Origin of the sequence: Mediterraneibacter hominis (genome assembly GCF_014287475.1) — a bacterium.
Taxonomy (GTDB): Bacteria; Bacillota; Clostridia; order Lachnospirales; family Lachnospiraceae; genus Mediterraneibacter; species Mediterraneibacter hominis.
Genome location: NZ_JACOPF010000002.1, coordinates 1 through 715,254, shown reverse-complemented (window position 1 = coordinate 715,254; position 715,254 = coordinate 1). Strand labels below are relative to the sequence as shown.

Annotated in this window: 684 protein-coding genes, 9 tRNA genes, 2 other RNA genes, 3 pseudogenes and 1 riboswitch; of the genes and pseudogenes, 182 read left to right on the top strand and 516 right to left on the bottom strand. The window is 41.6% G+C overall.

What is annotated here, in order from left to right; genetic code table 11:
• The 25 genes and pseudogenes from H8S37_RS12940 to H8S37_RS12820 form a co-directional block, all read right to left on the bottom strand.
• Positions 1 to 848, bottom strand: a pseudogene (locus H8S37_RS12940) (hypothetical protein); the annotation flags it as partial.
• Between the two features lie 18 nt (positions 849 to 866).
• On the bottom strand, positions 867 to 2,876 hold the full coding sequence (locus H8S37_RS12935; RefSeq protein ID WP_186876468.1) for an HAD family hydrolase: 2,010 nt from the start codon (positions 2,874 to 2,876) through the stop codon (positions 867 to 869).
• 47 nt (positions 2,877 to 2,923) lie between these two features.
• Complete coding sequence (locus H8S37_RS12930; RefSeq protein WP_186876467.1) at positions 2,924 to 5,434, bottom strand: glycosyltransferase; 2,511 nt, start codon at positions 5,432 to 5,434, stop codon at positions 2,924 to 2,926.
• A gap of 104 nt (positions 5,435 to 5,538) precedes the next feature.
• Positions 5,539 to 6,489 (bottom strand): asparagine synthase C-terminal domain-containing protein, encoded by a 951-nt coding sequence (locus H8S37_RS12925; protein ID WP_186876466.1) that lies wholly within the window; start codon positions 6,487 to 6,489, stop codon positions 5,539 to 5,541.
• Positions 6,476 to 8,302 (bottom strand): aminotransferase class I/II-fold pyridoxal phosphate-dependent enzyme, encoded by a 1,827-nt coding sequence (locus tag H8S37_RS12920; RefSeq protein ID WP_186876465.1) that lies wholly within the window; start codon positions 8,300 to 8,302, stop codon positions 6,476 to 6,478. The genes H8S37_RS12925 and H8S37_RS12920 overlap by 14 nt, the downstream gene beginning before the upstream one ends.
• 30 nt (positions 8,303 to 8,332) lie before the next feature.
• Entirely contained in the window at positions 8,333 to 9,121 is a 789-nt protein-coding gene (locus tag H8S37_RS12915; protein WP_186876464.1) for a hypothetical protein, read from the bottom strand.
• A gap of 1 nt (position 9,122) precedes the next feature.
• Positions 9,123 to 10,541, bottom strand: a complete 1,419-nt coding sequence (locus tag H8S37_RS12910; RefSeq protein ID WP_186876463.1) for an AMP-binding protein — start codon at positions 10,539 to 10,541, stop codon at positions 9,123 to 9,125.
• A 15-nt stretch (positions 10,542 to 10,556) separates the two neighbouring features.
• Complete coding sequence (locus H8S37_RS17545) at positions 10,557 to 12,878, bottom strand: LuxE/PaaK family acyltransferase (RefSeq protein ID WP_186876462.1); 2,322 nt, start codon at positions 12,876 to 12,878, stop codon at positions 10,557 to 10,559.
• Positions 12,868 to 13,581 carry a thioesterase II family protein gene (locus H8S37_RS12900; protein ID WP_186876461.1) on the bottom strand — a complete coding sequence of 238 codons (714 nt, stop codon included), beginning with the start codon at positions 13,579 to 13,581 and terminating at the stop codon, positions 12,868 to 12,870. Before H8S37_RS12900 ends, H8S37_RS17545 begins: the two co-directional genes overlap by 11 nt.
• Before the next feature lie 4 nt (positions 13,582 to 13,585).
• The gene (locus H8S37_RS12895) at positions 13,586 to 14,344 is read right to left on the bottom strand and encodes an SDR family NAD(P)-dependent oxidoreductase (protein WP_186876460.1); all 759 of its coding nucleotides are present in this window, start codon (positions 14,342 to 14,344) and stop codon (positions 13,586 to 13,588) included.
• A 38-nt stretch (positions 14,345 to 14,382) separates the two neighbouring features.
• Positions 14,383 to 16,326: a hypothetical protein gene (locus tag H8S37_RS12890; protein WP_186876459.1), complete on the bottom strand. Its 1,944-nt coding sequence runs from the start codon at positions 16,324 to 16,326 to the stop codon at positions 14,383 to 14,385.
• 9 nt (positions 16,327 to 16,335) lie between these two features.
• A complete protein-coding gene (locus H8S37_RS12885) occupies positions 16,336 to 16,782 on the bottom strand; it encodes a hypothetical protein (RefSeq protein ID WP_186876458.1) in 447 nt (148 codons plus the stop codon).
• A 21-nt stretch (positions 16,783 to 16,803) separates the two neighbouring features.
• Positions 16,804 to 18,045 (bottom strand): hypothetical protein, encoded by a 1,242-nt coding sequence (locus tag H8S37_RS12880; RefSeq protein WP_186876457.1) that lies wholly within the window; start codon positions 18,043 to 18,045, stop codon positions 16,804 to 16,806.
• 24 nt (positions 18,046 to 18,069) lie between these two features.
• The gene (locus H8S37_RS12875) at positions 18,070 to 19,044 is read right to left on the bottom strand and encodes a transketolase family protein (RefSeq protein ID WP_207723946.1); all 975 of its coding nucleotides are present in this window, start codon (positions 19,042 to 19,044) and stop codon (positions 18,070 to 18,072) included.
• Positions 19,031 to 19,855, bottom strand: coding sequence for a transketolase (locus H8S37_RS12870; protein ID WP_186876456.1), 825 nt, complete (start codon positions 19,853 to 19,855; stop codon positions 19,031 to 19,033). The genes H8S37_RS12875 and H8S37_RS12870 overlap by 14 nt, the downstream gene beginning before the upstream one ends.
• A complete protein-coding gene (locus tag H8S37_RS12865) occupies positions 19,849 to 21,450 on the bottom strand; it encodes a LicD family protein (RefSeq protein ID WP_186876455.1) in 1,602 nt (533 codons plus the stop codon). Before H8S37_RS12865 ends, H8S37_RS12870 begins: the two co-directional genes overlap by 7 nt.
• 45 nt (positions 21,451 to 21,495) lie before the next feature.
• Positions 21,496 to 21,738, bottom strand: a complete 243-nt coding sequence (locus H8S37_RS12860; protein WP_186876454.1) for an acyl carrier protein — start codon at positions 21,736 to 21,738, stop codon at positions 21,496 to 21,498.
• Positions 21,739 to 21,827: 89 nt separating this feature from the next.
• Positions 21,828 to 22,916 carry an NAD-dependent epimerase/dehydratase family protein gene (locus H8S37_RS12855; protein WP_243207181.1) on the bottom strand — a complete coding sequence of 363 codons (1,089 nt, stop codon included), beginning with the start codon at positions 22,914 to 22,916 and terminating at the stop codon, positions 21,828 to 21,830.
• Positions 22,917 to 23,624 (bottom strand): IspD/TarI family cytidylyltransferase, encoded by a 708-nt coding sequence (locus H8S37_RS12850; protein ID WP_186876453.1) that lies wholly within the window; start codon positions 23,622 to 23,624, stop codon positions 22,917 to 22,919.
• A gap of 16 nt (positions 23,625 to 23,640) precedes the next feature.
• Positions 23,641 to 25,365, bottom strand: coding sequence for an ATP-binding cassette domain-containing protein (locus tag H8S37_RS17540; protein WP_186876452.1), 1,725 nt, complete (start codon positions 25,363 to 25,365; stop codon positions 23,641 to 23,643).
• A gap of 10 nt (positions 25,366 to 25,375) precedes the next feature.
• Positions 25,376 to 26,200 (bottom strand): ABC transporter permease, encoded by an 825-nt coding sequence (locus H8S37_RS12840; RefSeq protein ID WP_243207180.1) that lies wholly within the window; start codon positions 26,198 to 26,200, stop codon positions 25,376 to 25,378.
• Positions 26,172 to 27,587, bottom strand: coding sequence for a hypothetical protein (locus H8S37_RS12835; protein ID WP_186876451.1), 1,416 nt, complete (start codon positions 27,585 to 27,587; stop codon positions 26,172 to 26,174). Before H8S37_RS12835 ends, H8S37_RS12840 begins: the two co-directional genes overlap by 29 nt.
• Positions 27,541 to 28,380 (bottom strand): glycosyltransferase, encoded by an 840-nt coding sequence (locus tag H8S37_RS12830; protein WP_243207179.1) that lies wholly within the window; start codon positions 28,378 to 28,380, stop codon positions 27,541 to 27,543. Before H8S37_RS12830 ends, H8S37_RS12835 begins: the two co-directional genes overlap by 47 nt.
• Complete coding sequence (locus H8S37_RS12825) at positions 28,349 to 29,539, bottom strand: glycosyltransferase family 4 protein (RefSeq protein WP_186876450.1); 1,191 nt, start codon at positions 29,537 to 29,539, stop codon at positions 28,349 to 28,351. Before H8S37_RS12825 ends, H8S37_RS12830 begins: the two co-directional genes overlap by 32 nt.
• A 244-nt stretch (positions 29,540 to 29,783) precedes the next feature.
• On the bottom strand, positions 29,784 to 29,951 hold the full coding sequence (locus H8S37_RS12820; protein ID WP_186876449.1) for a hypothetical protein: 168 nt from the start codon (positions 29,949 to 29,951) through the stop codon (positions 29,784 to 29,786).
• A gap of 303 nt (positions 29,952 to 30,254) precedes the next feature.
• On the opposite strand from H8S37_RS12820, the gene H8S37_RS12815 reads away from it, so the two are divergent.
• Positions 30,255 to 30,575, top strand: a complete 321-nt coding sequence (locus H8S37_RS12815; RefSeq protein ID WP_186876448.1) for a nucleotidyltransferase domain-containing protein — start codon at positions 30,255 to 30,257, stop codon at positions 30,573 to 30,575.
• A gap of 20 nt (positions 30,576 to 30,595) precedes the next feature.
• The gene (locus H8S37_RS12810) at positions 30,596 to 30,859 is read left to right on the top strand and encodes a hypothetical protein (RefSeq protein WP_186876447.1); all 264 of its coding nucleotides are present in this window, start codon (positions 30,596 to 30,598) and stop codon (positions 30,857 to 30,859) included.
• 17 nt (positions 30,860 to 30,876) lie between these two features.
• On the opposite strand, the gene H8S37_RS12805 is transcribed toward H8S37_RS12810, so the two are convergent.
• The 56 genes from H8S37_RS12805 to H8S37_RS12540 form a co-directional block, all read right to left on the bottom strand.
• Positions 30,877 to 32,301 carry an ABC transporter permease gene (locus tag H8S37_RS12805; protein ID WP_186876446.1) on the bottom strand — a complete coding sequence of 475 codons (1,425 nt, stop codon included), beginning with the start codon at positions 32,299 to 32,301 and terminating at the stop codon, positions 30,877 to 30,879.
• Positions 32,258 to 33,784, bottom strand: coding sequence for a COG1361 S-layer family protein (locus H8S37_RS12800; RefSeq protein WP_186876445.1), 1,527 nt, complete (start codon positions 33,782 to 33,784; stop codon positions 32,258 to 32,260). Before H8S37_RS12800 ends, H8S37_RS12805 begins: the two co-directional genes overlap by 44 nt.
• Positions 33,771 to 34,481, bottom strand: a complete 711-nt coding sequence (locus H8S37_RS12795; protein WP_186876444.1) for an ABC transporter ATP-binding protein — start codon at positions 34,479 to 34,481, stop codon at positions 33,771 to 33,773. The genes H8S37_RS12800 and H8S37_RS12795 overlap by 14 nt, the downstream gene beginning before the upstream one ends.
• 260 nt (positions 34,482 to 34,741) lie before the next feature.
• The gene (locus H8S37_RS12790; RefSeq protein WP_186876443.1) at positions 34,742 to 35,659 is read right to left on the bottom strand and encodes a CHAP domain-containing protein; all 918 of its coding nucleotides are present in this window, start codon (positions 35,657 to 35,659) and stop codon (positions 34,742 to 34,744) included.
• A 39-nt stretch (positions 35,660 to 35,698) separates the two neighbouring features.
• The gene (locus tag H8S37_RS12785; protein ID WP_186876442.1) at positions 35,699 to 36,049 is read right to left on the bottom strand and encodes a ribonuclease; all 351 of its coding nucleotides are present in this window, start codon (positions 36,047 to 36,049) and stop codon (positions 35,699 to 35,701) included.
• A 1-nt stretch (position 36,050) separates the two neighbouring features.
• Positions 36,051 to 36,260, bottom strand: coding sequence for a hypothetical protein (locus tag H8S37_RS12780; RefSeq protein WP_186876441.1), 210 nt, complete (start codon positions 36,258 to 36,260; stop codon positions 36,051 to 36,053).
• 54 nt (positions 36,261 to 36,314) lie between these two features.
• Entirely contained in the window at positions 36,315 to 36,440 is a 126-nt protein-coding gene (locus tag H8S37_RS17170) for a CD1375 family protein (protein WP_330605003.1), read from the bottom strand.
• A 56-nt stretch (positions 36,441 to 36,496) separates the two neighbouring features.
• The gene (locus tag H8S37_RS17435) at positions 36,497 to 36,616 is read right to left on the bottom strand and encodes a CD1375 family protein (protein WP_279287374.1); all 120 of its coding nucleotides are present in this window, start codon (positions 36,614 to 36,616) and stop codon (positions 36,497 to 36,499) included.
• A 2-nt stretch (positions 36,617 to 36,618) separates the two neighbouring features.
• The gene (locus tag H8S37_RS12775) at positions 36,619 to 37,029 is read right to left on the bottom strand and encodes a hypothetical protein (RefSeq protein WP_186876440.1); all 411 of its coding nucleotides are present in this window, start codon (positions 37,027 to 37,029) and stop codon (positions 36,619 to 36,621) included.
• A gap of 840 nt (positions 37,030 to 37,869) precedes the next feature.
• On the bottom strand, positions 37,870 to 38,859 hold the full coding sequence (locus H8S37_RS12770; RefSeq protein WP_186876439.1) for a tyrosine-type recombinase/integrase: 990 nt from the start codon (positions 38,857 to 38,859) through the stop codon (positions 37,870 to 37,872).
• Between the two features lie 356 nt (positions 38,860 to 39,215).
• Positions 39,216 to 39,869, bottom strand: coding sequence for a collagen-like protein (locus H8S37_RS17295; RefSeq protein ID WP_243207178.1), 654 nt, complete (start codon positions 39,867 to 39,869; stop codon positions 39,216 to 39,218).
• A gap of 15 nt (positions 39,870 to 39,884) precedes the next feature.
• Positions 39,885 to 40,700: a collagen-like protein gene (locus H8S37_RS17165; protein WP_207723962.1), complete on the bottom strand. Its 816-nt coding sequence runs from the start codon at positions 40,698 to 40,700 to the stop codon at positions 39,885 to 39,887.
• A gap of 5 nt (positions 40,701 to 40,705) precedes the next feature.
• The gene (locus tag H8S37_RS12755) at positions 40,706 to 42,196 is read right to left on the bottom strand and encodes a phage tail spike protein (protein WP_186876438.1); all 1,491 of its coding nucleotides are present in this window, start codon (positions 42,194 to 42,196) and stop codon (positions 40,706 to 40,708) included.
• 12 nt (positions 42,197 to 42,208) lie between these two features.
• Positions 42,209 to 42,937, bottom strand: a complete 729-nt coding sequence (locus H8S37_RS12750) for a hypothetical protein (RefSeq protein ID WP_186876437.1) — start codon at positions 42,935 to 42,937, stop codon at positions 42,209 to 42,211.
• Between the two features lie 71 nt (positions 42,938 to 43,008).
• On the bottom strand, positions 43,009 to 43,536 hold the full coding sequence (locus H8S37_RS12745) for a hypothetical protein (protein WP_186876436.1): 528 nt from the start codon (positions 43,534 to 43,536) through the stop codon (positions 43,009 to 43,011).
• 58 nt (positions 43,537 to 43,594) lie between these two features.
• Positions 43,595 to 48,091, bottom strand: coding sequence for a phage tail tape measure protein (locus H8S37_RS12740; protein ID WP_186876435.1), 4,497 nt, complete (start codon positions 48,089 to 48,091; stop codon positions 43,595 to 43,597).
• 142 nt (positions 48,092 to 48,233) lie between these two features.
• The gene (locus H8S37_RS12735) at positions 48,234 to 48,683 is read right to left on the bottom strand and encodes an esterase (protein WP_186876434.1); all 450 of its coding nucleotides are present in this window, start codon (positions 48,681 to 48,683) and stop codon (positions 48,234 to 48,236) included.
• Positions 48,684 to 48,696: 13 nt separating this feature from the next.
• The gene (locus H8S37_RS12730; RefSeq protein WP_186876433.1) at positions 48,697 to 49,569 is read right to left on the bottom strand and encodes a hypothetical protein; all 873 of its coding nucleotides are present in this window, start codon (positions 49,567 to 49,569) and stop codon (positions 48,697 to 48,699) included.
• A gap of 18 nt (positions 49,570 to 49,587) precedes the next feature.
• Positions 49,588 to 49,941 carry a hypothetical protein gene (locus tag H8S37_RS12725; RefSeq protein WP_186876432.1) on the bottom strand — a complete coding sequence of 118 codons (354 nt, stop codon included), beginning with the start codon at positions 49,939 to 49,941 and terminating at the stop codon, positions 49,588 to 49,590.
• Positions 49,938 to 50,276, bottom strand: a complete 339-nt coding sequence (locus H8S37_RS12720; RefSeq protein ID WP_186876431.1) for a hypothetical protein — start codon at positions 50,274 to 50,276, stop codon at positions 49,938 to 49,940. Before H8S37_RS12720 ends, H8S37_RS12725 begins: the two co-directional genes overlap by 4 nt.
• Positions 50,276 to 50,623 (bottom strand): hypothetical protein, encoded by a 348-nt coding sequence (locus H8S37_RS12715; protein WP_186876430.1) that lies wholly within the window; start codon positions 50,621 to 50,623, stop codon positions 50,276 to 50,278. The genes H8S37_RS12720 and H8S37_RS12715 overlap by 1 nt, the downstream gene beginning before the upstream one ends.
• 4 nt (positions 50,624 to 50,627) lie before the next feature.
• Positions 50,628 to 50,900, bottom strand: a complete 273-nt coding sequence (locus tag H8S37_RS12710; RefSeq protein ID WP_186876429.1) for a hypothetical protein — start codon at positions 50,898 to 50,900, stop codon at positions 50,628 to 50,630.
• A 13-nt stretch (positions 50,901 to 50,913) separates the two neighbouring features.
• Complete coding sequence (locus H8S37_RS12705; RefSeq protein ID WP_186876428.1) at positions 50,914 to 52,215, bottom strand: major capsid protein; 1,302 nt, start codon at positions 52,213 to 52,215, stop codon at positions 50,914 to 50,916.
• Positions 52,216 to 52,228: 13 nt separating this feature from the next.
• Positions 52,229 to 52,819: a phage scaffolding protein gene (locus H8S37_RS12700; protein ID WP_186876427.1), complete on the bottom strand. Its 591-nt coding sequence runs from the start codon at positions 52,817 to 52,819 to the stop codon at positions 52,229 to 52,231.
• Positions 52,820 to 52,958: 139 nt separating this feature from the next.
• The gene (locus H8S37_RS12695) at positions 52,959 to 53,675 is read right to left on the bottom strand and encodes an ORF6N domain-containing protein (RefSeq protein ID WP_186876426.1); all 717 of its coding nucleotides are present in this window, start codon (positions 53,673 to 53,675) and stop codon (positions 52,959 to 52,961) included.
• An 8-nt stretch (positions 53,676 to 53,683) separates the two neighbouring features.
• On the bottom strand, positions 53,684 to 54,046 hold the full coding sequence (locus H8S37_RS12690) for a GIY-YIG nuclease family protein (RefSeq protein WP_186876425.1): 363 nt from the start codon (positions 54,044 to 54,046) through the stop codon (positions 53,684 to 53,686).
• A 110-nt stretch (positions 54,047 to 54,156) separates the two neighbouring features.
• Positions 54,157 to 54,327, bottom strand: coding sequence for a CopG family transcriptional regulator (locus H8S37_RS12685; RefSeq protein WP_186876424.1), 171 nt, complete (start codon positions 54,325 to 54,327; stop codon positions 54,157 to 54,159).
• A gap of 162 nt (positions 54,328 to 54,489) precedes the next feature.
• Positions 54,490 to 55,173: a Rha family transcriptional regulator gene (locus H8S37_RS12680; protein WP_186876423.1), complete on the bottom strand. Its 684-nt coding sequence runs from the start codon at positions 55,171 to 55,173 to the stop codon at positions 54,490 to 54,492.
• A 184-nt stretch (positions 55,174 to 55,357) separates the two neighbouring features.
• Positions 55,358 to 55,741: a YjcQ family protein gene (locus H8S37_RS12675; protein ID WP_186876422.1), complete on the bottom strand. Its 384-nt coding sequence runs from the start codon at positions 55,739 to 55,741 to the stop codon at positions 55,358 to 55,360.
• A gap of 306 nt (positions 55,742 to 56,047) precedes the next feature.
• Positions 56,048 to 56,290 (bottom strand): hypothetical protein, encoded by a 243-nt coding sequence (locus H8S37_RS12670; RefSeq protein WP_186876421.1) that lies wholly within the window; start codon positions 56,288 to 56,290, stop codon positions 56,048 to 56,050.
• Between the two features lie 18 nt (positions 56,291 to 56,308).
• The gene (locus tag H8S37_RS12665) at positions 56,309 to 56,536 is read right to left on the bottom strand and encodes a transposase (RefSeq protein ID WP_186876420.1); all 228 of its coding nucleotides are present in this window, start codon (positions 56,534 to 56,536) and stop codon (positions 56,309 to 56,311) included.
• Positions 56,526 to 57,785, bottom strand: coding sequence for a structural protein (locus H8S37_RS12660; RefSeq protein ID WP_186876419.1), 1,260 nt, complete (start codon positions 57,783 to 57,785; stop codon positions 56,526 to 56,528). Before H8S37_RS12660 ends, H8S37_RS12665 begins: the two co-directional genes overlap by 11 nt.
• Entirely contained in the window at positions 57,785 to 59,254 is a 1,470-nt protein-coding gene (locus H8S37_RS12655) for a phage portal protein (RefSeq protein WP_186876418.1), read from the bottom strand. The genes H8S37_RS12660 and H8S37_RS12655 overlap by 1 nt, the downstream gene beginning before the upstream one ends.
• Before the next feature lie 4 nt (positions 59,255 to 59,258).
• The gene (locus H8S37_RS12650) at positions 59,259 to 60,458 is read right to left on the bottom strand and encodes a PBSX family phage terminase large subunit (RefSeq protein WP_186876417.1); all 1,200 of its coding nucleotides are present in this window, start codon (positions 60,456 to 60,458) and stop codon (positions 59,259 to 59,261) included.
• Positions 60,445 to 60,909: a hypothetical protein gene (locus H8S37_RS12645; RefSeq protein WP_186876416.1), complete on the bottom strand. Its 465-nt coding sequence runs from the start codon at positions 60,907 to 60,909 to the stop codon at positions 60,445 to 60,447. The genes H8S37_RS12650 and H8S37_RS12645 overlap by 14 nt, the downstream gene beginning before the upstream one ends.
• Positions 60,910 to 60,957: 48 nt before the next feature.
• Positions 60,958 to 61,707 carry a DNA adenine methylase gene (locus H8S37_RS12640; RefSeq protein WP_186876415.1) on the bottom strand — a complete coding sequence of 250 codons (750 nt, stop codon included), beginning with the start codon at positions 61,705 to 61,707 and terminating at the stop codon, positions 60,958 to 60,960.
• Positions 61,708 to 61,904: 197 nt separating this feature from the next.
• A complete protein-coding gene (locus H8S37_RS12635; protein WP_186876414.1) occupies positions 61,905 to 62,324 on the bottom strand; it encodes an RNA polymerase subunit sigma-70 in 420 nt (139 codons plus the stop codon).
• Positions 62,305 to 62,475, bottom strand: coding sequence for a hypothetical protein (locus tag H8S37_RS12630; RefSeq protein WP_186876413.1), 171 nt, complete (start codon positions 62,473 to 62,475; stop codon positions 62,305 to 62,307). Before H8S37_RS12630 ends, H8S37_RS12635 begins: the two co-directional genes overlap by 20 nt.
• 11 nt (positions 62,476 to 62,486) lie before the next feature.
• A complete protein-coding gene (locus H8S37_RS12625; RefSeq protein ID WP_186876412.1) occupies positions 62,487 to 62,669 on the bottom strand; it encodes a hypothetical protein in 183 nt (60 codons plus the stop codon).
• Between the two features lies 1 nt (position 62,670).
• On the bottom strand, positions 62,671 to 62,916 hold the full coding sequence (locus tag H8S37_RS12620; protein WP_186876411.1) for a hypothetical protein: 246 nt from the start codon (positions 62,914 to 62,916) through the stop codon (positions 62,671 to 62,673).
• Positions 62,913 to 63,239 carry a hypothetical protein gene (locus H8S37_RS12615; RefSeq protein ID WP_186876410.1) on the bottom strand — a complete coding sequence of 109 codons (327 nt, stop codon included), beginning with the start codon at positions 63,237 to 63,239 and terminating at the stop codon, positions 62,913 to 62,915. Before H8S37_RS12615 ends, H8S37_RS12620 begins: the two co-directional genes overlap by 4 nt.
• Before the next feature lie 49 nt (positions 63,240 to 63,288).
• Entirely contained in the window at positions 63,289 to 64,014 is a 726-nt protein-coding gene (locus H8S37_RS12610; RefSeq protein WP_207723945.1) for a phosphoadenosine phosphosulfate reductase, read from the bottom strand.
• 26 nt (positions 64,015 to 64,040) lie between these two features.
• Entirely contained in the window at positions 64,041 to 64,718 is a 678-nt protein-coding gene (locus H8S37_RS12605; protein ID WP_186876409.1) for a hypothetical protein, read from the bottom strand.
• On the bottom strand, positions 64,702 to 64,920 hold the full coding sequence (locus tag H8S37_RS12600) for a hypothetical protein (RefSeq protein WP_186876408.1): 219 nt from the start codon (positions 64,918 to 64,920) through the stop codon (positions 64,702 to 64,704). The genes H8S37_RS12605 and H8S37_RS12600 overlap by 17 nt, the downstream gene beginning before the upstream one ends.
• Positions 64,917 to 66,314 carry a DEAD/DEAH box helicase gene (locus H8S37_RS12595; protein ID WP_186876407.1) on the bottom strand — a complete coding sequence of 466 codons (1,398 nt, stop codon included), beginning with the start codon at positions 66,312 to 66,314 and terminating at the stop codon, positions 64,917 to 64,919. Before H8S37_RS12595 ends, H8S37_RS12600 begins: the two co-directional genes overlap by 4 nt.
• Positions 66,304 to 66,591, bottom strand: coding sequence for a VRR-NUC domain-containing protein (locus H8S37_RS12590; RefSeq protein WP_186876406.1), 288 nt, complete (start codon positions 66,589 to 66,591; stop codon positions 66,304 to 66,306). The genes H8S37_RS12595 and H8S37_RS12590 overlap by 11 nt, the downstream gene beginning before the upstream one ends.
• The gene (locus H8S37_RS12585) at positions 66,592 to 66,795 is read right to left on the bottom strand and encodes a hypothetical protein (protein WP_186876405.1); all 204 of its coding nucleotides are present in this window, start codon (positions 66,793 to 66,795) and stop codon (positions 66,592 to 66,594) included.
• Positions 66,796 to 67,089: 294 nt separating this feature from the next.
• Complete coding sequence (locus H8S37_RS12580; protein ID WP_186876404.1) at positions 67,090 to 69,489, bottom strand: virulence-associated E family protein; 2,400 nt, start codon at positions 69,487 to 69,489, stop codon at positions 67,090 to 67,092.
• Positions 69,490 to 69,499: 10 nt separating this feature from the next.
• Positions 69,500 to 71,494, bottom strand: coding sequence for a DNA polymerase (locus H8S37_RS12575; protein WP_186876403.1), 1,995 nt, complete (start codon positions 71,492 to 71,494; stop codon positions 69,500 to 69,502).
• A gap of 45 nt (positions 71,495 to 71,539) precedes the next feature.
• Positions 71,540 to 72,220, bottom strand: a complete 681-nt coding sequence (locus H8S37_RS12570) for a DUF2815 family protein (protein ID WP_186876488.1) — start codon at positions 72,218 to 72,220, stop codon at positions 71,540 to 71,542.
• Positions 72,221 to 72,227: 7 nt separating this feature from the next.
• Positions 72,228 to 73,409 carry a DUF2800 domain-containing protein gene (locus H8S37_RS12565; protein WP_186876402.1) on the bottom strand — a complete coding sequence of 394 codons (1,182 nt, stop codon included), beginning with the start codon at positions 73,407 to 73,409 and terminating at the stop codon, positions 72,228 to 72,230.
• Position 73,410: 1 nt separating this feature from the next.
• Positions 73,411 to 73,827 (bottom strand): hypothetical protein, encoded by a 417-nt coding sequence (locus H8S37_RS12560; protein WP_186876401.1) that lies wholly within the window; start codon positions 73,825 to 73,827, stop codon positions 73,411 to 73,413.
• A gap of 1 nt (position 73,828) precedes the next feature.
• Positions 73,829 to 74,059 carry a PC4/YdbC family ssDNA-binding protein gene (locus H8S37_RS12555; RefSeq protein ID WP_186876400.1) on the bottom strand — a complete coding sequence of 77 codons (231 nt, stop codon included), beginning with the start codon at positions 74,057 to 74,059 and terminating at the stop codon, positions 73,829 to 73,831.
• Positions 74,056 to 74,211 (bottom strand): hypothetical protein, encoded by a 156-nt coding sequence (locus tag H8S37_RS12550; protein WP_186876399.1) that lies wholly within the window; start codon positions 74,209 to 74,211, stop codon positions 74,056 to 74,058. Before H8S37_RS12550 ends, H8S37_RS12555 begins: the two co-directional genes overlap by 4 nt.
• 74 nt (positions 74,212 to 74,285) lie before the next feature.
• Positions 74,286 to 74,471: a hypothetical protein gene (locus tag H8S37_RS12545; RefSeq protein WP_186876398.1), complete on the bottom strand. Its 186-nt coding sequence runs from the start codon at positions 74,469 to 74,471 to the stop codon at positions 74,286 to 74,288.
• 12 nt (positions 74,472 to 74,483) lie between these two features.
• The gene (locus H8S37_RS12540) at positions 74,484 to 74,654 is read right to left on the bottom strand and encodes a hypothetical protein (protein WP_186876397.1); all 171 of its coding nucleotides are present in this window, start codon (positions 74,652 to 74,654) and stop codon (positions 74,484 to 74,486) included.
• A gap of 349 nt (positions 74,655 to 75,003) precedes the next feature.
• Here H8S37_RS12540 and H8S37_RS12535 point away from each other — a divergent pair, with 349 nt between their 5' ends.
• Positions 75,004 to 75,243, top strand: coding sequence for a hypothetical protein (locus tag H8S37_RS12535; RefSeq protein WP_186876396.1), 240 nt, complete (start codon positions 75,004 to 75,006; stop codon positions 75,241 to 75,243).
• On the opposite strand, the gene H8S37_RS12530 is transcribed toward H8S37_RS12535, so the two are convergent.
• Both H8S37_RS12530 and H8S37_RS12525 read right to left on the bottom strand, forming a co-directional pair.
• A complete protein-coding gene (locus H8S37_RS12530; RefSeq protein WP_186876395.1) occupies positions 75,225 to 75,407 on the bottom strand; it encodes a hypothetical protein in 183 nt (60 codons plus the stop codon). The genes H8S37_RS12535 and H8S37_RS12530 overlap by 19 nt on opposite strands.
• A gap of 1 nt (position 75,408) precedes the next feature.
• Positions 75,409 to 75,657 (bottom strand): helix-turn-helix transcriptional regulator, encoded by a 249-nt coding sequence (locus H8S37_RS12525; RefSeq protein WP_334298556.1) that lies wholly within the window; start codon positions 75,655 to 75,657, stop codon positions 75,409 to 75,411.
• Between the two features lie 143 nt (positions 75,658 to 75,800).
• Between H8S37_RS12525 and H8S37_RS12520 the strand changes: the two genes are divergently transcribed.
• The 4 genes from H8S37_RS12520 (at position 75,801) to H8S37_RS12505 (ending at position 79,660) form a co-directional block, all read left to right on the top strand.
• Positions 75,801 to 76,658: a helix-turn-helix domain-containing protein gene (locus H8S37_RS12520; RefSeq protein ID WP_186876393.1), complete on the top strand. Its 858-nt coding sequence runs from the start codon at positions 75,801 to 75,803 to the stop codon at positions 76,656 to 76,658.
• A gap of 54 nt (positions 76,659 to 76,712) precedes the next feature.
• Entirely contained in the window at positions 76,713 to 77,174 is a 462-nt protein-coding gene (locus tag H8S37_RS12515) for an ImmA/IrrE family metallo-endopeptidase (RefSeq protein ID WP_186876392.1), read from the top strand.
• Between the two features lie 471 nt (positions 77,175 to 77,645).
• The gene (locus tag H8S37_RS12510) at positions 77,646 to 78,809 is read left to right on the top strand and encodes a tyrosine-type recombinase/integrase (protein ID WP_186876391.1); all 1,164 of its coding nucleotides are present in this window, start codon (positions 77,646 to 77,648) and stop codon (positions 78,807 to 78,809) included.
• A gap of 251 nt (positions 78,810 to 79,060) precedes the next feature.
• A complete protein-coding gene (locus H8S37_RS12505; protein ID WP_186876390.1) occupies positions 79,061 to 79,660 on the top strand; it encodes a GNAT family N-acetyltransferase in 600 nt (199 codons plus the stop codon).
• 142 nt (positions 79,661 to 79,802) lie between these two features.
• Here H8S37_RS12505 and H8S37_RS12500 read toward each other — a convergent pair.
• From H8S37_RS12500 to rbsK, 7 genes are all read right to left on the bottom strand, one after another.
• Positions 79,803 to 79,873, bottom strand: a tRNA-Gly gene (locus H8S37_RS12500).
• Positions 79,874 to 79,899: 26 nt separating this feature from the next.
• Positions 79,900 to 80,931, bottom strand: coding sequence for a LacI family DNA-binding transcriptional regulator (locus H8S37_RS12495; protein ID WP_186876389.1), 1,032 nt, complete (start codon positions 80,929 to 80,931; stop codon positions 79,900 to 79,902).
• Positions 80,932 to 81,202: 271 nt separating this feature from the next.
• Positions 81,203 to 82,177 (bottom strand): ABC transporter permease, encoded by a 975-nt coding sequence (locus tag H8S37_RS12490; protein ID WP_186876388.1) that lies wholly within the window; start codon positions 82,175 to 82,177, stop codon positions 81,203 to 81,205.
• Positions 82,178 to 82,187: 10 nt separating this feature from the next.
• Complete coding sequence (locus tag H8S37_RS12485; RefSeq protein WP_186876387.1) at positions 82,188 to 83,696, bottom strand: sugar ABC transporter ATP-binding protein; 1,509 nt, start codon at positions 83,694 to 83,696, stop codon at positions 82,188 to 82,190.
• A 104-nt stretch (positions 83,697 to 83,800) separates the two neighbouring features.
• Positions 83,801 to 84,865: a substrate-binding domain-containing protein gene (locus H8S37_RS12480; RefSeq protein ID WP_330605002.1), complete on the bottom strand. Its 1,065-nt coding sequence runs from the start codon at positions 84,863 to 84,865 to the stop codon at positions 83,801 to 83,803.
• 62 nt (positions 84,866 to 84,927) lie between these two features.
• Positions 84,928 to 85,371, bottom strand: coding sequence for an RbsD/FucU family protein (locus H8S37_RS12475; protein ID WP_186876386.1), 444 nt, complete (start codon positions 85,369 to 85,371; stop codon positions 84,928 to 84,930).
• 29 nt (positions 85,372 to 85,400) lie between these two features.
• Entirely contained in the window at positions 85,401 to 86,321 is a 921-nt protein-coding gene (rbsK, locus tag H8S37_RS12470) for a ribokinase (RefSeq protein WP_186876385.1), read from the bottom strand.
• Between the two features lie 330 nt (positions 86,322 to 86,651).
• Here rbsK and deoC point away from each other — a divergent pair, with 330 nt between their 5' ends.
• Positions 86,652 to 87,287 (top strand): deoxyribose-phosphate aldolase, encoded by a 636-nt coding sequence (gene deoC / locus H8S37_RS12465; protein ID WP_186876384.1) that lies wholly within the window; start codon positions 86,652 to 86,654, stop codon positions 87,285 to 87,287.
• 74 nt (positions 87,288 to 87,361) lie between these two features.
• Here deoC and H8S37_RS12460 read toward each other — a convergent pair whose 3' ends face one another.
• From H8S37_RS12460 to ssrA, 9 genes are all read right to left on the bottom strand, one after another.
• The gene (locus tag H8S37_RS12460) at positions 87,362 to 88,033 is read right to left on the bottom strand and encodes a uracil-DNA glycosylase (protein WP_186876383.1); all 672 of its coding nucleotides are present in this window, start codon (positions 88,031 to 88,033) and stop codon (positions 87,362 to 87,364) included.
• A gap of 82 nt (positions 88,034 to 88,115) precedes the next feature.
• Positions 88,116 to 88,877 (bottom strand): imidazole glycerol phosphate synthase subunit HisF, encoded by a 762-nt coding sequence (hisF, locus tag H8S37_RS12455; protein WP_186876382.1) that lies wholly within the window; start codon positions 88,875 to 88,877, stop codon positions 88,116 to 88,118.
• A gap of 15 nt (positions 88,878 to 88,892) precedes the next feature.
• On the bottom strand, positions 88,893 to 89,498 hold the full coding sequence (hisH, locus tag H8S37_RS12450; RefSeq protein ID WP_186876381.1) for an imidazole glycerol phosphate synthase subunit HisH: 606 nt from the start codon (positions 89,496 to 89,498) through the stop codon (positions 88,893 to 88,895).
• Between the two features lie 15 nt (positions 89,499 to 89,513).
• Complete coding sequence (locus H8S37_RS12445) at positions 89,514 to 91,106, bottom strand: sensor histidine kinase (RefSeq protein WP_186876380.1); 1,593 nt, start codon at positions 91,104 to 91,106, stop codon at positions 89,514 to 89,516.
• Entirely contained in the window at positions 91,103 to 91,783 is a 681-nt protein-coding gene (locus H8S37_RS12440) for a response regulator transcription factor (protein ID WP_186876379.1), read from the bottom strand. Before H8S37_RS12440 ends, H8S37_RS12445 begins: the two co-directional genes overlap by 4 nt.
• A gap of 21 nt (positions 91,784 to 91,804) precedes the next feature.
• Positions 91,805 to 95,179 (bottom strand): FtsX-like permease family protein, encoded by a 3,375-nt coding sequence (locus H8S37_RS12435; protein WP_186876378.1) that lies wholly within the window; start codon positions 95,177 to 95,179, stop codon positions 91,805 to 91,807.
• Positions 95,180 to 95,188: 9 nt separating this feature from the next.
• Positions 95,189 to 95,893, bottom strand: a complete 705-nt coding sequence (locus H8S37_RS12430; protein ID WP_186876377.1) for an ABC transporter ATP-binding protein — start codon at positions 95,891 to 95,893, stop codon at positions 95,189 to 95,191.
• A gap of 421 nt (positions 95,894 to 96,314) precedes the next feature.
• Positions 96,315 to 96,387 (bottom strand) — tRNA-Ala (locus H8S37_RS12425).
• Between the two features lie 2 nt (positions 96,388 to 96,389).
• Positions 96,390 to 96,734: a transfer-messenger RNA gene (gene ssrA / locus H8S37_RS12420) on the bottom strand.
• 203 nt (positions 96,735 to 96,937) lie between these two features.
• On the opposite strand from ssrA, the gene H8S37_RS12415 reads away from it, so the two are divergent.
• Entirely contained in the window at positions 96,938 to 97,759 is an 822-nt protein-coding gene (locus H8S37_RS12415; RefSeq protein ID WP_186876376.1) for a zinc dependent phospholipase C family protein, read from the top strand.
• Positions 97,760 to 97,795: 36 nt separating this feature from the next.
• Positions 97,796 to 99,046, top strand: a complete 1,251-nt coding sequence (locus H8S37_RS12410) for an MFS transporter (RefSeq protein WP_186876375.1) — start codon at positions 97,796 to 97,798, stop codon at positions 99,044 to 99,046.
• Positions 99,047 to 99,117: 71 nt separating this feature from the next.
• On the opposite strand, the gene H8S37_RS12405 is transcribed toward H8S37_RS12410, so the two are convergent.
• The 4 genes from H8S37_RS12405 to H8S37_RS12390 form a co-directional block, all read right to left on the bottom strand.
• The gene (locus H8S37_RS12405) at positions 99,118 to 99,897 is read right to left on the bottom strand and encodes a DUF3784 domain-containing protein (protein WP_186876374.1); all 780 of its coding nucleotides are present in this window, start codon (positions 99,895 to 99,897) and stop codon (positions 99,118 to 99,120) included.
• Positions 99,898 to 100,177: 280 nt separating this feature from the next.
• Entirely contained in the window at positions 100,178 to 101,422 is a 1,245-nt protein-coding gene (locus H8S37_RS12400; protein WP_186876373.1) for an MFS transporter, read from the bottom strand.
• Between the two features lie 110 nt (positions 101,423 to 101,532).
• Positions 101,533 to 102,195 carry a TetR/AcrR family transcriptional regulator gene (locus H8S37_RS12395; protein ID WP_186876372.1) on the bottom strand — a complete coding sequence of 221 codons (663 nt, stop codon included), beginning with the start codon at positions 102,193 to 102,195 and terminating at the stop codon, positions 101,533 to 101,535.
• Positions 102,196 to 102,266: 71 nt separating this feature from the next.
• On the bottom strand, positions 102,267 to 102,698 hold the full coding sequence (locus H8S37_RS12390; RefSeq protein ID WP_186876371.1) for a DUF5391 family protein: 432 nt from the start codon (positions 102,696 to 102,698) through the stop codon (positions 102,267 to 102,269).
• Between the two features lie 234 nt (positions 102,699 to 102,932).
• On the opposite strand from H8S37_RS12390, the gene H8S37_RS12385 reads away from it, so the two are divergent.
• Positions 102,933 to 103,160 carry a hypothetical protein gene (locus tag H8S37_RS12385; protein WP_186876370.1) on the top strand — a complete coding sequence of 76 codons (228 nt, stop codon included), beginning with the start codon at positions 102,933 to 102,935 and terminating at the stop codon, positions 103,158 to 103,160.
• 93 nt (positions 103,161 to 103,253) lie between these two features.
• Here the strand turns inward: H8S37_RS12385 and H8S37_RS12380 are convergent, their stop codons facing one another.
• From H8S37_RS12380 to H8S37_RS17655, 12 genes are all read right to left on the bottom strand, one after another.
• A complete protein-coding gene (locus tag H8S37_RS12380) occupies positions 103,254 to 103,913 on the bottom strand; it encodes a V-type ATP synthase subunit D (RefSeq protein ID WP_186876369.1) in 660 nt (219 codons plus the stop codon).
• Between the two features lie 39 nt (positions 103,914 to 103,952).
• Positions 103,953 to 105,326 carry a V-type ATP synthase subunit B gene (locus H8S37_RS12375; protein WP_186876368.1) on the bottom strand — a complete coding sequence of 458 codons (1,374 nt, stop codon included), beginning with the start codon at positions 105,324 to 105,326 and terminating at the stop codon, positions 103,953 to 103,955.
• Positions 105,327 to 107,093 carry a V-type ATP synthase subunit A gene (locus tag H8S37_RS12370; RefSeq protein WP_186876367.1) on the bottom strand — a complete coding sequence of 589 codons (1,767 nt, stop codon included), beginning with the start codon at positions 107,091 to 107,093 and terminating at the stop codon, positions 105,327 to 105,329.
• Between the two features lie 35 nt (positions 107,094 to 107,128).
• The gene (locus H8S37_RS12365; RefSeq protein WP_186876366.1) at positions 107,129 to 107,449 is read right to left on the bottom strand and encodes a V-type ATP synthase subunit F; all 321 of its coding nucleotides are present in this window, start codon (positions 107,447 to 107,449) and stop codon (positions 107,129 to 107,131) included.
• On the bottom strand, positions 107,442 to 108,413 hold the full coding sequence (locus tag H8S37_RS12360) for a V0D/AC39 family V-type ATPase subunit (RefSeq protein ID WP_186876365.1): 972 nt from the start codon (positions 108,411 to 108,413) through the stop codon (positions 107,442 to 107,444). Before H8S37_RS12360 ends, H8S37_RS12365 begins: the two co-directional genes overlap by 8 nt.
• A gap of 59 nt (positions 108,414 to 108,472) precedes the next feature.
• A complete protein-coding gene (locus H8S37_RS12355) occupies positions 108,473 to 109,066 on the bottom strand; it encodes a V-type ATP synthase subunit E (protein WP_186876364.1) in 594 nt (197 codons plus the stop codon).
• Positions 109,067 to 109,107: 41 nt separating this feature from the next.
• Positions 109,108 to 109,596 (bottom strand): V-type ATP synthase subunit K, encoded by a 489-nt coding sequence (locus tag H8S37_RS12350; RefSeq protein WP_186876363.1) that lies wholly within the window; start codon positions 109,594 to 109,596, stop codon positions 109,108 to 109,110.
• The gene (locus H8S37_RS12345; RefSeq protein ID WP_186876362.1) at positions 109,593 to 111,614 is read right to left on the bottom strand and encodes a V-type ATP synthase subunit I; all 2,022 of its coding nucleotides are present in this window, start codon (positions 111,612 to 111,614) and stop codon (positions 109,593 to 109,595) included. Before H8S37_RS12345 ends, H8S37_RS12350 begins: the two co-directional genes overlap by 4 nt.
• Before the next feature lie 21 nt (positions 111,615 to 111,635).
• The gene (locus tag H8S37_RS12340) at positions 111,636 to 111,950 is read right to left on the bottom strand and encodes an ATPase (RefSeq protein WP_186876361.1); all 315 of its coding nucleotides are present in this window, start codon (positions 111,948 to 111,950) and stop codon (positions 111,636 to 111,638) included.
• A 445-nt stretch (positions 111,951 to 112,395) separates the two neighbouring features.
• The gene (locus H8S37_RS12335) at positions 112,396 to 112,683 is read right to left on the bottom strand and encodes a hypothetical protein (protein ID WP_186876360.1); all 288 of its coding nucleotides are present in this window, start codon (positions 112,681 to 112,683) and stop codon (positions 112,396 to 112,398) included.
• Positions 112,661 to 113,725: a leucine-rich repeat domain-containing protein gene (locus tag H8S37_RS12330; protein ID WP_334298558.1), complete on the bottom strand. Its 1,065-nt coding sequence runs from the start codon at positions 113,723 to 113,725 to the stop codon at positions 112,661 to 112,663. The genes H8S37_RS12335 and H8S37_RS12330 overlap by 23 nt, the downstream gene beginning before the upstream one ends.
• Complete coding sequence (locus H8S37_RS17655) at positions 113,697 to 113,789, bottom strand: hypothetical protein (RefSeq protein WP_334298555.1); 93 nt, start codon at positions 113,787 to 113,789, stop codon at positions 113,697 to 113,699. The genes H8S37_RS12330 and H8S37_RS17655 overlap by 29 nt, the downstream gene beginning before the upstream one ends.
• Positions 113,790 to 114,234: 445 nt before the next feature.
• On the opposite strand from H8S37_RS17655, the gene H8S37_RS12320 reads away from it, so the two are divergent.
• The gene (locus tag H8S37_RS12320; protein ID WP_186876358.1) at positions 114,235 to 114,588 is read left to right on the top strand and encodes an MmcQ/YjbR family DNA-binding protein; all 354 of its coding nucleotides are present in this window, start codon (positions 114,235 to 114,237) and stop codon (positions 114,586 to 114,588) included.
• 39 nt (positions 114,589 to 114,627) lie between these two features.
• Here the strand turns inward: H8S37_RS12320 and H8S37_RS12315 are convergent, their stop codons facing one another.
• The 7 genes from H8S37_RS12315 to H8S37_RS12285 all read right to left on the bottom strand — a co-directional run bounded on the left by H8S37_RS12315 (position 114,628) and on the right by H8S37_RS12285 (position 121,927).
• Entirely contained in the window at positions 114,628 to 115,122 is a 495-nt protein-coding gene (locus H8S37_RS12315; RefSeq protein WP_186876357.1) for a tRNA (cytidine(34)-2'-O)-methyltransferase, read from the bottom strand.
• Positions 115,123 to 115,141: 19 nt separating this feature from the next.
• Positions 115,142 to 116,311 carry an aminotransferase class I/II-fold pyridoxal phosphate-dependent enzyme gene (locus H8S37_RS12310; RefSeq protein WP_186876356.1) on the bottom strand — a complete coding sequence of 390 codons (1,170 nt, stop codon included), beginning with the start codon at positions 116,309 to 116,311 and terminating at the stop codon, positions 115,142 to 115,144.
• The gene (locus H8S37_RS12305; protein ID WP_186876355.1) at positions 116,311 to 116,808 is read right to left on the bottom strand and encodes an Lrp/AsnC family transcriptional regulator; all 498 of its coding nucleotides are present in this window, start codon (positions 116,806 to 116,808) and stop codon (positions 116,311 to 116,313) included. Before H8S37_RS12305 ends, H8S37_RS12310 begins: the two co-directional genes overlap by 1 nt.
• A gap of 29 nt (positions 116,809 to 116,837) precedes the next feature.
• On the bottom strand, positions 116,838 to 117,866 hold the full coding sequence (locus H8S37_RS12300) for an AIR synthase related protein (protein ID WP_186876354.1): 1,029 nt from the start codon (positions 117,864 to 117,866) through the stop codon (positions 116,838 to 116,840).
• Between the two features lie 7 nt (positions 117,867 to 117,873).
• A complete protein-coding gene (locus H8S37_RS12295) occupies positions 117,874 to 119,391 on the bottom strand; it encodes a VanW family protein (RefSeq protein WP_186876353.1) in 1,518 nt (505 codons plus the stop codon).
• Between the two features lie 187 nt (positions 119,392 to 119,578).
• Positions 119,579 to 120,205 (bottom strand): endonuclease III, encoded by a 627-nt coding sequence (nth, locus tag H8S37_RS12290; RefSeq protein WP_186876352.1) that lies wholly within the window; start codon positions 120,203 to 120,205, stop codon positions 119,579 to 119,581.
• Between the two features lie 9 nt (positions 120,206 to 120,214).
• Positions 120,215 to 121,927, bottom strand: coding sequence for a B12-binding domain-containing radical SAM protein (locus H8S37_RS12285; RefSeq protein ID WP_186876351.1), 1,713 nt, complete (start codon positions 121,925 to 121,927; stop codon positions 120,215 to 120,217).
• 46 nt (positions 121,928 to 121,973) lie between these two features.
• Between H8S37_RS12285 and ffs the strand changes: the two genes are divergently transcribed.
• An RNA gene (gene ffs, locus H8S37_RS12280) (signal recognition particle sRNA large type) lies at positions 121,974 to 122,235 on the top strand.
• Positions 122,236 to 122,262: 27 nt separating this feature from the next.
• Here the strand turns inward: ffs and tadA are convergent.
• Positions 122,263 to 122,802 carry a tRNA adenosine(34) deaminase TadA gene (gene tadA / locus H8S37_RS12275; RefSeq protein WP_186876486.1) on the bottom strand — a complete coding sequence of 180 codons (540 nt, stop codon included), beginning with the start codon at positions 122,800 to 122,802 and terminating at the stop codon, positions 122,263 to 122,265.
• A gap of 101 nt (positions 122,803 to 122,903) precedes the next feature.
• Here tadA and H8S37_RS12270 point away from each other — a divergent pair, with 101 nt between their 5' ends.
• On the top strand, positions 122,904 to 123,917 hold the full coding sequence (locus H8S37_RS12270; protein ID WP_186876350.1) for a DUF6128 domain-containing protein: 1,014 nt from the start codon (positions 122,904 to 122,906) through the stop codon (positions 123,915 to 123,917).
• On the opposite strand, the gene H8S37_RS12265 is transcribed toward H8S37_RS12270, so the two are convergent.
• Positions 123,910 to 125,322, bottom strand: coding sequence for a deoxyguanosinetriphosphate triphosphohydrolase (locus H8S37_RS12265; protein WP_186876349.1), 1,413 nt, complete (start codon positions 125,320 to 125,322; stop codon positions 123,910 to 123,912). The genes H8S37_RS12270 and H8S37_RS12265 overlap by 8 nt on opposite strands.
• A 23-nt stretch (positions 125,323 to 125,345) precedes the next feature.
• Positions 125,346 to 126,146 carry a hypothetical protein gene (locus H8S37_RS12260; protein ID WP_186876348.1) on the bottom strand — a complete coding sequence of 267 codons (801 nt, stop codon included), beginning with the start codon at positions 126,144 to 126,146 and terminating at the stop codon, positions 125,346 to 125,348.
• Between the two features lie 230 nt (positions 126,147 to 126,376).
• Between H8S37_RS12260 and H8S37_RS12255 the strand changes: the two genes are divergently transcribed.
• Entirely contained in the window at positions 126,377 to 127,309 is a 933-nt protein-coding gene (locus H8S37_RS12255; protein ID WP_186876485.1) for an AAA family ATPase, read from the top strand.
• A gap of 3 nt (positions 127,310 to 127,312) precedes the next feature.
• Entirely contained in the window at positions 127,313 to 129,040 is a 1,728-nt protein-coding gene (locus H8S37_RS12250) for a vWA domain-containing protein (protein WP_186876347.1), read from the top strand.
• Positions 129,041 to 129,122: 82 nt separating this feature from the next.
• Here H8S37_RS12250 and H8S37_RS12245 read toward each other — a convergent pair whose 3' ends face one another.
• The 11 genes from H8S37_RS12245 to H8S37_RS12195 all read right to left on the bottom strand — a co-directional run bounded on the left by H8S37_RS12245 (position 129,123) and on the right by H8S37_RS12195 (position 139,080).
• Entirely contained in the window at positions 129,123 to 129,911 is a 789-nt protein-coding gene (locus H8S37_RS12245) for a M15 family metallopeptidase (RefSeq protein WP_186876346.1), read from the bottom strand.
• Positions 129,911 to 130,540: a 4'-phosphopantetheinyl transferase family protein gene (locus H8S37_RS12240; RefSeq protein ID WP_186876345.1), complete on the bottom strand. Its 630-nt coding sequence runs from the start codon at positions 130,538 to 130,540 to the stop codon at positions 129,911 to 129,913. The genes H8S37_RS12245 and H8S37_RS12240 overlap by 1 nt, the downstream gene beginning before the upstream one ends.
• A gap of 66 nt (positions 130,541 to 130,606) precedes the next feature.
• Complete coding sequence (locus H8S37_RS12235; RefSeq protein WP_186876344.1) at positions 130,607 to 132,229, bottom strand: bifunctional diguanylate cyclase/phosphodiesterase; 1,623 nt, start codon at positions 132,227 to 132,229, stop codon at positions 130,607 to 130,609.
• Between the two features lie 652 nt (positions 132,230 to 132,881).
• Positions 132,882 to 133,298 carry an ATP synthase F1 subunit epsilon gene (gene atpC / locus H8S37_RS12230; RefSeq protein WP_186876343.1) on the bottom strand — a complete coding sequence of 139 codons (417 nt, stop codon included), beginning with the start codon at positions 133,296 to 133,298 and terminating at the stop codon, positions 132,882 to 132,884.
• A gap of 12 nt (positions 133,299 to 133,310) precedes the next feature.
• Positions 133,311 to 134,699 (bottom strand): F0F1 ATP synthase subunit beta, encoded by a 1,389-nt coding sequence (atpD, locus tag H8S37_RS12225; protein ID WP_186876484.1) that lies wholly within the window; start codon positions 134,697 to 134,699, stop codon positions 133,311 to 133,313.
• A gap of 9 nt (positions 134,700 to 134,708) precedes the next feature.
• The gene (atpG, locus tag H8S37_RS12220; protein ID WP_186876342.1) at positions 134,709 to 135,602 is read right to left on the bottom strand and encodes an ATP synthase F1 subunit gamma; all 894 of its coding nucleotides are present in this window, start codon (positions 135,600 to 135,602) and stop codon (positions 134,709 to 134,711) included.
• Between the two features lies 1 nt (position 135,603).
• On the bottom strand, positions 135,604 to 137,121 hold the full coding sequence (gene atpA / locus H8S37_RS12215) for a F0F1 ATP synthase subunit alpha (protein WP_408631377.1): 1,518 nt from the start codon (positions 137,119 to 137,121) through the stop codon (positions 135,604 to 135,606).
• Positions 137,118 to 137,651, bottom strand: a complete 534-nt coding sequence (gene atpH / locus H8S37_RS12210; protein ID WP_186876340.1) for an ATP synthase F1 subunit delta — start codon at positions 137,649 to 137,651, stop codon at positions 137,118 to 137,120. The genes atpA and atpH overlap by 4 nt, the downstream gene beginning before the upstream one ends.
• Positions 137,632 to 138,135, bottom strand: a complete 504-nt coding sequence (gene atpF, locus H8S37_RS12205; protein WP_186876339.1) for a F0F1 ATP synthase subunit B — start codon at positions 138,133 to 138,135, stop codon at positions 137,632 to 137,634. Before atpF ends, atpH begins: the two co-directional genes overlap by 20 nt.
• 29 nt (positions 138,136 to 138,164) lie before the next feature.
• Positions 138,165 to 138,389, bottom strand: coding sequence for an ATP synthase F0 subunit C (atpE, locus tag H8S37_RS12200; protein WP_178058253.1), 225 nt, complete (start codon positions 138,387 to 138,389; stop codon positions 138,165 to 138,167).
• A gap of 31 nt (positions 138,390 to 138,420) precedes the next feature.
• Positions 138,421 to 139,080: a F0F1 ATP synthase subunit A gene (locus H8S37_RS12195; RefSeq protein ID WP_186876483.1), complete on the bottom strand. Its 660-nt coding sequence runs from the start codon at positions 139,078 to 139,080 to the stop codon at positions 138,421 to 138,423.
• Between the two features lie 488 nt (positions 139,081 to 139,568).
• On the opposite strand from H8S37_RS12195, the gene H8S37_RS12190 reads away from it, so the two are divergent.
• Positions 139,569 to 140,246 (top strand): TMEM164 family acyltransferase, encoded by a 678-nt coding sequence (locus tag H8S37_RS12190; protein ID WP_186876338.1) that lies wholly within the window; start codon positions 139,569 to 139,571, stop codon positions 140,244 to 140,246.
• Positions 140,247 to 140,288: 42 nt separating this feature from the next.
• Here H8S37_RS12190 and H8S37_RS12185 read toward each other — a convergent pair whose 3' ends face one another.
• The 5 genes from H8S37_RS12185 to H8S37_RS12165 form a co-directional block, all read right to left on the bottom strand.
• Positions 140,289 to 141,131, bottom strand: a complete 843-nt coding sequence (locus tag H8S37_RS12185; RefSeq protein WP_408631376.1) for a hypothetical protein — start codon at positions 141,129 to 141,131, stop codon at positions 140,289 to 140,291.
• A gap of 164 nt (positions 141,132 to 141,295) precedes the next feature.
• Positions 141,296 to 143,749, bottom strand: coding sequence for an ABC transporter permease (locus H8S37_RS12180; protein ID WP_186876336.1), 2,454 nt, complete (start codon positions 143,747 to 143,749; stop codon positions 141,296 to 141,298).
• Positions 143,746 to 144,426, bottom strand: a complete 681-nt coding sequence (locus H8S37_RS12175) for an ABC transporter ATP-binding protein (RefSeq protein WP_186876335.1) — start codon at positions 144,424 to 144,426, stop codon at positions 143,746 to 143,748. The genes H8S37_RS12180 and H8S37_RS12175 overlap by 4 nt, the downstream gene beginning before the upstream one ends.
• 171 nt (positions 144,427 to 144,597) lie before the next feature.
• Positions 144,598 to 145,524 carry a sensor histidine kinase gene (locus H8S37_RS12170; protein WP_186876334.1) on the bottom strand — a complete coding sequence of 309 codons (927 nt, stop codon included), beginning with the start codon at positions 145,522 to 145,524 and terminating at the stop codon, positions 144,598 to 144,600.
• Entirely contained in the window at positions 145,521 to 146,213 is a 693-nt protein-coding gene (locus H8S37_RS12165; protein ID WP_186876333.1) for a response regulator transcription factor, read from the bottom strand. The genes H8S37_RS12170 and H8S37_RS12165 overlap by 4 nt, the downstream gene beginning before the upstream one ends.
• A gap of 70 nt (positions 146,214 to 146,283) precedes the next feature.
• Between H8S37_RS12165 and H8S37_RS12160 the strand changes: the two genes are divergently transcribed.
• On the top strand, positions 146,284 to 146,838 hold the full coding sequence (locus H8S37_RS12160) for a M48 family metallopeptidase (protein ID WP_186876332.1): 555 nt from the start codon (positions 146,284 to 146,286) through the stop codon (positions 146,836 to 146,838).
• 24 nt (positions 146,839 to 146,862) lie between these two features.
• Here H8S37_RS12160 and H8S37_RS12155 read toward each other — a convergent pair whose 3' ends face one another.
• Both H8S37_RS12155 and H8S37_RS12150 read right to left on the bottom strand, forming a co-directional pair.
• Entirely contained in the window at positions 146,863 to 147,453 is a 591-nt protein-coding gene (locus tag H8S37_RS12155) for a Maf family protein (RefSeq protein ID WP_186876331.1), read from the bottom strand.
• A complete protein-coding gene (locus tag H8S37_RS12150; RefSeq protein ID WP_186876330.1) occupies positions 147,450 to 148,301 on the bottom strand; it encodes a CPBP family intramembrane glutamic endopeptidase in 852 nt (283 codons plus the stop codon). Before H8S37_RS12150 ends, H8S37_RS12155 begins: the two co-directional genes overlap by 4 nt.
• Before the next feature lie 205 nt (positions 148,302 to 148,506).
• Here H8S37_RS12150 and yaaA point away from each other — a divergent pair, with 205 nt between their 5' ends.
• Entirely contained in the window at positions 148,507 to 149,271 is a 765-nt protein-coding gene (gene yaaA, locus H8S37_RS12145) for a peroxide stress protein YaaA (protein ID WP_186876329.1), read from the top strand.
• Positions 149,272 to 149,280: 9 nt separating this feature from the next.
• Here the strand turns inward: yaaA and H8S37_RS12140 are convergent, their stop codons facing one another.
• A complete protein-coding gene (locus tag H8S37_RS12140; protein ID WP_186876328.1) occupies positions 149,281 to 150,174 on the bottom strand; it encodes a LysR family transcriptional regulator in 894 nt (297 codons plus the stop codon).
• A 250-nt stretch (positions 150,175 to 150,424) separates the two neighbouring features.
• On the opposite strand from H8S37_RS12140, the gene H8S37_RS12135 reads away from it, so the two are divergent.
• The 9 genes from H8S37_RS12135 to H8S37_RS12095 all read left to right on the top strand — a co-directional run bounded on the left by H8S37_RS12135 (position 150,425) and on the right by H8S37_RS12095 (position 159,431).
• Positions 150,425 to 152,215 carry an OPT/YSL family transporter gene (locus H8S37_RS12135; protein ID WP_186876327.1) on the top strand — a complete coding sequence of 597 codons (1,791 nt, stop codon included), beginning with the start codon at positions 150,425 to 150,427 and terminating at the stop codon, positions 152,213 to 152,215.
• A gap of 191 nt (positions 152,216 to 152,406) precedes the next feature.
• Positions 152,407 to 153,318, top strand: coding sequence for a 4-hydroxy-tetrahydrodipicolinate synthase (dapA, locus tag H8S37_RS12130; RefSeq protein ID WP_186876326.1), 912 nt, complete (start codon positions 152,407 to 152,409; stop codon positions 153,316 to 153,318).
• 32 nt (positions 153,319 to 153,350) lie between these two features.
• The gene (locus tag H8S37_RS12125) at positions 153,351 to 153,593 is read left to right on the top strand and encodes a DUF4318 domain-containing protein (protein ID WP_186876325.1); all 243 of its coding nucleotides are present in this window, start codon (positions 153,351 to 153,353) and stop codon (positions 153,591 to 153,593) included.
• Between the two features lie 273 nt (positions 153,594 to 153,866).
• Positions 153,867 to 155,531, top strand: a complete 1,665-nt coding sequence (locus H8S37_RS12120) for a propanediol/glycerol family dehydratase large subunit (RefSeq protein ID WP_186876324.1) — start codon at positions 153,867 to 153,869, stop codon at positions 155,529 to 155,531.
• A 14-nt stretch (positions 155,532 to 155,545) separates the two neighbouring features.
• On the top strand, positions 155,546 to 156,241 hold the full coding sequence (locus H8S37_RS12115; protein WP_186876323.1) for a propanediol/glycerol family dehydratase medium subunit: 696 nt from the start codon (positions 155,546 to 155,548) through the stop codon (positions 156,239 to 156,241).
• Positions 156,242 to 156,634 carry a diol dehydratase small subunit gene (locus H8S37_RS12110; RefSeq protein WP_186876322.1) on the top strand — a complete coding sequence of 131 codons (393 nt, stop codon included), beginning with the start codon at positions 156,242 to 156,244 and terminating at the stop codon, positions 156,632 to 156,634.
• Positions 156,631 to 158,448 carry a diol dehydratase reactivase subunit alpha gene (locus H8S37_RS12105; protein WP_186876321.1) on the top strand — a complete coding sequence of 606 codons (1,818 nt, stop codon included), beginning with the start codon at positions 156,631 to 156,633 and terminating at the stop codon, positions 158,446 to 158,448. The genes H8S37_RS12110 and H8S37_RS12105 overlap by 4 nt, the downstream gene beginning before the upstream one ends.
• A 23-nt stretch (positions 158,449 to 158,471) precedes the next feature.
• A complete protein-coding gene (locus H8S37_RS12100) occupies positions 158,472 to 158,801 on the top strand; it encodes a glycerol dehydratase reactivase beta/small subunit family protein (RefSeq protein WP_186876320.1) in 330 nt (109 codons plus the stop codon).
• Between the two features lie 69 nt (positions 158,802 to 158,870).
• Positions 158,871 to 159,431: a cob(I)yrinic acid a,c-diamide adenosyltransferase gene (locus H8S37_RS12095; protein ID WP_186876319.1), complete on the top strand. Its 561-nt coding sequence runs from the start codon at positions 158,871 to 158,873 to the stop codon at positions 159,429 to 159,431.
• A gap of 258 nt (positions 159,432 to 159,689) precedes the next feature.
• Here H8S37_RS12095 and H8S37_RS12090 read toward each other — a convergent pair whose 3' ends face one another.
• From H8S37_RS12090 to H8S37_RS12075, 4 genes are read right to left on the bottom strand one after another with little or no spacing between them, the layout of a single operon-like run.
• Positions 159,690 to 159,827, bottom strand: coding sequence for a hypothetical protein (locus tag H8S37_RS12090; protein WP_186876318.1), 138 nt, complete (start codon positions 159,825 to 159,827; stop codon positions 159,690 to 159,692).
• A 13-nt stretch (positions 159,828 to 159,840) separates the two neighbouring features.
• A complete protein-coding gene (locus H8S37_RS12085) occupies positions 159,841 to 161,199 on the bottom strand; it encodes a TRAP transporter large permease subunit (protein WP_186876317.1) in 1,359 nt (452 codons plus the stop codon).
• A 28-nt stretch (positions 161,200 to 161,227) separates the two neighbouring features.
• A complete protein-coding gene (locus H8S37_RS12080) occupies positions 161,228 to 163,222 on the bottom strand; it encodes an oxidoreductase (protein ID WP_186876316.1) in 1,995 nt (664 codons plus the stop codon).
• A 27-nt stretch (positions 163,223 to 163,249) separates the two neighbouring features.
• Positions 163,250 to 164,515 (bottom strand): MFS transporter, encoded by a 1,266-nt coding sequence (locus H8S37_RS12075; protein ID WP_186876315.1) that lies wholly within the window; start codon positions 164,513 to 164,515, stop codon positions 163,250 to 163,252.
• 180 nt (positions 164,516 to 164,695) lie between these two features.
• On the opposite strand from H8S37_RS12075, the gene H8S37_RS12070 reads away from it, so the two are divergent.
• From H8S37_RS12070 to H8S37_RS12060, 3 genes are all read left to right on the top strand, one after another.
• Entirely contained in the window at positions 164,696 to 165,877 is a 1,182-nt protein-coding gene (locus tag H8S37_RS12070; RefSeq protein WP_186876314.1) for an iron-containing alcohol dehydrogenase, read from the top strand.
• Positions 165,878 to 166,021: 144 nt separating this feature from the next.
• Positions 166,022 to 167,224 carry an iron-containing alcohol dehydrogenase gene (locus tag H8S37_RS12065; protein WP_186876313.1) on the top strand — a complete coding sequence of 401 codons (1,203 nt, stop codon included), beginning with the start codon at positions 166,022 to 166,024 and terminating at the stop codon, positions 167,222 to 167,224.
• 195 nt (positions 167,225 to 167,419) lie between these two features.
• Complete coding sequence (locus tag H8S37_RS12060; protein ID WP_186876312.1) at positions 167,420 to 168,334, top strand: LysR family transcriptional regulator; 915 nt, start codon at positions 167,420 to 167,422, stop codon at positions 168,332 to 168,334.
• Positions 168,335 to 168,691: 357 nt separating this feature from the next.
• On the opposite strand, the gene H8S37_RS12055 is transcribed toward H8S37_RS12060, so the two are convergent.
• The 13 genes from H8S37_RS12055 to H8S37_RS11995 form a co-directional block, all read right to left on the bottom strand.
• Positions 168,692 to 169,690 (bottom strand): SPFH domain-containing protein, encoded by a 999-nt coding sequence (locus tag H8S37_RS12055; RefSeq protein ID WP_186876311.1) that lies wholly within the window; start codon positions 169,688 to 169,690, stop codon positions 168,692 to 168,694.
• The gene (locus tag H8S37_RS12050) at positions 169,687 to 171,315 is read right to left on the bottom strand and encodes a MutS-related protein (RefSeq protein ID WP_186876310.1); all 1,629 of its coding nucleotides are present in this window, start codon (positions 171,313 to 171,315) and stop codon (positions 169,687 to 169,689) included. The genes H8S37_RS12055 and H8S37_RS12050 overlap by 4 nt, the downstream gene beginning before the upstream one ends.
• 363 nt (positions 171,316 to 171,678) lie before the next feature.
• A complete protein-coding gene (locus H8S37_RS12045) occupies positions 171,679 to 171,927 on the bottom strand; it encodes an HPr family phosphocarrier protein (protein ID WP_186876309.1) in 249 nt (82 codons plus the stop codon).
• A gap of 27 nt (positions 171,928 to 171,954) precedes the next feature.
• Positions 171,955 to 172,398, bottom strand: a complete 444-nt coding sequence (locus tag H8S37_RS12040; protein ID WP_186876308.1) for a DUF3284 domain-containing protein — start codon at positions 172,396 to 172,398, stop codon at positions 171,955 to 171,957.
• A gap of 39 nt (positions 172,399 to 172,437) precedes the next feature.
• The gene (locus tag H8S37_RS12035) at positions 172,438 to 173,391 is read right to left on the bottom strand and encodes a nuclear transport factor 2 family protein (RefSeq protein WP_186876307.1); all 954 of its coding nucleotides are present in this window, start codon (positions 173,389 to 173,391) and stop codon (positions 172,438 to 172,440) included.
• A 192-nt stretch (positions 173,392 to 173,583) separates the two neighbouring features.
• Entirely contained in the window at positions 173,584 to 175,011 is a 1,428-nt protein-coding gene (locus tag H8S37_RS12030; RefSeq protein ID WP_186876306.1) for a 6-phospho-beta-glucosidase, read from the bottom strand.
• A 17-nt stretch (positions 175,012 to 175,028) separates the two neighbouring features.
• On the bottom strand, positions 175,029 to 176,963 hold the full coding sequence (locus H8S37_RS12025) for an NAD(P)/FAD-dependent oxidoreductase (protein ID WP_186876305.1): 1,935 nt from the start codon (positions 176,961 to 176,963) through the stop codon (positions 175,029 to 175,031).
• A 2-nt stretch (positions 176,964 to 176,965) separates the two neighbouring features.
• A complete protein-coding gene (locus tag H8S37_RS12020; protein WP_186876304.1) occupies positions 176,966 to 178,147 on the bottom strand; it encodes an iron-containing alcohol dehydrogenase in 1,182 nt (393 codons plus the stop codon).
• A gap of 68 nt (positions 178,148 to 178,215) precedes the next feature.
• Positions 178,216 to 178,530: a PTS sugar transporter subunit IIB gene (locus H8S37_RS12015; RefSeq protein WP_186876303.1), complete on the bottom strand. Its 315-nt coding sequence runs from the start codon at positions 178,528 to 178,530 to the stop codon at positions 178,216 to 178,218.
• 39 nt (positions 178,531 to 178,569) lie between these two features.
• Positions 178,570 to 179,877 carry a PTS sugar transporter subunit IIC gene (locus tag H8S37_RS12010; RefSeq protein WP_186876302.1) on the bottom strand — a complete coding sequence of 436 codons (1,308 nt, stop codon included), beginning with the start codon at positions 179,875 to 179,877 and terminating at the stop codon, positions 178,570 to 178,572.
• A gap of 4 nt (positions 179,878 to 179,881) precedes the next feature.
• Positions 179,882 to 180,205 carry a PTS lactose/cellobiose transporter subunit IIA gene (locus tag H8S37_RS12005; protein WP_186876301.1) on the bottom strand — a complete coding sequence of 108 codons (324 nt, stop codon included), beginning with the start codon at positions 180,203 to 180,205 and terminating at the stop codon, positions 179,882 to 179,884.
• Positions 180,206 to 180,223: 18 nt separating this feature from the next.
• Positions 180,224 to 181,183 (bottom strand): nuclear transport factor 2 family protein, encoded by a 960-nt coding sequence (locus tag H8S37_RS12000; protein WP_186876300.1) that lies wholly within the window; start codon positions 181,181 to 181,183, stop codon positions 180,224 to 180,226.
• Between the two features lie 15 nt (positions 181,184 to 181,198).
• Positions 181,199 to 182,353, bottom strand: coding sequence for an iron-containing alcohol dehydrogenase (locus H8S37_RS11995; RefSeq protein WP_186876299.1), 1,155 nt, complete (start codon positions 182,351 to 182,353; stop codon positions 181,199 to 181,201).
• Between the two features lie 361 nt (positions 182,354 to 182,714).
• Here H8S37_RS11995 and H8S37_RS11990 point away from each other — a divergent pair, with 361 nt between their 5' ends.
• Positions 182,715 to 183,491, top strand: a complete 777-nt coding sequence (locus H8S37_RS11990; protein ID WP_186876298.1) for a DeoR/GlpR family DNA-binding transcription regulator — start codon at positions 182,715 to 182,717, stop codon at positions 183,489 to 183,491.
• A gap of 235 nt (positions 183,492 to 183,726) precedes the next feature.
• On the opposite strand, the gene H8S37_RS11985 is transcribed toward H8S37_RS11990, so the two are convergent.
• The 10 genes from H8S37_RS11985 to H8S37_RS11940 all read right to left on the bottom strand — a co-directional run bounded on the left by H8S37_RS11985 (position 183,727) and on the right by H8S37_RS11940 (position 196,737).
• Positions 183,727 to 186,252, bottom strand: coding sequence for a DUF7601 domain-containing protein (locus tag H8S37_RS11985; RefSeq protein ID WP_186876297.1), 2,526 nt, complete (start codon positions 186,250 to 186,252; stop codon positions 183,727 to 183,729).
• Positions 186,253 to 186,616: 364 nt separating this feature from the next.
• Positions 186,617 to 187,459 carry a tyrosine-type recombinase/integrase gene (locus H8S37_RS11980; protein WP_243207177.1) on the bottom strand — a complete coding sequence of 281 codons (843 nt, stop codon included), beginning with the start codon at positions 187,457 to 187,459 and terminating at the stop codon, positions 186,617 to 186,619.
• A gap of 394 nt (positions 187,460 to 187,853) precedes the next feature.
• Positions 187,854 to 189,257, bottom strand: a complete 1,404-nt coding sequence (gene gtfA, locus H8S37_RS11975) for a sucrose phosphorylase (protein WP_186876296.1) — start codon at positions 189,255 to 189,257, stop codon at positions 187,854 to 187,856.
• Positions 189,258 to 189,268: 11 nt separating this feature from the next.
• Positions 189,269 to 190,348 carry a Gfo/Idh/MocA family protein gene (locus H8S37_RS11970; protein ID WP_186876295.1) on the bottom strand — a complete coding sequence of 360 codons (1,080 nt, stop codon included), beginning with the start codon at positions 190,346 to 190,348 and terminating at the stop codon, positions 189,269 to 189,271.
• 91 nt (positions 190,349 to 190,439) lie between these two features.
• Positions 190,440 to 191,336: an aldo/keto reductase gene (locus H8S37_RS11965; RefSeq protein ID WP_186876294.1), complete on the bottom strand. Its 897-nt coding sequence runs from the start codon at positions 191,334 to 191,336 to the stop codon at positions 190,440 to 190,442.
• A 15-nt stretch (positions 191,337 to 191,351) separates the two neighbouring features.
• Positions 191,352 to 192,191: a carbohydrate ABC transporter permease gene (locus tag H8S37_RS11960; protein WP_207723942.1), complete on the bottom strand. Its 840-nt coding sequence runs from the start codon at positions 192,189 to 192,191 to the stop codon at positions 191,352 to 191,354.
• An 18-nt stretch (positions 192,192 to 192,209) separates the two neighbouring features.
• Positions 192,210 to 193,124, bottom strand: coding sequence for a carbohydrate ABC transporter permease (locus tag H8S37_RS11955; RefSeq protein ID WP_186876293.1), 915 nt, complete (start codon positions 193,122 to 193,124; stop codon positions 192,210 to 192,212).
• A 146-nt stretch (positions 193,125 to 193,270) separates the two neighbouring features.
• Positions 193,271 to 194,566 (bottom strand): ABC transporter substrate-binding protein, encoded by a 1,296-nt coding sequence (locus H8S37_RS11950; protein WP_186876292.1) that lies wholly within the window; start codon positions 194,564 to 194,566, stop codon positions 193,271 to 193,273.
• 244 nt (positions 194,567 to 194,810) lie between these two features.
• Positions 194,811 to 195,827: a LacI family DNA-binding transcriptional regulator gene (locus H8S37_RS11945; RefSeq protein ID WP_186876291.1), complete on the bottom strand. Its 1,017-nt coding sequence runs from the start codon at positions 195,825 to 195,827 to the stop codon at positions 194,811 to 194,813.
• 244 nt (positions 195,828 to 196,071) lie between these two features.
• Positions 196,072 to 196,737: an energy-coupled thiamine transporter ThiT gene (locus H8S37_RS11940; RefSeq protein WP_186876290.1), complete on the bottom strand. Its 666-nt coding sequence runs from the start codon at positions 196,735 to 196,737 to the stop codon at positions 196,072 to 196,074.
• A 42-nt stretch (positions 196,738 to 196,779) separates the two neighbouring features.
• Positions 196,780 to 196,885: riboswitch (TPP riboswitch) on the bottom strand.
• 307 nt (positions 196,886 to 197,192) lie between these two features.
• On the opposite strand from H8S37_RS11940, the gene H8S37_RS11935 reads away from it, so the two are divergent.
• From H8S37_RS11935 to H8S37_RS11920, 4 genes are all read left to right on the top strand, one after another.
• Positions 197,193 to 197,639, top strand: a complete 447-nt coding sequence (locus H8S37_RS11935; protein WP_186876289.1) for a GNAT family N-acetyltransferase — start codon at positions 197,193 to 197,195, stop codon at positions 197,637 to 197,639.
• Positions 197,640 to 197,765: 126 nt separating this feature from the next.
• Positions 197,766 to 197,906 (top strand): NUDIX hydrolase N-terminal domain-containing protein, encoded by a 141-nt coding sequence (locus H8S37_RS11930; protein WP_207723941.1) that lies wholly within the window; start codon positions 197,766 to 197,768, stop codon positions 197,904 to 197,906.
• 39 nt (positions 197,907 to 197,945) lie between these two features.
• The gene (locus tag H8S37_RS11925; protein WP_186876288.1) at positions 197,946 to 198,659 is read left to right on the top strand and encodes a 5'-methylthioadenosine/adenosylhomocysteine nucleosidase; all 714 of its coding nucleotides are present in this window, start codon (positions 197,946 to 197,948) and stop codon (positions 198,657 to 198,659) included.
• Between the two features lie 36 nt (positions 198,660 to 198,695).
• Positions 198,696 to 199,658 carry a carbohydrate kinase family protein gene (locus H8S37_RS11920; protein WP_186876287.1) on the top strand — a complete coding sequence of 321 codons (963 nt, stop codon included), beginning with the start codon at positions 198,696 to 198,698 and terminating at the stop codon, positions 199,656 to 199,658.
• Positions 199,659 to 199,684: 26 nt separating this feature from the next.
• Here the strand turns inward: H8S37_RS11920 and H8S37_RS11915 are convergent, their stop codons facing one another.
• From H8S37_RS11915 to trmB, 4 genes are all read right to left on the bottom strand, one after another.
• Entirely contained in the window at positions 199,685 to 200,449 is a 765-nt protein-coding gene (locus H8S37_RS11915; RefSeq protein ID WP_186876286.1) for an EFR1 family ferrodoxin, read from the bottom strand.
• Positions 200,450 to 200,677: 228 nt separating this feature from the next.
• Positions 200,678 to 200,750, bottom strand: a tRNA-Lys gene (locus tag H8S37_RS11910).
• A 379-nt stretch (positions 200,751 to 201,129) separates the two neighbouring features.
• Positions 201,130 to 201,486: a thioredoxin family protein gene (locus H8S37_RS11905; RefSeq protein ID WP_330604995.1), complete on the bottom strand. Its 357-nt coding sequence runs from the start codon at positions 201,484 to 201,486 to the stop codon at positions 201,130 to 201,132.
• Positions 201,487 to 201,782: 296 nt separating this feature from the next.
• Positions 201,783 to 202,433, bottom strand: a complete 651-nt coding sequence (trmB, locus tag H8S37_RS11900) for a tRNA (guanosine(46)-N7)-methyltransferase TrmB (protein WP_186876285.1) — start codon at positions 202,431 to 202,433, stop codon at positions 201,783 to 201,785.
• Between the two features lie 506 nt (positions 202,434 to 202,939).
• Between trmB and H8S37_RS11895 the strand changes: the two genes are divergently transcribed.
• From H8S37_RS11895 to H8S37_RS11855, 9 genes are all read left to right on the top strand, one after another.
• Positions 202,940 to 203,251, top strand: coding sequence for a hypothetical protein (locus H8S37_RS11895; RefSeq protein WP_186876284.1), 312 nt, complete (start codon positions 202,940 to 202,942; stop codon positions 203,249 to 203,251).
• 3 nt (positions 203,252 to 203,254) lie between these two features.
• Positions 203,255 to 204,301: a V0D/AC39 family V-type ATPase subunit gene (locus tag H8S37_RS11890; protein ID WP_186876283.1), complete on the top strand. Its 1,047-nt coding sequence runs from the start codon at positions 203,255 to 203,257 to the stop codon at positions 204,299 to 204,301.
• On the top strand, positions 204,298 to 206,235 hold the full coding sequence (locus H8S37_RS11885) for a V-type ATP synthase subunit I (protein WP_186876282.1): 1,938 nt from the start codon (positions 204,298 to 204,300) through the stop codon (positions 206,233 to 206,235). Before H8S37_RS11890 ends, H8S37_RS11885 begins: the two co-directional genes overlap by 4 nt.
• A 12-nt stretch (positions 206,236 to 206,247) precedes the next feature.
• The gene (locus tag H8S37_RS11880) at positions 206,248 to 206,679 is read left to right on the top strand and encodes an ATP synthase subunit C (RefSeq protein ID WP_186876281.1); all 432 of its coding nucleotides are present in this window, start codon (positions 206,248 to 206,250) and stop codon (positions 206,677 to 206,679) included.
• A 1-nt stretch (position 206,680) separates the two neighbouring features.
• Positions 206,681 to 206,989, top strand: a complete 309-nt coding sequence (locus H8S37_RS11875) for a V-type ATP synthase subunit F (RefSeq protein ID WP_059067527.1) — start codon at positions 206,681 to 206,683, stop codon at positions 206,987 to 206,989.
• A gap of 60 nt (positions 206,990 to 207,049) precedes the next feature.
• Positions 207,050 to 207,637: a V-type ATP synthase subunit E gene (locus tag H8S37_RS11870; protein WP_243207176.1), complete on the top strand. Its 588-nt coding sequence runs from the start codon at positions 207,050 to 207,052 to the stop codon at positions 207,635 to 207,637.
• Positions 207,630 to 209,396 carry a V-type ATP synthase subunit A gene (locus H8S37_RS11865; RefSeq protein WP_186876280.1) on the top strand — a complete coding sequence of 589 codons (1,767 nt, stop codon included), beginning with the start codon at positions 207,630 to 207,632 and terminating at the stop codon, positions 209,394 to 209,396. The genes H8S37_RS11870 and H8S37_RS11865 overlap by 8 nt, the downstream gene beginning before the upstream one ends.
• 19 nt (positions 209,397 to 209,415) lie before the next feature.
• The gene (locus tag H8S37_RS11860; protein ID WP_186876279.1) at positions 209,416 to 210,807 is read left to right on the top strand and encodes a V-type ATP synthase subunit B; all 1,392 of its coding nucleotides are present in this window, start codon (positions 209,416 to 209,418) and stop codon (positions 210,805 to 210,807) included.
• A 70-nt stretch (positions 210,808 to 210,877) separates the two neighbouring features.
• Positions 210,878 to 211,501, top strand: a complete 624-nt coding sequence (locus H8S37_RS11855) for a V-type ATP synthase subunit D (protein ID WP_186876278.1) — start codon at positions 210,878 to 210,880, stop codon at positions 211,499 to 211,501.
• Between the two features lie 50 nt (positions 211,502 to 211,551).
• On the opposite strand, the gene H8S37_RS11850 is transcribed toward H8S37_RS11855, so the two are convergent.
• The 26 genes from H8S37_RS11850 to H8S37_RS11725 all read right to left on the bottom strand — a co-directional run bounded on the left by H8S37_RS11850 (position 211,552) and on the right by H8S37_RS11725 (position 241,133).
• Positions 211,552 to 212,958: an APC family permease gene (locus H8S37_RS11850; protein ID WP_186876277.1), complete on the bottom strand. Its 1,407-nt coding sequence runs from the start codon at positions 212,956 to 212,958 to the stop codon at positions 211,552 to 211,554.
• Between the two features lie 3 nt (positions 212,959 to 212,961).
• Positions 212,962 to 214,137, bottom strand: a complete 1,176-nt coding sequence (locus H8S37_RS11845; protein ID WP_186876276.1) for a MalY/PatB family protein — start codon at positions 214,135 to 214,137, stop codon at positions 212,962 to 212,964.
• A gap of 19 nt (positions 214,138 to 214,156) precedes the next feature.
• Positions 214,157 to 215,368 (bottom strand): M24 family metallopeptidase, encoded by a 1,212-nt coding sequence (locus tag H8S37_RS11840; protein WP_186876275.1) that lies wholly within the window; start codon positions 215,366 to 215,368, stop codon positions 214,157 to 214,159.
• A gap of 434 nt (positions 215,369 to 215,802) precedes the next feature.
• Positions 215,803 to 216,285, bottom strand: coding sequence for a MarR family winged helix-turn-helix transcriptional regulator (locus tag H8S37_RS11835; protein WP_186876274.1), 483 nt, complete (start codon positions 216,283 to 216,285; stop codon positions 215,803 to 215,805).
• Between the two features lie 229 nt (positions 216,286 to 216,514).
• The gene (locus tag H8S37_RS11830) at positions 216,515 to 217,480 is read right to left on the bottom strand and encodes a D-2-hydroxyacid dehydrogenase (protein WP_186876273.1); all 966 of its coding nucleotides are present in this window, start codon (positions 217,478 to 217,480) and stop codon (positions 216,515 to 216,517) included.
• A gap of 2 nt (positions 217,481 to 217,482) precedes the next feature.
• Complete coding sequence (locus H8S37_RS11825; RefSeq protein WP_186876272.1) at positions 217,483 to 218,430, bottom strand: transketolase family protein; 948 nt, start codon at positions 218,428 to 218,430, stop codon at positions 217,483 to 217,485.
• 5 nt (positions 218,431 to 218,435) lie between these two features.
• Positions 218,436 to 219,260 (bottom strand): transketolase, encoded by an 825-nt coding sequence (locus tag H8S37_RS11820; RefSeq protein WP_186876271.1) that lies wholly within the window; start codon positions 219,258 to 219,260, stop codon positions 218,436 to 218,438.
• Positions 219,261 to 219,270: 10 nt separating this feature from the next.
• Positions 219,271 to 220,179 (bottom strand): hydroxymethylglutaryl-CoA lyase, encoded by a 909-nt coding sequence (locus H8S37_RS11815; RefSeq protein WP_186876270.1) that lies wholly within the window; start codon positions 220,177 to 220,179, stop codon positions 219,271 to 219,273.
• A gap of 16 nt (positions 220,180 to 220,195) precedes the next feature.
• Positions 220,196 to 221,389: a CaiB/BaiF CoA transferase family protein gene (locus H8S37_RS11810; protein ID WP_186876269.1), complete on the bottom strand. Its 1,194-nt coding sequence runs from the start codon at positions 221,387 to 221,389 to the stop codon at positions 220,196 to 220,198.
• A 150-nt stretch (positions 221,390 to 221,539) separates the two neighbouring features.
• Positions 221,540 to 223,471 (bottom strand): sigma 54-interacting transcriptional regulator, encoded by a 1,932-nt coding sequence (locus H8S37_RS11805; RefSeq protein WP_186876268.1) that lies wholly within the window; start codon positions 223,469 to 223,471, stop codon positions 221,540 to 221,542.
• Positions 223,472 to 223,593: 122 nt separating this feature from the next.
• Entirely contained in the window at positions 223,594 to 224,358 is a 765-nt protein-coding gene (locus tag H8S37_RS11800; protein WP_186876267.1) for an N-acyl homoserine lactonase family protein, read from the bottom strand.
• A 22-nt stretch (positions 224,359 to 224,380) separates the two neighbouring features.
• Positions 224,381 to 225,670 carry a TRAP transporter large permease gene (locus tag H8S37_RS11795; protein ID WP_186876266.1) on the bottom strand — a complete coding sequence of 430 codons (1,290 nt, stop codon included), beginning with the start codon at positions 225,668 to 225,670 and terminating at the stop codon, positions 224,381 to 224,383.
• A 1-nt stretch (position 225,671) separates the two neighbouring features.
• Positions 225,672 to 226,172: a TRAP transporter small permease gene (locus H8S37_RS11790; protein WP_186876265.1), complete on the bottom strand. Its 501-nt coding sequence runs from the start codon at positions 226,170 to 226,172 to the stop codon at positions 225,672 to 225,674.
• A 14-nt stretch (positions 226,173 to 226,186) separates the two neighbouring features.
• Positions 226,187 to 227,248, bottom strand: coding sequence for a DctP family TRAP transporter solute-binding subunit (locus H8S37_RS11785; RefSeq protein ID WP_186876264.1), 1,062 nt, complete (start codon positions 227,246 to 227,248; stop codon positions 226,187 to 226,189).
• 22 nt (positions 227,249 to 227,270) lie between these two features.
• On the bottom strand, positions 227,271 to 228,674 hold the full coding sequence (gene citF, locus H8S37_RS11780) for a citrate lyase subunit alpha (RefSeq protein ID WP_186876263.1): 1,404 nt from the start codon (positions 228,672 to 228,674) through the stop codon (positions 227,271 to 227,273).
• Positions 228,674 to 229,543 (bottom strand): HpcH/HpaI aldolase/citrate lyase family protein, encoded by an 870-nt coding sequence (locus H8S37_RS11775; RefSeq protein WP_186876262.1) that lies wholly within the window; start codon positions 229,541 to 229,543, stop codon positions 228,674 to 228,676. The genes citF and H8S37_RS11775 overlap by 1 nt, the downstream gene beginning before the upstream one ends.
• On the bottom strand, positions 229,540 to 229,815 hold the full coding sequence (citD, locus tag H8S37_RS11770; RefSeq protein WP_186876261.1) for a citrate lyase acyl carrier protein: 276 nt from the start codon (positions 229,813 to 229,815) through the stop codon (positions 229,540 to 229,542). Before citD ends, H8S37_RS11775 begins: the two co-directional genes overlap by 4 nt.
• 713 nt (positions 229,816 to 230,528) lie before the next feature.
• The gene (locus H8S37_RS11765; RefSeq protein ID WP_207723940.1) at positions 230,529 to 231,485 is read right to left on the bottom strand and encodes a Gfo/Idh/MocA family protein; all 957 of its coding nucleotides are present in this window, start codon (positions 231,483 to 231,485) and stop codon (positions 230,529 to 230,531) included.
• 23 nt (positions 231,486 to 231,508) lie between these two features.
• Positions 231,509 to 232,384, bottom strand: a complete 876-nt coding sequence (locus tag H8S37_RS11760) for an alpha/beta hydrolase (protein WP_186876260.1) — start codon at positions 232,382 to 232,384, stop codon at positions 231,509 to 231,511.
• Between the two features lie 45 nt (positions 232,385 to 232,429).
• Complete coding sequence (locus tag H8S37_RS11755; protein ID WP_186876259.1) at positions 232,430 to 233,047, bottom strand: YesL family protein; 618 nt, start codon at positions 233,045 to 233,047, stop codon at positions 232,430 to 232,432.
• Positions 233,048 to 233,075: 28 nt separating this feature from the next.
• Positions 233,076 to 233,957, bottom strand: coding sequence for a polysaccharide deacetylase family protein (locus H8S37_RS11750; RefSeq protein WP_186876258.1), 882 nt, complete (start codon positions 233,955 to 233,957; stop codon positions 233,076 to 233,078).
• Positions 233,958 to 233,989: 32 nt separating this feature from the next.
• A complete protein-coding gene (locus H8S37_RS11745; protein WP_186876257.1) occupies positions 233,990 to 235,459 on the bottom strand; it encodes an alpha/beta hydrolase family esterase in 1,470 nt (489 codons plus the stop codon).
• On the bottom strand, positions 235,456 to 236,829 hold the full coding sequence (locus H8S37_RS11740) for an MATE family efflux transporter (protein WP_186876256.1): 1,374 nt from the start codon (positions 236,827 to 236,829) through the stop codon (positions 235,456 to 235,458). Before H8S37_RS11740 ends, H8S37_RS11745 begins: the two co-directional genes overlap by 4 nt.
• Complete coding sequence (locus H8S37_RS11735) at positions 236,826 to 238,346, bottom strand: serine hydrolase domain-containing protein (RefSeq protein WP_186876255.1); 1,521 nt, start codon at positions 238,344 to 238,346, stop codon at positions 236,826 to 236,828. The genes H8S37_RS11740 and H8S37_RS11735 overlap by 4 nt, the downstream gene beginning before the upstream one ends.
• Positions 238,330 to 239,529: an MFS transporter gene (locus H8S37_RS11730; protein ID WP_186876254.1), complete on the bottom strand. Its 1,200-nt coding sequence runs from the start codon at positions 239,527 to 239,529 to the stop codon at positions 238,330 to 238,332. The genes H8S37_RS11735 and H8S37_RS11730 overlap by 17 nt, the downstream gene beginning before the upstream one ends.
• Before the next feature lie 95 nt (positions 239,530 to 239,624).
• A complete protein-coding gene (locus H8S37_RS11725) occupies positions 239,625 to 241,133 on the bottom strand; it encodes an ABC transporter substrate-binding protein (protein ID WP_186876253.1) in 1,509 nt (502 codons plus the stop codon).
• 294 nt (positions 241,134 to 241,427) lie between these two features.
• Here H8S37_RS11725 and H8S37_RS11720 point away from each other — a divergent pair, with 294 nt between their 5' ends.
• Genes H8S37_RS11720 through H8S37_RS11705 form a run of 4 tightly spaced genes read left to right on the top strand, consistent with a single transcriptional unit; the run spans position 241,428 to position 245,614 of the window.
• The gene (locus H8S37_RS11720; RefSeq protein ID WP_186876252.1) at positions 241,428 to 242,375 is read left to right on the top strand and encodes an ABC transporter permease; all 948 of its coding nucleotides are present in this window, start codon (positions 241,428 to 241,430) and stop codon (positions 242,373 to 242,375) included.
• A gap of 19 nt (positions 242,376 to 242,394) precedes the next feature.
• Positions 242,395 to 243,276, top strand: coding sequence for a carbohydrate ABC transporter permease (locus H8S37_RS11715; protein WP_186876251.1), 882 nt, complete (start codon positions 242,395 to 242,397; stop codon positions 243,274 to 243,276).
• Between the two features lie 13 nt (positions 243,277 to 243,289).
• A complete protein-coding gene (gene gtfA / locus H8S37_RS11710; protein WP_186876250.1) occupies positions 243,290 to 244,750 on the top strand; it encodes a sucrose phosphorylase in 1,461 nt (486 codons plus the stop codon).
• Between the two features lie 24 nt (positions 244,751 to 244,774).
• On the top strand, positions 244,775 to 245,614 hold the full coding sequence (locus H8S37_RS11705) for an alpha/beta hydrolase (protein WP_186876249.1): 840 nt from the start codon (positions 244,775 to 244,777) through the stop codon (positions 245,612 to 245,614).
• Positions 245,615 to 245,689: 75 nt separating this feature from the next.
• On the opposite strand, the gene H8S37_RS11700 is transcribed toward H8S37_RS11705, so the two are convergent.
• Genes H8S37_RS11700 through H8S37_RS11670 form a run of 7 tightly spaced genes read right to left on the bottom strand, consistent with a single transcriptional unit; the run spans position 245,690 to position 255,141 of the window.
• Complete coding sequence (locus H8S37_RS11700; RefSeq protein ID WP_186876248.1) at positions 245,690 to 247,873, bottom strand: serine hydrolase; 2,184 nt, start codon at positions 247,871 to 247,873, stop codon at positions 245,690 to 245,692.
• Between the two features lie 33 nt (positions 247,874 to 247,906).
• On the bottom strand, positions 247,907 to 249,013 hold the full coding sequence (locus H8S37_RS11695) for a carboxylesterase family protein (protein ID WP_186876247.1): 1,107 nt from the start codon (positions 249,011 to 249,013) through the stop codon (positions 247,907 to 247,909).
• The gene (locus tag H8S37_RS11690) at positions 249,010 to 250,485 is read right to left on the bottom strand and encodes an alpha/beta hydrolase family esterase (RefSeq protein ID WP_186876246.1); all 1,476 of its coding nucleotides are present in this window, start codon (positions 250,483 to 250,485) and stop codon (positions 249,010 to 249,012) included. The genes H8S37_RS11695 and H8S37_RS11690 overlap by 4 nt, the downstream gene beginning before the upstream one ends.
• A 20-nt stretch (positions 250,486 to 250,505) precedes the next feature.
• Positions 250,506 to 251,996, bottom strand: coding sequence for a hypothetical protein (locus H8S37_RS11685; protein WP_186876245.1), 1,491 nt, complete (start codon positions 251,994 to 251,996; stop codon positions 250,506 to 250,508).
• A 15-nt stretch (positions 251,997 to 252,011) separates the two neighbouring features.
• Positions 252,012 to 253,529, bottom strand: coding sequence for an alpha/beta hydrolase family esterase (locus tag H8S37_RS11680; protein WP_186876244.1), 1,518 nt, complete (start codon positions 253,527 to 253,529; stop codon positions 252,012 to 252,014).
• A gap of 15 nt (positions 253,530 to 253,544) precedes the next feature.
• Positions 253,545 to 254,354: an alpha/beta hydrolase gene (locus H8S37_RS11675; RefSeq protein ID WP_186876243.1), complete on the bottom strand. Its 810-nt coding sequence runs from the start codon at positions 254,352 to 254,354 to the stop codon at positions 253,545 to 253,547.
• 16 nt (positions 254,355 to 254,370) lie between these two features.
• The gene (locus H8S37_RS11670) at positions 254,371 to 255,141 is read right to left on the bottom strand and encodes an alpha/beta hydrolase (protein WP_186876242.1); all 771 of its coding nucleotides are present in this window, start codon (positions 255,139 to 255,141) and stop codon (positions 254,371 to 254,373) included.
• A 448-nt stretch (positions 255,142 to 255,589) separates the two neighbouring features.
• On the opposite strand from H8S37_RS11670, the gene H8S37_RS11665 reads away from it, so the two are divergent.
• The 3 genes from H8S37_RS11665 to H8S37_RS11655 are packed head-to-tail and all read left to right on the top strand — an operon-like array spanning position 255,590 to position 259,507.
• Positions 255,590 to 257,068 carry a sensor histidine kinase gene (locus tag H8S37_RS11665; RefSeq protein WP_207723939.1) on the top strand — a complete coding sequence of 493 codons (1,479 nt, stop codon included), beginning with the start codon at positions 255,590 to 255,592 and terminating at the stop codon, positions 257,066 to 257,068.
• Positions 257,065 to 258,630, top strand: coding sequence for a response regulator transcription factor (locus tag H8S37_RS11660; RefSeq protein WP_186876240.1), 1,566 nt, complete (start codon positions 257,065 to 257,067; stop codon positions 258,628 to 258,630). The genes H8S37_RS11665 and H8S37_RS11660 overlap by 4 nt, the downstream gene beginning before the upstream one ends.
• Positions 258,631 to 258,652: 22 nt before the next feature.
• A complete protein-coding gene (locus H8S37_RS11655; protein ID WP_186876239.1) occupies positions 258,653 to 259,507 on the top strand; it encodes an alpha/beta hydrolase in 855 nt (284 codons plus the stop codon).
• A gap of 53 nt (positions 259,508 to 259,560) precedes the next feature.
• On the opposite strand, the gene ydjG is transcribed toward H8S37_RS11655, so the two are convergent.
• The 15 genes from ydjG to H8S37_RS11580 form a co-directional block, all read right to left on the bottom strand.
• Positions 259,561 to 260,553 (bottom strand): NADH-dependent methylglyoxal reductase, encoded by a 993-nt coding sequence (gene ydjG / locus H8S37_RS11650; protein WP_186876238.1) that lies wholly within the window; start codon positions 260,551 to 260,553, stop codon positions 259,561 to 259,563.
• An 87-nt stretch (positions 260,554 to 260,640) separates the two neighbouring features.
• A complete protein-coding gene (locus H8S37_RS11645) occupies positions 260,641 to 260,901 on the bottom strand; it encodes an HPr family phosphocarrier protein (protein WP_186876237.1) in 261 nt (86 codons plus the stop codon).
• A 12-nt stretch (positions 260,902 to 260,913) separates the two neighbouring features.
• The gene (locus tag H8S37_RS11640; protein ID WP_186876236.1) at positions 260,914 to 261,777 is read right to left on the bottom strand and encodes a class II fructose-bisphosphate aldolase; all 864 of its coding nucleotides are present in this window, start codon (positions 261,775 to 261,777) and stop codon (positions 260,914 to 260,916) included.
• A gap of 110 nt (positions 261,778 to 261,887) precedes the next feature.
• A complete protein-coding gene (locus H8S37_RS11635) occupies positions 261,888 to 263,156 on the bottom strand; it encodes a PTS transporter subunit IIC (protein WP_186876235.1) in 1,269 nt (422 codons plus the stop codon).
• Positions 263,157 to 263,171: 15 nt separating this feature from the next.
• On the bottom strand, positions 263,172 to 263,486 hold the full coding sequence (locus H8S37_RS11630) for a PTS sugar transporter subunit IIB (protein ID WP_186876234.1): 315 nt from the start codon (positions 263,484 to 263,486) through the stop codon (positions 263,172 to 263,174).
• Between the two features lie 20 nt (positions 263,487 to 263,506).
• A complete protein-coding gene (locus tag H8S37_RS11625; RefSeq protein WP_186876233.1) occupies positions 263,507 to 264,148 on the bottom strand; it encodes a class II aldolase/adducin family protein in 642 nt (213 codons plus the stop codon).
• A gap of 91 nt (positions 264,149 to 264,239) precedes the next feature.
• Positions 264,240 to 265,469: a BglG family transcription antiterminator gene (locus H8S37_RS11620; protein ID WP_186876232.1), complete on the bottom strand. Its 1,230-nt coding sequence runs from the start codon at positions 265,467 to 265,469 to the stop codon at positions 264,240 to 264,242.
• Between the two features lie 14 nt (positions 265,470 to 265,483).
• On the bottom strand, positions 265,484 to 266,203 hold the full coding sequence (locus H8S37_RS11615; RefSeq protein WP_186876231.1) for an HTH domain-containing protein: 720 nt from the start codon (positions 266,201 to 266,203) through the stop codon (positions 265,484 to 265,486).
• Positions 266,204 to 266,219: 16 nt separating this feature from the next.
• Entirely contained in the window at positions 266,220 to 266,690 is a 471-nt protein-coding gene (locus tag H8S37_RS11610; protein WP_186876230.1) for a PTS sugar transporter subunit IIA, read from the bottom strand.
• A gap of 356 nt (positions 266,691 to 267,046) precedes the next feature.
• A complete protein-coding gene (locus H8S37_RS11605) occupies positions 267,047 to 268,240 on the bottom strand; it encodes an ATP-binding protein (protein WP_186876229.1) in 1,194 nt (397 codons plus the stop codon).
• Between the two features lie 295 nt (positions 268,241 to 268,535).
• Positions 268,536 to 269,501: a D-2-hydroxyacid dehydrogenase gene (locus H8S37_RS11600; RefSeq protein WP_186876228.1), complete on the bottom strand. Its 966-nt coding sequence runs from the start codon at positions 269,499 to 269,501 to the stop codon at positions 268,536 to 268,538.
• A gap of 20 nt (positions 269,502 to 269,521) precedes the next feature.
• Positions 269,522 to 270,466, bottom strand: a complete 945-nt coding sequence (locus H8S37_RS11595) for a 5-oxoprolinase subunit C family protein (RefSeq protein ID WP_186876227.1) — start codon at positions 270,464 to 270,466, stop codon at positions 269,522 to 269,524.
• A gap of 1 nt (position 270,467) precedes the next feature.
• Complete coding sequence (pxpB, locus tag H8S37_RS11590; protein WP_186876226.1) at positions 270,468 to 271,217, bottom strand: 5-oxoprolinase subunit PxpB; 750 nt, start codon at positions 271,215 to 271,217, stop codon at positions 270,468 to 270,470.
• Positions 271,218 to 271,313: 96 nt separating this feature from the next.
• The gene (locus H8S37_RS11585) at positions 271,314 to 272,585 is read right to left on the bottom strand and encodes a Glu/Leu/Phe/Val family dehydrogenase (RefSeq protein WP_186876225.1); all 1,272 of its coding nucleotides are present in this window, start codon (positions 272,583 to 272,585) and stop codon (positions 271,314 to 271,316) included.
• A gap of 82 nt (positions 272,586 to 272,667) precedes the next feature.
• Positions 272,668 to 273,348 carry an RraA family protein gene (locus H8S37_RS11580; protein WP_186876224.1) on the bottom strand — a complete coding sequence of 227 codons (681 nt, stop codon included), beginning with the start codon at positions 273,346 to 273,348 and terminating at the stop codon, positions 272,668 to 272,670.
• A gap of 121 nt (positions 273,349 to 273,469) precedes the next feature.
• On the opposite strand from H8S37_RS11580, the gene H8S37_RS11575 reads away from it, so the two are divergent.
• On the top strand, positions 273,470 to 274,399 hold the full coding sequence (locus H8S37_RS11575; RefSeq protein ID WP_186876223.1) for a LysR family transcriptional regulator: 930 nt from the start codon (positions 273,470 to 273,472) through the stop codon (positions 274,397 to 274,399).
• A gap of 62 nt (positions 274,400 to 274,461) precedes the next feature.
• On the opposite strand, the gene H8S37_RS11570 is transcribed toward H8S37_RS11575, so the two are convergent.
• The 16 genes from H8S37_RS11570 to H8S37_RS11495 all read right to left on the bottom strand — a co-directional run bounded on the left by H8S37_RS11570 (position 274,462) and on the right by H8S37_RS11495 (position 292,635).
• Positions 274,462 to 275,643: a pyridoxal phosphate-dependent aminotransferase gene (locus tag H8S37_RS11570; protein ID WP_186876222.1), complete on the bottom strand. Its 1,182-nt coding sequence runs from the start codon at positions 275,641 to 275,643 to the stop codon at positions 274,462 to 274,464.
• A gap of 64 nt (positions 275,644 to 275,707) precedes the next feature.
• Positions 275,708 to 277,060, bottom strand: coding sequence for a dicarboxylate/amino acid:cation symporter (locus tag H8S37_RS11565; protein WP_186876221.1), 1,353 nt, complete (start codon positions 277,058 to 277,060; stop codon positions 275,708 to 275,710).
• 90 nt (positions 277,061 to 277,150) lie between these two features.
• Complete coding sequence (locus tag H8S37_RS11560; protein WP_186876220.1) at positions 277,151 to 277,906, bottom strand: LamB/YcsF family protein; 756 nt, start codon at positions 277,904 to 277,906, stop codon at positions 277,151 to 277,153.
• Between the two features lie 645 nt (positions 277,907 to 278,551).
• Positions 278,552 to 279,964: an aldose epimerase family protein gene (locus H8S37_RS11555; protein ID WP_186876219.1), complete on the bottom strand. Its 1,413-nt coding sequence runs from the start codon at positions 279,962 to 279,964 to the stop codon at positions 278,552 to 278,554.
• Complete coding sequence (locus tag H8S37_RS11550) at positions 279,961 to 280,839, bottom strand: dihydrodipicolinate synthase family protein (protein WP_186876218.1); 879 nt, start codon at positions 280,837 to 280,839, stop codon at positions 279,961 to 279,963. Before H8S37_RS11550 ends, H8S37_RS11555 begins: the two co-directional genes overlap by 4 nt.
• Positions 280,840 to 280,848: 9 nt before the next feature.
• Entirely contained in the window at positions 280,849 to 282,285 is a 1,437-nt protein-coding gene (locus H8S37_RS11545) for an aldehyde dehydrogenase family protein (protein ID WP_186876217.1), read from the bottom strand.
• Positions 282,286 to 282,310: 25 nt separating this feature from the next.
• Positions 282,311 to 283,321, bottom strand: a complete 1,011-nt coding sequence (locus tag H8S37_RS11540; protein WP_243207175.1) for a 6-bladed beta-propeller — start codon at positions 283,319 to 283,321, stop codon at positions 282,311 to 282,313.
• A 4-nt stretch (positions 283,322 to 283,325) separates the two neighbouring features.
• On the bottom strand, positions 283,326 to 284,168 hold the full coding sequence (locus H8S37_RS11535) for an SDR family NAD(P)-dependent oxidoreductase (protein WP_186876216.1): 843 nt from the start codon (positions 284,166 to 284,168) through the stop codon (positions 283,326 to 283,328).
• A 15-nt stretch (positions 284,169 to 284,183) separates the two neighbouring features.
• Entirely contained in the window at positions 284,184 to 285,218 is a 1,035-nt protein-coding gene (locus H8S37_RS11530; RefSeq protein ID WP_186876215.1) for a lactonase family protein, read from the bottom strand.
• Positions 285,219 to 285,230: 12 nt separating this feature from the next.
• A complete protein-coding gene (locus H8S37_RS11525; RefSeq protein WP_186876214.1) occupies positions 285,231 to 286,184 on the bottom strand; it encodes an ABC transporter permease in 954 nt (317 codons plus the stop codon).
• Positions 286,181 to 287,692 carry a sugar ABC transporter ATP-binding protein gene (locus tag H8S37_RS11520; RefSeq protein ID WP_186876213.1) on the bottom strand — a complete coding sequence of 504 codons (1,512 nt, stop codon included), beginning with the start codon at positions 287,690 to 287,692 and terminating at the stop codon, positions 286,181 to 286,183. The genes H8S37_RS11525 and H8S37_RS11520 overlap by 4 nt, the downstream gene beginning before the upstream one ends.
• A 3-nt stretch (positions 287,693 to 287,695) precedes the next feature.
• Positions 287,696 to 288,679 carry an ABC transporter permease gene (locus H8S37_RS11515; protein WP_186876212.1) on the bottom strand — a complete coding sequence of 328 codons (984 nt, stop codon included), beginning with the start codon at positions 288,677 to 288,679 and terminating at the stop codon, positions 287,696 to 287,698.
• 47 nt (positions 288,680 to 288,726) lie between these two features.
• Positions 288,727 to 289,791 carry a sugar ABC transporter substrate-binding protein gene (locus H8S37_RS11510; RefSeq protein ID WP_186876211.1) on the bottom strand — a complete coding sequence of 355 codons (1,065 nt, stop codon included), beginning with the start codon at positions 289,789 to 289,791 and terminating at the stop codon, positions 288,727 to 288,729.
• Between the two features lie 101 nt (positions 289,792 to 289,892).
• Positions 289,893 to 290,540, bottom strand: a complete 648-nt coding sequence (gene dhaL / locus H8S37_RS11505) for a dihydroxyacetone kinase subunit DhaL (RefSeq protein WP_186876210.1) — start codon at positions 290,538 to 290,540, stop codon at positions 289,893 to 289,895.
• A gap of 15 nt (positions 290,541 to 290,555) precedes the next feature.
• Complete coding sequence (gene dhaK, locus H8S37_RS11500; RefSeq protein ID WP_186876209.1) at positions 290,556 to 291,545, bottom strand: dihydroxyacetone kinase subunit DhaK; 990 nt, start codon at positions 291,543 to 291,545, stop codon at positions 290,556 to 290,558.
• A gap of 79 nt (positions 291,546 to 291,624) precedes the next feature.
• Complete coding sequence (locus tag H8S37_RS11495) at positions 291,625 to 292,635, bottom strand: LacI family DNA-binding transcriptional regulator (RefSeq protein ID WP_186876208.1); 1,011 nt, start codon at positions 292,633 to 292,635, stop codon at positions 291,625 to 291,627.
• Between the two features lie 237 nt (positions 292,636 to 292,872).
• Between H8S37_RS11495 and H8S37_RS11490 the strand changes: the two genes are divergently transcribed.
• Positions 292,873 to 293,676 (top strand): SDR family NAD(P)-dependent oxidoreductase, encoded by an 804-nt coding sequence (locus H8S37_RS11490; protein ID WP_186876207.1) that lies wholly within the window; start codon positions 292,873 to 292,875, stop codon positions 293,674 to 293,676.
• Positions 293,677 to 293,809: 133 nt separating this feature from the next.
• Here the strand turns inward: H8S37_RS11490 and H8S37_RS11485 are convergent, their stop codons facing one another.
• The 3 genes from H8S37_RS11485 to cls form a co-directional block, all read right to left on the bottom strand.
• Positions 293,810 to 294,679: an aldose 1-epimerase family protein gene (locus H8S37_RS11485; protein ID WP_186876206.1), complete on the bottom strand. Its 870-nt coding sequence runs from the start codon at positions 294,677 to 294,679 to the stop codon at positions 293,810 to 293,812.
• A 56-nt stretch (positions 294,680 to 294,735) separates the two neighbouring features.
• Positions 294,736 to 295,818, bottom strand: a complete 1,083-nt coding sequence (gene tig / locus H8S37_RS11480; protein ID WP_186876205.1) for a trigger factor — start codon at positions 295,816 to 295,818, stop codon at positions 294,736 to 294,738.
• Positions 295,819 to 296,033: 215 nt separating this feature from the next.
• Positions 296,034 to 297,518, bottom strand: coding sequence for a cardiolipin synthase (cls, locus tag H8S37_RS11475; protein WP_186876204.1), 1,485 nt, complete (start codon positions 297,516 to 297,518; stop codon positions 296,034 to 296,036).
• A gap of 195 nt (positions 297,519 to 297,713) precedes the next feature.
• Here cls and H8S37_RS11470 point away from each other — a divergent pair, with 195 nt between their 5' ends.
• Positions 297,714 to 298,154, top strand: a complete 441-nt coding sequence (locus H8S37_RS11470; RefSeq protein ID WP_186876203.1) for a hypothetical protein — start codon at positions 297,714 to 297,716, stop codon at positions 298,152 to 298,154.
• Positions 298,155 to 298,226: 72 nt separating this feature from the next.
• On the opposite strand, the gene H8S37_RS11465 is transcribed toward H8S37_RS11470, so the two are convergent.
• On the bottom strand, positions 298,227 to 298,922 hold the full coding sequence (locus tag H8S37_RS11465) for a Crp/Fnr family transcriptional regulator (protein ID WP_186876202.1): 696 nt from the start codon (positions 298,920 to 298,922) through the stop codon (positions 298,227 to 298,229).
• A 165-nt stretch (positions 298,923 to 299,087) separates the two neighbouring features.
• On the opposite strand from H8S37_RS11465, the gene H8S37_RS11460 reads away from it, so the two are divergent.
• The 7 genes from H8S37_RS11460 to H8S37_RS11430 all read left to right on the top strand — a co-directional run bounded on the left by H8S37_RS11460 (position 299,088) and on the right by H8S37_RS11430 (position 305,457).
• On the top strand, positions 299,088 to 300,251 hold the full coding sequence (locus tag H8S37_RS11460) for an MFS transporter (RefSeq protein ID WP_186876201.1): 1,164 nt from the start codon (positions 299,088 to 299,090) through the stop codon (positions 300,249 to 300,251).
• A 57-nt stretch (positions 300,252 to 300,308) separates the two neighbouring features.
• Positions 300,309 to 301,256, top strand: coding sequence for a nucleoside hydrolase (locus H8S37_RS11455; protein WP_186876200.1), 948 nt, complete (start codon positions 300,309 to 300,311; stop codon positions 301,254 to 301,256).
• A 6-nt stretch (positions 301,257 to 301,262) separates the two neighbouring features.
• Positions 301,263 to 302,150: a ribokinase gene (locus H8S37_RS11450; protein ID WP_186876199.1), complete on the top strand. Its 888-nt coding sequence runs from the start codon at positions 301,263 to 301,265 to the stop codon at positions 302,148 to 302,150.
• A 179-nt stretch (positions 302,151 to 302,329) separates the two neighbouring features.
• The gene (locus H8S37_RS11445; protein ID WP_186876198.1) at positions 302,330 to 302,950 is read left to right on the top strand and encodes an ECF transporter S component; all 621 of its coding nucleotides are present in this window, start codon (positions 302,330 to 302,332) and stop codon (positions 302,948 to 302,950) included.
• A gap of 39 nt (positions 302,951 to 302,989) precedes the next feature.
• A complete protein-coding gene (locus H8S37_RS11440) occupies positions 302,990 to 303,799 on the top strand; it encodes an energy-coupling factor transporter transmembrane component T (protein ID WP_186876197.1) in 810 nt (269 codons plus the stop codon).
• The gene (locus H8S37_RS11435) at positions 303,784 to 304,641 is read left to right on the top strand and encodes an energy-coupling factor ABC transporter ATP-binding protein (RefSeq protein ID WP_186876196.1); all 858 of its coding nucleotides are present in this window, start codon (positions 303,784 to 303,786) and stop codon (positions 304,639 to 304,641) included. Before H8S37_RS11440 ends, H8S37_RS11435 begins: the two co-directional genes overlap by 16 nt.
• Before the next feature lie 3 nt (positions 304,642 to 304,644).
• On the top strand, positions 304,645 to 305,457 hold the full coding sequence (locus tag H8S37_RS11430; protein ID WP_186876195.1) for an energy-coupling factor ABC transporter ATP-binding protein: 813 nt from the start codon (positions 304,645 to 304,647) through the stop codon (positions 305,455 to 305,457).
• A gap of 451 nt (positions 305,458 to 305,908) precedes the next feature.
• On the opposite strand, the gene H8S37_RS11425 is transcribed toward H8S37_RS11430, so the two are convergent.
• The 31 genes from H8S37_RS11425 to H8S37_RS11280 form a co-directional block, all read right to left on the bottom strand.
• Positions 305,909 to 306,373, bottom strand: a complete 465-nt coding sequence (locus H8S37_RS11425; protein WP_186876194.1) for a DUF1934 domain-containing protein — start codon at positions 306,371 to 306,373, stop codon at positions 305,909 to 305,911.
• 3 nt (positions 306,374 to 306,376) lie between these two features.
• Positions 306,377 to 307,198 carry a glutamate racemase gene (gene murI / locus H8S37_RS11420; RefSeq protein WP_408631375.1) on the bottom strand — a complete coding sequence of 274 codons (822 nt, stop codon included), beginning with the start codon at positions 307,196 to 307,198 and terminating at the stop codon, positions 306,377 to 306,379.
• A gap of 21 nt (positions 307,199 to 307,219) precedes the next feature.
• Positions 307,220 to 308,251, bottom strand: coding sequence for a 6-phosphofructokinase (gene pfkA / locus H8S37_RS11415; protein ID WP_243207174.1), 1,032 nt, complete (start codon positions 308,249 to 308,251; stop codon positions 307,220 to 307,222).
• A gap of 126 nt (positions 308,252 to 308,377) precedes the next feature.
• A complete protein-coding gene (locus tag H8S37_RS11410) occupies positions 308,378 to 311,851 on the bottom strand; it encodes a DNA polymerase III subunit alpha (RefSeq protein ID WP_186876192.1) in 3,474 nt (1,157 codons plus the stop codon).
• Between the two features lie 97 nt (positions 311,852 to 311,948).
• Positions 311,949 to 312,188, bottom strand: coding sequence for a hypothetical protein (locus tag H8S37_RS11405; RefSeq protein ID WP_059066472.1), 240 nt, complete (start codon positions 312,186 to 312,188; stop codon positions 311,949 to 311,951).
• Between the two features lie 139 nt (positions 312,189 to 312,327).
• Positions 312,328 to 313,566 (bottom strand): ROK family transcriptional regulator, encoded by a 1,239-nt coding sequence (locus H8S37_RS11400; protein ID WP_186876191.1) that lies wholly within the window; start codon positions 313,564 to 313,566, stop codon positions 312,328 to 312,330.
• A 32-nt stretch (positions 313,567 to 313,598) separates the two neighbouring features.
• A complete protein-coding gene (rbsD, locus tag H8S37_RS11395) occupies positions 313,599 to 314,039 on the bottom strand; it encodes a D-ribose pyranase (RefSeq protein WP_186876190.1) in 441 nt (146 codons plus the stop codon).
• Between the two features lie 25 nt (positions 314,040 to 314,064).
• Positions 314,065 to 315,264 carry an MFS transporter gene (locus tag H8S37_RS11390; protein ID WP_186876189.1) on the bottom strand — a complete coding sequence of 400 codons (1,200 nt, stop codon included), beginning with the start codon at positions 315,262 to 315,264 and terminating at the stop codon, positions 314,065 to 314,067.
• Positions 315,265 to 315,274: 10 nt separating this feature from the next.
• A complete protein-coding gene (locus tag H8S37_RS11385; protein ID WP_186876188.1) occupies positions 315,275 to 316,036 on the bottom strand; it encodes an SDR family NAD(P)-dependent oxidoreductase in 762 nt (253 codons plus the stop codon).
• Between the two features lie 9 nt (positions 316,037 to 316,045).
• Positions 316,046 to 316,993, bottom strand: coding sequence for an aldo/keto reductase (locus H8S37_RS11380; RefSeq protein WP_186876187.1), 948 nt, complete (start codon positions 316,991 to 316,993; stop codon positions 316,046 to 316,048).
• Between the two features lie 31 nt (positions 316,994 to 317,024).
• A complete protein-coding gene (locus H8S37_RS11375) occupies positions 317,025 to 318,488 on the bottom strand; it encodes an FGGY-family carbohydrate kinase (RefSeq protein WP_186876186.1) in 1,464 nt (487 codons plus the stop codon).
• Positions 318,489 to 318,498: 10 nt separating this feature from the next.
• Positions 318,499 to 319,545, bottom strand: a complete 1,047-nt coding sequence (locus tag H8S37_RS11370; RefSeq protein WP_186876185.1) for a 2-hydroxyacid dehydrogenase — start codon at positions 319,543 to 319,545, stop codon at positions 318,499 to 318,501.
• Positions 319,546 to 319,566: 21 nt separating this feature from the next.
• Positions 319,567 to 320,745 carry a zinc-dependent alcohol dehydrogenase gene (locus H8S37_RS11365; RefSeq protein ID WP_186876184.1) on the bottom strand — a complete coding sequence of 393 codons (1,179 nt, stop codon included), beginning with the start codon at positions 320,743 to 320,745 and terminating at the stop codon, positions 319,567 to 319,569.
• 28 nt (positions 320,746 to 320,773) lie between these two features.
• A complete protein-coding gene (locus tag H8S37_RS11360; RefSeq protein ID WP_186876183.1) occupies positions 320,774 to 321,757 on the bottom strand; it encodes an ABC transporter permease in 984 nt (327 codons plus the stop codon).
• Positions 321,758 to 321,769: 12 nt separating this feature from the next.
• Complete coding sequence (locus H8S37_RS11355; RefSeq protein WP_186876182.1) at positions 321,770 to 322,765, bottom strand: ABC transporter permease; 996 nt, start codon at positions 322,763 to 322,765, stop codon at positions 321,770 to 321,772.
• On the bottom strand, positions 322,755 to 324,290 hold the full coding sequence (locus H8S37_RS11350; protein ID WP_330604962.1) for a sugar ABC transporter ATP-binding protein: 1,536 nt from the start codon (positions 324,288 to 324,290) through the stop codon (positions 322,755 to 322,757). Before H8S37_RS11350 ends, H8S37_RS11355 begins: the two co-directional genes overlap by 11 nt.
• A 98-nt stretch (positions 324,291 to 324,388) precedes the next feature.
• Positions 324,389 to 325,573, bottom strand: a complete 1,185-nt coding sequence (locus H8S37_RS11345; protein ID WP_186876181.1) for a sugar ABC transporter substrate-binding protein — start codon at positions 325,571 to 325,573, stop codon at positions 324,389 to 324,391.
• 29 nt (positions 325,574 to 325,602) lie between these two features.
• Positions 325,603 to 326,460 carry a class II fructose-bisphosphate aldolase gene (locus H8S37_RS11340; protein WP_186876180.1) on the bottom strand — a complete coding sequence of 286 codons (858 nt, stop codon included), beginning with the start codon at positions 326,458 to 326,460 and terminating at the stop codon, positions 325,603 to 325,605.
• 270 nt (positions 326,461 to 326,730) lie between these two features.
• The gene (locus H8S37_RS11335; protein WP_186876179.1) at positions 326,731 to 327,552 is read right to left on the bottom strand and encodes a CvfB family protein; all 822 of its coding nucleotides are present in this window, start codon (positions 327,550 to 327,552) and stop codon (positions 326,731 to 326,733) included.
• A 13-nt stretch (positions 327,553 to 327,565) separates the two neighbouring features.
• Positions 327,566 to 328,273, bottom strand: coding sequence for an acyl-[acyl-carrier-protein] thioesterase (locus H8S37_RS11330; RefSeq protein WP_186876178.1), 708 nt, complete (start codon positions 328,271 to 328,273; stop codon positions 327,566 to 327,568).
• Positions 328,274 to 328,318: 45 nt separating this feature from the next.
• Positions 328,319 to 329,497: a cation diffusion facilitator family transporter gene (locus tag H8S37_RS11325; RefSeq protein ID WP_186876177.1), complete on the bottom strand. Its 1,179-nt coding sequence runs from the start codon at positions 329,495 to 329,497 to the stop codon at positions 328,319 to 328,321.
• Positions 329,494 to 330,135, bottom strand: a complete 642-nt coding sequence (gene spoIIR, locus H8S37_RS11320; protein WP_186876176.1) for a stage II sporulation protein R — start codon at positions 330,133 to 330,135, stop codon at positions 329,494 to 329,496. Before spoIIR ends, H8S37_RS11325 begins: the two co-directional genes overlap by 4 nt.
• A 91-nt stretch (positions 330,136 to 330,226) precedes the next feature.
• A complete protein-coding gene (locus H8S37_RS11315; protein ID WP_186876175.1) occupies positions 330,227 to 330,898 on the bottom strand; it encodes a GntR family transcriptional regulator in 672 nt (223 codons plus the stop codon).
• Between the two features lies 1 nt (position 330,899).
• Positions 330,900 to 331,775, bottom strand: a complete 876-nt coding sequence (gene ispE / locus H8S37_RS11310) for a 4-(cytidine 5'-diphospho)-2-C-methyl-D-erythritol kinase (RefSeq protein WP_186876174.1) — start codon at positions 331,773 to 331,775, stop codon at positions 330,900 to 330,902.
• An 80-nt stretch (positions 331,776 to 331,855) separates the two neighbouring features.
• A complete protein-coding gene (locus H8S37_RS11305) occupies positions 331,856 to 333,415 on the bottom strand; it encodes a DUF3794 and LysM peptidoglycan-binding domain-containing protein (protein WP_186876173.1) in 1,560 nt (519 codons plus the stop codon).
• A gap of 10 nt (positions 333,416 to 333,425) precedes the next feature.
• Entirely contained in the window at positions 333,426 to 333,839 is a 414-nt protein-coding gene (locus H8S37_RS11300; RefSeq protein WP_186876172.1) for a protease complex subunit PrcB family protein, read from the bottom strand.
• A 318-nt stretch (positions 333,840 to 334,157) separates the two neighbouring features.
• The gene (locus H8S37_RS11295; RefSeq protein ID WP_186876171.1) at positions 334,158 to 334,388 is read right to left on the bottom strand and encodes a hypothetical protein; all 231 of its coding nucleotides are present in this window, start codon (positions 334,386 to 334,388) and stop codon (positions 334,158 to 334,160) included.
• A gap of 16 nt (positions 334,389 to 334,404) precedes the next feature.
• Positions 334,405 to 334,731: a DUF3990 domain-containing protein gene (locus H8S37_RS17430; RefSeq protein WP_330604957.1), complete on the bottom strand. Its 327-nt coding sequence runs from the start codon at positions 334,729 to 334,731 to the stop codon at positions 334,405 to 334,407.
• A complete protein-coding gene (locus H8S37_RS17425; protein WP_279287371.1) occupies positions 334,728 to 334,892 on the bottom strand; it encodes a DUF3990 domain-containing protein in 165 nt (54 codons plus the stop codon). The genes H8S37_RS17430 and H8S37_RS17425 overlap by 4 nt, the downstream gene beginning before the upstream one ends.
• On the bottom strand, positions 334,889 to 335,107 hold the full coding sequence (locus H8S37_RS11285; RefSeq protein ID WP_186876170.1) for a DUF3791 domain-containing protein: 219 nt from the start codon (positions 335,105 to 335,107) through the stop codon (positions 334,889 to 334,891). Before H8S37_RS11285 ends, H8S37_RS17425 begins: the two co-directional genes overlap by 4 nt.
• Before the next feature lie 470 nt (positions 335,108 to 335,577).
• The gene (locus H8S37_RS11280) at positions 335,578 to 336,477 is read right to left on the bottom strand and encodes an NAD(P)/FAD-dependent oxidoreductase (RefSeq protein WP_186876474.1); all 900 of its coding nucleotides are present in this window, start codon (positions 336,475 to 336,477) and stop codon (positions 335,578 to 335,580) included.
• A 279-nt stretch (positions 336,478 to 336,756) separates the two neighbouring features.
• Between H8S37_RS11280 and H8S37_RS11275 the strand changes: the two genes are divergently transcribed.
• The gene (locus H8S37_RS11275; protein ID WP_186876169.1) at positions 336,757 to 337,491 is read left to right on the top strand and encodes a lysophospholipid acyltransferase family protein; all 735 of its coding nucleotides are present in this window, start codon (positions 336,757 to 336,759) and stop codon (positions 337,489 to 337,491) included.
• Positions 337,492 to 337,579: 88 nt separating this feature from the next.
• On the opposite strand, the gene H8S37_RS11270 is transcribed toward H8S37_RS11275, so the two are convergent.
• The 6 genes and pseudogenes from H8S37_RS11270 to H8S37_RS11245 form a co-directional block, all read right to left on the bottom strand.
• On the bottom strand, positions 337,580 to 338,545 hold the full coding sequence (locus tag H8S37_RS11270) for a D-2-hydroxyacid dehydrogenase (protein ID WP_186876168.1): 966 nt from the start codon (positions 338,543 to 338,545) through the stop codon (positions 337,580 to 337,582).
• Positions 338,542 to 339,780 (bottom strand): amidohydrolase family protein, encoded by a 1,239-nt coding sequence (locus tag H8S37_RS11265; protein ID WP_186876167.1) that lies wholly within the window; start codon positions 339,778 to 339,780, stop codon positions 338,542 to 338,544. The genes H8S37_RS11270 and H8S37_RS11265 overlap by 4 nt, the downstream gene beginning before the upstream one ends.
• Before the next feature lie 29 nt (positions 339,781 to 339,809).
• The gene (locus H8S37_RS11260) at positions 339,810 to 340,781 is read right to left on the bottom strand and encodes a 2-keto-3-deoxygluconate permease (protein WP_186876166.1); all 972 of its coding nucleotides are present in this window, start codon (positions 340,779 to 340,781) and stop codon (positions 339,810 to 339,812) included.
• A 50-nt stretch (positions 340,782 to 340,831) separates the two neighbouring features.
• Positions 340,832 to 341,743 (bottom strand): NAD(P)-dependent oxidoreductase, encoded by a 912-nt coding sequence (locus tag H8S37_RS11255; RefSeq protein ID WP_186876165.1) that lies wholly within the window; start codon positions 341,741 to 341,743, stop codon positions 340,832 to 340,834.
• Between the two features lie 16 nt (positions 341,744 to 341,759).
• A complete protein-coding gene (locus tag H8S37_RS11250; RefSeq protein ID WP_186876164.1) occupies positions 341,760 to 342,689 on the bottom strand; it encodes a transketolase family protein in 930 nt (309 codons plus the stop codon).
• A pseudogene (locus H8S37_RS11245) lies at positions 342,686 to 343,525 on the bottom strand (transketolase); the annotation flags it as partial. The pseudogene H8S37_RS11245 and the gene H8S37_RS11250, both read right to left, overlap by 4 nt.
• A gap of 309 nt (positions 343,526 to 343,834) precedes the next feature.
• On the opposite strand from H8S37_RS11245, the gene H8S37_RS11240 reads away from it, so the two are divergent.
• From H8S37_RS11240 to H8S37_RS11220, 6 genes and pseudogenes are all read left to right on the top strand, one after another.
• Positions 343,835 to 344,560, top strand: a complete 726-nt coding sequence (locus tag H8S37_RS11240; protein ID WP_186876162.1) for a FadR/GntR family transcriptional regulator — start codon at positions 343,835 to 343,837, stop codon at positions 344,558 to 344,560.
• A 331-nt stretch (positions 344,561 to 344,891) separates the two neighbouring features.
• Positions 344,892 to 346,340, top strand: coding sequence for a nicotinate phosphoribosyltransferase (locus H8S37_RS11235; RefSeq protein ID WP_186876161.1), 1,449 nt, complete (start codon positions 344,892 to 344,894; stop codon positions 346,338 to 346,340).
• A gap of 62 nt (positions 346,341 to 346,402) precedes the next feature.
• The gene (locus H8S37_RS11230; RefSeq protein ID WP_186876160.1) at positions 346,403 to 347,464 is read left to right on the top strand and encodes a D-alanine--D-alanine ligase family protein; all 1,062 of its coding nucleotides are present in this window, start codon (positions 346,403 to 346,405) and stop codon (positions 347,462 to 347,464) included.
• A 125-nt stretch (positions 347,465 to 347,589) separates the two neighbouring features.
• Positions 347,590 to 347,883, top strand: a pseudogene (locus H8S37_RS17650) (DUF3784 domain-containing protein); the annotation flags it as partial.
• Positions 347,884 to 348,030: 147 nt separating this feature from the next.
• Positions 348,031 to 349,416 carry a UDP-N-acetylmuramoyl-tripeptide--D-alanyl-D-alanine ligase gene (locus H8S37_RS11225; protein ID WP_243207185.1) on the top strand — a complete coding sequence of 462 codons (1,386 nt, stop codon included), beginning with the start codon at positions 348,031 to 348,033 and terminating at the stop codon, positions 349,414 to 349,416.
• A gap of 5 nt (positions 349,417 to 349,421) precedes the next feature.
• Positions 349,422 to 350,231 (top strand): Cof-type HAD-IIB family hydrolase, encoded by an 810-nt coding sequence (locus tag H8S37_RS11220; protein ID WP_186876158.1) that lies wholly within the window; start codon positions 349,422 to 349,424, stop codon positions 350,229 to 350,231.
• A 50-nt stretch (positions 350,232 to 350,281) separates the two neighbouring features.
• Here H8S37_RS11220 and H8S37_RS11215 read toward each other — a convergent pair whose 3' ends face one another.
• Positions 350,282 to 351,184, bottom strand: coding sequence for a DMT family transporter (locus H8S37_RS11215; protein WP_186876157.1), 903 nt, complete (start codon positions 351,182 to 351,184; stop codon positions 350,282 to 350,284).
• Positions 351,185 to 351,608: 424 nt separating this feature from the next.
• Between H8S37_RS11215 and H8S37_RS11210 the strand changes: the two genes are divergently transcribed.
• Positions 351,609 to 352,760 (top strand): aldo/keto reductase, encoded by a 1,152-nt coding sequence (locus H8S37_RS11210; protein WP_186876156.1) that lies wholly within the window; start codon positions 351,609 to 351,611, stop codon positions 352,758 to 352,760.
• Between the two features lie 57 nt (positions 352,761 to 352,817).
• On the opposite strand, the gene H8S37_RS11205 is transcribed toward H8S37_RS11210, so the two are convergent.
• From H8S37_RS11205 to H8S37_RS11135, 15 genes are all read right to left on the bottom strand, one after another.
• Entirely contained in the window at positions 352,818 to 354,512 is a 1,695-nt protein-coding gene (locus H8S37_RS11205) for a phospho-sugar mutase (RefSeq protein ID WP_186876155.1), read from the bottom strand.
• Between the two features lie 38 nt (positions 354,513 to 354,550).
• Positions 354,551 to 355,375 carry a purine-nucleoside phosphorylase gene (locus H8S37_RS11200; RefSeq protein ID WP_186876154.1) on the bottom strand — a complete coding sequence of 275 codons (825 nt, stop codon included), beginning with the start codon at positions 355,373 to 355,375 and terminating at the stop codon, positions 354,551 to 354,553.
• A gap of 75 nt (positions 355,376 to 355,450) precedes the next feature.
• The gene (locus H8S37_RS11195) at positions 355,451 to 356,116 is read right to left on the bottom strand and encodes a Crp/Fnr family transcriptional regulator (RefSeq protein WP_186876153.1); all 666 of its coding nucleotides are present in this window, start codon (positions 356,114 to 356,116) and stop codon (positions 355,451 to 355,453) included.
• Positions 356,117 to 356,248: 132 nt separating this feature from the next.
• Positions 356,249 to 356,536, bottom strand: a complete 288-nt coding sequence (locus H8S37_RS11190; RefSeq protein ID WP_186876152.1) for a phage holin family protein — start codon at positions 356,534 to 356,536, stop codon at positions 356,249 to 356,251.
• Positions 356,537 to 356,651: 115 nt separating this feature from the next.
• Entirely contained in the window at positions 356,652 to 356,930 is a 279-nt protein-coding gene (locus H8S37_RS11185) for a hypothetical protein (protein ID WP_186876151.1), read from the bottom strand.
• Positions 356,931 to 356,949: 19 nt separating this feature from the next.
• Positions 356,950 to 357,819: a shikimate dehydrogenase gene (aroE, locus tag H8S37_RS11180; RefSeq protein ID WP_186876150.1), complete on the bottom strand. Its 870-nt coding sequence runs from the start codon at positions 357,817 to 357,819 to the stop codon at positions 356,950 to 356,952.
• The gene (locus tag H8S37_RS11175; protein WP_186876149.1) at positions 357,820 to 358,320 is read right to left on the bottom strand and encodes a heme-degrading domain-containing protein; all 501 of its coding nucleotides are present in this window, start codon (positions 358,318 to 358,320) and stop codon (positions 357,820 to 357,822) included.
• A 15-nt stretch (positions 358,321 to 358,335) separates the two neighbouring features.
• On the bottom strand, positions 358,336 to 359,436 hold the full coding sequence (locus tag H8S37_RS11170) for a M24 family metallopeptidase (protein WP_186876148.1): 1,101 nt from the start codon (positions 359,434 to 359,436) through the stop codon (positions 358,336 to 358,338).
• Between the two features lie 49 nt (positions 359,437 to 359,485).
• A complete protein-coding gene (locus H8S37_RS11165; RefSeq protein WP_186876147.1) occupies positions 359,486 to 360,961 on the bottom strand; it encodes a rhamnulokinase in 1,476 nt (491 codons plus the stop codon).
• Between the two features lie 25 nt (positions 360,962 to 360,986).
• Positions 360,987 to 361,775 (bottom strand): DeoR/GlpR family DNA-binding transcription regulator, encoded by a 789-nt coding sequence (locus tag H8S37_RS11160; protein WP_186876146.1) that lies wholly within the window; start codon positions 361,773 to 361,775, stop codon positions 360,987 to 360,989.
• A gap of 69 nt (positions 361,776 to 361,844) precedes the next feature.
• Positions 361,845 to 362,828, bottom strand: coding sequence for an ABC transporter permease (locus tag H8S37_RS11155; RefSeq protein ID WP_186876145.1), 984 nt, complete (start codon positions 362,826 to 362,828; stop codon positions 361,845 to 361,847).
• Positions 362,828 to 364,330 (bottom strand): sugar ABC transporter ATP-binding protein, encoded by a 1,503-nt coding sequence (locus H8S37_RS11150; RefSeq protein WP_186876144.1) that lies wholly within the window; start codon positions 364,328 to 364,330, stop codon positions 362,828 to 362,830. Before H8S37_RS11150 ends, H8S37_RS11155 begins: the two co-directional genes overlap by 1 nt.
• Positions 364,331 to 364,376: 46 nt before the next feature.
• Positions 364,377 to 365,342, bottom strand: coding sequence for an ABC transporter permease (locus tag H8S37_RS11145; RefSeq protein WP_186876143.1), 966 nt, complete (start codon positions 365,340 to 365,342; stop codon positions 364,377 to 364,379).
• A gap of 90 nt (positions 365,343 to 365,432) precedes the next feature.
• Positions 365,433 to 366,449 carry a sugar ABC transporter substrate-binding protein gene (locus H8S37_RS11140; RefSeq protein WP_186876142.1) on the bottom strand — a complete coding sequence of 339 codons (1,017 nt, stop codon included), beginning with the start codon at positions 366,447 to 366,449 and terminating at the stop codon, positions 365,433 to 365,435.
• A 79-nt stretch (positions 366,450 to 366,528) separates the two neighbouring features.
• The gene (locus H8S37_RS11135) at positions 366,529 to 367,461 is read right to left on the bottom strand and encodes a 1-phosphofructokinase family hexose kinase (protein ID WP_186876141.1); all 933 of its coding nucleotides are present in this window, start codon (positions 367,459 to 367,461) and stop codon (positions 366,529 to 366,531) included.
• A 264-nt stretch (positions 367,462 to 367,725) separates the two neighbouring features.
• Here H8S37_RS11135 and alsK point away from each other — a divergent pair, with 264 nt between their 5' ends.
• The 8 genes from alsK (at position 367,726) to H8S37_RS11095 (ending at position 374,385) form a co-directional block, all read left to right on the top strand.
• Positions 367,726 to 368,673 (top strand): allose kinase, encoded by a 948-nt coding sequence (alsK, locus tag H8S37_RS11130; protein ID WP_186876140.1) that lies wholly within the window; start codon positions 367,726 to 367,728, stop codon positions 368,671 to 368,673.
• Positions 368,670 to 369,329, top strand: coding sequence for a ribulose-phosphate 3-epimerase (gene rpe / locus H8S37_RS11125; RefSeq protein ID WP_186876139.1), 660 nt, complete (start codon positions 368,670 to 368,672; stop codon positions 369,327 to 369,329). Before alsK ends, rpe begins: the two co-directional genes overlap by 4 nt.
• Positions 369,330 to 369,359: 30 nt before the next feature.
• A complete protein-coding gene (locus tag H8S37_RS11120; protein ID WP_186876138.1) occupies positions 369,360 to 370,172 on the top strand; it encodes a glucose-6-phosphate isomerase family protein in 813 nt (270 codons plus the stop codon).
• A gap of 12 nt (positions 370,173 to 370,184) precedes the next feature.
• Complete coding sequence (locus H8S37_RS11115; protein WP_186876137.1) at positions 370,185 to 371,012, top strand: PHP domain-containing protein; 828 nt, start codon at positions 370,185 to 370,187, stop codon at positions 371,010 to 371,012.
• Between the two features lie 33 nt (positions 371,013 to 371,045).
• Positions 371,046 to 371,651, top strand: a complete 606-nt coding sequence (locus H8S37_RS11110; protein ID WP_186876136.1) for a class II aldolase/adducin family protein — start codon at positions 371,046 to 371,048, stop codon at positions 371,649 to 371,651.
• A 23-nt stretch (positions 371,652 to 371,674) separates the two neighbouring features.
• Positions 371,675 to 372,121 (top strand): ribose 5-phosphate isomerase B, encoded by a 447-nt coding sequence (rpiB, locus tag H8S37_RS11105; RefSeq protein WP_186876135.1) that lies wholly within the window; start codon positions 371,675 to 371,677, stop codon positions 372,119 to 372,121.
• Positions 372,122 to 372,140: 19 nt separating this feature from the next.
• A complete protein-coding gene (locus tag H8S37_RS11100; protein WP_186876134.1) occupies positions 372,141 to 372,704 on the top strand; it encodes an RpiB/LacA/LacB family sugar-phosphate isomerase in 564 nt (187 codons plus the stop codon).
• A 196-nt stretch (positions 372,705 to 372,900) separates the two neighbouring features.
• Complete coding sequence (locus H8S37_RS11095) at positions 372,901 to 374,385, top strand: rhamnulokinase (protein ID WP_186876133.1); 1,485 nt, start codon at positions 372,901 to 372,903, stop codon at positions 374,383 to 374,385.
• A gap of 77 nt (positions 374,386 to 374,462) precedes the next feature.
• On the opposite strand, the gene H8S37_RS11090 is transcribed toward H8S37_RS11095, so the two are convergent.
• From H8S37_RS11090 to H8S37_RS11065, 6 genes are all read right to left on the bottom strand, one after another.
• Complete coding sequence (locus H8S37_RS11090) at positions 374,463 to 375,260, bottom strand: ABC transporter permease subunit (RefSeq protein WP_186876132.1); 798 nt, start codon at positions 375,258 to 375,260, stop codon at positions 374,463 to 374,465.
• A complete protein-coding gene (locus H8S37_RS11085; protein WP_186876131.1) occupies positions 375,257 to 376,159 on the bottom strand; it encodes an ABC transporter ATP-binding protein in 903 nt (300 codons plus the stop codon). Before H8S37_RS11085 ends, H8S37_RS11090 begins: the two co-directional genes overlap by 4 nt.
• 11 nt (positions 376,160 to 376,170) lie before the next feature.
• Positions 376,171 to 376,788 (bottom strand): TetR/AcrR family transcriptional regulator, encoded by a 618-nt coding sequence (locus H8S37_RS11080; protein WP_186876130.1) that lies wholly within the window; start codon positions 376,786 to 376,788, stop codon positions 376,171 to 376,173.
• 111 nt (positions 376,789 to 376,899) lie between these two features.
• Positions 376,900 to 377,325 (bottom strand): MarR family winged helix-turn-helix transcriptional regulator, encoded by a 426-nt coding sequence (locus tag H8S37_RS11075; protein WP_186876129.1) that lies wholly within the window; start codon positions 377,323 to 377,325, stop codon positions 376,900 to 376,902.
• A 58-nt stretch (positions 377,326 to 377,383) separates the two neighbouring features.
• The gene (locus tag H8S37_RS11070) at positions 377,384 to 379,240 is read right to left on the bottom strand and encodes an ABC transporter ATP-binding protein (protein ID WP_186876128.1); all 1,857 of its coding nucleotides are present in this window, start codon (positions 379,238 to 379,240) and stop codon (positions 377,384 to 377,386) included.
• On the bottom strand, positions 379,240 to 380,967 hold the full coding sequence (locus H8S37_RS11065) for an ABC transporter ATP-binding protein (RefSeq protein WP_186876127.1): 1,728 nt from the start codon (positions 380,965 to 380,967) through the stop codon (positions 379,240 to 379,242). The genes H8S37_RS11070 and H8S37_RS11065 overlap by 1 nt, the downstream gene beginning before the upstream one ends.
• Positions 380,968 to 381,219: 252 nt before the next feature.
• Between H8S37_RS11065 and H8S37_RS11060 the strand changes: the two genes are divergently transcribed.
• Entirely contained in the window at positions 381,220 to 381,636 is a 417-nt protein-coding gene (locus H8S37_RS11060) for a DUF3788 domain-containing protein (protein ID WP_186876126.1), read from the top strand.
• An 89-nt stretch (positions 381,637 to 381,725) separates the two neighbouring features.
• Positions 381,726 to 381,947 carry a helix-turn-helix domain-containing protein gene (locus H8S37_RS11055; protein ID WP_186876125.1) on the top strand — a complete coding sequence of 74 codons (222 nt, stop codon included), beginning with the start codon at positions 381,726 to 381,728 and terminating at the stop codon, positions 381,945 to 381,947.
• Between the two features lie 81 nt (positions 381,948 to 382,028).
• Here H8S37_RS11055 and H8S37_RS11050 read toward each other — a convergent pair whose 3' ends face one another.
• From H8S37_RS11050 to H8S37_RS11030, 5 genes are all read right to left on the bottom strand, one after another.
• Positions 382,029 to 383,054 (bottom strand): DnaJ C-terminal domain-containing protein, encoded by a 1,026-nt coding sequence (locus H8S37_RS11050; protein ID WP_186876124.1) that lies wholly within the window; start codon positions 383,052 to 383,054, stop codon positions 382,029 to 382,031.
• A gap of 268 nt (positions 383,055 to 383,322) precedes the next feature.
• Positions 383,323 to 384,390 carry a pyridoxal phosphate-dependent aminotransferase gene (locus H8S37_RS11045; RefSeq protein WP_186876123.1) on the bottom strand — a complete coding sequence of 356 codons (1,068 nt, stop codon included), beginning with the start codon at positions 384,388 to 384,390 and terminating at the stop codon, positions 383,323 to 383,325.
• Between the two features lie 64 nt (positions 384,391 to 384,454).
• Entirely contained in the window at positions 384,455 to 385,885 is a 1,431-nt protein-coding gene (gene nhaC, locus H8S37_RS11040; RefSeq protein ID WP_186876122.1) for a Na+/H+ antiporter NhaC, read from the bottom strand.
• A gap of 39 nt (positions 385,886 to 385,924) precedes the next feature.
• Positions 385,925 to 387,460, bottom strand: coding sequence for an acyl-CoA carboxylase subunit beta (locus tag H8S37_RS11035; RefSeq protein ID WP_186876121.1), 1,536 nt, complete (start codon positions 387,458 to 387,460; stop codon positions 385,925 to 385,927).
• A gap of 36 nt (positions 387,461 to 387,496) precedes the next feature.
• Entirely contained in the window at positions 387,497 to 388,384 is an 888-nt protein-coding gene (locus tag H8S37_RS11030) for a DUF6282 family protein (RefSeq protein WP_186876120.1), read from the bottom strand.
• 287 nt (positions 388,385 to 388,671) lie between these two features.
• Between H8S37_RS11030 and H8S37_RS11025 the strand changes: the two genes are divergently transcribed.
• The 6 genes from H8S37_RS11025 to H8S37_RS11000 all read left to right on the top strand — a co-directional run bounded on the left by H8S37_RS11025 (position 388,672) and on the right by H8S37_RS11000 (position 395,821).
• Complete coding sequence (locus tag H8S37_RS11025; RefSeq protein ID WP_186876119.1) at positions 388,672 to 389,856, top strand: pyridoxal phosphate-dependent aminotransferase; 1,185 nt, start codon at positions 388,672 to 388,674, stop codon at positions 389,854 to 389,856.
• Positions 389,857 to 389,889: 33 nt separating this feature from the next.
• Entirely contained in the window at positions 389,890 to 390,936 is a 1,047-nt protein-coding gene (locus H8S37_RS11020; protein WP_186876118.1) for a fumarylacetoacetate hydrolase family protein, read from the top strand.
• 84 nt (positions 390,937 to 391,020) lie between these two features.
• Positions 391,021 to 392,019 (top strand): hydroxyacid dehydrogenase, encoded by a 999-nt coding sequence (locus H8S37_RS11015; RefSeq protein WP_186876117.1) that lies wholly within the window; start codon positions 391,021 to 391,023, stop codon positions 392,017 to 392,019.
• Positions 392,020 to 392,111: 92 nt separating this feature from the next.
• A complete protein-coding gene (locus H8S37_RS11010) occupies positions 392,112 to 393,383 on the top strand; it encodes a Glu/Leu/Phe/Val family dehydrogenase (protein WP_186876116.1) in 1,272 nt (423 codons plus the stop codon).
• A gap of 78 nt (positions 393,384 to 393,461) precedes the next feature.
• Positions 393,462 to 394,328 (top strand): FadR/GntR family transcriptional regulator, encoded by an 867-nt coding sequence (locus H8S37_RS11005; protein WP_186876115.1) that lies wholly within the window; start codon positions 393,462 to 393,464, stop codon positions 394,326 to 394,328.
• Positions 394,329 to 394,621: 293 nt separating this feature from the next.
• On the top strand, positions 394,622 to 395,821 hold the full coding sequence (locus tag H8S37_RS11000; protein ID WP_186876114.1) for a homocitrate synthase/isopropylmalate synthase family protein: 1,200 nt from the start codon (positions 394,622 to 394,624) through the stop codon (positions 395,819 to 395,821).
• 74 nt (positions 395,822 to 395,895) lie between these two features.
• Here the strand turns inward: H8S37_RS11000 and H8S37_RS10995 are convergent, their stop codons facing one another.
• The 7 genes from H8S37_RS10995 to H8S37_RS10965 all read right to left on the bottom strand — a co-directional run bounded on the left by H8S37_RS10995 (position 395,896) and on the right by H8S37_RS10965 (position 403,783).
• The gene (locus H8S37_RS10995) at positions 395,896 to 396,771 is read right to left on the bottom strand and encodes an aminoglycoside 6-adenylyltransferase (protein ID WP_186876113.1); all 876 of its coding nucleotides are present in this window, start codon (positions 396,769 to 396,771) and stop codon (positions 395,896 to 395,898) included.
• Positions 396,772 to 396,824: 53 nt separating this feature from the next.
• The gene (locus tag H8S37_RS10990; protein ID WP_186876112.1) at positions 396,825 to 397,397 is read right to left on the bottom strand and encodes a GNAT family N-acetyltransferase; all 573 of its coding nucleotides are present in this window, start codon (positions 397,395 to 397,397) and stop codon (positions 396,825 to 396,827) included.
• A 472-nt stretch (positions 397,398 to 397,869) separates the two neighbouring features.
• Positions 397,870 to 398,874 (bottom strand): virulence RhuM family protein, encoded by a 1,005-nt coding sequence (locus H8S37_RS10985; protein ID WP_186876111.1) that lies wholly within the window; start codon positions 398,872 to 398,874, stop codon positions 397,870 to 397,872.
• 17 nt (positions 398,875 to 398,891) lie between these two features.
• Complete coding sequence (locus H8S37_RS10980) at positions 398,892 to 399,833, bottom strand: RES family NAD+ phosphorylase (RefSeq protein ID WP_207723938.1); 942 nt, start codon at positions 399,831 to 399,833, stop codon at positions 398,892 to 398,894.
• Positions 399,834 to 399,994: 161 nt separating this feature from the next.
• Positions 399,995 to 401,455 (bottom strand): 23S rRNA (uracil(1939)-C(5))-methyltransferase RlmD, encoded by a 1,461-nt coding sequence (rlmD, locus tag H8S37_RS10975; protein WP_186876109.1) that lies wholly within the window; start codon positions 401,453 to 401,455, stop codon positions 399,995 to 399,997.
• Positions 401,456 to 401,470: 15 nt separating this feature from the next.
• Positions 401,471 to 402,412: a 3'-5' exoribonuclease YhaM family protein gene (locus tag H8S37_RS10970; RefSeq protein WP_186876108.1), complete on the bottom strand. Its 942-nt coding sequence runs from the start codon at positions 402,410 to 402,412 to the stop codon at positions 401,471 to 401,473.
• Positions 402,413 to 402,493: 81 nt separating this feature from the next.
• On the bottom strand, positions 402,494 to 403,783 hold the full coding sequence (locus H8S37_RS10965; protein WP_186876107.1) for a S1C family serine protease: 1,290 nt from the start codon (positions 403,781 to 403,783) through the stop codon (positions 402,494 to 402,496).
• Positions 403,784 to 403,933: 150 nt separating this feature from the next.
• Between H8S37_RS10965 and H8S37_RS10960 the strand changes: the two genes are divergently transcribed.
• The 3 genes from H8S37_RS10960 to H8S37_RS10950 are packed head-to-tail and all read left to right on the top strand — an operon-like array spanning position 403,934 to position 408,468.
• A complete protein-coding gene (locus H8S37_RS10960; protein WP_186876106.1) occupies positions 403,934 to 406,309 on the top strand; it encodes an endonuclease MutS2 in 2,376 nt (791 codons plus the stop codon).
• 29 nt (positions 406,310 to 406,338) lie between these two features.
• A complete protein-coding gene (locus H8S37_RS10955; RefSeq protein ID WP_186876105.1) occupies positions 406,339 to 407,040 on the top strand; it encodes a response regulator transcription factor in 702 nt (233 codons plus the stop codon).
• A gap of 24 nt (positions 407,041 to 407,064) precedes the next feature.
• Positions 407,065 to 408,468: a sensor histidine kinase gene (locus H8S37_RS10950; RefSeq protein WP_186876104.1), complete on the top strand. Its 1,404-nt coding sequence runs from the start codon at positions 407,065 to 407,067 to the stop codon at positions 408,466 to 408,468.
• An 89-nt stretch (positions 408,469 to 408,557) separates the two neighbouring features.
• On the opposite strand, the gene H8S37_RS10945 is transcribed toward H8S37_RS10950, so the two are convergent.
• The 8 genes from H8S37_RS10945 to H8S37_RS10910 all read right to left on the bottom strand — a co-directional run bounded on the left by H8S37_RS10945 (position 408,558) and on the right by H8S37_RS10910 (position 417,384).
• Positions 408,558 to 409,169, bottom strand: coding sequence for a DeoR/GlpR family DNA-binding transcription regulator (locus H8S37_RS10945; RefSeq protein WP_186876103.1), 612 nt, complete (start codon positions 409,167 to 409,169; stop codon positions 408,558 to 408,560).
• Between the two features lie 114 nt (positions 409,170 to 409,283).
• The gene (locus H8S37_RS10940; protein ID WP_186876102.1) at positions 409,284 to 409,928 is read right to left on the bottom strand and encodes a hypothetical protein; all 645 of its coding nucleotides are present in this window, start codon (positions 409,926 to 409,928) and stop codon (positions 409,284 to 409,286) included.
• 15 nt (positions 409,929 to 409,943) lie between these two features.
• A complete protein-coding gene (locus H8S37_RS10935) occupies positions 409,944 to 412,097 on the bottom strand; it encodes a hydantoinase/oxoprolinase family protein (RefSeq protein ID WP_186876101.1) in 2,154 nt (717 codons plus the stop codon).
• A gap of 27 nt (positions 412,098 to 412,124) precedes the next feature.
• A complete protein-coding gene (locus H8S37_RS10930; protein ID WP_186876100.1) occupies positions 412,125 to 413,435 on the bottom strand; it encodes a hypothetical protein in 1,311 nt (436 codons plus the stop codon).
• A gap of 43 nt (positions 413,436 to 413,478) precedes the next feature.
• Entirely contained in the window at positions 413,479 to 413,940 is a 462-nt protein-coding gene (locus H8S37_RS10925) for a MaoC family dehydratase (protein WP_186876099.1), read from the bottom strand.
• A gap of 5 nt (positions 413,941 to 413,945) precedes the next feature.
• On the bottom strand, positions 413,946 to 415,079 hold the full coding sequence (locus tag H8S37_RS10920) for a CaiB/BaiF CoA transferase family protein (RefSeq protein WP_186876098.1): 1,134 nt from the start codon (positions 415,077 to 415,079) through the stop codon (positions 413,946 to 413,948).
• Positions 415,076 to 416,236 (bottom strand): CaiB/BaiF CoA transferase family protein, encoded by a 1,161-nt coding sequence (locus tag H8S37_RS10915; protein WP_186876097.1) that lies wholly within the window; start codon positions 416,234 to 416,236, stop codon positions 415,076 to 415,078. The genes H8S37_RS10920 and H8S37_RS10915 overlap by 4 nt, the downstream gene beginning before the upstream one ends.
• Positions 416,233 to 417,384, bottom strand: a complete 1,152-nt coding sequence (locus tag H8S37_RS10910) for an extracellular solute-binding protein (protein ID WP_186876096.1) — start codon at positions 417,382 to 417,384, stop codon at positions 416,233 to 416,235. Before H8S37_RS10910 ends, H8S37_RS10915 begins: the two co-directional genes overlap by 4 nt.
• Before the next feature lie 353 nt (positions 417,385 to 417,737).
• Between H8S37_RS10910 and H8S37_RS10905 the strand changes: the two genes are divergently transcribed.
• Both H8S37_RS10905 and H8S37_RS10900 read left to right on the top strand, forming a co-directional pair.
• A complete protein-coding gene (locus H8S37_RS10905; protein ID WP_186876095.1) occupies positions 417,738 to 418,625 on the top strand; it encodes a dihydrodipicolinate synthase family protein in 888 nt (295 codons plus the stop codon).
• Positions 418,626 to 418,986: 361 nt separating this feature from the next.
• Positions 418,987 to 419,682, top strand: a complete 696-nt coding sequence (locus tag H8S37_RS10900; RefSeq protein WP_186876094.1) for a FadR/GntR family transcriptional regulator — start codon at positions 418,987 to 418,989, stop codon at positions 419,680 to 419,682.
• A 123-nt stretch (positions 419,683 to 419,805) separates the two neighbouring features.
• On the opposite strand, the gene H8S37_RS10895 is transcribed toward H8S37_RS10900, so the two are convergent.
• Complete coding sequence (locus H8S37_RS10895; protein WP_186876093.1) at positions 419,806 to 420,969, bottom strand: substrate-binding domain-containing protein; 1,164 nt, start codon at positions 420,967 to 420,969, stop codon at positions 419,806 to 419,808.
• 261 nt (positions 420,970 to 421,230) lie between these two features.
• Between H8S37_RS10895 and H8S37_RS10890 the strand changes: the two genes are divergently transcribed.
• Positions 421,231 to 421,401, top strand: coding sequence for a DUF362 domain-containing protein (locus tag H8S37_RS10890; protein ID WP_009244075.1), 171 nt, complete (start codon positions 421,231 to 421,233; stop codon positions 421,399 to 421,401).
• A gap of 63 nt (positions 421,402 to 421,464) precedes the next feature.
• Here the strand turns inward: H8S37_RS10890 and H8S37_RS10885 are convergent, their stop codons facing one another.
• Entirely contained in the window at positions 421,465 to 422,328 is an 864-nt protein-coding gene (locus H8S37_RS10885) for a coiled-coil domain-containing protein (protein ID WP_186876092.1), read from the bottom strand.
• A gap of 152 nt (positions 422,329 to 422,480) precedes the next feature.
• On the opposite strand from H8S37_RS10885, the gene H8S37_RS10880 reads away from it, so the two are divergent.
• Positions 422,481 to 423,419: a hypothetical protein gene (locus H8S37_RS10880; RefSeq protein WP_186876091.1), complete on the top strand. Its 939-nt coding sequence runs from the start codon at positions 422,481 to 422,483 to the stop codon at positions 423,417 to 423,419.
• A gap of 195 nt (positions 423,420 to 423,614) precedes the next feature.
• Positions 423,615 to 424,241, top strand: a complete 627-nt coding sequence (locus tag H8S37_RS10875; protein ID WP_186876090.1) for a helix-turn-helix domain-containing protein — start codon at positions 423,615 to 423,617, stop codon at positions 424,239 to 424,241.
• A gap of 69 nt (positions 424,242 to 424,310) precedes the next feature.
• Here the strand turns inward: H8S37_RS10875 and H8S37_RS10870 are convergent, their stop codons facing one another.
• The 3 genes from H8S37_RS10870 to H8S37_RS10860 all read right to left on the bottom strand — a co-directional run bounded on the left by H8S37_RS10870 (position 424,311) and on the right by H8S37_RS10860 (position 427,579).
• A complete protein-coding gene (locus H8S37_RS10870; protein WP_186876089.1) occupies positions 424,311 to 425,603 on the bottom strand; it encodes an L-cysteine desulfidase family protein in 1,293 nt (430 codons plus the stop codon).
• Positions 425,604 to 425,647: 44 nt separating this feature from the next.
• Positions 425,648 to 427,105: a Na+/H+ antiporter NhaC family protein gene (locus H8S37_RS10865; protein WP_186876088.1), complete on the bottom strand. Its 1,458-nt coding sequence runs from the start codon at positions 427,103 to 427,105 to the stop codon at positions 425,648 to 425,650.
• Positions 427,106 to 427,204: 99 nt separating this feature from the next.
• Positions 427,205 to 427,579 carry a RidA family protein gene (locus tag H8S37_RS10860; RefSeq protein ID WP_186876087.1) on the bottom strand — a complete coding sequence of 125 codons (375 nt, stop codon included), beginning with the start codon at positions 427,577 to 427,579 and terminating at the stop codon, positions 427,205 to 427,207.
• Between the two features lie 184 nt (positions 427,580 to 427,763).
• Here H8S37_RS10860 and H8S37_RS10855 point away from each other — a divergent pair, with 184 nt between their 5' ends.
• The 6 genes from H8S37_RS10855 (at position 427,764) to H8S37_RS10830 (ending at position 433,939) form a co-directional block, all read left to right on the top strand.
• On the top strand, positions 427,764 to 428,432 hold the full coding sequence (locus tag H8S37_RS10855) for a helix-turn-helix transcriptional regulator (RefSeq protein ID WP_186876086.1): 669 nt from the start codon (positions 427,764 to 427,766) through the stop codon (positions 428,430 to 428,432).
• 346 nt (positions 428,433 to 428,778) lie between these two features.
• A complete protein-coding gene (locus H8S37_RS10850) occupies positions 428,779 to 429,558 on the top strand; it encodes a metallophosphoesterase family protein (protein ID WP_186876085.1) in 780 nt (259 codons plus the stop codon).
• 86 nt (positions 429,559 to 429,644) lie between these two features.
• On the top strand, positions 429,645 to 430,928 hold the full coding sequence (locus H8S37_RS10845) for an ABC transporter substrate-binding protein (protein WP_186876084.1): 1,284 nt from the start codon (positions 429,645 to 429,647) through the stop codon (positions 430,926 to 430,928).
• 17 nt (positions 430,929 to 430,945) lie between these two features.
• Positions 430,946 to 431,878 (top strand): carbohydrate ABC transporter permease, encoded by a 933-nt coding sequence (locus tag H8S37_RS10840; protein ID WP_186876083.1) that lies wholly within the window; start codon positions 430,946 to 430,948, stop codon positions 431,876 to 431,878.
• Entirely contained in the window at positions 431,868 to 432,716 is an 849-nt protein-coding gene (locus H8S37_RS10835; protein ID WP_186876082.1) for a carbohydrate ABC transporter permease, read from the top strand. Before H8S37_RS10840 ends, H8S37_RS10835 begins: the two co-directional genes overlap by 11 nt.
• Before the next feature lie 26 nt (positions 432,717 to 432,742).
• The gene (locus tag H8S37_RS10830; RefSeq protein ID WP_186876081.1) at positions 432,743 to 433,939 is read left to right on the top strand and encodes an ABC transporter ATP-binding protein; all 1,197 of its coding nucleotides are present in this window, start codon (positions 432,743 to 432,745) and stop codon (positions 433,937 to 433,939) included.
• A 54-nt stretch (positions 433,940 to 433,993) separates the two neighbouring features.
• On the opposite strand, the gene dnaB is transcribed toward H8S37_RS10830, so the two are convergent.
• The 10 genes from dnaB to H8S37_RS10780 all read right to left on the bottom strand — a co-directional run bounded on the left by dnaB (position 433,994) and on the right by H8S37_RS10780 (position 446,494).
• Complete coding sequence (dnaB, locus tag H8S37_RS10825; RefSeq protein WP_330604930.1) at positions 433,994 to 435,340, bottom strand: replicative DNA helicase; 1,347 nt, start codon at positions 435,338 to 435,340, stop codon at positions 433,994 to 433,996.
• A gap of 37 nt (positions 435,341 to 435,377) precedes the next feature.
• Positions 435,378 to 435,827, bottom strand: coding sequence for a 50S ribosomal protein L9 (rplI, locus tag H8S37_RS10820; protein WP_186876079.1), 450 nt, complete (start codon positions 435,825 to 435,827; stop codon positions 435,378 to 435,380).
• Between the two features lies 1 nt (position 435,828).
• Positions 435,829 to 437,874, bottom strand: coding sequence for a DHH family phosphoesterase (locus tag H8S37_RS10815; RefSeq protein ID WP_186876078.1), 2,046 nt, complete (start codon positions 437,872 to 437,874; stop codon positions 435,829 to 435,831).
• Between the two features lie 274 nt (positions 437,875 to 438,148).
• Entirely contained in the window at positions 438,149 to 439,897 is a 1,749-nt protein-coding gene (gene ilvD, locus H8S37_RS10810) for a dihydroxy-acid dehydratase (RefSeq protein WP_186876077.1), read from the bottom strand.
• A 35-nt stretch (positions 439,898 to 439,932) separates the two neighbouring features.
• Positions 439,933 to 441,366 (bottom strand): GntP family permease, encoded by a 1,434-nt coding sequence (locus H8S37_RS10805; protein WP_186876076.1) that lies wholly within the window; start codon positions 441,364 to 441,366, stop codon positions 439,933 to 439,935.
• Positions 441,367 to 441,396: 30 nt separating this feature from the next.
• Complete coding sequence (locus H8S37_RS10800) at positions 441,397 to 442,266, bottom strand: sugar phosphate isomerase/epimerase family protein (protein WP_186876075.1); 870 nt, start codon at positions 442,264 to 442,266, stop codon at positions 441,397 to 441,399.
• Between the two features lie 17 nt (positions 442,267 to 442,283).
• Positions 442,284 to 443,363, bottom strand: a complete 1,080-nt coding sequence (locus H8S37_RS10795) for a Gfo/Idh/MocA family protein (RefSeq protein ID WP_186876074.1) — start codon at positions 443,361 to 443,363, stop codon at positions 442,284 to 442,286.
• Between the two features lie 288 nt (positions 443,364 to 443,651).
• Positions 443,652 to 444,380, bottom strand: a complete 729-nt coding sequence (locus H8S37_RS10790; RefSeq protein WP_408631374.1) for a FadR/GntR family transcriptional regulator — start codon at positions 444,378 to 444,380, stop codon at positions 443,652 to 443,654.
• 163 nt (positions 444,381 to 444,543) lie between these two features.
• The gene (locus H8S37_RS10785) at positions 444,544 to 445,578 is read right to left on the bottom strand and encodes an NAD(P)H-dependent amine dehydrogenase family protein (RefSeq protein WP_186876073.1); all 1,035 of its coding nucleotides are present in this window, start codon (positions 445,576 to 445,578) and stop codon (positions 444,544 to 444,546) included.
• Between the two features lie 82 nt (positions 445,579 to 445,660).
• Positions 445,661 to 446,494 (bottom strand): MerR family transcriptional regulator, encoded by an 834-nt coding sequence (locus H8S37_RS10780; protein WP_186876072.1) that lies wholly within the window; start codon positions 446,492 to 446,494, stop codon positions 445,661 to 445,663.
• A gap of 223 nt (positions 446,495 to 446,717) precedes the next feature.
• On the opposite strand from H8S37_RS10780, the gene H8S37_RS10775 reads away from it, so the two are divergent.
• Together H8S37_RS10775 and H8S37_RS10770 are read left to right on the top strand one after the other, a co-directional pair.
• Positions 446,718 to 447,431: a metallophosphoesterase gene (locus tag H8S37_RS10775; RefSeq protein WP_186876071.1), complete on the top strand. Its 714-nt coding sequence runs from the start codon at positions 446,718 to 446,720 to the stop codon at positions 447,429 to 447,431.
• A 40-nt stretch (positions 447,432 to 447,471) separates the two neighbouring features.
• Positions 447,472 to 448,011, top strand: a complete 540-nt coding sequence (locus tag H8S37_RS10770; protein WP_186876070.1) for a metallophosphoesterase family protein — start codon at positions 447,472 to 447,474, stop codon at positions 448,009 to 448,011.
• A gap of 54 nt (positions 448,012 to 448,065) precedes the next feature.
• Here H8S37_RS10770 and rpsR read toward each other — a convergent pair whose 3' ends face one another.
• From rpsR to H8S37_RS10710, 12 genes are all read right to left on the bottom strand, one after another.
• On the bottom strand, positions 448,066 to 448,332 hold the full coding sequence (gene rpsR / locus H8S37_RS10765) for a 30S ribosomal protein S18 (protein ID WP_022074687.1): 267 nt from the start codon (positions 448,330 to 448,332) through the stop codon (positions 448,066 to 448,068).
• 25 nt (positions 448,333 to 448,357) lie between these two features.
• A complete protein-coding gene (locus H8S37_RS10760) occupies positions 448,358 to 448,801 on the bottom strand; it encodes a single-stranded DNA-binding protein (protein ID WP_186876069.1) in 444 nt (147 codons plus the stop codon).
• A gap of 14 nt (positions 448,802 to 448,815) precedes the next feature.
• Entirely contained in the window at positions 448,816 to 449,103 is a 288-nt protein-coding gene (gene rpsF / locus H8S37_RS10755; protein ID WP_186876068.1) for a 30S ribosomal protein S6, read from the bottom strand.
• A gap of 122 nt (positions 449,104 to 449,225) precedes the next feature.
• Entirely contained in the window at positions 449,226 to 449,414 is a 189-nt protein-coding gene (locus tag H8S37_RS10750) for a DUF951 domain-containing protein (RefSeq protein WP_186876067.1), read from the bottom strand.
• A complete protein-coding gene (gene srtB, locus H8S37_RS10745) occupies positions 449,415 to 450,221 on the bottom strand; it encodes a class B sortase (RefSeq protein WP_186876066.1) in 807 nt (268 codons plus the stop codon).
• A 6-nt stretch (positions 450,222 to 450,227) separates the two neighbouring features.
• Positions 450,228 to 450,863: a lactate utilization protein gene (locus H8S37_RS10740; RefSeq protein ID WP_186876065.1), complete on the bottom strand. Its 636-nt coding sequence runs from the start codon at positions 450,861 to 450,863 to the stop codon at positions 450,228 to 450,230.
• Between the two features lie 85 nt (positions 450,864 to 450,948).
• A complete protein-coding gene (locus tag H8S37_RS10735) occupies positions 450,949 to 452,460 on the bottom strand; it encodes an ATP-binding protein (RefSeq protein ID WP_186876064.1) in 1,512 nt (503 codons plus the stop codon).
• Positions 452,429 to 453,793 carry a vWA domain-containing protein gene (locus H8S37_RS10730; RefSeq protein ID WP_186876063.1) on the bottom strand — a complete coding sequence of 455 codons (1,365 nt, stop codon included), beginning with the start codon at positions 453,791 to 453,793 and terminating at the stop codon, positions 452,429 to 452,431. The genes H8S37_RS10735 and H8S37_RS10730 overlap by 32 nt, the downstream gene beginning before the upstream one ends.
• Before the next feature lie 66 nt (positions 453,794 to 453,859).
• Entirely contained in the window at positions 453,860 to 454,816 is a 957-nt protein-coding gene (locus tag H8S37_RS10725) for a leucine-rich repeat domain-containing protein (RefSeq protein WP_186876062.1), read from the bottom strand.
• Positions 454,817 to 454,845: 29 nt separating this feature from the next.
• Positions 454,846 to 455,520, bottom strand: coding sequence for a metallophosphoesterase (locus H8S37_RS10720; protein WP_186876061.1), 675 nt, complete (start codon positions 455,518 to 455,520; stop codon positions 454,846 to 454,848).
• Between the two features lie 90 nt (positions 455,521 to 455,610).
• Positions 455,611 to 455,928, bottom strand: a complete 318-nt coding sequence (locus H8S37_RS10715; protein ID WP_186876060.1) for a hypothetical protein — start codon at positions 455,926 to 455,928, stop codon at positions 455,611 to 455,613.
• Positions 455,925 to 457,160 carry a Y-family DNA polymerase gene (locus H8S37_RS10710; RefSeq protein ID WP_186876059.1) on the bottom strand — a complete coding sequence of 412 codons (1,236 nt, stop codon included), beginning with the start codon at positions 457,158 to 457,160 and terminating at the stop codon, positions 455,925 to 455,927. The genes H8S37_RS10715 and H8S37_RS10710 overlap by 4 nt, the downstream gene beginning before the upstream one ends.
• Before the next feature lie 201 nt (positions 457,161 to 457,361).
• Between H8S37_RS10710 and H8S37_RS10705 the strand changes: the two genes are divergently transcribed.
• Positions 457,362 to 457,634, top strand: a complete 273-nt coding sequence (locus tag H8S37_RS10705) for a hypothetical protein (protein ID WP_186876058.1) — start codon at positions 457,362 to 457,364, stop codon at positions 457,632 to 457,634.
• Positions 457,635 to 457,720: 86 nt separating this feature from the next.
• Here H8S37_RS10705 and H8S37_RS10700 read toward each other — a convergent pair whose 3' ends face one another.
• On the bottom strand, positions 457,721 to 461,302 hold the full coding sequence (locus H8S37_RS10700) for an ABC transporter ATP-binding protein/permease (protein ID WP_186876057.1): 3,582 nt from the start codon (positions 461,300 to 461,302) through the stop codon (positions 457,721 to 457,723).
• 370 nt (positions 461,303 to 461,672) lie between these two features.
• Here H8S37_RS10700 and hydA point away from each other — a divergent pair, with 370 nt between their 5' ends.
• Positions 461,673 to 463,058 carry a dihydropyrimidinase gene (hydA, locus tag H8S37_RS10695; protein WP_186876056.1) on the top strand — a complete coding sequence of 462 codons (1,386 nt, stop codon included), beginning with the start codon at positions 461,673 to 461,675 and terminating at the stop codon, positions 463,056 to 463,058.
• A gap of 77 nt (positions 463,059 to 463,135) precedes the next feature.
• Here hydA and H8S37_RS10690 read toward each other — a convergent pair whose 3' ends face one another.
• Entirely contained in the window at positions 463,136 to 464,236 is a 1,101-nt protein-coding gene (locus H8S37_RS10690) for a universal stress protein (RefSeq protein WP_330604922.1), read from the bottom strand.
• Positions 464,237 to 464,482: 246 nt separating this feature from the next.
• Here H8S37_RS10690 and H8S37_RS10685 point away from each other — a divergent pair, with 246 nt between their 5' ends.
• The 3 genes from H8S37_RS10685 to H8S37_RS10675 are packed head-to-tail and all read left to right on the top strand — an operon-like array spanning position 464,483 to position 469,415.
• Positions 464,483 to 465,730, top strand: a complete 1,248-nt coding sequence (locus tag H8S37_RS10685; RefSeq protein WP_186876055.1) for an HD domain-containing phosphohydrolase — start codon at positions 464,483 to 464,485, stop codon at positions 465,728 to 465,730.
• Positions 465,731 to 465,733: 3 nt separating this feature from the next.
• On the top strand, positions 465,734 to 466,384 hold the full coding sequence (locus tag H8S37_RS10680; RefSeq protein WP_186876054.1) for a PilZ domain-containing protein: 651 nt from the start codon (positions 465,734 to 465,736) through the stop codon (positions 466,382 to 466,384).
• Between the two features lie 28 nt (positions 466,385 to 466,412).
• Positions 466,413 to 469,415: an EAL domain-containing protein gene (locus H8S37_RS10675; RefSeq protein ID WP_186876053.1), complete on the top strand. Its 3,003-nt coding sequence runs from the start codon at positions 466,413 to 466,415 to the stop codon at positions 469,413 to 469,415.
• Positions 469,416 to 469,566: 151 nt separating this feature from the next.
• Here the strand turns inward: H8S37_RS10675 and H8S37_RS10670 are convergent, their stop codons facing one another.
• The 50 genes from H8S37_RS10670 to flgB form a co-directional block, all read right to left on the bottom strand.
• Positions 469,567 to 471,090 (bottom strand): flagellin N-terminal helical domain-containing protein, encoded by a 1,524-nt coding sequence (locus H8S37_RS10670; protein ID WP_186876052.1) that lies wholly within the window; start codon positions 471,088 to 471,090, stop codon positions 469,567 to 469,569.
• Positions 471,091 to 471,321: 231 nt separating this feature from the next.
• Positions 471,322 to 472,434 carry a hypothetical protein gene (locus H8S37_RS10665; RefSeq protein ID WP_186876051.1) on the bottom strand — a complete coding sequence of 371 codons (1,113 nt, stop codon included), beginning with the start codon at positions 472,432 to 472,434 and terminating at the stop codon, positions 471,322 to 471,324.
• Positions 472,435 to 472,536: 102 nt separating this feature from the next.
• Positions 472,537 to 472,911 carry an NUMOD4 domain-containing protein gene (locus H8S37_RS10660; protein ID WP_186876050.1) on the bottom strand — a complete coding sequence of 125 codons (375 nt, stop codon included), beginning with the start codon at positions 472,909 to 472,911 and terminating at the stop codon, positions 472,537 to 472,539.
• A 12-nt stretch (positions 472,912 to 472,923) separates the two neighbouring features.
• On the bottom strand, positions 472,924 to 474,939 hold the full coding sequence (locus H8S37_RS10655; RefSeq protein WP_207723937.1) for a methyl-accepting chemotaxis protein: 2,016 nt from the start codon (positions 474,937 to 474,939) through the stop codon (positions 472,924 to 472,926).
• 111 nt (positions 474,940 to 475,050) lie between these two features.
• Positions 475,051 to 475,467, bottom strand: coding sequence for a bacteriohemerythrin (locus H8S37_RS10650; protein ID WP_186876048.1), 417 nt, complete (start codon positions 475,465 to 475,467; stop codon positions 475,051 to 475,053).
• A gap of 20 nt (positions 475,468 to 475,487) precedes the next feature.
• Complete coding sequence (locus H8S37_RS10645) at positions 475,488 to 475,715, bottom strand: carbon storage regulator (RefSeq protein WP_186876047.1); 228 nt, start codon at positions 475,713 to 475,715, stop codon at positions 475,488 to 475,490.
• Positions 475,709 to 476,158 (bottom strand): flagellar assembly protein FliW, encoded by a 450-nt coding sequence (locus tag H8S37_RS10640; protein WP_186876046.1) that lies wholly within the window; start codon positions 476,156 to 476,158, stop codon positions 475,709 to 475,711. The genes H8S37_RS10645 and H8S37_RS10640 overlap by 7 nt, the downstream gene beginning before the upstream one ends.
• A 17-nt stretch (positions 476,159 to 476,175) precedes the next feature.
• A complete protein-coding gene (locus tag H8S37_RS10635) occupies positions 476,176 to 476,796 on the bottom strand; it encodes a DUF6470 family protein (RefSeq protein ID WP_186876045.1) in 621 nt (206 codons plus the stop codon).
• A gap of 21 nt (positions 476,797 to 476,817) precedes the next feature.
• Positions 476,818 to 477,822 carry a flagellin N-terminal helical domain-containing protein gene (locus H8S37_RS10630; RefSeq protein WP_186876044.1) on the bottom strand — a complete coding sequence of 335 codons (1,005 nt, stop codon included), beginning with the start codon at positions 477,820 to 477,822 and terminating at the stop codon, positions 476,818 to 476,820.
• Between the two features lie 12 nt (positions 477,823 to 477,834).
• On the bottom strand, positions 477,835 to 479,373 hold the full coding sequence (gene flgK / locus H8S37_RS10625) for a flagellar hook-associated protein FlgK (RefSeq protein WP_186876043.1): 1,539 nt from the start codon (positions 479,371 to 479,373) through the stop codon (positions 477,835 to 477,837).
• A 21-nt stretch (positions 479,374 to 479,394) separates the two neighbouring features.
• Positions 479,395 to 479,844 (bottom strand): flagellar export chaperone FlgN, encoded by a 450-nt coding sequence (gene flgN / locus H8S37_RS10620; RefSeq protein ID WP_186876042.1) that lies wholly within the window; start codon positions 479,842 to 479,844, stop codon positions 479,395 to 479,397.
• The gene (locus tag H8S37_RS10615; protein WP_186876041.1) at positions 479,841 to 480,161 is read right to left on the bottom strand and encodes a flagellar biosynthesis anti-sigma factor FlgM; all 321 of its coding nucleotides are present in this window, start codon (positions 480,159 to 480,161) and stop codon (positions 479,841 to 479,843) included. The genes flgN and H8S37_RS10615 overlap by 4 nt, the downstream gene beginning before the upstream one ends.
• Positions 480,162 to 480,268: 107 nt before the next feature.
• Positions 480,269 to 481,420: a nucleotidyltransferase family protein gene (locus H8S37_RS10610; RefSeq protein ID WP_186876040.1), complete on the bottom strand. Its 1,152-nt coding sequence runs from the start codon at positions 481,418 to 481,420 to the stop codon at positions 480,269 to 480,271.
• Positions 481,398 to 482,141 (bottom strand): cell division ATP-binding protein FtsE, encoded by a 744-nt coding sequence (locus tag H8S37_RS10605; RefSeq protein ID WP_186876039.1) that lies wholly within the window; start codon positions 482,139 to 482,141, stop codon positions 481,398 to 481,400. Before H8S37_RS10605 ends, H8S37_RS10610 begins: the two co-directional genes overlap by 23 nt.
• An 80-nt stretch (positions 482,142 to 482,221) precedes the next feature.
• Positions 482,222 to 482,623 (bottom strand): hypothetical protein, encoded by a 402-nt coding sequence (locus H8S37_RS10600; protein ID WP_186876038.1) that lies wholly within the window; start codon positions 482,621 to 482,623, stop codon positions 482,222 to 482,224.
• Positions 482,620 to 482,991 carry a flagellar export chaperone FliS gene (gene fliS / locus H8S37_RS10595; RefSeq protein ID WP_186876037.1) on the bottom strand — a complete coding sequence of 124 codons (372 nt, stop codon included), beginning with the start codon at positions 482,989 to 482,991 and terminating at the stop codon, positions 482,620 to 482,622. Before fliS ends, H8S37_RS10600 begins: the two co-directional genes overlap by 4 nt.
• Before the next feature lie 20 nt (positions 482,992 to 483,011).
• Entirely contained in the window at positions 483,012 to 485,438 is a 2,427-nt protein-coding gene (fliD, locus tag H8S37_RS10590) for a flagellar filament capping protein FliD (RefSeq protein WP_186876036.1), read from the bottom strand.
• A gap of 94 nt (positions 485,439 to 485,532) precedes the next feature.
• The gene (locus H8S37_RS10585; protein ID WP_186876035.1) at positions 485,533 to 486,147 is read right to left on the bottom strand and encodes a late competence development ComFB family protein; all 615 of its coding nucleotides are present in this window, start codon (positions 486,145 to 486,147) and stop codon (positions 485,533 to 485,535) included.
• 15 nt (positions 486,148 to 486,162) lie between these two features.
• The gene (locus H8S37_RS10580) at positions 486,163 to 486,927 is read right to left on the bottom strand and encodes a ParA family protein (RefSeq protein WP_186876034.1); all 765 of its coding nucleotides are present in this window, start codon (positions 486,925 to 486,927) and stop codon (positions 486,163 to 486,165) included.
• 29 nt (positions 486,928 to 486,956) lie between these two features.
• Positions 486,957 to 488,264 carry an EAL and HDOD domain-containing protein gene (locus H8S37_RS10575; RefSeq protein WP_186876033.1) on the bottom strand — a complete coding sequence of 436 codons (1,308 nt, stop codon included), beginning with the start codon at positions 488,262 to 488,264 and terminating at the stop codon, positions 486,957 to 486,959.
• The gene (locus H8S37_RS10570) at positions 488,261 to 489,184 is read right to left on the bottom strand and encodes a chemotaxis protein (protein WP_186876032.1); all 924 of its coding nucleotides are present in this window, start codon (positions 489,182 to 489,184) and stop codon (positions 488,261 to 488,263) included. Before H8S37_RS10570 ends, H8S37_RS10575 begins: the two co-directional genes overlap by 4 nt.
• 27 nt (positions 489,185 to 489,211) lie before the next feature.
• A complete protein-coding gene (locus tag H8S37_RS10565) occupies positions 489,212 to 489,688 on the bottom strand; it encodes a chemotaxis protein CheD (protein ID WP_186876031.1) in 477 nt (158 codons plus the stop codon).
• Complete coding sequence (locus H8S37_RS10560; protein WP_186876030.1) at positions 489,672 to 490,307, bottom strand: chemotaxis protein CheC; 636 nt, start codon at positions 490,305 to 490,307, stop codon at positions 489,672 to 489,674. Before H8S37_RS10560 ends, H8S37_RS10565 begins: the two co-directional genes overlap by 17 nt.
• Positions 490,308 to 490,322: 15 nt before the next feature.
• Complete coding sequence (locus tag H8S37_RS10555) at positions 490,323 to 491,033, bottom strand: flagellar hook-basal body protein (RefSeq protein WP_186876029.1); 711 nt, start codon at positions 491,031 to 491,033, stop codon at positions 490,323 to 490,325.
• Between the two features lie 15 nt (positions 491,034 to 491,048).
• The gene (locus tag H8S37_RS10550; RefSeq protein ID WP_186876028.1) at positions 491,049 to 491,804 is read right to left on the bottom strand and encodes a flagellar hook-basal body protein; all 756 of its coding nucleotides are present in this window, start codon (positions 491,802 to 491,804) and stop codon (positions 491,049 to 491,051) included.
• Between the two features lie 17 nt (positions 491,805 to 491,821).
• Positions 491,822 to 492,607, bottom strand: a complete 786-nt coding sequence (locus H8S37_RS10545; RefSeq protein WP_186876027.1) for a sigma-70 family RNA polymerase sigma factor — start codon at positions 492,605 to 492,607, stop codon at positions 491,822 to 491,824.
• A gap of 23 nt (positions 492,608 to 492,630) precedes the next feature.
• The gene (flhA, locus tag H8S37_RS10540) at positions 492,631 to 494,697 is read right to left on the bottom strand and encodes a flagellar biosynthesis protein FlhA (RefSeq protein ID WP_186876026.1); all 2,067 of its coding nucleotides are present in this window, start codon (positions 494,695 to 494,697) and stop codon (positions 492,631 to 492,633) included.
• Positions 494,698 to 494,700: 3 nt separating this feature from the next.
• The gene (gene flhB / locus H8S37_RS10535) at positions 494,701 to 495,762 is read right to left on the bottom strand and encodes a flagellar biosynthesis protein FlhB (protein ID WP_186876025.1); all 1,062 of its coding nucleotides are present in this window, start codon (positions 495,760 to 495,762) and stop codon (positions 494,701 to 494,703) included.
• A 12-nt stretch (positions 495,763 to 495,774) separates the two neighbouring features.
• Positions 495,775 to 496,560: a flagellar biosynthetic protein FliR gene (locus tag H8S37_RS10530; protein ID WP_186876024.1), complete on the bottom strand. Its 786-nt coding sequence runs from the start codon at positions 496,558 to 496,560 to the stop codon at positions 495,775 to 495,777.
• Positions 496,561 to 496,570: 10 nt separating this feature from the next.
• On the bottom strand, positions 496,571 to 496,831 hold the full coding sequence (locus H8S37_RS10525) for a flagellar biosynthetic protein FliQ (RefSeq protein ID WP_279287375.1): 261 nt from the start codon (positions 496,829 to 496,831) through the stop codon (positions 496,571 to 496,573).
• 20 nt (positions 496,832 to 496,851) lie between these two features.
• Positions 496,852 to 497,514 carry a flagellar type III secretion system pore protein FliP gene (gene fliP / locus H8S37_RS10520; RefSeq protein ID WP_186876022.1) on the bottom strand — a complete coding sequence of 221 codons (663 nt, stop codon included), beginning with the start codon at positions 497,512 to 497,514 and terminating at the stop codon, positions 496,852 to 496,854.
• Positions 497,507 to 497,851, bottom strand: coding sequence for a flagellar biosynthetic protein FliO (fliO, locus tag H8S37_RS10515; RefSeq protein WP_186876021.1), 345 nt, complete (start codon positions 497,849 to 497,851; stop codon positions 497,507 to 497,509). Before fliO ends, fliP begins: the two co-directional genes overlap by 8 nt.
• Positions 497,852 to 497,862: 11 nt before the next feature.
• A complete protein-coding gene (gene fliN / locus H8S37_RS10510) occupies positions 497,863 to 499,092 on the bottom strand; it encodes a flagellar motor switch protein FliN (protein WP_186876020.1) in 1,230 nt (409 codons plus the stop codon).
• Positions 499,093 to 499,114: 22 nt separating this feature from the next.
• The gene (gene flgC, locus H8S37_RS10505; protein WP_186876019.1) at positions 499,115 to 499,561 is read right to left on the bottom strand and encodes a flagellar basal body rod protein FlgC; all 447 of its coding nucleotides are present in this window, start codon (positions 499,559 to 499,561) and stop codon (positions 499,115 to 499,117) included.
• A 19-nt stretch (positions 499,562 to 499,580) separates the two neighbouring features.
• Complete coding sequence (locus tag H8S37_RS10500) at positions 499,581 to 499,940, bottom strand: response regulator (protein WP_186876018.1); 360 nt, start codon at positions 499,938 to 499,940, stop codon at positions 499,581 to 499,583.
• A gap of 47 nt (positions 499,941 to 499,987) precedes the next feature.
• Positions 499,988 to 501,025 (bottom strand): flagellar motor switch protein FliM, encoded by a 1,038-nt coding sequence (locus H8S37_RS10495; RefSeq protein ID WP_186876017.1) that lies wholly within the window; start codon positions 501,023 to 501,025, stop codon positions 499,988 to 499,990.
• A 32-nt stretch (positions 501,026 to 501,057) separates the two neighbouring features.
• Complete coding sequence (locus tag H8S37_RS10490; protein WP_186876016.1) at positions 501,058 to 501,849, bottom strand: OmpA/MotB family protein; 792 nt, start codon at positions 501,847 to 501,849, stop codon at positions 501,058 to 501,060.
• 12 nt (positions 501,850 to 501,861) lie between these two features.
• Positions 501,862 to 502,677, bottom strand: a complete 816-nt coding sequence (locus H8S37_RS10485) for a motility protein A (protein WP_186876015.1) — start codon at positions 502,675 to 502,677, stop codon at positions 501,862 to 501,864.
• Between the two features lie 2 nt (positions 502,678 to 502,679).
• Positions 502,680 to 502,880 carry a flagellar FlbD family protein gene (locus tag H8S37_RS10480; RefSeq protein WP_186876014.1) on the bottom strand — a complete coding sequence of 67 codons (201 nt, stop codon included), beginning with the start codon at positions 502,878 to 502,880 and terminating at the stop codon, positions 502,680 to 502,682.
• A gap of 82 nt (positions 502,881 to 502,962) precedes the next feature.
• Positions 502,963 to 503,853 (bottom strand): flagellar hook-basal body complex protein, encoded by an 891-nt coding sequence (locus H8S37_RS10475; protein WP_186876013.1) that lies wholly within the window; start codon positions 503,851 to 503,853, stop codon positions 502,963 to 502,965.
• Positions 503,854 to 503,935: 82 nt separating this feature from the next.
• Entirely contained in the window at positions 503,936 to 504,313 is a 378-nt protein-coding gene (locus tag H8S37_RS10470) for a TIGR02530 family flagellar biosynthesis protein (RefSeq protein ID WP_186876012.1), read from the bottom strand.
• A 23-nt stretch (positions 504,314 to 504,336) separates the two neighbouring features.
• Entirely contained in the window at positions 504,337 to 504,852 is a 516-nt protein-coding gene (locus H8S37_RS10465) for a flagellar hook capping FlgD N-terminal domain-containing protein (RefSeq protein ID WP_186876011.1), read from the bottom strand.
• A gap of 19 nt (positions 504,853 to 504,871) precedes the next feature.
• On the bottom strand, positions 504,872 to 505,936 hold the full coding sequence (locus H8S37_RS10460; RefSeq protein WP_186876010.1) for a flagellar hook-length control protein FliK: 1,065 nt from the start codon (positions 505,934 to 505,936) through the stop codon (positions 504,872 to 504,874).
• Positions 505,937 to 505,998: 62 nt separating this feature from the next.
• Complete coding sequence (gene fliJ, locus H8S37_RS10455; RefSeq protein ID WP_186876009.1) at positions 505,999 to 506,451, bottom strand: flagellar export protein FliJ; 453 nt, start codon at positions 506,449 to 506,451, stop codon at positions 505,999 to 506,001.
• Between the two features lie 21 nt (positions 506,452 to 506,472).
• Complete coding sequence (gene fliI / locus H8S37_RS10450) at positions 506,473 to 507,774, bottom strand: flagellar protein export ATPase FliI (protein ID WP_186876008.1); 1,302 nt, start codon at positions 507,772 to 507,774, stop codon at positions 506,473 to 506,475.
• Between the two features lie 28 nt (positions 507,775 to 507,802).
• On the bottom strand, positions 507,803 to 508,555 hold the full coding sequence (locus H8S37_RS10445; RefSeq protein WP_186876007.1) for a FliH/SctL family protein: 753 nt from the start codon (positions 508,553 to 508,555) through the stop codon (positions 507,803 to 507,805).
• Positions 508,539 to 509,561, bottom strand: a complete 1,023-nt coding sequence (gene fliG, locus H8S37_RS10440) for a flagellar motor switch protein FliG (RefSeq protein ID WP_243207172.1) — start codon at positions 509,559 to 509,561, stop codon at positions 508,539 to 508,541. The genes H8S37_RS10445 and fliG overlap by 17 nt, the downstream gene beginning before the upstream one ends.
• Positions 509,548 to 511,149, bottom strand: a complete 1,602-nt coding sequence (gene fliF, locus H8S37_RS10435) for a flagellar basal-body MS-ring/collar protein FliF (RefSeq protein ID WP_243207171.1) — start codon at positions 511,147 to 511,149, stop codon at positions 509,548 to 509,550. Before fliF ends, fliG begins: the two co-directional genes overlap by 14 nt.
• A gap of 26 nt (positions 511,150 to 511,175) precedes the next feature.
• Entirely contained in the window at positions 511,176 to 511,487 is a 312-nt protein-coding gene (locus H8S37_RS10430; protein WP_186876005.1) for a flagellar hook-basal body complex protein FliE, read from the bottom strand.
• 44 nt (positions 511,488 to 511,531) lie between these two features.
• Positions 511,532 to 511,924, bottom strand: a complete 393-nt coding sequence (flgB, locus tag H8S37_RS10425) for a flagellar basal body rod protein FlgB (RefSeq protein WP_186876004.1) — start codon at positions 511,922 to 511,924, stop codon at positions 511,532 to 511,534.
• 262 nt (positions 511,925 to 512,186) lie between these two features.
• Here flgB and H8S37_RS10420 point away from each other — a divergent pair, with 262 nt between their 5' ends.
• Entirely contained in the window at positions 512,187 to 513,539 is a 1,353-nt protein-coding gene (locus tag H8S37_RS10420) for a methyl-accepting chemotaxis protein (RefSeq protein WP_186876003.1), read from the top strand.
• Between the two features lie 69 nt (positions 513,540 to 513,608).
• Here the strand turns inward: H8S37_RS10420 and H8S37_RS10415 are convergent, their stop codons facing one another.
• Together H8S37_RS10415 and H8S37_RS10410 are read right to left on the bottom strand one after the other, a co-directional pair.
• Complete coding sequence (locus H8S37_RS10415; RefSeq protein ID WP_186876002.1) at positions 513,609 to 513,941, bottom strand: EscU/YscU/HrcU family type III secretion system export apparatus switch protein; 333 nt, start codon at positions 513,939 to 513,941, stop codon at positions 513,609 to 513,611.
• Entirely contained in the window at positions 513,928 to 515,364 is a 1,437-nt protein-coding gene (locus H8S37_RS10410; RefSeq protein WP_186876001.1) for a hypothetical protein, read from the bottom strand. The genes H8S37_RS10415 and H8S37_RS10410 overlap by 14 nt, the downstream gene beginning before the upstream one ends.
• 134 nt (positions 515,365 to 515,498) lie before the next feature.
• Here H8S37_RS10410 and H8S37_RS10405 point away from each other — a divergent pair, with 134 nt between their 5' ends.
• Genes H8S37_RS10405 through H8S37_RS10390 form a run of 4 tightly spaced genes read left to right on the top strand, consistent with a single transcriptional unit; the run spans position 515,499 to position 520,095 of the window.
• Positions 515,499 to 517,553, top strand: a complete 2,055-nt coding sequence (locus H8S37_RS10405) for a chemotaxis protein CheA (RefSeq protein ID WP_186876000.1) — start codon at positions 515,499 to 515,501, stop codon at positions 517,551 to 517,553.
• A 24-nt stretch (positions 517,554 to 517,577) separates the two neighbouring features.
• Positions 517,578 to 518,078, top strand: coding sequence for a chemotaxis protein CheW (locus tag H8S37_RS10400; RefSeq protein WP_186875999.1), 501 nt, complete (start codon positions 517,578 to 517,580; stop codon positions 518,076 to 518,078).
• A gap of 21 nt (positions 518,079 to 518,099) precedes the next feature.
• Positions 518,100 to 518,915 carry a CheR family methyltransferase gene (locus tag H8S37_RS10395; RefSeq protein WP_186875998.1) on the top strand — a complete coding sequence of 272 codons (816 nt, stop codon included), beginning with the start codon at positions 518,100 to 518,102 and terminating at the stop codon, positions 518,913 to 518,915.
• A 37-nt stretch (positions 518,916 to 518,952) separates the two neighbouring features.
• Positions 518,953 to 520,095: a protein-glutamate methylesterase/protein-glutamine glutaminase gene (locus H8S37_RS10390; RefSeq protein ID WP_186875997.1), complete on the top strand. Its 1,143-nt coding sequence runs from the start codon at positions 518,953 to 518,955 to the stop codon at positions 520,093 to 520,095.
• A gap of 163 nt (positions 520,096 to 520,258) precedes the next feature.
• On the opposite strand, the gene H8S37_RS10385 is transcribed toward H8S37_RS10390, so the two are convergent.
• Together H8S37_RS10385 and H8S37_RS10380 are read right to left on the bottom strand one after the other, a co-directional pair.
• Complete coding sequence (locus H8S37_RS10385) at positions 520,259 to 521,773, bottom strand: flagellin N-terminal helical domain-containing protein (protein ID WP_186875996.1); 1,515 nt, start codon at positions 521,771 to 521,773, stop codon at positions 520,259 to 520,261.
• Between the two features lie 255 nt (positions 521,774 to 522,028).
• Positions 522,029 to 524,332, bottom strand: coding sequence for an FkbM family methyltransferase (locus H8S37_RS10380; protein ID WP_186875995.1), 2,304 nt, complete (start codon positions 524,330 to 524,332; stop codon positions 522,029 to 522,031).
• Positions 524,333 to 524,664: 332 nt separating this feature from the next.
• Here H8S37_RS10380 and H8S37_RS10375 point away from each other — a divergent pair, with 332 nt between their 5' ends.
• Both H8S37_RS10375 and H8S37_RS10370 read left to right on the top strand, forming a co-directional pair.
• Positions 524,665 to 525,249, top strand: coding sequence for a PepSY domain-containing protein (locus H8S37_RS10375; RefSeq protein ID WP_186875994.1), 585 nt, complete (start codon positions 524,665 to 524,667; stop codon positions 525,247 to 525,249).
• A gap of 64 nt (positions 525,250 to 525,313) precedes the next feature.
• A complete protein-coding gene (locus H8S37_RS10370; RefSeq protein ID WP_186875993.1) occupies positions 525,314 to 525,613 on the top strand; it encodes a hypothetical protein in 300 nt (99 codons plus the stop codon).
• Between the two features lie 82 nt (positions 525,614 to 525,695).
• Here H8S37_RS10370 and H8S37_RS10365 read toward each other — a convergent pair whose 3' ends face one another.
• From H8S37_RS10365 to H8S37_RS10305, 13 genes are all read right to left on the bottom strand, one after another.
• Positions 525,696 to 526,352, bottom strand: coding sequence for an orotidine 5'-phosphate decarboxylase / HUMPS family protein (locus H8S37_RS10365; RefSeq protein ID WP_186875992.1), 657 nt, complete (start codon positions 526,350 to 526,352; stop codon positions 525,696 to 525,698).
• Positions 526,353 to 526,367: 15 nt separating this feature from the next.
• Positions 526,368 to 526,856 carry a PTS system mannose/fructose/N-acetylgalactosamine-transporter subunit IIB gene (locus H8S37_RS10360; RefSeq protein ID WP_186875991.1) on the bottom strand — a complete coding sequence of 163 codons (489 nt, stop codon included), beginning with the start codon at positions 526,854 to 526,856 and terminating at the stop codon, positions 526,368 to 526,370.
• A 67-nt stretch (positions 526,857 to 526,923) separates the two neighbouring features.
• Entirely contained in the window at positions 526,924 to 527,778 is an 855-nt protein-coding gene (locus H8S37_RS10355; protein ID WP_186875990.1) for a PTS system mannose/fructose/sorbose family transporter subunit IID, read from the bottom strand.
• A gap of 16 nt (positions 527,779 to 527,794) precedes the next feature.
• Entirely contained in the window at positions 527,795 to 528,544 is a 750-nt protein-coding gene (locus H8S37_RS10350) for a PTS mannose/fructose/sorbose/N-acetylgalactosamine transporter subunit IIC (RefSeq protein WP_186875989.1), read from the bottom strand.
• Between the two features lie 24 nt (positions 528,545 to 528,568).
• Complete coding sequence (locus tag H8S37_RS10345; RefSeq protein WP_186875988.1) at positions 528,569 to 529,609, bottom strand: 2-hydroxyacid dehydrogenase; 1,041 nt, start codon at positions 529,607 to 529,609, stop codon at positions 528,569 to 528,571.
• 21 nt (positions 529,610 to 529,630) lie between these two features.
• Positions 529,631 to 530,503, bottom strand: a complete 873-nt coding sequence (locus H8S37_RS10340) for a class II fructose-bisphosphate aldolase (RefSeq protein ID WP_186875987.1) — start codon at positions 530,501 to 530,503, stop codon at positions 529,631 to 529,633.
• A 20-nt stretch (positions 530,504 to 530,523) separates the two neighbouring features.
• The gene (locus tag H8S37_RS10335) at positions 530,524 to 530,937 is read right to left on the bottom strand and encodes a PTS sugar transporter subunit IIA (protein ID WP_186875986.1); all 414 of its coding nucleotides are present in this window, start codon (positions 530,935 to 530,937) and stop codon (positions 530,524 to 530,526) included.
• Positions 530,938 to 530,982: 45 nt separating this feature from the next.
• Positions 530,983 to 531,606: a 3-isopropylmalate dehydratase small subunit gene (gene leuD, locus H8S37_RS10330; protein ID WP_186875985.1), complete on the bottom strand. Its 624-nt coding sequence runs from the start codon at positions 531,604 to 531,606 to the stop codon at positions 530,983 to 530,985.
• 12 nt (positions 531,607 to 531,618) lie between these two features.
• Positions 531,619 to 532,971: a 3-isopropylmalate dehydratase large subunit gene (locus H8S37_RS10325; RefSeq protein WP_186875984.1), complete on the bottom strand. Its 1,353-nt coding sequence runs from the start codon at positions 532,969 to 532,971 to the stop codon at positions 531,619 to 531,621.
• Positions 532,968 to 533,477, bottom strand: a complete 510-nt coding sequence (locus H8S37_RS10320; RefSeq protein ID WP_186875983.1) for a 3-isopropylmalate dehydratase small subunit — start codon at positions 533,475 to 533,477, stop codon at positions 532,968 to 532,970. Before H8S37_RS10320 ends, H8S37_RS10325 begins: the two co-directional genes overlap by 4 nt.
• 15 nt (positions 533,478 to 533,492) lie before the next feature.
• A complete protein-coding gene (locus tag H8S37_RS10315; RefSeq protein WP_186875982.1) occupies positions 533,493 to 534,743 on the bottom strand; it encodes a 3-isopropylmalate dehydratase large subunit in 1,251 nt (416 codons plus the stop codon).
• Between the two features lie 51 nt (positions 534,744 to 534,794).
• Complete coding sequence (locus H8S37_RS10310; RefSeq protein WP_186875981.1) at positions 534,795 to 535,676, bottom strand: cupin domain-containing protein; 882 nt, start codon at positions 535,674 to 535,676, stop codon at positions 534,795 to 534,797.
• Positions 535,677 to 535,724: 48 nt separating this feature from the next.
• Positions 535,725 to 537,116, bottom strand: a complete 1,392-nt coding sequence (locus H8S37_RS10305) for an MmgE/PrpD family protein (RefSeq protein WP_186875980.1) — start codon at positions 537,114 to 537,116, stop codon at positions 535,725 to 535,727.
• Positions 537,117 to 537,378: 262 nt separating this feature from the next.
• Between H8S37_RS10305 and H8S37_RS10300 the strand changes: the two genes are divergently transcribed.
• Positions 537,379 to 538,398, top strand: coding sequence for a LacI family DNA-binding transcriptional regulator (locus H8S37_RS10300; RefSeq protein WP_186875979.1), 1,020 nt, complete (start codon positions 537,379 to 537,381; stop codon positions 538,396 to 538,398).
• A 92-nt stretch (positions 538,399 to 538,490) separates the two neighbouring features.
• Here the strand turns inward: H8S37_RS10300 and H8S37_RS10295 are convergent, their stop codons facing one another.
• From H8S37_RS10295 to H8S37_RS10285, 3 genes are read right to left on the bottom strand one after another with little or no spacing between them, the layout of a single operon-like run.
• Entirely contained in the window at positions 538,491 to 538,796 is a 306-nt protein-coding gene (locus H8S37_RS10295) for a metal-sensing transcriptional repressor (protein ID WP_186876471.1), read from the bottom strand.
• A gap of 32 nt (positions 538,797 to 538,828) precedes the next feature.
• Positions 538,829 to 540,289 (bottom strand): dihydroorotase, encoded by a 1,461-nt coding sequence (locus H8S37_RS10290; RefSeq protein WP_186875978.1) that lies wholly within the window; start codon positions 540,287 to 540,289, stop codon positions 538,829 to 538,831.
• 11 nt (positions 540,290 to 540,300) lie between these two features.
• Positions 540,301 to 541,584, bottom strand: a complete 1,284-nt coding sequence (locus H8S37_RS10285) for a nickel-dependent lactate racemase family protein (protein ID WP_186875977.1) — start codon at positions 541,582 to 541,584, stop codon at positions 540,301 to 540,303.
• 233 nt (positions 541,585 to 541,817) lie between these two features.
• Here H8S37_RS10285 and H8S37_RS10280 point away from each other — a divergent pair, with 233 nt between their 5' ends.
• Together H8S37_RS10280 and H8S37_RS10275 are read left to right on the top strand one after the other, a co-directional pair.
• Positions 541,818 to 543,212, top strand: coding sequence for an amidase (locus H8S37_RS10280; RefSeq protein ID WP_186875976.1), 1,395 nt, complete (start codon positions 541,818 to 541,820; stop codon positions 543,210 to 543,212).
• 14 nt (positions 543,213 to 543,226) lie between these two features.
• Positions 543,227 to 543,841: a histidine phosphatase family protein gene (locus H8S37_RS10275; protein ID WP_186875975.1), complete on the top strand. Its 615-nt coding sequence runs from the start codon at positions 543,227 to 543,229 to the stop codon at positions 543,839 to 543,841.
• A gap of 172 nt (positions 543,842 to 544,013) precedes the next feature.
• Here the strand turns inward: H8S37_RS10275 and H8S37_RS10270 are convergent, their stop codons facing one another.
• The 7 genes from H8S37_RS10270 to H8S37_RS10240 form a co-directional block, all read right to left on the bottom strand.
• The gene (locus tag H8S37_RS10270) at positions 544,014 to 544,817 is read right to left on the bottom strand and encodes a Cof-type HAD-IIB family hydrolase (RefSeq protein ID WP_186875974.1); all 804 of its coding nucleotides are present in this window, start codon (positions 544,815 to 544,817) and stop codon (positions 544,014 to 544,016) included.
• Complete coding sequence (locus H8S37_RS10265) at positions 544,817 to 545,443, bottom strand: hypothetical protein (RefSeq protein ID WP_186875973.1); 627 nt, start codon at positions 545,441 to 545,443, stop codon at positions 544,817 to 544,819. Before H8S37_RS10265 ends, H8S37_RS10270 begins: the two co-directional genes overlap by 1 nt.
• On the bottom strand, positions 545,428 to 545,943 hold the full coding sequence (locus H8S37_RS10260) for an NAD(P)H-dependent oxidoreductase (RefSeq protein ID WP_186875972.1): 516 nt from the start codon (positions 545,941 to 545,943) through the stop codon (positions 545,428 to 545,430). Before H8S37_RS10260 ends, H8S37_RS10265 begins: the two co-directional genes overlap by 16 nt.
• 218 nt (positions 545,944 to 546,161) lie before the next feature.
• A tRNA-Cys gene (locus tag H8S37_RS10255) sits at positions 546,162 to 546,233 on the bottom strand.
• A 236-nt stretch (positions 546,234 to 546,469) separates the two neighbouring features.
• A complete protein-coding gene (locus H8S37_RS10250; RefSeq protein WP_186875971.1) occupies positions 546,470 to 547,084 on the bottom strand; it encodes a PepSY domain-containing protein in 615 nt (204 codons plus the stop codon).
• 71 nt (positions 547,085 to 547,155) lie between these two features.
• Positions 547,156 to 548,517, bottom strand: coding sequence for a sensor histidine kinase (locus H8S37_RS10245; protein WP_186875970.1), 1,362 nt, complete (start codon positions 548,515 to 548,517; stop codon positions 547,156 to 547,158).
• Positions 548,514 to 549,188: a response regulator transcription factor gene (locus tag H8S37_RS10240; RefSeq protein ID WP_186875969.1), complete on the bottom strand. Its 675-nt coding sequence runs from the start codon at positions 549,186 to 549,188 to the stop codon at positions 548,514 to 548,516. Before H8S37_RS10240 ends, H8S37_RS10245 begins: the two co-directional genes overlap by 4 nt.
• A 249-nt stretch (positions 549,189 to 549,437) precedes the next feature.
• Here H8S37_RS10240 and H8S37_RS10235 point away from each other — a divergent pair, with 249 nt between their 5' ends.
• From H8S37_RS10235 to H8S37_RS10220, 4 genes are all read left to right on the top strand, one after another.
• Complete coding sequence (locus H8S37_RS10235) at positions 549,438 to 550,769, top strand: MATE family efflux transporter (protein ID WP_186875968.1); 1,332 nt, start codon at positions 549,438 to 549,440, stop codon at positions 550,767 to 550,769.
• A gap of 92 nt (positions 550,770 to 550,861) precedes the next feature.
• Positions 550,862 to 552,130 (top strand): M18 family aminopeptidase, encoded by a 1,269-nt coding sequence (locus tag H8S37_RS10230; RefSeq protein WP_186875967.1) that lies wholly within the window; start codon positions 550,862 to 550,864, stop codon positions 552,128 to 552,130.
• A 202-nt stretch (positions 552,131 to 552,332) separates the two neighbouring features.
• Positions 552,333 to 553,106 (top strand): SDR family oxidoreductase, encoded by a 774-nt coding sequence (locus tag H8S37_RS10225; protein WP_186875966.1) that lies wholly within the window; start codon positions 552,333 to 552,335, stop codon positions 553,104 to 553,106.
• Positions 553,106 to 554,230 carry a CdaR family transcriptional regulator gene (locus H8S37_RS10220; protein ID WP_186875965.1) on the top strand — a complete coding sequence of 375 codons (1,125 nt, stop codon included), beginning with the start codon at positions 553,106 to 553,108 and terminating at the stop codon, positions 554,228 to 554,230. The genes H8S37_RS10225 and H8S37_RS10220 overlap by 1 nt, the downstream gene beginning before the upstream one ends.
• A gap of 62 nt (positions 554,231 to 554,292) precedes the next feature.
• On the opposite strand, the gene H8S37_RS10215 is transcribed toward H8S37_RS10220, so the two are convergent.
• From H8S37_RS10215 to H8S37_RS10140, 16 genes are all read right to left on the bottom strand, one after another.
• Positions 554,293 to 555,291 carry an aldo/keto reductase gene (locus tag H8S37_RS10215; protein WP_186875964.1) on the bottom strand — a complete coding sequence of 333 codons (999 nt, stop codon included), beginning with the start codon at positions 555,289 to 555,291 and terminating at the stop codon, positions 554,293 to 554,295.
• Positions 555,292 to 555,480: 189 nt separating this feature from the next.
• Entirely contained in the window at positions 555,481 to 555,882 is a 402-nt protein-coding gene (locus H8S37_RS10210) for a VOC family protein (protein WP_186875963.1), read from the bottom strand.
• A 3-nt stretch (positions 555,883 to 555,885) separates the two neighbouring features.
• Positions 555,886 to 557,481 (bottom strand): acyl CoA:acetate/3-ketoacid CoA transferase, encoded by a 1,596-nt coding sequence (locus tag H8S37_RS10205; RefSeq protein ID WP_186875962.1) that lies wholly within the window; start codon positions 557,479 to 557,481, stop codon positions 555,886 to 555,888.
• On the bottom strand, positions 557,478 to 559,064 hold the full coding sequence (locus tag H8S37_RS10200) for a class I adenylate-forming enzyme family protein (RefSeq protein WP_186875961.1): 1,587 nt from the start codon (positions 559,062 to 559,064) through the stop codon (positions 557,478 to 557,480). Before H8S37_RS10200 ends, H8S37_RS10205 begins: the two co-directional genes overlap by 4 nt.
• Positions 559,065 to 559,136: 72 nt before the next feature.
• Positions 559,137 to 560,321, bottom strand: a complete 1,185-nt coding sequence (locus tag H8S37_RS10195) for a thiolase family protein (RefSeq protein ID WP_186875960.1) — start codon at positions 560,319 to 560,321, stop codon at positions 559,137 to 559,139.
• Positions 560,322 to 560,374: 53 nt separating this feature from the next.
• Complete coding sequence (gene fabG / locus H8S37_RS10190) at positions 560,375 to 561,115, bottom strand: 3-oxoacyl-ACP reductase FabG (RefSeq protein ID WP_186875959.1); 741 nt, start codon at positions 561,113 to 561,115, stop codon at positions 560,375 to 560,377.
• A 46-nt stretch (positions 561,116 to 561,161) separates the two neighbouring features.
• Positions 561,162 to 562,430, bottom strand: a complete 1,269-nt coding sequence (locus H8S37_RS10185) for an ABC transporter substrate-binding protein (protein ID WP_186875958.1) — start codon at positions 562,428 to 562,430, stop codon at positions 561,162 to 561,164.
• A 93-nt stretch (positions 562,431 to 562,523) separates the two neighbouring features.
• Positions 562,524 to 563,243 carry an ABC transporter ATP-binding protein gene (locus H8S37_RS10180; RefSeq protein WP_186875957.1) on the bottom strand — a complete coding sequence of 240 codons (720 nt, stop codon included), beginning with the start codon at positions 563,241 to 563,243 and terminating at the stop codon, positions 562,524 to 562,526.
• Entirely contained in the window at positions 563,236 to 563,976 is a 741-nt protein-coding gene (locus tag H8S37_RS10175; RefSeq protein ID WP_186875956.1) for an ABC transporter ATP-binding protein, read from the bottom strand. Before H8S37_RS10175 ends, H8S37_RS10180 begins: the two co-directional genes overlap by 8 nt.
• A gap of 20 nt (positions 563,977 to 563,996) precedes the next feature.
• Entirely contained in the window at positions 563,997 to 565,004 is a 1,008-nt protein-coding gene (locus tag H8S37_RS10170) for a branched-chain amino acid ABC transporter permease (RefSeq protein WP_186875955.1), read from the bottom strand.
• Between the two features lie 6 nt (positions 565,005 to 565,010).
• The gene (locus tag H8S37_RS10165) at positions 565,011 to 565,880 is read right to left on the bottom strand and encodes a branched-chain amino acid ABC transporter permease (RefSeq protein WP_186875954.1); all 870 of its coding nucleotides are present in this window, start codon (positions 565,878 to 565,880) and stop codon (positions 565,011 to 565,013) included.
• Between the two features lie 265 nt (positions 565,881 to 566,145).
• A complete protein-coding gene (locus H8S37_RS10160; RefSeq protein WP_186875953.1) occupies positions 566,146 to 567,639 on the bottom strand; it encodes a sulfatase in 1,494 nt (497 codons plus the stop codon).
• Between the two features lie 15 nt (positions 567,640 to 567,654).
• The gene (locus H8S37_RS10155) at positions 567,655 to 568,239 is read right to left on the bottom strand and encodes an AAA family ATPase (RefSeq protein WP_186875952.1); all 585 of its coding nucleotides are present in this window, start codon (positions 568,237 to 568,239) and stop codon (positions 567,655 to 567,657) included.
• A 37-nt stretch (positions 568,240 to 568,276) separates the two neighbouring features.
• Positions 568,277 to 569,116, bottom strand: a complete 840-nt coding sequence (locus H8S37_RS10150; protein WP_186875951.1) for a carbohydrate ABC transporter permease — start codon at positions 569,114 to 569,116, stop codon at positions 568,277 to 568,279.
• A complete protein-coding gene (locus H8S37_RS10145; RefSeq protein WP_186875950.1) occupies positions 569,113 to 570,027 on the bottom strand; it encodes a carbohydrate ABC transporter permease in 915 nt (304 codons plus the stop codon). Before H8S37_RS10145 ends, H8S37_RS10150 begins: the two co-directional genes overlap by 4 nt.
• Positions 570,028 to 570,039: 12 nt before the next feature.
• Positions 570,040 to 571,371 carry an ABC transporter substrate-binding protein gene (locus H8S37_RS10140; RefSeq protein WP_186875949.1) on the bottom strand — a complete coding sequence of 444 codons (1,332 nt, stop codon included), beginning with the start codon at positions 571,369 to 571,371 and terminating at the stop codon, positions 570,040 to 570,042.
• A 188-nt stretch (positions 571,372 to 571,559) separates the two neighbouring features.
• Between H8S37_RS10140 and H8S37_RS10135 the strand changes: the two genes are divergently transcribed.
• Both H8S37_RS10135 and H8S37_RS10130 read left to right on the top strand, forming a co-directional pair.
• Positions 571,560 to 573,353 (top strand): cache domain-containing sensor histidine kinase, encoded by a 1,794-nt coding sequence (locus H8S37_RS10135; protein ID WP_186875948.1) that lies wholly within the window; start codon positions 571,560 to 571,562, stop codon positions 573,351 to 573,353.
• The gene (locus H8S37_RS10130; protein ID WP_186875947.1) at positions 573,325 to 574,941 is read left to right on the top strand and encodes a response regulator transcription factor; all 1,617 of its coding nucleotides are present in this window, start codon (positions 573,325 to 573,327) and stop codon (positions 574,939 to 574,941) included. The genes H8S37_RS10135 and H8S37_RS10130 overlap by 29 nt, the downstream gene beginning before the upstream one ends.
• Positions 574,942 to 575,012: 71 nt before the next feature.
• Here H8S37_RS10130 and H8S37_RS10125 read toward each other — a convergent pair whose 3' ends face one another.
• The 7 genes from H8S37_RS10125 to H8S37_RS10095 all read right to left on the bottom strand — a co-directional run bounded on the left by H8S37_RS10125 (position 575,013) and on the right by H8S37_RS10095 (position 582,111).
• Positions 575,013 to 576,695: a [FeFe] hydrogenase, group A gene (locus tag H8S37_RS10125; RefSeq protein ID WP_186875946.1), complete on the bottom strand. Its 1,683-nt coding sequence runs from the start codon at positions 576,693 to 576,695 to the stop codon at positions 575,013 to 575,015.
• Between the two features lie 12 nt (positions 576,696 to 576,707).
• On the bottom strand, positions 576,708 to 578,612 hold the full coding sequence (gene nuoF / locus H8S37_RS10120; protein ID WP_186875945.1) for an NADH-quinone oxidoreductase subunit NuoF: 1,905 nt from the start codon (positions 578,610 to 578,612) through the stop codon (positions 576,708 to 576,710).
• Between the two features lie 4 nt (positions 578,613 to 578,616).
• Positions 578,617 to 579,090: a complex I 24 kDa subunit family protein gene (locus H8S37_RS10115; protein ID WP_186875944.1), complete on the bottom strand. Its 474-nt coding sequence runs from the start codon at positions 579,088 to 579,090 to the stop codon at positions 578,617 to 578,619.
• Between the two features lie 101 nt (positions 579,091 to 579,191).
• The gene (locus H8S37_RS10110; RefSeq protein WP_186875943.1) at positions 579,192 to 580,448 is read right to left on the bottom strand and encodes a phthiocerol/phthiodiolone dimycocerosyl transferase family protein; all 1,257 of its coding nucleotides are present in this window, start codon (positions 580,446 to 580,448) and stop codon (positions 579,192 to 579,194) included.
• Between the two features lie 3 nt (positions 580,449 to 580,451).
• Positions 580,452 to 581,384 (bottom strand): alpha/beta hydrolase, encoded by a 933-nt coding sequence (locus tag H8S37_RS10105; RefSeq protein WP_186875942.1) that lies wholly within the window; start codon positions 581,382 to 581,384, stop codon positions 580,452 to 580,454.
• A 53-nt stretch (positions 581,385 to 581,437) separates the two neighbouring features.
• Entirely contained in the window at positions 581,438 to 581,929 is a 492-nt protein-coding gene (locus H8S37_RS10100) for a nitroreductase family protein (protein ID WP_186875941.1), read from the bottom strand.
• Positions 581,926 to 582,111 (bottom strand): hypothetical protein, encoded by a 186-nt coding sequence (locus tag H8S37_RS10095; RefSeq protein WP_186876494.1) that lies wholly within the window; start codon positions 582,109 to 582,111, stop codon positions 581,926 to 581,928. The genes H8S37_RS10100 and H8S37_RS10095 overlap by 4 nt, the downstream gene beginning before the upstream one ends.
• A gap of 953 nt (positions 582,112 to 583,064) precedes the next feature.
• Between H8S37_RS10095 and H8S37_RS17645 the strand changes: the two genes are divergently transcribed.
• Positions 583,065 to 583,361, top strand: coding sequence for a helix-turn-helix domain-containing protein (locus tag H8S37_RS17645; RefSeq protein WP_334298554.1), 297 nt, complete (start codon positions 583,065 to 583,067; stop codon positions 583,359 to 583,361).
• 14 nt (positions 583,362 to 583,375) lie between these two features.
• Here H8S37_RS17645 and H8S37_RS10085 read toward each other — a convergent pair whose 3' ends face one another.
• Positions 583,376 to 583,696, bottom strand: coding sequence for a hypothetical protein (locus H8S37_RS10085; protein ID WP_186875939.1), 321 nt, complete (start codon positions 583,694 to 583,696; stop codon positions 583,376 to 583,378).
• A gap of 82 nt (positions 583,697 to 583,778) precedes the next feature.
• On the opposite strand from H8S37_RS10085, the gene H8S37_RS10080 reads away from it, so the two are divergent.
• The 5 genes from H8S37_RS10080 to H8S37_RS10060 all read left to right on the top strand — a co-directional run bounded on the left by H8S37_RS10080 (position 583,779) and on the right by H8S37_RS10060 (position 588,434).
• Positions 583,779 to 584,009: a helix-turn-helix domain-containing protein gene (locus H8S37_RS10080; RefSeq protein ID WP_186875938.1), complete on the top strand. Its 231-nt coding sequence runs from the start codon at positions 583,779 to 583,781 to the stop codon at positions 584,007 to 584,009.
• 161 nt (positions 584,010 to 584,170) lie between these two features.
• Positions 584,171 to 585,043, top strand: coding sequence for a helix-turn-helix domain-containing protein (locus H8S37_RS10075; RefSeq protein WP_186875937.1), 873 nt, complete (start codon positions 584,171 to 584,173; stop codon positions 585,041 to 585,043).
• Positions 585,044 to 585,543: 500 nt separating this feature from the next.
• On the top strand, positions 585,544 to 585,876 hold the full coding sequence (locus H8S37_RS10070) for a hypothetical protein (RefSeq protein WP_186875936.1): 333 nt from the start codon (positions 585,544 to 585,546) through the stop codon (positions 585,874 to 585,876).
• Between the two features lie 108 nt (positions 585,877 to 585,984).
• Positions 585,985 to 587,079, top strand: a complete 1,095-nt coding sequence (locus H8S37_RS10065) for a replication initiation factor domain-containing protein (protein WP_334298557.1) — start codon at positions 585,985 to 585,987, stop codon at positions 587,077 to 587,079.
• Positions 587,080 to 587,195: 116 nt separating this feature from the next.
• A complete protein-coding gene (locus H8S37_RS10060; protein ID WP_186875934.1) occupies positions 587,196 to 588,434 on the top strand; it encodes a tyrosine-type recombinase/integrase in 1,239 nt (412 codons plus the stop codon).
• Positions 588,435 to 588,532: 98 nt separating this feature from the next.
• Here the strand turns inward: H8S37_RS10060 and H8S37_RS10055 are convergent.
• The 8 genes from H8S37_RS10055 to H8S37_RS10020 form a co-directional block, all read right to left on the bottom strand.
• Positions 588,533 to 588,604 (bottom strand) — tRNA-Cys (locus H8S37_RS10055).
• Between the two features lie 186 nt (positions 588,605 to 588,790).
• Positions 588,791 to 588,862, bottom strand: a tRNA-Glu gene (locus H8S37_RS10050).
• Positions 588,863 to 589,022: 160 nt separating this feature from the next.
• Complete coding sequence (locus H8S37_RS10045) at positions 589,023 to 590,408, bottom strand: DUF6612 family protein (protein WP_186875933.1); 1,386 nt, start codon at positions 590,406 to 590,408, stop codon at positions 589,023 to 589,025.
• A 180-nt stretch (positions 590,409 to 590,588) separates the two neighbouring features.
• Positions 590,589 to 591,770: a DUF3810 domain-containing protein gene (locus tag H8S37_RS10040; RefSeq protein WP_186875932.1), complete on the bottom strand. Its 1,182-nt coding sequence runs from the start codon at positions 591,768 to 591,770 to the stop codon at positions 590,589 to 590,591.
• A gap of 352 nt (positions 591,771 to 592,122) precedes the next feature.
• Positions 592,123 to 592,195 (bottom strand) — tRNA-Ala (locus H8S37_RS10035).
• A gap of 98 nt (positions 592,196 to 592,293) precedes the next feature.
• Positions 592,294 to 593,112 carry a CvpA family protein gene (locus H8S37_RS10030; RefSeq protein ID WP_186875931.1) on the bottom strand — a complete coding sequence of 273 codons (819 nt, stop codon included), beginning with the start codon at positions 593,110 to 593,112 and terminating at the stop codon, positions 592,294 to 592,296.
• Between the two features lie 8 nt (positions 593,113 to 593,120).
• Positions 593,121 to 594,314: a DUF5711 family protein gene (locus H8S37_RS10025; RefSeq protein ID WP_186875930.1), complete on the bottom strand. Its 1,194-nt coding sequence runs from the start codon at positions 594,312 to 594,314 to the stop codon at positions 593,121 to 593,123.
• Between the two features lie 54 nt (positions 594,315 to 594,368).
• Positions 594,369 to 595,502, bottom strand: coding sequence for a LysM peptidoglycan-binding domain-containing protein (locus tag H8S37_RS10020; protein ID WP_186875929.1), 1,134 nt, complete (start codon positions 595,500 to 595,502; stop codon positions 594,369 to 594,371).
• Positions 595,503 to 595,696: 194 nt separating this feature from the next.
• Between H8S37_RS10020 and H8S37_RS10015 the strand changes: the two genes are divergently transcribed.
• A complete protein-coding gene (locus tag H8S37_RS10015; RefSeq protein WP_186875928.1) occupies positions 595,697 to 596,212 on the top strand; it encodes an HD domain-containing protein in 516 nt (171 codons plus the stop codon).
• A gap of 61 nt (positions 596,213 to 596,273) precedes the next feature.
• Here the strand turns inward: H8S37_RS10015 and H8S37_RS10010 are convergent, their stop codons facing one another.
• The 13 genes from H8S37_RS10010 to ulaG form a co-directional block, all read right to left on the bottom strand.
• A complete protein-coding gene (locus tag H8S37_RS10010; protein WP_186875927.1) occupies positions 596,274 to 604,136 on the bottom strand; it encodes a Spy0128 family protein in 7,863 nt (2,620 codons plus the stop codon).
• 490 nt (positions 604,137 to 604,626) lie between these two features.
• Positions 604,627 to 605,490, bottom strand: a complete 864-nt coding sequence (locus H8S37_RS10005) for a tyrosine-type recombinase/integrase (protein WP_186875926.1) — start codon at positions 605,488 to 605,490, stop codon at positions 604,627 to 604,629.
• Positions 605,491 to 605,659: 169 nt separating this feature from the next.
• Positions 605,660 to 606,598, bottom strand: a complete 939-nt coding sequence (locus H8S37_RS10000) for a transketolase family protein (protein ID WP_186875925.1) — start codon at positions 606,596 to 606,598, stop codon at positions 605,660 to 605,662.
• Positions 606,586 to 607,422 (bottom strand): transketolase, encoded by an 837-nt coding sequence (locus tag H8S37_RS09995; RefSeq protein ID WP_186875924.1) that lies wholly within the window; start codon positions 607,420 to 607,422, stop codon positions 606,586 to 606,588. The genes H8S37_RS10000 and H8S37_RS09995 overlap by 13 nt, the downstream gene beginning before the upstream one ends.
• A gap of 18 nt (positions 607,423 to 607,440) precedes the next feature.
• The gene (fsa, locus tag H8S37_RS09990) at positions 607,441 to 608,094 is read right to left on the bottom strand and encodes a fructose-6-phosphate aldolase (RefSeq protein WP_186875923.1); all 654 of its coding nucleotides are present in this window, start codon (positions 608,092 to 608,094) and stop codon (positions 607,441 to 607,443) included.
• A 241-nt stretch (positions 608,095 to 608,335) separates the two neighbouring features.
• Positions 608,336 to 609,448 (bottom strand): LacI family DNA-binding transcriptional regulator, encoded by a 1,113-nt coding sequence (locus tag H8S37_RS09985; protein ID WP_186875922.1) that lies wholly within the window; start codon positions 609,446 to 609,448, stop codon positions 608,336 to 608,338.
• Positions 609,449 to 609,499: 51 nt separating this feature from the next.
• On the bottom strand, positions 609,500 to 610,096 hold the full coding sequence (recR, locus tag H8S37_RS09980) for a recombination mediator RecR (RefSeq protein WP_186875921.1): 597 nt from the start codon (positions 610,094 to 610,096) through the stop codon (positions 609,500 to 609,502).
• Between the two features lies 1 nt (position 610,097).
• The gene (locus H8S37_RS09975; protein ID WP_186875920.1) at positions 610,098 to 610,451 is read right to left on the bottom strand and encodes a YbaB/EbfC family nucleoid-associated protein; all 354 of its coding nucleotides are present in this window, start codon (positions 610,449 to 610,451) and stop codon (positions 610,098 to 610,100) included.
• Positions 610,452 to 610,453: 2 nt separating this feature from the next.
• Positions 610,454 to 612,034: a DNA polymerase III subunit gamma/tau gene (gene dnaX / locus H8S37_RS09970; protein ID WP_186875919.1), complete on the bottom strand. Its 1,581-nt coding sequence runs from the start codon at positions 612,032 to 612,034 to the stop codon at positions 610,454 to 610,456.
• 19 nt (positions 612,035 to 612,053) lie between these two features.
• Positions 612,054 to 613,130, bottom strand: a complete 1,077-nt coding sequence (locus H8S37_RS09965) for a 6-phosphofructokinase (protein WP_186875918.1) — start codon at positions 613,128 to 613,130, stop codon at positions 612,054 to 612,056.
• Positions 613,131 to 613,285: 155 nt separating this feature from the next.
• Entirely contained in the window at positions 613,286 to 614,338 is a 1,053-nt protein-coding gene (locus tag H8S37_RS09960) for a hypothetical protein (RefSeq protein WP_186875917.1), read from the bottom strand.
• Positions 614,325 to 615,122: a DeoR/GlpR family DNA-binding transcription regulator gene (locus H8S37_RS09955; RefSeq protein WP_186875916.1), complete on the bottom strand. Its 798-nt coding sequence runs from the start codon at positions 615,120 to 615,122 to the stop codon at positions 614,325 to 614,327. The genes H8S37_RS09960 and H8S37_RS09955 overlap by 14 nt, the downstream gene beginning before the upstream one ends.
• 122 nt (positions 615,123 to 615,244) lie before the next feature.
• A complete protein-coding gene (gene ulaG / locus H8S37_RS09950) occupies positions 615,245 to 616,348 on the bottom strand; it encodes an L-ascorbate 6-phosphate lactonase (RefSeq protein WP_186875915.1) in 1,104 nt (367 codons plus the stop codon).
• 315 nt (positions 616,349 to 616,663) lie between these two features.
• Between ulaG and H8S37_RS09945 the strand changes: the two genes are divergently transcribed.
• Together H8S37_RS09945 and H8S37_RS09940 are read left to right on the top strand one after the other, a co-directional pair.
• Positions 616,664 to 617,392: a LytR/AlgR family response regulator transcription factor gene (locus H8S37_RS09945; RefSeq protein ID WP_186875914.1), complete on the top strand. Its 729-nt coding sequence runs from the start codon at positions 616,664 to 616,666 to the stop codon at positions 617,390 to 617,392.
• A complete protein-coding gene (locus tag H8S37_RS09940) occupies positions 617,389 to 618,744 on the top strand; it encodes a sensor histidine kinase (protein WP_186875913.1) in 1,356 nt (451 codons plus the stop codon). The genes H8S37_RS09945 and H8S37_RS09940 overlap by 4 nt, the downstream gene beginning before the upstream one ends.
• Positions 618,745 to 618,823: 79 nt before the next feature.
• Here the strand turns inward: H8S37_RS09940 and H8S37_RS09935 are convergent, their stop codons facing one another.
• Both H8S37_RS09935 and H8S37_RS09930 read right to left on the bottom strand, forming a co-directional pair.
• On the bottom strand, positions 618,824 to 620,170 hold the full coding sequence (locus tag H8S37_RS09935) for a glucose-6-phosphate isomerase (protein WP_186875912.1): 1,347 nt from the start codon (positions 620,168 to 620,170) through the stop codon (positions 618,824 to 618,826).
• An 86-nt stretch (positions 620,171 to 620,256) separates the two neighbouring features.
• The gene (locus tag H8S37_RS09930; RefSeq protein WP_186875911.1) at positions 620,257 to 621,063 is read right to left on the bottom strand and encodes a hypothetical protein; all 807 of its coding nucleotides are present in this window, start codon (positions 621,061 to 621,063) and stop codon (positions 620,257 to 620,259) included.
• Positions 621,064 to 621,442: 379 nt separating this feature from the next.
• Between H8S37_RS09930 and H8S37_RS09925 the strand changes: the two genes are divergently transcribed.
• From H8S37_RS09925 to H8S37_RS09915, 3 genes are read left to right on the top strand one after another with little or no spacing between them, the layout of a single operon-like run.
• On the top strand, positions 621,443 to 622,558 hold the full coding sequence (locus H8S37_RS09925) for an anaerobic sulfatase maturase (protein ID WP_186875910.1): 1,116 nt from the start codon (positions 621,443 to 621,445) through the stop codon (positions 622,556 to 622,558).
• A gap of 2 nt (positions 622,559 to 622,560) precedes the next feature.
• The gene (locus H8S37_RS09920) at positions 622,561 to 623,358 is read left to right on the top strand and encodes a sulfite exporter TauE/SafE family protein (RefSeq protein WP_186875909.1); all 798 of its coding nucleotides are present in this window, start codon (positions 622,561 to 622,563) and stop codon (positions 623,356 to 623,358) included.
• A gap of 45 nt (positions 623,359 to 623,403) precedes the next feature.
• Entirely contained in the window at positions 623,404 to 623,646 is a 243-nt protein-coding gene (locus H8S37_RS09915; RefSeq protein WP_186875908.1) for a TIGR03905 family TSCPD domain-containing protein, read from the top strand.
• 17 nt (positions 623,647 to 623,663) lie between these two features.
• Here H8S37_RS09915 and H8S37_RS09910 read toward each other — a convergent pair whose 3' ends face one another.
• From H8S37_RS09910 to H8S37_RS09870, 9 genes are all read right to left on the bottom strand, one after another.
• Positions 623,664 to 625,181: a sulfatase-like hydrolase/transferase gene (locus tag H8S37_RS09910; protein ID WP_186875907.1), complete on the bottom strand. Its 1,518-nt coding sequence runs from the start codon at positions 625,179 to 625,181 to the stop codon at positions 623,664 to 623,666.
• A 5-nt stretch (positions 625,182 to 625,186) separates the two neighbouring features.
• Entirely contained in the window at positions 625,187 to 625,930 is a 744-nt protein-coding gene (locus H8S37_RS09905) for an ABC transporter ATP-binding protein (RefSeq protein ID WP_186875906.1), read from the bottom strand.
• 12 nt (positions 625,931 to 625,942) lie between these two features.
• Complete coding sequence (locus tag H8S37_RS09900) at positions 625,943 to 626,707, bottom strand: ABC transporter ATP-binding protein (protein WP_186875905.1); 765 nt, start codon at positions 626,705 to 626,707, stop codon at positions 625,943 to 625,945.
• A complete protein-coding gene (locus H8S37_RS09895; protein WP_186875904.1) occupies positions 626,686 to 627,474 on the bottom strand; it encodes an ABC transporter permease in 789 nt (262 codons plus the stop codon). Before H8S37_RS09895 ends, H8S37_RS09900 begins: the two co-directional genes overlap by 22 nt.
• The gene (locus H8S37_RS09890) at positions 627,471 to 628,304 is read right to left on the bottom strand and encodes an ABC transporter permease (protein ID WP_243207169.1); all 834 of its coding nucleotides are present in this window, start codon (positions 628,302 to 628,304) and stop codon (positions 627,471 to 627,473) included. Before H8S37_RS09890 ends, H8S37_RS09895 begins: the two co-directional genes overlap by 4 nt.
• Positions 628,305 to 628,356: 52 nt before the next feature.
• Complete coding sequence (locus tag H8S37_RS09885) at positions 628,357 to 629,436, bottom strand: ABC transporter substrate-binding protein (RefSeq protein ID WP_186875903.1); 1,080 nt, start codon at positions 629,434 to 629,436, stop codon at positions 628,357 to 628,359.
• An 81-nt stretch (positions 629,437 to 629,517) separates the two neighbouring features.
• The gene (locus tag H8S37_RS09880) at positions 629,518 to 630,552 is read right to left on the bottom strand and encodes a LacI family DNA-binding transcriptional regulator (protein ID WP_186875902.1); all 1,035 of its coding nucleotides are present in this window, start codon (positions 630,550 to 630,552) and stop codon (positions 629,518 to 629,520) included.
• A gap of 312 nt (positions 630,553 to 630,864) precedes the next feature.
• Entirely contained in the window at positions 630,865 to 631,365 is a 501-nt protein-coding gene (locus tag H8S37_RS09875; protein WP_186875901.1) for a DUF6147 family protein, read from the bottom strand.
• A gap of 78 nt (positions 631,366 to 631,443) precedes the next feature.
• A complete protein-coding gene (locus tag H8S37_RS09870) occupies positions 631,444 to 632,340 on the bottom strand; it encodes a DUF4367 domain-containing protein (RefSeq protein WP_186875900.1) in 897 nt (298 codons plus the stop codon).
• A 131-nt stretch (positions 632,341 to 632,471) separates the two neighbouring features.
• Between H8S37_RS09870 and H8S37_RS09865 the strand changes: the two genes are divergently transcribed.
• Complete coding sequence (locus tag H8S37_RS09865) at positions 632,472 to 633,542, top strand: undecaprenyldiphospho-muramoylpentapeptide beta-N-acetylglucosaminyltransferase (RefSeq protein ID WP_186875899.1); 1,071 nt, start codon at positions 632,472 to 632,474, stop codon at positions 633,540 to 633,542.
• A 66-nt stretch (positions 633,543 to 633,608) separates the two neighbouring features.
• On the opposite strand, the gene H8S37_RS09860 is transcribed toward H8S37_RS09865, so the two are convergent.
• Positions 633,609 to 634,154 (bottom strand): RNA polymerase sigma factor, encoded by a 546-nt coding sequence (locus tag H8S37_RS09860; protein ID WP_186875898.1) that lies wholly within the window; start codon positions 634,152 to 634,154, stop codon positions 633,609 to 633,611.
• Between the two features lie 13 nt (positions 634,155 to 634,167).
• A complete protein-coding gene (locus H8S37_RS09855) occupies positions 634,168 to 634,575 on the bottom strand; it encodes an HIT family protein (RefSeq protein ID WP_186875897.1) in 408 nt (135 codons plus the stop codon).
• A gap of 183 nt (positions 634,576 to 634,758) precedes the next feature.
• Between H8S37_RS09855 and H8S37_RS09850 the strand changes: the two genes are divergently transcribed.
• On the top strand, positions 634,759 to 635,490 hold the full coding sequence (locus H8S37_RS09850; protein WP_186875896.1) for a two-component system sensor histidine kinase NtrB: 732 nt from the start codon (positions 634,759 to 634,761) through the stop codon (positions 635,488 to 635,490).
• Here the strand turns inward: H8S37_RS09850 and H8S37_RS09845 are convergent.
• From H8S37_RS09845 to H8S37_RS09790, 12 genes are all read right to left on the bottom strand, one after another.
• Positions 635,483 to 636,085 carry a rhomboid family intramembrane serine protease gene (locus tag H8S37_RS09845; RefSeq protein ID WP_186876469.1) on the bottom strand — a complete coding sequence of 201 codons (603 nt, stop codon included), beginning with the start codon at positions 636,083 to 636,085 and terminating at the stop codon, positions 635,483 to 635,485. The two genes, H8S37_RS09850 and H8S37_RS09845, sit on opposite strands and share 8 nt — an antisense overlap.
• 72 nt (positions 636,086 to 636,157) lie before the next feature.
• Entirely contained in the window at positions 636,158 to 636,943 is a 786-nt protein-coding gene (locus H8S37_RS09840) for a DUF6382 domain-containing protein (RefSeq protein ID WP_186875895.1), read from the bottom strand.
• The gene (locus tag H8S37_RS09835) at positions 636,940 to 637,344 is read right to left on the bottom strand and encodes a TadE/TadG family type IV pilus assembly protein (protein ID WP_186875894.1); all 405 of its coding nucleotides are present in this window, start codon (positions 637,342 to 637,344) and stop codon (positions 636,940 to 636,942) included. The genes H8S37_RS09840 and H8S37_RS09835 overlap by 4 nt, the downstream gene beginning before the upstream one ends.
• On the bottom strand, positions 637,331 to 637,762 hold the full coding sequence (locus tag H8S37_RS09830; protein WP_186875893.1) for a prepilin peptidase: 432 nt from the start codon (positions 637,760 to 637,762) through the stop codon (positions 637,331 to 637,333). The genes H8S37_RS09835 and H8S37_RS09830 overlap by 14 nt, the downstream gene beginning before the upstream one ends.
• A complete protein-coding gene (locus tag H8S37_RS09825; protein ID WP_186875892.1) occupies positions 637,750 to 638,556 on the bottom strand; it encodes a pilus assembly protein in 807 nt (268 codons plus the stop codon). The genes H8S37_RS09830 and H8S37_RS09825 overlap by 13 nt, the downstream gene beginning before the upstream one ends.
• 95 nt (positions 638,557 to 638,651) lie before the next feature.
• Entirely contained in the window at positions 638,652 to 640,022 is a 1,371-nt protein-coding gene (locus tag H8S37_RS09820; protein ID WP_186875891.1) for a DUF5702 domain-containing protein, read from the bottom strand.
• 1 nt (position 640,023) lies between these two features.
• Positions 640,024 to 640,182, bottom strand: coding sequence for a Flp1 family type IVb pilin (locus H8S37_RS09815; protein WP_408631373.1), 159 nt, complete (start codon positions 640,180 to 640,182; stop codon positions 640,024 to 640,026).
• 52 nt (positions 640,183 to 640,234) lie between these two features.
• Positions 640,235 to 641,476 (bottom strand): type II secretion system F family protein, encoded by a 1,242-nt coding sequence (locus tag H8S37_RS09810; RefSeq protein ID WP_186875889.1) that lies wholly within the window; start codon positions 641,474 to 641,476, stop codon positions 640,235 to 640,237.
• 3 nt (positions 641,477 to 641,479) lie between these two features.
• On the bottom strand, positions 641,480 to 642,109 hold the full coding sequence (locus H8S37_RS09805) for a type II secretion system F family protein (RefSeq protein ID WP_186875888.1): 630 nt from the start codon (positions 642,107 to 642,109) through the stop codon (positions 641,480 to 641,482).
• 73 nt (positions 642,110 to 642,182) lie between these two features.
• The gene (locus H8S37_RS09800; RefSeq protein ID WP_186875887.1) at positions 642,183 to 643,397 is read right to left on the bottom strand and encodes a CpaF family protein; all 1,215 of its coding nucleotides are present in this window, start codon (positions 643,395 to 643,397) and stop codon (positions 642,183 to 642,185) included.
• 2 nt (positions 643,398 to 643,399) lie between these two features.
• Positions 643,400 to 644,377, bottom strand: a complete 978-nt coding sequence (locus H8S37_RS09795; protein WP_186875886.1) for a P-loop NTPase family protein — start codon at positions 644,375 to 644,377, stop codon at positions 643,400 to 643,402.
• Positions 644,378 to 644,619: 242 nt separating this feature from the next.
• Complete coding sequence (locus tag H8S37_RS09790; protein ID WP_186875885.1) at positions 644,620 to 644,829, bottom strand: pro-sigmaK processing inhibitor BofA family protein; 210 nt, start codon at positions 644,827 to 644,829, stop codon at positions 644,620 to 644,622.
• 271 nt (positions 644,830 to 645,100) lie between these two features.
• On the opposite strand from H8S37_RS09790, the gene H8S37_RS09785 reads away from it, so the two are divergent.
• The 3 genes from H8S37_RS09785 (at position 645,101) to H8S37_RS09775 (ending at position 647,464) form a co-directional block, all read left to right on the top strand.
• Complete coding sequence (locus H8S37_RS09785) at positions 645,101 to 645,373, top strand: type II toxin-antitoxin system prevent-host-death family antitoxin (RefSeq protein WP_186875884.1); 273 nt, start codon at positions 645,101 to 645,103, stop codon at positions 645,371 to 645,373.
• A complete protein-coding gene (locus tag H8S37_RS09780; protein WP_186875883.1) occupies positions 645,351 to 645,662 on the top strand; it encodes a type II toxin-antitoxin system RelE/ParE family toxin in 312 nt (103 codons plus the stop codon). The genes H8S37_RS09785 and H8S37_RS09780 overlap by 23 nt, the downstream gene beginning before the upstream one ends.
• A 326-nt stretch (positions 645,663 to 645,988) precedes the next feature.
• Positions 645,989 to 647,464: an FGGY-family carbohydrate kinase gene (locus H8S37_RS09775; RefSeq protein ID WP_186875882.1), complete on the top strand. Its 1,476-nt coding sequence runs from the start codon at positions 645,989 to 645,991 to the stop codon at positions 647,462 to 647,464.
• Positions 647,465 to 647,584: 120 nt separating this feature from the next.
• Here the strand turns inward: H8S37_RS09775 and gyrA are convergent, their stop codons facing one another.
• The 6 genes from gyrA to dnaA all read right to left on the bottom strand — a co-directional run bounded on the left by gyrA (position 647,585) and on the right by dnaA (position 656,470).
• Positions 647,585 to 650,077 carry a DNA gyrase subunit A gene (gene gyrA / locus H8S37_RS09770; RefSeq protein ID WP_186875881.1) on the bottom strand — a complete coding sequence of 831 codons (2,493 nt, stop codon included), beginning with the start codon at positions 650,075 to 650,077 and terminating at the stop codon, positions 647,585 to 647,587.
• Between the two features lie 281 nt (positions 650,078 to 650,358).
• Entirely contained in the window at positions 650,359 to 652,296 is a 1,938-nt protein-coding gene (gyrB, locus tag H8S37_RS09765; protein ID WP_186875880.1) for a DNA topoisomerase (ATP-hydrolyzing) subunit B, read from the bottom strand.
• Positions 652,297 to 652,308: 12 nt separating this feature from the next.
• Positions 652,309 to 653,394: a DNA replication/repair protein RecF gene (gene recF, locus H8S37_RS09760; RefSeq protein WP_186875879.1), complete on the bottom strand. Its 1,086-nt coding sequence runs from the start codon at positions 653,392 to 653,394 to the stop codon at positions 652,309 to 652,311.
• Between the two features lie 41 nt (positions 653,395 to 653,435).
• The gene (locus tag H8S37_RS09755) at positions 653,436 to 653,651 is read right to left on the bottom strand and encodes an RNA-binding S4 domain-containing protein (protein ID WP_186875878.1); all 216 of its coding nucleotides are present in this window, start codon (positions 653,649 to 653,651) and stop codon (positions 653,436 to 653,438) included.
• Between the two features lie 37 nt (positions 653,652 to 653,688).
• The gene (gene dnaN, locus H8S37_RS09750; RefSeq protein ID WP_186875877.1) at positions 653,689 to 654,798 is read right to left on the bottom strand and encodes a DNA polymerase III subunit beta; all 1,110 of its coding nucleotides are present in this window, start codon (positions 654,796 to 654,798) and stop codon (positions 653,689 to 653,691) included.
• Between the two features lie 301 nt (positions 654,799 to 655,099).
• Positions 655,100 to 656,470, bottom strand: a complete 1,371-nt coding sequence (dnaA, locus tag H8S37_RS09745; protein WP_186875876.1) for a chromosomal replication initiator protein DnaA — start codon at positions 656,468 to 656,470, stop codon at positions 655,100 to 655,102.
• Positions 656,471 to 656,820: 350 nt separating this feature from the next.
• On the opposite strand from dnaA, the gene rpmH reads away from it, so the two are divergent.
• From rpmH to rsmG, 8 genes are all read left to right on the top strand, one after another.
• A complete protein-coding gene (rpmH, locus tag H8S37_RS09740) occupies positions 656,821 to 656,955 on the top strand; it encodes a 50S ribosomal protein L34 (RefSeq protein WP_186875875.1) in 135 nt (44 codons plus the stop codon).
• A 66-nt stretch (positions 656,956 to 657,021) separates the two neighbouring features.
• Positions 657,022 to 657,357, top strand: coding sequence for a ribonuclease P protein component (gene rnpA, locus H8S37_RS09735; RefSeq protein ID WP_186875874.1), 336 nt, complete (start codon positions 657,022 to 657,024; stop codon positions 657,355 to 657,357).
• Positions 657,358 to 657,387: 30 nt separating this feature from the next.
• Complete coding sequence (yidD, locus tag H8S37_RS09730; protein ID WP_186875873.1) at positions 657,388 to 657,600, top strand: membrane protein insertion efficiency factor YidD; 213 nt, start codon at positions 657,388 to 657,390, stop codon at positions 657,598 to 657,600.
• A gap of 12 nt (positions 657,601 to 657,612) precedes the next feature.
• On the top strand, positions 657,613 to 658,917 hold the full coding sequence (locus tag H8S37_RS09725; protein WP_186875872.1) for a YidC/Oxa1 family membrane protein insertase: 1,305 nt from the start codon (positions 657,613 to 657,615) through the stop codon (positions 658,915 to 658,917).
• 21 nt (positions 658,918 to 658,938) lie between these two features.
• Positions 658,939 to 659,730, top strand: coding sequence for an RNA-binding cell elongation regulator Jag/EloR (gene jag, locus H8S37_RS09720; protein ID WP_186875871.1), 792 nt, complete (start codon positions 658,939 to 658,941; stop codon positions 659,728 to 659,730).
• Between the two features lie 110 nt (positions 659,731 to 659,840).
• The gene (gene mnmE, locus H8S37_RS09715) at positions 659,841 to 661,256 is read left to right on the top strand and encodes a tRNA uridine-5-carboxymethylaminomethyl(34) synthesis GTPase MnmE (RefSeq protein WP_186875870.1); all 1,416 of its coding nucleotides are present in this window, start codon (positions 659,841 to 659,843) and stop codon (positions 661,254 to 661,256) included.
• Positions 661,222 to 663,126, top strand: a complete 1,905-nt coding sequence (gene mnmG / locus H8S37_RS09710) for a tRNA uridine-5-carboxymethylaminomethyl(34) synthesis enzyme MnmG (protein WP_186875869.1) — start codon at positions 661,222 to 661,224, stop codon at positions 663,124 to 663,126. The genes mnmE and mnmG overlap by 35 nt, the downstream gene beginning before the upstream one ends.
• Positions 663,127 to 663,159: 33 nt before the next feature.
• A complete protein-coding gene (rsmG, locus tag H8S37_RS09705) occupies positions 663,160 to 663,870 on the top strand; it encodes a 16S rRNA (guanine(527)-N(7))-methyltransferase RsmG (RefSeq protein WP_186875868.1) in 711 nt (236 codons plus the stop codon).
• Between the two features lie 611 nt (positions 663,871 to 664,481).
• On the opposite strand, the gene H8S37_RS09700 is transcribed toward rsmG, so the two are convergent.
• A complete protein-coding gene (locus tag H8S37_RS09700; protein WP_186875867.1) occupies positions 664,482 to 665,444 on the bottom strand; it encodes an alpha/beta fold hydrolase in 963 nt (320 codons plus the stop codon).
• 251 nt (positions 665,445 to 665,695) lie between these two features.
• Between H8S37_RS09700 and H8S37_RS09695 the strand changes: the two genes are divergently transcribed.
• The 5 genes from H8S37_RS09695 (at position 665,696) to H8S37_RS09675 (ending at position 670,214) form a co-directional block, all read left to right on the top strand.
• Positions 665,696 to 666,463, top strand: coding sequence for a ParA family protein (locus H8S37_RS09695; protein WP_186875866.1), 768 nt, complete (start codon positions 665,696 to 665,698; stop codon positions 666,461 to 666,463).
• A gap of 2 nt (positions 666,464 to 666,465) precedes the next feature.
• Positions 666,466 to 667,374, top strand: a complete 909-nt coding sequence (locus tag H8S37_RS09690; RefSeq protein ID WP_186875865.1) for a ParB/RepB/Spo0J family partition protein — start codon at positions 666,466 to 666,468, stop codon at positions 667,372 to 667,374.
• Positions 667,375 to 667,469: 95 nt separating this feature from the next.
• Positions 667,470 to 668,003, top strand: a complete 534-nt coding sequence (locus H8S37_RS09685; protein WP_186875864.1) for a DUF4446 family protein — start codon at positions 667,470 to 667,472, stop codon at positions 668,001 to 668,003.
• A gap of 29 nt (positions 668,004 to 668,032) precedes the next feature.
• Complete coding sequence (gene serS / locus H8S37_RS09680; RefSeq protein ID WP_186875863.1) at positions 668,033 to 669,319, top strand: serine--tRNA ligase; 1,287 nt, start codon at positions 668,033 to 668,035, stop codon at positions 669,317 to 669,319.
• Positions 669,320 to 669,338: 19 nt separating this feature from the next.
• Entirely contained in the window at positions 669,339 to 670,214 is an 876-nt protein-coding gene (locus tag H8S37_RS09675; RefSeq protein ID WP_186875862.1) for a DUF3881 family protein, read from the top strand.
• Positions 670,215 to 670,256: 42 nt separating this feature from the next.
• Here H8S37_RS09675 and H8S37_RS09670 read toward each other — a convergent pair whose 3' ends face one another.
• Complete coding sequence (locus H8S37_RS09670; RefSeq protein ID WP_186875861.1) at positions 670,257 to 672,044, bottom strand: sensor histidine kinase; 1,788 nt, start codon at positions 672,042 to 672,044, stop codon at positions 670,257 to 670,259.
• Between the two features lie 20 nt (positions 672,045 to 672,064).
• Positions 672,065 to 672,811 carry a response regulator transcription factor gene (locus H8S37_RS09665; protein ID WP_186875860.1) on the bottom strand — a complete coding sequence of 249 codons (747 nt, stop codon included), beginning with the start codon at positions 672,809 to 672,811 and terminating at the stop codon, positions 672,065 to 672,067.
• Between the two features lie 162 nt (positions 672,812 to 672,973).
• Between H8S37_RS09665 and H8S37_RS09660 the strand changes: the two genes are divergently transcribed.
• The 16 genes from H8S37_RS09660 (at position 672,974) to H8S37_RS09585 (ending at position 693,865) form a co-directional block, all read left to right on the top strand.
• A complete protein-coding gene (locus H8S37_RS09660; protein WP_186875859.1) occupies positions 672,974 to 674,308 on the top strand; it encodes an ABC transporter substrate-binding protein in 1,335 nt (444 codons plus the stop codon).
• Positions 674,309 to 674,363: 55 nt separating this feature from the next.
• On the top strand, positions 674,364 to 675,242 hold the full coding sequence (locus tag H8S37_RS09655; RefSeq protein WP_186875858.1) for a carbohydrate ABC transporter permease: 879 nt from the start codon (positions 674,364 to 674,366) through the stop codon (positions 675,240 to 675,242).
• A 1-nt stretch (position 675,243) separates the two neighbouring features.
• Positions 675,244 to 676,083, top strand: coding sequence for a carbohydrate ABC transporter permease (locus H8S37_RS09650; protein ID WP_186875857.1), 840 nt, complete (start codon positions 675,244 to 675,246; stop codon positions 676,081 to 676,083).
• A gap of 51 nt (positions 676,084 to 676,134) precedes the next feature.
• A complete protein-coding gene (locus H8S37_RS09645) occupies positions 676,135 to 677,865 on the top strand; it encodes a hypothetical protein (protein ID WP_186875856.1) in 1,731 nt (576 codons plus the stop codon).
• Positions 677,846 to 679,786 carry an ADP-ribosylglycohydrolase family protein gene (locus H8S37_RS09640; RefSeq protein ID WP_186875855.1) on the top strand — a complete coding sequence of 647 codons (1,941 nt, stop codon included), beginning with the start codon at positions 677,846 to 677,848 and terminating at the stop codon, positions 679,784 to 679,786. The genes H8S37_RS09645 and H8S37_RS09640 overlap by 20 nt, the downstream gene beginning before the upstream one ends.
• Positions 679,787 to 679,789: 3 nt before the next feature.
• On the top strand, positions 679,790 to 680,560 hold the full coding sequence (locus H8S37_RS09635; RefSeq protein ID WP_186875854.1) for an SGNH/GDSL hydrolase family protein: 771 nt from the start codon (positions 679,790 to 679,792) through the stop codon (positions 680,558 to 680,560).
• Between the two features lie 138 nt (positions 680,561 to 680,698).
• Positions 680,699 to 680,775: transfer RNA gene (locus tag H8S37_RS09630), tRNA-Arg, on the top strand.
• Between the two features lie 166 nt (positions 680,776 to 680,941).
• Positions 680,942 to 682,366, top strand: a complete 1,425-nt coding sequence (locus tag H8S37_RS09625) for a D-alanyl-D-alanine carboxypeptidase family protein (protein WP_186875853.1) — start codon at positions 680,942 to 680,944, stop codon at positions 682,364 to 682,366.
• Positions 682,367 to 682,477: 111 nt separating this feature from the next.
• Complete coding sequence (locus tag H8S37_RS09620) at positions 682,478 to 683,866, top strand: glutamate synthase-related protein (protein WP_186875852.1); 1,389 nt, start codon at positions 682,478 to 682,480, stop codon at positions 683,864 to 683,866.
• Between the two features lie 660 nt (positions 683,867 to 684,526).
• Positions 684,527 to 687,682 carry an isoleucine--tRNA ligase gene (gene ileS / locus H8S37_RS09615; protein ID WP_186875851.1) on the top strand — a complete coding sequence of 1,052 codons (3,156 nt, stop codon included), beginning with the start codon at positions 684,527 to 684,529 and terminating at the stop codon, positions 687,680 to 687,682.
• A gap of 5 nt (positions 687,683 to 687,687) precedes the next feature.
• Complete coding sequence (locus tag H8S37_RS09610; protein WP_186875850.1) at positions 687,688 to 690,162, top strand: glycogen/starch/alpha-glucan phosphorylase; 2,475 nt, start codon at positions 687,688 to 687,690, stop codon at positions 690,160 to 690,162.
• Positions 690,163 to 690,195: 33 nt separating this feature from the next.
• Positions 690,196 to 690,969, top strand: a complete 774-nt coding sequence (locus H8S37_RS09605) for an RNA-binding protein (protein ID WP_186875849.1) — start codon at positions 690,196 to 690,198, stop codon at positions 690,967 to 690,969.
• A 59-nt stretch (positions 690,970 to 691,028) separates the two neighbouring features.
• On the top strand, positions 691,029 to 692,015 hold the full coding sequence (locus tag H8S37_RS09600; protein WP_186875848.1) for a SpoIID/LytB domain-containing protein: 987 nt from the start codon (positions 691,029 to 691,031) through the stop codon (positions 692,013 to 692,015).
• 42 nt (positions 692,016 to 692,057) lie between these two features.
• Positions 692,058 to 692,816, top strand: a complete 759-nt coding sequence (locus H8S37_RS09595; RefSeq protein ID WP_186875847.1) for a M23 family metallopeptidase — start codon at positions 692,058 to 692,060, stop codon at positions 692,814 to 692,816.
• A 333-nt stretch (positions 692,817 to 693,149) separates the two neighbouring features.
• The gene (locus H8S37_RS09590; protein WP_186875846.1) at positions 693,150 to 693,395 is read left to right on the top strand and encodes a GIY-YIG nuclease family protein; all 246 of its coding nucleotides are present in this window, start codon (positions 693,150 to 693,152) and stop codon (positions 693,393 to 693,395) included.
• A 23-nt stretch (positions 693,396 to 693,418) separates the two neighbouring features.
• Positions 693,419 to 693,865 (top strand): GNAT family N-acetyltransferase, encoded by a 447-nt coding sequence (locus H8S37_RS09585; protein ID WP_186875845.1) that lies wholly within the window; start codon positions 693,419 to 693,421, stop codon positions 693,863 to 693,865.
• A gap of 81 nt (positions 693,866 to 693,946) precedes the next feature.
• Here the strand turns inward: H8S37_RS09585 and H8S37_RS09580 are convergent, their stop codons facing one another.
• The 5 genes from H8S37_RS09580 to H8S37_RS09560 form a co-directional block, all read right to left on the bottom strand.
• Entirely contained in the window at positions 693,947 to 694,900 is a 954-nt protein-coding gene (locus H8S37_RS09580) for a sugar-binding transcriptional regulator (RefSeq protein WP_186875844.1), read from the bottom strand.
• 190 nt (positions 694,901 to 695,090) lie between these two features.
• Positions 695,091 to 695,942 (bottom strand): riboflavin kinase, encoded by an 852-nt coding sequence (locus H8S37_RS09575; RefSeq protein WP_186875843.1) that lies wholly within the window; start codon positions 695,940 to 695,942, stop codon positions 695,091 to 695,093.
• A 20-nt stretch (positions 695,943 to 695,962) separates the two neighbouring features.
• Positions 695,963 to 697,303: an APC family permease gene (locus tag H8S37_RS09570; RefSeq protein WP_186875842.1), complete on the bottom strand. Its 1,341-nt coding sequence runs from the start codon at positions 697,301 to 697,303 to the stop codon at positions 695,963 to 695,965.
• Between the two features lie 184 nt (positions 697,304 to 697,487).
• Positions 697,488 to 698,519 carry a zinc-dependent alcohol dehydrogenase gene (locus H8S37_RS09565; protein ID WP_186875841.1) on the bottom strand — a complete coding sequence of 344 codons (1,032 nt, stop codon included), beginning with the start codon at positions 698,517 to 698,519 and terminating at the stop codon, positions 697,488 to 697,490.
• Positions 698,520 to 698,552: 33 nt separating this feature from the next.
• The gene (locus H8S37_RS09560) at positions 698,553 to 699,356 is read right to left on the bottom strand and encodes a class I fructose-bisphosphate aldolase (RefSeq protein WP_186875840.1); all 804 of its coding nucleotides are present in this window, start codon (positions 699,354 to 699,356) and stop codon (positions 698,553 to 698,555) included.
• Between the two features lie 287 nt (positions 699,357 to 699,643).
• Between H8S37_RS09560 and H8S37_RS09555 the strand changes: the two genes are divergently transcribed.
• The gene (locus H8S37_RS09555; protein ID WP_186875839.1) at positions 699,644 to 700,810 is read left to right on the top strand and encodes an iron-containing alcohol dehydrogenase; all 1,167 of its coding nucleotides are present in this window, start codon (positions 699,644 to 699,646) and stop codon (positions 700,808 to 700,810) included.
• An 80-nt stretch (positions 700,811 to 700,890) separates the two neighbouring features.
• Here H8S37_RS09555 and rbr read toward each other — a convergent pair whose 3' ends face one another.
• The 3 genes from rbr to H8S37_RS09540 all read right to left on the bottom strand — a co-directional run bounded on the left by rbr (position 700,891) and on the right by H8S37_RS09540 (position 702,531).
• Positions 700,891 to 701,427 (bottom strand): rubrerythrin, encoded by a 537-nt coding sequence (gene rbr / locus H8S37_RS09550; protein ID WP_186875838.1) that lies wholly within the window; start codon positions 701,425 to 701,427, stop codon positions 700,891 to 700,893.
• A gap of 134 nt (positions 701,428 to 701,561) precedes the next feature.
• Positions 701,562 to 702,104: an NADH peroxidase gene (locus H8S37_RS09545; protein ID WP_070088086.1), complete on the bottom strand. Its 543-nt coding sequence runs from the start codon at positions 702,102 to 702,104 to the stop codon at positions 701,562 to 701,564.
• Positions 702,105 to 702,135: 31 nt separating this feature from the next.
• Positions 702,136 to 702,531, bottom strand: a complete 396-nt coding sequence (locus H8S37_RS09540; RefSeq protein ID WP_186875837.1) for a Fur family transcriptional regulator — start codon at positions 702,529 to 702,531, stop codon at positions 702,136 to 702,138.
• Between the two features lie 494 nt (positions 702,532 to 703,025).
• Between H8S37_RS09540 and H8S37_RS09535 the strand changes: the two genes are divergently transcribed.
• Together H8S37_RS09535 and H8S37_RS09530 are read left to right on the top strand one after the other, a co-directional pair.
• Entirely contained in the window at positions 703,026 to 704,123 is a 1,098-nt protein-coding gene (locus H8S37_RS09535) for a C40 family peptidase (RefSeq protein ID WP_186875836.1), read from the top strand.
• A 510-nt stretch (positions 704,124 to 704,633) separates the two neighbouring features.
• Positions 704,634 to 704,843, top strand: a complete 210-nt coding sequence (locus H8S37_RS09530) for a DUF1858 domain-containing protein (protein ID WP_186875835.1) — start codon at positions 704,634 to 704,636, stop codon at positions 704,841 to 704,843.
• Between the two features lie 92 nt (positions 704,844 to 704,935).
• Here the strand turns inward: H8S37_RS09530 and H8S37_RS09525 are convergent, their stop codons facing one another.
• Positions 704,936 to 705,658 carry an adaptor protein MecA gene (locus tag H8S37_RS09525; protein WP_186875834.1) on the bottom strand — a complete coding sequence of 241 codons (723 nt, stop codon included), beginning with the start codon at positions 705,656 to 705,658 and terminating at the stop codon, positions 704,936 to 704,938.
• 470 nt (positions 705,659 to 706,128) lie between these two features.
• Here H8S37_RS09525 and H8S37_RS09520 point away from each other — a divergent pair, with 470 nt between their 5' ends.
• The 10 genes from H8S37_RS09520 to H8S37_RS09475 all read left to right on the top strand — a co-directional run bounded on the left by H8S37_RS09520 (position 706,129) and on the right by H8S37_RS09475 (position 714,772).
• Complete coding sequence (locus H8S37_RS09520; RefSeq protein WP_186875833.1) at positions 706,129 to 706,350, top strand: hypothetical protein; 222 nt, start codon at positions 706,129 to 706,131, stop codon at positions 706,348 to 706,350.
• A gap of 184 nt (positions 706,351 to 706,534) precedes the next feature.
• Positions 706,535 to 708,475, top strand: coding sequence for a glycosyl hydrolase family 18 protein (locus H8S37_RS09515; protein ID WP_186875832.1), 1,941 nt, complete (start codon positions 706,535 to 706,537; stop codon positions 708,473 to 708,475).
• Positions 708,476 to 708,545: 70 nt separating this feature from the next.
• Positions 708,546 to 709,247 carry an N-acetylmuramoyl-L-alanine amidase family protein gene (locus H8S37_RS09510; protein WP_186875831.1) on the top strand — a complete coding sequence of 234 codons (702 nt, stop codon included), beginning with the start codon at positions 708,546 to 708,548 and terminating at the stop codon, positions 709,245 to 709,247.
• A 41-nt stretch (positions 709,248 to 709,288) separates the two neighbouring features.
• A complete protein-coding gene (locus H8S37_RS09505) occupies positions 709,289 to 710,815 on the top strand; it encodes an L-threonylcarbamoyladenylate synthase (protein ID WP_186875830.1) in 1,527 nt (508 codons plus the stop codon).
• Positions 710,815 to 711,444: a uracil phosphoribosyltransferase gene (upp, locus tag H8S37_RS09500; RefSeq protein ID WP_186875829.1), complete on the top strand. Its 630-nt coding sequence runs from the start codon at positions 710,815 to 710,817 to the stop codon at positions 711,442 to 711,444. Before H8S37_RS09505 ends, upp begins: the two co-directional genes overlap by 1 nt.
• Before the next feature lie 19 nt (positions 711,445 to 711,463).
• Positions 711,464 to 711,952 (top strand): deoxycytidylate deaminase, encoded by a 489-nt coding sequence (locus tag H8S37_RS09495; RefSeq protein ID WP_186875828.1) that lies wholly within the window; start codon positions 711,464 to 711,466, stop codon positions 711,950 to 711,952.
• Positions 711,953 to 711,990: 38 nt separating this feature from the next.
• Positions 711,991 to 712,836 carry a fumarate hydratase gene (locus H8S37_RS09490; RefSeq protein WP_186875827.1) on the top strand — a complete coding sequence of 282 codons (846 nt, stop codon included), beginning with the start codon at positions 711,991 to 711,993 and terminating at the stop codon, positions 712,834 to 712,836.
• Between the two features lie 229 nt (positions 712,837 to 713,065).
• Positions 713,066 to 713,620 carry a Fe-S-containing hydro-lyase gene (locus H8S37_RS09485; protein WP_186875826.1) on the top strand — a complete coding sequence of 185 codons (555 nt, stop codon included), beginning with the start codon at positions 713,066 to 713,068 and terminating at the stop codon, positions 713,618 to 713,620.
• 128 nt (positions 713,621 to 713,748) lie between these two features.
• Positions 713,749 to 714,474, top strand: coding sequence for a lysophospholipid acyltransferase family protein (locus H8S37_RS09480; protein WP_186875825.1), 726 nt, complete (start codon positions 713,749 to 713,751; stop codon positions 714,472 to 714,474).
• 210 nt (positions 714,475 to 714,684) lie between these two features.
• Positions 714,685 to 714,772, top strand: a tRNA-Ser gene (locus tag H8S37_RS09475).
• The last annotated feature ends 482 nt before the right edge of the window (positions 714,773 to 715,254 follow it).

The following is a 715,254-nucleotide window of genomic DNA, read 5'->3' as shown; positions in this document are numbered from 1 at the left end:
TTTGCTCCTCCCGTCACAGAATATTCCACATAATAGTCACGAGGCGTAGAGAGCAGCAGAACATTTTTTGTCTCTGTGTTTACCACAGCAAGGATATTCACATCACTTCTGGAGCGTGCTGACACTCCTCCGTAGGTATCAATCCCACTTAAATACATGATAAAGGTATCCGGTACATTGTCCGGCACTGCTGCTGTTTCTTCCTTTTCCACCTCATGCGCCACGTTCGTAATTTCCCGTAAGCCGGTTCCTGCCCATTCATAGCCTTCTACATCTGCAATAATTCCCAGATACGCGCTGTTTAAAATAATTGCTCCTGTCTTTCCTTCCTTCAAATCATCCGCCATGTCAAATACATTGTCATATTCCTGCGTATCCAGTGTATTTCCCAGGCTTTCCTCCAGCTCCTTAACCGTCTTGTCCGTATTCTCCCTGTCAATGGCCGTGCTGATTCCAAAAGAATAGTCCGCCGCATCTTCGATACTCTGTGCCGGGTCGTCCTCCATCACATACACAGACACTATGTCTGTCTGCTTGTCCGCAGTGGCAACCTCCTGAATGGTCGTATTCGTCTTATGGATATAGTAACACCCAAAAATACAGCCCGCCGCCAGCAGTACACACAGTATATCCGCCACGACTGACAGCGCAGGCTTCTCCTGCATAATCGTAAAAATTACGCCAAATATAGAGAATACTGTTCCCCCTATCAGCATATAGGTCGTCGGAAGCATATGTAAATCTGCACAGAAGGTAAGGAAGGCAATCGCACAGAGGGCATAGAGGGCTATGAAAGAATATCCGATCAACTTGTATAGAGGTCTTTTATTTCTTTGTCTTTTTCCCATTATACTGAGCTCCTTTCTCTACGTCAGATTTGCATCATCCATAACCTCACGCATACCTTTAAGCTTATTTTTGCTTTGCAATGCTATAAGCATAGGCGCATAGGCATCTCGTCCGGATATATTTTGAAATATTTCGTACTTTTCAAAATGCTTTTGATAATCCAATGCAAAATCCAAAATCCCTTGCTGAATTTCTTCTACTGTCTGTTGTTTTTGATATTCTTTAAACCGGCAATATGATTTTCCGTTCTCATTCAGATAAAACCCCCGTAAGCTTCCGTGTGGTGCGTCCAATAGCATTTCCCAGTATAGATTATGTTCTTTATCAGGATTATGAAACTTCCATAAATCACGGTTTTTTCTCTGTGAATAAAGATAGCTTACTAATTTTCCCGATTGTAATTGCGGCTCACTAGCGTTCATCTCCACATTATGGCAGGTATTTGACCCAGCTATAATACCGGTTATCCTGCAATTTAATTTCCATACATGATTGATAAGATAATCCAGGGTTACCGCGCCGCTGCCCGCCCACCCTATATCAACTGCCGCCGCTGTCTCTGCCTCATTCAATATTTCTTTCATATAGCTTCTTCCGGCAATCCTTTGTTCTTCATAATGTCGTGATATCTCATTCCAGTGGAGCAGCAGATAGCTTTTCACTTTCTCTATATTTTTATCTGTTAATTCTGTCCTTGCATTTATGTTTAATTCCTTACACAGGCTTTCTGTCATATCCTGCAATTCCATAGTATCCAAAATCTCTTCTATGGAATATTTCTGATTCATTTTGTGATACAAAAACCGTCTGAAATAATCGTATCTAAAATAATCTGATGCCATTTTAGTAGCAGCCAGCCGTGACCAATAGACATACTCTAACCGCTCTGACTCTTGCGGATATAAAAGCTCATACACTTTTTTCAGAATATACCCGTCTCTGGCAAGAAAAAGTATTTTTTCCAACTGCTTATGTTTCACCTGTCGATGGATAAACTGACAATACCCTACCACAAACAGCCCTCCGTAAATATATCCAAATTCATAGAGATTGCTGTATTCCTCCAGACCATTGTGGATACGGGCATTAACCATGCCTCGATAAGCGCCGCCGATTATAGCCGACATATCTTCCGCGCGATAGGGCATTCCTACCGCATTGACATTCACATAATGATAAGTAGAAAAACCATATTCCTTAGGTTTTGTTACATCGGAAATATAATTGTCCCCTACATGAATAAAATTTTTTTCTTCGCCCTCTCGCTTTTTTACTTCTTCAAAAAGCGTTCCTTCATTCTTAGATTTTTGAAATTCACAAGATACATAGACAGCATCAAATTTTTTATACCCACAGCTTTTCAATATCGCTTTGATTTGTTCTGTATCCAAATACATATCCGATGTAATAATAAGGCGCGTTTTCCTTTTTTGCAGTTCTTCCACTACACGCTGCATATAGGGATTTGCAAAGCAAAAGCTCTCTTCCAGAGCTGCTTCCCGTTCTTGGATATCTGCCGGTATTCCTGCCTCTTCTTCCAGCGTCGCGTAAATTTCCTTTAACGTTACTTCATAATGCTTCTCTTTTTTATATTTCTTCTGCCTGGTCTTCCACTCCATTTCCTTACGAATATTTTCAAAGTCCAAATATCCCAGTTCTTCTCCAAGAATGAAAAACAAGTCTGTGGGAGCAGAAAAAGGACGAAGCACCAAAGTATCAAAAACGTCAAAAGAAATCACATCGTATTTTGCCAGCTTTTCAGCGAGCGCTTCTGGCTTCTCCAGCTTAGATATAGAGGACTCACCTGCCTCTGTGTAAAGCTCTTTTTCCTCAAAATATGGATATTTTTCCACAGTCTCCAACTTCCGGTTACGGAAAGCATAATAAGAAATATTTAATCCCAGTAGATACATCCATACGCCTATCCGTCCGACTCCCCGGACGTGATTTCGCTTCTTTTTGTATCTCTGCTGAATTCCAGATATACGGTTAACTAATAAGTTATATATAGTAAGTTTTATGTTCATAGTTGTATTTTTCCAAATTCTGTTTTTAGCGTTAGATTTTGTTTGAATTATGAATGTATCATCATCTCATATATTTTATCCATTGACGGCGTATCCGTATGATAAAAATCAACTCTATAATCCATTCCTCTTCCGGCCGCAAAATATTGTTGTATATTTTCTATAATATCACCGGCAGATTTAGCCACATATCTATTATCTACCTTGTCCAAAAAGTCTATTTTTCTATATCCATTCATTCCACATCTGATCTCATCATAATCCGGAATAAATGAAAGTACGGGGATACTCAATTTAATAAAATCAAACATGTAAGATGAAAAATCTGTTATAAACAAGCTATATTCCGCTTCTCGAACATTTTCCACAATATGGATACGTCCATCTTTTTTATCCGAAATCAGAGGAACGACTTCTGAAAATATCGGATGTAGCTTGATATCCAATTCATACCCCCTTGCTCTTAGTATCTGTATAAGCTTTTCATCATATAGAAAGCTTTTTATGCCCTGGTAATATGAAGATGTTAAAAATTTATTTTTCAAAACTTCCCATTCTCCCACCTCATTCATCCTTGCTAAATATGCTCTCCAGGACGGAGCAAATAAAATCTTCTTCAATCTATCAGAAAATGGAGGTAACTTATCAAACCTTGGCATTCCTGTTTTCCATAGTGCAGTCTCTTTATATCCGTTCTTTTTGAACAGCTCTGCCTCATGCTTTGCAGACACAACAATTTTATCTGCCATCATTCTTTCTGAAGAATATTTCCAGGGCATATCAATATGAAGCACCCCATGTTGAAGGTAAATTGTTTCAAACTTAAATTTATTTGAATATTGTTCATATTCTTCCTCTTTAAAAGGCAAAATATTGTTCTCCTCTATAAAAGCGGTAATAACCTTCTCGGCCTGCACAATAAGATCTTTGTGTTCATTACTGCCAAAACGAATCCTATTGCCGTCTTTCGGAATATAATCTCTTTGTCTCTCATCAGATATTACATAATATCTCTCCACTCCATCATGCTTTTGATAATCATGTATAAATTGCAGTAATCCATTATCACAGGGTACGCCCGCACAATCATAATATAACCATATCCGTTTCTCCCACGAAGCCGGAACAGCGGCTATTGAAATTTCATTATTTCTGTTAATGTCTACAGATACTCCACGATTTTCATAATGATAAATACCAAGCTTATGAGACATTGGCACTAATGGCATAAAATAATATGTAACAGGAAATATTTTTCCATCCAGCTCTGTCTCAAAATGAAAATCATATGGAGTACTGCCCGCCGCGGTCTCAAATATACACGCCCAAAACTTTTGAGTCGGCTCATGCGACAAATAATAATTGTGTGTACTGGGAAATAATTCCAGCTCTGTCCGTTTCTCTTTATGCACTGCATAAAACCGGACACTTCCCTTATAAAACTGAAAAAAAACAGATTTTAAGAACCCTTGTATCTGTACGCGGCGCTCCTTTTTTATCGTTAATTTCGTTATCACCAATTCCATGTCCTTCTGTTCCAGAACAATATTTCCCTCACTGTACAGCCTTATATGTTTCAAGTCCACTTGCGGATACAGACAAGCTTCTCCCTTTAATTTCAGTAAATAAAATTTCTCAAAAAAGTCAATTTCAGGATGATCCAAAATCACACTGTTATAACATTTCTGAAGAAGGTTTTTCATCCGCAATATGCTTCTTTCAAACTCTTTCCCCTCATAATGATACGGAAACAACATATTACTCTCTAGCTTCCAATATAAATCATTTACATACAGTCCTTGAAAAGCCATCGGAACATACTCATATCGGCCAAATACAGTCTCAAACATTTTCATACATTGTTCATAAACAAAACAGGCACCTGACAGTCTTCCTGAACTGCTTTCGTCGCTTCTATGATAAATATATTTTCCAGAACTACAAAATCCTATTTTATGTGTTCGGTCAAGTATGTCGCAGCAATATTTCTGATCTTCCGAAAAGTTCATCGTTTCGTCGAATAAAACATTCTCTTTATATCTGTTTTTTACCATAATATTCATCGTACTCTGACCTATAAACGCATTTGTATCCAAATCATACACTCCGTCGTCCTTCAAAAACATATATCTAAAATGAGGCTTCAGCACTTTTCCTTTATACAGCGTTTGTATCGGAAATGTTACTAAATCAACCTGCTCATACACGCTATTGAAAAAGTCCACACAGTTTTTGATTGTATCAGGCATACATGCATCATCTGCGTCAAGAAAAAACAAATACCTGCCCCTTGCATTTTTGATTCCAACATTTCTCGCGGAGGATACACCGGTTTTTTGTTGATAAAAATATCTGATACGACGGTTTTTCTTTTTTATCTTTCGGACGACAGCCTCTGACGCGTCTGTCGAACCGTCGTTGATCAGTAGAATCTCATAAGATAGATTTTGTACCAGCTTCTTCACATTTTCCAGACACGCCGGAAGATATTCCGCCTGATTATAGAACGGTATGATGACAGACACACATAGCCTGTTCATAATTTTTTTTATTTTCATTTACATCCTCTTAATGACATTCCAACAAGTTTAAAAAACGTTCCAATACAAAAACCTGAAATCTCTGTTTTCCAGTCATGCCTTCTATGCAGCCCGGTTTAAATTCACTTCTGCACGGCCCCCCCCCACTCTGCCATCCATTGGTCTACAGCCCTGGGCATGGCAATTTTTTCAGGGACTTCTAAGTCGGGATACCTCTCTCTAAACAATTCTCTTATATGGTATTTGCTATCTCCTCTTCTGACTCTGGCAAGATCCAATGGTTTGCTCATCTTCATACATGCATAAGGATCCAGATATTCTAATCCGGCATTTCTAAAAGCATTAAAATATGCTCCGCTGGACGTAACAGCCATCTCGTTTTTTATACATCTGATAAAATCGACTTTGCCATTCGGCAGCCTGTATTTTTCAAAGACAAACTCCATCGGCACATACTCTTTCAATACTCTATCTGGCTTAAGATATGTAAATCTTTCGACCCATTCATGGTATTCCCAGTCTTTACAGCAGAGCTCATCGTATCCTCCAAACGCCGCGTCTGCATTATCCCCTATTATCACCAGATCACAGCCGTCTTCCTGAATACATTTAGCCAGCTTATAAACCTGCGGTTCATTTGAGCTTACAGGGCACCCATCATTCAACATCAGCTCATCAATACTGTCCAGATAATCCTGCCATGTAATATCTATAATATGATGTTCTAGTCCATATTCCTCACAATATCTCCTGGCCCTTTCTGTCTCGTCAATCGCTCCGCAAGCGTCACATCTTGCGGTATATGCTTTTGTGCCTTCCGGCATATAGGACGCTAAGATCGCCGAGTCCATTCCTCCACTTAGAAGAATCGCCGCATTTGAAAGTTCTTTCTCGGCCAGCTGGCTTTTAATCCGTTCTTCTATTTCTTTCGGAGAATCACACGCAATCTGTTTTTCTTCGTCCATTGGAGAAAAATCTATATGCTCTAATCCCTCTTTGAAAACTTTTTCTTTATCTACAATAAAGCGGAATGCAAGATAGGAACTCATGCAAAAGACTTTATCTGCTTCCATTTTCTAATACCTCCTTAAGCGCCTTCATCAGCTTATCGTTTTCTTCACGGTTTTTTATAGCAATCCGGACATACTGTCTGTCTGTGCCTTCTATTTTTTCTGACAAATCTTTAATCAGAATATTATGCTCCACTACTAAAATTTTCGTCAATTCACTCGATGTCATGCCGTTTGTAATCTCAGCCATAATATAATTTGCCTGCGATGGGAAACTCTTGATTCCCCCTATTTTTTTCAATTCAGAATAGTAATAGTCTCGTTCTTTTCTGAATTTTTCCAAAGAAATTTTGTAATCCTTATTATACTTTTCTGCTATCTGCATATAAAATTCAGCGAAGGAGTTTATATTCCAAATCGAAACGTCCTTTTTCATTCTGTCCACAGTGTCCACATCTCCCGATGCCATAATTCCGATCCGCAATCCCGGTACTCCATACGACTTGGAAATACTCTTCATAACATATAAATGTGGATTTTCATTTAACAGCCCGCTTTCAAACAACGTGTTATTTTCTTCCTCCGCAAAATCAGTAAAGGATTCGTCAATAACAAGCTTTATATTCTGCATTTTAGACCAGGAAATTAACCGCAGAAGCTCCTTTTTTTCTATATAATTTCCCGATGGATTGTCCGGGTTTATAAGGATTAAATTTTCAACCGGATTTTTTTCAAAAAACTGAATAATATCCTCTGTCCCATATCTGAATTCCTCATTGTCCGGCCAATAACAAACTATGTCAGTTTCTCTGTATCTGTGTGGGTATTCTTCAAAGGTAGGACGAATAATGCCGATCTTTCCTGTGAATCTTTCTAATAAAGCTTTAATCAGCTCTGCCGCGCCGTTGCCCACTATGATGTTTTCCTGGTGCACATTGAAGTTCTTTGCCGCCAGCAGCGCGTTGATCTTCATCCCGGACGGGTACTGTGTAAGTAAGGTTTCAAAACTGGCTTTCATTTCATCCCGCATTTTCTTCGGCGGAAAATACGGAGTAACTAAATATGAAAAATCCATAAGCTGTGGATATCTCCAATATCCTCCATAGCGTTCTTGAAGAAGGTTCGCTCTTTTCCCATCTTCTTTCGCGAACATGGATTCCGCAATATTCAGATCCTGTATATCATCAATTTCATACCACTTCTCACCATTTAACTGTTTTGCTTTTATTCCTGGATTATCGAGTATTGTAATCACTCGCAAAACCTGTTCATAATACTCGTTTAACCCCAAAGCCTCTTCATACGCGTTTAGAAACGGTACATAAAGTGTTTTTGAAAATTCTTGTCCGAATTTATAAATATTGACCGTTTTATAATAGGATTTTATATCTTCATATTTGAATTTACTTCCGGGGACAAACTCGTCTATTGAATCATCCTCGCCTAATTTGACGCATGTCCCGTCCATCCAGCTTTCATATTTATCGACCAGAGCCAACGTATCTCTTGGATCTTCTATCAGTGTCTTTATCACCGCGTCTTCAAAAATAAGATCAGATTCGAATAGTAAAGAATCCTCCTGGCATAAATAATCTTTTGCCAGAGAAAGTGAATAGATATTGTTTGTCTTATCATAAATCGGATTATTTACGTATGTAATTGGCGTACAGATATTTAAACTATTTATATAATCTATTAATTTTTTACCTTCATACCCTACGACAATTACAATCCGGGACAAACATAATTTTTCAAGCTGGTGCAGCATTCTGTCTATTAATGTCACTCCATTCACCCTGATCATACATTTCGTATTATTTTGCGTTAGCTCCTTCAATCTTTTTCCCATACCTGCTGCTAAAATAATCGCCTGCATATTTCATCCTTTCACATATACATTGTTTTATTACTTTTTTATTAGTTTTCCATACTCTGCCGCTACATGGTTTCCCATCGCTTCAAATAGCCGAATCCTCCTGTCATCTTCCATAAAAGCATAGATATTCCTGCCTGGTTTCTGTAATTCATTTAAAAGATACGAATCCATAAAAGCTCCGTATGGAAAATCACGTGCATTTTCTCTGACTATCGTATACGAAAGAACCATAAAACGATCTGTTCTCGCGGAAACACAGGAGTGCGCTACAATTTCATTGCCTTTTCTTATAATATAGTTTTCCCCTTTTCCTGCTTTCATCCGATCTGCAAACTGCGCTGTCAATTCGCCTGGTTTATAGGAAAGAGAAAGTTCTTCATCTGTTAACAGCAATTTTTCAATCTCACACAATTCTTCCACAGATGCTTCCTCCACAAAGCTTTCATAATTCATCTTTTTATACTTGCCCAGCTCCATGACTTTTCCAAAATATACATGATAGTTCTCACTTAATCCGTTCTGCAGTCTCTCTATGATTCCTTTTCTGGAAAATATTCTGCTTATCTGATACTCCTGTATAAGCTTCATCAGCCCCGTAAGATCACATTCATCGTAATGGGAATAAACCTGAAAGCAGTCATAATATTTTAAGACCAGCATCTCGAATTCTCCCGCAGCATTTTCTTCATACCACACTGTCACATTTGGATCGTGGATTCCATACTCTGTCAGATCAATATATAAATAAATGCAATTTGCCGTATCCTTTCCAGCGTACGCAACTGCCGCTTTTAGTTTTTCTTCTGTCAGCAGCCTCATTTTACTCCTCCTCTTCATAATACCTTTCTAACTCTTTATATAATGTCTTGCCGGCATCATTCTGTGGAATTTCATCTATTACCGTAATATGGAACGCCTTTGCATTTAGTTTTGTCTTCTTAACCACAAATTCTTTTATCCGTTCTGCTGCAGACATCTCTGTAATAAAAATATACATAGAATCATCCATACCTGCGCACGCGCAGTTTATATCTTCAAACGCACCTTTTATCATCCGTTCCATCTCATCCAGATTTACCCTGTTGCCATATATTTTCAGAAACCGCTTTTTACGGCCTACGATATAGAAATATCCATCGTCGTCGAACTGTGCCATATCTCCTGTGTGGAGAATCCCTCCGCGTTCATCCCCTTTCGCCAGATCTTCCCCGCACTCCGCGTATCCTAAAGTAACGTTAGGGCCTTTATATACCAGTTCTCCGGTTACATATGATTCGTCCACTTCCTCTCCTTTGGTATCTATAAGAGAGAATGTTCCTCCAGGAATGGCCACCCCCATAGAGCCTTTTTTCTCTATGGCTTTATCCGGCGGCAAATATCCCATTCTCGCGGTCGCTTCGCACTGCCCGTACATTACGACAAAATTCTTTTTGTTTTCAGCCGCAAACCTTGCGAACTCCTCATGTAATTTTTCTGTCAGCTTGCCGCCTGCCTGCGTCATAGTCCTTAATGACGGAAGCTCCATCTTCATAAACCGAAGACGTTTCAGCATCTCATACGTATAGGGAACTCCACCAAAGGAGGTTGCTCTGTTATCCTTAAAAAACTGCCAGAACTCTTTCTGCATGAGTGATTTGTCTGTAAGCAGCAGCGTCGCCCCTGCCATAAGATGCGTATTAATGATAGATAATCCATATGTATAATTCATCGGAAGTGTTGTAATAGCTCTTTCTGTATCATCCAGCTTCAAATATTCAACTATGGATCTTGTATTCTCCCTTATATTTGTATAGCTTTGCCGTACAAATTTAGGGCTTCCTGTAGAACCGGACGTTGTAAGCAAAAGCGCCAGCTCATCAAATAATGGAAACTGTACTTCATATGGAGTACGCAGTAAAGTATAATCAAAGCTGCTGTGAACTGTCTTCCAGGAGGAAAAATATTCTGTCTGTTCCGAGGGCAGCCAGAGATATTTAGGCTTGTAAGAATTCAGAAGCTCCTCCAGTAATTCTTTATCTAAGCTTTCATTGAGCATAACAGGAACAATTCCATGATTTATGAAGGTAACATAACCTATTACAGAGCCTATCGAATTCCTGCATAATGAAAACACCAGGCATCTCCCTCCTATAGACTCCATGAGTTCCTTCCCTTTTCTTTCCATATCGTCATAGGAGACCTTTGAACCATATTCATCTATAATTGCATCGTTATTTCTGAACTTAAGCAAATCCCACATAAACTCTCTCCTCCTTTATATAACCACAGTCCGCGTCAATCTCTCAGCCAGATTATATCCGTCCCAGTTTAAATCAAACTCCATAGTATGTCCCACTTTGACTACCCGGTCTACACCTTTGAGCCCCAGCTTCAGCAGCGGCATTACCATTTTTTTGTCTCCTATAATCCCTATCGTCTGACAATGTGTATCATTGCAGAAATCGGCTAACTCCAAAACATCCTCCATGTCGTACTCATAAAAGTATCCTGAATTTCCTTTATATTCCATAAGCTCGGAGGAAAGCCTTGTAACCCTTACCCTTACTAAAAGATTACTCTCATGTACCAGCAGTTTAACTTTCCCAAAGTCTTTCTCTGCGGTTGCTGCTAAAAAACTCTGCGACAATTTATCTACTCCCATGATTGGCTGGAATATATATTTCTTTTTCACTTCTGCATACAGCCTGTCCCAAAATATTTCTTTTGCTTTTTCTTTCTGTGCACCTGTCCAGACTACTACTTTAGGGCTGGTGCATGCGTTTTGGTCTGTCAGATATGTATCGTTATAAAAGTCTGTCGCTGTTTTATCCTTGTCCTCTATAAGCATATAAGCGTCTGAATCAATTACTGCCAGAGAATATCTGTCTGCAAACGTAACCTCTGAAGCCCGTACCGGCAATTTTGATTTCCGCAATTCTCCTACTGTCGCATCGCCTCCCCAGACAATTCTTACATCACACATATCCGATAACAAATTGTTTATATCGTAGTCGCGTTCATATCTTACCAGACAGATATAAGGCTTGATTTCGGGATGTGCTTCTAACACTTTTTTTATCGCAGTGTTGATAATCGTAACCTGCGCGAACTCTTTGGTTGGAACTCTGACAATATTTGCATTTCCGCATAATAACCCAGAAACTAACGAATACGCATAATTAACAGGCACGTTCGACGGCGCAATATGAAAAGCTATCCCCCTGCCCACATGGACATTTCCATCTTTAAATCCAAATCTTTGTTTTAGCTCCTTCATAGAAGAATTTCGAAGCCAGAATCCGAAAGATATCACATCCGGAAATACCTTTGCTTCCGGTGTTCTTATAAGCTCTCTCGATAAATCGCTCAAAAACTCCATTATGCCTTTATCAAAGGGCTCCTTTGCAGGGACCGTCTTCATCTTTTTGAGAAGATCTTCATTTCCTGTCAAATATGTAACCTTACTTAAAATCTTATGTTCACCTTCTGTATGAGAAGATTGATTTTTATCCCACCCGGCCGCATAGGTATCGCTGCACCCTCTTATTTCCGCATTCTTCAATCTTCCAAAGATTTTAAAATATTTTCCTTTTCTTCCGCATGGGCAGTCGTCCTCTCCCAGAATTATTCCCTCGTCCTCCGTAAGTAAAGAATGTCCCGGATAAGATTCTGGGATGGTTGATACAACCTGTATAATTCCTCTCTCTCCAATACCACATTCCGAAAAATCCTCCGGTCTGCGAATAATTACATCTGAAAACAGGCTGGCGTGCAGATGCCCGCACTCGCACTGCATATAGATACATCCCGTCTGCTCTACCATTCCATAATAATCATGGATAGAATCGAGTCCGCATACACACTTTAATTTGTCATGAAATACGTTCGGACTGACAGCCTCATTGATAAGCTTTTTCCAACCGCCTCCATGAATCAAAATCCCATTAGAGAAATCAAATGTAACACCCTTTTCTTTTAACCGGAGCAGCTCCTTATAAAAATACTGCCAGACCATAAAAGTAAATCCAAAAAGCAAAATTTTTTGATTCTGATATTGTTTCAGGAAATCTCTAAGTCCCTCTACATCCAGCTGCATGTCGTCGTTTAACGCATATATTTTTTTCGCCCCAAATATTGAAAAGCCTAATATGCCGGCTCCCCTTGCCGAAAACATATTTCTATTTTTGACTACAGACGGACAGTCCAATATCACCATCGGCATACGTCCGGATCCTGTATAGTCATTCACGATTTTCACCATCGCCTTCTGCTGGTTTCCAGACGTTTTTTTATCAAGATATATTTTTGATACCGCCTGACCGGACGTCCCGGAAGATGTCATGACCTTCACAATTTTCTCGTTTGAAATACTTTTTAATTCTCTCTCTTTAAAAAGACGTACCGGCAAAAAGGGAATATCTTTATATGACTTCACTTTCTGGGGATTATATGCAACAGCCTCTAAGATTTTTCTGTACTCTCTGCAATTCTCTCTATGCAGCTCTGTCAGTTCTGTCAATCTTTCTGTCATTATTGTTTCTTTTTCTTCCTTTGATAACGCATAAGGAGAAATCTCTAATAATTTTTCAAATTCCATTGCCTTGTCTTCCTTTTAAATTTTTCACTATAATTTCTGCTATTTCTTTACAATGCTTCTTTATAAAAAAATGATTTCCCTCAAATTGATAATATTCATTCCGGCTGACAAAGTACTCATTCCAGCCGCAGAGCTTATCTCTTGGCGTATCCTCTTCTGTATAAAAGATGGCAGCCGGAACATCTGTCTTTAGTTCTAACTTACTGAAATCATACTTCCAGATAAGTTGAAAATCCCCTTTATATAACGGTAAATAGGTTCTCCAGAAAACTTCATTTTTCAAAAGCTTTTCCGGAACTCCCCCGAATCTCATAACCAGATTCTTTATATACACGTCTGCTTCCTTGCTATCCGGATTCAATACTTCTTTCTTTGTTGCGGGCTCATGTGCGGCCAGAAAAATATGTACAGGCTGCTTCACCTTCTCCTTACATATAAGCTTCATCACCTCTGCCACTGCAATTGTTCCCATACTGTATCCCATGAGTGCATACTCTTCCTGATCATAGATTTCATTTATAACGGTTTTATAAAGGTCGCATGCTAAATCGTCAAAATTTTTATATAGTTCTTCAGACCGCCTGCTTCCATGACCGGCGTAATCAATCGCTCTTATTTCTATTCCAGATGGAAACAGTAATTCTTTTAATTCGTCATAGAAGGCTGCCGTTCCGCCTGCATAGGTAAAACAAAACAACTTCATATTCCTATTTCCTCCAACCGTTTACCCCCCCCCCATCAACTCTTATAATTTGCCCGGTCATATAGCTGGACAAATCGCTGGCCAAAAAAGCAATAACGTTTGCAACCTCTTGCGGACTCCCCTCTCGCTGCATAATGATATGTTTTAATACAGTCTCTTTTAATTCATCTTCAATCTGGTTTCCCATATCTGTAGCAATGATCCCCGGCGCAACAGTATTGACTCGTATCCCGTATTTCTGCATCTCCCACGCAAGCTGCCGCATTCCCCCGTTCACTGCGGCTTTACTGGCCGCGTACTCATACTGCGCCGGCGTACCTTCTATCGCTGCAATAGACGACACATTGACAATGCTGCCTCTATTGTTCCGAATCATAAGGCGGGATATATATTGTGTAAGCACTGTCATTCCCCAAAAGTTAATGTCAAAAATTCTTTTCATACTTTCAACGGAATTCATTGTAAAGCTCTTGCTAAAATCAGCAGTTCCCGCTATATTTGCTAAAATATCCACTTGTTTTTTCTGGCTTTTTATTGTTTTTACGGCTTCCTTAATCTGCCCCTCGTCTGTAATATCAAAATACACCGGAAGGATATCTGCATGATATTTCCTCGAAAGTTCCATCATATCTTTTTCAAAGCCTTCATCATATCTTCTGGCGCATGCCCAGACCGCCGCCCCATTTTTCGCGAACACTTCTACAGTCGCCCTTCCAATACCGCGCCTGGCCCCTGTCACAACCGCGTTTTTCCCTTTTAGCACAGCTCATATACCTCCTACTCTTAAATTGCATCTATCATTCACGTTATATCCTCCGTGGGCAATGGAATTGACTCATCCCAAATCCAGGAGGACCAAAAGCTGTTCTCCATAAACTTCATTCGTTCCGGCACCGGGGCCGTCATATACACGTTCCCATTCGGCGACAGTGTCGGTATCCCCAGAAAAGATGCCATCATGACATACCCGTTATCTGACGATGAAATAAATTTTTTACACCGAAGCAAGAGAGACATAGACGGAGCCTGTAACGGCAACTCTATAATTCCTTCCAGTTTTGCGTCGAACAAGGCGCCTGTTCCCGATATATTACATACGATCACAGGGCATTCTTTCTGCTTCGACAGTATACATCTGTTTCTGCAAAATTCTTTATTCTTTCCGTCATAAAAACACAGCGTAAAACTATCTGCGGAAAAAACTTTTTTAATAAAATAAGACTGCTCGGCCTTTTTCCCAAGATAGTAGTATGCTTCCCCTTTGATTTGGGATTCTGCCAGCAAATTCGAATCTCCCACCTTATCCTTCAGCCAGCCTGGCTCAAATAAAAAGGAAATGGTTCCCAACATCTCACTGTTAGATACAACATCTATATTTTCTGCCGGCGCATAATGATTCATCTGTTTCCAAAATCCGTTTGTACTGTCTGCAAGCAGAGCTCTGTCAAACTTTTGAACGCCGATAGTCCTTGTCCATTCCTGCCTGATACCATATGCGATTTCTTCATTTCTTTCTTCCGGAATCTTGCCGGTCACAATCATCTTCCACTGTTCTTCCGGAAACATAAGCGCTCCGGTGTGAACAAATATCGTAAGCTCCGGCGGCAGTTCTATAGCCCTGTTATAGAAATTCTTAAGATTATTTGTTCTGAATAAAACTTGTATTTCGCTTCCTTTCTCCTGCGCGTTCAGAACCCAGTATTGCATAAATTTTGTGTACTTTCCGATAAGCTCCCAGTCCATTGACAAGAGTATCTTTCTATGACAAGTATGATATGCTTTTTTCTCCTTTACATATAATTCATCAAATTCCTTTAATTTGGCGAGAGACTTTCTTTTATATTCTCTTTTATTCAAATCAGACAAAAATGCTTTCATTTCAGCCGCTATTTCCGATACCGTATATGCACATCTGACGGATTCTCCTAGATCGATTCCCGCGCGTCCTGTATAGAGCACACCCGGCATACCGCAGACGCAGGAAAGTTTAATCGCTTCTTTATTATTTGTGACCAATAGAGCCGTCGAAGATAATATTTCTGTCACATCCGCAGTATTGGGAATCAAATCCTCCTGTGAAAGAAGATGTCCCATTTTTTTCCCTTTCAGCCATATGGGAATCGGTACATAGTATTTTAGTTTTAATCCTTTTTCAGCGGCATATCCACGTACCGTTCTGTCGAAAGAGACCAAATTTGCCAAATTACCTTTGTACAGAAAGCTGTCCGCCGTAAAAAGAACCAGCACAGTATCTTTTTCCTTTTCTTCCATAAACGCACATAGTTTGTCCGCTGTAACAGCTTCCACATGCGACGCGCGATATCTGGACTGCAGCCCGAAAAACTCTTTTTTCCCCTTATATTTCTGTGCCTTCAGCGCGTCCGGATATTCATACAAAAAAACCTCTTGTTCTTCTCGCTTTATATAGTAATCCGGCAACTCTCCAAAGCCATATATTTCTTTCGCTGTCGCGTATGCCCGAACGCACTCCACCGACCCGTCTATCAGGAAGTACAGCTTATCCGCCTTCCGGGAGATATTGAGTCCCGTCTTAAATGCTTCTATATTCGCCGCTACAAGAAACACCTTGTTCCCGTCCTGCAGCTTTTTTTCCACGAGCCGCTTAAGCACCGAACCGGCTCCAAAAAACAATACATTCGTATTGATTACTATCTTGTCTCTCTCAATCGGCTCACTATAAAATTGATACTTTTTATATCCATATATCTCTGTGTTTCTGTCCATAATTGTCCTCTATAAGCCTGTCTCTATAAATTTCGTATAAATATCAGCTATATCGTTCTTTACAAATTCTCGTTTTTTATCGAAGTATAGATTTCCCAATGCAATAGACGGCAGCTCTATGCATTCTGCACATTGCTTTTCGTCTTCTTCCGTCAAAGAGATAAAATGTACCCGTTCCTCAATATTTAATGTTTCAATACTGTTTTTAATTGCTTTTTTAAATATCATTTTTTTATCAAGCAATATATGAAAATCCGCCCCATCGGAAATTCGTCTGGCAAAAGCAACTAAAATACGGCTGATTTCTGAAAAATCATTTATATACCCTTTACAGACGATACTTTTATCCCGTATTTCCTGCAGAAGCATATCCTCCGCTTTTATCAGATATCCCGTCTCCTCAATATGGGACGCCGCATATATAGTATTTTCTATGGTTATTGTTTCCTGCTTCATCTTTTTTCTTCTCTTTCTTCATTATGATTCCGTACAGAAGTCTTCTTTCTTTGAGTCGAGCCACCGGTTTGTTTCCTCGGTCCGGATCGGCTGTAAATGTTCTTTCCACACTTTACGTTCCAATTCCACCGCCAGAGCATCCCAGCGGTTTTCCTGAAGCCATGTCATATACATATACCAGATGTCAGGATCAAAGCATGGCACCATTGCACTGTTTTTATATTCGCCTACAGCTACTCTGTAATCCTCCAGTTCGAGCATAACCTCATCCTGCTTTCCTTCTTCCCATTTTCTAAGCAGTTCCTCCTTTACAGGCATATATTTTTTCCAACATTGAATCCTGGCCTCTGCCGCAAAAAGATACTTCCACCCTTCCTTTTCTTTCGCGTCATACTCCTTAAATTCATTCTTAAAAACACGCAGAAACCTCCGCCTGTCTTTATAAAATTTTCTATTCATCTTCTTTATGTATGCCTGTTCCATAAATTCCTTATATGGAACATATGGATTGGTTGAAACCATATAAGATTCTGCAGGCGGAGATAATTTTTTTGTTCTCCATCCTGCGCCGTATCTTCGTTCCATGTAGGCTTCCGGACTCTTAACAGTATGATAGAGGTGTCCGCTCAGCCATATTTTCTGTATTCCCTGGTTAAAATTTCCCGGCAGTACGGCTCCCCAGAGAATATCTGCAAGTATCGTGGGTTTCTGACCGTTTTCCCCTGTCCAGCAATTTTTTTCAAACAATTTATGCAGACCCTTTTGCCATACATGCGGCATTATTTTTTGAAGAGCCTTTATACCCGCATATACCGCTTTTTTCTTTTTGCTGTCCAGTACATTCCTGCTGCCGCCGATACGGATACATCTGTCTGCAAAAGAAAGGGCGCGGAAAAGTTTGCTCTCTTTTTGAATAATATGGATATTTACAGCGATCCCAAATTTTGTATATGCCTGTGCATAATCTAAATCCAGCAGCAATGTCCGGCTGTCTACATACCTGTAAAATAAGCCCGGCATCTTTCTATTATTCTCAAGCCCTTCGAATTCTCTTGCTCCCTTCTTATAATTCTGTATATATGCCCGAAACACAGAAAAGTCTTTCCATGACATCGCTACATCCGCAGAATACCCGCTTATTCCTTTTTGTAATAAAGCATTATGCAGCTGATGTTCTATAAGGTAATATTTAATTCCTGTTTCATCACATATTTCATCTATTTCATCCAGTAATGACAATACAACCCCCTGTTCTCTTGTCATCTTATACCTCCTGTCATTTGAAGCCTATAAATCATGATTCAGACATTGCAAAGCCCGTCTGCATATTTGCGGGGCGGTTAACCCACTTTTTTCTTTTAAGTATTCATAGCCGGCCGCATGCGGATACTGATCCTCTACTCCTACGATCAGATGTCTGGGTTTCTGTTCGGTCAGCGCTAAGGTTTCTGCTATTGCCGATCCCAATCCCCCGATTATACTGTGCTCTTCTATAGAAATGATAAGCTTATATTTCACACCCTCTAATATTGCTTCTTTATCAATCGGTTTAATCGTGTGCATGTCTAAAACCGTACATGTAAACTGCTTTTCTTCAAGCAGCTTTGCTGTCTTCAGCGCTTCATTGACCATGGCCCCTGTAGCGATAATCAGAATATCTTTCCCTTTTTGCAATGCTATCGCTTTGCCTGCTATAAACTCATAATCTTTGTCATAAATTACAGGGTTTCTCTGTCCTCCACCCATACGTATGTAAACCGGCAAATCCATCTTCTGTGCCTCATACAGGCACTTTACTGTCTCCGTACAATCTGCCGGCGAAAAGATTACCAAATTCGGAATTGTCCTCATAACAGCTATGTCTTCCACACTCATATGGGTCGCCCCCAGAATTCCGACTGAAAACCCGGAAGTCAGACCAATTAATTTTACCGGCAGTTTCATATACCCCATGGAGACCTTAACTTGATCAAGCGCGCGTAGGGCTGCAAAGGTCGCATATGTCGTTGCAAATACAGACATTCCCTCTTTTGCCATTCCCGCCGCCACATTGATCATGTTCTGTTCTGCTATCCCAACATTAATCAGTTTTTCGGGATATTTATTTTTCAGCTTATCCAATCCCGAAAAATAACATAAATCCGATGTAACTACAGCAAAATCCTCTTTCTCTCCCGCAATATCCAATGCCGCCATCCCTAATGCTCCGCTTGGGCCGGTCATAGCCCATGTTTTGATATTTCTTTCATTAAATTCCAGCAAATCCCAATTCCTCCATCGCCGCTTTTTCCTGGCTTTTCGTCATTTTTCTATGATGCCAAATCATCTCATTTTCCATAAATGAAATACCTTTTCCTTTCACTGTATCTGCAATGATCGCCAGTGGCTTCCTGCTCGCATATGTCAAAGCGCTGTAACAACGTTCCACATCATGTCCGTCAATGGAAATAACCTCCCAGCCAAAGCTTCTCCATTTTTCTTCCAGAGAACCCAGACCCATAATTTTCTCTGTGTCCCCGTCGTACTGTAATTTATTTCTGTCAACAATCGCCACAAGATTATTCAGTCCATACTGGTGCGCGGACATAGCCGCCTCCCATACGGCGCCTTCATCACATTCTCCGTCGCCTAATAATACATACACTTTTGCAGGATTCTTTTTTCTTTTTAATGCGATCGCACTCCCCACTCCAAGGGATAATCCCTGCCCTAAGCTTCCCGAAGAAAATTCTATTCCCAGGCTTTTATCCATACATGGATGTCCAGGCAGACGGGTTTCATCCTTTTTGAATGTGTCTAATTCCTCCGCTCCGATTACTCCTGCTTGTCTAAGAACCGCATATACTGCTGGGACTCCATGTCCTTTACTCAATATAAAACGTCCGCGCGTCTCTTTCTCTGTCTCATCCTTTGACCACCGCATCACCTCGAGGTATAATACACAGACAATTTCTATAATTGATAATGCACCCCCAAAATGCATTCCGGAATCACCGGCTGACCAGGACATCCGAAGAATATCCTTCCTCATTTCCCTACATATATGTTCTAATTCACTTTTTCCTCTCAGCATTTCTGGTTCTCCTCTATAAACGCATCTTTTGCTTTTAAATCTTTCAGTTCAATCCCATTTCTTAACAAATATTTTTCTCTTCTGTAGCACTGTCCTGCCTGTGCTTCCATTCCACAAAGTAAATATATGTCGCCCCTGTATTTTCCCAGTTCAGGATCCTCGGGAAAATCCAAAAAATGTTTTTCTAATTTTTCCCTTATATCGTTTACGTTCTCTCTGTTCGCTTCCAAAAGTAATAATTTTATCTGCGCCCTCGCAAAATAAATATTTTCCGGCATTTGTTCTATGTACTTTTCAACGATTTCTTTTGCCAGTACGTAATCTTTATCCGTATATATACTTTCCAGCAGACTCTCTGTGGCTTGCGCATACTCATACATCCTCTCCAGACGTGAACTCAACGGACGCTCTTTTCTGTACATGTCCATCAATTGTTTCGGCATGGAATACTCTCCCAGCATCACCTTTGGATAAACAGATGCATAGAGTAAACTTTCGGACATTGCAAGTAAAACATTCCAGTATTTTACATGACTTTGTTCCATGTATTTATAAATAGAATTGAACAGTAAATTAAGATCCTCATATTTCTTTGCTTTTATCCATGCATCCAGATCGATTTCATGGGCTTTAATAAAACATTCTGTCTCGTATATAAGCGGCATTCCTTTTATATAGTGTGTCAACGGGTTTACATGATTTCTCTGGTTTAATACACGAAACCATATATTTTTTCTTTCTAATACATCTTCCATGTGTTTCTTCGTGTCAAATCTTGTGATATATGATTTTTCATATACCGTATAGGGAAGCTCCTGGTCTTCTATGAAAATATGTTCTGATACTTTATTGATTTCCGGTACTTCAAACCAGTCTGCACCGTATGCCTCTCTAAGAAGCTTCTCCGCGTTTTCTGCCACAGGCAAAAAAGTATCCTCAAACGAGACATAGCGCGGAACACCAAAAATTTCTTTTTTGATTATAGATTGCGGGGCTTGAGGAGATCTGATATGGTAATGCCGGCTGGTATCCTCTGGATAGCTAAATAGCTTCTTCGACATCTTTCTGCATATAGCCTCCTTGTCCTTGTATTTACCCGGACGACAATATCTGTTGTACTTTTTAATTAATCCGCTGCTCCTCCGGGAATCCTGTATGAAAACTTCTGTAATCAGTTCAAGGTACAGGTTATAATCTTCTGTATATTTTTCCTGCTTCTGTATATCATCCGGAATAGAGTCCAGTATAAAGATATCCACAAATTGTCCCTGCGGAGTTGATGTTGTAAATGTACTTCTCAATATGGTTGTGGACCCTAACGCCATATATCTCGGATGTATTTGAGGATATTCCGGATATTCTTCCTTCGAGACAACCAGCCTGTTTTCTATTCTGTGGTTTACAATATTTTTAAACTTTTCATACGAGGAGCGAGTCATATGTATATCTGCGTCATCATCCCATGGGAGAAACCCACCGTGACGGATCGCTCCTATAAAGCTGCCTCCGGCAAGGTAAAAATTAATATCATTCTCTTTACATATGACGTTAATTTCTTTTAATAATTTCAAAAGCCCTTCTTGTTCCTCAGTCATATTTTTCTCCCTCACCTGCCTGTTTTTATCAATATAAAGTACTTTCTAAAACTCTACGTTATAATTATTTTTAAGTATTTCTATTCCTTTTGCATACGAACTCAAATCTATGATGTCATCGGTATCCATCATAATATCGAAGGCATCCTCCAACAGCGCAACCAGCGTCATATGGCCTACAGAATCCCATGCCTCTATTCCCATATATTCTAAAGCTTCCACCTCGTTTTCATCCTTAATGTCAAACGCCTCCATAAAGGTTTTTTTATACTTTTCCATGTTTGTCATACTATGTATCTCCTTTTCTTCTTTCTATTTTTATTAATTATTAAACCAATATCTTATCGGGCGAAGCCCGTCATCCCAAAGGGAATACGTTACGGTGTGCCCCTTGGATATCTCAATATTTTTATTGTCCTCTCAATTCCACTTTTAATGGGATAATGTGCATGATATCCAAGTTCTTTTAGTTTTGTTTCATCCAGCCTAGCCTTTGTTGCCCTGCTGTATCCTCTTATTTCTGTTTCGTCCGGCTTGTCAAATATTACTTGTGTTCCGCATATATCCGCTACCATAGCCGCCAGGTCTTTCAGCATTATATCTGAGTTCTTATCCGCAATATTGTAAGCAGCGCCCTTTTCCCCACACAGCAGTACAGTAAGCAACCCTGCCACTGCGTCCGCTACATAGGTGTAAGAATAGTACTGCGTGCCGGAGCTTTTTAATATAATATCTTCTTTTGCCAGTCCTCTCTTTATAAATTGGCTCAACGCTTTTGTATCCGTTTCCAGCATCGTTGCTCCATAGCTTCTCGTGAACCTTGGAATTACAGCATCTATTCCTTTTTGTGCAATATACGCCTGACACAAGGCTTCTCCACACCGCTTGCTCTCCGGGTATCCTGCTCTTAGAGTATTACAGTCTATATAGCCGCAATACTTTTCATCAAATGTTTCTGTGTCTCCTCTATTTTCCCCATATATTTCATTCGACGATGCGAAAATCATTCTTTTCGCCTGACAGTTTACTGTAAAATCCAACATGTTTTTCGTCCCCGTCACATTCGTCATAATTGTTTCAATCGGACGCAGCGCATATGCCACAGGATGTGTTGTACTTGCAAGATGAAGGACATAGTCTGCATAGACAAATTCAAGGTTTTCCATAGATTCATTCACGTCATGTTTTATAAATTTAAAATTCTTATCATACCGCCATTTATAAAATCTTCTTTTTGCCCGTTCCTGGTCACGTCCTATCGCATAAATTTTACAATTCAACCCAGATTTATTCTTTGTCATAATTGCGTCGATCAGAAAGCTTCCTATCATTCCCGCGGCTCCAGATATCAGCATTGATTGGTTTCGCAGCTTTTCCCACGGTATTTTCAATTTACATATAAATGTAAGATCTTCTAAATAAAGCTTATCTTCATAAAATTTCATATATACAATTCCCTTTTTCATCTAATCCTTCTTTTCTTTTTGCAGATATGCTTTAAACAGCTCAATGTCCTCTTTTGTAGTCAATTTTATATTTTTGTCAGAACCTGCCGCGAGATAGAGCTTCTCCTCCAAATCTACCATCATTGTATTTGTGTATGAGGAACCATATATACCGATTTTTTTCTCAAACGCCTTATGGTAGGCCCTGTCGATCTTCTTGAATTTATAAGCCTGAGGCGTCGCTACTTTTCTAAGTGTTTCTCTTGGAATATACTGGGATGTGGTCCTGTCGTCCTTTACGATAAATATCTGTTCATTATATGGCATAGACGTCACTGCATTTCCAAACTGCCGGCACTTAACAATCACATCTGTCAATACAGAAGTCTCTACAAGCGGCCTTATTCCATCATGAACAATTATGATATCGTCATCCTCACAGTAATTCTCTAAATGAAAGACTCCGTTTCTTATAGATTCCTGTACCGTATTTCCGCCTGAAATTATCCACTTTAATTTACTTATCCCTAATTGTTTCGCATATGCCCTCACTACATCATGCCATCCGTCAATACACACAACCTCTATAGCGTCGACAAGCGGATGTTTCTGAAAATTCTCAAGTGTATATATAAGAATAGGTTTGTCATAAACATGGATAAACTGCTTCGGAATATCTTGTTCCATTCTAGTGCCTGTCCCTCCAGCCAGAATTATTGCAATGTTCATATGTCCTCCTGTCTTTTTACATTTTCTGATATGCTTCACACACCATTTCCGGTTCTCCCACTGCTCTTAATTTTCCTTTCTCTATCCATACTGCCTTTGTACAATTACTTTTAATAACGGAAGTAGAATGGGATACAATTAACACAGTGGAACCTCCGTTCATCATCTCTTTAATTCTTGCCGTACTTTTCTTTTGGAAAAACATGTCCCCTACGCTTAACACTTCATCCAGAATCAGGATCTCCGGCGTATCCCGGATAGTTGCAATAGCAAATCCCAGCCTCGACACCATACCGGAGGAATAGTTTCTTACTTTCTCCTCCATAAATCCTTCCAGCTCCGCAAATTTTACGATCTCCTCGTATTTCTCATCTATAAACTCCTTCGTATAACCGATAATCGCCCCGTTCAGATATACATTCTCCCGCCCTGTCAGTTCAAAATCAAACCCTGTTCCCAGTGTCAGAAGCTGTATTTTGCTTCTGTCTACCACTGCCTTTCCTTTGGTTGGCGCAAGCACACCCGATATGATTTTTAACAAGGTACTTTTTCCGGAACCATTTGTCCCAATGATGCCCACCACTTCTCCTTTATGTACTGTAAAACTTACGTCATCCAGCGCTTTAAACATTTCATAGCTTCTCTGCTTCTTAATCGTCCGGATTAGAAGCTCCTTGATGCTGGTCGCCTCATCCTTTTCTCGTTTAAATTCCATTGTCACATGCTGTACGTCAATCTCTATATGTTCTTCTTGCTGTTCCTGTAAATTTTCTGTGACCTTTTGCTGCAAATCTTGCATTTTCTTATGATGCTGTCTTTTATTTACAGCTCTATATCTATACCTTCTCTTTTTCCTTAAAATGTGTATTAGAATAAGGAGTAACACAACAAGAATAAAAAACAATGCCAGCAAAATGAATAGAATCATTTTCTCCGCTGCTGTGCCGCTTTCGATGTCTTTCTCCTGAATTACTTCTGCTTTCGAAGCCGTACCTTTCTCCTCTTCTGCCATTTTCTGTTCCGGTGGGCTTTTTGCCGGCTCTGCCCGGTTTACTGTCAGTGTATAGAGCGCCTGACTCCCCTCTTCATTTGTCGTTGTAATCTGTATCGTATTGCTTCCCAAAGCAAGTTCTGTATCCGATACACTCACCGTAGTTGTATCTGCCTCCGGAGTTCCCGTCACTGTTATTCTCTCTGTGTCCGCACCTACGTCCAGAGTATAAGAAAATGTGTCCGGCCTGAACTCTTTCAGCGGCTCTCCGTCTATGGCCAGAGCGTTCAGCGCACACCCTTCCGCCAACGCAACTGTAACAGGTACAGACGCCGCGGCGGCGGAAGCTGTTTCTCCCGATTCGTACTGTACAGTGACACTCTCAATCGTAATCTCTGTCCTACCTGACCGCAGGGGAATAAAATAGAGCATCTGACTGACTTCTGTATTTCCTCCCCCTCCTGTTTCTACTCTTACCCGTCCTTCTGCTTCCAGACCGGCGCCGGAACTGTACTGCAGCATCTCCGGATCATACACTACGGTCATTTCTGCAAAATACACCGGATTATCCGAGGAAACATACACTCCGATTGGTGATTCCTCCCCTTGTACCCATTCATAGGACTCCGATCCGAAACTGGCGGTTTCTCCTGCCGCTTTTATTTCTTTTTCTCCGGTTAAAAAAACTACTGTCAGGCTTACTGCCGCTGTAAATAGGACTGCAAGCCATTTTTTCCCTTTTCTTTGCATACGGCTCCCTCTATATTTTCTGCATAACTTTATTTTTATTTTTCCGGAATATATAATATCCTGCTGCATATACAACCGCCGCCCATACCGCCATGCGGATAATTTCCCATACAGGCGGCATAACGCCGTACATCATAATGCTGCGCATCGCGTCTATATAGTTATAAATAGGATTAAATTCAATCACCGTTCTAATAACCCCCTCCAAATTTTCTATAGGATAAAAAATGGCTGAACAATACATCCACAACGTCAGCAAAACAGAATATAGGTGCTTCACATCTCCAAAAAATACATATGCTTCTGCTAAAACAAAAGAAATTCCCATTGTAAAAAACAATAAACATAAGACAATACAGGGAAAAAACAGCATCGTTATTTGGGGAGTCACCTGAAAAACAACAAGCATTACCATATAAGCCAGCCCTGAATAGCCTAAATTTGTCAGCGCCGTATATACACGCGCTATTACAAAAATTTCCATCGGAAGCCTTACTTTGATCAACATATTTTTATTATCAACCAATGTCGTCATCGCCGCATTTGTCGCTCCTGTAAACATCTGCCATAAAATATATCCTGTCAGATAATAGATCGGGAAGTTCTCGATGGAACGTTTAAACAATTGTGAAAAAATCAAAGATAGTACCGTCATCGACAGAAGTGGATTAAGTACACTCCACAATATCCCCAGGTAGGATCTGGAATATTTCCTTTTGATCTCCCTGGATGTGAGCTCCTGGATGACAAAAATATACTGTCTCCTTTTTTCATTTCTTTCTTTCTCTGTCATATTCTGTCTTTTTCTACGCTCCATTTTTCTCTTTCCTGCCATTTTTTCTTCTCCACATATATATTTGCCTTATATAAAGCAGGTATTTATACATACTGTACTGTATAAGGTGATACCCCGGATGCCTGGCACACCGCACCGCGCTTCCTTCATACCAAGCGCTTTCTTTTATACTTTTCTTCCGGATTCCCAGCAGAAATGCCAGCTTGCTGATCAGATGATTTTCTTTTAATTCTTTCCGGCTCATCTTAACCGCTAACGCTTCTTCGCCATACTCAAGCACGTCGTCGCAAAACTGTAGTCTTCCCCACTGTTCTGCTTCCTTTCTTGTTGGTTTTCCCATAAAAAGCCCCAGTGTTTTTTTCAGTCCTTTTCTATTTTCACAGTCTGTCTGCCTTATATCCTCTACTCGTTCTGCCGCCTGCTGTATATACTGCATCAAAACCTTTTCAAGTCTCTCCATATATCTTTTTCTTTCCAGACTTATCTCCCCATACACCGGCGCAAACCTCCCACCTCTTTGTTTATATCCCAAAGTCATGCCATGAGGTGCGCTGAAGAAGCTTTCAAATACATTGTTATTAAATCTCACCTTTTCACAGAGCTGTCCTTCCGGGCTAAAATAATAGCAATGATACCTCTGTCTTTTCACTCCCCACGGGAGCTCATATAAGCCGAAATAGTATCCCTCCAGTTCCTCTTTACGCCCCATATATGTTAGAACCTCTTGTAATGTTTTCTGCATGGAGCCTACCCACCCACTGTCTACTACGGCATCAGGAACACACTCCAGAAACCCTTCCTGTGCAAGATACCCACAGAGCGCCGGCATCGCTTCCAACGAACGCCTTCTCATGGCATTCATAAAAACCCCACAAGCAGACAGTTCTTTTTTTAGTTCTTTTAATTGTGCGTAGGAAACACTCTCTTTTCCTGTCCTGCCCAGTATAGTAAGTACCTCTTCTTTTTCTGTTTCCTTTAGCCCCGCACGGTTAAGAACTCTCTCCATATTCAGCCCTATGCTATCCCTGCATATATATGTCAGCGCTTCCCTTTCATTCAGATGAAACATAGGAAGCCGCAAAGCATAGCGGGAACAGGCCACATACCGGCAATCGATGTCAAGTCCTAACCGTTCCTTATAGACCAACGCGGCCCTATACATGAAATATCCGTCCCTGGCGAGAAAATAAAGCCGTTTTTTTCCGCTTTGCAGTGCCTGCCTAAGCACCCACAATACAAACGCGTTTAATACAGGCCCCATTACATAGTTTCCTATTTCCCAAACAGGGTCTTTCTCTCTGTCTGTTTTTTTTCCCCCCGGCTCTTTTTTTCCTGTATTTTCCGTTGGACAATACCTGTCTTCTTCTTTTAAATATTTTCTATATAATTCCAGTCTTGCCTTTTCCCGTTGTTCCTGGAACAGCATCCTTCTTCCTCCTCATCATACGCCGCGCTGTTTTTATACCGGGTACAGCCCCTGCTAAAGGCCTGCATACATATGGCAGTGTGGTGAATTTCAGAATACGCAGACGCTTAAACCCCTGCCACCGTATCTGCATTTCACAAAAGCGGTACGTGATTTTCCTTTTTCCATAACTATCCTTGCCCTCCCTATATAAAAACAGCTTCTCCTGTAAGTTATACCCCTGCATTCCTGCCGCGTGCAGCCGCATGAATAGTTCATAATCCTCGCATCTCCTTGTTGCCTTCGATATACAGTACCCTCCGCAATTCTCCAGTATTTCTCTTGAAAACATTACAGAAGGATGTATGTAGGGAGAATACTTTAGAAAATCCTTTGCCTCTGGAAGTTCTGGAAGCTTTTCTTCCCCCCATATTCCGGTGTCATCTATCAGCCCGGCATTTGTTCCTACCCATCCATACTCTGGGTTTTCCTCTAAAAACCGGCATTGCCGTTCTAACCGCAGGGGCAGTGAAATATCGTCGTCGTCCATCCTTGCAATATACTTTCCTTCCGCCCGCCTGATACACTGATTTAAGGCAAAGGCAAGTCCCTTGTTTTCCCTGCTGCGTATCCAGCGTATCCTTCTGTCCATCTGTGAAAACATATATATCTTCTCTGCGTATCTTTCATCTGAACCATCATCATATAAAAGCAGCTCCCAGTCCTTTAACGTCTGTTCCTGTATAGACTGTATAGACACCTTAAGTCTTTTTTCGTCTGGATTATATACCCCCATAATCACCGATATCTTCATCTTTCATTCTCCGGTATATTATTTCCATCTTTCTCTTTACTTGTTTTTTAGCAAAGCTTCCAACGGATTCCCTGCATCTTATCTGCATTGCTTTCCTTTGTTCCACAGACTGGTTTTTTATAAATTCTATACCTTGTATAAAACTGTTTTCGTCTCTGCCTTGACAGATATATCCATTCTCCTTATGCCTAAGGTATTCTCTCGTTCCTCTGTTATCTGCCCCTACTACCGGAATCCCCATAGACAGAGCCTCCAGCGCCGCCATTCCAAGCCCTTCTCTTATGGAAGGAAACACAAAACAGTCCGCACAGCCCACAATTCTTCTTACATCTGTCTGATATCCGTACAGGCTTACATTTTCACTTAATCCCATCTCCTCTATCTGCCTTCGTATTCTGTCATAAAAAAATCCGTCTCCACAAATTCCATACACAATCCCCGATATATCTCTTTTCTGAATTTTCATTCTGTGCAGCGCCTTTAAGATAATTTGTTGGTTTTTATTTTCGTTGAGTTCTCCTACTGTAACAAGAAAGAATCTGTCCGCATTTCCCATACTCTCCCTGTTCTTTTTCTTTTCTTCTCCCGACAGCGGATGAAAATATTCCATATCCAGACCAACTCCGGGAACCAGATACACTTTTCCCTTTTTCTTAAGACAAAATCTGCCGGCAGCACTATAATCTTCTTTATTGATAGTAATAAGTATATCCGTATATCTTGCCAGAAAACGTTCTACAAGATAGTACACTGTATTATTCAGCAGAGGAGCGCCTTTGTAGAAGTGAAAGCCATGAGCCGTATATATTACTATTATATTTTTCTTCTTAAAGTATCTTCCTGCAAGACGTCCCAGCACGCCTCCCACCGGCGTATGACAATGAATCATAGATATTTCGAATCTATCGATTATATCTAAAAGCTGATCAAATGCTTTTTTATTTTCCCGTACCATATAAGGAGAACGCTCGATATCAATATGGTGTGCTTCTACCCCTATTTCCTTTAGCTTTGTTTCCTCAAACAGATAATGCTGTTCTCTCATATTCGCCGCATAATGCACTCTATATCCCAGGCTTTGCAGGAGCTTTACATTCTCCGTTTCAAACTTCATAAGGAAGCCCCCTACTGTAGCCAGTATCAGTATGTTTTTTTTCATAGCTTCTAAAACCTCTTCGGGGGAAGGAAAACCGCCTCTTATGGTTCTACCCCCCCCCCCTAAAAATTTCTTATTTTCTGATATAAAAAATAACGTATCTATGTATATTATTAAGAATCTTTTCCATTTAACATTTCTTATAAAAACACAAAAATACCGCCACACCATTAAAAATGGCATGACGGTATACGCCCGCAAAAGATCATATTTCTATTTTTCTGTACGCAAAATAAAACAGGTCTTTCTACCTGCTTAGTGTCTGTCTGTCTGTCTGTCTGTCTGTCTGTCTGTCTGTCTGTCTGTCTGTCTGTCTGTCTGTCTGTCTGTCTGTCTGTCTGTCTGTCTGTCTGTCTGTCTGTCTGTCTGTCTGTCTGTCTGTCTGTCTGTCTGTCAAAATGTTATTCTTCAACATTTTCTCTGTCAACCCTTTTTCTTTTGTTTATATTCTTTCTGCATTATATATCATCATTTACAGATTGTCAAACCGAATACTGGCATTTATCCCCCTATATCCTTTCCATACTGTGGGTAGATGTCTCCTCTCGGACATCATGTCTGTATTTGCCAAATAATTTTTATAGCATCCAGAAAGAAAACGCCATACTATTTCGTCATACGCAAGAAATCTTTCCTTGAGCCTGTATATAAATTATGATAGAATGTCCACAGACAATACTGGAAATCCGATATTATTATAAGAAAGGAGCCGTCCGCCATGAAGCATCTTCCCAATACAGGAATTAAGCCGTCAGTACTTCACGAAATTTGTTTTCTCGCTCAGAAGCATCACTTAGAGAAAGTACTGCTGTTTGGCCCCAGAGCAGAAGGTACGTTCTCTGCCAAGAGCAGTATACAGCTTGCAGTCAGCGGACGGCATACCGCCGCATTTTCTCTTGATGTAAGAAAAACAGCGCCGACATTTCTTAAAATCGAAATCACTGTTCTGGAGAATCCCCTTTCAGAAGATCTTCTCCAGGAAATCAAAAATACAGGAATTCTCTTGTACGAAAAGAATTCACATTTTGACGCCGTATAGAATATAGAAAGGAAAGAACTATGTTTCGTTTATGGGGAAAAGAATTTAAAGACAATCGAATGCTTAGAGACACTGTAATCTGTGACGAAACAGATGACACACGCACGCATAAAATTTTCAATGCGCTGGATGCCATCTGTTACGAATTTGATTTAAGCAAGCCAATCTGGCTGGACTCAACTATTTCTGAATTTAAACGGCATGATAAAGCACGTTTTTACCAGGATAACTTTGTAGATTCTATTGATTTTGATTATCTGGAAATTCAAATTATAGAGGAATAGCTGTGTTCACTCTTTTATCATTCATTTCTTATCGCGGCAAGCGGACTTAGACGCATTGCTCTTTTCGCTGGGAAATAGCCTGCCGTCATCCCTACCAGTACAGCGAAAGCCAGGGCAGCCGCCATAAGCCACGGTGGTATATAAGATATATTGCCATCCAGCCCTATAGCGCTTCCGTTTCCAGTTAGGAAGTTAATCACAAAAGACATCAGAAAGCTTAGTACACTTCCGATCACGCCTCCTACAAATCCTATAAATGCCGCCTCCAGCAAAAACATCTGTTTGATATTTTTCAGGCTGCACCCAATCACCTTCATAACCCCTATTTCCTTTGTTCTTTCATAGATAGACATCATCATTGTATTTGCGATTCCTATCGCTGCCACGAGCAGGGATACCGCACCAATACCTCCCAGCACCGCCTGCACCATTGCAAACTGCTTTTTCATGCTTTCCATATACTCTGCATTTGTTGATACATTGTAGCCCATCTCCCGTATCTGTGCTGAAAGCGCATCTACTTCCTCCATGTCATCCGCCTGTACGGTTGCCGAAGAATACACAAACTTGCTGTAAGGTTTCCCTGACTTCGTACTTGGCTGTCCAGGAATCACACTTCCTCTGAATTCTTTTTTCAGCATCTCTTTTAATGTGTCCAAATCACAGTATACGTAATAATAGTTCGCGTTATATGCATTAATGTCTCCCTCTATTACTCCACTTGCCTTTACCACATATTTTTTGGCTGTTTTCTTTAGAGCAGAAGCTGCGCCACCATTCTGTACATTTTCCCCGTTTTCGCTACCGGTTCCCATATCTGTGTTCTCCTGAGACTGAAAATAGGTACTTTCATCCAGGATAAGAAACATCTGGTCTTTCATAAAATCAATATCCGGCAACTCGCCCGTATCCCAGTAGCCCTTGCCTGTAGATTCTTCATAGAAGGACTGGATAACCCCGTTTCCCACTACAAGATCTAAATTCTGGCTGTCCGGATCTGGGAGCGTTCCGCCCGGCGCCAGATCCATTTTCAACTGTTTTAATCCTTCCGGTGTCATTCCCCTTAATTCCAGGTAGCCGATATATTTTCCTTTCAGGGCGACTGCATTCAGACTGAGAACCGGCTCGGCGCTTTTTACATGTTCCATCTCCCTTAGCTGCGCAATCACTTCATCTGTAATATATTTATCTGACTCCTCCTCACTTCCCAAAGAAGAACTGTACATACCAGTATCAGTCTGCTTTCCTGTGACAGTCAAACTTGTCATCCCCCCAGACTGTTCGATTTCTCTGTACACAGATTCCTGCATGCCAAGTCCAAGGGAAATCATCACCACAATCGAGGCCGTTCCGATTACCACGCCGAGAATTGTCAGAAATGTACGAAGCTTCCGGCGCCTAAGGCTCGATATGCTCATCCTCAATAAATCGGTCCACCTCATCTAACAACTCCTCCTCTTCCATGACTGTCTTCTTTTTCTTTCTCACCTTAATGACTATCACCACTATAACTGCGATCACCAGAAGCAGAACAATCAAAAGGATAGGCAGGAGGGGAAATCCTTTTTCATCTTCCTGCGGCATCATTGCCGACATATCTGCCGGTTCTGCCTGTGCAGTCACTCCCAGGGAGAATTCTTTTTCTACTGTAGATGCTTTTCCTGCTTCGTCTTCATAACTTACCACCATTTTACATTTGGCATTTTCTGTTGTCTCAGAGGTGCCTGTCACAATCCCGTCAATTGTTCCTGTCGCTCCTGATTCCAGATTTCCTATAAAGATTTCATCGCCTTCGATCCCGTCTCCTTGAAATTTCGCCTTTACATTATATAATTTAATCCGCCCTGTATTATATAAGCTACAGGTGATATTCGCCTCTTCCCCCACTGCAATACTTTCGGGGGCAGCCTTAATCTCACTAAATTCGAACCTTGCCGCTTGTTTTACTGGTATTGCCAGACTGGAATTTCCCTCGTATTGCGTCTGGCTTCCATCCTCGTATTTCATCGACATTGCGATGCTGTACGGCTTCTGTACCAAGTCCGCCCTTGCATTCAAATCAATTTCAATATCCCTTGTCTCCCCTGCCGGAATATTCTCCAAATAAACAGAGCTAGACCCGGAAGATGGAAGAAAGGCAGGCGCTTCCGCCGCTGCTTCTGTACCAGAAGACGGAGCCTGGAAATCAAACAGCATGTTAGATACTCCTGTCCATGACGCTGTATTCTTTATATGCACCACCAGCTTGAAGTCACTTCCTGCATTCACTTCCCCTGGTTCTGTACTGAACCCGGTCACAATGACACGAGGTACGGATGCGTTCCCGGAACCGCCGCCCGATACTACAGGATCGCCGTTGACTATGCCGCCGTCGTCCGTTCCGTATGTCTGTATGCCGCTTCCTTCATCTCCTGTTCCCGACGGTTCACCTGCTCCGCCGTTTTGCGTTTCGCCCTGCTCCTCTGTCTGTTCTGCAACGGTTTTTACATAGACATACTTGTTCTCTTTAAATAAATTTGAGTCGTCTTCATATGTGATCGTAAAATTCAATGGGTAAGATTTGCTCTCTACATCTGAGCGCACCTGAAAGTCCCAGGATACGGTTTTTGGCTCTCCTCCTGCCGGTATTTCTTCCAACTCCCGTTCATAATTCATGCTGTCGATGTCAAACGGCCAGGACGCCGCATCTTCGAGGACAGGCGTTACCGTCACATTTTTCGCCGGCGCTTCCCCTTGATTTGATATGTTAAGTTCCAGTTTCACCTTCTCGCCCGCCTTATATGTAGGCGTACTCTGCCCTTTTCCCACAGAAAGTTTAATCTGCGGAATCGCTGTATCTCCCGCTCTGACTCCCGCCGGCGCAAATATTCCTGCCATCAATAAAGCCGCGCAGAGCAGGCTCACTGTCCTTTTAATCAGTTTCATGGTGTTTCCCTCCTAAGTTTTCTATCTTTACAATTTTCCCATCTATAATATGGAACACTCTGTCCGCGTATTCTGCGAGGTGATTGTCGTGTGTTACCATGACAAGCGTCCGTTTCTGTTCCTGCACAATTTTTTGCATCAGCCGCATGACTTCTTCCGAGGTATGCGAGTCCAGATTACCTGTAGGCTCGTCAGCAAATATAATTTTGGGATCTGTCACAAGTGCGCGCGCCACTCCCACTCTTTGCTGCTGTCCACCTGACATTTGATTTGGCATGTGCTTCTTATGCTTCTTAAGACTCATAAGATTCAACATCCTATCTGCTTTTTTCAAACGGATATCTCGTGCTTCCCCTCTGAAGCTTAACGGCAGAGCGACATTTTCCAATGCAGTCATCGTTCCGATTAAGTGAAAGGACTGAAAAATAAATCCCACATTTTCTCTTCTAAATTTAACTAATTCATCTTCTTTCAATCCCTCTATATGCTGTCCGTCTATCACGATCTCACCTTTCGTCGGCTTCTCCAGCCCCGCCAGCATATTCAAAAGTGTGGATTTCCCGGAACCGGAGGTTCCGACTATAGCGCAGAATTCTCCTTCGTATATCTCAAAGTTCACCCCGTCTAATGCCCGTACAGCAGAGTCCCCGACACGGTATAGCTTATATAGGTTTTTCACTTCTATGACTTTTTTCACACCGCCCCTCCTTCACCTTTTCTTTTTCCTAATTTTTTTGTTTCGGGTATTTACTCCTTTTCCAGTCTATAGAAAAGATTGAAATATTTGTATGGGAATTTATTTAAGAATTTCTTAAGTTTTTTAAACGATTTTACGCCATTTCCGGCATTTTTTGTTGTAAACGTGTTGTAAACCTATGTTATTTCATTTACCAAAATATCCTATTTCTTGAAGATGATACAATATTCTTCCCCTGGGATTGTCCCAGGGGATTTTTATTAGCCTATATACATCTGCAATCGGTCAACCGGCACTCCTACTTTTCCAGCGTAACCATCCATCAGCGCATTCTTGTCCATATCTCTTTGGTATGGGTAATAGTCTTGATTAACCGGCGACAAACGATAATAAATGTATTTATCCCCGTTTGGGCTGTACAGATATGCTTCCAGGGTTGCAATGGCGTGTTCTCCGTCTCCGGCATATCCGTTATAGTAATCTGAAAAATCGCATCCGTCTACAAATTCATGCAGTACGCCGTCCACAGTGCGTACCCGATATTTGATGTTTCCCTTTGTCACACGGATAGCAATACCGTATATTTCTCTTCCTCGTATTCCTGCGAAATCATCCCCGGAGCTATCCGGTTCCAGGTTTTTTATTTCCGGCAGGATTGTACCGTCCTCCAGCATGACGGAATAGTATATATCAATACCGCCGTTGTCTGCATCGACAGCATTATTGCTTCCAGTATATTGAGGACGACAAAACGCAGTAAAATAACTACTGTTATTATTATACACAGTCTCCTGGACACATCCTCCTCCACTGCCACCATTACCTTCAATAACTTTCATATATCCACTTGAATAATTAAATTCCGTTACAAGCGCAATATGATCCATCCAAGAGGTATCAGTTCGCCCATCCCAATTAAAACATACATAGTCCCCCGGCTGCACATCCTTGTCCGCAATCCTCGGAAGCTGGTTAAATATTCCACTAGCAGCTGCACTTTTGTCGTAACCTAATCCGCCCAATTCATTAGCAATATAGCTCTGAAACGCAGCGCACCACGGATATGTGCCTGCGTCATAACAGTGGAATCCCCAGTACCATGTATTGAATATATTATCCGTTCCTGATACCCCAATATACTTTTGGGCCTGTGCTATAACTTGTTGTACTGTTGCCATATTTCACCTTTCCCCTTCTGACATCAAAAAAGGACGCTATTACACGTCCTCTGAATCCTCGTTATACTCTGCTTCTTCCCAGCGCGTCCTCCGCCACATTTCCGCAACCTTTTCCCAGCCGGACGTTGCTACTATATATACAATAAATGAAGCTATTACCGCAGCTACTATGTAATACCACAATAGCTGTATTTCAAATATAATGCATAAAATAATTACTGCTAAAACCGTGATAATAATAGATATTACTAGCGCCACCGCGTTTGTCTGAATTTTTACCAGTCCCGGCATTTCCTTGATGACTTGCGTGATTAAACTGACTAAAAATGCCAAAATGCCAATTCCCATGACTGCATACATTACATACTGCATTAAAATTTCCATATTCATTTCATTCCTCCCTGTTTTCCAAATCATCTATCCTATGATTTGCCACTTTCATTTTTTCTTCAAGGATAGAGGTTCGTTCAATTACCTGATTATGCTTTTCTACCTTTTTCTCCAGCTGCTCTATCCTGTATTTAATCAACTGTGTTCCGCCGAAGCTGCCTGCAAGCGTACCTATCAATGATACAACAGCTACTATTACCGTATCCGGCATGTTTGTCCCTCCTTCTGTTTTTTTTGCAGGCGGGAAGTATCCCGCCCACTCTCCTTACTCTGCCAGCTCCGGTACTTCAAGGTCAATTAATACCTGCTTAACCTGCGCTTTGATTTTCTCCGGCACCTGGTCGATTGTCTTTTTCCCTTTGACAATCAGCGTTGCGTAAATAACTGCCATAATTTCCGCCTCCTTTCTGAATACTATGCTGAAAATAAAAAAGAACAGCTTTTTCATCACTGCTCTTTCTCCCCGATAAGTTCCTGTACTTCCTCTTTTAACAGTTCCGGTACATCCTCAATCGTCTTTTCTTTCTTACGGATTAAATCTGCGTATATTTTTGCAATGTAACTCATGTTTATCCCTCCATTCCTTCGTAAATTTCAACAACTGCAAGCTGCAGATCTGTTATCTGTGTTGCATTAATATCTGTAGCCTTTTTTGCCTCTTCTGCTTCCGTTTTAGCAGAAAGTGCATTTGCCTCCGCAGATGTCAAGCGCTGTTCTGTCACATCAATCGCTTTTGTTAAAATAACTGTTTTCGTTTCATTGTTCAGTAATACGCCGCCAAGCACGGACCACCCCGGTAACTCTCCGAATTTTTCCTCGCTGTCCGTTAGCAGTTCAATTGTCTCCAAATTCGCGGGTACTGAAAAAATCTCTTGCACTTCTTCTGCAGTTTTATCTATAAAATCAATTTCAAGTCTACTATTCACGATTTCCGCACGGGATACTGTGTAAATTGTTTTGTCTACTAATCTAATTTTCATCAAAATTCCTCCTTCTAGGGGAAGTTCTTACTTAAATGATAATTACATTGTCGAAGAAGGCGAAAATGACAACGATCATTATCGAAAGTGGAGTAACGGCACGCTTGAGATGTGGGGAAAATTGATATTAAATAATGTTAATATCAATAATCGTTCTAATACTTCAACAACTGTTTATAATTCAATACAATATAGAATCACATTTCCGTTTGCTTCATTATCAGAATGTATTATAACCTGTACGAATTATTCAAATACAGGTGCATGGGTATCCATGTCCACTGGAGGAGACAGAAAATCTAGCTTCATGTTTTGGTTATATGCTGCAGGTATAAGTAATGGAAATTCACATTATATTTGTTGGCGTGCAACGGGAACGTGGAAGTAATTATTTCCATGTTCCAATAACGTGCCAGTTATAGACTACACCAAGATCGCTAATAGATGTGTTAGCGACCATGCGGAAGCCTATTAATGATTTATTGCTGTATGCTGCACCTGTAGCCCATATAATTCCGGAGCTTTCTACATACACGTTAGGTATAACTGATGTTGTAGATTCAATAGGTAGTGTAATATCAATAACATTACTATAATACGGTGCGCTATTTCCATTTTGTATCCAGACTTCCGCCCGCTTACGTCCCCACATTTCGAGCGTTCCATCAACGTATTTTCGATAATATCCGTTGTCATTTTTACCAGATTCCGCAATTGAATTATCATTTAAGTAAGAACTTCCCTTTATATTTACTTTTTATAGTTACTTATAAAAGTACACAACAAAAACACCCGACCGGAAGCCGGATGCAAAAAAATATTCATTCTTTTATATTACTGCTATGCGCTTAAATATTTTCTGTGATGATACTGTACGCTGTCTTGTGACACTGTGCAATACCTCATTGTCGTCTGCAGATTTGCATGTCCCAAGAATTCGGCAACTTCTTGCACTGGCATACCTCTGTTAAGCGCGTTTGTTGCCGCTGTCCTACGGAATCTATGAGGATGCGCTTTTTCTACTTGTGCCCGTTTTCCAACTCTGCGTATTATATCTTCTATGCCTGCTTTCGTCAGCCTTTCATGCGGACTTTTTATAGATACAAACAGAGCTACTTCTGCGTCGGTTCTGCTCTGCAGGTATTCCCGCATGTACATATTTGTACGATCATTCAAATATACCCTCCTTTCCTTTGCTCCCTTGCCCCAAACTACTAAATCTTTACTACTGAAATGTATATCTTCTCTATTTAACCTAGCCAGTTCACTTACGCGGACAGCAGTAGAATATAAAAATTCCATCATTGCCTTGTCGCGGAGTGTTTTACAATTCCGCAATAATTTTTCCCTTTCTTCGTCGGAATAGGGTTTTTTCAATATTTTTTCTGTTTTTACTGATTCTACTAGTGCCATCGGATTTTTTCGTACTCGATCTCGATCCCGCATCCATCCAAAAAAGCTGCTGTATACTGCTCTGACGTTTTGCAACGTCTGATTACTGACATTCCTTAAATACTTATATGCACGCATATATTCAGATATATCCCCCGCTGTTACGTCTGCCACTGCTTTATTAATATACGATAACAGGCGCTTTAGTTCATATCTATACCGTTGCACTGTCTCTATTGATTTGCCTTCCAACGCCTTTGATACCAGAAAATCTTCCAGATCTGCTTCCCATGATTTATCAATTACCCTAACACTTGTTTCTTCAATGATTTCACATCCTGCGAAAACTATATTCAATACATTTTTTAGTTCTCGCATTTGATTCTCTTGCATCACTGACTGCATACGCCGTAGCACTTCCATTATTTTTTGTTCCATCTACTACACTCCTTTTTTATTTTTCAGTGTAGCAATTTCTATGTACTATGTATGCAAAAGATTATTGCATTCCTTAATTAAATGATAATATAGACGCTAAGGTCAAACATGTTTTATTACAAGCAACATCAAAAAACATTCCGCCAAATGGGTACAAAGGGTTTGATATAGCATATGAACCACCAGAGGGGTATATAATCGCATGTTACTGGGCTACAGCAGCATCTTATACAGCGCATGTTAATATGTATTACTACGAGACTGGAAAAATGTTTTCAGGTGCAGTGTGGAACGATACAGCTTCCGAAATAAAAATAGGATGCCGTATAGATATTTTGCTTCTAAAGTCTGAATAATTATTTCCATTTACCAAAGGCAAACCAGTCAACATCATGCGTCTCTGTTTTCTTCCCGTCAGCCTGCCGAGAATATAAATAAGCGCTTGTGAGGGATATTTTTTGTGCAGATAATAACTCATTTTGAAAACTACTGTTAATATATTTTCCTTGTGCGAATAGAAAGTATTCGCTTGTACTTTCCCCAGCGAAAGCGACAGGAAAAGTGATCGTTCCGTATCCGGCTGTATACGATATACCTAAGCGTCCCCACTGCTCCAATCTTCCGTTTCGATATTTTATGTAATTTTTTCCTATTTCTTCGATAGAATTATCATTTAATTGAGCAAGTGCTTCCGAGCAGGTTTTACCGTCCATGATAAAACCTTCTTCAGATATTTCCGTACTTTTTACAATTTTCTTCGCAAGCGCTCTGTCCGCATCCGCTAATATCCCCGTATCGCGCTCCCCAATATACCAGTTCCCATTTGAGCCTATGCTTGGAGCCTCTGCCATTTCCCCAGGTATTCCTTGCGGTCCTTGTTCTCCTCTTTCTCCTTTATCTCCTTTTGGTCCTTGCGGACCAGTCGCCCCCGTTGGACCTTGTGGTCCTGTTGGGCCCTGCGGCCCCTGTGGGCCTTGAACACTCCCTAAATCTATTTCTCGTACTGCCATTTTTCGCGCTCCTTTCTACTCGCCTATGATGTATTTCAGACGTCCGTCTACAACTTTCAGTGGCGGAACGGGGTCTGTGTCATTATGCGTTAAAATTAAATGTCCGTCTCTAACCGACATAGCAAATACACCAGGGTCAAGACTTGTTATCGCCGCAGTGCCGTCCTCGCCTTTTGGGCCTTGCGGCCCCTGTATTCCTTGAGGTCCCTGCGGACCAGTATCACCTTTTTCACCGTCAAACTCTCCGCTGTCACGCCGGTCAATCATATCCTGTACAGTAAAATTTACATTTTCCACTGCTGCATCAGTAATCCGTTCTCTTTCTGCTTCCTGCCTCTGCCTTACAATTTCATTTTTAATACGTTCTTCTTCTGCAGCTATTCTCTTTTTTTCTTCATCTATTGCCGGAGCAATCTGTGCCAGAGCGTCTACTAATGTCTGATATTCATTTGAGCTTGCTATTTTTATCATGCTGATGGCGTTCGGATATATCAAAACCTCTATTACCGCTGTGGATAATAGAGCATTTTCTCTGTACAGCTCTATTTCAAGTTGCCCCTGACCAGTAGCCGTGGACATCTGTGGAAGAATCTGTACTTTTAAAGAACCGTCTTCCAAACGTTCTATGTTTTCATCCGCGAGCACCTGTGTACCATCCGGCTTCTCCATTGCAATCTGTGGAGTCACATCCTCTCCTACCGTCACAGGAACGCCATTTTTCATTAAAGTTATTACTACATACCTGTCTGTAAAATCCCCCTGCTTCATTACCAATTTTTCAGATCCGGGATACCCATCCAAATCCGCCCTTATTTCTGCGATATATTCCATTATTCTCACCTCCCTGTAATGAAATAACTAATTTTGATTGATTTCGCCGTTGTCGGCGCTGATTCTATGATGTTATACATTTTGCAGTCTGATATTACTGTCAGTGTGTTTTCCTCCTGGTCATATTCCCAGCTGTTTTCTATAGATTGAACCACATCACTTTCTCCTACCGACTCAATGCTTTGAACTCCCAGCAGTATATCTATGTCCATGTCACTGAACAAAGACGGAAGCTGTACCACACCCCGACCGGTTTCAATATCTATATCAACTGTGCCGTTTAAAGTGAGTCCGTACTGATATGGGATTCCGCCTCTGCTGACACCGTTTTTCCCCATCACAGTTTCTGTGCCGTCACTATGCTGCACCCGAAGCACCTCCGGATTTCCATCTACCATATCAATCTTTACATGCCCGCCGTTTTTACCCGTCACTACGCTTATTGCCTCCAATACTGCGTCACTCGAAACCTGTTGCGCAACGGAAACCTTTTCATTTATTTCCGCGCGGATAGATTTCATAGAGCTTTCAATCTTTGGTGGTACAGCGCTTAATGTGATAGTATCGTTGTAATGCGCTTCCGGATATTCCTTAAATGCAATCACCCGGTGCTCCACTCTCGTTTTCCTTTTGCGGTCAATAAGAGTCACCACTTCATACATATACATATTTTCATCAAAGTTTCGGACATCACATTCATATGAGCGTACCGGATAGGATAGTTCATCTAACCTTTTCTTTGCTGCGGAAAGAAGGTTGGCTGGTACTGTGTAACGCTCATCAGACCAGCCAACCGAAACAATACGGTCACTGTACTGATGATTGTCAATGTATTCCTTACCTCCATTTACAGACGATATAGTAACTGGATTTCCGTCACTGTCCTTCTTGCCATAAGCATACAGCCTTGTTGCAAAATCAGATGAATTTCCCACAAATCCCACCGATTTCAGATTCAATTCATCTGTTACATAATCACCAGAAGGAACATACTTCGCAGGGTCAATAACCTTCACTTCCTTACCAGGAACATCAAAATTAAAAACGACCTCGTATACCTCCGCCGCTTTACTCAGCACGCTCTCTGCAGTGACATTCTCCAGCCCTTTTCCTTCACTGGCTTCGATTGTTGCCCGTTGAGTTATCCCTTCCGCACCAGTCAACACCCACCCTGACGGTTTTATTTTGTCGAACACCTGCTGTAATGTACTATTTGTTGTACGGAATGACCGCCAAAAACTTGCCCTCCAGTCATCTAAATCAAGAGCACACTCCACATTCACATATCCACCATGTTCGTCAATCTTTTTCACCGCGTATCGATTTGCCCCGTCCGTTATCCTGACCTCTTCCGCCAGATGTTTGTACGCTTCGTGTGTATCCGGAATCTCAAATTTCAGTATATCGTCGCCTTCATACTTATGCTCAATATACCAATCTGGCGCCCGCACATTCAGCGGATATACCGGCACTCCGTCTTCATATATTTTTAGCATTTCAATGCCCTCCTACGAAAAAACCGGATAAAAAGAAACCGTGACTGGAATTTCCTCCGACATCACTATTTCATTCTTTCTTGGCTGTATTTTAGGAAAATCTACCAGGTCTGTATGCGCAAAATAATTTACGCCGTTAGCTGTTACCCTCCCGACAATGCCGTCTATAACATACGTTGTTCCCGGATTCAAATCCTCTATTGTTATCCCTGCAACCGTAAAGGTTTCCAGTGCCTTTTCCGGAGATATAGAAATGCGCATACCAGATGATGTATTGCCTTCGTTGTAAATTACTGTTGTTTTTTCAAGCTTTTTTATAACAAGTGGTTTCCGCCGTATCACCGCAAATTTTAAGGACAGCAGATAATACGGCTCTACCTCCGTATTCTCACTGTCCCTGTCTATTAACACCGCAGCATACTCAAATATATCCCCTTCCTTACGGATAACACACTGTCTTGCCGCTGTGAGCATATTAGAAATATTAGTCTGTGTCGCTTCATAAGACGGACCGCCGACATAAAACTCTGCCACCAGTTCAGCCGGCTCTGCTTCTACATTAAACAGATTAAAATTGCTTCTGCCTGCCGCAGGTGAAAAATCCGGATCTATCGCTCCGGGAGTAACCTCGAAAGATTTCAGATCCGCATTAAAATCAATGTAGACGTCTTTTCCGTCAAAAAAACATCTCTCACCAACCTGTTTGTCCTCATTGTAATATTGAGGATTATAATCAAACAATTTAACCACATCCTTTACTTAAAAATTTGTACAAAAATACCACCCGCCGGAGCAGGTGGTAACATATTTATCTATTCTAACAATAACGTTGACATCCCAAAATACTGAGAGCCAACTGAAATGTCCGCTTCTCCATTAGACAGCACTACTGTTTCAAATAATTCATGTCCATCCATATCCACGACTTTAAAGGAATTATAGTATCCCTGCTCTGCACCTGATGTTTCATCTTCCATCAACATTTTTACAAGAGCCCCTTCTGTTATTAATTGGTCAAATATGGCCACAAACTTCTCTTCATTTACATCCGTGCTAACTTGTAGAACATATTGGTATCCTTGCCCATCTACAATTCCATAACCTACTTGATACCCTGTATCTTTTGACAGTGTTTCTGCAATAATGCTTGGAAAAACTTCTTTTTTCTTATTTTCAGATATTTCTTGTTGCAATTCAATAATTTCTTTTGTATTTTCAGCTTTTAATTCTTCTGCATCTTCAAGTTTTTTCTCCATTTCTTTATAATCTTTGTTACCACATCCCACTATTACTCCACAACACAAAATCGCCACAATAACCACTGATAAAATTTTTTTCATACGTTTTCCTCCCTCATTGGTATTTTCTTCATCATACCACACAAGGGAGGAAATTTCATCAAGTATTCTGTGATATTATCCTAGACACCACCGGAGCCTGCTTCCTGCCTACACGCTCATTGTCCAGATACACATCCCCATCTTTCATTTCTATAATCGGCTGTACAGGCGTATTTTTCATAACAACAGCCATTTTCTCTGCCACCTTATCTGCTAACATATCGTAATCGATACCGGGCGCAGTAAGGATAATGTCACCGCCTCTGTATCCACTTTCAACACGATAAGAAGCTGCGAAGCTTGATAACATTTCACGCCGTATTGCGGACTCCTGCGCTGTAACACCTAACAGTTCGCCGGTCTTTTCATACAACGCCAATGCCCGTGTACGTTTTTCCTGTGACAACGGGATAGCCATTTCAGGACCATCCTCACCAAAAATAGAAGGCTCTGTTGCTATTCCACCATAAGCGAACCCTGGTATCCCGTCTGTACTCCCCTTTTTAACGTTTACTGTAATACTCAACGGATTTTCGTCTAAAACGGTTTGCATTCCATTTCTCCCGGACAACGCTTCTGGATCCCAATTAGGGGTTTTCATATCTGGTGCGTCTAAGGTAGAAGATGTAACTGTTCTTTCCATCCCAGACACTCCTTTGTTTCCCATTGTATTCAATGCGTTTGTGAATCCTGGTGTGATATATGCTATTCTATTTCTCGTAGCTGCTCCCATTGAATCAATAGTCCCTGACGCTGCCGTCTGTACTGTTCCGCTGCTATTACTTACCCCCTGCGACAGGGTATCACCAAATTCAATCCCTAATCCACTCAACTCTGAAAGAATTCCATCTCTTTGTGTACCTTCTGCTGTTCTTAACTGGTTTAAAAGATTTACTGCCTGTAACTGTACTTCTGGGCTTTTTGTTGCCAGAGCTCCTGCCAGGCTGTCTCCTATACTAAAACCACACGCACTCATTACACTCTGTATTTGTGGTGCTGTAAGAGTTGTTCCGTTTTGCATTTGTGATAAGAGATTTATCGTCTGTGCCTGTACGTCCGGAGCCTTCGCTGCCAGCGCATTAATAACACCATCCGATACCTGTATTCCTGCCGCATTAAGCTGCGCCTTTACCCCATCTACCTGTTCTGTATTCGGTATTATTTCCTGGAACATTCCAGTAGCTGCATTGTACACAAGTCCATAGTTTTCCTTGAGAGTTGTTGACAATTCTTCCGGGATAGTCATTCCACTTTCTGCAGCTGCTTCCACTGCATTCTGCAATTCAGGAGATTGTGCAACCTGACCTGCTATCAGTTCCCACATATGATCTGTGTTCCCAGTCATAGCTTCCAGCTGATAATAATCCATCAATCCTTGATTTATATTTTCCGGGACAAGCTGTCCTGCTTCTTTATATGATTGAGCGATTTCTTCCAGTTGACTTACTTGGGGTTTCATAGTTTCCAAATAATTTTCCACATTACTCCGAGCAGCACCAGTCAATGTTTCAGAACCATTCCGCATGCCAGTTATTAAATCATTCCAAATTTGTGTCCAGTTTACTTCCATTCCCTGTCCGGCGGTTTCTAATCCCCTATTTATCTGTTCCGAAAAATCATTCATAGAGTCCCCGATTTTATCAGAATAATTGTCTTTGATAGTACCGATTTCTAGGTTTACATTATCAACAACTAATTCCCCAAATTGCTGATCAGCATAGTAATCTACTTCCTTTTTCTTTTCCTCAAATTCTTCCAGGCTTATTTCCCCATTATTGTACTGAATTTGATACTCAAGCAGAAGATTGCGTTTGCTTTCTTCTATCCGAGCGTCTTCCTCATCCAGTTTCTTGTTTAATTGTTCTTCTAAATTTTTAAAGCTATCTGCTGACAGACCGTCCTTTGTCGCATCTGCTTTCAGCGAATCCAGTTCCAAATCATATTGAGCCTGTGCGATTTCATCTAACTTTTTCTGTATTTCCGCCCGTTTCTCATCAATCAACTGCAGTTCTTCCTCGGATAGTACATCATCCTCCCATGCCTGATTAACCAGTTCCGCTAATTCTTCGCCCAGAGCAGTCAGTTCTCCATTCAAAGCATTGTAAAATTCACTGGAAGATTGTTGAAAATTAGAATTCATTGCGCTGCCAGGCTCAAAAATAGCGTCCACTGCCAGGCTCGCTGTATACTGCTGTTGTTCAATATAGGACTGTACTCCGGATACATAGTCCGTCACAGATTGCTTATATTCACCTTTTTCCTCTTCAGTCAGCTCCAGTCCTACTCCTATTTTCCATTCTGTTTTTTCCATTGTCTGGATAGTGCTCTCAATATTCGATTGCAGTTCCTCCAGTTTATCTTTAGCGTCAATGACAGCATCTACTCTCATAGTCCAGTCAGTAGTTGTTAAGCGTTCGGCAATATCCTCTACTTCTTCAGCGGATAACTCTATATCTCCAAAGTGTTTTTCCAGATCTGCTTCCTCTGCATCCTTTTTCGCTTTCTTTATAGCTGCACCAATCCCAATGATAGCAGTAGCGGCAATAGCCGCAATTCCAAACGGAGAACCGATTTTCGAAAGGATTCCTGAAAACCCGCCTAATTTTGATGTTGTGCTTACTGCCTGAGTACCTACATCTGCTACAGTTTCAGCTACGTCCCCTACTTTTTTCGCCTTTCCTGCTTTTTCTAGCAGTGTGCCGAATCCATCTGCCAGATTGCCTACTCCTTTTACGGCAGAGCCTGTCACTTTCGCCACTGGACCTAATGCTGCCGCTATTCCAGCCCCGTTTATAATGGTCTTCTGCATTTCCGGATCCAGATTGTTAAATTCTTCTGCCAGGTCGCCTACTACTCCCATTACCTCTGTTACAATCGGAAGTATCTGTGTGCCTGCCTCTATCCCGGCATTTTTCAGTTTATTCAACTCTTTCTGCATCTGTGCTGCAGAAGTAGCGTCCATTTTGTCAAACGCTTCCTGTGTAGCACCGGCAGAATTTTTCATCTGCTCCAGAACTTGATTGTATTCCGCACCGCCGTCTGACATAATAGAAAGAGCAGCTTTCCCACCTTCCATGCTTCCAAACATATCCGACAAGGACTGTCCGTTTTCCTCAGCTTTATCACTTAACATCTGTAAGATTTCCGTCAGCGGTGTTCCTTCCGCAATCAGCTGTGTAAATCCCTTTCCTGCAAGTTCACGAAGCGCTGTATCTGCAACAGTACCGCTTGCGCCCAGTTCATTTAACATAGAGTTGTAGTATGTCGTTGCTTCTGCCGTCTGGATGCCCCGCTTCGTCAGTATAGCCATTGATGTAGAAACATTGTCCATATCTACATTGAAAGCTTTTGCCGTCGGAATCACCCGTCCCAGAGAACTTGCCAATTCATCTACAGTTGTTTTTCCTATGTTCTGTGTAGTAATCAGCTTATCTGATATACTTGTCGCTTCATCTGCGCTTAACCCGTAAGCGTTCAGTACAGAGGTAACAACATCCACTGCTTTTGCCGTATCAGTAAAACCACCCTTTGCCAGTTTCACCATTTCTGTAGTAAAGCCGATTGCTTCCCCGGACTCTACGCCGGCGGAAATAGACTGATACAGTGCTTCGTTGAAATCTGTAATTGCAATTCCAGTCTCATTTGACGCAGAAGTTACCCCGGATTTCATCCTGTCATAAGAAAGAACTGTTTCATCTGCAATAGTAGACACTTTTGCGAAGCTGGTTTCCGCATCTGTCGCCATTTTTACAGAAGCGGTCCCTGCCGCTGCAAGCGGCGCTGTCACAGCCATAGACAGCGTATTTCCCCAGCCGTTTAATAAATTCCCTGCATTTTGCAGTTTTGTTCCTGTTTCCTGTAAATGCTGGCCCCACTGCACTGTCTTACTCTGCGCCTGTGCCAGTTCTGCACTCATACGGTTGATTGCCGCCTGCGTATTATTCAACTTTGTCTGAAATTCTGTTATCTTATTTCCTGACTGTTCTATTTCGATACCGTATGCTTCCCACTGGTTTTGACTCTGGGTCAAAGCGTTTTCATTTTCCCTGACCTTCTGTACTGTCCTTTCATAAGACTTTATCAGCTTTTCATGCTTTGCAGTAAGGTCCTGGACTTCCTGGCTGTTCTCTCCGTATTTCTTCGACGCTGCTCCAATCTCCTTGACTGCCGCCTTGTAAGCCGCGGAAAGAGACTTCTCCTTTTGTTCTGCCTTTTCTTTTTCCGCAGTAACCTTTTTAATGTTCTCTGCCTCTTCAGCCTGCTTTTTCTTGCTTTGCTCTATAACCGTATTCAGAGCTTTAATCTCTCTTTCGTACAGCCCGCACTGCTTTTGTGCATGTTCTATCTGTAAGGTAAGTTCTTTTGCCCGTGCCTGCGCCTGCTGAAATGCATTACCTGTCTCCTGGGACTGGGATTCCAGTTTGTTCAACTCGGATTCTGCCAAAGCACCTTTACGTTCCAGATCATCCAATGCCTTTACAGCACTTTTGACGTTGCTCTCCAGGCTCTCTGTATCCAGTTCTATATATCCCTTAGCCACTCCATAGTCTTCCATGTCTTACACCCCCAGGCCTTTGAAATATTCTGCCATACTGCTTACTTTCTTCCTTTTCTTTTCATATCGCGGCTCGTCGCCTTTCAGGACACGTTTTACGATATAATCACATGCTTCATCAAAGCAAAATGCCGTATATTCATCATCTATACCTATTACCTCGCTTGGCGTCCTTCCTTGTGCTTTTGCCAGGTTTAATATTCTGTTCAGGCCCCTGCTTCTCACGAAACCCATTCAACATCTGTACCCCCTTCTGTGTATACAGATAGATATGTATCAGCTGATCATCCGTCAATTCAATTCCTGCCGCTTCCAGTTCTTCAAAGGAAGGTTCCACAAGCGCTGCTTTTGCCAAAAAGAACGCGGCCTCTCCCATTTCTTTAAATGAGGCTCCATCTTTTCCGGGATTCATTCCGTCTGAAAACAGTTTCGCCGCAGCCCCTAAAAGCTGGTTTGGAATCTGCCCCTCTTTTGCCAGTCTTATAAGGGAAGGTCTCCTCAATTTTACGATAAAAGGCTCCCCCGGAATAAATCCCGGAAGAGCCACCTCATTCACCCCTGCATTTTTTATATTTTCGATATTCGTTACCATAGGTTGTCTCCTTTTATTCTGTCTTTGATGTCACAGTGCCAATTCCTGCTGCCCTTGCCTTTCCGTCAGACGTGGTTTCCACAATTAGAATCTTATGCCCTGTTGTAGCGGTAATTTCTGCCGTACCATCCCAATCCGTATATCCTGATGAACAGTCCTGATTATATGCCGGGAGATTAACGCTTGCGCCCGTCTTATACTTGTACGAATTTCCGCCTGCCTTTGCAGGCTTCACAGTTACTTTTGTTTTCCCTGTAGTTGTTCCTGCTGCTGTAGTTATTGTAAGTTCACCTAATGTTGGTACCATCTCGGCAGCATCCTCTACTTCTGGCAGTTCATCCACATATTCAATTTCATATGGGGCCTCCCCCTGTTTTGGAAGGGATAAAAGTACATACTGAGCAGAGCGCCACTCGTCGTCCTTAGCGTTGTATGCAAACGGCTGTCCTGTGCAGTGCTTATACGTTGTCTTTTCATACTTGACAATCTCTCCACTGCTGTCCATAACCGCCGAATATACATCCACCGTATATTTTGTCTGTGCCGTTTCTTCTTCCCCGACAACCGGAGGTGTATATTTTACAATCTTTCCTGCCTCATCGCGGAGAATGGTACCGCCCTGCACTGCTTTCGCTAAATCAAGGACAGTCATGTTATCTGTCAGCGTAATCTGGATGCCTGTCAGTGTCTGCTTTTCTTTCTTCTGCGCTTTCAGTACCCCTTTAATCAATAGTTTATTTGCGTCTGTAGTTTCCGTCTGTACTTCTGTCGCCACCTCGGTATTAGTAGTAATACCGATAGCGTCTTCTGAACCGTCTTCCGGAGTTAATACAATCAAAGAAGCATCAATCGTTGCCACTTCATCAGGTTTTCTAATTTTTCCCATGTTTCTTTTCTTCCTTTCTTAAATTCTGTTTACTTTGCTTATCCGGGAATTCCGGTATATCAAACTTGTCATATAGGCTCTCTTTTCACTGTCCGGGTAATGGGGCTGTTCATCTTCTACGAGACGCAACGCAGGATACAGCCTGTTCATGGATATTTTTACATTGCCAATGTAATCCGAGAACTCACTGTACCGGTTCATCGGATAGTACAGCAGCAGCTCATACTCCGGTACCTCTATACTCTGCCTGCGGGTCACGCCATTATCCCGTAGTACGATATACGGCTCCGTACATTCTCCTTCATGCTGTCCCAGGGAATAAACTGAAAATCCATCCCCTGACAAATGTTTGTGTATATCTTTCCACTTCATTTTCTGTTCACCGCCTTTATTGCCCCGGCAATAATCTCCGGTCCTTTCCTTCGGAGTGTGGGATAAATAATGGCATACCGTTTTTCATGTGCAAACTCAAGATATACTCCATAATCAACGCCATGCGCCAGATATATACGTATACCACTGTCCGTACGTACACAGTAGCCCTTAATCCTCTCCCGCGCATCATGTGTATGGTCTCGCCACGGTCGATTTTTTTGTGCTTCCCCTTGCAATAAAGCCGCAGATGTTTTTCCGTATTTTATCAGTTTCTCTTCCATTCTGGTCGGTATACACTCCAGATTCTCTTTCATTTCAGTCAAATCCAGCATTATATCACCTCCAGGGAAATATCCATAAATAGCCCTAAATTCCCCAAATCATCCAGTCCGGTCACGCGAAAACGGCGCCCTGCAATCTCCAGAATATCCTGCTTTTCTATATCTGCGGTATACGCCATTAAAAACATAGGCTGTTTTGCGGTATATATCTTTCCGGCTTCTACGATACTTACTCCTAAATAACCATTAGCCTCATGGAACAGTCCCCGAAAATCCCCTATAATCTGTGTGCCGACAGGCTCATGGAACTCATTTTCTACCTCTCGGTATATAGTAGCCTGCTGCCCGCGCGACTCAATCAGGCGTGATAAAGCATACGTCTGATGAACAAATCCCATATTCTCACCCGCCTTTCGCTGTCGTCGTACAGTTCGGACGGTACATGGCTGCAAGACGCAGCCAGTACGCCGAAGAGTCTGCTATAGAAAGCCCGGAGACACTCAAAGAGCACTCTTCCGCCTTAATGATTAAACAATTATAGGTCGCTAACTCTATATCTCCGCCAGCTCTGTCCAGCTGGCTTTGCAGCTCTTCATCTTCGAAAAACGGCACCTGCGTTTCCCGGAGATTTATTTTTAACTGTTTTAGTTGTTCATTACTTCCTTCTTCCGCCATGCCGTTTTCCTCCTTATGCTTTGACTGTCAGCTCTGCCATGCCTGCTGCCACTGCTTTGTTTGAAGAATCAACCTCTACCACAACAATCTTCTGTCCTGTTGTAGCCGTAATCTCATCAGTACCGTTCCAAGCTGTATATCCTGATGTGCAAGTCTGCCCATACGTTGGCAGTGTCGGACTGGAAGCTACTTTATATTTGTAAGAGTTGCTCCCGTCTTTCTCTGGGCTTACCGTAATTTTTGTCTTTCCAGAATCCGTCCCCTCTTCACTTGTTACTGTCAAAGTTCCCAATGTCGGAGATACCGGGACGGAAACAGAACCAGAAGCAATCTTATGCTTCAGGGCAACAATCGGAATATTTTTCAGGTCCTTCTTCAAAGTCCAGTTCGTCGGGGTGGACAGGTTATTGTTGGACGCGTACTTCTTGCCGTTGTCCATCTTCGCCGAAGGATTCCAGGAAAGCCCCAACGGATGCATGACCAGAGCTCTCCTGTTAATCAGGATATTCTCTGCCTTCCGCTTATTCCTATCGGTTTCAGTCCCTACAAGTCCCTGTGGCATGCCATCATCCCTTGCAAAAACACCCTTGCCCATAAAATAAGTCATGTACGTCTTGCCGGAATTGTCATACGGCATACCGTCATCTACAACTACCTGATAGCCTAGATAGTAGTCAATCTTAATTTTCAGGTCAGAATCATATTCTGTCTCAATTTTCTGCTGCTTCTGAAGCTGCGTATAGGTAGCTGAATGCATGAACACCATGCCTAGTTTGTCATAGGCGTCGCCCATCAGCTGCTTTGCATCCAGCGTATTGTCTACACCAATCACGCTGTCCGTTCCAGAAGCCCCCGATACATCCAACACATGTGCTTTCAGCGCACCTGCTATCGGATCCAGGATTCCTTTCAGTGTGGCCAGCATGATTGCCTGTTCTCTCTCATTCCACCAGTCAGATACCAGGTTTGCGATTGCTCCGATAGGGTCTGTTCCGCCAAATACCTTTGACAAGTCTGTATCTCCCCATGCTTTCTGTCTCACAAGAAGAGTAGCCACCTCATTATCCGTGGTGATTTTGTCAACTCCGATTTCCTCTTCACCGAATACCTCATCCTCTCCAGAAAGCGGATTGTAATACGGCATGGTAATTAAATTACCTCCCTTTGGCGTCCCGTTAATAATCTGGGACACTGTCGGGTCAGATGTCACAATTCCGCTTTTTACTAACATAGATTTTTCCGTTGTTCTCTCCAGTGTGTACTCTGTAAACTTAGTAGGTACAATCTGAAGATCTGCAATAGTTGTTACTGCCATAATTTAATTCCTCCTATTCTGCTGCTTTTGCTTCTTCTTTTAATTTCTTTGCTCTGTCTGGATCAGTCATTTCCAGCTTCATTTGTTCTGTAAGATTCCAGCCTTTCTGGGAATAAGGGTTCTTCTCCAGAGGCGTCCGGTCTTTGTGTGTCCTGCCGAAATTTCCGGCTGAACCCGTACCGCCTGCCATCCCTTCTTCAAACTGTCCCGCATACTTCTCTTTTGTGGCCTTGATGAAGTTCTCAGAATCCTTTACGGCTCCCTTATCATCAAACTCCACAGTGTCTCCCAGCTTATACAGAAGATAATCTACATCCTTGCAGCCTTCCTGCTGTAATAGAGACCGCAGGGTAAACTCTTTTTTGTCTTTTTCCCTTCCGTCTTTTTCATTTTGCAGCTGGGTTTTTAAATCTTCGACGTCGATTTTTTCGAGTTCTGCAATTCGACCATCTTTTTTAATCACGTCGTCACGTAACGCCTTGATGGTCGCATCCTTTGTCTGAATCTGGGTTTGATATCCGGTAATATCGGTGCCGTACTGCACCATAATTTTTTCAACATTATCCTTATCAATTCCCAGACCTTCCAAAAATTTTCTGTCCATAGTGCCTCCATTCCGGTATACGCTTGTTGTCGAGGTCGCGTCCCCGTGTACCCGCGCCGATTACGCCCGCGCCCAGGCGAATTTGTGTATAAAAAGAACACCCATCAAAGACAGGTGTTCTAATTACCGTTATGTAGTTTTACATTTGGCTCATTTTCACATTGAGTATTTTCATTATCATTTCCGCCGCTTTTGTCGCCTGTTCGTTGTAGTCTTTAGCCAGCGGACTCTTAACCAAGTCCCCGTCCCGATAATGAATAAACGCATGTGACAGTTCCCAAGCCAGTTCATAACAAGCCTTTTCCACTGTTACGCCAGTGCGGATTCCAATATGATTATTTTTTAATACGCTATCCAATGTATTAAGTGGAAAGGAACTAACCTTAATTCCTTTATCCTCTGCCACTTGCAAAAGCACTTTTAAAATCCGTATCGGATTATCAATCTGTGGAAGTTCGTCTTTCTCCGGCTTTTTAATTGGAACAGGTTTTGTCTCCACCGTAACAGGCACTTTCTTTTCTTCCTCTGCCCGAAAGTAGTAGTCCACCAGATAATCGTATACTTCCCATGCCTTGTCAGTATTTAGTGACTTTGCATGAAGAAGTGCGCCTTTCTCTGTCCAGAGATAGAGCGTATGAGCAGATTTCAAACTGTCTTGACCGTCAAGACGGCTTTTAAACTCCCTCAATTCCTCGCCCTCTAACTTAATGTAATGTTTACCCTCCACATATTTCTTTTTATTATACTGGAAATTATAAGAAATAATTTTTCTAGTTGTACCGTACAATTTTGCAATCTGCGGAGTTGTCAAAACTCTCATATTTTCTTTTTCTAATACTTGTAATTCTTCAAACATTTACACATTCACTCCTCATTTTCAAAATCTTCGGGATGAAAATATCTGGCAAAAAAGTCTACACCATACCCTTGAGGAGATTTATCTTCTAACTCTGCTATTTCAGAAAATGTTTTCTTCAAAGTAGAAACCATGTCATCAAAACTAACAGCAAACCATTCACCAAATAAGTTACGGCTTTCATATTGTTTAAGAACCTTTTTCTTTACCTCATAAGGATTGTAGCAGTCTTCCGTTTCATACATCCTTGTGATTTTATACCCCATCTGGCTTTCGATAGTCTTTTTTCTTTGTTCTGGATTTCCGCCAACACCTATTTTTACGTCCCCTTCTGGATTTTCTATGGTATACACTTTTCTATATTTGTGCATATTTTCACCTCTTTTCTTATTTGCAAGGAGCTTCCAACTATGATAGTATATTTCATAGAGGAAGTTCCTCGGTTGGAGTAACCTGTTCACTTTGGTCGGTGCGGTTACTCCTATTCTTTTTTCAAAACCTTTTCGATTCCCATTCTTACTACTTCGGTACGACTAACTTGATGTTCCTTACAGTACTTTACTAACATGGCATTTGTTTCTTCATCAATCCTAGCCTTTACCTCTATTGTTTTTGGTTTATCTACTTTTGGTCTTCCTGTACGTGGACTCATCTCCTCACCTCACTTTTTTTGTGCCACAATTAAAGTATAATTATTGAGCCACAAAAAGTCAAGAGGTAATTTCAAAAAGGACAAGTGAATTTTTACCCTAGTTTACAACTGGGTGAGAAATCTTCACCTGGTTTAACAACCAAGTAGAATTTTTCTACCCAGTTACGCCGCAATCTGCAACATGGTGTTGTTCTGCTGTATAAATTCCTTTATCTGGTCGTACCCCCAGCCACAGTCTACAAGTCCGCTGACAAGACACTCCATAGACTGTATAGCTTTCAACTCCTCTGCTGATAGATAATCACGCAGATTGTCCTTTTTACTGATTCCTAATTCTTCGCGCAACTGTTTTGCGTTCTTCCCAAACAGCACCTTATAAATACAATTTGTATATGTAGAATAGGCATGACCGTGCATACGCTCATTTTCAGCAGACTGTTGCAACGCCTTTGTGAGTGACTGCCTGACTGCAATTCCTTTTTCCCTCTCAATCAGTTTGCCCTGTAACGCTTTCTCCATTGCATTAAACTGTTTGATATAGGCTTCTTTAAATTTTATGGCTTTGGGGTCGGTAAATCCCATAACAAGCATTGTAAAGCCGTCTTTATCCATAAGTTCACATGGTTGCTTTTTCCCTCGAGAATCAATATATGTTGACGGTGAAAAATGTTCACCGCGAAATTCATCGCTACACTTCAGTTCTCGTATTGTTCTAAGCACAGCTTTGTGTTCTCTTATATACTCTCTTTGATTTTCTTCATCAAAATAAGTAAACGTTTCTGCCACATCCAAACTACTTACTACTGTCATTTCCATTTTACTGATTCTTTTAATTTCTACTAACATATTTCCAATCCTTTCTGTTGAATTTTAAGTATCAAAATAGGACGCAGCATTTCGCTACGCCCTACGGCTTTTGGGGAGGTCAGGAGCATACCCTGACAGGACTTCTCCCCGATATTCAATTAACTTCATGTGTTCTCCTTAAAAATAAGCATAAGAAAACCACTGCCCTCATTCCGAACAGTGGCTACCCTGCTATCCTTGATATAATTGCCTGCTGTAAAACCGTCAGTCCAAAAAGCCCCGCCTGTTTTGCCAAAGCCTTTATCTTCTCCGTCGCAGACATGTTTTCTTCTATTTCCGCCTGCTTCTCTACATACTCAACACCTCTGCGCGTCATAAAAAGATTGTCCTTTCTGAGCGCCCGTATTTTCTTAATAGACATTGTATCAGGCGGCGTCCAGATAACTCCTTGTATATACCCTTCATTTTGCAGCTTCATTAACGCCACAGTAAACACCTGACTATCCATTTCCAATAATCGGTATGTAATCTTTTCCATATCGGGAATATCTTTTTGATATTCCGCATAGATAGCAAACAAGACCTGGTGCTTTGTATCTGTTGTCATATCTATTCCTCCCAAATAAAAAAAATACCAGCCCCAAAAGGCTGATAATAACAAAAACGAAAGGTATTTGGCGGGTGTGCCCTTTCCCGCATTTCTTTTGACCCAAAGGGTGCGTAGCAGCACAATCTCTACTTCAAATACCTTACCGTTCATTGTACCTAAACTATAGAGCAATTTCATAAATCAGTAAAAAGAAGTCCTCGGCTGGAGCGTCACTCCCGGCATCTCTTTTGCCCATTGCCAAGGGCATGTGGCGTATGACGACGCACTTTTCACCTCGAAGACTTCTTCTATAACTCCATATCATCAATACCACATTAACAATTTGCTGTCTGGCAAAGGTTCATCAGTACCAATAAATTCCAACAGCGCGCTTTGTGCGTGTCTTATATGATTTTGACACCATTCATAATCTTTCGGAAGAGCATACTCATCTACTTCCTTTGTATCGAGATTGATTTTTAAATGGCCATATTCTTTGCTATCCTCTGGCCGAATATCACATTCAATAAAACGGCTATTCTTTTCGATATTTTTTAATTTTATCATAGATTCCTTTTATGTTTCCTATGCAATTTTATCAACGTCGAAGTCCAATCCTAATTCTTTAAGGTCTGCATCCCTTGCGTCCAACTCGCTTTTCAATATATCCAGCATTTCATAATAAGCAAGACGCCTGCCCTGATTAAACAAATCATTTCTGTCCCTATCGCTTTCTTCTACTGCCTCATTTGCATTTTCAACTAACCTAGCAATGATATACTTCAACGATTCTTCGCTTAATTTACTCATCATAATCACCTCGGCTTTTCAACTCGTCTATTCGCTCTTGAATAGACTGCTTAAAATTACGGATTTCTTTGTTCCAATGCCGTTTTAGCCCTTCTTGATACCGTATGTCATAGCTGTCCCACTCTGGGTAAAACTCACTAGGATTAGATATTTTAGCCTCGTGTTCACCAATCCGAAACTGATACTTTCTTATCGCACGTTTCAGCGATACAGATTCTTGATTCTTGATATCTTTTTCTGCAAAAAACTGCAAATCCATCTTTAGTATATTCCCTTTTTCTTTAATTATAACAGAATCAGTATGCTTTTCAACCAGTTTTTTATTTTTGATTGGGCGTGTATGTCTCCCTAACCATCTATCCAATTCAGGATTTCTCTTACCTGCTGCCCAGTCCGACAACTCTTCTCCAATCTCGTCCATGCTCTTTGGTATCACTGCGGTAATAATGCACATCCCGTTCGGGTGGTCTAAAGGAACGCGGTTTTTCGGGAACATTTTTCCATCCCTTTCCCTGCACAATTCGCAGGTCTTCCCGGCGTTGGAAGAGTGCCATTGATATTTTTCAATGAATGGGTTGTTTCTAGTAGAACGCTGGAAAGACAGCTGATATGCATGTGTCACGGAAGTACGCGCCAGCCTTTGCGCATTATAATCAACTACTCTGTTGCAGTTTGGATAGACCTTCCGCCATTCCCACGGTTTCTTTGCTTGCGGATCCACATACATCTCCAAGTCCTTCGCCAAGTCATAAGCCGATTTCTGTTCAATAATGCCTCGGTTGATAATATAGCCAATATCCCTATCGAATTTTCCCTTATAATTCCACAGCCTTTCTGACAACCCGGTAAAGTCCTTATATATTCCCCCATTCATCAGTTCGTCAACGCAGGTCTGTGGGATGGAAGAAAAGGCATCCCGAAAACGTTCCGATACCCCCGGCATAATACCGCCCCAAAATTGCTCTTCTGCCCTAGATACTGCTACCGCTGTATCAAATATCCCTGCACCTACAATTCCCTGCAAGTCTGCATATATCTGTTTACTCTGACCTTTCAATGATTTTGCATAGTCCTTTAGCCAGCGATAAGTCAGAGTCTTTTCGCTCTTCCGGGCAATCTCTTTTCCTAAATCTTTTGCAATATCTCTGTACAGCTTCGCAATCTGCTGTTGTTGCTTTTTAGTAATCTGAATCCTTTTCTTTTGTGCTTCCGCTATCAGTTCTCTGTACTGTTTAATGTGTCCATACGGCACTATTCATCACCGCCCGAATCTGGTGGGAATTCCGCCGCGAAGCTGTCCTCTAACATCTGTTTCTCTTTTGCAATCTGCTCAATCTCTGCTTCCGCTTCATCCTCCGGCATGCCGTTGTGGTCGACTCCTCCCCACTTCATCAGATAAGACTTAATGGATCTAGCCACACCTACTTCCTGCAAATCCAGTGTCCGTTCCTCTGCCTCATCTTCTGGAAGTGGATACCGCGCTTCCACGGTTATGATATGCTCTGCAGGACTGAAATCTCCATAAATCCCTTTCAGCTGCGGAAAAACATCGGCGGCATGCAAAATCAATTCTGCCATCCATTCCAGGGCTGGTTCCCAAGCATTCCATTTTGCTTCACACCGACAGATTAATGGCCAGTATAACATTTTCAATCCCTTTCCGGATGTCATCAGCCCCTGCGTCTTCTCTAATGACAAATCTGGAATTGCCAGACTATCATGCATATTTTCGCTGATATTACCCAGCGTATCTGCATATGTGTCCTTGTAACTGAATGAATTTTCTACAGTCCCTACATTTGGTACTGCACCACCCAGAACCGGATCGCCCTGTAAATCCCAGACAGTACCTGGAGCAAATTTCAGCTTATCGAATACCTTCGGAGACGCCCCAGCAATCCATGTAATCTGGTTCATAGTCTTGCGGATGGTATCCAGATTGGCAGACCGCATTTTGTTGTACCAGGAATCCTCATCTTCAATAGTCTCAACATCCGATTCTCCCTCCGTGCAGCCCGACAGCCCGTCGTTGATAATGACATAACAGGGAATCCGGTCTAGTCCCGTAGGCTCTATTTTTTCAGTGTCCGGGAACATATCCCCATAACCATCAAACAATGCCTCGGAAACGTAGCATTTCCCGTTTTCTATCCAGTAAATCTGCCTCCACCAACGCTGCTCTGTCTTCTCCTCACAATCTTCCATACAATAGAACAATACAACCTTTGTCAGCGTATCTACATCATCAGGTGCCGTCTCATAGACAAATCCGTCAGCCGGCACAAACATAATCCCTATCTTGTCCTTTTGTACGCTGACCTTCAGCAGTATCCTGCTGCCAATGAAACAATCCTTTGCACCTTTTAACATCTTATCTGCCCACTTGTTCTTTTTCAGAACTTTATTTAGGTATTCTTGCATAGCAGACTCATTTGGTTTGATATTCCCTTCATCTTTCTTTTCATCCGGACAGGATATCGTTATATCTGGGACTTTTCCCATCATAAACTCCGCCTGCTTTGAAATCAGACGCTTTATCTTTTTTGATTTCAGTTTTGTCTGCTGAAAATCCTCATCTGTTTGTTCCGTATCAAAATCCGCACCCCCATCATACACATGGTACCAGTGCCCTATCCGGCGCACCATATCCGTCACATCCGGCCCATAGGGACCAGACAGCTCCTGGACAATAAATAGAGGCAGTTCCCTCAATGCTGCCATCTTATCACCTCTCTCCGTAAATTTTATCTGAATAGACGCCATATCTCATAGCGTCCATAACGTCATCCATCTCTTTTTCCGGTTCGTCCGCATTCTCTTTCCATGCATATACACCGATTTCTTTCTTAAATCGTGACACGTTTTCCACTACAATAAACAGTTTCCGCTGTTTGAACAGGGACGCTACGTGTCCAATTCCTGCCACCACATCTTTGACAGCATTCATTGCACGCAGTCCTGCAATCTGCATTTCACGTATCCTGTCCGGTCTCGCAGAGTCGCAATAAAAAAGGATGTCGCCATGCTCGGCAACAATCCCTTTCCCAATCTTTATCCAGTCATCCATGCTCCTGTGCTTCGCGGACCATTCCCGAAGCAGATAGATATTCCCGTCTATACCTACTCCGAACAAAGTAAATACCCCATAGTGTTCCCAGCCGAAGTCAACACCTACAAAATGCCTTACCATTGGCGGCAGCTCATCTGTATGGATAAAGTGTACATTTTCATTAAAGTCGGGATACACAATCCCGCTGGCAGACACCCACGCCCCGTTTATGTCACGGTCTGTGAACATACCAGACGGAGTGGATTCTATGATACTCTGCTTATACCTGTCAGGTAAAAAGGTGTTGTCTGTCAACTTCCAATGAAATTCTGCAATGGTTTTTCCGTCTGCCTTATTGATATAGTCTTGCTTCAACCAGTGCAAAGGGTTATCCGGATTCGTGTCTATCAAAATCCTTGCCCCATCACCGGAGCACCTCGACTTAATTTCATTGAATACTTCCTGATTGGATACTGTCGCTTCGTTGATGTAGGCTCCGTACGCCGTCATGCCTCGTATTCTGCCCAGGTCATTGATTTTACTGTGTCCGAAGCAACATACTTGTACTCCGAACAGTTTAAATCGGTTGAATTTATCAAAATGATACTCCAACCCGTACTTATTCGTCAGCTCATTCAGTATATTCCTGTGAACAGCCCCCAAGTCCGAACCAGCGAGGATATACTGTGGAAGCGCCACACCTGTCCTGTCAGCAATCCGCCGTACCCGGCGCAATTCATAGAGAAATAAGTCATTATCGACAACAGTTTTTCCGGAACGCTTCGCACCGTGGTTTATCAGCATGAAGTAATCGGTATTCATGGCGAATCGCATGACTTCCTGCTGCTTTGGACTGTATAGATTATTTAGGCTCATCTTTCATAGCCTCCTCCAGTTTATCCAGATAGGACGCAATCTGCACTTCTGTACTGTCCACATCGTCCTGTTTTTTGACAGCTTCTTTTCTCGCCTGCTTTAGCTCTGTATCCGCTTCCTTATTGCGGATATCTTCATGCGGCTTGTCGCTCTGCCCAGCGTACTGCGCAACAAAATAAGCTGCTTTTGTGTTGCCTTTCATAGCTTCCTTAATTTGCGCCATCAAAAGAGCCGATTCCAGAGTACACTCTACACCAAGTGCCTCCAGAACCGGCTTCCATTCCTTGCTGTCTATTTCCGCAGTCAGCAGCATGTTCAACGTCTTCCGAAAATCCGCTTTACGGCGTCTTGTCTCGCCGCTTGCTTTACCGCCATTTGAAGCAATAATCCGTAGTTCCTCCGTTGTTCGTTTGTCAAATCCCTTGTCTTTTATGTTTTCATAACCTGCCACGTCACCACCTTCAATTCACACTCTCTGTTAATAATACCCACGTCATTTCTAATAGTTCTTTATGATTAATTCCCTGTAACGACGTGGGTTAGTTTTCGTTACAAGGTTGTCCTGCCGTTCTACTTCAATTATGCTGTATCCTGCATACAGATTCCGTATTTCTTCGCAGTCATTATAAGACAAGATAAATTTCCCTTTTATCTTTTTCAAGATATTCCGTAGCCGTTCATGGTCTTCCGGCTGGAATCGGTCGGGATAATATTTTTCTGCATCGTAATACGGCGGGTCACAATAAAACAATGCCGATTCCCTGTCATATGTCTTAATTAATTGACCGAAATCGACATTCTCAATCACTACTCTGTTTAATCGTTTTGACACTTCTTGCAGATAGGCGATTGTTTTCTGCATATCCCGCGACCGTACACCGAATGACCGCAGGTCTGCGCCAAAACTTAATTTGATTCTGCAATAAAATCTCGCAGCCTTTTGTATGTCTGTCATGCCTCGAGTGTTACTTTGAGACACACAGTCAAAGAACTGCTCTCTGGATATTAAAATCCAGTTCAGTTCATTTTGCAAGGCGTCCGGATGGTACTTTACACAACGGAACAAATTCACCAATTCCCCGTTCACGTCATTGTACACTTCCATGCTCGCATGCTTTTCCTTATCAAACAACACCCAGCCGGCACCGCCAAACACTTCAACATATCTGTCAAAGTTATCTGGGAACTGTTCGATGATTTTCTTTTTCAGCAGCTTCTTGCCGCCAATCCAACTTATAAAACTGTTCATTTTATCAACCCTCTCTCTTAATACATTCGTGGGTATTATTTCAAGAGGTGAAGTATGCTCCACACAAAAACGCCCCACTATTGCAGGACGTTTAAGGGAAAATACTTATAAGGAGTTTGGAGAAATGTACTTTACACTTCTTTCAGCATATACTATAGCATTTTAAAAAGTAACATGTGTAACAATCGTAACAAACATTAAATTTCTTTCATAAATCTTTGAAATTCCATCTTTACGCTTGCTGCCGTGCATTTTCTCCCCATTAGCGTCGCTGTTTCTTCCCACGACAGTCTATGAAAAAATTTATACTTGATAATCCGCTTCATACGGAAAGGTATGTTCTCCATCCACTCTTCAACACCGATTTTCAATTCTTCCGCCCGCCTTTTCTGTACCTCAAGGATATGTTCCTCGCTTTGAATCAGTTCCTTTTCGGCATATGTTTCCGTCGTCCCAGCAATACTAAAACTTCGGGGTTCATAGGGGAAGTCTGGATTACTCCCCCTCACTTTGTCTATTACTTTTCTTCGCTTCTTTTTCAGCCGTTTTATTTCTGCCTCGGTTTCTTTGATAAACTCACAGGCGTCTATGTAGTCCTCAAGTATGCTCTTGTCCATCCGCAACACTCCCCATCTTGCACTTCTCTGACAGGTACTCCTCAACCGTCTTGTGCTCTATCTGCGCCGCTTGTGCCTGTATCATTATTGTCACCGCCATTTTATCGTGATGCTCCTTGCCGTCTTGATGCGCTTCTTTTCTAGTTCTCAATCACAGTCCTCCTAACATCCTTGTATATACACGCCTTCAAAAGCTCCTGTATTTTCTTGGTCTTCTGATACTTCAAACGCGTTTGCTATTCCAATCCCGTCACTGAACGGATTATCATCACAGTGATAAAAATACACTGATTTACTTTTATCTTTTACATTCTTCAAAAATTCTTCCAGTTCTTTTACTGTCATGTTAGTCCTCCGTCATTTTCTCCATCATTTTCTTTAATGCCACATTTTTTAAGTGACTGCTTGCCTGTGAAACAATGCGGTCTGTAATCCGATCTTTATCCTTGTAAATTACCTGCCGCACGCATTCCGCTGTAACTCTATTTACATTATTTCTGTCCGATGAGTAATCCCTGTAATATTGCTGTGCTATTACATCTAACAGTCTATCCTTTATCTCTTCCTCTGGAATTTCAATTGTGATTTTCATTGTCCGTCCTCCCAAAAACCCATATATTCCATTACGTTTACACCTGTCTCCTTCTCCAGTTCATCATTCAGCAGCTTGAAATCATATTCATCATCTTCTGATACGTACTTCATCTGTTGTTTTACAAAATCTAAAAATCTCTTTATCCTTTTCGCTCTGTATTTTTCCTGCCTGTACAGGTAATCTACAGAAATGATACAGTATATCAAAAATACCCGCAGATTCTCTTCCTGCTCTCTTTTCTTGTATTCTGGGCTTTTCATAATTTCATCAATCTTCTTTTTCAGCTTCGCCCTTTTTAATTCTTTTTCTGCCCAGCCCATTTTCGCTCTCCCTTCGTTTGTTATTATATTTCGTTTTCCTAGCACCACATTAAATTTCATTCACAGCCAAATAGCACATAATTCCACAATCTTGCATTATTTCTTCATCTATTTTCCCCCTATTAGGGTCTAACTCATCCAGATATATGCCTTTTATACACGAATGCCCTATTTCTCTTTCCAATTTCGACATTCTATAAAACACTTCCGGGAAGTCTTTTCTGATTTTGTTCCAGTAACCCATGCCACCCTTTACACAGCCTATGCAGTTATTATTTTGATAACCCATATCGTACATGGCAGGTCTTTTAATTCCTAATCTTTCCAGAATCGCATGCGCGTCCTGCTTTGTCAAAGCATTTTCAATAAGTGGATATTCATGCTCAAATTCCGGCATTGATTCATTCAATCTTTCTGCACGCCTTTTTTCGTCCATGTCAAATCCCCAAACATAAGTAATATCGTAATCTTTATGTAAATCTTCCCATTCCTTTCTTACCCTCTTTTTAAGAATTTGCGTACACTTTGCCCCATACGCTCCATTTATGTATCGAAACTGCTTTATTACATTTTCAACGCTCCCATATGGAGATTTTAAAATTTGTACTGGTTTATTCAAAATTTTCTCACAATCCTTAATAAATCTCATACTATCTAAATGTTGATTTTCTATGTCTATATAGATATATTCATCTACATTTTGTGCCAAATACCCAGCTATGAAAGAAGATACGCCAGCAGATAACCAGCAAATTTTTATTTTTAATTTTTTCATCTTCTCTCTCCCTCCTTTTGTTCTGCTCAATTTACAATCTCTCGTTTAAGTTCGATGATCCGCACCGAGTTTACACACATCATTAACTCGTACATACCGTAAAACTCAGCATCAATATCATTCCCGAAGTCATCATAAAATTTTACGTGCATTCCACCACCATCGAACGAAAAACCTTTTTCATTTTCTTCTGCCCATTCTCTAACCGTATCTTCCAGGGATTCAAGAACTGAACTCAAGCCATATGTATACGGTCCATCCGTTTTTACTGTATCGTAGACATAACGCTTATACTCATCGTCCAACACAAAAAGAATCTCATATGTGTACTCATATTTGACATTGCTGCAGGTGTCAAGACAGTTATCCTTTACCGTTTCCTTGTCTGAACCATGCCCTACTACTCTGCGCATCATATAATGTTCTTCACAACTCCGTTCTTTTCCTGTCTCCCAGTTAATAAGCTGTCTATGTTTTGTACGTGTAATGCCCAGTTCTCGTAATGTATCAAACAATTCCGTAGTCCCGTTTTCGCTGTCAGCCGTAAAGAAAGACTTCACTTCGCCATCTTCGTACACCCTGCCTACGCAGTCCCCAAACGAATGCCCATACCATTCACCTTTTGTTGTTATCGTACCTCGTTTTCTGAGAGGTATATCCTCCGGCAGCTTCTCTATTAATTCTACTTCATAAGTTTTCTCCATCTCCATTTTCCTCCGTTTGTTTTGATTTATACCCAGTTCCCCACACGTTATCTATACAGGCCGTATGGAAAAGCACATCCGTTTTTCTCTTTGTTCTTACATACTCCACTTTGCTCAAATCTTCGTTTTCCTTGATCACTTCTCTGCATCCCGGACATATCACCGGACTCCACTGCCGGTGTATAATCTTTTTTGGCTTCATCGGTCAACACGATTCCCCTCCTTTATTGCTTTAATCCTTGCTTTCAGGCTCTTCATCACCCAGTTTTGTACATCGTCTTTTTTCTCCAAAGCCTGCATCACATCCTCATCTCTTGTATCCATGCACACAAGATGGTGTATGATTACCCTTTCTTTCTGCCCCTGCCTGTGCAGCCTCTTATTGGCCTGTGTATACAGCTCATAACCCCACGTAAGTCCGAACCAGATTACATGGTTTCCGCCCTCCTGCAGGTTCAGGCCGTATGCGCTGCTGGCAGGATGGGTAAGCAGCACATCAATCCGGCCTGCGTTCCAGTCATCTTCATCCTGTGTTGTCTTCAATTCCCGGATTCGCAGTTTAGTCCCCTCCAGCGCTTTCCATATCCTGTCTTTATCATGCTGGAAATTGTAAAACACTAATGCCGGCTTCCCCTGCAGCGATTCTATCAGCTCCATAAATGCCTCTATTTTGCATTTATGCACCTCATGGTAGTTTCCTTCTTCATCATAAATCGCGCCGTTTCCCAGCTGAAGCAGCTTATTGCTCAGAGCCGCTGCGCTTGCAACACTTATCTCTTCCGCGTCTCCGGGCAGTTCCAGAACCATCCTTCGCTCAAGTTCAGCGTATGCCCTCCGCCCCTTATCATCCAGGACAACCGGTACTTCGTGGATGACTATCTCCGGTAACTGCAGGTAATCCTCTGCTTTCATGGAAATACAGATGTCTGATATTTGCCCCAGTATGGTTTCTTCCGTTCCGGGCTTTGCCTCGTAGCTGTATACCATACCGTCTGCCCCGCGTTTGTCCGGCTGGAAATATCTTTCCCGAAACTGCGTATACCTCCTTCCCAGGCGTTCCCCGTTGTCGAGAAGAAAAATCTGTGCCCATAAATCTTCCAGGCCGTTAGGCGATGGCGTCCCGGTAAGCTCAACCATCCGTTTTATGTGAGGCCCTACGCTGGCCAGAGCCTTGAAACGTTTTGCGCGGTGGCTTTTAAAACTGCTGCTTTCATCCACAACGACCATGTCAAATGGCCAGCTGTTCCGGTAATAGTCTACCAGCCATGTCACATTTTCCCGGTTGGTGATGTAAATGTCCGCAGGCGCGTTCAGCGCCCGTATCCGTTTTGTCTGACTGCCAAGTACCTGGGACACCCGTAACATTTTCGTATGGGTCCATTTATCCTTTTCCCTTGTCCACGTTCCCTCCGCCACTTTTTTCGGCGCTATCACCAGTACCTTCCGTACCTCAAAACGGTTATATTTCAATTCTTTTACAGCGGTCAGCGTTGTAACCGTTTTGCCAAGCCCCATATCGAGAAACAGCCCTATTTTAGGAATATCCAGGATTTTTTGTATGCAGTACGCCTGATAAGCATGTGGCTTAAATTCCATCTTTTCCACACCTTTCAAGAAATTTCTCCACTCCCTCTCTCCCGTACAGGACTCTTACCTCCTGCCCCAATTCCTTTAGTCTGCCGATTTGTACTTTTTGCAGCTCTGTAAGTCTTCCCCTCTCGGATTTCAGCTCCGCAAATACCACGGGCATGCCCGGAAGGATCACGATCCGATCAGGTACTCCTGCATTTCCCGGGCTTACCCACTTATAAGCCCTGCCGCCGCGTTTTCTTACCTCCGACACAAGATACTTTTCGATTTCTTTTTCTCTCATTTACCGCACCTCCAAATACCAAAAGTGATTGCCTGTATCTCCGAGTTCATCAAACTGATGAAACGTTTTTACGTCTAACTTTTTTCTCGCTTGTTTTAGTTCCCCTCTTGAATATCCTGCCTTCTTTGCCGCCTGTCTGACCTCATCACATAAATGCAGCAGTCCGTCCGCAAGGTATTCCCTCAGCCAAGTCTTACAGTCCATCCCGCCTCTCCTTCCTGAAAACAAAAAGCCTTATCGCGTGTATATATACCTCTATTATGGCGTTTATGATGTACATATGGCGTATATATACGCTTTATTTATTATTTTTTCTTTTCTATATAAAGTTTGTTGACATTGTTGACATATATAAATAAATAGTTTATTTTCGGGCTTTATCCTGTCTACAATCCTGTTACAAACCTGTCAACTTGCCTACAAGGTGCATTTTTTTGCCGTTTGTTGACATTTTAGGGGGTTTTGTAGACATTTCCCATTTTGTAGACGCATTTTTCCCTATTTTGTTGACACTCTTTCAAACCCTCTTTGTGTTCCGTAGAACCCATACCTCTGTGAGGATTTATCCTGTTTCCACCCTTTTATATGGCGCAGGATATTATTGATTTCCATGCTGTCCTTCCGCCCCATATATTTTAAGTCGCTGCCAAAGCATTCCTGCCAGATTTCCGCCGCACAGACTCTTTCACGCTGTATAAGGCTTTCCCCTTCAGGCAGACGAAGATTCCCCTGTAAAAACTGTCTGCGCTGTACCAGGGTCATTGTTCCCCATCTCTCCGGCAGCTCCCTGTCTAAAAACTCCCGTATTACCCCTTCTTTCGCATAGCTTTCCCGGTGGCTTTCCTGCTGTTCTTCTGCCATTTTTTCAATTTCTGCTGATAAATACAACGGTTCTCCCAGCAGCCAATAACAGTATGCTTCTGCCCATATCTGATCCGCTTCTCCAGGCAGCTCCTGCCAGATTGATTTCTTCGCTTTACGCAGCCCTACATCCACCGGCCAGAATCTCCGGTTTCCTGTTGCATCCTTTAAAAATTCGCTGTCGTTGCTGGTTCCAAAAAATACACACCTCCGGGGATATTTATTTGTCTGTCTTCCGTATGCTGCTCTGTATATATCATGTGTCTTGCTTAAAAACTGTTTGACCGCGCTGGTTTCCTGCTTTGTCATAGCCGTCAGCTCCCCTACTTCATTGATCCAGGTTCCCTGTATCAGCTCTGCTGCTTCTTTCCCTTCAAATGTTGTCAGGGAATCGGAAAACCAGTTTCTGCCAAGTATGGATAGAAAAGTGCTCTTCCCAATCCCTTGCGGCCCTGTAAAAATAGGCATATAATCATACTTCACGCCTCCTACAATTGCGCGGGCCACCGCCGCGCACAAAGACTTCCTGATTACTGCCCGGGTATAGGGATTGTCCTCTGCACCTAAATAGTCCGTAAGAAGTGTATCCAGCCTCTTTTTTCCGTCCCATTTAAGCCCTGTCAGATATTCCCTCACCTCATTGATTTTATTCTGGCTGCTGACAATCAACAGCCCGTTGTCCAGCTTTTCCCTTCCGGTAAGGCCGTAAAACGTCTCCATATAGCGATAGTATCCAGCATAATCTACATCTGTCCATCTTCTCTTTTCTGTACGCCTGTCCCACGGTAAGCAACCCGTTACCATTCCGCAGCTGGCGAACTCGTCTGTTACAATTCTCCCCTTTAGCATCGGATCGTTTTCCAGCACCATAGTCATATTGCTGATTGTTTTTTCTATATGCCCGTTCCTGTCCCTGGTAAGGTTCAGTACCCAGTCTACGTCCGGTTCCTGTGTCTCTTTCATCCCAAACGCTTCTTTTGCCTGTTCAAATCTTTCCTTTACCATCAGGCCGGTTACATCTTTATCATTTTTTGCAAGCTGTGTCATAGCCGCATAGGAAGGCAGCTTTATACTGGGTGTTCCCTCCTTTGCTTCCCTGTCTTTGTCCCCATACATGTGAAGCCTTACCATGTCAAACGCATTTACAAGCTGTCCGGAGCATGGATCTGTGGCATGATGGGAATATAAAAACATATCTCCGTCATATACGACTGCTCCGCCTGTTGTAGAGCCTCCTGTGTAGGTATATCTCCCCGGGATTCCTGTTTCTTCATACATGCCCGGAATAAAATGCTCCATTGCCTGTGTAATAGTGTATGTACGGCAGAAAGCCCCTACAATTCCTCTTTTTTCCGTCGGGTTTTCCTGGCGCGCCAGACGGCGCTTTTCTGTAGCTTCGCTTCCGGGAACCTGTGGCCATTCTGCTATGTCGTGCCAGTCTCCATACATATTAAGCAGCCCTTTGAGACTGCAGAAAGGTCCGTCATACACCTCATATATATATTCCCCGTCACTGCAGCAGCTCGGCCAATACATCAGCCGGCTGGGATCGAAGGTTGTCGGATCGCAGAATTCTATCCCTATCAGAGAGGCTGCCTTCCTCGCAGCAGGTTCATACTCCTCTGCCTCTGCGGTTATGTCCAGAGGGATAATAACCCGTAATCTTGGCGCATATCCTGTGTGCTTCCTCGTACTGTATACTATAGCCGCACATTTTAGTCCGGAAACCCTTTTTAAAATTTCATCCGTTCCCCCTGGCGGAATCTGATCCATATCAAGGGTCAACAGATCCCTTCCCTCTACGTAAAAGCTCTTCCTGCGTTCATGTGCAAACGTACCCCCGACAAAGCCCCCAACATCTTTTAATTCGGATTGCTGCTGTTTAGGCAAGGCAAGATATTCTTCCAGGCTTTCCCTACTCCGGACAGGTGTTTTCAGGCGTTCCACAAATTCTGTCCACATAATTTCACTTTTGGGCCAGTACGTGGATTTTCTTGTCCCCGCCGTACTAATCCAGAGTTTTCTGTTGAATTTCATTCCCTTCCTCCTAGTCTTTCTTGTAATAGCTCCCCTCAAAACCCGCACCCTTCAGGTTCAGTCCCGGCGCCCAGGGGATAGGTTCCGCCATTAAAGCGCAAATCTGCTCCACTGTAGCTTCTATCGGCGCATCAATAACTACTTCATCATGCACATGGAATACCACCTGCAGGCCAAGCTGTTCGATCCGTTTCAATGTTTCCGCCAGACAGTCCCTCGCAATAGCCTGTACGATATTTTCCGTCATCTTTCCTCCGTAAGTGGAATCTACCTCCCACTTCTTTGTCTGCTGTCCTATGGCATAATAATGAATAGCCGCCCTGCCAAACCGGTTTTCCTGTAAAAATGGCTTTGGGTAAAACAGTTTCCTTCCACTTGGCAGCTGTACTGTCAGAAACGACTGCCCGTATACCAGGTCTCCTTCCAGACGGAAAATAAGCCCCGGGACAGCGTGCTCCCGTGCGGTCATCACCGTCTCTAGAGAAGCCTGTTCTACGGCATACCACAAATCCCTGATGCGCGGGTTTGCCTCTCTCCATCTTGTCACAATGTCCGGAAGTTCTTCTTCTGTCAGTCCCATTTTTAAGGCCCCCATTGAGATAAGTGCGGACGTTCCTCCCTGATAGCCCAGTGCAAGGGTGGCCACTTTCCCTTTTTGCCGCAGGCTGTATTCCGGATTTCCTTTTACAATTCTTTCTATCGGCACATGGAACATCTGGGAAGCAGTCGCCTCATAAATCCTGCCATGTGTGGCAAACACTTCATTTACCCACTGTTCCCCTGCCAGCCAGGCGATTACTCTTGCTTCAATCGCCGAAAAATCAGCGACAACAAATTTATGCCCGTCTGATGGAATAAATGCCGTCCGTATAAGTTGTGACAAAGTATCCGGCACATTTCCATACAGCATCTGTACGCCTTCATAATTGCGCGCCTTCACAAGGTTTCTGGCAACATCCAATGTCGTAAGATAATTACGCGGAAGATTCTGTACCTGCACAAGCCTTCCTGCCCATCTCCCTGTCCTGTTGGCTCCGTAATACTGTGATAATCCCCGGATACGGCCATCATCCCCTTTCGCGGATTTCATAGCGGTGTATTTTTTTACTGAGGTTTTCCCCATCTGCTGACGTATTTCTAAAATTCTCCTGACTTCCGCCGGAAGATTTTGTTTTCCTAAAAGTACCGCAACATCCTCTTTTCTAAGCCCCGGAAGCTCTACATCCGTCTCCGCCCAATTCGATAATTCTCTTTCAATCCACTGTTTTAACTGGCTTGTACTGTTTGGGTTTTCAAGTCCTGAAATCCGGACAGCTTCTTCGGTTAATTTCTGCGTACTGATGCTGTCAATCATCAATGCGCCGTCTATTAGTTTTTCATCTGCCCTGACGCCAAACTCGTTCATCCGGACATCCATCTGCCATAGCTTTTCTTCCTCCTCCGGCATCGGAAAGACCCTAAGCCGTTTCCATATTTCGTGTTCCGTCGTTACATCCTGTTTACAGTACTCTTTAAACAGCTCCCATTTATCCGGGGCATGCCGGGGAAGGTTCCATGCACGGCCCCCGTTTCCCTTTGTTGGTTTACAGGGCACACAGAAATAGCGGATAAGAGCCTTTCCTGTTGTCAGCTTTCTTTTATCCTGCGGCAGACCGATTGCCTTTCCCGTAGCCTCCAGCCCTGCTGTGTATCCGCAGTACAGCCCGTGCGCCATTGTACACCTCCACTGTTCTAACGGCGTCTGGTATCCTGCCTGATTGAGGCAATACCACTCAAAGGAAGCATTGTACGCATGCTTAATTACATCCGGATTCCACAGCATTGTCTGGATCCCTTCCGGGATTTTTTCCCCGGATGCCAGATCGATAACTTCAACCGGATCATCCATGTATTTATATGCGAACAGAAGAATTGCAAAATCCGGATCCTGTGCATATCTGTACAGTCCGGCTTTCCCGATATCTACACTGCTTTTTGTTTCTATATCAATACTTAAATGCTGCATTGTTCCATCTCCTGCTAAAGAAGAGGGGCTTAAATCCCCTCTGTTTTACATTGGCTGTCCCGTAATCGGATTGATGTTTCCACCTGCCGGATTCGGATTCCACGGCGGTGTCATGCCCGGGGCCGCTGCTGTCGGATTCGGATTCCACGGCGGTGTCATACCCGGGGCCGCTGCCGCCGGCTGTGGAGCGCCAAAAGCCTGGGCTGCAGTAGGCGCACTTCCTGCAAGCGCTTCTCCGTCACGTACTTTTTTTACCGGCCCCAGGCCGCAGCCGATCCCTTTCTTACCACCGAATGCATAGGGGTAAAACTCCACGTTTACCACGGCGTACACTCCGCTGTATATCTCCGACTGGTTGATGATGGGATTCATATTTGCGTCTACGACCTCCGGAGGATAGTCTGCCTTTGCGCTGGCAGTAAACACCCAGTGCCCTTTACACTCTGTACCAAACGGCATGCCGTCAGACGGGCGCGCGCCATCTCCGTCCCAAACAGGATCCGGAACAATGGGCGGGCACACACCGTTCCATTTCCCGGAAATCCCTTTCTGCTTTGCCGCTTCAATGGCCGCGTCAATCCTTGCTTTTGTAGCGGTATCTGATTTTGGCACAAGAACGGTGCAGCTAAACTTCTCCTCCTGCCCCGGCTGCTGTGCATATGGCTTGAACAGATGCACATACGACAATCTCGCTTCTCCTGTTGTTACATTTGTAATATCTCCAATACTCATGTTAATCTTCCTCCTTAAATACTTCTTCAGCTGTTACTTTGTTCGTGATAGCTTCTCTTTTATCCTCCTCATGTACGAGTGTGGGCTTGCCTGGTTTTTTGACAACGTATTCCCCCACTGCGTCCTGGAAGTTTTTCTTCCCTACTATTTTTTCCACCTGCGCCAGCGTAAGCGGTTTCTTTTCCCACAACATGGCTTCTTCTGCAATCCCTGCCTTCTCCAGCGTCTCAAACGCCTTGTCCATGTCTGTCCAAACCCGGGATGCTCTTCCTTCCACTGCTTTCCAGCCGGGCACTTCATTTCCCTTAAGGCACTCTTTCAGGGCGTACTCCTCCAGGTCAGACAGCCATTTCGCTACATCCTCTCCCTGCAGCAGGTATCTTCCTGCTTCCTCATTCGTAATCAACGGCGGCAGTTTCCCCTTATCCGGACTGAACGCCAGGCGGACATTTTCCTCCGCCCTTGCCCGGCACTGGCTCTTTGCCCGACAGAACCGGCACTGTTTTTCCCCGGGGCAAAAATCCCCTTTCCCCTCAAATGCAAGGGCCGCCCTTTCTTTGACGTAGTTCCCGAACGCAAGCAGCTCCTGGAGGGAGCATTCCCATTCCGAAATGTTGTCTATCCTGGGCTGTACAATAGAAAGTTTGATCTGCTTAATCGGATAAAGCATCCGATAGGCTTCATACGCTCCCAGCGCGTATAACATCATCTGTGGATTTTCTTCTGCCGATACAGGAACGCCTTTGCCATACTTAAAATCGATCACCTGCAGCAGCTCTCCTTGTATTAAAATCAAATCCGCGGTTCCAAACCCTTCCGGGACATAACTGTGAAAGTCAACCTCATGCTCAATACGAAAGGAGGGCATTGAGGGCAGTCCGATCGCCGTGTTTTTTATATAGTCAAGATAAGCATCCGTATGTACCATCATTTCATCCTGCCACAACGCGTTTTCTTTCAGTTTTTTAATTGCGGAATTCAATTTCCGCTTCGATATGTCCCCGGGGTTGACATAGTTCCGTGCTCTTATCTCCGCAAGTTCGTGCGCCAGGGTTCCTTCCTGCGCAGTTTCCGAATCCGTATCCGGAAACTGTTCCTCCAGTCTTGCGCTTGGGGTACATAAAAGCCACCTGTGCGCGCTGGATGCACTTAACAGCGCGTGCTTTCTCTTTTTATGGTTCATCTTATATCTGCGCCCCCATTCCTCTAAGCGCCGTTGCAAAGTTTCCATACTGTTCAGGCGGAAGTTCCACTAAGGACATGACCCCGTAGCTCTGGATAAGCTGCTGCAGCTGCCCCTGCATCCCTTTGTCCATCAGGGACATGCCCGCCCTTGACAAATCATCCAGGGTATACGCCGGGGCACTTGTCTGTACAGGCTGTGCCGGCTGCTGCGCGACTGGTGCGGACGCGGCTGTTTGCCCTGATGCGCTGTTTTGCGCTCCCGTATTCGCTTCCGGAAAATGGGGTGCAATCTCTCTTCCATACGGCATCCGGTTCTCTGTTGCCTCAGCCTCTCTCCTCCCTACAGTTTTCAGTAACTCTTCAGCCATTGTTACCATTTCCTCAAAATCTTTGTACACTACTGTAATCTGTGCCATCTTATTTACCTCCTAATTCTTTAAGCCCTGCGCGGGCAATCTTTATGAATTCATCCTCTGTGAGGCTGATTCCTTTTGTCATTTTTTCATGGTCGTCAGACCATCCCCGTATATCCAGTTTTTCTTCTTTCCCGTACCAGCTGATCAGATTTAATTCTTTATGGTATACATCTGTTTCTTTTTCTTTTGGCAGAGTTAGTAAGTTATGTTTAATTTCAAAACTAGGCTTCATTGTTTTCCCTCCCAATATCTCCCGCCACACCAGAAGAAATCTTCTGCCGACAGATAGTCCTCTAAAACAATCAGCGTGGGGTTCTTATGTTCCCCCTCCCCGATTGGTATGCATTTGCCGCATGTATTGCAGCATTTTTCTTGATTTGCCATTTTTTATCCTTTCTGCTACAATATAAGTGATTAATTTTCCGAGCGCCTACGCCTTGCCGGGCTTATGTAGGCGCTCAATCTTTTAGCTCCAATACTCTTTTTATCGCCGCTGCAACCTGTGAGCCGGTAAAAAGATTTGTTTCATCCAGCGCAAGCAGATCGGCTACATCGCCCTGTATTCCCAGTTCTCCAGTGAAAAACATTTCTTCTGCCCCTATGATTGTTCGCTCTAGATAGTCCTCAAACTCTAAATCGGTCACCTTTCTCACCTCCTATACTGGCCCTGCCTGCAATATGTAAATACAGCACATGAACAAAAATATGTTGAAACAAACAGACAGCACTGCTACAAGCCCTAAACCTGTAAGGCTTTTATCTCTGCGCTTCCTAGTTTCTTCAATTGTCTCCCTGCGCTTCTGCTCAATTACCTGCAACTCTGTCACTCTGCCAGCCTCCTTTCTGCCTCTTCCCGGCTTATGTCAATGTATTTTGCAACCTCGTTTATTGTTGCTTCGTACCTATACAGTTCGCCCCTCCTAGTCGGTCGTATAACCCGCCCAAACTGCCACTTTCCGGTACGCATTTTATGCCGAACCTCGCAAGGGTCGCACCGGATGACTTTTGCGATTTTAGTCGCTGTGTTTAAAATTTCTGACACCTTATTCACCTTCTTTCAAACAAAGTCCCTTTTATCAGACACCCTCTCTGCTACACTACTCAAAACTTCTTTTTGTGATATAATCTCCTTACAGGCACTGCCATGCCGAGTATTATGAAAGGAGAAGCTATTCTATGAAGAAAATTTATGCTTGTCTTATTGGTAATTGGGTTTGTCTTAATGATGACCCGTCGTGTACAATGGGAATTCATAACACTTCGCCAGATTTATGGTATGAAGAAAACGCTCCTATCTTTTCTCCGTTTAGACGTGATGCTGAACATACCTTTTATCAGATGGATTACGTTTACATCCACTACAAAGGCAAAGACTACAGAATCAATCCCATTTTCCTTCAAATAGTTGAACAATAACGTTTTATAAACGGTATTATCGTGTTTGGGTCCGCAAGTTGTATTTCATCAGTCTTTTTGATAGACTCAACACGATAATAATCGTCAATTCCTGCTTTTATTTTCCTCCATTCTGAGTATGAAGTTCCTTTAAGAGCCTCTAATATCCCATTAATTTTTTCCACCTTATACCACCTCCTTTTCTTTTAAACACGTTTCGTGCTCTTTGTGTACAAAAAAAATGAATTCTACAGAACAATTATAATAATGAGCTAAACGCACTTTTATATCATCTCTCGGTATTCTTGCACCCACCTCATACATTGCCAACGCAGAAACACTGATTCCACAAGCATTTGCTACCGTTTCTCTGCTTCTCTCACCTCTTAACTCTATAAGCCTTTTAGCAATAGCGGCATTATTCAATTCAATCACCTCCCTTTCAAAAACACGTTTTGTGCTTAATTCAAATATACACTACTCTATCTCACATGTCAAGCACAAATCGTGTATTTCATCCTTTACTTTTTAACACGTTTCGTGTATAATATGTAATGTAAAAAGAAAGGAAGGTTTATATGGCCAATTTTTCAAGTGTATTAAAATCATTACGCAGTCAAAAGAAAATGACTCAACAAGAACTTGCTAATTCGATAGGACTGTCAAAAAGCGCACTTAATATGTACGAACAGGGCGCACGACAACCCAATTTTGAGACTCTTGAACTTATCGCTGATTATTTCAATATAAGTATAGATTTTTTACTTGGTAAAAGTCCGGTTGTACATTGTCCAATCTGCTACAACACATATGACCCATTAAATAAATATGATTCAGCAGAACACGAAGCGTTTCACAAAAAATTCCTTGCAGCCGAAAGAAAATATGGAAAAATTCTTTTATACGGAGAAGCAGATAAACAACGAAGCTACTATATTTCTAAATTGAATAATCCTACTCTTTCTACTGATGAACGAATAGACGCTTTTGAACAGTATTTGAAGTATGATTTTATGCGTAGCATTTGGAATAGCCATTTCGACTTATCCCATGAGGATTTTGGAATGTTTTGTAAAAAAGAAATGGGATTAGCTTCTACCAAAGATGTATTAGACAATATCGGGGAAACTGTATATGAAACTCTTTGTGAAAAATACGGTGTTGCTGATGACACTGTTTACCATGAAGTCACTTCATTCCGTGAAACAGAAAATTCTTTAAATAGCTATGAAATATCGCTTATTGGCGAATCACGAAAGATGAATCAACATGGAAAAAATAAACTTCTTGATACAGCAAAGGAAATGAATTGCAATCCACTCTATAACTATGATTATCAAATTGAGCTGGCAGCTGCCCACGAACGTACTGATATTCCAGTCACGAACAAGATGAAAAAGCACGATGACGATATCATGGATGATGAAAACTTCTAGCAGTCCTTTTTATTGGACAGGTTATGAGATATACTAATCTTGGAGGTGTGGAAAATGAATTCGTATGAAGCACTTTTAAATGAAGCCTATAAAGAGGGGCTTACGGTTAAAGAAAAAGACCTCATAGCAAGCGATGGAAGAATTAAAGGAACCAGAATTGCTATTCGTAAAAACCTAAAAACAAACCTTCAGAAATCCTGCGTCCTCGCAGAAGAAATGGGACACCACTATACCTCTGTCGGAAATATACTTGATATGTCTGACACCCGTAACCGCAAGCAGGAACGGCAGGCAAGGCTTTGGGCTTACAATAGATTGATAGGATTACGCGGTATTATAAAAGCATATCAGTCTGGTTGTCAGGACAGTCACAATATGGCCGATTTATTAGGTGTGACGGAAGAGTTTTTACAGGAATGTATCGACTGCTACAGAGAGAAGTACGGAGTGTGTACTCAACTTGATAACTACACAATATTCTTTATCCCTAATCTGGCAGTCTTAGAAAAGGTATAGCCGCCCCGGCGCCGTCCGGGGCAATCCAAAATAATATATTTACCCAGGCAACTGGGAGGGCAGCTTCCACCTGTTCCGGAGGTCTTACGGAAGGGGTGGTAATTATGAGTACATATGAAGAACTGATGATTATCATAGCCGTTGCTGGCTTGATTGTCTCCATTTTGAATATGAAAAATAAAAAGTAGCCGCCCGTCTCTGGTAAAGATAGCGACTACTTTTTGTAACTAGATTTTTATCTTACCCGGAGCAGATGGGATGCAGCCATCTTTTCCAGTTGCCTTGTTAAGTATATTATAACAAATATACTTTAAATGTCAACTGCTCCGGTGTTGGCGCACCGAAGCAGTTCTAGCACAATCCGAAGATATGCAACTCTTTGACAGGAATATTGTATCATCTTCGGTGCAGCTGCACAATACAGAACATTTGTGCGCTGTTATTTTTATATTCAGAAAGAAGGTGATAACTATGCCACGACGAAAGAAACATGAAAAACTGCCAAACGGTTACGGCCAGATACGCTTTCTTGGTAAAAAACGCAGGAATCCCTATGGAGTTTATCCACCAGCAATTGAGGAATATGACAACGGAAAGAAAAAGACACCTCCAGCTTTATGCTATGTATCCGGCTGGGATGTCGGACTGGCAGTCTTAGTCTCATATCATGCCGGAACATACACGCCGGGAGATGAAGTAATGATTGAGCAAAATATGCGGCCAGATTCTGGTATCAATGATGTTTTTTTCAAAAAACTGGTATCAGATTACAACAAAAAAATGTTTAATAGTGAACCTGATACAGATAAGCCGAAATTCTCGGAAGTATTTGAGAAATCTTATAAGCGCAAATTCGGCAAAGAATACGGCTACAAAGGTAGAAAGTCTTCTTCAGAAGCACGTGTAATATCAGGGTATAAGAATGTAGAGACGCTGCATAATAGAATATTTGAGGAATTAAAAGCTGATGATTTACAGGAGGCCCTGGACGCAACTCTAAAAACACATAAAAAGGCAACTGCTGAATCCGTTAAACTATTGTATAACCAAATGTATAAATACGCAGTGCCAAATAATATTGTATCAATGAACTATGCCGAATACGTTTCTGTCAACGCAAAGAATGACAGAGAAAAAGGCGTACCATTTAGTACAGAAGAATTAAAAATACTTTGGAAGAATAAGAATAATGATATTGTGGAAATGCTACTTATTATGTGTTATTCTGGATTCCGCATTGAAGCATATCGGACGCTTGAAGTGAATCTGAAAGAAGGATATTTCAAAGGCGGGGTTAAAAATGACTGCAGCAAAAACCGAATAGTACCCATTCATTCAGGAATTATGCCGCTTGTGAAAAAGCGGATAAATCGGGAAGGGGCGCTGCTGCCTACAACAAAAGGCACGTTCAGGAAAAAAATGTATGAAACACTTGGCGTAATAGGAATTGAAAAGCATACTCCCCATGATTGCCGACATACATTCTCTAAATTATGCGAACGCTTTGAGGTAAAAGAGAACGACAGGAAAAGGATGCTAGGGCATGCGTTTTCAGATATGACAAACAAGGTATATGGACATCGGGAGCTGGAAGACTTGAGACATGAAATTGAAAAGATACAAATAGAACAGTGATTTGTTGTAAACGTGTTGTAAACGGATACCATTTATTATGACTTTTTTTAATGTCATTTATTTAGATAGCACTTCATTGAAACCCGCATAGTTGGCGCATTTTACCCGTATTTATGTCAACCACGCGCCTTGATGAATTTTAAGCAATTCTTTTGAATTTCTTAAGATCGAAAATACTTTTTCCCGCTTCCTGGATTTGCTATAATGTTGTCTGGAACTGTTCATAATTTACATAGAAAAGGAGCCTGCCTATGACTATCCGATTTGTCCGTTTATCTGATACAGAAGATTTGCTGAAAATTTACGCCCAGTATATTGATACTCCTATCACATTCGAAGAGACCCTTCCTTCCATAGAAGAATTCCAAGAACGTATCCGGACGTTTTCTGCATTTTACCCTTATCTTGTCTGTGAGGAAGATAAGAAAATCATAGGATACGCCTATGCACACCGCCAGATGGAACGTGCCGCCTATCAGTGGAACGCAGAATTATCTATTTATCTGGATAAAAGTTATACTTCCAGAGGTTTAGGGAGAAAATTGTACCGGCTTTTAATCGCGCTGCTCCAAGAGCAGGGGATACATACTGTTTACAGCGGAATCACTGTTCCCAATGAAAAAAGTGAACGCCTGCACACTACTCTGGGCTTTTCCTGCCTTGGAACCTATCATAATACAGGATATAAATGCGGAAAATGGCGAGATGTGTCATGGTATGAAAAGGCGCTCCTCCCTTATGAAGGAACGCCTGCACCTGTTCTATCTATACAGGAAATACCCAAAGAAAAAAGAAAGCAGCTTATCCAAACTTTTTCTGCCAGAGAAAGAGATAAACAGCCACCGCTTTAGCTTTATAGAACAAAGTTTCCTTATTGCGGCGTGCGCATCCCCCAGAGGGTTTTATTGTATAGGAAACAAAGTTTCCTATACAATAAAAAACCCTGCATGATTACAGTGCTAAACTGCTATATCATGCAAGGAATCTCCGTAAAGCAGATGACGGGAATCGAACCCGCCTCCCCAGCTTGGGAAGCTGGTGTTCTACCGATGAACTACATCTGCACGGAAAATATTATAATACTTTCACATTAAAATTGCAAGTACTTTTCCGAACCGCGTTTTACAAGGTACGGATTGACTATATGCCTTCTGATTATATATCTGTCCGACCCTCTCTTTTCTTTGTCTTCATATCGCTTTTCCAAAATATGCATCGCCTCATATCCCATCTCATAGATAGGTCTTGCTACAGAAGTCAGATGAATGTCCGTATATTCCAGTTCTTTTATTTCATCAAAACAAACCATCGAAATGTCCCGCGTCAGCTTCATCCCCTTTTCCTGCATATATCTCAAGCAGCCTAGTGTTGTCATATTATTACAAGAAAAAACTGCGGTCGGAGGTTCCTTTTGTTCCATGAGCGCTTTCATTGCCCGATAAGCGCCTTCCTCTTTAAAACCGCCTCTGACAATATAATTCTCATTTATTTCGATGTTATGCTTTTTCAGCGCTCTTTTATAGCCTGCACAGCGGTCATGTCCTGGTTTTGATGTCTCCGGTCCGGTTATAACGCCGATTTTTTTGTGTCCTTCCTCAATCAGACACTCCACCGCCTCACAGGCACTTTCCTCATCATTTGAAAAAACGCCGTCAAATTTGCAGCCACGAATATCTCTGTCTACCAGTACAATGGGAATTCCCTGCTGTTCAAACCGCTTCAACCATTCTACTGTATTTTCATCCCTCTCAGATACCGGAGTAATAATCAGTCCCATCATCATTTCCGGCTTTAGATTTTCCAAGATTTTATGCTCCCTCTCTGTATTTTCATCGGTTCCAAACATAAAAACATTATAGTCTTTCTCAATCGCACAGTCTGAAATTCCATGGAGTATCTTACTAAAAAAGGGATTTTCAATATCAGGAGCCAGAAATGCAATGTTGCGCGACACTCCCACACTCAAAGATCTGGCCAGCAGGTTGGGTTTGTATGCCTTACCTTCTATCACCTGAAGTACTTTCTCCCTGGTACCCTTTTTTACATTGTCTCTATTATTTAATACTCTGGAAACCGTCGACGGCGAAACTCCCGCTTCTTTTGCTATATCATAGATATTCATGAAAACACCTTTCCTTCGCCCTATTTGGCAATTATTTAGCTTTTTACAAGATAGCAACAATTTGAGAATATGTCAACTATCATAAAGCGGTATTTTATTACTACATAGCCTCTTTTTACAAAGACACACGCATTCTTGTAAAGAGAGGGCCACTGATTACAAAATACAGAAAGATTTCGTCGAAAAAAACAGGCTGTATACACCTTAAAGTTTAACTCTCCCCCGTCTTTCGGAATACCGAAAAACGAGGGGTTATTTTTTCTAAACTGTTCTATCCTTTTTTCCTTGCCTTAAGCATATCCATTGTTACAGCCAAAATAATCAATACACCACTTGTAATCGACAGCACATGCGTATTTAATCCAAACTGCACTCCTGCATTATTAATTAACGTCATCAATATGGTACCCAAAATTGTCCCCGCTACTGCACCTCTTCCTCCTGTCAGTGATGCACCTCCGATGACAGCCGCCGCGATGGCATTCATTTCGTATCCTTCTCCGCCTGTCGGCAGTGCACTCTGTACACGTGCTGCAAGCATAATTCCGGCAATACCATACAGCAGACCTGCAAAAGCATATACAGTGTAAAACATACCGCGTACTTTGATACCACATAGCTTTGCTACCTCTACTCCGCTGCCTATTACATACAAGTTCCGTCCGAAGATAGTAAATTTAAGAACAAGAAAGATGATCACTGATACAATCACCCAGAAAATGGCAAGAACAGGTAAAATACCGCCGATATTTGTATTTCCCATATCCAGAAGCCTCTGATCCAGGCCGCTGACTGTAAGGGCACCGCTTATAATCTTTACAGTACCATATATGATTGTCTGTGTACCTAAGGTGGCAATCATAGCCGGAACCTGGAATTCATATACGATAATTCCATTTACCAGACCACAAATGACGGATACGACTACCGCTATAATCAGTGTCAGGAAAAAGTTTACATCTGTATCTCTCTGCAAGAGTGCAAGAACCATACAGGATAACCCTGTAATCGCGCCACAGCTTATATCAATGCCGCCTGTAATAATAATCATTGTCTGCGCTACTGCCAGTACACCGATGATCGCACATTGTTTCATCAGGTTTGTAATATTATATACTGTACAGAAATTGTCTGTCCCTACTGTGGCAACTATAAACAGCACCACTATAATAATGCCAAGCGTAAATTCCGTCTTTTGGAACACGCTGGTCAAAGAACTGTTTTTTCCTTTTTTTGCATGATTCATAATGACCCTCCTAACCTTCAATAGATGCCCGTTTCAGAACATCTTCTTCTCTTAAGCCTGCCAGTTCTTCCCCTGCAAATTCACCTGTTATCTTTCCTTGCGCCATAACAATCAACCGGTCAGACAGCCCCATAACTTCCGGCAGGTAAGACGAAATCAGAATAATTGATTTTCCTTGTGCTGTCAGTCCTTCCATAATTTTATAAATTTCTTCCTTTGCCCCCACATCCACGCCGACTGTAGGCTCATCAAAAATCAGGACATCCGGATCGCAGCACAGCAGTTTTGCAATAACGACCTTCTGTTGATTTCCTCCTGACAGGTTACCCACAAGCTGCATTACACTCGGTGTCTTGACATTTACACGTTTTGAATAATCCTCTGCCCTGTTGTTTTCCTCCTTCAGAGAAATCACGCCGCCTTTGCTTATCATTTCGTAGGAATTCATATTGATATTCGTCTTAATTGGAAGTTGAAGCGCGAGCCCGTCTGTCCGCCTGTCCTCTGTCAGAAAGCTGATTCCGTATTTCATAGCGTCGCTTGGATTTTTTATGTTCACTTTCTTCCCTTTTACATATACATCACCAGACAGCCTTTTTTCCACTCCGCACAGCGCACGCATAATTTCACTCCGGCCTGCTCCAACCAATCCGACAAATCCTAGGATCTCGCCTTTCTTCAAGCTGAAATTAATGTTTTTAAAATGTTTGCTGTCTGTAAAATTCTCAATTTTTAAGATTTCTTCTCCTGGAACCTGATGTTTGATATTATAAATATCTGACATTTCACGTCCTACCATCATGGCAATCAGAGAATCCTTCGTCACCTCTGAAATTGGTTTTGTATCCACATATGTACCATCTTTCAAAACTGTAACTGTATCGCAGATATCCATAACCTCTTCCAGACGATGAGAAATATAGATAATACTGACTCCTCTTTCTTTCAGTTCTGCTATAAACTTGAAAAGAATATCTACTTTTTCATTTTCCAGAAGTGCTGTAGGTTCATCAAAAATTACTACCCTGATGTCATCATTTACCGATATTTTGCTGATCGTCACCATCGCCTGCATAGCAATCGGAAGGGTTTTTATTTTCTCATTCGGATTTACGTTCATCTCAAATTTATCGATAATCTTCTGGCTGTCTTCCTGCATTTTCCTCCAGTCCACCATTCCTAGTTTTGTCTTAGGCTGTCTGCCCAGGAAGTAATTTTCAGCAATGCTTAAATCCAAGGCAATATTGACATGCTGATAATTGGCGAATACACCGTGACTCTGCGCTTCCAGCGCGTTGGCATTGACTATCCATTCTCCGTTATAGTTCATCGAAACCTTTCCCTCATCTGGTTTCTCGACTCCCATAATGCATTTGATGAGTGTGGATTTTCCCGCACCGTTTTCACCGCATAGAGCGTGAACTTCACCTTTTTTAATCTCAAAACTCACATTGTTCAACGCTGTGACGCCAGGATAAAATTTGCTTATGTGGTCGATCTTCATAATTGTCTCGCTCATAATTCCATCCTTTCTGATAACAACGGGAGGCAGCGGCAAATCTCACCAATTTCCTACAGCCTCCCTAGATTCATCAAACTACTATTCTGTTTCAAACACCTTTCTTATTTCTGAAGTCGTGTCGGGTCAAGCAGATCCTGCATTTCCTCTTCATTCATATTATCCTTTGTGATAACTACCGGCGGGCAGTTTACCTGCTTTTCACTTTCCGGATTTTCTCCATTAATCAGCGTCAAAATCGCATTTTCCATACATTTATATCCCTGTGCGTAAGCATCCTGCACAATAATCGCATCCAGATAACCACCCTCCAAAGCTGCTATCTCTGTATCATCAGAATCTACCGCAACATTTACGATCTTATCTGCAATTCCAGAACCTTGTACAGCAAGGCACACGCCGTCGCCTGTAATATTATTTCCGGAGTACATACCCATCAGTTTGTCTCCATATGTAGATATGATATTTTCAGCATTAGACTGTGCTGTTTCTACTACGTTTCCATTATAATATGTATCTGTCATTTCCAATCCCGGTGCGTTCTCTTCGATATATGCACGGAAACTGTCAACTCTGTGGTTCAGCGCTTCGTTTTCAACATTTGTATTCATCCCAAGAACACCTTCTTCTGTTGAAATGCCTTTTTCTGCTGCAATATCAAGGAATGCCTCTGCTGCCATCTCTCCAATTGTATCATTAGAGCAATAATAGAACTCATTGTAGGCTTCTTCATGGGCTCCATCGTCTCCCACGCCAAGGCCACAGTTTACAAAATTCAGCACGATTCCTGCATTTGTAGCCTCCTGTGCTTTTGGAACTGTCGCGTCAATCGCCAGGGTCGCTGTCACGATCGCATCTGGCTGCTTTGCAATACACTGCTCAAATGCCGTTACATATTCTTCTGTCTGACTTTCCTCTGCTGGTCCTACTGTTGAGAAATCAATCTTTACGCCATGTTCTTCTTCCATATCTTTCATGGCATTTTCAATTCCAATTCCTACATAAGTCCAGAACTGGGAAGCCGTAGAAGGAGTCAAATATACGATTGTATAAGTTTCTCCGTCTCCTCCTCCAGAAGCTTTGCCGGAATCTCCCCCTTTGCTGCACGCCGCAAGAGAAAGCACCATCGTTCCTGCCAATACTGCTGCTACCAACTTTTTCATTTTCATAAGTTTTCCTCCTTTTTTCTTTACTTAAATTGTCACCCGACAATAAGCATTTGAATTTCTTTTTACAAAACACCTTTCTGCATAATAAAGCATCCATACGGCTGTCTCTCACTGGTGCATACAGTTACATAGGCTCTTCCCGCTTTTTCATAAAATTTCGTTCTCTCAATTTCTCCTACCTGTTCTGCACTATATCCGTTCTTTTCTACAGCGCCAATCGCGTCATCCCATACCTTCGGTCTTTCCATTGTGATGCCCGCATCCTTGTCCGGCACCATATACTCTACCGGATGTTCACAATACTCTACATCCAGCGGCATAAGCTGCAAAATAGCTTCAATCATCTCTGGCGCCGTATTTCCTTTCGCCTGAATACTGATCCCGCCAGGAGTTTTTGTAACCGGCGGATAAAAGTCGTCTGCAATTACAATCAAATCACCGTGTCCCATGTCTGCAAGCGCTTTCAGCAGGTCAGATCCAATTCTAGTTGGAATACCTTTTAACATTTTACTTCCTCCTTTTTATATATGAATCTTTAATGTGTTTTTAAAAATTTTTCAACCTCTTCTAGTTTCGGCATAGACGGGGTTGTTCCCATTTTTTGTACAGAGAGCGCGGCGAGCCCGTTTGCAAACCGCACCGCCTCCCATATGTCTTTTCCTTCGGAAAGTGCTGCAAGTAGTCCTCCGTTAAATGCGTCTCCCGCCCCGGTCGTATCTACTGCCTCTACTTTAAATGCAGGAACAATTTCTTCTCTTCCATCTGATGAAACAAATACTCCCCTTGAGCCAAGCGTAATAATCACTTTTTGTACACCTTTTTTATAGAAGTATTCCGCCGCTTCATGTGCCGATTCAAGACTGTCTACATGTACTCCTGTCAGCTCTTCTGCTTCTACTTCATTTGGCGTAACCATATAGGCTTTTGATAGAAACTCATCACTGATTTTTGCATACGGAGCTGTATTAACAATCACTTTACATCCATACCGGTTTGCCATATCTGCAACCAACTCATTTGCATCCTGGTTTACTTCTAACTGAAGCAGGACATATTCGCTTTCTTTTATAACGTTTTCAATTTTTGCAACTTCCTCCGGCGTAATCGTGTTGCATGCGCCAGGTACAATGATAATTTCATTCTGACTTGTGTTCTCATCCACCAAGATCAATGCAATTCCCGTTTCTACATCATCTGAATAAAAGAGACTCTCTTTCGTCATCCCCAGTTCATCCATTGTACCAAGCGCCACATCCGCGAAACTGTCTTTTCCCAGTTTTGTTATCATCACAACATCTGCTCCTGCTTTGTGAGCAGCTACACACTGATTGAAACCTTTTCCTCCCGGCCCCATTTTAAAGACGGAACCTTTTACCGTCTCCCCTGGAACTGGAAGATGAGGACTTCGTGCCATCAAATCCACTACAAAACTGCCAAATACAACGACCTTGCTCATTTTGCACCCTCCCGTTTTTTTAATTTCTGTTCTGTTTCTATGAAACATTTTTGAAACCGCTTTCATTTTTATTAAGTCAACCATACCATTTAAACCCAATATAGTCAATCTAAAACTCAATATTATTCATCAAAACGTCAATTTTCATATAATTTTATATTATTTTTTGTATATTTTTACTATACCCCCCCCCAACAAAAAATAAAAGCGGTTTCAGTTGTTTTTCTGTTTTGTCTATGGTATAATAATCATAAATTAGGGCATCTGTCAGTACAGAACCAAAATACGTACCATTATCTAAATTTATTTATGGAATACAGGAGGAGAATAATGAATATTGCAAAGAAAATCGATCACACTATGTTAAAAGCAGATTCTACGAAAGAAACGATCATCCGTTATTGCCAGGAAGCTAAAGAGCATGGATTTGCGTCTGTCTGCGTAAATACCTGCCATGCTACACTTGTCGCTTCAGAGCTAAAGGGAACAGATGTCAAAACCTGCTGTGTTGTCGGCTTCCCTCTGGGCGCTATGATGACATCCGCAAAAGCTTTTGAGGCCTCAGAAGCTGTAAAAGCAGGCGCTTCTGAAATCGATATGGTTATCAATATCGGCGCTGTGAAAGATAAAGACTGGGATTTTGTAAGAGATGATATTAAAGCGGTAGTAGACGCCTCCAAACCGGCGATCGTCAAAGTCATAATTGAGACCTGCCTTTTGACAGAGGAGGAGAAAAGAAAAGCATGCCAGCTTTCCGAGGAAGCGGGAGCAGCTTTTGTCAAGACTTCCACTGGCTTTTCCACAGGTGGAGCAACCATAGAAGATATAAAACTGATGAAAGAAACAGTTGGGGATCGTTTACAGGTAAAGGCAAGCGGCGGTATCCGCACCCGCGCATTTACAGAAGAATTAATCGCAGCAGGGGCTGACAGAATCGGCGCCGGCAATGGAGTGATTCTGCTATAAAAATGAAAGATGCCATATAAAAAACTCCTTTGAGAAGAAAACTTTCATGCTATCCTTCTTCTCAAAGGAGTTTTTTAATCTTCTATCTGCCAGTCAATCGGTTCTATACCATGTTCTTCTAGAAAACGGTTTGTCTGACTAAATGGCCGGCTGCCAAAAAAGCCTCTGAATGCAGAAAGTGGGCTTGGATGTGCAGCCTCTAATATCAAGTGTTTCGGATTGCGCAGCATCCGTTTCTTTCTCTGTGCCGGAGAGCCCCACAGAATAAACACCATCGGTCGCTCCTGCCTGTTCAGTGCGAGAATTGCCGCGTCTGTAAATTCTTCCCAGCCAATCCCGCGATGGGAATTTGCCTGGTGCGCCCTTACAGTCAGCACTGTATTGAGCATCAGCACCCCCTGCTGGGCCCACTTTGTCAGGCAGCCATGATGCGGAATTGTACATCCCAGGTCATCATGCAGCTCCTGATAAATATTTTCCAGCGAAGGAGGAATTGCTACTCCTTTCTGCACTGAAAAGCATAGTCCATGCGCCTGTCCATAGTTATGATATGGATCCTGTCCAAGGATCACAACTTTCACATCGTGAAGCGGTGTGAGATGGAATGCATTGAATATGTCCTTTGCCGGCGGAAAAATCCTCTTTGTTTTATATTCCTGATTTACTGTTTCAAATAGTTTTTTATAATAGGGCTTTTTGAATTCTTCTTTCAGCGCTTCATACCAGTCGCCATTTAATCCTGCCATGCCGTTCTTGTTCCTCCCTTATATATTTTTCTGTTGTATAGCCTTATGAGATGATTCTATATAGAAGCCTGTCTTTTTTGCACTATAGACGGACAGAAACCCCTTCTTTTCTCAAATACTCTTTTACCTCCCGTATTTCAAGCTCCTTATAATGAAACAGCGAGGCTGCCAGCGCCGCATCTGCTTTTCCTTCTGTCAGAGCTTCTTTAAAGTGTTTAAGCTGCCCCGCGCCTCCAGAAGCAATCACCGGGATCGACACATGCTCCGCAATTGTACGCGTCAATTCTAAATCATATCCCGCCTTTGTTCCATCACAGTCCATGCTTGTAAGAAGTATCTCACCTGCTCCTAACGCCTCCACTTTCTGCGCCCATTCTACCGCATCTATACCTACATCAATCCTTCCGCCGTTTTTGTAGATATTCCAGCCGCTTCCGTCTGCTCTTTTCTTCGCGTCAATCGCGACCACCACACACTGACTGCCAAATTTTTCCGCGGCATCCTGTATCAGTTCCGGGGTCTGAATCGCAGAAGAATTGATCGAAATCTTGTCTGCCCCTTCCCTTAACAGAACGCGAAAATCCTCCACCGTGCGGATTCCTCCGCCCACTGTAAATGGAATGAACACGCACTGCGCCACTTTTCTTACCATATCTGCCACCGTCTGCCGTGCGTCAGACGATGCTGTAATATCCAAAAACACAAGTTCATCTGCCCCTGCTGTATCATAGGCCCTGGCAATCTCCACTGGATCTCCAGCATCTTTTAAATCTACAAAGTTTACTCCTTTTACAACTCTTCCTGCATGGACATCCAGACAGGGGATAATTCTTTTTGTAAACATAGCCTCCGCCTCCTGTTAAAGCTCCACAAAATTTTTCAGTATCCTCAAGCCTGCTTCACTGCTTTTCTCCGGATGAAACTGACACGCAAACAGACTGCCCTGTTCTACAGATGCGTCAATAGACACGCCATACTGCGCAGAAGCCTTCACAATCTTCTCATTTGCCGCTTTCAGATAATAGGAATGTACAAAATACACAAACGCACCTTCCTCTACTCCCTTAAAAAGCCTCCCTTCGTTTTTTAGACAAAGGGAATTCCACCCCATATGTGGAATTTTCAAACCTTCTTTCTGCGGAATCCGTAAAATTTTTCCTTCCAGGATACCAAGTCCTTCTACTCCCGGTGCTTCTTCACTGCTCTCAAACAGAACCTGCAGCCCCAGGCAGATACCCAGGAAAAAAGTCCCCCTGTCAACGACTTCCCGGATCACCTTGTCCAGTCCGCTCTGCCTTAGATTCTTCATTGCGTCTCCAAACGCGCCCACGCCGGGGAGAATCACTTTGTCCGCCTTTTCAATCTGTTCCTTCTCTCCTGTTACGATTACTTCTTGCCCTAAATGGATAAGCGCTTTCTCCACGCTCTTTATATTTCCTGCATCATAATCAATTATCGCAATCATGTTCCTCACACCTCACTAAAGCTCTTCGTATTTTACCTCATTTCCCTTTTCATGTAAAGCTTGGCCTTCCACAGCTCCATCTTTCTTCTCCTGTCCGTAATGTTCATTTTTAACGCAGTCTTCGCTCTTTATGCTTACGTCTGGTTCCAATTCAAACCAGAATTCCACTCCATTGTCAAAATTTTGTACTCCATATGCCTGATGGAAAGATTCCATGATCGCCTTTACAATCGACAGACCAATTCCGTTCCCTCCATACTCTCTTGTATGCGCCTTGTCCACTTTGTAAAACTTGTCCCACAGCTTTGAGACATCCTCCTTAGGAATCTGCTTTCCGCTGTTAAATACAGTGATCCTGACTGTATCCCGTTTTGGAAGCACACGGATTTCTATCCGTTTCTCATTTTCCACGTGATGAATCGCATTCGTCAGATAATTACGCACTACCTGCTCTGTTTTAAACTCATCTGCCCAAACATAGACAGAGGAATCTGCTACAAAGGATACCGACGCCTCTGCCTGCTGAATCAGGATATCACAGCTTGCTATTACTCCGCGTATCAGTCCCACTATATCAAACCGTTCAAACTCCAATTCATCAGATCCGAACTCTAACTGATTCAGCGTCAGAAGATTTTTCACCATCTGGTTCATCTTCCCTGCCTCGTCCATAATTACATCACAATAAAATTCACGACTTTCCGGATCGTCATTTACCCCCTCTTTCAGCCCCTCTGCATAGCCTTGAATAAGCGCAATAGGCGTCTTTAGCTCATGGGAGACATTTCCCAGAAATTCATTGCGCATATCTTCGATTTTTTCCTTCTGTTCAATGTCCTTTAATAGCTTATTGTTTGCGCTCTTTAATTCTGATACCGTCTTTTCGAGACGTTTCGACATGATATTGAAGCTCTCTCCCAGAACTCCGATTTCGTTACTCCCTCCACTTGTATATTTTGCATTAAAGTCCAGATTTGCCATCTTCCTTGACAGTTCTGCGAGCTCTAAAACCGGCTTTGTAATCTTTTTAGAGAAAAACCAGACTAAAATTCCTCCCAGCACAATTCCTGTAAGTCCCATATAAATCAGAAATTTATTTGCCAGACTCGCGCTTTCCCGGATACTTTCCAGGGGACTACGCATCGTAAAAAAAGAACCGTCTGAAAAATATCCCCACATCTCCAGATAATCCGTCTTGTTTGCCGTATCTGTCGCTTTTAAAATCTGATATGCATCTGTACTTTCCAGCACAATCCCGTCCCCTTGATTTTTATCAAAGAAATAGCCCAGCATTCTGCCAAACAGCAGCCCTCTTTCGTCCTTGATAGTAGAAAAGATAATATTTCCTCCTGCTGTATCCATTATAGAAATATCAATATTTGTCTTCTCTGACTGATTCAATACCTTATCTTTTACACTTTCAGATGTAAATTTTCCATCTGAAAGAGCCCTGTCAATCACCTCATAGGTATCCACCAGGTCTTTTTCCTTGTGCGCTACGTAATACTGCCCTAGAAATCCAGAATTGATTACAAACATTCCTGCCAGAATCAATACAATCAGTCCAATAAAAATAGCAGTAATCTGGCTCCTGATTGACCATTTCATTCTTCTACCTCAAATTTATAGCCCATTCCCCAAATCGTTTTGATATACTCTCCCTTATCTTTTAACTTACTGCGCAGTTTTTTTACATGCGTATCAATCGTCCGTGCATCTCCAAAATAATCATAATTCCATACATTGTTTAAAATCTTCTCACGTGACAGCGCAATTCCTTGATTTTCCATAAAATATGCAAGCAGCTCAAACTCCTTAAAGCTCAGCTCTGTCACCTGTCCGTCGAGCTTTACAATATGTGCTGCTTTGTCCACCACGATACCGCCGGCTTCGAGCAGCTCTCCCGCGGCGCTTCCCATCGTGCGCCTTAAAATAGCTCCCACACGGGCCACCAGAATCTTCGGACTAAAGGGCTTGGATATATATTCATCCACCCCTAATTCGAATCCCTGTAATTCATCCCGTTCCTCTGAACGTGCCGTCAGCATAATAATCGGTACCTTTGATTCTTCCCGAATCTCCCTGCATACCTGCCAGCCGTCCATTTTAGGCATCATAACATCCAGAATCACCAGTGCAATGTCTTTCTCCTCATAGAAAATATCCATTGCTTCTACGCCATCTCCTGCCTCCAGCACAATATACCCTTCTCTGACGAGAAAATCTTTTACCAGCTTGCGCATCCTGCTCTCATCATCTACAACCAAAATTTTTGCTCTTTCCATAATCTCACCATCTTTCTTATGTCATTCTACACTTTTTAACGATTCCACCATGTCAATTCTTCTCAGTTTAAAATACATAACACCGTTTACAAAGAAAGAAAATGCAAGTGTTATCAGAAAACTATAGATAAAACTGCTAATATTAATATTTCTTCCAAACATGACAGATTCAATTTCTACCGTTACAATGATGAACTGATGTAAAATGTTCCCCAGTATCATTCCGAATATACCGCCTATCACCGTCAGAATGATATTTTCACGATACACATAGGCACTGACTTCTTTGTCATAAAATCCAAGCACCTTCAGCGTCGCCAGTTCCCTCTTACGTTCTGTAATGTTGATATTATTCAGATTATACAGTACAACAAAGGCAAGCATTCCGGCGGAAATTACAAGTACAACAATCACAATATCCAGGCTTCCCAGCATATCGTCCAACTGACTCTCTATATCTGTTGTATAGCTGACACTCAAAGCGCCTGGATTTTCCAGTATTTCTTCTCCGATTCCCTGTGCCTGTTTTGTTGTTCCATCTTGTGTCTTAAAATATACTGCGTTATACTCCGGTTCTTTTCCATATAGCTTGGCATACAACTCTGAAGTCATATATAGATAGTGCCCCATGTAATTCTCACAGATGCTTTCTACTTTTACCGGAATCTCCCCTTTGACGTCATCTTGTATCTCTATTGTTTCGCCTGCTTCTACATCCAGTGTCTTAGCCATTTTTTCTGTCAAAATCACGCCGTCATTGTCCAAGCTGTATCTTTCCTTTGTCACCCGGTTTTCAAAAACCATCAGCTCGGAAAAATCTTCTGTATTTTCCGGCACATTTAAGTACACCTCTCCTTTATTCTCTCCGTTGTGTACTTTTACCTGTGTCAGAAGATTCTCTGCTGTCCTGTCCGTCCGGCTGTCTGCCTGGAGCGAATCATATACCTCCTGCTTTTCCCCGGCGTCCGCCTCCTCATTTAATATTACATTTCCATCATATAATTGTATTTTCTCATATTGCAGCACTCCAATATTAAAAATTGAATCCTGAAGCCCAAATCCCACAAGCAGAAGCGCCATCGAACCTCCGATACCAAATACAGTCATAAAAAACCTCTTTTTATATCGTACGAGATTACGCACCGTTGCTTTCCATATAAAGCTTAATCTTTTCCAGATAAACGTCAGCCTCTCCAGCAAAACTCGTTTTCCCTGCTTCGGCGCCGGCGGACGCATCAGCTCCGCCGCCTGCTCTCTTAATTCTTTGAAACAGGAAAAGAACGCAGCCCCCATCGTGCAGACCAAAGCTGCTGCCGAAGCCGCCGCTGCATAAGAAAGATTATAAGGAACCAGAACAATGTCCATATGCGTATACATAATTCCATAGGCTGTAATGATAATATACGGCAGTATCTTCTCTCCGATCAGCACACCCGCCGTACAGCCTCCGACCGTAGCCAGAAACGCATAGCCCAGATATTTCCCCGCGATTGAATGACGCTCATATCCAAGCGCCTTCAGTGTACCAATCAATGTCCTCTGTTCCTCTACCATGCGAGTCATAGTCGTCAGACTGACTAGCGCTGCAACCAGAAAAAACAAAACAGGGAAGACTTCCCCGATTGCCCGCATCCTGTCCGCATTGTCCCCATAACCGGAATAGTCTGTTATCGCATCATTCCTGTCATTGACATACCATTTCGCATGTTCAATCTTTCCAATCTCATCTTCTGCCTCCTGTATCTTCTTTTCTCCTTCTGTGAGCTGTTCTTCTGCCTCTGTTTTTCCCTGCTCATACTCACTTAGGCCCTCGATAAGCTCCTGCTCTTTTTCTGCAATTTCTTCCTGTGCGGCTGCCAGCTGTGCTTTTGCCTGACTAATCTGTGCCCAGCCGCTGTCAAGCTGCTCCTGTCCGGAGACGAGCTGTGCCTGCGCCTGATCGATCTGACTCTGTCCGGTGTCTAGTTGAGAAAGATACCCATTTACCTGCTCCAATGCCTGCTGTCGGTACTGCTCATGAAACTGTTCGGGAAAAGCAGCATCTAACTCTTCCTTTGCCTGTTCCTTTACCGTACTTCTAAAGGCATCACTATTTATCTGCGCAAGGGCTGCCTCCTGCACTGCGAGCTGTGTTTTTAATTCTTCCAGCTTTTCACCAGTATCTCCTGCTTCTTCTAATGCCTGAATCTCTTCTTTCAACTGAGTGATGACGCTCTCAATCCTTGCCGCCTGTGTATTTAATTCTGCGTCTGCCGCTTCGTATGCCTGCAATAATGCCGTATTATACCCTTGTTGGTAGGCTGCCTGATAGGTCTCGTCTTTTGTAATGTTTCCTGCCTCTAACGCAGTTTTTTGTGTCTCTAATGCTGCTTTCGCCGCGTCCAGCTCCGACTGTCTGGAGACAAGTTCTGCCTTTGCACTGTCAATTTCCCCTTGCTTTGCCGTCAGCTCACTTTCCGAAGCTGCAAGCTGATTCAAAGAATTCTCTATCTCCGCCTTTGCACTATCTATCTGACTTTGCCCGTCCTCCAGCTCTTGCTCTGCCTCCGCAAGCTGTTCTTCTGCTTCGGACTGTGCCTCTTCCAACTCTTCCTTCGCCTCTTCCAGTTGGGAATTCGCCTCATCTATCACCTCTTGATACCGAGCAGCTTCACGTCCTTCTTTTATCTCCTCCACACGGCTTGTCACTTCTCCCACCCGGTCATCATATGCGGAAGTAAACGCAGTCAATGCCTTTGCCCCTTCTACCGATGCATACAGTTCTGTATATACATCCATATCAAAGCTGTCTGCCGGTACACTGACAAATCCATCTACACTCCCTGTGCCAATGGTCGTGCTGCCTCTCTGAAAGGAAATATAACATGGACTGCTGACTGCACCTACAATTGTAAAAGTATCTGTCTGCAATGTATCTGTAATCGCATCCTCCGTCCCCGAACGGAATGTAATCTTATCTCCAATTTTATATTCACCGGCTTCCAGAAAATCCACATCTACCGCACACTCATCTGCTGCTTTCGGAAGCCGTCCTTCCTCCACCTGCACCTTGTTCATTGTCGGCAGGATAGAAGAGATATGTACAACGCTTTCATTTTCATTCCCTGTACAGAGCGCATCTGCCGAATACCCGCCCTCTACTGCTTCGATTCCCTCTACCTTTTCCAGTGCATGGACGTCGTCCTCTGTAAGCCCCAGTGTACTGACAACCTGGATATCCATCAGATTTTTCTCATCAAAATAAGCGTCTCCTGACACCCGCATATCCGGCTCCGCTGAACGGATACCCGAAAAAAACGCAACGCCAATCGCCACAATGAAAAAGATAGACAGAAAACGGCCCAAGCTGCGTCTGACTTCCATATAAAAATCTTTTCTCAATGCTTTTCTGTTCATCAAAACAACCTACCATTCAATTTCATCTATTGACACCGGATTTTCATTGATCTCCATTTTGGATACCCTGCCGTTTTTTATTTTAATCAACCGATCCGCCATTGGCGCTAAAGCAGAATTATGTGTGATGACAATCACTGTCATGCCGCGTTCCCGACACATATCCTGAAGAAGTTTTAAAATTGCTTTTCCTGTATTATAGTCCAATGCCCCTGTCGGCTCGTCACAGAGGAGGAGCTTTGGATTCTTTGCCAGTGCTCTTGCAATCGAGACACGCTGCTGCTCCCCTCCCGATAACTGGGCAGGAAAATTATCCATACGGTCGGTAAGCCCTACTTCCTCCAGAACCGTTCTCGCATCCAGGGGGTCTTTACAGATCTGCAGCGCCAATTCTACATTTTCCAGTGCAGTCAGATTCGGCACCAAATTATAAAACTGGAACACAAATCCAATGTCCTCCCTCCTGTACCCAGTCAACTGTCTTGCCGAATATTTTGTGATCTCTTCCCCATCCACAACAAGACTTCCAGATGTAGCCGTATCCATTCCGCCCAATATGTTGAGCACCGTTGTCTTTCCAGCGCCGCTTGGACCTACGATTACAACAAATTCTCCCTTATGGATCGAGAAGTCGATCCCGTCCACTGCACGGATCTCGACTTCTCCCATTTTATAAATCTTTGTGATATTATGTAATTTTACAAAGTTCTCCATATATGTATCTCCCCGACGTAAAAATATGACTGACTCTGTATCAATTATAGCATGTTCCCATAAAAATTTAATCAAATTCAATGTTATTTCACACTTTTTTAATCTCTTTCAACTCGGATGAATAACGCAGTCGGGATATATTTCTTTGTATCCCCCATTTCCTTTACCAACACTAAAAATAGAAAGAAAAAATTGTAACAGTTCAGCCATACAGATGTACACTTGCAAAAGCATGCAAGCATGTTTTATGCTTCCCGCACACTGTATGGCTGAACTGTTACAAAAAATTAATGCGGGATTCCAAAGCATACACAGCTCACACGCTGCATAAAAATCGAAATCCCGCATTAATCTTCGTCGGACAAGCCGGTCATCCTGTAGGGAGTAAATTACGGTATACCCTTTAGGTATGCGTTTGCAATGGAGTATACGGGATTCGAACCCGTGGCCTCAACAATGCGAATGTTGCGCGCTCCCAACTGCGCTAATACCCCTTATATGGACCTGGCGGGAATCGAACCCGCGTCCAAAAACCTATCCCATGTACTTCTACTATCATAGTTAGTTCTTTTTGATTCCCCCCGCTGTACGGAAACTAACATCCTTACAGTTTCGGTAGCTTCATCATACGCCTGCCGGCTCAAAGCTTTGCCGGCATCGTTTCTCACATAGTCGGTGCCAGTTCCCTAAAGTGTGAGTGCTTTAAGGCTGACATGCAGCAATTAGGCTGCAGCTAATTCGTAATTATCGTTAGCGTTTAATTTTAAATTCGTGATTTGACGCATCAACCTGCGGATAGCTTCTCCATCTTCAAGATCCCTGTCGAAACCAGTACAAGCCCTTGTTGATTTGATATACGAAATTCTTCTCCCAATCAGATATTCAAATTGAGAATATAAAGACCGTATACTATATAATATAAAATGATAAACTAAAATGTCAAGATTTACTTTTATTTTTCACAAACATAATACTTTTTTTACATTGATTATGTGATAATATATACCTATGATGTGAAAAAGATTTTACAAAAGGAGAAAAATTATGCCGACAACCTATGCACATTATAGATTTGGAAAAGAAGTCATCAGCGCGCTGCCGCGTCCTTTGCAGGGTGCCATAGAAAACCACAGAGAGCTTTTTGACATTGGACTTCATGGGCCTGACATCCTGTTTTATTATAAAGCTCTTATGAAAAATCCAGTCAGCGAACAAGGATATGACCTGCATGAAAAAATGGCGGATGTATTTTTTAACCAGGCGGCAGAAATCATAAAAACAGCCGCAGAACCTGCTGCAGCCAGAGCCTATATCTATGGCTTTATCTGCCATTTTGCTTTGGATAGTGAATGTCATCCTTATATCGAAAAAATGATACAGTCAAGTGGGATTACTCACTCGGAAATTGAGATGGAATTTGACAGGCTTCTTCTGTGTGAAGACTATATCAATCCGGTGAAGTATCTCACTGTACGTCATATCCACCCTACGGAAGCAAATGCCGAAATCATAGCGCCTTTCTTCGAGGGACTCTCTTCGGATACAATAAAAAAAGCTTTAAAATCTATGATTTTTTATCACAAAGTGCTGCTTGCTCCAAATCCGAAAAAACGCTGGTTTCTCTTTGGAGCCATGAAGCTGGCAAAAAAATATGATACCATGCATGGAATGGTGATGAGTGAAGCGCCAAATTCTGCCTGTGAAAATTACTGCCAGCTTCTAAGGCGGCTATATGCAGGGGCAGTACCTCTTGCCGCAGGACTGATTATCCAGTATCAAAGGATGCTGTTTGAACAAAAAGAGCTTCCACAGCGTTTCCACAGAACATTTGGAGCCGGAGAAAACTGGGGGACTCTTCCCTTATAGGAAGATAGAATATTTCGCCAAAAGAGAGGAATGAGTATGAAATTTAAACTGACGAAAATGGAGAAAAACTGGGTACTTTACGATGTAGGAAACTCAGCGTTTACAATGATGGTATCTACCATCTTTCCCATCTACTTTAATACACTTGCCGGAAATGCCGGAATTTCAGATGTAGACTATCTCGCCTACTGGGGATATGCAGTCTCTGTCAGCACCCTGCTGGTAGCGCTTATCGGCCCTACACTGGGAGCCGTCGCTGACGTCAAGAATTTTAAAAAGAAAATCTTTGGAATTGTTATGGCTGTAGGAATCGCCGGATGTATTCTTCTGGGCTTTCTCTCTTCCTGGTTCTGGTTCCTGGTTGTCTTTATCCTTGCAAAGACTGGATATTCTGCAAGTCTCGTATTTTATGACGCAATGCTTCCCGATATAACAGAACCAGAGCGAATGGACCGGGTTTCTTCTCATGGCTACGCCTGGGGCTATATCGGAAGCTGTATCCCCTTTGCCATAAGCCTTCTTATCGTCCTGTTCGGGGGAAATATAGGCTTAAACGCACAGCAGTCCATGATTATCGCCTTTTTGATTACTGCCGTCTGGTGGGGCGGCTCTGCTCTCCCTCTGATAAAAACTTACAGACAACGATATTATGTACAGATGGGGAGCCATGTAATAAGAGACAGCTTCCGCCGTCTGGGGCATACCTTTCGGGAACTGGTAAAAGAAAAACATATTTTTCTCTTTCTGCTGGCATTCTTCTTTTATATTGACGGAGTCTATACAGTCATCGATATGGCGACGGCCTATGGACAGGCTTTAGGACTGGACAGCAATGGGCTTCTTGTCGCCCTGCTCGTGACACAAATTGTTGCATTTCCATCCGTACTGATTTTTGGAAGGCTGGTAAAGAAAATATCCCCCGATAAGATAATTACTGTCTGTATCGCCGCGTATTTTTGTATTGCCATCTATGCCTACTGGCTGGACACACAGTTAGATTTCTGGATTCTCGCCGTTTTAGTAGGAATGTTCCAGGGTACAATACAGGCTTTATCCCGCTCCTATTTTGCCAAAATTATTCCAGCTGAAAAATCCGGAGAATATTTCGGAATCTATGACATCTGCGGAAAAGGCGCCTCGATTATCGGAACTGCGTTTGTCTCTTTCTTAAGCCAGATTACCGGCAGTGTCAATATGGGAGTCAGTGCGTTATCCGTTATGTTTTTCATTGGACTGCTCTTATTTTTAAAAGCGGCAAAATTAAATGCAGCCCGAAATTTGGACTAAAAAATTTTACATAAAGGGAACATGCTTTGCACATTCCCGCACCAAAGCACAGCTATGAAAGACGGCGTACCTTACCGGTACACCGCCGTCTTTATCTTTTCGTACAGTTCTTTTGTCTTTTCTTTCGTATCGCAATTTACTACAACCATCTTGTCTGCTGTTTCCATGACAACATAACTGTCACACCCTGTATATGCATACAGCTTATAGGAGCCAAATTCACTATTTTTAAAGTTCCCTTCTGCCAGCTTAAAGCTGCCAAATCCGCCTGTTCTTTTCCCTGTGTCCAAGTCCTCTGTGTAAGAAACGGAAAGAATATCTCCTGCCTCTACTGTATAATCGCTCCAGTAGGAGCCTGTAATGTCGATCTGTTCCCTCGTCACTGAAATCTCTATATCTCCTGTAACCAAGAGCACTCCCACAAATACACAAATCACAGCTGTAAAAATAACGGAGCCTCTTATCCCCCACTTTCTCTGTGTTTTTCCAGACTTCTCTTCTTGCAGGATATCTTCCTGGCTTTCCTTCCTTTCTGAAGCATCTTCTCTGACTTTGCACACAGTATTACACAGAATCAGAAGAACCACAGCAGTTACAAGCGTTATGGCAAGAAAAACGTTCGGCATCCAGGCAGGCATATTTTCTCCCATAGCCAACGTACAAAATATAGTCGACGTAACAACTGCCATCCCTGCTCCCACCACACGGCACAGCTTTTTGCGATCATACCGCTTCTTCTCCTCCGAACTTGCGGTATTGTACCCGGCAATCAAAAACGCGCCTTTTCCAGAAAGAAATACGACTGTTAAAATGAGAAATAAAACAGCAATTCCCCACTCTATCCACCTCATATATCTATCCCTCCAATCCTTTGGACTGTCTTTCCATGACTTCCACTTATCAGACAAAAAGCCTATGTCAGTAAATAGATACATTTATTATATCACTCCTGCGGTCTGTCTGCATTACTCTTTCAGTTTCTGCGAATATTTCCGTAACAGTTCAGCCATACAGTGTGCGGGAAGCATAAAACATGCCTGCATGTTTTTGCGAGCGTACATCTGTATGAGCTTAAGCGCCCATCAATGAGTAAAACGGCGGCGGCAGCCACGATAAGCACACAGTGCGGTTTTACGAATGGCGCGGGCTGAACTGTTTCGCATAATATGCGATTCCCGCTGAAACCACCGCCGCTGTTCCAAAGATAATATATACCATTTCCTTCAGCCATTCAAAAAGTAAGCCGTACACTACCTGTCCTAAAGGCTGTGCACAGGTTGAAACCGCAATCATCCAGGCAATGACTTTCCCTATCATCTCGTCTGGCACTGTCATCTGGATATAAGACATGATCTGAATGACATACAGAGATGAAGCCGCCATAATTCCCATTCCCGCCGCCGCTATCATTCCATATGCTCCATAAGGCATGCCAGATAAACATACCGCCGCCCCCATAGGAATCAGCAGTCCTGCACAGCCCAAAAGAATTTTCCAGCTGCTTTGAAGCTTCAATTTTTTACTGCATATGCCTGCTGCCATTCCTCCGGCAAGTCCTCCGACCGCCAGAATCCCCTGCAAAAATCCATACATTTTAGACGCCGTATTCTCTGTAAAGTTTAGTACCTGCATAACCACTACAGGAAGCCCGATAATGAGAAGAGCCGACAAGACCATATTTACTCCCGCACAACAGATTGTCAGCTTCCCTATTTCCGGTTTTTCCTTTGTAATATAACGGATGCCTCCTCTCATATCTTCGATTGTTTCTCTTAACAACGACCGTCTTCTTCTCTTCCTGGCAAATGGTATTCGTATAAATATTTCCATCACCGCAGACAGAAAGAAGCAGACAGCCGCAGCCGCCATTACCGGGAGAATTCCCCATTTCGCATAGGCTATTCCTCCAAGCGCCGGCCCAAGCATGCCTGACAAGGAGGACACCATATTTATCGCCGCATTCGCCGGCATTATTTTCTCTCTGTCTACCAGTAGCGGAACGCTCGCCTGCACAGAGGGCTGATAAGCGCCGGATATTCCATACAGCAAAAATAAAGTAACCAGAATCAGACCGACCAGACTAATCTTCCCATAAGCCGCCAGAAACAACAGTACAAGCCCGCAGGTAAAGAAATCTAAAAAAACCATAATGTTTCGTTTGTTGATTCTGTCTGCGATAATTCCTCCAAGCGGAGCCATCACTGCCAGCGGAAGAAAGGCAAGTCCGGATACAATGCCAAGCGCCGCCGCTGAGCCCGTAACATCTAAAAGATGAAGCGGAAGGGCAAATCGCATCACCGCATTTCCAAATAAGGAAATAATCTGCCCTGCTACGACCAGACAAAAGTCTCTTGAAAATCCTTTATTATTCTCCATTCGTATTTCCTCCTTTAATTTTAATACCAACCGTCGGTATGTATTTTTATAAAAAGAAAGTCCGTCAGCGGACTTCCTATCGTGTAAACTCTTTTACATGACATACGCACCTATTCCTTCTGAGTTTTCTGATAAATATCGGCAAATTCCTCCAAACGGGAAATCATACTGTCCGATACAATATTATCTAAATTCAGAAGCTTCAAAAGATGTTGGTAAAATTTTGCTTTCCCGATCATCTCCTGCGGGGAACATCCGTATATCATGGGATTCATCCAGACATTTCCTAAAAGCATAAGAACCTCCGCAGTCTCCTTTGGATACTCCAGAGAGACAGAACCGTCTGCAACCCCTTCTTCTAATAATTCTGTAAAAAACTGCGCCGCTTCTTTCTGCACCACTTCTTTTAGAAAAATTACTAAAAGCTGCGGATTTTTCATCATATCCGGCGCGGCAGAAAACATATTTTTCTGTTCCATTGCAAAGATTGAGATACGAAATACCTCTTCTAGCTTCTGCCGTCCATTTAGATCCTTTCTCTCCCGTATTTTATACATCTGGGCGCTGGAATTTGAATACAGCTTTTCTGCCACTGCCATCATAATCTCTTCTTTCGATTTGAAATGATGATAAATTGCGCCTTTGCTTAATCCACCGAGATGCTCGATAATATCCTGGATCGAGGTGTGTTCGTATCCATTTTCAATAAACAGTTTAGAAGCTGTATCTATGATCAGATTCTTTGTCTCCTCTGGATATTTATTTCTTGCCATACTTCCTCCTCATCAAAATACATACTAACGGTATGTTTATTATACATACCAACAGTATGTATTGTCAAGCGTTAATTCCGTTTCTTTCCAAAGCAGGCAATAAACCACCCTACATTTACTGCCAGTGCGCACAGTGACAGGATGCTCATAATAAGCAGACTCACATAAAACACTTCTTCTCTCACCAGGTACCAATACCAGGCCCCTGCTCCTATGATACAGATCACTGGAACCGGGATCATCCAGAATCCCACTACTCCTGCCAGTACATACCGCATAGATTTTATCCCTAAAATATATAAACTTACAGGAATCACATACATACTGCCGACCCATGCCAGATTGTACCACATTCCCGTACTTAAAAACCGGGTTCCGTTTCCTCTACGCGCAAGAGGGGTCAAAGTAACTTCAACCAACAGGACTGTCAATACAGCCAAACTGGCAATTGTCCACGCAATCACCCGCCTTTTCATAGATTTATCTGTTTTCGTCTGCTCCATATACTCAAAACCTCCTTCTATATTCTACTATGGTACCGTTTTTAACATACCGTACCAATAGCTTTTATACCTTATCGGGCGAAGCCCGCTATCCCGCAGGGAGTAAGTTACGGTGCGTCCTTTAGGGTATGGTTTTCAGTATATATTTTTTTCTTCCCATATACATTATCTTGTCATTTCATTACATCCTGTTTGTCATAACTGGATGTTTACAACATTGCAGGCAGATCATGTATGAACTATTTTGCACGGTTTGAGCAAACCTATTCCGGTTATTTTATATCAATAAATAAAATTTATATCGGTAACATGTTAAAAGCAGTTCCTACAGGATATTTCAGCCAAAAAAGCCTGGCTATTGCGCTTGTAAAGCTTTTGACTGCGTTTGTCAATGTAAGTATATTTCTATCCTTCTCTTTGACTAGTGAATCGTCCAGAAAGGTACACATTCTTTTTATATAACAATCCTCCTGTACTCACGCGGCATAACAGGGGCATACCCATAAATAGAAGAAGTGAACCGTTTCTTTTCAGAATTGGTTCACTTCTTCTATTTCACGCCTTCTCGCTATAATGATGTGCTTCTTCCAACATCATATCTTTTACTTTCATCAGACGAATCTGCGTACTTCTTTCATTTTCGTCCAGCTTCATTGTAATATATTTGATATTTTTCTCTGTTTCCGGAATAATGACATGTTCCAGCGCATTTACCCGCCTTCTTGTCTTTTCAATCTCCGCCGCCATCAGCTGGCATGCTTTCTCGCACTCTGCAAGCCGTATCATATCCGGCAGAATATCAGCCAGAGATTTCACTGCTCCGTCCAGGTCGCTGGATGTAAAAGCAAACCCATAGGAATAAATATCATTCTCGTCCGCCGTCCTTGTCTGATACGTAAAGGTCGGAATATTTACACTCATTACATTCTTTTCGCCAGGCGAAAGATTGATTTCCTGTTTCGGCGCCATCAGCGCCGTATGAAGCGCTGCTTCCGACATACCGGCTTTTGCGATAACGAAATTCTTATTCGCAGACAGGATGCCTGCCTCTACCTTTTTACGGACTTCCATATTCTCCCGGACTAAATCCAGATACTGACGCATAAGCTCATCCCGTTTATCTTTTAAAAGTTTATGTCCCCGGATTGCGGTTATCCGTTTCTTTTTCAGTCTTGTCAATTCCATACGGGTAGGATTTACCTGTGTTGATGCCAACTTACGCTCACCTCCTTGTATGCTGTATTCTGGTGCGTTTTACTGTTTATCGTAAAATGCATCCAGGAATTTATCGTCGATACGCTTTAGTTCTGTCCGCGGAAGCATACGAAGCAGCTCCCAGCCTATGTCTAAGGTCTCTTCAATACTGCGGTCTGCCGTGTACCCTTGAGATACATATTTTTCTTCAAACGCATCTGCAAACTTTGCATACATCAGATCGATTTCTGTCAGCGCGGCCTCTCCTAAGATAACCATCAGCTCTTTGGCGTCTTTTCCACGCGCGTACGCGGCAAACAGCTGATTCATTGTATTGGAATGATCGGCACGTGTCTTTCCTTCTCCGATTCCCTTGTCCTTTAGACGGGACAGTGACGGAAGCACATCGATCGGCGGTGCGATTCCCTTTCTGTAAAGGTCGCGGCTTAAGATAATCTGCCCTTCTGTAATATATCCTGTCAAATCAGGGATTGGATGTGTCTTATCGTCCTCCGGCATAGTAAGAATCGGAATCATTGTGATGCTTCCCTTCTTCCCTCTCTGCCGTCCTGCTCTCTCATAGATAGAGGCAAGGTCTGTGTACATATATCCCGGATATCCGCGGCGTCCTGGAACCTCTTTACGTGCTGCGGATACTTCGCGCAGTGCGTCTGCATAGTTTGTAATATCTGTCAGAATAACAAGTACATGCATCTCTTTTTCAAAGGCAAGATACTCCGCCGCCGTCAACGCCATCTTCGGCGTCGCGATACGCTCGATCGCCGGATCGTTTGCCAGGTTTACAAACAATACCGTCCTGTCAATCGCTCCTGTCTCCTTGAAGCTTTCGATAAAATAATTCGATTCCTCGAAAGTGATTCCCATTGCGGCAAATACAACGGCAAAGTTCTCATCATTTCCCAGCACTTTTGCCTGTCTCGCAATCTGCGCTGCAAGCTGTGCGTGCGGCAGACCAGATGCAGAGAAAATAGGAAGCTTCTGTCCGCGGACAAGTGTATTTAATCCGTCGATTGCAGAAACACCTGTCTGAATAAACTCCTCTGGGTAGCTGCGCGCTGCCGGATTCATTGGCAGTCCATTGATGTCCATACGCGCGTCCGGCAAAATATCCGGCCCGTCATCAATCGGACGTCCCAGACCGTCAAAGACGCGTCCCAGCATATCCTCTGACACCCCCAGCTCCATGCTGCGCCCAAGAAAACGTACTTTACTGTTTGACAAATTGATTCCTGTTGAGCTTTCAAAGAGCTGTACCAATGCGTCACTTCCGTTGATTTCCAATACTTTACAGCGGCGTGTCTCTCCGCTTGCCAGTTCAATCTCTCCCAGCTCATCATATGTGACATTTTCTACGCCCCGCACCAGCATAAGCGGGCCGGCTACTTCCTGTATGGTTCTATACTCTTTTGGCATTTAGCGGTCCTCCTTTACCAGTGCATTCGCAATCTCTACACTTAATTCTTCATCTACTTTTTTATATTCTGTATCCAGAGCATCTTCTGTCACGTATTTAAAACGTCCTATCTGCTCTCTTGCCGGCATTGCGATAAGCTTCTCAAGAGAAGCTCCCTCCGCCAGCGCTTCCACTGCTCTGTCATAGAAGGCAGTTACCAGATTCATCATCATATACTGTTTCTTCAATGAAGTATAGGTATCAATCTCATGGAAAGAATTCTGGTGCAGGAAGTCTTCACGAATAGAGCGCGCTGCTTCCATTTTCAGTCTGTCGCCCGGAGAAAGAGCGTCCATACCAACCATCTTTACAATTTCCTCCAGCTCCGCTTCCTCCTGCAAAAGCGTCATCATCTTTTGCCGGTTCTTCATCCAGCCTTCTGCCACGTTTGCATTGAACCATTTCTCCATGTCATCCAGATACAAAGAATAACTATTCAGCCAGTTAATCGCAGGGAAATGTCTCTTATATGCAAGATTGGAGTCTAATCCCCAGAATACCTTTACAATACGCAGCGTCGCCTGAGAAACCGGCTCCGAAATATCTCCTCCCGGCGGAGAAACAGCCCCAATTACAGAAAGCGCTCCCTCTCTGCCTTCTCTTCCAAGTGAAATGACATGTCCTGCCCTTTCATAAAACTGTGCCAGACGGCTTCCTAAATAAGCCGGATAGCCCTCCTCACCTGGCATTTCTTCCAGACGTCCGGACATCTCACGCAGGGCTTCCGCCCATCTGGAGGTAGAGTCTGCCATCAGCGCGACAGAATACCCCATATCACGGAAATACTCCGCGATTGTAATTCCTGTATAAATAGACGCCTCACGAGCCGCAACGGGCATATCTGATGTATTGGCAATCAGAACTGTCCTCTGCATAAGAGACTGTCCTGTTTTTGGATCCTTTAGCTCTGGAAATTCATTCAGAACGTCTGTCATCTCATTTCCGCGCTCTCCACATCCGATATAGACAACAATGTCTGCCTCCGCCCATTTCGCAAGCTGATGCTGGATAACTGTTTTTCCACTTCCGAATGGGCCTGGAACTGCTGCCACACCGCCTTTCGCGATTGGGAAAAAGGTATCTACCACGCGTTGTCCTGTAATCAACGGCATCTCTGGCGGAAGCTTTTTCTTGTAAGGGCGTCCGCGCCGAACCGGCCATCTCTGCATAAGTGTCAGTTCTTTCTCTCCGTCTTTGGTCTCAACGACAGCTACCGTCTCTTCTACCGTAAACTCTCCGGCTTTGATCTCTTTAATTGTTCCCTCAATACCATAAGGAACCATAATTTTTTGCTGTACAACGATGGTTTCCTGTACGGTGCCGATAACATCGCCGGCTTCCACCGTATCTCCTGCCTGTACAACAGGTACAAACTCCCATTTCCGATCTCTTTTCAATGAGGGGACTTCTACACCCCTTTTTAAGCTGTTTCCTGAAATCTTCATAATGTCGTCCAGAGGACGCTGGATTCCGTCATAGATACTGGTAATCAGCCCTGGCCCCAGTTCTACGGACATTGGCACCTCCATAGATTCTACCGGTTCTCCCGGTCCTAAGCCAGAAGTCTCCTCATATACCTGAATGGAAGCCTCGTCGCCGTGTATCTCTATGATTTCGCCAATCAGTCTTTGATTACTGACACGAACCACGTCAAACATATTCGCGTCGCGCATCCCCTCTGCAATAACAAGAGGCCCTGCGACTTTTTTAATTGTGCCTGTACTCATTGGGCTTTTGCCTCCTTCATTCAATTCTTCCTAATTTACTCGTTACCGAACAAAATGTCCGATCCGACCGCCTGTTCTACGGTCTTTTTTACTCCTTCCACCCCGGCGCCGGTATTGCCCGACACGCCCGGTATCTGGATGATCGCAGGCATAACCTGCTCCTGATATTTTTCTATTTCTTCTTTCAGTCCGGCTGCCGCCGCCTCGGTAATATAGATAATTCCATACTTTCCTGACGCGAGCTGGCTTAATTTTTCCTTCGCTTCTTCCCGGTTCTTAACAGGACATATGCTAAGACCCAGTGTCGCAAAGCCGTAAATGCTGTCATAATCGCCGATTACCGCAATCTTATACATACATCTCCCTTATCCTTTCCCGGATTGCCTCTTCTGGAAAATCATTTTGTTTTCCCGTCAGTATAATCCGAACTGTCTTTATTTCATTTTCCCTGGCAATCAGATATGCTGCCAAAGGCCCCACAGAAAATGCCTCGTATTTCTGGGATTTCATTGTTTCTATCATACGGTTGTCACACCAGCGCTCAAATGCTGACGGAGATTCCTCTAATGCCAGCGCGCCTTCTGCATATGCCGTGCCTGCCAGATAATCTCGTATCGCGTCCATGCCGCTAAGTGCGGCTTTCATAAGCTGTTCTACACTGATACTGTCACACGGTGCAAGGGCACGCCGCATAAATTCCGCGCTTTTCCCTGTTTTCTGTGCACGTACTGCGATTTTTATATCTGAAATTGCGACTGTAGCATCCGCATACTGATGGATAATCTGGTCGGCAGCATTCTTTCCTGCCTCGTAAATTGCGTCCAGCGCCGCTCTGTCTACAATGACGTCACATAGCTGTCCATCCCGCGTATGAAGCAAGGTATCATAGGCTTCCCGCGCCGTCTGTGCCATCTGCCCTGGAAGCCGGTCAAATTCCTTATTCTCTACAATATGGAGCATCTCGCTTCCGGGAATTTTGCAGTCTTCATAAAAGATATTTTCGTTTCTCGCTTCTGTACATACTTCCTTGATCGCTGCTTTTAAATTATGATACAGCTTTGGATATGAAAATACATCAAACACATTCATATCCGGCGCTACGTCGGCAATCACTTCCCAGGTCTTTTCCTCCTCCCGCTTCAGCATAGAAACCGCATCCAGCTCTCCGCCTGCGTCTCCCCAGCCTTTTTCACTTAAAAACTGCAGACACTGCTCGAAAGTCGCGCAGGATAAAAGCTGTTCGATGGAAGCTCCGGTAAGCAGTGAGACTTCTAAAGCACGTATGCGCGCAACCGCGTAAGTATATTCCAAATCTTTCAAGACTAATCCTCCTTATCCGCTTTACGCCGTGTACAAAAACACTGCGCTTAGGTTACGCTTTATGCAAATAATAAGCTGTGCACCTTATCAGACAATTCCTCTCTTTTCGCTTCAAATAATGCCTTGATTGTGCAGTTTTCTTCGATTCCACCATACACCAGAATAAAACCGCCGTCTATCTGCCTCGGCTCTTTGGAAACAGTAAGCGCTCCGCCTTTTAAAACGGCAGTCTGACGAATCTTCTGTTCAAATCCTTCCGGCATTCTCTCCAAATCTTCCTTTGAAAAATAAATCTCACCCTCCTGCGCCAGTGTATATTTGTCCAACAGTTTTTCTACCATCTCAAAATAACTCTGTGCGTCCAGGCTCTGGATTCTTTCATATGCCTTTTGAAGCACTTCCTGGATGACTTCCTGTTTTGCTTTTAACACCGCCTTCTTTCTGTACATATCACAGGAAGAAGCAGAGCGTTCCAGGAAACTTTCCACATCTGCTTTCGATTTTTCCAGAATTTTCTCAGCCTCGGCATTCGCGTCTTCCTTGGCCTTATTTTGTATTTCTGCCGCTTGTTCTTCTGCCTTCTTTATTTCTGTTTCCACTGAGTGGCGCGCCTCATCCAATATCTGGCTTTTCATTTTTTCTAATCCACTCATATTCATGCTCTCCTTTTTTCGTTCCTTTTCCATCCGTCTTTTTACTGAATCTTAATTCCACTTACTGCAAGGAAAGAAATCAGAAGCGCCAGAATCGCATATGTCTCTACCATTGCAGGAAACAGCATTGCCTTACCGAACTGATCCGGTTTCTTCGCTACAATGCCGATAGAGGCCGCAGCCGTCTTTCCCTGTGCGATCCCAGACAGCAGACCTACAATGCCGATTGGCAGGCATGCCGCCAAAATCAAAAGTCCTGTTTTGACATCGATCTGCGCAATATCTCCACCTAAGATTCCAATATTGGACAATGTGATAAATCCAACTAAAAGCCCGTAAAGTCCCTGTGTACCCGGAAGAAGCTGAATGATCAGCACCTTTGCAAATTTGCTTGGGTCCTCTGTGACAACGCCTGCCGCCGCCTGTCCCGCGATTCCAACTCCAATCGCAGAGCCAGCCCCTGCAAACAGCACTGCCACTGCTGCGCCGAGCAGCGCGTATACGATTCCTAATTCACTCATAATACTCATGTTAAAGTCTCCTCCTTTATATCTGTATATTTTGTATTTGTTTTAAATGGATTAAACGGTCTGCCCCCGCCTTCGTAGAATTTTCCGAAGAATTCTACAAATTGCAGACGGTTTGTGTGCACATATGCACCGAGTAAATTAATTGCGAGGTTCAGTAAATGTCCGACAATAAAGATCACAACAAAACCGATAATTCCAAAAATATTGTTCGGCATCATGCTTCCCATCTGATTGATGACAGATGCGATAACGCCTGTCGCCAGTCCCAAGGCAAGCAGACGTGAATAAGAAAGTGCGTCGCTTAACCACCCTGTGACATTATACAAATCATATGCTCCCAGCGCGATACGGACCCCCGGATTTTTGCTGGAACGCCCTGACATCAGAACAATTCCCACTGCTCCGGCTATTGCCAGGACCTTCGCGAGCGTATTCACTGCTGCCGGAAATACAATCTGTGTCTGTGCGATAGATGCAAAAATATCACTTGGCAGAAGCATCAAAATCAATCCTGTCAAAAGCATGAACCAAAGCACGACGTCACAGAAGAAATCCATAACTTTTCCGTCCCGAAGGCACATATAGCCTTTGATACCCAAGCCCACAAACAAATGAATCACTCCAAACAGCATAGAGTATACCAAAAGCTTCATCGGATCGTTTAACGGTACAAACCACAACGCTGGAACCGTCACAGTATGCCCAAAGAATTTTTCCGATACAATATCCACAATATTCCCGAAGTACCCCCCGAAAAGGATTCCCCAGACAAGGGTAGAAATACCGCAGTACATGAATAGTCTTAAAGATTTTTTCATCCCTGCTCCCATACGCGGAAAACGTTTCAATACAATAAAACATGCAGCCGCTACAATCGCGCCGTATGCCGCGTCTGAAAGCATCATTCCAAAGAAAAATACATAGAAAAATGACATAATCGTCGTCGGATCGATTTCTCCTTTATGTGGCAGGCCATAGGACTCCACAATCCCTTCCACACTTGCAGAAAATGGATTATTCTTTAAAAGAATCGGCATTTCTTCCCCTTCTTTTAAATCTTCCACGTCTACCACACAGTCATAATTTACACTCAAAAACTGTTCCACTTCCTGTGCGTTTTGCTTAGGCACATAACCGCTTATCACAAACGTCCTTCCTGTCTGTGGAATCTGTCCCAAAACTTCGTATTTTTCAGCACGCACTCTGTAATAATCACTGAGAATTTTCAGCTTCTCTCTTACCGCAGCCTCTCCTTTAATTTCCTTCTCAATCTCGGAAATCCGGCCTTTTATTTCTCTTATCTGATTTTCCAGATATACCTTTTCTTTTGCCGGCTGGTTTTCCCATACCTGCGCAGGTTTTGCAAAGCCTGCGCTCCTAAGCGCTTCTTCCACTTCCCGTACATCCGTTTTCATACAAAGTACAGCGAGATATACTGTATCCGGCTCCGATGCGATTATCTGAACATCTGCTCCTTCTATCTTAGACGCTTTTTCTGCCAGAATACGGAAAATATCTTCCACCCCTGCCGGTCCCGGCATAGTTCCAAGCAGCAGAGCCGTCTTTTTCGTTCCGGCCAGGTTCATAGGAACATCCAGGGCAAGCCATGGCTTTAGACTTTCAATCTGATTTTCAAGCTTTAGAATATTTGCTTTTAACTCTGCCTTCTCTTTATCCAGAGCATACAGTCTGTTCGCAGTTTTCAAAAGTTCTTCCTTCTGGTCAGTCACCTTCTGATATACTGCCTTTTCTACCAGAGCTTTTCCCTCTAATGCGGACAACATAGATTTTTTCACAGGTGCATAAGACTCTAAAATATCCAGCGCCTGATCTGCCGCGGCAGCCGCCTTTTCAAAGCTCATTCTCGCATTCATGGTATCCATCTTCTGAAAATCCTTATCTTCTTCTAAAGACAGGCTTATCTCCATGATACCCATACTCTGTAATTTTTCCAGAATCGGCTTACGGTCTTTTTTTAACGCGCAGATACTGATTCGCTGCATCTGCAATACCGACATAATTTTATCCCTCCTTTTCTTCTATGATGAAACTAACTGTGAAATTATGAGACGCATTGCTTCTTCCTGCTTTTTGGATGCCGCCTGCTTTAGCGCCAGCACTTCTTCATCTACACTTTTCTTCGCGTTTTCATGTGCTTTTTCCGCGTCATCCTGTGCTTTTTCAAGCGCGGCCAAAGCTTCGTTTTGCGCGCGTTTGATTTTCTCTTCTCTTAGCTGTAAGGCATTCTCCTGGGCTTCTTTAAGTATACTCTGGCTTTTTTGACCTGCCTCTCTTATCATTTCTTCTGCCTGCCTTTCTGTCTCGCGGATTGCCTGAATGGTCTCTTCCACCATACTCGATTCACCACCTTCCCTGTTCTTTATTTTCATTCGTCAAATAATCTGTAAAAATATCCTCCCTGAGCGCTTCCAATAAATTCCACTTGCCACGCCCATATTTTCCGCGTTTATGCGGCAGCACGCATGTAAAATACCACGTGCCTACACTATTATAAACGAATATAAACGCCCCTTACAGAGCGTTGTAACTATTATACAATAAATAGTCGGAATGTTCAAAACATATTTATAAACACAGCTAATTTTCTTTAATAAGATTCGTACTATTCCAATAAGTATCTCACATTTTCTTATTTTCATCCTGTTTACCTACAAAATTCCCCTTAAGATAGATAAACAATCCACATCTACTTAAGGGGAATTCTTACAAATTCTGCTAAAAGTTTTTCAATTATTTTATTGCTGTACTTTTCTCTTTTTCTATAGATAACTATGCCAATCAGGGCAACTCCAGCAGTCGCAGCCACACAGCCCCAGAGGAAAAGACTGCTGTCGTCTCCTGTCGAGGGGACGGCACTGCTGTTTGTCTTGTCATTTTGACAGTAGATTCTGCAGAGCCGAAAGCAGGGATTTCTACCGCTGCTTTTTTATAACCACATATGGTACATTCTTCATGTTTTAAACCTGCTTTCGTTTCTTCTGCCTCTTTATCTATTATCCACTTGAACGTATGTCCCTTTGCCGGAATAACCTGTACTTTTGCATCACTGTACGTTTTTTCCTTCAAATAAAACACTGGCGGTATAAACAGTCTCTCCCTTCTTTGTACAGTCCGCAGGTGTAGTCTGGCTGGTAATCTCAGCAATTACTTCTTCTTCGTGGCCTGCGCCTCCTGTGCAAGAAAATACGGCCGTTGCTTTACTATAATCGTCTTCCCAGTTCCATACCGGAGTATTCCATATATGTATATGATTTGGATTTAGCTGCTCGCATATAGAACAATATGCCTGGGAATTTTCCTCTCCATAATAATGGAAATGTTTCTCTTCGTCTTTATACTCATCTGGAACAGCAGAAATCTTCATGCCGCAAATTGTTTCCGGCGTTTTTTCCAGTGGAGTTTCCATTACCGAATCAATCGTAACTGTTTTCCCATCCAAATTCACGGAATACGCAGCTTTAGTCTTAATTCCTTCCAATGCATAGTAGGGAAGCTCTACGGAAGACGGATAATATGCAACCGCCTCCGAACTTTTATAGAGCACTCCCATGCCCAAAGACGTTACTGTACTTGGGAACTCCACTTTCTGAAGATACGGCGCACTACTGAACACATAATTACCAATAGTAGTAATTCCGTTCGCCAGTGTTACATTTTTCAGAACGGAGCACGACCTGAAATCGTTGTTGCCAATTATCACATTTCCCGACAGAATTTCCACGCTCTCCAAACCGCCGCACACACGGAATGCCCCGTCCAACTGCAGGTTTTCTTTTCTTCCTGCTTCTACAGTCACGCTCTTTATTGCTTCTGTACGTGCAAATGCCTTATAACCGACATACATTACATTTTTCGGTATCGTTATATGAATCTCTGCCCCTGATGTATTTCCGAGCCCAACAAATCCATTCTTCCCGATTACTGTAATGTTAGACGGAAGCGTTAATTCTGTCACCTTGTTCAAATATCCAAAAGCACCTTCTGAAATTTCCGTTATACCGCTTGGAATATGAATTGCTTCCAATGCTTCACAGCGCCAAAATGCATTTTTTCCAATGTACGTCACACTGTCTGGAATATCAAGTTCCTCCACATAATAGCAATATATAAAAAGAACGTGCTTTGCACATTCCTTCATATCCATTGCGGTCAATATCTTTGAGTAACTGCAAAATACGTTTAAGGGTTTTTCTGTCTTGCTTTGTCCAATACTCAAAATCTTCCTATGCTTCATCTGTCCACACTTTAATCATATAAATTTACCTCGTGTACAGTGCCGCCGGTGGCTTCCGTTTGCGCAATAGATTTTCATCTGAATAGAACGGGTCTATAGTGACTTCAAAAGGTATTCTTTTTTCACGTGTCATTTTTTTGCAAGCATAGTAATTGCTGTTGTCATGGATAAGCCTAAATTATTGCATACGGTATCAAACTCTTTTTTTAAGTATCGTCCATTCGTACACTTACTGTAGTTTGTGCCATATTATACACACACCTTCCTTTTATTTATTGTTCACCAGATAACAAAATGGTATAATAGCAGCAATAAGAGCTGATTTATAATCCAAAGCAGGAATATTTCTTTCTTTGACAGGATAACTACAGGAGATATAAAAAATGAACAAAATAGAATTAAAAGAATATATCGCTGAGGCTTACCATATCTATCCTGATTTTCCTTGGGCAAAGTATCCCGATTACATGGTTTTCCGCCATACCCGCAACAAAAAATGGTTTGCGTTATGTATGACTGTGCCTAAAGAAAAGCTGGGCCTGCCTGGTATGGAGTATCTGGAGCTTTTGAATGTAAAATGTGACCCTGTCACGCTTGGTTCTTTTCGGGAAAAGCCAGGCATTTATCCGGCCTATCATATGAATAAGGCGCATTGGATTTCTGTCGCATTAGATGGAACTGTCAGCGCCGAAACGGTAAAACTGCTTCTTGATATAAGTTTTAAATTAACTGTTTGATAAAAGAAAAAAGAAGCCCTGTTAGGGACTTCTCTTCTTTTACTCCCAGCTTAACCTATGTAAATGGCCTGTAACCTCCAGACCTGCAAATTTCTGCTGCCTAAGCGCCTCATACAAAATAACTGCAACCGAATTTCCGAGGTTCAGCGAGCGAATGTCTCCTGCCATTGGAATCCGCACGCAGTTTTCTTTATATTCTACAAGTATTTCCTCCGGAATCCCCGCGCTTTCTTTCCCGAACATGATATAGCAGTCTGGTTCATACCTTACTTCCGTATATACCTTCGGCGCTTTGGTCGTTGCCATATAGATTTTCGCGCCTGGATTTTGCCTTTTAAAATCTTCGAAATCAATATATGTTCTGACGTCCAAATCTTTCCAATAATCCATTCCGGCACGTTTTAATGCCTTCTCATTCAACTTAAATCCGAATGGCTCTATCAGATGCAGGCGCGTATTTGTCGCTACACAGGTACGTCCAATATTTCCGGTATTTGCCGGTATCTCCGGTTCGAGCAGTACAATGTTTAGCATATGGTATTTCCTTTCTGTCCTATCTTTCGTTGCGCAAGCGCTGAATAAAATGCCCAAGCCTGCCCAGTGCTTCTTTTAGATCTTCCAGAGAATATGCATAAGAAATCCGAAGGAAGCCTTCTCCACATTCGCCGAAAGCCGTCCCTGGCACAACCGCCACCTTTTCTTCCTTGAGGAGGCGGGTCGCAAATTCTTCGGAAGTCATGCCGAATTCCTTGATACTCGGAAATACATAGAACGCGCCGAACGGCTCGAAACACTCCAGACCCATTCTGGCAAATTCATGCATAAGAAAGCGCCTTCTCTGGTTGTATGCCTTGCGCATTTCTTCTACCTCATTCTCGCAGTTCCTTAAGCCTTCTACCGCCGCATACTGACTGGTTGTAGGGGCACACATAATTGCAAACTGATGCAGCTTTGTCATCTGTTCAATGATCGCCGCCGGGCCACAGCAATATCCCAGCCTCCATCCAGTCATAGCAAAGCCTTTGGAAAATCCATTGATTACAATTGTTCTCTCCCGCATACCAGGCAGGCTCGCGATCGAAACATGCTCCCCCTTGTAGCTGAGTTCTGAATAGATTTCATCCGACATTACATACAGATCGTGCTCTTTTACAAACTGCGCGATCGGCTCTAAATCTTCCCACGTCATAATCGAGCCGGTGGGATTGTTTGGAAATGGCATAACCAGCACTTTTGTCTTTTCCGTCGTATATTTTTCCAGATCTTCCACTGTCAGTTTAAATTCATTTCCATACTGGAGGGGGATAATCACCGGCACCCCGTCCGCCATAATGGTACATGGCAGATAGGACACATAACTAGGCTGCGGAATCAAAACCTCGTCCCCCGGATCCAGCATACAGCGAAGCCCAATGTCTATCGCCTCGCTTCCGCCGACCGTTACAAGCGTTTCTGTCTTAGAATGATAAGACACATGGATTTTCCGTTCCAGATAACGGCAAATCTCCTCTCTTAATTCCTGAAGCCCCGCATTGGACGTATAAAATGTCCGCCCTCTTTCCAGCGAAAAAATGCCCTCTTCTCGTATTCTCCACGGTGTATCGAAATCCGGCTCACCTACCCCCAGTGAGATCGCATCTTCCATTTCATTTGCCACATCGAAAAACTTCCGGATTCCAGAAGGCTGAATATCAATAATTTTTTTTGATAATGGTGTCCGCATTATGGTGTCACCTTCATTCTCTCAGATTCTTTTTTCGGCCCCATAATGGTTCCGTAATCTTTATATTTCTTTAATATGAAGTATGTGGCAGTACTGATGACTTCATCTATAGTAGAAAGCTTCTCCGAAACAAAGCGGGATACTTCTTTGAGTGTCTTTCCTTCCAAAGTAACAAGCAGATCATAGCCTCCGGAAATCAGATATACGGAAAATACTTCCGGATATTTATAAATCCGTTCTGCAATCCTGTCAAATCCTCTGTCTCTCTGCGGTGTTACACGTACTTCTATCAGGGCCGTTACTTTTTCCACTCCGGCCTTATCCCAATCAACCAATGTATGGTATCCGCAGATAATTTTTTCCTGTTCCATATTGGACATAGCATTTGCAATATCCACTTCCGATACGCCAAGCAGTACCGCAAGTTCTCCCAAATCTACCCGACTGTTCTTTTCCAGGTACTTTAATATTTCCAGTCTCAAATCATTCTGATTCATGTCACTGCCTCCTGATTTTCTTATTTTTTCTATTTTCTGTCGCTTTGCCAGCGCAGCCATTCATCCGGCGCCGGCCTGTCGAGATACCTTTTTTCTGTGCCGCTTGTGACTATCCGGACATTGTCATCCGTGATAACCCCAAGCCTTCTGGCTCGTATTCCCACCTGCTTAAAAAATGCCAGCAGTTCTGTACTTTTATCTGTGGTGATAAGCAAGCTTCCGGCAGAAGTCATCTGATACGGATTCAACTGGTAATACTCACAAATTTCCACTGTCTCCTGGCAGATAAGAATGTCTGAAAATTCTATTTCCATTCCTATGTTAAAACATTCCCCAAGCTCCCAAAGAGCTGCCAGAATCCCACCGCTTCCTATCTGCCGCGCTGTTTTGGCGCCATGTGCAAATGCCCCTCGAATAACAGGCGGTGTGCACAGCCATTTTTCCTTTTCCTTTGTCTGACGCAAAAACGCAGGAGTAAAACGTCTGCCCAGCTCTTCCTCTGCTTCCTGCGCAATCAGCAGGGTTCCTTCCAGTCCGGCATAGCCGCACAGCAGAATCTCCCTGCCCGGTCGTGCGGCTTTTGCAGGAACAGCAGCATCTAAAAAGCCTGCCACTGTTACACAGACAATATTTTGAAAAACAGAAGGACTGCCCTCTGCTCTTATACAGGTTATCTGAAGATTTAATTTTTCGCACATTTCCTCCATTGCCGCTGCCATATGTACGATTTTTTCTTCCTTTTCTTTGGCAGGACTTAAAATCTGCACAGACACCCCTATTGGCTCTGCTCCTTTCGCGGCGACGTCATTTGCCGCGCGAAGAATGGCATATTGTCCAAGCTTCTCGGTTGTTCCGCTTACAGATGCATCCGCCCACACAAAGGCTTCACTGTGTGCCTTACCTCCACAGACAAGGGCAGAAGTTTTTTCTTCCATCATAATCGGAAAGAGTACCTCTTTGCGTCTCATCTGTATTTTCTTTTTTATATCCCGTTTCCACACGGTTTGCGATAGATTTCCAATCTTCATGGAAGCCCTCTCTTTTTCTTCTTGTTTCATTTATTTTTTATCCATTTCCGCCTGTAATCTCTTGAATTGCCTTTTGTATCTTGTCCTCATCCTGTGTCTCGATGGCGGCGTTTATTTTTTCAACAGCTTCTTGATTGTCCGATGCAGTCCCCACTCCGACCGTCTCCTTTGAGGACACGTACTCGCTGTAATTAATGACGTCCCGGCTTACTTCCTGTCCGTCTTCATAGACAACCTTCCAAAGCTGCGCAGTCATGCCCGTATGCGCCTCGCTTTGTGTTGCTATATATCCAATCGCATCTTCTGTGGCAACAAACCGTTTCCCTTCCGGCTCCTCTGTCTCTAATGTTTCACTTACATATTCTACAGATCGGTTCTCATCTCTTGTCTCTTTCCCGTAGATGTTAAATGTCAGAGAACCATCAGAAAGGACTGTTTCGATATAGATCTGACTGCCATAGTTGTTCTTAAATTTAAAGTCCAGTATATCCTCTGCAATCGCCGCGTCCATAGATGGCTCTACGTAGGAAACCAGCATAGAATGGGGATGACGCTCTGTCACCTCCAGCTCTGCCCTTAGCACTGCATTGTACAGTGTCGTTGATACCTGGCAAATTCCCCCGCCCATAGACTCGACCACCCGATCTCCTTCATAGGAAGCCGCGGGATAATATCCGTTCTCTTCTGTGTAGGGCTCCATCGCCCCATTGACAGAAATCTCTTCTCCTGGTTGAAGCAGTGTGGCATTTATATGGTTCGCCCCTGACTCTACATTCAGAGATCGGCCGGAACCGTCATTTCCATAATATGTAGTAAAGCTTCCGAGCAGATCCGTTATCCCCTCCAAATCCTCTGTTGTTATATCCGGTTCCGTATGCCTGACCTCTGCTTGTACTGTGCCGCCCTTTTTATTCCACTTCTTATCCAAAAACTGGTTGATATTTTTGACTGTTTTTTCTATATCCAGTATCTCTCCTGGCTGTTCCTCCACTACAACTACGCCGTTTTCATCCTGTGTCACACGGGCATTGACCGGAAGCTTCAAAAGAGGATTTAAACGTTCTTCCAGTATCCTTTTCACATCCTCTTCCGTCACCTGGTACGCAATGGTGAAGCGTTTCTTCTCTTTTCCCTTTTCAGAATTTTTTAAAATCTTAAAACAGCTCACTGCATTTCCGACTTTTCCGTAATCTGCCGCTTTTTGAATCACGCTGTCCAGATCCTTTACAGTAAGCCCCAGCTCTGACAAGGCTGCCTCTGCCTGGTTTCCGTTTTCTAATGTCAATATAAGCTGCTCTTGTCCGCAGCTTTCTGTATCTGCTAAAACAGCGCTTTTTGCCTCCTCTTTTGTCATATCTGAGACGTCGGTTGTCCCAATAGATACCCCTTTTATAATGACATTCTTTTCATATTTATCAATTGTTCTATGTAAGTAAAGCTGAACAAGCACAATGACACAAACTGCGCAGGCAAGAACAAAGAGCAGACCCAAGATCGCCCTTCTATCCGGCTTATAGCTTCTGACGCTTTTGTGTTTTTTTCTCTTCTTGTTCATACATTCCCCTGCCTTACTCACACACTTTCTTTATACCGCCTGCATTATATGATATATGGCAAAACCATTGTCAGAATCATTGCCACAATGATCACAAGAATTCCAATAGAAACAATTTTTCTGAACTTTTTATCATATAAATTCATATCTTGTCACTCCTTATGAAACTTCATCTAATTATAATAAACTACATTTTATACTCTTTACAGTATTTTTGCAAGCGGCACTGTTCACATTTGGGACTTCTCGCCGTACAGACAGTCCGCCCAAAGGTGATGATCTGGATATTATACAAAATCCAGTGATCCTTTGGCAGCTCCTTCATCAGATCCTGCTCTATTTTTTCTGGATCTTCATTCACAGTAAGCCCCAGCCTTTTCGAAATTCTCTTTACATGGGTGTCTACCACTACACTGGCGTCATGGTAAATATTCCCCCGTATGACATTCGCTGTCTTTCTTCCTACCCCCGCAAGAGACGTCAAGTCTTCCAGGCTTCTGGGAACCTCCCCGCCAAACCGTTCTGCCAGCGCCTTCGTACACGCTATGATATTTTTTGCCTTGTTATGATAAAATCCTGTCGGTTTAATATCCTGTTCCAGTTCCTTTAAATCTGCATTTGCAAACTTTTCCAATGTATCATATTTCTGGAACAGGTCTTTCGTTACAATATTGACACGCGCGTCCGTACACTGCGCACTTAGCATAGTCGCAATCAAAAGCTGCCACGGTGTCTCATAATGCAGGTAACAGACATATTCTGTTCCAAACTGTTCATCCAATATTTTTATAATTTCCTCTGTACGTTTCTTCATCTTTATCGCTTAAACCTCTCCTGTATCCTCTGTAATTTCATATACTGCCGCCTGGTGCGTAAGCTTATTTCTGTTCTGATAGTCAAACAGAAGAAGCTTTCCACCTATCCATTCTAAATGCGTCATTTTACGTATCTGCATTCTGCCGTACTGTTCATACCCCTTCAGATAATGGAATTCCTGCGCTTCTTTTTCATAGAATCTTCTTGCTTCCTCTTTTGTTATCTGTATCTCCTGTACGAAACAGGGGCGTCGTTTCACATTTTCTCTCATATATAGGTCCAGCAGCAGCGACTGCCTGTAGCTCTCTATATCTCGTATCTGGGATTTTTCTATAAATGCAAACAAAATCTCATATCTTGCCAGTCTGGAATGGTTTATTTTGTCCAGATTTTCTTTCTCATAATACGCCGCAATCGCTTCATACATGGTAAATGCATCCGGATATTCCTGTTCTAACAGTTCTATCGTATATTCAAACTGCCTGCTGTTATAGTACACCTCTACCATTTCTTCTATCTTTTTTAACCTGCGGATTTCTCCATACGCTATCCACCTGGTAGAGAGTACTTCATAGGGCGGCATGTCCTGATATAAAAGCCCATAATCTTCTGCCTTCTCATGCATCCAGGAGCCTTTTAAAACTTTTAAAAAGCCAAGCTGTAATTGTTCCGGCTTCAGAGCATATACATCACAGAACGATTTTTTAAAACTTGCCATATCTTCAAAGGGAAGCCCTGCAATCAAATCTAAATGCTGGTGTACGTTTCCCCTTTCCTGTATCTGCTTCACCACCTTTTTCACCCGCGAAAACTGCATTGTCCTTCGAATTTCTCTGATTGTGTCTTCATTAGTAGACTGAATCCCAATTTCAAGCTGAATCAGTCCTGGGCGCATTTTCCCAATCAGTTCCAGCTCCTCTTCACTCAACAAATCCGCCGCAATTTCAAAATGAAAATTTGTAATCCCCCTGTCATGCTCCATTAAATAGGTCCATATTTCCATTGCATGATCCCGCCTGCAATTAAATGTACGATCTACAAATTTTACCTGCGGTACCTCGCTGTCTATCAAAAATTGCAGTTCCTCCTTCACTTTCTTTGTATCTCGAAACCGCAGGCATTTATCTATGGAGGACAGACAATAGCTGCACGAAAACGGACAGCCTCGGCTCGATTCATAATACACAATCTTATTTGCAAAGCAATCCAGATTCTCATAGACAAATGGAACCGCATTGAGATCCATCACCTGTCTTGGAGGCGTCTCTATGATTTTTCCATCCGTCTTTCTGCAAAATACAATTCCGCGTATCTTATCCAATTCCGGCCGCCCCTGTTCAAAATGTTCCATCAGTTCCCGAAATGTCTCTTCTCCCTCTCCGCACATAATGCCTTCTAGCTGCGGATACTCTGCAAGCATTTGTTTGGCATTGAAAGATACCTCCGGCCCGCCCAGCCACAGTCGTACCTCGGGCAAAATTTTGGGAAGTTCCTTAAGAAGCGCCTTTACATAGGAAATGTTCCAAAGATAACAGGAGAAGCATATGACGTCTGGTTTTTGCTCAAACAGCTCTCCTAACAGCTCATTTAGCGGCTGATTGATTGTATATTCAGCGATTTTGGCCTTATATCCGAACTTTTCTGCATATGCCTTAAGACTGTAGACAGCCAGATTGGAATGTATATATTTTGCATTTATTGCAGCCAATAAAACTTTCATGCTCTCCTCCATTGACATTTTAAAAAAAACAATGTAAAATTAGAACCTGTGCAGCCGGGGTGTTAGCGGTACCTTGTACCTGCAATCCGCTATAGCAGGGGTGATATTGCGCAGAGGGCGAAAGTTTGTAAAGCTGCCCCCGATAAGTGATGTTGATGCCTGGGTCTTACGCGACGGGAATCTGTGAACTGTGTCAGGTCGGGAACGAAGCAGCACTAAGCAGAACCTCCCGGGTGCCGTGAGGGTGCCTGAGCTGAGTTAACTGTCGGGGTAACGTTTATGAACCTGGTTCGAAGCGCAATGCACATAAAAAAGACTAGCAGCACTGCTTTCCTTTATTCAGTTTCTTTTGGCTGTTTGGGACGCAGTGTTTTTTTCTCTCTCAATTCTTTGAAAAACTGTTTCATCATTTGGCTGCATTCTTCTTCTAATATTCCTGTTGTAAGTGCTGCCTGATGGTTGAATGCTTCCATCTGCAGCAAATTCAGCACAGAACCGGCGCATCCCGCTTTTGGGTTCATACATCCCACTACGACACGCTTCATTCGTGCCTGTACAATCGCTCCCGCGCACATCTGGCATGGTTCCAGAGTCACATATAAAGTACAGTCTTCCAGCCTCCAGTCTCCCGTCTTTTTACTCGCTCTTTTAATCGCCGCGATTTCTGCGTGTGCGAGAGGGCTTTTATCTGTATTACGTCTGTTATATCCCCTGGCAATAATCCGGTTATCCCTCACAATCACACAGCCGATTGGTGTCTCCTCCAGTGCGTATGCCTTTTTCGCCTGCTTCAACGCTTCTTTCATATATTTTTCATCTGTCTTTCTTTGAAGACTTCTTAATTCTTTCTCAGTTTCCAGCGTTTCTCTGCCCATATTCTGCAACCTGTTCCTTTTCAATTTCTTTTTTCCTCCGGTTCTTTTTCAGTCATGTACTGAATAGATTTAAAAGAAAGACAAGACCAGAGGTATATAGTATGAATCCCGGTAATTGTTATCTATATGAATATGAAAATATCCGTAAAGTAAGAAATGTCGGATTTTTTAAAATCACTCGGCATTATCACACCTGCATCCTGCAAATCCAGGCAAGAGGCATTTCTGTCCACGCTAAGAGCAGTGTAGATTTATATGTTTTCTACCAGGACGGGGAACATAGTGTCGCTAAAAAGCTTGCTTCCCTCTCCTGCATGGAGCACTCTTTGTCCGTCCGGATTTCCGTCTCGGAATCTGTCTTCCCGCAGGGCCGCACTCTGGAAAGAGTTGACGGATTCTTCCTGAAAGCGTCACACACAGAATCTCAAAAATTCTGGGTTGTCTCACATATTGTTCCCCAGAATATTATCCCTTACGAGGAAGCTTCCCTTTCCGGTGAAGACTCCTCTTCGGAAATGCCGGAGCATGAGACTCCTGCAAAGGACACCTCTGCCGACAAGTCGCCCTCGCCGGCACCGCCGGCAGAAGACGCTTCCTTGCAGGAAAGCTCTCCAGAAGAGAATTCTACCACCAAAACACCACCAGAGGCATCCGAATCCGATAACCACGAGGCTCCCGCCACAACTCCTGCCGCAGAAGCACCACCCGAAGATCCCGCTGTTAAAGAAACTACTGCGTCAGAAAATTCTTTAAAGGAAGAACCAGCAGAGCCGCACTCTTTTTCCACTCTGTCTGCAAAAGAAACCTCCGGACATTCTTCTGCACGGAAAATCAACCGCAGCGAGCTATGTCTGCTTCCAAAAAAATATTGGTTTCTTGCAAACAACAGCTTTCTGCTCCATGGTTATCATAAATATAACCACCTCCTTCTTGTAGAAGAAAATGGTCACTACTGGCTCGGTGTTCCAGGCATTTATGACTCCCATGAAGCGCGGGCTGCCAACCTGTTCGGTTTTCCACAGTTTACCCGTTCTTATACAGAAGCGCTTCATTTAGAAGAGGAAGAACGAAACGACGATGCAGATTTCGGACACTGGTGCCGTTATATTAAATGATCCCGTTCATTTCTTGATACAGACGTTTTGCATAGCTGTCTGTCATACCGCAGACATAATCTGTCACAAGCAGCAGGCGAAGATACAGCTTTTCCTCTTCTGTCTTTCCTTCCGCCTGCAGCTTGTAGGCATTTTTATAGTTGTCTGATATAAAAGAAATCACCCGGCTGTCTATAGAGTTGAGTTTCTCTTCCGTATCATAGTACAAGACTGCATGTACCAGTCTGTCCATAAGAAAATCGAGAATCACTGCCTCGGATACTTCCATTTTATAGATCGTTTTTGAGGAAAACACATACCGAAACGCAATATCTCCCAATAGCTCCATCAGCTCCTCCCCATAGGTGCCGTAAAACAGATCGTGGCAGAAGGTTCCCGCCATAATTTCGTCATAATGTGATGTAAAACCATATGTCGCACAGCTAATTAAAAATCCCTGCACACGCACAATCCAATTTTTCACCGCATAGGATTCCGGATTCTGCGGCTGTTTTTTTGCTCCCCTCTCATACAGCTCTTTCAGTTTCCCCAATGCATCAAAAGGGGCGTCCGGACGCTTCTCCATTAAAGCAGACAGTTCTCTTTCCAGTGTATAGTAAGAGACAAATCCTTTCACAAACGCATCTTCTATATCTGCCGTCTTATATGCGAGATCATCTGCCGCCTCCAGAATATACGTCAGAGGATGCCTGCAGTTTCCTGCTCCTGTGGCGCCGGAAATTTCTTCAAACACTTCTCTGTCCGCATCATAATATCCCATCTTTTTATCTTTTATATTGCCGCTTTTCCTGTTTATTTTATCGGAAGGAACCGGATACTTCACAATTGTATTTAACAGAGCATATGTCAGATTCATTCCATATTCATCTACCAGATAATGCAGTTTGGTCACTAGCCTGAGCGCCTGCGCATTTCCTTCGAAATGATAAAAATCCCCTTTCATCTGAGGTGTCAATATATCTTCCACCCGTCTCCCTTTAAATACAAGCTGCGGCAGGTTACGTTCAAACCATTCGCGTATCGCTGTCTCGCCAAAATGTCCAAAAGGCGGATTGCCAATATCGTGTATCAGCCCCGCACATTCCAGAATATGACAGATATCCTCCTTCATCTGTATCGTAAAACCGCTGTCTTTTCTATAATTTAAAATATTTTCCCCAATGTTCTGTCCCAGGGATTTTCCTAAGGAGGCAACCTCCAGAGAATGTGTCAGCCTTGTCCTTATAAAATCGCTTTTATCCAGCGGAAAAACTTGTGTCTTATCCTGCAGCCTGCGAAATGACGCACTTCCGATAATCCGGTGATAATCTTTTTCAAATTCGCTGCGCAGATCTGTTGATTTGAAATTTTTCTTGCTTTTTCCTCCCCGCATACGCTGTGCGGACAGCAGTGTATTCCATTCCATAGACTTCTATGTCCTTTCTGCATTTAATCCAGATAAATCGGCGGCTCATATGCCTTTCCAAGCAGAGCTTTCATTCTTTCCTGGTATCCTAAAAACGCCCACTCTGTCATATCTGTCCACTTGTGCAGCTTCCTGTCATACACCTGCACATAGCCGATCCTTGTAGGGTGCATACGTACGCTGTTTGACTGGTATTCCCTTCCTGTATATGGATTGACCTCTCCGCGTTCCCGATCCTCCTGCTCATCATTTTGACGAATAACAGGTTCAAAGTCTTCTTCTTTTTCAGAACCTTCATTGACGGGAACTCTTTCTTCCCTGCCCGCCGCATGTAAGATTCGCTGTTCCGTCGCCTTACGTTCCTTTTCTGGCGAGCTTCCTTCCCTCCTGCGAAAAAAAATGCTTCCTGTCGGAAATTTTTCTTTCTTTGGGTTTTCCAGCTCTTCTTTTATCGTTTCAACCGCCTCGCCAGACTTTGCTTCTTCTTCCAATTCTGACAATTCCTGGTGAATTTCATAAAGCTCCCCTATCGTCATGTCACGTTCTGCTTTGTCCGCCGCTGCCTTCTCTGCCGCAGGTTCTGCTTTTTTCTGCAGTGTCGTCTCTCCGGATAATATGCTCAGTTGGAACGGACAACCTAATATCCGCGCAATCATCCGCATATCTTGTTCTTGAAAATTATCTCTTCCTAAGCGCTGTGTCAGATTCTGCCTGGACATCTTTTTTCCGGTCTGTGCCTCAATTATTTCTGCCAGCTCTTTGATTGTCATTCCCTTTCTTCCCAGAATAATTTTGACTTGTTCTCCAAATGTCAGGTCTTCCATGACTTTCCTCCTTATGTACTCTTATACTCCAATATGAATATCCCAGAAGCAACATAATCGTTGCTTCATAAACCTATCTTTTTCCCTTTTCCCATTTTATCAAAACCCTGTTTTTTCGTCAATAATATAGCAGTTGTAAATAAGCGCCTGTTTATTTATAATACATACGTAGCCTGTCTTGTCAAAACTATCTGTTTTTATGCGGAACAGGCACGAAAAACATGCATTATATGAAAAGAGGAACTCTTGTGTTAAATCATTTAAAAGAAGAATATCTGCAGCCTGCTTTGTTGGAAAGCATCAAACAATTCACCGATTGTTATCCTATTCCTGAAAATCTAAAAGACCGGCTTCCTGTCCCCTCTCAATTTTACTATGGGAAAGAAATATGGGAAGCGGCAGTCTGCGCCATCTTAAGCGGAAAAAACCTTCTCCTTGCAGGACATAAAGCAACCGGAAAAAACATCTTTGCCGAAAATCTCTCCGCCATATTCGGGCGTCCCAGATGGGACATTTCTTTTCACGTAAATATGGACGCCTCCACTTTGATCGGCTGCGATACTTTTGAAAATGGAAAAGTAGTTTTCCGCCCGGGTCCCGTTTTTCAGTGTGCAAAGTACGGTGGTTTCGGCATACTTGACGAAATCAACATGGCAAAAAATGAGGCGTTGGCTGTTCTTCATGCTGCGCTTGATTTCCGCCATGTCATTGACGTACCAGGATACGAACGGATCCCCCTTCACCCCGCCGCCCGTTTCATTGCTACCATGAACTATGGCTATGCCGGAACAAAAGAGCTTAACGAAGCGCTTACCTCTCGTTTTGTCGTTATTCAGATGCCTATGATCACCCATGAACAGCTTAAAAGACTTTTGCAGTGCGAATTTCCTGCGATAAAAACCAAATATGCCGAACAGTTTGCGGCGCTCTTTCTAGAATTGCAAAAGAAATGTGAAAATTCCGAAATCTCATCTAAACCGTTGGACTTACGCGGTCTTTTAGATGCTGTCGCTCTTATGGAAAGAGGGCTGGAAGCGCATACTGCTCTGGATATGGGAATCACGAATAAATCTTTTGACATCTATGAACAAACCTTCATCCGCGATATAATCCATACGAGGATTCCAAGGCATCTAGAACACAATCAATTATTCGAGGTATAAGGTATGAATTATGATATACAGGAAGAAAAACGGGCAAAAAACATCATCTGGACTGCTGCCGAAGACTATTCGTTTGAGCCGCTCTATCTCGCTTTTAACCAGGACAACACCGCTGACGTATACCTGAATCTTATCATTGGCCTGGTATACAAATGGTATGATAAAACAGAAATAGAACAGCTCTTTCATTCTCTGGGAACCGGCCAGAGAGAGCTGTATGAAGGAATTTTCTGGCTGGGGCTTGAAAATGCTGCCTATGAAAGGGAAGTTCCACTGCGCCCTGCCTTAAAAGAACTACGTACAGAATATGCTGCCCGTAATCTGAAAGCTATGCATAAATCTGCCTCGGATGTGCTTCTCTGTGCACTACAGCGCGGAAGGTTCTGTGAAATTTTAGGCAAAGACAGTCCTCTGTCCGGCTGGAAAAAAGAACTGTTAAGCTCCTTATCCTACAGCGCCCAGTTATCTTCCTGTGAGATCATAGAAAAAACAAAGAAAATTTATCAAACCTATTTCCGGTATATCCCCCACGCTCCCAGCAAAAAATCCGGATCCTACTTTCTCCAGAAAGTACTTCCCGCATTTTATTCTCTTGGAAGGGTACACTCTGGTTTCGTAAGGGTACACACCTCCTCTGTTAAGGAAACAGATTCACCTGCTCCTGCCGGTGCATTTGTCCGGCAATTAGGTGTTCTTTTTCAGTTTACGCACCTGGAACGAGAAGAACTTTCCAAAAAATATGTACAGGCATGTTTCGGAGAGAGTATGTATCCTGAGCAGACTGTCCACAAAATCGAACAATCTCTTTGTACAGGAAATCATGCAGGGCTCCATCTGCTCTTTACGCGTGCCTCTCTTATGCCGCTTACTGCATGTCCTGAAAAATTTCAGAAAGAAATACAGACCTTCCGGCAGCAGACAATTTTACAGAAGGAAAAAAACATCCAGTATTACAGAAACGCCCTGCCGCTTCATCATAATAGCATCCTTCGTTTGTCAGAAAAACTTTCAAATGCCTTAGATTCTCTGACTGATGAAGAAGTGTCCCGCTCATACTCTGGCAGGTTAAACACCTCTCAGGCCTGGCGTGCCTTCTGCCTCGATGACAACCGTATTTTTACAAAAAAAGGAGAACACCTTTCTGCCGGATTTTCAGTAGATTTGCTTTTAGACGCCTCTTCTTCCAGAAAGAATTGTCAGGAAAGTATCGCCGCTCAAGCCTACATTCTTGCAGAAAGCCTTACTCACCTGCATATTCCTGTACAGATATATTCTTATTGCAGCATACGCGGCTACACAGTGATGCGGTTATACCGTACTTATCAAGAAAATAAGCAAAACAAAGACATCTTTTCATATACTGCTGCTGGCAGTAACAGAGACGGTCTGGCTCTTAGAGGCGCCGCACATCTGATGGAAGAATCTCCCTGTGAAAAGAGACTGCTGATTATGCTGTCTGATGCAAGCCCCAGTGACGATCGCTGTGCAAAAGAAGGCCCTTTTTATCAGAACCATGAATATACAGACAGCGTCGGAATTCAAGATACGGCCAAGGAAGTGCGGAATCTAAAAAATCGCGGTATTCAAGTGCTTGGGGTATTTATGGGAATTGAAAAAGATATCCCCGCCGCAAAAGAAATTTTCGGCAGGGATTTTGTAAGAATTCAAGATATTCATTATTTTGCTGATTCTGTCGGGAATATGCTTCTCCATTCCCTTTTATCTTTATAATATACCGCCCTTTTCTGCCACAATGTCTGCACAGATATACCGCGGCTATACTTTTTATGTAAACAATACTATACGGCAGTCCTTACTGTTCCAGATATTCTTCTAATGTCAGTCCTTTTTCTGTTATCTCCTTCGCTGCTTCTTTTCCCACGTAGCGGTAATGCCACGGCTCATAAACAATCCCTGTCACGTCTGCTTTATCTGACGGATAACGAAGTATAAACCCATACTCTGCACAATGTTCCATGAGCCATTTCTGTTCCGGCGTATCTCCCTGTGCATCATCTAGTTCCTCGTAGGCAGAAGCAATGATATCCACCGCAAGCCCCGTCGCATGCTCGCTCGTCCCCGGCACCGCAACCGATTTCTTTGTCTCGTCATATGCGTCCAGCGGAGTATACCCCTGAGCAATCCAATCCTGCATCGTAGAATTAAACACATCCCTCTGCTGCTCATAGGAACGGTAGGCAGACGCCACATACATGCTTAAGCCTTCTGCCTGCGCATCACTTAACATCTGCTCTAATTCTCCGGCGATTCTTGTATCTACCGAACGTTCTGTATCAATCTCCGTCAACTCTGGCGCATAATCCGTCGCCAGAGGATGGCTTTCATTGACAAGCGCCAACGCCCATCCCTCATCATTTCCCGAAAGAGTTGCCGCGCTGTCTCCTACCGCCGCTTCTCTTTGTACCTTGCCTTTTAGCTTTTTGTTCTCTGTTTCCAGCTTTTTATTCTGTGCAGTCAATTTTTCCTCATGTGAATCTACTACATGCTTCGCCGCAGCAATTGTAAGCAAGATACCAAATACGACTCCTATAGCGATTCCTGTTATCAGTATTTTTTTCATCTTCATATTCCATTTTTTCATCACAGTTTAAACTCCGTCCGTATCTTAGAATCTATATCTTCTTGTGTTGAACAGACCGCCATTTTATATGGCTCGCCTTCGATCTCGTATTCGCGGTAATAATAGGAATCTGTAAAATCAGCCGGCTTATTTATCAGCATAGCGGGAGTGCCTAAAAAAATTTCAAAGGTATCCAGTGCAAGAGCCATGCCCTTTCTCGTTGCTTTCATAAAGCTTTCTTTGAGTACCCAATATCTAAAGAACACTTCATTCTGCTGCTGTCTGTCTGCTGCCTCTATTATCCTTTTGTACTCCGCAGGACAAAAATACCGGTGTGCCATCTTTAGATTTGCTTCCCTTATCTGTTCAATGTCACAGCCGACCTGCACATCTACTTTTTTCTCCAACTCCGCCGCACACATCACAAAAAAACCGGAATGAGAAAGATTGAAATTGCTGTCCTCTGGCAGTTGATACTCTTTCTTTATCTTTTCCCACAAGCTCCACACACCTACACTCTGTGCCTTGTTTAATTTTCTCTTTATCTTGTCCGCTTTTTCCTGTCTGAAAGAAGGAAGCACTTCATAATATCTTTTATAACATCCCTCGTCCAGCAGCGGACGAATATCTGCAACCCAGGCTTTCACCATATGCTTTCAACCTTTTCATCTCTTAGCCAGCCGCTGCAAAGCACTGCATTTGCCCGCAGATACCGCCTATCTCTCTTTTAAATACCGCACTTCAAATGTATCGATCGTAATCGGTTTATTAAAAAGACTTCCCTGTGCATAATTACATCCAAGTTCATTCAGCACATTTAACTGATCCTGTGTCTCCACTCCAGACGCACAGACATATGCTCCAAGCTGCCTGCACACCTCAATCACTGCCTTTGCCACAATTCTGCTGCGGCTGTTTCCTACAATATTAGACACAAGCCCCTTGTCCAGTTTCAAACCATCAAATTCCATCACAGAAAGAATGGAAATACTAGAATCCTTTGCCCCGAAATGATCCAGTGTAACTCTTACATTTTCCTTCCTGATTTTATTGCTCGTCTCTGAAAGCATTTCCTGATTCATATTTGCATAGGATTCTGAAACTTCTACTTCCAGATACTCGCAGGATACATGGTATTTCTCAATCAAAGCCATCATTTTATCTGCAATATCCACCTGGCACAAAGTAGCTCCGGCAAAATTTACAGATATAGGAACCATAGGAATATCGTCTCTTTCCCATCTGCGTAAGGTCTTGCATACCTCTTCAAATACATAGAGGTCTAAATGATGAGACAGACGGGTTTCCTGAAGCAGTGTAATATATTTTTCAGGATTTAAAATCCCTAAATCTTTATGATGATAACGCACCACTGCCTCTGCCCCGACGATTTCCTCCGTCACTACATCGATCTTCGGTACCAGACAGACAATAAAGCTTCCCTGTTCAATATCCTGGAGCAAATCTTGCTTTATGATCGGCTCATGGTGTCCTTTCTTCAAGTTTTTATAATATTTCTGCTTTTCTTCACGCATCATGTTCTCTGCATGCGCCACCAGATTATCTACATTGATATCTATCTTTTCCCATGCATATCCCATCGTGACGAGCCCAAGGCTGATATTATCTAATTTGTCATGCGCCGCATGAATATTCTTCATAAATTCTTCGTATGACGCATCTTCAGCAACAGCCAGGTACTCATCTCCTGTAAGCCGAAAAACCATACCACTTTTAAAGAACTCTTCCAGCACTTCCCCTACGCGGATAACCACTTCATCCCCATAGTCGCGTCCAAATTCCTTGTTAAAGTTTTTCAGCCCGTTGATGTCCACAGATAAAGCGCCAAGCGTTTTTCTCTCCTTTTTCTCAGCTTCTGCCAGATACTGTACAAAACTATTTCTGTTTAATAATCCAGTCAAATCATCGTGGTAGCTTAAGTACTCCTGCTGCTTCTGCTGTTTCTGCAATACAATCGCCTGTCTTATAAATGGCAGCACCGCATACATCAAAGATAACTCACAGCCTCCTCTGTGCACTCCTACAACTGCCAGAATTGCTGTTGATTCTTCGCCAATCTGTTCAAATATACTGTAGCTTTCTTCTGTTGTGTCTGTTATTTCCTGTTTCATCCACTTAGGCTGCTGTTCCGCCTCCAGCATTTTAATCTTATCACGCTGCCACGGTACGTTTTCTGCACACCACTCATAGATAGTCTCTATGTCATCATATTCTTTTTCTATATAATATACATATTCTGAATCATAATAATTCCGTACTGTACTCAGTACATCATTCATAATCTCTACAAGAGAACGTTGTCTTTCTTTTTCACTCATGGGATACCCCTTTTTTCAAAGTTTCACTCATTTTTTGGATAAAAGGGCGCAAAAAACCTATTTATCCGATTTCAGATAAAGCTATTGTAGTATAATCTATGCTAAAATGCAAGTCTGTAAGCTTCCTGTAATCTGTAAATTCGTATCAGTTCAGCCATCTGTTAGCAGGAGACGGATTTATGCCTGCATAAGAATCCGACGACTGCTACACAGATGAGCTAAATGCCGCCAATGAGCAAAACAGTGGCGGCAGCCACAATCGTCGACTGCCTATAGCGAAATGGGGTGTATGCAGAATTGAGCTAGCACTGCGGAAATTGCCAAAAATACCTTCCTCGTCTGTAAGAAAAATTTTAACAGAGGGTACGCAAAAAACACTGTATCGGAAGGCAGCTTTGTTAGTTAAATTTCATAAAAAAGAAATCGACTTCACGCTGCTACTGGTTCCCAACCAGAAGAATTTGTTTACTTCTGATTGGAAATGCATAGCAGCGTGAAGCCGATTTTTTCCGCCTGGAACTATAAGCTTAAGCTGCGAAAGTGTGAGTGTGAAAGAGATGTTTTGCGTGAGTGAGGAATTTCGGCGAAGCCCTGACGAACGATGCAAAACACCTCTTTCACACGTACCTTTTGTCAATTAACTTTATAATTATCAAAGATTCCAAGGTTTTTCTTTTGATACTTTCAGGCGGTTCATAGCTCTTGCCAGAGACGCCTGTGAGTGGTAGTATTCCTGGATGCTTTGTTTCTGACGGAGTTGTTCTTCCGCGCGTTCTTTTGCTTCCTCTGCACGCCGAATGTCAATTTCTTCCGGCCGTTCTGCAGTGTCTACCAGCATTGTCACACGATTATTTACAATTTCCATAAATCCTGCGCCGACCGCAATATCCACCCATTTTCCTTTTTCCACTTCCATGCGCGCGTCTCCGACATTCACTGCAATTACCATATTCTCATGGTTCGGAAGGATTCCTTTCTCCCCGTCCGGCGCCGGTATAATTATCTGCCTGCACCTGCCTTCATAAAACACCCTGTCGCTTGCTATAATTTTCAGTCCAAATGTATCCATACACATGCACCTCTATTCTGCAGCTTTTGCCTTCTCTATTACATCGTCAATGGTTCCCACATTGAAAAATGCAGATTCCGGATACGCGTCCATCTCGCCGTTTATAATCATCTTAAATCCGCGGATAGTCTCCTTCAATGGCACGTATCTGCCTGGAATACCGGTAAATGTCTCTGCCACAAAGAACGGCTGGGACAAAAACCGCTGAATCTTCCGTGCACGCATAACCGTTGCCTTGTCTTCATCTGACAATTCTTCCATACCAAGAATGGCAATAATGTCCTGCAGTTCCTTATATTTCTGTAAAATAGCGAGTACCTTATTTGCTACTTCATAATGCTCCTCTCCTACTACATCTGCTTCCAGGATACGTGAACTGGATTCCAGAGGATCTACAGCCGGATAAATTCCCTGCTCCACAATCTTTCTAGAAAGTACAGTGGTTGCATCCAGATGTGCAAATGTCGTTGCCGGAGCCGGATCTGTCAGGTCATCCGCCGGTACATAGACTGCCTGTACTGACGTAACGGAACCATCTTTCGTTGAAGCAATTCTTTCCTGGAGCTCTCCCATCTCGGTGGCAAGAGTCGGCTGATAGCCTACTGCGGAAGGCATACGCCCAAGCAGCGCAGAAACCTCACTTCCTGCCTGTGTGAAACGGAAAATATTATCGATAAAGAGAAGTACATTTTGATGCTGCTCGTCACGAAAATATTCCGCCATTGTAAGCCCCGTCTCTGCCACACGCATACGCGCTCCAGGCGGCTCATTCATCTGTCCGAATACCAGCGCTGTTTTTTCCAACACGCCTGATTCTTTCATCTCTGTCCAGAGATCGTTTCCTTCGCGGGAACGCTCTCCTACACCTGTAAAAATAGAATATCCTCCATGTTCTGTGGCGATATTACGGATCAGCTCCTGTATCAGCACGGTTTTCCCAACACCCGCGCCGCCGAACAGCCCAATCTTACCGCCTTTCGCATAAGGTGCCAGCAGGTCAATGACTTTGATCCCTGTCTCCAGAATTTCAACTACCGGACTTTGATCTTCGAAGCTCGGCGGATCTCTGTGAATGACCCACTTAGGAGCTTCCTCTATTTTCTCTCCATCATCGATCGTCTCTCCAAGAACATTGAACAATCTCCCTAGCGTCTTTTCACCGACGGGGACCTTGATTCCCGCACCGGTCGCCGTCACTTCCATATCCCTGTGCAGCCCTTCACTCGCCGCAAGCATCAGGCACCGCACTTCATTATTTCCCAGGTGCTGTGCCACTTCCATAATACATTTTTTGCCGTCATTCTCTACTTCGAGAGCATCCTTAATGTAAGGAAGTTCTCCGCTTTCAAATACTACGTCAACGACAGGCCCCATCACCTGTACAATTCGTCCTTTATTCATCATTCATGCTCACTTCCTTTCCCCATTCTGTGCTCTGGCTCCCGCGCAGACCTCCGTTATCTCCTGGGTAATTGCCGCCTGCCGCGCCCTGTTATATAGAACAGACAAGTCTTTGATCAGGCTCTGTGCACTGTCAGTAGCAGATTTCATTGCCATCATACGTGCATTATGCTCGCTGGCATAAGCCTCCACCAGACAGCCATAAACCATACCCGTCACGTAATTTGGAACAATGCTGTCCATCACTGCTTCCGCCGAAGGATACAGTTCAATCGCTTCCCGGTACATATTCAGAGGCATTTTCATTTCACTGAAATCACTTCTTTCCAAGGGGAGAAGCTTTACCGTCTCCGCATCTGCCTGTACCGAATTTTCCATTCTGGTATACACAATGTAAACCTCATCCAATTCTCTATTCTGAAACTGTTCCAAAATCTTCGCGGAAATGTTTCTTGCTCGGTGCATCGTTGGTTTCTGAACTGTATACTGAAAATTCGTATCAATTTCAATCTCTTTCTTGGAAAAATAATGCCTGCCAAGCTCTCCCACCACAAAAAGCTTGTGTTTTCCCGGCTTTGCCAGAATTTCTTCTTCCAGCTTTATCACATTGTGATTATAGGCTCCCGCAAGGCCTTTATCTGCGGTGACCACAATGGAACCAATTTTCCTCTCCTCTTTGGGCACCCCCTCACGCCTGTCAAAAAAACGGTGCGTCAATTCCGGCAGGTGCCGCAAAATCCTTGCAATCTCTCCTTGTAGTCCGTAAAAATATGGTTCTGTATCCGCTAATTTTTTCCGCGCCTGTGTCATCTTAGAAGAAGAAATCATATACATCGCATTTGTAATTTTCATTGTGTCTTTGACACTGTTGATACGTTCCTGTACTTCTTTTATATTTGCCATGCTAACACCTGCTCTTTTTAAATTCTCCGGCTGCCTCAACAATCTTTTCTATCAATTCTTCCGTCAGTGCTTTGCTCTCCTCTATCTCCTGTCCGATTTCCGGATGTTCCGTCTCAAAATATGCGAGCATTTCCTTCTGGAAGGATTTGATATTTGCCTTGCCTATACCAAGCAACACTTTATGTGTAGCTGCACATAATGTAATCACCTTTTCATGCAGGCTCAAAGGGTGGCATAGCGGCTGTTTTAAAAGCTCCATCAGGCCGCTTCCGTATTCCAGCTGTTCCTTCGTCGCCGCATCCAGATCGGAACTAAACTGTGTAAACACTTCCATTTCGCGATACTGCGCCAGATCAATACGGATACTTCCGGACGCTTTCTTCATCGCCTTTGTCTGTGCCGCACCGCCCACACGAGATACAGACAATCCCACGTTGACAGCAGGCCGCATACCTGCGGCAAACAAATCGCTCTCTAAGAAAATCTGCCCGTCTGTAATAGAAATCACATTCGTTGGAATGTATGCAGATACATCCCCTGCCTGTGTCTCTATGATCGGCAGCGCTGTGATGGAGCCGCCGCCTTTTTCTTCGCTCAAACGGCTTGAGCGTTCCAAGAGTCTGGAATGTAAATAGAACACATCTCCAGGGTACGCCTCACGTCCCGGAGAACGTCCAAGTAGAAGCGACAAGGCTCTGTAAGCCACCGCGTGCTTCGACAGATCGTCGTATACAATCAATACATCCTTTCCCTGGTACATAAAGTATTCTGCCATTGCTGTACCAGCATAAGGAGCAATATACTGCAGCGGCGCACAATCACTCGCTGTCGAGGACATAACAATCGTATAGTCCAGCGCCCCATGACTTCCAAGCGTATTAACCACCTTTGCAACTGTAGAAGCCTTCTGTCCGATTGCCACATAAATACAGATGACATCTTTTCCTTTCTGATTCAGAATCGCATCCAGCGCAATCGAAGTTTTTCCGGTCTGCCTGTCTCCGATAATCAACTCTCTTTGCCCGCGTCCAATTGGAAACATTGCATCTATAGAGAGAATCCCCGTCTCCAGCGGAACACTGACCGATTTCCGTTCAATAATTCCCGGCGCTTCCCTCTCAACAGGCAGATAATCCTCCGCTTGAATCGGACCTTTGCCGTCGATTGGGGCTCCCAGCGCGTCCACAACTCTTCCAATGTAGCTTTCCCCTACCGGAACGCCTGCCTTCTTTCCTGTCCGACTTACTTTCGTTCCCTCTCTGATGCCTGTATCATGTCCAAAAAGGATACATCCTGTCTCATTTTTCCGGACGTCCTGTACCATACCCTTTAAGCCTGTATCGAAGGTAACAATCTCTCCATACATTGCATGGTCAATTCCGTAAATAGTGGCAATTCCATCACCGACTGCGACAACTGTTCCGACTTCGCTGTCTTTTGCCATACTATCAAAATTTTCTATCTCCTCTTTTAGGATAGAGATAATTTCATCTGAACTGATTCCATTCACCTTGTTCACCTCCAAGTCAATTTTTGTTCTAATCTCTCTAATCGTCCTTTCAGACTCCAGTCATACTCATCATTGCCGACAAGCAATATAAATCCTCCCAGCAGACGCGGATCTTTACGAATCGTGAGCTTGACTTTTACAGCGCTGTATTTCTTCAAAAGAAACACCTCTATCCTCTTTTGATGTTCTTTATCCGGCGGCTCTACACAAATAATCTGTGCATGAACGATCCGCTCCCGCTCCTCCAAATATTTGTCATAGGCAGCAAATATATCTGTGATCAGATTCATTCGGTTGTTTTTGCATACAAGCTTTAAAAAATTTCTTATTTCTTCCGGGAAAATCCTGTCAATCACTCTCATTTTACTGCTGCCGGCAATCACAGGATTTATAAACACATCATAGAGAACCGGCACCTCTTTTAATATATCCCTTGCCTCCTGTATCGCTTCCTTTGAAATCGTAAGCTCATACAATACTCTGGCGTACCGTATCGCTGCTGCCGGTATCTGCCCTGCACTATTTTTTGTCTGGGTCATCAAAAGCTTCACCTACTTCTTCTAGAAACTGATTATAAATTTCCTGATTTCCTTGATTCTCTGTCTTTTCTCCTACAATTTTGGCAGCCGCATTTAACGCCAGGCCTGCAATCTGGGACTGGAGCTCATGTATCGTCTGTTCCCGCTGTACGCGGATAGATTCTTTCGCAGACTCCATCATATCTGCCGCTTTCTCGTCGGCTTTTTGCAGGATTTTCTCATATTCCTCTTTTGCCTGTCTCTGCGCTTTCTCAAGGATTTTCGCGGATTCCTGCTTTGCGCCGCTTAAGGCCGCCTCATATTCCCGCTTCATTTTCGCCGCGTCATCCTGTGCGTTCTGCGCGTTTAAAAGCCCGTCTTCGATAAGCTTCTTTCTTTTTTCCATGATCTCTGTCACAGGCTTAATCAAAAAGTGCCTAAGCAAAAGATAAAGAACAACAAGATTTATAATGGTATAGAGAAGGTTCATATTCAGTTGCAGCACCTGTCTCACCCGCCTTTCCGTTATTGTCTTTATTTTAAGAAGAAAATAATCAGCAGACCGATAATAAAGCCATAAATCGCCGTCGCCTCTGCAAGCGCACATCCAAGAATCAGCGTTTTACTGATTTTTCCTTCTGCCTCAGGCTGTCTGGCAATCGCCTCTGTAGCCTTTGCTGTTGCAATTCCAATGCCAATTCCTGCTCCAATACCTGTTAAAACCGCAATACCTGCTCCAATCGCAATAATTGTTCCCATACTATTCAATCTCCTTTTTCTTTAATCTTATTTACTCCATTTCCTCATTCATAAACAGCGCCGTCAGGAATACAAACACATATGCCTGAAGCAGTCCGTCGAAAATATCAAAATAAAAGCTTACCGGAATCGGGATGATAAGAGGTACAAACACCTTCAAAAGTTCCATTACCACAAATCCGGCAAGCATATTGCCGAACAGACGCATACAAAGAGATAACGGTCTGATTACAACCTCCAGTACCATAATCGGCGCTACAACCGGTACCGGTTTGGCGAAATGTTTTACCCAGTGCTTCAATCCATTCTTATGTATGCCCGAAAATTCAATCAGACACATACTCATAATTGCCAAAGCCGCCGTCACATTCAAATCTTTCGTCGGAGGCTTGAACCCGAACAGTGGCATAATCGCATTAGAAATCCCCAGATAAAGAAGAACGGTTATCAGATAAGGGATATATCGTCTGTTCTCTTTTCCGATAATTCCTTCAAAGAAATCCTGCGCCCACCCTATAGCGGATTCCAGTGCAAGCTGCACTTTCCCGGGATTTTCAACCTTTAGGTTTCGTACCAGTATCACAGACGCAATTACCAGAACTGCCATAATGATCCAGGTGACAACAACGGACTCTGAAATACCGCCTAAAACCGGAAGGTCAAACACTGTTTCGCAGTTTAATTCTTCCATTAATTTTTCTGTTAAATCTCCCGTATCACTTCCTCCTTTTCTTCTTAAATTCATGTATAAAAAAGAAGCCTGTTCTTCCCTGAACATATGCCCCTCCAGTCTTTTAAACATCCCTTGTCCAAAAGACATTTAAAGGTTACGCGCAATTTGTTGATTTGTCAACAAAAAAAATCAGTCTTTTTCAAAAACCGAACCCGGTCGGTTTTTGCACGAATTTGTCTGTATTCAAAATCCTCATTTCGCTATTTTTATCTATTTTGCCGCTTCTTTATTTCTAAAAATGCTCTCTTTTATTTTTCAATTGCACAACACACAATATTCTATATTTTTCGTCATATATTTTTGTAAAAAACGCCCAGAATTATGTTTATTATTTCACAAACTCCCCCTATATCTTTTCTAAATTTGTCTTATAATAGAATTGACACCTGCATATGCCTATACTGATAATGCACAGATATTGCTGACTTTATATTCCGGAGGTTTTTATGCGATTTGAACATAAAAATAGATTCCGCAGTTTTTTTCTCTGCGGAATCTGTCTGTTCTTAAGTGAAATATTAAAACAGTTACTGCTTACCTTCGTCGTAAATGGCGGAAGTTATTACTGGTGGTATTTGCCTTTCCAGCTATGCAGTATTCCTATGTACCTTATGCTTTTGCTGCCGTTCGTGCCCCTTAAAATACAAAAAAGCTTCCTTCTCTTTCTCTCAACCTTTGGTCTTTTAGGCGGTATCGCCGCCTTTGCTGACACAAGCGGACTGCATTACCCTCTCGCTTTACTTACAGTTCATTCCTACCTCTGGCACTTTGTCCTAATCGCAGCCGGTTTGTATGCCGGGTTTACCCTATTGAAGCAGGAAGCGTTCTGTCTGCGTGCTCCTTCTTTTGGGATAGCCGCGCTTATATATCTCCTCTGCTGCACCATTGCAGAGTGTATCAATCTGACCTTCGATTCCTTTGGCACGATCAACATGTTTTACATCAATCCAGACTATTCTATGCAGCAGATCGTATTCCGTACGGTTGCCGATACAGCAGGTAACCTTACCGCTATCCTTTTATATATTCTTTCGACGATATGCGGCGCCTTCTTTTTGTTCCTCATATGGAGGCTTATCTGGAAACGATGTAAAAAAGCACTTCCGGCGGACAAAAATTTTTAAGGACAATAAGACGTAAACACAGGCTTTACCCACACAGCACCGCTAATTGTCCTGTGTTTTCTTTCCCTCCCTGACTGCTTCCTCCGATTCCTTTTCTGCGTTTTCCGCGACAATCCGCAGAAAATCTTTGTCACTTTTCTTTCTGCGCGGAATGAACCGACGCACAACTTTTCCCTTTCCTCTGTTCTTTACATAGAAAAAGCCGATCACAGAAAAAACTACTGCCCCTATAAAATTGACAATCAAGTCGTTCATTGTATCGAACAGTCCGATATCTAAATATCCTCCAAGCCCAAGCTCTTTTCCATTTACGACTGTACTGGAAATATTGTCAATGACTGCAGGTACATTATGCCCTTCTGGATCCAGCGTCACAGAACGAATCACATGGATTACCGTATCCTTCTGCATATCATATCCCAGAATCTGATCCATTCCAAATTCAAAGAATTCCCATATTACTCCGATCGTCATCGAAAAACAAAATGCCACAATCGCCATGAACACCGGGGACAATGTGAACGATGTCCTGCCGCTGCGGTTTAATAAATCTACAAGGGAAAATCCGATTGCCGCAGCGAGAAATCCATTGATCGTATGCAGCACTGTATCCCAGAATGGAAACATCAGATAAAATTCGCTGATTTCTCCCAAAATTTCCGCGGCAAATATAAAAACAAGAATAATAATCTCTAAGGTCGTCGGCAGTTCGATTTTAAATGTAACCTGCACAAAACTCGGTATTACGAGCAAAAGCAAGGTCAGCGCGCATAAAAATACATTTTCATAATTCCTGTTTAAAATCTGCAGAACCATCATTGCTATGACAAGGAAACGCAGCACAAAATACACGATAAAGGAACTCTTGTGCTCCCGCAGTTCCATGCCAAGCGCCTTCTGAAAATTCCTAAGGCGTCCTCCGGGCTGTCTTTCTTCTCTGCTCTGTTTTTCTTCTTTCTTCTTCATCTAATACCATACTTCTCCGTTTTTTCCTTTTATTCTATCACACTCCTATTTGAAAGTCACACAAGAAAAGAATACTTTTCTCTTTATCTCAGCCTGTCTACCAGCGACTGCTTCTGAAATTTTCTTACCATATATTCTGTGACCAGAACCGGAACCAGCAGGATAAAGACCGCATACCCAATAAAATACCATACAGGGAATACAAAATGCATATAGTCCACCCCAAAATAATTCATAATCTGTATCATGGCGTATCCTGCCGCCGTTCCCAGCACCAGTGATACAGCCAGATTTCCGGCCGCCAGTATAAGTCCTTCCATACGCAGCATTTTACAAAGCTGCCTCCTCGTCATCCCTACAGACTGCAGCATGGCAAACTCATGGCTTCTCGTCAGGATGTTCGTAATCAGCGTATTTAAAAGATTGAGCAATGCAAATCCTATAATAAACATACTAAGTCCCAGCATAACAGAAAACAACGTAGTAAACTGTGATTTTGCAATGAGTCTTTGTTCCTCCAGCGTTCCCAGCGACAAGTAAGGATATTGCTTTGTTATATTTTTTAGTTCTTTTCCAACCTGTGTTTCTTTTTTCTGATCCGTCTCAACAATCAGATCTGCGTTCAGATTCAGCCCTTTTGTCATACTTTTCAGTGTCTGTTCCGGAATCAAAAAGGAAGTAAAGGTATCTCCTGGTTCCTCGTCAAAGTCGCCTGCATCTATGACACCCATAATTGTAAATTCCTTCTCCCTCTCCTCTTCTCCGTCGTACCAAGACAGCTTCACTTTATCTCCCGGCTTGAATTCCCACCCGTAGACTTCTTCCCAGGCCCCTCCCCGGGTAAAGAGAATCCCATTCTCTTCTACCATTTTTTCATAAATAAAGTCTCCGGTATGCTTTAAATCTTTTAATTTTTCCGTACGTCTTTTTGAGAAGCCTCTTACATTGTCGTCTCCTTCTTCCTGGGTGCCGTGTGCCTCCCACGATACTTCCAGCTTTTGCACCGTATGAATATTCTTCACCCCGTCTGTTTTCTCGATCTCCTGAATCAGCTTCTCATCCAGAGGATGTTCTTTTTGAAGCTGGGTCTCTCCTTGCTTGGCTGTCTCTGCTACATTATAAGAATAGCCTATTACAAATTCTCCGTATTTATATTCTCCCTGCCTTGCGTACCCCTCCAGGCTGGTGGAGGTCACAAAAAATGCCGCCAGCATATAAAGTATTCCGCCGATACCAAGAGAAATCATGGTAAGTACTGTTTTTTTCTTATTTCTTGCATTACTCATAACAGCAAGACTCGTGGGCGTAATCTTTCTTGCCAGTTTTATTGTCCGGCTGCCCGGCTCTTTCTTTTTCTTCTCTTCTCCTGTATAGCCGGAATATTTTGCCGCTTCCACTGGGGAGACAGAAGCTGCCTTCTTCGCCGGCTTCTGTACAGAAATCAAGACAGTAATTATGTCTGCCATAGTTACAATTCCCGCCACAATCAATGTGTGTACGACGTCCCAGCCACCCGGTCGTATTACATAACTGACCGCACCGCCGACAAGTAAACCAATCGGAATTCCTAACGCACTTAGGAACAGTCCTTCAATCCGTACCATTCTGCGAATCTGCCTCTTTGTCATACCTATCGTCCGAAGTTGTCCAAACTGGCGGATTCTTCCTACTACAGAAAGATAGAATACACTATAGATGACAAGTACACTGACAAAAAGAAGCCCGATGCCTGCACAGATGACTAACATCATCTGCTGCATTGCCATGTCCCCTCCCGGAAGTGCATCCAAGAAGAAATTATTGATATTCATATCTTTTCTTGCAATGCCACAGTCGTCTCCAAAGCCATAGACCAGCTCTTCAAACGCTGGCTGCGTCATCTCATCTGCTCCATAAAAGCAGACGATCCCTTCCCATGGAACTTCCTTTAACTGGCTGCCTTCTCTGGCATATGCTTCCGAGAACAACACCGTATAAAGGGGCTGGTTTTCCCCTGTATGGTAAATGCCAGAGAGACGATAGTTCTCTGTTGTACCGTCCAGCCATGTAAAAGAAACCGTTTCCCCCGGAGCTGCCTTTATTCCTGCCAGCTTGCAGTAGGCATCCGAAAGCATAATCTCATCTGCCTTCTCTGGTATTTTCCCCTTTGTCGGAGTCACCGTATCGATTTCTATGCCTTCATTTTTCAGGGGTTCTTTTCCATAAGCCGCAGGCTTGACCATGTTCCCGTCCACCTCGACAGCCTGCCCTTCTTTCATGGAAAGCACATATTGGCTTCGTTCATCCTTCGCCATCTGTGTAAGCTGTTCTTCCTCCAGATTGTAGTAAATAGCATGCTGCATGCGTGCGACCGTCCGCTTCGTCTCTGTATTCATTCCGACATAGAACAGGGACATCACCATCAGAAGGCTGACAGACAATACAATCGTCAAAATCACAAAAAAGTCTTTCATTTTGCTGCTCTTTACACTGCGTACAGCTAAAGACCATACAGCCTTCCTGTTATTATTCGAAGAAATTCTCCTGCTGCGTCTCATACTGTCCACCTGCTTTCCATGATTTTTCCGTCCTCAATCCGGATAATCCGGTCCGCAGTCTGCGCGATTTCTTCATTATGTGTAATCATCACCACCGTTTGGTGAAACTGTCGGCTGGATGTCTTAATCAATCCGATCACATCCTGGCTGGTCTTTGAATCCAGGTTCCCTGTCGGCTCGTCCGCAAGCACGAGTGCAGGCTTAGACGCTAATGCACGCGCAATCGCCACTCTTTGCTGCTGTCCGCCTGACAGATTCCCCGGCATCTCTGTCAGCCTTTCTTTCAGTCCCAAGAGACTGATAATTTTTTTTAAATAAAGTTCGTCTGGTTTTCCTCCGTCTAAGGATACCGGAAGGATAATATTTTCATAGACGTTTAAAATGGGAACTAGGTTATAGTTCTGAAAGACAAATCCGATCCGGCGTCTTCTGAAAATAGTCAGCTTCTCGTCGCCCATACCAGAAAGCTTTTTCCCCGCAATCGTAACCTCTCCTGCAGTAGGTATGTCCAGACCTCCCAGCATATTTAACAAAGTAGATTTTCCACTGCCGCTCGTCCCAACGATTGCGACAAACTCTCCATCCTCTACTTCCATGGAAACACCGTCTAATGCCCGTACTTCATTTGCACCTGTCCCATAGTATTTCTTTAAATTTTCCGTAACCAGTATACTCATTTTCCTGTCTCTCCTTTACATATGAAGATAAAAACGTCAAATAGGCACTCCTTTTCAAACCTTTTGTCTGTTTTTCAAAGAATTCCTTTTAACATCTCCATCTTTTAGTTAGAGGATAACAGGCAAATGTTTCAAAAACCTCTCAAAAATGAAAAAAGAAACAGAAATTTCTCATCCGACATTCTGAAGATATACAGTAACCTGCGTTCCTTTTCCCTCTTTTGACTGAATTTTTAAATATCCGCTTTCTTTCTCTATGATTTCTCTTGTCAGATACAGACCGATTCCAAGCCCTTCCACGTGTGCTGCACGTTCTTCTCTGTAGAACCGTTTACAGACATCATTTATATGTTCCGGAGCAATTCCTGTGCCCTCATCTTCTATCTGGATTTTTGTATACATTTCCATACGTTCTGAACATATCCGTATCGTACTTCCCGCATCTGAATATTTGACCGCATTGTCCAGAACATTAAACAACGCTTCCAGCGTCCATTTTTCATCACAGAGCAGTTTTGTATCCTCTGGACAGTTTATCTCCACCTTTATTTTCTTCTTTTTCGCGTTTGCCCCAATACTTTCTCTCGCATCCTCCAAAAGCCGCATAAGAGGTACCGCATCTGTATGCAGATGGAGTATATTCTGCTCCAGCCTGGACATTTGTATTAATGCCTGTACAAGAAAATCTAATTTGCCCACCTGATTTTTCAGCACTCCAAGACACATATCCCGCTCCTTCTCTGAAAGCTTAGGATTTACCGCTGTGTCACAGTACATAACTACATTCGCGATAGGTGTTTTCAACTGATGGGAAATGTCCGAAACAATCCCTTGTACTTTCTGCTTTTGTCGTTCGCTTTCCTGTGCATGGAAGGCAGTTATCTCCTGCAGCCGCACCAGCTGCATCTGTATTTTTGACAACAATTCATCTGACTCTGTCTGAAACGTATTTTCTGCGCCTCCCTCCAGAATTTTATCAATACTGGAACAGACTGCCTCTGTAAAAAGAATATACTGGCGCCTCATATACAGCCATATTGCGCCTGTAATGAGAAGCACACTGCCCAAAGCTACTGCTGTAATTCCCCACTGACTCATCTTTTTTTCTCCTCTGTCCACTGGTATCCTGTTCCATAAACAGTCCGGATATAGGTATATTCTGCATCTGAAATCTTTGAACGCAGCCTGCTGACGAAAATCGTCAGCGTATGTTCATCCACAAAGTCCCCCTCCTTGTCCCAAAGCTCTTCCAGCAAGGCGCCCCTTGTAAGGACGATCCCCGGATTTTCAAGAAATTTTCGCAGCAATTTGAATTCTGTCGGCGTCAGAGTCAGCTCATTCCCGCTTTTCCAGACTTTATATGCCTGGAAATCTATTTCCAGGTTTCCCGTTTTCTTACGGTTCTCTTCCTTTTTTCCGGCAGCATATCTGCTAAGGACAGCACGTATCCGCTGTATTAAAATCTGTACATGAAACGGCTTCGTGACATAATCATCCGCCCCGCTTTCAAACCCTTCCATCATATCTGTATCCATATCCTTTGCAGTCAGAAAAATAATAGGAATATCCTGCTTTTCTCTTATTTTTTTTGCAAAAGAAAACCCATCTCCATCGGGCAGATTGACATCCAAAAGAAGTAAGCTCCATGCTTTTGATGTGAGCTTTTCTTCTCCTTCTCTTAAATTCTTCGCCGTCTCCGCCGCAAATCCGGCAAGGGAAAGATTCATCCTTACTCCCTGCGCCAGAATTTCATCATCCTCTATAATCAATATCTTTTCTTGACTCATAATATGCCTCCTTTTTCTTGCACTTTTTCTATCCCCCTGCTACACTTAGCTTTTGTAGGAGGTATACGTTATGAAGCACCCATTTGACTACGAAGTTTTATACAGTGACAGAAAAACCGCCGTCATCCAGATCACCCCGGAGGGACGGGTGCAGGTGCGCGTACCCTTACGATGTCCGAAGTCCTTTATCGACACCTTTCTCTGCGAAAAGGAGGACTGGATCCTAAAGCATCTGTCCCAGAAAGCAAAACGCCCAGACCCTTCGAGACACGCGCTGTCTAAAAAGGAACGGGCGCGCTATATACAGACAGCGCGCGCGATTTTCACCGTAAAAACAGCCTTTTATGCAAAGCTGATGCATGTCACTTACCACCGTATCTCTATCCGGGAACAGAGGACCCGTTGGGGAAGCTGCAGCAGCGCCGGAAACTTAAATTTCAACTGGCGCCTCATTTTCGCTCCTGAAGAAGTTCTGGACTATATCGTTGTACACGAACTTGCCCACCGCATAGAAATGAACCATTCCAAAGCCTTTTATGCTATTGTAGAGCAGGTACTGCCGGATTACAAAAAAAGCCGGAAATGGTTAAGAGAAAACGGTCATTCACTGTGGGATGCCGTCTAACCGGATTCTCCTGCCCCGGCAGATTCAGCCTGTCAGGTTCCACTTTTTTAAACATTGATATACCAACGAAACAGGCAGCCCTACCACATTATAATAGTCTCCCTCGATCCGTTCTATAAATGCGGCAAATTTTCCCTGGATTCCATAAGCGCCCGCTTTGTCCAGTGGTTCTCCAGAAGCAATATAGGCTTGTATTTCTCCCTCTGTCATAGCATGTACATACACGTTTGTCTTTACCGCTCTATTTACCGTCTTTTTCTCTTTCCCTTCAAAATACAAAAGTGCTGTTCCGGTATATACCTCATGGCTTCTCCCTTGCAGTTCCTTTAACATGCGAAAGGCTTCCTTTTCTCCTTGTGGTTTTCCCAGAATCCTTCCATCCTGTACAACCACCGTATCCGCCCCGATTATCACTTTGCCTGCACGCTCTTCTTCCTGCATATTTTCTGCCACATGTTCTGCCTTTAAAAGAGCCAGCTCTTTTACAATCTCTTCCGGAACTGTACTGTAATAAATTTCTTCCTGTTCACTGACCCTGACATCAAACTCTATTCCAATCTGTGCAAGCAGCTCTCTGCGCCGCGGAGAACTGCTTGCAAGTATCACTTTTTTCATCTTACTCTCTCCTTTTTCTTTTTGTCGCCAATTCCAAAATGTATCATCAACAGCGATACAGCCAGAACAGGCACACTGAAAAATATCAGAATCACGAACGCCCAGTCCGGCAAAAAGGCATTTTCAAAATCCACAAGTACCGTTCCGGTCAGATTATATAGAAAATGCATAAACATAGGTACCAGAAGGCTGTCGTATCTCCACGCAAGATACCCTAAAATAAAGCCTAAAACCGCTGCATAAACTCCCTGCACCAAATTTTGGTGAAAGATTCCAAACAAGACCGCCTGTATCAGATTTGCAACGACAAAAGCCGCGCCTGCACGCTGCAAATATTTCATAATCAATCCCCTGAATATAATTTCTTCTGCCAGAGGCGGTAAGATGAGCGTACTGAACACCCACAGGAGTGAATACTGCATCATGCTTGAGCCTTCCACCAAATCATTATAATCGCTTAGTGCCTCCGGACTGATAAGCTGAAATAATAAAAATATAAGAGAGGTTGCATGCTGCATTGCCAATGTAAGCAGGAGCGTCCAGCCAAAGCATACCAAAGACACCCTCTTTGTACTTTTTCTTAGATATACACCTGTCCCTTCCTTTAACAATACTGTGAGATAGAACCATACGCCGAACAAAAAAGCGACAGGCAGATAGATCATCACTGAGTAAAAATTCATATGATCCATCAGGAAAGTATACACAATGTCCACGCCCTGTTCCCCTCTAAGCAGCATTCCCTCTATCATCGCAAGAAATGACCAGAAATACCCCAGTCCATTCATCAGGCACATCACAGCTATAAATACCAGAGCTGCAAACAGATAATTAATTTTTTTCTTCATATGTGTTGTTCTCCTTTTTAGATAGGTCGGTGTACAAGGGGTAACACGCCTCAAGCCGACGCTATAGACCTATCTTATGTATCTTTCTCTCTTTTGTCAATCTGCCGCTTTACCTCGCTCTCCTTTTCGTCTATGATAGATACAAAGAGCAGCTTCTGCTTTTTGTATCTGTCTAACGTTGATGTACAAAAGAAAGGATTCCTTTATGCTAAAAATCATTCTGTCACCAGCAAAAAAAATGAATGTCTATGATGAATACCCCTGTGAGCTGACTGTTCCTGTCTTTTTGAACAAAACCAATATCTTGATGGAGCTTTTAAAAGAGCAGTCTCTGTCCGATTTGCAAAAGCTCTGGCAGTGCAGCGATAAGCTTGCGCAGGAAAACTACCAGCGGCTCCACACATACCACTTATCCCAAAATATGACCCCTGCACTTCTCGCCTACGAGGGAATCCAGTATCAATACATCTCCCCTTCTGTCTTTTCCGACATGCAGTGGGAATACGTAAACCAGCATCTAAAAATTCTGTCAGGCTTCTATGGTATTCTGCGTCCTACAGACGGAGTGATTCCATACCGCCTGGAAATGCAGGCAAAGCTAAAAACCAATACATTTAAGGGACTTTATGCTTTCTGGGGCAGTTCCCTGTATGAAGAGCTTTCCAGAGAAGGTACGGATGAAATTATCAACTTAGCCTCCGCCGAATACAGCAAGGCAGTCCTCCCCTATATTCCCCCGCACATACACTGTGTCACCTGTATCTTCGGGGAAATGCTAAACGGAAAGGTAAAGGTAAAAGCAACACAGGCAAAAATGGCACGCGGCGAGATGGTCCGATGGATGTCCGAAAAGCAGATTACAACGTCCAAAGCTCTCACCAAATTTACCGCTCTTTCGTATCATTATCGTCCAGAGCTGTCCACGCCGGAAGAGCTTGTATTTATAAAGGAGAAACAGCCATCCCTCTGATGTATCCGGTTAATCCCCGATTCCTCTGGAAATACAAAATTCCATAAAATGCGCCGCCTGTTCTTTTTTCTGTATTTCGTCTGTATAAATACAGTAGAAAGCCTCGGATTCATGGAAGGAGTCTATATAGATTTCCGCAAGCTCTCCTTTGTCCAGCTTCTCTTTGATAACACTTTTGAACAAAAAAGAAATCCGCGGTGTTGCTTTCAAGTAAGAGAGAATCGAAACCATGCTGTCCGACTGCACAGTAATTGAGAAATCGTTTAATGTAAGCCCCTGTCTTTTTAATTTTTCATTTAGTATCCGGTACGCATGAGAATCTTTTTCCCAATAGATAATATTCTGATTTGTCAGTTCTTTAAATGTAGCTGACTTCCACGCCAGTGGGTGTGCTGGACTGCACACACAGCATATCTGCTGGCTTCCGATCATACAGTGGGGCAGTTCCGGGCATGTCTTTTCGCTGTCCACAACCGCAAAATCCAACTCTCCGGCCCGCATCTTTCTCTCCAATGTATCTGTCCGCCCAATCACGGAATGAATGTTTAAAAAAGCATATTTTTCTTCATATTCCGCCGTTAAATGCGGCAGAATAAATTCCCCTACGGCAGGCACTGCTCCTACCGATATCGGAGGCGCCTTCTGACCAAGAGATAAGATCCCCTGCCGGATAATCCGGGAGGATTCCAAAAGTCCGGTTACAGATTTAAACAGATATTCCCCTTCCTTTGTCAGAGACATTTTCCTTTTTTCATAATGAATCAGCTCGACGCCGTAGTAATTTTCCAGATACCGGATATGCTGTGAAACAGCGGGCTGTGTCATATGCAAATTTTTCGCCGTCTTTGTATAGCTTTTAGAATCACATAAATCCATAAATGTATGAAGCCTGAAATCCAGCATTTCCCCACCTCCTGCTACATCATTTCTTACCTAATTATAACAGCCGCCATATATAAATACAATTTATAAACAGCATAAAAATATTTTATTTGAACAATTTTTATAAATATTTTAAAATTAAAGAAAATTTATATATTTTTATAAAATTTTCAAAATTATACTTGTGCATAGGAGTGTTGTTTTAAAAATTTACTTTTTATAATAACACTCCTCCTGCCTTTTATAATGACCGCGTAAAGGAGGACTACATATGGGTTCAAACAACAAACACGACATTCCTAAATTCAACTCTGATGATGAAATTATCGAGTACTATGTGGCGCAAAAGCATCCTAAAACCTTTAGCCCCGCTATATTATTCATCATCCTTCTGACTTCTGTTCTGGGTGCAATCATCGGCATGGAACTGATCGTAGAATTTGGGCTTAGTACAAACACTTCCATTATCGGAGCGCTGATCGCAGTTCTGGTCGGTATGATTCCTATGAGGTTTACGCGGCAGTTCCGCAATATTCATACGCAGAACATTATCGAGACGGCAATCTCCTGTGCAACCTTCGGAGCCGGAAATGTACTTCTCGTCTGTGTCTCCGTCATCTGGGTATTTGATCAACCCCAGATGTGCACCGGAATTTTAATAGGCGGTATCATTGCATTTTTAATCGACATTACTATGATGTACTGGATGTTCGACACTCCTCTTATGGGCGCCAATGAAGCATGGCCGATCGGTATTGCCACCGCAGAGACCATTCTCGCCGCCGCAGAGCTTGGCAAAAAAGCAGTCCTTCTTATCTCCGGAACCGTAGTCGGCATTGCAGGAACCTACTTCGGACTTCCTATGGATATTATTGGTGTCTGCGGTCTTGGAAATATCGTAGCGCTGACCGCATTTTGTATCGGACTTCTCTGCAATGGCTACTGGGACAGACTGTTTGGATATGCACTTGCAGATTATTATGTTCCCCAGGGTGTCATGGTAGGCGCCGGACTTGTGGCCCTTATCCAGGCCGGTATCCTGATTGTGCGCCGCTATAAGAACAAACGCGAGCAGAATCTTTCTGATGCCGCCTCCAAAGACAGTGTAGAAGAGGCTGCCGGTATCGAAGAGGCAGAAACCATTCTGGAGCCGGAATTAGAAACTGTCTCCGAAATTCAAAAAGAAATCAAAGAAGAAGTCCAGGAGGCAAAAGAACAGCCTTACGTCTACTCCCGTTCCACAGAGGATATGTCCAAAGCTATGTTAAAAGGCGTCGTTCTCTATACAATCGGCGCTGTCATCATGGCAGTTATCGGAGGGCTCTTTGCACAGATGAGCACAGGCATGCTGGTTGTCTGGGTAATTTATGCAATGATTGCCGCGCTGGTATCTGAAATCCTTGTCGGAATATCTGCCATGCACTCCGGATATTTCCCTGCAATGGCAACCGTTATTATTTTCCTTGTACTTGGAATGTTTATCGGATTCCCTCCGTATGCTCTCGCATTCCTCGCGGGATATGCGGCATGTACAGGTCCCGCCTTTGCAGATATGGGCTACGACTTAAAAACTGGCTGGATACTTCGCGGAAAGGGAAAACATGCAAAGTTCGAAGTCGAAGGACGAAAACAACAGTATTTCGCAGAAATGCTAGGCGCGGCTGTGGCAATTGTAGCTGTCGTTCTCTTTTATAAAGCATACTTTGAAGCAGGCAGAATTCCTCCTGTTGCCTCTGTCTATAAATCTACGATTGAGGCAGGCGTAGACCCGATTGTCCTTAAATATATCTTAACCTGGGCAGTCTTAGGCGGCGTCATCCAGCTCATCAGCGGTTTGAGACGCCAGATCGGTATCATGTTCGCGGCAGGGCTTTTGATCACCAATCCGGTAGCCGGAATTGCCGGTCTGATTTTCTTAGGTATCCGGGTCGTAATCGAAAAACTGTTCGGTGATGAAGGAAGAAAGAATTTAAATGTTGTGTCCGCCGGTCTGATTGCCGGAAGCGCACTTTTTTCCTTCTTCAGCAACACCTTTAAACTGTTTAAACCGACCTCAAAATAAACGGTTTTTCTTAAATCTTGTCTTTCAAGGCTGTGCCGTCCTTTTTGTATTTTCCAAGAGGGCGGCACAGCCTTTTCGATTTTTATACGGTCTTTATACCTTTCCTCTTATTCTTAATACGTTTTTTACAACAAGTGAGGTAGAATCAGAGCAAACAAAAAAAACAAAATAATAAATTTAAAGGAGACATTATGGACAGAGAAGACAGTGAACCTAAGAAAGATTCTATCTTTACAGGAGCAGGCACCGCCATTATCACCCCAATGAACGAGGACGGTTCCATAAATTACAAAAAAATGGAAGAACTCCTCGAATTCCAGATCAAAGGACGTACTGATGCAATTGTTGTTGCCGGTACCACAGGGGAATCCGCCTGCTTAAGTACAGAAGAGCATTATGAACTGGTTCGTTTTACCTGTGAAGTTGTAAACAAACGTATCCCGGTCATAGCCGGTGCAGGCTCCAATCACACTGCGCACTCACAGCTGTTGTGTGAAAATGCAGAGAAAGCCGGTGCAGATGCTTTACTTCTCGTAACCCCTTATTATAATAAATGTTCCCAAAAAGGGCTGGTCATGCATTATGCCGCATGTGCCAAAGTTACAGGCCTCCCCTTTATCCTCTACAATATTCCGTCGAGGACAGGCGTGAACATTCAGCCTTCTACATATGAGGAACTGCTTCAGATTCCAAATATACGCGCGGTCAAAGAAGCAAGCGGCAACTTTTCACAGCTTGCCAAAATCGTTTCCCGTTATGGAGATCGGCTGGATATTTACTGCGGAAATGACGACCAGGCAGTGTCAGCACTGGCGCTTGGTTCAAAGGGAATTATTTCTGTACTTTCCAATATTTGTCCGGAAGTGGTCAGTGACCTCTGCGCTTCCTACTTTTCTGGAAATGTACACCACAGCGAAGAACTTCAATTAAAATATGAAGCGCTGATCGAAGCTTTGTTTTCCGACATCAACCCGATTCCAGTAAAAACAGCAATGGAAATGATGGGCTTTGAAACCGGGCCTTGCAGACTCCCGTTATGTCCGATGGAGCCGTCAAAGGCTGAAGAATTGAAAAATTGTCTAAAAGAATATCATTTAATATAAATTCCATGTAAATAAACAGGAGGATTTTAATAATGAAAAAAGAGCTGATTATTTTTCAAGATACACACCCTAAGAACCAGACAGAAATAAAGAAAAGTATTGAACATTTCTGCAGGGAACACAGTCTGGAGTACCGTTTTCTTCCACAGAAAGGAGCTGTCTGCTTCTATATGGACGGTGAATTTTACAAGACCAAAATAGAAAAAGAGACATTGGACGGCCCTGCATACTGGATGATCCGCTGTCAGTGCCAGCCCAGAGCTGCAAAAGCATAAAAAAATATAAATACAGATTATTCCTAGCTCCGGCAATCTTCGCGTCCGCAGAAGTTTCCTTCTCGTCTTATCTATACTTCTGATGGAGATTGCCGGTTTTTTGTACTTTCTTTTTTATATATTTCAAATATCGAACCCACTCTGTGGTTTGTTGTGGTTTTTATTTCTTTCACATGTGGTTTTATACCAGTTTCTTGAAATCTTATATTGCTATTCCCCTGTGATTATTGTATAATACCAATATAAATATCGTTTATAAGGAGTACAAGTCAAATGAAGCGTTCGAAACGAATCGAAGCATTGGACAGGCGTCCGGTAAATCTGGACGGTTATATCAATGAGTGGCCGGAAATGGGCTTTGTTGCTATGAAAAGCCCCTACGATCCCCAGCCCTCCGTCAAAGTAGAAAATGGAAAAATTATAGAACTGGACGGAAAGAAAAGACAAGATTTTGACTTTATTGACCAATTTATTGCTGACTACGCAGTCAATATAGAACGCGCTGAAAACTCCATGTCTGTCTCTTCTCTGGATATTGCCAGAATGATTGTAGACATTCATGTTTCGCGCAGAGAAATCCTGGATTTAATTTCCGGCATCACCCCTGCGAAAATGGCGGAAGTCATGAATCACTTAAATGTCGTAGAGCTGATGATGGGCATGCAGAAAATCCGCGCGAGGAGAACTCCTGGAAATCAGGCGCATATCACCAACTTAAAGGACGATCCGGTACAGATAGCTGCAGACGCCGCAGAAGGCGCTTTAAGAGGCTTTGCCGAAGAAGAAACGACAATGGGTGTGGCACGTTATGCTCCTCTAAGCGCAATGGCGCTCTTGATTGGTTCCCAGGCAGGGCGTCCCGGTGTGCTGACCCAGTGTTCCGCCGAAGAAGCGACTGAGCTGGAATTGGGAATCCGCGGACTGACTACCTATGCGGAAACTTTGTCTGTATATGGTACAGAAAAGGTCTTTATTGACGGAGACGACACACCTTATTCCAAAGCCTTCCTGAACTCTGCCTATGCTTCCAGAGGGTTAAAGGTACGTTTCACCTCCGGCTCCGGTTCAGAGGTACTGATGGGAAGCAGTGAGAAAAAATCTATGTTGTATTTAGAATGCCGGTGTCTGTATGCCACAAAGGGCGCCGGAAGCCAGGGGATTCAAAACGGCAGTGTAAGCTGTATCGGAGTCACCGGCTCTGTTCCTTCGGGAATCCGAGAAGTGCTGGCCGAAAACCTTGTAGCGGCACTGCTCGGGTTAGAATGTGCTTCTTCTAATGATCAGAGCTTTTCCAATTCTGATATGAGGAGAACCGCGCGTACCATGCTGCAGTTTTTACCGGGTACGGATTTTATCTTCTCCGGTTATGCCGCAGAACCAAATTATGACAATATGTTTGCCGGCTCCAACTTTGATGCCGAAGACTTTGATGACTATAACGTATTACAGAGAGACATGCAGGTAGACGGAGGCCTTCGCCCTGTTACAGAAGAAGAGGTCATCCGCGTAAGAAACCGCGCTGCCAGCGCGGTGCAGGCAGTTTTCCGTAATCTCGGGCTTTCTCCTGTCACAGACGAGCAGGTGGAGGCGGCAACCTATGCACACGGAAGCAAGGATACGCCTTCCCGCGACGTTACCGCAGATTTGATGGCTGCGGAGGATGTCTTAAAAAGAGGGATTACCGGTATCGACGTCGTCCGCGCCCTGGCAGAATCCGGCTTTGAGGATATTGCCTCCAGCGTCCTTAATATGCTGAAACAGCGTGTAGCAGGCGATTATATGCAGACAGCCGCAATATTAGATAAAGATTTCCATGTTCTTTCGGGAATCAACACACCGAACGACTATATGGGGCCGGGCACAGGATATCGTGTAGAGGGTGAACGCTGGGAGGAAATCAAAAAAATTCCTCACATTATCAACCCAAAAGATATATAGGAGGTTGAGAAATCATGCAGATCAATGAAGATTTAATCAAACAGATTACAAACGCCGTCCTGACACAGATGGAGCAGGCCGCTTCTTCTGCCGGTTCTCCTTCTGCTTCAGATACTTCTTTATCCGAACAGCTTCCTTCTCTGGCCGGAAAAGAACGTATCAATGAAGAAAAAACTTCTTACCACGATTATCCCCGCGCCCGCAAAGGCACTGACCCAAAGGAAGTCGTGATCGGCGTAGGGGCCGCTTTTCAGAAGGAAATCACAAAAACAATCAACGGAATTCCTCTGGATAGCGTCCTTCGAAATGTAAAAGCAGGGATTGAAGAAGAAGGCATGAACCCAAGAGTGGTTAAGATACTGGATACCTCCGATGTGTGCTTCATGGCGCTGGAGGCGGCAAAGCTCTCCGGTTCCGGTATCGGTGTCGGTATCCAGTCGAAAGGGACAACCGTTATCCATCAAAGAGATTTATATCCTCTCTCTAATCTGGAGTTATTTCCGCAGGCTCCCCTTATGACACTGGAAACCTACCGTCAGATCGGGAAAAACGCGGCAAAATATGTCAAAGGAGAGCAGGTCGTACCTATCCCCTGTACCAATGACCCCATGTCCCGTCCAAAATACCAGGTAAAGGCGGCAATCATGCATATTGCAGAGACAGAACAGCTAGATCCAGAAGTAGGAATCATTGAATGGGAGGGAAAATAGATGCAGTACCCTTTAGGTGAACACGAAAAAGAGCGTATCGCTTCTAAAACAGGTAAAAAACTAACCGACATCACACTGGATGAGGTTATGAAAAATCATATCTCACCGGATGACATTAAAATATCTAAAGAAATACTTCGCGCACAAGGACAGGTAGCAAAGGAAAACGGGAACACTCCTATGGAAAAGAATTTTGAACGCGCCGCAGAACTGGTGGATGTTCCAGATGACGTTATTTTAAAAATGTATGATAAGCTGCGCCCTAACCGTTCCACAAAACTGGAGTTAGTGATGATGGCACAGGAGTTACTGGAAAAATACAATGCCAGAAACTGTGCGAGGCTTGTCATGGAAGCCGCCGAAGTGTACGAAAAGAGAGGGATTTTGCTTTGAGATTAATCGCCGGAGTTGATATTGGAAATTCCACAACAGAAGTCTGCGTGGGAGAAGTTTCTGAAAATGGAACCCTTACCTTCCACGCTGGTTCTTCATGCCCCACAACCGGAACAAAGGGTACTGTCGAAAATGTACATGGCATAAAGACTGCCCTCAGCCAGGCTATGGAAAAGATCGGAAAAACTTTGGACAGTCTGTACTGCGTCCGGTTGAATGAAGCGGCTCCTGTTATCGGGGATACCGCAATGGAAACACTCACGGAAACTATCATAACCGATTCTTCTATGATTGGACACAATCCTGCCACCCCTGCCGGAGCAGGGCAGGCAGTAGGCGAAATTCTGGTATATGAGCATCTTATGCGCGCAGTAAAAGACACTCCCTATATCGTCGCCGTATCCCGTGAGCATCCCTATGAGGAAATTGCAGCCCAGATCAATCTTCTCGCAGATCGCCTCCAAATCACGGGACTGATTCTGCAGGCGGACGAGGCGGTTCTTGTATATAACCGTCTGCATAAAAAACTGCCTATCATTGATGAGGTTCTGCATATCGACAGACTGCCGGACGGAGTTCTGGCAACTATCGAGGTTGCGCTCCCGGGTCAGACGATCCGTATGCTTTCCAATCCATATGGAATTGCCACGCTGTTGCAGTTAAATGCAGAAGAGACCCGCGCTGTCACGCCGATCGCCAAAAGCCTGATCGGAAAACGCAGCGCGGTTGTCTTAAAGACTCCCGGCGGAAATGTGCACGAAAATGTTCTTCCTGCCGGTGAAATTTATTTAAACGGTAAAGAAACCATTTCTATTAATTTGGATGAGGGCGCTGAAAAAATTATGAAAGCTGTATCCGCTGCCGGAGACATATATGACATCAGCGGACAGTCCGACACCAACGTCGGAAATATGTTTACCCGCATCAAGCAGGGAATGAGTCAGCTCGATCCCACTTCTGCGTCCGATATACGCATTACAGACATCCTTGCTGTAGATACGCTGGCGCCTGTTCTCATTTCCGGCGCTCTCGCCGGAGAGACCTGTCTGGAAAAGGCAGTCGGGATTGCAGCCATGGTAAAGACCCAGAAGCTTCCCATGCAGGAAATTGCAGCGCGTCTGAAAACGGAACTGGGTACAGACGTCACTGTCGCCGGAGTAGAGGCTGTCATGGCAAGTCTCGGCGCCTTGACTACACCGGGTACGAAGCTGCCCCTTGCCATTTTAGATATGGGCGGAGGTTCGACAGATGCCGCTGTTATTTCCGAAAACGGACAGGTGACAATGACGCACCAGGCAGGCGCCGGAGAACTGGTCTCTATGCTCATTGAAACAGAACTGGGACTTGGCGACCGCCGTATCGCAGAGCAGATAAAGAAATACCCTCTTGCAAAGGTAGAAAGCCTGTTCCATATGCGGATGGAAAACGGACAGATGACCTTTGTAGAGGATTCTATCGATCCGCGCTTTTTTGGCAGGGTCATTCTTCTGACAGAAAACGGATATGTCCGTATAGAGCAAGATATACCCATGGAGAAAATTGTGCAGGTACGGCGGGATGCAAAACGGAAGGTCTTCACTGCAAACGCCTTCCGCGCACTGAAGAAAGTAGCTCCATGCCACGATCTAAAAAACATTTCCAATGTCGTACTGGTAGGCGGTTCTGCACAGGATTTTGAGATACCGGAAATGTTGATGGAAGCATTTGCCGAATACCGTATCGTATGCGGACGCGGAAATATACGCGGTACAGAAGGTCCCCGCAACGCGGTTGCGACCGGACTTGTTCTCTCCTATATCGGCAAACAAATATAATCTTTCCAGAGGAAGATACGAAAATGATCATTAAAAAACCTTCTGTTTTTATTTACACACACGACGCCAGTCCCCAGGTGCTTCGTAATGTATGCGCCGGAATCGAGGAAGAAAGCGTATTCTATGAGATAACAGAATTTCCTGATGCATGTATGGAAAAACTCGCCTATAAAGCGGCAAGAGATTCTATGCTCGGTTCGGGAATCGGTATCTTCGGCACTGCCGTATGTCTAAAAATGCGTGGTCTTGAAAAAGGAAAAAACATAGAAAGCCATCTTCATCCAACAGCAGAAGAAGCTCGGAAAACAGGCTCTAACAGTGCACGTGCAGTCAAAAAGCTGCCGTTTCGTTAAAATTCATAAAAATTCCGAAGCAAATTAGGATATGTATACTGTCCATTGGTAGGAAGGAGAAATTTGTAGATGAATGTATATACAAAACAGGGTGACAGCGGAAAAACCTCTCTGATGAACGGAATCACCGTTTCCAAGTCTGACGATCGCATAGAGTTGCTCGGCACAATTGATGAACTGAGCAGCTGCTTGGGACTCGCGAAGGTACTCTGTGATGAACCTCTGCACAGCCAGATTTCACAAATTCAGAAAACCTTGTTGCAGATTATGGCGAAAATCGCCGAGCCACGTAATCTGAACTACAATTTAAACGCACAGGAAACGTCTGCCCTGGAAGCAGAGATAGACCGTATGGAGGCTTCTTTCCCACGTGCGAAAGAATTCGTCCTGTACGGAGGCTGTGAACAGTCTGCCCGCCTGGATGTAGCGCGCGCTGTCGCCCGTAGAGCAGAAAGACGCTTTCGTAAGGTAGAACAAAACTATGGCTGCGATCCAAAAGCAATGCAGTATATAAACCGACTCTCTGATTTCCTGTACATAGCGGCGCGCTTCACAGATTATCAGACGTCACATACAAAGGAAGAAGCAATCAAAGAAAGCGTTGTGCAGAATATTCTAAAAAATAAATAAAATAAGAAGCTTCTAAAAAGACAAGCTCGCCAAATGGCGAGCTCACATCTTGCATATTTATGAATATATTTTTTTACTTCATATTTTTCCTAAACTAGCAGTATATTTATACCTTATGCTTCTGTTCACTCGTTTTTTGTCCCACATTAAACCGAAACCCTTTATCTTTGATGAGATATACATAAATTATCCCAATCACACACAAAAAAATGTTCAACACAAAAAGTATGGGAAATATAGTTTCTCTGATAAATGATTCTATCCGAACAGCAGCTGTACTTCCAATAAAAAAAGTACAATATACACAGAAGCAATCACGGCGCCTACCAAAAGAAGTAATCCAATTCCCCATATAAATAATTTCAATGTGAGTCTTTTTAATCTTTCTATCATCATCACTGCAAATCTCCTACCACATCATACCAAACATAGGCAGTAAACCAGCCAGCATTAGAACAATAACGATATACTGAGTCACACACCAGATAATCGCCTGATAAGATGTTTTCTTAAAATCTGAGTCAGCTATCCCCATTGCAACCAGAAGGCAAAGCGCAAACGGTGGAGACATCTGTCCCATGCCGTTACTCATAACATTCACCATCATTGCTGCCATCATCGGGTTGATTCCCACTGATATTGCAATCGGTATAAACACCGGTCCAAAGAGAAAATATACTGAAGAAGACTCCATAAACATTCCGAAAAACGTAAAAATCAAAGGAGCAACTATAATCACTGCTGTTCTCGGAATATCCAATAGACGAATATCGGCCACGATAGACTCTGCAAGCCCAAGATCGGTTATCAAAGTACCCATAGCAAAGCCGGAAAAAGTCATCAGTATGATCGGCGCCGCCACGGTGACGCCGCTAACCAACATATCTCCGACTGTTTGGAACGTCACCCTATTCCCTTTTTCTTTCCACAACAAAATTGCCACAAGGCACGCCACACAGGGAACCACCAGCAAAACAGTCATGGAAAACTGTTCTGCTCCGGACGTTCCAAGCCGCTCCGTAATCAATGTATCTTTAAACATATTGTCAAATATAAAAGGCAGTATCATGATAAGCGGTAAAATCAATGTCTTCCACCCATGTTTAAACGCAACTTTCAAAGATACTCTCTCCTCTTTTGGAATAGGCGTGACTTTATTTTTTCTTATCAAGATATATAACGTAATCAGGCGTTGGATTATAAGCCAGAAAGATACCGGCCAAGCAAACATCCAGAACTGAGATGCTGTGCAATAGTCCGGAGCCACTGCCTCTAGCATCATATACATTACAGGAATTGCTGCCGAAGGTGGTATGATAGGTCCCAAAGTTCCGGCAGCAGCGGAAATTGTTGCGGATAGTTCTGCCGAAAATCCTGTCTTTTTCATAGCCGGTATCATAAACGATCCTGTTGCTGCCACAGTGCCTGACCCGGTTCCACAAAATGCTCCCATTGCAGCACCCGCCAGCAGAGTAACATACCCTGCCCCGCCTGAAAACCTCCCCACAACAGCAACGATCATATTGAGCAGCTCATTTATAATACCGGATTTTTCAACAATTACCCCGAACATCATAAATGCCATCATAGTAAAGAGGAGATAACTTTTTGACGTATCAATGAGATAGTATCCTAGTTTTCCTATGTTCCCTGACACAAGCAGCAGCGCCAGAAAAGCCAGAAACATCACCTCATACATTGGGCGTTTCACTACGATAAAAAAGAATATTACAATGAACAATACCAGTCCTAAATAAATCCACGCCATCGCGCATTTTCTCCATTCACGTCTTTTATCAGATCAGCCGTCCCACCTCATATCCATCAGCAATTGCATGAAGGATATTGGCTGCTTGGCTCTCGTCACCAATTGAATATGCTTCAATATTATATTCTTCCAGCTTTGCCGCAAATCCTTCTCTCGAGCGAAGTCCAAGCGCAAGGATCACCGTGTCGGCGGGAATCGTCTCGAAGCCGTCAGAAGTCCTGATGACTGCCCCCTCGCTGTTGACTTCGGTCAACGCACTTGAAGTCCGTATCTTCACATTACTGTCTCTAAAGATATCGGCAAGACACATCTTATTCATGAGCGGAGTCGGTGCGCCGCTGCTCAGAATATCATCCAAAAATTCTACGATCGTCACATCTCTTCCCTGCCTCACAAAATTGACAGCCACTTCACAGCCGACGAGACCGCCGCCGACTACCACGACCTTCTGTCCGATCTCCTGTTCTCCTGTCAGAGCTTCTTTAAATCCAACTGCTTTAGGATGATCAACTTTTGTACTGCCCGGCACAAACGGAATCGCACCTACTGCCGATACAACTGCATCTGGAGATTCTCTTAGTATCATATCCATATCCACTTCCTGATTTAAGACAATATTCACTCCCAGATCCTTAAGCTGCTTCTCATACCACGCAACTAATTTTCTTTCATCCTCTTTAAAGTCCGGTATGCCGGCTATGTTAAGCATTCCGCCCAGTTTTGATTCTTTTTCGTACACAGTAACTTTATGACCTCTGCATGCAGCTGCACGGGCTGCCTCCATTCCTGCCACTCCTCCTCCGATCACCATAATATTCTTACGTTCACACTCTGTCACAGGCACCAGTCCCGGCTCACTCTCTCGTCTCAGCTCCGGATTTACGGCACATCTCTGCCCAAGTCCGTCCTGCATCTTCCCACGACAGCCAAAATTACAACTCAAACAAGGACGTATATCTTCTGTCCGCCCAGTCTTTATCTTGAGCGCAAAATCTGCATCTGCCAGCATCTGTCTACCGATCACAACTGCGTCGGCTTTTCCCGATGCGATCGTTTCCTCACAAAGCTCGGGATCATTCATTCTACCACATACCGCTACCGGAATGTTCACCGCCGCCTTACATGCTGCTGCCAGATTTACATTCAGCCCCAACGGCAGATACATAGGCGGATAGCAGTAATAATAAGAGTCATAAAGCCCTACGTCAACACTCAGCATATCATAACCGTATTCTTCCAACGTCTTGCATATTCTGATACTATCTTCCAAAGTTCGCCCCGCTTCATTCTCCCCGCTCAGACACGACTGATTAAAACCAGTAATGTAGCTCTTCATACCCAGACGCATAGAGACGGGAAAATCCTTTCCACAACGCGCTTTTATCCCTTCTATAATTTCTTTACATGCTCTCATCCTGTTCTCAAAAGAGCCTCCGTAGGCATCTGTTCTATAATTTGATATTTTCATTGCAAGTTCGTCCAAAAGATATCCGAAATGTAATGCATGGACCTCCACTCCGTCAAAGCCGGATTGTTTCGCGATCACCGCCCCCTCGATCAGATACCGGATCTTTTTCTGAATCTGCTCCTCTGAAAGCACTGGACATACCTTTGACGGATCTGCAAAAACAGGAATAGCCGACGGCGCATAACTTCCCGAGTCTCTTCCTGTCCCGAGGCTGAGCTGCGCGAACATCTTTGTACCGAAGCTGTGTATTCTATCCAGCATTTTATTTGATGTCAAGCGAAACAATGCAGGTTTATACGTAATCTGCCATGTACCAAGTGCTCCAGGTGTATAAGTATCTACTTCCAGATCTGTAAAGATCGCTCCAGTCGTGATCAGGCCCGCACCGCCTTTTGCACGTTCTACGTAAAATTCCGAATCAGCGGCGTCAAAAGCGCTGCTTCCGTTCTCGCTCAGCCCCGTTCCCACCGGAGCATAACATATTCTGTTTTTTATCTGTAGCTTTCCCACCTTAAATGGCGTAAAAAGATTTATATATTTCGTTTTCTGGACCATATGTATTCTCCTCCGCAGATATTATTTCTATTTTTTTCCATTTATATTACCGGCTCTTCTGTAAGCTCCCGTGTAAGCAATCTGTGACAAAACAGCTCCAGCCAGCGCGCAAACCGCGAACATATAAAATACAGCGCTGTAATTTCCTGTCTTATCAGCGATCACTCCTGCAAGCTGTGTGAATACAAGCCCACCAATATTATAGATCACAAGATAATTTCTGATCCAAGCCTTCGTGTCACCCCCTTTTGCCAGTTCAAGTCCATACAAGGACAAACCGACTGTACAGATAGGACCACCTAAAGAGTACAGGATGTTAGCTGACTGAGCCCACATACCATTAAACCAGTCCGCCCCTGTATTGGCAAGTATCACGTGCGATACGGCAACGAGGCCAAACCATATAACTGTCATTTTACGCATGGGCACTCTGTCGTTGATCCAGCCGAATATAAGTTTTCCTATTATGATAAAAAGTCCGTAAGTAGAGAGAAATCCAGCTGCTGTCGCGGCATCAAATCCAACTGTTGTAAATGCGAGTGTTCGGACCTGTCCCTGCGAGTAACACGCCGGCCCGATCATAAGGCACGCTACCAACATACACACACACTGTCCCAGATTCGGGCTGTATCTTTCACTGACTGTTCGCTTTGCACTACTTGTTTCCGCTGTTTCTCCTTCTCCATAACGCTCTCCTTCTGCCGGTTTTTCCCGCAGGAACAAAAGTATAATCACTGCTACAACGGCAAACATAACCGCTACAATCCAAAAGGACGCCTCCAGAGAATACGCTTCCACGATCTGTACAAGCAACTGCGGCATGATCATAGTAGTAAAGCCTGAAGCCGTTGTAAGAACACCCAGAACAAAACTCTTTTTCTTTACAAACCAGTTCTCCACAACAATCGTCAGTCCATACATACCGGAAAGACCATGACTAATTCCCGCAAGGATCATCGCCGGTATTCCAAGCGTCATACCATCCGCAAGAGCAAAAAGTACATATGCCAGAGCGCCCATCGCCACTCCGATAAACAGTCCCACCCTTACAGAAAGTTTTTTATAATAAGAGGCCGCAAGAGCCATTGCTATGATCGCTGTGATCGTTCTTGCATTAATCAATATACTGTTTTCTGTGTTGCTGATTCCCCATTCGGCAATGACATACATAGATGTCGCCGAATAAGCGGTCACCACCACTCCAACTGTGAAAAACATAACAATAAATGCGATTACTACATTGATCCAGCCATAAAATATTCTCCCTGATGTATTTTTTTGAGATTCACTCATTTCGCTAACTCCTCCTGTAGGTCTATTTTTGAATGACAGATTGAGTATGTTTAAATTTTAACATACTTGAAATTTTCAGTCCAACAAACAAATTATATGATATTCATAAAAAATTTATCTTTCACAAATCTTCATTGTCTATGTTATAACAATCCCAAAGCAAATGTAGGAGGTAAAACAATGGAACAATTTCATTTTGCATGCCCATGTGAAGTTTACTTTGGCCAAAATTGTATCGCTAAACATTCACATGTATTCCAACGGTTCGGGCAAAAAGCATACATCATTACAAGCCGTTTTCCCGATAAAAAGAATCTAGCTCTCGAAGACGTAGAAACAGCATTGAAAAAAGAACATGTCCTATATGCTGTCAACGAGGAAGTACAGCTCAATCCCTCTGTAGAGTCACTGATTAAAATAGCACGGCAGGTATCCAAATTTCAGCCCGACCTTTTGATCTCTATCGGTGGTGGTTCTGCCATCGACACCGCAAAATGCGTAAATATCCTGTTACGCTATCCGAATCTCGACGCTTATGATGTGCTGTTCGGCAAAGGACCTCACATCTTCGGAGTCGGCGCACCGGACGATGGAGCACTCCCGCTGATCAATGTTCCCACAACCGCAGGCACAGGGGCTGATATGACCGGCATTTCTGTTATTACGAGAAATGACATTCAAAGTAAATCCGGTACAAACCGCCGTTCCTTCGGCAGCTATTCGTTTGTAGATTCTCGTTATATCAAAGGTTCTCCCACAGAACTGAATCACGCCACTGCCGTCGATGCACTCTGTCATGGTATCGAAAGTTATCTGAGCCGCCATAGCCGGGATGATTTTATGACGAATATGATAGCAGAAACGGCATTTCAACTGTTCGGAGAATTTAAAGAACACCTTCTCTCAAACACAATGACAGCGGAAGACTATGACAAACAGGCACTTCATTCTCTCCTGCAGGGCATGGTCATTATCAATGAATGTACCGGGGTTGCCCACGGTCTTGGATATCCGCTTTCCTATTATTATCATGTACCGCATGGTCTTGCCTGCGGAATTTTTGAAGGAGAATATGTGAAAATCTATAAAGATCAGAAGCGTGTCAAGAGGATTATGGATGCCATTGGCTTTAATACAGTAGATGAATTTTGCAGCTATATCCAAAAAATTCTGGCCCCCCACATTCATATTTCGGTTACATCCAGCCAGATTGAAGAATGGACTCAAAGCTTCTGTAAGACGCAATGGCGTCTTGACAGACATCCATATCCACTCACAGAAGATATGGTACGGGACATTTACTACCGTTCTCTGTCCGTATTCATCACCGATGCTTCTTCCTCCACCAAAACCAGCGTATAATATTTCACCTGGACACCAAAATGGAATAAAAAGTTTGCGTGACATGAATAAAAATTCTTTATTTAACAATCTTAATCGCCCATGCTAGAATTTAAACGAATGACAGAGCGAACTAAAAAACAGATAAAAGTATGGAGGTTATTTATGCAAAATTTTAATTATACAATGCCGTCTACTCTGATTTTCGGAGACCACTGTATTGAAAAAAACGTAAAAGTTTTTGGAACTTTAGGGAAAAAGGCTTACATTATCACAGGACCGGTGCTTAACGGAAAGCAAACCGGAACGAAACACCAATCTGTGATCGATGTTGAAAATGCACTGAAATCTCAAGGTGTAGAGTATAGAATTTTTGACGGCTGTATCCCGAATCCGCCTGTCCTGGAATGTGTAAAAGCTACTCAAATTGTCTCGGAATATGCTCCGGATTTTTTAGTTGCAGTAGGAGGTGGTTCTAACATTGATACGACAAAAGCCATAGAACTTCTCCTCCGATATCCTGGACATGATCCTTACGAAGTTCTTTTCGGAGATATAGCACCTGAACGTCCTACCGCTGAGATCACCGGAACATGGTGTATGGGCGCTTCAGACGATAACAAAAAAATACCGTTTATTACAGTGGCAACTACTGCCGGAACCGGTTCTGAAATCACCGGAGCCTCTGTTCTCGATCGCGAGGATATCGACAACAAAGCCGGAACAAAGCCATTTGTATGGTCAGATTACTCCTTTGTCGATCCGAGATACATCAAAACGTGTGACACAAAGCTAAGTCAGTCCAATGCACTGGACGCTCTCGGCCACGGACTGGAGCCGTACATAGATACCGGGAGCAAGGATCATTTCATGGTTCAGACTTATTCTGAGATGGGCTTCCGCCTTTTTGCTGAAATCAAAGAACGTCTCCGCTCCGGCAAGATGACTGATGAAGATTATGAAAAACAAATGCTCATGAGTACAATCATGGGATTCTCCGAGACCCAGGGACAGACAGGGGTACCTCATGGTCTCGGATATCCGCTGACTCATGTAAAAGGACTTCCACACGGACTCGCCTGCGGTGCTTTTGAGGGTGAATATCTAAAGATTTTTAAAGATACTTCAAAAGTAGACAATGCTCTTAAAATGATGGGCTTCTCAAGCATAGATGACTTTGCTAATTATGTCCATGACGTTCTCGATCCTCATATGGAAGGAATGACTGTCACACGCCAGGAAATCGAAGAGTGGACAGATACATTTTACAACACAGAATGGCGAGTTCTCCGCCACCCCGAAAAATTTGACCGCGAGGATGTAAAGGGCATCTATGAGCGCACACTGGCTAAATTTATTGTGGATTAAAATCACAAGCAGACAGAGCTTTTTGGCTCTGTCTTTTTTATCTGAAAATTCCACTTCAGCTATGTTAAAAGAACTGTATTTTTTCTGCTTTGCCGGGCTGTACCTCCCTCCTACTCTTGACATAAAACATATATATGCGATAATGATGATATACTATAAGCAGTAATGTTATCTAATTCAGGGAGGACCGTGCTTATGTCTGTCACACAGTTAAAGCTACAGCAGCTTAATTATTTCTTAAGTGCTGCAAAAACAAAAAATTTCACACGAACTGCGGAACTCAATTTCACCTCTCAATCTAATGTAAGCTATGCCATACGTTCTCTTGAAAATACACTTGGCGTACCACTCTTCATACGTAGGGACAACGAAGTCATTCTCACAAAATATGGCGAGCTCTTTCTCCCCTATGTGGAAAACGCGATTAAGAATCTTGAAAGCGGCTTATCTGATATCAATCGGAGCAGCAATAAACTCAGTGGCACAGTAAAAATCGGTTATTCCTATGTATTTTCTATTATAGAGATTCCATCACTTTTTCGATATCTGTACAATGATTTTGACCAAACCGACAAAAAAATAGAGTTGATCTCCGAGATAGCCCATGTCAGCTCCGACTCCACCTGTGTTGATGATATGTTACTAAGTGGCACATGTGATCTCGGAATCACCAGTTCCCGGATCCGGGATGGTATCTATGAACAAAAAATCATGAAACAGGAGCATGTACTTTTAGTGTCTAAGGATCATCCTCTTGCGGGTCGAGACAAAATATGTCTCTCCGAAGTCTGCAATGAACCTTTTATATTATTAGATGGTGATAACAACCAACTCGGCTACTATAAAAAAATGTTTGAATGTGAGGGTGTCAGACCGAGGCAGCTTAACTCCGGTCTGGACTGGCTGCAGCTTCTTGTACAGGTAGCAGCTGGTAGATGCTTGACTATAGCTATGAAAAATGATTACTATAACCAGAATATTGAAATGATTGAGTTGGACAATCCTATGCGAATCCGTGACGTTTTTCTTACTTGGCCGCAAAACAGAAAATTAAGTCGTGCCGCTAAGTATGTCAAAGATCTTATCATTGATTATTACAGCAGGCTCTAACTATCTGCGTCACTTAACGAGTCAAATTCCGGTTTGGATTTCAAACAGGATAAAAGAAATGTATGCCTCAGTATACCAAAAAGGAGCTTTCCTGAAAACTTAAATTAACGTTATCCTCTAACAAGTATACTAAATAAACTCGCTACTTGGCGGACTTATTTTCTTCTTTATTATATTGTTAAATCGGGTCATTTTGACTGAATAATTACATTTACTCCTAACTTTTCTAAAGAAGGAATATTTCTATTTATTATCTTCTCTTCATTGAAGCAGAGCACAGCTTAGCTGCTGGAGCACTTCAAAAGCTCCCGAATTCTCTGGAATTGTCTCTTCCCCACATGTCATTGGGTGGAAAAATCATACCAGTGTTCCACTATTTACAACAGGCTGTGCGTCTTTATTCCCGCACAGCACTACCAGAAGGTTGCTTACCATCGCCGCCTTTCTTTCTTCATCCAGATTGACAATCTCCTGCTCATTTAATTTTGCAAGCGCCATTTCTACCATTCCTACGGCGCCTTCTACAATTTTCTGCCGCGCGTCAATGATCGCTGCCGCCTGCTGCCTCTGTAGCATTGCAGATGCAATTTCCGGCGCGTAAGCAAGATGTGTAATCCTTACCTCGATAATCCGGATTCCGGCATTTTCTACTTTTTCCTGCAATTCCTGACTCATAATTGCCGCAATCTCCTGGCTGCTTCCCCGCAGAGATTTCTCGTCGCCGCCCTCGCTCGTATCATAAGGATACTTCCGCGCTGTGTTCCTTATAATCGCATCACACTGTATAGAAAGATAATTTTTATAATTCTCTACATTGACTACCGCCTTTGTAGGATTCGTTACCTTCCAGATAACTACTGCACCGATTTCCACCGGATTCCCCAGTTCATCATTTACCTTTTGTTTCTCATTATTCAGCGTCATTGTACGCAATGATACTTTTTTATTTGCCATACTCACAGAGACAGAGTGTGATACTCCGTTTGCTGATACAACAGGAGCCGCCGGACGCACAGTAGGATTCAGCGCAGTACAAAATGGATTCACCCAGAAAAACCCCGCTTCTTTCAATGTTCCATAGTATTTTCCGAACAAAGCAAGCACATATGCCTCATTCGGATTTAACACCTTTAAGCCGCATAACCCGATAATAGAAACCAGCATCAGTACGATTCCCAGCACAATCGCTGTTCCCAGTACTCCTCCATTCACTTTTTCATAGGAATAAAGTACAGGTCCTGCCACCATAAGGGCAATTCCTGCTGCTATTCCCAAAATCCATAGAAACAACATTCCATATCCATTCTTTGCCTTCAACACCTTTTCATTTTCTATTTGATTTTTTTCTGTATTCATCCTATATTCTCCTTCGCTTTCTCAATAATTTCTTTTGGAAAATCTGCAAACTCCAGTAATTTAATTGCATTTTGGGAAGTGGACGGCCCTTCTTTTATCTTGTAGCTGAAATAAATATCCTCTTCTCCGATTTCTTCGCTGAAATGATAATTCTCATATTTTCCGGCAAGCAGCTCTGTCAGTTCTTTATCATGTGTTGCCACAAACGCGATACACTTTTTATCTGACAGATACTTTAAAATGGCGGTCGATGCCCGGATTCTCTCTCCCGTATTCGTTCCACGCAGTATCTCATCCACTACGCAGAGCGTTGTTCTCTCCTCTGACAAACTGTCCAGTATCCTCTTTAAATATTTTATCTCTCTGATAAAATAGCTCTCTCCGGCAGACAAGTCATCCTTGACCGACATGGAGGTAATCACCTGACACTTCGGCAGCTTCATGCTCCGCGCCGTACAGGTATGTATTGTCTGCGCCAAAATTGCGGATACTGCTACCGCTTTGATGAAGGTCGATTTTCCAGACGCATTAGAACCGGTAATGATACAATTCCTTTCCAGCTTCAGTGAATTTTCTACTGGATGTTCCAAAAGGGGATGATAAATCTCCTCCATCTCCATTGATTGTTTCTCTTGAAATTCCGGCTGGCAGCACCAGGGAACGCTTTGACGGAAGGAAGCAATACTGATTGTCATATCCATCTCTCCAATCGAACGATAGACCAGCATGTAGTCTGCTGCATTTCTTTCCAGTCTTTTTATTACTCTATTGTAAGTAACAATCTGCCACATTGTCACACCCAGTATATAATCTAATACAATTCCAAAGATGTCTCCTGAAAAAGCGCCGTATTTCTGTGTCTGGAGCAAAGTAACACTGCGCGTCACTTTTTGCAGATTCTCAAGTCCCTCCTTTAACTCTGGATATAAGCAAGCTACTTCTTTTTTTCTGACAAGCTGGTTTCCACATCTTAATATCCCTACTGCAGTTCCTATCATCTGAATCTCAATTTCATAACGCATCTTTAAAACTGCATACAATGCCAGATTTATTCCGATTACGGTACACAATATAATTCCTGTCACTGTTACTGGAAATAATAAAAAAGCAGCCAGCACTATAAAAAACAAAATTTGAAGTACTTGATAAATCCAGGCATTTTTCATCTGATATTCTTCCAGTGCATCCATGTAGGACGGTATAAAATAAGCGCCTTTACTTTTTCCAATCTTCATCAGCTCCTTCTCAATATCCCGGCGGTTTTCTTCCTTTCTGGCCGCCTTAATCTTACGTTCGAGCTGTTCGTATTCTTCCTCCGAAAGCGCTTCTCTGTGAAGCTGGTAATATAAAATTTCTTCCCCTGCGGACGTATCACACTGATTGAGCCGGCAGAAAACAGCGTCCATAGACAAATCATTCCATGTAATCTCGTCCACCCCGGATGCATCCGCGAATGTATCATAATAGTTTCTTATATTCTCGTCAAACTCTGTCTTAGAGGGAACGGTACCAAATTTTTTCTCCATATAAGCCTTTTGTTTTTTTCGTATTTCTCTCTTTCCTGACAAAGAAACTGCCAAAGCAAATAACGCAATTCCTGTCATGGTCAATATAGCGGCGGTCATTTCACTGCCTCCTTTTGTATTATCTTATTAATACAATAGTACGAAAGTACAAAATTGTCAATATCCAAATTCTGTTCTCTAAATTTGTGTGTAACAATTCAACCATACAGTGTGCGGGAGGCATAAAACATGCCTGCATGTTTTTGCGAACGTACATCTGTATGAGCTTAAGCGCCCGTCAATGAGTAAAACGGTGGCCGTAGCCACAATAAGCACGCAGTGCGGTTTTACGAATGGTGCGGGCTGAACCGTTACATTTGTGTTGTACTGTACTATGCGGTTTATTTATATAAAAAGTTTTTATAATTACACTAAAAAACAGAAGATTCTAAAAATCTCCTGTTCGTTTCTACATACATATAACTATAAATTTTCTTCAAAAAACTTTTTTAATTCTGCCAGTGTTTTATCGTTTTCGGCTGCCACACTGACAGTCTCCCCACACTTTATACCCAGCCCCATTATCGCAAACAGTTTTGAGGCATCTACTGTTTTTTCACCTTTTGTAAGTGTTACTCCCTCCCCGAGTTCTCTCACCTTTTTTACAAGAATTCCTGCCGGTCTTGCGTGTAGTCCTAATTCATCTGTAATTGTATATAAAAATTCTGCCATTGTTTTCTCCTTTTTATTGATTATCTGTTATTCATTTTTCTTCCTCTGTTCGTGAATATTTTTTTCCATATAAGATAATCTATGTTTTATTCTTCCTGCCTGCAGTTTTCCAAAGATCCGTCTGCCAAGAGAAGTGTTAGGATTTCCATTTTCATCTACTGTATTTTCCTGATAAACTACTTCAATCTCATTGTCTTCCTTTTGTGAAATATCGTAGGAGATCACAAAATTCCCCATCTCATTTTTTATCAATACCTGGTAAGCCCACGGCGCTTGGAAGTTCTTTACTTCGGTACGCGTCCGGTACTCCTTCTTCTTATACTTTATCTTTTTATAATAGACCAAACCTTCCTCCAGCACATATTCTCCTGCTGCTTTTCTTCCGTACTGTTCAATATCATATCTCAATGAATTTTCAATCAGTGTAAAAAATTCCTCCGGGCTTACTTTCAATGTTTTAACAACTTTCATTTTTTTCACCTCTCCTCTTACGCAGATATCCGGATATGCTTAAACTTTGTTAGAAACAACAGGACTGGAATATATGTTCTTTATAAATTCTACATGTTTTATTTTCCAATTTTTATCCACCCTGATTAATTCCACATTGCAGTCCATTGTAAACCAATCCATAAAATAATTATGTTTACCGATTACTTTTGTTCCAATTCGGTTTGGTTCTACTCTGGACATCCGCGCCTCTGCCTTATCTTTATCTATCAGTATTTCTCTGATACGGTAGGAATGATGTAGTCTTGGTTCCTTATAATTAATTCCCTTTAAAAATTCTTTCCATTCATCCGTCGATGTAATCCGCTGATTATGGTATCCGTCCACAATCACAACATTTCGTAAAGCAATCATTTCCAATAGTTCATAATCCTCTGTGTCTGTAATCCAGCCAAAATGAAACAGTGTCTCACGTATCTTTTCTTCGTCTGTTCTTGCATATTCACACACAGGAACCGTTCTCCATACACTGTCCTCCTTTCTTATTACTGGCTCGTGATTCCATGGTTCATGGAAATTTAGCATTTTCCAGGAATTCACCCAATAGCTGTTCTGGTCCAGCCAACATAAATCGAACAGAATTTTACAGATTTTCCACTTTTTCTCCTGTTTTTTATAGGATAAGACCATTGTCCCACCATACTGCATAAAATGAAACTGCTTATTCTCCCCACAGACTGTATATAACATCAGAAGATGAAAGCTATGCTGTGCATACTCCTTATCACGCCTTAGAATCTCATTTTCTATATTCATTTTCACATCGGACGGAGCAGGCCCAGGATACCGCAGCAGTTCTTCTACTGCCCCAATCCCTTTTCCTCTGCCAGTCATATAGCAGTTTATTTTCACATCATGGCTAAGAACCCTATCCAAATCTACAAAACAGTTCTCCTTCAGCCTTTCTACAAATTCTCTCTGTACTTCTCTAATTTTCTCCAATTCCAAATCCATTCCTTTTTCCACCTCCTCAAACTTTACCAGCGCTGTTTTACCCACTTATCTGTATACCCTTCCCGTTGCTATACGGAGCTGGTATCCTATTTTTGCGCTTCTTTTAGTATCTTTTCTGCAGATTCTAGTATCTTCTCATTCTTCGGATCTGCCAATGTGTTATCAATATCAATAAATACTATAGGACAAGGTTTACAAAATTTCTCCATTGCTTTTTATCACTTTCTGATACCAGTAAAAGGATTTCTTTTTTTCTCTGTGAAGATCTCCTTTTCCCCTGTTGTCTTTATCTACATAGATAAAGCCATACCGTTTCTCCATTTCTCCTGTGGAAGCGCTCACTAAATCAATACATCCCCACGGTGTATATCCCAGCACCTCTACTCCATCTTCCGTTATCGCCTGTTTCATCGCCTCTATATGCGCTTTCAGATAGGCAATCCTGTCATCATCATGGATGATTCCGTCCTCTGAAAATTTGTCATAAGCTCCGAATCCATTCTCCACAATCATAAGAGGAATGCCGTATCGATCATACAATCTGTTCAGAGAAATACGCAGCCCTAAGGGATCAATCGCCCATCCCCATTTTGTTGATTTTAAATAGGGATTCTCCATTGTTCTTATAATTCCTCCCGCTGAAACCTTAATATGCTCTATATTATCACTGTACACATTTGACATATAATAGCTAAATCCAATGTAGTCCACTGTTCCTTGTCTTAGTAAACTCCCATCCTCCGGTTCCGTCTGAATTTGAATTCCTTTCTTTTTATATGCCTGTTCTTTGTAGTATGGGTATTTTCCCTTTACCATCACATCTGTAAAGAAGTAATCCTCTTCTTCTCTTTTCATTACTGCCATTACATCACACGGATTACAGGTAGCAGGATAATATGGAATATATCCAACCATACATCCGATTTTAAATTCAGGATTTATCCTTTTACCACAGATAACTGCTTTTGCACTGGCTACAAACATATTGTGTACTGCCTGGGCGCAAATCTGTTCTCTGTCATCTCCTTCTTTTATTTCCAGTGCTCCCGCAAGCCACATTCCAAGTTTAGAATCTGCCTTGCAATGGTTTATTTCATTAAATGTCTGCCAGTATTTCACTTTGTCCTTATATCTATTAAAGACTGTTTCTGCATATCGTTCAAAAAAAGAAATCAGTTTTCTGTTTTTCCAACCCCCGTACTCTTTCACCAGGCAATAGGGCGTTTCAAAGTGGGAAAGCGTCACGATCGGTTCTATATTATGTCGTTTTAGCTCCGTAAAAACCTGATCATAAAATTTTATTCCCTCTTCATTGGGTTCTCTTTCGTCTCCGCGGGGGAAAATCCGTGTCCAGGCAATCGACATACGGAAGCACTTAAATCCCATCTCTGCCAGCAGTCCAATGTCTTCTCGAAACCGGTGATAAAAGTCTATTCCTTCGTGATTCGGATAATATTCTCCTTTTACAATTCCATCTGTAATTCTGCGCGGGCAGTCTTTGCTGCCTGCAGTCGTAACATCCGCAATACTTAACCCCTTGCCGCCCGTACAGTAGGCGCCCTCACACTGATGGGCACTTACTGCACCTCCCCATAAAAAATTATCCTGTATTCTGTTCATACACTTATTTGCTCCTTTTATAATGTCAATGCCAGTTTCGCAGCGTTGAAAATCGCATATTTTGCATCCTGTACCTGCATAGCGTCTCCCAGTACATGCACTTCCACTCCCATACTCTCCAAAGGTTCTTTCAGAGAACATTCCGGTTTAGAACCTACTGCTATAACAATTTCATCGTATCCTTTCAGGCAGATTTCTTCACCATTATGTTCTCCTTCGATACCGTCCTTTGTTATCTTAGTAATGTTCGTTTCCGGATACAATACAGAACCGTGTTCCTTTAAAGACGCAAGCAGGATTGCTTTTGGATATTTGTTAAGTCCGTCCGCAAATGTTGAAATTTTATCTACTATATCGACCACATTGTTATAGAGATTTAAAAATTCTGCACATTCACATCCTACGATGCCGCCGCCGAGCATCAAGACTTTTTTGTCCGTTATCACCTTTTTCCCACTTAGAATCTCATTTGCCTGACTGACTTTTTTTGAATCAATCCCTGGTATTTTAGGAAGAATCGGCTTTGCACCCGTAGTAAGTAAAACAGTGTCCACATCTAAATGCTTTAATTTTTCTTCTGTTATTTCCGTATTCAGATAAATTTTCACTCCATATCGCCTGCATAAAGCCTCATATGTATGCACTGTTTTACCCATATCCTGTTTTTTCGGAGTTACACTGGCAACACGGTACTGTCCTCCCAGCATAGCTTCTTTTTCATATACTTGTACTTCATGCCCTCTCCTTGCCAAAATCCACGCCGCTTCCAATCCTGCCACGCCTCCGCCTATTACAGCAACCCGTTTCTTTTTCGTTGCTTCCTCTATCTTCCAGCGTCCTTCTTTGCCGGAAAATGGATTGATCATACACGAAATACCTTTATCCTGTTCATCACATCCGGGGGAATAATAGCACCGCTGCATACAACCTGTACAGTGGTAAATCTCTGACTCACGCCCTTCATAAATCTTATTAGGAAACTCGCTGTCACAGATAGACTGTCTGCCCAAAGAAATCAAATCAGCTTTCCCCGACTCGATAATCTCTTCTGCAAGTGCTGGATCATTGATGCGCCCCACACAAATCACAGGCACATTGACGCTCTCTTTTACCCTCGCTACATTTTCTACATTAAAGCCTGGTTCTGTGTAGTATGTCGTTACGATATTTCCACCTGCTGCAGAGCCTGTTGAAATATGAATTGCATCTGCCCCAGCTTCTTCCGCCAGTTTTGCATAGACAACCGCATCCTCTATTTTATTTCCTCCGTCCATAAATTCCTCTGCACTGATGCGGAATAGGATCGGATAATCATTTCCGCAGCGTACTTTTATTCTCCGTATCACCTCTGTGGCAAATCTGGCTCTATTTTCATAGGAACCGCCAAATTCATCACAACGTTTATTGGTCGCTTTTGACAAAAACTGTGCAATCATATACCCGTGCGCCCCATGTACTTCTACAAAATCGAATCCAGCCTTTTTTGCCCGTATTCCTGCCTCGGCAAACTTATCAATCAATGCATACACTTCTTTTGTCGTCATTTCATGGACTGGTTCTTTATATTTTGTCGACGGAATCCCTGTAACAGCAAGAGGCTTCCTGCCTATACAATCTGTCTTTGTCTGAATACCCGCATGATGTATCTGCGCGCAGCATTTCCCATTTTTCGCGTGAATCGCTTCTGTCAGTTCCCTTAGATTCGGCAGAAAGGAATCGTCATAAATTCCCACCTGGTTAGGTGTCGCAAATCCAGACGGGTCAACCGCCATAAACTCTGCAATTACCAGACCAAACCCGCCTTCTGCCCGGGCGGAAAGATACTCAATTGACTGCTGGGAAAATTTGTGTTCCGGTGTTGTAGTAGAGCTATCCATAGCTGGCATGACAAACCGGTTTTTCAATGTCACATTTCCTATTTTGACTGGTTCAAATAATTTTCTGTATCTCATCTCTATCTCGCCTCCATACACATACGGAATACTTTCTCTATCGCCTGTTTGTTATTCATTCTCTGATTACTCACACAACAGCTGTTATTCGCACATTCTTCACTAAATTTCTCTACTTCTTCCATACTGTGGATATAATCTGTCATTTTAGGGAACTGTAGCTTTTTCTGTATTTCTTTTACTTTCTCTGCCGCTGCCTGAGCACCTTCCTCCCATGTCATTCCTGCCGTATCAACGCCCAGTGCCTTTGCAATATCAGCAAATCTTTCATATCCATATAACATGTTATATTCCATACAGTATGGTAGTGGAATTCCTACGGAAATGCCGTGGCATACTCCATAATATTTAGCAAGCATGGAACCAATCGCGTGAGTTTCCCCTGAACCAATGTTCAAAGCAATCCCTGCCAACAAAGCCCCCCACTGCATCTTTTCCCTTGCTTTTATGTCCTCTCCGTTTTCATAGGTCTTTACAATATTCTCCCCAATCAGCTGCACTGCTTTTAATGCCGCAGCATCTACAATATGTATGTTTCCTTCCATTGCTGTTTTGAATGTGTATGCTTCAATCGCATGAGCCAGTGCATCCATTCCTGTATAAGCTGTCACTTCTTTTGGCATCGTCTTTGCAAACTCTGGTTCTAAAATTGCAGCATTGCTTAAAATGAACGGAGATGCAATCGTCGTTTTTCTGTGTGTTACAGCATTGGTAATCACCGCGTATTGACTGACCTCACTTCCTGTTCCCGATGTAGTAGGAACTGCAATGATCGGACATCCTTTTTTTTCAAAAAGGCGGTGTTCTGGCATACTTCTTGCATAATCTAATATTTTGCCTGTATGCACTGACATAATAGAAATACATTTTCCCACATCCATTGCACTTCCGCCGCCAATACTCATAATTGCGTCGCATCCATTCTCTTTGTATGTATATACACCTTTTTCTACCAATTCGTCAGTAGGGTCTGTAAAGACTTCATCATATATAGCATATGGAATCTGACTGTTTTTCAAATACACTTCTGCCTTCTCTATAATTCCAGCCTCTACAATTCCTTTATCCGTAACAATCAGAGGTTTCATTACATGCATGCGTTTCATCTCTTTTTTTAATTCTTCAAAAGCCCCCTGCCCGGCAATCAATTGAATACCGGTTAAATTGTATTTTATGTACTTCATATTCTGTCTCGCTTTCTTTCATTAGATAAATCAGGACGGTCCTTTACAGACCATCCCTCTTTTCGCGTCTAGTTATTCTGTGACTTGATCATCCTGATTGCCTGTTTTAAGATCGCTGCCGCATTCATGCGTCCGAAGCTTGTCGCATCTACACACTCAACCGGTACTCTCCCATTTACTCTTTGTCTGATTTTCTCTTCCAGATAGGCAATCTGCGGACCAATTAAAATACAGTCTACCTTGTCCAGTTCTGTCTCAATTGCATTTTCACTCTTTGCATATACCATAAGCGGTATATTTTTCTCCTTTGCCAAATCATTCATTTTCTTAGTTATAAAGCTGGTTGACATTCCAAAGCTGCACACTAGTAATACTGTTTTCATATTTCCTTCTACTCCTTTCCCACCGCCAATTCCTTTCTATTAAAATGATAGATCCTCTTCTGTCAGCTCATCATCCTGTACAGATGTTATCTGCTGGCGATCCAGTAATTTTACGAACGGCAGATAAGTCAGCACCGCAATTCCCAGACAGATGACCTGGAGGATTACATTTCTGAAATCTCCTCCACTTGCCATATAGCCGGATAGAAAAATAGGGGTAGACCATGTCGTATATACAACCAATCTAGATACCAATCCCAGAGCAGTAGCTACATAGGCAACAATATAGATAATTGTGGTTGTAAAGCAGAATGGTACGAACATAATTGGGTTAAATACAATCGGAAGCCCGAACAGAACTGGTTCATTGATATTGAATACACTGACTGGAAGGCTCAATTTTGCAATACTTCTAACATCTGACCGTTTGCTCACCAAGAAAATCGCTATCAAAAGTCCTAATGTGCAGGCAATTCCTCCAAGTGTACCGTATACATCTCGAAACGGAAGCGTTATGATATGAGGAATTTCTTTTCCTGCCAGCCATGCTTCATTATTTTCATTAATTGCTACCAGAAGTGCTGGCTCTACGATGGGGTTAATAACTCCTGCCGGATGGATACCAAAGAAATAGCATAAGCATTGTCCAAATCCAAAGTAACACAGGAATGCAGGCAGCGTCGTTGCAACTCCGACAAGCGGTTTTTGAAGTACTGCATTGATCATGTCATGTACCCCCATTCCTGAAATTGCATTGCAGGCAAATGCCAAAACCGCTACAAGAAGCTCTATGATAATAATGACAAACATAGAATTAAAACTTTCTGTAATTGCAGGCGGTACATTTCCGGAAATTTTCAGCTTTAACTTGTCTTGTTTACTTAATGCAAGAAATGCCTCTGTCACAAGTAACGCTGTGATAAGGGATACAAACATTCCATTTGTCCCTATCGGAGTATAAGACAGAGTATCCGGCATCATAATAAACAAGGCACCGAGACTAATCAGAGCCGCCATTAACGGATTATGGTATTTTTTATACTTAGCCAGGTTATAGGATACAAGTAAAACCATTAGAAGCGCTAAAATATTCTGTCCCCCATTGATCGTCTTGCTGCAGATGCTTATAATCGCCGCAGATACATTTCCAGGAATGGCATTATATACTATGCTGTCCTCTGCGAGCAAAACATATGCGATAAATGTCATAAAACCAGATAATACCAAAAAAGGAATTGTCAGAAGAAAGGCGTCTCTAACTGCCCTTAGATGTACTTCTGCACTCAATTTCTCTGTAATACGCATTACTTTTTCTATGATTGGATTTTGTTTTTTCTCATTTTTCATTCGTCTATTCCCCCTTTAAACACTTCAGCTCTCTGTAAACGTCTATCAGCTGCACTGCCATATCTCTCATTATTTCTGTAGACAAAAGTTGATCCTCCGCATGCAGAAACAAAATAGAGAACGGCAGTTGTTCTCCTTCCGCCTCTTTTTGTATACAGGAAAAATGATGTTCATGTGCTTTTGCAAAAACTGCATTCCCCTGTCCGATTGCTTCTTCCGCCTCATCCATCTTTCCTTCTTTTGCTAGATTGACTGCACGCATATAAAATGTCTTTGCCTCTCCGACGGTTGTAATCATCTCAAAAGCAATCATCTGAAGTTCCTCCATATATTTCCCTCCTTTCCCTTATATCGTATCTACATAATGTTTACCATTATCGTTTTCGAAAAACACACCACTCTGATAATGAATCTCATACATCTTCCACTCTCCGTCCACCTTCTTTAACAGATTTTTATATTTTGCACTGTAAAAGCTCTGGTGCAGAGTATCACGGTTCAGGTTTTTAGACCCAAGCCTATGTGGTTCTATCCGGTATCCATACAGCACCGCTTCATCCCCATTAATTTGAATGTCTACAATTTTAATTGCATGCTCCAGCGCAGGCTCTTTATGACTTGTATTTTTAAAATTATTAATAAGATTGCAGGCGCCGCTTTCCATCACACTGTTTCCAGCATAAAAAATAATATCGTCTGTATACGAACTATGATGCAGCGTCCAATCACAATTATCCAGCCCGAAAGAATATTTAAACATATTTTCCATAATTTTTTCTTCTTCTGTCAGTTCTTCGTCATTCTCCAAAACTACTGCCCACGGAGATTGATATTCACTGCTGATCATAGGTTTATGCCCAGCATAAATTTTATAATCGATGAAGTTCCAATCTTTTGCAAAATATGTATTCCCTTTCTCCCAATCCATATCATATCTGATTTCCTTTATCTTCCACTCTCCGTCCTGTTCTTCCCAGCTAACAACATATTTTCCTCCAAATTCAAAGGGAAACAAAAATTTTCCATTGTCATAGCCAATCAAAGACATAACATAAGCTGATTGCTGCGCCTTTTCTCCCTGTGTTCTGACAACGAAATTTGTTATTCTCCTCCGGGAAACATTCATCTTTTTTCCCTTCCATGTCAGCACCCCTATCAGCGCATCTTTCCCCTCTGCCTCTCCTACATTTGAGAAATGCCCTTTTACATCCTCTGTTATGATTTTTCTGATTTTTTCTGGGCAAAACGATTCCAGTGCTTCTACAAATTCCTCAAATCTCTGCTTGATTATTTCCCTCTTTCTCATTATATGTTTTCCTCCTTATAATGCTTTTTTATAGATAGATTCGGCATCTGCCGGTTCTATTTTCTTTCCGTTAATCCTGGTACATTTGTCTAAAACAGCTAGCTGAGCCAATCTGCTAATCTCACTGGTATCTTTTACATAATGTAAAAGTGCCGGTATTTCCAGATTTTCTTTTAATTCTTTAATTCTCTGTATCAACTCCTCTACACTTTTTAATCCCAGCTCGTCTGCTATCTCTCCATATCGTCTGCCACAGACATCTTTGTTAAATTCCATGACATACGGCAATAACATCCCTACTGCTGTTCCATGGGGAACATGGTACTCTCCACCTAATACATTTCCCAAACCATGACTGGCACCTGAACCATACTGAAGCACAATTCCCCCAATAACACTTCCCCACATTACCTTCTCGCGTACGGATAAATTGCTTCCCTCCCTGTATGCTTTGTACAAGTTCTTATATAAGTAATGAATTCCTTTTAAAGCCAGTGCATCTATAATCGGGTTCGGTGTTTCCAATGATTTCTTTGTAGTGTAACTTTCTATGCAGTGTGTCAGTGCATCCATACCAGTCGAAGCTGTCGCCCCTTTTGGAAGATTTTTTACCAACTCTGGATCTACTAATGCTATTCTGCTCAGCAGCATTGGCGAACCAATTGTTGCCTTTCTGCCCTCCTGTTCATTTGTGATTACTGCATATGGGCTCATCTCTGAACCAGTCCCTGACGTAGTCGGAATCTGTATCAGTGCCAGGCTGCTTTTTGTAAATTCTTTATGCGCTGAATTTGCGTGGTCATAATCCATTAATTTTCCTTCATTTACTGCCATAGCCGCCACACATTTTGCCACATCCATCACACTGCCTCCCCCGAAACCAATCACACAGTCACATTCTTTTTGTTTCAGATATGCTACTGCTTCATCTACAACACTTCCTCCCGGATCCGGCGTCACCTTGTCAAACACTTCAAACCTGTAGTTTTCCTCTGTAAGTATTTTTATCAAGGAGCTTAGTAGTCCTCCTTCCCGTAAAAACCGATCTGTTACAATAAATGGATATTTCACATCCACTCTTCTCAATTCTGCCGGTGTCTCTTTTACCACTCCTATTCCGAACAGTAGTCTTATCTGTCCTAAATTTAATTGTGTAGCATAATTGTTCATATTCCTCCTCCAAACTTTACGTCCTCTTTTATTTATTCTAAATATAATCTTTTTAAGTTCATTTGTCAATCATTTTTATCATTTTTCAATCATAATTTTATCATTTTAACCATTTTATTCATTTAAATCTATTTTCAATCATTTTTTCAATCATTTTTAATCTGTTTAAGTTGACTTTTCGCTTTTTGAATATTATACTGACCTTAACGAGACTTCATTTAATCAAATTTTATGTTCAAAAAGGCTTATGTTTCATTCAGAAAATCTGTAGTCTTTTGCTTTCTGGTATCATATCATATACATCTATGCATAACTGCTGGTATTAAATGGATGCTCAAATCAAAATAAACGGGGATAAGCAATGAAAGTAGAAAAAAGATGGGAAAAAATTGAAGAAATTTTGAGCAAATCAGGTTCTCTCTCTGTACAGGAACTTGCCTCTATGCTATCAGTCAGCGAGACAACGATACGCAGAGACCTAGTAAAAATGGAAAACCAGAATATGATTAAAAGACTGTGGGGCGGCGCAAGTACAGTAGCACACGAGACAAACGAAAATGCACATTGGCAGGATGATTATATCTTGAATTTTAAGAGAGGGGTCGATGTAAAACGTGCTTTGTCGCAACATGCCGCTTCAATGATTAAAGATAACGACTGTATCTTTCTTGACGCGGGTTCTACAACCTCCTTTATTGTAGAATATATCACAGCGCACAATATAACCGTAGTGACAAATGGAATTAATAATTTCCAAACACTAGCACAGAAAAACATTAAAACGTATGTACCAAATGGCTATATCAATTTTGGTTCTTCTGCTATTATGAGTTCTGAAACCAGTGGGCAGCTCGCTAATCTGAATTTTGATTTAGCATTTCTTGGAACCAGCGGCTTGGATGAATATGCAGGATATACGACACGCAACGAACATGATGCGGCAATTAAAAAAAGTGTTCTTAAACGTTGTAGTAAAAGTTATATTCTATGCGATCACTCTAAGTTTGGCTTAAAACGCCTTTATACATTTTCTGGGCTAGACGTTGCGACTCTGATAACGGATAAAAAGCCCGATTTTACCGTAGAAAATCTTATCCTTGTAGATGCTGCCCCTGACAGAAATGCAAATGAATCATAAAATATACTGTGAACGGCTCTTGGTTCCATAAAATATAAGCTCCTTTCAGATACGTACTTACCCTGCTTTTGCAGAATATTTCTTCGCATCTGAAAGAAGCTTTTTCACTTGTTATTTATACCTTATCTGGCGAAGCCCGCCCTCCCGAATGGGCTGTATTACGGTATGCCCTTTGGGGTATACCTTTCCGGGCGAAGCCCGCTCTCCCGAAGGGGGCTGTATTACAGTGTACCCTTTAGGGTTGTTTTTTCTTTCTGATATACAGGCTTCCTGCTATAAGGCATATACTTGCTGCCGTCACTGCCAAAGCTATGTATACTCCAAAGTCATCCCCCGTCTTAGGGCTATTTGTTTTATCTGTACTTTTTAAGCTTTCTTTTGGATCTTCAGGATTCTCCCCCGGTGTATCCGTACCATGAATCCTCTTATTCTTAAAGAGCGCATATGCCGTATCTCCCTTTGGTATAATCCCTGTATCTCCGTCCTTTGTCACCGTATATTCCTCATTTTCCTGTTCCTTCACCGTATAAGTGATTCCTGCCGGAAGCCCAATCGCCGTTTTGCTTTCCCCGTCCTTTAATGTAAATTGCGCTATTCCGTCTTTAAACTCCATATCGTTATATATTCCATTGATTGTTGTATCTCCCAATACTACCGTAAATGGAAATTCCTTCTCTTTATCTCCTTCTACCACTTCTTTCGAAACAGTAAGGTTCCCTGAAGGTTTTAAATGATTCATGATCGTAAGTTCCAGCCTCTTATTTTCTCCATCCTTCGATACCTCTGTATAATCTGCAATATATTCATTCCCTTCTTCTATTGCAGTAATTGTTAATCCTTCGCTTAGTGAATCCGGATTCGGAAGCTGGGTAAATGAAGCCTTCCAGCCATTTGTCTGATTCAGAGTCACTGTATCCAATTCGTAATCTCCAATCGTAAGCCGTACCGCAACTTCTTTTTTCGCATCCTCAGGAACTTCATCCGCCCATGCTTTTATTACATCCAAACTCCACTCATCCTGCGGTGTCCCGATAATAATCGCTCCGTTTGAACCGATTCCCCCTCCGCGAGGCGCCGTATTCCCTGTCACAAACAATTTTGCTTCCATTCGTGCCAACTGTGCTGCCGGTTCTGATACAACAGACTTTAGCGCAATTCCATCTTTGTTATCTTTAATTTCTGTAATTCTGTCTCCCGAATTCGTTTCATCATATCTGGCGGAGCCATCTGGTTCTCCCAATACATTTCCTTTATCCGGTTCCGTAGATAACACGCCGCCATCCTTATACCATGCTGCTTCACCGCCGCCAAGCATACGATCTGCCAGTGTAACGAAATGCTCTTTCCCTTCCTGGGGTACCGCCGCAAAGTCATCTCCTGCCGCCTCTGTCTCAATCCCCGACTCTGACCTGGCCGTATTTCCAAAAATCGCTCCTCCGTTTGTTACGGTATTGTGGGCATCTCCGGTAGGACAGAACCATAAACCGCCGCCTAAAATCGTTGCCGTATTTTCTGTGACAAGTGTATTGTACATATGTAATGTATAGGGTACTGAACCGACATACACTCCGCCGCCCTGCCTCTGTGCAGTATTGTTGGTAATATAACCTGCGTTAAGCACTACACTGTCAGATCCAATATATATTCCGCCGCCGCAGCCTCCGTCATTTTCCTCCTCTCCGTCAATCGCTCTGTTTCCAGATATTGTTCCGCCATTCATAACAAACTCTGCCGGAAAAAATTGTTTCCACGTCTCTATATCATAATTTCCGGCTCCGCCTCTGGCATAATACAGATCATATGCCGCAATTCCTCCGCCTATCAGCGCCTCATTGCCGGATATTTCGCCGCCTTCCATAATCAAAGACGCCTGACCGCATACCATAATGCCTCCGCCAAATCTCTCCGCTTTATTATTCGTAATTTTTCCGTCATTCATTTCCATAGAAGCAATAGAAACATAGTCGGGACTAATCCATTCTCCCAGAAATACCCCGCCAAAAAAGCCATGATTTCCGCTGATTTCTCCGCCATTCATTTGAAAGCTGGAGTTTCCTTCTTTTGCCGCAACATAAACAGTTGCGTTATTCACCTGCCCGTACGGATATGTATCATTCCCAGAAATACTTCCGCCTTCCATGGTAAATACAGCGCCGCAGGAGACTCTTATGACACCGCCGTACTGATTATCATAGAAATTGTTTCTCACCAGTCCGCCTGTCATATGAAAGGATGCCTCTTTTCCTGAAACAACGATTGCCCCTGACCACGCCGTATCACAGCTGCTGTTCTCAATCGTACCACCTTCCAGTACAAATTGCCCATTGCATGTAACAATCTGCCCTTCCTCATATGCTGTACCTGACATAGCAAAATTCTTCCCATCTATCACTAATAAGTCATTCTGCCCTGCAATACTTGTTTTTATTGCAAATTTTCCTCCTGCTTCAATTTCAAATGCCCTGTCTGCCTTGTTCTGGGAATCTGTAGAAATTGTCCTTGCTATTCCATCATCCATAAGTGTAATGTTTTGTCCTGCCTTAATTGTTATCGGTGCCTCTAGGACAATATCACCGCTGACAGTCAATACCGTCTCTCCCTGTGCCCCCTCCACAGCTTCTCTGAGCATTTCATAGGAAGAAACCTTTGTTTCTGCTGCGGTGGTATCTGGCTCTTTTGCATACGCAGATATTCCAAAAGCCAGAAGTATGACGCTAAAAAGCATCCCCCTTAATACTTTTTTCCATTTTTGTTTTAACATTTTTGCACTCCTTTTATCACATAATTATCATTATGTAATAAATTGTTTTTATATATATAACATAATTATCATTATGTTGTATTTTATATTTATATTTTATTTTAAAAGAACTAGATAAGATTTGCAAGCGGTAAAATCAGATGCGGTATTTTTCTTAAAAATAATCAAAACATAAAGAATTACATGATAAAAAGACTTTTCTATGTTTGCAGGACAGAAAAGCCTTATTTGTTATGTCTAAAATAAAGAATCCTAACATTCTTCAGCAATTTGAAAAGAAAACAAAAACATATTATTGCCCTCTATTACAACATAATGATAATTATGTAATAAATCTCAATATCATTACCTTTTATTTTTTATCTTATAAAATTAAATTCATTTCTTCTAGTTTCTGCTGATGTTCTTTTCCAGTTGCTACTGTGTATACACGTGTTGTATTAATACTGCTGTGTCCTAATAAATCTGCCAATTTTACAATGTCATGTTCTATTTTATAAAAAGTTCTCGCAAATAAATGTCTGAGATTATGCGGAAATACTTTTCCTGGCAATACTTTTGCCTTCTCACACAACAGCTTCATCTCCTTCCAAATATTACAGCGATTCATCTCCCGTCCTGTTCTGGTTATAAATAAGCTGCCCGTACATATATTCTGCGCTTTCGCATACTGTCGTAATTTTTTCTGAAGCTGCACAGGCAGCAACACAACTCTTGTTTTATTTTTGCAGGTCACAACTGCCTTTCCTCTCTTTACCGCTTCCGCCGTAATATATTTTAGCTCGCTCACCCGGATTCCCGTCCCGCAGATCGTTTCAAGTATCAGGCTTAATCTCCCGTTTTTCTTTTCTCTTGCCGCTTTTACCAGCCGTATATACTCTGCCTTTGTAAGTTCAGTCTCCTCCGTGCAGTATACCTGGCGTTGTACCTTCAGTTGTTTCACACAATACTGTTCCATCCTTATGAATCTCAAAAAGCTGTTCATAGAAGCAAGCATAGAATTTACACTGGAAACCGCATATCTTTGTATCAAATGCTCCTTATATTCCAATGTCAGTGTTTTGCTTATCTCCCTGCCATTTTGAAAACTCAAAAATTTTCGCACATCCCTTTCATATTTTTCAATCGTAGCACTGCTCTTTTCCTCCTCTTCCATATGCCTCTGAAAATCCAGCAGCCAGCTTCCTTCTTTTTCCTCATATAGCATATTCATTTCCTCCTGCACTTTTGGGTATATTATCCCCATTTCGTTTCTATCTTATTATGAAGCTCCGCAGTCTCTAATTTGGAAAAAGTATTATTTTTCTAGTAATAATCGTTCAACTTTATAGGAATCTAAGGGAATCCAAGTCATTATCTCTTGAAAACTTCCAGATTATATGTTGTAATATATATAATTATATTTGAAAAGGGTTCTTAACAATAATGGAGAGAAAGGAGATAATCCTGACAGCAAGCGCAGTATAATTGTGTCCTTTTTTCTGTCAAACTTAAATATTAAATACATTATAAGCTCAAACAGTACAAGGCTGCCGCATCCATGATTAGGAAATCATAGGTACGGCAGCCTCGTCTATTTTTCTGTATGTCAGGCTTATCTTTTATTTTACTTCAATCTCAAACTGATATGTGCGCAAATCTGCTTTCAGCACTGCTTCTGCATCTTTGGTTTTTCTCGTAATCGTCAGCTTGTCTCCTTCGCTTTCGCAGATGCACTCTCCGTCAAACGCCGGGCAGGTATTTCTAAATCTCATCAAATCCCGTAATCTTTCTACCACTGGACGTTTCAGATTCTCTTCTACTTCCTTTGCTGTATAATAATGCCGGTTAATATTGCGTCCCTCTTTTGTCTGTTCCAGAAGTTCCAGATCATTTTCTCCCGCAAGCATACCTACATAATATACCTGTGGAATCCCCGGAGCGAAAAACTGAATTGCCCTTGCCAGCAGATATGCGTCGTCATTATTGCCAAGCGCAGAATAATAACTACAGTTAATCTGGTAAATATCTAGATTATTGTATTCCTCACTGCTGTATTTTTTCTTTACATTCGCTCCTTTTGCGTAAAGCAATTCTTTCGTCTCTTCTATTTCCTCAGGAGACAGCAAATCTACCACATCGACTACTCCAATCCCATCGTGGGTGTCCAGCGTCGTCATCTGCTTGCGCGGACAAATCGTAAGCCAATGCTGCAGCCGGTCTCCTCTGTGTGTGTAAAGTGCGTGCAGAACCAGCATTGGCAATGCAAAGTCGTAAACCCAGAATCCTTTTTCTGCAATCTTAAGCTGGATGGTATAATGTTCATGGATCTCCGGTAAAATATCTACATGATACTCTTTTGCCACTGCCTCAATTTCGTAGAGCAGATCCCACATCTTCGGTTCTACAAAAAAGCAGCTTGTATCTGGTTCCTTCACTGCATAAGCAAATGCATCCAGACGAATAACCCCTGCTCCGTGTTCACACATAAACCGCACGGTCTTTTCGATAAACTCTTTTACATGAGGACTGTTCACATCCAGATCGATCTGTTCTTCCCCAAATGTACACCAGATCTTTTCGGTCGTGCCGTCTGAAAAGGTCAGATTTACATAGGGTGCCTTCGGTTTTCTCTTATAAATTTTGTCTACCTGCTCCTGTGTCGGTTCCCCGTTTTCCCAAAAATTTTTATAACGTATAAAAAAATCTTTATACGCGGAATCCTCTTTCTTCTCTTTAAAATCCAGATAATACGGTGAATGTGCAGAAATATGATTCACCATGAAATCATACATAAGGTCATATTTTTTCCCGATTCGTTCAAGATCTGTAAAGTCTCCGAATTTCTTATCGACTTCATCATACCTCTTCGGAGCAAATCCCCTGTCTGCGGAGGAAGGGAAAAAGGGAAGGATATGGATACTTCCTATTGCACCCTGATAGTGCTTTTCTAAAATCTGTTCCATCTCCTGAAAGTTCTTTCCCAGGCTGTCCCCATAGGTAATAAGCATAATCTGATTTTTCATATCACTTCCTCCTATTTCGCCCAGATTTGTGTCTCTGTTCTGATTTCTTTATTTGGATTTGCCAGCGCTTCGTCCATTTTAAGGGAAATATACATATCTTGCAGCGCTTCCCTTAAACTGTAAAATTCTTGTCCTGTCTTTACATATTCTCCCATCTTCAGCATACATGTCGCAACTGCAATCTCATCATCATTAAATCGGGCGTTTTTAAATGGGTTTTTATATAAGAATTCTTCTCCCAGCATAATTCCATAGTGCGCCCACTCCTGATTTCCATAAACGCCTAAATCAATTCTGTTTAGTTCCTGGGTAACAGGTATGTTTTCTTCTGTCAGATAACGGATTGTCATATCATCGATCTCTCCGCGTACTCCCTGCACAGTCAGCTGACGGGTACGGATAAAAGAATGATACTGTGCCGGATCTGAAAAGTCAAAATAGGCCACTGTCCCATTGTCAAACTCCAGCGTCAGGCGTTCTCTAGAACACTGGAATACTTCTCCGTCAAATATCATTCCGTCACGTCCATATGTCTCTGTCACATCAAACCAGAACCTTTTTCCATATATCACTACATTCTCAAAGCCTGCATTTAAAAATCTGCGGATGATGCTCGCTCCATGATACCCATGCAGAGCAGAGATGTTAATATTCTCTACTCTTCCGATTTTTCCTTCTTTGATCACCTTTTCCCATGCCGCATATAATGGCTGTGCAAAATACTGCTCTGCAATCTGAATTTTTGCCTGATATTTTTCATAGGCTTTCCAGACACTGTTCAGCGCCTCAATATCTTCTCCCGGCGGTGTCTCGCACAAAACCGGAATCCCCTTTTCAAAAAGCTTCGGAAGATATCCGGAAATAATCCCACGCTTGATGGCAAGTACCACATAATCGGGCTGGTCTGCCTCCAGCTCTTCTACTGTCTGTACAACCTCCACACCATGGAGTTTTTTAAACTGCTCTCCCTTTTCCTTGTCCCGTATCAGCACTTTCGTCAGTTCAAACTGCTGCGGCAGTGCCTTTGCAATGCGGATATAAAATTCCGCTCTCCAGCCGGAGCCAATCAGTCCAAATCGAATCTTTTTCATTTCCACTCTTCCTCCCAAATCCAGTCTTATACAGCGTTTCCCCGCCATTTTAAATACTCGTCAAGCTATACATTTTAAGCTATGCCGTTCTCTACGGTACAGAAAATCCTCTGGATGCCTCCAAAATCTGATACCACTCATCATAGGAAAGTTTTATCTCTAAAGCCTCCACAGCTTTTTTTATCCTGTCCGTCTGCATTGTCCCGGTAATCGCCGCAATTCTGACAGGATGGACAAACAGCCATGCATACATAATCGTATCGATTGTCGTGCCGTATCCGGATGCGATTTCTTCTAATACACTTCGTAGGCGTACTGACTGTTCATCTTCTCCACTAAATACACTGCCTCCGCCAAGAGGAGACCATGCCATAAGCGGCATCCTTCTTGTAAATGCATCATCTGTCACGCCGTTAAAATAATTTTCTGTATTCTTAACAGACAATTCCATCTGGTTAATCACAATCTTATTTTTCATATAGCTTTGCAGCATTTCTACCTGGGAAGGCATGAAATTGGACACGCCAATATAACGTACTTTTCCTTCCTTTACCAGGGTATCCAGCGCGTCTGCTGTTTCTTCCGGATCGGCTAATGGATCCGGGCGGTGTACCAACAGAAGATCCACATAATCCGTACCTAAATTTGCAAGAGACGCCTCCATCTCTTTTTTAATTTCTTGTTTAGAGGATTCATAATAAATCGTCTTGTTTCCATTTTTTCCCGGAAGTACGATTCCTGTCTTTGTCACGATCTGCATTTTTTTCCGCAGCTCTGGTTTTTTTCTCAAAACCGCGTCGCCAAATAATTTCTCGCAGGTATATCCTCCATACACCGGCGCATGGTCAAACGTAGTGATCCCCATTTCCATACACTCTTCTGCAAATCTTAGAAAGGTATCCCCTTCCATCCCGGCGTCAGCAGCACGCATGCATCCCGCTGCCACCTGAGATATTTCAAATGCTTCGTCTATTTTTACTGTTTTCATTTTGTCTTACTCTCCTTATTCTTTTACTCCGCCTGTCGTCAGTCCGGCAATAATCTTTTTCTGGAAAATCAATACCAGAATTATCAGCGGAACTGTCACAATGACAGAACCTGCCGCCATATCACCCCAAGGCATTTCATAATTGCTTGGGAACATGGCGATTCCTACCGGTACTGTTCTCATCAAGTCATTTGTCATGAAGGTCAGCGCATAGATATATTCATTCCATGCATTGATAAATACAATCAAAGCTACAGAAAAAATAGCCGGTTTGATAAGCGGAAGCATAATTTTAAAGAAAATTCCGGCACGGGAACACCCATCTATAGAAGCCGCCTCTTCAAAGCCCTTAGGAAGCTGTGAGAAGAAATTCGTCAGAAGCCAGATCGCAAGCGGCAGTGCAAATGTAATATACGGGATAATCAAACCCGGATACGTATTCAACAGATTGAACTGCTTTAACAACAGATAAATTGGGCTCAATGTCGCAATCGCAGGGAACATAGAGATACTTAAAATCGCCATTAAAAGAATCTTCTTTCCCTTGAATCTCAGCCGCGCAAGCGCATATGCCGCAGAAGCTCCTACCAAGAGGCCTAATACAGTCGTGCAGACTGCCACGATAAAACTATTCATTAAATATCTGCCGAAAGGATGTTTTTCAAATACATTAAAATAATATTGTATATTTATCTCGCTTGGAATCCATTTCGCCGGTATAGCTGAAATCTCTGACATCGGTTTAATCGATGTCAGAAACTGCCACAGAAACGGCAGAATAATAATTCCTACAAAGACGATGACAAATAGATAAAAGAAAATCTGTTTGATTCCATGTGTCATTTTTCTGTTCATTTGTCCACCCTCTTTCTATCAGTCTAATGAACCGGTTAGCTGGTCGCCCATCGCCCTCATATAGATCAGGCTGATGATAAACACAATGACAAACACCAATACCGCCATCGCAGAACCATACCCAAAGTCTAAGAATTTCATCAAGTTGTTGTACGCATACAGAGATACGCTTTCCGTCTGATTTGCACCTCCGGTCATAACAGACACCAGATCGTATACACGAAACGCATCCAGTGTACGGAACAAAAGTGCGACTAATACTGTACCCTTTACATTCGGCAAAGTGACATATCGGAATCTCTGAAAGACATTCGCCCCGTCAATCTTTGCCGCTTCATAAAGATCCTCCGGTATCATCTGCAAGCCTGCCAAAATCAGCAGCGCCATATACGGAGCTGTTTTCCATACATCCGTAATAACAAGTGCCATAAAGGAGCCGTCCGCAGTGCTTAACCACGCCTGATAGCTGTCGATAATCCCCAACTTATACAATATATCGTTGAACAGCCCGTACTGGTCGTTGTAAATAAACTTCCACATCAGCGCCGAAACGGATGTCGGGATCGCCCACGGAATCAAAATCGCCGCGCGCACCAGTCCCTTGCCGCGAAATGCTTTATTCATCACCAGTGCCGCTGCAAAGCCGATGATCAGTTCAAAAAACACAGTCGTAACTGTAAATTTCAATGTAAATAAAATAGAGTTCAGCGCTCTTTCATCTTTTAAAATATTTATATAATTTTCCAGGCCGATAAACGGATAACCACTGCCTGGATCCGTCAGCACCATCTCATGGAGACTCAGCCAGATTGTGCGTAGAACTGGATATACTGCTATGATCAAAAGCATGATAATCGCAGGCGCCATCATAATCCAGGCATCCCTTGTCTCGGTCTTCTGGAGAGTATTATACTTTTTCTTCTTACCCGTCATAGTTGCCTCCTTAAACAAAGCGGGCAAGCCCACTTCAAATTGATTGTCCCTCTGTCCTAAAGAGCTTTTTTCTCTTATGCGCCGCCGCGCTGCTGCCAGAAGACAGGTTTTATGTTACGCGGCGCGCGCACGATTACACGAAGTGCTTATTTTTCGCTGTTTAGTTCTTCGATTTCACTTTGCAGTGTATTTAACGCATCTTCTACCTCTGCCTCTCCTGTCAATGCCTGGTGAATGTTTCTCTGGATTGCATCAGAAACTTTTGCATACTGTGGAGACATTGGCCTTGACTTTCCTGTCATAATAATGTCATAGAAATCTGCATAGAATGGAATTTCTTCCAAAATTTCCGTATCTGTATACACATCTTTTACTACCGGCGGCTGTGAAGAAATCAATGTCATTTCTTTCTGTGTTTCTGCACTTGTCATATAGTTGATAAACTCTATTGCTGCTTCCTTCTGCTCATCGCTGATTGCATTATTTACAACAAGATCCAGGCCGCCCAGACATGTATGAGATTCTTCCCCACTTGGGCCTGTCGGAAGCTTGGTAGCCGCAATTTTTCCTGTTACCTTAGAGCCTTCGTCCTGTCCGCTTGACCAGAATCCTGACCAATCACGGATAAACAGACACTTGCCCTCTTTAAATACCTGCTCACTTTCTGTCTCCGTATAGGTGGTGACACCCTCTGGCGCATACTCGTCTACCAACGTTTTCATAATGTTGGTCGCTTCGATATTATTTTCAGAATTTACAACCGGATTTCCGTCTTCATCTAGTATATCTCCTCCGTTGCCCCATACATATTCTACCCAGTTTGTCACCAGTGCTTCAGCCTGTGCTGCCTGGAAGTCAGCGCCATATTCGATTCCATTTGTACCAACTGCCTTGTCGGCCAGTTCCATCCAGCCTTCCCATGTAGTAGGAACCTCTGCTCCAAGTGCTTCCAATACATCTGTCCGGTAGAACAGGACACTGGAGTTTGTAAACCACGGTGCTGCTACCAGTTTTCCGTCATAAGTTGCACCCGCTACCGGTCCTTCCAGCATTGTACTTGTATCGACCTTGTCTGTTAGGTCCATCAGCCATCCGGCAGAAGCGAATTCTGAAACATATACGACGTCAAGTCCCATAATATCTACGCTCGTGTCTCCGGAAGCCAGTTTATTCACGAAATCATCGTGAACCTGGTTTGCATCCTGTGGAAGGAGAACCGTCTCAACCTGGATCTTGTCCTGACTTTCATTAAACTTGTCCACGATCTTCTGCGTAGGTTCTCCCACGCCCTGGTCAAAAGAAAAGTGCAGGGTAATCTTGTCTCCAGAGCCTCCACCGGAACTACTGTTTCCGTCTTTGTTCCCACCGCATCCTGCCAATCCAGCAACCATCGTGGCTGCTATCATACATGCTGCAATTTGTTTCATTCTCTTTTTCATCATGTTTCCTCCTTTTAAATTCATTGTTTTTATATAATTCCCCTTTTTGGGAGAATCTTCTGGTATTGGAAAGCGTTTTCCTTTTTTTGACAAAAAACTGAATATTCTTTCTTTTAAGAATATTCCTTTTTAATTCTCATCCTTTTCTCAAATTATTGAACTATCATTTTCTTTTTATCTATTGGGAAAGCGTTTTCCTGTCAACTATTTTGAAAGAGCTGAAACCAACTTCAGCTCTTGACCTTCTTTATTTTAATACTTTTACAGTACCTCTCCGAATAATCTTATGAGGTACATAATGTGTAGCGGCTTTTGTTTTACTCCCCGTCATATATTTCAACAATTCCTTCGCCGCAATCTCCCCTTCCTCAAAATAAGGAATCCTAACAGTAGACAACTCCGGTCTGAAATAAGTAGCAAAATCTAAATCATCAAATCCGATTACAGATATTTCTTCTGGAACGCCTATTCCCTGGCCATTCAAAAACTGTACTGCCCCGATCGCAATCAAATCACTTCCCGTTACCACGGCTGTAGGAAGAATACTATTCTCTTCATAGATGCGCTTCATACCTTCATATCCACCCTGAAAAGAAAACTGTACCTGCTCGATATATGAATATGGAACGGAAATTTTCAGCTCACTAAGCGCTTTTTTATATCCTTTCAGCCGCTTCTGTCCAGAAGAAAAATCATATTCCGGACCTCCTAAATAAGCAATTCTCTCGTGTCCGTTCTCATGCAGAAACATTACAACATCATAGAGGGCCTGCACATTATCATGCGTCACTGTATCAATTATATTTTCTTTTACAGAACATTCCTGTGTCACAAGAACAACCGGGTAGTCTTTCTTCTGCATGGCGTTTACCAATTCCTGATTGACATCTACTCCCGCGAAAAGTACGCCGTCAATCTGCCTGTCCTCAAGAATGTTCAAAAGGTTCATCTCCCGTTCAAGTTCTCCACCTGACTCACATACCATAATCGTATATCCCTTGCTAGAGCATACACTATTAATCCCCTTTGTCAGTGCTCCAAAAACCGCGTTGGAAATATCTGGTACTATAACGCCTACGATATTTGTCTTTTTTGTAATCAGACCCTGTGCCAGAGCGTTTGGTGTAAAATGATTTTTTTCTATAATCCGGTATACTCTTTCTTTTAATTCTGGGCTCACTGGCTTTGTGTTATTTATCACCCTGGAAACAGTAGAAATAGAAACTCCTGCCTCCTTCGCAATATCTGCTATCGTAACCGCCATATAAGTTCTCCTTTTTACAAAATGGGAAAGCGTTTTCCTATTTGCCTACATCATAACACTGCATTTTTAATACGTCAACGTCTTTTTCTTGTTCCAACACTTTTTTGTGGATAACTTATAATTTTGCATGTCATTTATTGTACAGATTCACAATAAATATTCTATACCATATCGGACAAAGTCCGCCCCTCCCACAGAGAATGAGTTACGATGTCCCCTGTTTCCCTTGTTTCAACGCCACCTTTTATTCCAGAGCCATCTGTCGAATCCGATTCAATCCTTTTGCCACAGCAGGAATAGAAATAATCACCAATGTAACTGCTCCTTCCACAAGAAGATAGCTATAGTTATATGCAATGGGATAGATACTCTTTAAAGACTGTGGGAAATTATCTGGCATATAGCTCATCCAGTATAAGTATCCTCCCAGCGCATGAAAAGCTCCGCGTGCAATCACCGCGACAATATATCCTTTGATCAGCCCATGTCTGCTTTTTGCAAAAAATCCAGCTGTCCCCAATGCCGCAAAAGCAAGAATATAATCGCAGCATACCTGAAAAAAGGACAACACATATGGTTCCTGCAAAAACTGCAAGAGTCCGTATGCAAATCCCACTAAAATTCCGGTTTTCGGTCCATACCAGTTGCCCACTAAAACAATAAACAACATGCTGCACAGGGTCACACTGCCTCCCCAGGGCATTTCAAATACTTTTACATAAGATGTCAGAAAAGCCAATGCAATCGCCATGCCGCAAAATACGAGCTGTTTTGCTGTCATCTTCTTTTTGACTGTGGTTTTTCCCGCAAAATACAATGCTGCTATAAACAGAAGAATTCCAGCGGCAATACTTACCGCGTAACCTGCTGTTGTCAAGCCGCCTTCCCCATTTACCAATAAGTCAAACATAAAAAACCCTCCTTGCTGTTTTTTGAAAACAAGGAGGGCAAAATCCCACATACTGTATATCCCTACGTTGGCATTATCCAAATCAGGTTACGGGTCGAAGTTAAAAACTTCCTCTCAGCCTGTAGTACAAGCTCCCCTTGTTATCATTCCTATGTATTTGGCTTTCATATTAAACATAAATACCGTAAATGTCAAGTAGTACTATTTATTTTCTCATCTGAAATGAAACAAAACAGTAGAAAAGAAATAGCACATACTCCTCTATTTCTCTTAAAATCCTATTGCACTTGCTTGCTAATAATAAATTCAAAATCAGAAAAAAATGACGATATTACACCAGCATGGTATAATACACTTGAATACAAATTTTAATTGATCAAAATCACTATATCCCGGTCTTAGCAGGCTGTCGCACAGCAATTTCGTTCAATATAAATTTACGGAGGACTTACAAGATGAAAATTATTGAAGCAGTAGATAGAAATCCATGTCTAATAGAACAATTATTAAAAGTATGGGAAAGTTCTGTAAGAGCAACCCACCTTTTTCTATCAGAAAATGAAATACAAAATATTAAAAAGTATGTGCCGCAAGCATTAAAAGAAATACCATATTTAATTATCGTAGAAAATGAAAAACAACTTCCTATTGGATTTATGGGAATTGCAGAACAACATCTAGAGATGCTTTTTATTTCTAATGCAGAAAGAGGAAAAGGAGTTGGGAAAGAGTTGTTTCAATATGGAATCGAGCAATACTCTGTGAATGATTTAGCAGTAAATGAACAAAACCCTCTTGCAAAAGGTTTCTACGAACATATGGGATTTACAGTTTATAAAAGAACAGAGCTGGACGAACAAGGAAATCCCTACCCATTATTGTATATGAAAAGGGCTTGCTAGTTTTCACTTGGTATGGTAAAGGGTACGTTTCATTTGCGGACTACAGTTGTAATGAAACGGCATATGATGGAATTTCTTATTGTGAAAAATAAGACATTAGCATAATTTTTCAAGGAAGAAAGTGCAATGGTAGAAAAATGGGCAATAGAATTGCAAAGTTTGTCACAAACAGGGCTAACCTGCACAAAAGACGTTTATGATAAAGAAAGATATGAAAAAATACGAGAAATCTCAACAGAAATGCTTGCAGAAAAGATATTTATATAACTTGTAGTGTATTTATTATAAAGATGGAGACAAAAAGCTATGAAAATAGGAATTATATGTGCCAGTGATGATGAACTTGCTCCTTTTTTATCTGCAATAGAGCATTGCAGGACTATGGAAAGAGCAATGCTGAAGTTTTATAAAGGACAAATTTACGGTGTAAAAGTTGTTGCCCTGTTTTCGGGTGTGTGTAAGGTAAACGCCGCCATAGCGACACAACTACTGATTGACCTTTTTGATGTGAATATCGTTATCAATGCAGGGACAGCGGGAGGAATGAGCCCTAAGCTGAAAATTTTTGATACGGTCATATCTACGGAAGTTTGCTATCATGACGTGGCGCAGGATATTCTAACAGAATTTCACCCGTGGTTAAAAACCGTATTTTTTAAAGCAGATCAGGAATTGATAAAAATTTCTGAAATAGCTGTAAAAGAAACTGGACTGAAAGAAAAAGTATTTTGGGGACGGATTGTTACGGGAGAATCCTTTATTACTGATGAAGGGCGTAAAAAAATCAATGATGAATTTGCCCCTCTCGCAGTCGATATGGAGACCGCAAGTATCGCTCATGTATGCTATGTAAACAATATACCATTTCTTTCCGTTCGTTGTATTACAGATACCGCTGAACATAGCGGTATTGAAAACTTTGAAGAAAACTGTATTAAGGCTTCTGATATTGCCAAAGAAATTACCACAGCTATTTTAAAAAAAGGTTCAGAAATATGGGAATCAAGAAAAAAATACTAAAAATCCATACTTTTAGATGAGGAGGAGACTGCGAAAATGAAAATACGTACTCAAACAACACCGGAAGTCCTTTGCATCGGACAGGTTCTTATGGACTGCATCATAAAAGGCTGGAATAACACTTCCTGTAAAGAACGGGTACAGACTGCTGATTCTGTCACTTTGTCCCCCGGCGGAGACACCTTCAACGAGTCCGTTGTCTTATCACGTCTAGGTCATAGCGTACGGACTGTCTGTATCCTTGGGAACGATCTTACCGGAAATATACTGGCAAATCTCCTTGCTGACAGTGGAATATACACTGATTACATTATCCGCAATAATACTGTGCACACTCCGGTTGCTCCTCTGCTTGTAAACACTGACGGAAACAGAAAATCGCTCAATGCCTTTTCCCGTCTGGACGATTTCCTACAGATTTCCCCTTCCCTGTTCAAAAGGGTACGGATTGTCTCTCTTGCCAGTCTTTTTCGTCCGCCTTTGACGCGCCCGGAAACGATCACTGCGATCTGCCGGGAGGCTAAAGCTTCAGGAGCCATTGTAACAGCGGATACCAAACTTCCGCTTCAAACACCCGTCACACTTGAAGACATCAAGGAAGCCTTGTCTTATATTGACTATATCTTCCCCAATGAAGAAGAGGCAAGATTTTATACAAAGAAAAACGACTACTCTGATATGGCAGAAGTCTTTTTAAACTATGGGGTTAAAAATGTCATCATCAAAACTGGACAAAATGGGTGCTTTGCTAAAAATCATAAGATAAGTCTTTCCCTGCCCGCCTTCAGAGTAACCGCAACAGACAGTACTGGTGCCGGCGATAACTTTGCCGCTGGATTTCTTTCTGCTCTCCTGCGCGGCAACGCCTTGAAGGATGCTCTGGCTTTTGCCACTGCCTGTGCCGCTATCTGCGTACAGTCTGTCGGAGCTACCTCCGGCGTGCAAAGCAGAGTGCAGGTAGAAAAGTTTCTTTCTGATACAGACTATCGTGCAATATAATTCTCAGACAGATAACCGCTGTCGTCTTATCTGTCTTTCATCTGTCCGTATGGACAACGGTATCTTGGTTTACCCGTGCTTTTCTTTCCGTATTCAATTGCCTTTGTGGGACAGACTGTAATACATGCCATACAATGTGTACACTTGTTGTGCCACTTAGGTTTTCTCTCCTCCATTGTAATGTTATTCAACGGGCAGGCATCTGCACATTTTCTGCATCCAATACACTGATCGTCTGCCCAAAATTTTTTTGCATGTACTATTGCCGGATAAAATAGAATATTAATTGGTCCACTTAAAGCTGCGCCCATGAACCCTTCTTTTTCCTCCTCCAGCGTTTTTCCCTCTGCAATCTGTTCTATCACTGCGTCTATCTTAGGCTCTGCTTTCGCAATAATCTCTTTTGCTTCTGTCTCGTCCGGCGCAGAAAACATGGCAATATAATTTTCCGGCATAACAATCTCAGCACATCCTCGGTAAAGAAACTCTTTTTTACGGCAGAGTTTTCTTATATACTTTGCCGCATTTCCAATTTCTCCTCCACAGTTCATCACAAAATATGCTTCTGGTGTACCATAAAATCTGGATTTTAAAATCCACTCCTCCACAACTTTCGGTATCCTCCAGGCATAGGTCGGCAATACAAAAATCATTCTCTTCGGTGTCTTTCCTTTAAAAAGTCGATGGTTCTTAATTTCCTGGTTCAATGAGCAGAGTCTGTCATCTAACGCCTGTGAAATCCGTTCTGCAATATAAGCACTGTTTCCAGTCCCTGAAAAATAAAATACCATTATTCATCACCTTCTTTTTATATTTTTTTGACGGTCATACGGAGTACCCTTTAAAGTATATCTTATTATTCTTCATTATTTCTTTCCCGTTTTTCTGGATAAAATACTAATAAAAAGCAGAAAAAGGCAGTAATCGCAATGATAAATTACTCTCCATTATGGAAAACAATGAATCAAAAAACCACCGCCCCCGAAGTTCCAACGACTTCAAAAACAGTGATTTTCAAGTGCGCGATCAGGGGTTCGAACCCTGGACACCCTGATTAAGAGTCAGGTGCTCTACCAACTGAGCTAATCGCGCATTTCAATATTTTTTTGTTATTTCTGTAACGCAAGTGCTATTATATAACAGTTTTTTTAGGATTGCAAGAGATTTTTTCTATTTTCTTCCTCTTTTTTTACAATTTCGCCCTAAATCTGCCGTCTATCTTTCATCTTACCCTATTTTGATGGAAACATACGCATCTTGTGCCGGTAATCTTAAATATCACTTAACAGTTCGGCCCGCGCCATTCGTAAAACCGCACTGCATGCTTATCGTGGCTCCCGCCACCGTTTTACTCATTGATGGGCGCTTAAGCTCATACAGATGTACGCTCGCAAAAACATGCAAGCATGTTTTGTGCTTCCCGCACACTGTATGGCTGAACTGTTACAATATCACCGGCACAAAATTTTCTTCATTTGAAGTCCTCCATCATTTTTTTCAGCATACTCTTTCGTACAACTCCACTTGCCGCCGCTACAGGCTCACCTTCTACAAAAATAACAAATGTAGGAACCTCTGTCACTTCAAACTGGGCTGCAAGTGTTTCTGATTTGTCAATGTCGATCTGACATACCTTTATAATCCCCTGGTATTCTTCCGCAAGCTGTGCCACCGTCTCCTGCATCATTGCACACTTTCCACACCAGGATGCATAAAATTCAACCAGAACAGGCAAATCGGAGGCAAGCACTTCCTGTCTGTAAGTATCTTCTGTAACCAGAATCCGCCTGTTTTCTTTCTTTTGAGACCATACATTCACTTTATTCACCTACATTTTCTTCCTTTTTCATCTCCATGACAAAAACCGGTGTTTAAAATCCGGTACACCTCATCAAAAGAACATCTCAGGCACATCAAGCGCCTGTTTATCCCCGGCATACAATATAATCTCTCTCTTACACAGGTTTTCCAACTCTTTCTCCATCTCATAACATTCCTCCATTTTAAGCGCCGGCAAATCCAAAGGTATGCCACTTTCTATTCTTTTCCTTTTCTCTTTAGCCGGTACTGGGAATATATATTAGTATATGAACAAAGTCCACAGATGTGAAATATTCTTCTATACTATTTTTTCACTGCAATCATCTTATTGATAGGATTTCCCTTAGAAGAGAATTTTTCTTCATATTCTGTCATTACATTTCCTCGGTTCAACTCTTCATTATGGTGAAGATCATAAGTATAATGTTTCAATGTCCATCCTGCCTCTTTTACTTGTTCCAACGAAAAATTAAACAACTCTGTATTATCTGTTTTAAACTCTACAGCTCCTCCATCTGCCAAGATCTTTTCATAGCGCTCCAAAAATTCCTGAGAGGTAAGCCGTCTCTTCGCGTGCCGTGCTTTCGGCCATGGATCTGAAAAATTCAGATAAATCTGTCCCACTTCCTTCGGAGCAAACACATCTTCTACGCTCCTCGCATCCATGCAGACAAACCGGACATTTTCTAATTCCTGGAAATCTTCTGTATCAAACTTTTCGATTGCCCGCAGCAGGACACTGGAATACCGCTCAATCCCAATAAAATTCACCGCGGGATATTTGCGGGCCATTTCAAGAATAAATTGTCCTTTTCCCATGCCGATTTCTATATAAATAGGATTTTCATTTCCAAATATCTGCTTCCAATTTCCTCTCTGTGCCTCCGGTCTTTTTATAACAGCTCTGTGAAGCTGTATTACGCCTTCTGCTCTGGGTATATTACGCAGTCTCATATGATGCCTCCTTTTTTATCAAAACTTCCCACTTTTCTTCCATGCCTTAAAAACTGTGTCCTAAGGCACACCGTAACTTATTCCCTTCGGGATGGCGGGCTTCGCCCGATAAGGTATACCCTAAAGGGCACACCGTAACTTACTCCCTTCGGGATGGCGGGCTTCGCCCGATAAGGTATACAAGATCCCTGTCTGGGAAATACTACGCCTCGCATAAAACTCTGGAAAAATCTAAGTCGGATAGTCCTCTTTCCACATTTTCCCTATTCCGGCGTTACCTTTAACATAGCACAAGCCCCCACTTATGGTCAAAGGGGTTTTTATAGAAATTATCAGTTCAGCCCGCACTATTCGTAAAACCGCACTACGTGCTTATCGTGGCTGCCGCCACTGTATGGCTGAACTGATACCATTTTATAAAAATTGACAATTCCTTAACTTGCATTTTTTCAAAAAAGGTGTATGATAGAATAAATTAGTATTTTTCAACAAACAGGAGGGTTGTTATGGACTCTATCGTAAACAAATTGACGGAAATCGAAGATGCCGCTTCAGCGATTGTTCAACATGCGGAAGCCCAGAAAGAAATCCTTGACAAAGAATACGATGAAAAAAGAAGAGCCTTTGATACCCAATTAGAAAATAAAACGTTAAGCCAAATTGAGGCCATACGTGCCAAGTTAGAAGAAAATACGCGAAAGCTTCTGGAATCACAGAGTGGAGCTGGTAATTTGACAGTGGAAGCGCTGAAAAAAGAATACGAAGAGAATCATACGAAATATGCAAAAGAATTATTAAACCGGATTACCGAGGTGTAGCCTATGGGAAATATACTAGCTTACAGCGGTATCGTGACAAAAATACGTGCAATGGAAGCAAAGCTGCTAAAACCGGAACAATTTGAAGAAATCGCAAATCTAAGCAGCGTTCTGGAGGTTGTCTCTTACCTGAAAGAAAATTCATCTTATGCAGATGTCCTTGAGACACTGGAGGATGATAAACTGCACCGCGGTAATATTGAGAAAGTTCTGATTCAGTCGCTCTACCATGATTATACGAAGATTTACCGTTTCTGCGGACAGCAGCAGCGTCGTTTTTTAAAGCTCTATTTGAAACGTTATGAGATTGATTTAATCAATTACTGCCTGCGGATTGTAATCAATCACTATCGGCAGCCATTTGACTTACATTATAAGAAGGCTTTTTTCGACCGCTATTCTCAGATTTCCATTGAAAAACTGATCGGCTCGCATACGACCGGCGAATTGATTGAAAATCTAAAGGATACCGAGTATTATGAACCGCTGAAAAAGATACAAGAGTCGCAGCATGTGTCTTTGTTTGACTACGAGCTGACTTTAGATCTGTATTACTTTTCTTCTTTATGGAAAGAACGGAAAAAAGTGCTGAAAAAGACAGACTTAGATCTATTTACACAGGACTGCGGCTCCAAAATTGATCTTTTGAATCTACAGTATATATACCGCGCAAAGAAATATTACAACATGCAGCCGGCAGATATTTATTTGATGTTGATTCCCATTCATTATAAAATTCACGTCGACCAGATAAAAGAACTGGTCGAGACGGCATCTTTGGAGGAATTTATGAATGTATTAGAAAAAACCTCCTATGCCCGTCATTATAACTTCCGGCAGAATCTAACGATCGAGCAGATGTACGCTGATTGTCTCCATCATCTTTATATAATAGACAGACGACGTAACCCCTACTCTATCGCTGCAATCAATACCTATCTCTTCTTAAAAGAAGAGGAACTCAAAAAGCTGACTACCGCTATGGAGTGTATCCGGTACAGCCTGTCTCCCGGCGAAACGTTGGCATACGCAGGAGGTAGAACACAATGATTGTAAAGATGAAATTTATTAATATATCCGGCCCGCGCAGTGACATTGATCGTGTGACAGATCTTTATCTTTCCCGATATGAAATCCAACTGGAATCTGCATTGTCTGAGCTCAAGACAGTGGATAACCTGCGCCCCTTTATAGAAATCAATCCATACCGTGACGCATTAAATAAAGCAGTACAATTTGTGGAACTCCTTCCAAATGTCCAGGATATTGTTCCAGACACGTCCCTGGGGCTCAACGACATGTTTGAAATCGTCAGAAAAGCGAACGAAGATTACATGTCTCTTGAGGAGAAGAAGGAAAAATTAAAAAAGAAAACCGAACAGCTTCGTACAAAGCAGCAAGTCATCGCACCTTTCCGTCCTTTGGACTGTGACTTACATCACGTCTTAAATTACCGGTTCATCAATTACCGGTTTGGGCGAATTGCTGTGGAATATTATCACAAAATGCTCAAATATCTGATGGAAGATCTGGGCGCTATCTTCGTAGAAGGAGAACGCGATGAAAGCTATGTGTACGGGGCTTATTTTGTTTCTCCCGGGGAAGTACAGAAGGTAGACGCAGTATTTCGTTCTCTGCATTTTGAACGGATTGAATTGAAGGATGAATTTGAAGGTACGCCTTCTTATGCCTATCAGACTTTGGACAGCGAGATTGCAAGAATTCATATAGAAATCGAAGATTTGGACAAAGCTGCCGGAGAAATGCTCTCTGATCGTGCGCCACAGCTTGTTGCCGCCAAAAACCGTTTAGAAGAGCTTTCTAACAACTTTGATGTCCGTAAGCTTGCCGCCCGCGTAGAAGACAAAAAAGAGGATTACTATATTCTCTGCGGCTGGATGGCGGAAGATGACGTAGAAAAATTTTTAGCTGAAATCAAAGAGGACGATAAGGTATTCGTCGTAGTGGAGGATGACCACGATACCTTTTTCGGGGAACCCCCTACAAAGCTGGAGAATCCCAAGCTTTTCAAGCCTTTTGAAATGTTTATCCAGATGTACGGACTTCCTGCTTCTAACGAAATGGATCCGACTGTATTTGTAGGCCTGACGTATTCATTTATTTTCGGCGTTATGTTCGGAGATGTGGGACAGGGACTTTTGCTTTTTATTGGCGGAGGGCTTATCTTTCATTTTAAAAAAGCTCCTCTCGCCGGTATTATCGCAACTGCCGGAATCTTTTCCACCATTTTCGGCTTCCTCTTCGGGAGTATTTTCGGTTTTGAAAATGTCCTGCCGGCTCTGTGGCTGCGTCCCATTGACCATATGACGACACTGCCGTTTTTAGGAAAGCTGAACACTGTATTTATCATCGCTGTTGCCTTTGGTATGGGAATCATTCTTCTCGCTATGATTCTTCATATTATCAACGCGCTGAAAAGCCATGACGCGGAGGGCGCCTGGTTTGACGCCAACGGTGTTGCCGGATTTATTTTCTATGCCTCCGCCGTCGCCTCCATTGTACTGTTTATGACCGGCAATTCTCTTCCTGCCGGATTTGTCATGGCCGTCATGTTCGGAGTACCGCTGCTTTTGATTTTCTTTAAAAAACCGCTGACCAGGCTTATTCAAAAGCGCGCTGACAAAATGGAAGAGAGCAAGGCAATGTTCATTGTGGAAGGATTCTTTGAGTTATTTGAGACCCTGTTAAGCTATTTTTCCAACACGATTTCTTTCATCCGTATCGGCGCCTTCGCCGTCAGCCACGCAGCCATCATGGAGGTTGTGCTGATGCTCGCCGGTGCAGAGGAGGGAAATCCAAACTGGATTGTCATCGTACTGGGAAACCTGTTTGTATGCGGATTGGAAGGACTAATCGTAGGTATCCAGGTGCTGCGTCTGGAATATTATGAAATGTTCAGCCGCTTTTATAAAGGCACCGGCAGGGCATTTCAGCCATATACAAAAAAGACAAACAAAAAATAGGAGGATTATACCATGACTTTAGCAACGAAAATTATCTTCATCATCGCTCTGATTTTAAGCATTATCATCCCATTTGGCTACTATCTGATCGGAGAAAAGAATAAAAAGCGTTATAAACGTGCGATCGGCGTCAATGCTTTCTTCTTCTTCGGCGCGTTCGCCCTCGCCTCCATTATGATGTTAAGTCCGGATGTACAGGCGGCGGGAAGTGTCACTTCAGATTCTGGTTTTGCAACAGGAATGGGCTATATCGCAGCCGCATTGGTTACCGGTTTATCCTGTATCGGCGGCGGTATTGCCGTTGCCAGCGCAGCGAGTGCGGCATTGGGAGCAATCAGCGAAGACTCTTCTGTTCTGGGTAAATCTTTGATTTTCGTAGGACTTGCAGAAGGTGTCTGCCTCTACGGGCTGATTATCTCTTTTATGATCCTGGGGAACCTATAATATGAAAATGTATTTAATCAGTGATAATGTCGATACCTATACAGGCATGAGACTTGCAGGAGTAGACGGTGTTGTTGTACATGAACGCGAGGAGCTTCGCAAAGCGCTTGAAGATGTGCTGGCAGACAAAACGGTAGGCATTGTGCTTCTAACCGAAAAATTCGGCCGCGAATTTCCCGACATCATTGACACCTTCCGTCTGGAACGCAAAAACCCCCTTCTTGTCGAAATCCCTGACAGGCACGGAACCGGACGAAAGAAAGACTTTATCACATCCTATATTACCGAGGCAATCGGGCTTAAATTGTAAGGATATACAAGATCCCCGTTGAAATAAAAAGCGTGCTGAATGAAAAAGGAGGAATTTTGTTTGACTCTGGAAGAAAAAATCGCACATTTGCAGACTACATCGATGGAACAGGCGCGAAGCGAAGGAAATGCCATCATTGATTCCTACAAAGAAGCACTGGAAAAAGTATTGGCAGATCACAAAGAGGAAGCGATCCGCCAGTCCCAGACTCGCATCAAGGCTGAGACGACCAATGCCAGACAGCAGCTAAACCAGGCAATGGCAAAATCACAGCTGGAAATCAAACGGCAGTACGGAAAGGTACAGCTGGAATTAAAAGATAAAATATTTGAAGAAACCAAAAGCCTGCTTGATGATTATATGAAAACCGAAAGCTATATGGATTATCTTATAAATTGTATCCATCATGCCAAACATTTTGCCGGAGAGGATCCGGTTGTGATTTATATCAATCCTTCTGATGAAACGAAGCGTTCTGATTTGGAGGATGCCACCGGTATTCACCTGACCATCAGCGCCGAGGACTTTATCGGAGGGGTACGCGCCGTTATCCGCGCGCGCAATATCCTCATTGATAATTCCTTTAAGACGAAGCTTCGCAATGAATATGACTCATTTTTGTTTTTAGGAGGTGACGGAGTTGCTTAAAACTGGAACAATTTACGGAATCAATGGTCCTGTCATCTATCTGAAAGGAAATACAGGCTTTCGCATGTCGGAAATGGTCTATGTCGGAAAACAGAAGCTCGTAGGTGAGGTCATTGCGCTCGATAAGGACAGAACAACCATTCAGGTCTATGAAGAAACAACGGGATTAAAGCCCGGAGAAGAGGTGATTGCCAGTGGAAATGCTGTTTCTGTCACACTGGCTCCCGGAATTCTCAATAATATCTTTGACGGAATTGAACGGCCTTTAGAGCGTATTTCCGAATCTGCGGGTGCGTTTATCACTCGCGGCGTAAGCGTAGATTCTTTGGATAAATCTAAAAAATGGCAGACACATATCATAGTAAAGGAAGGACAATATCTGCACAGCGGCGATATTATTGCAGAAGTGCCCGAAACCCACGCCATTCTCCACAAGTGTATGGTTCCTCCGGATATAGAAGGTACTGTTCTTTCTGTCGTTCCGGACGGGGAGTATACAATCGAAGAAACACTTGTAACACTGGAATTAAACAACGGTTCTCAAAAAGAACTTTCTATGACACAGTACTGGCCTATCCGTACAGCGCGTCCGACTCATCATCGTTTTCCCGCCTCTGTTCCGCTTATCACCGGACAGCGAATTATTGATACAATGTTTCCCATCGCCAAAGGGGGCACAGCCGCTATTCCCGGTGGATTCGGTACAGGAAAAACCATGACCCAGCACCAGATCGCCAAGTGGGCGGATGCCGACATCATTATTTATATCGGCTGCGGCGAACGCGGAAATGAAATGACGCAGGTATTGGAAGAATTTGGAGAGCTTACAGATCCCCGCACCGGAAATCCTCTAATGGACAGGACTACACTGATCGCCAACACCTCCAATATGCCCGTTGCCGCCCGCGAAGCAAGCATCTACACCGGCCTTACCCTCGCCGAATATTACCGGGATATGGGATATGACGTTGCTATCATGGCAGATTCCACTTCCCGCTGGGCAGAAGCTTTGCGCGAACTCTCCGGACGTCTGGAGGAAATGCCCGCGGAGGAAGGATTCCCCGCTTACCTTGCCTCCCGTCTCTCTGCCTTCTATGAACGGGCAGGCATGATGCACAACTTAAATGGGACAGACGGCTCTGTGACAATTATCGGCGCCGTTTCGCCACAAGGCGGTGATTTTTCTGAACCTGTAACGCAGAATACGAGACGTTTTGTCCGTTGTTTCTGGGGATTGGATAAAAGTCTTGCCTATTCCCGACATTTTCCGGCAATTCACTGGCTCACCAGCTACAGTGAATATCTGAATGATTTAAGCCACTGGTATCAGGATAACGTCTCTCCTAAATTTGTAGATTACCGCAACCGCCTTATGGCGCTTTTAAATCAGGAGAGCAGTCTGCTGGAAATTGTAAAATTGATCGGAAGCGACGTACTTCCTGACGATCAAAAACTGGTGTTGGAAATCGCCCGGGTCATCCGACTCGGTTTCCTACAGCAAAATGCCTTCCACAAAGACGATACCTGTGTCTCTATGGAAAAACAATATCTCATGATGGAAACAATCTTATATCTGTACAACCAGGCACGTGCCCTCGTTACAATGGGGCATCCTATGTCTGTGTTAAAAGCAGAAACTATTTTCGACAGGGTCATCGCTATCAAGTATGACGTGCCAAATGACAGACCAGAGCTGTTCGCCGGATACCATCGGGATATTGACGCTTTTTATCAGCGTGTTCTGGAAAAAAACGCATAAGAAGGGAGGAATCCGGCACATGTCAATCGAATATTTAGGCTTAAGCAGCATCAATGGTCCTCTCATTGCCCTGGAAGGCGTACAGGACGCTTTCTTTGATGAAATCGTTGAATTTATTGTCGACGGTACAGAACGCAAAATCGGACGTATTGTAGAGGTGTATGAGGATCGCGCTGTGATACAGGTATTTGAAGGCTCTGAAAATATGTCTCTGAAAAATACACACACACGACTTACTGGACATCCAATGGAAATCACACTCTCTCCGGATATGCTCGGACGTACTTTCAATGGGATCGGACAGCCTATTGACGATTTAGGCCCGATTATCTCCACACTGAAACGGGATGTCAACGGACTGCCCTTGAACCCGGTAAAACGAGAATATCCAAGAAATTATATTCACACAGGAATCTCTGCTATCGACGGGCTGACTACTCTGATACGCGGACAGAAGCTCCCCATTTTCTCAGGGAATGGCCTGCCCCACGACCAGCTCGCGGCACAGATTGTAAAACAGGCTTCCCTCGGCGAAAACTCTGAGGAACAGTTCGCTATTGTATTTGCCGCTATGGGAGTAAAACATGACGTCGCTGATTTCTTCCGCCATACGTTTGAAGAAAGCGGCGTGGCAGACCACGTTGCCATGTTTTTAAACCTTGCCAATGACCCGGTAGTCGAACGTCTGATTACCCCGAAGGTAGCCTTGACTGTAGCAGAATACCTGGCCTTTGAACAAAACATGCACATCCTCGTTATCCTGACGGATATGACTTCTTTTGCAGAAGCGATGCGGGAGGTTTCTTCCTCTAAAGGAGAGATTCCAAGCCGAAAAGGATTTCCCGGTTATCTGTACAGTGAGCTTGCCACTATCTATGAACGTGCCGGCATTGTAGAAGGCGTAAAGGGTTCGGTAACACAGCTTCCCATCCTCACGATGCCCAATGATGACATTACACACCCGATTCCTGACCTGACAGGATATATCACAGAGGGACAGATTGTTTTAGACAGACCCCTGCATGGGCAGTCCATCTATCCTCCCATCAATATCCTGCCCTCTCTTTCCCGTCTGATGAAGGACGGTATCGGGGAAGGATATACAAGAGAGGATCATCAAGACTTGGCAAACCAGCTTTTCTCTGCCTATGCCAAAGTAGGAGACGCGCGAAACCTGGCTTCCGTTATCGGCGAGGATGAGCTTTCGCCTATTGACAAAAAATACTTGGAATTTGGAATAGATTTTGAGCAAAATTATATAGGGCAGGGCCCTGAAGAAAACCGCAGCATGGAAGAAACCCTGGATCTGGGGTGGAAGCTGCTTGGTCGTCTGCCAAGAGAAGAGTTGGATCGAGTAGATACAAAGATTCTGGATAAATATTATCACCCGACAGAAGAGGAAGAGGAATAAAAATCTTCCTTTCAACAGGGTACGGCATATCTGTTTTGAAGGCTGATATATTTTTGAAAGGAGGAGTCGCATGGATCCGCGTACCTTTCCTACAAAAGGAAATCTCATGCTGGCAAAAAATTCCCTGGCGCTTGCAAAGCAAGGGTATGATCTGATGGACAAAAAGAGGAATATTCTTATCCGAGAACTCATGAATCTGATCGATGAGGCGCGCAATATACAAGATGAAATTGATCATACCTTTACCTATGCCTACCGGTGCCTACAGAGGGCAAATATTGAGCATGGAATCAACATGGTAGATCAGCTTGCCTACACAGTTCCCATTGAGAACTCCATCACCATTCAGACAAGAAGCATCATGGGTACAGAAATTCCTCATGTGAAATATATTCCAGACGATGGGACGCCGACTTACTCTTTCGGCACCACACACGAATCCATTGATACCGCACGAGAGGCATTCCGCAGGGTAAAAGACTTAACAGTCAAGCTCTCTATGGTGGAAAATGCAGCGTATCGTCTCGCTTCAAATATTAAAAAAACACAAAAACGGGCGAATGCACTGCAAAACATCACTATCCCTATGTATTCGCAGTTGGTATATAGCATTACCAACGCACTGGAAGAAAAAGAGAGGGAGGAGTTTACAAGACTGAAGGTGATAAAGAGGATGAAGATGAAGAAGGGGTAATCCCGAGCGTAGATGGGCAGAGTGATTCTTCGCCTCTGCCCATGTTAAATCTATTCTTTTAAAACGGAACTCATCATTGTATCTATCTTTTTTAGTCCGTCAGGCTTATTTTTAGCTCTTATATATAAAATACCACCCAACGCAATCCATATTATAACCATCAGGATTTCGTATGGCCATTTTAATCCCGAGCCTGGGAAGCCTGGCAGGGATATGCCCACAAGAATACATCCCATCAGAACAGCGATATACCCTACCGCTGCGCTTTTTACCTTGTACGGGCGTGGCATATCTGGTTTAGATTTCCGCAGTTTAATAAAGGATAATGCAACAATTACATATGCAACGACACTTCCAAAACCTGCCGCTGTCGGATACCAAACATTTACTCCACCTCCAAGGAAACCGGACGCCAACATAACGGCTCCCATAATAAGAATTGTTCTATAAGGTGTCTGATATCTGGAATGCAGCTTTGCAAAAAATTCTGGTATCATTCCGCCGCGTGACATACTATACATCAATCGACTTCCGTTAATATATGTTGAAATCCAGGAAGTAAGAATCCCGAGCAGCCCTACTACAATCATAGCTTTTCCCGCCAACGGATTATTATTAAATATTGCTGCCATTGAATCTACAGCAGCTAATTTAGAATTTTGAATTTCTCCATGTGACAGGCCTAATGATGTTGCAACAATTGTAAGAATAAACCATCCTACTGCTGCAAGCATAACAAATACGATCACTTTTCCTAATTCTCGGGGCTTTACTACCGATTCCTCGGATGCCTGTGGTATACACTCAAAACCAGCCAGGAAGGTTGCACATGTAAGAATATTTGCGGCAACACCTTTCGCACCGTTTGCGATCAGCGGCTCAAAGTTTCTCGTATCCCCTTTAAAAAGTGCTGCGATAATAAATATAGCCGCAATTATAATCATTATGATAACGGCAATATTCTGTACTCTAGACATTCCCTGAATCCCTGTATAAGTCAGCCAAATCATCATAACTGCCATAATCATATAGGCCGCCAAAGTTCCCGTATGGATTTCATATCCGTATACAGTGTAAAGCAAAGGTGTATCAGACAGCGGATATAGATAATTCAGCGCATCGACTGCTGCGTTACACAGCCAGCTGACAAATAAAACCGGATTTAACAAACATGCCCATCCTGCAATAAATGAAGCTTTGGTACCATATGCCATCCATGCAAAATTCTGAGGTCCTCCGGCTTTCGGCATCGCAGATGCTAGCTCGCCATAACACAACGCCACAAAAATCATCATCAAGCCAGCAAATACAAATGCCAGACATGCTCCTAACATTCCAGCGCCGCCGATCCATGTAGAGCCCATTGAAATCCATCCCCACCCTATAATTGCTCCAAATCCAATGGCAAAGAGATCAAATTTCCCGAGAACTCGTTTCAATTCCTTTTTTTCTCCCATAACCTATGTTTCCTTTCCTTCTTTTACAGCTTTCTCCAAACGTTCCATCGCTTCTTTCACTCGGCTAAGCGGACAGGCTATATTTATTCTCATATGTTGTTCACCACCTGGTCCAAACAGAGTCCCCTCATCTAAACCGAGTCCTGCTTTTTCCCTGAAAAATACTGCCAATTCTTCATCTGTCATACTAAGCGAGCTGCAGTTCATCCACATCAAATACGTTCCCTGTAGCTCTGAACATTTCAGCATAGGCAGCCGTTTGTTTAAAAATGTTAGTATATATTTCTTGTTTTTGTCTAAATATGTAACCAATTCATCCACGTATTTCTCTCCATATCGAAAGGCTGCCTCAAATGCCGTCAGCGCAAAATTATTCACATTAAATAATCCCCATGCCCGGCGCAACCCCAGAATCTTCTCTCTTAATTTCTCATTGGAAACCACAACAGCAGATGCCTGCAACCCTGCCAGATTAAATGTCTTCGCCATTGAGTAAGCGGTCACCGTAATTTGTGAGGCTTCTTTGGAAACTGTCGCAAAAGGTATATGTTTAAACCCTGGCATAATTAAATCTGAATGTATTTCATCGGCAAAAACTTTTATATCATTTTGGGAACAAATTTCTGCTATTTTCTCCAACTCATGTCTGGTAAATACTCTTCCTACTGGATTATGTGGATTACATAAAAGAAGCGCCTTTGTGTTTTCTTTTGCCGCCAGTTCATCCAATTTTTCAAAGTCAATCTGATATGCATCATCTTTACAGAGCAGATTGCATCTATCCACACACCTGTTATTGTCTGTTATGTATTCAGTAAATGGATAATAGACAGGTGACATAATAATAATATGTTCTCCTTGTTTTGATACAGCATTAATAAACATCGCCATCGTGGTAAGCACTCCCGGGCTGAATATGATATGGTCGGTATCTATAATCCAGCCATGCCGTTTCAGAATCCATTGCTGTAAAACTTCTGCAAAACTCCCATCATCATATGCATAGCCAAATATAGGATGTTCTGCTCTTTTTTTAAGTGCACGCACCACTTCGTCAGGCGCAGGAAGATCCATATCAGCTACCCACATAGGCAAAATTTCCCCTGTCTGGTAACATGTTTCTGAATCCCATTTACAGCACTGCGTCCCTACACGATCTATGCTTTTATCAAAATCCATTCTCTGTTCCTCCCATTTCTTAAACTCCAATTTCTACAATCTCCTCCGGAACGTAAGTAAAACGGTCATATCCATCTTCTGTAATTACAATCGAGTCCTCCGGCGTCATTCCACCAATCACAGCACTACTGTACGGCACTTCACAGCTTACCACCATACCAGGCTGGAATGTTTCTTCCCCTACATAAGGTGAAATATATGGATATTCCTCTGCCAGAAAATACGTTCCTATTGAGTGACCAAGATGTCCGCGAACATAATCCGGCACCGTCTTTCTTACGATCTGCATCACCTCATTGTAAACATCCGCGATTTTCACCCCAGGTCCAATCATCTCCAATTCTCTGCGGTATCCTTCCATCAATGCAGCGTAAATTCTTTTTGCCTCATCGGATGCCCTGCCGATGGAATAGGCACGGCATATATCACTGATATACCCTAGATAAAAAGGACCGCAGTCCATTCTTACAATATCACCCTTCCGCAACGTATCCTCCGGTGGGATCTCAAAATTTCCAAAGTATCTTCCGCCCACGGAAAGAACCGGTCTTGCCCCTGTCACACCTGCCCCTTGTGCAAAACAGTTTTGATATGCCAGATTCACAAGTTCACCAACCGTCATTCCTTCTTTCAGCGCATTCGCTGTCGCTGTCATTTGACGTTCACTCATCTGTGCTGCTGTCCGCAATACTTCAATTTCCCACTTTGTTTTAATCATTCTGGCTCTGCTGAGCACTTCATCACAATCAATATATGTACAAGAGCCTCTGTTTTCTTGGAATATTTTCATCGCATCATACGTCAGCAGCTTGGACTGAATTCCAATAATGGCGTCTTTCTTTCTCGCTTTTATAATATCAAGCGCCTGCCGGAACGTTCTGCTGCCGTCAACTGTAGAGGGACGAACTTTAGGGGCTGGTTTTCCAGTTATCTTTTCGTGGTCATCTATAAAAATACCTGTTGTAGAAACATCTATTTTACATCCTGGTACCTGTTCCATAGACATCGTTTCATAATCCGGCATAATAACGGTAAATTCTCCTTCTACTGGGCAAACCGCAATACAGTATCCCGGAACATTTGTAACTTTTTGAAAAGTACTGTAATGTCCTGTTGCATAATAAATTGCCCCAAATTCTGTCAAAATCAGTCCGTCTATTCCTTTTTCACGCATAACTGCCTGAATTCTTTCCTGAAATTCTTTTTGATTTCTATCACTATATTGAATCATTTCTTTCCTCCTAATCTAATAATATTTGACTGCTTATCATTAAGTATATTATTTATTAAGCTACTTAATAATTTATTTATCTTAAATATATAGCAAACCCTAACAAATTACAATATTTATTTACAGAAGTCCTTATTTTCCACATAATAACCAATTTATCATCGTATTATTTAGAATAATTGCACAATTCCAGCTAATTCCTGTATTTTCTCTAAAAAAAGAATGTGCTCTGCACATTCTCGCGCTGAAGTGCGGCTGTGTCAGCAGCCATTTTCCATTTGCGCGCAGTGTGCATCCCTCGGTAGGTTTTCTTGTATAGGGGACAAAGTTTCCTATATAAAAAAACGGCATCCGGCAGTAAAACGCCTGCCGGATGCCGGTAACAGCTCATTTTCCATAATCTTTCAATGAATCTTGCAATACCTTTTTACTATTTAACTTTCTCCTTCTTTACTTTGTCTGATGTCCTCCCTATATGCTTCATTGATCTTCTTCTGTACCTGTATATGATGCATCAACTCTTCCTCTGTAAAAATACTCAACATATCAAACATTCTATCCTGGCATATCTTCGTAAAATGTTTCCTCTCTTCACATATTTCTCTTCCAATTTCCGTTAGTTCTAAATTAAACTTTCTATTATTTTCTTCATTACGTATCTGACATACCCAATTTCTCTCTCTTAGCTTTCTGACAATCTGTGAACACGCACTGGCAGTCTTATTTGTTATATGTGCGATATCTGTACAGGTAATTCCTGGATGCGCAGCAATTAAATCTATTACCAACCCTTCTGCCTGGTATAGAACATATTCCCCATAGCATCGCAATATTTCATCATATTCATTCATCAAATTATAGGCTATGTCCTGATTCTCCCATACCTGTCTCATCAATTCATCTTTGTTCTGATCCATCTGCAATATTCCACCTTTATTATTGTCTTAAGCTTTATTTCTATTAAAAAGTTTAGCACAGCTTTCATAAAAAGTCATTTGCTTTCTGTTACAGAACAGAAATTTTACAAATTTTTAAAATACTCTTTTTATATTTGCGTTCTCCATAAATTGGGCAGAAAGTTGACATGAAATCCTCGTATCTATTTACCTATTAAAGGTGGTTCCCGTAACTTTACTGTTTAGTGACCTACGAAGCTACTACATTTATCGGCATTCCTTCTAAAAATCCTTTCAGATTCTCTACCGCTGTCTTCATCAGTCTTTGTCTGCTTTCTTTTGCACCCCACGACATATGTGGAGTGAGAATACAATTCTTAGCTTTTAACAAAGGATTGTCCTTTTTTATAGGCTCTGTAGACACAACATCTAAACCTGCCGCATATATTTTTCCGCTATTTAAAGCCTCCGCTAAATCCTGCTCAACTATCAACGCTCCTCTAGAGTTATTTAGTATAATGACCCCGTCTTTCATTTTTTCAATATTCTTTTTGCAGATAATTCCCTCTGTTGAAGCAAATAATGGACAGTGAAGCGTGATCACATCCGCCTTTTTAAACACTTCGTCTTTGGATACATATTCTGCAATCTCCCTGCCTCTGTCATTTGGATATTCATCATTTGCAATTACTTCCATCCCTAAGGCCCTGGCAATACGTCCTGTTGTCTGCCCAATTTTTCCAAAGCCTATAATTCCCATTGTTTTTCCTGCCAGTTCAATCAAAGGATAATCCCAGAAGCACCAATCTTTATTTGTTTCCCACGCTCCTTCATGCACCGCTTTATCATGGTGCCCGATTCGATGGCATATTTCCAGTAAAAGTGCAATTGCAAACTGTCCTACAGCATTTGTCCCATAAGTTGGAATGTTCGTCACAACGATTCCTCTTTCCTTTGCCGAAAGAATATCTACCACGTTATATCCAGTCGCAAGTACCCCCACATATTTTATATTCCCACATGAATTAAACACATTTTTTGACAGTGGTGTTTTATTCGTAAATACAACTTCTGCGTCCTGAATTCTCTGGACAATCTCTCTTTCATCATCTGGTGCAGTTCTGTCATACACCGTCAGCTCTCCGTATTGTTCTAATTCTTCCCAGCTTAAATCTCCTGGATTCAGTGTATAACCGTCTAATACTACTATTTTCATCCTTATTCTCCTCTCTTTTTTAACAGGTTCCTTGCCTCTTTATAAATCTGTTCTGAAGTCAGTCCGTATTTTTCCATCAGTTCTTCCGGCTTCCCCGATTCTCCAAAACTGTCTTCCACTCCGATTATTTTCATAGGAACCGGATAATTCTGAACCAGGAACTCTGCTATTGCGCTGCCCATACCTCCGGCTGCCTGATGTTCTTCTGCCGTAAGAACACATCCTGTTTTTTTCGTTGCTTCCAAAATAGCTTCTGTATCTAACGGCTTCACCGTATGTACATTCACAACCATCAAATCAATTCCTTCTTTTTCCAAAGACTCTGCTGCATTTAATCCTTCCTGTACCATCGCTCCATTTGCAAAAAGAACGATATCCTTCCCTTCTCTCATTATATTCGCTTTACCCAGTATAAATGGACTTTCTTTTTTCGTGACAACTGGAACCGCCTCACGTCCAAAACGGATAAAACATGGCCCTTCCTGTTCTGCAATCGCCAATGTCGCTTTCTCTGTCTCATATGCATCACAAGGTACTACAACCGTCATATCCGGCAATACACGCATCAATGCTACATCCTCCAGCGATTGATGCGTTGCGCCGTCTGCTCCTACAGAAATACCTGCATGGGCTCCCGCCAGCTTCACATTGAGATGATTATAGCATATCGTTGTTCGGATCTGATCCCACGCCCTGCCTGCTAAAAACACGCCATACGTCGTCGCAAATGGGAGCATACCGCCTAATGCCAGCCCTGCGGCCGTTCCCACCATATCTTGTTCAGCAATTCCCATATCAATAAACTTCTCTGGATACTGTTCGCGTATCCATACTGTACGGGTAGATTTCGCCACATCCGCATCCATAACAATTAAGTTTTTCTTTTCTTCTGCCAGCTTTAACAATGCCCTTCCATACCCATCCCGCATGGGAATTTTTTCTTTTTCCATCCGCTTTATACCTCCTCTCTCCTGATTTCTGAAACAGCCCGTTTGTACTGCTCATTATCTGGTGCGTTTCCATGCCAGTTACAGTCATTCTCCATAAAGGAAACCCCTTTTCCTTTTACAGTATTTGCAATGATTACCGTTGGCTTTTCTTTTTGCATCTGTGCGCTTTGATATGCCAAAAGTACTTCCCCTATATCGTGTCCATTGATTTCCAACACATTCCATCCAAAATCAGCCCATTTTTCCGTCAGGTCACCCAGATTTTTAATTTCCTCCAAGTTTCCATCTAATTGAATATGATTGTAATCCACAATAGCGCACAAGTTATCCAATCTATGCTGCGCTGCTGTCATAACCGCTTCCCATATCTGTCCTTCTTGTAATTCTCCGTCTCCCATCAGACAATATATCCTGTTCCCCTTTTTCTGCATTTTGCAGGACAACGCAATCCCATTTGCAATAGAAAGCCCCTGCCCCAATGAACCTCCAGAGCAATCCAGCCCCGGTGTACGCGACATATGTGGATGTCCCTGAAGAATACTCCCCATTTTCCGCAGTGTTTTCAGCTCTTCAACAGGGAAAAATCCTTTTCGTGCCAACACACTATATAGTACAGGGGCAACATGGCCTTTAGAAAGGATAAAGTAATCTCTTTCTTCCCATTTTGGATTCTTGGGGTCTATTTTTAAAATTCCTCCAAAGTAAAGCCCTGCCAACAATTCTACCGCTGACAGCGACCCGCCAGGATGCCCAGAACCAGCATGATATATCATCTCTATAATGTCTGTACGGACTATACGGCACACTTCTTCCAATTCATCTCTATTCATATCTGCTCCTTTACTCCTGCGTTATCACACATGGTTTTTCCGGTATATTTATCTGGTGCCCACTAAAATTTCCATCAATTTTGGCTTTTACATATTTTGCTGTCTTCAGTAATTTAGCAAAATTAATTCCTGTCTCATACCCGCACTGTTCCAACATATATACCAGGTCTTCACTGGAAGTGTTCCCTGTAGCTCCCGGTGCAAACGGGCATCCTCCAAGTCCTCCTACTGCTGCCTGAATGCTGTCTGCTCCATTTTGTAATGCAATATAACTGTTTAATATTCCCATATTTCTTGTATCGTGAATATGTACATGGAACTTATCTTCAGGGAAATTTTTCTTCATCGCACAAAAAACTCTTTCTACCAAAGTCGGATATGCCATACCTACTGTATCACACAAGGTAAACGAATGAATTCCCAGTTCTCTTATGTTTCCTACCAATTCTATCAATGCTTCAACTGACATTTCTCCTTCAAACGGGCATCCAAACACTGTTGCAATATCCTGTGTTATTTTCATATCCGGCAGTTCTTCCCGTATTTTCTTAATCTCTTCTAGTGATTGTTCTCTAGTTCTTTTTACATTTGCCATATTATGAGATTCACTTAAAGAAATTACTGGTGTGATCTCTTTAAGCCCTGCTTTCGCCGCGGCTTTTGATCCATAGAGGTTTGGTACAAGAGCAAAGAATTCTACTCCTTTATATCTCTCTAAAACCGTCTCCGCTATCACTGCACTATCCCGCATTTGCGGAATCGCTTTTGGACTTACAAAAGAGCCCATCTGTATCTTTTTATATCCTGCCTCTACAAGTCCGTCTATAATCTTCAGTTTCGTTTCTGTAGGGATAAATGTTTTGACACTCTGAAACCCATCCCGCGGCCCTATTTCCACAATTTTTACTTTCTTCTCCATATTCAATTCTTCCTTTCTAAAAAATCCCCTCTGCCTTCATACCTTTGTATTCTTCCCCAGCAATACCCAGCTCTTCTTTTAAAATCTCTTCTGTGTGTTGTCCCAACAAAGGCGCCGGTGTATCAATCTTTATTTTATTATTTGTGAATTTCAACTGATTTCCTGTAACCTTCATCTTTCCTGCCACCGGATGTTCCAAATCCACAAACATTTCCCGTGCCACTGCAATATGCGGATCCCGCGCTACTCTGTCGATTGTATTGACAGGACTTGCCGGAATCCCCGCCGCAAGCAGCTCCTCCACGATGTCATCAATATTTTTGTCTTTTGTCCAGCGTTCTATAATCTCTTTTAACGGCGCGTGATTTCTCACCCTATCGACATTCGTCGCAAACTTTTCATCCTGAAGCTCCGGCATTTTCAGTTTTTCTTTTAAAATGTTATACAGTTTGTCATTACCGCATGCAATGATGACCATACCATCTTTCGCATGAAAGGAATCATAAGGATAGATTGCCTCATACCGATTTCCAATTCTGCTCGGCACCCGTCCGGTACATAGATAAATCATATTTATAATTTCAAGAGAAGACACCATAGAATCTACAAGGGAGACATCGACTTTATCTCCCACTCCTGTTTTCAGGCGGTTTACATAGGCTGCCAAAACACCAATACAGCAGCTCGCTCCTCCCATCACATCAGAAATTGCAGTTCCTGTACGTGTAGGAGGCGTATCTGGCCATCCAGTTGTACTCATTAGTCCACTCATAGCCTGCCCGATAATGTCATACCCTGCGCGCTGTGAATATGGCCCATAATGTCCAAACCCTGACACTGCTCCATATACAATGGCCGGATTAATTTTTCTGAGTTCTTCATACCCCAATCCTAATTTTTCCATTACGCCAGGCCGGTAATTCTCCAATACAATATCTGATCTCTCTATCAACTTTCTAAATATCATTTTTCCTTTTTCATTTTTTAAATTCAGTGTCATTCCCCGTTTATTCCGATTCAAGTTCATAAAATATGCACTTTCCCCGTGAACAATCGGAGCATTTCTTCGGGCATCATCTCCCCTGCCTGGCATTTCAATCTTAATTACATCTGCGCCCATATCTGCAAGCATCATCCCACAATAGGGACCCGCAAGTACCCGCGTTAAGTCCAACACTTTTACTCCACTTAAAAGACCTGTTTGTTTCATATTCACACCATCCTTAAAATAATTTAATTTTATACTCTAAATACCAAGCAAAATTTATGCCAAATTATTTTTCTCAATAAAAAAGAGAAGTTCTGCGTAAATTCGCATAAACTTCTCTCATTATTTCCTCTTTATTATCTTACAAATGTTTCAGTTCTGTTTTTCTCCTGCTTTTGAAACATCTTTTTCTTTCATAAGTCTCCAAATTGTCGTTCTGCTTGTTCCTAATAGCTGCGCAATTTTTTCTCTGCTATAAGACATTATTGTTTTTAATGCCATTACTAGTTCCACTGAAATATTCTTTCCATCACATTGATACTTCTTAATGATTTCCTGTAACAAACGTTCCTCGCCTATTGCACGTATCATACATCGTTTCATTACAGTATTATTAACCGTCAATGTCTGTTCCATATATAGGCAATATCTCTCGCAAACATTCTGCATCTCCCGTATATTTCCCGGCCACTGATATATCTCTAAAATTTCCTGTACTTCTGATGGCAATTCTATATGAGCTATTTCGCGGCCACGCCTTTGTTTATAAAAATGTTCAAATAGATACAATGCATCCCCCTGTCTCTGTCTAAGAGACGGAAGATGTAATTCAAGAACATTTAAACGATACAGCAAGTCTTTTCTAAATTCATCTGAAGCCACATGCTCTAAATCTTTATTTGTAGCCGATATCACCCTTACATCAACCGGTATAATCCGTTCACCTCCAACTCGCATAATTTCATGTTCTTGTAAAACCCTGAGTAGTCTTGTCTGCATTAAAGAAGAAATCTCGCCAATTTCATCTAAGAAAAGTGTCCCTCTATCTGCAAGTTCAAACACTCCTTTTTTACCACCTTTTTTGCTTCCTGTGAATGCGCCTTCATCATAACCAAATAATTCTGCCTCAAGAAGTGATTCGGGAAGTGCTCCACAGTTAATAGCTATAAAAGGACCATCGCTTCTTCTGCTTTCATTATGAATACTTTGGGCAAATATTTCCTTCCCAACACCTGTTTCTCCATATAAAAGACAAGAAGAATCACTTTCTGCAAATACCCGGGCATCTTCAATACACTTTTTTAATTGAACAGACTGCCCTATAATATCTTGAAATTTACTTTTTGCCTGAAATCCTTTTTCTCTTTCAGACACAGCCTTTTTCTTCCGGTATTCCACTTGTGCTTTAAGAATATCGTTCAATTTTGAAAGCAGGATAATTAAACCGCTATATTGCTGGAAATTTTCTTCCATTTTAATTATTTGAATAAGAATCTCTTCATCTTCTATTTTAACTACTTCACTTTTTTCTTTTTCTTTCCCTTTCTTAAATTCTTCCAATTTAAAAAATGGAAATATGTTTTCTATATTTTGATTCTTAAGATGTATATATTTTAAATTTAAAATTTCTTTAGCAATTGGATTGCGATCAATTATGATACCGTTCTCATCTACAAGCAGTACTCCGTTCATAGTATGGTTTAAAATTATATTTTTATACTGATTCTCTTGTCTTACTTTTCTAATTTCTTTAACGATATGTCTTGCTTCCATAATCGTATCTTTCATTCCAGAAATGCTATATAAAATGGGAATGGTTATTTTCCCTAACTTTTCTCCCACTTCCATAGCATGTGCACGTCCAATAATTACATCCGCCTCTGATTCTGCAATAAATTTTTCCAGCTCATGTGCATCCTCATATACAATATTTAAAATATCTTTCTTTTGTCTTACAAGATATTCCTTAAGTTTTAAAGGCATACTATTACGATACGTAACTAATGCCGGCCTTTTTCCTTTTTCAATTCCTTCTGAAATTGCAGATAAAATATCAAACTCTGATATTTTAAAATTTATAAGCGGAATATTAAAAATTTCTCTTACAACCTCTGCATTTGCACCGCCTGCAAGAAGTACTTCCGCACCATTTACTATTTCATACTCAACTTTTTCAATAACTTCTTCTAAAACGCCTTCTACTATATGAACTTCTATTTCATCATCATTTAATTCTTTTAATGCCATTTCAACTAATTTGTCTTGTTCTCTGTAAGTAATACAACACATTTTTATCTTGCCCATACCACGCCCCCTGTCTAATATTCACCACAATTAATTTAAGTATGTCATACTCCACTTAGATATACAATCATAAAATGCAGGACACCCCGGTAAATTTGGGCATCCTGCATCTTGTCAGCAACTCATTTTTCAGGCGGATAAACTGTCTCATCAAATACTTTCCCATCGTGTCCGGGAAGAATATAATCACATATTTTTTCAATTTTATCATAAGTTGCATAACATTGATTTAAATCTACATGAATCGCCGAGGGAATATGTTTCATTACACCATTTCCTTCCCAGTTCTCGAATCTTCCAAGGCAGTCACTGGCGATCAGATATTTTCCATTTGTTGTATTTACTAAAACCCCTTGAAATCCGGGAGTATGACTTGGAATAAATATCAAGTCTATACCTTCATAAAGATTTGTGTCTCCATCTACAAGTATATATTGTTCCATTGTTTTTTTGAACGGCGGCTTTAATCCTATTTCTTCTGATTCATAATATGCCCATTGTGTTGGTAACGGATGCAACGCAAATTCCATTTCTTTTTTTTGAACATAGATCTTTTTTCCGGGGAATTTGTCATTATTCCAGCAGTGATCCCAATGCAAATGTGTATTTACAATACATGTAATATCCTCCTGTTTTACTCCATGTGCTTTCAATGCATTTTCAAGAAGCATATCTTCTGTCTGCACAATAGGATGATGATGTTCTGCTGACCATTCCGGTCCTCCGCATCCTGTATCAACTAATATATTCAATCCATTTCCTTGTACCAGATATGCTATGATCGGTGTGACTAATTTTTCGCCAGCCCCTTGTAAGTATAGTAATGTCGATTTTTCATGTTTCTGAAATTCCGCTAATTTTAACGGATAAATTTTATATTCTGCCAATCTCATCTCCTCCTTTCCCTGTTTACAACATTCCTACGGCACGCGGCACAAACAGAATTAATTCTGGAAATACAGTAAATAATATAATCGCTATAATTCCCGCAATGACAAATCCAATTACTTCTTTTGAAATTGTTCCAAGTCCAATATTGGCAATTCTACATGCAGGATATAAATTTACAGCTACCGGAGGCGTTGTAAAGCCGATTGCAATCGCTACTGTAAGCACAACACCAAACCAGATTGGATCCATACCAAGCTGTTGTACAACTGGCAAAAATAACGGCACGAAAATATAAGCAATTGAAATACCATCTATGAAAACTCCTGCAATCAACAACATCAAATCAATTAAAAGTAGTATTACTATCTTATGATCGGATATATTCAGTAATGCATTTCCAAATCTTGTTGCAATCCCTTGTGATGTAATCAACCAAGTCATTGCAGCTGCATTTGCCATAATTATCATAATACTTGCCGAGCTTACTCCTGCTTCTGCAAAAATCCTCCATAAATCTTTTATTTTAAATCCTTTATATACAAATAATCCAACTATAATACTATAAATAACAGCAACAACAGCGGCTTCTGTTGGTGTAAAAATCCCTCCATAAATTCCCCCTAAAATAATGACTGGTGAAAGAAGTCCCCAAAAAGATTCTTTAAATCCTTTCCATATTTCTCTTTTCGTACCAAACCGCTCTCCTTTATAGCCATGCCGGATAGAATAAATCAATGCATAAAGTATGAAACAAATCCCCATTATAATCCCTGGAATAATCCCAGAAATAAATAATGTTCCAATTGAATCTCCTGAAATAACTCCGTATACTACCAGATTAATACTTGGTGGTATAACAACTGCTATTGCACTGCTCGCAGCAAGCAGCGCCGCAGCAAAACCTTTATTATAGCCATCCGCAATCATTGCAGGAATCAAAATGCTCCCTAACGCCGCTACCGTCGCCGGCCCTGAGCCTGAAATCGCTCCCCAAAACATAGCAACTACAATAGAGATAATTCCCAGGCCGCCTGGTACAGGTCCTGCCAATAATCTGGCAAATTCAATAATCCTTTTAGATATTCCTGATTTCTCCATTACGAAGCCCGCCAGTATAAAAAATGGAATTGCCAGTAAAGAATATTTTGCCAGACCTGAATTAATCAAATCTAAATACATGTCCAGAGGAATACCATACAGGATCATAGTAACTAATGTAGATAATCCCAGCGAAACGGCAATTGGGATATTCATAAGAACCATAACAAAAAATAATATCAGTAAAACCAATCCTATTTCAATAACCATCCTACACTCTCAGCTCCTTTATCTTTTTTACTGCTAGTTGTATTGCTCTAAATATATACATTGCGGCTCCTATCGAATAAAAAATTTCAAAAATCCATGTAGGAATGCGTAATATGGGCGTTTTCTGTCCATACTCTATCATTGACTGTACTGTTACTACCCCTTGATAAAACAGTAAAGCAAATAAAAGTACACTTCCTAATGTTGAAAGAATCACAAAAACTATCTGCGCTTTTTGGGGTAAAAGATCCGTAATCGCACTTAATCCCATATTTGCTCCCCTCGCACATGCTGCTGAAGCCCCTATAATGGATGTAGCTGCAAAAATATATACAACCAGTTCTTCTGAAAAAGATAAAGAAATTCCCGATATAAAACGTCCAATTACATTTGCCCCCGCAATCAGCAACATTACTAAGATACCTGCTGCAATAATATATTCTTCTAATATCATTTTACTATTCTTCTTTGTTTCACTTACTACTTCCTTTTTCTCATCCACTATTCATATGCCCCCTATTTTGTAGCTTCTTCTAATGCCTGTACTAATTCAGGATTAAAATCCTTCTTGTGTTTTTCAACGATAGGCTCTGCTATTTCCTTAAATGCTTCCTTTTCTTCTTCTGTTAGTACAGTCACCTTCGTACCACTTTCTTCTATTGCCTGTGTATCTTCTTCAATTGCTGTTCTGGATAACTCTCGTTGGAAATCACATGCCTCTACTGCTGCTTTTTGAATAGCTTCCTGTGTGTCTTTGTCAAAAGAGTTCCACAAATCTAAATTGAACATAAGAGGATGTGGTTCATACGTGTAGTTCCATACTGTCATATAATCTTGTACTTCATAATACTTTTGAGGATAAATTGCTGTCGAAATCGGATTTTCCTGCCCGTCTACCGCACCCTGCTGCAATCCGGTGAATAATTCACTAAAATTCATATCCATTGGATTGGCACCACATTCCTGGAAAAATTCAAACAACATATTAGAACCTATACAACGCACTTTAATATCTTTCAAATCTTCTGGTTTTCTTACTTCTCTTATGCTGTTTGTAAGCTCTCTATATCCATTCTCTGCATATCCGACAGCAATATATCCATAGTCTTTTAAAATATTATTTAACGCTGTATCTACGTCTGTCCCCGGCGCTAAAGTTGCATCAATCGTCTCATAATCATTCCAAAGATATGGCATACACAAGGCATTTAAATCTGGAACAATACTGCACTGTACTAATGGTGAAAGAAATCCGCAGGAAATTGTTCCCTTTTGTACCATCTCAATCGCTCCCAACTGATTTCCTCCGGCCAACGTAGAATTCGGATACACTTCCACTGTATATGCTCCTTCGGTATATTCTTCAACCAACTCTGCAAATTTTAAAGAAGCCTCATAATGTGGCGATGTCTCAGACAGGGCAAATGTCAATGTTAAAACCTCTGCATTTCCTGACTTTTTTTCCTTCTCCGCATTTGAAGAAGCGCTGTCTCCTGTTGAACTGCTCAGACTGCCACAAGCTGTCAGTCCTATTACCATTCCTGCGATTACTAAAATACCCACTGCCTTCTTTTTCATAAAAAACCTCCTAAATTTTTATTTATACTTGATAGATCTTATCAAGTATAGTACCGTCACGATATACTACTTCTGCCACTACCTTATTATTTTTCCTATTTACTTCTTCTGGAATTCCTGTAAGCTTTTCTGCTTTTTTCTGCAAGTCATAAATATCCACAATTGGAACGCCTTTTTTCTTAAACAGCGCCTCCCATTCTTTTCGAACAGGATTCACAGAAATTCCGTATTCTGTCACCAATATATCTACTGTATTGCCCGGAGTAGAAATACATTTTACTTTATTTTTTATTACAGCATGTCTGGTCCGCAGTAATGGAGCAACTATCACAGTCATTTTTGCGCATTGTGCTACATCACTGTGCCCTCCCGAACCACCAATAATATACCCATTAGAATCTGTGTGTACATTTACATTGAAATTTATGTCAATTTCTGTTGCTCCTAATACTACAACGTCTAGTGAAGATGCTGCGGAACTTTTAGCCATTGGGTTGGCATAATGACTTGCTGAAATTTCCATATGATTTGGGTTCTCGCGTATAGATTCCACTGCCTTTAAGTCAAAACACTGTACATCCTGTAAGGCTTTAAAGCAACCAGTATTCAGCATATCTACTAAATATCCTGTAATTCCTCCAAGAGCATAACTTCCTTTAATTCCTTTATTCAGCATAATTTCCTTCAAATAACCTGCTGCAGCAAGTGATGCCCCTCCTGCTCCTGTCTGAAATGAAAATCCATCTTTAAGAAGTCCCGAAGCTTCAATCGCTTTTGCTGCATATCGCGCTATCTTTAAAGAAACTGGATTTCTGGGAAGTTTTGTCGTTCCTGACACAATTCCTTCTGGATTTCCTATCTCATCTACACATACCACGTAGTCTATGTCTACTTCTGAAATAGAATACTCTGCCAAGGGATACTCTACTAGATTATCCGTAATGATCACGGTCTTTTTAGCATACCGTGCATCTGTAAATGCATATCCCAGAGATCCACATGCTGATTTACCTGTCTTTCCGGTACAATTTCCCATCGGATCTGATGTAGGTGCTGCAATAAACGCTATGTCTGGTACATATTCCCCCTTTTCCATTCCACAAGGCCTGTATCCATGTGTCTGAAAGACTACTGGTCTTTTTAGTATACCTTCTGATATAGCCTTTCCAACAGCGGGTCCTATGTAAGCTGTAACCAGACCAGTTACTACTCCTTTTTTCATATGTTCTATCAAAGGGAGATGACCATCATGTATGGAACTTGCGTTAATTGTAATATCTTTAATTCCTAACTTCGCGATTTCATCCATCACCATATTTAAGACATAATCACCTCCTCGTAAATGGTGATGGAACCCAATACACATTCCGTCTTTCAGTCCACATCGTATAATTGCTTCTTTAATATCGGTTACTAGTTTCTGCATTATACACCTCCTCTAATTTTTTCTGCCACAGACAAAGTACGTTTTGCACGTTCTACAATCGGAGCATCTATCATTTTCCCATGTAAAGATACTGCACCTTTTCCAGCCTTTTTTCCATCTTCAATCGCTTTTAATATTTCCTGTGCATATAATATTTCTTTTTCTGTAGGGCTAAATATTTTATTAACAATTTCTACATGACTCGGATGAATAACAGCCTTACCTGTATATCCCATTCCTTTCGCATAATATGAATCTTTTTCAAGCCCTTTTAGGTCTTCTATATCGGTAAATGGTGTATCATAAGCATCTATTCCGGCTGCCCGTGCAGCACAAAGAAGCCTGCCTCTGGCATAATCAATTTCTTTTCCTTCCTTCGTTCTCGAACATCCAAAATCAGCGGTTAAATCTTCTGCCCCTAAGTATAACGCCTCTATTCGTTTACTTGCTAAAGCAATTTTGTATGAATTTTCTATCCCTTTTGCTGTCTCAATTAGCGGAATCAACTTTGTACTTCCTCTATGCATATATTTATTTTCTTCGATTCTACTTATTTCTTTATCAAGTTCACAAATATATGTGGCATCATTTACCTTTGTCGGCATAATAACATCTGGTTTCAGCGGAATTATTTCCTCTAAATCTTCTTTCCAAAAAGGAGTGTCTAGAGAATTAATCCGTACAATAATTTCACATCCATTAAAATCTATGTTTTTCAAGGCTTCCCTTACTAAAACTCTGGCTGCATCTTTTTCACTTGGAGCCACTGCATCTTCCAGGTCAAAAATAATGCTGTCTGCTCCTAAAACACCACCATTGGTTATCATTTTAGGGCTGTTTCCTGGAAGAAATAACATTGTCCTTCTCATATGCTTCCCCCTTTACATGCTCTTTTTAATGCTGTTTCAGTTCTTGCCTTTATCGTATAATCCAGCGCCCCTTTATCTGTCGCCTTAACATAAGCGTTCTGTATTCCAAACTCTTTTATCACTTCCTTAATCGTTTTCCTGACCGCAGTACCAAAGCATTTCTCTACTGTAGAATACAACTCTAGGTGAATCCCTCTATCCGCAGAAAATATCTCAATTAAAATGTCGCTTTTTTCATTGGTTCCAGCCCGTGCAGTTTGCCTTATCTCCATTTTTCTCCTCCTAATCTTTCTTTATAATTTTAGCCTTTTGTTATATAAACGAGCAAAACTTATGCCAACTTTCTTTTTATTTATAAACATACTATTTTCTTTTGAAATCAGCGGCTTTTTCTTTCTCTCATTTCTTCATTATTTTATTTTTTGTTTCAAGGCAAAAATCTCACTACTTTTTGAAACATTTTATCTTCTTATTTCCTATATAAAAAGTGCTGCTTTATAACCTTTCGTTATTCCGCCGCACTTTTTTCCAAATTTTAATATAATATTACATAATGTAAAACCTTCCTGGCAAATAGTAATTTTTTCCTCTATTCCTGCAAAAAATTAACCCTATTCCACTTGGCCTATTTTGATAAACTACGCTAATATTTAAATAGTTAATATGTGATTTAATATAAAAATGAATAAATACTGACACAAGATAATATTAACAAAGGAAATGCCTGTTTTACTAAATTCCACATTTGTGTTTCTGTTCTTGCTATATGTAGTGTACTTTGAAATGTGAGCAAATCAGATAAAGAAATGTAATGTATAACAAAACTTTTGTTTTATAAAAAATTGTAGATTACTATCTTTGAAAGTTTGTACAGATATAGTATATCTCATAACAGAAATAGTTCTGGACTGATTTATTTTCCAGTGTATTCTTTCTAAATATCTTAACTGCTATAAATTATATCCCATAATAAATAATGATTATGTTAATATCTCATCCCCCATTCTTTCCGCATTTTATCCATAATCCGCAGTACCTCTGCTGTTTCTTCATGGGGCAGATGCGGACATTCAGTCCACCCTTTTTCTAAAGCCTGACGGCAGCTTTCGATTTCATACTCCAGCCCGCTTATTTGTTTTGGCAGATATATTTGTTCCTGGCAGATATGCTTACGATTATACCATTCTATTTTTTCCGGATTATTAATGTTAGTCACTTCCATATATCCCTCATCTCCGTACAGCACCGCACGTCTGTCTAAAGCTGCACACATGCTGCTGTGCAGCACTGCCATTTTACCTCCTTCAAATTCCAGCGTTATACTATCGGACAGATCTACTCCTTTCTCAGACAGTACAGCTGCGGAAGTAATCTGTTTTATATTTTTCCCGAATATAATTCTGGCAAAATGCAGCAGATATATTCCCAGATCTAAAAGTGTTCCTCCTGCTAATCCAGGTTCCCGAAGCCTTGGGACATTCTGGATAGAATATCCCAGGTTCGCCGTCAAAGAAGAAAGACTACCTATTTTTTCTATATTTTCTTTTATTATATTTACAAATGGCATGTACCGTGTCCACAGCGCTTCTGTAACAAAACAGCCTTTTTCTGCCGCCAGCGCAAAAATTTCTTCTGCCTGTTCCGCATTTACTGTAAATGGTTTTTCACATAATATAGACCTTCCATATTCCAGGCATAACTTCATATGTTCATAGTGCAGCATATGCGGTGTTGCAATATAAACCAAATCACACTCGGATTCCTTAACCATATCCTCATAGCTGCCAAATACCTGTCTGGCATCATATTTCGCCGCAAATCCTCGTGCCTTTTCCTTTGACCTTGACGCAACTGCATATACACAGACTCCTTCCATTTCGCGGATGGTCTGCGCCATCTTTTCTGCAATCGCTCCTGTACCGATAATTGCTATCTTCAGCATCACGTACCCCTTCTTCCTTTATACTATGTTCTTTCAAATAAATATGGCAGTATATTATACAAATATTGGTATACCGCTTCATATTCGTGCTTCTTTTCTTTCCCCAGCAAATAATGAAAATTCCCTTTAGACAGATCTTCATTTTCTTCAAATACATCCGGATATTTTCGCATAGCGCGGACTTGTCCGTTTAATGCTTCATACGCAATATCTTCTGTGCCTGTCGCCGTATATATAAAGAACCCATCCGTTCCATAGCCGGAAGATACTGCCTGAGCTTTTAATACCTCCGCTGTTTCTTCTGGTTTTGTCAATCCGCCCTGTCCCTCTATTTCCCAGCAGTCGCCGCTTAACGGCACATAATAAGAAAAATAATCTATATTGTGAAAAAATGCAAACCACGCAGCCGCTCCGCCCATAGAAAAACCACAGATACCTCTGTGCATCCGTGATTGTTGAAGTCCTTTCAGTGTTGTTTCTTCCGCATAAGTATGATACTTGCTTTCCACAGCAGGTAAAAGTTCTTCTCTTAACTCTTTTTGGAAAAAACGCACATGTTCGCGTTCAACTTCACGCACCGGAGGTCCTATCCGCCCGATTTTTTCTTTATAATATGTGGGAAATACCACAATAAGCGGAGAAATCTTCTTTGTTTCTATCACATAATCCAGCATATTTTTTACTTTGCAGCTGTCCAGCCATGCATCGGGGCTTCCTCCTCCGCCATGTATAATATAAAGTATATTATATCTTACATTATTGTCTTCCTCGTCATATCCATATGGCAGATAAACATTCGCATATTTTTCTCTTATTTCTCCCGACTGATTTTTTGTCGAATACGCAATCCTCGTAATTCTTCCCCGCCTGTTTACGTCATGATAGATATATTCTTCCATATTTTTTCCTCCTGTCTGCTCTGTATTTTTCCTGAATATTCTTTTTTACCCTTCATTTTCAAACCGGCGGAGTACCATCACTAACAGATGGCTCTTTGCGTTCAGCAAAAGAGCTCCTGCGATCAGCCATATAAAAGGAGCATAAAGACTCCATGCCAAACATAAAATGGGCACAATCAAATTACATACTGCTAAGAGAATACCGGCCCAAAACTTTCCGATACCAATTAAAAACGCACATTTAACTATTCTAAATGTTCCTGCATGGAACCTTGCCAGCAGTGCAAAAAAATACGTTCCTATGAACAGCGCTATAAGCGTTGCTACTGCAATAACTGACAACAGGACATAAGATGCCAGCCCAAAATTCGTATGCAGGATAATATACCAGTCCACTCCCAAGATCAAAATCCCAATGCCGGCAATCCCTTCCAAGACTAAGCCCTGCCTGAAATTCTCCCGGAATGATTTTAGAAATGCACGTATTACATTGGGAGATTCTCCCCGCGCAATTTTCATAGCTGTATAATATTTTGCGGCAGAAGCAGGACCTATTGTAATAATTGGAACAGAAAACAACAAACTCAAAAAAAGCAGCAGCATATAATCAAAAAATATGTCTAAAAGCTGTACAATTTTATTCTCTGCACTAAAAAATCCCATGTATATCTCCTCTGTTTTCGTATTTATATTACATATTTACCGGGGGTATCAGCTTCGCAGTTCCTCCTGACGGCACTTCCACATATTCATCGGTAAACATTCCGCCTATATATACAGAAATTGCCGATGGGTTATATACAAACTCTGCGTCTGCACTAAAAACCAATCTGTGATATGCTTCTATATATTCCTGTACTTCTCCGTTTGCAGCATACCACACGTCCGCATGTCCGCTCACCTTTTCCAAAAACTGTTCCATATATTCCCAATTTTCGCACTGGTCGAACTCATAGCTGTGTCCCCATACATAGAAAAGTTTTGCAGGAGTGTGTAAGGAAAAATAGAGTTCATCTGACAAAAATTCATCCGCAAGTTCAAATAGTTTTTCATCATTATGATGACAGGTCGGATGCCATGTAAGGAAATTTTGCGGAATATCAAATCGCCGTGTTGATTCAATCGTTCTGGCATATCGGATTCCAGATGCCTTAAGAGCCTGCAGTGTTATGTCATCGTATGCTCCGAAGGCATACGCATACCCTGTCACAGTTCTCTGCGTCAGTTTTTCCAGCTCCCGTCTGCTGTCCAAAATTTCTGCCGTAACCTTTGCTGTATCCATTCCAGTCATACATATATGATATTGTCCGTGAGCCGCTATTTCATGGTTTCTATAAAGTTGTTGTATTTCATCCTTGTCCGCTTTAATATGAGGAACTTCTTTCTTCCCCGCCGCTACTGTTCCTCGCTGCCCGAAAAGCCCCGGATTCAGGTTAAATGTAGCTTTCACACGATATTTGTCCAGCAACGCGATAAGTTTCCGATCCTGCAAAATTCCATCGTCATAGCTTAACGTAAATGCCTTCTTTCTTCCGTTTGGAAAAATCACTCTGTCATTGACTTGTAAACTCATATTTTCCTCCTGACTGCTTTTTTATTTATTATTTATTGCAGCAAGTCTTTAATAAGCCTTGCCATATTCACAGACAAGAAAGCAGTATGATCGGTTGCATACATCACATGGTTACAAGTAGAAACATGCCATTTTAAGATTTCCTGGCAGAACCACTCTGCGGAAATATACAACATACCGTCTCTCTCAATCGGCTCGCAGAACATAGAATGTACCCTGTTTTCGATTGTACATCCGATACAGCCGCGCGCAAATTGTAAGACTCGTCCATCCCCTAATTCCATCTGTGCCCAGCCTTCTTTTTCTATGTAAGATGCTCCTGCGATTTCTGACGCGAATACCGCCGGTACCATGTGATATTCCCCTCTCACTTTTGCTCCCCCATGCAGGCCGTGGTACTTTAACTTCCGCCATTTTAAAGCCCGCGCCGGCATCTTTCTTTTTTCTCCATTGATCCACGCATTCTCACACTCTTGCGCTACGGCAAGTACGCAGGAGTCTCCTTCTCTTGGTATCTCTGGTTCTGTATATCCTACTGTTCCGTCTTTTTTTCTCTTTATGCCGGAGAAAAAATAATCCCATACTAGTTCTGCCTCATCAAATGTCTGACCGTGATCTCTGTTCTTTACATCCCGGAAAACATAATCCGCTTTTTTCCCTTTATAGAAAGCAAAATTATTTTCCCCTGAAATTTTAAGCCGGGGCAGTTCTTCACAGCCATTGATTCTAAGCCAGTATTCTCTGTTTTTTACAACCACGTCTTCCACATTGTCTGTACTTCCGGGAGGAGCCTGATCGAATTCCATCCTTGCCTGCCATACGGGAACCGGACCTCCGGCATTAACCGGCTGATCCTCTTTGTCAAATAAAAGTCCGATTGTACTTGGACCTGCCGAACCTGCCATTGCCGCAAAATGATTTCCAAAATACCGCGCCACCATAGCTGTCATAGAATTTCCAAGAGACATCCCCTGCATATAAATCCGTTCTTCATCAATATTGTATTTTTCTTTCATACGTTCCATTAATTGAAATACAATCCGGACATCATTATTTTCACGAATGTCATCTGGAAAATCATGCATGTAGATGCCTTCTTCGTTTGGTTCTGAAAGCTGTTTAAACAGCCTTCTTTCACATTCTATCTGCCAGAATCTCCTCTTATGCGCATTAGGGTATACTACGATGAATCCTTCTCTGTCTGCAACCAGAGACCAGGAAGTATAGACACACTGTGCCCATCCCGTCATAATGCCTCCATGCATTGAAAATACAAGCGGTGTCTTTTTCTCTGGATCGTAGCTGTCCGGCACATACTCGTACCATGTGTCCTCTATGTCATCTATCAGACGCGCTTTCATTTCTACTAAATTCTTCGGATAGACCTGTGAATTATTCCCATTTTCATTTACAACAATTTCACTGCCTTTTAATTTTTCCGGAAGGTACTCTCTGTTATCATCGTCCGGAATTCCGGCAAGTAACTGAATTTTATTTTTCATAAATCTGTCTCTCCTTTTTCAGAACTTATTTTTTTGATCCATTTTCCATTATGCAGTCTGTAATAGCACAACACGCATTTCAAAATCTCATCAATTTTTAACGCGCAATATATCCAAAATGCCGGCGCCTTACAAATAACGCCAACGATATATCCCAGCGGTACACTCGCCGTCCATAAAAAAAGAATATCTGCCACCATAAGGAATCTTGTATCTCCGCCCCCTCTTAATACACCCTTTGTAAGAATACTGTTTATAGAACGGAAGAATATAACAAAAGCAATCGCATACATTAACTGCTGCGCCATATTTCTCGTAGTTTCTGTAATGTTATAGCAGGCGATAATCGGATTCGCCACTAAGAGGATCAGCCCTCCTGCCGCCAGTCCTACTACCATTCCCAGTCCTACAAAAGCATTGGCTTCTTCTTTTGCTTTCTTTCGTTCCCCTCTGCCTAAGGTATGCCCAATCACAATACTGCTTGACTGTGCCACGCCTTGAGTCAGGACACTGCTCAACTGTTGAATGACTGTCGTAATTGAGTAGGCTGCTACGAATTCCGAACCGATTCTGCCCGTTACCATAGCAATAAAATGGTTTCCAAATCCCTGCAGTGTATCGCTTATCATAACCGGAAATGCTACTTTAATAAATTCTTTATTCAAGTGGGAACTTCTGAGAAATATGTCTTTTATCCGGTATTGTATACTTTTATCTTTCAGCAATATATAGCCAAACGTAATTCCGAATTCCAGAATACGTGCCAGAAGAGTTCCCAGGGCAGCCCCTTTTGTTCCCATGGCAGGAAAACCCAGTTTTCCAAATATGAAAATATAGTTAAATCCTACATTTACAAAAAATGCCATAATCGCTGTATATAATGGAATTTTCACCTGTCCCGCACTGCGCAGTATATTAGCCCCGATTAAGGACAGGCCATAAAAAATATAACAATATGCGGATATTTGCAAATATTGAATTCCTTCCGCAATTACCTCCGTCTCCATGATATACATACGCATAATAAATCCTGGGAAAAGAAGAGTCACAAATGTAAATACCAGAGAAATTGCCATACAGTATCTAATAGAAATAGATATGGTCTTTTTCAGCGCGTCTGTATCTTTCATCCCCCAGAACCGCGTTGCGAGGATAGACGCTCCCTGTCCCAGCCCCATACAGGCGAACGTAAATATGTTAATAAACTGGTTTGCCAAAGATACCGCAGACAGCGCGTTTTCACCCAGAGCGCCTACCATGATATTGTCCATCATATTTACACTGATTGAGATCAGGCATTGTAAGGTAATAGGAACCGCAAGACTGACTGTCTTTTTATAAAAGTTTTTATCCGATGTAAATAATCTCATAGGTCTTCACTTCTTGCCTTCCCTTTATACACCAGCCAATTGTCCTCCTGATTTGCCCTGTATTTTAGTGCGGTAATATTCATACATTCACTTTGCTTCTCAAACCGCATCACTGTACCTGTCCAACTGTTCAGCCAATGAATTGTAATCTCTAACGTATACCCGTTTATAAATCTGGCGGTGGCGCTGTATGCCGTAAGCTCTGGGAACACATTATCTGTATTCTTAAGTTCCAGCTGTCCGTCCATGCGTGCTGTAAATTCTGCATAATCGTTCACAGAAAATCTGCATATTTCTTCTCCAATTTCCAGGACGAACGTTTCCATTTTGCTTTTTTTATATTTGTCTCTGTAAGGGATAAACATATCCTCTCTGCCCGGAGGCGCCAGTCCCAGCCACGGATTCGGGTCGCCCTCTGTCACCTGGTACCTGCCGCTTAGATCGGTATCTGGCTTTATATAATTGGCGCGATCCGGCTTATATTTCATATCTTTTTCGAAACTTAGCAGTCTGCTGTATTCTTCCGCAGTTTCCTTAAGGGGTTCTTCGCCCACTTTCAGTAAAAGCTCTTCCGCAATTACATCCAGTGTTCTCTGCGGTCCGTACGGTACAATCGCCCCTTCATGGATCGCCACAGCAAGTCCTTTTTCGGGCCAGATAATTCCGTACTGTCCCTGTCCTCCGTCAAATCTGTATACGCCCGGAATACTGCATGCCCACAATTGATATCCATATCCGCATTTTCCGTCCTTTTGTTCCGGCGCATCCTGCGTAGATATCTGTACAGACAGTGCGTCTTTCACAAACTGCGGGTCAATCAGTTGTTTTCCGTTCCATCTGCCTCCATTCATATAAAGCAGACAAAGTCTTAGATTATCCTCTGTTGTAGAAAATGTTCCTGGTTCTGCATCCGTTCCGTCCTGCCATTTCAGCCATACAAAACGCTGCGAATCGATTCCGATTTGTTCAAACAGCCGTGGAGTCAGATATTCCTTTACATTCTGCCCTGTTTTCTTTTTTATCACCGCAGCAAGCATACATGCCCCGGAAGTATTATATAAAAATTTTGTTCCCGGTTTGTCTTTTACCGGTGTCCGGAAATAATTTGCCAGCCAGTCGTCTCCCATTTCCGGATGACAGGTATGTCCATTCGTCATCGTAAGTACGTCACGTATCGTTATTTCCTTTGCCAGGTCTGTAACCTCTATTTTCTTTTCTTTAATTTCCTCCCGGAAAATATCGGTCATTCTCTCGTCCAATGACAATTTTCCTTCCAGCAAGGCAATCCCTATCGCGGTTCCTGTATATGTTTTACCTAAAGAATGGTTAGAGTGTACTAAATCTTTATGAAATGGAGACCAGAAACATTCAGCAAATATTTTTCCGTCTTTTGCCGCCATAAAGCTGTTCATATGACTCCACTCGTTCATAAGCTTTTCTATACACTTCTTCACCTGTCCGCTCGGTATCCCTGCTCTTTCAGGAGATATTCTCTCTAACTCAAACTGCTGCCCCATGTTTCTCTTCCTCCATATATTCTTTTTTTGCTTTTTTGTTCCGCGTAATGCTAAAGAAAAAAGCAAGTGCTCCTATCAACAAAACCCCGCATATATCAAAAATTGCCGTATAGCCTGCTGTTCCGGCGAACATCTGCACTACAAACCCGCCGATCATAGGACCGACTCCCTGGCAAATATCACCGCCCAGATAATAAGTGCTTGTTGCGACTCCGCTTTTTTCTTTTCCTACTTCATTGATACACCCGGCCTGCAGGGAAGGCTGTGCTGCCCCCTGTCCCAGAGATCGGATCACTCCGGTAACAAGAATCCAAATCAGGGCTTTACTTCTCCCCAGCATAAACATAGCAAAAGCAGTCAGGAGCAGTCCCGGTAAAACAGTAATACGGATTCCTTTCTTATCCATCAACTTACCTGAAAACGGCCGGACGATAAATAAAACTACTGCGCAAACGGTAAAATACAAACTGATTCCCTTTACGCCAATTTCGTCTGCATATAGCACTAAATAAGAAGCAATGATCCCATTTACAAAAGAATACGATCCTGCCACCAGCGTATATGGGAGTGCTTTCACCGCTATAATATCGCTAAAATGAATCTGCTTTTTCTCCGTACTTGTTTTCTTCTCTTCGTGGAAAAAACATAAAATAATATATGCCGCTGCAGTCAGAAGCGCCGAAATGAAAAAAGTAGCTTTCATTCCAAACATCTCCGCGATTGATAAGCCAAATCCGGGTGCGATAGCGGAACCCAAAACCATTCCTAACCCCAGATAGCCGATTCCCTCTCCCATTTTATTCTGCGGAATGTAGCGGGAAGCCAGTGATATCTGACAGGTTCCTGACAGAGCAAATCCAATTCCGTTTATAATACGGAATCCAATCAGAAGAGGAATTTCTGTAGTTACCGTAAATCCCAGCAGTCCAATTCCCATAAGCACATTGCTCCATTTTAAAAGAGTGACATTGCTTAATCTGTCTGCCATAATTCCGCTGAACGGCCTGCAGAATAAAGAAGTAATGGAAAACAATCCTACTATAAATCCTGCGGCTGCCACTGTCGTCCCTATATTTACCAGATATTTCGAAAGAATCGTTGCGATCATATAGAATGAAAACGCATTGCATGTATTTACGATTAATACCAATATGTAATGTTTATTCCACAATCTGTCATTCATAATTTTCCTAACCCTTTACTATTCTAAGTAATCTACTGAAAAATTGAGAGAGGGCAGTGCCCTCCCTCTCTATTATGTCTTCTGTTTCAGCCCGTTTATTGTTCCGCAAGCCATGCGTCAAGCTGCGCCTGCTTTTCCGCGATAATGTCGTCAATACCGGCTGTCTTAAGGTCTGCCTGGAATTGCTCCAGTGTAGAATCGATATCAACTTCCCCATACATCAGAGGCGTATAATACTGTGCAACCACGTTAGTACAAGCTGTTATCTGATCCGCGACCTTCGTGGAATCAAAAGAAAATCCTAATGCCAGGGATTTATCGCATGTCTTATTCTTCTCTAACATCTGATCATAGATATCTTCCGGCTCCCACGCCCATGTCTTGCAAAGCATTACATTCGGCCAGTAAGCCATAGAGGAAGCCGCCCAGCCAAGATCTGACATACTGCTCTTTCCTTCCGGATATACCATCTGCCCGTTTTCATCTAATTCATAATCTAAGCCTTCAACGCCATTTGCAACTAATTGAGAGGCTTCCGGATTCGTATAGAGGACTTTCAAAACACGCATTGCCGCTTCCGGTTCTTTGCAGAAAGAACTGATATGCCACATATACGTTGTAGCGTCGCTTGTCGTAGACAAGGCGTCTGTAACCTGGATTCCCTCCAGTTCTATATTATTTGTCTTTGCATTAATGTCTGTGGTTATCTTTGTATCCCATCCATATCCCGGCGTACCGTTCGATACTCCCATCAGGAGGTTTACGAGTGTTGCATTACTGTTGCTAAGCGGGTCTGGACTGAACACGCCTGCTTCTTTCCATTCTTTTACATGATTAATCCAATTCAGGAAATATTCTGATTCATAGTAGTTCTCTACCGTTGTACTTTCTGTCGGATTCGTCAAGACGCCAAGATAATTGGTATCTCCTAAGTAATCGATACTTTTCGGGATCCAGTAGGGTTCTGTGGAACCTGGAATATAATAACTGTCCGGATTTGCCTCTTTCAGCTTCAAAAGCGTATCTGAAAGCCCGTCAACACCTGTTACGGAGTCTGTCTCCACTCCTGCTTTCTGGGCATCCTCTGTTCTTACTAAATAGAGATTTTCCGTGCAATAAGAGTACATACACGGAATACCGTACTGTTTACCGTCTATTTTTCCACAGTCATAATAATCCTCCAGGCCATCGGCAAATAATTCTTTGATTTCAGCGCCGTCTGATTCTATCAGATCGTCCAGCGCCATCGCCTGTCCGTTAGACACTAGATTCGATACAGATGTATACCAGAAGGAGTTAAACAAATCCAGCGAGTCTTCTCCCCCTCCTGTCAGCATCAGGTTGAGCTGTGTCGCCCAGTTTCCAAACTCTACGCCAACCAGATCGACCTCTGCCTGCGCTTCTTCCCGCATAATTTTGTTCAGTTCTTCTTCAATCGCCTCTTCGTCCGGCGAAGGGAACACTACGGAATACGCCATTTTAATAACCGGGTATTCTCCGTCTGCCTTCTTGTCCTCCTTCCCCTTGTCCGAGGAACCGCAGCCTGTAAACAGGCCTGCTGCCATACTGGCTACAAGTAAACTTGCAACTAACCGTTTCTTCATAAGATCTTTCCTCCTTTTCTTCCTCCGGATCTTTTCTCCGAAAGTAATTTTCCATCGTTTCGATGTTTTGTAGTGATATCATAGCAAATCTGTCATTTTCGTCTCTATCGTTTTTTTGTCTCAAATCGTCAATTTTTTAATATTTTATTCCAGCCTTTTAACCAATTTTCATTTTTCCGCTTTATCTCATATCCGAATTTTGACAGTTTACAGCGGTTTTTTGATAGATTTTTGTGCATTTTTTCTATAAATTAATATCAAAACAAAGGAATGATACATTTAAGGAGGCTGTTTATGAAACCAGTAAAAACGAAAACTCACAAACGTAAATTAACACTCCGCCGCATGAAGCGTTATCTCCCTTTATATATCATGCTGCTGCCGGGTTTAATTTATCTGATTATCAACAATTACATGCCAATGGCGGGACTTTCCCTTGCATTTAAAAAAGTAAACTATTCCATCGGGCTTTTTAACAGTCCCTGGTGTGGATTGGACAACTTTAAATTTTTGTTTGGCACAAAAGACGCATTTCTGATATTCAGAAATACGATTCTTTACAATCTCGCCTTTATTTTTATCGGAAACGCGCTCGGCATATTTGTAGCCATCTGTCTGGACTCTATATATAATAAGTTTTTCAAAAGATTCAGCCAGGTTATCATCTTAATCCCGTATCTGCTCTCAACGGTTATCATCAGCTATATCGTATATGCCTTCTTAAGTGGAGATAACGGCTTTATGAATAATACCATCCTGCCGTTATTCGGAGTCGATCCCGTCAGTTGGTATAATGAAGCCAAATACTGGCCGTTCATTATCGTGCTTGTCTATCTGTGGATGTCATTCGGCTATAGTTCGATTTTGTATTACTCCACCTTAATCGGCATTGACAAATCTTACTACGAAGCAGCCGCTGTGGATGGCGCGGGCGTATGGGCGCAGATACGCCACATTACTCTCCCTGCGTTAAAGCCGACGATTATCATACTGATACTTCTTGCCGTAGGACGTATTTGTTATTCTGACTTTGGTTTATTCTATCAGGTTCCAATGAACAGCGGGCTGCTCTACTCCACGACACAGACCATTGATACATATGTCTACCGCGCGTTGTTAGAGTTAAACGATATCGGGCGTTCTACCGCCGGCGGATTCCTTCAGTCCATTTTAGGTTTTATCTGCGTGTTTACCGCCAATTTTGTTGTTTCCAGAATAGACAAAGACAGCAGTTTATTCTAAATTACAGGAGGAAATTTTTATGATTTGCAATAATAAAGTATTTCGTTTCGTAATGGGATTTATCATGTTTTTATTTGTAGCCGCGTGTGTCCTTCCGTTCATCTTGCTGATTGCCAGTTCCTTTACTTCCGAATCCTCGTTGATAAAAGAAGGCTACTCTTTTATTCCCGCGGAATTTTCTCTTGCCGCCTATAAGTATATCTGGAGCGTAAAGGGCGACATACTGCGCGCCTATGGAATCAGCTTTTTCGTAACCGGATTCGGTACGCTGGCAAGCGTTGTGATGACCATGCTGTTTGCCTATCCTCTGTCTCGCAAAGATTTGCCGGGAAGACGGGTGCTTTCTTTTATCCTGTTTTTTACAATGCTTTTTAACGGAGGTTTTGTCCCAACGTATTTAATTTACTCCAATATCTTCCATATTACAGATACTATCTGGGCGCTTATCGTTCCATATCTGCTGATGAATGCTTTCTTTGTCATTATGGTGCGTACTTATATCAATACCAATGTGCCTAATGAGGTAATTGAAGCCGCTACAATAGATGGTTCAAGCGAAATACATACACTTGTCAGAGTAGTCGTTCCCATGTCCAAACCGATTATCGGAACAATCGGTCTGATGACCGCTATCGCATATTGGAACAACTGGACAAACGGCATTTATTTTATCCATACAAAACGGGAGCTTTACGGAATCCAAAACTATCTGAATTCTGTACTTAGCAATATTTCTTTTCTGCAAAGCCATACCGACCCGAATATAAAAATTACGGATCTTCCAAGCGTAGGTATTCGTATGGCGCTGGCGGTTATCGCTCTGCTTCCTATACTGATAGCCTATCCATTTTTCCAGAAATCTTTTGCTAAAGGTATCACTGTAGGTTCTGTAAAGGGTTAAAAAGGAGGATATGATGAAAAAAATAGAGAACAAAATCATGTTGATTACTTATGCGGACAGCATGAGCGCAAATCTAAAAGAATTAGATGAAATCCTGCATACATATTTTACAGACTGCATAGGCGGGCTCCATGTACTTCCTTTCTACCCATCCTCCGGGGATCGTGGTTTTGCCGTGATCAATTATGATATGGTCGATCCTGCGTTTGGAAACTGGGACGACATTGACCGATTAGCAGATACATATTATATGATGGCAGATTTTATGTTAAACCACATCTCCATTCGCTCGGCTGAATTCAAAGACTATATGGAACACGGGGAAAACTCTCCTTTTCGTGATATGTTCATACACTGGGAGGAATTTTGGCCGGATGGTAATCCGACAGAGGCACAGTACAATAAACTCTACCGCCGGAAAGCGAATTATCCTTATATTGCTTTTACAAGGAAAGATGGTACAATTGTCCACCTCTGGAATACATTTTTTGAAGAACAGATAGATATTGATCCCTATTCCAAAGCCACGCAGGAGTATTACGCAAGAAATCTGGGAACCTTAAGTAAACACGTCCCCCTGATCCGTTTTGACGCCTTTGCCTATGCCTCCAAGCGTCCCGGCACCTCCTGTTTTTTTGTAGAACCAGAGATTTGGGAAGTCCTGGATATAGGTATGGAACCACTCCGAAAAACAGGAACGGAAATGCTGCCGGAAATACACGAAAACTACCAGATTCAGCTTAAAATGGCAGACAAAGGATACTGGGTCTATGATTTCGCTCTGCCCATGCTGCTCCTCCACGGTTTGAAAAGCGGGCGCACTGACCGCCTGATTCACTGGCTTCATATCTGTCCGCGAAAACAATTTACTACTTTGGACACCCATGACGGAATCGGCGTTGTAGATGTGGCGGGACTTTTAACAGAGGAAGAAATTAATTTCGTGAGAGAAGATGTAGAGGATATTACAAAAGAGGCCAGACAGTATATAAAGCTTCCCAGCATGATAAAAACTTCTGACGGTAAATTCAAAAGTTATCAGCTTGGCTCTACTTATTATTCTGCTTTAAGATGCAGCGACAGCGCATATCTTATCGCAAGGGCCGTTCAATTTTTTGCTCCCGGTATTCCGCAGATTTATTATGTAGGACTTTTAGCCGGAGAAAATGATATCGAAAGTATGAAGACAAACCCGGATCCACGTACAATCAACCGGCACACTTTTACCCGCAATGAGATAGAAAACGCTGTTCAGAAGCCTGTCTGCCAGAGCTTATATAAACTCATGCGTTTCAGAAATACCTATGAGGCGTTTAACGGAAAAATCCATATCGGTGAAGATAAAAAAGACGGCACGCTTTCGATCACATGGGAAAAAGATATATACCACACAACTTTAAACGCCGACTTCAAGTCGCTTACTTACTGTATCACGTATTATGACAAAGATACAGAAACAGACTGTACATTATAGATTCATATATAAAGGAGGTTCACTATGTCACTTTTAACGTATAACTTTGAAAGTCAGTATTTAAACAATAATCATACGATTACCGTAATACTGCCTGATAAAAAACGAGATGTATCTCCAGAGGAATTTTACTTAAGCGGTACAAAATATAAAGTGCTCTGGCTCCTGCATGGTACTTTCGGAGACCATACAGACTGGATAAGAAAAACGAACATCGAACTGTACGCGGCAGAAAAAAATCTTGTTGTCGTATGTCCGAGCGCCTTAAACTCCAACTATTCTAACTGGCCCGATGCAATGATGGGATACAATATGTACGACTATTTTACAAAAGAACTGATGCCCCTCATTTACGGATGGATGCCCGTGTCTGATAAACGAGAAGATAATTTTATCGCCGGTCTTTCGATGGGAGGACGCGGTACAATTAAATTTGCTGTAAATTACCCCGAACTATTTTCTGCGGCCGCGGTTTTTTCCGCTGTACCTGTTCCGTTTGATGAGCTGCGCCCGGGACATCCCTGCATGATCATGGATACCAATAACCCGCGCATGGTACAGACGATCCATAATGCAGGCGGTTTTGACGCTTACATAAATTCAGAAGAAAACGTATGGGCTCTCATAGATAAGTTAGCTCCTGCAGGGAAGCTTCCCCGACTGATGTTTGCCTGCGGACACGAAGATACTCTTCTTTATGAAAGATACCAGATATTCCAGAAACACTGTACTGAAATCGGTTTAAACGTCACCTGGTTTGATCTCCCGGAATATAAGCATGAGTGGCGGTTCTGGGATCTTGCCATCCAAAGGGCGCTGGACTTCTTTGGACTGGATGAAAACGGCTGTGGAAATCCTTTTTAAATAAATTCATTCTCTTTTTCATGTATTATCACAGCAGGAAAGCCGGTATCCTAAAAGGATCCCGGCTTTCTTTATCTAATCCCCCATACATTCATATGCTATATCTCGTATCTTCGGATGTATCTCGCTGTATGCTTTTGGAAAACCGACTACATGCTGTACATAAAAAATGCTGATATGATTTACCGGATCGATCAATGCATACGCGCCTGCCGCGCCATCCCATCCAAACTCACCGACAGGAGACTTTGCATATCTTCCGTCTGTCAGCACGCGGACACCCAGGCCATATTCATATCCCCTTTTCCCAGTTGCCGCGAAATCTTTGCTCATCTGCCCCGTTGTATACGGTACGGAAAACATACGGACTGACTCCTCCGAAAGTATACGCGCGCCATTTTTTCCGGTTCCGCCATTACACAGAGCATCTATCACTGCGCTGTACGCATCCGTTGTGCCAGACAGTCCGGCGCCGCCGCTCTCGTAATTGTCTGTAATCTGAAAACCACCGGAAAGTTCCCCATCATCCGCCGTTATATCGTCTGTACCAAAAATGCCTCTATATAACGCACACACTCTGTCCGCTGTTTTCTTCTCCTGCCCTGGATGGAAGTAAAAATCCTGTATGCCAAGCGGCTCAAAAATATTTTTCTTTAAATATTCCGAATACTGTTCTCCTGAAACCACTTCTACAACAGCAGCCAGAACATCATGGCACAGGCTATAGCAAAATCTGGTTCCCGGCTCATATGCAAGAGGCATCTTTGCGATTGCTCTCATTACTTCTCTTGTCGTTGCCTTATTTCTCGTTTCTTTACGAACATCTTCTATTTCCTTTGCGTTTACATCATATGACAGTCCGCCTGTCATCGTCATCAAATCAATGATGCGAATCGCATGATGCGCGTAATGGCATGGTTCAGACGACTTTGGCCATTTTACAGGAAACCCAAACTCAAACCAATCCGCGACTTTCATCTGTCCAAATTCCGGAAGGTACTTTCTCACCTCATCATACAGGGATATTTTTCCTCTTTCAATCTGCTGCATTACGGCTGTCATGGTAATCACTTTTGTTGCTGAAAACAGTCGATAGATTGTCTCCTCGCTGATCGCAGAGGTCTTTTCAAAATCTGCGTATCCAGTCATATGCCGGTATATTGTTTTATGTTCTTTTGTAATCTTACAGTCTACAGCCGGGATTCCGTATTTCTCATACAACGAATCTATATATTCTGTTAACTTCTCAAAATCCATCTCCGCTATGTTACCGCCCTTCTTATAATTTTGTGTACTTTCTCGTCTGATCAGGCGCACCGGGAGAACCACACGTCTTTGTTCCTCTTGTTCTTCTATTTCTTTCGTAAGCTGGACTGCCGCAGCCGCTCCCATCTCATAAATCGGCTGCGCAACTGTACTAATGCCAAGCAACTCTGAAATTTCCAGTCCGTCATAAGAAAGGATCGGAAGCTTGTTAAAAATCTGTTTCTGTTTTATTCTGGAACTGCAAAAAAGATTTGCCGCCAATGCATCCCCTGTGACAAAAACACCGTCTGTCTCTGGATATAATTTCAACCCTTGCAGAAAGTTTTCCGCTGCCTCCTCCCTGTTGTCTAAAGCACAGGTCACAGGAATATAATGTGCTGTCATACCCAGGTTCTTACACTTTTCAAAAAATCCTCTGTTCCTGCCGTTCATCGCCATATAATCTGGTGTTTTATCTCCAAACAGCGCCGGATGAGAACAGCCCGCGGCATATAGCTCCTCTGCCGCCAGACATCCTCCTTCATAATTGTCTGACGTAATCATAGACAATCCGGCTATTTCTCTGTCAATGCTGACAATCGGCAAAGTTGTTCTTTCTGTATAAATCGCAGTATCCCCCAACCGGCTGCACAGTATAATCCCATCGACCTTATTCGCCTCAAGCATGGATACCATCTCTGTCTCATTGTTCTCATTTTCTCCGGTTCGGCAAAGCATGAGTTTGTACCCCTTTTGCTGACATATTGTTTCCGCCGCCTCGATCAGTTTTCCAAAAAAAGGGTATTGTATAGAAGGAACAATCAATCCTATCATATTGCTCTTTTTCTTCTGCAGCGCCCTCGCCATCTCATTCGGCTGGTAATGCAGCGCCCGCATAGAATCGTATACTTTCTTTCTGGTCTTATCGCTTACAGGTCCTCTGTTATTGATTATCCTTGATACAGTCGCGATCGAAACTTCCGCGTGTTTTGCTACATCTTTAATCGTTGCCATATAAAACAATACCCTCTTTTTTATTTATCCCTTTTATTCTTTTACATGGGAAATCATCCAGTCTAACATTCCCTTTTCGTTATGTAATGTTAAAATCCAGCTATTGTGGTTTTCCGCATCCAGTTCCTTTTCATTGAGTCCCTGTGTCGTGCCTATTCCGTACTTTTCTAGTTCTTCTGGAAGATAAATCGTATATTTCACATCTCTTCTGCCTTTTTCCCACAAGTTGCTGCATGCATTTAAAATGTATGCATGCCGTCCATGCTGATGATCCATATACGCGGTAGAAATCCACACAGGTACTTCGGGCCAGTGCAGCAGCTGCGCATAACTCTCTCCATTCATACTTGGACATATCGGAAGCGCCGCCGCAAATAAATCCGGGGCAGCAGAAACTGCGTTTATCGTACCGCCGCCTCCCATGCTCATACCTATTACGTATACTCTCCTTGCGTCTACTTTTCTCTCCGCAATCATATGCCGGATAATATCTGCCACTTTTCCCAGATAGTCCCTGTTCCAGCCCCGCTCTCCTTTCAGCGCGAAGGGAGTCATTCCTATCTCAACGCGGAACGGATTCCCTCTCTTTTTCATCACCTCAAAATTTTCTTCCATGCTGAGGGTCCCTGCCGGAGCCTGCGGCGCCATTACATACATCTCCGGCCATCTCTGCGCTAATTTTAATGCTCCAAGCGTGCCTGTCATCTGAAGAAGATTGTCCCCGCCACATTCTCCGCCTCCGTGCAGAAAGAGTACAAGCGGTCTGGGTGATGATGCTTCCGGTTCATATAACCGGTAAAGAACTCCATGTTCATTTTTTGCAGTAAATGCATCCAGTCCTTCTACAACGACTTCCTCTATTTCTGCCTTTGTAATTTCAATTCTTTCGTTTCCAATCTTACCTGTCAGTTTAAAATCATATCTGTATAAGAATGGATCCACCGTCAGCCTGATACCGTCCTTTTCTTTCTCTACAGACAAAATTCCTTTCGACAAAGCCCTGCCGCTTAAATCACAATAATTTCCCTGCAGTTCAACTGACACATCTTCGCTGTTTATTTCATTATCTGCTATAAGTTTCAGACTGTCAACTGTCTGTCCGTAATCGTCTATATGTGTGTATGCCGCTACTTTTTTCATATCGTTTCCCCCTTGAATAAATCTTTTATTAAATCTGCCATGAACGTGGACAAATCTGCAAAATGATCTGTAATATACGTTACTCCATTACATTCAGATACTTGCAGACCATAAAAATACTTTGCGAACCATTCCACTGAGACAAGCAGTTCTCCCTCTCTTTGAATCGCCTCGCAATACATGCTTCTGACCGTATCGTCAATCACGCAGCCGATGCTGCCTCTTGCAAACTGTAATTTTCTCCCGTCCGGCAGACTCATTTCTACAACTGCAGCATTATCCTTTTCCTCGTAAGATGCCTGAAATACATCCGCAAGGAAAGAAAGCGGAACACACAGATAAGAACCTCTTACCAGCTCTTTACCATTTAGTCCGTGATATTTCAGCTTGTTCCATCTCACCACTTTTGTATGTAAAGGCACGATCTGGTTTTTATACCACGCTCTGTCGTATCCTTCTGCCATTGCAATGCCAAACGCGTCGCCTGTTCTTTCTATCTTGCTTTTTTCATGTGTAATCGTACCGTCCGGGTTACGCCTTGTACCAGAAAACAGATAGTCCCAGTATAAAAATGCTTCATCCAGCGTCTGCCCATGATCCCGGTTCTTTATATCCAGATAGACTAAATCCGCCTTTTCTCCTTTATAGAATGCAAAATTGTCTTCTCCTATAATACGGATCTGAGGAATTGGTTCACACGCATTTATTTTCATCCAATATATGCGGTTCTTTTTGTTGATTTCAAATTCATCGTACTCTTTTCCCGGAGGAAGTCCGTTTTTTTCCGGTCTGGACTGCCAAATCGCCAGATGTCCTGCCTTATTTTTAATATTTCCTTCTTTATCAAACAGATTTTTCAGTTCGCATGGTCCGCCAGAGCCTGCGGCGCCTGCCAGAATATCGCCGTATTGCCGTGCAAACTGTCCTGTCATAATATTGCCCATAGACATCCCCTGCATAAAAATTCTGCCCTCGTCAATGCAGTACTTTGCCTTCATCTTTTCGATCAGCGCCAGAATCAGATTCATGTCGTGATTCTCTTCTATATTTTCCGGCGGCTGGACAATCGGCAGATCCGGAGCTGCCGCGGGGTCAAAATTATCAAACACTCCGTAATTTGCCCACATTCTTTTTTCGTGCGCATTAGGAAAAAGGCAGATAAATCCTTCCCGATCCGCCGCCAGCGTCCAGGAAGTATACACCGCATGCCCCCATCCGGTCATCAGTCCTCCATGAAGCCCTATAACAAGCGGCGTCTTTTTCTTTGCATCATATGTATCTGGAACATACTCGTACCATGTATCCTCTACACCATCAATGACAATCTCCCTATATTCCTTCAGTCGTTTGGGATATACGATAGAATTATTCCCGTTTTCATTTACAACAATATCCGTATTTTTTAATTTTTCGGGAAGGTATTCCCTATTATCGTCATCCGGTATTCCCGGCAAAATTTTTACTTCTGCCATATATACTTGCCTCCTTTTCTCTATTGCAGACCTTTCTCCTGTACATCATGCAGCAGATTATGGATAAGAAACGCCATATTTTCTCCTAATTCGGCATGGTGATCCGTCACGTACAGAACATCCTCACATTTAGACGCACATAGATTTGCTATGTATCGCGCGAACCATTCAAATGAAATGCAAAGCTCTCCGTCTCTGTGCAATGCTTCACAATACATACACCGGATATCGTTATCGATGATGCAGCCAATGCTGCCCCTTGCAAACTGTAATTCTCTTTTGTCTTTCAGGTACAGCCAGGCAACTGCCCCGTCTTTTTCATATGTATATTCAAGTCCAAACACCTGAGCGATAAAAGAAATCGGTACACAGATATATTCTCCTCTTACTTTCTGCCCGCCGTTTAATCCATGGTATTTTAATTTTTGCCACTTTATCGCCGGTGTCTTCATCTGTACCCGTTTATTCGCCACCCATGCTGCTGCGCTTCCATCGGACACCGCAATCGCAAACGCGTCTCCTTTACGTGGAAGACGCGATCCTTCATCCACAATACTTCCGTCTGGCTTTCTCCTGAGTCCGGAGAAATAATAATCCCACACAATCGCTGCTTCATCTAATGTCTGCCCGTGATCCCTGTTTTTTATTTCAAAAAATACAGTATCTGCCTTCTCTCCTTTATAGAACGCAAACGCATCTTCTCCAATAATGCTGATTTCAGGATCTGACGTACATCCGTTTAATTCGTTCCAGTATGTTCTTGTATATTGATAAATCAGCCTGTCCTCAAACTCACACCAGGGCGGACAGCCATTCTTCTCTGGAATAGAAGTCCACATTCCCACAGGTCCGCCTTCATTTTTCAGCTTCCCGTTCTGGTATAAAAGCCGCGGATTTGGCGTACCGCCGCCTGCCCCTGACGCTGCCGCCAGAATATTTCCAAAGTATCTTGCAAATTGAGAGGTAAACATATTCCCGTTGGACATCCCCTGCATAAAAATCCGTTCTTCGTCAATATTATATTTTTTCTTTAAATATGCAAGCAACGCAAATACTAGTTTAATATCCGGATTACTCGCATTATCTGCCAGATTCTGTTTGATGTCATCCGGCATCTGTTCGTCTGCTTTTCGTTCTACTTCTGTCGCTTCCAGTGTCCACAGCCTCCTGGTATGGGCATTGGGAAATACTACGATTACATTGTCGCGTTCAGCAATCATTGTCCAGGAAGTATAAACCGCCTGCCCCCATCCGGTCATCAGTCCTCCGTGCATAGCGAACACAAGCGGTGTTTTTTTAGACGGATCATAACATTCCGGCACATATTCATACCATTCATCCTCCGTCTCATTTCCCATGATACCGTGAAATTCAAGCAGTCTTTCGGGATATGGCTGAGAATTGTTTCCATTCTCGTTTACTACAATATCCGATCCTTTTATTGACTCCGGCAAATACTCCCTGTTTGCGTCATCCGGTGTCCCCGGTAATATCGTAATTTTATTCTCCATTTTCAGTTCCTCCTCTCACAACATCTGTTCATAATTATCCGGTACAATGGTGCCCTTCAGCATATCTTTTATCAGATCCGCCATATTTGCCGACAGTTTATTGGCATGGTCTGTCACATAGAGGACGTCTTCACACTCCGAAACATGCATATTACATATAATCTCTGAAAACCATGCAGCGGAAACATATATTTCTTCTTCGCGGCACAGCGCCTCACAGTACATCTGCAGCAGCATGTTATCTGCAACACAGCCAATGCTGCCTCTGACAAATTGTAAGGTTCTTCCGTCAGGCATCCGCATATATGCTGACAGATTTTCTGCTTCATATGTAAGTTCCGCTTCAAACGCTCTGGCTAAGAACGACAGCGGTACCATATGGTATTCTCCTCTTACTTTCTGTCCGCCGTCTAGTCCGTGGTACTTCATTTTCTTCCACTTACGCACAGCCCCCGATATTTTCTCAATATGGTTGTGAAACCACACATTTGCGCTGTCTGTCGTGACAGCAAAAGCAAATGTGTCGCCTTTTCTCTCCCGCGCCGGCTGTATAGATACAATACTTCCATCTTTTTCCCTTCTGATTCCGGAAAAAAGATAGTCCCATACTAATGCCGCATCGTCAAATGTTTGTCCGTGATCCCGGTTTTTAATGTCGTAATAGACCATATCCGCTTTCTTTCCTTTGTAAAAAGCAAGATTATTTTCTCCCTGAATTGTAATCTGAGGAATATGCTCACATTCATTGATCCGCATCCAATACAGCCTGTTATATTTATGCACTTTCTTTTCCAATTCCCGTTTAGGGGGAATTGCGTTGAGTTCAGGTCTTGACTGCCAGACAGCAAGCGGCCCTCCTGCATTGACAATCTTTTCTTCTTTATCAAACACCAGGGATAAGAAGGCCGCTGCCCCTGAGCCTGCCGCCCCTGCAAGCACATTCCCGAAATTTCTTGCAAACAGCCCGGTCATCATATTTCCCATAGACATACCCTGCATGAAGATCCTTCCTTCATCAATGTTATATGTTTTCTTCATCAGGTCAATCAGTCCAAGTATCAGTTTTATATCATGATTTTCGTTTATATCTTTCGGGCAGGAACGCACTCCCGGCGGCTCCCCTTCCATAGAGCCGGGCGTATGCTGATTTGGATCTGTCTCCCATGTTCCCCACTGTACTTGCCAGAATCTGTTATAATTTGCATTCGGAAATATAACGATAAAGCCGTCTCTGTCTGCTGCCAGAGTCCAGGAAGTATATACTGCCTGTCCCCAGCCTGTCATCATCCCTCCATGCAGGGATATCACCAACGGGGTTTTCTTCAGGGGATAATAGCTGTCCGGCACATACACATACCATTCATCTGTGATGCCGTCTGCAATCACGCCATGAAACTCCCTCAAATTTTTTGGATATGGCTGGGAGTTATTTCCATTCTCGTTTACTACGATCTCAGATTCTTTCAATTTCTCCGGTAAATACTCTCTATTATCATCATCTGGTATTCCCGGTCTTAAAATCATCTTTCCCATCTATGCACCCTCCTGTTATTCAGCATCTCTTTGGAATGTTTCCTGAATGTCCAGCCAGTCTAAGAATTTCTTGACATGCCGGTTGCAGTATTCCCAGTTGTGCGCGCCGTGATCGATAACCCTTTCAAACTTCAGCCCCATGGATTCGTATTTATCCATGAAAGCGACATTATCTTCATAGTGCGTATCTTCAACGCCTGTAGCCATATAGCCTTTCGGCATTTTCTTTCCCGCCGCCAACTGTTTCTTCAGCATATAGACCACGTCGTCTTCTGTTCCCAATGTATTTTTGGCGTCCCCGAATGCGGCGGCAAACATATAAAGCGGATCTTCTCTGTCTTCTTTTTCCGGGATCATTTCCGGTACATTCTTAATTCCGGAAAACAGACCGAACGCAGCAAATTTTTCCGGATCACGCAGCATCCATTTCAATGTTCCATACCCGCCCATGGAGAAACCGGCTATATAATTTTCTTCCGGTTTTTCTGACAGAGGAAACAGATGCCGTACTACTGCCGGTGTCTCTACAGAAAGCTGTGTAAAGTATTTGAAGTCTCCGTGTTTCGTATCCATATATCCAGAACAGTATGTCCCGCTGCAGACAACTGCCACTCCCGCTTCAGCCGCATACAATTCCAGCGCAGTGTATCTCTGCCAGTCTGTATAGTCGAAGCCTCCGCCTGACTGGAGCCATAATACCGGATAACGGTATCCTTCCGGACGATCCGCCAGAGAATGTCCCCATGTATTTTCCGGAATAATTACATTGACTCCTACGTTCATCTGAAGCACTTCTGAAAAATAGTGCAGCCTGAAATTTGCCATCTCTTCTCTCCTCCTTCTATTTTTTATCAAGCAGCCATCTGACCGCGTTCTTTAGCGCCACAGGCTCTCCAAAATTCATAATTTCCCCTTCTGTTCTTACATAGTATGCTTTTTCTTTCAATCTCTCTGCCAGGCGTTTTCTTTCATCTGCATAAGGTGATGTGTCTGTCCCTGCAATATAAAACTTACCTTTGCCGCATTTTTCCGCAAGCGCATATATATCATGCTCACTATTCTTAAACGCCTGCAGACTTCCAAAAACTGCTTTTAAAGATTCCTCCTTATGGAAAATACCTGTCGGCTTGTCTTCCTCTGCCTGTCTGCAGATTTTTTCCATGTCAAAAATTCCGTCCAGCGCGATACATTTGGAAAATACCTCCGGATGTTTTATAGCCGCTTTTACTGCTCCATAAGCCCCTGTCCCAACGCCGCCGATCCAATTCTTTTCTGCTTCCTTTGCTGCCGGCAGATTATTCCTTACAATGCCTGGCAGCTCTTTAGCGAGAAAGTCTTCATACTTCGGTCCGTACTCCATATTTGTACACAGAGAGTGCTGCGCGTCAGGAGCGACAATAATAATTCCATATTCGGCGGCGCATGCTTCCGCCATTGTTTTGTTCCAGTCCAGACAGCTCCCTCCTTCGCTGTGAAGAAGCCATAATACCGGGTATTTCTTTTCATGTCTTTCATCTTTAAGATTTAGTTTATCCATTTCCGGCAGATAAACATTGGCACGAAAGGAACCGCATAAAATTACGGATAAAGCATTTAGTTCTAAATACGCCATTTCGTTTCCTCCTTTTTACTGTTTTCTATTCTTATCTTCTCATATTGTCAAACGTTTACACTTTCGTTTTTCCGTCTTATTTTATCGTTTTCTTGACTTAAGGTTTTCCCTTTGCTAGTATAATACATGTAAATATATGTAAACGTTACACAGAGGTGTTTTCATGATTTTTTTTAAGAAAAAAGTTCCCTATTCCCTGCGGAAATTTTTATATCGGTACTTTCTGGTTCTGTTTTCATGTACATCCGTTATACTTATTCTTTATTGTATAATTATGGTAAACTCATACTTTACGCAAATGAGATATAATACATCCGCCACTATAGATTATTACTCACAGTCATTGGAAACAGAAATGAGCAAATGTGCCTCATTTCAGCAAAAATTATGTTATTCAGATCAGTCTTTCCAACTGCTGACCTTAAAAAATCTTCAGGATACTGAAAAAGTGATTCTGCAATATAATGTTACTGAAATGCTGAAGCGCCAGGTAACTCCTTATGAAAGCATCTTTATATTTGATCAAGAGCAGAATGTTTCCGCCGCAGTTTCCGGAAAATCATTCTTCCATGACGCCCCTCACTATATTTATCAGTTAAAAGATCTTTTAAAGGCGTATTGGCTGGATAAGGCGCACGGGGATTATAACAGATGGCTTCTGTTTGAAGAAGGATATCACCCTGTTCTTATGAAAGCGTTAAAGGTTCGGGATGTATACGTCTGTACTGTAATTGATTTGGAAAATTATGAATTTTTAGAATATAATGAACCCGATTTTAATTCTATACAGTTCGGGTTTTTTAGTGATGACAAATTAATGGTTGAACACAGTACCCCCCCCCTCAAAAATATTACGCTTAAAGAATTAAAGGAGCCCGAAAACCACTTCTTTTCTGAACATTATATTATGACCGCTCCCATAAGCGGCACCGATATCAGTATGTTCTGTCTTTTTCGCTCAAATTATATTGGACAGTTTGCCAAAGTTGCCACTGCTTTATTTGTGATACTCGCACTCCTGTCTTGCGTAATTTTCATTTATACTTTTTATTCCTTTAACAAAATATTACTTTATCCATTAGACAGGATTAATGCCGCCACCAAGCATTTGGAACAAAACGATCCGTCTTCTTTTTTAGAATACAGTCACAGCAATATCATCGAATATCAGAATATTAACCTTGCTCTGGCACATCTGATTAATCAGAAAATTATTTTGACAAATGAAAAGCAGGCAGAAGCATTTGAAAAAAATCACGCTCGGTTACAATACTATCAGCTGCAGACAAACTCTCACTTTTTCGTGAACTGCTTAAAAAGTCTTTATAATATGCTGGAAAGCAAAGAATATATGAAGATGCAAAGGATGATTATCGCATTTTCAAATCATCTTCGATATATTTTTCACGACAATTTAAAGCTTGTCACCCTGCAATCAGAACTGACTGAAGTCAATGATTACTATAATATAATACTTTTAGATCGTGTAAATCCCTTTATCCTTAATATACAGGCAGATGAGACTCTGCTGAAATATCAGGTTCCCTCCCTCCTTATCCAAACATTTCTTGAGAACACCGCAAAATATAATAAGCAATCGGGAAAGCTGCTTATTTTTGATGTAAAAATTGAATCTACAGTACTGGACGGACAAACTGTCATGCAAATTTTATTAAGCGACAACGGAATAGGATATGCTCCGGATGTCCTGGAACGGTTAAACAATTCTGAATATGATTTATTTGCAAGAGAGCATGTAGGGATTTCAAATCTGAAGCATAGAGTCTCTCTTATTTATAAATCACATTATCGATTTGCTTTTTATAACAAACCGGCAGGAGGCGCCTGCGCTTTGATATACTTACCTCTCAAAGAAGATTGCGCGCCGATATTTCCGCTGCCGCCTAAGGAGGAACAAAATAAATGAATCTATTGATTGTAGACGATCAGATAACTGTGCTGGACGGCCTTTTGCACGGCATCCATTTCAACTCGCTTAAAATCAGCCATGTTTATACTGCTACCAATGTTTCAGATGCAAAGAAAATTCTGAAATCTCAAAAGATCCAGATTCTCATGTCTGATATTGAAATGCCAGGGGAAAACGGGTTGATGTTAAACAAATGGGCGGCAGAAAACTATCCTGCTCTCGTTCGTATCCTTTTGACTTCTCACGCTGTTTTTGATTACGCCAAAGAAGCCATGAAACTTGGATGCTTTGATTATATTGTGCAGCCCGCCCCTTATCACGAGATCGAAAACGCACTGGCACGGGCGGTCTCAAAAGTGCTCACTCAAAAACAGCTTTCCGATTATTACCGGCTGGAAGTGCTGAGCAATATTGTATTGAACTTATTTTCTTCTAATCCAGCTAACAAAGAACACTCCCTGGCTTCTTTAAACCAAATGGGTTATATGTTAAACAACGATTCCTCTGTACAGGCTGTTATTATTGATATTTATCCTTATGTATATTCTACTGATCCAGTGTTTTCTGATTCTTCCTTATTTGTCTCTATCATGGAAGGCGCAGCCAGAACCTTTACTGCTCCAAACATCTATCCTTTAATCTGTCTGAACCGGTTTAAGCAGTTCGTTCTTCTGCTTATCACAGACATACCGTCTGCAAGCTCAGTTTCAAAAGAACTTTTTGATGTATTCTATCAAGATATTACAGGACATATTTCTCCTGAAATATCCTGTTATGTCACGCCCTGTAACCAGGTAAAAAATATCCGTGACATTATACTGCCGGGACACCAGTCTGCCTTAAATAATGTCGCAAAAAAAACAGGGCTCTATTTCTCAGAACAGGGCATATCTGTTGCTGAAAATATGAGCCTGTCTGAAAATGTGGCACGCTGGACACGTTTACTTAAGAACAGCCAGTTTACCTCCCTGGAAGAAAATATATTTTCTTATTTAGATTACAATACGTCCCTGAATCATTTTAACCTGGAAACGCTTTCCCAGTTCCACCAGGAATTGACCAAGCTGTTTTTTATCTATTCCTACAACCGTAAAATAGATATTATGAGCTTGTTTTCGGAAGATTATAATTACAATGAGTATATGAGTTGTTTCAAAGATGTAAAAGCCTTAAAAAAAGGAATTTCATATCTGATTAACGCCATATCCGGAGCCTCCTGCGAGGATGAATCAAAGGATACGGTACAGCGTTCTATCGACTATATTTTAGAAAATATTTCCAAAGATATATCTGTAAAGGACGTGGCGGAATATGTGTGCTTCAGTCCGGAATATTTTTCAAAACTTTTCAAAAAAGAAACCGGTGAAAATGTAAAAAACTACATCCTCCGGGTGAAAGTAGAGGCCGCAAAAGATTTGCTGAAAAATCCAAATATCCCTGTCAGTATGGTGGCGTCAGAACTTGGATACAGTAATTTTTCGCACTTTACGCAAATGTTTAAAAAACATGAAGGGGTCACTCCCAGTGAATACCGTAAGAAATACGGAGAGGGAAATTAAATGTTTGAAAGGAGGATTATTTATGAGTTATATGCGTTTTAATTTCAGAAGCCAAAGCTTAGGTTACTATGTAGACATCTCTATCGTCTATCCAACCGATCACTATAGCTATTACCAGCAGTCTCCGAATGAGTCTCCCCTGAGCATGGAGGGAAAACATTCCAAAGTATATACACCCGGAATGAAATTCCAGACAGTATACTTAATACATGGAGGCGGTGATGATGATACCCTTACATATCGATACAGCAATGCCGAGCGGTATGCGCAGGAGAACCATGTCATGCTTGTTACGCCAAACATAAGCAATTCTTTCGGCATAGACACACAATACGGGGTAAAATATCAAACATTTTTGTCCAAAGAACTGCCCGTAGTTATCCAGTCCTTATTCGCTTCTTCTCCAAAACGGGAAGATAATTTTATCATCGGATATGCCATGGGAGGAAACGCAGCTCTCGGAACCGCCTTAATGCACCCTGAACTTTTCCACACCTGCGTCGATATATCCGGAGGAATCGGTATGACACTTTCTACACAGACATTAAAAGAGGAATTAAACGGAAGTCATTTTAAAACTCACTTTCCTTTATACAATGCTTCCTTTGGAAATGCAGATTGTTTAGAAAATTCCCCCTATAATATTTTTCATATAGCCAGACAAAACCTGCAAAATAATACACCTGTGTGTGATTTCCATATCATATGTGGTTCCGATGAATTTATCAGAACGCGCGTTGAAAAAGATGTAGAAATACTCAAAGAACTCGGTTATCCCGTAAACTATATCTGTCCAGAAGGATATGACCATGATTTTATACTCTGGGACGAATATATAAAAATAGCATTAAAGGAGCTGTTACCTTTAAAAAGGTAACAGCTTCGCTGTGTACTATCCTTCTTAAATTTATATTGAAAGTTCCATCTTCTTTACTTATCTGTCTTTTCCGCCAGCTCACGCATGAACGCCACATCATCCGCCTCTATCTCGAGTTCTGCCGATTTTACATTTTCTTTGATCTGCTCGGCCGTTGTTGAGCCACTTAGCAGATTCAGGAAATCTCCTTGAGCCAGAATCCAGCCCAATGCCAGATTAGCGATCGTACAATGGTATTTCTCACACAGTGGTTTCCACTGATCCATCATATCCATTGCAGCCTGCATATTGTCCGGCTGGAACCATTTTTTCGGAATCTGCGCTCCTACCGGCTTGTAGTCCCTCGGCATCGTCCCGGAAAGCAGGCCCATTTCAAGCGGCGAATACGCTTGTATCGTAATGCCGTTCTCACGGCAGCATGGAATAATGTCTGTTTCAATTCCCCGATCAAGAATGGAATATTTTGCCTGTACGATGTCAAGCTGTCCCCACTTTAAGTATTCCTCAATCTGACGTATGTTCACATTAGCTGCTCCGATAGCTCGGATCTTTCCCTGCGCCTTTAGTTCATTTAACACATCCATCGTCTTCTCTATCGGAACATAATACTCCGAGCCTTCGATTGCCTGCCAATGAGTCATGTATACATCCACGTAATCCGTACCGAGGCGTTCCAGAGAATCGGCAATTTCTTTTTTCACCGACTTGCTGTTTAGATTTTTGTAAAGCTGGATTCCATTGACCTTATTGAAAAGATCGCCCTTCATCTCCTGATCCCAGGTAACACCGCATTTGGTAATAATGACTACCTCCTCGCGATTCATACCTTCCAGTGCTTTACCGAGAATCTTTTCACTGTTTCCGAAATTATATCCTGGAGCGGTATCGATCAGATTTACTCCAACCTTTGGCGCTTCCCTGATCGTATCTACTACAGTCTTCAGTTCATGATCTCCGCCCCATGCAGAGCCCCCGCCGATGGACCATGTTCCAAGGCCAATCCTCGAGATATCTATTCCTGTTTTTCCCAATTTCATTGTTTTCATAGTTTTTTATTTCTCCTTCTGTTGTGGAGCAGCCTTTTTCGTGCCACTGTATATCCATTAACATTTCCGCCTGATTTTACCTTCTAATCACTCTTTTAACTCTGAAATAAACGTACACAAATCTTCCACAGCCTCTTTCTCGTCTTCACCTTCCGCACATACGGTAATAGTCAAACCTTTTCCCATTCCAGCCGCAAGTATATTGAAGATACTTTTAGGGTTTACGATTCTCTCTCCTTTGATTATCTGGAGATTTGATTTATATCTCTCTGCACGTTTTACCAATTGGGATGCAGGTCTTGCATGTAGTCCCGTAGGATTTACGATTTCTACCTCTTTTGCATACATACTTTCTTCCTCCTATTTCCAGCCGTTATTTGCTTCTCCCCTGCATGTTACAATCCATTCTTTCAGCGTTTCCTTTACCGGAATTTTTACTGCTTCCATAATATCTGCTGTGTGGGTGCCTGCTCCCATATTCTGTATTGTCTCTCCTAATGTTTTTATATATGTATAACGTATCTGGGTACCTACATTGACTTTCCGTATTCCTTTTTGAATCGCTTTTCGTACCATTTCTCTCGGAATACCGGAACCGCCGTGTAATACCAGCGGAACCCGAATCACACCGTGTATTTTTTCCAGAAGTGCATAATCTAATTTGGGCGTATGCTGATAGAATCCATGCTCACTCCCTATGGAAACTGCAAGAGCATCTACTCCGGTTTCCTCCGCCAGTCTTTTTGCATCTTCCAGCGCCGCAAGTTCCGACTCAACCGTATATCCTTCCTCGCCTGCGCTTTTTATCTGCCCGATCTCTGCTTCTACATGCACGCCTTTGGCATGTGCATAGTCCACTACTTTTTTTACAGCTTTGATATTTTCTTCTAATGGCAGATCCGCCGCGTCGATCATTACAGAATTGTAACCATGATCTACCGCTTTCAGGCAAGTATCTACACTGTGACAGTGATCCAGATGATATACGATCGGAATACTGCTTTTCTCCATCACTACTTTCGCGACCGTCCCAAGCTTTTCAATCCCTATCGCATCTATCACTTTGGGCAGGCAGGCGATAATGACAGGTGCTCCTTGTTCTTCTGCCGCCTCAACTATAAATGACATATCCCAGAAATCTGAATGGTTAAAATGGGGAACAGCAATTCCTTTGTCCGCCGCTTCCCGGAACAGCTTCTGTATCTCTTCTCTTTTTACTACCATACTTTCTCCTTTCCTGCTGTTATAGAAAAAGCAAGTGATATGGAACTAAAATCCACATGCTCTTGCTTTTTCACCTCTTTATTACAAGCCGAAACCGCCTGTCCGTCGTCTTATGAAGGGAAGAACAATTTCAATATCTGCAGCAATACAAAGCCTACATGTTCTCCTGTATTAAATAATGTATAGTTTCCTCCTGCCTCTACAAGTCCCGTCTGTATTCCCAATTCTGTAATCAAAGGCGTCAGGCTCGTTGCCATAAAGAACACAAGCGCAACCATAATAATTCCTGTCAGCAGCGCCCGGAACATATTTCTTTTAGACGAGATAACCGGAGCCATCATCATATAGGCTAAGTTCGTCAATCCCACTACTGGAAGTACACGGTTACCTGGAAGTAATACTGCCATAATCAATGAAATCGGTACAAACAGCATTCCAAGTGTAATCATGTCCGCGTCTCCTACCAGAAGTGCAAAGTCCATACCAATCCGGAACTCGCGTTTTGGAAACTTTGCTGCCATGAACTCTCTTGTAGCAGTTGCGATCGGTGACAGACCTTCCATCAGTATAGAAATCATTCTGGGAAGCAAAAACATTGCCGCAGCCATCGTCATACCTACATTTAAGCATTGATCCCAGCTATATCTTGCCAAAGCAGCCAGTGCCCCGCCTATTACGAACCCAATTATAATAGGTTCTGTAAAAAAGGAAAACTTTTTAGGAACTTTCTTTAAGTTAAAATTGATATTACGCACACCCGGAATTCTGTCAATTACCCAGTTAATCGCCCTGCCGATAGGAAGCAGAATCGGAAATGCCATCGTACAGAAAGACAATCCCCTATACTGTTCTCCGCATACCTCACAAATCAGATCCTGATTGCGATCGGCAAGCACGAGGTTAATAGCAGAATAAATTACACCTACAAGCAAACCTATAAAAATGTTGCCTGATATGAGTGTTCCGAGACTTCCTATAAAAAGATAATGCCAGAAATTCCAAATATCTACATTCAGTGTTTTCGTCAAATTCAGTATGAGCATCACTGCATTAACAAGAAGAACACCGCCGAACATCATCAGCACAAATCTTCCGTCGCTGAATGACATCGTAGAGATAACCGGTACTCCCAAATCTACTCCGTCCAACTTTAGTCCCCATAGTTCCTGCAAAGTTTCTACCAAGGGACTCATTGTTGTGCTGATCAGGCCCGCTGCCAAAGAGATACCTTTAAAACCGATTCCGACTGTAATGCCGGCGCGGATCGCGTCACTGGCTTTCATCCTGAAAATCATGCCCATAATAAACAGGATGACCGGCATCATAACAAACGCTCCCAGATCCACCACTTTATTCAGTACATCCATTACTGCATCCATAGTACACCTCCTGTATTATCCGGCATTTTTATTTTTCAAATACTCTGCAATTTCATCTAGTACCTTAGAAGAACCAATCCCCGTCAGAAGCGGAACACCGGAATAAACCGGCGTATCCTGCGGGGGCTGTATAGAATCAACAGAAACTGTTGCCAGAATTACATGCGGCTTATACTGAAACATAACGCCTGACGACTCTGCCACACTACATGTACGGATTTGTGTAGAAATCCCTCTTTGTTCTAATCCTGTCTGTAATGTCTTTGCCACATGGGTAGATGTTGCAAGTCCTGCTCCGCAAATTGCAAGAATACGGTAGTTTTCTCCCATTTTGATTCCCTCCTCTCTTTTTACACTGCGATTCCTTTCAGCATACGGTCGCGCAGTGTCTGTACATCCTTATCCGGTATCGGATTCATCTTGCCTGCCATCAGTGTTAAATACGCAAGCTGCGCACATTCCTCTATATACTCTGCCGCTGAGAAAGCCCTTTCCAATGTAGGACACGCTGCCAAAAGGCCATGGTTCTGAAGTGTGCAGACCATTTTGTCCTCTCCTAATGCCTCTACAGCCGACTGCGCCAGCTCCTCCGAGCCAGGTAAATGAAACGGTGCAACCGGAACAGGCGCGTACGGAGTTGATGGCGGCATCATAGGCGGAATTTCTTTTTCCAATATAGAAAATACTGTCGCGTACATGGAATGTGTATGTACTACACCGTTCAGATTCGGTCTTGCTCTGTAAACTGCCGTATGCATTGGGGTTTCTGATGAAGGCTTAAACTCCCCCTCAAGCCATTCTGCGTGCAGGCTGACTGCCGGAAGCTGCTCTGGTTTGAGCTGATCGTATGGAATTCTCGTAGGTGTGATAATCGCCACATCTTCTCCCGGAACCCTCATGGATACATTTCCTGCTGTTCCATGAATCAATCCTTTTTCCAGACATTTTACCGCGATTTCAAGAACTTTCTCTCTTGTCTCCTGATATTTCATTATTATTCCTCCTTTAGCATTACATCGCTTTGTTTTTTCTGATTTCATTATATACAGATCCTTTTCAGATTAAAAACCGTCTCATTCCGTATCACATAGGAACAAGTTCTTCTACAAATTCATCAAAATCCGATATTTCCAAAAGACGCTGTACTTTCTTTTTCTGGCTGGCCAGCTTGGAGGTAATATCGAAGAAACCGCTGATATATTTCATGTCGCTGCTCCTTACGATCAGAAGAAATACCAGTTTTACATTCTGTTTTCCCCACAGTACACTGTTTTTTAAAGTAGACACCGCTATGACCGTTTTATAGGCACACATATGCAGCGGATGCGGCATAGCCATATAATTAGAAAATGTAGTCGGCGCAATTCTCTCCCGTTCTAAAATATCTGCCAGAAGATTCTCTGGGGCGTATCCCTTTTCCACAATTCTGTCTGCCAGAAATTTCAATGTTTCTTCTCTGGTCGAAAAATCCATATGCGGGAAAAACAGTTCCCGTTCAAAATATTGTTCTATTTCGTGCTCAGGAGACAGAATGACAGATTTCTGCCGGATACTTTTTATTTTTTCATTTATCTGCAAAATATTTTCCGGCTCAAGCATTGGCGAGATCGTCAGCACAGGCACACCGAATTCTTCAAATATTCCATATAGGTTGGTTGTAAGTATAAGCTGTGGTTTTTCTTTCATCATATTTTCTACGTCATACAATGGATAAGGCCCCGCGATCTTCGCCTGGGTCTGATACATAGAATGGAGCTTCGCCATTAAAAGACGGACAATTCCCATGCTCATATTACTGCATACGGCGATTGTAAAATCACTGGTAGAGTTTATCCGTTCCATTCTTTCCAATGCTGCTCCCAAATGTGCCGCCACATAGCTTAACTGTATCTCATCCATCTCGAACCCCAGGGCGTCATAGATACGTCCGAAAATATATGTAGAAAGTTCAAAAACGAAAGGGTATCTGCTCTTAATCATATCCAGAAGAAATGCTTCCTGACTCATATTCTCATGCTGCGGCCGGGCAGAAAACCGGATATGCATCACCAAATCAGAAAACAGCTTGTCATCTCTGGTAAAATCGATCATAAACCTGTCTTTAATATCGTTTAACAGCTCCTCCACAATAACGATATAACATGGTTCAATCATAGAGATAATCTCATTCCTTGTAAAACGCTCCTCTTTTTTCATAAGCCTTATATTACAGAGTTCTTCTGCCAGAGCATGTCTTTCTGTCTGCGCATATACAATCTGATACTTTTCCTGCATACTGTCTAATACCATATCTGTAAGCTGCTTAATAACCAAAGGAGCATTCTTTCCTACCCCCCCCCTATATTTTTCTCAGTTTTTAGTCCATTCCCCGTAATTATCCGAAGCCTCTGTACATACAGCCACAATACCAGTTCCTCCATATCCTGATCTGTCACTTTCAATGCATATGCCGCAAAAGCTTTCCATACCCTCTGTTGGATGTCCTGTATTTCCTTTTTGTCTAAAAAGCCAAACTCATCCTCCGCCATCTGCCTGCTTTCCCACAGTCTTTTCAGAAAAATATGTATTCCTTTTCTGCGCTCCTCCTCCAGACATTCCGTACAGACCATATTCCTCTTATGCTTGATTACAGTTCCGAGTCCATACTTTATACTTTTTTCATTGATCTGTCTGATAGCCGTTTCCAGAGTTGTCCTGCTGATAAAAAATGCTTCTTCCAGATCATCCAGGGATATGGCTTCATCCGCGGTCAATATTTCTAATGCGAGGCTCGAAATCCTTCCTTGCAGTGTTTCGTTTTCATTCCCCTTCCCTGTATATTTCAAAATCCGTTTTCTTTCTTTTGTCTTTAAAACATACCCTGTTCCACGTATAGAATCAATATGCGAACCTTTGTATTCCTTCAGCGCTTCGTTAATCTCTCGTATATCTTTACGCACTGTGCGGTCTGTTATTCCAAGCCTTCTCCCTATCTCCGCCCCGGTTATCCATTCCTTTGAAGCAAGCAGCAGCGACAAAATCCTCTTTTGCCGTTCAGTCAGATACATCTTTTGTCCTCCTTCTTTAACCTCTTTTGCTTAACATATCATATAGTTCTTCCTCTGTCCCCGCCTGTTCCATTTTTTCCATCAGCTCCTCATCCGCGGCGATCTGCATGACCTCCTGTAATATATCTGTCTGTTGTTCCTTTTTCGACAAAACTATACAAAAAATATACTTAGCATGTACCTTTTTGTCCGGTTCCACCATATCTGAAAAGCATGCGCTTCCACGCAGACGAACAACTCCGATACAAGACACATTGGCATGTCCCATATCCGCATGGGGAATCGCAATCGGATATGGCGCTGTCTGAAGTCCCGTAGGGAATTTTTTCTCCCGTTCAATTAAAGCCTGCTCAAAGCTTTCCTTTGCATACCCTTTTTCTGCCATTCTTTTTCCTATAAAATGCAGAATATCTTCTCCTTCATATTGTTTTTCCTGATCCAGAAAAAAAACAGCATCTTTCCGGAATAACGATTTCTTTTCTTCCATATAGTCTACCTTCCTTCTTAAAATAATATTTTCTATTTACGTTCAGTATATGTTTTTCCCCTTCTGGAATACAAGTTCGTTTCTTCCTATGCTTTTAGGAAGAACGTACATATTAGAATAGAAGGATTGTCCATATCAGCGAAGTCTGGCATAAAAAATCCCCCTGGCAAAATGCTACGGGTTCAAAAAATGAATAACATTCGCAGTCGAGCAATCGAAATCGTGAATTCAGAAATAATACACAGACGAAACAAGGCACAGTCTTCGGAGAAAAATCCGTTGATTGTGCCTTATTTTTTCAAAGCGATAAAATATTGTTATCCAAAATATAAAATTTTTCATTTTTGGGAAATAATCTATTTATTCAATAACCAATTCGCCACATCTACAATTTTAACTCCTTCATATTGATATTCAGGATTTCTTGTCCGTGCTATTACCATCTTAGGATAGGCATCCTTGATTTTAAGCAGAGGAGCCACTTCTCGCTTAAAGGTATCGGGATGGGTTATGTTATCCGAAACCTGAATATAAATTTTCTCGTTTCTCTTGAGTGCCACAAAGTCAATCTCTTTTTTATATAAAACGCCGACATAAACTTCGTAACCGCGTCTGAGCAATTCCATAGCAATGATGTTTTCAATGATTCTGCCGTTGTCTAAGTTTTTTGTTCCGAGCTTGGCATATCGAAAAGTGTGGTCGCTCAAATAATACTTATCGTTAGACGCGAGATATTTTTTGCCTTTAATGTCATATCTGCGGAACTTATAAAAGGCAAAAGCATTGCAAAGGTAATTCAGATAGTTGCCAACCGTCTTATGATTGATTTTATCTTTGTTCGATGTAAGAGTATCCGTAATGCTTCTCGCCGAGGTTAAGTTGGACACATTATCCATTAGGAATTGAGAAATTCTATCCATCAAAGCAGGATTTTTAATTTTATACTTTTGACGTATATCTCTTAAAATCAAAGTGTCAAAAACAGTTTCAATATAGTCATACCTATCCTCTTGCTCTTTATACAAATAAGAGCCGGACATACCGCCTTCAAGCATATAGTTATCGAATGCAGTATATTTGTCTTTCAAGTTAAAGTAATGAACATACTCCGCAAAAGAAAACGGATATACTTTAATTTCAAATGTTCTGCCGGTAAACAAAGTTGCCAAATCTGAACTAAGCAGGAATGCATTGGAACCCGTGATATAAAGATCATACATTTCCGTTGCGTGCAGATTGTTTATACACAGCTCAAAGTTATCGCACATCTGAATCTCGTCAATTAAAACGAAATTCTCCCTGCCTTCCGCATAATTGCTTTCAATATATTCATTTAGCGCTTTGTATTCTTTAAGGTTGTCATACTTAGATAAATTGAAGTTAATATGGATAATATTGGCGTCAGCAATATTCTTTTGCACATAGGTTTTGAACGCTTCCAGCAGCTTCGATTTGCCAGAACGACGCACACCCGTCAAAACTTTAATATCGGGAGTTCCGATAACACCTATCATTTTATCTAAGTATTGTTTTCTTTCGATCAGTTTCATAGGAAATCACCTCGCAAAGTTATTATACCACGCTCACTTCCCAAAAACAATATAATTTCATTTTTGGGAAGTACAATCTAAAACTTCCACATTAACAATAAAATTAAAAGACGGACGATTTTGGGCGTCCAAAACAGTACCCTTTGTCCAAAAAAGAAAACGGTATAACCCCATTTACTGAGGTTACACCATATTTTTTAAAATACTTCCCTATCAGCCCTTGACTACTCCCAGAGGAAATATCGCACCATATAAAAGGAAAGAGTATCCTTTTTTGTTCCTGTTTTATATCCGGTTATTCATTCACTCGGTTTACCGTATTTCCGGCAATGAATGCCTTGATATTTTCAACGGTAATATCCATAATTCTCTGCCTGGAAGCCCGCGCCGCCCAGGAAATATGAGGCGTAATAAAGCAATTCTTTGCTTTCAGCAGCGGATTATCTCCTTTTATCGGTTCTGTAGATACAACATCCAGCCCTGCCGCGTATACCTTTCCGCAGTTCAGCGCATCTGCCAGATCCTGTTCCTTCACAAGCTGTCCTCGACTGTTGTTGATAAGAATCACACCGTCTTTCATTTTCTTGATATTTTCTTTATTGATGATTCCTTCTGTCTCAGGAAACAAAGGACAGTGTAAAAAGATTACATCAGACTTGGCAAAAAGTTCATCCAGCGTCACGTATGTAGCCAGCTTCTTTCCTTCTTCGCTTTCATATGCATCATAGGCGAGCACCTTCATATCCAGCGCGTTTAAAAGCTTCGCCGTAGCCTGTCCGATTCTTCCCAATCCGATAATCCCCGCCGTCTTTCCATATAATTCAATCATTGGATAATCCCAATAGCACCAGTCTGCATTGTTTTCCCATTTTCCTTCTTTTACCGTTTTATCATGGTGTCCATAATGAGAACATATTTCCAGAAGAAGTCCTACCGCGTATTGCCCCACAATCTGCGTACCATAAGTCGGCACGTTTACAACGGGAATTCCTTTTTCTTTTGCATAGTTATAATCCACAACGTTATATCCTGTCGCAAGGACGGCAATCAGCTTCATATTGCCGCATTTATCTATTGTCTCTCTTGAAATCGGCGTCTTATTGATGACAACGATCTCTGCATCTCCGATACGCTCCGCGATCAGCGGAGACTCTATATACGAGGTACGGTCATACACTGTCACCTCTCCTAATTTCTCCAGCGCGCTCCAGCTTAAATCGCCCGGGTTTTCTGTATATCCGTCTAATACAACAATTTTCATAGTATTTTTCACCTTTCTTTTTATTTGTTTAATTTTTTATCCAACTCATGCATCCGGTTCCACTCTCTTATGTACAGGCTCTGTGCCAGTTCCAGGCTCACTTCGATAAACCGCACCTTATATCCCGGCTGGCTCTGCGCAATTTTAGGCAGATCTACGGAAATTACCGTTCCGATTTTTGCGTATCCGCCTGTGCTCTGTCTGTCCGCGAGCATAATGATCGGTTTTCCGTTCGCCGGCACCTGGATACTGCCCAGGGAAATACCGTCTGTATTGATATTCCCGTCTCCCTTATGTTCTATCGGCTCTCTCTCAATCCGGCATCCCATCCGGTCAAATTCATTCGTAATGACACCGCTGTTCCAAAAAAAACTGCGTATTCCTTTCTCTGTAAACTCATCCTCCTGTGGGCCAAGCACAACCCGAAGAGAAATTTCTCCCTGCGGGTATACGTCCGCAGGCACGTTTCTCTGCTCCATACCGGATAGTTCTGTCTTAGGCCGGCAAAAGCCAATTTTATCCCCTTTTTCCAGCTTGCGTCCCTCAATTCCACCCAGCTTATTCCTAATCAGTGTAGATTTACTTCCCATTACCTCCGGTACATCTAAGCCTCCTGCAAAGGCAATGTACCCGCGGCATCCATTTCTTGCGCCCGCAAAGGACAGCTTCTGCCCCTCTTTTATGAGTACTGCCCGATACATAGGGAAAGGCTTTCCATCCAGAAGCGGCGTCAGATCACCGCCTGTCACCGCGACAATGTTACTGCAAGTGAAGGTAAGTGTCGGCCCGATAAACGTCATCTCCAACGCGCCTTCTTCCATTCTGTTTCCAACAAGGAGATTCGCGATATGGAAAGCGCGGCTGTCCAGCGGTCCCGAAGTTGATACCCCATATGCCTGGTACCCGAATCGCCCTTCGTCCTGCACCGTCGTCAGGATTCCTCCGTTTTCTACGATAATTCCCATATTATCCCCGCCCTTTCCCGCCTGCGTCTTCCTTCGCATACGTTTTTACTTTGTATGTTCCCTTTTCAACCTCTCTTCGTATTCTGTCATATTCCGCCTGTGTAACCGGCACATGCTTCACCCAGTCTCCCGCGTTTAGAAGAAACGGTTCCTCCTTCTCGTAATTACAGAGATCGAGAGGCGTACTTCCAATGATATTCCAGCCGCATGGCTGCTCAAACGGAATCAGATCTGACAGATTCTGCTGTACTACCACAGATCGGGCAGGAATCTTAACACGCGGAGTTTCTCTTCTTTTAAACGAAAATGGCTCCTCAAATCTCGCCATATATGGATGTCCCGGCGCGAAACCAAGCATATAGACATAATATTCATGTTCTGAATGTTTCCGGATAATTTCCTCTACTGATGTTTGTTCAAGCTGTGCGCAATACTCCAGATCCGGCCCTGTCTCCCCGCCATATAAAACCGGTACTTCCTTTACAATCTTCTTCGCCGGCCTTTCTGTTTCTCTCATGTTCGTCAGCCTTTTTTTCAGTTCCTCCACCAGAGTGCCGTAAAGCAGCACCTCCGGCCGATAATGTACAATCAAAGAGCAATATGTGGGTACGACCTCTATCACCCCGTCAATCGGCTCCTCCTTTAACTTTTCTTCCAGCATGCGGACTCTGGCATTTACCTCCAGACAGATTTCTTTGCCCAGTTCAACAGAAACCGCCCGTTCTCCAGCTATGAGAAATTTTGCCTCCATAACAGCACCTCCTTTTTTTCAAAAGCAGGAAGGTCTGTCCTCATGTCGCCAGACCTTCCTGCATTTTTCTTCCTATCTCCATACATTATAGCACATTTATGCCATAGAAATCGGACCGCCTCTCTGCCTTCCTGCCGTAGTAATCCTGTTGATAGCCACCATATACGCTCCCATGCGCATCGTACTGCTTTTTTCTTTACTCATATTACTTACATCATGGTATGCCTTGAGCATCACCTTTTTCAGCATCTGATTTACCTCATCCAGTTCCCATGCCATGCTCTGAATATTTTGTACCCACTCAAAATAAGAGACTACTACACCGCCTGCATTTGCGAGAATATCCGGAATAACTGTTATTTTCCTTTCCGCCAGTATATGATCTGCCTCTATGGCAGTCGGCCCGTTTGCCGCCTCAACAATTACTCTTGCCTGTATTTGTGCCGCATTTTTTTCTGTAATCTGATTTTCCAATGCTGCCGGAATCAATACGTCACACTTACATGTGAGCAGCTCCTCATTGCTGATATGTTCTGTTCCTTCCTTTTCATAGTCCTTCAACGCTTTGCTCCTGTCAGAGAGAAATGCCAGAATATCCGGAATATCCAGTCCCTCTCTCTTCATTACGCCTCCAGACCAATCGCTGACAGCAATAACCCTTTTGCCTTCTTCATACAGAATTTTTGCCGCCGTACCGCCTACATTTCCCATTCCCTGGACAGCGTATGTCTGCTCCTGCGGCTCCATTCCCAAGTCTTCCAGGCATTTTTCAGCAATGATAGTCACTCCGCGTCCTGTAGCCTCTGCTCGTCCGATAGAACCGCCGATCTCAACCGGCTTTCCTGTAACGACTCCTGGTACGCTATGTCCCTTGAACATACTGTATGTATCCATAATCCAACCCATTACCTCGCCGTTTGTATTCACATCCGGCGCCGGTATATCCTGATCCGGCCCGATCAAGGGCAGAATTCTGGTTGTATATCTCCTTGTCAGACGGATAAGCTCATCCCTGGACAATTTTGTCGGATCCACCTTAATCCCGCCTTTTGCTCCGCCGTAAGGAATATTTACCACCGCGCATTTGAATGACATCCATGCCGCCAGCGCTTTCACTTCATCCTGGTTCGCATTCTGGTGATAACGGATACCGCCTTTATATGGGCCTCTTGCACTGTTATGCTGCACGCGGTATCCTTCAAATACTTTCAACGTCCCGTCATCCATCCTGACCGGTATAGACACAATCAGCTCCCGTTCCGGATATTTTAATGTTTCATATTCGTCCGGCTTCAGCCCCAGCTTCTCTGCTGCCTGTTCCAGAACTGCGACCATATTTTCATAAGGATTATATGTTTTTGTTCCCATTTACAGCTTCCTCCATTCTTTTCTCCCCAATGCCTGTCTCCCACTGTCTATATAAGTGGAAATTATTTTCTGGCTGCTGTTTCTATTCTACAAATTCAAATCCTGCTTCCTCCAGTTTGGAATCTACCCAGGACCTCGGCCATTCTCCTCTGTTTAGGATGCCTTCCATCTGTTTTTCCTCTCCGGCATGATAAGCCTTCGCTGCTTCCGCCAGTTCCTTTGCATATTCCGGCCGCACTGCAATCAGCCCGTCTGAATCGCCAACAATAATATCACCCGGATTTATAATGATTCCCGCGAAGGAAACAGGAAAGTTCATTTCTCCCGGCCCGTTCTTATAAGGTCCATTTGGTGTCACGCCTTTTGCGTATACTGGAAAATCCATTTGACTGAGCGTATAGCTGTCGCGCACACATCCATCAATAATGATCCCTGCAAGCCCTCTGGATTTCGCATAGCTGCTCATAATTTCCCCACACAGGGCGCGGCTCATACTTCCCTTATTGGCAAGTACGATAACATCTCCCGGCTGTGCCATATCCAGCGCCTTATGGAACAAGAGATTATCTCCTGCCGGCGCATTGACTGTAAAAGCAGTGCCAAGAAGACGCGCCTTTGGATTCAGCGGATAAATACTTGCGTCAACAGCGGCGATTCTTCCGCAATTATCATCTATATTCGCTACAGGGATTCCACGGAAAGCTTCCACCAATTCTTTAGGCGGTCTTTGAAAATTTCTTTTTATTCTGCATCCTACTGACATTTTAAAACCCTCTTTTCTTTTAATCTGTCCTCATAATAGCACAGGCAATACTAATTGAAAAACGAATAATTTCTTTGTATAATATAAATAAATTCTATATTTACACAGGAGAAGAATACCTATGAATCTGTCAGAAATTGAAACCTTCCTTACGATTGTAAATACAAAAAGTATCAGCCGCACAGCCGATCTGCTGTTTTTGTCTCAGCCTACTGTCAGCCACAGGCTGACTTCACTGGAAAATGAACTGGGATTTCCTCTTGTCGTCCGGAATAAGGGGTACAAACAAGTAGAGCTGACTCCGAAGGGAACAGATTTCATTGTGATAGCTGAACGGTGGATGTCGTTGTGGAAGGAAACATTAGAATTAAAAAGGAACCAGGAAACCCTGCTGCTGAAAATCGGCTGTACTGACAGCCTTAATATCGCTGTGTTCGCTCCTCTGTATGACAAGCTGCTGCAAGACCATACCCGACTTGATTTAAATATCCAGTCTCACCATTCTTCCGAATTATACGGTCTGCTTGGGGAGCATAACATTGATATAGGGCTTGTCTATCACAAGCTGCATTACAAAAATATTATCACAGAGAAGCTTTTTGAAGAAAAGCTTTATCTCATACAGTCTGCTGCCCCTTCCGTTCCCTCTGCAAAAGTACATACGGATGAGCTGGATCCTTCTACGGAGCTTTTCTTAAGCTGGGATGATAACTTCCAGATTTGGCACGATCGTTGGTTTTCCTCCGTCTCCAGACCCCATATTGCCGCGGATACCATCACACTTTTGGATCGGCTGTGGAAAAAGGAAGAAAACTGGATGATTGCCCCTGTCTCTGTCATCAGCGAGCTTTCCCGTTACCGGCCTCTCTTCATCAGCGAGTTAAAAAACCCTCCGCCGGCCAGAATCTGTTATAAAATCAGACATCGGTATCCAAAGACGACAAGCAAACATGCCGTAGAATTTTTTGAACATGCTCTGGAAGAATTTTTAAAGACCCCTTTTCCTTCCTTTACTTTCGGAGAAGTATGGTCCCCTGCCGAAAATAGATAAAGCAAAAACCGGACAGCAGGCTTTGACAAAAAAGACTGCTTCCGGTTCCACTATTTTGACAGCTATTTCTTTTTCAGTTCTGCCACGGCTTTTTCGATACGTCCACACGCTTCCTGGAGTTCCTCATAGCTGCACGCATAGGAGATGCGCAGATACCCTTCTCCTTCCGTACCGAAGGCAGAACCCGGCACCAATGCTACTTTTGCATGTTCCAGCAGGTATTCTGCCATTTCCATAGAAGTCATCCCAAGCTGTTTAATATTTACAAAGATGTAAAACGCTCCCTGGGGATTGTTACAACTGATGCCCTCTATCTCATTGAGAGCTTTTACCATATAGTCTTTCCTTCTCTGGTACTCCTGTCTCATGCTTTCTACATCATCCGCACAATCGCGCAGCGCGGTAATTGCGGCCTCCTGCACAAAAGACGAAGCGCAGGTGATAGTATACTGATGGACTCTGACGCACGCCTGGATAATTTCCTTTGGCGCGCACATATATCCCAGCCGCCATCCCGTCATGGAATATGCTTTAGAAAATCCGCCGAGCGTAATGGTTCTCTCCTTCATTCCGGGAAGTGAAGCAATACTCACATGCTTCGTTCCGTCATATACAAGCTGGCTGTATATCTCGTCTGCGACAACGAGAAGGTCGTGCTCTATGGCAATCCTGCTTAATCTTTCCAGTGTTTCAAAGGAGAATACCCCGCCTGTCGGATTACTCGGATTAACAACTACAATCATTTTCGTCCTGTCGCTTAGCTTGCTTTCTAATTCATCAAAATCTATCTGATAATCATTTTCTTCTTTCAGGCTGTACGTTATAGGTGTCGCTCCCAGCGAAGACGGCACATGGATATAATTCAGCCATACCGGATTCGGGACCAATACTTCATCTCCCTCCTGGAGAAACGCTGCCATAGACGCGTACGTCGCTTCCCCCACTCCTACTGTCACAAGCACTTCCTCTGCCTCATATTTCACACCATGGTGTTCTGTCTCCCACCGCGCTATTTCCTCTCTAAACGCCGGTATCCCATAATTTGAGGTATAAAATACATGTCCGGCTTTTAGACTTTTAAATGCTGCCTCCTTAATTTTTTCCGGCGTATCAAAATCCGGCCGGCCAATTTCCAGATGAATTACCTTTTCACCGGCCTGCTGCATCTTTGTAGCCTTTTCCATTACTGCTCGTATCCCTGAAAATGGAAGACTTTCCATTCTCTTTGCTGTTCTATATTCCATACCAATTCCTCCCATAAATATAATTTAAGCGGCAGTCTGCCATCCAGACAATGAACCGCACTGCTTATCCATTATAAATATCTTTATCAAGCTCTTTTTCTTTTGCATTGACAATCACATTGACCGTTGCGTCACCGATTACATTCAGCGGCAGAAGCGCCATCTCAACAGGCCGGTTGATCGCGACAACCAGCGCATATGCGATCATACACGCGTCGCTCGTCCATCCCATACCGGAAAGAATCGTCACAATCAAGGTGGTGCCGGCAATCGGAATCGCCGGACATCCCATCGCCGCACAGATTGACAAGAAAGCCACTACAGCCAGGTTCGCCGGTTTTACATCAATACCTGCACTTGTCGCAATAAATGTAGCCGCGAACATATGCATAACCGTTGTGCCATTCATATTTATCGTCATACCGGTAGGCAGGACAAAACTCGTAATTTCTTTGCTGCAGCCCAGCTCATCAACACAGGTTCTTGTATTTAGGGGCAGGCAGGCGGCAGACGAATTTGTAGAAAATCCAAATACGCCTACTTTGGCAATTTTTTTGACAAATTGTATCGGATTCATCCTCGTTGTAATCCAAATACCGATCGGATAGATGGTAACAACCAACACAAATAATGTCAGCATAGCAGAAATGATATAAGCCGCCGCTGGAGCCAGATATTCTGTGCCATAAATAGCAAATGTCCTGGATATCAGGCAAAAAATCGCGACAGGGCCCACTTTATTGATCAGAAATGTGAGATAATACTGAATAATTTCATTTCCGCTTTCCAGTACCTTCTTAAATGGATCTGTCTTTTCCCCCAATGCGTTCATACATAGTCCAATGATAATCGCAACGACAACAACTGCTAAAATACTGTTATTGCTGCTGAAAGCGGCAGTTATATTGGAAGGCACTGCGCTTACGATTGTCGCCAACGGGTTAAACGCATCCAAAGTAGCCGCGTCCGTTACCGCCTCACTTGGAAGCGTGACGTCAAACATTCCCATTGATTTTACCCCATAGGCAACCAGTCCAGCCAGGGCTGCGCCTACTACATAGAACAGGAAAAATCCTAAAAGCGTGCGTCCTGCTATCCTCCCCAACTTTGATGAACTGGATATGCTGCACATAGCAAGGCTTAAAGACACGAGCACCAGAGGTACAATAGCAAGCTGCAGCCCCTGCATGAATATCTGTCCTATGATATAAAATAAACCAATTCCCGTAACACCGTCCGCCGCTGTAATATCCTGGAACAAAAGCTTATTGATGACAGACCATACCTGCGCATTTCCAGAGCTTATTAACTGTTCCCTCAACAAAAGGAACGCAGCTCCGACAAGAAGCCCCGCAACAAGGGCAATCATCATTTTCTTCACAACCGTCATCTTCTTTTTGTTTATCTCTTTACCCATTTTCTTTTCCTTTTTTACTTTAAAAAATTCTGTCACTCTGCACCTGAGAACAGAGCTTACAGCACCACAACGCATCAGACCTAAAAAAAATTATACGTGTTTTATTTCAATTCCTTCTTCTGTAAATTTCTCTCTGATTTTCCTGACAAAAGCTAATGCTTTCGGCCCGTCCCCATGTACACAAAGCGTGTCGCCCTTGATATCTGCTTCTTTTCCATTAATAGTGGTGACCTTTCCCTCCTTAATCATTTTCACACACCTTTGTATTGCAATTTCTTCATCTGTGATCACAGAGCCTTCCATGTTTCTCGGAACCAGAGACAGATCGTCCATATACGCTCTATCCGCAAAAATTTCAGAAGCAGTTCGCAGCCCCATATTCTCCGCAATCTCTCCAAGGACTGCCCCTGCGCAGTAATACACGATCAAGTCTCTGTCATACTCATAAATCGCCTCACAGATTGCCGACGATATATCTTCATCGTACTGACAAGCATTTCCCATTGCCCCATGAGGCGCTACATGATGCAGCTTCATTTCACAGCTCTGCGCAAATGCCGCCAGTGCACCAATCTGATATTTAACGTAGTTCTTCACTTCATCATGGGAAAGCACCATTTTTCTTCTGCCAAAGCCGAGTAAATCCGGATACCCCGGATGCGCGCCTACCTTTACATTTCTCTCTTTCGCCATACGGACAACCTTATCCATCACCATTGGATCTCCCGCATGCCATCCACATGCTACGTTTGCGGCAGTAACATATTTGATAATTTCTTCATCACTGCCGAGTTTATACGCCCCGAAGCTTTCTCCCATGTCACTGTTTAAGTCAATACTGTACATAACAAACCTCCTTCTCTCCATCTTATTTTTCTTCTCGGTTATCGTCTATACACATAAAAACAGCCTGAGAATTTTTTATGTTTAAAGTATAGCATTGGAAGAATCAAGAATAAAATAAATTATTCCTCTGTAAAATATTAATATTTTCTATATTTATGGTAGTCTCTTTTCCACGCAACCTCCTACAAAAAAGGAACCTTCTACAAATTAAAATGTAAAAGGTTCCTCAGACTGTCAAAGAATCCCTATTAAGCTACGGCAAAATAGATTCTTTTTCTGTATCATACTTTTTTATATTTTCTCATTGGAGAGCAGTTATTTTTCCACCTCAACATTGCCAGTTTTTTCAGATTCATCGCAGCATATTTAAGCCGTACCCACATACTTACACGTTTTATTCCCGATAACCCTCCTTGTTCGTTGATTTCCATTAACTGCTTTTCATATGTCATGGCAGCTGCAGGAATTGCTTTATTTCATTTTTTTATTGATATTGGCTTTGATGTGCATACTGTCCAAGAAAACCACTTCCGATGAAAGATATCGGCTTTTGGGGACTTCATAAAGAATCCATGTGAAAATCTTTTCTATGGTATCTTCTGTAAAACGATGCCAAATCAATACCATCTTAAACAGAACAACTCCTCATAGACAATGTACAAGTTTTTCATCATATCTTTCTCTTCTCGCAATTCTTGTACCTGCATATCCCACTGCGATAACGGCAAATGGTACAAGCTTTTCTCCACACTTTAGATAGTCCGATAGTTTTCTTACCCTTTCCCTATCCGGATATATTCCCATCCATACTCCGTCTATACCTTCCTCTTTCGCCGCCAGTAAAATAGTTTGTGAGCATGCAGCTAAGTCTTGTATCCACCACATATTTCCCTGTTTATCCTTCTTCATAACTTCTGTATTCATGCAAGGAATGATCAATGCCCCCGCCTCAGCTGCCGGCCCTGCATATGGACTCATCATGGAAATTCGTTTTTTATCCTCTTTTTTACTGACTACAAAAAATTCCCATTCTCTGTTATTTCCTGCACTGGGAGCAGTCATAGCATGTCGAAGAATCGCTTTTATCTTCTCTTTGGTTACGACTCTTTTCAAAAACTTCCGAACGGAATTTCTTTTTTCTATAATTGAGTTTTCAAATTCTTCTTTTAATTTTCTGTTTATGTCATTATTCTCAATCGAAATACTATATACCGCAGTTTCTTCTTGACCCGGCTCTAAAATATGTATTCCTCTTTTTTTAAATGGATCATTCCCTTCTGAAGGCAAACCCGCCATCCCATTACAAGGTTCCAGGCACAAATACGGCGCTGCTGGTATAGACCACAAGGAAAAATGGCTAAAATCTGGAAAATCAAGTATCACCTTTATATCATGCAAAGCACTTTTTATATATACTCTTTCTGAAGATAGACCTTCAAAATTCCACGCTCCGTTTTCAAACATATCGGATTGCAGCTTGATACTCTTTTCTCTTTCAAGACAGGGTATCGGATTTCCGATCATTCTTCCGTCAATAAGAGGATACCTGCATGCCGTTTCTTCTTTCTCGAATTCCACATAATAGTCCTCGTATGCTTCCTTCTCATGCAAAGGGATTCGAAACCCTATATGTTCTCCAATCGAATATGGCATTCTTTTATCAGATGTATTGCTTATATACTGCTCTACATGCACAATATTTTTGTCCAGACTATATATAATTTTTAAAGAAAAAGAAAATGGATAATAGTGTCGGGTTTCCTCATTGGAACATAAAATACAAATTAACTGATTTTCCCTAGATATAACAGCAAATTTTTGATGTCTTGCAAAACCGTGTAAAGGCATCTGATAGATTTTCCCCTCATATTCATACTGATTATCCTTCCAGTCTCCGACAGCCGGAAATAGCAATGGGGAATGTTCATTCCAATATTGTGAGTCCCCCTGCCATATGAATTCCGTATCTGTCGGAATATCCTGTAAAGAAATCACTTCCGCTCCCAATTCTGAAACTGTCAGCGATACATATTCATTGCGAATATTATATGTTTTCATCCGCCATTCCTTTCAAGATAGTCCAAGATCTTTTTGCCCTGTTCTCTCTGTCTCTCCGTAATAGGCATGCTGGGTGTCTTCAGTTCTCCACACGGTACTCCCATGACCTGCAATGTTGCCTTAATTGTCGGAAAAAGTCCTGTTTCATTTAACATATCTTCCACATCATTAATATTTCTCTGATATTTTAATGCCGTTTCATATTCTTTGCAGCATGCTGCCTCATATAATTTTTTGGCAAATACGCCTGTCAAATTAAATGTGCCTCCTATCGCTCCATTTGTTCCCATGAGCAATGCCTGTAATAAGATATCATCAAATCCTGTAAAAAGTGTAGCCTCTGGTTTTTTCACACGTATTCTGTCCAGCAGGTAATAGTCGTTATGTGTAAACTTCATGCCTATAATATTCGGATGTTCCAAAAGTGTTTCTAGCATATTTTCTGTCAAATTCACTCCTGAAAAAGAGGGAATTACATAAATCATCAAAGGCAGTTTACTATGATCCGCTATGTCATAATAATACTGTTTGATTTCTTCTTCACTATATTTATGAAAGATTGGTGCTATAAGTGTAGCCGTTGCATATCCATTTGCAGCTGCAGCAGATTCCAGTTCCAGCACTTCTTCCCGTGATATTGCTGAAATATTAGCAGCCATATCGACTTTTCCATTTATTTCTGCCGCCGCAACTTCCAGCAATCTCTTCATAGATTCTGTAGACATCTTATATCTTTCTCCCATTGTTCCGCCGACTAATATCCCATCTGCTTTACAATGATCTATACTGTGCCGTATGACACTTCTCGTCCCTTTCTCATCAATCTTCCCATTATCTTGAAATGCTGTTACAATCGCTGTATATATTCCTTGCATAACATCCTCCTATAAAACTCCTTTTAATATATAATTCTTTTCCTGTGTCAATTCTTCTAATGTCCGAGAAATACCTTCTCTTCCGATTCCACTTTTCTTATATCCGCCAAATGCCAAATCCGGAACACGGTATGCACTGCCTCCGTTAATAACATTCCCTGCTGTCTGTAATCTGGAAGATACAGAAATGGCTCTTCCTATATTTGCGCTAAATACAGCTCCAGAAAGGCCATAGCAAGACTGATTTGCAACTCGGATTGCTTCTTCCTCGGACTGGATTGTTATAATTGGAAAAACCGGTCCAAAAATTTCCATATCTTTTGCCACGTCCATTTCTGCAGTCACATCTGTCAGTACAGTCGGCTGGAAGAAGGCTTTATCATACCGCTTGCCCCCTAAAGCACATCGCGCTCCCTGTCCAATACAAGTATTTACTTGTTCTTCTACTTGAATCGCTGCCTTTTCGCTGATCAGACAGCCAACCGTATATGCAGAATCCATAGGATCTCCCATTTTAACCTTCGACAGCTTATCTATTAATTTACGAGTAAATTCTTCTTCTACCTTCTCGTGTACTAAAAATCGCTTGCTGGCACAACAAATCTGCCCGGCATTTCCTAATCTGCTTCCTATTGCTTCATCTACAGCCAGATCAACGTCTGCATCTTCCAGTACAATGAAAGCATCATTTCCGCCCAATTCCAAAAATACTCTAGTTAAATTAGCTGCAGCCTTCTTATAAATTTCAGTTCCTACTTCTGTACTTCCTGTCATAGAGATTGCATCCAGGCCTGGATTTCCGCATAGATAGTCACCCACTTTAGATCCCCGGCCCGTGACTACCTGTACTGCACGCTTTGGCACACCGGCTTCATACAGCAGTTCGACCATCATAGTAATTGCCAATGGATTATTTGTCGGCGGTTTTACTATCACAGAATTTCCTGCTACCAAAGCAGGCATTACTTTATGGGAAAAGAGATCTACCGGATAATTAAACGGAAGTATAATGGCCATAACTCCCAGCGGTTCTCTCCTGGTGAAAATAATGTCCTTTTCTTCGTTTCCTAGCGTGCTGCCGCCTGGCATACAATTCCCATATAGGTGTGCCGCCATCTCGCAATACCCTCTTGTTACCTTCGTACACACATCAAACTCCGCTTCTGCTTCTGCTAATGTTTTTCCTGTTTCCAGCGTCAAAATTTTTGCAATGTCCTTTTTCTTCTCTTCATATAGATGAATATATTTATACACGATTTCGTTTCTTTTCGCCTGAGAATAAGCGCCCCACTCCAACAGACCTTCTCTGGCCGCCGTCACAGCTTCATCAATCAATGCCTCCGGTATTTCCGGAACCGTATCTACTACTTGTCCATTTACCGGATTCGTGATTTCCATTTGTTTCAAATCTTCTCCTGTCTTTTTCCCATTAATATATACCAACATGCTCTTTTTCCCTCCTACTATCTTATTAATCGCATTTTTTCAATTTTAATAATGAATAAGGTATATCCTGACTTAAAGTCATAATATATAAGTTTCCTTTTGAATCTCCGCAAAAGCCATGTGTCATTAAAGAGGACATATAGAACCCGATCTGTGCGGCAATTTCCATATTATAATCAAAAATTGTCACGCCTCCTCGTTCCCCTACATAGATATATTTGTCATCTGCCCATATCTCTGACGGCTGATAAAGACCTTCTGAGCAATACATCAAAAGTTCTCCCTCATCTGTAAATACTTGAATGCTGTTTCCTTCTCTGTCCGCCACCCATATCCTATCCTTCTTATCAACCCACAGACTATGCATGACAAAGAATTTTCCCGGTCCGATTCCCGGTGCCCCCCATGTATGCTGCAGCGTTCCATCCTGTGAAAATTTATGTAAAGCACAGTTTGCATAACCATCACTTACGAAAATGTCGCCTTTTGATGTTTCCACGGCACATGTCGGGCGATTAAACGGTTCTGCTGCTCGTTTAATCGTCTTGATGCTCTCAATAAAACTCCAATCTTTCTGAAAGGGAAGATTCATCGGTATGATATTTCCTTCCCGATGCATATCTCTCCAAATATTTCCCTGGTATCCACTGTCACTTGGAACACCATAATTTCCAAAATCGCGTATTACCTCACCGTCAAGGGACAGTTCACGGATCACATGAGCATTTGCATCTGCACACAACAATGTATTATGTTTTGTTATAAATATAGAATGAATAAACTGAAATAATCCTTCTCCAAAATCTCGAACATATTTCCCATTCTGGTCCATCACTACAATTGGATGTTTATAATCACGGGTAACTAAATAAAGAAAATCTTCTTTATCACAACATCCTGTACAAAGCGGCGCATATTTCAGAAAATCCGGAAGTTCCAACGTCTCTTTTTGTAGTTCATATCGGAATTCTCCGTCCTGCAAAATCACTTTTGCCTGTGTATCTCTTTCTTTACTTCCACATACGATTTTCATCATTCGCCTACCACCTCCGTTTAAAATTACACCACACTTTAAATTCTTCATCATCTTTCGGACGGTTTTCAGGAATTCCCGGCAGAGAAGCCGCTCCATCAATCACAAGGTTCGCCCCTGTAATATAAGAAGCCTGATCACTGGCTATAAAAGATACTGCATTTGCTATATCTTCCGGTGTCCCCATTCTCTCTAAAGGCAGCTGTTTCCAAAGATTATCCAAGTCTTCTATCTCCTGTTCACAAACCCCTTCTTCTCTCATTTCTTCACTCGTTCTCACCCTAATCGGGCCTGGTGAAATACAATTTGCCCGGATTCCGTAAGGAGCCAGATCTAAAGCAAACGTCTGTATAGAACGTATCAGACCAGCCTTCAATCCGCCGTATAACTCATCATATGGATATGCCCTTATTCCGCGGCAAGAAGAAATAAATATAATATTTCCTTTAATCTTATTCTCACCCATGATCCTGCCCGCTTCCCGAGCTGCCATCAGATAAGAGCGAAAATCTAAATTGATCAAAAAATCAATCGTCTTCTCATCCATCTCATAGATACTATTGACCAGAGACTGTCCGGCATTGCATACCAGTAAGTCAAGCCCTTCAAGTTCATAATATGCTTTCTGCACAAATTTCTCTGCCTCACCTTTCTCATTTAGAGCTGCCTGATGAGCGAAACATTTTACCTGATATTGCTCTTTGATTTCTTTTACCAGCGCTTCTGCCTGCACCTTTCCACGTTCCGAACTATAGGTAAAAGAAATATCGTATCCATCCTTTGCCAGTCTTCTTACGATTCCTCTTCCAATTCCTCTGCTGCCACCTGTAATTGCTGCTTTTTTATTCATATTGTCTTTCCTTTCTTACTTACATACTACACATGTTATTTCCGGAATCTGAACGGAACACCTTTTTTTTAATTCTCCTGTTATTTGATCCAATGTAAACACAACTAAAACATCTGAGTACTGGTTTGCAGCCAATACATATTTTCCATTCTTTGTTATTGTAAACATTCTGGGATGGCTCCCTCCAGATCCGACTGTCTGTCTATAGTCTAATTTTCCTCCCTCTTTTATAGAAAAGATGGAAATATAGCCTTCCTTTTCTGCATTTTCTCCCCATGACCTTGTCGATGCCAATAGCCATTTCCCGTCCCAGGTCACTTCCACTTCGCCTGCGATAAATTCCCCTGGTATCTCTGAAGGCAAAATAGAAATTTTCTGTATTTCTTTCCATCTTTCACCTTCTAATACAAATGTATAAATTACGTTTTGTAATTCACATATAACATATAACACTTTTCTATTTGGATGCACTGCCGCATGTCTGGGACCGTCTCCTGCCCTCACCGGTACTATTTGCTTAAATTTCAAATCTCGGCCACTAATATCATAAATGTATATTTGGTCTGTTCCCAAATCAGGCACTGCTAACTTATTTTGATATATGATATGTACTCCATGAGGATGTGCACTTTTTTGACGCTGTGTTATACCTTTCCCCTGATGATAAATTCTTTTCACCTCCTTTGACATCCGCTCTTCTTCTATCCATACCATACCGATATCTCCGCTCTCATAATTGGCATAAAAAATTCTTTTCCCTTCTTCATCTATATTGATATGGCAAGGGCCCTTTCCCCCCACTTCCAGACTATCTAAAAGGAGCAGTTCATGAGATTCGAGTATTTTATATAGTGTGATCCACGTATGTTCCTCATCTTCATTTAATGCACACAGCAGGTTTTTCTCCCAATTTACCGCAATAAAGTTAGGATTTTTGCAATTTTTTTCTACTCCCCTTATGAAAATCTTTTCCGCTTCATCATCAAATTCACAAATATAGATTCCTTTTGATGTCTGGGTATAACCTCCTGTAAATATTGTTTGCTGCATTTTTCTTCCTCATCACATTTTATTTTTTATGGAGTCAATATACATCATAAGAAAAATAATCAATGCTTTCGCCACTTGAAACAGATAGATATCCGCCCCTACCATTGTCAAACCATTTTCAATCATTGTCAGAATCAGTACGCCTACAAAAGCCTTAGGAAAGACATTTCCTTCTCCGCCTGCCAGAGAAACTCCTCCCAGGACAACAGCCGATACAGCTGTAAATTCATATCCATCTCCTAACTCTCTTGTAATACTTCCCAAATTTATTGAGATCAGTAATCCTCCAAGACCTGCAAATAAACCGGAGATTACAAAAGCCGCCAGCTTATAATTTTTTACACTGATTCCTAATTTTTCTGCCGCGGCAGGATTAGAACCAACTGCAACCAGTTTTCTTCCAAATGCGGTATATTTTAAAACAATCTGCATCAGCAGCATAATGCCCAAAATAAATATAATAAAACTCGAGAGACCAAACATCTTTATATTACGGAACTTTAGAACTTCATCCGGCATATTGATCGCCACTGTATTCGTCAGTTTTACAACAACACCTACCAAAACTAATTTCATAGATAATGTTACCAGCCAGGCATTTAATTTTACTCTGGTTACCAGCACGCCATTTATAAGCCCTACAGCAGCTCCCAAAAGGGGCATTAACAGCATACACAGATAGGGGTTCCAACCGTAATTTACCATTAAAAGTGCACTGACTGATGCTGCAAACCTGCAGTTTGCTCCTACAGACAAATCCAGCTCTCCGACAATCAACGCAAATGTAAGTCCAATTCCAATGGATAACATCAATGTCGAGTTTCTTAAAATAGTAATTCCATTCGTAGCAGTCAAAAAATGTTCGGACAGGACGGAAAACGTAATAATCATCAGAAGTCCAAATATATACACTGCATTATTGAGAGCTGCTAATTTTATATTTTTAATTTTCATGGTTTTACTCATTTTCCGCCCTCCTTTTCTATTCCAAGACAAAGATCCATTAAATTTTGCTTATTTATGTCTTTCTTTTTTACTTCTGCTGTTATTTCTCCATTCCTTACGATCAGCACCCTGTCACATAAATTCAAATTTTCTTCTATTTCTGAAGAGACCATCACGACTGTGCAACCCCGTTGTGCCAGTTCCAGGATTTTTTTATGAATAAAAGATTTCGCATTAACATCAACTCCTCTTGTGGGTTCATCGATAAAAAAAATATCCGGATTTTTACCGATACATCTCGCCATCACAACTTTCTGCTGGTTCCCTCCGCTTAAAGTTCCGACAGATACATTTTCGTCCGGCGTTTTAATTTCCATTTCCCGAATCATTTCTTTTGCATATATATGTTCCTTCTTCTCATTCATTTGTATATTTGAAAATTTACGCAGATTTGCCATCGTAATATTCTTCCAAATAGGCATCGGCATAAACAAACCATCATGATGCCTGTCTTCTGTTACATAGGCACATTCTTCCAATAACCTATGTCCGCTAATCTTCACCATGTCTCCATTTGGATGTCTTCTATATACATTTCCACCGTCTGCTTTATCCAGTCCTAAAATGCTCCTTATAATTTCTGTTCTTCCAGAACCCAACAGCCCCCATAATCCTAAAATTTCTCCCTTTTTTGCTGTGAAATTCACATTTTTTACCATGGGATAACAACTCAGATTCTCTACTTTTAAAACATCTTCTCTGTTCGACTCTTCCGTCCGGTTGATAATCGTTTCTACCTCTCGTCCAGCAATTCCTGTAATCAAATCTCTTGTACTTACTTCACTCATCCGGAAATCTCCTACCACTTTTCCATCTCTCATTACTGTTGCTCTGTCACATACACGGATGATTTCATCTAAAAAGTGGGTAATATACATAACGATTTTCTTCTGTTCTTTTAATTGTCCAATAATACGGAACAAATTTTCTTTTTCCTCAATCGATAGCGATGACGTTGGTTCGTCAAATAAAACGATCTCTGCATTCCTGGCCAAAGCCCTCGCAATTTCAATCATCTGTTTTTGTCCTACCGTAATATTTTTAACTAATTCTTTTGGATTTACGTCTGCCCCGATCATTTCCAGATATTTTGCCGCATCTTTAAACATTTTCTTATATTGCAGACATCCTGCCTTTTCATATTTCTGCATATTGTATATAAAAATATTTTCTGCAACTGTAATATCCTTGAATACGACTGCTTCCTGATGGATCAACGCGATCTTATTTTTTTCAGAATCTTTTTGGTTTCTAATTTCCGCCTTTACGCCATTTATATAATACTCTCCTGCATCTATGCAGATTTCTCCAGCTAAAGCATTCATAAATGTAGATTTACCGGCTCCGTTAATCCCAATAACTCCTAATACTTCACCTTTGTCTGCCGCTATGCTTACATCATTCAAAGCATGAACTCCGGGGAAATATTTATGTAATCCTTTTGCCTCAAAATACTTTTGTTCTTGCATATTTTATATCTCCCTCCTTGCTTTTGAACGGATAGTATCAAAATACGTAATAAAAATAAACACGAAACCTTTTATTATTTGGATCGTATAATAATCAATTCCATATAATACAAGGAGATTCGATAAGCCATTAATTGTAAATGCTCCTACAAAAGCTCCGAGAGCAGTTCCCACTCCTCCTTTAATACTCGCTCCACCAATAATCGCTGCGGCAATAACATCCAAAGACGTTGAATCCGATGCCAGTGACAGAGAGGAAGATGACAGTCTGGCAGTTAAAGCGATTGCTGCAATTCCTGACAAAATACCTGAAATAAGATATACCTGGATTTTTACTCTGCTGGTTGGAATCCCACATGATTCTGCACTCTTTTCGTTTGTTCCTATCGCATAGATACAGCGCCCAAACCCTGTTTTAGTCAATAAAAACTGTAGGATAATCAAGCAGATGATCATGGCAACTATATTTGCGTGAAATGGACCGTAATAACTGCCAAATAATTTTGTAAATTGCTGTGGTATAGGTATACTGCTTGAATTGGTCACTTTCAATGAAAGTCCGTTTGCAATCAGCATTGTAATCATTGTCGCTACAAACGCATTAATTTTTAATTTAGCTACTGATACCCCATTAAACAGCCCTGCCGTAATGGCTACTGCAAATATACAGCAAATCCCCAGTGCTATACTTCCTGTATTTTTCATTACCAGAGCGCCTATGCACCCCGAAAGCATCATTACAGAAGGAATAGACAAGTCGATTCCTCCACTTACCATAACGTAGATTTGCCCAGCTGCCATAATTGCCACTGCGCTGCACTGTATCAAGATACTGGATATATTTCTTGCATTAAAAAAATTAGGACGAGTAAACAGGATAATAAGTAGGAAAGCTATAACAACCAGCAGGCTTATAAAAACAAATTTTTTGTCTTTTCTGTTTATAAAGGTGTTTTTTTTGTCAACACAATATTGCCGTATACTCATAGAAACCTCCTTTTAATTTCGGCAGGCATATGCCTGCCATCAAACACCTACTTTTCTGTTTTTTCTACATAATCATATACCCAAAAATAATTTTCACTTAACAAGGACTCTATATTTTCCTGTGTAATCGCTTCTGATTTTACGAAATAATCACCTGGTTCTTCGTCCAGCGCAAGCTTTACTGCATTTTCTACCGCATTTTCTGATACAGCCTTCAAATCTTCATAGCCCGTCGCATCCAAGTATCCGCTCTGAATCATTTCCAAACCTATCTCACAGCCACCGGCAGCCGCCAAATAGATATGACCTTCTTCCCCTGACTTGAGCCATTGTCCCTGGCCTTCCAGTACGCTCTGTACCCCTAACATCAGATCTTCATTCGGCGTAAAAATCAAATTTGCTTTTTCATTCGCCTGCAATGTAGGAGCCAATTTATTCATAACCGTTTCCACAGACCAATTACTTTCAATATCCGCTACGATTTTTGCCCCGTTATCTTTAACCGCTGCTTCACAACCTTCCCCATAACGCATCGCATTTTGATCTTTCAAGTCACCCTGTACACGGATCACTTGGATGTCTTCAGCTGCAATTCCATCTTCTGCCATTTTTTTGATCGCAGCATCTACAGATACATAGGCTGTATCATAGGTATCCGGACCGACTGTAGAATCTGCTTCTGGTCCTCCAGGTGTCAGTCTGCGGCAAAATGACATAAATTTTTTCCCTGCGTCATGTGTTTCTGTGATGGAAGACCAGATAGCTGTTGTATCAATCGCTCCCGATATAACGACATCAACATCCTGATTTAGTAAATCCCGGATCTGTGTCTCTTGAGCTGCCGCATCGTCTCCGGCAGTTGTTTCTATTAATTTGATTTGCATATCCTTCTGTTCATTCCAGTCTTCCACATACCACCTTAAATAATCTGCCATAGCTGACCACGCCTGTGTTCCTAAAGATGGCCATGCAATTCCAATTGTTACTTCACTTTTTTTGCCGCCAGCATCTTTTTCTTCCGGCTGGGAGCATCCAGTAAGACCTACCCCTGTTAACAGTGCCATTGTCAATACAATCGACAAAATCTTTTTCATTCTTTTTTTCACCTGCATACCTTTTCTCCTTTTTATTTTTCTTATTTATTTCCTTATTTAAACAAATAGTAAAATTGCTCCGGATCGATTTTACTATTTGAGTAAACTCTACTTTCCTATTATTTACAACAATTCTCTATAATAAATTCAGCCAGGCATTCTAACTGTATCGCCATGGTTACTGCTCCGGGATCCAGATGTCCTACTGATTTATCTTCCCGATAGCTCGCTCTGCCTCTGACTGCTTCCATATTTTTAGTATTTTCTGCTCCTTCTTGTGCTCCTCTTTTCAATTCCCCCAGACAGGTTTTGCAGTCTTTTCCGGCCTCAATTGCCTGCCCATATCTTTTAGAAGCGGGATATATTGCATCCAACATTGTCTTAAAACCCGGCTTTGTATTCCCCCTATGTGCAATTGCCGACGCCCATCCCTCCAATATGTCTCCCAATAGTTCTGGCGTTATCACATCCTTACCTTCCAACAATTTGGATGTTTTTAGATAAGCACTTCCGTAGAGTACACCGGACGATCCTCCCATCGCAGACATCATAGTCATGCCTATATTGCGATAAAACTCTGCGTAACTGCATGCAGTCCATTCCTCCAATTTTTCTGTTAATTTCTGAAAACCTGTATCCAAATTCAACCAATGATCCCCGTCTCCTGTTTCCGCATCGAGTTCTGTAATATACTCTTCTTTTTCATGAATCCGAACCGCCACCTCATATAAATACTTCATGTAATCTTCTTTTCTTAGTTCAAACATTTTATCTCTCCTCTGCTATTGAATACGTAATGCCGGTGTCATACAAGGTTTGTCCAGCAATCGCTTGAACTCTTCATCTAATTCCATGAGTGAGACTGAACATCCTGCCATTTCCAGGGATGTCATATAATTGCCTACCATGACCCTATATGCGGCTATCTCTTCTCTTGCAAAAACTTTTTTCAGACTTGCCGTCAACACATATAATTCCATCTGCGGGGTACCGCCTAATCCATTTATAAGTACTGCCACCTCTTGTTTTCTGTAATCTAAATCCTCTAAAATTCTATCCACCATAGTTTCCGCTAACTCATTCGCTGATTTTAATTCCATCTTTCTAATGCCTGGTTCCCCATGTATCCCCATCCCAAGTTCAATTTCATTTTCACCAATATAAAATCCCGGTTTTTTTAATCCTGGAAGTATGCATGTCCCCAATGATATACCTATGCTGCGTATATGATCGATTGCCTTTTGTGCTGTCACTTTTACTTCTTCCAGTTCTGCTCCTTCTGCGGCCCGCGCCCCTGCAATCTTATGAACAAAAACAGTACCCGCGATTCCTCTGCGCCCTGTAGAATATGTACTGTCCTGTACCGCTACATCATCCTTTACCACCACGCTTTCTACACGAATGTTTTCTTCTTCTGCTAATTCTTTAGCGATGGAAAAATTCATAAGATCACCTGAATAATTTTTTAGGATCACAAGTACCCCTTTTCCTCTATTTGCTGCCTCTATTGCTTTTAATATCTGGTCCGGTGAAGGAGACGCGAATAAATTTCCCACTGCTACGGCATCTAACATACCTTCTCCTATATATCCGGCATGCGCTGGTTCATGTCCGCTTCCCCCAAGCGCTACCAGTCCTACTTTTTCTTTCCTTTCTTTTACTGCCACTGTGCGGTACTCCTTAAACCATTGAAGTTCTTTATGTGCAAATACAAAACCTTCCAGCATTTCGTCTACAATATCCTTTGGATCATTCATTATCTTTTTTACCATCTTTCTTTCCTCCTATTAATGGAAGCGCTTCCATATTTTCTCTTTTTTAATCCAGACCTCTGTCTGGATTAACCTTATTTTATCTATTAATATTTACTATAATTTTAGATTTCATATAGTATTTCCTTGCTGGCAGTTCAGGCTCTTTTATCCTTTCCATCAACATCGTTGCCGCCAGTCGTCCCATCTGCAAGGGATTTCTTTCAATATAGCTATACTTTAATTCTTCAAAAGTGTCCAATTTATCAAAGGAGATACAATGGATGTCTCTTCCTAACTTTAATTTTGCATCATATACCGCTTTAATAAATCCAATTGTTGTAAGATTGTTACTCGTAAATACAATTTCAGGATACTTCCCCTTAGATAACATCTTTCTGGTGATGTTGTATGCCGTTTTTACCGTAAAATCCCCATGATAAACATACTTTTCATTTATATCTATTCCATTTTCTTCTAAAGCCTGTACATATCCTTTATATCTGTCTCTGGCAGTCTTTGTCTGCAAGTCCCCAGTAATAATCCCTATCTCACGGCTGCCATCCTCGATCGCAGCCTTTATTGCGTTGTATGAATTTGCTATATTATCAAAATACACAACATCCCACTCATAAAAATTTAGTCCTGAATCCATAAATACTACAGGTATATATAATGATTCTACTATCTCTTTATACTCTTTTAATCCTCCTTTATCCAAATCATCAATCGCAGGAGTAACTATAATTCCTTTTAATTCCTGCTGTTTCAATGTATAAAGTATTTTTTCCTCTTTTGCAGAATCCTTATCTGAATTACATAAAATCAGTAAAAGCTCCTGCTGCTCCAATATCTCTGATATGCCCTCTACAGCCGCAGCAAAGTAAGGATTATGAGCCTCTGGTACGATAACAGCAACCATATTACTTTCTTTCTTTGCGAAATTTCTCGCTGTTGCTGACGGTACATAATCATAATTTTTTATTACTTCTTCTATCTTAGCCCGTGTTTTTTCACTTACATACCCTCTATTATTCAATACTCTGGATACTGTTGCTATTCCTACTCCAGCTTTAGAGGCAATATCTTCAATTGTCATTTTCGTTTTCACTTATTCACCCCTTTTATGGAATCGCTTCCCGTTTATATTTTTAGATTATCACGTTTATATTTACATTTCAATATACATTTTATCCAATATATATATCGTATTTTTGTTACTAATACACATACATTTTATTTTTCTAAAAATATTATTGATTTCATTTTTCAATAATGCTATATTTAAAGAAAATTATGTATGAAATCGTTTCCATGTTCCAAATTAAAAACAAGGAGGATTTTTCTTATGGATTTACATTTAAAAAATAAAGTTATCCTAATAACCGGTGGTACTGCTGGTATAGGGAAAGCTACTGCCTTTGAATTTTTAAAAGAAGGAGCAGAAGTTATCGTCTGTTCCCGTTCTAAAAATAAAATAGACTCGTTTTTAAAAGATGCAGAAAGTAAAGGATTTTCTCCTTCTGCCTTCTCTGTAGATGTATCAAAAGAAAATGAATTAAAAAGCTTTATTAATGAGATTGGTAATACCTATGGTCACATCGATATATTATTTCATAATGCTGCTCTTGGTCATATGTCCTATTTAACACAGTTAAAAAAAGATGCATGGGATACTATCATCAATACCAATCTTACTTCTGCCTGGATGTCCGCTAAGTTCATCCTTCCATTTATGAAAACTGCCGGTGGAAGCATTATTTTAACATGTTCTTTAGCTTCCAAGATCGCAACTACTTCTGTAGGTGTTTATGCCATTACTAAAAGTGGTATCGCCTCTTTGACAAGACTTCTTGCATCTGAATTAGCTCCATATAAAATACGTGTCAATGCTGTATCTCCCGGGGTTATCAGTTCTGATATGGTGAAAGAAACTGTACTGAAAACCAAGGGACTACCATATGCCTGCCATAGTGCTGTTATGCAGCGCATAGGAGCCCCTAAAGAAGTTGCTAAACCTGTAGTATTTTTAGCTTCAGATGCTGCTTCCTTTATTACCGGTGAAGTTCTTGATATATCCGGCGGAAAATTCATTGTCCAAGATCCATGGGCCCCCTGGGAAGATTTCGGCATCAGTGTACCTTATATTTAAATACTAGTTATGGAAGAGATCTGTCCTGAAAACGTAAATTATAAATATTCTTCTATTGCTTTATCAATCACGGTCATCTCTTCCTCTGAAAGACTCCATTCAAATCCTTTTCAATTCTATGGGTGATTACCAGTTATCCTACCACTATCGTATATTCCTTCTGAAATATTTCCCCTGCCTCAACCTGGTTAATCCCAGGTTTTTGAGAAATATCTTCATCAAACCCTTTGTCATCGCACCGTCCTGCCCACGGTTCTAAGCACACGAACGGGGAACCTTTTACCGACCAGATTCCAAAATTAGGAAATCCCTTGCATACTACTCCCGCAAAAGGTGTTCCGTCTTTGTGACACAGCCATGCCTCCTCGATCTGGCCTCCATCAAAAATCATCGTATCCAGTTCAAAAAGCTTATCTGTAATCTTACAAAATCCCTCTTTTAAAAAAAGCGTCTTCTTTGTCTCAGGCAATGCTGTTCCGGTTGACAAGTCTACTCCTATATACTCAAGGCTTTCCTTGCCGGGGAATTTCAGAAAACATTCATTTCTGCTTTCTGCATCCTGTGCGCACCAAAACGCCGGATGTCCGCCGATTGTAAAATACATGGTTTCCTCAGAATGGTTTTTTACTTTCCATTTTACATGAAGCCGGTTCTTTTCCAGCGTATATGTAATATAAAGTTCAAAGTCAAACGGATATACCTCCTTTGTCTCATCAGAAGAACGCAGAAGCCAGACTGCCTCTGTTTTGTCTGATTTTACGCAAAGAAAGTCATTGTCTCTGGCAAATCCATGCTGATAGGATGGATATTGGATTCCGTTAAACAAAACCGTATTGTTCCACGTCTTTCCTACATTGGGAAACAAAATGGGAGAATGACGTTTCCAAAATTCAGGCTTTCCATCCCAAAGAATCTCCTGATTTTTCTTTTTGTCGTAGATTCTTACAGCCTCTGCTCCTCTCTCTACAATTTCTATGCAGAGTCTCTCATTTTCCAGCTTCATCCAGACACCTCCATTTATCAATAGAAACTCTTATTTCCGCACTTATTTTCCTACTTTTATTCTGCGCCCTCTGTGTCAGAGCTTTCTACCTGGATACAGTTATCTGCCAGATATTCTGCTACCTTCTCTGTGAGTATAGCCAGTTTCAACGTGTCTTCGCCGTATTGCTCTTTGAAGGCTTCCACATCCGCAGCTCCGGCTTCTTCAGCATATTTTTCGATTTCCTTTTCATATTCTTCCTCTGACGGCTCTAAATGTTTCTTTTCAGCGAGCAGCTTGACTGCTTCATTTCTCTTCACTGTATTCTGCGCCGCTTTCTCTGCCTGTTCATTAAACTCCTCTTCTGTCATTCCATTCATATAATTGGCAAGGAAATCGCCAAATTCCATCCCGTATGCGCCTGCAATACTCGTATAGTACTCTTTTACCTCCTGTACTTGTTCCTCTACTGCGCCCTTTGGATATTTCTTCACTTCTACTTTCTCTAGAAATACCTCCATCACAGCATTTTCCAGTTCTCCATCTACAGACTCTGTATTTTCTTCTTCCAGTTGTTTTTTAATTTCCTTCTTATACTCTTCTACTGTCTTAGATTCTTCGCTGTTTTCCTGTACCCATTCGTCTGTCAGCTCTGGTGTCTTCATCTGGTAGATCTCATTTATTTTAATATGAAAATCTGCCACTTTTCCTGCCATCTCTGCTGTATAATCTTCCGGAAACTGTACGGTAATATCGAATTCCTCTCCTATATTATGTCCGACAATTTGATCTGCAAAACCTTCATAATCTCCCGTCGCTCCTATATAACCGCTGTTTTCTCCCAGCTCGATTGTTGCGCCGGAGGCTGTTCCGCCCTCGAAAGCCACGCCCTCGATCGTTCCCGTATAATCCATATTCACAGTATCGCCTTCCTGTGCGGCGCGATCTGTAACACTTTCTTTTGTAGCCGCCAGCTCCAAATTACTGTTAATTACATTTTCTATTTTTTCCTCTGTGATCTCCGTACTTTCTACCTGTGGAACTTCCAGATCCTTATACTGGGTAATTGTAATATAATCATTTGAAATCTCACCGCTGCATCCTGCTAAGGATGCTGTCAGCATCAAGCTTATCATAACTGCAATTACTTTCTTTTTCATTTTCGTCTCTCCTTTTATCTTTTTCCCATACGAAGCCTTCTATGCGCTTCCTATATTTATACCACATTTCCTTTTCAGTGAAAAGTTCCTTCCGCAAAAATACACGACTCTTCACCAAAACTATACCCTAAAGGGCACACCGTAACACATTCCCTTCGGGACGGCGGGCTTCGCCCGATAAGGTATACCCTAAAGGGCACACCGCATGTTATTTTTTACAGAAGCGGGGACAACAGTCTGGAGAACTGCTCTTTTGTCCGTATGACGAGTCCTCTCTGATCATAGATCTTTCTTGTCACATGCGTACATTTTGTCATGTCATTTTCGAATGTTCTCTCCAGTCTCTGTACTGTACGCTCACTATATATCACCGCGTTCACTTCAAAATTCAGGCCAAAGCTTCGAATGTCCATGTTCGCAGTTCCCACACATGCCACCATACCGTCCACGCTGAGCGTTTTTGCGTGTAAAAATCCATTGTTATATACATAGCATTTTGCCCCTGCCGCAACCATATCTCCTAAATAAGAATACGTCGCCCAGTACACAAATGGATGATCCGGCTTGCAGGGCACCATGATACGCACGTCCACACCGGATCGGCTGGCAATTTTTAATGCGTCGAAGATCGATTCATCCGGAATAAAGTACGGTGTCTGTATGTAGACGTGATCCTTTGCGCTGTGAATCAGACGAAGATAGTTATCGTGGATCGTTTTTGTCTGTGAATCAGGGCCGCTTGAAATAATCTGCACCGGATCTCTTCCGCGGCGTACATAGTCGGGAATTTCAAACAATCTGTCCTCTAAAAACAGATTTTCCTTCGCCGCATAATTCCAGTCCAGCACGAACCGGACAGCAAGAGAAGTCACCGCCGCCCCCTCTATGCAAAGATGCGTATCCCTCCAATAGCCAAATTTCTTCGTATCCAATCCCAGGTATTCCCGTCCAATATTAAATCCACCGACAAACCCGATTCTACCGTCTATCACGACGATTTTTCTGTGGTTTCGGTAATTCACACGCAGCTGCAGCTGCCCCAGCAGTGCCGGAAAGAATTCTGCTACCTGGATCCCTGCTCTCTCCAGTCTTTCCCAATCCTTATTATGCATTGTACGGCAGCCCATGCTGTCAAAAAGGACGCGGACTTCCACACCTTCCTTTGCCTTCTGAAGCAGGACTTTTTCTATCTCTCTCCACAGTTCATCATTCCGTATAATATAGTACTGTAAATGGATATACCGCTTTGCCTGTTTCATTTCTTCTATCAGCGCCCGAAATTTTTCCTTCCCGTCCGTATAAATGCGCACTTCATTGTTATCCGTCAGGACTGCTTCTCCTGCCTCCAGATTATAGAGAATCAAATCCTTAAACCGCGCCATCTCCGGATTCGCCAGCCTTAACTGCTTTCTATATATCGTCTCCTCCTGCCGACGCACCGCATACTTTAATTCCCCTTCTATTTCTTTTGCTTTAAACATCCTGCTTTTATGAAAATCTTGTCCGATCACCAAATATAAGAGAAATCCCAGAATCGGGATGAAGTAGAGCAAGAGCAGCCAGGTCCATACTGTCTGCGGAGACCTCCTCTGAAAGAAAACAATAACAAGGGACAGCAGTATATTGATAACCAGCAGATTATCCATGATAAAATCATACCCTGCTACCAACAGATTCCATATTGTTTCTGTTACACTCATAATTCGTCAAAAACTCCTTTTCTTCCGCATATCACACTCCATTTTCCGCGTATCAGAAATGGAATAGCAAGTCACATACACAGTATACTCGTTTTGCATAGGAAAAGTAACCCCAAAATATCAAATTGCTTGCACTTGTCCTTAAACAATGATACAATACTACTTGCGAAACAGAGTAATTAGGAGGGTTCTATCGTGAGTACACCATTGATAATAATGCTTGTAATTCTTGTGATATTAATTATCGCAGTCATTGTTTTATATGTAATGGGAAAAAAAGCAGAAAAGAAACAGGCGGCACAGAAAGAACAAATGGACGCCATTGCTCAGACTGTCAGCATACTGGTCATTGACAAAGGCAAGATGAAGTTGCGGGACGCCGGTTTTCCTTCTGCTGTTTTAGAAAATACACCCAAATACCTTCGCCGCACTAAGGTTCCTGTAGTAAAGGCTAAAATCGGCCCCAAGATTATGACCCTGATGTGCGACGCACAGGTCTTTCCTTTGATTCCGGTAAAGAAAGAGGTAAAAGCCGTCATCAGCGGAATTTACATAACCGGAGTAAGAGGCGTTCGCGGCGCGCTGGAGACTCCGCCGAAGAAGAAAGGATTCTTTGCGCGGCTGAGGGGAAAATAAATAGAATACATAAAATACGGCATAGTAATTCGCAACTATGCCGTATTTCTTTGGATAAATTTTGTCTTTTTCTCAAAGGATAATTTCATCGTATTTCTCAGCAAGAAGCTTGTACTGTTCTTCTTCGATTACAATCTTCCCCTTTTTTATACTCAGATAGTTCTGACTTTCCAGTGCATAGATGTGCCGGTATAGAGTTCTCAGATTGATATGCAGCTTTTCTGCCAGCGCTACTCTCGTAAGAGGACAGGTATATGGACGGCGATGGCACGCTTGTAAAAATAAATAATGCCCCAATATATCTCCGGGGGTAAATAAATGCTGTTTTTCTGCGCCTTCCATATTTAATGCTGCGATATTCCCAAGAACGAAAAGCGTCTGAAAACACAGTTCATTATTCTGCTGTATCATCTGTATGAATCTTTCTGTCTGAATTCTAAATACTGTACATTTACTCTCCGCTAAAATATAAGCAGTGTAGTAGTCCGTATGATTCAAGTATTCAATCAACCCTAAAATCTCAAGTGGTTCTAAATATTCGATTATATTGTTGCTGTTCCAGGAAATTTCATTCCACACCGAAACCCGCCCGCTTAGCAGAAAATAAAAGTAATCCAGCGGCTCTTTCTGGTTGAGAATTGTCTCATTTTTTTCAAATATCAGAAGATCCTTAGACGGAACGATTTCCGCAAGCGAAAGCACTGGATTTCTAGTGTTATACTTCTTTTCTAAAATAATCTTCAGAGCCTTTTCCAGATTCGTTTGCATTTCATACTGCCTCCATAAACTGAATCACAAAAATGACATGTGTCATTTTTTGTATTATATAACTATGGTAGATTAATATCAAGTTAGAAAAAAGTTTTGTGAAAAATACACAAAACATATCCGGATATTTTAACTAACCACACAGGAAGAGAGGTAAAAGTAAACATGAAAAACAGATACAAATTGTTAGGTTTTCTGGCGTTTGCCATGTATTTTCTAACCGGTGCTGCGTGCGTTCTTGTCGGAAGCAGCCTTCCGCAGCTAGTAGAAATGTATGGAATCGGACTAGATAAGGTCGCATTATTAGGTTCCGCATATGCCCTGGGGCGTGTATTGACTGTCTATATCACCGGACGTATGGTTGAAAAGATCGGCCCACTCAAAGTCCTTGCAATCGGCGCAGCTTTAACAGGTGCCTTTTTATTAGGAATCCCATTGATTATAAACTTCTATGCAGGAATGCTGTTCGCAGTGCTGGGCGGAATCGGAATGGGAACCCAGGATGCAGTAACTCCGGTTTTACTGAGCATGGTATTTAAGAAGAATTACTCCAGCGCCTTAAGCGGAGGACAGACACTCTTTGGTATCGGTACTTCTGTAACACCTTTCCTGATCGGAATTATGCTCTCAGGAAAACTGCCGTTCTACTACTCTTATTTTGTATTGGCAGCAGTTGCCGTCTTAATCTTTATTCTGACTTTCTTTGCAAAAGAGACAGAGCAGCAGGCAGAAGAGGCTGAAGAACACATCCAGCCGCTGTATACAAAAAAACCTTACGTCGTCTATGTGGGAATCTTCCTTGTTGTAGCTGCGTTCAGCGCAGTATCCAGCGCAATCGGCCTGTATACTTCCAGCTTCGCAATCAGCAGAGGAATTTCTGAGGCTTCCGCAGCATTTATGTTTACTGTATATAATGTAGGCTGCGTAATCGGAGGCGCCGTATTCGTTATTGTTTTAAGATACATCAAGAGCCAGACTGTGCTTCTTATGAACTGTGCCGTAGCCTTTATTGCAATCCTTGCCGCTATGGTTATCAACACGACGCCGGTTTATTTCGTCGGACTGTTTATCGCGGGACTTTTCTTAGGCGTACTGTTCAGCGTTATCGTATCTATCGCTACGCGTATCGGATATAAAAGAATCAGTGTCGCAAGCTCTTTAGTCGCAACTGCAAGCGGTTTTGCAGATTTCTTCACACCAGTTATCACAGGAGCAGTTATCGCCAGCCTGGGCATTGATTTCTCTTATATCTTTGCTCTGATTATGTTGGCTGTATGTATCATTGCGGCAGCGGTAGTAAAACTTTCCACTTCCGAAACAGAAGTGTAAACCATGCCTTTGTGCAGGTATATTTTATCGAATCATATATAAAAGGAGACTATTATTATGGAACAGAAAAAGAAAATTATTATTGATACAGATTGTGGATCTGATGACGCAATGGCGATTGCAATGGCATTAAATGACCCAGCTTATGAAATTGTAATGATTTCCACCGTTTCAGGAAATGTGCATGTAGATCAGGCAACGATCAATACATTGACAACGATCGAATATGCCGACACTTACGAACCGCCTGTATATAAGGGTTCAGACAAAATGCTTCTGAAAGAGCTTATCTATGCCCATGAAACACATGGAAATGACGGAATGGGTGATATTGGGCTTGTTCCAAAACGATTAAAAGCCCAAGAAGGACATGGCGTTCTAAAAATGCTGGAACATCTGCGCAACAGTGAAAAGGGAGAAATCGACATCGTCGCTCTCGGGCCTCTTACAAATATTGCGCTTGCCCTCCGTCTCGATTATGAAGCGATGCAAAAGGCAGGACGCATCATCATCATGGGAACTGCCGGACTGGGCGCAGGAAATGTAACGCCGGTGGCTGAATTTAACATATGGCAGGACGCAGAAGCAGCCAAGATTGTTACGGAATCCGGACTAGACCAGATTATCTATGTAGGATGGGATGCCTGCCTGGGCGACAGTATGTTGAACCCACAGGAAATTGACAAAATCAGGAACGGAAGTACGCTTGGCAAATTTGCCATTGACTGCAATAAAGACTTAATGGAAATGAATAAGGAGCGCTTTGGAGATGCCTATCTTGACATGGCAGATCCATCTGCAATGGCAGCAGCTCTTTATCCGGAATGTATTGATAAATGTGACAAGTATTACTGCGAGGTAGACGTTACAAATGGGCCAAGCTATGGTTCCATGCTGGTGGATGTAAATTACTTCTCCGGTAAAGAACCGAATGTATATATTTGCAGTAAGCTGCATCCAGATAAATACAAAGAATATATTTACAGGACCTTGCGAGTGGAGTAAACGATAATGAACATATTAAATTTTGGTTCCCTGAATATAGACTACGTCTATGAAGTCGAACATTTTGTACGAAAGGGAGAAACCATATCCTCTAAAAATCTGCGTGTTTCGTGCGGAGGAAAGGGACTGAATCAGTCTGTCGCGTTAAGCCGAGCAGGATTACATGTATATCACGCGGGAATGATAGGAACAGACGGTACATTTCTGGAGGATATTCTAAAAGACGCTGGTGTCGATACCCGTTATGTTATGACCTCCGAGCAAACCCGAACGGGAAATGCGATCATTCAAAATGACGCCCAGGGAGATAACTGCATCCTGTTGTACGGAGGAGCAAACCAAGCTGTTACACGTGAATTTATAGATTGTGTTTTACAAAATTTTGAAAAAGATGACTGGCTGCTTCTGCAAAATGAGATAAATGAAATTCCCTATATCGTGGAAAGTGCACACAAAAAAGGGATCCATATTGCGCTGAACCCATCTCCGATGGACAGTAAGATTTTTGATATAAATCTGAAGCACATCAGTTGCTTTATTCTAAATGAAATTGAGGCACAGGAATTAATAAAAGATACCGGAAATGACAATGTGCTTTTAAAAAAGGTACATGCTGCTTTTCCTCATGCTGAAATCGTACTGACACTGGGTGAACGGGGTGCTCTGTATCTGGGGAAAGAAGGCCATATCACACAAGAAAGCTATCCTGTCACAGCTATAGATACGACCGCTGCCGGAGATACCTTCACAGGATATTATCTGGCAGGGCAGTTAAAAGGATTCTGTGCGAAGGAATCTATGCAAATGGCTGCCAAAGCGGCCTCTATCACTGTCTCACGTAAAGGCGCGGCTCTGTCCATACCTAAAATAGATGAGGTTTTAAGCACAAAATAGGAATAGGATAGAACAAAATAGAAAGTATGGTAGGAAAACCATACTTTCTATTTTTTACTGTCTGAATATACTTATAAACTGACAAATGTCATTTTTCAGCCATTCTATTTGTGCTAAAGTAACATTAAAATCAAGAAGCAACGAAAAACATTGAGCATTTTTTACATAAGAGGGGAATTATGAAATACAAAACACACTTCCTAAAACATGATTTTTCTATGCTGGCAATTCTGGTCATTCCTATAGGCGTAGCTGTGAACTTTGTAGGAGGTCAGACCGCTGCGATTCTAAAGCTCCCCTTATATCTGGATGCCATCGGAACTATGTTTGTTTCTATGTTGTGCGGTCCCTGGGTTGGTGCGGCTGCGGGAGCACTGTCAAATTTGGTATCCGGTGTTATCAATCCATCTGTCTTGCCTTTTATCATAGTAAATATAGGAGTAGGGCTTGTAACCGGATTTCTTGCGAATAAAAATATGTTTTCTTCCTGGTGGAAATGGCCCATTTCTATATGCATCATATCAGCAATTACAATTATCCTTTCCGCCCCTGTTGTTGTTTTATTATACGGCGGAATTACCGGAGGCGGAACTTCCATCATCACAGCTGTCGTAATGGCGGCGGGTGTCAATATATGGACAGCCTTTCTGGGAACGGAAGGCATCTTTACTGTATTAGACCGAATCTTGTCTTTTATTATATGCCTGTCTGTCATACGCTGTATTCCTCCCCGTATACTGATTAAATATAAATGCGGATGTACCTTTATCAAAAACCAGAATAAACTTCCGCCTATGTAGGAATCATCAGCCATACAGTGAAAGAAAGGGTGACCGGTTATGGAAACAAACTACACAGAACAAATACAAATCTATAAAACAAACAAAATCGCAGCACTCTATCCCACAGCAAAACTAATTATTGTTGTCCTATATATATTTTGTACACTGGTAATCGGAACCGTCAGAATAACAAGTTTATCTTTACCGCTGCTTCTGATCCCCGAATTTGGTATTGTTGTGTTTCTGCTCATAGTAAGTGAAATCTCCAAAAATGGTTACAATATTTTAAAAGATATAATAAAATTTGCAGCTATTATCTTCTTCGTACAGGTTTTTTTAATCCCCGGAGGAAGACTCGTTTTCCGCATCTTCTTCCTGACTCTATATGAGGAAGGAATAAGATCCGGTATTTCCCTGGCATTTACTCTGCTGAATATAGCAGGTATTTTTATCTGGTTTTTTCAGACCACAGAAACCAAAGAAATCATTCGTGCACTGGAAGACTCTGGCGTCCACTACAAAGCTGCTTATATTATGCTCTCCACCTTTCAAATGATTGATGTCCTTTCACAAAACAGTAAGACGATTCTCAATGCACAAAGAGCACGCGGCATCGAAACCGACGGAAACCTTCTCCTTCGGATAAAAGCTTTTATCCCCGTACTGCTCCCCCTGTTTCTGACCGCTATAACCGGTGTCGAAGAACGAGTATTGGCTTTAGAGACAAAGGGCTTTCTGGTAGAATGTCCCAAGACCCATTTATTGAATGTAAAACGCAGCGGACATGAAGCATATGCGGTCATGGTTGCCGCCTTATGCACTATATTTATACTGGCAGGGAGGGTAATGTTATGTTTTCTATCATAGAGTGTAGAAATATCACCTATTATTATCCTTTAAGCAGATTTCCAGCTCTTATCGACATCAATATTGCCCTGGAAGCTGGGAAAATCTATGGAATTCTCGGGGCTAATGGTTCCGGTAAGACAACCTTTTGTTCTCTTCTGAGAGGTTTTGTACCTGCATTTTATCAAGGTACTTTGACTGGCGAGGTACTATTGAAAAATAAACCCCTTTCCGATTACGGCGGATTGCTGGCTAAAGAAATCGGTTATGTATTCCAAAATCCTTTTACACAGTTAAGCGGGGTAAAGGATACTGTATTTGAGGAGGTAGCATATGGCCTGGAAAATATAGGAGCTGATGCCGATACCATAGAGCCCAGAGTTATACAGGCTATGGAAAAGACAAATATCAAAGACCTGGCGTTAAAGAATCCTCTCCATCTTTCCGGCGGCCAACTGCAACGCACCGCGCTTGCCTCTGTTCTTGTACAGGAACCAGACATTTTAATTCTGGATGAGCCTACCAGCCAACTAGATCCACAGGAGACAAGGAATGTATTTGATATTGTAAAAGCATTAAAGGAACAGAAAAAAACGGTGATTATTGCGGAACATAAAACGGATCTGATTGCAGAATATGCAGACGAAGTCCTTATTTTTGAAAAGGGACGATTAACGAACAGGGGGAATATAAATCACATTCTCTCCTCTCCTGATCTGATAGACAGAGGCGTCCTTCCTCCGCAAGCGGCACTTTTGAGTAATAAATTAAAACAATATGGGATTTCCTTTGATTCAATTCCCATAACCTATGACCAGGCACTTAACGTAATCAACAGACTACTGCATACAGAAAAGAGATAAACTATGAAAGATATTCTATTTCAAAATGTAAGCTTTTCTTATCCTGACAGCGGATCTGTCCTCGAACATATAGATTTAAAAATAAATGGAGGGGAGCAGATCGCTTTGATAGGGCACAATGGAGCAGGAAAGAGCACCCTCGCGAAGCTTATAAACCGTCTTTTGTCTCCCACTGATGGAAACGTCTGGATCGGTGACATGAATACAAAAGAATATACAGCTGCAAAAATCGCGCATCATGTTGGGTATGTATTTCAAAATCCAGACGATCAGATTTTCCATCCCTCAGTAGAAAAGGAAGTAGGCTTTTGCAGAAAAATAGTAAGGCAAAAAGGACAGAATGTCAGAGCGCAAATCGATGCAGCCCTTCATATTACAGGTATGGAGAAATACAGAACGAAAAATCCATTTGAGCTTCCCCTCTCTCTGCGAAGATTCGTAGCTATGGCGTCTGTATTAGCCATGGATCCAGATATTTTTATCTTTGATGAGCCTACAGCCGGTCAGGACTTGGCTGGGCGGAATACACTGATAAATATTTTCCGGGACTTAAAAGAAAAAAAGAAAACTGTGATCGTCATCTCACATGATATGGAATTTGTCTTTGAAAATTTTGATAAGTTCATCGTAATGGCAAATAAAGGAATACTTTTCTTTGGTACACGTAAGGAAGCTTTCCAAACCCCTCAGCTCTTTAAAAAGGCGGGCCTGGAGCCGCCCGGCATCCTCAGACTCTGCCGGCATTTAGGTATAGAGGCAGCAGATGTTGAAACAGCCGCAAGACAGATCTACGATAAATGGGTGGGCTTACCATAATATTATATAGTTTCAACTCCTTCTGTAACAGTCTCTTAAAAAACTCTTGATTTTTTTAAATTCTCAAATATAATAAACTGCGTAAAAGGAAACGCCTTGCAGGCTTTGAATGCTTGTAAGGCGTTTTTCTTTTCTGTGATTGTAAGTGGTCAAATAAATCTTCAAGGACTAAAAGATTTCTTCATTTATCTTCCTTACAATTTTACCATTGCGCTCCCCATTCAAATGTTGGTTGCAGCACCATTTTCCACTTGCGCGCAGTGCGCATCCCGCCCGGAGGGTTTTATTGTATAGGGAACGGAGTTTCCTATACAATAAAAGAGTTAAACAGTAATATTCCCTTATCTTAATAAAGGCTATTCCATTACTATTTAACTCTTTACTTCTCTCAAAAAACTGTTTTATCAAACCGGAAAGAATAAATTACAGTGTCCCTTTTTTATCTGAATTCTTAACTCAATACAGAAAAATTTTTACTGTCTTTTGATGTAATATTCATTTTAATTCGGCAGTCTGCCATCGGCTCATGGTTGACATCCAGCTCGTAATCCACCAGCACGTCTATCTTCTCTTCTGTCACGTTAATTTCCATACTGCGGGTATTTAAGCCTACAAGCATCTGCCCGTAAGGAGTCCGGTAATAGGTAAGGTTTTTCTTATTTTTTTCAAAAACCATATGTGTATTAGACGCCCCTGTTTTCATAATTTCCAGGCTGTCTGTACCAGTAATCTTTATTTTATTTTTGATTGTCCCTGCCATTCCCTTCAGTACTTCATCATAGAGAATATAATGCTTTCCATTTCGAAGGTAATAGCTTGCGGGAGTCATAACCTCAATCGCATCCTCTTCTTTGAAAGCCGGCGCCATCATATCCAGATGAAGCCCGGAAATACTTACGATTACATCTTTTGTCATATCTTAATATTCCTCAATATTTACTACATTTGTCGTCGGCACATCAAACGGCATAACCGTGTTGGCAAACTTACGGAACTTTTCTGCCGCATCACTGACGTAAAATTCATAACGCTTACATTCTCCGGCAGCTCCGTCATTTTCTATTCCTTGCTGTTTCAAAAGCTTTTTCAAATCCATTGCCGTTTCATAAGCAGGATTTACAATCTGTATTTTATCTCCCATGAAGGCGCGTATCTTAGAACGAAGCAGCGGATAATGCGTACACCCCAAAATCATAGCGTCAATCTCTGTATTTCTCAGAGAATCCAGATAGTACTCTATTACTTCCTCTGTCACCACATGTTCCTTAAATCCTTCTTCCACAAGGGGTACAAACAGAGGGCAGGCTTTTTCCAGAACCACTATATCCGGCGCCATCTTGTGGATTACTTTGGTATACATACCACTTTGCACTGTAGCATCGGTTCCCACCACGCCTACTTTCCGATTCTGTGTCACCTCAACTGCCGCACGTGCTCCAGGAATTACCACCCCGATAATCGGAACTGCAAACCGTTCCTGTACAGACTCCAATGCAAGCGCACTCGCTGTATTGCACGCAATCACAATTGCCTTCACCTGTTTTGTCTGGAGGAAGCGAATGATCTGTTCTGAAAAACGAATCACATTATTCTGAGATTTGCTTCCATATGGAACACGCGCTGTATCTCCAAAATATATAATATTTTCACAGGGCAGCTGGCGGGAAATCTCCCGCATTACTGTCAGACCACCTACTCCGGAGTCAAATACACCGATCGGCGCTGATTTCTTTTCTGTCACCTTCACTTTATTTATCCTCTCCTAGATAGCCAATACTTTTGATATTTCATACTGATATTCTGGAATTGTCTTCTTCATCGCAAGTGCTTCTTCTATATCAAAGTCCACATACTGTCCCTTCTTATACCCAACTACGCGATTTGACTTTCCCTGACATAACAAATCCACTGCCATAGCCCCCATTGTAGAAGCATATACTCTGTCTTTACATGTCGGGCTTCCGCCGCGCTGCATGTGTCCAAGAATTGTTGCCCTTGTCTCAATACCAGTTGCTTCCTCAATTCTTTTTGCCATGTTGATGGAATCACCGATTCCTTCGGCATTGATAATAATATAGTTCTTCTTGCCGCGTTTTTTGTTCTCCAGGATATCGTCAATTAACTCCTGCTCGTTGAAATCCTTTTCTTCCGGCATAAGAATTTTTTCTGCTCCATTTGCAATTCCACACCACAAGGCCAGGTATCCTGCATCCCTTCCCATAACCTCTATAATGCTGCACCGTTCATGGGAAGTGGAAGTATCACGCACCTTATCAATAGCTTCCATAGCCGTATTCACTGCTGTATCGAAACCGATCGTATAATCTGTACACGCAATATCTAAGTCGATCGTTCCAGGAATTCCTATTGTATTCACTCCAAGATTTGCCAATTTTTGCGCACCCGCGAAAGAGCCGTCACCTCCAATAACGACCAATCCGTCTATACCGTATTTCTTACAAATCGCCGCTGCCTTCTGCTGTCCTTCTTCTGTACGCATAGACTGGCACCTGGCAGTCTGTAAAATCGTACCACCGCGTTGGATCGTGTCTGATACATCCCGCGCTGTCAAATCTATAATTTCTTCTTTCAACAACCCATGGTACCCTCTGCGGATTCCACGCACCTTTAATCCGCGCGCCAATGCGGTTCTGACAACTGCACGGATTGCCGCGTTCATACCCGGTGCATCTCCTCCACTTGTCAACACACCTATGGTACGGATCCTGTCCTCGATTTCATCCAGCAGTTTTGCCTTATCCACTGCTGTCATATTTTCTTTTGTCTCTGCCATGTTTCAATTCCACCTTTCCCAAAAATAATAACCTAAACCCATTTTTGCCTTTACAGCAATACTGATGCCAATATACACTGACATTATTGATTAAATTTTAACACTTTGGATAATATTCTACCCCATTTAGAAATGGTTTTCAATAGCTTTTTCTACCACTTTTATCCTGTTCTCGCCGTAATGATTCATCAATCTTCCTAAGATTTCCTGTCCAATTCGAATGTTGCGGTTTTTCGGCAGGCGTTTTACCGCCCGTTCTTTTGCACAGTAAATCACCACCTCGTCCTCTCCTTCTGAATCTGCCAGGTATCCGTATATAATCTGCTCATTTTCCAGATACGCTGCCTTATCGGGGAACTGAATCCAAAGCTCTTTTTTCGTCTTCTCGAAAGGAATTATCTTCTCGCAAATCAGCTTGCTCGCCCTCTCGTCCTCCTCGGATACTCTGCCGCGTATAAATACTTTATTGTCGATTTCCAGGTATTCTCTGTTCTTTTCGTAGTCTCTGGGAAATACAACAACCTCCACTGTCCCAAGCAAATCCTCCACTGTCACGAACGCCATCATCTGGTTTGTCTTTGTATGTTTTACTGTTTTGTCTGTAATCATTCCCCCTATGATTTCCTTCACCCCGTCATGCACTTTCGTGCGTCCGGTTTCTTCATCCGGCTGGAAATCCAGTGTAGTTGCAGAAATTACTTTTTTCCACTTCTCCTCATATTCTTTCAGAGGATGTCCGCTGATATAGATTCCAAGCACTTCCTTCTCAAAGGCGAGCAGATTCTCTTTTGAATATTCCCCTACATCCGGCAGTTTGATCTCAAACTCGCTTTTCTGTTCTTCATCTACCAGATCAAACAGTGTCATCTGTCCGGTCATCGCATACTTTTTCTCTTGATTGACATGCTCCATAATCTGAATATAAATACTCATATACTGTTTCCGCGTTCCACCAAGGCAGTCCAGCGCACCGGACTTAATAAAGTTTTCTATTACTTTTTTATTTAATATGTCTTTCACTGACATCCGGCTGATAAAGTCTTCCAGATTCTTAAAAGGACCAAATTCTTTTCTCTCTGCTTCAATCAACTCTATCACTGGTTTTCCAATACTTTTGATCGCGGCCAGTCCATACCGGATGTTACCGCCATCCACAGAGAAGCTTGCAATGCCTCTATTAATGTCCGGAGGAAGTATGTGAATATCCATCTGCCGGCAGGCATAAATATATTCTGCCACTTTAGGAGGATTTTCAATCACAGACGTCATAAGCGCAGCCATAAATTCTACTGGATAATAAAATTTCAGATAGGCAGTTTGGTAGGCGACAACCGCATACGCAGCGGCATGAGATTTATTGAATGCATACTTTGCAAAATCAATCATTTCATCATAAATCTTGTTCGCTGTCTTTTCATCGATCCCATTGTTTATACAGCCTGGTACTCCAGTCTTTTCATCCCCATATACGAAAATCTGGCGTTCCTTTCTCATAACATCGCCTTTTTTCTTTGACATTGCACGACGGAGCAAATCACTTCTCCCCAATGTGTATCCTGCCAGATCACGTACAATCTGCATAACCTGTTCTTGATACACAATACAGCCATACGTAGGCTCAAGAATCGGTTCTAGCTGTGGGCAGTCATAGAAAATCGACCCTGCATCATTCTTCCCTTTGATATACTGTGGGATGAAATCCATCGGCCCTGGACGATAGAGGGAAATTCCGGCAATAATGTCCTCCAGGCTATGGGGCTTTAATTCCTTCATAAAGCCTTTCATTCCTCCACTTTCCAATTGAAAGATTCCATCTGTCTTTCCGGTACCGATATACTCTAAAACTGCGGTATCATTATAGTCAATCTTTGTCATATCCAAATCCGGCGTTTTCTTTCGTGCCATCTGTACCGCATTTTGGATCACAGTGAGCGTACGTAAGCCTAAGAAATCCATCTTCAAAAGCCCCAGCTCCTCCAGCGTTGTCATAGTAAACTGTGTTGTGATTGTTCCGTCAGAAGCACGGGAAAGGGGAACATATTCATCCGCGTCCTCCTGACAGATTACAACGCCGGCAGCATGCATGGAGCTGTGCCGCGGCAATCCTTCCAGGCGTTTTGCCATATCGATCAGATATTTTACCTGCTCGTCACTCTCATACGTTCTTTTCAGCTCCGGATTTTCCTTCATCGCTTTGTCAATCGTAATATTTAATTCTGTAGGAATCATCTTTGCGATTGTATCCACAAAAGCATACGGCAAATCCATAACTCTTCCTACGTCGCGGATGACTCCGCGCGCAGCAAGTGTACCGAAGGTTACAATCTGCACAACGCGGTCTTTCCCGTATTTACGTACTACGTAATCAATCACTTCTTGTCTGCGCTCAAAACAGAAATCTACATCAATATCAGGCATAGAGACACGCTCAGGATTCAAGAAACGCTCGAACAGCAACTGGTACTTAATCGGATCGATTGTTGTAATTTCCAGGCAATAAGACACAATGCTCCCTGCCGCGCTCCCTCTGCCAGGTCCTACAGAGATACCGTGGTCTTTGGCATATTTGATGAAATCCCATACAATCAGGAAGTAGTCTACATACCCCATATTTTTAATGGTGGTAAGCTCATATTCCAGACGCTCTTTCAATTCATCCGAAGGATTGCCGTAATGCTTTTCAAGCCCTTCATAGCATAGCTTCTGCAGATATTCCCACGACGTAAAACCGTCTGGCACGTCATATTTTGGAAGTTTTGTCACTCCAAACTCAATCGTTACATGACACCTGTCTGCAATTTTCTGCGTATTTTCCAACGCCTGCAGAGCATATGGGAATAACGTGCGCATCTCTTCTGGAGATTTTACATAATACTGCCCGCCTTCATACCGCATCCGGTTTTCATCAGCGAGCTTCTTTCCCGTCTGGATACACAGAAGAATATCATGTGCTTTCGCGTCCTCTGCATAGGTATAGTGGACATCATTGGTAGCTACCAGTTCAATCCCCAGCTCTTCAGACAATCTCAACAGGCGCTGATTTACCATTGTCTGTTCTGGTATGCCATGATCCTGCAGCTCCAGGAAATAATTCCCCTCTCCAAAAATATCTCTGTATTCCAGGGCTGACTTTTTTGCTTCTTCATACAGTCCTTTTGTCAGATACCGCTGTACCTCTCCTGCCAGGCAGGCGCTTAATGCAATAATCCCTTCGCTGTACTCACGAAGCACTTGTTTATCTACACGCGGTTTATAATAGTATCCTTCTACAAACCCTTTTGAGACAATTTTCATCAGGTTTGCATAGCCTGTATTATTTTCTGCCAGAAGTACCAGATGATAATATCTGTCCTCTCCGCCGGAAATCTCTCTGTCAAATCTGGAACCTGGCGCCACATAGACTTCACAGCCAAGAATCGGGTTAATTCCTTGTCTCTTCGCTTCTCGATAAAAATCAATGACACCGTACATTACCCCATGATCTGTAATTGCCGCGCTGTTCATTCCCAGCTCCTTCACACGTGCTACATATTCTTTTATCTTATTGGATCCATCCAGCAGACTGTACTCTGTATGGACGTGTAAATGCGCAAAATTCATGTTTCACCTCTCGCTGTTCTTTCGATACAAAAAGGGCGTTCCCGTCGGGGAACTGCCCTTATAACATGCCTGATTCAGCTGCCGGAACCAGCTTTGCCTATTGACCGCCGTTCAGCATGAAATTGATCAGCTTATCTGTATCCTCTTTCTCATATGCAATAATCTCTAATTCCGGAATTTCTCCATTAGAAAAAATATTTGCCATAGATACATACTGGGAAAGTTTGGACTTCAGATTCAGTCTGTCTCCCTCTCCTGTTACCAGCTCTACTCTTCCTTTACAGGAATCTACTACTTTAAAAAATGCGTCTATGTCTGTAATATTTTGTACTTTCATCTTACAATCTCCTTTCTGATCCTATATAATGGATATTTCACCTGACAGAACTATATCTGTTTTCGGTGTTTCTATTGCTATTATACCCTATTTACAAGGGATTGCAAGATATATTCCTGAATTTTGTCTTTTTCTTCGTCTAATAAATCTCCAGTTCATCCATCAGCAAAGAGAACGTATATTTAGCGCCTCCGACCAATGCCGGATCTCTTCTGCTCTCTCTGACTCCCACTGCCGCCCGTACCCTTTCAGCCTTTTCTTTCTCACAATACTTGGCGACTTCTTCTTGTAAAGCACACAAAAACTCTCTTGTAGTAGGCATCTCATCGCCTATATTTACCATATCTAAATCCAGCCAGTTTAAAATCTGTGCAATAAAATATCCAAGATGATATATACATTCTCCGTACACCTGTCTGCATAAAGCGTCCTTTCTGTTATATCCTTCTATCACATCACGTATGTTCAGATTTTTAACGGATTGAATATAAGAATCCGGATACTTTACCTTTAATTCCTCTGCACGATGCAGGAGCACCGGAACTGTCGCAACATCTTTATATGTCTTATCACTGTCTCTTTCGATTTTCATATCCTGAATTTGTCCGCACAGACCATTCATCCCATACATAATCTCACCATTGACTATCACTACACTCTCCAGGTCATAGCTCATCTGTATATTTACCATAGTAGCATAATTATTTTTGTTTTCTTCTGTCTCATAAAAACACTCCCATGCTTCATATGCAGAAAAATTGGCAGCACGATTTACAAAAACCTTATAGTTTGTTTCATCGTGCAGTACTTTTCCAATATGGCAATATTTGCCTCTCATTTTGTCCCATACAAAATAGTCATTTTTGATAAAACGATAAATGTGTTCTACTCCCACCATTATACAAACTATTTTTTCTTTATCTGCAACTTTTTCAATTTCTTTTAAATGTAATTTTATTAATTTTATTGCTTCTCCGATATTATCATCTGATTCAAAAAAAATTTTTTCTATATATAAACATTCAATATTTATATTATACAGGGCAATTTTCACATATACTCCTGTTATTCGGACAACAACGGCATAGAAATCTTCCGCCATTGTAAAGCTTTTCACTTTCCGGCCATTCCCTCCATCCATTATTCCATGCTCTTTTACGATTCCCTGCTGCAGCAGCTCCTGTAAAATTATGGTAATGGTAGCCGGCTTAAGTCCCGTTTCCTCTGCTAACTGTTTTCTGGAAATGGGACTGTTTTTCCATATCAATTTTAAAATCAAACTTCTGTTGTCTTGTGAGGTAGTGAAAGAATTGCTCCCTTTTTTCTTCATTCTTTTTAATGTAACTGCTCTTGGATCGTATATATTTATTTTTGTCATAATATCGTTTCTTTCTATAATAATCAGGTAAATTATAAAATTGTATCAAACTTTATATCCAATTTGCAGTTCATTTCTTTTACGCCTGTGGCAGAAGTCAACAAAATATTGGAAGCCGGTCTTCCCTCTCCCGTGCGGATAAATAGTTTCGCTTCTCTGGAAAGTTCGACAAATTCCGGCATTGATACTTCTGCATGTGTCTGATTTACAAAAAATTTTTGAATTTGATTATAATATTCTGTGTTATACTGTTTCATGAAATCAAAAATAGTATAGTCCTCTACAATGATCTCATTCAATACCGCTTTCAAAACCTGCATAAAAGTCGGTATTCCTTCTGCCAAAGACACGTCAACTACCGTCGCCCCCTTTGGAATCGGAAACCCAATATCACAAATAACCAATTTATCCTGATGTCGAATTTTCGCAAGTTCACCCACTAGTTCTGCGTTTAAAATCCCCGTCTTTTTCATATTGCTCCTTTCTGCTGTCCAATGTTCAGCATTCCATTTTCTCCCTTTTATTATTATGAAATACTCTGATACTAACAATAAATATTGCTGTTAAAATGAGAATGAAAACTCCAGAGCCTGTTGTTAATGTGTGAATTCCCCACCGCCGTATCACAAAGCCTCCAGCCACACTCCCAATGATACTGACAAAAGTCAGATTCATAGCGTTAATTGTCTGAGCCGTCGTTATTACTTCTTTCGGAACAATCTCAAAAATATAGCTTGGCCCCAGGCTATAAAAGAATCCTCCTGCCAGACCTGAAAACACCATAATTCCAAGTACTCCCGGCAGATTTTCTGCAAATTGATAGCATATGTGTTCTATCCCAAACAAGAGCCCCGGCATAATCATGATATAACGAATTGGAATTTTTTTAGACAGTTTTGCCCCCAGAAACATAGAAGCAATTTCCAGCAGTGCACGGAACCCTGTTACCGTTCCCACATGTTCCGGCTGGCATCCCGCGGCTTCCAGCACATACGGCATAAAAATAAGAGTCACTGAAAGATATATATTTAACCCAAACGCATACAATAAATAAAATATAAACTGCCGGTTGGCAAATAACTCCAGAAAAGGAAGCCCTCTTGTATTATCGCTTTCTTGTTTTTCTGTATTCTTTTCCTTCTTTTTATTCAGACAAAAACAACTCAGCACAAACAATAATGGAAGCATAAAATAAAACGCAGTCTCTGTATCGCAGTATGTGCCTATCAGTATTCCTAAAATAACCGATACGAGCGAATACCCTGCTGATCCCCACATACGTACACTTCCATACTGTATTCCCTGCGGAGATAACGTACCGATACACCAACTGTCCAGCAAAGAATTGGATGCCTGTTTAAATATAAATATAGCCGGTATATAAATATACAGTATAGATATATTCTCTCTGAACAGACTGCTTATTAACGGCAGGCCTGCAAATAGTATTGTCGTTCCTGCTGCACTCAGCCAGAATGTAATTCTGGCTGAGTGCAGCAGATCACTGACCATTCCCCAGACAGGTGATGCGAGCATCCCTGCGAGAGACGCAGCTGATACAATCATACCAATCTGCGAACTGGTAATTCCCAAATCTTTTAAAAATACTGTCTGATATGTTGTAAATGAGAAAATCCCAAAATACAATGCTTCGATTAGCGCAAATTTAATATAATCCTTTTTTACTCCTTTTTTCATTCCGTTATCCTTATATCAGCGTACCTCCTGTACAATCTATGACGGCTCCAATCATTTGCCGAAAAAGCGGAGATGCCAGGATAACTGCCGCATTTCCCATTTCTTCCGGCGTTGCAAATTCCTTTGCAGGCAAGAGCTTTCTTACACGTTCCGTACGTTCATCCCCGTCTAAATGTCTCTTTTCTGTTTTTACATACCCCGGAACAATTCCATTTACATAAATTCCGTACCGAATGAACTCTTTTGCCATTCCTCTGGTTAAAGATACAAGCGCTCCTTTGTTAGCGACATATGGCAGATTATGTATACTGCTTGACAGCAGTGCAGATTTAGACAGCACATTGATAATGTGTCCTCCTCTTCGCTCCCCAATACAATATTTCAAGAAGCCCTGACTCATGTAAAATACCGGATCCAGAATCCCTTCCTCCGCATCTTTCCATTCTTTTACTGTATATTCCTGAAATGGTTTCATTACAATTCCGCCAGCCGCATTATTTACCAGTATATCGACCGATTGAAAATGCATAAATAGTTTCTCATATAATTTTTTCACTTCTTCTGCCCGAGAAATATCTGCCCGAACAACATATGCTCTGATGCTATATTTTTCTTTTAATTGTTCTGCAAACTGCTGCGCCCCCTCAGCATCAGAACGGCAGTTTACGATCAAATTCACTCCCTCTTTTGCAAATGCCCGACAGATGCCGGCTCCAATTCCCTTGGAGCCGCCTGTCACAATAGCTGTTTTCCCTTTCAGCATTAAATCCATATTTTCCCTCTACAGATATTCTTCAATCGCCTTGTCTATTGTCAGCATTTCTTCCTCTGAAAGACTCCATTCAAATCCCCTGCAGTTTTCATTTGCCTCTTGTTCATTGCGGACACCGCAGAGCGCTGTCTGTACAAAATCCTTCTGTGCATTCCAGTTTACTGCCACTTGTGCAACCGGCGCATTATGACCTGCCGCTATCTCATCCAGTACTTTCAGCAGCTTCATTACTTTTGAGAATTTCGGCTCTTTAAAGAAATCATAGAATGTCAGCCGCATATCATTTTCATCAAATTTAGGCAGTTCTCTTATCGCTCCGGTCAGGATTCCTGCCCCCAAAGAACCATATGTCATGTTTGCAATGTTCTGGTTATAACACCATTTCATCAGTTCTTCTTCTGAACGGTTTACCATAGAATATGGAGGTTCAGAGGCCGATATTACGCCATACTTTTCTGCCTCTTTTATCTGTTCGATACTAAAATTAGAAACACCCAGATAACGCACCTTTCCTGCTTTCACCAGTTCATTCATAGCGCCCATTGTTTCTTCAATCGGTGCATTATGTTCAATATCCGGCCAATGAATCAGCAACAAATCTATATAATCTGTCTGCAGGTTTTTCAATGATTCATCACAAAGCCGCAGAATCGTCTCTCTTCTGCCGTCCTTGATTGGCGGAGACTGCGGATCGGGCTGGTACAAAGCCGTCTTTGTTGTTAAAAATATCTGCTCTCTTCTGCCTTTTAATGCTTCTCCTACAATTCTCTCTGATTCTCCGCAATTATAGCATGGAGCGGTATCAATACTGTTTACCCCATTATCAAACATCGCGTGGATTGCCTTAATACAGTCTGCTTTATTTACCTCTCCCCAGCCGGCTCCTCCGATTGCCCAGGTTCCCACCGTCAGCGCCGATATTTTCTCTCCTGTTTTCCCAAATTCTTTAAATCTCATAGATTCATACACTCCTTCTTATTTTTCTTTTTTAGCAATATCCCATTCTCCTTAGATACTCCCGGTATTTTTCTTCGTATTTTTCACGGATTCCCGGAGTCGGTTTAAATATTTTTTCCACATGCACCATTTTTTCTACTGCTGTCTTTACATCAGGATAAATTCCTACTGCTGCCGCGCCGAGTACTGCTGCTCCAACCGAAGATATCTGGATATTACGCATCCTTTCAATCCTCATCCCCGAAATATCTGCCCGAAGCTGCATCCACTCATCTGAATTCGCCGCGCCGCCGCCAATGCGCAGCCTGTTTACCCCGCCGGTTTTTACCTCTCTGCAGTCATCTATTAATCTTCTGTTCTCAAATGTAACCGCCTCGATCACTGCCTTAAAAATATCTTCTTTGGAAGTTCTATATCCAATTCCTTCAATAACTCCTCTGTCACCGGCAATCGTCGGGTGTACCATGACAGATCCCTTGCCGTCAAATCTCACTGCTTTCCAATACTTCTCATAGTCCGTTTCTTTTGTTCCCTCCTGAATCTCACGCATAAACCACTCTACTATGGCTCCCGCTGTAGGAAATGCCCCAAGACAAATCGACGTATCTTTAAAGGACCCGCTGTAAGATGTGAGAGGGCAATCCGGATTTTCTCTCTTGAGATTTACAGCTCCGTTTGCCATATATCCTACATGATCAAACGTTCCTGTAATGTCGCCCAGCAAATCCTGCGTTTCATCAATAACTCCCATTCCTATCATAGCTACGTCGCAGTCATGACCTCCTGCAATTACAGGAATAGATTTCGGAAACTCTATCTCTCCATATTGTCTTATATATCCTACTATGTCTCCGGAAGCCACAATATCCGTTCCCAACATTTTCTCTGAAACGCCCAATGTATCCAAAAATTCTTCTGACCACTGCATTGTCCCAATGTTCAACAGCTGTTTTCTTGCCGCCATCGTATAGTCGTTAACAGGTTTCAGCCCCAGTTTACGAAAAACAAACTGCTGCTGTGAATCAAAATACGCGATTTTATTCGCAATCTCCGGCATATTCTTCTTTACCCAAAGTAATTTTGCTCCGAACGTCATAGCTCCATATTTTGCACCTATAATCTCGATCTGTCTTTTTTCTGGAATGTTACGGTTTATAAATTCCGCTTCTTCTTTTCCCCGTATATCTGTACATAAAATACAGTCATTCAGTGCATTTCCTTTTTCGTCTACTGGTATCAGATTATCTCCAAAGAAAGAATATCCGATCGCGCATATTTCATCTTGTTCTGTTATATTCTTGAGCACTTCCGCCATACATTCTACTGAAAATCTCCACAGTTCATACGCAGAAATCTCCGCATAGCCCGGCATTTTAGGAACAATTTTATATTTTCTGGAAGACGAACAAGCGATTTTTCCATCCTCTGTGTTGATTGCATTCACACGGACATTGGACGTACCATAATCTACCACCAGAATCAATTTTTTGCCCATACATATCTCCTTATTTGTTTACTACCTGTATCCATTCTCCGGTCTGGAAGTAGTGATCTAATGCATGCATCATAATGTCTGTAGTCATTTGGAAAATATCTGCGCAATGCCCTGCCAAGTGTCCTGTAATTGTCACATTATCCATCTTAAGCAGCGGATTATCTGCCTCTAAAGGTTCCTGGTGGAAAACGTCTAAACCTGCGCCGGCGATTTTCTTATTTATAAGTGCATCCATCATAGCCTCTTCGTCAACCAGTCCGGCTCTTGCCGTATTGATCAGATAACTTCCCGGTTTCATCAATGCAAATTGTTCTTTTCCAATCAAACCTTTCGTTTCGGGCGTCAACCGGAAATGTATCGAAATTACATCAGCTTCTTTACATAATTCATTCAGCTCTTTTGGTTCATAACCCATTTTACGGATCGCGTCATCTGACATATATGGATCATAAATCAAAACTTCCGCTTCGAAAGCCTTCATAATTTTTGCCACTCTGGAGCCCACCATGCCACATCCTACAAGTCCTATTTTCTTTCCTTTTAAATTCACGGAGTACTCACTGTTTGAGAAACCATCCTTAAAATTTCCCGCCTGCATTCTCTGATGGGAACGAGCAATGTTTTTCATCTCCGCAATCATCAGTCCTACTGTAAATTCAGATACCGGAACTGCAAGACGCCCTGGTGCATTTACAACCTTGATTCCCCTTTTTGCTGCATTTTCTACATTTACATTTTCAACGCCGCTGCGCATAATACACACCGCTTCGAGATTTTTCGCACTATTTACCGCTTTCGTGCTAATTGCACTAATATGGGAAATAACAATATTCGCGTCTTTTATTTCCTCCAGCAGCTCTTCCTCCTCTGGAATAACGTCTGGCCCGTTTTTCTCCATATTTAAAAACATTTTCGAAAAATCATCCCCGTCTTTTATGTACTTCTGTACTTTTACATATTTTACCTCTGCTCCGTATTTTTCTGCCAATATATCATAAACATGCATTCTCCCGTCAGGAGTAGTGAAATCCTCCATTACTACAACTTTTTTTCCCATCTTTTTCACCTCTGCTTATTTCTATTTTTCAAATGTACATGCTGCCTTTATAAAATCTCTGTCTCCCATCTTCTTCATCACAGGAATAATTTCTTCTAATGTAGTAAAGCGATGTGTAATCAGTTTTTCAAAGGGCAGCTCTTTCCATCTCTTTAAAAATTCAAACGCCCGATCAAAGCACTGCGGTGTGTTTGCCACCACAGAAGTAATATGTGCGTTCCGAGAAAATACCACATCCGGAATATTGATTTCTGATATATGATGCGCTCCAAAATCCATTGCATTTCCAATCTCTACATAATATCCGCATTTTCTTACCATCTGCATACCTTCAATACAGGTGGATGGATGATTTGCCGCATTGATAACTACATCCGCTCCTCCATCTGTTATTTCTATAATCTTTTTGACGCGTTCCTCCGTCGTCATATCGGCTACATTGACGGCTTCATCAACACCGGCAATTTCTTTCGCCATCTTTAATTTCTCATCAAAAAAGTCTGTAATGACAACCTGTTTTGCTCCCATTTGTTTTAAAATCATTGCGGTCATAATGCTGATTGCCCCCGCACCAATCACCAGACACCTTGAGCTTAGACTAAAACCTTCCCCGGTTCCTCCAATCGGAGTTAAAACCTGCTCAACCGCACGCATTGCCACTGCACATGGATCCAGCAGTGCAGCGATCTCTCCCGGCATGTCTTCGGGCACCTTCCACACATATGTCCCCGGATACAAATAACAATACTCTGAAAAACCACCTTTAAAATGCGGCCATTGCTCCGCGTCATGATTCATTTCTTTACTATTGTCTAAATCGAACACTCCTCCATAAATATAATCATTATCACACACGCCGCATACACCGTCTCCCAGTTTCATGCAGGTATCACATTTGCCGCAGGTAATATGAGGATAAACCACAATTCTGTCGCCCAATTTCAACTCGCCGCCATAGACATGCAGCGCTTTATTTGCTTTTTCTCCAATTGAAATTACCTTACCCATAAATTCATGTCCTTCTGCGCCGCCTTTATGAGTTCCCGGCAGTTTCACAAAATGCTGGTCACTTCCACAGATGCAAAAAGTTTCAATTTCAATTACTACGCCGTCTTCTTTTGCCTCCGGCACCGGATATTCTTTTACTTCCATAGAGTAATATCCCGTATTGAGTGCTGTTTTTCCTGTTTTGTTTGTCATCTTTTCTTCCTCCTATTTCAGAAACAATCTATCCTTTTCCACGTGCGCGTATATTCATAACAGACACCAGCGTTACCGCAAACAGCATAATTCCGCCCTGTACAACATACTGCTGCCACGTTGTCGCTCCCAAAAGTACCATGCCGTTATTTATAATATTTACAAGCAGCGCTCCCACAATCGTTCCGGGCACATTAAATACGCCGATCCTGTAGAAAGTCGCCCCCAGCATCAACATAGTGAGAAGACTTACCAACGTCGTAGTCCCCATATAAGGGGAAGCTGCATTTAACTGAGACGCATTAATAATTCCGCCCAGTCCGCATAATACCGCACTGATGACAAAAGATTTCATTTTTTCTTTCCTTGCGTCAATTCCCACATATCTGCAGGCATCACTGTTCGAACCTACCGCATATAGTTTCCGGCCGTTTGTCATTCCTTCTGTATAAATCAACATTGCGAATGCCACAACAGCTAAAATAAACACAGAAATCGGTATTATGCCCGCTACCCGCTTCTGTCCGATCGTAGTAAAAATATCTCCCCATGTAGACGAATATACCCGTCCGCTGTTTGTTATCATTTTATTAAATCCGTCTAAAACAAACGATACCCCCATTGTTGCAATAAATCCCGGTATACCTACCCGCGTATGTAAAAGCCCGTTCACAATACCAATTCCTGCACACAATACTAATGTAATCAGTACCGCCAGGAAATAATTGACTCCGTTTTTACATAAAACAGCCGTAACACACGCCCCTGTCGCCAACTCCGCACCACAGGCAAAGTCAATTTCGCCTGTAATCATTACCAGAGACAGACCCAGTCCGGCAATACAGAGTACAACTGTAGAACTAATTACATTCATAATATTTCCCAGGCTATAAAATGTAGGTCTAAGTAATGCAAATACAATACATACTAAAACCACAATCAGCAGCAATCCATACCTGCTTACTGAGCCACCGCCATTTTTTACTTTTTTCTTTGCTGCGACCTCTGCCATTTTTCTTTCCTCCTATCCCATCTTTACAGAAGGAAGACCTTCTTTTCTTGTCATTGCAATGTAACCAACAGCGATAATTAAAATAATTCCATTAATAATATCTTTGATGTAATCTGGATATCCGCAGAACGTTATTCCATTCGTTATAATCGCCGTCAGAACCGCCGCTACTACAGTGCCCTGAATATTATATCTTCCGGGACGCAGAAATGTTGCCCCCAGCATAGCCGCCGCCATAGCATCCATCATAATACCGCTGCCAAGCGTTGCCTGTATATTCCCGGTTTTAGAGCTCGCCAATATACCGGCAAATCCGCCTACCAAAGCTGTAATTACAAATGCGATAAATTTAATTCTGCGTACATTAATACCGACCTGCCTGCAGCAGGCTGCATTATTCCCAATCGCTTGGATATATGTTCCAAATTTGGTCTTATCGACCAGAAACCATAAAGCAGCCGCTATCACTATAAAAGCAACAGCAAGTACCGGAACCGGCCCTAACCGCGCCTGCCCCAAGGTTCTGAATGCCGCCGGCCACTCCATATTAAAAAGCGTTTTTCCGCCTGTCAGCAGATTTATAAATCCATCATTAATTTTAGATATCGCAAGTGTAGCTATAAACGCCGGCACACCGATAATCACTCCAAATGTGGCATCAATCACTCCCATTAGTCCAATGACCAACAAAGCAATCAATACACCGATAAAATATACCGACACCCTGCCTTCTCCCAGTACAGCGCCCAGAATTGCAGCAGTCAAAGTTGCTTCTGCTCCAATTCCAAAGTTCATTTCTCCAACCATCATGACAATACTGGCTCCCATCCCGAGGACGCCGACAAGCGCCGCTGTAGAAAGAATATCCATAAGATTCGTAACCTGTAAAAATCCCGGCGCCAGAATACTAAAAAACAGAATCAATACAATATCGGCAATCAAAAGGAAATATTTCGTAATATTTTCTCCAACCGTACTTTTTTTCTTTGTTATCGTTTTATTTCCCACTGCCAACACCCCCTAATGCGTACTCCAGAATAACTTGATTATCAAATTCCTCTCGCTTTAATTCTTTTACTACGTTTCCATCATAGAAAATATACATGCGATTACAAACCTTCATTAATTCTTCTAACTCTGACGAAATAAATACCACACTCTTCCCTAAATTATCTGCCAGATTCCGAATTTTCAGATAAATCTCACTTTTTGCTCCTAAATCCAGTCCTGCTGTCGGTTCATCTACCGTAAGCAGCTTCAAATTTTCCACTTCTATTGAGCGTCCAATGATAATCTTCTGCATATTCCCTCCGGAAAGATGGGAAATTAACTGTCCCATACTGTTGAATTTAGTTCCGTTTTTTTCAAGAACCTGCTTTGCAAATTTATAACTTTCTTTTTTCTTAAGCATCCCTATCCTGGAGGCAAATCGTTTTACAAACAAGGTACATACGTTTTCTACCAGGTTTAAAGAAGGGAAAATTCCGTTTTTGCGCAGTTCCGGCGTCAAAATAATTCCCTTTTGTATCATGGCAAAGCTGTCTCCTTTTGTAATTTTCTCACCGTCAAAAGTAAATTCTTTCTTATCGCATCTTCGTATTCCTGATATTGCCTCCATCGTTTCCGTCCGGCCTGCGCCGACCAGTCCGTAAAAACCGACAACCTCACCTCTATTTACATGGAATTCTACCTGATGTGTCTTTCCGTCGAATGTCAGTTCATGCACATCCAGCAATCGACTTTCTTCTGCCTTTTCATAATTCATATCCGGTACTGTTACAGCTTTAATTTTATCGCTCCGGATCATTGCTTTTATACATTCATCTTGAGTAATATCTGCGATATTTGCTGTCATTGTCCTTTTTCCGTCTGCCATAACCGTTACTTTATCTGCTATAGCAAAAATTTCTTCTAATTTATGTGTAATATAGATCACGGAAATATGAATATCTGTAGTCAGTTTCTTAACAAATTTTAAAAATGGTTCGATTTCTCCTTCGCCCAGAGATGCGGTCGGCTCATCTAAAATTAAAAGTTTTGGTTCGGTAGATGCAGCCCTCATAATTTCTACAAGCTGCTGTGCGCCCGCTCCCATCTTTTCTACCGGTATATCCAGTGGTGTATCGACTCCTAATTTTCGCCGTACTGACTCTGCTCTTTTCATCATTGCTTTTTGATCCAGAACAATTCCTTTACAATTTTCAGTTCCAAGGCAGATATTCTGCGCGGCATTTAAATAACCAATCAGGTTTCGCTCCTGGTACACCATGTTAATTCCTGCTTTCATAGAATCCGCAGGACCTTTAAATTCCTCTTTCTTTCCTTCTACTTCGATATAGCCTTCATCAATCGCATATACACCTGTCAGCATCTTACAGATAGTACTTTTTCCCGCGCCGTTTTCCCCAATCAGCGCATGGATTTCATTATGTCCTATATCAAAACTGACATGGTCTACAGCTGTAACTCCTGTAAATCTTTTTGTAATTTCTTTTATACTTATCAATGGAGCTGTATTTGACACAGTTCTCACCTCATTTCTTCCTTCTGGACAGAAAAGGGATATGCTGCTTTATACCCCTTTCCTGTTTCCTGATTCACCAAATTTTCATGCTGTTCATAAATTTATTTTTATTCTTTCACTGTATACGTGCCTTCCCAGTTATACCATGCGTCCGGATCATCATCATAATAATCAAATACACTGTTAATATTGGAGCCTGGTTCTGGAACATTATCCTGGGTAATTACCACGCCCTCGGAGTAAAGTACTTCTCCGGGTGTTGAAATAATGCATCCTTCGTCTCCTGGATTGAGCCCTTCTACCTGAATATCCTCAATCGCCTCAAAAACTTTATGCGTGAACATCTCAAATGGCTGCGCATAGCTGTATTTCATATACGAACCGCTTCTGATATAAGACCAACAGTCTGATCCTCCGTCGATTCCCGCGACAAAGAAATCCGGATCAATTAAGTCTGCACTCTGTTCTGCCGCCTCTGCGACCGGCATGGCGATATAATCACAAGATCCTATCCATCCTTTCATTTCTGTACCATACTGCTGCATCAGAGCTTTTGCTGATTCATTTACATATGTCGGCTGATCCGTCCCGCCCGCAACCGCATCTATCGTCTCCAGCACAGACAGATTCGAATAGATATCACAGATTGACTGAATAGGAAGAATTCTTTCATTATGTACCTGAATAGACGCCATCGTAGAGAATCCGATCGCACCGCTCCATCCAATATCATTGCCTATCTGATAAATAAGTGACATTGCCGCGGTACCATTTGGCATTGTTGAATTCATAATCACTCCCGGTACAACCTGATTATCGTTTGAATATACTCCAATACCCATATTACGTGCTTCAGCTATTAGATCTACTTTTGCTTCCATAGATTCTGTAGAGCCAATAATAATCGCGTCTACTCCCTGATTCATCAGATTTCTAAAAATATCTGCCCACTCAGAATCCTCTTGATAGGTATACTCTGCATATTCCCATCCGCGGTTATCCGCCTCCAGCTGAGACTGGAGAATCGATCTGCTCTGTGACTCTACCTCCGGTTTCGTATGCATATATGCCACTTTTATTTCATCCGCCGATTTAATATTAGGCCTTGTAAATTCATCAAACGATCCTTCTGCTGCGGCCGCTGTTTCCCCGCTGCCTTTTTCCTGCTCTGCAGAAGACTGTTCTTTCGAATCAGAACCTCCTGTATTTCCGCTTTCGCCTCCACTGCAGCCTGCCGCCATAGTCACTGCCATTGCTGCACATAACAAAATGCTAATCATCTTTTTTCTCATAATTTTCCCTCCTGTTTTATAATTGTGAATCAGCATGAAACCGGCAAAGTACCAAATACCTCTATATGATGTCTCACAACCTCTTTTTCTGCTTTTTCAAGTACTGTAATGATATCTGTTCCCTGAAATTTAGCCGTCTCTTTTACAAATTTTTTGACTGCCTCCGCACCTGCAAGTGACATCGCCGTAAAGAAGTTGATTTTATTGATTCCATGTTCTACCAGCTTCTTATAATCGTCGTCCGTCAGCCCAGAACCACCATGCAAAACGATCGGAACAGGCAGCTGTGCCTTGATCTCATCCAACCTTTTATAATCGATATTGGGTGTTCCTTTATATACTCCGTGTACTGTTCCGATTGCAACAGCCAGACAATCCACATTGGTTTTTTCGTAAAATTTCACTGCCTCCTCAACGGTTGTATAGCAGCTCGGATCAGCCACATTTCCATCCAGCATATTTCCTTCGTGTCCTGCTACATGTCCGATTTCCGCTTCTACGGTAATACCACACGCATGGGCAGCTTCAATTACCCTCTTTGTAATTGCAGCATTTTCCTCGAAAGGCAAAGAAGATCCATCAAACATAACAGAGGTACAGCCGCAGCTTATTCCCCGCATACAGTCTTCAAAGGTTGGCGCATGATCCAGGTGCAGCGCCACCGGAACAGAACTTTTCCTACATCTTTCCGTCAAATAGTTCATAAATACATCATTTTTTCCGCTTACACTTGGAGGTACAACCATCAAAATAACCGGCGTATGTTTCTCCTCTGCTGCATTTAAAATGGCTTCCGTTGTAACAGTATCCATTGTGTCAAATGCGCCGACCGCATAATTTTTTTCTTTTGCGGTATCCAGTATTTCTTTCATAGTTACTAATGACATTTTTCTTTTCTCCCTTCTAAAATTTTATTTGCGACTTAAATTAATTTATTTGAATTATACCCCCCCCCTGTATTTTTTTGTCAATTATTTCAATATAAATAATATATTTTTATGCAATATATACAATTTACATTTTAAAAAGCCTGAAAATACGTTTTAAAAAAGCATTGATTTTGTGAAAAATTATTTACATAAATTTAATTCTCAAAATTTTCGCACAAAAAAAGAAACCATTCTAACGAACAGTTTCTTTTTTCTGTGCTTCTGCTTTTACCGTAAATATATTTCTTTCTCTCTAATTTCTATCTTCCCTTGCTTTAGCAATCTCCCGACAGCTCTCTTAAACGCCGCCTTGCTCATGCCGAATTCCTGTTTGATTCTCTCCGGATCCGCCTTATCAGTAAAGGGCAGTTCACCATCATAGCTTTTCAGCACTTCCAGAATCTTCTCTGCATCCTTATCCATCTGCTCTGGAATCTTTTCTCTTACGCTTAAATCCAGCTTTCCATCCTCTTTTACCGCTGTCACCCGCGCTGTGATTTCCTGCCCCACCGTTAAGCTTCCAAACGAATCTTTCTTCGGAATCAGCGCAGAATACTGGTTGTCCACCGCGACAAAGACACCATATTCTTTGCTGGTATCATAGATAAATCCCGTCACCTTATCGTCCTTTTTGTATGGGGAATCTGTCTGTAGAAGATGATACACCTTCATCGTGGCACACAGTCTCTCACTTTTGTCAATGTAGAGACTTACAAGGCAGGAATCTCCCTTTTTTACTTTCGCAGTCTGTTCCTTAAATGGCAGGAATAAATCTTTTTCCAGTCCCCAGTCCAGGAAGGCCCCCATCCTGCCTACATCTGCTACTTTCAAAACCGCAAGCTTTCCCAGGGTTACCTTTGGTTCCCGCGTCGTCGCAATCAGCCTGTCCGCAGAATCTTTATATAGGAATACTTCTATCGGATCGCCGGGCTCAATTTCTTCTGGCACTTGTTTTTTCGGCAGCAGAACTCTTTGCTCATCGTTTCCCAGGTACACACCGAAGTCTACCTTTTTCACTACGGTCAGCATCTGCTTTTCTCCTAATCTCATCACTTTTCTCCTCTTATTCTTCTCTCATCTCTATTACTGCATAAGGCTTTCCTTCTGCATCGCACAGCTCTACTATCGTCCTGTCTTTCTCAAATGCCGCTTTCGGATAGATAATATCTCCATAGACGGCAGATTTCTTATAATCTACTCTAATCTGTCGAAGCCTCCTCTCCTCCGGCAGAACCTCCAGGGCCATCTGTACATATTGGCAGTTATTGACGTGTTCATTGGTATCAATATGATATTTTCTGACCGGAAATGGCTCCAGATCTTCGCAGTGCTGTGGCATTTTGATTTTTCTTCCTTCATATTCCATATCAAGCGGTCTTTCCGTTCCATAGGGCAGAATATATTCTTCCTCTGGACGGACAGGGCGCCCCTTTTCCAAATCCATAAATACCCAGATTGAGTTCGCGCAGGCGATTCTTTCCCCCATCTCATCCTTCATAAAAAAGTTCCGGTTACCGTACAGTCCTTTAAATTCCGTGGCAAAGGTTCCCACCGTAATCTTCTCCGCCAGCTTCGGAAAGCGTTCTGTCACTACCTGCCAGTAAGACAATATCCACGCCTTTTTCTTTTCCTTTAAAACCTCCATTCCAAGTCCTACACTCTCAGAATGAAAGGTACTGCAGTCTTGAAAATAGTTAATTAGCGCCGGCAGTGTCATTGTACCGTGGTGATCTATTTCACTGTAACGCACTTGGCTGTCAAATGTATACATGTGCTTTTCCTTCTTTCTTTTCTTTCTGCTATTCTAGTTCCTCTTCTATTCTTTTGCAACATAATTATAATCTACAGTTATTACACACTGATACCTTGCATCTAATTTCTGTAATCTTTCTGTTAATGCAAGAGGAAGGTGCTTTCTTTTTTCTTCCCCGTATTCGATTGGAATCACCATGTCAAAAATCAGGTTAATCTGCTCTTGCCCGTATACCACACGAAAGTCATGAATACTGCACGCGTCATCCAGCCCTGCCAATATTTCTTCGGTCTTTTGCTTAAGTGCAAGAACTCTTTCATCCTTCATATCCACCGGATCCATATGGATAACAAGAAAAATTCCCAGCTTTTTCGCGGCCTCCCTCTCTATCCGGTCAATAATCTCATGGGATTGTTCAATATCTACGTCATTTGGAACCTCCGCATGTATCGACGCCATGCTTCTGCCCGGTCCGTAATTATGTACAATCAAGTCATGGGTCCCTTCTATCCCGTCATACGCTTCCACAAACTGTTTGATTTCCTCATAAATCTCCGGATCAATCGCTTCTCCTATAAGCGGTTCCAGTGTATCCTTTGCAATACCGATTCCGGCCCACATCACGACAAGCGCCACGCCGATTCCTACAAATCCGTCAATATTGACCTTCGTAATTCCAAAAAATACAATAGACACAATCGTCGCTCCTGTCGTGATCACATCCCCCATCGAATCTGCAAATACTGCTTTCATCACCTTGGAATTAATTTTCTGTCCCAATTTTCTATTAAACAAACCAAGCCACAGCTTTACACCAATGGACAATGCCAATATCACTACAGAAACCACCTGGAAATTCAGTTCTTCCGGATGCAGAATTTTTCCAAAGGAATCTTTTAGAAAGGTGAATCCCACTTCCAGTATCAAAAAGGATACAATTAGCGCCGCGATATACTCCATCCTTCCATGTCCAAACGGATGATCCTTATCTGCCGGCTTACTCGCCATTTTTACGCCTATAAAGCTGATAATAGAAGAACCTGCATCTGAAAGATTGTTAAACGCATCGGCTGTGACAGAAACGCTGTGCAGGAAAATTCCAATCACAAACTTTACGGCAAATAGAAATACATTACAGAAGATGCCCACAATGCTGGCAAGCACTCCATATGCCGTCCGCACGGACACCTTCTCCACCTCTTTATAATCTTTTATAAAATGTCTGACTAAAAATTCTGTCATTTATCGTCTCCCCAGAAAAACCATTTTATCTTAAACTCTGATTCGGCTGTAATCTGAGAATATTCCTCCTCTGTAAGTACATTTTTTAATTTTTTCTTTCCTTCGTCCGGCACTACTGCATTCGTCGTATCCAGAAAGCACAAATTCGGATACAGTACACACCACCAGTTATGCCCCTTTGCATTCCCGATTTCTATCCGCAGTGCCTCATAATTTCCCGCCGGAAATGTCACATCTCCATACGTCTTGTCCGGGAAATAGCAGGTGCTCACCGCAGCGCTTACTGTATCATCTGCACCATTTTCCTCCAGCGTCTGTTTACTTATTTCCTCCAGCTCATCTGTATGCTCCCGCACCCACCGAGTCGTCTGCTCTACATCCATTCCCTGGGGCAATGCTTCTTCCATCCAGTCCAGTACTGCATCCCTCACCTTTACCTTCAGCTCCTGATCTCTCTTGCTGTCACTATTTGCCAAAACATGGAACCTTAAGACCTCCTGCGACAAATGCTCCTGGCGTTCTGCCGCTGCTACTGTCTGTACCTTCCAGACTGCCACTGCAGTAACAAATGTAGCAATAACGATTGCTAAAAAAAATATCAACTGATTTGCGTGTTTTTCTATATAGGTTCTGTCCATATGTATCTCCCTCCATCTTGCTGATACAGAGAGTATGAACACTTTCGCTTCCTTTATTCAAAAAACATGCATCCTTTGTCTATTCTTTCTTTTACTTATGCCGAATCGTGTTAGCAACCGTCTCCACCTGGTTGTCAATATGCTGACTGGTGATTTTCGTCGCCCGTTCCCTCTCTCCATTTGCAATCGCCTGAATAATATCCTGATGCTCTGCCAGCAGTCGGGGATAATACTCTTTCTTTTTCAGATATTCGATCCGGTACCGGTACATCTGCTCCCTTAGATTATTCAATAGCTGAATCAATCTCTTATTGTCTGTCGCCATATAAATAATATCGTGAAACGCAACGTCTGCCTCCGCGATTTTTGTTATATCTGCACTGTCCAGCACTGACTCAAAATTCTTTGCCGCCTGCTGTAAGTCCCGGATTCTCTGTTTATCAATCCTGTCACATGCAAGCTGTACCGCCAGCTCTTCCAGCGCACACCGCACTTCTAACACATCTCTTAGATTTTTCTCTGTAATCTCCGCGACCTCTGCCCCTTTCCTGGGGATCATCAATACAAGACCCTCCAGCTCCAGCTTCCGGATTGCTTCCCGGATAGGCGTCCGGCTTACCCCCAGTTTATTGGCAAGCTGTATTTCCATTAGCCGTTCCCCCGGCTTTAATTCTCCTCGCAAAATAGCCTGTCTTAATGTCTGAAATACAACGTCTCTCAAAGGAAGATATTCATTCATTGTTACTTCAAATTTCGGCTCCATCCTATTTTCTCCTTACTCCATGTACATTTGTCACAAACACTTGCTTTGCCAGTGCTTTCTCTCTGATTCGTATCTGTGCTTTTCGGGCATCTGTCCGGTTTTCAAACAACCCAAATACCGTTGGCCCGCTGCCACTCATCATCGCGTTTAATGCCCCTGCTGCCTTCATTTCTTTTTTGATCTCTTCAATAACCGGATACATGGGGATCGTCACATCCTCCAAGACATTTCCCATACAGGCAGCTATCTCATAAAGTGCCTGATGCTCCAATCCGTGGATCAGTCCGTCAATATCTGGATGTTTTTGTATAATTTCTGCATCTAGAGCTTCATATACCATTTTTGTAGATACACTGACAGGCGGTTTGGCAATCAGAACCGTGCATTTCGGCATAGCCGGCAGCATCGTCAGCTTCTCACCGATTCCTTCAGCCAGCACTGTCCCGCGCATAATACAATACGGAACATCCGCCCCAAGCTTCACGCCCCTGTCCATCAGTTCTTCCTGCGTTAAATGCAGATCAAACAGGCGGTTCATTCCAAACAGCACTGCTGCTGCGTTGGAGCTGCCGCCTGCCAATCCTGCCGCCACAGGTATATGCTTCTCTAATGCAATCTTCACTCCCTGCCTTAAATGGAATTCATCTGACAGCAGCTTCGCCGCCTTATAGGCTATGTTGCTTTCATCTGTCGGAAGAAAATGCAGATTCGTCTCCAGAGAGATTCCCTCTTCCTCTGTCTTTTCTATATGCACATCATCATACAGGTAAACTGACTGCATTACCATGCGCACATCATGGTAGCCATTTTCCCTTTTCCCAAGTACATCCAACCCGAGATTAATTTTTGCAAGTGCTTTTAATGAGAGCTGCCTCATTGTATATCCTCCATATTGTATTCTTCAGATTGTCTTGTCTTATCGCATGTCTCGTATCTTGTATCTTGTATACATTATACTTATAGTATACTCATATTTTCTTTAAAAATCAACAATTTATCGCCTGGTTTTATCGTATCTGTCTCCAATGTATTTATCTCTTTGATTCCTTCCACTGTTGTCATATACTTTTTCGCCAAATCCCACAGTTCGTCTCCTGCTTTTACAATGTATCCCACAATTCCCGGTCTGTTTTCCATTTCCTCTAAAGGAACCTCCGTTAACTTTGCCTCTGTAATTACCTGCATGGGAACCGGTTTTCGAAGAAACGCATCAAATGCAAGCACCGCCTTTACTTCTACTGCCTCACTTCCCGCCAGTGTAACTAAAAGCTGCTCTACATGATAAGACATATCGTATCTTACATCTTCCGGAACGCTCGCACATTCCATCAGATAAGAAAACGGCACCATTCCTTGCCAGCTTCCAAAAGGCATACTATCATCCGCACGCAGATATAAAAATGACAGATGTAAAATCCCCTCGATCTGCAGTCCTCCTTCTGTTCTTTCGATATGTTCTATCTGAATGTTCCCTTCGCTGTGGCAGATTTGCAGTACATTGTCTTTTAATTCCGGCAGTTCCAGTCTCTCTCCAATTTTGCATTTCGAGTGATTCTGCATCAGTAATTCTTCATATACTGCTTCACGTGTCTGGAATTCACATCTTTGTTCCAGTGAATACATGTCTGCAAGTAGTTCCATCTGTTCTTCCTCGTAAATATTCAGCCGCAGATTTATCGTACCTTCGATTCCCAGAATACGCATTTCCCCATCTTCATCCATACGGGCATCCACCAATGTATCCTCCAGTGTATGCTGTACATGATAATACATCCCTTCCTCTACTCCGTCACAAGCAAGTCGTCCTTCGAAGGGAACGCTTTGTTCTATCCAGTCTGTCTTTTCTTCCTCTGACAGATACATACAGAATACCAGCAGTTCCCCTCTTATCAGAAGCGCATCCATCTCCGGCCTGATTTCCAGCTTTCTGCTGCTTACATGGGTTACAAGCATTACGCCTACACTCTCTTTTGTACCGGGCAAGGTAATCTCTTCTTTCACCCTGTATGTATCTTTCTTAGTCGTATTAAGCTTCAGAAGATTCACCGGCTTCATTTTTTTATAGATTGGAACCGTACTCTCCACATCTGTCGTCGTCTCTTCGTCTTCTAACTTTTCTTTTCCTATCTCCATCTCAACCATAGCCTTCAGACTGATTTTTCTCGAATTGACCATAGTGACTGTAAATTCATTTCTGATATTTTCCATATAATAATTTTCATTTTCATCATTTTCCGCATACACCATTTCTTCAAAAGGTATTTTTCCTTCCAGCACCGCTGGGCGTGCCTCCAAAGAGTCTGCTAAATATAAAATCTGAAAATAAAATTTCCCTGTGATCCGGATATAGTTTTCTACAGTCCGAATGTCCTCTACTTTTACTGTACCTGTATTTTGAACAATTTGCCGCACGTCTTCTTTTGCATCTGGCACGTTATAATCTTCATCCAGCACAAACTGATCGAAAATCTTTTTTCCTTCCTGATTATAATGTATCTGCTTTTTTATCAGTTCCATCTTTTCCTCCTTAATCAAAAATGACCTCTTTTTCTATATATTTAAGCTGTACGACCACATAAGGAAATGTGGTAATCTCTTTTGTCTTTTCTCCTTTCTCTGGTCCAAGCAGATTGGTATGTATATAAACAGCATTCTTCGTCTCATATAGCGCCAGAACCTCCACACTGTACCCTGTTTTCATCTGTGCCCCATATCCCTGTGCGATATACAACTGCCCCTGGTCCGCGTAGGTAAGCTTAAACGGCTGTGATTTGTTTTCTTCGATCATGGATTTCAGTTCTTCCGGCACCGCCTCCTTGTCGAGAACCGTAAATGAAAGGTCCTGTAATTTCTCTGTTTTCTGCGGCCTCGATATACAGCCTGTCAGAAATAGCGCCGCCAGGCAGAAAATCCATATGCGTCTATATGTTTTCTTTCCCATCCCCATTCTCCGCGGCATATTTTCTCTAATATCATATTAAAAAAACAGCAGGATTATACCCTGCTGTCGGAAGATTTTTTGATTCAAGTCAGCAATGCTTGAGTATGCCCAAGTTCATGAATATAAATTTCAAATATACCACACATTCTACAGTGTCTTGTAAGCACATGATTTACAGTGGAACAACTATATGGCTTATGCTGTTCCCAATTATTTTTTCTCTTCTTTAGTGTTTACGCTGCTAAAAAGATAATCTAATATATAAAAATTATACTCATATACTACTTTTATTAAATATCAGTTCTAAATTTAGGGATTTTATATCTCCGCTTGGATGATATGTCCAAAGTTCATCTCATCTTTAAAAAGATCATATACATATTCTGGACTTTCTAAATATAACCCCGTTTCTTTATCCTGGAGCTTTTCAAAAATTTCTGAATTATAAAATCTATTCATAGCTTCATCGTATTCTATTTTCTGATCCGTAGCAACCATATCCACAATATCCTGTATCATATATTCAATCAACTGGCTCTGCTTACACATTTTAATCAGCCACCTTTCATAAAAGTTTAATACTTTTTTCAGTATGAAAAGAATATTGAGAAGACGTTTTCTTATATACCATTCCTTTTAGCAATGTATCAAAATCAATCATTTCATTTTCATATTGCCGGAATAATAACGCCATATTATCATCTGCAACAGGTCCAATAACAATATCATATTTGTTATCTTTATTGCACAAAACATCTTTCTCATCTATAAATGCTCTGTTCCGGTTATTCATTACAAATTTTGCCCATTCCGCTGTTGTATAAGTTCCAAAATCTTTAATCTTAATATTTGTTAATTCTCTAAAACTATCTTCTATTTCAAAGGTATTCACAATAGGAACTCCCCATAAATTTTAGACACTCTTACCGCCATTTTTCCCGCCTGCTCCTCAATATCTGTCAAATAAAAACCTTTTCCGAAATCTTTATATGGTCTGCACATTGCTAAATTTATGTTATCTGTCACTATATTACTCCCATGATATAATTTCATAGCATACCTCCATTTTTTCGACACAGAGTTCCTAAATCTTCTAGTACTGTTTCAAAATCTAACGTATGTTCAATATCATAATTTTCTTTGATAAATGCAATGCCTTTAAATTGAAAGAGATAGCGAAACGCCTCTTGAACACCTAAGTTATACTTTTGAGCAAATTCATTTACACAGGCAACTGTAAAATTAATCTTTTTCTTCTGTTCACTCATTTAAACATCTCCTCTCTTTCCATAATAAACATTTTCTTTCATAAATATCCAGACATTCGATTGACCACAGCGCAAGTCACAACTATTTTTTATTTCTTCTTTTTATCTGTCTTTTTCTATATTATTCCTGTTCCGCCGTCATTTTTTCTCCATTGTTAGTATAAGCCCTCCAGAAAAAGCTTTAAGCTTGATAGAAATAGTATATCACAGGTCCATAATTTATTGCACATCCTCTCTTTTCTTCTTCTCTGTTCTAATCCTCACACTCTCTGATATAGTTCAGAAATATAATATACACCATTAAAAAAAGAATGTGCTTTGCACATTCTCGCGCCGAAGCGCGGCCGTGTCAGCAGCCATTTTCCACTTGCGCGCAGTGTGCATCCCCCAGAGGGTTTTATTGTGTAGGAAACAAAGTTTCCTACACAATAAAAAACCGTACTATGTCTTTACATAATACGGTCGTTTACCTATTCCATCGCAGCATTGATTGCCGCAACCGCACCGTCTGCAACAGCCGTCGCAGCCTGACGCACTTGTTTTACACGTATATCTCCGGCAGCATATACGCCCGGCAGATTTGTACGCATTTTTTCATCTGTCACAATGTATCCGTCTATCAATTCAAGTCCGTTATACAATTCTGTATTCGGTGTCGCTCCGGCATAGATAAAGATTCCGCATCCGTCATCTTCTATCATTTCCGTTTTCCCGTCTTTCCCGCGCTCTATTTCCAGCTTTTCTACATGACTCGCGCCATACACTGCTTTTAACCGATACCCTGTGCGCACACAAATATTCGGCGTTTCTTTTACTCTGTTTAAAAATTCCGGAATACATCCAAGTGAATCCTCAAAATGAAAAATCGTCAGATTCTTTGCAAACTGTGCCAGGTATAGAGCCTCTTTTACAGCGCCGTCCGCGCCTCCTACAACATATATATTTTTTCCGGCATAATTTTTTCCACATTTCGCAGCATTCATACCGATTCCTTTACCTGCCAGATCTGCTTCTCCCGGAATATTGAGTTTCCGCGGCGTACTGCCGTTTGCAAGAATTACCTTCGCCGTTTCGTAGTTTCCCTTTTCTGTATAAATTTTCTTTACTGCCCCCTTAAGTTGTACCTTTGTTACATTTTCATAGAGAATCTCTACCCCCGCATCTAACGCCTGTTTTTCCATACGCTTTGCAAAAGTAATTCCTGTCTCTTCGGGAAGCAAGGCAGCATAATGTGTAACTGCCGATACCTTTCCGATGATTCCGCCTACTGCTTCCTTTTCCAAAATCAGCGTCCTTTTGCCGCGGCTCACTGCGTAAATACCTGCGCTGATACCTGCCGGCCCTGCTCCTATTATAATAATATCGTACATCATCCTCATCCTTTCCGTTTTTTTCCTGCTCTTCCATATTTTTTATCTTTCTGATTTTCATTATACCCTCATATATCATAATGTAAAATTATATTAATTTATTTTATCATAATAAAATTTTATTATAATCCAGATAACAAATTCATTTTCTAAATAGCAAGCTTTCATATCCATCCGTATTTATTCAGCTTTTCAGCGTAAATTACGCTTGAAATACGGCTGTATTTACGTTACTATTGTTTTGCATACGACATTTCTAAAGAAAAGAGGATTCACCGAATGTTTCGTTTTATATGTATTGTTATTTTTCTCGTGCTGTATCTTATTTTATCTATTCCGGTATTCCTGGCAGAATGGATCATTGGAAAGTTCAGTCGCGAAAAGAGAGATTATAGTTCCCTGCGTATCGTACAATTTGGTTTTAAAGTTATCCTTAGGATGACTTCTGTTAAGACCACCATTATCGGAGAAGAAAATATTCCCGATGAGCCGGTACTCTTTGTCGGCAACCACAGGAGCTTCTTCGACATTCTGTTGACATACAGCCGCTGCAGGCGCCTCACCGGATATGTGGCTAAAAAAGAGATGGAGCACATTCCTCTGCTCTCTACCTGGATGCGTTTTGTATACTGTCTGTTTCTGGACAGGGAAAATCCAAAGGAAGGGCTGAAAACTATACTGACTGCAATCGACTATATTAAAAAAGGAATTTCTATCTGTATCTTTCCGGAGGGTACAAGAAATAAAGGGGAAGAATTAAGCATGCTTCCTTTTAAAGACGGCGCCTTTAAAATCGCCGCCAAGACAGGATGTGCTATTATACCGATTTCTATGAACAACACTGCTGCTATATTTGAAAATCAATTTCCCAAAATCAGAAAAGTCCATGTCGTCATTGAATACGGAAAGCCCATATATCCAAACGAACTGGATAAAGAGACAAAGCGGCATATCGGGGACTATGTACAGAATGTAATTCAAGAAACAATAAAAAGAAACGCAGAAATGGTGTAAAACAGATAAAGCCTGCCAAATTGATTTCATTCCATTTGGCAGGCTCTTTTCAGTTAGTGCCGCAGCTTTCCAACTCTTTGCATACTATTCAGGCTCCTACTATATTGATCGGTTTCCCTTTTAAATATGCTTTTGCATTCTCTACTGCGGTCTGCATAAGTCTCTCCCTTGACTCCTTAGGCGCCCAGGATATATGAGGGGTGATAATACAGTTATCCAGTCCCAAAAGCGGATGATCTGCTCTGATCGGTTCAGAAGATACCACGTCTAATCCTGCCCCGGCAACTTTACCGCTTATCAATGCATCTCTCAAATCCTCCTCTACGATAAGAGGCCCTCTGGAGTTATTCAAAATAATCACTCCGTCCTTCATTTTTGCGATGTTTTCTTTATTAATAATGCCCTCTGTATCGGGAAATAAAGGACAGTGGAGCGCAATTACATCAGATGACGCAAATAAGGTATTTAGATCTACATATTGAAACTGCTCCGTTTCTTTCACAGTCTGAAGCTTATCGAACGCGAGCACTTTCATTCCCAGCGCCTGCGCAATTCTCCCTGTTGCCTGTCCAATTCTGCCGTATCCTATGATTCCCATTGTCTTTCCTTCCAATTCAATTAACGGATAATCCCAGAAGCACCAGTCTGGATTTCGCGTCCATGCGCCTTCCTGTACTGCCTTGTTATGGTGACCGATATGATGACAGAGCTCCAGAAGAAGCGCTATGGCAAACTGTCCCACCGCCGCTGTCCCATAGGTCGGAATATTTGTCACCACAATCCCCTGTTCCTTTGCTGCCTGTATATCCACTACATTGTATCCTGTAGCCAGAACGCCAATATAACGAAGTTTCTGGCAGCCCTTCAATACTTCAGCAGACAATGGCGTCTTATTCGTAAAAACAATTTCTGCATCTTTGATTCTGCTTCTTATCTCTTCTGTATCTGTCAGGGATGTGCGGTCATATACCGTACATTCCCCGATTTCTTCCAGTGCTTCCCAGCTTAAGTCTCCCGGGTTTAATGTATATCCGTCCAATACTACGATTTTCATAAACTCACCTGCTCTTCTCTGCTGTCTTTTAATATTTTGCCGTCTTTTATTGTCATAACAACGTTCTGTGTGGCTTGCAGATCTTCCAGTGGATTTCCGGAAAGAACCGCAAAATTCGCCCGATACCCTTTTTTGATATATCCGATTTTATCCTCCTGCCCGATCGCGGACGCCGCTACAGAGGTCGCTGCTTTTAAAGCTTCTGCATTACTCATTCCGATCTTTTTCAGATTCATAAATTCGAGTGCATTCGTACCTACTTTGATTCCGAGTGTCCCTGCGTCGGTAGAAAATGCAATTTTTACGCCCGCTTCATATGCTTTTTTCACACTTGCCCAATGGCGCTCTGCTGTCTTTGCCAGAAGGTCTAAAACCCCTTGGCTTTTTGCCGCTGCCAGTTCTTTAGACGGAGTCGGTGTCGGTGACAAAAGCGTAGCAAGCATATACCGGTCTTTTTTCAACATCAGCTCAATCCCTTCTTCATCGATCCCCGTTCCATGTACCACAAGGTCTCCGTCTGCCCGCAGGAAACGCTTGATCGCCTCGGCGCCTCTTAAATGCGCATGTACTGGTGTTGCATAGTTATGTGCTTCGTCAATAGCTGCCTCGATTTCTTCCGGTGTAAAATCACAGGCCTGGGAGTTTCTTCCAATCATACGGATCGGAGGGCTTAACTGAAGCTTAATATGATCTACACTGTGATACATCAAATCCCTTACCGCCTTGCGCATCCCATAAGGGCCGTATGGCTCCATAGAAAATCCAACGAAATGTGCCTTATTTGTCGTGAGTTGTTTGCCTGCAATAAATAGATCCGGCCCTTCTATGTATCCTTTATGAATTGCTTCTTTCAATGCACACTCGATAAAGTTGTTTCCTCCTCCGTCAATCACTGTAGTGAAACCTGCATCCAACATTCTACGGCAATTATACGCGCCTAAATAAGCAACGGCTGCCTGCGCTGTATCCAGTCTCTCTCCTCCGGGTGATGTCGTAGCCAGAGACTCCTCTTTATCTGTAACCTCCTCCAGGAGCATATGCATATGACAGTCTATAAATCCTGGCGTCAAGGTATAACCCGACAAATCGATCACTTTTCCATTTTCTGCCTGTTCGCTGTCCTTTGACAAAATATCCGCAATCACTCCATTTTCTATTACAAGTGTCTTTTTTTCCTCTAATTTATCATTTTCGCCATCGAAAAGATTTACATTTTTTAATATTAATCTTTGCATCTTCCTGACTCCTCTCTAAAATCTCTGGTTTATTTTTCTTCTATTTTTGTTTTCACTTCTTTTTCCATTTTTTTCTTAATCCTTTTATCCAGAAATGCCACCATAACCGGACACAAAATAGCGGTTACCACACATGCCGCCGAACACTGTGCTGTCGCAGCATTTGCATACGGGGCAAAACTCGGATCTGCTGCCGCAATCGCCGCCGGTGTTGCCACCGAATTTCCTGCTGCCGTTCCAGCAGCGGCTCCTACTGCCGTCCGTTTTCTCAATATTAGACAATAAATCAGATTTACAAGGAAACCAGAGAAAAACAGTACCAGAATTCCAAGTAAAATTCCTGCGACACCTGCTTCTATTACAGTGATGAAGCTCATTCCGGCTCCGAGTACAAAAGAGAAGAAAATAATAATAAATGGAAGCGCCTTTTCCGCCATTTCTTTAAAATCTTTATCCAGATTTCCCCATACAACTCCAATGATGATAGGCAATATGGTTGCCAGTAAAGTCAGAAACGGAATATCTGACATTCCTGTGGCTCCTAATGCCACCATCGTAAGAAATGGCCCGTCATTCACCGACAAAACAGAGACCGCGCCTACGTCTGTAGAATCTCCAAATCTCGCCGCCAGTGTCGCATAGATTGAACCTGAAGAATTTGTCAACACCGCTATCAAAACAACCGGTGTCAGTCCAAGGAAACCTTCCGGTCCAAATACCATTTGTACACCCCAGCCTATCGCTACTCCGATCACAAACTTTAATATTGTCAGAAGGGCGCCTTTATACAGTGGCGCGCCAACCTGTTTAAAGCTGATAGACGCCCCGCAGCAAATCAAAAAGAGTCCCATGAGACAATTTGTTCCATCTTTTAAAAGTCCTGTTGTAGCTCCGCCGATCTGCAATGCGTCCGGAATAAACGTATTGATTATCACGCCTGCCAGCAAAGGAATTACCATGATACCGCCAGGTATTTTATTCATTAATTTTATCAATTTCAAACTAAAGCGCCTCCTATCTTTTCCTATATTATTGTTATTTTTTCTCTATTTCAGATTTCTTCTCCCTTTATTTCAATCTTCGCGCAGTCCTCATAGCTTCTTATCAGAGCGCCCAGATCGTCCTGCCCGTATCCGCACGCGCTGCTCCAAGTAAAAATTTGTTTTACAAGAGCGCTCACAAACATTGGGCTTTTTACTTCTTTGCCTATATCCAAAGCAATCGATAAGTCTTTGATAAAAATATCCACCGGCCCCCTAGGGGTAAAGTCTCTTTTCATAATCAACGGCAGCTTATCTCTAAATACATCATTGCATCCCGTACATTTCGAGATCACCTCGTATATCTGCTCTGGTTTTAGCCCTGATTTTACTGCCATTGTGACCGCCTCTGATACAATTGCCATCCCCGTCGCTATCATCACCTGGTTGATGCTTTTCATAACCTGCCCATTGCCGATTTTTTCACTGACATGGTAAGTATTGTTCCTTCCCATTGCTTCCAAAACTTTTTGTATTTTCAGAAAAATTTCTTTTTTTCCAGCGGCCATCATAATCAGCCTTCCGTCTATCGCCCCAGTTTTCCCGCCGCTGACAGGACAGTCCATATACGCGATTCCACGCTTTTCCACCTCTTCTGCAACTTCTCTTGTCTGTTCCGGCGACACAGTGCTGGACACAACCAGTATCTTCCCTGGCGCCATAGAATCTGCCAGTCCTTCCCCGTTTCCATTCTCCCCAAACACGACGCTATGTACCTGTTTAAAGTTCATAACCATAACAAAAACAACATCCGCGGTGTTTCCCAGTTCTTTTAGTGTTTTTACTCCATATGCTCCAATTTTTTCCGTCCGTTTTACGGCTTCCTCAAACACATCATATGTATATACTTCAAAGCCGTTTTTCAACAGGTTGTGAACCATATTATACCCCATGTTTCCTAGTCCTACAAACCCTATCTTCACTGTATTTTCCTCCTTTCTACCGGCAGAGCTCTTCTGCTGTCCGGATAATATTTTCTGTTGTAATCCCATTTATTTTCAACAGCTCTTCATAAGGCGCCGACTGTCCAAACTGATCCTGCACGCCGATTCTGCGGACGATTCCCCTGCCAAGTTCTGCTGTCACCTCACACACCGCACTGCCCAGACCATTGAAAATATTGTGATCTTCTACGGTGATAATCTTTCCGATTTCCTTCACACACTTTTCTACCGCCTCTTTGTCCAGCGGTTTAATCGTGTGCATATCCAGAAGCCGTACGTGTATTCCTTTCGTCTCCAGTATTTCTGCCGCCTCTTTTGCAATGCAGACTGTATCTCCATTTGCAATAACAGCTATATCCTTCCCCTCTTGTATCTGATGTGCTTTGCCAATCTCCAATTCGATCGTTTCATCATATACAAATGGTATCGCGTCTCTTGTAAAACGCAGATACACCGGCCCTTCATATGCTGCCGCTTTTCTGATTAAATTTCTCGTGGCATAATAATCTGCTCCCATGATTACGGTCATATTTGGAAGTGTCCGCATAATCCCCATATCCTCGATAGACTGGTGGCTTGCCCCGTCATTTGCCGGAGTCAGCCCTCCATGTGAGCAGGCGATCTTCACATTCAGCTTCGGATAGCAGATTTCCTGCCGTATCTGTTCGGACATCCTCATAGACCCGAATACAGCATAGGTGCTGATAAAAGGAATCTTTCCCGTTGTCGCAAGTCCTGCCGCCACTCCGCAGGCATTCTGTTCCGCGATCCCGACGTTGACGTGCTGGTTCGGATATGCGGAGGCAAAAGCCAGCGTTTTACATGATTTTCCGACATCTGCATCCACGATATAAATATCTGGGTTTTCTTTTCCCAATTCCAACATCTCATCTCCAAATGCCTCTCTTAATGCTTTCCCGTTCATGCTTCAAAACCCCTTTCCAAATCTTCCATCGCTTTTTTATATTGTTGTTCATCCGGTGCCTGCCCATGCCATACCGGAACATTTTCCATAAAGGAAATACCTTTTCCTTTCACTGTATTGCAGATAATTGCTTTCGGCTTTCCATTATTATGTATTCTCACCATGTCGAGTACATCTATGATTTCTTCCATTAAATGCCCGTTAATGCGGTATGCCTCGAATCCAAACGCCGCAAACTTTTCTCTTAGATCCTGTGTCGGCATGATATCTTCACAGGTTCCGTCATTTTGCAGCCGGTTATTATCTACAAATACAATCAGATTATCCAGCTTATATTTTGCCGCTGTCTCAGCCGCTTCCCACACCTGTCCTTCCTGACATTCTCCATCTCCTACCAGGGTAAATACTCTGTAGTCTTTCTTATCTCTTTTACCTGCAAGCGCCATGCCCGTTGCGCAGGAAATTCCCTGTCCCAGAGAACCGGTGCTGATGTCAATGCCTGGACACTTTTTCATATCCGGATGCCCTTGTAAAATAGAACCTTGTTTCCTTAACGTCCCTAAAATTTCTTTATCAAAGTACCCCTTCACCGCCAGAGCTGAATACAAAATCGGACACACATGACCTTTAGATAAAACAAACCTGTCTCTGTCCTCCCACTTTGGCTCTTCCGGACGAATATTCATTTCCCGAAAATACAGCGCTGTCACAATGTCTGCCGCTGACATTGAACCTCCCGGGTGTCCTGACTGTGCTTTATAGATCATGGTCAATGCCGTCTTTCTAAGTTCTTTTGCCTGCTCTTTTAATTTTTCAACTGATACCTCTTGCATTTCTTCCGCCTTTCCAACATCCTAACATAGGATGTTTAATCTTAAAAAATTTTGCACGGCATATCCGCGCCTTTTTCACTTTTAACATCCTACGTTGGATGTTGTTAGTATTATATAAATCGTTTTCTTAAAATTCAATAGATTTTTTCAAAATTTCTACGATTTATGAAATGTCAACATTTATTGATTATGATTTTTGTGCAACATCCCAAAATCCTATGTTTATCATTTTCCCCTATGTCTTTTTTCTTAAAAGCTGTTATAATGCTAAATAGATACTGGTAGTTTATTTACTTTGGAGGTTTCACATATATGGAACACGAAAAGCGTTTTCTGGCGCCTATATACAGCACTTCTGTCGTACAATTAGTAATTGACAGAATCAGCAATGCGATTATCAGCGGAGAATTAAAACCTGGTGATAAGCTTCCTACAGAACCAGAGCTTGCCTCCCTGTTCCAGGTTGGCCGTAATTCCGTACGGGAAGCTGTCCGGATTCTTGTCGCCTACGGCGTACTGGAAATCAGACGTCCTGAAGGTACCTTCGTTTGTACGGATTTCTCCGCCAAAATGATCAATCCCATGCTTTATCACATTATTCTCCAAAAGGAAAGCGCTTACAACGATCTCGTAGATTTGCGGAAAATGATAGAAAACGGAATTATGCATATCATTCTTGAAAAAGATATGACAAGCGAAGATCTTTACTCTATAAAAGTTCGTTGTGACAAGCTGGTAAATCTTTTAAAAAACACTCCGGAAAATACAGATGCAATTCTGCTCGCCGACATTGCATTTCACGATGAAATAGCAAAGGCAACCCGTAATTCCCTGATTCAGCTTATTAATTCTCTTGTCGTGGAGCTGACAAAGGATTCCCGCGCAAAGACAATCCAAAAGGTCATTCAAAATGGAGACGCACAATATTTAATAGACACGCATTTAAAGCTGATGAATGTCATTGAGAACCGTGACTTTGAAAACCTGGATAAAACACTGAATGACAGTTATTTCTTTTGGAAAGATATATATCATTAAAATTTTCTTTGCAGAACAGTTCAGCCATACAGTGTGCGGGAAGCATAAAACATGCCTGCATGTTTTTGCGGGCGTACATCTGTATGAGCTTAAGCGCCCATTAATGAGTAAAGCAGTGGCGGCAGCCACAATAAGCACGCAGTGCGGTTTTACGAATGGCGCGGGCTGAACTGTTACGAATCTGCTTCTTCCCTCCTTCCTTTTTCTTTTACTTTTTCTTTACATATGCTATAATATGCGTCAAGGGCTAAGCCGCAATAACTATGTGACTCCCTGTTAATTGAGCGTCTGTCCTGCGAGGACAGGCTGGTTTATAAAAAAGGAGAGAATTATGAGTGCGCATAATCTGACATTGCTGACAGACCTGTATGAGCTGACTATGATGCAGGGCTATTTTGAAACCCAGGAAAATGAAACGGTTATTTTTGATGTATTTTTCCGTGAGAACCCGAATAAAGGCGGTTATTCCATAATGGCGGGTCTGGAGCAGGTAATCGAATATATCAAAAATCTGCATTTTTCTTATGAAGATGTAGACTACTTAAGAAAGCTTGGTATTTTCAGTGAGGATTTTCTACACTATCTAAGCGGATTTCATTTCAGCGGAAATATCTATGCCATTCCTGAAGGAACTGTAATCTTTCCCAAGGAACCTGTCATAAAAGTAATTGCGCCTATCATGGAAGCGCAGCTTGTCGAAACTGCTATCCTGAACATCATCAATCATCAGTGCCTGATTGCTACAAAAACCGCACGCGTCGTCTTTGCCGCGCAGGGGGACGGTATTATGGAGTTTGGTTTAAGACGTGCCCAGGGGCCGGACGCCGGACTCTACGGCGCTCGCGCTGCTATGATCGGCGGCTGTGTAGGAACCTCCAATGTCCTCGCCGGAAAAATGTTCAACGTTCCGGTCATGGGTACACACGCCCACAGTTGGATTATGAGTTTTAAAGATGAATACACTGCTTTTAAAGAATACGCGCGGTTATATCCAGACTCCTGTACCCTTCTGGTGGACACCTATGATACTTTAAAATCTGGTGTTCCCAATGCGATACGGGTATTTAAAGAGATGAAAGACGCCGGAATAAAGCCCAAAAGCTACGGTATTCGCCTGGACAGCGGAGATCTTGCATATCTCTCCAAGAAAGCACGTAAAATGTTGGATGAAGCAGGTTTTCCCGACGCTGTTATCGCCGCTTCCAATGACCTGGATGAGCTGCTCATCCATGACTTGAAAATGCAGGGAGCCGCGATCACTTCCTGGGGTGTAGGAACCAATCTGATTACTTCTAAAGATTGTCCCTCCTTTGGCGGAGTCTATAAGCTTGCCGCAATCCAGAATGAAGAAGGGGAATTTGTACCTAAAATTAAAATTTCAGAAAATACAGAAAAAATTACAAATCCAGGAAATAAGACTATTTATCGAATCTATGATAAAGAAACAGGAAAGATCCGCGCCGATCTCATCTGTTTTGTAGACGAAACCTACGATACTTCGGAAGAGCTCTTGCTTTTTGATCCGAATGCGACCTGGAAAAAGACACGCCTTCCAGGGGGAAGCTACACCATGAGAGAAATCTTAAAGCCCGTCTTTATCCATGGCGAATGTGTATACACCTCCCCTTCCGTCATGGAAATTGCCGCTTACTGCCAACAGGAAAAAGACACCCTTTGGGATGAGACAAAACGGCTTTTCTATCCGCACAAAGTATATGTGGATCTATCCAAAAGACTCTATGACACAAAAACGAAGCTTTTAGACTCCATGAGTGTTTAGATATATGATAGAATATGTACTGATTAAAAATAACAGATTGAAAGTTAAAGGAGATTGTGATTATGAAAATTATTGTACTGGCAGGGGGATTAAGTACGGAGCGTGATGTCTCCCTCTCCTCCAGCGCTGGAATCTGTAAAACACTGGTAGAGAAAGGGCATGAAGCCTACCTTCTGGATGTGTTTTTAGGCTTAGAAAATCCTCCTGCTAATCTGGAAGATGTCTTTTTCCTGCCCGGACACGGACTGGAAATTGCAGGGGGAATCCGTACCACAGAGCCAGACATTGAAGCAATTAAGGCTTCCCGCACAGATAAATCAGGCTGCTTCCTGGGTCCTAATGTCATTGAATTATGCCGCATGGCAGATATTACCTTCCTCGGCCTGCATGGCGGAGAGGGGGAAAATGGAAAACTACAGGCGACCTTTGATCTGCTCGGAATCCGTTATACCGGCCCAGACTCTCTCGGCTGTGCCGTCGCTATGGATAAAGATTTTACAAAGCAAGTCTTTTTACAGGCCGGAGTAGATACTCCTGCCGGCGGCTGCCTTCATAAAAATGACACCGATAAATCACTGGCGCGTTTTTCACTCACTCTTCCTGTCGTTGTAAAACCTTGTTCCGGTGGTTCCAGCATCGGCGTATATATTGTACATACAGAAAAGGAATATGAAGAAGCATTAAACAATTCTTTCCGGTATGAAGATGAAATTCTTGTAGAGCCTTACATCAAAGGCCGCGAATTTGCCTGCGGCATCATTGACGGCAAGGCGCTTCCTCCTATTGAAATCATCCCGAAAACAGGATTTTTCGACTATGCCAATAAATATCAGGACGGCGCTTCCAAAGAAGTCTGCCCTGCCGACATTAGTCCGGAAATAGAAAACAAAATGAAAGAGCTGACCGTCAAGGCTTACCGTGCCTTAAAACTGAGTGTGTACAGCCGGGCTGATTTTCTTTTGGATGAGAAAGAAAATCTCTATTGCCTGGAGATGAACACACTTCCTGGAATGACACCGGCAAGCCTTCTTCCTAAGGAAGCAGGCGCAGTCGGAATCGACTATGGAAGCCTGTGCGAGCTTATTATCCAGAAATCTTTAGAAGCACGTTATTCCCCGCAGTAATCATTGACCGGTATACCTTATCGGGCAAAGCCCGCCCTCCCGGAGGGAATGTGTTACGAGATGCCCTTTAGGGTATATTGATCCGTTCTTCTTTACAGAGCAAAGGGAAAGAAAGGAGCTTTTAGATGGAACATTTTATCGAAACACATATTGCTACTGTCTCCTGTATTTTTATGGGACTTATTATGTTCTTTGCAGCTCTTCCATTTGCTTTCGGCAAAGAAAAGATGGCACGTTATGTCTCTGGCTTTAATATGTTTACTCCCGAAGAACAGAAAAACTATGACTGCGCGCGCATAAGCCGCGATATCCGCAATCTATATTTTCAGCTTGCAATTCTCGCATTTGCAGGAGCCGCGCTTACTCTAATCAGCCAATGGCTTGCAATTCCTGTGTTTCTCCTCTGGATTATCTGGTTTTTCAAGGATGTACACCTGGATCGGGACAAGGCTTTTCAAAAGTATACCCTCCGGGTACACCGCAATGCAAATGCACCGCATGGGCGCGCTTCGCGCGATAAGGTATCGGTTAAATTAATTTCAAAAAATGAAAAGGAGAGTATCCTTATGAAACATATGTCTTTAAAAGAAATTGCCGCTGCCTGCGGCGGCACCTATTTTGGCAGTTCTGATGCTGCCGTAAGAGAGGTTGGCAGTGTCGTAATTGACAGCCGCAAAGTAGAACGGGACAGCCTGTTTATCGCGATAAAAGGCGCCCGCGTGGACGGACATACTTTTATCCCGCAGGTAATGAAAAACGGTGCACTGTGTGCTCTATCAGAACGTAAACTGGATAATGCAGACTTTCCATACATTTTGGTAAACTCCTGTTTACAGGCATTAAAAGATCTGGCTGAATATTACCGTCGTGTTTTGCAGCTTAAGGTTGTGGGTATTTCAGGAAGTGTGGGCAAAACAAGCACAAAAGAGATGATTGCGTCTATTTTGTCCCAAAAATTCAACGTATTAAAGACAGAGGGGAATTTTAACAATGAAATCGGGCTTCCTCTGACTGTTTTTCGCCTGCGCGAAGAACATGAAATCGCCGTTCTTGAAATGGGAATCAGTGACTTCGGTGAAATGAGCCGACTCGCAAAAATCGCTCGTCCAGACATCTGCGTGATTACCAATATCGGCTGCGCCCATCTGGAAAATTTAAAATCACGGGATGGCATATTAAAGGCTAAGACAGAAATGTTTGACTATATGAATCCGCAGGGCACCATTATTTTAAATGGAGATGACGATAAACTAAAAAACTTTTTGTCTTCTAACGGAATCTCGCCCATCTATTTTGGACTGGACGCCTTGCTGCCTTATCATGCAAAAGATATAAAAGACAATGGCTTGGACGGCACATCTGCCAGATTCTTTACCCCGAATTCTGATTTTACGGCTCATGTCTCCATACCGGGAAAACATATGATATACAATGCCCTGGCAGGTATTGCTGTCGGACGTGTACTTGGAATGAACGATACAGAAATCATACAGGGAATTGAACATTTAGCCCCTCTTGCCGGAAGAAACAATCTGATTCAGACAGAGTACCTTACTATCATTGACGACTGTTATAATGCCAATCCTGCTTCCATGAAATCCTCTCTTTCTGTTCTTTCCAGGGCCGATACACGTACGGTTGCCGTTTTAGGAGATATGTTTGAACTCGGCCCTCAGATAAACGAACTACATGCAGAAGCAGGACGCTACGCGGCAAAAGCCGGAATCAAGGTTCTGATCTGCATCGGTGATTACTCTGCACACATGGCAAAGGGCGTACAGGACGAACGTACATCTTTATCCTCCGAAATGGAGATACACTATTTTAAAACAAAAGCAGAATTTCTGGAAAATGCAGATAAACTACTCAAAAAGAACGATACGGTTCTTGTCAAAGCTTCTCATGGAATGGAATTTCCTGAAATTGTTGAACGATTAAAAGAAATGAGGTAATAGTTATGGAATATCAGATGCTTGTCCTTGACCTGGACGGTACCCTGACAAACTCCAGAAAAGAACTTACTGAACCTACACGCCAAGCACTTCTGGAAATACAGAAAATGGGCAAAAAAGTTGTCCTGGCAAGCGGACGTCCCGTCAATGGTGTGCTTCCCCTTGCCCAAAAGTTAGATCTCCACAAATATGGAAGCTATATTCTCTCCTTCAACGGAGCCCGTATTACCCAATGTTCTACCGGAGAAGCCATTTACAACAAGACGCTTCCACCTGAGGTAATCGCCCCTATTTACCAGTTTGTTCAAGAAGTCCCTGGATTGGACATTCTTTCTTATGATGCACAGACGATTATCTCCGGTATTGCCCCCAATGAATATACCAAGAAAGAATCCTTTATAAATAAAATGGATATACGCATAGTAAAGGATTTTCCTGCTGCCCTTGCTTTTCCGGTCAATAAGCTCTTAATTCCCGGAGATCCTGCTGCTTTAGAGCAGTGTATGCCAAAATTAAAAGCCCGGTATCACGGCCTATTAAATATTTACCGTTCTGAACCATTTTTCCTAGAAATTATGCCGCAGCATATTGATAAAGCCTATTCCCTCCAGAAGCTGTTAAACAGCATCGGTCTGACCGCTGAACAGATGATCTGCTGCGGAGACGGCTATAACGATGTTTCCATGATCGAATATGCCGGTTTAGGCGTTGCTATGGAAAATGCACAGTCTATTGTAAAAGATACCGCAGATTTTATTACCAAGTCTAATGATGAGGAAGGAATCCTGCATGTCATCAATACCTTTATGCGGTAAATTATAAATGTAAGGAGACAGCAAGCAGTGCGAAAAGAACAGGCACACTATCATCCATCTTCCCTGACTTTCCGTCCTTTTTCCGGAAGCTGTGCAAGAATAATTGCCGTAAATACCAATACGCAGCCAGACATCTCTCTGGCGGAAAGTCTTTCTCCTAAAACAGCCCATCCGGTCAGCGCGGCAAATACTGACTCCAGGCTTAAAAGAAGCGACGCAACTGCCGGATCTGTATCCTTCTGTGCTATAATCTGTAATGTATAAGCGACTCCACAGGACAATACCCCCGCATATATGAGTGGCATCCACGCAGCGAAGATTTCTTCCAAAGAAGGTTTCTCTATGAGCAGCATAGGTACTGCACACATAACACCACTTATCAAGAATTGGACGCAGGACAACTTCACACTGTCAGTACGAGGCGAAAAATAATCGATTACCAGGATATGTAACGAAAAAACCACCGAACAAATACACACTAGTAAATCTCCTTTTCCAATGGCAAATCCTTTCGTAATACATAAAAAATACATTCCCACTACTGCAAGTGCAACGCCTGCCCATATCTTAAGCCCCGCTTTTTTCCCAAGGAAAATTCTGATAATCGGTACAATCAGAATATACAGCGCCGTGATAAAACCGGCTTTTCCTGCGCTGGTATACAGAATTCCCACCTGCTGTAAGGAACTTGCCACACCCAGAAGGACGCCACAGCAGCAGCCTCCAAGAAGCAGTCTTTTCCCCTTTCCTCTTTCTATGCTTCTAACAGATTTTTTCTGTCTGTCCAGAAATTTTATCACAGGAAGCAGCACCGCAGCTCCCATTAGGCAGCGAACAGAATTAAATGTAAACGGTCCAATATAATCCATTCCGGTGCTCTGTGCCACAAAAGAACTCCCCCAGATAAATGCTGTCATCATCAGCAAAATATTATTTCTCATTTTTCCCTTCATCGACCATACTATCTCCTTGTATACTGTTTCTAACGTGGTTTATTATAAACTACTCCTAAAGAGATTGCCATATAATATTGATTTCGGTGTAACAGTTCAGCCATACAGTGTGCGGGAAGCATAAAACATGCCTGCATGTTTTTGCGAGCGTACATCTGTATGAGCTTAAGCGCCCGTCAATGAGTAAAACGGTGGCGGCAGCCACGATAAGCACGCAGTGCGGTTTTACGAATGGCGCGGGCTGAACTGTTACATTTCGGTTGATTTCTATATAGATTCCAGTGTCAGACAGCTTCTCTTTCTGGTATAATTATTAATAAGTATCTGAAACGGAAGGAAAAATGAAACGGAAATTTCTACAGCAAACTTCCCCTGTCTGCCCGGATTGTTGTATGTGGAAATAAAGTATATAGGAGGGATTATTATGAGATACAGAGAGCTAGGAAAAACAGGACTAAAGGTCAGTGAAATCGGCCTGGGAGGAGAATGGCTGGAACGACACAGTGCAGAAGAGGTACATGAAATCATTTCTTTCTGCGAAAAGCAGGGAATCAACATACTGGATTGCTTTATGTCTGAACCAAACGTCCGCTCCAATATCGGCGCCGCTATAGAAGGGCATCGTGAAAAATGGATCATTCAGGGGCACATCGGTTCTATCTGGGAAAACGGACAGTACACACGCACACGTGATATGAAAAAGGTCATTCCGGCATTTGAAGATCTGCTTCTGCGGCTTCGTACCGATTATATTGATCTGGGAATGATACACTATATCGACGAACCAGCGGAATTTCACAGGGTGATGGAGGGAGATTTCTTCTCCTACATAGAACAGTTAAAAGCCAGAAAAATCATCCGTCATATTGGCCTTAGTACCCACAATCCTGAGGTTGCCTCCTTTGCTGTACAGAGTAAAAAAATCGAGGTCATCCTATTTAGTATTAATCCCGCCTTCGATATGCTGCCGCCAACAGAAAATCTGGAGGACTATTATTCTTTGCATACCTATCAGAACCATCAGGAGCTGCGCGGCATCGCACCGGAACGTGTCGAGCTGTATAAGAACTGTGAAAAAGCCGGCGTAGGTATTACCGTTATGAAAGGATATGGTGGCGGTAGACTGTTTTCGGAGCAGACCTCTCCTTTTGGTGTCTCTTTAACTCCAGTACAATGTCTGCACTATGCTTTGACCCGCCCTGCCGTTTCAAGTGTGATGGTAGGATTCGATTCTGTCTGTCAGGTAAAAGAAGCTGTTGCCTACGAAACCGCTTCGGAGGAAGCCAAAGACTATGCAACGGTTTTGTCACAGGCACCTGCACATGCCTATTATGGCCAATGTACCTATTGTGGTCATTGCGCTCCCTGTCCGGCAGGCATTGATATCGCTATGGTAAATAAGCTATATGATCTTGCTGTTATGCAATCACAGGTCCCTGACTCAGTAAAGGAACACTATCACGCGTTGTCTGCGTCCGGCAAAGACTGCATTGTCTGTAAAAGCTGTGAAAAGCGTTGCCCATTCGGTGTTCCCATTGCCGAAAGGATGAAGGAAGCAAACCGGTTATTTGGATAAATAAAAACTCCCCGGAAATATTTTTCCGGGGAGTTTTTAAGGCAGGCTTTTCTGCTGTTATTCAATTCCTTCTGCAAAGGAAAGTACATCCTCCTTTACTTTCTGCAGACGTTTTAAGGCTTCACGCTCATTGTCTGCTTTGGCGTAAAAATAGAACTTAATCTTCGGCTCTGTTCCTGACGGGCGGACTGCAAACCAGTTTTCATCCTCCAGCACGAATTTTAGTACATCTGATTTGGCAATTTCTTTATACCCGTTCCTATAGTCAATTTTTTCTTCTATCTTCATTCCGCCGAACTGTACAAACTGTTCTTCTCTGCACCTTTGCATGATACGTTTGATTCTTTCTGTTCCTTTCATACCCTCCAGCACAAAGGACACCTGCTCTTCTTTGTAAAATCCGTATTGTTCATACAGCGCATCCAATACCTGCAAAAGTGTCCTGCCCTGTTTTTTATAGTACGCCGCCATCTCACATATATACATCGCAGCACTGATTCCGTCTTTGTCCCTGACTTCTTCACTGATCGCATACCCAATGCTCTCTTCATAACCGAAGACATATTCTCTTCCCTCTTCTTTAAGCTGTGGTATTTTTCCGCAAATATTTTTAAATCCAGTCAGAGTTTCATAGGTCTTGACACCGTATGCCTGACAGATTTTTGCTCCCATATCTCCTGTGACAATGGATTTTATCATTCCGCCTTTTGCAGGCAGGCTCTTTTTCTCTTTCCTTCCCTCCAGAATGTACGCGATAAGAAGTACTCCCGTCTGATTTCCATTTAAAGCGGCATAGCTTCCGTTCTCATCTCTTACCTCTACGGCCATTCTGTCGCTGTCCGGATCTGTAGCAATCAGTACTTCCGCGTTTATTTCTGTTCCTAACTTCTCCGCCAGGGCAAACGCTTTTCTGTCTTCAGGATTGGGGTAGCCTACTGTTGTAAAATCCGGATCCGGATCTTTTTGTTCTTCCACAACGGAAACATTACAAAATCCCCTTTCCTTTAAAATTTTTTGTACCGGTCTGCTTCCTGCCCCATTTAAAGGTGTATATACAATGGCAATATCTGTCGCCAGTTCTTCCTTCTCATGTATAGCCAGAGATTTCACGAGCTGCAAGTATTTTTCATCCATTTCTTCTGAAAGTATGACGATATTTCCATTGCTTACTGCCTTTTTATACTCCATGCGGTGTACGCCTTCAAACATATCTGTCTTTTGGATCTTTTCCAGCATTTCGTCCGCAATATCTGACATCACCTGTGCCCCGGTCTCCCAGTACACCTTATAGCCGTTGTACTGTTTTGGGTTATGACTGGCTGTGATGTTGACTCCGCCAGCTGCTTTTAGCTGACGGATCGCAAAAGACAGCTCCGGCGTTGGCCGAAGAGATGCAAAAAGAAAGACCTTTATCCCATTCGCCGCAAAAATCTCTGCTGCCAGCCTGGCAAATTCTTCCGAACAGTGGCGGCAGTCATAGGCGATCACTACCCCTCTGTCTTTATACTGTGCCCCTCTGTCTGCAATATATTCTGCAATTCCCTGTGTAACCCTGCCTACTGTAATCACATTCATGCGGTTTGTTCCGGCCCCCAGCTTTCCTCTAAGTCCTGCCGTTCCAAACTCTAATTCTTTTCCAAAACATTCTTCTATCTGTTCCGGATGCCCCTCCATTTCACTTAATTCTTTCTGTATTTGTTCCTGGCACCTTGTCTTTTCCTTCCACTGTAAATATCTTTTCTCTGCTTCCATATTGTAAACCCCTTTCTCCTGATAATACCCACATCGGTTCATCTCCTTGCAGGTATAACCTCCTGTATCATTATATCTACCAGACGTTCAAAATCCTTTTTTACTTTTTCCGCTGTTTCCATTACCTCTTCATGGCACAACGGCTGATCCAATATTCCTGCCGCCATATTGGTAATGCAGGACACGCCGATTACTTTAATCCCACAATGCCGCGCTGCTGTCGCTTCCGGTACAGTAGACATGCCTACCGCATCACCGCCTAATATCTGGAACATTCTTACTTCTGCCGGTGTCTCATATGCTGGTCCTGTATTCATTACATATACTCCGCTTTTCAGTTTTATTCCTTTTTCTTTTGCAATACACTGTATTCTTTCTATGTATTGTTTCGAATACACTTCTGTCATATCAGGAAACCGCGGCCCTATTTTCTCATCATTTTCACCGCGCAGTGGCGTAGAACCAGAAAAATTAATATGGTCTGTTATAAGCATCAAGTCTCCCGGTGTAAATGTAGGATTCAGCCCTCCTGCTGCATTGGTAAGAATAATGGTTTTTACTCCTGCTTCTTTCATGATCCGGACAGGCAATGCCAGCATATGCTGTTCTATTCCTTCATAATAATGAAATCTTCCCTGCATTGCAATGATTTTTTTCCCAAATAATGTGCCCAAAATAAACCTGTTTTTATGCCCCTGCACCTTTGATACCGGAAAGTCTGGAATATCTCTGTACTCAATAAATTGCGGTTTTTCCAGCTTTTCTCCATATCCGCCTAAGCCACTTCCCAAAACAAGCCCTATCTCAGGCTGGTATGCAATGATCTGCCGGATATACTCTTTCATTTCTGTCATGTTATACATATCTTCTCCTCATTTCTTTTTTATTCTCCCATCAGCATGAGAGTATATAGCTGTATTCTTACCTTCTCCCTCTGCTCAATACAGATTTTCCTTTTCTGCCAGAGTAAGCAGCGTCTGAAATTGTTCTTCATTTATTGTGATTTTTCCTTTGTCAATAGAAATCTGCTGCTCTTTATATAGCTGCTGTACCGAACGGTTCAGGGTTTTGATACTGATTCCTATTTCACTGGCAATGACCGGCCTTGTCTTTCTTATTTTTACGGTTTTCTTTTCCCCCGCCTCTGTCTCATAGTATCGAATTAAATACAGTACAACTTTGAATATCCCTTTTTTAAAAAGATTTTGTCCGCGTTCATAACTACTGCTGTACATTTTCTTTGCCATGTGCATAGATACATAATATAGAAACTCTTTATTTGCCCGCAATTCTTCCGCAAATGCCGCAACCGGAATTTTTAAAAACTGTATGTCTTCTGCCGCAATCAGAGTAGACACATTCCGATAGATTCCCGACAGTACTTCCACATCCGAAATATACTCCCCCTTCCCTAAATAAGAAAACTGATACACATTTCCATTGAGAAACGCAGCTTGTACATAAACTTTGCCGCTTACTATATAATAAGCATACTTTGTCTTTTCTCCCTTTTGGATCAGTATATTTCCCTTTTTTACAGACATAAGAACAGCACTTTTTCGCAGACACTCTGGAATATCCTGAAATATAGACATCTTTAGCATAACATTTCTCCCATTTAAAAAAAAGGTCATCTGACCCTTTTTCTTTTTAAAAAGTATATAATTTCTTCTCGGGAAATGCAAGCATAAAGGATACCCCAGGCCCTAAGTGCCATAAGGGGTATCCTTTTATTTTTACTTCTGTTTTATCTGCCCAATCATCTGCTTAGCATACGTGCTCAGCCCCGCCAGCAGGATTCCCTGCGTAATGGACGTAAACAGCGCCATCGCAACATCCTTCGGGCATGAGCATGGCGATGTGGCAAACACATACAGCGCACAGATAACAATCCCAATTCCTCCAGTTAGAAAAAGAACATATTTTTCCTTTATCAGAGCGCTTTTTTTCAGCCCTGTATCCAAAAAATATAAAACAAGTGCGACAACAAGCAGTTCCGGTTTCACATAATCTGTTACTTGCATTTAAAACCCTCCTTTTATCTGCTACCTGATTTATCATATGCACAACAGATAGAGAAAGTTCCTTTAGCGTCGGTGTACAAAGGGGGTAACACATATTGTCCCTTGTATACCGACGCTATCGTTTTTTCATAAACAGATATGCCCCTGCTGCAATCATAACGATTCCCAGAATCCCAATGATACCTGTAAAAATCACTAGTCCGTTCACTGCTGCAGTACCCTCGTCTTTTAACGGCAGCACTGCCCCTGAAAGTCCGGTAGCGCCAAAGTACATCCCTGCTATAATAAGTACAATTCCCATCCATCGCCTTGTACTAAGTGTACCTTCTTCCTTTTTTTCTTCCTGCTCTTCTCGTTCCATTTCTGTTTTATCTTTCTGTCTTTTTTCGTTCATATATTCGCACTTTCTGTCATCAATAGTGTACATCTGTAATTCCATACTCTTTCGCGAGAGCATTCTTCATTTTCTCAGCATCCGCGGTCTTTCCAGTCCACATCCGAATACTTTCCACTGCCTGGTTGATAAGCATACCCAGTCCGTCTATCGTCACTGCATTCCTTTTCTCGGCTTCCTTTAATAGCTGTGTATGGGGATGATTCGGAATAACGTCGCAGACAATCATATGTTCCTTGATCGTGTCAAATACAATATCCGGTTTTGCATTTACATCTGGATACAGGCCAATGCTTGTTGTGTTTACCAATATGTCTGTATCTTCGTCTATCGGCATCGTATGCTTCCATTCCCGATACTCTGCCTTTAACTTTGTATGTGCCTCAAGCAGCGCTTTTAATTCCTCTCCTCTTGTTCTGGAACGGTTGAGAATTACCAGTTCTTTTGCGCCCGCGTTTGCCAGCTCTACTGCGATTGCTCTTGCCGCGCCTCCTGCCCCCAGCATAAAGACTTTCTTGTCTTTGATGGATATACCGGCATTTACCAGAGATTTTATAAAACCCTTTCCATCTGTGTTCTCTCCGTACAGCTTGCCCTCCTTCACATAAACCGTATTGACCGCGCCCATTATTTTCGCATCCTCTGCCACATAATCCAGATATTTTAATACCTCTACTTTATGAGGAATTGTCAGATGGATGCCCTTCATATTCCATGCCGGAAGCGCCCGAATTGCCTCTTTTAAGTCCTCTGGTTTTACCTCTACTGTCAAGTAACGGTATGGCACCTGCAAATCTTCAAATGCTGTCTGTGCCACAACCACTGTCGGATTTTCATCTACCGGATATCCAAATACTCCAACCAATTCTTCTCTATATGATTTTCCCATCTAAACTTCCTCCTCAACCGTTTCCAAGTTCTCAATTCCCAACATCCTGGCCACTCCCTCGACTGCCATCTGATGATCTTGTGTATGCGTCAGCCCAGATACCGCTACAACGCCAATCACACCAACACCCTTTACGTAAATCGGGAATCCGCCTCCCATATTTCCATATACAGAAGGGTCTAAATGTCCGTCTGCATAAATATCATCCTCCCCCACATAAGGCATATAATGCACTCTCAGAGAACTGCGGTGCAGCATATTTACCGTATTTACCTTCCGCCTCAGCCATATGTCGTTAAATGCATTTGTCCCCTGGAACCCATACCGGAATACCTGATAATGGTTGATCCAGATCTCCACCGCGATAGACACCTCTTTTTCCCTCGCATATTCTACGATTATGTTTCCTAGTTTCCAGGCAGATTCGTTGTCAAAATGGGAAAATGTAAGCAATGCTTCCTGTTTTTTTACAATCTCATAATTTCTGGTTTTTATAGACATATCCTTCTCCTCTTTCTATTTTTTCTCCTGTATCCATATATCCGGACGCCGAATTGTCTTTCCGTCTATTGTCACCTCTCGGTATACCCAGTTCCCCGTATCGGAAATAATCTCCTGCTGTTCCCCGTTAATGAGATAGGTATCCTCCAGCTTCACCCCGGCAATCGTCGGATTCCACGAATATCCCTGATGATCATAAATACGTTCTTGCGTTCTTTCGTTGGTACAATAGTCACGTGTCAAATATCCCAGCGCGCCGCCCTGATGATGCAGGTGGAAATCCGCCTCATAGCCTTGTTCCTTATATGCTTCGTATGCCTTATTTAATACATCCTGCGACCATACACCGGCTTTTGTATTCAAAATGTAGGTAGCGTCAATTTTTAGCAGCGCCTCATATTTTCTCTGGATTTCATCAGGTACAGGCCCAAAACTCACGATTCTGCTGATAGACACAGTCAATCCATACTTCTGCCCACAGATTGCAATCATTGCATATTTCTCAATCTTTTTCTCTGTGGGAAGTGGATGACGGTATTTATACATTCTCTCATCAGAGGCAACCAGGCAGACAGGTATCTGGTATCCCCTTGCCGTCAATCTTCCCATCACCCTTCCTGCCGCTTCCAGCTCTGTTTCGCCCGGCTTTATCTCTCTTACACAGTCTTCCAATATCTGTGCACATTCCGGTCCGATTTCGCGCATGCGGATTTCTTCTTCCTCTGTCAGCACATAGCGAAGCTTCTGAATCTTTCCTCCCACATTTTCTGAACCATAAATGCCCGAATCACTGCCCAGCTTTTTTCCGTCCAGATAAGGTTTTAAAATTTCCGCTTCGTCCTCATGCCACAGGTATCCAATCAGTTCAAAGCTTCCGTCTGTCAGTTCTTCATCCATGACGCGGTATTTTTCACTGGAATTACAGATAACATAAGCCTTTTCCTTCTCTATGAGTATTTTTACCGCTGCGTCCTGCGTTCCCCTGTCCACATATCCCCGCTTCCCTCCGGTAATCCAGAAGAAGTTCGGCGTAGTGGTTAAAAGGATTGCATCCAGGTTCTCCTCCTTCATAAATCCTCTCACTCTATTTATTTTTTCATTGACTTCTCGTATCATTTTCTTCCATCCTTTCTTATTAAAAAGAAGCCGGATATACTCCGGCCTCTCACATGTCAAGCAGTCTTTTAAACTGACTGTATTTTTCTTCCCACAATTCGCACTTTTCAGGCACAAATTCTGTGATGTCAAATGAGTCACGGATAATCTGACGTCCTTCTTTTAATGTAGCGATTTCACCAAGCCCTCGCATCTGCACAATCAGATTGCCTGCAAGTCCTGCCTCATACGGGCCGGTATAAACGAGTCTTCCACAAGCATCTGCCGTAAACTGGCTGAGTATTCGGTTCTGTCCTCCACCGCCTAAAATATAGATTTCTTCCAGACGATACCCCAGAATTTTTTCCATCTTCTCCAGTACATACCGATACTTCATTGCAAGACTTTCCATAACAGCACGTGCGATCTCTCCGAATGTTTCCGGCCTTCCCTGCCCTGTTTTTTCACAGTACTTTGCTGCCTTCTCCAGCATATTCCCAGGCATATAAAAACACACATCGTCCGGATCTATCAGAAACTTCAGCATTGCTGCCTTCTTTGCTTCCTGCGCAGTATAGGCAAAAGAACACTCTCGCCTTGTCTGCCTTTCATAATCTCTTTCGCACTCCTGCAGCACCCACAGCCCCATTACATTTTTAATCATACGGTAACGATAATCCACGCCGCCTTCAAACGCTATATTATAGCGGAAAGTTTCTTCTGCAAGAATCGGGCGTTCCACTTCTGTTCCTACAATTGACCACGTTCCACTGCTAATATATGCGACATGTTCTTTCACCGTAGGAAGCGCTGCGACCGCAGATGCCGTATCATGCCCACATACAGATACAACATGTAAGGAAATGTTTGCGAATTCCGGATTTTTCTCTTTGTCCAAAACGCCTGCGTCTGCTCCTGACGGAATCACCTCCGGAAAAATATCTTCCCGAATCCCCAAACGCTTCATAATGCCTTTATGCCAGCTCCTAGTCTTCCAATCTAACATTTGAGTCACCGATGCGAGTGTATACTCCGTATGCATCTCTCCCGTGAGAAAATATGCAAGCAAATCTGGAATCAACAGTGCATGCCTGCATCTGTCCAGAAGGTATCCTTCTCCTTCTTCTACCATAGCCGCCATTTGTATCACTGTGTTAAACAACGCACTCTGACTTCCTGTTTCCATATACAGTTCCTTTTTAGAAACTTTGGAGTAAATTTCTTTTTCCTTGCGTTTTGTCCTTTCATCTCTGTAACAGTATACCTGATTGACAAGCCTTCCCTCTTTGTCCAGAAGCCCGAAATCATTACAAAAAGAATCTACTCCCAGACTTATCTCTTTTTCTCCTGACTCATAAACTGCTTTTTCTATTCCATTTTTTAAATTCCAATATATGTTGAGGATATCCCAGTACAGGCCGCCCGCCGCCAAAATCTGCCGGTTTGGAAAACGATGGACTACCTTTGTCCTTAAAATCTGTCCATCTAATTCTCCCAGCATCATTTTCCCGCTGCTGGCGCCCAAGTCGAATCCTAAGTATTTCATGCCTCTCCTATCCCGACATGTCTACTTATCCTGCTACCAATACTTTTACATTCTGCATATCCAGATTATTCTGTTCTTCCTCTGTAAGCGCACGATCACAAATCAGATAATCTGCCTGAGATATGTCTGAAAGCTGTACTCCACCTTTTCTTCCAATCTTTGTATGATCTGCCGTTATGTAGACTTCTCCGGCAAGCTCAATAAAATTTCGCTTAACCTCTATCTCATACATACTGCTGTCAAACAGCGCTCCTTCTGTATCCACGCCGTAGCAGGATAAGAATGCCTTGCTTGGGCGGAATTTATTTGACATTTCATTGGCAATGTCTCCCACACAGGAATAATTCTTATATCTGAAAATCCCACCCAGGGAAATAAAAACAAAATTCTCATTCGCATATCGCGTGCTCTCCAGAAGAAGTCGCACAGAATTTGTTATGATAGTTACAGAATACTCTGGATTGATGTTTTTCAAAATAGAGATATTCGTAGAACTATTGTCGATAAATATCGTGTCTCCGTCCTTAATTACAGATGCCGCCTTTTTGCAAATCCTTTCTTTTTCCTCCAGGCACTGAATCTCACGCATTAGATATGGATACTCATAAGACTGCTGTTTGCTTCCAGTGCTCACAGCGCCTCCATGCGTCCTTTTAAGAAGTCCTTCTTGCTCCATTTCTCTTAGATCTCTGCGTATTGTCTCTTTACTGACCTTTAATTCTCCTGCAAGTGTCTCCACTTCTACTCTTCCATCCTTTTCCAGAATCTTAAGTATCTTCGTTTTTCGTTCAATACTATAGTTTTTCGTTCTCATCCGCATTTCTCCCATAGCTTAAAATTGATACTTAACATTATACAGCATAAAAAGGATTTGCGGCATAAATTATCTTATTTCACCACTAAATTTAATACTGTCGACCATAACCGCGATAAAGATGATAATTCCTCTGAATATCGTATAGGAGTATGCAGATGCTCCCATCATCGTCAGTCCGTTTATGATCGCCTGAATCATAACAATACCGATAATCGCTCCCGGAAGAACCTTTCCTTTACCTCCGAACAGACTGGCACCTCCGATAACCGAAGAGGAAATAACAACAAACTCATCACCCTGCGCAAAGTTTGGATTGATTACACTCAAGTTGCATGCACTCAACATTCCTGCAATTCCTGCAAGCGCTCCACAGATCGCATAGGCTAAAAATACAGTTCGCGGACCATTGATTCCCATTTTATTCGCGCCCACCAGGTTATTTCCACAAGCAAACAGTTGACGTCCAAACTGGGTAGATGTAAGGACAAAATGTGCAATCAAGACAATGCCAAGGAAAATAAATACGAATACAGAAATTCCAAAAACTTTGGCATTGGCAAGAGTCATAACGGAACTGTTCAGAAATACCATCTGTTGATTCGTAAAAAACAAGCCCAGTCCTTTTGCTACTGAATACGTCGCCAGTGTTACAATAAATGGAACAATTTTTACCTTCGCCACAAAAAATCCATTGATACAGCCTATCAAAAGTCCACTTACCCCCGCCGCCAGGAAACATACGATCAACGGCAGTTCCATACTATTTAACACCGTCGCTCCGATAACCGCAGAAAAATACATATTCATAGATACCGATATGTCAATTCCTGCTACAATCAAGACAAAGAACATTCCTACAACCGCAATGCCCAGAACGGAAGAAGACTTCAAAATCAAGAGGAAATTACTTACGGAGAAGAAATTCGGCCGCTGCACCGCGAAAAATATGATCAGTACAATAAAAATAAAGTACAAGCCGTATGTACAGAACAAGTCCACAAACTTCTTCCCTGCTCCTACTGTAGACGGCTGCTTTTTTGCTTTCTCCATTATTTCACACCTCCTACCGCAAACTTCATAATTTCTTCTGGAACATACTCATTTTTGGTAAGTTCACCTGTAATCCGATTGTTGCTCATAACCAAAATTCTATCGCACACTCCCATCAATTCCTCAATCTCTGATGAAACCATCAGCACACAGGAATTCTTTTTCGCCAACTCCTGTATAATGGTATAGATCTCATATTTCGCCCCGACATCCACACCTCTGGTCGGCTCATCCAGAAGAAAAATCTTCGGTTCCCGCAGAACCCATTTTGCAAATACAATTTTCTGCTGGTTTCCTCCAGACAGTGTTCCTGCCGTCTGTTTGCCGGGATCAAAGGTTTTCACATTCAGGCTCTTTACCATTTTATCTGTATTTTCTTTTTCCTTCGCCGCATCCATAAACAACAGATTCTTTTTATGTTCTCTCAAGCTTGACAATACAATGTTCTCCTTGAGTGTCTTTGGAATCAGAAGTCCTTCTTCCCGCCTGTTTTCTGTGATAAATGCCATACCGTTTTTAATACAATTTTGTGGATTCACCGGTGTTATCTGTTTCCCTTTATAGAACAGCTCTCCTGCGTCCATCTCATCTAACCCAAACAAACATCTCAAAAGCTCTGTCCGTCCGGCACCCATCAGGCCGAACATTCCTACAATCTCACCTTCTCTGATATGTAGGTTCAAATTTTCAAATCTGCCGTTCTGACAGATATTTTTTGCCTCAAAGGCTATGTCCTTTATCTCTTTTTCGCAGACCGGATAAATATTCGTAAGTTCACGCCCAACCATCTCTTTAATGATTGTATTGGAGTCTGCTCCTTTTGTTTTCCTCTGGGAGATGATTTCACCATCACGTAAGACCGCGATTTCATCCGTATATGCAAACACGTCCTCCAGAATGTGGGAAATAAAAATAATAGATTTCCCTTGCTCCTGCATTCTGTGCATGATCTCAAACAGCTTTTCTTTTTCTTTATTTGACAGAGATGTTGTCGGCTCGTCAAATATAATAATTCTAGAATCCTTCATAATCGACTTTGTGATTTCTACCATTTGCCGCTGTCCCATAGAAAGATTGCCGATAATATCATCCGGTGAAATTCCAGTACCGCCAAGTTCCTCCATCTTTTCACGGACAATTTTCTTCATCTCTTTTTTATTGATGCTTCCAATTTTACTTCTCTTCATCTCTGTGATAAAGAGATTTTCCATAACCGTCAGGTTTGTAAACAGATTCAGCTCCTGCTGCACAAATGCGATACCTGCATCACTGGACACCTTCGGATTGCTGGGTTCAAATTTTTTCCCATCCAGCAGTATATCTCCGCCGTCCCTCTGATAAATTCCTCCGAGCACATTCATCAGTGTAGACTTTCCTGCGCCGTTTTCTCCTACAAGCCCCAATATCTCGCCTTTCTTTAAAGAAAAGGTAATATCCTTTAATACCTTGACGGTCGCAAATGATTTTGTAATGCCTTTTAATTCCAAAATATTTTCACTCATCTTATTCACTTCCAATCTGTAGTCTTAATCCTATAACGGACACACTTTACTGCGCCATGCTCTTCTTCGTCTTAACCAAATCAAGACTTGCAGCAATAAGAATAATCAGACCTTTAATCAAAGTAATCATATAATACGGTACGCTTAAAATATTCAGAACACTTCCTATCATTGTAATCAGGAATGCTCCCATAACCGTATTGATAACTTTACCTCTTCCTCCAAGCGGGCTTGTCCCGCCTACAATAATGCTGCCCATAATATCATTAAACATTGTACTTCCATAGTTTACGGAACCACTCTGCATATATGCCAGTTCAATAACGCCTGCAATTCCTGCACAAAGACCACTGATCACATAAATTTTAAATATAGTCTTTTTTGTAGAGATACCGGAAATCAGTGAAGCTTTCGGGTTCGTTCCCACCGCATACAGCTGCCGTCCAAGCAGTGTCTTTGTCAGCAGAATATGTATGCAGACAGCTACCAGTACCGCTATAATTAAAATATACGGAATCACAAAAATACTGCCATTTCCAAAACTTCCGAACGCCGCCGGCATTCCTGTTACACTGGATCCACCTGTATATACGACAGCAAGTCCATTTACCAGCATCTGTGTCGCCATTGTTACAATGAACGACGGCATTTTAAAAGTGACAACGGAAAATCCGTTAATAATTCCAAATCCTGCTCCCAGCAGAAGCATCACTACAATTCCCAGAAAGATTGCCAGCCCGCTTCCTCCCAGAGCTCCCCCTGTACTGATGATAGAACCACCTACAACCGTAGTCAGCGCAAGCAGTGCTGCACTGGTAAAATCTACCCCGCCATTCAATACGGTAAGATGTACACCACATGCCAAAACCATCAGAACGCAAGTCTGGCTTAACAGACTTTTAATAGCGGAAAACTGTGCAAAGCCGGGTACGAAAATCAGAGAAATTATAAAAAAGACTCCTACAAACCAGAATATCGCATCAATAGATTTTAAACTCTTCTTTATACTCACGTTGAAACCCACCTTAATCTTTTTATAGAGTGTGCCCCAAAAGGAATCCTTTTGAGGCACTTCCACTTTTGCCGTTTAGTTTTATTTAAATCAATATCCTTCGAAGTCTGCGTACTCTGTATCACAGTTCTCGGTACTTACTTCAAAGCCTGGGTCTGTATAGTCAGAAGCCTCTTTTCCGTCAATAGCATCCAGCGCCGCCTGTACACAAAGTTTGCCCTGCTCTGTAGCATCCTGTACGGAGACAACATCTACATATCCCTCACGGATAGCTGTAACCGCATCCGCTGCACCATCAAATGTAACCAGAGTAACATGTCCGTCTTCTCCGACCTTCTCATATTTGCCAAGCTGCTGTAAGCCGGACTGAATAGATGGAAGGAGTGCGTCGGACGGGTTAAAGATAAAGTTAATATCATCATCAGATGCAAATGCATTTTGTACGCCGGTAAGAGCCAGGTCACCTTTCCACTCTGTCGGAACTGTCGCTGCCAATTCAAACATGTCCGGATACTCCGCGATCGCCTCTTCAAAACCTTCTTGTCTTGCGATCGCATTTACGTCTGTCAGGCTTCCTACGAGTTCGAGGCATTTATATTTTGTTCCCTCAGGAGCATTTTCTGCCACGTACTGAATCTCACGTTTTACCATTTCTTTATTGTCAGAAGAAATCGTTGCAAATACCTCTGCCCCTTCTCCTGCCGCACGGTTTGCCATAATAACCGGAATTCCGGCATCGTTACACTTCTGAATTGCAGATACAACCGCATCTCCGTCAGCCGGAGCAATAATGATCGCATCAACTCCCTGAGAAATAAAATCCTCAATCTGCTGATTCTGTTTCTGCACGTCATTTTCTGCGATAGACTCCGTGTACTTCACACCTGCGTCATCACATGCTTTGTGCATGGATTCCTGGTACTCTGCCCACATCTGTGATTCAATCGCACACATGGAAATACCGATTGTCTTTCCGGAATCACCGCTGCCGCTTTCCTTAGAAGCGTCATCTCCTCCGGAAGATCCACCGCTGCATCCTACCATCCCAAGCATCATTGCACTGACTGCCAGGATACTCAAAGTTCTGCGTACCGCTTTGTTTTTCATAATACTTCTCTCCTTTTCTTATATTTTTTTATTCATTAAATGTCTCACCGACATATAATGCTCTTATCTCTCCTATCATTTAGAACAGCTTTTCAATCTGTACTTTTTCCATCAGCTCGTATGCTCTTTTCCGGTCAAATCCAACCGTACTGTTGGACTCTGCTGTTGCAGAAGACACGCCTGCTGCATATTTCAAAATTTCAGTAAATTCCAGTCCCTTTTCAAATCCGTATGCCATTCCGCTTAAAAATGCATCTCCACAGCCGATAGTATTCATCACATTTACTTTCAGCGGATGTATTCTATAGATTTCATTCTCATACCATATGTAGGAACCGTTTCCTCCGCAGGACACCGCAATACACGCAATTCCTGTCCCAGAAATTTTTCGTATACCTTCCAGTATTTTCTCTTCCCCTTTTATCTCCTCCCCCAAGATCTGGGACAATTCATCCTCATTTGGCTTAATAAGAAATGGCTTCCATCTCAAAGCGCCCGTCAAATTCTCGGAACTGGCATCTAAAAATACCTTTACTTTCTTATCTGACACCGCTTCTATCATCTTCGTATAAATAAGCGGAATTTCTGTATTAGACGCATCTCCCGACAAAATAAGAATGTCTCCATCCTTTACCTCTTCATATATTTTTTTTATCAGCTCTTCACACTGTTCCTTTGAGATAACCTTTCCTTTTTCGCTGATCAAAGTACATGTCTTATCCTCCTCAATCAGCGCATAATTCATTCTGGATTCACCTTCATCATAATGAAGAAACTTCATCTCTATATGTTCCTGTTCCAGCAGATTTTCAATTCTGCGTCCTGTTTCTCCAAAATCAATACCAAACGCTTTATTTACACATTCCAGGATACTTAAATTCACAGATACATGTGTGCCTTTTCCTCCCAGAACTTCTTTTACTTCTTTAATCCGGTTCGTATTATCCTTATTTAACTGTGTGAGATAAATTACTCTGTCAATTGCAGGGTTTATTGTTACAGTACATATCATTATGACAATTTCCTCTCAATCATCCACAATATCGGTAATTAATATTTCTTTTTTGTACCGTTTATTTTTGTTTATGCCTCAATGATAGATCTTGTTATGCAACTTTTCAAGTATTTTTTGATATCAACTTTTGTTTTTGTGAATTTTTCACATTTATTCTATATGTTTTTTGGTATAATTTCCGTTTTTGACCGTTTATCGCCCGTTTTTATTGTTTCTCACATTATAAAGTGATATAATGTGCACGAACAAAAGGAGGAGATTATGAATATATCAACTGACACCAAAGAATATGTAATTGGCATTGATATAGGAGGGACGAATTTTAGGATCGGCGGAATCCTGCAGAATGGTTCTCTCATTACAGAACCCATAAAATACAGCAGCCGCAGCATGTTTCGTTTGGGCTCACCCGTTGAAATCTTGATCCAGGTTATCACCGATTTTGTGTGTTCCTTTCCGGATTATCATATGAAAGGAATCTGTATCGGCTTTCCAGGAACAGTAGATCACGCAAAGGAAACGGTCATCTCCTGCCCGAATTTGCTTTCCTTTACAGATTTGAATATTGCCGCGCCTCTGGAGGAACGGTTTAAGGTTCCTGTCATAGCAGAACACGATGTAATTCTCCTGCTTTCTTATGATATAAGACAGAAACACCTGGAGGACGCGGACTGTATTGTTTCTTTCTATGTTGGTACAGGATTAGGAAATGGCATCTACATACACGGACGTTTTTTAGACGGGAAAAACGGAGTCGCCGGTGAGCTCGGGCATATACCCGTTTACAGTAAAGAAGAAACCTGCCCTTGCGGAAACAAGGGCTGTATCGAACTTTTCTGCGCTGGAAAGGCATTAGAACGCATCCATGATACGTATCTGTCCAATATTCCCTTTGCAGATATTTTTTCTCATTACGAACAGACTCCTAAGTTGCATGAATACCTTGATTTCATGGCAATGGCTCTGTCTACAGAAATTAATATTTTAGATCCCGTGCATATCATATTGGCAGGAGGCGTCATTCATATGAAAGACTTTCCTTATCAAGAGCTCTGCCAAAAGATATACGATTATGCACGGAAGCCCTATCCTGCGAATTCGCTGGATTTTATGAAAGGATCCAATAATCCCTTTGCCGGAATCTTAGGCGCGGGGATTTATATGTGGAATAAATTAAACCATAAACATTTTAAGGAGGACAAACTATGAACAAAGTATCACCTTCCGTCATGTGCATTAACACGATGGAACTAAAAGAAAAAATCGAGAGCCTGGATAAAGCCGGAGTTGATCTCTACCATATTGATATTATGGACGGTCATTTCGTTCCCAACTTCTGTCTGAACGGGTATCTTATGAAAGATATTGCCGCAATCTCAAAGACACCTATGGATGTACATCTGATGGTTACCAACCCGACAGAATATATTGAATACTTCGCAGAATGTGGAGCCGAGTATATCACCTTACATATCGAAGCGCTGATGCATCCGATTCGCGCTTTGAAGCAAATCCGTTCCCTCGGAAAGAAGGCAGGGCTCGCTATCAATCCTGCCACAGATATTTCACAACTGACATATATGCTCGACTATATAGACTTAATCTGTGTTATGACAGTGGATCCAGGATTTGCCGGACAGACTCTGATACCTGCTACAATAGAGAAGATACGCAAAATACGCGCTATGTTTGCCGACGCCGGCAAGGAAGTAGAAATCATGGTTGACGGACAGGTAAAAGAATCAACGGCGCCAGAGCTTGTAAAGGCGGGCGCAAATATCCTTGTGCTTGGAACATCCGGACTTTTCAATGCGTATACTCCGGAAGAATATCCGAAGGCAATAAAATTCTATCAAAATTTATAATACGTATATTTGTATAATCAGGAGGAAAAAATGAAAAATTTAACTTTATTTGGCATGCCGATCGCACTCGACGAAAAAACAGGAAAGCTTACAAGCAATGAACCTGATGTTTGCTGGGAGGACTATTCCCGCAAATATTCCGGTAAAATGGCAGGGCTTTTGGCAGATCCAGACTATAAAACAGAAGACGAGCCTTACTACGATTTCTATAAAGCAATCGTAAAAAACAGCACACGCAGCACATTTTCTGATGTAGATTTGCGCTATGATTCTACGGTTATTCTGCCGGGCACAGCAGGCAAAGAATTTAAAAAGACAGCCGGACATTTTCACCTTCCAATTCCAGGAAAAAGTTATAGCTTCCCTGAACTTTATCAGGTGATAAACGGTACCGCCCTTTTTGTCATGCAGCGTGTCGACGATTATCAAAAAGAGGAACCTATGACAGTAAAAGACCTTCTCCTGGCAGAAGTACATGCCGGAGAAACCGTTGTCATTCCTCCAGATTACGGACACTGTACCGTCAACATCGGGGAGGGAACCTTGGTATTTATCAATCTGGTATCTGTAAACAGCATGAACTACTATGACAGTGTGAAACAAAGTCACGGTATGAGCGCCTATATATATAAGACTGAAAATGGGTATCAGATCGAAAAAAATCCAAACTATGTATTCGAATGTGAGCCAAAAGTGGTTGTGCCTGCAGATAGCCCAAAATTGGGAATTTCTAAAGATTGTCCGGTTTACACAGAATTTCTTAAGAATCCGGCTCTGTATCGCTACCTCAATGAGCCGGAGGAGCTTCAAGAGGAATTCTTCGCTATGTTAAAAGAAAAATAAGGATGTGTTCTTATGACAGGAGATTTACATTGTCACAGCATCTATTCAGATGGTTCCGCTACACCGGAACAAATTGGAAAATATGCCCTGCGCAAAGGACTTGACTATATCGCTTTGACCGACCACGATACAATGAACGGAGTCGCCCGGCTCGAAGCATACGCCCGCGCAACTTCCCTTCGCGTGATCCCCGGTGTGGAATGTACGACAAAGGATCCTTTTTCAGGCCGTCCTGTGCACGTACTTTGCTACGCGCCGAAAAGGCCCCTTGTCCTAAAGCCCGTACTCGACGAAACATCGCAGCGCCGACAAAACGCCAAGCTTGCAATGGCAGAAAAAATACAACAACTATATCCAGCAGTAACAGTGGAAGACGTACTCCTGCTATCCCATGAAAGTGCCTCTATTTTTGAATCGCATATTATGATGGCACTGGCAAATGCAGGACTTACCAATCAACCTTTCGGGCCATTGTTGGGTGAACTGATAGGAAAGCAAGGTTCTTGCTACGTTCCCATCCATTATCCCGACACCCTGGACGTCATTGACATGATGCACCAGGCGGAAGGGATCGTTGTAATTGCCCATCCAGGGCAATTTGATTCTATCGATCTTATACGGCGGCTCGCCCGCGAAAAAAGAATTCATGGCATTGAATGTATGCACTACAAGAATTCACCCGAAGTCACTAAAACCTGCCGAGATATAGCTGCTTCTTATCACCTGTTAGTAACCGGCGGAAGCGATTTTCACGGCATGTGCTCCAAGTCTGTGCATCCTGTCGGTTTTCATACAACAGACGAAGAGAACAGCCGGCAATTTTTAGAACATTTACAATAACCCATTTTTACACATTCAGAAAGGATGGTATTTATGTCTGAAATATCTTATTTAAAAGATCGTGAGGATATGTGCAAGGTCGCACATTACATGTGGGACAGAAGGCTTACCAATGCGGCAGGGGGAAATTTTGCCGTACGTGTGGATGATGACCGCATTTTGATTTCCCCTTCTCTTATGTCAGAGAGACATTTCTGCGAATTACAGCCAGAAGATTTTCTGCTGATTAATTCCAATATGGACATTCTGGAGGGCACAGGAAAACTTTCCCGAGAAGGGTATATGCATGTTCTTCTTCTCACAAAATTCAATCACATCAAAGCAACAATCCACGCGCATCCACAATACTGCATGGTGTATGTAGCACAGTCCAAACCGATACCAAACATTACCGAAGCAACAATGAAGCGTGGCCCTGTAGAATGTATTCCGTATACGAAAGCATACACCAAAGATCTCCATGAAGAAATTTATAAATACTGGGACAGCCGGCGTGAACTGGCAGAGACTTATCCCATCGGTTGTATCATGCCTTTGCATGGGGTTGTTGTATCCGGCAGTGATCTGCACATGGCTTACAGCATGCTGGAACGTATCGAGCAGGATGCAATGTGCGGTATATTCAAAAACAATATATAAGGAAAGCTTCGGAGGAAAAATGTATGAAAATTGCAATCGGCAATGACCATGTCGCCCTTGAAATGAAATTGAAAATCAAAGAATATCTCCAGGAAAAGGGGATTGCTGTTACGGATGTAGGAACGGACTCCCCTGAACGCTGTGACTATCCCATATACGGCGAAAAGGTTGCCAACCTGGTAGCCCACAAGGAGGCAGACTGCGGGATTCTTATCTGCGGCACAGGAGTCGGTATCTCCTTAAGTGCCAATAAAGTAAATGGAATACGGGCATGTATATGCAGCGAGCCTTATTCTGCCAGATTATCAAAGCAGCACAACAATACCAATATCCTTGCCTTCGGAGCAAGAGTTGTAGGAATAGAGCTCGCCAAAATGATTGTAGACGAATGGCTGAATGCCGAATACGAGGGTGGCCGTCACCAGAACCGTATCGACATGATTTCAGAAATTGAAAAAAGAAATTCATAAAAATATAAGGAGGATTCACATGAAAACAGTAAAAGACAAACAAATTCTAGTAGGCGCAGACATTGCCGGAGTACCTTTGAAAAATGCAGTCGTAGAGCATTTAAAAGCAAAGGGCTGGACTGTCACAGACATCGGTGTCAAAACAGAGGATGAAGAAAATCCAGAAATGTTCCACCGTATCGGTCTAAAGGTGGGAGCAAAAATCGCAGAAAGAGAATTTGAGAGAGCTTTGATTTTCTGCGGTACAGGTATGGGAATCCATATCGCCGCAAGCAAATGCCCCCATGTACACGCCGCAGTGGTAGAAAGTGTTCCGTCGGCTCTGCGCTGTATCACCGGCAATGATTGTAACGTAATGTCCATGGGCGCCCACTATGTAGCTCCACAGACAGGAATCGCGATGGCTGACGCGTTCTTAGAGCATAACTTAGGCGACGGATATGAGGACTGGAAAAATTTCTATGAATTCCACAAACTTGCCTATGACGAACTGGAAGCCTTTGACTATGAAGAATTCAAGAAAAATGGCTTTGAGGTGAAAAAACTTGGAGAAGTAGAATTAGGTCCAGAGCCTCTGAAATAATTTCGTTTCACAGGAAAATTTTCTGTGGAAAAATAACGTTTGTGCCGGAATGCCGCCTCATCCGCGTCCCCCTCGCTTCCTTGCGAAGTGAATGCGTTCCGGCACAAACTTTATTCATAAATGCCGGTGTTTTCTGTCACTTTACCATAAATCAGATACTCTATCGTAAATTAGCAGGGATAAAAGAGGAAAATCTATGAAAAAAAGAAGTGTAATTGCTGTTGATTTAGGCGCGTCCAACGGACGTGTTATTCTGGCAACTCTCGCAGATGATAAGCTCCATTTACAAGAAGTACACCGTTTTTCTAATGAAGGACTTTATATCCGGGAGAGATGCTATACAGATCTGCTTTATTTGTTCCATGAAATTCTGGCAGGACTGCAAAAAACTTTTCAAATTACAGATTCTGCTGAAGCTTTCGGCATTGATACATGGGGTGTCGATTTTGGTTTGTTGGACCAGGAGGGCGAACTTATTTCCACTCCTTATCAGTATCGAGACTCTCAGGCACAAGGCATGATACAAAAAGCAGAATTTCTCTTTAAAAAAGGAGGGCTGTTCTCTCTGACCGGGGTACAGGATATGTGGTACAACACAACATATCAAATTCTTGGCATACAGAGACGTAATCCACGTATTTTTGAAAATGCAGATACCTTCCTGATGCTCGCCGATATACTGGGGTATTTCTTTACCGGAAAGAAAAGCCTGGAATATACCAGCCTTTCCACCACCCAGATATACGATCTAAAAAATCGGCAGTTATGTCCAGAAATACTGATGAAACTCCATCTTTCTCCTTCCTTATTTCCAGAAATCACCATGACGGGGGCTCAGAAAGGAGTTATCCTTCCGCGTCTAAAAGAGTTTATCGGAATTCCCCCTTCCAGAGAGCTGCTTTTAATTGCCACAGCCCAGCATGACTCTGCTTCTGCTGCCTATGCAGTTCCTACAGAAGCTCCTCACTATATTTTCATCAATTCAGGAACTTGGTCTGTCATCGGCATGGTGACAGATACACCCGTTGTCACAGAAGAAGTTTACAGAAGCGGACTGTCCAACGAAGGCGCTGCCTTTGGAAAAGTCAAGCTTGTCAAAACCATTATGGGAATGTGGCTGATTCAGGAGCTTCGGAAATACTGGAAAAGAAAAGGGCTGCCAAATGATTACACTACACTACTTCTGGCAGCGGACAAAGCCCCTGCATTTGCCCATTTCATCGATCCCGATGATCCACTTTTTACCACCCCGTCTAATATGGAACAGGCTATCAATACATACTGTCAGAAAACCGGGCAGTCTGCCATAGACTCACCAGGCGGATTCTACCGAACTGTGATGGAATCTCTCGCCTTTAAATATAGAGAGTGTGTAGAAGAATTAGAACATATCACCGGCTATCAGACAGACACCCTGCACCTTTTGGGAGGCGCTTCTCAAGATAAAGCATTCTGCCAGTATATCGCCAACGCCACCGGCAGGAAAGTCGCTGCCGGCCCTGTTGAAGCAACCGCTGTCGGAAATGCTCTGATACAGTTTCATGCTTTGGGCTGTATAGAAAAGGAACAAGAAATGGCAGCTCTTCTTAGAAATTCCTTCCAGATTTTTGAATATCACCCGCAAGATCAAGCTGTCTGGAATGAGCAGTATCGAAAATATCTGTCTTTCACTTCCCTTTGACACAATCAAACGGAAAAAGCCGCCTCAAAAGTCCAAACTGATGGTTTCTACTTTTAGAGGCGGTCTATCTATAAAAACTACAAAGGTAAGTCTCTCCTGTCAAATTTTACAATCCCCGCGCAGATAAGCGCTATGCCTGTCAAATACAACACTGCACACATGATCCAGGCTTTTGCTTCTCCTAAACTTAGCCCTTCTACATCAAAAAGTGTAACAGGAGTTATATATTTCAGATTTTCAAATTTATCTCCCACCTGGGAAATCATCTGTACTAATATGGTATATACGACCACAGCAGAGGTAAATCCGACAGCATGTCTGGATTCGCTGCTAAGACAAGATACGAAAAATCCTGCTCCACCGAAGAACAGCAGGATACCTAGGAGCCCCACATTTACATAAAAGAAGCCTGCCATATCCAGTTCTCCTGGAAAAAGTATCTTGCTTGTCACTGCCAAAAGCCCAAACACATAGAGCGCCATCAGAACCAGACAGCCTGCCATAAATATTGCCTGCGTCCGCATAATTTCTCGACGTTTTCCTGGCCCTGCCAACAGATATGCCATAGAGCCATTATCTACATATTTTGCACACAGCCTGTTTGTCAAGATAATAATAAATACACCTGGAAACGCCACAAACAGCATTCCATATAAATAGCCGGAAAGAAATTCCAGAAGCGTCTCTCCTACTTCCGCCATGCCAAATGCCGCAAATATCTCCGGCATACTTTCTGCCATCATCTTAAGGCTTTCCCCCAACTCCGGCTCATACATCATTGTCACCATAACGCCGTACATGGTCAGCACAGCAAGAAAAATTATAAGCAGGAGCCAGTTTGATTTTATTTCCTTTTTCAACAAGGTTATATTCATACTTTTCCTTCCTCCCCTCCGTAGAAATGCAGAAAGAATTCTTCCAGACTCTGTGTCTGTACATTCCAGTCTGTCACAGTATACCGCCCTGCTTTTTTTACAAATGTATCCAGCTCTTTTCCCACTTTTGCGCTGACTTTGCGCGCACCCTCTGTATACTGCGCTCCATGAATTTCCCCTGCAAATGCCTTTGCCATATCAGATGAAGCAAATGTCACTTCCATCATTTTTTGCCGTCCCGCCTGGAGCTTTTCCATTTCCTCAACCGCCACGATTTTCCCTTCTCTTATAATCGCCGCCCTGTCGCATGTCCTTTCGATCTCCTCAAACATATGGGAGGACATCAGAATCGTCTTTCCCTGTTTCTTTTCGTTTAAGACCAAATCAATAAACCGATTCTGCATAACCGGATCCAGGCCGCTGCTCGGCTCATCCAGAATATACACCTGGGTATCTGGGTTCATAAACGCACAGACAATTCCTATTTTCTGTTTCATCCCTTTGGACATTTTCTTTAATTTCCCCGATGCATGCAACTCAAACATTTCTATCAACTCTTGTGCGCGGCCCAGCCCGTTCATTTTCTTTATATCCGCCACAAACCGGATAAAGTCCATACCACTCATAGAATCAATAAACGCAATTTCCCCTGGGAGGTAGCCCACCAGAGCATGTATTTTGTCTGCCTCTTTAAAGCAATCCCTCCCCATAACTGATAATTTTCCGCTGTCCGGCCGGATAAATCCCATGAGCTGCCGGATCGTCGTCGTTTTCCCCGCACCGTTAGGCCCCAGGAACCCAAGTGTCTCCCCCTCCCTCACAAAGAAATTGACATCAAACACGCCTCTGCCACGTCCATAGTCTTTCGTGACATGACTGATTTCTATTATATTTTCCATCTCTATCTCCCTTACTCCTGCCTTAAATAAATGCTTTTCCAAAATGTGATCAAACGCTCAAAGGTTGCCCACGCTTCCTCTGCGTCCAGGCTTCCATTTTGCATCAATGCATGGAGGCACCCGTCGCACGCCCAGTAATTCTCCTGAACCAGCATATGTAAGTCAAGCCCCGTAACAAACGGCTCCTGTTCCATTGCCTGCAAAAAAGGCTGGTTATATTTCAAGAGGAGAAGCTTACAGCGTCTCTGCACTTCATCTGCTATATCGACATCCGCCTCATAAAATCCATTTATCATAAACTGTGACAGCTCCGGCTTTTCTGCCAACAATTTTATTTTATATCTCATCCCTTCTTTTAGCAGTTCAAAATATCCTTTCTGTGCCCACTTTTCCATTCCTGCTTCCTGCATAGATTCCTCCACAGTACGTATTGCTTCGTCCCACAGAAACCAGTACAATTCTTTCTTATTCTTAAAATAATAAAACAACAGCGACTTACTGATTCCTGCTTCTCTCGCAATCTCGCCGACTGGACATTTTTTATAGCTGCCGCCTCCAAATACCCTGTAACCAGCCTGTATAATCCGCTGTTGTTTTTCTTTTGGCAGGGAATAAAACTTTTCATTCATTGCCCTTTTCCTCCCGCTGTTTTCCTTACCTCACCTTATTTTAGAGCGGCTGACCGTTTTTGTGAACCCTGCTTTTCTATATTTAATTTCATTTTTATACCGGAAACACCATTACCTTTCCAGTTCTTTTTCTACTTTGTGAAGAAGTATCAGCAAAGTTTCTCTCTCTTCTTCTTTTAACCCCGCACATATTTTTTCATCCAGCTTCTGAAATCCTTCTGCAATCTCCTCCGCCTTTTTATATCCGTTTTCTGTCAGCGCAATCAAATACGATCTCCTGCACTGTGGATTCTTCTCTCTTTTTAAATACCCTTCCTTTTCCAGACGATCCAGTACCCTCGACATCGTCGTGACATCCAAATCACACGCATCTGCCAGCTTCTTCTGCGTTACGGGTTCATGCGCTGCAAGAAATTGCAGAATACGTGCCTGCCCCTGTCCTGGGGTCAGACCGATCTCTTTTAAAAAATTCTGCACGATCTTTCTTCTTGCCTGTTCTATTTGAAATAATGTCTTTCTGATTTCTTCCTTCTCCATCCTTCTGCCATCTCCTCTGTTTCCGCTTTTTACTTTCTTTCAACTTGGCTGTTTTCTCTTAATCCAACTCATACATCCCCATATAAAGCTGATAGTAACGTCCTTTTTTCTCAAGCAGTTCTTCATGGCTTCCGCGTTCTATAATTTCTCCTTTTTCCAAAACCATGATTGCCTTAGAATTTCGTACTGTAGACAGCCTGTGTGCAATCACAAAAACTGTCCTTCCCTCCATAATCGCATCCATTCCCTTTTCGATCAGACGTTCTGTCCTTGTGTCGATAGAACTGGTCGCTTCATCCAGAATCAGAACGGGAGGCTGCGCTACCGCTGCCCGTGCAATGGCAAGAAGCTGCCGCTGTCCCTGGGAAAGATTATTTCCGTCACTGTAGAGCATTGTATCATATCCGTCCGGCAATCTGCGTATAAAAGAATCCGCATTGGCAATCTCCGCCGCTTTGCGTATCTCTTCGTCCGCGGCGCTCAGCCTTCCATAACGGATGTTTTCTGCAATTGTCCCTGTAAACAAATGCGTATCTTGTATAACCATAGACAGGGAACGTCTCAGGTCGTCCTTCTTAATATCCCGTATGTCGATCCCGTCATATAAAATTCTTCCGCTTTGTATCTCATAAAACCGGTTAATCAGATTGATAATCGTCGTTTTGCCTGCACCGGTAGAGCCTACGAACGCAATCTTCTGTCCCGGCTTTGCGTAAAGGCTGATTCCATTTAAGATCGTTTTTTCCCTCACATACCCAAAAACGACATTCTCAAAACGAACGTCTCCTTCCAGGCGGATCAGCTCTGTCCTTTTGCCGTCCGTTCTTTTCCATGCAAAGATTCCTGTGTATGTCTCACTTTCCTTGAGTGAATCATCCTCTTTTTTCTCCGCCCTCACGAGCGTAACCTTCCCTTCATCCTCCTCGGCTGGTTCATCCATCATTTCAAATATGCGTTCCGCCCCTGCCAGCGCCGACAGGATAAAATTAATCTGTTGTGTAAACTGATTTAACGGCATAGCGCTCTGCCTTACATAGACCAGATAAGATGCAAGACTCCCCAGATCCATCATCCCGCTTAGTGCAAGCAAACCTCCCACGCAGGCACAAACTGCGTAGTTTCCATAGGAAAGGCTCACAATCGCAGGCACCATCATACCAGAATAACTCAAAGCGCTGGTAGACGCTTTCCTAAGCGCTTCATTTCTTCTGTGAAATTCCTTCATATCTTCCTTTTCATGGTTAAAGATTTTTTCCACCTTCTGCCCTGCTACCATCTCTTCCACAAAGCCATTGATCCCTGCAAGCTCCGTCTGCTGCCTGCTATAGTACACTTTACTTCTCTTTCCGTTCCATTTGATAAATACAAACATAATTCCTAAAAACAGGCAGACAATCAACGCCATGACCGCATTCAAGACAAATAGCATAATCACAGTACCTGTCAGTGTCAGGAAACTCTGGATCGCCATTGTAAAGCTATTATTTAACGCCTCCTGTACAGTGTCCACGTCATTCGTAAACCGGCTCATCATCTCCCCATGTGTGTGCTCGTCAAAATAACGGAGAGGAAGCTTCTGGACATGTGCAAATAAATCCTGCCGTATATCCCCTACAATCTTCTGCGCTGTTTTTACCATTAAACGGTTATATGCAAAGGTCGCCAAAGCGCCGCACAAATACATAATTCCCATTCCTGCCACTGCAAAAGCAAGCCCCTTTACATTTCCCGGCAAGATCAAAGAATTGATGACTGGTTTGAGCAGATACGTGCCCATGACGCTGGCAGATGTACTGACTATAACGAGAGCCGCAACCAGCAGCAGCATCCATTTGTGGATTCCCATATAGGCAAGCAGATGCTTTAATGCCTGCTTTGTATTCTTCGGACGTTTATATCCTGCATACCTTGCCATTACAGCTCCACTCCTTCCTTCTGGGATTCATATATTTCCTGGTAAATATGGTTATTCTCAAGCAGTTCTTCATGCGTACCTGTCCCCTGTATCCTTCCGTCATCCAGAACTACAATAAAATCCGCGTGCCTGACAGAAGAAATCCTCTGCGCGATAACGATTTTCGTCATATGCGGCAAAAATTCTGCAAGCTGACTCCGTATCCGCGCCTCTGTCGCCGTGTCGACCGCGCTGGTAGAATCATCCAGGATCAGCACCTTCGGCTTTTTCAAAATGGCTCTGGCAATACAGATCCTCTGCTTTTGTCCTCCTGAAACATTCACGCCACCCTGTCCCATCTCCGTGTCGTATCCTTTTTCCAGCCGTCCCAGAAACTCATCCACTCCTGCGATCCGGCATGCTTCGTCTAACTCCTCCTGTGTCGCGTTTGGATTCCCCCACAGTAGATTTTCACGAAGCGTCCCGGAAAATAAGGTGTTTTTCTGCAATACGACCGCCACCGCGTCCCGTAAATGCATAAGCGGATATTGGTCTACTGCTTTTCCGTCAATTCGGACTGCCCCTTCCGTCACTTCATATAGACGGGGAATCAGTTGTACCAGCGTAGTCTTAGCCGATCCGGTCTGCCCGACGATCCCGACTGTACTTCCTGCCGGAATTTTTAAATGAATATCAGATAATACATATTCCGGCGCTTCCTTTTTATATTTAAAATATACATGGTCAAACACGATTTCTCCTCGGATGACTTCTATGTCTTCTGCTTTATCCTCCCGAATATCAATCTCTTCATCAATGACCTCCAATATACGTTTACCTGACGCTAAAGAACGCGTCATCATCATAAAAATATTGGATATCATCATCAAAGAATTTAAAATCTGAAGTACATAGCTTAGAAATCCTGTCAATTCTCCCACCTGCATATTTCCGACCTGGATCATCCTGCCTCCAAACCAGAGAATTGCAAGTATTGTCCCGTACATGACAAGCTGCATTGCCGCCATATTCGTAGAAGCAAGCTTAAACGCTTTTTCTGATTGTGTTTTTAAATTGGTATTGACTTTTTCAAACTTTTCTATTTCGTATTCCCCTCTGACATACGCCTTTACCACCCTCACCGCTGTCAGATTTTCCTGGATAATCCGGTTCACCAGATCGATTGCCGACTGCATTTTCGCATACAGCGGACGTACATGGCTGATAATCGCATACAGAAAAACAGCAAGCACTGGTAAGGCTATGAAAAAGACGATGGCAAGCCTGTGATTGATAGAAAATGCCACTGCTGTCGCCAACACCAGCATAACTGGTCCCCTGCACGCCGGACGCATACCGCCGGAAATGGTATTCTGAATGTTTGTCACGTCACTCGTCATGCGCGTCACCAAAGAAGATAGCTGAAAATGATCCACATTCGCAAAAGAAAATTCCTGAAATTTGGCGTACTCCGCTTCTCGTAAGTTGGCTCCCACCCCCTGGCCGCAGCGCGCGGAAAAACGTGCGCTCCCTATCCCCAGTACAAGGGCAAGAAGCGCGCAGACAAGCATAATCCCGCCTTGCTGGAAAATGTATACTTTATCCTGATTCGCAACCCCGATATCCAGGATATTTGCCATAATCAAAGGAATTACCAGCTCAAAAACAGATTCTCCTGTAATGCAGATAACAGCCAGATACAGATACTTCTTATATTCTCCCATGTAAGAAAAAATCCGACGAAGCATATTTCTTTCTCCCTTCACAGTTGTATATACAACTATTGTATGCACAATTATTTTCAATGTCAACCTCTATCGCCTTTCTCTGCTACAGAAAAGGAGTACGACCAACAGACTAAAATACTCTTTATTGAGATTGATATACAAAATTGATATAATATGGATTATAAAGAACTAGACAAATAAACGCTTGTCTTTAGAATTAAACAGATAAAAATGCATTTGATTAAATCCATATAGAGATTTAGGAGGTCGTATATGATTGACATAGAAAATAAAGGCTATTGCCCCATATTAGAGGAAATCCAGGAGTACGTCAACAATCCTGTGTTTACACAATTTTGCTCAGATTTGAAAACAAAATATACTTGCAATGAAAAAATAGAGTTCAGTTCTTGCAGTTGGGAACCTGGCTGGAATATCAAATTTAAAAAATCCGGAAAATCTTTGTGTACAATATATCCCAAAGAAAATTACGTAACAGTTCTAGTTGTTGTCGGGAGAAAAGAAAAAGACGCTGTAGAAACAATTTTATCTGAGTTTACACCGGAGTTAAGAGAGCTCTATAGACAGACAAAAACAGTCAATGGACAAAAGTGGCTGATGATTGATTTAGAAGATAAAGGAAACTTGTATTCTGATATATTCCGTCTTATTGATATTCGCAGAAATTAATTAATTAGAAATGTATGAAGCTAGGTATCTTCTCTCAAAAATGTTATAATAGTATTATATTACTATTTCGCTTGCAAAGGAGGCCTCTTATGAATGTATCAAATCACCCTTCTATTACCAATAAAACACTTCGCAGCAAAGCCCAGGAAGTAGAGCAGATTTTGTCACTCTATAAAGAAGGAAAAAATATAACAGAGATTGCATCCTCTCTGCATTTTTCACAATCCTATGTACAGGATGTCCTGCTTTGTGCACAGACGCTTGCCGAAGATGATGCTATGGCGATCGCTATGGTTATGGAAGATTCTTAAACGGGTAGCACAAAATTCCCGCACTAGCATAAAATGGGTGCGCCGCCTTTTAACGTCGCACCCATTTTCTCATCTTTATTTTTACGCTACATTTGTTTTTTTCTGCTTTCTGCAGGCAGCGTCAAATTCTTTTAATTTCTCCCGCGCTTCTGTGCTCAAATTCGTCGGTACCTGTATCTGTACCTTCACATATAAATCCCCGTACAGATTAGGTTCTTTTACAGATACAATTCCTTTTCCTTTTAGGCGGATTTTCGTGCCTGGCTGAATCCCCGCATGAATCTTACAGACAACATTTCCTTTCAATGTTTTCACCACTGTCTCTCCACCAAATACCGCAGTTGTAAAAGGTATCGAAGCTTCTGTGTAGACATCCATTCCTTCCCGCTTAAATCCAGGTTTTTCCCCGACATTTACTTTCAGCAGAAGATCTCCCGCTTCTGCCCCTCCCATGCCCGGCTCTCCTTTTCCGCGCAGCCGGATTGTCTTGCCTGTATCAATCCCCGCCGGAACGCGGACCTGCAGTGCTTGTACTTTCCCGTCTGCTCCCTGCAAATGCAGAATCTTATCACATCCAAATACCGCTTCGTCAAAGGTCACATTTACTTCTGCTCTCAAGTCAGCACCTTTCTGCCGGAAGCTGCCCATATCTGAATCATAAAAAGCATGATTTTTAAAGCTGCTCCCGTAAGTGCCTCCGCCGAAACCCTGTGTCCTTGATTTTCCGCCATGAAAAATATCGCCAAACATCTCACTGAAAATGTCATCCATATTGCCACCCTCAAAGTGGTACTCTCTGTAATCTCCACTCTGTCCGCCAAAACCGTTTTTAAAGTCAAACCCACCAAAGCCACCGGCTTCCCTTGCATTTTGGCTTCCGTCAAATGCCGCATGTCCAAACTGATCATATAGTTTCTTTTTTTCTTTATCACTTAGTACATTATATGCTTCTGTAACTTCTTTAAATTTTTCTTCCGCCTGGGACTTCCCTGCATTTGTATCTGGATGGTACTTTTTTGCAAGTTTCCTGTATGCTTTTTTTATTGTATTTTCATCTGCATTCCTGTGAATCCCTAAAATATCATAGTAATCTCTTTTTACTGCCATTACATATCACCTCTCTCTTTCCTAACACTTAAAAAGAATGTGCTTTGCACATTCTCGCACCGAAGCGCAGCTGTGTCAGCAGCCATTTTCCACTTGCGCGCAGTGTGCATCCCACGGAGGGTTTCATTGTATAGGGAACGGAGTTTCCTATACAATGAAAAAGAATCCCCGGAATATCTCCGGGGTTTTGTTCTATATGTAATATAGCAAATATAATTTTAATTGTCAACCTTTTATTGTTGTATCCTATTTCTTTTTTAACAGTTTACTATTGCATTTGATCGATTTTACGTAAAATTTTTAATACCTCATCTAATTCTTCTCTTGGTGGAACACGCATACGGACGGCATTAGGACCCACGCAATAAAAATTCTTTCCTGACACAACGCTAATTCCTTCACACGACAACGCCTTTGCCAATTCAAAATCCGACCGCGAATGGTATAACATAAAAATCGGAACATGTACATCCGTCCATGCTATTTTTAAATGTGTAAACGAAGTATTCATAATTGGAAGCTTCAAACCACGTACTACATTTCGAAGATTTGAAAGAAAGTCCGCCTCTTTTAGTACTTGCGCACAGATACGGCGTGCGAGAGTATTCCCATCATAAGGAGATGTCAACTTTTTCATCTCCTCTATAATCTCAGGCCTTGCTGCAAGATACCCCAACCTAAGCCCTGCAAGCCCAAACCCTTTCGAAAATGTGCGGAGAACTATAAGATTATCATACGTCTTTATTAATGTTATCGCAGAATTTTCAGAACGCATATATTCGCCATACGCTTCATCAACAAGTACGCATATATTGTCTTTTGCCGCTTCTCTTACAATATATTCTATCTGTTCCAACGGAATACATTGACCTGTAGGATTATTCGGATTATCCAGATATATTAATGTATCCGTCTGTTCTATCTGTTCTGTGAAACGTTTTAGTTCAAATCGGTAGTTTTCACCCATAGGACAGGCACGGTATATTCCCCCGCAAAATAACACATCCGAACAGTAAGAAGAATACTGCGGTGCATAGCCCAGTACTCTTGTCCCCTGTTCGATCAGCAGTTTATTCACAAGATACAATAATTGTTGAGAACCATTCCCCAGCAGAAACATATCCGCGGTTATTTCTGCCGTCCTGCTCCAATAACATGCCAACTCTTCTAATAACGTATTGTCCTGCGGGTAATCCGCCAGATCCAACTTTCGGCAACACTCCGGCAGCAAAAGATTATTGATTCCGGCAGCGCAGTCAATTTGCAGATGGACGTTATTGTCATGCACATATGTCATCTTTTCGTTAGCTATTACAGATGCTTTTATTTTAATCATTTCTTCTCCTAAACGGCGGCCCTGCATAAAGCAAGTAGCCGCCGCCATCTCTCACTTTCTTAACTTACGCTTCTGCCGCATCCGCAACTTGTTCTTTCCGCCATACAAACCAGCCTGTGCATGCATAGAGAATTGCAAACAATGGTACGATAAAGCTTAAGAACGCATAAGGTATATATGCGATTCCAATGCCAAGTACGGAATACATATACGCACACGATGTTCCCCATGGAACTAGTGGAGCGCCGATTGTACAGGTATCTTCCAGTGTCCTGGACAGCACTCTGGATTGTATGCCCATCTTGTCATAGGCCGGACGGAATGTTCGTCCTCCGAGAATAATCGGCATTACCTGATGCCCGGAAATTACCAATAAAGAGTAGCAATATACCATGGTGGAAAGGATAAGTCCGCGCGGTTTACGTACTGCCTTGAGCAGGACGTTCTTCACCAGGCACTCAATGACACCGCTCTTTTCTAATACAGCGCCCATGGTCGCGGAAAGAATGATAATCGCAACTGTTCCATACATAGAAGTCATACCTCCGCGTGACAGAATTGTATCCACCATGTCCACTCCTGTATCCGATATAAATCCGTTCATTGCCGCGCCTAAAACTGCCGGAAGACTTGCTTTCTGCAAAACGCAGGCAAACACGCCGCTGACCGCGGTACAGCCCAGCATGGCGGGCACAGCCGGCATTTTCATAGCTGAAACAACTAAAACCAAAAGCGCCGGAATCAATGCGAAAACTGTGATATTAAAATTCGATTCTAATGTTGTCATAATAGTCTGAACGCTGCTCAAATCTGCATTTGCAGAAGCACTGTGTATTCCTAAAACTGTATATAAAATCAGACATATCACCGTAGCAGGTATTGTCGTATACATCATAGAGCCAATATGGTCGTACAGACGAGTTCCGGACATATCTGCCGCTACATTCGTTGTATCAGACAATGGAGAAAGCTTATCTCCGAAAAATGCTCCCGAGCACACTGCTCCTGCCATCAGCGGGGCAGAAATATCCATACTGATTCCCACGCCAAACAAGGCGAGTCCCATTGTAGCAATCGAGCCAAAAGAACTTCCAGTAAACAGGGAGGTAATGGCACACAGTACAAAAGTCAACGGAGTAATTACTGCTGGAGAGCAAAGCTTCAGACCATAGTAAAGCAGCGTAGGAACTGTCCCTCCTATAATCCAGATGCCCACCATCATACCTACACTTATCAAAATCAAAAGAGTGGTAGCTGAATCTCCGACAACATGTTTAATTGTATTTTGTACGTCCTCCCATTTATTTCCCATCAGAAGAGCAAATACAATCGCGATGCATCCTCCCATAGCAAGTCCCATCTGGATTCCTACATCGCCTCTTATCGCCGCTACAACGGCGGCAATCACGCAGACAAGCGCCAAAAATGCCTGCCACACTTTGGGTTCTCTACGTATTCTCTCTTTTTTTACTTCCGTCGTTTTTTCTTTTTTCATCTCACAATTCCTTTCTTCACTTAATTATCCGCAATTTCCTTACAATGGGATATTTCCATGCTTCTTAGGTATCCTTTGTTCTGTTTTCTGTTCCAACGCCCGAAATGCTTCCATCACTCTTTTGCGTGTCTCACCCGGCACGATAATATCATGTATATATCCAGACTCCGCCGCCATATATGGGTTCATCATAATTTCTTCGTATTGGTGAATATATTCCTTTCGTTTCGCTTCTGCATTTTCTCCTTGCTCTATTTCTTTTGCAAAAATAATATTGGCGGCTCCTTCCGCCCCCATCACCGCTATTTCGGCTCCGGGCCAGGCAAATACATAATCCGCACCAAGGTGTATAGAACACATTCCAATATAGGCACCGCCATATGCTTTCCTTGTAATTACAGTCACTTTTGGTACATCAGCTTCCGCATACGCATACAAAAGTTTCGCTCCATGACGGATAATCCCCCCATATTCCTGGCTTTTTCCTGGTAAATACCCTGGTACATCTTCCAATGTCAAAAGTGGGATTCCAAATGCGTCACAAGTCCGAATGAATCTGGCAGCCTTATCCGAAGCGTTAATATCCAGACAGCCTGCCAGTATCGAAGGCTCATTTGCAATCACTCCTACACTTCTCCCGTTCAACCGGATAAAACCGGTTCTTATATTCCGCGCAAACTCTTCTTGATACTCAAAAAACTCTCCCCGATCTGCAATTCCATCAATTACACTCCGCATACTGTATGGTTTCCGCGGATTCGCTGGCACAATATAATCCATATTTTGATCTCTCCGAAGCTCTTGTTCCCCCTCCTTTCTTTCCGGCAGCTTCTGCTCTGAGAGCAATTCTATTAATTTCCGTATTCTGCCAAAACAGTCTTCCTCTGTCCGATCTCTAAAATGCGCACAGCCACTTATCTCGTTATGTATCTTTGCACCGCCTAGATCCTGGGAAGAAACAACCTCACCTGTCACCTCTTTTAATACCCGTGGCCCTGTAATAAACATCTGGCTTATACCATCAACCATAAACACAAAGTCCATCAATGCCGGCGAATATACGGCACCGCCGGCACACGGACCTAATATCGCACAAATCTGAGGAATTACACCCGAAGAACGAACATTATTTATAAAAATCTTTCCATAACCACCTAAAGCATTTACTCCCTCCTGGATTCTGGCACCACCCGAATCATTGATTGCTACAATCGGTGATTTTGTTTTTAGAGCTTCTTCTTGTACCGCGGCTATTTTATTCGCATGCATCTCGCCGAGTGTTCCCCCAAGGACCGTAAAGTCCTGTGAATATGCATATACGAGGTGTCCCTGTACATATCCATGTCCCGTCACGACTCCGTCCGCCGGTGCCGTTTTGCTCTCCATACCAAAAGCAGATGCATGATGCTTCACAAACAGTCCAGTTTCTACAAAAGTACCTTTATCAAAAAGCATTTCCAGCCTTTCACGTGCTGTATGCTTCCCTAAACCACGCTGTTTTTCAACCGCCTTATTCCCTCCGCCCATCCGGATCTTTTCTTTTATTTCAAGGAGTTCTCTTTGTTCTCTAGTCATATTACATTCCTCAAATCACTTTTTTGAATATTTACTCTATACTCCGAGAAGCTTTCCCGGATTTTCCGAAGTTATCTTTCTGATCTCTGATTCTGTAAGCCCAAATTTCAGCATATCTGCAATAAAGTTCCGCATCCCCTCCACCGGATGAGGACGTCCCACCTGTCCCAGATCGGATGCAACCACACAATATTCAACCCCGTGTTCACGTATCATCTCATAAATCTTTTCATGTGATGACTTGTTTGAATATACCAACGCCAGCACATGCTCTACATAGACACCTTGCGCCGTCAGTTCCTGCATCTGTTCTGCCGTAGCTTTTAAAAGATGCTCTGGGTGATCTACAACAATTTTCTCTACTCCGGCTTCCTTCGCCGCCTTAATTACCGCGTATGTCTCCGGCCAGGAAAGATGCCCTGTTCCAAGCACTACATTTTTCTGTGCGATCAGTTTGCAGATTTCATATACTTCGTCTAATAAGCTCCCATCTTCCTTTAATACAGAAAGTGGCGGATCCTGTGAAAGCGCAAATTTTGTTTTTGGCATTGCAGCCTGTGCCTTTGCCGTCATCTTCGCGTGTCCTTCTTTGTGGAACCTGGCCGAAAGCGTCGGCATCCATATTACTTTTGCGCCACAGCCCAGTGCCGCTTCAACCACGCGGGGATTCACTCCACCTGCCGCATTGTTTAATGCTACGCTTCCATATATATGAAAGGGCGCCTCCCGGACTATATATTTTTGAATAATGTTTGCCGTTTCCGCCGATGGAATATGCTGATCTTTAATTACGATCGCTTTCTGTCCCGCAGCCATCGCTTCCTGTGCCGCCTCTACATGATCCAATGAACGGCTTATCAGTCCCGGGCCACTGTGGATATGCATGTCCACAGACCCCTCTAATAATGAATCTATCTGATCCATAGTTCATACCTCCTTTAAATAATTGCGCAATTTAAATAATATCATAATATTATAATACCTTTATATCAATTATGCATATCAAACAAAAATATGTCAACTGTCACATATTACTAGTTTTTTTTGCATTTTTTTGTACAAATTATTGCGTCGAAACATATTGACAGAATACCTTTCAAAAGGTATTATCATAGTATGTTTGATACACCGTTGTGAAAATAGCACGTATCACTCAGCATCTATTTTCCGTTGTATCTACAAAAATAAAAATGAGAGAAAGGATGAATGGCATGAAAGATTATGAACCGAAAAAGATGAAGGCAATTACATTTACCGGAATCCGGCGCGTTCTTGAAAGAGCCGGGCAATTAGAAGCCGATGGAAAATCCGTAATCCATTTTGAAATCGGCCAGCCTGACTTTGTCACTCCAAAGTATATCCGCGAAGCAGCATGTGCTTCTCTTCAGGCAGGTAATACACGCTATACTTCTAATTACGGAACTATAGCACTGCGTAAAGCCATCGCGAAAAAATTGGAAAAAGAAAATCACATCCACGCGGATCCCAACAGTGAAATTATGGTTACCGTCGGCGGAGAAGAGGCAATGGCTGCCGCTGTCCTTGCACTGGTGGATGCCGGAGATGAGGTAATCTTATCCGATCCGGGATATTCCCCTTACGACAGCATTGTCAAAATCGCAAACGCTGTTCCCGTTTATGTACCTTTACGCGAAGCAGATAACTGGAATTTTGATTTGGAGATCCTTAAGCAGAGCATCACCTCTAAGACAAAGCTGATTATGCTTTGTACCCCTTCTAATCCGACCGGTACAATTATAGACAGGGAAAGCTTAGAAGAACTCAGCCAAATTTGTATCGACCATGATATTCTTGTGATCGCAGACGAGGCTTATGAGCGTATTCTATATGAAGACAATGTACATACGTCTATTGCTAGTCTGCCTGGAATGTGGGAAAGAACAATTACAATTCAGTCCTTTTCCAAAAGTCATTCCATGTGCGGTTTCCGTATAGGCTACATTGCTGCCTGCAAAAAATTAATGTCCATTTTAATCCGCGCACATCAAAAAATTGTACTCTGCGCAACTTCCTCCTCACAGGATGCTGCTCTTGCAGCGCTCACACAGGAGTCAGATGAAATTGCTTATATGATGGAACAATTTAATAAGAGACGCGAATTAATATATAGTACATTAAAAGAACTCGGACTGCCCTGTGCATATCCGCAGGCTGCATTTTATGTATTTCCAAATGTCTCTTCTCTAGGTATGGACGGCGATACCTTCTGCCAGCGTTTTCTTGAGGAATATGGAGTAGCCTGTGTTCCTGGCAGTGACTTTGGCCCTGGTTCTAAAAATAACCTCCGGCTCTCCTATGCTACTTCTTATGAAGACTGCGCCGAAGGAATGGAACGTTTAAAGAAATTTGTAGCAGATATCCGTTCCAAACAATAAAAATAAAACAATAAGAAATGGAGAATAAGAATTATGAAACTTTGTACTTTTAAAACAGGTCGTGAACAGCGCGTAGGCGTATTGATGGAAAATGGTAAAATTTTGGATGTAAACTATGGATATGCAGCAGCACTTAAAGCCGCAGGAAAGGCAAAACCGCAGGAACGTGCAGATGTTATGACACCTCCTTGCATGATCGGGGTTATCGAAAGTGGGGAGGAAGGCAAAGAGTGTATCAGAGAGGCTATGGCTTACGCCTCTAAAAATCCTGATGCAGCTGGTCCAGAAGGAGAGCAGCTACTTTATGATACTGACAAAATCACCTATATGGCGCCAATCCCTGCTCCATCCAAGATTTTTTCTATAGCAATCAACAATAGACAGAAATATGAAATCGCAGATCTGCCAGATGGGCCAAAACATCCGTATTACTTTATCAAGGTTCCAACCTGTGTTGTAGGCCCTTATGACACACTCGAAATTCCAAAAGAAATCGGCAATGTTGGCTCTGAATCTGAAATGGCGTTTGTCATTGCTAAAAAAGGGCGTTTCATTGATGAAAAAGAGGCTGAAAGTTATGTTTACGGTTATACTGTACACAACGATCTCACTGCTCACTGGCTCCGCGATAACAGAGAATGGATCGTTTCCAAACGTTCTGCTGAAGAAGGCGGCGACAAACGGCTGACGTATGCCGGCAGATATAAATGCTATGATTCTTTCGCTCCTATGGGACCATATCTGGTTACCGCTGATGAAATCGAAGATGTAAATAACCTGGATATCGACGCATGGCTTGACGGAGAACACATTCAGACAGGCAATACCAGAGATATGTTTTTCAAAATTCCATATCTCATCAGCTACCTTTCTGGCGCGCACACTCTTTGTGCCGGTGATATTGTATCTTGGGGAACTGTACAGGGCGGAGATGAAAAGCATGCTGAAAAACGCAAAGATATCAAAGTGAAATTTCAGCATGTTGACCTTGGCAAAGGAAAAGTTCTCACAACAGAAGTAGAAGGTATCGGAAAAATAGAAAACCCGATCAAGGTGATTTCTGACGATATGATTAAATAATCCAGCAGCCGAAGGCGGGATATACTACAGCATATCCCGCTTCGTCTTTTCATTTCATATGTCAACTTAACAGGAGGTATCTATATGAAACTTAAGAAAAAAGTCCTTATCACTCAATTCATCCATCCGGACGGCATGAAAATACTTGAGGACGCAATAGAACATGTTGTACTAGCACCAGATCCAAAACCGGAAACACTTCTTTCTATGATGGATGAATCCATAGATGGAATCATTGTCCGCCATAACCGTCTGACCTCTGAAATGATTCAAAAATGCCCGAATCTTCAGGTTATCGCACGTCACGGTATTGGCACTGAATTGATTGACCTTGAGGCCGCAACAAAGCAGGGTGTCATCGTGACAAATACTCCGCATGCTGCCACTGTATCCGTTGCAGAACACACCATGATGTACATCCTAATGCTTGGCCGCAAAATAATGACCGCGGACAAAGAACAAAAGAAAGGAAATTTTGCTATCAAAGTTACTTATAAACCCGATGATATAGAAGGAAAAACAGTTGGCATCATCGGTCTCGGACATATAGGCAGCATTGTTGCCAAATACTGCAATATATTCGACATGAATGTAATCGCGTATGATCCACGTCTGAGTCCGGAAGATGGCGCAAAATACGGAGCAAAAATGATGCCTGACATGGATAGTGTATTGAAGAAAGCAGATTTCGTAACGCTCCATACACCGCAGACAGAAGAAACTATCCATATGATGAGTACGGAACAGTTTGAGAAAATGAAGCCTTCTGCTTATTTTATTAATTGTTCCCGTGGCCCTATCGTAGATGAAAAGGCACTTATAGAAGCGTTGGAAAACCAAACTATCGCAGGTGCTGCCCTAGACGTCTTTGAAACAGAACCAACGGATAAAGACGGAAAACTTCTGGATGCTTACCAGAAATTGTTTTCTATGGAAAATCTTATTATCAGTCCTCATTCTTCTGCCCTTACTGTCAGTGGTTCCAGAAAAATGGCTGTTCAGTCAGCAGAACAGATGGTCAAAGTACTTAAGGGTGAGAAAGCAGATTGGATTGTAAACACTGCAGTACTTGAAAAGCTCTAACATAAATATCAAAAATGAGATATGGTGAATGACGCACACCATCTTTATTATATTTGCGCCTCAAGCGTCAGTGGTGCAGAATGGAGATTAGAATGTGTACAACATCTGAAAAATACAATCCTTACGATAATGTAGTTTCAACTGTAAAGCATGCCGCTTCACTTCTGCAATATGATTCCAGCGATTACGAAGCTGTCCTGCATCCAGAACGAGAGTTAAAGGTTTCTGTTCCTGTGCGTATGGACGATGGAAGCGTCCGAGTCTTTGAAGGATACCGTGTGCAGCATTCCACTTCCAGGGGGCCTGCCAAAGGCGGTATCCGTTATCACCAGAATGTGAACATAGATGAAGTAAAAGCTCTTGCGGCATGGATGACTTTTAAGTGCGCCGTTGTAAATATCCCTTATGGCGGAGGAAAAGGCGGAATTATCTGTGATCCCTCCGAACTATCTGAGGCGGAGATTCGCCGTCTTACTCGACGCTTTACAGCTATGATCGCTCCTATTATAGGACCTGAACAAGATATTCCTGCTCCTGATGTCGGCACCAATGCAAATGTCATGGGATGGATCATGGATACCTATAGTATGCTCAAAGGGCACTGTGTTCCAGGTGTCGTCACCGGTAAGCCGCTGGAATTAGGCGGGGCCCTGGGCAGAAGTGAGGCAACCGGGCGGGGAGTTATGATTACTGCTCTTAATATTCTTCGCGCTTTACATCTGCCAATATCAGGAACAACTGTAGCTGTTCAAGGAATGGGGAATGTCGGGAGCGTTTCTGCAAAGCTTTTACATATGGCGGGCATGAAAGTAGTAGGAGTAAGTGACGTCTCCGGCGGACTTTACTGCGCCGACGGATTAGATATCCCGAATATTATTCAATATTTATCCGAAAAAAGAGGAAATCTCTTAAAAGATTATAAGAAGGAAAATGTCGTTCATATTGCCAATGAAGAGCTTCTTGAACTGGATACTGTCCTTCTTGTCCCCGCGGCGCTGGAAAATCAGATCCACGCTGGAAATGCAGACAAGATTCAAGCCAAAGTCATTGTCGAAGGAGCCAACGGGCCAACCTCTGTGGAAGCCGACGAAATCCTAAAAAAGAAGGGCATCATACTGGTACCGGATATTCTGGCAAATGCTGGCGGTGTCATTGTTTCTTATTTTGAGTGGGTACAGAATATTCAATCTGTAAACTGGAGCGAAGAACATGTAAATGAACAATTAAAAGAAATTATGGATCAAGCTTTCAAGTCCGTGTGGGATATTTCCCAAGAAAAAGGGACCACCTTACGGACAGGTGCTTATCTGATCGCTGTCAAACGTGTTATAGATGCTAAAAATCTGCGCGGAATCTGGCCTTAAGCAAGCAGCTTCCTACGGGTCACGTTTGATAAGCACTTCTAATTTTGTTGATTTTCAAGGGAGTAGTATGGTATTATTATGGAAAGATATAGGAAAGAAAGTAATGGTGAAATACTCATGCCAAATAATAATTCATTACACGTCAAACGTGTCACACTGGTAGACGCTGTCGTAGAACAGATGATAGAAGCAATTAAAAGCGGACGTTTTAAAGAAGGAAAAAAAATCCCGTCTGAAAAGGTGTTAACCCAAGAATTTGGAGTCAGCAGAACAACGCTCCGTGAAGCATTTAAAAAGTTAGAGTATTTTGGAATACTCTCTATTAAACAGGGAAACGGAACTTATGTAGTAGATGCTAATACTGCGATGTCTATTCTTGCTTCTGATGAAAAATCAGCAGAAGGCGAGGACTCTTCTGTAGAGGAATCCTCTCTTCCGCCTTTAGCAGATGATAACTCTAACGTAAGAGAGGCAATCCGTTCTCTATTTACAATCGGAAATTACCAGCTTTCTCATTATATTGAAGCTAGAAATTGTATCGAACGCGAAGCGTTTCGACTGGCTACAGAACGATTAGATGAAAGAGCTCTTGTTTTTATTGAAAAAAATCTTAAAAAACAGGAACACTGTGAATCTCCAGAGGAATATGCAAAGCTAGATTATGATTTTCATTCACAGTTGATTATGCTCTCTAAAAACGAATTTTTGTTTCAGTTTTGGAGTGCCTTAAGTCCGTTTGTAAAAGAACAGCTCCAGCGCTCCAGCGCTGTGGAAGGTGTTATAAAGCATTCTTATTCTTATCATAAAAAAATATTGAATGCTTTAAAAGATAGAAATTATAAAAAAGCATATAGTTTAAATACCGATCATCTGCGTATCATACAGGGACGTATGTTAACCGAGGCTTCCAAGCAGACAAGTATTTCGCAGGAGAACTTTTTATAATATAGATTTATTCTTTGATAAACAGATACATATTTCTCAGCAAATATTCCCGACAGGCACTCCTGTCGGGAATATTTTTTTCTGTGTCATTCTTCTATTTCTCTGTATTTTCATTCTATTTCATACTCCCGATCTTTCTCTTCCAGCCCTTATATTTCGTATATCTTATTTCGTATTTTCTCTTGACTTCTAATAGATATAGAGGTATGATGAAATTATCATAAAGGTATTAACATAATATGTTAATATTTCTTGAATGTATAATAAAGGTATATACAAAAGGAGGAAAAACAATGTCGTATTTTAAAGAAGATGCATGGTGGGCTAGCCCATACAATGATCTAAATGAAGTAAAATCACTGATGACTGCAGGACAAAAAGTAGAAATCCATGACGCCACCCTAAGAGATGGAGAGCAGACTCCTGGTGTAGTATTCACTAAAGATGATAAAGTGCGCATCGCAGAAATGTTAGATCAGATCGGTGTAGAAAGAATTGAAGCAGGTATGCCGGCGGTCTCCAAAATGGACCAGGACGCCATCAGAGAAATCTCCAAGAAAAATCTTAAAGCGGAAATTTATACATTTGCTCGTGCAACACGCCAAGATATAGATATGGCTGTAGACTGCGGCGCAAATGGTGTTGTCATCGAAGTTCCAATCGGCTATCCAAAATTAAAATATCAATTTGACTGGACATGGGAAAAAGTATTTGAAAAAAGTGCTGACTGTATAAATTATGCGAAGAGCCAGGGCCTGAAAGCTGTTTACTTCCCGTACGACACAACACGTTCCAGAGTAGAAGATTTAGAAAATTTGATGGCTGCGATTATGAAAGAGGCAGCTCCAACTTCCGTTGGTGTAGTGGATACAATGGGTTGTGCAATGCCACAGACAATAGAATACCTTGTTAAAAAGATGAAAAAAATGACCAATGATCTCCCTGTAGAAGTACATACACATAACGACTTTGGCATGGCAGTTGCAACAGAATTAGCCGCTATAGCCGCAGGCGCTAGTTGTGTACATTCGTGTATTAATGGGTTAGGTGAACGAACCGGAAATGCTTCTCTTGAAGAACTCATGATGTGCATGAAGATTATGATGGACATGCCTAATGACTATAAAATAGAAAAACTTCCGCAAATGTGCAAAGAAGTTGAAAAAATCTCTGGTGTAAAACTCGCAAACAACAAACCTGTAGCCGGTATTCGTAATTATACCCGTGAATCTGGAATTGGTATCGATCTTGTCGTAAAGCAACCACTTGCTATGTATGCTACAGATCCACGATATTTCGGCCGCGAAGGAGATATTGTACTTGGTAAAAAGAGTGGAAAAGCTTCTATTGAATATTTTCTTGACAAACTAAATCTCTCTGCAAATGCAGAACAAATCACTTCCATCTTAGCAAAAGTAAAAGAAAAAGGAATTGAAAAGCGAGGCCTTCTAACAGAAGAAGAGTTCTTAGACATCTATCACGCAGAAGTATAATCCCTATTTCCTGCCCTGCTTCTTTTAGTAAAAAGGCGCAGGGCAAAGCTACGCGTTAAAATACAATACTCTTTCTAAAAAATCTCCTTTGCGTCTTTGGGCAGTGTCTGCACATGCTTTAAAAATTTATAACCTGCCTCTGCCTCTTTTAAATTGTAAGTATGTCCCCAACGGCGTTCTAGTTCACATGCAATATCGTTGAACAGCCCACACATAACAAATACGCTATGCCAAATGTTGTCTATATTCCCATTGGCATATGTATCAAGAAATCGTTCCCATATATCTTCGTCTAAATATTTTTGTAAATATTTAGACGCCTTTCCTGTTGAAATCCGAAATTGCGTTTCATAGCCTATTTTCCAATTCAACAATTTTACTAATTCCAGATGGCTTCCGTCATAAAGCATTTTATGCACATATGGAATTTCTTCACGCCACAATCCCTTTGCAACGTTATTCAGACACCACCAAAACTCATTACAGCAGGCCTCGAATTCTTTTTGTGCGGGCTTTTTTATCCAGTAATCCTCATCCGCAGGCTCTGATACTGTTGGCAGAATTCCGTCTTTATCTAATAGGATTACACATAACTTATCATCTAGCGCCTTTGCTTCTTCTTCCGGTATCACATGCAGATCAAGCCGGTTTCCGTCTTTAAACTGTATCAGCCAGCCATAGCATTTATCAAAATCAACATGAAATCCATTACAGCGGTCTATCTCATCAGGACACTGCATATACAGCCTTTCTCCAAAAATATCGATCCAAGCTGTTTCTTCATAAAAAGGCTTGTTTTTCCTGACTACATAAACAATATCATAGTCTTGAAATATATCCTTTTTCACCTTCTTATTCGTTCTGGAGCCGTTCATATAAACAGCGCGTATTCTGTCATCCTTCTGAGCAGTACTTATAATTAAATCAAACATTTCTTCTTCACTACGCATTTTCCATTTCCCCTACAAGCATACATTTTTAGAGAAAGCTATAGCACATCTCTTTATATGCCTTTTTCTATAAAATGTCTTTCATAGGGATTCCAATATTTTTTATATACTCTGTCTTCTTGTCCGTCCAAATTTAATTGATACATTCTAAATGTAACCAAAAAATTTTTAGGCTGCCATAGCTCTTCATACGAATAGCAATATTTCATTCCTATCCTCTGCATTACTCCACCGCTTCGCGGGTTATTTCTGTCGTGTGTCGCTGTAATATAGGGAATTCCATCCTTTCGCAGCTGTTCCACAAGTATCCTGCTTGCTTCAGTTACAAACCCCTTGTGCCAAAATTCTTTGCGAAGTGCATATCCAAAATCGTAACCATCATCTGTATCAGCCTTTACATAACCAATCGGTTCATCTTTTTCTCTTAGACAGATTGCATAATAATATGTTTTATCCCTAACCTGTTTTTCATAAAAATCTCTTGTCTCTTCCATATTTTTTACAGGCAGCCACGGTAAGAACGTATTCACTGTTTCGTCTTTCAAAAGTAAATACAACGCTCCCATATCTTTTTCTTCAAATCTTCTTACTATTAATCTTTCTGTCTCAATTCTTATATCAGCCATTACATTTCCTCCATAGCTTCCTGCTTATAAGGATACTTTTATTCCAGGGAAAAGCTGTTGGGAAGAAGTTCATTAAGCAAAGTCTCTTTCCATTTCCTTTTACCAGCAATACCAGCAGTGCATCCACACACGCAATTCATGTAACACTTGACTGCACACCCCGCAAGGCGTTATATCGTCTTTTGGTATTTCTTCTAATGATTGTATGCACTTATTTTCAAGCATGATAATCTACTATATTTCCCCAAAAGAAATAATCATGTCAAAATTATAATTAAGGCATTTCTCGTGCCACTTCTTGATTTCCATCTTTATCTTCTACAAACACAAAACGTCTGTAAAATACCTAAAAACAAAACACTTCTATAAGTCTTTCTTTTGCAACATTACTACCATCTCCACATGCCTTGCGGTTACTATGTAAACACAATTTTTTATCCTCGGAACTTGCATGGGAACACAATTTTTCTAATTAATTCTTCCCTTTTTTCTTCACTGTACTATGAATATTTTTAATACTTTCTAAATACTCTTTTTCAACCGGCGACAAGTTCTGTACCTGGTATTTTCTATACTCTTGTGTTGCTTTTTCTATTGCTTGTGCATGGCTTATTGTTCCAGCCCCCTGCAAAACTTTTTCACCTGTAGTTTTTAAAACATTATCAAGGTGTTCCACATAATCCGCCATATACATAGGATTATGGCGCATTGCCTGAATCTCTGCAAAATCAAAATATCCCGATACAATATTATTCAAGATTTTTAATTCTTCATCATCCAGATAATTCTTCGCAATACTTATATCTTTCAGTACGGGAAAATCACCAGAAAAACTCCTTAATCCCATAAAAGGCTGATTGGCATCTGCACGTTCATATATAACTTCAGCGGCTGTATGCCCATGTGCTGCATAATGCAGCTTATTCTGTACCATTTTGAAAAAGGCTATAGACTCGATGCTTTTCGGATTGTAATCTATACTGGTAGCATAGAGGTCAAGTACCTGCCGATACATTACCTTTTCAGATGAACGAATATCCCGAATGCGGTCTAATAATTCTTTCCAGTAATTTCCGCCACCTAAATTTTTCAACCTCTCATCATCCATTGTAAAGCCTTTTATCATATACTCTTTTAATCGTTCACTAGCCCAACGACGGAAATTTGTGGCAATCTTAGATTTTACTCTATATCCAAGAGAAATAATCATATCAAGATTATAAAATGGTATCTCTCTTGAAACCTCCCGATTTCCTTCTTTTCGAACCTGTCGGAATTTCCGACAAGTTAAATCTTCATCAAGTTCTCCTTCTTCGTAAATGTGTTTAATATGTTCTACTACATTTGTTCGTGACGTTTGAAATAAATCAGCCATTTGTTGCTGTGTAAGCCACACCGTTTCATCTTGTATTTTAACCTCTATATTGGTTAGTCCCTCTTCCGACTGATATATAAGAAATTCGCCATAATCCTCCATTTACATAACTCCCCACATTATTCACGTTTTTTTGCTTCTTCACAAAATTTCTTTTTTGTCTGCTTAAAAAGTTTAGCTCTTGTTTTCACAGAAACTTCTTTTTCTATATTTTCTATATTTCGGATATCCGCATAATCTTCTACTTTGTCCATAGACAAAAACAAATTCGCTGTTGCATAATTAATAACTATACGACTGCTTTCCCATTTAAATTTTCTCATATTCTCTTGAAAAAAGGTATAATTATCACCATTTGCATGAAAACTTTTATATTTGAATCCTTGATATCCTTTCTCTCGAAAATATTTTGCTATTTTCTGTGTGACACAATAGTCCCCATTATAAACGGGCTCTATAAATAATGCTCTCACTTTTCCAAGAAAACTTCTAATATCTGCGCTATATTTGTCATCATAACTGTTTAAAGATCTGGTGTATTTTAGTTTTGAAAAATCTATAATCTCTAATTCTTCCTCCGAAATAAACGTCGCAACTGAAATCAGTTGACGAATCTTTGGCTTTACTTCACTACAAGCAGTTGCTTCATCTGTTGCCAGGTAGAGAGCCGGTTCATTATTATAACTAAGTCTGCCAGCCTTTGCCATTTCTTTAGGCGGCTCTTTCGAACCTTTCCAGTCAAACCCATACAGTCTATCGCTTGTGGGATAAAGTCCTATTCCGAGTTCTCCATAGTCCTTTTCTTCGACTAGTCTCGCCCTATAGAACCTCTCCCCTTTCGGGATTCTAATCACAAACTGATCTCTATAGTCTTCAAGCACAACCGCATTTAATATATTTAAAGCTCTATTTAATGTTTCCGTATGTACCTCGTTATTGCCTTTTCCCCACTCAACCAGACTATTATATAGTGCAATCGAATTCCCGTCTCTCATTTCAATTTCATATTCGGCAATCTGCTTTATAACTTCAATATCACTATTATCTTCTCTCACATTCATCACTTTCCCCGTAATCAATTTTTATTTATGTTTTGTATTCCCACACCCCATATCCACCATTACCGAAACATTGAAATACTTCTCCACCCGTTTATTTTGATTTCCTTCCTCATCTTCTACAAACACAAAATGTCTGTAAAACACCTTAAAACAAAGCACTTCTATAAGTCTTTCTTTTGCAACATTACTACCGTCTCGACGTGCACCGTATGTGGAAACATATCCACCGCCCTCCCTTTCTTCAGTTCATACCCCCGCCCGCACAGGTACTTCAAATCCCGTACCAGCGTCGCGGAGTCACAGCTTACATACACAATCTTTTCCGGCTGCATTTTTACAATCGTCTCAAGCAGCGCCACGTCGCATCCCTTTCGGGGCGGATCTACAACAATCACATCCGCGTGCGCACTTTCTCCCGGATGTGTTTCTGCGTACTGTTCATAATATCCGGGCAGGACTTCTTCTGCCTTCCCCACATAAAACTGCGCGTTTTCTATACCATTGCACTTGGCATTTCTTCTGGCATTTTCTATGGCCTGGGGGACAATCTCTACACCGTATACCTGTTTTGCCCCCTGCGCGAGGAAAAGAGAAATCGTCCCAATTCCACAGTACAAGTCCCACACAGTTTCCGTCCCTTTTAGTCCCGCATATGCCAGCGCCAGTCCATACAGCTTTTCGGTCTGTACGGGATTGACCTGGTAGAAAGAAAGCGGCGAAATCTCGTATTTTATATTCCCTATATAATCCGTTATATGGTCCTGTCCCCAGAGAACCTCAAAGGTATCTCCCATAATTACATTTGTCTGCTTCATATTGCTGCTTATCGTAATACTCGTCATTTTTTCTACGGCATTTAGCATCCCTGTCAAAATATCTGCATGAGGAATCTTTCTGCCATTTATTACAAGGCAGACCATCAATTCTCCTGTCTTAAAGCCATATCGGATCAGCACATGACGAATCAGTCCTGTTCCTGTTCTCTCGTCATAGGAAGAAATCTTATATTTTTTCATAAAAGAAAGGATCGTTTCCAAAATCTCTTGATTTTGCGGCACACCCAGCGCACAGTCCGTATTTGCGATAATCGTATGTGTTCTTCCGGCGTAAAATCCAGTAATTGGATTTCCTTCCTTGTCCGTCCCAAATGGAAACTGCGCCTTGTTCCTGTATCCGAACACAATGTCAGATACACTTTTAGCTCCGGGCGTCAAGTTTTCTTCTACGGTTGGCTGCTGCACTGCTGATGTTCCCATTCCTACGATTGGTTCCATCACCTTTTCAATCGTCTCTTTGGCAAATCCCCCTATCCGTTCCAGATTCTCCTTTACTTTCCGTTCTTTATACACCAGCTGCTTCTTATACTCCATTTCCTGAATCTGGCAGCCGCCGCATTTCCTGGCAAATGCACAGCGCGCAGGCACCCGGTCTTTTGAAGGCTGTATAATTTTAAGCAGCCTCGCGTAACCATAGGACTTCTTTGCCTTCATCACCTTTGCCTCGACCTCGTCGCCGATCACCGCATCCTTAATAAATAAGGTATAGCCATTTACTCTGCCTATACCTTCTCCATTCATTCCAATATCTTCAATTGTGACTCTCACAATTTCATTTTTCTGCATGTTTTTTCTCCAAAATTATATCGATGTCTTTCTTAAATTTGACTCAAACAGGCGGTTATAGCCCAGCCAGTCTGTCCCTGTTTTACCTTTAAAAATCTCTGTCAGCGTCTGCATTTTCGCGTCCGCGTTATCGGCGAGATTTAAGGCAAGCGCTTCTGCAAGCGCCGGCTTTTTCGGAGAACCATACTCCAGTTCTCCATGATGAGCAATGACACAATGTTTCAGCTCATTGGCGAGCTTCTCCGGGAAATCCGGAATGGAACGGATAGCATCATTAAGCATTTCAATTCCAATGACAATATGTCCAATCAGTTGTCCCTCGTCAGTATAATCATTATCTGGAAAAGCAGACAGCTCTTTCGTCTTTCCTATGTCATGGCAAATCGCCGCTGTATATAGTAAGTCTCTATTTAAAATAGAATACGCTCCCGCGAAATATTCACAGAGATGGAGCACACTTAACGTATGTTCCAAAAGTCCTCCGGAAAATCCATGATGTACCGTCTTTGCCGCGGAATGTTCTTTGAACGACTTGATAAATTCTGTATCGTTGACAAAATAATATTCCAGCACTTGTTTTAGATAAGAATTAGATATCTGACGAATATAGGCAAGCAGTTCCTCATACATCCTGTCCACACTCTTTTCTGTAGTAGGCATGTAATCCGCCGGATTATACTCTCCTTCCTGTGCTTTTCTTATTTGTTTAATGTTCATCTGGAGATTGCCATTATACTGAATAATCTCCCCGTATACCTCAATGAAATCTTTTTCATCATAATCCGCAATCCCCTGTGAATTCGGATCCCATACTTTTCCGTCCAACGTCCCTGTCTTATCCTGGAGCAGCAGATTGTCATATGGTTTCCCGTTTCTCGTCTCAGCAGAACGTTTTCCTTTACATAAATAAATATTCCTGATTGTTTCACCCTCATGTAGTCCGTCAATATATCTCATACGCGTTTCATGTCCTCTTTCTATCTATACTGTCAATTTCTTAATCACTTTACTGTACATACTTCTATTTCCTACAGCATTCTATTCCTGGCTTCCCACCGTCACAGTAAACTCAATATCCACATATCCGTCAGCTCCCAGGCGGCTCCCTTTCAGCTTTACATTCTCTCCGGTCTTACACTCCAGCACAGCCTTCTCGTATGTGGAAGTGTTCATCACTTCCGTGCCGGAAATTTCCTGTATCACATCTCCACTCTGAATTCCTGCTGCCATCGCCGGTGAATCTGCGTCCACTTGCACCACATACATGCCCGACGGCATTGACTGCTGCTGCGCAATCTCATTGGTCACTGCCGTACCGGAAATTCCAATATAAGGAACACTCTCCCCATTTACTAATAATTCAATCGCTGCCTTTAGGTCAGAAATTGCAAATGCATTTGCCGTAGCGCCTTCTTTCTCTTCCCAGATATTTGGAGAAATCAGTCCGATTACCTGCCCCTCCTGATTAAAAAGAATACCCGTTCCATCCTCTGAAGCCGCAATATCTGTCGCGAGCACTTGACACTCTCCGTCAGAGAATATTTCTTTATAAGAATTAGAACTGATGATGCCGTATCCGGTTCCGTCCGCATAGCCAAATGTATTTCCAAGCGCAATTACCACATCCCCCGGCTTAGAAAGATTCGAATTTCCCAGCTCCGCCACTTTCACCGCATTCCATGTCGTATCTGTTATGTTGTTCCTCACCACACTAAATACAGCAAGACCGCTGTTTTTATCCTGCTTTTTCAAAGAAGCACTGTATCTGTTCCCATCCGCAAAGACAACATACCATCCCTGCGCATCTGCACAGATCGCATTATCTGCAAGTATCAGAAGCTCCTGCCCATTGTCCGCCACTATCACACCGGTTACACTCGTCCTAAGTCCGGTTGCTGTACTCTCCCAGTCTTCCGTATTGGAAGAAGCCGTCACAGAAACAACCCCTTTATATGCCTCTGAAGCCGTCTCGTACATGCTTTCCATCATTTCTTCATAACTGAGCGCACTAAGTCCTGTCGCGTTTGCCTGTTCTTCGCCTGCTTCTGCCTCTTCATTCTCTTTGGCTTCCTCATCCTCCGGTATAGTAACGGTCTTTGGATCTCCCTGAAAGTGTTTTCCTATCCATGGTTTAAGCGCAAAAAAACCAAAGCAGGCAAAAACTCCAAAAATCAGCCCGTATATGGCAATGCGGGCTAACTGGCTCAAAATTTTTTCCCTGCTAAGAGGCTTCGGCTTGATTGTTTCCTGCAAAAAAGAAAAAGGTTCTTCTTCCTTTTTCCCAGAGCCCTCCTTCGGACTCTGTTTCGGGTCTTCATCGTACGGCATAGGCTCTAATCTCCTTCAGTCAATAGTATAACCGATTCACCCCGATTGTTCAACTTCATTTCTCTCTGACACAAAAAACCTTTTCTTTGCTTTCATTATAAGGTAAAATGAAGAGTAGATTTAAAGCTATGAAATGAAAAGGTGTAAAATATGAACCAGAAAACATTAAATAAACTGGAATACGATAAAATCACATTGCTGCTCGAAGAACAGGCTTCTTCTTTCCGCGGGAAACAGCTCTGCCGCCGTTTAAAGCCAATGACGGATATAGATAAAATCAACACATACCAGGAGCAGACTGCCGCTGCATTTACACGCATCATCAAAAAGGGCCGTCCTTCTTTCGGGGACGCCTCCCCCGTAGAGGAATCCATGAAGCGCCTGGAAATCGGCGGTGCGTTGGGAAGCGGGGAACTCCTGCGCATCTGCCGGCTGCTGTTTAATGCCGCACGTGTAAAATCTTACGGCAGGCACGACACACAGGAGGAGCTGGCAGACTGCCTGGACAATTATTTTGACGGTCTGGAGCCTCTCACCCTGCTCTCCGGTGAAATTGAACGCTGTATTCTCTCCGAGGAGGAAATCAGCGACGACGCCAGCAGCACATTAAAAAGTATCCGGCGGAGTATGGAATCCATCAACGGCAAAATACATGCTACGTTAAATAACCTGGTAAATGGTTCTCTCCGCACGTATCTTCAGGATCCTATCATTACCATGCGTGGTGATCGCTATTGCCTTCCCGTAAAAGCGGAATACAGAGGACAAGTACATGGGCTTATACACGATCAGTCTTCCACCGGCTCCACTTTATTTATCGAGCCAATGGCAGTTGTAAAATTAAATAATGACTTAAAAGAGCTCTATGCAAAAGAGCAGGAGGAAATACAGATTATCTTATCCCGTCTAAGTGAAGAAGCGGCTTCTTATATAGAAGAAATCCGTACAGACTACAGAATTCTTACGGACTTAGATTTCATCTTCGCAAGAGGTTCCTTAGCTTTATCCATGAACGCAAGCCGTCCTCTTTTAAATACAGAAGGCAAAATTCATATACGGGAAGGGCGCCATCCACTTTTGAATACTCAGAATGTAGTTCCCATCACAGTTTCCCTGGGAGAAGATTTTTCCCTGCTTATCATCACCGGCCCAAATACCGGTGGAAAAACGGTATCTTTAAAAACGGTCGGGCTTTTTACATTGATGGGACAGGCGGGCCTTCACATTCCCGCCTCTGACAGAAGTGAACTTGCCGTTTTTCACCAGGTTTACGCGGATATAGGAGATGAACAGAGCATTGAACAGAGTCTGAGTACTTTTTCGTCCCATATGACAAACATTGTATCCTTCTTAAAGAAGGTAGACAGTCATTCTCTCGTATTGTTCGACGAATTGGGAGCAGGTACCGATCCTACTGAGGGAGCAGCCCTGGCAATCGCAATCCTTTCTCATCTTCACAAACGCCGAATCCGTACCCTGGCAACCACACATTACAGCGAATTGAAAGTATATGCGCTCTCTACAGACGGCGTAGAAAATGCCTGCTGTGAATTCGACGTAGAAAGTCTGCGCCCGACTTACCGTCTCTTAATCGGAATTCCAGGGAAAAGTAATGCATTTGCAATTTCAGGAAAGCTGGGACTTCCAGACTATATCATTGAGGATGCCAAAAAAAGATTAAGTGAACAGGATGTTTCCTTCGAGGATTTATTATCTGATCTAGAAGCAAGCAGACATACGATAGAAAAAGAACGGGAAGAAATCGCGGCCTACAAACGGGAGATCGAGGCACTGAAATCAAAAACTCTGCAAAAACAAGAGAAATTAGAGGAGCAGAAAAATCGAATTATCCGTGAAGCAAATGAGAAAGCCGCGGCTATCCTACGTGATGCAAAAGATGTTGCGGATGAGACTATAAAAAATTTCCGTAAATTCGGGAAGGAAAATATCTCAGCAGCGGAAATGGAAAAGGAACGTGAACGGCTGCGTCAAAAAATAAAAGCTGCTGCGTCTTCCTCCTCCATACAGATACAAAAGCCACGGAAAATATATAAGCCTTCCGACTTCAAGCTTGGAGAATCTGTAAAGGTATTGAGTATGAATCTGACAGGTACCATTTGCTCTCTCCCCGATTCCCGTCAAACTGTAACCGTACAGATGGGTATTTTACGTTCCCAGGTTTCCCTCTCTGACTTAGAGATCATCGAAGAGCCTGTATCCTATACGGCTAAAAATATGAAGCGGACAAATAAAGGAAAACTCAAAATGAGCAAATCTCTGTCCGTCAGTCCGGAAATCAATCTTTTGGGAAAAACTGTGGATGAGGCAGTTATGGAACTAGATAAATACCTGGATGATGCCCTTTTGTCTCATTTAAATACCGTCCGGGTTGTACACGGCAAAGGCACAGGCGCTCTGCGAAAAGGCATCCACGAATATCTCCGCCGCCAGAAACATGTCAAATCTTACCGTCTTGGTGAGTTTGGCGAAGGAGATGCAGGTGTTACGATTGTAGAGTTAAAATAAAAACAATAAAAAATCATAAGGAGGCTGCTATGATAGGAAAACAGAGAATTCTAATTGTAGATGATGACGAGAATATTGCAGAGCTTATCTCTCTTTATCTCACAAAAGAATGTTTTGATACAAAAATGGTTTACAATGGTGAGGACGCCCTGACAGCGTTCGAAACTTATCGTCCTAATCTTATTCTGCTCGATTTGATGCTGCCTGGCATCGACGGATACCAGGTCTGCCGGGAAATACGGGCAAAATCTTCCACGCCGATCATCATGCTGTCAGCAAAAGGCGAGGTATTTGACAAGGTTTTAGGATTAGAATTAGGTGCAGACGACTATATTATGAAGCCCTTTGACTCCAAAGAAATGGTGGCGCGCGTCCGCGCTGTACTCCGCCGGTACCAGCCCGCCAAACCAGAAGAACCCCAGAAGGAAAAAACAAAATGTGTGGAGTATGAGGATCTGGTCATCAATCTTACCAACTATTCCGTTCTCTGTGATGGAAAACCTGTCGACATGCCCCCCAAAGAGTTAGAACTGCTATATTTCCTCGCTGCATCCCCAAACCAGGTGTTTACAAGGGAGCAACTACTAGATCGCATCTGGGGATATGAATATATCGGAGATACTCGTACAGTAGACGTCCATATCAAACGTCTGCGCGAAAAAATCAAGGATCATCCCACCTGGAGCTTAAGCACTGTATGGGGAATCGGCTATAAATTTGAAGCAAAATAAAGAACCAGCAAAGGAAGTTGCTCTATGAAAAGTACTTTGTACTTAAAATTTATTATTATATATATTATATTCGGTTTTTTAAGCATCTTTGCAACTGCCACACTTTCTCCGCAATTAATCAAAGATAAGCTGGAAGAAAACACCTCCCAGACATTATTTAAGGAGGCAAATCTGATTGCCAATGAGTATTTGCCATCTTATTTTTCAGGAAACATGACTTCCTGGTCCGTCCACTCTCAATTAAAGGCAATGAAGCTCTATCTGAATGCCTCCCTGTGGTTTGTGGATAAAGACGGCGTATTGATTACGTCTTCTAATTTAGAAAGCAATACTTACCCCGAATCTATTACGGACTTTGATCCTGCGGAAATTGGAAACAACCAATATATTATCGGTGACTACCACGGTTACTTTGACGAAGATGTAATTACTGTAATGGCACCCGTAACACAGGGATTTACAACCAAAGGCTATCTGCTCATACACAGTCCTGTCGCTTCTATTGATACTACATGCAGCAGCCTGATGTTCACTATTTATATTACGTTGCTCGTGATTTATATTCTTTCTTTTATCTTCCTGCTTGGCTTTCACTTCTTCGTATTCCGGCCTCTCGCGCAGATTTCGGAAGCAGCCAGACAGTATGCCCTGGGCAACCTGGATTATGAAATTCCGGTTTATACCCACGATGAGATGGGATATTTATCTGCTTCTTTGAATTATATGTCTTCCCAGTTGAAGGATATGGAGGACTACCAGAAAAAATTTGTGGCAAATGTCTCTCACGACTTTCGCTCTCCGCTCACCTCCATCAAAGGATATGTAGAGGCAATGACAGACGGTACAATCCCTCCCAGGCTGCATCAAAAATATCTGAAAATCATTTTATTTGAAACAGAACGGCTGACAGATCTGACACACGACCTGCTCACCCTGAATGAATTTGACACAAAAGAACTGCTTTTAGACAAAACCTCTTTTGACATACAGGAAGTCATCAAAAACACTGCCGCCTCTTTTGAAGGAGCCTGTACGGCAAAGCACGTATCCATACAGCTTCTTCTCTTTCCTGATGTTCCAAAGGTCTATGCAGACAAACGCAAAATCCAGCAGGTTTTATACAATCTGGTCGACAATGCTGTTAAATTTAGTGAAAATGAGTCTTCTGTCATCATAGAGGTGACGCAGAAAAATGATAAAATTTTTGTCTCTGTTAAGGACTCCGGTATTGGAATCCCCAGAAAAGAGCTCAACAAGATCTGGGAGCGTTTCTATAAATCCGACCTCTCCCGCGGCAAAGACAAAAAAGGAACCGGTCTTGGACTCTCCATTGTAAAAGAAATCATTTCCGCCCACGACGAGCATATCAATGTCATCAGTACAGAAGGGGTAGGAACTGAATTTATTTTTTCTCTGAGCAAGGCTTAACTGTTGTATCGGACATCCAGTCGGGCACTTTCAGAATGTCAAAGAACCCCTATTATGCACAATAGAGGTTCTTTTCCATATCATTATTTCTATACCCTAAAGGGCATACCGGAATTCACTCCCTTCAATATGGCAGATTTTGCCCGATAAGGTATGTCTTTTTCACACATATCTGGATACAGGCACTGCACTTTATTCTTTTCAAAAATCTTCTTCCACTCTCTGTCTGGCTTTCTGTCTGTCACCACAGTAGTCATTTCACAAAGTGTTCCAATCCCGGCAAAAGCTGTCTTTTCAAATTTGTCACTCTCGACAGCCAGAATTTTTTCTTTAGCCGCCGCCAGCATCATTTTCCTGCTGTTTGCATAGTACATATCTGCATCCGTAATTTCCGTAGAAAGGGCAATTCCGTCACAGGAGATAATTGCTTTATCTACCTGGTATCTCTGTAACGTCCTATCTGTATAAGGTCCAACAAACGCGTGGGTTTTGCTGGACAGAGTTCCGCCCGTAAGCAGAACCCTCCAACCAGGCTTTTTTACTGTCCAAAAAGCAACTGACGCAGAATTTGTGATAACAGCAAGCTCCTTTTTATCCAAAAGCCTGACAATCTCCAGGGCAATTTCACTGGCATCCAGCATGATACTGTCCCCCTCTGCGATCAGGTTATTCATAATTTCCGCAATTTTCCTCTGTTTCATATTCCGCATTTTCTTTCCCTTATCTCTATCAGTTTCACTATTTTCTAAAACTATGCCTGATACACCCTTAATTAATGCACACAGTCTCATTCATTCATGCTATTCGCTTAGTAATTAAAGTTTCATAATATTTTCTATAATTTTTTCCGCCGTTTCTTTTTTATACTCATACAATCCGATGATTCCCAATATATATGGGTGAAAATCTATTTTCTGCATTTGTCTGGCAAATTCATATGCTGCAATTTCGCCGGCACTCTCTGGGGATATTTTCTTTTTGATAAATGGAAGAGGCTTCACCTCGTAAGTGATTCCAGCATTTTCAAGATGAGCCTCTATATCTTCAAAATGGTGATACAGTTCATGGCAGAACACAATATCCCGCACCTTGAAGTCGCCTAATGCCTCGCGCAAAATCTCTTTTTTCTGGCTTAAAGCCTCCAGCAGCCTTTTCGAAATCAAGATATTTCCGTCATGGTATTCCGCAAAATTGATCGAATCTGGCATAATAAATTCTTTATCTTCCGCATCTTTTACATTTAATCCGTACTTCCTGATAAGCTCCTTTATATCTGCCCCTTCTTCCAAAATCTCAAAGGCTTTCCTGCGTCCGGTTTCTTTTGCTTTCTGTACGATACCGGCACACATCTCTTCTGTATAATGTCTGTAAAACATATCCTGCCGCAGAATATAGGCATCCCATTTTTCTTCTGGTATAGCTTTTAAATAGGAAATTACATCGCCTTGTATGCTGTCCACTGTTATATCCTCCTGCTAAATCGCCTGTCTGATGCCGATCATGATCGCAGTTTCTCCTGCCGGCATTCCACTGATTTCAGCGTTGATGATACCGATTCCCTGCTCTAAGTTCGATACACCGGATACCTCAATAATTCTTCCTCCTACTACAATAAACAGATCTGGACAAATGATGACATCTCCCTTGTAGGTGCTCAACTCGTCAAACAGCTTTTTGAAGTCCGCTTCTAATGCGCTTATCGTAGAATCCATCACGGTCCCCTGCGCTGTCTGTAACTTGATAAAGCCCTTCTGATCCAGAACGCGGATCGCATGTGTTACCTTTGCTTTTCTTCCCAGCTTCTTTTCCGGACGTTCCTGTGTGTATACGTACATTGCGTCGGTCTTTCCTGCAAGCTCTATCTTCTGCCCTTTGTTTCCAAAGCTTTCCGCGGCGATTTTCTCCGCCTCTTCTTCATCTACCGCTTTCATCATGTCGGTTGTCTTCACTTCGGTAGAGCCCATCGCGGATACAGATACTCTCTGTTTCTGGTTATCGATTTCTACCACTGTCTCAATGCTATCCGGAGCGGCTCCCAGCTTAATAACTGACTCAACCGCCTCTCTTCGGATTGCAGTAATGTCCGCCTCCGTAGGATTCGGAATAACACGTTCTACCGTATCTCTCACCATCGCCAGCGCTACACCGATGGAAGAAATAACATCCGCATTCTGTGGAATTTTATACTTGATATTCATGGCCTGGCCCATGAACGGTATGAGAGCGGCTGCTCCTCCACCGCAGCCTACAAGTACCGCCTGATCGGAATCTAGCTTGTACTCCGCAATTAATTCTTCTACAACCGGTATCAGCTTCGCACACGCAGTGCTTAAAATCTGACGCGCCGCCTCTTCCACTGAAACACCGAGATAATTTGCCAGCGGCTTCATTGCTTTTTTAGCTGCCGCCTGATTTCCATGGGCATAAAACTCCGGACTTGTAAGTCCCAGAACGTTTGCCGCACATGTGTTAGTAATCGTATAACTCTTTCCATTCTTGCAGCGGATCGCACAGTAGTCGGAAGGGTCGCCTTTTTTCGGCGTCACAAAATACAGCTCTGGCTCCTCAATATCTTCCTCTTTTGCAAATGCACTGTAGGGCAGTCCTGCGATATGCGCACTTCGAGGCCCTACATCTGCCAGTTTCCCATGATCTGCACGAACCATACTGCCTCCTGCAACGCCAAGTACGCGTACATCCAGAGAATTTACATAAGTTCTGTATCCAGCCAGTTCTGCATGACGGATAGTCGGTCTTCCGTTTTTAATTACACCAATATTTGTACTCGTACCGCCTACCTCGAAATAAATACCGACAGATGCGCGCAGATACATCAGCGCTCCGACAACACTGGCGGTTGGTCCGGACATCATAGAGAGAATCGGACGCTTTCTCATTTCCTCAATGCTCATAACGCCCCCATCTCCTCTCATAATCATAAGAGGCGCCTGTATTCCTGTTGCCTTTACGCTATTTTCTGTAGAGTTTGCCGTATCCAGCATCTTAGGAAGAATACTCGCATTCACGGCTGCGGTGCGGGTTCTGGTCGTCAATCCGTAGAGCTTACTGATCTCGGATGCCTGCGTTACGTTCATCCCTTCTTCTTTTGCTACTTTTGCGATCAGTTTTTCCCCCTCGCCGTCATCTACTCCGTACACCTCAGAAGAAACAATGATTTCTGCCCCCTCTGCCCTCATAGACTGAATCGCCTTGCGTACTGACGCTTCATTTAAATTCTGTTTATCGATATAACGGGTATGTGTCTCTATATACCTTCCCGTTACAAGGGGAAGATTCCCTAATTTTGTCTGGCCCTTTATAAGAAGAGAAGACACCCCTTTCCCTCCTGTCGCTATAATACCAACGTGCGCTACGTCACCTTCCAGCAGAGCGTTGGTCGCCTGTGTCGTGCTGTGTGCCAGAAAGATTACATCTTCCGGATCGATTTCATTGTCTTTCAGACATTTCTGGAAACATTCTACTACGCCCGCCGCAACGCCCTGTTCACTGTCGTGTGTAGTAGGAACCTGCACCTTGCCAATAATCTCAAATGTGTCGTTATCTATTGCAACCGCTTTTGTATGAGTTCCGCCTACATCTATTCCCATACGTACTTTTCTTTTACTCATAGCTCCTCCTTTTTACTCATGCCTTTTTTATCCGTGCATATAATACAAAATTCCAAGAATAACGATACCGTATATCCAGCAGATCGGCAGCGCCGTCTTGATAAATTCGAATGGTTTTACCTTCGCATAAGAACAAGTCCATACGTTCGTTGAGTTGGTCGGATCCACACCGCTGTAGATAGAGTTTCCTGCGAAACATAACAGCCACAAATAAGTAACCGGAACCGCGCCTACAGCGAAAATCGTCGCATAAATTGCCGCTCCCGCTCCTGCGAGGGCCAGAGGTCCGCGGTACATAAACAATGGGACTAACACTAGCATAAAGAGCGTGATTCCCAGAGTTGTCTGCGGAAGCACACCGCCGAGGGATTCTTGAAGAATTGGCCTGATTGCAGACGCGCCGCTGGCTACTGTATATGCACACGCCATGTACATGATCATTCCTGCGGATTCGCCCGCACCCGTTTTAAAGGTCTTACTGATCATCGGGAAAATACGGATCTTTCTATATGTAATTTTAGCAGTAAGAATCGCGTATAGAACTCCAATGATAAACGCTGCAAAAATATTTACCTTAAACGCCATCATCAGGATAACCGGAATGATGGTTGCGATGCAGACATACCAGGGAACAAACGTAACTTCATCGCTGTCAGAAGCTTTTACCGCCCAACTCTTTACTTTTCTTACTTTCTTTACCTTCTTCTTTGTAGATAAGCTGTACATAAACAGAACGCCTGCAATGCTGACTACAACACCTACTCCAAACGCAATAAACGCATACGGTGTCCATGGGGATGTCATAGTCTCCGGAATTTCGTCGATGTAAGAGAGAAGCCCTCTCATAACAACATACTGGGAAACATTCAGAAGCTGTGCTACCGCGATAGATACTCCGTATGCCACAATAGAGATTCTAGATGGAATCCCAAGGGAAATCATAACGGGGAGTACAATAACACCTACTGCAATCGCCGGTCCGATACTGTAGAGGGAAGTAAACATAACACTGACAACGATCATGATAATCGCAATCAATATCTTCGGGTTATCTCCACCCAGCTCGACTGCTGTCCTTATAATCGTCTTTACTATTCCGGTCTGTATCATTACCTGTGCGAACCATGAACCGAATATGATGGTCATAAACGAAACCGCCTGCGCGTTGAACTGTCCTGAAATCAGATCATTTAACACTCCCTGCAGGTTCATACCTCCTAAGACCGCCCACAAAATACCTGTCCCCAGCAAAACCAGAGAAGGATTATACCCCTTCACAAGGGCAACTATCATAACTACATATGAAATCAAAAAAAGCGCTAATAAAACATTATTCATATTTGTTTTCCTTTTCCTTTCAGTTTTTTATTGATTTCCACCCTTATGCTTCTGTACCATAAAATCCCTTCTTATCACACAGCATCAGATGATCCGCTGCCAGGCATAATTCCTCTTTCTGGTTATATACCTGAACGTTTTCTACGACAAATCCTTTATCTGGGTGTTTCGGGCTGTCATATTTTTCTTTCAGCACAACTTTTACCTTTATCGTATCTCCGATAAATACCGGACGGATAAAACGCAGCTTGTCGTATCCGTAAGAAAATGCCGCCGGATTAATCAACGTTGCCGTCATACCTACTCCTACGCTGAATATCAAAGTACCATGCGCGATTCTCTGTCTAAAATCCGTTGTCTTGCACCACTCCGCGTCCATGTGATGCGGAAAAAAATCCCCCGTCTGTCCGGCATGGAGAACAATATCCGTTTCCGTTATTGTCCTTCCTGTTGTCTCCCGTACGGAGCCAATCTCATAGTCTTCATAGTAAATGGCTTTCTCCAATTCCTTTACCTCCTTATATATTTTTCATTGTCCTGTCCTATAGAAGGAACAGGTTTTTCACTGTAGTAACGTTCCCCGTCAAATTTTATCGGGCAGCTTGTTGTCTTAAATATTTCTTTTCCGTCTCTATATATTTCCTGAAGCATACCCAACTGCTTAAATCCTTCTGTCTCAAACAATTCTTTCCAATTCAGCACCTTCGCGCACCATATGTCTGCCGTTTCCAAAATAGACAACCAATAATCTGCCGTTTCATGCATAAGATGTTCTTTTAAAATGCCTTTGATTTCATCTCGCTTCGTCGCCCATTCACTTTCGTCTGTGTATTTTGTCAACGCTTCACATCCGAGCAGCTCTCCCAGCACAACAATCGAGCTCATTGCGAGTGCAAGATATCCTTCTTTCGTCTCATAAATCCCGTAAGGCGCTGAAATATATGCATTCGCGTTATTTACAGCGCTCCGTACCGGAAGCTCATGTCCGTCGTTTAAATAGGTCGTAAGTACTTCAAACTGAATATCCAGTATAGATTCCAACAGATTTACTTGAATATAAGCCCCCTGTCCCGTCTGCTCACGCCGTATCAATGCCGCCAAAATTCCTTGTACCAGGTGTTGTCCTGCAAACATGTCCGCCAGCGACAGTCCAAGCGGCGTCGGTGCGTCCTCTTTGTTTCCGTTTAAATATGGCAGTCCGGAAATGCACTGTGCCAGCAAATCCTGTCCCGGTTTCGTACTCCATGGGCCGGTTTGTCCGTAGCCGCTCACTTCTCCGTATATTAGTCTGGGATTTACTTGTTTTACCTGTTTATAAGAAAGACCCAGTTTCTCTGCCACACCCGGACGGAAACTAAAGACTGCCGCATCTGCTTCCCAAAGCAGCTTCTTTAAGATTTCTGTATTTTCCTCCGCTTTCAGATCCAGAGCAATACTGTCTTTATTGCGGTTGACAGCACAAAATAACGGGCTTTCTCCTTCTATTGTGCAGTCCGGCACATATAAATCCCTGCATCCGTCTCCTTTGCCGGGACGCTCTATCTTCACTACTTCGGCGCCTAAATCTGCCAGTCTCAATGTGGAGGAAGGTCCTGCCAGATATTGACTGAAATCCAGTATTTTTATTCCCTCTAGTGGTTTCATGCCTGTTCCTCCTTTTCCAGCTCAAATTCTTGTTTTATTCTGTCTGTATCTTCACCTAAATCCGGAGCCGTCTTAGAAGAATAGTATGCCTCTCCATCCACTTTTATAGGACATCTCAATGTATGGATTGTTCTGCCGTCCCCAACGTCTAAATCCTGCAAAAAACGCAGTGCCTGGAATCCTTCTGTATTCAGCAGTGTTTCCCACGTATACACATCGGAACACCAGTAATCTTCTTTTTCCAGTATTTCCAGCCAGTGAGCAGTTGTATCTGTAACAAGCCTGTCCCCTATCAACAGCTTAATCTCATCTCGTTTCTGGAACGTGTCCTCATAATCATTGAACTGTGCAAGCTCTGGAATATCCAGGTATCCCGCAAGCGCCTTTAAGCTTCCCTTCGAAAGAGCGATATAGCCATCCTTTGTCTTATATACCCCATATGGAGCTCCCAGATAAGCGTGCGCGTTGTTGTAGTTTGCTCTGACCGGCAGTTTTCCTCCGTTGTTTAAATAGGTGGTAATCCCTTCAAACTGCATATCGATCGCCGACTCTATGAGGCTTGTTTCCACCAACGCTCCTTCTCCCGTCTTATATCTTCCAAACAGAGCCGCCAGAATTCCTTCTGCCAAATGTACTCCCGCATAGGAATCTACGACTGACAGGCTAAATGGAGTCGGCGGATTCTGCCCGTTTCCGTTCAGCCAGGTAAGACCCGACATAGACTGGACAAGCAAATCCTGTCCCGGCTTTCTCACCCAGGGGCCCTCTGCTCCATATCCCGTAATTGTTCCATATACCAGTCTCGGATTTATTTTCTTAACCGACTCATAATCTAATTGATTTTTCTTCATCACACCGGGACGAAAATTCTCAATCAGAACGTCCGCCCTTGCAATTAATTTTTTTACAATTTCTAAATCCTTCGGATCTTTTATATTTGCGCAAAAGCTTTCTTTATTGCGGTTGATCGTATGAAATAATACACTGTTTTCATCTATTACCAGATTTTTCAATGACATCTTCCGACAGTTGTCTCCGCCGCCTGGTCTTTCTATCTTGATTACCCTTGCTCCCATGTCTGCCAGGCGAAGGGAACAGGACGGCCCCGCCAGATACTGGCTGAAGTCCAGGACAAGGATGCCCTCTAATGGTTTCATGCATCCACCTCCATTGATTTCCTATAGAGTTTATTCATATTTTCCAGAACTTCTGCCGGATTTCCCCCGTTCATCAGATACTCACGCACATAACTGCCTGCACGATCCTGGAAATACAGATACCCGCTGTACCTCGGACGCAAATAGGATTCATCCAACGTCCTGAGCGTATCTTTAAAGAAGTCCAGGCTTCTTCTATTACATTCTTCATCCAGCCATGCTCCGCGGTGTCCCGGCTGTCCGCCTGCCTCAAAGAACAGCGTTCTTTGAATCAGAGGCGATACTGCATATTCTGCAAATTTCACCGCTGTCTCTCTATTTTCACATGCCGCTGAAACAGCAAGACCTGTACCGCCCAGCACTGTATGGAAATGTTCTCCTTTATATGACACTACATTGCATGCCTTCAAAAGGTGCTTTGCATACCCTTCCTTAGAATAATTGGTATAACCATATGCAAAAGGACAATATGCATATTTTTCCTCGGAAGAAAGCGCTTCATGCACCGCAATCGGATCCCAGTCAAAAATTTCTTTTGTACACAGAGAGGAAAGCCTTCTCATCTCCTCGAGAACCGTACAGCCATCTTCTCTGCCGATTACTTCTTCTCCATTGAACATCGTATATCCAGCGGTTATACCAAACATATAAAAATCCATCAAAAGATTGATTGGAATACCCGCATATATAACCTTTCCTTTTTTCGCCAGCTCCAAAACCTCTTTGAATGTCTGCGGCACCTTTTCTCCTGTTGTCTCAAAGTAATCCGGTCTGTATACTGCAATTGGCGTCGCCGCGTCAATCGGCAGAGCGCTTAAAAACCCGTCAAAGTCATAACTGACATACGATTTTCCGACGGAATTTTCTTCCTGGTCTTTTAAGTACGCCGCGCTTAAATATTTCTGAAGCGGGAGTAAAATCCCATGCTTCGCGGCAAATCCGGCCCAGGGATGATCGATAATAAGCAGGTCATACCGCTTAGAAAGCTCTTCAATCGGAGCATCTGCAAATTCTTGCAACGAACGCTTTTCCCAGGTAATTTCCACATCTTTATTCAACTCCATAAATCGCTGGGAAACCGCCACAATAGACGTATATCCCCTGCTGTGTGCCCATGTAATTCCTTTTAATATCTTCTTTTCTTCCATTGTTCACTCCATTTATTGTTTGTCTTATTTTTAATCATTGGTAGTACCAATTTTATTTTATTAAGATTATGCACTTTATCCAATTTGTTGTCAATATGAACAATTATACAAAATATATATCCATTTTATGTGCATTTTTAACTATTGATTTTATTTCTTTCAACAAATATACTGATATAAAGGTGTTAATTGGTTATACCATTAACTTGTTTTGATTAATACATTTTCATTTTTCTTTTTTGCATAAATTATAATCGGTTTGGTATAGCCAATTTTTTATTTTTTTATTGCACATAAGAATTTCGAAGTTTATAATTGGAGTTAAGATTTATAAAAGAAAGGAATAAAGTATTATGATAAGCCGAAAAGAAATGATCTCCGCGTCGATCACGATTTTTGATGAAAACAATCATATTGACGATGCAGAGATGCAAAAGCTGTGGAAAAAGAATATAAAAGAAGGAGCAGACGGATTTTTTATAGGCGGAAGTGTCGGAGAATGTTTTCTTCTCTCTACAGAAGAACGTATTCACATGTTTGAGCTTGCCAGCAGTACGCTCCATGATCTTGATATCTACGCGCATGTCGGCTCTATCAGTACAGATCATGCGATTGAAATGGCGAAAGCTGCACTTTCCTGCGGTATAAAATATATCGCTTCTACACCGCCTTTTTATTTTGCATTTACGACAAAGGAACTGGCGCATTATTATTACGATTTAGCTGAAGCAGCGGGAAGGCCCGTTCTGTATTACGATATTCCTTCCAGTACACATGCTGATTTGAACACAGATGATGCAGAAATCCGGGCGCTTTTAAAATCCGGTGCTATTGGAATGATCAAACACACCAATCTGCAATCTTATAGAATGAAGCGTATCAAATCAATCAATCCGGATATTAAAATTATGGGCGGTTTTGAAAGCCGTATGATTCCTATGCTGAATTATCACTGTGACGGCTTTATTGGCAGTACCTTTAATTTTATGCTGCCACAGTATAATAAAATCGTAGAATTGTATGAAACTCCTCAAAAAAGCGAAATTTATAAAATCATTTCCGCTTCGACCGATATTCTCCAGATTCTTCTCAATGTAGGGCTGCCTGCTTCTATTAAGTATATTCTCGGACGCCAGGGAATACGTGCCGGAAATGTACGCCGGCCTCTGCTTCCTCTAAACGATGCAGCAAAAGCAAAGCTGGATGCAGTAATAGACAAAAAATTAATTTATAATAATTAAGTACACAGCCGATTGAATTAAGTGGTTCATACTTTAAAGCTGAACGCTTATGCATCGGCTATTTTTTTGCATCAGTTCAGCCCTCTGTTAACAGGAGACGGATTTATGCTTGTATGAGAATCCGGCGACTGATATACAGATGAACGAAACACCCGTCAATGAGTAAAACAGCGGCGGCAGCCACAATAAGCACGAAGTGCAGTTTTATGAATGGCACGGGCTGAACTGATACTTTTTTAGTAATTTTATTGCCCGACTGCTTATACCTGTGTTAAAATATTTATATTTGAGTATAACTATTTTTGATTCTTATACATATTCCGTACAGATTCTATACCTGATTACTTAAGGAGATTTTATAATGGGCAATGAAATAAACAAAACAACTGCTTCAGACAAAGTGATTGAAAGCATTGCACAGATGATTGTATCTGGGGAGGTAAAGCCTGGTGAAAAACTTCTTACAGAAAGAGCTTTTGCCGAAAAATATAAAGTTACACGCAGTTGTGTCAGAGAAGCAATCCGCGCCCTCGCATTGATCGGAATGGTAAATATACATCCTGGGGGCGGCACATATGTGGCTGATAACAATTCTGATATTCCAGAAGAAACCGTACTTTGGATGTATCATCAAAATCTAAACCAGTTTGATGAGATCTATACAGCACGGGAACTCATCGAAACCGAGGTTTACCTGGAATGCTTTGATCAAATGAATGAGGAAATCCGCAACTACGTTACACAGGCTCGGGAAGAGCTGCTCAACTTAAATACCGATACAATAACCGGCATCCAGATGGAACACTTGTTAGCTGATATTGATCTGCATATTGGAAAATACTGCGGCAATAGTATTATGAATAAGCTTCTTCAGACAACACTCGCTTTGCGTAAGGAGCTTTCCATCAAAATTTTAAGCCTTACAAGCTCCAGAGAAAGTGCTGTTCTTTACCGCTGTAAGGTTTTGACCGCCCTTTTGCAAAAGGACAAGAAGGTATTAAAAGATGCACTCAAACGTTTCTTTATGAATTCTGAAAAAGAACTAAATATCAAATAACAGAAAACACTGTAGAATATAAAACGTTGGAACGAAGATTTGACTATTCTAAAATAAAAATACGTCCTGTGTCAGAGCTAAAGCCCTTATACAAGACGTATTTTTTCTATTTTCAGTCGGTCATTACTTATACAGCATATCTTTGATCGAATCCTGCTCCATATTCTCCTGTGTTACCCAGATATATCCTGTATTTACTACTGCCTCATTTCCTATCTCAAGTGCGCTCCTCGCTGCTGCTATTACCGAGGAATATCCAATGCCAAACGGGTTCTGCACTACCAGACCTTTTATCTCTCCACTTTCCAGAGCTTCCAACTGCGGCTCGCCTGCGTCAAATCCCATAACTACTACGTCCTCTATATTTTCCATCTGCCTTAACGACGTAACAATCAACTGCGTAGCCGTAATATTGGTTCCAAAGCACCCTTTTACTTCCGGATGCTTTTCCAAATAATACTGGATCACATCTTCATCGCTCAAGCTGTCTGCTGTAATTTCCGCCTCTTCTTCTCCTTTTTCGGCATTCATCTCCTCTGAAGCAGTCTTCTTCATCTCATCAAGCTGATCACAATAGATCGTCTCTACAATCGTCACATTTGGGTGAGTTGCCGCTATCTCCGCCTTAAAACTTTCCTCGCGCTCCTTTGCTGTACTAGATATAGAATCATGGACGAAAAGCACAATCTCTCCTTCATCCTCTATCTCATCGCAGAGCTTGTATGCGCCTGTCTTTGCCGCATCCGCATTGTCTGTCTTACAGGTGCATTGTATACCCTGATAAGCATTCCCCGAATCAAGTGCAATAATCGGTATTCCGTTTTCTGCCGCAAGATCAAATTGAACCGTTGAGGCAGATTCATCTATGCTTGCAATACCGAGGGCATCTGGATACCTTGCAAGCTCTTCATCTAGTATATTCACCTGCTCATCGATATTCTCTACGCTATCCGGTGCATTATATGTCACCTTTATTTTGTCTTCCCCGCTGTATCCCAGCGCCGCATTCAAATCCTCAGCCGCCTGTTCAACACCTGCCTGTACCGTCTTCCAATAGGCAGAACTGTCGTCCTTTCCAATAATAGAAATATAAGAACCAGGCTCAAGCTCCAGACCGTCAGCATCTCTGTATGCCGCCGGAGAAATCGCATTCAGGTTCGCCTGATATGCCGGCTCCTTCGTCTTGTCTCCCGTAAAAGGATTTCTTCCATTATCCGAGCCACACCCTCCTAAAATGCCTGTTATACAAACGGCAAGCGATGTGAGTATAACAAATCTCTTTTTCATTTTGCAGCCTCCAGTATTTAAACCCAACTTTATATTCGTTCTCCTGATACGATATACCCCAAAGGGCACACACTACCTATATACAATACACGAAACTTTTGGAAAAAGAAAGGAAATTTTTCTTAATTTTTTATTAGTAACTATTTCTTTGTACTTAATTTAGAGCACAAAACTGCTTGTATATTTATTTTAATTGTATTAGAATGAGGGTAACAATAGTAAGTATATGCTGTTGTAAATTTATAAAGGAGGTACATACTCATGGCACACGTAATTAGTGATGAATGTGTAAGCTGTGGTTCTTGCGAAGGCGAATGTCCAGTAGGCGCTATTTCCGAAGGCGATGGCAAATATGAAATCGACGCTGATGCATGCGTAGATTGTGGGGCATGTGAGGCTGCCTGTCCAACAGGTGCTATCTCAGCAGAATAATAATAAATAAATCGCAAAGTGATCACAAGCAGAAGAGGCAGAGAACATTTTCTCCGCCTCTTTCTATATCATCCATTCCTCCTCTCCGCCATATGCAGCTTTCCATTTCCGGCACGCTTCCTGGAGCTTTACGGCAATACCTGCAAGCTCGTCATACCGCTGTTTGGCGTATTTTAATTTTTCTTCACACTCCATTTGCTCCTTCCTTTTTTCTTCCTCTAGTCTTTTATTCATTTCTTCCAAATGCTCTATATTTTGTTCCAGCTCTTTGTTCTTCTGCTTCAGTTCTTCCTGTTTCTTTGCTTCCCTGCTGCGATCTTCTTTCCTCTCCTCTTCTGCTTTTCGGGCGGTTTCCTTCATCCTCTCAAAAAGTGCCTGCCACCGTTCATCCATATAAGGTGCAAAATGATCCCGTTCCCAAATGCAGTATTCCAGACTTGTGCCTGTAAACACAGACAAAATTTTTCTCTTTCCTATCTCTTCTAACCAGTAATCAAATTCTTCCCCTTTTTCTGCTATTTCACTATTTTTTTCTTCATCAAAGGGCGAGACGCTTTTTAATTTCCACTTTCCTTCAGACATCTTATAAATTAAATACATCAGGTAAAGCTCGCCGCCCAGAACAGTAAGCGTCAGGTGAATCCACTCTTCTTTTATCTCCTGCCTTGTCTCTTCCTCATTCCCATAAGTAAAAATTTTTTCTTCTCCTTCTCCGATTCCGTCAAATACAATGTTTCCCTCTGTATTCTTATAGGCAAAATAGATGACTCCGTAAAAGGACACAGATGTCAAATCGGATATATAGTCCTCCTTTAATACAATGGGTATATTTCCTCTGCGCGCCGGAAATGTATAAAGCATAATGCGGTTTCCCTCTGCATATACTACGCTTTTTCTCCCGTCCGGCAAATTATACATACGATTCATTTTTATTTACCTGTTTTTTTCAAGTATATTTTTATTTTCCCTCATCCATGCACAAATTCTTCAATTTTTTAAATGCAGATAGAAAACCCGGAACCAAAAGACTTCCTATGCATAAAATATACCAAAGAAATATTCGAGAAAGGATTTTTCATATGCCAAAATATATGCCTAAAGGCTGCAAATGTGCTTCTAAAAAACGGTATGTAAGCAACGGTATTACCAATTATTCTGACTGCATAGACGTCTGCACAAATCCTATCTGCGGAACCGCAGACAATTTGACTCTGCTTGCGCCTGTTGTATACGATGAAATCGGTATTAACCTGTGCCGCGAAGTTCCCATTACAGGAGCTCTCCCTACGACCGGACTTCCTCTTAGTGCTTCCGTCCAGGTTTTAAATGTATCTTTCGCCCCTCAGGGTGGAGATGCGACTACAATCACACGGATACCCGGCCGTCCGAACTGTTACCTTATAACTCTGACAAACCTTGCCGTTACCTTCGCAGTCACAGTATATGACTGTTCCAAACGCGTTGTAAGTGTACTGACCGAGACCGCCACATACCTGGCTTCCAACTCATCCATTCCAGACTATATATATCACGACGAAGACACAAATCCTTCTGATGTAGAGCTTGAAATCTTCGCTCCATATGGCCTGACCTACCAGGACGGCAATACGCAGGAACCCGTCATCAATTATATCGGCTTTAGCACCACGAATAATACTTTACAGCAGGGTTTGAACATGATTGCAATTCCAAAAATACTCAACTTTGATACAACAACTCCTGCCCTTACAGTTGGAATTACCTTCTATATTAAAAGCGTATACTTCTCACAGTACCTCATCCCTCATAACGGAAGAGCTGTCGTACCGAAAGGCAGCGTAGTTCCCGACGAAGACAGTGTATGTCTTGATTTTGTATCCGGCGATCTTCTGGATTATGAAATCAAACCGTTAGAATTAGGTCCTCCTAAATATGAAGAACGCTTAAAAAGCGAGTGCGGCTCATGCGAGCCCTGCAATTCTTGTTATACAGAGCCAGCCGAACAAAACATTCCGCCGGCTGAAGCTTCGGAAGGCTGATTTTTCTCATTCAGATGGCTGACAGATACGGGATCTCTGATCTTCTTTGCAGAATCCCGTTTTGCCATCTGTCCTTTGTCCCCTGCTGACAGAATTTGACGAACGATTTCTTCTATTTATGTAATCCTCCTGTGCTATAATAATAACAGGCTGATGGACATGCTCTCAGATTGTTTTAAGGAGGTATAATAATTAATGGGTGAAGTCAGATTTATGATTTCCGAGGCTGCCAAACAGGTTTCCGTCGAATCTCACGTTCTAAGATACTGGGAAGAAGAGCTGGATTTAAAAATTGGACGCACGGAAATGGGACACCGATATTATACCAAAGATGATATACAACTGTTTTGCTGTATTAAAAAACTAAAAGATGAAGGTATGCTTTTGAAAGACTTAAAGCCTTTAATTCCTGAACTTACTAAAACCCGCCTGAAATTAAAAGCAGCAGAGTCTGCCAAACCAAAAGTGCAGGAAAACGCACCTTCTGTACCTGCTATCGTAGCTTCTGATATTCCAGCAGCTCCTTCTGTACCTGCTGCCGCCGATGTTATTACTGTCACACAGCTTGAGCAGGTACGCTCTCTTATCGGGGACGTTCTCACAGATGTCGTATCTTCCAACAATGAAACGTTAAAAAAAGAGATAAGCAAGTCTGTAACTACAGATGTCATACGGGAAATGGACTTTCTGTTCCAGGCAAAGGAACGCCAGGAGGAAGAACACTTCCGAAAACTGGACTGCCTGATACGCCAACAGCAGGCAAACCGCAAGGAAGCAGTAAAAGCAAACCCGATTATGAAATTAAGAAAGATGCTTACATAAATAAAAATCCCCTTTCTGAACAGAAGGCTTTTTCTGTACCGTCCTTCTGCCTAAAAGGGGATTCTTCCTTTATTTCTTCAACTTGTCCTCAAAAATTTCCACAATTGTCTTTTCTGTCCCCACCATTCCCGGCGAAGCAATCAAGCCCATATTGTGCATTGTTTCTTCCGGTGTCTTTCCATTGATACCGTGTACATCGGAAATATAGATCCCTTTCATAGCGAACTCCACAGATTTATATGCTGCATCCACAGCCGCAATTCCCTTCATTGTACAGCCCTGGTTTCCTCCATCGCATATCATACCCGTTATACTGCTTGCCATGTTATTCAATGTATGCGCCATCATCTCTACTGTACCGCCGCGCAGATAGACCAATGCACATGCCATACCAGAGCCCGCTGCAATGGCACAGCCGCAAAATGCCGACAGACGTCCCGAATATTCTTTAATATACATGCAGACAAGATAACTTAAAGCGGTTGCCCGAAGCAGCTGCTCCTTAGTATACCCGTTCACCTTATATGCAGCATACAAAGGCATTGTCGCGATAATACCATGTGCTCCGGAGCCTGTAATGCTCATCGCTGGTTTATCCAGACCGATTACCCTTGCTTCGATTGCCGCATTGCACATCAGAGACGCCGTTGCCTGCTCATTGTCAGATACCTCTTTTCCGCCGTTTAACTCCAGCAAATGTCTCGCAAATGTAGTCCTCGGATTTGACAATCCCTCGTGAAACAGCTCTAAATTTACTCTATATGCGTCTTCTATAAAGCGAATTTCTTCAATATCTACTGTTCTTATATAATCATACAACTGCTGGAGAGTATATTTATGTATAGAATGACTCTCTTCTTCTCCTCCTTCTTCATCTTCTGTCCTTTTTTCATCTTCTGTCTCTAGCTCTACATTTCCATTCACCGTTATTTTCGTAATATTCGTATGGGAATCGCGGATCGTCACAACAGCACAGTCTGATTCTGTCTCCACAGAAGCCTCAATAAAGATTCTGCTGGTAATTCCGCTTAATTCTACCGTCACAATTCCCTTGTCTATCATCTGCTGTGCCTTTTCATTATCTGCTTCTGTCACATCCGCCAGAGACTCCAGTCCTTTATCCGCATTGCCCGCAACCGCGCCTAATGCCGCAGCAAATACATTGCCCACCTCTTTGCTGTTAGGAATTCCACAGGTAAATGCATTTTTGTACATTCCACTGTTCATCGCGACATTAATCTTTTTTATCTCTCCCCTTGTGTAACTCCTTGCTTTCGCCACCGCAAATGCAATGGCTCCCGGTTCCGTCACACCAAGTGCAGGCTTCATATCCTCCTTAATCATTTGTGATAATTCATGCATACATGATTCCTCCTTTTATCACTCCTGTATTATCCTTTTCCAGATTATTTTTCTTCTTTTTTATCTTTGGCAAGCACATATTCTCCATTCTTTCCTTCAAATGAACGCCCCCATCCTGTTATGCAGACAATAAACATTACGACCCAGATTGCCCAGCTGTAGAATGTTGTAAACATCATATCTGCTCCGCCTAGTTTTGGCAGAAATGGATATGTATCCATCATGGAAGAAATACCGCCCAGTAAAAGGAGAACACATCCGCCAAACGGAAGGAAGAATGGGAAAGAACAAATTGTAGTCGCCAGAATCTCTGTTCTTCTGTATGGATGCAAGCCGCTCTTCTTACCTACCGCGTTGACAAACGGTGCAACACATATATTTGCGATTGTATTAATCGCCGCAATCAAAATTCCAAAAATAGTAGCGAGCATCCATATTGCAACTTCCGCGCCTCGTGGTGTTTTAATAACCGTCTCATTTAACCAGTCTACAATTGCATCCATACATCCGCTCTTCACCAGCATATTTCCCATCGCTACAACAAGAACCAAAACAATACTTACTGTCGTCATACCTGCTACACCTTCCGGTATCGCTCCGCTCACTGTACCGTCCTTTAACGAAAACAATGCAGAAAGCGGAAACAGTCCTGAGACAAGCCCTATCACAGTTGCCGCCACAATGCCTGTTCCAAGTGCCGCGAAAATATTAATCCCTTTTACCGCAAGAATAATAACCAAAATTGTAGGAATCAAAAGCAACAACCCTTTTGGATTCTGGTATTCTTCCAGTAGATGTGCAGCTTCCGCCGCGTCTGTGGCTTCTCCAGCACCTCCAAAAACAAAAAATAAAACTGCCGCTATCACGCCTGCTATCAAAACAAATTTTGCTCTTGTACGTACTGTGCTTCCAATATCTGCCACACCGTCTTTATTCTTGTATTCCTGACTGGATGAGGCAATGATCGCAGTATCTGATACCGGAGCCAGATTATCCCCTACCGCCGCACCAGAGAGAATTGCTCCGGCAAGCACAGCAGGATTTGAACCTAACAGAATACCTGCCGGATAAAGGATAAAGCTCATCGTAGAAATCGTACCGAATCCAGAGCCTGTAGCCATAGCAAATATAGCTGCAAAGATAAAGGCTGCTACAGTGAATGCAGCGCCGCTGACATTAATCTTTACACTCAGCCAGACCAGACCCTCTACAATCTGCCCTCTGTTTAAGATATTGCCATAAATTCCTACTACCAGCCATAGCATTACCGCTGTCATGGCAACCTTAGAACCAAGTCCTTCCAGAACAGCATCCCAATAGTCTCCCAGATTTTTAGCAAAAAACATACCCACTAACAGGCCAATAACCCCTGCTCCAATCATCATATTTTGATCCGCGGCATTAAAGAATGACAGTGAAATCGTAATAATGATAAAAATAGCAAATGGGATGAACGCCATAAAGCTGCTTCCTCGAAATTCTAATCTTTTCTTTTCTTCCATTTAAGCACCTCTTCTCTCATCAGCGCCAAGATACAAAGTTTCCTTCTCTCTTACATGTCCTGGCGCTTCCTTTTTGTTTTCGCCTTTGTACTACAAAGCTCATTTTGCTACTGCTTCAATCTCTACTTTTGCTCCCTTCGGCAGTTTCGCAACCTGAAACGCCGCGCGCGCCGGATATGGCGCTGTGAAAAACTCCTGATATACCTCATTCATTGCTGTAAAGTCTTCCATATCTTGCAGATAGACCGTCGTTTTTAAAATCCGTTCCATCGTGTAGCCTGCCTCTTTTAATATTTCCCGAATATTTTCCAGAGACTGTCTTGTCTGAGCGGCAATATCTTCTGACGGAAACTCCCCTGTTTTAGAATCAATCGGCAGTTGTCCCGAAACAAACAAAAGTCCTTCGTCCATCACTGCCTGGGAATATGGCCCGATTGCCGCAGGCGCTTTCGGCGATTCTATTTTTTCTTTCATCTCCTTCACCTCCTTTTTTCAATTTTTCAACTCTTCACCTGCTTTCACTTTACACCCCCCCCCCAGATTTTAACAATAAATTTTTATCAAAAAAATAATTTTTTACTAATATCACAATTTTGTTGACTTATTTTTGTGAAAAATGTATAGTAAAAACAAATAAAAGAAAGGGGAACCATACAAAATGACAGACCAAGAGATTTTATCCCTGTTTATTCCATTTGTAAAGTTTCTCGGAGAAGTGCTGGGGGAAAATACAGAAGTTGTACTGCACGATATTTCCTGTCCGGAGCAGTCGATCGTCGCTATCGAACATGGCTTTCACTCTGGAAGAACCGTCGGCAGCTCACTCACCGATTTTGCATTCCAAGTCACAAATAATAAAGAATATGAAAGCGAGGATTATCTTGTCAACTATAAAGCAAAGGCAAAGGGGAAAGAATTTATCGCCTCTACTTTCTATATAAAAAACCAGGGAAGATTAATCGGCATGCTTTGTCTGAATACGGACACCACTGCCGTCCGCAGCTTTATGAAAACAACGCAGCAGCTAATCGAAACGCTTCATATAGGAGGCGCTGTGCTTACAATGGATAAGAACAACAGCATGAACACGTCGGTAGAAGAAAATTTGGATATTCCTATCGTTTCTTTTGCCGATTCTATTATTGCTAAAACAATTGCTGATTCTGATATTTCTCCGGAAAGGATGACACGAAAAGAAAAAATGGAAATTGTGTGGGATCTTGCCGATCGCGGGATTCCCCGCATGAAAGGCGCTATTTCGGAGATAGCCCGGCAGCTTAAGCTTTCTGAATCCACTGTATACCGCTACATCAGCCAGAAATCATAATAGAATAACTAATCTTTATGTCTATAGGAGGCAAACTGTATCCCGACAGCCTGCCTCCTCTTTTTTGTATCTTTCTTTATCCTGCTGTGTAAAGTCTATGTTAATACAGTTTCCCCTTATTCTTTTGCATTTCTTTACATATCCATGATTTTCACCCTTAAATATATTTCTTTAAAAACCCACTCTAAAGGGTATTTCGCAGCTCATTTTCTCCGGACTGTCAGGCTTTTCCCTATAAAGCCCAGAATAACGTGCATTTAACCTCGTCCTACTTTTTTATTTAACATACCGTCTATATAATAGCTTACTGTATACAGCCCACTCCCGAGAAAGAAAGGAGGAAATGATGTTAAAAATAGCACACTTATCTGATATACATTTACGTTGTAAATATTCTGGTACTTATATGGATGAAATCATCCGGCAGCGGACAATGCCGACCGATTATTTTATCACTGCTTTAAAAGAAATCTCTAATGCAGATTACGATCTAATCGTGCTTACCGGAGACTTGGTTCACGAAGGAAGTGCGCAAGACTACGCCTATTTAAAAGAACTGCTTGATACATACGCATGTGGTAAGCCCGTACTTCCCGCCTTGGGAAACCATGATTTCAAAAAAAGCTTTTATGAAGGCTTCTGCCAGAGAACCTCTGACAAGCCAGTATATTATGTGAAATATATTCACGATTACCGTTTTATTGTTCTTGATACCTCTATAGAAGGGGAGGGAGACGGATATATATCAGACGAACAGGAAAAATGGCTCTTTCGCCAATTAGCGTCTCCCTATAAAAAAGGTACTGTTTTGTTGGGGCACCACCCATTCAAAAGTGAACAGTCCTGGTTTCAGACCAAACTACCAGAAAATTTTATCGAGAAGCTGCAAAAAACCGACGTAATCGCTTATCTATGCGGCCATGCTCATTTTCAAGAAAGCCGGAAGCTTGGAACATTTATTCAGTTGACATCAGAAGCATTTAACTATGGAGTTGAGACAAGAAAGCAAGAGGTTGTATACACAGAGACAAAAGGATATTGCACATGCTGGTTAAAAGAAGACGGCGATATTGTTTCCCATATGCATGTCTTGACACCTTATAACCCCGTTTTTTATACCCTTTAGGGTGCACTCTTCAGGTGTCCCTTTTAGATTTATTCTTGACAGACAAAACACAACAGAGGAATTATGAAAAAATTTGGAGGAAAAAAATGAAAAGAAATAAAATAATTATGCTGATTCTTTCCGTTTCCATGTTAGGCGGATTGCTTGGCGGCTGCGGAAATTCCAGTGATTCTAAAGGAGAGAAAGTGACAATCGAATACTGGCACACAAATTCCGAGACCCGCGGAGGCCCCACAGTTGAAGAACAGATTAAGGCCTTTAACGAGGCGAACCCAGACATTGAAGTCATTGGACGCTATAATGACGGATATGACGGGCTTATGCAGAATCTACAGGCAGATGCGGCGGCGGGCAATACGCCGGATCTGGTACAGGTTTCTTATTCTAACCTCGAATATTTTCCGAACAATTTTTCCTATACGGCACCGGACGAATTGATGGAAAACTATTCGGATAATCCGGAATTTATTTCTGATAATTTTGCAGAAAATATTATCAGTCTTGGGACGGACAGCCAGGGAGACCTTGTAGGCTTTCCCTATGCAGTAAGTAATCCTATTCTCTACTACAATAAGGATATTCTGCAAGAGGCAGGACTTACAGACGCTCCTGAAACATGGGAGGAAGTAAAGGACTACGCTTTGACAATCAAAGAAACAACCGGAAAAAATGCTTTCCATCTCCAGGAAAATGATACTTGGGCATTGCAGGCATTATTGGAGTGTAATGGCGGCAGCTTCCTGACATGGACAGACGGTACTCCCGAATGTACGATAGCTGATCCGGCAAGTGCAGAAGCGTTCCAGTTATACGCAGATATGACGCTGAATGATAAGACTTCCGTACATATCAGCACAGATGAGGCGCTGCAGGCATTTAACGCAGGGGAACTCGCTATGCTGGCATCCTCCTGTGCAAACCTGGCAGGTATTGAAGAATCTGCTTCTTTTGAAATCGGAACGGCTCCTTTCCCTGTATTTGAAGGAAAAGAACGCGCAGTACCTGCCGGCGGATGCGTACTGGCTGTAACTTCACAGGATGATGAGAAAAAGAAAGCCGTCGCTAAATTTATTGAATTTTTATATGAAGACGACAATCTCGTAGACTGGGTAGATGGAACCGGTTACGTGGCTCCCACAAACAGCGCGTTAAATTCTGACGGTATGCAGCAGCTTCTGGCGGAAGATAGTCTGCGTGAGGCAGCTTCCTCACAGGTAGAAGATATTATTCCATGGGCTGCATTCCCCGGCGATTCCGGCCTGCAGGCACAGCAGTATATCTCTGATGCCAGAGACCAGATTCTAAACGGTGAAGATATAAATACCGCGCTTACAGAATGTCAGAATTCTATTAATGCACTATTCGAATAAAAGAAAGGCTGATCGCTATGAAAAATATTCATAAGCCAGCGGTAAGTACAAGCAGACCGGATAGGGCCAGGAAAACCGGTAAATTTCTCCGGCCCTATCTGTTTTTGTTTCCCGCTGCCGCCGTCCTGGCAATTTTTATGTTTTATCCTCTGATATATACGATTTATCTAAGCTTTTTTGACTGGAACATGGTGAAGCCGGTAAAAGAATTTGTCGGCTTCGCCAATTATATCAATATGTTTCAGGATCCAAATATACAGAAAATATTAGTAAATACTTTTTTATATATTTTTCTGCTTCTGATTTTTAATTTTGTTGCTCCATACATTTTTTCCTTTATCTTGTCTTTCGTTATAAAAAAAGGTAAAAATTTTTATAGAAGCTCCATTTTTTTGCCGAGTGTCATCTCCCTTGTAGCAGGAACCATGATTTTTGTCTGGATTTTAAACCCGATCTCCGGACCGGCCGCCAAAATTATGGAAGCATTTGGCCAGAAGGTTCCTATCTGGAGCACAACGCAGGGGCTTGTTATCGTTGTAATCAGTATCATTACTTCATGGAAAATATTCGGATACAATTTTATCGTCGCCTTGTCCGGCGTCGGAAGTATTCCATTAGAAATCATTGAAGCGGCGAGGGTCGACAATATACCTCTGCACAAAATATTTCTAAAAATTGTTGTGCCTATGAGCAGCTCTACCGGCATCTATGTGCTGATTCTCGCAATCGTCCAGGGAATGCAGCAGGTGTTTACTCCAATCAACATGATCACGCAGGGCGGGCCGGACTATGGCAGCAGTAACCTGATCTACAACGTGTATAATGAAGCGTTTGGTTTTTATAAAACCGGCTCCGCCTCCGCTTATGCCATTTTAATGATGCTTATTTTTATTTTCCTTCTGGTTCTGGAATTCAAATATGTAGAGAAGGGAGTTTACTATGAAAACTAATCAAAATTTAAAGACTGCCCGCCCTCTTCATAAGCGGCAGATTGGGTGGCATCTGTTGATGATGCTTCTGGTAATCATCGCGCTGGTTCCTGTCTTGTTCGCATTCATAAGCTCCTTCAAATCCATGCAGGAATTATATAACGGCAGCCTGCTTCCATCACAGATAACATTCGACAATTACGGAGAAATTTTATCTTCTCTCCCTATTTTTAAGATTACGCTGAATACCTTCATAATTGCTGTGACAGTTACTGTCTTTAAAGTAGTTACGAGTACATTAGCCGCATATGCATTTGTATTTTTTGATTTTAAGGGGAAAAATGTAATTTATTTCTTTTTGATATGTACAATTTTTATTCCGTTTACTGTAACAATGATCCCGAACTATCTGACTGTCTCTAATCTGAATCTAGTAGATAAAATCTGGGGCGTTGTCCTTCCTCAACTGGCAGATGCATCGGGAATCTTTCTTTTACGGCAGACTATGAAAACGGTTCCCCGACCGTTGATAGAAATTTCTCATCTGGATGACATTTCAGAAATGAAAATTTTACGGAATATCATTATTCCTATATGCAGACCGGCCATCATTTCTACAGGCATCATCTTTTTTATTAATTCCTGGAATGAATATGTCTGGCCTACGCTGATACTGCGCAGCAGAGAAAATTATACCCTGTCGCTTGCCATGCAGGTATTTACAGATTCCGAAGGCGGCGTGGAATATACGATAACATTAGCAATGGCAGTCATTACAATGCTGCTGCCTCTCACGTTATATTTAATCTTCCAAAAGCATATTATGAGTACATTTGCGTCGTCGGGAATAAAAGGATAAAAGCTTATTATACGAGGAGTTTCATTATGGCAAACAAAAAAGATATTATATTTAAAAACGTAGAAAAAACATTTGGAAAAACAAAAGTGATCGAACATTTAGATCTACATATCCGCGAAGGCGAGCGCCTGATTCTGCTGGGCCCTTCCGGATGTGGAAAATCCACAACTCTGCGGATGATCGCAGGACTGGAGACCATCAGCTCTGGAGAATTAGTCATGGAAGGAAAATGCGTCAACGACGTACCTGCCGGAAAAAGAGGCGTATCTATGGTTTTTCAAAACTACGCCCTGTACCCTCACATGACAGTCAGAGACAATATCTGCTATGCTTTAAAAGCACACAAAGAAGAGAAAGAAGAAATTGAAAAACGCCTGCAAATGGTATTAAAAATTTTCGGACTGGAAACCTATGTGAACAGGAAGCCAAAAGAGTTATCCGGAGGACAAAGGCAGCGCGTCGCGCTCGCGCGCGCATTAGTAAAGCGCTCTCCTTATCTGCTCTTGGATGAACCTCTGTCGAACCTGGACGCCCAGCTCCGTTTACAGGCGCGTAAGGAACTCGTAAAAGTACATCAATACTACCATCAGACCTTTATCTATGTCACCCACGACCAGGTAGAGGCTATGACACTTGGAAACCGTATCGCGCTTATGCGTGAAGGAAAGCTGATGATGCTGGACACACCTTATAATGTCTATCACCGCCCTGCCAATGTATTTACAGCAAAATTTATCGGGTCTCCGGCAACAAATATTATTTCTGCCGTCTGGAAGAACGGACTGCTGCACTGCGGCAAGTATTCTCTGAAGCTCCCCGATATGTGGGAAAAACTGATTATTGCGTCCAAAGAAACCGAATTCTATCTTGGGATCCGTCCGGAACATATCCATCTGCACGCCGGACTATCTGACAATTCCCTGGGCGGAGAAGTCGACTATATTGAAGATTATGGAAATAAAATGGGAATCTATTTCCGTATGAACGGAGAAGAAATTATTTCTGTTGACAATACGATACCTGGAAGCTCGGGCTCTTCCGTTTCTTTTACGCCTGATTTCAGACATATCTATATCTTCGAGAAAAAAAGCGAAAATAGTATCGGCTATCCTCCGGAATTAGATATAAATATCTCTGCACAGGAAAAAATGATGCGGGATATTTTAAGCCAGGGCAGTCAGGTAAAAATGGGACAGGATGAAGTCATCCATGTACACCGGTAGAATAAGACAAATACAGCACAGCTAAAAAGTTTTTACTTTCTTAGCTGTGCCTTTTTATCCATTATCCTGCTGCCGAAGTTCGTTTCCAAACCTTGTATACTGCGGCATCCAGGCAAGCCGCACTGTTCCTACCGGACCGTTGCGCTGTTTGGCTATGATAATCTCCGCGATATTTTTATCCTCGGTATCTGGTATATAATAATCTTCCCGGTAAATAAACATGCATACGTCGGCGTCCTGCTCGATTGCCCCAGATTCACGCAAATCCGAAAGCATAGGGCGCTTATCTGTCCTCTGTTCCACCGCGCGGCTTAACTGAGACAGCGCAATCACAGGAACATTCAGCTCCCTGGCAAGCCCTTTTAAAGAACGGGAAATTTCGGAAATTTCCTGCTGCCGGCTCTCGTTGCTTCTGCCGCCGCTTCCACTCATCAGCTGCAAATAGTCAATGATGATTAAGTCCAGCCCCATTTCCAGCTTATACTTTCGACACTTCGAGCGCATCTCTGCAATAGAAATTCCCGACGTGTCGTCGATAATCATCTTCGATTTTCCGATCGTTCCCGCGCCTTCAATCAGCTTTTCCCAGTCTGTGTCTTTCAAGTTTCCCGTTCTTAATACCTGCGCATCCACATGCGACTCCAGGGAAAATAAACGGTTTACCAGTTGTTCCTTTGACATCTCCAGACTGAAAATTGCCACGGCAAGATTCTGCCTGAATGCCACATGCTGTGCGATATTCAACACAAACGCAGTCTTTCCCATAGACGGACGCGCTGCAATCAGAATTAAATCGGAACGCTGCAGTCCGGAAAGCTTATAATCCAGATCGATAAAGCCGGTAGGGATTCCCGTCACCGTACCCTTTGTCTTTGAGGCTTTCTCAATGACGTCCAAAGCATTGAGCACCACCTGTTTAATCGGAGTATATTCCTGCATGTTTCCATGTTCTACGAGTTCAAAAATTCCTTTTTCCGCCCGTTCCAGAATTACTTCCAACGGTTGGTTTTCCAGATAACAGGTATTCGCAATTTCTTCATTTATCTTGATCAGTTTCCGCAGGGTCGCCTTCTCCTGTACAATTTCTGCATAATACTTTACATTCGCAGAAGTCTGCACATTCGCAATCAGTTCTCTGACAAATTCCATCCCACTTACTTCGGGGGGAACATTTTTTTCTTTCAAATGCTCCTGCAGGGTAATCAAATCTACTGGTTTCCCTGATTGAAACAGTTCTACCATAGAGTCAAACAAAATCCCGTATGCAGACTGGTAGAAGTCTTCTCCCGACAGGATCTCTGAAGCCGCGATAATCGCGTCTTTATTCATAAGCATAGCTCCCACTACTGCCTGCTCTGCCTCCGCACTATGTGGAAGTATTCTTTTAATGGCTGCTTCCATAAAGAACATCTCTCCTTAACTTCTGTCTACCTGCCCGTTAGTTTTCTTCTGTCACAGAAACCTTCAGCTCTGCCGTCACTTCTGGATGAAGCTTTACAGGCACATTGTGCGTTCCAAGTGTCTTTATCGTTTCTTTTAACTGGATTTTCTTTTTGTCAATATCCAGTCCCATCTGTTCTTTCACTGCCGCAGCGATCTCCTTGCTGGAAACAGAGCCGAATGTCCTTCCGCCCTCTCCGACTTTAATCTGGAGCGTCACTTTACCGCCCTCCAGCTTTGCCGCTAATTCTTTTGCCGCTTCCAGATGTTCCTTTGCTACTTTTACTTCATTATTTTTTTGCAGTTTTAAATCATTTAAGTTCTTTCCGGTTGCCTCCACTCCCATTTTCTTAGGCAAAATAAAATTCCTTGCATAACCGTCGCTTACATTGACAATTTCTCCTTTTTTCCCGAGAGCCTTTACATCCTGCAATAAGATTACTTTCATTTTAAATATCTCCTTCCTCAATCATCTGGTCTATTGTTTCTTTCAAGGCATTCACCGCCTCGTCAATATCTGTATGCTCAAACTGTGCCCCTGCCGAATTGATATGGCCGCCGCCTCCCAGTTTTTCCGCAATAATCTGTACGTTCACTTCATCAATGGAACGAGCGCTTAAATATATCTTCCCTTCATATACGGTAAGCACAAAGGACGCTTTGATTCCACCAATATCCAGCAGCTCATTTGCCGCCTGCGCCGCCAGCACCGTAGGGCTGTCTATATCGCTTGGACAAACTGCAATGGCATACTCCTTCCTGTATACCTCTGCTCTTCTGACTGCCTCCGCCTTTGCCCGATAAGATGCCATATCATCTCGGAACATTTTACGCACGCGCGTAATATCCGCACCACATCTGCGCAGAAACGCCGCTGCCTCGAACGTGCGTACGCCAGTACGATTCATAAAGTTGCGTGTATCTATCATAATTCCGGCATACAGACAGTCCGCCTCCACCGAAGGGAATTTAATATCATCGACAATATACTGCAGTACCTCTGCCACCATTTCGCATGTAGAAGAAGAATAAGGCTCTACATAGGAAAGCACTGCATTTTCAATGATGTTGCTGCTCTGACGGTGATGATCTAATACCGCCGTCATCTTAGAGCGCTTCAACAGATCCGGACATTCCGTCATCTGTGGTTTATTCGTGTCCACCACAATCACCATTGTACTGTCGGAAATACGATCCAGCGCCTGTTCTGACGTCAGGAAAATGTCGTCCTCATATGCCGGGCTCTCTGCTATCTCATCATACAGCGGACGGATAGAGCTCGTCACCTCGTTGATAACGACATGCGCCTTTTTCTCCAGGCTCACCGCCGCCCTGTAGATTCCCATACATGCTCCGAAGGAATCTGCATCCGCAATCTTATGTCCCATAACGATGACTTGATCTTTTGCCTCAATAAACTCCCGCAGCGCCTCTGCCTTGACACGTGCTTTAACGCGGGTATTCTTTGCCGTCTGCTCCTTCTTGCCGCCAAAGTACGTAATCCCCTTACAATCTTTAATGACCGCCTGATCTCCGCCTCTGGCAAGCGCCAGGTCAATCGCAACCCGCGCATAATTATAGCTCTGTGCATATGTCGCAGTATTTAAACCAAGCCCGATACTTAAAGTAGCACAGCGGGCATTTCCGATATTGACCTGCTTTACCTCCTCTAACAGAGAAAATTTGTCCGCCTCTATCTGCCGGTAGCTTTCTTTCTTAATTACAATAAAATACTTATCCTTCTCCAGCTTCTTAACGATTCCGTCAAGGTCTCCTATATATTTATTGATTTTCCGGTCAATCAGCGCCACAAGAAGTGACTGGCGCACCTCCTCCACGCTCTCCATTACCTCATCGTAATTGTCAATATAAATGAGTCCTGCAATCAGACGCTGTTCTTCATTTTCTTTGATATATGCGTTCAGCTCTGTGACGTCCTTTAAATAGACAGCAATAAAATACTCCTTTTCTTCCGGTATCTGCAAAAGTTTCTCTGATTTACTGAATCCCTCAAGAGAAACTCTTTTCAGAACTGCCTGATAGCTGCGTTCCTTGAAGGTTACTTCCAGCTCTATGTGTTCCATATCGTCTTTTGGAAATACCCCTTTATTGAGCGCGGGAATAATTTTGTTTAAATACGGTTCTCTTTTCTTTCCTTCCACCAGAGCTTCAAAGCTGTCATTCTTCCAGAGTATTCTCCCATCCTCGAGTGTAATCGCATACGGAAGCGCCAGCTCTTTCAACAATGTGTTCTGTATGCCTTTATACTGTGTAGAGAATTGGATCAGGTCAGCCAGAATAAGAGAACGGTTATAGAAATACAGCACGCCTGCAATCACAAAGTAGATAATAATAAACGCAGACATCATCATGCCCGCCTTCTTGTCAATCATATACATCCATATATTCATGGCAAGCAAAAGAACAGTCATAATCAACGGCCAGTGCATGTACATCCGAAGCTGCCCTTTTAAACGCATTTTATTTTTCTTCATTGTTCTTTCCTCACTTCAAGTACAGACATTTTACTTACACAGCCCTGCAAACAGGCTGCCATCACTCCCCATACAGGCAGTATCCTGCCAATTGTTCCTATTATACCATCTTTTTTATGATTATTCTACTTTTTCGTTATAATGCTTAAGCAGATAGTATCAGTTCAGTCCGCGCCATTCGTAAAACCGCACTGCGTGCTTATCGTGGCTGCCGCAAAACAACAGGCACTTACAGCTTTCCTTGTAAGTGCCTGCTTTCAAAAATTATGCTTCTTTAATCGTCAAATTCCAGATATGCCCCTTTCATCGTCGAGGCCGCATGTTCGCTGAACATCCGGAGCACACCGCGCTTGTATTTTCGTTCCCGGCGCGTCCACCTTGTCCGGCGTTCTGCCAGAATCTTCTCGATTTCTTCCGGAGAATGTCTCTCTCCTTTTATTCCGACGATTTCCAGCTTTCTTTCCTGTATATTAATATAAATCAAATCGCCTTCTTCTACTAGTGCAATCGGTCCGCCGTCGGCTGCTTCGGGGCTGCAATGCCCAATCACCGGTCCTGTGGACGCCCCAGAGAATCGCCCGTCTGTAATGAGAGCAATACTCCTGCCTAACTCCGCGTCAGAACTTATCGCCTCTGATGTGTAGAACATCTCCGGCATACCGCTGGCTTTTGGCCCCTCGTATCGAATCATTACCGCGTCGCCTTTTTGTACCTTGTGATGCAACACAGCGTCGAGACATTCTTCTTCACTGTCAAACGGACGGGCATAGAGTGTCGCCTCAAACATTTCCTTCGGACATGCGGTATGCTTTATCACCGCCCCCTCCGGAGCCAGATTTCCCTTTAATACGGCAATACTGCCCTCTGTGCCAATCGCCTTGTCATATGGTCTGATAATATCTTCTTTTGTCAGAGATATTCCATACTTTCTGTTTGCATCATCCAGCCATTTCTGGCATTTATCATAAAATCCGTTTTGACGAAGTTCATCCAGGTTCTCTCCCAGTGTCTTCCCAGTCACTGTCATTACATCCAGGTGCAGCTTTTCCCTGATTTCTTCCATAATCGCCGGCACACCGCCCGCATAGTAGAAAAATTCTGCCGGCCAGCGCCCCGCTGGACGCAGATCCAGAAGATAGTGCGCGCCGCGGTGCAGCCTGTCAAATGTATCGCCCGTAATCTCTAACCCATATTCATGGGCGAGAGCCGGTATATGCAGAAGTGCATTCGTACTTCCCGAAATAGCGGCGTGTACGAGAATCGCATTTTCAAAACTCTTCTCGGTTACGATATCAGACGGCTTTATCCCTTCCAGTGCAAGACGGACTGCCTGTCTGCCTGCACGGTATGCGTATTCCAATAAATCCGGACTGGCTGCGGGGAGCAGTGCGCTCCCCGGCAGAGCCAGCCCCAGCGCCTCCGCCATAATCTGCATGGTAGAAGCCGTACCAATAAAGCTGCATGCGCCGCAGCTTGGGCAGGCATTACATTTCGCCCAGTTAAAAGTTTCCTCGTCAATTTCTCCGCGTTCATACTTCGCGCTGTACATTCCCAACTGCTCCAGCGTCAGGAGGTTAGGGCCTGCGCTCATGGTACCGCCGGTAACCATAAGAGACGGTACATTGACCCGCGCCATTCCCATCAGATTTCCAGGCATTCCTTTGTCACAGCTAGAGAGGAATACACCTCCGTCAAAGGGAGTTGCCTTCTCATGGATCTCGATCATATCTGCAATGATCTCCCGACTTGCAAGGCTGTAATTAATGCCGTCCGTCCCCTGGCTCTCGCCGTCGCATATATCTGTACAAAAGTAGCGCGCTCCTTTGCCGCCTTCCTCCTGCACTCCCCGCTGTACCTCTTCTACCAGTTTATCCAGATGTCCGCTTCCCGGATGGCTGTCTCCAAAAGTACTTTCAATTATAATCTGCGGTTTCTCCAGTTCTTCCTTTTTCCAGCCTGTCCCAATCCGCAGCGGATCCAGTTCCGGGGCCAGCTTTCTCATTTTCTGACTTATCAGTTCCATATATCTTTCCTCTAACCTCCTAATTCCTTGTTACATTATGCAATGCCGATCATTGTAAGAATGGCAAGAACGATAAATGCAACGATTCCGCCAAGAGCATTTGTTGTCGTAAAGTATTTGATACCCTGCTTTGCATTGAAGCCGTATAATGAAGAAAAAATCCAGAATCCGCTGTTGTTTACGTGCCATCCTACCATAGAACCGCATCCGATTGCAAGGCTTGTTACTACTGGATTCAATCCTAAAACCGGCATTAATCCTGCCATCAGTCCAGCCGCTGTCATAGCCGCCGTAGTCATAGATCCACATACAGTCATCAAGATAGCGCCCATAATAAACGGTACAAGAAGTGCCGGGAAAGCGCTGCCGCCAATCATTTCTCCGATTGTCTGGATCGCTTCGTTCTCACGGAGGATTCCACCCATAGCTCCTCCCATTGCCGTAATTAAAAGTGCACTAATCGCAATCTTCAACGCACGCTCTACCCAGTTGTTCATTACGATTTCAAACCAACTGCTCTTTTCTGTCAGTTTGCATCCGTTTCCATCATCATTTGCTTTGCCGATAACCTTCGTCTTACGTCCAAATACCATAAATCCTACAGCGAGTATACCAATGAAAAGAGCCAGAACGGTATTTCCGAAAACATCAAAGAATTTATATGCACCGCTTCCTTCTTCGCAGAAAAGCTTACCGATAGAGCCAACCGCAATCATTACAGCCGGCAGAAGCAATGGTGTAAAGGCTGCGAGAGGCTTTGGAACATGATCTTCTTTAATCAGAAGCGCCTCCACGTTGCTGGAATCCTCTACTTCTTCTATCCCTTCTGTATACTGCGGCAGCGGAGCTACATATTCGCTTTTTGCATAAATCGGTCGAAGCCCGAGATAGCAGACAGCAAAAGAAATCACAGAACAAATCAATCCCAATATAATCACAGTACCTATATCCGCTCCAAGCAGAACAGATACTGCCAAGATTCCCGGTGTAGGCGGTACAAGTCCGTGGGTCAAGGTCAATCCCAGGTTGACAAACGGAGCCACCTGCTGCATGCCCATTTTCTTACGCTTTGCAAGAATAGCGGAGATCGGCGCGTTGAGAATAATCGCAATATCGCCAAAAACAGGGATACTCATGATAAAGCCTGTCAATGACGGCGCAAGCTCAAGGCATTTTCCTTTAAACAGTCGGATAAAATAGTTTACCATACTGGTAGCTGCTCCCGTGTCATTGATTCCTGAAGCAATGATCGCTCCAAAGATAATCATAACGCCGATAGAGCCTAATGTCGATCCAAAATATTCCGTTATGGAAGCAAATGTGTTTACGATTCCTTTCCCGGATGCAAGACCACAAAACGTAGCGGTCAAGAACAGCACCATAACCGGGTGCATTTTGAATTTCAACGTGAGAATCGTCAAGATAACAATGGCGATAGCCAACATAATCACAAATTGTAATGGTGTCATTTTTTTCCCTCTCTTTCTTAAATTAGATAATTATAAATAGGATAGGCAGTCATTCTTTTTTAATGCCTCATGCACTGTCCGATATGCATTCTCAATTACCCACTCAGGCGTCTGACGCCAATACTGCGGCCGGAAAGTTTCCACCGATACCATTCCGTTATATCCGGTCTCTCCAAGTGTTTTCAGGAAAGCGTCTGTGTCAACCACGCCCTCCCCTGGGAAACAGCGTTTGTCCTGTCCCATTTCTTCTTCCGGCACATCATCCGCACTCATCAGATGGACAGCAAAGATTTTTTCCGGCTGAACCTCTCTAATCTTTGAAAAATCATTGCACTTTCCACAAAGATAGATATTATAAGAGTCGAAAACAAACCCTACGTTATCCTCATCCACAGCGCGTACTATACGGTCTGCCGCCTCTATCGTGCGCACACAGCTCTTTTTTAAGCCTACCAGTTCAAAGCAGAGGTTCATTTCGTAGGGGCGTGCAAATTCGGAAAGCTTCTTTAAGATATGTATGCAATCCTTTTCCGCCTCCTGTACGTTCCCTGTGAACACTCCGCTTGGATCGAGTGGAGGCACAATAATCATATAATGGCTGCCAATCGCCTTGCCCGCCTCACAGGCCAGAAGAAAATCCTGCATTACAGGATCGTCTGCCGCACCTGTATCTTCTTTTAGAAAATCCTGCCGCAGATATACGGCATTAATTGCATGCGGCTTCAACCGGCTTTTTGCAAAAAAATCAGTTAATTCTTCCAGTGTTCCTGTCTTCAGAAAATCTCTCAGCATATCCAGCCGTATTTCAATATAGTCCATTCCTGCTTTCTCACACAATTTCAAATCTGTCATCAGATCCGAACAGTCTTTACCGCAGGCTTCATTATAAGATGTATACATACTATTTCCTCTTTTCTTTAAGTGAGTGGAAATTTCACCGGCATTCCACTCTTCGTACTCCGGTAAATCGCAGTAAACAGTTCCACCGTCTTTCGTCCGTCCCTGGCGTCTACCAGAGGTTTCGTCCCGTTTTCTACAGCCTTTAGGAAATCCTCTATCTGCTCACGGTGGTAATAGTACATCGAATCGACACTGTTGAAGAAGTCACAGTCCCCTTTTTTCCATTCTTCCAACTGTTCTGTTTCGCCGGGCACCGTCCACAGGTCGTTATAAGGAGGCTCCGTAATAGAAGACATACCTGCGATAAACATTGCGCCGCCGTCTGTCTGCACTCCGACTCCTGCTCCGTTTTCACCGAAAATATGTACTTTTCCATAAAGCGCCGGATTCTGGCTGTTACTTGTAACAATGTTTCCGATCGCGCCGCTCTTGAACTTCACGACAGCTACGGCCGTATCTTCTACTTCAATATATGGGTGATTTAAATTTTTCCACACGCCGTATACTTCATCCACCTCGCCCATATACCATAGCAATAGATCCAGTTGATGAGGCGCTTGATTTACGAGTACGCCGCCGCCTTCTCCGTCCCATGTTCCTCTCCAGGCATCACTCTGGTAGTAGGCTTCATCTCTCCATCCAAGCATTGTAACCATACCCAGAACCGGCTTGCCTATCTTTCCGTCTTTGATTGCCTCATGAATACGCATACAAGGACGGTAGAAACGCCGCTGCACCATAGTGCCGATCGTTACTTTGTTCTTATCCCCCGCCTCAATAATTTTGTCGCAATCGGTAAGTGTAGAAGCCAATGGTTTTTCAATCAGCACATTGCAGCCATTCTCTGCTGCTGTGACTGCTGGATTTGCATGTAGTGGATGAGGGGTGCAGACACTGACTACGTCTAGCTGCTCTGTTCGGATCATCTCTGCAATGTCTGTGTACGCTTTTACATGATAAGCATCTGCAAAAGCCTTCGCACGCTCGTAATTCGCATCACATACGGCAGTGAAAACACTGTTTTCTAATCCGGCATAGGCTTTTGCATGGAAATCTCCTACTTTTCCACATCCTATAATTCCCGTTTTCAAGCTCATTCATTTTCCTCCCTTTCTTAAATTACTTTAAAAATATAACACTCGAAAGTCATCATATCAAATTGTTGCATATACATTCTACTTTTCACACAAAAAAAGGAGGGTTTTCCACTTTTTTCGGCTAGATATTTGACATTTTATATAATTTTTATATTTTTTATGTGTTATTTTTTATTACTCCACACAAATTAGTCTGACTAATTTGTTCTTACAAATTACCGTACGAAAACGCTTCATTTTCTGTAGTACTATACAATCCAATGAAAAAGAGCTCCTTTCACAGAGCTCTTAATCATATACAATCCTTTTTTCTTTTTTAATCTCCTTTATCAAACTGCGATTATACGTAATATGCATTGTCATAGCAGCTTTTGCCCCAATCGGATCATGCTCTGCGATCGCTTCGGCAATCGCGCGGTGGGTCGTGATAGTCTCCTTTGTCAACTGCCTGTGTGTAATATTCACAAACATCAGTACCGCCGTTTCTATTATAGCAATCAACTGCTCAATTACTTTATTTTTGCTGCAAAGTGCAATGTGTGTATGAAAATCAATATCAGACTGAATATAGTATTCTTCTTCTCTTATCCGCCTCTCTGTATCATCGCACTTCTCAAATAATATCTTTATTTCTTCTTCTGTAGCATTATACGCCGCCAGCTCCGCGATCCCCGGCTCCAGAATCATACGCAGGTCTACTAAATCCATCGCCAAAGAAACCTTATCCTCGACATTCCGTAGATTCAGCGGATCTAAATCTGAAGGAATAACTTCCCGCACATATGTCCCAGACCCCCGTCGTGTCTCCAATACCCCACGGGAAACAAGTAACTTCACTGCCTCTCGGATCGTGCTTCGCCCAACGCCAAACCGTTCTGCCAGCTTAAACTCATTCGGCAGACGTTCTCCCGTCACTATTCCCTGTTGAGTAATATATTCATAAATTTGTTCTTCTACCTGTTCAGCCAGCAATATCTGGCGGATTCCCTTCAAATTCCCTGCCATATGCTTATAAATGAGCGGGCGCTTATCGCAGGATGCCAAATAAAATCCCGGATATCGCCCCCTCACCCTTTCCTCTCTTCGACAAGTACTATACTAAAGGATTGCAAAATTGTCAATTATATCTTCTTTCCGTTTACCTTTAAAGAGTTCTTCTGCGCACGCCTTTTTCTTCTGCTTAATCCACGTAAAGCTGCATTGGGTATGCCATGTATTCAACCGGATCCAGCTTATCCACTGTCACATAACCTGCCGGCGCTTTTATCAATGTCGGAATCCGATTAACAATCGTTGCACAGGTGTGTTCTACCGTAGCCGGTTTTACCACATGGAATTCTGTATCCGGCTCACCGATAATCTTCCAGTCACACATATCCCCGTCGTCAGGTCCGTATACTTTTCCAATACACTGTGTTTCCAGAATAATGCCCTGATTTGTCTCTGTCGTTACCACCGCGCTCATTCCGATACAGTTCCCTTTTGGAATAGTTTCTCCCAGTGTTGCAGAATACAAATCCTTGTCATAAAAATACGGAACACATTTCTGGGAACTGGACTTTACACTCAACCCCAGTCTATTTGCCAAAGATTCATTGGAATTCCATACATATGCAGGCACTATTTCCTCCGGATGCGCCACCTCTGCCTCAAACTGCTCCGGTGTAAAGCCTGCGCCATGTGCCTTTGCAAGAGCCAGTCCGTAATCTTCTACATTATAACTCACTGCGCCTTCAATTTTCGTAATTTTGTGACAACCTGCCGCAACCTGTGCTATCATATTTACCCAGAAAATGTCCTGCATACCGCTGCCCGCGATTGTACAGCCATGCTCCTTTGCAAGGCGATCCAGACGGTTTGTCTCTTTTGCGCTTGTAGTCCACGGATAGATTGCCTCCTCGCAGGTAGTGATCACATGAATCCCTCGTTTCACACAGTCCTCAAACATTTTGTAGCAGTCCTTTACAAAACTGAACAATGTCACAACCGCTGCATCTGCGTCACAGTTATCCAGTACCTCATCTGCATTATCCGATATGATAACTCCTGTCTTCACGCCCAGCTCCGCATAATCTCCGATATCCATCCCCACAACCTCTGGATTGACGTCGATCGCACCGACGATCTCTGCGCCGCTCTCATAGAGATAACGCAGCGTATACTTTGCCATCTTACCACATCCGTACTGTACAACTCTGATTTTTTCTCTTTCCATAAATGTTACCCTCCTGTCTATTGCATGAATTTTATAGGTTTATTGTAAAACCTCCTGCTGCAATAGAGTCAAGAAGAATAGTTTAATTTTTAACAAATTCAACAGGAACCTGTAAACGCAGATACATTTCCCTCTTCCCCGCATGTGTAACCGGCAGTTCCGTCAGAACTTCACAAATGTAATCTCCACATATGCGAAGACGCATTTCTTCCACAAATTTTCTAAGTCTTTCGATATAGATTTTTTCTTTATCAAAATCATCACAGTATACACAGGCATACATATTAACCGGCAGTATACGGAAGCTCTCGCTTTTGCAGTCCTGGTCTACAAACACAAAAATCTCATTCGAAACACAGAAGCCACGCAGAAAATCTCCGGCTGTAATCGTAGTCCCCGCATTATAATAATACTCGCCCAGCCCCTGCTCCGTCATTTCCTTTTTCAAAGCCTTCAAAATTGTTTCATATTCTTCGATCCCGTATTCGTAAAAATTCACCTCCAGCTTTCTGCTATAGATTTTTCTGTCGTCAATGTACTCCATAGTAATTCTGCCGTCCTCCGGTGCCTTGAGATAGCGGTTGTAGCTGTCAATCATGCGCTTCACCGCTTTTTCTCTGCACATCAGCGCTTTTATCTGCATTTTTATGTCCCGCAGCTGCTGGTGGAGCATTTCATTTAGCAAGGCAAGATCCTGCCTGTCAAACACTTCCTTAATTTCTTTTAGCGTCATTCCTGTAGATTTCATGTATTGGATCATATCCAGCTTGGCACTCTGCCTTACATCATAATAGCGATATCCTGTCATTTCATTTATTTCTATCGGTTTCAGGATTCCCATTTCATCATAGAGACGCAGTGCCTGTATTGTCGTCTGGTTCAATTTAGCCATTTTCCCAATACTTAGTTTTTCCATCTTTTCCTCCTTTTCCTACAGCTTCTCACGTCTATGGCTTATATGTTTATCTTAGCAGAAACTCTCTTGTAAGAACAGAGTTTTCATAAAAACAGCAGTATTATATTGCAATCGGCCTGCCGTTATAGTAAAGTTAGTTATAAGCTTTCACGCTCATTCAGGAGGTATTCGGGCAAAGCCGAACAACGCATTAAAAACAAACGCATTGATTTGAGGTGGCAGTATGCACTATGTCATAAGCGATATCCATGGTTGTTACAATGAATATAGGAAAGCTATAGAAAAAGTGAATTTTAATGCCAACGACACTCTCTATGTTTTAGGTGACTGTATTGACCGTGGTTATGCATCTGTGAAAGTACTACAGGATATGATGAATCGTCCAAACGTGATTCCCCTTGTTGGAAATCACGAATTCATGGCTCTAAAAGTGTTAAAGGAGTTGTGTACTGAAATCACAGAAGAAAATGCAGAAACACATATTACTATAGAAACTATGCAATATTACACCGACTGGCTGTTAAACGGCGGAAAACATACAATCGAAGAATTCAGCGCCTTATCCCTGTCCAGGAAGTATGACCTTTTAGATTATCTAGGTGACTTTTCCCTATATGAAGAAGTTTTTGTAAATAATAAAAATTATCTGCTTGTACATGGCGGTCTTGAGCCCTTCAGCAGTGGAATGACCGTAGAAGATTTTACTGTGCCGCAGCTTTTATTTTCACACGCCAATCTGAATAAAACCTACTTTCAGGATAAGTACACCATCACTGGACATACTCCCACCGTATTAGAAAAAGGAAACAAGGGTACTGTAATCAGACGCAATAATCATATTTCCATAGACTGCGGCTGTGTATTCGGTTACAATTTAGCGATATACTGCATGGAAACAGATACAGAGGAGTACATATCTTCTGAATTTAAATACTGACAACTATACAAAACAAAAATGAATACAGATTGGAGCTTTTATGATATTCTTTACCTCTGACACACATTTTTACCATACCAATGTTATAAAACATTCTTCCCGTCCATTCAAAGACATAGAAAATATGAATCGTGCGCTTATAGAAAACTGGAACAGTACGGTTACTGACAATGATGAAATTTTTATTCTTGGAGACGTCACTTTAAAAGGGACTTCCTATGCAAATAAAATATTAAGCCGGCTAAACGGTCAGAAGTATCTGGTGAAAGGAAATCATGATAGATTCGCAGAGCAGCAGTCTTTCGACAAAAGCTCTCTTATCTGGATAAAAGATTATTACGAATTGCGCTGTAAAGATATGCTTTTCATTTTATTTCATTACCCGATTAAGGACTGGAACCACCGGCATCATGGAGCAATCCATTTACACGGGCATCAGCACAATACCGCTGATTACAATCAGAAAAATATGCAGTCGCAAATCCGCCGGTTTGACGTAGGTGTTGACGCAAATGATTTACGTCCCGTAAGTATCGAAAAAATACTCTCCGCTTTTGCGCCCGCAGATATAAAAAGCTGAGATTTTGCAGTTCCCCGCTAATCTCAGCTTTCTTTTTTTATTATATTCTGTTAATTAATCCTGTACGTACGGCATCAGAGAGATATGTCTCGCTCTCTTAATTGCCACAGTAAGAGCTCTCTGATGTTTTGCACAGTTTCCTGTGATTCTTCTTGGAAGAATTTTTCCTCTTTCAGAGACATATTTCTTTAACTTTGCTACGTCTTTATAATCGATTTCATTGTTTTCTTTTCCACAGAATACGCACACTTTTTTTCTTCTGCGCGCTGGGCCTCTTCTCTTGAAGCCGCCCTCTGGTTTACTTCCCTTTTCGTAAGCCATGACCAGTCTCTCCTTTCACAATTCTCTAATTAAACGGCAATTCTTCGTCAATTCCATCCGGAATGTTCATAAATCCGTCTCCCGCGTCAACACTTGGCGCCGGACTTGGGGCTGACTGCTGGAAAGCACCTCTGTTCGCTTCACTTTCGGCTCTGCTCTCTGCAAATTCCTGTTCTTCTATAATAACCTCTGTGGTATATACCTTGATACCATCTTTATTCGTATAGCTTCCAGTCTGAATACGTCCGGAAACAGAAACCCTCATTCCCTGACGGAAATATTTCTCTGCGAACTCCGCCGAACGTCCAAATACTACGCACGGAATGAAATCTGCAGTAGGTTCATTGTCGCGTTTAAATCTGCGGTCTACAGCTATTGTATATCTGCCGACTGCTGTTCCGTTCTCTCCTTGTGAATACCGAATCTCAGGGTCTCTTGTCAACCTTCCTACTAAAATCGCCTTATTCATATATACCTCTTTCTTTATGCTTCCTGTTTCACGCACAAATATCTGATCACATTGTCCATGATACGGATACGCTGTTCTACTTCTCCCGGAACAGTTGTATCAGATTCGAAGTGGATGAAGTAATAATATCCTTCTTTCATCTTCTGGATTTCGTAAGCAAGTCTTCTCTTGCCCCACTCATCGACATCTGTCACATTGCCGCCGAAACGTGCGATCAATGCTTTCACTTTTTCGATGACTTCTGCTCTCGCTTCATCCTCAAGCTTTGCGCTGACAACAACAGCTAATTCATACTTGTTCATGTGTTCTTGCACCTCCTTATGGTCTCTGGCTCCCGGACAAGCCGGGAACAAGGATAATTAATTTCTGTCATATAACGACAGTATGTCACGGTTTAATATCATACCATAAGAACTGGTTTCTTTCAAGCTTTTTTCGTAATTTCCTTTGTATTTTTTTCCACCAGCCTGCGTGGCACCATAATTTGATGTCCGCATCCAATACACTTTAACCTGAAGTCCGCCCCTACCCGCAGAATTTCCCACTCATGGCTTCCGCATGGATGCGGCTTTTTCATTCGGATCACATCTCCGATCTCGTATTTTTCCGGCATTTATTCTCCTCCTACTTCTTCCACCAGCACGCCTTGTACAAGAAAACGCTCATCATCATTTACATTTGTACAAGTAGAAAGACTTACGATTTTTGATTGCGTATTCAATTCCACATCTACTTTATAATTCGATGATTCCTGGCACACTTCCAGATACTTTACATAGTCTTCCTCTGTAGCATAAGTCATATTATAGTTTTCCGCCGTATCCTTTACCACCCCTGCCGAAAACACCTGATAGGTTCTCGTTTTTCCGTCTGGCGTATAAATATAAAAATATGGGTATTCCTTGCAGAAACTTTCCTCTGCATATTCTTCCAGCTTAGAGAACATTTCTCCCCCGCTGTTTAAATGGTGTCCATATATAAAAGTATTTCTGTCCGAAAAGCTGGAATTGCTCCTCATATCCATGAAAATCGCCCCCAGCTTGTTGTCGTTCGCGGAAAACGTCTTTGTAAGATACTCCACATTATCCTTACTCTTCACTACCGGATAGCTGATAATAGAAGGCTCCTCAAACCGTATCCATGCCACTGTATCTGGATTTTCTTTGAGAAGCGCGTCAAAATCTACCGTGAATCCTTCTCCTTTATCATCTGTGATAATTGCCAGTTCCTTAATTTCATCGTATTCTTTTCCCCCCACATAGTAGGGTACCAGCATCATAACAAGCTGATATGCTGAAAATACAAAGACGCAGACTGCCGCCAATAAGACAACTGTAGATACAACGTTGAACGTATTTTTTCTGCCTGCTGTTTTTTTCTTCTGGGCACCTCTTTTTTTTCTCCTGTCCATTTTAGCCATAACTCCTTAAAATCCCAAATTCTCTCCTACTAAAATGACTTTGATTCTCTTTGCAATTCTCGAGAAGCGGGTAACTAATATCTGACAGCAGATACACTGTTCTTTCTTACAATCAAAACAGCTCCCATTTTTTACACAGGGCGTGTCAATCCCGAATCTCTGTGCGTTGACAGGCGCGGCCTCATTCCTGGCTCTGCTCATGGCATCTTGTTCCGTTTTTACAACCTTGTTCATTCCGACTATCAGAAGTACGTTCTTAGGCCCAAACGCGTATGCCGCAATCCGGTTCGCGTTTCCGTCAATATTGATAAGCACTCCGTCCTCACTCATTGCGTTGACACTGCCAAGATAATAATCACATGTAAATGCTTTGAGAGCAATTTCCTGTTTCTCTTCCGGACTTTTAGCTTTGTCCCGGTCATAAAATGTATATTCTGCACTGGACAATGCATCGGTAAGCCCTGTTTCTCTTACAGATTTAGAGCCTCCCATATTGATAGTGCTTCCCTTTGAAATCAATTTCAGCGCCTGACAGACTGCATCTTCCTTTGTTTTTACATAATAAGCCTCCATATTACGGGACTCGAGCGCCTTTACAACTCGTTTCCCCAATGCGTCATTTCTCATCTCTCTGACATCCATTTTTACATTCTCCTTTCCATCCTCTTCTATTCCTCTCCAGTTAAACTCCACTTCTTTTTATCTTACCACATCTTTCTGGCAGGATCTATTTGATTCCTACATTCAGCATCCCTTCTGCCTCGTCCATCTGCTGCAGGATTTCCTGCTGCCGGTTGTCAAACAGAAGCCCTTTGTTATATTTGTAATACTGGTCACAGCCATTTTCTTTGATAAACCATACACTGTAATAGTTCGCATTTAATTCTGTAATAAATGCAACCATTTCCTGGCTTTCCCCAAATGCCGCCTCCATAAAGTCAAAGACATGCGTCAGTATCTCCCCTGTGTGTTCCATAAGACTTTCTCTTTCCTGTGTCTCACGCACAAACATTCGGCGTACTTCGTCAAACGCGGCGTCTCCGATAAACAGCTCTCCTTTTAATTCCCGCGCATATCTTTCCAGCGTGTCAATCACATCTTGGAAAATCTGCTCCTCCTGTCTGGTAAGAAGCTCTGCCTTTTTTTGTCTTTCCATATCTTTCTGCGCCAGATTCTTAACATCCTCCAGCAGCATTGCCGACTGATTATCCCTGTAATAAAGAAGATATTCGTAAAGCTTCGCCACAAATGCATCCATCTTAAAGCACTCTGTGAAAAGACTGCCCAGCTTTCCATTTAACAGACTGACAATACTCAAATGCTCGTCAAAGGCCGCCGCCCTGATTTTCTTTAAAACTTCCTCTGTCCATCTGCCCTCCAGTATTTCCTCTACTTTGTAATCCTTCTTATATTTATAGTAGAGTTCCAGATAATTCGCGAAATCCTTTGCAATCACAGGATACTGGATATATTGAGACACAACGTCCCGGTCTGCCTTTTTCCCCAGATCTTCATATACCTGTATAAGTCTGGCAAGATCCTCCCAGCCTCTCGCTGTCACAAAAAGCTTTCCGTCCACTGTGTTTTCAATCCGGTAAAAGTTTTCTCTGCGAAGCTCCAGATAGGAAATCACTGCGGGATGTATTTCTTCCTTGTACGCATATTCTTTCCAAACCTGAAAATCTGCTTCCACCTCGATTTTTTTCAGACGATCCAAAGTCACCACGTCAAACTCTCTCACCGATTTATTGTATTGCGGCGGATTTCCTGCGGCAACAATGATCCAGCCCTTCGGGACTTCCTGGTTCCCAAAGGTTTTTCCCTGCAAAAACTGCAGCATCATAGGCGCAAGTGTTTCCGATACACAGTTGATCTCATCAATAAACAAAATTCCTTCCTTTATTCCCGTCTTTTCCATCTTCTCATAGACAGAGGCGATAATTTCACTCATTGTATATTCTGTCACCGAAAACTTTTTTCCCTGAAATTCTTTTTCTTTGATAAATGGCAGCCCCACAGCGCTCTGACGTGTATGATGGGTGATCGTGTATGCCACCAGCCCGATTTTCAGTTCCCTGGCTATCTGCTCCATAATCTGGGTTTTTCCGATCCCCGGCGCGCCCATCAGAAGGACAGGGCGCTGCCGCACCGGAGGAATCACATATTCCCCGAACCGATCCTTTTTTAAGTATGCTTCTATAGAATCTTTAATTTCCTGTTTCGCCCGTTTTATATCCATGCTTTTCTCTCCATTCTTCGCCTGTCAATATCAGCTTCATAGCCCATGAGGGCACGTCCGCGTCCTTATATTCTTCCTCCAGGAATACAAATGCCGTCTGATAGGGCGGCATCTTATTCGGATAAATCCCATATCCGTCTGTAAAATAAATCAGCCCTTTTAAATTCTCAAACTCCCCCTGCTCTACCATGCGCGTACAGTACGCAAAAGCCGGCCTGAAATCCGTCCCGCCCTCTCCGAAAAGCTGCAAATGCTCCATGTATTCTTTTAATTCCTCCGAAGAGGTGATCTTTACATCTGACTGTACCTCTTCGTCACACTGTATCATATGCACATTGACTTTTTTAAAGAAGCCGTCTTCTTCTGTCAGCACGCTGTAGGTCTCTTCCAAAAACTTCCGGACAAGAGCTCCGGAACAGGACATGGATGTGTCAATAACAACAGCAAACTCTTTGACTTTTTTGACCTCCTTTGTCTCCTGCGGTTCAATCAGCGGCATGTTGCCGTACAGAGAAAGCCCGTAGCTGTAAAAATGATAATCAAAGGTATCTGGATCGACACCAAGCTCCTCCCGCAAAACAGAAAACTTCCGCAGAAACTCTTTATAATCATACCGTTCCTTGTTCTGTATTTTCAACTGTTCCAGAAAGCTTCCGCTCTTTTCTGACGCCTCTTTGGAAAAGGTCTCCAGATCGGTTTCCATCCTCTCGTCTATTTCCTGCCATTTTTTATTCAGATTCGGATCTGGTCTCTTCTGCGGATTTTGATTTTCCCAGTACCGGTGATCATCTACATAGAACTCACTCTCTAATCTTTCTATGTCCCTTTGTGGAAGCTCCCACTGTCTTAACAACTTGTAAATCCGTTCCGCATGGAGTGTCTTTTTTTCCGCCTCTAGCTTTCGGTACGTTTCTCTTCGCAAAAGACTCCTGGAAAAGCGCACTGCCCTCTGGTCACACCCGTCTATGATATGCTCCGCCGCTATATCGCAGCTTAAATTCCAATATCTGCCATCCATCCCCTGCTTTGTCATATGACGAAAAATACAGTGCAGCACCATATGCAGGTACCCTCTGTTTACTAAAATTCGATTCTGCCGGTACAGTCCTCCCAACTGCGAGGGGTGAAAGTAAATTGTATTCCCGTCTGTCCCAAATGGAGACACACCAGAATCCATGCAATACAGAAAGCTGCTCAAAGCAACATCCATAAACCGCATGCCAAGATACAGCTCATCCCTGGAAGCACGCAGAATCTGGCAGCCAATTTCCTGAAGTCTTCGCTGCGCCTCTTCCCTGTCCTCTGCCGCTATACTTCCTTGACGCTTTTCCATGCGGCCGCCTCCTCTCTGACATATTTATTTTTCATTTTACCTCATATATGCTGGAAGTCAAATACTCTACAGCACAAATTTCTTTTTCTTTTCGGGAAACGATTTATGCTTTTCATTCATTAAAAAGCTTAAAAATTCTGTATTCTGTTGTTCTGCCGCCGTTTTAATTCCCGTTTCCAGCCCTTCCTCCGTCCAGAGTTTCCGCCTGGACATCTCTTTTAATTCTTCCATCTTTTCCTTCTTTACCAGATACACCAGGATGTCCGTCTGTCTGTCCCTTACAAACTGTTCATAGCTTTCACACGCGCTTTTCGTAAGCTCCGCCGGATAACGCAGACGCTTGAAAACCAAATCTGACAGAACGTCTGTCTTGTCCTGTGCCTTTGCGACAGAAAAAAGCTCGTCATATTTGCGGCAGTCTAGTTCTCTGTTATAAAAACACTGCCGGTAATTATTGCCGGAGCCATGATGCTGTGTAAATAAAATCCGCGCCGGAGTATTTTCCACTGCCTCCTCATAATGCTCTGGAAATACAAGCTGTATTTCCTGTCCGTCCGCATGCGTAAATGTGACATCTATTCTCTGCCACAGGTCTCCTAAGATCTCTTTGACACAGGACTTTTCTCCTGCAAGCATATGCACATGCAACTCTTTCAGCCCGCTGCATCCTGTAAATGCTCCGCTCCCTATCTGTGTGAGACTGTCGGAAAATTCTAACTGCCTCAATTTTTTGCAGCCATAAAAAATATAATTTCCGATTTCTTTTAATGTATCAGGCAGCCTCACCTCCTCGATCTCCCAGCCGGCAAGCAGATGTTCCTCCTGTCCAGACAGTACGGCTTCTTCTGATTCGCACAGAAATATATCCTTTTCCTCCCTGTCTTTCCTTGCGGAAAAAGCATAGGCAGAGACCTTCGTCACCGGCATACCGTCTATTGCCTCCGGCACCCGCACGCTTCTGTCCGTTCCAAAGCACCGTACAATCTCGATTTCCTTTCCTTGTATTCTATAATGAATCTTCATGTTGTCCTTCTTTCTACTTTTCCTGTCCTTCACTCCATACTTTTTGTGTAAAACTCTTCTCCCGTTTCCAGGCACAGGCAGCCAAGTCTGCCCCCATGCCTTTTAAACACTGCACCACAGTCTATATCCAGTATCCTTCCATTTGGACTGTGCCAGATACATGCTTTATCCTTCGGGTATCCCCGCAGGATAAATGTGGGAACATGCCCTACAATGGAGATAAAACCCGGGATTCCACTCTGCTTCTCCACGAATTGACTATCCCAAAGACAGATGTCTTTTCTGTTTCTCACGGAAAGAATCCCCTCTGTAGAAGCATGGGCAAGCAGATAGTTCTTCCCGTCTGCTTTTATCTTCTTATAATATGGAAGCCCCTTCATCCACTGCACATATTCTGCAATTTTATTACAACCTGACGGACTTCGGCTTAAAATATCATATGTATTATAATAATATCCGTAGATACCGCCCTTTAAAACACTGTCATACCAGCCTGCAAACGCGTCCTCATGGTTCCCCATCAGTGCAATGATATTTTCCTGCGCCATAACTGTATCAAGAACCCCCGCCGGATCCGGCTCCCGGTCGATCATATCTCCCAGTATATACAGGGTATCACTTGCAGAAAACTGTATCTGATCCAGCATTTCCCATAAAAGCTCTGCCATGCCGTGTATGTCTGACATTACATATGTGCGTCCCATCTTTTTCACCGCCTTGCGCATCTTTCTTTTCTGCTGCTGTAGTTATTATACTGAAATCAGGCTGTAATAACAATTCTTTCATTGCGTTTCCTACAGTTCCTTCAACCACGCTATTTTCCATTTACATTCTTCCAGATAATAATAGAGTTTAAACAGATACTCCATCTCCTCCTCCACAGCACTGCAAAGATACTCCATGACAGGAATTCCACAGTAATATTTCTTCTCTCTGGTAAGGACGCGGATATTCCGAATACTATGTACTTCCTCCCTTTCCTTATATTTGACCAGCTGTGGTATCGGATTTCCGCTACTGGTAAACCACACCCCGCACGCAATGTCTTCTTGTCTGTCTCTTATTTCGCCTGCATCGGGTTTCTGTGTATTGATTCCAATTCCCATGCTCATTTTCGTCTCACGCCTCCTGACATATGATCGATTCTCAGCCCTTTTTCTGTAAATACCGCCCGTTTTACCGCATCTATCCCGTACCTTCTCCGGACTCTGTCTATCGTTTCATCTACCCTCTGTAATTTTTCATAATCTGTCCTGTCAAACATATCTATTTGACGTATCCATTCCCCATTCTGTATCTTCCCTGTATAAATGCCAAGATGCCGGATCGGTTTCCCGTCCCACAGCTCGTCAAACAGCCGGCAGGCATGACAATAGATTTCTTTTGTAATATTTGTCGCATTAGAAAGCGTCCTCTGATGGCTCGCATAATGAAACTCCTGGTCTTTTATTCCGACGGCAATCACTTCTGCCCGTACTTTTGCCTCCCGCAGACGCGCTGCCACTGTCTCTGCAAGAGAAAGAAGCACCAGTTTTGCTTCTGATGCCCTCGTTACATCAAACGGAATCGTTGTAGAATTTCCATATCCTTTGTTTGCAGGAGCATCCGACTGTACAACCGACACATCCATTCCATTTGCAAACGCCCATATAACCTCACCATGCTTTTTTAAATGCCGTTTCAATATTTCCACATCCGTAACCGCCAGCTCCCCGATTGTCCGGATTCCAAGCTGGCAGAGTTTTTTCGCTGTCGCTCCTCCCACGAAAAACAATTCATTCACCGGAAGTCCCCACATTTTTTCTTTTATTTCGTTTTTCCAAAGAGTGTGTATTCTGTCCGGCTTTTGAAAATCCCCTGCCATCTTTGCCAGCAGCTTGTTCTCAGAAATTCCAATGTTCACCGTAAAACCCAATTCTCGTTTTATCTGTCTTCGAAGCTGCTCTGCCGTTTCCATAGGAGAACCCCATAGCCCCTGCGTTCCCGTCATATCTGCAAATGCCTCGTCTATAGAGTACGGTTCCACATTCGGTGTATATTGCCGCAGGACTTCCATAAACGCCGTGGAGCACCGTTCATATAGATTATAATTGGGCGGAACCAGAATCAAAGAGGGGTATTTCCTTTTTGCCTCCAGAATCGTCTCCCCTGTCTTTATGCCATATCTTTTCGCAGGCACCGACTTTGCCAGAATAATTCCGTGGCGCATGGCAATATCTCCGCCTACCGCAGAAATCTCTTCCCGCAGATCCCTTCTGCCTCCCTGGTGGCGCAGACGGTAGACTGCCTCCCAGGATAAAAAGGCCGAATTTACATCCACATGGAAAATTACTCTTTTCAACATTCTCCCTCCCATTTACGTTTTTATTATCTATTTGCATTTATTTTATAGAACATATGTTCTATATTCAAGAAGTAATATTTTCCATTCCGACTCTACGGCCTCAACCATGAAGATTTTCGTGGTTTACGGCGTGTCTGTCCTTGTAAAGAGAGGGTAAAAGATGTTACAATAAAAAATAACAAATCTGAAAGGAGTCATAAAATGTTAGAACAAAAAGATTTAGATGTTTTGAGAGAAATGCTGCGGACAGAACTATCTGCACATATACAAAAAACAGAAAATCTCTTGCTTGATGAAATCGGGCGGACACAAACATATCTGGAGAAACAAATTTGCGATATAAAAAAGAATATAGAAACTCTGGAACAATATTACAGAATTACGAAGCCGGAAAATGATAATACAACCATACTGTTGAAAAGTATTGAAGACATGCAAAAACAACTGACAGAAATTGAAAAGAAAATAGCATAACAAAGAGTGCTGCTCCCTGTTATGCTGTACCGTCTGCAATACCTGTCTATTCTATCTTTCTATTTCTTATTTGTTTCTATTCTCCTCTATTCTGTGCGCAGCGCCGTTACTGGATCGCTCTTTGCCGCCTTTCTGGACGGAATCAGCCCGCCAAGCAGGGTAAGCACCACACTTAACAGGACCAATATCACTGCCGGAACTGCCGGAAGAACCGCGCTGACATCATTTGTTCCTGCCAGGTAATGGATGAGGGCATTTCCAGGAACCAAAAGCAGCAGTGTGATCCCAATTCCTATCAGTCCTGCAAATAACCCGATAATAAAGGTTTCAGCATTAAATACCTGGGAGATATTTCCTTTGGACGCCCCGATTGCCCTTAGAATTCCGATTTCCTTCTTCCTCTCCAATACACTGATGTAGGTGATGACTCCGATCATAATGGAAGAAACAATAAGAGAAATTGCCACAAACGCGATAAGCACATAACTAATAATATCGATAATGTCTGTCACGGACGACATCAGCGCGCCCACCATATCTGTGTAGGTAATCACCTGTTCTTCTTTTCCTTCTTTCTCCATACGGCTGTTATAGTCATCCAGTATTTTTACAACCTCTTCCTTGCTCTCAAAGTCTGTCGGATAAATGTCGATCCCGCTTGGACTGTCAAAATCTACATACCCCAGCTTCTGGAGATTGCCGTCATAAGACGCATCTTCCTTCGAGGCAAAGGACATCATCAGCTCTGTGAGCTCTTCTTCACTCATGTTCATCTCAAACGCATTTGCAAACGCCTCCGCGTCTATACGCAACGCACTGCCCATACTCTCTTGTAATTGCGTACCGACCTGCCCCAGTGCCTGCTGCATCACGCTTTCCATATTTTTACTGATCTGACTGACTACCTGCTGCATAGCCGAAGAAACCGCGCCGGATATCGCCTCAGACAGCGCGTTTGTATATACCCCCATTGCATTCTGCATATAGCTTGCAACTGCTCCGGAAATCTGTCCTTCCAGGCTCTCCATATCCAACATTCCCATCACGCCGTAGGAAAGCGCCGTCTTTCCTTCCGGTGTGTTTAAATACTCCATAAAGTGATCGTCCATCATAGACGGGTCAGGAAAGTTGTTATCAGCCGCATATGTCCCATATCCGTCTGTCAGTTCTTTGGACAGCTTCTCAAGCTGTTCCTGCGTAATCTCTATATCCCCGCTTATCTGAAAGACACTGGAGGTATACTGCGAAAGAATCCTCTGTGCTCCGTCTGTCTGTAAATACTCGGCAAGATACTGCCCTAAGTTCTCCACGTCTCTATATCCTTTGCCGTCTACATATCCCAGATAGCCTGTCAGGACATCTCTCGTCATCTGCTCAAGCTGATCCACAGAAACAGACACATTTCCATTGTTCCGGACGATTGCCGCAATATTGTCCTTTAAAATCTGCTGTGCTTCCTCTGTGCCCAGATACGTTTGGAAAAACTCATTTAACCGGGAATAGTCCGCTTCTGGATGCTGTGCCGCATATGCCTGATAACCTGCCAAAAGACTTGCGGATAAATTTTCCATCCCTTCCTCGGAAACGGTAAGCTCCAGCCCGTCCAGCATATCTCCCAGGCTCATATCCGGCATATCCGGCGTCTGCAGCTGAATATCATCCAAATCTATCATACCAGACATGTTAAGCGCACTGCCGTCCACGACAAACGCATCCGCTATGTTCATGTTGCTCATTCCCTGTGAAAACGCACTCTCATCAAACTGAAACGCATTTTCTAATGCCGCCTCATCCACAGTAAAAAGAGAATTCATATCAAACTCTTCTTCCTCTCCTTCTGTGCCAAACGGTTCGTTTGTAAATACGTCTACATCTGGATTTTCTATCTGCTGCTTTACAATTTCACTTTTCTCTGCCTGCTCTGCCACATGCTTTGTAAGAGATGCCGGATATCCTATGCCTGCGCTTAATGCCACTGCATTCGCATCTTCGGACGGCTGCACCACTCCTACGATTGTGAGATCCTCTCCGTTTTCTACAAGCTGCTTCATATAGTCTTCGTTGTCAGATTTGTCTTTCCATACCTTATATTGACTGTCATATTCATAATAGTCAGAACTATTTACCAGCTTAAACGTAATCCCTACCATATCTTCATAAGAATACGTGCCCATATCCTCGGGGACATGAATCTGTTCTTCATTGATAAACTGCTCAATCATATCCTGGAGCTCTCCCGCGTCGCGCAGTCCCATTGTGTACAGCATAAAGTCGCTGATACTCCCGCCGGAGGTCAGTACCAGAACACATTCATTATAGCTTTCAGGCCACCGTCCTGCCTTTACGTCATACTGCCCTTCGTAGAGCGTCTCATTTTCGGGCATTTCATAAAACACATCTGTACTCATCATGGAGGACATCAAACTGTTTGACGACGTGGAGGAGCCAAGCCCAAGCGCGGAAAAAGTTTTATCAGGGTTTACCTGCCGTATCTCCTCCCCGTCCTGCCGGTAAATCTGCGGCATAGCATTGTAAGAATATTCTACCGCGTTCGTATAGTTTTCAATCCCGCTGTCCGCACTGTCCAAATACTGCTTTAACGATTCCAGGTCATTGGAATCCATTGTAGAAAACATATCCGTAACCATCTGGATCACATGCACGTCGCCGGACTTGTCACTTTCTCCTGCCGTCCCCGTCTCGCCTCCGGTCATCATGCTGGTAAGATCAAAGCCTGTGCTTTGGATCTGAAGCGGATATTCTGACAGTGTATCTTCCTCCACTGACTGGATATAATCGTTGACCCCTGTAGAAAGCGATAGAATCAACGCAATCCCGATAATACCGATAGAGCCTGCGAAAGAAGTCAGAAGAGTCCGCGCTTTCTTTGTACGCAGATTGTTGAAGCTCAAGGACAGCGCCGTAAGAAATGACATAGACGCTTTCCCCATATTTTTGTGTTTCGGCTCCTCTAAGCTCTCTTTCTCCACCTCAAACGCATCTGAGTCCTCCCGTATTTTCCCATCTCTTAATTTTACAATACGGGTGGCATATGAATCTGCCAGCTCTGGATTATGCGTGACCATCACGACAAGGCGGTCTTTTGCCACTTCGCGGAGCAGCTCCATAACCTGAACACTGGTTTCACTGTCCAAGGCTCCTGTAGGTTCATCTGCAAGTACAATATCTGGATCATTTACCAGCGCCCGCGCAATCGCCACGCGCTGCATCTGCCCGCCGGATAACTGGTTCGGTTTCTTATGTACCTGTTCCCCTAAGCCTACCTGTTCAAGCGCCTTTAACGCCCTCTCTCTGCGCTGTGCTTTGCCGATTCCGGAGATTGTCAGCGCCAATTCTACATTTACCAGTATCGTCTGGTGCGGGATCAGATTGTAGCTCTGAAATACAAAGCCGATCGTGTGGTTTCGGTAGGAATCCCAGTCTCTGTCCTTATATTCTTTTGTAGAAATTCCGTTGATAATTAAATCCCCTGTGTCGTAACGATCCAATCCCCCGATAATGTTTAACAGTGTCGTTTTCCCCGAACCACTGGGGCCTAATATAGCGACAAACTCATTGTCCCTTAAGTTTAGGCTCACGTCGTCCAACGCTTTTTGTACCAGCTTCCCTGTCCTGTATTCTTTACATATATGTTTGATTTGAAGCATATGCCTTCCCTTTCTGTAGCGTCGGTGTATAAGGGGCGACACGCCTCAAACCGCGTAATTTCGGCGATTTTCAGCGTTATCCTCAATCGGCGTACATCCAGTACACCTTAATCGTCTGCCTTGAAAAGCACCGACGCTTCTATATTCTCATGTTTTGCATTATAATACCCGCGAAAATGTGAATCAAGGAGATCATAGAATTTTAATATTTCCGCCTTTCCTAAACAGGCTTCTGTGCCCCGTCCAAGCTTCTTTCTCTGCCTTGCGCCATTCTTGAATTTCTTTTCTTATTGTAGTATTCTGTTCATATAGTGTATATGCAGATTTTACAGAAAATTGGCAAAAAGAAAATAGAAAAAGGAGGCGCGGTATGAAAAAAATAATCAAAAACGGCAGGATTGTAACAGATTCCCAAGTGTTTAAAGGGGATATTCTAATAGAAAACGGTATCATTGCGGCGATCGGAGACACCTTATCCGATCCAGATGCCGAGATCATAGACGCCTCTGAAAAATATGTACTCCCAGGCGCCGTCGATGTGCACACGCATATGGATTTGCAGGCGGGCAAATACCGCGCTGTAGATGATTTTTACACTGGTACCGTTGCGGCAGCCTGCGGGGGAACCACCTCTATTGTGGATCATATGGCGTTTGGGCCTAAGGGCTGTAGTCTCTGGCATCAAGTAGAAGAATACCATCGGCTTGCCGACGGTAATGCCGTTGTAGACTATGGCTTTCATGGCGTTATCCAGCATGTCACCCCCTCTGTATTAAAGGAAATGGAAGAAATCTCCGACAACGAAGGAATCACAAGCTTTAAAATCTATATGACCTATGATTTCATGCTAAAGGATGATGAAATTTATCAAGTGCTCAAGAAAGCAAAGGAAGCCGGTATCGTGATTGCCGTACACTGTGAAAATGACGGCGTTCTCAATTACCTTAGAAAAACCTATGTGGAGCAGGGACTGACACAGCCGAAATACCACCCTTTAAGCCGTCCGGCACGCTGCGAGGCAGAGGCGATAAACCGCATGCTGCATCTGGCAGCAATAGCCGGGGGAGCGCCTCTATATATTGTACATTTATCCAGTAAAGAAGGGCTTTTAGAGGTACAAAAAGCAAAGGCCTCCCATCAGAAGCATTTTGCGGTAGAAACCTGTACCCAATATCTTACTTTGACCGATTCTCTCTATCAGGATGACCAGGAAGGATTGAAAGCCATTATGTCCCCTCCTCTGCGTAAAGAGGAAGATACCCAGGCACTATGGCAGGCGTTAAAGGATGATGTCATTGACGTCGTGGCAACCGATCATTGTCCGTTTCTATTTGCAGGAGACAAACAGGCAGGCGCAAAGAATTTTACTGCCTGCCCCAACGGAGCGCCCGGAGTAGAAGAACGTTTACGTGTTCTGTTCTCGGAGGGGGTTATGAAGGGCCGCATTACACTGCCGCAGATGGTAAAGTACCTATGTACAAATCCCTGCCGCATGTATGGCCTGTATCCACAGAAGGGAACACTCCTCCCTGGATCTGATGCCGATATTGTCATACTGGATCCGACGAAAAGCCGGGTTCTGACCCATACAGATATGCATGGAGCATGCGACTACACCTGTTATGAGGGCTGGAAAGTCAAAGGGGATATTGAATTGGTTATGCTCCGGGGAAATGTCATTGTAAAAGACAACCATTTTCTAGGAGAGAAGGGCTGCGGCAATTACTTAAAACGGCAGAAAAGCATACTGGTGTAAGGACATAAATTCCTTACACCAGTTAAAGAGGCCACAGCCCTTAGAATACCGGAAAATGATACAGAAGCAGCAGCCTGTTAAAAATAGTCATTCGGTGTGACAATCACCTGTACATTTTCCAGCTTTTTCAGCACTTTATTTATAGTAGAGCCGCGCACTGCACGCACGAACCAGCTTCGGTTCGTATGTCCAATCAGCAGCTTTGTAATTTGTTTTCTGGCAGAAAAGTTTATCAACTCCTCTGAAACCGATTTTCCTTGTAAGACAAGACATTCTGCTCCCAGGTGTCTGGCAAGCTGAAAGTTTTTCTCCAGCACAGTCCGCGTCACTTCGGTTTCCTTCGCACTAAGCCAATGGGTACAGTCTACATATATCACATAAAAGTCTCCTTTTAGCCTCTGATTTAACCTCGCTCCCTCTCGGATCAGATGCTGACTCTGTTCGCTTGCTTTGATCGCTACCAAGATCCGTTCTGTCGTATGCCAGAAGCTATTAATATTATGCTGCTGTCGATATTCCTCTAAGTCTACATCCACCTGGTCTGCCACCTTGCGCAGCGCCAATTCCCGCAGTGCGTTTAAGTTGCCTAGACGGAAGAAATGCTCCAGTGCTTCCGCCGAATGTCCGTCCGCATAAATCGCCCCTCTTTTTAAACGATTCTGTAGACTCTTAGGCTGAATATCTACAATCACAACCTCATCTGCTTCTTCTAATACCTTATCCGGTAAAATTTCTGTCACATGGATTCCAGTAATCCTTTCCACCAAAAACGTCATACTTTCCAGATGCTGAAGATTCACTGTGGAATAGACATTGATTCCATTTTCCAGGAGTTCTAGTACATCCTCATACCGTTTTTTATGTTTCATTCCTTCCGTATTCGTATGTGCCAGCTCGTCTACTAATACAAGCTGCGGATGTTTTCTGATAATTTCCTCTGTATTCAATTCCTGAAAACAGTGCCCATTATGCCATACATCCAGATATGGCACCTGCGGTATTTCTCCAATCTGCTCCTCTGTCTCCTGTCTGTCATGCGGCTCAAAATACCCAATAACCACATCCCGCCCTCTCTCTTTTAAGCGGTTTGCCTCCTGAAGCATTGTATAGGTTTTTCCTACCCCTGGCGCATATCCAAGAAAAATTTTCAGCTTTCCATATCCTTCTTTTCTGTCCACCGTACTTTACCATTCCTTTATCACATAATTTCAGTGCTATTCTAGCATGGTCTGTATGAAAATCATGTTAAAGTTTTAGCAGATAAGGCTACTATGTCTTATTCTCCGAATCTTTCGGGAAGGAAACTGTCATTCCGGCTGTTTACTTCACATACACAGGTTATTTTTTTCAGATATCGGTCGATATTATTAAAGAATACATTTTTTTCAGATAAACCTAAAATTGTTTACATGAAGGAATATACAATGAATGAATTACTGGCTTTTTCAAACCTGGCAGATATTATCATCCGTTCTTTAAATTATATCGATTCCCGATTAACCGGACACAACAGCCGAGTTACTTATAAAATGATGTTATTGCTGGACAATGTTTCTTTTCCGGAACCTGAAATCTATAAAATCTTATGGACAGTTCTTTTCCATGATATAGGGCTTCTGCGTTTTAGTGGAGAAACAGACGAGATTTTTGAAAAAGAAAACAGCACAAGCTTTTCTCATGCTATATATGGTGCGCTGTTTATGGAACATGTCAGTCCTTTTCCCGAATATGCGGAGCTGATCCGTTATCACCACTCCTCTGTGCCAGAAATAGATTCCGCTGATATGTCTCCGCAGCTAAAATGGGTAACAAAATGTCTCCGCCTTCTGGATGAGGCAGATCTATATTGTATCCGTCATCCTGATATGCCAGGTGCAGAAGTGCTCTCTCATCTGGATACTGCGGCATATGACTCCGAAATTATTAAAGTTGTCCTGCCTGCTCTTAAAAAAGCAGAAAGGACAGACTCTCTTTATATTCATCAGACACTTCTGGAGCATTTAAGCCAGATAAAAACTACCCCTGCGATACAAGAAGCGCTTCTCTGGACTTTAATCAGAATGATCAATCTTCGCAGTCCCTATACCTCTTTGCACTGCGCTGTAATGGTTAAAATCAGCGATTCTCTCGCCTCTTTTTGTAATCTTGGCGACGCGGAATGTTTTGCTGTACACATGGGCGCGCTGCTCCATGACATCGGTAAAATTGCTATCCCCTCTTATATTCTGGATTCTCCCGGCACTCTCTCACCGGAGGACTGGAGCATTATGAAATCCCATGTTGCAATCACAGAGGCTCTTTTAAAAGGCTGTGTCAGTGATAAAATTCTTCAAATCGCCATACGACACCATGAACGTCTGGACGGCACCGGATATCCCAGAGGACTTAGCAAGGCACAGCTTACGTTTCCCCAAAGAATCGTAGCAGTAGCCGACATTACTAGCGCTTTATTTGAAAAACGCAGTTATAAAGAAGCCTTCTCCCTTGAACAAAGCCTTCAGATTTTAAAAAACCTATGCAAGGAAAGAAAAATTTGTCCCTATGTCGCAGATATATTTTTCCGACATGCAGAGGATATTTACAGCGCTGCTTTACATACTTCAGAAGCTACGCGCGCTTTATACCATACATTAACAGAACAATATAATAGCTGTATATCACAGGAGGAATAGAATTTGGAAGAAAAAAAAGAAATTAATATAAAAGCATATATTCATTCTTTATGTGAAGTATTCACACCGGACAATAAACTGTTATTCGCAGGTATAGTGCAGGAGTGCCCCAAAGATGAGACAGCTCGGATTATACATCACAAAGGTGAAGCTCTTCCGCGCAGCACACAGGAAAACAGCACTGTTAAATTGCGTATTCACCCCTCCTCTGGCAGCCGAAATCAGCTTGTAATATATCGTGGAACCGTTATACGTTCCTACTCTACGTATTGGGATATTCAATTAACAGATACACTCTTAGGGATAGAGCACCGCAAGAACTTCCGTCAATATATAAATAAAGAGGCGTTTATTTCCTGCGAATCTAGTTTACAGCCCTGTCTTGTTGCAGATATCAGCTTAACTGGACTCGGTATAAAATGCGGCGCGTATTACGAAGTCGAAAGCGCCTTCATCGTTACTGGACTTTCTCTTAAAGAAGGCGGAGCGCCTTATGAATTTTTTTGTACTGTGCGCCGTCGTCTTCCTGCTGATGAGAACGGCATGTATTTTTATGGATGTAGTTTTACTCTTCCAGATGAACGTACAGAGGATCTCCTGTACCGGGATATTTTGAAGCTTCAGGCTACAGCTTTGAAGAAGCGCAGCCGCTGATGTATTTTATCGAAAGGAGTATGAATATATGCAGACCACGCCTCCCTGGATGTTCTTTGAGGAATTAAATACAAGTGTATATGTAACTGACATAGAGACATACGAATTAGTATATATGAACCGTTATGCGAAAGAACTATATGCTATCCAGTCAGATGAAGAATACAAAAATAAAAAGTGTTATCAAATCCTTTATGATTATCCGTTGCCTTGTTCCTTTTGCAGAAATTCCCAGATTAAAAAAGGAGAATTCTTAGAGTGGGAACATTATAATCCCGTGCTTGGCAATTCCTATTTGCTGAAAGATACAATTTTCACTTTTTCCGGCCGCAATTACCATTTTCACATGGCGTTCGCCCCGCATGTCCAATCGGCTGACTTAGAGGTTCCCAATCCAGAAGCCTTTATTAATCAGTGTTTACTACAAACCTACTCCACAGATGAGCCGGACGAATCTCTTAATATTGTCCTGAATTATATGGGACTTCATCTGAAATGTGACTGTATTTATATCTATGAATACAGCGCCAATATGTTATATGAAACGTATTCCTATACTTCCCCGGAACTGCCGAAGGATTTTAAAACTTTTTTAAGCCAACATCCCGATTACTATAGCTTACATTGGAGTAATTGCAGAGAACCCGTCCTGATTCACGCTGATATGATTACTTCTCATGAAGATCCTGAATTATATGAATTGTTCCAGAAAGTAGGAATAAAAGCACTTCTGCTTGTTCCCATCATACATGCTAAGCATACAGTTGGCCTATTCGTGCTGGAAAATTATACCGTGGATCTACCTGTTATTATTACGTCTATCTGTAGAGTCATGGTTCATTTTATAGCCTATCTCATATCACGGCGGGATTTAAAAGAACGTCTAGAACAGGTCGGATACCATGACAAGCTTACAAATGCATTGAACCGCCATTCCCTTTCCGAATCTATTGAACGAGATCTTTTTATCCGACCGCTTGGTATTGTTTACTGCGATATCGTAAATATGAAAATGCTGAATGATACCCAGGGACACGTCAAGGGAGATGAAGTCCTTATATCCGTATCCAGCATTTTGTTCAATCTTTTTACAGTACAACGCGTATATCGCATTGGAGGAGACGAATTTCTCGCTGTAAGTGAAAATATTACAAAAAAAGAATTTCAGGATAAAGTGCAGCTTCTGCGTCAAAGTTTTAAGCAAAAACATCTTGAGGTTTCCTGTGGGACGTCATGGTCCGATAATGCAGATAAGGCTTTTGCCATTTTGATAGATGAAGCAGACCAAGAAATGTACAAGGACAAGCAGCGGACACATAGAAAGCAGAATAGTAATACTATCGAATCAATGACACTTCAATACTTTATACAAAACTGTTATTTTGACAATGAAACTTTTATTAAGTCTATCACTTCGAGAGAAACTGTCCTGTATTTTTTCGTGGGAGATATGCAGAAAAATCTTTTTTATATATCAGATAATATGAAAGAAGATCTCGGATTTTCTAATAATTTGGTATATGATTTTATTGCACTTTTAGAAAATAAAATAATTGCCGAAGATCGGCAGCGGTATATTGATGAAAGCAGACGTATATTTTCTGAAAAACAAACAGTTTTTAATATTCGTTACCGGATACTCGGAAAACATAACGAAGTTTTTTGGATACATTGCCAGGGAATTCTTAAATGGAAGGACGATAATACAGTTCCTCTCTTTTTCTCAGGAACTATGCAACGGTTAAAGAACGAGTCCTTTATGGATGGTGTCTCCGGCATGCTGAATTTATCCGTCGCGATGGATACGCTCACAACAATGTGTGAGAATCCTCTACCATTTTTGCTGATTGGTTTTTCCCTACGTGACTATGCCCAGATTAATATTCTGCTCGGACATAAAAAAGGAAATGAACTTTTACATCAGATATGCAGTCAGATTGAAATACATTTGGGCAGTGCTTTTCTTTTCTTCCGCCTGACCGGATTATATTTCATGGGTATTACTAGATCGGCGCCTGATTTGGAACAATTAGCTGCTGATTTGAATCGTATTGTCGTGTCTATCTATAAGGAATATAATCTTCACCTAGTATATCCCTGTGCAATCACGTTCGTCCATTATCCTGGCGACGGAAAAACTGCTTCCGATTTGATTGAAGCTGTCTTTACTATTACAAAAAAAGCGAAAAGAGAGCTCAATATCCCATATCTTGAGTATGCTTCTATAAAGGACAGCTTCTCGCAAGATATAATCTTTTCTATACAGCAAGATATTACACACAACTTTAGAAATTTCCGTATTGTAGTACAGCCACAGGTCCGCACGACTACGGGAGAAATCGTTGGAGGAGAGGTACTTTTGCGTTGGAGTTATAAAGGAAAGAACGTTCCTCCCTCTCAGTTTATTCCCTTGCTGGAATCAACCTATCTGATTATTCCTGTAGGAAAATGGGTCATTGAGCAGGCCGTTCTTATATATAAGAAACTGTCAAAAATAAAACCGGACATAAGGCTGTCTATAAATATCAGCTACTTACAAGTTATAGAAAATTCTCTGTTTCCTTTCATCCGGCATACCTTGGATAAGCATAATGTGGCGGGGCATAATTTCGTGATTGAACTAACAGAAACCCACTTCGATAAAATGCCGGAGTACATGGAAAAGTTTATAGAACAGTGCAGAGAGAGCGACATCTCATTCGCGGTAGATGACTTTGGAACAGGCTATTCCAGCCTTCAGTTTCTTCTGAAATATCCTGCCGAATTAGTCAAATTAGATCGCAGTATTATATATGAGACGACCCACTCTCGGAAAAAAGTAGATTTTCTTATGAGTATTATTTACGCATGCCACCGCTTCGATAAAGAAGTCTGCGTAGAAGGTGTCGAAAATATAGGAGAATTCGATATTGTCAAAGCAGCCCAGGCAGATTACATACAAGGCTACTATTTCTATAAGCCGCTGGAAACAGACGATTTCCTTAGTCTTTTCCCCCCCCCCCACACACATCTGGTCCTGACGAAAAATTAGGAGAACTTTCTGGAAATACATAAAAAATCATGAGGAATCCCTTAATATGTGGATTCCTCATGATTTTTTTATTAAGAAGGCGTACCCTTTCGCCCTCCTTTGATTCAGATATGTTTTATGCAGCTTCTATTCCTGCTGTTTTCACGCCGCCTTACTGTAATAACTGAAGAACGCCCTGCGGAATCTGGTTTGCCTGCGCAAGCATTGCCTGGGAGGACTGTACCAGAATGTTATTCTTCGTGTAAGCCATCATCTCCTCGGCCATGTCTACATCACGGATACGGCTTTCTGCTGCTGTCATGTTCTCTGTTGTCACACTTAAGTTATTGATGGTGTGTTCCAGACGGTTCTGGATCGCGCCCAAATCACCGCGTGTAGAAGATACCATGTTGATTGCATTTTTAATGACATCTACAGCCGCTTTCGCTCCTGCCTGTGTGCTGATGTCCAGGTTCGCGATTCCAAGGGAATTCGTGTCCATTGATCCAACGGATACAGTCAACTGGTTAAAATCGTCTGATGTGTCGCCAATCTGCAATGTCAGCCCGCCTTTTGCTGAGCCGTCTGTAGACTTGCTGATCTTCAGCTTCGCTCCCTCTGCGGATGCATCAATACCGTATTCCTTCAACTGATCTGCGATATTCTTTACAGAATCCGCGTCAAACTTTCCTGATGACTTATCTACCCAGATTGCTTTCACTCCTGTCTCCAGCTTTGGATTACTTCCGCGTGCCACAATCTGGAACTTCTGTCCATCGATCTCTATCGTATTTTCCAAATAATTTCCGTCTGTAGCTGTAATATCAATCTTTGAAAAGTCTATCTCAAACGTATCTGCCTTTCCTGCCGTCAGCGTGCCCATTGTCGGTGCTGTGATGGCAGTTCCGTTATTCAGATGCTCTATGGAGATAATCTGTGTCTGGTCAGCTCCCTTGTCCTTTGCTGTTATCGTAATCTTTCCGCTGCTACTATCTGCCTTTACATTATAGCCGTCGCCAAATACTTTCTGCAACTCCGTTGCCGCAGCCGCAGCATTATCTGCAGCCGTTGTAGAACCTGAGAAGGTAATCGTCGCGCTCTGTACATTTCCATCCTTATCCAAATATTTGAAATTAAGTGTCTGCTCATCACCATCCGCATTAGCTTTCTGAATTGTAATCTCCTGTGAGAACGTCGCTCCGCCTGATGCAGCTACTGTTGCCGCTGTGCCGCCAAACGTTGTGTTTACTGTTGCCGCTCCGTCTTTCGCAGCCAGGGAGCCATCCAGCAGATTGATTCCGTTGAAGTTTGTGGATTCAGAGATACGGTTGATCTCGTCTTTCAAGGACTGCATCTCTTTTTGCAGGTTCTCACGGTCTACTTCGTCCTGATAGGTTCCGTTCGCAGACTGATCTGCCAGTTCTACCATACGGTTTAACATAGAGTGTACCTCTGTCAGAGCGCCCTCTGCTGTCTGTACGAGGGAGATACCGTCGTTCGCGTTTTTCTGCGCTGTCTCAAGACCTGTGATCTGTGCTCTCATCTTTTCGGAGATCGCCAGCCCTGCCGCGTCATCTCCTGCACGGTTGATTTTGTAACCGGATGAAAGCTTCTCTAAGTTTTTAGATACCGCGCTGTTATTGTTTGTCAAGTTGCGGTATGAATTTAATGCCGCTATGTTGTGTTGAATTCTCATAAGTTTACCTCCTTGTTATGAAACGGGGTTATCCTTTACCCCTGTATTTATCTCATTGCGCAGCGTCGGCCGATACACCACGCAGTGAAACCACCGTTTATGAAAGGACAGCCGCCTGTCCTTCCAGACGTCCATATATTCTGCCGCCTACTTTATATATCGCCCCCCCCCAGAAAAACTTAAGTCCCTGTATGTACTTTTTCCTTTTTTGTTTTTTCCTTTTCCTATCTGTCAAAATGATACAATCTCTGTCAGCACAAAACCCTCTGCCGGGGCCTGTACTGCCGTCCCTCCCTCCGGCAGACTTTCCGCCGGACCAAAACCGGACGTGCCCGTCTCCACTGCCGCACTTTTCATTGGCGGTGAAGCATACAGCTTCTGTTTTTCCCTGTCGTAATATCCGGGAACATTCAGCTTTTCCAGTCTCCCTTCCATACGTATAGCCCCATCTCTGCTATGTCTTGCGGTCCTGTGGCGCTTTAATTCCAGCAGCGCCTGCAGCTCTCTTTTTCTTTCTTCCCGGCGCTCTGCTTTTTTCCTGCGGGCGTCCGTCAGATGTTCTTCCTCGAAGCTCTCTATTTTTACCCGTCCTCGAAGTAGCAGCTTTTGCAGCGATTTAACGGCGGCTCTTGCTTTTATCCTTTCCTTCTCGTCCCCGTACAGACTTAAGAATTTCAGCGACGTGATATCCCTTCTCGTCTGTTGCATGACGGTCTGTACTGTACTCTTTGTCTTCGCTCCCGCGAGACGCGAATACGCCGCTGCCACATTATAAGAGGAAGAAACGGAAAGGCCGCTTTTGGCCCACAGTCTTTCGGACGGTGACGGGAGCGTACTGTCAATTTCCGCCCCGGCACGCGCTGTCTCCTTGCATATCCCCAATGCGGCTTCCTCTGCTTTTTCCTTCTGCCAGAAGACAGCCCTGTCCTCCTCTAAAAACACTCCGGCCGGAACGCGGTAAGCGGCAAGCCTTTTCACACATTCTATCAGCATCTTTTCCTTCTTCTCATAGCTTCCCTTTCCTCCGGCCGATAGAAATTCCTCCGACAAAAACAGAACATATCCCTCGCTCATCTCCTCCAGCGCGTCCGCGATTATATCACGTTCTGCGCCTGTACCTGCCTGTTCTGTCTTAAAATGAATCTGCGGATATTCCTTTTTCAGCGTCTCGATTAGCTGCTGTAGTTTTTCTCCTTCTGCTACTCTGTCTGTGAATACAGCTTCGTCACGCTTTGGCTTTTCCGTTGTTTTTATAGCTTCCTTTTTTTCTGTTTGCTTTACATTTTCATAGTCTATTCTCTTTACAGTCTGTCCAGTATGCTTTATTTCTACAATATTTCTCATTTCTTCACCCCTCCTGCTCCTATAAAAATCAAGCAGCAGGCTTATAACTGCCTGCTGCTTTTTCCTGTGAGTTCCTTTCACGCGCGTTTTGCCATACCGTGTCTAGTCTTCGACTTTTTCCGCTTCCTGCCAAAGTTTTCTTACATTATATTCCTTTGAACGTCCCTTTATCCGTAAGCTGCAATATAGTTCGTTGTTCTTTATATAGGTGGAAAGCATGCGCCCCTTTATCCGGCGTTTGCCGCCGGCAAGCCTGTCCACACTCCGTATCCGAAGATGGCTGCTCACCTGGTAAATCTCCTCAAAACCTCTTATATCGAGCCATCTTTCCCCTATATGTGGATTCGAGGTCCCACAGATACTAATTAAAAAATGCATATGGCACTTTGGACACCCACTTGTTCCATTTTCATACTCGATGAGTTCAGAGAAACCACAGTAGGGGCAAAACACAGGCTGCTTATAGTATAGCTCCATTCTTTTACCTGCCTAAAGTTCTGATGAAGGCGGCAGCTTAAATTCACCGGCCTCTTTTTTCAACAACTCTGCCTGTCCTGAAAGCTCTTCACTCGCCGCCGCGCTCTGCTGCGCTGTAGCAGAATTGGTCTGTACGACGTTGGAAATCTGATCGACTCCCTCGCTCACTTGCCCTACCGACTCCGCCTGTGTCTTTGAATTAGAAGAAATGATCTGCATCATTTCCACGACCTTTTTCGCATATTCTGCCGTCTTTTCTATGCAATCTGCTGTCTCATCGGCCAGTTTGCTTCCTCTTTCTACCGACTGGACAGAGCCTTCGATCAACGCAGATGTACTCTTGGAAGCAGCAGCGCTCTTTTCCGCAAGACTGCGTACTTCGTCGGCAACAACAGCAAATCCCTTACCTGCATTTCCGGCTCTTGCCGCCTCTACTGCTGCGTTTAGCGCCAATATATTTGTCTGGAACGCTATATCCTCAATCGTCTTTATAATATGTCCGATTTCTCCAGAACTCGTACGGATCTCCTCCATCGCTTCATTGAGCTCTTCCATCTTTTCCCTGCTCTTCATCAACATGGTCTGTGCCTGATCTACCGCTTCATTTCCCTGATCGGCAGACTGCGCGTTTAACTGGATGTCTCTGTTGATTTCATTCAGTGTAGCCGCAAGTTCTTCTACGCTGGATGCCTGCTCTGTCGCCCCCTGGCTGAATGCCTGTGAACCCGCTGCCACTTGCTCGGAGCCGGCAGATACCTGCACGGCTACATCATTGATATGCCGCAGCGTATTGCTTAGCTTATGAATAATCTCAAACAAGCTTTCACGAAGACTGTCTAAATCCCCTTTATAGATGGAATCCGTTACCGATACAGTAAAGTTACCTGATGCCATCTCTCCTAAGACGCGGTTTTCATCCTGTATAACCGACCGCAAACATTCCACAATCTCCCTTGTCGCGCTCGCTAAAATCCCCGTTTCATCCTCTGTGTCAATCTCCGGCACCAGAGAGTGTAAGTCGCCTTCCGCAAGCTGCTGAATCCGTTTTGTGCACTGCATAAGCGGTTTTTCAATCCGTCCTGCCAGATTTCTCGCGAAAATAACCGATATAATAATAGAAATAAACGTCACCGCAGCCACTACGATCACAGAGAGAATCGTCATCCCCATAAACTCTGATTTCGGCGCTGTAAGCCCCAGGCTCCAGTTGTCTGTTCTGTCTATCGGGGCATACCCAACTGCCATTGCAACTCCCTTTTTCGTATAAAAACCCGCTCCGGCTTCTCCCTGCCGCATCCTTTTATGTATGTCTGCAAGCCCGTTAAAATCTCCGTCTTTCTCTGCTTCCCTCTCAATATTCTGGACTGTCACTGTCTCCATAGTCGTGTCCGCAATTGTATAACCGCTCTTGTCAATGATATACGCTCCGGACTCACCACTGATCTTTATACTTGCCATAATATCATTTAAAAAACTTTCCTCCGGTACAAAATAAACAACTCCTGCCGGAACAGTATCTGGCTTTCCGTTCTGCCATACCGGAGCCGCTACGATGATAGTCAGCTCCCCTGTCACCTTGCTCTTCACAGGTGTCGATATATAGGCATTTCCTTCCATACAAGTTTGAAAGTATTCTCTATCCGCATATGTATTGCCGTCAAAGTAACTAGTACCATCCGAGTCGAGCAAGTTAGCTCGGACCATACCATATTTCTCCGCGTATCCATCCAAAATTTCCTTTTTCTCTGCTATGGGTATATCCAGATCCGCAATATCTTTCCTCATTCCACAGGACTCTGCTATATTTATATAACGATATATCTCCTCCGAAACCCGGTCTGCCGCGACAGCCGCCGTTGCTTCTATTTCATCTTTCAACTGTGTGTTAGCACTTTGATAGCTTAATACAATACTAATCATTCCAAGAAGTAAGACAAAAGCCGCTGCCGTAATACTCATACCTGCTATAATCCTTGTACGTATACTCTTTATTCCTCTTTTTGTATTTTTCTTCATTTCTTTCTTCATTTCCTCCCTGACCTCACACCGTCACTTGTCTTTACGGAACGAAACTTAACTTGTAGGTTTCTGTAACGACATGATACGCATGGCATTCTTTTCCCGCGCGGGTTCATTTTTCTATTTGTTTTCCTCCTGGGTCTGGATAAAAGTCCCGAGTCTCTTATCCATTGTCCTGATATGTGTAATCAAACGTACGACATGTACGTTAAGCCGGCTCATATCTTCAATTTCTGGACCGCTTTCTGGAATCTGCCTGATAATTTCTCTTAAGATTTTTTTATATTCTTCATGGAAACGGTGATGCGTGTCATATTCCCTCCATTGATATTTTTTCTGGAGTTCTTCTTCATGTCCGAAATGCTTGTCCACATAGCTTTCCAAAAATGCCGCCGCTGTTGTCATAGCGTTTTTTCCCATTTCGCTTTTGTTCGAGAACGATTCTAATAGTCGGTTCACCGCTTCAAAAAGCTGTTTATGCTCACTGTCGATCAAATGATTGCCTGTAAGTAAATCTGGTGTAATTTCATATCTCATATTGTTTTTTGTCTCTCTTTCTATTGTCGTTTTTCCATCAATGCCTTTAATCCGCTTATATCCTTTTGTCCTGCCGCTGCCTCTTTGTTTTCCCGCGCCGCCTCTATCAACTCTTTTCTGAGAACAGGTACGTCCCGCGGCGCCTCTATTGCCAGCTTTACACTGTCCGCTCCGACTTCTTTTACCGTGATAATAATATTGTCGTTTATGACAATTTCTTCTCCTTTTTTTCTTCCCAGAATCAACATATCTTTTTCTCCCTCCGGGTAAGCTCCCCAAGTGTATGCCGGAATCCATATTCACGCTTATCGAGAATGACTTGTTTCGCCCTGTGTGTCACGGTATTTACAACAATCGGGCACTTTAGATTCACTGTGCTTTTCTCCGCCGGAGTTCTTGCGACACATAAAACATACCAAGAGTAGTCCTTTTCCTCCGCCTCTCCAAGTTCCTTCAGCTCGTCTTCCGGAATCTCCGGAGCATAATCCTCCTTTAGAATAAAAGGATTCATCAGTACAAAGGAAATGTTGTCGTCCTCCATACTCTGAAGAATCAGTACTGCATCGCTGTCTTTTTCAACGGCAACAGGAAGGAACCTTTTGCATGTTTCAAATCCAAAAAGCCCTTCCTTAAAATAAATGCTGTTATCTCTTTCTCGGTTTTCTTCTTCTGTCTCTAACTTTCTCTCCATCACTTCTCCCGCTGCGGTCACGCTGTCTTATCCATCGTGCCGCCTGTAAAATGTTCTGCCGCACTCGGCGGTACATAAAGGGGCTTACCCATATATTCGATCTGTACGTCCGGATACTGGGTAATAATCATCTCTATGCTGCCCGGAATAAACTCAACTGTTCCGTTGTTGAGCTTTAAGTTAAATGTCAGTCTGTCCATCTGATACTCTGTAGACAATTCCCCTTTTTGATACGATACCTGCGCGCCTGTCGTCGGAATGAATTTCATCTCAAACTGTCCGTCCGGCATCTCCATTCTCTGTGTAAATATCTGATGCAGCATTCTGCCTCCTTCTCCGGGCTTTGACCACTGCATCTGCGCCATCTCTCTGGCATACATCTGCGCGGTATTCCCGGCTGCCTCCATTCCTCTCTGCGCTGCCTGGTAAATCGCATTTTTTGTCGTCGGGACAACTGAGTTCCGCGCCTCATAGGTATCCAGCTTCAGGCGGGCGGGACGGCTGCGCATGCGAAGTCCGCCTCTATGTCTGTCTGTCTCAATAAGCGGCGGCGAACTACGCCCATGTTCCAGTCTGGCATGTTCAACTTTTAATTCATATTCCATCGGAACCGTGGTAATCTTTAAAAGTGCTTCCATAACTGCCCCTCCTTCCTTTCACTATTTTATAAAATCTAACAGCGAAGGACCGATAATACTCGTCCCTATCTTCAAAGCGCTGTTATAAGAATACATAGCCCATGAGTAATTCATAATCGCCTCTGCCGGATCAATGCCAATCTGGCTGTTATACTGCTCCTGAATAGAGATGCTCTCATTTTCCAGCTTTGACATTGTCGTATTCAGAAGCTGCGTTTTCGTTCCCAGCTCTGTCGATGTGTCCTGTACCTCCGAAGCGCCCTCCTTAAACTGATCCCATAACTTTTCATATGCTTCTCTGTCAAATTCTTCCGCTTCTAATACTTCTGCCATCTGCCCTGCCAGAAGAATCAGGTTCCTGCTCGTTCCCTCCTCTGTCTTTCCAAAACCTACAACATTGATTCCAGGAAGTGCGCAGTCAAACGCGCTGGAGGACACCAGCTCCCCGTCCTGGTCATAGCTTAAGCCAAATCCCAGATCTACGTAGGAGGTTTCTTTAGAAAGTTGTTCCAGCGCCTCCGCGTTCGCGGGATCATTGACGTCTACTCCCCGGTAAAGCAGCGTCTTTCCGTCCTCTGACAATTCAAAGGGCGCTTCCTCCGTTCCTCCATTTCCTCCCATAACAAAGGAGTCGCCGTACCTACTGTTTAATATCTGCACCATAGACTTCTGCATTTCCCGAAGCGCCTGCGCGTACGTATCTCTTCCTACGTCTGAAGCTGTGTCTGTAAGCGCCTTCAACGAATAGTCCTCTGCGATCGTTGTCGTGATTTTTCCAAGCTGCATAACCGCGTCCTCCTGGCAGTCCTGCCATTTCATCGTATTTTCTACGTTATTCTGGTAATCCGCGTTTCTGGCGTAACGACGTTCCAACACTGCTGCCCGCGCAGCGGAGGACGGATCCTCATAAGAAGATGAAAATCTTCTCTGCGTTTCAACCTGTTTGCGGCTGATTTCCAGTCCCCCTGCCGTACTGTTTAAATTGTTCTGATAGTTTCTCATCACCATATTGGTCGTAACTCTCATCTTCTCCGCCTCCTATCTTCCTACGACACCTGTATTGTTAATCAACGTATCCAGTGCTTCATCCAGGGTTGTCATCAGTCTCGCCGCCGCGTTGTAAGACTGCTGGTATTTCATCAGATTCATTACCTCTTCGTCCAGAGAAACACCCGAAACAGAATCCTTCGAATTCGCGATCTGGTTCAGTACCGTTACCCTACTCTCTAAAATGGTAGACACAGAGCTTCTCTCCGACGCCTGCGTATTCTGAAGGTGGTCATACGCATCAAAAAAGTTTCCCTCAAATACAATCGCGCCGTCTGCGTTGGTAAATTTCCATTTATCTGTGGTCAATGCATGAATCATCTTAAGGACATTGTCATTCGCAGAACTGTTGTCCGTATCCCCCGCACCTTCCTGCGCGGTGGTTTCAATCTTAACAGTACCATTCATCCATCCCTCTGAAATACGAATATTCTCCGCCGTAAACGCAGCGTTCCCGTCGCTTGTCTCAAAAAGCGCTCCCCCGCCGGCATCCATGTTCAACTTATTTAATGTTTTTGCAAAGGTATCGACAAAGTTGTCAAAATATGTTCCGTAATACCCGATTCCCTTAACGTCCGTTCCGTCATAAATTCCGCTCTTATTGAGCATATCCACATAGCCCTTGAGCACGCCGTCTCCGAGAGTATCGGTTATGTCTCCTTCTTTTCCTTCTGCGTCCTTTATGCTGATGCTAAGCGGCGGCATCCCTTCGTCGCTTCCGATTGTGATCTCCGCCTTTTCGCTGTCGTCCACCAGCACGTATTCATTTCCCTGTGAGTCCTTGAAAGTAATTTTCAAAGTCTCTACAAATGTATTGCCCCCTACGTCCACCTGCTTGTAGCTTATGTTAATCGGGAGATAAGTAGCCAGTTCGTCTATCAGACTGTTTCTCTGATCCTGCAGCTCCAGAGCCGGACTTCCCATCACCTGACTGCTTTTAATCGCTTTGTTCAATTCTACGATTTTATCCAGATAGGATTGTATTTTCTGTGATTCTGTTCCTTCCAACCTGCCGATCAGTTCTGTTTCAATATCCTTTACAGATTCCGCGTTATCATGGAAAATATTTAGTAAAACCTCCATTGCTGAACGGACAAGCTTATCTGAGGTGTCCTGTCCCGCGTTATTCGCGTTCGACATATTCTCCAACTGGGATACCACATTATTCAGAGCGCTGCGGATACTGTCTCTCGACGTCTCGTCAAAAACCTCTCCTATTTTGCTTAGAATTGTGTCCATCGCGTCTGCTGTTCCCGTCTCGGTAAGCTGATTCCGGTACTGAATGTCCAGGAAAGGATCACGTATCTGGGAAACCGAGGTCATCATAACACCCTGTCCTACTTTAGTAGAATACAGGCTGTTCCACTGACTGTGCCCAGAGGGACTGATACTTTGTAAATCCAGCCTCTGTCTGGTATAGCCCGGCGTATTCATATTTGCTATGTTCTGTCCCACTACGTCCAATGATTTTTGGCTTGCCGCCATAGCAAGCTGTGCTGTTGAAAATCCGGCGAATGTTGAACGAATCATCTTTTCTTACCTCCTGTCCTCTTACACAATCCGATCCGTCAGATGCGGGATCGACTCCGCTGTTTCTTTACCCTTACCGTAGGATCTTCCTTCTTTTTCTTTCGCTGCCTTCTCAAGCTCGTGAAGATTTATCTGTATCAGCTTCATTGCCTCTCCGTTCAAAGCGGAGAATGTCTTTACTGCATTGCTGAACTTTTCGAAAACTTCTGCCAGTTCTTTTTTCTCTTCTTCCGGCTGTTCCGCTATGATCTCTCTTAACGTTCTGCCCTGCAGTCCTTTCTTCCCCAGAAAGCTTTCCCTTTTTTGCTCCAGACCGCGTATCCTTAAAAGCAGCGCCTGTTCCTTTCCCATACAGTCCTCAATGAAGGTTACCTGCTTTCTTTGCGCCGCTTTCAGCTTTTCCTCCTCCAGGGGAAGAAATTCTCTGAAAAGTGCCGTCATCTCTCTTAAAATATCACAGAGTTCTTTCATTCCTCTTTTCCTCCCATGAGTAAAATACGAGCGGCGGTTTCCCTGCTGTCCGGTACGTATCTTCCTTCTCTGACAGCCTCCCGCAGTTGTTCTATTTTCTGGCTGTTATCCTTCTTTGTCTGCACCTGCTGCCTGAGCCCCTTTATTACCTGTTCTGTGAACAGTTTTTCTTTTATGTCGCGGGAAGATGAGGTGAAAACCACCTGGTCAAACTGCTGTCCATGCAGTGCTGCTTCTCTTTGTTCCACATTGCTTTCCTTTCCCCTGATGGAAGGCTTCCCATAAATATTCATCACATGCTCTATTCCAATCTTCATCCTCGACGCCTCCTTTGCTTCCCAAGGCAAGATTCTTTGTTCTTCCTCACACAGGAAAGCAGTACCCTTGTTCTCTATATATAATTATCGTCATATACCGGAAAATATTAAGTTTCTTTTGTCTCTTTCTTCTCTTTTTTCTCCTCTCGATGGCTGTATCGCCTGCTTTTCATCCTTCTGATTCCCCAGCATACCGGCAGCAGGTACGGATACTTTTCAAGTACCGGATAGACGCCCTTCATATAATTTAGCGAGGGAAATTCCCATTTTCTTCGTTTCTGGCGTTCTTCTTTTTTTAAGTCTCGGTAGTAAATATCCTCCACTGTTTTTACGAGCGGCAGGATACTTTCATTTTCCTTGCGCGCCCTTTCTCCTTTTGAAAAAATATACGCCTGCATATCTGAAAAGACAGCCGCCTCCTCTGGAAATCTCAGTCCTCCAAACCACCTGCCCGCCAATTTTACCAGATATTCTGAAAAAACCTCTATTCCCATTATCTCGATCTCATCCTGTATTCTCTTCCATGGAAGGCTATGTCCAACCTTGCTTAATAAAATCCAGAAATCTACGAGATCCCTTATTTCTGCCTGGCCTTTCGCGTACCTTTCCGCCATCCGGCATATAAAATACAGATACAGCGCTTCCCCTTCTAATTCTCGTATATACTTCCTGTTGTCTTTTCTTTTGACTCTTTTCGGAAAATCAGAAAAACGAACCTCGATCTCCGGGTCTGTAAACTTCAACTTCTCGCAGAACTCTACTTTTATATCTGGAATCCTCCTGTAGCGCCTGGGGACTGTCTTTTCTCCCTCTCTCTCCGGTTCAAAATCAAGTTGATACATAATGGACGGGATTCTTTCCATTTCATTTTTCATTACGAGAATCTGTAACGATTCGGGCATGCGCATCTCTGGTTGTGGATAATACGGAAGAATTGCCGCTTCTCCCAGAAAGAGAGCGTTCACCTTTTTCCTCTCCAGCTCTTCTTCCAATTCTTCTTTTATTTTTTTATACTTTTCCTGGAGTCGGATCGCGGTTCGGTATCGTTCTTCAAATTTGTCCTTCCACATTTTTATCTCTCTGCTGTCCGCCCACAGGATCTTATAGTACACTAAATTTGACACATGGTGATAATCCGACATTTTATATATCCACTGCCAGGACACAGGCTTCTGCCTTAAGAATACTTCCTTCTGGTTTACCGCTCCGGATATCAGCTCAATCAAATAGTCCGCCTCATATCTTCCTGCTCCGTTCATTTAGTACCCTTCTTTCTTCTATCACATCTGCCGCCATTACGTTGTATACCGCGTGCTTTTCGTCCGCTACTAATTTTCCCAATGCCAGTGTCATAACCCTCTTTCTCATAATAGAAACTAATTCCTGGTTATGGCTTGCCACGATCACCGTTACGCCCAACCGGTTCAATTCCTCCAGCAGGCACATAATATCCCATGCTGCGTCCGAATCTAAATTCGCCGTTGGTTCATCTGCGAGAAGAATCGACGGGTTTATTGCCATTGCACGCGCCAGCATTGCACGCGCCGCCTCCCCCATAGAAACCTCTCTGGGATAAAACTTTGCCCTTTTGCCAATTCCCATAATATTCAGTATCTGTGTTACTCTTCTCCTTGCCTTTTTTCCAGACTGTTCTGTAGCCTTCATGGCAAGCTCTACATTATCGAACAGGCTTCTGTCATCCAGAAGCCCGAATTCCGGCTGCATGATCCCTATCTGTCTGTGGAAATAAGGAAGCTCCTTTCTGGTAAGCTCCGCTATATCTTTGCCGTTTACCCATATTGTACCGGAGGTTGCGTGTATCTGCTGACTGATTAGTTTCAAAAGCGTGCTTTTCCCTGCTCCGCTTCTTCCGATAATAAAAACAAATTCCCCCCTATTTATGCGAAATGACAACTTCTCCACGCCGATCTCTCCGTTGTCAAATACTTTGCTTACCTCATTAAAAATAATTGCTTCCATGCTTCTCCTCATTACGAAAATAACCGGAAAGCCCGCGGCAGACTTTTGGAATCTGCCCGTTGTTTTCCGGTTTCTTCTCTTTATTTATCGTAGAAAGATTTTCCTCCTGTTATCCGCCTGTTGATGTATCTATCCAATTCTACTGCTTTTGCCAGCGTTTCCTTTTTTCCCGCCGCAATCATGCAGATCCGTTTTTCTGTCTCTGTCATGCCGGATATATGCTCTCCGTTTATAAGCTTCTGTATACGTTCGTTCCCACCCAGCGCTGACAAAATCATGTTCTTTTGTTTTTTTACTTTGTCAGCCTCCGACATGGAATTTCCTCTCATTTTCAAAAGCATCTGCACAGAAACCTGATCGTCCCTGCCGAAGGCTTCTGTCAACTCCTCTGTCAGTTCTCTGATTTCATTTATCTGTCTGTATTCTCTCTGGACTAGCTGTAAAAGCTGTTCTATTCCGTCCTTGTATTCTTCTCCTGTCATTCTGATACCTTCTTTTCCGCTTCCCCAAACGCCTCTCTTAGTTCTTGTGCAAGGCGCCGTACCTCCTGCAGCAGCTCTTTTTTTCTGGAAGCATGCGCTCTGCTTAGCTCAACCAGAAAGAAATCATACATCTGATATAACTCCCTGCTGATTGGATATTGAAAATCCAGTGTTTCCTTTAGGTATCTGACAATTTCCTCTGAACGGGTCACCTGCTTTTCAAATTCGTTAAAATTTTCTTTATTCAGATGTAGCTCTGCTAAAGTCAGGCGCTTTAACAGCTCGTCATAAAGCAGAAGCAGCATTTCCCCCGGAGTCATAGTCATGACCGCCTCTTCTTTATATTTCTGATATGGATTTCCACTCATTTATATTCCTCTCTTCTCTGTCAAGATCCCATCATCTGCGCAAGCCAGCTGCTCTGGCTGTTCATCTGGGAAATTAGTGTCTCCAGGGAGGTAAACTGGGAGATATAGCGATCCTGTTCTGTCACAAGCTGCGTCGTCAATCTTTCTATCTGATCTTCTATTTCATTTATCTGATCAAGAATACTATTATTTAACACACTTGTCAGGGAGTGTTCGGAACCTGCGCGCTCCACGAGGATTCCTTTCGTAGCGCCCGTCATTGAAGCATACTTGTCCATGATCGTTTTCATGTTCGTCATCAGTCCGCCTTTGATCGGATTGCCGTCTTCATCTGTTCCAGCGCTAGCAGAAAACAACTCTCTTACCTTTTCCGGGTTGGCTTCTAACGCGGCCTTAAATTTGCTCTCATCAAAGGTCAACTTCCCATTGTCCGCGTAATTCGTTGAAACAGTGATCCCTATCTCTTCCAATCCGGCGCGCAGATTATCTGGTATCGCGAAACGCAGCGCGTCCGTCAGCCCTCTTATATCTGTATCATTAAATAGGAGACCTTTTTTTGCTTCCTTTTCCCATACCTCGATTTCATTCTCGCTCAGTTCCTTTTTCTGAGAGGCGGTAAGCGGAGCGTAATCGCGGTTTGGCTTTGTGCTTACCTCATCATTGACCAGCTTAAGGAGCTCATTGAAATCCTCTATCATCTGTTTTACTGTCTCTACTGTCTTTTCTATGTCCGCCTTTGCTGTAAAGGTAACTGCTTCTGTCTCTTCAATTCTGTTTCCCTCTTCATCATAGCCGAATGTTCCATTTACGGTAATATTTAATCCGTCTACCGTGATTGTATTGGAATCTCTTGTAATCTCTGTTACCGTATTGCTCCCGGCATACTGTACGGCGATCACGGCGTCCTTTCCCGCTGTTACCGTTATATCCGGTTCTCCCTCCTTCTTTGTACCGAACAATGCCTCCGCAACGGTTCCCTCGATCTCTACCTGTCCGCTCGCCCCATTTTGTACAGCCGTGATCACAAACCGGTCTGTATTCTCCTGATAGGACATGATCACACCCGCGTCGCTGTTGTTCACCGCGTTTATGATCTCCTGGATCGTACTGTTTTCATCAATCCCTTCAATTACCTTGTCGTTAATTTTCAGCAGTGGCTTCTTACCTGTCGAGTCCGGATGAAACTCATGTTTCAGTCCAGCGTCCTTTAGTGAAGCAGACAGATTCAAACGGTTTGATTCCCCGTCCTTCATACCGAACAGAGAATCCTCACCAGTCAAATGTCCCGTTGACGCCGTAATCGAGAGCACTGACGAATTGTCTTCGCTTCCGTCCGGCAGGGTTGTCCTAAAGCTTAAAACCTGTATGCCGTCTGGTTGTTTTGGATCTTTCGGTTCTAAGTCCACTGCAATTCTTCCACGTCCAAATGTGTCGTCCAATTCCTTCTGGAGATACTCCTTGACATCTTCCATTGAGGTCCAGTCCTTCATCTCCGCCTCCGACGGCAACTCAATCCATTTCACTGTTCCGTTATAGGAAAAGCTGATCGACTGCCCCGCCAACTGCTCCTTAATCGTTTTTTTCTGTACCGCCGTATCCTCATTCACCGCGGTCAAGCTCTTGCCTGTCTCTATCACCTTTCTGTTGTCGTCCAGTTTGCTGATATCTTCTCCCTTATTGAGGAATCCGAGATTTACCAGCACGTCCCCTGTCCCGCCTGTCAATTCAAGGTTATTGCCTGCTGCGTCCTTATTGGTGAGCTTCAGCTTGCCACCATCTGCTTCCATACTCATGACGTCCGCCAGCGTCTTGTCATTTCCGATCGAAACCTCTCCTAGCGCTTTGTTAAAGGACTCAGCGATCTGTTCAGGCGTATCGTATTCATATTTGTTGCCGTCCTCATCTGTGCCCCTGCCCAGCTCTATCGTATAGCTTGTATTGCCGTATTTGATATAGATCTTTTCGCCGCCCACCATATTGACATCTGTTTTGGCAGACAGATCATCTGAAATACTGCCCATAGTCAGTTTCCCGTCGGAAGCGTTATTATTGCTGGTCGCGGAAGCCTTCTGTGCAAGCTGTTTTACGCCCAGAACGGTCAGAAGATCTGATGTCTGCGTAGAACCGCTTACGCTGATATACTTCCCGTTTGCCCCGTTTACAGAGATATCCGTACGGCTGAACAGAGAAGAACCCAGCAGATTGTCCGACGAGGAATACGACGCGTACTTATTCGTAAAATCGTATATCTTGTCCGTAATCGCCCGAATTGCTTCCTGCTCCCACTGCAGGCTTGTCTTTGCCTGGTTCTTTTTATCTATCTTCGCCTGTGTTCCGGCGGTAAGCTGTTCGATCAAGGTGTCTCTGTCAAGTCCGCTGGCGAGTCCGCCGTAGCCTCTTAAAGCGCTTGTGGATGTGGATGATGAAAGTCCTCCGATTGTCGACATAATCCCTCTCTCCTTTTCTTCATACTATCGTTTTCAAGTCTCTTAATATATATATCGGCAGAATACCTGTTTTATTTAATACTGTCCGCGTGGCTCATTTATCTTTCTTATGATGTGGATTCGCCTGCACCGCCATGCACGCTTTCGTCACTTCTACTGTAATCCTTCCGGCATACTTCACCATGTAAAAATTCATCAGTGGAGACACCGCGTTTTTATTGACGACCACATATTTCGCAGGCAGTCCGGTAAGAGAAAGCGCCGTCACATCAGCGCGGCACCTCGCGCACATACAGGTTTGAAACTGCTTCATATATGCTTGCGCACGCTCGGCGACCAGACGCTCCATCACATTTACAATGATAAATTCCTCTTCCTCTATTTTCTCTGGAATTTCTTTTTTCTCTTCGGCATCCTCCGCAGTTCCGCCGGCCTCCGCCTCTTTTTTCCGTATCTGCTCTTTTTCCTGTTCTTCCTGCTTTTTTTCCTCTAGTTCTTGTTCTAAAGCGTCCTTAATCGTTTCTGCTATCCCGTCTTTTCCCTGGCGTACCACGGCTACGCCGGAAACTTTTTTTGTATCTGCGGGTTCTTTCTCTGCTTTTGTTGCCTCTGCCGGCTCCCGCCCTGTTTTTTTATCCTCCGCCTCTTCTTTTACTCCTGCGGAAAGGAGATTCAGCACATGATTTGTTTTATTTGTTTTTTTGCTCATACTTTCCCGCCTTTTCTATTTCGCAGTTCTGCTTAATACTTCCTCGATAAATGCCTTATAATCTCTGGCGGGATTTGAGCGCGGCGCATACGCAAAGATATTCTCTCCATGCGCCGGCGCCTCCGCTGCCGCTACTCCTGCCCGGATCTTTGACTGAAACAGCGTTGTCTTTGTCTGTCCGGCTACCGTCTCTGCCATTTCTAAAACATCTGCCGCCAGCCGGGTTCTTTTATTATATTTTGTAAGCAGAATTCCAAGGATTTCCAGATGTGGATTCACCCCGCCGCGTACCGCTTCTACTGTCTCCTTAAGCTGTATTAACCCTACAAGGCTTAATATCTCCGCCGCCATCGGAATAATTAAATAATCAGAAGCCGCGTAGGCATTCAAAGTAAGAATGTTCAGAGACGGCGGCGTATCTATGATAATAAAATCATAGTTATCTTTTACTTCTTCTAACCTCTCTTTTAACAGAGTCTCTCTGTTCTCTCTCTGGAATTCAATCTCCGCCTCGCTTAACAGAATATTCGACGCGATAATATCGCAGGTCTCTGTTTGATGAATTGCTTCCTGTATCGCTATACCACCTTTTAATACTTCATAAATTGTACAGTGTGTATTAATATCCAATCCCAGGCTAAATCCCAGATTCCCCTGCGGATCTAAATCTACAGCCAGTACTTTATATCCTTTGCTGCCCAATCCCGCAGCCAGAGCTGCTGTTGAGGTTGTCTTCCCAACACCGCCCTTTTGATTTGTCAATACAATAATAACTGCCACTGTCTTCCTCCAGTTCTTTTCCCGAATTTTTACTGCAACACATCCTCCAGATGTTCTCCTTCTTCTTTTTCAATGGCAAACAGACTTTCTTCCCCCGGTCTTTTGCACTCCGTAGTAAGTCCTTCCCATATATAGCTTACTTCTTCTACACAGTTGATATATAGCTGTGAAAGCTTTGAAACAGAAATCCCTATCTCCTCGGAAATTTCCTGGCATTGCTTCCAGTCTGCTTTCTCGTAGCAGCTCACAAGCTTATAGATTGTTCCTGCTTCTCCTTCTTCCTCCAGCAGCGCTTTCCTCACTTTGTCACCTATAGGGATCTCTGCCAAAACCTCGCTTAACGGAGCATTGACCATATATTCCAGAGTGGAAAACAGTCCCATCATATACCCCTCCGAAGGGGTGATGCACTGGATGTTCGTATTCTGCACAAGCGCCTCCGCAAATTTCGCGCGCAGAAAAGAAAGACGAAGTATCTCGTCCGCTCCTTCGCTTTCATCCTTTTTCAAACTCAACATGTACACCCACTGACGCAGCTGATTAATCCCCATTGTCATAATCGCCTGTCTGATAGAAGCTGTTCTCCTGCGCAAAGCAAAATATGCGGAATTAATTAATTTCAGAAGGGTATATGTCAATCCTGCATCTCTGCTGATGATTTCTTCTATTTCTGCCATATCAGGCTCATCCTTTGATACTGCTACAACAAGCTGGAAAAAGTTTCCCTGCAGGTACTCAACCTTATCTTCCTTTACCTTCAATGTCTCCGCGATATAATTGCCCTCGATATAATCTACATGAAGATGTATTGCCGCCTCATACGCTTCCTTCGTATCTATATCTGTGGCAATGCATTTTTTCCCAAGTCCCTGCGCCATACGCACAATATTTTCCATAGAATTCTGTTCTTTTCCCGACAGCTCTTTTTTCATACGCAGACGGATATAATCCACATATTCCAGCATGCTGAAGTATTTCGGCGAAAACTGAAAATCATTAATCGCAAACCGATACCCCTGTTTATAGAACTTTTCAATAATCGGCATAGCCAACGGGTGGATAATCAGATTATCTCCTACCTGGATGATGATTTTATCCTTCTGAAATATCTTTGGCGTGTTTCTAAGCAGTAAAGCAGGCGTAAAGGTTAGGAAAATCTGCTTTTCCCTGAATATCTTATTACTGTTATTCATTAAAAAGCCCGCTATTGTATCTGCTGCGGCATTTTCACTCTCTCCATACAGACTGGCTGCACTTTCTTCAAAAAGAAGCTCGTACCCGATAATTTTATCCTCAGACGCCGCTTTCACCGCGCGTCTTACCACACATTGATTCATTCCTTCTTATTCCTCCTTTCAAACAGCCCGTCCATCACAGAAACCAGATGTCCAATTTCAGGCTTAGACAACTGTTCATCCGCACCTAGTTCTTTCCCTTTACGTTCCATTTCTTCATTAATCAGGGATGAAAAAATAATCAGTGGAATTTCTTTTAATTTTTCATCCTCCTTAACCAGCTTAGTTAAATGATGGCCGTCCATTTCCGGCATTTCAATATCTGTAATCACCATTCCCACTTTATCATATAAATCCGAATCATTACGCACAGAGCTTAAATAGTCCCACGCTTCCCGTCCGTTATTGAACTTCACAATATTGTGATAGCCTGCCTTATTCAGCGCCTGCTCAACCATACGCGACAGAAGTACAGAATCCTCCGCGAAAATAATCCGTTCCGTATGCCGGTACCCGTCCGGCGCTGTAGAAACCTCGTTCAGCTTTATTCCGGTTTCCGGAGCGATCTCAGCGACAATCTTTTCGAAATCCAGAATTGTGATAAGTTCTTCCCCACATTGTGCAATTCCAGTCGCTATGCCTTCTTCTCTGCCACTGTTTAATGTTTTGTCCGGTTTGCGTATATCCTCCCAGGACAGCCTGCGTATACCGACAACTGTATGTACTCTGAAAGCAATATGTGTCTTGTTAAAATTTGTAATGATAAAAAGATCTTTATCCTGCTTATCTGTCTTCCTATTTGTCAAATAATACGGAAGATCCACCACTGTCAGCATAATATCTCTCGGCTTAAATATACCTTCTACCGAAGGGTCTGAATGAGGAATCGGTTTTACTTTATCAGACATCATAATTTCTTTTACCTTTGCTACATTAATCCCATACAATTCCCCATAAATTGTAAATTCCATAATTTCTATCTCGTTTGTTCCGGATTCCAGCAGAATCGATGTTTCTGACATTTCTCTTTTCCTCCTTTTCCATTCTGTCTATAAAATAATTTCCTGACGTCCCATCGTGCGTATTTTCACTTCTCCTGTGCCTACGTCCAGCAGCATAGTCCTCGCATAGTTCTTTCCGATGTCTTCTCCTTGTATCCGTATTTGTTCGTCGCTTAATGCTTTCTTTACACTAAGAATATTTCGTTCTCCTATATTGCCGATCGGCCCTGTCATCTTAAACATCTGTGCTCCGCCCGCAATCTTGCAGATATACCGGTTCTTAGAGCCTCCAAATACCGCCATCTTGCGAACCATCTCCCGTACTCCTGTATCTGCAAATTTAAAAGGTGATGCCCCTGCCTGATCTGTAGCCTGGGGCAGCATAATATGCAGAAGTCCTCCTAATTTAATCATAGGATCATACAGCGTAACGCCTATGCAAGACCCCAGCGCATATGTAATCAGGATGCCCTCCTGGCGCAGTACCTTCATATCTCCGATTCCAATTTTAATTTCCGTTCTCATATACTGCCCCCAGCTCCTTCATCAGTCTGTCCAGCGAATCTGCATCCGGCAGCATTAACAGCGTACTATTTAATTTTTGTTCATTTATTTTTAGCTGTCCGTCTATCATCATAAGCTTATCTGTGACATATCCGAACTCAGCCATAGGAACGCTTAAGATTCCTCCCAGCATATTGACAGAAACGGACGGAACACTTAACTCTATCTTCATGCCAGAAAGCATAGAAAGCGCATTTGTATAAGAGGAGATAATAATATTGCCTATTTCTGTCACAGCCGAAGTCTCTAATTCTGAGAGCTCCTCATAGTCTTGTATTGTATGACCCATCATTTTCCCAATCACCGCATTGATAAAATCCAGCCGCAAAAGAAAGAGCATCATTCCTTCCATTTCTCCTGATATTCGCATAAGTACTGCTGCGATCCCCTCCTCTGGATCTCCTAATTTTTCCACCGTTTTGTCAAAGTCTAATATATTAATCTCTGGAATTGTCATCCTTACCTGTTCTCCAATCAACCCTGCCAGTGAGGTAGCCGCATATCCTGTTCCAATGCTTGCTGCTTCGCGGATAATGTCCAATTCCTTCTCACTCATTTCATCGTATCTTTTTGTTTCCATCTGTCGAGCTCCTTATCAGCCTCTTAAACCGTTAATTGTTTGTTCTACTTCGTCCGAAGTCTGTACCATTTTCAGCATATAGGAATATGCCCTGGAGGACTCGATTACCTTTGCCAGCTCCTCCGCCAGGTCTACGTTCGAATTTTCCAGCGTCCCCTGCAGCAGCTCTGCATCTGCCGCCGCGACCGCCGCCCCGTTCTTTGCAACAGGTGTAAATCCATTCTCTCCGACACTTAACATACCATTTGTATGAACGAAATCAAAAATCCCCGGAACCGCTGTCAGTTCCCCGTCTATATAGCGGATCGGATTTCTCTGCGCGTCTAATACAAGCCGTCCCTGTGCGTCTGTCAGATACAGTCCGTCCTGGCGCTGGGATAAAGCGAAGCTGCCGCTTCTTGTGTAGGTCAGTGAATTATCCAGCGGATCCTGTATCATAAAAAAGCCATACCCTGAAATGGCATAATCAAATCTTCCCCCTGTCTGTATAATTCCTCCGGTGGTAAAATCTGTATCCGTACGTTCTGTCAGCACGCCTGTTCCTGCCTGCAGGCGAGTGTCTGTAGTTTCCGGAGCGTGCATATTATAATACATTAAGTCTAGAAAACCCGCCCTTTTTGTCTTATACCCTGTTGTGTTTACATTCGCGATATTATTCGCAATAATATCCAGATGTGTCTGCTGTGTCCTTGCGCCGCGCACAGCAGTATAAAATGATGTATCCATTCTGTATCCTCCTTTTTATGCCGTAGGCCCTAATTGCGATACCATTTTACTGATCAGCTGGTCGTACATTTTCATAACCTGGGCGGAGCTCTGCAATGCGCGCTGTCCCGCCATCATTCTCGTCATCTGATCGATTGGATCCGCATTTGAATTTTCTAATGCCTTCCACTGTATCTGCACTTCTACCGGTACCGCGTTGCCTGTCGCCCGGAATACATTCCCGTTCTCTTTGGTTAACTGCGTATCGTAATCCTGAAAGTCTACAACCATAAGGCGTCCGAACAGAACCTCCCCGTCCTCGCTGTAGAGATTCCCCGCTCTGTCGGCGGTAATACGGTCTGTTCCCAGCCGAATCGGGCCGTCTGTACCAAGCACTCTCCCTACCGTAGGCAGACACAGATAGCCTTCCTCGTCCAGAGAGAAATTCCCGTTTCTGGTATAGACGGTTCCATTATCCGTCTGTATGCAGAAGAATCCATTTCCGCCAAGCGCGAAGTCAAGACTTCCCGACGTAACCGAATATCCCCCCTGGCTATAGTCTGTCGTCACGTCCGCTCCCGATATAATCATAGATTTTGTTCCGATTCTTGCAGGATTTGTCTTATTTTTATTTCCTGTGCGCAGTATCATTTCCTCTCTGAAATCTGAAATGATATACCGGTCTGACTTAAATCCCGGCGTAGTCGCGTTCGCCATATTATTGCTGATCACGTTCAGATTTCTGTTCTGTGTAAGCACGCCTGACGTCAATGTATAAAAGCCTTGAAACATATCTATTCTCCTCTCTTTTATGATAATTGAAATTCTTCCTCTATATATTTCTTTAATTTCCTTATAGCGCCCGAGTGGAGCTGGGAAATGCGAGGTTCACTCACCTCCAGCACCTGTGCGATTTCTTTCATATTTAATTCTTCGACATAATATAAAGAAATTATAATCTTCTCTTTCTCTTTTAATTGGTTTATCCCTTCTTCTAAAACCAGGGATAGTTCCTTTCTTAAATAGGTGTCCTCCGGCTGCTTGTCCTTATCCGCCGCAGGGGTCTGGGGATTGCGGTTCTTTTCCTGCGCCTCCTCCAATACCATGTCCAGAGAGATAACCGATAGAAGATTCCTTTTATCGATAATTTTCTGATATTTTTCATAGGAGATTCCAAGATACTCTGCCACCTTCTTTGGTTCTGGAACTTTCCCCGTCTGAGAGATCAGATCAGCAGTCGCGTTGTCTATCATTTTCATGTTTTTTCTGACATTTCTGGAACCCCATTCCTGTTTTCTCGCAATATCGATAATAAGCCCCCTCATTCTCCTGGAAAGATATGTTTCAAATTTCGCGTTTTTGCTTTTGTCATATTTATCAATCAGATTCATAAGGGCGACTACTCCCTCCTGTATGATGTCGTCCACCTGCGTAAAATTCATATATATATCCCGCATCTGTACCGCTATGGTCTTTATTACATACAGATACCGCATGACAAGCTCCTGTTTTATTTCTAAAGACTTTGTTTTTTGATATGTATCGAAAAGTTCTTCGTTTGTCATTCTCTTATACTGTCCGTCATACTGGTTCATTTTTCTTCCTCTTTGTTATCGCTTTAAGGCTTTATATTCCCAATTACCTGTATTTGAATATTATTTGTAATTTCCTGGAATGACAGCACATAGAGTCCCTGGTAAATCGGTTCTAAAAGCTGGTACACATAGAACCGGAGTACCTGGCTTGTCAGAATGACCGGTTCTCTGGACAAATCAGCAAACTTTTTCATTTCTTCCCCAATCTGGGTAATCATATGCTGTACCGTATCGGGCCGCAAAGATATTTGTATGCCGTTTTCTCCTTTTATAAGATTTTCGACCATCATTCGTTCTAAATCCGCGTCTAAAGTAATCACCTTCATCTGCCCTTCCTGGCAGAATTTTCTGGTGATTGTCCGTTTTAACGCACAGCGGATTTTTTCTACCGTCATATTCAGGTCGTTGCCGGCAGAAACAGCGTCTGCCGCCACATCTAGAATCGTTTCCAAATCTTTGATCGGAATCCCCTCTTTTAAAAGCCCGACAAGTATCTTTTGCAGCAGGCTGTAAGAGACAATTCCCGGAACGCTGTCCTGTATAAGTTCTGGAGCGGTCTTTTTCAAGCTCTCTGCCAGTTGTACTGTTTCCTGCCTGTTAAGCAGCTCATACGCGTGTCTGCGCACAGTCTCAGAAAGATGGGTCACCATAACGGATAACGGGTCTATAACCGTATACCCATATATCTCCGCCATTTCTTTATTTTCCGGCAGAATCCACTTACTTGGGATTCCATAAGCTGGTTCAATCGTTTCAATTCCGTCTATTTCCCCCGCCGGGTTCGAAGGCTCCAATGCCAGATAATAGTCCACAAGAATCTCTCCGCGTGCTACCTCTTCTCCTTTAATTTTGATGCGGTACTGATTTGTATTCAAAGCGGCGCTGTCCCGCAGCCGGATGGACGGAATTACAAGCCCCATCTCCTGCGCGTACTGTCTTCTGAAAATAACGATACGATTCATCATCTTTCCACCGCTTGCTTCGTCTACAAGCGGAATCAGGCTGTAGCCAAACTCCATTTCAATCGGCTCTACTCCGATTAGGGAATAAACATTGTTGATGTCTCTGTAGTATTCCTCCGGCGCCTGCTCCTCCTTCTCCGGTTCCTGCCGCTTCTTTTCTTCCTGCTGCCCGTCCGCGTAAGCCGCCTCTTTTATCTTCTTAGAAAGCCGCCAGCCTACAACGATAAGTCCTGCCCCCAGTATCAGAAGCTGCGGCTTAGGCATACCGGGTATAAACAACAGAATCAGAAGCACAAGCCCCGCTGTCATAATTGCTCTCGGCTGCGCGAGGAATTGTTTGGACACATCCGTATTTAAGCTTCCCTCCGACACCGAACGCGTTACAATCATACCGGTGGCCGTAGAGATAAGCAGCGCCGGAATCTGGGAAACCAGACCGTCGCCGATTGTAGCGATAGAATAGACGGATAATACCTCTGTAAAGCCCATCCCCGACTGGAGAATCCCAATAGCAGAACCGCCTATCAGATTCACAGCAGTAATAATCAGAGACATAATAGCGTCTCCTTTGACTATCTTCGTCGCTCCGTCCATTGCGCCATAAAAATCCGCCTCGCGCTGTATGTCTGAACGGCGCTTACGCGCCTGCTCCTCTGTGATCAGTCCGGAGCTTAAATCCGCGTCCACCGCCATTTGTTTTCCCGGCATAGCGTCCAGCGTAAATCTTGCCGCTACCTCTGCGACACGCTCCGCACCTTTTGTGATGACAATAAACTGTACCAGAATGATGATAATAAAGATAATGAAACCAACAACAGGATTCCCCTGCAATACAAAATCTCCAAACGCTTTTATAACCTGACCTGCCTCTCCCTGCCTGGTCAGAATGTTTCGCGTAGACGATACATTAATGCCAAGTCTAAATAAGGTGGTAATTAAAAGCAGCGAGGGGAAAATAGAAAACTCCAGCGGAGTTTTGATATTCATACTGATCAGCAGAATCACCATAGATACCGCCATATTTATGATAATCATAACGTCCAGTAAAAATGGACTTAATGGAATAATCAATAATAAAATAATTGTAATTACAAACAATGCCACCGCATTATTCAGCAATCTCTTCATACTCTACTCCGTCTTGTCTTTCAGCCTGTATACATATACGAGGATCTCCGCGACCGCACCGTAGTATTCTCTTGGAATCTCCTGTCCGACTTCCGCTGCGGCGTATAACCCTCTGGCCAGCTGTTTATTTTCAATAACCGTCACCTGGTTTTCTTCTCCCACCCTTACAATCCGCAGGGCAAGCTCATCTTGTCCCTTCGCAAGGACGACCGGCGCGGCCATTTTTTCCATATCGTATTTCAGCGCTACCGCAAAATGCGTTGGATTTCTGATGATAACGTCCGCTCCCGGAACTGCCTGCATCATACGCATCCGCGCTCTTTGTTTCTGTATATCCCGGATCTTTCCTTTGATCTCCGGATTTCCTTCCGTCTGCTTTAGTTCTTCTTTTACTTCCTGCTTCGACATTTTAATCTGCCGTTCATATTCCCACCACTGATACATATAATCAAACGCGGCAATCACCGCGAATATCAGGACTACTTTCAGAACCATGTCCAAGGCAAGTCCCAGCATAAATGCCGCCGAAACTTTAATATCCATATCCATTGTTCTGACAACCTCTGTAAAATCTCCCTTCAATGCCGTATATAAAATAACGCTTAACAAAATAACCTTTATAATGTTCTTGATAAGCTCTACCACATTTCTAAGAGAAAATAATTTCTTAATTCCCTGAATAGGACTGATGTTGCGAAGCTTTGGCCGAAACTTTTTTGCCGTAAACAAAAACTTCGTCTGCGCTCCCGTCGCGACAATAGCAAGGCTTACGCTAATCAGCATGATGGGAAGCCCCGCCTTTATAAGCGCCGATATAAACTCCGGAAAAATCGCGGCAAGCGTGTCTTTAGATGCGGCGGTTGTCCCGCCTCCCAGAGTGAGAAACTTCTCCATGAACCGGCTGACCGTATCATAGATCCCCGGAAATAACAGCTTCATGGAATAAAAGGTGCCGAATACGCCCGCCACGCTTACAATATCCGCGCTGAAAAATATATTTCCTTCTTTCCGTTCATCCCGCCGTTTCTTCGGGGTGGCCTTCTCTGTCTTTGAGTCTGCCGCCAATTTCCTCACTCCTTATGCCGCGGCTGTAATCGCCAGTATTTCTTGTATTTCTGTTATCATCTGTGAAATGAGCGTCCCAATATATTCTCCTACGGGGGATATTAAAAGAAGCAGTACCAGTATCCCCACAACCACTTTCAATTCAATATTTAGTACAAACAGGTTAATCTGCGGTATAATCTTAATCAACATTCCCACAGCAATCTCTGTCAGAAACTCAATCGCAATCACCGGAAAAGCAAGCTTTACAGAAAGCGCCGTACATTCTGTAAACAAGGTGACAAGGGCGTTCGCCTGCAGCTGTCCCAGCGCCGCTGCCCCGTATGGTACAAGCTCCGACGAGGTAAGCAGTATTTTTATCAGCGCCAAATGCCCGTCCACCGCAAAAAAAAGCAGTAAAAAATAGGTCTCAAGCACCTTGCCTGTAACGGCAGTCTGCGTGCCGTTCTGTGGATCATATACGGTCGCCATAGCCAGACCCATCTGGAAGTCAATCACCGATCCTGCGTTTGTCATAACATAATCAAAAAGAACCATTACAAATCCCAGGATATACCCGACGGCAAACTCTTTTAAAAGCAATAGTCCAAATTCCACAGGATATACGCTCTGCGGCAAGGTGATTTCCAGCGTGCTCTCCACCGTATATATAATCCATGTCAGCGTCAGCACAAGTCCTGTTCTGAAAAGCGCGGGCATATTTCTTCTGCCCAATACTGGATTTAGGAAAATAAAACCGGACATCCGCATCAGAATCAGACAGAACAGTAAAAACTGAGGTGTCCCTGCAATTAACATACCGTCTCTCCTATCCTGCTATCATACGGCAGACCTGTTCTACTAATTCTTGTAAACGCTGCAGCATAGAGCTTCCCGTAATTACGAGAATACAGCCAATCACTACGAGCTTTGGCAAAAATGTCAAGGTCTGTTCGTGAATCTGCGTCGCTGCCTGGAGAATAGAAACGAACACGCCTACCGCCATACTTATGAGAAGTACGGGGCCGCCGATTTGTACTGCCAGAATAAATACCTGGTACATCAAGTCATTAATTTCACCTGTTGTCAGCATAAGCTACCTTCTCTCAACTAATAATTAAAACTTTTGACAATAGAGGAAAATAGAAGCTCCCATCCGTTTACCGTAACAAATAGTAAAAGCTTAAACGGAAGCGCGATAGTCGCCGGAGGAAGCATAATCATTCCCATCGACATCAGCACACTGGAAACAATAATATCAATCAGAAGAAACGGAATGTAAATCAGAAAGCCCGCCATAAATCCCCGTTCCAGCTCGCTGGTCATAAACGCCGGAACAACAACTGTCATAGGAATTTCCTCCACCGCCGTTGTCTGCTCCATACCTGCGAAGCTTAAATACATGTCCAGTGTGTCCACCTCTGTCTGCTTAAGCATAAATTCCTTCATCGGAACTTTCGCCGCGTCCAGCGCCTCCTCCTGGGTCAGCATGCCTTGCGTATAGGGCTGATAGGCGTTCGTATTAATATCTGCTATAACCGGACTCATAATAAACAGCGTCAGAAACAGTGAAATCCCGACCAGCACCATATTGGGCGGCGTCTGCTGGATGCCAAGCGCGTTTCTTGTAAAAGAAAGAATAATCAGAATTCTTGTAAAAGAAGTCATCATAATTAAGAGCGACGGCAAAAGCATGATAATTGTCATCAACGCTAAAATTTCCAGTGTAGGAACGCCATTTCCATTAATATTAATAAAGGAATTATTATCCATTTTTTTTCTTGCCTCCCACCTTTTGAATCAGCTCTTTAAAGCTGACGTCCTGAAAAGGTGACTCCGTCTGTCCGGTAATCGGAACTAAATCATCTTCCTCTATCTCGGCCAGCAGTGTAATTTCCGAGGACGCAACGCCCGCCATGTATATCTTCTGTCCTGTCTGTATCAGTATGATACTTCTGTCCTGCGCGACCGCCACCCGGTCAATCACCTTCATATACCTGGACTGTCCCCTGTACGCCGATCCTCCGGCAAGCTTTCTTGTACACCACCATGCCAGGAATAATACAGCGGCGACTACTGCCATTGTTCCTGCTGCAGTCAGTATTTCCATTCCCTTTGCTCCTATTCTTCTGCGATTATTTCCTCCTGAAGGATTTCTGTAATACGGATTCCGAAGTTATCGTCTACGACGACTACGTCGCCTTTTGCGATACATTCACCGTTTACATAAAGATCAACCGGCTCTCCGGCAATCCGATCCAAAACGACAAGAGAACCCTTATTCAATTCTAGTATTTCCTTCACCTGCTTCTTTGTCCTTCCAATTTCTACAGAAAGCTCTAACGGTACATTCATCAATAAATCCAGATTCGCGTCCGGATCTTCCACGTAACCCTCGCTTTTCAGAGACGGCGCAGCCGCTTTTTTCACAGAAATTCTTCTTTCTTCCTGCGCCTGCTGCATCTGCAGCATCTGCTGCTGCATCATCTGCATAGTCTGGAGCATCTGCTCCGCCATCTGCCCGCTCATAACCGGTGTCTGCGTATTTTCCATAACCGGCGTCTGTGTTTTTTCTGAAGCTGACGGCTGTATATCCGTCTGCGCGGGACGCGTAACCGTTTCGCTCACGCCTTCCTCTGCCTCTTTCGCCTCTGGTGTGTCCGGCTGTCTGTCCTCTTGTTCCGGCTGCCCCAAAACAGGCTCCGCCGCCTTTTTCTGCTGGACCTTTTCATCCGTTTTCGCGCTTTCTTCTGGAAGTCCATCTGTAAAAAATCCGGAAACCAGTTCCTTCGCGAGTTCTATACTCATCAGATTTAAAAACTCGCTTTCCATTTTCTCACCGATTTTCAGATTGAAGCCGATCACCACCATAGGATCGTCCTCTGTGAAGTACTTCTCCTTAAACTGATCTTCTCCTTCCACCTCAAAGGATTTAGGAGTAGAAATATTGACGGTTGTTCCAAACAATTCTGAAAGAGCTGTGGACGAAGCCCCCATCATCTGGTTCATCACTTCGCAGATTGCGCTGATGTTCATTTCATTGAGTTCAAATTCCTCATCGGAGAATGTCGTTCCCATGAGCATTTCCACAATGACCTTCACATCTTTTCTTTTCAGAAGCATGACATTTTTGCCTGACAGCCCTTCTATATATGTAATTTCTACACCGATTGCTGGTTTTAAATTTGAAAACGCAAAATCTGCTTTATTCTCTACACGTACAACCGGCGTCGTAATATCTACTCTTGCGTCCAACATTGTAGATACCGCCGTAGCCGAAGCACCGAGGCTGATATTCAATATTTCCCCTATGGCATCAATCTCCATAGTGCTTAAATAATTCTCATTCATTGCTCTTCTCTCCTACTCGCCGTTACCTTCCAATCTCAAGGGCCTTCTGCGCCATCAGCTTTGTCGCATTAAAAGCAGTTATGTTCGCCTGATAAGCCTGCGTCGCGGCCATTGCGTCTGCTGTTTCCTTCACCAGATCTATATTCGGCATCATCACATACCCCTCTGCGTCTGCGTCTGGATGCTCCGGATCATATACCGGCTTTAGTTCTGTTTCATCTTCAATGACTGCCGACACTCTTACGCCTTTTCCCTCCGTATATACCTGCTGTTCATGCAGCGTGTTTTCAAATACCTTCTGAAAGGAGGGTTCCTTCGCTTCTAAAATTACCATTTTACGGCGGTATGGGCCCCCGTCTTCTGTCCGCGTCGTCTCGATATTTGCGATATTATTTGCCGTCACATCCAGACGAAGCCGCTGTGCCGTCATTCCGCTTCCGCTGATACTAAGTGTATTTAAAAAAGACATAAGTCTCTCTCCCTTCCTCTTATCCGATAATGTTGGAAACTGTGCTTAAAATTCTTTCCTGTTTAAACGGTTTTACAATAAAGTCTTTTGCCCCTGACTTGATTGCCTCGATTACCATGCTTTCCTGTCCCATAGCAGAACACATAATCACAGTAGCCTCTGGATCCTCCTGCTTGATTGCCTTTAGTGCCTCCAGGCCATCCATATTCGGCATGGTAATATCCATGATAACCAGATCCGGATGCAGTTCTTTATATTTTTCTACCGCGTCTAGTCCATCGACCGCTTCCGCTGTATCTTCATACCCACCTTTGGACAGTGCATCCTTTACCATCATTCTCATAAAAGCAGCGTCATCTACAATTAATATTTTTGCCATCTTAATAATCCTCTCTTTTTCTTTAATTTTTATTGACACAGCGGAGTTTATTCCGCCGGTACTGCCTCTTCTTCCTTCTCTGTTTCTTCTCTATCTACACGCCCGTTTATTAGTATCGCTGCGTCCTTGTTATAAATCCCCAGCTTTCCTTTTAACCAGGGTTTTCCTCCTATATTCAGATAAATTTCTGAATTTTGTGGTTTTTCTAAATTGATAATATCCCCTGTTTTCAAATTGTGTATATCGCGAATCGGAATCTCTACTGTTCCCATTTCAGCTTTTACCGTCAGTACAGATTCCTTAATCTTCGATAAAATAAACTGTCTGCTGTCCCGCCTGTCGCTATCCTGTACTTCCCCGATATGCTTCTTAGAATCTATAATTCCAAAAATCTCTGTCAGCAGGCTGCGGGGAATACAGATACTGATTTTTCCTTCTATCTCTCCAACTTTTATGTTCAGAATAATAATGGCTATCGTCTCATCCAGGCTGATTTCCTGAAATAAAGCTGGATTTTCTTCCAATACAGTTTTCTCCGTCTCCAGCACAATGTAATTGCTCCATGCGTCCTTCGTAAAATCCAAAAAATATCCCATTATTTTTTTATATAATTCAATTTCCAGATCTGTATAGCTGTAATTGCTGTCCGCCGCGTCCGCATCTGCCCCGTCGCCGCCGAGCATACGGTCAATCATCGCCAGCATGGGAGGCTGATTCATATGCATCAGTATCGGCTGGCTCTGACTTTTATTCGGTAGAACCAGCGTCTGTGTCATTACAATATCGTTTTCACTCAACGCATTGCTAAATTCATAAAACCGCTGTTCTTCCACAGACAAAACCTCTATTTCACTGCTCACGCGCAGTACCCCGTTTAAACGCGAGGATGCGATTCTCGCGTAATTGTCATAGATACCCTTTAAAAGCTTTATCTTATCCTTAGTAATTTTCTTTGGACTGTAGAAGTCATATTTCCGGTACTTCTTTTCACCTGCACCGCCGTCGTTTTTCTTTTCCGCTTTGTTTCCGCTGCGCATCTCTTTCATTAAGGCGTCTATCTGACTTTGCGATAATACTTCCGCCATTTTTCTCCTCCTGACCATCCTAACCGACTATTTTATTCCGGTTTTACCGACTCTTGTATATCCTCGCTGTCCGGCTGCATTGCCGCCACTTCTTCGCCATACACCTGCGCGTAGTACTCTGTCAGACTTCTCTGCACTGCTTCGTCATTTGTAATCAGAATTTCCACGCGCCGGTTTTTCATCCGGTTTTCCTCTATGTCAAATTTCGCGATCGGGCGAAATTGTCCGAACCCTAAACTGATAAGCCGTGCCGGATCAATCAGATTGGATTTCTGGATATATGCCGTAACCTGAGCCGCCCTCTCTGCCGAAAGCATACGGTCGCTCACCGTTTCATTCTGTCTGTCCGGCAATGCCTGCGTTGTATGCCCCAACACTTCGATTTCCTTTATTTCTTCCACTGCCGGAGCGATTGCGCGGCAGAAGCCGTCCAGTGCCTTCTGTCCGTCCTCCCGGAGCACATAGCTGTCTCCGTCAAAGAATACACTATCCCGAAAGGAAATAAAGTTATATCCGTCGCCCTTTATAACCTCCACCTCTGCGTCCAGCCCCATAGTCTGAAATTCTCTTACCAGGCTTTCATACATCTGCTCAAAGCTGTCCGGCTGCATCTCCTCCGCCGCAACCTGCGTCTGTTCTGCCGTACTCTTCGCCGCTTCTTCCGTCACGTCTGGGTTCATGCTCTTAACAAGGTTTTCCCACTTTGATTGGTCAACTGTAGAAATAGAGTATAATAAAACAAAAAAGCAAAGCAGCAGTGTGACCATATCGCCGTAAGTATCCATCCAGCTTCCGCCGTTCACTGTTTTTTTCGGTTTTTTCATACCCTGCCTCCTCTACTTTTTCTTTTTTCCCTTTCTTTCCCGCGGGTCTGTTTCGTCCAGAAGCTGCATCTGTTTTTTCTGAGCCAGCGAAGAAACAAGGCGTTCCTTAAGATTTTTAGGGTTGTCTCCTTCCTGAATTCCCAGGACCCCTTCTACGATAATCTCTTTGTAGACTCTCTCTTCCTCGTCTCTTATCCGCAGCTTTGAAGAAATCGGATGAAAAACAAGGTTTGCCAGCATACATCCGTAAAATGTCGTCACCAGCGCCACTGCCATGTTAGCTCCTAATTCTTCTGAAGCTCCTGTCGACAAATCCATCTCCCGGAGCATATTAATTAATCCTATCAGCGTACCAATCATACCGAATGCCGGAGCATACGCCGAACCTCTGATATAAATTTCCATCTCTGCCTCATGGCGCTGTGAGGTATTCTCAATATCCTGTTCCAGCGTACTGCGTATCTTCTCTGCATCCATCGCATCTACGACATACATGATGCTTTTTTTCAAAAACGGATCTGCCAGTTCAGATGCCCTGGATTCTAACGCCAACAGCCCGTCCTTTCTTGCAGTCTGGGCAAATTCTACCAGTGTATCTATGACCGGCTCCGGTCTGTACCTCTTTGAGCTGCAAATGATCGCCATGTGTTTTCCAATGTTTTTCAAATCTCTGAACGGAAAGCTTGCCACAATAGCTCCGATTGTACCGCCCACTACAATCAGAATACTTGGGACATCGAAAAAGTTCATAATATTTCCGCTGTCCATAATTCCATATATTACAAACAAGAATCCTGCAACTATTCCCAAAATACTTGTAATATCCATTGTCATACCTCCAAATCCGCCATACGGCAGATTTCTTTTCTATACTGTGTAATTCGCTCTATGATTTCTTCTTTGCCTTCCTTTACAATATGAAACCGTCCGTTCATCATAATGATTTTTGAGTCCGGAATTAACTCGACGTACTCGATCTGGAACGGATTAATCAAGATACTGCTTCCATTTAATTTTGTAAACTCTACCACTTTTTTCTCCCCCGCGGCGTGCCGGAGAGGAGACTCCCCTCTCGTCGGCGTCCGCGTATTTTTCTCTTCTTAATTCTTATCCTTAGCGCTTCATATTAACGAGCTCTTCAAGCATTTCATCGGATACCGTTATCATTTTTGTATTCGCCTGGTATCCTCTCTGTGTCGTAATCATATTCGCCATCTCTGTAGCAAGATCCACGTTGGGCATCTCCAGGTATCCGCTTAGGATCTCCCCTGTCGCGGCTGTCTGCGGCCCTACAGTCACTTCGCCGACACTTGCCCCGAACCCGTACAGATACCCGCTGCTCTGCTCCAGACCACCTGTATTCTCTACAGTCGCCACTGCAAATTTGCCGATAACCTCTACTGTTTCATCCTTATGTACAACGGTAATTGTTCCGTCTGTCCCAATAGAGATACTTGCCGTATCCTCTGGAATCTGAATCGGCGTTAAGTTCGTTGTGGTATCTACTACCTGCTTTATGCTTCCGTCTGGCTGCTCTACATCATCTACCTTTGTATATCCATATACATAGTTTCCTTTGTCATCTGTAAAATACCCTCCCGGCGTCTGGAAAATTCCCACTCTGGAAAGAGATAACCCACTGTTTTTGATATCCATAGGATCAATCTCCTCATTCCATGTTCCTACAATAAAAAATCCCGGACCGTCAATCATACAATCGTAGGGGTTTCCCGTATAAGACTGTCCCCCTGTTTCAAAATTTGTAGAAATGGAACTCACGGTGGAGCCATATCCCAACTGAGAGGTATTGATTCCCCCTGTGTTGCCTATTGCCTGTTGCCCCTCCGCACCTGTAATGTAATTCTGATACATGGCATCCGCGAAGTTTGCAGATTTGCTTTTATATCCCCAAGTATTCACATTCGCAATATTATTACCTATAACGTCCATTTTCGTCTGATGTGTTTTTAATCCGGCTATTGCCGACTGCATTGCTCTGATCATTTCTTTCTCTCCTTTTTCTCAGCCGCTGTTTCTTTGCCTATCAGTCAGATACACAAAAAAGCCTCCTGTTAAAAGGTCCAGCCTACATAAAAACAGCGCTGTCTATATTTGTAAAAATATTCTGTCTCATTTCCTGTTCTGTAATCGTGGTTATGACAATATTATTCGGGACATTTACAATGAAAGCTCCCTGCTTTCCGATCACTACCGTATCCCTTGCCCCCTTCTGCCTTGCCTTTTCTACCGCCTGGGATAGTTCGTTTAAGTTCTTTCCTGTCATCTCCACGCCCCGCTGTTCCATACGTTGTACCGCGTGTCTGGAAAACTGTACTTGAGGTGCACTTTTATATTCCTCTCTTAGTATTTCTTCAAATTCGGAACGAAAGTTTTCTCCTTTTGCTGTTGTCTCATGCTGTAGGCGCAGCGTCTGCGGGCTTACAATTTTTCCTATCTCCGGCACGCGTCTCCACCTCCTTTAGCCGCTTATGCTCTGCTGCTTTCACCTGTGTCCGGTTTCTCTGGCTCCTCCGGTTTTTCCGGAACCTCACCAACCGACATCACCTGCACCAGGCTATACTCTTTTCCATTGATATAGATAGAGGGGATACTTCCCAGCGTGATTCCTGTCACGACACCTTTTGTCTCTTCCCCTGTGTATTTTCCATCTTTATCTACCTCCGCAACCGTTACTTCTTTCCCCATCATAGAGGATGCATAGCTGAACATATTTACAATCGACAAGTCTGAAATCGCCGTTGTCATCTGCTGGATGGACTGTGACATCTGTGTCTGGACAAGCTGGTTCATCATCTCTCCTGTGTCCATCGGGTTATCCGCGTCTTGGTACTGTAACTGTGTTGCCAGCAGCTTATAAAAATCTGTCATCGTCAACGACGAGGTAGGGGATGAACTGCCCACGCTTCCTTTGCCCGAAAGCGAACTGTCTGCCTTGGTGGTTCCATATGTATTCAAGGCGTTTAACATGGATATTTCTGCCATTTTCTCTCTCCTTTCTCTTTTATATAATTCCTAACCGCAGCTGCTCAAGGAAGTCTCCTTCTAATCCTGTGATCTTCTTATTCGATCTTTCTTTATGATTTTTCTGCTCCTCTTTGCCGCTGCTGTTTTGTCCGCCGTCCTGCTTCGTGTAATCCTCCTGCTGTCTGTCGATCACAACGACGGTAGGCTCTCCCGTCCTGCCCTGCAGGATTCCGCCGATTTCTCTGGCGTGTCCGGAAAGAATTTCCATTGTCTTTTCGCTGCCGCATGTAATCAGTACCGAGGCTTTTCCGGCTTCATATACTGCTTTAATCACGATTTTTCCCAGCTGTGCCGGCTCTAGCTGTATTTCCAGCTCTTTTCCTCTGGAGGTCATTGCCTTTTGTACCAGATCCGCCAGCTTCTGTATGCTGTCGCTTTGTTCCGCCGGTTTCCATGCCAGTATTTTCTTTTCTCTGACGGGCGCTTTTTCCCCCGCATCTTTTATCTCCGGCAAACCAACCGCTTCTTTTGCCTGAGGACTGTCCTCTTCTCTGATTTTCGTCTTTCCATCCGGTTTCTGTATTTCCGTCTGCCGGAAGGAAGTTTGAAAGGCCGGCGTCTCTGTCTGCTTATCTATCTGCGGCTGTCCCTTCCATAACCACGCCGCCTCCAGCATCTCTGTTTTCTCCGTCCTGCCGGTTTCTGGCAGTCTTTTATGCGCTTCTGTTCCCCCGGCTGTCTGTCCGGCGCCTATAGGTGTTCCTTTTTCTGACGGCTTCTCTTTAAGAGATGGCATATTCATTGCAGAAATGCCTGCGCGTTCCCCTTCCGCACCCGTGGTTCTTCCGGCAGCGGCTGCCGCCACTCCCTGCACAGTTCTTTCAAATGCCTGCGCCTGTGGTATTGCTGTAAAGAAAAGCCCGCCAGTCTGGAGCATACCGGCATTCTCTGCTGAAAAAAAGCGGCTTTCCTCCTTTTTCATCAACTGGGGAAATTCTTCCTGCTGACCTGCCGGCTGTTTTCTTTTTCCTTCTATGCTTCCACCGTCCAGCATCTGTCCGGAGGAAATATTCAGTGTCATATCCCGCATCAGCATATCCATTCTCTTCTCACCTCCTTGTCCGTAAAATGAAAATATATAGTAATCTGCGCTCACGCGCAGGATTACCCATTTCTTTGCACCGCGAAGGAACGATTCGAGACAAACTCCTCCACCGCCTGTTCCTCCTGCTTTCTCATCAGTGCGGTATACTCCTGCTTTTTTTTATCCTTCAACATCTGGATCGAAGATGTTTCCTTCTTTGCTTCAATTACAGCTTCTCTTTTTTCCTCTTCTTCTTTTTTTAATTGCCTTAGCGTCCGCTTTTCTAACGCGATTTTCTCCGACAGGAAAGAAAGATATGCTTCATAGTTTTTCATTCTGTCTATAGGAATAAGCGTTTTCAGCAAGTCCTCTCTGCCGTTTTTATACTCTGCAAACGTATGCTCCAACGCATTTATCTCTTCTTCTTTCTTTAGTACCCTCCGGACAGCCTGTCCATGTTCATTTCTAAGGTTCTGCTCTGTCTGCTCTTTATAGCTGAGAACCCGTTCAAGTGAAAATGAAAACTTTTTCATCCCCACACCTCCTGATACTTACTATTTAAGTATTCTCTGCATAATCTCCACCGTTTCTTCCAGCCTGAACTGTTCTTCTACCTTCTGCTTTAAAAACGCATGAATCTGTTCTATCTTCGCGATTGCGTAATCCAACTTTGGATTCGTACCCGCCTTATACGCGCCGATGGAAATCAAGTCCTCATTCTGCGTATAAAGACTGATGATGTCTCTCATCTTTGCCGCCAGCTCTTTATGTTCTTCGCTTACAATTTCCGACATCAGACGGGAAATACTGGCGTTTACATCAATCGCCGGAAAATGGTTTGCGTTCGCAAGCTTTCGGGAAAGTACGATATGCCCGTCTAAAATCCCCCGCACTGTATCGGCGACCGGTTCATTCGTATCGTCGCCCTCCACTAAAACAGTATATACTCCTGTGATAGAACCCCTCTGAAAATTCCCGCTGCGTTCCAGCAGCTTCGGGAACTCCGCGTAAATGGAGGGAGTATATCCTCTTGCCACAGGCGGCTCTCCTGTGGCAAGCCCTATCTCTCTTTGCGCCATAGCAAACCTGGTAAGAGAATCCATCATCAGAAGGACGTCTTTTCCCTGATCTTTAAAGTACTCCGCGATCGTCGTGGCAACCAGAGGACATTTCATCCGCAGCATTGCCGGCTGATCCGATGTTGCCACAACCAGGATCGAACGTTTCATCCCCTCCGCTCCCAGATCCTTTTCCACAAATTCTCTTACCTCCCGCCCTCGTTCTCCCACAAGCGCGATAACATTAATATCTGACTTTACCTTCCTTGCGATCATTCCCAGCAGTGTGCTTTTTCCCACTCCGCTTCCGGCAAAAATACCGATCCTCTGTCCTTTTCCTACTGTATTCAAACCGTCGATCGCTTTGATTCCAAAGTCCAGCGTCTCTGTGATCCGAGGTCTGCTCAACGGATTGATTTTCGGGTTCTCCACATAATAGTAACGCGGAGATGTAAACTCTCCTCCGTCGTCAATAGGGTTTCCTAACGCGTCTATGATCCTGCCTCTTAGAAATTCTCCTACGGGAATTTTTAACCGCTTTTTTGTATTACGCACGAAGCTGTTCGTCCCGATCCCACTCATACTTTCATATGCCATCAACTGTACTTTATCTTCTCTGAAGCCGACAACCTCTGCCTGAATCTGCCTTCTCTGTTCTTCGTCATAAATCATAACAATGTCGCCGATATTCGCACCGCCTCCGGACGCCTCCATAGACATTCCGACAATATTCTCAATTTTTCCGATATGGTTGATTGTTTCAGCCTGTAATATTAATCTGGGTAAATCTTCAAGCATCTCTCTGCCTTTCTGTCTAAGCTTACGTTTATACGCGCGCGTTATTTAAGATTTCCTTGATATTCTCTATCTGGGTTCCTACGCTTATGTCCATAATCTCCTGCGGCAGCTCGATAATGCATGTGCCCGGCGCGGCCTCCTCCATGACAATCACCTTCACATTTTCAGAGATCCTAGATAATTCCTCCAGCAGCTCCGCGTCTCCCTGGATCTTTTTTTCCTCTTCCGGCGCTTCTGCGATGTAGATCTTTGCCCACGCGCATTTTTTGAGCTTGCCGGTAGCGGAAAGAATCATATTTTTCACTACCTCTCCGCTGGACTTCAGGCTGGTCTGTATAATTTTTTCTCCGACCGCAAGCGCGATATTTTTTAGGGTGTCCAGATATTCCTCCAGTATCTTTTCTTTTACATGCTGTACCTCCAGCGCGCAGTTTTCCACCTGGTTTCTTGCCTCTTCCCATGTTTTCTTTAGTTTTTCCTGGTGCTCCTCATACGCCTTTTTTTCTCCCGCCGTACAGCCCTGCTCCATGCCTTTTATGTAGCCCTCTTCATATGCTTCTTCTTTTATTTTCGCCGCTTCCTCACGCGCCTTAGACAGAATCGCCTCTACCTGCTCGACCGCCCTCTGCATCAGATCGATCTCGGGCGGCTTCTCCTGTACTTCCTGTACCTTCTCTTCCTTCTTCTTCTCTTTTTCCAGACTGCTTAACAAATCCGGATAAAATACCTCTTGATAGGAATCCTCTTTCCCCGTACGCACGATCCTAGACAATGATCTCATCCTTTCCGCCTTTACTGATAACGAGCTCGCCCTCCTCATCCAGCCTGCGGATAAGGTTTACGATTCTCTGCTGTGCTTCCTCTACATCTCTTAGCCGCACATTCACAGTCACTTCCAGGTCAGACTTGATCGTGTCTGCCATACGGCTTGACATATTAGAATAGAACAGTGCCGAAAGCTCGTCGTCCGCCCCTTTCAGAGCATATACAATATCCTTCATATCGCACTCTCTTATGAAACGCTGGATCGAACGATTGTCCATCGTGAGAATATCCTCGAATACAAACATCTTCTTCCGAATCGTATCTGCAAGCTCCGGCTCTGTTTTGCCCATCTCATCAAAAATAAATTTCTCGTTAGAGCGATCCATATTGTTCATTACGTCCGCAATATAATCAATGCCGCCGATCATAGTAAAGTCTGCCGTCAATATGCTATTGAATTTCTGTTTCAGCTGCTTTTCCACAATCTTAATTGCTTCCGGAGAAGCGCTCTCCATCTTCGCGATCGCCTCTACCACCTTTAATCTTTTCTTTTCCGGAAGCTCGCATATCACCTCTGCAGCCTGCCCTGCATCCGCGTAAGATAATACCATCGCAATCGTCTGGGGGCGTTCGTACTGCAAAACAGAATACAGGCTCTTACTGTCTGTCTTCTGGATAAATTCAAAGGAGCGGTTCTTCAAATACTTCGTAACCTTTTGCAGCAATTCCTTTGCCGTAGACTCTCCATATGCCTTTTCCAGCACAGTCCTGGCGTACTCCAGTCCTCCGTCTGTCACAACCTTCTGTGTCAGACAGGTTTTATAAAAGTCGTCCAGTATCTCCTCTGTCTTTCCTGCTTCTATATGACCTAATTTTGCAACCTCCAGCGTGAGCTTCTCTACCTCGTCCGCGCTTAAATACTTATATACCTTCGAGGCTTTATCCGCACCCAGAGCAACCACAACTGTCGCTGCCTTCATCTCTGGTGTCAGTTTTCTGCCATTATTTTCAGTTTCTGCCATCCTGCTCCCCTCCATTCAGCCAAGAACGTAGCATCTGCGCAGAAATCTCCGGATTCGTTTCCGCGAAATCCCGGATGTTTTCCCGTAATTCTCTGCTTTTTCCATTCTTCATATTCAGAATGTCAATGTTGTCCTGTTCATTTTCCTGTATAGATAAATCCGGAATTGTTTCTCCCTGAAGTAATTCATCTCCTGCTTTCCGTTTTCTTATCTTTCTGCGTATAATCAGGAATACAATCAGTATAAGCAGGAGAGCCCCTGCTGCTGCCGCTAAAATCCACCAGGAATCCCTTAAGAAATTCTTAGCTTTTGCGCTCACTGTTTTTGTATCCGACTCATCCTCATAAAACGGCGCGGCTACTACCGTAATTTTCTGGGCGCTTTCTTCTACCGCGATTCCCGTAGCGTTTGCGACAAGATCTCTTATCTCGTTACCAGTTAGTTCCCCGAAGGTTTCGCCGTTGACGGATACCGACACTGTCAGATCATCCATCACTCCCGGATCGATTTCTGTCTGTTCCTTCACCTGGTTAATCACATAATCCCGGTCATAGGTCGTGCTGTTATAGTTCTCATTACCGGCTCCGTCCTGCTGGTTATATTCTGTAATATCCGCATTTTCTTCTGTTCCGGCAACGCCCGCGGCAGCTCCCGAACCGGTTCCCTCTGACGTAGAGCCCTGCTCATGGGAAATAATTCCTGTCTTATCATTCTGGTTAATTTTATCCGGCGTCGTATACGTAGTGGTTTCGCGGATGACCTTATCCATATTGATCTTCCCGTTTGCAGACACCTTTACATTTCCATCTCCGTAAAACGGCAGCAGTACATTGATGACCTTTTGCTCGATCTTCTGCTCTACAATTCTGGAAAGCTCTGCTTCTGTCGTTCCGGCATTCTGGCCCGTTTCCCCTGCGGTCAAGTCAATCCCGTTTTCATCAAATACCGCTACATTTTCCATCTGCATATCCGGTATGCTCTTCGCGACTAATCTCTGAATCGCGGCAGCCTGTTTTTGTTCCAATTCTGCCCCGCTTTTCATTGTCACGACCACAGAAGCGCTTGGCCCGCCCTGCGTCTGGCTTGTGTCCTCCAGGACATATTTCTGCTCCTCGCCGAGAGCAATCGTAACTTTCGCATCCTTTACTCCGTTAAAAAGAGAGATCGTCGCCCCAATACGGTTTTGCAGTTCATAGAGCTTATATGTCTGCTTCTCCGAATCGGTCGCCATCCCTCCTGCGTTCTGTGTGAATATATCATAGGTAAACCCACTCTTAGGGTACCCCTCATAAACCAAATTTGCCCGGGTGGAATCTGCCTGTGATTTCTCTACCAGGATCGTTCCCCCGCCTTTATACTGGTAGTCTACTCCATCCTCCTGCAGCTTTCCGACAATCTCCGCCGCCTCTTCCTCAGAGACCTCTGAAAAAATAGGAACATACTCTTTATGATTTAAAATCAATGCCGCGGCTACCGCACCGCCGATAATTACCACAGCCAAGACTATAGATATAATTTTTACTTTCCGGTCCAGTTTTGCAGCAAATGTTTTCAGCTCACTGAACTTTTCCTTCAAATCCAGTTTCATAAGATTCTATGCTTTCCTTTCCTGCTTTACAGACTGATTCTCATCAGCTCGTTGTAAGAATCCAGAGCCTTATTTCTCAGCTGTACGAGCATATTGGTCGCTAGCTGTGCTTCTGATGCAGCGATTTGTAGCGTATGGGGATCATCCGTTTGCCCAGTCGCCAGAAGGTACTGCTGTTTCTGCAAATTTTGTTCGGTACTCCTTACGTCCTGTACTGCATTATAAAAAATATTCTGAAAAAGCTGGCTTTGCCCTCCTTTTTTTTCCGCCTCACCTGCACCGGATATATCCGACATACTTCCCCACGCTCTAATCGGTGTTATAAATCCATTCTCCATCTTTTATGCCTCCCGTCACCCGTTCTTTCTATAAATAGTATCATTTACTGTCCCTTAATCACTGCATTGAGCCTTGTAATATCGGCATTTACACTGCTTAACAGATATTGATATTGCAGTGCCGCCCTCGTCAGCTCCATTATCTCTGTATCTGCATTCACGTTATTCCCATCGGCACGCGCTGTCTCATTCTGTGAAACATGTACGCGGTACACGCTTTCCTCAATCGCTCTGCGTATATTCCCTACATCTGTATTTTTTCCCCTTGCCGCCGCGTCAATCCTGGATTTGAATTCTTCTTCAAATGTAACATACTTTGCCTTATAGCCCGGCGTCTCTACATTCGCCAGATTATTCGATATGACGGACTCTTTTTTCCATAAAAAATCCAGGGTCTTTTCCGCCATATTAATCGTATTTCCATAAATGCCAGTCATATTTATTCCTCCCTGAACCACATAACACTATATAAAGTTTAGATAAATTCTACCCCCCCCCGCATATTGTCAACACTTTTCGACTTATTTTCTACTATATCCTGACATTTTCAGACATTTATTCTTTGCATATGTCGCCTTTTTTCTAAAATCACTCTTATTTTTTTTATGTTTCTGCCGAAATTTATCTCGTATAGGTTATTTCCTGCTAAAACCAGAATTTACAGGAAAAAATTATATAAGGAGATAAGGAGATATAGATATGGATCAGAACAAAACTTTAAAAAGGCAACTTCAACTCGCTTGTTTTTCACTTACTCTGCTTGCATGGATCGCGGCTGCTATTGGCATTTTCACCAATCTTTCTTCCTCCCCCGTGCTTGCCGGCATTGAAATACTCGTACTTTTGCTCTCTTTTATTTTGCCGTTTGTATTCACCCGTATGACCCGCAAACGGCTTTTTGAACCTCTGGAAGAATGTGCGCAGCGGTTGCAGGCGCTTTCTGAAGGGGATCTGGACAGCCCATTACCCGCAGAGGACGTCAACGCAGAGGTAGGTAAGCTTGTCAAAAATACAAAGCATATCATCCGGACGCTTCGTACGATTATCCAGGATGAAACCCGTATTCTTTCTGCTATGAGTGAAGGGGATTTTTCTGTCTGTTCAGAATGTCGCAGCATCTATGTAAATGGGTTTGCCCCTCTTCTGGAATCCATGCGGAAGATTTGTTTTCGTATGAATTCCACACTGCACCAGATTCAGGAATCTTCTAATCAGGTAGACGCAGGGGCAGAGCAGGTTTCCACCGGCGCGCAGGCTTTATCACAGGGAGCGACAGAGCAGGCAAGCTCAATCGAGCAGCTTGCCGCTACCATTAACGATATTTCTTCTCAGATTAAAGAGTCCGCTGCCAACGCCGCTACCGCCAGCAGCCTCGCTCACAGTGTCGGCAATGATATGATGGACAGTAATCTGCATATGAGTGAAATGACAAACGCGATGGCTGAAATCAAAGAATCAGCTACACAGATTCACAAAATCATTAAAACAATCGAAGATATTGCTTTCCAGACCAATATCCTGGCCCTCAACGCCGCAGTGGAAGCCGCCCGCGCGGGTTCTGCCGGAAAAGGTTTTGCCGTTGTGGCAGAGGAGGTCCGTAATCTTGCCGGCAAGAGTCAGGACGCCGCACAGGATACAACGGTAATGATTCAGAACGCGATTTCTGCGGTAGAAAAAGGGACAAAGATTGCCGATGAAACCGCAGAATCTATGAATAAGGTTGTAGCAAATGCGCAGCTCGTAGTGGATCAGATCAGCTCCATTTCCGATACAGCAAAGGCACAGGCAGACGCGGTGGCACAGGTTACTACAGGGGTCGATCAGATTTCCAGCGTCGTACAGACCAATTCTGCTACAGCACAGCAGAGCGCGGCCGCAAGCGAAGAGCTCTCCGGACAGGCGAGCCTGCTTAAAAATGTTCTTTCCGGCTTTACCTTCCGTCAGACGAATGAATATGAAAAAGAAGCCGGCGCTGTCGCTGATGCCTCCCTCTCTGCACAGACAGAACCGTCCTCCCCGGTTGCTTTTGCGGGCATTGGCGACAAATATTAAGGCTTCTATTTATAACATCCGCTGTTTATCAGCGGCATACTCACAAAAGAAGCGGTTAATCTGTCATGATTAACCGCTTCTTTTTTCTGTTTCCACTTTTGCTTCTTCTACCGTTTCTTCTTTTACCGGCCCGTTTTTCCCATATTTCAAAAAATATACGTATATCTCCACAATCGCCGCGTACAGCTCCTGTGGTATCTCTGCTCCCAGCTCCAACTGCGTCAGAACGGTTGCCAGTGAATTGTCTTCATAGACCGGAACTCCGCTTTCCCTGGCAGTTTCAATGATCTTCTGTGCCGTATATCCTGAACCTGAAGCAACAATCACAGGCGCCGCCTGCCCCTCTTCATCATAAGAAAGCGCGGCCGCTTTCTGGTTTAATATATTATCAAATGCTGACATTGATTGAGTTCTTCCTTTCTTTCAGATTTGGGAAAGCTTCCGTAAGAGGAATCGAAACCCGGCTGCTTCCCAACACAAATTCCTCCGTCTCCAGCGAGTGCTCTTTCAAAATTTTCCGTATATCTCCCTCGATTTTTCCGGTATTCTCTCTTAAGCTGTCGGGCAGATTCAACTGCAGCGTAATCTTCTCGTCGTTATATAAAAAGAACAGATCAAAAAAGCCTACATCCTGAATGTCAAACTTCACCAGTCCCTTTATCAGCCGTTCTTTTGTCCCTCTTTCTTTTTGTTCTTCCCTCTGCGCGTCCGGATCGATCCACATCTCCGAAAACATAAGCCGCCCCTCTGCCTGCATAGGCAGAAGCAGGTGAAGCACCGGCATATATACGCTTTCGTTTAAAAGCAGCGCCCTTAGAATCCCCTGGAACACCCGCGTATTTTCTGTTCCCGCTTCTCCCAGCGCTCCGCGGCAAATCAATTCTGTCAGCTTATCCATCTGCTTATTTCTTTTAGACGCACGTTCAAACTCTGTATTCGCCAGTATGTCAAATAATTTCGCGCTGTCGAAATTCTTAAAATACTTCTGAAAAATCTGGAAATCCTGTAATTTTTCAAATGCCTGCAGCACCCCGTCCCTCTGTCCGTTCTCGTACCTTGCTGTCAGCTCCGCCAGACGCGCCGTCATATCCCTGAGTATTCCTCTGTCATGTGTATCCGATATATATCCGTTCAAAAACGGAAGCAGCGATGATTTCAGTGTCTTTAAGTTGCCAGAAGCGTTCTGTTCAGAGTCCGCACTATATTTTAATCCCTTTTCCATCTGCTCCGCCTGACTTCTCTGCTGGGGATACATTCGCTGTAAAATTTCTTTTATACTCCTTTGTATGTCTTTTAAAATATACGGGGTTTCCGCCATATCTGTATAGCGCTTCAGAAAGTTCAAAATACTGTTTTTTAATTCGACGGACTCTGTCTGCCCCATAATATGACGCAGCACTTCAAAAAAGGAGCCCGTGTACCGCACTGCCGACATACTCTGATCCTTCATAAATCCCGAGATGTTCCCAGTGTCTATCTCCATCATAGAGAGGAGCTGCGCCGCTTCCCCGACAAATGTTCTTCCGGCCCCCGGCTCTGTCAGCAACGCCTGGTATTCCTTGAATAATTTGGACAATTCCTGTGCAAGCACCGGACTGTTTTTGAGCTGTCTTATGAAATTGTCAAAATTTGTCTCATATTTAAACTGCAGTGTCTCCTTGTTCTCCTGCGACGCGCTGTCGCTGCGGGCGTCCGGCCGCACTACCTTTTCTGTGTTTACAGGCCCCTGTACATGGACGGGATTCTGCATTTCAGGATTTACACGTACGTGATTTGAATTGTCATATCCCCCTACCGGTGTTGTAACTTTTAAAATATTTGCCATTTTTTATCTCCCGTAATTATTTTTTCTATTTTTCTGTCGAAATATAAAACAATGGATATATTTTTATTTTGACTTTTCACATATTTAAATAAAAAACAATCTATAGAATTTCATTAAAAGGCGGTGTTTATATTATGGATAATGTAACAGACAGCTTACTCGATACCTATCTGTTTGAAACCAATTCACTTCTTGAACAATTAGATGAACTTTTAATCAATGCGGAAAAAAACGGAGATTTTACAGAAGATGATGTAAACGAAATCTTCCGCAGTATGCATACAATCAAGGGTTCTTCCGCTATGCTGGAATTTAATTCTTTAATGGAGATCGCCCATCATATTGAAGATTTATTTTTTTATATACGTGAGAACGGTACCTCTTCTCTGAATCCCCAGCAAAAGGGAGAGCTGTTTAACCTGATGTTTAAGTCGGAGGACCGTCTTCGGGAGGAGGTCGAAAAAGTAGAAAATAACGAGCCTCTTAGTGTTAATATCGACAGTTTTATACAGGAAATAAACAACTTTTTGAATAAAATCAGTAATTCCGGCAATGCCGCACAAGGTGAGGCAAAAGCGGCAGAGGAGCTAAAAAATACCGACACTCCTCCTTTTACGTCTCCGGAGGCCGCATACTGCATCCGGCTTTTTTTTGACGAGGGCTGCGGGATGGAAAATCTGCGTGCCTTTATGCTTGTAACCGCGCTGAAGGAAAACGGATATACTTTTACTTATTCTCCCCAGGATATTGAAACGGATTCCGGCACTTCTCAGTCTATCATAAACGATGGTTTTTTTATTGGCTTTTCCAGCAAAGAGGAGGCAGAAAAAGCCTCTCTTTTGATTGCCGGAAGCAATAATGTACATTCCTATGAGCTGATTGAAAAACACGAGGAGGAGGCTTCCCCGGGCTCTTCTGCCGTTCAGCAAAACGAAGCAGGCACACAGAAGCAGGCAGACACGCCCTCTCCTAAAAATGCCGCCGTACATACTGCCGGCAAGCAGAATCTAATCAGTGTCAATCTTGCAAAGCTGGATAGTCTGATGGCGCTGGTCGGGGAAATCGTCATCACAGAGTCTATGGTGACTTCTTCTCCTGATTTGAAGGGCTTAAAGCTGGATAATTTTATGAAATCCGCACGTCAGCTTCGTAAGCTGACCGATGATTTGCAGGATATTTCCATGTCTCTGCGTATGGTTCCTGTTTCCGGCGTATTCCAGAAAATGAACCGTATTGTCCGAGATATGAAAAAAACGTTAGATAAGGACGTGCGCCTTACTCTGATCGGAGAAGATACAGAGCTTGATAAGTCCATTGTGGACAGTATCAGCGATCCGATTATGCATATCGTGCGTAATTCCATGGATCATGGAATAGAGGCTACACGCGAGGAGCGTATCGCCGCCGGCAAAAATCCACAGGGTGAAATTATACTTTCCGCCGTTCACACCGGAAATGAAATTATCATTTCTGTCAAAGACGACGGACAAGGGGTCAATCCGCAAAAAGTGTTAGAAAAAGCCCAGAGAAATAATTTCCTTTCCAAACCGGCTGAAGAATACACGAAAAAGGAAATTCTGTCTCTATTAATGGAACCAGGTTTTTCCACAAATAATGAAGTCACCGAATATTCCGGCAGAGGCGTAGGAATGGACGTGGTGAAAAAGAATATAGAGGCAATAGGAGGTGTTGTCTCCATCTCGAGTGAAGAAGGAGAGGGGACCTGTACGACTTTAAAAATTCCGCTTACCCTCGCGATCGTCGACGGCATGGAAATTTCCGTGGGAAACTCTGTCTATACAGTGCCTATTTCCAATATCCGGCAGTCTTTTAAGGCTTCTCGCGACAGCATTATCTTTGATGACAGCGGACATGAAATCATCCGGTGTATGGATGAATTTTATCCGGTCGTCCGTCTCCATGATCTATATGGTATTTATGACAATGTGTGTACGGAAATCGACGACGGTATTCTTATGTGGGTAGAGGCAAATGATATTTCATACTGTCTGTTTGTAGACCAGCTTTTGGGCGAACAGCAGGTTGTCGTCAAGCCGCTGCCCGGTTATCTGAACAATTTTTCAATTAAAAATTATGGTGTCAGCGGATGTACCATTCTCGGCGACGGGAATATCAGTATCATTCTGGATATTGCGAGTATCTACTCTGCTGTTAAAAACACTTACTAAATTTTCATTTGGAGGGAAATGATTATGACAGATACAACTCATGCATTAACGCCCCAGGAGCTTATTGAGGGCAGTGAAGAAGCCGAGACTTCTTCACCGTCTGAATCCGCCAGTACAGCTCGTTTTTTAACGTTTGTATCAGGGGGGCTTACTTTCGGCGTACCGACAGATCAGGTAATTGAAATTATTACCAACCATAATATACGTTCTCTGCCTCTGGTTCCAGACTATGTGCGGGGAATTATCAACCTTAGGGGACAGATCCTCCCGATTATCGACGTCCGTTTACGTCTGGGCAAGCCTTTCCAGGAGTATACCTCCTCCACCTGTATTATTATACTGGATATCGGCGCCGATCGTATCGGTATCGGTGTTGATTCTGTCTCGCAGGTACTGACTGTCGATACTGCCGCCGCTTCTCCTATTCCTTTAGAAAACCGCCAGAAGCTCGCCACCTCCATGATCGCTACGGAGGAGGGAAAGGTAGTACTTCTACTGGACTGTAACGCTTTAACTGAACCATAGTATACAGGGGGGCTACTTTTCATGCTGACACTGACAAATGAAGATTTTCATCGTCTCGCAGCTTTTATGAAAGCAAATTACGGAATTGATCTCAGTAAAAAGAAACAGCTGATTGTAGGAAGGCTTTCTAATACAGTCACCGCGATGGGATTTTCGTCGTTCAAAGAGTATGTTGACTGCATTATACAGCAGAAAAAAACGGAAGATATCCAGATCCTGCTGAACCGGCTGACTACAAACTATACCTTTTTCATGCGGGAGGAAACGCATTTTACTTATTTTCAGAAAGTAATACTTCCATATCTGGAAAAGAAGAAGTCTGATCGTATTTTAAGTATCTGGAGTGCGGGCTGCTCCACGGGGGAGGAGCCTTATACGCTTTCTATTCTGTTAAAAGAATATTTTGGTTCGAGGGCTTCTATGTGGGACACACGTATTCTTGCCACAGATATTTCCCAGAACGTGCTGAACGCGGCGAAAAATGGGATATATGATAAAGAAGCTTTAAGCAGGCTTCCTGCCGGATGGATCCGGAAATATTTTTGTCCTATGCGGGAAAAGGATATTTATACTGTGTCTCCCGTACTAAAAGAGAATGTAATTTTCCGTACCTTCAACTTGATGGATCCTATTCGCTTCCGTTTAAAATTTGATGTGATATTCTGCCGGAATGTAATGATTTATTTTGACCAGAAAACCAAAGAGGCGTTGGTAAGGCGTTTTTACGATGCTTCTTCACCCGGCGCGTATCTTTTAATCGGACATTCGGAGTCCTTAGATCGTGCTGTAACCCCTTATGAGTATGTCCAGCCGGCGATATACCGTAAGCCTTTATAAAGAAATATATGATACTATAGAAGGGAAGTCTTGTTTCATGCATAAAAATACTGCTATTCGATTACTTATCGTAGACGATTCTTTAGTTTTTTGTCGATTTTTAAGTATACAATTACCGAAAATCAACCCCCGTATCCAGGTGCTTGGATATTCCATGAATGCTTATGACGCTTTCAAAAAAATATCTGATTTACAGCCCGACGTCATCTCTCTTGACGTAGAAATGCCAGGTATGAACGGAATCGACTTTTTAAAAAAACTCATTCCCAGTCATCCAATCCCTGTTATTCTCGTATCTTCATTAAATGTCAATGTGTTTGACGCGCTTTCTTATGGAGCGGTAGATTTCGTTAAGAAACCAGATATGTCCAAAAATTATACTGCAGAGACATTTGTCCAGAATCTTGCCGCAAAATTGATTATGGCTGTTTCTGCTTCTGTTAAGGTACCTCCCAGATTAAAAAAATCCTTAGATTCCACAGTTTCACCCTCTGTCGGTTCTGTGCTTCCGAGAATTACATCAGAGTACAGCGCTGCTCCGACAAGGTGTTCTGCCTCTCCCGCAGCTTTAAAATTATCCTCTCCGTCCTCTCTAAAGCTTAAGGACACAGTTATCGCTATAGGCGCGTCTACCGGGGGCACAGAAGCCACCTTAGAAGTCTTAAAACGCCTGCCGGCTGATATCCCCGGAATTGTTGTTACACAGCATATGCCGGAGGGATTTACTCAGATGTACGCCCAGCGGCTAGATCGGCTCTGTCAGATGGAAGTCAAGGAAGCAGAAGACGGCGATATAATCCGTCAAGGGAGGGTTCTTATCGCCCCAGGTGGAAGTACTCATATGCAGGTAGTGAAAAATGGAATTTACTACTACGTAAAATGTGCCCCCGGAGAAAAGGTAAACGGACACCGCCCCTCTGTCGACGTCCTGTTTGACTCTGTCGCTGACAATGTGAAGGGCACTAAAGTGGGCATTATTCTTACCGGCATGGGAGGAGACGGAGCGAAAGGGCTTCTGGCTATGCGTCAGAACGGCGCCTATACAATCGGACAGGATAAATCTTCCTGCGTTGTCTATGGGATGCCAATGGAGGCCTACAAGCTGGGAGCTGTCTGCAAACAGGCCCCCTGCTCCAGAATAGCAGATCTTTTAATCTCCCATCTAAATACCTTAAATTAAGCAGGATTGTAAAGCAAAATGAATCAGCTCCATACAAGAAAAAACAGGAGAAATCCAAGATAAAGATTTCTCCTGTTTTTTCTTATTAAGAGGGCGAAAGCTTCGCCCTCCTTTGATTCAGATATGTTTTATGCAGCTTCTATCCTGCTGTTTTCACGCTGCCTTACTGTAATAACTGAAGAACGCCCTGCGGAATCTGGTTTGCCTGCGCAAGCATTGCCTGGGAGGACTGTACCAGAATGTTATTCTTCGTGTAAGCCATCATCTCCTCGGCCATGTCTACATCACGGATACGGCTTTCTGCTGCTGTCATGTTCTCTGTTGTCACACTTAAGTTATTGATGGTGTGTTCCAGACGGTTCTGGATCGCGCCCAAATCACCGCGTGTAGAAGATACCATGTTGATTGCATTTTTAATGACATCTACAGCCGCTTTCGCTCCTGCCTGTGTGCTGATGTCCAGGTTCGCGATTCCGAGAGAATTCGTGTCCATCGCTCCGACAGATACTGTAAGCTGGTTGAAATCGTCTGATGTGTCGCCAATCTGCAATGTCAGCCCGCCTTTTGCTGATCCGTCTGTAGACTTGCTGATCTTCAGTTTTTTTCCGTCCGCAGACGCGTCAATGCCGTATTCCTTCAACTGATCTGCGATGTTCTTTACAGAATCCTCGTTAAAGTTTCCGGATGTCTGGTCTACATAAATCGCCTTCACGCCTGTCTCCAAATCTGGATTGCTTCCTCTCGCCACAATCTGGAACTTCTGTCCGTCGATCTCAATGATGTTTTCCTGATACTCTCCTTTTGCAGTAGTAACTGAAACACTAGATAAGTCTACTTCAAAAACATCTGCCTTTCCTGCTGTCACCGCGCCTATCGTCGCTGTAACTTTATTTCCCTTGTCCAACTGCTCCAGTCCGATGATCTGGGTCTGGTCTGCTCCTTTGTTCTTAGCTGTTATTGTAATCTTACCACCGTTTGCAGTCACATTGTATCCGTCGCCAAATACTTCCTCCAGTGCCTTAGCTGCCGCAGTAGCATTATCTGCCGCTGTTGTAGAGCCTGTAAAGGTAACGGTCGCATTCTGTACGTTTCCGTCCTTATCCAGGTATTTCACATTGAGAGTCTGCTCATTACTATCCGCAGCAGCCGTCTTCAACGTAATCTCCTGGGAGAATGCAGCTCCGCCTGATGCAGTTACTGCTGCCGCTGTGTTTCCAAACGTCGTGTTTACTGTCGCCGCTCCGTCTTTTGCAGCCAGAGAGCCGTCCAGCAGATTGATTCCGTTGAAGTTTGTGGATTCAGAGATACGGTTGATCTCGTCTTTCAAGGACTGCATCTCTTTTTGCAGGTTCTCACGGTCTACTTCGTCCTGATAGGTTCCGTTCGCAGACTGATCTGCCAGTTCTACCATACGGTTTAACATAGAGTGTACCTCTGTCAGAGCGCCCTCTGCTGTCTGTACGAGGGAGATACCGTCGTTCGCGTTTTTCTGCGCTGTCTCAAGACCTGTGATCTGTGCTCTCATCTTTTCGGAGATCGCCAGCCCTGCCGCGTCATCTCCTGCACGGTTGATTTTGTAACCGGATGAAAGCTTCTCTAAGTTTTTAGATACCGCGCTGTTGTTGTTTGTCAAATTGCGGTATGAATTTAATGCCGCTATGTTGTGTTGGATTCTCATATGTTTACCTCCTTGTTATGAAACGGGGTTATCCTTTACCCCTGTATTTATCTCATCACACAATGTCCGGCCGATACACTGTATGGTGAAACCACTATTTACGTAAAAGAGACTTTCTTCTGCTACCTCATATGTTTTCTTCTTTCATAACAGGCGCGTCTGTCTCTCCTTTTTGGCGCCGCCTTATCACGCCGCCTATTTTATATATCGCCCCCCCCAGAAAAACTTAAGTCCCTGCGCATATTTTTATGTAGACTACCTTTTCTCCGGCAATGCCGTAAGCACAAGCTCTGTCGGAATCAGGTTGCCCCCATAATACCGCAGATAAAACCGGTAGGAGGGGTTGATCTCATCAATGAGAAGCGGCAGCCGGATAATGTCTTCATAGCCATGGTATACCGATACAGACAGCTTTGGCTGTTCCTTTTTAATGTGGTTTTTACAGCCCAAAAGCGCATCATATTCCGAGCCTTCTATGTCCATCTTGATCCAGCTTACCGGCTCACATATGTCCTCGTCCAGCGAAACAACCTCCACCGTGTCTTCCGTCATTTCCGATATGTCCTCTCCTCTCGCTATCCTGCCTGCACTCGACGCTGCCCCCCCCCTCTCCAGCCTGTAATATCCCTGCTCCTTCCCTGCTCCTTTATGCCGTATTTCTATGTCATGCAGAGAGGCAAGGTTTCTTTCTGCGTATTTTGCTTGTGCTATGTCCGCCTCATATGCATATATTTTCCTGTACGAAGAGCCGTATATGTTTATAAACTCCTGTATGGTATCTCCATTGTAGGCTCCTAAGTCTACAAACACTTCTCCGTCTGCTTTGAAAATCAGATTCAGATCGAAATACTGCTCCGTTTTCTCTGTCGCCTTCTCCAGCTTGCTGATGTCTAAATACGTCCAGTTTGACAGTACTGCCAAAAGTACTCTTTTTGATTGGTAATCTGCCAGCCTCTCATACAGCCAGACAAATTGATCTACCTGCCGCTTCATCATGCCTGCTCTGCGCCGCAGCGTCTCATAATCGTCTGTTTCCGGTTGTAAATTCCCCCAAAACGGAAATTTTTGATAATACTCTACATATGCTTTCCATGTCCGCCCGCTTTTTTCTTTCAGCTTATCCAGTGCTCTTTTTATATCTGACAGTATCGTTTCCTCTTCTGTATTTTGTATATAAGATACCCATTTAAAAAACTCCCGATCCACGTAATTATAGTACTGTATGTCCCCCCCCTCTTCTGGTTTTGCCAGCAGAAATTCTCTGTCTGCGTCAGAAAGTACTGACAGTATTTTTTCTTCTAAGGATATAAATCCCGCCGCCTTTGCACATTTATATAAAAAGAAAAGCTCCCTGGAATTTGAAACATCATATAATTTTCCGAGAAAATTCCAAGTTCCTTCTGCGCCTTTTTCTTCACCGGGCTCTTCTCTCAAAAAAGAAAGTATCGCCGCCAGTACTCCGTCCATATACCGGTCTGTCCTTAGCGCAAGCACTCCGTATCTGACTGTATCCTGGGGATAAGCAAGTTTTCTGCTTATCTCAGTCATCCACGTATACAGCTTCTGTAGATTGCCGCTTGTAAAAATCACGTCTATACCTCTGTAGCCCTCCGCATATTCCAGAGCTGTTTTTAATTCCTGATATGCTTCTTTATAGTTTTCCTGGTTCATATCATAAATGCCGATCCACGCGTAGACATCTGGGTGCTTTGTCTCCGGATAGCCTGCTTTTTCTGCCAGTTCCAGTATTCTCTTCCTGTCCACCGGTTTATCCATGGCAAACTGAAGCAGGCGGATCGCAGCATTCTGGTAACGTTCGCGGCTGATCTCGCCTTCTTTGCTCTCCTCTACTACTTTTTCATAGCATTTAACTGCCTCCTCCTGTTGCCCGTCCGTTACCAGAGAGTCTCCCAGGTAAGACCATGCTGACCAGTTCTGGGGATTTTCCTCTACTTCCCGTCTTAGCATGCGGATATTGCGCTGACTTTTTCCTGTTTCCTCATAGGCTGCTTTTGTATAACCCGTATGCATGATAGACAGCGTATCCTGCATATTCAAACAGCGCATCGGCCTGCCTGAAGGCAGCCCTATCTGTTCGTGTATTTTACCGTGATAACGAATCGAAGGTATATTACGAAAAATACGGTCCTGCACAGAGACAGCAAAGGCTTTGCCGTCGTCTCCAAGCTGTATCCACGCACACCGTACCATCTGAGGAAGGTCTGTCATTTTATTTTTCGTCATCGCTTGTTCTAAAATTGCCGGAAGCTTTCTGGCATCTTCTTTTGTAAAATACTCGTCTGCATCTAAAAAAGCAATCCAGTTTCCAGACGCCTGCTCTATCGCGTAATTCTTTGCCGCCGCAAAATCCTCCTGCCAGGTATAGTGAAACACTTTCGCTCCCATCTTCTCGGCAATCTCCACTGTACGGTCGGTGGAGCCTGTATCCACCACAATCTGCTCACAGGCAATCCCTTTTGCCCATTCCAGAGCGCGGCGTATATTTTTTTCTTCATTTTTTACAATCATGCATTGGGAAAGACGTACTTTTTTCTTCATTCTTCTCCTCCTTCTTCCCTTATAGAACGACAGAAGCATCCGGCAAAAGCCGGATGCCGCTCTCTTTTTCTTTTATATATAGTATGCGAAGGAATACTAATCCCCTCCGCCGTCTATTTTATATATCGCCTTCCCACCCGGAAAACTTAAGTCCTTTAAAATGTTTTTCTTTGCTACATTCTGTTCTCCTATACGTACCGTTCACACATTTTTCAATAAAATTTTTAAAAATTTATTTTTTTAATCTTCTTTTAATGTTTGCCGGATATAGTGTATTTAACAAAACAAACCTGCAAATAAAAAATCAGAAAAAAGAAAGGAAGGATATACATATGAAAATATATATTATTGTTTTATCGATTGCTTTAGGATTTACTTTTGTAGCAGGATGCGGCGTCCAAAATACTCCGCAGCAGGATATATCTTCGCAAAACACTGCTCCCGTAAATGAGACGCAGACGCAGAGCAAACAGAATGAAGAGGCGCTGCAGGCTGAAATCGATTCATTAAGGAAGGAGCTTGACAGCTTGAAGAACGGGCAGGACGGCACGAAGGCTGACAACACCCAGAATGCAGAAGCACAGCTGGAGGCGTCCGCAGCCGGCAGCCAGCAGGAACAGACACAAAATAACAGCGGACAGACCTCGCAGCAGAGCAACACCGTACCGAAGAGCACGCCTGCTCCTGCTTATTCCGCGCCGCAGTCTAACGTCGCTATTGACCTGGAGCAGGCAAAGCAGATTGCGCTACAGAAGGTTCCCGGCGCGACGGAGCAGAACCTGGCTATCCATCTGGACTTTGACGACGGCTTCTATGTATATGAAGGCGACATCTGGTATGACAGAATGGAATACGAATTTGATATTGACGCAAATTCCGGTACTATCCTAAAATGGGAACAAGAATACTGGCATTAAAATAAAGTCTGGAAATAAAATGCAGACAGGTAAATTAAAGAAATTATAAAAAGGAGAATATATTATGAAAAAAATGTCTAAAAAAGTAATTGGAATGATTATAGGAGGCGCTCTGCTTATCGTCGTCATTGTCGGCGTGGCCGGAGTTATGATACTGGGAACAAACGCGCAGGAGGCGAGAGAGATAGCTCTTAACTATTCAGGCGGCGGCGAAATCGTATCACAGGAAGTAGAAAATGAAGGTCTGCTAAATGAGTATAAATTCAAGATAGTAAATGGGAATAATTGGTATGAAATCCAAATAGGAGGGTTTGGACGGATACAAGAAGTAGAAACAGGCAATGGACCTTACTATTGGGATTAGAAAATACATTCTCTATCCCTTTCAATAGAAATATAAGAACCCCTCAGTGTATGCTCTACACCGAGGGGTTCTGCTTCATCTCCTAACCAAATACGGTTTCTATCTCCTTCTTAAACATTTGTATATGTTTCAATGGATTCTCACTTTTAGCAATCGCAGTCCCTACTATAAAGGAATAAATAGGAAGTCCTGCAAAATCTCGAATACTTTCCAGTTTTAATTTCCCTGTAACAGATACGTCAAAACCTGATTTACACAAAGTTTTTACTATTTCCGTGTCATTATTATCCCATGCAAATCCCGGATTAATAGAATGATAAATCACATTTTTTATACCTGCGCTGCGCCATTTTTCCATATATTCTTCTGTATACATTTTTCCATTTTCTATATGGATATACATATACATCTTCTTATTACGTTTATGATAGATTTCATCTACAGCTACAGCTATCATATCTAAATCTATACTGCTGACAGCGATAATAGCATCTGCCCCTGCATCCATAAGTGGCGGCACACTACCGCGTGCTGTTGGCATAAGCATCTTAATGTCCGCAACGATTTCTTTATCGGGGAAAAGAGTTTTTACATATTTTATAACCTTATTTCCCTCAGACAAAATAATACTTGACCCCATCTCGATAATATCTGCTGTTTCTCCTACTCCGGCTTTCAGGCAGTCTAATGTCTCTTCTACCGACAGGGTATCAAGCGCATAATGCAACTTTGGTATCATTTTGTATCCTCCGTTCTATTTCAGTTTTTCTTTTAATTTGTCAAAAGATACGATTTTTTCCTGGGGCATAAACTGTAAATAAATTTCTACGCCTTCCTTCTCTAGTTCTTTCAGCAAATCCATTTCTTCTTTATTCATAAAACATGTTTTATACACGCTTATACGTCCTGGTGCAGTTGGAATATTGCCTATATTCAGTTTCTCGTATTTGAATCCTGCTTTCCATGTTTTATATGCAGTTTGAACATCGCGGAATAAGACCATTACCGTTCCGTTCCCAAATGAATCCATACTCCACTGTGCCGCTGCCTGTTCTACCGAATAACAGAGTGCCTTTGTCCCTGCCGGCGCTGCAAACTGTAATCCCATAGCCATCATTTCATTGGCCGCAACTACATCATCAATCACAATAATTTTCTTTGCATGTACTACATTATTCCAGCTTGTTGTAATCTGTCCATGAATCATTCTGGAATCAATTCTAACAAAACCTATTTCTGCCATACCTTTTACCTCTAATCGGAAGCGTGCAGTATTTTAAAGATACTACTTGGCTTTCCGCTTTCTTCATCTAAAATAGTCCTACAAAAGCCCCCAACACTGCAATTATAATCGTCGTAATAATCGCGTAAATGATCTTTCCGCCTTTTCTAAGATATGCATAGCATCCTAAGGTAAGTCCCATAGGCAAAATCCCCGGAAGAATTCCGTCTATCGTACTCTGTAGATTTAACACACTACCTGTAGAAAGCGTCCATTCTGGAACCAACGTAATTTTTACATAGCTCGTAGTCATAACTCCCATCATAAAACATCCCAGAACGCTTGCTCCCATTACAAGAGCCTTCATCTTCCCAGAATGCAGCATCTCCAACATCTGTGACTTGCCCTTGCTGTATCCAAAATGTATGGAAAAATAAGATACGGCATTGAACCACAAGAAAATGCATACAGCTGCCAGCAAACCTGCCGCGCTCCCTGCAACTGCGAAAGGAATAAACAATGCTCTGAAAATGGAAGACATCGTTGCTGAATTAAGCGCATCCCCAAATCCTGCAGACGGTCCCATAAGCGCCGATTTAATTCCTGTGATCATCTCATCTGAAATTTCTTCTCCATTTGCCTTTTGTTCCTCCATTGCAGCAACCAGACCAATAATAGCAGAGCCAAATCCTGGATCCGTCATAAATGTCTGTAGATGTCTCGTAAGCGCCTTACTTAGATCGTCCTTCTTTGGATACAGTTTTTTCAGAATAGGAATCAACGTAATGCACGTACCTAGCCCATAGTATCTTTCAAAACATTGAGATATCCTGTGAAATAACTGCCAGTAAAGGTATGTTTTTGTAATATCCTTTTTTTCAAGTGCAATTCTCTTTGCAGCCCCGTCTGTTTCGGAAATCTTGTTTTCCCTATTATCTGCCATATGTTTATCCCCCTTTCTATGCTTCCTCAGCCTTTGTCGTGAATGTTACATGTAAAATTGCCAGTACGCCTCCAATCACTGCCGCTGCTACGATCGGCATAGACAGAAGCTGTGTAAGTACCACTGCCAACACATAATATACAAGCAGCATCGGTTTATTAAGCATTACCAGGATCAATGCAAGCCCTGTTGCCGGAAGCATACCGCCGGCCACCTTAAAGCCTTCCATCAGCCACTCTGGGATTGCATTTACGATTGCCGTAGCCGCATCAACTCCCATATATACAATAACTGCCACTGGAATCCATCTCAGGAAAATATTGAATATAAGCGGACCTCCTATACCATCAAACATAATTGCCTTCGTATTTCCTTCCAGTGCATGCTTATCAGCTCTTCTTGTCCAGAAGCCCATAATTGTTCTTCTGATATTATCTAAAAATACGCCGAGTACACCAAACGGAACGGATAAAACCATTGCCTCTTCAACTCCCATTCCCGATGCCATCGCAACTGGAATCGCAATGCAGCAGGCAAGCTGAGAATCAACGGAAAGGTTTCCCCCCGGAGCCATAACGCCGGCAATATAAAGAATCTGGAAGTTGCCGCCCATCATAAGTCCTGTTTTAAAATCCCCCATAATTAAACCAACTACCGCGCCAATCACAATTGCCTCTTTAAAAAAGTACTGTACCCACGGGCTCTCCATATAGGCAAGATAGTACACAAAGCCTATGCCAACTGCTATCAAGAGCATATTATTCATTCCTTTTACCTCCTGGTTATTCATCTAAATTTTTACTTCATTATTCAATTTTTCTCCCTTTAAATAGTGTTCTAAATCTACTGAAAGAATTTCCATAGAAAGTTCCTCCAGTTCACAGCAAACGCCCGCCAGATGAGGAATCAGTGTAACATTCTCCAGCTTACGCAGCGGATGTTCCAACGGAAGTGGTTCTTCCATATAAACGTCCAGTGCTGCTCCAGTAATTCTCTTTTCCTCTAATGCCTTTACAAGAGCCTCCTCATCCACTAAACCCGCTCTGGCAGTATTAACCAGATAAGCGCTTGGTTTCATCATAGCAATCTGTTCTGCTCCTATCATTTTCTCTGTTTCCGGAGTCAAGCGGAAATGCATAGAAACGATGTCTGAGGTCTTTAATAATTCTTCTAGTGAAACTACCTTAAATCCTGCCTGTTCAATTCTTTCAGGTGCACAATAAGGATCATATACAATGACTTTGGCCCCGAAAGGTACTAATCTTGCTGCCACTTTACTACCTACTTGTCCATACCCGATCAGTCCTACTACTGCATTTCTAAGCGTATGAATTCGTCCTTCATTCGGATAAGCTACTTCCCACTGCCCTGCACGCATTCCCTTATCTCCGCGCACAATATTCCTAGTTTCTGCAAGCATGAGCCCTACTGTAAAATCTGCAACCGGTGTAGAAACACGTCCCGGACAAAGTACAACTTTTACTCCCTTTTCCTTTGCCTTTTCTTTGTTTATATTCTCCATTCCACTGCGAAGCAGCGCTACCATTTCTAGTTTTTCAGCTGCTTCCAAGTAAGCACTGCATACAGGATTCAAATGTGCTACGAGAATATTAGCATCCTTAATCTTTTCCAGAACTTCCTTTATAGGTGTAAGGACATCTGGCCCTTCTGCTTCCATTTTCCGGAAAGAAGCCTGTAGCTCCCCTCTGTTTTTATTAAACGGATCCTCAACAATTTCAATCTGTGCTCCAAATTCCCTTAGATAACCAAATCCTTTCTCCATATTTTCCTTGTCAATTCCTACATCACTGATACATAAAATTTTTTTCATTCTTCTCACCTCCTTCTCTCTTTAATACCGGTTTGCCTGACCAAACAGTTTCATAAAATGCATCATTTTCTCTTTATATCCTTTTAAACCTTGTTCTTCCATAAGAAATATCTTAGCCTCCGGATCTGACTCTAAGTATCTCTTAGAGTAGTTCAGCCCCTCTTCTGCAAGCTCGGAAAAGATATTAATTTTTGCCGTGCCGCACTGAACTAATTTCATAAGATTTTCATCACCGCTAAACGAGGCTCCATGAATAACCAGAGGAACATTCACCGCTTTTTTGATTTCCTGTAGACGCTCAAAATCTAATTTAGGTTCATGCATATATTTTCCATGTGTTGTTCCTATAGCGACTGCCAGACAGTCAACTCCTGTCTGTTTTAAATATTCAACAGCTACCTCTGGCGTAGTAGATTCATCCTCTGTCGTCTCAGTATAACTAAAGCTGATGTCCCCATTCTCATCCGGTGCACAAAAACCAAATCCACCTACATGTCCTACTTCTCCCTCTACACTGACACCGCAAGCATGCGCCATCTTTACAACTTCCTTTGTAAGACGGACATTCTCATCAAATGGAAGACTGGATTTATCAATCATAACCGATGTATATCCGTAATGAATCATCTGGGCTGCCATGTCAAAATTGAAACCATGATCCAGGCTCAATGCAGCAGGTACCTCTGGATATTTTCTTTCCCAGTATCGCGCTGCTCCTGCGATCCATTCCATATCTTTTACAAAACCAGATACGTTAATAATAATAGGCGCTTTCAATTCACTTGCTGCTTCAAAACACTTCTGTACACTTTCGCCGTTCCACACATTTACTGCCGCAACAGCATAATGCTCTTTTGCTGCCTTCTCCAAAATTAAATTCATGCTAATCAGCATTTTATAACTCCTCCTTTTATTTATTCATTATTTGTTTGATTCTGTTCTCTAAATGCTTTTATTACATCTATAATTTGTGATTTTCCTTCTGCCAGTGCACTCTCAACCCTCTTTTCGACAGGTACCATTCCATCCAACTCAAACTGAACCAGCATAGCCAGATTAAGCCCGGACATAATTGTATAATTCTCCAGCTCAGAGGCAAAACTAAGGGCCACATTACACGGTGTACCAAACATAACATCTACCATTACATATAGGTGTTCCCCTTCTTTCCGATTCTTCACAAGTTTGCGAAACTCTTCCTGTACCATCTCCAAACTCATTTCCGGCTGTATACCGATTGTATATGTATCTCGCATCTCTCCTACAATCATCCTTGCGCTTGTCATAATCCCTTTCGCAAAATCTCCATGTGTCATTACTATCAGCATCCGTACTATTCTCCTTTACTTTTTCATACATGTTGTTAGCAGCACTCATCTGACTTCGTTATATAACCAGGGTCTTGTTTCCAAATCCTTTTCAAAAAACTGAAGAATTCTGTCTTTTTTTCTCAAGGTCATATCTACATCGTCCATTCCGTATAGAAGAGAATCCTTTCTGCTCTTTTCTATCTGAAAATCATATTCCAGCATGTCTGGTGCAACCACCTTCTGCCGCTCTAAATCCACTATAAATTCTCCTTGAGTTTCTGCTTGTTTTGCTAGTTTTTCTATTGTATCTTCCGGAAAAGTAATAGGCAAAACTCCCTGCTGGAAACAATTTTTCTGAAATATTCCTCCAAACGAACTGCCAATCAGACATCGTATTCCACACCGCCGTATTGCTTCCGGAGCTGTCTCCCTTGAACTTCCGCACCCAAAGTTTACTCCTGTAATCATGATCTTGGCATCCTGGTATTCGACCTGGTTTAGCGGAAATGCTTTATTTAATTCTCCTTTGTCTCCATCTCCATCTAAAAAACGGTATGGCTCAAAAGAATATTTTTCCAATTCATCCATATTAAGCAAAAGACGCTTCATTGGTGTAATTGTATCTGTATCCACATTACTCACCAACCAAGGAACCGCTTTTCCTTTCAGAACTGTTAATTTTTCCATTCTATACCTTCTTTACATAATCTTTCCATATAATGCTGCCTGTGCTGCTGTATACGGACTTGCAAGATGCGTTCTTGCTCCGCGTCCTTGTCTGCCAATGAAGTTCCGGTTTGTCGTAGATACACAGCGCTTTCCATTCGGAATTACTTCCCCATTGCTTCCTACACACAAGCTGCATCCTGGTCTTCCCCAAATAAACCCGGCTTCTGTCAGAATTTTGGCAATGCCCATTTTTTCCGCTTCTTCCATTACCTTTACAGATCCTGGAACTACGAGTGCAGTTACACCTTCTGCTACCTTTCTTCCTTTTACAGTGTCTGCAACCTCTTTTAAATAGGCAAGCCGTCCGTTTGAACAAGAACCGATAAATACATATTCAATCGGAAGCCCTTTTACCGGCTGTCCAGGTTCTACTCCCATATACTCATACGCCTTTGTGAATTGTTCGTGTGCGGGAATTATTGCATCTATACCGATTGTCTGTCCCGGATTAATTCCCCAGCTTATCTGGCGTTCAATGACTGAAACATCAAATACTATCTCTTTGTCAAATATACTGTTTTCATCAGAGGCGATCTCATTACAGTAAGAAACGAATTTTTCCACATTTTCGCCCTTAGGCGCGTATTCCTTCGATAGAAGATATTCTATGGTTGTTTCATCCGGGGATACCATGCCATATTCGGCCCCCAATTCAATGGTTAGATTACACAATGTACATCTCTCATCCACAGACATCTTTGTCACGGCTTCCCCCATATATTCCACCGCATAGCCGCAGCCAAAATCAATTCCGACTTGAGAGATGATATAGAGAATCACATCCATCGCACTGACGTTTTTTCTATATTTTCCCTTTAATTCTATCTTCATTGTCTTTGGTTTTTTTACTATTAAGCAAGAAGTCGCCAGTGCATGATATACTTCACTGGTTCCAACCCCCATTCCGATCGCTCCTATAGCTCCATGAGTACATGTATGACTGTCTCCACACACAATCGTCATTCCTGGAAGTGACAGTCCACTTTCCGGACCAATAATATGTACAATACCCTGGTTTTTCTCGTCCAGATCGAACAGGTGAATTCCATATTTTTTACATCCTTTTCTAAATTTAGGAAGGAGTGTTCTACTGATTTCACAGTCTTCTATTTTACTTTCCTTCCGAGAAGGCAAAGTATGATCTGGAGTGGAGTAGACCGCTCCCCTCCTTAATACATTTTTCTCCTTATCGTCCAGCATCTGAAAAGAGAACGTTCCGCACAGATCGTGTAAAAATATTCGGTCAATAGCCAGTAAATATTGTCCTTCTTCCATTTTCTCCACAACATGCATATCCCAGATTCTATCAAAAAGTGTATTCATTCTTCACCTTCTTTCAAAACCTTTTTCAAGTACGGTATCAGGCCACCACACTGAAACTGTTTTAAAAGTTCTTCTGGAATCGGCGTTCCTTTCAAAAGAAGCCCTCTTGTTTTGTTTTCAATGTCTCCTTTCAGCAAATCTAATTTCAGTGTGTCTCCCACATCGGCATTTTCCAATATATCTGTACATATAATGCATGGCAGGCCAATATTCAGCGCATTCCTGTAAAAAATGCGGGCAAACTCCTCAGCTATTACAACTTTTACCCCTGCTGCTTTTAATGCAATAGGAGCTGTCTCTCGGCTTGAGCCACAGCCAAAATTCTTTCCTGCAATAAGAATTCCTCCCTGTTGCATTTTTTTTGAAAAATCCGGATCCAAATCACACAGGCAGATAGACCCCAGATATTCTGGTTCATACGAAGTTAAGTATTTTCCAGGAGTCATCACATCTGTATCAATATGATCTCCAAGCTTCGTCAGAATCTTATATTCCAGTTTTTCCATGAATCTTTCTCCTTTCTACAGTTTCCGCGGATCCGTAATTTTACCTTTTAAGGCACTTGCTGCTGCTGTTGCTGGGGATGCCAAAAACACAGTAGATTCCGGACTTCCCATTCGACCTCGAAAATTACGGTTATGTGTCCCCAGACATTTTTCACCCACTGCCATCGGCATTTGAATTCCACATCCACCGCACCCTGGGTTCACAATGATGCAGCCTGCCTCCGACAATGCTGCAAGATATCCTTTTTTCGCGGCTTCTGTATATACCTTATTTGATGCCGGTACAATAAAACATTTAAATGCATGTGGAATCTTGTGTCCCTGTATGATTTCGGCAGCTGTTTTTATATCTTCTATCCGTCCATTCGTACATGCGCCGATAATGATTTGATCCAATTTTGTTCCTTCTACTTCTGTAACATCCACTCCATTGGCGGGGCTAAAGGGTACCGCCACCTGCGGCGCCAAATCGGAGACATCCATCTTAATTTTTCTTACATATACGGCGTCTGCATCACTATATAAGCCATTCCAATCTACAATTTCAGTTCCTTGTTTCTGCATGTACGCATATGTTTTTTTATCTGGCTTTATAATTCCATTTTTTGCGCCTGCCTCTATTGCCATGTTACAAATAGTAAACCTGGACTCTAAGCTCATATCCTCTATCGTCTCACCAGAAAACTCTAATGTTTGATAAGTTGCTCCATTTGCCCCAATCATAGACAGCAATTTTAAAATAATATCTTTTGACATCACATACTTCTGTAATTTTCCAGCTACTGTCACTTGTATCGTTTCCGGAACTTTAAACCAAAGTTTTCCTGTAGCAAGAACTGCACACATCTCTGTAGAACCGATTCCGGTTGAAAATGCTCCCATAGCTCCATATGTACAAGTATGAGAGTCCGTTCCTACCGCAACCTGTCCTGGCAGTACGCTGCCAGTCTCTACGATAATTTGATGTGATACTCCTTGCATATTATAGAAATTCGGAATATCATAGTCTCGTGCAAATTTAACAGTCTCAGAAATTGTTACAGCATTTTCCACACTTCCCGGAAGACAGGAATGATCAATTACAGGAAATACTTTGTCTCTGTCCCAAACAGGCACGCCTAATTCTCTAAATTCTTTATAAACAATAGGACCTAACGCATCTTGTATCATAGCAAGGTCGACCTTTGCCGTAATAATTTCTCCTGCTCTAACGCTTTCCCTCCCAGATGCTTTTGCCAGAATTTTTTCTGTAATTGTCATTCCCATTTTTAAATCTCCTTTATTCTTATCTGCTTCTGAGAGCGAATATCCACCCTCTTAATCTTCATTTAAAACATCAAACACACGCGCATGTTTATGTGTGCGGAATACATTCTTTAACTGACCTGTAGAATAAAATACAGCCAGCCTCAAGTCTTCATCGGAATTATTAAATGTTTTAGACGGCTGCTCCGGTGCATTGTATCTCATAATTCTAGGAGTTAGTTTTAATCCAAGATTTGGCATAATCACAGTTGCTGTTCCGGTAATGGCAAACTCAAGTTCATCCACTCCTGGATGAGATACAAAATCTTCTTCAGGTGAAGATACACCCGGTTTCTGAATTGGATGAAGGAAGCAGATATTATTACCCTCGAAAATAATAGATGTAGAATGTCCTTCATCTGCCTTATTCCCTGTAAATCCAGGCGCCATTTTCTGCTGACATTCATTAATGTCCTTTACCACACAGCCGTTTTCATTTTTATATGTATCTGTATCCGCATGGAAGGAAACTCTTTTCACATCTTTCAGCGTCTTAGAATATACAACTACATACTTTAACGTCGTTAAGGAACGGTTCACTATCCGGTGTGGCTGTCCCTCCGCCAGATAAAAACTGACATCTGTCTTTAATTCGTATGCCGACCCATCCGGAAGTTCCAATGTTGCCTCTCCATCCAATATCAAGGTAATTTCTTCGCAGTCAGGATGACATGTGTAATCTGTTATAGGAGAAGCTACTCCTGCCTCTATCTTTACAAGCTGCATGCTGATCTTTTCTAAATCATATAAATTTTTACAAACTACTCCAGGAATTCCTTCTCGGATATAGGACTGTGTTCCTGGAATTACCTTTTTTGCATGATAGTCATATCCTGTCTCCATATCAAGAAACCCATAATAATTGACACCATCTTTTAATTCATACTGTTTCATACTTTCATTCTCCTTTTTATTTTATTAAAACAGCCAAGCTGTTTTTTCTTATTTATTTGCCGCCTTCTCCACCTTTGCAGCAAGTTCTCCAATATCTTGCAGATTCTCTATATGTTCCAGTATTTTAATAATAGAGGGAACCGCATCTGAATACACTGCGCGTTCCATACAATTTCTCCACTTTTCATGCATCTCTGAGCTACTCATTGGATTATTCGGACCACCTTTCGCAAAATCACAGCGTTTCACCAAAAGCTCTCCACTTTTTAATTTCACTTCCACCTGCGTACTTTCTAGATCGTGAAAGTATACTCCAGGAATCAAAGTATTATCTGGTACCATCTCAATCCGGTTCATCATATCAATGACTCTGTTGTCTGTTATCTCGTCACCTTCAAAATCTTCCATCGTAAGTTTTTTCTGTAAAGCAATCAATGCAATACAGTAATTCATACTGAACTTGCCTTCTGTTTTTGTTCTAGCTATACGATATCTAAGAATGTCCATTGCATAGGGCAGGACCTTACAGTCAATATGTGCAATTTCATCTGGTGTAAAATGCTTCTCTTCCATCAACTGCAGCATTGCCCAGATACCGTTATGTGTTGCTTTACAGGCCGGCCATGGTTTCATAATCAATCCTACATTCAGAAATTCTGAATTGTGATTGCGTATCGCCTCCTCAAATCTTTCTTTATGAAATGTTTCTGCCAAAACCTTCATAAATCCAGCGTCCATTTCCATAATCGTTCGATTCGATGTATACCCTAATTTCGCCAGTTTTGAGACCATTATTCCTTTTGCCGCCGCTCTTCCTGCATGAAGCGGCTTCGTCATGGAACCTGTATTTCCTTTTAGCCCACAAGATTCACTTGCCGCGATTCCAATCGCATTGGTTAGTTGCACTTCATCTAAGTCTAAAAGCAATGCTGACGCTGCTGTTGCACCGAATACCCCCAATACACTCGTACTGTGCCAGCCTCTCCTACATAATTCCGGTACGTACGCCCTTCCTAATAATGCGCAAGTTTCAATTCCAGCAATATATGCCTTTAGTACTGTTTCTCCGCTTGCATGTAATTCTTCTCCCAGACTAAGTACTGCCGGGAGGACTGCCACACTGGGATGTCCTATCATTGTTGTACAGACGTCGTCATAGTCATGGAAGTGTGCCGCAATACCATTTATCATTGCACAATGATATGCGTCCGTACGTTTATCTTTTCTTCCCAAAACAGACGACACTTTCTTTCCCCCAACCATATTTGCATATTCTTCTGCTATAATCGCTGGTTTTTCATTCGCTCCTGCCAGAATACATGCAAATGTATCCGCCAGGAAGCACTTAGCAGCTTCTTTTACTTTATCTGGTATCTCACGCTTTCCCATCTCTATCAAGTATTTAGAAATTTGTTCGCTTATTGTTTTCTCTTTTTCCATACTTTTTCTCCATTTAGGTTTTACGTTTTAGTGATTCGTTATACTATATTTATATATCACGTTCTTTTATTTGTCAACACCTTTTTTATTCAAATTTCACAAAAACTATATTACGATTAATTCGTTTTAATTCAATCATGTTCAATTATTGGTAATTGAAGGAAATAATATTTGACAACTAAGTTTATTTTATTTATACTTAATTTAGTAAACAAAAAACTAATGCGAAAAACTAAAACGAAAAACTTAGTAAGGAGAAGCTATGGTTACAATCAAAGATGTAGCTGCCAGAGCGAATGTTTCTGCCACTACTGTTTCTATTATTATTAACGGCAAAGAAAAAGAGCGAAAAATATCGCCGGCAACTGTTGCCAAAGTAAAAACCGCTATTGCTCAGCTTAATTATCAGCCCAATATTGCAGCCCGGAAGCTGAGAACATTTGACAATAATTATCCGAATATTGCGATCTATCTCGCCTATGATCATCGCTCAAGCATGTTTAACCAATTTATTGAATCCATTTACCATGAACAGATGAAAGGAGCATATGAATTTTCAATCACTGTTTGTCCGTTTAAGAGCGGACATCTCTTTGAAGAAAATGCACTTACATCTACTACTTCTTTCAGCGCTGCTATTATCACTACGATTTCACCGGCAGATGCGGAATTTTTAAAACAAAACCCGCCTCCATTTCCAGTTGTACTAATGAACCGTTCCTTAGATGGTTTTTCATCTGTCTGTGCAGATACACAGGACTCTATCTTAGAATTAGCCGAAATGATTCAGAAAAAGGGGTATAAAAGGATTTCTGCCATTTTAATGCAAGACGGGTATATGGCAAATAAAATTCGGTATCAGAGTTTTTTAAATGCATGTGAAACGCGCGGAATATCTTTTTCAGATGATTATATTGCATTTTCAGATGATTCCATGGAAGGGGGATTTCAGGCTGCTAAGAAGCTTATGAAAGCTGGCTCTTTACCTCCGGTGCTATACTGTGATACCGATTCCATTGCTTTAGGGGCAACCTATGTATTTAACCGTGCTGGCATACGTATCCCGGAAGATTTGGAAATTGTCTGTATCTGTCTTTCTAATAAGTTATATACACAATATAGTACGCCTTCTATTACTATCATTGATATATCTCTGGAAAAAAATATGGTAGATTGCCTCAAACTTGTATTAGATTTATTTTTCAATAAAATTACAGAACCAGTTAATAAAGTCTATAAAGCTTCTGTCATTTACCGTGAATCTTTTCCAGAACTCTTGTAGGCAAGACCAAGACAGACCTATGAAATCAGACTTTTTTAAGTCTTGAATCTTCATAGGTCTGTCTTTTTTTACTATATTTATTTTCGCTCCCTTTACTTGATAAAAATATCAACAGCCTTATTTAGCTTCTCTACACTTTCCATATCCTCATGCTCAATGGCATCAACTATACAATGTTCTAAGTGTTCTTTTAAAATCTTTTTCCCTGTATTATTGACCGCCGCTTTCACCGCAGCAAGTTGTATCAGCACTTCACTACAATCTTTGCCATTCTCCACCATATGCTTAATAGATTCCAAGTGTCCTATAGAACGTGAAATACGGTTGACGATTGCTTTCTCATATCCTTCGGAATGTATATGTGTGTCTCTTCTCTCCTGCCCTTCATCTTCTCTTATTTTCAATATTCTCTACACCCTTACTTGTTTAATTAATTCTGGGAATACTTTCCCGGGAATGGGTTCTCCGCAAACACGCCGCTCGCCTCATTTGCCACTATCTTGAAATTCTCTGCCACAAGCTTTCCCCGAACAAAAGTCGCGACAGGTGCTCCTTTTAGTTTCATCCCATCGTAAAGGCTGTACGCATTTGAACTCTCACTGTATTCCTTTTTAAAAACCCATTCTTTATTCAGATCTAAAATAACAATATCTGCATCTGAACCAATATTTAAAGTACCTTTTTTAGGATAAAGTCCCATTGCTTTCGCTACATTTTCTGACATAATTTTTCGGAGTGTATCTAATGAAATCCTGTTTTTGTTTACTCCTTCGCTGAGCATAATACTAAATGACGCACTCATACCGTCTCCGGTACCGGCAGGTGTATCCCAATAGTTATTGCTCAACTTTTCCGTTTTGCGGTAATTCGTATGATCATTTCCAATAACATCAATGGTTCCCTCCTGTATGCCTTTCCATAAACGTTCCCTGTCTCTTGTGCCTCGAATAGCCGGATTTACCTTAGCATAGTGTGTCCATTCTTTATTGTTTCTGCAAATTGCATCCTCCTCTGCAAATACAAGATAATGTGGACAGGTTTCTGCTGTAATGTCAAAATGCTGTTCTTTAAAAAATTTTATTTGATCTACAGACTCCTTTGCACTCACATGTACAATATATAAAGGGCAGCCTGTCTCGTGGGCGATATAGGCAGTCTTACAGATGTCAATTACCTCTGCTATCGCTGGACGTGCCTTATTCTGCACCGCTGTATAATTATAATCCTCCGGTTCATCTTCTGCTTTTACTGCTTCTTCTGTAATTTCAAAAATATCCGGATCCTCACAATGGCACATAGCAGTTGCCGGAAGTCCGGCTTCTGCAATCTTCTTAAAACCTTTATAGATAAAAGAGGTATTAATTCCTCTCTCGTCCATTCCTAAGGCTTTTGCACCGGCTCCCCTGTATCCCATTAAGAATTTATAATTTGTAACTCCTTTTTTGCTTAGCTCTTTAATTTCCTCTAAATGTTCTTCTGTAAATGGAGAAATATGGAATTTTACGTCGCAAAAGATGTTGCCCTCCATACCCTCTTTAAATTCCTGAAATCTTTTTTTCATAGGTTCCGCATTTTGCATTGTCGTACTGCTGATTGTAGTATACCCGCCTTGTACAGCGGTACGTGTTTCTGAACGCACTTCCTCGATGTAAGTCTCCAAATTAAATTTTCCATGCTTATTCACTACCCAGAGTTCAAAATGACAGTGAGGTTCTATCGCCCCGGGAAAAATAATATTTCCTTTAGCATCGTAGTATTTTTCTGCTTCAGGAAGTGAAGCGTCACCTCCTACTTGTATAATAATCCCATTTTTTATGGCCAGGCCTCCCACTACCATTCCCTGCTCTGTACTCACATATCCATTATATATAACTAAATCTGCTTTCATCATTCTTTCCTCTCCTATTCCTGCACCGCCTCATCTTCCACTGTAACGAAAATATCAGCCGCATACGGAATGACAAGAAACGTTGCATTTTCTCCATAAATTTTCAGCGAATCTGTAATTGCATCATCTACTGTAGGATAATAGTGAAAAAACATTTCCTCCAATTCTTCCTTTGTCATCAGGCTATTTGCAATACTGATTCGGTGCTTCAGCATACCGCGCGCCCACATATAAGCCTTTCCTGTCGCGTCCGCAGTCATACCTACTCGTTTAAATAAATCGATCACTTCCTGCGGATTATTTGCATTTTTTAAATGTTTTCCAAATTTTGCGGAGCCATCCGGTGCTTCTGCACACACAATTATATGCCCTCCTTTTTTACACGCCAATTCTGCTACCGAACTAGCCTTTTGTGCCTGATGCAGATCAAAATCTCTAGGATAGCCTCCAGGACTTACAATGACTACATCTGCTCTGGTTGGAATTGTAATCTGCCAGATTTTTTTACAAATTTCTGTCCCTGCCAGATGCGCCTCATTGAGGTCTCCTGCCACAGCCGCAACCATTTGCCTCTCTGCATTGTCCACATTATTGACAATAAAGTCTACACCAGCCAGACGCGCGGCCGCAAGTGCCTGCTCGTGGAAAAGATTTCCTTTCATCCACCCCATAGCCGGATCAGCCGGAACAACAGGGAAAGAATGATGGAGCTTCAGGCAGCCCATTCCCGAAATCCCTGGCACAACACTTTTTCTTCCACCAGAAAAACCAGCGCATGCATGAGGCGTAATTAAACCTGTCAAAATTTTGACTTCCGCTTCTGCAAATTCTCTGTTGATTTCTACAGTCATGCCGTATTCTGTTTTTCCAAGGACTTTTAATGTAGAGGGGTCATCTGCCACATGATGTACAAACCGAAACCTCCGAACAACCTCCTCGCCAAACATTTGTATCAATTCCTCTTTTGTTTCTACGCGGTGTGTTCCGTACGCTACAACCAGAAAAATTTCATCATCTGTCAATCCTGCCTTGTGCAGCTCGTCTGCAATTTCTAATACCATCATTCCGCCCGGGTATGGTCTTGTAATATCATTTACCGTAATTGCTGCCGAATGTTTTCCTTTCGCTATCTCACAAAGTCTTGGAGAAGCAATCGGATGTTGAATCGCTCTTCGGATTTCTAGTCTGGGATCTGCTACTGCCTCCATATGATTAGGAACAGCTACCTTTAGTAAATTAGGGACTTTAGTTTCAATTTCCCCATGACCTAGTGGAAGCTTCACTTTTGTGTATTCCATTCTCCTCTACCTCCTAATTTAATATAACGTTATAGTATTTCGTTAAATTTATTTTAAAAAAACCTGTTTTAATTGTCAACAACAATCACAAATATATTTTGAATAAAATATATATTATATCTAAAATAATTCTTGATATTATATTTATTATTGACAAATATTTTTTCTTATTTTAAAATTAATATAACGTATTACTAAAACGAATTACTATACAGAAAGGAAGTAGCGGCATTATGATATCAAAGTTTCGTTCTTGGGCATCTGATTTATCTATCCATGATCTCTTTGAACAATATCAGAAAAAAATTATTTCTCCTGTAGAGGTCACACAAGTATTTCTCGAACAGATACAGCAAAGCCAGAAATCTCTCAATGCTTTCATCACTATTTCTGTTGAAGAAGCACTTGCCCAGGCACGTCTGTCTGAAAAGCGCTATATCAGTGGAACTCCTCTCGGTATTTTGGATGGGATTCCTTATGCTGCAAAAGACCTGATTTTTACTCAAAATATCCCTACTACTATGGGATGTTCCTACTATAGCCATTATCTTCCTAAAGAAAACGCCGCTGTTATAGAAATCCTAAATAACTGCGGAGCTATTCTTCTAGGCAAAACAAATACACAGCAATTTGCTATGGGTGCTACCGGAGATCGTTCTTTTGCCGGACCTACCCATAATCCCTATAATTATCAAAAAATATCCGGAGGTTCCAGCTCCGGTTCCGCTGCAGCCGTTGCCGCCGGTCTATGTACATTTGCACTTGCTACAGATACGGGCGGATCTGCCAGAGTTCCTGCTACTTTATGCGGAGTTATCGGTATGAAACCAACCTACGGCAGAGTAAGTACACGGGGTGTATTTCCTGCCTCTATAAGTTTTGATACTATGGGGATTATTACACGTAATGCAACAGACAATGCTCTTGTACTTAATGCAATCGCACAATATGATCCCCGCAGTCCTCTTTCACTTAATCTTCCACCGGAAGACTACACACACATGTTAAACAACTCTCTCAAAGGAACTATAATCCATATTCCCTATGAAAGAGTTCTTGGTAAAACAGAACCAGAAATCGAAAAAAATTTCTTTTCCTCTATTCGTTTATTAGAATCCAAAGGTGTTGTTATCCGCGAAGTCGAGTTTCCCGACTATACTTCCTATCGGGAAATCCGTACACAGATATTATTTGCTGAAGCCTATGCAACACATAAAGAGCTTTATGAAAAGCATCCCGAAGTATATGATCCAGATGTGGTGTCAGACTTGGAAAATGGAAAAAAGATTAGCGCTGTCGATTATATTCGCTATCAAGAGTCCAACCGTGAATTTTCTATACTCTTTCGTAATCTTATGAAGCCAATCAGCATTATGGCTATACCCGCCACCTCAATTTCTGCAACCGATATTAATTTTAGAGGTACTGTCTATGTTAATGGACAACCTACTAATCTTTATGAGGCTCTTTCACGGTTTAACTGGTTTACCAGCATGAGTGGGTATCCGGCAGTTACTTTTCCGAACGGCTTTAGCCAAGCGCTTCCAACTGGTATTCAATTTGTTGCAAACAGATGCTGTGAATCTAATTTGTATCACATTATACATTGCCTAGAACAGTTAACATAAAAGGGAGGAAATAAATGAGACTTTATCTAGTAAGACATGCAGCAACCAATTTAAATGCCGCTCCTGGATTTCAAGGACATATTAATACTGAGCTATCAGAACTAGGTCACCGACAGGCAGATAGTTTAATTTATTATTTTAAAAACATTCCTGTTAAACAGCTATATGCTTCTCCTTTAAAAAGAGCTTTGCAAACAGCTCAAAGAATCAAAGCTGCTACTGCTTTACCCATTTTACCGGCAGAAAAACTTATTGAAATAGATTTTGGAGAATGGGATGGTCTTTCTCATGCGCAAGCCGCTCAAATATATGGAAAGCAATTCAGAGATTTCTATTATCATCCTTCCAAATATCCTTTTCCCGGTGAGGGAAGCCTTACGCATGTCCAAACGCGTATCAAACACGGAATGGATACCATTTTGCGGGAAAATCAACCGGAGTCTTCCGTAGCTATTGTTACTCATGGAGGAGTTCTGCGTATTATTCTCCTCTGTCTTTTGCAAATGGATCTTTGCTTCTATAGAAACTTTCATTTTGATAATGCATCTGTCTCCATCATCGATTACATAAATGGAGAGTTTTTTGTTCAAGCTTTAAATGATACTTCTCATCTGAAAGCTATACCCTAAGGGACATACCGTAATACATTCCCTTCGGGAAGGTGGGCTTTGAGCGGTAAGGTAAGACTTGCCAGACATATGTTAAAGACTCTTGAATAATTATATCTTCTTTCATCAAACAGCACTTTACGGTTCGCTATACCTGCTTACCGCAAAGTGCTGTTCCAATCCTAAAGCACAATTACATGAATATCTTTTCCAACGTAACAAGTACGCCATCCTCCTCATTAGAAGGACATATATACTTTGCCGCATTTTTCACATTATTAGGAGCATTGTCCATAGCATAGCTATGTCCGCAGTATCGAAGCATTTCTATATCATTTCCCCCGTCTCCAAAAGCTGCACATTGCTCCGGCAAAATCCCCCAGCGCTCTGCAAGACGCTTCAAACCGGACGCTTTGTGGCAGCCTGGTACAATCAAATCAATAGAACCATGACCACTCGTTGTAGGCTCTACTTTCCCTTTGAGCCTTTCGCGAAATATATCATAATAAAAATGCGTTTTTTCTTCTGGAACTGTCGGCGCAAATTTTAATATCTGGTCATTTACCTGTTTGAAATCATCTACCCATTCCAACCGGTGATAATAAATGCCGGTGCGTTCAAAAAACTCCTGGCTTACATTCCCTCTTTCACAGTATGCGCTTTCTCTTCCACACAATACATTCCATATTTCAGTATATTCCCTGCATATGTCAATCACAAAATCTACGGTTTCCTTTGGCATATCTGCAGTAAAGACAAGCTCTGTGCCGTCTTTTACAAACGCTCCGTTCTCTGCCACAAAGGATAATTCATCATAATATCCCGGAAATAAATCTCTCAACTGATAATACTGATTTCCACTTGCTACGACAAAATGACACCCTGCACTTTTCATTCGCGTCAAAATACGCTGAAACCGCGAAATATCATACGTATAATCTGAATGTACAAACGTACCGTCAATGTCAACAGCAACTAATTTTATTTTATTTTCCATTATTCATCCTCAATCTTCATTGTCCTCATCTGTTTCTCTGTTGTATGGAACTTCTCACCATACCGCAGCCAGTATTTTGTTGACGCGCCAAGGAATACCTTTTTTGTCAGCGGCATAGAGATGTCCAGCGTTCTGCTCTTTCCTGCACGAATATCCTTTACAAAACGTTTTATCTTTCTCTTTACCAGAAATGCAAAGGGTGTTGTCAGTATCGCTTCGCCTGAAGCAATTTTCAGTGTCATTCCATAGTTCAGATGATTCTTCGCACAGAAATACTGAAAAATTTCGATTGCGGTATCATTCTGCTCTGGTTCTAAAAAACCGCAATTAATCAGTATATGCACCTTTAAATTTTTTAAAAGATCATTTTCCTTTCTGGCAGCTATTTTTTCAAGCTGTTTCATAAAGTTCGTCAGCACTGCCGGCAGGGAGTCCACATACAATGGGAATACGAATACAATATCGCCATATTTTCCAAGCTCTTTGCAGACCTCTTCGTGCTTTTGGGATATGACCGAATACACGTCGATACCCTCACCCCAATATTTCCGAAGAATATCTCCGTATTTTTTAGAATTGGATTTCGGCGCTCTCGGGCTTCCATTTATAATCAAAAGCTTTCCCATAGTCCAACCTCCCTGCGTATCGCTTTCTCTACCTCTTTTTCCGGGGAAAAATGTATCTTCCAGTCTGTAAACTGCATGTTTTTTGCATTGCGTCCCACCAGCTTTCTAAAAATCTCCCTTTCTTGTTCGTCTTTCTCTCCATAGGCGATTATCACTGCCTGTTTTTTTACAACTTGTCTCTGCACATGGTGCGTCTCATTGTGATACAATCGGATAAATGCCTGCTGTATGGGAATTGCTCTCTCTAACATATATTTCATCGGCTCGTCATAGGAACCATAAAAAAGTCTGCTTACATAAATCAGCCGCTCACTTTTAGCAATTAAAGGATAAATTTTAACAGCATCATCACGGAGCACACATTTTCCAGGCGTCTTAACCCAACATCCAAAGCACCCCTTACAGCCCGCTATCTTCATTTGGTTCAGGTCCACATAACAATTCTGATCGCATTTCGGTAATTCTTCCGTCAGAGGGAAGTCTGATAATAATAAATTCAAGGGTATCCTCCTTCTCTAAATTTTCCAATATTATACCGTAGTCCCTTTGTTTTGTATAGTGAAAATCGAAAGCCTCTTTCGGATGCCTCCCAGACAAATTTCTCTTGAATAAAGATTACATAGCAGCTACAATGTAACAAGGTTTTTCAATCTATTTTCACCGATTACCAAAATAATAAAAGAACTCGAAAAACAATAAGTTTCCGAGTTCTTTAAAGAGGCGCAGACCGGATTTGAACCGGTGAATCAGGGTGTTGCAGACCCACGCCTTACCACTTGGCTACTGCGCCTTGGTGGAGCACTTAGTATCTGTTTTTAGACACTTACGTACTCTCACTGCATATATTATTCATATAACTTCTAAAGTATACATCAAATTTCGTTTTTCGTCAAACTATAAACTGCTTTTTTGTTAACCTTTTTCTAAATTCTTTCTGTTTCATTTCACTTTTTAATCTTATATAAATAAAAGGGCAAGCAGGTAAATTCCAATCCTAATTTCGTATTCCCCTGCCTGCCCTTATTTTTATCTTCTTTCTTCACTCCACTCCAGGACAGTCCCTGTATTTGCGTCAATTTCAAAGTCATACTCTCTCTGCTCGTGAATAATATCCCCTTCGTATTTGTACTGTCCGTCATCAAAATCCAGCTCTATCTTCACATCCCTGGCTGTTGCGCCGGGTACTCTCTCGAGGGCAATCTGCATGGCTTCTTCCATACTAATCGCTACATTTGAAGAATTCTGTACTGCATCGCCTGTTCCGTCCTGCGTCTGTCCTGTCTGACTACCACCGGAGCCTGCATTTCCTGCCGCATTTTTATCCTGTGTGTTATTTTGTGCTGCCGAATTTGGAATCATCTCTGTGTCCACACTTAAAATTCCGCCGTCCGATGCGTCTATCTCATATTCATATTCTTTACCATTTACATCAAACTGAATCTCGTAGGTTTTTCTTCCGTCATCTCTATCCTCTGAAACTTTCAGCCTTGTAGTATCTTCTTCTTTTACTCCCGCATCATTTAATGCTGCCTCCAGTGCGGCATCCTTTCCTATATCTTTGCCGCCTCCAATTCCACATCCTGTAAATGCCCCTAAAACCATAATTGAAACCAGTGCCGCTGCCATATATTTTTTCATCATACAATTTTCTCCTTCCTACTCTTTGTTATTCTATCCTATTGTCAGTATATCCATGAAACATTAAAAGAAAATTAAATCGGAAGATAAAATATGAATCTGCTTCCTTTTGCCGGTTCGCTCTCTGCCTCGATTCTTCCGCCATGCGCTTCAGCAATCCACTTTACCATAGAAAGCCCCAGCCCGGAATGACTGCTGTCTGTACGTGAGGTGTCCACGCGGTAAAACCGTTCCCAAATATGCGGCAAATCCTTTTGCGCAATTCCGATTCCGTCATCCTCCACCATACCCACGATTTCCTCCCCTTTCCTTTTTAAAGATATTTTAACTGTTCCTTTCTCCTTACTATATGTCACAGCATTAGATATAAGATTCACCAGAAGACGAATATAAAAGCTCTCGTCCACCTTTACAAATATATCCGGCGCAATATCTGTATAGATATTTACGTTCTTTTCCTCCGCAAGCATCTGCTGTTCTTCTGCGATTATCTGTGTCAGTTCACTTATGTTTAAACATTCCTTATTGAGCTTCTGTCTGCCTTCATCTGCCCGGGACAGCAAGAGCAGATTCGAAATCATTCCCGCCATCTCCTGTGCTTTTCTTTCTATCAGTCTGATCGGTTCCTTCTGTCTTTCAGGCAGGTCCCGTTCAGAAAGGCACGCTTCACACTGTGCCAGTATCACGCTGACCGGTGTACGCAATTCATGGGACACATCCGACGTAAACTGCTTCTCCCTTTGAAAAACATCTTCAAGCTGTCCGAGCATCTGGTCAAATGTATGCGCCAGATAATAAATCTCATCTCGACCATGCTCCCGCCCTTTTGTCAACTCTACCCTTCTTGACAGATCCGCATCTGTACGGATGTTCTGTACAGTTTCCGTTATTTTCTTTACAGGCAGGAGTGTACGCCTTGTAAAACGATAACCGATAAACGCCTCTACGCCGGCCAGCAGAGGAAGTATAATCATAGAAAAGCGGAGAGTAATTCGAAAGCTTTCTTCTGCGTCTGTAACGGACGTTATCCCTCTTATATAAACAGTCTTTCCTTGCTCTGGACGGTAAGAAAGATCGTACACATACCATTCTTTATTCTTTTCACGTATTCTGCGTATCTCTCCATCAGAAAATTCTGGCTGTTCATCAAATCCATAAGGGACCTTTCCATACAAAAAATATCCATCTTTTTCATATACTGCAAGATAGATCCCATTCTCCACAGAATAGAAGTCTGCATCTACCTCCACCTTTCCATCTTCTGTTTCTACATCCTCCACACTCTCCTGTACCCGCGTTTCCAACTGATTCTGTGTCGAAGTCAGCACTTCCCGCGAGCTTAATGAAAATAAAATGCCAAGTGCCGTACACGTAACAAGAATCATAAAAACCGTATATACAATCGTCAGTTTTACTTTTAAAGACAGTCTCCTCATTCTTTCTCCTTCAATATATATCCGGCTCCCCTCACTGTATGAATCAGCTTCTTTTCATATCCTTCATCAATTTTTTTACGCAGATACCGGATATAGACGTCGATTACATTGGAGCCGCCCGCGTAATCATAATTCCAGAGATGCTGTTCTAATTTCTCTCTGGATAACACGATTCCTTTATTCTGTATCATATACCGCAGCAGGGAAAATTCCTTTCCGGAAAGCTGAATCTCTCTGCCGTCCCTTAACACCTGGTGCGTATCTGTATGCACCTCCAGATCGCCTTCTCTATAGCAGGAATCTGCCGCCGCTTCTGGTTTTCTAAGAAGTACCCGTATTCTTGCAAGCAGTTCCTCGAACGCAAACGGTTTTACCAGATAATCGTTTGCCCCAGCGTCCAGTCCCTTAACTCTGTCCTCTATACTATCTTTTGCCGTCAGTAGAAGTACAGGTGTATTCTTATTCTGCCTGCGCAACATCTTTAGAACAGACAGACCATCCTTCTTCGGCATCATAATGTCCAAAATCACCACGTCATACTGCGCACCGGCAATATAGTCCAGCGCCTCTTCTCCATCAAAGCATGCGTCCACACTGTAATGTTCCTCCTTCAATCTGGCAGTAATAATCTGATTCAAGCTTTTTTCATCCTCTGCGATCAAAATCCGCATAAAAATCACCTCATTTCTTTAGTATACTCTTTTCCTTTTCCTGTTGGCAAGAACTATTCCCTGTAACTTTTCACGTATATGTTCTCCCATCTTAAGAGTATACATCCTTTAGATTAAAATTAAATTAAGTGATTCTGATTTAAAATAGATTTTAAACATTCGGGTTTCCTATACTTTTCTGCTTGTAGCAAAATGTTTTCTGTGTTATCCTTACATTCAGTTGAAATGGATAAAAAAGGAGGGATTCGTATGAATACAAATGATTTTGTCACCAAGCCGGTACGCCAGGTATTCTTGCATTATCTCTTTCCTGCTATCTGCGGAACCATGGTGACTTCTATCTATGTACTAGCCGATACAATCATCATAGGTCAAAGATTGGGCGCAATTGGCCTTGCCGCCTTAAATATCGCGCTGCCTGTCTATAATATTTTCTTTGGACTAGGACTGCTCTGTGGTGTGGGAGGCTCTGTTTTGATGTCCATTGCCCGCGGAAAAGGCAGAAAAGCGGAAGGAGATGCATTCTTTAGCACTGCTTTAATTTTTACTTTTATTCTCTGGATTATCTCCCTGGTTTTCTGTGTTTTATTTATGGAAGACATTGCCTGGCTTCTCGGAGCAACAGAAGAAACATTTGCATATATTATGGACTACATTCCATATATTATATGGGGAATGGGCGTATTTTTCTTTTCTTCCTTTCTCCAGACATTTGTACGCAACGACGGCGCCCCGAAACTCTCTATGAATGCAGTCATCACCGGTGGTATCACTAATATTATACTAGACTATCTCTTTGTATTTCCTCTTGATATGGGAATGAAAGGTGCAGCACTCGCCACAGTTATCGGCTCTTCTTTGACTGTGCTCATTCTCTGTACCCATTTTTTCTCATCCAAAAACCAGCTTGCATTTTCTCTGAAAGCCTTCTCACCAATTTTTCTCGGAAAAATTTTTGCCAACGGTTTTACCAGTTTTGTAATCGAAATTGCCTCTGGGTTTACTATATTTATCTTTAACCAGCAGCTCCTTCACTACTTAGGAAACACTGGGGTTAGTGTATATGGAATCATAAGCAACACTGCCATTGTCGTCACCTGTCTGTATAAAGGCGTAGAGCAAGCAGCACAACCGATCCTTTCCAGCAATCATGGTGCAGGGCTTACGGAACGAATTTTGAAAATCCAGTCTCTTTCTATACGGACCTCCCTGATTGTCTGTATGCTTCCGCTTATTCCAGGACTCCTTGTCCCCAACCTGTTTACCTATATTTTTCTGGATCCTACCACAGAAATTCTTTCCCTCGCTGCGCCTGCCGTCCGCATTTACTTTACCGGATTTCTTTTCCTGGGAGTCAATATGGTGTTCATTTGTTATTTTCAATCTGTGGCAAAGGCAATACACTCTCTTGCCTTGTGCCTCCTGCGTGGCTGTATTCTGGTTGTTGCCTTTGTCTATCTTCTTCCACTCTTGTTTGGAAGCGCCGGAATCTGGCTTGCATTTCCAGTGGCAGAATTTTTGACTATGCTTGTGGGAATCCTGTTATATAGAAAGGATATATCTGGACTCGTTCATCCCTGACACTTTACAAAAGAATATGCTTTGCACATTCCCGCGCCGAAGCTTTGCGGCGGCAAAGCCGCTAAGAATTACGTTTACCAGGAGGTATGAAAATGTATCAGAAAACTGCTCAGGAACTTCTTCACTTTCTAAAGCAAAGCCCAACCAGCTTTCATGCGATCTATGAAATGGGAAAAATACTGCTCCAAGCAGGCTTTCGCGAATTAAAGGAATATGAAAAATGGAATCTGGAAAAGGGGGGACATTATTTTGTTACAAGAAACGACTCCTCACTGATTGCCTTTGCTATCCCCCATAAACCAATGGAAGGATACCGCATTCTGGCATCCCACAGTGATTCTCCCTCCTTTAAGGTCAAAGAAAATCCTGAAATCACCGTAGAAAATAAATATGTCAAATTAAACGTCGAACGCTATGGCGGAATGCTCTGTGCCCCCTGGCTTGACCGGCCTCTTTCTGTGGCAGGCAGAGTGGTCATTAAATCAGATGGACAGTTTCTCTCTAAGCTTGTAAATATTGACAGAGATCTTGTTCTGATTCCCAACCTTGCTATTCATATGAATCGGGAAGCCAATGACGGATATAAATACAACGCTCAGAAGGATCTCCTCCCTCTCTACAAGACTACCGCGGCAGACAGTTCATTTTTTAAGCAGGTCGCAGATGCCGCCAAAGTAAAAGAAGATGAAATACTGGGACATGATCTCTTTTTATACAACCGGCAGGAAGGAACCATCTGGGGAGCTGACAATGAATTTATCTCCAGCGGACGCTTGGACGATCTGCAATGCGCCTTTGCTTCTCTGAAGGGCTTTCTCGCAGGTGAAAAGGCTTCCTCTCTTGCCGTACACTGTGTGCTGGACAATGAGGAAACCGGCAGTCAGACTAGACAGGGTGCAGCCTCTACCTTCCTGTATGATACCCTCACCAGAATCAATACTTCTCTTGGATTTTCAAAGGAAGAGTATCTTATCCAAATCGCGAAAAGTTTTATGATTTCAGCAGACAATGCGCATGCTGTTCATCCCAACTTTACAGATAAAACGGATCCATCAAACCGTCCTTATTTAAATGAAGGTATCGTTATAAAATACAGCGCCAACCAAAAATACTGCACAGATGCCGTTTCCTCTGCTATGTTTAAAGATCTCTGTCACAGGGCAGGCGTGCCGGTTCAAATCTTTGTAAACCGTTCCGATATGGCGGGAGGTTCTACTCTTGGAAATATCTCTAGTACACAGGTAGCGATCCGCACTGTAGATATTGGGCTTCCCCAACTTGCTATGCACTCTCCTTATGAGACAGCAGGGATAAAAGATACAGATTATCTCGTAAAGGCGGCAGCACAATTCTTCCAGTAAAATAACGGCTTCATGCTACTATCATTCTCTAATTAGAAGTATCTATTTACTTCCTAATTGGAAATAGATAGTAGCGTGAAGCCGACTTTTTCGTTATCTGTACTAAATTACTTTTCATTTTTTTGGGATTCTGGAACATTGTTTCTATATTTTTCTTTTTCTATAATAATTTAATAACAAATTATGGAAAAGGAGGTATTTTATGGATATTATTAATGAACGCTTCAGCCTGGAGGGAAGAAAGGCGATTGTGACAGGCGGCGCAAAAGGTCTGTGTAACAAAATGGCACAAGCACTCCATGATGCAGGCGCTGAAGTTGTATTGCTCGATATCCTGGACTCGGTTTTTGAATCTGCCGATATAATGGCTGCTTCTGGTACTCCCGTACATGCTGTAAAAGGAGATCTATCCGATTTCTCAACCCTGAACAATATCTACAGCGCATGTCTAGACAAGCTAAATGGAAGGGTTGACATCCTGCTTAATGGAGCAGGAATCCAATATAGATGTCCAGCGGCAGATTTTCCACAGGACAGATGGCAAAAAATCCTAGATATTAATCTAAGTGCGGTTTTTTATATGTGTCAGATGGCAGGTAGAACTATGTTGAGCCAGCATTACGGAAAAATCATAAATATCTCATCCATGACCTCTTTTTTTGGCAGCGTTCTTATTCCTGCCTATTCTGCCAGTAAAGCAGGTGTCTCACAGATTACCAAAGCATTATCTAACGAATGGGCCTCCCAGGGAATCAACGTTAATGCCATAGCCCCTGGATATATGGCGACAGAATTGACACAAAATATGAAAGAAGTAAACCCAGCACAATATAATGAGATCACTTCCCGTATTCCTATGGGACGTTGGGGGAAGCCTGAGGATTTATCTGGCCTGGTTGTCTTTCTCGCCTCCGATGCTTCCGCCTATATTTCGGGAGCTGTTATCCCTGTTGACGGCGGTTTTCTAGGAAAATAATGATTATTCCAAAAATACAAATGCAGAGAATTGCGGAAGAAGTCGGCGCTACAATTAAAAACGATGTAAATATCATGGACCGGACCGGCTGTATTATCGCAAGTACTGATTCGCAAAGAATCGGCTCCCTTCATGTAGGCGCTGTAAATTTAATGGAGAGTCGGCTCCCAGAATTAATTATAGAAAAAGATGACCAGGGTATGAAAAAAGGAATCAATCTTCCTCTGGTAATCAAGGACGAAATTATCGGTGTCGTAGGTATTACCGGAGATGTAGATGATGTAAGAACTCTAGGTGTTGTAATTAAGAAGATGACGGAAATTTTGATTCTCGACTGGTATAAAAATAATCAGAAACTTGCCGTTGAAGAACTGGAACGTTCTTTTCTCATTGAGCTTTTATTTGGAGACGACAGCGAAAAGAATGAACTGGAAAGTGAAATGCTGCATATCAATGTAAATGAGCCCAAAATTATAAGTGTACTACAGATATGTATGGAAGAAGATTATTCAAAGGAACAAGAACAGCAAAATCTTGAAAGCATTCTTGCCAGAATCAAACGTGAAATCCACTCTACTCTCCACCCTCTGGTTGTACGCCTAGGAATGAAAATTATCATTGTACATAATGCAAAAGAAGAAGAACTTGTATCCGGAATCCTCGATACTGTAACATCAAAATTACGCGTGTTGTATAAATGTCGTCTCTTCTGTGGCATAGGAGGCGTTAGTACAGATAAAACAGGGCTTCGTAAATCTTATCAAGAAGCAAATATGGCATGTCATATGGCAAAAATTGAAAAGCAGGAAAAAGCCCGTATTTATACAAAAACAGATATTTCCATGCTTTTGATCAATATTCCCACCCCTAAAAGAGAAGCCTTTCTCAATGAAATATTTAAAAAATGCAGTATGAATCAGAAATCGGAAATTTTACAATGTATGAAAAGTTATGTAAAAAACAATGGTTCTATCTCAAAAATATCCGAAGAGTTGTTCATACATAAAAATACCCTGCAATACCGCTTGTCTAAAATGAAATTGCTGACGGGCTACGATCCAAGAATACTTGAGGAAGCTGTTCCCCTTATCATCGCACTTTATTTTGACGGCTTCCATGAATAATTCTTCCTAAGTAGAAAAGAAGGCATCCTGCTTGGGGATGTCTTCTTTTTCTGATAACATTTTTATTGTGCAGGCTGATGCTCTGGATAAATCTGCCTTACTTCTGCCTCCATCTGCTGTCTGTCTGCATCTTCAATTATTACATTCATAGATTTTACATTATCATCTACCTGCTTTACGGTTCGAGCTCCGCATAATACATGTATGCCTTCCATCATCCGGGCGGTTAACGCAATTATCAGATTCCCATAAGAGCAATGATATTTTTCACAGTATGGTTTCCAATGTTCAAGTAAACGTAAAACTTTACTTCTGTTTTCTTTTCTCCACCAGATATTGTTCTGTCTTACATCTCCTGGAGCAAGTTCTGTTTCCATTGTTGCTTTTCCTGTCAAAAGCCCCTGCTCTAAGGGAGAATATGCCTGAATAGAAACTCCATATTTCTTACAGCTTGGAATCATTTTCTCTATGCTTCGCGTCAGAATGCTGTACTTTTCTTGTATCACATCAAGCTGTCCATATTTACAATATTCTTCTATATTTTCTGTTGTAACATTAGAAGCGCCTATTGCACGAATTTTCCCCTGCTTTTTTAGTGTCATGAGGGCATCCATTGTCTCCTCTATCGGCCATACTGTAAAATCTTTTGCCTGCCAGTGCGTATAATACACATCTAGATAATCTGTCTTAAGATTCATAAGGCTTCTATCTACTGCCTTTAAAATCTCCTTTTTCGATAAGTCTCGATAAACATCTATCCCCTCAACTGTTTTGTGATAGCAAGAAGTCTTATGTTCCCACTGAAGTCCACATTTTGTAGATAATATGACATTTTCTCTTCTTCCCTTCAATGCCTCTCCAAGTACCTGCTCACTATGTTCAAACCCGTACATGGGTGCTGTATCAATCCACATAATGCCACTGTCTGCCGCTGCCTGAATAGCTCTTATAGATTCCCTGTCATCATTATCTCCCCACCATGTTCCGCCTCCAATTGCCCATGTTCCAAGCCCAAGGAAGGGAACAAAAATTCCTGATTTTCCAATTTCTCTATTTTTCATATTTCACGTCCTTTTTCTCTGACCGTCTTATTTTCCTCTTCCCCGGTTTATAACCAGCGTTGTCAACATTATATCCACGCCAGCATAGTATGTCAACTCCAGCAGGATGGTGGACACCTGGCTCCCTTATTGTGTCCACCATCCTGCGATATAATTTCACCTTCTTGTCTTACGTTCTTCGCTGTATTTCTATTTCATCCTCTGGACAAATTCTACCAGCACGCCAAATCCATACCTTGGTCTTAGGAAATTAACAATAATCCCTCCTGCTCCTGTCACCGGAGTTTCTTCCAACATCTGAAGTCCTTTTGCTTCATATTCTTCTCTTGCCTTTCTTACGTCCTCCACCTCAAACGCAATGTGATGCAGGCCTCCTTTTCCGTCCCTATATTTGGTGAGAACCCCTTCTGTTGGAATAATTAGTTCTACAGGACTTTCTTCTTTTGTATATTTTGTAAAGAGGCAGTATGCATGATAGGCATCCACATACTCCATATAATCTTTTTCTAAACCAAACTGTTCTAAAAACGCCTCTGCTTTCTCCATTGTCGGCATAATTATTCCTACATGATGTAATCTAAGCGGTTTCATTTTCTACGCCTCCTTCTTTCCATTCTCATAAATTCTTTCCTTCAGCCCAAAACGCTCCGGCATATAGAGACGGGTATCTGTGTAAATCAGATTGTCCGATATCAGCGGTCTGAATTCCATTTGTCCTAAAATATCTTTTTCTAAATCCACTCCTCTGGCGATCTCAATCAGCTCCGGCCCCTTCTCCGTCAAATGGAATACCGCCCGTTCTGTCACATAATACATCTTTTGCCCTCTCTGATAGGCAAGCTCTCCATTATAGGAAATCTGCTGTACATTTTTTACCAGTTTTTTGAATTTTCCTTCTTTGACAATATGTAATCCCTGTTCGCCATACTCGACTTCCAGTCCTCCCCCTGTAAATGTGGAGCAAAATATAACGTTTTGTGCTGTACTGGTTATATCAATAAATCCCCCTGCTCCGGGAGCCCTGTCTCCCATCCTCGTTGCATTTACATTGCCGCTGGCATCCATCTCTCCTGCTCCCATAAATGTATAGTCAATACCTGCCCCATTGTAATATTCAAATTGCCTGTCATGGGGAATCAACGCTTGTGGATTTCTGGAAATTCCAAAATCAATCCCTCCTGCCGGTACTCCTCCATATATACCAGACTCCACTGTAATCGTGACATCCTGTGCAATCCCTTCTTCTGCCATAATCGGGCCAATCACGTCATTGGGAATCCCTGTTCCCACATTGATAATCACGTCTGGAACCAGTGTCATAAGCGCACGTCTACCTATGATTTTACGCACACTCATCGGAATCGGTTCAACTGTGGATTCCTGTCCAAATACCTGTCCGCTGTAGGAAGGATCATAATACCAGGAAGAAGTCTGCCTGTGATCCTCCAATGGGTTGTCACACACCACAATCGCGTCAACCAGCACACCCGGAACTGTTACCTTCTTCGGATCAATCGTGCCGTTTCTCAGCACTTTCTTCACCTGGCAGATCACTTTTCCGTTATAACGTTTCGTCGCCATCACAGCCGGCAATACTTCTAAAACCATCGCTTCATGCTCTGTCGTAATATTTCCGTTTTCGTCACAGTAAGTCCCGCGGATAATCAGCGTGTCGATAGGAACTGGCTTATATTGCAGATATTCTTCTCTGTCTATTGTAATCACATTTACAATGTCTTCTTTTTCCTTTGTCACCGCGTTCATTTTTCCGCCTTCGATACGCGGATCTATGTATGTTCCAAGTCCTATTTTGCTTATCTTGCCCGGCTCTCTAAGCGCCATGCTGTGAAACATATTCGCCATCTGTCCCTGCGGCAGGTTGTAAGCCTCGATTTTATTTTCAGAAATCAGTTTCATAAAAGGCGGGCAAAGCCCCCAGTGTCCTCCTATTACTCTTTTCAACAGTCCTTCATGTGCCAGATGCGCCTTCCCGCTCTTCCTGTCAGACTGTCCGCATGTATGCAGATACGTCAACCCGTTCGGTATTCCTGTCTCTAAATATTTTTTCTCTACTGCCTTTAAAATACTTTCACTTGCTGATACCAATGTCATTCCAATGGTACACAGTGTTGTTTTGCTCTGTATCATATCCGCTGCCTGCTGTGCGGAAATAAAAACCGGATGTTTCACTTTTCTTTTTCCTCCTTCACGCTGTATTTTTCGGAAAACAGACTGGTAAGATATGCAACCTTTACCTTTCCACTTGCCGTATTGGGAAGAGTATCCCAGAATTCAATATATTGTGGAATTTCCGTTTTCTGTATTCTCTCTTTTAAGAATGCTCTTACTTCCTGCTCTGTAATGCTTACATTCTTTTCCGGTACGATCACACACCCTGGTACCTCTCCGTACAGGGAATCCTCCACCGGAAATACCATACATTGGTTTACCTTTGAAAAGGCGCAGATTTCTCTCTCGACAAAACGAGAATAGATTTTTTCACCACCTCTGTTTATCATCGATTTCAGTCTGCCAAGCACATAGATATATCCGTCTGTGTCCAATTTTCCCACATCACCGGACAGCAGCCAGTCTCCAATGAAGCTTTCCTCCTTTGTCCCATGCAGATATTGTCTGATAATCATAGGCCCGCGAAAAGCAATCTGCCCTATCTCTCCTACAGGAAGTTCTCGATTCCTCTCATCAAATATAGTAATCTCACAGTTTTCCATTACCTTTCCTGCAGACCCCCGCTTAGAACTTTTAAGATAACTTTCTGGAAACAGTACGCCTCCACCCGCCGTCTCTGTCATCCCATAAGCGGGATGGAACCGCACGTTCGGCGCAATCGTCTGAAACTGTTCCATCAATCGGTCCTCAATATATCCGCCCCCGCAAACTGCAGATTCTAAGCCAGAAAGGTCATATTCTCTGTCTATTACATTCACAAGCATCTGATAGATCGTAGGCACTGCATGAAAATGTTTGATGTGTTCTTCTGAAAGGATAGCTGCCGCCCGCCTCGAATGAAAAGAAGGAAGAATTCGCATAAACCCGCCAATATAAATGAAAAGTGCCATAATGCAGGAAAACCCCGTCACATGAAACAGCGGCACTGCCAGTAATGTACTCTGTTCTGCATCCAGCCGCAGTATTTTCTTATAAGAAATTACGGTCTCCAATATCGCTCTGTGACACAGTTCCACCCCTTTTGGCACGCCGCTTGTACCTGATGTATACAAAACCGCTATCGTATCCTCTGGTTTTGGTACATCCTGCTTTTCTTCTACCGGATGCGTCTTTGCTTTTCCCTGGTACTGTATCCCTTCTGCCAGATTATAAATTTTGTAATTTTCCATATGTTCGCATACTACGTTTGCCTCTAGAATAAGATTCTTTACCCGTGTATGATTTACTTCATGGGAAATCTTCTCCCATATCTTTGATTGAAGAATAATATATTCTGTCTGTGTGTCCTCCAATATATATGCAATTTCCTTAGCGTGAAGCTTTACATTAATCAGCACCAGGGCAATTCCAACTTTTGCCGCCGCATAGACGCAAACTACATACTGTACACTGTTTAACATGGCAATTCCCGCCCTCATTCCTTTTTTCAGCCCTATTTTGTCTGTAAAATATGCTGCCAGACTATCTGTGCGCTTTAAAAGTTCTGCGTAAGTAATCCTTTCTTCTTCATCCGCAATACCTATTTTATCCGGGTATTTTTCTGCCGTATTTTTCAAAGTATCATATAAATTTCTTATTTCCATTTTGTTTTCCCCCTGGAATATAGAGGAGCAGTTCATATCCATCTATAAACTGCTCCTGTACTTCACTGTCTTCTATTCCATCAGTTCGAACAATACTGCCAGCCCCTGTCCGCCGCCAATACAAAGTGTTGCCACTCCATATTTTTCATGGCGCCGTACCATTTCATTCATCAGTTTAATTGTAATCATACAGCCGGTCGCGCCAATCGGATGTCCAATGGAGATTCCGCTTCCATTTACATTTACTTTATCCGGATTCAGCTTCAGTTCTCTGATGCAGGCAAGAGCTTGTGCGGCAAACGCTTCATTCAATTCATACAAGCCAATCTGCTCATCTCCGATTCCCGTTTTTTCCCAGAGTTTTTTTACAGCCGGAATAGGGCCAAGTCCCATATATGCCGGATCTACCCCTGCTACTGCGGCATCCACAATTCTTACAATTGGTTTGATTCCTCTTTTTGCTGCCTCCGCTGCCTTCATCACGATAACAGCAGCTCCGCAATCATTGATTCCAGATGCATTTCCCGCAGTGACCGTACCATCCTTTTTAAATGCCGGACGCAGCTTTGCCAGCTTTTCAAGTGTACTGTCCTCCCGTATAAATTCGTCTTCTGCGAAAATCTTCGTCTCCTTTTTACTTACCTTTACCTCCACCGGGATAATTTCTTCTTTAAATCTGCCTTCTCTTTTTGCTGCCGCAGCTTTCATTTGGCTGCCATAGGCGTATGTATCCTGGTCTTCCCTTGTAATATTGAATTTTGCCGCGATATTCTCCGCCGTAATTCCCATATGATCTCTTGTCATTGGATCGGACAACGCTGTAATCAACCCGTCCTCCAATTCTCCATGTCCCATACGATAGCCGAATCTCGCTTTCCTCACATAATAAGGAAGATTACTCATACTCTCTGCTCCGCCTGCTGCCACAATTTCTGCAAATCCATTGTCAATTTCCATCGCTGCCGTCACAATCGCCTGCAATCCTGATGAACACAGCCTGTTTACAGTCAATGCACCTGCTTCTACGGGAATCCCCGCCTTTAATGAACACAGCCTTGCCATAAATGCATTCTCTGCGAACTGCCCTACACAGCCCATTACCACTTCATCAATGTCCTCTGGCTTCATGCCTGCCCTTAAAACAGCCTCCTTCACCGCCATAGCTCCTAAATCACTTGTCTCGAACTGTTTTAATGAGCCGCCAAAGCTTCCAACCGCCGTCCTGGCACCTGATACAAGTACGATCTCTTCACGCATTTTTTGTTCTCCCTTCTGTCGTTTTTCCTTATATCCACTCTTTCTTTCTCTGCTTACAGAACCATACCGCCGCCTACGTTCATAATCTCAGCGGTAATATATGCCGCCTCGTCCGACGCCAGAAATGCGATTGCTTTGCCGACATCTTCCGGTTTTCCTACATATCCCATCGGAATCTTAGATACCATAATATTCCATGCTTTCTCTGGAATACTGGTTGTCATTGTCGTCTCGATAAATCCGGGGCAGATTGCATTGCAGGTGATTCCTTTCTTCGCATTTTCTTTGGCGATTGTTTTTGTCAACCCGATCACTCCTGCCTTTGCCGCTGAATAGTTTGCCTGTCCGATATTTCCCTGCCATCCGGCAGAAGAAATATTGATAATTCTTCCATATTCACGTTCTCTCATATAAGGCAGCACAGATCGAATACAGTGGTATACACCTGTCAAGTTGACGCCAATTACGGCATCCCACGCTTCTTCTGTCATCTTGTGTGCCATCATATCCCGATTGATTCCTGCATTATTTACTAAAATATCTAATTGTCCATATGCCTCGGTAGTCTTCTCAAATATTTTATCCGCGTCCTCTTTTTTGGACACATCACTGACAACGTAAATCGCGTCTCCACCTGCTTCTTTTAGTTTTTCTGCTGCTTCCTTCGCAGCTTCTTCCATTACATCTGTAATGACAATGCGTGCGCCTTTCTCTGAAAGCACTTTTGCAATGCCAAATCCAATTCCCCGTGCAGAACCTGTTACGACTGCCACTTTTCCTTCTAATAATTTCATGCTGCTTTCGCCTCCAAACTTACTGCATATTCTTCTCGCCCTTTATTTATTCATAAGATGCAGGATACTGAAGCTCTGCATCTGCTATTTCCAGCGGCCATACGGTCTTGTACTCTCCATTCTGAATTTGAAGAATGGTAAGTGTTGCCCCGCCATTTGTATTTGTGTGTTCCTGTCCATTCATATCCATATTGCTGAATTCGATTGTATCGTAAGGAAGAATGATCTCTTCTCCGCCTGGGAAAGATCCTTCAATCTTTACATTTGTCAATGCATCTTTGATTGCTTCACGATCTGCCTTTCCAGCTTCCTCTATCGCTGTCTTTAACACCCATACTGCTGTGTACGCTTCTGCGGAGTGTCCGTTCATTGCCACTTCATACTCTTTTTCAAAAGCGTCTGAAATCTCTTTTCCTTTTGTTCCCGGATTAAACTCTGCCGCTGTGACGATTCCGTTGCACGCATTTCCTACTGCCGGTATATAAGAAGGATCGATATACGCCGTTGCCTTTCCGATCATAATGCCCGGTTTATAGCCTTGCTCTGCCATTGTTTTTGTCAGCAGGATCCCATCAGATATATAATTATCTACAACCAGTACATCTGGGTTCAAATCCTTTAACTGCACGACTTCTGAAGAAAGATCTGCCGCCCCTTTCGTATAGAGCACCTCTCCCAAATATTCAATTCCTTGTTCTTCTGCAAAATATTTTGCCCATTCTGCTGTCTCCTGTCCCAATAATGTGTTGTCTGCACATACCGCAATGCTGCCTGCCTTTACTTCTGGATTCTGACCTGAAAAATCTACAACAGACTGAATCATGTCACGCAGGAACATACTATTTGTCGGAGCCAGCCTGAAGAAATACTGATACCCGCTCTCTGTCAGAGAATCCGCTGTGGAGATCGCCGTCAAAAGAGGAACCTGATAGCGCTCTGTCACCTGTGCTACAACCTCTGTTACGCTACTCTGGTATGCGCCGAGAATCGCCACTACGTTCTCCTGTGTAATCAAGCGTTCTGCTTCCGCCATTCCTGTCTTTGTATCGCCCGCAGAGTCGCCCTGTACAATTTCAATCTGCTTTCCGTCAATTCCGCCTTTTTCATTGATTTCATCCACCGCAAACTCTACGCCTCGCATAATATTCTGTCCGATAGATGCCACATCTCCTGTCAGAGGATACAAAGTACCGATTTTAATCGTATCTCCACCATCTCCTCCGGAACCGCCGGATTCTTCTTTTCCTCCACATCCCATAAGCATAGATACTGTTAATGCACATGCGCACACTACTGCTAATATTCTCTTTTTCATCCCTTTTCTCCTTTCTTAGTCACACGGATACTTACCACCCGCATGTAACTTGCTCATAACCAGTCAATCACCTTACTTTTTTCCAGGCAAAGCCTATACTCCAAGATACGCTTTCTTTACTTCCGGATCATTCATCAATTGCTCTGCCGTTCCTTCCAGTGTAATCTGTCCGTTTTCAACTACATACCCTCTGTTTGCAATTTTCAGCGCTTTACGGACGTCCTGCTCTACCAAAATAATAGTAAGCCCTGACTCCTTGGCAATTCCCTTCGCAATACTGAAGATATTGTCTACAATATTTGGTGCAAGTCCAAGCGAAGGCTCATCCATCATCAGAAGCCGCGGAAGTCCCATCATGCCTCTTGAAAAAGCGACCATCTGTTGCTCCCCGCCGCTTAGCGTTCCGGCAAGCTGGTTCTTTCTTTCCTTTAATTTCGGAAACCATGTGAAAATCTGTTCCATTGTGTCTTTTTTCTTCTTTTTAGCCTCCGGGCTGCTCGCTCCCATTTCCAGATTTTCATATACGGTCATCCCTGCGAAAAGCTGCCTGCCCTCTGGGATCAGTATTACACCTTGATCGATAAATTGTCTGCAAGTCCCTTTGGCGATTTCTCTGCCTTCCATTTTAATAGAGCCACTCTCCGCCCTTACCAGCCCTGCACAGGTTTTTACTGTCGTACTTTTTCCGGCGCCGTTACTGCCTACAATCGCAATGATTTCCCCTTTTTTGGCATAGAAATTAATATCCCACAGTACTTGTATGTCTCCATACTTTACATTTAGGTTATTTACCTCAAAGTATTTGTCAGCCATCACTTTCCTCCTCCTTTCCAAGATAAATTTCGATTACATACGGATCATTCATAACCTCCTGTGGAGTTCCTTCTGTAATCATCTCCCCATGATGCATGACAACTACTTTTTCACAAAGATTTGCGACCGCCCTCATAACATGTTCAATCAGTAAGATCGTGGTCCCGTTGCTGTTAATCTTCCTAAACAATTCAATTGCTTCATCTGTCTCTGTCGGATTCAGCCCTGCCATAACCTCATCCAGCAGTAACAAATCTGGATTGGTCGCAAGCGCTCTTGCAACCTCCAACCTCTTTTTATACGCAGTTCCCATATTTCCCGGAAGCCAGTCTTTCTTTTCGTACAATCCTGTAAACTCTAATATCTCTTCTGCATATTCTTTTGCATGCTTCAGGCTTCCAATTTTCTTCTTTCCATACAGTGCTCCAGATGCCACATTGTCTAACACCGTCATATGTGCCAATGGTTTCATTATCTGGAAAGTACGTGCGATTCCAAGCCCGGAATATTTGTATGGTTTCATTCCTGTAATATCTGTTCCTTTATAAATTACGTTTCCTTCCGTAGGCGGGAATACTCCGCTTATCATATTGAAAAGCGTTGTCTTTCCTGCGCCGTTAGAGCCAATCAATCCCGTAATTTTTCCTTCTTCTACGGAAAAGCTCACATTGCTCACTGCTTTAAGTCCTTTGAAATTCTTAGAAAGATTTTTAATCTCTAATATATTTCCCATTCCTGTACCTCCTCCGCAGTTTATTTCTTGCTAAATAATTTTCCATCAATGGAATCAAACACTTTGTCAATTTTGGCTTTTAATTTACTGCCGTTAAACCATCCCATAATTCCTCGCGGCTGGAACAAAATTACGACAATCAGTATCACCGCATAAATTACCAGGTTGGAGCCTGCCGCAATGCTGCTTAAAGTCGCATTTAAAAACTGCGAAAGAGGCGTAATAATAACTGCCCCGAGAAGTGGCCCTGTCACACTGCCGATTCCTCCGATTACTGCCGGCATCAGATACTCTACAGACTGTGTCTGAATCATAATTTCCGGATCGATAAATCTGTAATAATTTGCGTAAAACACACCACATACAGCCATCAGCCCACAACTGATAAAGGTTGCAATTACTTTATATTTCCAAGGATTGATTCCGATCGCATTCGCTGTGTCCTCATCTTCCCGCACGGTTTTTAACCCGTAGCCAAGCTTCGACTTGTCAATCATTTTTACGATGATATAAATCAATACAACCATGCCAAGCCCAAGATAAAAGTAAGACTGTTTGTCTGAAAACCGCATCAGCCCAAAGTCGTCCTCTCCGTATGGGAGAAGAATTCCTTTTCCTTTCCCTGCATATTCCCAGTTCGTAAACAGATTTCTGAATGTCTCTCCAAACGCGATAGTAACAAGAGTAAAATAAGGCCCTCTCAGTCCGAAGCAAGGAGATAAAAGCAATGCTGTAATTGCGCCTACAACTACAAATACGATCAGAATACTAATCCAGGGTGAAACATTGAAATTCACTAAAAGCAACGTACTTATGTAAGCTCCCAGCCCCATAAACGCTGCATGCCCCAGGGAAATCTGTCCGGTCAGCCCACCCAGTACACTCCATGCCAGTGATGCGCTTGCCATATAAAAAGTCATAATGCAGATTGTAATCGTATAGGTCGACTGTACATAAAGAGGGAGAAGCGCTACAATCACAATGAGCAGCAGTAATAATATCTGTCGTGAACCAAATTTTCTTTTCATGTGCCTTTACCCCCTTTTTGACTTCACTAACTGTTTTGTAACCAGAATCAGAATGAACACAAGGAACACGACTGTATCTTTAAATGATGCCCCGACTACAACCGAACCGATTGTCTCTAAAAGTCCCAATACCAAGCCCCCGATAAATGCACCGGGTATGCTTCCAAGCCCTCCTAACGTTACTACAATAAAGGAACGTGTTCCGTATACTGCTCCTACTGTCGGGAACACATAATAATAGGACATCAGGCAGGCTCCTGTGATACCTGCAAGTGCCGCCCCCAGCCCGTAAGTAGACGCATATACCATCTTTGTCTTAATTCCAGACACCTGTGCCCCCGTTTTATTCTGAGAAGTCGCACGTATCTGTTTCCCGAGAGTCGTATGTTTTAAAAATAAAAACAGAAGAACTGACATAATTATCAAAATCAGGAAGCTGATTAATTTCGGCATACTTACCGTGATATTGCCCAGTTCCACATTTTTCTGTGAGACCGCACTGACCGCCGTACGATAGTCTGATTTAAAGAACATTAGGCATAGATTTGTAAACAGAATTCCAAGCCCTACTGTCAGGAATAAGACATTCGTATCATCACTCTCTGTATTTTTCATTGCCCTGTTGATAATTGTCGATTGCAATAATGCTCCAATCGCAAACATGATGATTGCCACTAATGGAATGGCCAGGAATGGATCTAGTCCGAACTGGTCGTATAGAACAAATGATACATACATTCCGACCATCAATAATTCTCCCTGACAGAAGTTGATGATTTTCATAACTCCGAAAATGATTGTCAGGCTCATTCCTATCAGGGCATATATGCCCCCAACCATCAGGCCGTTCGTGATTGCCTGTAAAAAAGTATCCATAAATTCCCTCCTTCTCGCAGCCCGTTTCAGTGTAATTTGCACTGATTTTCGGATTTTAATCGGTATTTTATGTACATATTTACCAAATGTAGTTTTATTATAAGTGAGAAAGAGGGCTTTCCACAACGTTACCGGTACCGAATAGTCTCCCTGCTTTTTTGTGCTGAAAAACAATCTTCTGTTTCTCTGTAAATAAAAAAACGAACTCCAAAGAGTTCGTTTTTTATGAATCTGCCTATCTATCCAAATGTTCTATTCTACAAGCCTAGACTACATATGCCTCCAGTCCCAATCTTTTATATTGTTCTTCAGGTGCATCATTTTCCTTCATAAGTTTTACCATAGCACATATCATCCTTTCTTCTATCTGTGCGTCTTGAATTGGATGTTCCTGATCTGGATCTTCTTGCAGATCATAAAGCAATGTTCCAAATTCCATTAAAACTTTTGGTGGGAAATTCAACGTGCGGATTCCATATCCTCCCTTAATTTTAAGCAGCGGGCACCCTTTCGTAAATGAAAATCCCTCGTGAAGCTTGGCAGTTTTTATTTCTTCCGTCGTAATTGCACCAGGATAACTAGTTGGCTCTATTATATAATTATATAATTCCTGCTCACGTTCAGGAAGTGGACAACGGATATATACATATCTTCCATCTGTGATATTCACATGTACACCATGCTGTCCAAACAGCGCATATTCGCGAATTGGCCTATCTGTTTTTATAGTTTTATCCAATGGCTTTCCCTGCATATCTTTCGGTATATCCTGTCCAAAAAACTCTAGCAGCGTAGGTGCCAGATCTATCGTCTGCACCAATGCCTGTCGCCGTACCCCTGCTTCTTTTGCCCGCGGATCCCAGATAAATAGCGGGATATTGACCAGCTCATTAAAATATGGCATCATCATTTTTCCCCACCAATTATGCTGTCCCAGCATAAATCCATGATCAGTATTGACGATCAACATGGTATCTTTCCACATATCGTATTCGTCCATCATATCCAGAACTTTCCCCAGATATGTATCACACATAGTGACAAGTGCTTTATACTCATTGATACAATGCGCGACCTGCTCCGGCGTTTCTACCACTTCGTGGTAACCTGGCCAGTCAAACATAATTCCTTCATACCCATCGCGATATGGCTCTTTATATTTTTCAGGCGTAAAAAATGGCTCATGCGGATCATAATTTTCCAACTGTAAATACCAGTTATCTGCCTCATGGTTTTCCCGGATAAATTGCAGACCATTTGAGAAGTTTTGTGTGATAGACTGTTGTTCTTCTTCCTGCATATAGTGTCGATTGATAAATTCCTGTCTGCCGCAGAAATCCTTGCGTCCATCCAGGTGAGCAGGTTCTTCAAACTGTATCAGTCCTTTGAACGGATCTCCCTCCTGTCCCCGTACAAATTCATAAGAATTATACTGGTTCAGATAATTACAGCCGCCTTCTTCCCAATAATGCCAATGGTCTGTAGTAATATGTGTATAAATTCCATTCTCTTTTAGTATCCGCGGCATAGAGTCATCATATGGTTCCAGAGGGCCCCAGCTCCTGTGCAGAAAGTTATACCTGCCTGTATGAAGTTCTCTTCGCGCTGGCATACAGGGCATACTTCCTGCATAGCAGTTATCGAATACCACTGTCCTGCGAGCCAGCCTCTCAAAATTTGGTGCCTGTATATCTTGGTATCCATATGGCGGCAACATTCCTCTGTTTAAAGAATCAAACATGACCATAATCGCTTTCATATTGCCGTTCCTCCACTAATTTCCATTCTGTTCTGTTTCTTCCATCGCTCTTTTTTTCAGTGCTTTTGTATGTAAGTTTTCTTCATCTTCATATTCTGGATGTACCCGGTCGCCGTCTGTGTAGAAGAACATTGTATCCCTGCCCATTTCTTTTCCCCGTTTTGTATGCTTGTCTAAAGCATAATCCGGAATATCGATCTTATATCCTCTGTCGAATTTCATTGCCTCAAGATTTTGATAATAACTGCTGGATCTCTCCTTCGGGCACCGGCAGAGATAACGGATCATCTGTATGAATGGAAGCTGCCTGTCTCCATTGTCCCTGTCATAAAGATCCTTTGCCTGATAATATGCATATACAATCGCAGCCGAACGAATATCTCCAAATCCAATATCTTCCATTGCAATCATAATCAGGCGTCTCCACATAACATGTTCTAATTCACTACTCGTTAGATACAGCTCATATGCAGCATCTACCGCATCTTCTTCCAATCCTCTCCTGATCGCTTTTTGAAGCATGGATATCACTTCATCAGCGACAAGTCCATTCACTGTTTTTGCATTTTCCCACGGATTAACCGCATTTGTTTTCGGCATAATAAATTATCCTCCTTTTTATTCTAGATTTTATTTTTTATCCCTTTAAAGCGCCGGTACTAATTCCCTTCTCGACCTTTTCCTGTGCCAGCAGATAGAATATCACCGTTGGTATAATACACATCAGCACTGCGGCAAAAATAACGGAATAATAAGTTCCGAAATCCCCTTTAAAATTTAGCAGCGCTACAGAAATCGTGTGATACTTTTTATCCGATATCAGCACATTTGCCAGTGCCAGCTCATTATATACTGCTAAAAAAGCAATGATCGAACACGTTGCTATACTTGGCTTTGCAATGGGTACGATGATTCTAAAAATTGTCTGCAAAAGCCCACATCCATCCATTGCCGCAGATTCATCTAATTCTTTGCTTATCTCCGATATCGCTCCTGTCATAATAAAAAATGTCATAGGCATATTAATCGCTGCATAAATAACAACTAAAACGAAAAGATTATTCTGTCCGTGAATTGTGTTTACTCCCTGTACAATAGGCACAATCGCACATTGGATCGGCACCATCAAAGCCGCCATATAGTAGACTGTAACCGTATTTGTAAGTCTGATTTTCCTTCTCGCCACAACATATGCCAGTGGAATGATTAAAAGGAGCATCAGCGCTACCGCACTGACAGATACTGCCAGAGAGTTAAAGATGGATCTCACAATCCCAGACATCTCATTTGCCGTTACAAAATTTTCAAGCTTCGGTGACAAAGAGGGAACAAAATAATTAGCAAAAATTTCACTGTCCTCTTTCAATGCGGAAATAAAGGTAAAATAAAGTGGAAACGCCGCCGTCAAAAACCAGATGAGCGCGCAAGCGCCATAGAGAATACGTCCCGGCGTCCATCTTTTTTTCTGTTTCTTCACGAATTTCCACCTCTTCTCTTCACTCTTTTCTCGTCTTTTTCCTTAAATATGAAATTTACAACAACAGTTATACACATACAAAATAGTACCGTCATCACTGCTATCGCGTTGGCATAACCAAATTTACTCTGTGAAAATGCCGCTGTATAAAGCAATGTACTTGGAAGTTGTGTTGCATTACCCGGTCCTCCCGCAGTCAACGCCATAACTAAATCAAACACCTTAAAAGAACCTGTTAATACAAGGATTACACATATTTTTAACGTTCCTTTCATCATAGGCAGGGTAATATATCTTAGCTTCTGCCACGGAGTAACGCCATCTAGCATCGCTGCCTCAAAAACATCATCTGGCAGAGATGCCATACCGGATGATAAGATGATCATCTGAAATCCAACGTCACACCATACATGTACAAATGCCACCGTAAACATAGCTGTGTTTACATTTCCTAAAAGATTTACATTCTCCGCAATATGTAATTGTTCTAAAAGCACTGGAACCGGGCCGATCTCCGGGAAAAAGATAAATGTAAACATAAGCCCTATCGCTACCCGGTTTACAAGCACCGGCATAAAATAAAACACACGGAATATTCTCTTTCCTCTGAACGTTTTATTGATAACCGTAGCAAGGAAAAACGCGATCGGTATCGTGCAGAGTAATCCTGCTGCCATAAGGATACCTATATTTTTCATAGCGTATTCCGCCGCATAATCTGTAAAAAAACTCTGGTAATTCGCGAATTTCACAAAAATTTTCGGCGAGTCCGGCACCCCGTTCCATTCATAGAACGAGGTGACAAACATACTTAAAATAGGATAAATAATCACGCAGGAATAGACAATCAACGCCGGCATGGAGAGCAAAATCGCTTCCACACTGTTCTTTTTCCTCTTTCGAAGTTTCATTTTAGCCTCCATTTAGTCCTTCAAGACCTTTTCATATTCCTGATTCAGTGTATCTGCGATCTCATCAGTGTTCCTTCCAACAAACAATGTCTGTAGTTCCGATCCCGTCACATCTGCAATCACAGTATCATCACAATATGCCGTCAACATGGCTGTGATATCCGTACAATCTTTATAAGCCTCCATAAAGTCCTTCATAACATTACTGGCACTGCTGTCATCAAACTCTACTTCCAGCGGGTATGCGCCTCCTCCCATCACCTGGGCATACTGATTGAATGTCTCTTGTGAAAGCATAAACTTAAACAGCTCCACAGCCGCATCATATTCTGGAGTTCCTTCTTTCGCACCAATGCACATTCCGTCATAATAATCTGTAAACCAGATTCCTTTATATTCCATTTTATCCTCAAATGGGAATACATTTACACACGTAATATCCGCACTATTTGACATGGACGAAATCTTAGCAAACTGATAACTCATCTCGAACATTGTGGCTACCTTCCCCTGTTCAAAATCTGCCATTACATTTTCAAAGGCATATGAAATCGCATTCTCTCCAAATATCCCTTTATCTACCCATTCTTTATACTGATCCAGTACCCCTTTTACTTCTTCATCCTTCCAGTCTATTGTCCCGTCTGCGAATTTTTTCTGAAATTCCATACCATACATCTTTACTCCTAACATGGTAAAAAACTGGACACATTTCGGCTTATTCTTGGCTGACAAGCCTACCGGAGTTATTCCGTTTTCAATCAGCGTATCTGACACTTCTTCCAAGTCCTCCCATGTCTGCGGTATTTCCAGTCCTAGATCTTCAAAGACCTTTGTGTTGATAAACATCTGAATCGTTGCCAGGTTATTTGGCACTCCGTATACCCCATCGAGTCCTTCTTCCTCAAATTCATATCCCACGAAATACTTTCTATCTGTAGGCCCGGTCCAGTCTGAAGCTTCCAGTATGGGTTCTATATTTGCAATCGTTTCATTTTTTGCCAAGTCATATCGAGGCATCTCGTAAGAGCATGCAAACACATCTGGAACGGAACCTGCTGCGATCAGAGATTTCATTTTCGACATGTAAGCTTCTGCATCTGTAACCGAAATATCCTCTATTTCAATCTCAGGATGCAGTTCTTTAAATTCCTCTAGTTTGTCCATGAAAAATTTTGCCCTAGCGTCCTCCGGATTTGTGTATCTGGACAGGTATGTAATCTTAACACTTCCGTCGTCTGCTTTCGACTCTGCTTTGTCTGATGAGCCTGAACTGCCGCAGGCTGCAAGTGAGAATGTGAGAGCTGTAGCCAGCGCTACACTGCATATTCTTTTCCATTTCATTGTATTTTCCTCCTATCACTGTAAATGGTGCACCTTTCGTATTGGCAACAATATATCATACCCATCCTTGAAAATACATGGAATATTTTTCAGTCGTTTGTACTTTTATTTACTCTTTTTGTTCTCCACTTATTTTATATATGTTATAATTTCTTACAGTATATAAGTAAACCTACTTGGAGGAAACTATGAAATTCCATTCCATTAAAACAAAACTGACCGTTATGTACGCAGTCATTATTTTTATCTTAATCACCTGCATCTCCATCGCTGTCGGCTTTATCAGTTCAAATGCCTTATTGAACAAATCTGTTGTTTCTGCCGACAGAGAACTCACCCTCCTAGACGAAAAACTTAACCTCTTTACCGCAAAACTAGAATCTGAATCCCTGTATCTTACGCAGGTGCAGGACAATGCCTATTCGGAAGATCCCTATCAGCAATTCCTGTATACCAGCGGTATTCTTTCTTTCCTTCACGATTTTATTATTGTACAGTCCTCTGTAGATTCGATTGCATTTTATGATGTCAACGGTTCTTATATGTTCAGCGATGCACGTTCTAATATATCTTCTGTACAGCAAAAAAGCGTGGATTATATTGAAGAATTTAAAGCAGAAGATGCCAGCTCCAAATGGTATGGGTTTCATTATTTCGATGATCCACAAAGCTTATCTTCCCCTCAATGGGTCTGTTCCTTCCTGCGAAAAATATATTCGTTCCGAGGCGAGCTCATTGGAATTATGGAGCTGAATCTGACAGAGGAGTCTATCCAGTCTATTTATGATACGGTAATCGCGGATCATTATAATTTTTATATACTTGACAGTAACCAAACTATCATTTCCGCAGAAGACAAGTCTCTGCTTCATCGAGATCTAAAAGAACTACAGCAAATGTATCCGCCTTTTTCTAAAGGGAGCTTCCTCAATGCCTCCGATACGTATCTCTATACTACTCATAAAAATGAGATACTTGACTGGACACTAGTAAGTACTCTCCCATTAGAAGCCATTTTAAAAGAATCCCGTACTTTGGTTATGACGATCTTTTTTATAGGTTTTTTAGCTCTCCTGCTTGGTTTTATACTCCTACACTCTATCACGAACTTCATTATACGCCCTCTCCTTCATCTTACAGATGCCGTCGAGAGAATAGCTCAAGGAGATTATACGGTTCGCGCAGATACCAGTCCTGAAAATGAAATTGGCTGCCTCGCCTCCCGTGTAAACAGTATGGCAGAAAATACACTTCAGCTACTAGATACAATAGAAAAAGAAAGCTCTCTGAAACGGCAGTTTGAATTTTCTTATATCCAACTTCAGATGAGTCCGCATTTTTTATATAATACATTGGAAACCATCTGTGGTATGATCGCTGTGGACGAAAAGCAGAAAGCAATTAAAACAATCCAGAATGTATCCTTATTTTACAGTAAGGTGCTAAGTAAGGGGATTCCAATCATTCCAATCAGCCAGGAGCTTGAAATCACTCGCTGTTACCTGGACATTTTACAGCAGCGGTATTGTGAAATTTATACCTATAGCATTACTCTGGAGCCAGAAGCCGCCCAATATAAAATCCCCAAGCTTACTTTACAGCCTTTCGTAGAAAATGCTCTGATTCACGGAATTATCCCCACCGGAGAAAATGGTCACATCACTGTCTGTGTTACATACGAAAAAGACAGCTGTATCATTTCTATCTCCGACAATGGTGCCGGAATAGAGGAACAACGTCTGAGTATACTAAGAAATTCACTCTCTCACCAAAATTTTGGACAAGAGTCGGCTTCCGGTTTCGGTATCGTAAGTACGTATCAAAGGCTCCTACTCTTCCTGGGAGCAGATAATGTTACGATAGAATTAGAGTCTGCTCTCGGAAAAGGTACTTCTATCCGCCTCATTCTAAAACATCAAGGAGAGGAAATTTTGAAAAAGGAGAATCTGTCTTATGACCTATCATGTACTGATCGTAGATGACGAATACTATATCCGACAGCGTTTAAAAACCTGTATCCATTGGGAAGATGCAGGTTTTCAGATTGTTGGAGAAGCTTCCAATGCGAATGAAGCATTTACTTTTCTCACAAAGAATTCTGTTCATTTAGCGATCGTCGATATCTCTATGCCTCAGAAGGATGGACTAAGCCTGATACGTGAAATGCGCGAAAAGGATATCTCTACTAAAATTATTATTTTATCTGGGTATGGTACCTTTGATTATGCACAAAAAGCGATTGAATACGGCGTTACGCAGTATCTGCTAAAGCCTATCGACGAAGAAAAACTGCTGGAAGCACTTTCTCGCATAAGACAAACACTAGATGAAGAAGCTCTCGCTTCCCATATAAAGTCAGAAAAGCACCGTGCTGATTATCTATTAGCGTCTATCAGAAAAGAGCTCTTTTTTCAGAAGCTCTTTTCAAGCCATCCTATTATGACCTCTGATATAGAGTCATTATACAATGGTTTAAAAGAATATCAGCTTTCACTTGAAACCTGGTATCGTATTTTGATCTTTGATTTTCAGTATCAGAATATTCGTACACTCTCCCAAGAGCATCTACAGCTTTTTCGCGATTCTGCCTGTAACATCTTGTGCGAGCTCTTACAGCCAGATTTCACTTCTGTCCATACCTCTGATGTGTATGGGCATATCGTATTGCTGTGTAAGATTTCAGATGACCTGTCTGATAAAACCGAGTTTTTTTCTAACCGCATAGAGAATATTGCAACGAAAATAAAAGAGCTTTTTAAGCTTTATATCAGCATTGGTATCAGTCCCTCTTTCCGTCTGTCTATTCAAAATATGCATACGTATTACAACTATGCTCTCTATGCTTATGTATTAAGTAACATTAGAAAAACAGATTATACAGTATATTCTTCCGAAAGTGTTCCTACTCCAAATATCTCTGTACTTTCTAGTCTGCTCCCTAAAATAGAAGTATGCTTTTCTTCCGGAAATGAAACAGAACTCTTAAGGTGCCTGGAACTCTATTTTTCACACCTAGAAGATGCTCCCTCTTCCTTCACCTTTCTGGAGCAGGGGCTCTCTTTACTGAGCGCAAGTTTCCTGCAAAAAGGCTCTGACGCACATCAAAATCTAGCGTCTGTACGGGAGTTTACACATCCCGGGCAATTAAAAGAGCTTTTATTTGCCGGATACGATTTTAGCTATTTGACTCCCCGTTTGTGTAATCTGTTTATCTCCATGTTACACAACCGCGAAGTAGACGTAGGGGGAAGCACAAAGCAAGAGCTTGTTTCAGAAGCAGCACGCTTTATTGAATCTTATTATGCCAGAAATGACTTAAGCCTGACACTCATTGCACAGAATCTACTCATCAGCCCCTCTTATTTGAGCAGTATTTTTAAAAAAGTACGCGGGCTTTCCATCAGTCAATACTTAAACCAAATACGCCTTACAAAAGCAAAAGAGCTTCTAACTGAAACCAGTCTTACTTTAACAGAAATCGCACAGCGTGTAGGATATAACGATCTCTTTTATTTTTCTAAAGTATTTAAAAAATATTTTGGTATTCCGCCTTCTTCTTATAAAAAGTAATTCTATAACTAACAGAACCGTATTATTCCTCTTTTAGAATAATACGGTTCTGTGATTATGCTTTTATATTATTATTTATTATGCAGCAGTTTATGTTCTTTTCCTTTTAAGATTCCTTCATATACGGTCGTTACAATCGGATTTTCGTTAGACAGCTTAATCTGCGCGGTACTGTCAATCTTATACATTCCTTCCATACGCGCTTTTTTCGTCCTCGGTCCAATCGGCACAGGCTGTCCGCCTCCGGCGATACATCCTCTCTTACATGCCATAACCTCCACAAAATCATAGTGTACTTCACCTGCTTTTATTTTATCCAAGACCTCAGACGCACAGTGAAGTCCATTTACAACCGCAATATGAACTTCTCTGTCCCCCAGTTGTACAGTCGCCTCTTTTATTCCCTCTGCACCGCGAACTCCCGTAAAGCTGATGGCTTCTAGATCCTCTGCTCGATTACTGTTCACCAGCCTCCTTAACACAGCCTCTGTTACACCGCCGGTTACTCCAAAAATCGCGCCTGCTCCTGATGCTAGTCCAAAGGGCATATCCATTGCTTCTGGCTTCACCTGTGCCAGATCGATTCCGGCAGCCTGAATCATCCTTGTTATTTCTGTTGTCGTCAGTACATAATCTACATTCTGTACCCCGTCAGTAAAATGCTCCGGCCTGGTGATTTCTGCTTTCTTTGCCGTACAAGGCATAATAGAAACCACCATTGTCTTTCTGGGTTCTTTATCTGCTTTCATCTTCGCGTCTTCTTTTATCAGAGCGCCGAACATCTCCTGCGGGGAACGGCATGTGGAAATATGCTCTTTGAATTCCGGATATTTTCTCTCACAGAATTTTACCCATGCCGGACAGCAGGACGTAAATAGTGGAAGATTTTCTCCTGATTCCAAACGTTCTACCAGCTCTTTTGACTCCTCCATAACCGTTAAGTCCGCGCCAAAATTCGTGTCATACACTTCATCAAACCCGATTCTTCTCAAAGCTGCAACCAGACGTCCCAGTGCATTTTCTCCTTTTTTAATGCCGAATTTGTCTCCGACCGCAACACGCACCGCCGGCGCAATTTGTGCCACAACCCGTATATTTTTATCCGCAAGAATTTTCCATACCGGCTCTACATCCTGTTTGATGCTGATTGCTCCTGTCGGACAGACCGCGCGACACTGACCACAGCCTACGCAGTCCGTCTCAGAAAGATTTTTATTAAAGGCTGGTGTCACCTGCATCTTAGAGCCGCGGAATGCAAAATCTAAAATGCCAAGTCCCTGAATTTCATCACAGGTTCTCACACAGTCACCGCACAGAATACATTTATTTGGATCTCGAATCACACATTCGGAAGAGGTATCCTTGGGAAGCTGTTTTTTATTATTCTCAAACCGCACATCCATAATGCCAAGCTGCCTGGACAGTTTCTGCAACGTACAGATCCCATTTTTTGCACAAGTCGTACAGTCCCGACAGTGGGAAGCCAGCAGAAGTTCTATAATCATCTTTCTGTGATGCTGTAGACGCGGCGTGTTCGTATATATTACCATTCCATCTCTTGGAATCTCAGAACAGGAAGCAAATATCTTTCCTCTGTCGTCTTCTACCACACACATACGACAAGCGCCGTATGTAGACAGCTCTGAATGATAGCAGAAAGTTGGAAGGTCAATCCCCGATTTACGGATAATGGAGAGAACGTTTTTTTCATTCGTAAATTCTACTCTTCTATTATTAATTGTCATATAACTCATGCCTGTGTCCTCCTATCCTTCAATATGTATTGCGCCAAATGCACATGCACTCTCACATGCGCCGCACTTGATGCATTTTTCATTGTCGATTACATATGGTTCCTTGATTCTGCCGCTGATAGCACCTACCGGACAATTCCTTGCACACTTAGAGCATCCTTTGCACCGTTCCGGACTGATAATAAACCTGCGAAGCGCCGTACAAGTATGAGATACACACTTTTTGTCTACCACGTGTTCCATATATTCCTCCCGGAACAGCTTAAGCGTACTCATAACGGGAAGCGCTGCACTCTTTCCGAGCCCGCACAGCGCTGTCTCTGTTATCGTCGTCGCGAGCTCTTCCAGAAGATCCAAATCCTCTACTTTGCCATTTCCTGCTACGATTCTCTCCAGAATCTCCAACATGCGCTTGGTTCCTTCTCTACATGGCACGCATTTTCCACAGCTTTCATTCTGGGTAAAATTCATAAAGAATCTTGCCACCTCTACCATACAGGTATGGTTATCCATAACGACAAGACCTCCTGACCCGATCATGGCACCCATTTTTTTCAGAGAGTCAAAGTCCAGGTTTACATCTAAATGCGGAGTAATCAGACAGCCGCCGGACGGGCCGCCTATCTGCACCGCCTTGAATTCGCCGTCCCCTTTGATTCCACCGCCAATGTCATAGATAACTTCGCGCAGTGTCGTTCCCATCGGCACTTCAATCAGTCCCGTATGCTTTACACTTCCTGTCAGGGCAAATGCCTTTGTACCCGGGCTATTCTCCGGCCCAATGCTCTTAAACCAGTCAGCCCCCTCCAATATAATCATCGGCACATTCGCAAAGGTCTCCACATTATTCAAAACGGTTGGCTTACCAAACAAGCCCTGCTCTACTGTACGCGGCGGCTTTACACGCGGCATACCTCTGTTTCCTTCAATGGAGGCCGTCAATGCACTTCCTTCGCCACAGACAAATGCGCCTGCTCCGCGGTTGATATGTAAGTGGAAGCTAAAATCCGTTCCCAGGATATGCTCTCCTAAAAGACCACATTCCTCTGCCTGGGAGATGGCAAGTTTCAAACGGTTGATGGCAAGCGGATATTCCGCGCGCACATAAATATATCCTTCTTTTGCTCCCACCGCATAGGCTCCAATCATCATTCCCTCTATCATCTTATGCGGATCGCCTTCCATGATACTTCTGTCCATGAAAGCTCCCGGGTCTCCCTCGTCCCCGTTACAGACAACATAACGTGTCTTTTCCTTCTGTCTTGCCACCTGAGACCATTTATATCCAGTTGGGAAGCCGCCGCCCCCACGTCCACGGAGATTAGAATCGGAAATTTCTTTTATCACTTCCTCCGGCGTCATTTCAAACAACGCCTTTTCCAATGCCTTATAACCACCTGTAGAAATATATTCCTGAATGTGCTCCGCATCGATATGTCCGCAGTTTTTTAAAACATTTCTAGTCTGTTTCTTATAAAACGGAATATCTTCCTGACGTTTATATTCGATTCCGTCCTGTTTAAAAAGAAGATGGCGGATAGGCTCTCCTTTTTCGATCGTTCTGTGAAAAATTTCATCACAGTCCTCCAACTGTACCTTTGTGTAGAGGATTCCGTGAGGTTCGATCCGCATCAGCGGCCCCATCTCACAAAAGCCATGACAACCGCTTTTTTTCACGCCGATTTCGCCATCTTTATGTATATCTTCCTTTCCATGAGCTATCTCCGCTCCAAAATGCACTTCTACATCTGGATTGTCCTTCACCAGCTCGCACATTCTCTCGAAAATTTTACCAGAACCACCTGCCAGACATCCTGTACCGGCGCAAATCAATATTCTGCATCTGCTGTTTTCTATCTGCGCTTTTGAGGTCTGACAGACCTGTTCAAGCATCTCTCTGTTTTCAATCCTTTCCATAAGCTCAAGCTCCTCTCAATTCATGAATCAACTCTGCCGCTGCGTCCGGAGTCATAGCCGGATATACCTTATCATTGACCGTCAATACCGGCGCCAATCCGCAGGCTCCAAGGCAGGATACAGTCTCTAAGGTAAACATCATATCGTCTGTCGTGACTTTCTCGCTGGATAGTCCCAGTTCACTATAGAGCCGTTCTAATATAGGGATAGATTTACGCACATGACATGCCGTCCCGTCACAGACTTTAATAATGTATTTCCCTTTAGGTTCAAAGGAAAAATTTTCGTAAAACGTTGCTACACTGTATGCTTTCGCTTCATTAATCCCAAGCTTTCCTGCTACATAGTCCAAAAGTTCCGGCGGCAGATAGCGGTATTCTGCCTGAATATCCTGAATAATAGGAATGAGAGATGCCTGTTCGGCTCCATGTTCTGCAATAATCTCATCCGTTTTTTCATAATATGTCTGGTCTAACATTGGAATCCCTCCTTAATTTTATACGTTATAGTTAAAAAATTATCAATTAAAAATAATTATATGGTAAAACTATATAATATTCAATAATTTTCATGTATTTTTTATAGTACATTCTTACTACTCTCACTACTGTTTCTGATTTCTTTGACTTCCAGTCTTTCCTTCTGCAAGAATTGTAAAAAAAGATTCTCTATTTTCTCCTCTGTATATTTAGAAGTAATGCTAAAATAAAACGCATCCTCATAAGAGCAGGAACACATTTGTATCCTGTCTGTACTTGCCATAGCCCCAAATCTTCTGATATATGGCTTATAGCTTTCCTGCATCTCTATTATTCCCATGTTGGAGAATACTCCTGTTACATTTTTACTGCCAAGCTTTGTTCCCCATTTCAGAAAAATATCTTTTATTTTCAGTGGAATGATCCGAAGTAATATATTCTTTTCTAATTTTACATATCGATTCATCCGGGCCGCAACCTGCTCTTTCCGTAAGTCTTGTGCAAAACGGCGTTTTACATGGCGCAGTACATCCGTAAAGGAAGCGCCTTCTCGGAACCGATACTCTATTTCCATCCATCCAAAAAAGTTCGCCATTGATTCCGATGGATAAAATTTTCTTAAATTAACAGGTATCATCAACACAACCGGTCTTCTTTTCTGCTTTGTATGCAAAGACATCGAAATTGACTGTAAAAAGGCAGCCGTCAAATATGCTGTAATCGAAACTCTATACTCTCTCGCTTTGCTTAAAAGCTGTTTAGATGACACCATATATTCGTGAACTCTCATTTTCCCACCCCGCATTTTATCCCCTGTAATTTGAACAGCATGTTCACTCTTTTTTGTCTGTTTTTCCTGTTTTTCAGAAGAATAATATTTTGAAAAGCTGTCCTCCTCCTGTTGCTCTACAGAAGGATATATGTATCTCTCCTCTGATAGATAATGCACAATTTCTAAATATTCCCGCACTATCGCACAGAGAAAGGCAATAGCACCTGTCCCATCTGTCAAAGCATGGAAAATTTCAAGATGAATCTCACATTTACCATATATAATCTGATACAGCAGTGTTTCTTCCTCTTTTATATAAAGCGCCTGGCACGGGGTATCATCCATCTTGCGTATAACCGGAGGCATCTCTGTTTTTTCAAAATAAAACCAGAAGTTTCCTCTTTTCAGCACGCACTGAAACATAGGATAGTGACGTACTGCCGCATCTGCCGCTTTTCTTAACGCATCCTCTTCTATTTCCTCGGTCAGCACGCAAGAAATCTGAAATACACGGCTGTCATTTTTATCTGTAGCCGCCGGAAATGCCAGTGCAGCATTATCCAATTTTCTCCTTCTCTCCTTCATTTTTTATTCCTCCTTTAAAAAAGTGCAAATCAAATGCAGGCTTTCCTTTACATATATATTTTTAATTCCCAATGCAAAATACCCATGGATGGCATCTGGTATGCGTTTTATCTCCACCTGATTTCCTGCTTCTTTTAGTTCTTGTCCGTATCGCTCTCCTTCGTCCCGCAGAGGATCAAATTCCGCTGTCAGAATCAATGTTTTTGGTAGTCCTCTTACGTCTTTTGCAAGTAACGGCGCAAAATACGGATTTTTCCGATCTTTTGATTCCTTTTGATATAAATTCAAATAAGTTTCCATCTTTTCCGCTGTCAAAAGATATTCTTTTCCATTTTCTTTTACAGATAGAAATGGAGAAGTATCTGTATAGTCATTCCAAACTGCCGGATAAATGAGTATCTGACGTTCGGGCATAAAATCTCCTTTCTCTTTTGCCATTAATGTAAGCGCCGCTGTTAGATTTCCTCCAGCGCTGTCTCCAATTACAGTAATATCTTCTGGCTTTATATTTTTCAAAAGTTTTCCGCAAAATAATGCTTCTGCCGCAGTATAGCAGTCTTGCAGCGGAATTGGAAACCGAAACTCTGGTGCCCGCCTGTATCCCACGGAAATCACTAACTGTTGCGTAGAATATGCCATCTGCATACAGATCCGTTCATAAGTTTCTATACTTTCATTCACCCAGCCTCCTCCATGTAAAAACAAGAGTACTTTTCCCTCATACTCTTCTCCACTTTTTTCCATGTCCTTAGAAGCAAAGTAGAGCCTTACTGGAATTTTATAATCTCCATTATAGATTTCTCGATCCAACTTTTTGGCGAGCACCCGAATGGGATCTAATTTTTTTAACTCCGTAATTTTTCTTGCAGTTTCTACGCTCCATTCTGTACTTTCATAAGATAAAATTTGCAGTATTCTTTTTGTTAATTTATTCATTTTTTCTCCTTACGTTCCTATACATTTATAGGATATAAAATAAGCAGGATCCATCAGACATAATGAATCCTGCTTCTGTCAAATCTATCCTGCTGCGGACGTTCTTCCGCAGGATATCCAAACACAAACATTGAAAACGCACTTAAACTTTCAGGTATCTCTAGTATTTCTTCCACCTTTTTCATCCGTTCCTTGCGAGGCGCAACTCCAAGCCATACGCCCCCTAAACCCAAGGCATCTGCCTCCAGCCACATATTTTCCTGGGCAATACTCATATCAATCTGTGCATAATCCGGAAGTTTTGTATCTCTCCGGTAAACAGATACTATCACTGCTGGGGCTTCTGCCGCACATCCTGCATACGGGCTTACCTTCGATAATTGCACCATTTTCTCCTTATCCGTCACTACATAAAATTCCCATGGTTGCTGGTTTTTCGCAGACGGCGCCGCCATTGCTGCCCTTAATAGCTGTTCAATTTTCTCTGGCTCTACTACCTGTTTTTGGTACTTTCTTACGCTGATTCTATGAAAAATTTCTTTCACCGCTTACATACCTCCATTTTTATTTCTGATAAAAGTGAACATAAAACCGGATTCTGACAGAATTCACTTTCTGTCAGTCCATATTCTCCTATTTCTCTTGGATTTTTTACACCTTTTTTCCTATCTCCGTGATAATCAGAGCCTCCAGATATAGCAGGAATACGCCCTTGATAGCGTCGCATAACTTCCCACTAAGCTCTTTCTTTATTTAATTCCCTTGAATTCAAGCTTTCATTGAAGTAACCAAATCATTTACCAGATAAGTATAGACTATAATCCTAATTTCGCCCTACCGATGGATTTCATGGAACGTCTCTGCTGCGGCTTTATTCAAGAAAGCGACAGTACAATATCATTTTTTGCCATAAACTTCGCTTCACTCCAGTCCTTTACATATTCTTTTTCTATTATTAGGTTCAAATCATAAAATGGCGTTTCTGGCACTCTATTACAATTATATGCGCGTATCTCTCAAAGGATTATTATCCACCCGTAATGTAAGAAAAATACCCTAAAACACTTGAAATTCAAGTATTTCAGGGTATCTGACAAGAGGCGCAGACCGGATTTGAACCACTGCACCTACCAAAAAAGCCATATAGGAAGGAGGGTTGCGCCACTTCTGCTATTACTGTACAAGATTTGTACAACTTTTTCATTTTCTTTTATATAGTTTTCAAAACCTGCATTTTTCCTTGTCAGAAAATGTTATTTTTGCTAGAATAAATTAGGCACTATCAGAAAAACGGTAGGCGGTTAGTCCTTCAACAGAGGGACTGAACCCTCTGATTACATAGAAATCTCTGCAAAGAGAAATCTGCGGAAAGGAGGGCAAACTTATGAGTGATTTTGAAATGCTCTCTATTGTATTAATGATACTTAGTATCATTGTAACAATATTAGTCGCATATATAAATCATACAAAAAAGTAACCGCCCCTCGCCCAAAGGATTGCAGTTACTTTTTGTAACAAAAAAATTTGGGACTAACCGCTTATCGGTAGTGCCTTTTTCTATTCTTATTTTAGCAAAACAAACTTATCTTGTCAAACACTGTTCTTTTTAAATTTCCCATTACTTAAAATATATTGTCATTTGGACAGTATGTCATAATATCCTTAACCTTACAATCCAGTATGTTGCACAGCTTTCAAGATACCCATTTATGGCTAATATGCTTCTTTCCATCTACAAGATATTATGTATCTATAAGGAGTGCTGACATGATATCTTATAGCCCTTTCTGGCATACCTTGAAAGCCAAAAATATTACACAATATCAACTAATTAAAAATTATAACGTCTCTGCCGGACAGTTATCCAGAATGAGAGCGAATCAAAATATTTCAACACATACTATAGATATGCTTTGTTCTATTTTAGATTGTAAAGTAGAAGATATTTTAATATATGTTAAAACCGAAAGTCTGTAAATACAGACTTTTTATTATTCAGACAGAACATATGGATTGTTTTTCCAATAATCACTATATCCCCTTGCAATCATAAATTTTAAATAATTATACCCCTCATCTCCGCCTATTACATGTCCATTTATCGGATTGTCTTTATAAAAAATCTGGACTTCATTTGGCAAAAATTCAATATGCGAATAAAGAGAATTTCCAGGCAATATAAAAGTCGCTTTAATAAAATTTGTGTTTGTATCTCTTTTAATAGACATCAACTCCGCTTCTGGTAAAACTATCCCCAATGCTATTTCAATTTCCGTTTCTGACATTTTTTCACTCATTTTTTTATATTTCATAACAGCACCTCCATATTGTCCATTTATGGCTAATATTATTATAGACAATATATGGGTATCATGCAAGTAGGAGGCTATAAGCATGATATCATATACTCCTTTTTGGAAAACCTTACAAATGAAAAATATCAGCCAATATCAGTTAATAAAAGAGTGTGGTATCTCTACCGGACAATTATCTCGTATGCGTTCAAACCAAAACATCTCTACTCATACGATTAATATGTTATGTTCCATTTTAGACTGTAAGGTAGAAGATATTCTGGAATATACCAGTGAGGTCAAGGAACAAGACAAAGCCGATACGCCGTAGGGCAGTCCTTTACCGAACGAACGCTGATTATAACAATACTATTTTAAGAGGACTTGAAAGGTCACAGCCTTGCAAGTCCTCTTGATTAAATGCTATTTTTATATAACTATTACATCTTTTTAAATTATTTGTTATAATACGAAAGAGGTGATGTATATAAAATGGATAAAAACAAGATAGACAAAAAGGCGATTGGAAAAAGAATCAGAAATATTAGGATAAATAATGGCTATACCTCTCAAGAATTTGGAACATTAATTGACGGTTCTTCAAAAAGTAGTGTTAGTGGATGGGAGAATGGTTTCAATCTTCCAAATAAAGCACGACTATTGAAAATAGCGGAAATAGGAAATTGTACTATAGATGAACTATTATATGGCTCTTTTGAAGAGTATGTCGTTTCTACACTGAAATCTATATTGGGAATTGAGTTGAAAACTCCATTCTTGTATTACTTTATAGATAGGTTAAAGAAAAAAAATATAACATATGGAGAAGATACAAAAATATATTTTGAATATAGAGATTTAGGAGTCTTACCAGATAAACTTGGGCTTCGTCCATTAATTTATCAGCCAATATATTTAATGCATAGTGAGTATCCTATATATACAGCTTATTTTTCAGGAAGTGAACAAGAAATTCTATTCTTTTTATATGCTGATATACAGAAAAATTTGCTTCATATTATTCCAAATTTTATGCTTGATACTACTATAAACTATACAAATACTATAATTGGTAATTTAAAAAATCCCGAAAAACTAATAATATTTTTAAAAAATATTTATGAACTAGGTTTTAAGAATACAGCAATTTCTATTATTTCATATACTATCGAATATCTTTCTGACCATAATGGCACAGTAACAAGATATACTCCAAAGGAAAACATTACCTATTTAGAATTTTCTGTAGATGAACAATGTTTTATAGAAAATTCGGTACATAAATCAGATTATAAAATATTTGAGCCTTTCAGAAAAGAACTGATAAAGGAAATATTATACCAGAGAACTTACAATAACATATAATAGTTTATAAAATTTCCATGAACAGAAAAATTTCACCACCCATAAACTTAATAAAGTCAGCCAGTAGAACTGTATCTTGAATACTATACTCTTATTGGCTGACTTTACATTTTTATTGAAGCGTAAATTGCTCTGCTTCTACTAACTCATTTTTTAGGGACTCATAATATTCATTAAATTGTCCTTCTCATTTTTCTCCGCCTTTAGTCCATATTAAATAAAAATATCACCTTCGCAACCACTCATTTTCTAATTATAATTTTATAATTTATATATAGAGTGTTATTTTTTTATATTATTTTATATTATTTTCTATTTTTTATCATTTTTTTCATATAATCTGATTATTATGCCCCAACTTCGTCATGTACGATATTAGTTCGATTTTTCTATTGACATATTGTTTGTGATAAAGTAATATATTTATAGACCATGGTTCGATAACTGTTCGATTTTCACTGCTGACCTATCGGCATATCGGGGAGAAAGAGGTTTACAACATGGAAATTTGTTTAAGAAAAGAACTTGTAACCGACGCACTTGGAGAACTTCGCTATTTAGGCGCTGATTTCACCTATTATTATGATGATAAGTTGAAAAGGAGAACAGAACAGATAACCGCCCTCACTGTTCATTTAGGAAGTGCAAGACTTGGTAATAGTATTGATATTCGCGTAAAATCAATGGAGCTTCCAAAGATTCCGCCTTATTCTTTCGTTGAGCTTGATGGACTTGTCTATAGACCTTATGCCATTAAGGTGGGCGAGCGCGGAGAATTAAAGGAGTATTTTGAGTGTGATAATATTCGGGCTATCCCAAATAAAGCTTCATAAATACTTCCTTTTTCTTGTTTGCTTTGCTCGGCACAATAGTGCAAAGAGCAAGAAGCAAACAAGAAAAAGGGAAGAAAGAAAGGAAAATATCATATGCTCAATCATTGTATTGAAGAACCCCCCTCTACTAACAGGGGGGTTCAACGGCAAAATATAGACACTGATTATCTATCCAGTTGTATAGATTGGTGTCAGATTACATTAAAGGGAACGCACTCTTTGGAAACAGTCATTGAATCTATACTCAAAATCCCTCTTGACCTAATGCTTGGCGATATTCCAATGAAAGGTTTTTCAGGACATAGGGTAATAGCTGGTTTTGGCAATATTAAAGTAGCTGTTCCAACAGGTAAAAATTCATACGACGGTTATCAGCTTCTGATGTCAGGAAGTGGGTGCAGGGATTATGAATATTTTCTAAAAGCAAATAACGAAACTTGGATTGACTTTTTCCAGAGGGTAAAAACATATGACATAAATTTCCCTCGAATCGACTTAGCAATCGACGATCGTAAAACATATTTAAAGGTCAGAGATTTAATAAAACTTTGTAAAGAGAATCTTATTTCAAGTAAATTTAAAGTAACTACTTCATATTCTAGTCAGACACATACAGAAGATGAAACACTTTCTTGCGGAGACACGCTATATCTTGGCAGTAGCAGTAGTGAAATTCGTATCGTCTTTTATGAAAAAGGATATGAACAGGCTAAAAAATATAACATAGAATCACCCATTGACTGGAACAGGTACGAAATTCGTTTCCGCAATGACTCCGCGAGGAAAGTCATTGATGAACTTTGTTCGCACAATAATATTGCAGTTGTAGCCTGTGGGATTTTAAAAGACAAAGTACGTTTTCTTGAACTTCCTGCCGATAAAAGCCAGTCACGAAAAAGACTTTTCCCTACCTATCCGGCATGGGAAGAATTTATAAATAATATCCAGAAGATAAAATTAAGCATGAATCCAAATCCAATTGATGAATATTTAGAAAGAAATCGGGCATGGCTGATTAAAAATGTTGCCCCCAGTATAAAAATGCAGATAATATGGGACGAAATGACAACGCCGGAACATGGCATATTAGATGAAATAGAAAATACAAAATTAAACACCAAACAGTTATTAGCGCTAGAGACATTTAAAATACATCAATCATTTAAAAAATCAAATCTGAATAAAACTCCATTTAATCATTAACTATTTCCAACACTTAATTTAAAACCATAGAACAAATACAGAAAATTTTTATCAACTACTATTAAACGAAAGGGGGAGGACTATATCTTATCAGCGAAGATAAGCCAGTATGTTCTATGTCCACATATATTATACCGGAATTAACAAACGACCAAAAGCAATTGCATACTTCTATTATGTACTTGCAATTGTATATTACAAATGCTAAACTTTCTACAGCAGAAATGGCGCATTACATAGAAATGACTAAAAAACAAAAGGAGAGATTAGTAAAAGAAATCTATTTTAAAAACAAGCGCAAAAAAGAATTTTATACCTGTGCTGATGGACGTGTGAAGTCATACAATCCTCAGTTTATTGCCCCAGACGAAGAAAGTTTAATCAATAAGCTGTATGATTTCTATTTTTGCAATACATTCAAAGCAGTTTATAAAGACTGGCTGAAATATCGCGCAGACACTAAAATTGTGTCAGGGAAAACCATTGAAGAAGATATAGGGATATGGACTCGCTTTATCGAACACTCTGAACTTTCCAACATGCAGGTCATAGATATAAAACCAAAACATGTTATGAAGCTGTTTGACGAGTGGACTGGTAATGGAAGAATTACCCGTAAAGATTTTAATAACCGCAAAGCTGTATTAAATGGTATTTTCAGCTATGCTGTGTTAAATGAATTAATAGACTTCAATCCTGTACTCTCACTTTCCTGCAATCATTTAAGATTCAGATTACCCACCGCAGAAAAGAAAGCCTATACTATAGCGGAGCGTGAAGCATTACTGGCTTATTTAAAAACACTTGAGCCTGACGCATATATTCTTGCAATCATGTTAGCCTTTTACGGCGTATTCAGGATTGGGGAGATTAAAGCACTCACATGGGATAAAACAGATTCAGGCATGATAACAATTCAGCACCAGCTTGTAGAAGAACGCACTTTACAGAATGATATGACATTAGGTAAGCCCAAACGTGTATTGAAAAACCCAAAGGGAAATCCTGTATATAGTATCCGCACCGAAATGCTCCCTCACGAAGGAATACAGGTACTGGAAAAGATGAAGTCATTAAACCCTGACGGCGAGTATCTCTTTATGTTCAACGGCAGACCTCTTACTACAGAAACATTTAACCGCCGTTTAAAGAAGTATTGTACCGCTACAGGCATCCCTTATCTGTCAAGCCATAAAATACGTTTTACAAGCGCATCCATGCTTTACAATGCAGGAATGAAAGCAATCGACATACAACCGCTTTTGGGACACTCTACACTCACTATGACCGAACATTATATAGGACAGCGCGTTGTTGAGCGTGACACTTCCCAAATGTCCCAAATATTAACATAAACAGCGTATTTGCGGACTGTACAGCTTTGTACAATGAAATAAAAAAGAAAAACACCCCGAAATGCTTGAAAATCAAGCATTTCAGGGTATCTGACAAGAGGCGCAGACCGGATTTGAACCGGTGAATCAGGGTGTTGCAGACCCACGCCTTACCACTTGGCTACTGCGCCTTGGTGGAATACTAAGCAACCGTCCTTTTGGTTGCTTACGTACATACCATGCAGGATTCTTGGTGAGGTTTCTCACGAATCTTAGAATCCAGTATTGTTGTGAGCACTTAGTGTCTATTTTTCAGGCACTTACATGCGCACTACATCGTCACGTCAGTGAGATTGCTCAGACTTACCGGACGATAATGACTCCGACGGGAATCGAACCCGTGTTACCGCCGTGAAAGGGCGATGTCTTAACCGCTTGACCACGGAGCCTTAAAATGGTCACCACTTTCGCAGTGACCGTTTTTTATATTAGCATATATACTTCTCTTTTGCAAGCCTTTTTTCCAAGTTTCTCCCGAAAATTGTAACAGTTTAGTCCGCGCCATTCGTAAAACCGCACTACGTGCTTATCGTGGCTGCCGCCACCGTTTTACTCATGGCGATCCAGATACATAGACATTACAAGACCGGTTTCCGCATCAAAATCTATTTCACAGCCATTGAAGTAGCTGTCTGCCGCATACCAGTTATACATATGCATATAATCTCCCTCATAGACATCCTCACAAGCTCCATAAGCGGCTGTCACATCTTCTTTTGTACTTCCTATCTGGATACCACCTGGGAAGATAACAGTCATTCCTCCGTTTTCCACACCATAATCATCTACAGAAATCCCACCGATTAGGCAGTCTTTTAACTCTTTCGCTTCTCCAGAGGTATTGATAGCGTCAACCATAATTTCATTTCCATTTGCATCCATAAAATATGCCAATTCGTATTCGTCTGCATTTACCACATAATTTTCCGGCGTATAGCTGCTGTTCAAGGTTAATCCTGCCGCTTCTATATCTGCAAATTCACATGGAAGTGTAATAACTGTATCATTGATCTGAACCGTATAACTGTCCCAGCTTTCTCCAAGTTCTTCACTCTGTTTAGCCGCTGATGCCTCTTTTTTAGTATCTTTGCTGTCTTCTTCATCATCTATATCCGCATCAGAATCGGAAACGGCCTCTTTCACCTCATTCGGAACAGTAATTTCATCTACACTATCATATTCTGCATAAGTCATCTCTATAAAATAATCAGATACTTCTACATCCTCTCCGGATTCTTCCAGTATAGACTCCATAACCTCCTTCATATCTATATTCAATCGTGCCGGAAGTATTGAATCTTTATAAACTTCTACAGTGCACGGAATCGTCACATCTGCCATCACACCCTCATCCGCCAAAACATCCAGGCCGAAGGAACTCATCATTTCCTCATCCATCAAACTAGTCAGTGTATCCCCTTTAATGTCCCCAGTCAATTCAAAACACTCTTCTCCCTCTATCTCTGTCAGGTCCTTCGACAGTTCAAAATCATCCGCCGCATCTTTCAGACCGCCAAACATATTGTCATTCAGTACGTCCACTTCACTTTCGTCCATTTCCGTCTTCGACCATTCATTTTCAACCATACTGTAGGATAGATACTTATCGTCTTCCTTAATCGAATATCCTTCTACCTCTGTATTCATATCTGTTCCGCTGACACCAATTGAAACATTCCCTTTCAGGTGCGCCGCTTCTGGCTTTTGAGTTGCTTCCACCTCCAGCTTCATACTTATTTCCATACTATCTGTGCCGTCTGTCAGAGACGCTTCCATATTCATGTTACAGAGTACAGACTCCACATCCTCCATGTTTTTCGACATGTCATTAAATAAATTCTCCGGTGTCGCCTTTGTTCCGCAGCCAGACACTATAGCTGCCGTCATCACCGCAACAATTCCTGCCGCTGCAACTCTTTTGCTGTTCTTTTTCATACTTCTTTCTCTCCTTTTCCTTTATTGATTCCTTAAATATATCACTCCTATCCAATAAGAACCACTTAATTCAGCGCTGTCATATTGGGTGATAACCTGTTCTGAAAACTGTATTTTCCTCCGCAATGATTTCTTCTACGACATCCTTTCATATAAAATACCCTTCAGCGTCTGTCAAAGTTACAGTTTTTCATAAAAATATTCCACGATTAAATCTACCATCCTATCGTAGCTGTGTACACCGTCCTCCTGTCCGTTCGCCTTGAGATATGTATCATTTACCTGATTTGCCACTTCCGCCACTGTGCCGTCGTACACCTCCCAGAACACATTGTTCGCCGCTAAATCCGGTTCCGCCGCCACGGACAGCGTTGCTCTTGTCTCCTGCCATCTCTCCGGAGATACATCGTAAAGAGTGTTCATGCAATACACCCATCCAGATAAATATCCGCTGTATTGAAACTCTATACTCTCATACTCTGTACATGCCAAAAATGCAATAAAATTTGCTTCCTGTTCCTGCATAAATCCCCGCAAATGAGAAAGCTCATGGCAGAGCGTAAATGGTATATTGTATGCAGTCATATCTTCATTATAATTAGCTTCTATTGTAAAAGGCAGATAAATTCCCGTCAATCCTTGATAAGACAAAAGCTCCGATACCACCAATCCTTTGGGCTGGGGATAATATCCTTTCAGACAGGCAAACTCTTCACCCAGCTTCTCCATTGCTAACACTGCCTCCCTACGGACTGTATCTGATTTTGTTCCTCCTTCCGTGCCGCCCTTTCCTGTATCAGCCCCATTTTCAAAACACAGCAGACCACTGCTGTCTCTTTTTACCTGTTCCGCCCTTTCATTAACCTCTTCAGTCAACCATATACAGGTTTCTTCTAATTCCTCTTCTGTATAGGGTGCCGTACTAATTCCGGCCTCCTCCGAAAAGGAATTTCTGTGATAATTTATACCACAGCCTGCGACATAAAGAAACACAAGAATACCCAGTGCTAGAAATACTCTAGAAAACCACTCATAAAAGGCCTCTCCCTTTTTTCTGCCTTTGTATATTTTCCATATCATTTGAATAAAAGAAAGCAAAAACAGTAGCAGCAATGAGTAAATCAAAACTTCTGACACAGAAAACGGAATTATTCCGCTTACTCTCCCCATAGACGCCACCAACAATGGATATATATGTACGGAATACCACTGTGCCATCTGGGGTTCTTTTGCCGCCCATACGGTAAGAATTCCACTCACTACTAAAAAAATACCGGCAGAAATCACATATATATCATATCTACTGTATTTTTTGTCTCTGTCCTTCTTTATACAGTTTTTCTTTTCCCGTCTGTTTCTCATAGTATTTATCTAAACGCTTAAAGTCTTTCTACAAATATTATTGTTATCATTTTATCATACATTTACTTATATAGGAAGTAATATTCTTACAATTACCTCCTACAATGTAACCGTTCAGCCCGCGCCATTCGTAAAACCGCACTGCGTGCTTATCGTGGCTGCCGCCACCGTTTTACTCATTGATGGGCGCTTAAGCTCATACAGATGTACGCTCGCAAAAACATGCAAGCATGTTTTATGCTTCCCGCACCCTGTATGGCTGAACTGTTACCCTATAATAATTGTCAATGAAAAAAAGACCAAACTCACATTTTGTAAGCGGTCTTTTCATATTTGTATTCCAATCTTATAATGGAGAATACGAGATTCGAACTCGTGACCTCCTGCTTGCAAGGCAGGCGCTCTCCCAACTGAGCTAATCCCCCGCATAGCTACTTTTACACAGCTTTGATAGAATATCATATAACAAGGGTTCTTGTCAATATACTATCATTAATTTTTGTTTTTTATATATTTCCTGCCTCTAAAACGACAGCAATTTACTAAGTAAAATATTCTTTTCATACAGAAATGTAAGAATCGAACTCTTTTCAATCATTTCAAAGCATGCCGTTCCTGCGGCAGTCGAGTAGCAAACTGTTAAAATCAAAAAACCAAGCCACACGATAAGCAGAGCAATAAAGACTCCCAACACAGCGCCGCCCAAATGATTGAAAAATCCGATAACCGGAAGCTCTCCAATAATATTCACAGCAACCATCAACGCCTTTACTATAATGATTGCCAATAAAAACGTCACGAGGAAAGAGAGAATCCTCACTGCCAGCCTGGATATAAACGCTGCCACATATTCAGGAAAGGTAGTAACTCCCAGTTCATCATAAATCGTGGCATTATTGTTTTCTATTAATGCATTTTTTAAAAATTCTGGAATCGGGGCATCTTCAATTTCCCGAATCTGAATGTCCTTTGGAATCTCCCCAACGACACTTAAGATATCCTGCGGAGTAATCCCCAGCATATCCCAATCCAAATCATTTAATTCCTGTATTTCATCTGGATTCAAGCCTTCCAGGGGCGTGCCGCTTAAATCCGCGCTGCCTAACTCTTCTGTAGAAATCTCCGGCATAAATGCTTCTACAACCTTTTTTTCTATCAGTTCATTGACCGGTGTATATTTCTGGAGTGCGTCTGCCACATAAGGCGACAAAACAATCACTATAACAATAGTCAAAACAGTAGAAAGCAAGGACAATCCAATCTTGAAAAATCCTCGGATGTATCCTACTACAACACTCACCAAAAATATAACTCCTACAATGATCAACAGCCAATTATCCATATGTTCTCCTACTTTGTCAGGTAAATTACGCGCAGTCCATTCGCGCTCATCACATAGTATCTGTTTAGTCCCCATGCACGGGTGATTTCCAGCACATCCACCTTTAAATCTCCCTGAAACTTCAAAATTCCTGTATCTGTAATAATACAACATTTTGAACCTTCATACAGAATAATTTCGTCTCCGTCCATCTTTACATTGCTGTATTCCCCAGTAAATCCCCGGTTCATCACCTGTTTACCTGTTTTATCGTAAAGACGAACTTCATAGCCTGATTTTTCATTATTTAAAAGTACAAATCCAATATACTTGTCTGTATGAAAGACACTTTTTATCTCCTGCTTTAGCTCTACTTCTTTCTTCTTTTCCGGAATCTCTGCACCTTCGTAGATAACAAAGGAATGATCTCCTACTACCACTGATCGGTCATTCTCCATAAAAAATATTTCTCCAACAACCGTATCTGCATATTCTTGTGCACTTACCTCATTATCTGCTTTTGCTTTTCCTGTCTCGCCAAAATTATAATATACAACCCTGGATTTCAACACAGCTCCATTTACAGATAAATAGGAAACAGCAAGGAGTGTTCCGTCGTCCGAGATTTCCAGCGCCGTGGGATACCCGGCATTTCCCACGGTCACCTGATGCTCGACTAATATATTTCCCGTAGCATCATACGCCATCACCATCGGTGTATTCTCATTTTTCAAAAGAACACCGACAATTCCTTGATCAGATAACGTAATCTTTTCAATCGGAAGATTCGTCTCCACTTCTCCTTTTAGTCCCTTCTCGGTAAAAACCAAAATAGTGTTCCCCCCAATATCCGCAACTGCAAATGTATCTCCATTTACATCAATTACAGGATTCTGAAACTGTGCAGGCTGAATCCATTGTTCTTCATTTTTATGGTTCAACAGCACAACGCCGTCCCGATTATAGCGGACCAGCCCGTCTGCAAATACTGCATACCGATTACTATCGGAGGTTTCCTGTATATATTCTGCCGCTGTCCGCGCTGTCCCATACGCTTTGTTTTTCAGCAGCAAAATAGTACCAATCACAGCAAGAACTATCAGTCCGGTTATCACGACTATTTTTTTTATTTTTTCTCTGCGGTGCTTTTTCTCCCTTTTTTTTATTTCCTCCACATCCGGAGCCTTTACCGCCCGTAGATATGGGTTTTTCTTTTGCGCCATACAACTCCCCTTAATTTCTGCCTTTCATCTTTTCCACACGATTATAACATCATTTCAAGGTAATAGCAATTTCTGGCCCACGTAAATCAGATTTCCATCTGTGATTCCATTCATCTTGCATATCGATTCTACATGATTTACATCGCCGTACATCTTTTTGCTGATAATTGCCAACGTATCACCCTCTTCCACTATATAGACCCCGTCACTTCCGTTTTCGCCAGATTGTACTTTCACGTCTTCGCTGCCTCCCTGCTTGTCCTCATTCTCCGTTTTTGCCTCCAAAGCCTGTCCATCTTCCTGTTCTGTGTCCTGAGCTGACGCGTCCTGCTGCGTGTCCGTCTGTTTTGTTTCCTCCCCTGTCACTGCAGTTACACTGCCGCTTGTCTCCTGCGTCTCAACGGAACTCGTATCAGAAGATGTCACATCGGCTAAGTTATTCAGCGTAGTCTGTACAGATTTCATCTTATCGAAATTATTTACCATTGTAACTCCCATGATAATCACTACAAGAACCAGACACGCACTCACTGCATAGATCATACGGTTTGTTTTTTTCTGTTGCTGCTTTTCTTCCCTGCTTCTAACCAGACTACGAAAGTCCTTTGCAGCTCTATCCTCAACAGTTTCCGAGGCACACACCCCATTTTTCTTTCTTGCAGAAATCATATAATTCTGCATGCAGGGGTTTTTCTCGTAATAAGTATAATGTCCGCCTATCTCCATAAGATCATTGAGCTTATGAACATAATAAACCTCATCTTTCTCCACCGGATCTTTCATAATAAATATGGTATTTTTCTTCGGAAACGATTTTTTATGTAACTTTATCGTGCTGTGTTCCGGCGTCAGAGGCACGCCCGCATGAGCCACAAACCAGCCAAGCATTTCCCCATCCTCAAAATACTGCTTACAATCTTCATATGCCTTTTTCCAAGTATCCTCATCAATTACATAGTCTTTTCCCGAAAGCTTCAGATCGTGTATACGTACCGCCCCGTATATATACACATATTCATCTTCTTCTGTCTTCTGCATATCTCCTATAAGAAATGCTCCTACAGGCCCTTCCTCTGCTTTCTCACATAACTGTGTAAAAAATGTATCTACATAATCCTCCACATAAATCTTCGGACTGTCACTGACATTCCCAATCTGCCGCACATTTTTTGGAATCTGTCTCTCCATTATACTCACCTCTGTTTAAATTTTTTCTTAGCATAGCATACAAAAACAGGCTGATTTTAGCAGTTGCTGTCAGGTAAGTTCGACAAATTCAAAAAATACCCATTTTGCACGCTGGAAAGAGTGATTCCCTCATTGTATCCGTTTTTCTTTTCATGTATAATAAGGAAAACTATGAATGTTTTTGAGGAGAAAAGATGATCAGACTGCATAATAATCTACTTAAAAACCTGCACAGAGAGGCAGTACAAAAACACGAAAATCTAAAACGCGACTGGGGTGAAGAATTCTATGAATGTATCAAAGACATTGCGGAACATCCCGTCGTATTACGTATGAAGCTATATCCCCATCATGGCCAGACGAACTGTTATCAGCACTGCCTCCATGTGGCCTTTTATAATTACCAGTGGTGCCGTTTCTTTCATTTGGACGCCTCTTCTGCGGCGCGGGCGGGAATGCTCCATGATTTATTTCTCTACGACTGGCATACTCATGCAAAGAAGACAGGAAATCATTTCCACGGCCTTACCCATCCAAAGACGGCCTATAAGCACGCCAGGAAATTTTTTCATCTAAACCATATAGAAAAAGATATTATCCTGCATCATATGTGGCCGGTCACACTTTTTGCATTCCCCAGAACAAAGGAAGGATGGATCACCACATTGACAGATAAATACTGTGGCCTGCTGGAATCGTCCCGCAGGTAGCCAAAAACAGATAAAAGACTTTCGCATCAGCCATTTTCAGCCTATGCGAAAGTCTTTTCTTTTATCTACGTCTTCTTAATATCAATACAACTGCTGCTGCCAAGATAACCAGCGCTGCCACCGCCGTTAATAAAACTGGCCTAACCGCAGAATCATCTCCCGTTCCAGGAGCAGAAGAACCTTTCTCTTTTACAGGTTCTTTATAAACATTCGTAAATACAAGCTCTTTTCCTGCTGTATCCACAGAAGCCTTCAAATGCCCCTGCAAATCGTCTTCAACCGTTACAGTCACTTCATATGTCGTATCATCATACAGGATCGTCTCGTCTGCACCTGCCATCTCGGATACAGTATATACATAAGTACCGGCTTTATCAAAGGACAATGTCTCGAACTGTATTCTGCCAGTTTCGTCATTTATCGCTTCCGCCACAGTCTCCCCGTCTTCATTCTTAAGGCAGAATGTAAATTCGCCTTCCTTGAGGGCACGACCATCTAACCTCTTAGATGCCCCAATCTGTACGCTTGCAGTTCCTTCTGTTTTATATGTATTGCAAAATGCAACCTTATCTACAGGGTTTCCCTCGCTGTCCGTAATACTCCACTGAACATCCAAGGTGCCTGTCCCTGTATCCGTCACATACGCAAAAGCCTTATAAATACTGCTGTCATAGCTGACTCCCCCAAGTGTTCCTATTTCCTCTCGGAGTTCATAAGTATATGTTCCCTGGCTTTCAAAGGTGATTCCACTAAGGATTACATTGCCATCCTCGGTATTGGTTCCCTGGGAAACGATATTTCCATTTTTATCTGCCATTACGAAAGTAAATTCATCTGCGTTCAGCTTACGTCCTGTCAATTCCTTTGTGAGTGTTATACTTCCGTCTGTTGGCGAAGATGGATCTGTCGGTGTAACAAAATAACAGTTTGTGAAAGTAAACTGTATTCCTACAGGATTAGACAGCACACTTAAATGTCCGTTTCCATCGTCTGTCACCGTCACTGTAAACGTCTTTTCTGTTTCAGGATCGTTGGCAACTCCCTGTACTTCTCCTTCCTCCGTCACAGTGTATATAAACTCCTTTGTCCTGCTTCCGTCCGGATTTTCCTCTGCTCCAATCATATCCTCCATCGTATAAGTGATCATTCCGAAAGATATATTGCCTGCCTTATCATTTTGGGCTGTAATCTTCTCCGGCAGCTTCGCTCCATTGTTTCCTGACAGAGTAAAAGTATACGCCCCTGTAATATCAGGCGCATTGTCCCCTGACTGTACTTCATACTCCTTAAATCCATTTATAAGAATCTGCGCTGTCTCATCTTTACCATATGTATTGATAAATGTAAGTCCCTCATCCGGATATGTAACTGCAATAGCAAGACTTCCATTTCCCTTATCTTCCACAGTTACCGTGATTGCAAAATGTTCTGCATTTGCGGTCACTCCTTCCGGCAGGCTGCTCACATCCTCCGATACAGTATATTGGAATATATAAATTCTATTTCCGTCTTTTTCTTTATACTCTGCAATACCATCTTGTACAGCCTGTTCCAATCCTTCTGTCGTAAAGGTAACCGGATCGAACACAATTTTTCCCTGTTCTCCATCTGCCGCCGCCATATTCGTTCCTGTTGTCACTGTATTGTCATTTTTATCTTTTACCAGGAAGGTAAACATACCCTCGTCAAGATTCTGCCCGTTGAGTATTTTGGCTGCTTCCAGAGAAACCTCACCGTCTCCTCCTAACGTACCTTTTGCCTCATATAAATTGTCAAATGTAAGTTCAACTGGAGCCTGTGTTTCTTCTGTATTTTTGTAAACAAATGTCTGTGCTTCTCCATCTGAAGGAGTCACTGTAGTCGTAACCGTCAGCACGCCATCCCCATCATCTGAAACAGATATTTCTACCGTATATACAGTGCTGTCATTTGTATAGCCTTCCTCCTGCTCTCCAGTTTCTCTTATTTCATATGTATAAGTCTTTTCACTATCTTCCTGCGTAAATGTAAGACCCGTCAGCGGTATCATTGTGTCTGTACTTATTCCATTTTCCATGCCTGCTGCTGCGTTGGTAAATTCTTTTCCACTCGGATCTATTCCGGCTTTTTCTGCTGACGCTTCATCTGCCGGTGTAATATGGAAAGTAAACTGTCCCTGTGCCATTGCATGGCCGGTGAGGTTCTTCACCACAGAAAGTCCGCCTTTGGCATCATAATCTACTTCTGTAGAATAGCTGTTCCTGAAAGTATCATTTTCTTTTTCTATATGTGCGACAAGACTGCCATTTAAATCGTCCGTAACTGTAACCGTAATTTTCGCTGTCCTTCCGTCATAGGTGATACCATTCTGTGTTGTACCGCCATTGGTTTCTGTCACATCATAATAGTAAACTCCTGCCTGTGTATAAGTAATTGGCCCAAAACCAAATGCAGCAGAATTTCCACCTGTTGTATCTGGTGTATCAACAGATACCTTTGTTATGTCCGGCATTGGTACATCTTGCGGTGTAATCTCTATCCCTTCGTCATCCTTACCGCCTGTCGGTGTCAAGGTAAATTCAAAGTTTTCTTTATTCCAGTCTTTTCCGGTGAATACCTTTGTAAACTGTAGATCTGTATCATCTGCAACTATCTCTCCTGCTATATATGTATTCGTAAATACGGCCGTATTATCTGCTGCAGGTATACTACCTGTTTCTCCTGCATCATTTGTTGTCTGTACCATAGAAGAAACCACCGTCATTGTACCGTCCGCGTTGTCTTCGACTTGTACAGAAATCGTATATTGTGCTTTTGAATATGTAATTCCTCCGATTTCTCCTGGCTTTTCTGAAATATAGAAGATGTAGTCACCTGGCTTACTAAATGTAATGTTCCCAAATGCCGCAGTCTTATGTTCACTTGTATTCTCTATTATAATCTCTCTGTCCGGCATCGAAATAAAGCCATCCTGTACAGCCTGTTCTGTCGTTTTATCTCCTGTCAAAAGGAACGTAAAGCTATCCCCTTCCTGCCATTCACGGCCAGAAAGAATTTTTTCAACCTGTAGAGTCGTACTTCCATCTAGACTTCCTTCTGCCTTATATGTATTTGTAAATATCTGGCTTCCCTGCGTATTTCTGCTGTATCTCAACTGTCCATCTATGTCACGCACAGTAAAGGTTGTTGTTATTTCATGGCTGTCATACTCTACTCCTGGTACTTCACCGCCCTGCGGTTTTAATTCTGCCGCTTTTACTACATAGGTTCCTGGTTTTGTAAAGGTTATATTGCCGAATTGCACTGTACCGTCCGCACTATTTGTTACAGTCGTTTCCGAAGGAAGCGTGATCCCGTCCTCTGGATTTGCTGAAACAAGGCTCAATTCAAAGGAAAATTCCCCTTCTTTCAGCCCTTCCGCCCTGTCTCCATCTAAAACCTTCGTAAGTGTAAGCGGTGCAGTATTGACAGTAAGAGGCGCATACTGATTATTAAATACTATACTTTGTGCGTCCTCTGTTTTCGTAAAGATACCATCTGACATAATTCCTTTTTCAATAATAGGTTCTTCTGCTGTCAAAGTTCCCTGTAGATCATCTGTAACTTTCACAGTAATCTGATATATAGTCTCATCATACGTCATTCCAGTACGTGGAACTTCTGGAATCTGTTCCCGTATCAGATAGTAGTACTCTCCTGCTTCTGTATACGTAATATTTTTCAGAAGGCGGATATTGCCTGTATAAGTCCCATCTCCATCCTCGTCCATGCCTGCTTCATTAGAATTTGTTCCCAGGCTTTCCCCCATAGGAGCGTCATTTACTGCCTCTACAGTAAAGAAAAATTCACTTTCTTCCAGGCTCTGTCCTGACAGATTCTTTGTTCCGTTTAAGTTCACTGCTGTATCTGTGTTAAAAACCGCCTTATATGTATTTTCCCATATAAGTGATTCTCCTGTGGAATATGAAGTATCCACATGCATTGTGCCGTCCCCGTTATCTGTTACAGTTACGGTTACCAGCTTCGCCTCTGTATCATACGTCATTCCACCCAGGCTTCCTTTTGTCTCGGTGATCTGGTATCTATATGTCCCTTCTTCGGTAAATTCTATTGTACCAAACTCAACTGCTACACTGTTACCGGAAGTCGGTGTCACAGTCACCTCAGAGGATTCTGGCATAGGCGCCTTCTCCACTTCTTGCGGCTTTTCTGTGTTCTCTACTGTGAATGTAAATGTATCCCCACTCTGGAAGCTGCGCCCATCTATCGTCTTTGTTCCTGTCAAATCCAGTGTTCCTATGGCTTTATATGTATTTGTAAACACAAATTCTTCCCCACTTGTTGTCACTCGAACTGTTTCTGTCTCCTCTACAAGTTCACTGGATACTGCTGCTGTAATCTCCTTTACAGAATGGTCATACGTAACGCCTTCATATACCCATTGTCCTGTTTCATTCTTAACGGCTCCTTCGAGTGGCGTACCGTCATACAGCCCATTCTCTGTCGGCTGCTTCTCTGTCACATAATACAGATATTGTTTCCCGATTGACTCCTGTGTGAAGGTAATCCCGTCAAATACAATATCTCCGGCAGCGATATTACTAATTTCTGTATTTACCGGCATAGGCTGAGTGCTGTCCTCCTGGTATGAGTCCTCACTTCCTATTGCCCTGGAACCACCTGCGCTAAGTATAAAGGTATATGCACTATCCACAAGTTCTTTTCCATTCAGTTCCTTTGTTCCTCTCAAAGAAGCTGTCACCGCTTCGGCATTATATGTATTTGTAAAATCCAGCTCTCCTGCCGATACTGGCTGCCATGTGTCGCTTCCTGCAATTTGCTTTTCCAAAGTATGTGTCTCTGACAGTGTGCCGTTGCCTTCATCCTTCACCGTCACAATCAAGCGGTATAATGTTGCATCATAAGTAACTCCTGGCAGACCCTGTCCCCCCTCCGCTACATTCGGATTTACTTCCTGGATGATATAACGGTATTCTCCTGGTTTTGTGAATGTAATATCGCTCTTTTCACCAAAGGTAAAGTCTGCTGTGTCACCATTGTCCGGCTCGATTGTCACTTCTGTTTCTTCTGGAAGAGGCGCATTCGGTGTCACCTGACTTGCGCGCAGTTTAAATGTAAAGCTGTCTGTTTTCTTAAACTCTCTTCCGGAAAGTATCTTCGTCCCAGCAAGACCTAATGTAACATCTGCATCTATAGTAAGTGGCTCTGTGCTGTAACGGTTATGAAAAGCAACGTGCGCATCTGCTGTTGTCATAGTCCCTTCTGTCGGATTGGAATCTCCGATAACTGCTTCCTGCTCTCCCACCGTTGTTTCTGTCTGTACAAACGCAAAGCCCTGTGGGATATTCTTTTCTTCTACTTTATATTCTGTACCATTACCAATATGTGGTATTTCTAAGGACTGCCCATCTTTTAGTTCAAATTCGGCCACACCGTCACCGCCAAATTTTAGTTCTACTGTAGAATCAGAACTTCCCTCTGTATGAAGAACTGCCTGTATCGTTGTTTCTGCTTTAGAAGGAATGGTTACCTGGAATGAAAAAGCCTTATCAGGTGCGGTTAGTCCCTCTTCTGCAGCTACTTCTTTTTCTATTGTCAAAGAACTTGGAGCTTCCGCCTTAAGAACTCCGTTATTTCCTAAATATACAGTAAAGTGCCCTGTATCAAGATCTCCTGTAAATGTCGGATAATAATAAACGGCAGCAGTATCCGTCGTATTTCCCTCTTTATGTTGCGTAAAATCTTGAAGGTTTCCAAGTCTTGGGGAACCTTCCTTTAAATTTAGCTGTCCCTGTATAACTTCTGTATAACCCTCCATTAGGTCCGCATTTCGGCTCACCACTGCCGTGCGCTGCGTATTTCCTTCATAATAGTGAATCTGGAAATAATAAGTCGCCTCATTATCGTACTGTATTGCTGGTTCCCGACACCCTTCATCTAAATATAAAGGTGTATTTTCCTGTACAAAATAAAACGGATTTGTTTTTGCCGGAGTAAATTCTACTTTTGCATCTCCTACAGATGTATCTCCTTGTGTATTACCCGTATATACATTACTGTAGAAGTTTACTTTGCCGTCCTCACCTGTATGTTCCGCAATATATTCTTCACTGACGCCTTCGAGGGTTTCCAGATCTATGCCTTCCTGTGCTTGAATCGTATATAAAATACGAATAGGATATGCCTGGTTATTTGTATTACTTTTTACATTACCATCCGCATCTAATGCGATTGTATTTACTCGCAGCGGAATCGCTGATGCAGGAATTTTTACCGTAAGCATCTGGTGTGTATCATCTGTCTGCTCCACTGTGATCTGAATCTCGCTTAAATTATGTTTTCCATATACCTCACTGTTAATTTCGCCTTCAAAAGTATATATCACTTTCTGCCCTGAGGTAGAGATATCTTTTTTTGTAAATTCTGTTCCACCGTATATAATCTCTTTTACATCGGATATTGCCATATACTCTCCGACTGGATCTATATAGGTAATATATCCGTCTGTTGTCGGATCATTACCTGTCACTTCTGTCGGTACCTGTGGTGTACTGATAGATATTTCACTGATAATGTCCTCAAATACTCCCACTACATCCCCTGCGGCAGCCGCATCATAATACCCGTCATTATAAATAAGAGAGGTAATATCTCCGGATTTAGGATGTCTCATGGTATATGTTCCACTACTTCCCCAGCCTCCCGAATCAACCTCTATTTCAACATTATTTCCTTGTGTATACTGTTCAAATGCCGTTTTGACTTGTTCAGCGATCTCATTATTCCAATTACCCTGTCCGGATGGATCTAATGTCAGATAGGCAAGATCCCTCTCACCTGTATAATAATACGATTGTCCCCAGCTCCATTCTTCGTTGTCCAGAGAGGTAATTCCCATTCCAACCGTATAGACCCGCGCCGCATAGGGAGATTCTGCATTACCCTGTGCATAGTTATCTGTGATCTGCTGTTTCATATAGGAAGCTGTTGCCATAGCAAGCATGCCATTCCCATAATATGTACTGCTTCCAGGTCCTTGTCTGTTATCATTACTTGGACTCCACCAGCTTCTGCTGGAAGAAGAATAGGTCGGAGAACCATCAGAAAGTACGATCACTGCCGGAACACGGTTGACTGTGGTCCCGTCCGCCTGAACCGTAGTATCCTGGTTTTCTGCCAGAATATTCATCCCTGTATATACACCCATCTGAATGTTTGTCCCTCGACTGCTTCCCATGTCCAGGCATTCATCTGTATCCACACCCCATCTGTCAGAGGAAGGATTATTATATGCTACATCCTGTTCCACTGTATTATAAAAATAACGTCCCGATCCTGTATAGCTGATAAATGTACCATTCTCAGAAGATGTATAATGTCCAAGTGGAAGCAGTGACGCACTGTCTGTGTCATATAATATGACTGCTGCCCGATTGTTTTCATTCATTTCCATTAGACTGGCGAGTGACTGATTTACTGCTGTGACCGTATCATCCAAGTATCCGCTGTTTACCATCGAGCTGGAATCATCTATAACAAAAACAACATCCAAAGGTGCCGCTGCCGATCCGCTTATTTCCATTGAAGTAGACAGTGCCGAATAGGATACCAGAAAATCTGCATCTCCTTTCTCCACTGTTACACTTCCTACATCCCCGGTAAATACTGCATCTTCCATGTAAACAGTCTTGTCTGTCCATACACGTCCCGCATATCTGGTAGACACATTCTCTCCTAAAGACTGCATATAGTCTTTTGTCGTATTATTGTCCGCAGCCGTTTCCGCTGCAAGAACCTGTACAGATTCCTGAGGAAGAAGTACAAATGCCATTGCTATTACGGTTACGGCTGATACGATTCCTGCACCAATCCTGCGTAGCTTCCTTCCTCCCCTTAATTTCCTTCCTTTTTTTGTCCTGCTCATTGCCAAAATCCCTTCCCCTTATGAAAATCTGGTTTATAGATGCTATACTTTCAGTTCCATTTATCTGCAAAGGTAATTTGCATAGCAAAACAACATAATATTAATTATGTTGTTATTTCTTTCTGTATTGGACTATAAATCCTTTGTCTGGAAAGAATATCTGCTAGAAAATCATCTACCTTTTATAAGCTTTTACTTTTTCTATTAGGGATTTTTACAAAAGAGAGCATAGATTTCAGGCATACTGATTTTTATGTGTTTTTTGTATGCCTAAATATAGATATTCGCTTCAGAAAACCTAACTATTATTACCTTGAAATATGTTTTGGAAGTATTGACTTTTAAAAATATGTAGTATAAAATCAAGAGAAATAAGTATTTTCTAAGTTCCACATAATTATAGTAATTTTTAACAACATAATTAATATTATGTTACTTTGTTATTTGTCGGCCCCCATATTTCTTCAATTGCAAAACAACATAATTAATATTATGTTGTTTTTATTTCTAAAATTTTCAACTGTTCTATATTCCGTTTCCACTCCGCAAGTCCTTCTGACGCGTATATACGTGTCACTTCTAGATTGCTATGTCCCAGAATATCAGCAAGATTGAGTAAATTTTTGGTCTGTTTATAAAAAACACGTGCAAAAAGATGTCTTAAATTGTGTGGAAATACCTTTTCCGGTGCAATTCCAACCCCTGCGGCTAACTTTTTCATTTCTCTCCATATATTGGAGCGATTTTTTTCTCTACCGGATTTCGTACAAAAAATAGGCCCGCTGCTGATTTTTTGCCTTTTAATAAAGTTCAAAAGTTTCTTTTGCAGGACTCGCGGAAGTATAACAAATCTGTATTTTCCTTTGTTCCATACTTTAATTAACCCATTTCTAATGTTTTCAACACAAAAAAACTTCAATTCACTGATACGGATTCCTGTTGCGCCAATCGTTTCCATAATCATAGCCAACTGCTCTTTCCCCTGTTCTCTAGCATACCGGATCAATTTGTGAAACTCTTCTTTTTGCAGTTCCTTTCCCATACTCTGCATATCCTGCCTCTGTATTTTTACTCTTTTTAAACGGAGCTTTCCCATATCTAAAAATTGTAAAAACTGATTAAGCGCAACGAGCATAGAATTGACACTGCTTACAGAATACTGTTCCAGCAGCCACATCTTATAATTAATTAGTACCTCTTTACTAATTATTTTTTCTTTCCAGGAATACTCTATAAATTTCCTTACATCTCTAATATATTTTTCTATTGTGGAAGGAGCGTTCTCCCGTTCCTGCAGATACTTTTTAAAATCCATTAACATTACCTTCTCAAGCTGTATTCTGTCATTTTGCATACCCTTTGTTTCCTCCTTTAACAATTTAACTTCTATCATATCCGAAATCGCACTATTTCAGTCATTTTTGTCTAAAGGAGAGTATAAAAAGAAGAGAGCATAACAGCAATTTTTATACTGTATACTCTCTCCTCTTAAATTTATAGTGCAGGAAGCTTTCCTCCTGATTCTATATAAATGCCTTAATCTTCTGATAAATACTCTCTGTATCCAGTCCGTATTTTTTCAGAAGCTCCAATGCCGGGCCAGATTCGCCGAATGTATCATTGATTCCGATTTTCAATACCTTAGTCGGAGCCTTTTCTGAAAGGACGTCACACACTGCACTTCCCAGTCCTCCGATCACAGAATGTTCCTCAACTGTAACGACTTTGCCTGTCTCTTTTGCCGCCGCAGTCACAAGCTCTTCATCCAGCGGTTTGATCGTATGGATGTTGATGACTTTTGCCTCGATTCCTTCTGCCGCCAGCTTTTCTGCTGCTTCCAGACAATTCGCCACCGGAAGTCCGGTTGCGATAATGGTTACATCTTTTCCCTCTCTTAATACTACACCTTTTCCAATTTCAAACTTATAATCTGGCTTATCATTGATAACTGGAACTGCAAGACGTCCAAACCTTAAGTAAACTGGTCCCTGATGCTCATACGCCGCACGCACCGCAGCTTTTGCTTCTACATCATCCGAAGGATTGAGCACAACCATTCCCGGAATCGTACGCATCAAAGCAATATCTTCATTACACTGATGTGTAGCCCCGTCTTCTCCTACAGAAATGCCTGCGTGCGTAGCGCCAATCTTTACATTCAAGTGCGGATATCCGATAGAATTCCTCACCTGCTCAAAGGCACGTCCTGCCGCAAACATCGCAAAAGAGCTTGCGAATGGAACCATTCCGGCTGCCGCCAGACCTGCTGCTACTCCCATCATATTTCCTTCTGCAATTCCGCAGTCAATAAATCTGTCCGGATGCGCCTTCTTAAATACTCCTGTCTTTGTCGCCGCCGCCAAATCCGCGTCCAGCACGACAATATCCTTATGCGCATTTCCAAGTTCAGCCAAAGCATTGCCATAGCTGTCTCTTGTTGCAATTTTCTTTACTTCTGGCATAATGCTTCACCTACTTTCTCCAAATCTTTCATTGCGATTTCATACTCTTCATCGTTCGGAGCCTTGCCATGCCATCCCACCTGATTTTCCATGAAAGAGACTCCCTTTCCTTTCAGAGTCTTGGCAATGATCGCAGTCGGGCGTCCCTTTACTGTTCTTGCCTCTTTAAGCGCTGTTTCTATCTGTTCAAAATCATTCCCGTCTATATTGATCACATGAAAATTAAAAGCTTCGAATTTCTTATCAATCGGGTATGGAGAATTGACTTCTGTGATTGCCCCATCAATTTGCAGATTATTATTGTCCACAATCACAACCAGATTATCCAGTTTCTTATGTCCTGCCAGCATAGATGCCTCCCAGACCTGTCCTTCCTGAATTTCTCCGTCTCCCAGCAATGTATATACACGGTAATCCTTCCCCTGCAGTTTTCCTGCAACCGCCATTCCAACTGCCGCTGAAATTCCCTGTCCCAGTGAGCCAGACGTCATATCTACTCCCGGAATGTGCTTCATATCCGGATGTCCCTGAAGATAAGATCCTGTATGACGCAGCGTCTTTAAATCTTCTATGGGGAAATATCCTTTCTGCGCTAAAACAGAGTAAAGCCCCGGAGCCGTATGTCCTTTAGAAAGTACGAATCTGTCTCTATCCGGATTCTTCGGATCCTTTGCGTCTACATTCATTTCTTCAAAATAAAGGTAGGTAAAAATATCTGCTGCCGAAAGAGAACCGCCCGGATGTCCGGCCTTAGCGCTATGTACTGCCGTTACAATCCCTTTGCGGACCTCGTTTGCAGTTTTCATTAATTCCAGTTTATTCATGGTTTCCTCCTGCTGCTTTTATTCGCCAAATACTGCCTTATAGTCTGCCTGAAATTTTTCAATTCCCGCGTCTGTTAAAGGATGATGTGTCATCTGCTCAATAACCTTATATGGCACTGTCGCAATATCCGCTCCCGCAAGAGCACAGTCTGTAATATGGATCGGATTGCGAACACTCGCTGCAATAATTTCTGTCTCAATTCCTGCTACTTCAAAAATCTGCGCAATCTCTGCAATTAAATCCGTTCCTCTTACAGAAATATCATCCAAGCGTCCCAGGAACGGAGACACATATGCAGCGCCTGCACGTGCCGCAAGCAATGCCTGATTTGCTGTAAAAATCAGCGTCACATTTGTCTTAACGCCCTCTGCTGAAAGCACTTTACAAGCTTTTAATCCTTCTGAAGTCATTGGGATTTTTACAACCATATTCGGATGAATTTTTGCAATCTCTCTTCCTTCCTTGATCATCCCTTCTGCATCTGTTGTTGTTGCCTTTACTTCTCCACTGATCGGCCCGTCTACGATAGAAGCAATCTCCGCAATCACTTCTTCAAATACACGGCCTTCTTTCGCAATCAAAGACGGATTTGTTGTCACTCCGCAGATAACTCCCATGTCATTCGCTTTCTTAATATCCTCTACATTTGCTGTGTCAATAAAAAATTTCATGCGTTGTTCCTCCTTGAACTTTAAACCAATTGTACCTGTTTTCGATTATATCCCAATTCTGGAAAACAGGTCAATAGCGCTTGAAATTATTAATAATTTTATAGTATTTATAATCTATATTTATTAATTCTTTACTTCCGTCATTGCTTCTTAATAAAAGTTCAAATTTTCCTTCGCTTTTGCTTACATCTATCCTTTTTTCAAAAACGAAAAAGGATGGATTTAAATTATTAATAATAATTCACTTTCTTGTATTAATTTTTCTTTTTTTACTGTGTGGATACGACGTTGTTCCTCTTACAACAATTCTAGGCTCATACTCCACATGGTAAATGCTGACTGGCTCTATTTCTGCGTAACGTTTCATTCTCGTATTCATCTTTTTCATAATAATATCACAGGCGTCCATTCCTTTATAAATAACAAAATGCTCGATTGTCGTCAGATAGACCTTGTGCATTTTTGCAAAAAGAGTATTATCACATCCCATTACAGAAATGTCTCCTGGCACTTTATATTTTTCATCGTAGAGTGCATCCAGAATTCCAAAAGCAATCATATCATTCAATCCTGCGATTGCGGTCAGATTTTTATGTTCTCTTAAAAGCTCTTTTGTAAGGTCGTATCCGATCCGATATTCCGAATCAATTCCCGGAATATCTTTATCAATCTGTTCATCCGCCGCCTTTATAATGACATTTTCTCCCAATCCCGCATCCTTAAATTCCTTTAAAAATCCCTCTACTCTTTTTGAACGCTGCTTTTGTCTTACTGTCAGAGGCGGAGCAATATATGCAACATTCTTATGTCCTAACTCCAACAGATGTTTTGCCATCAGACGTCCTAATTTTGCATTATCCAGTTCCACAGCGTCCACGTCCAGTTTTTCATTTTGATTGTTAATGATGGCAAAAGGAATTTTCCCAGAGAGTTCTTCTACCAAATGCATAAAACACCTGCTTGGATTACATGCATAAATAACCCCTTGCGGATTCAGACCCGGCATCATTTTTAAGTACCTTTCCTCCAGCTCTAAGTCTCTCTGTGTGTTACACACAAATAATCCAAATCCCTGTTCTGTTGCCCTAGATTCGATTCCTTGCAGCAGCATTACATAATAAGGATTTGTCAGATTTGGACATAGCACCACCAACAACTTTTCGCGGCGAACTTCTCTGCGTGTTTTCCTCTTAGGCAGTTCATACCCCAGCTCTTCTGCCGCGTTTTCCACTCTCTGTACCGTTTCTTTTGAAAACGAAACATTGTATTTCTTATTTAATATCATGGAGACCGCTGCTTGCGATACTCCTGCTCTTTCTGCCACATCAGATGACGTTACTTTTCTCTTATTCACCGCCTGTGTTCCTCGCTTTTTGTTTCTCTGACATCTGGTACTATACTGACATCAAAGGTTAATTCTTCCCTCCAGAGCACGCAGAAGGGTAACTTCATCGATATATTCCAGATCTCCTCCAACCGGAACACCGCTTGCGATTCTGCTTACTTTGATTCCAACAGGCTTAATCAGCTTGCTGATATACATCGCCGTTGTCTCTCCTTCCAAGCTAGAATTCGTGGCGATAATCACCTCATCTACTTCTCCTTGAAGCCGTTCCATCAGTTCTTTTAGTCTTATATCTCCCGGCCCAATTCCCAGCATGGGCGAAATCGCGCCATGTAATACATGATATACACCATTGTATTTGCCCGTCTTTTCATACGCAGCCAGATCGCGCGGCGTCTCCACCACCATAATCGTCTTCTGGTCCCGTTCTTCGTTACTGCATATCGGACATATCTCCCTGTCTGTCAGCGTACAGCACTGCCTGCAGTAGCGTACATTATTGCGTGCTTCTACAATCGTTTTCGCCAGATTCTCCACTTGCTCCTTTGGCATATTAATAATATGAAAAGCAAGCCGCTGTGCCGACTTGCTTCCAATTCCCGGGAGTCTTGAAAACTCCTCGATAAGTCTGCTGATTTGATTACTGTAATACTCCATTTTAAAACATCCCCGGCATACCGCCGCCCAAGCCTCCTGTCAGCTTCGACATTGCTGCGCCAGACTCTTCCTCCACCTTACGCAGAGCTTCGTTTGCGGCTGCCACAATCAGATCCTCCAGCATCTCTATATCTTCTGGATCTACAACTTCCTCTGCAAGCTTTACCTTCAGTACCTCTCTCTTTCCCGAAACGGTTACTTCTACAGCTCCTCCGCCTGCTGCCGCAGTAAATTCCTTGGATTCCAGTTCTTTCTGCTGTTCTTCCATTTGACGCTGCATTTTCTGTGCCTGCTTCATAAGATTCGCCATATTTCCGGGCATTCCTCCGCCCGGGAAACCTCCACGTTTTGCCATGATTAATCCTCCACTATAATTTCCATATTTATTTTCTGTTCAATATCCACGAATGTATCTTCAAAGTGCCTTCCTTCTTCTACATGCCGCACTTCTACTTCTACTTTCTTTCCGATACGGTTTTCAATCAGATCTTCTAATTCCTTTACATGATCCTCTCTGCCGACAAACTCTGCCTCCATACTTCCCGGCATCACAATCATAAGGCGATTGTCACCCCCCAGGCTTAACCGTGCTTTTTTCAAGTAATTACGCAAAAGCCCTGACGCTTCATCTGCAATAGAACGGAAATTTTGCACCACTTCTTTGACATCCTCCGGAATCGCCTTTGGGAGTTCCACTCTGTTCTGACCTGTTTCGTGTGCGTCCTCCGCCCTGCTGCCTGTATTTGTATATACTGCCTGTTCTACAGTATTCCCCACAGGAATCCCTTTTTCTATCTTTTCTTCCACAGCGCGGATTCTGTCTAACAGGGTGTCTGCTTTTGTCTCCATTGCCGGAACACATAATTTAATCAGCGCCACTTCCAGAAGCACTCTCTTCTGGGTCGCATACTTCAGTTGTCCTGAAAGTTCTGAAAACACACGGATAAAACGGAAAAGTACATCCGTCTCAATCATCTGCGCTTCTTCTTTTAACTGCATCATATTTTCCGTGGATACGTCCAATACATCCTCTATATTATCAGATGTTTTTACCAGAAGCAAGTTTCTCAAATACCATGTGAAGTCTGCTGCCATCTGGGTCAGTTCCCTTCCCTGCATAACAAGCTCCTCCACAGTGTCCAGTACCTTCGCCACGTCCCTTGAAAGTATGCTACGCAAAAGCTGGCTGAACACATCTGTATCTACTGCTCCAAGCACCTCCAGCACATTATCATACGTCAAGGTCTGCCCCAGATAAAATGCAATACATTGATCGAGCAGGCTTAATGCATCTCTCATAGAGCCATCCGCCGCTTTTGCAATATAGCGTATCGCCCTCTCCTCTACATTTACCTGTTCCTTCTCCATCAGCTCTTGCATGCGCCCGGAAATCGTCTCAATGCTGATTCTTTTAAAATCATAATGCTGGCATCTGGATAAAATCGTGATCGGTATCTTATGAACCTCTGTTGTGGCAAGAATAAAAATCACATACTCCGGCGGTTCCTCCAATGTCTTTAAAAGTGCGTTAAAGGCGCCTATGGAAAGCATATGCACCTCGTCTATAATGTAGACTTTATACCGTCCTTCCGTAGGGCGGTACGTCACCTCCTCCCGAATTTCACGAATATTATCCACACCATTGTTAGATGCCGCGTCAATTTCAATCACATTCATAGACGTCCCTGCCGCAATGGAACGACACATTGCACATTCTCCGCATGGACTTCCATCAATCGGCTGTTCGCAGTTCACTGCTTTGGCAAATATTTTCGCCACCGTCGTTTTCCCTGTTCCCCTCGTCCCACAGAACAAATATGCATGCCCAATACGGTTTGCTTTAATTTGGTTCTTCAACGTCGTAATAATGTGGTCTTGTCCCTTTACGTCCTCAAACGCAGCAGGACGAAATTTCCTGTAAAGTGCCGTATATGACATGAATTACACCTCTTACTTTTTATTTATCTCCAAAACTGATTCCTGTCATCCTGGCTTCCTTGATGATACTACAGTCTGGATCTACATACTTTAATTTACCTGCTATTTCAGCCAGCGGAACCTTCGTCGTCTCGCCTTTTTTCATCGCAACCATATAGCCATATTCTTCATTCAGAATCAATTCCGCAGCCTTTGCTCCTACTCTGGTAGAAAATACGCGGTCATATGGACAAGGAGAGCCGCCTCTCTGCGTATGTCCTGGAACAGTAATCCGCACCTCTTTGTCAGTCTTCTTCTGAATCTGCTCTGCAAGCTCATACGCAATAGAAGGATACTTCCTCTTTGCGATTTTTTCTTTGTATTCTTTTTTCTTTAATTTTGCATCCTCTTTAGAAATTGCACCTTCTGCCACCGCAAGAATTGTAAATGGCTTGCCGGCGGCGGAACGTTTCTGAATTACCTTGGCAATCACATCAATATCATAGGGTATTTCCGGCAGAAGAATAATGTCTGCTCCTCCCGCTATCCCTGCATGCAATGTAACATGTCCGACTTTATGCCCCATAATCTCTATAATAAATACTCTACTATGCGAAGTCGCTGTTGTGTGAATCCGGTCTATCGTGTCTGTCGCAATGTCCACTGCGCTCTGGAATCCAAATGTCATCTCTGTTCCCCAAAGATCATTGTCTATTGTCTTTGGAAGAGAAACGATATTCAACCCTTCTTCTCTGAGCAGGTTCGCTGTCTTCTGCGTACCGTTTCCCCCAAGAATTACAAGACAGTTCAAATTTAGTTTGTGATACGTATGTTTCATTGCCTCCACTTTATCCAGCCCGTCCTTATCCGGTACCCGCATCAATTTAAACGGTTGTCTGGATGTCCCTAAAATCGTTCCGCCCCGGGTCAGAATCCCCGAAAAATCTTTGGAGGTCAGCATGTTAAAATCTGCATATATCAACCCCTTATATCCATCTTTAAATCCATATATTTCCACGTCATCCCTTTTGGAACAAATGCCCTTTACGACACCGCGCATTGCCGCATTCAAAGCCTGGCAGTCTCCGCCGCTTGTCAACATTCCAATTCTTAACATCCTTCAATTCCTCCTTCACAACATTTTCTACACATGAATAGACAGCCGGAAAGCTTTCCGGCTGTCTATTATTATACTCTATTTGTTAAAAAGTTTGAAAGGGTTTTCTTGAAAAATTCTGTGTCACTGCTTCTGCATATTCTCCCTGCGGGCGGTCAAACTCCGTCCGGTAAGGTATACATTGCGATTTCATCAATCTCTCTATTTGTAGAAATCAGCACTTCCTTACCGTCTCTTTCATATTTCCATACATTCGCCGGACCGCAATCTCTGTCTAGAACCGTTACTCTATATTGCTTTTCCTTGTCATCATATGTAAATGCCAGGAGATTTCTTTCTCCTTTCCTGTGCCCTATGATAACGGCAGGCTCCCCAAGTAAAGTCCCTCCATAAATTGCGTGAGCAAATTCTGCGGTATCATATGTGTAGACTTTTTTGTATTCCCCGTCTATTTTCTTGAAGATATATATATTTTGCCCATGGAAAGGAGAAATCATAATCAACTCCGGTTCTCCGTCTCTGTCTAAATCAACAAGAACCGCGTCGCTTCCCGGGGTTTGTGTCAACCTCTCAATTTCCCAATTTTCTCCTATTCCTGCCGGAGGAATAAATTTATAGACTCCCTCGTCACAAGAAATCAGGCATATATCCATTCCATTTTCTTGTATTTTATAGTAGCCATGATTCTTCAGCATATTGTCTTTGATAACTGTCAGCTCCAGTTGATGTTCCTTATCAAAGACGCTTAAGTCCTCCGGAAGCACTGCCGCGTATGTCTTGCCCGGCATCGACCAGTCATCCTTATACGCATGTCCCGATTTGAGTGCACATGCAATCAAGTAATTTATGCCATTGCGCGTGACTATATCAAAACGGTGTACATGAGGAAGCTTAACAAGGGTACGGATCTTCCATCCTTCTTTTTCTGACGGTGACACAATCACAATTTCCGCTTCCTTTGAGTCGTTTGGAGAATAAAATTTATGTGTTGCCAGAAATACCCCATTACTTCCTGGCACCTGTACCATGCTCATAACCCCGCCTGGTTCTTCCCATACTGTATCCACCTTGTTTCCTTCTTCATCAAACAGATAACACGGGTCATGCTTTTCCGCCGCTACCAGAATATGCTGTTTTCCATTATACATAAGCGGCGCGATAGAATAACATTTTGTAAGATTTCCCAACACCTTTTTATTTATATTCAAAGCTTACGCCTCCTGCTTCTTCCTCTCTCCTAACCTGATGAATCTGCACGCCCCGTTCTTTCAGTTGTTTCAGAACATCCTCCGGTGCTTTTTCATCCGTAATCAAATGCCCGATATGCTCAACCGGAGCACTTGTAAAACTGCTGTTTTTTCCTACCTTTGTATGGTCTGCGAGTACATATACATCTTTTGTCGCATTCTGTATCATTAATTCATTAATTTTTACTTCCGCCGCAATCTCTGTTGTCATCCCGGATACCGGAGAAATGCCTGAACAGCCAACGAATGCTTTTTTCGGAAATACTGTCTGCAAATTGCGGATAGCAAAATCTCCTACCATTGCGTCCTTTGGATGGCGCAGCTCCCCTCCAGTCATCAGCACGCTGATGCCTTCTGGATAATCTGTCTGAATCGCCTTCCCATTATTAGTAATGACCGTCACATTGTCGCATTTAATATACTTTAATATTTGTAGTGCATTTCTGCTGGAATTGATAAACAGGGAATCTCCAGATTCTACAAGCGACGCTGCATACTCGGCGATAAGTCTCCTATACATGGACACCTCTTCATCCTCTTTTTGCTCTGTCTTTGCAGAGACAGCTCCTCCATAAAATCTGACAAGAAGATTTTTGTCCTCCAGATATTGCAAATCTCTACGGATCGTAATCAGCGACACCTGAAATTTTTCTGCCAGTTCGTCCACCCGTACTGCTGGATTCTCTTTCATAAGAGCAAGTATCTGCCTTCTTCTTCTTTCTACATATGCCCGTTCTCTTTTCATTACTGTCCACTCCGTCCATACATTATCTTAATCATCATACCATCTTTTTCTCTATCTGTCCCTCTTTATTTATAACATCTCTAAAAGGGAGAGAGCCTTCTCCATAAAAAGTGGTCCCTGATTTACAAAAGAGAACGGAACGGTATATTCTGAGGAGCCTCAAAGCAGTCCTCGAATCCTCTTCTGTGATGATATGCTAGTTTATCTTTGTCTGTAGGATATACATATTTACCTCCTACTTCCCAGAAGAACGGGTGGAATTCATACCCCAGACGATCTTTCTTCATATCATACAGTACCTTAATCTCATTGACATCTGCCATAAAGTTTGTCCATACGTCATAGTGAATTGGAATCACTACCTTGCATCTTAATGCCTCCGCCATACGAAGAATATCTACAGAGGTCATTTTATCTTGCATACCAACCGGATTTTCCCCATAAGAACCAAATGCAACATCAATATCATAATCCTTGCCATGCTTTGCAAAATAAATAGAATAGTGCGAATCCCCACTGTGATAAATATTCCCACCTGGTGTTTTAATCAAGTAATTTACCGCTTTGTCATCCATATCTGTCGGGCATTTTCCTTCCAAATCTTCTCTATCCGGGCCCTGGGAATCTGTAGTTACGATACAGGTTCTGTCAAAAGAATCCAGTGCGATTATTTCTATATCTTTGATTTTAATAGAATCCCCTGGTTTTACCGTTATACATCTCTCTGCCGGTACTCCCCATTTCTGCCACAATTCTACCGATTTTTGGGGGCCGATGAATGGAACAGGAATTTCTTTTCCGTTTTCATCCACTGTCATCATACCACTTTTTATTACATGGGAAGCATATTCTGCACTCATATGATCTTGATGGTAGTGCGTAGCAAGAACCGCATCTACTTGTTTGACTGCAAAAGGATCAATAACAAACGGAACCGCTCTTAAATTCGGCTGCATCGCTCTCGCTCCACACATATTCGCCATCTGGTGTCCGACTTTCATCTTTCCGTCTCCATGTGTTCTCTTTCCATTTCCACACCATAAATCCACTGTAATATTACAACCTCCCGGCGTCTTAAACCACATTCCGGTACATCCAAGCCACCACATCGCTACTGTCCCTGGTTTAACTTCCTCATTCTCAATCTCTTCGTTTAACCATGTTCCCCATTCTGGGAATGTACTCATAATCCAGCTTTCACGAGTAATCTCATCAATTTTACTCATCAAATTTCCTCCTTCTTATCAACACGGATATGTTTTATTAATTGCATAATATCATATATTATGTTCTTTTTCAATCATATTTTACGATTGTTTTATATCATAAACCAATATATGTACCATTCTATCTAGTACGGGGAAATCTTCTAGCTTTACTTTTTTACTATAATTCTGTTATTTTTACTGTTCTTCCCCTTTGCACACAATAGAGTATACGATAAAATGATAAATAATACCTTATCGGACAAAGTCCGCCAGCCTGAACAGGCATAAATTGCGGTGTGCTCTTTAAAGTATATATACTTAGGAGGATTTTTCATGCGGATTGCCATTGTAGATGATTCTTTATCTGATATACAGCACTTATATGAAAACATACAAAAATACTGCCGGGAACATCAGGTTCATATGACGATTGAACCCTTCCATGATGAGTCTCGTTTTCTTTCCTCATTGAAAGAACATTCTTATGATCTTGTCATCCTGGATATTTTTATGAAGCAGATAAACGGAGATCATATCGCCTCTCTTATCCGCAGGCATTACCCAAATTGCCAAATCATTTTCACCACTGCAAGTAAAGAGCATGCTGTTAAGGCATTCCGCCTTCATGCTCTGGATTACTTGGTGAAGCCTTACAGTTATGCCGATTTGTCCGAAGCTTTAGATCATTTTGAAAAAATATTTCAGAGCTTTATACATTATATTGAACTGAAAGAGGCGCGTCAGTATACCAGAATTCTTATCAACGATATTGTTTTCACAGACTATCATAACCACTATATACAGGTGCATACTACTTCAAACGTTGTTCGGTCTTATATGTCCTTTGATGCCTTTTCTCCTATGCTGAAGCCCTACCCCCAGTTTCTTTGGTGCTACAGAAACTGCATGGTAAATATGGACTATATCGAATCCTTAGAAGGCGGAGATTTTCTTCTTAAAACCGGCGTATGCATTCCCATTTCTAAAGGAAAGCATCGGGAAGTAACACAGGCATACGCAGATTATATGTTTGATTATGTAAACAGGAGATGCCCTATATGAATCTTTCCCTCTCCACACTAGTGGTTATCTTTCTTTTTGTTCTGCCGATTATTTTTATACTTTATCATACATTTCGTGACAAAATTAAATCACCTTTTTTGCTGCGCGTCTTTAGTTCCATCACCATCTTTGCACTTCTATCGCTTCTCGGAGCTGCTCTTAGCGTACATTTTCTGGAAAACTCCCGGGTTGTCCAGACATGCATTATTACCATAACTATGCTGGCAGAAATGCTGATTTTTTATATTACCGTAGATTATAAACTGGTGCATGCTCTTTTTATAGCTTCTGTTGTCAAATGTTACGCCGACAATGTAATCCTTCTTTCTTATTTGTTGTATTACACTGTCACCGGTTATTTTCCCGCCGTTTTCTCCGGTTACCCTGCATGGCCTATGTTCATTAATATTGTTGTTACATTTCCTTTTATTTTCTTATTTTTTAAGAAACTAATGCGCCCTGCTTTAGATCTGAGTGGTTCTCTTTCCCTCTGGTCCTATATCTGGATTGTACCTCTATGTAATAATCTATTATATTCCCTGTATATTGGGCCTTCTTTCAATATAGGAACCCTTTCCCCGGGAGCAGAACTTTATTTACTTCCTTTCCTGTGGATTCTTCTCTCTTTTTCTACTTACATCATTCTTCTAAAAATGATTATAGGCTTAAGTAAAAGTGCTCGTTTTCAGGAAGAATTGCATATCTCTGACACACAGATTACCGCACAGCAGAAGCAATTGGAACATCTGCAGCAGCATATTCAAGATACAAGCCGTATCCGGCATGATATGCGCCACCATTTTCTTGCCCTTCAGGGATTTATAGCACAGGAAGATTATCCTGGGATGGCAGAATATATAAAGGACAGCATCTCCGGATTGGAACCTGCTGCGGCAGAAATTTACAGCGGTAATGCTGCTGTAGATGCAATACTTGGATATTATAAAAGAGAAGCTTTAGCAAACCGAATTGACATCCAAATTTCTGTTTCCCTGACAGATACTCTCCCCATCCAAGATACCGATTTTTGTATTATCCTTGGAAATCTTCTTGAAAATGCATTAGAAGCCTGTATCCGCCAGCTTTCAAAAAAACGATTTATACGTGTACAGTTATACATGCCTACAAATGCCACCTTCATCATTATAATCAAAAACAGTTACGAGGGAAAAATAAAACAGCAGGGTCAGATTTTTCTTTCATCTAAAGCACAGAACAGAAAAGGTATTGGAATCCGTTCTGTATTAGATATAGCTAAAAAATATCAGGGAATCCCCAAATTTGAATATGATAATAATGAATTTAAAGTTTCCCTCTTACTTCATAAAAATAGAACCACAAAAAAAGACTGACGCAAACAAATTTTTGCGTCAGCTTTTTTATAGAACTTCCTACATGAACTTTACATTACATAGTTTCCCACATACTAACTTACAATCTCTTTAACAACGCTTCTCTTTCTTTCTCAAATCCTGGTTTCCCAAGCAGAGCAAACATATTTCTCTTATAGCTTTCTACACCTGGCTGGTTAAATGGATTAACGCCGAGTAAATATCCACTTATGCCACAGGCAAATTCAAAGAAATAGAATAGCTCTCCCAGATAAAATTCATTCTGCTCAGGTATTTTTACAATAAGGTTTGGAACATTTCCATCTGTATGTGCCAAAATCGTCCCATTCATTGCACTCTTATTTACAAAATCCACATTCTTCCCTGCCAGATAATTCAGTCCGTCTAAATCAACCGGCTCTTCATTTATAATAATTTCTTCCCTTGATTTCTCAACATCCAATACTGTTTCAAATAAAATTCTATTCCCATCCTGAATAAACTGTCCCATAGAGTGAAGATCTGTCGTCAAGTCGACAGAGGCCGGGAAAATTCCTTTCTGATCCTTTCCTTCGCTTTCTCCATAGAGCTGCTTCCACCATTCCGATACATAATGCAGGCTTGGTTCATAATTAGCAAGAACTTCTATTGTCTTTCCTTTACGCAGCAGAATGTTGCGGATTGCCGCATACTGCAAAGCGTCATTTTCTGCAAAATCATTCTCCATAGCCGCTTTTCTTCCGGAAGCTGCACCTTCCATTAGTTTTGTAATATCAGCCCCACTCACCGCGATAGGCAGAAGTCCTACAGCTGTCAGAACAGAAAAACGTCCTCCCACATCATCCGGTACTACGAATGTCTCATATCCTTCTTCTGTCGCAAGATTTTTCAATGCTCCCTTTGCCTTGTCTGTGGTAGCATAGATTCTCTTTGCGGCTCTTTCTTTTCCATATTTCTTTTCCAGTATTTCTTTAAAAACACGGAAGGCAATGGCTGGCTCTGTAGTAGTTCCTGATTTTGAAATCATATTAATAGAAAAGTCTCTGTCTCCGATTACATCCACCAGGTCTTTAATATATGTACTGCTGATACTATTGCCTACGTAATAAATCTCAGGAGACTTGCGAATCTCTTTAGAAACGACATTTGCAAAAGAATGACCCAGGAATTCTATCGCAGCTCTTGCGCCAAGGTAAGATCCCCCGATTCCAATCACAAGCAAAACTTCAGAATCATTCCTTATTTTTTCTGCCGCTTTTTGGATACGGGCAAATTCTTCTTTATCATAATCCACCGGTAAGTCAATCCACCCAAGAAAATCGTTTCCAGCTCCTGTTCTCTCAAGCAGTTTGTCCTTTGCCTGAACCACCAGTCCACTCATATATTCCATTTCATGTTCCTGAACAAAACTACATGCTTTTGAATAATCAAATGTTACTTTAGCCATTAATACCCTTCCTCTCCGCTGACCTTTCTCATAGCCTTTCTGTGCTATCTGTCATAAGCATATTTTACCAAATCTGCAAGGGTTATTCAAGCCAAAAACTCCTCCAGTATCTGTCTGATTGCCTCCTCCTTCAAAGCCGGCTCTCCCTGTTCTTCCAGTTTTTCTTTCATTGTCCTGCGTACACTCTGACGCACCTCCTCTCCCTTTTTTACATCTCTTGGTTCTCCTTCTATATTGATGGACAAATTAGGTTCTGCTTTTGCAGGCACGCCGGATTCTGCGGGTGCTGCATCGCTTTCTTCTCTTACCGGAGCCATCTTTGCCGTACTATCCGCGGCAATTACATTGATCGCTTCTTTCTCCGGTGTCTTCTGCTTCTTGTAGCGACAGGAGCATATATTTTCCAAGTAATCCACCATATAAATCTTTGCCGCATTGATTTTATATGGCTCGTCCGACAGCTGCCTGATTACAAACAAAAATACCATCTCTGCCGCCCCTGCCGCAATATATTGAAACACGGATTCATTAAATCCGTAGGAAAGATAGTGAGCCGACGCTCCAAGCGCCGCCAGTATTCCTGAAAACCAGATTGCCTGCAGCTCCAACTGCCTCCAGGTATGTATCCGGAACAGAAATCCCCGGTATTCGAATATATATTTTTCTACAAATGCATCTGTATTTTCTACTGAATCATGTGCCATACATGCATGCTCATATTTCGCACGCACCAATTTTATCAGTTTGTGTGTACTCTTGGACATACTGCCTGCGGCTTTCACCAATCTACGCAGTGTAATCTGGTTTATCACTTTTGCCAGAACTCCGATAACACCGACTATAATCATCAGATACACAATAATATTGGTGTCCGCTGCTACTTCTTTTAACATAGCTATTCCTCCTATTTTTAATTCTGCCGCAATATTTTCTGCCGGAACTTATTAATCCTGCATTGCGTTTGAGCACATTATAGCCTATCTTTCAAGGACTTTCCTCAAAAACCGTTCTACATATTTCTACAAATCAAACAGGCCCTTCCAACAATATTTCTGCGTTTCACTCTATTTTGAAGCTGCTGAAAATCTACTTTAAGCCTTTTACTTAAGAATAAATTTCTCTCTGTTTTCCAAACCGTTATGAATCACTTCAAAATTGTCATTTTTATAAAAATAATCGCGAAAAAAGGCGTACGAAACTCTAATCTATGTTACACTATATGAGGTGTCATATATTTAACTGCAAGATAATAAAGGAATAAAGGAAAATCAAATGTACTTACAGACCGTATTAATAAAACCCTCATCAAGCCAGTGCAATATGTATTGTGATTATTGCTTCTACTGCGACGAAGCAGCAAAAAGAGAGCATGCCTCCTATGGAATGATGACGGAAAATACATTGAAAAATATAATTAAAAAAAACTTATTTCATGCACAGACTGATATCTGCTTTGCCTTTCAGGGTGGGGAGCCTACGCTGCGGGGACTTCCTTTCTTTGCGCAGGCAGTAGAATTTGAGAATCGTTTTAACCGAAATAAAGTCAGAGTATCTAACGCGATACAGACAAATGGACTTCAGCTCAACGATGAATGGTGCAAATTTTTTAGAGAAAATCATTTTCTCGTTGGAGTCTCTGTGGACGGTACCCAGGAAACACATGATGCTTGCCGCCATACAAAATCAGGAGCTGACACTTATGAAAAAATCCGTAACTCTATCCGTCTGCTTGAAGAATATGAAGTAGAATATAACATTCTGACAGTAGTAAATGCGTTCACCGCGCCAAAAATTCGGCAGATATATCAGGAATATAAACAAAATGGCTGGAGTTACCAGCAGTACATTACATGTCTGGAGCCGTTGGGGGAAGAAGACCGGCAAAATTCCTATTCTCTGACCCCTTCCATGTATGGAGAGTTTTTGATTCAACTCTTTGATATGTGGTATAAAGACTGGAAACGCGGAAAAGCCCCCTATATAAGACAGTTTGAAAATTATATCGGGATTTGCATGGGCTATCCGCCCGAATCCTGTGAGCAGAGGGGAATTTGTAGTATGCAGGGAGTAGTAGAGGCAGACGGCAGTGTGTACCCGTGTGATTTTTATGTGCTGGATGAATATAAGCTAGGAAACTTCAATGAAAATAAAATATCTGATTTTTTTGAAAATGAAAGGACAAAATCCTTTATTGAACAATCGAAGCTTATCAGTAAGACATGTAAGACATGTCCTTACTATTTTCTCTGCCGCGGAGGATGTAGAAGAAGCCGGATAAAAGAGCCTGAAAGCGGCGCTTATCGCAGCTATTTCTGTGAAAGCTACCGGATGTTTTTTGCCAAAGCCGGAGCACGGTTAGAGGAAATCGCAAAATTTCTAAGGAGGTAAATATGGCCGGTATTTGTATCTTTTTTTTCGTAAGTATTCTTTCTTCAATCGTAGGTTCTATCTGCGGTATCGGCGGCGGTGTCATTATCAAACCGGTACTTGACGCAACTGGAATTATGAGTGTAAGCAGTATTAGTTTCCTTTCTGGCTGTACGGTTCTTGCAATGTCCGTTATCTCTGTCTACAAAAATATCAAGTCCAAATCTGCAAAGCTTGATATTAAAATTGCAACCTCCCTCGCCATAGGCGCGGCGGCGGGCGGAGTCATGGGAAAGATTATGTTTCAGACTCTTAAAGATGCCGTTGGAAATGAAAATCTCATAGGATTGACCCAGGCAATCGTACTGATACTCATAACTGTAGGAACACTGGTTTATACACTCTGCAAAAAACATATCCGCACAAAGCAATACACGCAAGTCTGGCTGTGTATTGTCATCGGTATTCTTCTGGGGATTATGTCCAGCTTCCTAGGTATTGGCGGCGGACCTATCAATCTTGTCGTCCTCGCCTGGTTTTTCTCTATGTCTACAAAAGAGGCTGCTTTAAGTTCTCTGTATATTATCATGTTTTCTCAGATTACAAGTCTTGTGCAGACCTGCGTTACAAAAACTATCCCAGATGTACAGGTATCATATCTTATTTTCATGGTGATTGGAGGGATTCTCGGTGGTACGATAGGAAGCAAGATCAATAAAAAAATAGATGAAAATACAGTAAATAAATTATTTATTTTCCTGATGGTTGTAATTATTGGAATAAACATTTATAATGCTGTTAAGTTTGCGGTATTTGCATAATAAATCCCCAGACAAAACCTGAAAAATTTGAAAAGGAGTGTTTTTATGGATTATAAGACAAAGGGCGTCTGTTCCCAGAAAATTCATTTTGATATCGAAGAAAACAAAGTAAAAAATGTATCTTTTGTAGGTGGATGCAACGGAAATCTCCAAGGAATTTCCCGCCTTATCGAAGGAATGGACGTAGATGAGGCTATCCGCAGAATCGAGGGAATCAAATGTGGTTTTAAAACAACCTCTTGCCCTGATCAGTTGGCGAAAGCATTAAATGAAGCAACCGGAAAATAATCCGATTGCTTTTTTCTTTAATAATCTCTTGGTTTACTTGTCCCTTTGCTTAAAAATTCATTTAATATGTAATCACTGTCTCCGTCGAAAAAATTGTCTTTTTCTTCTTTTACCCAATTTTTGAGTATCTCATCTAGTTCATTTTTTAATGTTAAATGTGATTCTGAAAAAATCAAATTCCTCGTCTCATAGGGATCCAGAGCCAGATCATAAAGTTCTGAAATATCTTCTTTATTCACTGTATACTTATATCTAGATGTCACTAAAGACTTTGCCACATTTCTTTCAATATGTCCATATGTTTCACTGACAAAGAATTTTCTTCTCTTTTTAAAACCAGATGCCTCCATCTCTAATAGATTCTTTCCGTCCGGCTCATAATCAAATGAGAGTCCTGCTGCCGACAATATAGTGGTTGGAATATCCAAATTGCTGACAAGAGCATCTGTAACCTGTTTTGGTTTTATTACTCCTTTATAACTCATGGCCAGTGGCACCCTCATCACTTCTTCCACCATATAACTCGCCTTATCAAATTTTCCCCCCTGGCAAGCGATCGCATCTCCATGATCTGCCGTCCAGATAATAAGTGTATTTTCATCCAACCCTAATTCCCTTAATTTCCTTATCACAATTCCGACCGCATCATCTACCATTGTAGAATGTGCGTAGCACCGTGATAATAAGAGCTGCCATTTTTCCCAGGGTATAGGGTTTGGATAAATTAGATTCCCCTCATTGTCAGCAATTCCTAAATTATGTTCTTTTCTATAGCAGGACGGCTTTTCCAACTGAGCCGAGTCAAACGTAGGATACTTTGGAATATCCTCCGGAGGGTACATATCTGCATATTCCTGTGTCACAAAATAGGGCGCATGCGGCCCCCAGAAGTCCAGCCTCAAAGAAAATGGGTTTCGATTCTCTTCCTTTTTTATATTTTCCAATCGTTTACACGCCATATCAGCCAGGAAGAAGGCTTCATGCGTCTCTTTCGGCGTCAGAAGTATGCCGGATGCCTCCTCATTAGTCCACTCCTTGTCCTGCACATATATTTCTCCCGGTTTAATATCCAGTCTCCATGGATCCATGGTACACTCGATTTTGATCTTTGGTTTCGGTAGATCATATTCTTTCAGATAATTCTGATATTCCGGCGTTAAATAGGGGTTCCCATACGATGGATAACAGTATCCTTCACACCCATGTTCCAGCGCCGTACCATTTCCAGCATGCCATTTGCCATAATAATAATTTCTATACCCATTCTCGGTCAGAATATCCAGATATGTCTTTTCTGAAAATGGCACATTTACATCATTTAATATTTCTCCGTGATGGTGAGAATATAAGCCTGTTAATACGCATCTCCTCGTCGGACCACACAAAGGATTAGAAGAATACGCTCTTGTAAAATTTACTCCGCTTAAGGCAAATTCTTCAAAATTGTCTCTTCTTATTTTCGGTCCAAAATCCCATCCATGCCTATAATAAATTTGATGATCTACCATAATATACAAAATGTTCGGTTTATCCATAAACTTTACCACCATTTAATTTGTTCTGTAATATAATTTCTGATTTCTATAAATCTAGGGTCATCTACTCTCCGCGGATGGGGCAGATCAATTACCACCTCATCCTTTACTTTCGCTGGTTTATTGGACAAAATCAGTACTCTTTCCGCCATATAAACAGCCTCTTCTATATTATGTGTAATAAAAATAATTGTCTTTTGCAGTTCTTTCCACATTCTAATAACTTCATCCTCCAGGTAAAACCTGGTTTTTACATCCATCTGTCCATATGGCTCGTCCATCAGAAGCAAATCTGGATTTACTGCAAAGGCTCTTCCTATTACTATCTTTTGTTCTGAACTCGTAGACAGCTCTGCGGGGTATGCTTTTCTGTACTTCTGAAGTCCCATTAGATCGAGTATTTTTTCTGTCTGCTCTTGAATATACTTTTTGTCTTTATTTTTAGCTTTCAACCCATATGCAATATTCTTTTCTACTGTGAGCCAAGGCAGTGATGACGGCTCTTGAAAAATAAACGACAAGTTATGTTTCCTGGGACTCGCCTTTTCTCCGTCTATTAAAACCTCGCCTGACGTAGGCTCAAGCAGATTCGAAAGTACATTCAAAAAAGTAGTTTTCCCGCACCCCGTAGGTCCTACAACACATACAAATTCTCCTTCTTTGATTTGAAAGCTACAATCTTCAATTACTTTCAAATCACCGAATGATTTACATAAATTGTTTACCTGAACTTTTACATTCTTCTTCACAGCATTCTCTCCTTATTTTATTACCAGGTCTGTATGATTGCTGATTTCTTCTCGTATTCTAAGAAATTCGTAATCTGTGTAATCTCTTGGACGTTTTAAGTCTTTCAAGTCATAAATTCCTTTTACCTTCATCGGACGCGCGCTAAAAAGAATGATTCTGTCACCCAGGTACACAGCTTCTTCTATATTATTTGTGACAAAGATAACCGTCTTTTTATTCTGATTCCATATCTTAAGAATCTCCTCCTGCATCGAATATCTTGTTTGTGCATCTAGCTGCCCGAACGGTTCATCCATAAGAAGAATTTCTGGATTACTCGCATAAGCTCTCGCTATACCTACCCTTTGTTTCATTCCCCCAGACAATTGCCGCGGATAATGCTTTTCAAACCCATTTAACCCTACAAGGTCTATATATTTTTGGGTTCTTTCATACCTTTCCTTCTTAGATACCTTATGAAATTTATCCGAAAGAGCCACATTATCGCGAACAGTAAGCCACGGCATAATGCCTAATTTTTGAAATACAAATCCAATATTTTTATTGATTCCCTGTGATACTTCTCCGTCTATATATACGCTTCCTTCCGTCTGCTTCATTAGGCCTGCTATAATATTCAGTAAAACTGTTTTTCCACATTCTCCTGGCCCCAGCAACACAAGAAACTCATTTTCTTTTACGTCCAGGCTTACATCTTCGATCGCTATTTCATAAGACTTTTTCGTTAAAAATACCTTGCTGATATTTCTGATTTCTAATTTATTTCTTCTTTCCATGGACATAATTTCCTTTCTGCAAGTGTCAACAACCAAGAAAGCACTGCTCCAATCACACCGATAATAATCATTGCCAGAATAACCAATGATAGATCGGCCACATCAGAGCCCCTGATAATCATAAATCCAAGCCCAGAGTTTGCCGAAATCATCTCAGCCGCAAGTACAACGATCCACGCTGTTCCCATGGCTGTTTTAACTCCTGCCATAATCGCGCTTAAAGAGCAGGGAAGCACAATCTCCTTTACAATCTGAAATTCTGTCGCTCCAAATGCTCTGGCAACATCAATGTTCAGTCTAGGAATCAGTCTGACACCAGAGTATGTATTTACAACTACAGGCATCAATGTTCCTATAAAAATAAGTGCAATCTTTGAAGATTCTCCTATTCCAAACCACAGTGTCATCAATGGGATCCACGCAAGAGCTGGCACCGGACGAATCAATTCAAATATTGGTTTTAAAAAATCACAGCATCTTTTGTTCCACCCGATCAACAGGCCAAAAGGAATTCCAAAAATACAAGCTAATGCGAGTCCGCTTAGTACACGCTTCATACTAGCCCATATATGTCCCGCCAATGTAATATTATTGATAGGTTTCTCTAGTAAACGTTCTCCTCTTTCTATTACATCAGCAGGAGCTGGTATAATTTTTCCTTCTCCCGAAGCTAGAATCCACATAAAGATAAACAATATAATAGAGACTAACGGCAGTATGTTCAGGATGATTTCACGTGTTGAAAATTTTTTTATATTGTTTTTCATTTCGTATTTATCCTCCATTTCAAGACATAATTTTCAATCTTACTCAGCGCCGTAGTCAATCCGAGCCCAATCAAACCTATTACCAGCATACCTGCTATAATAATATCAATTCTCCCGTAATTTCTACCCATAAAAATCATGTAGCCAAGCCCGCTGCTTGATGCTAACATTTCTGCTGCAATCAATGTACCCCACCCATTTCCTAAAGCAATGACCATTCCTGCAAATGCCAAAGGCATGGCGGACGGTATCCCGATTGTCCAGAATATCCTCCAATTAGAATAACCACATGTTTTCGCGTAATTAATATAAACTTGGTTTGTCTCCCTAATGCCTGTATAAGAATTAATTACTATAGGTACAAAAGTTGTAAAAAATATAATAAATGATTTTGCTACTGTCCCGATACCCAACAGTACAATTACAATCGGTATCCATGCAATCGGAGGCAACGGACGAATTAATTCAAAAATTGGCTTTACTAATTTATCCAGTGGTCTGTACCACCCCATTAGAAGTCCTAGAGGAAGGCCAACAATAAGCGCCAGGAAAAAACCAATCATGGCAAGCTTAAAACTAGATAAAATATTTTCAATCAAAGTATTTCCGTCTGGTCTGGGATCACCTATTTTAGTTATAATTGCGTCAATAACCTGTAGTGGAGATGCCAATACATCTCCACTTACTATCTTCAATGTACACAATAGCTGCCAAACACATAGAAATACAGCAATACTGATAATTCCGCACAGAATTGTCGTCCGTTTTTTCTTTTTTTCCTTCTTTCTGAGTGTACGAATCGCATTTTCCATATTAGCTGGATTTTCCATATGATTTCCTTTCTCTAATGCATTACTTTCAATTTGAGAACTCTACCAGATTCTATTCCTCTACCATTTTTTCCATAAAAGAACTGTCATAACTGTCTTCTTCCATCAATGCCGCTTTTTCTTCCTCTGTATAATTTCCCATATCGATATAAATATCCATTACTTCTGCCAATCTGTCCTGTAAAACAGTTCCGTTTTCCCCTTCCGCAAAATATTCCATCTGTTCTTCTGGGGACGGAATATCTATCACTTGTGCATTTACAAATTTCAGTGCATTTTCTTCATCTGTCGCTACTCCATTTGCCTCTGAAAATTCTACAAACATCTTTGCCGCTTCTTCTGGGTTATCCTTGATCCACTGTACACCCTTCATATAAGCACGCACCCATTTTTCCACAACTTCTGGCCGTTCTTTAATAATCGTCTCACTCGCTGTAATTGCACACGGCAAGAATATTTCCTGGCTTTCTCCTGTGGTCGCAGGAACCCAGCCCTCTTCTTCCGCATTAAAATAGAAAGAAGCATTTGCCTGCACCATGTCGCCACTTCCTGACTTAAATGCCGTAAATGCAGGAGAAGAATCCATATTGGTACGGACAACATCATCAATGGTCAAGCCAAGTTTATCCAATGTCTTAATCAACAAAATATCCGTAATTGTTCCCTGTGTATACAGTATTTCCGCATCTTTCCAGTCCTTGGCAGTTCCATAACATCCTGTCTCCTCGTTATAACCAGCCTCTACAATCGGGCTGTCCTCTTTTGTCCACAGGCCCATCAAAGCTCCATCATCGATACTTAGACCTATTATTTTCAAATCCTTCTGCGCTACTCCTAAGACGATTCCTCCAAAGCCTGTCGTTCCAATATCCCAGGCTCCAGTCTGGTATGCTTCCATCTGAGGCGGCGCTCCAATATATACTAAAGTTTCTACGTTCAGCCCTTCCTCTTCATAATATCCATTCTGTTCTGCTACATAAGCAGGAAGGCCATGTCCAGACGGATGAACACTGATTGTAATAGAATCTCCATCAGATTTTCCTGAAGAATTATCCTTGTTGTCTCCTGAACATGCTGTCATACTAAAAACCATTGCAGCTGCTAAAAACATACTTAAAATTCTCTTTTTCATATTTTCATTCCTTCCCTTGTTTTTGAAGCGTTTCATTTTCTTGTCAATTATAAAGACAGTTCACGTGAACCATCTTCATAATCACTTTGTTAAATCCTTTATTGTTTCTCCAACTATAATGTTTCCTTTTACAAATAACTTTTTCTTAATCTTATCTTCCTCCAATCCATTATCTCTTGCCTCTCTGATTTTCAAATACATAAGCGTAGCCTCGTGGATCACTTTATCGAATCTTCTGTCATAAGTCGTAAGACGTTTTGGCGTAACTTCTTTCGGATAAAAATTTCCAAAGCTCATAATCGATACATCTTCAGGAATACGAATCCCATATCGAATACATGCATTGTAAAAGCCAATTGCAAAACTATCGTCTCTTGGAAATACCAGGCTAGGCATACTTTTCGATAATATCATTTCCTCCGCCGCATGGTATCCGACCTCCATATCGTTTTCCAATCTTTTATATTCCCGTTTTTTATACACTATCCCCCTTTTTTTACATTCTAACTCAACGCCAAGCCTTCTGTCTCTGTTCGGTGACAGCATAGATTCCTCTGCAATATCTAGATATGTAATCTCTCTGTGACCTCGCTCATAAACAAAATCTACCATGCTCTTTGCCGCATACTGATTATCAACAGCAACATAAGGAAGTTTACAGTTATCCAGATATCTTGCTAAAAAAATGATTGGAATTTTTTCCGTTTCCGCTAAATTCCTAAAATATTCCTCATTTTCAAGTGATTCAAAAAAGATAAACAGTCCATCCACCTTACTGCTTAACATCGCTTCGCAGTTTCGTCTTTCCCTGTCACTGTCATTACGAGAGGTTGCTGTAATAATCCTGCACTTATGATTCTCTGCAAATGTCTCCATAGGCATCAGCATTTTTGTCTCGGCAATATTTTCAATATTACTTACAATGAGTCCGATCAAGCTTGTTTTATTTGTTGCCAGCCCTCTCGCCTGATAATCAATTCGGTAACCCAATTGTCGCATTGCTGCATAAACTTTTTCTTTATTCTTTTCTTTTACATTACCTTTCCCCTGTATAACATTGGAGACAGTTCCCAATGACAGTCCTGTAAGCTTTACTATATCTTTATAAGATGACAATTTAACCTCCATATGAAACGTTTCATTTTATATTTATATACTAACATTTCATTTACATTTTTGTCAATTAATAAATATATTACTTTTATTTTTTATATATATTGCACAATTAAATTTCATTTTAATTTTTTTCATAAAATAAAAGCCTCTCTCTTGAATCCTAAAAGCGGGCGCCGTAATTGGCGTAAAGTTTGTGGTGTTTTCTCGGTACAGGTTTTCTATAATCAAATCAATTGTTAATAGTTCCTGCTACGCTTCATCACGGCGCCTGCTTTCAAGACTCAAAAGAGAGGCTTTTACAAATTATGGAGGTTATGGGACAAGGATACCATCTGTAAAGGAAGTTGTTTCTTCATAAGGATATTCGTCTTCCATTCCTGCAAAATGATCTGCATGTACCCGGTAGTAATATCCCCTGTCTACTGTAATAGATTTTGAAGTAGCAACAAAATATGTATCAGTATCATCAACGGACCAAGCATCAATCTGTTCCCAATTTCCGGTCTTTTCATTATACTGATCCACATAGATAATAACGGAAATAAAATCAACATAACAATCTGCTGTAGTTGCCGCATACACATAGATTCGGTTTCTTCCAGCTTTTGAAATGGAACATTCTCCATCCATAAGGTATTCGCCTCTAAGCATAGATTCTGGACTCTTTCCGACAGATGTATCTTCTGTTGTCAGGTAAGAACCATCTACCTGGATCATTTCGTTACCTGTTGCTTGTACATCTGTTAGGGATACTGTAAATACACAGCATAACATCATAATGCTACTTAAAATAGACAAAATTCTCTTTTTCACTTTTATACCTCTTTTGTATTACATTATTTTATCTCTTTAATAAGTAAACAACTGAACTACAAAAAACTTACGCGAAATCTATAAAAATTTCAAATTTTTTATGATATTCTCAAATTCTTCTCTTTCCATAACTCCTTTCAACTGATAATAGATACCTCGATTTTCAAAATTAGCTATATATCTATATTCGCTATCTTTTTGATATTCTTCCACCTGTATTTTTTCATTTCCATTTTCAACTATAAATACATCCGTTTGTTTATCTAATTCTTTTTGACTTAAAGAAGAATCCGTATCATTCAAATATATTGTATACCTAATTATTCTATTATTATAATTATAAAATAACTGTGCTCTTTTTTGTTCTATATCTATACTATAACTTTCTAATATCATATTTTGGGGTTTATACTGAAATCTAACAGCAGATATCCCTAATTGCTTACCAATATCTTTGAACGCATCTATCTCTTTATTATCTTCCGTTTTTTGTACTTCCATATCCTCTACATTTATAACTGCCGCTTTTTCATCGCCAACAATTCTTTCCCATAGTACTTTCCAATATGATTTGCTTCCTACACTGGTAAGTCCACTCCCCAATACAAGAATAAGTACTGCTGCAAGTGCTACAAAAAGATAGCTTCTTTTTCTTCTGCGATATACTGTTACTGTGCCTGTAACCTCTTTTTTATCTTTGGAAGAATCCTTTTCATTATTTCTGTCAAAAGGCAACTTGTCCACATCTGGCATAAGTTCTTCTGCAAATTCTGTATCTTCTGTAGGATGTGTCTTCTTTTTTTCTCTTTCTGCTTTTTTCTTCTCATATTCCTGGACTTTTTTCAAAAAAGCAGCATCGAACCCCTCCGAAACTTGAATATCCTCTAAATCTGGATTCTCCAATATTCTTTTTTCTATTCTCTCTGCCTCTTTGTCTATTTCATCCTGCAGTGATAGCTTTCTATATTTCTTCATCCATCTGCCTCTTTTTATAATACTTTCTCCTTGACATTTTATTAAATAAGGTTAATATGAAAATATATTTGTTTTCTGTAAGATATAGGCTTTTTGCCTATGTCATTATTTTAAATCTGGAGGTTTTCATTATGAAACGTATTGTTCTCACCGGCGGCGGGACAGCCGGCCATGTTACTCCGAATATTGCCCTTATTCCTAAGCTCCGGGAATTAGGTTATGATATCCAATACATAGGTTCTTATACAGGAATTGAAAAGGAACTAATTGAACCTTTTGGAATTCCTTATCATGGTATTTCTTCTGGTAAACTGCGCCGCTATTTCAGTGTACAAAACTTCACTGATCCGTTCCGTGTACTTAAGGGTTTCCGTGAAGCAAAATCCTTAATCAAACAGTTAAAGCCAGATGTAATCTTTTCCAAAGGAGGGTTTGTCTCTGTCCCTGTTGTACTTGCAGGAAAAAGAAATAAAGTCCCTGCAATCATACATGAATCAGATATGACCCCTGGACTTGCAAATAAGATTGCGATTCCCTCCGCTGTAAAAGTATGCTGTAACTTTCCGGAAACATTAGAAACACTGCCAAAGGAAAAAGCGATTCTGACAGGTTCTCCAATCCGTCAGGAATTGCTCTCTGGAAATAAGATTGCTGCTATGGACCTATGTGGCTTTTCTGCTGATAAACCAGTTATTCTTGTAATTGGCGGAAGTCTTGGATCTGTTGTAGTCAATACAGCCGTACGCCAGTCGTTACCAGAACTTCTAAAAAAATTTCAAGTGATTCATCTGTGTGGCAAGGGGAAATTAGATGATTCCCTTTCTCAAACTAAAGGATACTGCCAGTTTGAATATATCAAAAATGAGCTTCGTGACATATTTTCACTTGCAGATATTGTTATCTCCAGAGCCGGCGCCAATGCTATCTGTGAACTGTTGGCATTAAGAAAACCAAATCTTTTGATTCCTCTGTCTGCAAACGCAAGCCGCGGAGATCAAATATTAAATGCGCGTTCTTTTGAACGACAAGGCTTCAGCATGGTACTTGAGGAAGAGGATCTTTCCAAAGATACCTTACTGGATTCTGTACAAAAACTTTACAATGACCACGGTACATTTATAGATGCTATGAGAAATTCCAACCAGCAGGATTCTATTCAGACGATTATTCAGCTTATTGAAAATGTCAGCTTAAAATCCTAATACAACAACTAATAAATACTGAATGTAAAATGTTCGGATTTTCTGGACATCCAACATTCAGTATTTTTATATCTTGTTTAGTTCATCAAACTCCACTCCAAAAGTTTTCTTAATCCATTCTTTTGCTCTATGCAAAATACTATGTAATACCTCGATACTGATTCCCATTTCTTCTGCAATTTCAGCCTGTGGAATTTTCATATAATATGCCAGAACAATAGCCTTATACCATCTCTCATTTTTCTCAAGTAATGCAAGAAATAAATGATTTACAAATTCTTTTGTCTCTAAATCGAGAACCATTTCCATATATTCATCTTCTGTGCTTTCTCTTTCTTGTTCCAGTATACTGACCGCGTCATCTTCATTTTCAAAGATTTCTTTTGCAGCCTTCTTCCTGTAGTTCAACGCATAATTCTTTGCTGTTGTATATAACCATGAAACAATATTTGTCTTTTTCATGCTATCGTAATGGATATATAACTGGAGGAATGTATTCTGTGCGATATCTTCCGCCTCATTGTAATCTTTTGAATAATCGTATGCTACTCTGAGAACGAGATTTTTGTATTTGCTGTAAATCTCATCAAACTCATGATTACCTGTCAACATTCTATCCTCAAATTTACTTCAATTTTTCTAAAATTTCTTTTTTATCTGCTTCTGTCAGTTCACCCATCTTCCATCCAATACCGACATTATCTCCTTTATAACGCGGAATTAAATGCATATGAAAGTGAAATACTGTCTGCCCTGCTACTTCCTCATTATTTTGGACAATATTATATCCATCACAGCCTAAAATATCTGTAAGCTTTTGAATCATTCTTTTCGCTAATACCAGAGCCTTTGAAGCTAACTCATTATCTAAGTCATATAAATTTCTATAGTGGTCTTTGGGTATAATAAGAGCATGTCCTTTCGACGCAGGGCTTAAATCAAGTATAACCCGAAAATCTTTATCTTCATAGAGCGTTGCTGATGGAATTTCCCCAGAAGCAAGTTTACAGAAAATGCAATTATTGTCTTTCATTATAAATACCTCTTTCCCCATATGTTTTACTAGTAGTATAGACTATTTTTGGAAAAAAGAGAAGAATTTTCATTCTATATTTTCATTGCCGCCTGTGTCGAAACATGTCATGTTGATTCTATTGAACACTATATTTCATCGTGTTAGACTAAAATTATTAGAAGTAGAAAGAGAGGTTTTTACATGCTTCATAATATAGATATAAATAAAATGAATCAGTTAATGGAGGAAAACAAAGACGCAAAACAGATCATCAGCCAGCTTTTAGAAAATCATCACACAACTGTATCCACTATCGCCCATGAAATAAGAAATCCCCTTACTCTTGTATCATCTTCATTACAAGTTATGGAGATCCAACATCCAGAAGTAAAACAATACTCCCATTGGAAACAGACAATGGAAGATGTTGAGTTTATGTGCAGTCTACTTAATGAACTTTCTACCTTTAATAATGGCAGCACACTTCATCACTCCGTTTTTTCTATTGAAAAACTACTTAAAAATATTGCTGTTTCTTTTGCTATCTCCCTGGACTCTGAAGATTCTTCTATTGAATTTTCTTCTTCTATTCCATCACGTCTTGGCAGTTACACAGGTGATAAAGTAAAGCTAGAAGAAGTAGTATTAAACCTTCTGCGCAACGCAAAAGATGCAGTTGATGAAAACGGAACCATCACTCTGTCAGCAGATCGAAAAAAAGATATGCTGATTATCCTATGTAAAGATAATGGTTGCGGTATTCCAGCTGATAAAATTGATACTATCTTTACTCCATTTGTAACATCAAAAGAAGACGGCACTGGACTGGGACTTTCCCTTTCTAAAAGGATTATCGAAGCACATAACGGCACAATTTCTGTAGATTCGATTCCCACGAAGGGAACAACCTTTACAATTAAGCTTCCTATATAACAGGTTCTTTTTTCTTCTTTTTATGATAAACAACCGCTGTCAATAAGAATCCGCATATGAGGCCACCCAGATGTGCAAAATTGTCCACACCTGAACTGGTTATGCCAAAATACAAACTAAGCGCCACCATAATAAGCATACCTCGTCCGGTCAGTCTTCCAACTCTTCCTCTATTCAGTATCACCACATAGAGAAGAGCTCCCATAAGGCCAAAGACTGCACCGGATGCACCTGCGGATACAACATTTTCTTTATGAACTATATTAGAATAGAGAGAAATTAAATTCCCTCCGATTCCACTTATAAAATAGATAAGAAGAAATCTCACTCTTCCAACTTCCATTTCTAAGTTCCACCCCAAAGCTCCCAGCATTACCATATTATTCAGCAAATGGCTAATCCCAAAGTGCAGAAACAGGCTTGAAATAATTCTGTAATACTCATGTCCTTCTGTGATATAAGGTTCATACATAGCCCCATGTTCCAGCATAAACACCGCATCCTCTGTTCTTCCTATTAAGGTTAGAAACATAAATACTGCAATATTTATAACTATAAGACCTGTAGTACAAACTGCTTTCTGCTCTCTCTCCAAAGCGATTCCTCTTTTCACCATTATAGAATATTCCTCTTATCCGTAAACAGTAATGCTGTTATACCCTTTTCATTATAATTGAGACTTTTTATCTTGTCCATCTGTTTCCAAAATCAGATCATCCCAACTTCCCCACCGTTTCTTTTTTATTTTTTCTGTTACTTTTTTCCAAGGTTTCTTCCATCCTACCATCTCGCAAACAGTTTCCATGTCCTGAACAGGTTCGTATATTTCTGAACTTTCCTCCTCTGTCGTAAATATATATTCTTCCGTAAATCTAACTCTTCCTTCTTTCAATTCTTCCATTTCATTTCTTCTGTCTATTTCTTTCTCTTCATAATTTTTTAATATCTGTTCTAAATTATAGTTTTCTTGAAGCGTAGCTTTATGTAATTCATATGCCAGGAATATACCTTCTGTCTCCTCATAGTCTAGATTTTTAACAAAATACTCTGTCATTTCATGGAAAGATTCACTTAATATCTTCTGTTTTATAGGAAGATAACAGAACAGATATATACCATTTTCAATAAATACATAATCTGGACTTAAAAGCAGGCTATCCGGAGTCAAGAGATAATTTTTCAGTGTATTTGTGACTGTTATCAAAGAGGATATAAACTGCCAAATATCCTCTTTTTTTATAGTTGTCTTTTTATAGGTTTGTCTCATAGACTGCAATCCATTGACAGTAAATGTATATCTGCTTCCATTATTCAATCCTATTCCCTTCATTTTTAGTATTCCTGGTATCTTATTTTTTCTTATCATTTGAAGCTGATAATTTTCATTAAATGTTTCTTCCAGATCAATATGAAGATAGGTTTTATCCCAATCTTTCTCATATGTTGTTTTCAACTACGCAACCTCTTTTCTGTATGCATGATTCTTGCTTTCTGTTCAATGTTCAGTTTCATCTTATTCTTTTTTGCTGCTACTGTAACTATAATCTCTTTTTTAGTTTTATCGACTGAAACAGTATATTCTGCAAACAAGATAAGTTTCTTTTCTGTTCTCTCTTTAAAAAATTCTTCCAGATTTATTTTCCCTGTTTCATCCTGTCTCCTTTCTAGCTGAGAACCCAATATCGCAGTCTCACAGGCGATTCCATTTAATATAATTTTGTCATGGAAATAAAAAACTATATGAATAATCAAAATAAAAAGAAAGAAAAAAAGCGGCAGAATATATGCCATTTGTACAGTTGTGTTTCCTTTTATTCCCTCTTTTTTTACTGTCTTGTATTTAGAAATTTCCAAGCATCATTCCTCCCACATATCCCATTGCCAGAAATGGAACGAACGGAAAGCTTTCCTTTTTGCCTCGGTGGTATACACTAAGAAGAATAATGGAATATACGGCGGCTAGAAGAAACGCTATAAAAAGTAAATATAGAATATTCCAAAATCCAAGAAAAATTCCCATCGCCAAAATTAGAATACTGTCTCCATATCCAAATTTTTCATTCGTGACTCTGCTCACCACAATAAAAATGATTCCTGTCATTGCGCCTGAGACAATCAAAATAAAATCCTTATTTCTGGTTATACACTGAAATAATATAGACACAGCAACTCCGATAATCAGACCCCATAGAGGAATTCTCCTCTTTTTTATATCTGTCAATGAAAGTAAAAATAAATATAGTATACATACTATATGCTCTATTTCGTACATCTGGAACATCCTCCTCTCCCTGCCACTTCAGATTTCTTTACCGCACGGATCGATCGTTTTAATCCGCTGCACCGAATGGAATTATGATATTTATTGCCGCTGTCTGTAATGTATACGCCTGTATAGGCATCTCCATGTACACATTTTTCGCATTTGTAATATTTCCCTCCATCTTTATTTCTGAAATCCGATAATCCAGTATATGGAACAAATTGAATGGATAGCTGTAAATAAGAACACTGATAGTCTTCATGGTAGACTGTCCCTGTATCTGTAATATAAACAATTTTATCTTCTTCGGAATCAGGCATGCCTTTTTCATATCCAGTCCATCCCTTTATTTTCAGTTTTTCTATATATTTAGCTGTAGGATTTCCAAACGTAGGAAAAGGCAGCCTGACTCCATATTTCAAGTTAATATACAGTTCATTATTTCCAGATTCCATATAAGATCCCGTACATGAAATCCCTGCACTTCCTTCATCTATAAGACTTCTGTCCAAACGCTCAGAACCAATCAAATATACTATATCTGACTGTAGCTTCGTTATATCCAGAAACTCATATACTGCTGCCTCCTCTGCTGCATTCTTTCCTGCATTTAACGCAGCAGAATGAATACTTACCTTTATTGCTTGGATTTCCATCAAATATACCAGACATAAAAATGCGAACAGAAAAAACGGAATTGCAAAGGCTGCTTCAATTGTTACAGTTGCCTTTGGTTCCAGTACAGATGCCCTTTCTGATTGCGGATTGGATATTTTTCTATTTCTATTCGATTGCTTGGACATCACAGCTTCTCCTTTCTCAAAAATTTAAAATATGTTTCGTTCATCTGGGGATCTGATGAATTGAAAGGGCACCTGTACCGGAACCAAAGACTACATTATTCGTAGCCAAAATATACAGGAAATTCGTATGTAAATTTTCCACCTACTACAGCCTGATTTTGCAATTTTATTTTGACAATACAAAAATCTGTACGAAAAAAGGGCAAATTTTGTTCATATATTAAATTTTGTTCTATTCTGTCTAAGGATCGCATGGAAATTTCTCCGTTATCTTTTAAAAAAAGAAGTACTCTTAAATAATCTTCATAAGAAAAACCACCTTCACAGTCTGTTCCTTCTAAAGAATCTGACTCACTCCCCAAGGTCATCAAACCGGATAAAGATAACTGCCAGCTCTCTGTTGTCTTGATAAGCGCCACTCTATTGCCGGACAACAGCGATCTCAAGTCCATAATACTTTCACCTGCTGCCCAGGCAATTAAAATTAATTGTTTTACAGCTTCTTCCGCCCAGGGAATTGCCAGCAGTGTTGAAACCGTCAACGCCAGAGCTGCTGCTTCCCCTTGTTTTACTGTATCAGTAAGTAAATAAAGATAGTTAATCCCCATCCGTATAAGGAAGATCTTCTGCACAACACTCTCCAGATTTTTTTCATCACTTTCTTTGCCAGATAAAATATATTCTGTCTCATACGAAAGGGAACGTTCTTTTTCCTCCTCCGACATTGCATTTTGAAATTTTTCCAACACATATTCTGAAAAGAGGAGTTTTTCCTCAATCCCATCCAAATTCTGCCGCGCCGGAAGTTCCCCTCTTCCTGTTATCCGGTTTCTGTAAGACGGCTGACTGTCTAAATCAACATTTTTTCCAGACAGCGGAAATTCTTCAGGCAGTACCATAGACAAAATTCCAGATTTATTTATTTCCTCTAAACAGGCGAATGGATTCTCTTCTCCTAAATCCGGAGCTTCTTCTCCTTCTGGAATTAACTCCTCGTAATCACTTAATACATTTTCTTCTTTTTCGCCTACTTTCTCTCCTTCTATTTCCTGTTCTTTCCAGGATTCTGTCATATCAGCAATTTCCTTTACTGTCGAAATTCCTGTTTTCTGTTCCATATATGTAACTACCTGTTCGCGAAAAGCCTGTCCCTGATTATCTGTCAGAAGCTGTATTGCTTCTATTTCATGCTGCATCCCTGTTGTTCCATAATAGTGCATACGTCTGATAATATTTTGTTCATTAAAATCTCCTGTTTCATAGCTTCCTTCCATACCAAAAATCTGGTACTCTTGAAAAAGTTCCTTTTGGTATTCTCCAAATACAGAATAAACAGCAGCGTCTGTATCTATCCTGCTTTTGCTTTTTTGTTCTTGTATTACCGCTGCCTCCATTACCCCCATAATAAAGGAAATAAGAAGTATAAATATCAGACTTAGAAAGGCGGTAACCTCCCCTTTCAACATTTTAAATTCCTGCGCTTTCACTTGTCACCTTATCAAAAATAGTGTTAATCAGATTGATAAGCTGTGATTTAAATATTAATAAAAGTGCTATTATGATAACAAGAATCAATACCATCTCAATTACAGTCACTCCAGATACACATTTACGATGTATCAGCATCTCTTCTATTTTTTTCTTTATTTTTCTCATTTTATCCTCCCCTTCTTATTCTTTAAATCTGTATAGAAAAGAACGCCGGTACCACCATAATTGCCATAACAATTGCCAGCATAATAAACATTGGTATTAACAGCTTAGTACCTGCTTCCTCCCCTGCTTTTCTTGCCAGATTTTTTCGTTCTTCAAATGCATCTTCTGCTTCTGATTTTAAAAGCTCTGCAAGCCCCTTTGAACCCTTCTGAAGATTTTGTGATAACATAACAGAAAATTTTTTATAAGAAGAAATCCCACACCTGTTTCCAAAATCCTCATAACATTCTTTCTCTGTTTTGCCTCTCTGAATTTCATACATAGTATGTACCATTTCTTCATATGCAGCCCTTTTACCTGTCTTTTCTCTTTTTTTCTTATATTCTTCTACAGTTTTAAACCAGGCAGTCCGTATTGTCATCCCTGCTCCCATATAAAGAATCAGCCTGTTGATAATTTGAGGGTAGTCCATTTTCATCTGATATTTTCGCTTCTTTTCTTCTTTTGTACGCTTTTGTTTTTCGGAAAAATAAAAAAGTGCTGCTGACAGGAAGCCCAGAAATAATATCTCTACCGCCCTAAAATTTAAAGGATAGCTCCAATGAATTTTTTTACCTTCAACTTCTTGAGGGAGAGTTAAATATTCTTCTTCTTTTGTTTCTTTATCTGCCATATTTATTAAAGAATGGATCTGCTTATCCAGCTTTTCTTCTTTTGTCTTTTTGGGCGGAAAAACATGTGCATAAAATTCATAGATCCTACTTTCTTCTTTATAGGTCAGTAATGCCTTTAGTCCAAGTAGTGTGCCTTCATCTTTTAAATTCTCTTCTTTTAGACTTCCCTGAATATCCATAATCTCATAATTGTCAAGTTCCCATGATACTTCCATGCTCTTTTCTGGAATCTCTGTAATCAAATTCAAATCTGAACGGACTTCTGAAAGACTTTCATTCTCTCCTAATATTAAAGTTTCAAGATCTTCTTCTGCCTGTATAAATATTTCTTCAAGCTGTTCGCCACTATATTCTTTTTCTCCGACAGCTATTTCCATTGTCTGTTCAATATCTTCTACTTGCATATGCAGAGCTGTTTTTTTATCTCCCTGTCCATAATCATTTCTTTTAAGAAGTATCTCACCCTTTTCATTTTGCTTTAAGGTTTTTCCATTGTCTGTAAACCAGATACAAGACGATATGCCAAATGACAGCAATAGTATAATCCCTGATTTTACATATATAGATTCCTTTTTTTTGCTTTTTTTCAATCTTTAAACCTCAATATGTATGATTCTTTTTCCCATCTGATACGCAATCATGTAAAAAAGAAGACATATACTCATAATTATCATTCCTGTAATATTCCCGTACAGAACCGATAAAAACTCTCCAAATGTCAGTTTTAAATAGCATATAATGCAAAACGGTATAACACACATAATTTTAAATTCCATTATCTTTGAAGCTAAAAGAGTCTGAATTTCTTTTTCTGTCTCTATTTTTTCACTGATTATTTTTACAGAATTATATATGATCGCAATACTGTCTCCCCCACTTTTCTTTGCGGATGTAAATACAGTAATAAAATTTTGTACATCCTCCTGATTTACATTGTCAGAAAATTCTTCCAATACTTGCTCTGCTGTTCTGTTTATATTCAGCTTATATATCATCTGTTCATACTCCTTTAAAATCCGGCTGTCTTTTTTATAAAGAGACTTCAAATCACTATACGTCTCTCGAAGTGCATTTTCTACAGAGTATCCTGCTTTTAATGCCGCCGACATCGTCTGTATACTATCTTTAAATTGATTTCTGAATTCCAGTTCTTTCTTGTGACTGTATGTTTCCAGCCAGTCTTTCATATAAAATGTAAATGCAGGAAGCAATAGAAAGAACATCTTCCAAGATTCATAAAACACATAAGAGATTACCGCGAAAATGAGAACTCCTTTTCCTATTCCTACAATGTATTCAATTCCTTTTATATCCTGCAGCCAGCAGTTTTTCTGTATAATTGAGCTCTTCCACCTTCATAAGCCTTCCTTGAACTTTTCCATTTTCTGTTCCCTCCTCTCGAAATGTATAAAGTGTACGAAGCTGAATATTTCCCTGTTCATACTCTGTTACTTCTGCTATTTCCAACACCTTTCTGCTTTTATCCCGCAGTCTTCCTAAATGAACGATAATGTCCAGAGCAGATGCGATTTGCCTTTGAATTGCCGTAAAGGGAAGCTCTATTCCCATCAGCATCATTGTCTCCAGGCGTTTTAACATATCGGCAGAATTATTTGCATGTCCTGTAGACATAGAACCACTGTGACCGTTTAACATTGCCGACGAAATCATGTCTACAGTCTCTTCTCCCCTTACTTCACCGACAATAATTCTATCCGGTCTCATCCTAAGGGCAGATTTTATTAAATCTCGGATTGTGACTGCGCCTTCTCCTTCTAAATTTGCGTTTCTTGCTTCCAGTCGGACAAGGTTATCTACTCCTTTAATTTGAAGTTCTGCGTTATCTTCGATTGTAATAATCCTTTCTTCTTTCGGTATAAAATCTGATAAAGCATTTAAAAATGTTGTTTTGCCTGCCCCAGTTCCTCCGCTGACAAAAATATTATATTTTGCCCTCACAAGTATTTTTAAAAATTCTGCCGCTTCTTCACTGATACTTCCAAATTGTATTAGCTGTCTCATTGAAATTGCTTCTTTTGGAAATTTTCGAATGGTCATAATCGGCCCATTCAGAGCAACAGGCCGTAATACTACATTTACTCGAGATCCATCCGCTAACCTTGCATCCACAATAGGTGAAGATTCATTGACATAACGGTTTGTACCTGACACAATCTGCTGAATTACATCTTCCAGCTTTTCCAGTGACAAAAATTTTTTCTCTGAACGGAATATTTTTCCTTCTCTTTCAAAAAATATATGCTCTGTTCCGTTTATCATTATTTCTGTAATTGAATCATCTTCTATCAATTCTTGTAAAATATCGAGCTTACGAAATGCGTTGAACAATTCCCGACTTATCTGTATTTTTTCATTGAGTGGAATATATTCCTTTCTGCCTGCTTCTTCCAGTATGTCCTGTATCATCTGTTCTAGTTCTTCATCCTGTATTTCTTTTGACATATCCATCTGAAGCATCATTTTTGAATACAGCCATTCTGTATTAACCATTTTCATGCCTTCTTTTCTTCTGTTAAACTATTTCTAATTTTTCTTGTAATCCTTTTACGTATAGTATGCTCCAGTATTTCTTCCATTCCCATCTGCCGGATATTCTGTTCATAGCGCATAATTTTTTTCTTAGACACCGGATCATCTACATAATGTGTATATACTGCAGAACAATTTTTTAAAATTGGATATAACCCGTCTATACTGTCTCCCAAATCTAGAATTACTGTCTCATAGATACATTTTTTTAATATTTGATCAAAAAGGTTTATCCAGTCTTTTTCTTTTACTTCCCTTAAATCCTGCATAATTGGTATTGGCATAATATAGTCTAATTCATCTATCTGTCCCGCCATAGTACTAATACGTAATCCTAAATTATCTTTATTTTGTCCCGCATAATAGAGTAGATCTCCAAGATTTTTTTCCTTTTGATCTGGGAAGTATAATTCACTCGCAGGATATTCTTCTAGATTCAGATAGAGTGTTGGAACATATTTGGCTGTTTTTATTCCTAGCTGGATTGCAAATTTTGTTTTACCAATTCTGTGTATAGGAGAATAAATTCCTATCAACCCTTTCCGTACCGATTGTTTTTCTGAATACTGCCTTTTTCTTATTTGTGAAGTAGTTTCTTTTGTACTTATATCTTCCTTGCTGTCACAAAATATAAGTTTTACAATCTTTTCTGCCGGCTGATACCGGTATATACTTCTTTTATCTTCTTCCTTTTTGTAATTTTCCTTTTTTGTCAATATAAATGTTTTTTTTGCAGGTATACCAAGTGTTTCCTCACGGATACATTCTTCTGCTATCAGAAGTATATCGATAGGTATCTCGTTGGAAAATATTATAAGACTTTCCAAATTATAAAAAATTTGAAACTGAAAATCCGTTTTTTCTTTTTCACAAATAAACTTTGTCAGATTCTCTGCATATTCTTTCTCAGGATCACATATTACAAAATGACCTGAATCCACTTTCTCCCTCCTTACATCATTATTTTTACTGTCCATTAATTGAAAAATTTGCCGCGAATCTACGGCACGAATAGAACGTATGACAAATGGATATATTTCTTTATCCATTCCGCAGACCATTTACAATAAAAGATTAAGTAAATGGAAAACCAGATTGATTTCTGGTGTGTAAATCGAATTATAAACGCCAATCTTTCCTTTGTCTATACATAAATCTAAATTTGCAGGATTTTGTGAAATACTCACAAAGTCTGATAAAATAAAATACCATAAAGAAGACAGACACCTGGAATTCCAAGGCTTCCAGTTGTCAAAAAGGAGACAGCATTTAATCCTACATTCAATGTATTTTCATTAGGAAGAACAAACTGATTAATGAAAAAAATCAATGCCATGCCAATCACTGCACGTACAAGGAAATTCACTACAGCAGAAATAAGTCTGTTTTCCATTTATACTGACTCCTTTTCAAATTTATAATATATCTTATTCCATGTCTGTCTTCATTATGCTATATAATTTTAAAAACTAATTTAATGGTTCTTGTCCTTTTTCTAATGCTGTATTTATTACCTTCCCTCCTTTTACAAAACATATTAAAATATAACTTTGATGCAAAAACAGGTTTTAGTTTCTGCTGTCCTTCTACTTTATGACAGTATTGATAATATATCAAAAATAAGATATAATTATATCAATAAAATATATGAAAGGATGAAAAAAATGATTATTAAGGCTTCAGCAGCACTTCGGAATGATTATGCCTCTATTTCTAATATTGCAAGAAAAACCAATGAACCTATCTATATAACAAAAAATGGCGAGGGCGATGGAGTATTTATGAGTATCGACGCCTTTGAGAAAAGAGAACAGATCTTAGAACTTCGTGCAAAAATTATACAGGCAGAAGAAGAAAGGTTAAACGGAGCAAAAACAAGAAGCATCTCCGAAGCAAGAAAGGAATTGAGAGAACGTGCCAGAAACATATCATATTAAAATTCTCCCTACGGCGTGGGAAGATTTGAAAAAGATAGAAGATTATTATTTGCTTCAATTTGGTGTAAAATCCGCTGTAAAAGTTACAGAGCAGATTTTAAACAGTATTGAAAGATTAGAGAGTTTTCCAGACTCCGGTTCTCTGACTCCAGATAAATGGTTGAATAACCAGGGATACCGAATGGTCATATCTGAAAGATATGTCTCTATATATCGACAGATAGAACAAACTATTTATGTTTACCATATTGCAGATACACAGACAGAATATACGAAGCTGTTTTTGTAATAGTAATTTTATATTTTTTCTAGAATTTGAAAAATTAAAAGGTTAAAATTTCTTTCTTAACAGTAATTCTTTTAGTCAAAATGCGAAAATTATATGATTAAAATAAATCATATAATTTTCGTATTTTTATAAATTATTCACAATTTTTTATACTTATTTATATTATTAAATCACAAAAATTAATATCACTATACAATTAACATTGAATTTTTATGAACAAATATGATAAATTAATAATGAATTAATAGAACGTTTTATTTGTAAATATGGAAATATAAAATTTCATTTTTTTATTTAGCGTAAACTGTTTGGGAGGAATACATATTATGAACATAGCAGTTATTGATGTAGGAACATCCAGTATGAGAGGGATTTTGTATAATGAAGCCGGAGAGATTCTTCACATACATCAAATTCGTTATTCTGTACATTATCTCAATGAAACGTTTGCTGAACAAAATCCAGATGACTGGAAATCCTCTCTCTATAAGATTGGCAAAAATCTTGCAGAATGGGCTGATACAAACAATAAAAAAATAGATGGGCTTTCTCTTACAAGTCAACGTTCTTCTGTTATTCCTATTGATAAATATACGCATCCTCTCTCCCCTGCAATTATGTGGATGGACAAGAGAAATACCTCTATTTGCAGTGAATTAAAGTATGCCGAAAAACTGATTGTCAAAAAGACCGGTGCAAGAGTCAATGATGTATTTTCAGGAAGTAAAATGACATGGATAAAACGAAACCAGCCGGAAATATATAAAGCAGCATATAAGCTTCTTACTATTGCTGATTATCTCGCTCTATTAATGACAGGAGAATTTAAAACAGATCATACGTATGGCAGCCGTTCTTCTCTGATGAATATCAGAACCCGTCAGTGGGATGATGAATTGCTGAAACTTTTTGAGATTGATAAGGGCAAATTATGTGATTTAATCTCCCCCGGAGAAATTCTTGGAACTACTACCAAAGAATTCTTTCAGGCAACAGGAATCAGACAGGGAACCCCTCTTGTAAGTGCAGGAGGAGATCAGCAGTGCGCTGCTCTTGGTTTAGGGATCATTCAAACGGGAGATATGGAATTAACAACAGGCACTGGCGCTTTTCTTCTTGCATATAGCGACAGAGTACCTGAAAATCTGGAAGATAATGTAATATGCGGAGCTCATGCAGAAAAAGGAAAATATGTACTTGAGTCCAGTATTATTTCTTGTTGTTCACTCTATGACTGGTTTAAAGAACAATTTTATTCGAATGATAAAGATTACGATTCTATCAATCAAGATATACTTCAATCTGTACCTGGGGCAAATGGTTGTATTGCTCTCCCTTATTTTCAGGGGCGCGGAACTCCTGACTGGAATACAAAGGCAGCCGGCTGCTTTTTAAATTTAACTTTAAAGACAACCAAGCAGGATATGTCAAGATCCTTACTTGAATCTATTGCTATGGAAGCCGCTAACAATATTGATGTACTGGAAAATTATGTAGGAAATACAGATAAAATACATATCAGTGGAGGACTTACTAATTTTTCATCTTTCAATCAGATACAAGCAGATGTATATCAAAAAAAACTTATAAAAAGTCAAAATCCTGAACAAACTTCTCTTGGTGGTCTGATTAACGCATTGGTTGCATTAAAATGTCAAAAAGATTATCCATCTGCCCTTAATCTAGTCAAAAAAAATGAAGAGAGTCTTATCTATCATCCTGATAAAAAGAATCTCCTCGTTTATAAAGAAAAGAGAATGCATATGAATAAATTTTACAAAAAACTATATCTTGATAAGTAACTTATTTCATTTCGAACAGAATAAGTACAGTATACTATTAAATAATAATAAATAAAACCTGATACAAAAGTTTATTATTTTATAATTATTGTACCAGGTTTTATTTCTTTGTAAATTTTATTATTCCTCTTCTTCTCCAGAAATTTCTACCTGTTCTCCATCAATTTCTGCAGAAGCTTTTCTTACTTTAGCTGTACTTGCAACAGTTTCATTTTCTGGTAAATTAATTAATTTCACGCCTGAAGTTATTCTTCCATATACAGAAATATCAGAACACTTCATTCTTATGATAATTCCTTCTGTATTTATTATCATAATCTCATTATCTTCATCAACCGCCTTCATGCCAATTACATTTCCTGTTTTCTCAGTAATTTTATAGCATTTTACACCTTTTCCACCGCGGTTTTGTCTTGTGAATTCATCCATCTCTGTACGTTTGCCCATACCCTTTTCAGAAACAATCAAAAGATAATTTCCCTGGCTGCTCATTTGCATACCGATAACAACATCATTATCACTTAAATTCATTCCGCGCACTCCCATAGAAGTTCTTCCTGTTGAGCGCACATCCTGCTCATTAAACCGGATACACTGTCCATATTTCGTTACAAGTATAATATCCTGTTTATTATCTGTTACTTTTACTTCAATCAGTCTGTCATCCTCACGCAGTGTAATTGCAGCAAGACCAGTTTTTCTGACATTTGCATAATCACCTATAGGTGTTTTCTTTACAAGTCCTTTCTCTGTCGCCATAAACAGATATTTTCCATCCTCATACTCATAGATAGGAATCACTGCTGTTATTTTTTCGTCCGGCATAAGCTGAAGCAGGTTAATAATTGCAGTTCCTCTTGCCGTTCTTCCTGCTTCCGGTATCTCATATGCTTTTAGTCTGTAAACTCTTCCTGTATTTGTAAAGAACATGATATAATGATGACTTGTAGTAATAAATAACTCTTCGATATAATCATCATCCAAAGTCTGCATACCTTTAATTCCTTTTCCGCCACGATTCTGGCTCTTAAAGGTATCCATAGTCATTCTTTTGATATATCCAAGTTTTGTCATAGTAATCACTACATTTTCTCTTGGAATCAAATCTTCCATAGAAATATCAAATTCATCATATCCGATATGTGTTCTTCTCTCATCTCCATATTTTTCAGAAATGATTAAAATTTCTTTTCTGATTACTCCTAGAAGAACTTTTCTGTCTGCAAGAATCTCTTTTAACTCTCCAATACGTTTCATCAGTTCTTCATATTCTGCTTCCAGCTTTTCACGTTCCAGACCTGTCAATGCACGCAAACGCATATCCACGATTGCCTGTGCCTGTACATCTGTCAGTTCAAATCTTGCGATCAATTCCTCTTTTGCAATCTGAACTGTTTTTGACCCTCTGATAATTTTAATCACTTCATCAATGTGGTCTAAAGCAATCAGCAATCCCTGTAAAATATGAGCTCTTTCTTCTGCTTTATTTAACTCATATTTAGTTCTTCTGGTAACGACATTTTCCTGATGTTCCAAATAATGCTTCAGCATATCTAAGATATTCATAATCCTAGGTTCATTATTTACAAGCGCAAGCATAATAACACCAAATGTATCCTGAAGTTGTGTATGTTTATATAATTGATTTAATATAACATTCGGATTTACATCTCTTCTAAGCTCAATACAGATACGCATACCTTCACGGCTGGACTGATCACTTAAATCAGTAATTCCGTCTACTCTCTTGTCTCTGACAAGTTCCGCAATTTTTTCAATCAGTCTTGCTTTATTTACCATAAACGGAAGCTCTGTCACAATAATTCTGTTCTTTCCATTTTGCATAGGTTCAATATTTGTAACAGCACGTACTCTTATCTTTCCTCTTCCGGTACGGTATGCTTCTTCAATTCCTCTGGTGCCTAGAATCTCTGCACCTGTCGGAAAATCAGGACCTTTTACAATTTTCAATATATCTTCAATTGTAGTTTCCCCATTCTCATCTATCTGGTCATCAATAATCTTTACAACCGCCGCAATTACTTCCCTTAAATTATGAGGAGGAATGTTTGTCGCCATACCTACCGCAATACCAGATGTCCCATTTACAAGAAGATTTGGAAATCTAGCCGGAAGTACGACCGGTTCTTTCTCTGTCTCATCAAAGTTAGGAGCAAAATCTACTGTATCTTTGTTAATGTCCGCAGTCATCTCCATAGAAATTTTGCTTAACCTTGCTTCTGTATAACGCATTGCCGCAGCGCCGTCTCCGTCCACAGAACCAAAATTTCCATGTCCGTCTACGAGAGGGTATCTTGTAGACCATTCCTGTGCAAGATTAACCAATGCCCCATAGATAGAACTATCTCCATGAGGATGATATTTACCCATTGTATCACCGACAATACGCGCACATTTACGATGCGGTTTATCTGGGCCATTATTCAATTCTATCATTGAATATAAAATTCTTCTCTGTACTGGTTTTAATCCATCTCTAACATCAGGAAGAGCACGAGCAGCAATTACGCTCATTGCATAGTCGATATAAGAAGTTTCCATTGTCTTTTTTAAATCGACTTCATGGACCTTATCAAAAATATTATCTTCCATTTTTTTCTCCTTTTTTACTTAACTTTTGCATACTATCCAGCTCTAAAATCTTTGATTTTACAGCTAGCTTTCGGTTGCTTCCGCTTCCTATCCCAGCTCTAAAATCTTTAATTTTATCGCTAATTTTGGCTGCTTCCGCTTCCTATCCCAGCTCTAAAATCTTCGATTTTATCGCTGAATTGGCATTTCCAATGCCAATTCATAAAATTTATACATAACAAAAATACAAATGAATTTGATTTTTGCTCTGCATAAATTTTCTGGATAGTCGCTGTAAAGTGCTATATATCCAAATTTTGAACGTATTTTGCGTTTTCTTCGATGAATTCTCTTCTTGGTTCTACTTTATCTCCCATCAAGGTGGTAAAGGTTAAATCAAGTTCGGAAGATGTTTCTTCATCCATTGTTACACGAAGCAGTATTCTATGTTCTGGGTCCATTGTTGTATCCCATAGCTGCTCTGCATCCATCTCTCCTAAACCTTTATATCTCTGAATTTTATTATTCCCGTCTCTTCCTACTTCTGTCAAAATATTATTTAACTCCTCATCACTGTAGGCATACCAGACTTTTTTATTTTTTTCCAGTTTATAGAGAGGCGGCTGTGCCAGATATACATATCCTTCTTTTATTAAATCAGGCATAAACCGATATAAAAAGGTTAATAATAAAGTACTGATGTGAGCGCCATCTACATCGGCATCCGTCATAATAATAATCTTATGATACCTTAATTTTGAAATATCAAAATCTTCATGGATACCCGTCCCAAATGCTGTAATCATTGCTTTGATTTCTGCATTTGCATAAATTTTGTCCAGACGTGCCTTCTCCACATTCAAAATCTTTCCGCGCAATGGAAGAATTGCCTGTGTTGCACGATCCCTTGCTGTCTTAGCAGAGCCGCCCGCGGAATCTCCCTCTACGATATAGATTTCACAGTTTACGGGATCCTTATCTGAACAATCTGCAAGTTTTCCAGGAAGCGACATTCCTTCCAACGCAGATTTTCTTCTTGTCAGATCTCTTGCTTTTCTTGCCGCTTCTCTCGCACGCTGTGCCATAACAGATTTTTCAACCGTCAGTTTTGCTACATTTGGATTCTGCTCAAGGAATATTTCCAACTGTGTGCTTACAATATTATCAACTGCTCCTCTGGCTTCACTATTTCCAAGCTTTTGTTTTGTCTGTCCTTCAAACTGCGGATCTTCAATCTTAACACTGATAATTGCAGTCAGTCCCTCTCTTATGTCTTCTCCTGACAGATTTGGTTCATTGTCCTTTAAAAGCTTATTTTTTCTCGCATAATCATTAAATGTCTTTGTCAAGGCATTTCTAAATCCTACGACGTGGGTTCCACCCTCAGGAGTTGTAATATTATTTACAAATCCATAGGTATTATCACTATAAGAATCGTTGTGCTGCATTGCCACTTCCACAAACACATTATCTTTCATTCCCTCGCAGTAAATAATCTGCTCATACAAGGGTGTTTTACTTCTGTTTAGATATGTGACAAATTCTTTAATTCCGCCTTCATAATGAAATGTCTTTTCCTTTGGTTCTTCTTCTCTGTCATCCCTTAAAATAATTTTCAAACCCTTTGTCAAAAAAGCCATTTCCCTAAACCGTTGCTTTAATGTATCATAGTCAAAAATTGTCTCCTCAAATATTTCCTTATCTGGCAGAAATGTTACCTTTGTTCCTGTCTTTTCTGCATCACAATCCCCTACAATTTTTAATTTGAATGCAACTTTTCCTCGTTCATAACGTTGTTTATATATCTTTCCCTCATGGTAAATCTCTACTTCCAGCCATTCAGACAATGCATTTACAACAGAAGCGCCTACTCCATGAAGTCCTCCTGACACTTTATATCCGCCGCCGCCAAATTTTCCTCCCGCATGCAGAATTGTAAATACAACTTCTACTGCTGGAAGTCCTGCCTTATGATTGATCCCTACAGGAATACCACGACCATTGTCTACTACCGTAATAGAATTATCTCTATTTATACTGACAAATATAGTGTCGCAGTATCCGGCAAGTGCTTCATCGACTGCATTGTCAACAATCTCATATACTAAATGATGGAGACCTCTTAAAGAGGTGCTTCCGATGTACATGCCCGGTCTTTTTCTTACCGCTTCCAATCCTTCCAATATCTGAATTTGGTCTGCTCCATATTCAGCATCAAATTCCGTACTTGTTGCACCCATTTAAAAAACCTCCTAATTTTCTTTCGCTACTTTTCCATTTTTTACATGGAATATTTTATTAATAGAAAAACGATGATTCACAAATTCGTCTAATCCAGTACAAGTAATTACTGTCTGTATATTATGGATACTGTCCAATAAATAGTTTTGCCTATGTTTATCCAATTCAGACAAAACATCATCTAATAATAATATTGGTGTATCATTTATTAGTTTTTTTACCAGTTCAATTTCTGAAAGCTTTAAAGAAAGAGCTGCCGTTCTTTGTTGTCCCTGAGAGCCAAACTTTCTAATATCTAAATTTTCTGCCATAAAGCACAAATCATCTCTATGTGGACCAACAGAAGTACTTTTCATTCGAATATCTCTTTCCCTATTTTTTTTCAGTGCTTGTTCAAGAGAAAGTGTTCCTATACTCTTTTCGTATACAATAGAAATTTTTTCCTTTCCACCTGTTAATTTAAAATGAATATCAGAAATTATTTTATTTACTTGACAAATAAATTCTTCACGCCTTTCCATCACTTTGTTTCCATATTCGACTAACTGCAAGTCCCATATATCCAAAGTTTCCATCAAATTTTCCTGTTTATATAATTCTTTCAATAAGGAATTTCTTTGATTGATAATACGATTATAATTAGACAGGTTGCTCAGATATAATTTGTCAAGCTGTGACAGCTCTAAATCTATAAATCTTCTTCTTCCAGACGGACCATCTTTTATGATATTCAAATCTTCGGGAGAAAAAAATACAAAATGTACAATCCCAAATAATTCACTTGCCCTTCTGATAGGAATTTTATTAATAGCAATACCTTTTGGACTATTCTTTTTTAAATGCATGTCTATTTGAAAGTCAATTCCATTCTTGTTTACAATTGTTTCAAGATGGGATTCTTCACATCCAAATCTTATTAAATCTCTATCTTTTGTGCCTCTGTGGGATTTTGTAGTTCCTGTCAGGTAAAGCGCTTCCAAAATATTTGTTTTTCCCTGCGCATTGTCTCCATACAAAATATTTGTCTTTGGATCAAAGGTCAAATCTAATAAATCATAGTTCCTATAATTTTTAAGCTTTAAAGATTTGATTACCATACTTTCTCCATTACCACTTACCTATTTTACACTTTTTCGCACTATTTTTCAATTTTTATTTCCATGGAATTAAAAACGACAACATCTCCATCATAAAGTTTTCTGCCGCGTCTTACATCCACTTCCTTGTTTACTGTAACAAGACCATCCTGTATTACCTCTTTTGCCTCTACACCGGATTCTACAAATCCCGCTGCTTTTAAAGCCTGTCCCAGTTTAATAAATTCATCTTGCTGGCGTAATTTTATAATCTCCACTTTTTTTCCTTTCCAGACCGACCTATTTTACTTTTGTCTATGCAACTGCGCTGAAATTTACCGGAAGAATCAAATAAATATAGCTTTGTGCCTCATCTTTGATAAAACATGGTGCTTTTGCATTCATAAAGTATAATTCAACTTCCTCATCATCAATAACTCTTAACGCATCTATTAAAAACTTAGGATTAAATCCTATCAATAAATCTTTTCCTTCTTTTGCAATAAAAATTTCTTCGTCCATCGAACCAATTTGTGATTTTATTTTCAGCTCCATGGAATCATCTCGAATGTCTATAATAATTGGCTTTTTATCACCTTCTTTAATTAAAAGCGTTGCACGATCTATACAATCTAATAATTCACGTTTATTTATTTTTACTTTCGTTTCATAATCACTGGAAAGCATCTGATCGATCTTAAAATACTCACCTTCAATAAGACGTGATACGACAACTGTCTTATCAAATTCAAATACAATATGATTCTTTGTAAATGAAATATCCACTTCAGCTTCAGCTTCTCCACCGATAATTTTACTGATTTCCTGCAAAGTTTTTCCTGGAACAATTACTTTCTTAGAATCATAAGAATCCTTCAGTTCAATCTTGCGTATTGAAATTCTATGTCCATCAAGTGAAACTACTTTCAGTATATTTTCTTCAATTTCAAAGAGCTCTCCAGTCATCATTTTATTTGTATCATTATCAGCAATAGAAAAAATTGTCTGCCGAATTACTTCCTTTAAAGTAAATTCTGTAACTGTAATAAAGTCATCTTTTTCAATTACAGGAAGGTATGAAAAATCATCTCCCGATTGTGCTGCAATATTAAATTTAGCTTTTTCACATGTAATTAAAGCCTGATTATCAGATTCGGTTTCAATTACAACGTCATTATCTGGAAGCTTTCGTACAATTTCTGAGAATATTTTTGCATTTAATGCAATAATTCCTCTTTCAATTATCTCTCCTTCAATTCTAGTTTCAATTCCCAATTCCATATCATTTGCTGTCAATTTAATTTCTTCAGCAGATGCATCTATCAATATACATTCTAAAATAGGCATTGTAGTTTTAGAGGGAACTGCTTTTGATACGATACCGACTCCTTTTACCAAATTAGATTTTGTACAAACAATTTTCATGTTAGGTAACTCCTTTCAACTTCCATATATTTGTGGGGAATAAATTTTTGTCTTTCTTTTTAGATAGAAATATATAAAATAATTCCGTCTTATTCTTAATAGGGACTGTGAATATGTTAATAAGTACTTCAAAGCCTTAAAAAATAAGAGGTTGTCCATTTTGATAACTGTGTAGAAACTAGTTGTACAAGAGCAGGACAAAATGGGAATAACAAAAACCTAAAAGAGGTTAAAATAGTTATTTACATCTTCATCCACATACTTTTTACATAGTTATTCACAAAAATATACTTCTTTTACACTATATTGGATTTATTTTTTTCTTTATAATATTTACAGTATTATTAAGTGCTTCATCATTTTGAAGTGCTGCTTCAATTTTGTCTACGCCATGGCTGATAGAAGCATGATCTCTTCCTCCAAGTATAATTCCAATTGATTTTAATGGTGTTTCTGTCATTTTACGGCATAAATACATGATGATTTGTCTTGGAAGAACAATTTCCGCATTACGTTTTTTCCCTTTTAATTCAGAAACAGGAATATTAAAATGATCGGACACAATATCAATAATCAGTTCCGGGGTTACAATACGGTTTCTATCAGGAGAAATGATATCCTTTAATGCTTCTGCTGCAAGAGGTATATCGATTGCCCTGTTTTCAAGATTAGCAAGAGCAATAAGTTTGTTTAATGAACCCTCTAGTTCCCGGATATTGGATTTTATATTATTTGCTATATACTGCATGACTTCATCGGGAATATGATAGCGTTCCAGACCATCTAATTCTTCTTTTTTTCTCAAAATAGCCATTCTGGTTTCATAATCGGGAGAAGAAATGTCTGCAATTAATCCCCATTCGAACCGCGTGCGGAGTCTTGCCTCAAGTGTCTCAATATCTTTTGGCGGCTTGTCGCTGGAAATGATAATCTGTTTTCCTGAAACATGAAGATGATTAAAAGTATGGAAGAATTCTTCCTGTGTACTTTCCTTTCCTATAATAAATTGAATATCGTCAATTAAAAGTACGTCATTATTTCTATATTTTTCACGAAATGTTGTCATTGCAAGTTCATTTCCATTTTTTCCGACCTTTAGAGCATCAATGAGTTCATTTGTAAATGTTTCACTTGTAACATATAATACTTTTTTAGAAGAATCATTTTCTAATATAAAATGGGCGATAGAATGCATCAAATGCGTTTTGCCAAGTCCGACTCCTCCATATATAAAAAGAGGATTATAAATTTCACCCGGTGATTCTGCTACTGCCAAAGAAGCAGCATGAGCAAAATTATTGTTGCTTCCTACAACAAAGGTATCAAATGTATATTTTGGATTTAGATTTGCCTGTTCAAATATAGCATTTGATTTTTGTTTTTTAACAGCTGATTTTTTCTTTTCCCTGATAACAGTCTGATCCTCTGTGACAAATGAAACCTCATATTCGATTCCTGTTACTTCACCGATGCATACACGGAAAGGAAGCCTGTACTTCTCCTCAATATGTTCCAGGCTTGCTCTTAACTTTACCAGTATGTATACAGTATCTTCTGTTACCTCATATACAGTAAGCGGGGCAATCCAGGTATTATATGAAATATTTGAGGAGCAATATTCTAATTTCATTTTATTTAGGATCTGCTCCCAATTTTCTTCTACAATATTCATGGATAATAACTCCTAATCAATATAATAGAGAGACATAAAGGCAAAATCTCTCTATTACATTTTACATCAAAAAAGGTGTATAAGCAACGGAAAATCCATGTGTATAAGTTTATAAACATAGAAGATATTGAGAATTAAGATAAGTTTATAATAAAAATAAAAGTTATCTACAGATTATTTCATAGTTATCCACAAGTTATTCACATTATGTGGATAAAAAAATGCCACGAATTGCTTGACTTATCGCTGGTTTTTTTCTATAATTAAGAGCAGTGTCTTTTTGTATAATGAGATAATATTGTTTGTACTTTAATTATAAAGTATATCAAGTAAAGGGAGGTGTATGGATAATGAAAATGACATTTCAGCCTAAGAAAAGATCAAGATCTAAAGTACATGGTTTTAGAGCAAGAATGAGTACAGCAGGCGGAAGAAAAGTTTTGGCTGCCAGAAGAGCAAAAGGAAGAAAAAAATTATCAGCGTAGGCCGCATATATGTGGCCTTTTCTTCTATTTATTCGAATTTCAAATGCAGATGGAATGAGGTTATGAATGAAATTTTCCGAATCTCTAAAAAAAAATAAAGATTTTCAGATTGTATACAGGCAGGGAAAATCTTATGCAAATAAATATCTTGTGATGTATATTTTTAAAAATGAACTTGGAATAAACCGTTTAGGAATTTCCGTCAGCAAAAAAGTAGGAAACAGCGTTGTAAGACATCATCTTACAAGATTAATCAGAGAAAGTTACAGACTTTCAGAAGAACATTTCCAGAGTGGATATGATATTGTTATAATTGCCAGAGTAAGTGCAAAAGAAAAGAAGTATTATGATATTGAGAGTGCACTGATCCACCTTGGAAAGCTTCATGATATATATGTCTGATTGGACAAACATAAAGGAGTGCGGTAGAAGATGAAACGGATTTTAATCGCGTTAATCCGGTTTTATCAGAAGTATTTATCCGGATTAAAAAGACAATATCACTGTATTTATACACCAACTTGTTCACAGTATGGGATCGAAGCAATTGAAAAATATGGAGCAGTCAAAGGAGGAGCATTGACTGTATGGAGAATACTGCGCTGCAATCCATTTGCAAAAGGAGGGTATGACCCGGTACCTTAAGGAGGATAAAAGATGTATGGAATTTTAGCTGCCGGTTATGGAGACTGGCCGATTATCAAACAGATTGCCTGGCTGTTAGGTAAACTGATGGATGGAATCTATAATGTGATGGATGCAATTGGAATTCAGAACATTGGTATTTGTATTATTATTTTTACAGTCATAATTTATACACTGATGATTCCTCTTACAATTAAACAGCAGAAATGGTCTAAAATGTCGGCTGTTATGCAGCCTGATATAAGAAAAGTTCAGAAAAAATATGCAGGAAAAAGAGACCAGGCTTCCATGTTGAAACAACAGGAAGAAATGCAGATTATTTATGAAAAATACGGAACATCTCCAACAGGAGGATGTCTTCCGATGTTAATACAGATGCCAATTCTGTTTGCACTTTATCCGGTAGTTTCTAATATACCGAAGTATGTAGAAGGTGTAAAAAGTGTTTATATGCCTGTGGTAAATCAGATTATGGCAACAGATGGTTTCCAAAAAATTATGGAAAAAATAGGAGAGGCAAGTCCGGTACTTATGAGCCCGAAATCCTATGACTATACAAAAGCGGATACCATTGTCAATGCATTATATAAATTCCAGGATTCCACATGGGATACATTGGTTGACAAAATGCCTTCTTTAAGTGGAATCGTAAATGATACAGTAAGCCAGGTAGGGCATTTAAATAGTTTTCTAGGTATAAATATCGGGGAACAACCTTTTAATATGTTAATGACTGCACTGCATGATTTTTCAATTATAGGAATTATTATGGCAGTGATTATTCCTTTGATGGCAGGTCTTACACAGTTCATTAGTGTGAAATTACAGCCTCAGCCGGCAATGCAGGACAATGGAGATAATCCGATGGCAGGTTCTATGAAAACAATGATTTATACAATGCCATTGATTTCAGTTGTGTTTGGTTTTACTCTTCCTGCCGGATTAGGTCTCTATTGGGCGGCAAGTGCTTTGGTAAGATGTGTACAGCAGCTTGCAATCAATAAATATTTAAGTAAAAAATCTGTTGAAGAACTGATCGAAGAAAATCAGAAAAAAGCGGCTAAAAAACGCGAAAAAAAGGGAGCTTCTGCAAAAGAAATCAACAAGATGGCAACACAGAATACAAGAAATGTTACAGCTAAGAAAAAATCAAATGTTTCTGATTCTGAAAAAGAAGAAAAGCTCAAAAAAGCAGCAGAATATACGAAAAATGCGAAGCCCGGAAGTCTTGCATCTAAGGCAAACCTGGTAAGTAGATATAATAGTAATAATAGTGTAAGTAAAGAAAAAACGAAAAAAGAAGATAGTGATAAATAATTATCGCAGGAAGGAGCCGGGATGGACGGGAGTATCAGAGTATCAGCAAAGACTGTCGATGATGCAATAACAGAAGCATTGATTCAGTTAGGTGTAACAAGTGACAGACTAGAATATGAAGTGATTGAAAAAGGAAGTGCTGGATTTCTGGGAATTGGTATGAAACAAGCAGTAATAGAAGCGAGAAGAAAACCAGAACCAAAACCAGAGATAAAAGAAGAACCTGTTAAGAAACCCGAAATAAAACAAGAAAAGCCAAAACAGGCGGAAGCCAGACCTGCAGAAAAGACAGAAGAAAAACCTGTAAAGATGGCAGAAGAACCTGCTGTAAAACAGAAGGGTGAACTTGCTGAAGTTACAGATGAAGCGATAAGAGCAGTAGAATCTTTCTTAAAAGATACATTATCTGCAATGGATATGGAAGTAGAAATTATTTCTAAGATAGATGAAGACGGTGCATTGAGTGTTGAGATGAATGGAAAACATATGGGAATACTGATTGGTAAGAGAGGTCAGACACTGGATGCGTTACAGTATCTTGCAAATCGTGTTGCAAATAAGTATCAGGAAGGATATGTCAGAGTAAAACTGGATACAGAAAATTATCGTGCAAGAAGAGAAGAAACATTGAAAAATTTGGCAAAGAATATTGCACATAAAGTAAAGAGAACAAGAAGATCAGTATCTCTTGAACCTATGAATCCATATGAGAGAAGAATTATACATTCAGCTTTGCAGTCAGATCCATATGTTACAACCCATAGTGAAGGTGAAGAACCTTACAGAAAGGTAGTTGTGACTTTAAAGAAATAAGAGGACATAGAAGCGAAAGAGACGTTTTGCGCTTCACGGAAACTTTCGTGAAGACAGAGGCGTCTCTTTATTATTTATAGAAAATCTATATTTGATTAATGAGGTAGAAAATGAAAAAGGATACAATTGCCGCAATTTCTACTGGAATGACAAATTCCGGAATTGGAATTGTCCGTATAAGTGGAGATGAGGCATTTAAAGTGATCGATCGGATTTATACGGGAAAAGAAATATTGTCAAAGGCGGATAGCCATACGATTCATTATGGGTATATTAAAAGAAATAGAGATATAATTGATGAAGTTCTTGTAACAGTTATGAAGGCACCAAAAACATTTACTGGAGAAGATACAGTAGAGATTAACTGTCATGGAGGAATATTTGTTATACAGAAGATTCTGGAGACAGTATTAGAAAATGGAGCAAGAACAGCAGAACCTGGTGAATTTACAAAAAGAGCATTCTTAAATGGTAAAATGGATTTATCACAAGCCGAAGCTGTAATCGATGTTATTCAATCCAAAAATGAGTATGCTTTAAAGAGTTCTATCAGTCAGTTAAAAGGAAGTATTCGCAGGAAGATAGAGGATATAAGAAAGGAAATTTTATATCATACTGCATTCATTGAAACAGCATTAGATGATCCGGAGCATATCAGTGTGGATGGATATGGAGAAAGATTAAGAAAGACAGTAGAAGAAATAAAAATAGAACTTAAAAAATTAATTTCTTCCTCTGATAATGGAAGAATTATGAAAGAAGGAATACAGACAGTTATTGTAGGAAAACCAAATGCAGGAAAATCTTCGTTATTGAATGTGCTTTCTGGCAAGGAGCGTGCTATTGTAACAGATATAGAAGGGACAACCAGGGATATTCTTGAAGAGCAGATACAGATACAAGGATTAAATTTGAATATTATAGATACTGCAGGAATAAGGGATACAGAAGATATAATTGAGAAAATGGGAGTAGAAAAGGCAAAAGAATATGTAAAAGATGCAGATCTTGTTCTTTATGTGGCAGATGTATCCAGAAGTCTTGATGAAAATGATGAAAAGATTCTAAATCTTGTGTATAATAAGAAAACAATAATCTTATTAAATAAATCAGATTTAGAATCCGTTATAACAAAGCAGGATATGAAGGAAAAAATAAATAAAATTATATCAAAATCCATATCTGATGGGAAAGACATATCCAGTAAAATTCCTATGATTGATATATCGGCAAAGGAAGAACAAGGAATTCAAGAATTTGAAGAAATTTTGAAGAAAATGTTTATAAAAGGAAATCTTTCTTTTAATGATGAAATATATATTACAAATTTGAGACAAAAGTCAGCATTGAAGGAAGCTTTGAAAAGTCTGGAAAAAGTAACAGAAAGTATTTATAAGAAAATGCCGGAAGATTTTTATTCCATAGATTTAATGGATGCTTATGAAGCTTTAGGAAGCATTACAGGAGAAACAATAGGAGAAGATTTAATCAATGAAATATTCAGTAAATTCTGTATGGGAAAATAAGGATGTATATGATATTGTCGTAGTGGGAGCAGGACATGCAGGATGTGAAGCTGCACTCGCGTCTGCAAGACTGGGATTTAAAACAATTATGTTTACTGTCAGTGTGGATAGTATTGCACTTATGCCTTGTAATCCTAATATCGGAGGAAGTTCAAAGGGACATCTCGTCAGAGAAGTAGATGCATTAGGCGGAGAGATGGGAAAAATAATTGACCGCACATTTATTCAGTCAAAAATGCTCAATAGCTCAAAAGGACCGGCAGTACATTCCCTTCGTGCGCAAGCAGATAAAGCAGAGTATACGAAAGAAATGCGCCGAGTTCTTCAAAACCAGAAAAATCTGGATATAAGACAGATGGAAGTGACGAATATTCTGACAGAAGATGGAAAAATAACTGGAATACAGACTTATTCAGGAGCTATCTATCGTTGTCGTGCAGTGATTCTTTGTACAGGAACTTATTTAAAGGCAAGATGTATTTATGGTGAGGTTAGTATGCAGACTGGCCCTAATGGATTGCAAAGTGCAAATTATCTGACTGACAGTTTAAAATCTCTTGGAATAAAGATGTATCGGTTTAAAACAGGTACTCCGGCAAGAATTGATAAAAATACAATCGATTTCAGTAAAATGGAAGAACAAAAAGGGGATAATAGAATCATCCCTTTCTCATTTACTACAGATCCAGAGGATGTCCAGATTGAACAGGTATCCTGTTGGCTAACTTATACAAATGAAAAAACACATGAAATTATCAAAAATAATCTGGATAGATCTCCGCTTTTTTCGGGAATGATAGAGGGAACAGGGCCTAGATATTGTCCTTCTATAGAAGATAAGGTAGTGAAGTTTTCTGATAAAAACAGGCACCAGGTATTTATAGAACCAGAAGGATTAAATACAACAGAAATGTATATAGGAGGAATGTCAAGTTCTCTTCCTGAAGATGTCCAGTATGCAATGTACCGGAGCGTGCCTGGATTAGAGCATGCTAAAATAGTCAGAAATGCTTATGCAATTGAATATGATTGCATTGATGCAAGACAGTTGAAGAGTACACTAGAATTTAAAAATATAGAAGGATTGTTCAGCGGCGGGCAGTTTAATGGAAGTTCAGGATATGAAGAAGCAGCTGCACAAGGCTTGATAGCAGGTATTAATGCGGCAAGGAAGCTGCAGGGAAAAGAAGGAATTGTAATTGACAGATCAGAGGGATATATAGGAGTTCTTATTGATGATTTAGTTACAAAAGAGAGCCATGAACCATATAGAATGATGACATCAAGAGCAGAATACAGACTATTGCTCAGGCAGGATAATGCAGATTTAAGGCTTACTAAAATAGGATATGAGGTTGGCTTAATTGATGAGAAGAGATACAAAGATTTATTAAAAAAAGAAAATATGATAGAAGAAGAAATAAAGAGAATGGAACATACAAATATAGGAACTTCAGATGAAGTGCAGAAGCTCCTTTCTTCTTATGAAAGTACTCCTCTTGTTTCCGGCACAACACTTGCAGATCTGATTAGACGTCCTGAGTTGTCTTATGAAGCGCTTGCCCCTATAGATAAAGAGCGAGTAGTGCTTCCTTATGATGTTAAAGAGCAGGTTGAAATTAATATTAAGTATGAAGGATATATAAAGAGACAAAAGAGACAAGTTGAACAGTTTAAAAAATTAGAAAATAAGAAAATACCTCAAAATATTAATTATGATGATATTCAAAGCCTACGTATAGAAGCAAAGCAAAAGCTGAGTCAGTTATGCCCTGAATCTATAGGACAGGCATCTAGAATATCCGGTGTTTCACCGGCAGATATTTCTGTTCTTCTTGTATATTTGGAGAGTTATTACAAGAAAAATTGATTATAAAAAAATAAATATATAGGTGATAATCAGATGTCAGAAAAGTTCGATATACAGTTAGAGCATTTAAAAATAGATTTAAATAATAAACAGAATGAACAATTTAAGCAATATTATGAGTTGCTTATAGAGTGGAATAAAGTGATGAACCTTACGGGAATTACTGATCGTGATGAAGTATATGAGAAACATTTTGTTGATAGCCTTGCAATTGTTAAAGCAGTTAATATAGAAAAAGTAGAGTCTGTAATTGATATTGGCACTGGGGCCGGATTTCCTGGAATTCCTTTAAAGATAGCTTTTCCACATTTACATATTGTTCTTTTAGACTCATTAAATAAAAGAATTAATTTTTTAAATAAGGTAATTCAAACTCTACAGTTAGACGGTATAATTGCTTTACATGGCAGGGCAGAAGATTTTGCTAAAAAAGACGAATATAGAGAAAAATTTGATTTAAGTGTTTCACGTGCAGTTGCTAACCTTTCGACATTAAGTGAATATTGTCTTCCTTATATACGGGTAGGGGGTATATTTGTTTCGTATAAAAGCAGCACTGTAGATGAAGAAATAGAACAGGCAAAAAATGCCGTAAAAATTTTGGGCGGGAAAATAGAAAATAATATAAAATTTCAAATACCAGAATCAGAAATAGGAAGATCATTTATAAAAATACAAAAAAATAAGATTACTCCAAAAAAATATCCAAGAAAAGCCGGATTACCATCAAAAGAACCATTGTAAATATAAATTTAACGAAGCAACAAGCAGTGCGAAAAAAACAGGCAAACTCTGTGTCATGCTTGCATGTAAACAGAAGTTTGTCTGCTTCTTTTCATTCGGCGACTGCCGATAGCGAAATGAAGCGTATGCGAAATTGAGCTGGCACTGCGGAAATTGACAAAAGGGACGTGTGAAAGAGAGGCTTTGCATCGTTCGTCAGGGCTTCGCCGAAATTCCTCACTCACGCAAGGCATCTCTTTCACACTCACACTTTCGCAGCTTACGTTTATAGTTCCAGACGGAAAAAATCGGCTTCACGCTGCTATGCATTTCCAATCAGAAGTAGTATAGATGCTTCTAATTGGAGGGCTATAACAACATGAAGCCGTTCTCTTTTTTATGAATTTCAGTTAGGGCGCCACTTCCCTATAGATGAAAGAAAAACTTCTGACTGGAAGTTTGTAGCAACGTGAAACCGGTTCTGTTCTGTCTGAAATTATAAACTTAAGCTGGCGAAAGTGTAAGCGCAAGAGGGCGTGTGTTGCAAAAGTGAGGAATTTCGGCGAAGCCCTGACGAACGTTGCAATACACGCCCTCTTGCGCGGATCATTTTCGTCGATTAAATTTATATTTTAGTTTTCTTCTGAAAATAGTATTTTTACTTGTTCTATAAATTCTTCTGGTCTCTCCATATGGGGGAGGTGTTTGGTTTTGTTTATTCCAATTATTTCAATAGAAGGAAGTTGATTTTGATATTGATTTGCTATCAATCCATTTTCGGGATTTGAATTTCCGGTTATAATAAAAATACTGTTATTTAATTTATGCAGACAATAAAGTATATTTAAATTTGTAAATCTGGATTTTTGACTGGCATAAAGATATTTTGAACGAGTATTTTTTTTATGTGAAGATTCAAAATAGGTTATTATACTTTTTTCATCAATTAGATTTTGATTATAGTAGTATGAAGAATAAAAATCTTGACTTATAGTTTTTTTATTTACAGCTATATTATAAATAAAAGTTCCAAGTATAGGAGTACATATCAAATATTTCATTAGTTTTGTTCTTTTTGTTGGAACTTTGGCAAGAGAAACAAGGCTTTCAGGATTTACTAAAATAACACGATTAATAATAGAAGGATCGTTTGAACAAGCCATAAGTACAAAAGAGCCTGATTCACCAGAAACTATTATGTCTGTTTTACTACCAATTATATGCTTAATAAAGTCACTAATCATTTGTACATACAAAAAATTTGTATATGTAAAGTTCGGCTTATCAGAACAACCACATCCGAGTAAATCGATTGTATATACAGTATTTGTTTTCGAAAGGTGGTTCACTATATTATTCCATTCGTAAGATGAACTACCTACATTTAAGTCGTGGATTAATAGTATGGGAGTTCCTGTTCCTTGTTTTTTATAAGCAATTTTTCCAAAACGCCATTCATAGTAATTATATTTATTATAATCTAATAAATTATCTACAGTTGAAATGTAATATACTAGTTTGTTCACTGTATGCATAATGCCTGTTACAGAACCTGTTAATACAGCAAGAGCAGCCAATTTTCTTTTCCAACTCAATTTATCACCCACTTTCAAATTATATCTTTTATTATACTACACTTAAGTTTTCAAATAAACCCTTAATTAGTTGAAAATTTTAAGTATATGTAAATTTAAAAAATAATATGTTTCACGTGAAACATCAAATTCATTGTAAAATAATTATTAATTTTTATTTTAAAAAATATGTTTCACGTGAAACATTATTATAGATAATAAAATAGAAAGGTGATATAATAATAAAGTATTCATCAGAAAGGAGTACAAAAATGAGCAGAATTATTGCGATTGCCAATCAAAAAGGTGGCGTAGGAAAAACAACAACAGCTATTAATCTTTCAGCTTCACTAGCAAGTCTTGGAAAAAAAGTTTTAGCGCTTGATATGGATCCACAGGGAAATATGACAAGTGGTTTAAGTGTAGATAAAAATGAAGTTGAAAATAATGTATATGATCTAATTATAGGCAGCGCTGACATAAAAGATTGTATATGTGAAAATGTCCTGGAAAATTTGGATGTACTCCCTTCAAATATTAATTTATCCGCAGCAGAAATAGAATTGATAGGGGTAGAAAATAAAGAATTTATAATTAAACATGAGATTGAAAAAATTAGAAATAATTATGAATTTATTATTATTGATTGTCCACCAGCATTAAGTATGCTTACTATTAATGCTATGACAACTGCAGATTCAGTTTTAGTACCAATACAATGTGAGTATTATGCTTTGGAGGGACTTAGCCAACTTATTCATACAATTGAATTAGTTAAAGAAAGATTAAATCCATCTCTTGAAATTGAAGGGGTAGTATTTACCATGTATGATGCCAGAACAAATTTGTCACTACAAGTAGTAGAAAATGTTAAAGACAATTTGAATCAAAATATCTATAAGACAATTATACCAAGAAATATCAGACTTGCAGAAGCTCCTAGTTATGGTATGCCAATAAATTTATATGATGCAAAGTCAACAGGAGCTGAAAGTTATATGATGCTTGCAGAGGAAGTGATTCATAAAGGGGAGGCGTGAAAATGGCAGTAAAAAGAAATGGTCTTGGTAAGGGCTTAGACAGTCTTATACCTACAAAAACAGAAAATAATATAAAAAAGGAAAAGGGTGTATCTGCAGAAGAAAAAAAAGAAGAAAATTATGGAGAAATAAATGTAAAAATTAACTTGGTTGAACCTAATAGAGAACAGCCGAGAAAAGATTTTGATGAAGATGCACTTTTAGAATTAGCAGATTCCATAAAACAATTTGGAATTCTTCAGCCTTTACTTGTTCAGAAAAAGAAAGATTATTATGAAATTATCGCAGGAGAGAGAAGATGGAGAGCAGCAAAGCTAGCCGGAATGAAAGAAGTTCCTGTTTTAATTAAAAATTATACAGAACAAGAAATTGTAGAAATTTCTTTAATAGAGAATATCCAAAGAGAAAATCTAAATCCAATAGAGGAAGCAATGGCATATAAGAGGCTGCTCGAAGAATTTAATTTAAAACAAGATGAAGTTGCCGAAAGAGTATCAAAAAGTAGAACAGCAGTTACGAATTCTATGAGACTTTTAAAATTAAGTGATCGAGTGCAGCAAATGATTGTAGATGATATGATTAGTACAGGTCATGCAAGGGCATTGCTTGCAATTGACGATGAAGAACAACAATATAATCTTGCAAATAAAATATTTGATGAAAAATTAAGTGTACGTGAAACAGAAAAATTAGTAAAATCCCTTAAAAACCCAAAAAAACAAATTAAAAAAGAAAAAATAGAACATACGTTTGTTTATGAAAATTTAGAAGAACGAATGAAAAATGTTATAGGGACAAAAGTAAGTGTAAATCCTAAAGCAAATGGAAAAGGAAAAATTGAAATAGAATATTATTCAGAAGAAGAATTAGAACGAATTTATGATTTAATTATGACTATTCAAAATGATTAAATATAAATTTAGTTGTTACAATATGTTTGAAATGATACTCTGGGGGAGAACAAAAAGGATATAAATGTATTGTTATAATTAATAAGGAGGCAAATATGAAGAGTGGAGTATTAGGAAATTTAGGAATTGATCCATTCTATATTTTTATATTATTATTTTTGATACAAGTGGTTCTATTTGCATTATTAATAAGTGCAAATATGAAATATAACAGATTAAAAGCAAGTTATGCGTCTTTTATGAAGGGAAAAGATGGAAAAAATCTAGAAGAAAGTATATTTGAAAGATTTAATCTGTTAGATGAGATTTTAGAGACTACAAAGAAAAATCAAAATAGTATTCAAGATATTTATAGAAAGATAGAAAACAATTATCAAAAGATAGGTATTGTAAAATATGATGCATTCCATGAGATGGGAGGAAATTTAAGTTTTGCATTAACAATGTTAGATGAAAATAATAACGGCTGGATTCTCAATGCGATGCACAGCAGAGAAGGCTGTTACACTTATATCAAAGAGATAGTCAAAGGTGAAAGTTATATTGAATTAGCAGAAGAAGAGAGAGAATCTCTTGAAAAGGCAATTTATCAGGAAACATATGATATAAAAGAAATAAACAAAAAATAAATCAAAAAAGATAATGAGAGGATAGAAGCATGTTAGATATAAAATTTGTAAGAACAAACCCAGATATTGTAAAACAAAATATAAAAAATAAATTTCAGGACAGTAAGCTCCCGTTGGTGGATGAAGTTTTGGAGTTAGACAAAAGGAATAGAGAAATCAAGCAGGAAGTAGAAGCACTACGTGCTGAAAAAAATAAGATTTCTAAAAATATAGGCTCTATGATGGCACAAGGAAAAAAAGATGAAGCAGAAACACTTAAAAAGAAGGTAACAGAAAATGCTGACAGAATGGAAGCCTTATCTGCAGAAGAAAAAGAAGTAGAAGAAAAAATTAAAAAAATTATGATGACTATTCCAAATATCATTGATCCATCTGTACCAATCGGAAAAGATGACAGTGAGAATGTAGAAATTGAACGTTTTGGTGATCCTGTTATTCCAGAGTTTGAAATCCCTTATCATACAGAAATTATGGAATCTTTTAGTGGAATTGATCTGGATAGTGCAAGAAAAGTAGCAGGTAATGGCTTTTATTATCTAATGGGAGATATAGCAAGACTTCATTCATCGGTTATTGCTTATGCAAGAGATTTTATGATAAATAGAGGTTTTACGTACTGCGTACCTCCGTTTATGATCCGCAGTAATGTTGTTACGGGAGTTATGAGCTTTGCAGAAATGGACGCCATGATGTATAAGATTGAAGGCGAAGATTTATATTTGATTGGTACCAGCGAGCATTCTATGATTGGAAAATTTATAGATACGCTTCTGTCAGAAGAAGAGCTTCCTCAGACATTGACAAGCTATTCTCCGTGTTTTAGAAAAGAAAAGGGGGCACATGGAATAGAAGAACGCGGAGTATATAGGATTCATCAGTTTGAAAAGCAAGAAATGATAGTAGTGTGCAAGCCAGAAGAAAGTATGCAGTGGTATGACAAATTATGGAAGAATACAGTAGATCTATTTCGGTCGCTGGATATTCCGGTTCGTACTTTAGAATGTTGTTCTGGTGATCTGGCAGATTTAAAAGTTAAATCTGTAGATGTGGAGGCATGGTCTCCGAGACAGAAAAAATATTTTGAAGTAGGAAGCTGTTCTAATTTAGGTGATGCACAAGCAAGAAGACTAGGAATCAGAGTAAAAGGTGAAAATGGAAAATATTTTGCGCATACATTAAATAATACAGTAGTGGCTCCTCCGAGAATGCTGATAGCATTTTTGGAAAATAATCTCCAGGCTGATGGAAGCGTTAAAATTCCAGAAGCTCTTCGCCCATATATGGGAGGAATTGCGAAGATTACGCCAAAAAAATAGTATAAAATTGGAGAACAAAATGCACCAATATTTAAAAGCAATCGGTTTTGGAAATGTTCATACAAGAAAAGAACTAAAATCCGTTTTAAAGCAGGTGGAAGAGAATTTTACACATCAGACGATTGTCTCTTATCATACATCAGAAGATTTCTGCGAATTTCAGAAAGAATATGGACAAAATATGGGGATTACACTTTGCGGAGAATTAGACGAGCAGGAGAAATTCGATATGAGTTATTATTTTCCATATTTTGAAGGAAGTGGAGTAACAACTTATGCAGAAATTGCAGTAGAAAAGAAAATAGAACGTGAACAATATGTGGGAGTATGTGAGGATCCAAAGGTTGGCATTAGTCTGATTTTTACGTTGCAAAATGGGGTAGAATATATGAAAGAAAAACAGATAGGATTCGTATCTGGTCTGGAAACCTCTGTAACGTTTGCAGGACTTGCACTTTCTGGGAAAATTTTATTTCCTGTTCGAAAAGATGAAAAGCAGATAAAAAATGAACAAGAGGCCTCCCAAAACAGGAAAAAACTACTAAATGCCGCGAGAAGTGGAGATCAGACTGCGATAGAGACTTTGACATTGGATGATATGGATATTTATTCAAAAGTCTCAAAAAGACTAATAAGTGAAGATATATTTTCTATTGTAGACACATATTTTATGCCTTATGGAGTTGAATGTGATTTATATTCCATTATGGGAGAAATTCTGGCTGTACGTCTACGGGAAAATATCGTAACAAAAGAGAAAATATATCAAATGAAATTAGATGTAAATGAATTACAGTTTGATATTTGCGTGCCGGCTTCAGAAGTTATGGGGGAACCGGAAATCGGAAGAAGATTTAAAGGAACTATCTGGCTGCAAGGATATATTAATTTTTAAAATACATGGTTAAATATCGGATAATCCCCTTCTTAAATAATTTTACTTTTTATGTTTTGGAATAGAAAAGCTGATACAAGTGCCTTGTTTTAAATGACTGATTATGGTTAGTCCTGGGTTATCAGGATAAGTAAGAACAAGGCGCTTGTGTGTATTTTTTATCCCTATGTGGTGTTCTTGATCTTCTGGAGAATGAAGAGATTCTCTAATTTGTTTAAGTCGTTTTTTTTCAATTCCTATTCCATTGTCTAAAATATGAAATCTTAAAAAATTTCCAGTATCATAAATTTTAATCCGAATCACCAAGGTATCCTGTGGTGATTGAATACTATAGTGAATACTGTTTTCAAGTAATGGTTGAAATAAAAGGCGTATGACGGAGTAATCCAGTAAAGCATCATCATAGTCCCATAAAAGTACAATTTGTCTGGGGTTATGAAATTTTTGAATTTCCATATACTCTTTACAAGACTGAATTTCATCCCGTAAAGAAACAGAAGTCCTGGAATCACCAAGTGCATAACGCAAAATATCCGAAAGAGAATGTATTAACCTGCTGGCCGGAGCCTGATACCCTTCATTTTTTATAATTTCCATATCTATAGATTGGAGCGTATTAAAGAAAAAATGCGGATTAATCTGAAGCTGAAGAGCCTTAAGTTCACTGATAGTTTTCTTTAACTGCCATTCGTTTATCTGCATAGTCAATGTATTATTTTCAACAAATGTGAGAATAACACGATTCAAAATCAGATTATATTCATCCAATTTTTTAGTATCTACAAGTTCCCCGCTTCCATCAAGGGGAAGAATCCCTTTTTCTGCCCGCCAAAGGATATCCATAAGAAGTTCTATTTGATGAAAGTTTTTTTGAGTCAGATAAAGACTGAACAAAAGACAAAGTATTGCGGCAATAATAATGCCTGCAATAACACAATAAATTATATTATACATCAGGCGGTAAATATCTCGTGAAGGAACAAGCGACAAAAAATGAAGATTATATTCAGGATAGATAAATTCATTTACTGTATAAGTATGATGATTATATTTTACTGAAGAAAGATAATGTCCTTTATCAGATAAAGAGAGGGATAATTGTTTATGAATTCCTTGTTCCTTTCTTAGATTAAGTTTATCTGCATTTGCATTAGAAAACAAAATTTCACCATTTGAATTAGTTACAAAAATAGATTCATTCGGATAATTTTCAAGAGAAGAAAGAAGCTCTGATAAAACAGATTGATTTAGATTTATGACTAAAACGCCGTCATAATATTGAATCCGTCTGTATATTGTTATTACATTATGGGAATTTTCAAAATAGTAATTTTGGGAAGAGCGCAATGTAATCCATTTTTTATCCTTTTTTGTATGATTTTTGAATTCATTAAGCCATTGTTGATCAGCGGAATTATCTATAGATGTAAGCTTCCTATTTGTCTGAAAAAAATAATCCCCTTCGTTTGGAAAATATACATATACAGAATCGACATAAGAGGAGCTGGATTTTAAGTTTTCAAAAATATAAAACATTATATTTTTTGTAATATTTTCTTTATAATCCATAGAATTTTGGTTAAGGATACGATACATGGACATAGAAATAGCGCTGTTGGTATTCATCAGATCGGCAATATCGTCACCTTTAGTCAAAATTTCTTCCATAAGCTGGCTGCTTATTCGAAATGTGCTTTGTGCCTGTCTGTCCGAATCTTCTCGTATTTGAAAAAATGAGTAGACAGTCAATAGAAGTCCTATAATAATTACAGGAACAGAAAAAAGAAAAAAATACCGGATAAATTTATTAATAAAATATTTTTGTTTCATAAAGTAAATTCCTGACCTACTTATTCTTTAACAATATGATTTCTATATTCTCTTGGAGTAACATTAAAATATTGTTTAAACGCCCGAGTAAAATTTTTAGGATTATCATAACCAACCATCAAAGAAATCTCGTATGTCTTAAAATGAATATCATTCAGCAATTCTGCAGCCCGTTCCATTTTACATTGAATTAAATAATCCGAAAAAGTTAATTGAGTTATTTTGTGAAACAATTTAGAAAAGTATCCAGGACTTAGGTGGACATATATAGCGGTAGTTTCCAAAGAAGCGTTGCTTAAATTATTCTGTACGAAATCTTTGGCCATTGTAATGAGTTTTGTATGATAAGTATTGTCGCCGTTGTTAGTGGGTTCGGGAAAATCCTCGGATTCTTTTTCCAGCATATCTTTAATATTCAATATAGACTTAGTGAGGTCTTCATATTTGATTGGCTTTAGAAGAAAATCACGTACTTGATAGCGAATTGCCTGTCTGGCATAGTCAAAATGTTTATATCCTGTGAGAATTATAATTTCCACTGGATTTTTATCTTCGCGTAGCATACGAATTAAATCGAGTCCAGAAATATTCGGAAGCCGTATATCAGTTAAAAGAATATCTACATGTTCTGTAGACAAATAATGATATGCATCCTGGCCATTGGAAAAACTAGCAGTCACTTTTATACCAAGAGAATCCCAAGGAAATAAATGAATAAGACATTCACGAATATTTAACTCATCTTCAACAATGACTAAGTTTAACATATGAATTCCTCGCTTTATGACATAAAAAGAGTATAAATATTAATAATTGATACTTATAAAAAAATCATATCATAATATCAGAATAAATGTCAAGAAACGTATCTGTGAGAAAAAATATGAGTATGCTACTTTAATAATATCAAAAGAAGGAGGAACTGATTTATGAAGAAAAAATATTTGTCACTGTTTATGTCTGTAATTTTGGCAATCTCATCAGTAGTAGTATTTAGTGGATGTGGAAATGCAGACAAGGGAAACAAAACGGATGGGCAAAATACGGAAAGTTCAGATGAACAAGTAACTTTGCGTTTTATGTGGTGGGGGGATGATGTTAGACATCAGGCTACTTTGGATGTAATTGAACAATATGAAAAGGAACATCCAAATGTAAAGATTGAGGCAGAATATGGTGGATATGACGGTTATTTTGAAAAATTAACGACACAGCTTTCGGGTGGAACTGCTGCGGATATTATTCAATATAATGCAAATACAGTCTCGGATTTAATGGCTATTGGAGATGTATTCGTAAATTTGGAAGATTATGCAGATATTTTAGATACATCAGACTTTAATCAGGAGTTTATTAAAAACTTTTCTTATTATGACGATAAGATGATTGCATTGCCAACAGGAATTAATGGCGGAATCTGGCTGGCAAATACAGCGCTGTTTGATGAAGCCGGTATTGATGCAGAAACAATTAAAACATGGGAGGATTTTATTGAGGCAGGAAAGACACTTCATGAAGTGAATGAAGAATATTATCTATTTAATATTGACATTGAAACACTTGGAAAAGAACTTCTTGGTTCTATTATGGCACAGATTACAGGGGAAGACTTAATTAATAAAGATACAATGGAGATGAATTTTACAAAAGAGGAACTTCTAAAAGCGTTTACATTGATCCATGATATGTATGAAAATAATGTAATAGAACCAGCGGCAGACAGTGCTCCATATGCATTAAAATTAAATACAAATCCCAAATGGATAAATCACGAATTAGCAGTAGTTTATGGTGCTACATCTAATATATTTGATGGATATTATGATTTTCAGGATACAGCTGAAGCTTTGGATATGCCGCAATTTGAAGATGCAAAAGAATCTGGTATTTTATATGTACCGCCCCAGATGCTTGCTATTTCATCAAAATGTGAGCATCCGGAAGTAGCGGCAGATTTTTTGAATTATTTTTATAATGATGAGACAGCAATTAATACATTAAAGGCATGTCGTTCTCTTCCTGCTACAGAAAAAGGTCAGCAGATTTGTGAAGAAAATGGTTATGTTGATCCAGTGTTAGTATCAGCAATTGATAAAGCGGGAGAAACAGGAACAATTCATCAGAATCTTTATACACCGACAGAAGTGGTTGAAATTCTTCAGGATGGGGTAGAAAAGATTGCTTATAACCAAGGAAACGTAGAAAGCATAACAGATGATACAATGGGTCTTCTCGAAGAGACATTAGAGCGTTTACAAAAATAATAAAAAGACTAAGGAGGGTTGATATTCCTGTCAACCCTCTGGAAAGTGAGAAGATATGAAAAGAAAAAAACTTGGAGAAGCAAAAGGATATCTGTATATATTTCCATGGATTATAGGATTTTTAATGTTTCAATTAATTCCGTTAGTGAATTCTTTTCGGTATTCTTTGACGGATATTAAATTAGGCGGGGAATATCAATTTATAGGGATAGAAAATTACATAAGAATGTTCACAGAAGATGTAGATTTATTTAATTCCATGTGGGTAACGATAAAATATATCATAATGGTAGTCCCTGCAAAATTAATATTTGCTTTGATCGTAGCGATGATATTAAGCATGAAAATTAAAGGAATAAGAATTTTCCGGACAATGTATTATCTTCCTTCCATACTTGGCGGAAGCGTGGCAATTTCTGCTTTATGGCGTGTCATGTTCATGAAAAGCGGTATTATTAATAATCTCATAGGAACAGATATTAACTGGTTAGGAGATCCAAAATATGCATTGTTTACAATTGGATTAATTGATATATGGCAGTTTGGTTCTTCCATGGTTTTATTCTTTGCAGCGCTAAAACAGGTACCGAGAGACTTATATGAAGCCGCCCAAATTGACGGAGCAGGCAAAGTGAAAGTGTTTTTTAAAGTTACGCTTCCATTAATAAGTCCGGTTATGTTATTTAATATTGTAATGCAGACGATCAATGCCTTGCAAAATTATACGTCGGCATATGTAGTAACAGGCGGCGGACCTTTGAAGTCAACAAATATTATGGCGTTAAAAATATATGAGGATGCTTTTGTAAAATCAGATCTCGGGTACGCCAGCGCAGAATCATGGCTGCTATTTATATTTTTACTCTGTTTAAGCGGATTTATTTTCTTTACTTCAAAATATTGGGTATTTTACAGTGATGGAGGAGGAAAATAAGATGAAAAAGAAGAAATATATACGTTGGTGTTCCTTTATATTGATAACAGTAATTGGTATTTGTATGATCTATCCATTAGTATGGATGTTTTTTGCCTCATTTAAAACGAATGAAGAGATAAATCTCGCAGTTAATTTGTTGCCGGAACATTTCGACTGGTCTGGTTTTATTAAAGGATGGGATTCTTCAGGACAGTATACTTTTACTGATTTTTTTATAAATACATTTGTAATAGTAGTGCCTACAGTATTGTTTACGGTAATATCATGTACGGTAGTTGCATATGGATTTGCGAGATTTTCTTTTAAAGGAAATAAACTTTTATTTGGAGTTATGTTATCAACATTAATGGTTCCGAATGCTGTCCTTATTATCCCAAGGTATCTTTTGTTTCGAGATTTCGGATGGCTGGACAGTTATATGCCATTTTGGATGCCGGCATTATTTGCATGTTACCCGTTTTTTATTTATCAGGAAGTACAATTTTTAAGAGGAATACCAAAAGAACTCGATGAAGCGGCTAAAATTGACGGCTGTAATTCCTTCCAGATTTTAACAAGAATACTGATTCCCATATTAAAGCCGTCTATGATATCAATTTGTATTTTTCAAACAATCTGGACATGGAATGATTTTATGAATCCTCTGATTTACATTAACAGTGTATCGAAATATCCGCTTTCCCTTGCATTACGTATGGGGCTGGACGTCGCAGCGTCTACGAACTGGAATGAGATTATGTCAATGGCATGTGTTTCGATTCTTCCATTGGTGATTATGTTTTTCTGTTTACAGAAATATTTTGTAGAAGGAATTGCGTCATCAGGATTAAAAGGGTAAATTGAGTATTTATATAACAAAAAAATTATATTACATAAGGAGAATGAATAAATGGACAATTATACTTTTCGGGCAATGGAAATTCACGATTTTACTCAGATATGGAACCTGGATGAAATTAGAAGACGTTTAGACTTTATGGTACGTAATAATATGAACGCAATGGTATTTCATGAACCGGGGATTGAAGACAAAATAGTTTTTCCCGCAAAGTTTTTAGGAGGAAGCGGAGAGCCTAAAAGTTATTATGACGCTTTTTTGGAAGTGGATCATCCTATATTAAACCATGCCTTGCGGGAAAATTTGAATTTAAACAGAAGAGATTACATAAATCATGTTATACGTGAAGCAAAAGAGGCTGGAGTTAGTATTTATTTTGAAAATAAAGAATTATGGTTTTCGGATTTTGTTTTGAAGTATAAAAAAGAACTTATGCAGGCAGATGGAACCATATGTCCGAGTAATCCTTTCTGGTATGAAGAATTTTTACCTTATAAATATAAAGAATTATTTCTTGCACTACCGGATTTAGCTGGAATTATTTGCTCTATTGGTACAGGAGAGGCAAGACTTGCTATTAGTAATACATTTGCATGCGGATGCGAAAGGTGTCGTAATCTAGATCCGGTAGAATGGTATAAGAATATGATTATGGCAATATATAAACCATTTAAAGAAGCTGGTAAGAAATTAATTATACGTGATTTTATTTATACGAAAGCAGAACAGGAAAGATTTCAGAAAGCATTTATGGAAATGCCGGAAGAAATTGTTTTATCACTGAAAAATACGCCGCATGATTTTTATCCGACTTTTCCGGATAATCCATTGATGGGAAAAGTGGGAGAACATCCACAAATTACAGAATATGATGTAAATGGTCAGTTTTTCGGCTGGGGAGTACAGCCATCCGCAATGCTTTCTGATATTAAACGCAGACTAAAATATGGAAAAGAACACAAAGTAAGTGGATTTTTGGCGCGAACAGACTGGGAAGGTGTACAGGATTGGACTTGTTTCGATAATTTAAATATGGTGAATTTATATGCAATAGCAGCATATGCAGATAACGAAAATATCAGTGAAGAAGAGATTTATTTGCGCTGGCTGCAGGGGGAACATTTGATTAATGACGAACTTTCACCAGGAGAATTGAAGAACTGTGTAAAACAAATAAAAGAAATTATGGATGCAACATGGCCAATTGTGGAAAAAACAAACTTTGTAAATGGCTGTTTATTTTCAAACGATAGTTGTATGCATCTTACGCCAGAGCAGTTTACTTTTATCGGCGGAACACATCATAGTTTAAGTGAATGGGATCCAGAGAAAAAAGATGCACTGGAAATGTCACCTGATAATATTATGAAAATCGTATCAGATAAAGAAGACGCATATATAGCATGTGAAAAATTGGTGGATTTAGTTGAAGCGGGAAATATGGGATTAACGGAAACTGCATATCAGAAGATGAAAGAACATTTTGAATTTATGCGGTGGTATGTACGTGGATTTAGACTTACGGCACGAGGGTACTGTTTTGGAAGATATGTAACTGAAAAAGATGAAACAGAGATTTTATTAGAAAGAAAAACAGCATCACAGCTTTTAAATGAAACAATAGATGAAATGGAAACGTATAAGGAAGGGCTTCTGCAAACTTCATTTATATCGAAATATCCTTTTGATGCTCAGTTAAATCCAGAACGAGTAGAATTCTACATAAATGCGTTGAAAAAAATGTTAAAAGAAGGAAAAAAATATGACTCGAATAGAAATTAACCGTAATTGTTTTCGTGATAAGGTAATGGGATGCTGGCTGGGCAAGAATGCAGGAGGGACATTGGGAGAACCTCTTGAGGGAAAATTCGGTGACAAACAAATGTTTCATATAGACTGGTATCCTTTTCTTCCGGAAGGCGGAATTCCAAATGATGATCTGGAATTACAGCTGATTTGGCTGCAGGAGCTGCAAAAAAAAGGACCGGGAATTACTTCTGTCGATTTAGCAGAGGCATGGAGAGACTGTATAGCCTATAACTTTGATGAATATGGACTATGTAAAGAAAATATGCAAAAAGGGTTGCTGCCGCCTGTATGTGGCTGGCATAATAATTCCTTTCAAGATTGTATGGGCAGTCCAATCCGTTCAGAAATTTGGGCATGTATAAGTCCGGGATGCCCGGAGTTAGCGGCATGGTACGCATTCCAGGATGCAATTATAGACCATGGAGGCGGAGAATCTGTTTATGGGGAAATTTTTAATGCAGTATTGGAATCTTGTGCTTTTGTAAATGGGGATAAATTTGTTCTTCTGGATACAGCATTATCTTCTATTCCTTCTTCTTGTCTGACATATCAATGTGTAAAAAGATGTATAGATAATTATCATGCAGGAATGAAATATGAAGATAACAGGAATGACCTGGTGGAGACATTCTATCACCCAGTAGCTCAGTATTCTCCATTAAACCTTGGATTTCAGACAATAGGATGGCTTTATGGAGAAGACTTCGGCGATTCTATTTGTAAGGCAGTCAACTGTGGATGGGATACAGACTGTACGGCAGCAACTCTGGGGGCAATACTGGGTATTATCGGCGGAGCATCTTCTCTGCCGGAAAAATGGATAAAACCTTTAGGCTATGAAATTGCTACAAATATGACTACAGGTGGAATCAGGAACCTGACCGCGCCAACAGACATACGTGAATTGACGGAAGTAGTTTGTAAAGAAGCGGAAAAAGTTATGCGATATTGGGGCAATGAAATGATCTTCTCGGATAATGGATCTATGAGCCAAAATGTAAAATTAATTGTTCCAAAGTTAGCATTTTTAGATAAGTATGCGGCAGATAGTATTACATATACATATGGTTCAATAAATATAACAGTACGGTATAAGAATGACGCTGCAATTTTAGGAAATCGTACTTCAAAAGTATATGTAAAGTTTGAAAATCCTCATTTAATTGAGAAAACGATACATGTCTCTCTGGAAATGCCGGTTGGTTTTTGTTCTCCACAGGCAAAGAAAAAAATTATACAGATAAAAGCGGAAGAAGAATCAGAAATTTGTTATGAAATTCAGGCAGATTATCAGCAGATTAAAGAATCAAATATTTTATGGTTGAGAACAGAGATAAGGGAAGAGACGGCTATTCCGGCTGTTCCGATTATACTGTTAGGTGGAAATCGATGGATGATTTCAGAATTTTATCAGGGAAAAACGCTCGAAGATGACTGTGGCGTAGATGAAGAAACGTGGTTTATTGCTCCGCCTGCTGGATTTACAGAACAATGGAATTCGGGAAATAATTTAGAGTTAAATACACGCTTTAAAGAGAAAGGAATTATTTATGCTCTGCATCATATCTATTCTTGTGAGGATAAAGAGGTTGTATTAGGAGTACCTAATAATGGGTTTATGAAATTGTATTTAAATGGAGAATTACTCCACACTACAATACAAAAAACTGCATTACGGGCGAATCTTGGAAATGGAGGTGCCTTAGGAGACTTATCAAATTATAAAGTAACAAAGCTCTTAAAAGGCTGGAACCAAATTTTAATAAAACTCCAGGCGGACGATATACCGGAAGCGGCACATTTTACAATCGGGGGAATGAGTACTGTATGTGAAAAAAATCATGGAATGCCGGTTATGGGAATTTACAGAAATAAATTTATATGGGAAAGATAAAAAATGAGTAATCCAAAAGAAATAATACAAAATAAAAAAGTGCAATATCAACCATTGATTAAGCCGGGATATCTTTCACAGATTATGAGAGCAGATGAAAGAAGAATGGAATTTGATTGTAAAAATCAGATTATTGTACAAAAAAATTGTAAAGTAGATATAGTATTTATCGGAGACTCAATTATACAAATGTGGGAATTATCGGCATATTTTCAGGATTATCCACTTCGGATACTAAATCGTGGAATCGGAGGAGACAGGACAGTGTCCCTCCTCCATCGGTTTCGTGCAGACGCCGTACAATTAAAACCTAAAATTGTGGTTATAATGGCAGGAATTAATGATTCTTGGGATTTAGAATTTGATTATTGGAAACAAGAAACAGGAAAAAGCTTAGAAAATGTTCTTCAGGAGGCTTTGCTGAATATGGAGAAAATACTTACTATTTCAGCAAAAGAACAGTTATCCATAGCACTTTGTTCTTTATTACCTACTTGTATGGAATGGACAAATCATGAAAAGGACAGGCAAAAATATATTTGGATGTACAATCAAGGATTAGAGAAATTGTCAAAAAAGTACAACACTTTTTTTGTAGATTATTATCCACTTTTTTTAAACAAAGATGGACATTCTATGTGTAAAGAATTAAGTTTAGAAGGATTACATCCGAATGTATTTGGATATGATAAAATGACAGAGACTTTGAAAAATACAATTAATTTTAACGAATATTTTTCTGATAATGCCAGGAAAAATACCTTTGGCAGATAATAAAATATGGAAAACTTATAAGGAAAGATATTGAGAAATTTAAATAATTGTGTTATATTGTTAAATGTGTCAATAAGTGCCTTTAAAAAGATAACTGGCATAAAAAAGGTAGTTGTTATAATTTGACAATTTTGAAATGTCGCTATAGCTCAGCTGGATAGAGCGACCGCCTCCTAAGCGGTAGGCCGGAGGTTCAAATCCTCTTAGCGACGCCAGAAGATTCCGTCGGAAATGTTGATTTTTCAAGATTTCCGGCGTTTTTTCATTTTTTGATTAGACTTTTAGATAGATATTCTTGAACTGTATTTTTTTCTTATTTAGTGATAAAATATTTTCAAAGTATTTACCGAGAAGGCAGCTTATTGCTGTGGAGGTTAAAGAATGAGAAAATCAGAAAAACAGATTTTACTTATGATATTGGCTATTGTGCTTATACTGCAGCCGTCATGGAAGGTAGTGGCAGAAGATGCTTTGACGGATACTCTATCCGAAACAGAAATGACAGAAGAAGAAAAACAGGCGGCAGAGGAGAAGGAAAAACAAGAATCCTACGAAGTAGTGCCAGACACAAATGCATTTGAGAAATGGCCGCAGGGACCGAATGTGTACGGGGCTTCTGTAATTGTTATGGATATGGACAGCAAAGCTATTTTATATGGAAAGAAAATAGATGAGAGACACTACCCTGCAAGCATTACAAAACTGCTTACCACACTGGTAGCGCTTGAAAACGGAGAATTGTCAGATACGATTACTTTTTCAGAAGAGAGTGTTTCCTTTCTGGAGTACGGGGATGCCAGCATAGGAATGACGCCAGGAGAAATTCTTACATTGGATGAGGCGCTATACGGAGTTCTTCTGGCGTCTGCAAATGAGGTTTCCTACGCTGTAGCGGAAAATATTGGACAGAAGATGGGCGGAGGGTATTCTGCCTTTATACAAGAAATGAATGAGCGTGCAGTGGAGCTTGGATGTACAGGTTCTCACTGGGTGAATGCGAATGGACTGCATGATGAAGAACATTATACAACGGCACACGATATGGCTCTGATAGCGTCCGAAGTTTATAAACAAGAAGAATTTCAAAATGTTATGGGAACATTGTCCTATACGATTTCTCCCACCAATCTGATGAATGAGGAAAGAATCGTCTATCAGAATCACAAAATGCTCTGGCCGGAGAACTACTATTACTATGCATATTGTACTGGGGGAAAAACCGGATATACAGATCAGGCAAAAACGACACTTGTAACAATGGCAGACAATGGAACAATGCGTCTGGCAGCGGTCGTGTTATATGATTATGGTGCGACAGCCTACGATGATACCCGTGCAGTGATGGATTATGCTTTTGAGAACTTTAATAGAATATCTTTAAACAACCAGATAAGCACAGCAGGCTCTGAAGAAATAGAATCCTTTTCTGGAGAGGCATATGTAACAGTGCCAAATGGGGTGACTTTCTCTGAATTAGAACAAGAGATTACTCTTTTAGATGAAGAAACAAGAGAGGGAATAGCTGCCTATACGTATCATGGACAAAATGTTGGGAGCGCAAGTGTAATTTTGACGAAGAAATATGTGGAAAGTCAGAAAGAAGAGAATAAAAATATAAAGATTGCTCAGAAGGAGGAAAAGGAGAATACATCTAAGAAAACGAAATCGTCCAGCATTGCTAGGATAGCAGTCAGTGTGGGTATTGCGGTTGTAGTATTATGTATCGTATGGATATTGATAGTAAAATATAGGCAGGTAAAAAGAAGAAAGAAAAGACACAGAAGAAATAAATACAGAAAACACTAGAATGTACAGCAAACCAAACAAGTAAGTAGTAACTTCATGCCCTCTATGCTAGAATAAAAGTAAGTAGCTGTGTTATACGGTTTCTGATTGATTCGCAAGGAGGAAGAGAGTATGAAAAGGTACAGGTGTAGTGTTTGCGGTTATATCTATGATGAGGAACAGGAGAGAAGACCGTTTTCAGATTTAAAGGAATGTCCAGTCTGTCATCAGCCGACAGAAAAGTTTACCGTTTATGAGGAGGAAAGAAACGAAGAGATAAAAGAAAAAAAGGAAGTAAAATTAGAGTACCCAAAAGAGTTTGTAAGGCAGGACGAAAGCTGTAGATATATGAAGGAAATACATGAAATTGCTGTGACAGGGAAAAGCATTTCCGCTGCTATGGGAACAGAAATGCCTATGCCAGGTTGGGACGATATTCTTATATTAGGGGCACAGCTAGATCCTATGCCATTAGAAGAAACAGCGCAGGTACGGACAGAGACGGTAATTGGGAGACATGCGCGTAAACCGCTTGTCTTAGAAAATCCAGTGTATATTTCCCATATGTCTTTTGGCGCACTTTCAAGAGAAGCAAAAATATCTCTTGCAAGGGGTTCTGCTTTGGCACACAGTGCTATGTGTTCCGGAGAAGGCGGAATTCTGCCGGAAGAAATGGAAGCAGCAGATAAATATATTTTTGAATATGTTGGGAATTTGTATAGTGTAACCCCAGAAAATATACGGAATGCAGATGCTATTGAAATTAAAATCGGGCAGGGGACAAAACCAGGAATGGGAGGACACCTTCCGGGAGAGAAAGTAACGAGAGAAATCAGTGAAGTCAGGAATAAGCCAATAGGGAAAGATATCATCGCTCCGTCCAGATTTCCGGGGATAGAAACAAAGGAGGATTTAAAGAACTTAATCAGCCAGTTGAAGTACGCTTCGGAAGGAAGACCTGTAGGGGTGAAAATTGCAGCAGGAAGGATTGAGAGAGATTTAGCTTTTTGCGTGTATGCCGAGCCAGATTTTATTACGATAGACGGAAGAGGAGGGGCTACCGGTTCCTCTCCGAAATTTTTAAGAGACAGTTCGAGTGTTCCGACGATTTATGCTCTGTATCGTGCGAGGAAATATTTGGACAGCATCCAGTCAGATATCAGTTTGATTATTACAGGAGGATTGCGGGTATCTGCTGATTTTGCTAAGGCGCTTGCAATGGGGGCGGATGCCATAGCGGTTGCTTCCTCAGCATTGATTGCAATGGCGTGTCAGCAGTATAAAATCTGTGGGACAGGTATGTGTCCTATGGGTATTGCGACACAGGATAAAGAATTAAGGGCACGTCTGCATGAGGATGCGGCGGCAGCTAGAGTGGCAAATTTCCTGCGTGTTTCTCTGGAAGAATTAAAAATGTTCGCCAGAATTACAGGGCATGAAAATCTGCATGATCTGTCAGTAGAAGATCTATGTACGATTAATAGAGAAATCAGCGAATATACAAATATCCCTCATGCATAAGAGAAGATTATCCGAAAGATTATCTAGAAACTCTTGACTATTTTAGGGGTTCTACTTATAATAACTCTGTATAAGTATAAAGAAAAGGCTGTGACAAAGACAGTAGATTATATCTGAACATCTAAGCGAGCCGGGGAGGGTGCAAGCCCGGTATCAGTAGGATATTTTACGAACATCACTTTTGAGCTGTAGTTCTTGAAACAAGATCTATATTCCATATGGAGAATAGTAAAAATTAAGTAACAGTTCAGCCCGCACCATTCGTAAAACCGCACTGCGTGCTTATCGTGGCTGCCGCCACCGTTTTACTCATTGATGGGCGTTTAGCTCATACAGATGTACGCTCGCAAAAACATGCAGGCATGTTTTATGCTTTCCGCACACTGTATGGCTGAACTGTTACAAAATTAAGGAGTAGAGACTGACGCAGGTTCCAGCGTTATCAGGAACACATATACGAACTATAAGGTTTAAGTATGTTGTAACAGGTGGTGAAACGTAAGTATAAAGCTTTCGTCCTATTACAGGACGAAAGCTCTTTTTGTATTAGGAAACTTCATTCCCGATACAATAGAACCCTCCGGGTATGCACACAGCGCACAAGTGAAAATGGGTATACCCACATAGTTTTAATATTATAATAGAAAGGAAAGAGAAAAGATGTATAAGAAAGTTTCCACGGACATGAATTTTGTAGAAAGAGAAAAAGAAGTTGAAAAATTTTGGGCAGACAACCAGATTTTCCAGAAAAGCATGGAGGAAAGAGAAGGCTGTCCAGAATATACATTCTATGACGGCCCTCCGACAGCAAACGGAAAACCGCATATTGGCCATGTACTTACCCGTGTAATTAAGGATATGATTCCTCGGTATCGTACAATGAAAGGAAATATGGTACCGAGGAAGGCAGGATGGGATACACACGGTCTGCCGGTAGAGCTGGAAGTAGAAAAGCTTCTGGGATTGGACGGAAAAGATCAGATTGAAGAATATGGTCTGGAACCATTTATCGACAAATGTAAAGAGAGTGTCTGGAAATACAAGGGAATGTGGGAGGATTTTTCTAGTACAGTCGGATTTTGGGCGGATATGGATCATCCTTATGTCACGTATGATAATAACTTTATCGAGTCAGAGTGGTGGGCATTAAAGCAGATTTGGGATAAGAAACTTCTCTACAAGGGATTTAAAATCGTGCCCTATTGTCCGCGTTGTGGAACTCCGCTTTCCGCACAGGAGGTAGCGCAGGGATACAAAGATGTAAAAGAGCGTTCGGCAATCGTAAGATTCAAGGTAAAAAATGAGGATGCATATATCCTTGCATGGACTACAACTCCTTGGACACTGCCGTCCAACTTAGCGTTGTGTGTGCATCCGACAGAGACTTATTTGAAGGTGAAAGCGGTAGATGAGAAAGTCTACTATATTGCACAGGCGCTTGCAGACAAGGTGCTTGGAAAATTGGCTGAGGAAGGAACGCCGGCATATGAAGTGCTGGAAACTTATGTAGGAACGGATCTGGAGTATAAAGAATACGAACCGCTTTATCAATGTGCTGCCGACAGCGCTCAGAAACAGAACAAAAAAGCTTTCTATGTTGTATGTGATACGTATGTTACCATGACAGACGGAACAGGTATCGTCCATATTGCTCCGGCATTTGGTGAAGACGATGCCAACGTGGGAAGAAAATATGGGCTTCCTTTTGTACAGCTTGTAGATGAAAAAGGAAATATGGGAGAGACAACCCCGTTTGCTGGTGTATTTGTAAAAAAAGCAGATCCAATGGTATTAAAAGATTTGGAGGAGAGAGGACTGCTCCTGGACGCTCCGAAATTTGAACATAGTTACCCACACTGCTGGAGATGTGACACACCGCTTATCTACTATGCACGCGAATCCTGGTTTATCAAGATGACGGCAGTAAAAGACGATCTGATCGCAAACAACAATACGATTAACTGGATCCCGGAAAGTATCGGAAAAGGACGTTTTGGAGATTGGCTGGAGAATGTACAGGACTGGGGAATCAGCAGAAACCGTTACTGGGGGACTCCTTTAAATATCTGGGAATGTGAGTGCGGACATATGCATTCTGTAGGCAGCATTGCAGAGTTAAAGGAAATGTCTAAAAACTGCCCGGAGGATATAGAGCTGCACCGTCCGTATATAGATGACGTGACAATCACCTGCCCAGAATGTGGAAAGGAGATGCACCGAGTACCGGAAGTAATTGACTGCTGGTTTGACAGTGGTTCTATGCCTTTTGCACAGCACCATTATCCATTTGAAAATGAAGAGATATTTAAACAGCAGTTCCCGGCAGACTTTATATCTGAAGCGGTAGATCAGACTAGAGGGTGGTTCTATTCGCTTCTGGCGATTTCTACACTTCTGTTTAATAAAGCACCGTATAAAAACGTAATTGTCTTAGGACATGTACAGGATGAGAATGGACAGAAGATGAGTAAATCAAAAGGAAATGCGGTAGATCCATTTGACGCTTTAAAGACATATGGCGCCGACGCGATCCGCTGGTATTTCTATGTCAACAGTGCTCCGTGGCTTCCAAATCGCTTTCATGGTAAAGCAGTGACGGAAGGACAGCGCAAATTTATGGGGACGCTATGGAATACGTATGCATTTTTTGTATTATACGCGAATATAGATGAGTTTGACGCTGCAAAATATACACTAGAGTATGAGAAGCTGTCTGTTATGGACAAATGGCTTTTGTCTAAGTTAAATACGCTGATTCGTACAGTAGATGACAATCTTGCAAATTATAGGATTCCAGAATCTGCAAGGGCGCTTCAGGATTTTGTGGACGATATGAGTAACTGGTATGTAAGAAGAAGCCGTGAACGGTTCTGGGCGAAAGGAATGGAGCAGGATAAAATTAACGCATATATGACCTTATATACTGCGCTTGTCACAGTTTCCAAAGCAGCGGCTCCTATGATTCCGTTTATGACAGAAGAAATTTATCAGAATCTTGTACGCAGTATTGACAAAACGGCTCCAGAAAGTATTCATCTGTGTGATTTCCCTGTACCAGAAGAAAGATATATTGATACAGAGCTGGAAGCAAATATGGAAAATGTCCTGAAATTGGTTGTAATGGGGCGTGCATGCAGAAACACATCTAATATTAAAAACCGGCAGCCAATCGGACAGATGTTTGTGAAAGCAGGTTTTTCGCTTCCCGGGTTTTATCAGGATATTGTGACAGATGAACTGAATGTAAAGAAAATAAAATTTACAGAGGATGTAAGAGAATTTACTTCCTATACCTTTAAACCACAGTTAAAGACAGTTGGCCCCAAATATGGTAAAATGTTAGGTGGAATCAAAGCAGCCCTTGATGCATTAGACGGAAATGCGGCGATGGATGAATTAAATGAGACAGGCGCGTTGAAACTGGATGTGAATGGACAGGAAATTACATTGTTTAAAGAAGATCTGTTGATTGATACAGCGCAGATCGAAGGCTATGTTTCAGAAAATGATAACGGAATTACAGTTGTTCTGGATACAAATCTGACAGAAGAGCTCTTAGAGGAAGGATTTGTAAGAGAAATTATCAGTAAAGTTCAGACAATGCGCAAAGAAGCAGACTTTGAAGTAATGGATAGAATCTGCCTGACTTATGAAGGAAGCCAGAAAGCCGAGACAATTTTTGAAAAATACAGCGAAGTTATCAGCAGTGAAGTATTGGCAGAAAGTGTTTTAAAGGGACAGCCGTCCGGTTATGTAAAAGAATGGAAGATAAATGGGGAAGCTGTCACAATGGGTGTTGAGAAAGAAGGTATGTAATATATATGTATAGTAAAAGATTTGAGAAGGAAACATTTAAAGCGGAGGTTCGGGACAATGTAAAGACACTTTACCGCAAAACAATAGATGAGGCAACGCCGCAGCAGATTTTCCAGGCGGTGTCTTATGCGGTAAAAGAAGTAATTATTGATGACTGGCTGGCGTCTCAGAAGGCGTATGATGAGGCGGACGCCAAGACGGTTTATTATATGTCGATGGAATTCTTAATGGGACGCGCTCTTGGAAATAACCTGATTAATATGACTGCATACAGCGAAGTAAAAGAAGCGCTTAAAGAGATGAACATTGATTTAAATGCGATTGAAGATGAGGAGCCGGATCCGGCTCTTGGAAACGGCGGCTTGGGACGTCTCGCCGCATGTTTTCTGGATTCTCTTTCTACATTGAATTATCCGGCATATGGATGTGGAATCCGTTACCGTTATGGTATGTTTAAGCAGAAAATTGAAAACGGATACCAGGTAGAAGTGCCGGACAACTGGCTCAAGGAAGGAAATCCATTTGAGCTGCGCAGAGAAGAATACGCAAAGGAAGTACGCTTTGGCGGAAACATTCGGTTTGAGAAGGATCCGGAAACAGGAAAAGACATCTTTATTCAGGAAAATTATGAGTCTGTGCTGGCGATACCATATGACATGCCGATTGTCGGATATGGAAACCATGTAGTGAATACACTGCGTGTATGGGACGCAAAGGCAATTACAGATTTCCAGCTGGATGAATTTGACAGAGGAAATTATCACAAAGCAGTGGAACAGGAAAACCTGGCAAAACTGATTGTAGATGTACTTTATCCAAATGACAATCATTACTCAGGTAAGGAGCTTCGCCTGAAACAGCAGTATTTCTTTATTTCTGCAAGTCTCCAGGCGATGATTGCAAAATACAAAAAGAAGCACAATGATATTCGGAAACTGCATGAGAAAGTAGTTATTCAGATGAATGATACACATCCAACTGTAGCAGTTCCGGAACTGATGCGGCTTCTGATTGACGAAGAAGGATTAAACTGGGAAGAAGCGTGGGAGGTTATGTCCAAGACATGTGCATACACCAACCATACAATTATGGCAGAAGCACTTGAAAAATGGCCGATTGATTTATTTTCCCGCCTTCTGCCGCGTATTTATCAGATTGTGCAGGAGATTGACCGCCGGTTCTTAATCCAGGTAAGAGAGAAATATCCTGGAAATGAAGAGAAGGTTAAGAAAATGGCAATTTTGATGGACGGCCAGGTGAGAATGGCAAATATGGCAATTATTTCCGGATTTTCCGTAAACGGCGTGGCAAAGCTTCATACGGAAATTTTGAAAAACCAGGAATTAAAGGACTTCTATGAGATGTTCCCGCAGAAGTTCAACAATAAGACAAATGGAATTACGCAGAGACGGTTCCTTGCACATGGAAATCCTTTGCTTGCAGGCTGGATTACCGACAGAATCGGAGACGGATGGCTTACAGATTTGTCTAAGATAGCGAATTTAAAGCCGCTTGTCAATGATGAGCAGGCCCGTCGGGAATTTATGCAGATTAAGCATAAGAATAAAGTACGTTTAGCAGAATATATTAAAAAACACAATGGAATAGAATTAGATCCTCGATCTATTTTTGATGTGCAGGTAAAACGCCTCCATGAATATAAACGCCAGTTTTTGAATATCCTGCATATTATGTATCTGTATAATCAGATAAAAGAGCATCCAGAGATGTCTTTCTATCCACGGACTTTTATTTTCGGAGCAAAAGCGGCAGCAGGGTACCAGCGTGCGAAGGAGACGATCAAGCTTATTAATTCTGTTGCAGATGTAGTAAACAACGACAGAAGTATCAATGGCAAGCTGAAAGTAGTCTTTATTGAGGATTACCGTGTATCAAACGCGGAATTACTTTTTGCTGCTGCGGACGTCAGTGAACAGATTTCTACCGCGTCCAAAGAGGCATCCGGCACAGGAAATATGAAATTTATGCTGAATGGAGCGCCTACGCTTGGGACAATGGATGGGGCTAACGTAGAGATTGTGCAGGAAGTAGGGGAAGAAAACGCATTTATCTTTGGTTTAAGTTCTCAGGAGGTTATCAATTATGAGAACCAGGGGGGCTATAATCCGTTGGATATTTACTTCAATGATTGGGAATTGAAGAGGGTGATCGATCAGTTGATGGACGGTACGTATGCAAATGGAGATCACAATATGTATAAGAATCTGTATAATTCTCTACTAAATACGCAGTGCACAGCTCGTCCGGATATGTATTTTATTTTGAAGGATTTCCGGCCATACGCAGAGGCACACAAACGAGTTGAGGAGGCGTACAGAGATGAGCAAAGATGGTCTAAGATGGCAATTCTCAATACGGCGTGCAGCGGAAAATTCAGTTCTGACAGAACAATAGAGGAATATGTAACAGATATTTGGAAACTGAAGAAAGTATATGTTCCGTCAGGGCAGCCTGAATAGTCTGATGATGGATATAAGAAGGAGGCGCAGCTTATGAGCTACAGTTATGAATATAGTTATGATGTACCGTCAGGATCATCAGAATCAGCTATTATTGGAATCTTATCCATCTACTTGATAATCCTTGTCGTGTGTCTGGTATTTTATCTTATCAGTTATATATTCAAGGCAATCGGGGTATATACGATGGCAAAGAGGCAAAAAATGGATTACCCGTGGCTTGCGTTTATTCCATTTGCCCGGGTTTATCTTCAGGGAGAGCTTGCAGGAAGAATTGGACTGAAAAATAAAACAATCAAGAATCCCGGAATCTGGCTTCTGGCATTGCCTTTTATCTATGGAGCTGTAGGAATGGTTTTCTATATTATTCTGATTGGAATTATGGGAATAAATGCATTTATGAGCCTGGCGAGCTATTCGGGCGGCAACATGGGAAGTGCAGCATCCTTTGGGGTGAGTTCCATTCTAGGATTGATCGTCTGGCTGATTGTGCTGGTGCTGGTAAGTATACTCTACGAAGCAGTTTATAAAGTACTTGTTATACTTGTAAATCACCAGATTCTGACGAGGTTTACTTCTAAGAATATGTCTATTGTCCATGCGGTGCTTAGTGCCACAGTTCCTTTATATGAATCGATCTGTTTCTTTGTTATGAGGGATAAAGACTATAATCCGGGAATGGAGCCCAAAGAGGAACCTCAAGTACCTCCGGTGACACCACTGCCGCCCGTACCACCGGTACCGCCTGTACCAGAGGCGGAACATGTACAGTCTGATGATGGGAAAAAGACAGAAAAACAAGAATAAAAATTGTATTCATAAATAAGCACAGCCCTTCATATATTAGAATATGGAGGGCTGTTTTTATGGGACAACGGTATATAAGACAGAAATTAAAAGCAGTAGGAGCTTTTATCTTAATTCTTATTTTACTGCCCTATGTGATTTCTGTATTTGTAAATGGAGCAGATATTAAAGCAGAGAATAAGGCAGACAGAATATATGTCCAGGTAAAGACACAGGCAGGGAATGAGGAAGAAATAAAAGAAGTTCCCTGGAGCGAATATTTCCTCGGCGTACTGGCAAAGGAGATGCCGGAAAATTATGAGGAGGAGGCATTGAAAGCGCAGGCAGTCCTGGCAAGGACAGCATTGTATAAGACAATAGACGGGGCAGAGGAGGCAGTAATGACAGAATCCTATCTTACAGCAGAAGAGCTGGAAAAAAAGTGGAATTCAAAAGAATACAAAAAATATTATGAGAAGTATTCAAAAGCAATTACAGAAACAGGCAACCAAGTCTTGTATTATAATGACACTTATGCATGGACTCCTTTTCACCAGTCCAGCAATGGCTCAACAAGGAGCGCTCAGGAGGTTTTGGGAAGTGAGGAGTATCCGTATCTTTTAGTAAAAGAATGTTCACAGGATAAAGAGGCGGAGGATGAGATGCAGGTACATACCTTTGAGTACAAGGAAATTCAGGAGAAATGCAAGGATTTTTTAGTTGCCGAGGAAGAAGAGACGGCTAAAAAAGGATACGAATTTGGAGACTTTGAAATTCAGTCATATGATACAGCAGGCTACGTATTAAACTTGCGGATAGGGGAGACAGTATGCACAGGCGATCAGTTCAGAGACGCCCTTTCGCTTCCGTCCAGCGCGTTTTCTTTAAAAGACAGTGACGGAAAACTTAAAGTGACAACGACAGGGAAAGGACATGGATTGGGTATGAGCCAATGGATGGCAAATGAACTGGCAAAAGAGGGAAAAAACTATGAAGAAATTCTTCAATATTTTTTTGAAGGGACAAATTTGACGGATGTAGGAGAAATATTTGCAAAAGTAGAATAACCCATTACTTTTCTGGCAAAAATAATGCCAGAGGTGATGATAATGAATAAAAACGAAAAGCCTTCTTTTTTCAGAAGCAAAGGTGCCGCCGTTGGTATTGTAATCTGTTTTGTTGCAGTGATTGCAATGGTTGGGGCATTTACATTCAACAATTATGAAAAACAGATTGACGAACAGGTAGCAAAGGCTGAAAAACAGGCAGAAAAGCTTACAGAAGAGAAAAGTAAAGAGACAACAACAAATGAGATTGTCCTTCCAGAAGCAGACAGTAATACATCTATACAGACAGAAGAGGAAGATAAGACAGATAGTACACAAGAACAGCAGACAGAGGAAAACCAGGGGGAGGGTACTGGTGTAGAGACAACAGGAGATACATCGAATCTTTGGTTTTCAGAGGAAAGTGTACTTGCATGGCCTGCAAGCGGAGCTGTATTGATTAATTATAGTATGGATCAAACTGTATTTTTCTCGACACTGGAACAGTACAAATACAATCCGGCATTGATAATCGGCGGTGAGGTAGGCGAGACGATTTCTGCCTCCGCTGCGGGAATTGTGACAAATATCGAAGAAACTGCGCAGACTGGAACAACTGTAACACTGGATATGGGAAACGGTTATTCTGCTATTTATGGACAGCTAAGTGATGTCTCATTAGCAGTCGGAGACTATGTCGGTACAGGGGAGTTTATCGGGACTTTAAGTGAACCGACGAAATATTATTCTGTAGAGGGACCGAATCTGTATTTTGAGATAACAAAAGACGGAACACCGGTAAATCCTTTGGATTTTATGTAAAAAAACACGACAGGGATAAAACCTGCCGTCAGACTGAGAAATGACGAAGAACCCCTATTAAGCCGCGGCAAGATAGAGGTTCTTTTTTGATACCTGTACAGCAGGAGACGCGTCGGAACAACCTAATCTGTGCCTAAAATTACAATTTTATGATATAATAGATTAAATAAAACAGGAAGAGAGGATTTTATGCCGTTAATATTTTGTAACCGTCGTTTGTTCCTGCGTTGTTTTATCGCATATTTAATTAGCAAAAAAAGATTGTGTGAGGAGTGAAGTTATGGGAACAAAATATTTTGCAGAAGTTTTTGGTTTTATAAAGCGAGGCAGAAAATGAATTATACATATATTGTAAAATGTAAAGATGGAAGTCTTTATACGGGTTGGACGAATAATCTTGAAAAACGCATCCGGGATCATAATGAAGGAAAAGGAGCGAAATATACGAAATCCAGGCGCCCTGTTGTGCTTGCATATTATGAGGAATTTCAGACAAAAGAAGAGGCGATGAGACGTGAGTACGTTATCAAAAAAATGGGGAGGAAGGAAAAAGAAAAGCTGCTGGAAAAAGAAATATAGAGCAAAGGTAAAGTATAAAAATTATGGAAATTACAGAGATTGTTGATAACAAAAAACAGTATCTTAATCTACTATTGCTTGGAGATGAGCAGGAAAGTATGATTGACAGATATTTAGACAGGGGAAGAATGTATATATTGTCTGAGAAAGATGTCATAGCGGTTTGTGTTGTAACAGATGAAGGAAACGGGATTTTAGAAATTAAAAATTTAGCGGTCAGACCAGACAGCCAGAGAAAAGGCTATGGAAAACAGCTTATTGAATATATAAAAGATACTTATAGGGGACATTTTCATACTTTGCGGGCAGGGACAGGCGACAGCCCTTCAACGATTCCTTTTTATGAAAAATGTGGTTTTAAACGTTCTGGATATTCGATTAAAAACTTTTTTCTAGATAACTATTATCATCCTGTGTATGACGGAGGGGTGCAGCTTGTAGATATGGTGTATCTTGAGATGAAAATATGATATTATCACGTATGCGATATAAAATAAGGGCTGAAAGCTATTCTAAATAAAGTTTCAGCCCGATCATTTATTTATAGATATTTAATCTTCTAGTAATTTTTCAGCTACACTTTTTTCTGTTATGAGTACATTAATATATTTGCCTAAAACAGCGCCTTTAATGGCATTGTATTTTTCTAAACCGCCGGCTATTCCAAGGCGTATTGGTATATTTTTGTAATCTTCCAAAGAAAGAGTCAACATTCTGTCTCTAAAGGGAGGTTCTACCATATTTCCATTACGGTCATAAAAATGTGTGCACACCTCGCCTACTACTGAGTCAGCCCACTGTTTATGAGAAAAATCTTCCTTATCATATAAATTCACCATATGTTTCCATTGTTTCTGAGCAACACCTATCCCTACAATCGCAATATTAGAATTTCGCATGATTGAATAAGTATTTTTACATACCGCATCCTGCATAAATGCATGTTTTAACTTAGCAGATCCCACAATAAGTGGAAAATACAATAATTCTTCTCTTGCCTGTAGCTTGTCAGCTAATTGATATACTAACTTGTCAACTCCCAGTTTTGAATTTTTTTCTTTAATACTTCCGGTCAACTGCGTTACAATAATATTGTCTAATGTAGTAATATACGGCATATTATCTACTACCGCCGATACCGCGTGTCCACGGGCAACACCAATAATATCGTTAGATTTTATATTTTTGCGCAGATAATGAACACCTTGAATTCCAAGATTGTGGTTTAATTCTTCTTTATTTTCATTCTCGATAACATAGACTTCTTTAAGTCCATATTTTTTTTCGAGCTCTGACTCTAAGTTCAGGTTGCAGCTTTCTATTCCTTCAATACTTATTTTTACAATCCCGTTTTTAATACATGCTGAAAGGATTCGATTTACTCTTTGCCGTGACATATTCATTCGCTTTGCGATTTCTTCTTGTGTTAGATGATTTTTATAGTAGTAATACGCAGCACGTCTATATTCGTTTATGGTATCCGGCGATAAATTTTCAAATGACATTTTAAACACTTCCGACTCAATTTATTAATATATTAACTTTTATTTTATAATAAAGAAAAATTTAAAGCAATATCAATTTAAAACTATATTTCTAATTTGAGAGAAATAAAAGCAGACAAAAGTGTTCATTGATATGCTCACATATTACACTTATGGCTGCTTTTATGATTGTTAATGATATGATTATCCTTTAACTGATCTTATCAAGTAAATTCCGAACTTCTGTAATATCTTTTTGTACTTGTGCCTGTACTTGTTCTAAATTATCGAATTTTATAACGCCGCGAATAAATTTATGCACTTCCAGAACTAATTGTTTTCCATATATATCTCTGGAAAAATCTAAAATAAATGCTTCAATCGTTACATAATCATAGGTATCGACAGAGGGTCGTTTTCCTATATTTGTCATGGCTAAGAACAGTTCATTATCCAAAATAATTCTTGTGCAATAAACGCCGTCTAATGGTTTGATCTTCTTGTCCGGTACTTGGAGATTTGCGGTCGGCATACCGACTGTCCGGCCTAATGCTTTGCCATGCACGACTTCTCCTAACATAATATACGGATGCCCAAGAAGGCTTGTCATTTTTTCATAGTCACAATCTTCAAACGCCTTTTTAATAAGTGATTTATGAATACTTATATCATTCTCTTTGACATCTTTAACCAGAATAACGCTTACTTCATATTCTGCAGCAGTCTTTTTTAATTGTTCCAGATTTGCATGATTTTCTCCAACGACTATGATCCTGGCGCCTAATTTTTTAATGATAATCTCTTCTACAAAATGCTCTGTTTTTTCTGTGTATGTAAAAAGATAATCAATATCTGCATCTTTTAATAAATATTCTTTTTCTTCTTCTGTAGTAAATACCGCGCCGTCTTCTGGTATACTGACAATTACAGATTTCAAAGAATTATCCTTTGCAGTACGGACAACGGTTTCTACAACTGCTTTGTGTCCTTTGTGTATACAGTCAAATTCTCCAAAAGCAACACAAGTTTTATTCATTTTCATAATTGATTTATAAACTTCCATGATTATCCTCCGAAGATAAATTAGTTGTCAATTTTCCGAACTCTGATTTTATAGTAAATAATTCCTATTACATACCAGCCAAGAGTGAATGCGTATACCAATATATTTCCTGATATGATGGCAGATATATTACATATAAATGTAAGAACTAACGAAATCCATGGCAACGCTTTACCCAGAGGGGCTTTGAATGCTCCTTCCGGCAGTGGAAATTTTTTCTGGGCAGCGATTAAAGAGATATTTGTCATGACAGTTACCATGACAGCAAACAGAGCTCCTAAATTAACCAGCAATTCTGTGAAGTCAGGGAAGAAAGATATAATTGCCGCAAGAATTGCTACGACTGATGTAGCGAAAACAGGGATTCCATTAGAACTTATTTTACCAAAAGCTTCCGGAAGTAATTTAGTATCGCTGACTGCTTTCATTGCCCGGGCTGTTAGTGACATAACGACTAACATAGTAGTTATCAGTGCCAGTAAAGCGGAAATAGAGATAACTTTTGACATCCATGGTACAGAGGCTAATTTTGTAAATGCTGCCGCGTACATAGGTATATAGCGCATTCCCGGATTATCAGCCAGGAAATCGGCTGAAATCATTCCCAATGTTGCTACAATCATACCCAAATACAGTAGACATACAATTGTCATGGCAATTAATACGGCCCGCGGAACATTTCTATTTGGATTTTTTACTTCTTGTACCATAAAAGAAACCGCTACAATTGAACCATACCCTGTCATCGCGGTAGGTACTACTGAAATAAATCCTAAATCACCGCCCGCTCCCTGTGAGAAAAATGGAATTAAATTCGATGTTTCAAATGCGCCTGTTACAATAGAAGTTATAATATATATAAGCATTGTTATAACGATACCTGCTACTAATATATTATTTAATTTCCCTAGTGAAGACATCTTCATAATATTCATTAAGTACACTAAAATGACGGAGCCTACTGCCAGAGGAATCTGCATTCCTTCAAAAACTGGAAAGCCAACGCTAAGATATGTTCCTACATAAATAGCTGCAAATGCTACTGCGACAATATTAGCGTTAAAATATCCCCATACAGATATCCAACCCCAAAATCTACCTTGTTTTTCTGTTTTTCCAAGAGCTTTGGTAGGAAAAACGAATACACCGCCTGATTTTGGAAATCTGGTAGCCAATTCCGCGCAGACAAGTCCATAACACAGCATAATCAATGCTGCGATAATCCATGAAAGAATAGCCGCTGGACCGGCGGTATACATTGTTAATCCTGAGAGTGAAAAGATAGCGCTGCCGATCATACCTCCGGCAATCATAGTAACGGCTGCTAAAAGATTTAATGAACCTCCATTATTATTTTCCATACTATATTCTATTACGAATATATATTTCGTAACTTTCTCCTTTCTTTAAAACTAAAGAATATCTATTTGTATTTTTAAAGAGAACATGTTACAATCGCTTTGGATGAAGGGAGAGGAGAAAGAAAGGAATGAAATTTTGGCAGATGTAATTTCCATTCTCTCTCCTTGCCTTTTATTGTTTAAATTATGGTCTTACAATTATGCGATATGTATCAGGTCTTATGGCCTTTTCCATTGCCTCTTCAATGTTTTCCAACGGTATACAGTCTGAAATCAGAGCAGATACATCTATTAATTTTCCAGATAATAAACGTGTTGCAATAAGAAAATCTTTTTTCATAGGATTTACGGTTCCGGTAATAATCTGTTCCGTAGAATGAACTTTATTTGGACTGATATCAATGGGATTGTCGGGATGGAATGATGTATAGAATACAATTCTTCCTAATTTTCCACTCATATCTACAGCCTGTTTTGCCAATGCTGCCACAGGGACTGTACAAAATACTGCATCTGCTCCCCGTCCTTCTGTTATTTTTTGGATTTCCTTGACAGGATCCGTTTTACCGGAATTTATAAGGATGTCTGCTCCCATCTTCTTTGCAATTTCCAGCCGGGTATCGTCTAATTCACATGCGATTACTCTCGCGCCCTTTAGTTTAGCTAATTGTATATGTAAAGCTCCCATGATTCCAACGCCGATTACAACTACATCATCACCTAGTCCAATCTGGCCATTTTCAATACTGTGGACACAACATGCCAATGGCTCTGACAGCGCAGCATGCGTCAAATCAATTTTGGGATCCATTTTATAGACATCTGATGCATCCATCATCATATACTCGGCGAAACCTCCGGGTCCCATTGCACATTCCTGTGTTTCAGCAATGAAAGATGTTGTACACTGATTTTCATGTCCATTTCTGCAGTAATAACATTCTCCGCATGAGTTTAATAAACGTACGGCTACCTTATCTCCAACTTGGACGCCTTTTACTTTTTTGCCAATCGCCTCTACTGTCCCGGCGGCTTCATGACCGCCTGCAAACGGGTATCTGTTCATCACTCCACTGTAAACTCTTTGTTCCAATGTACAGATCGCGCAGGAATCAACTTTAACTAATACCTGTCTGTCTTCGGGTTCTCTTTTTTTCACCTCCTTAAATCCGATTTTTTTGACATCCTCTATAACCGCAACTTTATATGTTTCCATACATAAAACCTCCTGACCAGTGACTTTATAAACTTAAACTCCTACTTTTATGCCCATTTCCTTCATAGCGGCCTCAATACTACAGTTTTCATGAATTAATTTTGCAATGGCTGCTGTATATCTTACAGGATCTTCGTGTCCCCAGATATTTCTTCCCATTGCGACACCTGCGCCGCCGGCCTCCAGCGCGTCTTTAATTTCCTGTAATAGCTGTTCTACCGGAACCTTTTTCGCTCCGCCAAGAATCACAACAGGTTTATAGGTCGCTTCGCAAAGCTTTGCAAAAGAGTCTTGATCGCCTGTGTAATTTGTTTTTACAAAGTCTGCACCTAATTCCACACTTTGTCTGCATGCAAATGTAAGATTTTCTGGAGTTCTTGCATCATCGGCAGGTTCAAAACCTCTGGGTAAGGCTTCTGCTAATACAGGAATTCCCCATTTATGGCAATCCATTGCAACTCTTGTCAGATTACTCAGATATTCATTTTCAAAGCTAGAGCCTGGGAAGCTCATTGTAATTACAGCGTCTGCTCCCATTCGTGAAATGTCTTCAGCATTCACAGTTATCTGCATTGCTTTTGAACGATCTCCCAAAAAAGAAACTCCACCGTCGATTCTTACAATAATCCCTTTCCCTAAAAAAGAATCTGTTAAGAATTCTGCCATGCCTACAGTGGAAAGAAAGGCATCAGCGCCTGCCGCCGCAATATCTTTAACCAATTTTTTAGGGTTTTTTAGCGCCGGCAATGTGTTAAAGTTTGCCGCATGGTCCATCGCTAAAATAAAAGTTTTTCCGTCTGGTTGAATAATGTGGTTCATTCTTGCTGTTGTGTTCATAATTTTTACCTCCTAAGTTACAAATGTAATATATACATATCAAATGTAATGGTTAAATTTTATGTTATGTAAGAAAAATTGTCAATAATTATAATATAATCTTTGAAAATTTTGGGTATTTTGTATATAATTTACCGTGGTTTTTTGTATATATTACATATGTAATTTATATATAACATATGTAATATATACAAAAATTGAGAAAAATTTTTATTTCTATTGTCAATTGAAAGTGTCCGATAGAAATGCTATTTTGGTTTCAACGAATTGGGAAAGGATGATTATTTATGAATAACTATCAATTATTTGCCCCTGCATTTATTACCGGGCGCGGCTCTATTGAATTTTTTGCTTCATTGGGTAAAAAAAGGATTGGCATTATCAGAGGGGGGCGCAGCTATAATGATGAAGTGAAGACAAAGATTGAAAATGCAGCAGCTTCTACTGGCGCTGACGTGATGTATTTAGCACAGATAAGAAATGAACCTTATATAGAAGATATTTTTACCTGTATAGATAAAGTAAATGAATTTCAACCCGATATGATTTTGGCAGTAGGCGGAGGAAGTGTTCTTGATTCTGCTAAGGCAATTCATTTATTTTATGAAAATCCGGATTTAACTTTTGCAGAGGCGACAATACCATATAAATTGCCAAAACTAGGGAAAAAAGCGATACATATATCTGTTCCTACTACCAGTGGTACAGGCTCGGAGACTACGTCGGCAGCAGTTTTCATTGATTCTGTGTCAAAAACTAAAAAATTACTGCTAGATAACACCTTGATACCGCATTACGCTGTTTTAGATGCCGATCTGACAGATTCCTTACCGGTTCCATTAACTATTTCTACTGCGCTAGATGCCCTAACTCACGCGGTTGAATCAAGTACTGCTTTAAATTCTACATCTATGACAAGAGCTTATTCTATTGAAGCTGCTTTAGATATCTTAGAATCTTTGCCAGTTGCTGTATCAAAATTTACTACAGTGGAAGAAAAAAAGCAGGCAAAAGAAAGCTTACATATCGCTGCTTCTATGGCTGGAGTGGCTATTACGAATTCTTGTACTGGGATCGTCCATTCATACGATCACCCCGGACCGGCATTTTCTATATCCCATGGAAATATTTGTGGTTTAATGCTGCCATATTCACTAAAATATGTAGGCCCACATTCTTCATACAGTAAAATTGCCAGAAGATTGGGATATAAGGGTACAGATTCAGAACTTTTGTTGGCATTACAAAATTATTTGTTTGATTTTATAAAAAGCTTTGACTTACCATTAACGTTTAAAGAAATGAAAATAAATGAATCAGAATATTTAGAAGGAGCAGAAAAATGGGCAGATATATCTTTATCAGCCTTTGCAACGCAGGTGTCCCCAGCTAGTATGACATATGAAAAAGGGATTGCATTTTACAAGGAATGTTTTTGGGGAACAGATCGGTAAACTAAAATAAGCTGCGGATATATTTATATATCCGCAGCTATAATATAGAAGATAGTATAATAGTAGAAATTTCAGGATTTCTAATAATTTTCAGCTTTTCTTTCAAAGTAAGCCTTTGGATGTGCGCAGACTGGACAAACTTCAGGAGCTTCATCTCCTTCATAGATAAATCCACAATTTCCACATTTCCATCCAAGAGGCGCCTCGCCTTTGAATGTTTCTCCGGAACGGAAGTGTTCTAACAGTCTGTTGTAACGCGCCTCGTGGGAAGCTTCCACTTTTGCGACACCGCGGAATTTGGCAGCCAGTTCCGGAAAGCCTTCCGCTTCAGCTTCTTCTGCCATACGTTTATACATATCTGTCCATTCATAATTTTCACCTGCCGCGGCATCTTCCAGATTTTCTTCTACACTGCCGATTCCATGGAATTCTTTAAACCACATTTTGGCATGTTCCTTTTCCTGTGAAGCAGTTTCCTCAAAAATATTAGCCATCTGTACGTATCCTGCTTTTCTTGCGGCTGACGCATAATAAGTATATTTATTGCGTGCCTGGGATTCTCCTGAAAATGCGTCCATAAGATTTTGCTCTGTTTTTGTTCCTGCGTACTTTGACATGATATATCCTCCTTTTTATAATGGGAATTTATTCCTATATTATAAAATGTTTATTTTGTAAAAACAACTGTTTTAGATAAAAAGAAGCTGTCTGCCATCGAAGTGCAGACAGCTTCTTTTTTTATATTTTATAATTAACCAAAGTATCTCTTCAAAAGTCCTTCGAATGCTTTTCCATGACGTGCCTCATCTCTTGCCATTTCATGAACTGTATCATGGATTGCATCCAGGTTAGCTGCTTTTGCACGTTTTGCGAGATCAAATTTTCCAGCTGTTGCACCATTTTCAGCATCTACTCTCATTTCAAGGTTTTTCTTTGTACTGTCTGTTACAACTTCCCCTAACAATTCAGCAAATTTAGCAGCATGCTCTGCCTCTTCATAAGCTGCTTTTTCCCAATATAATCCGATTTCTGGATATCCTTCTCTGTGAGCTACTCTCGCCATTGCAAGATACATTCCTACTTCAGAACATTCTCCTTCAAAGTTTGCTCTTAAATCAGCCAAAATGTCCTCACTTACACCCTGAGCAACTCCAACTACGTGTTCAGCTGCCCATTCTCTGTCACCTGTCTGTTCTTTAAATTTTTCAGCCGGTGCATGACAGACTGGACATTCAGCCGGTGCAGCCTCTCCTTCATAAACATAACCACATACTGTACAAACAAATTTTTTCATAGCTTTTATCTCCTTTTTAAAATTATATATTTTATGACTTTTTAATGCAGTCACCGCATTCACCGTAAAATAGTATAGAACTAGACTGAATAATGCCGTCAAAATTCGTTCCGGCCATTTGATTGACTTCCTCTATATTTTTCATGTCAAGCTCTAAATCCAGCAACCGTCCACACTTAGTACAAAGAAAATGATTATGTGGTTCGATTCTTCCATCAAATCTGTCGCCGCCGTTGGGGGTGGGAATTTTAATGACCTCTCCAATTTCTGTAAGAAGATTTAAATTTCTGTAAACAGTTCCCAGACTGATATTTGGAAATTCTTTCTTCATCTGAAGATAAACGGTATCGGCAGTTGGATGCTCTTTTGTTGTTGCCAGATAATTTTTGATGGATTCTCGTTGCCGACTATATTTTAAAGTTGCCAATGGAATCCCCCTTTCATATCAAAACAATAACAGTAACAATTACTGTAATTAAAATATAATACAAAAAAATATAAAAGTCAATAGAAAAATTTAAAAAATTTAAAGTAACAGACAATATGTAAGGACCTCCATTTGTATGCGGTAATTTCTGTTACCATTTATTGTTCCGATTTATAGTATACAGGTAAATCTACGAATCTACAAATCGGAGGGCATTACATGTTGTCTGTTATAATTTAAAATCTTTATAAATATATATTATAGAAGGAATAATTCAGACAAATTGTTACAAAATAGTTAATAAATAATTGCATAAATTGTTTTTTATTATAAATTGAAAGTATAAAATGTCGATGTATGTATATTAAATTACTATAAAATTGGTTGACAGTCATAGTAGGGATTGCTATAATGGCAACGTAACAAATTTAACAAATGTGTAACATTTAGAACTTCCTACAAAAGATAAAGACTGAAAATCAAGGAGGTTTTATATGAAGATGACACACATAAGGCAAAAGATAATTATTTCTGCTCTGGCAGGAGTAGTTATGATTCCGGGGAGTGCAATTACGGTAAAAGCTGCGGAACAAAAGACAGAAGAAAAATCCGTTTTGCCGGTTGCAGGAATCGAATCGGTACTGACAGAATGTTACGAAACAGAAGTAAAAGAAAATCTAAATCTGTATTTAGTACCAACAGCAGAGGGTGAGTATTCAAATATGGCATTTTCTAATGTAGGTGATTATACCTACATTAGAACTGCCCCAGATGAAGCCAGTGACTGGGTTGGAAAATTATATAGTGATTCCGCCGCAGAAGTGTTGGAATTTCAAGGTGACTGGGCAAAGATAAAATCCGGAGACGCAGAAGGCTATGTTCCGGCAGCTTCTCTTTATACAGGGGAGGACGCAGAGACACGTGCGAGAGAATTTGAAAAGGAAAAGATGAAGGTAGAAGCGTATGTGCTTAATGTACGCGACGGACAAGGAACACAGGCAAATATACTGACACAGGTAGAACAAAATGAAGAATATATGATTACAGGCGAACCTGTTGAAGGGTGGTATCCGGTAGAAGTAGGTGATATTTCCGGATGGGTCAGCGGGGACTATATCACAGTAGAGACGACGTATTCGTATGGAGAAACCAGAGAGGCAGAGGAGGAGCGCATAGCCGAAGAAAATAAAGTACAGCAGGACACAGAGACAATGCAAGCTCAGGAGGCGGCTATTGTACAAACACAGTCAGCCACAGGACAAGCGGTTATTGATTATGCCTGTCAGTTTATTGGAAATCCGTATGTATGGGGAGGAACAAGCCTGACAGAAGGAGCAGACTGTTCAGGATTTGTACAATCTGTATATGCTCATTTTGGAATTAATTTACCACGGACAACATGGGATATGGAAACGGTAGGGTATCCAGTGAGTTATGAAGAAGCTCTTCCGGGAGACCTGGTATTATATGATGGACATGTCGGTTTGTATATGGGAGATGGAAACATTGTCAACGCGATGAATGAAGCAGACGGTATAGGAATTTGCAGCGCGACATATACAAACATTATTACAATAAGAAGGGTTTTGTAAACTACGGATTTGGATAAAAACTGTACTTCAAAAATGAAAAAGAAGTACAGTTTTTTTCGGCAAAAAGGCAGTACGATTTTGGCTGTCGCTAAAAAGGAAAAATAGCAAAAAAATGAGAACAGCGGTAGATATATGGAAAATAATAACAATATACAAAATGCACAAATTTGTATGAAATTGTAAAAAAGAGTCGAAGATGGTAAAAAAGAAGTTTTCAACTTATCCACACTCAACCTAGAAAAAAACGTGGAAAACATTAGATTTTTGAAAAGTTATCCACATTATCCACATAAAAACATGTGTTTTTGGTGAATTACTCACTGTAAAAAAAGAACGCGTGTTTTGGTGAGTTGTTATGAAATTAGGAATTTGTCGAAAAAAAGCAGAAAAAATCTTGACTTTTAAGTAGTCTAAAAAAGTGAAAAAATTAATTTATTTTTCTGACGGTTGATTATTTGAAAATAAGGGATTATAATTAAAAACACTGAATATAAAAAGGAGGAAATAGAAATGTCACAGATTTCTAAAAATACAACAATTGGGGAATTACTAAATGTTTATCCGGAAGCAGCTCCGATTCTTATGGAAATTGGAATGCACTGTCTGGGATGCCCTTCTGCACAGATGGAATCTTTAGAGGAAGCGGCAATGGTTCATGGGATAGACAGCGACCTGCTTGTTGAAAAGATTAATGCAGCGATGCAGGCAGCAGGAAAATAAAGAATACAGAAATAAAAAATACCGCCGGGATTTAATCCGGGCGGTATTTTTTGAATCATGTACTATTTGTTTTAGAAAGATAAAAATGTAAATTATAGTACAGATAATTTTTGTACTGCATCAGCTGATATAAAAATCTCACAGTGCTCCTCTAAGAATGCGAGGATTGCGGCGGACCCTTTTTCAGGCGACCCATATTCGGAAAGCATATTACAAATCTTATTAAATTCATTACCAGTATGTTCTGACTGTGCAAGTGCCAGTATATACATATTATTTTCTGTATCATGGTACAAAGTGTTGGAACCTTGATATACCGGTGCTATTAGGTGCGCTGCCTGGATTACAGAGTCAATCGTTTCAAAAGAAAACAAGCGTACCGTAAAAGGAATGGATGCACTGTCAGTGTCTTTTGTTTCGGATTCTGTACTTGATGCAGCCTCCTTTACTTTATTTAAAAGGTTGAGAAATTCTTCTGCACCTTCTAATTTATCCAGTGTTTCGGAATTCATAGATTCCGTATCACTAGATGACGTAAATTTAGAAAATCTTGTATCTAATTCTTCCGGATCTTCCACCTTTGTTATGATCAATACAATGGAGTCAGAAGAAGCAGGAATTGCTTCAATCATCAACGGAATATCCTCTGCTTCAAAACCAAAGTCAAAGGAAGCCTGCTGCATCATATCACGAAATAAAGATTTTGCTTTCTCTGTGCCATATGCGAGTTCGCTTAATTTCAGATGGCGTGCCGCCAAATCAGCATGTGTCAAAGTACAACGAATTTGATTCTCATTCAGTTTTTCGATTTTCATATGATCACATCCTTATGAATTGATATATCAAATAGTATATCTTCTCACTATTAGTATAAACAAAAAACAAAAATATGTAAAGCGAAATAAACTCAAGATTTAGGTTATCAACAAAATAGCCTGACTTATAAACAAAAAACACATTGCAAACACAAAGTTTAGTATCTATAATGGCAGTTACAGAAGATAGTATTCCTTGGTAAATATGAGTTTATACGGAAGGAGGAATACAATTTACTTTTCTAAATTTCTCGGTACAGTATGAATTGGTTTCCGGACAAGGAAATCAAAATTCAAAATCTTAAGTCCTGTGTCAGGACAAAATCAGCACACGACAATGATGTTATCCACTGTGATTCATACTATCTTCCAGATTGTCATAAAACCGGCAGTATGTCACGAATACCTCTGTATGGTTTGATTGGCAGATTTAACATGTTTACCAGAATCGCCAGGGAGAGGAGGAGACCATGAGTAGGGACGAAGCAGCTTATAGAGAATTATTTGCAGAGTTGGAAAATTATGAAAAAAATGGAGTAAATATTTTTATGGAGGACTGCAAAGCAAGCCCAATGCAAATTGTAACGGCATGTATGTTGAAGGAAGAAGGAAGCTATATGCGGGATTATGTACTGAATCCGGAAGGAAACATAGAATCTTTGGCTTTTATCAATATTAGCGGAAACAAATAAGCATGGAATACCCCTTTACATGCAGGACAAAATAATAGATGTATATTCGGAAAAACCGCTTAAAATGTCGTAAAAAATAACAAAATACTGATGACGTATATAAAAAATATGGTATAATATACGCAAATCTGTGTTTAAATATAATAAGACATAGAATTACTTAGGCCTGATTAGGAGGTGCGGTATGGACGAAAGAGAAAGAAGGAGTGCAGAGGCCCGCAGGGTAAGACAGCAAGGAATGCAGAGAAGACGCCCAGGCAGTAGTACCCGCAGAACAGGGAGACGGCCGGAGACGGACAGAACATCCGAACATCCAAGCATTCAAAGATCAAGGCGTAGAAGCAGCCGTGCAAGGCGTAGAAGAAGAAATATGATAATAAGAATGTTTCTTCTTATTATAGTGATTATTGCAGTCATCGCAGGATTTATATTTTGGAAAAGATACGGTTCATCAAATGAGAAAGCCGATTTGAATCAATATTATGGGTTAGTGAATGAAGATGATATTGCGGTTGTAGTAAATAATCAGGTAGTACGCAGCACAGAGGATACAGAGGCGCCGCCGCCGGGAAAGATGTTTGACGGAACTCCTTATATAGAATACTCGGTAGTCAGAGATAGGATCAATAAGAGAATTTACTGGGATTCTAATGAAAACGTTCTTCTTTATACACTTCCGAACGGAAATGTAACAGTTGAAGTAGGTAGTAAAGAGTATACAGAGATTAATGAGACTAAAAGCGAAGAATATGTGATATTGAAAACAGAGGGTAAGACAGCATATATAGCTTTACCGTTTATACAGCATTATACAAATATGACATACTCCGTTTATGAACAGCCGGGTCGAGCAGTAATTACAAGTGAATGGGGCAAGGTTCAGACAGCCAAACTAAAAAGAGATACAGAGGTCCGTTATCAGGGAGGGGTCAAAAGTCCGATTTTGACCGAAGTAGAGAAATCGGATAAGGTGACAGTTCTTGAGGATGAGGATGACTGGCAAAAAGTTGCTACCAATGATGGGTTTATTGGCTATGTAAAGACTAGTTCTCTGAAAGATGAGAAAACAGAGACTTTTTCTAATGAATTTGAAGAGCCCGTATATACAAATATTTCAGAAAACCATACTATAAATATGGCATGGCATAATGTGGAAAATGAAGATGCAAATAATTATGTTCTTGAGACAATAGCACGGACAAAAGGGCTTACAACAATCGCTCCGACATGGTTCAATCTTGCAGATACCGAAGGAAATATTTCATCTATAGCGAATTCTGAGTATGTGAATTATGCGCACCAGTCTAAGCTAGAGGTGTGGGCTGTGCTCAGAGATTTCCATGGAGGAATTAACTCTTATGATGAAACATATCAGGTATTAAGTTATACGTCAAAGAGAGCAAATGTAATCAATCAGGTTATTGCCGCGGCATTACAGTCGGGTGTAGACGGAATTAATCTGGATTTTGAACTGATTTCAAATGAGTGTGGAGAACATTATATTCAGTTTGTAAGAGAATTATCGGTAAAATGCCGGCAAAATGGCCTCGTTTTTTCTGTAGATAATTATGTGCCACAGCCTTATAATGAACATTATGATCTGGAAGAACAGGGAATAATGGCTGATTATGTAATTATTATGGCCTATGACGAACATACAGAAGGTTCCTATGAGGCGGGGTCAGTGTCGTCTTATGAATATGTAAAAACAGGGATTGAAGACGCATTGAAGAAAGTGTCGAATACAAAATTAATCGCTGGTATTCCATTCTATACAAGGCTGTGGCTGGAGTCTCCAAAGACGGAGGAAGATCTTGCTCAGGACGAAGGTACAGAAGCAGCAAATTATCCAAATAAAGTGACTAGTTCAGCACTTGGAATGGATGAAGCGGCAGATATGCTTCAGTCTGTGGGCGTCCAGGCAGAATGGGACGATACGGCAAAACAGAATTATGCCCAGTGGGAGACAGATGAAGGCGTTTATAAGATATGGCTTGAGGACAGCACATCTATTGAAGAAAAACTAAAGCTAATTAAGCAGAATAAATTGGCAGGTGTAGCTGAATGGAAGATCGGCTGGGAAAATGCAAGTGTTTGGGATTTGATTCTCCAGTATGTAAATTAGATTTAAGAAGTCGGTGAAAGGGACATCCTTCTTTCGCATATATTACAATATATGGAAAGGAGGATGTTTTTTGCGGCAGAAAATAAAAATTGTAGGGGTAATCGTATTGCTGCTATGTGTGATAGCGGCATGTCGGGCAGGTGGAGAATATCTGTATTGTCATATGAATAAGAGCATGGAAACTACGGCGCAGAAGGTAGATAAAAGAGAGAAGCCTTTGGTTATTGTTGATGCCGGGCATGGCGGTCAGGATCCCGGCAAAATAGGGGTAAATGACGCATTGGAAAAAGATGTTAATTTGAGCATTGCAGTTTATTTGAAGGAATACTTGGAAAAAAGGGATGTACAGGTGCTTATGACAAGGGAAGACGGTGAACGTCTGGTAAATTCTCAATCGGGTGATTTGAAGGAAAGGGTGAAGCTTATCAATGAAAATTCTCCGGATCTAACAGTCAGTATTCATCAGAACAGTTACCACGAAGCATCTGTGCATGGAGCGCAGGCATTTTATTTTACACACTCAAAAGAGGCGAAAACGGCAGCCGAAATCATTCAGAAAACAATAAAAACAGTAGATACCGAAGGAACCAGGGAAGCAAAGGCGAACGATACATATTATCTTTTAAAGAAAACAGAAGTGCCGGTTGTCATTATGGAGTGCGGATTTTTAAGCAATTACGAAGAAGCGGAAAAATTAGTCACAGAAGAGTACCAGAAGGCACTTGCAGAAGCGATTGCAGACGGAGTCATAGAATACTTAGAAAGCAGATAAAGGAGTTTTTTTTTAATACAAATAATGGTATAATAGAACATATGAGGACAAAAATAAGAAAAGTAGATAAAAATAACATAGAGGAATCTATTATACAGGAAGCGGGAGAAATATTGAAGCAAGGCGGGCTTGTTGCGTTTCCTACAGAGACAGTATACGGGCTTGGTGCAAATGCATTGGACGAGGAGGCTGCAAAAAAGACGTATGCAGCAAAGGGGCGTCCGTCCGATAATCCTCTGATCGTTCACATTGCGGATAGGGAGGACTTAAAGAAAATTGCAGTTCATATTCCTCCAGAGACAGAAGCGTTGATGCAGCGTTTTTGGCCGGGACCTCTTACGATGATATTTGAAAAAAGCGTAGCAGTTCCCTATGGAACAACAGGCGGGCTTAACACAGTTGCTGTTCGGATGCCGAGCGATCCAGTTGCTATGCAGCTTATTAAAGCAGCGGGAGGGTTTGTTTCTGCTCCAAGTGCAAATACCTCAGGGCGTCCAAGCCCAACGACTGCAGCGCATGTAGAAGAGGATCTGAATGGAAAAATAGATATGATACTAGATGGCGGAAGTGTGGATATAGGGCTTGAATCCACGATACTGGATATGACAGTAACTCCGCCTATGATTCTGCGTCCAGGGGCAATTACCGCTGATATGTTTGAGGAAATAATTGGAACAGTGAGTGTAGATGAAACACTTTTAGGCAGCGAGAGCAGACAGCCTCCGAAGGCGCCGGGAATGAAGTACAGGCATTATGCTCCAAAAGCAAGGCTGACGATCGTAGAAGGGGACTTGAGGGAAGAAATCCTGGCGATTCGTCAGTTGGCATATGAGGGATATAGAAAAGGGAAATCTGTTGGGATTATTGCTACGAATGAAACAAATCAGTTTTACCGTTATGGACTTGTTAAGAATATAGGGACAAGGGAGAATGAAAAAACAATTGCAAAAAATTTATATCGTATTCTAAGAGAATTTGACGAGGAAAATGTGGATGCAATATATAGTGAGTCTTTTGCGATGCAGGGAATCGGCAAAGCGATTATGAATCGCCTGGAGAAGGCGGCAGGTCATCTTCGTTTATCTGCTGCTGCTATAGTAAAAGAACAGAAATACCGTCGGATTTTATTTGTAAGCAGTACAGATACAAGTCGGGGGCCTATGGCGGCTGAACTGCTTCGGGCACAGGAATTGGAACAAGAATATGTGATTGACTCCAGGGGACTGATTGTACTCTTTCCGGAACCCGTAAACCAGAAAATAGAAGCAATTATGAAGAGTGGGCAATTAAGCCTTGAGAAACATTTTTCTAGTCAATTAAAAGAAGAAGATTTACAAGAAGATACTTTGGTTCTGGCAATTGATGAGGGACTGAAGAAAAAGATTTTATCTGAATATCAAAATACAAAAAATGTATATACACTTAATGAATTTACGGAGGCGGATGGAGACATTCCGAATCCTTATGGTCAGCCGTTGACTGCTTATGGTGAGTGTTATGAAATTTTGACAAAGTTAATAGAAAAGTTGACAAATAAATTAAATTCATATACTAAAGGAGGAGAATGATGGCAGAGATTCACGTGATGGAGCACCCGTTGATTCAGCACAAAATCAGCTATATCAGACGGGAGGATGTAGGTACAAAAGAGTTCAGAGAAGTAATTGGTGAGATTGCGGGTTTAATGTGTTATGAGGCAACGCGGGATCTAAAGCTGAAGGATATTAAAATTAAAACACCGATTGCAGAAACATGGGGAAAAGAATTGACAGGAAAAAAATTAGCGGTCGTACCGATTCTTAGGGCAGGCCTGGGAATGGTGGATGGAATGCTTTCCCTCATTCCGACTGCAAAGGTGGGACATATCGGATTGTACAGAGATCCGGAGACATTTAAGCCAGTTGAATATTATTGTAAGCTTCCGGCAGATTGTGAGGAACGAGAAGTATTTGTGGTAGACCCCATGTTGGCGACAGGGGGGTCTAGTACGGCTGCAATTCATATGCTAAAAGAAAAAGGGGTAAAACACATTCGTTTTATGTGTATCATTGCGGCACCGGAAGGCGTTAAGAAAATGCAGGAAGAGCATCCGGATGTAGATCTGTATATCGGTGCATTGGATGAACGGTTAAATGAACACGCTTATATTGTTCCGGGACTGGGCGATGCCGGAGACCGGATATTCGGAACAAAGTAAAATACAGGAGGGAATTCGAATGTCTGAAAAGAGAAAAGATTATTTATCGTGGGACGAATATTTTATGGGAGTTGCAATGCTGGCAGGCATGCGTTCAAAGGATCCAAATACGCAGGTAGGATGCTGCATTGTGAGCAAGGACAATAAAATTTTGTCTATGGGTTATAATGGTTTTCCGATTGGATGTTCAGATGATGAATTCCCATGGGCGCGTGAGGGGGGAGATCCCCTTGAGACAAAATATGTGTATTCTACTCACAGCGAATTAAATGCGATTTTAAATTACAGCGGCGGGAGTCTTGCTGGAGCAAAGCTGTATGTCTCATTGTTTCCTTGCAATGAATGCGCGAAAGCCATTATCCAGGCGGGCATTAAAGAAGTGATATATGATTGTGACAAGTATGCAGATACCCCGAGTGTGATAGCATCTAAAAGGATGATGGATGCGGCGGGGGTACGTTATCATCAGTATCACCGGACAAACAGAGAAGTAAAAATTCTTCTGTAATATATTATAAATAGGAAAAAAGAGGGACAGGCATCATTATGATTCGGACAGTAAATGTAAATGAAATAACAGAAAATATAAAAGAAATGTGTATAGAGGTGAATCATTTTCTTTCTTCTGATATGACAGCCGCTATGAAAGGCGCAGAGAAAAAGGAAAAGTCTGTCCTCGGCCGCCAGATTTTAGGTCAGCTTCAGGAAAATCTTCATATAGCGGCAGAAGATATGATACCAATCTGTCAGGACACAGGAATGGCAGTGATTTTTCTTGAAATAGGACAGGACGTACATTTTACAGGCGGCAGTCTGGAAGATGCTGTAAATGAAGGTGTGCGCCGAGGATACGAGGAAGGATTTTTAAGAAAATCAGTAGTTGGAGATCCTATTCTAAGAAAAAATACGGGAGATAATACGCCGGCAGTACTTCATATAAGGATTGTAACTGGAGATAAGATAAAAATAAAGGTCGCCCCCAAAGGCTTTGGAAGCGAAAATATGAGCCGCATATTTATGTTGAAACCAGCAGAGGGAATAGAAGGTGTAAAGCAGGCAGTGCTGACAGCAGTAAAAGATGCAGGGCCTAATGCTTGTCCGCCTATAGTAGTAGGGGTTGGAATAGGAGGCACATTTGAAAAATGCGCTCTTATGGCCAAAGAAGCATTGACCCGCGAAACAGGAAAGCATTCAGAAATTTCATGGGCTGCAGAATTAGAAGAAGAACTTTTAGAAAAAATCAATCAGCTTGGGATTGGTCCAGGGGGACTGGGAGGTACTGTAACAGCATTGGCGGTTCATGTAAATACATACCCTACTCATATAGCGGGCCTGCCTGTGGGAATTAATATCTGTTGTCATGTAAATCGTCATATAACACGAGTATTATAAAAGAGTGATTTGTTTATGTTTAGGTAATATACACAGTAGAAATAGATATTAAATTCTGTAAAGGAAGATAAATTGGACAACAATTAAAAAAGTATTATTTTATTAGCCGGTATAAATATTTTAAATCAACCTGTAAAATAAGAGCTGCAAAGCAGAACTATTCAGGTGGGGGATTCAAAAACATTTATATCGGCTAAAAACTGGGGTTTAAAAAGAGGAGGTTATCGCGGTGGACAGATATATAAAAGTACCGATTGCAAAAGAGGACGCTAAGATATTAAAGGCAGGAGACTATGTGTATATTACAGGTATCATCTATACCGCAAGAGATGCTGCACATAAAAGAATGTATGAAATATTACAGAAGGGCGGCGAACTTCCAATGAATATAAAGGAACAGGTAATCTACTATATGGGGCCCTCACCTGCCCGCAAAGGTCATCCAATTGGCTCGGCGGGTCCCACTACGGCAAGCCGCATGGACAAGTATACACCGCAGCTTTTAGACTTAGGGCTTGGAGCGATGATTGGAAAGGGAAAAAGGAGTCCGTCGGTGGTAGATGCAATTATCAGGAATGGAGCAGTTTATTTCGCGGCAGTAGGAGGAGCAGGAGCGCTGCTTTCGAAATGTATTAAAAAGTCAGAGGTCATTGCATATGAGGATCTTGGAACAGAAGCAATACGCAGACTTGAAGTTGAAAACTTTCCTGCTATTGTTGTAATAGATTCAAAGGGACAAAATCTCTATGAGACAGCGATTCAGGAGTATTGCTTGGAAAAGTAAGCACCCCACACTTTAGAAAAACTATAAAGCAGAGCAGGGAGCAGATACGTGTTTAAGCATCTGCATATGGTTTCTTATTAAAATGTGCTAAAGCCAGTACAAAGCATATAGAGGAAGGATATAAAAAAATGAAACGTATTTTGCTAATGGTATTTCGAAATATTTTATTAGTGCCATATATGTGGATACGCCTTTGTTACAGGGCGGCACATACAGAAAAATATACAGAAGAAAATCAATATGCTCTTTTAAAATGGATTGTGATACATGCAAACAGAGGAGGAAATGTGCATATTGATGTGCATGGAGCAGAAAATATTCCTTCCCAAAATGGTTTTATGTTTTACCCGAATCATCAGGGACTATACGATGTTCTTGCAGTATTAGAAGCGTGTCCGGTTCCATTTTCTGTTGTAGCTAAAAAAGAGATAAAAAATATCCAGTTTTTAAAACAGGTATTTGCCTGTATGAAAGCATATATGCTGGATAGAGAAGATGTGCGTCAGGCAATGAAAGTGATTCTTGACGTATCGGATGAAGTAAAAAAAGGCAGAAATTATTTGATATTTGCAGAAGGAACAAGATCGAAATGTGGAAATCGTATCGGCGATTTCAAAGGAGGAAGCTTTAAAGCAGCAACACGCGCGAAATGTCCGATTGTTCCGGTTGCTCTGATTGATTCCTTTCAGCCTTTTGATAGAAATACAATTGCTCCGGTAACAGTTCAGGTGCATTTTTTAAAGCCAATAGAATACGAAGACTATAAAGCGATGAAAACAACAGAAATAGCAGCGCTAGTACATGATAAGATACAAAAAACAATTGATGAAAATGAAAGCTCTGTCACTGCATGAATATCCAGATAATAGCATCAGAACAATTCTGTTATACAGAACAGACAGAATTCAGTATTTGAAAAAGCCTGTAGGATTGGTTAAAATATTGGAAAAACTTTTATTTTACCGTTGACATTGCAAATTCACTTTAGTATAATAATTCTTGCGTTATCGCAGAAAATATGTGTGCTGTAAAATAGTTCATTTTGCAGTTGGTTTTCAGAATCAGGAGAAATACTCAAGAGGCTGAAGAGGCGCCCCTGCTAAGGGTGTAGGTCGGGAAACCGGCGCGAGGGTTCAAATCCCTCTTTCTCCGTTTGACATTATCCAGAAACTACTGGTGAATCCAGTAGTTTTTGTGTTTCAACTATAGAGTTGTGTAGATAATGTCAGAAAAACACTAAATATAGTATCCAAAAGAAGTATTGTAAAAAAGTTCAAGAAAAGTTAAAAAAAGTCTTGACAAAAAATAGAAATAAATGATATTATATTTAGGCTGACCCGTGAGGTTAGCAAAGTAAAGCACCTTGAGAACTGAACAATAGACAACAATCCTTGAAAATTCTAAGAGAGAAATTTTCGAACGGTCTGTATGGAATACAGACGAACCAAGAACAGTAAAAGGATAAGAATTAGCTAGAGGTTAATTCTGGTCCGGGCAAACAAAAAGAAGCTCCAGCAGTTCTAAACATGTGGGAAACCGCGTTAAGAACATGGGGAGCGCAAACGAACAAGAGGCTTTTAAAGACGAAGCCAAAGTTCTACATGCGAGAGTTTGATCCTGGCTCAGGATGAACG

What these genes read in the sequence shown, in the direction of transcription:
- H8S37_RS12935 (WP_186876468.1), bottom strand. Translation starts at nt 2,876, where the DNA reads ATGAACATAAAACTTACTATATATAACTTATTAGTTAACCGTATATCT.
- H8S37_RS12930 (WP_186876467.1), bottom strand. Translation starts at nt 5,434, where the DNA reads ATGAAAATAAAAAAAATTATGAACAGGCTATGTGTGTCTGTCATCATA.
- H8S37_RS12925 (WP_186876466.1), bottom strand. Translation starts at nt 6,489, where the DNA reads ATGGAAGCAGATAAAGTCTTTTGCATGAGTTCCTATCTTGCATTCCGC.
- H8S37_RS12920 (WP_186876465.1), bottom strand. Translation starts at nt 8,302, where the DNA reads ATGCAGGCGATTATTTTAGCAGCAGGTATGGGAAAAAGATTGAAGGAG.
- H8S37_RS12915 (WP_186876464.1), bottom strand. Translation starts at nt 9,121, where the DNA reads ATGAGGCTGCTGACAGAAGAAAAACTAAAAGCGGCAGTTGCGTACGCT.
- H8S37_RS12910 (WP_186876463.1), bottom strand. Translation starts at nt 10,541, where the DNA reads ATGTGGGATTTGCTTAAGTTCAGAAATAACGATGCAATTATAGATGAA.
- H8S37_RS17545 (WP_186876462.1), bottom strand. Translation starts at nt 12,878, where the DNA reads ATGGAATTTGAAAAATTATTAGAGATTTCTCCTTATGCGTTATCAAAG.
- H8S37_RS12900 (WP_186876461.1), bottom strand. Translation starts at nt 13,581, where the DNA reads ATGAAGTTGTTTTGTTTTACCTATGCAGGCGGAACGGCAGCCTTCTAT.
- H8S37_RS12890 (WP_186876459.1), bottom strand. Translation starts at nt 16,326, where the DNA reads ATGGACAGAAACACAGAGATATATGGATATAAAAAGTATCAATTTTAT.
- H8S37_RS12885 (WP_186876458.1), bottom strand. Translation starts at nt 16,782, where the DNA reads ATGAAGCAGGAAACAATAACCATAGAAAATACTATATATGCGGCGTCC.
- H8S37_RS12880 (WP_186876457.1), bottom strand. Translation starts at nt 18,045, where the DNA reads ATGACAAGAGAACAGGGGGTTGTATTGTCATTACTGGATGAAATAGAT.
- H8S37_RS12870 (WP_186876456.1), bottom strand. Translation starts at nt 19,855, where the DNA reads ATGCTGAGAGGAAAAAGTGAATTAGAACATATATGTAGGGAAATGAGG.
- H8S37_RS12865 (WP_186876455.1), bottom strand. Translation starts at nt 21,450, where the DNA reads ATGACTGAGGAACAAGAAGGGCTTTTGAAATTATTAAAAGAAATTAAC.
- H8S37_RS12860 (WP_186876454.1), bottom strand. Translation starts at nt 21,738, where the DNA reads ATGACAAACATGGAAAAGTATAAAAAAACCTTTATGGAGGCGTTTGAC.
- H8S37_RS12855 (WP_243207181.1), bottom strand. Translation starts at nt 22,916, where the DNA reads ATGAAAAAGGGAATTGTATATATGAAATTTTATGAAGATAAGCTTTAT.
- H8S37_RS12850 (WP_186876453.1), bottom strand. Translation starts at nt 23,624, where the DNA reads ATGAACATTGCAATAATTCTGGCTGGAGGGACAGGCACTAGAATGGAA.
- H8S37_RS17540 (WP_186876452.1), bottom strand. Translation starts at nt 25,365, where the DNA reads ATGCAAAGAAAAGGGAAAAAATGGCTTGCAGTCCTATTTACAGCGGCA.
- H8S37_RS12840 (WP_243207180.1), bottom strand. Translation starts at nt 26,200, where the DNA reads ATGGCAGGAAAGAGAAAAATGGAGCGTAGAAAAAGACAGAATATGACA.
- H8S37_RS12835 (WP_186876451.1), bottom strand. Translation starts at nt 27,587, where the DNA reads ATGCTGTTCCAGGAACAACGGGAAAAGGCAAGACTGGAATTATATAGA.
- H8S37_RS12830 (WP_243207179.1), bottom strand. Translation starts at nt 28,380, where the DNA reads ATGAAGATATCGGTGATTATGGGGGTATATAATCCAGACGAAAAAAGA.
- H8S37_RS12825 (WP_186876450.1), bottom strand. Translation starts at nt 29,539, where the DNA reads ATGAAAAAAAACATACTGATACTGGCTACAGTAGGGGGCTTCCTTATG.
- H8S37_RS12820 (WP_186876449.1), bottom strand. Translation starts at nt 29,951, where the DNA reads ATGTTGAAGAATAACATTTTGACAGACAGACAGACAGACAGACAGACA.
- H8S37_RS12815 (WP_186876448.1), top strand. Translation starts at nt 30,255, where the DNA reads ATGAAGCATCTTCCCAATACAGGAATTAAGCCGTCAGTACTTCACGAA.
- H8S37_RS12810 (WP_186876447.1), top strand. Translation starts at nt 30,596, where the DNA reads ATGTTTCGTTTATGGGGAAAAGAATTTAAAGACAATCGAATGCTTAGA.
- H8S37_RS12805 (WP_186876446.1), bottom strand. Translation starts at nt 32,301, where the DNA reads ATGAGGTGGACCGATTTATTGAGGATGAGCATATCGAGCCTTAGGCGC.
- H8S37_RS12800 (WP_186876445.1), bottom strand. Translation starts at nt 33,784, where the DNA reads ATGAAACTGATTAAAAGGACAGTGAGCCTGCTCTGCGCGGCTTTATTG.
- H8S37_RS12790 (WP_186876443.1), bottom strand. Translation starts at nt 35,659, where the DNA reads ATGGCAACAGTACAACAAGTTATAGCACAGGCCCAAAAGTATATTGGG.
- H8S37_RS12785 (WP_186876442.1), bottom strand. Translation starts at nt 36,049, where the DNA reads ATGAATATGGAAATTTTAATGCAGTATGTAATGTATGCAGTCATGGGA.
- H8S37_RS12780 (WP_186876441.1), bottom strand. Translation starts at nt 36,260, where the DNA reads ATGCCGGATACGGTAATAGTAGCTGTTGTATCATTGATAGGTACGCTT.
- H8S37_RS17170 (WP_330605003.1), bottom strand. Translation starts at nt 36,440, where the DNA reads ATGGCAGTTATTTACGCAACGCTGATTGTCAAAGGGAAAAAGACAATC.
- H8S37_RS17435 (WP_279287374.1), bottom strand. Translation starts at nt 36,616, where the DNA reads ATGAGTTACATTGCAAAAATATACGCAGATTTAATCCGTAAGAAAGAA.
- H8S37_RS12775 (WP_186876440.1), bottom strand. Translation starts at nt 37,029, where the DNA reads ATGAAAATTAGATTAGTAGACAAAACAATTTACACAGTATCCCGTGCG.
- H8S37_RS12770 (WP_186876439.1), bottom strand. Translation starts at nt 38,859, where the DNA reads ATGGAACAAAAAATAATGGAAGTGCTACGGCGTATGCAGTCAGTGATG.
- H8S37_RS17295 (WP_243207178.1), bottom strand. Translation starts at nt 39,869, where the DNA reads ATGGCAGTACGAGAAATAGATTTAGGGAGTGTTCAAGGCCCACAGGGG.
- H8S37_RS17165 (WP_207723962.1), bottom strand. Translation starts at nt 40,700, where the DNA reads ATGGAATATATCGCAGAAATAAGGGCGGATTTGGATGGGTATCCCGGA.
- H8S37_RS12755 (WP_186876438.1), bottom strand. Translation starts at nt 42,196, where the DNA reads ATGCTAAAAATATATGAAGACGGAGTGCCGGTATATCCGCTGAATGTG.
- H8S37_RS12745 (WP_186876436.1), bottom strand. Translation starts at nt 43,536, where the DNA reads ATGAAAAAAATTTTATCAGTGGTTATTGTGGCGATTTTGTGTTGTGGA.
- H8S37_RS12740 (WP_186876435.1), bottom strand. Translation starts at nt 48,091, where the DNA reads ATGGAAGACTATGGAGTGGCTAAGGGATATATAGAACTGGATACAGAG.
- H8S37_RS12735 (WP_186876434.1), bottom strand. Translation starts at nt 48,683, where the DNA reads ATGGTAACGAATATCGAAAATATAAAAAATGCAGGGGTGAATGAGGTG.
- H8S37_RS12730 (WP_186876433.1), bottom strand. Translation starts at nt 49,569, where the DNA reads ATGGGAAAAATTAGAAAACCTGATGAAGTGGCAACGATTGATGCTTCT.
- H8S37_RS12725 (WP_186876432.1), bottom strand. Translation starts at nt 49,941, where the DNA reads ATGAAGTGGAAAGATATACACAAACATTTGTCAGGGGATGGATTTTCA.
- H8S37_RS12720 (WP_186876431.1), bottom strand. Translation starts at nt 50,276, where the DNA reads ATGCTGGATTTGACTGAAATGAAAGAGAATCTGGAGTGTATACCGACC.
- H8S37_RS12715 (WP_186876430.1), bottom strand. Translation starts at nt 50,623, where the DNA reads ATGGGATTTGTTCATCAGACGTATGCTTTATCACGCCTGATTGAGTCG.
- H8S37_RS12710 (WP_186876429.1), bottom strand. Translation starts at nt 50,900, where the DNA reads ATGGCGGAAGAAGGAAGTAATGAACAACTAAAACAGTTAAAAATAAAT.
- H8S37_RS12705 (WP_186876428.1), bottom strand. Translation starts at nt 52,215, where the DNA reads ATGGCAGTAACAACTATTGCAGATCTTCAGATTGTACCTACTAAGTTT.
- H8S37_RS12700 (WP_186876427.1), bottom strand. Translation starts at nt 52,819, where the DNA reads ATGGACAGAAAATTTTTGGAAGGTCTGGGAATTGATAAGGATAATGTT.
- H8S37_RS12695 (WP_186876426.1), bottom strand. Translation starts at nt 53,675, where the DNA reads ATGTTTGAAGAATTACAAGTATTAGAAAAAGAAAATATGAGAGTTTTG.
- H8S37_RS12690 (WP_186876425.1), bottom strand. Translation starts at nt 54,046, where the DNA reads ATGCACAAATATAGAAAAGTGTATACCATAGAAAATCCAGAAGGGGAC.
- H8S37_RS12685 (WP_186876424.1), bottom strand. Translation starts at nt 54,327, where the DNA reads ATGAGTCCACGTACAGGAAGACCAAAAGTAGATAAACCAAAAACAATA.
- H8S37_RS12680 (WP_186876423.1), bottom strand. Translation starts at nt 55,173, where the DNA reads ATGTTAGTAGAAATTAAAAGAATCAGTAAAATGGAAATGACAGTAGTA.
- H8S37_RS12675 (WP_186876422.1), bottom strand. Translation starts at nt 55,741, where the DNA reads ATGACAACAGATACAAAGCACCAGGTCTTGTTTGCTATCTATGCGGAA.
- H8S37_RS12670 (WP_186876421.1), bottom strand. Translation starts at nt 56,290, where the DNA reads ATGATAAAATTAAAAAATATCGAAAAGAATAGCCGTTTTATTGAATGT.
- H8S37_RS12665 (WP_186876420.1), bottom strand. Translation starts at nt 56,536, where the DNA reads ATGATGAGTAAATTAAGCGAAGAATCGTTGAAGTATATCATTGCTAGG.
- H8S37_RS12655 (WP_186876418.1), bottom strand. Translation starts at nt 59,254, where the DNA reads ATGGCAGCATTGAGGGAACTGCCTCTATTTATTGTCCAGGAGCTGTCT.
- H8S37_RS12650 (WP_186876417.1), bottom strand. Translation starts at nt 60,458, where the DNA reads ATGAGCCTAAATAATCTATACAGTCCAAAGCAGCAGGAAGTCATGCGA.
- H8S37_RS12640 (WP_186876415.1), bottom strand. Translation starts at nt 61,707, where the DNA reads ATGAACAGTTTTATAAGTTGGATTGGCGGCAAGAAGCTGCTGAAAAAG.
- H8S37_RS12635 (WP_186876414.1), bottom strand. Translation starts at nt 62,324, where the DNA reads ATGGACAAGAGCATACTTGAGGACTACATAGACGCCTGTGAGTTTATC.
- H8S37_RS12625 (WP_186876412.1), bottom strand. Translation starts at nt 62,669, where the DNA reads ATGACAGTAAAAGAACTGGAAGAATTTTTGAAGAATGTAAAAGATAAA.
- H8S37_RS12620 (WP_186876411.1), bottom strand. Translation starts at nt 62,916, where the DNA reads ATGAAAATCACAATTGAAATTCCAGAGGAAGAGATAAAGGATAGACTG.
- H8S37_RS12615 (WP_186876410.1), bottom strand. Translation starts at nt 63,239, where the DNA reads ATGGGCTGGGCAGAAAAAGAATTAAAAAGGGCGAAGCTGAAAAAGAAG.
- H8S37_RS12610 (WP_207723945.1), bottom strand. Translation starts at nt 64,014, where the DNA reads ATGAAAAAATTAAAAATAAAAATTTGCTGGTTATCTGCTGGCGTATCT.
- H8S37_RS12605 (WP_186876409.1), bottom strand. Translation starts at nt 64,718, where the DNA reads ATGGAGAAAACTTATGAAGTAGAATTAATAGAGAAGCTGCCGGAGGAT.
- H8S37_RS12600 (WP_186876408.1), bottom strand. Translation starts at nt 64,920, where the DNA reads ATGAAGCCAAAAAAGATTATACACCGGCAGTGGAGTCCGGTGATATGT.
- H8S37_RS12595 (WP_186876407.1), bottom strand. Translation starts at nt 66,314, where the DNA reads ATGGAATTTAAGCCACATGCTTATCAGGCGTACTGCATACAAAAAATC.
- H8S37_RS12590 (WP_186876406.1), bottom strand. Translation starts at nt 66,591, where the DNA reads ATGAGAGAAAAAGAAATCGAAAAGTATCTTGTGTCGGAGGTAAGAAAA.
- H8S37_RS12585 (WP_186876405.1), bottom strand. Translation starts at nt 66,795, where the DNA reads ATGGACTGTAAGACTTGGCTGAGGGAATACCTTGCGGACGGACTGCTG.
- H8S37_RS12580 (WP_186876404.1), bottom strand. Translation starts at nt 69,489, where the DNA reads ATGAAATTCAACAGAAAACTCTGGATTAGTACGGCGGGGACAAGAAAA.
- H8S37_RS12575 (WP_186876403.1), bottom strand. Translation starts at nt 71,494, where the DNA reads ATGCAGCATTTAAGTATTGATATAGAAACAAAAAGCAGTGTAGATATC.
- H8S37_RS12565 (WP_186876402.1), bottom strand. Translation starts at nt 73,409, where the DNA reads ATGAACCATAAAAAGAGAAAGCACGCGCTGTTAAGTGCATCCAGCGCG.
- H8S37_RS12560 (WP_186876401.1), bottom strand. Translation starts at nt 73,827, where the DNA reads ATGGCACAGATTACAGTAGTGTACAAAGATTTTGAGGAAATGGTAACA.
- H8S37_RS12555 (WP_186876400.1), bottom strand. Translation starts at nt 74,059, where the DNA reads ATGAAGCCTAGTTTTGAAATTAAACATAACTTACTAACTCTGCCAAAA.
- H8S37_RS12550 (WP_186876399.1), bottom strand. Translation starts at nt 74,211, where the DNA reads ATGGCAAATCAAGAAAAATGCTGCAATACATGCGGCAAATGCATACCA.
- H8S37_RS12535 (WP_186876396.1), top strand. Translation starts at nt 75,004, where the DNA reads ATGAAGAAAATTTATGCTTGTCTTATTGGTAATTGGGTTTGTCTTAAT.
- H8S37_RS12520 (WP_186876393.1), top strand. Translation starts at nt 75,801, where the DNA reads ATGGCCAATTTTTCAAGTGTATTAAAATCATTACGCAGTCAAAAGAAA.
- H8S37_RS12515 (WP_186876392.1), top strand. Translation starts at nt 76,713, where the DNA reads ATGAATTCGTATGAAGCACTTTTAAATGAAGCCTATAAAGAGGGGCTT.
- H8S37_RS12510 (WP_186876391.1), top strand. Translation starts at nt 77,646, where the DNA reads ATGCCACGACGAAAGAAACATGAAAAACTGCCAAACGGTTACGGCCAG.
- H8S37_RS12505 (WP_186876390.1), top strand. Translation starts at nt 79,061, where the DNA reads ATGACTATCCGATTTGTCCGTTTATCTGATACAGAAGATTTGCTGAAA.
- H8S37_RS12495 (WP_186876389.1), bottom strand. Translation starts at nt 80,931, where the DNA reads ATGAATATCTATGATATAGCAAAAGAAGCGGGAGTTTCGCCGTCGACG.
- H8S37_RS12490 (WP_186876388.1), bottom strand. Translation starts at nt 82,177, where the DNA reads ATGAATCATGCAAAAAAAGGAAAAAACAGTTCTTTGACCAGCGTGTTC.
- H8S37_RS12485 (WP_186876387.1), bottom strand. Translation starts at nt 83,696, where the DNA reads ATGAGCGAGACAATTATGAAGATCGACCACATAAGCAAATTTTATCCT.
- H8S37_RS12480 (WP_330605002.1), bottom strand. Translation starts at nt 84,865, where the DNA reads ATGAAAATGAAAAAGTTGGTAGCAGCAGTATTGGCAGGAACGATGGTG.
- H8S37_RS12475 (WP_186876386.1), bottom strand. Translation starts at nt 85,371, where the DNA reads ATGTTAAAAGGTATTCCAACTAGAATTGGATCTGACCTGCTGAAAGCG.
- rbsK (WP_186876385.1), bottom strand. Translation starts at nt 86,321, where the DNA reads ATGAGCAAGGTCGTTGTATTTGGCAGTTTTGTAGTGGATTTGATGGCA.
- deoC (WP_186876384.1), top strand. Translation starts at nt 86,652, where the DNA reads ATGAATATTGCAAAGAAAATCGATCACACTATGTTAAAAGCAGATTCT.
- H8S37_RS12460 (WP_186876383.1), bottom strand. Translation starts at nt 88,033, where the DNA reads ATGGCAGGATTAAATGGCGACTGGTATGAAGCGCTGAAAGAAGAATTC.
- hisF (WP_186876382.1), bottom strand. Translation starts at nt 88,877, where the DNA reads ATGTTTACAAAAAGAATTATCCCCTGTCTGGATGTCCATGCAGGAAGA.
- hisH (WP_186876381.1), bottom strand. Translation starts at nt 89,498, where the DNA reads ATGATTGCGATAATTGATTATGATGCAGGAAATATAAAGAGCGTGGAG.
- H8S37_RS12445 (WP_186876380.1), bottom strand. Translation starts at nt 91,106, where the DNA reads ATGAAATGGTCAATCAGGAGCCAGATTACTGCTATTTTTATTGGACTG.
- H8S37_RS12440 (WP_186876379.1), bottom strand. Translation starts at nt 91,783, where the DNA reads ATGGAAAGAGCAAAAATTTTGGTTGTAGATGATGAGAGCAGGATGCGC.
- H8S37_RS12435 (WP_186876378.1), bottom strand. Translation starts at nt 95,179, where the DNA reads ATGAACAGAAAAGCATTGAGAAAAGATTTTTATATGGAAGTCAGACGC.
- H8S37_RS12430 (WP_186876377.1), bottom strand. Translation starts at nt 95,893, where the DNA reads ATGGAGAACTTTGTAAAATTACATAATATCACAAAGATTTATAAAATG.
- H8S37_RS12415 (WP_186876376.1), top strand. Translation starts at nt 96,938, where the DNA reads ATGCCGACAACCTATGCACATTATAGATTTGGAAAAGAAGTCATCAGC.
- H8S37_RS12410 (WP_186876375.1), top strand. Translation starts at nt 97,796, where the DNA reads ATGAAATTTAAACTGACGAAAATGGAGAAAAACTGGGTACTTTACGAT.
- H8S37_RS12405 (WP_186876374.1), bottom strand. Translation starts at nt 99,897, where the DNA reads ATGAGGTGGATAGAGTGGGGAATTGCTGTTTTATTTCTCATTTTAACA.
- H8S37_RS12400 (WP_186876373.1), bottom strand. Translation starts at nt 101,422, where the DNA reads ATGGAGAATAATAAAGGATTTTCAAGAGACTTTTGTCTGGTCGTAGCA.
- H8S37_RS12395 (WP_186876372.1), bottom strand. Translation starts at nt 102,195, where the DNA reads ATGGCAAGAAATAAATATCCAGAGGAGACAAAGAATCTGATCATAGAT.
- H8S37_RS12390 (WP_186876371.1), bottom strand. Translation starts at nt 102,698, where the DNA reads ATGGAGCAGACGAAAACAGATAAATCTATGAAAAGGCGGGTGATTGCG.
- H8S37_RS12385 (WP_186876370.1), top strand. Translation starts at nt 102,933, where the DNA reads ATGAACTATTTTGCACGGTTTGAGCAAACCTATTCCGGTTATTTTATA.
- H8S37_RS12375 (WP_186876368.1), bottom strand. Translation starts at nt 105,326, where the DNA reads ATGCCAAAAGAGTATAGAACCATACAGGAAGTAGCCGGCCCGCTTATG.
- H8S37_RS12370 (WP_186876367.1), bottom strand. Translation starts at nt 107,093, where the DNA reads ATGAGTACAGGCACAATTAAAAAAGTCGCAGGGCCTCTTGTTATTGCA.
- H8S37_RS12365 (WP_186876366.1), bottom strand. Translation starts at nt 107,449, where the DNA reads ATGTATAAGATTGCGGTAATCGGCGATTATGACAGCATTTACGGCTTT.
- H8S37_RS12355 (WP_186876364.1), bottom strand. Translation starts at nt 109,066, where the DNA reads ATGAGTGGATTAGAAAAAATGAAAAGCCAGATATTGGATGAGGCGCGC.
- H8S37_RS12350 (WP_186876363.1), bottom strand. Translation starts at nt 109,596, where the DNA reads ATGAGTATTATGAGTGAATTAGGAATCGTATACGCGCTGCTCGGCGCA.
- H8S37_RS12345 (WP_186876362.1), bottom strand. Translation starts at nt 111,614, where the DNA reads ATGTCGGTATTGCAGATGCAGCGAATCAGTATCTGCGCGTTAAAAAAA.
- H8S37_RS12340 (WP_186876361.1), bottom strand. Translation starts at nt 111,950, where the DNA reads ATGGTGGAAGAGACCATTCAGGCAATCCGCGAGACAGAAAGGCAGGCA.
- H8S37_RS12320 (WP_186876358.1), top strand. Translation starts at nt 114,235, where the DNA reads ATGAACAAAATAGAATTAAAAGAATATATCGCTGAGGCTTACCATATC.
- H8S37_RS12315 (WP_186876357.1), bottom strand. Translation starts at nt 115,122, where the DNA reads ATGCTAAACATTGTACTGCTCGAACCGGAGATACCGGCAAATACCGGA.
- H8S37_RS12310 (WP_186876356.1), bottom strand. Translation starts at nt 116,311, where the DNA reads ATGCGGACACCATTATCAAAAAAAATTATTGATATTCAGCCTTCTGGA.
- H8S37_RS12305 (WP_186876355.1), bottom strand. Translation starts at nt 116,808, where the DNA reads ATGAATCAGAATGATTTGAGACTGGAAATATTAAAGTACCTGGAAAAG.
- H8S37_RS12300 (WP_186876354.1), bottom strand. Translation starts at nt 117,866, where the DNA reads ATGAAACAAGAAGAAAAAGAGAGGGCTTCCATGAAGATTGGAAATCTA.
- H8S37_RS12295 (WP_186876353.1), bottom strand. Translation starts at nt 119,391, where the DNA reads ATGAACAAGAAGAGAAAAAAACACAAAAGCGTCAGAAGCTATAAGCCG.
- nth (WP_186876352.1), bottom strand. Translation starts at nt 120,205, where the DNA reads ATGAAGAAACGTACAGAGGAAATTATAAAAATATTGGATGAACAGTTT.
- H8S37_RS12285 (WP_186876351.1), bottom strand. Translation starts at nt 121,927, where the DNA reads ATGAAAGTTTTATTGGCTGCAATAAATGCAAAATATATACATTCCAAT.
- tadA (WP_186876486.1), bottom strand. Translation starts at nt 122,802, where the DNA reads ATGGGCAGAGAAACGCTGGAAACTGAGAAAGAATTAAGAAGTCTTCAA.
- H8S37_RS12270 (WP_186876350.1), top strand. Translation starts at nt 122,904, where the DNA reads ATGAATCCCGGTAATTGTTATCTATATGAATATGAAAATATCCGTAAA.
- H8S37_RS12265 (WP_186876349.1), bottom strand. Translation starts at nt 125,322, where the DNA reads ATGGAATGGAATACACTGCTGTCCGCACAGCGTATGCGGGGAGGAAAA.
- H8S37_RS12260 (WP_186876348.1), bottom strand. Translation starts at nt 126,146, where the DNA reads ATGGAAGACCTGACATTTGGAGAACAAGTCAAAATTATTCTGGGAAGA.
- H8S37_RS12255 (WP_186876485.1), top strand. Translation starts at nt 126,377, where the DNA reads ATGAAAAGAGGAACTCTTGTGTTAAATCATTTAAAAGAAGAATATCTG.
- H8S37_RS12250 (WP_186876347.1), top strand. Translation starts at nt 127,313, where the DNA reads ATGAATTATGATATACAGGAAGAAAAACGGGCAAAAAACATCATCTGG.
- H8S37_RS12245 (WP_186876346.1), bottom strand. Translation starts at nt 129,911, where the DNA reads ATGAAAAAATGGAATATGAAGATGAAAAAAATACTGATAACAGGAATC.
- H8S37_RS12240 (WP_186876345.1), bottom strand. Translation starts at nt 130,540, where the DNA reads ATGGTGAAAGCCTGGGTTGCAGATATTCGTCCGCTGCTGGACGAGGGA.
- H8S37_RS12235 (WP_186876344.1), bottom strand. Translation starts at nt 132,229, where the DNA reads ATGAGTGAAAAAGAAAGACAACGTTCTCTTGTAGAGATTATGAATGAT.
- atpC (WP_186876343.1), bottom strand. Translation starts at nt 133,298, where the DNA reads ATGGATACATTTGGACTGAAAATTATAGCAAGCGACAGGGTGTTTTAT.
- atpD (WP_186876484.1), bottom strand. Translation starts at nt 134,699, where the DNA reads ATGAATAAAGGACGAATTGTACAGGTGATGGGGCCTGTCGTTGACGTA.
- atpG (WP_186876342.1), bottom strand. Translation starts at nt 135,602, where the DNA reads ATGGCAAATATAAAAGAAGTACAGGAACGTATCAACAGTGTCAAAGAC.
- atpH (WP_186876340.1), bottom strand. Translation starts at nt 137,651, where the DNA reads ATGACCCAGACAAAAAATAGTGCAGGGCAGATACCGGCAGCAGCGATA.
- atpE (WP_178058253.1), bottom strand. Translation starts at nt 138,389, where the DNA reads ATGGGAACAATTATTGCGATTGGAGCAGGTATTGCGGTTTTAACAGGT.
- H8S37_RS12195 (WP_186876483.1), bottom strand. Translation starts at nt 139,080, where the DNA reads ATGGAAGAATTAAACTGCGAAACAGTGTTTGACCTTCCGGTTTTAGGC.
- H8S37_RS12190 (WP_186876338.1), top strand. Translation starts at nt 139,569, where the DNA reads ATGCGATTTGAACATAAAAATAGATTCCGCAGTTTTTTTCTCTGCGGA.
- H8S37_RS12185 (WP_408631376.1), bottom strand. Translation starts at nt 141,131, where the DNA reads ATGGAACTGCGGGAGCACAAGAGTTCCTTTATCGTGTATTTTGTGCTG.
- H8S37_RS12180 (WP_186876336.1), bottom strand. Translation starts at nt 143,749, where the DNA reads ATGAGACGCAGCAGGAGAATTTCTTCGAATAATAACAGGAAGGCTGTA.
- H8S37_RS12175 (WP_186876335.1), bottom strand. Translation starts at nt 144,426, where the DNA reads ATGAGTATACTGGTTACGGAAAATTTAAAGAAATACTATGGGACAGGT.
- H8S37_RS12170 (WP_186876334.1), bottom strand. Translation starts at nt 145,524, where the DNA reads ATGAGTCAGTGGGGAATTACAGCAGTAGCTTTGGGCAGTGTGCTTCTC.
- H8S37_RS12165 (WP_186876333.1), bottom strand. Translation starts at nt 146,213, where the DNA reads ATGAGTCAAGAAAAGATATTGATTATAGAGGATGATGAAATTCTGGCG.
- H8S37_RS12160 (WP_186876332.1), top strand. Translation starts at nt 146,284, where the DNA reads ATGAAGCACCCATTTGACTACGAAGTTTTATACAGTGACAGAAAAACC.
- H8S37_RS12155 (WP_186876331.1), bottom strand. Translation starts at nt 147,453, where the DNA reads ATGAAAAAAGTGATACTTGCAAGCAGTTCTCCGCGGCGCAGAGAGCTG.
- H8S37_RS12150 (WP_186876330.1), bottom strand. Translation starts at nt 148,301, where the DNA reads ATGAAGAAAAAAATTAATTATCTGTTTGCAGCTCTGGTATTTATAGCT.
- yaaA (WP_186876329.1), top strand. Translation starts at nt 148,507, where the DNA reads ATGCTAAAAATCATTCTGTCACCAGCAAAAAAAATGAATGTCTATGAT.
- H8S37_RS12140 (WP_186876328.1), bottom strand. Translation starts at nt 150,174, where the DNA reads ATGCTGGATTTCAGGCTTCATACATTTATGGATTTATGTGATTCTAAA.
- H8S37_RS12135 (WP_186876327.1), top strand. Translation starts at nt 150,425, where the DNA reads ATGGGTTCAAACAACAAACACGACATTCCTAAATTCAACTCTGATGAT.
- dapA (WP_186876326.1), top strand. Translation starts at nt 152,407, where the DNA reads ATGGACAGAGAAGACAGTGAACCTAAGAAAGATTCTATCTTTACAGGA.
- H8S37_RS12125 (WP_186876325.1), top strand. Translation starts at nt 153,351, where the DNA reads ATGAAAAAAGAGCTGATTATTTTTCAAGATACACACCCTAAGAACCAG.
- H8S37_RS12120 (WP_186876324.1), top strand. Translation starts at nt 153,867, where the DNA reads ATGAAGCGTTCGAAACGAATCGAAGCATTGGACAGGCGTCCGGTAAAT.
- H8S37_RS12115 (WP_186876323.1), top strand. Translation starts at nt 155,546, where the DNA reads ATGCAGATCAATGAAGATTTAATCAAACAGATTACAAACGCCGTCCTG.
- H8S37_RS12110 (WP_186876322.1), top strand. Translation starts at nt 156,242, where the DNA reads ATGCAGTACCCTTTAGGTGAACACGAAAAAGAGCGTATCGCTTCTAAA.
- H8S37_RS12100 (WP_186876320.1), top strand. Translation starts at nt 158,472, where the DNA reads ATGATCATTAAAAAACCTTCTGTTTTTATTTACACACACGACGCCAGT.
- H8S37_RS12095 (WP_186876319.1), top strand. Translation starts at nt 158,871, where the DNA reads ATGAATGTATATACAAAACAGGGTGACAGCGGAAAAACCTCTCTGATG.
- H8S37_RS12090 (WP_186876318.1), bottom strand. Translation starts at nt 159,827, where the DNA reads ATGATGATAGAAAGATTAAAAAGACTCACATTGAAATTATTTATATGG.
- H8S37_RS12085 (WP_186876317.1), bottom strand. Translation starts at nt 161,199, where the DNA reads ATGGCGTGGATTTATTTAGGACTGGTATTGTTCATTGTAATATTCTTT.
- H8S37_RS12080 (WP_186876316.1), bottom strand. Translation starts at nt 163,222, where the DNA reads ATGGTCCAGAAAACGAAATATATAAATCTTTTTACGCCATTTAAGGTG.
- H8S37_RS12075 (WP_186876315.1), bottom strand. Translation starts at nt 164,515, where the DNA reads ATGAGTGAATCTCAAAAAAATACATCAGGGAGAATATTTTATGGCTGG.
- H8S37_RS12070 (WP_186876314.1), top strand. Translation starts at nt 164,696, where the DNA reads ATGGAACAATTTCATTTTGCATGCCCATGTGAAGTTTACTTTGGCCAA.
- H8S37_RS12065 (WP_186876313.1), top strand. Translation starts at nt 166,022, where the DNA reads ATGCAAAATTTTAATTATACAATGCCGTCTACTCTGATTTTCGGAGAC.
- H8S37_RS12060 (WP_186876312.1), top strand. Translation starts at nt 167,420, where the DNA reads ATGTCTGTCACACAGTTAAAGCTACAGCAGCTTAATTATTTCTTAAGT.
- H8S37_RS12055 (WP_186876311.1), bottom strand. Translation starts at nt 169,690, where the DNA reads ATGAATACAGAAAAAAATCAAATAGAAAATGAAAAGGTGTTGAAGGCA.
- H8S37_RS12050 (WP_186876310.1), bottom strand. Translation starts at nt 171,315, where the DNA reads ATGACCGCCGCTATATTGACCATGACAGGAATTGCGTTATTTGCTTTG.
- H8S37_RS12045 (WP_186876309.1), bottom strand. Translation starts at nt 171,927, where the DNA reads ATGGCAGAATTTTTATATACAATTACAGATGAATTAGGACTACACGCA.
- H8S37_RS12040 (WP_186876308.1), bottom strand. Translation starts at nt 172,398, where the DNA reads ATGAAAGTTGTTAAAACATTGAAAGTAAGCCCGGAGGAATTTTTTACA.
- H8S37_RS12035 (WP_186876307.1), bottom strand. Translation starts at nt 173,391, where the DNA reads ATGGATTTGGAATTGGAGAAAATTAGAGAAGTACAGAGAGAATTTGTA.
- H8S37_RS12030 (WP_186876306.1), bottom strand. Translation starts at nt 175,011, where the DNA reads ATGAACAGAATACAGGATAATTTTTTATGGGGAGGTGCAGTAAGTGCC.
- H8S37_RS12025 (WP_186876305.1), bottom strand. Translation starts at nt 176,963, where the DNA reads ATGAGATACAGAAAATTATTTGAACCAGTCAAAATAGGAAATGTGACA.
- H8S37_RS12020 (WP_186876304.1), bottom strand. Translation starts at nt 178,147, where the DNA reads ATGAAGTACATAAAATACAATTTAACCGGTATTCAATTGATTGCCGGG.
- H8S37_RS12015 (WP_186876303.1), bottom strand. Translation starts at nt 178,530, where the DNA reads ATGAAAACAGTATTACTAGTGTGCAGCTTTGGAATGTCAACCAGCTTT.
- H8S37_RS12010 (WP_186876302.1), bottom strand. Translation starts at nt 179,877, where the DNA reads ATGAAAAATGAGAAAAAACAAAATCCAATCATAGAAAAAGTAATGCGT.
- H8S37_RS12005 (WP_186876301.1), bottom strand. Translation starts at nt 180,205, where the DNA reads ATGGAGGAACTTCAGATGATTGCTTTTGAGATGATTACAACCGTCGGA.
- H8S37_RS12000 (WP_186876300.1), bottom strand. Translation starts at nt 181,183, where the DNA reads ATGAGAAAGAGGGAAATAATCAAGCAGAGATTTGAGGAATTTGTAGAA.
- H8S37_RS11995 (WP_186876299.1), bottom strand. Translation starts at nt 182,353, where the DNA reads ATGAACAATTATGCTACACAATTAAATTTAGGACAGATAAGACTACTG.
- H8S37_RS11990 (WP_186876298.1), top strand. Translation starts at nt 182,715, where the DNA reads ATGAAAGTAGAAAAAAGATGGGAAAAAATTGAAGAAATTTTGAGCAAA.
- H8S37_RS11985 (WP_186876297.1), bottom strand. Translation starts at nt 186,252, where the DNA reads ATGTTAAAACAAAAATGGAAAAAAGTATTAAGGGGGATGCTTTTTAGC.
- H8S37_RS11980 (WP_243207177.1), bottom strand. Translation starts at nt 187,459, where the DNA reads ATGCTATATGAGGAAAAAGAAGGAAGCTGGCTGCTGGATTTTCAGAGG.
- gtfA (WP_186876296.1), bottom strand. Translation starts at nt 189,257, where the DNA reads ATGAAAAATCAGATTATGCTTATTACCTATGGGGACAGCCTGGGAAAG.
- H8S37_RS11970 (WP_186876295.1), bottom strand. Translation starts at nt 190,348, where the DNA reads ATGAAAAAGATTCGATTTGGACTGATTGGCTCCGGCTGGAGAGCGGAA.
- H8S37_RS11965 (WP_186876294.1), bottom strand. Translation starts at nt 191,336, where the DNA reads ATGAAAACAGTAAAAATAGACGAAGCATTTGAAATATCTCAGGTGGCA.
- H8S37_RS11960 (WP_207723942.1), bottom strand. Translation starts at nt 192,191, where the DNA reads ATGAACAGAAAAATGACACATGGAATCAAACAGATTTTCTTTTATCTA.
- H8S37_RS11955 (WP_186876293.1), bottom strand. Translation starts at nt 193,124, where the DNA reads ATGACGGGTAAGAAGAAAAAGTATAATACTCTCCAGAAGACCGAGACA.
- H8S37_RS11950 (WP_186876292.1), bottom strand. Translation starts at nt 194,566, where the DNA reads ATGATGAAAAAGAGAATGAAACAAATTGCAGCATGTATGATAGCAGCC.
- H8S37_RS11945 (WP_186876291.1), bottom strand. Translation starts at nt 195,827, where the DNA reads ATGGCGGTTACGATAGCAGATATTGCGAAGGAGGCAGGAGTTTCTATT.
- H8S37_RS11940 (WP_186876290.1), bottom strand. Translation starts at nt 196,737, where the DNA reads ATGTTTGACTTATTGGTAAATGGGGAAGGCGGCTTGACAACAGCAGGT.
- H8S37_RS11935 (WP_186876289.1), top strand. Translation starts at nt 197,193, where the DNA reads ATGAAAATTATTGAAGCAGTAGATAGAAATCCATGTCTAATAGAACAA.
- H8S37_RS11930 (WP_207723941.1), top strand. Translation starts at nt 197,766, where the DNA reads ATGGTAGAAAAATGGGCAATAGAATTGCAAAGTTTGTCACAAACAGGG.
- H8S37_RS11925 (WP_186876288.1), top strand. Translation starts at nt 197,946, where the DNA reads ATGAAAATAGGAATTATATGTGCCAGTGATGATGAACTTGCTCCTTTT.
- H8S37_RS11920 (WP_186876287.1), top strand. Translation starts at nt 198,696, where the DNA reads ATGAAAATACGTACTCAAACAACACCGGAAGTCCTTTGCATCGGACAG.
- H8S37_RS11915 (WP_186876286.1), bottom strand. Translation starts at nt 200,449, where the DNA reads ATGGTATTTTATTTTTCAGGGACTGGAAACAGTGCTTATATTGCAGAA.
- trmB (WP_186876285.1), bottom strand. Translation starts at nt 202,433, where the DNA reads ATGAGACTGCGTAATATACCCAGAGCAGAAGGCGTAATACAGCTTCAC.
- H8S37_RS11895 (WP_186876284.1), top strand. Translation starts at nt 202,940, where the DNA reads ATGGACTCTATCGTAAACAAATTGACGGAAATCGAAGATGCCGCTTCA.
- H8S37_RS11890 (WP_186876283.1), top strand. Translation starts at nt 203,255, where the DNA reads ATGGGAAATATACTAGCTTACAGCGGTATCGTGACAAAAATACGTGCA.
- H8S37_RS11885 (WP_186876282.1), top strand. Translation starts at nt 204,298, where the DNA reads ATGATTGTAAAGATGAAATTTATTAATATATCCGGCCCGCGCAGTGAC.
- H8S37_RS11880 (WP_186876281.1), top strand. Translation starts at nt 206,248, where the DNA reads ATGACTTTAGCAACGAAAATTATCTTCATCATCGCTCTGATTTTAAGC.
- H8S37_RS11875 (WP_059067527.1), top strand. Translation starts at nt 206,681, where the DNA reads ATGAAAATGTATTTAATCAGTGATAATGTCGATACCTATACAGGCATG.
- H8S37_RS11860 (WP_186876279.1), top strand. Translation starts at nt 209,416, where the DNA reads ATGTCAATCGAATATTTAGGCTTAAGCAGCATCAATGGTCCTCTCATT.
- H8S37_RS11855 (WP_186876278.1), top strand. Translation starts at nt 210,878, where the DNA reads ATGGATCCGCGTACCTTTCCTACAAAAGGAAATCTCATGCTGGCAAAA.
- H8S37_RS11850 (WP_186876277.1), bottom strand. Translation starts at nt 212,958, where the DNA reads ATGGGAGAAAAAAAGGAATTGAAACGAGTTCTCGGGAAATTTGATCTC.
- H8S37_RS11845 (WP_186876276.1), bottom strand. Translation starts at nt 214,137, where the DNA reads ATGGATTTTGATAAAAGCATAGATCGTGTAGGGACGCAGTGCTGTAAA.
- H8S37_RS11840 (WP_186876275.1), bottom strand. Translation starts at nt 215,368, where the DNA reads ATGATTCAATATAGTGATAGAAATCAAAAAGAATTTCAGGAAAGAATT.
- H8S37_RS11835 (WP_186876274.1), bottom strand. Translation starts at nt 216,285, where the DNA reads ATGGATCAGAACAAAGATGAATTGATGAGACAGGTATGGGAGAATCAG.
- H8S37_RS11830 (WP_186876273.1), bottom strand. Translation starts at nt 217,480, where the DNA reads ATGAAAATAGTAGTATTAGACGGTTATACACTGAATCCAGGAGATTTA.
- H8S37_RS11825 (WP_186876272.1), bottom strand. Translation starts at nt 218,430, where the DNA reads ATGGAAAAAGAAAAAATTCCCATGCGGGATGGGTATGGAAGGGCATTG.
- H8S37_RS11820 (WP_186876271.1), bottom strand. Translation starts at nt 219,260, where the DNA reads ATGAATAGAGATGAATTGGAAGAAGTGTGCCGTATAGTCCGTACAGAC.
- H8S37_RS11815 (WP_186876270.1), bottom strand. Translation starts at nt 220,179, where the DNA reads ATGGAGAAGAAAGTAAAAATTGTGGAAATAGGGCCGCGGGATGGGTTT.
- H8S37_RS11810 (WP_186876269.1), bottom strand. Translation starts at nt 221,389, where the DNA reads ATGAAACAAACAGGTCTTTTAAGTGGAGTAAAAGTGTTGGACTTAACG.
- H8S37_RS11805 (WP_186876268.1), bottom strand. Translation starts at nt 223,471, where the DNA reads ATGGGCAAGATAAAAATGTGTTGTATTACTTACAGAGAACAAGACAAA.
- H8S37_RS11795 (WP_186876266.1), bottom strand. Translation starts at nt 225,670, where the DNA reads ATGGTTATTGAAATAGGATTGGTTTTACTGATATTATTTTTTGTTATG.
- H8S37_RS11785 (WP_186876264.1), bottom strand. Translation starts at nt 227,248, where the DNA reads ATGAAAAAGAAGGCAGTGGGTATTTTAGTAATCGCAGGAATGGTAATA.
- citF (WP_186876263.1), bottom strand. Translation starts at nt 228,674, where the DNA reads ATGCAGAAACTAGTAACCGATATTAAAGAAGCAATTATACGATGTGGA.
- H8S37_RS11775 (WP_186876262.1), bottom strand. Translation starts at nt 229,543, where the DNA reads ATGAGAAGGACAATGTTATTTCTTCCAGGAAACAGCCCTAAAATGATA.
- citD (WP_186876261.1), bottom strand. Translation starts at nt 229,815, where the DNA reads ATGGAGATAAGGCAAACTGCACGGGCTGGAACCAATGAAAAAAGCGAC.
- H8S37_RS11765 (WP_207723940.1), bottom strand. Translation starts at nt 231,485, where the DNA reads ATGCTGAAGATAGCAATTATCGGTACAGGAGCGATTGCAGAAAAGATG.
- H8S37_RS11760 (WP_186876260.1), bottom strand. Translation starts at nt 232,384, where the DNA reads ATGGAAGAATATATCTATCATGACGTAAACAGGCGGGGAAGAATTACG.
- H8S37_RS11755 (WP_186876259.1), bottom strand. Translation starts at nt 233,047, where the DNA reads ATGGGATTTTTTAGTGCAGAGAATAAAATTGTACAGCTTTTAGACATA.
- H8S37_RS11750 (WP_186876258.1), bottom strand. Translation starts at nt 233,957, where the DNA reads ATGAGTTTACAAGTCAATGACAGAGTGATTTTTCCAAACGGAAGAAAG.
- H8S37_RS11745 (WP_186876257.1), bottom strand. Translation starts at nt 235,459, where the DNA reads ATGAAAAATAAAATTCAGTTACTTGCCGGAATTCCGGACGATGATAAC.
- H8S37_RS11740 (WP_186876256.1), bottom strand. Translation starts at nt 236,829, where the DNA reads ATGAGATTATTTACATCGGATAAAAACTTTTATAAAAAGACAGTCAGT.
- H8S37_RS11735 (WP_186876255.1), bottom strand. Translation starts at nt 238,346, where the DNA reads ATGGGGCAGCAGTTTGAGTTAGAGAGAATATCTCCTGAAAGAGCAGGG.
- H8S37_RS11730 (WP_186876254.1), bottom strand. Translation starts at nt 239,529, where the DNA reads ATGAATGACAGATTGTGGAATAAACATTACATATTGGTATTAATCGTA.
- H8S37_RS11725 (WP_186876253.1), bottom strand. Translation starts at nt 241,133, where the DNA reads ATGAAGAAACGGTTAGTTGCAAGTTTACTTGTAGCCAGTATGGCAGCA.
- H8S37_RS11720 (WP_186876252.1), top strand. Translation starts at nt 241,428, where the DNA reads ATGAAACCAGTAAAAACGAAAACTCACAAACGTAAATTAACACTCCGC.
- H8S37_RS11715 (WP_186876251.1), top strand. Translation starts at nt 242,395, where the DNA reads ATGATTTGCAATAATAAAGTATTTCGTTTCGTAATGGGATTTATCATG.
- gtfA (WP_186876250.1), top strand. Translation starts at nt 243,290, where the DNA reads ATGAAAAAAATAGAGAACAAAATCATGTTGATTACTTATGCGGACAGC.
- H8S37_RS11705 (WP_186876249.1), top strand. Translation starts at nt 244,775, where the DNA reads ATGTCACTTTTAACGTATAACTTTGAAAGTCAGTATTTAAACAATAAT.
- H8S37_RS11700 (WP_186876248.1), bottom strand. Translation starts at nt 247,873, where the DNA reads ATGGCAACGATTAAAGATGTAGCAAAACACGCGGAAGTTTCGATCGCG.
- H8S37_RS11695 (WP_186876247.1), bottom strand. Translation starts at nt 249,013, where the DNA reads ATGAAAAAAGTAGCGGCATACACACATATAGACGATTACGGACAGACA.
- H8S37_RS11690 (WP_186876246.1), bottom strand. Translation starts at nt 250,485, where the DNA reads ATGGCAGAAGTAAAAATTTTGCCGGGAATACCGGATGACGATAATAGG.
- H8S37_RS11685 (WP_186876245.1), bottom strand. Translation starts at nt 251,996, where the DNA reads ATGGAGAATAAAATTACGATATTACCGGGGACACCGGATGACGCAAAC.
- H8S37_RS11680 (WP_186876244.1), bottom strand. Translation starts at nt 253,529, where the DNA reads ATGGGAAAGATGATTTTAAGACCGGGAATACCAGATGATGATAATAGA.
- H8S37_RS11675 (WP_186876243.1), bottom strand. Translation starts at nt 254,354, where the DNA reads ATGGCAAATTTCAGGCTGCACTATTTTTCAGAAGTGCTTCAGATGAAC.
- H8S37_RS11670 (WP_186876242.1), bottom strand. Translation starts at nt 255,141, where the DNA reads ATGGCGTATTTAGAACTAAATGCTTTATCCGTAATTTTATGCGGTTCC.
- H8S37_RS11660 (WP_186876240.1), top strand. Translation starts at nt 257,065, where the DNA reads ATGAATCTATTGATTGTAGACGATCAGATAACTGTGCTGGACGGCCTT.
- H8S37_RS11655 (WP_186876239.1), top strand. Translation starts at nt 258,653, where the DNA reads ATGAGTTATATGCGTTTTAATTTCAGAAGCCAAAGCTTAGGTTACTAT.
- ydjG (WP_186876238.1), bottom strand. Translation starts at nt 260,553, where the DNA reads ATGAAAACAATGAAATTGGGAAAAACAGGAATAGATATCTCGAGGATT.
- H8S37_RS11645 (WP_186876237.1), bottom strand. Translation starts at nt 260,901, where the DNA reads ATGTATGCAAAAGAGGTAGAAATCGTAAATCCTACGGGACTACATGCA.
- H8S37_RS11640 (WP_186876236.1), bottom strand. Translation starts at nt 261,777, where the DNA reads ATGGTAGTAAAAAGAGAAGAGATACAGAAGCTGTTCCGGGAAGCGGCG.
- H8S37_RS11635 (WP_186876235.1), bottom strand. Translation starts at nt 263,156, where the DNA reads ATGGATGCAGTAATGGATGTACTGAATAAAGTGGTGGATCTGGGAGCG.
- H8S37_RS11630 (WP_186876234.1), bottom strand. Translation starts at nt 263,486, where the DNA reads ATGGGAGAAAACTACCGTATTCTTGCAATTTGCGGAGCAGGACTTGCA.
- H8S37_RS11625 (WP_186876233.1), bottom strand. Translation starts at nt 264,148, where the DNA reads ATGAAATATCAGGAGACAAGAGAGAAAGTTCTTGAAATCGCGGTAAAA.
- H8S37_RS11615 (WP_186876231.1), bottom strand. Translation starts at nt 266,203, where the DNA reads ATGTATCTGACTGAACGGCAAAAGAGGATTTTGTCGCTGCTGCTTGCT.
- H8S37_RS11610 (WP_186876230.1), bottom strand. Translation starts at nt 266,690, where the DNA reads ATGGAAGAAAAGAAATCGTTATTCCGGAAAGATGCTGTTTTTTTTCTG.
- H8S37_RS11605 (WP_186876229.1), bottom strand. Translation starts at nt 268,240, where the DNA reads ATGAAACTGATCGAAAGAAAACAATACTTAGATAAAATGATAGGTGTT.
- H8S37_RS11600 (WP_186876228.1), bottom strand. Translation starts at nt 269,501, where the DNA reads ATGAAAATTGTTGTATTAGACGGATATACAGAAAACCCGGGCGATTTA.
- H8S37_RS11595 (WP_186876227.1), bottom strand. Translation starts at nt 270,466, where the DNA reads ATGGGAATTATCGTAGAAAACGGAGGAATCCTGACGACGGTGCAGGAC.
- pxpB (WP_186876226.1), bottom strand. Translation starts at nt 271,217, where the DNA reads ATGGAGGCAAAATTTCTCATAGCTGGAGAACGGGCGGTTTCTGTTGAA.
- H8S37_RS11585 (WP_186876225.1), bottom strand. Translation starts at nt 272,585, where the DNA reads ATGGGAACAAAAACATATAATCCTTATGAAAATATGGTCGCAGTTCTG.
- H8S37_RS11580 (WP_186876224.1), bottom strand. Translation starts at nt 273,348, where the DNA reads ATGTCAGTAGGATGCAGAATAAAAAGAAATTTTCAAAGACCGCCTAAA.
- H8S37_RS11575 (WP_186876223.1), top strand. Translation starts at nt 273,470, where the DNA reads ATGAATCTGTCAGAAATTGAAACCTTCCTTACGATTGTAAATACAAAA.
- H8S37_RS11570 (WP_186876222.1), bottom strand. Translation starts at nt 275,643, where the DNA reads ATGGAATATAGAACAGCAAAGAGAATGGAAAGTCTTCCATTTTCAGGG.
- H8S37_RS11565 (WP_186876221.1), bottom strand. Translation starts at nt 277,060, where the DNA reads ATGGGTAAAGAGATAAACAAAAAGAAGATGACGGTTGTGAAGAAAATG.
- H8S37_RS11560 (WP_186876220.1), bottom strand. Translation starts at nt 277,906, where the DNA reads ATGTACAGTATTGACTTAAACAGTGACATGGGAGAAAGCTTCGGGGCG.
- H8S37_RS11555 (WP_186876219.1), bottom strand. Translation starts at nt 279,964, where the DNA reads ATGAAAACATATAATATTCGCAATGAATATGTATCGCTGACAGTTTCA.
- H8S37_RS11550 (WP_186876218.1), bottom strand. Translation starts at nt 280,839, where the DNA reads ATGCAAGGAATATATACAGCGATTGTAACAGCATTTCAAGATAATGGG.
- H8S37_RS11545 (WP_186876217.1), bottom strand. Translation starts at nt 282,285, where the DNA reads ATGTTGGTATATATTAATGGGAAAAAGACAGGAGAAGATTTGAAACAA.
- H8S37_RS11540 (WP_243207175.1), bottom strand. Translation starts at nt 283,321, where the DNA reads ATGATGAAAATCGTATGTGGAAGTAAAGAAAGAGATACACAGGCAAAA.
- H8S37_RS11535 (WP_186876216.1), bottom strand. Translation starts at nt 284,168, where the DNA reads ATGAATAAAAAAGCAGCAATTACAGGTGGCAGCAGAGGAATTGGAAGA.
- H8S37_RS11530 (WP_186876215.1), bottom strand. Translation starts at nt 285,218, where the DNA reads ATGCAGCAAACAATATTTACAGGAGGTTATACCCAGACATCAAAAGGA.
- H8S37_RS11525 (WP_186876214.1), bottom strand. Translation starts at nt 286,184, where the DNA reads ATGAGTAAAACCATGAAAATTAAAAATATAAAATTAGCAGCTCTCAAT.
- H8S37_RS11520 (WP_186876213.1), bottom strand. Translation starts at nt 287,692, where the DNA reads ATGCAAGAACAAAAGTATTTTGAGGCAAAAGGATTACATAAATATTTC.
- H8S37_RS11515 (WP_186876212.1), bottom strand. Translation starts at nt 288,679, where the DNA reads ATGAGTATACGGCAATATTGTGTTGACAAAAAAAACACCTTTATAAAC.
- H8S37_RS11510 (WP_186876211.1), bottom strand. Translation starts at nt 289,791, where the DNA reads ATGCAGGTGAAAAAAAGAATGAAAAAGATTTTGTCGATTGTATTGACA.
- dhaL (WP_186876210.1), bottom strand. Translation starts at nt 290,540, where the DNA reads ATGTTTGAACTAAGAAAAGAAGATTACATGAAGTATTTATATGAGGTG.
- dhaK (WP_186876209.1), bottom strand. Translation starts at nt 291,545, where the DNA reads ATGGTAAAAAAGATAATGAATGATCCAAAGGATATTGTAGACGAAATG.
- H8S37_RS11490 (WP_186876207.1), top strand. Translation starts at nt 292,873, where the DNA reads ATGGATTTACATTTAAAAAATAAAGTTATCCTAATAACCGGTGGTACT.
- H8S37_RS11485 (WP_186876206.1), bottom strand. Translation starts at nt 294,679, where the DNA reads ATGAAGCTGGAAAATGAGAGACTCTGCATAGAAATTGTAGAGAGAGGA.
- tig (WP_186876205.1), bottom strand. Translation starts at nt 295,818, where the DNA reads ATGAAAAAGAAAGTAATTGCAGTTATGATAAGCTTGATGCTGACAGCA.
- cls (WP_186876204.1), bottom strand. Translation starts at nt 297,518, where the DNA reads ATGAGTGTAACAGAAACAATATGGAATCTGTTGGTAGCAGGGTATGAT.
- H8S37_RS11465 (WP_186876202.1), bottom strand. Translation starts at nt 298,922, where the DNA reads ATGCAAACGAATCTGGAAAAGGCTCTGAAGATTATTTTAGAAAAGAAG.
- H8S37_RS11460 (WP_186876201.1), top strand. Translation starts at nt 299,088, where the DNA reads ATGAAAAACAGATACAAATTGTTAGGTTTTCTGGCGTTTGCCATGTAT.
- H8S37_RS11455 (WP_186876200.1), top strand. Translation starts at nt 300,309, where the DNA reads ATGGAACAGAAAAAGAAAATTATTATTGATACAGATTGTGGATCTGAT.
- H8S37_RS11450 (WP_186876199.1), top strand. Translation starts at nt 301,263, where the DNA reads ATGAACATATTAAATTTTGGTTCCCTGAATATAGACTACGTCTATGAA.
- H8S37_RS11445 (WP_186876198.1), top strand. Translation starts at nt 302,330, where the DNA reads ATGAAATACAAAACACACTTCCTAAAACATGATTTTTCTATGCTGGCA.
- H8S37_RS11440 (WP_186876197.1), top strand. Translation starts at nt 302,990, where the DNA reads ATGGAAACAAACTACACAGAACAAATACAAATCTATAAAACAAACAAA.
- H8S37_RS11435 (WP_186876196.1), top strand. Translation starts at nt 303,784, where the DNA reads ATGTTTTCTATCATAGAGTGTAGAAATATCACCTATTATTATCCTTTA.
- H8S37_RS11430 (WP_186876195.1), top strand. Translation starts at nt 304,645, where the DNA reads ATGAAAGATATTCTATTTCAAAATGTAAGCTTTTCTTATCCTGACAGC.
- H8S37_RS11425 (WP_186876194.1), bottom strand. Translation starts at nt 306,373, where the DNA reads ATGACAAAAGATGTAATCGTAAGTATTTCCGGGCTTCATCTGGATATG.
- pfkA (WP_243207174.1), bottom strand. Translation starts at nt 308,251, where the DNA reads ATGGCAGAGACAAAAGAAAATATGACAGCAGTGGATAAGGCAAAACTG.
- H8S37_RS11410 (WP_186876192.1), bottom strand. Translation starts at nt 311,851, where the DNA reads ATGAATTTTGCGCATTTACACGTCCATACAGAGTACAGTCTGCTGGAT.
- H8S37_RS11405 (WP_059066472.1), bottom strand. Translation starts at nt 312,188, where the DNA reads ATGAAAGTACAAAATATTACAGACATAGACGCATTTTTTAAAGTAGTA.
- H8S37_RS11400 (WP_186876191.1), bottom strand. Translation starts at nt 313,566, where the DNA reads ATGACAAAAATAAATATATACGATCCAAGAGCAGTTACATTAAAAAGA.
- rbsD (WP_186876190.1), bottom strand. Translation starts at nt 314,039, where the DNA reads ATGAAAAAGACGGGGATTTTAAACGCAGAACTAGTGGGTGAACTTGCG.
- H8S37_RS11390 (WP_186876189.1), bottom strand. Translation starts at nt 315,264, where the DNA reads ATGAAAAAAGGAGTAAAAAAGGATTATATTAAATTTGCGCTAATCGAA.
- H8S37_RS11385 (WP_186876188.1), bottom strand. Translation starts at nt 316,036, where the DNA reads ATGGATTTAATGCTGAAAGGGAAAACAGCTATTGTGACAGGCGGCTCC.
- H8S37_RS11380 (WP_186876187.1), bottom strand. Translation starts at nt 316,993, where the DNA reads ATGAGATTTAAAGAATTTGGGAAAACAGGAGAGAAAATATCGGCGCTG.
- H8S37_RS11375 (WP_186876186.1), bottom strand. Translation starts at nt 318,488, where the DNA reads ATGGGCAAAAAATTGATTCTGGTGGTAGATTATGGTACGTCCAATGTC.
- H8S37_RS11370 (WP_186876185.1), bottom strand. Translation starts at nt 319,545, where the DNA reads ATGGGAAAAAAAGTTGTAGTAATGGAGGATTTCACTACTCCTGACGGG.
- H8S37_RS11365 (WP_186876184.1), bottom strand. Translation starts at nt 320,745, where the DNA reads ATGACAAACAAAACAGGAAAAACAGCACTCAATACGGGATATTACTCT.
- H8S37_RS11360 (WP_186876183.1), bottom strand. Translation starts at nt 321,757, where the DNA reads ATGGCAGAGGTCGCAGCAAAGAAAAAAGTAAAAAATGGCGGTGGCTCA.
- H8S37_RS11345 (WP_186876181.1), bottom strand. Translation starts at nt 325,573, where the DNA reads ATGAGAAAAAAGATGATTAGCATTTTGTTATGTGCAGCAATGGCAGTG.
- H8S37_RS11340 (WP_186876180.1), bottom strand. Translation starts at nt 326,460, where the DNA reads ATGTCATTAGTAACTATGAAAGAAATACTGGATACCGCAAAAGAAAAA.
- H8S37_RS11335 (WP_186876179.1), bottom strand. Translation starts at nt 327,552, where the DNA reads ATGAGATTAGGAGAAAAGCAGATGCTGACCGTAGTGAAAAAGGTAGAC.
- H8S37_RS11330 (WP_186876178.1), bottom strand. Translation starts at nt 328,273, where the DNA reads ATGTATACATTTGACAGCCAAGTGCGTTACAGTGAAATAGATCACCAC.
- H8S37_RS11325 (WP_186876177.1), bottom strand. Translation starts at nt 329,497, where the DNA reads ATGACAGAATTTTTAGTCAGACATTTTATAAAAGATTATAAAGAGGTG.
- spoIIR (WP_186876176.1), bottom strand. Translation starts at nt 330,135, where the DNA reads ATGGACAGAACCTATATAGAAAAACACGCAAATCAGTTGATATTTTTT.
- H8S37_RS11315 (WP_186876175.1), bottom strand. Translation starts at nt 330,898, where the DNA reads ATGGAGCCGAAATTTGAAGTAACAATGAATGAATATCTTCCTTTGAGA.
- ispE (WP_186876174.1), bottom strand. Translation starts at nt 331,775, where the DNA reads ATGAGGCAGCTCTCATTAAAAGCACTTGCAAAAATTAATCTCGGGTTG.
- H8S37_RS11305 (WP_186876173.1), bottom strand. Translation starts at nt 333,415, where the DNA reads ATGGAACTGATAAAAAAGCAGATACATTATAATCAGGAAGGAAAAAAG.
- H8S37_RS11300 (WP_186876172.1), bottom strand. Translation starts at nt 333,839, where the DNA reads ATGGGAAAGAAAACATATAGACGCATATGGATTTTCTGCCTGGCGGCG.
- H8S37_RS11295 (WP_186876171.1), bottom strand. Translation starts at nt 334,388, where the DNA reads ATGTGTAAGCAGAGCCAGTTGATTGAATATATGATACAGGATATTGTG.
- H8S37_RS17425 (WP_279287371.1), bottom strand. Translation starts at nt 334,892, where the DNA reads ATGAAATTATATCATGGGAGTAATATAGTGACAGATAACATAAATTTA.
- H8S37_RS11285 (WP_186876170.1), bottom strand. Translation starts at nt 335,107, where the DNA reads ATGAGTGAACAGAAGAAAAAGATTAATTTTACAGTTGCCTGTGTAAAT.
- H8S37_RS11280 (WP_186876474.1), bottom strand. Translation starts at nt 336,477, where the DNA reads ATGTACGATATTATTATAATAGGAGCAGGGCCGGCAGGTATCAGCGCA.
- H8S37_RS11275 (WP_186876169.1), top strand. Translation starts at nt 336,757, where the DNA reads ATGTTTCGTTTTATATGTATTGTTATTTTTCTCGTGCTGTATCTTATT.
- H8S37_RS11270 (WP_186876168.1), bottom strand. Translation starts at nt 338,545, where the DNA reads ATGAAAATCGTAGTATTGGACGGATATACATTAAACCCGGGAGACTTA.
- H8S37_RS11265 (WP_186876167.1), bottom strand. Translation starts at nt 339,780, where the DNA reads ATGCAAAGATTAATATTAAAAAATGTAAATCTTTTCGATGGCGAAAAT.
- H8S37_RS11250 (WP_186876164.1), bottom strand. Translation starts at nt 342,689, where the DNA reads ATGAACGGGAAAGCATTAAGAGAGGCATTTGGAGATGAGATGTTGGAA.
- H8S37_RS11240 (WP_186876162.1), top strand. Translation starts at nt 343,835, where the DNA reads ATGGAACACGAAAAGCGTTTTCTGGCGCCTATATACAGCACTTCTGTC.
- H8S37_RS11235 (WP_186876161.1), top strand. Translation starts at nt 344,892, where the DNA reads ATGAGTGCGCATAATCTGACATTGCTGACAGACCTGTATGAGCTGACT.
- H8S37_RS11230 (WP_186876160.1), top strand. Translation starts at nt 346,403, where the DNA reads ATGAAAATTATTGTACTGGCAGGGGGATTAAGTACGGAGCGTGATGTC.
- H8S37_RS11225 (WP_243207185.1), top strand. Translation starts at nt 348,031, where the DNA reads ATGAAACATATGTCTTTAAAAGAAATTGCCGCTGCCTGCGGCGGCACC.
- H8S37_RS11220 (WP_186876158.1), top strand. Translation starts at nt 349,422, where the DNA reads ATGGAATATCAGATGCTTGTCCTTGACCTGGACGGTACCCTGACAAAC.
- H8S37_RS11215 (WP_186876157.1), bottom strand. Translation starts at nt 351,184, where the DNA reads ATGAAGGGAAAAATGAGAAATAATATTTTGCTGATGATGACAGCATTT.
- H8S37_RS11210 (WP_186876156.1), top strand. Translation starts at nt 351,609, where the DNA reads ATGAGATACAGAGAGCTAGGAAAAACAGGACTAAAGGTCAGTGAAATC.
- H8S37_RS11205 (WP_186876155.1), bottom strand. Translation starts at nt 354,512, where the DNA reads ATGGAAGCAGAGAAAAGATATTTACAGTGGAAGGAAAAGACAAGGTGC.
- H8S37_RS11200 (WP_186876154.1), bottom strand. Translation starts at nt 355,375, where the DNA reads ATGTATAACATGACAGAAATGAAAGAGTATATCCGGCAGATCATTGCA.
- H8S37_RS11195 (WP_186876153.1), bottom strand. Translation starts at nt 356,116, where the DNA reads ATGCTAAAGATGTCTATATTTCAGGATATTCCAGAGTGTCTGCGAAAA.
- H8S37_RS11190 (WP_186876152.1), bottom strand. Translation starts at nt 356,536, where the DNA reads ATGCAAGTAACAGATTATGTGAAACCGGAACTGCTTGTTGTCGCACTT.
- H8S37_RS11185 (WP_186876151.1), bottom strand. Translation starts at nt 356,930, where the DNA reads ATGAACGAAAAAAGACAGAAAGATAAAACAGAAATGGAACGAGAAGAG.
- aroE (WP_186876150.1), bottom strand. Translation starts at nt 357,819, where the DNA reads ATGGGAAAATCATATAGAGAAGAATTGGTTGGAGTATTTGGATATCCG.
- H8S37_RS11175 (WP_186876149.1), bottom strand. Translation starts at nt 358,320, where the DNA reads ATGTCTATAAAAACCAGAAATTATGAGATTGTAAAAAAACAGGAAGCA.
- H8S37_RS11170 (WP_186876148.1), bottom strand. Translation starts at nt 359,436, where the DNA reads ATGATACGAGAAGTCAATGAAAAAATAAATAGAGTGAGAGGATTTATG.
- H8S37_RS11165 (WP_186876147.1), bottom strand. Translation starts at nt 360,961, where the DNA reads ATGAAATACTTAGGATTCGACTTGGGCGCCAGCAGCGGGAAAATGATG.
- H8S37_RS11160 (WP_186876146.1), bottom strand. Translation starts at nt 361,775, where the DNA reads ATGAGAACGAAAAACTATAGTATTGAACGAAAAACGAAGATACTTAAG.
- H8S37_RS11155 (WP_186876145.1), bottom strand. Translation starts at nt 362,828, where the DNA reads ATGGAGAAAGCAAAAAAGCAGCCGTCTACAGTAGGAGCAGGGAAGAAG.
- H8S37_RS11150 (WP_186876144.1), bottom strand. Translation starts at nt 364,330, where the DNA reads ATGAGTGAAAATATTTTGGAATTAAAAGGCATTACAAAATCATTTGCG.
- H8S37_RS11140 (WP_186876142.1), bottom strand. Translation starts at nt 366,449, where the DNA reads ATGAAAAACAAAGCGGTACGCAGAACTTTGAGTATCCTGGCAGTCAGT.
- H8S37_RS11135 (WP_186876141.1), bottom strand. Translation starts at nt 367,461, where the DNA reads ATGATATGTACTGTAACAATAAACCCTGCAATTGACAGAGTAATTTAT.
- alsK (WP_186876140.1), top strand. Translation starts at nt 367,726, where the DNA reads ATGAATATATCAACTGACACCAAAGAATATGTAATTGGCATTGATATA.
- rpe (WP_186876139.1), top strand. Translation starts at nt 368,670, where the DNA reads ATGAACAAAGTATCACCTTCCGTCATGTGCATTAACACGATGGAACTA.
- H8S37_RS11120 (WP_186876138.1), top strand. Translation starts at nt 369,360, where the DNA reads ATGAAAAATTTAACTTTATTTGGCATGCCGATCGCACTCGACGAAAAA.
- H8S37_RS11115 (WP_186876137.1), top strand. Translation starts at nt 370,185, where the DNA reads ATGACAGGAGATTTACATTGTCACAGCATCTATTCAGATGGTTCCGCT.
- H8S37_RS11110 (WP_186876136.1), top strand. Translation starts at nt 371,046, where the DNA reads ATGTCTGAAATATCTTATTTAAAAGATCGTGAGGATATGTGCAAGGTC.
- rpiB (WP_186876135.1), top strand. Translation starts at nt 371,675, where the DNA reads ATGAAAATTGCAATCGGCAATGACCATGTCGCCCTTGAAATGAAATTG.
- H8S37_RS11100 (WP_186876134.1), top strand. Translation starts at nt 372,141, where the DNA reads ATGAAAACAGTAAAAGACAAACAAATTCTAGTAGGCGCAGACATTGCC.
- H8S37_RS11095 (WP_186876133.1), top strand. Translation starts at nt 372,901, where the DNA reads ATGAAAAAAAGAAGTGTAATTGCTGTTGATTTAGGCGCGTCCAACGGA.
- H8S37_RS11090 (WP_186876132.1), bottom strand. Translation starts at nt 375,260, where the DNA reads ATGAATATAACCTTGTTGAAAAAGGAAATAAAATCAAACTGGCTCCTG.
- H8S37_RS11085 (WP_186876131.1), bottom strand. Translation starts at nt 376,159, where the DNA reads ATGGAAAATATAATAGAAATCAGTCATGTCACGAAAGACTATGGACGT.
- H8S37_RS11080 (WP_186876130.1), bottom strand. Translation starts at nt 376,788, where the DNA reads ATGAATGAAAAGTTTTATTCCCTGCCAAAAGAAAAACAACAGCGGATT.
- H8S37_RS11075 (WP_186876129.1), bottom strand. Translation starts at nt 377,325, where the DNA reads ATGGAGAAGGAAGAAATCAGAAAGACATTATTTCAAATAGAACAGGCA.
- H8S37_RS11070 (WP_186876128.1), bottom strand. Translation starts at nt 379,240, where the DNA reads ATGGCAAGGTATGCAGGATATAAACGTCCGAAGAATACAAAGCAGGCA.
- H8S37_RS11065 (WP_186876127.1), bottom strand. Translation starts at nt 380,967, where the DNA reads ATGCTTCGTCGGATTTTTTCTTACATGGGAGAATATAAGAAGTATCTG.
- H8S37_RS11060 (WP_186876126.1), top strand. Translation starts at nt 381,220, where the DNA reads ATGATTGACATAGAAAATAAAGGCTATTGCCCCATATTAGAGGAAATC.
- H8S37_RS11055 (WP_186876125.1), top strand. Translation starts at nt 381,726, where the DNA reads ATGAATGTATCAAATCACCCTTCTATTACCAATAAAACACTTCGCAGC.
- H8S37_RS11050 (WP_186876124.1), bottom strand. Translation starts at nt 383,054, where the DNA reads ATGGCAGTAAAAAGAGATTACTATGATATTTTAGGGATTCACAGGAAT.
- H8S37_RS11045 (WP_186876123.1), bottom strand. Translation starts at nt 384,390, where the DNA reads ATGATTAAAATAAAAGCATCTGTAATAGCTAACGAAAAGATGACATAT.
- nhaC (WP_186876122.1), bottom strand. Translation starts at nt 385,885, where the DNA reads ATGAAAAAAGAAAAAACGACGGAAGTAAAAAAAGAGAGAATACGTAGA.
- H8S37_RS11035 (WP_186876121.1), bottom strand. Translation starts at nt 387,460, where the DNA reads ATGACTAGAGAACAAAGAGAACTCCTTGAAATAAAAGAAAAGATCCGG.
- H8S37_RS11030 (WP_186876120.1), bottom strand. Translation starts at nt 388,384, where the DNA reads ATGGATCAGATAGATTCATTATTAGAGGGGTCTGTGGACATGCATATC.
- H8S37_RS11025 (WP_186876119.1), top strand. Translation starts at nt 388,672, where the DNA reads ATGAAAGATTATGAACCGAAAAAGATGAAGGCAATTACATTTACCGGA.
- H8S37_RS11020 (WP_186876118.1), top strand. Translation starts at nt 389,890, where the DNA reads ATGAAACTTTGTACTTTTAAAACAGGTCGTGAACAGCGCGTAGGCGTA.
- H8S37_RS11015 (WP_186876117.1), top strand. Translation starts at nt 391,021, where the DNA reads ATGAAACTTAAGAAAAAAGTCCTTATCACTCAATTCATCCATCCGGAC.
- H8S37_RS11010 (WP_186876116.1), top strand. Translation starts at nt 392,112, where the DNA reads ATGTGTACAACATCTGAAAAATACAATCCTTACGATAATGTAGTTTCA.
- H8S37_RS11005 (WP_186876115.1), top strand. Translation starts at nt 393,462, where the DNA reads ATGGAAAGATATAGGAAAGAAAGTAATGGTGAAATACTCATGCCAAAT.
- H8S37_RS11000 (WP_186876114.1), top strand. Translation starts at nt 394,622, where the DNA reads ATGTCGTATTTTAAAGAAGATGCATGGTGGGCTAGCCCATACAATGAT.
- H8S37_RS10995 (WP_186876113.1), bottom strand. Translation starts at nt 396,771, where the DNA reads ATGCGTAGTGAAGAAGAAATGTTTGATTTAATTATAAGTACTGCTCAG.
- H8S37_RS10990 (WP_186876112.1), bottom strand. Translation starts at nt 397,397, where the DNA reads ATGGCTGATATAAGAATTGAGACAGAAAGATTAATAGTAAGAAGATTT.
- H8S37_RS10985 (WP_186876111.1), bottom strand. Translation starts at nt 398,874, where the DNA reads ATGGAGGATTATGGCGAATTTCTTATATATCAGTCGGAAGAGGGACTA.
- H8S37_RS10980 (WP_207723938.1), bottom strand. Translation starts at nt 399,833, where the DNA reads ATGAATGTGAGAGAAGATAATAGTGATATTGAAGTTATAAAGCAGATT.
- rlmD (WP_186876109.1), bottom strand. Translation starts at nt 401,455, where the DNA reads ATGCAGAAAAATGAAATTGTGAGAGTCACAATTGAAGATATTGGAATG.
- H8S37_RS10970 (WP_186876108.1), bottom strand. Translation starts at nt 402,412, where the DNA reads ATGAGATATATTGACGGACTACATGAGGGTGAAACAATCAGGAATATT.
- H8S37_RS10965 (WP_186876107.1), bottom strand. Translation starts at nt 403,783, where the DNA reads ATGCCGTACGATGAAGACCCGAAACAGAGTCCGAAGGAGGGCTCTGGG.
- H8S37_RS10960 (WP_186876106.1), top strand. Translation starts at nt 403,934, where the DNA reads ATGAACCAGAAAACATTAAATAAACTGGAATACGATAAAATCACATTG.
- H8S37_RS10955 (WP_186876105.1), top strand. Translation starts at nt 406,339, where the DNA reads ATGATAGGAAAACAGAGAATTCTAATTGTAGATGATGACGAGAATATT.
- H8S37_RS10950 (WP_186876104.1), top strand. Translation starts at nt 407,065, where the DNA reads ATGAAAAGTACTTTGTACTTAAAATTTATTATTATATATATTATATTC.
- H8S37_RS10945 (WP_186876103.1), bottom strand. Translation starts at nt 409,169, where the DNA reads ATGAAACAGAGGAAAATTGCGGAAATTATGAATAACCTGATCGCAGAG.
- H8S37_RS10935 (WP_186876101.1), bottom strand. Translation starts at nt 412,097, where the DNA reads ATGAGTAAAAGAAAAGTACGTATGGGAATAGATGTAGGCGGAACTCAT.
- H8S37_RS10930 (WP_186876100.1), bottom strand. Translation starts at nt 413,435, where the DNA reads ATGAATAATGTTTTATTAGCGCTTTTTTTGATTTCATATGTAGTTATG.
- H8S37_RS10920 (WP_186876098.1), bottom strand. Translation starts at nt 415,079, where the DNA reads ATGAAACCACTAGAGGGAATAAAAATACTGGATTTCAGTCAATATCTG.
- H8S37_RS10915 (WP_186876097.1), bottom strand. Translation starts at nt 416,236, where the DNA reads ATGAAACCATTAGAGGGCATCCTTGTCCTGGACTTCAGCCAGTATCTG.
- H8S37_RS10910 (WP_186876096.1), bottom strand. Translation starts at nt 417,384, where the DNA reads ATGGAAGAAAAGAAGATATTAAAAGGAATTACATGGGCACACAGCAGG.
- H8S37_RS10905 (WP_186876095.1), top strand. Translation starts at nt 417,738, where the DNA reads ATGATAAGCCGAAAAGAAATGATCTCCGCGTCGATCACGATTTTTGAT.
- H8S37_RS10900 (WP_186876094.1), top strand. Translation starts at nt 418,987, where the DNA reads ATGGGCAATGAAATAAACAAAACAACTGCTTCAGACAAAGTGATTGAA.
- H8S37_RS10895 (WP_186876093.1), bottom strand. Translation starts at nt 420,969, where the DNA reads ATGAAAAAGAGATTTGTTATACTCACATCGCTTGCCGTTTGTATAACA.
- H8S37_RS10890 (WP_009244075.1), top strand. Translation starts at nt 421,231, where the DNA reads ATGGCACACGTAATTAGTGATGAATGTGTAAGCTGTGGTTCTTGCGAA.
- H8S37_RS10885 (WP_186876092.1), bottom strand. Translation starts at nt 422,328, where the DNA reads ATGAATCGTATGTATAATTTGCCGGACGGGAGAAAAAGCGTAGTATAT.
- H8S37_RS10880 (WP_186876091.1), top strand. Translation starts at nt 422,481, where the DNA reads ATGCCAAAATATATGCCTAAAGGCTGCAAATGTGCTTCTAAAAAACGG.
- H8S37_RS10875 (WP_186876090.1), top strand. Translation starts at nt 423,615, where the DNA reads ATGGGTGAAGTCAGATTTATGATTTCCGAGGCTGCCAAACAGGTTTCC.
- H8S37_RS10870 (WP_186876089.1), bottom strand. Translation starts at nt 425,603, where the DNA reads ATGCATGAATTATCACAAATGATTAAGGAGGATATGAAGCCTGCACTT.
- H8S37_RS10865 (WP_186876088.1), bottom strand. Translation starts at nt 427,105, where the DNA reads ATGGAAGAAAAGAAAAGATTAGAATTTCGAGGAAGCAGCTTTATGGCG.
- H8S37_RS10860 (WP_186876087.1), bottom strand. Translation starts at nt 427,579, where the DNA reads ATGAAAGAAAAAATAGAATCGCCGAAAGCGCCTGCGGCAATCGGGCCA.
- H8S37_RS10855 (WP_186876086.1), top strand. Translation starts at nt 427,764, where the DNA reads ATGACAGACCAAGAGATTTTATCCCTGTTTATTCCATTTGTAAAGTTT.
- H8S37_RS10850 (WP_186876085.1), top strand. Translation starts at nt 428,779, where the DNA reads ATGTTAAAAATAGCACACTTATCTGATATACATTTACGTTGTAAATAT.
- H8S37_RS10845 (WP_186876084.1), top strand. Translation starts at nt 429,645, where the DNA reads ATGAAAAGAAATAAAATAATTATGCTGATTCTTTCCGTTTCCATGTTA.
- H8S37_RS10840 (WP_186876083.1), top strand. Translation starts at nt 430,946, where the DNA reads ATGAAAAATATTCATAAGCCAGCGGTAAGTACAAGCAGACCGGATAGG.
- H8S37_RS10835 (WP_186876082.1), top strand. Translation starts at nt 431,868, where the DNA reads ATGAAAACTAATCAAAATTTAAAGACTGCCCGCCCTCTTCATAAGCGG.
- H8S37_RS10830 (WP_186876081.1), top strand. Translation starts at nt 432,743, where the DNA reads ATGGCAAACAAAAAAGATATTATATTTAAAAACGTAGAAAAAACATTT.
- dnaB (WP_330604930.1), bottom strand. Translation starts at nt 435,340, where the DNA reads ATGGAAGCAGCCATTAAAAGAATACTTCCACATAGTGCGGAGGCAGAG.
- rplI (WP_186876079.1), bottom strand. Translation starts at nt 435,827, where the DNA reads ATGAAAGTAATCTTATTGCAGGATGTAAAGGCTCTCGGGAAAAAAGGA.
- H8S37_RS10815 (WP_186876078.1), bottom strand. Translation starts at nt 437,874, where the DNA reads ATGAAGAAAAATAAAATGCGTTTAAAAGGGCAGCTTCGGATGTACATG.
- ilvD (WP_186876077.1), bottom strand. Translation starts at nt 439,897, where the DNA reads ATGGAACTGATAAGTCAGAAAATGAGAAAGCTGGCCCCGGAACTGGAT.
- H8S37_RS10805 (WP_186876076.1), bottom strand. Translation starts at nt 441,366, where the DNA reads ATGACACCATTACAATTTGTGATTATGTTGGCTATCGCCATTGTTATC.
- H8S37_RS10800 (WP_186876075.1), bottom strand. Translation starts at nt 442,266, where the DNA reads ATGTATACATCTTATAATGAAGCCTGCGGTAAAGACTGTTCGGATCTG.
- H8S37_RS10795 (WP_186876074.1), bottom strand. Translation starts at nt 443,363, where the DNA reads ATGAGCTTGAAAACGGGAATTATAGGATGTGGAAAAGTAGGAGATTTC.
- H8S37_RS10785 (WP_186876073.1), bottom strand. Translation starts at nt 445,578, where the DNA reads ATGGAAAGAGAAAAAATCAGAGTTGTACAGTACGGATGTGGTAAGATG.
- H8S37_RS10780 (WP_186876072.1), bottom strand. Translation starts at nt 446,494, where the DNA reads ATGGAAAAACTAAGTATTGGGAAAATGGCTAAATTGAACCAGACGACA.
- H8S37_RS10775 (WP_186876071.1), top strand. Translation starts at nt 446,718, where the DNA reads ATGCACTATGTCATAAGCGATATCCATGGTTGTTACAATGAATATAGG.
- H8S37_RS10770 (WP_186876070.1), top strand. Translation starts at nt 447,472, where the DNA reads ATGATATTCTTTACCTCTGACACACATTTTTACCATACCAATGTTATA.
- rpsR (WP_022074687.1), bottom strand. Translation starts at nt 448,332, where the DNA reads ATGGCTTACGAAAAGGGAAGTAAACCAGAGGGCGGCTTCAAGAGAAGA.
- H8S37_RS10760 (WP_186876069.1), bottom strand. Translation starts at nt 448,801, where the DNA reads ATGAATAAGGCGATTTTAGTAGGAAGGTTGACAAGAGACCCTGAGATT.
- rpsF (WP_186876068.1), bottom strand. Translation starts at nt 449,103, where the DNA reads ATGAACAAGTATGAATTAGCTGTTGTTGTCAGCGCAAAGCTTGAGGAT.
- H8S37_RS10750 (WP_186876067.1), bottom strand. Translation starts at nt 449,414, where the DNA reads ATGCCGGAAAAATACGAGATCGGAGATGTGATCCGAATGAAAAAGCCG.
- srtB (WP_186876066.1), bottom strand. Translation starts at nt 450,221, where the DNA reads ATGGCTAAAATGGACAGGAGAAAAAAAAGAGGTGCCCAGAAGAAAAAA.
- H8S37_RS10740 (WP_186876065.1), bottom strand. Translation starts at nt 450,863, where the DNA reads ATGGATGTCAGAGAGATGAGAAATGACGCATTGGGGAAACGAGTTGTA.
- H8S37_RS10735 (WP_186876064.1), bottom strand. Translation starts at nt 452,460, where the DNA reads ATGGATATAAAACGGGCGAAACAGGAAATTAAAGATTCTATAGAAGCA.
- H8S37_RS10730 (WP_186876063.1), bottom strand. Translation starts at nt 453,793, where the DNA reads ATGGAAAAGCGTCAAGGAAGTATAGCGGCAGAGGACAGGGAAGAGGCG.
- H8S37_RS10725 (WP_186876062.1), bottom strand. Translation starts at nt 454,816, where the DNA reads ATGAAGATTCATTATAGAATACAAGGAAAGGAAATCGAGATTGTACGG.
- H8S37_RS10720 (WP_186876061.1), bottom strand. Translation starts at nt 455,520, where the DNA reads ATGGGACGCACATATGTAATGTCAGACATACACGGCATGGCAGAGCTT.
- H8S37_RS10715 (WP_186876060.1), bottom strand. Translation starts at nt 455,928, where the DNA reads ATGAGCATGGGAATTGGAATCAATACACAGAAACCCGATGCAGGCGAA.
- H8S37_RS10710 (WP_186876059.1), bottom strand. Translation starts at nt 457,160, where the DNA reads ATGTTGAAAAGAGTAATTTTCCATGTGGATGTAAATTCGGCCTTTTTA.
- H8S37_RS10705 (WP_186876058.1), top strand. Translation starts at nt 457,362, where the DNA reads ATGTTAGAACAAAAAGATTTAGATGTTTTGAGAGAAATGCTGCGGACA.
- H8S37_RS10700 (WP_186876057.1), bottom strand. Translation starts at nt 461,302, where the DNA reads ATGCTTCAAATCAAACATATATGTAAAGAATACAGGACAGGGAAGCTG.
- hydA (WP_186876056.1), top strand. Translation starts at nt 461,673, where the DNA reads ATGAAAAAAATAATCAAAAACGGCAGGATTGTAACAGATTCCCAAGTG.
- H8S37_RS10685 (WP_186876055.1), top strand. Translation starts at nt 464,483, where the DNA reads ATGAATGAATTACTGGCTTTTTCAAACCTGGCAGATATTATCATCCGT.
- H8S37_RS10675 (WP_186876053.1), top strand. Translation starts at nt 466,413, where the DNA reads ATGCAGACCACGCCTCCCTGGATGTTCTTTGAGGAATTAAATACAAGT.
- H8S37_RS10670 (WP_186876052.1), bottom strand. Translation starts at nt 471,090, where the DNA reads ATGAGAATTCAACACAACATAGCGGCATTAAATTCATACCGCAACTTG.
- H8S37_RS10665 (WP_186876051.1), bottom strand. Translation starts at nt 472,434, where the DNA reads ATGAGAAATATTGTAGAAATAAAGCATACTGGACAGACTGTAAAGAGA.
- H8S37_RS10660 (WP_186876050.1), bottom strand. Translation starts at nt 472,911, where the DNA reads ATGGAGCTATACTATAAGCAGCCTGTGTTTTGCCCCTACTGTGGTTTC.
- H8S37_RS10655 (WP_207723937.1), bottom strand. Translation starts at nt 474,939, where the DNA reads ATGAAGAAAGAAATGAAGAAAAATACAAAAAGAGGAATAAAGAGTATA.
- H8S37_RS10650 (WP_186876048.1), bottom strand. Translation starts at nt 475,467, where the DNA reads ATGAGATATGAAATTACACCAGATTTACTTACAGGCAATCATTTGATC.
- H8S37_RS10645 (WP_186876047.1), bottom strand. Translation starts at nt 475,715, where the DNA reads ATGTTGATTCTGGGAAGAAAAAAAGGAGAAGAAATTGTCATAAACGAC.
- H8S37_RS10640 (WP_186876046.1), bottom strand. Translation starts at nt 476,158, where the DNA reads ATGGAGAGAAAGTTAGAGACAGAAGAAGAAAACCGAGAAAGAGATAAC.
- H8S37_RS10635 (WP_186876045.1), bottom strand. Translation starts at nt 476,796, where the DNA reads ATGGAAGCACTTTTAAAGATTACCACGGTTCCGATGGAATATGAATTA.
- H8S37_RS10630 (WP_186876044.1), bottom strand. Translation starts at nt 477,822, where the DNA reads ATGAGAGTTACGACCAATATGGTGATGAGAAACTATCAGAACAATTTA.
- flgK (WP_186876043.1), bottom strand. Translation starts at nt 479,373, where the DNA reads ATGATTCGTTCAACATTCGCCGGATTTTCAACAGCACAGCTTGCTATG.
- flgN (WP_186876042.1), bottom strand. Translation starts at nt 479,844, where the DNA reads ATGAAAGAACTCTGTGATATTTTAAGAGAGATGACGGCACTTTTCAGA.
- H8S37_RS10615 (WP_186876041.1), bottom strand. Translation starts at nt 480,161, where the DNA reads ATGAAGATTGGAATAGAGCATGTGATGAATATTTATGGGAAGCCTTCC.
- H8S37_RS10610 (WP_186876040.1), bottom strand. Translation starts at nt 481,420, where the DNA reads ATGAACGGAGCAGGAAGATATGAGGCGGACTATTTGATTGAGCTGATA.
- H8S37_RS10605 (WP_186876039.1), bottom strand. Translation starts at nt 482,141, where the DNA reads ATGGAAGCAATTATTTTTAATGAGGTAAGCAAAGTATTTGACAACGGA.
- H8S37_RS10600 (WP_186876038.1), bottom strand. Translation starts at nt 482,623, where the DNA reads ATGACAGGAGAAGAATACAAGGACGGAATAGAACAGCTTTTACAGCTA.
- fliS (WP_186876037.1), bottom strand. Translation starts at nt 482,991, where the DNA reads ATGAGTGGAAATCCATATCAGAAATATAAAGAAGAGGCGGTCATGACT.
- fliD (WP_186876036.1), bottom strand. Translation starts at nt 485,438, where the DNA reads ATGTCGACAATCGGAGGACTTTCATCATCCACATCCACAAGCGCTTTA.
- H8S37_RS10585 (WP_186876035.1), bottom strand. Translation starts at nt 486,147, where the DNA reads ATGAGCAAAAAAACAAATAAAACAAATCATGTGCTGAATCTCCTTTCC.
- H8S37_RS10575 (WP_186876033.1), bottom strand. Translation starts at nt 488,264, where the DNA reads ATGAATCAATGTGTGGTAAGACGCGCGGTGAAAGCGGCGTCTGAGGAT.
- H8S37_RS10570 (WP_186876032.1), bottom strand. Translation starts at nt 489,184, where the DNA reads ATGTCAGAAACATCGATTCTGCTGGAATCCGGAACAAACGAGATAGAA.
- H8S37_RS10565 (WP_186876031.1), bottom strand. Translation starts at nt 489,688, where the DNA reads ATGAGAACGGAAATTAAAATTGGAATCGGAGATATGAAGGTACTGCGC.
- H8S37_RS10560 (WP_186876030.1), bottom strand. Translation starts at nt 490,307, where the DNA reads ATGGAAACAAAAAGATACGATGAAATGAGTGAGAAGGAATTGGACATT.
- H8S37_RS10555 (WP_186876029.1), bottom strand. Translation starts at nt 491,033, where the DNA reads ATGGATACATCATTTTATACTGCTGTGCGCGGCGCAAGGACACAGCAG.
- H8S37_RS10550 (WP_186876028.1), bottom strand. Translation starts at nt 491,804, where the DNA reads ATGTTTCAAGGCTTTTATACATTGACGTCAGGCGTGCTTACACAGAAC.
- H8S37_RS10545 (WP_186876027.1), bottom strand. Translation starts at nt 492,607, where the DNA reads ATGAACCAGTATGACGGACAGTATAAGAGAATGACAAACGAAGAACTT.
- flhA (WP_186876026.1), bottom strand. Translation starts at nt 494,697, where the DNA reads ATGAAGAGATTGCTGAATAATGCGGTGGCATTGTTTGTAATTACAATT.
- H8S37_RS10530 (WP_186876024.1), bottom strand. Translation starts at nt 496,560, where the DNA reads ATGTTAATTGCAGGGACACCTCAGTTTTTACTGTTCTGTCTGATTCTG.
- fliP (WP_186876022.1), bottom strand. Translation starts at nt 497,514, where the DNA reads ATGGATAATAATTCCTTTATTAATATTAATGGAAATGGCGTTCCTACA.
- fliO (WP_186876021.1), bottom strand. Translation starts at nt 497,851, where the DNA reads ATGGAAATACTGACTGCAGCAGGAACAATGGCAGTAGTCGCCGCTGTA.
- fliN (WP_186876020.1), bottom strand. Translation starts at nt 499,092, where the DNA reads ATGAATGAGAATTATTTAAGCACTATGGAGATTGATGCCATAGGGGAA.
- flgC (WP_186876019.1), bottom strand. Translation starts at nt 499,561, where the DNA reads ATGTCTTTTTTAAATACACTTAGTATCAGCGGAAGCGGAATGACGGCA.
- H8S37_RS10500 (WP_186876018.1), bottom strand. Translation starts at nt 499,940, where the DNA reads ATGGCAAAAATATTAATTGTAGATGACGCTGCTTTTATGAGAATGATG.
- H8S37_RS10495 (WP_186876017.1), bottom strand. Translation starts at nt 501,025, where the DNA reads ATGGCGGAAGTATTATCGCAAAGTCAGATAGACGCCTTAATGAAAGAG.
- H8S37_RS10490 (WP_186876016.1), bottom strand. Translation starts at nt 501,849, where the DNA reads ATGAAAAAACCGAAAAAAACAGTGAACGGCGGAAGCTGGATGGATACT.
- H8S37_RS10485 (WP_186876015.1), bottom strand. Translation starts at nt 502,677, where the DNA reads ATGGATATTACAAGTATTTTGGGAATAGTTGCAGGATTCTTGTTTGTA.
- H8S37_RS10475 (WP_186876013.1), bottom strand. Translation starts at nt 503,853, where the DNA reads ATGATCAGAGCAATGCAGTCGGCAATAGCCGGATTAAAAACACATCAG.
- H8S37_RS10465 (WP_186876011.1), bottom strand. Translation starts at nt 504,852, where the DNA reads ATGGCAGAAATATCCATGTTAAACGCCTTGAATACATATGGAACCACC.
- H8S37_RS10460 (WP_186876010.1), bottom strand. Translation starts at nt 505,936, where the DNA reads ATGGATATGCTGATGCGGGATATGACACTGAATATTTCCTCCGGACAG.
- fliJ (WP_186876009.1), bottom strand. Translation starts at nt 506,451, where the DNA reads ATGAAAAAGTTTTCATTTTCACTTGAACGGGTTCTCAGCTATAAAGAG.
- fliI (WP_186876008.1), bottom strand. Translation starts at nt 507,774, where the DNA reads ATGCTTGAAGATTTACCCAGATTAATATTACAGGCTGAAACAATCAAC.
- H8S37_RS10445 (WP_186876007.1), bottom strand. Translation starts at nt 508,555, where the DNA reads ATGAGATCATTGTCTAGGATCGTGCGTACGGGGAAAGAGGATTCCTAT.
- fliG (WP_243207172.1), bottom strand. Translation starts at nt 509,561, where the DNA reads ATGGCAGAAACTGAAAATAATGGCAGAAAACTGACACCAGAGATGAAG.
- fliF (WP_243207171.1), bottom strand. Translation starts at nt 511,149, where the DNA reads ATGAAACTGGATTTGAAGGAAAAGTTCAGTGAGCTGAAAACATTTGCT.
- H8S37_RS10430 (WP_186876005.1), bottom strand. Translation starts at nt 511,487, where the DNA reads ATGGAGAATGGATTTATAACACCGATTAGAGCGTGGGGAAGTATGTCG.
- flgB (WP_186876004.1), bottom strand. Translation starts at nt 511,924, where the DNA reads ATGACTGGCATTTATGGAAATACGATTAATATGGCGGAAAAGACCCTG.
- H8S37_RS10420 (WP_186876003.1), top strand. Translation starts at nt 512,187, where the DNA reads ATGGATCAGAACAAAACTTTAAAAAGGCAACTTCAACTCGCTTGTTTT.
- H8S37_RS10415 (WP_186876002.1), bottom strand. Translation starts at nt 513,941, where the DNA reads ATGTCAGCATTTGATAATATATTAAACCAGAAAGCGGCCGCGCTTTCT.
- H8S37_RS10410 (WP_186876001.1), bottom strand. Translation starts at nt 515,364, where the DNA reads ATGGCAAATATTTTAAAAGTTACAACACCGGTAGGGGGATATGACAAT.
- H8S37_RS10405 (WP_186876000.1), top strand. Translation starts at nt 515,499, where the DNA reads ATGGATAATGTAACAGACAGCTTACTCGATACCTATCTGTTTGAAACC.
- H8S37_RS10400 (WP_186875999.1), top strand. Translation starts at nt 517,578, where the DNA reads ATGACAGATACAACTCATGCATTAACGCCCCAGGAGCTTATTGAGGGC.
- H8S37_RS10395 (WP_186875998.1), top strand. Translation starts at nt 518,100, where the DNA reads ATGCTGACACTGACAAATGAAGATTTTCATCGTCTCGCAGCTTTTATG.
- H8S37_RS10390 (WP_186875997.1), top strand. Translation starts at nt 518,953, where the DNA reads ATGCATAAAAATACTGCTATTCGATTACTTATCGTAGACGATTCTTTA.
- H8S37_RS10385 (WP_186875996.1), bottom strand. Translation starts at nt 521,773, where the DNA reads ATGAGAATCCAACACAACATAGCGGCATTAAATTCATACCGCAATTTG.
- H8S37_RS10380 (WP_186875995.1), bottom strand. Translation starts at nt 524,332, where the DNA reads ATGAAGAAAAAAGTACGTCTTTCCCAATGCATGATTGTAAAAAATGAA.
- H8S37_RS10375 (WP_186875994.1), top strand. Translation starts at nt 524,665, where the DNA reads ATGAAAATATATATTATTGTTTTATCGATTGCTTTAGGATTTACTTTT.
- H8S37_RS10370 (WP_186875993.1), top strand. Translation starts at nt 525,314, where the DNA reads ATGAAAAAAATGTCTAAAAAAGTAATTGGAATGATTATAGGAGGCGCT.
- H8S37_RS10365 (WP_186875992.1), bottom strand. Translation starts at nt 526,352, where the DNA reads ATGATACCAAAGTTGCATTATGCGCTTGATACCCTGTCGGTAGAAGAG.
- H8S37_RS10360 (WP_186875991.1), bottom strand. Translation starts at nt 526,856, where the DNA reads ATGGCAGAAATAGGTTTTGTTAGAATTGATTCCAGAATGATTCATGGA.
- H8S37_RS10355 (WP_186875990.1), bottom strand. Translation starts at nt 527,778, where the DNA reads ATGGCAGATAATAGGGAAAACAAGATTTCCGAAACAGACGGGGCTGCA.
- H8S37_RS10350 (WP_186875989.1), bottom strand. Translation starts at nt 528,544, where the DNA reads ATGAATAATATGCTCTTGATAGCAGTTGGCATAGGCTTTGTGTACTAT.
- H8S37_RS10345 (WP_186875988.1), bottom strand. Translation starts at nt 529,609, where the DNA reads ATGAAAAAAATTTTATGTATCAGTGATGTAGGAATTGACAAGGAAAAT.
- H8S37_RS10340 (WP_186875987.1), bottom strand. Translation starts at nt 530,503, where the DNA reads ATGCTGATTAGCATGAATTTAATTTTGGAGAAGGCAGCAAAAGAGCAT.
- H8S37_RS10335 (WP_186875986.1), bottom strand. Translation starts at nt 530,937, where the DNA reads ATGCTGATAGTAATGACACATGGAGATTTTGCGAAAGGGATTATGACA.
- leuD (WP_186875985.1), bottom strand. Translation starts at nt 531,606, where the DNA reads ATGGAAAAATTAACAGTTCTGAAAGGAAAAGCGGTTCCTTGGTTGGTG.
- H8S37_RS10325 (WP_186875984.1), bottom strand. Translation starts at nt 532,971, where the DNA reads ATGAATACACTTTTTGATAGAATCTGGGATATGCATGTTGTGGAGAAA.
- H8S37_RS10320 (WP_186875983.1), bottom strand. Translation starts at nt 533,477, where the DNA reads ATGGAAAAACTGGAATATAAGATTCTGACGAAGCTTGGAGATCATATT.
- H8S37_RS10315 (WP_186875982.1), bottom strand. Translation starts at nt 534,743, where the DNA reads ATGGGAATGACAATTACAGAAAAAATTCTGGCAAAAGCATCTGGGAGG.
- H8S37_RS10310 (WP_186875981.1), bottom strand. Translation starts at nt 535,676, where the DNA reads ATGAAACAGTATGAATTAAAAGATGGTGTCAATTATTATGGGTTTCTT.
- H8S37_RS10305 (WP_186875980.1), bottom strand. Translation starts at nt 537,116, where the DNA reads ATGGAAAAAGAGAAAACAATAAGCGAACAAATTTCTAAATACTTGATA.
- H8S37_RS10300 (WP_186875979.1), top strand. Translation starts at nt 537,379, where the DNA reads ATGGTTACAATCAAAGATGTAGCTGCCAGAGCGAATGTTTCTGCCACT.
- H8S37_RS10290 (WP_186875978.1), bottom strand. Translation starts at nt 540,289, where the DNA reads ATGATGAAAGCAGATTTAGTTATATATAATGGATATGTGAGTACAGAG.
- H8S37_RS10285 (WP_186875977.1), bottom strand. Translation starts at nt 541,584, where the DNA reads ATGGAATACACAAAAGTGAAGCTTCCACTAGGTCATGGGGAAATTGAA.
- H8S37_RS10280 (WP_186875976.1), top strand. Translation starts at nt 541,818, where the DNA reads ATGATATCAAAGTTTCGTTCTTGGGCATCTGATTTATCTATCCATGAT.
- H8S37_RS10275 (WP_186875975.1), top strand. Translation starts at nt 543,227, where the DNA reads ATGAGACTTTATCTAGTAAGACATGCAGCAACCAATTTAAATGCCGCT.
- H8S37_RS10270 (WP_186875974.1), bottom strand. Translation starts at nt 544,817, where the DNA reads ATGGAAAATAAAATAAAATTAGTTGCTGTTGACATTGACGGTACGTTT.
- H8S37_RS10265 (WP_186875973.1), bottom strand. Translation starts at nt 545,443, where the DNA reads ATGGGAAAGCTTTTGATTATAAATGGAAGCCCGAGAGCGCCGAAATCC.
- H8S37_RS10250 (WP_186875971.1), bottom strand. Translation starts at nt 547,084, where the DNA reads ATGATGAAAAAATATATGGCAGCGGCACTGGTTTCAATTATGGTTTTA.
- H8S37_RS10245 (WP_186875970.1), bottom strand. Translation starts at nt 548,517, where the DNA reads ATGAGGAGACTGTCTTTAAAAGTAAAACTGACGATTGTATATACGGTT.
- H8S37_RS10240 (WP_186875969.1), bottom strand. Translation starts at nt 549,188, where the DNA reads ATGCGGATTTTGATCGCAGAGGATGAAAAAAGCTTGAATCAGATTATT.
- H8S37_RS10235 (WP_186875968.1), top strand. Translation starts at nt 549,438, where the DNA reads ATGAATACAAATGATTTTGTCACCAAGCCGGTACGCCAGGTATTCTTG.
- H8S37_RS10230 (WP_186875967.1), top strand. Translation starts at nt 550,862, where the DNA reads ATGTATCAGAAAACTGCTCAGGAACTTCTTCACTTTCTAAAGCAAAGC.
- H8S37_RS10225 (WP_186875966.1), top strand. Translation starts at nt 552,333, where the DNA reads ATGGATATTATTAATGAACGCTTCAGCCTGGAGGGAAGAAAGGCGATT.
- H8S37_RS10220 (WP_186875965.1), top strand. Translation starts at nt 553,106, where the DNA reads ATGATTATTCCAAAAATACAAATGCAGAGAATTGCGGAAGAAGTCGGC.
- H8S37_RS10215 (WP_186875964.1), bottom strand. Translation starts at nt 555,291, where the DNA reads ATGAAAAATAGAGAAATTGGAAAATCAGGAATTTTTGTTCCCTTCCTT.
- H8S37_RS10210 (WP_186875963.1), bottom strand. Translation starts at nt 555,882, where the DNA reads ATGAAACCGCTTAGATTACATCATGTAGGAATAATTATGCCGACAATG.
- H8S37_RS10200 (WP_186875961.1), bottom strand. Translation starts at nt 559,064, where the DNA reads ATGGAAATAAGAAATTTATATGATACTTTGAAAAATACGGCAGAAAAA.
- H8S37_RS10195 (WP_186875960.1), bottom strand. Translation starts at nt 560,321, where the DNA reads ATGCGTGAAGAGATCGTACTTGTATCAGGTGCCAGGACGGCGGTTGGA.
- fabG (WP_186875959.1), bottom strand. Translation starts at nt 561,115, where the DNA reads ATGAAATTATTAGAAGGAAAAGTGGCAGTCGTAACAGGTTCTGCACGG.
- H8S37_RS10185 (WP_186875958.1), bottom strand. Translation starts at nt 562,430, where the DNA reads ATGAAAAAGAGAATATTAGCAGTAGTGTGCGCATGTGCATTAACAGTA.
- H8S37_RS10180 (WP_186875957.1), bottom strand. Translation starts at nt 563,243, where the DNA reads ATGGCTGACAAATACTTTGAGGTAAATAACCTAAATGTAAAGTATGGA.
- H8S37_RS10175 (WP_186875956.1), bottom strand. Translation starts at nt 563,976, where the DNA reads ATGGGAAATATATTAGAGATTAAAAATCTTTCTAAGAATTTCAAAGGA.
- H8S37_RS10170 (WP_186875955.1), bottom strand. Translation starts at nt 565,004, where the DNA reads ATGAAAAGAAAATTTGGTTCACGACAGATATTATTACTGCTGCTCATT.
- H8S37_RS10165 (WP_186875954.1), bottom strand. Translation starts at nt 565,880, where the DNA reads ATGGATACTTTTTTACAGGCAATCACGAACGGCCTGATGGTTGGGGGC.
- H8S37_RS10160 (WP_186875953.1), bottom strand. Translation starts at nt 567,639, where the DNA reads ATGAAAGCGATTATGGTCATGTTTGATTCTTTAAACAGAGGAATGTTG.
- H8S37_RS10155 (WP_186875952.1), bottom strand. Translation starts at nt 568,239, where the DNA reads ATGCCGAAAACAAATGCGGTTAATCCGTGGGAAAATGCAAAAACAGTG.
- H8S37_RS10145 (WP_186875950.1), bottom strand. Translation starts at nt 570,027, where the DNA reads ATGAAACTTCGAAAGAGGAAAAAGAACAGTGTGGAAGCGATTTTGCTC.
- H8S37_RS10140 (WP_186875949.1), bottom strand. Translation starts at nt 571,371, where the DNA reads ATGAAATGGAAAAGAATATGCAGTGTAGCGCTGGCTACAGCTCTCACA.
- H8S37_RS10135 (WP_186875948.1), top strand. Translation starts at nt 571,560, where the DNA reads ATGAAATTCCATTCCATTAAAACAAAACTGACCGTTATGTACGCAGTC.
- H8S37_RS10130 (WP_186875947.1), top strand. Translation starts at nt 573,325, where the DNA reads ATGACCTATCATGTACTGATCGTAGATGACGAATACTATATCCGACAG.
- H8S37_RS10125 (WP_186875946.1), bottom strand. Translation starts at nt 576,695, where the DNA reads ATGAGTTATATGACAATTAATAATAGAAGAGTAGAATTTACGAATGAA.
- nuoF (WP_186875945.1), bottom strand. Translation starts at nt 578,612, where the DNA reads ATGGAAAGGATTGAAAACAGAGAGATGCTTGAACAGGTCTGTCAGACC.
- H8S37_RS10115 (WP_186875944.1), bottom strand. Translation starts at nt 579,090, where the DNA reads ATGTTAGACCAGACATATTATGAAAAAACGGATGAGATTATTGCAGAA.
- H8S37_RS10110 (WP_186875943.1), bottom strand. Translation starts at nt 580,448, where the DNA reads ATGAAGGAGAGAAGGAGAAAATTGGATAATGCTGCACTGGCATTTCCG.
- H8S37_RS10105 (WP_186875942.1), bottom strand. Translation starts at nt 581,384, where the DNA reads ATGAATAAATTAACAAAAAGAATACTGCAAATTTTATCTTATGAAAGT.
- H8S37_RS10095 (WP_186876494.1), bottom strand. Translation starts at nt 582,111, where the DNA reads ATGCGACGCTATCAAGGGCGTATTCCTGCTATATCTGGAGGCTCTGAT.
- H8S37_RS17645 (WP_334298554.1), top strand. Translation starts at nt 583,065, where the DNA reads ATGTTGCACAGCTTTCAAGATACCCATTTATGGCTAATATGCTTCTTT.
- H8S37_RS10085 (WP_186875939.1), bottom strand. Translation starts at nt 583,696, where the DNA reads ATGAAATATAAAAAAATGAGTGAAAAAATGTCAGAAACGGAAATTGAA.
- H8S37_RS10080 (WP_186875938.1), top strand. Translation starts at nt 583,779, where the DNA reads ATGATATCATATACTCCTTTTTGGAAAACCTTACAAATGAAAAATATC.
- H8S37_RS10075 (WP_186875937.1), top strand. Translation starts at nt 584,171, where the DNA reads ATGGATAAAAACAAGATAGACAAAAAGGCGATTGGAAAAAGAATCAGA.
- H8S37_RS10070 (WP_186875936.1), top strand. Translation starts at nt 585,544, where the DNA reads ATGGAAATTTGTTTAAGAAAAGAACTTGTAACCGACGCACTTGGAGAA.
- H8S37_RS10060 (WP_186875934.1), top strand. Translation starts at nt 587,196, where the DNA reads ATGTCCACATATATTATACCGGAATTAACAAACGACCAAAAGCAATTG.
- H8S37_RS10045 (WP_186875933.1), bottom strand. Translation starts at nt 590,408, where the DNA reads ATGAAAAAGAACAGCAAAAGAGTTGCAGCGGCAGGAATTGTTGCGGTG.
- H8S37_RS10040 (WP_186875932.1), bottom strand. Translation starts at nt 591,770, where the DNA reads ATGAGAAACAGACGGGAAAAGAAAAACTGTATAAAGAAGGACAGAGAC.
- H8S37_RS10030 (WP_186875931.1), bottom strand. Translation starts at nt 593,112, where the DNA reads ATGGATAATTGGCTGTTGATCATTGTAGGAGTTATATTTTTGGTGAGT.
- H8S37_RS10025 (WP_186875930.1), bottom strand. Translation starts at nt 594,314, where the DNA reads ATGGCGCAAAAGAAAAACCCATATCTACGGGCGGTAAAGGCTCCGGAT.
- H8S37_RS10020 (WP_186875929.1), bottom strand. Translation starts at nt 595,502, where the DNA reads ATGGAGAGACAGATTCCAAAAAATGTGCGGCAGATTGGGAATGTCAGT.
- H8S37_RS10015 (WP_186875928.1), top strand. Translation starts at nt 595,697, where the DNA reads ATGATCAGACTGCATAATAATCTACTTAAAAACCTGCACAGAGAGGCA.
- H8S37_RS10010 (WP_186875927.1), bottom strand. Translation starts at nt 604,136, where the DNA reads ATGAGCAGGACAAAAAAAGGAAGGAAATTAAGGGGAGGAAGGAAGCTA.
- H8S37_RS10005 (WP_186875926.1), bottom strand. Translation starts at nt 605,490, where the DNA reads ATGCAAAATGACAGAATACAGCTTGAGAAGGTAATGTTAATGGATTTT.
- H8S37_RS10000 (WP_186875925.1), bottom strand. Translation starts at nt 606,598, where the DNA reads ATGCCAGAAGTAAAGAAAATTGCAACAAGAGACAGCTATGGCAATGCT.
- H8S37_RS09995 (WP_186875924.1), bottom strand. Translation starts at nt 607,422, where the DNA reads ATGAATAAACTGGAATTAATGAAAACTGCAAACGAGGTCCGCAAAGGG.
- fsa (WP_186875923.1), bottom strand. Translation starts at nt 608,094, where the DNA reads ATGAAATTTTTTATTGACACAGCAAATGTAGAGGATATTAAGAAAGCG.
- recR (WP_186875921.1), bottom strand. Translation starts at nt 610,096, where the DNA reads ATGGAGTATTACAGTAATCAAATCAGCAGACTTATCGAGGAGTTTTCA.
- H8S37_RS09975 (WP_186875920.1), bottom strand. Translation starts at nt 610,451, where the DNA reads ATGGCAAAACGTGGAGGTTTCCCGGGCGGAGGAATGCCCGGAAATATG.
- dnaX (WP_186875919.1), bottom strand. Translation starts at nt 612,034, where the DNA reads ATGTCATATACGGCACTTTACAGGAAATTTCGTCCTGCTGCGTTTGAG.
- H8S37_RS09965 (WP_186875918.1), bottom strand. Translation starts at nt 613,130, where the DNA reads ATGTTAAGAATTGGAATGTTGACAAGCGGCGGAGACTGCCAGGCTTTG.
- H8S37_RS09955 (WP_186875916.1), bottom strand. Translation starts at nt 615,122, where the DNA reads ATGAAAAGAGAACGGGCATATGTAGAAAGAAGAAGAAGGCAGATACTT.
- ulaG (WP_186875915.1), bottom strand. Translation starts at nt 616,348, where the DNA reads ATGAGTAAAATTGATGAGATTACTCGTGAAAGCTGGATTATGAGTACA.
- H8S37_RS09945 (WP_186875914.1), top strand. Translation starts at nt 616,664, where the DNA reads ATGCGGATTGCCATTGTAGATGATTCTTTATCTGATATACAGCACTTA.
- H8S37_RS09940 (WP_186875913.1), top strand. Translation starts at nt 617,389, where the DNA reads ATGAATCTTTCCCTCTCCACACTAGTGGTTATCTTTCTTTTTGTTCTG.
- H8S37_RS09935 (WP_186875912.1), bottom strand. Translation starts at nt 620,170, where the DNA reads ATGGCTAAAGTAACATTTGATTATTCAAAAGCATGTAGTTTTGTTCAG.
- H8S37_RS09930 (WP_186875911.1), bottom strand. Translation starts at nt 621,063, where the DNA reads ATGTTAAAAGAAGTAGCAGCGGACACCAATATTATTGTGTATCTGATG.
- H8S37_RS09925 (WP_186875910.1), top strand. Translation starts at nt 621,443, where the DNA reads ATGTACTTACAGACCGTATTAATAAAACCCTCATCAAGCCAGTGCAAT.
- H8S37_RS09920 (WP_186875909.1), top strand. Translation starts at nt 622,561, where the DNA reads ATGGCCGGTATTTGTATCTTTTTTTTCGTAAGTATTCTTTCTTCAATC.
- H8S37_RS09915 (WP_186875908.1), top strand. Translation starts at nt 623,404, where the DNA reads ATGGATTATAAGACAAAGGGCGTCTGTTCCCAGAAAATTCATTTTGAT.
- H8S37_RS09910 (WP_186875907.1), bottom strand. Translation starts at nt 625,181, where the DNA reads ATGGATAAACCGAACATTTTGTATATTATGGTAGATCATCAAATTTAT.
- H8S37_RS09900 (WP_186875905.1), bottom strand. Translation starts at nt 626,707, where the DNA reads ATGGAAAGAAGAAATAAATTAGAAATCAGAAATATCAGCAAGGTATTT.
- H8S37_RS09895 (WP_186875904.1), bottom strand. Translation starts at nt 627,474, where the DNA reads ATGAAAAACAATATAAAAAAATTTTCAACACGTGAAATCATCCTGAAC.
- H8S37_RS09890 (WP_243207169.1), bottom strand. Translation starts at nt 628,304, where the DNA reads ATGGAAAATCCAGCTAATATGGAAAATGCGATTCGTACACTCAGAAAG.
- H8S37_RS09885 (WP_186875903.1), bottom strand. Translation starts at nt 629,436, where the DNA reads ATGAAAAAGAGAATTTTAAGTATGTTTTTAGCAGCTGCAATGGTTTTT.
- H8S37_RS09870 (WP_186875900.1), bottom strand. Translation starts at nt 632,340, where the DNA reads ATGAAGAAATATAGAAAGCTATCACTGCAGGATGAAATAGACAAAGAG.
- H8S37_RS09865 (WP_186875899.1), top strand. Translation starts at nt 632,472, where the DNA reads ATGAAACGTATTGTTCTCACCGGCGGCGGGACAGCCGGCCATGTTACT.
- H8S37_RS09860 (WP_186875898.1), bottom strand. Translation starts at nt 634,154, where the DNA reads ATGTTGACAGGTAATCATGAGTTTGATGAGATTTACAGCAAATACAAA.
- H8S37_RS09855 (WP_186875897.1), bottom strand. Translation starts at nt 634,575, where the DNA reads ATGAAAGACAATAATTGCATTTTCTGTAAACTTGCTTCTGGGGAAATT.
- H8S37_RS09850 (WP_186875896.1), top strand. Translation starts at nt 634,759, where the DNA reads ATGCTTCATAATATAGATATAAATAAAATGAATCAGTTAATGGAGGAA.
- H8S37_RS09830 (WP_186875893.1), bottom strand. Translation starts at nt 637,762, where the DNA reads ATGTACGAAATAGAGCATATAGTATGTATACTATATTTATTTTTACTT.
- H8S37_RS09825 (WP_186875892.1), bottom strand. Translation starts at nt 638,556, where the DNA reads ATGTCCAAGCAATCGAATAGAAATAGAAAAATATCCAATCCGCAATCA.
- H8S37_RS09820 (WP_186875891.1), bottom strand. Translation starts at nt 640,022, where the DNA reads ATGTTGAAAGGGGAGGTTACCGCCTTTCTAAGTCTGATATTTATACTT.
- H8S37_RS09815 (WP_408631373.1), bottom strand. Translation starts at nt 640,182, where the DNA reads ATGCTGATACATCGTAAATGTGTATCTGGAGTGACTGTAATTGAGATG.
- H8S37_RS09805 (WP_186875888.1), bottom strand. Translation starts at nt 642,109, where the DNA reads ATGTTCTTTCTATTGCTTCCTGCATTTACATTTTATATGAAAGACTGG.
- H8S37_RS09800 (WP_186875887.1), bottom strand. Translation starts at nt 643,397, where the DNA reads ATGGTTAATACAGAATGGCTGTATTCAAAAATGATGCTTCAGATGGAT.
- H8S37_RS09790 (WP_186875885.1), bottom strand. Translation starts at nt 644,829, where the DNA reads ATGGAAAACAGACTTATTTCTGCTGTAGTGAATTTCCTTGTACGTGCA.
- H8S37_RS09785 (WP_186875884.1), top strand. Translation starts at nt 645,101, where the DNA reads ATGATTATTAAGGCTTCAGCAGCACTTCGGAATGATTATGCCTCTATT.
- H8S37_RS09775 (WP_186875882.1), top strand. Translation starts at nt 645,989, where the DNA reads ATGAACATAGCAGTTATTGATGTAGGAACATCCAGTATGAGAGGGATT.
- gyrA (WP_186875881.1), bottom strand. Translation starts at nt 650,077, where the DNA reads ATGGAAGATAATATTTTTGATAAGGTCCATGAAGTCGATTTAAAAAAG.
- gyrB (WP_186875880.1), bottom strand. Translation starts at nt 652,296, where the DNA reads ATGGGTGCAACAAGTACGGAATTTGATGCTGAATATGGAGCAGACCAA.
- recF (WP_186875879.1), bottom strand. Translation starts at nt 653,394, where the DNA reads ATGGTAATCAAATCTTTAAAGCTTAAAAATTATAGGAACTATGATTTA.
- dnaN (WP_186875877.1), bottom strand. Translation starts at nt 654,798, where the DNA reads ATGAAAATTGTTTGTACAAAATCTAATTTGGTAAAAGGAGTCGGTATC.
- dnaA (WP_186875876.1), bottom strand. Translation starts at nt 656,470, where the DNA reads ATGAATATTGTAGAAGAAAATTGGGAGCAGATCCTAAATAAAATGAAA.
- rpmH (WP_186875875.1), top strand. Translation starts at nt 656,821, where the DNA reads ATGAAAATGACATTTCAGCCTAAGAAAAGATCAAGATCTAAAGTACAT.
- rnpA (WP_186875874.1), top strand. Translation starts at nt 657,022, where the DNA reads ATGAAATTTTCCGAATCTCTAAAAAAAAATAAAGATTTTCAGATTGTA.
- yidD (WP_186875873.1), top strand. Translation starts at nt 657,388, where the DNA reads ATGAAACGGATTTTAATCGCGTTAATCCGGTTTTATCAGAAGTATTTA.
- H8S37_RS09725 (WP_186875872.1), top strand. Translation starts at nt 657,613, where the DNA reads ATGTATGGAATTTTAGCTGCCGGTTATGGAGACTGGCCGATTATCAAA.
- jag (WP_186875871.1), top strand. Translation starts at nt 658,939, where the DNA reads ATGGACGGGAGTATCAGAGTATCAGCAAAGACTGTCGATGATGCAATA.
- mnmE (WP_186875870.1), top strand. Translation starts at nt 659,841, where the DNA reads ATGAAAAAGGATACAATTGCCGCAATTTCTACTGGAATGACAAATTCC.
- mnmG (WP_186875869.1), top strand. Translation starts at nt 661,222, where the DNA reads ATGAAATATTCAGTAAATTCTGTATGGGAAAATAAGGATGTATATGAT.
- rsmG (WP_186875868.1), top strand. Translation starts at nt 663,160, where the DNA reads ATGTCAGAAAAGTTCGATATACAGTTAGAGCATTTAAAAATAGATTTA.
- H8S37_RS09695 (WP_186875866.1), top strand. Translation starts at nt 665,696, where the DNA reads ATGAGCAGAATTATTGCGATTGCCAATCAAAAAGGTGGCGTAGGAAAA.
- H8S37_RS09690 (WP_186875865.1), top strand. Translation starts at nt 666,466, where the DNA reads ATGGCAGTAAAAAGAAATGGTCTTGGTAAGGGCTTAGACAGTCTTATA.
- H8S37_RS09685 (WP_186875864.1), top strand. Translation starts at nt 667,470, where the DNA reads ATGAAGAGTGGAGTATTAGGAAATTTAGGAATTGATCCATTCTATATT.
- serS (WP_186875863.1), top strand. Translation starts at nt 668,033, where the DNA reads ATGTTAGATATAAAATTTGTAAGAACAAACCCAGATATTGTAAAACAA.
- H8S37_RS09675 (WP_186875862.1), top strand. Translation starts at nt 669,339, where the DNA reads ATGCACCAATATTTAAAAGCAATCGGTTTTGGAAATGTTCATACAAGA.
- H8S37_RS09670 (WP_186875861.1), bottom strand. Translation starts at nt 672,044, where the DNA reads ATGAAACAAAAATATTTTATTAATAAATTTATCCGGTATTTTTTTCTT.
- H8S37_RS09665 (WP_186875860.1), bottom strand. Translation starts at nt 672,811, where the DNA reads ATGTTAAACTTAGTCATTGTTGAAGATGAGTTAAATATTCGTGAATGT.
- H8S37_RS09660 (WP_186875859.1), top strand. Translation starts at nt 672,974, where the DNA reads ATGAAGAAAAAATATTTGTCACTGTTTATGTCTGTAATTTTGGCAATC.
- H8S37_RS09655 (WP_186875858.1), top strand. Translation starts at nt 674,364, where the DNA reads ATGAAAAGAAAAAAACTTGGAGAAGCAAAAGGATATCTGTATATATTT.
- H8S37_RS09650 (WP_186875857.1), top strand. Translation starts at nt 675,244, where the DNA reads ATGAAAAAGAAGAAATATATACGTTGGTGTTCCTTTATATTGATAACA.
- H8S37_RS09645 (WP_186875856.1), top strand. Translation starts at nt 676,135, where the DNA reads ATGGACAATTATACTTTTCGGGCAATGGAAATTCACGATTTTACTCAG.
- H8S37_RS09640 (WP_186875855.1), top strand. Translation starts at nt 677,846, where the DNA reads ATGACTCGAATAGAAATTAACCGTAATTGTTTTCGTGATAAGGTAATG.
- H8S37_RS09635 (WP_186875854.1), top strand. Translation starts at nt 679,790, where the DNA reads ATGAGTAATCCAAAAGAAATAATACAAAATAAAAAAGTGCAATATCAA.
- H8S37_RS09625 (WP_186875853.1), top strand. Translation starts at nt 680,942, where the DNA reads ATGAGAAAATCAGAAAAACAGATTTTACTTATGATATTGGCTATTGTG.
- H8S37_RS09620 (WP_186875852.1), top strand. Translation starts at nt 682,478, where the DNA reads ATGAAAAGGTACAGGTGTAGTGTTTGCGGTTATATCTATGATGAGGAA.
- ileS (WP_186875851.1), top strand. Translation starts at nt 684,527, where the DNA reads ATGTATAAGAAAGTTTCCACGGACATGAATTTTGTAGAAAGAGAAAAA.
- H8S37_RS09610 (WP_186875850.1), top strand. Translation starts at nt 687,688, where the DNA reads ATGTATAGTAAAAGATTTGAGAAGGAAACATTTAAAGCGGAGGTTCGG.
- H8S37_RS09605 (WP_186875849.1), top strand. Translation starts at nt 690,196, where the DNA reads ATGAGCTACAGTTATGAATATAGTTATGATGTACCGTCAGGATCATCA.
- H8S37_RS09600 (WP_186875848.1), top strand. Translation starts at nt 691,029, where the DNA reads ATGGGACAACGGTATATAAGACAGAAATTAAAAGCAGTAGGAGCTTTT.
- H8S37_RS09595 (WP_186875847.1), top strand. Translation starts at nt 692,058, where the DNA reads ATGAATAAAAACGAAAAGCCTTCTTTTTTCAGAAGCAAAGGTGCCGCC.
- H8S37_RS09590 (WP_186875846.1), top strand. Translation starts at nt 693,150, where the DNA reads ATGAATTATACATATATTGTAAAATGTAAAGATGGAAGTCTTTATACG.
- H8S37_RS09585 (WP_186875845.1), top strand. Translation starts at nt 693,419, where the DNA reads ATGGAAATTACAGAGATTGTTGATAACAAAAAACAGTATCTTAATCTA.
- H8S37_RS09580 (WP_186875844.1), bottom strand. Translation starts at nt 694,900, where the DNA reads ATGTCATTTGAAAATTTATCGCCGGATACCATAAACGAATATAGACGT.
- H8S37_RS09575 (WP_186875843.1), bottom strand. Translation starts at nt 695,942, where the DNA reads ATGGAAGTTTATAAATCAATTATGAAAATGAATAAAACTTGTGTTGCT.
- H8S37_RS09570 (WP_186875842.1), bottom strand. Translation starts at nt 697,303, where the DNA reads ATGGAAAATAATAATGGAGGTTCATTAAATCTTTTAGCAGCCGTTACT.
- H8S37_RS09565 (WP_186875841.1), bottom strand. Translation starts at nt 698,519, where the DNA reads ATGGAAACATATAAAGTTGCGGTTATAGAGGATGTCAAAAAAATCGGA.
- H8S37_RS09560 (WP_186875840.1), bottom strand. Translation starts at nt 699,356, where the DNA reads ATGAACACAACAGCAAGAATGAACCACATTATTCAACCAGACGGAAAA.
- H8S37_RS09555 (WP_186875839.1), top strand. Translation starts at nt 699,644, where the DNA reads ATGAATAACTATCAATTATTTGCCCCTGCATTTATTACCGGGCGCGGC.
- rbr (WP_186875838.1), bottom strand. Translation starts at nt 701,427, where the DNA reads ATGTCAAAGTACGCAGGAACAAAAACAGAGCAAAATCTTATGGACGCA.
- H8S37_RS09545 (WP_070088086.1), bottom strand. Translation starts at nt 702,104, where the DNA reads ATGAAAAAATTTGTTTGTACAGTATGTGGTTATGTTTATGAAGGAGAG.
- H8S37_RS09535 (WP_186875836.1), top strand. Translation starts at nt 703,026, where the DNA reads ATGAAGATGACACACATAAGGCAAAAGATAATTATTTCTGCTCTGGCA.
- H8S37_RS09530 (WP_186875835.1), top strand. Translation starts at nt 704,634, where the DNA reads ATGTCACAGATTTCTAAAAATACAACAATTGGGGAATTACTAAATGTT.
- H8S37_RS09525 (WP_186875834.1), bottom strand. Translation starts at nt 705,658, where the DNA reads ATGAAAATCGAAAAACTGAATGAGAATCAAATTCGTTGTACTTTGACA.
- H8S37_RS09520 (WP_186875833.1), top strand. Translation starts at nt 706,129, where the DNA reads ATGAGTAGGGACGAAGCAGCTTATAGAGAATTATTTGCAGAGTTGGAA.
- H8S37_RS09515 (WP_186875832.1), top strand. Translation starts at nt 706,535, where the DNA reads ATGGACGAAAGAGAAAGAAGGAGTGCAGAGGCCCGCAGGGTAAGACAG.
- H8S37_RS09505 (WP_186875830.1), top strand. Translation starts at nt 709,289, where the DNA reads ATGAGGACAAAAATAAGAAAAGTAGATAAAAATAACATAGAGGAATCT.
- upp (WP_186875829.1), top strand. Translation starts at nt 710,815, where the DNA reads ATGGCAGAGATTCACGTGATGGAGCACCCGTTGATTCAGCACAAAATC.
- H8S37_RS09495 (WP_186875828.1), top strand. Translation starts at nt 711,464, where the DNA reads ATGTCTGAAAAGAGAAAAGATTATTTATCGTGGGACGAATATTTTATG.
- H8S37_RS09490 (WP_186875827.1), top strand. Translation starts at nt 711,991, where the DNA reads ATGATTCGGACAGTAAATGTAAATGAAATAACAGAAAATATAAAAGAA.
- H8S37_RS09480 (WP_186875825.1), top strand. Translation starts at nt 713,749, where the DNA reads ATGAAACGTATTTTGCTAATGGTATTTCGAAATATTTTATTAGTGCCA.